The 922746-nt window shown below is 37.6% G+C and carries 840 protein-coding genes, 10 tRNA genes, 6 rRNA genes, 29 pseudogenes and 6 riboswitches (2 of these 891 cut by a window edge); of the genes and pseudogenes, 476 read left to right on the forward strand and 409 right to left on the reverse strand.

Translation table 11 applies throughout. The features are described 5' to 3' along the window. From Ami3637_RS05530 to Ami3637_RS05545, 4 genes are all read right to left on the reverse strand, one after another. Nucleotides 1-360, reverse strand: the 5' portion of a protein-coding gene (locus Ami3637_RS05530; protein ID WP_162361688.1) for a flagellar export chaperone FliS. It extends 72 nt beyond the left edge of the window; 360 of the gene's 432 nt are visible here — the first part of the coding sequence; it begins with the start codon at nt 358-360; its stop codon lies off the left edge, out of view. Between the two features lie 82 nt (nt 361-442). Next, entirely contained in the window at nt 443-658 is a 216-nt protein-coding gene (fliD, locus tag Ami3637_RS19075; protein ID WP_162361689.1) for a flagellar filament capping protein FliD, read from the reverse strand. Then, complete coding sequence (fliD, locus tag Ami3637_RS05540) at nt 604-1998, reverse strand: flagellar filament capping protein FliD (protein ID WP_162361690.1); 1395 nt, start codon at nt 1996-1998, stop codon at nt 604-606. The genes fliD (Ami3637_RS19075) and fliD (Ami3637_RS05540) overlap by 55 nt, the downstream gene beginning before the upstream one ends. Then, the gene (locus Ami3637_RS05545; RefSeq protein ID WP_162361691.1) at nt 1971-2813 is read right to left on the reverse strand and encodes a flagellar cap protein FliD N-terminal domain-containing protein; all 843 of its coding nucleotides are present in this window, start codon (nt 2811-2813) and stop codon (nt 1971-1973) included. The genes fliD (Ami3637_RS05540) and Ami3637_RS05545 overlap by 28 nt, the downstream gene beginning before the upstream one ends. 183 nt (nt 2814-2996) lie before the next feature. Here Ami3637_RS05545 and Ami3637_RS05550 point away from each other — a divergent pair, with 183 nt between their 5' ends. The 3 genes from Ami3637_RS05550 to Ami3637_RS05560 are packed head-to-tail and all read left to right on the forward strand — an operon-like array spanning nt 2997 to nt 5744. Beyond that, nucleotides 2997-3758, forward strand: a complete 762-nt coding sequence (locus Ami3637_RS05550) for a ParA family protein (RefSeq protein ID WP_162361692.1) — start codon at nt 2997-2999, stop codon at nt 3756-3758. Nucleotides 3759-3762: 4 nt separating this feature from the next. After that, entirely contained in the window at nt 3763-4605 is an 843-nt protein-coding gene (locus Ami3637_RS05555) for a late competence development ComFB family protein (protein ID WP_162361693.1), read from the forward strand. Between the two features lie 50 nt (nt 4606-4655). Then, nucleotides 4656-5744, forward strand: coding sequence for an HD domain-containing phosphohydrolase (locus Ami3637_RS05560; RefSeq protein WP_162361694.1), 1089 nt, complete (start codon nt 4656-4658; stop codon nt 5742-5744). Between the two features lie 38 nt (nt 5745-5782). On the opposite strand, the gene Ami3637_RS05565 is transcribed toward Ami3637_RS05560, so the two are convergent. The 11 genes from Ami3637_RS05565 to Ami3637_RS05605 form a co-directional block, all read right to left on the reverse strand. Next, complete coding sequence (locus Ami3637_RS05565) at nt 5783-6268, reverse strand: chemotaxis protein CheD (protein ID WP_162361695.1); 486 nt, start codon at nt 6266-6268, stop codon at nt 5783-5785. Continuing rightward, nucleotides 6261-6887, reverse strand: a complete 627-nt coding sequence (locus tag Ami3637_RS05570) for a chemotaxis protein CheC (RefSeq protein ID WP_162361696.1) — start codon at nt 6885-6887, stop codon at nt 6261-6263. The genes Ami3637_RS05565 and Ami3637_RS05570 overlap by 8 nt, the downstream gene beginning before the upstream one ends. Nucleotides 6888-6951: 64 nt before the next feature. After that, nucleotides 6952-8790 carry a DUF342 domain-containing protein gene (locus tag Ami3637_RS05575; RefSeq protein ID WP_162361697.1) on the reverse strand — a complete coding sequence of 613 codons (1839 nt, stop codon included), beginning with the start codon at nt 8788-8790 and terminating at the stop codon, nt 6952-6954. A gap of 51 nt (nt 8791-8841) precedes the next feature. Next, nucleotides 8842-9615 carry a flagellar hook-basal body protein gene (locus Ami3637_RS05580; protein WP_162361698.1) on the reverse strand — a complete coding sequence of 258 codons (774 nt, stop codon included), beginning with the start codon at nt 9613-9615 and terminating at the stop codon, nt 8842-8844. A 16-nt stretch (nt 9616-9631) separates the two neighbouring features. Further along, nucleotides 9632-10387 carry a flagellar hook-basal body protein gene (locus Ami3637_RS05585; protein WP_162361699.1) on the reverse strand — a complete coding sequence of 252 codons (756 nt, stop codon included), beginning with the start codon at nt 10385-10387 and terminating at the stop codon, nt 9632-9634. Between the two features lie 12 nt (nt 10388-10399). Further along, nucleotides 10400-10627 carry a sigma-70 family RNA polymerase sigma factor gene (locus Ami3637_RS17330; protein WP_243158114.1) on the reverse strand — a complete coding sequence of 76 codons (228 nt, stop codon included), beginning with the start codon at nt 10625-10627 and terminating at the stop codon, nt 10400-10402. Between the two features lie 20 nt (nt 10628-10647). After that, complete coding sequence (locus Ami3637_RS05590; protein ID WP_243158115.1) at nt 10648-11181, reverse strand: sigma-70 family RNA polymerase sigma factor; 534 nt, start codon at nt 11179-11181, stop codon at nt 10648-10650. 27 nt (nt 11182-11208) lie between these two features. Continuing rightward, nucleotides 11209-11952, reverse strand: a complete 744-nt coding sequence (locus tag Ami3637_RS18390) for an FHIPEP family type III secretion protein (RefSeq protein ID WP_330586917.1) — start codon at nt 11950-11952, stop codon at nt 11209-11211. Then, on the reverse strand, nt 11835-13271 hold the full coding sequence (locus Ami3637_RS05595) for a flagellar biosynthesis protein FlhA (RefSeq protein ID WP_330586847.1): 1437 nt from the start codon (nt 13269-13271) through the stop codon (nt 11835-11837). The genes Ami3637_RS18390 and Ami3637_RS05595 overlap by 118 nt, the downstream gene beginning before the upstream one ends. A gap of 72 nt (nt 13272-13343) precedes the next feature. Further along, entirely contained in the window at nt 13344-13733 is a 390-nt protein-coding gene (gene flgB, locus Ami3637_RS05600; protein WP_162361700.1) for a flagellar basal body rod protein FlgB, read from the reverse strand. A 183-nt stretch (nt 13734-13916) separates the two neighbouring features. Next, the gene (locus tag Ami3637_RS05605) at nt 13917-18482 is read right to left on the reverse strand and encodes an S-layer homology domain-containing protein (RefSeq protein ID WP_162361701.1); all 4566 of its coding nucleotides are present in this window, start codon (nt 18480-18482) and stop codon (nt 13917-13919) included. A 299-nt stretch (nt 18483-18781) separates the two neighbouring features. On the opposite strand from Ami3637_RS05605, the gene Ami3637_RS05610 reads away from it, so the two are divergent. From Ami3637_RS05610 to Ami3637_RS05670, 13 genes are all read left to right on the forward strand, one after another. Next, complete coding sequence (locus tag Ami3637_RS05610; RefSeq protein ID WP_162361702.1) at nt 18782-21415, forward strand: chemotaxis protein CheW; 2634 nt, start codon at nt 18782-18784, stop codon at nt 21413-21415. 23 nt (nt 21416-21438) lie between these two features. Then, nucleotides 21439-22248 (forward strand): CheR family methyltransferase, encoded by an 810-nt coding sequence (locus Ami3637_RS05615; RefSeq protein WP_162361703.1) that lies wholly within the window; start codon nt 21439-21441, stop codon nt 22246-22248. Nucleotides 22249-22260: 12 nt separating this feature from the next. Continuing rightward, on the forward strand, nt 22261-23370 hold the full coding sequence (locus Ami3637_RS05620) for a protein-glutamate methylesterase/protein-glutamine glutaminase (protein ID WP_202931094.1): 1110 nt from the start codon (nt 22261-22263) through the stop codon (nt 23368-23370). 21 nt (nt 23371-23391) lie between these two features. Then, nucleotides 23392-25509 carry a cell division protein FtsA gene (locus Ami3637_RS05625; protein ID WP_162361704.1) on the forward strand — a complete coding sequence of 706 codons (2118 nt, stop codon included), beginning with the start codon at nt 23392-23394 and terminating at the stop codon, nt 25507-25509. A 182-nt stretch (nt 25510-25691) separates the two neighbouring features. Continuing rightward, the gene (locus Ami3637_RS05630) at nt 25692-26003 is read left to right on the forward strand and encodes a hypothetical protein (protein ID WP_162361705.1); all 312 of its coding nucleotides are present in this window, start codon (nt 25692-25694) and stop codon (nt 26001-26003) included. A gap of 39 nt (nt 26004-26042) precedes the next feature. Beyond that, complete coding sequence (flgN, locus tag Ami3637_RS05635) at nt 26043-26540, forward strand: flagellar export chaperone FlgN (protein ID WP_162361706.1); 498 nt, start codon at nt 26043-26045, stop codon at nt 26538-26540. 17 nt (nt 26541-26557) lie between these two features. After that, nucleotides 26558-29650, forward strand: coding sequence for a FlgK family flagellar hook-associated protein (locus Ami3637_RS05640; protein ID WP_162363675.1), 3093 nt, complete (start codon nt 26558-26560; stop codon nt 29648-29650). Nucleotides 29651-29670: 20 nt separating this feature from the next. Then, nucleotides 29671-30708, forward strand: coding sequence for a flagellin N-terminal helical domain-containing protein (locus tag Ami3637_RS05645; protein ID WP_162361707.1), 1038 nt, complete (start codon nt 29671-29673; stop codon nt 30706-30708). A 73-nt stretch (nt 30709-30781) separates the two neighbouring features. After that, nucleotides 30782-31384 carry a DUF6470 family protein gene (locus Ami3637_RS05650; protein WP_162361708.1) on the forward strand — a complete coding sequence of 201 codons (603 nt, stop codon included), beginning with the start codon at nt 30782-30784 and terminating at the stop codon, nt 31382-31384. Nucleotides 31385-31399: 15 nt separating this feature from the next. Next, nucleotides 31400-31843 carry a flagellar assembly protein FliW gene (gene fliW, locus Ami3637_RS05655; RefSeq protein ID WP_162361709.1) on the forward strand — a complete coding sequence of 148 codons (444 nt, stop codon included), beginning with the start codon at nt 31400-31402 and terminating at the stop codon, nt 31841-31843. A gap of 2 nt (nt 31844-31845) precedes the next feature. Beyond that, the gene (locus Ami3637_RS05660) at nt 31846-32097 is read left to right on the forward strand and encodes a carbon storage regulator (RefSeq protein WP_162361710.1); all 252 of its coding nucleotides are present in this window, start codon (nt 31846-31848) and stop codon (nt 32095-32097) included. 303 nt (nt 32098-32400) lie between these two features. Further along, complete coding sequence (locus Ami3637_RS05665) at nt 32401-34122, forward strand: flagellin N-terminal helical domain-containing protein (protein WP_162361711.1); 1722 nt, start codon at nt 32401-32403, stop codon at nt 34120-34122. Between the two features lie 122 nt (nt 34123-34244). Continuing rightward, on the forward strand, nt 34245-36803 hold the full coding sequence (locus Ami3637_RS05670) for a glycosyltransferase (protein WP_162361712.1): 2559 nt from the start codon (nt 34245-34247) through the stop codon (nt 36801-36803). A 61-nt stretch (nt 36804-36864) separates the two neighbouring features. Here the strand turns inward: Ami3637_RS05670 and Ami3637_RS05675 are convergent, their stop codons facing one another. The 13 genes from Ami3637_RS05675 to rfbC form a co-directional block, all read right to left on the reverse strand. Beyond that, nucleotides 36865-38124, reverse strand: a complete 1260-nt coding sequence (locus tag Ami3637_RS05675) for a class-III pyridoxal-phosphate-dependent aminotransferase (RefSeq protein ID WP_162361713.1) — start codon at nt 38122-38124, stop codon at nt 36865-36867. Then, nucleotides 38117-39148, reverse strand: coding sequence for an FkbM family methyltransferase (locus Ami3637_RS05680; RefSeq protein WP_162361714.1), 1032 nt, complete (start codon nt 39146-39148; stop codon nt 38117-38119). Before Ami3637_RS05680 ends, Ami3637_RS05675 begins: the two co-directional genes overlap by 8 nt. A gap of 87 nt (nt 39149-39235) precedes the next feature. Further along, entirely contained in the window at nt 39236-40354 is a 1119-nt protein-coding gene (locus tag Ami3637_RS05685) for an FkbM family methyltransferase (protein ID WP_162361715.1), read from the reverse strand. Nucleotides 40355-40471: 117 nt separating this feature from the next. Further along, on the reverse strand, nt 40472-41437 hold the full coding sequence (locus Ami3637_RS05690) for a radical SAM/SPASM domain-containing protein (RefSeq protein ID WP_162361716.1): 966 nt from the start codon (nt 41435-41437) through the stop codon (nt 40472-40474). Between the two features lie 57 nt (nt 41438-41494). Beyond that, nucleotides 41495-43015 carry a glycosyltransferase family 2 protein gene (locus tag Ami3637_RS05695; protein ID WP_162361717.1) on the reverse strand — a complete coding sequence of 507 codons (1521 nt, stop codon included), beginning with the start codon at nt 43013-43015 and terminating at the stop codon, nt 41495-41497. After that, nucleotides 43015-44025 (reverse strand): radical SAM/SPASM domain-containing protein, encoded by a 1011-nt coding sequence (locus Ami3637_RS05700; RefSeq protein ID WP_162361718.1) that lies wholly within the window; start codon nt 44023-44025, stop codon nt 43015-43017. The genes Ami3637_RS05695 and Ami3637_RS05700 overlap by 1 nt, the downstream gene beginning before the upstream one ends. Nucleotides 44026-44045: 20 nt before the next feature. Beyond that, entirely contained in the window at nt 44046-45065 is a 1020-nt protein-coding gene (locus tag Ami3637_RS05705; RefSeq protein ID WP_162361719.1) for a radical SAM/SPASM domain-containing protein, read from the reverse strand. Between the two features lie 2 nt (nt 45066-45067). Next, entirely contained in the window at nt 45068-46066 is a 999-nt protein-coding gene (locus tag Ami3637_RS05710; protein ID WP_162361720.1) for a radical SAM/SPASM domain-containing protein, read from the reverse strand. A 3-nt stretch (nt 46067-46069) separates the two neighbouring features. Next, entirely contained in the window at nt 46070-47101 is a 1032-nt protein-coding gene (locus Ami3637_RS05715; RefSeq protein ID WP_162361721.1) for a radical SAM protein, read from the reverse strand. Nucleotides 47102-47116: 15 nt separating this feature from the next. After that, the gene (locus Ami3637_RS05720) at nt 47117-48436 is read right to left on the reverse strand and encodes a glycosyltransferase (RefSeq protein WP_162361722.1); all 1320 of its coding nucleotides are present in this window, start codon (nt 48434-48436) and stop codon (nt 47117-47119) included. Next, entirely contained in the window at nt 48429-48929 is a 501-nt protein-coding gene (locus Ami3637_RS17845; protein WP_162361723.1) for an NAD-dependent epimerase/dehydratase family protein, read from the reverse strand. Before Ami3637_RS17845 ends, Ami3637_RS05720 begins: the two co-directional genes overlap by 8 nt. Continuing rightward, nucleotides 48917-49294, reverse strand: coding sequence for an NAD-dependent epimerase/dehydratase family protein (locus tag Ami3637_RS17850; protein WP_162361724.1), 378 nt, complete (start codon nt 49292-49294; stop codon nt 48917-48919). The genes Ami3637_RS17845 and Ami3637_RS17850 overlap by 13 nt, the downstream gene beginning before the upstream one ends. Further along, a complete protein-coding gene (rfbC, locus tag Ami3637_RS05735; protein WP_162361725.1) occupies nt 49295-49825 on the reverse strand; it encodes a dTDP-4-dehydrorhamnose 3,5-epimerase in 531 nt (176 codons plus the stop codon). Between the two features lie 161 nt (nt 49826-49986). Between rfbC and Ami3637_RS05740 the strand changes: the two genes are divergently transcribed. Further along, nucleotides 49987-51003 carry a CatB-related O-acetyltransferase gene (locus Ami3637_RS05740; protein WP_243158116.1) on the forward strand — a complete coding sequence of 339 codons (1017 nt, stop codon included), beginning with the start codon at nt 49987-49989 and terminating at the stop codon, nt 51001-51003. A 24-nt stretch (nt 51004-51027) separates the two neighbouring features. Here the strand turns inward: Ami3637_RS05740 and rfbG are convergent, their stop codons facing one another. The 33 genes from rfbG to serC form a co-directional block, all read right to left on the reverse strand. After that, on the reverse strand, nt 51028-52080 hold the full coding sequence (rfbG, locus tag Ami3637_RS05745) for a CDP-glucose 4,6-dehydratase (protein ID WP_162361726.1): 1053 nt from the start codon (nt 52078-52080) through the stop codon (nt 51028-51030). A gap of 33 nt (nt 52081-52113) precedes the next feature. Beyond that, nucleotides 52114-52893 carry a glucose-1-phosphate cytidylyltransferase gene (gene rfbF, locus Ami3637_RS05750; protein ID WP_162361727.1) on the reverse strand — a complete coding sequence of 260 codons (780 nt, stop codon included), beginning with the start codon at nt 52891-52893 and terminating at the stop codon, nt 52114-52116. Nucleotides 52894-53096: 203 nt separating this feature from the next. Further along, nucleotides 53097-53672: a hypothetical protein gene (locus Ami3637_RS05755; RefSeq protein WP_162361728.1), complete on the reverse strand. Its 576-nt coding sequence runs from the start codon at nt 53670-53672 to the stop codon at nt 53097-53099. A gap of 28 nt (nt 53673-53700) precedes the next feature. Next, on the reverse strand, nt 53701-53970 hold the full coding sequence (locus Ami3637_RS05760) for an EscU/YscU/HrcU family type III secretion system export apparatus switch protein (RefSeq protein WP_162361729.1): 270 nt from the start codon (nt 53968-53970) through the stop codon (nt 53701-53703). Further along, the gene (locus Ami3637_RS05765; protein ID WP_162361730.1) at nt 53957-55369 is read right to left on the reverse strand and encodes a hypothetical protein; all 1413 of its coding nucleotides are present in this window, start codon (nt 55367-55369) and stop codon (nt 53957-53959) included. Before Ami3637_RS05765 ends, Ami3637_RS05760 begins: the two co-directional genes overlap by 14 nt. A gap of 3 nt (nt 55370-55372) precedes the next feature. Then, nucleotides 55373-56446, reverse strand: coding sequence for a flagellar biosynthesis protein FlhB (gene flhB, locus Ami3637_RS05770; protein WP_162361731.1), 1074 nt, complete (start codon nt 56444-56446; stop codon nt 55373-55375). A 6-nt stretch (nt 56447-56452) separates the two neighbouring features. Beyond that, nucleotides 56453-57229 (reverse strand): flagellar biosynthetic protein FliR, encoded by a 777-nt coding sequence (locus Ami3637_RS05775; protein ID WP_162361732.1) that lies wholly within the window; start codon nt 57227-57229, stop codon nt 56453-56455. Nucleotide 57230: 1 nt separating this feature from the next. Further along, nucleotides 57231-57497 (reverse strand): flagellar biosynthetic protein FliQ, encoded by a 267-nt coding sequence (locus Ami3637_RS05780; protein ID WP_162361733.1) that lies wholly within the window; start codon nt 57495-57497, stop codon nt 57231-57233. Between the two features lie 26 nt (nt 57498-57523). Continuing rightward, nucleotides 57524-58180, reverse strand: coding sequence for a flagellar type III secretion system pore protein FliP (fliP, locus tag Ami3637_RS05785; protein ID WP_162361734.1), 657 nt, complete (start codon nt 58178-58180; stop codon nt 57524-57526). Nucleotides 58181-58261: 81 nt separating this feature from the next. Further along, nucleotides 58262-58633: a FliO/MopB family protein gene (locus tag Ami3637_RS05790; protein WP_162361735.1), complete on the reverse strand. Its 372-nt coding sequence runs from the start codon at nt 58631-58633 to the stop codon at nt 58262-58264. Between the two features lie 11 nt (nt 58634-58644). Continuing rightward, complete coding sequence (locus Ami3637_RS05795) at nt 58645-59010, reverse strand: response regulator (protein ID WP_162361736.1); 366 nt, start codon at nt 59008-59010, stop codon at nt 58645-58647. Nucleotides 59011-59071: 61 nt separating this feature from the next. Further along, nucleotides 59072-60205, reverse strand: coding sequence for a flagellar motor switch phosphatase FliY (gene fliY / locus Ami3637_RS05800; RefSeq protein ID WP_162361737.1), 1134 nt, complete (start codon nt 60203-60205; stop codon nt 59072-59074). A gap of 15 nt (nt 60206-60220) precedes the next feature. After that, on the reverse strand, nt 60221-60421 hold the full coding sequence (locus Ami3637_RS05805; RefSeq protein ID WP_162363677.1) for a FliM/FliN family flagellar motor switch protein: 201 nt from the start codon (nt 60419-60421) through the stop codon (nt 60221-60223). Further along, on the reverse strand, nt 60406-61227 hold the full coding sequence (locus Ami3637_RS05810; protein ID WP_162361738.1) for a flagellar motor switch protein FliM: 822 nt from the start codon (nt 61225-61227) through the stop codon (nt 60406-60408). Before Ami3637_RS05810 ends, Ami3637_RS05805 begins: the two co-directional genes overlap by 16 nt. Nucleotides 61228-61438: 211 nt before the next feature. After that, entirely contained in the window at nt 61439-61693 is a 255-nt protein-coding gene (locus tag Ami3637_RS05815) for a flagellar FlbD family protein (protein ID WP_162361739.1), read from the reverse strand. A gap of 64 nt (nt 61694-61757) precedes the next feature. Next, on the reverse strand, nt 61758-62741 hold the full coding sequence (locus Ami3637_RS05820; RefSeq protein WP_162361740.1) for a flagellar hook-basal body complex protein: 984 nt from the start codon (nt 62739-62741) through the stop codon (nt 61758-61760). Nucleotides 62742-62852: 111 nt separating this feature from the next. Further along, nucleotides 62853-63281: a TIGR02530 family flagellar biosynthesis protein gene (locus tag Ami3637_RS05825; protein WP_162361741.1), complete on the reverse strand. Its 429-nt coding sequence runs from the start codon at nt 63279-63281 to the stop codon at nt 62853-62855. Nucleotides 63282-63319: 38 nt separating this feature from the next. Next, a complete protein-coding gene (locus Ami3637_RS05830; RefSeq protein ID WP_162361742.1) occupies nt 63320-63961 on the reverse strand; it encodes a flagellar hook capping FlgD N-terminal domain-containing protein in 642 nt (213 codons plus the stop codon). 17 nt (nt 63962-63978) lie between these two features. Then, the gene (locus Ami3637_RS05835) at nt 63979-65199 is read right to left on the reverse strand and encodes a flagellar hook-length control protein FliK (RefSeq protein ID WP_162361743.1); all 1221 of its coding nucleotides are present in this window, start codon (nt 65197-65199) and stop codon (nt 63979-63981) included. A 76-nt stretch (nt 65200-65275) separates the two neighbouring features. Continuing rightward, complete coding sequence (gene fliJ, locus Ami3637_RS05840) at nt 65276-65719, reverse strand: flagellar export protein FliJ (RefSeq protein WP_162361744.1); 444 nt, start codon at nt 65717-65719, stop codon at nt 65276-65278. A 40-nt stretch (nt 65720-65759) separates the two neighbouring features. Next, a complete protein-coding gene (locus tag Ami3637_RS05845) occupies nt 65760-67064 on the reverse strand; it encodes a FliI/YscN family ATPase (RefSeq protein WP_162361745.1) in 1305 nt (434 codons plus the stop codon). A 12-nt stretch (nt 67065-67076) separates the two neighbouring features. Then, the gene (locus Ami3637_RS05850) at nt 67077-68489 is read right to left on the reverse strand and encodes a FliH/SctL family protein (RefSeq protein ID WP_162361746.1); all 1413 of its coding nucleotides are present in this window, start codon (nt 68487-68489) and stop codon (nt 67077-67079) included. Beyond that, on the reverse strand, nt 68482-69495 hold the full coding sequence (gene fliG, locus Ami3637_RS05855) for a flagellar motor switch protein FliG (protein ID WP_162361747.1): 1014 nt from the start codon (nt 69493-69495) through the stop codon (nt 68482-68484). Before fliG ends, Ami3637_RS05850 begins: the two co-directional genes overlap by 8 nt. After that, complete coding sequence (fliF, locus tag Ami3637_RS05860) at nt 69488-71062, reverse strand: flagellar basal-body MS-ring/collar protein FliF (RefSeq protein WP_162361748.1); 1575 nt, start codon at nt 71060-71062, stop codon at nt 69488-69490. The genes fliG and fliF overlap by 8 nt, the downstream gene beginning before the upstream one ends. A gap of 21 nt (nt 71063-71083) precedes the next feature. Next, complete coding sequence (fliE, locus tag Ami3637_RS05865; protein ID WP_162361749.1) at nt 71084-71434, reverse strand: flagellar hook-basal body complex protein FliE; 351 nt, start codon at nt 71432-71434, stop codon at nt 71084-71086. Between the two features lie 37 nt (nt 71435-71471). Beyond that, complete coding sequence (gene flgC / locus Ami3637_RS05870; RefSeq protein WP_330586852.1) at nt 71472-71924, reverse strand: flagellar basal body rod protein FlgC; 453 nt, start codon at nt 71922-71924, stop codon at nt 71472-71474. A 287-nt stretch (nt 71925-72211) separates the two neighbouring features. Further along, on the reverse strand, nt 72212-72580 hold the full coding sequence (locus Ami3637_RS05875) for a PAS domain-containing protein (RefSeq protein WP_162361751.1): 369 nt from the start codon (nt 72578-72580) through the stop codon (nt 72212-72214). Between the two features lie 106 nt (nt 72581-72686). Then, nucleotides 72687-72769, reverse strand: a riboswitch (cyclic di-GMP riboswitch). Nucleotides 72770-73012: 243 nt separating this feature from the next. Continuing rightward, nucleotides 73013-74398, reverse strand: coding sequence for an NAD(P)/FAD-dependent oxidoreductase (locus Ami3637_RS05880; RefSeq protein WP_162361752.1), 1386 nt, complete (start codon nt 74396-74398; stop codon nt 73013-73015). 427 nt (nt 74399-74825) lie between these two features. After that, a complete protein-coding gene (locus tag Ami3637_RS05885) occupies nt 74826-75134 on the reverse strand; it encodes a DUF1292 domain-containing protein (RefSeq protein WP_162361753.1) in 309 nt (102 codons plus the stop codon). 99 nt (nt 75135-75233) lie between these two features. Next, the gene (gene uvrC / locus Ami3637_RS05890) at nt 75234-77117 is read right to left on the reverse strand and encodes an excinuclease ABC subunit UvrC (protein ID WP_162361754.1); all 1884 of its coding nucleotides are present in this window, start codon (nt 77115-77117) and stop codon (nt 75234-75236) included. A gap of 2 nt (nt 77118-77119) precedes the next feature. Further along, complete coding sequence (locus Ami3637_RS05895; RefSeq protein ID WP_162361755.1) at nt 77120-78559, reverse strand: D-alanyl-D-alanine carboxypeptidase family protein; 1440 nt, start codon at nt 78557-78559, stop codon at nt 77120-77122. After that, on the reverse strand, nt 78549-79820 hold the full coding sequence (locus tag Ami3637_RS05900) for a cofactor-independent phosphoglycerate mutase (protein WP_162361756.1): 1272 nt from the start codon (nt 79818-79820) through the stop codon (nt 78549-78551). The genes Ami3637_RS05895 and Ami3637_RS05900 overlap by 11 nt, the downstream gene beginning before the upstream one ends. Before the next feature lie 163 nt (nt 79821-79983). Further along, nucleotides 79984-81081 carry a 3-phosphoserine/phosphohydroxythreonine transaminase gene (serC, locus tag Ami3637_RS05905; protein ID WP_162361757.1) on the reverse strand — a complete coding sequence of 366 codons (1098 nt, stop codon included), beginning with the start codon at nt 81079-81081 and terminating at the stop codon, nt 79984-79986. A gap of 186 nt (nt 81082-81267) precedes the next feature. Between serC and Ami3637_RS05910 the strand changes: the two genes are divergently transcribed. Further along, nucleotides 81268-82431, forward strand: a complete 1164-nt coding sequence (locus Ami3637_RS05910) for a 3-phosphoglycerate dehydrogenase family protein (protein ID WP_162361758.1) — start codon at nt 81268-81270, stop codon at nt 82429-82431. 89 nt (nt 82432-82520) lie between these two features. On the opposite strand, the gene Ami3637_RS05915 is transcribed toward Ami3637_RS05910, so the two are convergent. Genes Ami3637_RS05915 through Ami3637_RS05935 form a run of 5 tightly spaced genes read right to left on the reverse strand, consistent with a single transcriptional unit; the run spans nt 82521 to nt 85891 of the window. Beyond that, the gene (locus Ami3637_RS05915; RefSeq protein WP_162361759.1) at nt 82521-83360 is read right to left on the reverse strand and encodes a YihY/virulence factor BrkB family protein; all 840 of its coding nucleotides are present in this window, start codon (nt 83358-83360) and stop codon (nt 82521-82523) included. Further along, nucleotides 83357-83974 carry an XTP/dITP diphosphatase gene (locus Ami3637_RS05920; protein WP_162361760.1) on the reverse strand — a complete coding sequence of 206 codons (618 nt, stop codon included), beginning with the start codon at nt 83972-83974 and terminating at the stop codon, nt 83357-83359. Before Ami3637_RS05920 ends, Ami3637_RS05915 begins: the two co-directional genes overlap by 4 nt. 28 nt (nt 83975-84002) lie before the next feature. Further along, a complete protein-coding gene (gene rph, locus Ami3637_RS05925; protein WP_162361761.1) occupies nt 84003-84722 on the reverse strand; it encodes a ribonuclease PH in 720 nt (239 codons plus the stop codon). A 60-nt stretch (nt 84723-84782) separates the two neighbouring features. After that, a complete protein-coding gene (locus Ami3637_RS05930) occupies nt 84783-85301 on the reverse strand; it encodes a manganese efflux pump MntP (protein WP_162361762.1) in 519 nt (172 codons plus the stop codon). A 44-nt stretch (nt 85302-85345) separates the two neighbouring features. Further along, complete coding sequence (locus Ami3637_RS05935; RefSeq protein ID WP_162361763.1) at nt 85346-85891, reverse strand: DUF6506 family protein; 546 nt, start codon at nt 85889-85891, stop codon at nt 85346-85348. Nucleotides 85892-86049: 158 nt separating this feature from the next. Here Ami3637_RS05935 and Ami3637_RS05940 point away from each other — a divergent pair, with 158 nt between their 5' ends. The 4 genes from Ami3637_RS05940 to Ami3637_RS05955 all read left to right on the forward strand — a co-directional run bounded on the left by Ami3637_RS05940 (nt 86050) and on the right by Ami3637_RS05955 (nt 89359). Next, the gene (locus Ami3637_RS05940) at nt 86050-86961 is read left to right on the forward strand and encodes a D-2-hydroxyacid dehydrogenase (RefSeq protein WP_162361764.1); all 912 of its coding nucleotides are present in this window, start codon (nt 86050-86052) and stop codon (nt 86959-86961) included. Between the two features lie 390 nt (nt 86962-87351). Next, the gene (locus Ami3637_RS05945) at nt 87352-88026 is read left to right on the forward strand and encodes a flagellar brake protein (protein ID WP_162361765.1); all 675 of its coding nucleotides are present in this window, start codon (nt 87352-87354) and stop codon (nt 88024-88026) included. A 31-nt stretch (nt 88027-88057) separates the two neighbouring features. Further along, the gene (locus Ami3637_RS05950) at nt 88058-88693 is read left to right on the forward strand and encodes a hypothetical protein (RefSeq protein ID WP_162361766.1); all 636 of its coding nucleotides are present in this window, start codon (nt 88058-88060) and stop codon (nt 88691-88693) included. A gap of 207 nt (nt 88694-88900) precedes the next feature. After that, nucleotides 88901-89359, forward strand: a complete 459-nt coding sequence (locus Ami3637_RS05955; protein ID WP_162361767.1) for a DUF2892 domain-containing protein — start codon at nt 88901-88903, stop codon at nt 89357-89359. A gap of 54 nt (nt 89360-89413) precedes the next feature. Here the strand turns inward: Ami3637_RS05955 and Ami3637_RS05960 are convergent, their stop codons facing one another. The 12 genes from Ami3637_RS05960 to Ami3637_RS18395 form a co-directional block, all read right to left on the reverse strand. Then, the gene (locus tag Ami3637_RS05960; protein WP_162361768.1) at nt 89414-89605 is read right to left on the reverse strand and encodes a hypothetical protein; all 192 of its coding nucleotides are present in this window, start codon (nt 89603-89605) and stop codon (nt 89414-89416) included. Nucleotides 89606-89857: 252 nt separating this feature from the next. Then, the gene (locus Ami3637_RS05965; RefSeq protein ID WP_408609066.1) at nt 89858-90664 is read right to left on the reverse strand and encodes an Ig-like domain-containing protein; all 807 of its coding nucleotides are present in this window, start codon (nt 90662-90664) and stop codon (nt 89858-89860) included. Then, a complete protein-coding gene (locus tag Ami3637_RS05970) occupies nt 90559-90843 on the reverse strand; it encodes a kelch repeat-containing protein (RefSeq protein WP_162361770.1) in 285 nt (94 codons plus the stop codon). Before Ami3637_RS05970 ends, Ami3637_RS05965 begins: the two co-directional genes overlap by 106 nt. Continuing rightward, nucleotides 90807-91220 (reverse strand): Kelch repeat-containing protein, encoded by a 414-nt coding sequence (locus Ami3637_RS05975; RefSeq protein WP_162361771.1) that lies wholly within the window; start codon nt 91218-91220, stop codon nt 90807-90809. Before Ami3637_RS05975 ends, Ami3637_RS05970 begins: the two co-directional genes overlap by 37 nt. Before the next feature lie 235 nt (nt 91221-91455). Continuing rightward, nucleotides 91456-91845 carry a hypothetical protein gene (locus Ami3637_RS05980; RefSeq protein ID WP_162361772.1) on the reverse strand — a complete coding sequence of 130 codons (390 nt, stop codon included), beginning with the start codon at nt 91843-91845 and terminating at the stop codon, nt 91456-91458. Between the two features lie 107 nt (nt 91846-91952). Beyond that, nucleotides 91953-92210: a C39 family peptidase gene (locus tag Ami3637_RS05985; protein ID WP_162361773.1), complete on the reverse strand. Its 258-nt coding sequence runs from the start codon at nt 92208-92210 to the stop codon at nt 91953-91955. A 52-nt stretch (nt 92211-92262) separates the two neighbouring features. After that, nucleotides 92263-92466: a hypothetical protein gene (locus Ami3637_RS05990; protein ID WP_162361774.1), complete on the reverse strand. Its 204-nt coding sequence runs from the start codon at nt 92464-92466 to the stop codon at nt 92263-92265. Nucleotides 92467-92811: 345 nt separating this feature from the next. Beyond that, nucleotides 92812-94101, reverse strand: a complete 1290-nt coding sequence (locus Ami3637_RS05995; RefSeq protein ID WP_162361775.1) for an Ig-like domain-containing protein — start codon at nt 94099-94101, stop codon at nt 92812-92814. A gap of 561 nt (nt 94102-94662) precedes the next feature. Continuing rightward, nucleotides 94663-94750, reverse strand: a tRNA-Ser gene (locus tag Ami3637_RS06000). Nucleotides 94751-95040: 290 nt separating this feature from the next. Next, on the reverse strand, nt 95041-95517 hold the full coding sequence (locus Ami3637_RS06005) for a methylglyoxal synthase (RefSeq protein WP_162361776.1): 477 nt from the start codon (nt 95515-95517) through the stop codon (nt 95041-95043). A gap of 39 nt (nt 95518-95556) precedes the next feature. Next, nucleotides 95557-96699 (reverse strand): threonine synthase, encoded by a 1143-nt coding sequence (gene thrC, locus Ami3637_RS06010; RefSeq protein ID WP_330586854.1) that lies wholly within the window; start codon nt 96697-96699, stop codon nt 95557-95559. After that, on the reverse strand, nt 96669-97034 hold the full coding sequence (locus Ami3637_RS18395) for a hypothetical protein (protein ID WP_330586855.1): 366 nt from the start codon (nt 97032-97034) through the stop codon (nt 96669-96671). Before Ami3637_RS18395 ends, thrC begins: the two co-directional genes overlap by 31 nt. 192 nt (nt 97035-97226) lie before the next feature. On the opposite strand from Ami3637_RS18395, the gene Ami3637_RS06015 reads away from it, so the two are divergent. From Ami3637_RS06015 to Ami3637_RS06030, 4 genes are read left to right on the forward strand one after another with little or no spacing between them, the layout of a single operon-like run. Beyond that, nucleotides 97227-98000: a polysaccharide deacetylase family protein gene (locus Ami3637_RS06015; RefSeq protein WP_162361777.1), complete on the forward strand. Its 774-nt coding sequence runs from the start codon at nt 97227-97229 to the stop codon at nt 97998-98000. After that, complete coding sequence (locus Ami3637_RS06020) at nt 97997-98134, forward strand: hypothetical protein (protein WP_162361778.1); 138 nt, start codon at nt 97997-97999, stop codon at nt 98132-98134. Before Ami3637_RS06015 ends, Ami3637_RS06020 begins: the two co-directional genes overlap by 4 nt. A 20-nt stretch (nt 98135-98154) precedes the next feature. Further along, a complete protein-coding gene (gltX, locus tag Ami3637_RS06025; RefSeq protein WP_162361779.1) occupies nt 98155-99813 on the forward strand; it encodes a glutamate--tRNA ligase in 1659 nt (552 codons plus the stop codon). A 1-nt stretch (nt 99814) separates the two neighbouring features. Next, the gene (locus tag Ami3637_RS06030) at nt 99815-100531 is read left to right on the forward strand and encodes an acyl-[acyl-carrier-protein] thioesterase (protein ID WP_162361780.1); all 717 of its coding nucleotides are present in this window, start codon (nt 99815-99817) and stop codon (nt 100529-100531) included. 43 nt (nt 100532-100574) lie between these two features. On the opposite strand, the gene Ami3637_RS06035 is transcribed toward Ami3637_RS06030, so the two are convergent. The 9 genes from Ami3637_RS06035 to cdaA all read right to left on the reverse strand — a co-directional run bounded on the left by Ami3637_RS06035 (nt 100575) and on the right by cdaA (nt 112494). Then, nucleotides 100575-102098: a GGDEF domain-containing protein gene (locus Ami3637_RS06035; RefSeq protein WP_162361781.1), complete on the reverse strand. Its 1524-nt coding sequence runs from the start codon at nt 102096-102098 to the stop codon at nt 100575-100577. 459 nt (nt 102099-102557) lie between these two features. Next, on the reverse strand, nt 102558-103808 hold the full coding sequence (locus tag Ami3637_RS06040) for an adenosylhomocysteinase (RefSeq protein ID WP_162361782.1): 1251 nt from the start codon (nt 103806-103808) through the stop codon (nt 102558-102560). A 16-nt stretch (nt 103809-103824) separates the two neighbouring features. Then, nucleotides 103825-104454: a GerMN domain-containing protein gene (locus Ami3637_RS06045; protein ID WP_162361783.1), complete on the reverse strand. Its 630-nt coding sequence runs from the start codon at nt 104452-104454 to the stop codon at nt 103825-103827. Between the two features lie 12 nt (nt 104455-104466). Further along, nucleotides 104467-105756 carry a polysaccharide deacetylase family protein gene (locus Ami3637_RS06050; RefSeq protein ID WP_162361784.1) on the reverse strand — a complete coding sequence of 430 codons (1290 nt, stop codon included), beginning with the start codon at nt 105754-105756 and terminating at the stop codon, nt 104467-104469. Nucleotides 105757-105903: 147 nt separating this feature from the next. Then, entirely contained in the window at nt 105904-106953 is a 1050-nt protein-coding gene (locus Ami3637_RS06055) for a hypothetical protein (protein WP_162361785.1), read from the reverse strand. Nucleotides 106954-107069: 116 nt separating this feature from the next. Further along, nucleotides 107070-108908 carry a glutamine--fructose-6-phosphate transaminase (isomerizing) gene (glmS, locus tag Ami3637_RS06060; RefSeq protein ID WP_162361786.1) on the reverse strand — a complete coding sequence of 613 codons (1839 nt, stop codon included), beginning with the start codon at nt 108906-108908 and terminating at the stop codon, nt 107070-107072. Between the two features lie 12 nt (nt 108909-108920). Next, a complete protein-coding gene (gene glmM / locus Ami3637_RS06065; protein WP_162361787.1) occupies nt 108921-110270 on the reverse strand; it encodes a phosphoglucosamine mutase in 1350 nt (449 codons plus the stop codon). A 174-nt stretch (nt 110271-110444) separates the two neighbouring features. After that, on the reverse strand, nt 110445-111647 hold the full coding sequence (locus tag Ami3637_RS06070) for a CdaR family protein (RefSeq protein ID WP_162361788.1): 1203 nt from the start codon (nt 111645-111647) through the stop codon (nt 110445-110447). Then, nucleotides 111634-112494 carry a diadenylate cyclase CdaA gene (gene cdaA, locus Ami3637_RS06075; protein WP_162361789.1) on the reverse strand — a complete coding sequence of 287 codons (861 nt, stop codon included), beginning with the start codon at nt 112492-112494 and terminating at the stop codon, nt 111634-111636. The genes Ami3637_RS06070 and cdaA overlap by 14 nt, the downstream gene beginning before the upstream one ends. Before the next feature lie 190 nt (nt 112495-112684). Here cdaA and Ami3637_RS06080 point away from each other — a divergent pair. Next, nucleotides 112685-114958, forward strand: a pseudogene (locus Ami3637_RS06080) (vitamin B12-dependent ribonucleotide reductase); the annotation flags it as partial. Between the two features lie 440 nt (nt 114959-115398). Here the strand turns inward: Ami3637_RS06080 and hpf are convergent. The 28 genes and pseudogenes from hpf to Ami3637_RS06220 all read right to left on the reverse strand — a co-directional run bounded on the left by hpf (nt 115399) and on the right by Ami3637_RS06220 (nt 151918). Next, nucleotides 115399-115926: a ribosome hibernation-promoting factor, HPF/YfiA family gene (gene hpf / locus Ami3637_RS06085; protein ID WP_162361791.1), complete on the reverse strand. Its 528-nt coding sequence runs from the start codon at nt 115924-115926 to the stop codon at nt 115399-115401. Nucleotides 115927-116245: 319 nt separating this feature from the next. Further along, nucleotides 116246-117022 (reverse strand): ComF family protein, encoded by a 777-nt coding sequence (locus Ami3637_RS06090; protein ID WP_162361792.1) that lies wholly within the window; start codon nt 117020-117022, stop codon nt 116246-116248. Nucleotides 117023-117063: 41 nt separating this feature from the next. Then, entirely contained in the window at nt 117064-119277 is a 2214-nt protein-coding gene (gene recD2 / locus Ami3637_RS06095; RefSeq protein WP_202931095.1) for an SF1B family DNA helicase RecD2, read from the reverse strand. Between the two features lie 47 nt (nt 119278-119324). Then, nucleotides 119325-120251, reverse strand: a complete 927-nt coding sequence (locus Ami3637_RS06100; RefSeq protein WP_243158117.1) for a 3'-5' exoribonuclease YhaM family protein — start codon at nt 120249-120251, stop codon at nt 119325-119327. A 304-nt stretch (nt 120252-120555) separates the two neighbouring features. Continuing rightward, the gene (locus Ami3637_RS06105) at nt 120556-122541 is read right to left on the reverse strand and encodes an NAD(+) synthase (RefSeq protein WP_162361793.1); all 1986 of its coding nucleotides are present in this window, start codon (nt 122539-122541) and stop codon (nt 120556-120558) included. A gap of 16 nt (nt 122542-122557) precedes the next feature. After that, on the reverse strand, nt 122558-125494 hold the full coding sequence (locus Ami3637_RS06110; protein WP_162361794.1) for an EAL domain-containing protein: 2937 nt from the start codon (nt 125492-125494) through the stop codon (nt 122558-122560). 240 nt (nt 125495-125734) lie between these two features. Further along, the gene (locus Ami3637_RS06115) at nt 125735-127915 is read right to left on the reverse strand and encodes a HAMP domain-containing sensor histidine kinase (RefSeq protein WP_162361795.1); all 2181 of its coding nucleotides are present in this window, start codon (nt 127913-127915) and stop codon (nt 125735-125737) included. Beyond that, complete coding sequence (locus Ami3637_RS06120) at nt 127912-128145, reverse strand: hypothetical protein (protein ID WP_162361796.1); 234 nt, start codon at nt 128143-128145, stop codon at nt 127912-127914. The genes Ami3637_RS06115 and Ami3637_RS06120 overlap by 4 nt, the downstream gene beginning before the upstream one ends. Continuing rightward, a pseudogene (locus Ami3637_RS18930) lies at nt 128120-128804 on the reverse strand (response regulator transcription factor). The gene Ami3637_RS06120 and the pseudogene Ami3637_RS18930 overlap by 26 nt, the downstream one beginning before the upstream one ends. Before the next feature lie 230 nt (nt 128805-129034). Continuing rightward, nucleotides 129035-130375 (reverse strand): ABC transporter permease, encoded by a 1341-nt coding sequence (locus Ami3637_RS06130; protein WP_162361797.1) that lies wholly within the window; start codon nt 130373-130375, stop codon nt 129035-129037. 11 nt (nt 130376-130386) lie between these two features. Then, nucleotides 130387-132501 (reverse strand): COG1361 S-layer family protein, encoded by a 2115-nt coding sequence (locus Ami3637_RS06135; protein ID WP_162361798.1) that lies wholly within the window; start codon nt 132499-132501, stop codon nt 130387-130389. Further along, nucleotides 132491-133225, reverse strand: coding sequence for an ABC transporter ATP-binding protein (locus Ami3637_RS06140; protein WP_162361799.1), 735 nt, complete (start codon nt 133223-133225; stop codon nt 132491-132493). The genes Ami3637_RS06135 and Ami3637_RS06140 overlap by 11 nt, the downstream gene beginning before the upstream one ends. 779 nt (nt 133226-134004) lie before the next feature. Further along, nucleotides 134005-135329 (reverse strand): annotated as a pseudogene (gene tyrS / locus Ami3637_RS18935) (tyrosine--tRNA ligase). 61 nt (nt 135330-135390) lie between these two features. Then, nucleotides 135391-136020, reverse strand: coding sequence for a uracil phosphoribosyltransferase (gene upp / locus Ami3637_RS06150; RefSeq protein ID WP_162361800.1), 630 nt, complete (start codon nt 136018-136020; stop codon nt 135391-135393). Between the two features lie 50 nt (nt 136021-136070). Continuing rightward, nucleotides 136071-136502, reverse strand: a complete 432-nt coding sequence (gene rpiB / locus Ami3637_RS06155) for a ribose 5-phosphate isomerase B (RefSeq protein WP_162361801.1) — start codon at nt 136500-136502, stop codon at nt 136071-136073. 32 nt (nt 136503-136534) lie between these two features. Continuing rightward, nucleotides 136535-137545 carry an L-threonylcarbamoyladenylate synthase gene (locus Ami3637_RS06160; RefSeq protein ID WP_162361802.1) on the reverse strand — a complete coding sequence of 337 codons (1011 nt, stop codon included), beginning with the start codon at nt 137543-137545 and terminating at the stop codon, nt 136535-136537. Between the two features lie 12 nt (nt 137546-137557). After that, nucleotides 137558-138618: pseudogene (gene prfA, locus Ami3637_RS06165) on the reverse strand (peptide chain release factor 1). A gap of 244 nt (nt 138619-138862) precedes the next feature. Further along, a complete protein-coding gene (gene rpmE / locus Ami3637_RS06170; RefSeq protein ID WP_162361803.1) occupies nt 138863-139063 on the reverse strand; it encodes a 50S ribosomal protein L31 in 201 nt (66 codons plus the stop codon). Nucleotides 139064-139188: 125 nt separating this feature from the next. Continuing rightward, the gene (locus tag Ami3637_RS06175) at nt 139189-140376 is read right to left on the reverse strand and encodes a CynX/NimT family MFS transporter (RefSeq protein ID WP_162361804.1); all 1188 of its coding nucleotides are present in this window, start codon (nt 140374-140376) and stop codon (nt 139189-139191) included. 14 nt (nt 140377-140390) lie between these two features. After that, nucleotides 140391-141260 carry a peptide chain release factor N(5)-glutamine methyltransferase gene (gene prmC, locus Ami3637_RS06180; RefSeq protein WP_162361805.1) on the reverse strand — a complete coding sequence of 290 codons (870 nt, stop codon included), beginning with the start codon at nt 141258-141260 and terminating at the stop codon, nt 140391-140393. 24 nt (nt 141261-141284) lie between these two features. Beyond that, a complete protein-coding gene (locus Ami3637_RS06185; protein ID WP_162361806.1) occupies nt 141285-142367 on the reverse strand; it encodes a DUF1385 domain-containing protein in 1083 nt (360 codons plus the stop codon). 39 nt (nt 142368-142406) lie between these two features. Further along, nucleotides 142407-143816: a transcription termination factor Rho gene (rho, locus tag Ami3637_RS06190; RefSeq protein WP_162361807.1), complete on the reverse strand. Its 1410-nt coding sequence runs from the start codon at nt 143814-143816 to the stop codon at nt 142407-142409. Between the two features lie 107 nt (nt 143817-143923). Beyond that, nucleotides 143924-145066, reverse strand: coding sequence for an LCP family protein (locus tag Ami3637_RS06195; RefSeq protein WP_162361808.1), 1143 nt, complete (start codon nt 145064-145066; stop codon nt 143924-143926). Nucleotides 145067-145277: 211 nt separating this feature from the next. Continuing rightward, nucleotides 145278-146240 (reverse strand): LCP family protein, encoded by a 963-nt coding sequence (locus Ami3637_RS06200; RefSeq protein WP_162361809.1) that lies wholly within the window; start codon nt 146238-146240, stop codon nt 145278-145280. 112 nt (nt 146241-146352) lie between these two features. Beyond that, complete coding sequence (locus tag Ami3637_RS06205) at nt 146353-147201, reverse strand: 3-hydroxybutyryl-CoA dehydrogenase (RefSeq protein ID WP_162363679.1); 849 nt, start codon at nt 147199-147201, stop codon at nt 146353-146355. Between the two features lie 225 nt (nt 147202-147426). Continuing rightward, nucleotides 147427-148692 (reverse strand): glucose-6-phosphate isomerase, encoded by a 1266-nt coding sequence (locus tag Ami3637_RS06210; RefSeq protein WP_162361810.1) that lies wholly within the window; start codon nt 148690-148692, stop codon nt 147427-147429. A 79-nt stretch (nt 148693-148771) separates the two neighbouring features. Then, nucleotides 148772-150673, reverse strand: a complete 1902-nt coding sequence (locus Ami3637_RS06215; protein WP_162361811.1) for a polysaccharide biosynthesis protein — start codon at nt 150671-150673, stop codon at nt 148772-148774. A 186-nt stretch (nt 150674-150859) separates the two neighbouring features. Further along, nucleotides 150860-151918, reverse strand: coding sequence for a stalk domain-containing protein (locus Ami3637_RS06220; protein WP_162361812.1), 1059 nt, complete (start codon nt 151916-151918; stop codon nt 150860-150862). A gap of 203 nt (nt 151919-152121) precedes the next feature. Between Ami3637_RS06220 and Ami3637_RS06225 the strand changes: the two genes are divergently transcribed. From Ami3637_RS06225 to Ami3637_RS06245, 6 genes are all read left to right on the forward strand, one after another. After that, entirely contained in the window at nt 152122-153501 is a 1380-nt protein-coding gene (locus Ami3637_RS06225) for an undecaprenyl-phosphate glucose phosphotransferase (RefSeq protein WP_162361813.1), read from the forward strand. A 26-nt stretch (nt 153502-153527) separates the two neighbouring features. Next, the gene (locus Ami3637_RS06230) at nt 153528-156533 is read left to right on the forward strand and encodes an O-antigen ligase family protein (RefSeq protein ID WP_162361814.1); all 3006 of its coding nucleotides are present in this window, start codon (nt 153528-153530) and stop codon (nt 156531-156533) included. 124 nt (nt 156534-156657) lie between these two features. Continuing rightward, nucleotides 156658-157668 carry a nucleoid-associated protein gene (locus tag Ami3637_RS06235; RefSeq protein ID WP_162361815.1) on the forward strand — a complete coding sequence of 337 codons (1011 nt, stop codon included), beginning with the start codon at nt 156658-156660 and terminating at the stop codon, nt 157666-157668. A gap of 80 nt (nt 157669-157748) precedes the next feature. After that, nucleotides 157749-158051 (forward strand): transposase, encoded by a 303-nt coding sequence (locus Ami3637_RS17345; RefSeq protein ID WP_243158118.1) that lies wholly within the window; start codon nt 157749-157751, stop codon nt 158049-158051. 56 nt (nt 158052-158107) lie between these two features. After that, nucleotides 158108-158281 (forward strand): hypothetical protein, encoded by a 174-nt coding sequence (locus tag Ami3637_RS17350; RefSeq protein ID WP_243158119.1) that lies wholly within the window; start codon nt 158108-158110, stop codon nt 158279-158281. Beyond that, the gene (locus Ami3637_RS06245) at nt 158277-159128 is read left to right on the forward strand and encodes an IS3 family transposase (protein WP_243158159.1); all 852 of its coding nucleotides are present in this window, start codon (nt 158277-158279) and stop codon (nt 159126-159128) included. Before Ami3637_RS17350 ends, Ami3637_RS06245 begins: the two co-directional genes overlap by 5 nt. 112 nt (nt 159129-159240) lie before the next feature. On the opposite strand, the gene galE is transcribed toward Ami3637_RS06245, so the two are convergent. The 29 genes from galE to Ami3637_RS06385 all read right to left on the reverse strand — a co-directional run bounded on the left by galE (nt 159241) and on the right by Ami3637_RS06385 (nt 184973). After that, on the reverse strand, nt 159241-160293 hold the full coding sequence (galE, locus tag Ami3637_RS06250) for a UDP-glucose 4-epimerase GalE (RefSeq protein ID WP_162361816.1): 1053 nt from the start codon (nt 160291-160293) through the stop codon (nt 159241-159243). Between the two features lie 24 nt (nt 160294-160317). Continuing rightward, complete coding sequence (locus Ami3637_RS06255; protein ID WP_162361817.1) at nt 160318-161658, reverse strand: hypothetical protein; 1341 nt, start codon at nt 161656-161658, stop codon at nt 160318-160320. A gap of 67 nt (nt 161659-161725) precedes the next feature. Continuing rightward, complete coding sequence (locus Ami3637_RS06260) at nt 161726-161965, reverse strand: DUF1653 domain-containing protein (RefSeq protein ID WP_162361818.1); 240 nt, start codon at nt 161963-161965, stop codon at nt 161726-161728. 62 nt (nt 161966-162027) lie between these two features. Beyond that, nucleotides 162028-163617 carry a hypothetical protein gene (locus Ami3637_RS06265; protein ID WP_162361819.1) on the reverse strand — a complete coding sequence of 530 codons (1590 nt, stop codon included), beginning with the start codon at nt 163615-163617 and terminating at the stop codon, nt 162028-162030. A 30-nt stretch (nt 163618-163647) separates the two neighbouring features. Then, nucleotides 163648-164526, reverse strand: a complete 879-nt coding sequence (rfbA, locus tag Ami3637_RS06270; protein WP_162361820.1) for a glucose-1-phosphate thymidylyltransferase RfbA — start codon at nt 164524-164526, stop codon at nt 163648-163650. A gap of 1 nt (nt 164527) precedes the next feature. Beyond that, complete coding sequence (locus tag Ami3637_RS18940; RefSeq protein WP_162361821.1) at nt 164528-164944, reverse strand: GtrA family protein; 417 nt, start codon at nt 164942-164944, stop codon at nt 164528-164530. Nucleotides 164945-164978: 34 nt separating this feature from the next. After that, on the reverse strand, nt 164979-165893 hold the full coding sequence (locus Ami3637_RS06280) for a glycosyltransferase family 2 protein (protein WP_162361822.1): 915 nt from the start codon (nt 165891-165893) through the stop codon (nt 164979-164981). A gap of 21 nt (nt 165894-165914) precedes the next feature. Continuing rightward, a complete protein-coding gene (locus tag Ami3637_RS06285) occupies nt 165915-167708 on the reverse strand; it encodes a DUF6056 family protein (protein ID WP_162361823.1) in 1794 nt (597 codons plus the stop codon). Between the two features lie 18 nt (nt 167709-167726). After that, nucleotides 167727-168821, reverse strand: coding sequence for a DegT/DnrJ/EryC1/StrS family aminotransferase (locus Ami3637_RS06290; protein ID WP_162361824.1), 1095 nt, complete (start codon nt 168819-168821; stop codon nt 167727-167729). A 2-nt stretch (nt 168822-168823) separates the two neighbouring features. Then, nucleotides 168824-169540, reverse strand: a complete 717-nt coding sequence (locus Ami3637_RS06295) for a D-ribitol-5-phosphate cytidylyltransferase (protein ID WP_162361825.1) — start codon at nt 169538-169540, stop codon at nt 168824-168826. Between the two features lie 3 nt (nt 169541-169543). After that, on the reverse strand, nt 169544-169945 hold the full coding sequence (locus tag Ami3637_RS06300) for an FkbM family methyltransferase (protein ID WP_162361826.1): 402 nt from the start codon (nt 169943-169945) through the stop codon (nt 169544-169546). Between the two features lie 8 nt (nt 169946-169953). Then, on the reverse strand, nt 169954-170160 hold the full coding sequence (locus Ami3637_RS06305; RefSeq protein ID WP_162361827.1) for a hypothetical protein: 207 nt from the start codon (nt 170158-170160) through the stop codon (nt 169954-169956). Between the two features lie 164 nt (nt 170161-170324). Then, entirely contained in the window at nt 170325-170645 is a 321-nt protein-coding gene (locus tag Ami3637_RS06310) for a hypothetical protein (RefSeq protein ID WP_162361828.1), read from the reverse strand. Beyond that, nucleotides 170635-172086 (reverse strand): hypothetical protein, encoded by a 1452-nt coding sequence (locus tag Ami3637_RS06315; protein WP_162361829.1) that lies wholly within the window; start codon nt 172084-172086, stop codon nt 170635-170637. The genes Ami3637_RS06310 and Ami3637_RS06315 overlap by 11 nt, the downstream gene beginning before the upstream one ends. Before the next feature lies 1 nt (nt 172087). After that, nucleotides 172088-172504 (reverse strand): sugar 3,4-ketoisomerase, encoded by a 417-nt coding sequence (locus tag Ami3637_RS06320; RefSeq protein ID WP_162361830.1) that lies wholly within the window; start codon nt 172502-172504, stop codon nt 172088-172090. Continuing rightward, on the reverse strand, nt 172494-173024 hold the full coding sequence (locus Ami3637_RS06325) for an acyltransferase (protein WP_243158120.1): 531 nt from the start codon (nt 173022-173024) through the stop codon (nt 172494-172496). The genes Ami3637_RS06320 and Ami3637_RS06325 overlap by 11 nt, the downstream gene beginning before the upstream one ends. A 2-nt stretch (nt 173025-173026) precedes the next feature. After that, nucleotides 173027-173995: a hypothetical protein gene (locus Ami3637_RS06330; protein WP_162361831.1), complete on the reverse strand. Its 969-nt coding sequence runs from the start codon at nt 173993-173995 to the stop codon at nt 173027-173029. Between the two features lie 12 nt (nt 173996-174007). Continuing rightward, on the reverse strand, nt 174008-175003 hold the full coding sequence (locus Ami3637_RS06335; RefSeq protein ID WP_162361832.1) for a GNAT family N-acetyltransferase: 996 nt from the start codon (nt 175001-175003) through the stop codon (nt 174008-174010). A gap of 4 nt (nt 175004-175007) precedes the next feature. Beyond that, the gene (locus Ami3637_RS06340) at nt 175008-176210 is read right to left on the reverse strand and encodes a glycosyltransferase (protein ID WP_162361833.1); all 1203 of its coding nucleotides are present in this window, start codon (nt 176208-176210) and stop codon (nt 175008-175010) included. Further along, a complete protein-coding gene (locus tag Ami3637_RS06345) occupies nt 176203-177186 on the reverse strand; it encodes a glycosyltransferase (protein ID WP_162361834.1) in 984 nt (327 codons plus the stop codon). Before Ami3637_RS06345 ends, Ami3637_RS06340 begins: the two co-directional genes overlap by 8 nt. Beyond that, on the reverse strand, nt 177134-177430 hold the full coding sequence (locus Ami3637_RS18420) for a hypothetical protein (protein ID WP_330586861.1): 297 nt from the start codon (nt 177428-177430) through the stop codon (nt 177134-177136). The genes Ami3637_RS06345 and Ami3637_RS18420 overlap by 53 nt, the downstream gene beginning before the upstream one ends. Next, nucleotides 177391-177888, reverse strand: coding sequence for an ABC transporter ATP-binding protein (locus Ami3637_RS06350; RefSeq protein ID WP_330586862.1), 498 nt, complete (start codon nt 177886-177888; stop codon nt 177391-177393). Before Ami3637_RS06350 ends, Ami3637_RS18420 begins: the two co-directional genes overlap by 40 nt. A 16-nt stretch (nt 177889-177904) precedes the next feature. After that, complete coding sequence (locus Ami3637_RS06355; protein ID WP_162361835.1) at nt 177905-178675, reverse strand: ABC transporter permease; 771 nt, start codon at nt 178673-178675, stop codon at nt 177905-177907. 487 nt (nt 178676-179162) lie between these two features. Next, on the reverse strand, nt 179163-180185 hold the full coding sequence (gene rfbB / locus Ami3637_RS06360; RefSeq protein ID WP_330586864.1) for a dTDP-glucose 4,6-dehydratase: 1023 nt from the start codon (nt 180183-180185) through the stop codon (nt 179163-179165). Nucleotides 180186-180320: 135 nt separating this feature from the next. Beyond that, a complete protein-coding gene (locus Ami3637_RS06365; protein WP_162361836.1) occupies nt 180321-180488 on the reverse strand; it encodes a hypothetical protein in 168 nt (55 codons plus the stop codon). Between the two features lie 32 nt (nt 180489-180520). Continuing rightward, on the reverse strand, nt 180521-181489 hold the full coding sequence (gene rfaD, locus Ami3637_RS06370; RefSeq protein ID WP_162361837.1) for an ADP-glyceromanno-heptose 6-epimerase: 969 nt from the start codon (nt 181487-181489) through the stop codon (nt 180521-180523). Nucleotides 181490-181501: 12 nt separating this feature from the next. Further along, nucleotides 181502-182953 (reverse strand): D-glycero-beta-D-manno-heptose 1-phosphate adenylyltransferase, encoded by a 1452-nt coding sequence (gene rfaE2, locus Ami3637_RS06375; RefSeq protein WP_162361838.1) that lies wholly within the window; start codon nt 182951-182953, stop codon nt 181502-181504. A gap of 13 nt (nt 182954-182966) precedes the next feature. Continuing rightward, nucleotides 182967-183626, reverse strand: coding sequence for a D-sedoheptulose-7-phosphate isomerase (locus Ami3637_RS06380; protein WP_162361839.1), 660 nt, complete (start codon nt 183624-183626; stop codon nt 182967-182969). 63 nt (nt 183627-183689) lie between these two features. After that, complete coding sequence (locus Ami3637_RS06385; protein ID WP_162361840.1) at nt 183690-184973, reverse strand: glycosyltransferase; 1284 nt, start codon at nt 184971-184973, stop codon at nt 183690-183692. Nucleotides 184974-185337: 364 nt separating this feature from the next. Here Ami3637_RS06385 and Ami3637_RS06390 point away from each other — a divergent pair, with 364 nt between their 5' ends. The 3 genes from Ami3637_RS06390 to Ami3637_RS06400 all read left to right on the forward strand — a co-directional run bounded on the left by Ami3637_RS06390 (nt 185338) and on the right by Ami3637_RS06400 (nt 188826). After that, nucleotides 185338-186672: a TolC family protein gene (locus Ami3637_RS06390; RefSeq protein WP_162361841.1), complete on the forward strand. Its 1335-nt coding sequence runs from the start codon at nt 185338-185340 to the stop codon at nt 186670-186672. Nucleotides 186673-186847: 175 nt separating this feature from the next. Then, nucleotides 186848-187153: a hypothetical protein gene (locus tag Ami3637_RS06395; RefSeq protein WP_162361842.1), complete on the forward strand. Its 306-nt coding sequence runs from the start codon at nt 186848-186850 to the stop codon at nt 187151-187153. A 191-nt stretch (nt 187154-187344) separates the two neighbouring features. Next, complete coding sequence (locus tag Ami3637_RS06400) at nt 187345-188826, forward strand: O-antigen ligase family protein (protein WP_162361843.1); 1482 nt, start codon at nt 187345-187347, stop codon at nt 188824-188826. A 35-nt stretch (nt 188827-188861) separates the two neighbouring features. Here the strand turns inward: Ami3637_RS06400 and Ami3637_RS06405 are convergent, their stop codons facing one another. From Ami3637_RS06405 to Ami3637_RS19080, 25 genes and pseudogenes are all read right to left on the reverse strand, one after another. Then, on the reverse strand, nt 188862-190040 hold the full coding sequence (locus Ami3637_RS06405) for a LegC family aminotransferase (protein WP_162361844.1): 1179 nt from the start codon (nt 190038-190040) through the stop codon (nt 188862-188864). A gap of 30 nt (nt 190041-190070) precedes the next feature. Continuing rightward, a complete protein-coding gene (locus tag Ami3637_RS06410) occupies nt 190071-190310 on the reverse strand; it encodes an acyl carrier protein (protein WP_162361845.1) in 240 nt (79 codons plus the stop codon). A gap of 17 nt (nt 190311-190327) precedes the next feature. Next, nucleotides 190328-190717 (reverse strand): VOC family protein, encoded by a 390-nt coding sequence (locus Ami3637_RS06415; protein ID WP_162361846.1) that lies wholly within the window; start codon nt 190715-190717, stop codon nt 190328-190330. Between the two features lie 5 nt (nt 190718-190722). After that, nucleotides 190723-192456, reverse strand: a complete 1734-nt coding sequence (locus tag Ami3637_RS06420; RefSeq protein ID WP_162361847.1) for an HAD-IIIC family phosphatase — start codon at nt 192454-192456, stop codon at nt 190723-190725. A gap of 64 nt (nt 192457-192520) precedes the next feature. Next, nucleotides 192521-193531 (reverse strand): 3-oxoacyl-ACP synthase III family protein, encoded by a 1011-nt coding sequence (locus tag Ami3637_RS06425; RefSeq protein WP_162361848.1) that lies wholly within the window; start codon nt 193529-193531, stop codon nt 192521-192523. 26 nt (nt 193532-193557) lie between these two features. After that, nucleotides 193558-194301: an SDR family NAD(P)-dependent oxidoreductase gene (locus tag Ami3637_RS06430; protein WP_162361849.1), complete on the reverse strand. Its 744-nt coding sequence runs from the start codon at nt 194299-194301 to the stop codon at nt 193558-193560. Nucleotides 194302-194321: 20 nt separating this feature from the next. Next, nucleotides 194322-194555: an acyl carrier protein gene (locus tag Ami3637_RS06435; protein WP_162361850.1), complete on the reverse strand. Its 234-nt coding sequence runs from the start codon at nt 194553-194555 to the stop codon at nt 194322-194324. Nucleotides 194556-194572: 17 nt separating this feature from the next. Next, nucleotides 194573-195211: a NeuD/PglB/VioB family sugar acetyltransferase gene (locus Ami3637_RS06440; protein ID WP_162361851.1), complete on the reverse strand. Its 639-nt coding sequence runs from the start codon at nt 195209-195211 to the stop codon at nt 194573-194575. A gap of 1 nt (nt 195212) precedes the next feature. Then, nucleotides 195213-195839 carry a sugar transferase gene (locus tag Ami3637_RS06445; RefSeq protein WP_162361852.1) on the reverse strand — a complete coding sequence of 209 codons (627 nt, stop codon included), beginning with the start codon at nt 195837-195839 and terminating at the stop codon, nt 195213-195215. 43 nt (nt 195840-195882) lie between these two features. Further along, nucleotides 195883-197079 carry a glycosyltransferase family 4 protein gene (locus tag Ami3637_RS06450; protein WP_162361853.1) on the reverse strand — a complete coding sequence of 399 codons (1197 nt, stop codon included), beginning with the start codon at nt 197077-197079 and terminating at the stop codon, nt 195883-195885. Between the two features lie 68 nt (nt 197080-197147). Beyond that, entirely contained in the window at nt 197148-198275 is a 1128-nt protein-coding gene (wecB, locus tag Ami3637_RS06455; protein WP_162361854.1) for a non-hydrolyzing UDP-N-acetylglucosamine 2-epimerase, read from the reverse strand. A 39-nt stretch (nt 198276-198314) separates the two neighbouring features. Continuing rightward, nucleotides 198315-199478 carry a polysaccharide biosynthesis C-terminal domain-containing protein gene (locus Ami3637_RS06460; RefSeq protein WP_162361855.1) on the reverse strand — a complete coding sequence of 388 codons (1164 nt, stop codon included), beginning with the start codon at nt 199476-199478 and terminating at the stop codon, nt 198315-198317. A gap of 21 nt (nt 199479-199499) precedes the next feature. Beyond that, nucleotides 199500-200495, reverse strand: a complete 996-nt coding sequence (locus tag Ami3637_RS06465; RefSeq protein WP_202931096.1) for a polysaccharide biosynthesis protein — start codon at nt 200493-200495, stop codon at nt 199500-199502. A 20-nt stretch (nt 200496-200515) separates the two neighbouring features. Next, nucleotides 200516-201013 (reverse strand): D-glycero-alpha-D-manno-heptose-1,7-bisphosphate 7-phosphatase, encoded by a 498-nt coding sequence (locus Ami3637_RS06470; RefSeq protein WP_162361857.1) that lies wholly within the window; start codon nt 201011-201013, stop codon nt 200516-200518. A 67-nt stretch (nt 201014-201080) separates the two neighbouring features. After that, nucleotides 201081-202265: a glycosyltransferase family protein gene (locus tag Ami3637_RS06475; RefSeq protein ID WP_162361858.1), complete on the reverse strand. Its 1185-nt coding sequence runs from the start codon at nt 202263-202265 to the stop codon at nt 201081-201083. Between the two features lie 62 nt (nt 202266-202327). After that, nucleotides 202328-203449 carry a glycosyltransferase family 9 protein gene (locus Ami3637_RS06480; protein WP_162361859.1) on the reverse strand — a complete coding sequence of 374 codons (1122 nt, stop codon included), beginning with the start codon at nt 203447-203449 and terminating at the stop codon, nt 202328-202330. Between the two features lie 95 nt (nt 203450-203544). Next, nucleotides 203545-204642, reverse strand: coding sequence for a glycosyltransferase family 4 protein (locus tag Ami3637_RS06485; RefSeq protein ID WP_162361860.1), 1098 nt, complete (start codon nt 204640-204642; stop codon nt 203545-203547). Nucleotides 204643-204670: 28 nt separating this feature from the next. After that, entirely contained in the window at nt 204671-205888 is a 1218-nt protein-coding gene (locus Ami3637_RS06490; protein ID WP_162361861.1) for a glycosyltransferase family 9 protein, read from the reverse strand. A gap of 29 nt (nt 205889-205917) precedes the next feature. Further along, nucleotides 205918-207501 carry a murein biosynthesis integral membrane protein MurJ gene (murJ, locus tag Ami3637_RS06495; protein ID WP_162361862.1) on the reverse strand — a complete coding sequence of 528 codons (1584 nt, stop codon included), beginning with the start codon at nt 207499-207501 and terminating at the stop codon, nt 205918-205920. Nucleotides 207502-207653: 152 nt separating this feature from the next. Further along, nucleotides 207654-210311: an S-layer homology domain-containing protein gene (locus tag Ami3637_RS06500; protein WP_162361863.1), complete on the reverse strand. Its 2658-nt coding sequence runs from the start codon at nt 210309-210311 to the stop codon at nt 207654-207656. Nucleotides 210312-210740: 429 nt separating this feature from the next. Further along, entirely contained in the window at nt 210741-212135 is a 1395-nt protein-coding gene (locus tag Ami3637_RS06505; protein ID WP_162361864.1) for an S-layer homology domain-containing protein, read from the reverse strand. Between the two features lie 20 nt (nt 212136-212155). After that, nucleotides 212156-212767, reverse strand: coding sequence for an S-layer homology domain-containing protein (locus Ami3637_RS06510; protein WP_162361865.1), 612 nt, complete (start codon nt 212765-212767; stop codon nt 212156-212158). Nucleotides 212768-212851: 84 nt separating this feature from the next. Continuing rightward, the gene (locus Ami3637_RS06515; protein ID WP_162361866.1) at nt 212852-215233 is read right to left on the reverse strand and encodes an S-layer homology domain-containing protein; all 2382 of its coding nucleotides are present in this window, start codon (nt 215231-215233) and stop codon (nt 212852-212854) included. A 163-nt stretch (nt 215234-215396) separates the two neighbouring features. Then, nucleotides 215397-215531 carry a hypothetical protein gene (locus tag Ami3637_RS17855; RefSeq protein ID WP_279286693.1) on the reverse strand — a complete coding sequence of 45 codons (135 nt, stop codon included), beginning with the start codon at nt 215529-215531 and terminating at the stop codon, nt 215397-215399. 44 nt (nt 215532-215575) lie between these two features. Next, nucleotides 215576-216867: pseudogene (locus tag Ami3637_RS19080) on the reverse strand (sodium:solute symporter family transporter). Nucleotides 216868-217205: 338 nt separating this feature from the next. Between Ami3637_RS19080 and Ami3637_RS06530 the strand changes: the two are divergent. Beyond that, entirely contained in the window at nt 217206-218330 is a 1125-nt protein-coding gene (locus Ami3637_RS06530; RefSeq protein WP_162361868.1) for an acyltransferase, read from the forward strand. 83 nt (nt 218331-218413) lie between these two features. Continuing rightward, nucleotides 218414-221521 carry an S-layer homology domain-containing protein gene (locus tag Ami3637_RS06535; protein WP_162361869.1) on the forward strand — a complete coding sequence of 1036 codons (3108 nt, stop codon included), beginning with the start codon at nt 218414-218416 and terminating at the stop codon, nt 221519-221521. A 106-nt stretch (nt 221522-221627) separates the two neighbouring features. On the opposite strand, the gene Ami3637_RS06540 is transcribed toward Ami3637_RS06535, so the two are convergent. The 7 genes from Ami3637_RS06540 to Ami3637_RS06565 all read right to left on the reverse strand — a co-directional run bounded on the left by Ami3637_RS06540 (nt 221628) and on the right by Ami3637_RS06565 (nt 228943). Beyond that, complete coding sequence (locus Ami3637_RS06540) at nt 221628-222932, reverse strand: ClC family H(+)/Cl(-) exchange transporter (RefSeq protein ID WP_162361870.1); 1305 nt, start codon at nt 222930-222932, stop codon at nt 221628-221630. A gap of 109 nt (nt 222933-223041) precedes the next feature. Next, complete coding sequence (locus tag Ami3637_RS06545; protein WP_162361871.1) at nt 223042-223872, reverse strand: energy-coupling factor transporter transmembrane component T family protein; 831 nt, start codon at nt 223870-223872, stop codon at nt 223042-223044. Then, nucleotides 223865-225565, reverse strand: a complete 1701-nt coding sequence (locus tag Ami3637_RS06550) for an ABC transporter ATP-binding protein (RefSeq protein WP_243158121.1) — start codon at nt 225563-225565, stop codon at nt 223865-223867. Before Ami3637_RS06550 ends, Ami3637_RS06545 begins: the two co-directional genes overlap by 8 nt. A 4-nt stretch (nt 225566-225569) precedes the next feature. Beyond that, a complete protein-coding gene (locus tag Ami3637_RS06555) occupies nt 225570-226112 on the reverse strand; it encodes an ECF-type riboflavin transporter substrate-binding protein (protein ID WP_162361872.1) in 543 nt (180 codons plus the stop codon). Continuing rightward, entirely contained in the window at nt 226109-226231 is a 123-nt protein-coding gene (locus Ami3637_RS17860) for a hypothetical protein (protein ID WP_279286694.1), read from the reverse strand. Before Ami3637_RS17860 ends, Ami3637_RS06555 begins: the two co-directional genes overlap by 4 nt. Nucleotides 226232-226391: 160 nt before the next feature. Further along, nucleotides 226392-227339 carry an AEC family transporter gene (locus Ami3637_RS06560; protein ID WP_162361873.1) on the reverse strand — a complete coding sequence of 316 codons (948 nt, stop codon included), beginning with the start codon at nt 227337-227339 and terminating at the stop codon, nt 226392-226394. A gap of 89 nt (nt 227340-227428) precedes the next feature. Further along, on the reverse strand, nt 227429-228943 hold the full coding sequence (locus tag Ami3637_RS06565; RefSeq protein WP_162361874.1) for a DUF1846 domain-containing protein: 1515 nt from the start codon (nt 228941-228943) through the stop codon (nt 227429-227431). A gap of 175 nt (nt 228944-229118) precedes the next feature. Here Ami3637_RS06565 and Ami3637_RS06570 point away from each other — a divergent pair, with 175 nt between their 5' ends. Further along, on the forward strand, nt 229119-231818 hold the full coding sequence (locus tag Ami3637_RS06570) for a calcium-translocating P-type ATPase, PMCA-type (RefSeq protein WP_162361875.1): 2700 nt from the start codon (nt 229119-229121) through the stop codon (nt 231816-231818). A gap of 25 nt (nt 231819-231843) precedes the next feature. Here Ami3637_RS06570 and Ami3637_RS06575 read toward each other — a convergent pair whose 3' ends face one another. From Ami3637_RS06575 to Ami3637_RS06595, 5 genes are read right to left on the reverse strand one after another with little or no spacing between them, the layout of a single operon-like run. After that, nucleotides 231844-233295 carry a S41 family peptidase gene (locus Ami3637_RS06575; RefSeq protein WP_162361876.1) on the reverse strand — a complete coding sequence of 484 codons (1452 nt, stop codon included), beginning with the start codon at nt 233293-233295 and terminating at the stop codon, nt 231844-231846. 11 nt (nt 233296-233306) lie between these two features. Further along, nucleotides 233307-233735, reverse strand: coding sequence for a DUF1934 domain-containing protein (locus Ami3637_RS06580; RefSeq protein WP_162361877.1), 429 nt, complete (start codon nt 233733-233735; stop codon nt 233307-233309). After that, entirely contained in the window at nt 233704-234759 is a 1056-nt protein-coding gene (locus Ami3637_RS06585) for a D-alanine--D-alanine ligase family protein (RefSeq protein ID WP_330586865.1), read from the reverse strand. The genes Ami3637_RS06580 and Ami3637_RS06585 overlap by 32 nt, the downstream gene beginning before the upstream one ends. Continuing rightward, entirely contained in the window at nt 234752-235684 is a 933-nt protein-coding gene (gene hslO, locus Ami3637_RS06590) for an Hsp33 family molecular chaperone HslO (RefSeq protein WP_162361878.1), read from the reverse strand. Before hslO ends, Ami3637_RS06585 begins: the two co-directional genes overlap by 8 nt. A 29-nt stretch (nt 235685-235713) precedes the next feature. Then, nucleotides 235714-237573 (reverse strand): phospho-sugar mutase, encoded by a 1860-nt coding sequence (locus tag Ami3637_RS06595; protein WP_162361879.1) that lies wholly within the window; start codon nt 237571-237573, stop codon nt 235714-235716. Between the two features lie 193 nt (nt 237574-237766). Between Ami3637_RS06595 and Ami3637_RS06600 the strand changes: the two genes are divergently transcribed. Next, entirely contained in the window at nt 237767-239038 is a 1272-nt protein-coding gene (locus Ami3637_RS06600) for a S1C family serine protease (protein ID WP_162361880.1), read from the forward strand. A 56-nt stretch (nt 239039-239094) separates the two neighbouring features. Here Ami3637_RS06600 and Ami3637_RS06605 read toward each other — a convergent pair whose 3' ends face one another. Next, a complete protein-coding gene (locus tag Ami3637_RS06605) occupies nt 239095-239868 on the reverse strand; it encodes a stage II sporulation protein R (protein ID WP_162361881.1) in 774 nt (257 codons plus the stop codon). Between the two features lie 73 nt (nt 239869-239941). Then, nucleotides 239942-242125: an SPOCS domain-containing protein gene (locus tag Ami3637_RS06610; RefSeq protein ID WP_162361882.1), complete on the reverse strand. Its 2184-nt coding sequence runs from the start codon at nt 242123-242125 to the stop codon at nt 239942-239944. 224 nt (nt 242126-242349) lie between these two features. Between Ami3637_RS06610 and Ami3637_RS06615 the strand changes: the two genes are divergently transcribed. Further along, nucleotides 242350-242934: a chemotaxis protein CheC gene (locus tag Ami3637_RS06615; RefSeq protein WP_162361883.1), complete on the forward strand. Its 585-nt coding sequence runs from the start codon at nt 242350-242352 to the stop codon at nt 242932-242934. Nucleotides 242935-243005: 71 nt separating this feature from the next. On the opposite strand, the gene Ami3637_RS06620 is transcribed toward Ami3637_RS06615, so the two are convergent. The 6 genes from Ami3637_RS06620 to Ami3637_RS06645 form a co-directional block, all read right to left on the reverse strand. Continuing rightward, nucleotides 243006-243662 (reverse strand): GntR family transcriptional regulator, encoded by a 657-nt coding sequence (locus Ami3637_RS06620; protein WP_162361884.1) that lies wholly within the window; start codon nt 243660-243662, stop codon nt 243006-243008. A 19-nt stretch (nt 243663-243681) separates the two neighbouring features. Then, the gene (locus Ami3637_RS06625; protein ID WP_162361885.1) at nt 243682-244350 is read right to left on the reverse strand and encodes a 4-(cytidine 5'-diphospho)-2-C-methyl-D-erythritol kinase; all 669 of its coding nucleotides are present in this window, start codon (nt 244348-244350) and stop codon (nt 243682-243684) included. Beyond that, a complete protein-coding gene (locus Ami3637_RS06630) occupies nt 244293-244649 on the reverse strand; it encodes a 4-(cytidine 5'-diphospho)-2-C-methyl-D-erythritol kinase (protein ID WP_162361886.1) in 357 nt (118 codons plus the stop codon). Before Ami3637_RS06630 ends, Ami3637_RS06625 begins: the two co-directional genes overlap by 58 nt. 106 nt (nt 244650-244755) lie before the next feature. Then, on the reverse strand, nt 244756-245598 hold the full coding sequence (locus Ami3637_RS06635) for an Ig-like domain-containing protein (protein WP_162361887.1): 843 nt from the start codon (nt 245596-245598) through the stop codon (nt 244756-244758). A gap of 17 nt (nt 245599-245615) precedes the next feature. Beyond that, the gene (gene tadA / locus Ami3637_RS06640) at nt 245616-246104 is read right to left on the reverse strand and encodes a tRNA adenosine(34) deaminase TadA (protein WP_202931120.1); all 489 of its coding nucleotides are present in this window, start codon (nt 246102-246104) and stop codon (nt 245616-245618) included. A 97-nt stretch (nt 246105-246201) separates the two neighbouring features. After that, the gene (locus Ami3637_RS06645) at nt 246202-248790 is read right to left on the reverse strand and encodes an FAD-dependent oxidoreductase (protein WP_162361888.1); all 2589 of its coding nucleotides are present in this window, start codon (nt 248788-248790) and stop codon (nt 246202-246204) included. Between the two features lie 160 nt (nt 248791-248950). Here Ami3637_RS06645 and Ami3637_RS06650 point away from each other — a divergent pair, with 160 nt between their 5' ends. Then, nucleotides 248951-249619, forward strand: coding sequence for a Crp/Fnr family transcriptional regulator (locus Ami3637_RS06650; RefSeq protein ID WP_162361889.1), 669 nt, complete (start codon nt 248951-248953; stop codon nt 249617-249619). Nucleotides 249620-249658: 39 nt separating this feature from the next. Here the strand turns inward: Ami3637_RS06650 and Ami3637_RS06655 are convergent, their stop codons facing one another. Both Ami3637_RS06655 and Ami3637_RS06660 read right to left on the reverse strand, forming a co-directional pair. Continuing rightward, the gene (locus Ami3637_RS06655) at nt 249659-249796 is read right to left on the reverse strand and encodes a hypothetical protein (protein WP_162361890.1); all 138 of its coding nucleotides are present in this window, start codon (nt 249794-249796) and stop codon (nt 249659-249661) included. Then, nucleotides 249778-250671 carry a hypothetical protein gene (locus Ami3637_RS06660; protein WP_162361891.1) on the reverse strand — a complete coding sequence of 298 codons (894 nt, stop codon included), beginning with the start codon at nt 250669-250671 and terminating at the stop codon, nt 249778-249780. Before Ami3637_RS06660 ends, Ami3637_RS06655 begins: the two co-directional genes overlap by 19 nt. A 60-nt stretch (nt 250672-250731) precedes the next feature. Between Ami3637_RS06660 and Ami3637_RS06665 the strand changes: the two genes are divergently transcribed. After that, entirely contained in the window at nt 250732-251367 is a 636-nt protein-coding gene (locus Ami3637_RS06665) for a CvpA family protein (RefSeq protein ID WP_162361892.1), read from the forward strand. 16 nt (nt 251368-251383) lie between these two features. Here Ami3637_RS06665 and Ami3637_RS06670 read toward each other — a convergent pair whose 3' ends face one another. The 5 genes from Ami3637_RS06670 to Ami3637_RS06690 form a co-directional block, all read right to left on the reverse strand. After that, complete coding sequence (locus Ami3637_RS06670; protein WP_162361893.1) at nt 251384-251932, reverse strand: chromate transporter; 549 nt, start codon at nt 251930-251932, stop codon at nt 251384-251386. Then, nucleotides 251929-252492 carry a chromate transporter gene (locus tag Ami3637_RS06675; RefSeq protein WP_162361894.1) on the reverse strand — a complete coding sequence of 188 codons (564 nt, stop codon included), beginning with the start codon at nt 252490-252492 and terminating at the stop codon, nt 251929-251931. Before Ami3637_RS06675 ends, Ami3637_RS06670 begins: the two co-directional genes overlap by 4 nt. A gap of 49 nt (nt 252493-252541) precedes the next feature. Continuing rightward, nucleotides 252542-253063 carry a PadR family transcriptional regulator gene (locus tag Ami3637_RS18425; RefSeq protein WP_162361895.1) on the reverse strand — a complete coding sequence of 174 codons (522 nt, stop codon included), beginning with the start codon at nt 253061-253063 and terminating at the stop codon, nt 252542-252544. Nucleotides 253064-253105: 42 nt separating this feature from the next. Continuing rightward, nucleotides 253106-253990 carry a DUF2812 domain-containing protein gene (locus Ami3637_RS06685; protein ID WP_162361896.1) on the reverse strand — a complete coding sequence of 295 codons (885 nt, stop codon included), beginning with the start codon at nt 253988-253990 and terminating at the stop codon, nt 253106-253108. Between the two features lie 757 nt (nt 253991-254747). Next, nucleotides 254748-255845 carry a PucR family transcriptional regulator gene (locus Ami3637_RS06690; protein ID WP_330586919.1) on the reverse strand — a complete coding sequence of 366 codons (1098 nt, stop codon included), beginning with the start codon at nt 255843-255845 and terminating at the stop codon, nt 254748-254750. 286 nt (nt 255846-256131) lie between these two features. Between Ami3637_RS06690 and Ami3637_RS06695 the strand changes: the two genes are divergently transcribed. After that, the gene (locus tag Ami3637_RS06695) at nt 256132-256326 is read left to right on the forward strand and encodes a helix-turn-helix transcriptional regulator (RefSeq protein ID WP_162361898.1); all 195 of its coding nucleotides are present in this window, start codon (nt 256132-256134) and stop codon (nt 256324-256326) included. A 4-nt stretch (nt 256327-256330) separates the two neighbouring features. Next, nucleotides 256331-256804, forward strand: a complete 474-nt coding sequence (locus Ami3637_RS06700; RefSeq protein ID WP_162361899.1) for a DUF6773 family protein — start codon at nt 256331-256333, stop codon at nt 256802-256804. Between the two features lie 72 nt (nt 256805-256876). Here Ami3637_RS06700 and hisC read toward each other — a convergent pair whose 3' ends face one another. Next, a complete protein-coding gene (gene hisC / locus Ami3637_RS06705) occupies nt 256877-257956 on the reverse strand; it encodes a histidinol-phosphate transaminase (RefSeq protein WP_162361900.1) in 1080 nt (359 codons plus the stop codon). 240 nt (nt 257957-258196) lie between these two features. On the opposite strand from hisC, the gene Ami3637_RS06710 reads away from it, so the two are divergent. After that, a complete protein-coding gene (locus tag Ami3637_RS06710; protein WP_243158162.1) occupies nt 258197-259234 on the forward strand; it encodes a DUF3810 domain-containing protein in 1038 nt (345 codons plus the stop codon). Between the two features lie 73 nt (nt 259235-259307). On the opposite strand, the gene Ami3637_RS06715 is transcribed toward Ami3637_RS06710, so the two are convergent. After that, nucleotides 259308-259853, reverse strand: a complete 546-nt coding sequence (locus Ami3637_RS06715) for a flavodoxin family protein (protein ID WP_162361902.1) — start codon at nt 259851-259853, stop codon at nt 259308-259310. Nucleotides 259854-259977: 124 nt separating this feature from the next. Between Ami3637_RS06715 and Ami3637_RS06720 the strand changes: the two genes are divergently transcribed. From Ami3637_RS06720 to Ami3637_RS06730, 3 genes are all read left to right on the forward strand, one after another. Further along, a tRNA-Arg gene (locus Ami3637_RS06720) sits at nt 259978-260052 on the forward strand. 69 nt (nt 260053-260121) lie between these two features. Next, a tRNA-Ala gene (locus Ami3637_RS06725) sits at nt 260122-260197 on the forward strand. 90 nt (nt 260198-260287) lie between these two features. Continuing rightward, on the forward strand, nt 260288-260794 hold the full coding sequence (locus Ami3637_RS06730) for a hypothetical protein (protein WP_162361903.1): 507 nt from the start codon (nt 260288-260290) through the stop codon (nt 260792-260794). Between the two features lie 80 nt (nt 260795-260874). Here the strand turns inward: Ami3637_RS06730 and Ami3637_RS06735 are convergent, their stop codons facing one another. Further along, a complete protein-coding gene (locus Ami3637_RS06735) occupies nt 260875-261291 on the reverse strand; it encodes a carboxymuconolactone decarboxylase family protein (protein WP_162361904.1) in 417 nt (138 codons plus the stop codon). Between the two features lie 149 nt (nt 261292-261440). On the opposite strand from Ami3637_RS06735, the gene Ami3637_RS06740 reads away from it, so the two are divergent. Then, entirely contained in the window at nt 261441-261884 is a 444-nt protein-coding gene (locus Ami3637_RS06740) for an Lrp/AsnC family transcriptional regulator (RefSeq protein ID WP_162361905.1), read from the forward strand. After that, entirely contained in the window at nt 261881-262648 is a 768-nt protein-coding gene (locus Ami3637_RS06745; RefSeq protein ID WP_162361906.1) for a GNAT family N-acetyltransferase, read from the forward strand. The genes Ami3637_RS06740 and Ami3637_RS06745 overlap by 4 nt, the downstream gene beginning before the upstream one ends. 270 nt (nt 262649-262918) lie before the next feature. Here Ami3637_RS06745 and Ami3637_RS06750 read toward each other — a convergent pair whose 3' ends face one another. From Ami3637_RS06750 to Ami3637_RS06825, 17 genes and pseudogenes are all read right to left on the reverse strand, one after another. Next, nucleotides 262919-263389, reverse strand: coding sequence for a hypothetical protein (locus Ami3637_RS06750; protein WP_162361907.1), 471 nt, complete (start codon nt 263387-263389; stop codon nt 262919-262921). A gap of 117 nt (nt 263390-263506) precedes the next feature. Further along, on the reverse strand, nt 263507-265144 hold the full coding sequence (locus Ami3637_RS06755; protein WP_162361908.1) for a M56 family metallopeptidase: 1638 nt from the start codon (nt 265142-265144) through the stop codon (nt 263507-263509). Continuing rightward, complete coding sequence (locus Ami3637_RS06760) at nt 265137-265517, reverse strand: BlaI/MecI/CopY family transcriptional regulator (RefSeq protein ID WP_162361909.1); 381 nt, start codon at nt 265515-265517, stop codon at nt 265137-265139. The genes Ami3637_RS06755 and Ami3637_RS06760 overlap by 8 nt, the downstream gene beginning before the upstream one ends. Nucleotides 265518-265718: 201 nt before the next feature. Then, nucleotides 265719-266330 carry a hypothetical protein gene (locus tag Ami3637_RS06765; RefSeq protein ID WP_243158122.1) on the reverse strand — a complete coding sequence of 204 codons (612 nt, stop codon included), beginning with the start codon at nt 266328-266330 and terminating at the stop codon, nt 265719-265721. Continuing rightward, on the reverse strand, nt 266324-268489 hold the full coding sequence (locus Ami3637_RS06770) for a DUF3160 domain-containing protein (RefSeq protein ID WP_162361910.1): 2166 nt from the start codon (nt 268487-268489) through the stop codon (nt 266324-266326). The genes Ami3637_RS06765 and Ami3637_RS06770 overlap by 7 nt, the downstream gene beginning before the upstream one ends. 146 nt (nt 268490-268635) lie before the next feature. Continuing rightward, nucleotides 268636-269091: a hypothetical protein gene (locus tag Ami3637_RS06775; protein WP_162361911.1), complete on the reverse strand. Its 456-nt coding sequence runs from the start codon at nt 269089-269091 to the stop codon at nt 268636-268638. A gap of 116 nt (nt 269092-269207) precedes the next feature. After that, entirely contained in the window at nt 269208-270530 is a 1323-nt protein-coding gene (locus Ami3637_RS06780; protein ID WP_162361912.1) for an S-layer homology domain-containing protein, read from the reverse strand. 36 nt (nt 270531-270566) lie between these two features. Next, complete coding sequence (locus Ami3637_RS17360; protein ID WP_243158123.1) at nt 270567-270890, reverse strand: ABC transporter permease; 324 nt, start codon at nt 270888-270890, stop codon at nt 270567-270569. Between the two features lie 5 nt (nt 270891-270895). Then, nucleotides 270896-271744, reverse strand: a complete 849-nt coding sequence (locus Ami3637_RS06785) for an ABC transporter permease (RefSeq protein ID WP_243158124.1) — start codon at nt 271742-271744, stop codon at nt 270896-270898. Beyond that, entirely contained in the window at nt 271734-272477 is a 744-nt protein-coding gene (locus Ami3637_RS06790; RefSeq protein WP_162361913.1) for an ABC transporter ATP-binding protein, read from the reverse strand. Before Ami3637_RS06790 ends, Ami3637_RS06785 begins: the two co-directional genes overlap by 11 nt. An 8-nt stretch (nt 272478-272485) precedes the next feature. Beyond that, nucleotides 272486-274042, reverse strand: a complete 1557-nt coding sequence (locus tag Ami3637_RS06795) for an efflux RND transporter periplasmic adaptor subunit (protein WP_162361914.1) — start codon at nt 274040-274042, stop codon at nt 272486-272488. Nucleotides 274043-274376: 334 nt separating this feature from the next. After that, nucleotides 274377-274583, reverse strand: a complete 207-nt coding sequence (locus Ami3637_RS06800; protein ID WP_162361915.1) for a hypothetical protein — start codon at nt 274581-274583, stop codon at nt 274377-274379. Between the two features lie 92 nt (nt 274584-274675). Next, nucleotides 274676-275554 carry a hypothetical protein gene (locus Ami3637_RS06805; protein ID WP_162361916.1) on the reverse strand — a complete coding sequence of 293 codons (879 nt, stop codon included), beginning with the start codon at nt 275552-275554 and terminating at the stop codon, nt 274676-274678. A 464-nt stretch (nt 275555-276018) separates the two neighbouring features. Next, nucleotides 276019-277295 (reverse strand): annotated as a pseudogene (locus Ami3637_RS06810) (adenylosuccinate synthase). 127 nt (nt 277296-277422) lie between these two features. Continuing rightward, complete coding sequence (gene purB, locus Ami3637_RS06815; protein ID WP_162361917.1) at nt 277423-278853, reverse strand: adenylosuccinate lyase; 1431 nt, start codon at nt 278851-278853, stop codon at nt 277423-277425. Nucleotides 278854-278963: 110 nt separating this feature from the next. Beyond that, a pseudogene (gene nrdD, locus Ami3637_RS19085) lies at nt 278964-279101 on the reverse strand (anaerobic ribonucleoside-triphosphate reductase); the annotation flags it as partial. A 324-nt stretch (nt 279102-279425) separates the two neighbouring features. Beyond that, a complete protein-coding gene (locus Ami3637_RS06825; protein WP_162363688.1) occupies nt 279426-279974 on the reverse strand; it encodes an HDIG domain-containing metalloprotein in 549 nt (182 codons plus the stop codon). A 177-nt stretch (nt 279975-280151) separates the two neighbouring features. Here Ami3637_RS06825 and Ami3637_RS06830 point away from each other — a divergent pair, with 177 nt between their 5' ends. The 4 genes from Ami3637_RS06830 (at nt 280152) to Ami3637_RS06845 (ending at nt 284908) form a co-directional block, all read left to right on the forward strand. Next, nucleotides 280152-280859, forward strand: coding sequence for a tRNA threonylcarbamoyladenosine dehydratase (locus Ami3637_RS06830; protein ID WP_162361919.1), 708 nt, complete (start codon nt 280152-280154; stop codon nt 280857-280859). A gap of 159 nt (nt 280860-281018) precedes the next feature. Beyond that, nucleotides 281019-282353, forward strand: coding sequence for a uracil permease (gene uraA / locus Ami3637_RS06835; protein ID WP_162361920.1), 1335 nt, complete (start codon nt 281019-281021; stop codon nt 282351-282353). Between the two features lie 43 nt (nt 282354-282396). Beyond that, nucleotides 282397-283728, forward strand: coding sequence for a branched-chain amino acid transport system II carrier protein (brnQ, locus tag Ami3637_RS06840; protein ID WP_162361921.1), 1332 nt, complete (start codon nt 282397-282399; stop codon nt 283726-283728). Between the two features lie 295 nt (nt 283729-284023). Further along, nucleotides 284024-284908 (forward strand): glycoside hydrolase family 25 protein, encoded by an 885-nt coding sequence (locus tag Ami3637_RS06845; protein ID WP_162361922.1) that lies wholly within the window; start codon nt 284024-284026, stop codon nt 284906-284908. A gap of 51 nt (nt 284909-284959) precedes the next feature. On the opposite strand, the gene Ami3637_RS06850 is transcribed toward Ami3637_RS06845, so the two are convergent. From Ami3637_RS06850 to Ami3637_RS06860, 3 genes are all read right to left on the reverse strand, one after another. Beyond that, nucleotides 284960-285103, reverse strand: a complete 144-nt coding sequence (locus Ami3637_RS06850; RefSeq protein ID WP_162361923.1) for a hypothetical protein — start codon at nt 285101-285103, stop codon at nt 284960-284962. 109 nt (nt 285104-285212) lie between these two features. Beyond that, nucleotides 285213-285983 (reverse strand): glycyl-radical enzyme activating protein, encoded by a 771-nt coding sequence (locus Ami3637_RS06855; protein ID WP_202931097.1) that lies wholly within the window; start codon nt 285981-285983, stop codon nt 285213-285215. Continuing rightward, nucleotides 285971-288358 carry a glycyl radical protein gene (locus tag Ami3637_RS06860; RefSeq protein WP_162361925.1) on the reverse strand — a complete coding sequence of 796 codons (2388 nt, stop codon included), beginning with the start codon at nt 288356-288358 and terminating at the stop codon, nt 285971-285973. The genes Ami3637_RS06855 and Ami3637_RS06860 overlap by 13 nt, the downstream gene beginning before the upstream one ends. A 230-nt stretch (nt 288359-288588) precedes the next feature. On the opposite strand from Ami3637_RS06860, the gene Ami3637_RS06865 reads away from it, so the two are divergent. Further along, complete coding sequence (locus tag Ami3637_RS06865) at nt 288589-290382, forward strand: sigma 54-interacting transcriptional regulator (protein WP_162361926.1); 1794 nt, start codon at nt 288589-288591, stop codon at nt 290380-290382. A 26-nt stretch (nt 290383-290408) separates the two neighbouring features. On the opposite strand, the gene Ami3637_RS06870 is transcribed toward Ami3637_RS06865, so the two are convergent. The 3 genes from Ami3637_RS06870 to Ami3637_RS06880 form a co-directional block, all read right to left on the reverse strand. Next, nucleotides 290409-291848, reverse strand: a complete 1440-nt coding sequence (locus Ami3637_RS06870; protein WP_162361927.1) for an amidohydrolase family protein — start codon at nt 291846-291848, stop codon at nt 290409-290411. A 16-nt stretch (nt 291849-291864) separates the two neighbouring features. Next, a complete protein-coding gene (gene alr, locus Ami3637_RS06875) occupies nt 291865-293001 on the reverse strand; it encodes an alanine racemase (RefSeq protein WP_162361928.1) in 1137 nt (378 codons plus the stop codon). A gap of 92 nt (nt 293002-293093) precedes the next feature. Continuing rightward, on the reverse strand, nt 293094-293462 hold the full coding sequence (locus Ami3637_RS06880) for a metal-dependent transcriptional regulator (RefSeq protein WP_162361929.1): 369 nt from the start codon (nt 293460-293462) through the stop codon (nt 293094-293096). Between the two features lie 229 nt (nt 293463-293691). Between Ami3637_RS06880 and Ami3637_RS06885 the strand changes: the two genes are divergently transcribed. Beyond that, complete coding sequence (locus Ami3637_RS06885; protein ID WP_162361930.1) at nt 293692-294354, forward strand: GntR family transcriptional regulator; 663 nt, start codon at nt 293692-293694, stop codon at nt 294352-294354. Between the two features lie 334 nt (nt 294355-294688). On the opposite strand, the gene ftcD is transcribed toward Ami3637_RS06885, so the two are convergent. From ftcD to Ami3637_RS06945, 13 genes and pseudogenes are all read right to left on the reverse strand, one after another. Continuing rightward, nucleotides 294689-295585, reverse strand: a complete 897-nt coding sequence (gene ftcD / locus Ami3637_RS06890; RefSeq protein ID WP_162361931.1) for a glutamate formimidoyltransferase — start codon at nt 295583-295585, stop codon at nt 294689-294691. A 32-nt stretch (nt 295586-295617) separates the two neighbouring features. Continuing rightward, a pseudogene (locus Ami3637_RS19090) lies at nt 295618-296243 on the reverse strand (cyclodeaminase/cyclohydrolase family protein). Nucleotides 296244-296290: 47 nt separating this feature from the next. Next, a complete protein-coding gene (gene hutI, locus Ami3637_RS06900) occupies nt 296291-297184 on the reverse strand; it encodes an imidazolonepropionase (protein WP_330586870.1) in 894 nt (297 codons plus the stop codon). Then, complete coding sequence (locus tag Ami3637_RS18435) at nt 297181-297528, reverse strand: amidohydrolase family protein (protein ID WP_330586871.1); 348 nt, start codon at nt 297526-297528, stop codon at nt 297181-297183. Before Ami3637_RS18435 ends, hutI begins: the two co-directional genes overlap by 4 nt. An 8-nt stretch (nt 297529-297536) precedes the next feature. After that, nucleotides 297537-299561, reverse strand: a complete 2025-nt coding sequence (locus Ami3637_RS06905; protein ID WP_162361932.1) for a urocanate hydratase — start codon at nt 299559-299561, stop codon at nt 297537-297539. Between the two features lie 87 nt (nt 299562-299648). Next, nucleotides 299649-301139 (reverse strand): histidine ammonia-lyase, encoded by a 1491-nt coding sequence (gene hutH / locus Ami3637_RS06910; RefSeq protein ID WP_162361933.1) that lies wholly within the window; start codon nt 301137-301139, stop codon nt 299649-299651. 518 nt (nt 301140-301657) lie between these two features. Further along, entirely contained in the window at nt 301658-303256 is a 1599-nt protein-coding gene (locus tag Ami3637_RS06915; protein ID WP_162361934.1) for a M56 family metallopeptidase, read from the reverse strand. Between the two features lie 44 nt (nt 303257-303300). After that, nucleotides 303301-303495, reverse strand: coding sequence for a hypothetical protein (locus tag Ami3637_RS06920; protein WP_162361935.1), 195 nt, complete (start codon nt 303493-303495; stop codon nt 303301-303303). Continuing rightward, nucleotides 303495-303884, reverse strand: a complete 390-nt coding sequence (locus tag Ami3637_RS06925) for a BlaI/MecI/CopY family transcriptional regulator (RefSeq protein WP_162361936.1) — start codon at nt 303882-303884, stop codon at nt 303495-303497. The genes Ami3637_RS06920 and Ami3637_RS06925 overlap by 1 nt, the downstream gene beginning before the upstream one ends. Before the next feature lie 105 nt (nt 303885-303989). After that, entirely contained in the window at nt 303990-304592 is a 603-nt protein-coding gene (locus tag Ami3637_RS06930; RefSeq protein ID WP_162361937.1) for a TetR/AcrR family transcriptional regulator, read from the reverse strand. Between the two features lie 68 nt (nt 304593-304660). After that, nucleotides 304661-306109, reverse strand: coding sequence for an MFS transporter (locus Ami3637_RS06935; protein WP_162361938.1), 1449 nt, complete (start codon nt 306107-306109; stop codon nt 304661-304663). 24 nt (nt 306110-306133) lie between these two features. Further along, nucleotides 306134-307117, reverse strand: coding sequence for an SUMF1/EgtB/PvdO family nonheme iron enzyme (locus Ami3637_RS06940; protein ID WP_162361939.1), 984 nt, complete (start codon nt 307115-307117; stop codon nt 306134-306136). Between the two features lie 24 nt (nt 307118-307141). Beyond that, complete coding sequence (locus Ami3637_RS06945) at nt 307142-308623, reverse strand: aldehyde dehydrogenase family protein (protein ID WP_243158127.1); 1482 nt, start codon at nt 308621-308623, stop codon at nt 307142-307144. A 260-nt stretch (nt 308624-308883) separates the two neighbouring features. Between Ami3637_RS06945 and Ami3637_RS06950 the strand changes: the two genes are divergently transcribed. Next, nucleotides 308884-309264, forward strand: a complete 381-nt coding sequence (locus Ami3637_RS06950; RefSeq protein ID WP_162361940.1) for a BlaI/MecI/CopY family transcriptional regulator — start codon at nt 308884-308886, stop codon at nt 309262-309264. Continuing rightward, nucleotides 309261-311195, forward strand: a complete 1935-nt coding sequence (locus tag Ami3637_RS06955; RefSeq protein ID WP_162361941.1) for a M56 family metallopeptidase — start codon at nt 309261-309263, stop codon at nt 311193-311195. The genes Ami3637_RS06950 and Ami3637_RS06955 overlap by 4 nt, the downstream gene beginning before the upstream one ends. 17 nt (nt 311196-311212) lie before the next feature. On the opposite strand, the gene Ami3637_RS06960 is transcribed toward Ami3637_RS06955, so the two are convergent. From Ami3637_RS06960 to ilvA, 5 genes are all read right to left on the reverse strand, one after another. Beyond that, nucleotides 311213-312049 (reverse strand): C39 family peptidase, encoded by an 837-nt coding sequence (locus Ami3637_RS06960; RefSeq protein WP_162361942.1) that lies wholly within the window; start codon nt 312047-312049, stop codon nt 311213-311215. Nucleotides 312050-312439: 390 nt separating this feature from the next. Next, entirely contained in the window at nt 312440-315100 is a 2661-nt protein-coding gene (locus tag Ami3637_RS06965; RefSeq protein ID WP_162361943.1) for an S-layer homology domain-containing protein, read from the reverse strand. Next, complete coding sequence (locus Ami3637_RS06970) at nt 315022-315807, reverse strand: hypothetical protein (protein WP_162361944.1); 786 nt, start codon at nt 315805-315807, stop codon at nt 315022-315024. The genes Ami3637_RS06965 and Ami3637_RS06970 overlap by 79 nt, the downstream gene beginning before the upstream one ends. 24 nt (nt 315808-315831) lie before the next feature. After that, on the reverse strand, nt 315832-316047 hold the full coding sequence (locus tag Ami3637_RS06975) for a hypothetical protein (RefSeq protein WP_162361945.1): 216 nt from the start codon (nt 316045-316047) through the stop codon (nt 315832-315834). A gap of 224 nt (nt 316048-316271) precedes the next feature. Further along, nucleotides 316272-317483: a threonine ammonia-lyase gene (gene ilvA, locus Ami3637_RS06980; protein ID WP_162361946.1), complete on the reverse strand. Its 1212-nt coding sequence runs from the start codon at nt 317481-317483 to the stop codon at nt 316272-316274. Between the two features lie 145 nt (nt 317484-317628). Here ilvA and Ami3637_RS06985 point away from each other — a divergent pair, with 145 nt between their 5' ends. The 3 genes from Ami3637_RS06985 (at nt 317629) to Ami3637_RS06995 (ending at nt 320355) form a co-directional block, all read left to right on the forward strand. Then, nucleotides 317629-318855, forward strand: a complete 1227-nt coding sequence (locus Ami3637_RS06985) for an ATP-binding protein (RefSeq protein ID WP_162361947.1) — start codon at nt 317629-317631, stop codon at nt 318853-318855. Further along, complete coding sequence (locus Ami3637_RS06990; protein WP_162361948.1) at nt 318839-319879, forward strand: lipase family protein; 1041 nt, start codon at nt 318839-318841, stop codon at nt 319877-319879. Before Ami3637_RS06985 ends, Ami3637_RS06990 begins: the two co-directional genes overlap by 17 nt. 68 nt (nt 319880-319947) lie before the next feature. Next, on the forward strand, nt 319948-320355 hold the full coding sequence (locus Ami3637_RS06995) for a zinc ribbon domain-containing protein (RefSeq protein WP_162361949.1): 408 nt from the start codon (nt 319948-319950) through the stop codon (nt 320353-320355). A gap of 114 nt (nt 320356-320469) precedes the next feature. Here Ami3637_RS06995 and ilvD read toward each other — a convergent pair. From ilvD to ilvB, 4 genes and pseudogenes are all read right to left on the reverse strand, one after another. Then, nucleotides 320470-322142 (reverse strand): annotated as a pseudogene (gene ilvD, locus Ami3637_RS07000) (dihydroxy-acid dehydratase). 53 nt (nt 322143-322195) lie between these two features. Beyond that, nucleotides 322196-323191 (reverse strand): ketol-acid reductoisomerase, encoded by a 996-nt coding sequence (gene ilvC / locus Ami3637_RS07005; protein WP_162361950.1) that lies wholly within the window; start codon nt 323189-323191, stop codon nt 322196-322198. A 59-nt stretch (nt 323192-323250) separates the two neighbouring features. Next, nucleotides 323251-323793 carry an acetolactate synthase small subunit gene (gene ilvN / locus Ami3637_RS07010; protein ID WP_162361951.1) on the reverse strand — a complete coding sequence of 181 codons (543 nt, stop codon included), beginning with the start codon at nt 323791-323793 and terminating at the stop codon, nt 323251-323253. A gap of 18 nt (nt 323794-323811) precedes the next feature. Continuing rightward, nucleotides 323812-325473, reverse strand: a complete 1662-nt coding sequence (gene ilvB / locus Ami3637_RS07015) for a biosynthetic-type acetolactate synthase large subunit (RefSeq protein WP_162361952.1) — start codon at nt 325471-325473, stop codon at nt 323812-323814. A 377-nt stretch (nt 325474-325850) separates the two neighbouring features. Between ilvB and Ami3637_RS07020 the strand changes: the two genes are divergently transcribed. From Ami3637_RS07020 to Ami3637_RS07045, 7 genes are all read left to right on the forward strand, one after another. Beyond that, nucleotides 325851-327551, forward strand: coding sequence for a 2-isopropylmalate synthase (locus Ami3637_RS07020; protein ID WP_162361953.1), 1701 nt, complete (start codon nt 325851-325853; stop codon nt 327549-327551). Between the two features lie 56 nt (nt 327552-327607). Further along, nucleotides 327608-328009 carry an isocitrate/isopropylmalate family dehydrogenase gene (locus tag Ami3637_RS19230; protein WP_330586874.1) on the forward strand — a complete coding sequence of 134 codons (402 nt, stop codon included), beginning with the start codon at nt 327608-327610 and terminating at the stop codon, nt 328007-328009. Then, nucleotides 328003-328680: a 3-isopropylmalate dehydrogenase gene (gene leuB / locus Ami3637_RS19235; RefSeq protein ID WP_330586875.1), complete on the forward strand. Its 678-nt coding sequence runs from the start codon at nt 328003-328005 to the stop codon at nt 328678-328680. The genes Ami3637_RS19230 and leuB overlap by 7 nt, the downstream gene beginning before the upstream one ends. Before the next feature lie 279 nt (nt 328681-328959). Further along, nucleotides 328960-329469 (forward strand): LeuD/DmdB family oxidoreductase small subunit, encoded by a 510-nt coding sequence (locus Ami3637_RS07030; RefSeq protein WP_162361954.1) that lies wholly within the window; start codon nt 328960-328962, stop codon nt 329467-329469. Next, nucleotides 329420-330721, forward strand: coding sequence for a 3-isopropylmalate dehydratase large subunit (locus tag Ami3637_RS07035; protein ID WP_330586876.1), 1302 nt, complete (start codon nt 329420-329422; stop codon nt 330719-330721). The genes Ami3637_RS07030 and Ami3637_RS07035 overlap by 50 nt, the downstream gene beginning before the upstream one ends. Before the next feature lie 59 nt (nt 330722-330780). Beyond that, nucleotides 330781-331281, forward strand: coding sequence for a LeuD/DmdB family oxidoreductase small subunit (locus Ami3637_RS07040; protein ID WP_162361955.1), 501 nt, complete (start codon nt 330781-330783; stop codon nt 331279-331281). A gap of 12 nt (nt 331282-331293) precedes the next feature. Next, a complete protein-coding gene (locus Ami3637_RS07045) occupies nt 331294-332583 on the forward strand; it encodes a 3-isopropylmalate dehydratase large subunit (RefSeq protein ID WP_162361956.1) in 1290 nt (429 codons plus the stop codon). A 100-nt stretch (nt 332584-332683) separates the two neighbouring features. On the opposite strand, the gene Ami3637_RS07050 is transcribed toward Ami3637_RS07045, so the two are convergent. After that, a complete protein-coding gene (locus Ami3637_RS07050; RefSeq protein ID WP_162361957.1) occupies nt 332684-333253 on the reverse strand; it encodes a copper amine oxidase N-terminal domain-containing protein in 570 nt (189 codons plus the stop codon). 77 nt (nt 333254-333330) lie between these two features. After that, entirely contained in the window at nt 333331-335862 is a 2532-nt protein-coding gene (locus Ami3637_RS07055; RefSeq protein WP_162361958.1) for a diguanylate cyclase domain-containing protein, read from the reverse strand. Nucleotides 335863-336306: 444 nt separating this feature from the next. On the opposite strand from Ami3637_RS07055, the gene aroF reads away from it, so the two are divergent. From aroF to Ami3637_RS18450, 11 genes are all read left to right on the forward strand, one after another. Further along, entirely contained in the window at nt 336307-337320 is a 1014-nt protein-coding gene (gene aroF / locus Ami3637_RS07060) for a 3-deoxy-7-phosphoheptulonate synthase (protein WP_162361959.1), read from the forward strand. Next, nucleotides 337321-338163: a prephenate dehydrogenase gene (locus Ami3637_RS07065; protein ID WP_162361960.1), complete on the forward strand. Its 843-nt coding sequence runs from the start codon at nt 337321-337323 to the stop codon at nt 338161-338163. Next, complete coding sequence (aroB, locus tag Ami3637_RS07070) at nt 338163-339269, forward strand: 3-dehydroquinate synthase (RefSeq protein WP_162363691.1); 1107 nt, start codon at nt 338163-338165, stop codon at nt 339267-339269. Before Ami3637_RS07065 ends, aroB begins: the two co-directional genes overlap by 1 nt. 46 nt (nt 339270-339315) lie before the next feature. Continuing rightward, nucleotides 339316-340569 (forward strand): 3-phosphoshikimate 1-carboxyvinyltransferase, encoded by a 1254-nt coding sequence (locus Ami3637_RS07075; protein ID WP_162361961.1) that lies wholly within the window; start codon nt 339316-339318, stop codon nt 340567-340569. Beyond that, nucleotides 340559-341680: a chorismate synthase gene (gene aroC, locus Ami3637_RS07080; protein ID WP_243158128.1), complete on the forward strand. Its 1122-nt coding sequence runs from the start codon at nt 340559-340561 to the stop codon at nt 341678-341680. The genes Ami3637_RS07075 and aroC overlap by 11 nt, the downstream gene beginning before the upstream one ends. A gap of 40 nt (nt 341681-341720) precedes the next feature. After that, entirely contained in the window at nt 341721-341849 is a 129-nt protein-coding gene (locus Ami3637_RS17365; protein WP_243158129.1) for a chorismate mutase, read from the forward strand. Nucleotides 341850-341869: 20 nt separating this feature from the next. Next, nucleotides 341870-342859 (forward strand): prephenate dehydratase, encoded by a 990-nt coding sequence (locus tag Ami3637_RS07085; protein WP_243158130.1) that lies wholly within the window; start codon nt 341870-341872, stop codon nt 342857-342859. Between the two features lie 20 nt (nt 342860-342879). Next, on the forward strand, nt 342880-343725 hold the full coding sequence (locus Ami3637_RS07090) for a shikimate dehydrogenase family protein (RefSeq protein ID WP_162361962.1): 846 nt from the start codon (nt 342880-342882) through the stop codon (nt 343723-343725). Nucleotides 343726-343727: 2 nt separating this feature from the next. Further along, nucleotides 343728-344486, forward strand: coding sequence for a type I 3-dehydroquinate dehydratase (gene aroD, locus Ami3637_RS07095; RefSeq protein WP_162361963.1), 759 nt, complete (start codon nt 343728-343730; stop codon nt 344484-344486). A gap of 431 nt (nt 344487-344917) precedes the next feature. After that, nucleotides 344918-346555, forward strand: coding sequence for an endonuclease MutS2 (locus Ami3637_RS07100; RefSeq protein ID WP_330586877.1), 1638 nt, complete (start codon nt 344918-344920; stop codon nt 346553-346555). Beyond that, nucleotides 346549-346848, forward strand: coding sequence for a hypothetical protein (locus Ami3637_RS18450; protein WP_330586878.1), 300 nt, complete (start codon nt 346549-346551; stop codon nt 346846-346848). Before Ami3637_RS07100 ends, Ami3637_RS18450 begins: the two co-directional genes overlap by 7 nt. 105 nt (nt 346849-346953) lie before the next feature. Here Ami3637_RS18450 and Ami3637_RS07105 read toward each other — a convergent pair whose 3' ends face one another. The 3 genes from Ami3637_RS07105 to Ami3637_RS07115 are packed head-to-tail and all read right to left on the reverse strand — an operon-like array spanning nt 346954 to nt 348262. Beyond that, nucleotides 346954-347316 (reverse strand): DUF805 domain-containing protein, encoded by a 363-nt coding sequence (locus Ami3637_RS07105; protein ID WP_162361964.1) that lies wholly within the window; start codon nt 347314-347316, stop codon nt 346954-346956. After that, the gene (locus tag Ami3637_RS07110; RefSeq protein WP_162361965.1) at nt 347313-347732 is read right to left on the reverse strand and encodes a GNAT family N-acetyltransferase; all 420 of its coding nucleotides are present in this window, start codon (nt 347730-347732) and stop codon (nt 347313-347315) included. The genes Ami3637_RS07105 and Ami3637_RS07110 overlap by 4 nt, the downstream gene beginning before the upstream one ends. Then, nucleotides 347729-348262, reverse strand: coding sequence for a shikimate kinase (locus Ami3637_RS07115; protein ID WP_330586879.1), 534 nt, complete (start codon nt 348260-348262; stop codon nt 347729-347731). The genes Ami3637_RS07110 and Ami3637_RS07115 overlap by 4 nt, the downstream gene beginning before the upstream one ends. A gap of 214 nt (nt 348263-348476) precedes the next feature. On the opposite strand from Ami3637_RS07115, the gene Ami3637_RS07120 reads away from it, so the two are divergent. After that, entirely contained in the window at nt 348477-348857 is a 381-nt protein-coding gene (locus Ami3637_RS07120) for a RidA family protein (protein WP_162361966.1), read from the forward strand. Nucleotides 348858-348910: 53 nt separating this feature from the next. Here the strand turns inward: Ami3637_RS07120 and ybaK are convergent, their stop codons facing one another. The 18 genes from ybaK to Ami3637_RS07210 all read right to left on the reverse strand — a co-directional run bounded on the left by ybaK (nt 348911) and on the right by Ami3637_RS07210 (nt 363289). Beyond that, nucleotides 348911-349390 (reverse strand): Cys-tRNA(Pro) deacylase, encoded by a 480-nt coding sequence (gene ybaK, locus Ami3637_RS07125; RefSeq protein WP_162363694.1) that lies wholly within the window; start codon nt 349388-349390, stop codon nt 348911-348913. A 22-nt stretch (nt 349391-349412) separates the two neighbouring features. Continuing rightward, nucleotides 349413-350693, reverse strand: a complete 1281-nt coding sequence (locus Ami3637_RS07130; protein WP_162361967.1) for a hypothetical protein — start codon at nt 350691-350693, stop codon at nt 349413-349415. Between the two features lie 2 nt (nt 350694-350695). Further along, nucleotides 350696-352000 (reverse strand): hypothetical protein, encoded by a 1305-nt coding sequence (locus tag Ami3637_RS07135; protein WP_162361968.1) that lies wholly within the window; start codon nt 351998-352000, stop codon nt 350696-350698. A gap of 26 nt (nt 352001-352026) precedes the next feature. Then, on the reverse strand, nt 352027-352653 hold the full coding sequence (locus Ami3637_RS07140) for a GNAT family N-acetyltransferase (protein ID WP_162361969.1): 627 nt from the start codon (nt 352651-352653) through the stop codon (nt 352027-352029). Nucleotides 352654-352657: 4 nt separating this feature from the next. Further along, nucleotides 352658-353197, reverse strand: a complete 540-nt coding sequence (locus Ami3637_RS07145) for a GNAT family N-acetyltransferase (protein WP_162361970.1) — start codon at nt 353195-353197, stop codon at nt 352658-352660. A 12-nt stretch (nt 353198-353209) separates the two neighbouring features. Beyond that, nucleotides 353210-354274, reverse strand: coding sequence for an LTA synthase family protein (locus Ami3637_RS07150; protein ID WP_162361971.1), 1065 nt, complete (start codon nt 354272-354274; stop codon nt 353210-353212). Between the two features lie 44 nt (nt 354275-354318). Continuing rightward, the gene (locus tag Ami3637_RS07155) at nt 354319-355188 is read right to left on the reverse strand and encodes an LTA synthase family protein (RefSeq protein WP_162361972.1); all 870 of its coding nucleotides are present in this window, start codon (nt 355186-355188) and stop codon (nt 354319-354321) included. Nucleotides 355189-355247: 59 nt separating this feature from the next. Further along, nucleotides 355248-356126: a 16S rRNA (adenine(1518)-N(6)/adenine(1519)-N(6))-dimethyltransferase RsmA gene (gene rsmA / locus Ami3637_RS07160; RefSeq protein WP_162361973.1), complete on the reverse strand. Its 879-nt coding sequence runs from the start codon at nt 356124-356126 to the stop codon at nt 355248-355250. Further along, complete coding sequence (rnmV, locus tag Ami3637_RS07165) at nt 356126-356662, reverse strand: ribonuclease M5 (RefSeq protein ID WP_162361974.1); 537 nt, start codon at nt 356660-356662, stop codon at nt 356126-356128. Before rnmV ends, rsmA begins: the two co-directional genes overlap by 1 nt. A 12-nt stretch (nt 356663-356674) precedes the next feature. Then, nucleotides 356675-357187 (reverse strand): FtsB family cell division protein, encoded by a 513-nt coding sequence (locus Ami3637_RS07170; RefSeq protein WP_162361975.1) that lies wholly within the window; start codon nt 357185-357187, stop codon nt 356675-356677. Next, complete coding sequence (gene yabQ, locus Ami3637_RS07175; protein ID WP_162361976.1) at nt 357150-357527, reverse strand: spore cortex biosynthesis protein YabQ; 378 nt, start codon at nt 357525-357527, stop codon at nt 357150-357152. The genes Ami3637_RS07170 and yabQ overlap by 38 nt, the downstream gene beginning before the upstream one ends. Beyond that, nucleotides 357527-357787, reverse strand: a complete 261-nt coding sequence (gene yabP / locus Ami3637_RS07180) for a sporulation protein YabP (protein WP_162361977.1) — start codon at nt 357785-357787, stop codon at nt 357527-357529. Before yabP ends, yabQ begins: the two co-directional genes overlap by 1 nt. 160 nt (nt 357788-357947) lie before the next feature. Continuing rightward, nucleotides 357948-358784, reverse strand: coding sequence for a hypothetical protein (locus Ami3637_RS07185; protein ID WP_162361978.1), 837 nt, complete (start codon nt 358782-358784; stop codon nt 357948-357950). Nucleotides 358785-359005: 221 nt separating this feature from the next. Further along, nucleotides 359006-359713 (reverse strand): hypothetical protein, encoded by a 708-nt coding sequence (locus tag Ami3637_RS07190; RefSeq protein ID WP_162361979.1) that lies wholly within the window; start codon nt 359711-359713, stop codon nt 359006-359008. 180 nt (nt 359714-359893) lie between these two features. Next, nucleotides 359894-360475, reverse strand: a complete 582-nt coding sequence (locus Ami3637_RS07195; protein WP_162361980.1) for a hypothetical protein — start codon at nt 360473-360475, stop codon at nt 359894-359896. A 283-nt stretch (nt 360476-360758) separates the two neighbouring features. Next, the gene (locus Ami3637_RS07200) at nt 360759-362405 is read right to left on the reverse strand and encodes a HAMP domain-containing sensor histidine kinase (RefSeq protein ID WP_162361981.1); all 1647 of its coding nucleotides are present in this window, start codon (nt 362403-362405) and stop codon (nt 360759-360761) included. Between the two features lie 8 nt (nt 362406-362413). Beyond that, nucleotides 362414-362587: a cell wall metabolism sensor histidine kinase WalK gene (locus Ami3637_RS07205; RefSeq protein WP_162361982.1), complete on the reverse strand. Its 174-nt coding sequence runs from the start codon at nt 362585-362587 to the stop codon at nt 362414-362416. 3 nt (nt 362588-362590) lie between these two features. Next, nucleotides 362591-363289, reverse strand: a complete 699-nt coding sequence (locus Ami3637_RS07210; RefSeq protein ID WP_162361983.1) for a response regulator — start codon at nt 363287-363289, stop codon at nt 362591-362593. A gap of 270 nt (nt 363290-363559) precedes the next feature. Here Ami3637_RS07210 and Ami3637_RS07215 point away from each other — a divergent pair, with 270 nt between their 5' ends. The 8 genes and pseudogenes from Ami3637_RS07215 (at nt 363560) to Ami3637_RS07255 (ending at nt 370918) form a co-directional block, all read left to right on the forward strand. Beyond that, nucleotides 363560-364060: a hypothetical protein gene (locus Ami3637_RS07215; RefSeq protein WP_162361984.1), complete on the forward strand. Its 501-nt coding sequence runs from the start codon at nt 363560-363562 to the stop codon at nt 364058-364060. 5 nt (nt 364061-364065) lie between these two features. Continuing rightward, complete coding sequence (locus Ami3637_RS07220; protein ID WP_162361985.1) at nt 364066-365184, forward strand: methyl-accepting chemotaxis protein; 1119 nt, start codon at nt 364066-364068, stop codon at nt 365182-365184. A 362-nt stretch (nt 365185-365546) separates the two neighbouring features. After that, nucleotides 365547-366502, forward strand: a pseudogene (locus Ami3637_RS17370) (S8 family peptidase). A gap of 48 nt (nt 366503-366550) precedes the next feature. Beyond that, complete coding sequence (locus Ami3637_RS07235; RefSeq protein ID WP_162361987.1) at nt 366551-367333, forward strand: MerR family transcriptional regulator; 783 nt, start codon at nt 366551-366553, stop codon at nt 367331-367333. A gap of 108 nt (nt 367334-367441) precedes the next feature. Continuing rightward, on the forward strand, nt 367442-367816 hold the full coding sequence (locus Ami3637_RS07240) for a M20 family metallopeptidase (protein ID WP_162361988.1): 375 nt from the start codon (nt 367442-367444) through the stop codon (nt 367814-367816). Beyond that, a complete protein-coding gene (locus Ami3637_RS07245) occupies nt 367714-368799 on the forward strand; it encodes a Sapep family Mn(2+)-dependent dipeptidase (protein WP_162361989.1) in 1086 nt (361 codons plus the stop codon). Before Ami3637_RS07240 ends, Ami3637_RS07245 begins: the two co-directional genes overlap by 103 nt. A 34-nt stretch (nt 368800-368833) precedes the next feature. Beyond that, nucleotides 368834-370210: a Na+/H+ antiporter NhaC family protein gene (locus Ami3637_RS07250; RefSeq protein WP_162361990.1), complete on the forward strand. Its 1377-nt coding sequence runs from the start codon at nt 368834-368836 to the stop codon at nt 370208-370210. A 207-nt stretch (nt 370211-370417) separates the two neighbouring features. Next, nucleotides 370418-370918, forward strand: coding sequence for a GNAT family N-acetyltransferase (locus Ami3637_RS07255; RefSeq protein WP_243158133.1), 501 nt, complete (start codon nt 370418-370420; stop codon nt 370916-370918). A gap of 54 nt (nt 370919-370972) precedes the next feature. Here Ami3637_RS07255 and rbr read toward each other — a convergent pair whose 3' ends face one another. Together rbr and Ami3637_RS17380 are read right to left on the reverse strand one after the other, a co-directional pair. Beyond that, nucleotides 370973-371506 carry a rubrerythrin gene (gene rbr / locus Ami3637_RS17375; RefSeq protein WP_243158134.1) on the reverse strand — a complete coding sequence of 178 codons (534 nt, stop codon included), beginning with the start codon at nt 371504-371506 and terminating at the stop codon, nt 370973-370975. 15 nt (nt 371507-371521) lie between these two features. Further along, entirely contained in the window at nt 371522-372130 is a 609-nt protein-coding gene (locus tag Ami3637_RS17380) for a flavin reductase (protein ID WP_243158135.1), read from the reverse strand. Between the two features lie 251 nt (nt 372131-372381). Between Ami3637_RS17380 and Ami3637_RS07265 the strand changes: the two genes are divergently transcribed. Continuing rightward, the gene (locus tag Ami3637_RS07265) at nt 372382-373713 is read left to right on the forward strand and encodes an MATE family efflux transporter (protein ID WP_162361991.1); all 1332 of its coding nucleotides are present in this window, start codon (nt 372382-372384) and stop codon (nt 373711-373713) included. 42 nt (nt 373714-373755) lie between these two features. Here Ami3637_RS07265 and udk read toward each other — a convergent pair whose 3' ends face one another. From udk to Ami3637_RS07365, 20 genes are all read right to left on the reverse strand, one after another. Next, nucleotides 373756-374376: a uridine kinase gene (gene udk, locus Ami3637_RS07270; RefSeq protein ID WP_162361992.1), complete on the reverse strand. Its 621-nt coding sequence runs from the start codon at nt 374374-374376 to the stop codon at nt 373756-373758. Between the two features lie 13 nt (nt 374377-374389). Next, a complete protein-coding gene (locus Ami3637_RS07275; RefSeq protein ID WP_162361993.1) occupies nt 374390-376528 on the reverse strand; it encodes a LysM peptidoglycan-binding domain-containing M23 family metallopeptidase in 2139 nt (712 codons plus the stop codon). Continuing rightward, nucleotides 376501-376869 carry a P-loop NTPase family protein gene (locus tag Ami3637_RS07280; protein ID WP_162361994.1) on the reverse strand — a complete coding sequence of 123 codons (369 nt, stop codon included), beginning with the start codon at nt 376867-376869 and terminating at the stop codon, nt 376501-376503. The genes Ami3637_RS07275 and Ami3637_RS07280 overlap by 28 nt, the downstream gene beginning before the upstream one ends. After that, complete coding sequence (locus Ami3637_RS07285) at nt 376866-377651, reverse strand: DnaD domain-containing protein (RefSeq protein ID WP_162361995.1); 786 nt, start codon at nt 377649-377651, stop codon at nt 376866-376868. Before Ami3637_RS07285 ends, Ami3637_RS07280 begins: the two co-directional genes overlap by 4 nt. Then, nucleotides 377633-377824, reverse strand: coding sequence for a hypothetical protein (locus tag Ami3637_RS07290; protein WP_162361996.1), 192 nt, complete (start codon nt 377822-377824; stop codon nt 377633-377635). The genes Ami3637_RS07285 and Ami3637_RS07290 overlap by 19 nt, the downstream gene beginning before the upstream one ends. Nucleotides 377825-377831: 7 nt before the next feature. Further along, nucleotides 377832-379154: a replicative DNA helicase gene (dnaB, locus tag Ami3637_RS07295; protein ID WP_162361997.1), complete on the reverse strand. Its 1323-nt coding sequence runs from the start codon at nt 379152-379154 to the stop codon at nt 377832-377834. Between the two features lie 9 nt (nt 379155-379163). Beyond that, entirely contained in the window at nt 379164-379607 is a 444-nt protein-coding gene (gene rplI, locus Ami3637_RS07300; protein ID WP_162361998.1) for a 50S ribosomal protein L9, read from the reverse strand. A 1-nt stretch (nt 379608) separates the two neighbouring features. Then, nucleotides 379609-381423 (reverse strand): DHH family phosphoesterase, encoded by a 1815-nt coding sequence (locus Ami3637_RS07305; protein ID WP_162361999.1) that lies wholly within the window; start codon nt 381421-381423, stop codon nt 379609-379611. 42 nt (nt 381424-381465) lie between these two features. Beyond that, nucleotides 381466-382209, reverse strand: a complete 744-nt coding sequence (locus Ami3637_RS07310; RefSeq protein ID WP_162362000.1) for a DUF2232 domain-containing protein — start codon at nt 382207-382209, stop codon at nt 381466-381468. Nucleotides 382210-382393: 184 nt separating this feature from the next. Beyond that, complete coding sequence (gene rpsR, locus Ami3637_RS07315; protein WP_128744417.1) at nt 382394-382627, reverse strand: 30S ribosomal protein S18; 234 nt, start codon at nt 382625-382627, stop codon at nt 382394-382396. 30 nt (nt 382628-382657) lie between these two features. Further along, nucleotides 382658-383092, reverse strand: coding sequence for a single-stranded DNA-binding protein (locus tag Ami3637_RS07320; protein WP_162362001.1), 435 nt, complete (start codon nt 383090-383092; stop codon nt 382658-382660). A gap of 10 nt (nt 383093-383102) precedes the next feature. Further along, a complete protein-coding gene (gene rpsF, locus Ami3637_RS07325) occupies nt 383103-383390 on the reverse strand; it encodes a 30S ribosomal protein S6 (RefSeq protein WP_162362002.1) in 288 nt (95 codons plus the stop codon). Between the two features lie 152 nt (nt 383391-383542). Then, entirely contained in the window at nt 383543-384439 is an 897-nt protein-coding gene (locus Ami3637_RS07330; RefSeq protein WP_162362003.1) for a ribokinase, read from the reverse strand. Between the two features lie 30 nt (nt 384440-384469). After that, nucleotides 384470-385387, reverse strand: a complete 918-nt coding sequence (locus Ami3637_RS07335; protein ID WP_162362004.1) for an ABC transporter permease — start codon at nt 385385-385387, stop codon at nt 384470-384472. Beyond that, a complete protein-coding gene (locus Ami3637_RS07340; RefSeq protein WP_162362005.1) occupies nt 385371-386444 on the reverse strand; it encodes an ABC transporter permease in 1074 nt (357 codons plus the stop codon). Before Ami3637_RS07340 ends, Ami3637_RS07335 begins: the two co-directional genes overlap by 17 nt. After that, nucleotides 386437-387993, reverse strand: a complete 1557-nt coding sequence (locus Ami3637_RS07345) for an ABC transporter ATP-binding protein (RefSeq protein WP_162362006.1) — start codon at nt 387991-387993, stop codon at nt 386437-386439. The genes Ami3637_RS07340 and Ami3637_RS07345 overlap by 8 nt, the downstream gene beginning before the upstream one ends. Nucleotides 387994-388084: 91 nt before the next feature. Next, nucleotides 388085-389179 (reverse strand): BMP family ABC transporter substrate-binding protein, encoded by a 1095-nt coding sequence (locus Ami3637_RS07350; RefSeq protein WP_162362007.1) that lies wholly within the window; start codon nt 389177-389179, stop codon nt 388085-388087. A gap of 124 nt (nt 389180-389303) precedes the next feature. Continuing rightward, entirely contained in the window at nt 389304-390614 is a 1311-nt protein-coding gene (locus Ami3637_RS07355) for a class II aldolase/adducin family protein (RefSeq protein WP_162362008.1), read from the reverse strand. A 15-nt stretch (nt 390615-390629) separates the two neighbouring features. Then, the gene (locus Ami3637_RS07360; RefSeq protein ID WP_162362009.1) at nt 390630-391598 is read right to left on the reverse strand and encodes a nucleoside hydrolase; all 969 of its coding nucleotides are present in this window, start codon (nt 391596-391598) and stop codon (nt 390630-390632) included. Between the two features lie 31 nt (nt 391599-391629). Then, on the reverse strand, nt 391630-392553 hold the full coding sequence (locus Ami3637_RS07365; protein ID WP_162362010.1) for a nucleotidyltransferase family protein: 924 nt from the start codon (nt 392551-392553) through the stop codon (nt 391630-391632). Nucleotides 392554-392729: 176 nt separating this feature from the next. Between Ami3637_RS07365 and Ami3637_RS07370 the strand changes: the two genes are divergently transcribed. Continuing rightward, entirely contained in the window at nt 392730-393278 is a 549-nt protein-coding gene (locus Ami3637_RS07370) for a ferredoxin domain-containing protein (RefSeq protein ID WP_162362011.1), read from the forward strand. Between the two features lie 121 nt (nt 393279-393399). Here Ami3637_RS07370 and larE read toward each other — a convergent pair whose 3' ends face one another. The 4 genes from larE to Ami3637_RS07390 all read right to left on the reverse strand — a co-directional run bounded on the left by larE (nt 393400) and on the right by Ami3637_RS07390 (nt 395612). Further along, nucleotides 393400-394212: an ATP-dependent sacrificial sulfur transferase LarE gene (gene larE / locus Ami3637_RS07375; protein WP_162362012.1), complete on the reverse strand. Its 813-nt coding sequence runs from the start codon at nt 394210-394212 to the stop codon at nt 393400-393402. Nucleotides 394213-394416: 204 nt separating this feature from the next. Then, nucleotides 394417-394734 carry an NUDIX domain-containing protein gene (locus Ami3637_RS07380; protein ID WP_162362013.1) on the reverse strand — a complete coding sequence of 106 codons (318 nt, stop codon included), beginning with the start codon at nt 394732-394734 and terminating at the stop codon, nt 394417-394419. Continuing rightward, nucleotides 394716-394955 (reverse strand): NUDIX hydrolase, encoded by a 240-nt coding sequence (locus Ami3637_RS07385; protein WP_162362014.1) that lies wholly within the window; start codon nt 394953-394955, stop codon nt 394716-394718. Before Ami3637_RS07385 ends, Ami3637_RS07380 begins: the two co-directional genes overlap by 19 nt. 6 nt (nt 394956-394961) lie before the next feature. Next, complete coding sequence (locus tag Ami3637_RS07390; RefSeq protein ID WP_162362015.1) at nt 394962-395612, reverse strand: phosphatase PAP2 family protein; 651 nt, start codon at nt 395610-395612, stop codon at nt 394962-394964. Between the two features lie 149 nt (nt 395613-395761). Here Ami3637_RS07390 and Ami3637_RS07395 point away from each other — a divergent pair, with 149 nt between their 5' ends. Further along, complete coding sequence (locus Ami3637_RS07395) at nt 395762-396502, forward strand: lysophospholipid acyltransferase family protein (protein ID WP_162362016.1); 741 nt, start codon at nt 395762-395764, stop codon at nt 396500-396502. A gap of 79 nt (nt 396503-396581) precedes the next feature. On the opposite strand, the gene glyA is transcribed toward Ami3637_RS07395, so the two are convergent. The 17 genes from glyA to dnaA form a co-directional block, all read right to left on the reverse strand. Then, on the reverse strand, nt 396582-397811 hold the full coding sequence (gene glyA / locus Ami3637_RS07400) for a serine hydroxymethyltransferase (protein ID WP_162363697.1): 1230 nt from the start codon (nt 397809-397811) through the stop codon (nt 396582-396584). A 270-nt stretch (nt 397812-398081) separates the two neighbouring features. Next, nucleotides 398082-398324, reverse strand: coding sequence for a hypothetical protein (locus tag Ami3637_RS07405; protein WP_162362017.1), 243 nt, complete (start codon nt 398322-398324; stop codon nt 398082-398084). A 93-nt stretch (nt 398325-398417) separates the two neighbouring features. Continuing rightward, nucleotides 398418-399605: a sensor histidine kinase gene (locus Ami3637_RS07410; protein WP_162362018.1), complete on the reverse strand. Its 1188-nt coding sequence runs from the start codon at nt 399603-399605 to the stop codon at nt 398418-398420. 175 nt (nt 399606-399780) lie between these two features. Then, nucleotides 399781-400440: a response regulator transcription factor gene (locus Ami3637_RS07415; protein ID WP_162362019.1), complete on the reverse strand. Its 660-nt coding sequence runs from the start codon at nt 400438-400440 to the stop codon at nt 399781-399783. 30 nt (nt 400441-400470) lie between these two features. After that, complete coding sequence (locus tag Ami3637_RS07420; protein ID WP_162362020.1) at nt 400471-401232, reverse strand: lantibiotic immunity ABC transporter MutG family permease subunit; 762 nt, start codon at nt 401230-401232, stop codon at nt 400471-400473. Nucleotides 401233-401237: 5 nt separating this feature from the next. Beyond that, nucleotides 401238-401960 (reverse strand): lantibiotic immunity ABC transporter MutE/EpiE family permease subunit, encoded by a 723-nt coding sequence (locus tag Ami3637_RS07425; protein WP_162362021.1) that lies wholly within the window; start codon nt 401958-401960, stop codon nt 401238-401240. After that, entirely contained in the window at nt 401953-402657 is a 705-nt protein-coding gene (locus tag Ami3637_RS07430; RefSeq protein ID WP_162362022.1) for a lantibiotic protection ABC transporter ATP-binding protein, read from the reverse strand. Before Ami3637_RS07430 ends, Ami3637_RS07425 begins: the two co-directional genes overlap by 8 nt. Nucleotides 402658-402754: 97 nt before the next feature. Beyond that, nucleotides 402755-403624 (reverse strand): YitT family protein, encoded by an 870-nt coding sequence (locus Ami3637_RS07435; protein ID WP_202931100.1) that lies wholly within the window; start codon nt 403622-403624, stop codon nt 402755-402757. 2 nt (nt 403625-403626) lie between these two features. Then, a complete protein-coding gene (gene trpS / locus Ami3637_RS07440) occupies nt 403627-404613 on the reverse strand; it encodes a tryptophan--tRNA ligase (RefSeq protein ID WP_162362023.1) in 987 nt (328 codons plus the stop codon). Between the two features lie 14 nt (nt 404614-404627). Next, nucleotides 404628-405350: a SigB/SigF/SigG family RNA polymerase sigma factor gene (locus Ami3637_RS07445; protein WP_162362024.1), complete on the reverse strand. Its 723-nt coding sequence runs from the start codon at nt 405348-405350 to the stop codon at nt 404628-404630. After that, nucleotides 405347-405748, reverse strand: a complete 402-nt coding sequence (locus tag Ami3637_RS07450) for an ATP-binding protein (protein WP_162362025.1) — start codon at nt 405746-405748, stop codon at nt 405347-405349. Before Ami3637_RS07450 ends, Ami3637_RS07445 begins: the two co-directional genes overlap by 4 nt. Nucleotides 405749-405810: 62 nt before the next feature. Continuing rightward, the gene (gyrA, locus tag Ami3637_RS07455) at nt 405811-408309 is read right to left on the reverse strand and encodes a DNA gyrase subunit A (RefSeq protein ID WP_162362026.1); all 2499 of its coding nucleotides are present in this window, start codon (nt 408307-408309) and stop codon (nt 405811-405813) included. Between the two features lie 22 nt (nt 408310-408331). Next, complete coding sequence (gene gyrB / locus Ami3637_RS07460; RefSeq protein ID WP_162362027.1) at nt 408332-410251, reverse strand: DNA topoisomerase (ATP-hydrolyzing) subunit B; 1920 nt, start codon at nt 410249-410251, stop codon at nt 408332-408334. A 318-nt stretch (nt 410252-410569) separates the two neighbouring features. Then, entirely contained in the window at nt 410570-410992 is a 423-nt protein-coding gene (locus Ami3637_RS07465) for a hypothetical protein (RefSeq protein ID WP_162362028.1), read from the reverse strand. 139 nt (nt 410993-411131) lie between these two features. Beyond that, entirely contained in the window at nt 411132-412229 is a 1098-nt protein-coding gene (gene recF, locus Ami3637_RS07470; protein ID WP_162362029.1) for a DNA replication/repair protein RecF, read from the reverse strand. A gap of 92 nt (nt 412230-412321) precedes the next feature. Further along, entirely contained in the window at nt 412322-413428 is a 1107-nt protein-coding gene (gene dnaN, locus Ami3637_RS07475; RefSeq protein WP_162362030.1) for a DNA polymerase III subunit beta, read from the reverse strand. A 198-nt stretch (nt 413429-413626) separates the two neighbouring features. After that, a complete protein-coding gene (gene dnaA / locus Ami3637_RS07480; protein WP_162362031.1) occupies nt 413627-415006 on the reverse strand; it encodes a chromosomal replication initiator protein DnaA in 1380 nt (459 codons plus the stop codon). A gap of 429 nt (nt 415007-415435) precedes the next feature. Here dnaA and rpmH point away from each other — a divergent pair, with 429 nt between their 5' ends. From rpmH to Ami3637_RS18455, 22 genes and pseudogenes are all read left to right on the forward strand, one after another. Continuing rightward, nucleotides 415436-415570, forward strand: a complete 135-nt coding sequence (gene rpmH, locus Ami3637_RS07485; RefSeq protein WP_162362032.1) for a 50S ribosomal protein L34 — start codon at nt 415436-415438, stop codon at nt 415568-415570. Nucleotides 415571-415632: 62 nt separating this feature from the next. Beyond that, nucleotides 415633-415892: pseudogene (rnpA, locus tag Ami3637_RS17385) on the forward strand (ribonuclease P protein component); the annotation flags it as partial. Between the two features lie 66 nt (nt 415893-415958). Then, nucleotides 415959-416194: pseudogene (yidD, locus tag Ami3637_RS17390) on the forward strand (membrane protein insertion efficiency factor YidD). Nucleotides 416195-416206: 12 nt separating this feature from the next. Next, the gene (locus tag Ami3637_RS07500; RefSeq protein WP_202931101.1) at nt 416207-416908 is read left to right on the forward strand and encodes a YidC/Oxa1 family membrane protein insertase; all 702 of its coding nucleotides are present in this window, start codon (nt 416207-416209) and stop codon (nt 416906-416908) included. 26 nt (nt 416909-416934) lie between these two features. Then, nucleotides 416935-417771: an RNA-binding cell elongation regulator Jag/EloR gene (gene jag / locus Ami3637_RS07505; protein WP_162362034.1), complete on the forward strand. Its 837-nt coding sequence runs from the start codon at nt 416935-416937 to the stop codon at nt 417769-417771. A gap of 99 nt (nt 417772-417870) precedes the next feature. Continuing rightward, complete coding sequence (gene mnmE / locus Ami3637_RS07510; RefSeq protein ID WP_162362035.1) at nt 417871-419304, forward strand: tRNA uridine-5-carboxymethylaminomethyl(34) synthesis GTPase MnmE; 1434 nt, start codon at nt 417871-417873, stop codon at nt 419302-419304. A 20-nt stretch (nt 419305-419324) separates the two neighbouring features. Next, nucleotides 419325-421214, forward strand: coding sequence for a tRNA uridine-5-carboxymethylaminomethyl(34) synthesis enzyme MnmG (gene mnmG, locus Ami3637_RS07515; RefSeq protein WP_162362036.1), 1890 nt, complete (start codon nt 419325-419327; stop codon nt 421212-421214). Then, the gene (gene rsmG / locus Ami3637_RS07520; protein ID WP_162362037.1) at nt 421214-421930 is read left to right on the forward strand and encodes a 16S rRNA (guanine(527)-N(7))-methyltransferase RsmG; all 717 of its coding nucleotides are present in this window, start codon (nt 421214-421216) and stop codon (nt 421928-421930) included. Before mnmG ends, rsmG begins: the two co-directional genes overlap by 1 nt. Nucleotides 421931-422045: 115 nt before the next feature. After that, nucleotides 422046-422846, forward strand: coding sequence for a ParB/RepB/Spo0J family partition protein (locus tag Ami3637_RS07525; RefSeq protein ID WP_243158136.1), 801 nt, complete (start codon nt 422046-422048; stop codon nt 422844-422846). A gap of 289 nt (nt 422847-423135) precedes the next feature. Continuing rightward, nucleotides 423136-423909 (forward strand): ParA family protein, encoded by a 774-nt coding sequence (locus tag Ami3637_RS07530; RefSeq protein WP_162362039.1) that lies wholly within the window; start codon nt 423136-423138, stop codon nt 423907-423909. After that, nucleotides 423909-424823, forward strand: coding sequence for a ParB/RepB/Spo0J family partition protein (locus tag Ami3637_RS07535; RefSeq protein WP_162362040.1), 915 nt, complete (start codon nt 423909-423911; stop codon nt 424821-424823). The genes Ami3637_RS07530 and Ami3637_RS07535 overlap by 1 nt, the downstream gene beginning before the upstream one ends. Before the next feature lie 132 nt (nt 424824-424955). Further along, complete coding sequence (locus Ami3637_RS07540) at nt 424956-425234, forward strand: DUF1294 domain-containing protein (protein ID WP_162362041.1); 279 nt, start codon at nt 424956-424958, stop codon at nt 425232-425234. 461 nt (nt 425235-425695) lie between these two features. Beyond that, entirely contained in the window at nt 425696-426802 is a 1107-nt protein-coding gene (locus Ami3637_RS07545) for an efflux RND transporter periplasmic adaptor subunit (RefSeq protein WP_162362042.1), read from the forward strand. A gap of 17 nt (nt 426803-426819) precedes the next feature. Continuing rightward, nucleotides 426820-427587, forward strand: coding sequence for an ABC transporter ATP-binding protein (locus Ami3637_RS07550; protein WP_162362043.1), 768 nt, complete (start codon nt 426820-426822; stop codon nt 427585-427587). After that, a complete protein-coding gene (locus tag Ami3637_RS07555; protein ID WP_162362044.1) occupies nt 427578-428789 on the forward strand; it encodes an ABC transporter permease in 1212 nt (403 codons plus the stop codon). The genes Ami3637_RS07550 and Ami3637_RS07555 overlap by 10 nt, the downstream gene beginning before the upstream one ends. Before the next feature lie 1655 nt (nt 428790-430444). Then, on the forward strand, nt 430445-430813 hold the full coding sequence (locus tag Ami3637_RS07560; RefSeq protein ID WP_162362045.1) for a GntR family transcriptional regulator: 369 nt from the start codon (nt 430445-430447) through the stop codon (nt 430811-430813). Between the two features lie 17 nt (nt 430814-430830). After that, the gene (locus Ami3637_RS07565; protein WP_330586882.1) at nt 430831-431211 is read left to right on the forward strand and encodes a GntR family transcriptional regulator; all 381 of its coding nucleotides are present in this window, start codon (nt 430831-430833) and stop codon (nt 431209-431211) included. 54 nt (nt 431212-431265) lie between these two features. Then, nucleotides 431266-431787, forward strand: coding sequence for a SprT-like domain-containing protein (locus tag Ami3637_RS07570; protein ID WP_162362046.1), 522 nt, complete (start codon nt 431266-431268; stop codon nt 431785-431787). Beyond that, nucleotides 431788-432263 (forward strand): annotated as a pseudogene (locus tag Ami3637_RS07575) (methylated-DNA--[protein]-cysteine S-methyltransferase). Nucleotides 432264-432274: 11 nt separating this feature from the next. Continuing rightward, nucleotides 432275-433447: a DUF362 domain-containing protein gene (locus Ami3637_RS07580; RefSeq protein WP_162362047.1), complete on the forward strand. Its 1173-nt coding sequence runs from the start codon at nt 432275-432277 to the stop codon at nt 433445-433447. A gap of 41 nt (nt 433448-433488) precedes the next feature. Further along, on the forward strand, nt 433489-434079 hold the full coding sequence (locus tag Ami3637_RS07585) for a DNA alkylation repair protein (protein ID WP_330586885.1): 591 nt from the start codon (nt 433489-433491) through the stop codon (nt 434077-434079). Further along, nucleotides 434076-434216, forward strand: coding sequence for a hypothetical protein (locus Ami3637_RS18455; protein ID WP_330586886.1), 141 nt, complete (start codon nt 434076-434078; stop codon nt 434214-434216). Before Ami3637_RS07585 ends, Ami3637_RS18455 begins: the two co-directional genes overlap by 4 nt. 79 nt (nt 434217-434295) lie before the next feature. On the opposite strand, the gene Ami3637_RS07590 is transcribed toward Ami3637_RS18455, so the two are convergent. Next, nucleotides 434296-434616, reverse strand: coding sequence for a DMT family transporter (locus Ami3637_RS07590; RefSeq protein WP_162362048.1), 321 nt, complete (start codon nt 434614-434616; stop codon nt 434296-434298). A 70-nt stretch (nt 434617-434686) separates the two neighbouring features. Next, nucleotides 434687-434791: riboswitch (guanidine-I (ykkC/yxkD leader) on the reverse strand. Between the two features lie 196 nt (nt 434792-434987). On the opposite strand from Ami3637_RS07590, the gene Ami3637_RS07595 reads away from it, so the two are divergent. Continuing rightward, nucleotides 434988-436130 (forward strand): aminotransferase class V-fold PLP-dependent enzyme, encoded by a 1143-nt coding sequence (locus Ami3637_RS07595; RefSeq protein WP_162362049.1) that lies wholly within the window; start codon nt 434988-434990, stop codon nt 436128-436130. Here Ami3637_RS07595 and Ami3637_RS07600 read toward each other — a convergent pair. Next, complete coding sequence (locus Ami3637_RS07600; protein WP_162362050.1) at nt 436114-436665, reverse strand: ribonuclease H family protein; 552 nt, start codon at nt 436663-436665, stop codon at nt 436114-436116. The two genes, Ami3637_RS07595 and Ami3637_RS07600, sit on opposite strands and share 17 nt — an antisense overlap. A gap of 221 nt (nt 436666-436886) precedes the next feature. On the opposite strand from Ami3637_RS07600, the gene Ami3637_RS07605 reads away from it, so the two are divergent. Genes Ami3637_RS07605 through Ami3637_RS07630 form a run of 6 tightly spaced genes read left to right on the forward strand, consistent with a single transcriptional unit; the run spans nt 436887 to nt 441503 of the window. Beyond that, nucleotides 436887-437426, forward strand: a complete 540-nt coding sequence (locus tag Ami3637_RS07605; RefSeq protein ID WP_162362051.1) for a hypothetical protein — start codon at nt 436887-436889, stop codon at nt 437424-437426. Between the two features lie 38 nt (nt 437427-437464). Then, nucleotides 437465-438943, forward strand: a complete 1479-nt coding sequence (gene yycH, locus Ami3637_RS07610; RefSeq protein ID WP_162362052.1) for a two-component system activity regulator YycH — start codon at nt 437465-437467, stop codon at nt 438941-438943. A gap of 17 nt (nt 438944-438960) precedes the next feature. Next, nucleotides 438961-439683 carry a two-component system regulatory protein YycI gene (gene yycI, locus Ami3637_RS07615; RefSeq protein ID WP_162362053.1) on the forward strand — a complete coding sequence of 241 codons (723 nt, stop codon included), beginning with the start codon at nt 438961-438963 and terminating at the stop codon, nt 439681-439683. A 15-nt stretch (nt 439684-439698) separates the two neighbouring features. Continuing rightward, the gene (locus Ami3637_RS07620; protein WP_162362054.1) at nt 439699-440496 is read left to right on the forward strand and encodes an MBL fold metallo-hydrolase; all 798 of its coding nucleotides are present in this window, start codon (nt 439699-439701) and stop codon (nt 440494-440496) included. 3 nt (nt 440497-440499) lie between these two features. Continuing rightward, the gene (rlmH, locus tag Ami3637_RS07625; protein WP_162362055.1) at nt 440500-440979 is read left to right on the forward strand and encodes a 23S rRNA (pseudouridine(1915)-N(3))-methyltransferase RlmH; all 480 of its coding nucleotides are present in this window, start codon (nt 440500-440502) and stop codon (nt 440977-440979) included. Between the two features lie 56 nt (nt 440980-441035). Continuing rightward, nucleotides 441036-441503 carry an HD domain-containing protein gene (locus tag Ami3637_RS07630; RefSeq protein WP_162362056.1) on the forward strand — a complete coding sequence of 156 codons (468 nt, stop codon included), beginning with the start codon at nt 441036-441038 and terminating at the stop codon, nt 441501-441503. Nucleotides 441504-441573: 70 nt separating this feature from the next. On the opposite strand, the gene Ami3637_RS07635 is transcribed toward Ami3637_RS07630, so the two are convergent. Together Ami3637_RS07635 and Ami3637_RS07640 are read right to left on the reverse strand one after the other, a co-directional pair. Further along, nucleotides 441574-442413: a copper amine oxidase N-terminal domain-containing protein gene (locus Ami3637_RS07635; protein ID WP_162362057.1), complete on the reverse strand. Its 840-nt coding sequence runs from the start codon at nt 442411-442413 to the stop codon at nt 441574-441576. A gap of 213 nt (nt 442414-442626) precedes the next feature. Then, nucleotides 442627-442956, reverse strand: coding sequence for an ArsR/SmtB family transcription factor (locus Ami3637_RS07640; protein ID WP_162362058.1), 330 nt, complete (start codon nt 442954-442956; stop codon nt 442627-442629). Nucleotides 442957-443184: 228 nt separating this feature from the next. On the opposite strand from Ami3637_RS07640, the gene Ami3637_RS07645 reads away from it, so the two are divergent. The 6 genes from Ami3637_RS07645 to Ami3637_RS17865 all read left to right on the forward strand — a co-directional run bounded on the left by Ami3637_RS07645 (nt 443185) and on the right by Ami3637_RS17865 (nt 449345). Next, nucleotides 443185-443979 carry a hypothetical protein gene (locus tag Ami3637_RS07645; RefSeq protein WP_162362059.1) on the forward strand — a complete coding sequence of 265 codons (795 nt, stop codon included), beginning with the start codon at nt 443185-443187 and terminating at the stop codon, nt 443977-443979. A 98-nt stretch (nt 443980-444077) separates the two neighbouring features. Further along, complete coding sequence (locus Ami3637_RS07650; RefSeq protein ID WP_162362060.1) at nt 444078-445514, forward strand: putative bifunctional diguanylate cyclase/phosphodiesterase; 1437 nt, start codon at nt 444078-444080, stop codon at nt 445512-445514. 462 nt (nt 445515-445976) lie between these two features. Beyond that, nucleotides 445977-447422: an aminotransferase class I/II-fold pyridoxal phosphate-dependent enzyme gene (locus Ami3637_RS07655; RefSeq protein ID WP_162362061.1), complete on the forward strand. Its 1446-nt coding sequence runs from the start codon at nt 445977-445979 to the stop codon at nt 447420-447422. Between the two features lie 2 nt (nt 447423-447424). Beyond that, nucleotides 447425-448282, forward strand: coding sequence for a polyamine aminopropyltransferase (speE, locus tag Ami3637_RS07660; RefSeq protein ID WP_162362062.1), 858 nt, complete (start codon nt 447425-447427; stop codon nt 448280-448282). Further along, the gene (gene speB, locus Ami3637_RS07665; protein WP_162362063.1) at nt 448275-449120 is read left to right on the forward strand and encodes an agmatinase; all 846 of its coding nucleotides are present in this window, start codon (nt 448275-448277) and stop codon (nt 449118-449120) included. The genes speE and speB overlap by 8 nt, the downstream gene beginning before the upstream one ends. A 90-nt stretch (nt 449121-449210) precedes the next feature. Next, nucleotides 449211-449345 carry a hypothetical protein gene (locus Ami3637_RS17865; RefSeq protein WP_279286695.1) on the forward strand — a complete coding sequence of 45 codons (135 nt, stop codon included), beginning with the start codon at nt 449211-449213 and terminating at the stop codon, nt 449343-449345. A gap of 95 nt (nt 449346-449440) precedes the next feature. On the opposite strand, the gene Ami3637_RS07670 is transcribed toward Ami3637_RS17865, so the two are convergent. The 6 genes from Ami3637_RS07670 to Ami3637_RS07695 form a co-directional block, all read right to left on the reverse strand. Then, nucleotides 449441-450199 (reverse strand): hypothetical protein, encoded by a 759-nt coding sequence (locus Ami3637_RS07670; RefSeq protein ID WP_162362064.1) that lies wholly within the window; start codon nt 450197-450199, stop codon nt 449441-449443. Next, nucleotides 450196-451641, reverse strand: coding sequence for a M56 family metallopeptidase (locus Ami3637_RS07675; RefSeq protein WP_162362065.1), 1446 nt, complete (start codon nt 451639-451641; stop codon nt 450196-450198). The genes Ami3637_RS07670 and Ami3637_RS07675 overlap by 4 nt, the downstream gene beginning before the upstream one ends. Before the next feature lie 194 nt (nt 451642-451835). Beyond that, nucleotides 451836-452228: a BlaI/MecI/CopY family transcriptional regulator gene (locus tag Ami3637_RS07680; RefSeq protein WP_162362066.1), complete on the reverse strand. Its 393-nt coding sequence runs from the start codon at nt 452226-452228 to the stop codon at nt 451836-451838. Between the two features lie 170 nt (nt 452229-452398). Further along, nucleotides 452399-453820 carry a Na+/H+ antiporter NhaC family protein gene (locus tag Ami3637_RS07685; RefSeq protein WP_162362067.1) on the reverse strand — a complete coding sequence of 474 codons (1422 nt, stop codon included), beginning with the start codon at nt 453818-453820 and terminating at the stop codon, nt 452399-452401. Between the two features lie 459 nt (nt 453821-454279). Further along, the gene (locus tag Ami3637_RS07690) at nt 454280-455698 is read right to left on the reverse strand and encodes a sigma-54 interaction domain-containing protein (RefSeq protein WP_162362068.1); all 1419 of its coding nucleotides are present in this window, start codon (nt 455696-455698) and stop codon (nt 454280-454282) included. A 211-nt stretch (nt 455699-455909) separates the two neighbouring features. Continuing rightward, nucleotides 455910-457025 carry an alanine dehydrogenase gene (locus Ami3637_RS07695; protein ID WP_162362069.1) on the reverse strand — a complete coding sequence of 372 codons (1116 nt, stop codon included), beginning with the start codon at nt 457023-457025 and terminating at the stop codon, nt 455910-455912. A 387-nt stretch (nt 457026-457412) separates the two neighbouring features. Here Ami3637_RS07695 and Ami3637_RS07700 point away from each other — a divergent pair, with 387 nt between their 5' ends. The 9 genes and pseudogenes from Ami3637_RS07700 to orr all read left to right on the forward strand — a co-directional run bounded on the left by Ami3637_RS07700 (nt 457413) and on the right by orr (nt 468371). Next, nucleotides 457413-458042, forward strand: a complete 630-nt coding sequence (locus Ami3637_RS07700; RefSeq protein WP_162362070.1) for a class I SAM-dependent methyltransferase — start codon at nt 457413-457415, stop codon at nt 458040-458042. Between the two features lie 140 nt (nt 458043-458182). Continuing rightward, nucleotides 458183-459574 carry a sigma-54 interaction domain-containing protein gene (locus Ami3637_RS07705; protein ID WP_162362071.1) on the forward strand — a complete coding sequence of 464 codons (1392 nt, stop codon included), beginning with the start codon at nt 458183-458185 and terminating at the stop codon, nt 459572-459574. A 333-nt stretch (nt 459575-459907) separates the two neighbouring features. Then, nucleotides 459908-460969, forward strand: coding sequence for a 2,4-diaminopentanoate dehydrogenase (ord, locus tag Ami3637_RS07710; protein WP_162362072.1), 1062 nt, complete (start codon nt 459908-459910; stop codon nt 460967-460969). Nucleotides 460970-461125: 156 nt separating this feature from the next. Further along, complete coding sequence (ortA, locus tag Ami3637_RS07715) at nt 461126-461425, forward strand: 2-amino-4-oxopentanoate thiolase subunit OrtA (RefSeq protein WP_162362073.1); 300 nt, start codon at nt 461126-461128, stop codon at nt 461423-461425. Continuing rightward, on the forward strand, nt 461425-462831 hold the full coding sequence (gene ortB / locus Ami3637_RS07720) for a 2-amino-4-oxopentanoate thiolase subunit OrtB (RefSeq protein ID WP_162362074.1): 1407 nt from the start codon (nt 461425-461427) through the stop codon (nt 462829-462831). The genes ortA and ortB overlap by 1 nt, the downstream gene beginning before the upstream one ends. 38 nt (nt 462832-462869) lie before the next feature. Further along, on the forward strand, nt 462870-463235 hold the full coding sequence (locus tag Ami3637_RS07725; protein ID WP_330586888.1) for an ornithine aminomutase subunit alpha: 366 nt from the start codon (nt 462870-462872) through the stop codon (nt 463233-463235). A gap of 13 nt (nt 463236-463248) precedes the next feature. Then, nucleotides 463249-465459: a D-ornithine 4,5-aminomutase subunit OraE gene (gene oraE, locus Ami3637_RS07730; protein WP_162362075.1), complete on the forward strand. Its 2211-nt coding sequence runs from the start codon at nt 463249-463251 to the stop codon at nt 465457-465459. A 105-nt stretch (nt 465460-465564) separates the two neighbouring features. Next, nucleotides 465565-466934: pseudogene (locus Ami3637_RS07735) on the forward strand (GlmL-related ornithine degradation protein); the annotation flags it as partial. 393 nt (nt 466935-467327) lie between these two features. Next, nucleotides 467328-468371: an ornithine racemase Orr gene (gene orr / locus Ami3637_RS07740; RefSeq protein ID WP_162362076.1), complete on the forward strand. Its 1044-nt coding sequence runs from the start codon at nt 467328-467330 to the stop codon at nt 468369-468371. Nucleotides 468372-468492: 121 nt separating this feature from the next. Here orr and Ami3637_RS07745 read toward each other — a convergent pair whose 3' ends face one another. Next, nucleotides 468493-470082, reverse strand: coding sequence for a methyl-accepting chemotaxis protein (locus Ami3637_RS07745; RefSeq protein ID WP_162362077.1), 1590 nt, complete (start codon nt 470080-470082; stop codon nt 468493-468495). A 289-nt stretch (nt 470083-470371) separates the two neighbouring features. On the opposite strand from Ami3637_RS07745, the gene Ami3637_RS07750 reads away from it, so the two are divergent. The 4 genes from Ami3637_RS07750 (at nt 470372) to moaC (ending at nt 474040) form a co-directional block, all read left to right on the forward strand. Beyond that, nucleotides 470372-470617 carry a GIY-YIG nuclease family protein gene (locus tag Ami3637_RS07750; RefSeq protein WP_330586922.1) on the forward strand — a complete coding sequence of 82 codons (246 nt, stop codon included), beginning with the start codon at nt 470372-470374 and terminating at the stop codon, nt 470615-470617. 166 nt (nt 470618-470783) lie between these two features. After that, complete coding sequence (locus tag Ami3637_RS07755; protein ID WP_162362078.1) at nt 470784-472439, forward strand: acetolactate synthase large subunit; 1656 nt, start codon at nt 470784-470786, stop codon at nt 472437-472439. Between the two features lie 78 nt (nt 472440-472517). Then, nucleotides 472518-473447, forward strand: coding sequence for a chemotaxis protein (locus Ami3637_RS07760; RefSeq protein WP_202931102.1), 930 nt, complete (start codon nt 472518-472520; stop codon nt 473445-473447). A 101-nt stretch (nt 473448-473548) separates the two neighbouring features. Further along, on the forward strand, nt 473549-474040 hold the full coding sequence (moaC, locus tag Ami3637_RS07765) for a cyclic pyranopterin monophosphate synthase MoaC (RefSeq protein WP_162362079.1): 492 nt from the start codon (nt 473549-473551) through the stop codon (nt 474038-474040). Here moaC and Ami3637_RS07770 read toward each other — a convergent pair. Next, entirely contained in the window at nt 474021-474851 is an 831-nt protein-coding gene (locus tag Ami3637_RS07770) for a deoxyribonuclease IV (RefSeq protein ID WP_162362080.1), read from the reverse strand. The two genes, moaC and Ami3637_RS07770, sit on opposite strands and share 20 nt — an antisense overlap. Before the next feature lie 156 nt (nt 474852-475007). On the opposite strand from Ami3637_RS07770, the gene Ami3637_RS07775 reads away from it, so the two are divergent. The 3 genes from Ami3637_RS07775 to Ami3637_RS07785 are packed head-to-tail and all read left to right on the forward strand — an operon-like array spanning nt 475008 to nt 476484. Then, nucleotides 475008-475568, forward strand: a complete 561-nt coding sequence (locus Ami3637_RS07775; RefSeq protein WP_162362081.1) for a DUF2334 domain-containing protein — start codon at nt 475008-475010, stop codon at nt 475566-475568. Beyond that, on the forward strand, nt 475550-476077 hold the full coding sequence (locus Ami3637_RS07780) for an FG-GAP repeat domain-containing protein (RefSeq protein WP_162362082.1): 528 nt from the start codon (nt 475550-475552) through the stop codon (nt 476075-476077). The genes Ami3637_RS07775 and Ami3637_RS07780 overlap by 19 nt, the downstream gene beginning before the upstream one ends. A 5-nt stretch (nt 476078-476082) precedes the next feature. After that, nucleotides 476083-476484 (forward strand): VCBS repeat-containing protein, encoded by a 402-nt coding sequence (locus tag Ami3637_RS07785; RefSeq protein WP_330586923.1) that lies wholly within the window; start codon nt 476083-476085, stop codon nt 476482-476484. A 70-nt stretch (nt 476485-476554) separates the two neighbouring features. Here the strand turns inward: Ami3637_RS07785 and Ami3637_RS07790 are convergent, their stop codons facing one another. The 3 genes from Ami3637_RS07790 to Ami3637_RS07800 form a co-directional block, all read right to left on the reverse strand. After that, nucleotides 476555-477016: a hypothetical protein gene (locus Ami3637_RS07790; RefSeq protein ID WP_162362084.1), complete on the reverse strand. Its 462-nt coding sequence runs from the start codon at nt 477014-477016 to the stop codon at nt 476555-476557. Nucleotides 477017-477020: 4 nt separating this feature from the next. Next, entirely contained in the window at nt 477021-477623 is a 603-nt protein-coding gene (locus tag Ami3637_RS07795; RefSeq protein WP_162362085.1) for a hypothetical protein, read from the reverse strand. 228 nt (nt 477624-477851) lie between these two features. Beyond that, nucleotides 477852-478547, reverse strand: coding sequence for a class I SAM-dependent methyltransferase (locus Ami3637_RS07800; RefSeq protein ID WP_162362086.1), 696 nt, complete (start codon nt 478545-478547; stop codon nt 477852-477854). Between the two features lie 115 nt (nt 478548-478662). Here Ami3637_RS07800 and Ami3637_RS07805 point away from each other — a divergent pair, with 115 nt between their 5' ends. The 8 genes from Ami3637_RS07805 (at nt 478663) to Ami3637_RS07830 (ending at nt 484406) form a co-directional block, all read left to right on the forward strand. After that, nucleotides 478663-479634, forward strand: coding sequence for a class I SAM-dependent methyltransferase (locus Ami3637_RS07805; RefSeq protein ID WP_162362087.1), 972 nt, complete (start codon nt 478663-478665; stop codon nt 479632-479634). An 81-nt stretch (nt 479635-479715) separates the two neighbouring features. After that, the gene (locus Ami3637_RS07810; protein WP_162362088.1) at nt 479716-480300 is read left to right on the forward strand and encodes a hypothetical protein; all 585 of its coding nucleotides are present in this window, start codon (nt 479716-479718) and stop codon (nt 480298-480300) included. Nucleotides 480301-480387: 87 nt separating this feature from the next. Beyond that, entirely contained in the window at nt 480388-481140 is a 753-nt protein-coding gene (locus tag Ami3637_RS07815; RefSeq protein WP_162362089.1) for a glycosyltransferase family protein, read from the forward strand. A gap of 143 nt (nt 481141-481283) precedes the next feature. Beyond that, nucleotides 481284-481409, forward strand: a complete 126-nt coding sequence (locus Ami3637_RS17870; RefSeq protein WP_279286696.1) for a hypothetical protein — start codon at nt 481284-481286, stop codon at nt 481407-481409. Between the two features lie 23 nt (nt 481410-481432). Continuing rightward, complete coding sequence (locus Ami3637_RS07820; protein ID WP_162362090.1) at nt 481433-482464, forward strand: glycosyltransferase; 1032 nt, start codon at nt 481433-481435, stop codon at nt 482462-482464. 43 nt (nt 482465-482507) lie between these two features. Then, a complete protein-coding gene (locus Ami3637_RS17395) occupies nt 482508-482960 on the forward strand; it encodes a hypothetical protein (protein ID WP_243158137.1) in 453 nt (150 codons plus the stop codon). Between the two features lie 11 nt (nt 482961-482971). Next, nucleotides 482972-483460 carry a glycosyltransferase gene (locus Ami3637_RS17400; protein WP_330586924.1) on the forward strand — a complete coding sequence of 163 codons (489 nt, stop codon included), beginning with the start codon at nt 482972-482974 and terminating at the stop codon, nt 483458-483460. An 82-nt stretch (nt 483461-483542) separates the two neighbouring features. After that, a complete protein-coding gene (locus Ami3637_RS07830) occupies nt 483543-484406 on the forward strand; it encodes a DNRLRE domain-containing protein (protein WP_162362091.1) in 864 nt (287 codons plus the stop codon). 80 nt (nt 484407-484486) lie between these two features. Here Ami3637_RS07830 and Ami3637_RS17405 read toward each other — a convergent pair whose 3' ends face one another. The 4 genes from Ami3637_RS17405 to Ami3637_RS07845 form a co-directional block, all read right to left on the reverse strand. Beyond that, nucleotides 484487-484831, reverse strand: coding sequence for a flavodoxin domain-containing protein (locus Ami3637_RS17405; protein WP_243158138.1), 345 nt, complete (start codon nt 484829-484831; stop codon nt 484487-484489). Next, complete coding sequence (locus Ami3637_RS07835; protein WP_243158139.1) at nt 484756-485598, reverse strand: FprA family A-type flavoprotein; 843 nt, start codon at nt 485596-485598, stop codon at nt 484756-484758. Before Ami3637_RS07835 ends, Ami3637_RS17405 begins: the two co-directional genes overlap by 76 nt. After that, nucleotides 485595-485726: a rubredoxin gene (locus Ami3637_RS07840; RefSeq protein WP_162362092.1), complete on the reverse strand. Its 132-nt coding sequence runs from the start codon at nt 485724-485726 to the stop codon at nt 485595-485597. Before Ami3637_RS07840 ends, Ami3637_RS07835 begins: the two co-directional genes overlap by 4 nt. A gap of 115 nt (nt 485727-485841) precedes the next feature. Further along, nucleotides 485842-487014, reverse strand: coding sequence for a cation diffusion facilitator family transporter (locus Ami3637_RS07845; RefSeq protein WP_162362093.1), 1173 nt, complete (start codon nt 487012-487014; stop codon nt 485842-485844). A 165-nt stretch (nt 487015-487179) separates the two neighbouring features. Here Ami3637_RS07845 and Ami3637_RS18460 point away from each other — a divergent pair, with 165 nt between their 5' ends. The 3 genes from Ami3637_RS18460 to Ami3637_RS18470 all read left to right on the forward strand — a co-directional run bounded on the left by Ami3637_RS18460 (nt 487180) and on the right by Ami3637_RS18470 (nt 488497). Continuing rightward, on the forward strand, nt 487180-487548 hold the full coding sequence (locus tag Ami3637_RS18460; protein ID WP_330586892.1) for a hypothetical protein: 369 nt from the start codon (nt 487180-487182) through the stop codon (nt 487546-487548). Nucleotides 487549-487580: 32 nt separating this feature from the next. After that, complete coding sequence (locus tag Ami3637_RS18465; RefSeq protein ID WP_330586893.1) at nt 487581-488039, forward strand: D-serine ammonia-lyase; 459 nt, start codon at nt 487581-487583, stop codon at nt 488037-488039. A gap of 71 nt (nt 488040-488110) precedes the next feature. Next, nucleotides 488111-488497 (forward strand): hypothetical protein, encoded by a 387-nt coding sequence (locus tag Ami3637_RS18470; RefSeq protein WP_334297045.1) that lies wholly within the window; start codon nt 488111-488113, stop codon nt 488495-488497. Here Ami3637_RS18470 and Ami3637_RS07855 read toward each other — a convergent pair. Continuing rightward, entirely contained in the window at nt 488473-488727 is a 255-nt protein-coding gene (locus Ami3637_RS07855) for a TIGR03905 family TSCPD domain-containing protein (RefSeq protein WP_162362094.1), read from the reverse strand. The genes Ami3637_RS18470 and Ami3637_RS07855 overlap by 25 nt on opposite strands. Before the next feature lie 161 nt (nt 488728-488888). Between Ami3637_RS07855 and Ami3637_RS07860 the strand changes: the two genes are divergently transcribed. The 4 genes from Ami3637_RS07860 (at nt 488889) to Ami3637_RS07875 (ending at nt 493479) form a co-directional block, all read left to right on the forward strand. Further along, nucleotides 488889-489674: a YlmH family RNA-binding protein gene (locus tag Ami3637_RS07860; RefSeq protein ID WP_162362095.1), complete on the forward strand. Its 786-nt coding sequence runs from the start codon at nt 488889-488891 to the stop codon at nt 489672-489674. 197 nt (nt 489675-489871) lie between these two features. Then, the gene (locus tag Ami3637_RS07865) at nt 489872-491578 is read left to right on the forward strand and encodes a C69 family dipeptidase (RefSeq protein WP_162362096.1); all 1707 of its coding nucleotides are present in this window, start codon (nt 489872-489874) and stop codon (nt 491576-491578) included. A 219-nt stretch (nt 491579-491797) separates the two neighbouring features. After that, complete coding sequence (locus Ami3637_RS07870; RefSeq protein WP_162362097.1) at nt 491798-492331, forward strand: ECF transporter S component; 534 nt, start codon at nt 491798-491800, stop codon at nt 492329-492331. A gap of 14 nt (nt 492332-492345) precedes the next feature. Beyond that, on the forward strand, nt 492346-493479 hold the full coding sequence (locus Ami3637_RS07875) for a pyridoxal-phosphate-dependent aminotransferase family protein (protein ID WP_162362098.1): 1134 nt from the start codon (nt 492346-492348) through the stop codon (nt 493477-493479). Nucleotides 493480-493907: 428 nt separating this feature from the next. Here Ami3637_RS07875 and Ami3637_RS07880 read toward each other — a convergent pair whose 3' ends face one another. The 8 genes from Ami3637_RS07880 to Ami3637_RS07910 all read right to left on the reverse strand — a co-directional run bounded on the left by Ami3637_RS07880 (nt 493908) and on the right by Ami3637_RS07910 (nt 502402). After that, the gene (locus Ami3637_RS07880) at nt 493908-494543 is read right to left on the reverse strand and encodes a K(+)-transporting ATPase subunit C (protein WP_162362099.1); all 636 of its coding nucleotides are present in this window, start codon (nt 494541-494543) and stop codon (nt 493908-493910) included. Nucleotides 494544-494593: 50 nt separating this feature from the next. Further along, nucleotides 494594-494746 (reverse strand): hypothetical protein, encoded by a 153-nt coding sequence (locus Ami3637_RS07885; RefSeq protein WP_162362100.1) that lies wholly within the window; start codon nt 494744-494746, stop codon nt 494594-494596. A gap of 50 nt (nt 494747-494796) precedes the next feature. Further along, entirely contained in the window at nt 494797-496701 is a 1905-nt protein-coding gene (gene kdpB, locus Ami3637_RS07890; RefSeq protein ID WP_330586895.1) for a potassium-transporting ATPase subunit KdpB, read from the reverse strand. Continuing rightward, nucleotides 496659-496850, reverse strand: a complete 192-nt coding sequence (locus tag Ami3637_RS19240; RefSeq protein ID WP_330586896.1) for a hypothetical protein — start codon at nt 496848-496850, stop codon at nt 496659-496661. The genes kdpB and Ami3637_RS19240 overlap by 43 nt, the downstream gene beginning before the upstream one ends. A 13-nt stretch (nt 496851-496863) precedes the next feature. Further along, a complete protein-coding gene (kdpA, locus tag Ami3637_RS07895; RefSeq protein WP_162362101.1) occupies nt 496864-498582 on the reverse strand; it encodes a potassium-transporting ATPase subunit KdpA in 1719 nt (572 codons plus the stop codon). Nucleotides 498583-498602: 20 nt separating this feature from the next. Beyond that, entirely contained in the window at nt 498603-498680 is a 78-nt protein-coding gene (gene kdpF, locus Ami3637_RS19100; RefSeq protein WP_202931123.1) for a K(+)-transporting ATPase subunit F, read from the reverse strand. A 319-nt stretch (nt 498681-498999) separates the two neighbouring features. Next, on the reverse strand, nt 499000-499716 hold the full coding sequence (locus tag Ami3637_RS07905; protein WP_162362102.1) for a response regulator: 717 nt from the start codon (nt 499714-499716) through the stop codon (nt 499000-499002). Then, the gene (locus Ami3637_RS07910) at nt 499709-502402 is read right to left on the reverse strand and encodes a sensor histidine kinase (RefSeq protein ID WP_162362103.1); all 2694 of its coding nucleotides are present in this window, start codon (nt 502400-502402) and stop codon (nt 499709-499711) included. The genes Ami3637_RS07905 and Ami3637_RS07910 overlap by 8 nt, the downstream gene beginning before the upstream one ends. A gap of 284 nt (nt 502403-502686) precedes the next feature. Between Ami3637_RS07910 and Ami3637_RS07915 the strand changes: the two genes are divergently transcribed. Further along, a complete protein-coding gene (locus tag Ami3637_RS07915) occupies nt 502687-503109 on the forward strand; it encodes an NAD-binding protein (protein ID WP_162362104.1) in 423 nt (140 codons plus the stop codon). Then, nucleotides 503106-503495 carry a potassium channel family protein gene (locus Ami3637_RS07920; RefSeq protein WP_162362105.1) on the forward strand — a complete coding sequence of 130 codons (390 nt, stop codon included), beginning with the start codon at nt 503106-503108 and terminating at the stop codon, nt 503493-503495. The genes Ami3637_RS07915 and Ami3637_RS07920 overlap by 4 nt, the downstream gene beginning before the upstream one ends. 294 nt (nt 503496-503789) lie before the next feature. Here Ami3637_RS07920 and Ami3637_RS07925 read toward each other — a convergent pair whose 3' ends face one another. Together Ami3637_RS07925 and Ami3637_RS18480 are read right to left on the reverse strand one after the other, a co-directional pair. Then, the gene (locus Ami3637_RS07925; protein ID WP_330586925.1) at nt 503790-504506 is read right to left on the reverse strand and encodes an agmatinase; all 717 of its coding nucleotides are present in this window, start codon (nt 504504-504506) and stop codon (nt 503790-503792) included. Further along, a complete protein-coding gene (locus Ami3637_RS18480) occupies nt 504419-504667 on the reverse strand; it encodes a hypothetical protein (RefSeq protein WP_330586899.1) in 249 nt (82 codons plus the stop codon). Before Ami3637_RS18480 ends, Ami3637_RS07925 begins: the two co-directional genes overlap by 88 nt. Before the next feature lie 225 nt (nt 504668-504892). Between Ami3637_RS18480 and Ami3637_RS07930 the strand changes: the two genes are divergently transcribed. The 5 genes and pseudogenes from Ami3637_RS07930 to Ami3637_RS07945 all read left to right on the forward strand — a co-directional run bounded on the left by Ami3637_RS07930 (nt 504893) and on the right by Ami3637_RS07945 (nt 509555). Next, entirely contained in the window at nt 504893-505321 is a 429-nt protein-coding gene (locus tag Ami3637_RS07930) for an Lrp/AsnC family transcriptional regulator (RefSeq protein WP_162362106.1), read from the forward strand. A 24-nt stretch (nt 505322-505345) separates the two neighbouring features. Further along, entirely contained in the window at nt 505346-506017 is a 672-nt protein-coding gene (locus tag Ami3637_RS07935) for a YoaK family protein (protein ID WP_243158140.1), read from the forward strand. A gap of 107 nt (nt 506018-506124) precedes the next feature. Then, nucleotides 506125-506819: pseudogene (gene vanR, locus Ami3637_RS17410) on the forward strand (VanR-ABDEGLN family response regulator transcription factor). Then, nucleotides 506809-507936: a sensor histidine kinase gene (locus Ami3637_RS19105; RefSeq protein WP_408609058.1), complete on the forward strand. Its 1128-nt coding sequence runs from the start codon at nt 506809-506811 to the stop codon at nt 507934-507936. Before vanR ends, Ami3637_RS19105 begins: the two are co-directional and overlap by 11 nt. Before the next feature lie 92 nt (nt 507937-508028). Further along, the gene (locus Ami3637_RS07945; RefSeq protein WP_162362108.1) at nt 508029-509555 is read left to right on the forward strand and encodes a VanZ family protein; all 1527 of its coding nucleotides are present in this window, start codon (nt 508029-508031) and stop codon (nt 509553-509555) included. 55 nt (nt 509556-509610) lie between these two features. Here the strand turns inward: Ami3637_RS07945 and Ami3637_RS07950 are convergent, their stop codons facing one another. Continuing rightward, nucleotides 509611-510717, reverse strand: coding sequence for an alanine racemase (locus Ami3637_RS07950; RefSeq protein WP_162362109.1), 1107 nt, complete (start codon nt 510715-510717; stop codon nt 509611-509613). Between the two features lie 310 nt (nt 510718-511027). Between Ami3637_RS07950 and Ami3637_RS07955 the strand changes: the two genes are divergently transcribed. The 11 genes from Ami3637_RS07955 (at nt 511028) to Ami3637_RS08005 (ending at nt 522203) form a co-directional block, all read left to right on the forward strand. Continuing rightward, the gene (locus Ami3637_RS07955) at nt 511028-511780 is read left to right on the forward strand and encodes an amino acid ABC transporter ATP-binding protein (RefSeq protein WP_162362110.1); all 753 of its coding nucleotides are present in this window, start codon (nt 511028-511030) and stop codon (nt 511778-511780) included. A 20-nt stretch (nt 511781-511800) separates the two neighbouring features. After that, nucleotides 511801-512943, forward strand: coding sequence for a trans-sulfuration enzyme family protein (locus tag Ami3637_RS07960; protein WP_162362111.1), 1143 nt, complete (start codon nt 511801-511803; stop codon nt 512941-512943). A 22-nt stretch (nt 512944-512965) separates the two neighbouring features. After that, entirely contained in the window at nt 512966-513781 is an 816-nt protein-coding gene (locus Ami3637_RS07965) for an amino acid ABC transporter substrate-binding protein (protein WP_162362112.1), read from the forward strand. Between the two features lie 31 nt (nt 513782-513812). Beyond that, nucleotides 513813-514478: an amino acid ABC transporter permease gene (locus Ami3637_RS07970; protein WP_162362113.1), complete on the forward strand. Its 666-nt coding sequence runs from the start codon at nt 513813-513815 to the stop codon at nt 514476-514478. A gap of 148 nt (nt 514479-514626) precedes the next feature. Continuing rightward, complete coding sequence (locus Ami3637_RS07975; RefSeq protein WP_162362114.1) at nt 514627-514854, forward strand: hypothetical protein; 228 nt, start codon at nt 514627-514629, stop codon at nt 514852-514854. Continuing rightward, nucleotides 514851-516017 carry a sigma-54 interaction domain-containing protein gene (locus Ami3637_RS07980; RefSeq protein WP_162362115.1) on the forward strand — a complete coding sequence of 389 codons (1167 nt, stop codon included), beginning with the start codon at nt 514851-514853 and terminating at the stop codon, nt 516015-516017. The genes Ami3637_RS07975 and Ami3637_RS07980 overlap by 4 nt, the downstream gene beginning before the upstream one ends. 246 nt (nt 516018-516263) lie before the next feature. Beyond that, entirely contained in the window at nt 516264-517721 is a 1458-nt protein-coding gene (locus tag Ami3637_RS07985) for an amino acid permease (protein ID WP_162362116.1), read from the forward strand. A gap of 27 nt (nt 517722-517748) precedes the next feature. Beyond that, the gene (locus Ami3637_RS07990) at nt 517749-519362 is read left to right on the forward strand and encodes an amidohydrolase (RefSeq protein ID WP_162362117.1); all 1614 of its coding nucleotides are present in this window, start codon (nt 517749-517751) and stop codon (nt 519360-519362) included. A 56-nt stretch (nt 519363-519418) separates the two neighbouring features. Further along, nucleotides 519419-520117 carry a C39 family peptidase gene (locus Ami3637_RS07995; protein WP_162362118.1) on the forward strand — a complete coding sequence of 233 codons (699 nt, stop codon included), beginning with the start codon at nt 519419-519421 and terminating at the stop codon, nt 520115-520117. Between the two features lie 53 nt (nt 520118-520170). Next, a complete protein-coding gene (locus Ami3637_RS08000) occupies nt 520171-520356 on the forward strand; it encodes a hypothetical protein (RefSeq protein WP_162362119.1) in 186 nt (61 codons plus the stop codon). A 98-nt stretch (nt 520357-520454) separates the two neighbouring features. Then, nucleotides 520455-522203 (forward strand): S-layer homology domain-containing protein, encoded by a 1749-nt coding sequence (locus tag Ami3637_RS08005; RefSeq protein WP_162362120.1) that lies wholly within the window; start codon nt 520455-520457, stop codon nt 522201-522203. A 95-nt stretch (nt 522204-522298) separates the two neighbouring features. Here the strand turns inward: Ami3637_RS08005 and Ami3637_RS08010 are convergent, their stop codons facing one another. From Ami3637_RS08010 to Ami3637_RS08035, 6 genes are all read right to left on the reverse strand, one after another. Further along, complete coding sequence (locus Ami3637_RS08010) at nt 522299-523180, reverse strand: M20 family metallopeptidase (RefSeq protein WP_162362121.1); 882 nt, start codon at nt 523178-523180, stop codon at nt 522299-522301. Next, nucleotides 523153-523503 (reverse strand): M20 family metallopeptidase, encoded by a 351-nt coding sequence (locus Ami3637_RS08015; RefSeq protein WP_162362122.1) that lies wholly within the window; start codon nt 523501-523503, stop codon nt 523153-523155. Before Ami3637_RS08015 ends, Ami3637_RS08010 begins: the two co-directional genes overlap by 28 nt. A 61-nt stretch (nt 523504-523564) precedes the next feature. Beyond that, nucleotides 523565-524320, reverse strand: a complete 756-nt coding sequence (locus Ami3637_RS08020; RefSeq protein ID WP_162362123.1) for an IclR family transcriptional regulator — start codon at nt 524318-524320, stop codon at nt 523565-523567. Nucleotides 524321-524440: 120 nt separating this feature from the next. Then, on the reverse strand, nt 524441-525529 hold the full coding sequence (locus Ami3637_RS08025; RefSeq protein ID WP_243158141.1) for a M20 family metallopeptidase: 1089 nt from the start codon (nt 525527-525529) through the stop codon (nt 524441-524443). A gap of 89 nt (nt 525530-525618) precedes the next feature. Then, entirely contained in the window at nt 525619-527034 is a 1416-nt protein-coding gene (locus Ami3637_RS08030) for a YfcC family protein (protein WP_162362124.1), read from the reverse strand. Next, nucleotides 527024-527173 (reverse strand): hypothetical protein, encoded by a 150-nt coding sequence (locus Ami3637_RS08035; RefSeq protein WP_162362125.1) that lies wholly within the window; start codon nt 527171-527173, stop codon nt 527024-527026. The genes Ami3637_RS08030 and Ami3637_RS08035 overlap by 11 nt, the downstream gene beginning before the upstream one ends. A gap of 318 nt (nt 527174-527491) precedes the next feature. Here Ami3637_RS08035 and Ami3637_RS08040 point away from each other — a divergent pair, with 318 nt between their 5' ends. Further along, nucleotides 527492-528634: an SPFH domain-containing protein gene (locus Ami3637_RS08040; RefSeq protein ID WP_162362126.1), complete on the forward strand. Its 1143-nt coding sequence runs from the start codon at nt 527492-527494 to the stop codon at nt 528632-528634. 51 nt (nt 528635-528685) lie between these two features. Beyond that, nucleotides 528686-529312 carry a TFIIB-type zinc ribbon-containing protein gene (locus Ami3637_RS08045; RefSeq protein ID WP_162362127.1) on the forward strand — a complete coding sequence of 209 codons (627 nt, stop codon included), beginning with the start codon at nt 528686-528688 and terminating at the stop codon, nt 529310-529312. A 143-nt stretch (nt 529313-529455) separates the two neighbouring features. Here Ami3637_RS08045 and Ami3637_RS08050 read toward each other — a convergent pair. The 3 genes from Ami3637_RS08050 to Ami3637_RS08060 all read right to left on the reverse strand — a co-directional run bounded on the left by Ami3637_RS08050 (nt 529456) and on the right by Ami3637_RS08060 (nt 531165). Continuing rightward, nucleotides 529456-529531: transfer RNA gene (locus tag Ami3637_RS08050), tRNA-Lys, on the reverse strand. A gap of 77 nt (nt 529532-529608) precedes the next feature. After that, nucleotides 529609-529684: transfer RNA gene (locus Ami3637_RS08055), tRNA-Lys, on the reverse strand. A gap of 146 nt (nt 529685-529830) precedes the next feature. Continuing rightward, nucleotides 529831-531165, reverse strand: a complete 1335-nt coding sequence (locus Ami3637_RS08060) for a radical SAM protein (protein WP_243158142.1) — start codon at nt 531163-531165, stop codon at nt 529831-529833. A gap of 305 nt (nt 531166-531470) precedes the next feature. Here Ami3637_RS08060 and Ami3637_RS08065 point away from each other — a divergent pair, with 305 nt between their 5' ends. The 9 genes from Ami3637_RS08065 (at nt 531471) to Ami3637_RS08105 (ending at nt 543956) form a co-directional block, all read left to right on the forward strand. Further along, entirely contained in the window at nt 531471-531623 is a 153-nt protein-coding gene (locus tag Ami3637_RS08065) for a hypothetical protein (RefSeq protein WP_162362128.1), read from the forward strand. 181 nt (nt 531624-531804) lie between these two features. Next, the gene (locus tag Ami3637_RS08070; RefSeq protein ID WP_162362129.1) at nt 531805-532269 is read left to right on the forward strand and encodes a hypothetical protein; all 465 of its coding nucleotides are present in this window, start codon (nt 531805-531807) and stop codon (nt 532267-532269) included. Between the two features lie 23 nt (nt 532270-532292). Next, nucleotides 532293-532553 carry a zinc ribbon domain-containing protein gene (locus Ami3637_RS08075; protein WP_162362130.1) on the forward strand — a complete coding sequence of 87 codons (261 nt, stop codon included), beginning with the start codon at nt 532293-532295 and terminating at the stop codon, nt 532551-532553. After that, on the forward strand, nt 532520-534145 hold the full coding sequence (locus Ami3637_RS08080; RefSeq protein WP_162362131.1) for a TcaA NTF2-like domain-containing protein: 1626 nt from the start codon (nt 532520-532522) through the stop codon (nt 534143-534145). The genes Ami3637_RS08075 and Ami3637_RS08080 overlap by 34 nt, the downstream gene beginning before the upstream one ends. A gap of 212 nt (nt 534146-534357) precedes the next feature. Continuing rightward, nucleotides 534358-536013, forward strand: a complete 1656-nt coding sequence (locus Ami3637_RS08085; protein WP_162362132.1) for a phosphoenolpyruvate carboxykinase (ATP) — start codon at nt 534358-534360, stop codon at nt 536011-536013. A 13-nt stretch (nt 536014-536026) separates the two neighbouring features. After that, entirely contained in the window at nt 536027-538918 is a 2892-nt protein-coding gene (locus Ami3637_RS08090; RefSeq protein WP_162362133.1) for a UPF0182 family membrane protein, read from the forward strand. Between the two features lie 265 nt (nt 538919-539183). Beyond that, nucleotides 539184-541094, forward strand: a complete 1911-nt coding sequence (locus tag Ami3637_RS08095) for a glutamine synthetase (RefSeq protein ID WP_162362134.1) — start codon at nt 539184-539186, stop codon at nt 541092-541094. A gap of 18 nt (nt 541095-541112) precedes the next feature. Next, nucleotides 541113-542393, forward strand: coding sequence for a serine--tRNA ligase (gene serS / locus Ami3637_RS08100; RefSeq protein ID WP_162362135.1), 1281 nt, complete (start codon nt 541113-541115; stop codon nt 542391-542393). Nucleotides 542394-542540: 147 nt separating this feature from the next. Further along, a complete protein-coding gene (locus Ami3637_RS08105) occupies nt 542541-543956 on the forward strand; it encodes a TolC family protein (protein ID WP_162362136.1) in 1416 nt (471 codons plus the stop codon). 18 nt (nt 543957-543974) lie between these two features. On the opposite strand, the gene Ami3637_RS08110 is transcribed toward Ami3637_RS08105, so the two are convergent. Beyond that, nucleotides 543975-544559, reverse strand: coding sequence for a TetR/AcrR family transcriptional regulator C-terminal domain-containing protein (locus Ami3637_RS08110; protein WP_162362137.1), 585 nt, complete (start codon nt 544557-544559; stop codon nt 543975-543977). Between the two features lie 107 nt (nt 544560-544666). Between Ami3637_RS08110 and Ami3637_RS08115 the strand changes: the two genes are divergently transcribed. The 8 genes from Ami3637_RS08115 to Ami3637_RS08150 all read left to right on the forward strand — a co-directional run bounded on the left by Ami3637_RS08115 (nt 544667) and on the right by Ami3637_RS08150 (nt 555397). After that, nucleotides 544667-544987, forward strand: a complete 321-nt coding sequence (locus Ami3637_RS08115) for a hypothetical protein (RefSeq protein ID WP_162362138.1) — start codon at nt 544667-544669, stop codon at nt 544985-544987. Nucleotides 544988-545002: 15 nt separating this feature from the next. Continuing rightward, nucleotides 545003-545992 carry an HlyD family secretion protein gene (locus Ami3637_RS08120; protein WP_243158143.1) on the forward strand — a complete coding sequence of 330 codons (990 nt, stop codon included), beginning with the start codon at nt 545003-545005 and terminating at the stop codon, nt 545990-545992. A 1-nt stretch (nt 545993) separates the two neighbouring features. Beyond that, a complete protein-coding gene (locus tag Ami3637_RS08125; RefSeq protein WP_162362139.1) occupies nt 545994-547163 on the forward strand; it encodes an ABC transporter permease in 1170 nt (389 codons plus the stop codon). Continuing rightward, on the forward strand, nt 547156-548334 hold the full coding sequence (locus Ami3637_RS08130; RefSeq protein WP_162362140.1) for an ABC transporter permease: 1179 nt from the start codon (nt 547156-547158) through the stop codon (nt 548332-548334). The genes Ami3637_RS08125 and Ami3637_RS08130 overlap by 8 nt, the downstream gene beginning before the upstream one ends. A 180-nt stretch (nt 548335-548514) precedes the next feature. After that, on the forward strand, nt 548515-549615 hold the full coding sequence (locus tag Ami3637_RS08135) for an efflux RND transporter periplasmic adaptor subunit (protein WP_162362141.1): 1101 nt from the start codon (nt 548515-548517) through the stop codon (nt 549613-549615). Between the two features lie 12 nt (nt 549616-549627). Next, nucleotides 549628-552690 (forward strand): efflux RND transporter permease subunit, encoded by a 3063-nt coding sequence (locus Ami3637_RS08140; protein ID WP_162362142.1) that lies wholly within the window; start codon nt 549628-549630, stop codon nt 552688-552690. Nucleotides 552691-552754: 64 nt separating this feature from the next. Continuing rightward, complete coding sequence (locus Ami3637_RS08145; RefSeq protein WP_162362143.1) at nt 552755-553321, forward strand: TetR/AcrR family transcriptional regulator; 567 nt, start codon at nt 552755-552757, stop codon at nt 553319-553321. A 393-nt stretch (nt 553322-553714) separates the two neighbouring features. Continuing rightward, nucleotides 553715-555397 (forward strand): methyl-accepting chemotaxis protein, encoded by a 1683-nt coding sequence (locus tag Ami3637_RS08150; protein WP_162362144.1) that lies wholly within the window; start codon nt 553715-553717, stop codon nt 555395-555397. Between the two features lie 93 nt (nt 555398-555490). Here Ami3637_RS08150 and Ami3637_RS08155 read toward each other — a convergent pair whose 3' ends face one another. Then, nucleotides 555491-556168, reverse strand: coding sequence for a GTP pyrophosphokinase (locus Ami3637_RS08155; protein WP_162362145.1), 678 nt, complete (start codon nt 556166-556168; stop codon nt 555491-555493). Between the two features lie 177 nt (nt 556169-556345). Here Ami3637_RS08155 and modA point away from each other — a divergent pair, with 177 nt between their 5' ends. Genes modA through Ami3637_RS08175 form a run of 4 tightly spaced genes read left to right on the forward strand, consistent with a single transcriptional unit; the run spans nt 556346 to nt 559596 of the window. Then, a complete protein-coding gene (modA, locus tag Ami3637_RS08160) occupies nt 556346-557125 on the forward strand; it encodes a molybdate ABC transporter substrate-binding protein (RefSeq protein ID WP_243158144.1) in 780 nt (259 codons plus the stop codon). A gap of 19 nt (nt 557126-557144) precedes the next feature. Then, nucleotides 557145-557807 carry a molybdate ABC transporter permease subunit gene (modB, locus tag Ami3637_RS08165; RefSeq protein WP_162362146.1) on the forward strand — a complete coding sequence of 221 codons (663 nt, stop codon included), beginning with the start codon at nt 557145-557147 and terminating at the stop codon, nt 557805-557807. Further along, entirely contained in the window at nt 557804-558625 is an 822-nt protein-coding gene (locus Ami3637_RS08170) for an XdhC family protein (RefSeq protein WP_162362147.1), read from the forward strand. The genes modB and Ami3637_RS08170 overlap by 4 nt, the downstream gene beginning before the upstream one ends. Beyond that, a complete protein-coding gene (locus tag Ami3637_RS08175; RefSeq protein WP_330586902.1) occupies nt 558625-559596 on the forward strand; it encodes a molybdopterin-binding protein in 972 nt (323 codons plus the stop codon). The genes Ami3637_RS08170 and Ami3637_RS08175 overlap by 1 nt, the downstream gene beginning before the upstream one ends. Nucleotides 559597-559671: 75 nt before the next feature. On the opposite strand, the gene Ami3637_RS08180 is transcribed toward Ami3637_RS08175, so the two are convergent. After that, a complete protein-coding gene (locus Ami3637_RS08180) occupies nt 559672-560553 on the reverse strand; it encodes a YitT family protein (protein WP_330586927.1) in 882 nt (293 codons plus the stop codon). Nucleotides 560554-560838: 285 nt separating this feature from the next. Here Ami3637_RS08180 and Ami3637_RS08185 point away from each other — a divergent pair, with 285 nt between their 5' ends. From Ami3637_RS08185 to Ami3637_RS08220, 8 genes are all read left to right on the forward strand, one after another. Next, entirely contained in the window at nt 560839-562854 is a 2016-nt protein-coding gene (locus Ami3637_RS08185) for a methyl-accepting chemotaxis protein (RefSeq protein ID WP_162362149.1), read from the forward strand. A 242-nt stretch (nt 562855-563096) separates the two neighbouring features. Then, on the forward strand, nt 563097-565109 hold the full coding sequence (locus Ami3637_RS08190) for a methyl-accepting chemotaxis protein (RefSeq protein WP_162362150.1): 2013 nt from the start codon (nt 563097-563099) through the stop codon (nt 565107-565109). Nucleotides 565110-565240: 131 nt separating this feature from the next. Beyond that, the gene (locus Ami3637_RS08195) at nt 565241-565639 is read left to right on the forward strand and encodes an ArsR/SmtB family transcription factor (RefSeq protein ID WP_162362151.1); all 399 of its coding nucleotides are present in this window, start codon (nt 565241-565243) and stop codon (nt 565637-565639) included. Nucleotides 565640-565664: 25 nt separating this feature from the next. Beyond that, the gene (locus Ami3637_RS08200) at nt 565665-568070 is read left to right on the forward strand and encodes a heavy metal translocating P-type ATPase (protein ID WP_162362152.1); all 2406 of its coding nucleotides are present in this window, start codon (nt 565665-565667) and stop codon (nt 568068-568070) included. 298 nt (nt 568071-568368) lie between these two features. Next, nucleotides 568369-569823, forward strand: coding sequence for a Na+/H+ antiporter NhaC (gene nhaC, locus Ami3637_RS08205; protein ID WP_162362153.1), 1455 nt, complete (start codon nt 568369-568371; stop codon nt 569821-569823). 12 nt (nt 569824-569835) lie between these two features. Next, the gene (locus tag Ami3637_RS08210) at nt 569836-571458 is read left to right on the forward strand and encodes an amidohydrolase (RefSeq protein WP_162362154.1); all 1623 of its coding nucleotides are present in this window, start codon (nt 569836-569838) and stop codon (nt 571456-571458) included. 52 nt (nt 571459-571510) lie between these two features. Then, a complete protein-coding gene (locus Ami3637_RS08215; RefSeq protein WP_162362155.1) occupies nt 571511-573046 on the forward strand; it encodes an amidohydrolase in 1536 nt (511 codons plus the stop codon). 7 nt (nt 573047-573053) lie between these two features. Then, nucleotides 573054-574199: an AfsR/SARP family transcriptional regulator gene (locus tag Ami3637_RS08220; protein WP_162362156.1), complete on the forward strand. Its 1146-nt coding sequence runs from the start codon at nt 573054-573056 to the stop codon at nt 574197-574199. Nucleotides 574200-574336: 137 nt separating this feature from the next. On the opposite strand, the gene Ami3637_RS08225 is transcribed toward Ami3637_RS08220, so the two are convergent. Further along, nucleotides 574337-575239 carry a LysR family transcriptional regulator gene (locus Ami3637_RS08225; protein ID WP_162362157.1) on the reverse strand — a complete coding sequence of 301 codons (903 nt, stop codon included), beginning with the start codon at nt 575237-575239 and terminating at the stop codon, nt 574337-574339. 316 nt (nt 575240-575555) lie between these two features. Here Ami3637_RS08225 and rsxC point away from each other — a divergent pair, with 316 nt between their 5' ends. The 14 genes and pseudogenes from rsxC (at nt 575556) to rrf (Ami3637_RS08305) (ending at nt 591786) form a co-directional block, all read left to right on the forward strand. Further along, nucleotides 575556-576881: an electron transport complex subunit RsxC gene (rsxC, locus tag Ami3637_RS08230; RefSeq protein WP_162362158.1), complete on the forward strand. Its 1326-nt coding sequence runs from the start codon at nt 575556-575558 to the stop codon at nt 576879-576881. Nucleotides 576882-576948: 67 nt separating this feature from the next. Next, nucleotides 576949-577817: pseudogene (locus Ami3637_RS08235) on the forward strand (RnfABCDGE type electron transport complex subunit D). Then, the gene (locus Ami3637_RS08240; protein ID WP_162362159.1) at nt 577817-578401 is read left to right on the forward strand and encodes an RnfABCDGE type electron transport complex subunit G; all 585 of its coding nucleotides are present in this window, start codon (nt 577817-577819) and stop codon (nt 578399-578401) included. The pseudogene Ami3637_RS08235 and the gene Ami3637_RS08240 overlap by 1 nt, the downstream one beginning before the upstream one ends. Beyond that, complete coding sequence (rsxE, locus tag Ami3637_RS08245; RefSeq protein WP_162362160.1) at nt 578394-579161, forward strand: electron transport complex subunit RsxE; 768 nt, start codon at nt 578394-578396, stop codon at nt 579159-579161. The genes Ami3637_RS08240 and rsxE overlap by 8 nt, the downstream gene beginning before the upstream one ends. Further along, the gene (gene rsxA / locus Ami3637_RS08250) at nt 579064-579654 is read left to right on the forward strand and encodes an electron transport complex subunit RsxA (RefSeq protein ID WP_162362161.1); all 591 of its coding nucleotides are present in this window, start codon (nt 579064-579066) and stop codon (nt 579652-579654) included. Before rsxE ends, rsxA begins: the two co-directional genes overlap by 98 nt. 16 nt (nt 579655-579670) lie before the next feature. Further along, entirely contained in the window at nt 579671-580525 is an 855-nt protein-coding gene (locus Ami3637_RS08255) for an RnfABCDGE type electron transport complex subunit B (protein WP_162362162.1), read from the forward strand. Nucleotides 580526-581211: 686 nt separating this feature from the next. Beyond that, nucleotides 581212-582728 (forward strand): 16S ribosomal RNA (locus Ami3637_RS08260). Nucleotides 582729-582765: 37 nt separating this feature from the next. After that, nucleotides 582766-582840, forward strand: a tRNA-Ala gene (locus Ami3637_RS08265). A gap of 285 nt (nt 582841-583125) precedes the next feature. Continuing rightward, nucleotides 583126-586018 (forward strand): 23S ribosomal RNA (locus Ami3637_RS08270). 84 nt (nt 586019-586102) lie between these two features. Further along, nucleotides 586103-586219 (forward strand): 5S ribosomal RNA (gene rrf / locus Ami3637_RS08280). Nucleotides 586220-586777: 558 nt separating this feature from the next. Beyond that, nucleotides 586778-588294: ribosomal RNA gene (locus Ami3637_RS08285) — 16S ribosomal RNA — on the forward strand. Between the two features lie 37 nt (nt 588295-588331). Further along, nucleotides 588332-588407 (forward strand) — tRNA-Ala (locus Ami3637_RS08290). 285 nt (nt 588408-588692) lie between these two features. After that, nucleotides 588693-591585, forward strand: a 23S ribosomal RNA gene (locus Ami3637_RS08295). Between the two features lie 84 nt (nt 591586-591669). Beyond that, nucleotides 591670-591786 (forward strand): 5S ribosomal RNA (gene rrf, locus Ami3637_RS08305). The 16S, 23S and 5S rRNA genes sit together here with 2 tRNA genes alongside, the layout of an rRNA operon. A 331-nt stretch (nt 591787-592117) precedes the next feature. On the opposite strand, the gene Ami3637_RS08310 is transcribed toward rrf (Ami3637_RS08305), so the two are convergent. Then, complete coding sequence (locus tag Ami3637_RS08310; RefSeq protein WP_162362163.1) at nt 592118-593149, reverse strand: FAD:protein FMN transferase; 1032 nt, start codon at nt 593147-593149, stop codon at nt 592118-592120. A 98-nt stretch (nt 593150-593247) separates the two neighbouring features. Here Ami3637_RS08310 and Ami3637_RS08315 point away from each other — a divergent pair, with 98 nt between their 5' ends. Next, nucleotides 593248-593619: a NusG domain II-containing protein gene (locus Ami3637_RS08315; protein ID WP_162362164.1), complete on the forward strand. Its 372-nt coding sequence runs from the start codon at nt 593248-593250 to the stop codon at nt 593617-593619. Beyond that, complete coding sequence (locus Ami3637_RS08320; protein WP_162362165.1) at nt 593600-594109, forward strand: Gx transporter family protein; 510 nt, start codon at nt 593600-593602, stop codon at nt 594107-594109. Before Ami3637_RS08315 ends, Ami3637_RS08320 begins: the two co-directional genes overlap by 20 nt. Nucleotides 594110-594171: 62 nt before the next feature. Here Ami3637_RS08320 and Ami3637_RS08325 read toward each other — a convergent pair whose 3' ends face one another. The 3 genes from Ami3637_RS08325 to Ami3637_RS08335 are packed head-to-tail and all read right to left on the reverse strand — an operon-like array spanning nt 594172 to nt 596089. Then, nucleotides 594172-594834 carry an ABC-2 transporter permease gene (locus tag Ami3637_RS08325; RefSeq protein ID WP_162362166.1) on the reverse strand — a complete coding sequence of 221 codons (663 nt, stop codon included), beginning with the start codon at nt 594832-594834 and terminating at the stop codon, nt 594172-594174. 1 nt (nt 594835) lies between these two features. Next, nucleotides 594836-595711 carry an ABC transporter ATP-binding protein gene (locus tag Ami3637_RS08330; protein ID WP_162362167.1) on the reverse strand — a complete coding sequence of 292 codons (876 nt, stop codon included), beginning with the start codon at nt 595709-595711 and terminating at the stop codon, nt 594836-594838. Nucleotides 595712-595714: 3 nt separating this feature from the next. Next, nucleotides 595715-596089: a GntR family transcriptional regulator gene (locus tag Ami3637_RS08335; protein ID WP_162362168.1), complete on the reverse strand. Its 375-nt coding sequence runs from the start codon at nt 596087-596089 to the stop codon at nt 595715-595717. A gap of 556 nt (nt 596090-596645) precedes the next feature. On the opposite strand from Ami3637_RS08335, the gene Ami3637_RS08340 reads away from it, so the two are divergent. The 4 genes from Ami3637_RS08340 to Ami3637_RS08355 all read left to right on the forward strand — a co-directional run bounded on the left by Ami3637_RS08340 (nt 596646) and on the right by Ami3637_RS08355 (nt 599970). Continuing rightward, nucleotides 596646-597650, forward strand: coding sequence for an ABC transporter substrate-binding protein (locus Ami3637_RS08340; RefSeq protein WP_162362169.1), 1005 nt, complete (start codon nt 596646-596648; stop codon nt 597648-597650). A gap of 45 nt (nt 597651-597695) precedes the next feature. Then, entirely contained in the window at nt 597696-598601 is a 906-nt protein-coding gene (locus tag Ami3637_RS08345) for an ABC transporter permease (RefSeq protein WP_162362170.1), read from the forward strand. A 1-nt stretch (nt 598602) separates the two neighbouring features. Then, nucleotides 598603-599376 (forward strand): ABC transporter ATP-binding protein, encoded by a 774-nt coding sequence (locus Ami3637_RS08350; protein WP_162362171.1) that lies wholly within the window; start codon nt 598603-598605, stop codon nt 599374-599376. A 330-nt stretch (nt 599377-599706) separates the two neighbouring features. Next, the gene (locus Ami3637_RS08355) at nt 599707-599970 is read left to right on the forward strand and encodes a GlsB/YeaQ/YmgE family stress response membrane protein (protein ID WP_162362172.1); all 264 of its coding nucleotides are present in this window, start codon (nt 599707-599709) and stop codon (nt 599968-599970) included. A 106-nt stretch (nt 599971-600076) separates the two neighbouring features. Here the strand turns inward: Ami3637_RS08355 and Ami3637_RS08360 are convergent, their stop codons facing one another. Then, nucleotides 600077-600739 carry a nitroreductase family protein gene (locus tag Ami3637_RS08360; protein WP_162362173.1) on the reverse strand — a complete coding sequence of 221 codons (663 nt, stop codon included), beginning with the start codon at nt 600737-600739 and terminating at the stop codon, nt 600077-600079. A 229-nt stretch (nt 600740-600968) separates the two neighbouring features. Between Ami3637_RS08360 and Ami3637_RS08365 the strand changes: the two genes are divergently transcribed. From Ami3637_RS08365 to Ami3637_RS08385, 5 genes are read left to right on the forward strand one after another with little or no spacing between them, the layout of a single operon-like run. Beyond that, on the forward strand, nt 600969-601343 hold the full coding sequence (locus tag Ami3637_RS08365) for a hypothetical protein (RefSeq protein WP_162362174.1): 375 nt from the start codon (nt 600969-600971) through the stop codon (nt 601341-601343). An 8-nt stretch (nt 601344-601351) separates the two neighbouring features. Continuing rightward, nucleotides 601352-602821 carry a sigma-54 interaction domain-containing protein gene (locus Ami3637_RS08370; protein ID WP_162362175.1) on the forward strand — a complete coding sequence of 490 codons (1470 nt, stop codon included), beginning with the start codon at nt 601352-601354 and terminating at the stop codon, nt 602819-602821. Continuing rightward, nucleotides 602811-603005, forward strand: coding sequence for a hypothetical protein (locus Ami3637_RS08375; protein WP_162362176.1), 195 nt, complete (start codon nt 602811-602813; stop codon nt 603003-603005). Before Ami3637_RS08370 ends, Ami3637_RS08375 begins: the two co-directional genes overlap by 11 nt. 37 nt (nt 603006-603042) lie before the next feature. Continuing rightward, a complete protein-coding gene (lysA, locus tag Ami3637_RS08380) occupies nt 603043-604311 on the forward strand; it encodes a diaminopimelate decarboxylase (protein ID WP_162362177.1) in 1269 nt (422 codons plus the stop codon). A 12-nt stretch (nt 604312-604323) separates the two neighbouring features. Continuing rightward, nucleotides 604324-605925: an alanine/glycine:cation symporter family protein gene (locus Ami3637_RS08385; protein WP_162362178.1), complete on the forward strand. Its 1602-nt coding sequence runs from the start codon at nt 604324-604326 to the stop codon at nt 605923-605925. A gap of 54 nt (nt 605926-605979) precedes the next feature. Here Ami3637_RS08385 and Ami3637_RS08390 read toward each other — a convergent pair whose 3' ends face one another. Together Ami3637_RS08390 and Ami3637_RS08395 are read right to left on the reverse strand one after the other, a co-directional pair. Further along, nucleotides 605980-606711, reverse strand: a complete 732-nt coding sequence (locus Ami3637_RS08390) for a TIGR03915 family putative DNA repair protein (RefSeq protein WP_243157965.1) — start codon at nt 606709-606711, stop codon at nt 605980-605982. Continuing rightward, on the reverse strand, nt 606692-608197 hold the full coding sequence (locus Ami3637_RS08395; protein WP_162362179.1) for a putative DNA modification/repair radical SAM protein: 1506 nt from the start codon (nt 608195-608197) through the stop codon (nt 606692-606694). The genes Ami3637_RS08390 and Ami3637_RS08395 overlap by 20 nt, the downstream gene beginning before the upstream one ends. A 142-nt stretch (nt 608198-608339) precedes the next feature. Between Ami3637_RS08395 and Ami3637_RS08400 the strand changes: the two genes are divergently transcribed. From Ami3637_RS08400 to Ami3637_RS08410, 3 genes are all read left to right on the forward strand, one after another. Then, complete coding sequence (locus tag Ami3637_RS08400; RefSeq protein ID WP_162362180.1) at nt 608340-609311, forward strand: patatin-like phospholipase family protein; 972 nt, start codon at nt 608340-608342, stop codon at nt 609309-609311. A 68-nt stretch (nt 609312-609379) separates the two neighbouring features. Then, nucleotides 609380-610807 (forward strand): pyruvate kinase, encoded by a 1428-nt coding sequence (gene pyk, locus Ami3637_RS08405; RefSeq protein ID WP_162362181.1) that lies wholly within the window; start codon nt 609380-609382, stop codon nt 610805-610807. A 165-nt stretch (nt 610808-610972) separates the two neighbouring features. Next, nucleotides 610973-611143 carry a hypothetical protein gene (locus Ami3637_RS08410; protein WP_162362182.1) on the forward strand — a complete coding sequence of 57 codons (171 nt, stop codon included), beginning with the start codon at nt 610973-610975 and terminating at the stop codon, nt 611141-611143. A gap of 106 nt (nt 611144-611249) precedes the next feature. Here the strand turns inward: Ami3637_RS08410 and Ami3637_RS08415 are convergent, their stop codons facing one another. The 7 genes from Ami3637_RS08415 to cbiQ all read right to left on the reverse strand — a co-directional run bounded on the left by Ami3637_RS08415 (nt 611250) and on the right by cbiQ (nt 616431). Continuing rightward, entirely contained in the window at nt 611250-612164 is a 915-nt protein-coding gene (locus Ami3637_RS08415; protein ID WP_162362183.1) for a DMT family transporter, read from the reverse strand. A gap of 126 nt (nt 612165-612290) precedes the next feature. Continuing rightward, nucleotides 612291-612488 (reverse strand): helix-turn-helix domain-containing protein, encoded by a 198-nt coding sequence (locus tag Ami3637_RS19110; RefSeq protein WP_408609054.1) that lies wholly within the window; start codon nt 612486-612488, stop codon nt 612291-612293. A gap of 41 nt (nt 612489-612529) precedes the next feature. Further along, nucleotides 612530-613462: a PucR family transcriptional regulator ligand-binding domain-containing protein gene (locus tag Ami3637_RS08420; RefSeq protein WP_243157967.1), complete on the reverse strand. Its 933-nt coding sequence runs from the start codon at nt 613460-613462 to the stop codon at nt 612530-612532. A 179-nt stretch (nt 613463-613641) separates the two neighbouring features. Further along, complete coding sequence (locus Ami3637_RS08425; protein WP_330586537.1) at nt 613642-613971, reverse strand: energy-coupling factor ABC transporter substrate-binding protein; 330 nt, start codon at nt 613969-613971, stop codon at nt 613642-613644. A gap of 70 nt (nt 613972-614041) precedes the next feature. Further along, a complete protein-coding gene (locus tag Ami3637_RS08430) occupies nt 614042-614731 on the reverse strand; it encodes an energy-coupling factor ABC transporter permease (RefSeq protein WP_330586538.1) in 690 nt (229 codons plus the stop codon). Nucleotides 614732-614749: 18 nt separating this feature from the next. Next, complete coding sequence (locus Ami3637_RS08435; RefSeq protein WP_162362184.1) at nt 614750-615580, reverse strand: energy-coupling factor ABC transporter ATP-binding protein; 831 nt, start codon at nt 615578-615580, stop codon at nt 614750-614752. Between the two features lie 11 nt (nt 615581-615591). Further along, entirely contained in the window at nt 615592-616431 is an 840-nt protein-coding gene (gene cbiQ / locus Ami3637_RS08440; RefSeq protein ID WP_162362185.1) for a cobalt ECF transporter T component CbiQ, read from the reverse strand. A gap of 145 nt (nt 616432-616576) precedes the next feature. Continuing rightward, nucleotides 616577-616780, reverse strand: a riboswitch (cobalamin riboswitch). 202 nt (nt 616781-616982) lie between these two features. On the opposite strand from cbiQ, the gene Ami3637_RS08445 reads away from it, so the two are divergent. The 3 genes from Ami3637_RS08445 (at nt 616983) to Ami3637_RS08455 (ending at nt 620621) form a co-directional block, all read left to right on the forward strand. Beyond that, the gene (locus Ami3637_RS08445; protein WP_162362186.1) at nt 616983-618842 is read left to right on the forward strand and encodes a heavy metal translocating P-type ATPase; all 1860 of its coding nucleotides are present in this window, start codon (nt 616983-616985) and stop codon (nt 618840-618842) included. Between the two features lie 86 nt (nt 618843-618928). Then, nucleotides 618929-619732 (forward strand): alpha/beta hydrolase, encoded by an 804-nt coding sequence (locus Ami3637_RS08450; RefSeq protein WP_162362187.1) that lies wholly within the window; start codon nt 618929-618931, stop codon nt 619730-619732. 13 nt (nt 619733-619745) lie between these two features. Then, the gene (locus Ami3637_RS08455; RefSeq protein ID WP_162362188.1) at nt 619746-620621 is read left to right on the forward strand and encodes an AAA family ATPase; all 876 of its coding nucleotides are present in this window, start codon (nt 619746-619748) and stop codon (nt 620619-620621) included. 109 nt (nt 620622-620730) lie between these two features. Here Ami3637_RS08455 and Ami3637_RS08460 read toward each other — a convergent pair. Beyond that, nucleotides 620731-621362 (reverse strand): annotated as a pseudogene (locus tag Ami3637_RS08460) (CatB-related O-acetyltransferase). A gap of 86 nt (nt 621363-621448) precedes the next feature. Further along, nucleotides 621449-622213, reverse strand: a complete 765-nt coding sequence (locus Ami3637_RS08465; RefSeq protein WP_162362189.1) for an NAD-dependent protein deacylase — start codon at nt 622211-622213, stop codon at nt 621449-621451. A 137-nt stretch (nt 622214-622350) separates the two neighbouring features. Here Ami3637_RS08465 and Ami3637_RS08470 point away from each other — a divergent pair, with 137 nt between their 5' ends. The 20 genes and pseudogenes from Ami3637_RS08470 to Ami3637_RS08560 all read left to right on the forward strand — a co-directional run bounded on the left by Ami3637_RS08470 (nt 622351) and on the right by Ami3637_RS08560 (nt 640596). Continuing rightward, nucleotides 622351-623313 carry a patatin-like phospholipase family protein gene (locus Ami3637_RS08470; RefSeq protein ID WP_330586928.1) on the forward strand — a complete coding sequence of 321 codons (963 nt, stop codon included), beginning with the start codon at nt 622351-622353 and terminating at the stop codon, nt 623311-623313. Nucleotides 623314-623566: 253 nt separating this feature from the next. Then, on the forward strand, nt 623567-624466 hold the full coding sequence (locus tag Ami3637_RS08475) for a substrate-binding domain-containing protein (RefSeq protein WP_162362191.1): 900 nt from the start codon (nt 623567-623569) through the stop codon (nt 624464-624466). A gap of 1 nt (nt 624467) precedes the next feature. Beyond that, nucleotides 624468-625328: a phosphate ABC transporter permease subunit PstC gene (gene pstC, locus Ami3637_RS08480; RefSeq protein WP_162362192.1), complete on the forward strand. Its 861-nt coding sequence runs from the start codon at nt 624468-624470 to the stop codon at nt 625326-625328. Then, nucleotides 625315-626202 carry a phosphate ABC transporter permease PstA gene (gene pstA, locus Ami3637_RS08485; protein ID WP_162362193.1) on the forward strand — a complete coding sequence of 296 codons (888 nt, stop codon included), beginning with the start codon at nt 625315-625317 and terminating at the stop codon, nt 626200-626202. The genes pstC and pstA overlap by 14 nt, the downstream gene beginning before the upstream one ends. 22 nt (nt 626203-626224) lie before the next feature. After that, nucleotides 626225-626974 (forward strand): phosphate ABC transporter ATP-binding protein PstB, encoded by a 750-nt coding sequence (gene pstB, locus Ami3637_RS08490; RefSeq protein ID WP_162362194.1) that lies wholly within the window; start codon nt 626225-626227, stop codon nt 626972-626974. A 45-nt stretch (nt 626975-627019) separates the two neighbouring features. Next, a complete protein-coding gene (gene phoU, locus Ami3637_RS08495) occupies nt 627020-627700 on the forward strand; it encodes a phosphate signaling complex protein PhoU (RefSeq protein ID WP_162362195.1) in 681 nt (226 codons plus the stop codon). 88 nt (nt 627701-627788) lie between these two features. After that, a complete protein-coding gene (locus Ami3637_RS08500) occupies nt 627789-628460 on the forward strand; it encodes a response regulator (protein WP_162362196.1) in 672 nt (223 codons plus the stop codon). 14 nt (nt 628461-628474) lie between these two features. Continuing rightward, the gene (locus Ami3637_RS17425; protein WP_243157968.1) at nt 628475-629521 is read left to right on the forward strand and encodes a PAS domain S-box protein; all 1047 of its coding nucleotides are present in this window, start codon (nt 628475-628477) and stop codon (nt 629519-629521) included. A gap of 38 nt (nt 629522-629559) precedes the next feature. Continuing rightward, nucleotides 629560-629610, forward strand: a pseudogene (locus tag Ami3637_RS19115) (hypothetical protein); the annotation flags it as partial. Nucleotides 629611-629619: 9 nt separating this feature from the next. Beyond that, entirely contained in the window at nt 629620-630150 is a 531-nt protein-coding gene (locus Ami3637_RS08510; protein ID WP_243157969.1) for a sensor histidine kinase, read from the forward strand. Nucleotides 630151-630441: 291 nt separating this feature from the next. Beyond that, entirely contained in the window at nt 630442-631608 is a 1167-nt protein-coding gene (locus Ami3637_RS08515) for an SAM-dependent methyltransferase (protein WP_162362197.1), read from the forward strand. 100 nt (nt 631609-631708) lie between these two features. Then, complete coding sequence (gene surE, locus Ami3637_RS08520) at nt 631709-632473, forward strand: 5'/3'-nucleotidase SurE (protein ID WP_162362198.1); 765 nt, start codon at nt 631709-631711, stop codon at nt 632471-632473. Nucleotides 632474-632492: 19 nt separating this feature from the next. Beyond that, nucleotides 632493-633425 (forward strand): DUF2156 domain-containing protein, encoded by a 933-nt coding sequence (locus Ami3637_RS08525; RefSeq protein WP_162362199.1) that lies wholly within the window; start codon nt 632493-632495, stop codon nt 633423-633425. A gap of 391 nt (nt 633426-633816) precedes the next feature. After that, a complete protein-coding gene (locus Ami3637_RS08530; protein WP_162362200.1) occupies nt 633817-634995 on the forward strand; it encodes an acetyl-CoA C-acetyltransferase in 1179 nt (392 codons plus the stop codon). A 234-nt stretch (nt 634996-635229) separates the two neighbouring features. Further along, nucleotides 635230-636296, forward strand: a pseudogene (locus tag Ami3637_RS08535) (DUF362 domain-containing protein). Nucleotides 636297-636496: 200 nt separating this feature from the next. Beyond that, nucleotides 636497-637342: an amino acid ABC transporter substrate-binding protein gene (locus Ami3637_RS08540; RefSeq protein WP_243157970.1), complete on the forward strand. Its 846-nt coding sequence runs from the start codon at nt 636497-636499 to the stop codon at nt 637340-637342. Nucleotides 637343-637356: 14 nt separating this feature from the next. Continuing rightward, complete coding sequence (locus Ami3637_RS08545; RefSeq protein WP_330586540.1) at nt 637357-638136, forward strand: amino acid ABC transporter permease; 780 nt, start codon at nt 637357-637359, stop codon at nt 638134-638136. Continuing rightward, on the forward strand, nt 638075-638839 hold the full coding sequence (locus tag Ami3637_RS08550) for an amino acid ABC transporter ATP-binding protein (RefSeq protein ID WP_202931032.1): 765 nt from the start codon (nt 638075-638077) through the stop codon (nt 638837-638839). The genes Ami3637_RS08545 and Ami3637_RS08550 overlap by 62 nt, the downstream gene beginning before the upstream one ends. Nucleotides 638840-639014: 175 nt before the next feature. Next, a complete protein-coding gene (locus Ami3637_RS08555) occupies nt 639015-639587 on the forward strand; it encodes an RNA polymerase sigma factor (protein WP_162362202.1) in 573 nt (190 codons plus the stop codon). Then, a complete protein-coding gene (locus tag Ami3637_RS08560; RefSeq protein ID WP_162362203.1) occupies nt 639580-640596 on the forward strand; it encodes a hypothetical protein in 1017 nt (338 codons plus the stop codon). Before Ami3637_RS08555 ends, Ami3637_RS08560 begins: the two co-directional genes overlap by 8 nt. Before the next feature lie 96 nt (nt 640597-640692). On the opposite strand, the gene Ami3637_RS19120 is transcribed toward Ami3637_RS08560, so the two are convergent. Next, nucleotides 640693-640938, reverse strand: a complete 246-nt coding sequence (locus Ami3637_RS19120) for a DUF4397 domain-containing protein (protein WP_408609067.1) — start codon at nt 640936-640938, stop codon at nt 640693-640695. Here Ami3637_RS19120 and Ami3637_RS17435 point away from each other — a divergent pair. Next, a complete protein-coding gene (locus tag Ami3637_RS17435; RefSeq protein ID WP_243157971.1) occupies nt 640892-641044 on the forward strand; it encodes a hypothetical protein in 153 nt (50 codons plus the stop codon). The genes Ami3637_RS19120 and Ami3637_RS17435 overlap by 47 nt on opposite strands. Here Ami3637_RS17435 and Ami3637_RS08570 read toward each other — a convergent pair. Further along, nucleotides 641034-641315, reverse strand: coding sequence for a DUF4397 domain-containing protein (locus Ami3637_RS08570; RefSeq protein WP_162362205.1), 282 nt, complete (start codon nt 641313-641315; stop codon nt 641034-641036). The two genes, Ami3637_RS17435 and Ami3637_RS08570, sit on opposite strands and share 11 nt — an antisense overlap. Before the next feature lie 170 nt (nt 641316-641485). Further along, nucleotides 641486-642685 (reverse strand): bifunctional phosphopantothenoylcysteine decarboxylase/phosphopantothenate--cysteine ligase CoaBC, encoded by a 1200-nt coding sequence (gene coaBC, locus Ami3637_RS08575; RefSeq protein WP_202931033.1) that lies wholly within the window; start codon nt 642683-642685, stop codon nt 641486-641488. 275 nt (nt 642686-642960) lie between these two features. Between coaBC and Ami3637_RS08580 the strand changes: the two genes are divergently transcribed. Continuing rightward, entirely contained in the window at nt 642961-644604 is a 1644-nt protein-coding gene (locus Ami3637_RS08580) for a glutamine--tRNA ligase/YqeY domain fusion protein (RefSeq protein WP_408609068.1), read from the forward strand. A gap of 85 nt (nt 644605-644689) precedes the next feature. Beyond that, complete coding sequence (locus tag Ami3637_RS08585; protein WP_162362207.1) at nt 644690-645841, forward strand: NAD(P)-dependent malic enzyme; 1152 nt, start codon at nt 644690-644692, stop codon at nt 645839-645841. 65 nt (nt 645842-645906) lie between these two features. On the opposite strand, the gene Ami3637_RS08590 is transcribed toward Ami3637_RS08585, so the two are convergent. Then, nucleotides 645907-648024 carry an ATP-binding protein gene (locus Ami3637_RS08590; RefSeq protein WP_162362208.1) on the reverse strand — a complete coding sequence of 706 codons (2118 nt, stop codon included), beginning with the start codon at nt 648022-648024 and terminating at the stop codon, nt 645907-645909. 98 nt (nt 648025-648122) lie between these two features. Further along, nucleotides 648123-648434, reverse strand: coding sequence for a hypothetical protein (locus Ami3637_RS08595; protein WP_162362209.1), 312 nt, complete (start codon nt 648432-648434; stop codon nt 648123-648125). A gap of 233 nt (nt 648435-648667) precedes the next feature. On the opposite strand from Ami3637_RS08595, the gene yhbY reads away from it, so the two are divergent. From yhbY to Ami3637_RS19250, 20 genes and pseudogenes are all read left to right on the forward strand, one after another. Further along, complete coding sequence (yhbY, locus tag Ami3637_RS08600) at nt 648668-648967, forward strand: ribosome assembly RNA-binding protein YhbY (RefSeq protein ID WP_162362210.1); 300 nt, start codon at nt 648668-648670, stop codon at nt 648965-648967. A gap of 14 nt (nt 648968-648981) precedes the next feature. Beyond that, complete coding sequence (truA, locus tag Ami3637_RS08605) at nt 648982-649785, forward strand: tRNA pseudouridine(38-40) synthase TruA (RefSeq protein ID WP_162362211.1); 804 nt, start codon at nt 648982-648984, stop codon at nt 649783-649785. Nucleotides 649786-649850: 65 nt separating this feature from the next. After that, on the forward strand, nt 649851-650300 hold the full coding sequence (locus Ami3637_RS08610; RefSeq protein WP_162362212.1) for a deoxycytidylate deaminase: 450 nt from the start codon (nt 649851-649853) through the stop codon (nt 650298-650300). 7 nt (nt 650301-650307) lie between these two features. After that, on the forward strand, nt 650308-651645 hold the full coding sequence (locus Ami3637_RS08615; RefSeq protein WP_162362213.1) for an MraY family glycosyltransferase: 1338 nt from the start codon (nt 650308-650310) through the stop codon (nt 651643-651645). A 12-nt stretch (nt 651646-651657) separates the two neighbouring features. Beyond that, nucleotides 651658-652764 carry a non-hydrolyzing UDP-N-acetylglucosamine 2-epimerase gene (gene wecB, locus Ami3637_RS08620; protein WP_162362214.1) on the forward strand — a complete coding sequence of 369 codons (1107 nt, stop codon included), beginning with the start codon at nt 651658-651660 and terminating at the stop codon, nt 652762-652764. 38 nt (nt 652765-652802) lie between these two features. Then, nucleotides 652803-654116 (forward strand): MATE family efflux transporter, encoded by a 1314-nt coding sequence (locus tag Ami3637_RS08625; RefSeq protein ID WP_162362215.1) that lies wholly within the window; start codon nt 652803-652805, stop codon nt 654114-654116. Nucleotides 654117-654517: 401 nt separating this feature from the next. Further along, a complete protein-coding gene (locus tag Ami3637_RS08630; RefSeq protein WP_162362216.1) occupies nt 654518-654820 on the forward strand; it encodes a hypothetical protein in 303 nt (100 codons plus the stop codon). 48 nt (nt 654821-654868) lie between these two features. Next, on the forward strand, nt 654869-655561 hold the full coding sequence (atpB, locus tag Ami3637_RS08635) for a F0F1 ATP synthase subunit A (RefSeq protein ID WP_162362217.1): 693 nt from the start codon (nt 654869-654871) through the stop codon (nt 655559-655561). A 133-nt stretch (nt 655562-655694) separates the two neighbouring features. After that, on the forward strand, nt 655695-655913 hold the full coding sequence (atpE, locus tag Ami3637_RS08640) for an ATP synthase F0 subunit C (protein ID WP_162362218.1): 219 nt from the start codon (nt 655695-655697) through the stop codon (nt 655911-655913). Between the two features lie 46 nt (nt 655914-655959). Further along, nucleotides 655960-656466: a F0F1 ATP synthase subunit B gene (gene atpF / locus Ami3637_RS08645; protein ID WP_162362219.1), complete on the forward strand. Its 507-nt coding sequence runs from the start codon at nt 655960-655962 to the stop codon at nt 656464-656466. Beyond that, entirely contained in the window at nt 656454-656987 is a 534-nt protein-coding gene (gene atpH, locus Ami3637_RS08650) for an ATP synthase F1 subunit delta (RefSeq protein WP_162362220.1), read from the forward strand. Before atpF ends, atpH begins: the two co-directional genes overlap by 13 nt. Nucleotides 656988-657003: 16 nt before the next feature. Further along, nucleotides 657004-658512, forward strand: a complete 1509-nt coding sequence (gene atpA, locus Ami3637_RS08655) for a F0F1 ATP synthase subunit alpha (protein WP_162362221.1) — start codon at nt 657004-657006, stop codon at nt 658510-658512. Nucleotides 658513-658620: 108 nt separating this feature from the next. Further along, on the forward strand, nt 658621-659487 hold the full coding sequence (gene atpG, locus Ami3637_RS08660) for an ATP synthase F1 subunit gamma (protein WP_162362222.1): 867 nt from the start codon (nt 658621-658623) through the stop codon (nt 659485-659487). A gap of 35 nt (nt 659488-659522) precedes the next feature. Next, on the forward strand, nt 659523-660917 hold the full coding sequence (atpD, locus tag Ami3637_RS08665) for a F0F1 ATP synthase subunit beta (protein WP_162362223.1): 1395 nt from the start codon (nt 659523-659525) through the stop codon (nt 660915-660917). Nucleotides 660918-660944: 27 nt separating this feature from the next. Continuing rightward, nucleotides 660945-661379 carry an ATP synthase F1 subunit epsilon gene (atpC, locus tag Ami3637_RS08670; protein WP_162362224.1) on the forward strand — a complete coding sequence of 145 codons (435 nt, stop codon included), beginning with the start codon at nt 660945-660947 and terminating at the stop codon, nt 661377-661379. Between the two features lie 132 nt (nt 661380-661511). Continuing rightward, nucleotides 661512-662639: a transporter substrate-binding domain-containing protein gene (locus Ami3637_RS17875; RefSeq protein ID WP_162362225.1), complete on the forward strand. Its 1128-nt coding sequence runs from the start codon at nt 661512-661514 to the stop codon at nt 662637-662639. Between the two features lie 47 nt (nt 662640-662686). After that, complete coding sequence (locus Ami3637_RS17880; RefSeq protein ID WP_162362226.1) at nt 662687-663619, forward strand: transporter substrate-binding domain-containing diguanylate cyclase; 933 nt, start codon at nt 662687-662689, stop codon at nt 663617-663619. After that, a complete protein-coding gene (locus Ami3637_RS17885; RefSeq protein WP_162362227.1) occupies nt 663610-663735 on the forward strand; it encodes a diguanylate cyclase in 126 nt (41 codons plus the stop codon). Before Ami3637_RS17880 ends, Ami3637_RS17885 begins: the two co-directional genes overlap by 10 nt. A gap of 269 nt (nt 663736-664004) precedes the next feature. Then, nucleotides 664005-664828, forward strand: a pseudogene (locus tag Ami3637_RS19245) (citrate/2-methylcitrate synthase). Beyond that, the gene (locus tag Ami3637_RS19250) at nt 664789-665385 is read left to right on the forward strand and encodes a citrate/2-methylcitrate synthase (RefSeq protein WP_330586542.1); all 597 of its coding nucleotides are present in this window, start codon (nt 664789-664791) and stop codon (nt 665383-665385) included. The pseudogene Ami3637_RS19245 and the gene Ami3637_RS19250 overlap by 40 nt, the downstream one beginning before the upstream one ends. Nucleotides 665386-665461: 76 nt before the next feature. Here Ami3637_RS19250 and Ami3637_RS18495 read toward each other — a convergent pair whose 3' ends face one another. Genes Ami3637_RS18495 through Ami3637_RS08700 form a run of 3 tightly spaced genes read right to left on the reverse strand, consistent with a single transcriptional unit; the run spans nt 665462 to nt 667729 of the window. Further along, nucleotides 665462-666328 carry a ferrous iron transporter B gene (locus tag Ami3637_RS18495; RefSeq protein WP_330586543.1) on the reverse strand — a complete coding sequence of 289 codons (867 nt, stop codon included), beginning with the start codon at nt 666326-666328 and terminating at the stop codon, nt 665462-665464. A gap of 8 nt (nt 666329-666336) precedes the next feature. Continuing rightward, the gene (locus Ami3637_RS18500; RefSeq protein ID WP_330586544.1) at nt 666337-667494 is read right to left on the reverse strand and encodes a ferrous iron transporter B; all 1158 of its coding nucleotides are present in this window, start codon (nt 667492-667494) and stop codon (nt 666337-666339) included. Further along, nucleotides 667487-667729, reverse strand: coding sequence for a FeoA family protein (locus Ami3637_RS08700; RefSeq protein WP_162362228.1), 243 nt, complete (start codon nt 667727-667729; stop codon nt 667487-667489). The genes Ami3637_RS18500 and Ami3637_RS08700 overlap by 8 nt, the downstream gene beginning before the upstream one ends. 369 nt (nt 667730-668098) lie before the next feature. On the opposite strand from Ami3637_RS08700, the gene Ami3637_RS08705 reads away from it, so the two are divergent. The 8 genes and pseudogenes from Ami3637_RS08705 (at nt 668099) to Ami3637_RS08740 (ending at nt 675667) form a co-directional block, all read left to right on the forward strand. Continuing rightward, a complete protein-coding gene (locus tag Ami3637_RS08705; RefSeq protein WP_162362229.1) occupies nt 668099-669196 on the forward strand; it encodes a lytic transglycosylase domain-containing protein in 1098 nt (365 codons plus the stop codon). Between the two features lie 255 nt (nt 669197-669451). Next, entirely contained in the window at nt 669452-670117 is a 666-nt protein-coding gene (gene sdaAB, locus Ami3637_RS08710) for an L-serine ammonia-lyase, iron-sulfur-dependent subunit beta (RefSeq protein ID WP_162362230.1), read from the forward strand. Between the two features lie 17 nt (nt 670118-670134). Beyond that, nucleotides 670135-670901: pseudogene (sdaAA, locus tag Ami3637_RS08715) on the forward strand (L-serine ammonia-lyase, iron-sulfur-dependent, subunit alpha); the annotation flags it as partial. A gap of 184 nt (nt 670902-671085) precedes the next feature. Further along, nucleotides 671086-672156 (forward strand): S-methyl-5-thioribose-1-phosphate isomerase, encoded by a 1071-nt coding sequence (gene mtnA, locus Ami3637_RS08720; protein WP_162362231.1) that lies wholly within the window; start codon nt 671086-671088, stop codon nt 672154-672156. Nucleotides 672157-672185: 29 nt separating this feature from the next. Then, nucleotides 672186-673070 (forward strand): DMT family transporter, encoded by an 885-nt coding sequence (locus Ami3637_RS08725; RefSeq protein ID WP_162362232.1) that lies wholly within the window; start codon nt 672186-672188, stop codon nt 673068-673070. After that, on the forward strand, nt 673060-673839 hold the full coding sequence (locus tag Ami3637_RS08730; RefSeq protein ID WP_162362233.1) for a segregation and condensation protein A: 780 nt from the start codon (nt 673060-673062) through the stop codon (nt 673837-673839). Before Ami3637_RS08725 ends, Ami3637_RS08730 begins: the two co-directional genes overlap by 11 nt. Before the next feature lie 39 nt (nt 673840-673878). Further along, on the forward strand, nt 673879-674415 hold the full coding sequence (scpB, locus tag Ami3637_RS08735; RefSeq protein WP_243157972.1) for an SMC-Scp complex subunit ScpB: 537 nt from the start codon (nt 673879-673881) through the stop codon (nt 674413-674415). 16 nt (nt 674416-674431) lie between these two features. Further along, nucleotides 674432-675667, forward strand: a complete 1236-nt coding sequence (locus Ami3637_RS08740) for a DUF4026 domain-containing protein (RefSeq protein WP_162362234.1) — start codon at nt 674432-674434, stop codon at nt 675665-675667. 452 nt (nt 675668-676119) lie between these two features. Here the strand turns inward: Ami3637_RS08740 and Ami3637_RS08745 are convergent, their stop codons facing one another. Beyond that, nucleotides 676120-677064, reverse strand: a complete 945-nt coding sequence (locus tag Ami3637_RS08745; RefSeq protein ID WP_162362235.1) for a hypothetical protein — start codon at nt 677062-677064, stop codon at nt 676120-676122. 66 nt (nt 677065-677130) lie between these two features. Next, nucleotides 677131-678039: a D-alanyl-D-alanine carboxypeptidase family protein gene (locus tag Ami3637_RS08750; RefSeq protein WP_162362236.1), complete on the reverse strand. Its 909-nt coding sequence runs from the start codon at nt 678037-678039 to the stop codon at nt 677131-677133. A 297-nt stretch (nt 678040-678336) separates the two neighbouring features. Here Ami3637_RS08750 and Ami3637_RS08755 point away from each other — a divergent pair. The 22 genes and pseudogenes from Ami3637_RS08755 to Ami3637_RS18545 all read left to right on the forward strand — a co-directional run. Continuing rightward, nucleotides 678337-678710 (forward strand): annotated as a pseudogene (locus Ami3637_RS08755) (PocR ligand-binding domain-containing protein); the annotation flags it as partial. A 108-nt stretch (nt 678711-678818) separates the two neighbouring features. Next, nucleotides 678819-679271: a methyl-accepting chemotaxis protein gene (locus Ami3637_RS08765; RefSeq protein WP_162362238.1), complete on the forward strand. Its 453-nt coding sequence runs from the start codon at nt 678819-678821 to the stop codon at nt 679269-679271. Nucleotides 679272-679411: 140 nt separating this feature from the next. After that, nucleotides 679412-679558 (forward strand): six-cysteine ranthipeptide SCIFF, encoded by a 147-nt coding sequence (gene scfA, locus Ami3637_RS08770; RefSeq protein WP_128746578.1) that lies wholly within the window; start codon nt 679412-679414, stop codon nt 679556-679558. A 123-nt stretch (nt 679559-679681) separates the two neighbouring features. After that, nucleotides 679682-680419, forward strand: coding sequence for a radical SAM protein (locus tag Ami3637_RS18505; RefSeq protein WP_330586546.1), 738 nt, complete (start codon nt 679682-679684; stop codon nt 680417-680419). A gap of 89 nt (nt 680420-680508) precedes the next feature. Next, on the forward strand, nt 680509-681066 hold the full coding sequence (locus Ami3637_RS18510; RefSeq protein WP_330586548.1) for an SPASM domain-containing protein: 558 nt from the start codon (nt 680509-680511) through the stop codon (nt 681064-681066). 564 nt (nt 681067-681630) lie between these two features. Then, nucleotides 681631-682464 (forward strand): TrpB-like pyridoxal phosphate-dependent enzyme, encoded by an 834-nt coding sequence (locus tag Ami3637_RS18515; RefSeq protein ID WP_330586549.1) that lies wholly within the window; start codon nt 681631-681633, stop codon nt 682462-682464. Between the two features lie 11 nt (nt 682465-682475). Beyond that, nucleotides 682476-682826 carry a hypothetical protein gene (locus Ami3637_RS18520; protein WP_330586550.1) on the forward strand — a complete coding sequence of 117 codons (351 nt, stop codon included), beginning with the start codon at nt 682476-682478 and terminating at the stop codon, nt 682824-682826. 53 nt (nt 682827-682879) lie between these two features. Further along, entirely contained in the window at nt 682880-683017 is a 138-nt protein-coding gene (locus Ami3637_RS18525; protein WP_330586551.1) for a hypothetical protein, read from the forward strand. A gap of 70 nt (nt 683018-683087) precedes the next feature. Next, on the forward strand, nt 683088-683441 hold the full coding sequence (locus Ami3637_RS08785; protein ID WP_162362239.1) for a CidA/LrgA family protein: 354 nt from the start codon (nt 683088-683090) through the stop codon (nt 683439-683441). Between the two features lies 1 nt (nt 683442). Continuing rightward, nucleotides 683443-684135 carry an LrgB family protein gene (locus tag Ami3637_RS08790; protein ID WP_162362240.1) on the forward strand — a complete coding sequence of 231 codons (693 nt, stop codon included), beginning with the start codon at nt 683443-683445 and terminating at the stop codon, nt 684133-684135. Between the two features lie 13 nt (nt 684136-684148). After that, complete coding sequence (locus Ami3637_RS08795) at nt 684149-684742, forward strand: cytidylate kinase-like family protein (RefSeq protein WP_243157973.1); 594 nt, start codon at nt 684149-684151, stop codon at nt 684740-684742. Then, a complete protein-coding gene (locus Ami3637_RS08800) occupies nt 684702-685394 on the forward strand; it encodes a FadR/GntR family transcriptional regulator (protein ID WP_162362242.1) in 693 nt (230 codons plus the stop codon). The genes Ami3637_RS08795 and Ami3637_RS08800 overlap by 41 nt, the downstream gene beginning before the upstream one ends. A 615-nt stretch (nt 685395-686009) precedes the next feature. Beyond that, the gene (locus tag Ami3637_RS18530; protein WP_330586552.1) at nt 686010-688265 is read left to right on the forward strand and encodes a phosphoribosylformylglycinamidine synthase; all 2256 of its coding nucleotides are present in this window, start codon (nt 686010-686012) and stop codon (nt 688263-688265) included. Further along, a complete protein-coding gene (locus Ami3637_RS18535) occupies nt 688262-689815 on the forward strand; it encodes a phosphoribosylformylglycinamidine synthase subunit PurQ (RefSeq protein WP_330586553.1) in 1554 nt (517 codons plus the stop codon). The genes Ami3637_RS18530 and Ami3637_RS18535 overlap by 4 nt, the downstream gene beginning before the upstream one ends. Nucleotides 689816-689828: 13 nt before the next feature. Continuing rightward, complete coding sequence (gene purE, locus Ami3637_RS08810; protein WP_162362243.1) at nt 689829-690308, forward strand: 5-(carboxyamino)imidazole ribonucleotide mutase; 480 nt, start codon at nt 689829-689831, stop codon at nt 690306-690308. Nucleotides 690309-690366: 58 nt separating this feature from the next. Then, entirely contained in the window at nt 690367-691071 is a 705-nt protein-coding gene (gene purC, locus Ami3637_RS08815; protein ID WP_162362244.1) for a phosphoribosylaminoimidazolesuccinocarboxamide synthase, read from the forward strand. Nucleotides 691072-691133: 62 nt separating this feature from the next. Beyond that, nucleotides 691134-692561 carry an amidophosphoribosyltransferase gene (purF, locus tag Ami3637_RS08820; protein ID WP_162362245.1) on the forward strand — a complete coding sequence of 476 codons (1428 nt, stop codon included), beginning with the start codon at nt 691134-691136 and terminating at the stop codon, nt 692559-692561. A gap of 11 nt (nt 692562-692572) precedes the next feature. After that, nucleotides 692573-693604 carry a phosphoribosylformylglycinamidine cyclo-ligase gene (gene purM, locus Ami3637_RS08825; protein ID WP_162362246.1) on the forward strand — a complete coding sequence of 344 codons (1032 nt, stop codon included), beginning with the start codon at nt 692573-692575 and terminating at the stop codon, nt 693602-693604. Further along, nucleotides 693598-694185 carry a phosphoribosylglycinamide formyltransferase gene (gene purN / locus Ami3637_RS08830; RefSeq protein WP_162362247.1) on the forward strand — a complete coding sequence of 196 codons (588 nt, stop codon included), beginning with the start codon at nt 693598-693600 and terminating at the stop codon, nt 694183-694185. Before purM ends, purN begins: the two co-directional genes overlap by 7 nt. Before the next feature lie 54 nt (nt 694186-694239). Then, nucleotides 694240-695772, forward strand: a complete 1533-nt coding sequence (gene purH / locus Ami3637_RS08835) for a bifunctional phosphoribosylaminoimidazolecarboxamide formyltransferase/IMP cyclohydrolase (protein WP_162362248.1) — start codon at nt 694240-694242, stop codon at nt 695770-695772. A 38-nt stretch (nt 695773-695810) separates the two neighbouring features. Beyond that, nucleotides 695811-696628: pseudogene (gene purD / locus Ami3637_RS18540) on the forward strand (phosphoribosylamine--glycine ligase); the annotation flags it as partial. Next, nucleotides 696626-697120, forward strand: coding sequence for a phosphoribosylglycinamide synthetase C domain-containing protein (locus Ami3637_RS18545; protein WP_330586929.1), 495 nt, complete (start codon nt 696626-696628; stop codon nt 697118-697120). The pseudogene purD and the gene Ami3637_RS18545, both read left to right, overlap by 3 nt. A gap of 61 nt (nt 697121-697181) precedes the next feature. On the opposite strand, the gene Ami3637_RS08845 is transcribed toward Ami3637_RS18545, so the two are convergent. Genes Ami3637_RS08845 through Ami3637_RS08855 form a run of 3 tightly spaced genes read right to left on the reverse strand, consistent with a single transcriptional unit; the run spans nt 697182 to nt 699030 of the window. Next, nucleotides 697182-697430, reverse strand: coding sequence for a hypothetical protein (locus Ami3637_RS08845; protein WP_162362249.1), 249 nt, complete (start codon nt 697428-697430; stop codon nt 697182-697184). 26 nt (nt 697431-697456) lie between these two features. Beyond that, nucleotides 697457-698590 (reverse strand): M56 family metallopeptidase, encoded by a 1134-nt coding sequence (locus tag Ami3637_RS08850; RefSeq protein WP_243158168.1) that lies wholly within the window; start codon nt 698588-698590, stop codon nt 697457-697459. 29 nt (nt 698591-698619) lie between these two features. Then, the gene (locus Ami3637_RS08855) at nt 698620-699030 is read right to left on the reverse strand and encodes a BlaI/MecI/CopY family transcriptional regulator (protein ID WP_162362251.1); all 411 of its coding nucleotides are present in this window, start codon (nt 699028-699030) and stop codon (nt 698620-698622) included. A 467-nt stretch (nt 699031-699497) separates the two neighbouring features. Here Ami3637_RS08855 and Ami3637_RS08860 point away from each other — a divergent pair, with 467 nt between their 5' ends. The 4 genes from Ami3637_RS08860 to Ami3637_RS08875 all read left to right on the forward strand — a co-directional run bounded on the left by Ami3637_RS08860 (nt 699498) and on the right by Ami3637_RS08875 (nt 703110). Further along, nucleotides 699498-700091 (forward strand): hypothetical protein, encoded by a 594-nt coding sequence (locus Ami3637_RS08860; protein ID WP_162362252.1) that lies wholly within the window; start codon nt 699498-699500, stop codon nt 700089-700091. Nucleotides 700092-700260: 169 nt separating this feature from the next. Then, nucleotides 700261-701622, forward strand: a complete 1362-nt coding sequence (locus tag Ami3637_RS08865; protein ID WP_162362253.1) for a hypothetical protein — start codon at nt 700261-700263, stop codon at nt 701620-701622. 608 nt (nt 701623-702230) lie between these two features. Continuing rightward, nucleotides 702231-702548 (forward strand): hypothetical protein, encoded by a 318-nt coding sequence (locus Ami3637_RS08870; protein WP_162362254.1) that lies wholly within the window; start codon nt 702231-702233, stop codon nt 702546-702548. 280 nt (nt 702549-702828) lie between these two features. Beyond that, entirely contained in the window at nt 702829-703110 is a 282-nt protein-coding gene (locus Ami3637_RS08875) for a DUF503 domain-containing protein (protein ID WP_162362255.1), read from the forward strand. 126 nt (nt 703111-703236) lie between these two features. Here the strand turns inward: Ami3637_RS08875 and Ami3637_RS08880 are convergent, their stop codons facing one another. The 4 genes from Ami3637_RS08880 to Ami3637_RS18555 all read right to left on the reverse strand — a co-directional run bounded on the left by Ami3637_RS08880 (nt 703237) and on the right by Ami3637_RS18555 (nt 707040). Continuing rightward, a complete protein-coding gene (locus tag Ami3637_RS08880; RefSeq protein WP_162362256.1) occupies nt 703237-703587 on the reverse strand; it encodes a PqqD family peptide modification chaperone in 351 nt (116 codons plus the stop codon). Beyond that, nucleotides 703577-705493 (reverse strand): OPT family oligopeptide transporter, encoded by a 1917-nt coding sequence (locus Ami3637_RS08885; RefSeq protein ID WP_162362257.1) that lies wholly within the window; start codon nt 705491-705493, stop codon nt 703577-703579. Before Ami3637_RS08885 ends, Ami3637_RS08880 begins: the two co-directional genes overlap by 11 nt. 84 nt (nt 705494-705577) lie before the next feature. Then, nucleotides 705578-706384 carry a peptidase dimerization domain-containing protein gene (locus tag Ami3637_RS18550; RefSeq protein WP_330586554.1) on the reverse strand — a complete coding sequence of 269 codons (807 nt, stop codon included), beginning with the start codon at nt 706382-706384 and terminating at the stop codon, nt 705578-705580. Beyond that, on the reverse strand, nt 706321-707040 hold the full coding sequence (locus tag Ami3637_RS18555) for a M20/M25/M40 family metallo-hydrolase (RefSeq protein ID WP_330586555.1): 720 nt from the start codon (nt 707038-707040) through the stop codon (nt 706321-706323). Before Ami3637_RS18555 ends, Ami3637_RS18550 begins: the two co-directional genes overlap by 64 nt. Nucleotides 707041-707682: 642 nt before the next feature. Continuing rightward, nucleotides 707683-707895, forward strand: a riboswitch (cobalamin riboswitch). Nucleotides 707896-708102: 207 nt separating this feature from the next. On the opposite strand from Ami3637_RS18555, the gene Ami3637_RS08900 reads away from it, so the two are divergent. From Ami3637_RS08900 to Ami3637_RS08935, 8 genes are all read left to right on the forward strand, one after another. Beyond that, entirely contained in the window at nt 708103-710178 is a 2076-nt protein-coding gene (locus Ami3637_RS08900; protein WP_162362258.1) for a hypothetical protein, read from the forward strand. Continuing rightward, entirely contained in the window at nt 710138-711217 is a 1080-nt protein-coding gene (locus tag Ami3637_RS08905) for a hypothetical protein (RefSeq protein WP_162362259.1), read from the forward strand. Before Ami3637_RS08900 ends, Ami3637_RS08905 begins: the two co-directional genes overlap by 41 nt. Nucleotides 711218-711226: 9 nt before the next feature. After that, nucleotides 711227-711604, forward strand: coding sequence for a hypothetical protein (locus tag Ami3637_RS08910; protein ID WP_162362260.1), 378 nt, complete (start codon nt 711227-711229; stop codon nt 711602-711604). Between the two features lie 398 nt (nt 711605-712002). Next, nucleotides 712003-712215, forward strand: a riboswitch (cobalamin riboswitch). A gap of 211 nt (nt 712216-712426) precedes the next feature. Continuing rightward, nucleotides 712427-714139, forward strand: a complete 1713-nt coding sequence (locus tag Ami3637_RS08915) for a PQQ-binding-like beta-propeller repeat protein (RefSeq protein WP_162362261.1) — start codon at nt 712427-712429, stop codon at nt 714137-714139. A gap of 111 nt (nt 714140-714250) precedes the next feature. Next, nucleotides 714251-714658, forward strand: coding sequence for a hypothetical protein (locus Ami3637_RS08920; protein ID WP_162362262.1), 408 nt, complete (start codon nt 714251-714253; stop codon nt 714656-714658). A 35-nt stretch (nt 714659-714693) separates the two neighbouring features. After that, nucleotides 714694-715794, forward strand: a complete 1101-nt coding sequence (locus tag Ami3637_RS08925; protein ID WP_162362263.1) for a hypothetical protein — start codon at nt 714694-714696, stop codon at nt 715792-715794. Between the two features lie 98 nt (nt 715795-715892). Continuing rightward, entirely contained in the window at nt 715893-719660 is a 3768-nt protein-coding gene (locus tag Ami3637_RS08930) for an InlB B-repeat-containing protein (RefSeq protein WP_162362264.1), read from the forward strand. Next, entirely contained in the window at nt 719600-723109 is a 3510-nt protein-coding gene (locus Ami3637_RS08935; RefSeq protein ID WP_162362265.1) for an InlB B-repeat-containing protein, read from the forward strand. The genes Ami3637_RS08930 and Ami3637_RS08935 overlap by 61 nt, the downstream gene beginning before the upstream one ends. Before the next feature lie 81 nt (nt 723110-723190). On the opposite strand, the gene Ami3637_RS08940 is transcribed toward Ami3637_RS08935, so the two are convergent. Next, a complete protein-coding gene (locus Ami3637_RS08940) occupies nt 723191-723865 on the reverse strand; it encodes a response regulator transcription factor (protein ID WP_162362266.1) in 675 nt (224 codons plus the stop codon). A 178-nt stretch (nt 723866-724043) separates the two neighbouring features. On the opposite strand from Ami3637_RS08940, the gene Ami3637_RS08945 reads away from it, so the two are divergent. Next, nucleotides 724044-725213 (forward strand): TolC family protein, encoded by a 1170-nt coding sequence (locus tag Ami3637_RS08945; RefSeq protein ID WP_162362267.1) that lies wholly within the window; start codon nt 724044-724046, stop codon nt 725211-725213. A gap of 69 nt (nt 725214-725282) precedes the next feature. Here the strand turns inward: Ami3637_RS08945 and Ami3637_RS08950 are convergent, their stop codons facing one another. Continuing rightward, on the reverse strand, nt 725283-726353 hold the full coding sequence (locus tag Ami3637_RS08950; protein WP_162362268.1) for a sensor histidine kinase: 1071 nt from the start codon (nt 726351-726353) through the stop codon (nt 725283-725285). Between the two features lie 272 nt (nt 726354-726625). On the opposite strand from Ami3637_RS08950, the gene Ami3637_RS08955 reads away from it, so the two are divergent. From Ami3637_RS08955 to Ami3637_RS08970, 5 genes are all read left to right on the forward strand, one after another. Beyond that, nucleotides 726626-727693: an efflux RND transporter periplasmic adaptor subunit gene (locus tag Ami3637_RS08955; protein WP_162362269.1), complete on the forward strand. Its 1068-nt coding sequence runs from the start codon at nt 726626-726628 to the stop codon at nt 727691-727693. Next, nucleotides 727680-730778, forward strand: a complete 3099-nt coding sequence (locus tag Ami3637_RS08960) for an efflux RND transporter permease subunit (protein WP_162362270.1) — start codon at nt 727680-727682, stop codon at nt 730776-730778. The genes Ami3637_RS08955 and Ami3637_RS08960 overlap by 14 nt, the downstream gene beginning before the upstream one ends. 760 nt (nt 730779-731538) lie before the next feature. After that, the gene (locus Ami3637_RS17890; protein WP_279286658.1) at nt 731539-731670 is read left to right on the forward strand and encodes a hypothetical protein; all 132 of its coding nucleotides are present in this window, start codon (nt 731539-731541) and stop codon (nt 731668-731670) included. Between the two features lie 218 nt (nt 731671-731888). Next, nucleotides 731889-732341 carry a MotA/TolQ/ExbB proton channel family protein gene (locus Ami3637_RS17445; RefSeq protein ID WP_243157974.1) on the forward strand — a complete coding sequence of 151 codons (453 nt, stop codon included), beginning with the start codon at nt 731889-731891 and terminating at the stop codon, nt 732339-732341. Nucleotides 732342-732376: 35 nt separating this feature from the next. Further along, nucleotides 732377-733054, forward strand: coding sequence for an OmpA/MotB family protein (locus tag Ami3637_RS08970; RefSeq protein ID WP_162362271.1), 678 nt, complete (start codon nt 732377-732379; stop codon nt 733052-733054). Nucleotides 733055-733163: 109 nt separating this feature from the next. Here Ami3637_RS08970 and Ami3637_RS08975 read toward each other — a convergent pair whose 3' ends face one another. Then, nucleotides 733164-733871: a pseudouridine synthase gene (locus Ami3637_RS08975; protein WP_279286659.1), complete on the reverse strand. Its 708-nt coding sequence runs from the start codon at nt 733869-733871 to the stop codon at nt 733164-733166. A 129-nt stretch (nt 733872-734000) separates the two neighbouring features. Then, nucleotides 734001-734153 carry a hypothetical protein gene (locus Ami3637_RS08980; RefSeq protein ID WP_162362272.1) on the reverse strand — a complete coding sequence of 51 codons (153 nt, stop codon included), beginning with the start codon at nt 734151-734153 and terminating at the stop codon, nt 734001-734003. Nucleotides 734154-734348: 195 nt separating this feature from the next. On the opposite strand from Ami3637_RS08980, the gene Ami3637_RS08985 reads away from it, so the two are divergent. The 4 genes from Ami3637_RS08985 to Ami3637_RS09000 are packed head-to-tail and all read left to right on the forward strand — an operon-like array spanning nt 734349 to nt 737792. Beyond that, nucleotides 734349-735134 carry a threonine/serine exporter family protein gene (locus Ami3637_RS08985; protein ID WP_162362273.1) on the forward strand — a complete coding sequence of 262 codons (786 nt, stop codon included), beginning with the start codon at nt 734349-734351 and terminating at the stop codon, nt 735132-735134. After that, nucleotides 735131-735589 carry a threonine/serine exporter family protein gene (locus Ami3637_RS08990; protein WP_162362274.1) on the forward strand — a complete coding sequence of 153 codons (459 nt, stop codon included), beginning with the start codon at nt 735131-735133 and terminating at the stop codon, nt 735587-735589. The genes Ami3637_RS08985 and Ami3637_RS08990 overlap by 4 nt, the downstream gene beginning before the upstream one ends. A gap of 54 nt (nt 735590-735643) precedes the next feature. After that, nucleotides 735644-736585 (forward strand): GGDEF domain-containing response regulator, encoded by a 942-nt coding sequence (locus tag Ami3637_RS08995; protein WP_162362275.1) that lies wholly within the window; start codon nt 735644-735646, stop codon nt 736583-736585. After that, nucleotides 736542-737792, forward strand: a complete 1251-nt coding sequence (locus Ami3637_RS09000) for an oxidoreductase (RefSeq protein WP_162362276.1) — start codon at nt 736542-736544, stop codon at nt 737790-737792. Before Ami3637_RS08995 ends, Ami3637_RS09000 begins: the two co-directional genes overlap by 44 nt. A gap of 27 nt (nt 737793-737819) precedes the next feature. On the opposite strand, the gene Ami3637_RS09005 is transcribed toward Ami3637_RS09000, so the two are convergent. Beyond that, complete coding sequence (locus tag Ami3637_RS09005) at nt 737820-738653, reverse strand: MerR family transcriptional regulator (RefSeq protein ID WP_162362277.1); 834 nt, start codon at nt 738651-738653, stop codon at nt 737820-737822. A gap of 467 nt (nt 738654-739120) precedes the next feature. Here Ami3637_RS09005 and Ami3637_RS09010 point away from each other — a divergent pair, with 467 nt between their 5' ends. From Ami3637_RS09010 to Ami3637_RS09050, 9 genes are all read left to right on the forward strand, one after another. Then, complete coding sequence (locus Ami3637_RS09010; protein ID WP_162362278.1) at nt 739121-739741, forward strand: TetR/AcrR family transcriptional regulator; 621 nt, start codon at nt 739121-739123, stop codon at nt 739739-739741. Continuing rightward, nucleotides 739734-740603, forward strand: coding sequence for an efflux RND transporter periplasmic adaptor subunit (locus Ami3637_RS09015; RefSeq protein ID WP_162362279.1), 870 nt, complete (start codon nt 739734-739736; stop codon nt 740601-740603). The genes Ami3637_RS09010 and Ami3637_RS09015 overlap by 8 nt, the downstream gene beginning before the upstream one ends. 1 nt (nt 740604) lies before the next feature. Further along, nucleotides 740605-741255: an HlyD family secretion protein gene (locus Ami3637_RS09020; RefSeq protein ID WP_162362280.1), complete on the forward strand. Its 651-nt coding sequence runs from the start codon at nt 740605-740607 to the stop codon at nt 741253-741255. A gap of 13 nt (nt 741256-741268) precedes the next feature. Continuing rightward, on the forward strand, nt 741269-742837 hold the full coding sequence (locus Ami3637_RS09025; RefSeq protein ID WP_162362281.1) for a DHA2 family efflux MFS transporter permease subunit: 1569 nt from the start codon (nt 741269-741271) through the stop codon (nt 742835-742837). Between the two features lie 163 nt (nt 742838-743000). Beyond that, nucleotides 743001-744383, forward strand: coding sequence for a sigma-54 interaction domain-containing protein (locus tag Ami3637_RS09030; RefSeq protein WP_162362282.1), 1383 nt, complete (start codon nt 743001-743003; stop codon nt 744381-744383). 270 nt (nt 744384-744653) lie between these two features. Next, nucleotides 744654-745529, forward strand: coding sequence for a dimethylarginine dimethylaminohydrolase family protein (locus tag Ami3637_RS09035; protein ID WP_162362283.1), 876 nt, complete (start codon nt 744654-744656; stop codon nt 745527-745529). A 40-nt stretch (nt 745530-745569) separates the two neighbouring features. Next, a complete protein-coding gene (locus Ami3637_RS09040; protein WP_162362284.1) occupies nt 745570-747252 on the forward strand; it encodes a M20/M25/M40 family metallo-hydrolase in 1683 nt (560 codons plus the stop codon). Nucleotides 747253-747264: 12 nt separating this feature from the next. After that, on the forward strand, nt 747265-748746 hold the full coding sequence (locus Ami3637_RS09045) for an amino acid permease (protein WP_162362285.1): 1482 nt from the start codon (nt 747265-747267) through the stop codon (nt 748744-748746). 325 nt (nt 748747-749071) lie between these two features. Then, nucleotides 749072-749575 carry a gamma-glutamylcyclotransferase family protein gene (locus tag Ami3637_RS09050; protein ID WP_162362286.1) on the forward strand — a complete coding sequence of 168 codons (504 nt, stop codon included), beginning with the start codon at nt 749072-749074 and terminating at the stop codon, nt 749573-749575. Between the two features lie 98 nt (nt 749576-749673). Here Ami3637_RS09050 and Ami3637_RS17895 read toward each other — a convergent pair whose 3' ends face one another. From Ami3637_RS17895 to Ami3637_RS17455, 3 genes are all read right to left on the reverse strand, one after another. Continuing rightward, nucleotides 749674-749799 carry a hypothetical protein gene (locus tag Ami3637_RS17895; protein ID WP_279286660.1) on the reverse strand — a complete coding sequence of 42 codons (126 nt, stop codon included), beginning with the start codon at nt 749797-749799 and terminating at the stop codon, nt 749674-749676. A gap of 67 nt (nt 749800-749866) precedes the next feature. After that, nucleotides 749867-750244 carry a sodium:calcium antiporter gene (locus Ami3637_RS17450; RefSeq protein ID WP_243157975.1) on the reverse strand — a complete coding sequence of 126 codons (378 nt, stop codon included), beginning with the start codon at nt 750242-750244 and terminating at the stop codon, nt 749867-749869. A gap of 35 nt (nt 750245-750279) precedes the next feature. Beyond that, complete coding sequence (locus Ami3637_RS17455) at nt 750280-750861, reverse strand: hypothetical protein (RefSeq protein ID WP_243157976.1); 582 nt, start codon at nt 750859-750861, stop codon at nt 750280-750282. A gap of 573 nt (nt 750862-751434) precedes the next feature. On the opposite strand from Ami3637_RS17455, the gene Ami3637_RS09060 reads away from it, so the two are divergent. The 19 genes from Ami3637_RS09060 (at nt 751435) to Ami3637_RS09150 (ending at nt 776722) form a co-directional block, all read left to right on the forward strand. Then, nucleotides 751435-752454 (forward strand): S-layer homology domain-containing protein, encoded by a 1020-nt coding sequence (locus tag Ami3637_RS09060; protein WP_162362287.1) that lies wholly within the window; start codon nt 751435-751437, stop codon nt 752452-752454. Nucleotides 752455-752789: 335 nt separating this feature from the next. After that, complete coding sequence (locus Ami3637_RS09065; RefSeq protein ID WP_162362288.1) at nt 752790-757916, forward strand: YncE family protein; 5127 nt, start codon at nt 752790-752792, stop codon at nt 757914-757916. Between the two features lie 89 nt (nt 757917-758005). Then, complete coding sequence (locus Ami3637_RS09070) at nt 758006-758974, forward strand: hypothetical protein (RefSeq protein WP_162362289.1); 969 nt, start codon at nt 758006-758008, stop codon at nt 758972-758974. Nucleotides 758975-759446: 472 nt separating this feature from the next. After that, entirely contained in the window at nt 759447-759656 is a 210-nt protein-coding gene (locus Ami3637_RS09075; RefSeq protein WP_162362290.1) for a hypothetical protein, read from the forward strand. Nucleotides 759657-759868: 212 nt separating this feature from the next. Next, nucleotides 759869-760543 (forward strand): response regulator transcription factor, encoded by a 675-nt coding sequence (locus tag Ami3637_RS09080; protein ID WP_162362291.1) that lies wholly within the window; start codon nt 759869-759871, stop codon nt 760541-760543. Further along, the gene (locus Ami3637_RS09085; protein WP_202931034.1) at nt 760540-761385 is read left to right on the forward strand and encodes a sensor histidine kinase; all 846 of its coding nucleotides are present in this window, start codon (nt 760540-760542) and stop codon (nt 761383-761385) included. Before Ami3637_RS09080 ends, Ami3637_RS09085 begins: the two co-directional genes overlap by 4 nt. 105 nt (nt 761386-761490) lie before the next feature. Further along, a complete protein-coding gene (locus tag Ami3637_RS09090) occupies nt 761491-762168 on the forward strand; it encodes an ABC transporter ATP-binding protein (RefSeq protein ID WP_162362292.1) in 678 nt (225 codons plus the stop codon). Continuing rightward, the gene (locus tag Ami3637_RS09095) at nt 762161-764668 is read left to right on the forward strand and encodes an ABC transporter permease (RefSeq protein ID WP_162362293.1); all 2508 of its coding nucleotides are present in this window, start codon (nt 762161-762163) and stop codon (nt 764666-764668) included. Before Ami3637_RS09090 ends, Ami3637_RS09095 begins: the two co-directional genes overlap by 8 nt. A gap of 111 nt (nt 764669-764779) precedes the next feature. Further along, nucleotides 764780-766117, forward strand: coding sequence for an FAD-dependent oxidoreductase (locus Ami3637_RS09100; RefSeq protein WP_162362294.1), 1338 nt, complete (start codon nt 764780-764782; stop codon nt 766115-766117). A 276-nt stretch (nt 766118-766393) separates the two neighbouring features. Further along, nucleotides 766394-767077 (forward strand): hypothetical protein, encoded by a 684-nt coding sequence (locus Ami3637_RS09105; protein ID WP_162362295.1) that lies wholly within the window; start codon nt 766394-766396, stop codon nt 767075-767077. 333 nt (nt 767078-767410) lie between these two features. Next, the gene (locus Ami3637_RS09110; protein WP_162362296.1) at nt 767411-769048 is read left to right on the forward strand and encodes a putative manganese-dependent inorganic diphosphatase; all 1638 of its coding nucleotides are present in this window, start codon (nt 767411-767413) and stop codon (nt 769046-769048) included. 96 nt (nt 769049-769144) lie between these two features. After that, nucleotides 769145-770083, forward strand: a complete 939-nt coding sequence (gene pepD / locus Ami3637_RS09115; protein WP_162362297.1) for a beta-Ala-His dipeptidase — start codon at nt 769145-769147, stop codon at nt 770081-770083. Nucleotides 770084-770118: 35 nt separating this feature from the next. Next, entirely contained in the window at nt 770119-770613 is a 495-nt protein-coding gene (locus Ami3637_RS09120; RefSeq protein WP_162362298.1) for a zinc-binding metallopeptidase family protein, read from the forward strand. A 49-nt stretch (nt 770614-770662) separates the two neighbouring features. Further along, complete coding sequence (locus Ami3637_RS09125) at nt 770663-770932, forward strand: hypothetical protein (RefSeq protein WP_162362299.1); 270 nt, start codon at nt 770663-770665, stop codon at nt 770930-770932. Between the two features lie 196 nt (nt 770933-771128). Next, nucleotides 771129-772526, forward strand: coding sequence for an argininosuccinate lyase (gene argH, locus Ami3637_RS09130; RefSeq protein ID WP_162362300.1), 1398 nt, complete (start codon nt 771129-771131; stop codon nt 772524-772526). After that, a complete protein-coding gene (locus tag Ami3637_RS09135) occupies nt 772519-773310 on the forward strand; it encodes an FAD binding domain-containing protein (RefSeq protein ID WP_162362301.1) in 792 nt (263 codons plus the stop codon). The genes argH and Ami3637_RS09135 overlap by 8 nt, the downstream gene beginning before the upstream one ends. 1 nt (nt 773311) lies before the next feature. Continuing rightward, nucleotides 773312-773788, forward strand: a complete 477-nt coding sequence (locus tag Ami3637_RS09140; protein ID WP_162362302.1) for a (2Fe-2S)-binding protein — start codon at nt 773312-773314, stop codon at nt 773786-773788. Further along, nucleotides 773785-776097: a xanthine dehydrogenase family protein molybdopterin-binding subunit gene (locus tag Ami3637_RS09145; protein WP_162362303.1), complete on the forward strand. Its 2313-nt coding sequence runs from the start codon at nt 773785-773787 to the stop codon at nt 776095-776097. Before Ami3637_RS09140 ends, Ami3637_RS09145 begins: the two co-directional genes overlap by 4 nt. Further along, nucleotides 776057-776722 carry an NTP transferase domain-containing protein gene (locus Ami3637_RS09150; RefSeq protein WP_162362304.1) on the forward strand — a complete coding sequence of 222 codons (666 nt, stop codon included), beginning with the start codon at nt 776057-776059 and terminating at the stop codon, nt 776720-776722. The genes Ami3637_RS09145 and Ami3637_RS09150 overlap by 41 nt, the downstream gene beginning before the upstream one ends. A gap of 311 nt (nt 776723-777033) precedes the next feature. On the opposite strand, the gene kal is transcribed toward Ami3637_RS09150, so the two are convergent. Then, nucleotides 777034-777423 carry a 3-aminobutyryl-CoA ammonia lyase gene (gene kal / locus Ami3637_RS09155; RefSeq protein WP_330586559.1) on the reverse strand — a complete coding sequence of 130 codons (390 nt, stop codon included), beginning with the start codon at nt 777421-777423 and terminating at the stop codon, nt 777034-777036. Nucleotides 777424-777592: 169 nt separating this feature from the next. Between kal and Ami3637_RS17460 the strand changes: the two genes are divergently transcribed. The 12 genes from Ami3637_RS17460 to Ami3637_RS09215 all read left to right on the forward strand — a co-directional run bounded on the left by Ami3637_RS17460 (nt 777593) and on the right by Ami3637_RS09215 (nt 792164). Continuing rightward, a complete protein-coding gene (locus Ami3637_RS17460) occupies nt 777593-779671 on the forward strand; it encodes a sigma-54 interaction domain-containing protein (RefSeq protein ID WP_243157977.1) in 2079 nt (692 codons plus the stop codon). Nucleotides 779672-779999: 328 nt separating this feature from the next. Continuing rightward, the gene (gene kdd / locus Ami3637_RS09165; protein ID WP_162362305.1) at nt 780000-781031 is read left to right on the forward strand and encodes an L-erythro-3,5-diaminohexanoate dehydrogenase; all 1032 of its coding nucleotides are present in this window, start codon (nt 780000-780002) and stop codon (nt 781029-781031) included. A gap of 73 nt (nt 781032-781104) precedes the next feature. Continuing rightward, the gene (gene kdd, locus Ami3637_RS09170; protein ID WP_162362306.1) at nt 781105-782136 is read left to right on the forward strand and encodes an L-erythro-3,5-diaminohexanoate dehydrogenase; all 1032 of its coding nucleotides are present in this window, start codon (nt 781105-781107) and stop codon (nt 782134-782136) included. Between the two features lie 171 nt (nt 782137-782307). Then, nucleotides 782308-783573, forward strand: coding sequence for a lysine 2,3-aminomutase (gene kamA, locus Ami3637_RS09175; protein WP_162362307.1), 1266 nt, complete (start codon nt 782308-782310; stop codon nt 783571-783573). Between the two features lie 118 nt (nt 783574-783691). Beyond that, nucleotides 783692-784708 carry a lysine 5,6-aminomutase reactivase subunit KamB gene (gene kamB, locus Ami3637_RS09180; protein ID WP_162362308.1) on the forward strand — a complete coding sequence of 339 codons (1017 nt, stop codon included), beginning with the start codon at nt 783692-783694 and terminating at the stop codon, nt 784706-784708. 32 nt (nt 784709-784740) lie between these two features. Then, nucleotides 784741-786369, forward strand: a complete 1629-nt coding sequence (kamC, locus tag Ami3637_RS09185; RefSeq protein ID WP_162362309.1) for a lysine 5,6-aminomutase reactivase ATPase KamC — start codon at nt 784741-784743, stop codon at nt 786367-786369. A gap of 63 nt (nt 786370-786432) precedes the next feature. Continuing rightward, nucleotides 786433-787992: a lysine 5,6-aminomutase subunit alpha gene (kamD, locus tag Ami3637_RS09190; protein WP_162362310.1), complete on the forward strand. Its 1560-nt coding sequence runs from the start codon at nt 786433-786435 to the stop codon at nt 787990-787992. Next, the gene (kamE, locus tag Ami3637_RS09195; protein WP_162362311.1) at nt 787992-788765 is read left to right on the forward strand and encodes a lysine 5,6-aminomutase subunit beta; all 774 of its coding nucleotides are present in this window, start codon (nt 787992-787994) and stop codon (nt 788763-788765) included. Before kamD ends, kamE begins: the two co-directional genes overlap by 1 nt. A 413-nt stretch (nt 788766-789178) precedes the next feature. Continuing rightward, complete coding sequence (locus tag Ami3637_RS09200; protein WP_162363719.1) at nt 789179-789913, forward strand: CoA transferase subunit A; 735 nt, start codon at nt 789179-789181, stop codon at nt 789911-789913. Further along, entirely contained in the window at nt 789901-790557 is a 657-nt protein-coding gene (locus Ami3637_RS09205; RefSeq protein WP_162362312.1) for a 3-oxoacid CoA-transferase subunit B, read from the forward strand. Before Ami3637_RS09200 ends, Ami3637_RS09205 begins: the two co-directional genes overlap by 13 nt. Before the next feature lie 225 nt (nt 790558-790782). Beyond that, entirely contained in the window at nt 790783-791256 is a 474-nt protein-coding gene (locus Ami3637_RS09210; protein ID WP_162362313.1) for a chemotaxis protein CheW, read from the forward strand. 35 nt (nt 791257-791291) lie between these two features. Beyond that, nucleotides 791292-792164 (forward strand): PhzF family phenazine biosynthesis protein, encoded by an 873-nt coding sequence (locus tag Ami3637_RS09215; protein ID WP_162362314.1) that lies wholly within the window; start codon nt 791292-791294, stop codon nt 792162-792164. Between the two features lie 33 nt (nt 792165-792197). Here Ami3637_RS09215 and Ami3637_RS09220 read toward each other — a convergent pair whose 3' ends face one another. Then, nucleotides 792198-793064 (reverse strand): alanine--tRNA ligase, encoded by an 867-nt coding sequence (locus Ami3637_RS09220; RefSeq protein WP_162362315.1) that lies wholly within the window; start codon nt 793062-793064, stop codon nt 792198-792200. Between the two features lie 173 nt (nt 793065-793237). Then, nucleotides 793238-793438 carry a hypothetical protein gene (locus Ami3637_RS09225; RefSeq protein ID WP_162362316.1) on the reverse strand — a complete coding sequence of 67 codons (201 nt, stop codon included), beginning with the start codon at nt 793436-793438 and terminating at the stop codon, nt 793238-793240. 152 nt (nt 793439-793590) lie between these two features. Here Ami3637_RS09225 and Ami3637_RS09230 point away from each other — a divergent pair, with 152 nt between their 5' ends. Together Ami3637_RS09230 and Ami3637_RS09235 are read left to right on the forward strand one after the other, a co-directional pair. Beyond that, nucleotides 793591-794355, forward strand: a complete 765-nt coding sequence (locus tag Ami3637_RS09230) for an N-acetylmuramoyl-L-alanine amidase (RefSeq protein ID WP_162362317.1) — start codon at nt 793591-793593, stop codon at nt 794353-794355. A gap of 282 nt (nt 794356-794637) precedes the next feature. Further along, entirely contained in the window at nt 794638-796170 is a 1533-nt protein-coding gene (locus tag Ami3637_RS09235; protein WP_162362318.1) for an AraC family transcriptional regulator, read from the forward strand. A 58-nt stretch (nt 796171-796228) separates the two neighbouring features. Here the strand turns inward: Ami3637_RS09235 and Ami3637_RS09240 are convergent, their stop codons facing one another. Continuing rightward, entirely contained in the window at nt 796229-797404 is a 1176-nt protein-coding gene (locus Ami3637_RS09240) for a hypothetical protein (protein ID WP_162362319.1), read from the reverse strand. A 144-nt stretch (nt 797405-797548) separates the two neighbouring features. Beyond that, nucleotides 797549-797675: riboswitch (SAM riboswitch) on the forward strand. A 105-nt stretch (nt 797676-797780) separates the two neighbouring features. On the opposite strand from Ami3637_RS09240, the gene metK reads away from it, so the two are divergent. From metK to Ami3637_RS09290, 10 genes and pseudogenes are all read left to right on the forward strand, one after another. Then, a complete protein-coding gene (gene metK, locus Ami3637_RS09245; RefSeq protein WP_162362320.1) occupies nt 797781-798965 on the forward strand; it encodes a methionine adenosyltransferase in 1185 nt (394 codons plus the stop codon). Nucleotides 798966-799200: 235 nt separating this feature from the next. Next, nucleotides 799201-800514 carry an aspartate kinase gene (locus tag Ami3637_RS09250; RefSeq protein WP_162362321.1) on the forward strand — a complete coding sequence of 438 codons (1314 nt, stop codon included), beginning with the start codon at nt 799201-799203 and terminating at the stop codon, nt 800512-800514. 101 nt (nt 800515-800615) lie between these two features. Next, nucleotides 800616-801533, forward strand: a complete 918-nt coding sequence (gene metA, locus Ami3637_RS09255) for a homoserine O-acetyltransferase MetA (protein ID WP_162362322.1) — start codon at nt 800616-800618, stop codon at nt 801531-801533. Between the two features lie 431 nt (nt 801534-801964). Further along, nucleotides 801965-803245: a 4Fe-4S binding protein gene (locus tag Ami3637_RS09260; RefSeq protein ID WP_162362323.1), complete on the forward strand. Its 1281-nt coding sequence runs from the start codon at nt 801965-801967 to the stop codon at nt 803243-803245. Between the two features lie 127 nt (nt 803246-803372). Beyond that, nucleotides 803373-804653, forward strand: a complete 1281-nt coding sequence (locus Ami3637_RS09265) for an HlyC/CorC family transporter (RefSeq protein ID WP_162362324.1) — start codon at nt 803373-803375, stop codon at nt 804651-804653. After that, nucleotides 804644-807403 (forward strand): preprotein translocase subunit SecA, encoded by a 2760-nt coding sequence (gene secA / locus Ami3637_RS09270; RefSeq protein WP_162362325.1) that lies wholly within the window; start codon nt 804644-804646, stop codon nt 807401-807403. The genes Ami3637_RS09265 and secA overlap by 10 nt, the downstream gene beginning before the upstream one ends. Before the next feature lie 18 nt (nt 807404-807421). Next, nucleotides 807422-808543: pseudogene (prfB, locus tag Ami3637_RS09275) on the forward strand (peptide chain release factor 2). Between the two features lie 36 nt (nt 808544-808579). Beyond that, nucleotides 808580-810841, forward strand: a complete 2262-nt coding sequence (locus Ami3637_RS09280; RefSeq protein ID WP_162362326.1) for a Tex family protein — start codon at nt 808580-808582, stop codon at nt 810839-810841. A gap of 195 nt (nt 810842-811036) precedes the next feature. Further along, nucleotides 811037-811561 carry a hypothetical protein gene (locus tag Ami3637_RS09285; protein WP_162362327.1) on the forward strand — a complete coding sequence of 175 codons (525 nt, stop codon included), beginning with the start codon at nt 811037-811039 and terminating at the stop codon, nt 811559-811561. Between the two features lie 69 nt (nt 811562-811630). Then, entirely contained in the window at nt 811631-812281 is a 651-nt protein-coding gene (locus tag Ami3637_RS09290; RefSeq protein WP_162362328.1) for an HAD-IA family hydrolase, read from the forward strand. A gap of 114 nt (nt 812282-812395) precedes the next feature. Here Ami3637_RS09290 and Ami3637_RS09295 read toward each other — a convergent pair whose 3' ends face one another. Next, nucleotides 812396-813601: a glycosyltransferase family 4 protein gene (locus Ami3637_RS09295; RefSeq protein ID WP_162362329.1), complete on the reverse strand. Its 1206-nt coding sequence runs from the start codon at nt 813599-813601 to the stop codon at nt 812396-812398. A gap of 301 nt (nt 813602-813902) precedes the next feature. Between Ami3637_RS09295 and Ami3637_RS09300 the strand changes: the two genes are divergently transcribed. From Ami3637_RS09300 to Ami3637_RS09345, 10 genes and pseudogenes are all read left to right on the forward strand, one after another. After that, nucleotides 813903-814907, forward strand: coding sequence for a 3-oxoacyl-ACP synthase III family protein (locus Ami3637_RS09300; RefSeq protein ID WP_162362330.1), 1005 nt, complete (start codon nt 813903-813905; stop codon nt 814905-814907). Nucleotides 814908-814927: 20 nt separating this feature from the next. Then, nucleotides 814928-815872 (forward strand): enoyl-[acyl-carrier-protein] reductase FabK, encoded by a 945-nt coding sequence (gene fabK, locus Ami3637_RS09305; RefSeq protein ID WP_162362331.1) that lies wholly within the window; start codon nt 814928-814930, stop codon nt 815870-815872. A gap of 15 nt (nt 815873-815887) precedes the next feature. Beyond that, on the forward strand, nt 815888-816883 hold the full coding sequence (locus Ami3637_RS09310) for an ACP S-malonyltransferase (RefSeq protein WP_162362332.1): 996 nt from the start codon (nt 815888-815890) through the stop codon (nt 816881-816883). A gap of 31 nt (nt 816884-816914) precedes the next feature. Then, nucleotides 816915-817655: a 3-oxoacyl-[acyl-carrier-protein] reductase gene (gene fabG, locus Ami3637_RS09315; RefSeq protein ID WP_162362333.1), complete on the forward strand. Its 741-nt coding sequence runs from the start codon at nt 816915-816917 to the stop codon at nt 817653-817655. Between the two features lie 28 nt (nt 817656-817683). Beyond that, nucleotides 817684-818924: pseudogene (gene fabF, locus Ami3637_RS19255) on the forward strand (beta-ketoacyl-ACP synthase II). 331 nt (nt 818925-819255) lie between these two features. After that, nucleotides 819256-819675 (forward strand): 3-hydroxyacyl-ACP dehydratase FabZ, encoded by a 420-nt coding sequence (gene fabZ / locus Ami3637_RS09325; RefSeq protein WP_162362334.1) that lies wholly within the window; start codon nt 819256-819258, stop codon nt 819673-819675. A gap of 17 nt (nt 819676-819692) precedes the next feature. Beyond that, nucleotides 819693-821213, forward strand: coding sequence for a nitronate monooxygenase (locus Ami3637_RS09330; RefSeq protein ID WP_162362335.1), 1521 nt, complete (start codon nt 819693-819695; stop codon nt 821211-821213). A 368-nt stretch (nt 821214-821581) separates the two neighbouring features. Continuing rightward, on the forward strand, nt 821582-822082 hold the full coding sequence (locus tag Ami3637_RS09335; protein ID WP_162362336.1) for a hypothetical protein: 501 nt from the start codon (nt 821582-821584) through the stop codon (nt 822080-822082). 181 nt (nt 822083-822263) lie between these two features. After that, nucleotides 822264-823646: a PD-(D/E)XK nuclease family protein gene (locus Ami3637_RS09340; protein WP_162362337.1), complete on the forward strand. Its 1383-nt coding sequence runs from the start codon at nt 822264-822266 to the stop codon at nt 823644-823646. Between the two features lie 71 nt (nt 823647-823717). Then, entirely contained in the window at nt 823718-825613 is a 1896-nt protein-coding gene (locus tag Ami3637_RS09345; RefSeq protein ID WP_162362338.1) for a PD-(D/E)XK nuclease family protein, read from the forward strand. Nucleotides 825614-825619: 6 nt separating this feature from the next. On the opposite strand, the gene Ami3637_RS09350 is transcribed toward Ami3637_RS09345, so the two are convergent. Both Ami3637_RS09350 and Ami3637_RS09355 read right to left on the reverse strand, forming a co-directional pair. Continuing rightward, the gene (locus tag Ami3637_RS09350; protein WP_162362339.1) at nt 825620-826096 is read right to left on the reverse strand and encodes a DMT family transporter; all 477 of its coding nucleotides are present in this window, start codon (nt 826094-826096) and stop codon (nt 825620-825622) included. A gap of 398 nt (nt 826097-826494) precedes the next feature. After that, complete coding sequence (locus Ami3637_RS09355; RefSeq protein ID WP_202931036.1) at nt 826495-826923, reverse strand: DMT family transporter; 429 nt, start codon at nt 826921-826923, stop codon at nt 826495-826497. Between the two features lie 134 nt (nt 826924-827057). Between Ami3637_RS09355 and Ami3637_RS09360 the strand changes: the two genes are divergently transcribed. Both Ami3637_RS09360 and nudC read left to right on the forward strand, forming a co-directional pair. Continuing rightward, entirely contained in the window at nt 827058-827720 is a 663-nt protein-coding gene (locus Ami3637_RS09360; protein ID WP_162362340.1) for a cyclic nucleotide-binding domain-containing protein, read from the forward strand. A gap of 26 nt (nt 827721-827746) precedes the next feature. Beyond that, the gene (gene nudC / locus Ami3637_RS09365; RefSeq protein WP_162362341.1) at nt 827747-828661 is read left to right on the forward strand and encodes an NAD(+) diphosphatase; all 915 of its coding nucleotides are present in this window, start codon (nt 827747-827749) and stop codon (nt 828659-828661) included. Nucleotides 828662-828750: 89 nt separating this feature from the next. Here nudC and Ami3637_RS09370 read toward each other — a convergent pair whose 3' ends face one another. Both Ami3637_RS09370 and Ami3637_RS09375 read right to left on the reverse strand, forming a co-directional pair. Next, nucleotides 828751-829416: a permease prefix domain 1-containing protein gene (locus Ami3637_RS09370; RefSeq protein ID WP_162362342.1), complete on the reverse strand. Its 666-nt coding sequence runs from the start codon at nt 829414-829416 to the stop codon at nt 828751-828753. Next, a complete protein-coding gene (locus tag Ami3637_RS09375) occupies nt 829403-829747 on the reverse strand; it encodes a PadR family transcriptional regulator (protein ID WP_162362343.1) in 345 nt (114 codons plus the stop codon). The genes Ami3637_RS09370 and Ami3637_RS09375 overlap by 14 nt, the downstream gene beginning before the upstream one ends. Nucleotides 829748-829936: 189 nt before the next feature. Here Ami3637_RS09375 and Ami3637_RS09380 point away from each other — a divergent pair. The 4 genes from Ami3637_RS09380 to Ami3637_RS09395 all read left to right on the forward strand — a co-directional run bounded on the left by Ami3637_RS09380 (nt 829937) and on the right by Ami3637_RS09395 (nt 833108). Then, nucleotides 829937-830011: transfer RNA gene (locus tag Ami3637_RS09380), tRNA-Thr, on the forward strand. Nucleotides 830012-830020: 9 nt separating this feature from the next. Beyond that, nucleotides 830021-830097 (forward strand) — tRNA-Pro (locus Ami3637_RS09385). A gap of 221 nt (nt 830098-830318) precedes the next feature. Beyond that, on the forward strand, nt 830319-831314 hold the full coding sequence (locus tag Ami3637_RS09390; RefSeq protein WP_330586931.1) for a potassium channel protein: 996 nt from the start codon (nt 830319-830321) through the stop codon (nt 831312-831314). 741 nt (nt 831315-832055) lie between these two features. Beyond that, on the forward strand, nt 832056-833108 hold the full coding sequence (locus Ami3637_RS09395) for a hypothetical protein (protein ID WP_162362345.1): 1053 nt from the start codon (nt 832056-832058) through the stop codon (nt 833106-833108). An 89-nt stretch (nt 833109-833197) separates the two neighbouring features. Here Ami3637_RS09395 and Ami3637_RS09400 read toward each other — a convergent pair whose 3' ends face one another. Next, on the reverse strand, nt 833198-834877 hold the full coding sequence (locus Ami3637_RS09400; RefSeq protein WP_162362346.1) for a methyl-accepting chemotaxis protein: 1680 nt from the start codon (nt 834875-834877) through the stop codon (nt 833198-833200). A gap of 539 nt (nt 834878-835416) precedes the next feature. Here Ami3637_RS09400 and Ami3637_RS09405 point away from each other — a divergent pair. The 56 genes and pseudogenes from Ami3637_RS09405 to eutJ all read left to right on the forward strand — a co-directional run bounded on the left by Ami3637_RS09405 (nt 835417) and on the right by eutJ (nt 895020). Beyond that, a complete protein-coding gene (locus Ami3637_RS09405; RefSeq protein WP_162362347.1) occupies nt 835417-837912 on the forward strand; it encodes a helix-turn-helix transcriptional regulator in 2496 nt (831 codons plus the stop codon). Nucleotides 837913-838057: 145 nt separating this feature from the next. After that, entirely contained in the window at nt 838058-840385 is a 2328-nt protein-coding gene (locus Ami3637_RS09410; protein ID WP_162362348.1) for a BTAD domain-containing putative transcriptional regulator, read from the forward strand. Beyond that, a complete protein-coding gene (locus tag Ami3637_RS17470) occupies nt 840375-842408 on the forward strand; it encodes an ATP-binding protein (protein ID WP_162362349.1) in 2034 nt (677 codons plus the stop codon). Before Ami3637_RS09410 ends, Ami3637_RS17470 begins: the two co-directional genes overlap by 11 nt. Further along, nucleotides 842395-843171: a hypothetical protein gene (locus Ami3637_RS09420; RefSeq protein WP_162362350.1), complete on the forward strand. Its 777-nt coding sequence runs from the start codon at nt 842395-842397 to the stop codon at nt 843169-843171. The genes Ami3637_RS17470 and Ami3637_RS09420 overlap by 14 nt, the downstream gene beginning before the upstream one ends. 176 nt (nt 843172-843347) lie before the next feature. Continuing rightward, on the forward strand, nt 843348-845087 hold the full coding sequence (locus Ami3637_RS09425) for a phage tail sheath family protein (protein ID WP_162362351.1): 1740 nt from the start codon (nt 843348-843350) through the stop codon (nt 845085-845087). Between the two features lie 20 nt (nt 845088-845107). Next, the gene (locus Ami3637_RS09430; RefSeq protein WP_162362352.1) at nt 845108-845533 is read left to right on the forward strand and encodes a phage tail protein; all 426 of its coding nucleotides are present in this window, start codon (nt 845108-845110) and stop codon (nt 845531-845533) included. A 121-nt stretch (nt 845534-845654) separates the two neighbouring features. Next, on the forward strand, nt 845655-846026 hold the full coding sequence (locus Ami3637_RS09435) for a phage tail assembly protein (RefSeq protein ID WP_162362353.1): 372 nt from the start codon (nt 845655-845657) through the stop codon (nt 846024-846026). Further along, complete coding sequence (locus Ami3637_RS18570) at nt 845966-846205, forward strand: DUF6760 family protein (protein WP_330586569.1); 240 nt, start codon at nt 845966-845968, stop codon at nt 846203-846205. Before Ami3637_RS09435 ends, Ami3637_RS18570 begins: the two co-directional genes overlap by 61 nt. Before the next feature lie 15 nt (nt 846206-846220). After that, a complete protein-coding gene (locus Ami3637_RS09445; protein ID WP_162362354.1) occupies nt 846221-846694 on the forward strand; it encodes a phage tail protein in 474 nt (157 codons plus the stop codon). A gap of 43 nt (nt 846695-846737) precedes the next feature. Continuing rightward, nucleotides 846738-849362: a hypothetical protein gene (locus tag Ami3637_RS09450; protein ID WP_162362355.1), complete on the forward strand. Its 2625-nt coding sequence runs from the start codon at nt 846738-846740 to the stop codon at nt 849360-849362. 12 nt (nt 849363-849374) lie between these two features. Further along, nucleotides 849375-850064, forward strand: a complete 690-nt coding sequence (locus tag Ami3637_RS09455; protein ID WP_162362356.1) for a CIS tube protein — start codon at nt 849375-849377, stop codon at nt 850062-850064. Between the two features lie 35 nt (nt 850065-850099). Continuing rightward, nucleotides 850100-851182: a phage late control D family protein gene (locus tag Ami3637_RS09460; protein WP_162362357.1), complete on the forward strand. Its 1083-nt coding sequence runs from the start codon at nt 850100-850102 to the stop codon at nt 851180-851182. Beyond that, nucleotides 851182-851973 carry a phage baseplate assembly protein V gene (locus Ami3637_RS09465; protein ID WP_162362358.1) on the forward strand — a complete coding sequence of 264 codons (792 nt, stop codon included), beginning with the start codon at nt 851182-851184 and terminating at the stop codon, nt 851971-851973. The genes Ami3637_RS09460 and Ami3637_RS09465 overlap by 1 nt, the downstream gene beginning before the upstream one ends. Nucleotides 851974-851988: 15 nt before the next feature. Next, nucleotides 851989-852399: a GPW/gp25 family protein gene (locus Ami3637_RS09470; RefSeq protein WP_162362359.1), complete on the forward strand. Its 411-nt coding sequence runs from the start codon at nt 851989-851991 to the stop codon at nt 852397-852399. A gap of 14 nt (nt 852400-852413) precedes the next feature. Continuing rightward, the gene (locus tag Ami3637_RS09475; protein ID WP_162362360.1) at nt 852414-855371 is read left to right on the forward strand and encodes a baseplate J/gp47 family protein; all 2958 of its coding nucleotides are present in this window, start codon (nt 852414-852416) and stop codon (nt 855369-855371) included. Between the two features lie 4 nt (nt 855372-855375). Further along, entirely contained in the window at nt 855376-857439 is a 2064-nt protein-coding gene (locus Ami3637_RS09480) for a baseplate J/gp47 family protein (RefSeq protein WP_162362361.1), read from the forward strand. 13 nt (nt 857440-857452) lie between these two features. Beyond that, nucleotides 857453-858643, forward strand: coding sequence for a phage tail protein (locus tag Ami3637_RS09485; RefSeq protein WP_162362362.1), 1191 nt, complete (start codon nt 857453-857455; stop codon nt 858641-858643). After that, the gene (locus tag Ami3637_RS09490) at nt 858640-860424 is read left to right on the forward strand and encodes a hypothetical protein (protein ID WP_162362363.1); all 1785 of its coding nucleotides are present in this window, start codon (nt 858640-858642) and stop codon (nt 860422-860424) included. Before Ami3637_RS09485 ends, Ami3637_RS09490 begins: the two co-directional genes overlap by 4 nt. 29 nt (nt 860425-860453) lie before the next feature. Further along, nucleotides 860454-861323, forward strand: coding sequence for a hypothetical protein (locus Ami3637_RS09495; protein ID WP_162362364.1), 870 nt, complete (start codon nt 860454-860456; stop codon nt 861321-861323). 2 nt (nt 861324-861325) lie between these two features. After that, nucleotides 861326-861952, forward strand: a complete 627-nt coding sequence (locus Ami3637_RS17475) for a hypothetical protein (protein ID WP_243157978.1) — start codon at nt 861326-861328, stop codon at nt 861950-861952. Beyond that, a complete protein-coding gene (locus tag Ami3637_RS09500; RefSeq protein ID WP_243158170.1) occupies nt 861835-863244 on the forward strand; it encodes an MORN repeat-containing protein in 1410 nt (469 codons plus the stop codon). Before Ami3637_RS17475 ends, Ami3637_RS09500 begins: the two co-directional genes overlap by 118 nt. Nucleotides 863245-863287: 43 nt before the next feature. Beyond that, a complete protein-coding gene (locus Ami3637_RS09505; RefSeq protein ID WP_162362366.1) occupies nt 863288-863881 on the forward strand; it encodes a DUF4255 domain-containing protein in 594 nt (197 codons plus the stop codon). Between the two features lie 31 nt (nt 863882-863912). Further along, on the forward strand, nt 863913-864662 hold the full coding sequence (locus Ami3637_RS09510) for a hypothetical protein (protein WP_162362367.1): 750 nt from the start codon (nt 863913-863915) through the stop codon (nt 864660-864662). A gap of 4 nt (nt 864663-864666) precedes the next feature. After that, complete coding sequence (locus tag Ami3637_RS09515) at nt 864667-865053, forward strand: DUF4280 domain-containing protein (RefSeq protein ID WP_162362368.1); 387 nt, start codon at nt 864667-864669, stop codon at nt 865051-865053. A gap of 18 nt (nt 865054-865071) precedes the next feature. Beyond that, the gene (locus tag Ami3637_RS09520) at nt 865072-868005 is read left to right on the forward strand and encodes a HAMP domain-containing protein (RefSeq protein WP_162362369.1); all 2934 of its coding nucleotides are present in this window, start codon (nt 865072-865074) and stop codon (nt 868003-868005) included. Nucleotides 868006-868027: 22 nt separating this feature from the next. Beyond that, nucleotides 868028-869941, forward strand: coding sequence for an S-layer homology domain-containing protein (locus Ami3637_RS09525; protein WP_162362370.1), 1914 nt, complete (start codon nt 868028-868030; stop codon nt 869939-869941). 11 nt (nt 869942-869952) lie between these two features. Beyond that, the gene (locus Ami3637_RS09530) at nt 869953-871593 is read left to right on the forward strand and encodes a hypothetical protein (protein ID WP_162362371.1); all 1641 of its coding nucleotides are present in this window, start codon (nt 869953-869955) and stop codon (nt 871591-871593) included. Next, a complete protein-coding gene (locus Ami3637_RS09535) occupies nt 871590-872093 on the forward strand; it encodes a hypothetical protein (protein WP_162362372.1) in 504 nt (167 codons plus the stop codon). The genes Ami3637_RS09530 and Ami3637_RS09535 overlap by 4 nt, the downstream gene beginning before the upstream one ends. Further along, nucleotides 872093-874258, forward strand: a complete 2166-nt coding sequence (locus tag Ami3637_RS09540) for an ATP-binding protein (protein WP_162362373.1) — start codon at nt 872093-872095, stop codon at nt 874256-874258. Before Ami3637_RS09535 ends, Ami3637_RS09540 begins: the two co-directional genes overlap by 1 nt. A gap of 580 nt (nt 874259-874838) precedes the next feature. Next, the gene (locus Ami3637_RS09545) at nt 874839-875264 is read left to right on the forward strand and encodes a response regulator (protein WP_162362374.1); all 426 of its coding nucleotides are present in this window, start codon (nt 874839-874841) and stop codon (nt 875262-875264) included. A 21-nt stretch (nt 875265-875285) separates the two neighbouring features. After that, nucleotides 875286-876722, forward strand: a complete 1437-nt coding sequence (locus Ami3637_RS09550) for a sensor histidine kinase (protein WP_162362375.1) — start codon at nt 875286-875288, stop codon at nt 876720-876722. Nucleotides 876723-876748: 26 nt separating this feature from the next. Then, a complete protein-coding gene (locus tag Ami3637_RS09555; RefSeq protein WP_162362376.1) occupies nt 876749-877198 on the forward strand; it encodes a EutP/PduV family microcompartment system protein in 450 nt (149 codons plus the stop codon). Nucleotides 877199-877433: 235 nt separating this feature from the next. Continuing rightward, nucleotides 877434-877799 (forward strand): BMC domain-containing protein, encoded by a 366-nt coding sequence (locus Ami3637_RS09560; protein ID WP_162362377.1) that lies wholly within the window; start codon nt 877434-877436, stop codon nt 877797-877799. Nucleotides 877800-877854: 55 nt separating this feature from the next. After that, nucleotides 877855-878436 carry an ANTAR domain-containing response regulator gene (locus tag Ami3637_RS09565; protein ID WP_162362378.1) on the forward strand — a complete coding sequence of 194 codons (582 nt, stop codon included), beginning with the start codon at nt 877855-877857 and terminating at the stop codon, nt 878434-878436. 16 nt (nt 878437-878452) lie between these two features. Next, nucleotides 878453-879874 (forward strand): sensor histidine kinase, encoded by a 1422-nt coding sequence (locus Ami3637_RS09570; protein ID WP_162362379.1) that lies wholly within the window; start codon nt 878453-878455, stop codon nt 879872-879874. A 114-nt stretch (nt 879875-879988) separates the two neighbouring features. Continuing rightward, nucleotides 879989-881418 (forward strand): annotated as a pseudogene (gene eutA / locus Ami3637_RS09575) (ethanolamine ammonia-lyase reactivating factor EutA). A gap of 64 nt (nt 881419-881482) precedes the next feature. Continuing rightward, nucleotides 881483-882853 carry an ethanolamine ammonia-lyase subunit EutB gene (locus Ami3637_RS09580; protein WP_162362380.1) on the forward strand — a complete coding sequence of 457 codons (1371 nt, stop codon included), beginning with the start codon at nt 881483-881485 and terminating at the stop codon, nt 882851-882853. Nucleotides 882854-882916: 63 nt separating this feature from the next. Continuing rightward, nucleotides 882917-883752: pseudogene (gene eutC, locus Ami3637_RS09585) on the forward strand (ethanolamine ammonia-lyase subunit EutC). Nucleotides 883753-883769: 17 nt separating this feature from the next. Then, nucleotides 883770-884420 carry an ethanolamine utilization microcompartment protein EutL gene (gene eutL / locus Ami3637_RS09590; protein WP_162362381.1) on the forward strand — a complete coding sequence of 217 codons (651 nt, stop codon included), beginning with the start codon at nt 883770-883772 and terminating at the stop codon, nt 884418-884420. Between the two features lie 18 nt (nt 884421-884438). Next, nucleotides 884439-884684, forward strand: a pseudogene (locus tag Ami3637_RS18950) (BMC domain-containing protein); the annotation flags it as partial. A gap of 282 nt (nt 884685-884966) precedes the next feature. Beyond that, nucleotides 884967-886292 (forward strand): acetaldehyde dehydrogenase (acetylating), encoded by a 1326-nt coding sequence (locus tag Ami3637_RS09600; protein ID WP_330586572.1) that lies wholly within the window; start codon nt 884967-884969, stop codon nt 886290-886292. 5 nt (nt 886293-886297) lie between these two features. Continuing rightward, complete coding sequence (locus Ami3637_RS18575; protein ID WP_330586574.1) at nt 886298-886438, forward strand: hypothetical protein; 141 nt, start codon at nt 886298-886300, stop codon at nt 886436-886438. Nucleotides 886439-886462: 24 nt separating this feature from the next. Beyond that, nucleotides 886463-886753 carry an ethanolamine utilization microcompartment protein EutM gene (gene eutM, locus Ami3637_RS09605; protein ID WP_162363722.1) on the forward strand — a complete coding sequence of 97 codons (291 nt, stop codon included), beginning with the start codon at nt 886463-886465 and terminating at the stop codon, nt 886751-886753. 1 nt (nt 886754) lies between these two features. Beyond that, nucleotides 886755-887039 carry a BMC domain-containing protein gene (locus Ami3637_RS09610; protein ID WP_162362383.1) on the forward strand — a complete coding sequence of 95 codons (285 nt, stop codon included), beginning with the start codon at nt 886755-886757 and terminating at the stop codon, nt 887037-887039. A gap of 34 nt (nt 887040-887073) precedes the next feature. Beyond that, a complete protein-coding gene (locus tag Ami3637_RS09615; RefSeq protein WP_162362384.1) occupies nt 887074-887853 on the forward strand; it encodes an ATP-binding protein in 780 nt (259 codons plus the stop codon). A gap of 13 nt (nt 887854-887866) precedes the next feature. Then, nucleotides 887867-888475, forward strand: a complete 609-nt coding sequence (gene pduL / locus Ami3637_RS09620; protein WP_162362385.1) for a phosphate propanoyltransferase — start codon at nt 887867-887869, stop codon at nt 888473-888475. 52 nt (nt 888476-888527) lie between these two features. Further along, nucleotides 888528-889280 (forward strand): hypothetical protein, encoded by a 753-nt coding sequence (locus Ami3637_RS09625; RefSeq protein ID WP_162362386.1) that lies wholly within the window; start codon nt 888528-888530, stop codon nt 889278-889280. 56 nt (nt 889281-889336) lie between these two features. Further along, entirely contained in the window at nt 889337-889618 is a 282-nt protein-coding gene (locus Ami3637_RS09630) for a EutN/CcmL family microcompartment protein (protein WP_162362387.1), read from the forward strand. A 29-nt stretch (nt 889619-889647) separates the two neighbouring features. After that, nucleotides 889648-890259: a hypothetical protein gene (locus tag Ami3637_RS17485; RefSeq protein WP_243157980.1), complete on the forward strand. Its 612-nt coding sequence runs from the start codon at nt 889648-889650 to the stop codon at nt 890257-890259. Then, nucleotides 890256-890996 (forward strand): 4Fe-4S dicluster domain-containing protein, encoded by a 741-nt coding sequence (locus tag Ami3637_RS17490; protein ID WP_243157981.1) that lies wholly within the window; start codon nt 890256-890258, stop codon nt 890994-890996. The genes Ami3637_RS17485 and Ami3637_RS17490 overlap by 4 nt, the downstream gene beginning before the upstream one ends. A gap of 5 nt (nt 890997-891001) precedes the next feature. Continuing rightward, the gene (locus Ami3637_RS09640) at nt 891002-891541 is read left to right on the forward strand and encodes a BMC domain-containing protein (RefSeq protein ID WP_162362388.1); all 540 of its coding nucleotides are present in this window, start codon (nt 891002-891004) and stop codon (nt 891539-891541) included. Between the two features lie 62 nt (nt 891542-891603). After that, the gene (eat, locus tag Ami3637_RS09645) at nt 891604-893043 is read left to right on the forward strand and encodes an ethanolamine permease (RefSeq protein WP_162362389.1); all 1440 of its coding nucleotides are present in this window, start codon (nt 891604-891606) and stop codon (nt 893041-893043) included. 85 nt (nt 893044-893128) lie between these two features. Further along, nucleotides 893129-893485 carry a cupin domain-containing protein gene (locus Ami3637_RS09650; protein WP_330586575.1) on the forward strand — a complete coding sequence of 119 codons (357 nt, stop codon included), beginning with the start codon at nt 893129-893131 and terminating at the stop codon, nt 893483-893485. Between the two features lie 17 nt (nt 893486-893502). Next, nucleotides 893503-893577, forward strand: a complete 75-nt coding sequence (locus Ami3637_RS19140) for a hypothetical protein (RefSeq protein ID WP_408609069.1) — start codon at nt 893503-893505, stop codon at nt 893575-893577. Between the two features lie 272 nt (nt 893578-893849). After that, on the forward strand, nt 893850-894104 hold the full coding sequence (locus Ami3637_RS09655) for a GNAT family N-acetyltransferase (RefSeq protein ID WP_162362390.1): 255 nt from the start codon (nt 893850-893852) through the stop codon (nt 894102-894104). A gap of 52 nt (nt 894105-894156) precedes the next feature. Then, nucleotides 894157-895020, forward strand: coding sequence for an ethanolamine utilization protein EutJ (gene eutJ, locus Ami3637_RS09660; protein WP_330586576.1), 864 nt, complete (start codon nt 894157-894159; stop codon nt 895018-895020). A 67-nt stretch (nt 895021-895087) separates the two neighbouring features. Here the strand turns inward: eutJ and Ami3637_RS09665 are convergent, their stop codons facing one another. Continuing rightward, a complete protein-coding gene (locus Ami3637_RS09665) occupies nt 895088-895744 on the reverse strand; it encodes a helix-turn-helix domain-containing protein (RefSeq protein ID WP_162362391.1) in 657 nt (218 codons plus the stop codon). Nucleotides 895745-895903: 159 nt separating this feature from the next. Then, nucleotides 895904-895977: transfer RNA gene (locus Ami3637_RS09670), tRNA-Gly, on the reverse strand. A 170-nt stretch (nt 895978-896147) separates the two neighbouring features. On the opposite strand from Ami3637_RS09670, the gene Ami3637_RS09675 reads away from it, so the two are divergent. The 7 genes from Ami3637_RS09675 (at nt 896148) to Ami3637_RS09705 (ending at nt 908680) form a co-directional block, all read left to right on the forward strand. Continuing rightward, the gene (locus Ami3637_RS09675) at nt 896148-897503 is read left to right on the forward strand and encodes an MATE family efflux transporter (protein ID WP_162362392.1); all 1356 of its coding nucleotides are present in this window, start codon (nt 896148-896150) and stop codon (nt 897501-897503) included. A 414-nt stretch (nt 897504-897917) separates the two neighbouring features. Further along, nucleotides 897918-898841, forward strand: coding sequence for a DMT family transporter (locus Ami3637_RS09680; RefSeq protein ID WP_162362393.1), 924 nt, complete (start codon nt 897918-897920; stop codon nt 898839-898841). 427 nt (nt 898842-899268) lie between these two features. Then, entirely contained in the window at nt 899269-899622 is a 354-nt protein-coding gene (locus tag Ami3637_RS09685; protein WP_162362394.1) for a hypothetical protein, read from the forward strand. A gap of 174 nt (nt 899623-899796) precedes the next feature. Next, nucleotides 899797-904596 (forward strand): M20/M25/M40 family metallo-hydrolase, encoded by a 4800-nt coding sequence (locus tag Ami3637_RS09690; protein ID WP_162362395.1) that lies wholly within the window; start codon nt 899797-899799, stop codon nt 904594-904596. Nucleotides 904597-904759: 163 nt separating this feature from the next. After that, nucleotides 904760-905167: a C-GCAxxG-C-C family protein gene (locus Ami3637_RS09695; RefSeq protein ID WP_162362396.1), complete on the forward strand. Its 408-nt coding sequence runs from the start codon at nt 904760-904762 to the stop codon at nt 905165-905167. A gap of 9 nt (nt 905168-905176) precedes the next feature. Next, nucleotides 905177-906907 (forward strand): AMP-dependent synthetase/ligase, encoded by a 1731-nt coding sequence (locus Ami3637_RS09700; RefSeq protein ID WP_162362397.1) that lies wholly within the window; start codon nt 905177-905179, stop codon nt 906905-906907. A 9-nt stretch (nt 906908-906916) separates the two neighbouring features. Further along, the gene (locus Ami3637_RS09705; RefSeq protein WP_162362398.1) at nt 906917-908680 is read left to right on the forward strand and encodes an AMP-dependent synthetase/ligase; all 1764 of its coding nucleotides are present in this window, start codon (nt 906917-906919) and stop codon (nt 908678-908680) included. 96 nt (nt 908681-908776) lie between these two features. Here Ami3637_RS09705 and Ami3637_RS09710 read toward each other — a convergent pair whose 3' ends face one another. After that, nucleotides 908777-909874, reverse strand: coding sequence for an alanine racemase (locus Ami3637_RS09710; protein WP_162362399.1), 1098 nt, complete (start codon nt 909872-909874; stop codon nt 908777-908779). 262 nt (nt 909875-910136) lie between these two features. Here Ami3637_RS09710 and Ami3637_RS09715 point away from each other — a divergent pair, with 262 nt between their 5' ends. From Ami3637_RS09715 to Ami3637_RS09770, 12 genes are all read left to right on the forward strand, one after another. Beyond that, entirely contained in the window at nt 910137-911090 is a 954-nt protein-coding gene (locus Ami3637_RS09715) for a DMT family transporter (RefSeq protein ID WP_162362400.1), read from the forward strand. Between the two features lie 15 nt (nt 911091-911105). Further along, on the forward strand, nt 911106-911777 hold the full coding sequence (locus tag Ami3637_RS09720) for a response regulator transcription factor (RefSeq protein WP_162362401.1): 672 nt from the start codon (nt 911106-911108) through the stop codon (nt 911775-911777). Further along, nucleotides 911774-912787: an ATP-binding protein gene (locus Ami3637_RS09725; RefSeq protein ID WP_243157982.1), complete on the forward strand. Its 1014-nt coding sequence runs from the start codon at nt 911774-911776 to the stop codon at nt 912785-912787. Before Ami3637_RS09720 ends, Ami3637_RS09725 begins: the two co-directional genes overlap by 4 nt. A 126-nt stretch (nt 912788-912913) precedes the next feature. Further along, nucleotides 912914-913681 carry an ABC transporter ATP-binding protein gene (locus tag Ami3637_RS09730; protein WP_162362402.1) on the forward strand — a complete coding sequence of 256 codons (768 nt, stop codon included), beginning with the start codon at nt 912914-912916 and terminating at the stop codon, nt 913679-913681. Continuing rightward, on the forward strand, nt 913674-915638 hold the full coding sequence (locus Ami3637_RS09735) for an FtsX-like permease family protein (RefSeq protein WP_162362403.1): 1965 nt from the start codon (nt 913674-913676) through the stop codon (nt 915636-915638). The genes Ami3637_RS09730 and Ami3637_RS09735 overlap by 8 nt, the downstream gene beginning before the upstream one ends. Before the next feature lie 210 nt (nt 915639-915848). Then, complete coding sequence (locus Ami3637_RS09740; RefSeq protein WP_162362404.1) at nt 915849-916508, forward strand: response regulator transcription factor; 660 nt, start codon at nt 915849-915851, stop codon at nt 916506-916508. Beyond that, the gene (locus Ami3637_RS09745) at nt 916505-917959 is read left to right on the forward strand and encodes a sensor histidine kinase (protein WP_162362405.1); all 1455 of its coding nucleotides are present in this window, start codon (nt 916505-916507) and stop codon (nt 917957-917959) included. Before Ami3637_RS09740 ends, Ami3637_RS09745 begins: the two co-directional genes overlap by 4 nt. Then, nucleotides 917943-918716: a hypothetical protein gene (locus Ami3637_RS09750; protein WP_162362406.1), complete on the forward strand. Its 774-nt coding sequence runs from the start codon at nt 917943-917945 to the stop codon at nt 918714-918716. Before Ami3637_RS09745 ends, Ami3637_RS09750 begins: the two co-directional genes overlap by 17 nt. A gap of 75 nt (nt 918717-918791) precedes the next feature. Continuing rightward, nucleotides 918792-919619: a M15 family metallopeptidase gene (locus Ami3637_RS09755; RefSeq protein WP_279286661.1), complete on the forward strand. Its 828-nt coding sequence runs from the start codon at nt 918792-918794 to the stop codon at nt 919617-919619. Between the two features lie 115 nt (nt 919620-919734). Then, nucleotides 919735-920442, forward strand: a complete 708-nt coding sequence (locus Ami3637_RS09760; protein WP_162362407.1) for a LytR/AlgR family response regulator transcription factor — start codon at nt 919735-919737, stop codon at nt 920440-920442. 1 nt (nt 920443) lies between these two features. After that, nucleotides 920444-921799 (forward strand): sensor histidine kinase, encoded by a 1356-nt coding sequence (locus tag Ami3637_RS09765; protein ID WP_162362408.1) that lies wholly within the window; start codon nt 920444-920446, stop codon nt 921797-921799. A 251-nt stretch (nt 921800-922050) separates the two neighbouring features. Further along, nucleotides 922051-922278, forward strand: a complete 228-nt coding sequence (locus Ami3637_RS09770; RefSeq protein ID WP_162362409.1) for a hypothetical protein — start codon at nt 922051-922053, stop codon at nt 922276-922278. 101 nt (nt 922279-922379) lie between these two features. On the opposite strand, the pseudogene Ami3637_RS09775 reads toward Ami3637_RS09770, so the two are convergent. Continuing rightward, nucleotides 922380-922746: pseudogene (locus Ami3637_RS09775) on the reverse strand (DUF6143 family protein); it runs 247 nt beyond the window's last position.

Here is a 922746-nt window from a genome sequence, read left to right on the forward strand (position 1 = left end):
CATTCTGTCTGCTTCCTTAAAACTTTCTCTGAGATCAGTAATTAAAGGAGTGACATCATCAATTAAATCCAGGTTCCTTCCACTTTTAACTCTGCTCAATTGGAATGTAATAAAATCATATAACCTGTATAAATCATTACTAATAGGGTACTTTCGGTCCAGGCTTTTGGAAAGATAATTGACTATATCAATGGCCCTTTGTATATCCGCTTCAAACAGTTCATTATCTCCTTTTTCAAAATATGTCCTTGCTCTCAGCAGCCTTTTGTTTATTTCATCATATAGTAAAATAAGCATTTCACCCTTTGTCATGGTCTCTACAGATTGCGTCTTATATTGCTGATAACCATAATTCATCATAAAGTTTTAACATCCTTTCTTTCTTTAGCCTGCAAGCACATTTATTTATCCCTTTAAAAATCGCAGTTCATGTATATTCTTCTTATGATGAACCCATTGAGGAGGATAACCATGAACTTTGTGAATTCATCTTGGACATATAGGTTTCTAATTTTGTAAACTGACTCTGGTATCTGTCCTGTCTTGTTTTCAAAAGGTCTTGCAGGTAATCCAGTTTCGTTGACAAAATCTTCTGCTGCCTGTCTATATAGTTATCATTAGTTGTGGCATTTCCGGAAATACCTGCCAGGGATACCAATGACCCTTATTGGCTCCAGTACTTTTAGCATAGGATTCCATGATAGTCTTCATACGGGTGGTAAGCCCTCCGGCCAGTTTGCCGTTTCCAGTAATACTAGGACTGGCTTCTGCAGTGGAGGTAAACAGAGCTTTTACTTTCTCCGGATCATTTTCCAGAGCTTCCTTCAATTTGTTTTCATCTATAGTAATTTTACCATTGTCACTGTAGGAAGAAGATGCCTTTATCCCCATGGAAGAGGCAAGACCCACATTGCTTACCGCCGTGGAAAAAACAAACCTTAAATCGGAAGCCAGCTGGGAAAGAGTACTATCTCCAAACAGAATCCCTTGTTTCGCTTTGTCTTCCCAGGTCTTAATCTCATCCGCCGTCATACTTTTTCTTTGTTTCTCTGTCAGAGGTTCATATACTGTTGAACTTCTCTTATTGCTTCTGCTCTTGGTAGTAACCAGCTTATTTACAGAATCTAATATTTTATTATAGTCTTCAGTCATGCTTTTTAGTGCGGAAACAATATCATCTGTTTCTGCCTTCGCAGTAAAAGTAATAAAATCCGCATCAGTGGCCGAAGTGAATTGTTCCTTTGCAGTGAAATTTACGCCATCGATACTGACGGAATTGGAACTTCTGACTATTTCCGTATCAGTACTGGAACCCTGATAGCGTATTTTCATTTTCATGTCCTGTCCGTCCGTGGTGGATAAAGACATACCAAACAGTGCATCTACCAGATTTCCAGTGCCGCCTACTGCCTCAAAGGACACTTTTCCCTGAGCTCCGGACTCATCTGCCATCACACTGAAGGTTCCTGATGTACTTAAATAAGTTGCATTAATCCCGGCTTCTGTGCTGTTATTTATCTGGCTTAGAACGCTGGCTATGGTTGTGTCATCATTGAAGTTAAATTCCACACCGTTCACTTTCATTGTATATACATTTTTATTATCCACTTGACTACTTGCTGTAATTCCCAGCTCTTTTAGGGTCTTTGAAGTGTCAAGACGGTTTTTCTCTCCGTTGGCCAGATTAAATATACCCTTCACTCCTAAGGTATCAGCAGTGCCAGAAGAAATTCTCAGTATGGATGTGTTATCCGGTGTTCCATCGGTCTTTACGGTAGAAAAAGATAATCCAGTTCCATTTGCCACATCTACTTTGATTCTGTTTGCTCCAAATTTTTCATCAATTTTTGTGGATATAATATTTTTTAATGTATTAATATCTTTGGAAGCATTAAATGTGGCATCATCTGCATCCGTAAACTCAATGGTCTTGCTGACACCATTCAAATCAAAACTCAGTTGTTTTCCTTTCAGTCCAAACTGAACGGTTCGGAACAAATCCCCAGCAGTGGTAGGGTTGCTTCCACCGATGACACCACCCCTGGAGTGTCTCCACTTTTCATATGAAGGGCATTTAAGACTTCTGTGGAACCTGCGCTGATAGAAAATGAGTTGCTGTCACTCATATCCTGATACCCGAGATACATCTTACCATCCCCGCTGGCACTAAACTTTAATTTGTCTGCCAAGGTTCCCCCAATAGACAAATTGGTCTTTGCCATTGCTGCATTTAATGTGCTAGCCAGAGTATTGGCGTCCGTCACATCTGCATCATACGGAATACTAGCTGTATATACATTTCCGCCATACTTAATGGAAATAGATCCTCCTGTGACGGTACTTACCGGTCTGTCCCCAAAAGTAATGGCACCAGTGGTTATATCTCCCCTTGTTTTTGTGCCTTCACATATCTTTGTAGCTGTTTTTGCAAGCTGGCTTATCCCTGTCACACTATAGGTGGAATTTCTGGTGCTGGAAACACCGCTCACAGAAATTTTGCTGGCATTATTTCCACCTGCTACCATGGTTGTACAGTTATAAAAATTTGAGCTCAGTATATTTGTCGTAGAGGAATAGGAAAAATACTTGCTCTGAAAATCTGTCAGGGCTGTGATTACATCTCTATATGCATCCTGTTTCCACGTATATTTTTGTTGTTCCTGCTGAACCTTATCAATTTTTGCCTGAACATCAGAGGTCATGGCTTCTACTACGGATTCTGTATCAAATCCCGTAGCCAAACCCGTAAATCCCTTGGCTTTATATGATGCTGTACTGCTCGTCGAAGACGTACTGTTTATACTTGATGTCATATCCATACCTCCCTAATAACACTTTTCAATCTGACATCCCTGTCTTTATTTTATCTTTATATAAACCATCAAAATACTAAATTTTATATACTTATATATCGTCATGTGCTAAAATTAATTAAGCAAAAAGTCAACAAAATATGTTAAAATAGGTTAATATATTTAAATAAGGAGAGAAAAAAATTGGCAAAAATTATAGCAGTCACAAACCAAAAAGGCGGTGTCGCAAAAACAACCACCTGCAATGCACTGATAAGCGGACTTTCCAGATTGGGATATAAAGTCCTTGGTATCGATTTAGACCCGCAGGGAAGTTTAGGTTTCAGCTTGGGAATTAACATTGAAGAAGGGGTTACTCTATACGATGTATTCAAAGGAAAGGCTACCATTACCGAGGCGATCAGATCCATTGACTGTGGTCATTTTATTCCTTCGAATATTTTATTAAGCACAGCAGAATTGGAATTTAATCATTCAGGAAGAGAGTTTTTATTAACAGAGGCTATTAAAGATATAAAAGATATTTATGATTATGTAGTCATTGATACTCCTCCTGCCTTGAATATACTTACAGTAAATGCCTATGTCTGTGCGGACCATTTGATTATTCCCATGATACCTGAGATTTTAAGTTTGCTGGGAATTTCTCAAATTAAAGATACCATTGAAAATGTGAAAAAATATTATAATCCAAAACTTAATCTTACCTGTATATTACTTACCAAGTACAACAAAAGAGCTTCTTTGACGAAAGAAGTCAGTGATATGACAGAAGCCATAGCTGCACAATTAGGCACAAAAGTAGCAGATACGGTAATCCGAAACAGCGTTGCCGTAGCAGAGGCCCCTGCCCATGGACTGGGGCTCCTGGATTATGCCCCAAAAGCTAATGCCTGCGTAGATTATTATAATTTCGTGAAAGAGTTGCTCCACGGAGGTTTATGAAGTTATGCCAAAAAAAAGTAATAAAACAGCACATGTTTTAAGTCTTCTCACTAACGGAGGCGGGGAATTTCAGGAGGAAAGCATTCCAGTATCCAGAGCAGAGACCATTGAAAAATCCTTTTCAGAAACTGTGAAAAAAGAAGTGGTTGTAGAATTACAAGGGTCCATTGAACCAGATTTTTTGTCTGATTTAGTAAAATCTGACCTGCAAAAAGAACTGGACAAGCAGCTTAGTAAAAAGGCCCCTATTGATTCTGAGGATGAAACGGATTCAACTGCCAGCGAGCGTCCTCCTTATTCACCCACTTTCATGGCCAAATTCGGTATAAAGCCAGCCCAGGAAGAAGAAATACCAGAGGAACCAACAGCTGAAGAAATCCCTTCAGAAAATGAGCCTGCTTCTCCTGTTTCTTCAGATCCGGTCAAAAGCGAAATTTATGTTTTAGAAGATTTTAATGATGATGAGGAGGATTTACCTGCTGAAAGCAGTATGGAGCCATTACCAGAAAAAACTTCATTTGCTGAAAGGGATATACCTGGTAAAAACACCAGTATCCTTCACAATCTGGCTGAAGATTTTATGATAGTCCGGGCACCCGAGATTATGCAAAGTTTCAACATGTGTACCTGTCAGGAATGTATTTATCATGTTGTGGCTGTAGCTTTAAATAATACAAAACCTTTATATACGGTAACGAACCACAATCAGCTTTCTCAGAAACTTTCTTCTTACGAATCCCAGAATGGAACCAGGTTGATTTCAGAAATAAAAAAAGCTTGTATAAAGATTAAAATTAATCCTGAACACCCTAAACATCCTGGCCCAAATCATAAAAAAATTTTTTAGGAGATTAAAATATGACATTGCTTATTTATTATAAGGGGGAGGATTAATCTATGGATAACAGTAAAAAAATTCTCATTGCAGATGCATCTCAATTTGATCGTTCGGTAATGGATGATGCGTTAAAGAATACCTATACAATCTTAGAAACCCAAACGGGTCTCAAGGCCCTGGAACTTTTCATTGAAGAGGTAGATAATATTAAATTGGCTATTATTGACATTGCAATCCCTCTTATGGATGGATTTGATGTACTTCAGCATATTAAACGACTAGACAAAGCGAAGAGCATACCTGTTATCTTAACAAGTAAAGATGCTGTAAAAGAAGATATCTTAAAAGCTTTTCAGTATGGTGCAGCGGACTTCATGACGAAACCCTTTGAAGCCGATTTCCTGAGGCAGCGGGTTTTAGCTCTTCTTAGCAATTCTTCAAAGATTCCTGGTACGGCTCTCACCAATTTAGTTACCAGTAGCGAGGCTGACATTGATGAAATCAAAGAGTATGATAAGTCTTTAAATAAGACCCTGCGAAACTTATTCAGTTACCGCCAGATAGAAACTCCATACCATTTAAAAAGAGTATCCCTCTTTACTGGAACCCTTCTTAAAATATTGGCAAAAAACAGTTCCAGCGGTGTGAATCTCAGTGAATCGCAGATAGAACTGATTATACGAGCTTCTATATACCACGATATCGGCAAAATCGCCATTCCTGATGACATTTTACGAAGAAAAAGCAATTTAACGGATAAGCAACGGCTTATTTATCAGACACATACCGCAAAAGGAGCAGAAGTGCTTGAGATTAATACCAATCCTTCTTTACACAGTTTTATACAACTGGCTGTAAACATTGCGCAAAATCACCATGAAAACTGGGATGGCTCCGGATATCCAAATAAATTAAAAGGAAATGAAATTCCTCTTTCTGCACAGGTTGTAAGGCTTGCAACTGATTTCGACAAGTTTTCTCGAGATATTTACGGAATCACCGATACGGTATTTGAAGTTGCCATGGAAAAAGTCCTGGAATTACAGCAGATGTATAACCCAATGCTCATTCGGGCTCTTGCTCATTCAGAATTTGTTATGAATAAAATTATGGATAAGTATTCAGATTCCAGCAAAAAAACAAAATAACTTACATAAAAAACAGCCGTTTATAAACGGCTGTTTTTTTACCACGTGCTGGTTCCTTTGGTAAAAGCTTTAATAGTTACCATTCCATCATTGGCATTAAAAGTCATAGTCCTTGCATAATCTAATCCTACATCCTGACCGATTATGGGAATTCTCAACTCAGCTAATGTCTTCTTTACTGCTTCAATATTTCGATCCCCGATGTTTCCTACTACAGAATCACCAGGTATGTTAAACATTTTAGCTCCTCCTGCAATTTTTGCAGTGAAACTTCTGCGAACTGCACCAATACTTTCCATCTTTTTAATAAGGGCTGGAATACCAGAATCTGCATACCGGCATATGGACTTGCCGCTGCCATCTGTGGGAGCGGTTGGCAACATGATATGTACCATCCCTGCAATTTTTGAATTTTTATCGTGGATACAGACACCTATACAAGAACCCAAGGCATAGGTGATTAATTGATCCTCGCCTTTTACTACTCCCATTTCAGCGATCCCCACAGTGGCCATACTACTCATTATATACTCCTAATCTTGTTAGAACTCTTGTTAATGAATCTACATCAGGTATTAATAATAAATTATGTTTATGCATGATTCCATCAAAGGAAAACTTTCCTTCAATCATCATAATTTTCTCTGCCTCATAGCAATATGTAGCCATGGGTACTGTTATAAGGGCACCCATCATATTTATGGATATAGCAGGGACAGAAAGATTTACAGCCATTTCCGTCATATCTGAAATAGCATTTATATAAGAACCCATTAAGATATTTGCTATTTCACACACTGCCGATATCTGCATTTCATCCAGTTCTTCATAGCCTTCTACCGTTGTGCCAAGTAAACTATCCAGCATCAGATTAATAACATCCAGTGTCTGAATACTCATCATTGCTCCATGAATACCTTCCTCCAGTTTTACAAGTATTCCTGCAACAATTTTTTCAGCTCCGCCCAGAGCCTCTACTGCTTCATTAATGTCCAGAATTTTTACAGTAGGTACATCTATGTTAACAGGTTTTCCTATGGTTGCAGATAATGCAGTTGCTGCATTGCCTGCTCCAATATTTCCTATTTCTCTGAGCGCATCCAGCTGCATACTGTCTAAATCGTCATAGCTTTTTATACCCATTATTTTTTCTCCCTCTTAATATTTCTTTTTATTAACACCCAGATCTGCATAAACCAATGCTGTTTTATATAGAGCCCGGAGTTATACTGTGTGCTTCAATAATGCCGTTATTTTCCGTAAAAGTCTGGTGATCCATAGGATCGTTCACCCAAAGCATGGCGTTGCCAATAGTTATACGAACGCTGATATGTACCGTTTTTCTCCCAATCACCATGCAACCCTCACAGGCAATCATGCGGTTTATTTTGTCTCTTCTTTCATCAATCTCCGCCATCTGACGTTTGATATTCGATTTTTGCTTCATAAGAAGTACGACTTTTTTCTGTTTTGCGTCTATTACCTCCTGGGTATCCATGCTGTTTTTTCTTGCAGCACGGTTTATCTCAAGATCTAAATGACTATACTTATGCTTTAGGTTGGTAAAGGATTTTTCAAACTGGCTCATCAATTCTTTATTTTCTCTGATTCTCTCTTCAGGCTTTGATTTAAAATTCCGGATTTCCTGCCAATTTGGTATAATCTGTACATCCATAGGAATATTTAAACCGCTTCCAATCACATTTACATCAATCTTTGTACCAGCAATATAATTTCCTCCCAGAAGAGAAGCTCTCTTTCCTTTGCCGATGATGGAATCTCCCACCCTGACATCACAATTGATGCAATAGTCACAGTAAAAGTTCCCGCCTGCTACGATTCTGGCCATTTCTGCAAATCTCACCGTTACGCTTCCATCTGCTTTAAGCAGGCCCTTTTTCATGCCACTTATACCATTTTTTATTATGATATCACCAGTGGTGTTTAAAATACTTGCCTCTACATACCCGTTGATAATGATATCCCCATTGGCATATATGGCAAAGTCAGACAAGACACTTCCCTTAACTACTACCGAACCATTAAACCGAATGTTTCCCGTTGCAGGACCCACATCCCCATTGACTGTGTAAACTTCTTTTACCTCAACTGTGCCATTGTTCAGTTCCACCATTCCATTATCTATAGCAATGTATTCCAGTCCATCCTCAGATACTCTTACACCTTTTCCATAGCTTACAGCGGCAGGTTTTCCCGGAGTTGCATTCACCTTGCCACCCAGAACGTCCATTCCGTCTGTTCCATTAGTTGGAGGAGTAACCCTGCACAAAATATCTCCAGAATTTACATTATGTATCAAATCAAGTTCTTTATAATCTACTGTTCCGTCATCTTTCTCTTTAGGTCCATGATTTGGTTCTATGGAAAAAAGGTATTCTACACTGCCATCTTCACCTTTTTGTGGTCTTGTACCAGTTGCTACCTGAAAATCTTTATATAGCTTTTTACCAGTGCAGTATTCCACTATGCCAGCGTCATCAATACCATATACCACACCTTTTTCCTTTAAAAGTTCATAGATTACATTTGAAGGTACCCGGTTGTCCGCATCACTTCCATATTTGTAATCCTGAGCTCTGATATAAGCATTCATTTTGTCAGCAGAAAAAAATAATGTAAAGGTAACCGACTTATTTTCCAGGATATCATCAGCTGAATCAAAACCTGCCGCTACATCTTTCTGATTTAATAAACCATCCAGCTCATCCAATTCATCTATTTCATCGTAATCATCCACTTCATCTAGTTCGTCTAGTTCATCAGATTCCTGGTGATCTTCATATTCATCAAGCTCAGCCATCCCACTTATTATTTCTTCATCACTATTAACCCCGCTGTCAAAATCTATATGGTCAACAATAGTATGCTCCTCAAAATCATCTGGACCTGAGTCTGCGCTTTCTTTCTGCACATCTTGTTTTTCAACATTGTGAGTGAACATTTCCATCGCTTTATGATAAAATTTGTCAGCCTTCTGCTCCATCTCACTTTTTATCTCTTTAGTTGTATGCGGCATTCTACTCATCTCTGCAACTCCTAACTTGATAAAGAACAATAGAATATAATATGTAACTGATTATCTTAGGTTATTTATAACTTCTTCTATTTCATTGGAAGTCTGTATCATCTTTAAAGACATAGAATAAGCTCTCTGTGTCTCTATAAGCTTAGACATTTCACTGGAAACTTCAACGTTTGAAAGTTCCAGATATCCTTTTTCCACTTTTGCATTTTCCTGTAATACAGGCTGCCCATTTTTGGCTACAGGTGAAAACAGGTTATTTCCTTTAAGAAGCATGCCATCTTTTATTTTGAAATCAAAAACACCTGGCTCTTTTACTTCTTCCATATCTTTCGAATCTTTGGAGTTATTGGAAGTATTAGAATTATTGGCTGAGTTCTTAGTCTTTTTAGGACTCAGATTAATCGGCTTTAAATCACTATCAAGAACCAGTTCACCATTGGCTGTTGCCAGATAAAAGTTTCCATCACTCCTGATAGAACGGCGGAAATTACCATCCCTGGTATAAAAAATTTCATTTGTCCCCGGATCCTGAACCGCAAAGAATCCTGAACCCACTATCATATAATCCGTAGGATTATCCGTAGCCTGAGGACCTCCACTGGCAAAATTACTGTCTGTCTTTTCCAGACGCACGCCACTGCCCACCTTAAGTTGTGTGTTTTTGTTGGCATCATCTCTTATATTGCTATATAGTAAATCGGCAAATCCAGCGCTCTGGGACTTATATGCAGTAGTGTTAACATTTGACATATTATTCCCGATAACATCCAGTTTGGACTGTTGTGCTCTTGCACCTGCTCCAGCTGTATAAAATGAAATATCCATCTACAAACCTCCCTGATTATAATGCCGCCAGATCAACGGCCTTACCCATTAACTGGTCATAAGCTTTAACAATCTGACTTGCACTCTGAAAGGCTCTCTGACTGGACAGCATAGCCATCATTTCATCCATAGACTGAACATTGGAACGTTCTAAGGTTCCCTGCTTGATTTTGCCGTTGGCAACTCCGGGAGTTACGGCATTTGCGGTCTGAAACATTCCCTCTCCGACTTTTTGTAGCTGGCTGTAATCTGCAAAATTTACCAGACGGATTTTGCCAAGTGCCTGTCCTGTTTCAGAATTAGTTATATTTCCATCTGCACTTACATTAATTTTATCCGTTCCCAGCTGTATTGGTCCATTTTCACCCATGACTCTTCCTATATGCTGCAAACATAAATATCCGTCCCTATCTATATTAAATGATCCATTCCTTGTATATCTGGTCTGTCCATCAGCAGTCTGAATCTGATAAAAACCATTGCCTTCTACTGCGAAGTCCAGATTTCGTCCTGTAAAATCCTGTGATCCTTCTGAATAATTTGTTACAAGTTTATCTGCCGTCTTTATCATGGAAGAGCTGCTTAACGGCGTATATACACTTTTGTCTTTATTTCCTGTTCTGTTAATCAGAACATCTCCAAAAGTTGTTGTTGCCAGTGTATCTTCCTTATATCCTGGTGTAGATACATTTGACATGTTGTTACTGATGGTATTTAGTACTCTTGATTGGGTAAGCATCCCTGATGCAGCCATATAGAAGCCTTTAAACATTTTTTTCTCCTCTTACACGGTATAATAACTTTCCAGATTGACCCTTAACTTTTTTAATGCTGCAGAGTGCAGCTGAGATACTCTCGGTTCACTTATACCCATAACTCTGGCAATTTCTTTCATATTCAGTTCCTTTCGGTAATACAAAGAAACAACCAATTGTTCATTTTCTCTTAAATTCTCTACAGAACTTCTCAGTATAGCCTGCAATTCTTTCTGCTCCAGGCTCTGGGCCGGCATGGTGTCCGAATTATGATCCCTCAGATATTTTTCATTCTGCCCTCCTCCTGAAGACCATCTACAATGGCATCAAGAGATAAGATGTTAAACAGGTTTGTTTCACTTAATGCTTTATAATACTTTTCTTCAGTAATACCAAGATTTTCTGCTACTTCCTGGTCTGTTGGATATCTGCCCAATTTAAAATATAATTCTGAATAGGCATGGTCAATTGCTTTTCCCAGCTTTCTCACATTGCGGGGTACCCAGTCCTGTTTCCTTGCCAGATCCACAATGGCCCCTCTTATTCTGAGGGATGCATAGCTTTCAAACTTGACATTTTTTCCAGGATCAAATTTATCCACTGCATGCATTAACGTGATAATGCCTTCGTTTATAATATCATCCATATCTGTAAAACTTACATATACACCCCTCAGCTGTATTGCAATTGTTTTAACAATACCGCTATAGCGCATAACAATTTCCTGCTTAATACATATATCGCCAGTTTCGCGATAAAGTTTAAACAAATCTTCTACTGATTTAGATTTTAGCAAGTTATCATCCATCATGTTCCAATCCCTTTTGCTCTAACTAAATTACATACTAATGTTGCCTAGCGCCTGAATTTGTACGTTGTTTGCTACTTCATTGAAAGCAAGAACATATACATTCGGGTAGAATTGTTCTATTAGCCTATAAAAATAAACTCTTATAACATTGCTCGTAAGTATCACAGGAACAGTATTTAAATCCTTGAACTTACCTATATGTTCGCCCAGCTGTGTTACAATTTTCTGAATTAAATCCGGGCTCAGGGCAAGATAAATTCCCTGCTCACTCCTTGTAAGGCTGGACAATACTGCTTTTTCCACCTCACTGTCCAGTGTAACCACCTTTAATTGTCCGCTTTCACAGAACCTTCTCGTTATGGTACGCTTTAAAGCGCTGCGTACATTCTCTGTCATAATATCAATATCATTTGTTCCCTGGGCAGTGTCAATAAGACTTTCCAGAATAGTGACCATATCTTTTACAGGAATTCCCTCTTTTAAAAGATTGTATAATACTTTCTGCAAAGTGCCATAGGATATAATGTTTGGCACGGATTCTTCTACAAGCTCCGTGGAGGTTTTCTTGGTATTCTCAACAATCTGTATCACTTCAGCCCTGTTTAAAAGTTCATGCACATGACGCCTTATGGTCTCCGATAGATGAGTCAGCATTACCGATAGTGGATCGATAACTGTATATCCATAAACCTCAGCCATGTCTCTTTTTTCAGGAGTAATCCACTTACTTGGTATCCCATAGGCAGGTTCAATGGTTTCAATACCATCAATATCCCCGCCGGATTAGAGGGTTCAAGTGCAAGATAATAGTCTACCAGCAACTCTCCTCTTGCGATTTCTTCCCCTTTAAGCTTTATAACATACTGGTTTGCATTTAAAGCTGCACTGTCTCTTAACCGGACAGAGGGAACTACGAATCCCATTTCCTGGGCGAACTGCCTTCTGAATATAACAATTCTGTTGATAAGATTCCCCCCACTGCTTTCATCCACAAGAGGGATAAGGCTGTATCCAAACTCCATTTCAATGGGTTCTACATTTATAAGTGAATAGATATTGTTAATATCTTTAAAATATGCATTTTCATCAAATTGTTCTTCTGGGTAAACATCATTGTCACCTTCTGCCATACTAAGCTGCTGCGCCTCTTCCTCTTTTGTTTTTATTAGCCTGAAGCCTAAAACTATCAGAAATACTCCCAGCACTGTGGGCTGCACGTGAGGTGCGCCTGGAATAAGGTTCATCAGCAGCATAATTCCGCCAGAAACCATCAAAACTTTTGGCTGAGAAGTAAACTGCTTAATTACATCTTCATTTAGCGTACCTTCAGCTACTGATCTGGTTACAATCATTCCTGTCGCTGTTGAAATTAAAAGTGCAGGTACCTGCGCTACCAGTCCGTCTCCAATAGTTGCTATGGAATATATATTTAAAACCTGGGAAAACGGCAATCCACTTTGTACCACTCCTATAATCGTCCCGGCTATGAAGTTTATCAAAGTAATGATGATGGACATAATCGCATCACCTTTTACAATCTTGGTAGCTCCATCCATGGCACCATAGAAATCTGATTCTCTTTGGACTTTATTTCTTCTGGCTCGTGCTTCTTCTTCTGTGATAAGCCCTGAACTTAAATCTGCATCTATAGCCATCTGTTTACCTGGCATCGCATCAAGAGTAAATCTTGCTGCAACTTCAGCTACACGTTCCGCACCTTTAGTGATTACTATAAACTGAACCAAAACTAAGATTAAGAATATAATAACACCTACTACAACATTTCCCTGTAATACAAAGTTACCGAATGTTTTAATAACCTGACCAGCCTGTCCCTCTTTTGTCAGGATAAGTCTGGTTGACGAAATGTTAAGGGATAGCCGGTATAAGGTGGTTATCAATAGAAGCGAAGGGAATATAGAAAATTCCAAGGCCTCTTTTATGTACATGGTAGTAAGCAGGATTATCAGTGAAACAGTAATGTTGATAATGAACATCATATCAAGTAAGAATGGAGGTAACGGTACTATCAGCAGTATAACAACCATCAGAACGAATAACGCTACGACGTGATTTAACAGCTTTTTCATTTAAAATCCTCTTCTATTTTAGTCAATTGTCTTTCTTCCTTTTCTCTTGCCTGTACCAATGTCAGACTCTGGTTACTTTCCAATAGCTGCTCTTATTCTGGAGAACTGATCGTTAATCTGAAATATCTGATATTGATACTGCAGTTGCGCCCTGTTCAATTCAACTTCTTCCACGTCAAGATTGACATTGTTGCCATCCAGCCTGTTACTTTCTTCATTGCTGACATCAATTTTCATATTAGAACCTAAAATTGCTTTTCGAATATCATTTTTACTGGCATCTGGCCTATTTGAAAATTGCTCCAGATTGGATCTAAGCTGATCCTCAAAAGATATGGTTTTAGCCTTGTATCCAGGAGTATCATTATTTGCTATGTTTTCAGAAATAATCCTCTGCTTTTCCCACAAATAGTCCAGACTCTTTTGAGATAAGAGTATATTATTATTATCTATCCAGCTCATATTTTTTCCTCTCATTGTATTTTTTTCATATTATGTAATTATTTTACACTATTTATTTCTTGTACGATTACATTTATTTATTATACATTTTTTTTGATAATTTAACAATATATTTGACAAAAAAATACATGGCTCCCAGGTAACCCTGAGAGCCATATTTTCAATTTTGTTATAGTACTAACTTCACTTAGTAGTCGTAGTGGTAGTGTTTGAAACAAATTTTACATTAAAGTAAGAATCTGTATGATTAGGCTTTTCTACGAATTCCATGATAAACTGTCCGGCACGCCAGCCACCTCTGTCATAAATTTCTGCATTGATGCCTATTACACTGCCATTCTGCACTCCAAAAAAGGCAAAGTCTAATCCTGTAATCGGGTACTTACCATTGTCTGAATCGCTTGTGGAATATCCAACAGCTGAGACTTTAACATCTGGTCTGTCAAATGTCAGTAATCCACCATACTCAGGTTCTAAAGCAACACCACCAGGTGTTATCAATTGTGCTACCGTAAGTGGATACATTTCGTCTCCTGCCAGAGAGTTCTTGTAGTAAAGAGGCTCACTAAACCGAACCGCTATGGACCCGTTATAAGTATTAATGCTGGTATCTCCTATAGTTTTAGTGGTCCAGCCTTTAATAACTGTCTTTGGTTCATTATTAATATAAGGAGGTGTCATATCTTTTGACCTTACATTCTTATATAAAAATACTTTATCAGACATTTTTCCAGAATACTCACTCTGAAGTGCTACAAAAACATCATAAGTCTTAGTAGACTCCATGTTTTTACATGTAAAGTCAAATTGTATCCCATCCTTATTTGGGTTTGTATCACTCTTTGTATCTACAGAGAAGTTCCCAGAATCCACTACGGTGCCATCTGAGTTACTTAACTGGATAATCTGATCCGGAGTGAAATAAGGAGTTCCATCCGATTTATTTGGATATCTGCCGCTAGTATACATTACCCAGTAAACTTTTGCCGCCGTATTTGCTGTTCCCACCATCTGAGCTGTAGCTTTATCTGAAATTCCACTTGGAACAGGTCCCTCGGTGAGAGTTGGAGTAATCTCATTCTGAGTAGTAAAGTCCGCATTATATGCGCCACCAACCTGTTCTGTATTCTTCACAACCAGATTATCCGAAGCCTTACCCTTAAGTACATAGAAAAATTTATATCCCGTAGATGGCTTTAATTTATCTATCAGCTTGTCGTACTGAACCTGACCATCTGCCAGATTTATGCTGCCACTCTGGCTGTCCAGATATGCTGGACGTCCTGCAAGTACCTGATCCACTGTAGGTGGCGTTTTGCCTGTCATATTTGCCAGTGGAACTGCCACATAATACAAAGTTGCCGGTTTATCTGCCATAGCAATAACTTTTACAGCAGTATCATAGGTCTCATACTTAACCCCATCTATCAGAATTGGCTGTGCAGTATCTGCATACACCCTTTTCACTCCGAATATCTCAGGGTTACTTACAATCATGGTATCTGCATTGTTCTTTATGATATCTAAAGGCTTACTTGCATTTAAAATGTTGGTGCCCAGATTTGTCAGATTGTAAGGTTCTCCAATCACTGCCATAGCCTGAATGTTTAAAGTACCATCCCATGAGGTCATTCTGCTTGAGTCCATGGAATTAAAGTTTTTAATTACTAATTTATAGTTTGTAGGCTTTAAATCAATAAATTTCTGATAGCTGTTTCCAGCTACCATAGAAGCTACACTTCTGGCCTGCCCTGCTTCCAGTCGGATATCATGGGCATATAGTGCACCGCCTGTTACGGAGCCGTCTCCAATATATAAATCAAAAGTAATCAATTTATCTGTCTGGATGATAGCATCAAAATATTTATCACTGTTGATGCCCTCTGCTGGCTTCAGGCTGAATCCGATTTCATTATCTGCCAGGGTTTCTGTCCCGTTGTAACGACTCAGATATACCTGTGGTGCAACCACCTTGAAAGCTTTTAACAAGGTTGCCTGACTCATGGCATTTCCATCAGAATCAATTACATTGTTCAGTTCAAACTGATAATTTCCACCGCTGTTTAAGCCTTTACCGTTTCCGAAGGCTGCCTGAGGGAAGGTCACTATAGTTTTACCATCTTTCTCCCCAATCAAAACCTTGCTGTAATCAATATCTGAAATATAATCCGGTTTTGAAACGGAAAGCAAATCATGAACAGAAAACATACTCTTTAAAATGTTAACCTTTTGATCTGCAGGAAGCTGGGTCATCCTGATGTCTTTTTCAGTTCCATCGTAATAGGCAATCTCATCAAACATCACACTGATATTGGCACTTACCACTGGATTGCCTTCCAGCACTTTATCAAAGTCCATGGTTGCTACTGGTGGTGAAGTATCCAAAGTTTTTACCCCCAATAGAGATTTAGGGTCTGAATAATTTCCTGCATTGTCCATCAGTACAAAGTACAGATCATAAGGAGTAGCTTTGGTAAGCCCTGTAATATTCAAAGTAGAATCCTTCTTTTCTGTAACAGTAACTTTGCCATTTTTCACTGCCTTCTGTCCTGTTGTGATGGCTCTTATTTGCAAATCTTTTTTTATAGCAGCATCTGTTATGGTATCATAGTTGTCTACCGGCGGGAATTTAAAGTCCATTGGATAGACCGCCCAATATAAAGTTCCAGCTTCTGTTGACATATGCCTTATATTTAATGAAGTGGCTGCACCTGGTTCATTCCATGGATATCCATCCATAAATTCCGGTGGGGTCTGGTCTAAAGTTGTCCCGATAACCTTAGCAAGGCTGGATAGATTTCCACTATCATCTTTTAGTACCATATAAATATCATATGTGGTATTTTCTGCAAGCTGCTTACCATCTGTGCCCACCATAGGAATCTCTTTTGGATCATTCATTGCACATCCACCAACAGAACCTAATCCCAAAGCTCCTGACACTTTCAGACCTGACAAAGATTCGATAGTTGGAGAAACTGCTTTGCTTGGCAGTACCGCCCAATATAGCGTGGTATTCTTTGATGGCATTACCACCATGGTGAAAGAACTTTTTGTGGATCCTGAAATCTTAGGTGTACTATTTAGAAATGTGGGATTTACAATGTCTACCGTTTTAAATCCCCCTCTTTGTACATCTGTGGTATCTAATTTAAAGTCTTCAAACACCATGTAATACTCATAGTTAACACCACTTGTAAGTCCTGTAACGTTAATACTTACTTCTTTGTCTCCCACTACACTGACTGTTCCAGACTGAACAACATAACGCTTGTCCGGATTTTTCACGCCCTCTTCTGACATACCAGTGCCTACAAGGTCAACATTTTTTACAGCCCAGTAAATCTTACCCGGTTTATTGGTTTTTGCCAGCAGTTTTACACTTGTTGACATCAGATCCTGGTATTTTGGGTAGCCTGACATAAATTCCGGATCCGCATTGTTTGCTTCCGCATCAACGCTGGTCATAGTCTGGCCGTTTACAACAGCTGTGACTCCCGGCCTGATATAAATATGGTCAGGAAGCATTGAGATATTACAGCCATTTGCGTTGATTGAAACTTCATCAATTTTACCTGTTCCCGTCACAGTAGTTGCCGTATCACAGTACAATGTATTTACTGTTGCATCCTTTTGTATAAACACAGACCCTTTAACAGCATCTTCATCTACTGTTAAAGCATCCACGTTACCTTTATCTACGCTAAGTTTATTATTTTCCGCCTTAACGGATACATTTTCAAAACTTCCTGACAGGTTAAGTGTGGTACCGGTCGGTCCCTTTAATACTACATCTTTAAATGCCGTACCCTTTGAGTCATCTTCCTCAAGATAGGCGTTACTTTTTACTGTTGTATTATGTATGACACTTCCACCGTCTGCACGGACACTCATAGAGTTTGAGTTTCCTGAGTCAATCACCAGATTGTTTATGTCGCAATCTGTAAGAATGACACTTACCTGCCCGCTTTCAGCATTTCCAGTGCCGCTGATAATTAAATCTCCCCCTACGGTGAGGTTATCCAGCTGGGTATATCCGGTTCCCATACCGGCTGTTATATATAAATCTCCCGGAATAATTGTATTTCTTAAACTTGCTCCTGTCTGTACTACAGAAACATTACCATTGGCATATCCTATATAGTTTGAGCCCTTATCCTTTACAATTTCACCTGCCACCTGAGATAAAACCTTGGCCATTTCTCCACGGGTCATATAATCGGCTGGCTTAAAAGTCTGATCCGGATACCCTGATAAGAATTTCTTATCTACCGCAGCGTTAATGTAATCTTTGCTCCAGCTGCTAAAAGTCTTACTGTCTGCAAACTGAAGGGAGTCCGTTCCAACTCCTTCAATCTTCAGGGCGCGGCAAAGCATGGTGACGGCCTCTTCACGCTTTAACGGTTTGTCCGGTCCTGCTGTATCTGGGTAAATGCCGTTAAAATACCCTTGCTTTTTCGCTATACCGATATCATCATAGTACCAGGATTCTTCTGGTACATCATTAAACGCTACATTACCTTTCTGTCCATATCCAAAAGCCCGGTTTACCATGGCCACAAACTCAGCCCTTGTTATGGAATCATCCGGCTTCAGATTTCCTTCATCATCGCCCCGCATAATCTTCTGCGAGACTAAGTTGTTCAGATATTGGTCTGCCCAGTGTGCCGCGTAACTTTCATCTGTATTAACATAAGCTCCGACGCATACAAACACTCCGCACAGTAATATCATAAATATTTTTTTCATATATTGCGTCTCCTTTCACATATAGTAATATCGCCATTCAATATTTCGACATAAATGACTATTTCTTTAGGTTTTTTTCATAATGTTTTTTATTATTATATATTATGAAATTCATATCTTCAATAATCTGGCAATAAATAAATAATTATTGCATTTTTCCTCTTATTCCGATTTACTTTTCCTTAATTTCTTTCATAATTTTGACAAATTTCTATTTATAATTTAAAAATACTATGCTAATATATAGGGTATATAAGTTTATGCAAAATTAGCATCAATTGTAAGGTGGTGTTCGTGTTATGGATAATGGTTTAGACAATATGTTGGATATGTATTTGTTTGAGACAAATACGCTTTTAGAACAGTTAGACGAGTTACTCTTAGAGGCAGAAGGTGCTGACTATTTTTCAGCTGACCAGATTAATGAGATTTTTAGAATCATGCATACTATAAAAGGCTCTTCGGCTATGATGCAGTTTAATTCTTTAATGACAGTTGCACATAGAATAGAGGATATGTTCTTTGTTATACGTGAAAACGGTGCAGTAGAAGAAAAATACAGTCAGAAACTATTTAACCTGATGTTTAAGGCAACTGACTTTTTAAAGGCCCAGGTTTCTATCATTGAAAGCGGTAATTCAGAGGAAGAAAGTTCGGATGACATTGTTTCTGAAATTGAAAGTTTACTTGCTGTGATGAAAGGAGAAGTTTCCGACGATTCTGCAGAAGAAAGTCAGCCGGACCAGGCTGCAGAGACTTCTGATGCAGCTCATCCAGTTTCCCTGGCAGGGCAGAACACAGGCCTTTCTGTTCAGTTATATTTTGACCAGGGCAGTGGTATGGAAAGCTTAAGAGCAATTATGCTGCTTAAGAATATTGCTGAAGTATGTATTGAAGACATTCTTACTACTCCATCCGATATTGAAGCCACTACAGAAATAACTCAGTACATTATTGAACATGGCCTGACTGTTACTTTTGGATGTGATGAAGATTTTATCAACGGTTTAGAAATAATAAAACAAGATATATATGTAGATAATTATCAGCTATTGGTTACAGAAAATGTAACTGATTCTCAAGAAGTTGTCGCTCCTGCAGAAGCGAAGGAGGTTAAAGTCATGGAAGAAAAAGCTCCAGAAACGAATACCACTGAGAAAACTGGCAAGAATGAAGACACGAAGAAAGCAGATACGAAAGATTTGAAAAAGGAAGAAAAGCATGATCTTTCCAAGCCAAATAAAACCAATCTGATAAATGTTAACCTTTCAAAACTGGACTCTCTGATGGCCCTTGTGGGAGAGCTGGTTATCACCCAGTCTATGGTTACTTCTTCTTCTGATTTGAAAGATTTGAAGTTGGATAACTTCACAAAATCTGCAAGACAGCTCAGAAAGCTGACTACTGAGCTTCAGGATATTGTTATGTCTGTCAGAATGGTACCTGTAGCCGGCGTATTCCAGAAAATGAACAGAATCGTCCGAGACATGGGACAAAAGCTTGGCAAAGACTGCCAGCTGGTTACCATTGGAAATGATACTGAAATAGACAAAACTATCGTGGATAGTATTCAGGATCCGTTGATGCACATTGTGAGAAATTCTATGGATCATGGAATCGAACCTGATGTAAACGATCGTATAGCTCTTGGAAAACCTAAGCAGGGTACGGTTACCCTGAAGGCTGAACACACAGGCAGTGAAGTTATTATTACTATTTCTGACGATGGAAGAGGCATGGACCCAGATAAGATTCTTGCTTCTGCAAAAGAAAAAGGATTATTAACCAAACCTGAAAGTGAATATACAAAGAAAGAAATTCTCCAGCTTACCCTACTTCCTGGATTCTCTACCAAAGAGCAGGTTACAGAATTTTCAGGCAGAGGCGTGGGCATGGACGTTGTAACTAAAAACATCGAAAAAGTTGGCGGTACCGTATATATTTCCTCTGAAGTGGGGGAAGGAACCGTTACTACATTTAAAATTCCTCTTACCCTTGCTATTATTGATGGTATGGAATGCAGAGTAAGTGATTATCAGTTCACTATTCCTATTGCAAATATCCGTCAGTCCTTTAAAGCAACAAAAGAAGATATTATTAATGATGCTGCCCGTGGTGAAATGATTCAGCGTGGTGACCAGTTTATCACTCTTGTAAGATTAAATAATCTTTATAAGATTGATGGTGGTATTGATGATATCGAAGAGAGCATCATAATGTGGGTAGAATTTGCCGGTGTTTCATACTGTTTAATGGTAGATGAACTGATTGGCCAGCATCAGGTGGTTGTTAAGCCTCTTCCTTTATACTTTGGTGCATATAATCTCCGGGATTTCGGAATCACAGGCTGTACTATTCTGGGAGATGGTAATATCAGTATTATCCTTGATGTGCCAAACATCTTCAGTTTTGCAACTGGCAGACTTGAAAGCAGAAAAAATGGTCCTAAGGATGCTTCTCTTGAAGAAGGTGATGCTGAAGGGGACTACATATCAGAAGATAAGATTGATACAGCCATGTTGAAACTGCTCACATTTACTATAGGAGACAAGCCATTCGCCATGAATACGGACTATGTAATGGAAATTATTAACGTCTTTTCAATTACCCAGTTCCCATTACTTCCGGATTACATCAAAGGTGTTATTAATCTGAGAGGTCAGATTATTCCGGTTCTGGATATGCGTTTAAAGCTTGGCAATGAGCATGCTGTTGATACAGCCAGCATGAAATCATGCATTATCATACTTGAGGTAAATTCTACAACATTAGGTATACTTGTGGATGAAGTTTTCCTTGTTGCTGATGTTGAAAAAGAGGCCATCGCACCGCCTCCAGCAAACAATAAGCATGACTTGATTACAGGTATTGTGGAAATCGAAGAAATGGTTCATTTGATTTTTGATTTATCCGCCCTTACTAAAGTAGCTTAAATCTGCTCAAAAGGAGTCACGTTATGCTTTCGATTACAGAAAAGGATTTTATCCGGTTAACAGATTTTATCATTAAAAATTATGGTATAAACCTGAAGGCAAAGAAAGTTTTAATTGAAGGAAGACTTTCCAATTACCTTGCTGCTGAAGGTTATGAATCTTTTACAGATTATGTTGATCATATCATTTCTACACAAAAGAACAGTGATATAGAAATGATGCTTAACAAACTGACTACCAACCATACTTTCTTTATGCGTGAAGAAAACCATTTTACCTTTTTTAATGATACGATTTTACCGTATTTAGAGGAAAGAAATAAAAACCACAGCCTTAGCATTTGGAGTGCGGGCTGCTCCTCTGGTGAGGAGCCATATACTCTTTCAATCATTATGAAAGAATATTTTAAATCAAAGCCAGTTAAGTGGGATACCAGGCTTTTAGCTACTGATATTTCGCAGAATGCTTTAAGTAAAGCTGCCCGGGGACTATACAATGACGAATCCTTAAACGCACTTTCTGAAGCTTGGAAGCGAATATATTTTACAAAAAAAGATGGTGGTTATCAGGTTACTGATGAATTAAGGAAGAATGTGATTTTTAGGACCTTCAATCTGATGGAACCTATTAAGTTTAAAACTAAATTTGATGTTATCTTCTGTCGTAATGTGATGATTTATTTTGATAAACCTACAAAAGCTGCTTTGATACAAAGATACTATGATGCTTTAAATCCAGGTGGTTATTTACTTATTGGCCATTCAGAAACTGTTGACAGAGATGAATCCAATTTTGAATACATAATGCCTGCCACATACAGAAAGCCACTTTAAGGAGGTAGTCTTATGCCAATTCAGGGTACAAACATACGCGTTTTAGTAGTTGACGATTCAGCGGTGTATAGAACATTAATTTCTACTAATTTGTCAAGTAAGGCTGGTATTGAGGTTATCGGAATTGCTGGTGATGCTTATGATGCCCAGGAAAAAATAGCCCGGCTTAAGCCCGATGTTTTAACACTAGATGTGGAGATGCCTAAAATGACCGGTATTGAATTAACAAAAAAACTTATGACTTCAAGCCCGCTACCTATTATCCTGGTAAGCGCAGCAAATATCAACGTATTTGAAGCATTGCAGGCAGGTGCAGTGGACTTTGTCAAGAAACCGGATGCCAGTCATCCGATTTCACCAGCTATCTTTATTGAAGAGCTTTATGCTAAAATTAAAATTGCCTCTGTGGCAAAAGTTTCAAAACATATTCAGCTCGTGAAGCCTGCTGAGCCAGCGCGTACTGCAGGAACTGCAGCAGCTAATTCTGTTGCTTCAGTTAACAGCATCTTAGGGAAAAATTTAAAAGACCTGCCTGACAGTGTCTGTAATTCTACCATTATAGCTCTGGGAGCCTCAACAGGTGGTACAGAAGCTACTTATGAAGTATTGCAAAGGCTTCCGGCAAAGATTCCCCCCATTCTGGTTGTCCAGCACATGCCTATCGTATTTACAAAACTTTATGCGGAACGTTTAAACAGACTATGCGCTATGAATGTAAAAGAAGCTCAGGATAATGATGTGGTGGTTCCCGGCCAGGTATATATAGCTCCGGGAGACTGTCAGATGAGGCTGGTAAACATCGGCGGAATATACAAACTCCGCTGCAGGGACACGGAAAAAGTCAGTGGGCACTGCCCTTCTGTAGATGTTTTATTTGAATCAGTAGCTAAGGAATCATCAAAGAAAAACGTGGGCATCATTATGACAGGAATGGGCAAAGACGGAGCTGCAGGACTTTTGGAAATGAGAAACAAAGGTGCTTACACCATTGGTGAGAGCCAGGAATCCTGTGTTGTTTATGGAATGCCTATGGTAGCCCAGAATATCGGCGCTGTTATGGTTCAGGCAACAAATAAAGAAATCCCAAATGTACTTATGAAACATCTTAACAACCTGGGATAACAAAGGAGTTACAATTCTAACATGGATGACAGAAAAATTATTTTTGCACTGGATATTGGTACCCGTTCTGTTGTAGGTATTGTAGGTGCACTTAAAGATGGTAATTTTAATATCTTGGATTATGAACAGGAATTTCACGAAAAACGTGCCATGCGTGATGGTCAGATTGAAGACATTGATCTGGTTGCCCGAGTGGCAAACAACGTTAAAATGAAATTGGAGCAGCGCAGTGGACAAACCTTTACAAAAGTTTCTATTGCTGCAGCAGGACGCGCTTTACGTACAGTTCCTGCTTCCTTTTCCTATGATTTGATTCCAAATGAACCTATTTCACCTAAAATCATTCAGTACATGGAGTATTCCTCCATAGAAAAGGCTCAGGAAACTTTTTTATCCGAATCTACTGAATCAGAGTCCGGATTAAAGGATTACTATTGTGTAGGATATAGTGTCACTGATTATTTATTAGATGATTATAAAATAAAAAATCTGGAGAGTCAGAAAGGTAAAAAAGCTGTGGTGAATATCATTGCCGCTTTTCTTCCTGCCAGCGTATTGATTAGCCTTTATGCTGTAACCGCCCGTTGCGGACTGGAAGTAGACAACCTGACTCTGGAGCCTATTGCTGCAATACATGCAGTTGTTCCGGATGATGTAAGATTTTTAAACATAGCACTTGTTGATATTGGAGGAGGCACTTCGGATATTGCCATATCCCGAGATGGCAGCGTTATAGCTTATGACATGGTTACCATCGCTGGAGATGAGATTACAGAAGCGCTGATGCAGCATTACCTGACTAATTTTGCTACGGCTGAGCGGATTAAGCTTATGCTGAATGGTGAGGAAAAAATAGAATTTAAGGATATTCTGGGTAATCAGATTGAATTAACTCCTGATGAGGCCTTTGATGCTATAAAGGAGCCAGTCAATGCCCTGGCAGAGGCAATCAGTCAGAGAATCCTTCTCATAAATGGTTCTGCTCCTGCTGCCGTATTCCTTGTTGGTGGTGGCAGCCAGATACGTGGCCTTTGTAAAATTGTAGCAGACAAACTTGGTATGCCTGCCAACCGAGTAGCCATTGGTGTTGTCAACACAGATAATAATCTTTCTCTGTTCAGTGAAACCTTATATAGTCCTACTTTTGTTACTCCTATTGGTATTGGAATCGTTTCATCTCTTTACAGAGGATGTGATTTCTTCGCCATTTCTGTAAATGGAAGGCGCATCATGCTGTTTAACCATCAGGCCCTTAAGGTTATCGATGCCCTTATGTTTTCAGGGATTAAACCTTCCAGCCTGATTGGTCTCACTCCTCCAAACTTGATATATTCTCTGAACGGAGTTAAAAAGACCATAAAGGGCTCTCCTAGTATGCCTGGCGAATTACTGGTAAACGGTTCCCCTGCTACTATTGAAACAGAAATCAAACAAGGTGACGAAGTTACGGTTACACTGGCGAAAAATGGCCAGCCTCCTTCCCTAACCCTCTTAGAAGCACTGTCAGAATTCAATTTGAAGGATATTGGTTTAATTAAAATAAACGATACAAAGATTGAACTCCAGGATATGAGCGCTTTAGAGAACCGTAAAATCAACTATATGGATCAGATTACTGTTACCATGGCTTGTGATATGGAAGAACCTGCGGGAATACTTGAGATGATGGTTCCCCCACTCCCTGCCGCAGAAACAGACAGACATAATTCATATCCAGATATGAATATGGTTGAAATTAATAAGATTTATTCTCATGAGTTCAACAGTTCCAGTGTTTCTTTGTTACTTGCAGATGATGATTCTGACGATTTTCAAAATCTTGAAGACCCTGAAAATCCTGGAGATATTGAAGATACTGAAGTAGCCCCTCTGGCTGCTGAGGATGTGTCCAATGATTCTGATACTGAAGAAGTCTTGAATCCTACGGACATAACAGTAACATTAAATGGTGCCCCTGTTCATTTGATACAGGAAACAGAAGAGCCATTAATCCTGATGCATCTTTTAAAGTATGCTGATCTTGATGTGGCCAATCCACGGGGTGAACTTGTACTGAAAATCAACGGAGCTGACGCTAACTATGCAGATCAGCTTAATGATCATGATGTTGCAATCATCAAATGGAGTCAGGACGTTTAATATAACTTAATTATAAAAACAAATAGATAAAGTGTATTAAGGTTATTTATTAACATTGAATGCACTTTATTTTTTTGTGTACATTTTTTAACAAAATAAAAAAAATATTAAAGGTTTTGCCAGTGACAGCCGATATATAAAATAAGGTTTTATAAACTAAACAGAACAAAGAGGTGTTTATTATGAAAATTACGGGGAATTATTTCAATACCCAGATAAATAAAAAGAATATTCAGAGTCCGTCTACTGTTGAAAAAACAGGGTTTAAAGAACATCTTCAAAGTATGGACTCTATCACAATCAGTGCATCAAGAGAACAAATTGCCGAAGCACAGTTTGTGAATAAACTGAAGAGCCAGATTGGCGCTGATGTTAAATCTGGTACGCCTGCTGAAGAACTGGATAATCTGGCAGATCAAATTTCAAAGGGTCAATATGAAATCGGTGCCAATGAAATAGCGAAGAAAATCTTATTAGCCGGAAGTGAATCCTAAACCGTTAATATTTTGATATGACTTAAGGGGAACTTAAAGATGAATAATTATATGGAGATTAAAGAAATTATAGATGAATATATCAAATTAATGGATAAACTCATCGGTTTTGAGCAGGAAAAGTTAAAAGCTGTGGAAACTAAAAATATCGAGCATCTGGACAGCTTTTTAAATGAAGAACAAGTTTACCTTCTGCAGCTTAGAGGTCTGGATCAGAAAAGAGAAACTATCCTGAAAAAGTCTGGCATGGAAGGGTTAACATATAGACAGATTATAAATGGGATTGACAGTTCCCAATCCTCTGTTAGAAGTGAATTGGAAGATTCTTATGAGATTTTATCGGTTAAGACCAATCAATTTAAAGAAATAATCAATACCATTAAAACTTATATAGATTTAAGGCTCCACACCATTGAAGCGTTCATGGAAAGATTCGGAGCTCCCCCTTCTCAGGATGCAGGTGCAGGCATTTATGACAAGATTGCCGGCCAAAGCAGTTCCAATAATGCCAGCAGATTTAGATCAACTAAAGTTTAGAATATACGGAGGATAACATGTTAAGATCAACATTTTACTCTTTTACAACAGCCCTGAGAGGCTTAAATACAGCACAGAAGCAGCTGGATATAACTGGACAGAATATTTCCAACGTAAGTACAACCGGATATACCCGCCAACGAGCTGATGTTTATTCTGCTGCTGCCGGCGGTTATGGAGATAAATATGGTACCCGTTCTTCTACCCAGGTAGGCCAAGGGGTCATTGTGGGCAGTATATCTCAAAGCCGTGATCCTTTTCTTGATGTACGTTATAGAAAAGAAGCCGCTAATCTAGGGGAACAGCAATCAAAATTAGACTCATTAAATGACCTTTCTTCTGTTTTTGATGAAATAGAAAATAAAGGACTTATGACCACCTTTAATGACTTTGTTTCAAAGCTCCAATCTTTAGCAGGAAATGCAAATAGCTCCGAGTTTGATAAGATTGCCAGAAATGCTGCCTCTACACTGATTAAGCAGTTTAACCAGTATTCCAGTCAGATAGCCACTGTCCGCCAGGAAAAAGAATATAATCTGAAAGAAGTTACCTGCAAATCGCTGAATGATTTAATGACCAATATATCACAATTAAATAAAAGCATCCGTGAGGTTCAGAGTAATGGCGGACCAGCTTTGGAGTTGAAAGATGAAAGGAATCTACTTCTGGATCAGCTTTCAGATTATATGAAGATTGATGTTCAATATAATCCCAAAGAAGTAGCCGGTGGTATCATTGTGGATGATGTCTCTATTAGCATGGTGGGCGAAGACGGAACAAAACAGCCTCTTATTTATAATGACAGTGCTGCTACATTTAACGTTAAAACCAAAGGAGCAGATGGTACGGACAGAGCTATTGTAACCATTGATAATTCTGCACTGCCTGCAAAACAGGCCATAACAGAAATTAATGATTTGCTTCATTCCATATCCATCAGCAATAATACCCTTCAGGCTATAAATAATGATTTAGCCAAATTGTACCCTAATGATCCTGATGCAAATCCTGCCGGATCTGCTCTGGATTATAAGAGACTCTCTGCTAAAATTACTACGGTGACAAATTCCATAAGTGCATCAGGAGGTTTAGATGACCAGATTACAGCAGCTACAACTGCCATCGCCAATGCACAAAAAGCACTGAATGATAAACTCGCGGATACCACAAACCCGCCTACCGCAAATGATATAAAAACTTTAAGTAAAACCCTCTCTGATGCCATTGTTGCCCAGGCAGGACTTGTTTCCAAAAGAGATGCAGCCATTAAAGAAAAAGAACTTCTTAACAGTTATAACGATAAAGCAACTTCATACGCCACTGGTGTAACAAACTGTGACACTGCATTAAAAAAATTGATGCATGATTCTTTTGGTCTCACTGCGACCCAGTATTATACCCCAGGCGACTACACCAGCTGCTATTATACTTTTCAAGACGCTGGCGGTAATGACATAAAGGATTCCGGCGGTAATGTAATTAAATGGTATTCGGGCGGCCAGACCACTCAGGTTGACCGAGATAGTCTTACGGCAATGGGCATTAAGTTTACAGGCAGCTTTGATGCAGAAAAGCTGGCATCTCCGGGTTCTCTTAAGGGAGCCATTGACATGCTCAACAGTAAAGGCATATTTGACTATAAGTCCACTGAGACCCGTGGTATAGGCTATTATGAAAATATGCTTGACTCTCTGGCAGATAAACTGGCCACCACTTTAAATAAGTTAAATGATAATGAAAAGACAAGTATACAAGAGAATCTCTTCCAGACCTCCGATGGCTCAGCTGTTTTTACTGCAGCTAATCTGAGCATCGCCGATGGTTGGAAGAATGGTAAATACGGCATTACTGCCACAAAGCAGACTCAAGTTGGCTCCGGCAGTGACTCAGGTCTTAATGATAATATCTTATTAATGATTTCAACCATATCTTCAAAGCTGACTTATTCAACCGGACCGGTACCAAATAAAGATGCCAGCGGCAACTATCTGAAAACCGCAGCAGACGGTACAACCAGTATCGCTGCCAATGGCAGGGATTCCAAAGGAAATTACACCTTAAATGGCGTTTTAGTCTGCAATAAGGATATGGTGAATTTTAAATCCAAGATAATTACACAAGTTGATGCTACTCATTATACCGATGGGCCAAACACTTATACAAAAACCGGCGATAATATATATACCTGTGCACTAACCGGTACTTCGGTAAATAAAGACGGTATCATATATAAGGGAGACGGCACCACAGGAGAATATCAACTGGAGGCAAATATGTTGGCAGGATCCCCTGCTAACTCAGATACTTATCTTGCCTCTGATGGATTAACTGCAATTACCAATGGAAAAGATTCCAAAGGGAATTATACCTTGAATGGGGTTTTAGCATCTGGCCTCTATAAATCTGTAACCCTTACCCCTTCCGGTTCTGATTATACCGATAGTGACGGTAATTTATATCAAGATGCCGGAGGCAATGTATATACTTGTGCAGCAACTGGGAAGTCGGTAAACAGCAGCGGGATTCTTTATGAAGGAAATGGCAGCACCGGTAAATATCAGCTTGATGCAACAAAATTACCAGCTTCCCCTGCAAAATCTGGTACTTATCTTGCACCAGATGGCGTAACGGTTATTGCCAATGGGAAAGATGCTAACGGCAATTATACTATGACCACTACGGATGGTTCCGGCAAACAAACAGTAGTTACGGTAGCCAACTCGGATGGTGTCAAGTATAAAACGGAAGTGGATGGATCAAATTCCAAAGATAAAGAAGGTAACCTGATTTTGGATACCACCAGTCCAAGCAAATTAGATTATAGAAGTGAAAGCTTCTTATATAATGGAACATTTCAGGAGTACTTAGCAAATATCAGCAACGTTCTTTCTCTTGATATCAGTTCTGCCAGCAACCTTTCTGCCAATCATGAAACCATACTGGGCCAAATCCAGGATTCAAGAGATGCCCTGTCCGGGGTCTCCCTGGACGATGAAGGGGTCAATATCCTGCAATATCAGAAGGCATACAATGCTGCTGCAAGATTAATGACTGCCCTTGACGAATGTGTAGAAAGAATAATAAACCAAATGGGAAAATCGGGTTTATAATGTAAAGAGGTGAAAATTCAATGAGAGTGACTCAATCAATGATGGCGCGCCAATATACAAAGCGTGTAAGTGGTGCATTAAATGATTTAAGCTATGTAAATAAACAAGTTGGTTCTGGTCGTAAGTTTTTTAAAGGATCGGAAAATCCTGCCGGGGCCGCAAAGGCCTATCAGCTCAGACGTCAGGCGTCCCAGGCAGATGATTATGTTTCCAACCTAGAAGAAGCCCAGTCTACCATACAAACAAAAGAAAGTGCCATGACCCAGGTCAGCAAAGCTCTGGAAGATGTTTATACCAGTTTGCTGGGAGTTATGAATGGTACAAAAAACACAAAAGATGATAAGGCAATTGTGGCTCAGCAATTCCGAAGCGTTCAGGAAACTGTCGTTAAAGATATGAACACCAAATATGGAGATAAATTTTTATTTGGGGGAAGTAACGTCAGTGAAGTTCCCTTTATATTAAACGGTAATTCTCTTACTTACAGAGGGGTTGATGTAAGTGGAAATACACAATATACCTGGCCCGACGGCACTGACAAAGCAGGACAAAGGGAGGATTCCAAAGTGCTTCTGAAACAATTGTCGGAAGATGCCCTTTATACGGATCTTGGTTTCGGACTGGAATTCAAAGATGGTCAGGTGGTTAGCAGCAGCGCCTACAACACTGCCACCGCTGGTATTAATGTTTTAGGATATGGTACTGCAGAAAATGGACTGTCCAACAATGTAGTTGTACTAATTGGCCAGATGGCTACTATGCTTGATAATGACTGTGAACCTTCCAAACTAGATGATTACCTGACTAAATTTAAAGAGCTGAAACAAAATGTTTTAAATGCTACTACCGCTACAGGAAGTGACAGTATGTTTTTAGATTATACTCAGAGCAGACTGGAGGATCTTCAGGATAATCTGGCAGAGAAGACCAGCAATACCGAATATATCGATTCTGAAGAAGCCATCATGAATCTGAATTCTGTTGATTACATGTATCAGGCTTTACTTAAAACAGGTCAGAACATTTTATCCAAATCTTTTATCGATTTTATGTCCTAATTTCTTAAAAAGGTGTATAATTGCTTTTACAGGGAAGTAATCAAATTAAAGTGTGTTTTCAAGGAGGAAAATTATGCGACAATTGATAGAAATTACAACGGTTCCTATTTCTATCGAATATAAAGTCACCCATGGTGAGTTTAAGCCAGCAAAGACTACTGCAGAATTAGAAATGTCAACCGAAAAAGGGGGACTGCACATTAAAAGCAGCCCTATTAAGCTTAATCTGGACACATTCGAAGCTCGAAACAGTGTCAGCCCTACCGTAAAAACGAATGTAGAAAACTATGCAAAAAAGGGAAAACAGGCGGCTTATGAAGCTACCGCCCGATATGTGCAGGAAGGTCAGATTCTTATGGATGTGAAGTTTACAGATGAAGCCCTTCAGCAAATTGCGGATTTAAGGCTTGGAAAGAACCAGCATCAGACTCCCAATATACGATGGATACCAGACCACCCTGCGGATATTTCCTGGGAGCCTGGAGATTTAAGTATTCGATATGAAACAGATAAATTGCATTTTGACTTTAAGCAGAATAAAGAGCCTTTAGAATTTATTCCTGGTGATATCGAATTTGTTGTCACCCAGCAGCCTAAAGTCATTATAAACTATGTGGGCGGCCCAATTTATGTTCCCCCAAGTGCAGATCCAAGCTATGTTGATAAAGAAGGTTAATAAGAGGAAAAATGGATGAAAACAAAATATTTTGGTGATATCGCCGTAGATAAAAACGAGATTATAACCTTTACTACAGGTCTTTTTGGCTTTGAAGATAAAACAGAGTATGTTTTGTTGAGTTTTTCAGATAATAATGATACCAGTGATGATTTGCTGCTTTGCTTACAGTCTGCTGAAGATCCGGATCTTGCTTTAATGGTGATGAATCCTTACTATATATGTGCAGATTATGATCCTTATCAGCTTTCAGATAAGCTTTTAACAGAAATCAGACTTGGAGAAGAAACGAAACATACTGTCTGTTGTGTCGCTGTTATCAGGGAGAACTTTGAGCAGTCTACCATAAACCTGAAATGTCCTATTATCATAAATCTGGAAGATAAACTTGCCAAACAGTTTATCTTAGAGGATTCTGATTATTCTATGCGGCACCCTGTTGTAGTCAAGGAGGTATAGCCATGCTTATATTAACAAGAAAGCAGGGTGAATCTTTCCTTTTGGGAGAGAAAATCGAAATATCTGTTTCCGAAATCAATGGGGATCGGGTACGTATTGCCATTGATGCCCCAAAAGATGTAAAGATTTTGAGGAAAGAGCTGAAAGATGCAGGTGATTTTAATATGGAATCTGCATCTGCCACAAAGATTCCTACTGCTGAAACCCTTTCCAGCATTGCAAATCTGGCAAGTAAACTGAAAGAAAAAAAGTAAAAATAAAGTTTTAGTTTTGCCTTTTCCAAAGGGGCAAAACTTTTTTATTTTTTTTTAAAATTTTCAAAAAAAGCTTAAGTTTCTACATGAAAATACGATATAATGTACATGAAGATATCAAGCTTGGTTGCGTACGAACCAGGCATGGAATCTAAAAACAATTGGTTATTTTAAGGGTATAAAAAATTAATAAGTCTGTAAAAAGGATTTATGATTTAAAACCCAAGAAGCTTGTCCGATTTTAAATCGGACAAGATGTAAGAGCAAAGGACTGCTCGAATATATTTCAAGGAGGAAAATAAAATGAGAATACAACATAACATAGCTGCACAAAACTCCTACAGACAGTTAGGAGGAAACAATTCAGCACTAAGCAAAAACTTAGAAAAGTTATCATCAGGTTACAGAATCAACAGAGCTGGTGACGATGCTGCCGGATTAGCAATTTCAGAAAAAATGAGAGCACAGATTACAGGTCTTCAGAAGGCTTCTGACAATGCTAACGATGGTATCTCCCTTGCACAGACTGCTGAAGGTGCTTTAACAGAAGTACACAGCATGCTGAACAGAATGACTGAACTAGCTACTCAGTCCGCAAATGGTACTTATGACGATACAACAGACAGATCCAATCTTCAGAAAGAAGTTGACTCTCTGGTATCTGAAATCGACAGAATCGCTGAATCCACAAACTTCAATGGAATCAACCTTCTGGATGGTTCTCTTGGTGGCGGAACAGTTAAGAGCACAGGCACTGAACTGACTGGTAAAAATGTATCAACATTTACAGCAGCTTCTGTATCTGGTGCAAAAGTCACCGCAGATTTAACAAATTGCTTAGCTGCTTCCGTTGATACTTTCGATGTTGATGGTCAGACATTAAAAATTGACTGGTCACAAGGTGACGCTAAAAAGTTATATGACTCTATTGGATCTACTTGCATGACTAACATCACTAAAGAAGGCGCTGCTGAATTAGCTGATAAATTACAGTCTTTATTAAATGACCAAATGAAGTCTCAAGGACTTAGTGGTAGTATTAAAGTTTCATCAAATGGAACTGCTGGAGCAAACGTTCAATTCCAACTTTCAAGTGCAAATTCAACAGCTTCTTCAACTATAGGATATACTGGTAGTCAACAGCCTGGTCCTACTGGTGGTGCCCTTGCTGCTGGTAAAATGTCCTTAGGCTCTGCAATGTTTGGTAATGGCGTTGACGGAACAGCGCATACCGCTACTGCTGGTAAGACATTCAGTAATACTGTTACAACTGCTGATAAATTTACTATGACCGTAAATGGCACTGAAGTAAGTGTTACTTCTCCTGGTGTTACTAGAGGAACTGACATGGATACTGCTGCTACTTCTCTTCAGACTTCTATTCGTGACGCTGTTAAATCATATAACACTGCAATGGGCTATACAAGTACTAGTAAAGAATATGTTGATGATCAAAAATTCACAGTTACTGCTGATAAGAGCGGTGGTTTTAACGTTAAATATGAAGGTGAAAATGCTGATAAAGTTGACTTCAAATTCTCAGAGAAATCTGAAAATGGTATTACCGGAACTGCTGCAAGCTTGTTAGGTCTATCAGGGGGTAAATCATCTGACACTACTAGTGGATCAGGATTGACTCTTCAGGTTGGTGATACTGCTGCCGATTATCAAAAGGTAACCGTTTCTGTAGGAAACATGAATGCTTACTCTCTAGGCATCAAAGGAATTGACATTAGTAAGCAGGACGGTGCACAGGCTGCAATTGGTAAAATCAAATCTGCTATAAATTCTGTATCTGCTACAAGAGGTGACCTTGGTGCAGTACAGAACAGACTTGAACACACAATCAACAACTTGGGTGTAACAGAAGAAAACATGACATCTGCTGAATCTCGTATCAGAGACGTTGATATGGCTAAAGAAATGATGCAGTATACTAAGAATAACATCTTAGTACAGGCTTCCCAGTCTATGCTAGCTCAGGCTAACCAGCTACCTCAGGGTGTTCTTCAGTTATTAAAATAGCTAGTTAATTTAAAGCTAATTGGACAAATTAATCCAATTAAACTTATTTAGGGCGGGCAATATGCCCGCCCTTTTAACATATACATATATTTTATTTTTATCAAAATTGGAGGTTAACTTTAATGATTAAAAAAACTGCTGCATATATGCTAGCTACAAATCCTGATATAGTCTTATATCCTCCTATAGTATCAGATGAAAATACTGATTATTACGTACTAACTGATTTAGATTCATTTAAATCAGATTTTTGGCAAATAAAGACTGTTGAAAATCTTATAGAATTAGAAGATTCCATCAAATCTAATCCTGGGAAGTATCTTGGATTATATGATGAATATATATATATAAAAAAAGATGAAATAATTACTGGCAAGCTATCTGAAAATAAAGATTCTATTGCGTCAATTCCTTCAATAGAAAATTTACTTCCCCCGAACTTCCCCTTAATTACACCTGAAACTAAAGATTTCTCTTCAAATCCTTTTTATAATGATGGAAAATATAACGGTTACCCTTTGTTACTTTCCATTTGCCTTCTTGTCAGCAATCGTCGTGATACTTTGTGCAAGTGTTTAGAAAGCCTAAGACCTTTTCTGGAAGAATTAGATTGTGAGATAATAGCGGTAGATAGTAGCAATGATGGAAGTACTAATATTGCAATACAGTATGGTGCTAAAATTATTCCTTTTACCTGGATCGATGATTTTGCAGCAGCACGTAACGCTGCCTTACATGAAGCAAAGGGTGCTTGGATTTTATCCATTGATGATGATGAATGGTTTGATAATCCATCTGAAATCATTGACTTCTTTAAGTCAGATCAATGGAAACAATGTGATACAGCCTTTTATAAAGTAAGAAATTATACTAAAGACAATGGAACCACGTTTGGTGATTGCTATGTTCAAAGAATGGCAAAGAATCATCCTCAGCTTCACTATTTATACCCAGTCCATGAAGCCTTTGATTTTTCATTCCTAAAAGACAAACCGTATTCTAAAACTTTCAATAGTTTTGTACATCACTATGGTTATGCATATTCCACCACTGAAGATAAGGAAAGAAAGATTTACAGGAATATCTCTGGAATCTATGCTGCACTACAATCATATCCTTTTGATTTAAGACAACATCAGCAATTATGCAATGAATTAACTATAATACGCAATTATTCTGCTGCTACAGTTTATGCATTTAAATCGTTATCCTTGTGTAAACTACAAGAAAAATATAATCCTATAGAAGCATTACATTGGAAAAGAATTGCAATAATCTTTCTTTATACGATTGCACAACTCTCAAACGATAATAAGTTAATTATTAAAGTACAAGATTTAACTGATTTGAATGAATATAATTCTTTCCAACTAGCTACCATCCATTACTATTTAGCAGTAAACAGCTTTAATAATTCATCTTATAAAGAGGTTTGCTATTATGCACAGAAATATTATACTTTTAGAAAGCAATATCTGAATTCAGCTGATAAAAGTAGTCAATCCTTATCTATTTTTACTGATTTGGTAGAACCTGCAGATAAGCAAGTATTACTTATTATTTATCATGCTTACGCTTCTTTGCAAGTTAGAGATGAAAAAACTGTTGAAAAGCTGTTAGCACAAATTAATTATGATATCATTGAGCCAAATGTTTTCCCAATTCTGTTTAATATATACAGTGGGCTCTCTGAAGAAGTTTTTATGAGTCATTTTCCAAAATTAAATCAGAAAATGTTAAAGTACTTATATCACTATGCTAAAGACTTATATCTTAATGCGAGACAAGGCGATGGGATAAACTCACTTTCAAAACTAGATAGAAAACTAGTATCTGCTGGATGTTTTGTTGACAATCTATATGTTAGGCTAATCCATTTGTATGCAAATCCTTCCAGACCGGACAGCTATCAATGGTTTTTAAAAGAAAAATGCCAAAGGCACCTACATATTCAGGATATTGCCATTTGTGGAGTAAAAAATGGAGATATATTGCTGGATATCTTAGATTATTTTAACTTTGAAGATATACAACTCTCTCTACGTAGTTTAGATTTATTAGATGCAATAGAACTAAGCAATATAATAGAAGTCTCTACAAAATATATTACAAATAACGGCTTATCTAATTTAACTAAAAAGGAACTTGTATTATTATCCGGTATATTAGAGAAATTGTTATTTAATAATCAGGTAAATGCTATAAATAAAGATTCACAAGATTTTAGGAAATATTTTTATATATACATAAACCTTATACATCTTTGGTCTTTATGTAACTATAACGAGAATATGTTTTTAGAAGACAATTTTAGCATGCTTCCTTCTACAATAAGAGGATCTTATTATATAATGAAAGCCCTTAACGCAAAAGATTCTGGTGAAAGACAAACTTTCATTGATAATTTAAAACAAGCAGTTATAGAATGCCCTATATTTGATAATGGAGTGAAGCTTCTAATATCCGAGCTTAAAACATTACCTACTAAAGAAGTTTCTAAACAAAAAACAGAATTTGAAATTTTAGGAGAACAATTAAAAGAAACTGCAAAACAGTTGATTGATGAAGGCAACCTTCACGAAGCCCAAAACATTCTGTTACAGCTTTCTAAACTGCTTCCTAATGACAAAGAAATACAAGATCTATTATTGAACTTTGAGGCTTCATATTTGCAAAATTAAATGCCCTTACGAGCAAAAAGGGAGGCTTACCACAAATCTCCCTTTTGTTATTGTTTTTTGACTATATAAATGCATCTAGAGTTCTTTCTAAAGCTTCCATGAAGAAGTCAATCTCATCTCGAGTAATGCAATATCCGGGTAAAAGTCGTACAGTCCTACCATAATTGGTACACTGTATAATAATATTATTTCTCAATGCTTCCTTGCAGAACCTTTCACTTTGCTCTTCAGCTTGGAATCTATCCATACCATCTATATTTAGATAAAAGCCACACATTAATCCTATCCCATGTGGAGAACGCATAAATGTCATATATTTTCTGGATAACTCCTCAAGTCTTTTAAGCAAATATTGCCCATCCTCTTGAATTTTTCTCAGTATATTATTTGCCTTGATTTCATCTATTGCATATGAAATCAGTGCTGCTGCAAATGGTTCATTTTGATGAGAACTAAAGTGATGCATGGTGAATTTGTCTTTAGGTATAGTATTGCCATTGAAAATAACCATAGATACAGGTAACCCTAGTCCAATTGATTTAGCACATACGAGCATGTCAGGTATACAATCAATCTGTTGATAATAAAACCAACTTCCGGTTCTTGCAAATCCTGTTTGGCATTCATCAAATATAAGGTAAATCTCATTTTCATCACAAATTCTGCGTATTTCTCTCCAATATTCTTTTGGAGGCAAATACATTCCACCAGATGAAACTATAGGCTCAAATAAGGCTGCCGCAATAATATCTTTATTTTCCTTTACAATTCCTTCAAATTCCTTTACATAAGGCATTATATCTGTTTTACTATTATTTTCGGATATAGGTGGTGCAGCAACTGCGAAAGAATTTTTAACCTGAGGTTTTACCCACTTTCTGGATATTGAGTATCCCTCTGTACCATGTGTTAACCCATGATAACCACAATCAAAACTTATGATACCAGGTTTGTTTCCACTCATATTTTTGGCATATCTGAGTGCGCACTCATTTGCCTCACTGCCGGTAGATAGTATAATACTTCTCCCATTCATTTCAGGACAAATATCGTGAATTTTTTTTGCAGTTATAAGCATTTCATCATTAATTGTATTAGTATTCAAATGCATTAAATTTTTCGCAGTTCTATAAATCATTTCTGCGGCTTTTTCATCAGAATGGCCGAATATTGCACAAAACTGTCCACAATTAAAATCTAAATATTTGTTTCCGTCAATATCATATACATAACATCCTTTTCCGCTATTGATAATCGGTCCAGTGTAGTCTAACACTGGAGCTAAATAATCGTAGCATTGCAGTAATTCTTTTTTATTCATACTTTCCTCCGTCAATAGCATATACAACAGATTCTATTGATGCTGGCGAATGATGCCTAAAATATAATTTATAGTTTGGATTTAACTCTAATATTTTCTTAGGAATGTCAATGTAATCTTGTAAGGAATGGTATACACAAATTGCTAATTTAGGTCTATCTTTCTCAATAATTTTTCTGCTTCCCCAAAGGGCTTTCATTTCTGACCCTTCCACATCCAGTGCTATCAAATCCACCTTACCAAAAACCTCGTCATCTAACTTAACTGTTTTTATGGATGTTAAATCCTGATTCGCCATCACACCGTTTATATTTTTATCATTAATTACTTTTGCACTTAACTCAACCGATGAATCAAAACTTAAAACTGTTCTTTCATCATACAAAGCGTAGTTATGTATAAAAACATTCTCCTTATCTTTGTATCTCTTTTGAAGTCTTTCAGCAAAAGGGGCATTGGGTTCAAAGCCATGTATTATCGCATTCGAATTGCTCTTTAAAGCCCTATCTATATGTTTTCCATCATAAGCACCTGCATATACAACAACTTCACCGTCTTTAAGATGCCCTATCAAATCATTATCCCAGTAAGCATTTTGAGTATATACTGGCAAAAAATTAAAGGATGACTCTAAAAGCAATTTAAAATATCTAACATAATGATCTTTGGATTTAGTGTCCTCAAATAATTCACTTATATCTCTAAGTTTTTCCTTATTATTCTTAATAAAAAAATAAGTTTGTAGCTGTACCAACGTAATAATGCAATAATAGTGCTTTTGATATTTAAGCATTAAATCACTCATAATAGAGTAGGGCAAAGCAGAACTAATGACAATCACGCAATCTTCTACCGTTTCCGCTGCCATCTTTTCTGGGGGTTCCACAACAACTCCAGCTACTTTTTCTCCCCATAAGCTTTTATTGTTGTCACACACATATGCAGGAAATGGGAGTCTTTTTTTTGTGTAGCAATATTCCTTAATAAACTCTGCAAAGAACCCCCCGCGCCAAAGCAAATCCATTTTTTGTTTCTCTTAGATATGTCTAAAACAATTTCTTCAATTAAATTTAAGGTGTTACGATTATACATATACAAATCCTTTCCATTTCTATTTAACTGTGGCATACAAAACAGTTTCCATTGAAAAATCCTCATGCGTTCTTAGATAAAACTTATATTCAGGAACTAATTTTTGTAAGATTAGTGGAATTTCCCAAATATCTGATATAAAGTGATATATACAAATCGCCAAATCAGGTTTATACCTTGTAATAAGATGCTTTGCCCCTTCTATCGCAGTTATTTCTGCTCCCTCTATATCCATTTTAATCATAGACACATCACATTTAAGTACATCATCCAAACGTACCACTTGCACTTTTGACTCTCCATTTTCTGCAATATTTCCACCCATTGTAGTTGGCGTAGAAAAAGACATAAAAGCATTTTCATTTCCAACTGCACATGGAACCAAAAATATTTCATTAATTCTTTCTCTGTAATCATCCGCTACTTTTGCTAACAATTCAAAATTAGATTTTTCTGGTTCAAAAGCAATATATTTGTCACAATCATAAAATTCCATAAGCTTTTTTAATGAGTCTCCATCATATGCCCCAATATCCACAAACTTATAGTATCCTTTAGAAAAAGGTACATTAACATTAAAATATTGCACAGTCCCTTCGCTTTTTATGGTATTTTCATAATCTGCATAATAATGTGCCGATATATTTTTATAATATATCTCATTACTATGCTGATCCTCAAAACAAACTGCTGCTTTCAAAAGCTTCTCTTTATTTTCTATATCACGCATTGATGAATGTTTGCATGTAGAAATATGCGGCATTATCAAACTATATGCGCTAATAATATTGGTATATCCTAAGCTTTTTAAATACCGCACAATTTGATCCTTGCCTATTATATGCGTATTTATCGCAAGCGCTACAACTAATCCTCTCTTTTGAATATTAGAAAAGACATGATTTTCAACCTTGTATACAGGCTTATCAAATACAAATTTTCCATATGTAGCATTTCTATCTAAAAAGCAAATGACATTAAGTCCTAAGTTCTTCATCTCAATATATACTTTTCTTCCTATAGATCCTGCACCATATATAGCAATTTGATATTTACGGAAATTATCAATACATTTATACTGTTCCGTTTCTTCGCTTAATATATCTTCCATGCATTCCAATAATTGTATTTTATTCATATTTTAGTTATTCTCTTTCTTTAACTCTTCTAAGGAGTTTTACTTTAACCTCTTTTGTTTTCAAATAATAAATTGGATATTGTCCTCTAATGTCTTTTCTGTCAATGCTTCCTCTATTTATGTATACCACTTCAAGAGTTCTTCTCGTTTATCATCTATGCAATCTCTTGATTGTAGGCAAAAACTTGGTGCAGTACACCTTCTACAGATTTTATGTGTAAATCTTTCCCCTTTAAGCTGCATTCTTCTAAAAGCATTCATTCTATCGCTTTTCCACAAATCTACTATATTATTATAATTAACATTACCTAATAAACTTTCCTCTCCTAATCTTACTGTACAAATCTCTATATCACCATTTACCTCTAGATTTAAGGAATAAAATGGTAATGGGCAACAAATTACATCGTATTGTATTTTTTCTCCCATCATATTTATGATATTTTCAAAATCTTCTTGTTTAGGGTCACGTGCTGGTATCTCATGTTCGATTGAAATCTCATCACATACATTTCCAAATATATTAAAAAAATCCTCTTTTCTGTTCTTTATCATTGTATCTAAAATTTTTATAAATACCTTGCATTGTTTTTTATGTTCATAAAAATGTTTTATATTTGCTAAAAACTTTTCCATATTTAAATTATATCCACAAACATCCCTATATTCTGCATCTGTTAATCCCTGTATTGAAATTCTAAGTACATCAAGCCCTGCATCAATAAGGTCCAAATTAAATTCTGGATTCAACATGGATCCATTTGTTATAATTTTTGTTGATAATACAACGTTAGACTTTTTCGCATATCTCACCATACGAGGCAATTCTGGATTTAAAGTAGGCTCTCCTATTTTTGCAAACATTAATGATTTTAATGGTCTATTAAATCCTTTCACATCATCTATAAGTTTCTTAAAAGTATCAAATGATAGCATATTGCTAGTTTTATATTTTTCAGGATCTACCTGCCTATAACAATACTTACACTTAAAATTACAAGCACTACTTGGTTCTACTTGTATAGACAAAGGGGTATCTAGTGGCACTATATCTGCTAAAGTTAATCTTTCATTCTCCCCCAAGTTGTTAATTTTGCATTCATTTCATTCCCTCTTTTCACTAGTTTTTCTATTTTTCAGCTATTTACATAAGCAAATTAGGTAATTTTCTATTTCTAATTTTTTAGTGGTTTCAACAAGGTCTTTCGATAAATTTGCAGTTTTCAGTATCCCTTTTAATGCTTCCTCAATATCCCCTTCTACATTCATCATTTCAGGTGACAATCTGTATGAAGTTATACCTATAATCTTTGCGCATTCAATTAATTCTTCAGGTTCAATATTTAAAAACATATTATCATCAATGAACTTGTTGCCCCCTAATATTTGCACAAACTTACTAATGTTATTAACATTTTTTAATTTTATAAGAATCTGTCCACCTGGTTTCGCAAATTCAATTAAACGTTGCATTAACTTTACTGGTTGCGCATATAGATTTATCGGCTCACCTAAAACTATATAATCAAAGCTATTTGGAATAAAGTGTTCAAATATATAATCAATCCTATCACAAAACACATTTTGCCCGCAAATGGTTTGTAAATCAGTAAAATATTTAGCTTGTGTACAAAATCCAAAACTATAGCTTTCCATAATGCCCTGCATACATAGTTTATTTCTAATTTCCAAGATAGGCGTTCCCATCCTAACATCAACACCAAGTATTCTGGGTATTATTTTATTTCTAACATCTACAGATAACATAGCTATTAAATTTCTCTCATAATTGTTTACATCGTCCCATGCATCTAGCCCATGATACTTATCCCTATAATTGTTTCTACCTATATTCAAAGATTTTTGAAATTCTTCTGGATCCTTATCCTCCATATTTCTAAAATCATGATCATGATGAACAAAGGAATCTTCACATAAAATTAATTTATAGCCCGCACGTCTTACTCTAATACAAAAATCATCTTCACTAAAATCATGGAAAAAACCGTAATCAAAAGTGCCAACTAAATCTAATATTTCTCTTTTAAATACATTAATTATGTCAATTACCCGCATTCGTTCTTTCCATCTAAAAGGGTTTGAGACATTGTTCTTTTCTGCAAAATCTTGAATTTCATTTACATTTTTAAACTTTATATCAAACTCTTGTAAGTTACTTACATTTGTAGACATTGGAACCGCAAATCCAATTTTGTCATCAGATTCATAGCATTTAATTATATTGCTAAGCCAGTTCGCAGTAACAACTATATCATTTGCTAATGTAACCAAATATTTCCCTCTATAAATTTTTAACAATTGAGAAAAAGGCATATCTGCTCCAATATTTTTAGTTATCTTAATTATTTTTTTGTTTTCATATGGAACACTTTGCAAGTATTCAAAAGTGCCATCTGAGCTACCATTATCAATCAAAATCAGTTCATAGTCGATGTCTTGTGTATATTTTAATACTGATTCAATGCATCGTTTACTTTTTAGCAAACGATTATAACATAATATTACAATGCTTGCAGTCAGATTTTCCTGGCCTCTTCTGCAATGAACAATATTTTTTCTAGCTACATACAAATCATTCTCTGCTTTTGGCGCTATAAAGTGTTCAGTATTAATAATTATAGGCTCCACTAAATAACTCATTACACGTCTCTCCTCTCAAGTAATGAAATAATCCTATCTGAATCAGAATCTAACACATCTTCACAAGTCATTGTAGTCAAATATACTGAGCAAATACTGCATTCATCCTGCACAATACTATGCCCTTTTAAAAGCCTTATTCTCAGTTGATTAAATTTTTCGCCACTCCATATTTTATAAATATCATCTGTGCAGACGTTGCCCATTACTATTTGTACATCTTCAACACAACAAGGTGTGATATTTCCCTCGGTATCAATATTTATGGTGTAGAAAGGTTGTGCACATATTTCAGATTGTACCCTGTGATTTCCCTTTATAGCTTTACTAAAACTACTGGCTGGCGTCAATGCTGTATAATCAATATCATCCACAATAGGTTGAAGACTTTCAATTGCTATACAATCAGATATGTTGGAAAATAAATTTAAAAATACTTGTTCTCTTTCTTCATTCACCATATAATCTAAAATTTTTATTTTCACATAAACCTGCTTAGAATTCTCGTAAAAATATTTAATTTCTTGATAATATTTATTAAAATCAACTTTTGTAGATGTATATTGAACAAAATCTTCGTTTGACAAGCCGTTTACTGAAATTCTCAAATTTGTCAATCCTGCTGCAACAATTGCATCTGACATTTCGTGTGTTAATAATGAGCCATTTGTTACAATTTCAATATTTTCTGCTACCTGGGATTTAGAGGCATATTTAATCATCTCAATAATATCTTTGTGAAGTAATGGTTCTCCAAATCCTGCCAAAATAATTTTTCGTATAGGCTTTCTAAACCTTTTTAGTTGATCAATAGCCTTTTTATAAATATTAAAATCCATTAATATTGCTTTATTAGTATTATTGTTGTTATTATTCAACGATCTTGAGCAATACTGGCACCTAAAATTACATACATTAATTAGATTAAATTGAACGGTATAAGGCTCTTCTAACGGAACAACATCCTTTAGAAATTTTCTACAACATAAGCTTCTATTTTCTAACATCATATTTCTCACAATCTTTTTTCTTAAAAAAGTTTCCCTTTAAGGAGATTATTTACATATCTATCTAGTACATCTTCTTTGTGCATATCATACAAATATAAATTACATTTCTGGCATACATCTGTTGCATTTTTAACACCATGTAAAAGATTTCTTCTGAATTCATTAAACTTTTCTCCATTCCAGATTCTTTCTATATTTTTTTCTTTAATATTTCCAAGGACTGCTGGGTATTTCATCGAACAGCACGGTACTACATTTCCATCTGGATTTACCTGCATCAGATAAAATGGTTGAGGACATATTTCAGTATAAATCATTTCTGCCTCATTATGCGGTTTATCAAGCTTCTCTTTGCCAGATAACTTTTTATAGTTAATTTCTTCGATTGTAGGAGTCAGATGTTCTATTGCTATTTCATCGCAAATATCTAAAAAATAATTATAAAATTTTTCTTTTTCATCTTTTGTATCAACCATATAATCGATAATTTTTATATAAAGCTTGGTATTCCCTCTGTTCTCGTAAAAATAACTAATATTTTCTACCATCTTTTCAAAGTCAATAGGTTGCCCTGTATTTTTTAGATATTGTTCTTTAGACAAACCATTTATGGAAAGTCTTAGCTTTGATAACCCTGCTTCTATAAGCGCATCTGATAGCTGCCTAGTAAGAAGTGTACCATTTGAGACAATATCTATACTCTGTGCGATTTCAGCTTGTTTTGCGTATTCAACCATTCTGGCAATGTCTTTATGTATAAGAGGTTCTCCTATAGCTGCAAATCTCAGCATTTTTAACTTATTTTTAAAAGACTTCATCTGATCTATACATTTTTTATATAATTCAAAGTCCATATATACTACATCCGAAATATTGCCTCTTTCTTTTTTATCTAAAGCATGAATGCAATAACCACATTTCAAATTACACGCATAAGCTGGAAATATCTGTACGATAAATGGAGTGTCAAGAGGAAGCACAGCACCAAGTTCTATTCTCTGTCCTCCCGGGGTAGGATCCTTTAATGTTTTGTCCTGCATACTTAAAGCCTCCCTAGTATATTCTCTGCCTTTTCATCTAACGCATCCTCTGGTTGAGAAACATCATCAGGGGCACAGCATACATTGCAATATTTTATATCACAACGCTTTTTTTGAAGCTGCATAATTTGGAAATCTTTTAGTTTTCCCCCATTCCACATTTCTTGTAAGTTGTTTTTGAAAATATTTCCTAATAGAACTGGCGTATATACAGAATCACATGGCTTCACGTCTCCATTCGGCAAAATCCCCAACATAAAAAAGCACAATGGACAAACCTCCCTTGGTAAATGAATTTGGCCATACCTGTCAGCAGTAACCTCCATATGCTCCGTTAACTGAACTCCTGAATAAACCGGCCTGCACTGCTCTATAAACATACGGTCACAAATGTTATCAAACATTTCATAAAAAACATTCTCTTCGTTTTCTTCCAAAGCCACATCCATTATTTTAACAAATAATTGACAATTCCCTTTTCGCTTATAAAAATAAGATAACTGATTTAAATATTGCTGAAAATCCAGATTATAGCCGCAGATTTCTTTATACTTCTTACTGTTCAATCCCTGAAGCGAAATCCTTATACAGTCCAAACCTGCTTCTATAAGCTTGTCGGACAACTGATTTGTCAGTAATGAACCATTAGAAATAATCTCAATTCGCTCTGCAACCTGCTTTTTTTTTGCATATGCAATCATTTGGGGGAGTTGCTGATTTAAAAGAGGTTCCCCGTGACCTGTAAGTGAAAATAATTTTATTTTTTGTCCAAAGTGACACAGTTGATCCACAATTTCTTTAAATGTCTCTAAAGTCATCTGTTCATGAATAAAATTGTATTCTTCTTTCATTTTTTCTGTTCCAAGGGAATGTCCACAATAAATACATTTAAAATTACAAAAGTTTGTCACAAACGCGTACACTGAAAATGGTACAGCCAGGGGCACCAAATCTGATAATATTTTTCTTTCCTGCCCTGCGCTAGTCTTAATCTCAGCCATTCTTCAACCCTCACATTCAGGTAATTTTGCCAACATTTCTTCTCTGCAGTCATCCAAATATTCAGAATCATCTGCTATAGCTATACAAGAAGAACACTCTGAACATGCAGGAATGGACTTATATCCTTTCGATAAATTGGCACACATAAGGGCGTTTCTCTTTTTATCGTTCCAAATTTCAACTAATGTTTTGTCTTTAACATTCCCCATGGTAAATCCATTGGAAAGGCCCGGAGTAGAACACGGAAAAGTTTCTCCATCAATATTTACCTGAAGGAAATAGAACATCACGCCACATACCTGCCTTGGCTCTACGTACTCGCCGTTTAAATTTCTTGTAGAATCTACAATTCCACCGTGGTCTCCCATTTGCTGCTGCATGATGACTAAATGTTCTACAAAAATAGTATCACAAATTCCATCAAAAGTTCTAAAGAACTTTTCTTCTTCTATTTTGTCCTTTAGCAGTGAATCAATGATTTTAACAAATATGGTAGCGTTTTTCCTTTTCTCATGAAAATACTTCACATTATTAACAAGTTGTTCAAAATCAACCTTTACACCTGAAACCTTTTCATATTCCTGAGAGTTAAGCCCTTGAATTGAAACCTGTACTCTGGATATTCCTGCTTCAATAAGTTGGTTACTCATTTCTGGTGTTAAAAGTACACCATTTGTAATAACATCTATTCTTTCCTTAAACCCTTTTTCTCTTAGCTTTTTTACCATTTTCGGCAAATTTCTATTCATAAGTGGATCCCCTAATCCAGAAAAACATATCCTCTTAAGCGGTGTTGGAAATTCCATCACATCTTTCACAATTTTATCAAAGAGACTTTGTTCCATGTGATCTATTTTAAATCCGGCCTTTTCAAGCTGACCACCTTCCACCCCTCTGGTTCCATGCATGCAATAAAAGCATTTAAAATTGCATTTTCTGGTAGGCTCTATATACATACTTAAAGGACTGTCCAAAGGGATGATTTCAGACAATTTTTTTCTGTTTGAATCGTAACTTGGTTTTACTTCTGCCATAACATTTTTCTCCTTCTAACCGTTTGCTAAAATATTCTTAAGAAATTGTAATTCCTTCTCTTCAGGGTATACTTCCGCAAAATGGATTGCAGAGCTTTTACTTTTGCCCCGTAATATAGGCTCACATTCTTTTACTTTATCTAAAAGCTTTTTATTTTCTTTATCTGCTAATACATTTTCAAACAATACTCTATCTTTACCTAATCCTTCTAAAAACCATTGAATTGGTACTTCACCAATAGTACTGGCAAACTGAAATATTTTTGGATTTTCTTTAAGTATCAGCTCGAACTGGTTATGCATCCTGGAAACATTACTTTTCATGCTGAATTTTTCCAAAATAGTATTCTGTGCATTTTTTCCTAAACGACTTCTCTCTTTTGGATTTTCATATAGAAGCTGAATGCACTTTGCATAGTCTTCTTCATTTTGAGCCAATAATCCATCATACCCATTTTGAACAATATATTTTTCTGTACACTGGTCTAACATTACCACGGGAATTCCAAACGCCATTGCTTCCATAATTGAATTTTCCGTAGTACCGAAATGATAAGGATTTAAAGGATACCCAAAGGCATCGCTTTCTTGTAAGTATTTATCCACATCTCTCGTATATCCAATAAAATCAAAACAACTCTCTATCCCTTCTATTTTTGCCTGTTCAAATAAATTATTGTTTTCACTTAAATCACCCAACATGACAAATCTTGCACACGGTACTCGTTTTATTACCTCTTTACAAAATTTAATAAAATTGGGATGTATCTTACTTTCATCTAAGGTACCTATATAAGTTATAGTAAATTTGTCCGAATTTATATTTTCATTAACCGCCTTTATTGCTAAATTTTCAACACCCAAACCATAAATCACTTTAGATTTGCCAAGTATCTTCTCATATGCTTTTTTTGTCCATAGAGGATTTTCGTAGGAATAGGGACTCGTAAAAAATAACCTATTGGGAATCATTGCAAATTCTTCTGTAAGCGCCGGATAGTTACAACCTGAAATATGAACCCAAATTATCAATCGAATCTTTAGGGCAGGGAAATTTGCAAGCAGTCTGCACATAGTAGGATTATGCCACCAATGCAAAATAACAATATCTGCCTCAAGCATCTCTTTTTCTATCTGGGTATAACTCTCAACTACCTCTACTATTACTCCGCTTTCATTACAAACATCTATAAACTGTAATTTTTGTGGTTGTTCAAGTAACAATATTTTGTGAGTGTATATTGAATTATTTCTTTTTTCATAGCTTGTAGTCTGTGATAAGAATTTTCCTACTCCACCTCCCATGTGAGCTGAGATATGCAATATATTAACCATTATTTAATTTGTTCTCCCTCCACCACTGGATTGTGGCATCTAACGCCTTTTTTAAATCTGTATACTCATTAAACCTTACTTTATTTTTTAGCTGCTCCACATTAGCAACAACTTTTTGAGGCTGTGTTGGATTATCCTGTAAGATAATATCTTGTTGTCTCTCACAGATTTCTCCAATTTGCCAAAAGAGTTCTCCCATGGTTATTGGTTTTCCAGATGCTATATTAATAATTCCTTCTGCATTTGACAAAAGGGTCTTCACTATAGCCTCTCCTGCATCTTTTACATACATATAATCTCTAACCGCAGAAGCATTTTTACAAATCACTTTCCGTCCTTCTAATAATCCTGTTACAGCATAGGGGACAACTCTGCTTATTTTTTCACCCTCACCGAACAGATAAAATAATCTACCCCATGCAAAAGAAAGATTTCTGATTTCACAATATTTTTGTGCAATCTGGCATAGGCTTTGTTTGCTTACCGCATACAAAGAAAGGGGTCTATCTGCTCAAAACATGTCCCACACATAAAGACACGCTTGCCCCCGTTCTCAGCAAAACATTTAAGTAAATTTAAGCTTGCCCCTACCCATGACAGATTTTCACTTGAATCTAAATAAGTAGAATGTTCTACATTCCAGGCCAGATGGATCAGATAATCAGGCTTTATATTATCAATTAAGTTATTTATATGGCTATAATCCATTAAGTCACATTCGTGAAAAAATACTTTTGTTTTGCCTTCTCCAACTTTTCTGGATAAAGCATGTATTTCAACATGATTTTCTTTTATAAGAGCTTTTAAAACAGCCTCTCCAACAAATCCGTTAGCACCAGTAATTAAAACTTTTTTCATTTAGAGTAACTCCCACTTTTTGTCCTGCTCACTCATGATTTTTTCGCACCCTAAGTCTCTCCAGTTTATGTTTATCTTTCGATCATCATGTCTAATCCCAACTGCACTTTCTGGATGGTAATTTTGTGATACCTTGTAATAAACAGTGGAGTTTTCCTCTAGAGCTTGGTATCCATGGGCGAAGCCTTTAGGGATAAAAAGTGCCTTCTGGTTTTCTTCTGTCAATTCGAGCCCATACCATTTTAAATATGTTTTAGATCCCGAGCGCATATCAACAACAACATCATAAACTGCACCAGAAATACATCGTATTAGTTTATCTTCACCATAGGGCTCTTGCTGCCAATGCATACCTCTAATCGTATTCTTCTTATAATTATATGATATATTATCCTGCACAAAGTGGCAATCAATTCCAGCTTCTTTAAATTCTTCTTCGCAGTATGCCCTCGCAAAGGATCCTCTGTTATCCATGTGTGGTTCCATTTCTATCACTTTTAATCCTTGAAATAAAGTATCTAAAATTTTCATATTTACGCCTCCACTTATATTTTTATATATCGACATTTTACTGTAATTATTAAGCCTCCCACCTAATATCTAAATAAAGCTTTATTATTTGACAAATAGTTATGATAAATATAAACTATAATTATTATTTTTATTACAATTGTAACAAGGGAGGTATTAAATTGATTGCAAACGTTTTAGCAATGCCAAACCAATTACGTAATTCTGTACTATATCAGTGGAATGACGAGAATAATTATAAGCATTTAAAAGGATTCCCAATAATGTACATTGATAAATTTTCATATGTGTCAAATTCTTCCATTAGGACTGGAGTAGGTGAACCTGACTTTCCAAATCAATCATACGCAATTCATGTTGGAGCATTTTGTTCTATTGCTCGTTTTCTGACTTTTGAAATAAATGAAAACCATGATTATTTAAGTGTTACAACAGGCGTTTGTGATTTAATAAAAAGTCCCCAAATGCGAGTTAAAACAAAAGGGTCAGTTTTAATCCAGAACGATGTTTGGATAGGCCAAAGTTGTACTATATTAGGAGGAGTTACTATTCATAATGGTGCCGTTATTGGCAGCAATTCTGTAGTTACGAAAGACGTGCCACCATATAGCATCGTTGGAGGTAACCCAGCTCGTATTATTAAATATCGCTTTGATGAGGAAACTATAAAAAAACTGTTGGCTATCCAATGGTGGAATTGGGATAATGAGCAGCTTTCGCTAAGGAAGAAATGGTTCTCCGCTAATGTATCTGATTTTATAGATAAATTTTATCCAGAGGCTTTAACTAACTTTCCAAAATATAATATAGACCTACCAGAATATAAATTAAAGTATTTATTTTTTCCAGACTTTAGCGAGCCTTTTCCTATTTGGGAACATGTAATTTTAGAATTCTGTAATACTTTTAAAGAAATGTCTGATACATGTTTAATATTATTTATTGACCAAAATGAAGATTCTAGTGAAAAGCTATGCAAGGTTGAAAAATTAGTAAAACATATTGATTCAAATTGTGGTATATATGTACACTGTGGTAGCATTCAAGATGAGCAAGCTATCTTCCGTCATGTAAATTATTACATAACAAGTCGTGGTCACAAAACTATATACAGAACTTGCCTGGCAGATTTAAACAATATTCCTATTATATCTGGTGTTGATATTCCAATATTCTAAAAGGCTCATTAAACATGAGCCTTTCTATTGATTATATTGTATTATTTGTTTTATACAAATATCGTGTGTACTGCTCTTTTTTGAATTATAATCTTGGTGCCATTCTACTGTTTTTTCTACGGCCTGCCACACATTCCATTTATGATTCCAGTTTAAAACTTTTTTTGATTTTGTAGAATCTAAAGTTAACATTTTAGATTCTGCAAATGTGGCAAAAGACTTTGTGTCACTCCCATCACCTATATGTTCCCATTTAATACTGTGCCCCCACGCAGTGCAGAATAAATCAGCTAACTGTGCAACTGATATACAATCTTCCAATTCAGGTCCAAAATTAAATGCTGACTCTGTTGTTTTATTTTCATATAGCGCTTTTGCTAAAGTGATATATCCATTTAACGGATCTAGAACATGCTGCCAAGGTCTAATAGATTTAGGATTTCTAATAAAAATTTTTTCTCCTGCTTCAGCGGCATTGATACAATCTGGTATAATCCTATTTTTTGCAAAATCCCCTCCAGCAATAACATTGCCTGCTCTGGCCGTTGCTATATTACAATCATATTTAAAGCTTTTCCTAAGAGACTCTGTTACTAATTCAGAGCACGTCTTTGAGCATGAATATGGATCTGCGCCGCCTAGCTGATCTTCCTCACTATATGGTCTATCCTTATCGAGATTTTTGTAAACTTTATCTGTTGTTACATTTACTACGCTTCCAAGATTAACACTTCTCTGTATTGAGGTCATTAAATTTACAGTACCCATAACATTAACTTCATAGGTTTCTCTCGGCTTATTGTATCCCTCTATTACTAAAGGTTGTGCTGCCATATGAATTACAATATCTGGTTTAAACCTATTAATTGATTGATTTAACAATTCATAATTTCGTATATCGCCATAAATAGTTTCATATTGTATATCTGCACCACACATTTCAAATAATGTTCCTTTTTTATCAGAGTAACCACATAGTTGAGCACCATACAACATCAAGATATGACTTAACCAGGTCCCTTTAAAGCCTGTATTTCCTGTAATAAATATTTTCTTATTATTATAAAAATTTTTCATAAATCCTAACTTTCTTATAAAACCTAACTACTATCATTTCCATACCTTCCAAGGTGCATTACCTTGCTCCCATAAACTTGTTAATGTATATTTATCCCTCTGTGTATCCATGCACTGCCAGAATCCTGTATGCTTAAATGCACAACCTTTTCCTTCTGCTGCAATCTGTCCCATAGGGTTTTGCTCAAGAACGCACATGTCTCCATCAAGATATTCAAACATCTCTGGCTCCAAAACCATAAATCCACCATTAATCCAACCACCGTCTTCCTTTGCCTTTTCCACAAATCCATTAATCTTAGGTGATTCTTCATCAATGTCAATAACCCCAAAACGCCCTCCAGGCTGAACTGCTGTTATTGTTATTGTTTTTTTATTCTTTTCGTGGAAGGACAAAAGCTTCTGTAAGTTAACATCGCTTACACCATCCCCATAAGTCAACATAAATCGTTCATCGCCTATATACTTTTTCACTCTGGCAAGCCTGCCTCCTGTTTGGGTATTCAAGCCTGTATCAACCAGGGTTACTCTCCAGGGCTCTGCTACATTCTGATGTATTTCCATTTTATTTTCAGCAGTAAAGTCAAAGGTAACATCAGACATATGAAGATAATAGTCTGCGAAGAATTCTTTAATCATATGTCCTTTATATCCCAAACAAATAATAAATTCGTTAAAACCATAATAAGAATAGTGTTTCATGATGTGCCAGAGAATGGGTCTGTCACCTATCTCAATCATTGGTTTGGGCTTTAAATGGCTTTCTTCTGATATACGTGTGCCCAGTCCGCCTGCTAAAATTACTACTTTCATCTGTACGCTCCAACTCCTTTTAGTGACAACTTTGACTTAATTTAATATTTTATATATCGACATTTTATCACAAAACTTAACATATTATGTGCAGAGAGCGCATAAATATGCCGTTTACATAATAAGGAAAGCCTGGACAAATGCACTTTATGCACTTGTCCAGGCCTTCATTTATTCTTCCTAGAAATTATAATCTAAGCGTTCTATGCTTTGGTATCTATACTTCCGCCCAGTCCATTGTTATCTGCAGAAAGGTTTTGTTCCATATTACTGTTATCGGATTTTGTTACGGTTCTTGTGGTCCCTCCTGAAACGTAAGCCTTTCCGCACTCGGGGCAGATAGCCGTATGAATGGTCACCGACTGGGAAACTACTTTTCTGCCTTCTCTTTCTGCTTTGGCCTGATTTCGGACTACGTGTTCCTGCTCGTGACTCATAACAGCTGATGCTGCATCACCGGCATCAATTTTGGTGGGTGTCTGATACGAAACACCGGGGTCATCTGAAACATCCTGATATTTTCTGTTTTTACAAGTCTGGCACTCTCCACTGGTAACCTTTTTACTTTGGGCGGTTTGCTCTGTAGGGTTTGTCATATCCAAATCCCCATCTATAGAAGAGTTTGCAGAATGAGCCATGCTGAACTGCCCATTGTTCTGGGTTGTTTTTTCTTCTCCATGGTACTGATTCTGATAGTTTCCATACCCTCGTCCATAATTAAAGTTTTTATACCCATAACTTGCTGGATCATTGTTTAATCCAATGGAACCGATACTCATGACGACCTCCTTTTCTTATACCATTTCCTTATTTCTTAGAATCAAAATTCAGGAAATATATATAAATCTCTACAACAGCCCGATATACTTCTTCAGGAATCTGCGCCCCTAATTCCAGCTGTGACAAAACGGTTGCTAAGGAAGTATCTTCATAAACTGGTACATCTACCTGGTTGGCAACTTCAACAATTTTTTCAGCCATATGCCCCAGTCCGGATGCTACAATCACAGGTGCAGCTCCCTGACTTTCGTCATATTTCAAAGCCACCGCTCTTTTCGTCCCATTATACTGTGACATTGACCATGTTCCTCCCTTCAAAGAGTTTATGGAATACATCAGAAATAGGTTTAGGTTTTACACACTTTTCTGCCATATAGGATCTGAATTTCAGATCATTTCTTTCCACAATCGTAAAGATTCCCTCTTTAATCTGATTTTTCATGGGTTCCAGATGCTCTGGATAAAATAACTGCATATCCACTTTACCATTTTGAACTAACATGACCATTTCAAAGAAACCCAGGTCCTTTATATCAAACTTCACTAAAAGCTTAATAGCGTTTCCCGTTTCTTTTTCATTTCGTTCGTCGCTATCCGGATCCACCCATATTTCAGAAAACATCTGCCTTCCATTATAGTCTGCCGGCAGCATCATATGTAATAAAGGCATGTACACACTTTCATTGAGCAACGCTGAATGAAGGATATTGTGAAATACCTGTGTATTCTGGTGTCCTGCCTGGCCATCCAGACCTTTTGTTAATATGCTCACTAACTGGTCCTGGAGCATTTTGGATTGATCTCCATGGATATTTGCAAATATGCCATCTACCAGGTCTGCTACCATGTTGTTGGTAATCTTTGAAGAAACTTCTGGTATTCCCAGCATAGAGTTCAGTGCATCAGAAAAGCCTTCTTTGCTCCCCATTTCATATCTGGTGAAATTCAGTATAAATAAGTTTATATTATCCCGTACACTGCCGAAATCTTTAGTCTGTGAGATATATGCCGATAAAAAAGGAATAATATTTTCTCTCATATAGGAAAGGTTCTCTGTTACGTTGCCCTTTCCGGCAGTGGTATCCAGCGTCGATACAAGCTCCCGTAGTTGCTCCGCTGAAGACCGCATCATTCTGTCAGCTATATTGTTTAAGTTGGACATGATGTTTTCCAAGGTGTGGCTGTTTGCCGTAATGGCATCATATCTTCTTAAGAATTCCAGAATCATAGATTTGGCATCCATAGAAATGTTCTTACTGCTCATTAAGTCCCGAAGAACATCAAAGAAACCTCCTGTAAATTTAACAGATGAATTCTGCATTCCTTTAAGCAAATTTAAAAGTTCAGCGTCTCCCACCTTCATCAGACTCAGGTATTTTGCCATTTCAGCAGCGATACCCTCTCCCATACCAGAATTAATAATACTGCCATATCTGGTAAAAAACAGTTTTGCTGTTTCTGCTGACATGCCTGGAGTGCTGGCCAGCTTCTGCAGGAAAGAGTCAAAATTAGACTTTAAATTTGGAGAGAACTTATTGGTCTCATGATCATCATATAACCCTTTGGCATCGCTTCTCGGCACCCTGCTGGGATTTACAACATTATTAATATTGGTTGGCTCCTGGCTGTTTGATCGTACTCTGTTGGCTGCTTCCTGCCCAGTAAGCGGGGTAGTTACTCTAAGTATTTCTGCCATAAACTAATTCCTCTTTTTATCCTTATCATTATTTCTTATGCTGTAAACTAACGCAAAGATTTCTGCAATAGCTGTATAATAAGCATAAGGAATCTCCATTTTAAGTTCTGCTGTGGCATAAATAGCTCGTGCCAGCGGTCTGTCTTCTATGATATAAACTCCCGCTCCTTCAGCTACAGCTACAATTCTTAAAGCCAGTTCGTCCTGTCCTTTTGCTACAACAATAGGTGCCTTATCCGATTCAGCATCATATTTAAGGGCAACGGCAAAATGGGTCGGGTTCCTGATAACAACATCCGCAGTGGGTACAGCCTGCATCATTCTGGAAGTGGCCATCTCACGCTGTTTCTGTTTGATTTTACCCTTTATCTGAGGGTCTCCTTCCATCTGCTTAAATTCTTCTTTGATTTCCTGTTTACTCATCTTGATTTTGCGTTCATATTCCCATCTTTGGTATAAATAGTCCAAACCTGCCACAAAGACAAAAATCATACAGACCATATATACCATTTTAACTACAGCATCCAGTAAAAACACAGAAGACTGTAATGGTTCAATAAACAGCATTTTAGCAAGCTCAGTAAACCTGGCATAGATAAATTTATATAAAATAACTGTAATAATAGCTATTTTTATCAAGTTTTTTATTAGTTCCACACCGCTGCGTACAGAAAACATCCTTTTAATCCCGTTTAAAGGATTAAATTTGTTTAATGTGGGCTTAAGAGATTCTGAGGAAAACATAAATCGGGTCTGTGCGCCAGTAGAAATAATGGATATTCCTGCACTGATAACCAATAGTGGCACAATGGAGATTGCCAGGACTTTTATAGTCTCCCCGGTTAAATCATTGATTGTATTTCCGCTAAAGACATCCATTGTTGCCATTTTCCCCATTATAAAGGCAATGAAACGTTTCATAACTTCATACATATAGGGAAAAACTAGTTTTAGTACTGAAAAAATCACCAGTAAAGATACCACACTTGTGATGTCCCTACTTTGAGGCACATTACCTTTTTTTCGTTCGTCTTTACGCCTTTTCGGTGTGGCTTTTTCTGTTTTAGATTGTGACAAGCCTCATCACCCCATTAATTTGGCTACCTGAACAATAGCACTGAATAATTGATCAATCATGCCCTCTACAAAGGACATTGTCGGCGTAAAAATGATAATCAGAAATATAAACCCAACAAAAATCTTTGCCTGGATGTTTATCATGATTACGTTTATCTGTGGAATATTTCTCATCATTACCCCGAAAGCCATTTCCAGTAAAAACTGGAGTGCCACCATGGGCATAGCAAGCTTCATTCCAAGTACCGTACACTGGCAGAAAACAGATATCACATTTGCTGCCACGTCTTTTCCCAGTAAGACATGTCCATAGGGAATTGCCTTTTCTAACTCTAAGAACAATTTAAATAAAGTCAGATGTCCATTCATGGAAAAAAACATAAGCATAAATAAAATGTTATAAAAGGTTGCATTCAGGGACATGGAAACATTGCTGCCCGGATCGTAAACCTTGGACATGGATAGTCCCATCTGCATATCTATTACTTCGCCCCCCAGTATGATGATATATGCAAAAAGGCTTACAATGAAGCCTATCACGAAGCCAACGCAGAATTCTTTCAGTGCAAGGGTAATATATTCTACAGTGGAATTAATTACGCCAATGGCTGATATATCGGAATAAGAATAAATAAGGATTGCAAGCATTAAAGACATGCCAGCTTTCATAATTACCGGAACACTTCTTCTTCCTAATATAGGATTAAATGCAATACAACCCAACATTCTCATAAAAATCAGTCCAAAGGCTGTTAAATTGTCAATTTGTAAAAACTGCTGCATGTTATAGCTCCAGCATAGTGGCAAAAACAGCTTTTGTAAAATCCACCATAGTTGCCATAATCCAGGAACCCGAAACCACCAGAATGATACCTATTATAAAGAGTTTGGGTACAAAAGTGATTGTCTGTTCCTGAATGGATGTAGCGGCCTGGAATATAGCAATTACAAGGCCGACAGCCATACTAATCAGAAGTATTGGAGCGGAAACCTTGGCTGCTACCATAATAGCTGTGTGCAGCATATCAAAGACCGGTGTATAATAATCCATTTCTGCCTCCATTTAAATAATAGTAATCAGTTAAAACTGCTTACCAAAGTACTGAAAAGTAGTTCCCATCCATTTACAACTACAAAGAGCAGTAGCTTAAAGGGCATAGAAATCATCGAAGGTGGCAGCATAACCATACCCATTGACATGAGTACGCTGGAAACAATGATATCTATAACCAGGAATGGTATATATAGCAGAAATCCCATAAGAAATGCACGGCTTAGTTCACTGGTCATAAAGGCAGGAACAACAACATGCATAGGAATATCCATTAAGTTCTTAGGTCTTTTCAAATCTGCAAAATTTAAAAATACGTTTAACGACTCTATTTTCGTCTGTTTCAACATAAATTTCTTAAGAGGAACAGACGCATTATTTATGGCCTGCTCCTGTGTTATCAAATCAGATTTATAAGGTTGATATGCATTCTGATTGATATCTGTTATGACCGGCTGCATGATAAATAAAGATAAAAACAATGCAATCCCTACAATAACAGTATTTGGTGGTGTCTGCTGGAGACCCAGAGCATTTCGCAAAAGCGAAAGGACTATGACAATTCTGGTAAAAGAAGTCATCATAATCAGTATGGATGGCAGCAATGCAATCAGTGTCAGAAGCGTTAGAATCTCCAAAGTCTGCATGCCAGTTCCATTTATTGAGACTATTGAATCAGCCATTTAACTATACCTTATTCCTTCATGACCTATCCCAATTTACGAAGTAAATTGTTGGAAGGTCAGATGCTAAAAAATCATATTCTATTTTGGCTCATTGTCTTTTTTGTTTAAGTGCTTTTGTAAGGCACTTTTAAAAGACATGACCTGCTGAAAAGTTGCAGACGGGACAGCAGCTTCCATCTCAATCAGTTCATCCCCTGAAAGCTCTTTTATAATCTGGACATTCTGAGATGTAACCCCTGTAAGATAATAACTTTCACCTATCTGGACAATAATCATCATCTTATCCTGGCCCAGCATCATTCTGTCAACAACCCGCATATATTTTGTGCCACTCATTTTACTGGCGCCTAATGCCACATACTTGCTAAACACATAGCTTAAATATATAACAGCAACAACTGCAAACAGCGCCAGCATTAACGGTATAATAGTACCAAAAATTCTAATCACCTCTTAACAGACTAAGCCTGTGGGAGAACCGCAGATACAGTCTTTAAAATTCTGTCTGGTTTAAATGGTTTAACAATAAAGTCCTTTGCTCCAAGCTTGATAGCCTCAATAACCATTGCTTCCTGGCCCATTGCAGAACACATAACCACCTTGGCATCAGGGTGCTTTCCTGTAATAGCCTTTAAAGCTTCCAATCCATCCATATTCGGCATAGTTATATCCATAATAACTAAGTCCGGTTTAATCTCTTCGTATTTTTCAACCGCCTGAGCACCATCTCCGGCTTCATACAAATCTGTATAACCGTTCTTTGAGAGAGTATCTTTAATCATCATACGCATAAATGCAGCATCATCAACTAACAAAATTTTTGCCATTTTTTTACCTCTTTCTTTAAAAGCAATTTGAAAATAATATAACTTTTAATTGTTTTTTAATTTATAGACTGTTAATTAAATCAGCCTTTTTGATTACTTCAGTGATTCTTACACCAAAGTTATCATCCACTACTACGACATCGCCTTTTGCAATACATTGACCATTTACATAAACATCAACCTGATCACCGGCTAATTTGTCTAATACTACTAAGGATCCCTGTCCAAGTTCCAATATTTCTTTTACAAGTTTTTTTGTCCTTCCAATTTCAACTGAAACCTGAAGGGGAACTTTCATAATTAAATCCAGATTTGTCCCTGCTTCAGCCGGTGTAACTTCATAATTCTGATATACTGGTTGAACATTGATTAATCTTGGATCTCTGGTATATTGCGGTTGTGCATACATCTGCTGCGGATATCCCTGCATTGGCATACCCTGCTGCATCTGCATTTGTGGTTGTTGAGGCTGCTGGGATACCGGTTGTGCCGGAGATGGGTTTACTGGAGCATTTGCTGCATCCGCCGCCACGGCATTCATAACATTTTCAGTTTTAGCTGCTTCCTGATTCCCCTGCTCATCAATTTTATCATTCTCCATAAACCCAAATGATGAAATAAGTTTCTTACATAAGTCTATAGATAGCATAGTTATGAACTTACTGGAGAAAGTATCCTCAATTTCTATATTGAAATAAACTTCTACCATTGGTTCATCTGTACTGAAATACTTTTCCTTAAATGCCTCCGGATCTTCAACTTCAAAGGCCACAGGTGTTGATATATTCACCATGGTACCTATTACATCTGCTAAAGCAGTCGCTGAAGCACCCATCATCTGATTCATCAGTTCACAGACAGCGCTTAATGAAAGTTCATCCAGTTCAAAAGTTTCAGGATCAATTTCGGTATACATCAGTATTTCCAAAATTTTTCTTACATCATCTTTCCTTAGCAGCATCAAATTGTTTCCACTAAGACCTGTTACATATGTAATCTCAACCCCCACAGCAGGTTCCACTTCACTTATTTCAAACTCATCGTAACTTCTGACTTTAACATTAGGAGTAGTTATGGTAACCTTTCTGCCAAGCATATCTGACATAGCAGTTGCTGAAGACCCTAAACTTATATTTAGTATTTCACCAATGCCATCTATCTCCATGGGGGTAAAATAATTATTATTATCGCTCATATATCACCTCTGCTACTACCGGGTTATTGTAGTTCCGGTTATCTTTACTGCAACACTGCCTTTCTTCTCTCCCAGGCGCCCCTTATACCATGGTTTGTCCTCCACGTATACAGCTACCTCTGAATCCTTAGGTTTCCTTAAGTTTATCACATCACCAGGTTTAAGCGAATATACATCTTCTAACAGAATATTTGCTTCGCCTAAAAATGCTCGTATTTCAAGGGGGAATCTTTCAAGCTGTCCAGTATTTCCTCTCTGGCGACTTCATCCTGGTGCTCTCTTTTCCTTCCCGCAATATTTGACTGATCTGTAAGCTTAAAGACATCTTCCATGATTCCGCCGGGAATACAAATATTAAAAGTGCCTGTAGTATCTTTTATCTCTATATTTAATACAACAATTACTACAATTTCATCAGCCTGAATACTCTGAATTAATCTTGGATTGGTTTCTATTTTGTCAAACTTAAAGGCCACATCAAAGTAGCTTTGCCATGACTCTTCCATTATAGGCAGTAAGTGAACCATGACGTTTTCAAAGAGGGATATTTCTATATCGGTAAATCCCCCATCTGTTTCAGCTCCGTCAGCTTCACCAGACCCGCCTATCATTCTGTCAATCAGCGAATATATAACAGGATTACTCATCTGAATCATCAAGGTCTCTGAATCACCTTTGCCGTTATTAACAGATCCATCCACCATAGCAACTATATCATTTTCTGATAATGCATTGTTAAATTCAAAATATTTTTGTTCTTCTATATCTACCATTTCAACCTGGCAGGAAAGACGCATCATACTTGTTAAATATGATGAGATTACACGTGCAAAATTTTCATACACACTAAACACTAACTTTAACCGGTCTCTTGTAAATTTTTTAGGAGTCTTAAAGTCGTATTTTTTTATTTTTTTGTTTTCCTCTTCCTCAATTAACTTCTCTTCCTGAGCCACAGCTTCGGGAGAACTCAGAGAATTGAGTAGGGCGTCAATTTGACTTTGTGATAATACGTCAGCCATCTAAATCTCCTATTTTTTATCTTTAGTTTTATCCTTTTGTCTCCATTTTCCGAGACTTAGTGTTGTTATCTGATTTTATCCTTTTTTCGTATAATAGGATAAATATATATGTAAATCCTGATTAATCATCAGACACAGTTAAACCTGTTTAACCTTCACATGACAACCAGGTAATTGATTTCTCTCTGATAAACTATCGGTAAGTACATATTCACTTTATAGCAGACTCTTGGTTTTCGTCAGCCACTTCAGTTAAACCTCTTCTGGCCTTTAAGTAACTTTCCTTATCTGCTGTTTTGGCATTAAATTCTGCAATTTTATTGATTATTTCATCAAAAGACTCTTTTACCAGATAATAATCTTTATTGTCCAGAACAATCTTGGACTCCGGTATTGATTCAATAATCTGAATGTGAGAATCATTTAGCAGAAATTCTACGCCATTTAGTTTTGTAAGTTTTATCATTTTTTCCCACTCACTTTATCATATTGCAGGAGGGGCCTAATCTGCCCCTCCATGCATCATATAGCTATCTTTTCAGATTTACCAATTCTTCAAGCATTGAATCTGTTACTGTGATAATTCTTGTGTTAGCCTGGAATCCTCTTTCTGTAGTAATCATATCTGAAAATTCTTTAGATAAGTCTACATTAGACATTTCAAGGCATCCTGATTCTACAGTACCAGTAGAATTCTGTCCTGATGGATTTACTGTTATTGTACCCGTATTTGCCTTAGCTGTGTAATAGGAATTTTCTCCTCTTTCCAATGCATTTGGATTGGGAACATTGGCAAGCGCAATTTTACCAACTAATATAGTCTGATTCTGGTCATTTGTACCTACAATGCTTCCATCTTTACCAATGGTAATGTTTTTTAATGCCATTGGCTCATATTTGGTTGGGTCTGAGTTCTTGTTTGGCATTCTTAAAGCAGTAATCTCTTTCTTATTCAAAGAATAAGTTTTATTGGTAGAATCATATGTACTTGCAAAGCCATATACCATTCTGCCGTTGGAATCTACCATGTTTCCAGCTCCGTCAAAAGTAAAGATGCCAACCCTTGTCATATTCAATCCGGATATGTCCGTCTGATTAACCTTTCCTGCAGATTCATTGGTATTTATAGTACCATCATCATTTAAACCATCTTCAACTGCAATTCCATTTCGAACTCCAGCTGTTTCGGTAGGTTTCTGACCTACAAGGAAAAAGCCATTACCCTGAATCATACAGTCTGTCGGATTATCAGTAGTGGCAGTACCTCCCCCTGTCATAAGGGAATCAATTGACCCAAGCTTTGAACCATAACCAAGCTGGGATGGGTTTGTACCACCATACACAGCTCCTGCATCATTTGCACCTGAAGATGTTGCATAGAATACATCCCTGAACGTTGCCCTTGCAGCCTTATACCCATAAGTATTAACATTGGCTATATTATTACTGATAACGTCCATCTTTGCCTGATGGGCGCGAAGTCCTGCTACAGCAGCAAACATCGATTTAACCATCTATTTTCTCCTTTCAGATCCGTGCTGAGATATATCAGTCCATATACCTCATAACCTCCATAAATGGTCCGGCTATTTTATACACGGTTTATTAAATTGTTTATTTACAATTTACAGTATTACTGCACCATCAATGTTTGTAAACACATTGTCTCTCATTTCACTGCCAGACATGGTAGTAACTACTGTTTTATTTGGTACATTTACGATAAACGCATTCATGGAATCAAATATGACTACATCTTTGGCGCCCTTTGCATCAGCCTTTTTAACAGCTGAATTCAGGTCATCCATCAATTCAGGAGTCAGTTCAATTCCTCTTTGTACAACTCTTTCCTGTGCGTGTTTAGAAAACTGTAACCCCTGATTTTTATCAGCGCCACTGTTTTTGTCAAGTTGTTCTTTTAAGAGAGTTCCAAAATCTGCTCCTATTGTAGTAATGCCAGAATTGCGATTCAGATTATTTGTGTTGTTTACACTTCTGTTTCCTACCAGTTGGTTAATATTCTGATAGTTATTTCCTACCTTAATGTCAGCCATTTTCAACACCTCCCTTTCATGTCATATTTGTCTGTTGTTTAATTTCCGCTTCCTCCGGAACCTGACGTCTGGGAATTAGTAGAGTTGCCCCCAGTGTTATTATTTGTTGTATTGTCTCCAGAACCACCTGTGGTATTATTTGTTGTGCCTCCAGTAGTACCGCCAGTTTTAGTGGTATCTGTGCCAGTACCTGTTGAACTGCTGCTACCATCTGGTACATCACCTATAAGCATGATCTGGTTGAAAGAAAATTTCTTATCTCCGATATAAATCATCGGGGATCCTTCAAACAAAGTTACTCCTGTAATTTTGCCTTTTGTGGTAACCAGTTTATCCGTAGTTCCAGTAGAATCTGTACTTTTTTCCAATGTAGCCACAGTTACGTCTTTTCCTATTAATGAGGATGCATATGAAGAAGTATTCATAGCAAATATTTCTTCCTGGAGAGATACCATGCTTTGTACAGCCTGTATCTGTGAATACTGTGCCATCTGGGTCATCATCTGGGTATTATCCGTCTGGTTATACATGTCCTGGTTTTTTAACTGTGCCACCAAAAGAGACATCCAGTCCATAGTCTGAAGGTTAATGTCAGATTTCAACTTTGTGCTTTTGCTCTTATCCGTAGTGACAGCTTTCATTGCTTTTAACATGCTATCATTAATCGTAGTGTCTGCCAAAACTTGTCTCCTCCTTTCTATACAGCTTCGTCCAGATTGTCCACCAGTCCCAGTCTGAGTCTGTCTACAAATGAAATTCCTTCTGTAGTTTTCTTTTCCTGTTTCTGGTTCTGCTGGTTCTGCTTCTCATTACTCTGCTGCTGGAAATTGTCCCTGTCAAATTGACCACTAGCTGTTTCAGCCTGCTTTAAGTGAATGGTACTGTTCATGCCAGTATTATTTTCCAATATACCTCGTAAAGTATCTGCCTGCATGGAAAGTAACTGATGCGCCTTTGGGTTAGACGCGGTCATGACCAGCTCTGCACTTCCATTCTGAAATATCATTTTGATGTTAACCTTTCCCAGTTCCCTTGGATTGAGTTGCAAATCAAATTCCTGTTTTCCTGCACTGAGTTTGTACATAATTTTGTCTGCCAGCTGCTGAGCCATGTCAGCCTGATTTGTGTCAACAGGCGCTTCTGCAACTTTTATGTTTACTTTTGATAAATCCAGATTACTATTCTTTAGAAATATATTTCCCTCTGGTTTATCTGTTATTTCAACAGTTGCATCGTCTTTTACAGGTTTAACTTCCTGAGAAACGGTTGGTTCACTCTGAGTAGTATCAGCTTCCTTTACATCCTGTCCCAGTATAGGATTTTCCTTTGTAAGGTTTTCACCGAAACCTGACATCTGATTGTCCTGAGTATCATTTTGATTTGATTGAATCATGGATGATTTAACTAAATCAATGCTGTTCTGGAATGGTAGTTTAATGTCACCGTTTTTTGCTCCTTCATCAGGTTTAATACTCTCATTTAGATTCAATGGGGATTCAACTATATCCGGTTTAACCAATACCTCCGTTATAGCTGGATTTTGTATCTGCTGCAGCATATCGCCGATACTGTTACCCACATTTACTGTTGGTACAACCGGTTGCTGAAGCTGAGCTGCCGCCAGAATTTGTCCTGCTTGTTCAGCATTAACATTCTGGTCATCCTTGCCGGAATCTGCATCATCCTTCGGATACTTCTTTGAATCTGTTTTTTGCTGGACACGGCTAGAATCATTGCTCTTTTCAGGTATGGGACTTTTAACTGTACTATTGGCATCATTTTGCTTTCTGTCAAAAACTTTATCCATTTCCTGTTTGAAAGAATCTTTAGAGTTGTTACTAGCATTGGCCAGCTGAGTGCTTCCTGCTTTTACAGTAGGACTACTGTTCATGGTTTGAAAAAACACTCCTGCATTCATTCAAGGACCTCCCTTCCTATTTAGTTTTTAAGGTGCTTATCCCCTTATTAAATAAGAGGAATTATATATCAAGCCATTACTTACGGCTGGATAACTGATTAGAGATAAACTCTTCCGTAGCCAGTGCTTCTTTTTTGCTTTCTTCCTTCTTATACTCTTCAAATCTTTTTTCCCGAAGTTTTTCTATAGACATAACATCGGTTTTTGCCACAATCAATTCGCTTCGTCGTCGGTGCTCTATTTTTTTCAGCCCTTTTAGTTTATCTTCTTCATTTTTTATATTATTTTCCAGAATCTTTATATATACTTTATATCCCTGATGTTCCAGGATAGTTATTCCCTGACTATTCTTATAGTTTAGCTCTCTATTTATATCGGCTAATTCGCTTTTTATCTTTAATATAAGTTCATTTTGTTTATTAACATCTGAGACTGCTTTAGCATAATTTGCTTTCGCTTCGTCCAGGGTAATATTCCTATATTTTTCCACTGATTTTAAAGAAAACTTAAACTTCGCCATAATAATTCATTTTATACCTTTTTCCTCAATTTTTCAACGGTTATTCCAAAATTCTGGTCATCCCCTCCAGGGTATCATCATAGCTGAAAAACTCAGTAGTCTTTTGCTTTAAAAAGTTATTAACCGCATCAATCCTTGATACAGCATTATCTAGTCTGGCACTGGCACCAGGCTTATAGGCTCCAATTGATATTAAGTCAGCATTTTCTTCATATACAGCCAACATATCCCTTATTTTGGAAGCCATAGCCTTATGGTTTTCATCCACTATAGCCGCCATCAATCTGGAAATACTGCCACCAATTTCAATCGCTGGAAAATGGTTCCTTGCAGCCAGTTTTCTTGAGAGGATGATATGTCCATCCAGAATACCTCGAACGGTATCCGCTATAGGTTCGTTGGTGTCGTCTCCTTCAACCAGAACCGTATAAATACCTGTTATAGATCCCTGCTCAAAGTTTCCGCTTCTTTCCAGAAGCTTCGGCATTTCTGCATAAATCGAAGGAGTATAGCCTCTGGCAACCGGTGGTTCTCCTACAGCCAGCCCGATTTCTCTCTGGGCCATGGCAAATCTTGTTAATGAATCCATCATCAAAAGCACGTCTTTGCCCTGATCCTTAAAATATTCTGCAATAGCTGTGGCCACAATAGGGCATTTAGCTCTTTGTACTGCCGGCTGATCCGAAGTAGCAACCACAAGTACAGATCTTGCCATTCCCTCCGGTCCCAGATCTCTTTCTATAAACTCCTTAACCTCCCTGCCTCTTTCTCCTACCAGGGCAATTACATTTATGTCTGCGGAGGCCTGCTTGGCAATCATACCCAGCAAGGTACTTTTACCTACACCACTTCCGGCAAAGATTCCAATTCTCTGGCCTTTTCCCACAGTAAGGAATCCGTCCATGGCTTTAATCCCGAAATGTATTCTCTCTGTAATGGGCGGTCTGCTCAGCGGATTTATATAATTATTTTCAACACTGCACATAACAGAATGGTCAACAGATCCCAGCCCATCAATAGGTTCACCCATGGCATTAATAGTTCTGCCACATAAGAACTGGCCTACCGGGATTCTGAGTCTCTTCTTTGTACTCCGTACAAAATCTCCAGACCCCATTCCTTCTATGAAATCATAGGGCATTAAGATGGTCTTATCTCCCTTAAAGCCTACAACTTCTGACATGACCTTTCTTTTCCCGTCTTTGGAGGTTATGACATTTATATCTCCAATGCTTGCTTTTATGCCAGAAGCTTCAATACTCATACCTACAATGTTTTCAATTTTGCCAATATGTTCAAAAGTTTCTGAGTTCTTAATAAGCTCTGACAGTTCTTTTAAATACAAGCCTTTTCCCCCCTAAGATTTATTATCACTGATGATTTGCCGTATATTATCAAGTTGCGTTCCAACACTGGCATCTATAATCTGATCTGGTGACTCTATGATGCAGGTTCCTGAGGGTTCATCTTCCATTACCACCACTTTAACATTTGAAGAAATCTGGTTTAGGGCATCGATAAGTTCTTTCTCTAAATTCATGGCTATAGCTTTTTCCTCATGAGAAATATATACTTTTGCCCATTGTTTATCTCTGCAGTCTTCTGCAGCAGCAACTATCATTTTAGCCACTACATCTTTACTGGATTTTAAACTGATTTTAATTACTTTTTCAGCAATATTAACAGCCAGATCTGAAAGTTCCCCAAGATTGCTCTGCAGGATTTCTTCTTTTCTTTCCTCAAATGCCTGAAGAGATTCCTCCAGTTCTTTTCTAAAAGCTGCTGCCTCCTGAATCATTCCTTCATTCACAGCATTTTCTGCGTCCAGATACCCTGCATTTTGTCCTTTTTCGAATCCTTGGGCAAATCCTTTTTCTGATGCTTCTGCCATAGCCTTCTGGACTTTTTCCTCTATAATCTTTTGCGCTTCTTCATGAGCACCATCAATAATTCTTGCTGCTTCATCAGAAGCCCTGTCTAAAATATCTTCAGCCTGTTTTTGAACCTGTTCAAGAATCTCTTTTTTGTTAGCTTCCAGTTCTTCATCTGACGGAATAAATCCATCTTCATCATCTGAAGTATCCTCAACTGCTTCTGGCATCCTGTCTGGCGGAACTATTTCACCTAAAACCAATGCCTCATTGATATCATAAGGCTTAATCTCTCCTTCTTCATCATCAAAAGAGCTGAGATAGTAGTTGGTGGGCATTATATCATCTGCCTCATATTCATAAGATTCATCTTCAAAGACATTTTTCTCGTTAAAACACTTCATTTCATATTCTTCACTTTCGTTAAGAATATCTGCATCCGGTGATTTACCGCTCTTAAGTTTGATAGCAGTATTAAAAGACGCAATCTTGGAGAGAGAATCATATCCATCGTGAAATTCATCATTTAATAAATCTTCATCCCGGCGCAATTCCTCTTTTTCCAGAATCTCTTCCCCTAAAATACTTGCTAAAATTGACTTCTTGTCTTCATCTATCTGTGAGATATCGCTGTCTATTGTTTCGTGTCTGGACAGTTCCGGCCCGTAACCATAAATCTGTTTGACACCTTTATCTGTCTTTAATTCTTCATGCCGCTGCTCTTCCATGACTGCTTTTTTAAATTCAGACATAGCATCTTCTACAGCTTTCTGGGCATCGCTGTTTTCGGAATTTTTGTAGTTGCTTTCCATTTTTACACGTTCTATGGCTTCTTCTAATTGCTTTTCTGCTTTCTGCAGAGCCGTCTGAACTTGTAAAACTTCATAGGATTTACGCAATTATCTCATCCTTCCCGCCTTTATTGATCATAAGTCGTCCTTCTTCTTCCAGACGTCTTATAATACCAACAATCCTCTGCTGAGCTTCTTCTACATCTTTTAGACGAACGTTATAAGTAAACTCTAATTCACTCTTAACCGTTTCTGTCATACGGTTAGACATATTGGAGAAGATCATATTTGCAACTTCCTGGGTAGAACCCTTTAATGCATAAACGATATCCTGAGTATCAACTTCACGCAGGAATTCCTGTATGCTTCTGTCATCAAGTAATGTAATATCTTCAAATACAAACATTTTATTTCTGATGTCATCAGCAAGTTTAATATCTTTTTTGCTTAATTCATCGAATATGTATTTTTCATTACTTCTATCAATATTGTTCATTACTTCAGCAATGTAATCTACGCCTCCAACCTGAGCAAAATCCAGAGAAAGTACAGAGGCAAATTTTTTCTCTAAAATATTTTCCACGATTTTGATGGTTTCCGGTGTTGCACTATCCATTCTTGCAATGCACTCTACAACTTTTACCTGTTTTTCTTTAGGCAGTTCAGTAATTATCTCTGATGCCTGTTCAGGTTTTGCGTAAGATAAAATTAATGCTATAGTCTGAGGTCTTTCATGCTGTATAATTGCAAAAAGGTTCTTGCTGTCTGTCTTTCTGATAAACTCAAATGCTCTTGTTTTCAGATTTCTGGTAACTCTCTCCAGCAGTGTTGTAGCTGTCTGAGGGCCAAAAGCTTTCTCAAGCACTGTTTTAGCATAATCAACACCTCCCTCAGTGATAACTTTCTGAGTTAAGCACAATTTATAGAAATCATCCATGGCTGCTTCTGTTTGTGTAGGAGTAACATGATTCAGTTTTGCTATTTCCAGTGTAAGAGTCTCTAAATCCTCCTCACCAAGAAATTTATATATTTTGGAGGCTCTTTCAGCCCCAAGCGAAATAACTACAGCCGCTGCTTTTTGCTGTGCTGTTAGCCCGCTATCATCTCTACTCATTGTCTTCTTCTCCTCTTAACCAAGTCTTAAGTAACTGAGCTGAAATCTCTGGATTAAGATCCGTAAAGTCTTGTATCTGACTCTTAAGTTCTTCTTCTCTTGTTTTTCCAAGTTCGTCAAGACGTACAAGTTCTTCCGTTTCTTCTATAGGCAGAACTTCTTCCGCTGCCAGTTCTTGTGCTTTGTTCTTTAATTTTGTCTTTCTGATAATAACAAATACAACAACAATTAAAGAAATCAATAGCGCCAAGACTGCCGGAATGATTATCTTCAAAATCGGATTTGCATCAAGTATAGCTGAGATTCCAGAAGCCTGAACCGGTTTTGGCTCATAGAACTGTGCATTAAAAATAGCAATCTTCGTATCCGCAAGGGAAGGATCAATACCTGCTGCAAGGGCAATCGCCTGTCTCATTTCACCAGCTTTTGCAGGAGTCAGGCTTGCACTGTCTACGGCTACAGATACTGTAGTATCTGTCAGTTCTCCAGAATCGCTCTGAACCTGTTCTTTTACCTGACTAACCAGATATTCCAAAGCCCTGTCGTCCTTAAAATAAATATCATTTCCGTCTGTGGTAACTCCAGGATATACTGGAACATCTGCATTTGTCTGAGTTCCCGGTGTACCGGTAGTCACTTTTCCCTGCCCCTGTACTTCATAAGTTGAGGTGGATTTTGACAGAACGCCCTTGTTATCCTGGGAAGGAATGTATTGTATTATTTCTTTAATCTTTTTGTCTATATCAACGGAACAGTTTACACTCACTCTGATATTGTCTTCACCAAATACTGGCTGGAATATGTGGAGAACTTTGCCTTTGATATTACTTTCAATCTGCTTTTCAACATTGAGTTTTAATGCAGCTGCACCTTCCTGGGTATTGTCCTCACTGGCACTGACTTCTTCACCATTACCATCAATAACGGCTACATTTTCTATCTTCATGCCCGGTATACCTTTTGCAACCAGTCTTTGAATTCCCTTAACCTGTTTCGCACTTGGGGATCCGCCATCTTCCATGGTTACAGTAACGGATGCAGAAGAATCCTTTTTATCTTCTTCTAACGCATACTTCTGTTCTTCAGCCATAGCTATGGTAACAGTGGCATCTTTAACCCCGTCAAATTGTTTAATGGTTTCAGCCATACGGCTCTCCAGTTCAAACTGTGCATATTTATACTTTTCAAAATCTGTAGACATTAAGTTGACATTGTTTTTAAAAACATCATATGTAAAGCCACTTTTAGGATATCCTTCTGCAGCTAATGCCACCTTCACTTTATCAACCATGTCTTCAGGCACATAAATGACTCCGTCTTCATGTTTATATTTTATAGCCTGATTTTCCAATACCCCTATAATCTCTACTGCCTCTGATTCATCCAGCCCTGTATAGAGCACATCAAATTTAGTAGTATTCAATGCAAGGGTTATTGCAAATGAAATTGCAATAATCAGCACCACCGCAATTACAATAATAATTTTTTGCTTCTTGCTGAGTTTGGCATTTACAGCTGCCAATTTTTCTTTTATCTGTTTAAATTGTTCTATTAAACGTTCTCGCAATTTACTGCCACCTTATCCTAATTAAATACTCATGCGCATGATTTCATTGTATGAATCAAGTGCTTTATTTCTTAATTCAACTAAAAGGTCAATCGATAGCTGAGCTTTTGCGATATCAATACTGTACTGATGTAAATTATCACTCTGTCCGGTTGCAAGCTTCTGAGCATCAGCATTCACCTGCTGGTCCGTGCTGATAACATCCTTAACTGCATCTTCAAACACAGATTTAAATGGTACCTGCGCGCCCTGTGCTGCTCCGGCATCACTTACACCAGCTGTACCATTTACTGTTTTCTTATTGTCATTTACTTTATTAATCTGGCTTATATCCGAAATATTGTTAGCCACCTGTATAGGGTCTATAAACATCTCCTTATTACCTCCAATTTACTTCACATGCTGATAGTTATTTGCCAATATCCAGTGCCTTCTGAGCCATGAGTTTTACAGCATTTAGAACAGTCACATTTGCCTGATAGGATCTTGTAGCTGACATACTGTCTATGGTTTCTTCCAGCATGTTTACATTTGGAAGCTTTACATATCCATTCTGATCTGCATCAGGATTTTCAGGGTTGTATTCGGTCTTAAAATCACTCTGGTCTTGAACTATATTGCTGACCCTTACTCCTGGTGAATAATCACGTCTGACCATCCTGCCGCTGGAATCCTTCTCCAGTATTGCGTTGTTGAGAGAGTCCTTAAAGGAAACATCTCCAGCCTTGTCTTCAAAAACTACCATTTTCCTTCGATAAGGTCCACCGGCTTCCGTTCTCGTTGTGTCAATATTGGCCACATTTTCAGAAATAATATCAAGCCTTTGTCTCTGGGCTGTCAGCGCAGAAGCGCTAATATTCATTGAATTTAAAAATGACAATATACATACCACCTTTCTGGTTTTTGAATGATGTCATCCTTGACATTTTTATACGTAAAGTAAAACTGTTTCCCTACATTGGTAATTACATTTTTTCACATTGTTCCAAAAAAATGGATATAATCCTATCCACTTTTTATTCTTCTTAAATTATATATTATTCAACATATTTTGCAACTATTTTGCCTTATAAAACATAAAATATTGTAGAAAAATGTTTGTTTTTTTATACATTTTACAGCTGCATTTTTAAGCCTCAGATTATCCCACTACAAAATGCCTGCTGACAGATTATCACTAACACTTGTTATATCTGTTTCAACAATATTCATCGTAACCCGTTCCGGCTTATATATTAATTTTCCTTTGCAAAGAAGACATCTGTAACAGCCGTCCTTACACCTGACTTTTATATCAAAATTCAGAGTATTTTTCTTGTACCTCAATGCCTCTTCAATTAAAATATTCATCCGTATTCTGCTCTCTGAATCAAGCAGTTCAACTACATTATTTTCGTACGTTTCCTGTATTTCTTCTGGTTGGTATTTTCTGGTCATATAATAATTCTTATTTGCATATAACAATTTATGCACATTTGCATCAGCTATTTCAACTACAGCGACTCCTATATTACTCATGGTTGCCCACTCCTTTAACCTCTGCACCCTTTTCACTTAAATTTACTACATACAACTAATTTATCCAACTAAAAAAACTCCTATTGCACACTTTAGGAGTTCCAATATATGCAACTGGCTGCCATCTCACAGAGTTCAGGCCCTATAGTTTTGCGTCACAGTCTTTCGGCTGCTTTGCCAAATCTTCAGTTTTAACCATTCATATCCCACAAATTAAATTGGATTAAAACATTTTCAACATATTACATTTTATTCATGGAAATAGTGCAATTTCTAAATATTATAGCATAAATTTAATTTTTATCAATATATATTCAATATATTTTATACTAATTTTGCCTGATTTTTTGTAATATTTTAAAAGTTTTTGTCGAAAAAAGAAAAACAAGATGTTATCTTGCTTAATCATCTTGTTTTTTCATTTATATTTTGCTATTTTGAATATTTTTTAGACAGTATTCGACCCAGATGGATTCCGCTGGCTGAAGCCTGTGATAAAGAGTGGGTTACACCAGAGCCATCTCCCAAAGCATACAGTCCTTTCACTTTAGTTTCAAGGTTACCATCTACCTCAACTCTTGAATTGTAGAATTTAACTTCAACTCCATAAAGAAGCGTATCTTCATTAGCCGTTCCTGGAGCAATCTTGTCTAATGCATATATCATTTCAATAATGTTATCTAATTGTCTCTTAGGAAGTACAAGACTGAGATCTCCTGGAGTTGCTTTCAGTGTAGGTCTGGTAAAACATTTTTCCATACGCCTTTCGCTGCTTCTTCGCCCCTTGACAAGATCCCCAAACCTCTGCATGAGAACACCACCTCCCAGCATGTTTGAAAGCTTAGCTATGGACTCTCCATATTCGTTACTATCCTTAAATGGTGCAGTCAGTTTGTTGGACACTAAAAGGGCAAAGTTTGTATTTTCAGTTCTGAGGGATGGATCCGCATAACTATGTCCATTTACAGTCACAATACCATTGGTGTTCTCTGCCACAACTTCCCCATAGGGGTTCATGCAGAATGTTCTAACCATGTCATTATATTTATCAGTCTTATAAACAATTTTACTCTCGTAAACTTCATCTGTAATGTGCTTAAAAATTTCAGCAGGAAGTTCAACCCGGACCCCTATATCCACACGGTTTTGTTCCAGCCCTATATTCATTTGATTGCAGATATCCGAAATCCATTTTGAGCCAGACCTTCCAGTAGCCAGAACCAGATCCGTACATTGGAACTCTTCCCCTTTGCTTGTTTTTACATTAAAAGACCCGTCTGAATTCTGCATTACTTCAGAAATAGTTGAATAAAACTGCATTTCAACTCTTTCTTTCGTATAATTACATATTCTTTCAAGAATCTGGACATTCCTGTCTGTTCCCAGGTGTCTTACCTTAGCATCAAGCAGATTAAGATTATTCCTTAATGCCGTAGTCTTTAAATCGGAATTTCCTGTGGAGTAAAGCTTAGCATCCGCACCTCCGAAACTGCAGAGGACTTCATCCACATACTCCATTAGTTCCATGGCTTTATCCTGACCGATATAAGAATGCAGGTCTCCGCCAAATTTAGTTGTAATATTGTATTTTCCATCAGATAATGTTCCTGCTCCGCCATACCCATTCATAATGTGGCAGGGCTCACACTTAATACAATTGTTTGCTTTTCCTAATTTAATCGGGCATACCCGTTTCTCAAGAGGTGCACCTTTATCTAACATTAATATTTTTGCTGTATTATCAAGCTTCGTAAGTTCGTATGATAAAAATACTCCGCTTGCACCTGCTCCGGCAATTATAATATCATATTTTTTCATAATATCCTCCAACTCATCGGTCATCCTTTTGACCACACATTGTTACTATATCCGAAACTATAAAACAATTCAACTATTAAAAAATTCTATCAGGTATGGTATAATAAAGTTTAATAAATATTTTTAAGTATTGAACCGCAAGATTCCATGTAAAAACAGCAATTTATCCGGAATATCACAGCAAATTTGTGTTATTCTGCAATTTCCATATAAAGTAATATTAAACTGACTATTGACATTAGTTTTTAATAGGTATATGCTAAAAAAAATTAAGGGAATTAGTTAAATTTTATCCCCATAAAATTTAACGGTCCTTTTGGATTCCCCTAAATAAATAAAAAATCAGCAAAGCAAAAAACAGAGAGTAATTTACTCCCTGTTTTTTGTTTCTTAATCTATTTTTTATAAAACTCTTATAAATAAATGACTATTCTTCTTCTGCTGTTAATTTATCAAATTCAGCTACAACCTTTTCAAATTCTGCATCATCGTCAATATCGATCAATTCAAATTCTTCTTCGCCTACTTCCTTGTATCCATAGATGTAAACATCATCTGTTCCATCATCAGGAACAAGAGCGATGTATTCTTTTCCTTCAAAATCAAATACACCCATGATTTCGCATTCTACTTCTACGCCATCATCAAATTCCAAAGTTAAAAAATCTGATTCATCGTGTTCGTGATCACCGCATCCGCAGCCACAACCGCCAGCGCATTTCTCTTTATCTGACATATTAAAGTCCTCCATGTAAAAATCGTTTTGGTAATTTCTTTAGTATATGCAAATTTTCACATACTATTATCATTACTATACCACCATAATTTGCCTTTATCAATCAAAATATTCTTTGATATTTTTAGCCACCTGTTCTGTGATTCCCGGTGCCATACACAATTCTTCAACAGTAGCATTTTTAATTTTATCCAGACTTCCAAAATAGCTTAAAAGTGAATTACGTCTTTGAGGTCCCACACCATCAATTTCATCGAGAGCAGATCCCTGAATCCGTTTTCCCCGAAGCCCTCTGTGGTAATCGATGGCAAACCGGTGGACTTCTTCCTGTACAGCTCCGGTATATTTAAAGAGCAGCGGATGCTCCTTCAGAAGAAGTTCTGTATATTCTTCCTGCCCAAATGGCTTATAAATCAATGCTCTGGTCCGGTGTTTATCATCCTTGGCCATGCCAACGACTGCCACGGAAAGCTTCATAGCGCTCAGAATCTGCTGTACAGCCGATACCTGCCCTTTGCCCCCATCAATAAAAAGTATATGAGGCAGAGTATTAAAAGCTGGATCACCGTCCATTGCCCTTTTAAATCTTCTGTATAGGACTTCCTGCATACTGCCATAGTCATTTGGTCCTTCTATGGTTCGGATTCTAAATCGCCTGTACTCTTTTTTGTTGGGTTTTAATCCTTCAAATACAACCATTGCGCCCACAGAGTCCACACCATTGGTATTGGAAATATCGTAGGCTTCTACCCTATAATCCCTGGTTTGATTCGATTGGGAATCATGCTGATCTTTATGCCTTGTCGGGATGTCACCCATAATCTGCTCAATCAGGTCCCCAATCTCTTTTGATAAGGCGGCCCGCCGTGCCTTGTTATTGTTTTCCCGTTCATCAATAGTCTTTAACATCTCAATGGAATCTTTTTGTGCCAGTTGAAGCAGATCCCGTTTATCTCCTCTTTTAGGTACGGTGATTTTTACCTGTCTGCCTGCCATCTCTCCCAGGAAGCTTTCAATCAGCTCCGTTTCTTCCAAAGGCTGTTCCACAAGAATTTCATACGGAATATTGGGATTCTCACTATAGTACTGCTTTATAAATTCACTGACCAGCTCATTTTTCTCCTGGGTCCCTTCCATGGCAAAATTTTCACGGCCGGTTAACTTCCCATTTCTTACAAAAAACAGCACCACATAGGACTTCTGGCTGCTGGAAATGGCCAGAGCGATATCCAGGTCCTTTATTCCAAGCATTACCACATGCTGCTTTTCAGAAATAGTTCTGGCCGCTGCAATGTAGTCTCTCAATTCTGCAGCTCTTTCAAAGTTAAGCATTTCGGATTCTTCCTGCATTTTCTCTGTCAGCATGTCCGTCAAAGGTTTGGTTTTACCATTTAAAAACTCTGTAATCTGGCCTATATCCTGCATATAAGATTCTCTGCTTACCTTTCCAGTACATATACCCCTGCACTGTTGGATATGATAATTCAGGCAGGGTTTTATAATCTCGGGAAATTTCTTTGTGGCACACCGCTTCAGAGCAAATATATTATTCAGCAAATCAATCATCTGATTTACTGCCCCTGCATCACTGTAGGGGCCGAAATATTTACAGTCATCCTTTTCAACCCTTCTAGTTTTAACCAGTCTGGGGTATGGCTCATTCATAGTCAGTTTTATATAAGGATAAGTCTTGTCGTCACGGAGTAATACGTTATACTTAGGCATGTACCTCTTTATCAGTGTACATTCCAGAATCAGAGCTTCCATTTCAGTATTTGTAGTAATATACTCAAATTCCTCAATATGACTCACCATAGCCCGGACTTTTGCCTGCATGTTTTTAGGCGACTGAAAATACTGGCGCACCCGGTTTCGTAAAGAAACAGCTTTCCCCACATAAATAACCTGCCCCAGTTTATCCTTATGAATATAAACTCCCGGGCTATCCGGGAGTTTTTTCAGATTCTCTTTAATATCAAACATATCTACCTGTTTATATATTTATCTTTATTATAAAAAATTTTATCTCGTTCTCTGTCCATGGCAATTCTCATTGCACGTAGTTCTCTTCTTTGTTTTCTGCGTTTTATGCTTCTATGTCTTATGTAAAGCAAGGCTCCTGCAATGGAGACCAAAGCTCCCACTAAAACACCTGCTCCCACAAAAAGCTTTGAATTTTCTTTAACAGAAGCTCCCAATCCGGAAAAAATGCCGCCTTTTGCAACATTTTTTACAGCAACAATGTTCACAGCACCCACAAGGACTCCATTCTGGAAAAAGTCAACACTTCCAGACTCCTGTCCTGCCTTAACCGGAGCATTAACTTTCTCTGCAGCTTTCACTACCTTTTTAATGTGTTTACTATTCTCCCCAACAGGAAGAGTAACATATCCATCTTTTTCTGCAACCAGGGCAACCTGCCTTTCTTCACCATGAGCTACCTTTATGCTTCCCATTTCGGTTCCTTTGGCTACCATTTTTACAGAATGATAGTTTTCAAACCCCCAGTCCAGCAGAGCAATAGAATCCCCAAACCTTCCAGAATCTGTAGATTTCATCACAACTGAAATCAGTTCTGTTCCATTTCTGGATGCCCCTGCCACAAGGCAACCCCCTGCCTGACCTGTATACCCGGTTTTTATACCAATGGCTCCATCATATTTTGCAGCACGAAGCACTCCGTTTACCGATACTTTTGTTTTATTATCATAAAGCAATCGGTTCGTATTGTATAAGTATCTTGGCTCTTCCTGCTTATTGGTTGGCTGAATGGTGTGCTTATAGGTGCTTACATATTTTCTGAAAGTAGGATTTTCCATAGCACCCTTTGCAATCATAGCAAGGTCATAAGCTGTAGTCACATGTCCATCAAGATGTAATCCATTTGGATTACGGAAAGTTGTATTTTTTGCTCCCAGTTCTTTGGCTTTTTCATTCATCATAACAGCAAAATCGTCCACATTCCCTGCCATTTCTACAGCTAACGCTACTGCCGCATCATTGGCAGATTCCAGAAAAAGTGCATAAAGTAAATCTTTTACTGTTATTTTTTCTCCTTCCATAAGGTAAATCCTGCTTCCCTCAGTGAAAGGTGTCTTGGCATCAATTGTAACCACTTTGTCCAGCGGTAATCTTTCTATTGCCAAAAGTCCTGTAATTATCTTTGTAGTACTTGCAGGCTCCCTTTGTAAATCCATTCCCTTATTGTACAAAACCGTGCCAGTCTTTGCATCAATTAAAACCCCTGTTTCTGCCACAATAGACGGTACTTCTGTAATTGCATGTGCTTTCGTGTCTCCTGCCTTGTCAGTCTCCGCAAAAACAGTTGAAGTATTTGCACCCAGGTTTGCAATCAAGGAAAATAGCACAATCATTATTGTAATAGTTTTCTTCATTGTTTCCCCAAATCTAATTTTATCTCTCAAAAAAATAATCTGCTAACTCATATCCACTGCCAAAGCTTTTTCCCATTTTACCTGAAGTTTCATTAAAAGCTCTGGTCTTGTCTGATTTCTGTTCTTTTGAACTGTCATAAATCACAAAAGGTACTGGTGTTGATGAATGTGTTCTGATACAAAGAGGAGTTCTGTGATCAGGAACTACCAGAACCCGAAAGTCTTCTCCCGACTTCTTTAAGTAATCTATAACAGGTCCTGCAACTTTTTCATCAATCAGTTCCATACACTTGATTTTTCCCGGCTGATCTCCCTGATGGGAACATTCGTCCGGTCCTTCAAGATGCATATAGACAAAATCTTTACCTTTTTTAAATTCCTCTATTGCTGCCTGTGCTTTACCATCGTAATTGGTGTGTATGGTTCCAGTTGCTCCATCTACATCAACAGAATCCAATCCGGCACAAAGGGCTATTCCTTTAATTAAATCTACAGCAGAAATGGCTGTACCTGTTATTTTATATTTATCATAAAAAGAAGAAAGGCTAGGTTTCTTCCCCTGTCCCCAGATCCATGCAGTATTGGCAGGATTTAATCCTTTGGCAATCCTGGCCTGATTGACCGGATGATTTCTCAGAACTTCATAGCTGCTCTTCATTAAGTCTGTAATGAATTCTGCTTTCTGGGCTTCAGCTCCCTTTATGGTTCCTTCACCCTCTGGCAGATAATCTCCAACTCTTTTTCCAAGTACATCATGAGGAGGAGTTAACTGATAGTCTGTAGATCCTTCTTTCACAATCATGCAGTGGCGATAACTTACCCCTGTGTAAAACTGGATCTTTTCATTTCCCAACTTTTCATGGATTGCTTTAATCAGTACATCAGCCTCTTCTGTTGTAATATCCCCGGAACTGTGATCCGTTATAATCAAATCCTCATATGCAGTACTTGTGGTTTTGTCTGCTGGTTTCCCTGTTTCAGAATCAACCAGAGTAATAATATTAGTTCTGAAAGCCACATCTGTATCTGACATATCAATGCCAATGCTGGCCGCTTCCAGTGGAGACCTTCCGGTCAGATAAACACTGGGATCATATCCCATGACAGACAGATTGGCAGCATCACTGCCTGGCGCCACGCCTTCTGGTATGGTCTGAACCATTCCCACTTCACCTATTTCTGCAAGTCCATCTATCACAGGCATCTGTGCCACTTCCAGAGGGGTTTTACCACCCAATTCCTCAATCTTTTCGTCCCCCGCTCCATCGGGAACTATTATAAAATACTTCATTAATACTTCCTCATTTTACCTTATTCACTAAAAATTCTCTATCTCCATAATAAAATACGAAAAGTGATAAAAATATTTCATTTTATCACTTTTCATCTTAACACATTTCTGCTTTTTATATATCCATTATATTAAATTTCTTATATATAAGTATATTAATTTTTTATTTCGCATTTTCTTCTTCAAACTTTTTCATAAAAGCAATCAAAGCGTCAACGCCTTCCATCGGCATAGCGTTGTAGATACTTGCTCTCATGCCTCCGATTGAACGATGTCCTCCCAGATTTACAAGACCTGCTGCTTTAGCTTCTGCTATAAACTTCTTATCCAGGTCAGCGTCTCCAGTTATAAATACCACATTCATAAGTGAACGGCTGTCTTCCTGAACTGGGCAATTGTAAAGTTTACTTTCATCAATGAATTTATAAAGCCTTCCTGCCTTTTCAACATCCAGCTTATTCAGTGGATCAATTCCACCATTCTTTAGAATATGTTTAAATACCTCTCCTGCCACATAAATAGTAAAGCATGGAGGCGTATTGTACATGGAACCATTTTCTGCGTGAACCTTATAATCTAAATAAGTAGGAGTTTCTGCAGGTGCAAATCCAATCAGGTCTTCTCTGATGATAACAATAGTTACTCCTGCAGGTGCAATGTTCTTCTGTGCGCCTGCGTAGATTAAACCGAATTTTGTTACATCGATTTTTTCAGATAGTATGCAGGATGACATATCAGCTACAAGTGGAATATCTCCTGTCTCAGGTATATACCCAAAGTGCGTTCCATAAATAGTATTGTTAAATGTAATATGTATATAATCAGCATCTGCTCTGAAATCTTCCTTCTTTACCTTTGGAATGTAAGAGAAAGTAGTGTCTTCTGAAGATGCTACTATTTTAATATCTCCAAATTTCTTAGCTTCTGCTGCTGCTTTCTTTGCCCATGTACCAGTTACGATGTAATCTGCCTTTTTTGACTTCTTCAACAGATTGATTGGAACCATTGAAAATTGTAATGTTCCTCCACCCTGAAGGAATAATACTTTGTAGTTTTCGGGAATGTCCATAAGGTTTCTCAGGTTCTTTTCAGCATCTTCAATAATTGCCTCAAATTCCTTTGATCGATGACTCATTTCCATTACGGACTGTCCGCACCCCATATAATTCGTTAGCTGTTCTGCAACATTTTCCATCACTTCTAAAGGCAGCATAGATGGTCCAGCTGAAAAGTTATAGACTCTGCCGTTGTTTTTGTTCATTAAAAATTCACCTCTTTCATATGATTTATTGTTGTTATTAACAATATTTTAGATTTTCTAAATGTAAATTAAATATGATTATAGCACTTTACTCGTGGCTAGTAAAGTGGTATAATGTGCAGCAAGACAATTTTTTCATGTGTTTATCACAAAATTTTTATTAAAATTTGTTATGAGGTGACAAAAATGTATAATATCGCAACGCTAAATAAAATATCTCCTGTAGGCCTTGGCCGTCTTACAGACCAATATAAAATAACTGAAGACATGGATTCAGCAAATGGTGTTCTTGTAAGAAGCCAGGATATGCTTTCAATGGAGTTCTCAAAAAATCTGCTGGCCATTGCAAGAGCCGGTGCAGGGGTAAACAACATACCAGTTGAGAAATGTGCTGAAGAAGGCATTGTTGTTTTTAACACTCCTGGTGCAAATGCCAATGCTGTAAAGGAACTGGTATTAGCCGGAATATTCCTTGGCGCAAGAAATATCCCAGATGCTATCACCTGGTCTTATGGTCTGGTTGGAAATGATGATGCAGCGAAAGCTGTAGAAAAAGGCAAAAGCCAGTTTGCCGGAAGAGAAATAAAAGGAAAGACTTTAGGTGTTATCGGTCTTGGTGCTATTGGTGTTTCCGTTGCTAACGCAGCAGAAAAACTTGGCATGAAGGTTATTGGTAACGACCCTTACATGACACTGCGTGCAGCCCACAATCTTTCCAATACTATTCCAGTAGTTCATTCTTTGGAAGAATTACTGCCAAAGTGCGATTATGTTTCTATTCACGTTCCTTCAATGGATAAGACAAAGGGTATGATTAATAAAGAAACAATCGCCCTTATGAAGGACGGTATCATTTTCCTTAACTTCTCAAGAGATAAACTGGTAAATGACGACGATATGCTTATTGCTCTTGTTGACGGTAAAGTGCAGAAATATATTACAGATTTCCCTAACAACAAGTTAGTTGGTAAAAACGGAGTTATCTGCATTCCTCATCTGGGAGCTTCTACTGAAGAAGCCGAAGATAACTGTGCTGTTATGGCCACAGAAGAATTGATGGATTATATCGAAAACGGCAATATTACAAATTCTGTAAATTATCCCGCCTGCAGCTTAGGTCCTGTAAATGGTACCAGAATCTGCGTGTTAAATAAAAACATTCCGGCAATGTTAAGTGCTATTACCAGTGCGGTTTCAGATTTAAATTTAAACATTAACAACCTATTAAATAAGAGTAAAGGCGACTATGCGTGCACACTTCTTGATATTGACGGTACAGTTAATGAATCAGAAGTGGCTTCCAAGCTTAATGTTCCTGGAATTATTAAAATCAGAATTATCACAAGATAATTAACCACATACATACTTTAAAACCCCCAGATAATGAGGTAGTCCGTTGAATGCAGATAAACTTCATTATTTGGGGGTTTTCTTTTTATCTATTTACTTATGTGCTTTGTATCTGCCCATACTTTATTGCAAAGTATACCTAAAACAAGTGCCCAGGCCAGGAAATAGAACCACATCATTACGGCCACAATTGCCGCCATGGAACCATACAAGATATCATAATTTGAAATATATTCTGTATAGATTTTATATCCCGAAGTAACCACTAACATTCCCACGGACGCGAAGATGCTTCCAGGCATAATCTGGCTGAATCTGAGTTTCTGGGAAGGCAGGATATAATAACTGTAACTGACCATCAGGAAATAAAGAACCATTGTTACCGGCCACCTGAGTACAAGCCAGAACATATTTACTTGGTAATTTATCCCAATGGTACTCATCAGGGTGGCTGCTACTAGTTCTATGATCAATTCGCCGTAAACGAGTATAATCAACCCAAAAGCCAGTGTAAACATGGTAATTGCCATGGTCTTAATGGCCCGGATTCTTTCACGCCAGTACCCATTTCCAGTGCTTCGTCCCCCTGTCAGGGTATAGTTGGCTATCCTCATAAGCGCAAATTCCGCACGAGATGCTGCCCACAGGGTGATAACAATAAAGATCGTATTCATACCTTTTGTGGACTGGCTTGAGATTAATTTAAGTACTACGTCAGCTGCATCTTTAGCAACATACTTCTGAATTAAATCGCTCAATGCCCCCAATGAAACAGAAAATAGTCCGAGTAACTGAGAAAGAACTATTAATGTAGGAACAATGGACATCAGAAAATAAAATGCCAGTTGTGCAGCAAAGCCATGATAATATGGATCACGAATCTGCTTCAACCCCAGCGTGATCATTTGTAGAAGCCGTTTTTTATTCATATTCCACCTTTTACATAATGGAGCAGTTCTAATTGTTTCTGTAATTCAGCCAGTGCTTTCGCCCGATGGCTGATTTTATTTTTTTCTTCTGCCGGAATTTCTCCAAAACTCACTTCGAATCCTAAAGGCCTGAACAATGGATCATATCCAAATCCATTATCTCCAGACTCCTGAAACATTATATGCCCTTCGCATTCTCCTCTTGCAACAATTTTTTTCCCATTGGGATAAATCATTGTTATAACAGAAACGAACCTGGCTGTCCTCTTTTCCATAGGAACATCTTTTAAAAGTTCCAGAAGCTTTTCGTTGTTCTTTTGGTCATTTCCCTCTTCTCCAGCAAATCTTGAAGAATACACCCCGGGAGCTCCATCCAGTGCATCAACTACTAATCCTGAATCATCAGCAATAGTAATCTGATTGCACATCATACAGATTTCTCTGGCCTTTTTTAAAGAATTAGCCTCAAAGGTATCTCCATCTTCACTTATCTTAATTTTGGGTAACCCAAATTCATCTCTTCCCACTATTGTCATTCCATATTTTTGTGTAATAGCTTCCATTTCATCAATCTTGTGCTGATTCTGAGAAGCTGCAACTACAATCATTGTCATTTATTTTTCCTCCCTCTCTGCTTCTTTTTTAAATATCACCCGTTATGGCTTTCTGTGCCTGATTAAGCTGGCGGCATCCTTCTGCTGCCAATGCTAAAAGTTCCGTTAAGTCTGCTGCTGTAAATGGGGATTCTTCCCCGGTCCCCTGGACTTCAATGTACTCTCCTTTATCAGTCATAACAACATTCATGTCCACTTGAGCCCTTGAATCTTCCTGGTAGCATAAATCCAGCATGCTTTCCTCTTCAACAATACCAACGCTGATGGCTGAAACAAATCCTGTTACAGGAATCTCGTTAATCATCCCCTGCTCTTTCATCCATTTCATGGCTTCTATCATTGCCACAAAGGCTCCCGTTATACTGGCCGTTCTGGTGCCGCCGTCTGCCTGAATTACATCACAATCAATCCAGATGGTTCTTTCTCCCAGCTTCTTCATATCTACTACCGAACGAAGGGACCTTCCAATTAGTCGCTGGATTTCCATACTTCTTCCATCAATCTTCCCACGGCTGGCATCCCTGGTTTTTCTGGTTGCCGTAGAACGGGGAAGCATTCCGTATTCTGCAGTAATCCACCCCTGTCCGGTCCCTTTCAGATGTTTGGCCGTGGATTCTTCAACAGAAGCGGTACATATTACTTTTGTATTTCCCATCTCAATAAGCACAGAACCTTCTGCACTCATCAAATAATTATTGGTTATTTTTAGTTCTCTAATTTCATTATTTTTTCTACTGTCTATTCTCATTTTAATCCTTCTCTCTTTTTTACGCTGTAATAACGGCCTTAATTCCTATGATTACCAATATTACCCACCTAATATTTCTGCCTGACAGCCTAGTATGTCTCCAAACTTTCGTCCTATATAAATAGCCATTATTGTTAGAATTACCGTGACTATTGCTATGATTGTGACAGCCTGAATAATGTTCACCTGTATAGCACTGAACCCCACTCCAACTGCAAAAGCATCTATACTAGTAGCGATAGCCTGAAAAGCAAGTACACCGAAACTGAGCTTTTTAATGCCACAGGCCTGTTTGGGCTGATTTCTGTGTTCAAAGCCTTCTTTTATCATTTTACCCCCAATAAATCCAAGTATTAAAAGTATTACAATACCTGCATACTTTGAAATAAAACCGGTAAATAAACTTCCTGCAAAATTTCCGATCAGGGGCATAAGGGCCTGAAACCCTCCAAACAACAAGGGCATTGCTATATAATCTTTAGGCTTTAAGTTCCTGTATACCATTCCGTTAGTCATGGATACTGCCACAGCATCCATAGCCAGCCCTGCACCTATAAGTATTATTTCTGTTAATGTCATATCTTCTATTATTTTCCTTTTTGATTTTATTATTTATATTTGAGTCAATCCTTCTGGATTCCTACCGAGCCCACTGGAACTGAACCATCTATTGCTTTAATTATTTCACGAGTCCTGTCTTCTTTAAACCATCCGCACAATTCCATAAAGCAGACACCTTTTTCAACTAGTTTATGAGCGGCTTCTATAGCCATCTCCATATCTTTAATAAAGTATGCATAGATATTGCAGCTATCTGATTTTATGCAGACTTCCGTTAAATTATCAGCACCTTCTATAATTAATCCATATTCTTTCAAAGAGGATATTTTATTCATTTTATCCAGCTCCTCAGGAAAATATCTGACATAGGACATGGTTGCCTTCCCACCCGCAGCCATACTGAGTTTATCCAGCTTTTCCTGATTAAATGCCCCGCAAAATTCCATCATGGTATATCCTTCTGAGATTAATCTTTTCACAAGTTCTTCAGTGGTGTTCATATCAGGTGACCCTGTTATCAGATGAAAACATTTTTTATTTTCATAAATGGCATAATAGTTTTCAGGATTTACTCCTTTAATTTCTGATATAAATGCATACTTTAGCATTTTTTACCTCCAAATTGTACTTAATCAGAATATTATAGCATAAATTGGTAGACCTTCAAAGAATAATAATGTAATATAAGCCTATCCAGTAGATGGAACATATATTACAATGAATATATTGATAAAATAACTGTTTTTGGCAAAGGAGTGTGATGAATATGAAAATAGTTATACTTGATGGGGCTACCATTGACCCCGGCCTTTCCTGGGATGGACTTTGTGAATTGGGAGAATTAACCGTATATCCAAGGACCCCCGAAAAATTGGTAATCGAAAGAATTGGTGATGCGGAAGCAATCTTTATCAGTAAAATATCACTTCATAAGGAAGTTCTGAATAAATGCCCCAATTTAAAATTCATAGGAGTCATGGCAACCGGCTATAATAATGTGGACTTATCCGTGTGCCGTGAACTCGGAATTGCCGTTTGTAATATTCCGGCTTATTCCTCGGATGCTGTTGCTCAGCATACCTTTGCACTTATTCTGGAAATCTGCAGCCAGGTGGCCTTGCACAACCAGTCGGTCAAAGATGGTGAATGGTCAGCCTCAGAGGACTTTGCCTATTGGAAATCACCTATTATCCTTTTAAAAGGAAAAAGTCTTGGAATCATTGGATATGGCAATATTGGTAAGAAAGTAGCAGAAATAGCTGCTGCCTTTGGAATGACAGTTAACGTGTACAGTAAAAATAAAGAATTAACTATAAAATCCGATATACTGTCCCTTCACTGTCCTGCAACAGAAAGTAATACAGGTTTTATTAACAGGGAATTTATAAGCAAGATGAAAGATGGCGCTATTTTAATTAATACTGCCAGAGGAGTGCTTTTAAACGAAGTCGATGTTTCAGAAGCTCTTATATCCGGAAAATTAACTGCTGCCGGTATGGATGTACTCTCCAAAGAGCCTGCAGACCCAAAGAATCCGCTTATTGCCCTGCCAAACTGTTTTATTACCCCTCATTTAAGCTGGTCACCTGAAGAAATGCGCCAGATCATTATTGATGGCTGCATCTCAAATCTAGAGTCATTTTTGTCAGGTGGGACACGCAACCGGGTAGACTTGTAATTTATTTCATTTTTAATTTACTTAAACTTCAGGGCAGGATGATAGAACCATCCTGCCCTGTTTTATTCCATGATTTATACATTCCATCGGGCCCCCTTTCAGATAGCATCCTCCGTCAGTCTTTACAAGTTCCATGCTAAATAAATAACAGGATATTCTGTCGAAAACAGCCCATATCTGTCTCTATCAAAGAAAGGTCAGGTCCTTAATACTATTATATTCTTTTCGGCATTCCATATCAACAGTCAATATTAGCAAGATATGGTAAAACAACCACGAATTTCAACGAATTTTGGCGAAAGTGCTTTACTTCATTATTTAGATATTATAAAATAATCTAGTTAAGAATTATTAATAAGGCTATTTGTTATTAATCTTAAGGAGAAGAAAATGATTTCAAGTTTAAATATATTAGACAGCGTGGAAATATGCATCACAGATAAAGAACTGAATAAGCATTATTACAAGACAAAAATACAGGATATCGGTTTAGATAATACCTTTTTTACCATGATTCCATCTTCTGGAACAGGCAGACCTGTTATATTTTTCAAGGACCAGCCTTATGAGCTTTACTTTAAAAATAAAGAAGGCATTGTCCTCTGGGTCATCCGTTACTTAGGTATGGAGAAAGTTGACAATCTGCCAGCCTGCAAGTTTCAGGCTGTCTCTGGCCCTCAGGTTACTCAGAGAAGAGAATTTTTCAGACAATCTGTAAGCCTTGATTTTGTATTTTATCCTATACAAGAAGACTGGGATATTGATTTTAGTTCAAAGAAACAAGGCAGAATGCTGGATCTTAGCGGGGGAGGATGTTCTTTTATGTGTAACGACCAGCTTCTGCTTCGTTCTAACCTGCTCATGCAGTTTACTTTTCGTCATACGGAGTTTGAATTTACCTGTGAAGTGCTGGACAGAATAGATTTTTCTGACACCCGGGCAGACTGGGATTACAAATATCGTGTAAAATGGATTGATGTAAATCAGAAAACAGTAGAAAATTTAATCAAGCTGGTATTTGCCCAGCAGCGTGAATTAATTATGTTTAATGATTCTACAGTTTAAAACCTTTTGTCTCGATTTTGGAGAAGTTATTATGAAAAAGACTTTATTATTAATTTTAATATGTACATTGCTTTTAAGTATGAGTTCCTGCGGAAAGAGTAATGATAAAACCACAGCCAATGACAGTTTGTCCAAGTCTGGAGACTCTGCTGGCAAAGCAGATAGTGCTGCCCAAACTGCCACGGAAGGTGACACCTCTTCAGGCACTGATTTGTCAAAGACCAGTTCTGCAGAAAAAAATGTTGAAAACACCATGAAACGTCTTATCAATGCTACGGATGGTGTTAAAATAGAATCTTTGACTGTTATGGACACTAAAAATGCATCAGACCCCAATACTTACAAGGTCTATGCCGTCGTTACCTGGAGCAGGAAGCATAGCCCTTCAGACAGCCAGGAGACTATACAGACCTATTCAGACAACATCGCCAGTGCTGCAGATACCAAACTGGGCAACGTTGCAGAGTTATGCCTGATGTGGCTTGTTCCTAATTTTAATGGAACGGCTTCTATCACCTATGAGAACACGGATGGAATGCTGGCTTTGAAAGAGGGCACATTCGACAGCAGCTTTGGCGGCTCAGCCGATGGAACTACTGGTTCTGGCCTGAACAGTTCTGGCTCTGCATTAAATACTACTGTTACACAATCTGCAATAACAAATTAAATCTTGATTGTCTTTATAACTCCAGGTACGAATCCTTGGAGTTATTTTTAATTTTCGGAGTTCCTGCCTTCCATTTGGCAGGATAATGATTATAAAATTCAAATAGAATTGACATCGTAGAAAATATTGCAATAAAAAATCAAATTCAGGTAATCCTAAAACCAGATACAGATTTATCAAAACTATGAAAAAAGGAATTTTTGAATCATGATAAAGAAGATATTACCTACGACAACTCAAAGAGTTGCATGTCATACACATAAGTTTATAAATGAACAAATCAGGAACAGCACCCTGTGTTCTCTGAAAAGTTATGCAGATTGCAGCGATAAAGCCCTGTCTGACAGGATAACCAAATTAAATGCAGAATGGGATATTGAAAGATTTCTGGAAGCAAACGCTGCCACTATTGTCATCTTAAGTTCCATTTTAGGTATAAAACGGAGCCATTGTTTGTGGTTTCTTCTGCCAGGTACCGTGGGTTTTTTCCTCCTTCAGCATGCTCTTCAGGGCTGGTGCCCTCCTTTACCTGTTATGCGGAAACTGGGAATCCGCACGGGGCTTGAAATTGAAAACGAAAAAACGGTATTAAAGTTTTTAAGAGGAGATTTTTTGCATAAGACCGATAATATAGCCAAACTGCTGGAAATGGTAGAAAAGCAGTGAAAGAAGAGCTCCAATGTGTAACACAAGCATATTGGTGCTTTTTTATCTGTTTATTTATACTTCCTCCAGTTTAGCTCCACACAGTGGGCAGTAATTTGTTTCTAATTTAATACGTCTGAAAGTTGCTTTATCATTGGGTTTATATATACACGGTATCTCTGTTAAAAACTGATTATCAAAACCAACGTAAACTTTGTCTGGGCTTTTAAACTGTTCTTCTAAACAGTGACAGGTAAACTTCTTCATACACGTTCCCCCTTATAGAAGTCTTCTTTATATTCTTGTAGTATTTCTTTTACTATTATGTAATTCTTTACATAATTTATTCCTTTGCCCAACTTATTTAACTGATTCAATGAACAGATTGAATTTCACAATTTTAATTCCTTCTTTTACCTTTTCTCTTCAGAATAGTTCTTTGCACATAAAAAATGCACCTCAGAGGTTAGATTTTGTCCACCCTTTAAGATGCATTTCCTTTTTTACGCAATAGCCTTTTTAACCATTTACACGTACATATATCTGATATGCCTGTCCATCCAATTCAGCTTTTACAATGGCCAGACCTTTTTTTACTCCTGTGATTTGACCGTCAGCGGCTACTGTAGCTATACTGCTATCCATAGAACTCCATGTTACCTTGCTGGCATCATCTGTTAAGTATAAGTTAGCTTTTTCTCCTATCTTTAAATGAGCTGCTAAACGTAATTCATCCGCTACACCTTTTACAACTTTTACAGGAATATATTCTTTAAAAGTGCCATCGGCATTCTGGGCATAGATGTCCGCTGTTCCTTCTGCTATGGCAGTTACTTTACCATTTGCATCTACCTTTGCAACAGCTTCGTTAGTGGAGCTCCATGTGAAATTTTTATTGTTGTCTAAATTGTAGGAAGTGCTGATTTGAACAGTTTCACCTTCGTTAAGTAATACTGATAATTTAAATTCTGGACTTTGCGTACCCACTTGAAGAGATGTCATAATACTACTTGACTCTCCGCCTCCTATTAAATAGATTGTCCCATTCACAGTCACAGCACTGGCTCCCCATGCATTATTAATCGTGTTCGGTCCAGTTGTCCAAGTATCTTTCTTTGTATCATAAATTTCAACCACATAAGGTTCATTTACTTTATGTGGTACAAGCCCTCCTATCACATAAACTTTTTCCCCTACAGCTGCACAAGCAAACCCTTCTCTTACTGTAGGCATTGGCTTTCCAATTGTCCAAGTATCTGTTTTGGTATTATATATTTCAACTCTAGGTGAAAGACCATATGACGTTGCCCCCGAAACTGCATAAATATTGCTTCCAACAACTGCCAGGTTACATGATCCCCCATAGTACTCGGGGTTCCTTTACTCCATGTGTTCGTTTTTATATCATAAATGTCTATATCTTTTAATGCTTTGCCAACGTCCCCCTCAAACACATATATTTTTCCATTTATAGCTGTAGCTGGTGCAGCTTTTGCCACCGGCATAGAGGCCCCGTTGTCCATTCATTTTTTACAGTATCGTAGATTTCTACTATATTAGAATATGTCCAATTTTCTACACTGAATCCACCTATAGCATAAATGTATTGTCCATCTACGGCTACACCCATATAATGCCTAGCCGTCGGAATAGGTGCTCCTGTTGTCCATTTTTTTGTATTTAAGTCATAAATTTTTACAGTATTAGAACCCCCTCCTACAACATAAATTTTATTTCCTATTGTACAAGCTCCTTGCCCTGAACCACTTGCTGGCAGTGACGGTTCTTTTTGCCAAGTGGCTTTATCATCCGCCCATGCACTCACGCTTGATACCCCTAATACCAAGCACAATGTCATAATAATTGCTATAAATTGTTTCATATTGTTTCCTTCTTCCTTTACTATGTATATTTTAACAATATTGTTTCATATTTCCATATATATTTCAATTCTGTAATTCCATTTTTTTCTATTATATAATTAAAGGTTTATTAATTAATCATGCTATTTCCACATTTTTATTCAATATTTTACATATTATATAAAACATAAGAAATGTGAAAAACCATAAACCAGTAAATTGATAATCCCCCAAGTTCTGTACTCATTTCACCTCCTACTTGTTCAATTTTTCAAATACCTGTTTACCATACTGATAATCCAGTATGTAAAGTATAGTATTTAACTGGTATTTGTGCAGATTTTTATTGTCCTGCAGCATTAATGCAAATAAGCTGTCGGCGTACTGATATGACTCCAAGTACTCCATGGTGTTGCTGTCGAAACCGTATTTTGCTTGTATCTTATTGTAGTTTTCTGAATGGTTCTGACAACCGGCTACATCAATAAGAAAATAATATTTAACCTGGCTCTGCAGCAAGGATAAGTCCGCGCATGTTCTTTCTGCTTTTGTACTGTACGGGTCATTTATAAGGGCCCTACCCCTATCATCTAAACCATACCATAAAATAAAGTGTCCGCTTCTGGTCCAGTTGCCTTTACCCATACAGCATATAACCATATTACCTTTTTTAATTTCTACCAGGGCCTTTGCGTTATAATCGTTCGCCCACTGGTTTGCTTTACCATAAAGGCTGCTGCCATTTAACTGTGCTACTGATATATCATAAGCCTTACCCTGTGGAGCAAAATAACTATAATAAGTCCCTGATTAGTTGCCTTAAATCCATGGGATAAAGACCATGCACATGTATCCTTTGGAGTTACGTTCTTATTTTTGAGTGTAGCAATAACCATGGCCATGCAGGATGGTCCACAACCAGACTTTCCGATTGTTGTTTTCTCGCCTTTGGCGGAGTAATCTATATTTGCCCATTTTGGGTCTGTTTGTAAATAATTTATTGGTTTCAAGTATATCCCTTCTTTCGTATAAGAAATAAGGAGCCCGAAGGCTCCTGTGCTGTTAGTCTGTAATACTGTCTAAATCTTTTTTTGCCTGCTTCCAGTTTACCTCTTCTATGTAGGTATCTTGCCTTTTCACAACACCTGCATGTACTCTGACTTCATAGATTAGCATGTCTGTAGCTACACCCATATCCACTTTCTGCTTGATAGCAATGTCTCTGATCACTCCATCATACTTCTTTTCAAATTCTTTCTTTAACATATTGTCCTCTCTTTCTGCCCTTTTAGGCATTGAAATTATAAAAAACATGCTTAATTGCATGTCTTAAGCAAAATTACTAATTGTTTTAATATGACGCTTAACTACGGTTAAATTAAATAGCTAAATATATCCTCATCATTCATTCCTTATATTAAACGTAACATATTAAATCCGATATTTTCGGTAACTAAAAAACACGCATTCTGATACAATCCCACTTAAACAAATGAAATAATTAAATTTCATTTGTCTATGGAGGTGGGATGTATCATTGCTGCGCGCTTTTATCTAAATTGTTGATTAAAAAGATTAAAAAGAGTAAGGTTTATTCCCTACTCATAATTACTATCCATTTACTCTTACATAAATTTGATATGATTGTCCATTCATTTCAGCTTTAACAATAGCGAGACCTTTTTTTACTCCTGTTACTTGACCATCCGCCGCTACTGTAGCTATACTACTATCCATGGAAGTCCATGTTACTTTACTGGCATCATCTGTTAAGTATAGCTTTGCTTTTTCCCCAATCTCTAAATGGGCCGCCAGTCTTAATTCATCCGCCACACCTTTTACAACTTTTACTGGAATATACTCTTTAAAAGTACCATCTGCATTCTGTGCGTATATATCTGCTGTACCTTCAGCTATAGCGTTAACTTTGCCGTTTTCATCTACTTTCGCAACAGCTTCGTTTGTAGAACTCCATGTGAAGTTTTTGTTGTTGTCTAAATTGTAGGAAGTGCTGAGCTGAATGTTTTCACCTTCGTTAAGTAACACAGATAATTTTACTGTTGAATCTTCTGAAGCATTTTTATTAGGAGTTGCAGATATCTCATTGGAATTTGCACTTTCACCAGTTGCATCCAAAGCTGATACAACATAATAATAAGTGGCTCCATTAGTTACATTATTATCCTTATATGTGATTGCAGAAGTTGTCGCAATTGTTTGATAAGGACCACTTAGAGTATCCGAACGCTTTATATTATAGCTTGTTGAATCTTTAACTGAATCCCAAGACAAAGTTATTTCTGAATCATCTGCTTTAGCTATTAGGTTAGTTGGCACTTGTTTTTTTGGTGCAGCTAATTCCATCATTTCCATTTCGCCAATAACAACATCAACCCATCCACCATTTGCAGTAACATTTATTCTATATTTACTATAATAGTTTTGATTTTCAAATGTAAATTCTTTTTTAATTCCAGATTTCCAATCTATTATATTTTTCTGAGTATCTAATACTATCCAAGAACTTAATTTTTCATCCCAACCCTCAAAAGTCCAGTCTCTAGGTAACTCATTAACTGAGAACACAGGATTTCTTGAAGTAAGAGTATACTTAGATATACATTTAGCATCAGGGAAATCATATTCTAACCAACCAGTTTTTGTTGCACTTGCCCATGAATAGGTACTACTATGATCAAATGCCTTCCACGGAAGATATTCGTTGGAATTAGACCAAATAGAGCTAGCACTTGCCTTACCACTCGGATTTGTGTTGCTAGTCATCGCAGGAATTAAGTTCTCGGTATATTGCTCACCAGCCGCAAAACTTACAGTACTAAATGCTCCCATCAATACTATTAAAACTACAATAAAACTAACTAATCTTTTTACATACTTCATTTAAATTCCTTCTTTCTATGTTGTGATATTCTATCAATATTGTTTCATATTTCCCATATAATTACAATTCTTAACTTCCATATTTTCCTATTATATAATTAAAGATTTATACATTTTTATCTCACTGACAAAAGCATACTTTATTGCGTGCCTTTGTCTAAAGTTATTCATACTCACGTCTTTATAACTGTGATTTGGAGATTGCTAATTCAAATATGACTCTGAACCAACTAAAAACTTATGCTTATGCTATATCACAAATACAAGGAGCTTGTAGTGCAGATTCAGATAAAGTAATGAAATTGGCTGATGCATTACATAATAAATATAGATAGAGAAGAGGATGAAAATTTCATCCTCTTCTCTATCTATTATTTCTTTCACCATCCATGGGTTCAAAGCTTGTTTCATTTTTGCATTTCTTCTGGTATGTTTGTCTCACTTATATATCTGATATGACTGCCGTCCTCTTTATATCGTTTATTTACAATTTACATTGTAATCCTTTTCAAAAAACAAAATAGCAACTCTTACATTCAAGAGTTGCTATTTTGTAAAATTTGGCGGAGGACATGGGACTCGAACCCACGGGGCTGTTACACCTTACCTGATTTCCAATCAGGCTCCTTAGCCACTCGGTCAATCCTCCAAAATATGTTCTGTTCTCAGACACATTTGCTATTATACTACATTCCCAAACAGGTTTCAAGATATTTATTTTGTTTTGCATAAAATATATCAATTTACAAAAAAGAATATATTTCTCCAAATTTCCCTAAAATTTTTTGCAAAAACTACCCATTGGAGTAGGGACTGTTAAGGCTATAATGAATATACTAAGAAAGTACCCTTAATATATGACTTCTGCCTTATTATTAATGAACTAGCAGAATCCCACCTCTGGAACACTAATTTTAAAGCAGTCGTCATATGCCAAATTTATTTAGGAAAATTTTTTATTCTATCTTCAAGAATCTTATTATAGTCTAACACTTCGTGTTCATACTCATCATTCATGTATTGGGATGATATGAGAAAATCTGCTGTAGCACGATTGTTCGCAACTGGTATATCATAAACAGCTGCAATACGAAGTAATGCTTTTACATCCGGATCATGAGGCTGAGCTTCAAGAGGATCCCAGAAAAAAATGAGCATATCAATCTCACCTTGAGCAATTCTTGCTCCTATTTGCTGATCTCCTCCAAGGGGACCACTCTTAAACCCTTTCACTGGCAACCCTGTGGTTTCTGCAATGAGTTTCGAAGTTGTTCCCGTACCTAACAAGAAATGTCTTTTTAATATGTTTTTATTTTCGTCGCACCATTTTACCAATGCGGCTTTTTTATTGTCATGGGCTACAAGAGCAATTCTTTTATGCTCCTCCATAATCTGAATGGTTCCTTCATAAGCCATTTGTTCATCTCCCTTTCCATGTTATTCACTGAAGTAAACTTACTCCAGTGAATCTCGAACAGACTTTGTCATATCTTCAATATTCAGTACTCCAGTATGTCTGATCTCTTTATTTTCCAGATTTTTTAATCCTGCTGGGATTCGTACACCTGTTTTGTTATTCAGGGCTTTAACGTATGCGAAACCATCCTTTTCTTCACTTAGTCCAATGGACCTGGCCACGCTGTCTGCAAATTTATATGCACTTGCCGTAGATGCTATAACTGTAGGTGTATTGTCTCCTGTTTCTTTTGCATAATCTTTATAGACCTTGTAGGCAACAGCAGTATGAGTATCCATCAGGTAGCCATTATCTTCATACATGGAACCAATTGTTTCATTAGTTTCATCAATAGTGGCAAAGCCTGCATAAAACTCCTTCAATCCTTCTTTTATCTTGCTGCTGACTTCATATACTTTCTCTTTTTCAAGACTGTCCATCAGCGTCTTTACTTCAGCTGCATTGCCGCCAGACAAATGATACAGCAGTCTTTCCAGATTGCTTGAAATTAATATATCCATGGATGGAGAATTAGTCAGATAAAAATCTCTTCTAATATCATATACTCCTGTATTGATAAAATCAGTTAAAACTTTGTTTTCATTTGAGGCGCAGATTAATTTACCAACAGGTATTCCCATCTGTTTGGCATAATAAGCGGCAAGAATATTTCCAAAGTTTCCTGTTGGAACAACCACGTTCATTTTTTCTCCCGCCTTAAGGGCTCCTTTTTCCATCATCTTTGCATATGCATAAACATAATAAGCAACCTGTGGAACAAGCCTTCCAATATTAATGGAATTGGCAGAAGATAATTTGCAGTTCATCTTTGCCAGTTCTTCTGCAAACCCTGTATCGTTAAAGATTTTCTTAACACCAGTCTGGGCATCGTCAAAGTTTCCATTTATAGCGAAAACATGGGTATTTTCACCTTCCTGGGAAACCATCTGTCTTTCCTGTACCTGACTGACTCCCTGATTTGGATAGAAAACGATAATCTCTGTTCCTGCTACGTCTGCAAATCCTTCCAGTGCAGCCTTACCTGTATCCCCGGAAGTGGCTGTCAATATACAAATCTTCTTTTCTTCCTTTTCCTTTTTCATGGCAGTTGTCAAAAGGTAAGGAAGAATAGAAAGGGCCATGTCCTTAAAAGCAGCAGTCTTTCCATGATATAGTTCCAGGAAGTACCCGTCCCGCCTTTTACAAGAGGTGCAATTTCCTTTTCCTCAAACTTACTGTCGTAAGCTCCGTTTACGCATGCCTGCATTTCTTCTTCTGTATAATCTGTGAAAAACGCAGATATTACTTTTAATGCAATCTCCTGATATGTTTTCCCTGTCAATTCTTCCAATGAAAATGGCAGAACTGGCAGCTGCGCTGGAACATAAAGACCTCTGTCCTCTGATATTCCCTGGATAACAGCCTGAGCTGCTGTTTTTGTATTTATACTTCCACGTGTGCTTACGTAATTTATCATAACCCTTCTCCTTTAACAAAACTATTGTCCCTCATTTTATCAAAAAATCAGTCAAATTACAAGAAATTCTAAGGATTCTGACCATAATATTTTTGCCAGGCCCTTTTAAAAAAATTAAGTTTTTGTGGTAGGAAATATTCAGTTTATGTTATACTAAGATTATATAATTCAGCTAATAAGGAAGGTATCAAGATGTATTTTGGAAGTGTTCGTTTTTATAAACATATTATACTAATCGTTCTGACTCTGGTTGTTATTTTTTCAATTACTTCATGTGTATTTATGGGTATTTCCAATCATCATATGAAAAAAGTCCTTAAAGACAACGGTCTGGCAGTCAGCGCAGGGACTCCTGCCATCAGTTCCGATTCTCAGGCATTCACTGACCAGCAGCGGGCACATTATTCCTCTTCTTTTGATTACCAGAAACTATATCCTAATTTGACAATAGATAACGATTTCGTTTATAAGGAGGATTTGCCAAAGTCCGTTTATTTAACTTTTGATGACGGGCCTTCCAGTTTAACTCCTCAAATCCTGGATATACTTAAAGAACAGGGTGTTCAGGCAACTTTCTTTATTAATTACAGTGACAGTATGGAGTCCCAGGCATTATACAAAAGAATGATGGATGAAGGGCATACCATAGGAGTTCACAGTACCTGCCATCAATATACAACTATTTATCAATCAGCAGATGCCTTTTTAGATGATTTTGCACAGACTGCGTTGATGCTTGAACAGGTAACTGGCAAAAAGCCAGAACTTTTAAGATTCCCTGGGGGCAGCATTAATTCATATGACCGGGCAGTATATCAGCAAATTATTGCTGAAATGCTTCGAAGAGGCTATACATATTATGACTGGAACGTTTCCGCAGATGATGCCACCAGTACGGTCACCAGAGATGAGATTTACAACAATGTGATAAATGGCGTGAAAAATACAACAAGTCCATCGTTTTGATGCATGACTTAAGCAATAAATCAGATACCTTATCTGCATTACCTGATATTATTAAAGAACTAAAATCCGAGGGTTACCATTTTTATCCACTTACAAAGGATGTTAAACCTGTAGCCTTTGATTACGTTGACTAAACTATACTTGGAGGACAAATATGGATTACAATAAATTAGCGGATCTGTTATTTCCGCACATCACCAAATCGCCGGCTGACTATGAAGAGCAGTTTCCTGAAAGACAGCTTCCTGCAGGAGCAAAAGTTACACGACTTGGACCAAGTCCAACTGGTTTTATTCATCTGGGAAATCTTTATGGAGCCTTTGTTGATGAGAGACTGGCACATCAGAGCGGCGGCACTTTCTATCTGAGAATTGAAGATACAGATGATAAACGCTATGTGGAAGGTGCTGTAGAAGTTATCATAAACTCCCTGAAGTTTTTTGATATTAACTTCGATGAAGGAGCTACCATTGATGGCCATATTGGAGATTACGGCCCTTATTTTCAAAGTGATCGTGGTGAGATTTATCAATGTTACGTTAAAAAACTCATACAAAATGGACAAGCCTATCCTTGCTTTCTTACTTCTGAAGAACTTGAAGAAATACATGCAAAACAGGAGACTGGAAAAGAGAACTTTGGCATATACGGAAAATGGGCCACAAGCCGCAGTCTTTCCATTGAAGAAATTGAGGAATACATTAATTCCGGTAAATCATATGTTATTCGATTAAAGTCAGATGGTAATCATGACCTTCCATCTGAGGAAATAAAAACAATATCAGTGGAAGATGGAATTAGAGGAACTCTAACCATGCCTGAAAACAATCAGGATGTGGTAATATTAAAGGCCAATGGCATTCCTACCTACCATTTTGCTCATGTCGTTGATGATCACCTGATGAGAACGACTCACGTTGTAAGAGGTGCAGAATGGCTGCCTTCCCTGCCTATTCACGTTGAATTGTTTGATAAGCTTGGATTTAAAATGCCAATCTTCTGTCATACGGCTCAACTGATGAAGCTGGACGAGGAGGGTAATAAACGAAAACTTTCCAAGAGAAAAGACCCTGAACTATCATTAGATTATTACAGAAATGAAGGTTATCATCCTGCTGCTGTAAGAGAATATTTAATGACCATCTTAAATTCAAATTTTGAAGAGTGGCGCATTGCAAATCCTGATGCCCCTATTGATGAATTTGAGCTGACCGTAGAAAAAATGAGTAACTCCGGTGCATTGTTTGATTTAAACAAATTAAATGATATTTGCAAAGATGTTCTTGTTAAAATTCCAGCAACGGAGCTTTGTGAGTTTATGAAAAACTGGTCCAGGGAATTTAAACCGGAAATTCTTCCCTTGTTTGAGGGCCATGAAGAATATATTGAAAGAATTTTTGATCTGGGTCGTGATGGAGCAAAACCTAGAAAAGACCTGATTTATGCAAAACAGATATTTGAATTTATCAGCTATTTCTTTGATGATTATTTTAAAATTGAAGATTCTAACCCTGAAAATGTAAGCCCTGAAGATGCAAAGGCTATTCTCAATGCATATCTTTCTTCTTATGACCATAAGGATGACCAGTCAGCATGGTTTGACAAAATAAGAGAGATAAGTACTGAACTTGGCTATGCTGCAAAACCGAAAGATTACAAGAAAAATCCTGAGCAGTACAAAGGCCATGTAGGAGATGTCAGTACCGTTATCCGTATTGCACTAATGGGCCGTTCTCAGTCTCCCGATATCTGGGAAATCCAACAGATTCTCGGAGAGGAAAGAACCCGCAGCAGAATAAAAGCGAGAATTTAAAATGTACACATATAATGATCGTATAAAAATCAGTGAAACAGACAAACGGCGAAACTGGACTATACCTTCCATTATTGATGCGATGCAGAATTGTGTCATGTTCCAATTGGAGGATTTAGGTGCTGGTCTGGATTACTTTGATGAAAAAAACAAGTTATTGGTAGTCACTTGCTGGCAGGTTAAAATTTTTAATCTGCCTAAGCTCTTTGACAGAATTACTGTTGGTACACAAGTGTATGGTTATAAAGCAGCTACCGCTTTCCGTCATTGTATGGTATGGGACCATACGGGAGAACTGGCTATAGCTTCTCATTCTTTAGGTGTTTTTATTGATGCAGAGACAGGCCGCCCTATGAAAACCTCCCAGGAAGAGTGGGAAAAGTATGATGTTAATCAAGATACTCCCTGCAGTTCTATTGATTTTCAGGACAGACGTATTCCTTTGCCTGATGCACTTGAAATAGTAGAAGAGTTTGATGTTAACATTCATCATCTGGATGTAAACAACCATATGAATAATGGCCAATATGTACGAATTGCCTATAACTATCTTCCCGATCATTTTGATGTTGCACAATTCAGAGTTGAATACAAAAAACAGGCTACGTTAAGGGATCGGATAATCGTAAAAATATCCAGACAGGATACCATTTTTTGTGTTGTCATCTGTGATACAGACAATACGCCTTTTGCTGTTGTGGAATTCACTAGGAGATAGTTAAAGCTCTGGGCTTACCCGATAGGTAAGTGCCAGAGCTTTTTTAACAGGTATATGTAACTTTATTTCTCCCTGAATTTTTAGACTGGTACAGATTCTTATCTGCCAGATTATACAAATCTTCTGCCTGCCCGGAGAATGCCATTCCCACACTTATGGTCACTCTGGTATCTTCTTCCCATTTCATTTCCTGTACAGCCAGTCTGAGCCTTTCCGCAAGTCCAATGGCATGTCCCATCTTTGAGCACTTATATAAAATGCAGAATTCTTCTCCACCCATTCTGAACACTTTAGCATTTCTAGATTTTCTTTCATTAAAACTCCTGCACAATCGTGATAATACTACATCTCCAAAGTCATGGCCATAATTGTCATTTACGTTCTTAAAATAATCTACATCAATCATAATTACTGCAAACCGTACTTTCTTTCGGATGTAATTATTATAAACTTTTTCAAAATGTCTGCGGTTGTAAGCGTTGGTTAAAGAATCTGTAATGCTTTGTTTTCTGCTCTGCAAAAATAAAATCAGTAAGGTCAGCATAACCATAAAAATTATTAAGACCACGAGTATCAATCGGATTCTGGCTTCTTTCTCCTGAGATTTTGCATATTTGCTTCCGTAAATAGTAAAAATATAATCGGTGCTCAGTTGACTTTCCTGGCTCATAACAGCCATGTACATATCCAAGATCTGTGCGCTATACTTGCCATATACTGCGGGACTTTTCTCCTCATATAATGGTGTAATCTCTTTTAAAAAGTTCAGACTGTCTGCACTATATCCTCTTATCCTCTGCATGGTTAATACTTCATCACACATTTGCTGACTTTTCCCCAGGTCACCAGTTGCTATCTCCATTTTCGCACGCATTTCTCTAAGTGGGATTATAACATTTGAAATAATTAGTTCATCCTTTGTTTCTGGTTCTACAATACCATCTAATATGTTTTTTGCGGATTGATAATCCCTTTCATTCCAAAAATTCCTGGCCTGAATAATTCTCCTTTTAGAAAGCATTTCCCTGTAATCATAAGCAGGCTTCACCACATAATTCATGGATGATTTCAGATATGCTTCTGACTCTGAAGTATGTCCTGTTTTTGATTTCAAATCTGCCATATAAATATATGCTGTTTCTTCTATCCATCTTTTTTCCTCCGGGTTCTTTATTTCATAGGATAAGGCTTTATGTATAAGGGTCTCCGCCATTTTGTAATCATACAGCATCATAAAAGTATCTGCTAAGTTTATATAGTTCCAGGAGGAATAATAATATTCCTTTTCCTTATCAGCCATATATATGGAAGTGACACCAGTCTCTATCATTTTTGAATACTCCTGGTTAAGAGCATATACCATTGAAAGATTTGTATAAATTTCAATTTTCTTCCTTGGTGCAACCAGTTTCAGATTTTGAACCTTTTTTAGTTCCTGAATCCTTTGTTTATGAGTGTATTCGCTGTCAAAGGTTTTGCTTAGAACTTTGGTTACAAATTCATTATTTTGTTTATAAACTTTAAATGCTCTGCCAGTAATACATCCTAAAGCAATTAATACTGACATTATAATGAGAGCAAGTTTTAAATTCTTTCCGGACCACATAAAATATATTCCTCCAGGGTATCCCTCATTTCGCCACTTTCCATAATTGTATCATATGAATAAAAGTATCCGGCCAAGAAACGTGTGCTATATTATGTCAAAAAAATTGAATTTCCGTCTATTTATATACCTGTGTTTAGCAAAAAAAGAATAGAGCGCCCCAGTTGGGGCGCCCCTTTTCCATTTTTTATATGGGTTGATGTACCGCTTATTTAGCTGTAGCAATTACAGAAAATGATCACCAATAGTAAGAAGAAAAACAGTAAGCTCGTATCAACGCCTTCGCCATTAAATAAACCACAACCGTTTGCCATTATAATCACCTGCTCCTTTAAAAATTATTGTTTGTATGATATGATATGTTTTTTCTTCAAAATATGTTACTACTTTCTGGATTAATAAATGGTTTTGATTTTAAATTTATACCTGCCAGCTGTTAAGGTATTTTTCCTGTTCCGGAGTCAGTTTGTCAATCTCAATGTCCCATGCTTCAAGCTTTCTGTTGGAAACCACATCATCGATTTCTGCAGATACGTCAATTACACCCTTTTTTAAATTCTTATAATTGTCTTTAATGTATAGAGCGGATAATGTCTGTACCGCAAAACTCATATCCATAATTTCTGCAGGATGCCCGTCAGCTGCTGCGATATTTACCAGTCTGCCTTCAGCTATGACATTCACCATTCTGCCATTATTAAGTTTATAACCCATAATATTCTTTCTTGTTTCCATCTTTTCCACTGCTGCTGCTTCCAGACCTGCCATGTCAATCTCGCAGTCGAAATGTCCAGCGTTTGTCAGGATTGCTCTATCCTTCATTGTCAGCATATGCTCTACAGTTATAGTATGATTACAGCCTGTAGCAGATACAAAAATATCACCCAAAGGAGCTGCCTTTGCCATAGTCATTACACTATATCCGTCCATACGTGCCTCAATAGCCTTTACAGGATTAATCTCTGTGACAATTACATTTGCCCCCATAGCTGCTGCTCTCATAGCAATACCTCTTGAGCACCATCCATATCCAGCAACAACAACTGTTTTCCCTGCCACAATCAGGTTTGTATTAGTCATAATACTAGCCCAGACAGATTGACCTGTACCGTATCTGTTATCAAATAGGTGTTTGCACTGGGCATCGTTTACAGCTACCATCGGGAACTTAAGTACCCCTTCACGTTCCATAGCCTTCAGTCTGATCACACCTGTGGTGGTTTCTTCACATCCGCCCCAGACTTCTTCTGCCAGATCAGTTCTTTTTCCGTGAACCATACCAACAAGGTCTCCCCCATCATCTATAATAATATTGGGTTTATGTTCAAGACACATTTCAATATGTCTTTCGTATTCTTCAGCTGTAGCACCATGATAGGCATATACCATAAGACCATCTTCAACAAGAGCTGCTGCAATATCATCCTGGGTGGATAGAATATTACTGCCTGTTACAGACATTTGTGCTCCTCCTGCTGCCAGTACTTTACAAAGATATGCGGTTTTGGCTTCCAGATGCACTGAAAGGGATATTTTAATGCCTTCAAAAGGTTTTGTTTTTACAAACTCTTCCTCAAAACCTCTGAGCAGAGGCATGTTATTTTTAACCCATTCAATTTTCTGGTGACCGGACGGTGCCAAAGCAATGTCTCGGATTTCATATTTCTTCATTTTGGTATTTCTCCTTTTATTGTGTTTTATCTTTATCAGTTTTATATAAACCTTCTGTTAAAGGTTCTGATGTATCGCAATGACCCATCAGGGTTTCTGCCTTTTTACCATCTACTAAAAACTGTACTTGTTTTATTTCATGAAAACTATTTGTAAGTGTTTCAACAATCTGACTTATAAAGATTGATTCTTCTAAAGACCCACCCCCATCTTTAAGATTCTTTCCAATTAAATCTACATAAGCAGTTCCGTCTTTGCAGGTAATATTGTGTATACCAAACTTTTCAGTAACCAGTGTGTTGGCATTTTTCAAAGCCTCAGGTACCTGCCACAGGTGGGTAATTGCTTCCGTGTATGCATAGGAAGCGGCTTCTTCATCAGTCATTCCTTTTGGAGTTTTTTCCGGTACATAGATGGAAATCCCATCATATTCTACCAGCGCCCCTTTACTTTCATCCCCGTTAACAATAAAGTCACTATTTGCATAATAAAGTTTTAATTGCTTGTTTACCTGCTGTTCCTCTGCTTTCTTATGGCCGCAGCCGGATAATCCCATGACTGATGTTACAATCAGAACTGCCCCCATGGTAAAACAGAATATTCTCCACATCAATTTATCCAATTTCCAGTTTTGTCTTTCTCCCATTTCTGGCCCCCCTTAGTAATTAACCGCCGGTCTTGATTTATCATAAACCTTATTTACATCAAAGTAATACTGGTTCAGGAACTCCGGACGTTTCTGCATGGTATAGTCATCTAAATTTACTCTAGGCATAACCATAATATCTTTATAAAATATCGTTTTTCTGCTGATATCTACCGGACAAAATATCTTATATCCACTATCAGCAATGTACCTATGTATTGGATTTTTATTGTTCCAATGCCATCCGAAAGGGGATATGTATATGTTTGTTTCCCCTACCCATGGAGCAATCTTCTGCTTCCATCTGTCTGTGTCATACTTCATCTGAGCCATGGTAACTTTACCAGTCCTGAAATATCCATTATGGGTATAACTATGGCAGGCAAAAAGCCATCCTTCTGCTTTCAGGTTATCTGCCACAGCTTTCACTTCCTGCTGCCATTTTGGTTCTTCTGGCAGCCCGTCTGTAATCCGATATCCTAATGCACCCTGATACCCTGTAAGGGCAATAACACCTTTCGTACCTTTCCAGGAAAAGTCTGGATATTTTGCAACAAAATCATCCAGAATAGGCATTACATCCCCATCACGGGTTATTTTTGTTTCTCCCTGCGGAGTAATAACCTCCGTCCACACCCGTTTGTCCGGACCAATGACCAACCGGTTAGCAAAACCATCTGGTTTCATGTAATCATAATAGTTTACATCATCAATGGAAATAACTAATGGTTTCTTCCCTTTAGGCAAATAAATGTCCTTAGGCGATACGGTTCCATCTCCTGCAACGGTAATGGTCTCATTCAATGGATAAAGAACATATCCTCTTTTATAAAGTTCCGGGAGCATGGCTTTAAACTCTTTAACAGTAGTCATCCACATATTATAGCCTTGTGCCGGATGTCCTTTGTTATCAAAAGCAAGTTCGGGATATATAATCAGGCTGTGAAAAAAAACATGCTCCACTACGCCATTATATTTCACTAAAGACTCTTTTTGATGCTTTATATCAGCCATTTTCAATTGAATTGCATCACCAGTAGTGCTCTGATCCATTAAATCAGATTCCCTTTGCAGAACCCCCAATGCTTCATCATAAAAATAACCTAATGCCAGCTTATCCGCTTCAGCTATTACAGTACTCTTCTCATCTGTATTATTCTGAGCTGAAGCCTTAATATCCTGACCCATAGCACTCTTAGCTATTATTATAGCCAGAGCCACTACTACGATACTTCCTACAGCCACAGCCAGCTTCAAGTATTTGCTTCGCTGTTTGTCGCTGTCCCATTTAATAATCCCCACGACTACACCCTCTAACTTAATCCCACACTTCTACATTTTAAATGTAATATTGTAACGATATCAATAATTATTATACTATAAAATCTCAAAGCCTTGTTAATAAATTTTATAACATATTAATAAATCTATGCCTTTATCCCCCTACCCTTATTCATTATAAAATTTACCTGCAGATATTTTATATCTCTTTTCATCGTCGGGTTTAAGTATAGAGATTTCTTTCCATTCATCATTTTCTTTTACGTATTCATGTAATAAAACATCATCCCCATTTGTCAGCCGTACGAAATCAAACCGATATTGATTAACTGAATTGCTGGCATACACTTTGATGTAATTATTCTGCTCTTCTGTATGGTTAATTTTTAAATTCATACCATACCAGTTATTATATATGATGTCTATCATCACATCATAGAAATAATCCCATCCATGCAAAGGATGGCAAAGATATATTTCCGGCAGATAATCCACGGACTTTATCTTCCATCCCTGGTTTTGATCATATTCTGTTGCAATGATTCCATAATAATATTCAAAATAATTAGGCTGGTCTAAATCAGTTTTCCCGTTTTTCTTCTCTTTATATCCTTTCAGGACTTCAATTTCAGTAAAGTAATATTTAATGTTGTCAGGAGTACCCGCAGGTTTAAATGCCGGTTCCAGGTGTACTAAGTTAATAGTTCCTGTTCCTCTGAATGAATTCTTAAACTCTTTTAAGCTTACTTTTTCTTTAAATTCATGGGAGAATAACTGGTATGCATAGGGATAAGGTATATCCATCCACAGAATTGTTCCACAGCCTCCAGTATAGCCCTTCATATTTGCAGCACTTTTAAGAATAGCGTAATACGCCTCTATAAGATCTTCCGGTGACTGATAGATTGCCGGAAATCCTTCTGCAATATATGGAGGGACTTTGTCTTCATCCTTTGGGGCAAAAGTGTACTTTAGCTTTATTGCAGGTAATTTAGACGGCCTTTGAAATCTCTCCTCCAATTCATAGGAGTCATCATTGTTTAACCCCGTTGTTGTTTCTTCGCTGACCTGCTCCATTTCTGTGTGAATAAATCCACCGGCAACTATAATACTTTTATCCCAATGAACTGCCCTTACGGTCAAGGCTGCAACTAATATTAAAACCATTATTATCCCACACAGAATAATTTTTTTCAGACTCTTTTTATAAACAGGCATTTTATCACCTCCTCTTTAACTATAATTAGAGAAAGTAAATTAATTCCAAAAAAAACCAGGAAATAAAAATCTCCTGGTTTATTTTTTAACTTATATATTTTCTTTAAAAGTTTTTACTATTCAACCGTTACACTCTTAGCCAGATTTTTTGGTTTATCAATATCACAGCCTCTTTCTTTGGCTATATAATAAGCTAAAATCTGCAGAGGCACTACAGAAAGCAGTGGCGAAACTTCATCCATGCAGTCAGGAATATAAATGACCCTGTCTGCCTGCTTTTCGATTTCCTTGTTGCCTTCTTTTGCAATACCTATTACATAAGCACCTCTTGCCTTAACTTCCTGTATATTGGAAAGCATCTTCTCATAGAGTTTATCCTGAGTGGCAAGAGCAATTACAAGGGTATCCTTCTCTATTAGAGCAATAGTACCATGCTTCAGTTCTCCTGCTGCAATAGCAAAAGAATTTATGTATGAGATTTCTTTCAGTTTCAAAGAACCTTCGTAAGAAACACCTGCATCTGCCCCTCTTCCAATAAAGAATACCTGCTCTTTTTTATACAGTTCTTTCGCTAAATCGTGTATTGACGATTCACTTTTTAGTAATTCTGTTAATTTATCTGGGATGTCTTGAAGCTCAGACATATACTGATTATATTTTTCATCAGAAATAACTTCCTTTTTACGCCCCATATAAAGTCCGATCAGGTACATACACATCAGCTGGGTTGTATAAGCTTTCGTTGAAGCAACTGCGATTTCAGGACCTGCCCAGGTATAGAATACATCATCTGATTCCCGTGCTACTGAGCTGCCTACTACATTGACTACAGACAGTATTCTGGCCCCTTTCCTCTTTGCCTCTCTTAGTGCAGCAAGTGTATCCAGCGTTTCACCAGACTGGCTGATAGCAATGAAAAGTGTTTTATCATCAACAAATGGGTCTCTGTATCTGAATTCAGAAGCCACATCAATCTCCACCGGAATCTTTGCCAGACTTTCAATGGCAAATTTGCCTACTAACCCTGCATGATAAGCTGTCCCGCAGGCAACGATAAAAACTTTATTGAAGTTTTCGATATCTTCTTTTGTCATGTTGATTCCATCTAGCTTGATACTTCCATCTTCTTCAATACGTCTGTTCAGAGTTTCATAAAGGCCTTTTGGCTGTTCATGAATTTCTTTCAGCATGAAGTGGTCGTAGCCTTCCTTTTCAGCAGCTTCTGCATCCCATGTTACATGGAAGACTTCACGTTTTACTTCTTTATGATCTTCATTATAAATCTTTACGTTATCCGCTGTAACGACTACCGTTTCATTATTTTCAATCAAATAGATTTTTCTCACATGTTTTAAAAGTGCAGGGATATCCGATGCAATGAAGTTGCATCCTTCCCCAAGTCCAGCAATAAGTGGAGCATCTTTTCTTACTGCAACAATTTTATCTGGCTCTGCTGCTGCAACAACTCCGATTGCATAGGCTCCCCGCATCTTTGCTACAGCCTTAAAAACAGCATTCTCCAGATCTCCGTCATAATAAATACCGATTAAATGTGCGATTACTTCTGTATCTGTTTCTGATTTAAATTTTATTCCATATTCCTGCGCCAGCCATTCTTTGATTTCTACATAGTTCTCAATGATTCCATTATGTACAACCGCGATGGACTCATCACAATTACAGTGAGGGTGTGCATTTAAATCAGAAGGAGCGCCATGAGTAGCCCACCTTGTATGGCCTATACCGATGTTACCGTTTAAAGTTTCACCTTCCATTAGCTTTTCAAGATTTGCTATTCTTCCCACGTGTTTTCTGACTTCAAGCCTGCCTCCAATATTCAGGGCAATGCCGGATGAGTCATAGCCTCTGTATTCTAACTTTTTTAATCCGTCAATAATAATATCTTTCGCATCTTTTACATTGCGCTTGCCCACATAGCCTACTATTCCACACATATTTGTATCCTCCTATCCCAATCTTTTCGTTATCAGGAGCGCCAGCTCCTGAGCTAATTTTGTTATGGCATCGATGTCCTTTCCTTCAATCATAACTCTTACAAGAGGTTCTGTTCCTGAAGGCCTGATTAGGACCCTTCCTTCTCCTGCCATCAATTCCTCAACCCTTGCAATTTCTGCACTCACTTCAGGGTCTTCCATATATTTTTTCTTATTTTCATTTTTGATACTGGCATTCTTTAATACTTGCGGATAAATGGTAATTTCATCTGACATTACAGATGGTTTCTTTCCACTGGCCTGAACGGCCTTGACAAGTTGTAATGCAGATAATATTCCATCTCCAGTAGTTGTATAATTTAAGAAGATAATATGTCCTGACTGTTCTCCTCCTATGACACCACCGGTCTTCAGCATACTTTCCAGAACGTATCGGTCTCCGACCTGTGTTACTTCCACATTACATCCCATTTCTTTTACAGCCTTATGGAATCCTAAATTACTCATAACAGTGGCGGTTACTTTATCTTTTACCAGAAGCCCTCTGTCTTTAAGCATCTTTGCGCACATTACAATAGTTTTATCTCCATCAATAATGCGGCCAAGCTCATCAACAGCTATCAATCTGTCTGCATCTCCATCAAAAGCAAGACCCAGATCAGCTTTCTCTGCCAGTACACGGGCCTGTAATTTTTCCGGATGGGTGGAGCCACATCCGGCGTTGATATTTATGCCATCAGGAGAATTAGCTATTACTATAACCTTTGCACCAAGATTGCTGAACACCTTTTCTGCAGCTTTATAAGAAGCTCCATTTGCACAGTCCAGAACAATCTTCATACCATCCAGTCTGATATCAATGGTGCTTTCCAGAAATTTAACGTATAAATCCAGTGCATCATCTTCTGCTGCCAGACATCTGCCTAATCTGTCTCCTGTAATATGACTGTTGATATCTATGTTTCTGATAATCAGGTCTTCAATCTGTTCCTCTAAATCATCATCCAGTTTAAATCCCTCTTCATTAAAAAATTTAATGCCATTATACTCAAAAGTATTATGTGATGCTGATATGACAACTCCTGCAGTTGCTTTATAATACCTTACAAGATATGCAACAGCTGGTGTAGGTAATACTCCTACCTTGATAACATTTCCTCCCATTGCAAGAATTCCTGCGCTTAGCGCATCTTCTAACATGTCTCCTGATATTCTTGTATCTTTACCAATCAGAACAACTGGCCTCTGCTCTTCTTTGCTAAGTACATAAGCACCTGCTTTACCAAGATTAAATGCCAGTTCCGGAGTCAGCTCTGAGTTTGCCACGCCTCTTACTCCGTCAGTTCCAAACAATCTGCCCATTAAAATGATCCTCCTAAATTATGTATTTAAAAAGTGGCTTCACCACTTCCTCTAGCTCCCTAAAATTCCTTTGGGTGGCTGCAAGCAGCCTGAGGGCAATGCCTCTGTGAATGAGAGGTATCCCCGCTGCACTCTCTTTTTATTTCCTATTGTATAAAAATACGAAAAACGAGGTTATACAGCCTCGTTAATCGTTATATGAATTTCGCCAGGTGTTACTGAAATATCAGATACCCCACTCCCTTTTACGACTTTCAGGGGAACGGTATAAATTCCCGCTGCCAGACCGGTTAAATCAATAGAAAGTTTAATGTCTTCTGCCGTAAGTTTTTCCACATCAGCTTCCTTTCCTGAGACCTTAACATTCACACTCTGGGTATTTATGACCAGTGAAAGTTTATCTGCCAGTCCATTTGAAGTAATGCTGCTGCTTGGTATTTCAAATTCTTTTACACTTATACCTTTTATAGCTATGCTGACCGCCACATGTTTAGAATCCTGTGCCAGCATAACACCATGAGGCAGTTTAACGGAAACCGGAATGTCTGTAGTAGCTGTGACACTGCTGATATCAACAGGTGATGCTGTTATTTTATCAACTTTATCCAGATTTTCTTTTAGACCTTTAATCTTAACCTTTTGTGGAACATACATATTAGTAACCTGATATGATTTGTTCACTTCTCCAGTTACATCTACCTGCAGTGGTACTTCTTTTATCTGGTATACAGCCGCTTCAAAATCCGCTGTATCAGAAGACAGCTGAATATTTTTTACTGTTTGTCCCCTTGCGTCTACAGCTGTTAAATCTGCTGTAAAGGATTTAGCTTCTGTAGTAAGTTTTGAAACATCAACAGTTGCATTTACTGATTTTACACTGGCAACTTTTGATTTTGCCCCTTTCACTTCCACTTCTTTTGGTGTAATCTGTGAAACGGTTGCTTCCAGTTTAGGGTCAATGGTCCCGCTGAAAACAACATTCACAGGTTTATATACGGAAACCATTTCTTCAATATTTACAGTCAGCCTATGAGTTTTCTGATCTGCCACACTGATTGAATCCGGCACGGTTACCGTAACCGGGATATCATTTTGTCCTACCCCGTATCCAAATACATCCGCTTTTGCAATGATGTCATTGGCTGAAATTTTTAACACGTCAGAACGGGTCCCCTCTATAACTATATCCATAAAATAATCTTCTTCAGAACTAATGGCAAGACCTCTTTGGTTTAAACTGTCAACATTAACAAGTTTAATAGGCACATTGGGTATTTTAACTTTTGTTGGCGGATTCTCAACAGCTACAACATATACCCATAGGAAAATTGCCAAAAGTATTGACAAAAATTTTGTAAAATTCTTATTTTGCAGCATCGTTCTTTCTCCCCAACATATTGAAAATTGCAGCCAGGCTCTTTACTGCTACATTCTTTTCATCCCCAGTGGCATTTAAAAACAGATTAAGCAGAGTTTTTTCAACCGTCTTAATATCCAGGAATCTGGACAATTTACCATCTACGGCTATAGATATAATCCCTGTTTCTTCCGAAACAATAAGGGTAATGGCATCGGAGTTTTCCGTAATTCCAATCCCTGCTCGGTGTCTGGTGCCAAGTTCTTTTGATAGATTTTTATTCTGTGTTAAAGGCAGTACACATCCAGCTGCATAGATTTTATCTCCCCGGACAATAACTGCTCCGTCATGCAAAGGAGCCCCTTCATAAAAAATATTTCCTAATAATTCTGTAGATATTTCTGCATTCAGAATAGTCCCGGTTTCTGCGATATCTGTTAAAGATGTTTCTCTTTCCAATATGATAAGCGCTCCGACCTTATTGGCTGAAAAGTCGTCAACGGCTCTTATAAACTGTGCTGTAATATTTTTTGCTTTTTCTTTATCAAACTGTCCAAAAGGTGCTTTTACCAATTTACTTCTGCCTACATATTCCAGACCTCTTCTAAGTTCCGGCTGAAATACTATAACTAAAGCCAAAACACCCAATGTCATCGTACCCTTTAAAATCCAGTTTAAGGTATATAGATGAAACTGGTCCGAAGCTAAAGTCGCAAGCACTAAAACAAGCAGACCCTTTACAAGCTGCTCTGCTCTTGACTCCCTTATGAATCCCAGTACTTTATATATTATAAATGCTACAATACAAACATCTATAGCATCTGTAATACTAATACCAGAAACTATACTGCTAATATAATTCTGCATACATTTTCCCCTATTCTATCCCACTTAATTACCCTTTTTCCATTGTACAAAAAAAAAGTAGTATTTTCAATAGTTTACTGGAATTACATTGAACAAAAAATCCGGAGCCCCGCACTCAACATATTGACAGTTCAATTTGTTGTGATACAATATGTTGTGATATAACAATGCAAGGTTCAAAAGGAGAAATAAAAAAATGAAGATTACCAAAAATGCCCGGGCAGTTTTAGAGCGCCGTTACCTTACCCGGGATACCCATGGACAGCTTACTGAAACGGTGGAGGGACTTTTCCGCAGGGTTGCAGATGCCATTGCGGCAGCAGACCTGAATTACAATTCCGCTGCTGATGTACTTACTACGGCGGACCGATTCTATAACATGATGACAGAACTGGATTTTCTGCCAAACTCCCCAACTCTTATGAATGCAGGACGCCCCTTAGGGCAATTATCTGCCTGTTTCGTACTTCCCATACCTGATTCAATGGAAGCTATTTTTGATGGGGTTAAAAATGCAGCTCTTATCCATAAAAGTGGCGGCGGAACTGGATTTTCCTTCTCCCGGCTAAGAATGCAGGGTGCCTCTGTTAATTCAACGGGTGGCGTAGCCAGCGGCCCTGTTTCCTTTATGAAGGTATTTAATGCCGCTACGGAAGCGGTGAAACAGGGTGGAACCCGTCGCGGGGCCAATATGGGCATTCTTCGTGTGGACCACCCAGATATTATGTCTTTTATTACCTGTAAAAATGATAAAAATGAACTTACAAATTTTAATATTTCAGTTGGGATTACGGAGGCTTTCATGAAAGCTGTAGAAAGCGGAAGTCCGTATAACCTGATTGACCCTGGCACTCAGGAAATCACTGGCCAGCTTGACGCCAAAGAAGTGTTTGACACCATTGTAACCTCTGCCTGGCAAACTGGAGAACCAGGAATTATCTTTCTTGACCGTCTTAACAGTAACAACGTGGTTCCCGGTCAGGGTGAAATCGAAGCAACTAATCCCTGTGGGGAACAGCCTCTGCTGCCTTATGAATCCTGTAATTTAGGTTCTATTAACCTTGTGAACCATTTAAAATTAGAAAATGGGTGCTATGTTCTTGATACGGATAAGTTAGCTAAAACCATCCATGATGCCGTACATTTTCTGGATAATGTTATTGATGCCAATGTGTATCCACTGGATGAAATCGAACGTGTTACTAAACTCACACGTAAAATTGGTCTGGGTGTAATGGGTTTTGCAGATATGCTTCTCAAGCTGGGTATCCCCTACAACAGCCATGAGGGGGTTGCCTTAGGAGGCAGAATTATGGAAATGGTAAACACCATCGGCCATGAAGCCAGTATGGAACTGGCAGAGATTAGAGGGGCCTTTCCCCTTTTTGAAGAGAGTATTTTTAAGGAGGGCAAACCTCTGCGCAATGCTACCGTTACTACTATCGCTCCAAATGGGACCTTGTCCATCATCGCAGGGGTATCCTCCGGCATAGAACCAGTGTTTGCTTATGCCTATATCCGTAATGTAATGGATAACACTCACCTGATAGAAATTAATGAGACCCTTAAGGCCAGGCTCACAGATGAAAATCTGTATTCTGACCAAATCATGGAGGAGGTTGCGGAACACGGTACCCTGGCTGATTCATCAGCTCTTCCTGAGGCCCTGAAGAAAGTTTTTGTATGTGCCCATGATGTATCTCCATCCTGGCATGTGAAAATGCAGGCAGAATTTCAGAAACATACAGACAATGCGGTGTCTAAAACAGTAAACTTCTCAAATACTGCTACAAAACAAGATGTAGCTGAGGTTTACCAGCTGGCTTATTCACTTGGCTGTAAGGGTACCACCATTTACCGGGACGGTTCCAGAGATGGACAGGTACTGAATATTGGTAAAGTCAATGATAAAGATCACACAAAAGAAAATCTCTGCGAAAGTTGTACCGTTAAACAGGGAATCATCACTCCCCGTACACGCCCGGATATCACCAGTGGCTTTACAGAGAAGGTAAAGATTGGCTGCGGTAATTTATATATTACAGTAAATTATGATGAAAATGGTATCTGTGAAGTCTTTACCAATACGGGGCGTACTGGCGGTTGTCCCTCTCAATCCGAAGCCACTGCACGTCTGGTATCCATCGCATTACGCAGCGGCATCAGCAGTGAAGCTTTAGTGGAACAGCTTAAAGGCATTCGTTGTCCTTCGACCATCCGTCAGAAAGGAATGAATGTTACCTCCTGCCCTGACGCCATTGCCAAGGCTATTGAAAAAGGGGTTAAATCATCAAACACATGTGCTGTAGCTTTATCAGAGACACCCCCTGAAGCCACCACCATACCTGCAGTTTCCTCGGTGGAAATCCTGCATGCCAGGTACTGTCCTGAATGTGGCAGTGAACTGGAACATGAAGGTGGCTGCGTTACATGCCGTAATTGTGGTTATTCCAAGTGCGGTTAGTTTACATGAAATCTTTTATACGGTTGGTACTACCGTAATTATGATTTTTACTTAAATCCCGGTAGCTTTTTGCATCTTTATCCATTAGTTTTGACACATTATTAGCTTTTTTATTAAAATGGCTACCATAAAGTTTCAACTTTCATAAAATACGGTAGCTTTGGTCCAAAATGCTACCGAAGATTTTGTTTTTTATAATTATGAGAGCAAAAAATTTATTCTCTTATATTGCGTTGCTGCGCTTCGTCAAATTAAAAACTTTAGTCATAAAGCCCCAGCAAATTGGCATTTGTTAAAACATATATTTATGTCTTTAACTTTCCTATTGGGAATTTAGTGGTATGAATTTGGCCGTCTAATCCTCCAAATTAGCATAAAAAATAGGGTTGTTGCAAAATATCAGCGATTTTGCAACAACCCCATAAATCTCATATATTCATCTAATATACAGTTTCTATCAGACCGTAGTCTCCACTCTTTCTTTTATATACTACATTTACAGATTCACTCTCCATATTCATAAATACGAAGAAGGAATGACCTAATAACTCCATTTGCAAAATAGCTTCCTCAACGTTCATCGGACAAATTTCCATTTTTTTCTTTTTGACAACAGTCATTTCTTCCGGCTCGTTGTTATAATCTGGAATCTCAGCAAATTTAAAACCTTTGTTGTCCTTATGTTTTTTTTGCAGCTTTGTTTTAAACCTTGACATTTGTGACGATAGTTTATCAACAACTCCATCAATCGCATCATAAGCAACATCCGCAGATTCCTCTGCCCTGAAAATGGTTCCCCCTGCATTTATAGTTGCTTCTATTTTCTGTTTATCTTTTTCTGCAGAAACCATTACGTTAGCTACGATATCATTTGAAAAATACTTACTTAACTTATCCAGTTTCTTCTCAATGGTATCCTTAAGATAGTCACTTGAACTTAGGTTCTTACTAGTAATTTTAATCTTCATATAAATGCCCTCCCTTTTTATTGAGTTGTTGGTTACATTATAGCACCTGGATTCGACATTTTCCACAATTTTCTGAAAAAATATATTATAAAATTATTGAGATAAGGCGGATGCTCAGCTGACCTGGTCTTTGACCCCACACTTGCCTTTACCTGACTTTGTCAGAGGACTTACTTCTAAGCTACGCCATGATCACTGCCGCCTTGCGGATCAGCTTACGTGGATCCCTTTGCCCGTAACTGGCCTGGACTTTCAACCACAGACCTGAGCAGCCGCCTTATCTCAATTTATGTAATACCTGATTCAATTATTATTTATTCTAGTTGGCACCTGCCGCCAGAGTCAGCACATATACTTTCTCTGCCCCTGCTTCTTTCAAAAGCCTGCTGCATTCGTCTACCGTACTCCCTGTGGTATATACATCGTCTATCAACAATATACTTTGATGTTCCAGTTTAGGAGAATTTTGTTTTAAACCATAAGAACTTTTTACATTTGCATACCTTTGTTCTGCATTTAATTTATTCATGGGTGCTTTATATTGTTTTCGAACAAGCACTTGATTATTATAGTCTACACCGAGTCCTTTGGCAACCATTTTTGCCATAAGTTCAGATTGATTATACCCACGCTTGACCTGGTTTCTCGGGTGCATGGGCACGGCCATAACCAGATGAAGTTGTAAATGTTCTGGCAAAATTCTGTCCAGCAGGATTTTCCCCAGCTTATCACCCATGTAAGCACATCCATTAAACTTGAATCGGTGCACCATTTCTCTTTCCATAGAACTATATTGCATACATGTAAATCCCTGCTCAAAATAATGCGTATTATTTTGGCAGTTATCACACAGTTCCGGGCCGGAACGAATCTGATCCAGAAGTTTTCTTCCCTCTGTCTCCATCAGTACTTTCCCACATTTAGCACATGTTCTGCCATTGGCCCAGTGTATGGACTCCAGACACTGGTCACACAATGCATAAATTCTGCTGTTATCAATCAGATTTCCGCAGCAAATACAGTAAATGTTTGATGGAAAGATTAAATCTGATAATAGTTTGCCCAGATTAATTATTCTATCCCTGCTTAATTTCATCTCTTTCTCCCCATTAAGAGACTAAATGCCCTGTTAGTTAATTATAGTAGGCTTTTAAGTCTGGCTTTTAGCCCTGTATATCTGTCCATTATCCTGTTATTCTCTACCATGGCGTACATTTTATTCATGGAACCCACCAGCACAACCGCCTGTTTTCCCCTTGTAACGGCAGTATAGAGCAGATTTCTGGTTGCCAGAACTGGCGGGAACCAGGATACAGGCATAATCACAATAGGAAATTCGCTTCCCTGGCTTTTATGAACAGTTACCGCATAAGCCAGTTCCAATTCATCCAGCTGGGCTGCATCATAAGTTACGTATTTATTATCATCGAATACCACGACCACTTCATTAAACTCTTTATCAATGTGATCGATAAACCCAACATCTCCATTGAAAACGCCCTGTCCCTCTGTGAAATCCTCCAGCCGTTTCCATGACATCTGATAATTATTTTTTATCTGCATCACTTTATCGTTCACCCTGAAAGTTTTTTCTCCATATTTCTGTTCTGCCAAATCTTTATCTGGCGGATTCAATACAGCCTGTAATTCTTTATTCAGATTAATGCTACCCAGCATTCCCTTTCTTACAGGGGTAAGAACCTGCATATCTTTCATGGAATCACAATCCTTAAAATATGCAGGAAGTCTTCTTGCACATAGGTCTTTAATGGTGGCCAGCATTTCTTTTTCACCATTTTTTTGAAGAAAAAAGAAATCCTTATCCTTTTCATTACAGTCCGGATTTTCTCCCTTATTAATTTTATGGGCATTTACCACAATCAGGCTCTCTTTTGCCTGCCTGAAGATTTCCGTAAGTTTGACAGAATAAATAGTCTCACTGTCAATCATATCTCTAAGTACGTTTCCTGCTCCAACAGAGGGGAGCTGATCTGAATCTCCAACAAAAATCAGCCTTGTACCAGGTACTATAGCATTCATCAGACCATTCATAAGTAATATATCAATCATGGAAGCTTCGTCTATAATAACTACATCGTAATCCAATGGATTCTCTTCCGTTTTTCCAAACCTCATGATGTCCTCACCCTCAGAGTAATAATATTCAAGAAGCCTGTGTATGGTGGATGCATAATAACCAGAAGTTTCCGTTATACGCTTTGCTGCTCTGCCTGTAGGTGCTGCTATAGCAGTTTTCATACCACTATGTTCCAAAATATTCATTATTGCATTGATAATGGTGGTTTTTCCTGTGCCAGGTCCTCCCGTTATAACAGAAACACCATTTAACAGGGAGCTTTTCACAGCAAATTTTTGATTTTGTGATAATTCCAGATTCTTTTCCTTTTCCGTAATGCCAATAAGGCTGTCCAAATCTGCGTTTATAACTTTCAGGGATGCATTATTCACCGCTAGCAGTCTTTTACACACATTTTGTTCTGCCATAAAGTAAGGCATTAAAAAAACTACGGTTTGCCCCTCTAAAATTTCTATCTGAATATCTCCTTCAAAAGCCATCCCTACTAATACTTCATAAACTGATTCTGTAGATACATCCATAAGCTGTCCGGCTTTTTCACATAACAGGGTCTGGGGTATATAAGTATGACCTTCACCCACATAGTAATTCAAAGTGAACTTAACTCCACTCTGAATACGGCACTCATCATTCTTATCTATGCCTATCTTCCCTGCGATTGCATCTGCTTTTTTAAAACCAATACCGTAAACATCATTTACCAGCTGGTATGGATTCTGGGTTACAATATCAACAGCTGCTTCACCGTACTCCCGATATAAGCGGATGGCACAGCCCGGAGATATATCAAACTGCTGAAGAAACAAGGATACATCCGCCACTGCTCTTTTTTCCTTAAAAGCCTCTCCGATAATAGAAGCTTTTTTCTCTCCTATTCCCTCAACTTCTGATAACCGGTCCGGTTCTTCCTCCATGACTCTCAATGTATCCAGTCCAAACTTTTTAACAATCAATATGGCGGTTTTTTTCCCGATTCCTTTCACGGCACCAGATGCCAGAAAGTTCTCGATTCCCTTGGTTGAGGTAGGCATGATTTCCTTTGCCTCAGTCACATCAAACTGTTCTCCATATACAGGATGTACTTTCCAGCTTCCTGTGAGCTCATAGCATCTTCCTGCGTCAGCAAAAGGCAGATACCCCACAGCTGTAAACGACTCTTCTTCGTTCTCAAATACTGCTATGGTATAACCGTTCTCTTTGTTCTTATAAATTACATCTTCAATTGTCCCACATTTTACCTCAGTCAATGCCATTACTTTTTTCTTTTACTCCCCTACTGCCTTGTATATCTTCCTGTTATCTAAAGTCCAGACCCTGTCAGAAAACTCACCTGGCTGAACCCCTGAAGTGCATCTGCCATATCAAACATTCTTGCATCAATAATGTCCAGATAGTGTAAAATTTCTGCTTCAGGGAACATTGGTTTCTTTGGACTTCCAAACTCCGGCTCATAATGGTGGGTTAATATCATGTGTTCCAGCATAATGGCCTTTTCTCTTGGCATGCCAATTTCTTCCGCAACTTTTTCAATGGTTTTAATTCCCTGGACTAAGTGGCCTAGCATCTGACCTTCAAAAGAATATCCAGTAGAAATACCCAGTTCGTTAGAATCAATCTCATTAAGTTTTTCCATATCATGAAGGATTACACCCGCCGCAACCAGGTCGGCATTTAGATTGGTATACACCTCACACATTCTGTCCCCGTTCATAAGCATTCTTTTTACGTGATATAAAAGTCCTGCCAGCTGTGCGTGATGGTTTTTCTGAGCTGCCGGATAATACATCAGTCTTTCTTTATTTTCTGTTAACAGTTTTATGCATATAGTCTTTAAATGCTGATCTTTCATGTTTTCAGCACGGTTATATATGTATTCATACATATCTTCTGCATGTTCAGGAGCTGCTTTTATTAAATCCACCATTTCAACTGGATCATTTTCAACTTTTCTCCTTATCTTCATAACCCTAAGCTGTTTTAAACCATTCCACTGGGTCACAAGAGCTTTTATTTTTACAATATCTCCATCTTTAATCTCATTGATAGATGGTAATTCAGTATCTGCAACATCCCATTTCTTAGCCGTAACTTCTCCTGTGGAATCTGCCAGCAGTAAATCCAAATACTGTTTCTTATTGGAACCTAATTTTAGCGCTATGGTTTTTATAATAAAAAAGTCAGTGATCTCTTCATCCGTTCTAAGATCAGCAATATAGAATTCTTTCATAAGTCATACCTTTACGACATATTACTGTCGTCCTTTCTTTTCCCACTCTGATTGTCTGTGGGCATCTATAAGTATATACTAAATTGTTTACCAGGTGCAATAAATTGAAAAAACTTTGCTGGAATCAAAAATACTTTTCTTGAAATTTCTCGTACATTATGTATATTTTTTACATTTTTATTATAATATGTAATCAAGATTTAGTCAATATATCCTTATGGTAAAATGTACGCACTATTTAATTTAACATGCATAAAAGCGGTCAGTAATTACATTACCAACCGCTCTCTATTCAAATAATATGCTATTCCAATTCCTCAAGCCACATGGCTGCATCCGCATCACTTGGCATCCTCCAGTCACCACGAGGAGACAGACTGACGGATCCCACCTTTGGTCCATCCGGAATGCAGCTTCTTTTAAACTGCTGGCTGAAAAATCTTTTATAGAAAACCATCAACCACTTCCTGATAAAAGCTTCATCGTACTCCTCTGCAAATACCTGCTTTGCCACATAAAGCAGCTTTGCAGGGGGCATTCCATGCCGCAGGGTATAGAAAATAAAGAAATCATGGAGCACATAAGGTCCCACACTATCTTCTGTTTTTTGTGCAATATCGCCGTTCTCATCAGGAGGCAGAAGTTCTGGAGAAATCGGTGTATCCAGAATGTCCTGAAGAGTCTTTTTCAGCAGGGAGTTATCCAGACTAAACTCCTTATCCTCTGTGTCACCACTAAGAAGATTGTCCATAACCCACTTTACTACAAATTTTACCAGAGTTTTAGGAATTCCTGCATTTACCCCATACATGGACATATGATCTCCGTTGTAAGTGCACCATCCAAGAGCCAGTTCAGACAAATCTCCAGTGCCCACAACAATACCCCCCTCTTTGTTTGAAATATCCATTAAAATCTGGGTTCTTTCACGGGCCTGACAATTTTCGTATGTCAGATCATGAACATTTTTATCCTGCCCAATATCCTCAAAATGCTGAAGCACAGCATCTCCAATAGGAATCTCCCGGATCTCTGCTCCCAGAAGTTCCATAATCTTAAGGGCATTGTTGTATGTTTTTCCTGTAGTCCCAAACCCCGGCATGGTAACAGCTACTATGTCCGATGCGGGTTTTCCAAGAAGTTTATATGTCTGTGCCGTAACCAGCAGGGCAAGGGTAGAGTCTAATCCTCCTGATATGCCCACTACACATTTCTTTGCATGGGAATGTTCAATTCTTTTTGCCAGTCCGGCAGTCTGAATGCTAAAAATCTCATGGCAACTGTCATCCACTACAGCTGGATTAGATGGAACGAAAGGATTCTTCTCATATTTTCTTATAAATTGCATCCCTTCCCCTACCAGAGATACTGGTTCCAGCTCAACCCTGACAAATCCACTCCTGTCACCATATGCAGCAGCACTGTTACTAAAAGTCTGTCCATGACTTCTTTCAAAATGAATCCTCTGGAAGTCTATGTCTCCAGCCACCAGGGTTCCTTCTCTTTCAAAACGCTTACCCTCTGCAACCATAGTCCCATTTTCAGCAATTAAAGTATGTCCGCCGAACACAAGATCTGTAGTGGACTCATTAACTCCTGCAGAAGTGTATATATAACCGCAGTTATTCTTTGCACTTTCAGCCAGAACAATACTTTTCCTGTATTGTGCTTTTCCAACAGTTTCATTGCTTGCCGAAGCATTGAAAATAATGTCTGCTCCATTAAGGGCAAGATGGGTCCCCGGAGTGACAGGCATCCACAAGTCTTCACAAACTTCAATTCCTATACCAAATCCGGCTTTCTCATCTCTGAAAATTAGGTTTCCAAAAGGCACCTCTTCATCAAAAATTCTTACGGACTTTACATCTTTTATGATTTGTGCACCCGGTGCAAACCATCTGTCCTCATAAAATTCTTTATAGTTCGGAATGAACATCTTGGGAACAATACCTTTAATCTTTCCATTTTGGATTAACGCCACACAATTATACAGATTGTTGAAAACCCTAAAATAAAATCCTACTATAGTAACTAGTTTTACATTTTTAGAAGCCTCCACAATTCTTTTCAGTCCTACAAGATTCTGTTCATATAAATGAGGCTGATAAAACAGATCACTGCAAGTATATCCAGTAATGGAAAGCTCCGGAAATAAAGCAAAACCAGCTTTTATTTCTTCACCTGCAGCCAATTTCATAAAATGAATAATTTGGTCCACATTATACTTTGTATTAGCAACTTTTACCTTAGGTGATACCGCAGCCACCCTGACTAAACCCATGTTTGCCATCTTGTTCCCCTCTCAATTAGTTCTTAAATTTTAATAATCTGTCCACTCTTTCCGCAGACATTGGCTTTGCATAATAAAAGCCCTGTGCATAGTCACAATGGACCTGCTTTAACAGCTCAACCTGTTCAATGGTTTCTACGCCTTCACAAATAACATTTAACTGAAGCTGCTCTGCAAGGTTTATAATGGACTGCATAACTTTATATTCACTTTCAGTCGGAATACCATTTTTAAGGAAAGTTCTGTCCAGTTTTATAGTATCCACTTTTAATTGCTGTAATACAGATAAAGAAGAATATCCAGAGCCAAAATCGTCGATAGAAATACCAAATCCCGCATCATGGAGTTCCTTTATTTCTTTGGTTATCACTGCCATTTCCTCCACTGCAATGGTTTCTGTCAGTTCCAGCTCAAGTAAATGAAAGGGAATATCATATTTGCCGGCAATTCCCTTAACTGTCTTTACAAAACTTTCATTTTCAAAATGAAGCCTGGAAAAATTACAGGAAACCTTTACCGGAATGATTCCCTCATTCAGCCATCTTCTGATATTTTTACATGTTTCTTCAAAAATGTACAGGTCCACTTCAATAATAAAGCCGCTTTGTTCAAAGTAAGGCAGAAAATCACCGGGCTGCATAATGCCTTTACTTGGATGTTTCCACCTGATCAAAGCCTCCAGGCCAACAACCTCTTTCGTATAAATATTATATTTAGGCTGGTAATATGGAATAAATTCTTTGTTATAAAAGGCTTTAATCATATCTTTATCTACCAGCTTAAGGGCCTGGATCTTTCTATCCAGACTCTGATCAAAACAAGCTACTATATTTTTATAGGAATCTCTTATGGATGAAAGGGCATGGTTGGCATATTGAAGCATACTATTAGCGTCTTTTCCCGTTTCAATGTCTTCTGGTGTTACAAAATAAGCTCCTACTCTCATAACCATCCTGAAATCACAGACTTTTACTACCCGTTCATTTAAAACCCCTATGACAGTCTCCAATCTGGACTGGAGCTGCTCTTCACTTTTACACCTGATTAAGCACACAAAATGATCCGCCCATAAAGAGCCATACAGCTCCCCCTTCTGGGCATTTTCTGCAAAAACTCCGGCTATTGCACGAAGCACTTCATTACCCGTTTCAAAACCATATATATCATTTAAAAAACGAAATCTGGATATATTCATATGTAAAATCACATAATCTTCATTGCGCCCGTTTTTGTGAAAAATCCGGTCCGCTTCCATACAGAACTTTGCATAATTCCAAGTACCAGTAATCAGATTATAATGCAGTGCTTTTTCCCGTTTTCTCCTCTCCATCATATAAACCAGCATAATTAAAAATACAATAGAAAAAAGTGTCACAGCGATACAAAAAGCAGTATTAGGATTTTTATAAATCCAGTTTCCTAAAGAATTATCTTCTGCCTCTAAAGTTGCTTTAATGGCAAATTGATTCACTTCTTCTGTAGTAATGCTCAGACTGGCTTTATCTAAAATGGATATGAGTTCCTTTGGGGCATTCTTATTGATTCCAAGGCATATTTCCATATTTTCTTCTGAAAGGGGAGAAATTTTTAAATCAGAATAATATCGCTGACCCATCATATAACTGCTCATATAAGCATCTGAATAGGTAGTTCGAGCTTTACCTGAAATTAAAGCGTCATAGCATTCATTTACATTATCAAAATACACGATCTGATTTGAATCTCCAAATTGCCTTAAATTATAATATGGAATATAATTTCTTGGCAGAGCAACTTTATTGCTGTCAGTCTTCTCGTTGGTTACTAATTCAATTGGCAGCCTCATGTATGGTTTTGTAAGCCTTACATTGTATTTTTCTGCCTGCCCATAATCTTTAAAAAAGTTGGTGATAATTAACGCCTGACCTTTTCTGACGGAAGATAATGCTTCCATATAATTATCTTTCTTTATATATTCAAATTTTAGTCCCGTATCCTCTTCAATTCTGCGAAAAAAATAAGCCATGGCACCCTCCATAGTGCCAGTCCTTTTATCATAATAGACTAGTGGAGCCCAATTGGGATCATAAACCACTTTTATATTTCCACTGTTCTTTATAAATTTTCGTTCCCTGTCTGTAAAATTCAGTAATTTTTTACTTTTGGAAAATATATAGGTGTTATATAAATTCTGATTATAATTGGGATCAGATATAAAGATTTTATTTACGGCATCATTTAATTTATCTATTTTCTCCTGTGAATTCTTACAATTTCTGCTCACTACAAAATAAAAGGGATCCGAACTAATCTCATATATAATCTGAGTTCCATCGTTAACCTCAAAATTTGTGCTAAGACCAAGCTCCACTCTTCCTGCAGATAACGCATTGCGCATCATACGCGCTGTTTCAAAATATGTTTTTTTAACAGAAATATTATTTTCTGCACAGAATTTATCCAATAAAAACTCCAGCGTACTGCCCTTCAGTACACCTACTCTGCACCCATTAATGGTGTTAAGATTCCCATAGCTTAACTTTTTGTTTTTTTCATTAGCAATAAGCAGTACGCTGGCCATGCCTGCAGGCATATTGGGATAGCCCAGAAACTGCTGTCTTTCATCAGTTTTTGAAACAAATCCCATCATGTCTATTGTTCCATCCTTTAACCCTTGTATACAATGATCCCAGGTATCAACCACAAAATCATACTGCCAGTCCGTGTACCTTGCAATCTCCTGCAAATATTCATAGTCATATCCCCTGTAATACCCGTCAGAATCCTTCTCATTAACAGATTCCAGCAATGGGTAACCTACCACGATTTTATTTTTACGACTCTCCATGTGCTGTGTAGCAAAAGCAGTGCAAAAAGATGTAGAAACAGAGATTATTATTACTAATATTATTGCTATAATTCTACCTATTCTTTTGTGTGAACTAATAATACACTTTTTTTCTGCTGTGTGCATAAAAGCACCTCCAACTTCCGTTTTAACAGAATGATTGTTCAGCTGCTATTTTTTATTTAATTATATTAAATCCCTAATTTTTTACAAGTAAGTTTGTATTATTTTGCAGGTAAATGTTGTTTTTTTCCATTTTTATTTTATCATTAGCTTGTTTCTCTTATATGTTAAATTATTATCATACAAAAAAGGTATAAAACCTTTTGGTTTTATACCTTTTTACAAAATATATTAATTACTCCTTTATGCCGTTGGATTTGTTTTAGTATCCTCATATTTATTCAGCATTACCTGGGCTTTAAATAAATCTCCATCAATGAATACTTCAAACCATCCTTTTTGCAGTTTAACTAAATCTTTTGCTATGGCTAATCCAAGACCACTGCCTTCCGTAGTTCTTGATTCATCCCCACGCTTAAACCTCTCCATCAGTTCTTCTGCGTTTATATTTAACGGGTTTTTAGAAATATTCTTCATTTCCAGGGTTACTAAACTTGTTATATTTTCATGCCCTGTACCTATGTCTTTTACATCAATATATACCCTGCTGTTTTCCAGAGCATACTTTAAAACGTTACCAAGAAGATTTTCCACTACTCTCCACAGTAATTGTCCGTCCGCCAAGACATAATATTTATCATGATCTGCATTTATAATAAAATCTAATCCAGAGGCCTGAATTCTCTGGTCCATTTCACCTAATCCCTGGTTAATCAGAGAAAGCAGTTCCACTTTTTCCAAATGCACAGGCATGGCTCCGCTGGAAGCCTTGGCCGCTTCGAACAAATCTTCGGTTAAGTGACGCAGACGCTCTGTTTTTTCGTCTAGTATCCTTAAATATTCCGGTGCATTCTCACTGTCAAGACCTTCCGTTTTGAGCAAATCTATATAAGTAACCATAGAAGTCAATGGTGTTTTTAAATCATGAGACACATTTGAAATCAAATCTGTTTTCATTCTTTGATTTTTTAATTCGTTTTGAACCGCTACATTTGATGCCTGGGAAATTTCATTTATGCTTTGTGCAAGTCTGTCCAGTTCTCCATCTCCTTCTACAGGAATTTTATATGCAAGATTTCCATGTTTAACTTCTTCTATGCCTTCTTTAATCCCTTCAAACTTGTTCACCCATTTTGGTGCAAAAACAACAATTACAAGGAACACCAGCGGTGCTAAAAAGATTGTAGCCGAAAGCAAACATATCCCTAAAGTCCCGATTACAACTTTTTTCATTAAACTGCTACCGGCATATATTTGTTTAGCACTATTCCATAGTAAGCCCAACCATTTAAAAATAATCAGATTCCATAACTTATAAGTTAAAGAATTTCTTATGAAACAATGTGATTTTAACAGTCTTATAACAGAAAGTATAAACCATAGTCCAACCATGGCAATTACTGTACATATTACTGCTAAAAAGGAGATTTCCATAGGAGTCATGCTTCTGGTATATTCCCAATTGTTAAAAGTGGCCTGTACTACCCACCCACCGGTGGCTGCTGCTGTTCCAATGCATGCAATCTGAATTTCAGTCCATATTCTGTCTAAAGTATAAAGCTTACGCACGCCCTCTTCATTTCTTCTCCCAGTTGTAACTACAAGATAAATGAATAAGATGAGGCAGCCTGCCCCACAGCCTGCCATCACAGGAACCAGATGAATAATATCCGATGTATTTTCATAGGCTGACTGTTTTGCATTAATATAAGCGTCATCGAAAGCCAGATATACTTTTAAATTGTCATTATATAAAGTAAAGTACGAATCTTCAATGGTCTGATCGATATCTCTGACCCATGCGGTGGCATTCTCTTTTGATTCTGGTACTTTGATTAATTTACCACCCTTATAAATCATATATGCCGGGTTTTTTTCAAACTCTTTTATCTCTGGTGGAACGGCCTTACCGTCAACAGATGTCTGTGCCCTCATATTGGTCACAGTATTTACACCATCTGTTGCAAAATACAACATTCCCTTCTGTCCGTTCAACTCATCCTTCAGTGCATTAAAACTTCGCAGCTGATCCTTTATAAGTATGGTTTTAATCTCCTCAATCTGAGCTTTATTTGCCTCTATAAATGCTTTTCGAATGATTTGATTATTTTCAATATCTGCATCATAGGTCACATATTGATATGCAAAATCTTTAGCCTCATCAAGGTCCATATCCTGATAATCATATACATCCTTTTCCATTGGGTAATGGACTCCGTTAATAATCATTTCAGGAATGTTCTTGCCATCCTTTTGAATGGCATCATATGAAAGCTGCAATGGAGTAGCCGTTATCTTTTTTTCTCCACAATAATAAGTCTTATCAAAATAAAGCTGCGTTATGGCATCGTATAGCGCCCCGTCATTTTCATCTAAAAACTTCCCTGCTTTAATGTTATTTTCGCTCTTATACTCTGCAATCAAATGTAGAATCTTTGAAGAATCCTTATTGAATTCTTCCTGTAAATCACTACTTTCAAGGTAATTCTTAGTACTAAAATCTCGTCTAAAGTAAAACTTCTTCCAGCCTTTTGAAGGCCTATGACCGTAGCAATACTCCCTATGAGAGTTGCTGTAAACAGCATTACACACATAATAAGTGTCAGTATTCTGATTGCCGTATTGTTGCTAAAATTTTTCAACTTTGTATCCAATTCCCCACACCACCTTCAAATATCGTGGATCTTTTGGGTTAATTTCAATTTTCTCCCTGATCCTTCTTACATGCACGGCAACGGTATTTTCCGGATTATATGCCGGCTCATTCCAAACAGCCTCATATATCTGCTCCATTGAAAACACCCGTCCTGCATTTTGTGTCAATAACTTTAAAATTCCGTACTCAATAGGTGTTACAACCACCTGCTCCCCATCTAAGGTCACAGTTTTCTGTTCATCATCTATTACCAGTCCCCTGTTTTAAAAACCCCATTTTTTTCTCAAGGCTGCCAAGACTCACATATCTTCTGAGCTGTGATTTAACCCTGGCAATTAACTCCAGAGGATTAAAAGGCTTGGTGACGTAATCATCCGCCCCTACATTTAATCCTGTAATTTTGTCATAATCCTCTGATTTAGCAGAAAGCATGATAATGGGAATATTTTTATCCTCTCTGATTTTCATCGTTGCACGCATTCCATCCAGATTTGGCATCATAATATCCATCAGAATAAGATGTATCTGGTTCTTTTCAACTACCTGGAGAGCCTGCAGTCCATCATATGCTTTAAAAATTTCATACCCCTCATTTTTTAAATATACTTCTATGGCATTTACAATCTCTCTGTCATCGTCGCATACTAAAATATTCATTTCATACCTCCACTACGGAAATCCTGCTCCTGACTGCGCACCTGGCCAGTTTGCCCTCTTACCGATTATATTTATATATTAAAATCCAATTCTTACAAAAAAACTGTCGAAACTCTTACGAATTTCTTAAGGTTTATCATACCATAAATTCATAAAAGTAACAAAAATTCTATGTTAAATAATAGAAAACTGCTGCAATATCACTTGCAACAGCCTCCATTTTAAACTCTTTATTCATTTTTCAAACTTTCAAGTGCGCTTAAATTCATGGCACGTTTTGCCGGATAGTATCCTGCCATCAGGCCAATGCCTGTTGCAAAAGCCACCGCTGCCACAGCAAGCCAGATGGGGATTCTGGAAATAGCAGATCCAGTTCCTCCTCCAAAGCTGCCCAGGGCAATACTTATAATATCCTTCAGTACTGTATTCATCAGCAAAGATACTATAAAGCTGAAAATCAGCCCCACAAACCCTCCTATAAAACCTATCAGCCCGGCTTCAAGAAGAAACATTTTACGGATATCCCGCAGATTCGCACCAATTACCTTCATTACGCCAATTTCCTTGGTTCTCTCATAAATGGACATAATCATGGTATTGGTTATTCCCAAAGCGGCAACTAAGAGGGATATTCCTCCTATACCACCCAGGATACCCTGAATCATTTTAGCCGTTTCCTTCATGGATTCAAGCCAGTCACTAGGGCTTGAAGTCTGATATCCCTGATCTCGAAGCTGTTTGCTGATTTCTGCAGAATCGTTAATATCACTTACATACACCAGTGCTTCATCATAGGTTTTAGTCCCAGAGGAATACGTACTTTCTTTTCTTGCCTTTTTTAACTCTTTAGCTATATCCTCAAGAGCTGTAATATTCATATAAGCACAATAGGCTGAATCATCGTCTGGATTTTCAAGAACACCTATCGCCCTGGTGTCATATTGTTTATATACTACTTTGTCTGAGTCGGTTTTTTCTCCGGTGTTCTGTTTTTTCTGTCCATAAGTATCATCCCCTGTAACAATCATTTTCTTGGCTGACATCACATCAAGCGGTTCTCCACTCCACTGATCGCTGTTAGGATCCTGAAACCAAGTGGGCACCTGATTTCCAAACAAGATTTCATATTTATCTCCTGAGTTTAGCAGCCTGCCCCCTTCCAGCACTTTGTAATTGAACTTTTCCAGCACCTCAGGACGCACACCTAAAACCTGGGTCTGAGCCACTTTTTTACCAACACCTATAACAAGATTTTCACTTATTACGGGCGTAACCGCCCCTACCCCTTTCATTTTTTCCATATCATTTATGGCCTTGTCATTGATTACGCCTTTGGCATCTTTCATCTTCTGCATCACGGCACCATCTCCATTACTCATAACCGTAATCATATGAAGATTCCCATAACTTTCAATCTGTTCCTTGTAACTGTCCGTAAGTCCGAATCCAATAGACATCATAACAACAATAGCGCAGGTACCAACTACAACCCCAATCACCGCAAGCAGGGTTCTTGTACGCCGCCGCAGTAAATTACGAAAACACAGGTCAACCAAATCTCTACTATTCATAACCCTGCTCCTTATTTGCCTTCAGGCTTTTTACTCTCATCCGCCGTTTCTTTTATATCAAAGTCAAAATCGTCAATCTCCAGAGCAGCATTCAGTTTTTTCTTTCTGTGCCTTTTAAACAGAATTCCCCCAATAATACCCACCAGAATAACGCCACCAGCTATGATAAGAGCCCATGGCTTCTTCTTTTCAGGTTCCTGCTGTGCAGGGTCCATACCTGGATCTTCTGGTGCATCCATGGCTTGAAATTTAAATGGCACTTCAAGGAACTGAGGTGCTCCATTGCCATCTTCAAAGGTAAAGGTTATGGTTCCTTCCATTGGTCCTGCTTTTCTTGGAATAAAATTAAATCTGTAACTGTCACTTTTACCACTTTCCATGTTGCCGGCATAATAACTGTTTGATTCCATTACATCAAAATCTCCTTCACAATTCACCCTTAAATTGTTTAAAGGAGTTTTTCCCATATTATAAAAATCCAGTTCACAGGTGCCCTGCTGCCCCACATATAACTCTGTAGGTGGTACCAAGTCATCCACCACAAGACGGGTTCTCTGGGTGATAGGAATAGCAATCACGTCTTCTGATTCCAATGGATCTCCTGAACCAGCTTCATATGTCATTTTTACATTTATCGGCGTTGTTTTTTGTTCTGCCTGTGGTTTTGTACTTAATTTTATACTTTTGGTATAATGTGCTTTTGGTTTAATACTATCAATAAAAAATGAATTGCTTCCGCCTACTGGTACAAAAACTCCGTCTGCATTGTTTAAGGATACTTTTACGTTGGTCAGAGTTTTTCCTGAGGTATTAAATATGCCTAAATTCAGGTAAAAATTAGTTCCAGCCTGAACTACGCTTCCGCCATAAGAATAATTGTCTATCATAAGCTGAGGCTTCTTTGCAGTGCTGCCATCAGATAAGAGCGTAACCGTAGCGTATTCTGTTACACCAGCCACTGCATCCTTCTCTGTAGTATTGGTAGGGGTTGCGGTTATCTTTACGGGATAACTTTTCTGATCAGCCCCATCAAAAGAATAGAGTTTAACAGAATATTGCTTGCTAGCTCCCTTAGGGAAATTATCAATAAAAATATTTCTGGATTTATTGATAATCCCTTCTGCAGGTTCTACCGCAATTTTTATGTTCTTAATTTCTGCCCCGCCTGTATTCTGAACTGTAAAGTTCAGGTTAAAAGGCTGCCCTGACTGCATCTGATCAGGCATATTTACATTGGTGATAGCTATGTTGTCTGTGCTGACACTGCCTTCTCCCTGTACCGGTATGTAAAATGTTTTCTTTGCTACCACATCTCCATTCATAAAATTGAGGCCCAGTACCTGCACATCAATAGCATAATTCTTACTTTCTATTCCGTCCTTTACTGTAATGGGAAATTCGGCGGTTTTTCTTGATCCAACCGAAATATAACCTAGTTGGACCTGGTTACTTCCGTTATAAATGGACAAACCGTCCGGAAGTGTTAAAGAAACAACCGCATTCTTAATGGTTGTATTCCCATAATTATATACTTCAAGTTTTATCTTGTTAGAATTGCCCTCAACGAACCCATCGGTAGGTTCTATCACATGGGAAATATCCACCCCTGCAACTGTTTTTGAATCCACACCATCTGTTGCCATTTTCTCATACACTGTAAAAGAAGTATGTTCCTCTAAGGTTTTCTGATTTGACAGATCTGCACCACTTTGGTCTTTCAGGTTTGCCTGGAAGCTACAGTTTCTTTCCCCTGTGTCTGCGTGTTTTGCAACCTTTACCGAAAAGCTTACGGTCTGTTTTCCTCCTGACTGTATAACAATACTTCCTGTATTATCACCTATGGTTATTCCAGATCCATCAATAGAAAGTTTCATATTTTGTACGGTAACCGTTTCACTCCTGTTATTTTCTATTTGAAAACCAATTGAAATATTTTCATCCCCCTGCATTCCGCCAGGAGATCCAATGGTATCAATAAAAACCCCTCCATTGCCACCTGCCGCATAAACAGTTCCACCAGTCATCTGCTCTGGCATAAATCCCGGCATTAAAGAATACAATACTACCACAGCCACTGCCATTGATAACCCTAATCCCCGTTTCACACTACCTCTTCTACTGTTCATTTTCCTTTTCTCCCTCTTCCTGTTCCTTCTCTGCACTATCTCTTACCGTAACGCTCAATATATTACCATCCTGAATAGTTACCACTTTATCCGCATACTCTGCTATACTTCTGTCGTGAGTTACTAAAATTAAAGTCTGTTTATGTTTTCTTACCTGACCCACAATAAGATTCATGACTTCTCTTGTGGTGTTGGTATCCAGGTTTCCTGTAGGTTCATCAGCAAAGATGATCTTGGGAGTTCCCGCCAGGGCTCTGGCGATTCCAACCCTCTGCTGCTGTCCACCACTCATCTGCGTAGGCCTGCGTTTTCCATATCCTTTCAGACCAACAGCTCTCAAGGCTTCTTCAGCAATTTTATTTCGTTTCTTTTTATCCATACCCCGGAATATTAATGGCAGGCTGACATTTTCCAAAGCTGTCAGCATAGGCAGTAAATGATACGCCTGAAATATAAATCCAATGTTCTTCTGCCTGAACAAGGTTACTTTTTCTTCATTTAATTTATGTATTGGTATGCCACCTATGTATATTTCACCCCTTGTAGGCTTTTCCAGTCCTGCAACCATGTTAAGAAAGGTTGACTTACCTGACCCTGAAGTCCCCAGAAAACATACGATCTCACCTCTATAGATTTCCAGACTTACATTGTTCAAAGCTACAACCTTTTCTTCTCCCATCCTGTAAACTTTTCTGACATTCTTTACTTTAATTAGCGGTTCCATCAGCTTCCTCTCTATTTTTTACACCACGCTTAAAAAGCGAACTCCATCCCCAGAGTTCGCAGTTTAAAAAATTTCATTGTCTGCCTGTACGTATGTCAAATATCCCACTCGTCTTCATGGCATACTACTTCACAATACACCTTCTGTTTCTATAGTGTACTACCTGTAATAATACACTGTCAATCCCCTTTTTTAATCTTTTTTCGACAGACAATTTTAGTAATCCCCAGTCCCAATAATCCTATATTATATAAGACGTAATCCCTAGTAAAAATGTTTCATTATTTTTCCAATTTTTTAAAATTTATTAGCAAAAACTTTTTTTAGTTATAATTACCATCTTTACCTCTTCAATTTAACTTTGTATTCTTAAAACATCCTTTATATAACCTTAAAGAATCTTAAGATTAATGTTGGTGCTACCGTAATTATTATTTTTACTTAAATCTCGGTAGCTTTCTGACCCTTTAATCGTTAGTTTTAACTCATTGTAAGTTTATTTATTGGAAGCACTACCATAAAAATATAAATTTGCATAAAACACGGTAGCATTTGCTAAAAATGCTACCGTAAATTTTCACATTTTATAATTGTAAGAGCAAAACCCTTTATTATCTCATAATTAATTTTTCACCTGAACTTTGACTAGCTGATTGTCCTGATTTGCACCAAAAAAAGTGCCCCTATTGGGAGCACCATATTGCTTATCTTCCATTATTTTAAAACTACGAATTGAAACTCTAAACTTATATAATTTGCGAAATTTCATCCTAAGGTCTTTAGATTTCTACCTTATGGAAAGTCTTTTTACCCTTTTTAATGATGATTGCTCCGTCTTTAAACATGTCCTTTGTAATCATCATTTTAGGGTTTGTAACCTTCTCATCGTTAATTAACAGTCCGCCGCCTTCAATGGTTCTGAAGCCTTCCCCATTACTTGGTACTAATTTTAACGTTTTTATCAGGTTAACCACTCCCATGCCTTCTCCATCAAAATCTGCTGCTGCCATTTTGGTGGTCGGGATATTACTCATATCACCACCTCCGGTAAATGCAGCTCTGGCAGCTTCCTGTGCCTTTGCAGCTTCTTCTTCCCCATGAACCAGCTTGGTAACCTCAAAGGCAAGAATTTCTTTTGCCTTATTGATTTCTGCATCCTGAAGAGAAGATAATCTTTCTACTTCTTCCATAGGAAGGAATGTTAACATGCGCAGACACTTGTTTACATCAGGGTCAGCAACATTTCTCCAGTATTGATAGAACTCGTAAGGAGATGTCTTTTCAGCATTCAGCCATAAAGCCCTTTCTGAGTCTTACCCATTTTAACACCTTCACTGGTTGTCAGAAGAGAGAAAGTCATCCCATAAACCTGCTTGTCTAATTCACGTCTAGTAAGGTCCACACCGTAAATAATATTGGACCACTGATCATTGCCGCCAAACTCCATCTTGCAGTCAATATCTCTGGCCATTACCATGAAATCATAGGACTGCATAAGCATATAGTTGAATTCCAGAAAAGAAAGTCCTTTTTCCAGTCGCTGCTTAAAGCATTCTGCACGAAGCATGCTGTTTACAGAAAAATGTCTTCCGATATCTCTTATAAATTCAATATAATTAAGCTTCAACAACCATGATGCATTGTTAACACAAATGGCTTTTCCTGGATCCGGTTCCTTGTTTGCCGAAGCCTTGCCAATAGTTTTGCCGTCTCCACCTGTATATACCCATTCATCATCAAAGTCTAAAAATTTATCAAAAAGTTTTTTAAATGCATTGCAATTGTTTTGAACAGTTTCAGGAGTCATCATCTGACGCATATCCGTTCTTCCTGAAGGATCTCCCACCATTCCGGTTCCCCCGCCAATTAAAACAACCGGGGTATGTCCATATTTCTGCATGTACATCATAATAATGACCTGCATAAAATGTCCTACATGCAAGCAATCCGCTGTAGGGTCAAATCCAATATAAAACTTGATTTTCTCTTTCCCTAAAAGTTCTCTTACTTCTTCTTCATTGGTGCACTGCTCAATAAAGCCTCTTTCTTTAAGCACATCATATACATTATCGTGCTTACTCACATTATCTGGTATAAAATTCATACTTTTTTCCTCCAATCAGCCACTTTTTCTGTTCTGGGGCACAAGTGACTAAATCCTACAGTTATTTTGTACCGTATAAACGGTCCCCAGCATCCCCCAGTCCTGGAAGGATATACGCATTTTCATTTAGTTTTTCATCCTTGGCAGCAATAAAAATGTCCACATCTGGATGAGCTTTCTGCAATGCTTCAATCCCTTCTGGGGAAGCAATCAGGCACATAAAGATTATATTTTTTGCGCCTTTATCCTTAATAAAATCAATAGCAGCAATAGCACTGCCACCAGTGGCAAGCATAGGGTCTACTACAAATACCTGTCTTTTGGCAATATCCGTAGGCAGCTTGCAGTAATATTCTACAGGAATATGGGTTTCCGGATCTCTGTACAATCCAACATGTCCAACTTTTGCATTGGGAACAAGTGCCAACATGCCATCTACCATACCAAGACCTGCTCTTAAAATGGGAACAATAGCTATATCCTCACCCTGAAGCATTTTCATTGTTGTTTTACACATTGGTGTTTCAATCTCCACTTCTTCCAGTGGAAGATTTCTAGTTGCTTCATATCCCATCAGCATTGAAATCTCTCTGACCATTTCTCTGAAATCTTTTACACTTGTATCAATCTTTCTAATCATTGCTGTTTTATGCTGAATTAGCGGATGATCAAATACATATACTTTACCCATTTATTGTTTCCTCCCTTGCATTGCCTGCATTTCAATTTCTATTATTATTTTTACATATTGTTTAACATATCTACACGACGCTGATGTCTGCCACCTTCGAATTCTGTATCCAGCCAGGTCTGCGTTATTTTCTTTGCTGTTTCCAAATCAGTGGTTCTTCCACCCATGGCCAGAATATTGGCATCATTGTGTTTTCTTGTCATTTCTGCCATGTGTTCATCAGTACATAAAGCACATCTTATGCCCTTCACCTTATTGGCTGCAATGGAAATACCTATGCCTGTTCCACAGCACACAATCCCTCTGTCAGCTTTTCCTGATATAACTGCTTCGCCACAAGCTTTTCCATACTCAGGATAATCCACAGAATCGGTTGTATTTGTTCCCAGGTCAAGAACTTCAACTCCCTGTTTCTCTAAATACTTTTTAATATTTTCTTTTAGTTCCAAACCGCCGTGGTCACATGCCATTGCTATTTTCATCTTTTTTTCCTCTCTTTTGCAAATAAAAATATTTATACATTTATTACGCTATAGCCTGCTGATTTGAGCATTCTGTTCATAACAGCAAAACCAACACCATCATTGGTATCCAGGGCCCCTGCTAAAATCAAATCAACCGCCTTTTCATCAAATTCACGAAGCTTTGCAAAAAAATCGTGAGCTGCCTCACGGAACTGGTTATCTTCAAATAAAATAACCCCGACTTCCTTACCTTCTGCCTCATTCTCTGATTTCAGCCTGTCTATTTCTGTCTTAACTTTAGTTATTTCCCCGGAAATAATCATCATTTCCGCTTTAGGTGCATAGTGTTTATATTTCATGCCGGGAGCTTTTGGTTTAAATCCCGGCTGGGAAACATCCCTTGGACGATTTACAAATAAAGCGGGATCCATTTCAACTTTTTGACCTATGGCATTTTCCAGCTCTTTCTGAGTAATAATACCTGGTCTCAAAATAATAGGTACATCACCGGTTACATCTATAACTGTAGATTCAATACCCACCTGACACTCATGTCCCATCAGTATTGCATCAATTTTCCCATCTAAATCCTCCACCACATGCTGGGGTCTGGTAGGACTGGGCCTTCCGGATATATTAGCACTGGGTGCTGCAATGGAGCAGCCGGACTTACGGATTAATGCTCTTGCTGTTTCATCGGAAGGCATTCTTACCCCTACAGAATCAAGTCCTCCTGTAGTGGCATCCGGAATACCTGGCATTTTACTTACTACCATTGTAAGCGGTCCTGGCCAGAATGCTTTCATCAGAGCATTCATTACATCTGTCACTACCGGGGTAAGTCTTGCCAGGTCTGCTTTTTCTGCAATATGAACAATCATCGGATTGTCACTGGGTCTTCCCTTTGCTGCATATACCTTACCTACTGCACTGCTGTTCATGGCATCAGCACCAAGGCCATATACGGTTTCTGTGGGGAAGGCCACCAGTTTGCCCTCGGCAATCATTTTCGCCGCCAGTTCTATATTTTCAGTTGTTAGATCTAAAAGTTCAGTTTTCATGGCTCTGTCTTTCTAAAAGTTCTTCATCTTCTCCGCCTGATCACTAGTGATAAGGCCATCAATAATTTCATCTAAATCTCCATCCAGGAAGTAATCTAACTTATAAATAGTCAGATTAATTCTGTGATCGGAGACTCTGCCTTGTGGGAAGTTATAAGTTCTGATTCTCTCACTTCTGTCTCCACTTCCTACCTGGCTCTTTCTCTGGTCAGCAATTTCTTTATTCTGTTCCTGCTGCATCAGATCGTACAGCCTTGAACGCAATACCTTAAAAGCTTTTTCTTTATTTTTTATCTGTGATTTTTCATCCTGGCAGGTTACCACCAGCCCTGTAGGTACATGGGTAAGTCTCACTGCGGAATCTGTAGTATTTACACACTGTCCGCCATTTCCAGATGCCCTGTATACGTCTACCCTCACATCATTAGGATTTATTTCAACTTCCACATCATCCACTTCAGGAAGTACTGCAATGGTTGCAGCAGATGTATGGATACGTCCTGAAGACTCTGTTTCAGGTACACGCTGGACCCTGTGAGCACCGCTTTCATATTTTAATCTGCTGTATGCCCTTTACCTTTAATCAGCATGACAGCCTCTTTTATTCCGCCGATACCCGTATCATTCATTTCAAGGATTTCCGTTTTCCATCCTCTGCGCTCTGCATATCTCATATACATTCTTAAAAGGTCTGCGCCGAACAGAGCAGCCTCATCACCACCAGTTCCTGCCCGCACTTCAAGAATAACGTTTCTATCATCATTAGGGTCTTTTGGAAGCAGCAAGATATTCAATTCTTCTGAAATGCTTTCGATGGCAGGCTCTAATTCACTAATCTCCATTTTTGCCATTTCACGAAGTTCTTCATCATTTTCTTCAAGCATATCTTTTGCCGCCTGAAGATCTTCTTTTGCCTTTTTGTATTCTTTATATTTATTCACAATAGGCTCCATCTCGCCCATTTCTTTTATATGCTTCTGCCAGACCGGCTGATTATTTATGATCTCCGGATCAGAAACCTTCAAAGAAAGCTCTTCATATTTCTCTAAAATAAAATCCAATTTATCAAACATTTATCGTTCTCCTTAATTTTTTGGTTATATATCTAAACGCCGAGCCGGAACTGTTTTGCAAAATGCCCAGTTCTCTCCATACTAACTATTTAGTATAACATAATTTAAAATAAAAAAAAACTGGAAATTAATATTTCCAGTTAATTTAAAGCTACTTTTTACGACCTTTTCAATTTATTAATAAATTGATGTCAGATCAAAGACTAAAAATCTCAAATCTCAGTTTTGAAGATTTTTATCGCAATTAGTCGATATGATACTTTGTCTTAAACTTTTCAACACGACCGCCACGGTTAATGAACTTCTGCTGTCCTGTAAAGAATGGATGACAAGATGAACAAACTTCAACTCTAATCTCTTCTTTATTTGACTTTGTCATGAACGTGTTGCCGCATGCGCAAGTAACTTTACATTCCTTATAATCTGGATGGATTCCTTCCTTCATGCTATGCACCTCTCTTTGCTCTTGGCCCCGCGGCCTCCGCATTATTACTGTAACTACAGCTTGTATAGTATATCAAAAGCAATGTTTATTAGCAAGAGTTTTTTATAAAAAACTGCATCTTGTATTTAAATTTGCTGGTCTCTCCCTGCAATACCTGCTGCAATTAAATCCAATACCATAATGAAAACAGCAAGAGTGATTGGAAAAGCCCAGTTTCCTGACAAATCATAAACAGCTCCTGCTAAAAATGGGCCTATGGCCGCCATGACATATCCTGCACTCTGGGCAAAGCCAGATAAGCGGGCCGCCTGTATGCCATCTGAAGTTCTCATCCCAAACATCACCAGGCTCAGACTGAAAGTTCCCCCCAGCCCCAAAGCCAGTATGGCTGTACTTGCACCCAGCAATATTACTGATTTTGCAAATAATATTCCCACAAGTCCAATGATGCCCATCCCGGCTACACTTACTGCCAGTCTACTCTGATTTTTAAAATACCCAGCCAGCATTGGTATGGCTAAATTTGCCGGTATTGCCGCTAATTGAAAAACTGTTGCCACAATTCCCGCAGCCATAGGAGAAAGTCCTCTGTCTGAAACTATCGTGGGCAGCCAGGTAACCATCATATAAAAAACACAGGATTGTCCTCCGAACATAACTGCAACCCACCATGCCAGAGGAATTTTATATAAGGGTTTCTGAAGTTTATTGGCCCCTTCTACTTGTTCTGTTTTTTTACAATCAGAGGGCATCCTTTTTAGCTGAATGAGTGATACCACGATAGACACCATGGCTGTAACTGCCCAGATGCAAAAAGTCCAACGCCAGCCCCAGCCTAAATTTACTGCAAGGGGCACACTTATGCCAGCACCAAGCCCAGAGCAAACAGACATGGTCGTAGTAAAAATACCTGTCATCGTACCTATTTTGTCTGGAAAAAAGCTCTTTATTATTGCCGGAATTAAAACATTACCAAAAGTAATACCCATTCCAATAAGCCCCGTACCCAAAATCAGTCCTACTATACCGCCAAAGGATCTGAGCAGTATTCCTGCCAGCATAATGATCATTCCTAGCAGCAAAGACTGATTGGCACCTGTTTTTTCACTGATCTTACTAATAAAGGGAGACAACAGTGCTATGACAATTAAAGGTATGGTAGTAATGGTTCCTGCAACTGTATTTGATAGCTTCAAGTCCTCTACAATGCAATATAAAATAGAGCCCACCGATGTTATGGGAGCTCTAAGACATATAGCTGTAGTAATTATTACAAAGGACAGAAGAACTCTGTTTTCTCTTATCGTATTCATTTAATTAACTTTCTTTATTTTACCTCAGTTTTGCAAATTACAACTCTGTCAAAATCATTATAGTCTTTCCTGATTTCTATATCTGTATATTGTCCCATGTGGGCCAGCTTATCTGCTATGATATTGCCCTGGTTATGACCTACTTCTAAAAATAGCATGCCACCTTTGCCCAGATGCTTTGGCGCCTCCTTTAATATCTGTCGGTAAAAATCCATTCCATCTTCCCCACCGTCCAGAGCCAAGTGTGGCTCATGAGTTCTGACTTCTTCATCCAGTGTAGAAATTATCTCAGATTCTATGTATGGAGGATTAGAAACGATTATGTCAAACTTTGTATTACCCAGCCGTCCTTTAAAAGGTTCAAACAAATCACCTTTTTTAATAGTGACATTTGCCTTTAATGTTCTGGCATTTTCCTTCGTCAGCCGTATGGCTTCTTCACTAATATCACTGCAGACTACTTTCATGTTTTTGCACAGTTTAGCCAGACTTATACCAATGGCACCGCTGCCACAGCATAAATCAAGAACAGTTATCTTGCCTTTAAAGCATCCTGCATAATCCATGACAGCTTCTGTGAGGAGCTCTGTATCCAGACGGGGTATTAAAACATTCTTATCGACTTTAAAATCATACCCCATAAATTGCTGGACACCTGTTATATGCTGCAGGGGTATTCTGGTTGCTCTGGTATCGATTAAATCAAAGTACCTGTTGCACTGACTGTCTTCCATAGTCTTGGACCAAATCATAAACAGCTCTCCCCGATCCAGATTGAGCATATGACAAAGCAAACGCTCAGCGTCAACTTTGGCGTCGTATATTCCAGCTCCCTCCAGTGTTCTCTGCCCCATTTGAAGCATTTCCTTTACAATCATCGCCATTATATATATTCCCCCTTGACCAGGTTATCTACCTAATAAAACCTCCTGTGTATATGCTTCATAATCCGGCATATACAGGTTTAATTCTTCTGTCTCTTCTGGGACCATGACAGCTTTCATAGCAATAATAGCTACTTCCAGCTGCTTTTCATCCGGTTCCTTTGTGGTTAGTTTTTGTAGGTATAACCCTGGCAGACTTAAAATTCTGACTAAACTATTATCCGTGCGCCCTGCCCATTTAAGCAGTTCGTAGGAAAGACCTGCTACCACAGGTATCAGCAATATCCGGGATGTCACCCGCAAAAGCAGATTCGGCCATCCTAAAAGAGAAAATAAAATTAAGCTGATAACCATGATAAACATCAGAAAACTTGTTCCGCACCTTGGATGTAATGTATAAAACGGTTTGCAGTTTTTTGGGGTAAGTTCTAGTCTATTTTCAAAACAGTGTATGCATTTATGCTCTGCTCCGTGGAACTGGAATACTCGTTTAATGTCTTCCATTTTTGAAATGAGTAATATATATACTGCAAACAATACAATACGTAATATACCTTCTATCAGATTAAGAACTATTTCATTTTTGGTAAGCATACCACACCAATTGACTGCAATTGTAGGTACAACTATAAAAATTCCAACAGTAAAAAGAAGTGCCAGCACTACGGAGGCATAAATCATGATATTCCATGCAGCTTTTTCTCCAAAGTGCTTTTCAATCCATAGGGTAAACTTATCTTTCTCGTAATACTCGGGACCCTTAATGCTTCCTTCATCCATACCGGAAGCTCTTTGTTCTTCCCGAAGCTTAGCAAGTTCTTCCGTATGTTCATTCTCATAGTTCTCAAGAACCTCTGCGGAATACATTAAAATTTTGGTTCCTGTCACAAGGGCTGAACCAAAAGATATCACACCTCGGATAATGGGGATTTTAGCCCACTTGCCTTTAGGTTTCAGTTTTTCTGTTTTCAGGTGAATGACACCGTCTGGCATACGTACCGCTATAGCCGTACGTTCTACTCCTTGCATCATGATACCTTCCATAACTGCCTGACCTCCTACACTGGTAGGGCAGGCTTCTTTTAAAAATATTTTGCTTAAATCCATATCTTGCTCCTGCTTTTAAGTTTTGTACATTCCTTACTTCTACTTCTGTTCTGCAAGCTTACTCTTTTTTATAACCTGAATAAAATCTGCATTGTTCCTTGTATGCGCAAGATTATCAATGATTGTTTCGGTTACTTCCTGAGTACCCAGGTTAGCCATGGCCCTTCTGACCATCCAGACAGCTTCAATCTCTTCCGGACTCATGAGTAAATCTTCCCGTCTTGTTCCGGATTTATTTAGATTAATAGCAGGGAAAATCCTCTTTTCAGATAATTTTCTGTCCAGATGAAGTTCCATGTTACCAGTTCCTTTAAATTCTTCGAAAATAACATCATCCATACGGCTACCTGTTTCTACAAGTGCAGTAGCCAGGATGGTGATACTTCCGCCTTCCTCTAGCTTTCTTGCTGCACCGAAAAACTTTTTAGGTTTGTGCAGTGCCCCTGGATCCAGACCTCCTGATAAGGTTCTCCCGGAAGCCGGGACTACCAGGTTATATGCACGGGCTAATCTGGTGATGCTATCCAAAAGAATCACTACGTCTTTGCCGTGTTCAGCCAGCCTTTGGGCACGGGCCAGAACCATTTCAGCAACCTTTACATGATGCTGGGGCATTTCATCAAAAGTAGAATAAATGACTTCCCCACTTACAAGGGATCTCTTCATATCGGTTACTTCTTCCGGCCGTTCGTCAACCAGAAGAACAATCATCTCAATCTCAGGATACTTTGTCTCAATAGTATTGGCAATTTTCTTAAGAAGTATAGTCTTCCCCGCTTTTGGAGGTGCTACGATAATACCTCGCTGTCCTTTTCCAATAGGTGCAACCAGATCGATAAGCCTCATAGCCGTATCGCTTCTTATGCCAGTCTCTAATGACAGCCTTTCCTTCGGAAATATTGGCGTCAGATCATCAAAATCAGGCCTTTTTATAGCCACTCCCGGTTCATCACCATTTACAGTCAATACATAAAGCAGGGCGCCAAAACGCTCTCCCTCATTGGGCTTTCTTGATATACCTTTTATTTTGTCCCCTGTTTTCAGATTAAACCTTCTGATTTGTGACGGGGAAACATATATATCTTTTTCGCTGGTTAAAAAATTGGAAAACCGGAGAAATCCAAATCCTCCATCTGCCAGTTCCAGTATACCTTCCACCTCAGGTCTGTCATCTTTATGATATTTCTGGTCAATAGTTTCAGTGTTGTCCGTATTTACTCCTTTGTCACTCTGGGCCATTTCATTCTGTGCCGCAGTGGTTTCTGCTTCTTTAATAATATCCGGATCAATCATTACCGCCTGTTGGTCTTCCTGGGGCTTTGTCTCACCTGCCCCAAGTGCTTCCAGAAGTTCAGCTTTTTTCATTTTTTCATAACCTTCAATGGAAAAAGCTTTTGCAATTTCCCTAAGTTCTGAAATTTTTTTATTTTTTAAAACATTTTGTTCCATAAAAATTCCCCTTCAAAAATATTATATAACCCCCAGACCCGGGGGTATATAATACATTTCTAAATTATTTCGACAAGCTTCACTTCGTCAGCTAAAATTATGACACATTAGTCTGTTGTTACTGCACCATCAGTGGTTTTTTCTGTCTGAACCGAGTAAATCTCTCTTATCATATCTTCTGTTTTCTTCTTATCTGGATAAACATAGTATGGTGGCTCCGGATCCGGATTGTTTGGAAGCGTATAGGTTTTTATATCACTCTCAGAAATGCCCATTGCTTTGGTTGCCAGACCTAAAGCGGTTCCCAGAGTAATATCGGAATCCACATTCTGAAAAACAGTCTTGGCAACAGAAGGAAGATTCAGGCCGATGCACTGTTTGAATGCACTTTTTATAAACTCCTGCTGGGCTTTTACTCTTCCCAGATCACCTTCCGCATATCCATGCCTGAACCTTAAAAATTGAACAGCATGTTCCCCATCAAGGGTCTGTTGTCCTGCTTTTAATGCAATTTTCAAAGGCGGCTTATCATATGGGTCTGTATAATACATACCCCCCTTATGGTTTATATCCGGAATGTTCATAGGAACTCCGCCCATGGAATTGACTATTTTTTTAACGCCATCATATTCAATAACGGCATAATAATTAATTGGCATACCACAAAGCAGTTTACTTACAGCCTTTGCCGTATTGACCGGATTGCCCTTGTATGCAGCATTTAATTTTTTTTCAGCCAGTCCTTCGCTGCCTTTTCTTTCGTAATATGTATCTCTTGGTACGGAGATTACATCTACCTTTTTATTATCCATATCAAAACTTACCAGCATAATTGTATCTGTTAATCCGCCATTTACGCCAAGTAAAAGGACGTTTGCCCTTTTAGAGTCTTTAAAAGATTGAAAAAATGGACTGTTTTCATCTACCAGAGATTCCAGTTTCAATTCATCTTCCAGTACGGGAGTATATTCTTTTCCTGGGTCAAAAGGCTTAATATCCGCCACTTTCCCAATTAGTGAGGTAACCCCTAAACCACCTACCGTTAAAATAACAAATGCGATAAAAAAAGTTCTTAAAAATATCTTTCCATTACTGGTTTGTTTTTTATTTTTCATTTTACCCTTATTTCCTGTTTTAGCAGATGGTATAACCTGATACTCTTCATAATCATAACCTGCTCGTTCTGCTTCCCACTGCCGTGCTCTGGCTTCTCTTTCTCTTGCCCTTTGCTTCTTCTCAGCTCTGTTCATTTGTCCGTTTATAACCTCTCTTGTAACCGTTTTCCCTCTTCTATTATTCCTGAACTTATATTTTATACTATTTACAAGTAAAAATAAACACTATAAATCAAAAAACTGCCGCGAGAAAAAGGCTGTCTCAAAATAAAATGGCATATATATGCGGATTTATTATTTGAAGCAGCCCATTTTTTGATTTTATATTATAAATTTTCTTTTGTATTTACTCTGTATCATTCTGGCTTTCTGATTCTTTTTCTGTTGGAGTTTTGTAAATTTTCTCAATCATTTCACCAGTTTTAGCAGTATCTGCAAACCAGTAAGATGCCCCATTCACTGTCTTAGGGCCACCTGGGGTCAGATAAGTAGTCATATTTTTGGTATCCAGATTAATGGCTTTTGTAGCAATTTTAGTTGCCATGCCCAGGGTTATATCTGAATCGATTTCCTTTAATCCCAGCTTCACTACACCCGGAAGTTCTGGTCCAATTGCCTGCTTTAAGGCTGACTGAATAAACTGCTGCTGAGCTTTTACTCTTCCAATATCCCCTTCGGGATAACCGTGTCTGTATCTCAGGAATTGAACAGCCTTCTTTCCATCCAGAGTCTGTTGTCCTTTCACAATATATATGTGGAGTGGAGGTTTGTCATATGGATCGTCATACTTCATGGTAAATGGTATGTCCATAGGAACTCCCCCTATTTTGTCTACTATTTTTTCTACATCACTAAACTCAATGACTGCATAATAATTAATGGGAATGCCCAATAATGTATCACTGACAGCCTTAGCTGTACCGATAACTCCTTCACTGCCATAAACTGCATTGATTTTCTGCGCAGCAGCGCCTTTGTAATGTTTCCTTGGATAATATGTATCTCGGGGCACAGAGATAACATCCAGTTTTTGATTTTTCATATCATAGCTTGCAAGCATAATGGTATCTGTCAACCCATCATTATCACCCAATACTAAAATATTTACACGCTCACTCTTTGAAAACATGCCATAATAAGGACCACTTTTATCAACGATATAATCCATGTCCTTCATGAGTGATTCGTTTCCCCCGAATATACGAACCTCTCCCACTTTCCCCAGTGTAAATCGCACTGGCATAAGGGCTACTGTAAATATTACAAATGATATTAGAAAAAATTTTGCAAATTGCTTTTTATTATTCATTTCCTTTTCCCCTTTTATAATCATCAATTCAATATATACCAATTTGCAGAATATTGCAAGAAAAAAAGGTCATCTATTAATAGATGACCTTGGATTTATATAGAATTAAGCATTATTTGCTGTAATCGAAGAAGCCGACACCAGTCTTTCTTCCCAGCTTATTTGCTCTTACCATTTTTGTAAGTAATGGATGAGGTCTGTATTTTGTATCACCAAATTCTTTGTATAGAGTTTCCATGATAGCCAGACAAACATCCAGTCCAATCAGATCCCCTAATGCAAGAGGTCCCATTGGATGGTTCGCACCCAGTTTCATAGCTTCATCAATACCCTCTGCATTAGCTACGCCATCAGCAAGGATACCAACAGCTTCGTTGATCATTGGAATTAAGATTCTGTTTACAACAAATCCAGGAGCTTCTGCAACATCTACAGGAGTCTTTCCTAAAGATTTTGCAAGATCAACAATAGTAGTTCTTGTTTCTTCTGAAGTGGTAAGTCCTTTAACAATTTCAACCAGTTTCATAGCTGGAACCGGATTAAAGAAATGCATTCCGATAATCCTGTCAGGTCTGTTAGTTGCAGCTGCGATTTCAGTGATTGAAAGAGCGGATGTGTTGGTAGCAATAATGGTCTCCGGCTTGCAAAGCTCATCTAATTCTTTAAACAATGCTTTCTTTGAATCCATGTCTTCTGTAGCAGCTTCCATGATAAGGTCAGCATCCTTTACGATGGCAATGTCTGTTGAGCCATGGATCCTACCCATGATTTCTTCTTTAGCCTCCGCAGTGATTTTTTCCTTTGCAACTAGTCTGTCTAAGTTCTTACTAACTGTTGCAATACCCTTTTCAACAGAAGCTTCTCTTCTGGCCCTGATTACAACCTCATAACCATTCTGGGCAAGAACCTGAATAATTCCGGCACCCATCGTGCCTGTTCCTAATACACCAATTTTCTTCATCACAATTATCCTCCTTGGTTTATGTTTAATCCTTCATATCGCATTATTCATGCTATAGATATTATAACATACTCCATGGGAATGTGTTGTTTTTTTTTTAACGCAATCAATGTCCACGATTCAGCTGTAAAAGCTGGTATCATTGGAATTAAGGCCTTCGAATCATCATTATTCAGATTGTATTTCGTTATCTTTTTCACAACAGATTTTTCAACAAAATAGGAGCTATATCTGACTCAGTTTTTTCTTCATTTCTTCTTTGTACTGTTCTACTCCTGGCTGGTTAAAAGGATTTACCCCCATTAAATACGAGGTAATTGCGCAGGTAGTCTCAAAAAAATAAATCATCTGTCCAAAATTAAAAGCATTCAGCTCCGGAATATCAATTCTAATTACCGGAATTCCTGCTGCACTATGGGCAGATATTACGCCCTCCATGGCTGCCTTGTTAATCTGGCTTAGACTTTTCCCAGCCACTAGGTCTCCAGCACTCTCTGGAACAATCAAATCCCGGGAAGGTTTTTCTATATTTAAAACTGTTTCAAAGAAAATCTGCCGTCCCTCCTGCAGAAACTGACCCATGCTGTGCAAGTCAGAGCTGAATCGGAGAGAATCCGGATATAGCCCCTTGCCCTCTTTTCCCTCACTTTCTCCAAAAAGCTGTTTCAGCCATTCTGCAAAAAACTCCAACTGAGGTTCATAGTACTCAAAAATTTCTAATTCTTTGCCTGACTGCAAAAGAGCGAAACGGGCAGTCGCATAATTTACAGCATCTAAGTCCCAGGCCGGGGATACAGCCATAGCTTCCGCCCCAGCCAGCATAGCCCGAATATCAATTCCTGCGGCTGCCATGGGCAGAAGACCTACAGGAGTAAGAACGGAATAACGTCCCCCTATGTCATCAGGAACATTAAAACTTACATAACCTTCTCTGTCCGCTTCTTCCCGAAGTACTCCTGTATTTGCATCTGTTATGGCATAAATCCTTTTTGAAGCCTTTTCTTTCCCATACTTTTTAATCAATTCTTCTTTCAGTACAGCAAAGGCAATGCTAGGCTCTATGGTGTTCCCTGATTTTGATATAATACATAAGCAAACTTCTTTTTTCCGAATATCTTCTAATAGTTTGTCTAAATAAACTGCGCTCATGGTATTTCCAGCAAATTTCACGGAAGGATACCGGTCTGCAGGAACTCCTGTGTCATAAATTTCATCATATCCTACCAGAGCATTAACAGCTGCACGAGTACCTAGATAAGATCCCCCTATACCAATCACAATCAGTTCTTCACACTGATCCTGTATGACAATAGCGGCATCCAGAATTTTTCCCAATTGTTCCTGATCTATCTGTAAAGGCAGCTTAACCCATCCTGTCATTTCTTCTTTTCCAGACCAAAGTTTTTCCATAACCTTTTCTATATCCTTAGAACATTGTTTTATCTCCTCCATGGAGATGCCCGCTTTGCTTACATCAATCCCTAAATCCATTCATGTTTCTCCTTTATATGGTTAATTGGCGATATTGCTTCTATTTACTGACTTCTATATCTTATACATTATTATATATCTATTTTTGTGGGGTATAGTTAGGAACAATATCGTGAAGCCATTCTTTGACCTCTGCCTCACTCATGTCAGATACTTTTTTTACCTCACTTTCAATGGAGTCATGCTGGTCTTCTGCATCTAGCATAGTCTTCAGTGCGGGATTTGCCGGAAGTGGATGCCCCACATAAATTTTGTTATGGGCAGTCTTCTCAATTCCCTCTTCATCTAGAAGAAGCTCTTCATACAATTTCTCCCCTGGTCTTAATCCAGTAACAACAATATCTATATCCACATAAGGTACATATCCTGATAACCGGATTACGTTTTCTGCTAAATCTATAATCTTTACAGGCTCTCCCATGTCCAAAATAAAGATTTCTCCCCCTTGAGCCATGGCTCCTGTCTGAATAACAAGTTCCACTGCTTCTGGTATAGTCATAAAATACCTGGTGATATCTTTATGAGTTACAGTAACGGGGCCGCCCTTTTCAATTTGTTTTCTGAATATAGGTATTACAGAACCGTTACTTCCAAGCACGTTTCCAAATCGCACTGCAGCAAAAGTTGTTCTTGAATGCAGACTTTTTTCCTGTAATATCATTTCACCCACACGTTTAGTGGCTCCCATTACATTGGTGGGATTAACTGCTTTATCTGTAGAAATCATGACAAATTTTTCTGTAGCGAACTCTTCTGCCAGATCAATCATGTTCTTGGTGCCCAGGATATTATTCACCACAGCTTCCTTTGGGTTTTTTTCCATAAGGGGAACATGTTTATGGGCCGCAGCATGAAAGATTACATGGGGCTTATATTTTTCAAAAACTTCTTTCATGCGTTTTTTATCCCTTATGGAAGCAATGACAATCTCGAATTCCAGGTTCTGATATGTTTCCCTTAGTTCATTTGCCAATTCAAATACACAATTTTCATAGATGTCGACTGCAACTAATCTGCGTGGTCTGAATTTGGCAATCTGTCTGCATAATTCGGAGCCTATAGAGCCACCTCCCCCGGTGACCATAACGATTTTTCCTTCTATATAGCTGCTTATTTCTCGTAAATTTACGTGAACTGGCTCACGCCCAAGAAAATCCTCAATATCTACATCCCTCAGCTTACTGATACTTACTTTGTCGTTAATCAACTCTATTAAACTAGGTAAAATCTTAATCTTGCATCGGGTGCGCTTGCACTCCTCCATAATAGCCTGAATGGCTTTCTTGTTAGCGGAAGGAATAGCAATAATGATTTCATCTACTCCGTAAGTTCTGGCGGCATGCCTTATATCGCTGCGCCCGCCGTATACTTTCACTCCACAGATTCTGTGCTTCTGCTTAGAAGTATCATCATCGATGGCAACCACTACTTTTTTCCCGTATTCATGATGATTCTTTATTTCATTTATCATAGAAGCTCCGGCTTCACCAGCTCCAACAATCATTACTTTAGTAACATTGCCTCCTATGATGTCTTTCCTGCCGATCCGCAGAACAAAGCTGTTAAAAGTACCTGGACTTCTTAGGTTTCTAATAAACCGATAAGAAATCCTGAATACAGACAATAAAAAAACCATAAATAAAAAGGATATAACGTAAATTCCCCTTGGCATGGACAAAACAGAAAAGGTCACATAAAACATTACCAGAAGTTGTGCCACACCTGCAGCGGCTACTATTTTTACCAGTTCCTCTGTCCCTGCATAGCGCCACATGCTGGTATATAATCCACATACACTGAAGGCCATCAGGCATGCTAAGGTGATGGGGAATAAGTTGTTGGCGTATATTGCAAACCACGCATCAAAAACAGGATCATTGACATTAAAATCAAAACGTAATAAAAAAGCTACAATATACGAAAATGTCACAATGCAAACATCTATAAATAAAAGTATCATAATTCTTGAAAATTTAACCATTATATTTCTCCTGTATTTTTTTGTTTTTCTTTATATTATACATGCAATTATCAGATTAGGAAATGGAAATCCTAACCTGTATACGTCCAATACAAGTTATCTATATCGTGAGATTATATTTCCGTAAAAATAGGGCGGGTCAAAAAACCCACCCTTTCCAGATAACGTCTCATATATTTTCAGTAGTTATAAAGCATCTATCAGTTTACGTGCCGTATTCATTTTTGACTGTGAGTCCAATGCAAAGCTGACAAAGGTATCAGATAACATGGAGTAATCTTTTCCTGAAACTGATAAATAGGCGATATTTTCTAATACAAGCAAATAATGCTCAGAAATCTGCGCAAAATCATATAAAGCTTCCTGTGCAGCCACTTCTTGGTCCGTCATTTTACTTTTTTTCAGACTATCGATAGATATAGTTTGTTTTTCTGCAGTCTGAACATCTGCGCTAATGGATTCTACTAACATGGTTTTCATAGCTGCATCTGTTGTGGTTTTTAGGCTCACAATTTTACCAGTAGCTTGATCATAAAGCTCAACAGCGCTCTCAAATTCAGCCTGTAACCGTTTTGTATAGATGGACTGTTCTTTTGGTTCTTCCTGAATATTTGCCTGATTTCCAATCAAAATAGTCTTGGTAGTGTTATCCCACTGCACTTCCTGTGTCATCAGTTGGGATATAGACCGAATTGGTAAATAGGTACTGTTCTCATATACAATAGGGCAAATGCTGTTTCCGCTTATATCTGTAAATTTCTGTATCTGAAAATCATACATAATCGTTATATCCGGCCTGACTTCTACCATGACCTGATTGGATTTCCATGTCGGTTTGATATAATTTTCTTTATCAAACCCCTCTGCAGCCCCTTGGTTTTCATTATTTTTTTTAGTCTTTGATTTATTGGGATTCATTAAAGTTTTTCCAATATAGATAGTTTTGCTGTTATTATCCCATTGTATGTCCTCATTCATTAATGCAGAAATTGCGCGAATTGGCAGATAAGTATTTCCATTGTAAACAATAGGATATACTCTTTGCCCTTTCACATCCTTAAAAACCTGCAGCTTATCCTTCACCTGTACAGCAAATTCCGGTCTCACATAAGCAATTGCCTTATTTGATACGTTTTTCACTGCCTTACTCAAATTTGTGGCCTCCATTGCATAAGCAAAGCCAGTCGTCCCTACAATTAAAAACAATGAAAGTAAAATCCCTATAATCCTCTTATTTCTCTTCATGCTTCGTTCTCCCCAATGAACATTACTAGTTAGATATATTACCACATATAAATCTCTATTATTCTTTAGTATACCATTTTATGGACAAAAAGCACAACAAAATTTTAATATAATTTATTATCAATGTTGCATGCATTTGTGGTATAATATTGTGTCTATGCCTATGATTTGATTATCCTTGTAGTAAAAGCTGGAGAATATGTATGATTAAAGAAAACCAAAGAGTATTAAACCAATTAAATATATTTACAGATGGCACTATTATTCTTCTGGCCATGGTTATTGCATATGTTTTACGTTTCTTTGTTTTCAAAGGGCAATCTGGTCACATAACATTAGAGAGCTATATAAGTCTTGGTTTTGTGGTTATTCCAGTATACCTTCTTGTATATACAGGTTTCGGACTCTATGAATCCTTTCGCCGTAAAGACTTTTCACAAGAACTGGGGCTGATTATCAAATCAAATTTTATAGGTATCATTCTTCTTCTGACCTGTCTTTTCATATTTAAAAAAATTGACTTGTCCCGATGGACATTAGTTTTTTTCTTTATTATAAATATATTGGGCACTGCAAGTAAGAGATTCTTTGTCCGGGATATATTAAAAAAATACCGGCAGAAGGGATACAACATTAAACATGTCATCTTAATAGGTGATGGAGCATTAGCAAAAGATTACCTCAATGCTGTAAATAAGAACAAATCCTTAGGATTTTCAATTATGGGATATATATCTTCCTTTAATAAACTAAAACAACTTCGTCATCTTGGAGATTATGATCATATTTATGAGACCATTGAATTATTTAATGCGGATGAAGTCGTTGCAGCTCTGGAAGCTGATGAGTTCCATTTGCTTCCACAAATCATCAACGACTGTGAAAAAGCGGGGACGAAGCTATCGGTTATACCATTTTACTCAAAATTTATGCCATCCAATCCTTATATGGATGAGATAGAAGATATACCTCTTATTAATATGAGGCACATTCCTTTAGACAATGTACTCAATTCCATGGCAAAACGAATTATGGATTTCACAGGTTCTCTCATATTAATAGTATTAGCGTCTCCAATGATGCTGATTGCTGCCATAGGTACTAAGCTATCATCTCCAGGCCCTGTAATCTTTAAGCAGGAGCGGGTGGGATTAAATAAAAAATCTTTTACCATGTATAAATTCCGTTCTATGCGGATAAATACCGTAGGAGCTACTGGTTGGACAACAGCCAATGATCCAAGAAAGACTAAATTTGGTTCCTTTATCCGGAAATTTTCCATTGACGAGTTGCCTCAGCTTTTCAATGTACTAAAAGGGGACATGAGTCTAATCGGCCCAAGGCCAGAACTTCCATATTTTGTGGAACAATTTAAGGAGAGCATTCCATTATATATGGTCAAGCATCAGGTCCGTCCCGGTATGACAGGTTGGGCACAAGTCAACGGTTTTCGCGGAGATACTTCTATAGAAAAACGTATTCAGCATGATATTTATTACATAGAGAACTGGAGTCTTATTTTTGATATACGTATATTATTCCTGACACTTTTCAAAGGTGTGGTTAATGGGGAAAAATTATAGATTAATAAAAACGGAGGAAAAATAAAATGACTAAAAAACTAACGTATCTGCCTGCAGTATTTACAATACTTCTGATATTTTCCACTGCAATGGCAGGATCCTTTGATCTCACAGTTCAGAAATGGACTGCACTGGCAGGTTTGCTTGTGATACTTATACTAATGCTTACACCAAAAGCAAAGCATATCCTAACAGCTTATACGGTACCACTTTTAATCGCGGTTACTGGTTATGCCATCTGGAATGGTATTTCCATTTTTTATTCAGATATTCCTAAGACTGCTTTATTTGAATTTACAAAATTGATTATAGCTTTAACTGCTTTTTTTACAATACTGGCTTTTACTGCCCCTACCAAAAAGAATTTCAAAATTGTTTCTGCCATTATAGCTATAACAACTGCTTTTTTTGGTATCATATCTGTAGATGCAGCTTCTAATGGCCCTTTTGCTTCAATTTTTAAAGCTTTTATGGAAATCTTTACTGACAGTATGAAGTTCTTTGGTGTCTTTGAAAATGGTATTCGTATTACTGGTATATTTGGTAATGCCAACACTTTTTCTGGTTTTGCCGCACTGGGTATACTTTTTTCCCTATTTCTTGTAATGAATAGCAATTCAAAAAAAGGTCATGCCATATCACTAATATTGTTAGCCATCAATTCATTAACGTATTTATTGCTATTTAGTATGGGATCCATGTTTATATTTTTTATATCATGTATTCTTATGATTATTTCCAGCAAGAAAGAAGAACGTTTCAGTACTTTTGTCTTAATGGCTGAAACAGCAATCATTACTACAGTTTTCACAGGTTTTTCTTTGATTACGTTAGGTTCCTCACCATTTATCCCTTTACTTGCAATTGTTCTGAATGCTTTATTTCTTTGGGTTGTTGATAAGTTTCTTCGTCAGCCACTTAGTAATAAGCTTATGTCCAACACAAAAACAAGTCTTTATGCAGGTATTATAATTGTTGTGTTTATTATTGGCTACCTTATTGCTGCATTTAACGTTACCGGTCCACTAACCTTATCCCCAAATGAAACAGTTATGCGTGCAGCTTACCTCGACACAGGTTTATATAAATTAAATGCCACCATAGATTCAAATGATTCACAGGGGGGTTCTCCTATGATTCCTACCGTCAGAATTACTACCCAAAATGAAACCAATTTAAAGCTACACACGTCTACGGAGCTTTACAACGGTTCTTTAGACAATGCCCAATTCACAGTTCCCAAAGATTCCAAAATCGTTAAATTATATATTACTGGCAGCCCAAACGGGAATCTTTTAGATAAATTAACTTACACACTTGCTTCAGAAGAATCAACAAATTCTCAATCCGGTTCAATTAAGCTTGGTTATAAGCTTTTTCCTGAGATTGCCGCAAACCGTATTCAGGACCTTGGTGCCAATGAAAACTCAATTCAGCGTTTGGTATTTTTTGAAGATGGATTAAAGTTGTTTAAGCAAAGTCCTCTTATCGGCAAGGGGCTAGGCGGCTATGAAACTGGAGTTTCTTCTGTTCAAAATTTCTATTATGAAACAAATTATGTCCATAATCATTATATTGAAGCGCTCTGCGACTTGGGAATCATCGGTTTTGCATTTTTCATGTCTATTCTTGTTTTATGTGTGATTGCTTTGCTGAAACTGTTTAAACAAAGCAAAGCCTCCAATTACAAAAATGCTGCTGCTTTTGCCCTTCCACTCATGACTGCATGTTTGTTTCAGATGTTTGGCCAGGCTGGTACAGATGCGGTCTGGTCTGCAGGGCCTTTTTTGGTGATTGCTTTTAGTGTACTAGCATTACTAATTATTGCGAATTCTTCCTTCTTCACGGAAGATAATCTTAGTGCAGGAAGCATCTTTACATCAGTTAATAAAAGTGCTGCTGAAGGTTCAGATTCAAAGAAAAATATTACTGGTCCTTTGGTCTTAAAAGTTATTATAACTTCTGTTACCATCGTAATGGCTGTTCTTCTTTGTTTAAACCTTTATGCAAGTGGTAAAGCAGCTTCGGGGAACTGTACTATGGAACAAATTGCTTCTCTTTCTAAGATTGATAAATTTGAGAGTAACGATTATAAGACCACTTACATTGTAACTACAAGCACTTATGGTCTAGTTGAGAATTTAAATCAGGCCAATAAATTTGCCAAGGATATGAGTAAGAATACAGATATCTCCTTAAATTATTTGCTGCCGTTTTACTTCAATACTGGGCAAAATGACAAGTTGTTTAAAACTGCGGATTTAGCTATTCAGAATCAAAAGGCCTCACCAAATATGTGGAATCGTCTGTTTGAAATATTTGATACTGCTATTGACTCAAATAGAGAAGATCCAGTTCCCGTTCTCCTTCATTTATTCAAACATAAAGAATACTATATTGAAGGTGTACTTGATTATTATAAAGATTTACAAAAACGAAATGATACCTACTTAGATGATGTGATGCTTGTTAAAGGAAATGTTGCTTTCATTGGAAAACTTCTTGCTCTTGAACCCCTTGACCAGTCTCAGCTTCTCCAGGCCATGGATGTGTTTTCAAAAACTATTTTTGACTCACAGTATGCTGTAGATGCTAACAAGGATGGAATTCCAGATAATGTTTCTGCCTTATCAGGCAGTACAGTATGGGGCAAGACAGCAACTGGGAAAGCCTCAGCAAGCAAAGGAAGTAAGTTCATTGGAAGTGGATTCGATGGAAGTATGACAGCTTCAGCTGGCACTACCATGGAACTTCAATCTTACTGTGTGAAGGGCGGAGAATATACGGTACGTTTAGCAGGTTTAACAGGCTTAAATGGAGCTGCTGCTCCTAGAGACATCACTGCATCTGTTGATGGTCAGCCTTTAACTGTTCAATATGACTCTGAGGGAGCTTTTGTAAAAGTTCCATTGAAAGGAGCCATTCAGGCAGACAAAGCTAAAAATATTGAAGCTGCACCAGCAAGTACTGAGAAAATCACGGTTTCCTTCCCAACAGGTGGACAGATGACTAAGATTACGTTAAAAAAATAATTTAAGTTAATTCACATTTAAAAATACGGATGACTTTGGCCATCCGTATTTTTTCTTTTATTTCTATGATATAATAGCTGATGAAATTTAAGATTTATCATAATCAGGAGGAAAAATAATTAATATGAATGATATCATTATCGATAAAGCTATTTTACATATATTAGATACCAGCATTGACGCCCCAGTTTTGGCAGATAAGCTCATGTCTTTCAGCTCACAGGCCGATGAATTTCTTAAAACTCACATTGCAAGAGCTATGGAAGATGGAGACATCAAAAAAGGCGGTTTTAAAGAAGATGCAGAGGAATTCAATACAGAAGGGTTTAAAGGTGCTATCAGCAATTTAGAGCCTGCTGCGTTTATTGTGGTTTCCCAGCAGCTGGCACAAAATATATTTGATCTTGCCCTTGCTAACCCTGGGATTCCTGCTGCGGACGTTCTTATGTGCCATTTTAAGTATGACAATGGCATATACTTTGGTATCCTTAAATTCAACTATAAGCAATCCTATATACATCACTTTGCAATGGTGGGAGAAGAAAAAGAAACTGGAATCATTAAGCAGAATGCTACCATTGCAAATGAAAATCAGAAATTAGAGGAGTTTGCATTCATTCGTCTGGATGACTTCAGTATATTAATTAAAGAAAAAAAATATGAAATAAACGGAGCAAAAGAGTTCTACCTTTCCAACCGAATTCTAAACGTTACAACGGACTTATCCCCTAAAACAAAGGTAAAAATTGTAGAAAAGGCAGCAGAAAAAGTCATTAAAGAATATTATGGTGATGATCCACTTAAGGTCTCCCAACTGAAGACGGAGCTGAAAACCTGTGTGGATGAAAGCAGTATCGTAGAAATAGACCGAATAACCAATGCCGTATTTGATGGAAATATCTCTGCCCAGCAGCGATATAAAGATGAAGTAGCGCAAAAGGGTATTTCCCATGGGGCTTTTGAAGTGACTTCAGAAATTGAAAAAACAGTTGCCAGGAAGCAGAAAATAACAACAGATACGGGTATTGAAATAAGTCTGCCGGTAAACTATCTGGAAAACCAGAAAAATATCGAATTTATCATGAACGAGGATGGCACCATGTCAATCTTAATTAAATCAGTGAATATTCGTTAAAATGGAAAACAGAGCCTCTGAGATATATGTAACTGATATGTACCCTCTTTACTGGACACCCAGTAAGGAGGGTTATTTTTATGCGTTACTCTTATGAGTTCAAAAGAAAATGCGTTGAAATGTATCACAGAGGAACTTATCCAGAGACTCCAAAAGGTATATCTGAATGGAGATTCCATAAAACAGTACGCCATTGGGTACGGTTAGAGGAGGCCCAAGGTCCTACTGCTTTACAACACCAATGCCATAACAGAGTTTGGGCACCAGAGGAAAAATTAAGATTAGTTTCACAGGTTATTGCCGGAAAAGCATATGCTGAAATTGCTATTGCCAATGGAATAAATTCAGGGCGTTGTATCAATGGGTACAAAAATATAAAATGAAGGGGTATAATGGTTTGGTAGAGATGAAAAAAGGTCGACCAAACAAGGAGCCCCAAATGAAAAAGAATGTAAATCCAGCACCACTTACAGAATCAGAACGCGAAGAATTAATTCGTCTTAGAACAGAAAACGAGTATATTAAAGTAGAAAATGAAGTAATAAAAAAAGAAATCGCCTTGAGAGAAGAAAAACAAGCTGCGCTACTCAAGCCGAAAAGCAGCGATCATTAAGGAACTTCGAGAAAAAGGATATCAGTTAAAATATTTATTAAAGGCTATAGGCATGGCGAAGTCAACTTATTATTGTGAGTTGACCAAAGTCGATGCTGTAGAAACTAGAAATAAAGAATTGGCAGATGAGATTAAGGTAATATTTGAATATCATAAACACAGATATGGTGTTAGGCGAATCCATAAGGAGCTGCAGAATCGAGGGTATAAAGTGAACCACAAGTGCGTTCAGCGCCTTATGCATAAGATGAACTTTCTTGGGAAACGTCCAAAAGAAAAGTATCATTCTTACAAAGGAGAAGTCGGAAGGATAGCGGATAATGTCATAGATAGAGATTTTAGCACAACCGCCCCTCTGCAAAAATGGACGACAGATGTTTCACAGTTCAGCTTCTCATGGGGAAAGTGTTATATATCGCCTATTTTAGAAATGAATACAAATAAGATTATTTCATACGATTTATCGTTAAGCCCAAATCTAGAGCAGATTCGTCGTATGTTAGAGAAAGCTTTCGAGAAGTTTCCGGAAGTTGAAGGATTAGTATTTCATTCTGACCAAGGCTGGCAATATCAACATGCTTATTTTAGGGAAACATTAAAAGAACATGGCATGATTCAGTCCATGTCTAGAAAAGGGAATTGTTACGATAACTGCATTATAGAAACTTTCTTTGGCAGACTCAAAAATGAAATGTATTATGGATGTGAGAAGGATTATTTTTCGTTTGAACAATTTTCAGATGCTGTTGGAAAATACATAGATTACTATAATAACAAAAGAATTCAGGCAAAAACAAAATGGATGCCTCCTGTAAAATACAGGGAAGCATCCATGTGTTCCGCCTAGTTCATAAATGAATGTGTCCAGAATTCTGGGTACATATCAAACTTATCACATTCCAGGCTCTGTTTATCTTTTCAAAAGCTTAATAAATTTATTATCCATTAATGACTACATATTATAGAATCTTGTTTGCTATTTGATCCATGTCACCCATGCAAAACGCTTTCATTGTCTCCCACTTATATGCACTTTGAATGATGTTTTCCATATCAGAATACACAGGCTTCCAACCTAACAGCTTAACTGCCTTTCTATTCTCTGCTACAAGTACTGGGGGATCCCCTTCTCTTCGTTCACAGACCCTAACAGGCACGTTCTTTCCTGTAACTTTTTCAATTGTAGAAATCAGTTGTAAAACTGAAACGCCTTCTCCTGTCCCCAGATTAAAGCAGTCAAAACCTGTTAGGTCTTGAGATTTGCAGTTCTCTTCCAATATTGAATCATTTTTCAGCAGTCTTTCTAATGCCAGAATATGAGCACTTGCCAGATCCTTTACATGAATATAATCCCTGATACAACTTCCATCTTCTGTATTATAATCCTGACCAAACAATGAAAATACATCACGCTTTCCAGTAACCGTTTCAAGAAGCAGCGGAATAACATGAGACTCCGGACTATGTGCTTCTCCCAGACCAGCCTCATAGGCTGAACCTGCTGCATTAAAATATCTGAGCGCTATGGAATTCAGCCCATATGCCTGTCCATAGTCCTGCATAATCCGCTCAATCATAAATTTGGTCCACCCATAAGAATTAATAGGGGATTGTTTTTCATTTTCTGTAATTGGCACAACCTCTGGCAAGCCATACGTGGCACAAGTTGAAGAGAATACCAGTTTACTTACACCTTTAGCCAGCATGACATCAAAAAGCCTTTTGCTGCCTATAACATTATTTTCATAATACTTAGCAGGATTGCTTACGGATTCACCCACTAAAGAACTGGCTGCAAAATGTACTACTGCACTTATCTGGTGGCTATCAAAAACAGACTCCAGTTGCTTTGTATTACCCAAATCGCCTATTACCAATTCACAATTTCTTACAGCCCACTTATGTCCTGTAGAAAGATTATCGTAAATTACCACTTCATAACCTTTTTCCTGCAAGGCGCTCACTGTATGACTTCCAATATAACCTGCTCCACCTGTAACCATAATTTTCATATGCTACTCTCCTAAAAAATATCTTTACGCTGCATCATCAAAAATCTTCCCATCATCTGGTTCAATTTCAGGGTTTACATAAACATGATTCGCTTTCACCTTTTTTAGTATCTGCTGCTTCAGTTGTTTTAACTCAGGATACCTGTCAAAAAAGTCAAACTTAGCCTGAACACCGGGCGTATCTGCTGATTTTAAGAAAACATAAGCGCAAAAACTCTCTGCCAAATCCTCCGCACATTCCGTTGATGCATACCCAGTTACAAACTCTGATTTATGGCGATCATAAAAATAAGCATTTTCTGGATCTGTAGCCCAGTCATTTATCATATCTTTCCAGAACGCTTTATAGTATGCCTGCAGATATGAATCTTCGTTAGCCACACATTCCCAGTCACTATATCTATTTTCAGGATAATACTTCTCATTATCCCCAAAATACTCTACCTGCTTTTCGTTTAGAGTCAGGTAATGACACATTTCATGAACAACCGTATAAGGAAACAACCCATCGTCCTTTATATCTGCTGGGTCTACTGTCATACACCAAGTCTTTCCCTGATCATCTACAGGTATAACGTAAGCATACGTACCCAGTTCACCATCTCCACCTACCTTAAAGTATTTAAAGTTTGCAAATAGTTCCTTGGGCAGAATGTCTGTTACTGCCTTCCAATTCTTTTCAAGATTTTTCTGCTCCTTTTTAGACAGTGAATCTAATCCATTTTGGGAACCCTCCTGATATACAGCATTAAAGGCAGGTGTAATTACAAACATACCAAAATTTTTCTGATTTTTATCATCTAATAGATTTAAGGCAATTGCATCTGCATCCAGTTTTCTGTATTTACCTACTATGTCCTTAATCTCCTTGTTAATATCTACATCATACTGTTCGTCATCATTTTCAGTTGCCTTAAAATATTCTTCTCTTAGTTGATTTAACTTGTCCCAATCTTTTCTCGAAAGAATCTTTTTAAGATTAGCCATAGTTTCCTTGCCATAATCCAGCTTTGGATCAGGCTTATCTTCCTTATAGTTGTCCTCCCCAAACTGCCTGATAGTTTCTTTGTCCAGCAATGCAGTTATTTTCTGCCAGATTTCAGTTTCTTTATCCGACATTTTGTAGTCTTTTTTCCCCTCGCGCTCCTGCATTAATATATCGGCTTTATGTAATAGGGTTCCCACATCACTTCGGACCTGCTCTGTAGCATTCTCATTTAAATCACCCAGCAATGCTGTCAGCTGCACATTTTCTTCTTTCGATAACTCCAGTTTTCCACTGACGGAATCTGTACAAGTTACAACAAGTAATATTAGGCAAAAAAGTATTAAAATAAAGACTTTATTACCAACTTTCTTCTTCATATATAGCCCCCTACTATTAATAGCTTAAATTAACATGCTTTCTTGATTTTATTATGCTCAAACCAATTTATTGTCCGTTAAACAGTTCAAATCTGTATTTCTGTTTTGTGACGTTATCGGGCCTGCCAGAATCAATCTCTTCTGAAAACATATCCAGTGGTCTTACAAACATTCCATAGGGTTCATATAATGCCTGATAAGAGACCATCCATTCCCTGGTCTCTGTATGCATCACGATGTCATGAACATAATAAAGCTTCCCCTTAAAATGTCTATAGGGTCTTTTAGTGATAATTCGTCTAGTCATTGTCCTCACCTCTAAAATTACATTTAAATAATGCTGTTCAGTATATATCTAGATAATTAATATTAAAAATAATCAGTTTTAGCCTGTACAATCTTTAAAGGGTTTTTATTTAGCCATTCTATTAACCTTTCTTCATCATTTATTACATTTTGATCCCATTCTTTAGCTGAACTACTGCTATATAAACTATGTTCATTACCAATGTCCACCTTATATCTTATATGGTAACTAGTAAATTTAGCCTTTCCTGGTATTGCATCTGTATTTTCCCTATCTGGATTATGTTCTTCATAATGTTTAATAAAATTAAAGACTGACATTTTAGTTATGATTGCACTATAACCATATATGCTATAAAACATTCTCTTTTTAATCTCTATTCCTAAAATTTCAGCCATGCTACCAGATTTTTTATCTGCCCGTTCATTCAATATATTTGTTACTCCATAAACCAGACTTTCAGTGCCTATACAAAAATCCTTTTTCATATAATCGTCAAAGGCATTTTCTGCTATCCCTAGCCTAACTTTACGTCCATCACCATGCCAATTTGCAAAATTTATTATATATTGTAATGTGAGATTTTGTTCCGCCCCTCCCAATATAATTCCATACTTCATATTTTGAAAATCAGCAGCATATGGAAGCAATCCATCCTCAGAATCTTTAGGTACTGCTACAAAACGTTTAACAGGAATAACCATCTGCTTATTAAAAAAGTGTTTCAATAAAATTTTCACTTTATTATTATTAGAAGTATCGCCTAAAAATGTAGCTCCACATAACATAAATACTTTATTTTCATCTGCTTCGTCTGTCCATTGAAATATATCAGAAGACAGACAATATTCTACAAAAGTTTTTGTCAAAGCAATTTTGCCTTTATCCTTCGGGATAAAGTCCTTTGAGACACATATTTTAAATTTTTGTTCTGATTTTTTTAAATCCAAGAAACTCTTAGAAAAAAATGCACTCACAAATAAAATTCCAAACACAGCATTACTTACATTTAAAGCTCGATCTTTTTCTTCAAAGATTTCACTCTCCAAGCATGCAGCTAAATATTTCGAAGAATAATCCATAAAAAATATAAAATATTTTAAACTTCTCTTCAAAAAACTAATCCAATTGTCACCAAAAGAAATAATCAGGCTATCTATGGCTCTTATCTCATAATATGGTTCACCAGAATAAAATACTTGTACATTATTTCTATATTTTCTTCCTAATGCAGCTGTTATCTGACTGTCCGAAACGGTCCCTACTTGTGGATTCCAAATTTGAAGTGGATTTTTAAAATGCCTAGGCACCAATACATAGCTTAAATATTTCCTAGCACTGACCACCGCGCCGGTTGCGCTAGATATACTAGAAAACAACAAATAAAGAGTAGTGCCTGCCAGAATTATCCCCTTTATTGATGCAAAATACAAGACACTTTTTCCTTGAAAAAGTTGGTGAAAAAAACCATATACTAAATCGCTCATAGAAATACAACATAAAACCGTAAGCACCAAATATTTGATAGTGGCTATATGATAAAGCGACCAAATATGATAATCGCAAGAAATACATTTCTTAACAGTATCCATATATTTTTTATCAATATTATTTCCTAAAAACAGATAAATTTTTTCTCCTACTGCATGCATGCTATATCTCCAAAATTCTATCAGAATAACCTATTTTACATCATCAGGCAAACTCAGTAAATAGCGCCCATATTCGGTCATTTTTAATTCATTTCCGATTTCTAAAAGCTGTTCTGTTGTTATGTATTTTTTTCTCCACGCAAGTTCTTCGATGCACGAGATATAAAACCCTTGCATATCCTGTACAGATTGTACAAATTCAGCAGCTTTAAGCATTCCTTTGGGTGACCCTGTATCTAGCCAAGCCATACCTCTTCCCATTAAGGTAACATTCAATCTACCCTGTGCTAAATATTCATTATTTATAGATGTAATTTCTATTTCACCTCTAGCCGAAGGTTTAACATTTTTTGCTATTTCCACAACCGAATTATCATAAAAATATAATCCAGGTACTGCATAGTGTGATTTAGGTTTCTCTGGTTTTTCTTCAATAGATACAACTCTATTATTATCATCAAATTCAACAACTCCAAATTCCGTCGGATTTGCTACTGGATAACCAAATACTGTTGCCCCACCATTTTCAATCTGCTTTTTAGCAAGTCCAAGAATCCCTGAAAAACCTTGTCCATAAAAGATATTATCCCCCAAAGCAAGGCAAACACTGTCACCGCCAATAAATTCCGCACCTAATATAAAAGCATCGGCAAGACCTCTTGGCTTCTCCTGTACCTTATATTTTATGTCCATCCCAATTCTAGATCCATCACCTAATAACTTTTCATAATTAGGTACATCCTCTGGTGTGGATATCAGTAAAACCTCTCTTATTCCAGCCACTATCAATACTGATAGCGGATAGTATATAAGTGGTTTATCATAAATTGGTAGAAGTTGCTTTGAAACAACTTTTGTACTAGGATATAACCTAGTCCCTTTACCTCCTGCTAAAATAATTCCTTTCATTCTATCTCCTTCTTATATTTCTAAAGGTAAAAAATTTTTGACCTAGAAAATTTAAAATTGTGAATAACCCCATCCCAAATATCATTGCTAAATTTTCTTGAAATTTAGAGGACTGATTTTGGACCAAGAAAGTAATTAATGGTTTGGACACCCCATAGGCTATAAAATAGCATATAGCTATATTGCAAATGAATTTAATTATTTGAGTAAAATCCTTTTCTTTATTTCTAAAAGTAAAATATTTATTCAAAAAGAAGCTTAATATGCTTGCTAAAACATAGTTCATAGAAGAAGATAACCAATATGAGCAGTTCATAATATTATACATTGTAAACATAATCAGACTTCCTACAATAGTATTTAACACTCCAACAATTAGAAATCTTACAGTTTCTAAATTTAAATATTTTTCAATCATTTTCTATATAACCCTTATCCCCTATTAAGATTGGCTAAGCATTTATTTGGTCTTCTATGATGTACTTAGGTCTAAGTTTAATTTCATCATAAATCTTACCAATATAATATCCAATCGTCCCTAAACTTGTCATTAGTGCTCCACCCATTATAAGCAATAATAAAATGACTGTAGAAAACCCTTCTACCGCTGCTCCCATAAAGTATTTATATAAAGTAACACTTCCTAAATATGCAGATAGAATCATGAATATTACACCTAAAATAGTAACAATTTGTAAGGGTGCAGAACTAAAGGATGTTATATTGCTTAATGCATATCTAAACAAACCCTGAAAATTCCACTTGGTCATTCCATATTTTCTTTCTTTTACCTCATACTCCATCTTAGTTGACTTAAATCCACACCAAAAACTCATTGCCCTAAAAAATGGTCTTCTTTCAGGCATTTTTTTTATTATATCAACTACCTGTCTATCTAATAATTTAAAATCAGAAGAATTGCATAAATCTAATTTAGTAAGTTTATAGATAATATTATAAAATATTTTAGAGAAAAATTTATATATGACGGGTTCCTTTCCCCTATTAACTTTGATGCCTTCTATTATTTTATATCCTTCTAACCATTTATTGTACATATCTACTAATATTTCTGGGGGATGCTGAAGGTCACAATCAAGAACAGCACAGCATTCTCCCTTAGAAAAATTCAATCCCGCCGAAATAGCCATTTCTTTACCAAAATTTCTACTAAATTTATAACCTTTTATATTCTGCATTAATTGATTTGCACATTTTATTTTTTCAAAGGTATCATCTTTGCTACCATCGTCTATAAAAATTAATTCATATTCTATCTGGTTATCTTCTAATATCTGGCAAATCGTTTCCGATGTTATTAGAATATTATCGGCTTCATTATATGCGGGAATTATTACTGTCAGCATTGTACTTCTCCTTATGTAAGACTATACATCAATTTCTAGATATAATTGTTTTAATTTTGTTAAGTTACTTATATCTGTAACATTACAGGTTACTACATAATGTCCCTTTTCCTTAAATGTATATTTAATAAAGGAATCATTTAGTATCTCAGTTTTGTATACTTCTTGACCTTGAAAAACAATAGTATATTGATATCGGAAATTAGATAAATCATATATAAGTTTACTTTGTGGGTACAAAGATACAACGAACTGGTATTGTAAATTATCACTCTTTGTAAAATTTATTTCCCTAGTTAAAAAGCCATCATCAAAAACCACCTGAGTATTAGGTGGCAAATCCCAATACTTTTTTATACTCTCGGCATAATAACTGCTATTTAAATTTCCAATAAGCCGATCCGAATATGAAGGTAAAACTAAAATAGGTGAAGTACATTTATTTAAATATACATCGCTTTTGTAAGTACTAATAATATTTTGTCGGCATTTTGTAATAGAATGAGCATCACACAATATATTTGCATAGATATCAATTCTAAACAATAGTATTAAAATTATTACAATATTACATAAAACTTTAAAATCTATATTCTTAAATAAAATCTGTGACCAAACATAGCTACATAGCATTGCAATCGTATAAGTCGCAAAAATCATATTTCGCTCGCCCGGCGCAATTAGCACAAACATAACAGAAAATGCCGCTGCTATATACAAGTAATAAAATATATTTCTATTTTCTTTTAATAAATGAATAATAATTATAATTTGTAATACTAAAACAAGAGATGTAATTATCGTCAGACAATTTGCATTTAAAACATCAAAAAAAGATGCATTTATCCAACTATAAACTGATATTGGAAACTGAAAACAAGAGTTCACAAAAATCCTCAATCCTAAATAAATAGTAATAAAAACTGTTTCTATTGCTATAAATCCAAAATAAATCAAGTTAGTCACATTACTTCTGAATCTATTAATTGCCTTTGTTTTAAATGCAATTAAAATAACTAAATTTAAAATTAAGAAAATAAATAACTGTGAATTTACTAACATATTCAAAACTTGAGGGACATTGCAAAATAAAGTTTTAATTAAACTGCTCCCCTGTGCACTACCAAACCGTTGCCAGATGCCTGGGGAAAGAAACATAATTAAACTGCCGATTATACTTCCCCAAAATAAGCTATCCAAATTGCGATTTTGGTTCTTCTGTAAAAACAGTTGAGTTTTTAAGCAGAATAAAAAAACAACTAAACCTATTGTTAAATTTTCAATCCATAAACTTGCCACTATTGAAATTAAAAATAGAAAAATCTTGGACATTATTTTTGTGTTAGAAAAAAATATAAATCGATTCTCCTTAGACGTAGCTATTAAAATGCATATTAAAATACATAGCATACCCATGTTATATGGAATGCTTCCATTAATGTGTAGCTGTATTTGTGAACGAAAATTGCTTGAAACTCCCAAAATAATAAGAAGAAGTATTATTAAATTATTTCTGGTTGATTTAATTCTAAAGATCTTCGTTATTGTCCACATTTGTAATACATAAATTAATGGCATAATAAATATGTATGCATAGGAATATAAATCAAAGAATGCAGTTGAAAAATTATGAGCCAATCGTCCATTCAGATATGTCCATGATCTAATCAAACCACAAATAGTACTTACATAATCTGAGCTATACCAATTAGCAATTTCCCAATCATCGCCCCCTCTTGGTAAATTAATGCACATTAATAAAAATAATATATATATGCATATATAAGGTGCATTTTTTATAACTATTTTTTTCATTAAGAGATATCCTTTCTTTTAAAATTCATTTAAAGCATCTATTACATATTGCACTTCTTTTTCTTTCATTCCTATATACAAAGGCAAAGTAAGTGCAGTAGATGAAATTTCTTCTACAATAGGTAAATCCCCTTTTTTATAATCTAAATCAGTAAAAGCTTTTTGCAGATGCATTGGAATAGGATAATGTACTAATGTGCCTATTCCTTTTTCTCCCAAATACTTCTGTAATTCATCTCTTTTTTCAGCACGGATAACAAATAAATGCCAAACATGAGAACAGTTTTCAGTAATCCTGGGTAGAGTAATTTTAGCATTATTAATACCTTGCATATACATTTGTGCAATCTGTTGTCGTTCTATGGTCCATCGGTCTAAATATCTAAGTTTAACTCTTAAAAATGCTGCCTGTATTTCATCAAGCCTTGAATTAATTCCTTTAAAATCATGATGATATTTTATTGTGGATCCATAACAACCTAATGCACGGATTCTATCAGCAATATCCTTATTGTTTGTAACAATGGCGCCACCATCACCAAGAGCTCCAAGATTTTTCCCTGGATAAAAGCTAAATGCTGCTGTCATGCCAAAAGACCCGGCTTTCTTACCCTTATATGTAGCACCGTGTGCTTGAGCCGCATCTTCAATTACATATAAATTATATTTTTTCGCAATTTGACAAATACTGTCCATTTCAGCCATTTGTCCATATAAATGTACTGCAATAATAGCCTTAGTATTTTTAGTAATGCATTTTTCTATATGTTCATAGTTAAGATTATATGTATTAATATCAACTTCGCAAAATACTGGAGTTGCTCCAGCGTAGATTACTGCTAAAGCTGTTGCAATAAAGGTATGTGAAGGCACAATAACTTCATCCCCCGCTCCAACCTCCAAGGCTTTTAAAGATAGGTATATTGCATCCATACCTGTACCTACCCCAATGCAATATTTTGCACCGCAGTACTCTGCAAATTCCCTCTCGAAATTATCATATTCCTGTCCTTGTATAAACCAGCCTGCATCATAACACCCTTCAAATGCATCCTGTATTTCTGTCTTTATATCTTCGTGCATATATTTAAATGTTGAAAATGGTATATTCATTGCTATTCTCCTATCAAATTATTTTCCGTCAAAAATCTAGCAAATTCAAAATCTGTATTAGTTGTTATTTTAAAACAATATGGTGTGCTTTTTATCATCATAGGTTTAATTCCCTTATAGGTGAAAATTTCTGAAAGTCCTAAAAGCTGCTCTTTTTCATATGGTTTAAGGCTTTCATAAATGTCAACAAAATTTTTCAAGCTGCAAACCTCTGGTGTTTGAATAGAAAACAATGTGCTTTTTGTGGGAATTTCATTAATATAGAACCCATCTTGTGATTCAGCAACCCCATCAATTATTTCTGATCCAAGGGTTACTATTGGATATTCCTTGGCTCCCTTGATACATTTTTCAATTAAGTTTTCAGAAACAAAAGGTCTGTTTGCATCCATTAGCATGATGCTATCATCATATAAGATTTGAAAATTATTAGTTAAATACTCTACTATGTTTACAAAGGTATTCATTCTTAGATTATCACCAATAACAATCTTTAAATTGTCTGTATTTCTAAAATTATCATGTATAATTTGTTTTGTTAAGCCAACATGTTCCTCTAGCACACCAATTACAATATATTTAAACTGATTGCTCTTAAGTAAATGATTAATTGTATATGCAATTATAGGAATGTCATTTATTTTCATAAATTGTTTAGGTATATCCGTTAAACCCATTCTGGTTCCCTTACCCGAAGCTAATAACGCACAATAATTCATTTTTTATTCCTCACTATTAACCGCATAACAAACTGTTTCTATTCCCATTAAATTATGATGCCTCATAAAGATTTTATACTTAGGGTTTAAATTTTTTATATATAAGGGTATTTCCCAATGGTGCTCTACTTTATGATATACACAAATAGCAAGCTTTGGTTTAAACTGCTGGATTGTATTTTTTGCTCCCTCTAAAGCCTCAAGCTCTGCACCTTCAACATCCATTTTAATAAAAGAAATATCTTCTTTTTCTTCTAAAACAGAGTCAAGGTTTACGGCTTGTACTTTAACATTGCCTAGATTGTTTATCGTTGATCCCATCGTTCCTGCTTCTAAAAAATATAATATGTCATTTTTGTTCCATACCGCATTATTAAATATTTCTATATTATTATATTGGTTCATTTGTTCTTCTAAGTATCCAAAATTTTTTTATCTGGTTCAAAACAATATGCTTTTTTGATATTTCCGACAATGTTCATCAATTCTATAGTATCTTCACCATGATACGAACCACAATCTACGAAAACTTCATTGTTAGTTATATTAAATATTTGCTTTTGAAAATACTCATTGTCTTTATAAATAGCTTTTAGGTATCTACTATCTTTTGATACCATATAATTCAGCTTTTGGGAAAAAGTTTGCTGTGACAGCTCATCCTCTAGCAGATTGTACACTTGTCCAATTTTACAGAGATTATTATTAATAATATTTTTGACTATATTATCAAACGGATAAAATAACTCAATATGATAAATCTTATTAAATTGACCATCACTTATTATCTGTGATTCAATTTCAGAGACATATTTCTCATTGCATACTGTAATAAAAAATATACAATCTCTATATATTTTTTAAGCTCCAAAAAAGGCAGAATTTTTATGCCAGCATATGTTTTGCCGCATTTATTTAAATCATTATCACAGATTGCAGATACCTGTATTCCTTTTTCAGTTAAATTCTCTAAGACAAAACTAAGTATACCTCCTGCACCCCATAAAATAATGGGCAACTCCATTTTTTTTACTTTTTTAATAACCTCATATGCCAAATCTTTTTTAAGATCAAGCAAACTCGTTAATCTTTCATTAAAACACATAATCCGCCCTTTCTTGCTCTTCCTCAATAGTTTTATTAAAAATGTATTCTTTAATCCTATTACCGCATTTACCATCTACAATACCTAAGTGGTATACAGCCTTTTTCATCCGTTCTTCTTTAAAAGGATCTTTTCCTTGAAAAAATAGCTCCAAATTATGCTCAACTTCTGAAGGAGTATTTATCCAATAATAACACTCCGCAATACTGTCTTTTGGCATTACATAACAATTTTTTCTAACAGTATAATAAACAGGCTTTCCTGTTGCAACATACTCAAAAGTCATTGATGGTCCCCCATCAGAAATTAGTCCATCCGAAAGTGCAAATGAGGTTAAATAATTATCTGTGTTATCAAGAATAATATTTTCGATTTTGTCTACTTCTCCAATTAGTGATGTCAATTCATTCTCATTCAAGATTCCTCTGTTTACTAATGTTGTAAATAGATAAGGGTGTGGCCTCCACAACAAAATTACATTAGGATGATTTTTAAAATAATGGAAAATTGCTTTGTAATATTCCATAAAAGCTCCACAACTACTCTCATCCCTCCAAACTGTGTGATGTGAATTGTACAAAAGAACTTTTCTTCCATTAATTTTTTCTTTAAATACATTATAGGCATCACTATCTACACTTTCCAGCCCTTTAAAAAGGTTATCGAATTTTGGGTGCCCAAAGACAACCATATTTTTCCCAGTATTATATGCAAATTGCTGAGCATCCTTTTTAAACTTCTCTGAATATCCTACCCAAAGCCATGCAAAATAGCATATAGGCATGTGGTGCCCATTATATATACTAGAATGATTGTTTTCTAAATCAAAAAAAGCATATGGGCAATAAATATTTCTTTCAACCACCTTTCTTGTTTCAAGAATATAAAAATTAGGTGGCACTATCGTGCCTCCTCCATATGGTTTGTTAGTTATTGTAAAATCCGGAGATGATTTGCATAAATCATATTTTTCATTCCTCGTAATATCGTATCCCATTTTTTTGTATGTTCTATATACATCTACAAATTTGAATTGTGCATCAAACTTTTCCGGGAAATCAATCATATCAGTAATAAAACGGCTATCATTTATAATAGCCTCATACACGGAACTGAGAGATGGCCAAACTGGTATATCTTGAGCTTGAAATAATATTCTAAATTTTTCCTGGCTGTCATTCTTCGCAGATAACAAAATTTTGTCTAGTTCTTGCATTTTGGGGTCTATTAATAACTTTTTCAGTCTATGCATAAAATCAATATAAATTTTATCCCCATTGGTTATGCCCCAAATACTGCCATCTGCACGTTTTTCAACTCTTTTTATTTGAAATTCAATTTCATCGCAAATTAGTCCTAGGTTTCGATTTAGTTTTCTGTGGGGCGTCTTCTTAATATTGCTTACTAGTCTCTCAAAGTAAATCCATCTTGTAAAATTCATTTTATCTTTCAAAATATTTCACCGCTTCGTTTTTATAATCATTATAGTCTCTTATATAATCATCTTCAGAGTAGTATTCAGAAGCAAGTACTAATAAAACTGCATCTTCAGAGAACTCAAACATTTCTCTCCATACCATATGCCCTATATACAATCCTTTATCAGATTGGTTTAATTCTACAACTTCTTCTTCAAACGGTGTGTTAACCAGTATTTTCACACTTCCACTTACACATATAAGCACCTGTTCTAAATATCTATGTGAATGAAATCCTCTGGTAACATCATTAGGAACATCAGAAATATAGTATATTCTTTTGATTTTAAACGGTATATCCTTTTCAGCTTCAACGGGAACTAGAAATCCCATATCACTACCCATCTTTGAAAAATTTATAACTTTACAATTACAAACCATTATAATCTCCTTCTTCACTTAACAGGTTTCTAATTTTCTTGGCTGGTACTCCTGCATATACACAATATGACTCCACATCATTAATTACGACACTTCCCGCTCCTATAACTGAACATTTCCCTATATTAATTCCAGGCAGCACAGTTACATTTGCCCCAATCCACACTTCATCTTCCACCTTTATATTCCCTGAGTAAGTTAACTTGTTGGCAACATACTTTAGTTTATTAATTTCAACTCCATTATTGGCAGAAGAATTACATACAAATACTATGTTTGGCGCTAAAGATACATTTTTACCTATATCCACACAAATGGGATTGTCGTTTGGAACCACTCTTAACCCAAAATTTGAAAAGGTGCCTTCTCCCATTTGTACTCCCAGCCTTTTTAGATACGCCTTCCGAATTCTCGCATCTGAATATGAATCTGCAATAAGCTTACATAATCGCATTGGCATGTAATCCACAGATTTGGCCAACATTTGATATAACACTCGATCCAGCTTAATTAAATTCACTATTAACACTCCAATCTTAAATATTCTTTTATAATATTTGCTATTTTTCTCATATCATTTACATTATATCTTTGATCTATTGGAATTGGAAATAAATATTCAGATATATTTTTTTCAAAATTACCTGCATTTGAAAAATCTAAAACACATTTCCACCACTGTTGAATATATATTTTATGCTTAACCAGTTTTTCCCTAAGCCCTTTATCTTCTACTACTAATGGATATACCATTGGTATTTGCTCTTTTATATTTGTATTTAATTTATTTATAGTCCCTAGTTCTTTTTTTAATGCCCCAAAATTTTTAACCCGCTTAGCTTTAACGCTTTCATAATCAATTGACTCTAAAACACGTTTTGTAAATTTAGACATTGCTAAAACACCTTTTGCTATTTCAGCCTCATTCGCCAAGTGATCATGATATGCGTCATTCGTAGAACAATCAACACATTTTGCCATAAACGCTATTCTATCAAATGAATTATCTCTCTGAAGCTTTGTTTTTTTGATACCATCTTTTATTAAATATGCCCCGTCGCTTACTCCAAAAAACTTTCTACAGGAATATACGTTGTACGCATTTTCAAATGGTTTTGAAAAAAAAGCTTGCGTATTGTCAAATATCACATTTTTAAAATTTTTATTAATACATTCCAGGTTTTTCCTGCTTATGATTCCATAGTAGTTTACATATAAAAGTAATTCATCTTCCCTTAATTCTACGTCTTTGGGCATAAATTCTTCATCAATACTATATAATTCATAGCGTACTTTTAATCTTTCTAGTGTTTCTAACACTGTATGGCAATTATAGTAAGGTATAAATACTTTGCTTGGTCGTGCATCTGAAATTGCATAGGAAATTGCACTTCTTCCACAATTCAGCCTTACCATATTTTCTTCTTCACTTATATAATACTCTTGCTTTTGTGGCAATTCTAATGGCAAGTACCCGCCGTATTCTTTCATATATTGATTCACCTACAATCTTTTATAAAAGGTTTTATTTAGGGAATAAATACTGCCATAGCTTTCTTTATTTTTAATTAGTCCCCAGTTAAGAACGTTTCCATTTTCATTGGTTGAAATTCCCCAGGAAAGTTTTTTATAGCCTTTATCCCTATAATATTTAATTACTCCATAATACAAAAAAGTAATAGGGTCTAAACGTCCATAGTTTTGGAATGGGTCTGTCGACAAATTCTGAGCATGTGCGACTCCTAACTCTGGAAACTGAAACATCATACCTGCTGCCAGCATCATTTCACCATAAAAAACTCCAAAGAACTTAACATTATTACAGAGCCTTTTGTTTTTAAAATCCAACAATTCAGTAACAGAATGTATTGGGGCAGCATTATGTTTGGACAAATTCTTACAAAGGATTTCATGGAATGCTTCTATCTCATCATCCTTTTCCAATTCCCTAAAGCAGAACTCTGATTCAACCATTCTTCTGACCAATTTGCGTTTATTCGCATTAAAAGAATACAGAAAGTCCCCCTCTAAGCTGGTCAAATCTACATATGCGCTTAGCTCTTCATAATTATCATATCCATTATATTTTAAAAGATATTCTAAGAGGGCAGGTGGAGTTTTGCAAAAAATATCAGGTGTAATCTTCAATATTACCTGATCAAAGTTGTTTTGTTTCAAGTATCCTTCAAATAAATTAATCATGTCCTGCACATAATGTGCTTGATAGTATCTACGGTTTATGATAAACCCTCCGTATGTACTTCCTTTATGTGATATGAAAACCTTTTGGCCATTATCATATACTACACACCCAGGAATAGCACAATAAGTGTTTCCTGAACCATCGTCTATAACTAGGGAATTATCTCTAAACCTTTCTTTAGGATGATAATCCAAAAAATTTTTACTTTGAAGAAATGTACCATTCATAGCCTCTTCATCAATAAATTCATCCCACTTTTTCTTTAATTCCTCTCTATACTGAATAACTTCAAACACACTATCACCTCTTAAGAATCTTTTTTAGTCCGTTTTTTACAGGAATATAGATAAAATATAGCGTACGTATACATATACCTGTTAAAAACAATCCTACAGCTGCTGTGCAAAATAGTGCGGCAAAATAGCAGATATAATAGTTTAAATCATAACTAATAAACTCAGCTAAATTAAAAAATTTAGCTACTAAAAACAAAAATATAATGGTTAGAATAAAATTTTTATCACTAAATTTTGTTAAGAAAACATCTACCAACTTGTGCCTGAGTCTATTTAATCCTTCTCTCAACAGCTTAGGCGATTTTTTCACCATAAACTGAAATTTATCTGCTCTGCTCATTTGCTGCCACTCATATTTTTGTATCCATAAAGCCTTTAAAAAGTCATATCTTGTTTTTAGCTGATGCGACAAACTTTTTTCCATTGTACTCAAATATGGCATAATTTCTATTTCCATAATGGCTATTTCATCTTTAAAAAAGTTTTTATTAAACTGTTCAATACCAGATTCGTTGCCATGGCAACCACCTCCCCCTCTATGTTTGGATACTTCAACATCTATATAGCCCGGTTTATATCCGAGTCTAGTCATTTTAAGGAAAAATGCCCAATCCTCAACTAAAAATATATTTTCATCAAAGTCTCCTAAAACCTTAAAGGCTTTCATGTTATAGGTTGTAGCAGCTGTTGGTATATACATATCCGCCACAAGCGTGTGGTACATTTGGGTAGGTTCCATATTTTGCAACCTGTGGACCACTTCATGCCTTGGCACTACTTCAGTGAATTCACAAAGTTCATTGTCATACATTCCGCATCTTCCACACAATGCCAAGGGTTCATTACAATCAAAAAAACCTTTAACAATATTAGAGATTGAGTATTTATCATAAAAAGCATCATCCGCAGCCATAAACATTATATAATCTCCGTTTGCCATAGATTTTACTTTGTTCAAATGTTTGCAAGTACCTAAGTTTCTCTCATTATTGTTGATTTTTATGTATTTGATATTAGGATGGTTGTACCTATGCTGTTCAAAATAACTTAGTAATTCATCTTCACGGAAATCATCAGATCCGTCATTAGATACAATTAATTCGATGTTATCATAATCTTGTATAAACACCGATTCTATGGCTTCTTTTATAAATCTATAATTCTTATAAGCCACAATGCCTACTGTAAATAATGGTTTATTATGCATCTCTCTTCCTCACAATACTCTTTTTTATCTTCTTTTTTAATTGAACATATAAATCGAAAAACAAATATCTACCTCTAAACAACAACTTGCTGTATTTGTCCATATTTTCGTAACTCTTTAACTTAATATACTGGTAATTTACAAATTCCCTATTTATTAAACTGAGTCTATTCAAATAAGGAATAATCTCTTTTTCATAGCATAAAATCATGTCCTCCCTTAATAGCTGGGATTCAAATGCTGTCCCAAACCTTGAGCTATTCCCGCCTATTCCATATTTTACTGTTATGCTATCTAAAATAGGAATTTTTACACCATTTCTCGAAAGGCTTAGCCATAATGGAAAATCTTCTAAATATCTATATTGTTCATCAAATCCATTCGTATCAAAGAATTGCTTTCTAAGTAACATACCTACTGAGCTGATTATATTAGAAAAAACTAATACAGTATATAATTCATCTGGTGCTTTATTTTTTATAATTCTCACTCTTCTAGCATTAGGAAATAAATAATACTCTTTTGATAACTCTTCAGAGCATACTAGTGAAATTGACACAACGACATTTTCTGTCCTTGATTCTGCAAACTGTTGTAATCGACTTAACGATGCTCTCTCATAAAACGCATCTCCACAGGCTAGGAATTTTATATATTCACCGTTGCAAAGCCTAGCTACTCTATTTGCATGTGCTACTGTTCCTAAATTGGTTTTGTTCACATTTATAGTAACATTCCGTACATTGCCCTGGCTTTTTTTTTCTATATATTTAATAATGTTCTGCTCGTCAAAGTCCCTGGAGGCATCATCGGAAATAATCAGTTCAATATTAGGGTAATCTTGAAAAAATACCGAATCCAATGTTCTGTAAATGTTTATCTGATTATTGTATGTCAGTACAGCAACGGAAACTAAAGGGCAATTATTCGAAGGCACTGTGTTGTTTTGACCACTCTTCATATTCTCTGCAAACAAGTTCAGACTCTCCCTCCATCACCTTTTCTCCTTTTCTTAACCATATTGCCTTATTACATAGCTTTTTTACCTGGCCAATAGAATGTGAAACAAAAAGCATTGTAGTACCTCCACTTCTTAGTTCCTCCATTTTTTCCCCACATTTTTTTTGAAATGCTGCATCTCCAACTCCCAAGACTTCGTCCACTATGAGGATTTCTGGTTTTACAAGTGTTGCAATAGAAAACCCCAGTCTGGCGCCCATTCCTGATGAAAATTTTTAATAGGAACATCAATAAATTTTTCTAATTCTGAAAATTCTACTATTTCTTCATATTTTTGCTGCATAAAATTCTTTGAGTATCCCATTACGGCACCATTTAGAAAAATATTCTCCCTTGCTGTCAATTCAGGATCAAAGCCTGCTCCCAGTTCTATTAATGGTGCTATTGTCCCATTCACTTCAATCTTACCACACGTAGGCGAGTAAATACCACTTATACACTTTAAAAGTGTAGACTTACCTGAGCCATTGGCTCCTAATATTCCCAAGGATTCACCCTTTTTTACATTTAAAGAAACATCATTTATTGCATAGAACTCATTATAATTTAATTTCCCTTTTATCCTCTTCACCAAATATTCTTTGAAACTATCTGTTTTCTCAGATGCCAGATTAAATTTCATCGAAACATTTTTGATACTAACAATTGTATTTTCCATTATTTGCTCCCGTATTTTATATATATAATAAAAAGTCTTTTTCTCCTTTTTTAAACGTATACATTCCTATTCCCATAGCTAATATTGCAAATGCCATGCATACTACATTGTCACGCAAAGATGGGATGTTTCCATACAATACAACATCCCTAAAATAATTAGCTATATGATACATCGGATTAAATTTTATAAAAAATTGTACCTGTTCTGGAACCGCATTTATCGGATAAAAGATAGGGGTAAAATACATCAATATCTGAGTAAATATTGAATATAAATAAAACATATCCTTGAAATATGTCCCTAGGACAGACATAAACAATCCAACTCCTAAACAAATAAAAAACAAGTATATTATTGGTATAGGAAATAACAGTATCGTCCAATATATTTTAGTATGAGTTGCTATGATTACTATTAATATTGCAACTAAAGCTAATAATAAATTGACAAAACTAGATAAAACTTTAGACAATGGTATAATCAGTTTTGGTAAGCTAACCTTATTTATTAATCCCGCACTTTGCGTTATAGACTGCATAGCCATCCCTGTTGATTCGGCAAAAAAATTAAACGGAATCTGCCCACATAGCAGATAGATAGGGAAATTATCTATATCAAATCTAAATATATATGAAAAAATTATCGAAACAACAATCATCATTAATAATGGATTTAACAGACTCCAAAGATATCCCAGATAAGACCTCTTATACTTTACATTTAAGTCCCTGGCAACCAGCTGTTGCAAAAGCCACCTATATTTATAAACTACCTTAAAAAGCATTTATCCCTCCTACAATTCCATCTATTGAACTTTATCCAATTATAAAAAATGCCTCTTAGCCCATATTGGACAAAGAGGTCAACAAGATGCATTTATTAATGTAATAACATCCTCTACTACAATTTTAATAGAATTCTTTATTTTTAGTAATATTTCACTCAATATCCAACAAATTTTAACATGTTTTATGTTTTTTGTAAAGCGTCTATCCCCTGTAAATATGTATATATTTTCACTTAAATTGGATATTTGTCAGCCCTTTCTCATGCGCTCCATGGTATTAACGTTTTTTTCTATTATTGTTCTGCCCGTTGGAAACATCTTACCCTCTACTTTATCTTGCTCCACACAATCTTAATTCTGTATATCCTTACTAAAATCACCATTGTTTCCAATACCAAACATTTTCCAGACCTGTGAATGAAGGTTTCCAATTACACTACTTCCCAGGTTGAACCTCCGCCCTTATTACTTAAGATAATGCACTTTATTTCTCACCATACATCTTTTTATAGTAGTCCTTATACTCACCACTTAAGATGTTTTCCCACCATTTTTTATTATTTTGGTACCACTTAATGGTTTTCTTTATTCCTTCATCGAAGGTTGTAGTAGGCAGCCATCCAAGCTCATTTCGTATTTTTGTCGGATCAATAGCATAACGTAAATCATGACCAGCTCTGTCTTTTACATAAGTAATTAAATCTTCACTGGCACCAAGTTCTTTGATGATAGTCTTTACCACTTGAAGGTTTGTCCTTTCATTATGTCCTCCTATGTTATAAATTTCACCAATCGTTCCATCTTGAATAATCATGTCAATAGCTCTGCAATGATCTTCCACGTAGAGCCAGTCTCTCACATTTTGCCCTTTTCCATAGACGGGAAGTGATTTACCATTCAATGCGTTTGCTATCATAAGCGGAATCAATTTCTCTGGGAAATGATACGGTCCATAATTATTTGAACATCTTGAAATGGTTATTGGTAGTTTGTAAGTTCTATAGTACGCCTGCACTAAAAGATCTGCACTAGCCTTAGACGCACTATATGGGCTTGATGTATGGATTGGTGTTTCTTCTGTGAAGAAAAGATCTGTCCTGTCAAGAGGCAAATCTCCATATACTTCATCCGTTGATACTTGATGATATCGCTTGATTCCATATTTTCTGCAAGCATCAAGCATTATCTGGGTGCCCATTATATTAGTTCTTAAAAATATTTCAGGATCTTCTATCGACCTGTCTACATGGCTTTCTGCGGCAAAATTTACTACAATGTCAGGTTTCTCTTCATCAAAGATCTTATATATGGCAGTTCTATCCGCAATATCAGCTTTTATAAATGTAAAATTTGGACTATCCTTAACTGGAGCAAGTGTCTCCATATTTCCTGCATAAGTAAGTGCATCTACGCAAAGAATTTTATATCCTTTATGTTTATTCATCATATAGTGCACAAAATTGCCGCCTATAAATCCAGCTCCTCCGGTTATTAGTATCTTCATCATAAAACTCCTGCTTAAAACTATTTTTTAGTTTCTTTAATTTATTTTTGTAAATAAAAAACTACTTAGTAGTGTATCATAAATTCTTCGTTTAATCGACTAATAATTACATTTTTCTTATTCTGCTTATCTGTGAATTTAATCCCTTTTTAACCGCTCTTTTTCTGTATTGATTCCATTTTCCTCCAGATTATTTTTCTCTGTCTTGCCGTTTGTATTCTTGATTTTGTCCGTTGTATCTTCCTCATCCAACCCAAGCATTTTCCATACTTGAGAATCAGGATTTCCAAGTACACTTGTTCCCATAATTCTTTTCCCCTTAAAGTATGCATTTATAATTAATAAATTTTGTAATCTTCTTGTAAAAAGTTCTGTACATAATCTCTAATTCCATTTTCAAGAGAATAAAATGGTTTATTATAGCCTGCGGCCCTTAGTTTGTCCATTTTAGCTTCTGTAAAATATTGATATTTAGCTCTCAGCACTTCCGGCATATCAATAAATTCAATTTTTTTATCTTTTCCCATAGCCTGAAAAGTAGCTGTAACCAAATCATAGAAAGTCCTTGCCTGACCTGTTCCCAGGTTAAAAAGCCCACTAACCTTTTCATTATTCATCATGAAACTTACCACGTTACAAATATCCTTTACATAAATAAAATCTCTGGTTTGCTCACCATCTTTATATTTTGAATTGTAGGATTTAAATAATCCCATTTCTCCATTCTCATTAATTTTATTAAAGGCATGAAAAACAACACTAGCCATGCTGTTCTTACAATACTCATTTGGCCCATATACATTAAAAAATTTTAAACCAACATATTGCTTTGGTGTGTTCATCTGCTTCTCTGCCCATAAATCAAATAGTTGCTTTGAATATCCATATCCATTTAGTGGCATTAAGCTTTTTATATCCATGTGGTCATCAAACCCCATACTTCCATCCCCGTAAGTAGCAGCACTGCTTGCATAGATAAAACTAATTTGCTCTTTTGTGGCAAAATTCCATAAGGCTTTTGTAAAATTGAGATTATTATTATATAAATAATCAAAATTTTTCTCTGTTGTTGACGAACAAGCCCCCATATGAATAATATGAGTTATTTTCCCAGAGAATTGTTCCAGCATATCTAGAAATAAATCCTTATGTATATACTCACAATACTTTTTATTCCTTAAATTTATCCATTTTTCAGTATTCCCAATATTGTCAACAACGTATATTTCTTCAATACCATTATTGTTTAATTCTCTTATTACGCAGCTTCCTATAAATCCTGCCCCTCCAGTTACAACTATCGCCATAATCATTCTCCTTTAACATATTTCATATGTCTTGCATATTCTCTCTATAATATTTGTAGTAGACAGACCTTGTTCTAAATCAATAAATTGTACTATACCTCCATATGATTGAACAAAGTTTTGGCCTGCTACATTTTTCCCTTCCCAATCTTTCCCCTTCACCAATATATCTGGTTTAATGGTTTCTATCAAATTTTCAGGTGTATCTTCTTTAAATATTACTACATAATCAACTAACGATATAGAACTAACTAGTTTAGCCCTGTATCGTTCTTCAACAATAGGACGTTTCTCACCTTTAATTCTCTTAATAGACGCATCTCCATTTAATCCCACAATAAGGATATCTCCAAACTCCTTTGCTTGCTCGAATGAAGAAACATGACCGGCATGGACTAGGTCAAAACATCCATTAGTAAATACAATTTTTTTGCCTTGTTCTTTTAAATATTCTGTTAATAGTCCGATTTTTTCAGCAGAAATTACCTTTTCACCTGAATCAACCAACTGACTTCCTAAAACTTCATTTAAGGTTGCTGTTGCTGCTCCAAACTTAGAGATAACTATAGACGCAGCACAGTTGGCCAGCTTACAGCATTCTGATAATTCCATGCCTACTGCCATTCCTAATGCAATGACAGATACTACGGTGTCTCCAGCACCAGTCACATCAATAACTTCTTTAGCCATTGCAGGGAAATCCAGCTTTCTTTCTTCATTTATTAAAGACATGCCTTTTTCAGATCTTGTTACTAACAAATAATTAAACTTTTGTTCTTTACAGATATTTTGTCCGCATTTATTAACCAGTTCTTCATTATCATTCTGTATTACTTGATTAGATGCAGCACTTAATTCTGATAAATTGGGGGTACATATGGTGGCTCCCCTGTATTTGGTATAATCCGCTCCTTTAGGGTCTATTACTATAGGAAGATTAAGGCTCTTGGCTTTTGTAATTATTATTTGACACAATTCTTCAGAAGCTGAACCCTTTCCATAATCAGAAATAATAATCACATCAACGCCTTCAAAAACTTCCTCCAGTTTTTTTTGAATGAAATAAATATATTGAATAGAAGTATCTTTAAGTTGCTCTTGATCATATCTAAGAAATTGCTGATTTTTGGATACTACTCTTGTTTTTAATATAGTACTATAGCCCTCTATCTGTCCCAAATACAAAACATCTGCATTGATTGATTCCAGTTCACTAATTAATATTTTGCTTAAATCATCTCTTCCTGTACAGCCTAGCACTCTGGATTTTGCTCCTAATGCGAATAGATTATTTACAACATTACCTGCTCCACCAAGGCGCACCTCTTTTTTCTTAACTTCAACTACAGGGACAGGCGCTTCCGGTGAAATTCTTTTTACATCACCCATAATATATTCATCTAACATATAATCCCCTAGCACTAAAGCTAAAACTTCTTTTGATTTTTTTACTAATTGCATCATTTATATTACCCCTTTATTTTTCTTCAAAAAAATACGCTTCAGTCATAGCACAAAGAGCATGATATATAGGTAAATGTAATTCTTGTATTTTAAATGTTTCTTCTTCGGGAACTAAAATGATTTTGCTGCATAAATCTTTCATTTCCCCTCCACTTTTACCGGATAAGCCTAAAGTTTTCATTCCCTTGGCATTTGCAACCATAATAGCATTTAGTATATTCTCTGAATTTCCCGATGTACTTATTCCCCATAATAAATCTTTTTGCTCCCCTAATCCATATGTTAACTGAGCAAAACTCATTAGTGGATCTACATCATTGCAATATGCAGTAGAAATGGCATTCATTGATACCAACGATATGGTTGGTAAGCATCCTTCAAGTTTACTAGCTATATTCTTGCCTTTTTCGCCATAACAGTTTTCCAATTTACTGGCATGGTCATTAGCTATTTTTCTGTTAAACAGGAACGACTTCATCATTTCACCAACTATGTGTTCAGAATCTGCAGCACTGCCACCGTTTCCAGCTACTAAAACTTTGCCTCCCGTTTTATAGGTATAAGTAATTAATTCATATGCAGACCATATCTCCTGTTTGCAGCACTCCAAGCTTGAATATCTATTGAGAAGTTCATTAAAAATATCCAGTTGTGTTCTTTTTTTGTTTTTCATTTTTTCTAAATACCTTTTGCACCTTTGTAAAACTTTTATATAATAAATTTTTAAAATTGTATATTAAATTTCATTTTCAATTTTATAGATGTTAATAATATTTTCTATTACATCATCAAGTTTATATTGCTGTACTTTATTAATATTGTTTTCTGACATATTTACATACTTTTCCTGTACTTGTTTTGGGAATTCTTGAGTGACATTAGTTCCGCCAAAACTCTTACTGGTCTTTTCACTAAGTAGATGATAAATTATGTCTTTAAATCCATTTATATCATTGAACTGAAATAAATAACCATTTATTCCAGGTTCAATCAAATCCTGATGACCTTTCACATTTGTTGCTACTATAGGCAATCCCATAGACATAGCCTCCATAATGTTAAAGGGTAGTCCCTCAATTCTACTGGCCGACACACATATATCCGATATATAGTAATAATCCTCCAGGTTTTTTACATGTCCCAGAAATAAAATTCTATTTCGATATTCTGAATTCATGCCTTCCGTAGCTTCTGAATTCAGCTTCAATTGTTCAGACAATCTCTGGCATTCTTCTAACCGTTCTCCTCTGCCTGCCAAGAGTAGCTTAACATTTTGGGGAAGCTTCATCATAGCTTCTATAAGCATTTTCTGGTTTTTTCTCTTGGAGAACTCCGCTGCATAGATTAAAACGGTATCATTTTCCTCAATCCCAAACTTTAGCCGTTCTGTTCTTCGGATTGCCTTCATGTCATTTGCCGCCATGACATTTTTATTACCATTATTAATCTTATAGAAGAGAAGAAGCTTCTCTTCAACTTTTTTCTTTGAGAACCGCTCTGTATCAATCCCAAATCCGGGGATTTTAAATAATTGATCTTTATATAAATGATTTTTCTCTGCTATCTCATAATCCTGCTGATTCATAACCACTAGTATATCCGTTGCTGGCCTGGTGAGTTTTTCTGCCCAAAGAAGGATACTTCTCTTAAGTATAGGAGTATTATAATCAAATAAATACCCATGAACTGTATTTATTACTTTAGGCTTTGTTCCTCTTATAAGCATTACTGCCATTCGTACATAAAAAGCAGCTAAAGTTGTATGTACACTTATGATATCATACCGCTCCTTTTTTATAAGTTTAATAAGCTGAAGAGTGCATGCTGCATTTCTAGGTGAAAGCATCTTCTTCTCAAAGGGCACAGGTATCTTTGGTATATCTAATGACTCTGTGTTTTCAAAAGCTCCAGCCGCCGCTACATGTACTTGAAATCCCATTTCATGCAGTTCTCTTATATAGGGTATATGAAAGCTAAGTATGTGGCCATAGCTTGACGCCACATAAAGTATTTTTTTCATTATTCTATTCTTTCTTTTATCTTTCTGTTATTTCATCAAATTAATCTTTTTATTATTATAAGCCATCTACTATGATTTTACAACAATTTGCAGATTTAAAGGCGTTTTGGGCCCTTTCTATAATTTATTACAAAATTGTCTTCAATTATTAAGAAAGATTTAATATTTACCCCAACATCTTTTGTTATAATGTATATTGACATATTCGTGTAAAAGGTAGTAGAATGAATCCCGACCGATGGGTCAATTCTACTTAACTATCAACGAACTTAGGCGAATGTATTATAGTATTTTTGCCTATTTTGCCTATAAAAATATAGCCAATACATATCAATGGATTTATAAAAGGAGGATTCTTTCAGAGATGAAAAAACAATTATTTATAGGATTGCTGGCAAGTGCACTTATGGTTACTACGATTCCCGTAACAGCTACTGCAGCAGCAACTACCACAGCCCCTGTGGCAAAAATAACAAGCACTGCAACCACAAACAGTGCAATAACAACTACAAAGTCTGCGATTTCTACAACTGGTACAGCTATTACAACTACAAATGGTGCAGTTACTACCACCAGTTCAGCTCTTACAACCACAATTTCTGCTATAACAGGTCCTGGCATCAGTATTGCAACAACAACTCCGGCAGTTGTTGCACCAATTTCTCTTTCTTTAGACGGGGCTTATAAAAAAATGCTGGCTGACAGTCCTCAAGCTACATTAGCTAAATACACATTAGACTCTGATTTGTCTGTTGCAAAAGGCTATAGCGAAAAGCTGTCATCAATACATCAATTGGAAAGGTCCAATGATGAAGCCTCTAAGTGGGCTTTAGACACTTCCAACAAAAGTATGCTTGAAGCCAACCGTACTTTTGGATCCACACAGGCACCTAAAAATTATGACGCATCTATAAATAAATTAAAATCCCAAACCTACGAGATGTATTATAATTATAAATATACAGAAGCTCAGGTTCAGGTAGCAAAAGATAATTTAACCAGAACTCAGGCAATTTACAATAGTACAATGCTTAAATTTAAACTTGGTACAGTTTCTAAATTGGATACACTAACGGCTGAGACTAAACTGAATACTGCAAAGGACAATTACGCTATAGCGGTTAATGGGTTTGAACAAATTAAAATGAATTTCAATTTATTTATGGGTTATAATATTCATCAGAAGGTAGCCCTAACTGATACTTTAACAGCGTTGCCATTTCCTGCAAAAAATCTTGATGATGGAATAAAAGAAGCCCTTGTGAACAGAAACGAAATCAATGGAGCCAACTATAATGCAGAAATGGCACAATATGCATTGGATAATGTAAAAGCATATCCAAAAAGTTCGGCTACTTACCTGGCTGCAAAATCAACGCTGCTAATGGCACAGGAAGGAGCTAAAACCGCTCCTGAAAAAGTTGAAATTGACGTTCGTACAAAATATATGGATATGAAGCAAAAATATGATGCTGTGACTTCTGGTAAAGTTTCTTATGAAAATTCTAAGGAGACTTCCCGATTAGGACAGCTTCAATTCGATAGCGGTGTTATAACAGTAACAGATTTGTCAGGTATTAATTTAGATACCTTTAACACTCAGCAAGCTTATTATAAAGCAATTCTGGATTATAACTTAGCTGTAGATGCGTATAACCTGGCACTTGGCATTGGTACCGAAACGGTAACGATTAAATAATTTAACAATATAAAAAGCAGGCAGCAATTTTACGCTGCCTGCTTTTTATATTGGCTCAATTTATTGGGCTATATTATGCAAATAAAAACTATTGCACAAATTTGCATTCTTCCAAAGTCTAAGGTATAATATTAAGGCGTATTAATTAATTTTGAAATAATTGGGGGATTTATAAATGGCAAAAAATAACAAACAGGGGAGCAAAGTTGCTGCACACTCAAAGCAGCCTGCTACGAAAAAAGTCTCTGCCTTAGGTAGGGATTCAGATTATTTCTGTTCTATGAGCATGGCTCCGAGAATAAATGAGGGAATGCATTGGTTTCAAATGTTGCCGGCAGCTTTCTTTACAGCGTTCATCATTATGATTGTAAGATATTACGAGTATAAAAGGCCCATGAATCAATTCTATTGGACAAACTCAGGCAACGATTTAACTGAATTTTTAGCTACTACAAAATGGTTGCTATCATTATTTGTATGATATTAGCACTCATATATTTATTATATCGGGTCTTTACTCAGTCTTTCTTTATAAAGCGTTCAAGATATTACATTCCTATGCTTGTGTATTCAGTGCTTGTTCTTGTCTCATACTTGCTATCAGATTACAAAATATTCGCATTATGGGGCTGGAATGACAGATTTGAAGGGACCATAACGCTCCTTTCATACATGATTATGCTGTTTTTCATCATTAATACAGTAAATGATGAAACTAACATTAAATGGATAATATATCCTACAGCGGTATCAGCCATACTCCTTAGCCTGCTAGGGCTTTCTCAAGCACTAAACCACGACTTTTTTAGAACAACTTTCGGTAAAAAACTAATTACACCAAGCTGGTTCTGGGATCATATTGATCAATTAACTTTTAGTTTTAAACATAGGGAAATTTATCAAACAGTTTATAACATTAATTATGTTTCCTTTTACTTAACCTTATTAATACCTCTTTTTGGACTACTCTTTATCCGTTCCATAATGAGTGGAAAAGATGAAGTCCTTTGGAAAAAAATATCTTTGGGGATACTGTTTTCATTACTGCTTTACAACTTAATTGGCTCTAAGTCCTCTGGAGGTTATCTGGGAATGGCCATAGTCGTTTTAGTTGGTCTCATACTACTAAACAAAACAATAATTAAATGGTGGAAACCAGTTGCCATTCTGTTGCTTATTACTGTTTTAATAGGAGGTGTTACCTACAATAGATGGATGCCAGAGCTTACTGGAGCAGCACATGGCGTTCTTGGAACTGAAAGTACTAATACACAGAAAATCCCTGGCAAGCCAGGTGCTGATACCCCTACAGGTAACAGTCCCAAAGTTCATATTGATTATATTGAAACAAAGGGTAATGACATTCACTTAAGTTATAATGATAATAAAATTACATTTACCACGTATCCAGAAAACCCTCTGGCAATAAAGCTTACTGATGGCAAAGGTAAAGATCTTAATATTAAACTTATAGAAGGAACTCACTCTTCCTTTGCTGTGGATGATAAAAGATTTAGTTCATTAGTCCTTGGACCTGCACAGGATGCTGCCGGGACCCATTATTTTATCATAAAAATTGGAGATAGAGAATGGCCTTTTGCTATAGTAGCTGGAAGTGAAGTAAAATATCGTAATGATTTAGGCCTTTTAGTATCACTTAAAAAAATAGAGGCTATGGGTTGGGAGAATAATCAAGGATTCGGCTCTGGTCGTGGATATATTTGGTCCCGAACACTCCCTATGATGAAAGAAACAGCTTTAATCGGTCACGGAGCTGACACTTATTGTATTTACTTCCCTCAAAATGACTATGTTGGAAAATATAATGCTGACTGGAATCTTAACATGATTGTTGACAAGCCTCATAATATGTACATGGACGCCTGGATTGGAACTGGCGGTATTTCCGTTCTTGCCCTATTGGTTTTATGGTTTATGTATGTTATTCAAAGTATTAAGTTATTCTGGAAGAGAAATATGAGTACCTTTACAGAGTATACCGGTTTAGGGATTTTCCTGGGAGTATGTGGTTTCCTTGTATCAGGCTTAGTAGACGATTCTACCGTGTCTGTGATGCCAATGTTCTACGGGTTACTGGGTACTGGAATAGCCATAAATATCATGCTACAAAGACAGACAACAGCAAGTAAATAAAAATGTCCCCCCATAGAATAATCTACGGGGGATTTTTATTTTTCTTTAATAATCTTACAAACATATTTAATTTCTTCTGATGTTAAATTCGTTGAACAGGGCACATTAAGTATATGGTCAGCATAATCTACGGCTTTTGCAATTTTATAGTTTTGAGCGTTGATATAAGGTTCCAAGGTGTGTATCAATTTCCAGACAGGTCTGCACTGAATACCGTTTTGAATCAGCCTGTGCATCAATTCATTTCTACTTTCACCAAATCGTTCATTATCAATATACAAAGAGTAGAACCAGTGATTAGCTCTTATATCTTCCTTAAAAGGAATAATGCGAATACCGTCAACCTTCTGTAATTCTTCCTTATATGTTTTATAATTTGCAATTTTAGTTTCAATAAAACATTCCAGCTTATCAATCTGACTCACGCCTAAGGCCGCCTGTAGATTTAACATTCTATAATTATATCCCACGTCTCCATGAACAAAAAATAAGGTTTCTTCTGCTGAAGTTTTTTTGGCTGTTATAGTTAAATACCTTGCTTCATCCAGGTAATGCTGATTGCGTGATACAATCATACCTCCACCACCAGTTGTGATTATCTTATTGGCATTAAATGAATATACACCCATGTCAGCTATAGTTCCTGAAAAATATCCTCTATATCTGCCCTCTTTATAATAGCTTCCCAAAGCCTCTGTTGCATCCTCAAGAACCTTTAAGTTATACTTTTGGGAAATATCCATAATTCTTTCCATGTCAGCCAGATTCCCAAAAATATGTACTACAACTATAGCTTTAATGGTCTTTCCAGTTTTTTTATCTATTAACTTCGCCCCATCAAATATACACTCTTCCTGACAAAACTGTTCTAATTTATCTACATCCATACAAAAAGAATCATCACAGTCCATAAACACAGGCTCTGCTCCGAGATATTTCACAGGATTTACAGCAGCTACAAATGTCAGTGTAGGAACAAGAACCTCATCTCCGGCAGAAATCCCTAAAATCCTTAGTGCTACATGCAATCCTGCCGTCCCGCTTTGAGCAGAAACTGCATCTGCAATTCCAACATATTGTGCTGTTTTCCTTTCAAACTCCCCTATAAACCTGCCTCCTGTAGAAACCCATCCTGTTTCTATACATTCACGCAGGCTTTCCACAATTTCTATGTCTAAATTAGGTACACTTAGTTGTATTTGTTTTTTGTCCATAATATCACCCTCTTGATTTAGTTACCACGTTTAAATATTTTCTTGAATATTCTCTACAATTTTTTCTATACTAGTCATCTCTGCTATTTTTTCTGCTTCAAACTGAATTCCAAATTCACTCTCCACTTCAAAGATTAATTGTATATGAGCCACGGAATCCCAATCTTCAATGTCTTCATTGCAAGTCTGCAAAGTTATTGGAAGCGTTTCATTATCAAAAAAGCCTCTAAATATAACAGCTACTTTTTGTAGTATCTCATTTCTATCCATAACTATCTCCTATATTTTCATATTTCTACCAGTTCTATTAATCCCATATTCCTTCCAATCAAAAAAGCAACTTTTTTACTTCTTAAAGCTATTGCCTCCTTTGGTTCTGCCACCAGTACATACCCTTGATCTTTAAGATTACTAACAGTCTCCTCTAGATTTTCCACTATATAGCATATATGATATGGGGCATTCCCATACTTCTTAAGTAAATTCCATGCTATAGACTCTTCGCTTTTGGGGCTGACTAATTCAAGTATATATCCTGAATTTTCTACAAAACATATTTCAATGTCTCTAAAAGAATCATAACAAATTTCCTGAATTAGTATAAAACCTATTTTTCCAAACTCTTTTAGCGCTTTATTTATATCTTTGACCAGATAACCCACGTGATGTATTTTCATTTGCTTTACCCTTTTTTAATAAATGTCTTCTTTGTACAATATCCTTCAACGTCTAGCAACCACGTTGTACTATTTTCATTATTCTCTTCAGTTTTAGTAAACCCAAATTCACCAAGTAAATCACATACTAAAGTGTTTTTCTTGGTAGGTAGATACTCTCCTATAATGGTTATGATACCGTCCTTTTTAGCTTTCTCAACTATTTCATTAAATAAAAACTCTTCTACTGTTCTCTTTAAAACGCGACAGCTCATCAAAAAGGTATCTATAAACCAAACCGAATCAGAGATTCTCTCCAAGATTGCTACCCCTACTATGCCGTATTCACCAAACTTATCTTTTAACGAAACAGACATGGTAACATAGCTACTATTCATTGTAATTTTTTCTAGTTCACTTTCAAAATATCTTTTCGTCCTCAAATTAAATTGATTTGAACGCTGCGTCAGTTGTGCAACTCGGGGCATAGTGAATTTATCAAAAGCTTTGATATCAGCACTCATTTCCAGGCTTTGAAGATAGTCTTCTACACTGGATACACCGTTTTTCAGTTCAATTCGTCTGGCTTCTTCCTGATATTGACGAGTCCTTATTTTATCTGCATCTGAAATTCCCACTGTCTCGAATAAATTTAGACTTCTTAAATAAGACACATACTCTGTAGGATCTTTGGGAAGCTCTGGCACAGTTACTTCAGGCAATATATTTCTTACTAATTCTCTCTCAAAAGGATTATCGTCTAAAAATACCATGGAATCTAGACCAATATTTAGTACCTGCTGAATGTTCTTAATATTTGTGGCCTTATCTTTCCAGTTAGCTGTAAAAACAGATATGTCCTTTAATTTGAGTATCATATCTGGATGTTTTTCGAAAACTTCCCTGGCTATGCTATCATCATTCTTACTGCATATGGCAACTGCAATACCTCTTTTGGAAAGTTCTTTTATCCATGTTTGTAAATCCGAAAATGCTTTCCCAATTCCAAATTCGCCAATCTGGATATTTTCTATTCCATCGTCTCCCACAACACCTCCCCACAGGGTGTTGTCAAGATCGCAAACCACACACTTTTTAATTTTTCCAAAAAGGGAGGAAATAACAGAACATATTTGCTCTGCAATGCAAGCCAGTCCTTCCATAGAAAATACTGTTTTAGATATGTAATAAAGCCTGTTATCAACTAAATTTAGCCTTCCTATCACACTTTGCAAATTATTAATGTCTATCATACTGTACTTTTCTTTTGTTATGACATCACATAATTTATAATTCATTTTTCTCAGATTATATAAAAGTGATTCCACACAATTTCCAGCATAATTTCCATATACCCCATCATCAATCTCACAGTAATTACATATAATAATTTGTGCCTGGGAATTTTCCCGGACACTCCTGCTTAGATTTCTTATTCTTTCAATTTCATTTTCAACTGCATAAACTCTATCATTTTCAGCCATTTTATAAAATTTTTCCTGGAATTTTTCAGTGCAGGGAAACAAAAGAACATAATCGGGGCGGAATTTATAAAGGTCAGAATCCTGATTTAACAGTTCACTCTCCATCTGATCATATGCCGCCTCATAAATCTCAATGTCCATTTTACGTTCATATCCATAACCTCGAATGGCTTGTGCTAGTAATTGAACGGACCAGTCTGCTGTGATAGCAAGTCTTAACTTTGCACAATGGGAGAAGTCTTTTTTTAAATTTTTTCTTAACTCTGCAAATTTCATATTATACCCTAGCCTATTTAAATTTGTATTATTTCAGCACATTTTAGAGAACCAATTTTTCCGGCTATGGCCCCCAGGATAATCCAACCCCAAATCCAGCTAAAATTACATTCCTTTTTTCCTGTAATAGTTGTTCATTTATATCACATATTAAAAATGGGATAGTTGAACCGTTTGTATTTCCAAATTTATTAATATTAATTGGTATTTTGTTTTCGTCTACTTTGGCTCTTTTAGCTATATATTTAACCATATAAGCGTTAGCCTGATGTAACAGAAACAGATCCACTGTTTCCCTACTCCACAGATGCGCTTCCAATATATCATTTATAATTTTAGGGACCTGCTTTATAGCAAATGTAAAGATTCCCATTCCATTCATATACAAGTTTTCTTTACTTCTTCTGCTTCCATCTTTATCTGCATACATCTCTTTGGTCTTTTCAGATAAAGGCACACGTCCTCCTCCAGCTTCAATAATCAAATCTTTATAACCACTGCCATCAGACTTCATCATAAATGTCATTGGATTCTCTTCCTCCGTATACTCTACGCCGGTAGCCGTTCCTCCATCACTGATTATAAAAGTTATACCTTTATCCTCCGGCGAAATATATCTTCTGAGTACATCCCCAGTGAGAACAACAACTCGCTTGCAAGAACCACTTTTAATAAATTGTCCGGCCAAAAATAAACCATGAACGAATCCTGAGCAGCCAAGATTAACATCTAATGAAATGCAATCTTCTTTTAACCCCAAACGGCCCTGCAGGATACAGGAGGTAGCTGGGAGCGTATAATCTGGTGTCTGGGAAATAAAGATAAGTCCATCTATGCTTTCTTTTTCCCATCCCAACTTTTTTATTAAATTCTCTGCAGCTGCAAAACAAAAATCAGATGCTGTCTGCCCTTCATCTGCAACAAATATCTCTTTAACTCCCACTGCTTTGGTTGTTTTTTCTATTTCTTCTTTAGAGAAGTATCCTTCCCCAATATCATAAATGGATTTTGAGTTTCTTGGCAGAGCGCAGCATATTCCTCTTAACTCTACGTTTGATGTCCTTAAAACTGCCATCTTTGATGTCCCTTTCTATTATCCTTTTAACACTTTCTTACTAAGTGCCCGCCGTCTATAATTATGACCTGTCCAGTAACCCAACGGGAATTTTTACTTAACAAATAAACTGCCAGTTCAGCAACGTCTTCCGGTTTTCCCAGGCCCAAAGGATATTCCTTAATAGTTGTATTTTTTTGTTCTTCAGTAACTTGGTTAAAATATTTATTTACCATTTCTGTCTGTACTATCCCAGGTGCTATAGCATTTATCCGGATTCCCTTTTCTGCCAGTTCCGGAGATACTGCCCTGATAAATCCCTCTAACGCCCCCTTGGATGCGGCATAAATAGATTTCCCAAACGCGCCTTCATGAGCTGCAAGAGAAGACACTAATACAAATGATGCTCCATTGTCAGTTGAGCCTTTTTTGCAGAATGCACTGACCAGCAGCATTGCTGCAAATGTATTAATGCCAAAGACTTCCTCAATCTTTTTTTCTTTAATCATATGAACAGGCAGAGTTACTTGCTGACCTGCGCAATGCATTAGACCACTTATAGTTCCAACTTGATTTTTAACAGTTTCACAATATTCTTTTATATTGTCTGTCTGGGATAAATCCCATGAAATAACTTTAACATCCTTCATAGTACTATATAGTTCATTGAGTTTTTCTTCATTCCTTGCAGTCGCAACTACACACAGTCCTGCTTCTAGCAATTTCATCACAGTACTTCTCCCGATACCACTGGAAGCCCCTGTAACCACTATCCATTGCTTGTTGTTCATATCCTTATCCTCTGTATATCTTATCTATCTGTATGAGTATGTATATAGTTAAATAAATCTTGTATTTTCTTTGCTTCAATAAAATCATCAACTGGCATTTCCACCTGAAATTCTTCTTCAAGCATAACCAAAATTGCATATCCCTTCAAAGAATCCCAGTCGTATTCTTCTGTTTTAAACTCTGTTTCAAGATTCAGCTTCTCAACTTCTGTCTCAAGAATATCCGCCATACTCTCTAATAATAATCTCTCCATATTTGTCCTCATCCTATTTATTTTATTCTTTTAGCAGGATAACCTATTACCCGTGCATCTTCTTCGACATTTTTTAAAACAACGGCACCAGCGCACACAAAAGCATTCCGTCCTATTTCTAACTGTGGCACTATAGATACACTAGTAGCCAGATAGGCTCCCTCTCTCAATATGACACCACCAGTTATATCACACATACTCATAACTGAAACAAAATCTTCCGCCTGTGCATCATGCCCCATATTAGTACGCAGATTAAACATACAGTGGTCTCCAATTTTCGTATTTGGACCTATCACCACATACGGTTGAAAAACATTTCCTCTCCCCAACTTGGCATATTGGGAAATAAGAGCAGAAGGGTCAATAATATTTTCCCATACGACAGTATCAGCCAGATAATCAGAAATTTTTCGCTTCACGTCTGCGCTTGCTATGGCCATAACTGCATATACTTCCTGTCCTAGAGCAAACGTCTTTAACCATTCTTTATTTCCAACAATCTTAATGTCATTAATTGTTTTACCTAAAACTGAATTATCATCATCAACAAATCCAATTATTTCATAGGTGGAGCTGACAGCATTAATTCTTCTGACTGTATCAGCAACTTCTCTTCCAAAGCCACCTGCACCTATTATAACAAGTTTTTTCACGTCACTCACCCTCTTTTGTTATTTCTTTTGTTCCCAGGAACTCTCCCATTGTCGCTTCACCTTCTGCACTTATCCCCTCTTTTCTTATGACTTTCACAAATGTCATTATAAAAATTTTTAAATCCAGCCATAAATTCCAATGGTCAACATACCAGACATCCAATCTGAATTTTTCTTCCCAGGTTATAGCATTCCTTCCATTTATCTGAGCCCAGCCAGTCAGTCCCGGTCTTACATCATGTCTTCTGGCCTGTTCATCATTATATCTTTCTAAATAGCGTACCAAAAGCGGCCTTGGTCCTACAAAACTCATGTCCCCTTTAAATATGTTAAATAACTCTGGCAGCTCATCCAGGCTGGTTTTTCTCAGGAACTTGCCAAAGTTGGTCAACCTAACATGATCAGGCATCAATTGGCCTGTATCATCACATTCATCGGTCATACTTCTGAACTTATACATAGTAAATATCTTAGCATGAAGCCCTGGCCTTTCCTGCATAAAAATAACCGGTGACCCCAGTTTTACTCTGACCATAATTGATACAATCAACAAAACCGGTGATAATACCAAAATAGCACAGGAAGAAACTATTATATCAAATGTTCGTTTTATAAATCTTTTAACCATATTACCCTTACTTTGTTTTATATATGAAAATTTTCCTTATTTTTTACTTAAAGTGTTTTATAACTGTATTATATGCGTCTTTTACCGTTAAATACTTTTCTAGATATTTTCTCCCATTTATCCCCATTTGCTTTGCCCTATCCGGATTGTCTGCCAGCTCCAGCAGATTTCTTTTATACTGCTCTAAATCACCAGTAATAGACCATAATCCTGCCCGTGCATTTTCTAGAACTTTCCCATAATCTGTGCTTGCATCAACAGATGCTAATACAGGTACTGAAGCTTTAAAATATCCTGTAGTTTTTGATGGTATATTAGGGATAGTGAATCTCCTGTCTAAATTAATCAAACCTACATCACATTGGTTAACTAACCCATCGTAGTCTTCTTTGGGTAGAAAATCTTTCATAATCACATTATTTATGGCTTCATCAGCAATTATTTTTTCTATCTTCGGCTTGGTTATGCCTTTGCCCACAATCAGAAATATAATGTCTGCTCTGTCTCTTACAGACTTAGCTAATTCCAATAAAAATTCCAGTTCTTGTGGCCACCCTATATTACCACCAAAAATACATACAAACTTTCCTTCTAATCCATACTTTTTCTTGTAATCAACAGACCCTTCTGTTTCTATTGGGGTTTCTACTCTGGACCAGTTTGGCAAAAGCTCCAGTTTATTTCCTTGTACTTCAGGGTTGTGTTTCAAAACATAATCTATATTACCCTGGCTCATACATCCAATATAATCCGCGACTCTGTACATTTTTTTCTCTTTATTCCTGAAATATTTAAATAATATTTCATTCTTTAACAGACCTATGTCCCTGGCATTTTGAGGAAAAATATCCCTTAAAATCAAATACGCCTTAGCATTATCTCTTTTCTTGATAAAATTCATTGCATCAGCGAATGTAATAGGAGGTGTGGGCATCATCACCAGATCGAATTTTATATGCTTAAAGTATTGTTTTAACCCTTTTTTAAACAATCTACCCAGAGAAAGTGTGGTTAAACCTTTTTCTATTGGATTTACATTAAACATATTTCCAGTTCGTATATGCAGGATTTTTATTCCTGATTCCTCTGTAATTCGGGTCTGTCTGCCATTTTTCTTTTCTTCGATAGCTGCCACATAAACCTTATGCCCTTTTTCTCTGAATTCTTCCATTAATTCAGTATAAAGGTTAGGATTTCTCTTTATTTCGGGAGATATAATCATTAAAAAAAGTACATTCATTTTTATTCCTACTTATATTTTCATTTTATAATATCACATTTAAAAGTATATTGTATATTTACAATGAACTATTTATTCCATATAACTTTATTTATAATTTTCGTATAACTTTGAATTATTCTAACCACCTTGGTGGACACATTCCCATCCATATAATCCTGCGGTGTCTGATGTTCCGGATCATCTACAAATGTATTTATAGCAAGTTCTATTGCCTGCCCTATATCATCTTCCTGAATGCCTCCGATAACAATGGTTCCTGCATCCAGTACTTCAGGTCTCTCCGTTGACGTTCGGATTAACACCCCTGGAAATGCCAATATATTACTCTCCTCTGATAAAGTTCCGCTATCTGATAGTACACAATAGGCATTCATCTGTAGTTTGTTATAATCGAAGAAGCCTAGTGGTTTCATATTTTTTACTAAAGGGTGAAATTTAAAGGCTTTTTCTTCAATTTTTTTCTGGCTCCTTGGATGAGTAGAATAAATAACTGGCATCTGGTATTTTTCTGCAACATTATTTATAGCAGACATTAATGAAAAGAAATTCTCTTCATTATCAATATTTTCTTCTCTGTGAGCAGAAAGTAAAAAATATTTTTCTTTTTCTAAACCCAGTTCATTTAATATACTACTGGACTCAATCTGTTCCATGTTCGCTTCTAAAACTTCTCTCATGGGTGAACCTGTCACTATAATATGTTCTTTTCTAAACCCTTCACTAAGCAAATATCGTCTGCTATGTTCTGTATATGGCAAATTAATATCTGAAATATGATCCACAATTTTTCGGTTTATTTCCTCTGGAACATTTTGATCAAAGCACCTGTTACCCGCCTCCATATGAAATACGGGTATTTTGAGTCTCTTTGCGGAAATAGCTGACAATGCTGAATTTGTATCTCCTAAAATCAAAAGCGCATCTGGTTTTACTTCTTGCATAACCACATAAGACTTAGAAATAATATTTCCCATGGTCTCTCCAAGATTTCCCCCTACACCGTCCAAATAAAAATCTGGTTCCCTAAGCTTTAAATCCTCAAAAAAAACCTTATTTAACGTGTAGTCCCAATTCTGTCCTGTATGGACTAATATATGATCAAAATACCTGTCACAGGCCTTTATAACCTCTGACAAACGTATGATTTCAGGTCTTGTTCCTATTATAGTCATTACTTTTAACTTACTAGACATAAAATAATCCCTTTCAAACTGTTATCATTTACTCTAACATTATACCTCTAAAAAATAAGTATCTGGATCGTTCGGATTATAACTTTCATTTGCCCACATAATGGTAACCATATCTGTATCTCCCAGATTGGTTATATTATGTGTATATCCGGGAGGGATATCAATGACCTCCAGTTTTTCACCGCTTACAAAATATTCTATGATAGATTCCGGCTTTAAATATTTTATATTATTATCATCAAATAAATCAGTAAATACTTTTTTAAACCTGATAACCCCTTTGCCGCTTACCACTAAAAACTTTTCTGTTTTCGTGTGATGCCAGTGGTTTCCCTTGGTGATTCCAGGCTTCGAAATGTTTACAGACACTTGTCCAAATCCTTGGGTTTTCAATATTTCCGTAAAGGAACCTCTGTTATCAATATTCATTTTAAGAGGATATGCGAACTGCTCTTCTGGCATATAGCTCAAAAATGTACTGTACAACTTTTTTGTAAATCCGTTTGCCATATCAGGTACATTTAACGTCACTCTATCTTTTTTAAATTCCTTTATGAGTCCCGCTAATCTTCCTAAGCTCACTTTATGCAAAGTAGTCAATACTAATCTACCGTCTGGCGTTGCATTGATATAATCCTCTCCATGTCCCTCCAGACATGAAATAAAGGCTTTCAATACATCGTCTATATATACAAGATCTAATACCTTGTTTTCATCATTTATTTGTATTGGCAAGTCATTTGCCACATTATAACAAAAGGTTGCCACTACTGAATTGTAGTTTGGTCTGCACCATTTTCCAAATACATTTGTAAGTCTGTATACGAATAGGGGAGCACCGGTTTCTTTTCCATAATTAAAAATTGCTTCTTCCTCTGCCAGTTTACTTTTCCCATATGGGTTATCCTGCATTGCCTGAGTAGATGATGTGCATAAAATCGGGGCAGTATTTTTATGTTTTTTCAACATCTGAAGAAGAGTATCTGTGAATCCATAATTCTGGCTCATAAACTCTTCTACATGTTCTGGTCGATTTACCCCTGCCAGATGAAATACAAAGTCGCAATCCTTTGTGTATTTATCCAGTTCTTCAATACTGGTATCTTTACCACAAAAACAAAGGTCATGATAACCTTTGTTTTTTAATTCACATATTAAATTTTTTCCTATGAAGCCATATGCCCCAGTAATTAGTATTTTCATATTTATACCCTAAACGTTATTTTAAACTACCATACCATATCTTATTAATAAATTTTTCATTCCTTCCAAATCAAGCCTGTCTGTATTATGGGAAGTATACGATTCAAGTTCAGGCATTAATTCTACCCCTTGCTCAAAGTACTTATCATAGTTTAAATCCCGGTCATCCATAGGTACCCTGTAATATCCTCCTAAATCTTCTGCCTTGACCTTTTCTTCTCTGGTAAGAAGCGTCTCATATAGTTTTTCACCATGTCTTGTTCCTATAATCTTGGCCTTATACTCTTTTCCCTTTAGCTCTGCTATAGATTTTGCAAGAACTTCGATAGTTGCCGCCGGCGCCTTCTGAATAAACAAGTCACCCTGATTCCCATGCTCAAAGGCATAGAGAACTAAATCTACCGCATCCTCCAAAGTCATCATAAATCTTGTCATATTGGGATCTGTAATTGTTAATTCCCTTCCCAGCTCAATCTGCTCTTCAAATAATGGAATGACGGAGCCTCGTGATCCCATGACATTTCCATATCTGGTACAACATATAGTTGGTTTTTCTTCCTTTAAAATTCGAGCTTTAGATGTTGCAATTTTTTCCATCATGGCTTTACTGATACCCATTGCATTTATTGGGTATGCAGCTTTGTCTGTGCTCAGACATACAACATTTTTTACTTGATTCAGCATAGCTGCTTTTAAAGTATTGTCTGTTCCTTCAATATTTGTCTGCACAGCTTCCATGGGATAAAATTCACAGGAAGGTACCTGCTTAAGTGCTGCAGCATGAAAAACATAATCCGCACCTTTCATAGCAAAATTTATGCTGTCAAAGTTTCTCACATCACCAATATAGAACTTCAATTTATCATTTTTATAATGAATACGCATATCGTGCTGTTTTTTTTCATCCCGGCTAAATATGCGGATTTCCCTGATGTCTGTATTTAAGAACCGTTCTACAACGGCATTCCCAAAAGAGCCTGTTCCTCCGGTTATTAATAATATCTTGCCCTCAAACATATGCAACTCCTTTACATTTTCTAAATTATATATTTTTTTAATCTGGAATCCTGCGCCCAGTTTTCATCTTTAACAATCTTTATAAAGTCTAGTTCCTTAAGATCTATGTGATCACTTTCCTTGTCTCCCACCATCACAGAACGAGAAATATCAATTTTCAGTTCGTCTGCTGCCTTTAAAACCATTCCAGGCTTGGGTTTTCTACAATTACACTGTTTTTGTTCTCCATATTCAGGATGGTGCGGACAATAATATATACCATCTATCGCAATATCAAACTCTGCCTTAAGTTTTTCTGCCAATGCCCAATTAACAGTTCTTACTGTATTTTCATCGAAATATCCTCTTGCAACACCAGACTGATTGGATACGATGACAATTAGATAACCTTTTTCTTTTATTTTTTTCAATAAATCAGGAATTCCCTCAATAAATTCGATATCATCGGGATTATCTAAATAACCCTTGTCCATTATAATAGTTCCATCTCGATCTAAAAAAAATGCCTTATTCCACATCTAATATATTCCTTTTGTTTTCTTTATTTTGTTATACCTTTTATGTTCTATTGCATACATATTAATTCTATATTTCTTCTATATACTCCCTGACTGCTGTTTCGCAGACATCCCAAGAGCAGCTCTCTTTTATGAGTAATCTAGCCTCTTTAGCTTTTTTCAGGCATTCATTATAATTCTCTGCAACATACTGGATTTTTTTTGCTATAGATTCAGCATCCGATTTACAAAGGTTTAAATATGGTATAAAGCTTGGCGGAATAGCCTCAATATAAGTAGCAACTACCGGAATACCACTTAATAGATATTCCATCAGTTTATATGACATACCATATCTGGCTAAGTTTACTGTACCGGTGTCTTTTTCGGTTCGTATGATTATTAGTATATCACTATCTACCTCATTTTGTAAGCATTGTTTCCGTGAAACAATACCTCCATATTTTATTCTGGAGTCTCCTCCTGCAGCCTCTAGTACATAATCTTTTAAAGTCCCTATACCATATAAATCTAATTGAAATTCTTCTCCTAAAAATTCTAATGCGCTAATGCTTTCAATTATTCCATTCTGACGTTCAAGGCCTCCTGCAAATAATATTTTTATATTCGCTGGGTCAAATGAACGTTTCTTTTCATAATTGTTCTCCGTATCTGTAGGTAATATCACCAATTTTTTCTGATTAGGATTGCAAAAATCATTCAGTAAATTTTCGCACATCCCAACTGCTCCTGTATATTGACGTAACAACCACTTTGAGAATCTAACGTATATTTTCCCAATAAAATTCTGGGTGTGTTCATCCTTAAAGGCATCAAGCATTACTGCAATACTTTTGCATTTATATATTTTTTGTAAAATCAAAACAGGTACAGAAAAAACTGCATACGCATTGCATGTAATTATTATAGCATTCCTATCCTTCTTTAAAAGGTAATTCAAATTTTTTAAAATACAAAAACTTCTTAAGATTTGGCTTATTCCTAAAGGCGCTTTAACGAAAGGTAATGCTATTATATCTATATGAGCGTTTTCGGTTATTATCTCAAAATTGCATTGCCTGAATGACTGTCTGTTTTCTTCCCTTAGTAAATTATACGTATATGAATAAATTTTTAAGCTATCATTACTTAGGTAACATTTTAGCCCTTTTGAAATAAATTCCATTTCAAAATTGTTGGTAGCCAAATGCATTTTATTTTCAATAAGTAATTCTTCAGGTGCCACAAACCCAATATATATAACGTTTTTCATATAATTAAGTACCCATCCCTATAGTTAAACTCAATATTATCAATCAAAATTTTTTACGCTTATCAGTTATTAAATTTTGAATCATCTAATAGATTTTCAACCACATTTAAAACCTCATCAACTGTAATTTCCATTATACAAGGTAATGTCTTCTTCTTTCGCAGACACTTTGTTTTATATAACTGGCTGCAGCTTTTTTTATGATATATAGCTCTGTGATTCGGATAAATTAATCTATTATGTTCATCTCTTGCATCTATAAACCTTCCAACGTCGCACCCTTTTGCAATGCAAATATTGGAAATCCCATATAGATTAGCTATGTGAACCCCACTAGTATCGTTAGTGATGACTAACGCACTTTTTCCTACAATCATACAAGTTTCAAGAATGTCAGTCATACCCACTTTATTTTGAGTCTGTATGTTTTTATCGGCAAGTTCTTGTGTGATTCTTTCAGCCATCAATGCGTCATCTTTCCCTCCGCAAATTACTATGTTCCAATTGGTCTTTCTATAAACCACTTCTGCAACAGCTGCAAATTTTTCGGCAGCCCAGCATTTATTAGTATTACTTGCACCGGGGAATAAGGTAAAATAACGATGGTTGTCTACTACAGCAGAGGATTTCTTTTCTTTTTTGTATTGAAAATCATTTATCCCAATCCATTTTAAAAAATCTACATTATGATTATGTTCACTGATATCTTTAGATGATGGGGCTAATTCATCATATGCCTTATCTGTAAACCATTTAATTAATCCAGGAGTATTTCCGCAATCTCCCTGATTTCCAATTTTTTTCTTACCATTCATTATGGATATTAGTGAATCAATAGATATAGTTCTTGAATATGCACAATTCAGAACAATAGAGTATTCCTGCTGTAAAATTTGTTTTGCTAACATAGTTCTGTATTTGTAATTATACAAATCTCTTATATTAATTTCATATAAATTATTAAATTTCCATTGGCTCTCATATAGCTCTCCGCATGGTTTAGCACAAATTAAATCAATTTTATATCCCAAAGCATTATAATAATTATAAAGAGAATTAAAAACCTTTAAAAAAATAACTGAATCCCCTATTCCGTCTACTTTTATGAGACATACTGCCTTATCTGATTTTTTTTTGTTTGCTTCTTTTTTGCAACAAATTCCTTTAATTATATTATCAAACAATAATATATACACAAAAAAAATATACTTTGCTATTGTTTTCATTTTTCACCTTAATACTGAAATATTTTTATTTAATGTAAATTGCAAATGCAATTTTAGTTTTCCTGCAATAACATTCTGAAAATTTCTATATGCTTTAATGCCATTTTTTCAATAGAATATTCTTTAGCGGTCTCAATTGCTTCACTGTTCATTTCCTGAATTTTATCTTCATTTCTAAAAAAAACATTTATCTTATCTGCTAAAACAGCATGTTCCTCTACAGGAATAATCCACCCATTCTTTCCATCGGTAATCATTGATAACCCTGCCACACATTTATTTGTAGTTATAACAGGCAGTCCAAAAGCCATTGCTTCATTCACAACTAGTCCCCATATATCTTCTCTTGTAGGCAATACAAATAAATCTGCAGCAAGATAATATTTTTTCAGTTCTTCCTGGGTTTTAAATCCAATAAAATTTATGTTCTCCAGTTTTAATTCTTCAATTATTTTGTTATATTGTTCTGTAGGCCTTCCTCCTATGATATACACCCCTATATCTCCTCTTAAAAGAGAACACGATTTTATTAATATATCAAAACCTTTTCTTTCAACAAATTGTCCAACAGAAATAACTACAAGCTTCTCTGAAATCCCCAAATCTTTTCTTAAATCATTTTTTTTAACATCTACCTTACCTATGTCAGATTCTCTAACAGATGCAAAAGGATATTCAAATACCCTACTTGTTTGCGCACCATAGTACCCCAGATATTCGGTTGTAACTTTCCCTGTACTGAGCCACCAACTTGCTTTGCTGATAAACCACCTTTTAATCTTATATTTTATGCCATTATCATTCTTAATCATGCCACCATCAGCGCTTATTCCAAATTTTTTGCCAATCGCACTTAAATAAGTAATAGCTACCATTCCGGTTGGTGTTGCATAACCGCTTATTACTATTATATCCCATTGCATTTTCAAAAGCTTAATAACTCCTAGGCAAACTGCAGCATCCTCTCTTACAGCAATCCCTGTTAAAAAAATTTCGATATAAGCTCTTTTATTTTTATTTTTCCATTGAATATCCCTGTCAGATGATTTTCTTTTTTCATAAGCAACAGTCAAATCACAATACTGTGAAAGTTCATTAAAAAAGTCTACTCTATATGGGCTTGGAACATTAGTTATATATAGTACTTTCAATTCAAACTCCCCTTATTCCCTCTTGTATTTAATATTTCTTTTCTAAATAGTTCTCAATGATTTTCCATGCCAGATCTACTGAAATATCATCTACGCATTTCCATTTTCCATTTGGTCTTTCACTTGTCACACATTTCCAATCGCAGCCAAAACAATCTTTATAATCAAATATACAAGTTTGGTTTGTGTCACCAATTTTTTCGTCTTCCTTGTAAGGAAAATATTTATTAAAATGCCCTCCGCCTACAAGCACAAAATTATCTGTTAAGACAGAATTTGCAATATGACTGTTCCCACTACAATTTCCTATGTGAAACTCAGCATTTCTTATTAATTCTATACTTTCCTCTAATGTGGTTTTCCCAGAGAGATTTTTTATCGCAATATTTTGTTTTTTTGCTATTGACGTAATTTGCTTTGCTAATTCGTTATCTGTTTGTGATGCCCCTAATATAATTGGTACCAATTTTGTTTTATTGTATATTCTAACAATTAATTCCGCATATTTTTCTACGTTCCAGCATTTAATTAGTTCCCGTGCTCCCGGTGATACCAGGAAATACCTTTTTTCTTCCTTAATCTTTTCTTTTACTGTTTGTTCTTCTATTATGCTATACTTTTTCTCGCATTGATTCCCTGTAATAGCAGTAAGCACCTTGGCGTAGCGAGCTAATTCGCTTTCGTCCTTAAAAGATGTTTTTATTAATTTAGTAAAACATTTTTCCTTTTTTTGATTGAGGTAGTTGCTTTCTTCTGATGTAACTCCAACTTTTTCTACACTACTGGGTAATACTTTTATAAACATTACATCATTTCTATAACTACTTTCATAATCTCCATTCACAACTATATCTGGATATACTTTTCTAACTTCAGTTAATAGGTCAAAGCGATACTTTAACTTTGTATGGCATCGTTTATCATCAACTGCAATGATTTTACTAAACCCTGAATTTTTCTGTATAATATTACAAATCACAGGGCAGTTACATACAAGTGTTATCTCATATCTGTCTTCTGGGTATGCTTTACACCATTGTTTTGCAATCCCCAGCCAGATAACAAAATCTCCAATACTCCCTGTTTTTACTATCATGACCTTTATTTTTTTATCTTGCCTAGTGTTTTTTCTCTTTATGCCAATCTTAAATAAATCACAATAAACCTTTATCATACCATCAAATATATATAAAAACATTTGCCATAATCTTTGTACTAATTGCAATTGCATTTTCATTCCTTTCATTGTCAAATACAAGCTATGTATTTCTACGTTTATTTTTTACTCATTTTATTTTTTATTAAATAAGTAAAATATATAATTTCATCAATTCTAAAAATCCAAAGCGAAACAATGTAAACTATCATAGCAGATAATACTGCTATTCCTATCTGAACAAGTCTCATATATATAATATATGATAACGGTAAAATTACGCCATAATATACAATTAAGGAAAAAGTAATAGAAATAAGCGCTGCTAAACCGATTTTCACTAATTTTGTCGGTGATTGCATTAATTTTATATAAGAATATCTTTTTCTTATACCATGAACCAGTAAGACAGTATTTGTAGCAAAGGATATACTTGTACCTAATGCCAGTCCATTATGCTGCATATATCTTACTAAAACTAAGTTCAGCGCTATATTGACTACAACGGCTATACCTGCATATATCATTGGTGCTTTCATATCATGAATGGCATAGTATATTCGCATCAATAAATCATTTAATGCAATAAATATCAGCCCTATCCCATAAAACAGAAAAGCCGATCCAGTCAAAGCTGTGGCGGTTTCATCAAAGGCACCTCTTTCATAAACAATTTGTACGACTTGTCCTCCATATGCAAAAATACCTAGAGTAAAAGGAATCGTTACAAGCAACACTAAATTAACTCCAGCGCTGGCAATGTATGATAACTCTTCATTATCACCAAGTGAATTGGCCTGGGATAACTTGGGATATATTATAGTTGAAAAAACATTAGAAGTTAACCCTGTAATTAGAGTTACAAGTAACATGGCATAATATAACGCAGAAACACTACCTACCTGCAGTCCTGATGCTAATGTCTTGTCCACAAAAGTATTAATTTGCTGTATATAAGTACTAACAAAAACTGGGATTGCTAAAACAGATATTCTTTTTATTGTATCATTAAACTTAATTGACCTGAAATATTTAAAAGACTGTCTTTTAGATACTACAAAGACCACTATTAATCTACCAACCTGCCCAAGCAGTATCCCAAAAGCTAAATAATAATGACTTGTATGTGCACTAAAAATAATCATAATAATGGCCATTGCATTTAAAGCATATCCGGAAACAATCGGTGTAAGAAACTTCCCTTTGTATTGTAAATATGCATCAAATATACCAGCAGTTGCTGAAAACATCACATACATAAAGGTGATTTTTATATAAAAACTAGTCAATTGTGCTCTCTGTTCATCAAAACCACTTGCTAAAAATGTAACAATCTGGTCTGAGAAAAAAAAGCCCATAAGACTAGCTAAAAATGACAATATAATCAATAAATTAATGACGTAGCTTGTAAATAAATTTCCTTCTTTATTTCCCTGCTTCTCAACAATCTGGGAGAATAATGGCATATATGCTGTTGATACTGCTGAAAAAATGCCACCTAACAAAATTCCAGGTATACTCTGCGCCATTACATATGAATCTGTTATATATCCCGCTCCAAAATAGTTGGCCATAACCAGTTCTCTGATAAACCCAAAACATTTTGAAACCAAAGTTAATATCACCATCAGAATTGCAGTTTGCGCAACCCTCCGATAAGCTGTCTCTCGCTTTGTGGCTGCTGTTAGTTTCTTATCGTCCATTTAATACCTTTTACCTGTTTTACATAAATTATGTTCATATGAATTTTATTATACCTTTTTTGCTTATGTATTACAACCCTAATGCTTCTATAAAAAACAAAAGACGGGTAAAACCCGTCTTTTGAAAATATCAAATATTTTTATTTATTTAACTATTTGAATCTTACAAAGATAGCGATATCATAGCCATCATTGTCATCATTAGTTTCATATAAGATTACCTTGTCACCTGCCTGGAAGTCGCCAGTGTAAGTCTTATATTCATCATCCTTAGTTACCTGATAGATAGTTGCATTCTTAGCAAGAGCATATCTAGGATTTCCTGTTTCAGTAGTCACGATTGAATCATGTCCATCAGCATCCTTAACAGTTAATTCAGCTGTTGATTTAAGATCTGTATCGTTATCTAATGCGTTTACTCCTGCTCCGAAGTAAGTAGCGTCAGTAATTACGCCCTTAGCATCAACCTTAACCTGATATAATCTAGCAGTTCCAAGGTTATTCTGGTAAACTACGTCCTTATAGCTACCAAAGAAGCTTGTTGACCAGTCATCAGTATAAGTGTCTACTTTCTTACCATCAATGAATCCAACAACGTGGAATACTTTATCTCCATCAGTATTTGCATCTTTGTTTAAGTCATTGATAACTGCATATGACTTAGTTCCAGACTTAGCTGAAGTATCAGGTAAGAACATAGCAACTACTTTATCAATCTTAGCATCACCATTATTTTCTTCATCCATTAACAGGATAACACCAGCACCGCTGATTTCCTTATCAACATCTACCTTGTCAATAGTTGTTACATCATAATCATCAATGTAAACATAGCTACCAGTAGCATCTCTGTAAGCTGTATTTGGAACTAATGTCTTTCCAGCATTTGTAGCCTGAGTATCAGTTTGAATACTACCTGATGTAGTTGTCTTATAAGTGAATACTACACAGTTGTCAGCAATTCTAGTGTTCTTAATAGCTGTGCTAGTTGATACATTTGAATTTCTATAAGCACTGTAAGCCCCTGGTAATGTTGTTATTGAAGAAATAACCTTGCTGCTTGAAAGCTTAATATTAGATGCAGCAATATAGTTTCTGTTAGAATCAGTAACTTCACCACTCTTATCTAAACCGTAACCAATAACAGTACCTGATTGAAGAGCTCCTGCTTTATCAGCATCACTATCAAATGTGAATGTCTTTTCTGTTCCATCAGCAAGCATTAATTTAGCTTCATCTTTGATGCTTGATGAATTTGAAACTTTTTCAACAACAGCGTAATTGTTAGCAGTTGTAGTATTTGTGAAGTCATATACATAACCTCTAGCATCTAAGAATGCCTTTACGTCGTCTGAAACGTTACCGCTTTCAACTTTGCTTCCGCCATTGATGCTGTTTTCTGCTTCAGCAGCATTTCTATAAGTGTTAGCACCGATAGCAAACTTAGTAAGAAGATCAGTCTTAGCGTTCTTGAAGTTCTTAACAGTACCTTCAACAGTCTGAGTACCTACTTCAATTCTTCTGATACCATCTTTATCAGCGAATACATAAACTACGTTGTCAGCTTTGATGTCACTAAGACTATTAACACCAACTAACTGGAACTGAGTGTAGTCAATAGCATCATTATCGTCTTCTACGAAATCAGAATTTAATAATGAATGATCATCTTTGATTTGTGCAACATCACTTGCTGAAATCTGGTCAGAGTTGTTAGCAACCCATCTGTTTACGGAATAAACTGTTTTGATAGTCTTTCCTGAGATATCACCACTTAATACATATTCAGGTGTGCTTAGTCCTGAAGCAATATGGCTCTGGTCTAAAGTAGTGCTTAAAGTCTTGTTAGCATCCTGTCTACCATTTTCCAGAATAAGAGCTCCAGCTGAAGTATTAGTTGAGTTAGTTGCTAATGAGTAATCCTTCTCATCATTTGTTGTAGTGAATTTAACTCCAGTTGATCCATCTGGAACAAATCTACCAACAATCTGTTCGCAATCTTTTGCAATGAATGCTACGATTTCATCGTCATCATTCTTATAAAGATTACCGTGCTGTCCTAAGTACTTAGCAGCGCAGATAATTGAATCATCAATCATAGCAGATGTAAGAATTACATTCTTTTCTTCTGTGCAGTTAAGACCTGATGTAAGAAGTGATACGTTTGAACCATCTTTCTTAACATTTTCAGTTTTACCGTCAGAGTTTACAGATACTTTATCTACTGATAATGTATTGTAAATAATCTGAGCAGCGTTAGCCTTGTCAACACCAGTTGCATCTTTAGCTACGTCATCATAAAGCTTTAATTCCTGAGCTTTAGTAACGTAGTTTGAAGGCCAAACACCTGTTAATTCTGCACTGTTTGCAGTGTAACCAACTGCTCTTAGAGCCATAGTTACAGCTTCATTTACAGTGATTGTCTTACCAGGCATAGCATTTCCTGCACCGTCTCCAAGCATAATGCCCTTTGAGTTACAGAATGCTAGGTATGGAACTGCCCATGCATAACCGTTTGTATCCTTAAAAGTTGCGTTTGCATAACCTGCAAGAGCACTCTGAGGTACAGCTAAAGCTCTTGTAATCATAGCAGCGAATTCTGCTCTTGTTACTGCCTTTGCTGGCTGGAATGTACCGTCTGGGTTACCAGTTACGATACCAAGATCATAAGCTACTTCAATAGCAGACTGGTTAGTATTTCCAGAAATGTCGCTTAAAGACTTGATTTCTGTTGACTGGCCAGCGAATGCCATTGAAAAGCTAGATAGTACTAATGCTAAAATTAGCACAAATGAAAGTACTTTCTTCATTTCTAATATTCCTCCTTTAGAATTGTTCTTCGAAGGGGTTCTGTTGTTTTACTGTGAACAAATCACCTTCCCCTTCTGAAGATAATTTGACATTATGAATAAGATTATGGGCATAGAAAAAGCCTACACGCATATCCTATCACAGTGAATTATACCCTTTAAGAAATGCATCAGTCAACCCATAGAAGGAAATGTAACATAACTGTAATACACACTTATGCCATCCCTTATGCTTATTAACTGCACATTTTCGGTATACTGATATTATAGCAAAAAAATTAGATAAGTCCATTACAACAATATTACAAGAGTGTTAACGTTTCATGTAATATATCTGATATAGAAAAAGCAGCATCCTAATTGCCTGCTCTGAAATGTTTACCAAATTAATACTTAGCAATTATTTGATGCTGCCATTAAGATTTTAGCTTATTTTACAATCACTACATCAGCCTCTGTTGTGTCATCGTCACTGACATCATACGCCCTGACTTCTTTACCTTCTCTTATGCTTGAAAGGCTTCCTGATTTATATTCATCTTTTTTATCGTCCCAGACGTATATGGAGGCGTTACGTTTTACAGAGATAAGACTTCCGTTGGCTGTTTTTATTACATTATCTGTATATTCGGCGACAGCTGTCCATGACTTGCCTGTTGTGAGTTCCTTAAATACCTTGCCATTAGCCCCATCAGTTGTTGCCACATTCTGAACCTCTCCGTCTGAAGTTTTTAATTCATATAATTGTCCATCTCCAGAATTGAAAGTCGGTACAGAAAGTCCTTTCTTACCAAACCATGTAATAGCTTTTGTTGCCGTTAATGTTTCAAATCCTGTTACAGCTTCTCCTTTCGCATTGGAATCTGTAACATTTCCATTAATAACGCCATACACATTACCGCTAAAACCAGTGTCTCTAGGTAAAATCATCTTTGTTATCTGATCACCCTCTACAAGATACCATGCTGCTGTTTTAACGTCCTTAAATTTATACACCGTGTCTAGTCTGAAAGCATCTGCCTTATCTGGGAATTTCATATCTTTATTGTAATCTTTCTTTGCCCCAAAGGTATAAATCTTTACACTCTTGGAAATAGTTTTTCCAGCAAAAGAAGTTAAATTACTGTCAAAACTTCCAGTTGTAAACGTCATTCCACTTGTTGATGGAAGTCCCTCCGGCTTATCCTTTTCAGTGCCCTGTGGATTGTCAGAAATAGTTGGAGCCATTGCTTTCAATTCTTTCATCTGATTGTATGTCATTTGGGCAGCCATTCCCTTAGTAGCATTTTCAGGGTATGTTTCGTCTATTCCCTTTAATACCCCTACTTCTTTGGCTTTTGCTATATAGTCAGCCGGCCAATTGGGGCCAATCTTATCTTCAGTATACCCTGCTGCTCTAAGAGCCATTGTAAGCATTTCGTTTGAGCTTACCTTCACCCCAGGTTTAAAAGTTCCATCCGGATACCCCTTAACGATACCATGCTCTACTGCATAAGCAATATATCCTGCTGCCCAGTTATAGCCTTTTAAGTCGGTAAAACCTGCCTTGGATGCCGACTGTGTAGCAGTCCCATTGACTAGAGATGCTGGCGGATCTATAGTCTTTACTATGATAATGCACGCCTGTGCTCTGGTTAAACTGTCTTCCGGATGAAATTGTCCATCCGTATCCCCTGTGATGGCTCCTGCCTCCACTAAAGCCTTAACTGCTTCTTCACAATTTGTTCCTGAGATATCAGTAGGAATAGTTGCTGCGAAGGCAGTTGATGTTGCCATTATCATAAGTACTAACATTAAGGAAATTGTCTTGAATATATTTTTCATTTTTCTTTTTTACCCCCATATTAATTTTTCGGCATGCTTCTATACAGCATTGTTGCCACATCACCTTTTGTTGCCGGTGCTGACCAGTCTGTTATGTTACGATCTCCAATCATACTATTCATATTCATTATGGCATATTGTATATAGTTATCCGGCCATGTACCCGTAGTAACAGCGGATGGATTCTTACTCCTTATTATAATCGTAATCACTTCTGCGTAAGATACACTCTTACTCGGAGCAAATTTCTGTTCTCCCACACCCTGTATCAGATTAGCCTTTGCACATGCGTTTATATAACCTTTTGCCCAGTCGTAACCATTTAGGTCGTTATAATAAACTTTCTTTGCAATTACATCAAGTTCATTGGTATTATTTGTAGCTTTTGCCATCATAGTAGCAAACTCTGCTCGGGAAATATTCTTTTCAGGGTGAAATAGTCCGTCCTGATCACCAGTAATAATCTTTTTATCCATTAAAAATTTCACTGGTGTAAGTAGAGTTGTATTCATAACATCCTTTGGATATATGTTATACGAATTCCAGCTGGTAGTATCTGCAAATGCAGTGATACCACTACCCACAACCAATACTGCCGATATTGCTAATACCGCTATTTTTTTTCTAATCATCTCAATCTCCTCCTGTATTTGTTAATTTACCAATTATATTATATCAAAGTATCTGATTAAGTCCATTACGTAGACATTACAAAATTACTGTTTTTGTCGGTCAATCAACTCTGGGTAGATATAAGCAGACTGTAGGTCTAATGAAGTGATAACATTGCCTTTCTCATCTGTTGTTGACATTGAAATCGGAGGAACAATCCCTCCTCCATCAGAAATTACTGATGAACTTTCACTGGTAGCTGGCTGCTGTACTTTATAAGTGTATTTCCACACTTCTGAACCATCTTTACCGTTTAGATAATTTGTCAAGAGTTGAAATCCATTATCCAGTTTGACCTTTAACTGTCCAGAAAGCTGCTCTTTTGAAAGGAGCATTACGGTGCTCTTTGATGAGCCTGAATCTTCATATCCTATATCTTTACTATTCGTTCCTGTAAGCCAGAAACAATTAGTAAGTTTTGCTCTGTTCCTTCCTATTAAGGATCCTATGCCATTGCTTCCATCTACATCTCCCGCATTGTATGAACGCTGGATTGCTCCGTAGTTCCATCCAACAAGCCCTCCTGCAGTATTAGTAGCGTTAATTTTTCCAGTATTATAAACATTAAAAATCTTATCTTTACTTAAGCCTGCAATACCTCCCGCATTAGAATTTGCGGTAACGTTTCCGTCATTATAACATTTTTGAATGTGTCCTTCTCCTGTTGTCTGGTAAGCCACTATTCCTCCGGCTTCTGAGGTTGCTATAATCTTTCCTTTATTGCAGCATTTTTCAACATCCCCTTCATTATTACCAACTATTCCTCCTGAATTGTTACCATTTATCTCTCCATTGTTGTAACAATCTGTTATTCTGGTTTTATCTCCCTTGGCATATCCAATCACACCACCATTGGAACCTTCGCCAGAAAGTTCTCCAGTATTAGAGCAATTTGTTACATAAGCACCATAGGAAGATCCATCTACCTGACCAATCACACCACCTGCATAATCTGCTGTACTGCTTACTTTTCCTGAATTGCTGCACTTATCCATATTAATGGTAGCTGTTGAAGCTGGAATATATCCAATTATACCGCCGGTTCTTGCTTTACCTTTTACTATTCCTTTATTTACACAGCCATATAATGCATCTCCGGCCAAGTCCATTGATCCAACAATTCCTCCAGTATTTGTATCAGTTCCTGTAACACTTCCCTTGTTGATATTACTTTTTAGGGTTTGTGTAGAATACCCACAAATTCCTCCTGTATTTACCATTCCTGTCACAGTACTGTCTTCACCCAGTGCGCAATTAGTAATGAATCCTTTATTGTAGCCACCTATTCCTCCTACATATATAGAACCTTTTATTGTTGACTTTTCTATTGTTAGTCCATCGATGGTACTCTTAGCATCTACATACCCAAAAAGTCCTGCATATCCAGCTATATTGCCAGTGTCTTTTCCCTTAGCCGTTCCAGTTATGTTCAGGCCGCTGATACTGTGTCCATTTCCGTCAAAATTGCCCACAAAAGGATTTCCTTCTGTCCCAATCGGTTCAAAATTTCCTTCACTCCAATTCGGTGTACTTGTGGCAACATTTGGGACGGTAGTAGCGAAATCTTTCGTTATCTTTATATCCTTGGTTAATTTATAATATCCGCCTTCACTCATATGTACTCTAATGTGATTTAGTTGTTCTTCTGAAGAAACTTCATAAGGATCTTTTGCTGTGCCAGTTCCTACGGTAAACGCTCCGGCAGTAACCGAATGTGTCCTTTGGCATCCTGCATTTCCTGTTGGTACAGTAATGGCAGGAGTTGTTGTGACAGCTACAGTCCCTGGTCCCTTTATAACAGTTTCTTTCTTTTTAACGTTTAAAAGTAAGGTTGCAGCTTCCGCTCTTGTCAGTGCCATGGTAGGCCTAAAGTTGCCCTGGTCGTCGCCCTGCATATAGCCTTTCTGAAACATGATATTGACATAAGGCAGTGCCCAGTCCCCGATAAGTGCCGCATCTTTTACGGTTGCAGCACTCTTGGAGGTATCCAGGTTATTAGTAGAAATAACAGTAGCTACTACCTTTGCTGCTTCCTGCCTGGAAATCATTTGCCCAATTCCAAAGCTACCATCTTCATATCCTTTGGTTATCCCCGCCGCAACAGCGGTTTTAATAGTAGGGACATACCATTCAATAGGGTTTACATCTTTAAATGTCACTACCGTATTTGAAGTATTGGGAGTAACCGTAAGTACATTTGTAATGAGTTTATAAAACTCTTCCCTCTTCATGAGATTATCCGGCAGAAAATAGCCTTCCGGATATCCTCCTACAACTCCTAGGGAAGCGGCCTCATTAATAATGGACTGTCCCCAGTGTCCATTAATATCCGTAAATTTATCAGTACCTGCTGATGCGAAGCTGACGTTCATTGTAAATACCATTACAGCTGAAAGCATTATCGCCAGCACTCTTTTTTTAACCACTTTATTAACCTCCTCTTCTCATCTCTCTGACGTTAGAGTTATCTCATTTGTTCCATTTGAAAATTATGTACGGGATAAAAATATACATAATTTCATTATATATCCTGTTACAGGCACTGTCCACCATTAAAAAAAGCTGCCTGAAAAGGCAGCTTGTATTACTTTATTTTGTAAATTTACTTACTATAGGTACACTGATAATGGAAACAACCATGGCTGCAACACCGATTTGAGGAGAAAGCTCTTTAGCTGCTGCAAACCCGGAAGTACTGCAAAAGAAAACCATAACTCCGCCCACTACAGCGATCCCGCTCAGCAGGCCTGTCCATGCTCCTGCTCTGGTTATTTTATCCGAATATATCCCCAGAGAAACGGCCCTATAAAAGATCCGGCTACAACTCCCCAGGAAAAGGACATAAGATTGACAATAAAAGATATATTCATTGTGGCAAAGATATATGAGAAACTTATAAATAAAACACATAGTACTCTCATAATAATCATTTGATGCTTATCCTTTATATCTGGCTTAACTTCTCCAATCAGATCTACCGATACGGCAGAGCTGGACGAAAGTACTATAGCCGAAAGAGTGGACATGGAAGCGGATAAAAGCAGTAACATGATAACGCTTAAAACCACGATGGAAAATACATTGGAAGTCAGTGCTTTAATTAACAAGGTAGGCATTACCCCGTCAAAGCCTCCTGATACATCAGGCATTCCATCTTTAGTGGCTGCAAGAAACAGTCGTGAAAGTGAACCTGCAAAATAGGCCCCTGCACCAATAAAGAGCGCAAACAATGTGGAAATCACCGTGGCACTTTTGATGCTGCTCTCATCTTTTATGGCATAATATTTAGTAATCATCTGTGGCAGGCCCCATACTCCAAAACTGGTCAGCATGATATTGGTCATTAAGAAAGCTTTACTGTTTCCTCCTGTCAAATCCACAAGCTGATGATTTATCGCCGATAGTTTTGGTATAATCTGCGTGATGCCACCCACCTCAGGCCTGTTAACAAGAATTATAATCATGGCTGCAAGCCCTGCTATCATAATAATTCCCTGTACAAGATCATTAAGCGCCGTAGCAACATACCCCCTAAAACCAGATAGATTCCTGTGAGCACGGCTACTAAAAGCATGCAGATTGCAGGATCTGCCCCTTGGTAAATAGCACTGAACATGGTGCCAAGTCCTTTATAGACAGATGCTGAATACGGAATCAGAAAAACAAAGATGATAAGAGCAGAAAATACTTTCATCCCCTTTGAATCATATCTGGCAGCAAAAAACTCCGGCATGGTCCTAGCTCCCAGTTTTCTGGTCATATCTCTGGTTCTCTTTGCCATAACTTTCCACGCCAGCCAACATCCCAAAACAGAATTCCCGATGCCTATCCACATACTTCCCAAACCGATATTCCATCCATGCATGCCAGCATATCCAATAAAAATAACAGCAGAAAAGTAAGTGGTCCCATAAGAAAAAGCGGACAGCCAGGGCCCCATACTCCGGCCACCCAGTAAAAACCCTTCCACGCTGCTTGCCTTTTTAGTGCTTATCATGCCTATAGCAAGCATGATGACAACAAACACTATCAGTGAAATCGTCGTAATTAACTGTGTCATATTAAGTTTTCCTCCTAAACTACAATCCTACGTTCCGGTCTTCCGGATTAAAATAAGTTATAACTCCTACTCTGTGCGATCTTTGCACCCTACTTCCCTTATTCGGCTTACCAGTCCTTATCTGCCATAAACCAGGGTTACATACTGTATTATGTCATATTATGATATTTCGACAATTTTTGCAACAGTTTTTGTATTTTATCACAATGATATATATGGTTTTATATTAAGTTTTGATGTTAAATTGTTTATATATATTGCCCTGCTCTTTATTGGACATTATAATAGTAGTAATACCCAGATATTGGGTTGAACACAGCATAAAATATGGGGCATTAATGGAAAGGAAACATTCACCTGAAAGACTTATTAATTACGACATTTTACGCATACTGGCAGCATACTTAATCGTTATGCTGCATCTTTCTGTACAATATATCAATAAAGCTCCTGCCTCTGTAGAAGAATATCTGCTATGGCAGCAGGGGGTGAAGTTTGGTGCCTTATCCAGAGTTGGTGTTCCAATATTCGTCATGCTTAGCGGTGCCTTTTTATTACGGCCAGAGAAGAATATTTCTCTGGAGACTATATTTAAAAAGTATCTGCCAAAACTGATTGCTATTTTTCTATTCTGGTCATTCTTTTATTCTCTGGCAGAGCAGGGTTTTTTTGAACATATAATAAAATATGGTTTCTCTCACAGCTGGAATGCTATAAACTGGACTAAATTCTGGTATTATTTTGCTCAGGGACATTATCATATGTGGTACCTGTATATGCTTGCAGGTCTTTATCTGATAACCCCACTGATAAAGCATATCACAGCACAGGCCTCTAAATCACAGCTGATTTATTTTGTAGTACTTTGCGTTTTAATTACCTCTGTAACAAAATTAAATGAGGATTTGTGGCATATTTCTATCCTTCATATGATTTTAGATAAATTATCGCTGTCCTTTTTCCTAGGATATATAGGATATTTTGTAGCTGGTTATCTTTTAAGCATCTATACTCCCGGCTGGCGTATTTCAGCTTTTTTATTCATACTGGGAGTATTTTCTTTAAGATTTACCTATCAGGAAACCTGGTCACTGAATCCCATGTTTGGGTTTAATGAACCAAACTTAATCTATTTCAGTAACTATTCACCCACAGTATTTTTTATGAGTTTCGCTGTATTTCTGATAGCAGCAAAACTTGGATTTATAAAGTTGTGGAAACCTCTCCGTCCACTGGCGGACCAGCTTCCCAAATACATGCTGGCAGTATATCTGGTTCATCCTTTTATCATTGATCAATGCCGCCGTGCAGCTATCCTGCTGCCTGCAAAATCTGCTTGGTCACTGCCCCAAAACGCCTTTATAATTTTTATCATCAGCCTGATTGTCAGTATAATTTTAATGCAGATTTACTGGCTTGTTATTCGAATTATTCAACTTGTTTTCCGCACTGCGAGGTGCTAATATATCAATAGCTTAACATGTGATTACAACTTTATCGTGTATCAAAAGGGGGGAATTTTTTTATGAGAGTCGTCTATACTAATTTGACGAAGAAAGTATTTGCATTTTTTTTAGCAATAATTCTAGTTGTTCCTTTAATTTCTGTTCCATCTACCGTGTACGGTGCAACCTTTAAGGACATACGGGGGCATTGGGCCGAATCCTATATTAACAAAGCTGTTTCTGCAGGATTTGTAAAGGGTTATCCTGACGGGACATTTAGGCCTGACAGTCCGGTCACCAGGGCAGAATTTACCAGTATGGTGAACAAGGCTCTTGGTAACACGGGTACCACCAGTGTGGGCTTCTCGGACGTACCATATAATGAATGGTTCTACAATGATGTAGCAAAAGGGATTTCAGCTACATTCGTAGGAGGCTATGATGATAACACCTTCCGTCCAAACAATGCGGTAACCAGAGAAGAAGCTGCTGCTATGATTTCCAGATTTGTGCCTACCTATGGTACTACTGGCAGCGTATCTTCCTTTAACGACAGAAATTCCATTTCCAACTGGGCAACGGATGCGGTTGCCAGAATTAACGGAAAAGGTTACATGGGAGCTTATGATGATGGGAAATATCATCCTCAGGATTCCCTGACAAGAGCTATGACCGCAAAGATTCTTTGCAGTATTCTGGACAAAGAAAACATTGTTTCATCAAGTGCCACAATAAAAAGTAAAGGCACCACCTTATCAGGCCGTATATACTCAAATAACGTTACAATGGATTCAGATCTGGGTGACGGAGAAGCTGAGTTAACAAATTGTGTGGTACTTGGAACTTTATATGTTTATGGTGGAGGTCAGAACACAATTACCGTGACCAATTCCAGAGTTGCAAATGCTTATGTAGAAAAAAGTTCTTCTGCTGTGAGACTTCTTGCAAAAGGCCAGACAACTATTAACAAGACCACTGCGGGAAATACGGCAACGCTTGAAACTTCCAGTTTATCCGGAGGATTATATGGTGTTGGATTTAATGAAGTAGATATAAAAGGTTCTGCTAAAACAACTTTACGAGGCAGTTTCAGCAAAGTGAATGTGACAGGTTCTTCTGCGGATGTGGATATCGAATCTGGCTCTATTAATACTTTTAATGTAACCAGTTCCGGCAGAAGCAGTGATATCAATGTAGACAGTAAGTCCAACATTGGTACAGCCAATGTTAATGCCAGTGTTGCCTTCAAAGGATCTGGTAACATTAACACCATGAATGCCAATTCAAGCGGTATTACTTATGAGACCAAGCCAAAATATTTAAAAATGGGTTCAGGTATTTCATCACCAGATTACGATAATTCCAATTCTGATTTAGAAATCACAATAGATCCTAAGAATAAGGCTACAAAAGTTAAGGTAAATACAGAAATCACCCTTACTTTTAAAAATTCTGTCACACAGTACGATGGCTCTACTATCAGAAATTCTGACATTCCTGATATGGTTTCTATTCGAAGAAATTCATCATCAGGAAGTAAGGTGTCCTTCTCTGGCAGTATTAACAGCAGTAAAAAAGTAATTACTCTTACTCCGGATAAAGATTTAGATGATGACACGAAATACTATGTGGTGATTCCAAGTAAAGAATTTTTATACAGTAAAAACAATTACAATGCTTCACAGACTACATATTTTACTACCGGAGATGATTCTGACGATATCGTAAGCTTTAGTCCTAAATCAAAAGCAACAGATGTAAGTTGTTCTGTTGATCCAACTATTACATTTTCTGAAGCGGTTCAGACTTATAGTGGAAGTTCCAGTTCTATCAGTGATTCTTATATAGAACAAAATATTATATTTAAGGAAGACAGTTCTAGCGGCAGAAACGTCTCTTTTAGAGGAAGCATTAATTCTTCCAATAAAAAGATTACCATTGACCCTAAATCTTCACTTAAAGAAGGTCAGAAGTATTATCTGGAAGTTCCATCAAGGAAATTTAAAACTAAATCAGATGGTACCAGCATTGGTTCTTACAGTGTAACCTGGACTACGGCATCCCCTTCAGCTCCTACTGTAAGTTTCAGTCCGGCAAGTGGTGCTTCCAATGTTCCTTTAGATTCAAAGATTACATTGAGCTTTTCTACTAACATATATAATACTTCGGGCTCGAACCTTGATACATATTATGTTTCAAGTAATGTAACTTTAAGAGATAATACCTCTGGTTCAAATATTTCTTTCAGCTCAAGTATAGGAAGTTCCAGCATAGTACTTACTCCTACTTCTGGTTCTCCTTTAACAGCAGGCCATAATTATACTGTTTCTATTGCTTCAAGTAGGTTTAAAAACAGTTCTGGAACGTATATGGGGTCTGCCAGCGCAACTTTTACGGTATTAAGGAATATAGATTTAAGTGCACTGGACACTGCCATAACCAATGCCAAAAATGCCCGAGGGGATATTAAGATAAGTGCCAATGGTTCAGATGTTTTTGAAGGAATTAAATGGGTTACACAAGATCAGTGGAACGCTCTGGATAAAGCTATTACGGATGCCTCAAATGCTCGAAATACCGTTTCAACCACGGCAGATGCCCAAACTGCAGCCAATACTTTAAATACTGCAGTAACCACTTTCAACACAAGCCAAAAAACAGGCACTAAATTCAGGATAAATACCTCTGCTTTAGATTTAGCCATATCAGATGCAGAAGCAGTCACAAGAAGTGTGGCTATCAGCACAGATGGCTATGATGTTTCTCCATCAAAAAAGTGGGTTACCCAAGGTGTTTTAGATGGATTAAATAATGCAATATCAGCTGCAAAAGCTAATAAAGATTCTATCTCTACTTCCAGTGAAGTATCTTCTAGGGCAGATGCACTGAATAAAGCGGTAGAAACTTTTAACGCCGCTAAGCTCCCAGGTTATATGGCTGATAAAAATAATTTAAAGTCAGCAATAGATACTGCTAACAATGCCCTTACAAATATCCGTATGAAAGAATCTGCGTCCGAAGTTCCTGTTGGCTCCAAATGGGTAACCTCTCAGGAGTTTAAAAACTTTACAGATGCAATAAACAGTGCAAACAGCGTTTATCAGGCAAAACAGGCATCCCAAAAGGATGTTGACGATGCAAAATCAAGCCTTGAAGCTGCCACTTCAACATTTAACGGTTTGCTAAAAGACGGTACAATGCCTGTATAAAATAAGCACTTTAGCTTAATTAAGAATTTTAAATCTATATAAAAAGGTTCATGACAGCATGAACCTTTTTATATTTTAGATACTAATTAATTTTTCAATTTCTGCTCTAACCTTTCAGGTCTCCCACTATTCTATCCAGCAGCTGATCGTAGACAGGTTTTGCTTTTAATATATCTGCAGTAAAATAGGCTACCAGGGAAACTAGTGACAACGCCAGTAAATGGGATAAGGTCCCAGTCATCTCACTAATTAATATAATCCCGGTTATGGGTGCACGTACTACAGCAGCAAAATAACCAGCCATTCCAACGATTACAAATTCTCCGATATATATACTGCCAAATCCAAAACAAGTCCCTGAAATTTCTCCAAATATGCTTCCTAAGATAGCTCCAAAGACCAATAGAGGCATAAATATTCCTCCTGGAGCCCCAGAACCAAAACAAAACATAAAGAACAGAAATTTAATTATAAACAAAAGGCACATGCCACTGATAAGAAGCTTTCCCGTGGTCACATCTTCTACCAGATGACCACCAGAGCCCAGTGCAACTGGATATAGAAAGCTTAGCACAAATACCATAATAAAAGGGATACTAGTTTTTAAACGTTTCATGAAAGGCTGTTTATATATATTCTGAAACTTATCCAGACATTTATTAAATATAACTCCGAATATTCCCAACAGAACACCCAAAGCTATAAAAAGCCAATAGTACTTAAGGGGGATTCCCCCTCCAACTTTTAAAGTAAAAATTGGCTTTAATCCAAAGACATAACTGGCTATAAAATCTGCTGTGATGGTGGATGCCATAGCGGTAAGCAGAGTCTTCTCCGAAAAATTTCTGTTCATTTCCTCCAGGCAGAATATAGCCCCGGCAACAGGTGCATTGAAAGCTGCCGTCAGACCTGCACCAGCACCACAGGTCATTAGAAACCCTTCTTCTGATTTGGTTCGTTTTGTTATATGGCAAAAGCCCTTTCCGACCATACTACCAAGGAGTACACTTGGACCCTCTCTGCCTAAACTTAATCCACCTCCTAAAGCTAATACACATCCCGTAAATTTACAAATTATCACTTTCCACCATTTCAATGAAAGCTCTCCTCCCATATCAGCCTTTACCTGAGGTATTCCACTTCCAGAAATCATAGGTTCCAATTTAAGCAGAAAAGAAATTGCAAGTGAAATAAATATTAGAATAAATATCCATACGAACAGAAAAAGAAGATTCTTATGTGCATATCCCATAATTTGTTCATTTATTTCCCATATTTTCTGTACACTCAGGCGGAAGAAAACAATCAGAATCCCTGTTAACGCTCCCACCAACGCGCCCTTTAACATTAAGGTATATTTAAAAGTTTTAAACTGGCCTATTGCCTTAATAGTCTTGTGAACAAAATACATATTACTTCCTCATTCATTCCAAAATTATAGACCTATTTTATATATCCTTCATTCCCTGTGAAGGTATACCAAATAGGCCTAAGTTCATCATATATTAATAAAGAAAACCTTAAAACGGATACCAGAAAACAGCTCCAACTCCCGCCTTTATACCTATACCTGCCAGCAGTGCTGCTACAGATAACACTGCAAAAATAAAATCCATTGTTGAAAGAGGTTTCCTGTGATACCAGGTCCTCTTTTTCCCCTTTCCAAAGCCTCTTAAGTCCATGGCATTGGAAACTGACTCAATCCTGCTGAAAGAAGACATCAACAGAGGAATCATAACATTCCCATAGTTCTTCAGTCTTACAAATGCCCCGGCATCCCCTTTCTTAAAGGCAACGCCTCTTGCTTCCTGAGCAGCTATAATATGGTCTACTTCAGCCTTAACGTCTGGTATATAACGAAGGGCAATACTAACGGCATAAGCCACCTTATAAGAAATACCCAGCCTGTTTATACTTCCCGCGAAACTGCTGGGATGAGTAGTAAAAACAAATAAAATGGTTATAGGTAAAATACATATGTATTTCAGGGTAAGTGTAATGCAGTAAAATATAGTTTCAAAAGTCACTGTATAAACTCCGAACAGAGTAAACAATTCTGTATATGTTCCCGTGAGTTTGGACCCATATGCAGGGGTCACCGCCACAAGAAAGGCAGAATTAAAAATAGTAAATACAATGATAAACACAAAAAAGGGCCAGATTGCCTTGTTTGGAAGTTTTGATACTTTGAGCATAATCAGACCCAGAACCAGTATAGCCGCAAATATACGAATGTCCATAAATGCAAAAACAAAAGCAGTCCAGCCAACCAGCATGAGTAACTTAATACTTCCGTCCATTTGATGAAATACCGAGTCCCTTTCAATATATAAAGAGCCACTCTTAGTCATGCACTTCACCTCCTGTAATCCGATGGGTAAAATACGCTATAAATCCGCTTAAATCTTCAACCTCATAAAGCCTTCCCATACTTTCAATGGACGTATGCTTTAAGCTGGCACGTTCAATCAACTGATTGTCCGATAATATTTTATCCATGGTATCCTGTGCGATTACCGTGCCTTCAGACAATACTACGGCTCTGTCCGCATATTCCAAAGCCAGGTGCATATCATGGGTAATAATGATGACAGCTGTGCCGTTTTCCCTGATTTTAGACAGATAAGTCATAAATTCTTTATAGCTTGTATAATCCTGTCCAGCTGTAGGCTCATCCAGAATAATTACCTTTGGTCCCATAGCAAGGATGGAGGCAATGGTCAGGCGTTTTCTCTGTCCATAGCTGAGAGAAGATGCCGGCCAGTTTCTGAAAGCATATAGCCCACAAATTTTCAGTGCATTCTCCGCTCTCTTCTTCACTTCTTCTTCGCTTACACCAAAATTCCTCGGGCCAAATGCCACCTCATCAAAAATAATATTTTTCGTTATCATATGATTGGGGTTCTGCATGACAAAACCGATAGCTGACGCACGTTTTCCCGCAGACCATTTGTCTATGCATTCTCCCAGGTAATACATGGAGCCTTCCTGATATTTTGCTATACCAGAGATGGTTTTCAGCAAGGTTGATTTGCCTGCCCCATTATTCCCCACAATAGCAAGCATTTCACCTTTTTTCACATCAAAAGTTATATTTTTTATAGTATAAGGGTCATCTTTATAATACTTATAACAGATGCCTTTCAGACTTAATATTTCTTCTTCCGTATTTTGCTTTTTTTTGAAAGCATCTGACATAAACCGATTAACCACCAAATCCTTAAACTTTAATGTGTTACCTAAATCAGATATTTTGTCTTCTGTTTTCAGTTCGGCCCCACAAAGTTTTAACATTTCCACATATAATGGCTGTCTCAGTCCCATCTGGGGCAGTTGTCCACATGCCAGAATTTCATCCGGTGTGCCATCAAATGCAATCCTTCCAGCTTCTATGACTATTACACGGTCAAAATTGTGTTCAAGGACATCTTCGATACGATGCTCGATAACCACAATGGTTTTACCCTGCTTTTCATGGAGCAGATTAATGGTTTCCATGGCCTTTTTTCCACTGGCGGGATCCAGATTTGCCAAAGGCTCATCAAACAACAGAATAGGTGCCTGCATGGCAAGGATTCCTGCTATAGCCACCTTCTGTTTCTGTCCTCCTGAAAGGCTTTGGGGCGTAATACGCTTCTGTTTCAGCATATCCACCTGCTCAAGAGCACGATCCACCAGCTCTCTCATCTGCTCTGTGGGAATACAGTCGTTTTCAAAAGCAAAAGCCACATCTTCTCCTGCAGACAGGCCTACAAACTGGCAGTCCTGATCCTGCAATATGGTGCCTACATGGCTGCCCATTTCAAACAGCGAGCTTTTTGAAGGTACTTCTCCATCCACAAGAATTTCTCCTGTCATGTCGCCCTTGTAATTAAACGGAATAAGCCCATTGATACAATGGGCTATGGTTGATTTACCGCTTCCGCTTTTTCCAGTTATTAATACTTTTTCACCTGGTTGGATTTCAAAGCTTATATCAGTCAGCGTGTTTTCGTTTAAATTATTATATTTAAATGAGAAATTTTTAAAAGAAATAATGCTCATGTTATTATTCTTCTTCCTTTACTAGTCCTTTACTCTTTGATCTGCTTTTAGCAATTAAAGCCACAGCCGGGATACCAATAACAAATATTACTACAAGGTTACAAATATTTGCTAAAGTAATTTGTATAAACAACTTTTCTGCCGGTTCACCATAAAGATAAACATCCCCGAAATATGCCAGAATACTTCCTGCTACCATACCAACTGCAGACCATATGTACATACTAAGCATATTTAATTTGTTGCAGACACCTCCAAGGGGATCAAACTTCTTATCTAGCTGGACAAATCCGCCGAAGAACCCCAGCATAGCTGACATGAATACCCAGCTCCACCATACACTTCCGTAAAAGAAAGCGTCGTGTAAAGCATGTCCTAAAAATCCCACAAGGAATCCTGCCGTTGGTCCGAAAAATGCTCCGAATATAGAGATTACAGCAATAGCTAATCTGAACCCTGTATTTGGTCCTACTGGGATTTCAATAAATGAAAGTGCCGCATAAAGAGCTGCCCCAATACCAATTGCCACTACAGTCTTGGTACTCATTGGCTTTCCAAACTTTTTACCAAAGAAAAAATGATTGTACAAAGTACCACTGCAATTACCACAGCAACCATACCCTGCATAGTCGCCACTGAACTAAAAAATCCTTTAATACCTGCCATATTAATTTCCTCCTCAAATTAAATATTCTGTATAATAATCAGACATTTTATCTGATATTTATCCAATGTTTTCCACTTTATTTATCCAAAACAAGTATACCATTCACAATAGTCAAATTCCAGTAAATTTCTAATATTACCACACTCTTCTTAAGGCTGCTTACTTGATAAACAGTTTAATCAGCTGGATTGTCATAGGAATAGTTACTACTGAAAATATAGTACTCAAAAACAGGATTTCACTGCCAAGCCGTGAGTCCTGCTGTTCCTGTTCTGCCAACATGGGTACTGTTGCGGCTGTAGGGAAACAACTTCCCAATATACACGTAATCTTAATGATGTTGCTTACGGGCAGAAAAATCATAATCCCATAGGTTATTAATGGCAGCCAGATTAACTTCATCAGACAGCATTCAATAATCCTTTTATTTTTTATAATCTCCATAAAATTACTCTTTGCAAGGGAAGTTCCTATGTAAATCATAGCCATGGGAGTAGCCACATTGCCTATATATAAGAGATAATCCTCAAAAGGCACTGGCAGTTTTACACCTGCACTGCATAGTATTAAGCCTGCGATTAAGGCTACAATGTTGGGATTCATAATAAGGTGGGCCCCTGCTTTAAAAATACTGCCAAAGCTGATTTTTTTCTTTTCGTCTTTATTTCTCTTCATCATACTAATCCCCAGAGTGAAAAAATAAAGATTTAAAGCAGAATTATGGGCAAGCATGAACAAAAGACCCATATCTCCGAAAAATAGCAAGGCAATGGGAAACCCCATAAACCCGTCGTTAGGGCTGGCCATAGCAAACTCTGCCACATTGGCATTTTCCCGGGGAAATTTTCTTGCTCTTCCATATAGATAGGCTATACCATACCCTAGGTAAAACAGTATGGTAGATAGGATTAATACGATAATAAAGTTAATAAAAGTGCTGGTTTCCATTTTTAAAGCACTGATTTTTTCTACCAAGAGACACGGATAAGCAAAATAAACGATAAACCGATTAATGGCATGAGTCGTATTACTATCAAAAATTTTCTTCTTAGCCAGTATATATCCGGTTATCATCAAAGCGAACAGTACCAAAAAACGTCCGTACATTCTGCCTGTATTCCCCCCTTCAGGAACCACAATGAAGGGCTGCCACAAAGACAGCCCTCTAAACCATTACTCTTTAAATATATCAGACTTTAGCCAAAATACAAGTTGGTAGTTACATATTCAGGATCGCAAGTGACATCCAGCCCCAAAGAGTTAAGCAATTGCTCATCTTTATCGCTTAATATGGCGGTGCAATGTGCTTTACATCCCTTCAGGAGAAGCAGCTTTCCTGCAGCAATTTCAGCTGGTGGATTTGTTGTAGCCGAAATAGTCAGGGCACTTAATATTTCTTCACAGTTCAGGCTTGATCTGTCCTGATTTAAAATATCTTTCCTGAGATGCTGGATGGCTTCCAGAGCAATATGGGAAATAAGCGGCATATCATCTGCGATACCTGCCAGATATTTAATGGCATTTAACACGGATGCTGCTGCAGCAACCATTCTGCGGGAACTTCTTCCGGTAATAAATTTGCCATCTGGCATTTCTATAGCCATAACAACAACATTTTCATATCGTGGATCGCAGTTTCTCTTATATTCAGCATAATCTCTTGCTGGCTGTACCACAACTCTGTCGGAAGGCTTTAATTCAAGCTCGTCCATTAAAAGCTTACATCTTTCCAGAGCTCCACCATCAATTTTGCCTTTTTTATAATTACATTCTGCTATAAAATATCTTCTGATAATTTCCTGTCTTGCAGCTTCCTTACAGACTTCATCATCAATAATTCCAAAGCCTGCCCGGTTTACACCCATATCAGTAGGTGACTGGTATTCTGATTCTTCTCCGGTTATTTTTTCAATAATCCTCTTCACCACAGGAAAGACTTCCAGGTCTCTGTTATAATTTACTGCTTTTTCCCCATAGGCTTCCAGATGGAAAGAGTCAATCATATTTACATCTTTAAGGTCCGCTGTAGCAGCTTCATATGCTACATTAACTGGGTGCTTTAACGGCAGATTCCAGATTGGGAAAGTTTCGAATTTGGCATATCTTACTTTTGACCCACGTCTGTTATCATGATAAAGCTGGGAAAGACAGGTTGCAAGCTTTCCGCTGCCCCCACCCGGGCCTGTAACTACTACTAGTGGCTTGGTTACTTCTATATACGGATTTGCACCATATCCTTCTTCACTTACAATTACATCCACATCTGTTGGATATCCTTTTGTAAATTTGTGCTTATAAGTTCTAATTCCTCTGCGGTTAAGCTTATTAATAAACATATCTACCGCTGGCTGTTCTTCATATCTGGTTATTACTACGCTGTTAATGGATAAATCATATTTTCTAAATGTATCGATTAAACGAAGTACCTCTAAATCATACGTGATGCCAAAATCCTGTCTTGTCTTATTGGTTGTGATATCGCCCGCATAAATACAGATAATAATTTCTGCGTGGTCCTTCATTTTTTCTAATAATTTTATTTTTGCATTTTCATCAAATCCAGGCAGAACTCTCATGGCATGCTTATCATGAACCAGCTTGCCACCAAATTCAAGATATAATCTTTCACATTTTTCTGCATTAATTCTTTCTAAAATGTGCTGTGATTGTTCCTCAATATACTTTTCTGCACTAAACCCTGTTTTGGTCATGGACCCCACCTCTTTCTTACTTTCTTTTTTAAACAACAGCAAATATTATAACATGGCCTATTATAATTTAAAACTCTAAAATCAAATTAATTTATGTTTTTTATTCAGTAATTCCATACTTGGGGAATATTCTAAAGCTTGTCTGAATACCCTTAATCTGGAGGTGAATTATATTATGTTAAATACAGGAAATGTAACACCAGATTCTTTTATCGGACTAACAGACGAAGAAGCCGCCTTATCAAAGGACAAACATGGAAATAACCAATTAGGACAGCCCAAAAGAAATCAGTTTATAAAACAGTTTATCCAGAATTTTAATGATCCCATTATTAAAATCCTATTAATAGCACTGGCTATAAACATCGTTTTACTTATACACAATTTTGACTGGTATGAATCCGCTGGTATTGCCATTGCCATTTTTCTGGCCACTTTTGTTTCTACTCTGTCTGAATACGGAAGTGAATCTGCTTTTGAGAAGCTTCAGGAAGAAGCAGATCTGTCATTTTGCAGGGTAAAGCGTGCTTCCGGCCTTACAGAACTCCCTGTTAACGATATCGTTGTAGGGGATTATGTTCTGCTTCAGGCTGGGGAAAAAGTTCCAGCTGATGGATTAATGGTTGCAGGTGAGTTATATGTGGACCAGTCTGCTCTTAATGGAGAGTCCAAAGAAGCTTTAAAAATTCCTCAGGGAAATTTCCTGGCTTCCTCAGATAAATCCACTGGAAACTTTATGCATCAAAACAAACTGTTTAGGGGCAGTATTGTCTGCTCCGGAGAAGCAGCCATGCAGGTAACTGAAGTAGGTATTCATACATTTTACGGTCACATTGCCCGTGAAATCCAGGAAGAGACCCGGGACAGCCCCCTAAAACACCGGCTGAAAAGTCTTGCAGAAACCATAAGCACTTTTGGTTATGCTGCCGCTGCTTTTGTGGCTTTAGCAGATTTATTCAATTCTCTGGTGATGGATCAGGGCTATGATATGGCCAAAACTCTGGCCGCCATACAGACCCCATCCATAATAGTAGCAGACCTTTTACACGCTTTAACCCTGGCCATTACCGTAATAGTAGTTGCTGTTCCTGAAGGGCTTCCCATGATGATTACAGTAGTTTTATCTTCTAATATGAAAAAGATGCTAAAAGATCATGTTTTAGTCCGAAAATTAGTGGGCATTGAAACTTCCGGAAGCCTGAATATATTATTTTCAGATAAAACCGGCACTATTACCAAGGGCAGCCTTCAGGTAGTTTCTTTCCTTAGCGGAAACAATACAGAATATAATCATTCACAAATCGTAAATAAAAGAGAGCTTTACAGTCTATTAGAACTTTCTTCTGTTTATAATACCACCGCCTCCCTCTCCTTAAAAGGTGGACACAAAACTGTCATCGGCGGCAACACCACAGAGAGAGCACTGCTTGAATTCAGTATGAATCATTCGGTAATTGAACCAAGAAACATTAAAGTTATTTCTAAGCTGCCTTTTAACAGTACTAATAAATTTTCCTCCGTTACCATAACCAATAAAAATGTCCCTCTGACACTGATTAAAGGTGCTCCTGAAAAAATTCTGCCTAAATGCACCAGGTATTACGATGAACACGGTAACATCCAAAGTCCATTAAATTTAACTGCCATAACAAAGACCCTAAACAGCATGTCTGCTAAAGCAATACGGCTGTTAGCCATTGCCGCAAGTGATTCTCCAGTTAACGCTGCTAATGATTTTACTAACTTATCATTGATAGGCATTATAGGCATAAGAGATGAAATCCGGCCAGAAGCAATCAGCGCTATAAGGCAGGTAACCAAAGCCGGCATACAGGTAGTCATGATTACTGGTGATAATAAAGAGACTGCTACAGCCATAGCAAAGGAAGCTCACTTAATCAAAGAAGGCACCACTTCTGCAGTAATTACCAGTAATGAATTATCCACTTTCAGTGATGAAAAACTTAAACAGTTCTTACCTCATATTCGGGTTATTGCACGAGCACTGCCGTCAGATAAAAGCCGCCTGATTAAAATTTCTCAGGAAATGGGGATGGTAGCAGGTATGACAGGGGATGGAGTAAACGATGCTCCTGCTTTAAAAAAGGCTGATGTGGGGTTCTCCATGGGAAGTGGTACAGAAATAGCAAAAGAGGCCAGCGATATAGTGATTCTGGATGATAATTTTCAGTCTATTGCCAAAGCTATTTTATATGGACGGACTATTTTTAAAAGTATAAGAAAGTTCATCGTTTTTCAGCTTACAGTCAATTTATGTGCAGTCATCGTCTCTATCATAGGTCCTTTCCTGGGGGTGGATACCCCAGTAACAGTTATCCAGATGCTGTGGATCAACATGGTCATGGATACACTGGCAGGTCTGGCCTTCTCCGGGGAAATACCTCTGGAGGAATATATGAAAGAACCGCCGAAGCACAGAGATGAGGTCATTATCAATAAATATATGTGGAACCAGATTCTTTTTACAGGAACATATACGGCGCTTTTATGTCTTCTGTTTTTGAAATTACCTGTATTCCACCGTTTATTCCGAGGCTATGAGGGAATGAATTATTTCATGACTGCCTTCTTCAGCCTGTTTATCTTTGCCAGTATATTTAACAGCTTTAATGCCAGGACCTACCGGCTTAACCTGCTGGCTCACTTAAAAGGGAACAAATCCTTTATAACCATTTTTTCGTTTATTTGTGTGATTCAGATTTTGCTTATCTACTTTGGAGGTTCTGTCTTCCGTACAGCCGGACTGACCTTTTTTGAGTTACAAATGGTAGTATTATTAGCATTTACAGTTGTACCTGTGGATATTATCCGAAAGGTAATTATACGGATGAACGGCAGAAAAGGATACCTTTAAAGGTATCCTTTTCTTTATTACACGATTATTTTTTTAACAGCTCAATGGCCTTTGCCAGTTGCAGGTCATCTCCCTTTTTTGTATTTCCGTATGCCATGCCATATGCTTCAATTTCCAGTTTACCTTTTGTGGAGTTGTCTATAACTGGATAAGCAAACAGCCCTTCATCCTTCTGGAACTTTTCTATAGCTGCAACAGTGTCCCCATCCATAGTTCCTGTAAACTTACCCTTGTAATAACCTAGCAGTGCTAATCTCTGCTGCGCTGCGTAAACTGTCAGACCAGTACTTCCAGTGGTAGGTTTCTCTTTTGCCACCATAGGCGCAAAGGTTAGATACTTGGCCTTGGCCTCTTCACTGCCTGCAACTCCGTTTCTGACAACATAATCTGGTTTTACTCCTACATGGTCTATGGTTTTTTTATCTGGTGTTACAAAGTAGAAAACAGATACCTTTGCTTTATCTCCTGAGGAGAGCGTTATCATCTGCTGTGCCACCCCTTTTCCAAAGGTTGTGGTGCCCACAAGGGTAGCTGCCTTATTGTCCTGTAATGCTCCTGCTAAAAGCTCTGAAGCGCTTGCACTTTCTTCATTCACCAGAAGAACTGTAGGCATTTGTGGTCCTGCGGAACCGGTTGCCTTCTCTGTTTCAATTACATTTCCCTTGTTCATAAAGTGTGCAATATAGCCCTTTGGAATTATTTCATTAGCAATTTCCACAGCGCCATCTATGTATCCACCAGGATTATAACGGACATCAATAATCAATGATTCCGCTCCCTTATTTACAAGAGCAGCTCGGGCCATTTTAAATTCAGTGGCTACATCTGAATCAAACCCGGAGATAAGCATGTACCCAATTTTTCCATCCAGCATTTCATATGAAATACTGGCAGTGGTTATAATTTCTCGTATAATTGATATTTCTTTCTTCTGTCCTGCCCTGTCAATGGTTAATGTAACTTTTGTCCCCACTTCACCCCTCATAAGAGTAGCTAGCTGATCCAGAGTTAATGAGGCTGCATCTTTTCCATCTATTTTAGTAATGATGTCCCCAACTTCTACTCCAGCCTTTATAGCTGGACCTGCAGCATTGACGGCAACCACTTTGTGCTTCCCATCCACATCCTGCATGGTAATTCCTGCTCCTGCATACTCCCCGGATACTGCCTCAACGAACTTCTCGCTTTCATTATCTGTTTTATAAAAAACGCTATATGGATCTCCCAGTGACTCTGTTGCACCTTCCATAGCTGCATCCATCAGTTTATCATAATCAACTTTATCCTTATAATATTTGTTAAGAAATTCCATGTAATCCTGCATTTCTACAAGACGATTTAATAAATACTCCCTAGAATTGGTATCTTCTTTTGTATCTGCAAATGCAGCAGGCAGAAATACTACAAAAGAAAAAGATGTAATAATCAGAGCAATGGCAATAACTAAAGCTATTGCTTTAACAATTCTTTTATCCATATTGTTCCCCTTTAAATTATTTGTATATTAAGTTTGCTCCTGCCTTCTGACAGGCCCTTTAAACTTACGTGGTAATCAATATCAATGGAGCCCTTTCCATCTGGGGTAAGGTTGTTAACCAGATCATTTGTAAGCACTTCCATTTCAATGGCTCCAAAGGGAGTATCGTAAAACCCTTCGTACCTGCGGCCCTTTTGGAATTCAATAACGGTATCCAGCCCCACACTGTCACCAAAACGTTTCATTTTAATGGTATCGCCCATTAATTTCAGGCTGGTCTTACAACCAGGCATTCCTGAAACTTCGCTTTCTTCATAAACCAGATAGGTTGCTTTATCTTTTTCAAAAATTTTGCCCTCCGTAACAAATTCTATCTGATCTTCATTGGCAGAATCTGTCGAAACCTGTCTACCTATTATTTTTAGCATGATATCTTTCATAACCAAAATCCACAATCCTTTCAATCAATTGGGAATATGGAACTCCAGCTTCTTCCCATAGTTTAGAGAACATGCTGAACTTCGTAAATCCCGGTATAGTATTTATCTCATTTATGTATACCTTATTTGTATTTTTATCCAGGAAAAAGTCAACTCTGGAAAATCCCGCACAGTCGATAGCCATATATGCTCTTACTGCAATATCTCTGATCTGTTCCTTTATATCTTCTGGGATATCTGCAGGTACACATATTTTAGACTGGCCCCCGTCAAAATATTTGGCCTTGTAATCATAAAATTCTGCAGAAGGTAATATTTCTCCTACTGTGGCAGCTTTTGGGTTATGGTTCCCAATAACTCCTGTTTCCAGCTCCCTGCAGTTTATACCTTCTTCAATTACAATCCTTCTGTCATATTTTGCGGCTTCTGCCAGGGCCTTATACAAACCCTCCCGGTTTTTTGCTTTTGTAATTCCTACACTGGAGCCCATGTTGGCAGGCTTTACAAACATAGGATAAGGTACTTTCTCTTCAATCTTTACTGCCTCGGCTTCCATTAAATTTTCATCTGCTTTACCCTGAGCATTTGTGAAATCTTCCACATAGGACAGAGCGTGTTTACAGATCGGCAGACCTGCCTTTGAAAAAATGTCTTTTGCGATAGCTTTATCCATAGCTACGGCAGAGGCCAGAACACCACATCCTGCATAGGGGATATCAATCATTTCGAAGAGTCCCTGTATGGTCCCATCCTCTCCATAAGGGCCATGCAGTATGGGCAGTGCAAAATCCACCAGTTCTTTCAGCCTTCCCGGATTAAAATCCTTTGCAGTTCTTTCCCATTGACCATTTTCAATTTCTGAAGTACTTCCCTCAAAATGTTTCCATCTGCCTTCTTTGGTTATGCCAAAGAAGACCGGTTTATACTTTGTTTTGTCAAGGGCGTTTATCACAGAGGCCGCCGACATAAGAGAAACCTCATGCTCACCAGATCTGCCACCAAAAATTACGCCTATTTTAATCATTATTATGCCCCCTAAATTCTTGAAAGTATATCTTCCAAATGCTTCTTATCAAAAAAATATTTTTTTCACAGAATTGGCATACCAGCTCTGCCTGACCGTCCTGTTCTATGATTTCAGTCAGATCTTTTCTGCCAATAGTCATTAACGCCTGCTCCAGACGCTTTTCGTTACAATTACAGTTCCATTTTATCTCTCTGTACTCTAATGGTTCCGGTTTATACTGCTCTGGCATCTCCTTAAAGATATGTTCCATCAGTGCCTCTAACAGGCCTTCTTCTGTTTTCCCTGCTGATTGCAGCATAATTTCTTCTATGAGAGTTGTAAGCGGTTTCATTTTATCAAGCATTGCCTCAAGTGCATCCACTGCTTCATCATCAAATCCAGGCAACATCTGAATAATCATTCCGCCTGCGCACAGCACCGATAAGTCTCTTGCAATTTTTACACCTAAAGCAACAGAAGAGTTCTGCTGTTCTGAAATAAAGAAATAAGCAGTTAAATCGTCGGCAATCTCTCCTGAAACCAGCGCAATACTTCCCATATAGGGTTCTTTTAGCCCTAAGTCTTTAATAACCTTCAGGTCTCCGATTCCAAGGGACCCTCCCACATCCAGTTTACCGCCTTCAGTCAGGGGAAGATCCACATCAGGATTGGCAATATATCCTTTTACATTGCCCTCCGCATCTGCAGTTGCAAGAATCTGTCTGGCAGGGCCATCTCCTGTAAAACTTAGAGTCATTTCATCTTTTTTGCCTTTAAGCATAATGCCCATGAGTCCAGCTCCAGTCAGAACACGACCCAGTCCAGCTGTGGCAAGAGGTGTGGTATTATGAACCTGTCTTGCCTCTTCCACCATATCTGTGGTGATTGTCAGGTAGACTCTATACATTTTACTTTTATCTATTGCAATTAATGCTTTTCCCATTTAGAAAATTTCTCCTTTTTAAATATCGTTTATTTGCGATTAACTATACCTGTCAGTTTTCCAGTAAGTTCTCGGATTACTCTGTCTGCCTCTTCTTCCGTTTCTCCTTTGGCTGATAAATATATCTTAATCTTTGGCTCTGTTCCGGAAGGTCTTACGGTAAAGGAAAGGTCCCCTTCCAGCATCACTTCTATCACATCTGACTGGGGAAGATTTATAGGAGTAACCGTGCCTGATTCTGCCCCATCTTTCTTTACAAAAAGTCTTTCCTGCTTCTGGTAATCGGCTACTTCTACCACTGCTTTTCCTAAAAATTCATCCGGCAGGTTATTTCTGAATTCCAGCATAAGGCGGCTCATTATTTCCATACCTTTTGAACCTTCAAAGGTAAAGTCAATCAGCTGATTTTTAAAATACCCATATTCCTGGTACAATTCCTTTAGTCTGTCTGCCAGAGTCAGACCTTTTTCTTTATAATAAGCAGCCATCTCACAAATAAGCATGGCACCGTTGACTGCATCTTTATCTCTTACATAAGTTCCGGACAGATAACCATAGCTTTCCTCAAAACCAAATAAGTACTCCTCTTCTCTGCACTCATTTTCAAGAAATCCAATCTGCTCTCCAATAAACTTAAATCCTGTCAGCGTAAGAATCAGCTTAATACCATGTTTTGCGGCAATAGCTTCTGCCATTTTTGTAGAAACAATTGTGGTTATCACACATGGATTTTTCTTACGTCCCGTCTCAACTTTTCTTTTAATCAGAAAATCTAAAAGCATTATGCCTACTTCGTTGCCGGACAAAAGTCTGTATGTAGGATTATTACTGTCTCTGTTCTCACATATAGCAATACCCACTCTGTCACAATCTGGATCAGTAGCAAGAAGCAAATCTGGAATATCATAATTTTTTCCTTTTGTTATAGCCCCCTCTGCCAGTTTTTCGCAAACAGACAGACCAAGCTTCAGTGCCTCCCTTTTTTCGGGATTTGGATAGGGACAAGTAGGAAAGTTTCCATCCGGAAGTTCCTGCTCTTTAACAATGGTTACTTTTGAAACGCCTAATCTTCGTAGAATCTCTCTTACGGGTTTGTTTCCAGCGCCATTAAGTGGCGTATAAACAACGGAAAGCCTGTTCAGAGTTTTTTTCTCTTCATCAGAAAATAAAGTACTTTCAGCCTGAACAGCATCCAGGTATGCATGAACGGTTTCCTCACCCAGAATATTTAGTTTTCCATTTCCACCATGGATTCTGATATCTTTAAAGATGTCAAGTTTTTCAATAAATTTAAAGATTTTTTCTGCCGCCGTTAAAGTCACCTGGCATCCAGAATTGTCATAAACCTTGTATCCGTTGTATTTTGCAGGGTTATGACTGGCTGTAATCATAATTCCCATAGCACAGTTAAAATGCCTTACTGCATAAGATAGTGCAGGTGTAGGCATTAATTCCTCATATAAATATACGTCTATATTATTGGCCATCAATACATCTGCCGCTATTTTTGCAAAGATTTCCGAATTAATCCGGCTGTCGTATGCCATAGCTACAGAAGGCTTTGATATAGCTTTCTTTCCTTTAAGCGGGGAGTCTTTTATATATTCTTCTGCATGAATATAATTTGCAATACCCTGAGTAGCTTTTGCTACAGTATAGATATTCATTCGGTTTGTCCCTGCCCCCAAAATTCCTCTCAGACCACCTGTCCCGAATTCTACATCTTTATAAAATCTTTCATATAGTTCTTCTTCTGAGTTTTCCAAGGATGCACAATTTTCCAGCTCCTCTAGTAGTTGCCTATTTATATTTTGTAGTTCAACATTATCATTATTCAAATTAATCTGCTCTGTTAAAACTTTATGCCATATATCATACTTTGTTTCCATACTATAATCTCCTGCGTAAATCCTTTACATCTACACCTTTATAGGTCATTCTACACTATTAACAATATATTTTACCACATAAACATCTTTTTTTCACAAAAAAATCACAATACAGAGTTAATATATCCATATACATTCGATTATTGCTCTTTTGAAGTCAATAAAATAGAAAATATTAGGAGGGGATTTGAGTATGGATAATTTTAATCATTATTATTCAGGGGAGAATAATAACAGTCAGCCCATACAGGATGTAAATTTTGTAATAGTAGACGAAGTATCTTCTTCAAATACTTCAGATGAGAATCAAGGCTCAAAGCATAAGCACAAGCTTAAATTTAAATTTTCCAGAGGCGGCATTGCGCTTCTTATCGTTTTATGTCTTCTGACATCAACTGCCTTCGGATTTGGAGGTGCAATGCTTGCAAACCATGTATTAAATGGCAGCAGCAGCTTTGGTACACGTTCTGAATCTGCGAGCAAATTAAGTATATCCAATACTGGCACAACTTTAGAGAAGGCAACGGATGGAGATTTAACCATAAAAGAAATTGCTGCACTAAATGCTAATTCAGTAGTAGAAATAAAAACGGAAGCCATGGTAACGGATTCCTGGATGCAACAGTACGTTACAGAAGGGGCTGGAAGCGGAGTCGTCATTTCTGCAGATGGCTATATTGTGACCAACAATCACGTCATTGAGAATTCCAACAAAATCACTGTTACTCTGAAAAACAACAAATCTTACGAAGCAAAACTAGTAGGACGGGATGATGAAACAGATATTGCTGTTTTGAAAATTGATGCAACCGGACTAACTCCTGTGGTTTACGGTGACAGCAGCGCCTTAGAAGTAGGTGATCTGTCAGTAGTCATTGGAAATCCACTGGGAAGTTTGGGAGGAACGGTTACTGCAGGTATTGTAAGCGCCCTGGACCGTTCCATTACCATTGACGGCAAGGACATGACACTGCTTCAGACGGATGCCTCTATTAATCCTGGAAATTCCGGGGGAGGCATGTTTAACCAGAACGGAGAGCTGGTAGGAATCATTGTTGCCAAATCATCCGGTTCAGACGTAGAAGGTTTGGGGTTTGCTATTCCTGTAAATAAAGTCAAGAAAATAGCAAAAGAACTGGCTGATTACGGATATGTCCGTGGAAGAATTGATACCGGTCTGACTTTTGTGGATCTGACTTCCATGAGAAACGCAGTATTCTATGGAGTTACAAGTCTTGGCATTTATGTAAAGAGTGTTGACAGTGATCTTGCTAAAGCAGCAGGTTTCCAGAGTGGTGATATGATTTACTATGTAGGGGATAAAAAAATCAGCTCTGCAGCTGACTTGACAAGTGCCTTTGATAAATATAAAGTTGGGGATAAGGTAAAGATTACTGTTGTCAGAAACAACGACAACGAAATGAAAAAACTGACATTAACTCTAGGTGAAAAAACCAGTAGTTAATAATAAAAAGCTTCAACAAATAAAAAGCAGGACTGCTAAGCCAGCAGCCCTGTTTTTTATTCATCTTTCAACAATTCTAAAGTTTTCCATTTAAGTTTAATAGCGGCCTGAGTGGAAACCGCTCCTTTATTAGCAGCCCGCAGTTTCAGCAGATCCTCTGTCATGCCAATGGCTGCATAAGTGGTCGTATCAAAGGCCTTCATCTGATTGGGATTATCTGATCCGTCAATCAGACATAATGGTGGAAATAATACACACCACCAGTTATTGCCTTCTCCCGATCCGATAGTAATATTCAGGGCTTCATAATTACCTGCTGGGAAAGTCATGTCTCCATAAGTCTTTTCAGGAATCCATCTTACCCCTAATTCAGCTTTCACTTTATAATTATAACCGTTTTCCTTTATAATTTTTTCTGCTATTTCTTCAATCTGTCCCAGATGAGATAATAAATATTCCTTTGATTCAGCTGCGTCTAAAGAAACCTGCGCTGTGCTCCTGCTGTCCACCATTGCCATGGTTTCATCTGCTGGCTCACTGTCTTGGCTGCCATTTGCATCCTTATTATTTTGTGGCGTGTTCTCTACAGAATCGTATTTTTCCATGGTTTCTCTGATTAAGTTTTTATTTACTGCCTCCAGAACTCCGTCACGAACCTTTAATTTAAGCTGTTGATCATCTTCTGAGTTGCTGTTTGCCACTACGTGAAAACGAATAATTCCTGAATGATCATTTTCTTTTTTTGAGTTCTGCGTATACCACCCTGTATATAAAATCATGCATATTAAAATAAATAACATGGCCTGCATCTGCCGTTTATCAAATTTCATAAAAAACCTCCCGTCAAGGTTACTCCCTTATTTGGGAGTATTGCCAACGAGAGGCTTTTTATTCATCCCTAAATTATTTTACGATTAAAAGCTTCATACCTGATGGTAATTGCTGGTCTTCTGCAAGGTCATTGATTTCAGTTATCATTTCCATGGTAGTTCTGTACTTTTTGGCTATATTCCAAAGAGTATCGCCATTCTTTGTTATATATACCACCATTCCCGGTTTTATTCCAGGTTCTTCTTTTGGTTCTACAAATGCTACATTTTGAATAACCTGATATTTATCCTGCCCATATACAGATGAAGAAATAAATAAGTTTGCATTCACTTCAATCTGTTTTGCATTGATTCGGTCAAACCATAATTCCTTTATGGCAATCTCACTGTTTGCTTTGGTATCTCCTCTGCCCATTGGAATTTCCATGGAACCTCTGAAATTAACTTCTTTATTTAACCTGAAAGCAGCTTTTTTTTGGTCTTCAGGGAGACATAACAGTGTAATGTCAATAGCTCCCTCAACAATGTTTTTGTTCTGCTCCAGGAAACTTCTGCTGTTTTTAATATTCCCGTAAATGTAGATTACTCTCTTTACTTCTCCATATTTTTCTGGTACATTTATGATTTCTCTGACTGCTGCTTCTGTAACCCCGCTTCCACCCAGAGACATAGCTTCCAATTCAACTTTATCGCAAACCACATCTTTGGTTCTGTGATAAATATCTGTTACGATTTCCCGTTCAAGATTTTTATATATTTCAATGGTGGTTTCTACAGTTCCCTCCAGGGCGAATGCATTTTCTGCCGGTTCTTCCGGGTCAGGATCTTTTATATGTACATTAAGATTGTTGTAATTAAAAGAGATTTTACTTCCTTCTGCCGGATTCAAAATTGGTATAAACTGGGTAAACTCTGTTTTTCCCTGGAATAATTGAGGTGAAAGTCTGCTCCCCCCACTTTCTTCCATGCTCATAGCCTCTGCCTCATTGCTACTGCCAAGATAAAGAACGTTGCAATAAATGGTAGCATTTATTACTGCTTTATCCTCTGTAATCTGCTTGTGGTTTTCTACAATATCTACATCGTATTTTAAAATTCGTTCTGGCTTTGGCTGGGTATCCTTCAGAGCCAGCGTTTCATTTATGTCCATTACATCGGATTTTCTTTCTGGTACGTGGGTCATCTGTATTTTTTCTTTTAAAAGTTGGAGCTTTTCACCTTTTATGCCCTGAAATACCTGCATTTCCACATTTGCATATTCACGCATGGTCAGTCTTACTGTTAATTTAGCCCTGAATTTTCTTTCATTGATTACAGTATAATCGATGCTTTCAATGTATGGTTTGATGACCAGTCTGGAAAGGGGTTCTGCTGATACATTCCATTCTGTTTTAAATGGAAGTCTTGACTGGATATTTATGATATGATGCTCCCCTGTGTAGTTTTCCGGAATATATAACGTATGAAGCTCTATTTCCCCTGTAACTTTCACGGAATCCTGGCTTAATTGTCCTACACGGATCTCTGAGTCTCCCAAACTTGCCTTACCTGTCATGGATAGTATAGATGCCAGATCTTCTTTGGTATCCGGTACTAAAATATCTTCTTCTATATATACTCTTGTCTCCGGTTTCTCCCGGATATCGGTCATCTTTAGTTCGTTGGTAATCAAAGCCCCTGCCGTAGGTACAATCACTGTAGCTTCATTATTCTGCACTGGTGTGGCCGGTGCTGCCATTACTGGCTTTACCTGTTCCATAGTTTCTGTTTGGGATTCAAGCTCGGCTTCAATTTCTTTTTCATAATCAGGCCTGCTGATTACTTCAATTACTTCCGGCTCTGCTGCCACCTCCAGAATCCCTGATTCCGGCGCCGCTTCCAGTGTTTCTGGCACAGATACGGCGTCCAGTGCCTCTGGTTCTGGTACGGATACCTGTTGCTCAGGTTCTGCCATCTCAATGGATATTCCAGCTACTTCCATAATTTCCTCTTCTTGCTGATACAATCCTGGTTCCATGGTTTCTGTACCTTCAAATTGTATTTCATTCGTTCTTATTTCTGGCTCTTCTTCTGGTAATTCCGGTAAAACATAATCCTGAACCGAATATTGCTGTAAGTCTGTTTCTCTTGCTTCTGTCTGCTCCTGGCTATGAAAATTCAATAGGCGGTCATATGGCGATGGATCAAACTCATCCCTTTCGTCTGATTCCTTTGCAGGTTGAAGTGCAAAATCAGGTATATCCTTATCATAGGTCATGATATAATCCCCCTTATACGTTAATTTTTCAATTTTAATACTGCGGCATTGTCCGCATTATATACATTAAACACAATACAGTTTATTCCGCCTTCTTTATTTGTATTACTACTTGTTTAACGTAAAACATAATCATCATGAAAAGAATTGAATATTTACAAAATTTGTGGTAACCTAAAAAAAAGTTAATTTCTATATATTTATTGTGCAAGGAGTAATGTAACATGGATGTAACAAAAAAAGAAATAGATGCTATTGGTGAGCTTTTTAATATCGGAATTGGCTCTTCCGCGACTGCGTTATCTACAATATTAAGCAAAACAGTAAATATATCTGTGCCGAAAGTTGAGATAGTAACGCCTCAAGAACTGGATATTACATATCTGGAGCCTGCTTTTGGTATAAGCGTGGATTATACTAAAGGATTAAAGGGTACAAATTCCTTGCTTTTAAAAAGAGAAGACATTTTAAAAATGGTCAGCCAGATGACCTATATGGACATAACTGAAATAGATGAACTTTCAAAAAGTGCCATTTGTGAACTTATGAATCAGATGATGGGTTCTTCGTCCACCGCTCTGGCAAAATTCCTGAATAAGGAAATCGATATTTCAACTCCGGAACTTGGGGAAGTTCTGGATACAAATACTTATAAAGAATTTATGTATGGCAAATTTGAGTCTGTCATGACCGTAACTTTTACACTGGAAATAGAAGATTTATTAACCACCAATTTTGTAACAGTAATGAGCCACGACATCTGTCAGACTATATTAGAAGAAATGAGAAAAATGCATCCAATCGCTTAAAATACTTAGCAACTTAAATAATAAACCCCCTGACCTTTTCACTGGTCAGGGGGTTTTTCTGCATCTTGGTTTTATACACCTTCTGTCATCACAAGTTCTTTCAGCTTTTTAATATGTGTGTCTGCAGCTTCTTTGGCTGCCTCCGCATCACCTTGTGCTATAGCATCTATAATAATCTGATGCTCATGGGGCATATTTTCAGCCCTTTTAAAGTCATCATAATATAAATATCTGAATCTCAGGGCCATTTCCTGCAAAGGTTCAATTAGCTGGAGCAGCGTTTTATTGTTACTTGCTTCAACAATCAGTTTATGAAATTTGGAATCATAAAAGATCATATCGGCAGTATCTCCTTTGTCAACAGCCTGATTGTAAGCAGCTTCTGCTTCCTCTATTGTCTTCAGCTGCTCAGGTTTCATTCGTGTAGCCGCAATAAATGCTGCCATGCCTTCCATATTCTGCCTCACCTCAAGTATCTCAACCATATCCTCCGTTGAAATCTGGGATGCGTAAGCACCTCTGCGGGGTTCGATTGTTACAAGACCCTCTTTCTCCAACTTTCTGATTGCCTCTCTGATTGGAGTACGGCTAACACCCATATCTTCAGCAAGTTCTACTTCCATCATTCTCGTTCCCGGGGCAATTTTCCCGGTAAGAATCTGTAATTTTAATTCTTCATAGACAATCTCCCGGAGCGGTCTATGATTTTGAATATCAAAATTTAACATCTTTCACCTCTTTTAAATTTCATGCCAATGTTTTGGTAATATAAGTTTCCTTATTCATCTCACATAAAAGCTTATAATCTTTTTCTATTTCTGATTTTTCAAAGTATATAGCAAATACAGTAGGACCACTTCCACTCATAAGAACTTTGGCAGCACTACCCTCCTGGTCAATCTTGTTTTTTGTATACATAATGATAGGATACCTCTTTGTACTGAATAATTCAAGTATATTCGCCATGTTCTTTACTACTTTATCATAATTTTTTGAATTTAGCCCATTAATAAGCTCTTTTGTATCCACATGATACTGCAACATTGTTATACCACCCTGGTATTCAGGTTTTTCCAATCCTAATTCTGCATCAATTCCCCTGTAAACTTCCGCTGTGGAAATGCCAAGGGCAGGCTTACTAAGCAATACATCACAACAAAGAGGAGTAACGGGTGTGAGCTGTTCACCGATTCCTTCCGCATAAGCACAGGTAGACGCTAATGCATCCTCCCTTATTGCTCTTCCCAGCTGGGGGTTTCCCTTAGCCTGTCCCATGATACAAAATGGCACATCGGCTCCCAGTTTCACACCTATATTACAAAGTTCCTTTACGGACAAACCAGCATTCCAAATATAGTTTAATGCATGGAGTACTGCAGCACCGTTTCCGCTTCCTCCAGCCAGTCCTGCCGCCACAGGAATATTTTTTCTATATTGATTTCGACTTTCCCTTTCCTGTGTAGTTGGTCAAGCATCATCTCTGCAGCCCTGTAAGCAATATTTTCACTATTTAAAGGGAGATTATCTCTGTTCATGGATAAAACAATCTGGGAACTAACCAAGGTCCTGTCTTCCTTCCATTTTACGGTTACCCGGTCATGAAGTTCAAGCTGCTGCATAACCATCTCGACCTGATGATAACCATTGGAAAGTACCCCCAGTACATCTAATGACAGGTTTATCTTGGCATATGACTTTATCATTATTTCATTCATTGGCAGTTCCTTTCTCATTCATTTATTTTTCAGGCAAGTTTCAATAATATTAGCAAAACAGCTCACTTTATCGTATATCATAAAGTGAGCTGAAAGTATCTGCAGTTTATTTCTTTTTCTTCGCTTTATTTTTAGGTCTGGTGGTTCCAGCCAGGGCTTTTTGCCTAGCAGCTTCTTCTGCAGCTGCTTTTCTTCCAGTGATATAGGTACTACCCCCTGCAGAAATTGGTCTTGGTGCTTTTACACGTTTATTGTCATTTACAATAACATCTTCAACATCGTCATCTTCCGCTTCTTTAGCAAGCTGTTTTTCAAGCTTTCTACGATGTTTTTCTTTCACTTTCTGATCTTTAGCAACTATTTCCTGCACGGATTTACCCGTTTCTTTTGACACTTTATATGGATTTACTTTATCTTCTACTCCGCTTTCTTCTTTTTCTTTTTCTGCCTGTTTCTTAGCAGCCTTACTTGAAGCCCAGATTACACCAACCATCATGATACCCATCATGGCCATATTGGCTTTCATGGCCGAACTGGTGTCAACTGTGCTGAAAGTAATAGTCTCATCCTTTCCAAGAGTATCTCCTGAAGCTGATGTTACATCTTTTGAAATAGAAAGCTTGTATTTACTGTCAGAAACCAGCGTCTGTTTGTTAACCAGCACTAAAACCAAACCTTTTTCCTTTGGACTGTAAAGAACTCTTATTGGTAATGCTTTACCTTTTGAATCAGTCAGCTTAAAGCTTTCTAAATTTTCTTCTACATTGTTTTTATTAATCATATTCTGGTTGAAATACAACTTTACACCTGAGTTTTCAACCTGCATCCCTTTATCACCGTCCCTGGGATAAGAATCATCCACCTTTAAGGTTCCCGCAAAACAAAGAGATGTTGTCATCATTACCATTAATAATGCCAGTGCAGCTATTGCACTAATCGATTTTTTCATTTAAGTTCCTCCACTTTCTATTTTGTAAGCCCCGGGTTTTTCATTTTATCCCATTTAAAACCCCTTTGCCGTAAATCTCTAAAAAAATCTTTTAAAAGATCTGAACATTCCGTTTCCATAAGACCAGTTTCTATTTCCACATAATGATTCAGCTTTTCTTCCTGAAGAATATTAAACACTGAACCGCAAGCTCCGCCTTTAGGATCCATTGTCCCAATAAAAACCTTTTTCATCCTTGACCAGACAATAGCCCCGGCGCACATGGCACACGGCTCACAGGTCACATACAGATTGCATTGGAGCAGTCTCCATCCTCCTAAAGTTTTAGCTGCTTCCCGTATGGCAATCAATTCTGCATGTGCAGTGGGATCTTTTAAGGTTTCTGTTAAGTTGTATCCTCTGCCTACGATTTTCCCATCCTTTTCAATAACTGCTCCGATGGGAATCTCTCCGCAGGAATAGGCTTTTTTTGCTTCAGCCAGTGCATCTATCATATAATTTCTCATATACCTTACAATGTTATCACAATTGTATTTAATATTCAAGAAAAAAACGACCCTGCAGGGGTCGTTTTATTGCTTTTTTCTATAATAATATTTAACATTAAACAAACAGGTTTACATTGGACTGTTCTGCATCTCCAAGATATGCCGCAACACCAGCAAATTCAATTCCGTCTACCAGTTCTTCTCTTGTAATTCCCATCACATCCATAGACATAGTGCAGGCTACAATTCGGACACCATTTTCCATGGCTTTTTTCATTAAATCTTCCAGAGAATCCACATTTTTATCATTCATGACTTTTCTCATCATTCTGGTTCCCATACCGCCCATATTCATATTTGAAAGCTTAAGCTTTGAGGTTCCTCTTGGCATCATCATCCCGAACATACTATCCATCAGAGGTTTTTTCACCCTCTGCTTTTCTGTCTTTCTCAGCGCATTAAGCCCCCAGAAGGTAAAAAACATTGTCACAGGTCTGCCCATGGCAGCCGCACCATTTGCAATAATAAATGAAGCTAATACTTTATCTAAATCCCCGCTGAACACAATAAGTGTTTTTCCCTGAGGCAATTCAGTTATACCATTTCCAGATACACCTTGACTTTTTTTATTGTTGTCACTGGACCCTTTCTGGATATAAACAATATTTTGTTTTCCCTCCCGACAGGTTTTCACCAGGGTATTACCCGTCCTGTTACACCAGGATTCAATATCCCGGGAGAATCCCATATCTGTTGCTGCAACTTTGATTATCTGCCCTTCTTCAATTTCATTTATGGAGTTAAACACTCGCATAATGGGTCCGGGGCATTGCAACCCGCTGCAGTCTAAATCCTTTGTTATTACGATGTTGTTGATATCCACTTTGCTTCCGCCTTCCACATCACCATTTTCTTTTGACAGAACTTTTTCTGCCTCCGGTGTAAATTCAATACCAGCTTGCCACTTCTTTGGGAACAATTTATCATGAAAAGCTGATTTGTAGAACCCTGTTCCTGCCGGATAGACGGCTACGTGTTTGAATCCTGAGTTCATTAAAATTCTCGCTACGTTATAAGAGCGGACTCCAATGGCACAAAATGTGACAATCAGATTTTCCCTGTCCAGTTCCTGCATTCTGTCTCTGACCTGCCCAAAGGGTATATGAACAGAGTCTTCCACTGCAAACGCCATTCTTTCAAAGCTTTCTGTTACATCAAGAACTGTAACAGCGGGAACTCCCATTTTTATAGCCAGTTCGTCCCTTTTTTCCAGTCCGTCCCATGGAACGAACCGTACCACTCCTTTTAAAATATTTTCAGCCACAAATCCAAGCATATTTACGGGGTCTTTTGCAGAAGAATAAGGAGGTGCATATGCCAGTTCCAGTTTCTGCAAGTCTGCAGCCTTTGCCCCCAGCCTGATAGCTGTAGCTATTACATCGATTCTTTTATCTACACCGTCTACTCCAACAATCTGTGCTCCAAAGATTTTGCCCTCCGGTGAAAATAACATTTTTAAAGTTATAGGTGCTGATCCCGGATAATATCCTGCATGGGATTTCTGATTAATTATGGCTACAAAATAGTCTTCATTTGCTTTTCTGCCCATGCGGATTAAAGTTTTTTCATTTAATCCTGTTGCTGCCACTGTAAAATCAAACACCTTTGCTACGGAGGTTCCTTGAGTCCCTTCATAGATTCCCTCCGTACTTTTATCCAGTATCCCAAATCCGGCAGCAATATTTCCTGCGCAAATACGTGCCTGCTTATTTGCCGGTCCGGCCAGAGGAATCATGGTCTTCCCCTTTTCTATGAATTCTGTTACTTCAATCACATCACCAACCGCATAAATATTTTCATCAGAGGTTTTCAGGTATTCATCAACAATAATGCCACCTCTCTGATTTAATTCCAGTCCTGCCTCTTTGGCAAGCCCACTGTTTGGCTTAATGCCTATGGATAAAATAACAATTTCTGCATCTACCGCTTTCCCACTGGAAAGTGTAATTCTGGTTTTATTACCCGTAGGTTCTGAAATATTTTCAAACTTTTGTACACCATCTGACAGAATGAGTTCCACTCCATTCATTCTGATATTTTCATGAACCAGTTGTGCCATTTCATAGTCTACAGGAGCCATGACCTGGTCCTGCATTTCTATAATAGATACACTACATCCAGCTTCTTTAAGATTCTCCGCCATTTCAAGACCAATAAATCCGCCACCTATGACTGCCGCAGTCTTTGGTTTTTTCTCTGTAATATAGTTTTTAATTTTATCTGTATCTGGTATATTCCAAAGGGTAAAAATACCCTCTCCCTTAATTCCCTCGATAGGAGGAACAATTGGGGTGGACCCGGTGGATATCACCAGATTATCATAGCTCTCTACGTATTCACTTCCATCAGAGGCTCTCTTAACTTTAACCGTTTTTTCTTTTCTGTCTATGGATAATACTTCGTTTCCGGTTCTTACATCTATGTTAAATCGTTGCTTCATTGCCTGTGGTGTTTGAAGGAGCAAAGCTTCTCTTTCTTTTATCACATCACCGATATAATAAGGAAGACCACAGTTAGCATAAGAAATATAGTCTCCTTTTTCCATAATAATGATTTCAATATTCTCATTAAGTCGTCTCAGTCTGGCTGCTGTAGTCGCACCTCCTGCCACTCCCCCTATAATAACAACTTTTTTCTTATCCATTCGATTTCCCTCCATTCATGAATTCTGAGATAATTCTATACCCTCCCATAAAATGTTTCAGTGATAAAGTCACAATGTAAGATTTATGTGATATAATATGTCCTTAGATAATATTAACATTATTTTCAGAAAATTAAAACAAATTTTAGGGGTGATATGTATGATTGACGAAAAGCTTCTTTCCAAATTATATCCATTTTGGGATAAACTTACTCCACCACATAAAGCAGAAATGGCAGCAAATACGGTCCTTCGCACTTATGAACCAGGAGAAATAGTTCACGGAGGGGGTCAGGAATGCACCGGGGTTTTAGGTGTTATCAGTGGAAGACTTCGTACTTTTATGCTATCTGATGAGGGCAAGGAAATAACCCTTTTCCGTCTTATAGACGGAGACAACTGTATGCTCTCTGCCTCATGTATGATAAAAAACATTTCTTTTGATGTACACGTATCTGCTGAAGTGAAAACGGAAGTTGCTATAATAAATCCAGCTATTTATGATAAAATTGCAAAAAAAAGCCCTCATGCAGAAGGCTTTATGAATGATATTATCTCTATGCGATTTTCAGAAGTCATGTGGGTCATTGAACAGTTATTATTTATGAAAATGGACAAACGACTAGCAATTTTCCTTTTAGAACAGTCTGCCCTGGACGACAGTGATACCATTACTTTAACCCATGAGCAGATAGCTGGGCACTTGGGCACTGCCAGGGAAGTGGTTTCACGTGTTTTAAAATATCTGGCAAACGAAGGCTATGTATCCGTATCAAGGAAGGGTATAACAATTTTGAATCGAAAAGGCTTATCAAAAATGGCAGAGTAATTCTCTGCCATTTCTTTATTCTGCACACATTCACTTATCCTAAACTGGATCTACAATATCTCCAGTTTCTTTATCTATTGCTGTGATCCAATAGCCATAAGCTGTCATCCTGTTTTCTAAAGAACAGTCGGCTTTTGTGGCTTCCAGGCTCTCTGCCCCTACAATAGGCTGCCACAAAACAAAGCCTGACTGCCCCCCTCTGGCTGTTCTTCATTTAGAAACCTACCAGGTATCCCCAAATAGTACATGGACTGATCTTCTCCAAATATGTAATGCCTGTACTTTGACGCTCCCCACACTGCTCCCGGGGAAACCAGAGGCAAATTCTTTACATTTGCAATCCGTTTCCATTTTGCTCCTGTCCTGTCCTTACTGAAAGGTAGGATAAGCTCGTAAAGCTCGGCTGCTTTTGCAGTTTTCTCACATATGTCTTTTATATACTGATTATAAAACTGATTGTAGGTGGCTCTTTGTTTCTTTGCCAAGTTCTGTACTCCATAAGGATTTACATCCAAAGCCTCTTCAACTATATCCTTCTCCTTTTCTGCTTCTGTTTCTTCGTTTTCTTTTGGTTCCTCTTCTTTTTCTGTTTCTTCTTTACTGTTCATTCTTTCAGCTCCTGCTGCCATCACAGTACTTCCCGAAAGTGCCAGTTTTCCTTTTAATACAGGATGTAACGGTTCTTTATTGTCCCGCATTGAAACTGCAGCCACAATAGCTACAGAGTAATCTGCAAGCTGTCCCCCTCTGCCATCCACATTACCTGGATCAAATCTGAAATAATTCTCCCCTGTACCAAATCTGTTTAGAATTAATGAGCCCATAACTGAATGGATGGTCCGTTCTTTCTTTTCTCCAAACAAAATTAATTTGTAAATGTAATGATTTCGTTCAAAAAACCGTAGGTTTTGGACACTTAAAGAAATTGCCCCCTTACCGTTGCCTGTTTCTACTCTTAAGTTTCCATATATTGCCTGTTCCTGCCTTGCAGCAAAGTCCCGATTTTCTTCAGAAAGAAGCACCATTGTTTTATTATATTTCGTGTATTCCATATTGCCCTCCCCTGTCATTTTTAGTACTATATACATATATATGGGGAAGGAGATTAATTTATGATACTTGATATGATCATTGCTATTCTGGTTATTGGAACAATGGTACAGGGATACCGGCACGGGCTGCTACGGAGTCTCGTCCGGGTAGTGGGCTGGTTTATTGCTCTTGGAGCTGCTTTTTTCTGGTCCCCTGAATTTAACACCATTGTTAAGACCAATACACATCTTTATGATTCAATCTACGGAAATATAAATCAAAAAGTCAGCACTGCTATTTCCCCTGCTGAACTGCAGGGAAGCATGCCGACTATTATTCATGATCCTCTGGCAAATCTGATTAACTCTCTGGCCGGTTCAATTTCTGCAGGTTTGTCAAATCTTCTTTTTACCATAGCCTGCTTTCTGATGGTGACTTTTGCTGTCCAGGCCATACTTCATATTCTCATTTCTCTTTTATCAAAAGAGCATAATCGTGGAATCACGGGCTTTTTCGATGGCTGCATAGGTATGATTTTTGGCTTTATTAAAGGGATTCTCTATGTTTTTGTGCTGCTGGCCCTGATGATTCCTGTTGCTTCACTGGCTGATCCTAAAGTTCTGACTTTTCTTATGGAAAACCTGAATAACTCTCATTTCGCCAGTGAACTTTATAACAACAATCTCATTCTTTTAATTATGAAAGATATGTTGTAAATCTTTTGAAAAATTATTATCTGCAGAAAATAATGCCAACCACTGCCATGACCATTATAATTTTTACTGGGCTCATCTTAAATTTAGCGGCTAGTATGATGGTCGCTATGAAAACCAGGCTGGGAATCAGCTGGATTCCTGCTAATAAATCAACACTCTTGTCAATAAGGGAAGACTCCCCTACAAAGACTGCTGCTGCTGCTATTAGTCCTACGGTGGCAGGTCTTATACCGGTAAATGCCGCTTCAATGCCTTTGTTCTCGTTAAACTTATCTAAAAATTTCATAACGGTTATTATTAATAAAAACGAAGGCAGGGCAACCCCTAAAGTGGCACATATGGCGCCCGTCAGTCCTGCAAAATCATAACCTATATAGGTGGCGGCATTTACGGCCACGGGGCCCGGCGTAACCTGTGACAGCGCTACAAGATTGGAAAACTCTTCCGGAGACATATATCCAAACTGCTTTACGGTCTGAAAAATCAGGGGCAGCATGGCAAGTCCACCACCAAAGCTAAAAATTCCTATTTTGAAGAAAGATAAAAACAGTGTCAGATAAATCATGATTCTCCCTCCTGATTATTTTGCTTCTTTAATCTGAACCAATAAGGTATTAGTCCTGCAAAGGCTCCAAGAATAATTGCCCATACTGCAGAAACCCCAAGAACAGAAATCATTACAAAGGCGCAAATTGCAATAATCCATGTAAATTTACTGTCCAGAACCTGCTTACCAAGCTTGACTGCTGCAAATAAAATCAATCCGCAGGAAGCTGCTTTTATGGAAACAAAGGCTCCGTTTATATAAGGATTGTTACCTGCAGCCCTTAAAAAGACAGCAGCCAGTATAATAATAATCAGGGATGGCATAATCACTCCCAAGGTTGCGGCTACAGCACCTGCCAGCTTATTCCTTCTATATCCTACAAAAGTGGCTGCATTAATAGCTATAACTCCCGGTAGGGACTGGCAGATTGCTATGCAATCTATCATTTCATCCTCTTTCAGCCATTTATAATCTTCCACCACCATACGCTGAATTAATGGCAGCATGGCAAGTCCCCCACCAATGGTAAATAAGCCGATTTTAAAAAATGCCACAAATAAATTCCATAAATCTTTCATTTCTTATCCTTTTCTAACATCATACTGGTTCTGATTATATTATCTTTAATTATGTTGGAATTAATACTCCTTTTCCCAATCCACCGTTGCTAAGATGTTTTTTATCCGTTTCTTCATTGGATGTATTTTGACCTTCTCCTGCAGAATGTCCATTTTGAGAATCCTGCATGCTTTGTTGATATTCTCTGATTCTCTCCTCTATAGGAATTGAAATGCCGCTTCCTCTACTGTCATCTTCCGGAGGTTCCGGTCGTTCTCCATCATATTCCATAAACTTTTGTCCGTCACTGACCATTTTATTTAACCGTTGAAATTCTTCTTGCAGAATCTGCCGCCCTTTATCTGACAGCCTGTAAATTTTTCTCCTGTTTTCCTCTGCAACTGGAACAATAATTTCTTCTTTCTCAAATCTGCCCAAAAGATTATACATGGTTCCTGCTCCCACGGACACTCTTCCCTCTGTCAGTTCGCTGATCATCTGCATGATACCATACCCATGGTTTTCTTTGATTAGGGAAAGCAAAATATAATACATGGGTTCTGTTAAAGTTTTTAACTGTTCTCTAGCCATTTTTACCTCCATTAATAATAAGTTCTAACACAATCGTAATTTTTAAAATCCAAAATATAAAAGATTCCATAAGCCACAAAAATACATAAAAACTCCTAAGAAATCCAATAACTTTAATTGCTCTTTTTCAGGATACAGGGCCTGCCTGTAGGTGGCTGTTAAAATGACCGGAATAGAACCGATACATAGTAAAAGCTGAACAATCTGCCACCTTATTCCAAAGAAACTGCCAATTGGAGCACTATTTGTCCATATACCATAACAAAATTCTACTATAGAAACAGCCGGGATAAATGCAAAAAATGCTATCCATATAAACTTGCTGCACCCCCTTATAATTTGTAAAATTCTAGGCACTAAGCATTCATTTTGGTGCTTCCAGCCCCTTGCTATGTATATCAATTTTGCTGCAACCTGCAATGCATAGTATCCCATAATCATACAATAAATAAAACTAAAGCTGTATGCAATAAGGTTATCTATATCATTCCTACTTAGAAACAGGATACTTGAAACAGCCAGCATGCAAAACAGCTGAAGGATATTATCTAGCAGTTCCCCATTGTTTATGGCTGCTTTTTTCCGCATCTTTCTTTCTGCAAGTCCATCTGTATACAAAGGCACTGCATTATCACTATTTGTAGCAAATATGTAAAGCCTCTTATTAAAACAATCTATTTTCTGCCATCCCAGGTCTCTGTAAAACTGATAATATGTTTGTTTCTCGTGTTCTTTCCTCTTGCCCACATCAATGGCGTATTTAAGATTTTTCGCTTTTTCACTTTTTTCAAACATTGCGACATTTCTAATCCATCCTTTGCCTGTGCCCTTAAATTCATAGCCCTTTTCTGCCATACGATTTAAAAGTTCTTCTCCGTCTTTATAGTCAAGTGTTCCAAAGTTAAAGCTTTTAAAAATGTGCTTCATCGATTCTCCCCCAATGCTCCTGCCTAAATTCTGTTAAATATAATCTATATGAATCCTGTTTTATATCATTATTCGATATATCAATTATCAATATATACCTTTATAAGATAATTGTCAATTGAAATATATCTTTACAGTGAAATAGCCCCGGTACAAAATGATATATTCTCTTCTAGGTTCTGTTCCGCGCTATTGTCAGCCCTTTTATCTCCTTTACGTGTTCACATATATATGAGACAGACTTTTATATCCAAATATAAATTCGCTTTTTATTGTTTATCCTGTTGGTGCTACCGTAATTCTCATTTTTACTTAAATCCCGGTAGCTTTTTGCATCTTTACCCGTTAGTTTTGACACATTGTTAGCATTTTTGTTGAAATGACTACCATAAAGTTTCAACTTTCATAAAATACGGTAGCTTTTGCCCGAAATGCTACCGCGGATTTTGTTTTTTTATAATTATAAGAGCAAAAAACTTATTCTCCACAACAAAATTCAGTCAGAGGGAACCAGAACACACCTTTTCAAGCTAAAAGAAAGTGCATAAATTTAAAAACTAAAAAAGGTACTTACTGTATACAAAGTCTTCCTTAGATAGGCTTGTTTTTGTGTGTCCATATTTCAGGATTGATTGGATTTGTCCGGTCAAAATCCGAGCTTTTAATAAAAAAACACATAAAAAGGAGCTGAGTACAAGTGATTTTTCAATCACTTGTGCGACAGCCCCACTTTTTAAAAAGTTTATAAAATTTTCCCTTAAAGCGTTTTATTCATTAAAATCCTCAGTTTTACGGCTATGGCAATTGTCTCATTAAATTTAATGTTGTCATTTTCCATATTCAGCGCACATTTCACTTTATTTACCCTGTATCGGATGGTATTTTCATGTTGGCTCATGACTTTAGCCGTAACTTTATAATCACCTGAATTGGCAACATAAGTTTCCATTGTAAGTAGAACTTCCCTTAGATTTTCTCCTGAGACTTTTTCCTTTACGGCATTTACATAAGCTTCGTAAAAATCCTGTGCCTCCTGTGTATCCCGTACAGAAACCAACAGCTGCATAACGGACAAAGGGTCATATTCCTGGAAATCCATATTCATGGTCTTGGCCGTTTCCAGGGAACACTTTCCCTCTTCCAGCGCCTTGCCTATATCCCGTCTTGTATAAATCCTGCTAAATCCCACCCTGGGATTGTTTACAAACTCCTTAATCTGCGCTGCAGCAGCATCAGAATGATGTTTTAATTTTTTTGAATTGTCTGCGCTTAAGATAAAAACTTTGTAATTATTATTTCTTACAAAAATATCGCTTACATTATTTAAATAGGATGTATGAGCTTTTAGCTCGGCTATTTCAGAATTAAATTCTCCATCTACATAGATTGTTCGTACATACTGGGCAATGTTAGGCTTTATACTGTGCAATATTTCCATTTTTTCATTGTTGGATATACTACCGTACATAATTTTATCCAGTTTTAAGGTATTGATCACATTTAGATTTTCTATGGCAATATACTGGTTGACCGTATCCATTATAACCGCATAAGGCAGATCATCTTTAATCAGAATCAACGGAAAATCATTTTCATTACATATTTTTTCAATATCCTTTGTAATGATACCAATATGTTCATCCGTCACCACTAGTAATCCGCTGCTGTCTGTCATAATCAGAGCGTTTATATAATCATAGATACCATCTTTATCAACCTGAAACTGTTCCAGGCACGTAATAAACAAATCACCGCTGGTCAATGTATTTCTATTTAAAATTTCTTTATTACAAGGGTAGTCAAATACTGAAACTCTTTTTACTTTTCTGCTAATTCCAGCTTCTCCTGCCAGTATGACAGCACTTTTAAATATGTTGTTTTTAATATTTCATTTAATGATATATACATTTCCTTACCTCTTACCCGCTACCCGGCAGAATTAATCCCATGCTTATTTATACCATATTTTTTGAAGTTTACAAGATTATTTTTATAATTAAGTTGAAAAAAACTTTTATAGGACTTATTTCATTTGTATTTTAATATATACAGCTTTTTGTAAAATAATTTATATTAAATGCAAAATATATTTGACATTTAGTATTATATATTTTATAATTAGCCATGCAGGAGGGGATATTATGAAAAACAAGAAAATGAAAATAGCCCGGGTGGAATGTGATTTATCACAGGAACAGCTGGCTGAAAAAGTAGGAGTCACCAGGCAAACTATCGGTATGATTGAAGCGGGTAATTATAACCCTACATTGAACTTATGCGTAGCTATCTGCAAAGCATTAAATAAAACACTTGATGAATTATTCTGGGAGGTATAAAACTATGTTAAAAAGAAATAAAATTATAGATGAAAGACAAGAATTACAAAGCTTAAAAAATGTAAAGATATGCTGGACGGTGGTAATATTTCTGCTGGCTATTAGTATACTAATCCAGGCCATTATATTTACTTCATCTCCGCAGCATTATATGCCTGAATTAGGGATTCTTACTGTAGGATGCTTTTTAAATATAATTCTGGATGCCAGACAGGGAAATATATATACGAAAGAAATGCAGAACCCAAAAGCCAATCTGCTTCTTTATATTACTTCTGCTTTAGTTGCAAGCTTAGTTTTGGGCATTGGAAATTATTTAAAATATGGTTTCCCACCAATATTTATTTTAGCTATCGTTATTCCTATGTTTGTAATTCTTTTAGCACTTATGCTGTTATGCGACTTTATATATCGCAAAGCAGCCTTGGGAAGGCTGAATAAGTTTAACAAAACACTTGAAAAAGATGAAGATTTATAAGCAAATAAAAGGGAGTTGCTCAAAACTGAGAAAACTCCCTTTTTTTATACTGTAAAATACCAGTTGTGTTGTTTAATTTTCACTGGGCTCTTCTATCCCCAGAATATCTTTTGTGGTCTTAATAAAAATATCCATTTGTTCTGCAGTCCCTATAGTGATTCGTACATAATCTTTTATAAGGGAATCCGGGTAATGTTTCACCCATATATTTTTATCCTGTAATGCCTTACCATAATCTTCTCCTTGTATGGAGTCATTTCTTACGAATACAAAGTTTGCTTTGGACTCCAGAACCGTAAATCCCAGAGACTGCATTTCTTTACTAAATCTTTCTCTTGTTCTTTTTATCTCATTAATACATTTTTTAAAATAATCTTTATCCTTCATGGCTGCTGTTCCTGCAATGATGGATAATCTGCTTATATTGTAAGGGTTAAAAGAAAATTTAATCCTGTTTAAATCTGCTATTATTTCATCATTGGCAATGGCAAATCCCACTCTTGCACCTGCCAGGTTTCTTGATTTTGAGAAGGTCTGTATAACTAATAGATTATCGAACTTTTCTACCAGGGGTACACAACTCTCTCCGCCGAAATCTACATAAGCCTCATCAATAATCACCAGATTATTTCTATTTGTTCTTAAAATCTCTTCAATTTCACAGGCTGTCAGAGCAAGGCCTGTGGGCGTATTGGGATTAGCTATTACAATGGTCCCATCCAGATTAAAATAATCCTCTGGATTTATTTTTAAATCTGGTGCCAGCGGTATTTCCTTTTTATTAATCCCAAAGACATCTGAATATACAGAGTAGGATTCATAACTCACTTCAGGAAAATAAAACTTTTTATTTTCATTTTGAAAAGCCATAAATGCAAATGCCAGAATTTCATCAGATCCGTTACCAACAGCTATCTGATTTTCATTTACACCAAAATTTTCAGAAATCGACTTTATCAGTTTGCCTGCCTCTGGATCAGAGTACAGTCTCAGATTGTCTATTTCAAACTGATCAATAGACCTATAGACAAAAGAGCTGGCTGGGTACGGACTTTCATTGGTGTTTAACCGGATAGTCTTTTTCTGATGTATATGCTCTTCTGTAGTATGCGGTTCTAAATTCTCATATTTTTTACTAATAAAACGGCTCATTAAGTATTTCTCCTCCTGTCATTTCATCATTACCTATTATACCATTTTAACCCTTAAAAATGTCCCATTATTTACATTAATAATTTTTGTTTATTTTCTCGAACAATTATACATTTTATTGTATAATAAAACTACTATTATTTTAAAATTAAGGAGTTTACTATGTACATAAAGCTGACTTCATTTTTTAAGAATTATAAATATTTTTTGCTTTATTCGGCTTTAACTCCGGTCATCTGTATGGCCTTGATTTATACTGTCCGTAAATATCCCCGTATAGGACAACTATATGCATCTTATATATTTCCCATATTTCCAAATACTTTAGGCAGGCTTTTTTCACCGCTGCCCTTTTCCGTTATGGAAATTGGTTTGTATACAATATCCTTCTTTATCATTATTGCCCTGCTGATTATTTTGTTAAGTATTTTTCATAAAAAAGCAAGAAAAAAGTTACTTTTGTATGTTCCCAGAATGGTTATTACTACCTTGTGTTTCTGCAGTACCATCTTCTTAATGATAACATTAAGCTGTAGTATAAATTATTCAAGAGATGGCATTGCAAAAGATATAAATATTGTTCCAGGGATGGCTTCCCATGATAATCTGGTAGATTTATGTCTATTGCTTATAAACGATATAACCAGCCTTGACTCTGGCAGCACAGAAATAAAGGCTATTAATACGGCTTCATTACAAAATGATACCAAACAGGCCATGATGACTTTAGGGAAAAAATACCCTTCACTGAAAGGTTATTACCCTAATCCTAAACCCGTTATTATGTCCTCCTGGATGTCTGATATAGATCTGACCGGGCTGTTCTCCCCTTATACTATAGAAGCAAACTATAACAATGATGTTGTGGATTACATAAAGCCTTATACCATTTGCCATGAATTAGCACATTTACGAGGCTACATCTGTGAAGATGATGCCGGGTTCATAGCCTATCTGGCCTGTTCCCATGCCAATTCCAGGCAGATGCGTTACAGCGGTACTATGAATGCCCTGAGCTTTGTTTTAAATGCCCTGCAGGAAGACAGTTCTCCTGAAGAATTTCAACAGATCTTAAATCAGATACCAGAAAAAGCCCTGATTGATTTAGAAAAAAATCAGGACTATTGGCAGGGACATGAAGGGACGATTTCCCGTATTTCAGAAGCCGCCAATGATACGTATCTGAAAGCCAATGCCCAGGCTGGCGGAACGAAAAGTTATGGCCGTATGGTAGATCTTCTCCTTGCCTATTATGGTCTGAATAGTCAGTCGGTCTAGTAACCTGTTACTAAACCAAATGCCCTGAAAGTTTTTAATTCAGGGCATTTATTATGTATATTCACGTAAAAATTTATAAATCGCTTCCTAAGGCTCTGGCCTTGTGCAGCGCAGTGGTTGCTATGACATCCCCTGGTTTCCGGACTGCTGGTACGGCCAGACATCCTCTGTCTGTCCATTGCAGAAACTTGACAATGTGATTGTATGTGGCTTTTACCCCATCAAAAACCGACATATCCTCCATTTCAGCACAGGTCAATAACAGGGATTCTTTTATGCCCAATGGTCGCTGACCTGCATAAAAAGAATACATCTTATCAATAGCCGCCTTTATCTGGGCGGGATAACTGAACCAGTAAACAGGTGTTGCCCATACCAGTACATCCGCTTTGGCAAGCAAAGGCGCCAGATCATTAAAATCATCATCAAAACTGCAGGCTTTTCCAGTACTGAAGCAGGTTTCACAGGCATGACACCCGCCAATATTTTTCTCTGCAGCCTTCCATTTGGTTACATTATGTCCAGCAGATTGTGCACCTTCAATAAATGCATCTGCAAGTAAATCACTGTTTCCGCCGTTTCTTGGACTTCCGGTTATCACAAGTACATTCTTTTTCATTTTTCCTCCATCCTTTCTAATTCATCATCATATGAATCTATCATATCACTCCTAAATAAGTCTTTCAAGTAACCCCTTGAAAGTGTTTTACAAATATGCTAATATATTAAAAGTTACTAATTATGTCTCCGTAGGTAAATGGATATACCAAAGCTCTCCTAAAGCTTAATTGTGGGTTCGATTCCCACCGGGGATACCAAATCAATTTTAAAATATGCCATATGCCTTTGACTATATGGCATATTTCAAATATTTAATTTAATTCTTTGGGGGATTAGCGCAGCTGGGAGCGCGTTTGACTGGCAGTCAAAAGGTCAGGGGTTCGAACCCCCTATTCTCCACCAGATGAAAATAGCAGATTATATCTGCTATTTTTAATTTAGAGGAATTAATAACATAGTACAAACTATTTATATAGAATTAGGTGATTATATATGAAAATAAATTCAAAATCCATATTGGGAACAAAAACGCTGCTATTACTGTTATTGTTATTAATGATAATGGTACAATTGCCTTTTCATTATACTGAATATCAATCCAAAAATTTAATAATAGATAAAATTAAAACTCAAGAAGATATTACCCCTTATAATGAGTTAAATTATGAGAATGAAAAGGAAAAAGGGTTAGTTAAAATATATGTTTTTAGCTACTCATTAAATAAAAATCAAAAAACAGGATGTGCTGTTTTTGTTAGGCATATATTTTTGCCACTTTATAGATTCGAGGATATTCATATAGAAGGTACTAACAAAAAATTAAATTATATACATGCAGTTACAGATTCCAAAGGAAAAAATATTGTAGAAGTAACAAACAAGGATATTAAAATTACTTTTATAGAATCTACTTTTATGAGAACCTTATTAAATTATTTAATTTGTTTTATCCTCATTTTCTTGTTGCTTACCTTTAAATCCCATTTTAATAAAAAATAATAAATTTGAAAGCTTTATATACACTTCTTTACAGCCAAAGCATTATCTGATCTTTGGCTGTAAAGTTTATTATACTTTGCCTATATTGAGCAGCCTGCCTCTAATCCCAGTAATGCACCAAACTTTTGTGAAGCTGTTATAAAACATATCAATGCCATGAGTTCAGATAGTTCGCTGTCCGTAAACTCCCCTTTCATTTTTTCAAAAAACTTATCATCCATCTTACTTTTTCCAGTAGCCATATGTGCCATGTCCGAGGCTAAACGGACTTTTAAATCAGGCATGTCTTCTAAAGGTTTTCCCTTGGCCATACAATATTGACACCCATTTTCAAATGCTAGTGCTCTCCTTACTTGCTCTTTCAATTCCTCATTAAATGTGTCACTAGAAAAAAGACATTCCTCTAAAGAAGACCATTTTTCTAAAATAGATTTATTATGTCCTAGCAATTGTTGAAATGGTGTTACCCCGTTTGTAGAATATTTTATTTTTGCCATTTGTTCCTCTCTCTTTCCATCTTAATAAATTTAATATTTTCTTGACCAAATTATTATAGCAGGTATATAATTTTCTTTAAATGTCATATGAAACATAAACCATTAGGTTATATTTCATTTGAAACTATTTTTAATTTTGGAGATTATATATGAAATTTGACGAAATTGACATGAGTATTTTACAAGAACTGCAAAAAGACAGCCGACTTTCCTATCGAGAATTATCAAAGCACATTAATCTTTCTCCGCCTTCCGTTACTGAACGGGTACGAAAACTGGAAAGTGAGGGTATTATCCAGGAATACACCATTAACATCAATAAAAAGGGACTTGGTTTTGGTACGGAATGTATCGTTCAGGTAACTATGAGAGATGGACAATATGATCGATTTATTGCATTTATTCAAGACTATAAATATTGTGAATGGTGCTACAGAATTGCCGGTGCTGCATGCTTTATAGTTAAATTGACCGTAGCCTCTTTAGATGAAGTTGAAAAATTTATAAACAATATATCCTCTTACGCACTTACCAATACTTCTATAGTTTTTTCAGAAGTGAAGATTCATAGTGAAATAGAGGTAGTAAAATGACCAACAATGAGATTTTAGAAATTGCCATGTATCAATCTGCAACAGACTTAGGCTGCTGTCCAGATGATTTTCGTTTACATAAAAACAAGGTTGTCCTTTCAGGTAACAACCCTGATGCCAGAAAATATTTAACGTTGCCGTTTTACTGCAATCTGGTATCTTATGGAAATAACATCGTTGCTTCGGTAGATAGTGAAATTGCCGATATTGTAGAAAACTACATAAATAAGTACCCGGTTGAGCATTGTTTTGAACCCCCAAACATGTATAGGTTAAATGAGGCCCTTGAAAAAAAGAATATGGGAATCGGCCTTATGTCAGAATATTTTCTGCCTGATATAACTGCCCTGAGAGAAATACAATGTGATTATGAAATGAAAATTTTATTACCTGGTGACTTTGCAAACTTATACACGTCAGAATGGAGCAATGCTTTATGTGAAAAGCGTAAGCAGCTGGATGTTTTAGCAGTGGCTGCATATGACAAAAACAAACTCATTGGATTGGCTGGCTGCTCTGCTGACTGCCAATCTATGTGGCAGATTGGTATTGATGTTTTACCAGAATACCGGAGAAGAAATATTGCCTCCGCTCTAACCAGCCGTTTAGCTTTAGAAACTATATACCGGGGTAAAGTGCCCTTTTACTGTGCGGCCTGGTCAAATATCCGGTCTGTGCGAAATGCCATTAAAAGTGGCTTTAAGCCAACCTGGGTTGAGATGAATGCCCAGTGCATAAGCTCTATTTCTGAAAGGAACAAATAGTCAGATTCTAGGCATTTGGAGCTATAAATAGAATACCGGTCGATAGCGGGTTATTTCTATCGGCCGGTATAACACTTTCTAGATATTAAATGGTGTGTTTCAGATGTGTTCACATCTTAATTTCGGTCATCTTTATATGTATGTAAGTGCATTTTATGAAATATTGTCCGACAATCCCTCAAGAGCTTTGCCGTTAATCTAGCCTAAAACATACTTCTTGTCCTACTCTTTTATAAATTGATTTTTGTATCGTAATTGCATGTAAAATAATCATGGAGTATATTCTTTTGCTGTCAACGAATCAATGGTCATGGTGGAAGATCCGTTATTAATAAATTTAATTCTATAATAGCATTGGGAACCATCTGGCATGCCTATGCATTCGAGGCAGCCGTACCACTGACCTTGTGTTGCTATAAATGATCCAAGACTATTAAATTTTGAGGAATTAACACGCTGCGCCTTTAACTCAAGGTCAGTAACTCTAGCATTACTAACGCTTGCATAAAACCTCAATATTTCGCCATTATACCAAACATTATTTTGGGCATTTAGCGAATATCCGGGCTTTAGCACAACATTTTCGTCAACAGTGAATCTTGCTGTTGGAACTACGTTTCCATCAGGGTCGGTAATGTAATAACCATCTGCCAAAATGTCTATTACTTGACCATGAGACTCAGAAGCCATGGCTGTTAAAGGTATACACGTTATTGTTAAAATTAGCACTAATAAGACCATTAGGTTTTTTTAGTTTTCATTTTATTACCCTCTCTTCCTTTTGAAACCCACGCACTTACTACTTATATAATATATACTACGTTTGTAGTTCATGTTTGTCAATAGGAAAGAGCATTCTTATTTAATATCTATAGAAACCCACTTTATAATAATATCTAATGATCCAGGACAGAATAAATAAAAATTATATGAACCATCCTCCGGAATTTTAAACTCTATTTGCTTTTCACCATCTATCTTGAATTCCTGAATGTCCACGCATTTATCATCCTTAATGTATCCGACTTTGAGAACTCCCTTAGCAGCAATTTTTCTGCCAAATGGGTCACTATCCTCTCCAAATCTATTGATATCTGCAAATATATGCAATTTTACAATGTCGCCTTTCTTTAACTTCCACTGTTTTCCAGATTCCGTTGAGTAGATTGCCCTATCGCCGTTTCCCAGGATATGCGGTTCTATGCAGTTATTTACCGTAGTAAAATGAGATTGAAATTGTGGCAAGTCTGCCAAATCAGACCAATCATCCGGCGGTTTTACTCCCGCTAATTCATATACATCTGCCAAATCATAATCGCCATTCTCATCCATAACTAAATTAGCCAGTTCATCAAAGTTAGGGATATCTTGGTACTCGCGATTATTCCTTATTCTGGCTTCTTCTCTGTTTTCTTTATCGCTATCGGCTTTATCGGCAATTACCTTTTCCAATAATTGCTGATAACCGGGGCTGTCAAAATCGGGTACATTATGATCATTGGCGTATGCAAAACCATTGAAAACAATTACAAAAGCTAAGACACCTAAAAAAAGAATCCCTCCTTTTCTTTTTTTATTGCTAAAAATATTTTTAAACCTTTCTTCCATTGTCTTTTTATCACAGCCCATACACGCAAACATGGCTCCTTCTATTGGTCTGCAGCTTATGATTTCTCCCATTATTACATCGCTATAATCCGCCCTGAATTTTTGATCCTTGGCCTTTATGACATCCCAGTCACAGCACATCTCCATATCCTTATCCGCAGCTTTCGTCATCAGATGTACAAAGGGATTATACCAATGTAAAATAAGTGCCATTATAAATAATCCTTTATACAGCAAATCCTTTCGTAGGTAATGGGTTAGCTCATGGGTTAAAATTATTTGTAAATCTGACATCGTATAATCTCTTTTAGGGATAAAGATGGCTGGCTTAAAGATTCCAACAATCATAGGCGATGAGATTCTGGCACACTGATATATCGAAATTGGTTTCTTTCCTTTATGCTTTGACAAAACCTCTGCTTGAATTTTATCAATGCTATCATCGTGAATATATTCACTGTTCATTTTAATATCCCGGGTAAAATACAGATAAATGCTCAGCAAATAAGCCGCTACTGCGCAGACCCCTACACCCCATAGGATTGGAAGCCACTGTGGTCCTGCATCAACAAGTTTTGTCCAAATTGAAGCCTGTTGATTTTCAGCCATCATTTGAAAGCTAGCTGTCTTAATGGGAGCCGAAGCTGTTGTCATTACATTATTCTTTATAGTGGTTATACCTGTCAGAGCTTTTTCACTGTTAATCCCCATGCGCAGAATAAATCCTGCCGGCACAATCAGAAACACCATCAGTACTCTCCAGATGTTGAGACGCCAGGTAACCTGATACCATTTATTTAATAATGGTGAAATCAGGAATGCCACTGCAATGAAAACTGATATGATGCCTCCTGTCAATAAAGTATTGTAAAACAACGTGTTAATCACAGGTATCACCCTCCTTCAGCTTCGTAAGAAGCTTTTGGAGATCGTTTATTTCCTGCTCTGTCAGATCAGTGCTGCTGCATACCGACGCAACAAACTTCTTTATTGAATTGCCGTACAGATTTTTTAAAATGCTTTTGCCAGCAAAAGCCATATACTCCTCTTCAGTAATCAGGGGGCTATATATATACTCCTTGCCTCTATGTTCCACCTTTAAAAATCCACTTTGTGCCAATCTATTCAAAAAAGTGTTGAGTGTCGTTATTTTCCACCGATTGTCAGGCAGTCTCTTTTGAATTTCATTTCTTGCCATGGGCTCTGTCGCATCCCAAATGACAAGCATTACTTCAAGTTGTGCTTCTGGTAAGTGTTTCATAGATTATCATTCCTTTCCCTTCACCATACTTTTGTTTGTATTAATTATATTAATCTTTACTACATATTACATTAGTAGTATGTGTATGTCAATATAAATTATTTGTATTGGATTTACCGGTCAAAAAAACGCCAAACCCCTTCATTATAAAGGATTTTGGCGTTTAAGAGCATTGTTCTTTATGAATAGATTAATAATTTCTCAGGCCTTCGAGGAGTCTTCTAAGTAAAAGCCCCATCCTTTCCATTTCCAGACGGTATTCCTCACGACGCCCTTGGGATCATAGGTATATTTGTCTTTATCAATTTTTTTATATTCTCCTTCTTTCACTACCAGTTCCATGTTGCCATCACCATCTGCATCCCGGATAGTAAAAGACACAATGGGGTTATCCAGGTTGGAAGAGCACCAGACGCTCTTTAATATTTCTCCCTCCAGCTTATACACGAACAGATGATTTTTATAATCCTTATTGCGTCCTTTGTGCCAGAAAGGCTGAACATCCCCGAAGCTGCCTTTTTTCCACAGACTGATAACCAGGTTATCCTTTCCGTCATTATCTACATCTCCCAGGGCAAAACTATCAATATGGTACCCTTCAGGGGATTTCCAAAGGAGTTTACCGTCCTCCCTGATGGTAAGAACGGAATTGGTCAATTCATATTCCTCAGTCACACCGTTTCCATTTATATCGCCTTTCATTCGAAACTGAGTCCCATAGTCCAGCGGTACGGCATGAAATATAGCTGCCACCAGGAGCAGTAACAGTGTCAGCACCACAGCTGCTCCCGGTGTGCATCTTTTTTTTACCACTGTGAGGACCCTTCAGGTGCTGTGTAGATTTTAGTCCATGCCGGAGGGGCTGGAATCTTTTTGTTCTTTAGCATATCCTGCCACTTTTCATCTGTAAGACGATCCGTTGATGGCCATGGGAACTCATAATAGGAGTAAACTGCGCCCTTGGCAATACGCAGGGATCCTGCAACTGGTACAACTACATAAATATCATTGATGTTTCCCGTTCCTTCCTCCAGGACCTGCCCGCTTGGATCTGTTGCTATATCCGTAACCAATGCTGCCGGATTGTTTGAAACAGCCGATGGAGTATCTACTCCCTCATCTTTCAGTGCTTCAAGCCAAAAATGCTCCAGCTGCCCCCCAAAGCTCTTAATCAGTTCATATTCCTTGTCGCTCAGAGGTTTTTCTGCCAGCTCTTTTTCAGAAATAGTCTTCAGCTGGACGGCCAGTTGTTCCAGCTCTTTCAATGAAGCACTGGTGGTCTTATCCAGTAACTTTCTGCTCTCCAGACCATCAATGGTCATTCTTGTCAGGGCTGCCAGCCTTCCATACACTTCTGGATTTGGCTCTACATAACCTCTGTCATCCTGCTCTTCTTCGCCACCGCCCATTTCTGCATAGACCTGTTTAGCATATAAAACCGTATCATGCTTCAGTTCCGTATAACTTCCCAGATAAGTTTCCAGCTGCTTACGTGTCCACCCCTGATTCTGCATGAAAGCTGGATATCCTTCACCTTTTGCCTCAGTAAGAGGTGAAAGCATATAAAGCCATGCGCCATAAAGGGTTTGAGTCTGGTCCTTTACATCCATAGAAGTCATATGTTCCTGAATTTTTTTCATATTTTCAGGATAATTTTTATAGGAGGTTTCTCCCATATCCTTGAGTAATGCGTAGGCTTCCTGTGAACCCATGGCTGCTGGAATATCCAGACCCTTTGGAAGCATACGAAGCTGCCCCTTACTGTTTTTATCTACCTCACGGTATACTAAATGTTGAAATACGGAAGCATCTAAGGTAAATCGTTGTCCCATAAACCGGAACCCTTTGATTACTTTTTCTTTGTCAGGCTGTATGTTTTTGTCAAAAATAGGCATAGAGTTTATGTCAGGTGGATTCATTTTTTTAATTCCACCAAGCATACTTTCCCAGTTCTTTGTATTCTTAGTCAGCACATCCAGAGAAGGAATGTCCCCATAAACCTTCTTTAACAATGGATAATACTGGTTGATTCCTAAGTCATCGCTTTTTCCTACAAAGAAATTTGTAGGTTGGTAAATATTATCCCAGTGCTTATAATCCTTCTGATCGAAAAGCAGAGTCATCAGCACCGCTGATTTTGTTTCATCCTCACTGGAAGCGCGGAAATTCATTCTCCCATACCACATCATGGTCTGGAAATAGGTTTTCAGCTCATCTGATTTGGTATAATGGCCTCTTGGAATATATTGAGTATAATCTTCATTAAAGGTTTCCGTTACTCCTGCATCGGTATTTCCAATGTTCATGACCGGTGACGGAGTGAATGTCTCCTGATGATTACTAATTAACTGCAGTTCATCTTTTACTTCTTTCCCCACAGCAGAAGGTACTTCAGATTTGGAATCAAGCAGCTTAGCAGCCACAGCGAAAAAGGCCACATTTCGTTTTGCAGCATTTTCCCATTCTGTTTTCTTTAATGATTCATATTGTTTCTGGCTTTTAGCCAGCATTGACTTGGTAAGAGAATCCAGTTCGCTGCGTAAATTATTCTTTTCCAGCGTCCTTAATAAATAGCTGAAATATAAATGATAATTATGTAGTATAGCATCTGTTGTCACAAAATTAGGTATATTGTCGTAGCGATTCATTTCATAGCTAATGAAAAACTCCTCCATTGGATCTGGGATTACTACAAAACCATTTTTAGCCATCAGTTTTTTAGCTTCTGCTGATAAGGCGAAACGGTCCTTATTTGTAACATTGCTTAAATCCCCTGATACCTGATACGCCTTTACTGAAGGAGTCACATTAACAGGTACCTCCTTATATGACGCAAACGCTGTTGACGGCGTCAAAAGCTCACTGTTTTGACCCTCCTTACTCTTTGACGATGATTGACAGCCACTGAAACTTGTGGCCATTAGGACAACCAGTAGAATACTGCTGACTATCCTGTTTTTTCTTTTGTTCATACTCCCCAAAAACCTCCTTATTTACGAATTCTTTATGTTCCCACATTTACCATATTTTGATTAGACGAAAAAGTCAATACTTTGTTCCTGATAATGGCAAAAAAAACACAAGGTGAATTTTCCCCTTGTGCTTCTTCAAGTGTCATTTATTGATATATAATGACCCTAATCTGTCCTCCCCTGTCAGCATCCTTATCATAGCAGTAAGCCAGTGTCTTTCCTGCTTTATAGGCTGCAAGGGCATCCGTGATCGAACCTTTATAGCTGTAGGTTTCTGTTGAGGTTTTATATTCATAAACTGCTACATCTGCTGCAACTTTAAAAGTCGTTCCATCTGTGAATTTTACAGTTGAACCGTCAAAAGACTGGGCCTTTAAATTAGCCCTGGTTATATTTTTCATCTTCTCAACACTGGTTCCTGCTCCGTAAAACATTGCAGGCCCGGCTGATACATTAAAGTTGGTATTACTGCTGCTTAAAGAATACTTACTTCCTTTTATATCATAGGTGTAGTTGCCGCTTGTGGCAGAACTGTTTTTGCCTGAAGATTTGGCAGAAGTTATAACCCCATATTTTAATGAATCTCCTGTGACATTATTCAATATCAGACTGGTCACGTACCCGTTTTTTGCCTGGTAATATAGTATGTCGTCACTATCCAGTGTCAGACCATCCAGCCGGCTTAGAGACGTTGCGGTGTAGGCTCCCTCATAGGTGTCTAAAATAGTAGCTGTGCCAGAAATCTTTGTGTCCCAATATTCATAAGTGAAGAATCTGCTTTTCCTGCAACAGTCCCCCCTCCTGAAACAGAGGAAATCTGCATGTTTTCCTTGGAATCAAAAGTTATTTTAATCACATCACCTGCTTCAACTGTTGTATTTTTATCTACGCTATACGCAACTTCCTTCCCCTCTGGGGTTATACCTTTAATGTTTGACGTATCCGCTTCCGTTACGTAAAGGATCGTCTCCTGCTTTAAAACCGTGCTGCTAACTGCATCTGCCACGTTGCCATTTCTTCCAAGCAACAAGGTTATGGCATCCCCTATTTTCAAGTCCCCGGTTGAAGACAATGCAGAAAAAGCTTTTGTAGATTCCAGCGTATAAGTTTTTCCTGACAGGGTAATGCTGGTAACTGCATCCTGACTTGGTGAAGCTTTATCGTAAATACCTGTTACTCTGTCATTATAAACCCAGACGGTACTTTTTGAATTGGAATAATAAACAATATCGTATGTTTCCACATCAGCAAGCTTTATTTTATTTCCATTTTTGTATACCGCTGCTCCGGAATTAATTCCCAATTTGCTGTACCAGTCGGATGAGGTAACCGTATATGGCCCATTCATATTATCTGTTACGACCCCTGCATAGTTCACTTCACCATTATCGTTTACCGAATATCCCAGGGATTCTGCGTAGGTCTTGCTTCCATCTTTTAAATCCGTTTTTAATGCATTGTAAAGAAGCTGTACAGCATCTCCTTTTGTCATAAGGGTGCCAATGCCGCCAACAATACCAGAAGAAAGACCTAATGATGAGTAGAGATTCATCTGGGCATATGGAAAGGCTCCTGTAAAGTCTGACTGTGTGTATCCCAATAAAATCAAGGCACTATTCACACCCTGCTCCAGCGTCACCATACTGTTAGGCTTAAAGTCCCCATTACTGTAGCCAGACAGCAGGTTATTGGAAGCTGCTAACTTAATATATGGTGCTGCCCAGTTACTGGCACTGACATCTTTAAATAATGAAGAATAGGAGGATACTGCAACCTGATCTTTATACTTTGAAGCCATGACCAGCATCTTGGCATATTGCGCCCTTGTAATGTTGGCCCCTAAATTATAGTTTCCGGAACTGTCTGCTGAAATAACTCCCATAGCTTCCAGCATCATAGTTGCACTGGAGGCAGAGTCGGTTTCTGCCTTTACCTCCTGGGGATTGATTCCGTTCATTCCCAGCAAAAGAAGCAGAATTAAAATCATAGCCATACTTTGATATATTATTTTCTTTGTAGAAATTACATTCTTTGTGCCCATAAAGATTCTCCTTTTTATTAAATTAAAAAATTGATTTTAATCGTATCGCAAAGCATCTATTGGATGCATCTTTGCTGCTTTGTTGGCAGGGAAGTAACCGAAAATCACACCAATTCCTACGGATACCGAAAAAGCCAGCAGTATGGCATTTAAGGAAACGATTACTGTCATGTCCATGATCTTCCCAGCTGCAAAAGAAACGAGAGCGCCAAACAGGATACCAATAACACCTCCCAGAGCACTGGTTGTTGCTGCCTCAATGATAAACTGCTCCATAATATTTTTGCGTTTTGCTCCAAGGGCTTTTCGGATTCCGATTTCTCTTGTCCTCTCTGTAACAGAGACCAGCATAATATTCATTATGCCTATCCCCCCACAACCAGTGATATTCCAGCGATACCTACAAGCACCGCTGCTATGGAACCGGTCATCTCATTGACCTGTTCAATCATGGAAGTCATACTGGTAACACGATAAGCATCTTCACTGCCGTAGATTTTATACAATGCGTTTTCAATCAAGGCAACCGTTACATCCATATTATCTGTATTCACTGCGGTTATGTAATAGCTGCTGATGTTGCCATTGAAGGACAGCCTGGTTGCAACGGAATAAGGGACATATATCACGTCGTCATCGGAGCTCTCTACAGAATCAGCGGTCTCCGTGAGCAATCCCACGATTGTATATTCCGAACCATTTATTTTAATGGTCTGTCCTATGGGATTTGTCTTGCCGAACAACTGCTTTACCACATAACTGCCTGCCACACAGATTTTCTGCCGCCGGACCGTATCAATATACTGGACGAATCTGCCCTGATCCAGTTCAATGTGCTGCATTTCCTGATAATTCTCATTTACTCCCTTAACTTTGGTGGTATCAATAGACTCTGTGCCACTTTTAACCGTAACGGAGGCCGTCACCAGAGGACTGTACTCAGACAGATATGCAGGATTTTCCTTTACAAGTTTTTCTATATCGTCAACTTTAACTGCCCGGTTTCCTCCCCTTCCAACAAGGTTTACAGTAATGGTGTTTGTTCCCATGCTCTCAAACTTGGATGTCATATCCGATGACAAGCCATTCATAAGGCTGATTAGAACGATTACTGAGGCTACTCCAATGATAATGCCCAGCATGGTGAGAAATGCTCTCATTTTGCTTGTTTTTAAGCTTTTCAGTGCAAGAGTAAAAGATTGCTTAAAGTTCATAAAATCCACCTCCTGCGAGACCATACGGCTCCCTTGAACTTATCCTTACCTCTGGAACAGAGTGTCCACTATCCTCCACTATCTTTCCATCAGAAACGCGAATAATCCTTTTTGCTTTTTCTGCTACTCCCATATCATGAGTTATGAGAATTACTGTATTTCCTTCTGCGTTTACCTGTTGCAAAAACTCCAGTACTTCACGTCCTGTTTTACTATCAAGAGCCCCTGTAGGCTCATCCGCAAGAATAATGGAAGGATTTCCAGCCAGAGCTCTGGCTATGGAAACCCGCTGTTGCTGCCCTCCGGAAAGCTGGGACGGCATATTTGCCGTTTTATTATCTAATCCCACTTTTTTTAAGGCCATAATGGCCCGTTCTTTTCTTTCTTCTTCTGCCAATCCCTTATAAATCAGTGGAAGTTCAACATTTTCAAGAACGTTCAGTTTGGTAATCAGGTTGTACTGCTGGAATATAAACCCCAGGGTCTTGTTTCGAAATTCTGCCTGCTGGTCATCATTCAATGTGCTCACATCAACCCCGTTTAAATAATATTTTCCTTTTGTGGGCACATCAAGGCAGCCTATGATATTCATGCATGTGGACTTTCCGGAACCGGACTGGCCGATTATAGCTGCCATTTCCCGTTCCCTGATTTCCAGTGAAATGCCATCCAGTGCATGGATTTCCGTGTCCCCCATGAGATAAATTTTATAAATATCTTCTAGCTTTATCATGACTGCACCTACATTCCACTAGGAGCGCCGCCGCCACCAGGAGATCCTCCGCTGCCAGATGGAGCTCCAGAAGGTCCTCCTCCCTGACCTCCACCCATTTCAGGGCCACCCATCATGGCATCTTTATTGTTGGAAGATTCCTTTGCCTGAACTTTCACTCTTATTACATCACCTTTTTTAAGGCCTTTTTTAATTTCGGCGTTGTTGTCATCGCTTAGACCTATGGTCACTTGTTTTTCTGTACCATCTTGCATGGTTACTGCATTTCCCCTGGCCACAGCAGCCACTGGTACCACCAGAACATCTTCTGCCGAATCAATTACAATATTTGCAGTTACATTCATACCTGGCCACAAACCCTCAGGCTTATTTATAACAATGGTAACGGGATAAGAAGTTACTCCTTCACTGGAGGTGCCTAAGAGCCCAATTTTCTCCACATACCCTGTGAACTTTTTATCTGGAAGGGCATCTGCTGTAATATCAACTTTCTGCCCTACACTCATACTTGATATATCCAGTTCATCTACACTGATTTGAAAGGTAATTTTAGACATATCTGCAATAACAGCCATGGTTGTGGTATTATTTTCATCTAGCTTATCTCCTGCTTTCACTGTCTTTGAAATAACCGTTCCGGAAATGGGAGACTTAAGGGTGTAATTATCCAGTTGTTTCTGGGTATTAATATATGAGATCTGGGAATCCCGAAGGGATAACTGACTGTTTTTCAGCTGGTCTTCCGCATCATCGCTGTCCAGTGTGGCTATAACCCCGCCCTTTTTTAAATAGGCTCCTTTTATATTTATTGAGTTAACCGTTCCTGCAGTTTCTGCTAAAACCGTTTTTTCGGAGGATGCTTCCAGCGGAGCAGAAGAGTAACAGGATTTTCCCCCTGCAGTCACAGAAATATAGGTACCTGTTTGCAGATAGCCTGGATTGGTCAGTTCTACTTCCACATCCGTAACTGTTATGTATCCATTCAAAACTCTTTTTGAATTGTACATTTTGCTTATCTTGCCAGTCAGCTGCTCAAAGGTATTCTCTACTGTAACCGTGACCGTTTCTCCTGCATAAAGGCCCCCTGCATCTATTTCACTAAAGGGTATTCTTGCTGTCATGGTGTCATTGTCAACAACTTTAGCTATTTTCGAACCCTTTTGCAGGGAATCTCCCTTGGCTACATAAAGTTCATCTATCATTCCTTTAATGGGAGATGTTACTTTAAGTCCGGCATAAGCTTTGGCACTGTCTTCATAACTTAACTGTTGTTTTTCCAATGCAATGTCTGCTTTCTCCAGAGAATTTTCCATTTCTTCAGAATCCACTACATAAAGCACGTCGCCTTTTTTCACCGTGTCTCCTTCTTTAAAGGTATCTTTAACTACATCTCCCTGAACTAATGCGGAAATGCTGTACTGTTCCACCGGAGTAACCGTTCCAGATCCACTGACAGCCACTTCCACGTTTCCCTTTTTCACCGTATACTCAGTAAATCCGGAGGCTGTTTCTTTTCCTGCTGCCATACTGCTTAAAGTATAAGAGACTGGTAAAATAACTGCCAATGCCAATGCTATGTATGCTATTTTTTTCTTTTTAGGAGGCAATTTTGTCAGTTTCTTTACAAGGGGTATTTTGCTTAATATGCCTTCTACCTTAGTCCCTAAACAAACCAGCCCATTTTTAATTTTTAATAAGACTCTGCCCCAAAATCCTTTGCCTTGTTATTTTTCATTTCACCGTCCACTCAGTCTATCCTCTCTTTCCTTATTGTCATATTCTATGTTAATGGAAAAATATGGGGATGTTCTGACTTAAATATGACTATTGTGTGAAGATATGGTGGTTTTTACAACAAAAAAGCTGGCCCAAAGTTAAACTTTAAGGTCAGCTCTCTGACTAACGTTTTGTATTTGGCCCTAGGCCCTCTTTTTTAGAATTATGCCCCAGGTTCTGATGCTGAATACTTCCCGGTGGAATATTTCCATTTTTAACTAATTGCTCTGCATATTTTTCATTTCCAAACCAAAGATCTTTCCCTTCTGGTTTAAAATTTTTGGAATTTTCCATATTGGAAGTTTCCCATAAATTGTCTAGCTCTTTCAAAGAATTCACCTTCCTTTCAAGGCTTATTCTTTCCTTAAAAGTTGAAATTATATGTACAATTATAACGAAAACTTGCCTGTGACACTTCAAGCTCACTGTGCGATTCTTGCCACAAATTCTTCAACTACGCTAATATCTAACGGCATCCTGCTGGTTCCACTTGTTATAAAAAAATTTTTTCCTATTACTAAATCTTCAGAAAGATAATCTCCTACCTTTTTATTTGCTGCCTTTTGATAGTTGCGATTATCCATCATTCCAAAATGCTCCCATATAATAATCTCTTTGTTTTTATCAATTATTACAAAATCAGGGCAGTATGATTTCCCATTGATATAAAGGTGCATCTCATATTTATATATTAAGCCATATTTATGTAATACCATAGCTATTATAGCCTCTGACTTAGACCTTACTTTAAAGCCCAGCCCCGTATCAAACTTTAAGCCTTCGGAGTTCAATACAATACTGTTTTCATTTGAATTAAGTGGAATACCTGTATTCTTTTTGTCCAGTTCCCCTATAAGGCATAAATTAGAAATCAAATTGGAATCGTACCCTGCCCTTAAGGGTACTCCATCAAATCTCCACTCATTAGTTTTATACGGTTTAGGCATACTTTCACTTATATAAAATGGATCAAAATTTATATAAAATTTAATTATTTTCTCCATACACTGAATGTTTTTTTCCAGTATAGCTATACTTTTCTCCACACACCATCTTCGCCTTAAGCTCTTTGCAATTTCGGAACCCCTAGCACCACTTTCATAGATTCTTTTCTCCACCCTTCCTGATTCCTCATTTAAAACCTGATATAGTTCTACTCTGGTGTTACGATATCTTGCTGTTAACTTGCCTTTTTCCAGAGTATATAATTCATTTTTAAATCCCTGAACTAATTTTCTTTGGGTCTTTAAGCTAGAAATTAACTGTTCTTTTGACAACAGCATATTATCCCCTTTTATCATAAATTAAAATGCCGTTCAGCATAAATGTAATTTAATTACATTTATTGTAATATATTCAACAAGCAAATTCAACCCTTTACTTAAGATTTATTTTGCTTTCATAAGATTTCCTTACAAATTATTATCTCTAAGGGTCAAATCCTTGCTTGCTTAGAGCCTAGCCTACCGAAAATTTATAAAAAACTAATATCTCGGTAGGTTTTTTGCATAAAACCCGGCTATTTCGTGCTTAATTTCTTTAATAGATCAAAAATACTACCACATTTCTGTAATTCCAAAAAAATATGGCAGCTTTTGCAAAAAAAGCTACCATAAATCTTAATTTTATTCAATTTTGAGAGCACTGGTTCCCTGATCAACAATTCTGAGAGTATTGACTCCCTAATCTCCAATTTTGAGAGCACCGGCTCTGGCAATCACCAGCTGTAAGAGACCCTGCTCCGGTTTGACCGACTTGGCCGTTTCTATTTTCTTATGATGATATCATCACGGCCTGGTCCGTTGGAAACCATTGTAATTGATACGCCGATTTCCTTTTCAATCTCATTTACATAATTCTGGCATTCAACTGGAAGCTTATCAAACTCTCTGATGCCTCTGATATCACATTTCCAGCCCGGCAGTTTCTTTAATACTGGCTTTGCTTTGTAAAGCTGAGTTGTATTGGGGAAATCTGTTGTCACTTCACCATCGATTTCATAACCCACGCAAATAGGAATTTCATCTAAATATCCAAGAGGATCCAATACAGTAAGAGCAACTTCTGTAGCCCCCTGCATACGACATCCGTACTTGGTAGCGACTGCATCAAACCAGCCTACACGTCTAGGTCTTCCAGTAGTAGCACCATATTCACCGCCATCGCCTCCACGCTTTCTAAGCTCTTCTGCTTCATCTCCAAACAGTTCACTTACAAATGCTCCTGCACCAACTGCACTGGAGTAAGCTTTAACTACAGTTATAATATCCTTGATTTCATAAGGTGCAATACCTGCTCCAATAGCGCCATAAGCAGCTAAAGTAGAAGAGGAAGTAACCATAGGATAAATTCCATGATCCGTATCTTTTAGTGCACCCAGCTGGCCTTCAAGAAGAATAGTCTTGCCTTCTTTTATGGCATTGTACAGATATGCAGCTACATTACACACATAAGGTCTCACCATTTCACGGTATTCTACCATGGTTTTGTAAAGCTGTTCCTTGTCAATGGCTGGCTTATGATATAAATGTTCCAAAATAATATTTTTCTGTTCACATACATTATTTATTTTTTCTTTTAATGTATCTTCATCAAAGAGTTCATTCACCTGAAATCCAATTTTTGCGTATTTGTCAGAATAACAAGGTGCAATCCCGGACTTTGTTGAACCAAAGGATTTCCCCCCAGTCTTTCCTCTTCATATTCATCAAATAAAATATGGTAAGGCATTAAGATTTGCGCTCTGTCTGAAACTAATACTTTAGGCTTTGGAACTCCCTGTTCAACCAGAGAATTTATCTCCTTTACAAGATATGGGATGTTTAATGCTACTCCGTTACCGATAACACTGGTTGTGTGCTTATAAAACACACCGGAAGGCAGCAAATGTAACGCAAACTTGCCATAATCATTGACAATTGTATGTCCAGCATTGCTTCCGCCCTGGAATCTTACGATTATGTCGCATTCTTTAGCAAGCATGTCTGTAATCTTACCTTTTCCTTCATCGCCCCAATTAGCGCCTACGATTGCTTTTACCATAAAAACACCTTCTTCTTTCTATTTTTATCAAATTTATTAATTAAAAAAGCCGATTTAACCAGGGAAAATATTTTCACCAGATTAAACCGACCTCTGGCGTGTGTCATTTGCTATTAAATGTCAAACACTAAACAGTTACTTCTCCTGTAATACCTAATATATCCTTATTCTTCTCCAAAATAGGCTTTACTATTTCTTCAATAAATTCAGTAGTCTGCTGCACTGCTCTTCCCACAAAATTTGCAGGATCCATAATACTTTGCAGCTGCTCTATCGTCATATTAAATGCAGGGTCTTTCGCTATTCGCTCTAGTAAGTCGTTGTCTTTACCTTCAACCTTAACCATTTTTCCAGCTTCCATAGAGTGTTCACGGATTCTTTCATGTAGTTCCTGTCTGTCTCCTCCGGCTTTTACTGCATCCATCAGGATATTTTCAGTTGCCATGAATGGTAATTCCTGCATCAGTCTGGCACGAATAACCTTGGGATAAACTACAAGTCCATCGGTAATGTTTAAATAAAGTTCCAGAATTCCATCTACTGCTAAAAAGCCTTCTGGAATGCTTATTCTTTTGTTTGCCGAATCATCAAGAGTTCTTTCAAACCACTGGGTTGCTGCTGTAATGGCAGGATTATTGGCATCTGCAATCACATAATTCGCTAAAGAAGCAATTCTTTCACTTCTCATAGGATTTCTTTTATATGCCATAGCTGACGAACCAATCTGACTTTTTTCAAAAGGTTCCTCAACTTCTTTTAAATGCTGTAATAATCTTATATCATTTGAAAATTTGTGGGCACTTTGTGCTATTCCACTGAGTACATTCAATACCCGGCTGTCCACTTTACGGCTGTAAGTCTGGCCTGAAACGGCATAGCATGCCTCAAAACCCATTTTCTCTGCTATCATACCATCTATTTTTTTAACTTTTTCATGATCCCCATCAAACAATTCAAGAAAACTTGCCTGGGTTCCGGTAGTTCCCTTGGAACCAAGAAGTTTCATGGATTTAATCAGATGTTCCAAATCTTCCAGATCCAGTAATAAATCCTGCATCCAAAGAGTTGCACGCTTTCCTACAGTTGTTGGCTGAGCTGCCTGGAAATGGGTAAATCCCAGGGTTGGCATGTCCTTATACTGAGCTGCAAATTTAGCAAGTTCAGCTATAACGTTAATCAGCTTCTCCCTTATAAGCTTCAGACCTTCTGTCATAATGATAAGATCTGTGTTGTCCCCTACATAACAGGAAGTTGCCCCCAGATGTATAATTCCTTTTGCTTTGGGACACTGCTGCCCATAAGCATAAACATGTGACATAACATCATGTCTTACAACTGCTTCTCTTTCCTTAGCAACTTCATAGTTTATATCAAGGGCATGTTCTTTTAATTCATCAATCTGTTCCTGCGTAATTGGAAGGCCCAGCTCTTTTTCAGTTTCTGCAAGAGCAATCCAAAGACGACGCCATGTGCGAAACTTCATCTCCGGTGAGAAGATATACTTCATTTCCCTGCTTGGATAACGTTCCGATAAAGGGCTTGTATAATTTGTTTTCATATATCATAATCCTTTCTTTACGCCATAATAATACAAATTACTTTTTGAACCCATATATTTTATCATCATATCTTTTTAATTACAAGGAAATTCATATCTGATTTAAAAATTTAAATCCGCTCCATACCGCAGCATTCACGGCCTTCAACTCCGTGCTTAACTCTGTCATGTTCTTCCGCTGCTTTTGCATTATTCCAGTGATCCATGGTTCCTACCAGATAACCCGTAATTCTTCTGATACGATCAAAATTTACATGCTCAAATTCATAGTTTAAATCAACAAATTCTCCATCTGCCTTTACATCTAAGCTTTCCAGTTTCCTGTTATATTTATTCTGTAAATAATCCACGTATACCTGTGCCTCTTTCTGGTCTACATTTCCAGTAATCCTAATGCTCATAAAAATACCTCCTATATATCCTTAATAATAAAAATTAAACATCATATAGTTACCAGTTTACACCTTGCAACTATATGTTGTATAGTATATGGGCAAAAAAACAACAAAAAAACAAGGATGCCTCTTCGCTTATTTAGTACCCTTGTTTTTCTTCTTTAAACCATATTAGTTTTATTGCAATTCACAAGTCTTCATAGCTTCCAGTGTCTCTGCAATCAGCTGGTCCAGATCCCATCCAAGCATACCAGCTCCCTGTTCTATTACATCACGGGAACAACCTGCCGCAAACTTCTTGTCCTTAAATTTCTTTTTAACGGACTTCGGTTCCATATCCTGAACACTTTTTGAAGGCCTCATCAATGCAGCCGCCCCAATTAGTCCAGTCAGTTCATCTACTGCAAACAGAACTTTTTCCATTTGGTGCTCAGGTTTTATATCACAACATAACCCATATCCGTGACTGGCAACAGCATGAATGAAATCCGATTCAAAGCCCTTTTCTTTCAGTATTTCCTGGGCTTTTATACAGTGTTCCTCCGGATACAGCTCAAAGTCTATATCGTGAAGCAATCCTACTACTTCCCAGAAATCAGAGTCTTCTTCATATCCCAGCTTTTCCGCAAAATATTTCATGCAGCCGGCAACAGTCAGTCCATGTATGATATGGAATTCTTCTTTATTATATTCTTTTAATAATTCTAATGCATCTGTCTTATTCATGGTTTTCAATAAACTCGCCCCCTATTTTGTTCTACCAAACAATTTTTTTAGTATTTTTTAGTTAATTCATTTAATGTATATTATCTCTTCTTTTCCTTTTAAATTCAAGTAATAAATGCTAAAATAAGAGGGATTCTAACTTAAATACATGATTAATCAGAAATTGGAGAAGATATTATGCAGGGACAAGAAACTATATATTCAAGAACGGAACGACTTTTAGGCTCTGAAGCTTTAAATAAATTGTCTGGATCCAGAGTTGCTGTTTTCGGTATTGGTGGAGTTGGGGGCTATGTTGTAGAAGCTCTTGCCAGAAGCGGGGTTGGCACTATTGACATTATTGATAAAGATGAAGTTAGTATCAGTAATATTAACCGGCAGCTTATCGCTACTTCTAAAACTGTAGGGATAGCTAAGGTTCAGGTTATGAAAGAGCGAATTCATGATATAAACCCAGAGATTAATGTAAACGCTTATCAGTGCTTTTATTTACCAGAAACGGCAGACCAGTTTAATTTTAATGATTATGATTATGTTGTAGATGCTGTAGATACGGTAACTGCCAAAGTGGAAATAGTCATGCGGGCAGAGGCTGCCGGCGTTCCTGTTATAAGCAGCATGGGTGCAGGGAACAAACTTGATCCAACTATGTTTGAAGTAGCAGATATTTATAAAACCTCTGTATGCCCTCTGGCAAAAGTTATGAGAAAAGAACTTAAACAGAGGGGAATAAGAAAACTTAAAGTAGTTTATTCCAGGGAGCAGCCCGTACCTGTTTCAAAACCTGATCCTGGAGAAAAAGCAACTCCCGGTAGTGTGGCGTTTGTTCCTTCTGTAGCAGGGTTAATTATTGCAGGAGAAGTAATTAAAGACATTATTCTCTAATATTTACAAAATAATATAAAATTGTGCAAAAAAATATAAATTTTTATATATTTTTATCGTTTAATACAAAATATATTACAAAATACTACAAATTCTACTTGCCCCTCTCATTAGAAAATGCTATAATCTCTTTTGGTCTGATGAAAGGAGGCTTTTTTTATGGAAAGAAAAATAATTCAAGTGGAGGATAAAGTTCCATTTTCTTTAATGGCACCTCTTAGTTTGCAACATATGTTTGCCATGTTCGGTGCATCAGTGTTAGTTCCCTTCTTATTTGGGATAAATCCGGCAGTGGTTCTCTTAATGAACGGTATCGGTACATTATTATTTATATTTATTACCAAAGGCAAAGCACCGGCTTACTTAGGCTCCAGCTTTGCTTTTATTGCGCCCGTAATTACTTTAATTGATAAATACGGACAAGATTTAGGTTATTCATATGCCCTTGGGGGCTTCGTGGCAGTAGGTCTCTTTGGTATCCTGCTTTCACTTATCATATATAAGTTCGGTGCAGACTGGATAAATGTGGTTCTGCCTCCGGCAGCCATGGGACCAGTGGTGGCACTTATCGGTCTGGAGCTTGCTGGGACAGCGGCCAATACAGCCGGGCTGTTTCATAATGTTTCTTACAAACTGATTGAAGGCACAAATACCTATCATCAAATGGTCACACCAATTGATCCAAGAAATGTTATCGTATTTGTCATTACTCTTGGTACTGCAATTTTCGGCAATGTACTCTTTAAAAAATTCTTTGCGGTTATTCCAATTCTTATTTCCATTGTGGCTGGTTATGTTGCCGCTATATGTGTAGGGATTGTAAGTTTTGATAAAGTAATGGCTGCACCACTTTTGTCCATTCCGAATTTTACAACCCCAAAATTCAGTGCGGAAGCAATTTTTATGATTCTTCCTGTATTGCTGGTTATAACATCCGAACATATCGGACATCAGATTGTAACCAGTGAAATCGTAGGAAAGGATTTAATTAAAGATCCGGGCCTGCACAGAAGTTTATTCGCAGATTATTTTTCTACTACTTTGTCCGGCTTGATTGGCTCTGTTCCAACAACAACCTATGGAGAAAATATCGGGGTAATGGCCGTTACAAAAGTATATAGTGTCCGTGTTATTGCAGGAGCTGCAGTCCTTTCAATAGTTTGTTCCTTCGTTGGAAAACTATCTGAGCTCATCAGCACAATTCCCGGACCCGTTATCGGTGGTATTTCCTTCCTTTTATATGGAATGATTGGTGCATCCGGTATCCGAATCCTGGTTGATTCAAAAGTGAATTATGGCAAATCGAGAAATCTTACGCTTACTTCTGTAGTATTTGTAACAGGTCTTTCCGGAGTTGCCGTAAAATTTGCAGGAATTGAGCTAAAAGGAATGGTGCTTGCTTGTGTTGTGGGTATGATTTTAAGTGCTCTATTCTATATCTTTGATAAACTGAGAATCACCAACGATCAGGAAGAGCCTGATCAAGTATCATAAGCTTCAGGCATAAAAATTTAGACAGAAAAGACAGAGGTAAAAAATGAACCAAAAATTAAGTTTTAGTAAACTTCTTTCGTTATCCCTTATGTTGTTTGCTATGTTCTTCGGAGCCGGCAACATGATTTTTCCACCAATGATGGGACAACTATCAGGTGGAAGTTTTCTTCAAAGTGTTGCAGGCTTTGTTGCTACCGATGCAGGGCTATCCATACTGGGTATCGCTGCCGTAGTTATGGTAGGTACAAAACTGGATGATCTGGTTGGATTAATCGGTCCAAAATTCTCCATATTTATGGGCGTTTTAATCTATTTATTAATAGGCCCGCTATTTGCCCTTCCAAGAACGGGAACGGTATCTTTTGAATTGGCAGTTGTTCCTTTTATTCCCGAAGGTATACCAAAGATTTTATTCTCGGTTATCTTTACCGCCATATTCTTTGGCGTGACTTATGTATTGAGCATAAATCCATCCAAATTAGTGGATATAGTTGGAAAAATACTGACTCCGGTACTATTAATTTCTATTGCAGTTATTTTTATTGCATGTGTGATACATCCAGTAGGAGAAATAGGTACTGCCACAGGAGAATATGCATCCATTCCATTTTTCAGAGGAATGATAGAAGGTTACCTGGCACTTGACGGTCTGGCTGCTTTAGCCTTTGCCATTGTTGTTATTAATTCCGTCAAAGGTTTTGGGATATCCCATCCCAAAGCTATCGTAAAGTATACCCTGCTGGCAGGGGTTCTTGCTGGTGTAGGTTTAGGTATTGTTTATCTGGCCCTAGGGTTTATAGGTGCGCAGACTTCAACCAGTCCTTTATTTGAAAACGGAAGCCAGCTATTAGCCGCAGTAGTTTATCAGCTTCTTGGAAGAGGTGGCAATATTGTTTTAGGGCTTGCAGTTTTGATGGCATGTCTGACTACTTCCATAGGTCTGGCAAGTTCCTTTTCAGATTACTTTAATGTAATACTTCCGAAGTATTCATATAAAAGCATTCTGGCAGTGGTTTGTATTTTCAGTTTTGCACTATCTAATATTGGTCTGACTACAATGATACAGGTTACGCTTCCAGCGCTGGTTATGATATATCCGCCTGCCATCGCTCTTATACTTTTATCCTTCTGCAACAGATGGATAAAAAGCAAATCAGAAGCTTATGCTTTAGCTCTGTTGTTTGCCTTTATCATCGGTGTATTTGACGGTTTAAAGACAGCTGGGATTTCATTGGGAGGCCTTAGTGTACTGGTTGCAAAAATTCCTTTATTCAGCTTGGGGCTTGGATGGATTATCCCTGCCATTATCGGATGTATCATAGGAATGCTTCCATTTGTAAACTTCCTAACAAAGAAAAAAGAGTTTCAGATATAAAAAGCAAAAAAAGAAAAACCTCCCAAAACGGGAGGTTTTTCTTTAGTGTGTGTGTATCTAATAAAAGAAGGAAACCTGCATTATTTAAAATGCATATTTCAGGGTCCCAATAATCCCCTACAAGCTTTATTATAGACAAGGATTGTGATGATTATGTGTAGAATTTATGTAAAATTTATTTATTTCCTTAAGAATTTCTTAATATAAACTACTTTTAAACTTAATAATTGTGTTTTATAGTAATTATATACTTAAATTGATATTATTTTACTATATAAATAGCAGGAGAAACGAAATGACATATGGGGCAGAAAAAAAACGTCGGACGAAAAAGAATAAAACTAAATTAATTTTTTTACCATTTAAAATCTTTTTAGTTCTTTTATTTGGGCTCTTTGTCTGGTACAGCCTTTTTAATTTAGTCTTTAATCATACAGAGGATGCTACAGAAGCCTCATCCTCTTCCGTTTATGACCCTTACGAGAACGTTCCTCTGCACAGTTATAACTGGGACAACCTTTCAGTCAGCCCTGGCCGGATTGAGTATACAGATGATAAGGGGATAAAGGCTTTGCAGGGAGTAGATGTTTCTCACTACCAAGGAAATATAAACTGGCAGAAAGTAAAAGCTTCTGGAATCTCTTTTACCATGCTAAGGATAGGGTACCGAGGTTATAAAAGTGGCAAAATCATTCAGGACACAAACTTTATTCAGAATATGAACCAGGCCCTTTCTGCTGGTATCCATGTGGGTGTATATTTCTTTTCACAGGCTATCACAGAAGAAGAAGCCATAGAAGAAGCTGATTTTGTTTTGCAAAGTATTGATGGTTATAAAGTCACATATCCTCTTGTATTTGATTTAGAAGAAATTTCATCTTCAGATCACCGGGCTTATAGTTTAACGAAAGAGCAACGGACAAAAATAGCTATCGCCTTTTGCAAACGAATAGGATCTGCAGGTTATACTCCCATGATATATGGCAATGGGTCCTGGCTGACAGATTGTTATGATCTTAATCAGATTTCAGACTTTGATATCTGGCTGGCCCAGTATGCTAATTGTCCAACTTTCCCTTATGATTTTAAAATGTGGCAATATACAAATGCAGGATATGTTGATGGAATCAACCATGTAGTTGATATTGACTTATGCTTTGAGCCGTATAATAAAGATTAAATTCTCTTTATGAAAAAAGGGGCGCTCAGCCCCTTTCAATGGTTTTATTCCTTATTTTTCATATGCCAGCAAGATTACATCTTTGCCATCTTTCGTTTTTATCTGGTTCTGCATTCCGTTAAGATTTTCAACATCTTTTGAAGTAATATCTGCAAAATTCATATTTTTTACTTCCATATCTATTATTCCTTTCACTTTTTAATTATGAAGATAGCTTATGCAACTCATCCCAAACCATACTTAAAAACTACAGCCAATAATTGTTTATGTAATAAAAAATTTTTAAATTGTTATTAGTTAATAATTATATTAGTTTTATATTTTTGACACAACTGCTAAAATATAGCTTTCGATTCTGAAAGTATTCTGTCTCAGGAGGCCTGATATCCTTTAGACGATAGCTCCTTCCCAGTTTTTCATAGGTCGGTACTCCTAGACGGTGATAAGGCAGCAATTGGATGGCAGAAACAAATGGAAGCTCCTGACAAAATTCAGCAGCTGCTGCCAGTTCATCGTAGCCGTCATTAATTCCTGGTATCAATGGAATACGAATAACCACATCCAGAGACTGATTCTCAGAAGTCACCCTACATATGTTATCCAGAATAACAGCATTGTCATGACCGCAATATTTCTCATGTTTTTTTCCATTATAAAATTTTAAATCAACATACAAAGTATCCAAATAGGACAAAATCCTCTGTAACTCACCGAAAGGAGCAAACAAGCAGCTCTCCATTGCTGTATTCATTCCAAGGAACTTACATTGCCTAAGAATTTCTGCTGTAAAGGCTGGCTGTAATAAAGGTTCTCCCCCGGAAATGGTCATTCCTCCGCCTGAGTGAAAGAAAAAAATTTTATCTTTTTCAACTTCTTTGATTACCTGGTCCACCGACATTATGCTCCCATATATTCTATCCGTACCCTGCTCCATTTCGGGAGATTGACTTTCTGGTGTGGAACACCATGCGCAGGATAAAGGGCAGCCTTTCAGAAATACAACGGTTCGCAACCCTTCCCCATCGTGGATGGAGGATCTTTCTATCCGCAATACCCTGCCACTTAATTCTGACATTGACATCCCATGATTCCTTTCTGTGTTGTCCTACTGATTATATCATCCTGTACTTCTTTATCTAGTTCAACAAAGTAAGCCGTATATCCTGCCACCCGTATCAGGAGACCTTTGTATTCTTCTGGATATTTCTGAGCCAGTAAAAGCTTTTCTCTGCTTATGACATTGAACTGCACATGATGAATACCTAAAGTGCACATGCTCTTTAAAAGTGCCATTACCTGTGCTTTTCCCTTATCTGTCTCTACAAGCTCCGGCTCCACTTTCAGGTTGAGCAAGGTTCCCTGAACAAAACGGGCATGGGGAATTTTAGACACGGACTTCAATACTGCAGTGGGACCTTCTACATCTGTTCCTCCACTTGGACTGAGTCCATCCGCAAGAGGTTTCCATGCCAGACGGCCTGAAGGCAAAGCCCCTACCTCTTTGCCAAATGCAATATTTCCAGTAACAGGGAGGATACCGGGGGTCATTTTACCGAACTTACTACTATACCCTTCTATTTCATCAGCCAAAAAAGTGAACATTTCCCCGGCTATGTCATCAACCTTGGGGTTATCATTCCCATACTTAGGAACCTTTAAGCATAGTTCCTGTACTGATTCATACCCCTCAAAATTATTGGCTAAGGCCTGACAAAGTACCTCCATTATAACAGTCTTATCTTCAAAAATGAGCTGCCTCACCGCTGCCATACTGTTAATCAAATCGGCTACGCCTATAAGAATGGTTCCGTTTCCAATATTGTACTTTGCCCCTCCCGTAGAATAATCTTTGCAGTTTTCTATGCATTCCTTAAAGGTAAAGGACAGAACAGGAACAGGTCGGTGCAGACAGCAAATATCATCTATGATATGACTGCTGGTAATGCAGCGCCTGATTAGATAGGCCGCCTGTTTTTTCACTGCTGCTTCAAACTCTTCATAGCTGGTAAAGGTTTTCGGATCACCTGTGTGTTCTGAAATAAAATGGCCTGTTTTACGGGATTTTCCGTCAGTCATGGCAAGCTCTATGACACTGCCAAGATTAATCTCCGTCATATCTGTTACACCACGAAGCCGCCCTTCCAGATTCGTTTCCACACAGCCGCATGGATTCCAATCCAAAGCTTCTCTCAGAGGAATACCTTTATTCTGAATCATCTGAATGCCAGTTTCATCATTAAAGAATGCAGGGAAACCTGTTCCCAGACTGATCAGGTCTACCACCTTTCGTAAAAAATGATCTGAATTCTTTGCCATACTATACCGTACGGATAGGGAAGGCTGATACAGCTGTACATCCATGGTAGCCTGCAAAATCAGATAGGAAAGCTCATTAACTGCATCATCACCATTTGTATTGACTCCGCCTACGCTGACATTCTGAAACATGGGATATCCCGCACTGAATCCAGCAGTACTTTCATCTGTAAAAAAGCATGGTTCGCTGAACTTAATCCAGAGACAATCCAGAAGTTCCTGAGCCTGATCTGATGTCATCCGTCCGCTGTCTATATCATTTTTGTAATAAGGCCATAAGTACTGATCCAGCCGTCCCGGATTGTAGGAGGCCGCATTTTGTTCCATAATCAGACAGTTCTGATAGAAACAGATTGCTTGCAAAGCTTCCCAGAAATTTGTAGCAGGATTCTCTGGGACATTGCGGCAGATTGCAGCAATGGTTTCCAGTTCCTTCTTTCTCTTTGCATCCCTTTCTTTCGCTGCCTGTGTTTCTGCCAAATCTGCATGACGGTTGGCTAAAATCACAAGCCCTTCCGCTACCGTCTCCAGGGCCTGAAGGTATACTTGTTTTTCATAATCCCCGGGAATAGCTGTGTCCAATTTGGCTTTTCTTTCTTTAATCACCTGGAGGATGCCTTTTACTCCTGCTTCTAAGAGCCATTTATAGCCAGCAGTTACTTCCCCGAATCCCCTGCTGCCTTTGCTGTCTACGAGAATCGCACCGTTATCCTGCAACCGTTTAACATCATCAGGAATCTGACGTTTCCACATTTCCCGGGTAGATCGACCCAGCCAGTAAGGTTGGATGATTTCCAGAAAGGTTTTACGATCCTGGTCTCTTAGAATAAAGGGATCACATGGTCGGGTGCTGATTGTATCCAGCTCTTCTGCAAGAACGGCCCAGCTGCCATCTGCACTGATTATTCCGGTTCTGGTCTTGCTCCCACAGCTTCCGATAATCAGCTCTCCCTCATTGATGAATACTGATTTTTCAGCGCATTGCTTACGAAAAGCATGTGCTTTACAAAGAACTACCGGAAGTCCTGCCGCTTCCTTAAATCCCTCTGTCAGGATTCTGGCCGGCTCCAGATCAATTTCCGGTTGAAAGGAAAGTAATTTTTCCTTTAACATTTTTACTCTTTCTGTAACCATTGACTACTACCTCATCTCTTCTTTTTTGTGACCATTTATTTAATTATTACGCAAAATCGATGCCATCGCACAAAGGGCTATTTTCACTATGATTTCCATCATTATTCTCAATATTGCGAATTAGTTTTCTTTCTTTTCACTTATTTCTCTGATATAATCAGCATATATCAAATTCTCAATATTGCAAAATTTTTGCATATTGTTGTTTTTCCAAAGAAAGAAGGGTCAAAATGGGATATCTCATTAAGCTTCAGAAAGAAGTTCAGAATTTTGCCGAAGCTATTTCAGCTGCCTTAAAGATAGAAACTGAAATTCTCGATGATGATTTTTTTGTTGTTGGAGCCACAAGCCATTTTTTGCAGGAGTTTATTCTGCAGAACTCCTTTTCAAACATTCACATAACGCGACACGTAATGGAAACCAAACGTCCCATGGTTTTACTGGATCCCAGTGAAAACCAGCTTTGCAGCAGCTGTTTGGAAAAACAGGAGTGTTTTTATAAAGCAGGACTCTATTATCCCATACTGTCAAAAGGAGTATGTTACGGAGTGATTAGCCTTGTTGCATTTAATGAGGACCAGAAAAAAATTATTGCAGAAAACAGTTACACTTTTATGAATTTTACCAGCATTATGGCAAACCTGCTGGCCTCTAAAATACAGGAGTCCATTACTTTGGAAGAGCTTTATAAATCCAATGAGTATCTGAATACAATTATTTCTTCTGTTCACGAAGGTATTATCGCCTGTGATATGGAAGCCCATATTACCTGTTTTAACCATACTGCCGAGGAAAAGCTGGGCGTTGACAGATCTGCTGTGATAGGCCGGTCCGTGTTGGAAATGTTCCCAGATTCTCAACTGGCAAAAGCTATAAACAGTCAAACGTCAATATACGATACTAACGCTGAATATCGAAATGTAAACGGAGACCCAGTTCATGTAATTTCCAACGTTACCCTGGTCAAAAAAGATGATTTTCTTTTAGGCGCAGTTGAATCCTTTAACACAGAAGAAAGTTTATATCGTTTTGCCCACAGATTGTTCTCTGAAGAATATTCCTATTCATTTAACAACATCATTGGGAACAGCCCTGTCATGGAATCTGTAAAATCCCGTGCCAACGCTATTGCCAAAAGCCCTTCCACTGTCCTGATCACCGGTGAAAGTGGAACAGGGAAAGAACTCTTTGCCAATGCCATTCACCATGCCAGTCTTCGTGCAGAAAAGCCTTTCATCCCTATTAATTGCGGAGCCATTCCAGACGCCTTGTTAGAAAGTGAGCTTTTCGGATACGAAAAAGGAGCCTTCACCGGAGCCCGGACAGAAGGGAAACCGGGTATCTTTGAACTGGCTCAGGGAGGTACGATTTTTCTGGATGAAATCGGCGATATGCCACTTAATCTCCAGGTAAAGCTTTTGCGGGTATTACAGGAAAAAGCAATCCAGCGTGTGGGCGGCACGAAAATCATTCCCATCGACGCACGAATTATTGCAGCATCTCATAAGAATCTGGGGACAAAAATTGCTGAAAATCAATTTCGTGAAGATTTGTTTTATCGTTTAAATGTGATTCCCATTACAATCCCTCCTTTAAGGGACCATATGGAAGACATGCCCCTTCTTATTGAATTTCTCTTCAATAAGTTTTCAGTTTTGTTAAATCATAAAATCAAAGGGGTTTCTGAAGAAGCTTTTAAACTATTATGTTCCTATGGGTGGCCCGGTAACATACGGGAATTAGAAAATGCCATTGAATACGCTGTAAATTTTTCTGAAGGAAGTGAAATAATAGGAGTGAGTGCTCTTCCACGGTGGTTATATCAAGATAATAAGGAAAGTAATCTAAATCCAAAGCTACCAGTTGTTAACCGTAAAGAACATCTGGGAAATCAGGAAAGAAATTTAATTGAAAGTGAACTTCTGGCAGAGGGAACTTCTTTAGATTCCAAGAAAAAAATCGCATTGAAACTTGGAATGAACTTGTCCACTCTATATCGAAAAATCAAAAAATATGGTTTATAATAAGGATAAAAAATTGGCATGCAGCTTTAAAGCTGCATGCCACTCATTAAGTCGTACCATTCACGCATGTTATCTTCTTCTACATCGTATACAACTTGTCCGCCAAGAACAGTCATATCAGCTTGAAGCTTTTTAAACAAAGAAGGTTTTATTAAATCAAAAGGATTTTTTTCAAACACAGCGAAATCTGCTAATTTTCCAACCTCAATTGTCCCCAGCTTGTCACTGACTCCAAGAGAAATTGCTGCATCTATTGTAAAGCTGTCCAGAATTTCTTCCACACTGGAAGCTTCCTCGATTGCAGCGTATTCCTCTGCAGGTTCCCTCTTTGTGGAAGGCTGGAAAAATACATTATCCGTGCACATTTCACTTAAGCTGAACTCTTCACTGTCTCTTCGAAGTTCTTTGTCACAGGCAACGATAAAGATATTCTTTCTATACCCTGCATTTCTTACTACTGTAATAATTTCCATGCATTCCTTAAGTGCTTTCGAATCAAGAACATCTATATGCACATTAAAGCCCTGGTCAGAAACTTCCATTATTAGCTTTTTTACATTCTCTATGTCTAAATCTTCCGCCTCTTCTTCCCTTCTAAGGGAGATTTTCAGCACATTGCAATGAATGGAATCGTCCAGTTCCATTGTATTTGTCTTTTTTTCCGTAAGTCTTTTCATAACAGCCTTTAACCGATTTATGTTATCACCAGCCACCTCAAGACTTCCGAAATACCGTTGTTTCATCATTTCCTGCTGATGCATCATCAGAAGAACCTCCTGACAAACATTATCCATAAATTCCGGCGCTCCAGCATTGAAAAGGCTGGTAAAACCCTTTGAACAATATTCTGATGCAAGTTCTATAATCCTGTTCTGCAATTCTTCGTAATTAAAAGGTGATACACTCTGCATAAAGTAAGATACGGAAATCATTGGAACACCATCTTCCTGAGCGGCTTCTCTGGCCTGCTCGAGGGCACAATTGTTTACCCAGAGAGTACCTTCTCCCAGGCTCAGAAGCATTATGGGTTTATCAGTACAAACTTCATCAAGCTTCAGACTGGCTTGTTCCTGAGTCATTTCTTTTAAAAGACCTGCTTTGAACCCATATCCAAAATATACATCCTCTTCAGGATTATTTAAAATATAATCAGACAATATACCCTGTACATCCTCTATTTCGTCATTTTCTGAAAGGGAGATATACATACCTTCAAAGGCTCGAAGAGCTCCATGATTATGTGTATTTATAAGGCCTGGCAGTACATATTTTCCAGAAAGATCTACCACATAAGTGTCCGGTCCTTCATACTGACCGGCATCCTGGCTGTTTCCCACATATATAAACTTTCCATCTTTGCAGGCTACAGCTTCTGCCCAGGGCAGATCTCTATTCTGGGTATATATTTTCCCGTTTATAAAAATTGTATCTGCTGTGTGATTTTTTTTAAATAGTCCAAAGGCCATCTGTTCTTTACCCCTTTTATTTTACATAAATTTTTGGTAACCGCTGTCCAAAAGCGCATACAATTTCATAATTAATGGTACCTGTTGCATTGGCTATATCATCAGCTAAAATAGTATTCTTTCCGTCCGTGCCCATAATTATTACTTCATCTCCCACTTTTACGTCAGGTACATCCGTAACATCAATCATGCACTGGTCCATACAGATGTTTCCCGCAATAGGTGCCATCATACCGTTTACAATGACCTTTGCATGCGCTGAGTAGGGTCTTGGATATCCATCTGCATAGCCTAAGGCTATGGTAGCTATTACACTTTCTCTTTCAGAGATAAACTTTCTGCCATATCCAACAGAGAACTCTTTTCCTACTTTCTTTAAATGGACAATATTTGCTTTTACAGACATAACAGGTTTAATGTCAAGCTGCTTCTTGTCCACCTCATCAGAAGGATAACATCCATAAAGAATGATTCCCGGTCTTACTGCATCATAATGTACAGAAGGAATCTCCATAATTGATGCACTGTTGGCAAGTGTTCTAAAAGGTATATGAACGCCTGCTGCTTTTAGTTTTTCATAAAAACCAGTGTATCTTTCTTCCTGCAACTTTGAAAAGTTCTTGTCATAGGCATCCGCTGTAGCCATATGTGAAAACATGCCCTTTATCTTAAAGTTAGAAAGTGCATCTATTTTCTTTACGTCTTCAGCTGCATCCAGATCATCCCAAAGATATCCGATTCTTCCCATACCTGTGTCTACTGCAATAAGTCCCTTTATAGTTTTTCCTGCTTTTTCTGCTTCTTCCGAAAAGGCTTTTGCATTTTCAAAATTGCATACTACAGGGGTAATGTTATATGTAACAATTGTATCAGCATACATATCAGGAGTTAATCCTAACATGATTATTTCCTCTTTAATTCCTGCCTCTCTAAGAGTAACAGCCTCCTGCAGTGTAGCTATGGCAAAAGTTTTCACACCATTTTCCTTAAGGACCCTGGCTACTTCCACTGAGCCGTGCCCGTACGCATCTGCTTTGATTACTCCTATGATTTCTTTATCGGCTCCGGCTTTAGCTATAATATTTTTGATATTATAATCTAAATTTGATAAATTAATTTCTGCCCATACTGGTCTAATTGCTTCTTTTAACATTTTATCAATCCTTTCTTTTTCTGGTTTATTACAACCATAGAGAAATTCCCGAAGGGATCGGCCTCGAGAATCTCTGTTTTTGTATATTAAATTTATTTATTAACCAACGCTTCACAAATCTTTCCATAGGTCTCATTGGACAAGTCATGCTCTATCCTGCAGGCATCCTTCAGGGCATTTTCTTCACTAACTCCCAATATTTCCATTAAAAACTTAGAGATATTGTTATGTCTGTCATAAATACTCTCTGCTGCATGCTGGCCTTTTTCAGAAAGGGTTATATGGCCTTTTTCGTCCATATAAATATACCCATCTTTCTTTAGTATGCTCATGGCCCTGCTGACGCTTGGCTTTGAAAATCCTAATTCTGATGCTACATCAATTGAACGTACGATATCATTTCTTTTGTGGAGTACTAAAATAGTTTCCAAATAGTCTTCCCCGGACTCATAAATCGCCATATCCTTTACCTCCCCCATTTCATCATTCCTTTCATTCTAACATATATTGTATGAATTTCGCAAGTATACGGATAGGAAAATTGTCTAAATCTATTGACTTTTCTAAGTTTACTTAGCTTACGAAAATCTGCTTTATTCTTCTTTTGAAATAAACCTATTCTTATAACCTGAAATTTGATAAAATAAGTGGTAAAGTACTCCCTATATTTTTGTAATGTGAGGTAATAAAGTGTCAGACACAAAGTTTTCAAGTTTTTCTTCTCTTACTGATGAAATCACGGAACTTTTAAGAGAAAGAATTTTAAAAGGGGAATATGTTATAGGGGAAAAAATAATAGAGAATCAGATTGCTACTGAATTTCGGGTAAGCAGAACACCCATACGAGACGCCTTTAAACAGTTAGAATCCGAAGGTCTTATTGACTATATTCCTAACAGGGGCAGTTTTGCAAAAGGTTTTACCCGTCAGGATATGCAGGATGTCTATGCTGTAAGAAGTGCTCTGGAGCAGCTGGCAGTTGAATGGGCCATAGAAAGAATTACGGATAAGGAATTGGAGCAACTTCAAAACCAGGTAGAACTCATGGAGTTTTATACCCTGCGTAAAGATTGTGAAAAGGTGATGGAAACCAATCTGTCTTTTCATGAAATCATATACAACTCTACCAGAAGCCGCTTTTTATCACATATCCTGAAATCTTATCAGCAATATGTTCAGCAGGCCAGACGTGCTACCGTATCAGACGAAGAAAATCTGGAAGTTATATGTACAGAGCACAAAGAAATATTAAATGCTGTTATGGCAAAAGATGTTGAAACCGCCAAATCGAAAATCGCCAGCCATCTGGACAATTCCCGGAACCGGGCGCAATTAAAATGGAATATAAAATAACTTGTTGCTCAGAAGGGGCACATGAAATCTATTATACTATTGAGGCTACCGTGATTATTATTTTTACTTAAATCCCGGTAGCTTTTTGCATCTTTACTCATTAGTTTTGACACCTTGTTAGCTTTTTTATTGAAATGGCTACCATAAAGTTTCAACTATTCATGAAATACGGTAGCTCTTGCCAGAAATGCTACCGTGAATTTTGTTTTTTTATAATTATAAGAGCAAAAACTTATTTTGTTGATCTGCGTTTGGCTGTCTAATCATCCTGATTCGCATAAAAAAAGAGGCGGTTGCAAAATATCAGTCATTTTGCAACCGCCTCTAAGGAATTTTACAGTAAATGATTTTCAATAACCTGTACAGAAGCATCAAAATCTTCAATCTGAAGATAATATTCTGCTGCATTGAACAGGGCGTTCATTGGGCAAAGTCCAATGATCTCTGTTCCGATAACGTGCACTCCGTATCTTGCTGCCTCAGCCTTTGTCAGTTCAACAACTCGGTAAAGAGGAGTTTTTGTAAAATCTGTCATGTTGATTGAAACCTGCGCAGTATTTCTTTCTTCAAGCAATACACCCATAGCTTTTACGCAATCAAATCCCCCATTGGATCTTCTGATGATCTTAGCAATCTTACTTGCAATCTCCACATCTGAAGTGCTTAAGTTGATATTGAATGCGATTAGCGGTGGTCTGGCTCCCACTGCAACTACTCCACCGGTAGGATGGATTCTCTGTCCCCCAAAGTCTGGAATCCAAAGAGAGTCTTTAACCTTTTCTGCCATTCCTTCAAACTGTCCCTTACGAACTGCAGCAAGATTTTCTCTATGAGGGGCGCTTGCTGACTGCTCATATAAAAAGACTGGCAGGTCTGCTTCTTCAGCAATTCTCTTTCCAACTTTTTTAGATAATTCAATACAATCTTCCGTATTTGCATCTTTAATAGGAATAAAAGGCATAACATCTACACATCCCATTCTTGGATGTTCTCCTGTATGCTTGGTTAAATCAATTAACTCTACTGCCTTTTTAGCAAGTTTCACACTGGCCTCTTCACAGGCTTCAGGGCTTCCCATGTAAGTGATTACGGTTCTGTTATGGCTTGTATCTGATGAATAATCCAGCAATGTGCACCCAGCTGTGGTTCTGATCTGATCTACACATGCTTCGATTATCTCCTGATTTCTGCCCTCACTGATGTTTGGAACACTTTCTATTATTTTAGCCATATTAGTAACTCCTCCTAATTTATTTAGTATTTTTATAATGAAAGTAAAATCTTATTATACAGTTCTCTTTCTAAAAGTTCTGCTTCCTTGATGATCTTTTCCCCTTTTTCCGCAAAAGTTCTCGCTGCCGCCTCATCCTTTACACCCGGAAGATTAATTTTAACATTCAGCCATGCCCCTTTAATACAGGATATAAGATTTAACACAGCTACGCCTAAATCACTGTCTGCATTGGGATTTGTTTTTCCCACAAGATTTTGTATAATTAAAAGCCCGTCATATGCCAGCTCCATGGATTTAAATGGAACTTCAGTAGCCACTAGTGTACCCTCTGCAATAGCGTTGCTTCTGACCTTTTTTCTTCTTCTGTTGCCTTAGGCATTTTAAATGCTGCTGAAACCAGATTAAAAGCCTCTGTATCTTTGTCCACCGCTTCTCTTAGCGCATCATATAGCTTTTTACTGTCTGCCTTTGCCTGAGTGCAAATTTCCTGATAATCTGCGAACTTTTCTTTTCCCAGGGTTAAATCACAAACCATCATAACCAGACCCACTCCCTGGGCCCCTGCAAGAGCACTTACAGATCCTCCTCCAGGTGCTGGAGCATCAGACTTTAAAATGTCCAGATACTCATTCACTTTCATTTCAATTAATTTCATATATATCTCCCGTGTTTTATATAATCAGAGATTGCCTCATATCTCTTTTAAACCAGTATGCCTTCTTTAATTACCTGCATTGCAAGGTTTGATCCAAACCTGTAACAAAGCATTTCCATATTTGGAGCGTCCCAGATAACTATATCTGCCTGTTTTCCAACCTCCAGAGTTCCAACCTTGTCTCCCCTGCCTATGGCACAGGCAGGATTAATGGTTACCGCTGTCAGTATTTCTTCTGGCGTCATTTTATATCTTAAATAGCCCAGATTAATTGCAAATTGTAAATTTAGTGATGGGCATGACCCGGGATTAAAATCAGAAGCAATGGCTACTGGTATACCCAGCTCAATCATTTTTCTTGCCGGAGCAAAAGTTTTTCCAAGATAAAAAGAAGTAGCCGGCAGTAACATAGCTGTAGTCCCTGCTTTAGCCATGGATGCCAGTCCGTTTTCGCCTATAGCAATTAAATGCTCGGCCGAGATGGCTCCCATTTCACCAGCCAGTTCAGACCCACCGATTTCCTCAATTTCATCTGCATGAATTTTAAGTCCCAGTCCATGTGCTTTTGCACATTCCATATACTTCCTACTCTGAGGTACATCAAAAACTGAATCCTCGCAGAATACATCTGCAAACTCCGCCAGTCCCTGTTTTTTTACTTCTGGAATTACCTCCCTGCAAAGCATTTCAATATAATCATCTGCCTTGTCCTTATATTCATCAGGGATTGCATGAGCCCCCATAAAGGTTGAAACCATATCCATGGGATGATTTTCATCCAGGCTTTTCACTACTTTCAGCATTTTGATTTCATTTTCCATATCAAGTCCGTAACCACTTTTTGCCTCGCAGGTCGTTACCCCAAGGGCCATCATTTCGTCTAAAAAATCAAAGGATTTGTTATAAAGTTCCTCAAAAGTGGCCTGCCTTGTATGTCTCACTGTATCCAGAATACCTCCCCTGCGTTTAGGATGTCCAAATAAGTAGCACCTTTCAGCTTCATGGGGATTTCATTCTGCCTGTATCCACCAAATACCAGATGGGTATGGCCCTCCACCAGTCCCGGTGTAACCAGCCTGCCTTCAGCATCGATGACAGTGTCTGCATTTTCTGCTCCCTCAGGCAGTTTTCCCTCTTCACAGATTTCTTTTATGATGCCGTCTTCTATAAGAAGAGCGGCATCTTTCAGCTTAACATTTTCTCCCTGCTTTTCTCCCTTATGACTGAAACTTCCCGTAGGAGTCTGCAGGATTCCAATATTCTTTATCAATAAGGTATTTTTCATTATTTCACCTATTTCATGTATTTTGCAACAATACCGTCTACCAGTTCATCACTTGCCACATAAGGAATGGTGATGTGTCCTGCACCTGCATAGTTCTTGTTATAAGCCACAGAAGTTTCCAGAGCATTTTCATTTCTTGCCCAGTTTCTTCTGGCAACGCCTCCCATTACATCCCACATCATTGCAGATTTAATGATAGTATCAATCCTCTCACTTCCATCCAGTACAAGTCCGAATCCACCATTAATAGATTTCCCGATTCCAACGCCACCGCCGTTATGAAGGGCGCATAAACTCATACCTCTTGCTGCATTTCCTGCAAAGCACTGAACTGCCATATCTGCCATCACATTACTTCCGTCTTTTATATTTGAGGTCTCTCTGAATGGGGAATCCGTTCCGCTTACATCATGATGGTCACGTCCAATCATAACCGGACCAATCTTGCCTTCTCTCACAAGTTCGTTAAACTTAAGAGCAATATTTGTTCGTCCTTCTGCATCCTGATAAAGGATTCTTGCCTGAGTACCTACCACCAGTCTGTTCTCTTTTGCATCTCTGATCCATACCCAGTTGTCTCTGTCCTGGAATCTTCTTTCCGGGTCGATGCAATCCATGGCAGCCTTATCTGTTGCATCCAGATCTTCCGGTTTTCCAGACAGGCAGACCCATCTGAAAGGTCCATAACCAAAATCAAACAACATAGGTCCCATGATATCTTCCACATAGGAAGGCCAAATAAACCCATCCTTTTCATCGATACCGTTCTTGGAAATTTCTTTCACACCTGCATCGTACATAGCCTTCATGAAAGAATTTCCATAATCGAAGAAATACGTTCCTTCTGCTGTCAGTTTTTTAATAGCCTGGAAATGCCTGTGAAGAGATTCATCTACCTTGCGGCAAAATTCCTCTCTGTCTCTATGAAGCAGCTCTGTTCTCTGATCAAAAGTAAGCCCGACCGGACAGTATCCTCCATTATAAACATTGTGGCAGGAAGTCTGGTCTGATAACAGATCAATCTTAAATCCTGTTTCAGCTGCTTTCTCAAGTAAATCTACAATATTTCCGTGATATGCAATGGATATGGATTCTTTTGCATCAATTTTTTCTTGAGCAAGTTTAAAGACTTCATCCAGATTGTCAAGAATAACATCAACCCAGCCCTGATCCTGTCTTGTCTGGATTCTGGAGAGGTCAACTTCAGCAAATATACCAACAGCTCTTGCAATATTTGCTGCCTTAGGCTGAGCACCGCTCATGCCCCCAAGTCCGGAAGATACGAAGGTGTGACCTGTTAAATCACCCTGTTCCGGTACTCCAAGATATTTTCTTCCCGCATTTAGTATGGTGTTAAAGGTTCCATGAACGATTCCCTGAGGTCCGATGTACATCCAGCCTCCCGCAGTCATCTGACCATAGTTTGCTACGCCCATTTCCTCTGCAATTTCCCAGTCTTCCAAATTGTCAAACATGCCCACCATGATGGCGTTTGTAATAATTACACGTGGTGCTTCAGGCTTTGACGGGAATAAGCCAAGGGGATGACCGGATTCAACGACCAGAGTCTGATAATCCGTCAGTTCTTCAAGATATTTCTTTATTAATCTGTACTGCAGCCAGTTCTGGCAAGGCTGACCAGTTTCTCCATAGGTAACCAGTTCATAAGGATACAGCGCTATTTCAAAGTCAAGATTATTATCAATCATAACCTGGAAAGCCTTACCTTCTATACATTTTCCTTTATACTCGTCAATAGGCTTACCGTAAATTCGCCCTGCAGGTCTGTACCTGTAAGCATAAATTCTTCCGTAATTCTTTAGTTCCTCCATAAATTCCGGTGCTAAAGTTTCGTGAAGTTCTTCTGGCACATATCTAAGCGCATTTTTAAGGGCAAGCTTAGTCTGTGCAGGAGTAAGTCTGAACCCTCTGTCCGGAGCTCTTCGCTTACCTTCTTCAAAAGCCGGATACTCTGGTAAAGTTGCATCCAGCTTGATAGTCATAGCTTCCGCTATTTTCTTGTTGTCTAACATTTATTTACCCCCTGTTCTTAATAATCGTTTATTTGCGATATACTTTGTTTGTGATTTATATTAACTTTACAGCTTTTTCAACTGCTTCTACAACGGAATTATTTTTATCATTTCATCGAACTTCTTTAGTTCATAATGCATGATTACATCCTGATCTACAGGATCAACAGTCTGTCTGATAAAATCATAAGCTGCTTTTGTTCCTTTTGCCAGACCACTTTCGCCTCTTAGCCAGATTCCCTGGGAAGCTGCGAACAATTCTATACCAAGAACTTTCTGTGCATTATCCAGTACCAGGGCTGCCGTTCTTGCAGCTGTTGTTCCCATACTTACATGGTCTTCCTGATTCCCTGATGAAGGAATAGAGTCAACACAGGCTGGATGAGCATAAATCTTGTTTTCAGAAACCATCGATGCTGCTGCATACTGAGCAATCATAAACCCAGAGCAGACACCACCGTGTTTCGTCAGGAATGCGGGCAATCCTTCTGATAACTGAGGATTAACAAGTCTTTCCGTTCTTCTTTCGGAAACATCAGCCAGTTCTGAAATGGCAATCTTTAAGAAGTCAAAGGCAAGAGCCATCGGCTGCCCATGGAAGTTTCCTCCAGATATTACTTCATCTTCATCTGGGAAAATCAGCGGGTTATCAGTTACTGCATTGATTTCTCTTGTTACCGCATCATATACATATTGAACTGCATCTCTTGATGCTCCATGAATCTGTGGAATACATCTCAATGAATAAGGATCCTGAACTTTATTTGGATTTGTTTCATGAGCATTATCACTGCCTTCAAGCAATGTAAGCAAATTCTTTGCTACATCTTTTTGCCCCTGATGTCCTCTCACATCGTGGACTTTATGGTCATATGCTTTTTTAATTCCGTTTAGTGCTTCTGCAGTCATGGCTGTTGCAATATCTGCAACCTTTAGCAGGTTCATGGCATCCCAAAGAACATTTACACCTACGGCAGTCATAATCTGGGTGCCATTTATTAAAGCAAGGCCTTCCTTTGCTGCAAGTTCCACAACAGGAATTCCCGCTTTCTTCATGGCTTCTGCACCAGGCATAACCTCTCCTTTATATTCGGCATCCCCTTCTCCAATCATGGTAAGAACCATATGAGATAATGGAGCTAAGTCTCCGGAAGCTCCCAGGGATCCCTTTTCCGGAATAACGGGATGAACCCCCTTATTTAACATATCAACTAATGTATTTAACGTTCCTGGACGGATACCTGAATTCCCTCTTGAAAGTGCGTTACACCTTAACAGCATGGCTGCTCTCACCACTTCTCTTGGAAATCCCTTACCCATAGCACAAGTGTGGCTTATGATAAGATTTCTCTGCAAATCTGCCGTTTCATCATTGGATATAAAAGTATCAGAAAACTTTCCAAATCCAGTAGTTAAGCCGTAAATAACGGCTCCATCTGCAAGCTTTTTATCTACATAATCTCTGGCCTTTTTTACAGCAGCCTGTGCCTCAGGAGTAATAATCACTTCTTCATTAAATCTGGCTACACGGATGACTTCTTCCACCGTTAATTTTGTTCCATTAATAGTAATACTCATTACTTTTTTCCTTTCGTTTTTATATTTAAATAATTATTCTCTAATTTGTATATTTATTCAGCAATCTTTTTTTGCTTTTCCCCAGCATTTATTATATCAAAATAGTTAATAAATTTACAATACTTTATTTCAAATTTTCTCAACATTTCTAGTTGTATTGTATTTTTAGACATTTTTGCATACAATCTTACTCGAGTACCGCACTAATGAAGTAAAGCAACATAGTTCTTTTTCGACAGGTTGTTTATGGCGTTAACGCTTTACCTAATTATTGCTTTACTATGAATAATTATACCAAACCTATATTGTATTATGTCAGAAACTATAAAAATACTCTTCACGCATTTGTGTATCTTCACAAAATATTTTCCAAATAAAAACAAAACATCAGCTAAATCCAGATAATTTTATTGCTTTATAAATAAAAATGCTGCCAGAACTGGCAGCTATTTTTTAGTGTTTCCTGCTTAAATTATTATCCCTCTTTTCATGGGGACATACGTATTGTTTTCTTTGCTTCAATAATAGCTTTTGCCCGCAAAATCATTTTTCAGACTAAAACCATGATTGTATAATACCTCCATCTGAATATATCTGTCCGTGATGGCCTGTGCCGTTGGCCATTTTGCCACATATCCGGCAGGAAGCACCTGAAGATAGATTTTTCCATCTTTAAAACTAAATTCTCCCACGTTTCCAACCGATACGGAACTAAGTTTACCTCCCCATTCTTCCTGAAGAGATGCTAAATCTATTCTGTCTCCTGTATCCTGCCCATTAATGGCTATAGTTAATGTGCCATTCTGCACAGTGTACTTCAGCTTATTATTTATGAGTTCTGCCCATTCATCAGAACTGAATAAATAATCTGTCCCGTTATTTTTATTGTCTCTTTCAAATATATGTAATTCGTTTAAGTCAATGCCTGTTCCATTGGCACTTCTTAATATCATTGCCAATTCTTTTATTCCATCATTGTCGTAATCTTCATACTGTAACTGAGGCATTTCACCGTAGACACCCCAGAATATATCGAATACCTGAATGTGATTTCCCTGTCTTATACTTATTCCCCGCAGGGTATATGTGCCTTTTTCCTTTCCATTCTCTTTCAATCCATAGACATAAATATCCTCTTCTGGAATCTCCGCTACCAAGGCAATTTTGCTGTTACTTTCCAGAAACCTATTCCAGTCCTTATCATTTTTTATCAGGTCAGTAGGAAATTCTACGTTCTTTGAAATAAGGTTAACAGCTCCATGCCAGGTGTAATTTTTAGCAACATTTTGCTTATGCCCATCAAAAGCAAATGCTATAGTAGAACCAATACTTGCAATCAAAAGTAATGTAATCACAATAATAACCAGACCATTGCTTTTTTCCTTTGTGCTTAGAATATTTTTCAGCCTTCCCTTAAGATTTTTCGTATTGTCATTAAAACATGTGGTTAATGCTACTTTTCGTGTTTTCTGTTGATTGATACAGGTAAGAATAGTTTCACCATATGCCTTTTTCTTATTTACTGGCATTCCTTTAATTACTTCCTCATCGCAGGAAAACTCTAGTGCAATATATGCCTCATAGCGAAGGAGATAAATCACTGGGTTAAACCAGTGTATCCCATTTACCAGAAGCAGCAGCATTTTATACCAGAGATCATATCTTTTGTAATGCGTGAATTCATGCCTGAATATAAAGGTTAATTCCTCATTGGAAAAACACTCAGAAGGTAAAATCAGAACAGGATGAATAAGTCCCATTAGTGAAGGACTGGCTATTTTGTCACAAACATAAACTTTAAACTGCTTCTTTATGTTAAGATCTTTACAAATATTTATAAGTATATTTTCCATGTTGGGATTTGTCACAACTCTGCTCCAACGAAAAACCTGTTTTCTAAAATACAGGTATCCAACAATATAATATGCCATAAACCCTATGCACCCAGCACTCCAAACGAAAAAGATTATGTCCGTCCACGATGCAAACTTTTCAGCTTTTTCTGCATTTTTAGCAATGGGATCAGATTCTTCTGCTTGCATCAACGCTATAGGTTTCATAACTGGTAATGCTTCTTTCCCGGCTAGCTTGCTAACCTCTGCTTCCTGACTTTTCACTGCTTTAGAGGAAAAAGCGTATAAATTATTAATATCTGGAATATTTACCTGAATGGGGCAGATGAAGTAGAAAAGTCAACTGGAATTAAAAGTCTTATGGCGATTATCAACCATATCCATTTTCTCCATTTGGCAGCATAATGTTTATTGATAAAGGCAGAAAAGAGCTTTACCGTTAAAATGATTACACTTGTAGTAAGGGAAACTTCCAGCATCCATATAAGCCATTGATCTGACATTACTTATTCTCCCTTTCCAATTGATCTAGATACGCTTGTAATTCTTTTATATCTGCATGATCGATTACTTTATTATGATATAAACTTGTAACAAAGTTCTGCAGTGAATTTCCATAAAGTTTTTCTAAAAATGTTTTACTTTCCTGTGCCTTATATTCATTTTCTGTTATCAGAGCAGAGTATAGATTCATGCGGGTTGTTCTGTCACAATGAACAAATCCTTTTTCTCCTAATCTTGCAAGGGAAGTCATCAGGGTTGATAACGCCCATTTACGAATTCCCTGTATCTGCTCTAATATATAGTTAGATGTAACAGGTTCACTACTACGCCAAAGAACCATCATAATCTCTAATTCTGCATCACCCAATCTTTTTTTGTTAATTGTCATTTCAAACGCTCCTAACCACAATAACATTAGTATATGATATTATCTTTATGATAACATTATACACACGTATAATAAAATGTCAACTAACCTTAATCTTTGATAGAATCATTCTTTAAATCCCAGAAATCTAAATAGCTGCTTTTTATGGAAGTCTGCAATACATTGAAATTTTTCATGGTCATCTAAAAAATCCAACGTGTCCTGTAAGCCAGCAATCATAACCATTAGATAATAAACAGCTTCTGCGGTATTATCGCAGCTTATCACTCCTTCAGCGCTAAAATACTCTATGGTTTTTAGTAGCTTTTCATTAGCTTTTTCTGTATATATTGCAAATTTCTCCTTTGCCCTTTTATCCCTGAGTGCGATGTTTACACAAGAAAAATATACTCTTGAATCAATTTCTATGGCACCATTTACAGAAAATAAAGAATCAACAAATTTAATAAACTCGCCTTTTACATCTTTATTTGTCCAATCTATATCTGGGGTCGAAACACTTATACACTTCTCAAACATATAATCAATAAGTCCATATATCAGCTCTTGCTTGTTTTTAAAATAGTAGAAAATAAGACTTGAAGGCATATTTACAGCTTTAGCGATTTTAGTCATGGATACATTCTCCATTCCCAATTCTGCCACAAGCTTGTAAAAGGCTTCTAATATAATATTTCTTTTGTTTTCATGGTTTTCTTTTACTTTCATTTACTTCTTCCCCATTTTTAATAATTGTGTTTTAATTTATTTCCATCTGGCTATTGAGTATCTGGCAACTACAAAATGTTTTTAAAAGATTCTACAGAAAACTCTTTTCCATCCCTTTTCAGTTTCATAGCATACTGTAATTCAGTTATATTGTTTTTGTTAACTTTGTATAGTGCGCATACAACGATCATAACAAAAGTTATACCCATAGGAATGCCTGCATAAATTACTCTTAATGCAGAACCCATACTTTCAGTTACCACTTCAACAGTTGGGTCAACCTTAAGTAATGACATTACTATTCCATTTAGCCACATACCTATAGCAACTCCTGCCTTTGTTAAAAATGAGCACAGCGAAATGATTAGCCCCTCTCTTCTTTTTCCGTACTTAAATTCATATATTTCGGCTATGTCAAAATTCATAGCATATATTATAATCCAAAATGATGCAGAAGCCAGACATAAGCATATTAGAAGTCCCATCATAAGTAATGTGCTTGGAGTTATAAACCATAAAATGGCTGAGTATACGAATAGAATTATAAATGCTATCAACATTCCCGTTTTTTTACCCAGTTGAACTATAAGATTCCCCATGGGCACGATAAACATTATAGCAATAATTCCAGGCCAGAAGTTAATCATAGCTATCTGATTGTTATCAAATCTGCATGTAAACATTAAAAAATATAATACAGAACTGTTAGCTACACCCAAAAACACATTATATAAAAATCCCATACACGCAGTAAGTCTGTACTGCTTTATACAAAATAAATCTTTAGCATCCTTAAAGGCTACTTGAATAAGTCCATCGCTATGGCAGTCTTTTACTACTTCTTCATTTACCGCATCCTGCTCTTTTCCTCTAAGTGCAACAGCTGTGGCAAGAAATGCGATGGCGGTTATCGTTCCTAAAACAGCACCGATTATCCTCCATGTTAAAACGTCACTTTTGCCCTGAAGTGCCATAAAGTCCATAAATTTTAATATACCTACTGTTAAAATTACCTGACCTAATGCTGAGAATAAAAGCACAGAAGTCCTCATCTTTGTTTTAGAATCGTAATCATCGGTCACTTTTGATGCTACAGCTATGTACGGTATATCAACTATGGTAAAAAACACCCAGAAAGCAATATTTATTAAAATAAAATATAAAACCTTTGCTGTTTGGCCAAGATTCACATCACAAAACAGAATAAAGACAAATAAACCCAAAGGAATAGCTCCTCCTAATATAAACATGGCTCTCTTACCAAATTTATTTCCTTTATATCTGTCTGACAAATATCCTACTATTGGGTCTGTGATTGCATCCCACATTACTGCAATAAGTGATATTGTCCCTGCCGCTGCTGGATTTACTCCTGCAACACTAGTTAAAAAGAAGATGAAAAACATATAGAATAGATTGTACGCGATGTCTTCTCCTATACCTCCGATTCCATACATTACTATGGTTTTAAGGTCAAGCTTCTCAGATATAATTTTTGTTTCAAAATCTTTACTCATCCGCTTATTCTCCTTCTCTGCCTTCTATTTTTCATAATACGCACATCTGAAGCCTACATCAAAATAGTTTTCACTGTCTTTCAATATTAATCCCAACGCAAATATTCCCGCATTTTCTTTGTTCACCCAATAACCTCCACGTATAGCGTTATATGTTCCTTTTACGTTGACAGCCACCACATCTTCCCCATATCTATCACCTTCAGGAATCAGCGCCATAGCCTTAAGCTTATTGGTGAAGACCTTATCTACATTGGTTTTTACAGTCTTATATGGGCTAACTAGTGTTTCCTTATCCATGTGTTCATCATTTTCAGATACCGATAATATTAGTGTATCATCTGTGTTCAAATCCCTGTATTTCAAGGATTCTCTGGCGTCTGCTTTACACAAATTTCCTCCACCGTCCAGAGCACACCATACACCGTCAGTTTGGCTCTTAAGCTGTAATTCGCAGTCTACGATGCGAATGCCGTCCACCCATTCCCAGACATTACCGTTCATATCATAGATGCCGTCTGTTGTGCCATTATGGCTCCATTCCACAGGCCCTGAACCCGTCAGGATTCTGAAAGGCTTTCCTTCAACGGGACATGGTTTATTCTCTGATAATGTCCCTTCCTGGTTTTCAAATTGGTAATCTTTACCATAATTATTGTTTCCTCTGGGAAGTGTATTGTTCTTTTTTGATAAAAGGGCTACAACCGCCCATTCATCGTTAGTCATGAGGTGCCACCCCTTCCCCTTATTTTTACAATAATTTCGCGCTTGATCTATAGTCACAAAAACTTCTGGGTCCTTGTTTTGCAAGCTATATGCTAATCCATTGATCACCACATTTTGATATTTGCTTATATATATTGCTTCTAACTCATTTCCGTCCACTATAAATGCAGGATGGGTAACATCAGCACCTCCTTCAATAACGTCGGATATTTTAAATTTAGGTATCCTGACCATAACAGACTTTAAATTTCTGTCATCTGTAATTTCAACTGTATTTCTCATAGCCCGCCTTCTTTCTTTTTATCATCATTCTGAAAACCAATTGGTTTTTTTAGGGTTTAAACTCATATTTATCTGCTTTAAAACAGTAAATTCCTCCAAACCTTGTACTCCGCCTACCACTCCTATGCCGCTTTGCTTATATGGCGTCACTGGAAGGCTTGAGCCTGCTTCTAAATAGGTATTCACCCATAATATTCCCGACTTTACAGACTTACACACTCTGAGAGCTTTCTCAATGTCCTTTGTAAATACAGCTCCTGCCAATCCATAAATCGTGTCATTAGCCATATTTATAGCTTCTTCTTCAGTTGAAAAACTTTGGACTGTCAAAACCGGTCCGAATATTTCTTCCTGAACTATTCTCATATGGTTTTTACAATCTATAAATACAGTGGGCTCAACAAAATATCCATTTCCAAAATCTCCGTCAGTTATTCTCTTGCCTCCCACTGCCAGCTTTGCGCCTTCTTTTATTCCTGCCTCTATATAATTCAATACGTAATGCATATGTTCTTTTGAAATCAACGGTCCAAATTCCGCGTTTTCATCAAAAGGCATACCGACTTTTATGGAACCCACTCTTTTTACCAAATTCTCAACAAACTTATGGTATATATCCTCCTGAACCAAAAGTCTTGAGCCTGCCACACAAAGCTGACCCTGACTTAAGAATATGCCAAACATAACATTGTCTGCCACTACATCTATATCCGAATCATCAAACACTATCACTGGAGATTTGCCTCCCAGTTCAAGGGCTAATTTTTTTAAACTTGACGATGAATCCCGAATGATATCCATACCAGTTTTTGTGCTGCCGGTAAAAACAATCTTGTTTACATTTTTATTTGCAATTAATTCCTTTCCAATGTTACTGCCGGAACCCAAAACCAGATTTGCAACCCCCTCCGGGAGTCCTGCTTCTTCAAATATTTCAAAGAGCATGATAGTAGTTAAAGGCGTAAGGGATGCTGGTTTTACAATTATTGTATTTCCTGCTGCCAATGCCGGTGCTATACTTGCTGCCGCCGTTCCCAAAGGATAATTCCACGGTACGATGATGCTGCAAATACCTATAGGCTCCCGAATGGTCATAGCCAGCAAATCCTTTGAATGATTGGCAGTATGCCCCTGAAGTGAAGTTGCAATTCCACCATAATATCGAAATGCTCCTACGGCAGCATACACATCATCATATCTTGTTTCTCTAAACAGTTTTCCAGTGTTTATACTCTCTGTCCTGGCCATTTCATCTATGTTTTCCTCAATTAAATCTGCAATTCTATACAATAACGCCCCACGTTCTTCAGCACTCATATTTCTCCACACAGAATCGTCTTTAAATGCAGCTTTAGCTGATTCTATGGCCAGTATGGCGTCATTATCCTTGCCTTCTGTTACAACCGCAATGATTTCCCCTGTTGCAGGGTTTATTATGTCTCTCGTCTTTTCTGAAGAAGACAATACCCACTGCCCGTTTATAAACATTCCCTTTACATTTTTCACATTTACCTCCATTCTCAAAAGGAGTCCCTTTTGCAACAGTTATGTTCGCATCTTTACCTACTTCAAAATATAACTCTCCTTCTAATTTTATTGATTAGTCAATCATATTATGTTTTTTTATCTTATTTATTGAAATTTTCCATACACAAAATAGTGTAAAAACGTAGCATGAAACTTCCAGAATATTGTTTGACAGTTAGAGTGCAAAGTGCTATCTTATTCATAGAGTGCAACGCGCTATCTTAGAGAGGAGAGTCAAAATGATACAACAGGTGTCAGATTTTGAATTAGAACTTATGAAAGCCATTTGGGCAAATGACGGAGCAGCCCTTTATGCTCAAATCGTGGAAGTGCTGGAATCCAAAGGAACACCGGCAACTAAAAACACGATTATTTCTTTGTTATCCCGCCTGATAGAAAAAGGATTCCTGAGAATTAGCAAGATTGGTCACCGAAACAAGTACACTGCTCTGGTTTCGGAAGCAGAATACAAAGCTGCGCAAACAGAAACATTCCTGGAAAAGATTTATGAGGGAAATGTTAAGGACCTGATTGCCACATTGATTCAAAAGGATTTAATTTCTGCCGATGAATACGAACAAGTAAAAAAACATTGGAGAGAGGACCAGGGAAAAGAATGAACGAATTACTAAAAGTATTACTGTCCTTATCCATTTCTGGCACATTGTTAATTTTCATTCTTATACTTTGCAAACCACTAATCCGGCATAAAATCAGCAAGCGCTGGCAGTATTACATCTGGCTCCTTGTAATTGCCCGTCTCTTGCTGCCCTTTACGCTGGAAATAAACATTTTAGAAAATGTATTCCAGCAGATTGACAAGGTTATTCCACAATCAGAAATGATGGTAGAAGGCCCGGAGCAAAAGGTGTCGGGCTTGTCCCCTTACATGGAAAGTGATGATCAAAATTCAAGTCAAAGGAGTATGGAAACCAGCCAGGAACCAAAAGCTGTTGTATCAATGGTTCAGAACATACTTCTTAAGGGGATACAAAATGCCTGGCTGGCGTGGCTATTTATAGCAGCCATGTTGTTAATTCGAAAAATAACTCTTTATCAAAGTTTTGTGAAATATATAAAAGCCGGGCGAGTTGAAGTGTCAGACCTTAAGTATTGGGAACATCTGGGAATGCTAGTTGAACAGGCGGGAATAAAAAGAGCGGTTTCAATCTATATAAATCCACTGATTTCATCGCCTTTGCTTATTGGATTTTTTCGTCCCTGTATTATGCTTCCTACCCTAGAACTTTCGGATTCTGAGTTTAGGTATACCATTGCCCATGAACTGACCCACTATAAACGACGGGACATGTTTTATAAATGGCTGGTGCAAATCACCATCTGCATCCACTGGTTTAACCCTGCCGTACATTTAATGGGACGTGAGATCGGCAAAGCATGCGAGTTATCTTGTGATGAAACAGTTATAAAGGGACTGGCTGAAATAGAGAAATACGCTTACGGTGATACACTGATTGAAGCATTAAAAACAGGAGGACATTACGAAAACTCCCTTGCTTCTGTCACACTTACTGAAAGCGTTAAATTACTGAAAGAGAGGTTGGATGCTATTATGCAGTTTAAAAAAAGTAACACACGGAGCATTTGCATATCATTACTCCTTACGTTAGTACTGACTTGTGGTTTTACCTTTTCAGGCTCCTATGCAGCTGTTAACATTAACTCTGGGGCAACCAGCACACCTGATATTAAAGCAGGGGGCACCATCAATAACAAAACTATTTATTTCATTTATACAGAAAAAGGCCTTCGTTCCATCGGTACAAAGGATAATAGCTTAGATAAACTGTATATGCTTGCCAACGATATTGTTCTATCCACTGACGAATGGGTGCCTATCGGAACTGCCACTAAACCTTTTACTGGAATTTTTGATGGAAATGGTTTTACGATTAAAGGGCTGACAATGACCAACCCTGACACAAAAGTGGCTGGGCTTTTCGGATATGCTCAAGGAGCAAGCCTTCACAATATTGAATTACGAGATGTAGACATATCATCCGCAGGGAAAAAAATAGCAAGTAAGAAAGTAGATCCAGTTTGTGCCGTACCTACCAAGGTTTCCTTAGGTGATAATCGAGTTTATCCCAAAATTAACATCCGGCCAAATGAAAAATCAGCAATGAGCACCTTCGTTTTAGCTGGGAAAACATATTATCAGGTTGAAAATGAAACACAACTTCGATTAATCGGTCAAAAGGAATATAGTCTGGATAAAAACTACATTCAGGTTGCGGATATACAGATGTCAACAGCTGAATGGAAACCCATAGGCACAGCACAAAAGCCATTTACAGGGACTTTTTGCGGAAACGGTTATAAAATAAAAGGGCTGACCATGAGCGACCCTAACGCAAAAGTGATTGGATTGTTCGGATTTGCTGATGGTGCAACAATTTACAACATCACGCTCCGTGATTATGATATTACAACCGCTGGAAAAAACCTAAAGAATAAATCTATTTCCCCAATCCTGGTATTTGGAACAGATTCACGCTCCTATGATAACAACGTTTATCCCAAGCAGTAAATCACTACAAAAAAGCTTTAGAGCTGCATCCCTGCATTTCTAAAGCTTTTACTCTTTATTTTAAATTTTGACAACGGGAACCATACCTTTTTCAATAAGCTTGCGGTCAAAGGCCCCCCACGGTAAAGCATAACGAAAGTGCGCACCTGGTCTAAAGATAAATCAATCACATCACCATTACCCGTTGGATCAGATCCATCCCCATTAACTATTTTTGCATTCATCAGAACCTCAATGATATCCCGAAACCCGTAATCATTAGGTATATCCTTCAGTTTCTCATATCTTATCCCTGTCATTTGATCTTCCCCCTCTTCACTATCCAGTTCTACTATCCAATAGTACTTTACCTGACTTTGCCATAACTTAATATCTGCCCGGACTCTTCCGGCTCTTGTGCTGCCCGGGTCATTTATCAGCACTTTATTTCCATCAATATCATATGCCAGGACATAGTGGCCTGATTTGGTCCAATTGCCTTTTCCCATACAGGCAATCACCCATTTTCCTTGTTGTAATGCTTCTGCCGCTTCTAAATGCGCTTCATCAGCAATCGGGCTTTTGTCTCCATAAATATTAGATGTATTGATTTTTGTCAGTTTGATCCCATATTGGGCACCAGCGGGAATGAAATAGCCGTAATATGTACCCTGATTTAACGCCTTATACCCATTTTTTAATGCCCAGCTACAGGTTTCTTTCGGAGTAACTGCCGGGTCTTTAAGGGTCGCTATAATCATGGCCATACAGGATGGGCCGCAACCCGATTCACCTATTGTAGTTTTTTCACCTTCTGCCGAATAATCTAAATCAGCCCAGCGCTTATCTGTCTGCAAATAACTAACCGGCTTCATTTACTGCCTCCTTTATAACTTGCGATTTCAAACAATAAATTTGTAGTATCATCCATTTAACTTTTTTATTAGCACATCATTATATGCTTTAAAAAAAGTTCTGATTCATAAAAATGCAGCAGAGGGAGATGCGAAAACATAAGAATATAAGTTTTATGCTCTCATAATTATAAAAAAACAAAATCCCCGGTAGCATTTTGGGCCAATCCTACCGTATTTTATGAAAGCTGAAACTTTATGGTAGCCATTTCAATAAAAAAGCTAACCAAGTGTCAAAACTAATGAGTAAGGACGCAAAAAGCTACCGGGATTTAAGTAAAAATCATAATCCCGGTAGCATCACCAGTAGAAAAATCTCATGCGCTCTCTCCTAAGCAGCAAGTGATTTTATTATTTTTGGTACAAGTTGTTAAATCTAGTAAGAATAGTAGCTACCTCCCCACGGGTTGCACCCTTTTTAGGATCAAGAATACCCTTTCCTTTTCCGGAAATAAGACCATTCTCTACAGCCCAGGCCATGGAAACCTTTGCATATTGAGAAATCGAACCTGCATCGGTAAACCCATCCAGACCAGATGTCTTGCTGGTATCGTATCCCTTAAATGTAGCATAGCGATAGAGGATAGATGCCATTTGTTCACGGGTAATGTTATCTTGTGGGCCGAACTTTCCGTTTCCATAACCTTCCACAATCTTATTTGCCTGAGCCCATGATATGCCATTATAGTACCAGCTGCCATTTGCAACATCCTTAAAGATGGAAGCTGCTGCTGTGGTCGGCTCCTTTTCTATCCTCCAAAGGGCAGTTGCAATCATACCCCGATTTGTGGATAGAGAAGGCCCAAATGTAGTATCAGAAGTCCCTTTAAACCAACCTTTTTCAACTGCATTCATTACAGAATTGTAGAACCAATCTTTTTGAGTTACGTCCTTAAATCCGTCCTCTGTTTTTTGCGTAGTGCTCTCTGACTTCTTGAAGGTTACTTTAATAACATGGCTCTTTTGAATATTTTCAAAGGTATAGCTTGTTTTCACCCCAACGCTCTTATCATCTACTACCACATCACTGATTTGATATCCTGAATCAGGTGTAAAGGTGAAGACTTTACTTAATCCTTGACGGACAGATACACTTCCAGATGGAGAAATACTGCCTCCTTCTCCGGCAGTTGCAGTAATCGTATTGTAGGAATTGGAGGAACCGCCACCTCCGCCAGAACTACCCCCACTTGTCCCACTTCCAGTATAACCAATGGCATACGTAGAAAAATTCTTTACGTATGCAGTGACGTACTTCCCATCTGGGCTAATGGTGAAATATTCCCCATTGGCATCCGGAGTATCCTTTTGCAAAGCTTGGGCTACACCGCTATGGACACGGTACACAGAAGTCCCGTCTTTACCCTGCATCTCTGCAGGAATCGGAATGCTAACTGAAATACTGTTTGCAAGGGTTGTCTGTGGTTGTTCACTTGTTATGGTAGAATTGTCAGAAGCTATTACCGTTTTTAGTATTCTTAAATCAATAAAATAACCAAGTGTTTTACCTGTTGCGATGGTTCCAATCAGACCTTCATCTGAAGAAACTTCTGTGGCTGCCTTTTTTATGGCAACCAGTTTAATCGTAGCAGTTCCCCCATTGCCAACTGCTGTGATTTCATCTGTTGTAAGGTTCGCATCATATTGATAGCCTAAACGGTCTACCGCCACAAACGGAGTATCACTTCCCATTTCTACAGATGTACCTCTGCTGCCAGTATTAAGCTTGATATCCTTTGTAATCCCACTGTTATTTACAACAATACTCTCGTTAAGCTTTACCTCTTTACCGTTTACAGTGTAACTTACCACGATATTATGTATGCCATATGGTACATTGGCAATGGAGTAATTTCCGGACGCATCAGTAGTTGCCTCTAAGTTACCACTTCTTAAAAGGATCATTACCGTCGCATTGTTAACCGGAGTATCATCATAAGCCGTGATTTTGCCGGATACCGTAGCTATTGCAGGCTTTACAGTAATGTTGAAATCCTGGGTATAATCAGTGCTTTCAGTTGCACCATTTGTGATGGTTGCAGTGACTGTCGCGGTTCCTTCCCCTGTGGTTTTCAGCTTTCCACCTGTAATGGTTGCACCAGTAGTCCCTGCATTTTTCACGCTCCAAAGGATGGTCTTATTTGTGGCGTTAGTGGGGGCAACCGTTCCGCTTAGTGTAAGGTCTATACCTATAGCAGCCATAGTTGGAACATCTTTTATGCTTGTAACAGCCGTAAAAGATGGTGTTGGTTTCAAAACTGTGCGAAAGATTGGATATCCATCATTTGTAGGGTTGCTGGTGCTATCTGCTTTCCATGTGTAATAATCCGTAGGCCCACCATCATTAACCCATCCATTGAGCTTGTCAATCATGGCATCTGGTTCTCCTGCCGCAGCTTTCATCTGAGCATCAGTTAGACTTGTGCCGTTATTGTCTACAGTTCCTGTCATGCAGTCGCTTCGGTAGTAGCAGTTGGTGGCACTACAATCTCCTGAAGTGATGCCACCCACGTTGGTACTACCCTTGTCGGTGTTAGCTGTAAGGGTGCCGGTATTGTAGCAATTGGCGATGGTCCCACCATCTGCGAAACCCACAATTCCACCTGCAAATGTCGTGCCGTTCTTGGTGCATTTACCAGTAATTGACGAGTTAATCAGTCCAACATTTTTCATGGTGACTTCATTTACAACTCCAAACAAACCAACGAATGCCGAGTCTTCGTTCACCGTCAGCCCGGTGATGGTATGTCCCTGACCATCAAAGTCTCCGGTAAAGACATCCCCAAAGCCACTGCCCACTGGTGACCAAAGAAACTCTCCAATATCAATGTCCGCATCCAGCTTAACATTGTAGTCCAGATAATTGGCGCTGTTTGCTGACCAGAATGCCGCTCCCTTAGCCGTTTTGATGGTCAGTGTTTTGTCTGTATCGTTTAGCTCATAGTCGGTGCCACTTTCTGCAGCAGGGGCTGCTGATGCGTACTGGTTTGCTGTTGGAAGTGGTGGAAGCATGATCGTAACATATTGTTGTGAACTTGTATTGGTGCTGATAACAGTTGTGGGATTTTCAGCCCCCCTGCCATCACCAAGAACCCACTTGCACTTATGATCCCAGTGATACCTATACCACCGGACCCCATAGAACGGCTCGCTCCTTTTAATGTAATGTTCACTTTTCCATTTACCGTGAGGTTACCGCTGATTCCATTGCCACCATTAGCATCAAACATAGGGGAAGGCCCACCACTACCTCCCACAGCAACGAGGTGTGCCGTTCCCGTAACAATGACGTTCCCGCTGATTCCGTTACCTCCGGCATTTCCCCGATGGAAATAGTTGCCTCCCATGCCCCCAGTGAGCGCACTGTCATTGGTTATATTAAGGATAGTACTTTTTTGAGCAGTAAGTGCCGTGTAGCCAACAGCATTTATCCCATTCGGTGCAATGATGTTCACGCCATTGAGGTTTAAGGTAACATTCTCAGCAGTAATCACAATGCGATTAGAGGTAGAAGTTTTTCCATCTGCCATGGCCACGGTATATTCTCCCGCCTCTGCAAAAGTCAGAACGCCCTCTTCATAAGTCGGCGCACTGCCACTATCACCTACTGTAACCGAGAAGTCGCCGTATTTATTGGTTGTACCCGCCAGTGCCACAACAGGCATCATAGTCAGAATCATACAAACCATAAGTAAAATACTTAAGATTCTTTTTTTCATGTTTATTCGTTTTCCTTTCTTTAATCAACTTGTAACCTTTTTGGGCCAATAGCAAACACCCACATCTAAAGCTCTTGGCTTATTCAGATGAAAGTCCGCATATCGACAATACCAGCATTGTCTCAGTCCATAGGGATTATCGCCCCTGGGCTCAAAGACAGGACAAGCCTGTTTTGGCCACACATTGCCCTCCACATTTGGAGCAATGAGGGCTGCATCCTCACGCCTGCGATTTTCCATTTCAACACACTCCTTTACACAGAAATCGCCTCAGCTTTTTCTATTATTTCTGCCAAAATGATATCATCAAAATAGAAAAAATGAGTCTTTACACTTAAAAGACTCATTTTTACACTTAAAAACCTTATATTATTTTAAAATTTGCTCTTGACACATATAAATAGGTGGTAGAAAGTTATACCTCCAACTTATTTGTTAGTATTATAGCCTTCTTTATTATGTCTTTATTGCTGGGGCTTTTCTCCTACTAACTGCATGCCTGCTTTGACAATCTCCTGCTTTATCTGATCCGCCTGCTCCCTGTCTCGGGTTTCTATGACCACTCTCAGGAAACAACTGTTAATCGCCATATTCGGATCACTTCTGTCATGATATACAGTAACAACATTGCCGCCACAATGACTGATGATTTCACTTACGCTCTGCAGTTGTCCCGGTCTATCCGCTAATTCTATGGTAATTGTAGTTCTTCTTCCACTCATAATCAGCCCTCTGGTTATCACTCTGTTTAGGAAGCTTACATCTATGTTCCCTCCGCTGACAAGACAAACAACTTTTTTCCCATGAAGATCAAACTTGTTAAACATTGCTGCGGCCACTGAAACCGCACCTGCACCTTCAGAAATTAATTTCTGCTTTTCCATGAGAGCAAGTATGGCTGCTGCAATTTCATCTTCGGAGACTACGGCCAGATCGTCAACATACTTTGAAATCATTTCATAAGTTATATCACCAGGATGCTTTACTGCTATGCCATCCGCAAAAGTATTTACAGAATCCAGGGTTATCATATTGCCCTCTTTTATTGATTTAAACATGCTGGGAGCCCCCGCAGCCTGCACCCCATAAACTTTGCAGTCGGGATTCAGACTTTTTATGGCAAAAGCCACTCCACTGATTAAACCGCCACCGCCTACAGGTACAATAACAGCGTCAGCACTGGACAGCTGGTCTAAAATTTCCAGCCCGATGGTGCCCTGGCCTGCGATGACATCTTCATCATCAAAAGGATGAATCATGGTTCTTCCGTCCTCTTTCTGGATTTCTAATGCTCTGGCATGAGCATCATCATAGGTATTCTTTACCAGACAGACTTCTGCCCCATATTTTCTTGTGGCTTCCACCTTGCTCAGGGGAGCCCCGTCGGGCATACAAATCATACAGGGGATGTTATTCTTTTGAGATGCCAGTGCAACACCTTGTGCATGATTTCCCGCACTGCATGCAATAATCCCATGCTTTTTCTCTTCTTCATTGAGCTGGCTTATTTTATAATAAGCGCCCCTCAGCTTAAAGCTGCCTGTAACCTGCAGATTTTCTGTTTTAAGATAAATGGTATTTTCCTCACTCAGTCCTGGAGCCAGAATCAGATCCGTCTTTCTGGCTACCTCTCTTAAAACATAAGCTGCATGATATATTTTGTCTAATGTAAGCATGAGCTTCTACCTCCCGTATATTTTATTTTACTTTAAGTATAGTCCTTAAATTTAGTTAAAATTCGTGGTATAATTAATATTTAAATAATATCATTTTTATATATGTTTATCAATAAAACTTATATCTTGGTACAAGGAGTATTTTATGAATAAATTACATGATTTATCTACAGAATTAAATACTTTAGCAATTTTCAGAAGTATTTTAAATGACGACCTTATAAAGAATTTCCAGGAGCTGGCTACTTCAACCTATTCTTTAGAATCAAAAGATCTGGTTCTTCATATTTATGGAGATTTTGTTTCAAAGCTTTTTAACAAAACCAGTTCATTAACCCGCTATATTGCAGAGCTGGTTCTGAGTGATGAAAACTTTTATATCATTGGGAAAGGTGCCGGAAAAGACTTTGATAAAGTCATAGAATCCAGCTTAAAAAATGAGCTGGACATACTGGACAGACTTGCTTCACTAACACCTGAAGATGCAAAATCAATCATCAATTACAGAGGTTTTTTACCTGTCTGGACCAACGAACCTGTGAATTTAACCAATTTATATATGGAGCACTTGTCAAATCTTCCAATCAGTGGTTATGGTATTTATGCAAAATATTATGCCTTTGTTCTGGCAGGAGAGGAAGTCCTGCCCATATTACATCCTGATCCTCAAAGACTGTCAGAACTTCCCGGCTACGAAAGAGAGCGGAGCCTTATCATTCAGAACACGCTGGCACTAATTGAAGGAACGGGAGCCAGTAATGTTCTGTTATATGGTGATGCAGGAACTGGAAAAAGTTCAACAGTGAAAGCCATTCTAAATGAATATAAGGATAAAGGTCTCAGACTGATTGAAATTAAGAAGGATCAGCTATTACAGCTGCCAAATCTACTGGAAACATTGTCTGTCAATCCACTTAAGTTCATATTGTTTATTGACGATTTAAGTTTTAATGGCAATGATGACAGTTTTGCCGCTTTAAAAGCGGTATTAGAGGGCAGCATTGCATCAAGAAGCAAAAATGTGGCCATTTATGCAACCAGCAACAGACGGCACTTAATTAAAGAAAATATGGAAGCTCGAATGGGAGATGACCTGCATGAGAACGATACCATTCAGGAAACCCTCAGCCTGTCTGCAAGATTTGGTCTTACCGTTACTTTTCAGGCTCCTGATAAAGATAATTATCTGGATATAGTGAAACACTTAGCCAGAGAATACAAACTGGCTCTTTCTGAAAAGGATTTATGCACAAAGGCAGAAGCCTTTGCTATCAGAAACGGTGGAAGGAGTCCAAGAACAGCAAAGCATTTTGTCCAGATTCAGGCAGTTATGCAGTTAGAGGGGGAAGAAGGCAATGATACAAAGAGTTAAATCAGTTTTTATGGTTTTGGTGATCCTCCTTATGGCATCTTTTTCACTGGACGCGACCATTGTTTTGGCTGATAGCCCACAGGATACTCTTTTTCAGCAGGATTCAACTGAATTTAACTTAGATCTGGCAAGGTTTTCTCTTTCTTTATGCCAGGCCGCATATGGAGATACCAGTGCCAACGTTGAAAAAGTTCTTGCCAGCTATGGTTTTGTTAATGATACTGTCTATGACAGTGGTTCTTATAAAAACTCATCCAAGCTGGGCACAGATTTAGTAGGGTACTCTTTTGCCCATAAGAGGCTTGTCTGCGGTGGAAAAGATTTTACGCTGGTTTCTGTTGTTATAAGAGGAACAAGTGGGGACAGTGAATGGATCAGCAATTTTAACATCAATGATTCTGGCAGCAGTCCTGCCATTCATGAGGGCTTCAGGAAAGCAGAAAAGTCTCTGCTAGTCAGTTTAAATAACTACGTCAAAAGCTTAAATTCTGACAAAACAGATACTAAGTTTTTAATTACAGGCCATAGCCGGGGAGCTGCTGTTGCCAATTTACTTGCTGCGGATTTGTCCCAGTCAGAGCAACTGGCTGCTCAATCCAATATTTATGGGTATACTTTTGCAACGCCCAATGTGGCAAAAATAGCTTCAAATAATTATTTAAATATATTTAATGCCGTTAATCCTGCAGATATCGTAACAGAAATTCCACTGGCAAAATGGGGTTATAGCCGATATGGTGTCACTTACTCCCTGCCAGACATATCCCAGGTCAATGGTGAAACCTTAGCTGCCACACAGAAGATTTTATCGCAGCTTGAGACGATGGCTCCTACTGTACAGGATTTTTATAATGCGAAGCTATCCCTGCTGTTTCTAAAGGAAAACCTTATACCTGCTGGTACTGCCAATGTCCATGCTCCTCAGGCATATATGAAGCAGCTCACCACCGCAGACCCGGATAAACTTTTAAAAGTAATTTCTGATTTGCAATTAAAATTACTACCTGATACAAATTATGCCTGATTTGTATTAACTCTAAAAGGAAAGTTAAAGTTTTAGTATCATTATCGATTTAACAAAGGGGGATATATATGAAAAGTGTTAAACCAGGCAGAGGGCCTTCTATGATGGGAGGAATCGGCTCTATTATTGCCGGTATCTTTGGTATTTTCTGGACAATTGGTACAGTGAGCATGGGAGCTCCCTGGTTTTTCTCCATGTTCGGAATTGTATTTATCGGAGCTGCTGTGGTTCAGGCTATATACAACTTCAGTAATGCCACTGGGAAAAATCGTTTTTCTGAATTTGATATCGTAGATGGCTCAGAAGAAACTGATCCGATGCAGGAGTACATAAATGGGAAATCCCATGGGGATTCTATAAGTGAAAGCCTGTTATCTTCCAATACTGAAACCCCAGCCTTTTGCCCTTATTGCGGAGCAAGGCTGGGAGAGGGTTTTGAATTCTGCAGCAAGTGCGGAAAAAAAATTCCGGATTAAAACAATCATTGGTTTGCTTATTATGCTGATTATTCGGTTGGTTAGAAGATGGATTGTACATGATTATTTACATAAGAAAAAACAGCCTGACGGCTGTTTTTTATGTTCTTATTACTAGAAATCCTGTTTCATGATTGCACCTTTTGCAGCTGAATCAACAAGCTTGGCATATCTTCCCAGCCATCCTGTTTTGATATTTGGTTCTGGGGCTACATAACGTGCTCTGCGCTTTTCAAATTCTTCATCAGATACTTTTGCACGGATGGAGTATTCAGGAATATTGATTTCTATTGTATCTCCCTCTTCCAGTAAGCCGATATTTCCACCATTTGCTGCTTCCGGACATACGTGCCCAATGGAAGCCCCCGGCTGGCGCCGCTGAATCGTCCGTCTGTAATTAAGGCGACAGTTTTGTCTAGTTTCATTCCTGCAAGGGCACTGGTTGGATTGAGCATCTCTCTCATACCCGGGCCACCTTTAGGGCCTTCATACCTTATTACCACTACGTCCCCATCAACGATTTTTCCTTTGTAAATGGCATCGATGGCTTCTTCCTCTGAGTTAAACACTCTTGCCGGTCCTGAATGCTGCAACATCTCCGGAGCTACTGCACTTCTCTTTACCACACAGCCTTCCAGAGCAACATTTCCAAATAGTATGGCAATGCCTCCCGTTTCACTGTATGGGTTATCTACAGGTCTTATAGTATCAGGTTTTTTATTCTTTGCGCCCTTTATGTTTTCACCTAATGTCTTCCCTGTTGCTGTGATTACTTCCAAATCCAGCATTCCCTTCTTGGCAAGCTCGCTTTGAACGGCTGGAATTCCTCCGGCTACATTTAAATCCTGCATGTGGGTTTCTCCTGCCGGGGCCAGATGACACAAATTCGGAGTTCTTTCACTTTCTTCATTAAACATATTCAGATTAAGGGGTACGCCTGCTTCATTTGCTATGGCTAAAAGGTGTAATACACTGTTGGAAGAGCAGCCTAATGCCATATCACATCGAAGTGCATTTTTTATAGACCTTTCATTGATAATGTCTCTGGCCTTAATATCTTTTTCCACCAAATTCATGATTGCCATGCCTGCGTACTTTGCCAGACGGATTCTGCCATTATGAACGGCAGGTATTGTGCCATTTCCCGGCAGAGCTATTCCCAAGGCTTCACATAAACAGTTCATACTGTTTGCCGTATACATACCAGCACAGGAACCGCATCCAGGACAACAGCCCTGTTCAAATTCTTCTAATTTCGCATCATCGATCAGATTTGCCTTTCTGGCACCTACCGCTTCAAATATCTTTGACAAACTGATTTCTTCATCGTCTACAAGTCCAGCCATCATAGGTCCACCGGAGCAGACAACGGTTGGAATGTTCATTCTCACTGCTGCCATAACCATTCCTGGAACGATTTTATCACAGTTAGGAACCAGCACCAGACCGTCAAATGCATGGGCCAGTGTCATAGTCTCTACACTGTCAGCAATTAATTCTCTGCTTGCCAGGCTGTATTTCATACCGATGTGTCCCATAGCGATTCCATCACAAACCCCTATGGCAGGAACCATAACTGGTGTTCCTCCTGCCATTCTGACACCTGCTTTTACAGCCTCTGTTATTTTATCTAAATGATAGTGCCCCGGAACGATTTCGCTATGGGCTGAAACCACCGCGATCAAAGGTCTGTCCAGTTCTTCTTTCGTATAACCCATAGCATAAAAAAGGCTTCGCATCGGAGCCTTTTCTACACCCTGAGTTACGTTTGCACTTCTTAGTGTCATACGCAATCTCCTTACCATAACATACTTAACTTAAATCCATAAGCTGTAAGAGCTTATTTTTTCAACCAGCTCATCATCTTTCTTAATTCGCCTCCAATTTTAACAAGAAGATGTTCTGTTTCCTTTCTTCTTGTAGCTAAGAACTTGGCCTGGCCTCCTGCATTAAATTCCTGAATAAATTCACTTGCAAAAGTACCATCCTGAATTTCAGAAAGAACCTTCTTCATTTCCTTACGGGTTTCTTCTGTGATTAATCTTTTACCTGTTCTGTAATCACCATATTCCGCTGTGTTTGAAATAGAGTATCTCATCATTTCAAATCCGCCTTTATTAATCAGGTCAACAATCAGCTTCATTTCGTGGATACATTCAAAGTAAGCCATTTCCGGTTGATATCCTGCTTCTACCAATGTATCAAATCCGGCCTTCATCAATTCAGTTACACCACCGCAAAGTACAGCCTGTTCTCCAAATAAGTCTGTTTCTGTTTCTTCTTTAAAGGTTGTTTCAAGAATACCTGCTCTGCCTGCTCCGATTCCTGATGCATATGCAAGAGCTAAATCTTTAGCTTTACCAGTTGCATCCTGGTGTATAGCAATAAGAGAAGGAACTCCTTTTCCCTCTTCATACTGACTTCTTACAGTATGGCCAGGTCCTTTTGGTGCAATCATGATAACATCAATATCTTCTGCTGGTTTAACCTGATTATAATGGATATTAAAGCCATGGGCAAATGCTAATGCATTACCAGGCTTCATATGCTTTGCAACCTGAGTTTTATAAATATTTGCAGCAAGTTCGTCTGGAACTAGCATCATTACGATATCGCCAGCTTCTGCAGCTTCTTCTATCTCCACAACTTTAAGTCCTGCCGCTTCAGCTTTTGCTGTATGTGCAGATCCTTTTCTAAGACCAACTACTACATTTACGCCACTATCCTTAAGGTTTTCTGCATGAGCGTGGCCCTGGCTTCCAAATCCAATTATAGCAACGGTTTTACCGTCTAACATTCCTAAATTACAATCTGTGTCATAATATTTTTTAATCATTTTCCTGTCTCCTTTTATTTTATCTATTAATTAAATATTGAAATATTTTTTTAGCCTTACTAATCAAAAAGGTCACCTGAATCTATTTCATGCTCTTCCTGACAGCATTCCGGCGTAGCCAGCCCTCTTTTAATTCCTGTTATACCGGTTCTGCACATTTCTATGATTTCATAGCAGCTTACCATATTCATAAAACCATCAATCTTTTCTGGGGCGCCGGTCATTTCCACCACAACACTTTCCTTTGAAAGGTCAATAATCTTTCCCCTGAAAATGTCTACCACTTCTCTGAGAGCTGTCCGATTCATTTTATTAGCTCTTATCTTTACTAATAAAAGTTCTCTGTATACACTGTTTTCTTTTTCCAGCGTAAAGATTTCTTTCACAACTTCCAGTTTCTCCGTTTGTGTGATAATCTGGTTTAAAGCCTGTTCCGTACCAGTAAATACAATGGTTATTCTTGAAATCTCAGGGTTGTTTGTAGCAGAAACGGTTAAAGAATCGATATTAAATCCTCTTCTCCCAAACAAACTGACCACTCTGCTAAGAACATTTGCCTGATTATCAACAAAAATACTTATAACTTCTCTTCTCTTTGTCATAGCAGTACTTCCCCTTTCTTAACCTACTATTATGTCATTTACTGTTCCGCCATTTGGAATCATTGGAAGAACTCGTTCTTCTCTGGATATAACACAGTCTATCCAGACAGGTCCTTCTGACTTAAGTGCTTCTTTAAATGCCGCTTCAAATTCTTCCGGGTTTGTTGCTCTGTAGCCCTTACCCCCAAAACCTTCGATGACTTTTACAAAGTCCGTCTTTCTTTCTGGCGTAGTGGAAGAATATCTCTTGCCATAAAAAGTGGTCTGCCACTGGTAAACCATTCCTAAAACTCTGTTATTCATGATAACAGTTATAATAGGAAGATTGTTGCTTATAGCTGTACATGCCTCTGCCAGATTCATGTGGAATGAACCATCCCCTGTAAAATGGATGACTCTTTTCTGTGGACATCCAATCTGTGCTCCTATGGCTGCACCATAGCCAAATCCCATGGTGCCAAGGCCTCCGCTGGTTAGGAAACATCTGGTATTGGTATGCTTTAAATACTGGGCTGCCCACATCTGGTGCTGGCCTACATCTGTAACATAAATGGTCTCTTTATCTGTAAGGTCGCAGACTGATGTAACAATCTCGTAAGGATGAAGTTTGGCGTTTCCCTCTTTCTTATCCCCTCTGACCTTTTTCCACTCTCGAAGCTTGTCAATCCACTCGGTCCGTTCTACTTTTTCTACCAACGGAATCAGTTTCGTCAGCGCATCTTTTACATCACTTACCACACTTAAATCTACTAGAACATTTTTGTTTATTTCACTTTTATCAATATCAATCTGTACAATAGTTGCATCTTTTGCAAACTTTTTCATGTTTAATGCAACTCTGTCACTAAACCGGGTTCCAAGAGCCAGAACCAAATCCGCTTTATCTACTGCTTTGTTTGATGCAACACTTCCGTGCATACCAATCAGTCCGAGGTTCTTTTTATCATCATAGCTTAAAACCCCTGCTGCCATCATGGTATATGTACCGGGCATATCTGCCTTTTGTAACAGTTCAGCCAGTTGCTTGGATGCGCATGAAGCTGCCACACCGCCGCCAAAATACACGATTGGTCTGTGGGCTTTGTTTATTAGCTCTGCAACTTTTTCAATGTCTGCCATATCGGCTTTTGGCATCTCTGTCACTGCCAGAGGGGTCTGTTTCTCATACTCAATAGTTGCTGCCGTTACATCTTTTGTAATATCAACTAAAACCGGGCCTTTTCTCCCGCTTTGGGCAATTCTAAAGGCATTTCTCAGTGCATCTGCCAAATCCTCAATTTTGTTTACAAAGTAGTTATGCTTTGTAATCGGCATGGTCACTCCTGTTATGCAGATTTCCTGAAAAGCATCTCTTCCAACCAGTGAATCAGGTACATTGCAAGTGATAGCTACCATAGGTATGCTATCCATAAATGCAGTGGCAATACCTGTTACCAGATTTGTAGCTCCCGGGCCACTCGTTGCGAATACTACACCTGTTTTTCCAGTGGCTCTTGCATAACCGTCAGCTGCGTGGGCAGCATGCTGTTCATGAGAAGCGAGAATGTGCCTGATCTTTCCCTGATAACTGTAGAGGGTGTCATAAATGTTGAGGATGGTGCCTCCGGGATACCCAAAGACGGTATCGACTTCCTGCTCTAGCAATACTTCTGCAACAATTTCAGATCCTGTTAATTTCATTTTTGTCTACTTCCCTTCTTTCTAAAAACTTACACACTTTTTTCTTTGGAATGTGCACTCCAGAGCCACTATGACCTGTATGTGATTCACAGGCCAGGTGTTAGTTATCACAAGATAAATCTGTGATTTTTTATCCCACTTGATGGGTGTTTAATACTTATTATATAGTTAAAGACAAAAAAGTCAACGGTTTTTTGTTAAAAATCACAAATTATTTTACCATTTCTTATTGACAAAACACAAAACTTCTATTAGTATGTAAAATCATGAATAGGTATTTAATTATGAATAAGATTTTACTGAACATTTGTATACCTATTTATATCTATATAAAATAATATAATTTGCTTACGAGGCAAAACGAGGAGGAATTTAAAATGAAAAACTATGAAAAGTACAGCGTCGGCTACTTTATGCCGCCAGTCAATGAAATGAAATGGGTCAGAAAAGATCACATCGAAACCGCACCAGTCTGGTGCAGTGTTGATCTGCGTGATGGTAATCAGGCATTAATTGTCCCAATGAGCCTAGATGAAAAGCTCGAATTTTTCCAGTTCCTCGTAAGCCTCGGATTCAAAGAAATAGAAGTTGGTTTTCCTGCCGCTTCCAAAACAGAATATACTTTCTTAAGAAAATTAATTGAAAACAACCTGATTCCTGATGATGTGACTATTCAGGTACTTACTCAGGCCAGAGAGCACATCATCCAAAAGACCTTTGAATCACTGAAGGGTGTAAAAAAAGCTATTGTTCATCTTTATAACTCTACTTCTTTTGCACAAAGACAGCAGGTTTTTAAAAAGTCTCAGGATGAAATCGTACAAATTGCAGCAAGTGGCGCAAAACTTTTAAATAAATACAGGGAAACGATGCCGGAAAGCGAAATATCCTTTGAATATTCACCGGAAAGCTTTACCGGAACTGAAATGGAGTTTGCATTAAGAATCTGTAACGAGGTCATTGATATCTGGAAGCCTACTCCTTCCAACAAGGTAATCATCAATCTGCCTGCTACGGTTTCTATGTCAATGCCCCACGTTTACGCAAGCCAGATTGAATATATGAATGATAACCTTCACAACAGGGAAAACATCATTATTTCACTGCATCCACATAATGACAGAGGCACCGCCGTGGCAGATGCAGAGCTGGGCCTTCTTGCTGGAGGCGACAGAGTGGAAGGTACCCTGTTTGGCAATGGAGAACGTACTGGTAATGTGGATATCATAACTGTTGCTATGAATATGTTTGCTCACGGAGTAGACCCGGGTCTTGATTTTTCTGATATGCCTTCTATCGTTGAAAGGTATGAAAAGTTTACTGATTTAGCCGTTCATCCAAGACAGCCTTACGGCGGACAATTAGTATTCGCAGCATTTTCTGGTTCCCATCAGGATGCTATTGCAAAAGGTATGGCTTTCCACGAAGAAAATAATATGGAAAAATGGACCGTTCCTTACCTGCCGATTGATCCTCATGATGTAGGCCGTAAATATGATGCGGATGTTATCCGTATTAACAGTCAGTCCGGCAAAGGTGGCATTGCTTATATCCTTGAACAGAACTACGGGTATGCTATTCCTCAGAAAATGCGGGAAGAAGTTGGCTATCTTGTGAAAGGGATTTCCGATAATGCTCACAAAGAACTGGCTGCGGAAGAAATTTACGAAATATTTAAAAATGAATATATTAATGTATTTTCCCCTGTAGATATTACAGATGCTACCTTTAAAAAAGTTTCTACCTATAAGAGTGACGACGGAATGTTGGTTGATATCAGTGTAACTATTGATGGCAATGAGTTTCAGGTTTCCGCCGCAGGAAATGGTCGTCTGGATGCAGTGAGCAATGCTCTGAAGCAGACGCCGTATGCCTTCGATTATACTTTTGTAACTTATTCAGAACATGCCCTAGAAGCAGATTCTAACTCCAGAGCCTGCGCATATGTTGCACTTACCGATAAGAGCGGAAAACTTTACTGGGGTATCGGTATCCATGATGATATCATTCTGGCTTCCATTAATGCGTTGGTATCTGCCCTGAACAGGCAGAAGAAAATCCGTCCTCTGGCAGATTAGACAAAATAACAGTTATTTACAAGTGAATATATACAGAATATTAAAAGGAGATAAATATGAACTATAAAATTGCATTAATACCTGGGGATGGTATCGGACCAGAAGTGGTTAGAGAAACAGTTAAGGTTTTAGATAAAATTGGAGAAAAATACAATCATACATTTGAATATACTAAGGTTTTAGCCGGAGGATGCGCCATTGATGAGACGGGAGCATGTCTGCCTCAGGAAACCATTGATATCTGTAAAGCCAGTGACGCTGTTCTTCTGGGTGCCGTTGGGGGATGGCAATGGGATACCCTTCCGGGGGATCAGAGGCCGGAAAGAGCATTGCTTGGTCTAAGAAAGGAGCTTGGATTGTTTGCCAATCTGAGACCTGCCATTTTGTTTGACGAACTGGCTGAGGCCTGCCCTCTTAAACCTGAAATCGTTGCAGGGGGCTGGATATCGTTGTGGTAAGAGAGCTTACGGGAGGAATCTACTTTGGAGAAAAAGGTTTTAAAGATACAGATTTAGGCCCTGCTGCTTATGATATTGAGCAATATGCCGAAGAAGAAGTAAGAAGAATCGCCATTGTGGCTTTTGATATGGCTATGAAGAGAAACAAGAAAGTAACCAGTGTTGACAAGGCCAATGTTCTGGAAAGTTCAAGACTCTGGAGACGAATCGTAGCGGATGTGGCAAAAGATTATCCGGAAGTGACATTAGACAATCTTTATATTGATAATGCCACTATGCAGATGGTGAGAAATCCTAAACAGTTTGATGTCATTGTTACAAGCAATATCTTTGGGGATATTCTTTCAGATGAAGCCAGTATGATAACGGGATCCATTGGAATGCTCCCATCAGCCAGTCTTGCAAAAGGTAACTTCGGTATGTACGAGCCTGTCCATGGCTCTGCTCCTGATATAGCAAACCAGAACAAAGCTAATCCTATGGCAACTATTTTGTCTGCTGCTATGATGCTTCGTTATACTTTTGGCCTGTCTGATGAGGCTGATGATATAGAGGCTGCTGTTAAAACTGTTCTTGCCAATGGCTACAGGACGCCGGACATTTACACAGAAGGAATGAAGGCCGTAGGTACAAAAGAAGCAGGAGATTTAGTATCTGCTGCCATTAAATAAATCTTGACTATTAATCGGGAATAATATGGAGTTGCTCATGATTTTTTCTAAAATGAAGATTTTCGGTAGCAATAACCTCAAAAACTACCGAGTATCTTCAGAAGTGAAAATCTTCGGTAGTATTTTATAATAAAAAAGTAAAAACAGACTAAAACAAGCTAAAAAACAGGCAAAATGCTACCATAATTTTTATAAAACCTGTAATTCTCGGTAGCCTAAAGTCTTTACTAGTGAAATTTATCCTTTCATTAGTGAGAATTTGATTAAAGGAGGTCCTTTATGGGCAATATATTTAAATTTCACAATGACCTGGACACAGATCAGATCATTGCTTCACAATATTTACTGCTGCCAACTATAGAAGAAATGAAGGTTCATGCCTTTGAATCTCTGGATGCGGAATTTGCCAGCAAGGCCTGTCCCGGAGACTTTGTGGTTGGTGGTGAAAACTTTGGATGCGGTTCTTCCAGAGAACAGGCTCCAAGCGTTTTAAAAGCTCTTGGTATAAAAGCTGTTGTAGCCAAGTCCTTTGCCCGCATATTTTATAGAAACGCCATTAATATTGGTCTTCCGGTTATTGTGTGCAAGGATTTATATGATCAGGTTGAAAGTGGGGATACCATGGAATTATCCTTGTCAGAGGGTATCGTAAAGACTGGTGGCAGTGAGTATTCCTGCACCAAACTTCCCCCTTATATGCAGTCTATCCTGGACAAAGGCGGATTAATTGCTTCTTTAAATGAGATGGAGAGTACAGCTCATCACGGAGAATCTGGAGGTGACCAATAATATGGGTATGACAATTGCAGAAAAAATAATTGCTGCAGCTGCAGGTGTAGAAGCGGTAAAGCCCGGAGATATACATACTGTCACTCTTGACCGTATGATGAGTAATGACGGAACAACACATTTAACCATAGATATGTATAATCAGCAGATTAAGAATCCAACGATTGCAGATCCTGAAAAGCTTGTGTTCATCATCGATCACAACGTTCCTGCTGACAATCCCAAAACTGCTGCATCCCATAAAAAGATGCGGGACTTTGCCAAAGAACACCATATTGATTTCTGGGAAGGAAAAGGTGTTTGCCACCAGATTATGATGGAGCACTATGTGTGCCCGGGAGAATTAATTTTTGGTGCGGACAGCCATACCTGTACCTACGGAGCACTTGGGGCTTTTGGTACCGGAGTGGGCTGCACAGATTTTCTTTATGGAATGGTTACTGGAACTTCCTGGGTTCTTGTTCCTGAAACAGTAAAGTTTAATCTGACAGGAACATTAAAAAAAGGTGTTTATCCAAGAGACCTGATGCTGCATATCATTGGTAAAATCGGCGCAAACGGTGTGAACTATCAAGTGATGGAATTCACAGGAGAAGGTGCCCAGGCCATGAGCATAAATGACCGCATGGTTTTATGCAATCTGGCGGTGGAGGCCGGAGCAAAATCAGCTATTTTTGAAGCAGATGAGACCGCTCAAGCCTGGCTGAAAGAGCATGGCCGTGAACCAAAACACCTCTTTAAAAGTGATGTGGATGCACATTATGTTAAAGAATACACTTTTGATTTAAATGAAATAGAAGCAGTTGTTGCAAAACCGGACTTTGTGGACGATGTTATACCTGCTAAAGAAGCCTGCGGTGTCAAGATTGATGAAGCTTTTCTTGGCTCCTGCAACAATGGACGTATTGACGAAATGCGTGTGGCGGCAAATCTCTTAAAGGGCCGTCACGTAGCAGATAGTGTCCGTTTCCTTATTGTCCCTGCCAGTAACCAGGTATATATGCAGGCACTTGACGAAGGACTCATTGAAATCTTTATGGAAGCGGGTGCCATTGTTATGAACGCCAACTGCAGTGTGTGCTGGGGCAGCTGCCAGGGAGTTATTGGTGAAAAGGAAGTGCTGATCAGTACAGGAACCCGAAACTTCAAAGGAAGAGCAGGCCATCCAACTTCCAAGGTATATCTGGGTTCGGCCGCTACAGTTACAGCCTCTGCCATTAAAGGAGTCATTGCAACAGAAGACCAGTTATAGATACATCTTTTAATGGTAATAAACGATATAAGTAAATCCTGAAACCGAAGGAGTATAAGATGGAAACTTTTAAAAGTAAAGTGTGGGTTCTGGGGGATGATATTGACACGGATATTATCATTCCTACTGATTACCTTGCACTAAAAACAATTGATGATATGAAACAATATGCATTCTCTCCTTTACGCCCAGAGCTTGCCGGGCAGATTAAAGAAGGAGATGTAATAGTGGCGGGAAAAAACTTCGGGTGCGGCTCCTCCAGAGAACAGGCTCCTGAGATCATTAAGGCTTTAAATATTAAGTGTGTAATAGCAAAATCTTTTGCTCGTATTTTTTTCAGAAATGCTATTAACAATGGCCTTTTATTGATAGAAAACCCGGATCTTCACGACGTAGTGAAGGAAGGCCAGGAAATAGAAGTACATGTGAACCATTATATAAAATGTAATGGCAAAGAATACCCTATCGCCTCACTTCCGCAGAATCTGGTAGATATTATTAATGCTGGGGGGCTTGTACAGGCCATGCGTAAACGAAACGGCCTGGAGCCGATAAAATAAAGGAGGTGCACTGTGGGACAGACATTTATAGAAAAATTAGTTGACCGTAATATTAATAAAAATAGTAGTAATCATACAGGGGCACTCAGCGATTCACACGTTACAGCTCCAGTAAAAGCCGGAGACATTGTTACAGTCCATGTGGACCGAGTCATGATTCATGATATATTTATACCCTTTGTGGCAGAAAAGTTCGAGGAAATGGGTTTTTCCAAGCTTTGGGATCCAGATAAAGTGGTATTGATTTATGATCACCTTGTACCAGCAAGTCAGCAGGATGATGTGAGGCACTTTAAAACTGGCGATGCGTTTGCGGAGAAATATGGCATGAAAAATGTTCATCGTTCCGATGGAATCTGCCATCAACTAATGACAGAGGCTGGTTATGTTAAACCAGGTAATGTGGTTTTTGGAACAGACAGCCATACAACCACTTACGGCTGTGTGGGCGCTTTTTCTTCAGGGATTGGCTACACAGAAATGGCCAGTATTCTTGGAACGGGTACCATGTGGATTAAAGTTCCTGAAACAATCAAAGTAAATATAGAAGGGGAGCTTCCTGAAAACGTGACTTCTAAAGATATCATCCTGACTCTTATAGGCGATCTAGGGGCCGATGGAGCTACTTACAGAGCTTTGGAGTTCACAGGAAGCACTATTGAAAACATGACGGTTGCCAGCCGTATGACTATAGCAAATATGGCTATTGAAGCCGGAGCAAAATGCGCATTATTTACCCCTGATGAAAAAACTGCTGAATACTGTCAGATTGAACTGACCGAACAAGAGAAGTCTTTAAAGGGTGATGAGGATGCAGTTTATTATAAAACTATGACCTACAAGGCTGAGGAGTTTGTGCCAGTTATGGCATGCCCTTCTCAGGTTGACAATATAAAGCCAGTGGAACAGCTTGCGGGAATTAAAATAGATCAGGTGTTTATTGGGTCTTGTACCAATGGACGATATGAAGACCTGGAGGCTGCAGCCAGAATCCTTGAAGGTAAAACAATCTCCCCATTTGTAAAACTAATCGTTACACCTGCCAGCCGCAAGATTTTTATAGAAGCCACGCGCTCTGGCATCATAAAAACTCTTACTGCTGCTGGCGCGGTAGTAACACACCCTGGCTGCGGCCTTTGCTGTGGCCGTGCAGGAGGTATTTTATCGGATGGTGAAAAAGTGGTTGCCACTAACAATCGTAATTTTCTTGGGAGAATGGGTACATCTAAAGTAGAAATTTATCTGGCCTCCCCTGTATCCGCTGCCATGGCAGCACTTAAAGGAGAAATTACACTTCCTTAAATTTTCTAAACCCTATATATTTTCATTTCTAATTTTAAAACTGCCCCCTGTATTTTACAGGGGCAGTATTTTTGTTTATTATCTTTCTGTTTTTCCTTTTTTATTCACTTGTAAGAACTACTGTATTCGTTTTCTGATCCCACTTTACCGTGTAACCATAAAATTCAGCCAGATATTTTACCGGAGCGTAAGTTCTATTGTTTGTCATTACTGCAGCAGTATCCATATTTATAATGCCTGCCTCTGAATCGGAGGGCTCAGCCGTATCCAGATCAGCACCCAGCTTACAATAAAGAAGTACTGTAACAGCCATCTTCTCATTAAGAGTGAAAACTACACCTGAACCTCCCAGAAAAGAATCTTGCTTCCCATCATTATCCGTATCTTTAACGGCTCCCTGGGACACGGCATCTTTTTCGTCATATGCGGTGGAAAATGTTACTGATTGGTCGCTGTTGTCCCAGTCAACTTCAAGTCCCATGGCTTCACCTATTGGTCTTAAAGGTACCATTGTACGGTTGTTAGCATCCACATAAGGAGCAGCATCTGTCCATTTAACTGGCACACCATCTACAGTTACGTTTATTGGGCTGCTGGCGGCAAATGCACTGCAGGGAAGCATTGATACACTGAGTATCATTGCTAAAAAAAGAAATTTAATTTTTTTCATAATATTCCTCCAATTATTTCAATACTTTTCCATTTTATACAAAAAAAAATAGTTGTGTCAACAACTATTTTTTGTTTTTAATCGATATGGCTTGCATCGTAAATCACGTATCTGCATTTTCCGCATTTCTTGGCTCCATACATAGCCTCATCTGCATATTTGTAAAGCATGTCATAATCTACATATCTGTTAGGTACAATCACAACTCCTATGGAACAGGTGGTTGTTAGCCCTCCCTTTTCAAAAACCAAATCCCGGCAAATCTGTTTTGCTTTTTTCTCCACAATCTCATATGAACTGGTATTCTTCATGAAAACAATAAACTCATCTCCTCCCAGCCGACCTATGAAATCCTCGGACCGGAACAGCCTGGTTAGTTTTAGCGCTATAGCTTTCAGTATTTCGTCCCCATAGAAATGGCCATACGTATCATTTACCCGTTTAAAGTCATCCGTATCCAGAATAAGTAATGCACTGACCGAATCTTCCTGATATTCCTTTTTTAAAAAGTCCTGCACGCAGGCCTGAAAAGAAGTTCTGTTCAAGAGATTCGTTAGGGGGTCTTTGGAAGCTCTCTCCTTTAGCCTCAGTTCTTCATTTACCTTTTCTGTTACATCCTCTGCCAAGCCTACTGCACGGATTGGCTTTCCGCTTTCGTTAAATATATTTGTAATCTTGATTTCTACCCATATATAATAACCTGACCATTGTCTGTCAATCTCTATTTTCTTTAGTTTAAAAACGCCAGATGCAACTTTTGCTCCTTTTAATATATTGTCAAACATTTTTAAAAATTCTTCTGAACAGTCCGGATGCACATATCCTGCTTCGATGAAGCACTGGGGAACATTTTCTATTTTATCTCCAAGACCAACCCAGATTTTACTGCCTTTTGTTCTTATGATGGTCTTATTTGCCAAATCATAATCCCATACCACCAGACTTGTTTGTGCTAAAGCAATATGAATCCTCTTATCACTTAAATCGATTTCCTGCTTTACTTTTTTTTCAAGCTTTCTGTTAAAGTACATGAACATAAATATGCCCATCCATAAAGAACAGATCACTACAGAGGTAAGCACCGGATATTTATAAACATAGTCAAAAGGTTGGTCTTGTGGACCATTCAGTAAAATATTATTGCAGACAATTTTATCGATTTCCTTTTCAGGGATATTATTTATTGCCTTGTTTATAATTCTATACAAAACTATATCTCCGTCCTCAGGAACGGCAAAACAGATTTTATAATTAAAATCTGGCACCGCATAAGTTCTTATGCGGGTATATTCTACATGAGATCCGAAATAGTCAGCACTGTAAGTAGGTATATACGTAATATCCGCTGTGCCATCATTTACCGCTGCAACACAATCCTTTATACTGTTACAGTAAATCAGTCTTTTATATCTCTCTGTGTCCTTTATTTTCTCTGTTAAAAAATAGTCTTTTACAACTGCCACCTTAAGGTTTGGCAAAGCATAATCTTTAATATAATACTGAGAGATAACACTGACGGGAATATTTAAATAAGCAGATGTAAGTCGCACCTTATTTTTTTCTGCCCATTTATAATCGGCACCAAAGGTAGAAATAAGCTGGACCTTTTTCTTTCCCGTTACCTTACTGATCTCCGGGAAACTGTCGTATACAATACTGTTAAAGGACACGCCTGTAGCAGCGGTTATCTCATTTAGTATATCCCCTGTAATGCCTGAGACTTTATTTTTGTCTTCATCATAATATTCAATGGGAATATAGTTTGCATCAACTCCCACATTTATAACTGGATGGGTTTTAATATACTGTTGTTCCTCCGGAGTCCACAAAATACGCTTTTCATCCAGCCCATTATAGTACTTTTTATATAATTCATCAGCAAACTGGGGGTATTTAGCGGTTATTTCCTCTAAAGCCGAATTTAACTGGCTGTATACCTGGTTATTTCCTTTATTTGTAACCACATAAAAAGAGGCTGGATCTAATCGGAGAATCATCTGTTCCCCTTCCAGCTGCCTCATGTTGCTTGTATATATTGCATCCACCGACTTTGTTCTAATCAAAGCAGTTTTCATATCCTCAACAGTAGAAAATGTGGCTAATTTAACATGAACGTTGTTCTCTTTGAAATATTCTTCAATTTCATTGTTCCGTGAACTTCCTGCCAGAACTCCAATGGTTATTCCTTCAAGAGTTTGCAGTTTTTGTCTGTTATATTTCATATTATCCTGGCGTGCAGACAGGAGTCCATAATCCTCTGCCAAAGGAAAAGCTGGAAACATAAAACGTTTTTCAGTATCTAAAGTTTTTCCAACATTACAAACTACATCCAGCTGGCCATTCTCAAGCATTGTAAGTGCTTCTGCATATGTCAGCCGATGTTCCGTGCCTGTTGCCGGATCTTTGGTTTTGTATACAAAATCATAATTCCATCCTGTGTATTTGGCGATTTCCATTAAATATTCATACCCATATCCACTGAAATGCCCATCCCGGGAGACATCGTTAAACCCGTCCAGCTGAAAATATCCAACTCTTACTATATCTGCCTGTTTTTTCCCCTCTGCATGGGAAGTATATGGTATAAAACTGCTGAAAATAATTATCATAATAATTAATACAGCTGCACATGTATGCCTTTTTTTATGCGACATTACTTCGTTACCTTTCGAAATTGAATATACCTTTATACCTTATTTTAGATTATACATTTTATTCCTGATAAACGTCAATGAACAAAAAAGATAATTTTCAAAAATATCTTTACAATACTTTTATTATGTTGTATAATCAAACATATTATCACAATTTTTTAGTGAATGAGAACAAAAATGAAAGGGTAAGTCCATGAAAAACGTTATTAGTTGGGCAGTTGAATATTTTTATTTTAGCTTTACTTTCTACTTTAGAAGTAAGGCTTATTTGAATTTCTCTGCAAATATGGGCGCTCTGGTTTAACAAGATGAAAATCTGTTAAAGCAAATTAAGATAGAAATTAGAGTCCGCAGGTGAAATTCACTTGCGGATTTTTTTTAGTTTTGGAGGATAACAATATGGTAATTATTTTAAAAAGCAACCCAAATAAGAAGCAATTAGATAATCTTTTATCTTGGCTGAAAAGTATGAATCTCGGCATCCATATGAGTGAAGGTGCCAACACGACTCTTATTGGATTAATTGGTGACACCTCTGGTGTTGATATGGAATTGATCAATGCACTTGACATTGTAGAAACAGTAAAAAGAATACAGGAGCCTTATAAAAACGCAAACCGTAAATTTCACCCGGATTCTACAGTGGTAGACATCAATGGAGTGAAACTTGGAGACGGGAATTTTCAGATTATAGCAGGTCCCTGCTCTGTTGAATCAGAAGAACAGATCTGCCAGGTTGCTCTGGCTGTGAAAGAAGCAGGTGCAACCTTGTACAGAGGTGGAGCATTTAAACCAAGAACATCTCCATATGCCTTTCAGGGTATGAGAGAAGAAGGGATAAATCTTTTACTGGAAGCAAAAAAGGTTTCTGGTCTTCCAATTGTGACTGAAGTAATGGATATATCACATCTCCCATTGTTTGAGAATGTTGACGTAATACAGGTTGGTGCCCGAAACATGCAGAATTTTGAACTTTTAAAAGAGCTGGGTACCTTAAAAAAGCCGATTCTGTTAAAAAGGGGACTTTCCAGCACATTACAGGAATTTCTTATGAGTGCAGAGTACATCATGGCTGGCGGAAATAACAATGTAATCCTTTGCGAAAGAGGTATCCGTACTTTCGAGACTTCTACGAGAAATACTCTGGATCTGGCCAGTATTCCACTTTTAAAGTCTCTGACGCATTTACCTGTCATTGTGGATCCCAGTCACGCTACAGGCATAGCAAGATTAGTCAAGCCAATGGCTCTTGCTGCAGCTGCCTGCGGTGCAGATGGATTAATGATTGAAGTGCACAATGACCCGGCCCATGCTCTTTGTGATGGAGCTCAGTCTCTGACACCGGAAGCCTTTAAAGATGTTGCTGATGCAGTAAAGGCTATTTTGCCTTACAGCTTTAAGGGGGCGAAATAAATGAATATTGGTATAATCGGCCTGGGTCTCATAGGCGGTTCTATGGCAAAGGCAATAAAACAAAATACACCTTATAAAGTCTTTGGTCTGGATCTTCAGGATACGATCATAAAAAAAGCCATTTTAGTGGGTGCCATTGATGAAGCCCTTACGGCTGAGCTACTTTCCACCTGCGATTTATTAATAGTTGCCCTTTATCCCCAGGATACCATAGACTTTGTGAAATCCCATGCAGGCATGATAAAAAAAGGGGCTATGGTCCTTGACTGCTGCGGTGTAAAACAAGTAATCTGTGAAGCTCTGGAACCAGTAGCCCGGGAAAATGGATTTATATTTATGGGAGGCCACCCCATGGCTGGTCTTGCCCATGCAGGTTTCACCCATGCAAAAAAGGCTCTGTTTAACAATGCATCTATGATTCTGACTCCTGTAAAAGGAACCCGGATCGAAGATGTCCAGAAAATAAAGCTGCTCTGTGAAAACATTGGTTTTACCAATACTCAGATTTCTACTCCAGAGGAGCACGACAGGGTTATTGCTTTTACGTCACAGCTTGCTCATGTGGTATCCAATGCTTATATAAAAAGCCCTTCTGCTCTTGAGCATAAAGGTTTTTCTGCAGGCAGCTACAAAGATCTCACCCGGGTTGCCAAGCTGAATGAAACTATGTGGACAGAACTTTTCCTTGATAATCCTGAGTACCTGGCGGAAGAAATTGATGGAATCATTGAAAGGCTCGGGCAATACAGTAAGGCCATAAAAGAAAAAGATGCGGATACTCTCAGCCAGCTTTTAAAGGATGGAAAAGAACGTAAAATGTTAATAGATGGAGAAAAATTTTGATGGAAAAAATTCAGATTAATGCCTCAAGAAAATATGAAATGTTAATAGGAAGAGATTTACTCACAAATGCAGGCAAATATATTTCTGAAGTTATTGAGCCCGGTAAAGTCTGCATTGTTACGGATGATGTAGTTTCTGGAATTTACAAAGATACGGTTTTTAACTCCCTGGTTGCCGCGGGCTTTGAAGTATATGTATTTGTGTTTGAACACGGAGAAAAGTCCAAAAATATTACTACGGTAAGTTCTATTTTAGAATATATGGCTGAAAATGATTTCACCAGAAGTGATGCCATTGCAGCCCTTGGGGGCGGCATCACTGGTGATGTAGCAGGTTTTGCTGCTTCTGTTTTCCTTCGAGGCATCCGGTTTGTACAGCTTCCTACTACATTTTTAGCCGCAGTTGATTCTTCTGTAGGTGGAAAAACTGGCGTTAACCTGAAAGGTGGAAAAAACCTGGCGGGAGCTTTCTGGCAGCCTTCATTAGTGCTATGCGACTGCAATACTTTTTCGACTCTTCCCTATGAAATATTTCTGGATGGAGTTGCAGAGGCCATAAAATATGGTGCCATAATTAACAGAGAGTTGTTTGACACTCTTATGCTGCATAACCATGACCTTTTTCCCAGCTCTGAAGCATCACAAAAGGATATTGAAAACAACGTCTCTTCGGATGTTTTGATTGAAATAGTAAATCAGTGTGTCACTATAAAAAGAGATATTGTTATGGAAGATGAACGGGATACGGGTGTGAGACAGCTGCTGAATTTCGGTCATACCATCGGGCATGCTGTGGAAAAATGCAGCAATTATGCTATAACCCACGGGCATGCTGTTGCCATAGGTATGTTTATTGTTTCCAAAGCTTCCTATAAGCTGGGGCTTTGCAAAATGGACTGTTCTTTGGAAATAGAGAATATGTTGAACAAGTTTAATTTCCCGGTTGCCTGCCCTTTTACCGCAGCAGAACTCACTCAGGTAGCTCTGAAAGATAAAAAGCGTGCTGGGAAAAGTATAACCCTGGTTTTACCAGACTATATCGGCCATTGCTATTTAAAAAAGATAAATATCGAAGACCTGGAAACTTTTATCAGCGCAGGTTTATAGTTTCACATATTTTATTTTTTATTTTTTATTATTGGAGAACAGCTTTATGAATATAAAAATTACACCAGGCCCCTTAAAAGGCTGTATTCATTCTATAAGTTCAAAATCCCACGCCCACAGACTGATGATTGCTGCTTCCCTCTGCGCTGATTTTTGTCAGGTAAGTATATCTGATATGAATGAGGACTTGGAAGCTACAGAAAATTGTTTATCGCAACTAAACGATTTGTTCCCTGTCTTTAACTGTAACGAAAGTGGCTCAACTTTAAGATTTATGCTGCCTCTCTCTATGGCGTTAAAAGACAAAGCCGTCTTCTTAGGTGCCGGCAGACTTCCTGAAAGGCCTATTTCTCCTCTTAAAGAAGAGATGGAGTCCCATGGATGTACCTTTACTAAAGGAACTGATTCCCCTCAAAATAGCACTGGGAATACCCAACAGATATTTACTGTAACGGGCAGGCTAAAGGGCGGCGTTTATAATCTGCCTGGTAATGTAAGTTCACAGTATATAACGGGGTTGTTATTTGCCTTACCTTTACTGAAAGAAAACAGCACAATCAACATTACTTCCAACCTGGAGTCTTCTTCTTACGTCATGCTTACTCTGGAAGTTCTTAAACTGTTCGGGATTATCATTGAAGTTTATAAAGCACCACAGGTTCAGGATGAACCACTCTATTCGTTTATTATAAAGGGAAATCAGCAATATATCTCTCCTGGAAAAGTTTCAGCAGAGGGAGACTGGTCCAATGCTGCATTCTTTATTGTTGCAGATGCTTTGTCCTGTTTAGCTCATAACGTCAGCACTCCTTCCGTTACCTGCCTCCATTTAAATCCGGATTCTGCCCAGGGGGACAAAGAAATTCTCTCCTTTGTAGAAACAGTCAGAAAAACCAGACACAGTAATGAAAAACTTGTATTTGACGTATCTGACGTTCCAGACTTAGTTCCCGTTTTAGCCGTTCTGGCGGCTTCACGTCAGGGAACTACAGAAATTATAAACGCAGGAAGGTTAAGGATAAAGGAAAGCGACAGATTAGCCACAGTATATGAAATGATTAGTCATCTGGGAGGCAACATAACAGAGCTTCCTGAAGGCCTTGTTATTCATGGGACTGGAAAGTTAAAAGGTGGCTGGGTTAATGGTCACAATGATCACCGTATCGTCATGGCTGCTGCTATTGCTTCTATCCTTTGCACCGAACCGGTTATTATCCAGGGAACAGAAGCTGTAAATAAATCTTACCCTAAATTTTTTCAGGATTTCGCCCATTTAGGAGGTAAATATAATGTGCTCTGATACAAATAGTACTACAAAACAAATGATTACGCTTTCCTCTTCCTTTGGGAAAAATCTGAAAGTGACCATATTTGGTGGTTCACACGAAAACCATATTGGCGTAACGATCCATGGCCTTCCAGAAGGTATAGCCATTGACTTTGACAGGATGAAAAAGTTTCTTGCCCGCAGAGCTCCTGGAAACAGTGCTTTTACTACTCCCCGGAAAGAGCCGGACACTCCTGTTGTTCAGTCGGGCCTTTCCCATGGAAAGACCACCTCAGAACCTTTGACTATTATAATAGAAAACACCAATACCCGCTCTGGTGATTATGCTGCACTCCGGGACATTCCCCGGCCTGCTCATGCAGACTATCCTGCATCGGTTAAATATGGCGATTCAGTAAATATGTCCGGAGGAGGCCCATTCTCAGCCAGAATGACAGCACCTTTATGTATTGCAGGCGCTATTGCCCTCCAGCTTCTTGAGGACTGGGGCATATCTATAGGTGCCCATATATATTCCATTGGTACAGTTCATGATACTCCTTTTGACCCGGTATTGGTTAGGACGGAAGACTTTGCTTCTCTCAGGGAAAAATCTTTTCCTGTACTGAACGAAACAAAAGGTTACGCTATGGGAGATGTGATTCAGACTGCTATGGCAGAAGGAGATTCTGTAGGGGGAGTTGTTGAATGCTGCGCCCTGGGGGTTCCTGTAGGTATTGGCGGTCCTATGTATGACAGCATAGAAGGTCATTTATCTCAAATCTTTTTTGGTATACCAGCTGTTAAAGGAATCGAATTTGGTAATGGGTTTCAATGCTCTGCTTTACGGGGTTCACAGAACAACGATCCCTTTTTTATGGACGGAAATACCGTGAAAACAGTTACGAACAACCATGGGGGAATATTAGGAGGGATTTCTTCAGGAATGCCTCTCATCTGCCGGCTTGCCTTTAAGCCTACCCCTTCTATATCAAAAGAGCAGCATTCAGTAAGCCTCAGTAATAAGACCAACCAGATACTCCATATTACAGGCCGGCACGATCCCTGTGTAGTCATAAGAGCCGTTCCTGTGGTAGAGGCGGCTATGGCCATTGGCCTGCTGGATTTGCTGTCAGGAAATTAAAACAAATTTATATTACTTATTAAAGAATAGGGGGAAGGATATGACCATAAAGAATTTAAGAGACCAGATAGACAAAATAGATACTGAAATTACAGATTTGTTTATAAAGCGTATGAATATAGCTAAGCAGGTTGCAGAAGAAAAAAAGCCTCCCGGGTTCCCATATTAAATGCCCAAAGAGAAAAAGAAGTGCTGGCTAAAGTCTCGGATCAGGCTGGAGAACCGTTGGAACGTTATGCCCGTATTTTATATAATACCATCTTTGATGTAAGCCGTTCTTACCAGACCCAGTTTGTGCACACAGACTCTCCTTTAAAAAAGGAAATTGATACCGCTATGTTGAATACTCCAGAAATTTTTCCTAAAAAAGCGGTAGTGGCTTGTCAGGGGATTGAAGGTTCTTACTCACAGCTGGCGGCTGAAAAAATATTTGAATTTCCATCTGTTATGTATTTTAATAATTGGGAAAGTGTTTTTAATGCGGTTGATAAAGGGCTTTGCCAATACGGAGTTCTTCCTATTGAGAATAGTTCTTACGGCTCTGTAGGTCCTGTCTATGATCTGATGAAAAATCACCATTTTTATATTGCGAGAGCCTTTAAACTGCGGATAGCTCATAAGCTGCTAGGGAAACCCGGAGTTAAACTTGAAGATGTAAAAGAAATTATTTCCCATGGACAGGCCTTGGGTCAGTGTTCCAAATTCATTGAAGAATTAAAGGATGTAAAAATAACCACCTGTGAAAATACTGCTATGGCTGCCGAATTAGTTGCTAAAAGCCACCGTACAGATATTGCTGCTATTTCTTCCCGGGAATGTGCTGATATTTATGGGCTTCATATTATTTCTGAAGACATTCAGCTAAGTGACAATAACTATACCCGCTTTATTTGTATCTCCAAAAATCTGCAGATATATCCCGGTGCGAATAAGCTAAGTCTTATGCTGTCGCTACCACATCGTCCATCGTCTTTATACAATATGATTGCAAAATTTTCAGCCTTGGGATTGAATCTGACCAAGCTGGAATCAAGACCAATCCCTGGCAGTGACTTTGAATTTATGTTTTATTTTGATATGGAAGCATCTTTATGCTCTCCCCAGGTTGTCAGCCTGCTTTGTGAACTTTCTTCACAGCCAGAGCGTTTTGTCTTTCTTGGGAATTATATAGAAAATTAGTATTTTTAAAAGGAGGAATTATGATTTACGGACTCATTGGAGAAAAACTCGGACATAGCTATTCAAAAATCATTCATGAGAAACTGGGTGCATACACTTATGATTTAATTCCTCTCACCAGTCAGGAATTAGACTCATTTCTCAAGAACCGGAATTTTAAGGGACTGAATGTTACGATCCCCTACAAACAGACGGTTATCCCCTATTGCGACCAGGTTTCTCCACTTGCACAGGAAATAGGCGCTGTCAATACACTGTATTTTAACCCACAAGGAGAGCTTTGCGGAACAAACACAGATTATGCAGGTTTTATTTATGCAATGGAACAGGCAGAGATTTCAGTCCAGAATAAAAAAGTGCTTATTCTCGGTGATGGTGCTACCTGTAAAACGGTACGTAAAGCCGTTTTAGACATGGGTGCCCGGGAAATCCTTATTGCATCAAGAAAAATTGAAACCCCTGTTTTTCAAAGTCTGAAGACGGATACCAAGCATTCTCCTTACCCTTTAATAAATTGTACTACTTTAAATTATAAAGATTTAGATGCACAACCCGACGCTGAAATAATAATCAATACTACTCCTGTAGGAATGTGGCCCGATACAGATGGCCGTCCCATAGACTTAAGTCGATTCACCATGTGCTGTGGCGTTTTTGATGTAGTATATAACCCTTATTGCACACAATTTATTCAACAAGCAAAAGAACTTCATATACCATATGCCAGTGGCCTTGCCATGCTGGTAGCCCAGGCTTCCGCAGCTGCCGGCTGCTTTACTGGAAAAGGTGGTTTTGCATCCCAGAATGAAACCATTATTAAAGAACTTAAAAATTTATTTATCCCAGGGGAAGGAGCAGAGTTCTAACCATGAAAACTTTAAAAGTCAGAAATTTGATATTAGGTGACGGCCAGCCTAAAATTTGTGCACCCATTGTTGCTGCCACCAAGGAAGATATTTTTGCTGCTGGGGAAGTTATACGTAATCTTCCTGTTGACCTGGCAGAATGGAGAGTTGACTGGTTCGAGGATGCCTTTGATTCTGATCAGGTTCGGGAAGTGCTTACTGGCCTCAGAACTATATTGAAGGATATACCCATTCTTTTCACTTTCAGAACTTCTAAAGAAGGTGGAAATCAATCTGCCCAAACTGAAGAATACGCTGAATTAATGAAGGGAGCTGCAGCCACAGGCCTAATAGATTTAATCGATATAGAAGCATCTGCCGGAGACCATTTTGTGAAGTCTTTAATTCCACAATTCCACAAGAAGAATATAAGGGTTATCCTTTCAAGTCATGACTTTGAAAAAACCCCGTCAAAAGAAGAGATCATATCCAGTCTTTGCAAAATGCAGGATCTGGGTGCAGATATTCCCAAAATAGCCGTAATGCCTGCCTGTTACAAAGATGTGCTGACGCTCCTTGAAGCTACAGCAGAAATGAATGAGAAATATGCAAAAGGCCCCATTATTACCATGTCTATGTCAAAACTGGGGAGTATCAGCAGAATATCCGGGGAATATTTTGGTTCTTCAATAACCTTTGGTTCCGTGGGCAAGTCTTCCGCTCCAGGACAGCTGGAAGTTGAAGCTTTGTACCAGATATTAAATATTATTCATTGTAACTAATGCACAAAGATGTTACGCTTTACATATATAATAAATTATGCTAAAGTGAACATATGATAATCTAGAAATTGGAGGATATTTTTTGTTAATTGTTTCTGTAATGGTGATTTTCAACTAAATAGTTGAGAAAGAAAGGTTACCTTATTAAGTAGGTTTTGCCTGCTTTTTTAGTGTACCCATTTACGCCTTGCAGATATACTTCCTCTGATGACCATTTAAGTTATAAAACATATTAACTCGAGTGTTGATGTGAGATTATAATATTTTTTGATTGTAATTTACGAAGTGTAACAGGCTTATTCTGTTGCACTTTTTTATTTTTAGTCTGTTTATATTTTATTTACTGAGGACCTCTGCACCTTGTGGAAATCACCATTTTAAATCAGTAAAAGGCGTCTTTCTCTTATATGACTTTATATGGAGGATTAATTATGAATACTGATAATACACTGGAATTTAATACCATACTTGAAAGGCTGGCAGATTTTGCCGTTACTCACAATGCAAAAGAAAAGTTACTTCAGTTACAACCTTTTCTCAGTGAACGGGAGTGTAAAAATAAAATGCATGAAACATCAGGCGCTGTAAAAATATTAAACAGCATAGGAACTCCCCCTCTTACATCAATGGAAGAACTGGATAAGATTCTGGAATTGACAGCTAAGGGTTCCATGTTACTTCCTGAACAGCTTATGAGTATCTGCACTTTTTTAAATGCCTGTAAACGTATGAAAAGCTATTTAAAAAGAGCCGAAACCATTGAAGATAACATCTCTTCTTACGGAGGCGCTTTTTATTCTCTTGATACACTATCTGAAGAAATTAATTGTTCGATCAGAAACGGAATAGTAGATAGTGGAGCTTCTTCAGTTTTACACGGAATACGCAGAAAGATTGAAACCATCAACGCTTCTTTGAAAGAAAAACTTGAAAGTATCCTTCGGAATAATAAACAGTGGTTTGAAAATGGATATGTTTCAATGCGTAATGGCAGATTTGTTTTACCTGTTAAAAGTAAATATAAAAGCCAGGTAGCGGGAACAGTCATTGATACTTCAAATACTGGAGGAACTTATTTCATTGAACCCTCATCAGTGAGAAAGTTTCAGGAAGAGCTATTTTTATTACAAATTGAAGAAGATAATGAAATCAGAAAAATTTTATTTACATTAACTGCATTAGTGGATAGTTATATAAATGAATTGAAAATTAATATAGAAGCAATGGAAACCCTGGATTTTATATTTGCAAAAGCCAAGCTCTCCCTTGATATGAAGGCTATTCCTGCAGCAATCACTACAGAAAGAAGAATAGTTATAAAGCAAGGCAGGCATCCATTGCTGAAATCAGATATTTGTGTCCCTTTAGACTTTGAAATAGGCGGGGACATAAATGGGGTAATAATAACAGGGCCAAACACCGGAGGTAAAACAGTAGCACTAAAAACCGTTGGATTGCTGTCACTGATGGCCCAGTGTGGGCTTCATATCCCAGTATCAAATGGAAGCCTTTTTTCCATGCATAGCAACGTTTTATGTGATATCGGCGATGGTCAGAGCATATCAGAAAATTTGTCCACCTTTTCTGCCCATATTACAAATATAATTAACATCCTGAAAAATGTATCAGATGAGAGTCTGGTTCTCCTGGATGAATTAGGTTCAGGAACAGACCCAGCAGAAGGTATGGGTATCGCCGTTTCTATTTTAGCTGAATTAAAGCGGAGAAACTGTCTGTTTGTAGCCACTACACACTATCCGGAAATAAAAGACTTTGCTGAAAATACGGTTGGTTTTATAAATGCAAGAATGGCTTTTGACCGTGAAAGTTTAAAGCCTTTATATAAGTTACAGATTGGTGAAGCTGGAGAAAGCTGTGCATTGTACATTGCAAAAAGATTAGGATTTCCTGAGCATATGTTGGCTATAGCAGAAAAAGCATCCTATAGTAAGGGTTCTGCTCCCGCCGGTTGTCCCGCTGTATCTTTACAGGATGAGCCTGTCCCATCAGGTTTAATTTCTGCAAGTATAATAAAAAAGATATTGTTAAAAGCCCTGCTTCCTTGGTAAGTGATAGTTTTCATATGGGTGACAGTGTCAGAATATACCCTCAAAAGGCCATCGGTATTGTATTCAAAGAAGCAAATGAAAAAGGGGAACTTGTGGTTCAAATTCAAGGGAAAAAGCAGCTTATCAGTCATAAACGCATTAAACTTATAACTCCTGCCAGTCAGCTTTATCCAGATGATTATGATTTTTCTATTATCTTTGATACAAAGGAAAACCGTAAAGCAAGACATGATATGAACAGAAAATACAGCCCGGATTCTGTGATAGAGTATGAAGATCAAAGTAAATGGTAACGATTACTAAATCCTAATTTAAAAGAGCTGTGAACTGAGAAATAATATCCTTTAGGGATACTTTATTCTTCAGCAACAGCTCTTTTTCATCATGTATATATTATTTTAGGCTATGTCTATCCCCTCATTGGCCTTAGGGTCAGCCCCAAAACGGTTCTCCCCATAGGTACCTTCTAAACAGCTAAGCACCAGCATCCATATGTCTCCAATAAATGGCACAAAAGATATGAATACCCAGAGTCCAGATTTATCGATATCATGAAGTCGTCTGACAGTGACGGACAATGATGGCACAATTACTGCTACTTCATATATAATGACTGGCAGGATATTTTCTAATTTTAGTGCCAAAAGGATAAACAATACATATAAAATAGCGTTAAACAACATAAACATCCAATATTCTTTTCTTCTGGCTCTGCCATCGAATACTGCATATTTTTTCATCGCCTGAATATACCAACTCATTTTACGTTAATCCACCTGCACATTCCCGGTCCCATGGTTTTATTTGGTCTTGCCGCAAGTCCAAACTGTTCATAAAATGTTTCTTTTCCTGGAACAGACATGAGATTTATCATCATTATATCATCCCCTTTAACCGATGACTCAAGAGTATTCATTATATTATTCATAATGTACGATCCAATTTTCATTTTTTGATACTCTGGATGCACCATTACATCAACGATTAAGGACATATATACCCCATCTCCCACGACTCTGGCCATTCCAACTACTTTTTCATTGTCATATGCTACTAACATATAGACGGAACCTGCTAAAGCTTTCCTGGCCTGTTCACGGGGTAAATTCCTCCATCCCACTGCATCTCTAAGTTGTAAATAATCATCAACGGCAATCTCATTTTTATATGTTATCATTCAGTACCCTCCAACATCCTAAGGTTCATTAGAATTTCTTTGCAAATATGCAAAATATCTTTTTTATCTGTTTCAATTATAATATCTGCTGCTTTGTCATATGCCGGCTGTCTTTTCTTCATTAATTCTTCTATATATTCCACATTCAGGTTGTTTTTAAGCAGTGGTCTTTGCGTATCTTTTTTAACTCTTATATATATAGTTTCTGCACTTGCAGTCAAAAGAATAATTTTCCCTGCCCTCTTCATTATTTCCAGATTTTCATCTTTTAAAGCAATCCCTCCTCCACAAGAGACAATGCTGCCCTGAAAATCTGATATTCTATGCAACACATTGGTTTCCAATGCTCTGAAATAGTCTTCACCTTTATTTTCAAAGATCTCCGGAATACTCATCCCACTGATATCCGCAATTAATGCATCTGTATCAATTGCGTCTAATTCCATCATTTTTCCTAGTTCCTTTGAAACCGCTGATTTTCCAGTGCCCATAAAACCTATTAAAAATATATGTTTGTTAGAATTCCTCATTTTTATTCCCTTATTTATCTGCTTTACTATAGTGAATTAACAATAGAGTATATTTTAGCATATCGTTTATTTTAATGCTAGTAATTTTTTTGCATTATTATTCATGTGTTTTTATAAATATAAATTTTATCATACTTGAATAGATTGGACTAAAGCTTTATAATAATAATTAGTAAATTATTGAAAACTTTTTAGGTTTAAGGAGGATTTTAAAATGCGTAAAGTAGTTGCAACTTCAGCAGCACCTGCTGCTATTGGACCATATTCACAAGGTAATATCTTCGGAAATCTGGTATTTACATCTGGTCAGGTTCCTCTAAATCCGACGACAGGTGAAATCGTTGGTTCCACTATTGAAGAACAGACAGTGCAGGTATTTGAAAATATTAAGGCCATTTTAGAAGAAGCTGGAAGTTCTTTAGACAAGGTGTTAAAGACTACTGTATTTATCAAGGATATGAACGACTTTGGAAAAATGAATGAAGTCTATGCCAGATTTTTTACAGAAGGTGCTTTTCCTTCAAGATCTGCAGTAGAAGTTGCACGTCTTCCAAAAGACGTCCTTGTTGAAATAGAAACCATTGCATATCTGTAATATATTTTTAAACAGACACAAAAAAGAATGTCTTTTCCAAGACATTCTTTTTATTATTCCACGATTAAGTCTACCAGCTCTGCTTCTGTCACAGAAACTAAATCTGTAACAGACAACTCCATCTGAAGGCCAACCTTTCCAGCACTCACAACAATCTGGTCTAAATTTTCTGCATGGCTATCAATGGCTGTTTTAAATTGTTTTTTCATCCCAATAGGCGAACATCCGCCTTTAATATAACCCGTTACATTTGTTATTTCTCTTGCGGGAATCATTTCAATTTTCTTTTCTCCAAAATGCTTCGCTGCCTTTTTTAAATCCAATTCTTCTGCCACAGGGATTACACAAACAAAATGCTCTTTACTGGCACCCTGGGTCACCAATGTTTTATATACTGTGTTTACATCCATGCCCGTAGCCCTGGCTACGGATACTCCATCCAAAAATCCTTCTGGGGCATCATATTCATATACGTTATGCATAATCTTTTTCGCGTCCAGAGATCTTAAGGCATTTGTTTTAATCTTCGATATCTTTGCCAACTCTATATCCTCTTCAGTTCATAATCATCTGTGATCTGTATTTTTCTGCTACCCAGATTTCTTCTCCAGCTATAGAATGCTCCAGCTTTATCCTCTTCAGTACAACTTCGATATTAAACTTTTCAAAGCTGTCCTTTTTCTGGCATACGATATAATAGGTTTTTTCTCCAGGTCCGTCTTTTAAAATACCATGTTCAACAATAACAAGTAGCGGAAGCTCCTTTGCTACAAAAGAATTAAAAACCTTATCCGGATCAAAATCTGATTTGTGTTGCCCTACATAGATTTCTCTTGCGTATCTCTCCGAGATTTTATCTGAATAATCATAATCCTGCCACTTTACATCGTTTTCAACATACCCTGTAGCCTTTTTAAATGGCCTTTCATCAAAGGCATCTGTTATCCATATTTCTGTGACCTTTTCATTCTTTACAAAAAATGCTATGTATCGGGTAGTGTCATCTTTAGGAATAAATCCATAACAAACTCCGGCGCCTTTAAAGTCTTCGTCGTAAGCCAGATCCCCACGATATCTATCTTTTAAATCCATCAGAGAACTTCCTACATGAATTCCTCTATTTGTCTCAGCTACAGGATTTGTACTTTTAATCCAGTAAACAAGTTCCCTCTTTTTTTCAAATTGTATCCAACTGTTGACTTTTATTCCCTGGCCTTCCCATGTATCCGTATATTGGGCAGTATAACTAAGAAAATCACGAGTACGCTCCCTTGTCTGTACCGCATATGGAAAAGGGGCATCCCCTTTCAGGTTCTCCCAAAGCATCAGAATATGATCGTCAATCTTCAGGGAATATTCCTCCTCCACTGGCCAGTCCTTCATATTGGCATAACGATAATTAACATACCCCTTATATCCTTTATGGGCTATTTCTTTATCGTCAGGAAAAGATATTTCAGAGATATCCTGGTCTCCCTGTCTGAAGAAAAGTAATACAGGTTTTCCTTTCATGCCGCCCTTGGAGAGAAGTTCTCTGGAATTTAAAATTATGCCATTATTGTCGATTACCGCTTTCTCCGGAGTAATTGTATATTCAAAACTGTAGAATTCAAACTTTCCATCCTCAAAAGGTACTTCTGCAAGTAATTTATATTGAGAGAGATTTACTTCTTTCAGCTTCAGTTTTAATTGAGCCAGTAAAAATTCGCAATATTGCAGAAAAGCTGGCTCTAAACCTTCAGGCATTGTCCTTTTTTCAATTGGTTTATAAAGATTTAAGCTAAAGTAAGATATGATTATTAGTAGTATACAAATGATTAAAAAAATAAACAGCATGCCTATCCCCTCTTTTTTTGACTTCTGTGGTGTGTCACCACCCAGATAATAGTGTTGTTAGTATATTTCGTTATATGAATCTGCGTTAACTTTATTTCAACATAGAGTTTACTCTTATCCTGAGGATTCTCGCAGATTACAAAATATATTTGTTCCTTATCTTTCTGATTCTCCTTCCAAAGGCCTTTTTTGACTACAGATATTGATTCAAAGTTTTTTGTTACATATTGATTAAAAACCTGTTTAGGGTCTGAATCCATCTTATGCTGCCCTAAATACAGGGCCCTTGCATATTTTTCTGTAAGCTTTTCCTCATAGCTGTCTTCAATCCATGGAATATCCTGGTCTACATAGCCTTCTTCTGGTTGGAATGGCCGCACCCCAAAGCCATTCGCAATAAATATCTCGCTTATGATTTCCTCATTTGCCTTAAAGGCAATGTATCGGTCTGTTCCATCCTGAGGAATATACCCATAAGCTGGTCCATTACCGTTTAAATCTTCATTGTAAGAAAGATCTGACGGATATTTTTCTTTTAATTCCTGAACCGTACATCCGGTATGAATACCTCTAAACGTTTCTATTTTATTGGTTTTAGCTCTTAAAGAATAAATCAGTTCTCTTTTTCGCTCAAATTGTATCCATGAGCTTATTTCTATATCATCATTCTCAAGAGTTTCCGTATATTGTGCTGTACTGGCAAAATCTCCCTGAGCCAGATGCCTTGTTGCTATCAGTTCCTCTGACATAGGTTTTTCCGCCATGTTTTCAAATAGAGTTAACTGAATGCCATTTATACGCATACTATATTCTTCTAAAGGCACCCATATTTTGGTATTGTTATACCTTGTATCAATATAAGCTCTGCAGCCTCCCATCATGGTAATCTGAGTTTCAGGTAAAAATGAAATTTCAAAAATGTCTTCATTTTCTTCATAAAACAAGGCGACCATATCACCTTTAAAGCCAAATCTCTCAAGAATTTCTCTGGAATTTAATATCATCCCCCCGGTTGTCTCAACCGGTGATTGCGGCATCAGACTATACTCGATTCTGTAGTATTTAAAAATACCCTGTTCATAGGAAACAGACTCCAGAGACTGCCAGTTTTTAATTTTTGCTTCTTCCAGTAAAATCTCTTTTTCTGCAAGCAACTTATCTGCAAAATTTCTAAAAGCCACTTGTACAACTTCCGGTATAATCACAGTCTCTTTTGGCTTTTTCTTTTTTTCCCCAGTTTTGAGTTGAAATATAAAGCCTATGGTAATTAATATTAAACAAATTATAAATACTACTACTTCTGCCATCAATGTTACTCCCATTTATTAAAAAATTACAATTTAATAAGATAAATATTTATAAATTGAAACTTTTTAGAGCTGGTTATTCCCATGATTTTAAATCCCATGTTCTGATAGAATCCCACGCCTTCAGGTTCATTGGTAAATAACACAACAGGGAGTTTCTTTTTTTCTCCGTAATCAATAATCCGGTCCATAATTGCACTGCCAATGCCCTGTCCCTGATGTTCGGTTTTCACACCCAGATGACTTAAATATATGTACTTTGATGGGAACTTTATTTCTGTCTCCATTTGAGCCATCTCTTGAAAAAGTTCAGTTCTTATACGTTGTTCTTCCTCTGTAAGTCTTGATATGGTATTTTTATATTTTCTCGAATAAGACCCTGCAAGAAAATATTTTAATTTAGATACCTTTCTTTTTGAAGAAGATATAACTACTGCTACTCCCTGGCAAGCTTCACTTAAGGCATATGCATCTCCGTATTTCATACCGAAGGCAACATAAAACCTTAAAGATGCCTCTGTGACAATCATTCGTCTGCTTCTGTCAGGGAAAGCCCTGGTTAATTGTGGATAATCAGTAAACGCACTAATTAAAGTAGAGATTACTTTTTCCTTATCCCGTATTTGAACCATCCCTTTTATATCCGCTGCCATAACCTCACCTTAAGGCTTCCCATTCCGTTTTAAGTAATGAAAAGCATCTGGAACTTCTTACACTGCCATCATAAATTTTATAGCAGTACCTTTCTGTTCCTTCATACTTAAATCCGCATTTGTCGATTACACTTGCAGATCTTTCATTGGTAAGTCCCGTACATATTGCCAGTATATCCAGATTCATTACTTCAAAGGCATATCTGATGATTTCTTTAGCTGCCTCCGTCATAAGACCTTTTCCCCAAAACTCCTCTGCCAGAGAATAACCCAGCTCCTTACTTGCAATCCCAGGTCTGCGTTTATCCGGTTCCAGTCCTATGCTGCCAATCAGCTTGCCACTGGTTTTATCTATTAAAGCCCACACCTGATTAACCAGAAAGAGCTCGTCGATAATTTTCTGGGACTCCTGCACATCTGCATGAGGTTTCCAACCGGCATGAGGTCCTACATTGGGATTACTTGCATATGCAAATAATCCCTCTGCATCATCCCTTGTAAAAGGCCTTAAAATTAATCTTTCAGTTTCCAGCAATTGTAACATTTTTCTCCTCCTCTATTCCGTTGTACTTAAAATTTCCTTATTTTTTTCAACCTGGCTTACCTTCATTCTATTGGCTGCATTTAAATCTACCTCTTCCTGCAGTCCCAGTATTGAAGATCCCAGGAATATTGTTTTTAAAATTTTTCCATCCAGAGAAATCTTGCTATATTCCGTAAAGTTCTCACCTTTTATATACAATTTATCACCGACTCTTACTATATCCGTTATCTTTATCGGTTTTACACCCATCTTCATATCTACTTTTTTATATGGATTTTCACCATTAAAAATATATTTCTTTCCATAAAGCATATCATATTCCAGTTTCTTCATATCAGCTTTATAGGTCTGGCTATTCTGATGATTCTGGTGATATTTCGTCATGACACCCATATGGAATCCTAGCTTGTCAAATACATTAGCAGCCATCTGGTAAGAAAACATATCCTTATACTCTCTTTTCATTGGGTAATTACTCCACATAACATACTGGGTCTTAAAAATTGAGCCCGTAGCCATTTGATCTTCTGTCATTTCCAGTGCAGGTAAATGATCCCCGTAAATTACTAAAACTACTTTTTCATCGTATTTTTTCAGTCTCTCTGTCAGCTCACCTATAAACTGATCCATTTCATGTATCTGATTTGCATAGTACTCATACTGCCATTTCAATTCTTCCGTAGGCGCTTTGGTAACTACAATGTCAGGATCCTTAATCACCTGCTCTGTTGGATACTTACCATGTCCCTGAACAGAACAAGTGTAAATAAAGTCTTCCTGCTTGGATGATTCTAAAGCATCCATTATCTGATCCGTTAGAACGTAGTCCTTTTCCCAGTTTTTAGGGGTTCTCACTACATGGTTCATATACTCTACGCTTGTAAATGTATCAAATCCTAAATTAGCAAAAACTTTGTTTCTGCCATAGAAAACGGCTCTGTGATCATGTATGGCATGTGTAGAATAGCCAATAGACTTTAAATCATATGGCACACTCTCACAGGTTTCTTCTGTAAGAATAGACTTGTAAGGGTATTCTCCCGGTCCAAAGAACTTAACGCTCATGCCTGTTAACATCTCAAACTCTGTATTTGCAGTTCCGGCACCAACTACAGGTACGGTTAGATATCCTGTAGAATAATTTTTTCTAAGGCTCTGAAGTTTGGAACTGGATCTTTAGAATATGTAATATCCTTTACCAGAGTTGGGTCAATAAATGACTCCATCTGAAGAAATATTACATTTGGATGCTCTTTTCCATCGTCTTTATTGGCAACTTTATAATAGCTGTCACTCCCAAGTTCCCCTTTATCGAAAATGGACTGAATGGAATCTTTTGAGTATCCGGCAGGTTGTCTGATACCTGTGTTAAGCCAGGTATTAATAAAGCAGTATGGTACACCATAATCTCTATAAGCATATGCCAGATTTCCAAAAAAAGTGTCTACAACTTTGGTTTTTATAGCAAGGTCTGTTGCTCCGAACAGTCCGAGGCTTATAGCCAGAAGCAATGCCACATTTTTCTTATAATTTATTTTTTCTTTTTTCTTTGGTGCGAACCTGAATAATAATACAATAAGGATCACAGCCACTACTACTCCAACACCGGCCAAAACAATTTCCATTTTGGATAAATAGTTTGTCACAATAGACAGACCATCTTCAAGAACTTCAAAATCTTTTGTAGTAAACGGTGTCATACGGTTTGCCAGAATCACACCATTGGTAATTCCAAGTCCCAGCCATACAACGGACAGTATAACGTAGGCAAACACTCTTCTTTTTATTACAAGTGCCAATGATAATGTTGTAAAAATAATAAACACATTATACATAAACACTAATGGCGACTCTATAAAAAAATTAAATCCATTTATCAGCGACTGTCTTGCTAAGGATTCTATAATCAGATTTAATGCAAATGATAGCACTAAACAGATTACAACTGCGTTGTGCAGGTATTTCATATAAAATTGTTTAAACTTTTCCATAAACTTTCCTTTTTCCCTTTTCCCTTGTGTGTAATTTTTCGGTACACCCGCTGATGCGGTTATCCCCTGATTTTGTCATAAACTGAATTTGCCAGATTCGCAAATTCGTCTATGTTCATTGTTTCTGCTCGTCTCCCTGAATCTATTCCAATAGATTCCATAACTTGTCCTACTTGTTCTTTAGACAATCCACACACACCTGTAAGAGAATTTAACATGGTTTTTCTTCTTTGCCCAAATCCTGCTTTTACGCATTGGAAGAAAATCTTTTCATCTTTTAGCTTTACTGGTTTTTCTTTTCTTATATCCAGTCTGATAACCGTAGAGTCAACCTTAGGCTGAGGTACAAACACCTCTTTAGGTACATTTGCCACATGGCTTACGGTACAGTAATACTGAACAGCCACAGATAAAGCCCCATAAGCCTTTTTACCTGCTTCTGCCTTAATCCTGTCAGCTACTTCTTTTTGCATCATGATAGTAATACTGTCGGCTTTGACCCCATCCTCTAAAATCTTCATTATGATGGGAGTTGTAATGTAATAAGGTAAATTTCCAATGATTCTGACGGAATTTACACTCTTTCCGTTAATTAGAGAACTCTGTGCTATCATCTCATTTAAATCTGATTTGAGAATATCCCTGTTAACAACTTCTACGTTGTCATATTGAGACAGGGTATCTTTTAAAATAGGAATCAGATTTTTGTCAATCTCTACAGCAATGACTTTACCGGCCTGTTCTGCCGCCTCTGCCGTAAGGACTCCAATCCCCGGACCTATTTCAATAACCAGATCATTTTCGCCGATAAAGGACTCTTCAATAATCTTATCTATAATATTTTTGTCCGTAAGAAAGTTCTGTCCCAGACTCTTGGAAAGTCTGAAATCATACTTGTCCTTTATCTCTCTAATTGTTGATGGTGCATATAATTTCATTAAAGTTTTCCTGCTTCCTCCTCAAATTCGTTCCTGGCAATACCATACTGGTTTAGTTTGTTCAAAAACGCTGTAGAATTTCCATATCCAATGCCTAAAACTTTACCAAGTCTGCTTCGTTTATCAGAAGCTCCGGCTTCGCCGGCCAATCCATAACGCATCAGGTCCTGCATGGTAAATTCCGGAGTGATATTCATTTTTGTACAGTGTGCCTTTTCCAATGCCTCTAATATAACTGCGGGTTCCGCATTTTCTATGCCTATATCACCTGCTACCGTGGCATCCTCTCTTGCTAAGTAGGCGTCTTTGGCATTAGGAAACTTAGCTTTGAGTTTTTTTCGTATTTCCTCACCAGCAAAATCTGGATCTGTAAAGATAATAATCCCTCTGGTATTATATGCCCGCTCTATTAATTCCCACGTGGACTTCTTAATCCCATACCCATGGGTCGCAATAGTTTCAGTATCAATAGCCCTTTTTACAGCCGCCTGATCGTCTCTGCCTTCTACAACTATTACTTCTGCAATACTTTCCATTTTTAATCCTTTCTAATCGGAGGCTTCTCCTGCAGGCATCAGATCTACATCTTTTCTTGGAACGATAGCCGCTCCTGTTGTATTCTTCTGAGGTAAAATATACAGAACTTCTCCAGGCTTGACCATCTTTAGCTGCTGCCTGGCCTGTTGTTCAATATATTCTGGATTATTTACATTTCCAAGCTCTTCTGAAAGATCTCGTTTTTTTTCCTGTAAAGCCTTGTTTTGGGCAACAATGTTTTTGTATTCTCTCTGCAAAGAATAGACATGAAAAATAGACACACCTATAACCACCATAATACCAAATATTACACAGAGATAGATTAGCCTCTTTCTATTCCTTTTATTTACTTTTCTTTCTGATAATTCTTCTGAAGCGATTTTTCTGCCCTTGTTCTGCTTCTTGTTGGCAGCCTGTTTCCTTCTTTCCCGCCTCTCGGCTCTAGCTTGCTCCAGATCGATTATTTTATCTGAGTTTTTAAACTTTTTACTTCTTTTTTCTTTTGTTTGAACATTTGCCGTCACCCACTGTCATTGTAGCATAAAACAAGAGATTCCACAAGAAAACTCCGCATACAAATGCACATATTACATGTACGCTAATCTGGCCATAGGAGCAGTAATACAAAAATTGGCAAGTAAGTATTCCTGCAAAAATCCAAAACAGGATTTCATAGGTTGCTGCAATAACTCTGTTTTTCAGGAACAGCTTAATGTGCCTTATGAAAAGTCCATATAAAAGTGCAATGACCATGCCGCAGCCAAGCATAACCAGACTTTCAAAAATTTGTGTTTTGATAAGATCTGTAAGCACAAAATTTAATTTAAAACTATTTAAAATGGCTGCACCTGAAGACACAACCATTATTCAAAAATCCTCCTCATTAAACTTTTATCGCTTTTATTTTTCTTTTCTGTATAGACTGCTGAATTTATTTCTCCTGTAATGATAACCTTTCCTTCTGCCAGATCAAGTTTCTGAATATGCAGCTTCTGTCCCTTTATAACCAGTCCGCCGCTTTTCAAAGTGATTAATATGGTTTCCTCATTAAAACTGTCCACATCAGCTACTTCTGTTACGGTTAGTCTTTCTCTGTTATCAATATTTAAAACATGGTTCTCCATATAGACTCCCCCTCGTATTTGAAATATATGCTATAAAATAAAAAAATAGCACTTTAAATGTAAAATTTAAAGTGCTATTTTTACGGTCATTATGATTTTATATGAGAACCTATTTATGGTTTTTTTATAAAGATTTATATGGATATTTTGTGTCATGATATTATTTTCCCCCTAATATTTCAAATATATTTTCTATTTCTTTTTGTTTCTTATCCCCATATAGTTTCTTTACGTCTATATTTTGAAACAAATTATTTTTTAACTCTTCCCAATCTATTTTTAAGTTTTCCATACCCCCACTCTTTATCCAGTTTTTATAGTGGTCAGACTGTTCATCAACATTAAACACTTTAAAAGTATTCCTATATTCTTTCCTTTCTAAATATCCTAAACTGGCATCAAATATACCATACGTCTGTCCATCAATTACTCCTAGGGCCCATAGCTCACTCATCATTTGCACCTTTTCGGGAAGGGAGCCTTCTTTTGAATATAGTTCTTTAGTCTTTTCAATTATCTCCTTATCAGATAAATTTTGATAGCCTTTAACTTCTTTATAAAATCCAGAAAATTTTTCATTACTAAATCTTTCTGCATGTGGATACCCTGGTATAATCTCTCCAAGTTCTGAAATTTGCTGTTTGGCTACAGGATCATATGTTTGGAAGTTTGTCGCTAATTTTCCTGCTATGCATGGAAAAACCTCATCATATCGATTACTAATTAATCGATACTTTTCCACATCGGTCATTCCGCTATAGTCCGTCTGTTCATGAAGCTTTTTTAGTTCCTCCAGTTTCTGTGTTATAGTTCCATTCTGAGATATGGTCAATGTATCTCCATCTTTACTTTCTACTTTTGCTGTCGTTTCTTTTTTTGCCTCAAACAAATTTCTAAACTCACTTTTTAGTTCCGATTCTTTGTTTGCCGTCAATTTTTTTGCAGTGGAATTTTGCGCTCCATTGGTTTTTATTCCACCCCATAAATTTACACTCATTTTCTATCTCCTTCTCTTTTATTTCCCACCCATATCATTTTATCTGCCCCCCAGGCACATTCAACCCATTTTGCATGAAATGTGGTATAGGCAGCATGAAATGTGCATTTGGACAAAAAAAGAGCATTCATGCATAGATATTTACGCATAATATGCTCCCACTTATTCCCTATATTTTTCTCTAAAATTTTATTTTCCCCCTAATATTTCAAATATATTTTCTAGTTCTTTTGTTTTTTATCCCCATATATCTTTACGTCTATATTTTGAAATAGATTGTTTTTTAACTCTTCCCAATCCACTTTTAAATTTTCCATACCTCCAGTTTTTATCCAGTTTTTAAAGTTGTCTGATTGAGTATCTATATTAAATACATTAAATGCTTTCCTATATTCTTTTGCTTCTAAATACCCTAAGCTCCCGGTAAATATACCATAGGTTTCTCCATCTATTGCACCTAAGCCCCAAAGTTCTTTCATAATCTGCACTTTTTCTGTGAGAGCTCCATTCTTCGAATATCTTTCCTCAGTCTTTTTAATTAACTCTGTATTGGACAAACCCTCGTACCTTCGAACTTTCTTAAGAAATTCAGAATAATTTGCACCACTATATTTTCTTGAAGTTAAATATCCTGGTATTGCGTCCTCCCATTCTGCGATTGCCTGCTCAGCTACAGGTTTATACGTATCGTAATTTGTCTTCAGTTTGCCATCCATGCACGGGAAACCCTTATCATATCTCTTACTAATCAATCGATACTTTTCCACATCCGCCATACCACTATAGTCAGTCTGTTCATGAATCTTTTTTAATTCCTCCAGTTTCTGCTTTATGTTTTCTTTCTGAGATATGGTCAATGTATCTCCACCTTCACTTTCTACTTCTGCCATCGTTTCTTTTTTGGCCTCAAAATAAATTTCAGAACTCACTTTTTAGTTCCGCTTCTCTTTTATTTCCCACCTATATCATTTTACCTGTCCCCCTGACACATTCAACCCATTTTGCATGAAATGTGGTATAGGGAGCATGAAATGTGCATTTAAACAAAAAAGAGCATTAATGCACCAATATTTGCGCAAAATGCTCTCCTTCTATTGTTTTTTAGCTCATCACAATGGGCAAGGAATATAAAAAGACTGTACCAAAGCAAATGGACCTGCCTTATCCTTTCCTTCCTTTACAAAAGAAGCTCTACCTCCTATTGTATAGAAAGTAGCCTGATTAACAGGAAGAACTTTTAATATAAAATCTCCTTCATTCCACATTACATCCGGTTCTTCTTTAACTAATTCAATATTATTATCTAAAGATTTTATTTGATTATTGCTCACTTCACAAATTGCATAGTACTCCTCTGATTTCCAGACTATTATATCTGAAGTCATTGCATAGGGATAAATAATCTCGTTATATGTTCGATTGGAACCATATTCTATTTTGCATTTCTCAAAGGTTGAATGAACCATCTGATTTTCTATCTGGACTTCATTTAAGCCAAGACCACTTAATTGCTCTTTAATTTTGTCATTCCATTGTGGATTTTGGTAATCTTTTGAGAAAGTTTCAATCCTGTAAACAGTTAAAAAATTGTCCTTATCCGTTTGTTCCTGAGCTTGAGCTATATCTTTTTGACAGCCACATAAAATAAAAATACATATTAAAAATAATGTAACAATGCTTTTATTACGCATAAAACTTCTATACGACTAACTTCTTAAAGTTATGTCATACTTTCCTTTCTAAATTTTAACCTTTCCTATCATAAATGTCTTGTACTCCGGTGTTATTGTAATATTTTTCCTGTTCAATACTATATCATTCAATTGTATTCTTTTCAATATAGTTTTATTTTGCTTTTGTTTTGAATGTTTTATTAATCAGTAAAGCTTACAATCTTTGCAGGTCAAAAATATCCTATAAAAAAATAGCATTGATACAAAATATTTATATCAGTGCTATTTATATTCACACATATTATTCTATATTGCTTATTCCCTTCTTAAGAGAAAGGGGAAGGGTAATGATAACCTTGGTTCCCTTGTTTTCCCTGCTTTCAAGCTCAATGGTCCCCTGGTGGCCTTCCACTATTTGTTTTGAAATAGCAAGTCCCAGTCCGGTTCCTCCCATTGCCCGGGAGCGGGCTTTATCTACACGGAAAAACCGCTCAAATACCCTGCTCAGTTCAGCCTCTGGTATGCCCATACCGTTATCCGTTACAGTTATGACTGCAGATTTATCCATTTTCAATGCGTCGATATCTATTCGCCCGCCCTCTGTGGTATACTTTATAGCGTTACTTATTACATTTAAAATAACCTGCTCTATTCTGTCTTTATCCATATCCACAGGAATACGTTCTTCTTCGTTAAATAAACAGTTCAGGTGCTGATCTTTATTTGCCGCTGTTATTTCAACCTTTTTTACCGCAGCCTTCAGCAAGCTGATCAGATTTCCTTCTTTTCTGTTGAGGATTTCCTGATTGTTATCCAGTCTTGAAAGCTGTAACAAATCTTTAACCAGTCTGTTCATTCTGTCTGCTTCATTATCTATGATTCCAAGGAATTCATTTACAGTAACCGGATCATCCACATACCCGTCTATCAGTGTTTCCGTATAACTTTTTATAGTGGTTAACGGCGTCTTTAATTCATGGGAAACATTAGCCACAAAATCCATCTGCATGTTTTCCAGCTTCTGTCTCTGGGTGATATCCTGAATCAGAATTATAATCCCCACATCATTGCCGTCGTCATCTTTAAACCAGTCATATCTTGTAGCATAAGTACTTCCGGATTTTTCAAATACATCTGAATGTTCCCCCTCTGTACACCTTTCCATCAGCTGTTCTAATGACAATTCTTCATTTAGCTGTCTGATAAGGGTATTGTAACTTTCACGTTCTATTTCTTCCTGAGTTACCTTCAGCATCTGAACCGCTGCAGGGTTAGCATGTATAATCTGCCCCTCCAGGTTTACTGCAATCAGTCCGTCCGCCATATGCTTCAATATAGTTTCCATTTTATTTTTTTCGCTGGACATCTCAAATAGTGTGGTATCCAGCTGGGTCCGCAATAAGTTGAACATGTCAGCCAGACGACCAATTTCGTCCTTTGACTTAACACTTACCTCCTGAGAAAAGTCTCCCTGGGCCATTTTCTCTGCTTTTTCGGTTACATCGTTAATAGGCGTTGTAATGCTTCTTGCTATAAGCGTTCCTAAAATAACCGTTATAATCAGCCCCACGATCATAGCCTGTACAAATATCTGCTTGGACTGATTTATGGTGTCATAGACACTGGACATGTCTACACGCATATATATAACACCAGTTATTTTTTTACCTTCTCCTATTGGAAAAGCCATATTCATAACAGGTATAGTTGTATTCTTACTAATAATACTGCCATACGACTGGGAGGCTTCTCCCTTTGCCAGGGCGTTCATGATAATAGGTGTTTCCAACAGCCCTACCGCACTTTTTCCCTGATTTGCATTGTTTGATGCAATAATCATAAAATTATCGTCAATTACAAATATTTCTTCCTGTATGGTCTTACTCCATGCCTCTATATTGGCTTGTATCTCTTCTTTATGATCACTTAAATTGTCATAGGTTTTCAAAGAAGAGATCAGTGTGCCTCCCCGCAAAGTGTCTGTGAGATTTTTTTGGTAGAGTCAATGTAGTAAGTCTCCAGCCTGCTCATAATCAGCACCCCTATAATGGTCGTTGCAATGAATACCAGTAAACAGTAAATCAAAACAAGCTTCCATCTCATGCTATGGCTAAATTTTCTTAAATTCATACTTTATGGCCTCCTAAAGTAATATCCTATACCTCTCTTGGTCATAATGTATTTAGGCGAACTGGAATCATCCTCCAGTTTTTCCCTTAATCTTCTCACCGTAACATCAACCGTCCTGATGTCTCCATAGTATTCGTAGCCCCAGACTTCTTCCAGAAGCTGCTCTCTTGAGAATACTTTATTTTCTCTTTCTGCCAGATACTTTAATAATTCAAATTCTCTTAAAGTTAACTCAAGTACCCGTTCATTTTTTCTGACTTCATACCGGTTCATATCAATTTCAAGTCCTCCAAAATCGTGAACATTTGAAGGGTCACTGGCAGCACCGGATACCAGTTCTATTCTCCTTAAATTCGCCTTTATTCTGGCTATAAGCTCTCTCATACCAAATGGTTTGGTTATGTAATCATCTGCTCCCAGTTCAAGCCCAAGTACTTTGTCTACTTCTTCTTCTTTGGCTGTAAGCATAATAATCGGAACAGTGCTCCCCTCACGCACTCGCTTGCAGACCTGAAATCCGTCCAATGACGGCAGCATGACATCCAGCAGGATTAAGTCAGGCTGTGTATTTAATGCTTTGCCTAATCCTTCCTGCCCGTCATAGGCAGCGTCTACCTCAAAGCCTTCCTTTTTCAGATTGAATTTTATAATGTCCGAAATTGCTTTTTCATCTTCAATTATTAGTACTTTTTTTGAGTCCATATAATGCGACCTCCCTGATCCCGCTTTTGTTATTAGTTTTATAATCCATAGTATTATACCAAATAAAACGGTTTTGGGCAAACGTATTATAGCTAGAAGGTTTTGTCAAGTCACAAAAACAATGTATTGTTACCTTATACTAACTGTGTTAAAATTAGCTATAATTTGCAATTTCCCACTAATACTCTAGGAAAGGAATATGGTAATATGTTGCATAATTTAAAATCTCTCTTTTCTAAAAAGAGCTTAAAAAGTAAACTTCTTACACCAGTGTATGTTTTAGTTTTTCTATTTATTGTTTTTACAGTTTTCCAGATTAAAGAGAATGGCTATGTTTTATCTATGTCTGAAGAATTGGAAAGCAATCATTTTGCCACCATTATAAAAAGCGAAGAAATGAAGCGAAGCGTGATTCAGGTTCAGCAATGGCTTACAGATATCAGTGTGACCCGGGCTGCAGAAGGCCTTGATGATGGTTTTGATGAAGCTGCAGCAAATGCTGAAAATGTTCGTAATCTGGCAAAGGAGTTAAAAGAAATTAACCCGGATAAAACAGCGGAGCTTGACCAGATTCTGAAGGATTTCGAAATATATTATCAGACTGGTACTAAAATGGCAAATGCTTACATAACCGGTGGCACAGAGGCTGGTAATGCTTCAATGGGTGAGTTTGACCAGGCTGCCACAAAAATAAACCAGGAAGTCGATAGCTTTATGGACTTTGCTCATAAAAATATATCCGATGCCATGAAAAAATATCTACTGCCATAACCCTTTTGATTACTATAAGCATTTTAACTGTAGTGATTTTCACCGTAATAAGTATTTTAATCCGTAAAAATCTTATAAAAAAAATACTGATACCGCTTGATGAAATCACAGAGGCTGCAAACAGTTTTGCAGAGGGCAATTTACGTCAGACTATAAGTTTTCATTCAGAAGATGAAATTGGCAGACTGGCAGAAGATATCCGTAACATGTCAAACAGTTTAAATACATATATATCAGATATCTCACTATTTATGCTGGAATTAGAAAAAGGGAACCTTAAAGTATCTCTGACTGCAGACTTCAAAGGGGATTTTCATGCTTTAGCCAGCAGCCTTAAAAACTTTCAAGGTTCTATTAATTCAACATTACATGAAATCAATGAATCTTCAAATGAAGTAGAAAGAGGATCCTCTCAAGTATCATCCGGTGCACAGACCCTTGCTCAGGGTTCTGCAGAACAGGCCAGCAGCATTGAAGAACTTTCCTCTGCACTTTTGGAAGTTTCGGGAAAAATTCAAACAAATGCGCTAAATGCCAAACAGGCTTATGATCTGTCAGAGCAGGCAGAAAAGGAAGTAATAGCAGGAAATCAGCACATGCAGGAAATGACCTCTGCCATGATAGAAATATCGGAGAAGTCTGATGAAATAGGCAAAATAATTAAGACTATTGACGATATTGCTTTTCAGACCAATATTCTTGCTTTAAATGCTGCTGTTGAAGCTGCCCGGGCTGGAAATGCAGGAAAGGGATTTGCCGTTGTTGCTGAGGAAGTCCGTAATCTGGCACAAAGGTCTGCAGATGCAGCCAGAAGTACCACCACGCTTATTCAAGGTACAGTTGAAGCTGTAGATAATGGTGTATCTATTGCAAATGAAACGGCATCAGCGCTGAATCTGATTGTCACAAAAGTTGATGCTGTTACTGGGACTCTTAAACAAATTGCTTCTGACTCAGATCAACAGGCCCATGCAGTCAGCCAGATTACAGAAGGAGTGGAACAAATTTCATCTGTTGTTCAGACCAATACTGCAACTACGGAGGAAAGTGCTGCCACATGTGAACAGCTTTTCTTACAGTCAAAGAAATTAAGTGCCGTAGTGGATCGCTTTACGCTAAATTAAAAACAAAGGTAATATCTGAAACTTCATACAAGCCCTTATATGTCACGGAACAGGTTCTCTGCATATTATGGTATAAAATCATAATTGCACCCTATAAGGAGGGTTTTGAAATGAAGGATATTAAAGGCACAATGCCTGTCATAATATATTCTAAAAAAAATGTAAACCAGATTCGGCAATGTGTTTTAGAAAACTATGGAAAGATAAAATATGAGCTGCCTTTTATAAATGCTCTATGCGTTGAGGTTCCAATTAAAAAATTAAGTAAGATAAAATGTAATGCAAATATTTCACTTATTTCAATGGATGCAGAAGTTTCGAAACTACCCCTGGAGACAACCTCTGTACTTACAGACCCTTTTATGTTTATAGGAAAAAAAAATGCAAAAAACAAAAAGCTCCGAAAAAGTGTATTTTCAGGCTGCCTTTGCGGGGAGGGTGTTACTATCGCTATAATCGATACCGGGATATCTCCTCACTATGACATCATTAAGCCGGTAAACAGAATTGTAGCTTTTAAGGATTTCATAAATAACAGTATGATTCCTTACGATGACGACGGTCACGGCACCCATGTTGCTGGTCTGGCAGCTGGGAATGGCTATATGTTTGGGGGAAATGCTGTGGTAGAAGCAGTTCGCAGTATGTTTCCTGAAAATGCAAGTTCTATAATATGTATGGGCACTGCCCCAAGAGCAAACATCGCTGCTCTAAAAGCTTTAGATGACGAAGGCAATGGAAACACTTCTGATATTTTAGCCGCTATGCAGTGGGTGGCTGATAATCATAAAAAATATAATATTCGTGTTTTAAATTTATCCTTAGGAATTGATGCCACCAGTTTTGATATTGATGGAGATGGTTTTGACGATATGGCAGATCCTCTGGTGCTGGGAGCCAATGCTCTGGTAAACATGGGTATTACCATCGTAGTTGCAGCAGGCAACAGTGGGCCTAAGGCCGGAAGTATTACGTCTCCGGGAACCAGCCCTCTTGTTATAACCGTAGGCTCCATTAATTCAGATGGGGAAGTCCCTGAATTCTCCAGCCGGGGCCTACTGCAACAGGTGCAATCAAACCGGATTTACTGGCCCCGGGTCTGGAGATCCTGTCCTTAGATGCCAGTACAAATAAGCGGTATTTACGGCAGTCTGGCACTTCCATGTCCGCTCCCTTTGTGGCCGGTGCAGCCGCCTGCCTCCATGCTGCAAACCCAAAATTAACCCCTGCACAGGTTAAAGAATACCTGATGCACAAAGCCATACCTCAGACAAAGATAGATAAAAATGCTCAAGGTGCAGGCTTGTTAAATATTTAAATTATGCTATACTATGTGTAAAAATTTGCACATAATGAGGTATTATTTATGTATTTAACAGTTGGTGAAATATCTAAAGCTCTTGAAATATCAACAGAGATGATCAGATTCTATGTGAAAGAGGGAATAATTACTCCTAAAAAAAATGAGGAAAACAATTATTGGGAGTATTCATCCGATGATTTGATGCGCTTGACGGATGTGCTGTTTTACAGGGATTTAGATTTATCCCTGAAAGATATTAAAACCATTATGAGCGGTCTGGAGCTGGAGAAAATAGGTAATGTCATTCAGGCAAGACGGGCAGAGCTTATCAATGATATCCAGAAAAAGGTAAAATCCCTATCTATGCTTCAGGAATGGGATGAAGATTACCATAAAGAAATAAATCTGGTAGGCAAATTTAAACTTGGTAATATGCCTGCTGAATTACGTAAAGAAGATTATTATGATGAAATAGATCATATTGCAAAATATATGCAGGGCAGTCTTAAGCTTGACAGAGAAGACTGGATGTATGTTTCTCTTTCCTTCTTTTATAATATTTATGAAAAAGATTTTAAATTAAAAAAATATTTATCTGTAAATAAAACTTTAAAAACTCAGATTACCAATGGTTCCTCTGATGTGATAGAAGAAAAGGCCGAACGTTGTATCTACACCGAGGTTCATTACAGTGAAAACATATCTGATATGATTAACCCCTTGATAGAATATGCAGAAGAAAAGGGTTATGAACTGACAGGTGAGATTTATGGCCGCGAGAACACGAACTACTTTAAAAATGGGAAGCGTTTAGCCCTTTATAAGATTTACGCTATCATTAAATAAGTACCCGATTAAACAGTTAAATAATTATATTTAAAAAAAGATAAAAATATTATTGACCTCGGAGTTGCTCCGGGGTTTATTATTTTTTTGAGAAAGAGAGGCGGTAATATGTACAGGGAAAAACTTACACAGTATATAGACAATAAACAATCCGAAATGTTGAAAAATCTTGCTGACTTTATTCAGATACCCAGCATATCTGAAAATAAGAATCAGGTATCAGAGGCTCTGAATTATGCTTTAAACTTAGGAAAAAGCCTGGGATTTAAAGTGAGTTTGGTTTTAGATGGTCAAGTAGGTGTTATTGAAATGGGAGGAGGACAAGAGACTTTAGGCATTTTATCTCATGTAGATGTTGTAGCACCTGGAGATATGGACAAATGGATGACCCCCCTTTTGAGGCTGTTATCAAATCGGGCAATATCTATGGAAGAGGCGCCCTTGATGATAAGGGGGCCATCATTGCTTCTTTATATGCCATGAAAGCTGTGTGTGATCTGGGCATTCCCCTGACAAAAAAAATACAGCTTATTTTGGGAACTCAGGAAGAAGTTGAGTGGACAGATATGGATGCCTATGTTAAACAGTATCCTTTACCTGACTATGGTTTTACACCAGATGGAGAATTTCCCTTATGTAATATAGAAAAGGGTTGTCTGGACATCACCATGAGTTTTCCTCTGGGCAAAGTCACAGAAGAAAAGGATGTCTTAATCTCTATCTCCGCTGGTACTGCGTCAAACATCGTCCCAGGTACCTGCACTGCAGATATAATCCGATGTTCACAAAGTACATCTTCCGTGATAGATTCTCATACAATCCCAGGAAAAGCCGTCCATTCCTGCCAGCCTGAAAAAGGAGAAAATGCAATTTTTAATATGGCTGATTTTTTATCTGGTATAAATCTGAATCAGAATAAACTTCTTGATTTAATCTACATGATAAATGATAAATTCAGAGATACATATGGCAAAGAGCTTGGGCTTTACAATGAAGATGAATATTACAACGGAGAATTCGTTCACAGAAATGTATTTACTCCAACCATTTTTAAAGTTGAAAACAATGTAGCAACGTTAATTGTTAATATACGATATTCTTACGGCACTGATGTCAGCCATATTATAGATACCTTCAAACATTTAGCAGAAAGCTATGGGGGCTCCTTAGTCTCGTATAATGATTTGCCAGCTGTTTATGTAAGTAAAGACCGACCTTTTTTACAGGCTTTTGCCAAGGCCTATGAGGAAGTAAGTGGCCGTAAAAATGATTTTGTTCTGGCCTATGGAGGCTCTTACGCTAAGGCCATGCCAAATATTGTATCCTGGGGACCTATTTTTCCTGAAGATGAAGATACCTGCCATGAAGAAAATGAGTACATATCCATAAAAAGCCTGATGGATAATACCAAAATTTTTGCTGCGGCTATCAGCGAAATCGTTCTTTCGGAAAAGTCTTTCAGATAAATCATTATTGTTTTAAAAAAGAAAGGAGTGTATTATGGAAACATTTGGTTTACTAAGTTTAATACCAGTAATAGTAATTCTTGTTTTTGCACTTATAACAAAAGACACTTTTATATCGTTGTTTCTTGGGGTTGCATCAGGCTTTATCATTGTAGCCCACGGTCATCCTTTAACTGCCTTTAATGGCTTCTTAGACGGGCTTTATACTGTGATGAAAGACCACAATACCGCCTGGGTGTTAATACTTTGTGGCTTGTTTGGTTCTTTGGTCATGCTCATGCAGGAATCAGGAGGGGTTTTAGGTTTTTCTAATTTAACTCACAAGGTATTGAAAACAAGAAAGGCTTCGTTGATTGGAACCTGGATTTTAGGCATTATTGTCTTTGTGGATGATTATCTGAACTCCCTTGCTGTAGCTGCTGCGGTAAGAGATATTACCGATAAGCATAAAGTTTCCAGAGAAATGCTGGCATATATAGTAAATTCCACTGGGGTAACGGTCTGTGCTATTGTGCCAATCTCCACCTGGTCTGCTTTTATGAGTGCGCAGATGGAAAAAGCTCATATGACAGAAGGCTTTTCTCCTGCAACGGCTTATGTTCACGCTATTCCTTTTATGTTTTATGCATGGCTTGCTGTTTTGATTGTCCCTCTGTTCTGTTTAAAAATAATTCCTTTATTTGGGCCTATGAAAAAGGCTGAAGAGCGCGCTTTAAAAAAGGGACAGGTTTTTTCAGAGGCTTCAAAAGCTGCCTTGGTAGAAATACCTGATGAAGAGAAAAAATTTGCGAATATTCCTTGCAGGGCTTTTAATTTTCTAGTTCCCATGCTGGTGGTTGCCGCTCTGACTATTATTACAGAAGATATCCTGATTGGCCTTTTTGCTGCCATTGGCGTATGTTTTGTCATGTACCTTCCACAGCGTTTAATGACTGTCCAGAAATTCTTTGACAATGTTATGAATGGTCTGGTTGACATGTTTCCAACGTTAGTAATAATTGTTTTATCCTATGTGCTGATTGAAGTAAATAACCAGCTTGGACTGGTTGATTTCGTTGTAAAAGTTGCGTTAAATACTGTTAATCCCGCATTGCTCCCGGTTACAATATTTATAGTAATAGGTCTCTTATCCTTTGCTTCTGGTAGTTTCTGGGGACTAGCTGCCATTGCTTTCCCTATTGTGGGGCCTCTGGCTTCTGCTCTTGGGGTTAATAACTTTCTATGCGCAGGAGCATTAGTCTCTGCCATAGCCTTTGGTGGGCACATTTGCATGTATTCAGATACTGTTATCCTGGCATCCGCGTCAACTCAGACCACCAATGCAGAGTACTTTAGGACTTCGGCTCCCTTAGTAATGATTCCATTTGGGCTGGCTGCCATTCTTTATCTGGCCCTTGGCTTAATCTTGTAAGTACATAATTTAATGCCCTATTGCTTATTTCTTTAAGATGTCTTATCCTAATATATATAAGTAAAAAAGTTTTATTTTCATGCCAACTCATTTGCAGATTCATTTTTATAGGATTTTCCGAAACTCTGTTACTTATAATCAGAAACCTTACTAATTAACTAAATAATTTTAAATAAAATTTTTAGATTTATATATGGAGGTATAAAAATGATTGAAACAAGTTTGCCGGATTTTATCATCAGGTTTGCTGAGAAGCCGGACGCTCCCCTCATTGTTAAATACATAAGGGACTTAGCTTCTTATGAAAATGAACTGGAAGATGTGACGGTAACCCCTGAAACTCTGGAAAAGTACATGTTTGATCAGAAAGGTGCAGAATGTTTAATTGGCGAATTCAACGGAAATCCTGTGGGCTTTGCCTTTTTTCACAACAGTTTCTCTACATTTCTTGGAAAACCAGGGATTAATTTAGTCGATCTTTACATTGAGCCAGATATGAGAGGTCGGGGATATGGTAAGGCAATGCTCTCGTATCTTGCAAAACTTACAAAAGAAAGAGATTGCGGTCGATTAGAATGGTGGGTACATGACTGGAACGAATCCGCTGCTAAGCATTACCTTAACTGGGGCGCTGAAATGGTGAAATATATCCGGGTATACCGGATGGATGGCCAACCGCTTGACAAATTTTCAAAAGAGTTTAAATAAGAAAAGCCTGAGGCAATATGTCTCAGGCTTTATTCTTTAGTTGTTTTATAAGAATTAGTAATTAATCTTTCTTACCTCAAAATAGCTTTGTGGGTGATAGCATACAGAACATACATCTGGAGCTTCTTTTCCAGTATAAAGATGTCCGCAATTTCTGCATTCCCAAACGTTTTCTTCCTTTTTTACAAATACACTTTTTGTCTCAACATTATTTAAAAGTGCTCGATATCTTTCTTCATGATGCTTTTCAATTTCAGCCACTGCTCTGAATTGCTCTGCTAATGCAGTGAATCCTTCTTCTTCAGCATCTTTTGCAAACCCTTGATACATATCTGTCCATTCATAGTTCTCACCTTCTGCTGCTGCCAGAAGATTGGCTTTTGTGTCGTTCAATCCACCAAGAGCTTTAAACCAAAGCTTTGCATGCTCTTTTTCATTCTCAGCTGTGTTTAAAAATAATGCGGCTATCTGTTCATATCCTTCTTTTTTAGCTTTTGAAGCAAAATAAGTGTATTTATTTCTTGCTTGTGACTCTCCCGCAAAAGCTAACAACAAGTTTTGTTCTGTTTTTGTACCTTTAAGTTCCATTTTCTCTCTCCTTTTTTACACAGTTATTTTTTCAAAATCAGCAGCCCCATGTTTGCAAATCGGGCAGATAAAGTCTTCAGGAAGTGGATCTCCCTCATATACATATCCGCAGATCTTGCATCTCCAGCCTGACTTTTCTACTGGCTTTGGAGCTGGCTTAACATGCTGCTGGTAATAGCTGTATGTAAGTGTCTCTGCATTTGAAAAACACTTAGCATCTGTTACTTCTGCTTTAAATAATGTGTGTGTGCCAAAATCGATAGCTTCCAGTACTTTTCCTGAAATATATGCATTTGAATTTTCTGTTATATATAAGATATCATTTTGTGCTCTTTCTGCAGCCTTAAAGTCGGCAAATTTATCTGTGTCTTTGCCAGATTGGAATCCAAAATTCTGGAAGATTGAAAACTGCGAATTAACATCCAGTACAGACACGTTAAATTCTTTTGTTCTCATAATCATATCATGGGTATAATTTTGCTTATTGACACCTAATGCAATAACAAGTGGTGAACTTGTAACCTGCATTACTGTATTAACGATACAGCCGTTATCCTTATCGCCTTCCTTAGCTGTTAAAACATAAAGACCATAGCCAATTTTAAATAGTGCGTTATTGTCCAATTTTAACCCTCCTTACTTCTTCTGCAAAATGCTAACTGAAATTATACTTTTAGTTCTTTATCATTTATTTGCTCAGGTTTTTATAAAAAACTCTTACATTTAACTTATTATATCTAACAATATTTGTCAATATTTTTAACTGTTTTACTTCTTATTTTTCTTGACTATACTCTTACCAGATAGTTTATTATAGATATAGTTTATACTAATTTACGTATTTTAATCTGCCACTAAATTTTAAAGGAGACAGCATGGAAAACTCTATACAGAAAAATTATAACTTTACCAAACTGATTCGCTTTTCTATACCAACTATTGCAATGATGGTTTTCATGTCCATGTATAGCATTGTTGACGGGGCCTTTGTTTCAATATTTATTAATACCAATGCCCTCTCTGCATTAAACATAGCTTACCCACTTTTCAATGTAGTTATTGCTATGGGTGTAATGCTTGGTGCAGGGGGAAGCGCAATAATTGCGAAAAAAATAGGGGAAACTAAATTTCAGGAAGCAAAAGAAAATTTCAGCCTGATTGTATATACAGGAATTGCTTTAGGATTAATAATGACCATTATCGGTGGTATATTTATGAAACCGCTACTTATATTCCTGGGTGCAAACAATGTGTTAATGAATTACTGTTATGACTATGCTTTTACCCTGCTGCTTTTTACAACTCCTGCTATATTACAAATGATTTTTCAGTATCTGTTTATAACAGCTGGCAATCCCCACCTCGGTTTTGGCCTTACTATCGCAGGAGGGTGCCTGAATATTATTCTGGATTACGTTTTCATTGTTCCCTTAAACATGGGCATAAGTGGAGCTGCTTTGGCAACAGGGCTGGGTATTTTAATTCCTTCTACAGTGGGAATACTATATTTTTCTTTTAACAGAAAGGGGTCTTTATATTTTGTAAAAACAAAGATTCACATGCCTGTGCTGCTTCATGGCTGTGGAAATGGCTCTTCTGAGATGGTTACAGAATTTTCCAATGCAGTAATAACCTTTTTATATAATCTTATCATGATGAAATATATTGGAGAAGACGGTGTTGCTGCAATCACTATTTTACTTTACGTGGATTTTCTACTGAAAGCAGCGTTGCTGGGTTTTTCTATGGGTGTTTCCCCTGTGATAAGCTATAATTATGGAAGTCAGAACATTGAACAGATAAAAAAATTATTTAAATACTGTATCTCCTTTGTATTGGCCACCTCCACTATAATATACATTGTTTCTATACTGTGCGCTCCTTACCTGACCGGAATTTTTGCCCACAACAATGCACATGTATATAAATTAGCCATGAGTGGCTTTATGCTTTATAATATATCTTTTTTATTTTCAGGATTTAATATATTTTCATCGGCTTTGTTCACGGCTTTTTCCAATGGGAAAATCTCTGCTGTTATTTCATTTTTAAGGACTTTTCTGTTTCTTTCTGCGGGCTTGCTCCTGCTGCCGCCTCTTATAGGTATAAAAGGGGCCTGGATTGCGGTCACAATTTCTGAAGGATTGTCTATGCTTATGAGCTTATTTTTCCTGATTAAATATAGAAAAGTATATCAATACCTTTAAAAAAAGACCTGAGTTTTCTTTCTCAGGTCTTTTTTATTAATTCTAATCTAACAATGCATGTATTCTTTGATTGAGCATCTGCAATGCCACTGTATTAAATCCCCCTTCAGGAATTATGATATCAGCATACTTTTTACTGGGTTCCACAAATTGCTCGTGCATGGGTTTAACTGTGGTAAGGTATTGTGTCACAACTGAATCAAGGCTTCTGCCCCGTTCCTTTACATCCCTTAATATACGACGGATAATTCGTACGTCCGCATCTGTGTCTACAAAGACTTTTATATCCAGTAAATTTAAAAGTTCTTTGTTTTCAAAAATCAGGATACCTTCTACCACCACAACTTTTGATGGATTTAAAACTAATTTTTCAGACACACGGTTGTGAATGGTAAAATCATACACGGGACACCAGGCCTCTTTTCTGTCCTTTAACAACTTGATATGTTCTATCATTAAATCTGTGTCAAAAGCATCGGGATGATCATAGTTTAAAAGGGACCTGTCTTTAAAAGGCATATTGCTATGCTCCTTATAGTAAAAATCATGGGAAATTACTGTAATATCATCATTAAATTCTTCTTTAATTTTATTTATCAGTGTGCTTTTTCCACTTCCTGTGCCACCAGCAATACCAATTACAATAACTTCTTCATCTTCCATACTGTTTTTCCTCCTACAGATAACCAAACGGATTTTTTGGCACACCATTTATATTTACCTGGAAGTGACAATGTGGCCCCGTACTTCTTCCAGTATTCCCTGAAAGTGCTATTTGCTGTCCCTGATAAACTTTATCGCCTCTTTTTACAATTAGCTTGCTGCAGTGCGCATAGAAAGTAACCATACCATTTCCATGATCTATTTTTACAACATAACCATAAGATCCGCTGTATCCTGCAAATATTACAGTACCGCCATCAGCAGCACTGACTCTGGTTCCCACTGGGCATGCCAAATCCAAACCATAATGCATTCTGCCCCATCTTGGTCCGAATTTGGAAGTGAGCCTGAAACCAGATACAGGATATTTCAGATTTCCTGTGCCAACTGTGGATGGACGCTCTTTGGTCCCTCGGAGAATTACCTCTGTAACTGGTTGTGAAACCGTATCAGAAGATAAAACAACAGCAGCAACCTGAACACCGTTTTCCCTGGTGATTCGAGCTGTAACAGAACGGGTGCCTGTAACTCCCTGCACTTCTGTATTGTTCTCTCCTTTATATAAAGCATCTGTATCCTTGTATTCCGTCTCATAAGGAATCGGTTCCGGATACGTTGCTACTTCTACGGTTTTAATAGTAAGCATTGGTGCAGGTTTTGTAAGAATAATCTCCTGTCCGATATTTAACTTTTCCGGATTAATATCCGGATTAGCTGCCCTCAGTTCACTGGTTGACATGTTATAGGTTTCTGCTATTCCTGAGAGTGTATCTCCCGGTACAACAATGTGCACCTGATTGGAAACTGCCCCAGTCATGAGTTTTTGCATAACAGTGTCAACATTCTGGATTCTTCCCAGCTTGGTGTCAATCTGTTTAATCTGGATTTTTTGTTTAAAACCAACCTTTTCATATTCTACATCTCCTGTTGATACCAGATATGTAGATTTTATGTTTTTCAATATGCTTTTAGCTGTTTCCTTACTATCTACGATAGCAACTCTTATATCATCTATATAAATGCCATAAGCTTTGGCATTCATGTTTTTCATATAAGTCAGCCTTTTAAGTACTTCTTCTGTGTCATCAATGTCTTCATTTATGGCCAGCACCCTCTTAAATTTTATATCCTGGTTCTTATCGATATTGATTTCTGCATTATGTTCTTTTGAAAGCTGTGTACTTACTATATCAACAATCTTTAATACGTCTTCCTGTTTTTTTACCATTCCTAAAACTCTGCCATTGTAGGAATATTCATATGCCGTACAGTAGTTAAAGACTGCAACGCCACAAATAGCGATGACAATAAGCACGCTAAAATGTAATAACAGCTTACGCTTATTTATCTCTGCCCATTCTCTGGCAAAATTGAATTTCCGGTTACCTTTTGCAACGATTACCGTTGTCTTATCTGCCAATTGTTCATTCTTTCGATCCACATGATTAATAAAGCGGACCATTCTAGCAGATGCAGCTTTTTCCTTTGCAATCAGATTATTTTTGGTCTGGATAAACTGTCTCATCAGTTTTCGGTTTTTCTGATGCCTTTTCCATCGTTTGTCAGGGTTCTCACTGTAATAAACATTAATTTTGTTCCCAAGAGTTTTTTTGACAGTTTTTAAACCGTTGACCACTGAAAGTGCTGAATCCACTATTGCCCATTGCATACAGTTTCCTAAATGCATAATGGTCTGGCAAAATTCTATGCAGAAGCCGCCTATGCCGTGTTCAATATAGGCAATGGAGTCTATGACTTTATCCAGAAGTGTATTTTTTCGTGTTTCCAGCTTTTCTATTTTCTTCTTGACCTGGCCACTTTGTAGGTCTATTGCAGCCTGTACTGCCTTTAATTCTTCCTGCTCTTTCAGGCTGGCAGCCTGTGCTTCGGCTTCCTGCAAAGCTTTCCTGTTTTCTTCTTCCTGCAGTCTCGCCGCTTCTGCTGCAGCTCTGGCTTCCGCTGCAGCTCTGGCACGAGCTTCTTCCTCTTCCCTGGCAATCTCTGCGGGGGTCTTTGGAAATCCCTTTAAAAATTCATCGTCTTTGCTTTTTCCCAGATTGTTTAAATCTGCTATAAGCTCTCCTGGTTTATTTTTACCCTTACTATTCTTTTTCTGCGATTTATTTAAATCTTCTTTGAAGAATTTTGCCATATTTCTGCTTCGCTAAGCCGTTCATTAAAACAGCTGCAACGTTCCCCCATATCATTCGTTCCCGTGTCCTTACATTTATCACATTTATACCGGATTTCCATATAGTCCACAGGGAAATTATTTTCTGTAAGCTTAAAGGCTTTTTCTTCACCTAAAGCATCAATCTTAATCCTAAACCTTCCAAGCTGTTCTTTGGCATTGTCTGCTCCAGAAACCATTATTCTTGAAAGTCTCATACCTAATTCTCTTACTTCTTCATCTATCTGCTTTATTTCAGGCAGTTTCTCATATACCTGCTGGCGTCTTGCAGATGCTTCAGCCTCAGCTTTTTCTCTGATCATATCATAATAACGGAGCACTGTTCCAGCATTGACAGACTTGCCTCCCCTGGCTTTTCAGATAATCTTCCATTTGACGGGCCACTTCCGCTTTCTTCCCGCCAGTTTTTTAGGATTTTATTTACATAATTAATATTTGGATTTGAAATCCCACTGGTTTTACCGCAGGCTTCAAGCACCTTATCCAGCTTGTACTCCATTTCTCCAAACCAGGAATCCATCAGATGTTTTTCCTGCTCTGTAGCATTTCTATTAAACCCAAGCGCTTTCATAACACGCTTATAAAGATAATGTTTATTATCTACTTCCTGCAAATACGCTTCTATCTCTTCTTTTGTATGTAGATTTCTTTCTGCCCATTCTTTCACTACAGTTCCCACATAATTGGAAGAATCCTTCTTCCGTGTGTTCTTGCAGTAGGAATATGCATAAACTATCATCTCCGGTTCTGCACCAAAGTCTTCAATCCAGGAAAGTATAGCCATAGGCTCTTTGCCACCCAGCAGCCTGCCAGTTATCTTTTCAATAGCACTATACATTTCCCTTACATCCACATCTACTAATTTACTGTTTACATCCTTCCCGGACTTTTTCTCTTTACTTTTTTTCGTCTGTTTTCCATATAACAGCTCTTTTAAATTAATAAACTCTACCCCATAATTAAACCTGTCTTTAGGATCATCAAAATGCTTTTCAATCACCCCAAGAGTCTCCCAGTAAGACCAGGCCTTCAATATGTCTTCATCGGCCATGGCAAGCTGTTTTGCTATGGTCTCATTATCCATATAATGCCCCGCCCGGCATACATAAGGGCAAAGAGATAAACCTTTACATATTCCGCAGGAGCTCCCGCCATGTATTCACTTATAAAGACGTTTTCAACGTTAGTATCTAAAAGGTAGAGTTCATTTGCTTTCTTTTTAATAAAATTATCCTGCATCTTACCTTTTCCATTCATTTATTAACTATCTGATATTACTTTTATCCACAAATCTTGTATACTTGCCAAGCCATGTCAGTTCAACCGTTCCGGTAGGACCACTTCTCTGTTTTGCAATAATAACTTCACAGACACCTGGCTTGTCCGTTTCCGGATTGTAATAATCATCCCTGTATAAGAAAATTACAATATCTGCATCCTGCTCAATAGAACCAGATTCCCTAAGGTCTGAAAGTATGGGCCTGTGGTCTGTTCTCTGTTCTGGCGCACGAGAAAGCTGTGAAAGCAAAATAACAGGGCAGTCCATTTCTCTTGCCAGTAACTTCAGATACCTGGAAAGTGCAGAAATTTCCTGCTGTCTGCTTTCATTTCTTCCTTCATAATTCATAAGCTGAAGATAGTCCACCACAATCATATCAAGGCCTTTTTCAGCTTTTAGACGACGGCATTTATTCTTCATTTCCATAATAGAAATGCCTGGTGTATCATCTATGAAAATATTTGCTTTTGAAAGGGCATCTAATCCAAGATTGATATCCTCCCAATCCTTTCGTTCCAGCTGCCCCGTTTTTAATTTTTGCATTTCAATACGGGATTCCATAGATAAAAGTCTCTGCCCAAGCTCTTCTTTACCCATTTCCAAACTGAAAACCAAGACAGTGGCATTACCCTTTATAGCCGCCTGAAGGGCTACATTCAAAGCAAAAGCCGTCTTTCCCATAGCAGGTCTTGCAGCAAGAATAATCAGATTGGAACGCTGAAAACCGGCTGTTTTTGCATCCAGATCAATAAAGCCTGTAGGTATTCCTGTGACGTTACCCTCCAGCCTGGATATTTCATCTATCATTTCCATATTGGACAGCAATACATCCTGTAATGCTGCATAGTCTTTGTTTTGCCTCTTCTGGGCAATTTCGAAAATCCCTCTTTCCGCATGATCAAGAACAGCCTCAGGTTCCATTTTTTCCTGATAACTTTCTTCAACGATGTCATTAGCCGTTTTAATAAGATTTCTCAGAACAGCTTTTTCTGCAACTATCTTTGCATACTGGACAGCATTGGCTGTAGATGGAACGCCACTTGAGAGAGACAGGACATAGGCACGCCCCCCTACCATTTCCAGGGCCTTTCTTCTTTTCAGTTCTTCTGCCACAGTAAGGGCATCTACCGGCTCATTTTTTCTGCAGAGTTCGACTATTGCATGAAATATTTCTTTGTGCATTTCACTATAAAAATCCTCAGCTTTTACTGCTTCAATTATGTCAAAAAGAGCATCTTTATCCAGCATAGCTGCACCTAGTACAGATTTTTCGGCATCATCATTGTGAGGAGGTATTCTATCTAACATTTAATCCACCTAAACTGAAACATTAACTTTTACAGCACCTGTTACCTCTGGATAAAGTTTCACATCTACTGAAAACTCTCCGGTTGTTTTTATTGGACTGTCCAGAACAAATTTTTTCTTATCAATATTAATTTTATGCTGTTTGTTTAATGCTTCTGAAATATCCTTAGAAGTAACGGAACCAAATAATCTTCCTCCATCTCCGCCTTTTGTTACGATGGAGACGGTCAGCTCTTTCAATTTGTCTGCCAGTTTCTGTGCTGCCGCTTTTTCTTCTTCTTTCTTTTCTGCAGCAATAGCCTTCTGCTTTTCCAGACTTCTCACATTACCTTCTGTGGCTTCTTTTGCAAGTCCTTTTGGTATCAGCATATTTCTTGCGTAACCGTCACTTACTTTAACCACATCTCCCGCTTTTCCGGAGCCTTTTACATCCTTTAATAATATAACAATCATCTTACTTTTCCTCCTTGTTTTTAACAGGTTTCACTTCAAGTGAGTTTACAATCTCTTCGATCTTCTGTAGAGCCTCTTCCGGTGTACATTCAACTTGAGCTCCTGCTGTGGTCAGGTGGCCTCCGCCACCCAGCTTTTCCATAATGGTCTGCATGTTCATTTCTCCCAGGGAACGTGCACTGATTACTGTAGTCCCTTTTTCGTCTCTGCCTGCAACAAAGCTGGCACGAACATTTTTAACAGACAGCAGCTCGTCTGCCGCCTGGGAATTTATTACCTGAATATCGGGATGATGCCCATGACTTACGGAATACGCTATTCCATTTTCTTTTATCTCCGCCTCTGCGATGCACTTCGCTTTAATTTTAAAGGCCTCAGCATCTGTCTGGAAAAATCTTTTTACTGTAGTGGTATCTGCCCCGGAACGTCTCAGCCAGGATGCTGCTTCAAAAGTTCTCACGCCGGTTTTTACTGCAAATCTGTTGGTATCCATGGATATACCTGCAAGAAGTCCTTCAACTTCCAGTTTTGCCACATTCTTTTTGTCCCCAGAATACTGTAAAATTTCTGTTACCAGTTCCGATGTGGAAGATGCATAAGGTTCCATGTAGTACAACGTAGCATTTTCAATGTATTCTTCTGCTTTACGATGATGATCTATCACAACGATTTTTTCAGTTAAGCTCAACAGTTCTTTACACTCTGTCAGACTAGGTCTGTGGGTATCAAGTACAATTAAAAGCGTGTCTTTATCCATCATAGAAATGGCTTTTTCGCTATTAATAAAATGATAAATCTCTGTGTCTTTCGCCTGATTATATATTTCTGCCAGTGTTTCAAAATAATTATTTATCACAATATAGGAGTCTTTATTTCTATTTGCCACAATTCTGAAAATCCCCAGTGCAGAACCGAAGGAATCCATATCTGGGTTCCGGTGGCCCATTATAATAACTTTAGAGGACTGATCCACCAACTGTCTGATAGCATGAGCTATAATCCTTGATTTTCCTTTGTTTCCTTTTTCAACAGTCTGCATCTTTCCGCCGTAATATTCAATCTTAGCACCTTTTTTCACAACGGCCTGGTCACCCCCACGGCCCAGTGCAAGATCCAGTGCTGCAACAGCATACTGATCAATCTGAACGGGATGTTTGCCGCCGGCTCCAATGCCAATGCTCAAAGTCACAGGAAAATCCGCTTCGGTCTCTATGGCTCTGATATCATCAAGAATGGCAAACTTATTTTCAACAATTTTATCCAGATATGCATTTTCAAATACCATAAAGTACATACTTTCCTTGTACCTTGTTATGGATGCATTTCCTCTTGCCGCCCATTGTCTCACGGCTTTATCAATATCTGTACTTAAAGCCAGACGCTTTTCCTCAGAGGTACTGGATGTAAGTTCATCATAATTATCCACATTTATAGTAGCCATGCAGATACGTTCGTCGTTATACATATTTTTTAGTGTTTCATAGTTAGTAATATCATAAAAGTAAATTATGGCACGTTTCTTTTCTCCATTTCCAATATAACCCACCTGAATTCTGAAAATCCTGTCATTTCTGGAAAGGGTAAGAAACTTTTCATTTACCCCCTCAGAAAAAAATTCTCCATGTTTTATCCCTGTAAGGGCAAATATATCTGCATCTTTTATCCCATCATATTTAAACACTTCGTCAATTTTATTGCTGGCTCTTGTTACTTTTCCCTGTGCGTTAATAATGCACATTGGAAGTGGTACATATGCAGAAAGTAATTTCTCTATTCTCTTCTCAGTAGTGACTTTTTCTTGGCTATTTTCATCCATTTTATTTCCTCTTTTCACTCATTACTAATCAGATAGCTTATACTAACGCCTGGTTAGTATTTTTCGCAATCCGAACCCTAAGTCTAAGAACCCTATCATGCACAACAGCATTTGTCCTATGGCTGTTGGTAAAAAAAGTAAACACAATATAACGGCAACGGTTTTTGGCCATTTTCTTAATGCGCAAAAATAAAATACCACAGCCAGGCCCTGAATCTGGAAGACAAACTGGAATAATACCTGTATATTTATCTGCAAAACATTACTATGCATAAATCCAGTCAGCGAAACTGCTAAAGTCATAAGATAAATTAATATCCATCCCCATAATGCTTTTTTGGGCATGCTAAAATCTTTAAGCTTCCCAAGTTCCGGAAGGGGATATTTGGACTTGCTGCTTATTTTACTAATAACAATATATTCAAAATATGCAATAATAGTAGACCATACCAGTATGGTTGCCGGTAAAGCATTTATTGCATAGGTATAAACTTTGGTAAGAGTGCTGACCCTCTCACTGAAAGGGATTGTTTCCATACCCAGCATTGTAACTATTTGATTATTGCCTGCTGCAGTTTCACAAAAGGACTGCAAATCTGATGCGATTGCTTGTCCCACTGGATGACCCGTAACAGAAGCCATAATAAACATCAGCATCATAGCTGTAGCAACACCAAGGACTCCTTCAAATATAGCTTTATAGCCATTCTTCGTTTTTCTGGCGGCTGAGGCCATCAATGGTAATGGTAAAAACACCAGTACCGAAAATATAATTAATGTATACATCCAATTCTCCCTACTATTTTAACCTGTTAATTATATCATAAAGCAATTTATATTTCAAACATTACAAAAAAAGTGACTCTGCTGCTCCCTATGCCAGACTATTTTTGTATAAAACAAAACCAAGGTGACTTATTGTACAAAAAAACCGAGTCAAATAAGACCCGGTTTCAACTTTAATGTTATATTAGTCAGCAACATAAGGCAGTAAAGCAACAATTCTTGCTCTCTTGATAGCCTTAGTAACTTCTCTTTGATGTATAGCACAAGTACCTGTGATTCTCTTAGGAAGGATCTTACCTCTTTCAGTAACATACTTCTTTAGTTTGTCTACATCCTTGTAATCTATTGCTTCAGTTTTATCGGCACAGAACTGACATACTTTCTTTCTTCTCATGCCGCCACGTCTTTTATCCATCATAGCGATTACGCTCCTTTCATTAAGGTTTGTTTAAAATGGAATATCGTCATCATCAAGTGATGAAAATCCTTCCGGAATAGATGGTTCGTCCATTTCCTGGAAGCCGGTAGGCACTGATGCACCTGCTCTGGCGCCATCTCCACCTCTGTCTCCCCATTCCAGAAATTCCACATTGTTTGCTACAACATCAGTGGTGTAAACAGTTGCACCATCTTTATTCTTGTAGCTGCCAGTCTGAATCCTTCCCTGAACTCCAACAAGTCTGCCTTTTGTAAGAAATCTCTCACAGTTTTCAGCTTGTTTTCCAAATACGGTTACTCTTGGGAAGTCAGTCTGTTTTTCTTTTCCCTGACCAGTTGGCCTGTCAATTGCTAATGTAAAAGTAGCAACAGCCATCTGTGTACTAGGAGTATATCTAACTTCAGGGTCTCTAGTAAGTCTTCCAATAAGAACTACACTATTCATTTGTTACCCCCTATTTCTCATCCTTGTTTACGATAAGATGTCTCATTACTGCGTCTGAAATTCTAAGTCTTCTGTCTAATTCCTTTGGTAAATCATGTCCTGCTTTAAATTCCACTACTACGTAGTATCCTTCATTCTTCTTCTGGATTGGATAAGCAAGCTTTCTCATACCCCAAACATCAACCTTACCAACTTCACCGTCAGCTGCAATGATTTCCTGTACTGTTGCTACAACAGCATCCTTTCTTGCATCTTCTACAGTTGGGTCGATAATGAACATAACTTCATAATTTGTCATTTCTTTTTCACCTCCCTATGGACTAAATGGTGCAGGCCTTGTGCCCGCACAGAGAGCAATCTTTTGCCAATCGGACTCAAAATAAATAGTCCCACAAATTTCATGCCATTTAATTATACTATATTTTTTTGATAATGCAAGGAAAATATAAATTATTTTTTTAAAACAAGCCTGCATGCATCCACTTCTTCGGGAAGTGGGATGGAATTTGAAGCGCCTTTTACAGATACTGCCAGTGCTGCTGCTTTTGAAGCTCTGTCCATAGCCTTTTGTATTTCCATGTTTTCCGCTAATGCAGCTATAAAATATCCCGTAAAAGTATCTCCGGCGCTGGTTGTGTCTACCGCTTTCACTTCGTAACTGCCACAGGCAATACGCTTACTGCCTTCTGCATATCTTGCCCCTTTATCTCCTAAAGTCAAAACAACTTTACTTTCAGGGTATTTCTCTATCATTTTATCAAGAATAATATCCGGTTCACTGCTTCCTGTAATAGCTTCACCTTCTATTTCATTCATCATAAAATAAGTTATTTTATTTAAATCAAGTTCTAAAATCTTTTCATTCATGGGGCTTGGATTTAAAACAATTTGTAATCCATTCTCATAAGCCAGCTCCACAATGTCATTCAAGGCACTGATTTCATTTTGAAGAACCAGAATATCTCCCTCTTGAAAGTTTTTTATTACTTCCTTTGCATATTCTCGGGTAATTTCCTGATTTGCTCCACCGAAAAGTACAATGCAATTCTGCCCTGTTTTATCTACCTGTATAAAAGCATTGCCCGTTGGCACATCAAATTCTTTCACATAAGTAACATCAACTTTGCTTTCTAAAAGGCGTTCTCTCAAAAACCTTCCATCACTGCCAATGCCTCCTCCATGAAAAACTGATGCACCCGCCTTAGATAATGCCACCGACTGATTTAAACCCTTGCCCCCACAGAATCTGTCAACAGATAAGGCAGAAAGGGTCTCTCCTGGTTTAACAAAATGATCCACATTGTAAACCCAGTCTATATTCAAAGAACCAAAATTTAATATTTTCATATCGTTCTCCTATTCCGACTTTTCTCTTAGTTATAGCTTCTTTCTCTTTTTCTGTTCGCCTGCAGCATATATGGTCAATGCAACTATCGTCAAAAGATATGGTACCAATCTAGTCAATTGGCTTGGTATATTAAAAATCTGTAAACTACTGGCTAGTGCATCTGCAAATCCAAACAATAATGAAGAAAGCAAGGATAACCCTGGAAGCCCTCTTCCCATAGCTTCTGCTGCTAAAGCAATAAAGCCTCTTCCTGCCACCATATCCTTTGTGAACATGGATAAATAACCCATGGACATAAATGCTCCACCCATACCGGCAATAGCTCCGGAAAGAAGTAAGGCAAGCATACGAATTTTCTTTACTGAAACCCCGGCTGTTTCAACTGCCTGAGGCAATTCTCCAGCCGCACGAATATAAGTACCTGTACGAGTTTTATACAAAAATATGCTGAGCAATATCAGTGTGATTATTGCAATATAAGTAAGCGCATTCTGCCCAGATAAAATATCTCCTAATACAGGGATATCCTTGATAACAGGAATATGTACATTTGGAATTACTTTACTTGGTAATTTTGTTGAAACACCTTTATCCCCCGTAAGCAGATAAAGAACAAACACCGTCAGACCACTTGCCATTAAATTTAAAGCTATAGCAGATAAAAATACATCTGTTCCAAGTTTTAAGTGACAAACTGCTAATATTCCGGAATACGCCATTCCTGTTAGTATGGCAATTAATAATCCTAACCATGCATTCTGTGTGAATGCACTTCCTATAACTCCCGCCAAAGCAGAAACTAACATTGTTCCTTCTACTCCAATGTTCAAAACACCTGCCCTGTCTGAAACAAGTATCGCCATTGTTGCAAATAAAATTGGAGTGGTAACCCTAATAACTGAATCAAGGAAAGCGATTGAGAAGATTACATCAACTATTTTGTCCATCTGAAAGCGCCTCCTTTATTATAATCTTTTTCTTTATATGACTTAACAGCGCAGAAGCCGTTACAAGAATAATCATTACTGCCTGTATAACCGTTATAAGTTCTGATGGAACATCTCCTGAACGAGCCATTACATTTGCACCTATTCGTAAATATGCTAAGAATATTGCTGCAACAGGTACAATCTGAGGTTTATTTCCCGCTAAAATTGCAACGATTACTCCGTCCCATCCATACCCTGGAAGTGAAGTCCATTGAAAACGTCCGTACATACCCATTACTTCAACAGCCCCGCCAAGTCCAGCTACAGCACCACCTGCTAACTGGGAAATAACGATAACTTTTGCTACCTTAATTCCTGAGTAATTGGCATAATCCTTATTTTGTCCAAGAACTCTAACCGAATAGCCAGTTTTAGTTCTATATAAAAATACATAGCTTATAATTACTAAAATTATAGCAATTATAATTCCATTGTTAACCGACGTCCCTTGTATAAGATTAGAAATCTTTGATGCTGCTGGAAGCTGATATGAAGCTAATGCGCCAAACTGCGGATCTCTAATATATGTATTAAGTAAGTATAGCCCCAGGTAAAGAACGATATAGTTAAGCATAAGTGATGACACAAGTTCATCCGCATTAAATTTAGCCTTTAGTATTCCTGGTATAAAACAAATGATTGCTCCTGTTACTGCCCCAATTACCATAGGTACAACTAGTGCAAGCCCAACTGGAATGTTCCAAAGAGTTGCAGCCGCTGCTGCGAACATAGCACCAAGGAAAAAAGCTCCTTCTGCTGCAACATTAAATAATGATGCCTGAAACATAATACAAATGGCAACCCCTGTAAAAGTGAAGGTCGAGGCCATAGATATAACATTTCCAAGGTTTCTTTTGGATGAAAATGGACCTGTTAGCAGGTCTGAAATAGACGCTCCTGGATTATCACTGAAAATCATAATTAAAATAAATGCGATAAGCAGTGAAATTACAACTGCTAAAATAGTTGTAGCTGAGGAGAACCACAAATTTTTATTCTGCAATTTCTCACGCATGACAAGCCCTCCTTATTTCTTCATCAGACTGAGTTTCTACACCAAGCATATATTTACCAAGTTCCTGCTCACTAATCTTTGAAGGATCTTGGAAGTATGCTGACAATTTGCCGTCATAAATAACTAGTATTGAATCTGATAGTTTATATAATTCCTCTAAATCCGCAGAAATTAACAATACTGCACATCCTGCATCTCTAAGCTCAACAAGCTTCTCATGTATAAATTTAGCAGCACCAACATCAATACCTCTTGTTGGTTGTTCAGCGATTATAAGTTTAACGTTTTCTTGTGTAAATTCTCTTGCAACTACAACCTTCTGCATGTTACCACCTGAAAGCATTTCAACTTCTGTTAATGGAGACTTGCATTTTATTAAATACTCTTTTACTAATTTCTGGCTTAATTTTCTAATCGCTTTTGGATTTAAAAGTTTAAACTTATTATAAATGTCTGGCGACTTTAACTTAGTTGTGATAAGATTATCCTCAATAGACAGCTGCTTTGTAATACCCAAAGTCATTCTGTCACTCGGAATGTAAGCTAATCCCAATTCTCTAAGCTTTCTAATATGTTTGCCCTTTGTGTCTGTATCAAACATGGTGATTTTACCGCTGTCAAGCTTCCTAAGATTTGTTATAAGCTCAACCAGCTCATTTTGTCCATTGCCTTCAACTCCTGCAATACCCATAATTTCGCCTGCTCTTACAGTAAATGATATTCCATCCACCACCGCTTTTTTATCCGAGTCCACATGTTTTATATTGTCTACTTGCAATATACATTCTGTGGGTTTGGCAGGTGATTTTTCTAATACTGAAGAATACTGAGTTCCCATCATAAGGGCTGAAATCTCAGCTTCAGATACATCCACAGTATTTACCGTGGTGATCATCTTGCCTGATCTCATAACACTGATTCTATCTGAAATTTCTTTTACTTCTCTTAATTTATGTGTAATGAAGATAACCGTAAAGCCCTGATCTTTTAAATGTTTTAGCTGTGTAAAAAGTTCAGTTGTTTCCTGTGGGGTTAAAACTGCTGTAGGTTCATCTAATATTAAAATTTTTGCACCTCTGTAAAGTGCTTTTAATATTTCCACCTTTTGCTTTAATCCTACCGGTAATTCTCTTACTATGCTATCTGGATTAATTTTCATATTAAATTTTTTAGAAAGCTCTAAAACTTTCTCGTTAGCTTGTTTTTTGTCAATAAACCCGTTTTTAACGGGTTCATAACCAAGCGCGATATTTTCCCGTACACTAAATGATTCCACCAGCATAAAATGCTGATGTACCATCCCGATTCCTTTTGCCATTGCATCCTGGGGTGATTGAAAGTTTTGTGTTTCTCCCTCTAATATAAGCTCACCGTGATCTGGCTTTTCAAGACCAAATAAAATTTTCATTAGAGTACTTTTTCCTGCTCCATTTTCTCCTACCAGAGCATGAATTTCACCTTTTCTAATGGAGAAACTTATTCTTTGATTAGCATAAACGCCATTACCATATACCTTAGAAATTTCTCTCATTTCCAATAATTCAGCCATATATTTTTCCTCTTATACAACAACGAAGCTGCTTTCTAAGCCTAACCAATCCATAGTCCTCAAAAGCAGCCTCATCTAATAATTTTATTAATTATTGCAGTGCAACTGATGCCTTTAAATCAGCTATTTCTTTTGTTGACATATCAAACGCACTCTTTACCTTTATGTCGCCACTCTGAATCTTCTTTTCTAATCCAGCCATCATATCAATAGTTTCCTTTGGAACAATACTTCTGAAAACTTCGTTATCAGCAAGGCTAACAGCATTGTCTGCCATACCTAACGCTTCAGTTTTTCCATAAGGAAGAGTTCCGTCCATATGCTTTTTAATCGCTCTCAATAGAACCTGGTCAATATTCTTCATTGCTGAAGTAACGATAATCTTGCTTGCTTTTGGATCGTCTTTCTGTAATGCCATAGCCTGGTCAGCATCTACGCCAATTGCTAATGTATTTTTATCTTTACATGCATCTATAACACCAAGCCCCGCCTGAGCTGCACAATGGAATACTACTGCTGATCCAGCATTAATCTGGGCTGTTGCCAATTCTTTCGCTCTTGCTGTATCAGAAAAATCTCCAATTGTTGATGTAATTACCTTAGTTCCTGGAACAGTTTCTGTAGCTCCCTGGATATAACCAACTAAGAAATCGTTTAATACAGGAATATCCATAGCAGATACTGCTGAAATAACACCTGATCCATTTGTCTTTTCTTTATCCTGTGCTAATGTAGCTGCTAATGCACCTGCAAGATACATCATTTCATTCTGCTTAAATGTGATTGAATATACATTATCAGCCTTTACTTCTGAATCGAAGATAATAAACTTCTTATCTGGATATTCTGGGGCAACTTTCTGAAGTAATTCCTGCATCTGGTATGTACCAACAATAATTACATCATAATCAGACTCACAAGCTTCATAAAGGTCTGATTCCCAAACTGTGTTATCAAAACCCATTTCAACAACTTTTGTTTCACAACCAAGCTGTTCTTTAATAAGTTTCATACCATTATTTGCTGAATCGAAGAATGATTTGTCTCCTAAGTTACCATTTAACAGACACTCAACTTTTAATGCTTTACTATCTTTAGCAGATTTTTCAGGAGCCTTGCTGCCACAACCAGCCAATGATGTCATTATCAATGCAGTTACTAATAATAAGCTAAGAATTTTTTTCATTTTTTCCTCCTCTTAGGGATTCACCCTAAAGCACATTATTTAATTGTCGCTTTTTGTTAATTTACAATTAACAAAAAGCGGTAATTATGATTTTATACTTTTTATACATTAGTTTCAACTTAAATTAAAATATGTTAAATTTGTCTTTAATTTCTTTTACCTGACTCTTATTTATTGGTTTTAAGTGACCGCCCAGCAATCTTGCATTTATAACGGCAGCAGCACTGAATTCAACTACCTCAAGTTTATCAAATGCATTAAAAATACTATTACCTGTACAGATATAGCAGTCATTCTCAATTATTGCCACCGGAGATTTTTGCTTAAAATACTGTGCCAGTTCCATCTGTTTATCAATTGTAGCGCCAAAAGGAAATTTTGCTATATCTTCTCGCAATACAATATAACATTCTGGAATAGTTTTTAAATCATATTCCAAATCTGTTATGGCAAATACCATCGCATCTTCTGGGGCTGCCATTATTATGGCATTTATGTTGGGATTTTCATCGTAAATTATTTTATGCAACATAAAGCTTTTAGATGGAACTTTTCCCGCTTCTACTGTCATTCCTTGAACCTTAACAACCTCATTCACCGTCAGCTGTGCATTGTCAGCTCCGCTTTCTGTAATTAAAAAACTGTCGTCATTTAATCGGGCAGAAATTACCCCTATATTTTGAGTAAACAAATCTCTTCGATATGCCCTGTCACAGAAATCGCAAATCTGCTCTCTTAGCCGCATTTCCTGTTCAGAAATTTCAACTTGGTTAAACGTTTCAACTTTAGGCAATAAAGCGTTGTTGTAATGTTCGAGTTGCTCCTTAGAAATAAGGTTTGGGCGTTTTCCCCCAATAGTTTGGGCCTTAGCCTGTATCCTGATACTAAAATCTAAATCTTTAAAAATACCAAAAGCATCTCGCAGCCCGATTTGGCTAGCAACAAAGGCTCCATGATTTTCTAGTATCGCAACGTTTGTCTGCTGGTTATCCTTAAATTCTTCAGCTACATTTCTTCTGAGTTCTTCACTGCCAGGACATCCGTAAGCCGCCAACCTAATATTTTTAACAGAATTGGCAACCTGTGGTATAATCATAGTTTCAGGCAACTCTCTAAGAAGACTGATAGCGACTAACCCCGCAGGATGTGCGTGAACAACAGCCTTAAATTCAGGTCTGTCCGCAAGAATAGATCGATGTATTCCTGTTTCCACTGAAGGTTTTTTCGTTCCTTCTATATTTCCATCTGGTAATATCTTTAAAATATCACTGACTTCATATCTTCCTTTATCCCCACCAGAAGGTGTCACCCAGATATTGCCTTCCTGATCTTTTAATGACAAATTTCCTCCAGAAACTGTGGTAAGCTTGGAATCATAAATACGTGACATAATATTGCAAAGTTGTTCTGAAGGTTCTAGTTTTTCAACTTTCATAACCTTTCTTCTCCCTTAAGCATTTTTTGATTTATAAGGTTTTTTCATGTGATCACAAATCATGTTTACAAATTTTTCTCTATCAATTTTTCTGGAAATATGGCAATTTGGTGCTTTATCTGTTAAATGCCAGATGTCTGCTACAATTTCCCCCGCGGTAAGTTCGTCTTTTGTAGAAATGTCTGCCCAAACATGTTCATATTCCACTAAGCTGTCATCGATAAGCATTGCAACACAAACTGGATCATGAAGTGGAATCGTAAAGAAATTAAATAATTCTTCATGGCTGTTTCCAAAGAAATCCATAAGTTCTGCAACGATTACGGAAACCTTATCTTCCTGCGCTCTAAGTCTTTCCACGTCTTCTTTTTCAAAAGTTGCTTTCATGGTAACATCCAGTGTGTTTACATAAAGATCGCAACCGCTGTTAAAAACAATCTTAGCAGCTTCAGGATCCAAAAATAGATTAAATTCATTTGAAGAGTTCACATTTCCGTCTGTATAAACGACTCCACCCATGATAATAATACGTTCAACTTTTTCTTTAATATCTGGTGCCATTATAAATGCAGTAGCAATATTTGTTAAAGGCCCCGTTGGAACAAGAGTTATTTTTTCATCTGAAGCTCTTAATGTGTCTATAATAAAGTTTACTGCATGCTTTTCTTTAACTGGTGTAATTGGATCTGGGATATAAGGTCCACCCAATCCGTCTTCCCCATGAATAGCAACACCAGTCAAACGATAATGCTCTTTCATCATTGGCTTAGGGCATCCCATATATACCTCTACATCTGTTACACCTGCATAATCTAAAACTCTTCTTGCATTTCTTGCAGTATATTTAATTTCACTGTTTCCCTGAACTGTCGTTACTCCTAAAATTTGAATATTATCCGCTCTGGATGCCAGCAAAAGTGCTATCGCATCATCATGCCCAGGGTCACAGTCCATTATTACCTTCGTTATTTTTTTGTTTTCCATAGTGCCTCCGTTTATTTAATGTTTATTATATCTAAGCCCAAATTTTCTCAGGATATAATCCCTTATCTTTCAGTGCCTGAAGTGCATCTACAACCATTTCCTTATCTTCTTTATAGGTTACACCATACCACTTATCCGCTGATTTCAAAACTTTTACCGTTGCGGCTCCTTCTTTTATTAAATCGTCTACCGCCAGAGGCAGAAAATATTCTCCCTTCATTGGGTTTTCTATTAAAGCTTTGTCCAAAAACTTTGGAAACCTTGCTGCCATTTCATCAATCATACTTCTGTTGAATCCCCAGAAATTCATAGACACAGGTGTGCCTTTCGGTATATTGTTCCAGGTTTTTTCCTCATCCTCTGTAAATCCGATGCTGCCATCTTCCATCCATTTTATCTTTGTTCTTTCAATGATTTCATTTAAGAAACCATCTCCTGAAGTCTGACAAACCCCTCTGGCAACGGTGCCATTTTCCGTAAGCGTATTTTCTACCTGATATCCTATCATACAGTATCTGTATTTGCTGTCATCCTGTGTATGTGCAAGGAAATCATAGATACTTTGAAAAGCACCAGGTCCATAGTAATCATCTGCATTTATTACCGCAAAAGGCCCATCAATCATATCTCTGCAGCTTAAAACCGCATGGCATGTCCCCCATGGCTTCACCCTTCCTTCTGGAATCTGATAACCCTGGGGCAAATCGTCAAGACTTTGAAATGCGTACCGGATATTCAAGTGTTTTGCAGCACGTCCTTCCATAATCTTTTTAAAATCTTCTTCTATTTCTTTTTTTATAACACAGATAACTTCCTTAAATCCCGCCAGATATGCATCATATAAAGAAAAATCTATTATCAGCTCTCCGCCTGAACCTACTGGATCCATCTGTTTTAATCCGCCATACCGACTGCCCATACCAGCTGCCATAATAACCAAGACTGGTTCTTTCATTATTTCACGACCTTTCAAATGTTTTATTGTAATTTTGGTGGCAAAACATGTCACTATTATTTTCCATAAGCCTTTTTATTTTATACCAAAATTCACACAATTACAACCTTTTCAAATGTGGTGCCTATGATATAATTATATCTGATATTACTAAATTTAAAAGGAGGATGTGACATATGAAATGTACTAGTGCTGATGCTGAAAAAAGAGCAGCTTTCTTTGTTGCTGATTTAATGGCAGCTGCTGCAAGAACCGCTCCAAAGGGTTGCGGAGTGGATAATATTGAAATCATAATTCTTGATGGAGAGGAAAAAGACAAATTAGCCAGTCACATGAGAAAAATTGCTAAGGAAACAGGTGCAGAATTTTTTAATCGGGATGCTGGAAATGTAGACAACAGCCATTGCATCGTTCTAATTGGTATCAAAGATAATCCATTGGGTCTTGAAAGCTGCGGGCTCTGTGGTTTTGAAAACTGTGGAATGATGAGAAAAGCAGGGGCCAACTGTACTTTTAATATAACAGATCTGGGCATTGCTGTAGGATCTGCCGCATCTATTGCAGGTGATAACAGAATTGATAACCGGGTATTTTATTCAGCCGGAAAAGCTGCTGTAGCCACCGGTGTATTTCCTGAAGACGTAAGAGTTGCCTACGGAATTCCCCTTTCAACAACTTCAAAAAGCATTTTCTTTGACAGAGAACCCGGCTGCGTACTGGTTTAAGCAGAAAACAATTCCCAAAAATCTTTATAAAAAAATCCCTTTTTCACTTATATGCTGCCCTCTTAGCGGTAACATATTTCTCATGAATCTGGGATTTTTCTTTTCTTAATTTGTATTCTAACTACTCTATGCCTATGTTCATGCTGCCCATCTTATATCCCCTCAGGTCAAGGGTAACATAATCAAAGCCAAGTTCTGCGAATTTTTTATAAATATCCAGTCTTCTGTTATCTTCCGTAATACTTTTAAACTCCGAAGCTTCAACCTCTATACGGGCTAAATCCCCATGGGTCCTTACCCTAAGCTGGTTATAACCTAACTCTATTAAATATTCTTCTGCCAGTTCAACTCTTTTTAACCGCTGTTCTGTCAGATTTTCTCCGTACACAAATCTGGAGGCCAGACAGGCACGTGAAGGCTTGTCCCATGTAGATAATCCCAATTCTTTGGAGATTTCTCGAATTTCTTCCTTATACAATCCCACTGCAAATAGGGGACTTTCTACGGAAAGTTCTGCTATTGCTTTTTTCCCCGGTCTGTAATCCTTTGTATCATCCATATTTGATCCCTCTGCAACTTTTTTCATGCCCATTTCATGGCCTTTTTTTAATATTGCAGAAAATATAGCTTTCTTGCAAATATAACATCTGTTTTCAGGATTCTGGACAATGCCTTCTACTGACAGCACATCCATCTGGATTACCTCGTATTTTATATGATGTTTTTTGACAAATTCTATTGCCTCGCAATATTCTGTTTCCGGGACAAATAAAGAGTTAGCAATGATTGCCACAGCTTTATCTTCCAGTGCTTCTTTGGCTGCATATAACAGCAGTGTGGAATCTACCCCGCCGGAAAATGCTACAGCCACGCTTCCCATTTTTCTTAAATAATTCTTTAACTCCTCATATTTTTTAAGAGATTCTTCTTTCATCTTTTTTTCTTTCTCCTTGTTTTTTATCATTCATCGTCTTAATACCCATTTATCCTACTATGTTTATAGGTTTTCTTTATTATAACAGCATTATCCTTATATACCAATGACAAATTGCAGAATTGAAGCTTATATTTAAAACAATTTTTCTTATGCTATAAAAAATAGCAATAACCGCATATAAAAATACGGTTATTTCCCCTCCTACTTTTTTGTTTTCAAATATTCTATAACTCTGGGTGCAGCAATTACAAACCATGGCGCAAATTTTTCAGGCCGCTCTCCCAGTTCTTTTTCTATTTCACAAAAAGTTACCCACCTCATATCTGCTACTTCATCGGGATTAAAGTTAAACTCTCCGTTAAATTCTCCAATCATTACATGATCATACTCATGTTCATATAGGTTTTCATCAAATTGATGCTCATATTCAAAACAGAATATTTCTTTTACCTTGCATCTTATGCCAGTCTCTTCAAAAAGCCTTTCTTCCGCATCATAAGTTATCCACTTATTTTCCACAGGGTGTGAACAACAGGTGTTTGCCCATAACCCCCCGAATGATATTTATGGAAAGCTCTTTGCTGGATTAACATTTTATCCTCATGATACAGAAATACTGAAAATGCTCTGTGAAGTAAAGGTTTCCTGTGAGCTTCTGCTTTTTTGGCTTTTCCTATGGGATTATCCTCACTATCTACTAAAATGACCTCATCCCTCAAAATATTGTTTTTGTCTATCATAAAATTCTAATCCTCTTGTATTGATTCTTTCTTTTTCTTACTCTCCAGCTTATTTAAAACCCAAATTGCTGTGGTTAATATTGCCAGTCCCAGAGACCATCCTCCTAATACATCGGTAGGATAATGTACACCTATATAAATTCTACTCACGCCTATTACTAAAAAAAGTGCTATAAATGATATCCCCAGTACTTTATGCACAGTTTTATCCACAGCAGTGTGGAAAAGTAAATATGCAAACAATCCATAAAACACAAGGCCTGAACATGAATGTCCGCTAGGGAAACTGAATCCTCCCTGTGAAATTAAGAAGTTTTCCACAGGCGGTCTTGGTCTGTGAACAATCACTTTTATAATGGTCTGTATGGTAGCAGAACAGGAATCCGCAATTGCCAAAGGCAATCCATATTCTATTCTGGTTTTTTTATAAAGTAATAATACAGTGCAAAATAAAATAATTGTTTTTGCATTTCCTAAATAAGTTATGTGAATTAAAATAGGATTCAGAATCTCATTTCTACACCCAATAATTGCACTTCTTACTATTGTGTCAAAAATCAAAGGCTTCCCCTGTGCCATTGAGTTCATCACATTAAATAATATAAAAACGAAACATACTAAAGCTCCGATTATAATATATCTTCTATTTTTCTCCATAAATTCTCCCTGCCACTTTTGTAACATTATACTATATGTTTATGAAAATTAGTAATTAATATTTTGTTAATTATGTGTTATTATTAAATGATACAATTATTGTCATTAGGGCTCATTTTTAAGCCTTTTGACAGAATGGAGAACTAAACATGAAAGTTTTGCGAAATATACCTATGGCTGTTGAATTTATGTCAGCACTGTCAGAGTTAAAAAAGCATAAAAAAAACATATATAAATACAGAGAACTTGAGGATTATGAAAAAGAAAAAGAATATATCTTAAAAGCTACCTCTACCTGGGGAAAACGTATTGTCAACGATTTAAACATTAAAATAAACGTTATGGGCAAGGATAATCTTCCAGAAAATGGTCCTGTAGTTTTTGTGGCTAATCATCAGGGATACGGAGATATTCCTGTATGCTGTGCTGTTTTAGATAAGTTCCAGACAGGATTTATTGCTAAAAGCAGTCTGAAAAAGCTTCCCTTTTATGGAGAATGGATTCAAAATATTCGAAGTGTTATGCTTGACCGGGAGGATCCAAGAGAATCATTAAGAGCTATAGAAACCGCCATTGGTTTTATAAATCAGGGTTTTTCCATTGTAGTATTTCCAGAAGGCCACAGAAGCAAAGGCGGAGAAATGTCGGAGTTTAAAAAAGGCAGCTTAAGACTTGCTACCAAGCCAGGAGTTCCAGTTATACCTATTTCCATCGAGGGTACCTACAGACTTTTTGAAGAAAAGGGTTATATGCAGGGCAACTTTACTGTGGATTTTCTTATTCATCCAGCCATAGAAACTTCCGGACTTTCCAGAACTGAAGCTTCTAATCTGGCGGAAACAGTCCAGCAGATTGTTCAAAAAGGACTTGCTGAATTAAAAAATAAATAAAAAATGATGGGTGAAATACCAGTAAATGCAACTGTTATTTCACCCATTCTTTTTTTAATAAAATAAAAAGGAATAAATTTTAATAAAGCGGAAAACCCTTGCAGATTTCAACAACGCCGTTTCTTATATAATCAGCTTTTGTTTCAAACTCTGTTACGGCAAGAGCAATAAATTCTGCGATTTTTTCCATTTCAGCCTCTTTCATTCCTCTTGTTGTAACGGCTGGTGTTCCAAGACGAACGCCGCTTGTTACAAACGGACTTTGAGGATCATTAGGAACTGTATTTTTATTAGCGGTTATATACACTTCATCCAATCTATGCTGAAGTTCCTTGCCTGTTATGTCAGTTTTTCTTAAGTCAACAAGCATCAAATGATTATCCGTTCCTCCAGAAACTAAATCAATTCCTTTATTAATAAGTGCATTGGCCATTGCCTTTGCATTTTTAAGAACCTGAGTCTGGTATTCCTTAAACTCAGGCTTTAAAGCCTCACCAAAGCAGACTGCCTTTGCAGAAATTATATGCATTAAAGGGCCACCCTGAGTTCCCGGGAATATAGCTTTGTTAAGTTTATTGGCCAGCTCCTCACTATTTGTAAGAATAGCTCCACCTCTTGGTCCTCTTAATGTTTTATGAGTAGTTGTTGTTACTACATCAGCATAAGGAACAGGACTCATATGCAATCCTGCAGCAACAAGACCCGCTATATGTGCCATATCAACAAAGAAATATGCTCCTACTTCCTTAGCAATATCAGCAAATAAATCAAAACGGATTTCACGAGGATAAGCAGATGCCCCGGCAATAATCATTTTAGGCTTGCATTCTTTAGCTATTCGACGAACTTCATCATAGTTTATACAATGTGTTTCACTGTCAACGCTATATGGAACGATATTATAAAGTAAACCAGACTGGTTTACAGGGGAACCATGTGTAAGATGTCCGCCATTATCAAGGCTCATACCTAAAACTGTATCTCCTGGCTTACAAAGTGCCTGATAAACCGCCATATTTGCCTGAGCACCTGAGTGTGGTTGAACATTAGCAAATTTTGAACCAAATAGTTCACAAACACGGCTTATAGCAAGCTTTTCTGCGATATCTACACATTCGCATCCACCGTAATAACGTTTATCGGGATATCCTTCTGCATATTTATTGGTAAGCACCGTACCCATAGCTGCCATAACACCGGCACTCACTATGTTTTCGGATGCAATAAGCTCAATATTTCTACACTGACGATCATATTCCTTCTGAATTGCCTCGCCAACTTCAGTATCTATGCTTTTAATGAAATCCATATTTTCCTGAATTCTTGTTACATTTGACATTTTAATCCATCCTTCTGTTTTAGTTTTTATAATTTCTATTAAAACAATAATATTGACCTTTTGCAACCCTTTTTTCATATTTTTTGTTTTTTGTCACAAATTTATAAACGATTTAGCTAGCTAACAGCATATCTTTTATCTTTCCAATTACGGCATTTGTAATCTGTGTAACTATAGCTTTGTTTCCACTTAATTCAGAATAAAATCCTGCCTTATCCATATCTCCATTCATTGTGCTATCTATATATTAAAAAAAGTAATTATGCCTATAACTACTGATAAAAAAACCAGTATAGATTTTTCCTTATATTTGAGAATTGTAATCATGGCAAGAACTAATGCTGACAAAGCTTGGACTATAATAATAAACCACATAATGGGGAAATTAAATGTGATTTTAAGCAATATAAAAATCACAACCGTAATACCAAGGCTTGCTGCCCATCGCCCCAGTTCGGTTTCAGGCCATAAAGTAAAATCCATAATTGTCACCTTCCAATAAAGTTATTTTACTATTATATCCCATAAAAACCGTTCTCATTCTTTTCACTTTTGGGTCCCATATATCTGGCTTTTCTATTTTTTTAATCTATCAATAGGTATAGTAAGCCTTACAACTGCACCAGGTTGTCCTGATTTATTATACAATTCCAAGGTCCCCCCATTGCTTTTAGCAACCGAATCTGCTATATACAGGCCAAGGCCATAATGCTCTTCGGCACGTTGTTTTTTTTCTGTATAAAATTGCTCTTTTGCATTTTTTAAAGCTTCTTCTGTAAATCCGGTTCCAAAATCCTCTATTTTCACGCAGAACTCATCATCAGAACAACTAAAATATAAATTTATCTTACTGCCAGAAAAAGAATGCTCAATAGCATTTTTTACAATATTAAGAACTGCACGCAGAAGTAAATCCTTATCAAATTTAATTACAACATTAAACTCCACTTTTTCATATAATAATATAATATTTTCTGCTTTGCACAGATTTTCACTTTCAGCAATAATCTTATTGATAAATTCCTGCAAATTCATAGTTTCCGGCTTAGTAACTAAAACAGTATTGTTTTTAGTTACTTCAATAAGTAAATTAATATATCGTTCTATTTTATCTGAACTTTTATTTATACTATCTGCATGATGATAAATTTCTGATAAAACATTTTCCTCCTTTATCAATTCAGCATTCCCTTTAATTATTGTTAGGGGAGTTTTAATGTCATGTGCTAATGCTGCAATATGAAATTTCCGTTCTTGTTCTGCTTCCCACTGTTTTTTTAAAGACTGTGATAAAGCCGTTTTCATATGGTCAAGGGAGAATATAACATCATTAAATTCTTTAACCTTACTATATTTAATTTCAAAACTTAATTCCCTTTTCTGAATTTGTTCTACTTGTTCCAGTAATGGTCTTAGTTCCTTTTTTAATTTTTTTCCAAAAGATAAGGAAGATAAAATTAAAATAGTAATGAAAAATATAATAAAGGAAATGAGAATTATAGCTTCCAGGTTTGGAAAAAGCTTATGCCAAAAATGCGACGCAAAGTGTGCCTTTACATCATAATTAACAATACAGTATCCATTTTTTCGTTCAACACAAAAATATTGTTTTTCAGCTGACTTAGGATTTTTTAAATATATTACCGCATCTTTTTTTGATTCTTCATCTAAATTTCCACTCAAATATTTTTTATCATGATCAAATAATCCATAGGTACAGGTGAAGGGGATCAGCTTTTCATCAAAAGGTTCACTTTTTGACATAACCTCATAGTTCTGTTCCAGCATATGGGCAGAATAATCAGCTCGTAATATAATACCACTATTTAAACCAATCCCAAACAAAATACATATGTAAAAATCAACATTAAAATGTAAATTCCGCATAATATAAGCTGTTTTAAAAAAAGCCAGAATAGAGTATTTTGTTTATTTCTCTTTAATTCCATTTATACCCTATCCCCCAGACTGTCTCTATAGGATTTACACCTTTTTTGGAAAGCTTTGCCCTTATATTCTTTATGTGTTCACGTATTGCACTACCATCACTTTCTGAATTAAACCCAAACACCCTTTCAAGTATCTGTTCAAGTGAAAAAACCTGCCCCTTATTTCTAATTAAAAACTCACAAATTTCATACTCACTTTTAGTCAGCCTGATTAAATTGTCATGAAGATAAACTTGTTTTTCTGATATATCAAATCGAAAGCCTTCTGACAAGATTCTCTGATGATACTCTCGGCATTCTCGCCTTATGTGTGCTTTCACCCTGGATCTTAACTCTGACAGACTAAAAGGTTTTTTTATGTAATCATCTGCACCTGCTGCAAACCCTTCAATCAAATCAGTTTCCATAGTTCTGGCAGTTATAAAAATAATCGGGCAGTCTACGTTATTGCGAATATCTTTACAAAAAGTAAAACCATCTGCCTTTGGCATCATAACATCCAGTAAAATTAAATCATAGGTTAAGATATTTTTCATATCTATATCTTCAAGAGAATTTAAAGTATCAACTTTATGATTATCTTTTTTAAGGGAATTTCTTATTATCTCTAATATTTCATTATCATCATCAATTGCAAGTATATTAGCCAATCTTCCGGCCCCTTTCTATGTTACTTATTGTTATTCTGACTTATATCTCTGCCCCTGCCAGTTTTTACTCCATATAACAAAGCATACCATAAAAACTACTGTCATTATAATCATAGTTAAAGATCCAGCTCTGTAATCAAGCATAACAGTGTTGAAAGCCTGTGGATTTGTTACTTTAAATAAATAATAGGCTGAAATCCTTATCCCCCATCCGAAAGGTATATACTGCCAGAACCCATCCGCTAACCCATAATATAGTAAACAGCTGAGCAAAGTTCCCATTATACCAAAGCCCAGAGATATTCCCTTTCCAAAAGCAAAACTTATCATATATTGTATAATGTATACTCCAAAATTTAAAGCAAAAACTAAAAGAGATAATTTTAAAAATAAAGTTATAGGATATGCTGTATATCCCATTAAATGAAATATAATCCCAAAACCAAAGACTGTAAAAATACTTGCACATAATCCTAAAACTGAAATTGCTATAAAATTTCCTATATGAGAAATAATCTTTGAATAAGGTGCAGCCAGTATTCCATGATAATTGCCGGCATTTGCCTCCTGTTCATCTAACATGGATACAGCAATTGCAATCATCAATGGAAAAGCTACAATTACTGCCTGAATAAATCCAAATATTTTATCATTCTCCCCCCATGGTGAATATGAAAAATATCCCCCAAACACACTGATTCCAAGAACTGGCACTATTATATGCAGCCACAAAATTCTGGAATGTAATACTTTATAAAAGCTCGACTGAATACAATGAGTAAAATTATTCATATTACCTACACCTCCTGCTTTTCAAATATTTTAGTTGTAATAAAAGATACGGCAAAAAACAATATAACTGTGATGATTACCCCTGGTAAAATAACATCCGGATTCTCATAAATGCTGTTCTGCTCTACGGGTAAAGCATTTGGCATAACATGAATAACAGGGCACATAAGCCTTGCAGGGATGGAAAAAGGAATCCACCAGCAGCTCTTCACTGCAAAAACACAACTAATTGCAATATTACATACCATACTTAAAAATACAGAGACAAATAAATTTGTTTTTTGGGAGACAATCATAAAAAACGGCACTTGCCATGCAAATGTAATAAATATTAACACGCTGGCAAGTAAATTATTAGCAATACTAATTTTTTCAATAAAAACTATTCCACATATAGCCATTTCTATAAAAAATATTATACAGGCAAAAAACAGGTATAAAGTACCTGTAATTATTTTTGCATACCATAATTGTTTTTTGTCTGTTGCAACTCCAAATAGCCCATGATAATTGTATTTTACATCTTTCCTTACTATAGATGCTGAAATGAAAGCAAATGTAAAGGGTAAAAAAGTAATATACCAGCAATTATATGTAAAGGTCTGTGTATAGGACGATGGCATTAACAATAAAGATATTACTATTGCAGCCAAAGATGTAACCCATATAATTTTATTGTTAAATGTATATTTTTGTTTTAAGAATTCTGATTTTATATAGTTAAGCATAAAAATCACCTTCTTTTCTCACAATATCCATAAACAAACTTTCAAGATTTTCTGTCTTTGACAGCTCGTCCTGATACAAAAGCTTTCCATTCACTATGATTCCGATGTGATCTGCTGTCTGCTCAATTTCTGATAGAATGTGGCTTGAAACAATAACAGAAATACCTTGTTCGGGAAAAGAATGTATTAAGTTTCTTAAATCATTTATTCCTATGGGATCAAGTCCGTTTGCAGGCTCATCTAAAATTAAGAGTTTAGGCTTATTCAGCAGAGCTATGGCAATGCCTAGCCGTTGTTTCATCCCCATAGAAAAATTTCCGGCCTTTTTCTTGCCTGTGTTTGTAAGATTTACGATTTTTAATACTTCATCAATGCGCTGGTCTGGTAAACCGTACATTAAAGTCCTTACTTTCAAATTCTGCCTTGCAGTTAAATTCTCATAAAGTGGCGCAGATTCAATTAAAGACCCTATATATGCAAGATCTTTTCTTTCAATAGGTTTTTCATTAAACAGGATTTCTCCAGATGTGGGCATAATCATTCCTGTTATCATTTTTAACAGAGTAGACTTTCCTGCACCATTTGGTCCAAGCAGACCATAAATAGATTTTTCTTTCACTTTAAGTGATATTTTATTGTTTACTTTTTGATTCTTATACTTTTTACAAAGTTGTTTTGTTTCTAATATATTACTCATAAAAAAGCCTCCATACTTTTTTATAGTATGAAGGCTAAATATAAGGAATTTATAAGGTATATAAAATTTTTTATTATTCCTGACACGAAGGTGTATTTTACATAGGGGTTCTAAACCCTTTACCCAGTATATTACTTGAATTTGTTATAATCACAAAGGCATGTTCATCATTTTGTTTTATATAATCTCTAAGTTGTTTTGCCTGTGCACGATTAACCACAGACATAACTACAAATCTTTCTTTGTTATCATATGTACCAACACAATCATGTTTTGTAGCGCCTCTGCCTATACTATGAATAAACTCGCTTACTTCATCTGGCTTATCTGTAATAATGGTAAAGCATTTAGAAATATTAATACCTTCCATGACATTATCTACAACAACAGCTTTTGACAAAAGCCCCAGCACTGAAAACAAACCTGTGGTTACTCCAAACATAATACCGCTGGTTACTGCAATGAGTGCATCCGTACAGAATAAAGCTTTTCCAATATCTAAAGCCGTGTATTTTTTTAAAATCATGGCTATGATATCCGTTCCTCCACTGCTGGCTGAATAGTTAAAAAGAATAGCTGAACCTACAGCAGGAAGAATGACAGCAAAAACCAGTTCCATTAATGGTTGGTCGGTCATGGGCTTACTCAATGGAATTATATCTTCAAAGAACTTAACAAAGAACGAAAGTACCACAGAACCATATAAAGTTCTTACTCCAAAGGAAGTCCCTAAAAATATAAAGCCTACAACCAGCAACAGCATATTTATTATTGCCATTAAAGTTGCCTTTGATATAGGCACTACTGCTGCCAGCAGGATAGATATACCACTGACACCACCTGTAGAAAAATTATTTGGCATTTTAAAAAAGTATACGCCAGTTGCCACTAAAAACAGTCCTAAAGTTATCATCGTATAGTCAATTAAGACTCTTTTCCAATTAATATCTTTTTTCAATATATCCATTTTTATTTACCAATTCCAAGGCCAAATCTGTCTTTTACTCTGGCCATAGTTTTTTCTGAAATAGCATTTGCTTTTTCTGCGCCATCTTTTAATATTCTGATTAACTCATCTGAATTTCTGATATCTTCAAATCTTTCTCTTATTGGTTTTAGTGATTCAGAAGTTACTTGTACTAAGTCCTTCTTAAACTCACCATATCCGCAGCCATCATACTTTTTCTCAATTTCTTCTACGGACATACCTGAAAATGAACTATAAATATTAATTAAATTACTTACTCCTGGCTTGTTGGCAATATCAAAACGGATAGTTCCTTCTGAATCTGTTGTAGATTTCATAATGGACTTTTTGATTTTAGATTCATCATCAAGAAGTGAAATCCTGCTTAAAGGATTCTCCGCACTTTTACTCATTTTACTTGCAGGATCATCTAATGCCATTATTCTGGCACCTTCCTTCAGGAATCTTCCTTCAGGAATTACAAAGGTTTCCCCATATTTATTATTTACCCTGATTGCCAGATCCCTGCACAACTCAATATGCTGTTTCTGGTCATTACCTACAGGAACAACATTGGAATCATACAATAAAATATCAGCTGCCATTAAAACTGGGTATGAAAATAAACCTGTAGGTGCTGATTCTTTCCCCTTGCTTTTGTCTTTAAACTGAGTCATTCTGGATAGTTCGCCTGTATATGAGCTGCAGGTTAAAACCCATGATAATTCAGCATGTCCAGGAACATCAGACTGCACAAATACAGTAGCTTTTTTAGGATCAACCCCTATTGCCATATATAAAGCAGCCACATCAAGGGTATGTTTTCTAAGCTCCCTTGGATCCTGCGGCACTGTTATGGAATGCATGTCAACTATGCAATAAATGCAGTCATTTTCATTTTGAAGTTCAACAAACTGTCTTAATGCTCCCAAATAGTTGCCTATGTGTATATTTCCTGTGGGCTGCACACCCGAAAAAACTCTTTTCATCTGATTTCCTCCGTTTAACGATTCAGCTCCTCGTGAAATTTTTTTCTTATATTTTTTTCTGCCCTTGATATCGTCATCTGCGATACACCTAAAATCTCTGCTATTTCTGCCTGAGTTTTATTTTCTAAATATCGAAGTCTGAAAACTATTTTTTCTTTATCTTTTAAAGTTTTAAACACTGCTTTAATAACTTCAAAATCCTCAATACTACTGTACCCTTTTTCCTCTATGGACGCAAACTTGTCGAAAGTTACCATCTCTTCTGGGTCAGCAGCCTGATTTAATGAATATGTTGCATATGCCTTTCCACTTTCCACTGCCTCAATTATTTCTTCGTTAGATAAATTAAGATGTGCCGCCAGTTCATCCACTGTAGGCGTTCTGCCCAATTTTTCAGTAAGTTCTTCCTTTGCTGCCGGAATTTTCAGGCTTATCTCCTTTGTTCTCCGGGGAACCTTTACACTCCATTCCTTATCTCTGAAATACTTTTTGATTTCTCCAAGGATTGTAGGTGTGGCAAAACTGGAAAATTCGAAACCTCTATCAGGATCAAAACGGTCAACTGCAGAAACAAGAGCCATTGCACCTACCTGATAAAGATCATCATAATCTACACCCTTATTCATATATTTTCTTATGAGAATTTCCACCATATACAGATAAGCTTCCACTAATTGATTCCTTATATCAACACTTCTGCTTTGTCTGTACTGTAAAAATGCTTCTTGGTTCATCATTTATTCTTCACCATTACTATACTTTTCTGTTCATCATATACAGTTTTAATTTCTACTTGATCCATAAGTGTTTTAATAAGAACCATTGCTAAATCGCCATCCTGAGGACAATTCTTACATGGTCTGTATTCTTTTTTCAAATCTCTTCCGTTACCAACATCGGTAACAAAAATGACCATTTTATCTTCATGAAGTTCGCAGGTCACCTCATACATGTTTGTCCATGAATTAAATCCATGACACGTAATAGCCTTGCATGCTTCATCTACAGCAAGCTTTATGTCATCCACAGCTTCCACGTCAAAACCAGCATTACTTGCAAGCGCAGCAATACCCATCCTAACAACTTTAATATATTCCGGTTTTCCCGTAACTGTAAATTTAATACAATCTGCCATTTTTCTTATTATCTCCTTGATATAGGAATTGGGAACCGCCGTTCACAGCGATTCCCTTATCATTATTCTGTTTTTATTTCAATCTGTGATGATTCTTCAATTTTATCCTGGTCATCTTCTTTTTCGTCGACATCGTCTTCTTTAATAACCTTAGCCATAGCAATAATATTTGCGTCATCATCTACTCTCATGATCTTAACTCCCTGAGTAGCCCTTCCAAGTCTTGAAACTTCACCAGCTCTGATTCGGATTATGATACCGTCTGAATTAATCAGCATGATTTCATCATCCTCATTTACAACCATAGCTCCAATAAGCTCACCAGTTTTCTTGAACTTTGCCTTGTCATAAGTTAACAGACCTTTGCCGCCTCTGACCTGAACTTTATAATCTTCTACAGGGGTTCTCTTGCCGTAACCATTTTTTGTAACAACCAGAAGTTCTTCATTAGACTCTACCAGTTCCATTGATACTACTTCATCATCTGGCTCAAGTTTTATAGCTCTTACGCCACCGGCAATTCTACCCATGCTTCTTACATCTTCCTCAGAGAAGCAGATGCATTTACCCTGTTTTGTCACAATAATGACATTGTTTCTTCCTGTGGTTTGATTTATTCCGATAAGTTCGTCACCGTCTTTAAGGCTGATAGCAATAAGACCTGTCTTTCTATTTGTATCAAATTGAGAAAGTGGAGTCTTCTTTATAGTACCGTGCTTAGTGACAGCAATTAAAAATTTATCTTCAGCAAATTCCTTGATAGGAATAACTGCCGTAATTCTTTCTCTCTGCATTAAATTCAGGAAGTTTACAGCCGGCATACCTTTTGCAGTTCTTCCTGCTTCTGGTATTTCATAAGCCTTGAGTTTATGGGCTTTACCAGTATTTGTAAAGAACATTAAAGTATCATGAGTTGAAGTCATAATCATGTCCTTAACAAAGTCATTTTCCCTGGTTGTCAATCCAGTGATACCTTTTCCTCCCCGTTTCTGGGTTTTATAATTATCAACTGATACACGCTTTAAATATCCAAGATGCGTCAATGTTATAGCAACATTTTCTTCTTCGATTAAATCTTCTTCATCCAATTCGGAAATATCAGCAACAATTTTTGTTCTTCTGTCATCTCCCCATTTATCTTTAATTTCAAGAAGTTCATCCTTAACAACACCCATCAGCATTTTTTCATCTGCTAACAGCTGGTTATAATATGCAATCTTCTTCATTAATTCTTCGTATTCACTTTCAATTTTTTCTCTTTCCAGTCCCTGCAATCTGGCAAGTCTCATATCAAGAATTGCCTGTGCCTGGATTTCAGAAAGTCCAAAACGTTCAATTAATTTTTCTTTTGCATCGTTATAACTTGATCTGATAATCTTAATGATTTCATCAATATTATCAAGAGCTATTCGTAAACCTTCTAAAATATGAGCTCTTGCCTCAGCCTTTTTCTTGTCAAAAATAGTTCTTCTTGTAACAACTTCTTTCTGATGCTTTAAATATTCATCTAAAATTTCATAAAGAGTCAATGTCTTAGGCTGACCGTTTACCAGCGCAATCATAATCATACTGTAACTTTCCTGAAGCTGAGTATGTTTGAAAAGTCTGTTTAAGGTAATCTGTGGGTTGGCATCTCTTTTAAGTTCTATAACTATTCTCATACCCTGTCTGTTTGATTCATCACGGATATCAGAAATACCTTCAATCTTCTTTTCCTTTACCAGATCAGCAATTTTTTCAATAAGTCTTGCTTTATTTACCTGATAAGGAATTTCAGTTACAATAATCTGCTGTTTACCTTTGTTTGTTTCTTCAAATTCTGTTGTTGCTCTTACAAGAACTTTTCCCTGACCCGTTCTATATGCTTCTTTTGCACTGTTCTTTCCCATAATGGTAGCACCCGTTGGGAAATCAGGGCCTTTAACTATCTTAATTAAATCTTCAATATCAGCATTGTCATTGTCGATCATATAAACAGCAGCATCGATTACTTCTCTCAAATTATGAGGCGGAATTGATGTGGCCATACCAACGGCAATACCGTTGGAACCATTTACTAATAAATTTGGAAATCTTGAAGGAAGTACTACTGGTTCCTGCTCTTCTTCATCAAAGTTAGGCATGAAATCAACAGTTTCCTTGTCAATATCCCTAAGCATCTGCAATGCAAATGGAGTCATTCTGGCTTCCGTATAACGCATGGCCGCAGCGCCATCCCCATCCACGGAACCAAAGTTACCATGTCCATCTACAAGTAAATATCTGGTTGAAAAATCCTGAGCCATTCTAACCATGGCATCATAAATTGAACTGTCACCATGAGGGTGATATTTACCCATTACTTCACCGACGATACGTGCAGATTTTTTATGCGGTTTATCCGGAGTAACTCCCAGTTCACTCATTCCATAAAGTATTCTTCTGTGTACAGGCTTCAGACCATCACGAACATCCGGAAGTGCTCTTCCTACAATAACGCTCATGGAATAGTCTATATAGGAGTTTTTCATTTCGTCATGAATCTCATGCTGTATCAGCTTTGAATCTTCTAATAAATTCATAATCTTAATTTCCTCCTACTTCTTAAATATCTATCTTTGCATATTGCGCATTTTCTTCAATAAATCTCTTTCTTGGAGGAACTTTGTCTCCCATAAGAGTTGTAAAAATTTCATCTGCAGCCGCAGAATCTTCAAGAGTTATCTGTATTAATGTCCTGTGATTATAATCCATTGTGGTTTCCCATAACTGATTAAAGTCCATTTCTCCAAGACCCTTATATCTTTGAATATCAGCCTTTCCAGGTTTGTCTGAAAGACTGGCCATAAGTCTTTCCTGTTCTTTTTCACCATAAGTATAATATACTTCCTTGCCCTTTTTTGTCTGGAAAAGTGGTGGCTGGGCAGCATAAACAAACCCACCTTCAATAAGTGGAGTCATGTATCTATAGAAGAATGTCAACAGAAGCGTTCTGATATGCGCACCATCAACATCGGCATCGGTCATAATTATTATTTTATGATATCTTAACTTTTCAATATTAAAATCCTGTCCAATACCACAGCCAAATGCTGTAATCATATTTTTAATTTCTTCAGAATTTAATATCTTATCAAGTCTGGCTTTTTCAACATTTAATATTTTACCACGAAGAGGAAGTACCGCCTGTCTTTTTCTGTCTCTTCCCTGCTTTGCACTGCCTCCGGCTGAATCTCCTTCGACTAAAAATACTTCTGACAAAGCTGGATTTTTTTCTGAACAGTCGGCAAGTTTTCCTGGAAGTGATATACCATCCAGTACACCTTTTCTTCTTGTTATATCTCTTGCCTTTCTTGCAGCTTCTCTTGCCCGTGCTGCACGAAGACACTTATCAATGATAATCCTTGCTTCGTTAGGGTGCTCTTCCAAAAACGCTGTTAAGTTCTCATTAGTTGAAGTTTCAACAAACCCTCTCATTTCACTGTTTCCCAGTTTTGTCTTTGTCTGACCTTCAAACTGTGGTTCTGTAAGTTTAACAGAAATAATAGCGGTAAGACCTTCTCTTACATCTTCTCCTGAAAGGGTATCATCATTTTCTTTTAATATTTTGTTCTTTTTTGCATAGTCATTGATTACTCTGGTAAGTGCAGACTTAAAACCTACCATGTGAGTACCACCTTCCGTGGTATTTATGTTATTTGCATAAGAAAGAATCAGTTCACTGTAACTATCTGTATACTGCATAGCTACTTCAACTTCTAAATTATTTTTTATCAGTTCAAAATAGATAACTTCACTGTGAATAGCTTCTTTATTTTTATTTTGATGTATTACAAATTCCTTGATTCCGCCTTCATAATGAAAAACTTGTTCTTTTTTCTGACCTTCTCTGTCGTCTTTAAGCGTAATTTTAATACCCTTGTTTAAGAAAGCCATTTCTCTCAGTCTGTGTTCCAAGGTAGGATAATCATATGTTACATCATCAAAAATATCAGGATCTGGCCAGAAAGTTGACTTTGAACCTGTATGTCTTGATTCTCCTATAACAGTAAGAGGCATGGTAGTTTTGCCCTTACTATAAATCTGTTTATATATTTTTCCGTTTCTTTTTATTTCTACTTCCATTTCAGTAGAAAGTGCATTTACTACAGAAGCACCTACCCCATGAAGACCACCGGATACTTTATATCCTCCGCCTCCAAACTTACCACCGGCATGAAGCACTGTATGAATTACTTCGACTGCAGGAATACCAAGTTTAGGGTGTGCGTCCACAGGCATACCTCTGCCATCATCTTCTACAGTGATGGAGTTATCTGCATTAATTGTAATGTTAATAGTCTTGCAGAAACCAGCTAAAGCCTCATCCACGCTGTTGTCTACAACTTCGTAAACCAGGTGATGAAGGCCTCTTGGACCAGTACTGCCTATATACATGCCCGGTCTTTTTCTTACAGCTTCAAGACCTTCCAGAACTTGTATCTGGGCAGCATCATACTGTTGATTCTTTACTTCTGTACTCAATTTAACTTCTCCTGTTCTATGGACACAAATAAATCATATTCACTGTTTTTTAGCAAATATAATCATTCTGTCCTTAAAATTATTACTATATAAAAATATTGTTGCCAAATTTTAGATACAATATAACTAATCTAGTATACCTTAAAACTTCCGTTTTTACAATATTTTTTATACTTTTGGATTTATATTTTAAAAAAAGCATTTTAAAAGCCTTAAATCGAGTGTTTAGGGCTTTTAAATTAATATTATTCTATAAGGTGTGTTAATTTATTTTTAAAACATTAATCAACTATCTTTTGTATTTGACTTAAAACTTGCTCATATAAATTTTAATAAATCTTTATATAAATTTTCTTTTTTTCCAAAGGTAACATATTCTTTTACTCTATTACCATCATCCACTATTATTCTGTTTTTTTCATCGACAACTATTTTCACTAATACTTCTCCATATGTAACGTAAATTTCAATTTGATTATTACTTAGTGATGCATTAGAGCTTTTCAAATATTTATAATTTAAAAATTGTTCATAAAAATTATCCCATAATAGCTTTTGTTTTTTACTTGAAGTTTCTTTAAGCTTATATGGATCTTCCCCCTGTATAATATTTATATTATCTGCGTAGACATATGTTGGCTCTTTATCTGAAACAACTTTTTCAAAGCTTACAGGTTTAACATTTAAAAATAAAATCAAGGAAATTAATAATAAGATAATATAAAAAAACCTTTTTTTCATAATACCCCTTACATTTTTTTTAATTTATTCTTATTTTTACTTTTATAAGACTGCTTTTTTTCATAATTTTTTTTAAAAAAGAAATAAAAAATAATGGTCCAGAAAATTATATTTGCTATTACGAAAGCTATTAATTTCATTATTCTGCCTCCTTTATTTTTCCATTCTCCACATAAAATCTTTTACCTTCAGGCAGTGTACTTTTTACTTTTTCTGATAACTCTGCTGATGTTATAAAAAGCTGGATTCCTGAAAGTGAGTTAATGAGATAATTTTGGCGTTCCTCATCTAATTCTGATAAAACATCGTCTAATAACAATATACAATCTTCCTCAGTTTCATCTTTTATCAGCATTATTTCTGCTAATTTTAATGATAATGCAGCTGTTCTCTGCTGCCCCTGTGATCCATATTTACGTATATCTATCCCATTTATGGTTATTTTTAAGTCATCCCGATGAGGCCCCACGCTTGTGCTTCTTCTCAATAAATCCTTTTCCAGATTTTCATTTATTTTTTCCAAGAATAAGGACTTCTGATCTTCTAAATTTTTCATAAAAGGAACATTTGATTCATACTGAACATGCAGCTTTTCCCTGCCGTTGGTAATATTTTTATGAATTTCACTGCTGATTTTATCTATTTTTTTTACAAACTCAGCCCTATGGGTTATAATCTTGGCCCCATATTCACATAATTCCTGATTCCATATTTCCAACAAAGTTATTTTAGGAGAATTTTCTTTTAACATGGCATTTCTTTGAAGCAATACTTTTTTATATTTTGATATATTATTAAAATACACAGGTTTTATCTGACAAAGTTCTCTGTCTATAAATTTTCGTCTTTTTTCCGGTTCTTCTTTAACAATTTTTAAATCTTCCGGAGAAAATACAACAATGTAAATACTTTCAAGAAGCTCTGAAATTTTTCTGATTTTATGACCATTTAATTTTACAGCCTTGCTTTCTTTACTTACTGCCATTTCAACACAGACATCTTCATCTTTTTTTTCTGCCTCAATTTTTATTCGGAAGAACTTTTTTCCGAATTTAATCATTTCAAAGTCATTGGAAGTACGAAAAGACTTTCCCAAAGAAGATAAATAAATAGCTTCAATGAGATTTGTTTTTCCCTGGGCATTATTACCAAGTATTAAATTAACATTGGGATGAAATTCTATTACAAGATTTTCATAATTTCTAAAATCCTGTAATTCCGCTTTTGTTATGTACATATGCAATTCTCCATAAACCAGCTTTATCAACTTGCACTTTTTATATTACTTTGTATTAAACAAAAGCTGCCATAAATGACAGCTGAAATTTTTTAATTTCCCGATAGTCTGACAGGCAGTATTAAATATACAAACTGATTTCCGTCTATTGGTTTAACTAAACAAGGACTTACACTGGTATTTAATTCAAGTTTTATATTATCCTCATCAATTACTTTAAGAACATCAATTAAATATTTTGAATTAAATCCTATATCAAGACCTTCGCCTTCCACTGAAATCATAACATTTTCTTTAACATTACCCTCTTCTGACCTGGAGGTAATAGTCATATTGTTTCCTTCAATAGAAAGTTTAACAAGATTATTCTTACCTTCTTTTGCAAAAAGAGAAGCTCTTTCAATACTTTCAAGTAAATCTCCACGATTTAAAGTAACAACGGTTTTACATTCTTTAGGAACAATGTCTTTATATTTTATAAATTCACCTTCTAAAAGCCTTAAAACTATTTTTGTTCCTTCTAACATAACAACCGCTTTTTTGTTATCCAGTATAATTCCAACATCTTCATCTTCAACTTCTGAGATAATTTTACTTATTTCAGATAAGATTTTCGAAGCAATTATGATTCTTTTATCTTCATAATTCTTCATTTCTTCTTTAACAACAGCCATTCTGAAACCATCTAAGGCAATCATGTTCAGGTAATTTTCTTCAAGTTCAATGAGAACACCCACTATTACACCTTTAGATTCATCTAAGCTTGCTGCAAAAGATGTTTTTCTAATCATCTCTTTAAATAATTCTCTATTAAGAACCAGTTTACTTTTCTCTTCTATTTCCCCTATGTTTGGAAACTCATCTGCAGGAAAACATACTATATTGAACTGTGAGGATGAACACTCTATAGTAATATTATTTTCTTCTTTTAGTTCTATGGTTATTTCTTCATTTGGAAGTTTTCTTATAATTTCACCAAATAAGCGGGATAAGACAACAATCTGTCCTTCTTCATTTACGTGTGCATCTATGACTTTTTCAATACTTAAATCTAAATCAGATGCTGTTAATGTTAATTTATTATCTTCAGCTTTTAGTAAAATACCCTTAAGAATAGGAATAGTAGTTCTGTTAGTTACAGCCTTTGAAACAGTATTTATAGCTTTAGATAAAATTTGCTGATTACAGGTAAATTTCATGTGCCGACTCCTTTATTCTTTTTAATATATTTTTAGTAGTAATAGTAGTAGGGGCTGTGGATTTGTTGATAACTATCTTCAAGCCTTGAAACTACTGAATTTGTGCCTGTTGATACTTTGTTGATAACTTGTATATTTTTTGATACCAATCAGTGAATTTTTGTGCATAAGTTTTTATATTTATAATTTAGGTGAAGCTTAGATTCTGCATTCATTTATATTTCTTTGTATGGCTTCCACTACTTCTTTTACAGATTCATTCATTTTCATTTCAGAGGTAATTTTTTCACAGCCATGCATTACTGTGGTATGATCCCTTTTTCCAAAGGCTTCGCCTATTTTTGGAAGGGATAAATCTGTCATTTCTCTGCAGAGATACATGGCGATCTGTCTTGGAAAAGCTAAAGCTCTAGTTCTTTTTGCCGATTCTATATCTGCAATTTTTATGTCAAAATGTTTACATACATATTTTTTTATAACTTCAGGATTTATGATAACATCTGTATTTGAGATGATATCTTTTAATACTTCTTTTGCCAGAGATAAATTGATTTCCTTGTTCATAAGATTTGAAAAAGTGATAACTCTTGAAAATGCTCCTTCCAGTTCCCGGATATTTGATTTGATTTTCCCGGCAATGAGTGCAATAACATCCATCAGGTTATCATCAATATTGATGTTTTCAAGTTCCGCCTTTTTCATTAGTATGGCCACTCGGTTTTCATAATCTGCTGGCTGGATGTCAGCAATCATGTTCCATTGAAATCTGGACCTTAGTCTTTCTTCTATGTTTAATAGTTTCGCTGGTGGTCTGTCACTTGAAATAATAATTTGTTTATTGGCTTCATATAAAGTGTTGAAAGTGTGGAAAAATTCTTCTTGTGTACTATCTTTTCCTTCAATAAATTGTATATCATCTATTAACAATACGTCTATATTCCTGTATTTATTTCTGAATTCAAGAGTTTTTCTGTCTCCGATTGCTTTTATAAGTTCATTTGTGAACATTTCTGATGATACATATAGTACTTTAAGTTTGGGATAGTTTATCAATATGTATTGCCCAATAGCATGCATCAAATGAGTTTTTCCCAAACCTGATCCCCCATACAAAAATAATGGATTGTAGGAATCAGAAGGATTAGCAGATACACATGATGGTGATTCTGCTACTGCAAGTGATGCAGCGTGTGCATATCTGTTATTGTTACCTACTACAAAAGCATTGAAATTGTAACGGGGATTGAAATAATATTCATCTGGAAAACGTTTTACAAAAGAATCGTCATACTCATTTTTATGATTTACAGTTTCTTCTTCCTCCATATCATCAAGTGTAAGTTCTATGTCATATTTTTTTGAAAAAGCAATAGCTACAGCATTTTCCAGAATAGACATATATCTGCTTTTCATGATATTTAAGTTCATATCGTTTAAAAGTTTTAGATATAATTTATTATTTTGTTCATCTATTTTTAAAGGTACTATAGGTAAAAACCAGGTGTTATAGCTTACCTCTGTTAGTTCGGGAGCCAGTAATTCCAAAGTTTTTTTCCAATTTTCGTTCATATTGCTCATTTATCTACATCCTTATTAAAAATTAAATATAATAAATTAAATATAAAATGATTAGTAATATAAAAATAACTAATCAATTAAAAATGAAATATAAAGTTCTAAATATATAATAACAATTAAGTTATCCACAGGCAATAGTTAAATTTTTTATGTTGAACTTTCAATAATCTGCATTTTATCCACATATAGTGGACAAAATTGTGCATAGTTTTCACATCAGCAACTAGATATAGGTTTTAAGATAAAAAATATCTAAAAAAATATTTATTAATTTGTAATATTATTGGTAAACTTGTTAAAATCATTGACACAGCTGGGGACTGACTGTATAATGATATGGCATGTACAGGACATGCAAGTGAAAATACGCCTTGAAATTTAGATGCGTATAAAACCGAATTATTGAATTAAGCAAGGAGGTGTTTAAAGATGAAACAGACTTATCAGCCAAAGAAAAGACAAAGATCAAAAGAACATGGTTTTAGAAAAAGAATGAGTACAAAGAACGGTAGAAATGTATTAAAAAGAAGAAGAGCAAGAGGAAGACAGAAATTATCTGCATAGAGACCGCAACTGTGGTCTTTTTGTTTTAAAGATTGACCAGGATACTCTTGTATGGTGATGTAATGCTTAAAAAAGGTGTATTACGCAAAAAAAAAGATTTTTCTGCTATATATAACAGAGGAAATTCTTTCGGTGGAAAATATGTAGTGTTATTTTGTAAAAAAAATAATCTGGATTACAATCGTATAGGATTTTTAGCAAGTAAAAAGTAGGAAAGAGCGTAGTAAGAAACAGAGCAAGAAGACTAATGAAAGAGAGTTTTAGACAAGTTGAATCTGATGTAAAAATCGGGTTTGATATTATTTTTATTGCAAGAAATACTATCAAAGACGTTAAATGTCATGAGGTTTATAAATGTGTAAGTTCTCTTGTAAAAAAGGCCGGATTAATAAAAAAGTATAAAAAGGAGTTCTATTTGAAAAGAATAGTTATAGGACTTATTAGGGATATCAGAAATTTATTTCACCTTTATTTCCACCAACATGCCGGTTTTACCCTACGTGTTCAGCATATTTTATTCAGGCAGTTGAAAAATATGGTGTTATAAAGGGTAGTTTTCTTGGAATTAAGAGGATTTTAAAATGTCATCCATTTAATCCTGGTGGCTATGATCCTTTAAAGTAGCGGAGGAAATTAATGCAAACAATTATTGGTTTTATTGCAGTGCCTCTGGGTTGGTTATTAAGTTTTATATATAGTTTATTAAACGACTATGGTATCACCTTAATAATTTTCACCATACTTGTAAAAGGTTGTCTCTATCCGCTTTATGCAGCGCAGATTAAATCAACTGCTGGTATGGCAGATATTCAACCCAAGATACAGGCTTTGCAAAGAAAGTACGCAAACGATAAAGAAACACTCAATATAAAGATGATGGAACTTTATAAAGAAGAAAAGTTTAATCCTATGGGCGGATGTTTACCTATGGTGATTCAGATGCCTATTATATTTGGACTTTTTGCTTTACTTAGAAATCCAATGGCTTATATATCAAGTGATTCTATGCTATTGGCAATCCATGAATCATTCTTATGGATTATGGATTTGAGCCAGCCAGACTTATGGATTCTTCCAATAGCAGCCGGTATAACCACTTTTATTTCTTTTAGTCAGACTCAGACTCAGCAGGGTAATGTAAATAACCAGATGGGTCCAATGATGAATATCATGAAGTACTTGTTCCCAGTAATGATTGTTTGGATGGGTAGATCTTTCCCAGCCGGCATTACAATTTATTGGTTCTTTGGTACTTTAGTTCAGATTGGTTTTAACTTTAGACTTAATAAATTAAGAAAAAAGATGAAGAGCAAATCAGAAAAAAAACATAAGAAATAAAAGCATATATTTGAAGGGAAATTAATATGGATTACGCTGAAAAGTGGGGGAAGGATGAAGATGAAGCAATAAGACTTGCCCTCATTGATTTAAAACTTACGATAGATGAAGTTGATGTAATTGTATTGGAAGAATCTTCAAAAGGCTTTTTTGGCATAGGTTCAAAACTTGCCAAAGTAAGAGTTCAAAAGAAGGCAACTGCAAAGGCTGAACAAAAGCCTGCAAAGGAAGTTGTGAAGGAAACTCCAATAACAAAGGTACAAAGTAACTCAAATAAAGAGATTACTAAAAAGGAATTTGTAAAAAAAGAAAAAAAAGAAAATAAAGAAGTTAAAGAAGTTAAAGAGAACAAGAATTCAGTCAGACAACCCGATAATATGGAAAATATTAAGACGGAAAGACCTAATGATTTAACGCCTGTTGAAAGTTCTCCTGCTTTAGATTTTCTTAAAGATGTAACTGAAAAAATGGGAATTGAAGTTACAGTTACTGCAGCGGAAAATGAAAATAGTATATATATTGATATCAATGGCAAAGATTCAGGAACTGTTATCGGAAAAAGAGGACAGACTCTTGATGCTATCCAATATTTAACTCGTCTTGTTGTAAACAAAGATGATGAAAAATATAAGAGAGTTGTTGTTGATGCTGAAAATTACAGAGCAAAAAGAGAAAAGACTTTGGAACAGCTGGCAAGCAGACTGGCAGACAAGGTTGTTAGAACAAGGAAGAGTGTAAGGCTTGAACCAATGAATCCTTATGAAAGAAAGATTATTCATGCAACTCTTCAGGGCAACCCTAAAATCACTACTAGAAGTGAAGGTGAAGAACCTTATAGAAGGGTTATCATAGAAATGAAATAAAAAAATAGCCCAGTAGGGCTATTTTTTCTTTTAATAATTCATCAGTAGTTTTTACGGATGAGTATATTAGAAAACAATTTAAATTGATGGTGATTAATTATGGAAGATACAATAGCAGCAGTTGCTACCGCCTATGGTGAAGGCGGAATAGGAATAATCAGAATAAGTGGTGAGGATGCTTTATTGATTTTAAATAAGGTTTTTCAGCCAATGAGAAAACATATTAATAATAGTGTAATAACAGATAAGTATGAGCCTGATTCTGTTGGTGTTACTATTGGAGAGTCTATAGTTAATAGACGATTAACCTATGGACATATTATTGATTATAGTACTAATCAGGTTTTAGACGAGGTATTGGCTGTATATATGAAAGCACCCTATACCTATACTAAAGAAGATGTGGTAGAAATTAATTGTCATGGAAGTATCGTATCTCTCCGAAAAGTTTTAGAACTTGTTCTGAGAAGCGGGGCAAGAATGGCTGAACCTGGAGAATTCACCAAACGAGCTTTTTTAAACGGAAGGTTGGATTTGACTCAGGCTGAAGCAGTTATAGATTTAATAAAAGCAAAAAGTGATAAAAGTTTTGATGTGGCTTTAGGTCAATTGGAAGGAACTTTATCAGATGTGATAGAACAGATTAGAAATTTACTGATGGATGAACTAGTAAATATAACGGTAAATATTGATTATCCAGATGAAGATATAGAAGAAATAACTTATGATAAATTATTAAATAATTTATTGCAAATAGACGATATGATTCAAAATTTAATAAGATCGGCTGATACTGGGCGTATTATAAAAGAGGGATTTAAAGTTGCAATAGTAGGTAAGCCCAATGTGGGAAAATCTTCCCTTATGAATGCCTTGTTAAAAGAAAACAGGGCAATTGTTACTGACATTCCTGGAACCACCAGAGATACTATAGTTGAAGATATAACTATAAAAAAAATTCCGGTAAAACTTATTGATACTGCCGGGATACACGATACAGATGATAAGGTAGAGAAAATAGGCATTGAAAAAAGCAAAGCAACTTTTAATGAAGCTGATTTAGTAATATTAATTTTAGATGGAAGTCAGGCTCTTTCAATTGAAGATGAAAATATTATGAATGTAATTGGAAATAGAAGAACTTTAGTGCTTATAAATAAAATTGATCTGGGTCAGGTTTTAAATGAAAAGAAACTTCAGGAAAAGATGCCCAAGGCATTATTTATAAAAACTGCTGTAAAAAATGGACAGGGAATTAACGAAATTGAAAATAAAATTGAAGATTTAGTTTTTAATGGGGAAGTTAAACAGAGCGGAAGCACATTTATTACAAATGTACGTCATGCAAATCTTTTAAATTCTGCAAAGACTGCTTTGGACGATGCTATAAATATGGTACGGTCGGGCGAAGCACTTGAGTTTATTGAAATTGATGTGAAAAGAACATTTGAGTTTCTCGGTGAAATAATAGGGGAAACCGTAAGTGAAAGCATAATAGATGAAGTATTTTCAAGATTTTGTCTTGGAAAGTAGATAAGTAGGTGAGAAGCAGTATGAATTATTATATGATGGGTGATTATGATGTAATAGTAATAGGAGCAGGGCATGCAGGGTGTGAAGCCGCCCTTGCTTCAGCAAGAATGGGTAAAAAAACATTGGCATTTTCTATTAATCTTGAAGCTGTGGCAATGATGCCTTGTAATCCTTCCATTGGTGGAACGGGAAAAGGACATTTGGTCAGAGAGATAGATGCACTTGGGGGAGAGATGGGATTAAATATAGACAAGACTTTTATTCAGAGTAAAATGCTGAATACTGCCAAAGGTCCTGCAGTTCATTCTCTTCGTGCACAGGCAGACAAACACCGGTATCATGAAGAAATGAAAAAGACCATGGAAAAGCAAGAAAACCTCGATTTAAAGCAAGGAGAAGTTGTGGATATTTTTGTTGAGGATGGAAAAGCTTGCGGTGTAATTTTAAGGACTGGTTCTGCATATAGGGCTAAATCTGTAATTCTTGCCACAGGAACATTTCTTAAGGGTAAAATTTTTATTGGGGAATGGTGTTTTAGTAGTGGGCCTAACGGTCTTGCACCTTCTATGGAGCTGGCAGATAATCTGAAAAAGCATGGTATGGAACTCCGACGTTTTAAAACTGGTACTCCTGCCAGAGCTCTTGCAAGCAGTTTAGATTATACAAAAATGCAGGAGCAATATGGTGATGAAAAAATTGTACCTTTTTCATTTATGAATGATAATTTGAGTAAGGACCAGATTTCATGCTGGCTGACTTATACAAATGCCAAGACCCATGAGGTTATAAGAAATAACTTTTCTAGATCTGCTCTATTTGGTGGTCAGATTGAAGGTATTGGGCCAAGATACTGTCCTTCAATAGAAGATAAAGTGAATCGGTTTAGTGATAAAGAAAGACATCAGCTGTTTGTTGAGCCGGAAGGCCTTGAGACGGAAGAAATGTATATACAGGGAATGTCTACAAGTTTGCCAGAAGATGTACAGGAAGCTTTTTATAAAACCATACCGGGGCTTGAAAATATAAAAATAACAAGACCTGCATATGCTATAGAGTATGATTGTATTGACCCCCTGAAGTTAAAGTCAAATCTTGAAAGTAGAGAAATTGAAAATCTGTTTTGTGCAGGTCAGTTTAATGGCAGTTCCGGTTATGAGGAGGCAGCAGCTCAGGGCTTAATGGCAGGTATAAATGCTGCTTTAAGAGTAGATGACAAAGATCCATTTGTATTGGACAGATCTGAAGCTTATATAGGAGTGCTCATTGATGATCTTGTGACAAAAGGTACAAATGAACCTTATCGTATTATGACTTCAAGGGCTGAATACAGACTTGTACTGAGACAAGATAATGCAGATTTACGTTTAACTGAAAAGGGGTATGAAATTGGTCTGGTGCAACAGGACAGGTATGATAGATATTTAAAAACGAAGAATGAAGCAAATGCAGAAATAGACAGACTGGAAGCTGTTGTGGTAGCACCTACAGAAGAGGTAAATACATATCTTGAAAGTCTGGGAAGTTCACAGCTGAAAAGTGGAGTTTCATTATGTGAGTTGTTAAAAAGACCTGAAATTACTTATGATTTGCTGGCACCTCTTGATAAAGAGCGAAAGAATAATATATCCATGCATTCTATCACGCAGCTTGAAGTCCAGATAAAATACGCAGGGTATATTGCCAAACAGCTTCAACAGATAGAGAAATTTAAAAAACTGGAAGATAAGAAATTAAATCAGGATTTGGATTATACTAAGATTGAAGGAATGAGATTAGAGGCTATACAAAAGCTGAATCAGTTCAAGCCTTTATCTGTAGGACAGGCCTCAAGAATTTCAGGTGTTTCACCGGCAGATATCAATGTGCTGCTTGTATATCTTGAAAAGTCAAGAAGGAGTAAGAAAAACTAATGTCAATGGAGATACTAAGGGAAGCGTTTAATCAATTAAACATTTCTTGTGATGAAATTGTATTGAATAAATTCGAAAAATATATGGAAATGGTTCTTGAGTGGAATGAAAAAGTGAACCTGACAGCTATCACAGATCAAGATGAGTTTATTAAAAAGCATTATATTGATTCTGTCATATGTTATAATTTTTCTGAAATACATAAGGCTGAGTGTGTTATAGATGTAGGAACCGGGGGTGGATTCCCTGGTATCCCTTTAGCTCTTATATTTCCAGAAAAGAAGTTTGTTTTAATGGATTCACTTAAAAAACGTTTAAATATAATAGACGATTTGACTTCACAATTAGGCATTACTAATGTTGTAACTTTGCATGGACGAGCAGAAGATATAGCACACAGTAAGGAGCACAGAGAAAAGTATGATTTATGTGTTTCCAGAGCTGTGGCTAATCTGGCAACGTTGTCTGAGTACTGTCTGCCTTTTATCAAAAGAGGCGGGAATTTTCTTGCATATAAAGGAGTCAAAGCGGAGGAAGAAATAAAGGAAGCGCATAAAGCAATATTTCTGCTGGGAGGTAAAATATCCAGAGAAGAAAGAGTATCTCTCCCAGGATATGATTTAGACCATAATATAATAGTAATTGATAAATTGCAGAACACATCTGCAAAATATCCAAGAAAAGCGGGAACACCATCGAAAGAACCACTGAAATAGCGATTTCAGTGGTTTTTTGTTTATCATATGGGTCTTTTAATTGGACATGCTTCTGATAATATTATATATAGATAAGTATACGTTGGTGATGTTTAATTATCGGGAGGATGATTTTATGTTTAATAAAAAAAATATTGAAGTGTCCATTGATTTAGTAAATTTAAATCCAGATCAGCCAAGAAAAGTATTTAATGAAGATGAGCTTATTGAACTGGCTGAATCTATCAGAGAGTATGGTGTATTGCAGCCAATTATAATAAGCAGAAGCAAAGAGGGAGAATACTTTTTAATTGCAGGAGAAAGAAGACTCAGAGCTTCTAAGATGGCAGGTTTATCAAAAATACCAGCTATTATTAAAGAAGTAGATTCTAAAGATGTTGCTTTAATTGCCTTGGTTGAAAATGTGCAGCGGGAGAATCTGAGTTATTTAGAGGAAGCGATTGCTTATAAGAAGTTAATGGATGACTTTGGACTTTCACAAATGGAAATTTCAAAAAGAGTTGGAAAACAACAGTCTACCATATCCAATAAAATCAGATTACTCACATTACCTCAGGATATACAGGAAATGCTGATAAAGAACCAGTTAACAGAGCGTCATGCAAGAGCACTTTTAAAACTTGATGATGAAATGCTTAGAAAAAAGATACTTGAAAGAATTATTGATAATAATTTAAATGTGAAGCAAACAGAAAGACTAATAGAAGACATATTAAATAAAAAACAAGAGGAGATGAGAAAAGCCCATAAACTTAGATATATAAATTATAAAATTTATATAAATTCTATAAAAAAGACTTTTGAGCAGATAAAGGATGCGGAGGCAAACGCAAAGTATTATCAGCAAGATTTGGGAGACATGCTTGAAATTAAAATACTTATTCCTAAAAACTCTGCCTGTGATAAAGTAGGTTAAAATTACAAAAAATGTAAATAGAGCATTGGTTGAATTTATACACTACATATAGTATATAAACCAGCTACTGTATAGGTAGCTGGTTTATTTTCTTGTAAAATGTTTCACGTGAAACATTTTATTAAGAAATTAGTCAGATTTTCTTGTTTTTTTTTGTGAAAATAAGCGATATTATGTAAAAAGTAGTGGTTAAATATAATATAGTATAATATAATATTAGGTAGATTATAAAATGTTTATTATAATGTAATCAATATTTAAATATATAAAAACAAAAAGGAGAAATATTTTGGGAAAGACGATAGCAATATTTAACCAGAAGGGTGGGGTAGGTAAAACTACTACAAATATAAATCTGGCAGCCTGCTTGGCGTTAAAAGGTAAAAGGGTACTTATTCTTGATATAGATCCGCAGGGAAATACGACAAGTGGAGTTGGTATATCAAAAAAAGGATTAACAAGAACTACATATGAGATTTTAGTGGATGATACAATAACACCTGAAGAAGCTATAATGCATACAAGTGTTGAAAATATGGACATAATTCCTGCCAGTGTACAACTTGCCGGAGCCGAAATAGAATTGGTCCAACTGGAAGGCAGAGAAAAAAGATTAAAAAAGGCAATTGATAAGATTAAATCTAACTATGACTATATATTTATCGATTGTCCTCCATCATTAGGATTACTTACAATAAATTCATTGACTGCTGTTGATAGCGTATTAATACCAATTCAATGTGAGTTCTATGCTTTAGAGGGCGTTAGCCAGCTTATGAGTACTATTGAACTGGTTAAAAAAAGCTTAAATCCGAATTTACAAATTCAAGGCGTTATTTTAAGTATGTTTGATGGTAGAACAAACCTTTCCATTCAGGTTGTGGAAGAAGTTAAAAAGTATTTTAGAGAAAAAGTATATACAACTGTAATACCAAGAAATGTACGTCTTGCTGAAGCACCAAGTTATGGTATGCCTATTACGGAATATGATCCGAAGTCAGCTGGAGCAGCGGCTTACCACGAGTTTGCAGAGGAATTTTTAGATTTGGAGGCAGAAGAGTAATGGCAGCACCAAAGAACAGAGGATTAGGCAGAGGATTAGAAGAGCTTTTTAGTGCTGTTGAGATTAATGCATCAGAAGTTTCTAATAAGGAAGAAACAAATACAGAAAATTCAACTGACAACTCAAATACCAATTCTATAATGTACTTAGACATTAATGAGATTAAACCAAATGCTAATCAGCCTAGAAAACGGTTTGATGATGAAAAGATAGATGAGCTTGCGGCCTCAATTGAGACCTATGGTGTTATACAGCCTATTGTTTTAAGAAAGTCGGAAGTAGGCTACGAAATTGTTGCTGGGGAAAGAAGATGGCGAGCAGCAAGAAAAGCTAATTTAAAAAAGGTTCCATGTATTCTTAAAGAATTAACTGAAGAAGAAAATATGGTTATTTCAATCATTGAAAATATGCAGCGAGAGGATCTTAATCCGATTGAAGAAGCAGAAGCTTTGCAACAAATGATTGAGCGTTTTGGTCTGAGCCAGGAGCAGGTATCAAAAAGTGTAGGCAAAAGTAGACCTTATATTACAAATGCCCTAAGACTTTTAAAGTTGCCATTTGAGGTAAGGGCATATGTGCTGGAAGGAAAGCTTACTAATGGGCATGCCAGAGCCATTGCCGGTATTGAAGATGAAACAATGCAGGTAGCTGTAGCAGATAAAGCTGTGGAACAAGGATTATCTGTTAGAGAAGTAGAAAGCTTAGCAAAGACCATAGGGGAGCCTAAGACAAAGAAGCAAAGTGAAAAAAGAGTTAAGTCCTCTGATGTATTAAAAGTAGAGGAAGAACTGAAAGAAGTGCTGGGTACGAAAGTCTGCTTAAAGCATTCTGGTAATAAAGGTAAAATCGAAATAGAATACTATACCAGAGAAGATTTGGAAAGATTAATTGAATTCTTAAAAAATGCAAGATAGTTAAAATATATATCGCATTTACAGTAAACTGTGAGTGCGATATATTATTTTACATAAATAGTAGTAGAAATGTTTCACGTGAAACATTGTATGAACAGAAAAATATAACAGAAAATTAGAAAGGTAAATATTATGAAGTACGCCATAGCATTATATGTAATTTGGAACATTATTACCTTTAGCATGATGGGTATAGATAAATACAAGGCAAAAAATAATAAATGGAGAATCAGTGAAGCAACTCTTTTAATAACTGCCATATTTATGGGAGGGATTGGAAGTTTAACAGGTTCTAAGTTCTTTAGACATAAGACACAAAAAATAAAGTTTAAAATATTATTACCATTCTCAGTACTACTAAACCTTAGTGTTATAGTATACATATACTATAGAATTACAATGATTCATTAATTTCACATAACAATTATAAGTATAAGGATAGATTTATATATTAAACATAAAAAAGAAGTAGCACCGCCCATAACTGCTTTTTAAAGCAAATATATGAACGGTGCTACTTCTGTTCAGTTAGCATTTCTGGTGGACTCACCCCTTTCTTACGATACCAACTTCTAAAATAGTAATAACTCTCCAACAATTGGATATCTATATTAGTTTTAGTATCTTTTTCTTTTATGTCTTTATTATAGCATGTCTTTACTAAATTGCAAGTATTTTCTGAAAATTTAATACGAAATTTGATAAATTTTATTATAAGGATAAGAATTATGTAAAATGTAATAATATTGTTTATAGGTAATAAACGATAAAATAGAGAAATATGGCATTCTAGATAATGTTAAGAAAGAATTAATAACTTTACGGAAAATTTTGGGGTATAATCTAAGAGTATTATAGAAGGGGGATTTTTTATGTCAAAAGATACTACTAAGAAATTTAAGAAAAAATGGATTATCATTCCTATAGTAATTTTTATTATTATTGCTATTGCATGTGTTTTAACGCAAAAATTTGGAAAGACAGAACCTACGGGTTATCCGGTTACAGCTGGTAAAGCGGAGCAAACTACTTTGAAAGAAGTCGTTTCTATAAAGGGAAATGTAGAAGGTTCTGAGAAAGCAGAAATCCAGTCTACACAAACAGCAGAAGTTAAAGCTATTTATGTACATGAAGGCGACAAAGTAGCAAAAGGACAATTGCTGGCGTTACTGGATAGTGGCACATTAAATGAAGAGTATGCAAAGGCTAAAATAACGGCTGCTGAAGCAAAGCGAAAGTATGATGATGCCAAACTTTTATATGAGCAGGGAGCATTACCACAAAATGATTATCTGGAGGCAAAGGCAACCTATGAGTCAGCTGTGCTTTCCCTTGATACATATGATTTTGATAAAGTAAATATCACAAGTCCGATAAGTGGGACAGTAACAAGAGTAAATGTAACTGTTGGAAGTAATGCAAATAATACTACAGATAATAAATCAATGTTTGTAATTGAGGATTTGCAGCATTTGCAGTTAAAAGTAAAAATCAGTGAATATGACATAAGTAAAATAAAAGAGGGACAGCAGGTCTCTATAACTGCAGATGTGCTGGGAAATGAGACAGCTTCAGGAGTTGTATCAAAAATAGCACCTTCAGGTGAGAGTAAAGATAGTACGGGCTCCACTACAACTGGTGAAAAGGTTGTTCCTGTTGACATAAATATTAATAATAATGACGGTAAGCTAATCGCGGGAGTTAGTGCAAAAGCAGAAATATTAATCAATAAAAAGGAAAATGCATTATCCGTTCCAGTAGATGCCATCTTCGAAGATGTAAATGAAGGTGCAGATTATGTATTTATAATTAAAAATAATAAGCTTAAAAAAATAAAAGTACAAACTGGAATTGAAGGCGATTTTAATACAGAAATTATTACTGATAAGATAAAAGCTGGAGACAAAGTTGTACTGTCACCTACTTATGAACTGAAAAATGGAATGGAAGTTACTATTTCTGATCCAAATGCAATGTAGAGAAAGTAGGGATCAAAATGAGTAGCGAAGTAATCAGTATATCTAATCTGGTAAAAACATATAAGACTGGGAGCATAGAGGTTCAGGCATTAAAAGAAATTAGTCTCACTATTTTTAAGGGTGAGTTTGTAGCTATCATGGGAACTTCTGGATCAGGAAAATCCACACTAATGAACATCATGGGATGTTTAGACAGACCCACAAGTGGTGAATATTTGTTGGAAGGTATCTCAATAAGTGATAAAAATGATAGAGAATTGTCTTATATAAGAAATAAAAAAATAGGATTTGTTTTTCAATCATTTAATCTTATTTCTAGAACCAGTGCACTTAAGAATGTTGAACTTCCTATGGTTTATGCAAAAATAGGAGCTTCTGCCAGAAAAAAAAGAGCCATGGAGCTTTTAGAAAGTGTAGGCCTTGGATCAAGAACAGCGCATATGCCAAACGAATTATCAGGAGGTCAAAAACAGCGTGTAGCAATAGCCAGAGCATTGACTAACAATCCACAGATTCTTTTGGCAGATGAACCAACAGGGGCTTTAGATTCACATTCTTCTATTGAAATTATGGAACTTTTTACAAAACTAAACAGAGAAAATGGCAATACCGTTATTATAGTAACTCATGAGCCAGATGTGGCAGAATTTACTGACCGAATAGTAACTTTTAAAGATGGTCAGATAATAAGTGACAAATTGACTAAAAACGGTGAACAGATGGAAAAATATAAAACAAGTAATAGTGCTCCCACTAAAAACGAGGAGGTGGGAACATGCTGTTAATTGAAAACATTAAGCTGGCTTTGTCTGCTATCAGAGTCAACAAAATGCGATCCTTTTTAACCATGCTTGGCATTATTATCGGTATCAGTTCTGTAATCGCTATAACTTCTATCGGTGACAGTGCTAAAGGTGCCGTAAGCAAAGAATTTGAAGGCTACAGCGCAAATATGTATATCATGATAAATTGGGAGATGGCAGATGATGGGATAGAGAACAATGATCTTTTTTATAAGGAAGATCTTGATGCACTAAAAGAAAGATTTCCGGACCAGATTAAATATGTTGTACCATCGTCAGGATCCTCCAGTGATACAAAAATAGGCAGATTAAAAGGCAAATTTGATATGACAGGGGTGGACGCAAATTATTTTAATTATGATGTAAAGAATAAAATAATTTACGGCAGAACTATTAATAAAAGTGATGTAGAGGGAAAAAAAGATGTAGTTGTAATTGACGATAAGGCGGCAAAGTTTTTCTTTAATAAAGAAGATGTAGTGGGTAAAACAATTCCTGTAACTCTACTAGGAGATAATGTAGACTTAACCATTGTTGGTGTTTATAAACAGGAAAAGTCTGTGTTCGCGGGTTTAGACCATTCTACCAGTTACACTTGCTACGTGCCATATACAATAGCAATGTATTCAGATGAAGGGACACAGTATATTAATATTTATGCCAATGAAAAAATGGATCAGACAAAACAGGCAGAATCTTTTGTGGAGTATTTAACAAAGATAAAAAATGAACCAAAGGGATTCTACCGATATGAAACTGCAGAATCACAGTTGGGAATGATAAATAATGTTCTTGGGATATTATCTATAGCTATAGGTGCGATTGCTGCCATATCGCTTTTAGTAGGTGGTATCGGAATTATGAACATCATGTTAGTATCAGTAACAGAAAGAACAAGAGAAATTGGTATACGTAAATCTCTTGGGGCACAAACAAATGATATACTAACACAGTTTCTAATAGAGGCCATGATTCTATCTGTTATAGGAGGAATGATTGGAACTGGTATTGGGATAGGTATAGCAGCAATAGGTATGACTATAGCCGGAGTAGGTGTAGTCATAAATCCTATGGCCATTCTGGTAGCCGTAACCTTCTCTGCAGTCGTTGGAATTTTCTTTGGAATATTCCCTGCAAGAAAAGCAGCAAAGCTGGATCCAATCGAAGCCTTACGATACGAATAAAAACATACCTATAAATTTGAGAAATAAGGTAGTTAAAAACATCATGTGATATAAACAATCAAGCGAGGCCCAAATTTGCTTAAAACGCAAATTTGGGCCTCGCTATTTTTTATATAAGCAAAAATAATGTTATTTCATAATTATTATTTTAAATTCCAGTTACCTTTTATAAAATCATCACAAATTTAGTTTTAAAAATATTCTTTAAAAATTTTAAAAGAAATTTCTAAAATTATTATTTCTTTAACCATAAAAAATTTAAAATTCTGCCTTGCATTACTAAAATAATCGGTATAGCAACAGGCGGGAAATAGAAAGTAATATTGCCCAAAGTGCCTTTTTAGGATTTTCACGTTAAGTCAGAATTGCAGACTTAAGTTTAGATAGAAAAAATGAAAGAAACAGTATAAATACACATATTTTTACAATTGTAGAACTCACAGCACAAAAATTGATTATAATTTAACTAATTTTTAGACTTAACTTTAAAAACCCTTAATAATAATTATTAATAGAATGCCTAAAAATACACATTTAGACTAAAACAATATAAAAATAATTGTATTATTTAAATAATACAATAGAACACCTTAAAAACATAAAAAATTGACCGTTTTTACTAGGAAAATCCTCAAAATAATCCATAAAAACATAACAAAAGCGTAGAAAAACAAGAAAAGTTTAGAATACAAAAAAATTAGAAATATTGTATAATTGTATTAAATATATAATACAAACTTTGTATCGAACTTAAAGAAAATCATAAAATTGGTCTTGGATAATTATAAAAATCTAAGAAAATAATATCTAAAATACTACGTTTAAATTACATAAAATGGAAGTAAGGCTTAAAACGCCAATTTGAGGCTCGTTTTAATGATGGGGCGGTATAAGTCTGGTTATATAAAGAAAAAAATGTCATATACACAAAAAGACAAAATTTTAACATAAACCAGAAAAAAATTTGAAATAAATAAGGATATAAAAATGATAGTGTTGAAATTTAAGCATTTTTGTCATAATTTTGTTGAAAAATTGTATTAAAGACATCATACAGTAATACATATAAATTCAAGTATAAATATGAAAAAGTCGAAAAAGGTAATAGCATTGTACTATGACAGTAATACAATATAGCAAAATTTCTGAAAAAAAGTCGAAATAAAGCAGCTTGTGATCGAGGCCATATAATAAAAATTATAATTTGAGAAAAAACAGGCTTAAATCGAAAATTTTTTAAGGCAAACTCAGGCTGAACTCTGAAAAATCTAAGAATTTCAGTTTCAAAGCAAAGGGGTAGGTTTTAGAATAAATTAAAAAGTTAACTGTAAAAATATAATATGTGTATTGCCAGGAAAGTACTGAAAAATAAGGAAAATACCTTTAAATTAATAAAACATATTGTACTATTTAAGTAATACAAAAGTACAAAAAAATATAAAAAAAGAGCGGAATTTAGGAGAAAATAGCAAAATAATTACGTGTTATTGTATTAAATGAACAATACAATAACCTATATTTTTTGTAAAAATGCAAATTATACAATAATTGGGGGATTGACAAACAAAAATTACTGTATTATTGTATTATAGACGTGATACAGCATAAAATGGGCTGGAGTGGACGTAAATTAATGGTTAGGAGGTTAGCTGGATATGGAAACAACAATACCTACTTACATAAGAATAATGCAATCAATAAGACAGGAAATTGTTTCAGGAGTTTTAGTACCTAATCAGAAAATGGATTCTATTAAGGAACTGTCTAAAAAATATGTAGCAAATCCCAATACTGTTCAGAGAGCGTTAGCCAACTTAGAGGAAGAAGGATTAGTAAGATCTAACAGAACTGCTGGTAAGTATGTTACAGATAACGAATTGCTTATAAAAAGTATTCGTTGTAAGGAAGCCAGAAAAGTAACAGAAGAGTTTATTACAAACCTGGAACGACTGGGTATTCATCCAGACGAATTAGTGCGGCTTTTTTCTGAGCCGGAGTTGTCTAAGGCAATGGGAACCGCATAAGAGAGTGGGGTGGATTTTTGACAAACAAGGCAGAGGCACAGTTCAATGAGAGCATGCCAATTTATCTGCAATTAATGGAAAGAATAAAACATGACATCATTTCCGGATTATTGGAACCAGGGGCCAAAATTGATTCAGTAAGAGACCTGGCCGCAAGGTTTAGTGTAAATCCAAATACAATGCAAAAAGCATTATCTGAACTTGAGCGGGAAGAACTGCTTCATGCAGAGAGAACGGCAGGCAGATTTGTAACAAGGAATAAGCTTCTTATTGAGAGTATTCGATATAAAGAAGCCAGAAGTATTACTGAGGGCTTTATAAAACGGATGAAAAGTCTTGGGTATTCAGAAGAAGAAATAATTGAGTTTTTACCTTATACTTTTAAGGAAGAAGAATAAAGCCAGAGGTGGAGTGACACTTTTGGCTTTTTTCAGATATTAAGGGATAGGAAAATGGAAACAGAGTATATAAATGATTTATATAAAAATGTACTGGAAGAAGCAAAAAAATTGAAACTGCCAGTTTCAGATAAAATAAAAAGTGATATTACTATAAATAGAAGAGCAAGAAGTAGGTTCGGCTGTTGTAAAAAAATCAGAAAAGGCTTAAGGGAATCTTTTGAAATAGAATTATCATACAGACTGCTTGGATGTCAGGAGAAGTTTATAAAGCAGACATTAGCCCATGAAATTCTGCATACCTGCCCAGGCTGCGATAATCATGGAGCCCTGTGGAAAAAATATGCAGATACAATGAATGAAACTTATGGTTACCGTATAAAACGGACAGACACAGCGGAGCAGCTGGGGATAAAAGAAGATGGTAAACTAAAAAGGCAGCCTTTAAAAGAAAATTATGTTCTGGTCTGTAAAAAATGTGGAATAAGAATTTCAAGAACCAGAATGTCTAATGTAATCAAGAATCCATCAAATTACAGATGTAAGTGTGGAGGGAATCTGGAAAGGATCAGGTAGATGAAAAAAATATTTTACTATGGTACCCCGCTAGGCAAAATAGGTATAGCAGAAGAAAACAGTGAGATTACGAATTTAATTTTTGAAAACGAAAGCATAAATGAAAATGTAGAAAATGAAGAGACAGATGTCTTGAAAGAAGCAATAAGCCAGTTGAATGAGTATCTTCTTGGTGAACGAAAAGATTTTAAGCTGCCACTGAATCCGGCAGGTACAGACTTTCAAAAAAAGGATTGGCAGGCCCTTCAGCAGATTCCTTATGGAAGAACTGTAAGCTATGGTGAAATTGCTGAAAAGATTGGCTGCCCAAAAGGGCCAGGGCAGTTGGCCTTGCAAATAACAAGAATCCTATACCTATCTTTATACCTTGTCATAGAGTGATAGGAGCAGACGGCAGTTTGGTGGGGTATGGTGCTGGTATAGATAAGAAAATAAAGTTGCTGGAGATTGAAGGAATAGAAGTTAAGAAGAGGTAGGAAATTCAAGGATGGAAAAAAGTAAAGTAGTACTACTTACCTGCAAAGATTATGAGGAAGAAAGTGTAAATAAAGCCATAGAGGATGGCATAAATCTGCTTGGGGGAATAGAACTTTTATTTAAGAGAGAAGAAAAGATTCTGCTTAAGCCCAATCTGCTGGCTAAAGCATCCCCTGAAAAGGCAGTAACCACACACCCTGCAGTATTTAAAGCTGTAGGAAAGCTTTTGAAGGAGCATGGCTATGACAACTTATATTATGGGGATTCACCAGGGAACCCTATAGGAGGAGTTGAAAGAGTTGCTGCAGGCTGTGGCATAAAGAAACCTGCGGAAGAATTAAATATAATTCCTGCAGATTTTAATAAAGGTACAAAGGTGGAATTTAAGGAAGGCATAACAGAACAGAGTTTTATCATCAGCAATGGTATTTTAGAATGTGATGGTATTATAAATATTTGCAAAATGAAGACACACCAGCTGGAGAGAATCACCGGAGCGGCAAAGAATATGTTTGGAGCTGTGTATGGATTGAATAAGGGAGCATTTCATGCAAAATTCACTGATGCAGACAGTTTTGCAAGAATGATTGCTGATTTGAATAATTTTATAAAGCCACGCCTGCATATTATGGATGGTGTTATAGCCATGGAGGGAAATGGTCCACAATCAGGAACACCTGTTGAGATGGGATTAATACTTATGTCCAAAGATCCTATAGCTCTTGATACGGTTTTCTGTAACCTGATAAATCTGAAACCTGAACTGGTACCTACTAACCGATTTGGATATGAGTATGGTGTAGGAACAATGAAGAATGATGACATAGAAATTGATACGGTGCAAGGGTGCCTAACCATGGAGGATGCTGTTAGAAAGTATGGGAATGAAAAATATAATGTGTACAGGGGAACAGACAGAAAAACTCAGATTAAATTATTGCAGCCCATACAGCCCCTACTGCAGAAAAAACCATATATAATTAAAGATAAATGTGTAAAATGCGGAATATGTGTTGACAGCTGCCCTGTGGATAAAAAAGCAATAACTTTAGAAAGTTATCCACAATATAATTACAAATTGTGCATAAGATGCTATTGCTGCCAGGAAATGTGTCCCCAGAAAGCCATAGATGTAAAAGCACCTTTCCTTGCAAGAATAATGGATAGAAATTGGAAATTATAGACGATTCACTATGCAGGATTATATAAGAAAAGAGGTATTGAATGAACCGTGAACAAGTAAGAAAGTTATTAGAGCAGCAGGCTGAAGAAAATTATAAAGCGTTTAATGATAAACTTATACCAGGGGTTAAAAATGCTATCGGAGTCAGGATGGGACCATTAAAAGAACTGGCAAAGTCAATGGCAAAAGAAAATTATAATGAGTATTTTGAAGAACTTGACAGGGCTCCTTTGGATGAGATTTACTATGAAGAAGTAATGCTCCAGGGACTGACAATAGGATTTATTAAAGTGTCTGCTGAAGAAAGATTAAAATATATAAGATTATTTGTACCAAAGGTTGACAACTGGGCAGTCTGTGATTCCTTTAGTGCTGGTTTAAAATTTACAAAAAAAGAGCCAGAGCTTCTGTGGGAATTTATTCAGTCCTATTTAACGGACTCACGGGAATTTTATATACGATTTGGGGTAGTCATGTTGATGGATTACTTTATTGATCAAGAACATATTAAAAGAGACCTTACAATATTGGAAAATATCAGTCATGAGGGGTATTATGTAAAAATGGCAGTTGCGTGGGCAATATCTGTGTGTTTCGTAAAATATCCGGATATGACAAGAGAATTTTTGTGAAAGACCAAAACAAGCTGGATGATTTTACATATAATAAAGCTATTCAGAAAATCCGGGAATCGTACAGAGTGTCTAAAGAGGATAAGGAATTTTTAAATCAGTTAAAGAGAAAAAAACCAATTAAAATTAACATATAGAGCAGAATATTTTCAAAGTACCTTGCAGAGTCAAATGGTTTAACTCCTGCAAGGTACTTTTTTTGGCCGAAGTATTAAATTAATGGGGAGATACTAGCTTTAGCCCCACAATTCCGGTGATTATAAGACCGATACAAACAAAACGGACTAAATCCACAGGTTCTTTAAAGAATAGTATGCCTAAAATGACAGTTCCAACTGTACCGATGCCAGTCCAAATAGCGTAAGCGGTACCCAATGGCAGGGTTTTTAACGCCAATGATAAAAAATAAAAACTCAATATCATTCCGATCACAGTTACAATACTTGGAAGTATCCTGGTGAAGCCCAGGGAGAACTTTAAACTTATAGCCCAGCATATTTCAAAAATTCCTGCTATACCTAAAAATAACCATTGCATGTTTTTTACTCCTTTCTAAGGTTAAGTGCTCTAAATTCACAAATAAAAAAAGCCAGGGGATATAAAAAATATCTCCCAGGCTTTTATCCTTCCGTGTATACAATAAAATTGCATGTTTTATCTCGGACCAGGCTAGTTTGTGATTCAAAACTACGGAACCCTATAAAACTCTTAAAATATATTCATGTTTCACCTATCAAATATATCAACAATGATGGAAATTGTCAACACATTGGATACTTTAAAAAAGCTGTAGGCATAGTGGGAAAATATTATTAAGGTTTTAAGGAACATAATAAGCGCAAAAAACATATATTACATATAGGAGCAGTTTGCTCTCAAAAACAAGTTGATTTGTATGGAGAGAAATTATGATTTATTTGGATAATGGTGCAACGTCTTTTCCCAAACCGAAAGCTATGCTGGAAAGCATGTATAAATGCATGGCTGAATATTGTGGAAATCCCGGACGCTCAGGGCATTATATGTCCATGAAAACCGGGGAAGAAGTGTATAAGACAAGAAAAAGTGTGGCAAAATTATTTAATATTGCCAATCCTGGAAGAATTATTTTTACCATAAATACAACAGGAGCTTTAAACCAGGGCATTCAGGGACTATTAAGGGCAGGTGACCATGTAATAACTACCTCCATGGAACATAACTCTGTTCTCAGACCTTTGAAAATGCTGGAAACAAGGGGAGTAGAGCACACTATTGTAAAATGTGACAGAACTGGTACTTTAAATCTAAGAGATATAAAAGCAGCCATAAAAGAAAATACATGCATGATTATCTGTACCCATGCATCAAACGTTACAGGAACAATCATGCCTATAGGAGAAATTGGGGAGCTGGCACATAGAAATAATCTTTTATTCATGGTAGATGGCGCGCAGTCGGGAGGGTGTATCCCAATTAACGTGGTGGATATGAATATTGACCTCCTGGCACTACCCGGTCATAAAGGTTTACTGGGACCAATGGGTACGGGGTTACTTTATGTGAGAGATGGAATAGAGTTGGATCCTCTTTTGCTTGGTGGCACGGGGACTTCCTCTAAAGACAGAAACCAGCCAAGAGAAATGCCGGAAGGGTATGAGTCAGGAACTGTAAATGCTCCAGGTATTGTAGGTTTAGGAACGTCTGTAGAGATTTTATTAAATATGGGGATAAATGCAATTCATGATTATGAGGAAACCCTTACACAGATGCTCGATGAAGCTCTGAGGAATATGAAAAATGTTACCGTGTATGGGGTGGAAGACTGCAAGAAAAAAGCAGGCATAGTTACTTTCAATGTAAAAGGAAAAAGTTGCGAGCAGGTAGCAGATGAGCTTAGTGAAATGTATGGAATAGCAGGAAGAGCCGGTTTTCACTGTGCAGGGCTTGCCCATAAAACTATAGGAACCTGGGAGACTGGGGCGCTTAGGCTGAGTGTGGGTCCGTTTAACACAAAACCGCAAATAAAAACTGCCATTGAGGCAGTTAATAAAATCACAAGGCATCTCTAATCATGTTAATTCCTTTGTTTGCAAGAGCATCGGCTTTGTTGTTCATCTGTGTAATGTATTTAAAATCTTCAAAAGAGAACTGATTACCGTTCATCTGAATAAATTTTTCGTAAAGGGCATCAAAATTTGTAGTTTTACTATTCAAATTGACATGCCCCTTTACTCTGTAGAATGAAATGTTATGCCCATCTACAAGAGCAAGGAGATTTTCCCATAAATCGCGGTTTTCAACAGGTTTTTTACCTGAAGTAATCCAATTGTTTTTTAGCCAGCCTTCATACCATTTTTCTCTGAAGCAATTCATTAAATAAGAGCTGTCAGAAAATACTTCAATGGTTTGATTCTGCTTTTTTACAGCTGAAAGAGCTTCAATAAGAGCTGTCATTTCCATGCGGTTATTGGTGGTATCTGCCTGTCCCCCGAAAAGTTCCTTCTGATGTTCCCCATATTCTAAAACACAACCCCATCCTCCGATGTTATTATCATTCTGGTTCCCAGAACAGGCTCCATCCGTATAAATCTTTAAAATCATCATTTTTATAATAATACTCCTCTTGAGATTTGAATAATATTATTATGCTACAAAAACCGTAGATTTGCAAATGTAAAAGCATTTTAAAACGGCTGTAACACGGTTGTAATAATAATAATGTATACTATTTAAAGTAAATTGGTGAATTTTATGCTGTATGCCAGTTTGTGGCACAGTTAATATAAGAGCAAAGCATTGCAATAAGAGGAAAGGAGGAGAAAATTTTGAAGAAGTGCATACTGACGTTTATTTTAATACTAACCTTAGTTTTTGGCAGCGTGAGCATGTCATTTTCAGCAGTTGATCAAGATGTTACCATCGTAAATCCAGTAAATTGCAGTTCTGTTACATCAAGTAATCTCCTCGTCTCCATTAAAATAACGCAACCCAAAACCATAAAAGTCTATGTTTATGAAGTAAGAAAATCTACAGGAGAAACCACATCAGTAGCCTTGGGGGAAAGCGATATGAAAGCCATCGTTCAGGGAACTTACGGGGATAGTGGTGCTCTGACCTATACCCCTTGGGTTGCAGGGGAGAGTTTTACCTCTGTTAATAAGCTGAGTTTTTATACGAAGAATTTGGAAAACAGGAGCCCTGGGGTTTATATGATCCGGGTAGACACTATGTATCAGAACAGGGCAGTATATTCTAGAAGATGTTATGTTACTATTAAGAGTAAAGATGAAAGTAAGCTATTTGATTCTTCTCAGTCGGGAACTGCAGCATTTCTGCAAAATCTAATCAAATCTATATTTAATTAGTAATCAGTTAATAAAAAGTTGTGGGAATGAGATAAAATATGGAAAAGACACAGATAAATATAATTGAAAAATTTAAAAATATATTGCTAGTAGTATTGGTTTTTACAACGATACTACTATTATATTTTTTATGGGGAAGTAAAAGCCTGGAGGCGTTTATATTTAGTGACGATAGTGAGTCATACGAGGTATTAACCAGTGAAAAAGTTCTTACGCCGGATGAAGTGATTCTGGGGAGAGGAAATGAAGATTATATAGTAGCGACAAGTAAAAAGGAAGAGCTCTGGAATAATGAGATATTGGGTACCTTTAGAAACTTTTCACAGGAGACAAATATTCTGGTAGAAGAGATAACAAAAGAAAAGTATAAGGCCGCCATGAAGTATCCATCCATTATTGCAAGATTTCAATATGATATGCCTTTTAGCGAGTTTTGTGATAGATTTAATATAAATCAGCAGCAGGGATATGATAATATAAGTAATCTTACAGAAATAGGGTTTTCTAAAGGAAGTAAGGAAAGTGCCTTTATTTATGATGGGAGCAAGAAAAAGTATTATTGGTTACTAGGAAATAAAGATTTACAGATTTTTAAGAAAGTTGATGACATATCTGCCCAACAGGCTGCTACATATTTTCCTTTAAAAACGTATTTAGGTACAGAAAGTACCAATCAGACCCTTATTCCAGTTGAAAGTCCAGAAGCAATAGTTCCTATTGACTATAAAAGGGATTCAGAAACCGGTGAAAAAGAGGCAGCGGAATCCATGGCTCAGTCCTATTTTGGTAAAACTCTTGATTTTACAAGAAAAATAGAGGAGTCTAACGGAAAAATCATATATATGTACGGATATGGACAGAAAGTTCTCATTATTAATCCTAAGGATGGGTCCATAGAATATAAGGAGGAAATCAAAGGAAATAATTCAGAGCAGAAATCCATGTTCGAGTCACTGGATACAGCATTGACCTTTATTAGTCACCACGGAGGGTTTAAAACGGCTGAAGGGGAAAAGATAGAACCTAATCTTGAAAGTGTATCGGCTATAGACGATAAGAAAGGCTGCTATAGGTTTATATTTGACTTTAAGATTGGAAAAAACAGGTTGTTCTATGAGGAAAACGCACCTGTCACCATTGATGTAAAGGATGGTCAGGTTTCCTATTTCAGAAGAGAATTAATAAATTTTGACGGAAATCAGATTCAAAAGAAGTCTAATCAGGAACGAATTTCTGCCATGAATATGCTGGCAATGAATTATAACTACATATTAACCAAATCTGGTATGGAGGATAAGCAGGAACCGAAAGCTATTTCTTTTGAGGATGTTGCAAATAAAATCGAAAATCTGTATACTGGATATCTAAAGCCTGCAGTTGAACAGCAGAATGAAGGAACGGTGTATAAAGAAAAAAAATTACAGCTGGTTCCGGTATGGGTAGTAGAAGTCAACGGGGTATTTTTATACTTTGACTTATATGATGGTAAGCCTGAAGGGTATTCCAAGGCCTATTAACAGAGATGGAGAAGTAAATGGATTGGTCTAAAGCAAAAAATATTTTAATAGTGGCACTTATTGCTACAAATGTATTTCTCTTGTGTACATATCTTACAAAGAGCAGTATGGATGATGAGGTAATGGATCAAGAGGTTTTATTTACTGTTCTTAAAGGAAAGAATATTTATGTGGATACTAAGATTCCCAGTAAATATGAGAATATGCCAGCTCTTACTATTGAGTATAATAATGATAAACAGGCAGTGATAGAGAAGGCTCTGAAGCAGGGAATCTATAATATACCGGTGAACTCTGGCAAGAGGGATTACCACGACATGGCAGATAAATTTTTAAATGACTGCCAGTTAAACAATGAAAACCTTATCTTTGATAAAGTAGTGACAAAGGAAAAATCTACTGTAGTAAGATATAAAAACTGCTATAAAAATATTGCCATTGGAGACAGTTTTCTTGAAGTATCCTTTCTTGACGGAAAAATAAACGATGTAACCAGACAGCGTTTAACTCTTGAGCCTAAGAAAAAGTTGAAAGTTACCTCTCCAGAAGAAGCTCTGCTAATGTTTATGAGTGAAAAAGATCCTAATGAAGTAATCCATGTGGAAAAAATGCAATTGGTATTTTGGGTAAACAGTTCAGAATTTAACGGAGAGTCTCTTATATCAGATACAGCCTTCCCAGCGTGGGAAATTACCTACAATGGGGGTAAGACGAAATATATCGATGCTTATAAAGCATGAAAGGAAATGGATTAAATGTCATTAAGTTTTTGTTCGTTTTCCAGCGGCAGCAGCGGAAACTGTTACTTAGTGAGAAGTAACGATACAGCATTATTAATAGATGTGGGAATAAGCGGCAAGAAGATTCTTGAGGGACTTAGTGCTACTGAGACACCACAGGAACAGGTTAAAGGGGTACTTGTAACCCATGAGCATATTGACCATGTTAAAAGTCTCCGGATAATATCTAAAAAACTGCCAGAGGTTGAAACCTATGCAAATGCAGGAACCTGGTCGCAAATTGAAGAAAATGTTCCTGAAGAGCGGCGAAAAGTTTTTATTACAGGAGAAACCTTTGCTATAGGAGATATAGAGGTAAAACCCTTCCATATTTCCCATGATGCGGCGGAGCCAGTAGGTTTTTCATTTTTTTCAGAAGGAAAACAAATAAGTATTGTTACAGATACTGGATACATAACAGATGAAATATTTGATGAAATGAAGCAGGCAGATCTTTTGGCATTAGAGGCAAACCACGATGAAAATATGCTGAAGGTTGGAAGATACCCATGGAATGTTAAGCAGAGAATTCTGGGAAATAAGGGCCATTTATCCAATGTCGCAGCAGGTAATTGTCTATGCAGACTGCTGGATGAATGTTGCAGTAAGCCAAGAAATATATTACTTGCACATTTGAGCAGGGAGAATAACTTTCCAGAGATGGCATACCAGACTATAAAAAACGTTCTGGAAGAGTCTGAACACTATCTGGGCAAGCAGTTGCAATTAAATACAATGATGAAAGACGAAATCAGTATGATTTACACGGTATAAAAAATGAACATTACGGTTGTTTGTATAGGCAAATTAAAAGAAAAATACTGGGTTAATGCCATAGAAGAATACAGCAAAAGGCTGTCGAAGTATTGTACATTGGTAATAGACGAACTGAAAGAGGAGAGACTGCCTGACAACGCTTCTTCAGCGGAAGAAGAAGCAGTTAAAATCGCTGAAGGCAGAAGTATATTAAAAAGGATTAAAAAAGAGTCCTACGTTATAACCTTAGAGATTAAAGGAAATCAGTTAAGTTCCGAAAAGCTGGCAGATCGGATTAATCAACTGGGGTTGGAGGGAAAAAGTGATCTGGTATTTGTCATAGGTGGTTCTTTAGGATTGTCAGATGAAGTCAGTCAGCGGGCAGATTATAAGCTGTCTTTTTCAGCCATGACTTTTCCCCATCAGATGATGAGGGTGATTTTACTTGAACAGATATATCGTTCATTTAAAATTAATAAAAATGAACAATATCATAAATAGAATTGTATTACTGTATTATATTAATAATACAGTTTTTTAAAAGGGAGGTAAAAATCATGCATAAACTTTTACAGTTACAAAGTGCACTATTAAAAGAAATTGACAAATATGAGAAACTTGTTTCAGAAAGGGATCAGCCTATAGACTGGGAGCGTGTACATATTTCAAGTTGTGCTAAGCTTGGGTATCTGATGGCAGAAGAGCGGGGCGTAGATCCTGTTCTTGCAGCCTCTGCATGTGCAATTCACGATTATGGAAGAATCATCACGGGTAAACAGGAAAACCATGCAGAAGCCGGATACTTACCCGTTCAGGATTTTCTGAAAAAAACAGGGCTGTTTACAGAGGAAGAAATGAAGACTTTATCCATAGCAGTAAAAAATCACAGTAAAAAAAGTGAAGTGGGCGGGCCTATAGAAGAGATTGTAAAAGATGCAGATGTCTTAGATTTTTATCAGTATGGGTATATAATGCCAAGACAGGAGCAGCAAGCACGATTGGAAAAGCTGTTAAAGAAAAAATAAAATAAGTGCTTAGAAAAAATAAAAGGTGTTGTCCTAAAATGGGCGACACCTTTATTTTTATTAAATTTGTTTATTTCTGAATTGCACTAGTTGTAGTCTTAACTGCAGCGGAAGTTGTTTCAACTGCGCTAGTTGTAGTTTTAACTGCTGCTGAAGTAGTCTGAACTGCACTAGTTGTAGTCTGAATAGCGCTTGATGTTGCAGCTGGAGCTGTAGTAGTTGGAGCTGTTGCAGATTCATCTACTAAAATAGTTCCATCTTTTTCATAAGATACTTTCAGATTAAATGTTTCAAGAATAAATCTCATTGGTACATAAGTTCTGTCGTTCATTGTATTAGCACTTGTATCAAGAGTAACCTGCTTACCGTTTACAAGAGCAACATTGCTTCCAAGAGTTAATTCAATTGTAGTTCCATCTTTTGCAATGGTAACCTTCTTTGTAGCCTGATCATAAGAAACTTTTGCACCTAAGCCTTCTGTAATTGCTCTTACAGGAATTAAAGTTCTGCTTCCTTTAATAACAGGAGGTGTATCAAATTTAAATTCCTTTGTGTCAGAAACAATGCTGTTAACATCAAGAACTTTTACTGTGGAATCAGCTTTTTTAATAGCTTCACCAGCTTTATTTACTGCTGATAATTCATCTGAAGTGTATTTCTTCAGAATCAGTTCTTTTTTCTCTGCAACAGTAAGCTTTGCTTTGTCTTTTGCCTGATCCTTTGTGTCTACAGCACTTGGTGTAGTTTTTACAGCTGCTGAAGTTGTCTGGATTGCAGATGCAGTTGTCTGAGTTGATTGCTTTTGAACCTGAGTCTTTGCCTCATTGTCAGTTTTTGCTGAAGTTGCAAATGCGAAAGCAGTTGATGAAAGCACTAGAGCAAAAATCATAACAAAACATAATTTTTTCATAAATTTCTCCTTCTGATAGACAAACTTCTTCATACATGAAGTATTGGGGTCTATCCTTTTATTCCTTTAATGCTCAATAGTATAGCATAATATTGGAAAAAATCCAATATTTATCATGTTACATATATATTACATCTTTATTAACAACAAAATACAATACTAAACCCCATGCCACTATACAGTTTCAATTGATTCCTTACCTATTGTAATGAATTATGCCTGAAATGTACTGAATTTTTTGGTTGCGTTTAAATATTTCATAAGTATACCTATATTAGCATAATAGTAAGAATATTTATCTTTACTCTGGGACTGAACCAGTTCTGCCTGAACTAATTTCTTTATGTGCTGTGAAATGGTTGCCTGGGAATAGTCGAACGCAGCGACTACGTCTTTATTGCAGACAGGAGTCCGATCTTTGTTGCACTGCATGATATACTGGTATATTTTTATCCTGGCAGGATGAGCCAGTGCATCAGAAACCTGGGCAACCAGTAAGATTTCTTCTTCCTGCATATAGTCTGATTCTTTTCTTAATCTCATAATAACTCTCCTTGTGTATTGCCTATTAACAATATACATTTTACTATTACATAAGTTTATTGTCAATAGCTGTAGAAGAGAAGTATATAATACCTTTACCATGTATATAAATGCCAAAAATATTGACTAAAATTAGCAATATGATAGAATAAAAATAAAGATTAAACTGTAATTATTTTTATTCTTAGAGAATTATAATGAAAGTTATCAGAGCAGGGGGACGAAAAAATGCTGAAGCAAAAATATGCAGAAACTACTTTAGTTGCTACGTTCATTATATATTTTATAAGTGTATTGTTACAAAGTAATTTCTGGGGAAACCTGCTGTCACCAGTTGTAGCATTTCTTTCTTCGCTGGTTATTTATCTTTCCTTAAAAAACATAAAAGACTTCAGAATTTGCTGGTTATTTCTGCTATTTTATACTATAAGCTGGGGAGTGGCAGATTTTATATGGCTCTTATACGATAATTTTTTTCATATAAATCCTGTAAACGTTGCTTCTATAAATGCACTATATACCGTGCCTAATTTACTTCTGATGGTTTCGATAACATGTTTTTATGCACTAAACTTAAAAAAGTGGAATCTATACCAGCTGGTTTTAGACATGCTTGCGATCTCGGCAATATTAGCTATTTTACTCTGGTCTTTTATTTTTTCTAAAACACCCCTTCATTTCCAGATGAATTTTGAATATATCAATACAATGACTTACATATTTTTTGATTTTTATATTATATCCGGCATGAGTGCAGCTTTTATCTCAGCAGGTATCAAAAAAATGAGCAGGAGATATTTTTTAGTAATAGCAGGAACGGCAGTTGTTACTTTTATTGACTACTATTATGCTTATATTTATTTGATGAAACTTTATCAGGAAAATACCATTATTGATGGTATTTATATGATGGGTAATGTATTATTTGCCTTGGGGCAGCTTATGAAGCAGCCCACTTTTCAAATCAGGAGAAGACAGAAACAAAGTACCAGATGGAAAATATCCGAAAACCTAAAAAATTAATTTTACTATTTGTATTATTTTACTATCTGTATATAGTAGGTTTTTTTAGTCTCAGAATCTTGATTATTTCTCTGGGAGTATATCTTCTATACTGGATATTGACAAAACAGATTCAGGAAGGTATTCAAAACAAAAATCTTCTTAAAGCAGAACTTGAAATAAATGAACAGTTGGAAAAACTTGTTGCGGAACGGACCCAGGAATTAAGTCTGGTCAACAAAAATCTGGAGGAGCTTTCTAACAGAGATTCTTTAACAGGGTTGTATAACAGAAGACAGCTTATTGAAAGTATAGATTCATTAATTTTTAGTAAGATTGAAAATTCTTTTGCCTTATTGTATATAGATGCAAATCATTTTAAGGCCATCAATGATTCTTATGGTCATCAAACCGGTGATGAAGTACTGCGGGCTTTAGGGAACCGACTGGTTAAAAACTGCATGCCTCACTGTAAAGTCTTTCGTGTAGGGGGAGACGAATTTGCCGTAATCGTAGGGGACAATGTTGGCAAAGAATATATTTGTTCTGTTGCAGAAAGAATCTTAGAACTTATACAAATGCCCATATTGGTGGATTCTTATTTTTTTACAATCACTGCCAGCATAGGAATTGTATCTTATCCTGAGGACGCAAAAGATAAATTTTTTCTAATGAGATATGCTGACATTGCAATGTATGAAGCAAAAAATACATATAAAGGCAATAATTATATGTTTTTTGATGCGGAACTTAGCAAGAAGATAGAAAGAAAAAATGAAATAGGATTTCTTCTAAGACGTGCGGATTATGATAAAGAGCTGGTTCTGTATTATCAGCCTCAATATAATACCCAGGATCATTCTCTGGTGGGCATGGAAGCACTTTTAAGATGGATTCAGCCTGAAAAGGGATTTATAGGTCCAGGAGAATTTATACCTATTGCTGAAGAAAGCGGCGATATAATTGAGATTGGAGAATGGGTTATCAACAGGGCAATGGATCAGATTAAGAAATGGAATGAAACTTTTTCTTCAAATTTAAAAGTTAGTATTAATGTATCCCCTTTGCAGATACAGAAAAGTAATTTTGTAAGCTGGTTCAGAGAAAAACTTTATGAAAAAAATGTAGATGCTCAATGGATTGATTTGGAAATCACTGAGGGGAGTGCGATGGCACCTGACTCGGCCAATGAGGAGGTATTTGCATCTTTTGCCCAAATGGGGGTTACTACTTCCATAGATGATTTTGGTACAGGATATGCTTCTCTTCATTATATTAAAAAGTTTGATTTTAACAGGCTTAAAATTGCCAAGGAGTTAATTGACAATATATATGAAGATAAAAATGCAAAGCTCATTGTTCAGGCTATTATCATGATGGCTAAAGGGATGGGACTTAAAACCATCGCAGAAGGTGTGGAGGATATGAAGCAGTTTCAGATTCTAAAAATGCTGAACTGCGACGAGATACAAGGATATATTTTTGGAAAACCAGTTCCTGCGGAAGAGTTTGAGCGAGAACATTTAAATAACAAGATGAATAAACATATATCCTAATTCCCAGAAATAGTAAATTATTACTGCTTTAAATCTATTGCAAACAGCTCTGTTATATGATACAATTCGAAACGTAATTAAAATAGAAGGTTTTACAGCCTATACTTACATAGTTATTTTTGACCTAACTTATTCAGTGAAAAAGAGGCCATACGGACAGCCGGGTCAAATGCCGATTTAGCGATGTAATATTCGTGTTGATGAGCAAAAAGCTCATATTTACTGTGGGTAACCACGAAATGTGTTCATAAGAAGAATGTACTTGTGAATGATCAACATGAGCAGTAAAAGTAGAAATTACTGTATAGGCTCTGAAAACTAACGAATTTAAGCAGAAAAAAGCAAGAAATTGTTTCATATAATAATTCATAGTAATGATCATAATCAGGTACAACCATAGCTTATTTTTAAGTATGGTTGTTTTTGTTTTGTAGAGTATTTATTGAAAAGAGAGGAGGATTTATGTTAAATCAGGATAGGACGCCTATTTATAACGCACTGTTAAATTATAAGGATAACCGTATCGTTTCTTTTGACGTGCCAGGGCATAAACAGGGAAAAGGGCATAAAGCATTACTGGAGGCATTTGGAGCACAATGTCTTTCAATGGATTTAAATTCAAGCAAACCCTTGGACAACCTGACTCATCCCACAAGTGTTATTTATGAGGCTGAACAGTTGATGGCCCAAGCATTTGGAGCGCATCATGCATTTTTTATGATTGGCGGCACCACCAGTGCTGTGCAGACCATGATTTTTACCTGCTGCAAACAGGGAGACAAGATTATACTGCCCAGAAATGTTCATAAAAGTGCAATCAATGCATTGGTCCTATGTGGAGCAGTGCCTGTATATGTTAATCCTGGTATAAATTCAGATTTAGGTATTAGCCTGGGAATGTCGGTAGAAAGTATTAAGGAGGCTATCCTACAGAATCCGGATGCAAAAGCCGTTTTCGTAAATAATCCAACCTATTATGGGGTTTGCAGCAATTTGCGGGAAATCGTAAGGATTGCCCATGAAGCTGGAATGAAAGTTCTGGCAGATGAAGCTCATGGTACACATTTTTATTTTGGCAGTAACCTTCCCGTTTCTGCCATGAAAGCCGGAGCAGATATGGCAGCAGTCAGTATGCATAAAACAGGAGGGTCTTTGACACAAAGTTCTGTGCTGCTTATTGGAGACAGTATGGAAGAGAGCCAGGTAAGACAGATTATTAATCTTACCCAGACCACAAGTGGCAGCTATCTTCTGATGGCATCTGTAGACATCGCCAGAAAAAATCTTGCTCTTCACGGAAAAGATCTTTTTGCAAAAATAATGGATATGAGTGAGTATGCCAGGGCAGAAGTAAATAAGATTCAAGGATTATATGCTTTCAGCCGTGAAATCATCGATGGAGACTGGGTGTATGATTTTGATGTAACAAAGCTGAGTATACACACAAGAAATACGGGGCTTGCAGGTATAGAAGTATATGATATTCTTAGGGATGAATTTGGTATACAAATTGAGTTTGGGGATTTGGGCAATATTCTTGCCATTATATCAGTAGGGGATCGACAGCTTGAAATAGAGAGGCTTCTAGGAGCATTGTCGGAAACCTCCAGACGGTTTAAAAAGGATCCTATGGGGTTACTGGTTTATGAATATATTAATCCAATTGTTGTTATGGAACCCCAGAAGGCCTTTTATGGTAATAAAAGAGCTGTTCCCATAAATCAAAGTGCAGGATGCATAAGCGGAGAATCTGTTATGGCATATCCACCTGGAATTCCTATTTTAGCACCAGGGGAATTAATAACAGACGAAATCATGACACACATTATTTATTCTAAAGAAAAAGGTTGTGTGATGATGGGAACAAAAGATATGGATATGAAATTTATAGAAGTTATGGAGGTATAATTATGGAATTATGGTACACAGAGGAGCACAGCCCAAATACGCGTTTTTCAATTAAAGTAAAGAAACAGCTGTTTTCAGAACAGAGTCCTTTCCAGAGAGTGGATGTATTTGAGGCAGAGGAATTTGGGCGGTTTTTAACATTAGACGGATTAATGATGGTGACAGAAAAAGATGAATTCATTTATCATGATATGATTGTACATGTGCCTATGGCAACAAATCCAGACATTAAAAATGTATTAGTAATAGGAGCCGGAGATGGAGGTACTGTCAGAGAATTAACCAGATATGAAACCATAGAAAAAATTGATATGGTAGAAATTGATGAGATGGTAGTAGATGTAAGCCGTAAGTATTTACAAAAGACGGCTTGTAGTCTGGATGATAAAAGGGTAACCTTGTTTTTTGAGGATGGATTAAAATTCGTGAGAGATAAAGTGGAATGCTACGACTTAATTATTGTAGACAGTACGGATCCGGTTGGCCCAGGAGAAGGACTTTTTACAAAGGAGTTCTATGGAAACTGCTATAAAGCATTAAGTCAGAATGGCATTATGGTAAATCAGCATGAGTGCCCTTATTATGAGGCATTTGCACATTCTATGAAGCGTGCCCACAAGAGAATAAGTGAACTTTTCCCTATAGTTAAAGTATATCAGGCACACATTCCTACTTATCCTTCCGGGCACTGGCTTTTTGGATTTGCTTCCAAAACCTTAGACCCTGTTAAGGATTTTAAGAAAGAACAATGGGAATCCTTAAACCTTACTACAAGATATTATAATACGGAACTGCACACAGGGTGTTTTGCCATTCCGAACTATGTTAAGACGTTGCTTGCGGAGGCCAGAAATGAATAATCAGCCGTACTGCTTTATGGCATGTAACAGTGATTACCAGGATGCTTCCGTGGTTATTTTTGGAGCACCTTATGATGGCACTGTCAGTTACCGGCCAGGCACGCGTTTTGCCCCTTCTGCCATAAGAAATGAATCTTTTGGAATTGAGACTTATTCCCCCTATTTAAGAAAAGATTTAGAAGATATCAAGGTCTTTGATGCGGGAGATTTAGAGTTTGGTTTTGGAAACAGCAGGAAAGTATTGGATGAAATCCGGGATATGACGGCTAAGATTATAAATGACAATAAAATTCCTGTAATGCTGGGAGGGGAGCATTTAGTAACGTTAGGCTGTATTGAAGCAATGATTTCAAAATTCCCGGACCTGCGTATATTACATTTTGATGCACATGCAGATCTTAGGGAGGAATATTTAGGCGAAGAACTTTCTCATGCATGTGTGCTAAGACGCTGTCATGAACTTACAGGAGATAACAGAATATTTCAGTTTGGTATACGGTCTATGACCCGGGAAGAAGATAAATTTGCAGAAAAACATATCATCCAGGTTAAATACAACTTGGAAGGAATTGATGATGCCATAGAGAAATTAAAAGGCAAGCCTGTATATGTGACTATTGATTTAGACGTTCTTGATCCTTCCTGTTTTTCTGGAACAGGTACCCCTGAACCAGGTGGTTTATTTTTTAAGGAATTAATGGGAGCAGTTCATAAACTTAAGGATCTCACAGTGGTAGGTGGGGACATAAATGAACTGGCACCCCATTATGACCAAAGTGGCGCGTCCACAGTAACAGCGTGTAAAATACTACGGGAGTTTTTATTAACCATAAAATAAGCAATCCATTATTTTACAGCATATAATTTCAAAATAGGAACAGAATATAAACTGTAAGACGTTACAATTTCTTTTAACGAGGTGAGTTATATGCCAAAGGATAGTCAGCCAGACAATAAAGAAGCACGGATGAAAAAGTGTAACTATCAGACGCCTATCACAAAGGAAAACCAAAATCAAAACAGGAATGCTAAAAAACAATCTATCAGAAATAACGATGTTTAAACTTTTTTGTTTCCCCTTGCTTAGTTTAAGACAAGCAATCTGAAAAAGGCAGTCTCAAAATAATCATAACGGATATTTGAGACCGCCTTTTTTGTTTAATTTATTAAAGCATTTAGTATTTTAATATGTTCATCTGGCTTTCCGTCTATGCTCAAAGAACCTGAATCCCAAAAATAATGCATCTTGAGGCCAGTATTATCTTTCTCCTCCAGACAATAAACTTTCTTATCCTTGATTAACTGCAACGTATAAGCAGCTTTGGTGACTTTGGGAGCTCTGCTGTGCTGCTCCTGATATTTTTTCACTACGTCATCATATATAGCAGGCTGCGTTGCCTGTTCATATTGCGCAATAACTTCCGAAGATGAATTTTCGTCGGATACATAGCTGATTTGAAAAACACCGAATTCTTTATTTCCATAAAAAGCGTGGCTCATATGGGCTGTCTTCGCTTTTAGACCTGGTAATTCCATAGGTAATTTTGGTGAGAAGTTCCAGTCTCTAGTGATTCTTTTTAAATCATTTTCATCGTAAACCGAGAAGGAAGGCATTTGCTCTTTAGTGAAATAACCCTTATGAGTAATTTTATCTGGGTTAATAAAGGAATGAATAACCTGCGATACTTCATCTTCGGATAGATTTAATAAGTAATAGGACTTTTTTTCCATGGTGACTTCAGTTAAATATTGCATAGCATACCAAATCCCTTGATTTTCCCATATAAAGTATTGGTTTTTATCTTCCTTGTAAATATTATCTCCACCGGAAGGATGCTCGTCCTTATCCTTAGTCATAACAGTAAGCTGGGTTCCAGAAATTCCTGCAAATACTTTAGGCGTACTTTTATAGCTCACAATAAAATTATTTTTTGCTTTTGTGCTTCTGTCAATTGAGGAGCTAAAAGTTCCAAAAGATTAGTCTTTGATATTTTCAGTTGAAAGTGTTCCTCCTTGGCCCCTTTCACCATAGCACCGCCCATTGTATTATACCAGTAATTTACAGTCATATAGGATTTATTGTCATCACGATTTATTCTGTAATCATAGACTTCAAATATGGTTGGCAGATAGTTTGGAAGCTGAAATGAAAAATCGGCATAACGACAAAATTGGTCCAACGTATCAAAGTACTGATAGCTGGGATCATATAGCTGAAATTTTGATGGGGTAGAATCGTTGTATGTATTTTTTTCAGCGTAGCTCGGTGCATCTGTCAGGGTAGCGATACCCAATATGATACACAGCACCAAAGCCAGGACGGTCATTTTATTGGTCATTCCATTATGAAATTTATTAATCATTATAATTCTCCTTCTAGTTTGTTTCTTATTTGCGAAGAAAGCAGTTTGATATAAAGCTCCTTTCAATTGTCGATTTTGGAATTTGACTATTTGCAAAATTGCATTGCCGTAAGAGGCGGCCTTATCTTTTCCTATTATTTCCAATACTTCGGCGTCACAGCACATTTCCCAATCTTCTTTGATTCTTTGCGCTGCTACCCATACCAGAGGATTAAACCAATGAATAGAAAGGGCCAGTATTAATATTAAACTCCAAAGGATATCTTTTCTCTTCCAATGTACAAGTTCATGCATTAAAATATATTTCCGCTCATCTGAAGAAATCTGCTCAATCAGATTTGCTGGCAGATAAACTTTAGAATGATAAATACCTGTTAAAACGGGGCTGTTTAATTTTGGTAACACCATAAGCGAAATATTTTTGTTAATCTGTAATTTTTCCTTACAATAAAGTAATTCTTTTAATATTTCAAGGTCTGGCTTAATTTCTAAATCTTTGTTTATATATCGGAACCTGTTTACAGACAGTGCGCTTATTCCTAAAGAGGAAAGACAGCCTATGCTCCAAAAAAAGAAAAGCGTAAGCGTCAATGGGGAAGCAGGTTCTGTTTCAGTAAATGCTTTTATTCCCTGGCTTTCCGTGTGTTGATTAAAAGAATTTTGGGTATAAAATAATTTAGTATTTCCTTTTGATATTGCATCTTTTTTTGGGGCTATATTTTGCATTTGGGTGAACTGGTCTGCAGGTGTATATTCATTTTGTTTTAGAATGGTTTGAATGAACTGATCAGGTGTAGGAATCCAATTCATTAAACTGATAGGGCATTCTGGGCCTACCGGAAAAAGTAATCTCAACAATATAATGAACCATATTAACTGGCGGGATTTTGTGCTTATCCGAGTTCCCATCACTTTACGGAGCAATAGGATAAATAAGATGACAATAGAAACCACCCATGATGTTTTTAGTATAGACCCAAGAACCATATTAACCATTTGTGATATTATCCTTTCTTATAAAATTTACAACACACACAATCGGCATAGGATACTTGCCGTCGTAAAGTTATTTTGATACAATATTAATGAATATTTTATATTGCTATTCTGACATCCAAGATCTGTTCTGCAAAACAGGTTTTAATTATAGGATTCAGAGTAGCTTTATTTTTTCTATGGCCAATAAAATATTAATCTTTTTTATTTAAAGATTGATTTTTTTTCTTTTGCAATAATTGTTCAAGTTCTTCAATTTCGTCATCTGTAAGCATTTCTTCCCGTATAAAGTGTGAGAAAAGCATGCCCACAGCTCCATCGTAGACTCGTTCTAAAAAACACTTATTTTCAATTTGATAATAGTCTTCCTCTGTGACCAAAGGATAATAAAGATAACTTCTGGAGTCTTTTTCAAATCGAATGGCATTTTTTTTATGAAGACGGTTTAAAAATGTTTTTATAGTCTGTTCTGACCAGTTCATTTTTACAGAGAGAACCTCAATAATTTCATTAGCAGTTTGAGGGCTCCGCTTCCATAATAATCTCATCACCTCTTTCTCAGAGTCTGTAATTTTGGGTAAATCCATATAGCTCCTCCTTTCTGCAAAATACGTTTATGCATGTAAACGATACGATCAGTTTACACTTGTAAACAAAAAAAGTCAACTTAAAGATTAATAAAAATCAAATAATTCGAAGACGCATAAATTAAAAATGCTATTGCAATAACTGCAATAGCATTCTTTCCATCATTAAATCAAGCACCTCTCTCTTCTTCGAGCATCGGTTCTTCCGTATTATCTTCAGTCCAAACTGCATAACCAGTTACTGCACAGATAATAGCAAGTATTGGCGTAAACCATAATTGATAGGTATATATGTATGATTCTGTAATTGCAACGCCAAGTATACCGCCCATAGCAACAGCATTATTGCTCCACGGAAGTAAATAAGAAAAAATAGTTCCTGAATCCTCCAGAGTTCTGGACAAAACAGTAAGTTTTACTCCAAATTTTTTGTATTGCTCTTTAAACATTTCCCCAGGGAGTATAATAGATAAATATTGACTTCCAGTCAGACCATCAACCATCAATCCCGCAAAAAGATTCGTCATAATTAAACTTTTTTTACCTCGAATAATCATGTGCAGCTTATTCATTATAGCCGTAGTTGTTCCAGTGCGCTGGAGAATTTCTCCTCCTCCCATAAGGAAAAATACAAGTTCAACAACATCAAGCATGCTATAAATACCACCTCGGTTTAGTAAATCATCAACATTAGCTACTCCTGTTTGGATACTAAAACCCCCAGATATAGATGAAGCTACGGTACTGATATTAAAACCTTGGACTGCTAAAGCTACAATTCCACCGACAATTGTTGTTAGGAGAAGTGCAATAACTGGTGGGACTTTTTTTACAATTAAAACAATCGTGGCGATTGGAACCAGCAGTAAAAATGGATTGATTACAAAGTATTTTTGTAAGGTATCCATAAACAGAACAACGTGGGTAGGGTCAAGAGTAGCATCATTATAACTTATGCCTAAATAAGCATAAACAGCGGCACTTGCAACAAAAATCGGTATGACTGTATAGCACATGGATTTTATATGATCTAAAAGGTTTACCCCTGTAGCCACAACACATAGATTTGATGAATCGGCAAAAGGAGATAGCTTATTACCAAATATTGACCCAGAAAGAACCATTCCTGCAGTTAATGCAGGAGGAAAGCCCATACCAGCACCAATCCCCATAAGTGCCACACCCACGGTACCTGCTGTGGCAAAGGCGCTGCCAATAAAGAAAGAAAGTGCACATAAAAGCAAGAAGCCCGTAAGCAGGAAGAAGGCCGGGGATATAAATTTTAAACCATAAAAGATTAAAGTAGGAACAATACCACCAACAATCCAAGCCCCGATAAGAGCTCCTATTCCCATTAGAAGAACCATTATATCAACAGCTTTTCTCCCTCCGTCAAAAAAATATTCCAGTAATTCTTTAGCCTTATACTTACATACTAGTATGAGTATTAAACCCATTAAGATAATTGCAAGCAAAAATGACATGTCTAAAGGCGCTTTATACAGGGCGCCACCAATACCCACGCAACATAAAATAATAAAAATATTAGTTATTGCAACACCAAACGGTACTGTTTTATTAGGACTATCCATATTGTTGTTTCCTCCTTTTATTTTTAGTTCTTTAGTAAATAAAAAATACATTTAGGTTCTTCAAATTATTAACAAGATAATAGATTTAATAGGATATACACTTTTTCCAACCGAAAGCAAATTCTTTCCTCCTTTCAATGTCATACAGAAATGTAATGGTATTAAACTTTCACATATTTGTTCATTAACTTAACAAAGTAAAAGAATGTGTTATACTTGTTATAAGCAACATATATGCCAAACCATTTTATTGTTAGAAAGCCTTAAAAACCAACACTTACAAGGAGATTAAAAAAATCCAAATATAGGTTTGCTCAATTATTAGCACTAAAAATATAAAATTAAAAAAAAACGCCAAGTAAATGGCGTTTTTTGATTAAAACGACAATTCAATGTCGCCTCATACTAAAACAATAACAGAATCAAGCTTGGGGGAAGAGATTATCTTTATTTCTGGGGCTACTTATAATTCTCTATACCCAGCTTATCAATTCTGAATTTTAAAGTCTGACGGGGCATACAAAGCATCTCTGCTGCACGGGAAACATTACCATTGGATAAACTCAGGGCATTGATGATATGTTCTCTTTCTACCTTTTCCAAGGTCTCCTTCAATGGAGTTCCAAAGTGAGCCGGTGTCTCCAGGCCAACCATACTATCTATGCTATTTTCTCCCATATTAATTAGTTCCATTAAATAGGCTGGAAGATTTTTGGTGGTCAAAGTTGCTTCTTCTGAGACATTCACCATAGATTCAATTACATGCCGTAATTCTCTGACATTACCCGGCCAATGATACTTTTGAAGGACTTTTCTTAAGTTAGGAGATAGTTTAAAAACATGATTATGACATTTACTATTAAAGTGATTTAAAAAATAATTGATATATAAAGAGATGTCTTCGGTTCTCTCTCGTAGAGGAGTCAGATAAATTACATTACTGCTTAAGCGGTAAAACAGATCTTCCCTTAATAGATTATCTTTGATTAACTGCATGGGATTTTTGTTCATAGCAGCAATGACTTTTACATTTACACTCTTCTCGGAGACGCTGCCAACAGGTCTGACTTTTCCATCCTGTAGTACCCTAAGCAGTTTTGGTTGTAGATGTACAGGCATTGAATTAAGTTCGTCGAGAAATAGTATTCCTCCATCAGCCATCTCAAACAAGCCCACTCTGTTTTCGGCCCCTGTAAAGGCCCCTTTCACAGACCCAAAGAGAATGGAGTCAAACAACGTTTCTGGTATAGCTGCACAATTTTGGGCAATATACTTCCCTTTACGAGTTTTGTTGCTATTAACCATTGCTTTAACAAACAGCTCCTTACCCGTTCCTGTTTCTCCATATATTAATGTTGGGTTATCTTCAAATGCATATATTTTAGCTTTGCGTATTTGTTCCAGCATGCCGGTGCTCTTTGTGATTATACTATCAAAGCTGATATCATCACTTGTTGTTTTATTAGGCTGACTGGAATAAGTTCGAGGTAAGGTTTTATTAGGACACTCCAAGTCACCTACAGAAGTGATATCCTGTGAAAGTTCAATTGCACCGATAACTTTTCCAAACCGTATGATAGGAAAGGTAATATTATTTGTAGTATATACTTTTCCTGTCATATCGCTAAAGGTCTGACCTTCACGAATAACGGTTTTACCATATTGAAGTACTTGAACCATAGCGCTTTCGTCGTGGTCAAGGTTAGGGTACAGTTCAAAATACCGTTTGTTGTTATATGCCGTATACTCATTTTCATTGAATCCGAAGCGACTGCCAAAATGGGGATTGAATCTGGTAGTATAAATAATATTATAATTCTTATCAACGAACATCATTGAGTCAACATATTTGAAGATATCTTTCGGATTAATAGCCATAATGATTGTTTGAACCTTTGCATAAGGAAGATTTAACTTTCCCTACACATTTCCTTTCTTTTGAATCTCGCAAACTTATAGTATGTACACCTTTATATTATAACATTTTTAATAGAATAGCAGCAATAATGGCCAAAAAGGAAACTCTGGCCATAATTACTGCTATATTTTTACATTATTAAGTTGTTTTAAATTAAAGCTATTTCAATAATTAGATTCCTAATACTTCTTCAGGTGTCTTGTATGGCCTGTTTTGCTTTAAAGCGGTTTCTTTCAATGTTAGTGAACCCGTATAAAAGCATAGTCCTTTTCGTAGTACTGGATTTTCCTTTAAAGCAGTTTCATAGCCTTTATCTGCAATTTCAAGGGTGAAAGGTAGGGAATGATTGCAGAGAGAAACACTTGCCGCCTGGGAAAATGCAGAAGGAATATTGTCAACACAATAATGCATGATACCTTCTTCAGAATAAACCGGATTATCATGGGATGTGGAATGGCAGGTTTCAATTGCTCCATTGTCATCACAGGATACGTCTACAATTAAAGAATTAGTTTTCATAAGTTTTAACATTTTCCTATCAATTAAATGATCTTTTCTCCATTTTGGCCAGAGAATGCAATTTATTATTACATCAGAGTTTGTTAAAGCATTTAGTAAATTTGTCTGGTCAGAGTATAAAAGTTCAATATTAGAAGGAAGAACTTCTTTTGCCTTCTTAAGCTTCTCAAGATCAATATCTAAAATTACAACTTTATTACCGAAAGAAGCTGCAAGTTCTGCTGCTCCCATTCCTGCAGCACCTGCTCCAATTATAGTTATCTGTGGTGTTTGCACACCAGGGATTCTGGCTAGCAGAATACCTTTTCCTCCATGAACTTTTTGAGAAAAATGGCAGGCAGCTAAGAAACCTCCCTTTCCTGCAAATTCACTCATAGGGCTTAAAAGAGGAAAATTCCCTTTTCCTTCTTCAATGTCTTCATAAGAAATGCCAATAACTTTTGAATTTAAAAATGCATCTGTCTCTTCTGGATGAGCATTAGAATGGATATAGGTAAAAACAATAAGGTTTTCCCTCAAATACTTATACTCTTCTGGAAAGAATTCTTTTACCTTGTAAATCATTTCAGATTGGGAGAACAATTCATCTTTTGATACAATTTTTGCGCCGGCTTTTTCATATTCTTCATTTTGCATATTGCTGCCTATACCTGCATCTTTTTCAACCAGCACAATATGGCCACGGCTGGTTAAAGTCTGAACACCAGCAGGAGTTGCTGCAACTCTGTATTCGTTGGGTTTAATTTCCTTTGGTACTCCAATAATCATTTTAATCTCTCCTTTTAATATAAAATATGGGCTCATTAGCACCGACAGATTCATTCAATAGCTTTAGGAATCTGTTATAATTTGTAATTAGCAACATATGTGCCAATGGTTTTTGCTATAAAAAAGATTGAAAAATCAACAGTTTGGAAATATGGAAAAATTCGAATATCGTGCATTGCTCGATTCTTAGCACTAAAGATATAAATGGTTATAAAAGTGACAAATAAATGGCACTTTTAAATCAAAGTGACAATTCTATGTCATCTGGTACTTTTAAAGGAGAGAAAAAGTTACTACTAATTTTTAATATAGTAATTTTGTTTTAAACCCATTAATATAATTATTGTATATAGTTGTAGGTAAATAAAGAAAAAACGGGGTGAGACTTTGGAGGATACCATAAATTCCAAGGATTACTGGAATATAAGATTTAAAGGGGACTGGCAGGAAGCTGAAGGCGTAGAGCAAACGGAATTCTTTGGTAATATAATCTGCGAATTTCTGCCTCAGTGGCTGACCGAACAAATTAAAGAAAATCATTTTAATATTTGTGATATGGGCTGTGCTTTAGGCGGAGCTGTGAAAATTATATCAGAGCAGTTAAAATGCAAAGTCCAGGGATACGATTTCTCGGAAGAAGCTATTAAAATAGCCAGGGAACTTTACCCGGATTATGAATTTAATGTTCTGGATTTAAATTACATACCAGAAGAATTTAAATGTGACATATCAATTTGTTCAAATGTCCTTGAGCATTTTGAAGACCCTTGGAACATTGTAAATAATCTAATGAAAGTTACAAATAAATATGTAATTCTGCTGTGTCCATATCAGGAGAAGCTGGAAGTAGATGAACATGTCTACTATTTTTCTGATGAGGTTATTCCTGTTCGTATAAGTGGATATAATCTTGTTCATAAAAGTGTGATAGATGCAGAGGCTAAAACCCCCACTTATTATCCTGGCATGGAAATTCTATTAATCTATGCCAGAATGGTACAGTTAAGGAATGTATAATTTCAAAAGATGTATTGGTGTTTAAAGAAATAGTTTTAAAACAGATGCAAATTTATTTGCACTTGTTTTTTTTTTGCTGTAGAATAGTATTGAAATATTCATTTTTAATAGTAGCCGCAGAAAATTTACAAGGGGGAGAAATGAACGCAAAGCAATATGAAAAGATTATACAGGAGCTTGCCAATATTATTGACGAGGGCATTCATATAGTAAACGTGGAAGGTAAGAGTATCATTTATAATCAGGCTATGGCTAACCTTGAAAAAACCAACAGAGAAGATGTTATAGGTAAACCTTTCAGGGTTGTTTTCTCTCATATACCTGAAGGAGAAAGTACTCTGTTAAGGGCTCTGAGGCAGGCTGAACCTACATTAAATAAGCAGCAGACCTATTTAAACCGTTATGGAAAGGAAATAACTACGGTAAATACTACTATTCCCATTATAGATGACTCTGGAAAAGTTGTAGCGGCCCTTGAGATAGCCAAGGATATAACTGACTTTAAAGCCATGTCCAATACAATCTTAGAGCTTCAAAGAGAAGCCATTCCAGAACATAAAGTTACTATTCCTAAAATAAGAAAATATAGTTTTAAAGATATAATCGGGCAAAACAGACGATTAAAACATCAGCTTGATATTGCTGCAAGGGCCTCTAAAACAGATGCGGCAGTTTTTATATATGGAGAAACGGGTACTGGTAAAGAGTTAATGGCACAAAGCATTCATTTTAACAGTGCCAGAAGGAGTAAACCTTTTCTTGCACAAAACTGTGCAGCATTACCGGAAAGTTTACTGGAGGGAATTCTTTTTGGTACTGCCAGAGGTGGATTTACGGGGGCCGTAGATCGTGCAGGGCTTTTTGAGCAGGCCAATGGGGGAACACTTCTTTTGGATGAGATAAGTGCCATGCCTTATGAGTTGCAAAGTAAATTACTGCGTGTACTTCAGGAGGATTACATAAGGCGTGTAGGGGGAAGCCGGGATATTCCTATTGATGTAAGAATTATTGCTACCGTAAATGAAACCCCGGAAAAACTTATAAACAGTGGACTTTTGCGAAAGGATTTGTATTATAGGTTAAACATTATAAATATAAGCATTCCATCTCTCAGGGAGCGCAAAGATGATATCCCTATACTGGTTGAGCATTTCCTTGAAAAGCATAATAAAAGATTCCAGAAGGAAGTGTGGATGCTATCAGAAGGGGCTCTGGAGAAACTTGAAAATTATGATTATCCCGGTAATGTGAGAGAGCTGGAAAATTTGATAATGTCTGCAGTATCCTTGTCAGACAGAGAACATGTGCTTACAGAAAAATACCTTCAGATGCCTAAAGAGGTTGAAATTGCTAATGTCGAGGCGGATTATGATCCTGAACTGATGAGCATAGATCAATACCTGGAATTCTTAGAAATAAATATTATAAAGGAAAAGATGGCAGATTTCGGAGGTAATATTTCGAAAACCGCTGAAGTGTTAGGAATTAAAAGGCAGACTTTGCAGCATAAAATAAAAAAGTATCAGATTTAATATAATAATTGGAGCATGATTGTACAAAAGACGGTAAGAATACAGCACAAAAGTTAAAAGTGCAAATATATTTGCTGTAGACGTGCAAATATATTTGCACTTTAGGATGATAATACAGAAAATTTATAAATTTTAGAAAAGCTTTGGCGAAATAAAACGTAGAAATGTTGGAATTTAGCCATTGCTTTTTTGTTGGCACGGAACTTGCTTTATATATAAGTGTTGCGCGGCAATGTCTGGAATTAATTTCAGAACATTACCAAGGCATAATAAATTTTTTAACAAATTTAAAAATGAATCTAATATTTATTGGAATGAAAGGGAGAGTATGTTATGAAAAATGTAAAAGTAATTCTCTGGGGTCTTGGAGCTATGGGCGGCGGTATCGGAAAGATGCTGACTAAGAAAGAAGGCGTTGATATTGTTGGTGCAATTGATATCGGAGCAAAATTAGGAAAGAGCCTGTATGATGTTGTTCCTGGCATTGAAAGAGGAAACAGAGAAGATGTTATCGTTGGTACAGCAGAAGATGTAATTAAGCCAGGTGCTGCTGACATCGTAGTTGTATGCACAGATTCTTTTACAAGCAAAGTATATGACAAATTAGTGTTTGTTATGGAAAGAGGAATGAACGTTATTACTTCCGCAGAAGAAATGGCATTCCCTCAGGCACAGGAACCAGAACTTGCAGCAAAATTAGATGAAATTGCTAAGAAAAATGGCGTAACAGTACTTGGAACAGGAATCAATCCTGGTCTTATCATGGACTTATTGGTAATTTTATGGACAGGTGCTTGCGAAACAGTTGATCATATTGTATCAAGAAGAGTTAACAGCTTATCTCCATTCGGACCTGCTGTAATGGAAGAACAGGGTATCGGTATGGAAGTTGAAGAATTCAACAAGAAAAAGGCAGACGGAACAATGGCAGGACACGTTGGATTTGCTGAATCAGTAGGAATGATTACAACTGCATTAGGTTGGAAGCTTGATAAGTTTGAGCAGGATATGGAACCAATCGTAACAGATGTAGACAGAAAATCACCTTATGGCTTTGCTAAAGCAGGTCAGGTTGCCGGCGTAGCAATGAAGGGCTGGGGATATGTTGATGGAGAAATGAAGATTGAAATGGATCACCCACAACAGATTGAACCAGAACAGGTTGGCGTACATACAGGTGACTATGTAGAAATCAAAGGTATTCCACCAGTAAATATGTGCAATACTCCTGAAATTGAAGGCGGAATCGGAACAATGGCTATGATTCTTAACACAATTCCACACGTGATTAATGCAAGACCAGGCCTAAAAACTATGATTGATATTCCAGTACCTAGAGCAATCATGGGAGATATGAGAGACCAGATTTGCGAAGAATGCAAAATTGTAAAATAATTAAATTGATTAACAAGTTGAGTGTATAAAATAACTAAATGATACTAAATAGTATTAAGTAATTGAGAATAAAAAATTGAAAAATTGAAAACATTGTTCAGGACACTCTTGGGATCGGCAGGAGTGTCCTATACAATATAAAAAGGAGAAGCGAAAATGGTTAAAAAAGGAGAATGGGTAAGAATCCACTCGACTGTATTAAAAGCCGAAGAAAGAACTGCAAAGCTTCCTGAGGACACAAAAGGCTGCCCTCTTGAAATGTGGACAAAAGGATTTTTACAAGAAGATGCAGAAATAGGTGATGTAGTAACAGTAATGACTGCATCAAACCGAATGGAAAAAGGAACGCTTATAGAAGTAAATCCATATTGGAAACATAGCTATGGCACGTTTATCCCTGAGCTGGTTCAGATTGATAAGCAGTTAAGAGAAATCATGTTCGGAGGTGACAAATAATGGCATTAGCAAAAGATTATGATTCCGTTATGGGAAGATCTAACGATATAATGAAAAAAGCCCTTGGTCTGGACTACGATGAATTTGAATCTGGTTCCATTGCCTTTGACTACGAAGCTCTGATGAAATCAACAGAGTATACACTGGATGAGATTAACAGAATTCAGAGCAGAACAGGAGTTGGTAATACTCCGTTACTTGAATTAAGAAATTTATCAGCCCTTGCAAGAAAGTATGCAAAGCCTGGATATGGCGCAAGAATCTTTGCTAAGGATGAAGCAGCAAATGCATCAGGAAGCTTTAAAGACAGAAGAGCAGCCTGTGCCGTTGCACATGCTAAGAAGCTTGGATATAAAGGCGTTATTGCAGCAACTTCAGGAAACTATGGTGCAGCTGTTGCATCACAGGCAGCAATGCAGGGACTTGAATGCGTTATTTGTCAGGAATGCTTTGACTCACATGGTATCGGTCAGCCCGAAATCATTGAAAAAGCAAGAAAATGTGAAGCTTTAGGAGCAGAGGTTGTTCAGCTTACAGTTGGACCTGAACTATTCTATACATTTTTATCCATACTTGAAGACAGAGGATACTTCAATGCATCACTGTATTCACCATTTGGTATAGCAGGTGTAGAAACATTAGGATATGAAATTGCTGTTCAGTGCCGTGAAAAGTTAGGTAAAGATCCTGCTATGGTAGTTTGTACAAATGCCGGTGGTGGAATGGTTACTGGTACTGCTCGTGGTCTGATTAAAGCTGGAGCGAAAGATACTAAGATTGTAGCAGCATCCATTGACCTTACAGGTCTTCACATGGCTTCAGACAAGCAGTTTAATATGAAATCATGCACAACAGGACACACTGGATTTGGAGTTCCTTATGCTACAGATCCTGACCACTCAGATGTACCTAGAAGTGCAGCAAGACCGCTTCGTTACATGGATCGTTATGTTACAGTATCCCAGGGAGAAGTTATGTATATGACAGAAGCTCTTGCAAACTTAGAAGGTATCGAAAGAGGTCCTGCAGGAAATACTTCACTGGCAGCAGCTTTCTCACTTGCTCAGGAACTTCCTGAAGATGAAATCATCGTTGTAAGCGAAACAGAATACACAGGTGCTGGAAAGCACGTTCAGCCACAGCTTTCATTTGCAAGAGACAATGGAGTAGAAGTACTTTTCGGAGATCCTAAAGAGGAAAAGCCTGGAGTAAATGTTATACTTCCAAAAGACCCAAGCTTCTTTAAGTGCGTAGATGCTGATATTAATCATTTCAGAGCTTCTTTAATTAAGAAAGCTTGTAAAGCGCACAATGTGACAAACCCAACGGAGGCTGACCTGGAATTCCTTGCAGCAGAAACAAAGACAAATGTTGACTTTGTTAAGGAAGTTATTAAGAGTTTATAAAATAAAGTAAACTTTATAGTTAAAAAGGAGAATGAAGAATGAAATCAGGAATGAGAAGAGAAGATGATTTTCAGGAAAGACGTAAACACATTGCGAATCTTACTGACGAAGAACTTTATGCCAGATTTTGGGAACTAACTGCACAGGTAGTTGATCCCCTACTTGAATTAGGCAGAAAAAACACAACACCTTCTGTTGAAAGAGCAGTACTGTTAAGAATGGGCATTTCTTCACTTGACACACAGAAAATCGTTGAAGGTTGCATGGACAGAGGCCTGATGGGTCATGGTACAGGTCATGTTGTATATAAGTTATCCAAGGAAAAAGGCATTTCCATCAGAGAAACTGGAGCAATGCTGGCCAAAGGTGAATGCTGGGATGAAGCAGTAGCTTTGTTTAAATAAGGAGGTAAGAAAGATGACAGAATTAAAACATAATGAAAAATTAGATGTTCAAAACATCTTGAAAGACCTTGACCAGTACGAACCAAGAAGAAGAGGCTGGCATTGGAGAAAACCTGCTCCTGGAATTAAAATGGGGCCTTTTGAATATAAGGATTGTTCAGAACCGTTAAAGAACAGTGTAGGACTTCCTCCTGCTAAGTTCTTTGGAGATATAGATCCACAGCCGCTTCCTGTTATCACTACTGAAATCGCTTCCGGAAGATTTGAAGATGATATCAGAAGAATGAGAATGGCAGCATGGCACGGTGCAGACCATATCATGGTTATCAGACACATGGGGCAGTCCCATATTGATGGCCTGATGGAAGGTACCCCTCAGGGTATCGGCGGTGTTCCTATTACAAGAAAACAGGTTAGAGCACAGAGAAAAGCTCTTGATATTATAGAGGATGAAGTAGGTCGTCCAATTAATTACCATTCTTATGTATCCGGCGTTGCAGGTCCAGATGTAGCTGTAATGTTTGCAGAAGAAGGTATCAACGGTGCTCACCAGGATCCTCAGTACAATGTACTTTACAGAGACATTAACTGCGTAAGATCCTTCGTAGATGCCTGTGAATCCAAGAAGGTTATGGCTTGGGCAGGAATGCTTCAGATAGATGGTGCTCATAATGCCAACGCTACAGCAAGAGAAGCCTGGAAAGTAATGCCTGAGTTGATCGTACAACATTCAATCAACTCTTTATTCTCAGAAAAGGTTGGCATCAGCCCTGATTTAATCAGTTTGTCAACAGTACCTCCTACTGCAACTCCCGCTCCTTGTGTGTACATGGACTTACCATATGCAGTAGCACTTAGAGATATCTGCGGCAGATATAAGATGAGAGCTCAGCAGAATACCAAGTATATTTGTTCTTCAGCAAGAGAAGCAACTGTAACTCACGTTTTAAATATGTTGATTTCAAAGCTGACAAGTGCAGATATTCAATCTACTATTACTCCTGATGAAGGAAGAAACGTTCCTTGGCATATCTATAACATCGAAGCTTGCGACAATGCAAAACAGACTTTAGTTGGTCTTGACGGTTTAATGGATATGGTTGAACTGAAAAAAGACGGTCCATTAAGAGATATGGCCAGAGAGCTTAAGGAAAGAGCATGCCTGTTCATGGAAGAAATCATTGAAGTTGGTGGATACTTCCAGGCAGTACAGGAAGGATTCTTCGTTGACTCAGCAAGATATCCTGAAAGAAATGGCGATGGTATCGCAAGAAAAATCGAAGGCGGCGTAGGTTATGGATATATATTCGAAAGAGAAGAAGATTATATGGCTCCAGTTACAGCTCATTTCGGTTATAATAACGTAGAACAGTATGGTGGAGATCCTAAGAACCCATCTGCTTTAATCGGTGGCTGCACATTTGAAGACCGAAGCAAAATTGTATTCATTGATGAACTGGATGAAACAGACTGCGTAGATGTAAGAATTGCTAACGTTAAGAAATACCTGGATGGAGAAGCAATTAAGCCAGAAGTAGAATGGTGTGCAGACGGAACAATCCTTCTTACTATGTGTATTCCAGCAAATACAAGAGTTGCAGAAGCTGCTGCTCTTGAAATCGGTACAAAACTTGGTCTGGAAAGCCCTGAAGTAATCAGTAAGGAAGTTCTTCAGGAAGCAGAAGGTACAAGAATCGAAATGAAGGGTAAAGTTACCTTTGATGTAGATCCTGCTAAGCTGGTTATTCCTCCTGAACCACATTATCTAAGTGATGCAGTTCTTTACAAGGAATTCAGCGATCATCCAATGAAGGTTGTCTGCGGTACAGTTGGAGAAGACGAACATTCTGTAGGACTTCGTGAAATCATCAACATAAAGCATGGTGGTATAGAAAAATGGGGTATTCAGGTTGAATATCTTGGAACTTCTGTTCCAGTAGAAAAGCTGGTTGACGCAGCAGTAGAATTGAATGCAGATGCAATCCTTGCTTCTACAATCATTTCACACGATAACGTCCACTACAAGAACATGAAGAGAATCAATGAACTGGCTATCGAAAAAGGTATCCGTGATAAAGTTATCATTGGAGCTGGCGGCACACAGGTTATTCCTGAAGAAGCACGTAAGACAGGAATTGATGAAGGATTTGGAAGAGATTCCCACGGTATCGATGTTGCTACTTTCTTAGCAGAAGAAGCAATGAGACGCAGGGGAGATTTATAAATCGTCAATATGAACAGAACCAAGGGCGGGCCGTGATGAAAGCCCGCCCTTATTTTCATATTGTGAAGGAGACTGCGCTTAAATAGGAATATAAAGGAGAACAATATGAAGGTTGATATTTTAGTAGCTGAAATAGGTTCAACCACTACAGTGGTAAATGCATTTAATGATATAAATACAGATAATCCGGTATTTTGGGCACAGGGACAGGCACCTACATCCGTTACAGATGGAGATGTAAGGATCGGCCTTCAGGGAGCTATTGATGATTTGTGTAAAAAAATGAATATAGATACCTTGGAGTACGACGAAATGCTTGCTACTTCATCTGCAGCAGGCGGTTTAAAAATGACAGTTCATGGGTTAGTTTATGATATGACAGCAAAGGCGGCAAAAGAGGCTGCACTGGGAGCAGGGGGCATTATACATTATGTTACCGCAGGGAAACTTCGTAGAACTGACCTTGCAAAGATAAAACAAATAAATCCCAATTTAATACTGATAGCAGGGGGGTTGATTATGGTGAGAGGGACACTGCCATTGACAACGCTGAAATGGTTCGATCCATGGGGTTGAAGACCCCTGTTATATATGCTGGCAATTGTGAGAACCAAGAGGAAATGAAACTGATTTTTGACGAAGAAAGCGGTATGAAACTTTATAATGTGGAAAATGTTTATCCCAAAATAGATGATTTAAATGTAGAACCTTGCAGAAGAGTAATCCAGGATGCCTTTGAGGAACATATTACCAATGCACCAGGGATGGAACATGTGAGAGATATGGTAAATGGCCCGATTATACCTACACCAGGAGCTGTGATGGAATGTACAAAGCTTCTATATGAATGTATTGGTGATCTAATTGTTCTTGACGTAGGAGGGGCAACCACGGATCTTCATTCTGTAGCAACAGAATCAGACCAGATTGCACGGATTATGATTTCTCCAGAACCTAAAGCAAAAAGGACCGTAGAAGGAGACCTGGGTGTTTACGTAAACCGAATGAAAGTAATTGAATCGATAGGTGAGGAAAAACTCAGGGAAGAGTGTGAAAAAATGGGAATTGACCTTGATAAAACCCTGGAGACTTATGTAGCCATACCAAAAAATGAGGACGAAATTAAACTGGTAGAAAGGCTTACAAAAGAAGCCGTTTTGAAAGCGGTAGAACGTCATGCAGGAAAAATAAGGTACATTTACGGCCCCAGCGGAAGAAGTTCTGTTGCTGAAGGTAAAGATTTAACACAAGTACGATATATTATAGGCACAGGAGGAGCGCTTACAAGGCTGCCACACAGAGTGGAAATCATGAAAGAAATCGCAAGACATAACGAAACAGGAATGATGCTGTTCCCTGGAGAGCATGCAGAAATTCTTGTTGATAATGATTACATCATGGCATCTCTTGGAGTGTTATCAAAGAGGTATAAAGAAGCAGCAATCCGCTTATTAGAAAAGAGCCTGGATTTTAAGTTTCCTGAAAAAAAAGACACATCTTATCAGACGAAATATATTGATGAAGTTAATAGAGCCAACGAAGAAACTAAAAGAAAAGAAGAAGAATACAGGAAGCATATTGAGGAATGTGAGGCCCTTGGTTATGACATGAGTGCATATAAAGAAGAGGAGGCCATAGGCGGCGCAAACAGAAAAAATAGAACTATAGAGGAATCAGCTATAGGGGATGAAAAATCAGGACTAAGAAATGGGGAAGGCGTTCAGGGAAAATGGGCAGGACAAAACATGGGGGACTGTAATCATGATTGCAGGCACTGCACCAGACCGCATTGCCCAAATCGTAAAAATTGTTAAAAGGATTGCAATACATTTTAAAGTAACTTTTAGAATATTAAAAGGAGATAAAGCATGTATCCGAAATTAGTTATTGATTTAGAAAAGCTGAAAAGTAATCTTGATGCAGTTGCAGATATTACAAAAAAGCAGGGAGGTTGCTCTCTGATGATTGTTACAAAGGGACTTTGTGCAAATCCTGAGATGGTAAAACTGGTATCAGCCCATGAAGCTGTTGACTTTATGGCCGATTCAAGAGTAAAAAATATTGCCACTTACGCTGACATAGCAAGAGAAAATGGTAAAAAAACGGTTCTTTTAAGGCTTCCAATGCACAGCGAGATTGAGGAAGTTGTAAAATATGTGGATTTAAGTTTTAATTCTGAAATATCAACAATCCGTATGTTAAACAAAGAGGCGGCAAAACAGAAAAAGTTGCATAAGGTTTTGCTGATGATTGATTTAGGAGACCTGAGAGAAGGAATTTTCTATAAAAATGAAGCTTTGATTTTTAGTACCATTGAAGAAATTCTAAAAATGTCAAATGTTGAATTCTATGGTATTGGAGTAAATCTGACCTGTTATGGGGCAATCATCCCTAAAAATGATAACCTGTCTATCCTTACAGAATTAGCTGAAAAAATAGAAACAACTTATTCTACACATTTAAATATGGTATCAGGCGGAAATTCAAGTTCAATTTATCTGGTTGGCAAAGGCGAACTTCCTAAAGGTATAAACAATTTAAGGTTGGGAGAATCTTTCCTTCTTGGTAATGATACAGCATATGGAACCAGGTTACCAGGGACTACGGGAGATGCATTGATTTTGGAAGCTGAGATCATTGAACTGCAAAGTAAGCCTTCCTTACCTATAGGAGAAGTGGGTGTGGATGCATTTGGCCAGAAGCCTTATTATGAAGACAGAGGAATCATAAAAAGAGCCATAATTAGTATCGGCAAACAGGATACTGAGTTAGACAGTATGACTCCACTGGATGAAAATATAGATATTTTGGGAGGAAGCTCCGACCATACTATTTTAGATGTAACCAAATCTGAAGCAGACTATAAAGTTGGTGATATTATCCGTTTTGAACTGGGCTATGGGGAATGTTAAAAACTTCTACAAGCCCATATGTTCACAAAGAATATAAATAAATTGGGCTACACTTACTATTTTAATCATGTTACTATAAGAAAAAGGGAGATGCCTTAAGGTATCTCCCTTTTTCTTGGATTTAATATTTATCACTATAGTCATTAATTGCAGTACCTGCTGGAGTAGCCGCTTTAGGAACTGTAGTGTGTTGGGACTTCATTTCAAATTTAGGACTTTCTACAATTGGTTTAAATGTTTCATTCTGCTTTACTTCAACCTTTGGTTTCTTTTCTGGAAGTTTCTCTTTTGGTATATGTACTTCTTTTTCTTTATATATAACCTGTTCTTTTGGCTTTTTTGGCTCTTCCAGTATGTTTACAACCGGTTTGGGGCTAGGCTTCTTTACTGGTGCAGTAATTGCAGCTGGCTTTTGTATTGCTGGTGGTGTTTTAATTTCCGCAACAGTCTCCATAACACTATTATCAATTTTAAATTTTTCAACTAATTTATTTAGTAACTCAGCTTGTGCATTTAGTTCTTCACTTGCCGCAGCACTTTCTTCAGCCGTAGCAGAGTTGTTTTGAACAACTCCTGAAATTTGGTCGATACCATCACTTACCAGTGTGATTGAATTGGACTGTTCTTCAGAAGCCTTAGCAATTTCCGTGATTAAAGAATTAACTGCACCGGATTTTTCAACTACTGAAAGTAAAGACGCTGCAGTATCATCAGCTATTTGTGAACCATTTGCCACAGCAGAAACAGTTTGTTCGATTAAAGCGGTGGTATTCTTGGCTGCCTCTGCGGATTTTGTTGCAAGATTACGAACTTCATCTGCTACAACGGCGAATCCCTTTCCTGCAGTACCTGCTCGGGCAGCTTCAACAGCAGCGTTAAGAGCCAGTATATTAGTCTGAAAGGCAATGTCTTCAATTGTTTTAATAATCTTTCCAATCTCGTTGGATTTATCCGTGATATCGTTCATGGCAGAAGTCATGGCTTTCATCTGTGAATTACTTTCCATAACACCAGCCCCGGCTTCACTGGATCTAAGATTGGCTTCGTAAGCATTCTGCGCATTCAGTTTAACATGTTGAGAAATCTCAGCAATTGTTGCAGAAAGTTCTTCAATGCTGCTTGCCTGCTGTACGGCACCTTCTGAAAGGGTCTGGGAGGATGACGAAATATGTTCTGCACCCTGGTTCACCTGTGAAGAAGACTTCTGTATCTGGGAAATAGTATCATACATGTTGGATTTTATATTTCTAAGATGAGTTGCAGTGTTCTTAAAATCCCCGATGTATATATTTACATTTTTACTTTTTATATTGAAATTATAGTCAGCCATTTCAGATAACAAATAGTTTATATCTGAAACATATTCTTTTATAGTCTTCACAACAGTATTAAAAGCTGTGGAAACCTGTCCAATTTCATCGCTGCTTTCAGTATCCAGTTGAATATTAAAATCACCTTTTGAAAGCTTTTCTGCGGCGGAAACTATGTCATTAATGGGCTTCAGGGTTTGTCTGGTGACATTAAAGATAATCAGGACTAAAACAACCAGAGCAACCAGATAAAAACCGATAAGAAAACCAATAGAATTCAAAAGGCCGGTTGCTTTCAGGACTGTAGTCGCTATAATAAGAAAACCAAAAACAACGGCTAAGGCAATAGCTGAAATGGATGCAATTTTTACAGACAGACTTTTTTCTCTGTTATTTGCCATAAGACTCACCTCACAATGAATGTTTAAGTTAAAATAAATCAATATTTCTGTTAAAATTAAAGTACTCAAATTGCATTAAAATAACAAATTCGGACAATTAATCCAACTTAGTTACAGTATAGTACATTATGTGATAAGTGTCTATGTAAATATAAAAAAATATGGCTGAAAATGGCATATTTTTGCATTATACATCATATTATTTAAAAGTGTGCTATCATAAAATAATAGGAAGTTTAATAGTAAAAAATAGCAAGAAGGTACTTATGAAAAAATAAATTATGTATATATATTAGAATGCAGCGATGGAACATATTATACGGGATGGACTGTAGATCTTGAGGAAAGAATAAAAACCCATAATGAAGGGACTGGTCCGAAAGTTTCAAAATACACAAGAAGCAGGAGACCAGTAAAATTGGTTTATGTAGAAGAATATGAAGATAAATCCCAGGCTCTAAAAAGGGAGTGGGCAATAAAAAAGTTAACCAGAACTGAAAAGAAAAGATTGATTTGCAGCAAGATTGTACGGTGAATTTCACAAATTGTATTTAAATTGTACTAATCGAAAAAAACGTTGAATAAAAAAACTACTGTGCTAGAATGGGTTTATTAAAAATGTATACGATTTCAAATATAAAAACATTTTGATTTCCATAATAAAATAATTAAAAAGGATTAAGCAGCGAGGGTTTTTAAAAATGGATAAAAAGTTAAATACAGCACAGATGTTAGTAAAATGCCTGGAGCAGGAAGACGTAGAATATATATTTGGTATACCGGGAGAAGAAAACCTGGATGTGATGAATGCCTTACAGGAATCATCCATTAACTTTATTACAACAAGGCATGAACAGGGAGCAGCATTTATGGCGGATGTATATGGAAGACTAACAGGGAAAGCAGGTGTCTGCTTATCAACCTTAGGCCCTGGAGCAACAAACTTAGTTACAGGAGTTGCAGATGCCCATGAAGATGGTGCACCGCTTATAGCAATAACGGGGCAGGTTGGAACGGAAAGAATGCATATAACATCTCATCAATCCTTGGATTTATGTAAATTATTTGAACCAATTACGAAGAAAAGCAAGCAGATTGTAAGGCCGGATACTGTAAGTGAGATTGTGCGTATTGCTTTTAAATATGCTGAAAGTGAGAAACCAGGAGCCTGTCATATAGATTTGCCTGTAAACATAGCAGGAATGGAAGTAAGCGATGATGAAAAGCCTCTTGAAAAGAGGAATGCACCTCCGGAAATGGCAGATATAAATAGCATAGAAGATGCAGCGGGGGCAATATTTTCTTCTCAGCACCCAGTAGTTTTAGTAGGAAGCGGTGCAGTAAGAGGGAGATGCTGTGAGGCTTTGACCCGATTTGCAGAAAGTCTGAAAATCCCGGTTATTAATACAATGATGGCAAAAGGGATCATCCCCTACGATAATAAATATTCTTTATGGACAGTAGGTATTCCACAGAAGGACTATGCAAACAAAGTACTTGAAAAGGCAGACCTTGTTATTGCGGTTGGATATGACATAGTAGAATACGCGCCTGTAAGATGGAACAGGGAGCGAAATCACCGAATTATCCATGTGGATACCAGGCCATCTCACATAAATAAGTATTTTGAACCAGCAGTTGAAGTAATTGGAGATATTGCACATTCGCTGACACAGATTAGAAGAAGAGTACATAGAAATACAGAACCGGAATTTGCCCTGAAGGTTAAAGCTGCCATGGAAGAAGAGTACAACTCCTATGCAGAAGACAACAGCTTTCCCATGAAACCCCAGAAGATTCTTTATGATGTAAGAAAAGTCCTGGCAGATGATGATATCGTTATATCAGATGTAGGTGCGCATAAAATGTGGATTGCAAGGCACTACCACTGCAGAATACCTAATACCTGCATCATTTCCAATGGATTTGCTACTATGGGAATTGCAGTACCGGGTGCTGTTTCTGCAAAATTAATCAATCCAGATAAAAAAGTACTTGCCATAACTGGTGATGGTGGGTTTATGATGAATTCACAGGAGATTGAAACCGCTTTGCGAATAGGCACTCCAATAGTCATACTCATTTTTAATGATAGCAATTATGGACTAATTAAGTGGAAACAGATGGATAAATTTAATAAAAGCTGTTATGTGAATTTTATAAATCCTGATTTTGTTAAATATGCGGAGAGTTTTGGGGCCAGGGGTTATCGGGTTGAAACTGCTGAGGATTTAATTCCTACATTGGAAGAAGCTTTCAGACAGAATGTTGCCTGTATTATTGACTGCAAAGTGGATTATGATGAAAATATAAAACTTACGACTCATTTAAAAGAAGTCTATGCAAGCGAGATTTAATGTTGTATAATAAAGTAATATTTTACAATATTATTACGGTAAAATGTAGTAAGTCTAATTTGTATGGGAGGAATGGATATGGCAATTCCAGAGAGTATTAGTAAGACTAGTATACTTTTAGAATCAGGCACAAATGAACTTGAGATTATAGAATTTACAGTTGCAGACGAGATATTTGGAATAAATGTTGCTAAAGTTCGTGAAATTATGGTGGCTCAGAAAGTCAAGCCTATGCCTAATTCACATCACGTGGTAGAGGGTGTATTTAAACCAAGAGACGAGATTATAACAGTAATAAGTCTTGCAAAATATCTTGGCCTTCCTGAATATGAAAACTCTGGACGTGATATTTTTGTTGTTACCCATTTTAATAACTTAAATTTTGCTTTTCATGTACATACAGTAGTTGGAATTGACAGAATTTCCTGGACAGCAATAAAGAAACCGGATAAAGCTGTTTATGGTGGACAGGATGGTGCTGCAACTGGAATAGCAGAATATCAGGGACGTCTTATAACAATCCTTGATTTTGAAAAGATTGTAGCAGAGATTAGTCCAGAATCCAGTATACAGGTTGAATCCATTGAAAAAATGGGCGAACGTCACATTATGGAAAAAACAATTTTAGTAGCAGAAGATTCTATGCTGCTTTCAAAAATGATTATAGAATGCTTACATAAAGCCGGGTATAAAAATACCGTAAAGACAGAAAACGGACAGGAAGCCTGGGATTATTTGCTGGAAGCAAAAGAATCAGGAGATCCGATAAAAGACCATGTGGCTTGTATTGTAACGGACATTGAAATGCCTTTGATGGACGGACACAGACTGACAAAACTGGTAAAAGAGGATCCGATTCTTAAGAATATTCCTTTAATCTTATTCTCATCACTGATTAGTGAAGAAATGCGTATAAAAGGAAAACAGCTTGGTGCAGACGAGCAAATCAGTAAACCGGAGATTGGAAAACTGGTTTCAATAATTGATGACCTTACAGCCAATCATTAATTAAAAAGCTAAAGTAGACATGATGATATTTATCGTGTCTATTTTTATATTGTAAAATAGTAAAAACTACAAAACATAATTCTGAGACAGGAGGAAAGGGTATGGAAAAACTAACACATATTGATAAGCAGGGCAATGCCAGAATGGTAAATGTAGGAGAAAAAATGCCCACAGAAAGAATTGCCGAAGCAGTTGGTTATGTCCTGATCAATAAGGAAACCCTTGAAATAATTATAAAGGGACAAAATAAAAAGGGTGAAGTACTGGGGACAGCCCGGATTGCTGGAATTATGGCAGCCAAAAGAACATCGGATATAATACCTATGTGCCATTCTTTACTGTTAACGGGTGTAGATATAGACTTTGAAATGTCAGAACTGGCAGACAATCAGGGGAAAATAAAAATCACAAGCAGAGTAACCTGCAGTGGAAAAACCGGAGTTGAAATGGAAGCACTCACTGCAGTCTCTGTGGCAGCACTGACTATATATGATATGTGCAAGGCAGTGCAACGGGATATTTGTATTGAAAATATTCATTTACTAAAAAAAAGCGGAGGCAAAAGCGGGGAATTTATTTATAGTGCTCTTTGAGTACAGCGATTTCTTTCTGGTATCCCTCAAGCTCATTTGGAGTTTCAAGAATAAAAGGCAGGTGGCACAGTTTTGGGTGATTTATAATATTGCAGATTGCTTCAAGTCCTATATGGCCGTCTCCTATTTTTGCGTGCCTGTCCTTGTGTGAGGCCAAGGGGTTTAAGCTGTCGTTTATGTGCATGGCATATAATTTGTCCAATCCAACAATCTCATCAAAATCAGATAAAACTTCATCCAGATTATTCACAAGATCATACCCTGCATCGTTAACATGACACGTATCCATACATACACCAATTTTATCTTTTAATTGTATCTTGTCAATAATGGCTTTTAATTCTTCAAAGCTGCTACCCACTTCGCTTCCTTTACCAGACATGGTTTCCAGTAAGACAATGGTAGACTGATCTTTTTTCATTAGATCATTCAGCAAGCTGGCGATTATTTCAATACCTGATTCTATACCCTGGCCCACATGACTGCCTGGGTGAAAATTATAGTAGTTTCCAGGGAGATATTCCATACGCCTTAAGTCATCTTCTATAATCATATGCGCAAACTCTCTGGTTTTCATATCTTTGGAACAGGGGTTAACTGTGTATGGGGCATGAGCAACCAGTTTAGCGAAATTGTTCTCTTCTGCAAGTTTAAGAAATGCCTGCACGTCCTTTTCATCTATTTCTTTGGCTTTTCCCCCTCTGGGATTTCTGGTAAAAAACTGGAAAGTATTTGCCCCAATTGAAAGGGCCACTTCTCCCATATTTTTAAATCCCTTTGATGCGGATAAATGGCAACCTATATTAAGCATAAAAAAGCCTCCTTTTAAACCAAATATTTTTAAATCTGATTCCCTCATAATAGCAGAGAACTGTAGCTAATTCAAGGGATATAAGAGAATAAGACAATAATTGATAAAACCAGCATATGATGTATTATTATAAAAATAATTCAGGAGGGGTGGTTTATGGCAGAAAAGTATAAAGCTATATGTTTCCGTGAGTTCACACCGGGAAATGAATATAGGGCTTTTGGTGCGTCCGATGAAGCAGAGCCGTTAAAAAAAGTAAAGGCAGTAGCTGATTATTTATTTTCCGAAAATATAAAATTTCGCATTCATGTAATCCCGGAATATATTAATCAAGAACATCCAGAGCAAAATATAAGTTTGTGGGATAATTCCTCTGTATATATACAGGAATTTATAAATACCTTAAATTATCTGAAAAGTAAAGGTGGAATGGAGTTAGACGAATCCATCATAAATATGACAGAATTTCAAAGGAACTACTGGTTAGAACCAGATATTGCAGTATTTAATTGTCATTTTTACCGGGAATTCGATTATATGATTTTAGATGATATGAATAGCTGGAAATATGATTCTGAAAAGATCTCACCCCTTCACCAGCTCATACAGGACGGAATGACGGACAATACGGAAGATTTCTTTTCAAGATTACTGGTACAGGGATATAAATCTAAACCAGTAAAAAAAATGGGGCATTTATGCCAGCAAAGAGTCTAAATACCAAATTGACAAGTGCACATAGAGTATTCAGGGGAGATTTTAACGGAGATGGAAAAGATGATGTTGTGGTTTGGAATATAGTGGATGGCAGCTGGACAGTATTTCTCAGCAATATAACTTACCCCTCACCTGAAACAAACACCTCAAATGAGTTTGTTTCGGCAGGAATATGGCTCACAAACTGGGGAGGGGGAGCAGCTACAGTGCCACTTATAGCTGATGTCAATGGAGATGGAAAAGATGATTTAATCCTATATAGTCCAGATAAAGGAAGTTGGAGAGTTGCTTTAAGTGACGGGAATCGATTTATTCCTCAGGGAATATGGTTAAATAACTGGGCTAAAAAAACACTAGAAAGCAACTGGACAGTAATGACAGGGGATTTTGACGGAGATGGTAAGGCGGATATACTGGCAGCAGACGCCATATCTGTTCAGGTGGCATTAAGTGGGGGGCTTCTTTTGCACCTCAACCTTCCTGGTTATCCTACCAGAAAAGCGGAATAATCCTTATAGGAGATTTTAATGGAGACGGAAAGGACGACATGGTAATCTGGGACTCTCTTATGGGTAACTGGTATGTGGCATTAAGCACAGGAAACAGCTTCCAACAACCGTCAGAACCCTGGTTAAGTAACTGGGCATTGTCCAGCAGTTTCTGGCAACCCCTAATAGGAGATGTCAATGGAGATGGAAAAGATGACTTAATCGTATATGCACCGTCAATTGGCAATTGGCAGTTTGCAATGTCCAAGGGGAATTGTTTTGTGGCCAGTGATACGGTTTTTGGGCCCTGGGGAGTAACCACTTCAGGTGATGCTGTGGCAGGAGATTTTAATGGAGACGGGAAAATGGATATTGGCCTGCAGGATAGGACTAAAGGCATATTTTGCGGTGCTATATCTTCCCTATAAAGTAAAAAATCTCCGTGCTAATAGGTAGTTACTTATTAACACGGAGATTACTTTATTCATAACAGACTGTTTAGTTAAAATGCAGTTGTACTAATGCTAGAAGGTCGGTAGAACCCGTTGAAATAGTCTGCAGGCTGTGACCAATTTCTGTATTGAATTGTGGAGTATTAGGAACATTGTTTAGCTGAATCATTCTGCCGGCTTGAGTAGTACTTACCCCACACCAGAAGCCACTAGTAGCAGTTGCATTATCTTCCAGAAGAACCTCTGCTTTTCCGTAAACCACGACTTTTACAGGAGAACCATCTGCAATTCCATTTTCATAAATAACCCCAATCGGCATTTGTGAATCGACAGGAGCAATACTTACACTGTTATCCACACTTGCACCTGCAATAACAATGGTACCTTTTATACTTAATGCTCCCGTTTTATTGACAAAGGTTTCATAGATTCCGCCCTCAGGGGTGAACCCACTGGTGCTGCTGCCAACCTTTGAAGCAAACAGATCGTAGCTTACAATTCCACTCATAGTCTTAAGCTATTACAATATAAGGAACAGCGCCTTTTTCTGCAGCTGTCAGTGCGATATAGTCTGCTTCAGGAATTTGCTGGTTAACCCATGCAGCTGTTGTCAACTTTGAATTCCAGTAATAATAAGCATTTGCAGCTGTTACATAAGCATAATCTGCTAAGCTTCCTGTTACATGGGCAGTTGTCAAAGCGGATAAATCTGCATATTCACCTTTATAATTGTTAACAACACCAGCTGGTAACTGACTTTCAGGAACAACACCGCTGCCGTTTAATGAGGCAACGCCATTGGCAGTACCAGCAGGAAGCTGGGCAATAGGAACTTTTGTGTTACTATCCAGAGAAGCAACACCACTTGCCACTCCAGCAGGAAGCTGAGCAACAGGGACTTTCGTGTTGCCATCCAGAGAGGCAACACCGTTGGCACTACCAGCAGGAAGCTGACCAACAGGAACTTTTGTGCTTCCATCCAGAGAAGCAACGCCGTTGGCACTACCAGCAGGAAGCTGGGCAACAGGGACCTGAGCGTTAGAATCAAGTGAAGCTATACCGTTTGCTGCACCTTTTTTCGCGTTAAATAATTCATAACTTATAGCACTAGCCATTATTAAAATCCTCCCTAAGGTATGATGATCCACAATATACAGGGATCCGTTTTATTACATTGACATAATCTCTCATAGTCATATTCGTTAATATACTTAATTCTCATAAAAATCAATCCTTAAAGGATAGCTGATTTATTTATGGAGATAAAGAACTCCATACTCTAATATAATATTCAAAGTTTGAAATTTGGTTCAAAAAGATTAAATTAAAAGGCAGTTTATAGATTATTTTGTTAAGGCCAGGTTATAATGATGTCTGCCCATAATTCCGGGGGCGCACTCCAACCGCTTGACTTTAAAACCAGATTTATCAATAATATCAAGCAACTCATCTTTGTTAAACAAATAAATATGATCATTAATGACCGGTACATTTTTGTTTGGATCAGGTATTTCTTTTACTTCAGAAAAATATTTAGTGACCTTTCCCCAGGAAGAGGCATCAGGCGTGCTTAAATATAAACAGCCTTTCTCAGTTAAAAGGTTATATATTTTTTGTAAAGTGGGAACAGGGTTAAAATTCAAGTGTTCCAGAACCTCAGTGAAAATTATCCTATCAAAAGGTTTTGCCCAGGGTACAGAATCTAATTCAATATTATTTACATGGAAGAAAAAATTATATTTATTAATCAGAGTTCTGCTTATACAACTGTCGATAAAATCAGTACAAAAAAGGTTACAGTGGAATAGTTTTTTACAATATAATGCTAAAGTTCCATATCCGCAGCCGATATCCAGACAATTTTCTATTTCATGATTGATAGAATCTTCATAGAGCCATTTTGCAATATAGGGCCAATAGCTTATCTCTGCATTTTTATATTCATAGACATAGTAAGAATGAGGGTCTAAAGTTGAAATTTCATTCTGACATTCAAATATTTTTTTCATCCAGACATCTTCCCAGCAAGAATCTTCCATAATGAAACTCCTTCCATTTATTTTATATAGTATATTAATAAGTGCTTCTACATGAACCATTTTTCCAGTTAATCATAAGTTATATAAAGTCTATAAAAAGAAGGTACCAGTGATTATGAGTTATGAAGGATTACCAGGATTTAAAAAGCTTCTCATGCAAAGATATGGAATAAACAGTATTGAAGAGGTTCAGGACCCTTTAGCAAAGATGTATCTGGATTTTGCATTAAGTACCGTTTATAGAGCAGAACTGGTTAAAAATATTATTTTAAAATATACAGATATAAAAGGAAAAAGATATTTAGATGTGGGATGTGCATATGGAGGATTTCTTGCATCATTTGAAAAAGCAGGAGCAGTAGACGTAACGGGAATCGATATTAACGAACAGCTTTTGGATTATAGCAGGGCAGTTATAGCGGACTGTAATAGTAAAGCAAGGGTTTACAATAAGAATATCGTAAATGGGGAAGAGGTTCAGCCTTTAGGTAAATTTGACTTAATTACCTGTAATGATGTAATTGAACATGTGGATAATCCCAAAGCAGCATTAAATAATATGATTTCTATGTTAAACGAAAAGGGCACACTTTTCATGCAGATTCCCAACAGAATGTCGGCATCTTTTATCCGGTCCGATGGACATTTTCAATTATTTGGCATCAGTATTCTCCCGAAACCATTGGCTGATAAATATTTTAATGCAGTTTACCCTGCCAGCAGACACGATGTGACTTATAAAAGCTTAAATTACTATTTGAATAATCTGAAAGAGCTTGGTATGGAATGTAATGTAATAAAACCTATGCAGGAAGATAAAGATAAAAGCCTAAAATCAATATTAAATACTTTTAACGAATGTGAAAAGCTTATAAATGAAGATCTTATTTCTATTCCACCGGAATTAAAGGATACGGTTAAAAAGCGGGTTTTGAAGATGTCTGCGTTATTTAAACGGCAATATAACAAATATTTAAACTTAAAAAATACAGGCAGTAATAGTTCAGAGGTCCTGGCAGGAAAGCTCATACAAAAATTCGGAGAAGATTTCTGGATTATCCTTGCTGGAAAGCCAGTATGCAAATAAGAGATAATAAGGGAACAATATCTTTACAGACCGCATAGTATATATATATATATTAACCTGAATAAAAGGAGTGATATTTTTATGGCATGCAATAATATACCAGAAGAATGCCAACTGGATTTGTGGGCAAAGGTTATTGTAGCAAAGAATATACAAAATGATGAGCCGATATTGGGATCTTTTGACCCATATGGCGAGCCAGTGGGAGAAAGTATAGTTGTTACTGTGGGATCTACGGAAAATATTATTTGTTTAGAAGATTTTAAGGTGACATTTGATCCGGATCAGGTAACAGAAGATTTTATCTGCACCAGTAAGGTTGTCCTTACTATTCCGTTTACTTTCTTCTTATTCTTAAAAACCAATCTTGGTTATGTAACTGCTGCAACTACAAAAACATTTACAAAAGAAATACCTGTCAGTGAATTCATTAAACTGGACGGGACACCATTAACACAGTCTGAATTTAAGACTCAGGTTGATCAGTCTAAAGTTGTTGTATGTAATTATGAATTAGTCGATATTGATATTGTAGCTAAAGATCCGGGTGATCCGACTCATCAGACAATAAAGCTTGTTATAACAGCAACAATTGTCGATAAGCTGGGTAAATATCGTGATGTTATTGTATATGGCTACTTAGAAGACTTGGGCTGCAGAGATTAGCAGAAAATGAGAATGCCTGATATTTCGGTCATTCTCATTTAAAATGACGGAGTTTATTTATTAAACTCATATGAAGGATGTGGTATTTTGAATGTACTTTTCCAAACTAGAAAGGACTATAAAGAAAATCTGGCGGGAGACAGCATTCAAATGCAAAAAACAAAGGAATATTTAGAAAAAATTGGAATAGATGTCGATATTTCAACGAAAGATTATATTAGCCTGGAAAAATATGATATTATTCATATTTTCAATCTTACCAGAATAAAAGAATCCTATGGCTTTACCCAAAATGCTTTGAAACAGGGTAAGCCTTATGCACTTTCAACAATCTACTGGGATATGTCCGATTATATTAAAAACGGGAAAAATACACCCACCAGGATTGAATGGTGGAAAAGAGATAACCATTTACGAGAGGAAATGCTGAATAATGCTGCTATTTTGCTACCAAACAGCGAAATCGAATGGGAAGTATTAAAAAGAAGTTTTAATGTAAAATGCCAATATTCCGTTATACCAAACTGTGCGGACCGATTCTTTTATGATGCGAAACCTGATAACTTTATTTCTGAATATGGGCTAACTGATTTTATTCTATGTGTAGGAAGAATAAGTTGTAGAAAAAATCAGTTAGCATTAATTAATGCTCTGAAAGGTACAGGATTAAACGTAGTATTAATAGGCCCTAATAACAATGAAGATTATTATAAACAATGTAAATTTGCTGCAGGCAGTAACGCTTTATTTATTGATCAGATGCCTTACTATAAACTGGCTTCAGCCTATGCCGCAGCAAAAGTACATGTCCTTCCCAGCTGGTTTGAAACTCCGGGCTAGCCAGTCTTGAGGCAGGCCTCGCAGGAAGTAATATAGTTTCCACCAATATAGGATCAACAGCGGAATACTTTCAGGATAAAGTACTGTACTGTAATCCTTCTTCAGAAGAAAGTATCAAAAAAGCAGTTTTAGCTGCATACACTATGCCTAAAGGAGTAATATTAAAGAACTTTATTTTCGATCAATATACATGGGAAGTGGCAGCAATGAAGACCTTAGCTGCATATAAGTCAGTTTTAAAAATCAGACCAACATATGTATCGCAATAAATTAAACTACAGGAGGGTAAAGAATGCTAACAATAGTTTATCCTGCAACTATAGATTATGAATGGATGTATCAAAGACCTCAGCAGTTGCTGAAAGCTTTTGCAGAACTAGGTAACCGGGTTGTTTTCTATAATTATGATTATTTTTATAAGCAGCAGGAACCTGTCATTGAATTGTATCCAAATTTCTTTGTATGCAGGGCAGAAGTACCATTAAAGGATATTGGCGTAGAGGGGCCTGTTGTTTTGTGGATTACTTATCCTATGCATGTACAGTATGTGGGTAAGTTCAACGAAGACCTAGTAGTATTTGATGCGCTTGATGAACCGGCAGGAGAATTCGAATACTGGGCAAAAGACGTAAATGAGTTATCCAGTAAATCAGATATTATATTTACAACTGCTAAAAAATTGTATGATTATCATACACAACGGCATGATAATGTTCATATGTGCCCAAATGCGGCGGATTATGACCATTTTAGCAAAGCACAAAAGGTATTTGCACAGAAGCCACTGGATTTTCCTAAAAATAACCGACCTACCATAGGATATTATGGGGCTCTTGCTACATGGGTTGACTGGGACCTAATCCGCTATATCAGTAATCAGAACAGACACTTTAATTTTGTAATGATAGGACCACTATATGATAAATTTAGAAATCCTGTTAAAGCAAATAATATCTACTACCTGGGTAGGAAGGATTACTGGCAGCTCCCGGAATACCTTCAATGGCTTGATGTCTGCATGATACCATTTAAAGTTACACCAATGATTGAAGGGTGTAATCCTATCAAAATGTATGAATATTTAAGTGCAGGCAAAGCGGTTATTACAACGGATATGCCTGAAACAAGCCAATATAGTCAAATCTATGTTGGAAGGACAAAAGAGGAATTTAACCAGAAAATGAGGATTGCTTTATTAGACAAAGAAAACGAAGAAAGAAAAAATGAGAGAATTTTACTGGCCAAAAATAATTCATGGCACCATAGAGCCGAAAAAGCGCTGGAAGAAATGGAGAAGGCACTGAAAAATAAGGAGGGGAAGTGATTAGCTGTTTGAGATTATTTATCCTAATACCTTTAGGAATTTAATGATTCAAAGACCACATCAAATATTAAGTGAGTTTGCTAATCAGGGATACAGGGCAACTCTATATAATCTTAATTCTCAGGTTCAGAAAGTTATTGAAATAAAGGAAAATTTCTACAGCTATAATAGAATTCCTCCCCCATTCATTAAAGAAAATAAAAGAGTACTCTGGATTTCGTACCCTCCATTATATAAACAGATGACTAAGTTCGAAAAAGATTTAATTATATTTGACTGCATTGATTATCCGGAAGAACAGTTTAAACACTGGAAAAGAGGAATCGACCAGCTCAGACAAGACGCAGACTTTATTTTGTTACTTCACAGAAGCTATATGAATTTAATCGGGGATATAAAGATAAAACCTATTTCTGCCAGAATGGAGCTGATTTTAATCATTTCGCACCCGCAACAAATATATTTTGTGATAAACCTGATGACATCAGAAACATAAAAGGTCCTGTCATAGGTTATTTTGGCGCAGTAGCAGACTGGATAGACTGGAAACTGATTAAATTTCTTGCGGAAAAAAATCAATTCTCTATAGTCATAATCGGGCCGCTTTTTAAATTACGGGAGTTTCCAGTAAAACGGGAGAATTTGTTTTATCTGGGAGAAAAAGACTATGGAGTTTTACCGGATTATTTGCAGTGTTTTGACGTGTGTATTATTCCATTTTTAAAAAATAAATTAACTTCAGCATGTAATCCCATCAAAATGTATGAATACTTAAGCGCAGGCAAACCTGTTATAACAACTGATCTGGAAGAATGCAGGATTGAAACGATTAAAACTTCGAAAACATATCAGGAATTTTATGATAATATTACTCTTTGCTTAAATAATGATGATGCCATACAAAGAGAAAAAAGAATCCATTTCGCCAGGCAGAATTCATGGATGCAAAGGGTGAGGTCTATCCGGTCAGTAATTGAACCCAGACTGGAGCAATAGGACTATTGTGGTGTAACATACATATGTTTTTCATATTATATATAAACTAAAAATCATATAAAATAAGAAAGAAGAGAATAGAATGTTAACATGTAGTATGATTCCATCACAGAATGTATACGTTTCACAATATTATCCGGATGATAACTTTTGCGATTCACCGTTTTTATATGCAGGAAGGTTCAATGGGCCAGGAGATATTTACAGGTCCCTGATACAATTTGAATTTGATTTGTGCTGTACAAATAATATAGTTCCTAAAGCCAGTACTATTAAATCAGCCAGTTTGCAACTTGACCTGTTTGACAATAAGATCCCAACGGGTAGCGTTGAATTGTCCATTCGCAGAGCCTTCACAGTCTTTAGCCAGTCCTTCGTCACATGGAATACCCAGCCTACTTTTCCTGATACGGCAGATGCTACTGCCAATATTGCTGCAGGATTTTATGGCATAATGAATGTAGATGTGACAAATCTGGTTAACGGATGGTATACTGACACGATTCCGAATAACGGTTTGGTTATCACAGGGGATGAAACAAAAGACGCTGTAGTTGGATTTAGAAATACCAGATATCCAAACAGTGGTTCCTGGCCTAAATTAGTTATTAATTATGTTAAGGGGATTCAGACTGTTTATGCTACAGAAACGATAAATCTACCAGTAAGCGGTCCAGCCTTCAGCACTCCTATTGACCTGTCAGGCACGAAAAAAGAAGTAACGTTTCTTATTAAGATTGTCACCTCAGGAGCTTCTGTGGACTCTTCTTTACAAATCAGTGTTAATGGAACTGATTATTTCCAAGCCAACGGATCCATTGATGACAGTATGAATTTTGCTTTATCAATAAACCAGACTGCAAACTGGGCTTTTGTCCTGCTTAAATCCCGAACGGGTGTGGCTACAGTACAAGTGACTCCTGTAACATGGGAGAGTCTGGAATAAGAATAAAAATTTTTATAATTTATGAAAATTAAAATGCCTCCATTGGTTAAAAAACCAGCAGGAGGCATTTTTATTTGTACCTATACATTCCAGACAACCTTTAAAGGTTCTTCTGTTTCAAATCCACAGGACAATAATAAATCATTAATCTGTGAAATAGATTCTCCGCTCCATCCGTAAGAACCAAAGGCTTTCCCAATTCTTCCTTTTGGCTTTAAACCTTTCATGTAAGTAAGAAAAGCCATTACGGAAGGCAACATGGTATTGTTTAATGTAGGTGATCCTACACATATATACTTGGCCTCCAGAGCTCTTGACATGGCATGGGAATAATGCTCTTCAGACAGGTTTACAACTTCAACAAGGAATCCCTTAGCCGCATATTCTGCTTCCAGTTGCAACGCCAGTTTTTTGTTGTTCCCCACATAGTATCATAAACAATTAAAACCCTTTGATCATCTGTTTCATTTTTACTCCAGGAAATGTATTTTTGAACTATTTCAGGAATATACTTTGTTACGATAACCCCATGGGATGGGCAGATTGTTTTGATTTCAAAGCCTGAAACAGCCTGAATTAATTTAGCCACCTGAATACCAAAAGGCAGAACAATGTTTGCGTAATAATCCGCCGCTCGGTCAATGAACTTGTCCAATCCTTTTTCAGTATCAAAAATTTCACCCGTACCAGTATGTTGCCCAAAGGCATCATTGGAAAATAATATTTTCTCTTCTTCCAGATAAGTAGACATACTATCTGGCCAGTGCACCATAGGCATAGGTATAAATTTAAAATTAAATTTACCAGTGTTCAAACTATCCCCAGACTTTACAACGGTAAAATCATATTTAGCATGGGGATAATAAGCTTTTAAACCTTTTTCGCAGTTGGCGGTCCCGTAAATCATGGCATGTGGGTATTTTTCCATAACTCCTGGCAGGGCACCACTATGATCAGGCTCAACGTGGTTACAGATGATATAATCGATAGTCTTTCCCTGAAGGATTTCTTCTATATTTTTTAAGAAATCATCTGTGAATTTTTCTTTTACAAAGTCAATAAGGGTAACCTTTTCATCAATTACCAGAAAAGAGTTATATGTGGTTCCAATAGGAGTAAAATATCCATGGAATATTCGTACATCCTTGTCCACAATCCCTACGCTATAGATGTTTTCAGCTATTGTTATCATGCATCCTGCTCCTCAAACTGGTCTTTTCCCACCCCGCAGACAGGACACTCGTAGTCATCTGGAAGTTCTTCAAAAGGAGTATCTCCATCATATTCATATCCGCATATCTGGCATACATATTTTTTCATATCATTTCATTTCCTTTCTTTTTTAATAAACTTCAATAATTTGCCTTGATTATACTTTACCTTATAGAAAATGTCTACTTTATTTGTAAAAATAATAAAGAAATAACTTATAAAATTAAGACGATATATAAGCTTTATCAAAGGTAATATGGACGTAATAGTTTTTGTTCATATCTTTAACCTGCTTATTTATTATGGACTGGATTTCTGATTGCTTTAATTTGCATTCTGAGGACAGGACCATATCAAAGATTATATTTGTATGAGTTGGTCCCGGAATTAATCTTAAATCGTGTATACCATAAACCCCTTCCAGAGGAGCGATGGTTTCTTCTAAAATGCTACGGAGCTGTTCGGTAAGAGGATCATTCAGTTTAACTGGGTCCATGTGGACTGTTAATTTAATATTAAGACTTTCGCTTAATGATTTTTCTATGTTATCCACCATATCATGACTTTCCATGATATCACGGTCTGCATCAACTTCTATGTGTATGGAAGCAAAAAATCTGCCGGGCCCATAGTTGTGTACCATTAAATCGTGGGTTCCTATGACACCGCTGTAGGATTCGGCGCCTTTTAAGATGGCTTGGACAAGTTCAGGATCAGGGGCTTCCCCAAGCAAGGGACTTGAAGTTTCGCGGATTAGCTGAATCCCAGACCACATAATAAATAATGCCACAAGGCAACCCATATAACCATCCAGCTGGAGTCCCGTAAGCTGACTGATAATGATGCTGATAAATACAGCACTAGTAGAAATAACGTCATTTCTGCTATCAGTGCCAGTGGCAGCCAAGGCTACGGAATTAATCTTTTTACCTGCAGAAATGTAAAATCTGGACTGCCAGACTTTAACGCCTATGGCTGCAGCCAGAATAATTAATGTTATATAACTAAACTGCATAGGTTCTGGGTGCAAAACCTTGCTAAAAGATGTTTTTAAAAGCTGAAGTCCCAGGACAATAATAATTACAGAAATTAAAAGTCCTGTAAGGTATTCGATTCGGGCATGTCCGTAAGGATGGCCTTCATCTTCTGGAAGTGCCGCCAATTTAAACCCGATTAGGGTGATAATAGACGAAGAGGCATCTGCCAGGTTATTTATTCCGTCAGCAATTATAGCAATACTGTTTGTAAAAATCCCTGCCAGAACCTTCATGATGCATAATGCTGCATTGGAAACAATACCCACAATTCCAGCCAGTAGGCCATATTTTTGCCGGACTTCAGGATCATTGGTGCAATCATAATTCTTTATAAATATTTTAAACAAAAATGTACCCATTTTATTCTCCTTACTATGATATAATGAACTCAATTAACTAAACCAGTGTGGCTACGGGCAGGAGTTCATTGAATCATACTGCGAAGCCGCTTGTATGATATTAATGTATGCACTACTAAAGATTAATACACTCTTTAATTGTATGCTAAATTTTGGGAGGTTTCAATGTTAAATAAGTTAAAGGAAACGGGGAAGTTTAATGAAACGGTACAGGCATTGATGGAAGCAAAAGAGATAATTTGGATTAACCCCAGAGGAATGGAAAATACTTTTGACGAAAACATCACTCAGAGAGATATTGACGAAGCAGAGGCACGACTACAGCGGTTCGCACCTTATATAAAAAAGGTATTTCCAGAAACTCAAAAAAGCAGCGGTATCATCGAATCACCACTTAAAGAAATTCCAAACATGCAGAAGGAATTATCAGAAATGCTTGGATATGAACATGGGGGAAAGCTGCTTTTAAAATGTGACAGCCATTTGCCTGTGTCAGGCTCCATTAAGGCCCGGGCGGTATTCATGAGGTACTAAAATTTGCAGAGGATGTAGCACTGGAAGCAGGAATGCTTCAGAAGGATGATAACTACGAAATTGTGGCAGAAGACAGGTTTAAAGAGTTATTTAGCAGATATAGCGTGGCTGTGGGTTCTACAGGAAACTTGGGATTGTCCATAGGAATAATGAGTGCAAAGCTTGGATTTGATGTGACTGTTCACATGTCTTCCGATGCAAGGCAATGGAAAAAGGATTTATTGCGTTCAAGGGGGGCAAAGGTTGTGGAATATCCCGACAGCTATCAAAAAGCTGTGGCAGAGGGGCGAAAAGAGGCAGCAGGCAATCCCCTGTGTCATTTTGTGGATGATGAAGGGTCTTTGGACCTGTTCCTTGGATATGCAACGGTAGGGAAAAGGCTTGAGAAACAGCTGACAGATTTAAATGTAGCTGTAGACTCCAATCATCCCTTGTTCGTGTATATACCTTGTGGCGTAGGGGGCGCTCCGGGAGGGTTACCTACGGGATAAAAAAAGTATTTGGCGACAATGCGCATTGTTTCTTTGCAGAACCAACCCATGCTCCCTGCATGGTATTAGGTATGTCCACTGGGTTACATGACGGAATTTCCGTTGAAGATATTGGACTGGATGGAAAAACAGCCGCTGATGGACTGGCTGTGGGAAGAGCATCCAGACTGGTGGGAAAGACACTGGAAACTTTGATAGATGGTATATCTACTATAGACGATTATAAGCTTTATGATTATTTAAGAGCCTTGGCAGATACAGAAGGAATTTACATCGAACCTTCCGCTTGTGCAACCTTTGATACCATTGCAAGAGTTATGCAAAATCAGGATTATTTAGAACAATACGGGTTAACAGATAAAATAAATACGGCCACTCACATTTTGTGGGCGACCGGTGGTAGTATGGTACCTGAAGAGGAAATGAAGCATTATTATTCTTTAGGGTCTAAAATCTGATTAAGAGCCTGTGCCAGCTGGTCAGGGCAGGATGTAGTTTTGTATCCACATTTTATACCGGACAGCTTATCCCTTACCTGATCAATAGGCATGCCTTCTACCAGGGTTGCTATACCTTTGAGGTTCCCATTGCAGCCCCCATAAAAGCTTACATTTTTGAGCTTATTATCTTCAATTTCAAAAGACAGGCTTTGAGAACAGACTCCCCGGGGTTTAAATTTATATTCCATAGTATTACTTCCTTTCATTCTATATTTTACTATATATGACTTGTCCAGATTCCTGAAATGAATTTGTCAGGAAGCAGGGTAATAATAGTCATCAGAAAATATTATACCACAAGAAAAATATTGTAAACAAGTTTAATGAGATAACCAGTATAGAGGAGCGTATGAACGAAGACAAACTGACAATTGCCATGGCTGAAGATAAGAGCAATCAGTGCCAGCACAATTACATGATAACAAATACGGGGTTTCTGGACATGAGACAGCAGACTCTTTGTAAAAGAATATTAAGAAATAATCCAGAGGTTAAAGGTTTTTTCTATGGAGGATATGCCGATGCAGAACGCAGAGTTACTGTTTTTACTCCGGATTATATTGGAGCAGAGACGGAAGATGACTTGCAGGAATACTTTTTAACCAATGGGCAGGATAACCCTTTAGTATTAATACGGGCTAAACATAACGGATACAAACAGCTGTCCCACAGGGATTACCTGGGGTCTCTGACCGGACTGGGGATAAAAAGAGAAGCAATTGGGGATATATTGGTAACAGATGGTGGAGCAGATATTATTATTCTCCGGGAGATGACAGACTTTCTGCTGACCAGTTACGGCAAAGCGGGCCGGACCTATTTAGAGCTTACGGTGGAAGATATAAACAACATTATTATTCCAGAAGGCCTTGTTCAGGAAAAAAGTGATACAGTAGCTTCCCTCAGGCTGGACAATGTAATTGCTGCAGCCTTTGGAATATCAAGGACTAATGCAGCAGAAGCAGTAAAAAAAGGTTTAGTCTTTGTAAATAATCTGCAGACAGAAAAGGTTGAAAAACTGGTTAATGAGGGAGATAAGCTGGTACTCAGAGGAAAGGGCAAAGTAGTGCTCAAAGAGATTGGAGGAAGCACCCGGAAAGACCGGACTTTTATAACACTTATGGTAATGAAGTAAAGTGATAATACAGACCACTGCTATTTAAGCAGTGGTTTTTATTTTTTTGGAGCAAGAAAATATACAGAATTGCTCTTTTTTTCATACAATTTAGTCTATTTTGATGGAATACTTTGACTCATTTTTACTTAAAATGTAAAATACAATATATCAAAGTTAATTTCTATTAGTGTATCAACTTGAAGAGGAGAGAAAAGATGAAAAAGTTTAGAGTTTTAGCTTTAGCTATGGTAGTAGCTCTACTACTTGGCACAACAAGTGCATTTGCATGCACAGCGGTATACGTTGGTAAGAATGTAAGTGATGATGGAAGTACAATTCTTGCAAGAAGTGAAGATCAGGGTACAGGAGCCTATAACAAAATGTTTCTTGTTACAGACAGAGTTGAAAATGTACCTGGACGTACAATAAATGATGTACAGGGATTTTCATATCCATTACCAGCAACTACGTATAAGTACACAATGATTCCTGATAACTCAGACGCCGGAGACGGTCCTTATATGGGAGCTTGTACGAATGAATACGGCTTAAGTATAACAGGAACAGTTTCTGCTTCTCCTAAACCTGAAGTTGAAAAGGTGGATCCTTTCGTTGAAGGAGGTCTGAGAGAAGCTGTTCTTACAGGGATTGTTGCATCTACTTGTAAAACTGCAAAAGAAGGCGTAGAAAGACTCGCAAGTATCATCGAGAAATATGGCTCCGAGGAAGGCAATGTTATTATGATTGCTGACCAGAAAGAAGCCTGGATTTTTGAAGTTTACAGTGGACATTTATGGGCTGCCCAGAAAATGCCTGCAGATAAGGTGGCTGTATTTGGTAACCAGTTTATGATTGGTCCTGTAGATCCTGCAGACAAAGACAACCTAATGTATCAGAAAGATTTATTTAAAACTGCAGATGCAAACAAGTGGACCAAACTTGTAGATGGAAAGGTACATCTTGCTGCTACTTTCGGAGAACCAAGAGAAGACTATTCCAATATGCGTACATGGATGGGACATAAGTTACTGGCCCCTGCAACAGTCAGTGATTACAACACCGACACTTTATATCCTTTATTCTACGACCCAGCTAAGAAAGTTTCTGCCCTGGACGTTATGAACGTACTTCGTAACAGATATGAAGGAACAAAATACGATGCATCTCTTCCAGGAAATGAAGGTTTAAGAGTAATTGGAGTGGAACGACAGTCACAGATACACGTGATTCAGATTAAGGATAATTATCCTAGAGAAATTTCAGCATTACAGTGGCTTGCTTTCGGTAATGCAGAGCATTCTGTATTCCTGCCAAGCTTCAGTGGTATCACAGATACTTATAAAGCATATAAAGTAGATGGGGCAAACTACAATCCGGATGGGGCTTACTGGAAGTTTAAGAGAATCTGTACTTTAGCAGAACAGAACAGGAGCTTTTATGGTCAGGGAGTAAGAGATTACTGGAGATACTATGAACAGAATCAATATAATGACATGAAGGCAGCAGAACAGAAAATGATTAAACTGTATGCAGAAAATCCAGCTAAAGCAAAAAAATATGTAACCGATTTACATATGCAGATTTCTGAAAAGGCATGTAAAGATGCAGATCATTTATATGATAACTTATTATTCTTCATGATGGACAGATTCGGTCGAAAGGCTGAAAAGCTTGGAGGGCCTTTTGTTCCTGAGATTTCCCTTCGTGATGCAGCAAATGCCAAGGGATATACCATTAAATGGACTGGAACGAAAAACCCTATCGTATTGACCAACGGGACTTCATCCTATAGCTTTACAATGGGTAAGGACAGCTGTATAGTAACAAAAGGTGGTAAGGCAACAGAAGTGAAAATGAATTTTGCGCCAGTAGAGGAAAACGGTACCACCTATATTCCGCTGGATCTGGCTATGACTCTTTAAACTTAACAAAAATTTGTAATATGAAAAAAATAACCTTTTCGGTATTAACTGAAAAGGTTATTTTTTATTGATTTACAGGTATACAGTTTTATAATAACAGAGTAAATTAACAAACTGTATATATTAAAATAATTGAAATTGCATATTCCAACATTATCACTTATAGAGTAATATATAGAGAGAAATAGTTTTACTTTATATATGAAAGAGGGAAATGCAATGAGTACAAATACACAGTCAGTTTCAGCTACGAGAAATACAACCAAAACATTAGTAATAAATGCGTTATTTATTGCACTAACGCTGGCGGCAACAATGTTTATTAATATCAGACTGCCATTTATGATGGGCAATGGAGGACTGATCCACCTGGGCAATGTTCCACTATTTATTGCAGCTATGGTTTATGGCAAAAAAACAGGAGCTTTAGCTGGGGCCTTTGGAATGGGTATGTTTGACCTTATCTCTGGGTGGACTGCGTGGGCACCTTTTACTTTTGTTATTGTTGGATTTATAGGATTTACTGTAGGGATCATTACTGAAAAATTAAACTTCAAACCAGTTGTGGTCAATACTATTGCAATAATTGCCGCACTTATCATAAAGGTTGTGGGGTATTATTTTGCAGAAGTAATTTTATACGGAAACTGGATTCAGCCTTTTGGATCCGTTCCAGGGAACGTTATGCAGATTGTAGTAGCAGGAATTATCGTTCTTCCAATTGTAGATCGTATAAAGAAATTTGCCAGATAGCAGGGAGGTAATATATGTACAAAACAATGACACCAGGGCCTACTAACGTGAGGGAAAACGTACGTATGGCAAGAAGCCTGGAAACCACCAATCCCGATATAGACCCAGCATTTTGTGAATTTTATAAAGAAACCTGTGATCGTTTAGCTCAGCTTATGTATACAAAAAATAATGTATACATTCTAGGTGGGGAAGGGATTTTAGGCCTTGAAGCAGCATGTGCTTCTTTAACAGAGAAGGGCGACAGGGTTTTAGTTATAGATAATGGTATCTTTGGAAAAGGTTTTGCAGACTTTGTAACAATGTATGGCGGTGAAGCAGTATCTTTTGTTTCTGATTATCACAGGCCTGTTGAAGTATCCAAGTTGGAAGAATTTCTGAAAAAGGATTCTGATTTTAAATATGCCACAGTTGTACACTGCGATACTCCAAGTGGCGTGCTGAACCCCATAAAAGGTATCTGCAACTTGCTTGCATCTTATGGAATATTAACGGTAGTAGATTCTGTTGCAGGTATGTTTGGTGAATACGTAAATATTGATGAAAGCAAAATTGATATTTTGTGTGGGGGTTCCCAGAAGGCATTGTCAGCTCCTCCGGGATTAACAATGTTGTGGGTAAGTGATAAAGCCATAGAAACTATGGAAAATCGAAAGACTCCAATAGCATCATTTTATGCAAATATTTTAACTTTTAAAAATTATTATAAAGAAAAATGGTTTCCATATACCATGCCAATCAGCGATATATATGGATTGCGTGCAGCAGTGGACAATGTTATGGCTGACAAAGGCATTTTGGAAAGGCATGAAAAGATTGCAGCAGCTACCAGAAAGGCCGTTCTGGCAGGGGGGATGGAACTCTATCTTGAAGAGGGATATTCCAATACAGTAACGGTTATCAAGGTTCCAGCAGGTTTTACAGATAAACAGATTCTGGAAACTATGAAAGAAAAATATAATGTTATGATTTCAGGTTGCTTTGACATTTTAGCGGGTAAAGTTATCCGAATTGGGCATATGGGAGAAAATGCAAATAAAGAAGATATGAAGAATGTTCTGGATGCGCTCACCAAAACCTTAAAGGATATAGGATTCCCTGTTAAATGCAATATGGCAGAGATTTTTCTGGAAGAATTAAATAAATAAATTTAACTATATGGAGCTGTTGCAAATGACTGATATTTTGCGACAGCCCCTTTTTTATGCTGATTACGATATTAAACAGCCAAACTCAGGCCACCAAATTTTGAATAGGAGAGTAAAAAACAGGAATAAGTTTTTTGCTCTTATAATTATAAAAAAACAAAAAACACGGTAGCATTTTCCGCAAAAACTACCGTGTTTTATGAAAGTTGAAACTTTATGGTAGCCATTTCAATAAAAAAGCTAACAATGTGTCAAAACTAACGGGTAAAGATGCAAAAAGCTACCGGGATTTAAGTAAAAATGATAATCACGGTAGCACCAACAGTATAAAAGATTTCATGTACTCCCTCCTAAGCAACAAGTCATCTTATTATTTCACTTGTCTACCTAGAAGAGGAGGGCATATCATTTTTAAACTGACCTTTGTTTTATTTTATAGTCTTTATGAGGTTTAAGTCTTTAGAAATTTGCAGGTTCACCTTTAGTACGTTTACAGTATCTTCACCAAATACTCCAAGAAACTTGCTTTGAGAACTATTCCTTACAATTTCTTTCAGGCGGCTCTCCGATAAGCCCGTTGACTGGGCCAGTGCTGGTATTTGTACATCGGCGGATTCCGGACTTATATGCGGGTCGAGACCAGAACCAGACGCTGTTAATAAATCAGTAGGGATATCTTCTTTCTTAACAGATGGATTTGCTGCTAAAAACTCAGAGATGTCCTGCTTTACACGCTTAGAAAGTTCTGGATTGGTAGGTCCGTAATTTTTTGACCCTGAACTAATACCAGTATACTTTCCATCTTTTTTGTCTTCCACGGTATAAGTATTATAATTTACTGCAGATGGCCGACATTTCATGAAACGTTCATCTGTAAAATCCTGCCCTATAAGCACAGAGCCTACAGTCTTGTTATCTGCAGTTATCAAACTGCCATTGGCCTGTTTTGGGAAAATTACCTGACTGATACCAGTAAGAAACAAAGGGTAGGCCAGACCACAAATTAAAAGTAAAGCCAATGTCACTAAAAAGGGCTTTTTTATTCCTTTCAATAAATTACTCATTATGAGACCTCCTAGTCTGATTATAGTGTGAAATATTTAGCAGTAATTAATTAGTCAGAAGTATCATCGTTTATTGCTTCATGGATATAATCATCTACAGATTTATAATGCTTTATATTTTTAGCGGAGGCGGAATACTTAAGTTCATAGTATTCCAGTATTCTCTTGTATCCGTAGAGTATTATAAAGGCTATTGCCAACATACCAATTTGTTCAAAAAAATTATGCATGATAAACTCCTTAGAAGGCTGTTTTATAAGCCTATAATTATTAACAATGGGGTGATAATTAAATCGATGATTTTTATGCCTGCAAAAGGAGCAATAATTCCTCCCAGGCCATAAATCAGCATATTGTGAGCCAGCATTTTCTCCGAGCGCTGGGGCTTATATCGAACTCCCTTCATGGCAAGAGGAATCAGACATGGGATAATGATGGCATTGAAAATCAAAGCGGAGAGTATGGCACTGTAAGGAGTTGATAACCCCATGATGTTTAACACTTTCAGTTGGGGAATGACTGCCATAAACATGGCAGGAATAATGGCAAAATATTTAGCCACATCATTTGCAATACTGAAAGTTGTCAGGGAGCCCCGGGTAATCAAAAGCTGTTTGCCGATTTCCACCACATCAAGTATTTTGGTTGGATCAGAATCTAAGTCAACCATGTTAGCGGCTTCTTTGGCAGCAGAGGTTCCGCTGTTCATAGCGATCCCAACATCTGCCTGTGCCAGTGCGGGTGCATCGTTTGTGCCATCACCGGTCATGGCTACAACTTTACCCTGAGACTGTTCTGCTTTGATGGCCTTAATCTTATCCTCAGGCCTGCATTCTGCAATAAAGCTGTCAACACCGGCTTCCTGAGCTATAGTGGCTGCAGTAAGCGGATTATCTCCGGTACACATGACGGTTTTGATCCCTATGGAGCGAAGCCTTGCAAACCGATCCACAAGTCCAGGTTTGATTGTATCCTTTAGGTAAATAACGCCGAAAATCTGATTTCCTGAACAAACTACAAGAGGAGTGCCCCCAAATTTGGAAACTTCATTAACTTTACTATCTAAATCTTTAGGTATCTGGCCCTTAAGTTCCTGTATATATTTTTTAACGGAATCATAGGCACCTTTGCGTATTTTGGTCCCATCAGGGAGATTTACGCCACTCATACGTGTTTGCGCTGTAAATTCAATGAACTCCATACCCTGTATGTCTTTATAGTGATTTGCACTCAATCTTTCCCCAAGTTCTACTACTGATTTGCCTTCAGGAGTATCATCTTTCAGGGAGCAGATAACAGAATAACGGATTAAATCTTGTTTGCTTACATTTTCTACGGGAATAAATTGGTAAGCCATACGGTTTCCGTATGTAATGGTACCTGTCTTATCAAGAATCATGGTATCCACGTCACCGCAGGCTTCTACAGCTTTCCCTGACATGGCTATGACATTAAAACGTGTAACCCTGTCCATGCCAGCTATGCCTATGGCAGACAGCAGACCCCCGATAGTGGTTGGAATTAAACATACTGTCAGGGCTATCAAAGTTGAAATCTGAAGCTGCACACCGCTATAGGCAGCAATGGGATATAGGCACACAATGACAATAAGAAAGATGATAGTCAGGCTTACAAGCAAGGTATTCAATGCGATTTCATTGGGTGTTTTTTTACGGGAAGCTCCTTCTACCAAAGAGATCATCCGGTCAAGAAAAGATTCCCCAGGGTTTGAGGTAACCTGAATTTTAAGCCAGTCGCTTACTACAGTTGTACCTCCGGTAACGGATGCAAAATCGCCTCCGGTTTCCTTTAGTACGGGAGCAGATTCTCCGGTAATGGCGGATTCATCTACGGAGGCAATACCTTCAATGATCTCCCCATCATTGGGGATAATCTCTCCCGCCTTTACAAGGATAATATCACCCTTTTTTAAGGAGTTTGCATTTATAATGTTTTCTATACCGCTAGCATTTACAATCCGGGCCTGCATATCTTTCTGGGTATTTTTTAAACTTTGTGCCTGGGCTTTACCCCTGCCTTCTGCTACCGCTTCTGCAAAATTGGCAAAAAGTACGGTAACGAAAAGTATAGCAGATACTATGCCGTTATAAAATCTCAGATTATTCCCTTCATCACCGAAAAGACCAGGGAAAAACAAAGGAGCAGGGTTATGATAAATCCTGTTTCAACCACAAACATAACGGGATTTTTTATCATATATAATGGATTTAATTTTATAAATGCTCCTTTTATGGAAGATTTTAAAATATCCTTTGTAACAAATTTTGTTTTTAATTCTTTATTCATAAAACTGTCCTCCTTAACTCCACAGTGTTAAATGCTCTGCTATAGGACCTAATACCATCGCAGGAAAGAATGTCAGTGCAGCGAAAATGATTACTACCATAAGAAGTGACAGGGTAAATGTTTTTGTATCTGTCTTTAAGGTACCCATAGATTCGCTGACTGGCTGCTTCATCATCAGAGATCCTGCTATGGCCAGCTGTATAATAATAGGCAGATAGCGGCCAAAGAACATCACCAGTCCTGTAGAAATATTCCAAAAATATGTATTATCTCCTAATCCTTCAAAACCAGAACCATTGTTGGCAGCAGAAGATGAATATTCATACAGAACCTGGGTCAGACCGTGATAACCGGGATTCGAGATTCCACTTAGTCCGGCAGGGACAGCCACTGCCAGTGCGGAAAAGGCCAGAATCAGCAGGGGATGAATGATGATTCCCAAGGCAGCTAGTTTCATTTCTTTTCCTTCTATTTTCTTGTTTAAATATTCCGGGGTCCGCCCAATCATTAGTGAACAGATAAACACAGCAAGAATTGCGTATAAAATCATATTCATAAGCCCAACGCCCTTGCCGCCAAAGACTACATTAAGCATCATATTCATTAAAGGCACGGCTCCACCTAAAGGCGTTAATGTATCATGCATATTATTGACGCTTCCAGTGGTAAAGGCCGTGGTAACTGTGGTAAATAGTGCAGATTGGGCAATTCCTAACCGAACCTCTTTACCTTCCATATTGCCCATGCTCTGACTTAAGCCAGCTTTTTCAAGCAAAGGGTTTCCAGTGCTTTCTGCTGTAAAGCATACAGCAAGCCCAATAATAAAAATGATTAACATTACTGCAAAGATCGGTTTTGCTTCTCTGCCAATGAAGATTTTTTTTGCTTTGCCGTTTTTGGCTCTATTTCTACCATTGCATACCATATGACCGAAGGCGATAATACAGGAACCAGGAAGCAGCATCATGGAAAGCATCTCCACCATATTGGTGATTACATTGGGATTTTCAAAGGGTGAAGATGAATTAGCACCCATAAATCCACCGCCGTTTGTACCCAGGTGCTTAATGATTTCAAGAGAAGCCATAGGCCCCATAGCAATGTCCTGGGAAGTACCTTCAATAGTCTTGACTGTAATGTTAGCCAGTAAATTCTGAGGCACGCCCTGAGACACAAGAATCAATCCTCCAATGAGGGAAAGAGGCAGCAAAACCCGAGTTATAATCCGGATAAGATCCACGTAAAAGTTCCCCATTGTTTTTGTTTTTCCCGCCAGGCCTCGAACGAAAGCCATGGCAACAGAGAAGCCTGTGGCTGCAGAGGTAAACATCATAAAGATTATTACCGCCATCTGACTTAAATAAGAAAGTCCGGACTCTCCAGAGTAATGCTGAAGGTTTGTATTGGTCATAAAACTTATAATCGTGTTAAAGGACAAACTGGGCTCCATTCCACCGACACCATTGGGGTTTAAAAACGGAAGAGATTGAAGCCGCAAAATAAAATAACCAACCATAACCATTATGGCGTTAGTTGCAAGCATAGCTAATGCATATTGCTTCCAACCCATTTCTTTTTTATCAATACCGCATACACGATAAAACCCATTATCAATCCGGTTAAATATGGGATCGGCAAAGGTATGTTGATTTGTTGCAATATGATATAAGTATTTTCCTGTAGGTATGATAAGGGCAATAAAAATTGCCAGTACCAAAATAATTTGTAGCATTTGTTAGCTCCACCTTTCTTTTAAAATTTTTCAGGATTAAGCAAGGCGTATAATAAGTACACTCCCAGTGCAATAATCAGAATTCCAAGAAATATCATAATAAAGCACCTCCTTTATGACTTTTCTATCTGGTGCCCGCACCAGTCTGTAAAAAGCTTGATCAGCAGATAACCAACGGTTAAAACTCCAAGCATTAAAAAATCCATGTTTATTCCTCCTGTCTCAATTAGGTTTTGATACAGTGTAGCATTTCCTCCATTAGTTTGGTGTTAGGGTTTCTTAGGGAGAATTAAAATGGTATTAAGATACGGTTTTATAATGAATTTCTTATAATTAATGGAAGTAATAAAATAATCCGTGCCATTTTTGGCACGGATCACAAGTGTATATCTTTACGATATTTAGTTTAGAATCCAGCTAAATATATTTACTGTCATCGGAAACCCGCAGCATACGGTATCCAACCCCGATATGGGTCTGAATATATTTACAATTTGAGGAGTGTCTTTCGATTTTCTTCCTAAGGGTTGCCATAAAAACTCGTAATGCAGGGACATCGCTGGTGTAGTTTCCCCATATTTCGTGCAGGATAAAATTATGAGTCAGAACTTTGCCCACATTTTTAGCCAGAAGACAAAGAAGCTTATACTCAATGGGTGTAAGATGAATCTCTTCATCATCCAGCCAGACACATCCTGCAGCATAATCAATTTTCAGCGTACCATTGGTAAAGGTAGTTGAATCTTTAAGTAATTTTTCATTATCATAACGGATCCGGCGGAGACTTACACGGAGTCTTGCCAGAAGTTCGTCAACACTGAAGGGCTTTGTCAGATAATCGTCTGCACCAGCATCCAGCGCATCAATTTTATCTTTGTCTTCACTACGGGCGCTGACAACAATTATTGGAGTATTTGACCATGACCGTATTTTTTTAATAATATCAACACCATCCATATCAGGAAGTCCTAAATCTAAGATAATGATATCCGGTGGTTTAGACACCGATTCAAATATAGAAGCTTCACCTGTTTCGGCTGTGTGATAAAGGTATCCCTGGGTTTCCAGAGTTGTAGTAATCAGGGTGCGAATGGCTTTATCGTCTTCCACAACTAAAATTAAAGGTTTATTCATGTACATTTACCTCCTCTGCCTGCAAGGTAAAGCCAAATACTGTACCCTGAGGGACATTATCTTTCACATAAATGATTCCATTATGGGCGTTGATGATGGACTTACATAGAGAAAGTCCCAATCCTAGTCCACGTCTGCCATCCCCACGGATGTTATCTGCTGTATAGAACATATCAAATAGTTTGGATTTTGACTGGTCTGAAATGCCTGAACCGTTGTCCCCTATTTCTATACGGACAAATGGACCATCTCTGTTTGCTGTGATGGTAATGTTGGAACCTTTTGGTGTGTACTTAATAGCGTTATCTATAATGTTGATAATTACCTGAATGATTAGACGGGAATCCATCTTTGCCATTAAAAGATCATCACTTAAAAAGGTATTTATATGGTAATCCACACTATTCCGGTTAATATGGAGCAGTGCTTCTTCGATTACTTCTTCCAGAAGTTCAGGCTGCATACCTAAATTTAAAGTACCGTTATCAATTCGGGTTATGGACAGAAGGTTTTCTACTAAATTAATCAGCCACATGGAATCATCATAAATATCCGTATAAAGACCTTGCTTCTGGGAGTCACTTAAAACTTTTGAATTTCCCATAAGAATACCAGCATTACCAGATATACTTGTGAGGGGAGTCCGTAAATCATGAGATATGGCCCGAAGCAGGTTGGCCCGAAGCTGTTCCTGCTGCATTTTTATGGAAATCTGTTTCTGTGTTTCATTCAGATCCTCTTTTTCCAAAGCTAAAGCACATTCTCCCAGCATCGCAATCAATATGCTTTTTTCAAATATTTCCAAAGGAGCATCCTTATCCATGGCAACACCCACTACAGCAAATACTGTGCTGTTTCCCCGAACAGCAAGGTATAGGCATTTAGCAGCAGATAAGGTGTTTGTAGTGGCTCCTGCACGCTTGTTGTTTTTGAATACCCATTCAGCTACTGCACGCTCTTCCACATTGGTATAATACAAAAGAGCATCTGATGTATCGGCATTGGAAAATATCAGTGGCTCACCTAAGGTGTTTTCTCTGGAAGGATAGAAGATTACAGCTCTGTCTAATAATTTTATCATTTGCTGGGCTGTTTCACTCAGAATATCGTCTTTATCTTTAGCCTGCTGGAGTTTACGGCTAGTTTCCAGAAGTACTTCCGTCCTGAAAGCTTTTTGTGCCGTTTGGTGTGCCTGGCCCTTTACCCGTTTTGTCAGGGTACTGGTTATTAAAGAGGCTGCCAGCATAACCAGAAAAGTTACAGGGTAGCCTGGATCATAGGCCTGCAGAGAAAAGCGTGGTTCCGTAAAGAAATAATTTAATATCAGCACGCTTAATACGGAAGATACAGCGCTATAAAGCCGACCTTTGGTAATTACAGCATTCAGCTGAACCCCTAATATGTAAACCGTTATAATATTAGCTATGCTAAAATTCAGCGAATCAAAGAGAAAGCCCACCAAGGTACAGAGAAATAAAAGCAAAACTGATTTACCTGTATCAGCAAGGGACAGATTTGAAGGTTTTGAGAATTTCAGCGTATTAATCCGGAGAGATGGCTGCGTATCAGGAATAATATAAATATCAACATTTGGAGCCAATTCTGTAAGCCTATCCACATAATTTGATTTCAGCAATCTTTTGGCACGGGATGAGCGCCCTATAACAATCTTTGAAACACGGCTGGCTTTTGCATATTCCGCAATCTGGGTGGGTATATCATCACCACATACTGTTGAAATTTGTGCACCAAGCTGCTCAGCCAGTCTCAAATTTTCCTGCAGTACTTCTCTGTTATTGCCCTCCATATCTTTTGTATCTGAGGTCTCTACGAACAATGCCGTAAAGAGGCCGTGAAAAGCACCGGCCATTCTTGCAGCTGTTCGTATAACCTTTGCATTAGAGGCTGCAGATGAGAGGCATACTAAAATATGCTCATTTGTGTAGGGACTACTGTTATTTAAGGTTTCATTCTGGGCAGCAATTTTATTCACGTGATCTGCGGTACGGCGCAAAGCAATTTCTCGCAGTGCTACCAGCCTCTCTTTGGTAAAGAAGTTGGTCAGTGCCCTGTGGGCCTGGGCTTCCTGATAGATTTTTCCTCTGTTCAGGCGGTCTATCAGTTCATCTGGTTCAATATCCACCAGTTCGATTTGATCTGCGCAATCAAATACGCTGTCGGGAATACGTTCACGCACATAGACACCAGTGATTGATTCAACAATATCATTGAGACTTTCAATATGCTGGACATTGATTGTAGTATATACATCTATACCAGCCTGCAGCAGTTCTTCTACATCCTGATATCTTTTTTTATGACGACAGCCAGCGGCATTTGTGTGGGCCAGTTCATCTACAAGAATCAGGGATGGCATTCTCTGCAGAGCACGGTCCAGGTCGAATTCATTTAAGAGAACCCCTTTATAGGATAGCTTAAGGGACGGTAATGATTCCAGTCCTTTTACCAGAGACATGGTTTCCGGACGAAAATGGGGTTCAATATAACCAGCAACTACATCAATTCCGTTTTTTTGGGCCTCTTGAGCATCATTTAGCATGGCGCAGGTTTTACCTACTCCGGCAGCATAACCAAAATAGATTTTCAGTATACCCCGCTTTTTCCTTGTGGGTAAAGTGGAAAGCTGTTCTAACAGTGAATAGGAATTTGTTTGCTGGATAACCATTGAAATCTGCCCCTTTCTTTTTAAAAACAGTATAACATAAGAAAAATGAGAATAGCATTATAATTTCTCTTATGATATTAAGATTGCATTAAGATATAAAATATAAAAAAGAAATTATATGTAAATCCTTAACCTTATTTAATCTTAATGCAGGGGAGGAAATCTTGATGCGGTAAATATGGATTTTTTGTTGGTTCTGCGATATGCTGTTTGCTGATAAAAATAGCTGTTATTCAGTGTAAAACTGTTTCATACTAAATATATTTTAGAAAGGAGAGGATAAGGTGTTTGGACTAATAAAAGACACCCACAATGTGGTTGTTGTAGGATGCGGTGTCTTAGGAGCTATTTTAGCTGAAAAACTATATGAAGAGGAAAACGGTGTAACGGTGATTGATAAAGATAGTGCTGCTTTCGATAAACTTCCGGTTTATTTTGGGGGGGATTTTTTAAACCGGGATGCGAATGATGCGGAAGTGTTAATAGAAGCTGGAGTGGAAAAAGCCGATACAGTAATTGCTGTTACAGGAGATGATGTCTTAAATTTGTTTATTTCAAAAATAGCAAAGGATGTGTTTCACGTTGAACATGTTTTATCAGGTCTCAGGGACCCTAAGCGTAAGATGGTATATAAGGAACTTGGGATTCAGTCTATATGCATCTTCGATTTATGGATGGATATTTTAGAAAAGGAGAAAATTATATGAAAATTTTATTGGCCGGTGATACTAAATTGTCCGGCAATATTATACATACATTGCTTCAAAATCGGCATAGTATAACTGTCTTAAACACAGATATGGATTATTGCCAGCAGTTGGCAGATCAATATGAAGAGCTTACAGTACTTAATGCGGATAACACAGACATTGTCACTTTAGAAGAAGCAAATGTAAAAAAGTTTGACAGTGTAATTGCTGTATCTGATTATGATTCTGTAAACTTTGTTTTTTGCCAATTGTGTAAAGATCTCTTTGGTATAAAACGTCTGGCCGCCATTATTAACTGCCCCGGCAATGCAGAAATATTCCGCAAATTGGGAGTGGATATTCTTATTGATAAAAATTCTTATTTTCTCTCCTGCATCGGCTAATTTCAATATTTATTTCTGAAAAATTTTTATCTACCCAAAATTCTTTAATTATTCTTAATAAATTTTTGAAATGTCGAATTTATAGAATTTTTGTAAAAAGTAAAAATCTGTACTATTGTATTAGTAGCATAATACAATAGTACAGATTATATTTTTGCCTTGTAGGCTTGTATTAAGAGAATTATACAACGTCAATTTTGTGCAAAACCTGTTATTTTACGACAAAGACTCATATGATTAATTGAAGCTTTCCAAGTTGTGCCATCATATTGATTAAAGTTAAAGCAGCAAGTCTTACTGTAATGCCGGAAGGATCGTATTGGGGGCAACTTCAACCATATCTATTCCCACGATTTTACCCATCTTGCAGATTCCCTTAAAAATATCCATAACCTGATCGTAAAAGAGTCCCCCAGGATATGGAGATGCCACTCCAGGAGCAATAGACATATCATATCCATCTATATCAAAGGAAATAAAATATTTATCGGCTTTAGGAATTTTCTTTAATACCCCTTCAACCCCGATTTCATGGGCTTCTCTGGCAGAAATCAGCTGGCTTCCATAATTTTTTGCATCCATATAATCGGATCTTTTACCACTGCCAATTCCCCGTAACCCAATCTGAACCATTTTGTCAATATGATCCATTTCTGATAACCGACGCATAGGACTGCCATTTCCATAGGACTGGGGACCCACATGATCTGTCCAATCCAGGTGAGCATCAAACTGAATAATGCTTACTTTTTCACCAACACTTTCAAGTGCTCTGCCTACGGGAATGGTTATGGAATGATCTCCTCCCATAATAATGGGAATGGTTCCGTTTTCAATAATTTTTCTTACAGCGTACTCTATACTTTGAAAGGAATAATCAAGATCACCCTGAAGGATGTCTGCATCGCCGCAGTCCACGATTTTTAAAGGAGATGCAAGATATTGTTCATCATCTTCAAAATCATAAAATCCTGCAGGCCCTTTGGCGTATTGAGTAGAAGCTTCTCGGATTCTGCGGGACCCAGTCTGGCACCGCTGAGAAAGCCAACCCCTAAGTCATAAGGAACGCCTAAAACCGCCATATGGGCATCACCCAGATTATCTAAATCCATACAGATTGGAAACTTTGAGAAAGAACAAATACCTGTAATTGCCTGATTAATTTTTTCCATATTATTACCTCCAATATTAAATTTTAATAACCTAATTTGCTCTAAATAGTTGTATAATAAAAACTAAGTTGTTGTTTTGCCTTAATGATAGTAACAAGTATAACCCTGTAATTAAATTGTGTACATACATGAAACAATTTGTTATAATAAAAATGATTAATAAAATTAAGTAATACAAGAGATAACTTAAAATAATAAAGTGATGAGAAAATATGGAGATAATGAATGGATAATACAGATTTAAATATTATAAACATTTTACAAAAAAACGGTCGAAGTACGATTAAAGAAATTGGAGGAAAGGTAGGACTTACTTCTCCTGCTGTTACGGAAAGAATAAGGAGGCTGGAAGGGGCAGGGGTTATCACCGGATATGCAGCTGAACTTGACTTATCCAAAATGGGAAAAGGCATTTCAGCTTACGTCAATGTAGATGTGTATCCTAAAAAATATGACCTGTTTTGTAAATTCTGTGAAGAAACGGATGCTATTATTGAGCATCATCACATTATAGGGGTGCACAATTCTTTGCTTCGGGTTTCCGTGGAAAACTCCAGTCAGCTGGAGTCCCTGTTAGGGCGCATAAAAGATTACGGCATATCTCAGACTTCTGTGCTGTTAAAAAGCTATTTTAAACATAAGGACATTAAATGATTTGAGAAAGGCAGGAATGAAACCATGTTATTGAATAAAGAAGAACAAATGTCAGAGTCTTATCTGGTCGGAATTCTGCTGGCAGTTGTTGGGGGATACCTGGATGCTTACACTTACGTCTGCAGGGGTCAGGTATTTGCCAATGCACAGACCGGAAATATGGTGCTTTTGGGAATCCAGCTGGCACAGGGCAATTTCTTTAAAGCACTTCACTATTTTGTGCCCATTATAACTTTTTTTGCAGGAATCTTTTTTGTTGAGTTAATAAAAAGCAGATTTAAAAGAAACTATACAGTGCACTGGAGACAGATTGCCATTGCCATAGAATTTGTTGCATTAATGGTAGTGGCTTTTCTACCAGGGGGAAGATATGATGCCCTGGCTATTATTCTGGTATCCTTTGTATGTTCCCTTCAGGCACAGAGTTTTAGGAAATTTAACGGAAATGCCTATGCTTCTACCATGTGCACAGGGAATCTGAGGAGCGCCAGTGAGCATTTCTTCCGATATTGCAGCTCCAATAAAACGGAAGAGCTAAAGGTTGGAGTAAAATATCTCATTATAATACTATTTTTTATATCAGGAGCAATAATTGGCTGTTATTTAACAAAACTATATGAAATAAAGTCTGTACTTTTCTCCTGCATGGGATTAGCGATGGTTTTTTTACTTATGATAAAAAAACCCCAGAATTGACGATTCTTATGAAAATCTTAATCATTTCAAAAGAAATAAATCATAATTGATGAAACCATTTTTGATAGAATAAAATTAGCATAACTGCTCAGAGGGGTGTGAAAATAATGAAAGAAAGCATACTTATTGTAGACGATGAAAAAGAGATAGCAGATTTGGTGGAAGTATATCTGCAAAATGAGGACTATAAAGTCTTTAAGTTTTATACTGCAAATGATGCCTTGGCATGTATTCATGAAGAGAAAATAGATCTGGCTATTTTAGACATAATGCTTCCAGATGGCAATGGGTTTAGTATCTGCCAGAAGATACGGGAAAAGTATACTTATCCCATCATAATGCTTACGGCAAAAGAAGAAGAAATGGATAAAATTACAGGGCTGACTCTGGGAGCAGATGATTATATTACCAAACCCTTCAGGCCGCTGGAGCTGGTGGCCAGAGTCAAGGCGCAGCTACGCAGATATATTAAATATAATTTTGCCCCTGTAGAACCGGATACAGTTATTGTTCACTCAGGCCTTGTTATAGACACCAATACTCATGAATGTCTGCTGAACGAAAAACCACTGCCCCTTACACCAACGGAATTTTCTATTTTGAAAATACTATGTTTACAAAAGGGAAATGTGGTAAGCTCCGAACAGCTTTTTCATGAAATCTGGGGAGATGAGTATTTTAACAAGGGAAATAATACGATTACCGTCCATATCCGTCACTTAAGAGAAAAGATGGGAGATTACGTGGATAATCCCAAGTATATTAAAACGGTATGGGGGTGGGCTATAAAATTGAAAAATAGTATTTTTGAAAAGAAGATATACAAAAAACTTATTGAGAAAATATTTTATCAGTCTCTGGCAATCTTAATGATAGCGGTAATTTCCGTTGCCATATTACGCTCTGCGGGAAGAGGATATGTAGGCAACATCATTACCTCCTTTATAAGCAAAATAACCGGGGCGGACTGGGAACAGTCTTCATATTACTACTATGAATACATCCGGTTTAATATCGATACTATTATGATGATTACCAGCATCATATTTTTTATAATACTTTTCAGGTTTTCTTTATCCTGGTTCACCAGATATTTTGACGAAATTGTAGAAGGAGTTGATAAACTGGCAAGAGAAGAGCAGAACCCCATCGTTATGTGTCCAGAGCTGGGTTTTATGCAGGAAAAATTAAATCAGGTAAAAGATGAACTGGGTAAAAGAGAAAACGCTAGAATGGAAGCGGAAAAACGAAAAAATGATTTAGTGGTTTATCTGGCTCATGATATTAAGACACCCCTTACTTCCGTCATTGGATATCTGAATTTACTGGAAGAGACCCTGGAACTTCCTTTAAGTCAGAAGCAAAAATATGTACATATTACTTTGGAAAAAGCTTACAGGCTGGAAAAGCTAATCAATGAATTCTTTGAGATTACCCGTTATAACCTGGAATCTATTCCATTAAATAAAGAAAATATTGATCTTTATTATATGTTTATACAAATTGCTGATGAAGCTTATCCTGCATTAATTGCAAGTGATAAAAAGGTTGAGGTCCACGCTGCGGAAGATTTAACTTTTTATGGCGATTCAGACAAACTGGCAAGGGTCTTCAACAATATCATAAAGAATGCCATTTCTTATAGTAAGCCTGGAAGCACTATAGATATATATGGGGAAGTTCAAAATGAAAATGTAATTATACGAATAGAAAACCCAGGTATTATCCCTAAAGAACAACTGGACCTGATTTTCGAGAAGTTTTACAGGCTGGATTCTGCCAGGTCTACCTCTACCGGAGGTGCCGGGCTGGGACTTGCTATAGCCAAAGATATTGTTAAACTTCATGGAGGAACCATTGAAGCAGACTGTGAAAATGGCAAAATCATATTTAAAATTACTTTTCCAGATAAACAATAACTTTATATTTTCTTAATAATTTTATTACTTAATGTTAATAACTAAAATCACCTCTTTTGATAGAATTATATTGTCGAAAGGGGTTATTTTTTATGGAATATCTAGTAGCTTGTGTAAAATATACTGCAGGAATAAAGGGATACGCTTTAACAGGGCTGATAGCAAGCCTGGTTGTTCTGCTCATTTCTGAAATCAATCAAAAAAGGAGGCATGAGCTTGCTGCAGGAACTCACAGGGTATTATTGTTAATATTGGGATTATATTTAACCTTTGTTTTCTCTGTAACATTTTCTCCGATTTACGGATTTTCTATTTCAAGGTTTGGACAAAACGTTAATCTGGTTCCATTTAAAGCAGTAAAGGATATATTTATTAATCCTCTGAATTTTTTTGGAAATATATTTATGTTCGTTCCCATAGGAGCTCTGCTGGTTTTATATTCCTATAAATGCCAGAAGATATATGTAACATTATTTACAGGAATAGCAATTTCACTGTTCATTGAATTGATTCAGAGTTTTGAATCTCGGGGCACAGATATTGATGACATTATATTAAATACAATGGGAACCTTTATAGGTTACATAGTGGGAAAATCAATATTACTTTATATACCGGCTATGCGTAAAAGAGTGGGGGTTGTAAAAAAAATAGAGGGGAAATACCGAAGAAGACTAAACGACGTGGGAAGTATTAAAATATTGTGTATCCTTACTGCGGTTTGTGTCTTTACAACTGGGTTTGCCCAAAGAGATGTTCTGTTAAAGGCAAATCCTGTTAGTGATATATCTCCGGTAAGACATGTTGAGAGAACAAAGGTAGCAGACAAAAGGCTTCATGCAGAACTTACAGCTAAGAATGTATATTTTATAAATGTTTCTACAAACACAATATATTATAAAAAAGCAGAGGAAGAAAAAATTGCTCCCGCAAGTACAACTAAAATGTTGACTGCATTAACGGCCCTGGATTATTGTAGCATGCAGGAAAGAGTAACCATAGGGAATGAAGTTGGATTAATATCAGAACATGCTTCAAGAGCATGGTTGTACCCGGGGAGTGAATTAACAGTGGAGCAGTTACTGGATGGGCTTTTACTGCCATCGGGAAATGATGCAGCCTATTCTTTAGCTGTTTTTGCGGGGAGAAAAATTGCTGGTGATGAAAAACTTTCCATTGAAAAAGCCATCCCTGCTTTTATGGAAAAGATGAACAGTAAAGCAAAATCATTGGGGGCAGTACATTCTAATTTTGTAAGGCCGGATGGATATGATACAGAAAACCAATATACAACGGCTCAGGATCTGGCTCTTATAGCAAAAGAGTTTCTTGAATCCAGAAAGTTAAAAAAGATTGCGGGTACTTACAGCATCACGGATAAATGGCTTAGCGGGCAGAGTGTAACCTACAAGAATACCAATGAGTTGATAAATCCAGAAAGTCCATATTATTATGAACCAGCCATAGGGCTTAAAACGGGAAAGAGCGACGACGCAGGGTGCTGTCTGATTTCAGCGGCCAAAGTCCACGGGGATATATATATAGGGGTAGTTATGGGAAGTACGGAAGAAGGAAGATGGGAGGACAGTCTGAAATTATATAATGAAATCCAACAATAATGTTTTCAGGGCGCATTCTTTTTCAGCAATGCGCCCTGCTTTTATATGTTAGAAATCAGACATATATTTTAGTAACGGAACTGGAATATGTGGAGTGAATCATAGCGCCATAGCAGGCCTCAAACTCTATAATATCCCCAAGGACTATATCTGCTTCACAATCTGTAACGTCAAGTATCAGATGGTCACTGCTTCCGCCTTCCACAGTAGCCCCTTTAATCTTAGGAAGAACATTGAAAATATCTCCCACATCTCTTTTACCCAAAGCAATCAATGCTCTTTTCCTCTGGCCTTTATCGATGTAATCAGGTGTATTTCCAAAGGCATCAACAAAAATCTCCCCAATAGGATAGGAAGGCTTTTCCTTCACTTCAATTACCTGTGCTTTAATGGTGTAATTATCCCTGCAAAACATAGGAAGATCTAATCCCCAGATATCCTGGAGATCTCTGGCATTAGCGATACCTTCTCCTACGCGTAAGTGGTTGATTCCTTCTGGGATTGTACCGTCCAGTACCAAAGGCAATGTTGAGGTAGCTCCCCCGGATACAATGTCGAGTTTTCTGCCTATAGCAGAGGAAATTTTATCAGCAATAGTAACAAGTCTGTTCAGATTTGTGGTGTCAGGCTTTATAGAGCCAAAGCATCCCAGATTGGTGCCAATACCGTACAGTGTAATATTTTTTAATTCTTTCTCGATAAATAGTGCATCTCTTATAAGTTCTTCTTCTTTAATATAGCCTTCCCGAAGATCTCCCAGGTCCATCATAAGAATGACCTTATGGTTTTTATTTTTCTGAAGGGCAATCTGGTTGAGTGTTTTAATATTTTCTATTTCTGAATTCAGGCTTATATCCGTGTAGGTTATAACATCTTCCAGTTCACAAGGCATAGGGATTCGGATAAGAAGGACCGGAGCATTCATACCGGCTTCCCGCATACGCTTAATGGTGTTAATTCTTGAATCTCCAATAGAGCTGCAACCTGCATTTAACATTTGTTTTGCAATCTGTAGATATGAATTCTCGTAAGAATCCGTTCCTTTTACTACTCCTGTGACTTGGATATTTTTTTCACGGCACATATCCACCACGGCTTTAGAATTGTGATAGATTCCATCCAGATGGATTTCTAACACTGGATAATTATGATAGGGTTCCATGTTTAACCTCCTTTTAAATGCTGCTTATGTAAGCAGTTAAGCTAAGAAAAGAAAAAAGAATATAAATAATCAAATAGATTTTACACCGCTTTGTAAAGAATGGCAAGTTTTGGATAAATGCTAAAGACTGTTGAAAATTCAAGGACTTAGTTTATCGATGGGTAATTTTTTGTGCCAAATAACAAAAAATAATATTTTTTTTGTTATTTGGCATTGACATTATTGGGCTATCCCTATATACTACAAAACAGGAAATATTTCATAGTATTATGGTATGAATAGTATGAAATAAATAAGGAGTGAAGAAATAATGCTTGAAATCAAAAATTTACAGAAATCATTTAAAGGTAATGTAGTGTTAGATGGTATCGATTTAAAAATTGAAAAAGGTGATGTTGTGGTTCTTCTGGGACCCAGTGGTTCTGGTAAAACTACTCTTCTCCGTTGTATAAACTTCTTAGAAAAAGCAGATAAAGGAACGATTAAGTTTGATGAAATGACCGGGGATTTTACCAATATTACCAAAAAAGACATTGCAGCATTTCGTAAAAAGACTGGCTTTGTATTTCAAAATTATAATTTGTTTAGTAACAAAACCGCTCTGCAAAATGTAGCCATAGGGTTAATTCATGCCAGGAAAATATTACCGGATAAAGCCTATGAAATATCAAAGAAGGCACTGGATAAAGTTGGGTTGGAAAGCAAGTATGATTTTTACCCCGCACAGTTATCCGGTGGACAGCAGCAGCGTGTAGGCATTGCAAGATCTCTCGCATTGAATCCATACGTGATTTTATTTGATGAACCTACATCTGCATTGGATCCGGAGCTTACATCAGAGGTTCTGTGCATTATGAAACAGCTTGCACGAGAGGGAACCACTATGCTGATAGTGACCCATGAGATGGGATTTGCCCAGGAAGTAGCAAACCATGTAGTCTTCATGGATAAAGGAAAAATTGTTGAGGAGGGTACACCTGCTCAGGTCTTTACCATGACCAGAGAAGAACGAACCAGACAGTTCTTAAGAAGAATTAACAATTATAACGATTATTCTATATAAAAAATGGAGGAGATGAAACAATGAGATATGAATCAATAGCCGTTCACGGTGGGAAAGAAGAAGACAGCGGCAAAAGAGCTGTAAATTATCCAATTTATTTATCATCAACTTTTGCTCAGCCAGGCCTGGACCAGTTTCAGGAATTTGCATATACTCGTGGGGGTAATCCAACAAGAAGCCATGTGGAAAGACTGGCCGCTGACCTGGAAGGTGCACAATATGGACTGGCACTGGCATCAGGAATGGCAGCCACAAGCCTTGTTTTCGGATTGCTCAGGCAGGGAGATAAAGTACTGATAAACAATAATGTATACGGAGGAACATGGCGATATGTTTCAAACATTTTTTCTAATCATGGAATAGAGTATGAAGTAGTAAGTGATTTTAATAATTATGATTTTAGCAATACTGCTTCTAACGTAAAAATGATTTTTATAGAAACCCCTTCCAATCCCCTGCTGGAGATTACGGATATCAGAAAAGTAAGTCAAGAAGCAAGAAAGCGTGGCATTTTAACTGTAGTGGATAATACTTTTTTAACTTCCTATTTTCAAAGACCTATGGAGCTAGGAGCAGACATTGTTGTTTATTCCGCCACCAAATATTATGCAGGGCACTCCGATATTCTTGCTGGCCTGGTTATCCTTAATCAGGAGGAACTTTATTTAAAACTAAAGTTTTTACAAAATACCTATGGAGGGATTCTCAGTCCAACGGATGCATTTTTACTCACAAGAGGAATAAAAACTCTCAGTCTCCGGCTGGACAAACACCAGAAAAACGCCTTACTGGCAGCCCAGTATCTTAAAAGGCATAAAGCCGTGAAAGACGTATATTATCCTGGATTAAAGAGCCATAAAAATTATGATATCCAACGATCTCAGGCCACTGGAGACGGAGGGGTATTGTCTTTAAGGCTAAATGACGGATGGGACAGTAAAAGGTTTACGGCTAATTTAAAAATCTTTGATCTGGCAGTAAGCCTGGGGGGTGTTGAATCTCTTATCTGTCACCCGGCTACTATGACTCATGAATCTTATGCTCCGGAACTGCAGGAGAAAATCGGGATTGATAGTAAGCTGCTGCGGCTATCCATTGGAATTGAACATGAAGAGGATATTTTAGAAGATATATCAAGTGCGCTTAAAAAAGCTAAATTATAAGTAAGAAGAAAGAGGTACAAAAATGAAAAAGAGGATAATAGCAGCGGTGTTGACAGTTTTGATAATAGCAGCGGCCTTGGCCGGATGTGGAGGAACGAAAGGGGCTGAGCAGAACGGGGAAAAGAAACAGGACCTGCTGGCAGATATAAAGGAAGCAGGGGTTATTAAGATAGGGACGGAAGGTACCTATGCCCCGTACTCTTATCATAATGATAAAGGGGATCTGGCAGGTTATGATGTGGAAGTGGCTCAGGCAGTTGCAGATAAACTGGGGGTCAAAGCGGAGTTCGTGGAAACCAAGTGGGATAGTATGATTGCGGGGCTTGATGCCAAACGTTTTGACGTTGTAGTTAATCAGGTTGGGGTAACAGAAGAAAGACAGCAGAAATATAGCTTCTCAACACCGTATACCTATTCAAAAGGTGCCCTTATCGTAGCAAAATCCAATCAGGACATAAAAGGCTTTAAAGATTTATCCGGGAAAAAATCCGCACAATCTCTGACAAGCAACTGGGCCGGACTGGCGGAGGGCTATGGTGCAGAACTGGTAGGAACGGATGGCTTTAATCAGTCTATTGACCTGGTCCTTGCAGGAAGAGCCGATGCTACTATAAATGACAACCTGACCTTTTATGATTACATCACACAGAAACCAGATACAGAGGTGAAAATTGCCGCTTTGTCAGATGAGACAAGTGAAAATGCAATCTTAATAAGAAAGGGAAGTGATACCCTTGTAAAAGCCATAGATGATGCATTGGCCCAGCTTTCCAAAGAAGGGAAGCTTAAAGAAATCTCTGAAAAGTATTTTGGGGTAGATGTATCCGTGAAACAATAAGGCTGAAAAACAAGAAAGGAAGGTACTTGAAATGGAGGCTCGCATCCTGGAAATTCTGCTGAATTCATTTTTTAAAATATTGATTCCCGGATTGGTATATACTATACCACTAACCCTGATATCCTTTTCCCTTGGCCTGATCATTGCACTTTTAACGGCAATTGTTCAGGTAGCAGATATAAAAGTATTAAAACAGCTGGCCAGATTTTATGTCTGGATTATCCGCGGTACTCCATTACTGGTACAGATTTTTATAATATTTTATGGGCTGCCAAATATGGGTATAATATTAGATCCTCTTCCTGCTGCGATTATTGCTTTTTCTTTAAACGTGGGGGCCTATGCGTCTGAAACCCTGCGGGCTGCAATCTTATCCGTTCCCAAAGGGCAGCTGGAAGCCGGATATTGCGTGGGGTTATCCTATGTACAGACTATGAGAATCGTTATTTTACCACAGGCTTTTAAAACAGCCTTCCTTCCTTTGTTTAACTCTTTTATCGGGCTAGTTAAGGATACTTCTCTGGCTGCCAGCATCACTGTAACTGAAATGTTTATGGCAACACAGCAGATAGCAGCAAAACTGTATGAGCCGTTAATCCTCTATTGTGAGGTAGCTGTTATTTATCTGATGTTTTGTACGGTACTCACCCAGTTGCAGCACTATGGTGAAAAAAAGATGAATTTGCAGATAGATTAGTTATTAATTGGCTTTTTATTGAATAAGCTTCTTTAAAAGCTTACTAAATCATGAGATACTTGCGGTGGCAGATAAACAATTATATAATATAGCTGATTAATTTGGACTAAAGAATGCTTCTGTAATAAATAAGTTAGAGGGAAACAAAATGGATTCACAACAAAAAAGGCCAGTAAATCTGCTTGATTATGAGGATGTTGTAGTTGTCAATAAAGAGGGAATAATTGTATATGATGATCAGTCAAACTGGAGTCTTTATGATTTAAAATCAGAAGATATCATTGGTAAAAACGTGCTTTCACTCTATTCTAATCTGACGGCTGAAAATAGTATATTTTTACAGGTCCTGAAACAGGCATTCCTGTTTTTGATGTGAAGCAGGAGCTGATTACTAAAGAAAATAACCGTATTTTTCAGATTGGATCTACATTTCCAATCATGTCTTATGATGAAATAATAGGGGCCATAGAGTTCTCAAAATTTTTATACAAGACCGACGCGGTGCATTGTGCCAAGACAAAGCCAATACATAAAAGTCTGAAAAAGAATAATACCATTTATACCCTGGATGATATTATTACTGAAGATAAAACCATGTTAAAAATAAAGGAACAGATTACAAAAGTGGCAAAGACGGATTCCTCTGTGCTGATATATGGAAAAACAGGCACGGGTAAGGAACTGGTTGCTCAGGCCATACATAATTTAAGTGACAGATGTCATAAACCATTTATTTCATTAAACTGCGCGGCTATACCAAGCACTTTGCTGGAATCCATATTATTTGGTACAGTGAAAGGTAGTTATACAGATGCCACAGATCGTGCCGGGCTCTTTGAACATGCGGAAGGTGGCACGTTGTTTCTGGATGAAATCAATTCCATGGATACAGCCATGCAGGTTAAAATATTGAAAGCTATTGAAGACAGGTATATCAGACGGGTGGGTGATACAAAGAATATAATCATTGATATCAGGATTATCTCTGCAATAAATGAAAATCCAGATAAACTGATTGAAACCCACGGTCTGAGAGAGGATTTGTACTATAGACTGAGTACCGTGTTCATAGAACTACCAGTGCTGAAAGAGCGAAAAGAAGATATTACTGTTTTGATAAATCATTATCTTTCGTACTATAATGACAAAATGAAAATAAAAGTGAAGGAGATTCAGCCTCAGGTTTTAGAGTTATTTTATAAATATGACTGGCCAGGAAATGTAAGAGAGTTAAGAAATGTCATTGAGAGTTTTTATAATAATGTGGCTGAAAATGGGATTATAACTACAGAAAACCTTAGTGACAAGATTAAAAAATCAATAAATAAAAACAATGCTGATGAAAACACATTTAATGATTATAAAAACCATAAAGAATCAATTGCCAGCCTGAAAGATGCAGTGGAAATGTATGAGCAGCAGCTCATAAAAAAAGCCTTAGCTGAGAACCAGGGAGTAGCTTCCCATGCAGCAAAAGCATTAAAGATTTCCAAACAGACCTTACAATACAAAATAGATAAATATCATTTAGGGGAGTAAATGGTACAAAAAATTTGACGTGGTAAAAATATTTTACCACGTTTTTTGCTTGTTATAGTTTAAAATTTATAAAGATAAACAAAAGCCAGGTAAAAACCCCTGATTTTAAATAGATTTAACATATGTAGTCCTTGCCTTAAGGATTGGCATTGTTCTTGCGTAATAATAACCTGAAAAGTAAAATCCTATAAATTGTCGACAGTATGGAGGAAACTTTAAATTAAGAAAACAGGAGGAACATTAATTATGGAATCAGGCAAAAAGAAAATAGGAATGTGGTCGCTGGTTATGGTTGTATTTGTTGCTGCTTATGGATTCAGTAATGTTACATCTAATTTGGTCTATATTGGACTGGCAGCCATACCCTCATGGATTATAGTGGCTATCTTATATTTTATTCCATTAACCATTATGATTGTTGAACTGGCAGCTGCCAATAAAGATAAAAGTGCAGGAATTTACAGCTGGATAGAATGCTCCCTGGGTACAAGATGGGCTTTTGTGGGAACATGGTCTTATTATATCACTTCAATTTTTTTCCTGCAAAATGTGTTTGGAAAGCTGCCTGTAGTGGTGTCATGGGCAATTTTTGGAGAAGACCGGTTTAATGATAAAACGGCATATCTGATACCATGGCTTGCCATAGGACTTATAGTAGCCCTGACTTTTATTGCAATCATGGGAGTTGAAAAATTTTCTAAAATCAGTGATTTGGGAGGACAACTAACTTTAATTGCCACCGTGCTATTTATTTTATTTGCTATTATCGGATATATTGGAAAAATTACTCCATCGGCTTCAGAATTTACCGCTGCTAACTTAACGCCAGCCTTTGATGTAAATTATTTCTCGACTTTTTCATGGCTGCTGCTGGCTGTATGCGGTTCCGAGATTGCAGGGACTTATATAGGTCAGGTGGATAACCCTAAAAAAACATACACCAAGAGTGTCATGGTAGCTGCAGGTCTTTTGATTGGGTCCTATATTTTAGGGTCAATAGCAGTCTGCCTTATCATGTCACCAGCAGAAATTTCAAAATATAATATAGCAGACTCTCAGTTTATTGTATTTAAAGTCTTAGGAGATAGTTTTGGAATAAGTGGCAAAGTAGTGGTTCAGGTTTATGCTTTTATAAATGTAATTTCTTCAGTTGCCTGCTATGTAGTATGGATGGAATCTCCTATCAGGGCTATGTTCTCTGATGTGCCAGAAGGGATTTTCCCTAAAGCTCTTTCAAAATCAAGGTCCGACGGAACTATGGTAAATGCACTGTGGATGCAGTGTGGGGTTTTATTTGTATTGTTTACCATTTCTATTGTTGGACTAAAATCACTTTCAAACTTTTTTGTTCTGCTCATGAACCTTACTTCTCTGTCTACCATTGTGCCATATGCGATTATGGTAGTGGCTTATTTCACTTATAGGAGTAAAAATGAGCACATTGATTTTGCCATAATCAAATCTAATTTTCTGGCGAAAATGATGTCGGTTATTGTATTAATTCTCAGTGTGGCTGGTTTCTTTGGAGCTGGATTGGGGGATGTTCTGGGTGCATCTGCTTCAGAAGCATTTAAGAAAGTTCTGATGGATTACGGCGGACCGATATTATTGCTTCTGATAGGATGGATCATAATCCTTCTGCATGATAGAAAGAATAAACACAAAATGCAAATGAGCACAGATGATAACCGAAAAATCGGCTAACTGTTTTGAAAGTAGAAAGGAACGGACATGGAAATTACTTTAATATTAACAAATGGAAAAATATATACACTGGATGGCAGACAATATGAGGCCATTGCTGTTTCTGGGAATCAGATAGCCATGCTTGGAACAACAAAGGAAGTTGAAGCTGCAGGGGAAAGTGCGGAAATTAAAATAGATCTGAAGGGAAAGTGTGTTTTACCTGGATTTAATGACAGCCATTTGCATCTGGTGGAATTTGGGCTATCTGCTGAAATGCTGAATCTGGAGGAGGCCAGTTCTATAGATGAAATTATCAATGAAGGGAAGAATTACATCTGTAATAAAGAAAAGCAAAAGGGAGACTGGGTTCTGGGATATGGGTGGAACGAAAAGAACTTCCGTATTCCAGCTATGCCTTCAAAAGAAGATCTGGATAAGATTTCAACAGAGCATCCCATTATGATTACCAGGGTATGCGAGCATATTGCGGTGGTAAATACAAAAGCACTGGAAGTAACTGGGGCAGACCGGGGCACTAGAATTAAAGGAGGATCCTTTGATAAAGATCAGAATGGAGAACTAACCGGGGTGATTCGTGAAAATACCTTAGACTGGTTTACAGACCGGTTACCAAAAAGAGAGGTAGAGGAGATTAAGACTGCCATTCTTACAGCAGCCAGTCAGGTGGTACAATTTGGTCTTACTTCTCTTCAGACCAGTGATTTACATAGCTGCACTTTTGACGTGATGTATGATGCGTATACACAGTTAAAGGAAGAGGGGAAGCTGCCGGTTCGTATATATGAACAGCTTTATCTGCCTGAAATGGATATACTGACTCAATTCCTGGAGAGAGGCTTTGAACCGGGACAGGGAGATGATTTCTTCCGTCTGGGACCAATGAAACTGTTAACAGATGGGTGTCTGGGTGCCCGTACGGCAGCTCTTCGGGAAGATTATAGTGATGACCCAGGAAACAGGGGAATGTTTACCTATGAGCAGGAGGAACTGGACGCCTTGGTATTGAAAGCTCATCAATCAGGCATGCAGGTATTCTTACATGCCATTGGGGACGGGGCAATTGAGGCCTGCTTAAAATCAATGAAACAGGCACTGGAAAAGTACCCCAGGGCTCATCGTCATGTGATTAATCATTTTCAGATTGCAGGCACTGATCTATTTGAAAAAGCTTCAAAACTTGGCGTTATTGCAGATATACAGCCTGCCTTTATTTGCTCTGACTGGGATATTGCAGAAGATAAGGTAGGGCCTGAGAGGCTAAAAGCAAGTTATGCATGGAAGTCCATGCTGGAATCTGGTATGAGGCTGATGGGAAGTTCAGATTGTCCGGTGGAACACTGCAATCCTTTCAATGCCATCTATGCGGCAGTAACCAGAAAAGATTTAGAGGGTAAGCTGGATAAAGCTTTTATGCCGGAGCAAGTTCTTACAGTGGAACAGGCCATAAATCTGCTTACGATTAATAGTGCTTACGGATCCTTTGATGAAAAGAAAAAGGGTGTTCTGGCAGAGGGGTATCTGGCTGATATGGTGGTAGTATCTGAAGATCCTTTCACAGTGGAGAAGGATGAGCTAAAGGATATAAAGGTGTTAATGACCATAATGGATGGAAAAATCAGATATGATTCAGCTCAGTAGTGAAAAGCGGGGATAGTGCTATTATCCCGGGTTTTAAATAATATTGGAGGTAGCTCATGTATAATAAAAAGATTAAAGGAATTGTTGTAGCAGTAGCAGTTATTGTTCTGACCGGAACTGTTTTTGCAGCAGCAAATACAAATGAACCTCAATCCCACGTTTTAAATCTGCCAGCACGTGAACAATGGGCAAATAATCACGGGTATTGCGGAGAAACATCTATACAGACAGATGCACTTTATTACGGAACTTACATAAGCCAGGAGATGGCAAGAAAAATCGCCGGGAGTGAGCTGCTTGTATCAGAAAATGATGATGAACTTCTTAATGCGCTTAAGCTTGATTTTGATGAGTGGAATTATGACCAGAAGACACCCCAGTATAAATCCTATCTGGCATGGACGAAAAAGCATTTGCAGCAAGGCCATCCTGTCATTATAACCGTATATGTAAAAGATATGGAGGACCCTGATTTTGATCATATTGTTCCTGTTACGGGATACATTTCCAAAGATGCAGATACGTTCCATGATAGCGATAAATTAATTTTCAATGATAATTTTAAAAAGGAGCCTTTTACTCGTACTTTTCAATCAATGTGGGATGAACGGAGCATGAAGAGGAATCATTCTGAATATGAGTACTGCATTCCTAAAAATGTGGATTACGGGGTAGCTATAACTGGTATAAGAGATAAGAAAAAGAAACAGTTCCGGTTTCCCTTGACCTGGATTCCTGGAATGAACCCAATGTAAGTCTGGGGGAGGCCCCTAAAAAAATAAGGGCTACAATTCACATTAATTCTCTGGTGCCAGGTGAAAAATACGTATTACTCAAGTATACGGATTATACAAAAGTGCCAGACAGTAATTTCATTAATAGTAAGGCAGATACTGTTAAAGCTTTTTCAGCCACAGGTTCCTCTATTACTTTATCGGATTCATTTATGTCAGATACCCTTGCAGTGTATCGTTGTGTAAAAGAAACGAAATAATAATGGTAAATTATTACTAATATGGTGCTATAATATACTTAAACTAACTTAACAAAGTAAGAAAGGGCAAATTCCAAAATTATTTGGGGGTAAATAAAATGTTAAAAAAAAGTAAAGTCACCATATCAGTTATTGCTATTTTATTAATGCTGTGTAGTACCGTGCCGGTTAATGCGGATACAAACATACAGATCATTGGAAATGGAAATACAGTAACGTTCAATGATTTAAATGGATACAGCTGGGCTTCGGATGCCATCAGTTCATTTGCTTCAAGAGGAATAATTGAAGGAGATGGAAATGGCAAATTTAATCCCGCCAATAAGGTTACAAGAGAACAGTTTGCAAAAATGCTGGTTTTAACCTTTAATGCGCCATTAAAGAATGCTACATCTGAAACATTTGCAGACGTGCCAACAGGCAGATGGTCCAGCACCTATATAGAAACCTGCAAAGATTTTCTCACGGGTTATACAAATCCTTTTGGAGGGCTGCCAACATTTCATCCTGCAGAAGCAGCTACCAGAGAAGATATCGCAGTTGCGTTAGTACGAATGCTTGGACTCACTGATAAAGATGCCAATAACGCAAAGTATGCAAGTTATATGTTTTCAGATGCAGGCAGTATTTCCTCTTCTTTATTAGGTTATGTGAGTATTGCGGCAGAACGGAATTTAATATCAGGGTATAATGATGGAACTTTCAGGCCCCAGCAAAGCATCAGTAAGGCAGAAGCTGTAGTTTTATTAAACAGAGCAACAAAACAGGCCGTTACATCCATAAATAGTGATTTAGATCTATCAGCAAAGGTTATTACCAGCAATGACCCCAAGAAAGTAACCCTGCAGATTGAAGCGGAAGAAGGCACAAAAGTTACTGTGGATGGTAATTCAGTAACAATGAATAATAATGGATTTGGAAAATATGAAGGCTCTTATCCATACACCTTTACTGGAGAAGGTTCTAAAACCTTTACCGTTACAGGAACAAAAGCAGGAAAAACAAAAACAGTCAGTGCTACAGCAGCCTACCAGTTGGATGCCCCTGTATTAACTATTACATATTGCCCAGGGGAAGTTGCAAATAAAAATATTAACCTGACAGGGAGCATGTATGATAAAAATTACAGTACAACTCTTACTATAAACGGATCTAAGGTAGATGTTTCCTCAGAGGGAAAAACTTCTAACTGGTTCTGGCCGTGTACTTTAAAAGAAGGGAAGAACACCTTCAATTTTGTACTGACAAGTTCTTCTGGAAAAACAACCACTCAGACCAAAACAGTTAATTATAGTGTTGGAGGGCCGGAACTGACCATAACTTCCTGTCCAGCTGAAGTATCAGACAAAAACGTTGCATTAAGAGGAACTCTTTATGACAAAGATTACAATACGGTGCTTACAATAAACGGAGAGGCTGTAGCTACTTCCACTGCAGGATATAATAGTAACTGGAATTGGACCTATAGCCTGAAAGAGGGGGAAAATACACTGAACTTTGTATTGACAAGTTCCTCAGGAAAAACCGTATCTCAGACAAAAACAATTAATTATAATGCTGCTAAACCGGAATTAACCATTGGTTATTGCCCATCAGAAGTGACAAATAACACTGTAACCATAAGAGGCAGTATCTATGATAAAAATTTTAGTACAGTGCTTACCATAAATGGAGAAGAAGTTGACACTGCTTCAGCAGACTATAAAAGTAACTGGGAAAAAACCTATACCCTGAAAGAAGGAGAAAACACTTTCAAATTTGTGCTAACAAGCTATTCTGGGAAAGAAGTTACTGAGACAAAAACAATAACCTATAAGGCAGCACAATCAGATACAAATCCTAGTTAATATATAGGGAATGAGAGCTAAAAAGTAAAATAAACACGTACAATGGACACAAAAGCCGATACAAATATATTGTATCGGCTTTTTTCTTTATTATTTTATTTACAATAATCTATGGCTATCATAGAATAAATCAATACAGCAGGGACAAGCTGGCTGATTTCAATATTTTCTGCTTTAGAATGGGCGCTGGATAAGTCTCCAGGACCCAGAACTATGGTAGGTATTTTGCCGTAATAATTTATGAGACCACCATCTGTCCATGCAGGAAAGGAACCTAAAAGGGCATCTTTTCCTGTCAGCTTGTGAATAGCTTTTGCCGAAGCTTTGACAATCTCCTGGTCTGGGTCTGTGTACATAGCTTCGTGGATATAGGTATCATCCATATAGCTGACATCCATTACCTTAAAATCTGCTTTAAATTGGGAGTCCTGTGTGCTGAGTTCATCAAGTATCTGCTGGTATTCCCTCAGTATTTCCTGATAATTTTCACCCGGTATCCAGCGCCTGTCTATTTGAAGAATACATTCTCCTGCTACCGTGCTAGGCTGAGTTCCCCCTTTTATTAATCCATAATTCATTGAAGAGGATCCGATGACAGGATTGGTTCTTTTTTCAATTTCAGGAATTAATTCAGATTCCAGTTTGTTAATAAATAACATGGATTTTTGTATAGCGTTAATCCCCTCTTTTTGTTTCCCGCCATGTACGGTTTTCCCATGAAAAGTAAACTCAAACCATTCCAGCCCACGATGGCCAATGCAGATCTGCATACTGGTAGGTTCGCTGACGATAGCTGCATCTGGCAGGGTTCCCTGCTGTAAATAAGCACGGGTTCCTTCACTTTTTGCTTCTTCATCAATGACTCCGGCAAACACTAAATCTCCGTATAGCTTTATTCCTGCACGCTTGATGGCAGCCATTGCCATCATCATAGTGGCCAGACCCGCTTTCATATCAACAACCCCGCGTCCGTACATTTTTCCCTCTGAAATTCTAGCTTCATATGGGTTCCCTTCCATATCATAGGGGGTACCGTATCTGTGTGACCTGTGAAAAGAAGGGAGTTTCCATTTCCGGTTCCCTTTAATCTTGCGGTTACATTACACCTGCCATCTATAACAGGTATCAATTGGGCTTCAATGTCTTCCTTGACGAAGAAATTATATATATATTCAGCAACGCCGGTTTCCTGGCCTTTTATGCCATCATGACTTGGGATACTGACTAGTTCTGTCAGAAGATTGATTACTTCTTTCTCAGAAAAGCTTTCTGAAATAATTTCATTAACTGATTTTTCCATACATACCTCCCAGATTAAATAAGGCATTGAGATTCGTTAAATTTTCAGTCTCTATAAAATTTTATGGCAGATAACTTGTGATTTCTTCCGCTGCCTGTTTAAACAATTTAAGAAATTTGTCAATTCGTTTTTCATCGTCCTTACTCTTTAAAAATGAGCAGGCAAGACAGCCCTTAACTTCGCCACTCTGATTAAAAACAGGAACACTGAGTCCGAAAACGTGAGGGGCCACTTCTTCATCACTGGTTGCATAGCCCTGATTTCTGATTTTTTCATATTCCTGTAATATTTCTTCAGGCTGAGTCAACGTATTTGGCCCTAATTTCTGGAATTTCTGTTCTGACAGCAGTTGTTTTACCCGATTCTGGTCATAATAGGCCATCAGACATTTTCCATAACACCCTCTGTTTATAGGGTAAAACTGTCCGGGACGATAGTTCATTTTATAGGGTTGGTGTACTTCCATCTCATAAAGGGAGATGACTTGATCCCCAACTCTGGTGGCGTATCCCACAGACTCTTTCATTTCTGCACCGATACGATCTAAAATTTCCATTATCTTTGACTCCATGTTGTCATTGTTTATATAGGCCATGCCTACGTGAAATGCCATGGGACCCACAATAAATTTCTTTGATCTGAAATCCTGTATTACCCATTTCTTGGCTAGCAATTCCTGAAGAATACGATGTACAGTTGTTCTGTTAAGCTGAGTAATCTCACTTATCTCAGCAACTTTCAGCTCATCAGGATGATTGCTCATGGTTTCCAGTATCAGCAATGCCTTGTCAATAGGTGTTAGTTTTTCCTTTTCCAATTAATCCACTCCCCATATGTATAAATCATAACTATTATACACCATTTGTTTTAGAAAGAGCTAAAAACTCTTTTTGGATTATATCCAGACGGGGCTTTGACGTAAGCACATCATAGCCAGTCATTGCCAAGGCACAGGCCCCTTGTATATGGTAGCCTTTCCATTGTCCGTTATGGTATAGTCAGCAAATTCTTTTGAATGAAGGATTAACTCCGGGTCACCGATACCAATCCATGGGTGGATAGTAGGAACAACCTGGCTTACATTTCCCATGTCGATTGAGCCAATTCCGTTACTTGCAGCCCTTATCTCTTTTTCCCCCAAGGACATAAGGTTAGCGTTGAAAATCTCAGAAAGAGTAGTGTTTGTTCTCAGATTATCATAGGAATTTTCAAAATTAGATATTTTCACAGTTGCTCCAGTCATGCTGGCAGCACCTTCAGCACATTTTTTTACTTTTTCAATTACTTTCTCTAAATTCTTTTTTTCCTGTGCACGGAAATAGAATCTGGTTTCTGCATAGTCTGGGACAATGTTTGGTGCAACGCCTCCATGAGAAATGATTCCATGCATACGTACATCACTTGTAACATGCTGACGAAGGGCATTAATGCCGTTATAAAGAAGAATAACAGAATCCAGAGCATTAATTCCCTTTTCCGGCATGGCAGCTGCATGTGCAGTTTTCCCAAAATATTCAAATTTGATGGCTTGCAGAGCTAAAGAGGTTCCGCTGGTTTCTGAAACCGGGCTTGGATGGGCCATCATAGCAACGGTAACATCCTGGTAAGCTCCCTGATCAGCAAGGATTCCTTTTACACCACTGGTTTCTTCTGCAGGTGTGCCGAAGACGGTGATTCTGCCGCCAGTTTCATCCAGAATAGCTTTTAGCCCGAGAGCTGCACCAATAGACATAGTGGAAATTAAATTGTGTCCACATCCATGTCCAATCTCGGGCAGTGCATCATACTCGCAGAACAATGCGATATTGGGGCCTTCTTTTCGGCTGGCATAACTGGCACGAAAGGCGGTGGGTATATCATAAACAGGGTGTTCAACAGTAAATCCGTTTTTAGTAAGGTAATCGGTGAGCAATCTGGCCGCCTGATATTCCTGTTCTCCAAGTTCTGGATTTTCATAAAGATATTTACTAATGTTAAATAGCTCATCCAGCTTATCTGAAATTCTTTCAGTTATTCTTGATTTCAATGTTAATACCTCCTAAAAAGTATAACCGACAATCAAAAGCTATTTTGAAGGCCGGCTATACTTTAAGTTAATGTTTCAAGTACTATTTTTTAGAATGGTCCGTATCCCATGGAGTTTGCAATTACTACTACAACAATAGCGATTAGATATTCACCTACAACAAAAGGCCATATTTTCTTTGCCCACTGACCCCATGTCAGTCCTGCTACTGCCAGGGCCGCCATGAAGTAACCGGATGTAGGAAGAATTGTGTTACCAATTCCATCAGCCAGAGTGAAGATCAGACATGCTGTCTGACGGGTTACATGAAGCAGATCCGCTAAAGGAATCATGATTGGCATGGTAAGCATGGCCTGGCCGCTTCCGGAAGGAACCAGCAGGTGAAGAGTTGCCTGAACCACAAACATTCCTGCAGCACATACAGATGCGGAGGTATGTTCCAGAATGGTAGCGGCACCGTTCAGAATGGTATCAATAATATTTCCGTTGGTTAATACAACTACTATACCTCTTGCAAAACCACAAATCAAGGCTCCTGATAAGATTCCCTGTGCACCTTCCATAAATTTGTCAATGTATTCATTGGAAGACATTTTACCAATCACAGCGAAAAGAATGGATACGATGATAAATACACCGGAGTATTCAGCCATATAAAATCCAAATTTGATAACACCAACTACAAGACAGACAATAGCTCCTACAAAAGCTAACAGTATCAGTTTGTGACGGCCGGTAAACTTGATGTTTTCAATAACGGCTACTCCTTCATATCTTCTGTCACCCCAGATTCCAAGAGACGGGTCTTTGGCTACTTTATTTGCATGATGATATACGAAGGCCACTGCAGCTATGTACACAACGATAAACAGGCCAAGTCTTACTGGAAGACCGGAGAACAGTGGTAATTCTGCAATGCCCTGGGCAAGTCCGATAGTAAATGGATTCATAATAGCGGTGGTAAAACCAATGGACATACCCATAAGAACAATGGCACATCCGGTAAAAGCATCAAACCCTAAAGCCAGAGCAAAAGGAATGATAATAGGCAGATACATCAGACTTTCTTCTGCCATACCGATAAAGCTACCTCCAAGTGCAAACAAGAGCATCAGTATAGCGATAAATGCCAGCCTTTGTTTTGAAAGCTTTTCGGCTGTAGTTGAAAGGAGTCCGTTCAATGCGCCGGTAGCATTCATTACATTGATCATTCCTCCAATGATGATGATATAGAAAACGATAGGTGCCGCTTCTACAAGACCCTGGTGAATGGATGTAAATAAATGAAACAGGTCTACAGGGGTTTTGTCTACAAGATGATAGGTTCCTTGTACCACAACACTTCTTCCATCTACATCTTTTCTGTCATATTGTCCGGCAGGAAGGATATATGATAATATTGCCATAACTACCAGTACTGCAAAAAGTAAAACAAACGTATTTATTCCTTTTTTCTTTCCTTTTGAATCTTCCTGAAGAATTTCATTTGATTGTTCATTTCCCATATTGTTGTTTCCTTTCTTGTTTCGTTGATATATTTATATCAAACCAGCAAGCATCCTGTCCCACTAACTCATCAGATGCAGCCAGCTCTATTCTTTTCTTTCCACTAACATGTACAGATTCTTTATTACTTATATTCAACGCCTCCTATATTTAAAATTGATAGTAAAAAGAAAAGATTGTTGTTCGTCATGTGAACATTATGTTGATTTAATGAACATTTTTTTATAATTATATAATTCTGAAGTTTAGTTTACAAGTAGTTTTTAAAATTTTATGTCAATTTTAAAATTTCTGTATAATACATCCATTTAGGAATTCATACCTTAAAAATATACCTATTAAAAATAAGGTAAATACTCCCTGTATATTTTAGGAAAAACATTGAAGGTGAAATAGTAGTGTAATATAATAAAAAAGAATGTGTATATAATATTAGCGTCAAAAGGAGTGAAAAAAGTGGCAATAGTAGAAGTCGTAAAGTATAATGGCAGTCCAGATGTGTTTGCCTGGAAGTTCCCCAGTGAGGAATTGGGGACATGGACCCAATTGATTGTGAATGAATCTCAGGAGGCAATTCTTTTTAAAGGTGGAGAAGCACTGGATGTTTTCGGAAGGGGTCGTTATACACTGGAGACCCCAAATATCCCGATTCTGAACAATATCATTAATCTTCCTTTTGGGGGGAAATCACCTTTTACAGCAGAAGTATGGTATGTGAATAAAGTGAATTCTTTAGATATAAAATGGGGGACCCCGAGCCCTATTCAGCTACAGGATCCCAAATACCAAATATTTGTGCCGGTTCGTTCCTTCGGTCAGTTTGGGATACAGATTGATGACTCAAGAAAATTCCTGATTAAGCTTGTGGGAACGCTGTCCGTTCTTGACAAAGATTCTATTGTAAAATTTTTCAGAGGAGTATATCTTACAAAAGTTAAAGATGCAATTTCCTCATATCTGATTCACAAAAAAATTAGTATACTTGAAATCAACGCTTATCTGGAAGAACTTTCAGATAGCCTGAAGGAAAAGATTCAGCCTGTTTTAGAAGAATATGGAATAAAATTGGTTAACTTCTTGGTTAATGATATTAGCGTTCCAGAAGAAGATGAAACAGTTAAACAATTAAAAGCCGCTTTGGCAAAAAAGGCTGAAATGGATATTGTAGGCTATAATTATGTACAACAGAGATCCTTTGATACATTAGAAGGCGCCGCAACCAATCAGGCAGCAGCCCAGCCAGGTTTGATGGGAGCTGGTATTGGCCTCGGTTTGGGAGCTGGTATTGGCGGTGCAATGGGATCCCAATTTGCGGGATTGGCTCAGAATATTAACACATCATACGAAACAATAAATTGCCCTTCTTGCGGGAATGTAATGGAAAAAGGAAAGCGTTTTTGTGGAAGCTGTGGGTATGATACACAGAAAGTCAAAGAGGATGAATCAAAGAAATGTCCTAATTGTAACGCTGCTATTGAAAATTCAAACAGTAAGTTCTGCCCAGAATGCGGAGTCCCCCTATTAAGAAAATGTCCTGGTTGCAATTGTGACATAGCAGGGAATTCAAAATTCTGTCCTGAATGTGGAACAAAGTTATAACATGAAAATCAAGGAGATTTAATGAAATTAATAATATAATGGAGGAACAAAATGCAAATACATAGTAAAAATGGTCCTGACTGTGACAGATATATAAGCAAATGGTATTCCTGGACGGCAATTGTTGTTTTTCTCATAATATTCTTCCCTGTGGGAATGTTTTTGCTTTACCGCAGGATGAAGACTGTAGCAGGAACCGGAAAGGGAGTTGTTATTACCGGGATTATATTCGTATTATCTTCTATGGGAATGATTCAGGAAGAAAAGAATGCTGGTGGTTTTTTGATGCTTCTAATCCCAGGATTGATTATGGTGTATTGGGGTATTAAAGCCATAAAGGATGCGAAAAAATATGATCAATATCTTACACTTGTGGATGGAGGCTTAACATCTTTAGACGGGCTTGCATCTGCAGCAGGCAGAACTTATGATCAGACCATTAAAGACCTGGAAGCAATGTCTGCAATGGGCTACTTTGAGGATTTATATATTGATCAGGATAGAAGAGAATTGGTTTCTACTGATGATGAGTCAGAGTGTGAAGACGAGGATTGTGAGGAAGAACAGCCGAAAAAATCAGGAAGTTCTTTAGTGAAGTGTCCTAATTGTGGAGCCAATAATAGTGTTGAGAATGGTTCTACAGGAATATGTGAATATTGTGGTGCTGTAATACAATAACTTTTAAAATTTTTATAAATAAAATGCCTGTCTTTTTTAAGATGGGCATTTTTTAAATACAATACAATTTTAGATTTTAAATCTTTGAATTTAAATACAAAACCACCTACAATATATTGTAAGTGGTTTGTATCATTTTATATTGGTACACCGTCGGGGGTTCGAACCCCGGACACCCTGATTAAGAGTCAGGTGCTCTACCAACTGAGCTAACGATGCGCAATGGCGTGCTCTAAATTGCACGTCGATATATTATAACATTACCGAAGCTTGTCCGATAAATGTTTTTTTAAATTTGGTACACCGTCGGGGTCTCGAACCCCGGACACCCTGATTAAGAGTCAGGTGCTCTACCAACTGAGCTAACGATGCACATGTGTACACATAATTGGCACGTTCTATACTATAGCATTTTAAGGGAGATGTGTCAACAACTTTTTTAAAAAATTGACAAAAAGCTAAAGAAGACTCCCTTATTAAATAAAATCCAGTAAGGAGTCTTCTTTTTTAACGCAGCTTTATTTATTCCACAGTTTTTCGGCCACAGTTCTCCAGTTCTCAGCGCAGGACCTGCACTTCTCAGTAAGAATATCTACATCTTCAGGACTTTCTAAATCAGTTGATTTTGCACCGGAAGCATGAACCATCTCAGCAAGTGCTCCGGGATTATCCAGTAAAGGACAAACCCGCAGAAGATTTCGGTTAAAAGGCTGGTGACGGCGGTATTCCATAAAGAGCGGAGACTGCAAAGCTTCCAGTAGTGATTTCTCTTTTATATTTGAATCTGAGTAATGAATAAATGCACATGGGTCAATATCTCCATTGGCATTAATATGTAAATAGCGTCTGCCACCTGCAATGCATCCATCAACATATTCTCCGTCATTCCAGAAATCCATGGTAAAAACAGGTTTGGTCTTACGGAATTTTCGAACTTGATTATATAGGAATTCTCTTTGTTCCGCCGTTGCCATTAATTCTGGCAGGGCAGATGCTCCTACGGGAATATATGTAAACAGCCATCCAAATTTACAGCCTTTTTCTATCATATCATCGAAGTACTCCTCACTTCCTATGATTTCAGCATTCTGTCTGTGATAGCAGGTGGAAAATCCAAAAGGCAGCTTGTTTTCTTTTAATAGTGCCATGGATTCTACCACTTTTTTATAAGTACCTTCTCCCCGGCGCATATCTGTTTCACTTTGAAACCCTTCAACGCTGATAGCAGGAATAAAGTTTTTAACCCGCAGCATTTCTTTGACAAAGGCTTCATCAATAAGAGTAGCGTTGGTAAAGGATAAGAAAATACAGTCACTGTGTTTTTCGCACAGGCGTATGATATCCTTTTTTCGAACGAGAGGTTCGCCTCCCGTGTAGATGTACATATACATACCTAGCTGCTTGCCTTGACGTATAATGTCGTCCAGCTGTTCATAAGATAAAGATAAGTTGTTACCATATTCAGAGGCCCAACAGCCTTTACAATGTAAGTTGCATGCAGAGGTTGGATCCATAAGCAGGGTCCAGGGAATATTACAGTCGTACTTCTTTTCCAGCTTTTTTCTGGTATTACTTCCAATTATAACGGAATTAACCAGAAAATTTTCAAAAAATGTTCTGCGGACATCTTTATCAATATCTGTAAATAAGCTGGTTAAATATTTATGCCAGACATCATTAGGATTATTTACTGCCTGCTCTCCCAGTTTAAAAGCTCCGGAATAATAGTTTTCTGAATCAAGCTTTTTTAACCAGTTAAAAACCTTGGGCATGTTTTCTTCAGGATTAGAGTCTAAGTAGCCAAGGATTTTCTTAATACCAAAAGCTTCAACCTTTTCTTTTATTATACTCACACCAATTCCTCCTAATAATATTAAAAATTTATATAATTTATCTTATCACAAGCTATAATGATAAACCATTTTTGATAGGATAATATTGAAAATGTGTTATATAATGGTAATAAATCTCAATTAACTTGCTTTTTTACAGGATTTTCTTGCACAGCAGTACTTTTTTATAACGACATTACAGGATTTATATAGCCCAGTTATATAAGCTTATGCAAAAGACAAACATTAATGCTTAAAATTCCTCTTTTTACCTTACATATGAAAACGTTTAATGCACAGAATAACTTTTAAGGAGGGATTAGATTATGAAAAACAACACAAATAACAAAAACAAGGCAGACAATTGTAAGAATACGGTGGAAACCACACCAACAAAGGCTAGAAAAGGTAAGCAGGCAGAAGATAAAAGCAGAAAATCATCAAATTTTAAATCCAGCATGGATAGCTCAGATTATTAGTTCTCACAAAAAGAGCCAGGGCCTAATCTCTCTTCTAAATACAGAGCGGGCAACCCCCGCTCTTTTTGTTGTTTTTTGTGATAATTCTGTTGTTTTTAGTCGTTCTTGCAATTGATATTGTTAAAAATTATTGTATAATATAAAAAGGTATATTCTGTGTTCTTAGGAAGGTGTATTGAAAATGATTACTGATTATGTAATGTCAACAATTCAATATATTAATAATAACCTTCAAGTGGAGGCAATTGGTGCAGTTATCGTAATCGCCCTTATACTTTTAGTCTTGACAGGGCTAATATTTCTTGCATGCAGGAGTATAAGATTATGGTATTGGAGAGTCAACGACCAGATAAGAGCTCTGGACAGCATTGATAAATGTCTGGAAGAAATCAAAAAGAACCTTCCAGAAGGCTTAAAAAAAGAATCTGAAGGCATAACAGAAACAGAGAACGTCATTGAAAAGGCGCCTTTAACAGAGGAATGCACAACAGAAACTATGCACGTTGAAAAGCAGACTGAAAAACCTAAAATAGTTTTTGATAAAAAGGATAAAGACGAACGGACAATTATAAAACCTGGATATAACATAGGAAAAACAGGGAAGATCTATGTTGAAGAGACCCTGCGTGAACAAATACAGTTTTAGGAAAAGTGACTGGGAGGAAATAGATGTTTTGTAGAAAATGCGGAAAGACCTTACTGGATGGAGATAGATTCTGCAGCTATTGCGGTGCACAGGTAATTGAAAGATATGAAAACATTAATATGGGGGAAACCGTAGAAGAAGTCATATACAATCATGATGGTTCGGTGGAAACACCCGCTCCGCCAGTAGTCAATATAGGAGCGCCACAAAAGACCATAGCACAAACGTGGCAGGAGATTAATGATAAAAAGTGGACAGGCCGGCCGGTGCCCACTGGAATTTAGAAGGCTTTCCTCTTTCAGGTGATGAACATAAAAAAACAGAAGACATAAAAGTTGATTGGGGAAAACGAGAACTGTTGAAATTTGACACTGAATCTGGACCCATACAGGAAGAGGATATAAAACAATCACCTATTGAAATCAGATTAAATCCAGAAATAAAGCCCGAGAATAAAACAGATATTTTTGAGGTTTTTGACCAACAGCTCAAGGAAGCAGGAAATGAAGGTACAAAAAATAAAGATACTCTTATTTTTGAAAGGGAACCTTTAGAAATTTTAAAACAGAAGGAGCCTGAGATTAAAGCAGAATCTACTTTAGAGCAGGAATTGTTTAAACCCAGAATCAACAAAAATGATAAAGTACATACTCCGGTAGAGGAACAAATTGATAAATTTTACACATTTAGCAAGAAGAATGAGGAGTTTCAGAAGCTGTTAGATAAAGAATATGAACGGTTAAAGAAAACCCCAGACGCAGCTTATACAGAACCACCTCAGATTCCTTCAAATATAGAAAAGCTTAATATAAATATGCCTGCAAGTATGTCTCTGGACCAGACTGACAGGCAGGTAAATGAGAACCTTCCAGAAGACGACCAGGATAAAACAGAAAAGGAAGAACTGGTAAAAGAGGAGCCGAAAGAAAAAAGTCCTCAGAACAATCTAAGTGAAGAAAAAGTTGAATCCTTTCAGGGTGAAATTGTAGAAAACTCTTCTCAGGATCAGGATGAAAATGAGGTGGACAAACCGGCAATTCTGCCGTGGGATGAAATGGAAAGCCCATTAGGTGACTTTGTTGATGAAGATGCTGGGAAAAAAGTTTCACCGGTTGCGGTGATATTAGCTATTATTATAGCCTTACTTCTTTTCGAAGTTACAATACTTGGTATAAAATATTTTTTACCGGAAAGCAGTGCAGCATCGTTTATAAACAACAAGCTCAGCGTTGCTGTAAATTGGGCAGATCATTTAAAAAGCAATAAAGACCAAAAGGAACCTGCTGACCAGTCGCAAAAAGATAAGAAAGAAGATGCAAAAGCAGTAAATGCTCCTGCACAACCAGATAAAGCACCAAGCTCAGACAAAGAAGCCTTAATTGCGGAGTCCCTGGGATATAATAAGAATATCAAATCCGTAAAAGCAGATGACAGCCTTATTTATATAGATAATAAAGATTATGGAGATAAAAACATAAATAATTCCCAGCAAATAGAAAATAATATCTGGTATCAGGATGATAAGGGAAATACCGTATTTTATGATAAGGAGATAGTAAAGGCTATTATTCAGTTTGATTCATCATGGATTGATTATGTAAACAACAAAGATCAAACTGTTCTGGGATTTGCTAAGGAAGGGTCTCCAGCGTATAAGGCAGTAAAAAATTCTTCAAAGGCAGGAAAGGTTACAGAGACTTTTGATACCTTGAGAATAGGAGATATAAGACAGGGAGGTAATGGTTTTTACTTGTGGGTATATGAAGAAATAACCATAACGGAAAACGGAAAGGCAAAAACAAAGAATTACGACTACATATATTACCTTGAACCTGTAGAGAAACAGATGAAGATAGTAAGTTATACTGAAATTTAATCTGTTAAACCAATTTAGATAATTATATTAACAGAGCTGTATTTGGGCTGTATTAAGCTTACTGCAGCTCTGTTGATTCAATAAATCCTGTCGGAAATTAATTAATTTAAGGGTTTATTACATTAATTATATTCATTAAATTATTTTTTTTTTATGCAGGTATTGTATTTATGGAGCTTACATTACCTGTTGGAAAGGGAGAGTTAAAAAAAATGGCGACGAGAGCTAACTTTAAGAGAGAGCAGATTGGTACAGGAAACAAAGCATTTTCCACATCCAGAACAACCATTGAAACTGCTTTTTATGGAAACAATGTGGAGAAGATTCTTGACCTGCAACAGGCCTATGAAATGGCAAGAACTGCAACAGGTACAATTGAAACAGACATGCCAATCTATGAACCTGAAAAGATTGGCCTTCCGGAGAATGCAAAGATTCTGCTGTTTAATGACGGAGAAACAGTGGGAAGATTTGCAGGCGCACGTGTTATACTTGGAGAAGTAGGCGTTGAGGAAGCAGAAATTGCAAAGGTACTTAGAGAAGCTGTATACAACACAAGATACAAAAAAATGTATCATTCTGAAGCGTACATAGGACTGGATAAGGATTTTATGGTTAAAGCACATCTTCTTATTCCTGAAACCTATGAGAACACATTATTGAACTGGTTATTAAATTTCCAGTACAAAACGGCAGAATATAATGACATGTATAAGGAATCAAAAGAAATAGGTAATGAGCCAGATATTTTCATTATGTCGGACCCGGATTATAAACATCCGAAGTTCCCAAATGGACTGGCATATTTTGATCCGGAACACAATTGTGCATGCCTGTTAGGTATGAGATATTTCGGAGAACACAAGAAAGGAACACTTACTCTGGCGTGGGGCATTGCCAACAGAAACGGATATGCATCCTGTCACGGAGGCCTGAAACGTTGCATAAAGAAGAATGGTGAGGCACATGTTCTGGGTGTATTCGGATTATCTGGTTCAGGGAAATCCACGTTAACACATGCAAAGCATGATGGAAAATACGATGTAACCGTATTGCATGATGATGCTTATATTATTTCAAGCGAAAACGGTTCAACCGTTGCGCTGGAACCTTCATACTTTGATAAAACTCAGGATTATCCTTTGACCTCCAAAGATAATAAATATCTTCTTACAGTGCAGAATTGCGGCGCAACAATTGATGAAGACGGAAAACTGGTAATTGTTACGGAAGATATCAGAAATGGTAATGGAAGAGCAATTAAATCCAAGCTTTGGGCCGCTAACAGAGTAGACAAGATGGATGAGCCAATTAATACAATAGTCTGGCTGATGAAGGACCATACGCTTCCACCGGTTATAAAGATACAAAATTCTGTACTGGCATCAGTAATGGGTGCATGCCTTGCAACAAAACGTTCAACAGCGGAAAAACTTGCTGATGGTGTTGACATGAATGCATTAGTTTTTGAACCTTACGCAAATCCATTCAGAACATATCCTCTAAAGCAGGATTATGAAAAGTTTAAAGCTTTGTTTGAGGAAAGATCCGTTAATAATTATATTATTAATACGGGACATTTTATGGACAAAAAGATTCCGAAAGAAGTTACCATTGGAATCGTTGAAAAAATAATTGAAGGGACTGCTGAATTTAAAGAATTTGGAATGTTATCCGAACTTAAGACTATGGATGTAGAAGGGTTTATTCCTGACTTTAAAGATAAAAAATATATTGATGCATTAAAAGGCGGAATGCTGGGAAGGATGAATTACCTGGATTCCTTAAAAGAATTTAAAGGAGGACGAGATAACCTTCCGCAAGAGGCTAGAGATGCAATCGAAGGAATTATAGCTAAAATAAAATAAAGGAGGAGAGCTTTTGAAAAAGAACAAGAGTAAGCGCCCGGCAATAATATTACTGGTGCTTGTAATCTTATTGGGATTGTTTGTCAGTCTCATAGGATTCTTTACGGACTTCTTATGGTTTAAGGAATTAAATTATGTAAGTGTGTTTTTTACAAAGTTGTTTACCCAGTTAAAAATTGGTGTGCCTACGTTTGTAGTTATTTCTGCACTGGCATATTTATACCTGAAAGTACTGAAAAGGGGCTACTTTAAGAAAGTTCAATCAAGTGATGTTGTAAGTGAAAAAGTATTGAATCGAACAGCTTTAGGCTTATCTGCAGCTTTTGGTTTATTACTTTCTACAAGTGTAGCTTCAAACTTATGGTTTGAAATATTACAGTATATGAATAGTACATCGTTTGGAGTAAAGGATCCTTTATTCGGAAATGATGTAAGCTTTTATGTCTTTAAGCTGCAATTTATAAGCGGATTAAACAGCATAGGCCTGGGGATAATAATTGCTTTTGCAATTTTAACCTTTGTTTTCTATGTAATACTGCTTTCTCTCAGAAGACCACAGTTTTTTGAAAGTCCAGAGCCTGAGCCAGAGCATGTCTTTGATGAAAATGATAATGTGAGACAAGGCAACTTTGGAAAAAACCATTTTGGTGGACCATTTGGTGATATTTTCAATAAAGCAATGGGGAGTCAAGGCAAGACTAGCAGACCTTTTAAGAAAAAACAGTTTGATGATCATAATTTAAAGCAACTTCTAGGTATTGCATCGAAGCAGATTATTATTCTTGGCGTCTTGTTCTTTTTGATGGTAGGCGTAGATTTCCTGCTTAAACAGTATACACTTTTATTTACACAGTCCATGGGAGTTGTTTATGGTGCAGGTTTTACTTCCGTAAAAGTTACCCTGTGGGTGTACAGAGTTTTAATGGTACTGGCTGTAGTTGCTGCTGTAGTATTTGCAACAGGTATCGCCAGAAAAAAATACAGAGTGATTCTTACTGTTCCTGTTATTATGATTGCAATCGGTTTAGTGGGAGTCGGAGCTACAGTTCTTGTACAGAATCTTATTGTTTCTCCAGACGAAATTAATAAAGAAAGTCCGTATTTAAAAAACAACATTAAATATACTCAGGCAGCGTATGATTTGCAGAATGTAACTATAAAGCCTTTTGCAGCCAGTAATACATTGTCAAAAGGCGATATTTTAAATAACATGGAATCTATTTCAAATATCAGAATTAATGACTATGATCCTGCAAAGAAATTCTATACGCAGACTCAGAGTATTAGAAGTTACTATGCATTTAACGATGTGGATGTTGACCGATATTTTGTGAACGGTGAATATACCCAGACTTTCCTGGCAGCCAGAGAAATTGATGAAACCCAGATCAGGGAAGAGTGGCTTAACAAGCACTTAAAGTATACTCATGGATATGGAATAACCCTGTCCAGAGTAGATAAAGTCACTGCCAGTGGCCAGCCGGATATGCTTATATCAGGGATTCCGCCTGTATCGCAGGTAAACGAGATTAATATTAAACGTCCTGAGATTTATTTTGGTGAACTTACAAACAATTATATTCTGACAAATACCAATGAAGAAGAATTTGATTATCCAAACGGAGAGGATAACAAATATGCTATTTACAAAGGTAAAGCAGGGATAAAGTTAAATCTTTTAAACCGGGTAATGTTTGCCATCAAGGAACAGAGTCTGAAACTTTTAGTTTCAACTAACATTACGAATGATTCCAGAATTATTATCAACAGAAATATTGAAAAAAGGGTCCAGAAAATAATGCCTTATCTTCAATATGATGATGATCCATATATTGTAGCAGCTGATGGTAAGCTGTACTGGATGATCGATGCCTATACTGTAAGCGGAAATTACCCTTATTCAGAACCATTTACTCAGGCAGGATATAATTATATAAGAAATTCCGTTAAAGTTGTAATTGACGCATATAATGGAGACACTTCATTCTATCTGGTAGATGATAAGGATCCAATTGCTACCACTTATAAAAAGATTTACCCTGAACTGTTTAAAGACTTTAAGGAAATGCCAGAAAGTATTCAGGCACACATAAGATATCCGAATAAGCTCTTTAATATTCAGGCAAATGTATATAAGCGTTATCATATGAATGATGTAAAAGTTTTCTATCAGGGAGAAGACCTTTGGGATATTGCCAATGAGATATACGGAACTCAGGAAGCTCCTATAAAGCCAAATTACTATATTATGAAGCTCCCTGGAGAAACTAGGGCAGAATTTGTAAATACAATTCCGTATACTCCAAGAAATAAGAAAAATATGACGGGCTTACTGGTAGCAAGAAATGATGGAGACAATTATGGAAAAATTGTTCTGTATCAGCTGCCAAAAGATAACACAATTTATGGCCCAATGCAAGTAGAAGCCCAAATAGACCAGAACACTGAAATTTCAAAAGAATTTTCACTTTGGAATTCATCTGGATCTACTTACAGTCGAGGAAACTTATTTATTATTCCTATAGAACAGTCGTTACTGTATGTAGAGCCGGTATATCTGGAGGCTACAAACTCCAGTATTCCTGAAGTGAAGAGAGTAATTGTTGTTTATGGGGATAAGATAGCCTATAAGGAAACTCTAAGTGAGGCTCTGGATTCCCTGTTTGGGGAAAACTCAACGGTGCAGGCAGGGCAGGAAGGTGTTAACGCTGGTGAACAGGGAACTACAACACCTGAACAAATGTCTACAGCACAACTAATAACCAAGGCAAATGAAGAGTTTGACTTAGCTCAGGATGCACAGAGAAATGGCGACTGGGCCGGATATGGGGAGCATATCACCACGCTGGAGAAATACTTGAGGCTTTTAGCTCCTAGTGAAAATCAGCAGCAGCCTGCTCAGTAAGACTGAACATCTGCAACAAATTTAGATTAAACCATTAAAATAGATAGGTAACATACCAGCTTGTGTATGGCCTATCTATTTTTATACATTTTTAGAAAAAGTCATATTTTTAATAGAAATATAGCTATTTTGTTCTCAAAATACAAAAAACTTATAAAAAACTGTTTAAAAAGAGGCAAAAAAGTAGTACAATTAAACATTATGGTTACTAATAAATAGAAGAAAGTTATTTCTTTAATATAATGAAGTTTATAAGGAGGGCAGTATGCTGGCATACGATAAGATGTTATTTAATATACCTGCTAAAGATCATGAACCAGGAAAAATAAGAGATATTTTAAACGATCACCCTGAGATTATGTTTGTGTCTCTTGTGGGCCTTGACATAGGCGGTCAAAATACTGACGAGAAAATTCCCATAGCAAGATTTTTAGAAGATATGGAGAAGTTCCTCACAGATGGAGTTCAGACAGATGGTTCCAGCGTAGTGCTGCCTATTATCGCAGAGCTGAATAATGCTAAAGTAGATATTATTCCGGATTTAAGTGTCAACTGGTATGTAGATCATAACTTTGATTTTATCCATGAACCATCGGGCCTTCCAGTAGGGACTTTAAGAATTCCGTCATTCTTAGTTCATAACGATACTAATGAAGTGGGCTCCAGAGTTATACTCAGGGATGCTATTACAAAAATCAAAAAGGATTTACTTACATTAATAAAAGATAATCCGTATGTAATGGAATATTTACCTATTGATTCAGCGGATGAGATCGATGAAATTGTTCTTACTTGTGCTACAGAACTTGAGTTCTGGGTAAAGACACCAGACGAAAAAGGTGATCGGGAAGAACTTTCCACTGCCCAGGTTATGAAAGAACAGTACTGGAAAAGAACCATTGGTCCTGTAAGAACGGCCTTAGAAAAGACATTACTGCTTTTAGACAGATATGGCTTTGAAATGGAAATGGGTCATAAAGAAGTTGGTGGTATTAAGGCAAAGTTAGGCAACTCAGGGAAGTATGACCATATCATGGAGCAGCTTGAGATTGACTGGAAGTATTCAGATGCCATGCAGGCTGCTGACAACGAAAAGCAGGTTAAATATATAGTAAGAGATGTTTTCAGACTCCATGGTCTGGAAGTTACATTCAGAGCAAAACCAATTGATGGAGTTGCAGGAAGTGGAGAACATACTCATATTGGAGCAGCAGCTAAACTGAAAAATGGTAAAATCATCAGTTTATTCGCCCCAACAGATATGAAGGCAGGATTCCTGAACCCTATAGGATTTGGAGCCCTTATGGGACTTTTAAAGAATTATGAAGTGCTGAATCCATTTATTACGTCAACAAATGATGCCTTTAACCGATTAAAACCTGGTTATGAAGCTCCGGTTTGTATAGTGACCTCCATTGGGCATACAGCCGCACAGCCATCCAGAAACAGAACCGTTTTAATAGGTCTGGTAAGAGATTTAAACAATCCATTGTCAACACGATTTGAAATGAGATCACCAAATCCAAAGAGTAATACTTATCTTGTAATCGCTACAGCATATATGGCTATTTTAGATGGAATCTCAAAAGCGCTGGCTGCAAAGAAAACACCAGATCAATTGCTGGACTCTTTATCAAAAAAATATGGTCAGGAAGATTTTTATTTTGAAAAAGACAGAGAGTACAGAAGTGAGAAGGATGTTTTTGATGAATTTACTCCTGAAGAAAGAGACAGATTATTTGGCAGAGCACCTAGAACAGTCTGGGAAAATATTTGTGCTTTTGATGAACATCCAGAGAAGATGGAGATTCTGTTAAAGGATCGGGTTATGACGCCTATTGTACTGGAATCCTTTAAGAAGGCAACTTTAGACCAATGGGCCACAGAGCTGCACAGCAGAATTATTCCAGACAATATGGAAATATTAAGAGAGTGTGTTATGCTTCACAATCAACATGATTGTGCTGATTACGATGCTTATCTCTGGAATAAGATTCAGGGGCTGAGATGCTATATTGGACGGGATACCATGGATAAAAAATGTTTATTAACGAGAATAAAAAATGCATTAGATGAAGGAAATTATCAGCTGGCTTCCGACTTACAGCTTGAGATGCAGCAAAAGGTACATGAACTAACTGATATATATATAGAATATGGGAAAAACATATTATAGAAAGAAGGAAATATTGAAATGTTAGATATAAAGAAAATCAGAGAACAATATGAAGAGGTAAAGGCCAGCGTTGAGAGAAGGGGAAAAGGAGATTTCGGACTGAGTAATATTCCTGCCCTTGATGAGAAAAGGAGAGAGATTCTTGCTAAAGTTGAAGCTATGAAGAACAAGCAGAATCAGGATTCAAAGGAAATTCCAAAGTTAAAGAAAGAAGGAAAAGACACTACAGCCTTAATGGCTGAAATGAAGACACTGTCAGATGAAATAAAGGAATTGGATGCACAGGTCAGTGCAGTAGAAGAAGAACTGAGAGTTGCTTTATTAAATGTACCAAACACCCCAAATCCTACAGTCCCTCTTGGTAAAGATGATGCAGATAATGTTGAACTGAGAAAATATGGAGAACCAAGAAAATTTGATTTTGAATATAAAGCTCACTGGGATGTGGGAACAGATCTTGATATTTTAGATTTTGACAGAGCTGCTAAAATTGCTGGTGCAAGATTTACAGTATATAAAGGACTTGGTGCCAGACTGGAGCGTGCAGTTATAAACTTTATGCTGGATCTTCATACTCAGGAACACGGATTTACAGAAATATTACCGCCGTTTATGGTTAATAGATCAGCTATGACTGGAACAGGGCAGCTTCCTAAGTTTGAAGATGATATGTTCCATGTGCCAGCTAAAGACTTTTTCCTGATTCCGACAGCAGAAGTTCCTGTCACTAACCTTCTTATGGATGAAATCATTGAAGCAGATCAGCTTCCTGTTTATTATACAGCATACACTCCTTGTTTCAGAAAGGAAGCTGGGTCTGCAGGGAGAGATACAAGGGGTCTGATCAGACAGCATCAGTTCAATAAAGTTGAAATGGTTAAGTTTGTAAAGCCGGAAACTTCATATGACGAATTAGAATCTCTTACTGCCGCTGCAGAAGATGTTTTGAAGAAATTAGAGATACCTTACAGAGTTGTAAAATTGAGTACTGGTGACTTAGGTTTCTCATCAGCTATGACTTATGATATTGAAGTATGGATGCCGAGCTATGGACGATATGTAGAAATCTCTTCATGTTCAAACTTTGAAAGCTATCAGGCAAGAAGAGGAAATATCCGATTCAGACCTGAAGCAAAGGGCAAACCGGAATTTGTCCACACATTAAATGGTTCAGGCCTGGCTGTAGGAAGAACTGTGGCAGCTATTCTTGAAAATTATCAGCAGGCAGACGGAAGTGTAGTTATTCCAGATGCCCTAAAACCTTATATGGGCAATCTGGGTAAGATTGAAAAGAGATAGGCTTTATACAAATTTCGAAAACTGTCTAAATTTTAGACAGTTTTTTGTTTATGTTTAATTTTTATACAACTGATAAAAATTATCTATTTCACTTTTATACATTTAAAAGTAAAATAACTTGAGAAAACAAAGAAGGAGGCTACGAAAGTGAAGAAAAAATATATTTGCATGATATTGGCGGCAGGTTTAATGGTTAGCTCTGCAACTTTAGCTTTTGCAGCGACAACTACAGGTTCAGCAGCAACGGGTGCTTCGAAGACGACAGTTACAACAAGCGCAGCAGTAACAACAACCAATGGAGCAGTAAGTAATGCGGGTACAGCAGTTACCACAACAAAGGCCGCTGTAACTACATCAGGAACTTCCATTACCACTACTGCCGGAGCAGTAACAACAACAGATGCAGCAATAAACACATCTGGTACAGCCATTGTAACACCACAGAAAACAGACACCAAAAAGCTTTCTCTGGAAGAAGCCATAAAAATAATGAAAACAACTGGTTCATCAGCAGAAACGGCAGGACTTCACAGACAGTCAGATATGGCAGTAGGAAATGGATATTCCGAAAAAGTCAGCACAATCAAAAAAACTCAAGATAAGCTGGACCTTTTAGATAGTATACCTTCCAGCATGTTACCTGCAGGGGTGGATCCTGTCCAGATGGCCTATGAAGCTCAGGTTGCGGGAGCAACTTCAAATAATAAAAAAATTATGCAGGCCAGACGTGACTTTGCCAGAGGCAATACAGAAAACAATTATCAGGCAGAATTAAATCAAATTGAATCGGATACAATCAGTATTTACTATAAGGTTCTATTAGCTCAGGACAATTTCCAGATAGCTAAAGAAAACCTGGTGACTCAGCAGAAGACATTAAAAAATGTAGAGGCAAAAAAAGCTGTTGGATTATTGTCAAAGAAAGATGTATTACAGGCTGAATCTGCCGTGGCAGATGCAGAAAGTGCAGTGAGAAGCGCAGAAACCCAGCTTAAATATGCCAAAATGTCTTTCAACTATTTGTTGGGATATAACGTTCAGCAGGATGTAGTCTTTACGGATACCATAGAGCACTTTACATCAGCATCTGCAATCGTACCAGCAGATACAGCTGTACAAAATGCTTTAAATAACAGAATCGAATTAAAGGGTGCAAATTTTGCAATTCAGGTTTATGAAATTCTACTGGATGATGTTAAAGCATACCCCAAAAATTCATCTACTTATTTGAATGCTAAAATAAATCTGGAAGAATCAAAGAAAACCGCAAAGGATGCTTATAGTAAAATCGAAATAGATATCAGAAATAAATATGATTTACTACAGGATAAAAAAGCTGCGGTACAAGCAGCAAAAGAACTTCTGGACTATGCAACTGAAGGAGAAAGACTCATGGAACTTACCAATGAGGAAGGTATAAGTACAGTAGAAGATTTGCTGAAAACACAGGTAAGTGTATATAAAGCAAAATTAAATCTGGCAAATGCAAATTCCGACTATGCTTTAGCATTAAAGAGCTATGAATTTGCACAAGGAGTTGGAACTACAAGAATTCCGTTATAGTGTTAATAATGCAAGTGGTCACGCTGGCTTGGATTTGGCTGCAAAACGTTCCAAAGCAGTCCGGGAGGTCCCAGAAACAATGGTGTCAAGAATATCAATCACTTCTTCTGGTGACCGTTTCATACCATTGGAAAGCCAGTCTTCCAGCAAAGCTCCAAAGGAAATGGCATAATAATGAACCACAAAGTTAAAGGATTCTTCGTCCACATTTATGTCAGAAGAAATCTGAGTGATTATCTGAGTAGCTATTTTTACCACATCTGCATAAAGAAATTGTTTGATAGCGGTACGGCCAAGAGAGTTAAGGGCACAAAGAACCACAGTAGAGTTCTTCTCCAGGTATTTGAGAAGGTAGATGCCCACCTCCTGCCAGGTCAGAAAGTTGTCCGTATCTTCCAGAACAGAAACAATCTCCTGATTAACAATCCATTCAAGGAGGGCGTAAATATCCTGAAAGTGGTAGTAAAAAGTCTGACGGTTAACTCCGCAGTCCTCTACAATTTCACGAATGCTGATTTTATTTAAAGGCTTCTGAGTCATGAGTTTTTTTAATGAATCAGCCATAAGCCGTTTAGTCATTTCAGTAGTTACAGATTGTGCCATGGTATTAACCTCCGGAAATTAAAATTTTAAATATATTATATAGGAACAATTGTCAAAAAACCATACAAATGTATAAAGAATATGGTTTTAGAGAAAGGAAGCATTCAATGAATGGGAAGTACGCCATCGTATTGAAGAGCCCTATGGGCCCCAAAAAGGGTTTTATCTATTTAAAAGAACTAAACAACTGTATAGAAGGAAAGCTGGATTGTTTAGGAAAAAAACATTTATTTACGGGCACAATTTCTGATAGTGGCAAGATATCCTTAGAAGGTATCCTGCGGTCCCCTTTAGGAGAAGAACCATTTTTGATTCAGGGAACAATTCAGGAAAATGTTCTCACGGCTAGTTTTAAAAGGCGGAATGAAAGTTATGAGATATTGGGACTTCAGGTAGACGATAACAAAGAAAGCAAAATAGAGATTTAGAAAGGAAGAGATGACATGGAGAAGGAAATATTGACAGCTATGGATAAAAAGAAAAAAACTACAGCAGTTCTTGTGGGAGTGCTGGTGGTAGCATTGATTGCAGCAGGCTGTTGGTCTTTCAGTAGTAAAGCCGAAGAGACGAAGGACTTCATAGTGCAGGGAAATGTAAAGACGACGGAAATAGATTTAAACTCCAAATTAGCAGGGAATATTGGAGAGATTCTTGTGAAAGAAGGAGATGAGGTGAAAGCAGGAGACGTTATCATCAAAATTTCCAGCCAGGCAGTGCAAGCAAAACTGCAGCAGGCAAAAGCAGCCAAGGCAGCGGCTGAAGCAATAGCAGAAAAGGCACAAAATGGAGCAAGAAGCCAGGAAATAGCCCAGGCAAAAGCAGCTTTCGATTATGCGCAAAAAACATATAATCGTATGAAGACTTTACTGGATCAGGAAGCCATATCCCAGGCAACTTTTGACCAGGTAGAAGCACAATACATTGCGGCTAAGGAAACTTATGATATGGCTGTACAGGGAGCTAGAAGCGAAGATGTTGCAGCCGCAGATTCCCAGGTGGCCCAGGCCAATGGGGCTATAGCAGAAGTTAACAGCTATCTTGATGATGCACAAATTAAAGCACCTGTAGATGGAACCATTACTTCTGTCAATGTGGAGCAGGGAGAGCTGATTTCTACAGGGATGCCACTTGCCACATTAACTACCAAGGATGAGCCCTGGATTGAAGTCAATATTAAGGAAACAGATTTAAATAAAGTCCAAAAAGGGCAGAAAGTGAAAGTTACGTTCCCTGCATACAAAGACAAAGAATGGGAAGGAACAGTTACCGTTGTAAATAAAAAACCTGATTTTGCAACAAAAAAAGCAACAAATGAAAATGGAGATTTTGATGTGCTATCATACGGAGTAAAGATTTCTCTTTCAGGAATGGATAAAGAGTTATATTCCGGAATGACGGCAATGGTTAATTTTGGAAGAAATGAAGGAAAGTAAAATGCTTAAATCAAATAAACTTGCAATAGCATTCTACAATTTTAAACTAAGGCATCCAAGATTTGTTATGGCTACTTTAGTATTTATTATCATACCTGTAGTATCAGGTCTGGCATTAGGTTATGAAATGAAAGCGGATGTGCCAACCAGTATTCCTACAGTCATAGTAAATCATGATAATTCGGATTTTAGCAGAAAGTTTACAAGATTTATAGAAGACAGTAACTATTTTGATGTGATAGAATATGCAGACAATGATCAGAGAATAAAAGAATTAATGGATAAGGATCAGGCCTTTGCAGGAATAATCATACCTGAAAATTTTTACAGTGATATGCGTCTGGGAAATGCTCCTAAAATTCTCACATTGTATGACGGTGCATCTCTTTCGGTGGTAACCACGTGCAAAACAGCCATGTCAGAGATTTTACTGACGACAAAAGCTGCATATATGATGAGCATTTTTGAAGGGAAATTATCAACTGTGCCTGAACAGGTTATGAATATGGTTGCCCCTATCAGTGTAAATTATAAATTCCTGTACAATCCCACAAAAAGCTTTAGAAACTACTTGCTGATTGGGATGCTTGCCTCTGTTATACAGGTAGGAATAGCTATGCAGGGAGCTGAGCGGGGTTATGAAAATCAGATTGGACCCAGAACCTATCTAAATCAAATTAAGGTTGTGAGTGGATGGTCGGCCATGAGTATGTTTTCCATCATACTCTGCCTGGGTATCCAGTATCTGTTCTTTGATATGCCATACAGAAGCACTATACTGGGCGGACTGATAATAACTTATCTGTTTGCCATGTGCATTTTAAATATGGGATACATCGTAGGAAATCTTGTTCCAGACCGGACTTTTGCCATACAGGTTGCAGCTATTTTAGTGCTGCCAACAAGTGTCTTGGGCGGCTATACATATCCTATAGAAGGCATGCCATATGGTTATGAAGTTTTTGCAAGGGGTATCCCGTTCTTCTATTATGGAAACTGGATTAGGAGCCTTTGTTTAAAAGAGCTGCATCTTAACGATTTAGCCGTTCCACTTCAGTATTTCACCAAATTTATTCTGGCAGAACTAATCATTATTCTGGCAATTACTTTGTTTAAGAATTGGTGGAGAGCTAAATACAAGGATGGATTGGGGGTGACTCCAATTGTTTGAAGAATTTAAAAACATGACCCTTACCCAGAAAAAAGAAAAATTTATGGAGATTAAACCATATTTAATCATATTGCTTGTGCCCATTGCCTTTACTATTTTGTTTGGCGGGATGTTCAGCCCGGTTTTTGTGCAGAATATTCCTATTGCCATTTATGATATGGACCAGTCACCAAAATCCAGGCAGGTCATTGATAATTTTTATGATTCACCTACTTTAAGTATAACGGAGGATATTTCCTCTGTTGATGAAATAAAGGAAAAGCTTCTTTTAGGTGAAATTCACGGAGCTATTATCATACCAAAAGATTTTGGAAAAGATTTAAATGGTAAAAAGGGTGCAAAAGCCGTTGTATTTATGGATAATACAAACTTTATGTATGGAAATAATGTAATGAGTGCCATAAATACTATTTTCGAAACGGTGAATGCAGGTGTACAGATGAAATACTTAGAAGGAGGTTCTCTGGTACCTTATCAGGCACAACAGAGTGTTTACACTTTAAATTTAGTAGACAGAGTGTTGTATAACCCACAGCTGGGATATTTTTATTATTTGTTCCCAGGGCTTATCTCCATATTTGCACAGCAGGCCTTTTTAGCTGCAGGAGTTCCTATTTTGGTAGAAGAAAAAAACAGACTGCGGGATTTGCCTATGGGGCTGAGTAAAGAATTTGTAAATGTTAAAATGTCGCTGATGGTTCGCAGATTCATGCTTATGAGTGGTTTAAGCGTCATGAGTACCATGGCTTGTTTAAGGATTGCTATGAAGATGCTGGGATTTCCCATGGAAGGAAATATATTTGTATTAATCCTGTTCCAGGCAGTTTTCTTAGGGGCAATGACAGGGATGGCCCTGGTTATTGCTTCAATCTTCGAACAGGTGGCACATGCAGTGCAGTTTACCATGTTCCTGACTATACCAACTTTTCTTTCCTGTGGCTTTGCATGGCCGGAGTATATGATGGCACCAGGATTCGCAGACGTGATAAAGGTTATTTGGCCGTTATATTACTATATAACCCCAATGAAAGATATCATGCTGAAGGGGGCAGGTCTTGAACTTTTAAAACCATATTTAATCGGCTGCATTTTATTTGCTGCCGTGTGGATTCCCATTGGATTACTCTTGTTTGGAAGAAAAGTGAAATTAATTAGAGAACTTCATTCATGAATGAAGTTCTTTTTGCTATATTTTTTATTATTATCCAACAAATCAATCAACATCTGTTGAATAACATACAGTTTGACTGATAATTAATGATTGAATGGCTTAAATTCATGCTCTATAGTAGACACATGTAGAAATGAAACGTTTCAATTAGCTATAAGAAAATACTGAGGAGCAGAAGAAATGAAAGGGACCATAATAAAATACAAATGGGCAATTGTGGTAATTGCCATTACTCTTATAATATTCATTATAAATGGAGCAGGAAATATTAAAGGTGAAGCTATGACAGTTCCAAAAGAACAGGCAGTCCTGGTCCAAAAAGTTCTAAGTGCAGAAAAAACACAGCTGTTGGAATTGACAGGAACGCTGGAGGCACGTGACAACATCATCATTACATCAAAATATGGTGGCAAAGTGAATAACGTTCTGGTGGAAAATGGTCAAAACGTACATACAAATCAAAATTTAATTTTAATGGAAGCCACACAACAGCAAAATGCGTTGATTCAAGCACAAAATGCGCTGGCAAAAGCAAATGCCAACTTGAACTATATCCAGAAAAATTATGAACGAATGAAAAATTTATATGATGCAGAGGTCATTTCCCAAAATGATATGGACAATGCTGAATTATCGTATCAAGTAGCCAAGGCTGATGTGAATTCAGCACAAGCGATTTACTCTAACGCACAAGATGCTGTAAAGGACACGGAGGTGAGCAGCAGAATAAAGGGCACAGTGGCTGATTGCAATATCAAATCTGGCCAGATGGTGCAAGCCGGAACACCGTTGATGACGGTTCAAGATCTCTCCCATATCTACTTGGTGGTAAATGTTAATCAGGATGATATCAGTAAAATAGCTTTAGGAGAAAAGGTGAATGTGTCTGTTGATGCGTTTTCGGCCAAAACCTTCAATGGCACGGTTGAAATCATAAATCCCGTGGCAAATACTGCCAGCCGAAGCTTTGAGGTAAAAATGGTTGTGGAGAATACCCAATCTCTTCTTAAACCAGGGATGTTCGCTAAAGTACAAATTGAGTTCGCCCCACCTAAGAGGGCAATTACAGTACCACAATCGGCTGTAAGCGGAAAAGACGGTCTGTACTATGTATTTGTTGCCAACGATCATAAAGCAGAAAAGCGATCAGTAGGGCTTGGTGACACCATGGGACAGGAGGTCGAAGTTAAATCAGGGCTGGCTGAAAGCGAAAAGCTTATTATAAGTAATGTGAACAAGTTAAAAGATGGTGACACCATTCGAATTAGTAAGACAAAATAAAGGAGGTGCCTCATGTTTTTAACAGATATAAGTTTGCGAAGACCGGTTTTTGCCACCGTTTGCATCATAGCATTATTAGTAATGGGTGTCATCAGTTTTTTCGGACTGGGTTCTGATGAGTTCCCACCAGCTGAATTTCCCTATGTGACAGTTACAATTGTAGAGCCAGGCGCCTCTCCCAATCAGATACAAGATAATGTGACCAAGAAAGTTGAGGATGCCATTGGACAAGTAGCAGGGATGAAACATATTAACTCCACCTGCCAAAACAATGTCAGTATTACCTATGCAGAATTTACACTGGAAACCCGTTCGGCTGACGCAGTTCAAAATGTTCGGGACAAAATCGGCACTATTCGTAGTTCTCTTCCCAAGGATTGTGAAGAGCCTATCATCGCAAGTTTTGACCCCACTTCTAAACCGGTAGTTTCACTGGCCATTACAGGGAAAGCATCTTTACGGGAAATGACCACAACAGTTAATGACTTGATAAAGCCAAAACTGGAAACTATCAGCGGTGTGGGCTCTGTAAAAATTTACGGTTCAGAGGAAAGAGAAATTCATATTAATTTGAATCGTGATAAAGTTTCCATGTATGGACTGACTACAAATGAAATAGCTACAGCTTTGAAAAGCACCAATATGGAAGCCTCTGCAGGAAAAATAACCCAGGGGACTAGTCAGTTCTCTTTACATACCAATGGGCTAATAACTAAATTAGATGATTTTAAAACTTTGGTAATAAGCAGACAAAATGGACAGCCAATTTATCTGCAGGATATTGCAACCATAGAAGATGGCACGAAAGAGAAAGATAGTATGGCCTTTTATCAAGGCAGGAAGGCCATTGGCATTGACATTGTTAAACAATCAGGAGTCAGTACCATTGATGTAGCGGACCAGATTACCAGAGAGTGTGAAAATATCCAAAAAGAGCTACCAGCAGATATGCATCTAAAGGTTGTTAAAGATAATTCTATTATTATTAAAGCTTCTGTTGATGAAGTCCTTAAAACAATTGTTGAAGGTGCCATACTAGCAGTTCTTATTGTTTTCTTGTTTCTTGCCAATTGGAGAACCACTATAATCAGTGCAATAGCGTTACCAACTTCTGTTATTGGTGTGTTTGCATTGATGAAAGTACTTGGATTTACATTAAATACAATGACATTAACTGCATTGTCCTTAAGTGTAGGCTTGCTAATAGACGATGCAATTGTTGTCATAGAAAATATTGAACGGCATCGCCATATGGGGAAAAATGGATTTGAGGCTACAAAGGATGGAACTTCTGAAATTGGATTAGCTGTTATTGCAACCACATTGGCACTGGTAGCAGTGTTTTTACCAGTAGGGATGCTGAATGGTGTAGTAGGTCAGTTTTTTAAACAGTTTGGAATAACTGTAGTGGGAAGCGTACTTATTTCATTGTTTGTTTCCTTCACATTAGTGCCAATGCTGTCTTCCCGTTACCTGAAAGATGAGGAGCATGCAGAATCAAAATATAAAATTGTTTCTTTGATAAAAAAAGGTGCCAATTGGTTTAATCTTAAATTTGATTGTTTAGCAGAACATTATTCTGGCTTGCTTGAAATTGTTTTTAAACATAAGATTAAACTGCTATTATGCACGGTTTTACTTTTTACCGGAAGCATGGTTGCAGCGGCAAATATGGGGACAGATTTCATTCCAAAATCAGATTTATCTAAAATGAATATTGTAGTTGAACCCGATGCAGGATTAACGAAAGAAGCCACCGGAAATAAAATGCTGCAACTTGATAGCATACTCAGAAAGAATAAAGAAGTGACCAAAGTTTATGCAACCGTTCAAGATGATGCAGGGAATCTTTATGTTGAGTTGGTTGATCGAGAGGAAAGGGACAAATCCATTGATCAGTTAGCACAGGAATTGCGCGCAGAATTTAAGAAAGTTCCTGGTATCAGAGTCTCCATTACACCGGTTTCTCTTGGACCTACAGGGGACCTGAAGGATATAGAATTTAATATAGTGGGAGATGATATAAACACTCTTCAGGAATACGGAGAAAAGGCACAGAAGGTGTTGGAAGAATTACCAGGTGTAGTAGATGTGGTGAGTAGCTATAAACCGGGTAGCCCCCAGAGCAACATTGTAATTAATCAGCAGAAGGCAGCTGATCTTGGGGTAGAACCTGCACAGGCATTGGATGCACTATACACTTTATATAACGGTGCGGTAGTAAGCCAGTTTAAAGATGGGCAGGATCAAGTTGATATCAGATTGCAGCTAGAAGAAAACAACCGTAATGATATTGATAATTTAAACAGTATCTTTCTGAAAAGTAGTACATCGGGTCAACTAATTCCTTTAAGTGCTATTGCTGATAAAGAGTTTAATCCGTCGCCAGGTGTCATTTCACGTTATGACAAGCAGCAGCGCATTTACATTTCAGGAAACATACAGGGAGCAAGCGCAGGGGAAGTGAACGAAATTTTTCTGAAAAAACTCAATAAGGAGGCAACGTTACCTGTAGGTTGCAAAGTGGTTTCTGGGGATATGACGGAATTGATGGATGATTCTATTACAGGGATGTTTTTTGCCCTGCTAATGGCGGTCTTATTTATCATATTTATCATGGCTGCCCAGTTTGAAAGCTTTATAGACCCATTAGCAGTGGTCTTATCACTTCCATTGGCAGTCATCGGGGCAATCTTCGGATTGCTTATAATGGGAAGCAATATCAATTTAATCTCCCTTATTGGTATGATTATGCTCATGGGTCTGGTAACCAAAAATGCAATATTGCTCATCGATTTTGCCCGTAATGAGATAAAGAAAGGAAAGCCATGTAATCAGGCGCTTATTTTAGCAGGAAAAACCAGATTGCGACCGATAATTATGACTACTTTGGCAATGGTATTAGGAATGATTCCCATGGCAATGGGGGAAGGTGCAGGCGGCGAGACAAGAGCACCCATGGCTTATGCCATTATTGGAGGATTGATTTCATCAACTTTATTAACCTTGTTTGTAGTACCGGTTATCTATAGCTTTATCCAGAATGTTAAAAATAAATTTCATTTATCAAAATAACTCTTGCAGAGTGACAGAGAAATTATTACCATAGGGATATCAGATTAGAATATAGAGGATTCATATGAACAAACAGAGAAATGACAGACGCATCAGAAGAACTAAGAAAACTTTAATTGATGCCCTAACAGTATTGATGTCTCAAAAGAGAATTAATAAGATCACAGTCACAGAACTAACAGAACTTGCAGATGTGAATCGCTCCACTTTTTATTTGTACTACAAAGATGTTTATGACATGGTTGAAAAAGTGGAGTCTGAGTTGTTAGAAGATTTTTTGGAGGCATTTAATAAATGTTTTAATAAATATTATAAATGCGATGCAGCGTATAACAATTTATTATCCTTTTTTACCTTTTTATTTGAGTTTGTAAGAAGTAATTCAAAAATGTGTAAAATACTACTGGGACCTGACGGAGACTACGCGTTCTTAGAAAAGTTGAAGAGTATTATTAAATCCCAACCTGGCTTTGAGAGTGATGAACATAACCTTAAACTACAATATTATGACCCGTTTATTATTTCTGGTTGTATTGGAATCATACAGGAGTGGTTGGATAACGACATGAAGGAATCACCGAAAGCTATGGCAATTATGGTATTAGAGTTAACACAAAACGAGCTACTGTAAGAAGTGATATTTAAACACCAGGACTGCGCACTAAAATAGTGCGCAGTCCTTTTTGGGTTAATTATAAAGCAAACCACTATATAATGTATAGAAAAACTAAAAAAGTAAAAAGTTTGAAAATTTTGTAAATTTATAATTGAAAATAAAGAAATGAAGTGGTATTATCTAGATAATTTCAAAAGAATTGTAGAGAAGAGCAACAAAACAAGAGAAGAGACAAGCCCCAAAAAAGATATTAACAGCTTTTAATATTTTTTTAGATTTTGCGTGTTGTTATATAGGACTGGCGCTTATATAACAATGAAAAAGAGGTGATATGGTGACAGGCAGATATCTGGTATTGTATAGCTTAGTTTAACATCGCAAAGGAGTGTGTTTAAATTGTTTAAAAATATGAAAATGGCTAAAAAGCTAATCATATCATTTCTAATTGTTACGTTGCTTGGAAGTATTTCTGGAATTTCTTCTATATTTTCAATGCAGAAAATCAGTACAGATGCTGACTTCGCGCTTCAGAAATATGGATTTGCCACTGGAGACATAGGCGGCGCCATAGTAATGGTAGCTGATAGCAGACGAGCTGTTCGAGATATCGTTGTTTTTACGAACAAAGAAGATATAAAGCAAGCAGAAGACCAGCTTAAAACAATCAGAGCAAAACATAGTAAGTATTATGAAAGTGTCAAAAAATCTATTGTTAACAGTGATGAAGAAAAACTTATATCTGAAATTGACAAGGAAGTAGCTGACTATAGGCAAATACAGGATAAATACATAGCTTTAGGGGAAAAAGCCACACCGGAAGAAAAAGCGGTTCTGTTGCAGCAGATGAAGGCTGAATTAGATCCACAATATGATAAAGTATATACTGCTTACGCCAATTTATATTTTGAAAAGAAAGATGCAGGGAAGGCTTTGACAGATGAGTTTGGAAAGATGTGCCTTTTCTTCTTTATCATGACTATTGTTTTAATTGTAAGTAGTATACTCATAGCCAGCATCTGTGGAGTACTGATTGCTCGAAATATTTCAAATTGTGTTTCCAAAGTTGTCAGAGTAGCAGAACAGGTTGAAAGTGGCGACTTAGATATACAACTGGATATCTATACAAAGGATGAAATCGGAATTCTTGCAGAAGCCTTTAGAACTATGACAGATCAGCTTAAAACTATTATTGAAGATATTAACTATGTTTTAGGTGAAATGGGCCAGCGGAATTTCAGAGTACATACAAGATGCAAAGAGAAATATGTGGGCCAGTACAGCAATATTTTTCAGGCCATGCGCAATATTAACGTAAATCTTAGCAATGCCATATCCCAAATCAATGAGGCAGCAGACCAGGTAGCAATTGGTGCAGATCAAATGTCTGCTGGAGCTCAGGCACTTTCTCAGGGGGCAGTTGAGCAGGCAAGCAGTGTGGAAGAATTATCTACTACAATTACGGATATCGCACGACATATAAATGATAATTCGCAAAATATTCATGAGGCAGATCAACTTGTTGATAACACTGCAAAGGAAGTAGCAGCCTGTGATCAGCATATGAAAAACATGATGGTTGCCATGGGGGATATCAGTGACAATTCAAGCAGGATTGGAAATATTATTAAAACCATTGAAGACATTGCATTCCAGACCAATATCCTTGCTCTTAATGCTGCTGTAGAAGCTGCCAGAGCAGGAGAAGCAGGAAAAGGATTTGCTGTGGTTGCAGATGAAGTACGTAATCTTGCACAAAAATCTGCTGAAGCAGCAAAAGATACTACGGAACTAATCAGTAATGCCATAGGTGCTGTAGAAAAAGGAACTGGTATTGCGGGAGCTACCGCAGAATCACTGCGAAATATTGTTAATCAGGCAGAACAGTTAACAGAGGTTATTGAAAAAGTTTCCAAAGCTTCTGATGAACAGGCAGAAGCAGTTGCGCAGGTTAGCCTGGGTGTAGATCAGGTATCTGTAGTGGTACAGAGGAATTCTGCTACTGCAGAAGAAAGCGCTGCTACCAGTGAAGAGTTAAATGGACAATCCAGAATGCTTAAAGAGCTGGTTGGCCAGTTTACTCTGAAAGAATAGTTGTAAGTCCTCGCCCTTACCTATAAAAAATACCCTTTAGCGTAGATAAATTAATTTATGCTAAAGGGTATTTCTTATTATTCAATGAGCATTTTATTTCGGACTGAATTTGTCCAGGTCGTCTAAAAAGCTATGAATTTTCTGCATCTGTAAATCTGAGTTTGCTATATTCTCAGAGCATTCTTTGAGTTCTTCAGCAATAAACTTAGGAATCTCACCTTCCGCTTTGTATCTTAGCTGGTGTTCCAGACTGGCCCAGAAATCCATTGCCATTGTTCTTATTTGCACTTCAACAGGTATTCTTTCTACCCGGTTTACGAAGAAAACGGGTACCCCTACAACTAAATGGAGACTTCTATACCCATTAGATTTTGGGTTTTTAATATAATCTACTTCTTTGATAACCGTTAAATCATCCTGTTTTTTTAAAAGCTCAGCGACTATATATATGTCATCAACATAATGGCAGATAACACGTATTCCCGCTATGTCAAAAAGTTGCTTTGAAATTTTATTTATATCTAAGTCATATCCTCTTCGTATGAGCTTCTCATATATACTTTCCGGGGATTTTACCCGACTTTCCATGTGATGAATAGGATTATGCTTATGTAGTAATTGAAAATCATCATCAAGAATTTCGAGCTTAGTTTTTACTTCGCGTATAGCAGCAGTGTAGTTTTTATTTATTTTAGCATATGCTGTTAAAACATTTTTTAAATCAGCGGATGGCTCATTATCAAAATTTTGTGATAATATACTGGCATTCATAAAATGAAAATCCTTTCTTGTTAATTACATGATATAGTCTACCACAACCAGTAAATAATTTGTAATGATTTGATGAAATTTAATATTAAAGCAAAGTTCATATTAAAAACTTCTCTGATATAGTGTATGATAATTATATAAACATTGTATAAATGGAATATGAAGGGAATATTAAAAATGAGTAATTTTAAAATAAAACTATATTTAACCATATTGATAATTATTTCCATGGCTTTTTCAGGGTGTTATGGTAATACACAAAAAGCGCAGGGGGTAACTGTAAATGTATCCGCTGCAGCCAGTTTAACGGATGCGTTAAATGAAATTGCCACAGAGTATGGAAAGAAGTCAGAAGATAAAATACTGTATAATTTTGCCGGTTCAGGTGCCTTAAAATCCCAGATTGAAGAAGGAGCGCCCTGTGATTTGTTTATATCTGCAGCTAAAGATCACATGGATGAATTACAAGAACAGGATTTGATAGATAAAAATACAAGAATTGATCTTCTAGGAAATACCCTTACTTTAATTGCATCAAAAGAAGGCAAAGACATAGTATCTTTGGATTCCCTTGTGAGCAGTCAGGTAAAAAGCATTGCCATTGGTACCCCTGAATCCGTTCCGGCAGGCCAATATGCACAACAGACTTTTGAAGCTTTGGGGATAACCAATCAGGTAAGTTCAAAATTAATTATGGGGAAAGATGTAAAAAGTGTATTGGACTACGTTGAAACTGGGAATGTTCAATGTGGGTTTGTTTATAAGACGGATGCAATGTTATTAAAAAGTGGTTCCATAATTGCAGATGTGCCGGAAGATTATCATAAACCTATTGTTTATCCCATGGCCATTCTAAAAGACACAAAGAATAAAAAACAAGTGGACAGGTTTTATGATTTTCTTCAATCAGATGTGGCTAAAAGTATATTTAAAAAATATGGTTTTACAGTGTTATAAATTTATTAGGAAGGTTTAGATGATATTACAGCCTATATTTCTTACGTTAAAAGTTGCGGCTTTGGCAACTCTAGTTACTTTAATTCTGGGTACTGTCTGTGCTTATATTATGGTCAGAAAAAATATCAGAGGGAAAAATATCTGGGAGACCATACTAATATTACCCATGGTTCTGCCACCTTCCATACTGGGATATATCCTGCTGATTTTACTGGGACGGCGAGGCCCTGTGGGAGGCTTTTTACTTGAACATTTCAATCTTCAGATTATATTTACCTGGGTTGCCTGCGTTATAGCTTCCAGTATAGTATCTTTGCCCCTGATGTATCAAAGTATAAAAACTGGATTGCTTGGGGTTGATTCAATTTATGAAGATGCTGCAAGAGATCTGGGAGCCAACAGATGGCAGGTATTCTGGAAAGTTACATTCCCCCTGGCTATGCCGGGGCTGATAAGCGGAATTGTTTTAAGTTTTGCCAGAAGTATGGGAGAATTCGGAGCCACTCTCATGGTTGCAGGTAATATTCCTGGAAAGACTCAGACTATATCGACAGCCATTTATTTTGCCGTTGATGGAGGAAAAGACTATTTAGCTAATATGTTGGTACTCATCATGACATTACTGAGCTTTATATTGGTATTTGGCTTAAACTTCTGGATTAAAAAGGAGATTTATAAATGAAAACAAGTGGAATAGAACTGGCTAAAGAACTGATTGAAAATGGGGAAGATTTTGTTATTGCCAAAGTAGTTGATACAAAGGGTTCTGCACCCAGAAAAAAAGGAGCATGGCTCCTCATGAGAAAAGATGGCAGCTCTGTGGGAACCGTTGGAGGTGGAGTACTGGAAGCAGAAACGGAGAAGATGGCGTTAAAGGTTTTTAAGGACAAAAATCCCTTTATGCATCACTTTATATTAACTCCGGGAGAAGAGGGCAGTCTGGACATGCGATGCGGCGGAAATGTGGATATTTGTTTTGAATATATAGATGACAAAAATGCAGAACAGTTTCTAAGGGATTTCAGAATGAAAAGCACAGCCTATATCTTTGGGGCAGGACACGTAGGAATGGCAGTGGAGCCTGTACTTCGGTATGTTGGTTTTAATACCGTTGTTATTGATGACAGAAAAGAGTTTGCCAATATTGAAAGATTCCCTGGAGCCGAAAGAATATTAATAAGTGATTATAGAAATGTTTTTTCACAGATTAACACGGATAAAGACAGCTATATCGTTATTGTTACAAGAGGTCATGCCGGAGACTATGAAGTACTGAAACAGAGTCTCTCAGTGGAGTGTGAATATATTGGAATGATAGGGAGCCGGAAAAAAATAGCGTATACCTTTGAACTCCTTAAAAAAGAAGGAGTTCCTCAGGAAAAGTTATTAAAAGTACATTCTCCCATAGGCCTTAACATTCAGGCCGAAACCCCGGAAGAAATTGCTATAAGTATTACGGCGGAGATGATAAAAGTCCGAGCCCTTGCAGAGGAAGAATAATGAAAGAAATAAATGTAGAAAAAGCAGTGGGAACTGTTCTTGTTCATGATATGACCCAGATTATTCCCGGTGAATATAAAGGCCCCAGATTTAAAAAAGGACATGTTGTCACGGAAGAGGATATACCAGTACTTTTATCCATGGGAAAGAAGAGCCTTTATGTGATTGAAAAAGATGATAAGGATGTGCATGAAAATGATGCGGCATTAAGAATTGCAAAGGCTGCTTCTGGACAGGGCATTACCATGTCACAACCTTCAGAAGGAAAAATTGAATTGTTTGCAGAATACGACGGATTGTTGAAAATAGACACCGAGCAGTTATCTGAACTCCTGGAACAGGATGAGATAATGCTTGCCAGTATCCATGGAAACAGAATGGTCAAGGCAGGAGATAAACTGGCAGGGACCCGGGTAATCCCTCTTTTTGTAGCCGAGGATGTGGTTAAACAGGCAGAGACAGTCTGCAGCAAAAGAAAAATAATTGAGGTTAAAAAACTTAGCAGCTTAAAAATAGGGATTGTGACTACTGGCAGTGAAGTCTATTCAGGGACTATCCAGGATAAATTTGGTCCTGTACTTTTTAAAAAGTTTGAAGCCCTGGGAAGTATTGTTGTAAAGCAGATGTTTTCTGATGATAACTCTCAAATGATTTCGGAGTGTATAAAGGAACTTTTGAAGGAGGGCGCAGAAATTGTATGCGTAACTGGAGGGATGTCTGTTGATCCTGATGATAAAACACCTGCTGGAATCAGAGAAGCGGGAGGCCAGATTATAACATATGGGGCACCGGTTTTGCCAGGAGCCATGTTTATGCTGGCTTATATCGGTGAGATACCTGTAGTTGGTTTACCCGGTTGTGTCATGTACAGCAGAGTCAGCATATTTGATTTGATTATTCCAAGACTTCTGGCAGGGGAGAAGATTACTAGAAAGGATATAAAGGTGCTGGCTCAGGGGGCTTGTGTTTAAACTGTCCAAATTGCATCTTTCCTGCTTGCGGCTTTGGCAGGGCATAAATAAAAAACAGGGATAACTTTATTAAAGTTATCCCTGTTTTTTTAGTGTGTGAAGTTTACTTTTAAAGGAACTTCCAATCACCGCAGTGCTTTCAAACATAGTGATAAAAGCTTGTGAATCCAGTTCAAGGACAATCTTTTTCAACCGCGGTGTTTCGTGTATATTTATGGTACACATAACCTGAGATTTTTCTTTTCCTAAATAGGCACCCGTAACATGAGAGATGGTAGCACCACGGCTAAATTCTGCAGATAAGGCCTGTGCAATATCTTCTCCTTTATCTGTAACGATTAGAACCATTCTTTTATAATTCATTCCATCCAGTATGTAATTCACCACCCGGGTTGTAATGTATAATGTTGTAATTGTGGCGATTGCAATATCCAGACCAAGAAAACAAGCAGCAAGCATAACTAGAACTGCATTAATAGAAAGCGACATAGTACCAATCTGAAAAGAAGTATATTTGTTTATAATTCTGCATATTACATCTGTTCCTGCACCTGAACCATTACATTTCAGCATGATACCTCCACCGGAGCCAACAAGAAGACCTCCACAGACGATACAGGTAAAAAGAGATTGAGATGGTATGGGAACCTGTTCCAGAAGTCGCATAAAACCTGTCATACCGATCATTCCCAAAGTGCTGTACAGCATAAACTGCCTGTTTACCATAAAGTAGCCCAAAGCTAGTATAGGAATATTCAGAAGAAAGGTGGTTATAGCCACGTTACTACCCGTTAATATATGCATCATAATGGAAATAGCGGTGATACCTCCACCTAAAATGTTACCGGGAACGTAGAAAAGCTGAACCCCTGCACCAACAATAAAACTTCCGATAATAACTAAAAAATGTCTTTTAACCGGTAGGCTGGCTGAGACTTTTTTAAATTTCCAGTTGATTTCATTTACTTATCCTCCAATATAAAGTATATCTTTAACCTTTAAAAACTGATTTAATATAGAATAACTTATAAATATATAAAGATGCAAGTTATAAATTGGAAGAAGCAGTAAGTCATAGGAAAAGAACCTTTTTATTGTCTCCAAAATTATTTTGACAAAGAATGTAGAATTATGTAGAAAAATGGCAATATTGTTGTAGACAAAGCGATTGTATTGTTGTAAAATAAGACAATACAAAATATTCTGAAAAATGGGAAAACTTGTAAGAAGGGAGATGGCAGTATGAATATTTTCAAAAAAAGTATATTACTAAAATTTTTAATAGGAGTTATAGTACCCGTCACACTTTGTTTATGTATTTTGCTAGTTTCAATTTTCTCATTGGTTAAATCACAAATAGAAACGGCAACATCAGAAACACTCACAGCTAATTCCAAGGAAGCATCATTCCAGGTACAAAATTTCTTTACACAGTATCTGAAGGCTACAGAAACCTTATCTAAGGATCCTGATATGGAGAAGTTTTTTAAGGGATTACAAAAAGGCACCTATATATTGTCAGGAGAAGGGATTGACAATGTAGAGAAAAATATTCACAATGTTGCCAACATGGATACCAAGAATATTCTGGCAGCCTGGGTTGCAGACGTTGACTCCAGTCAGTTAACACAGACCGATGGATTTACCGGTAAGCCGGACTGGGATATTACCAAGAGACCTTGGTACATAGCCATTAAAGAAAAGAACGGAACCATTCTTTCACAACCATATATTGACTCAAGTACGGGTATGTTAATTGTTTCCGCAGCATCTCCAGTTTACGACAGTACCACAAATGAGATCATTGGTGTAGTTGGTTTAGACATAACACTAGAGAATCTTGGAAAAATTATGGCAAGTTATACTTTAGGAGATACAGGATTCTTTATATTCCTGGCAGAGGATGGATCAGTAGTTTACGATAAAAATTCTGATAACATAATGAAAAATGTAAAAGAAATAGGCTTATCCGGTCAAGTATCTGCTGCTTTTGAAAAGCACCAGGAAGGCTATATGAAATATACAAAAGATGGTGAGCAGGTTTATGGATACTTAAGCATGATAGGCAATACTGGATGGACCGTATTGTCTTCCCTGCCAGAGAAAGAATTTTATCAGGATTATAACGTGTTAATGAAAGTAAGTCTGGGAATCTTTGTAGCAGCCCTGATTCTTCTGTCTCTGATAATCATTTTCATTTCAAAGGGGATTGTTAAACCGCTTAAGCGTCTGGCTGTCAATGCACATCAGATTGCAGACGGCAATTTAGATGTAAAAGTAGATAGAAAGTCTATTGATGAAACGGGACAGGTAGCAGAAGGCTTAGATAATACTGTTGTGAGACTGAGAGAATACATAAAATATATTGATGAAATATCATATATTCTGGGAGAGATGGCATCAGGAAATCTAACATTTGAATTAACCCAGGAATATGCAGGGGAATTCTCCAAAATAAAAGTAGCTCTGCTAAATATTCAGAAAACATTTATCCAGACTTTCTCAGAAATATCAGTTTCAGCTGATCAGGTTGCTACTGGCTCTGAACAGCTGGCACAAGGTGCTCAACAGCTGTCACAGGGTTCCATACAGCAGGCAAGTTCGGTTGAAGAATTATCTGCTACAATTATGGAAATATCTGAAGGAATTAAGAAGAGTGCCCAAAATGCAGGAGAAGCAAGAAGCATTTCAGCAGAATCAGAAGTGGAAGTTGACCATGGAAACCAGCAAATGAGCAAAATGATAACGGCCATGGAAGAAATCAGGAGTGCATCCAATCAGATTAGTAATATCATAAAGGCAATAGACGATATCGCTTTCCAGACCAATATTCTTGCTTTAAATGCAGCAGTAGAAGCTGCAAGGGCAGGAGAAGCCGGAAAAGGTTTCGCTGTTGTAGCAGATGAGGTAAGAAACCTGGCAGCTAAGAGTGGAAATGCAGCAAAAGATACCACATCACTAATTGAAACTGCTATTGCAGCAGTGGAAAACGGAACCAAAATAGTTGCGGATACGGCTTCTTCACTAGAAAAAATCGTAGTCAATACAAAGCAGTCGGCAACAGTAATAGACGAGATATCAGATGCAAGTAATCAGCAGGCAGAGTTTATGAATCAGGTAACCGTAGGTGTAGATCAGATTTCCACAGTTGTACAGACAAACTCAGCTACGGCAGAAGAAACTGCAGCAGCCAGTGAAGAACTCTCCAGTCAGGCTAATCTGCTGAAAGAATTAATCGCAAAGTTTAAGACTAAGTAGCTGTAAATCAAATCATGTAATCTAAAAAGTCGGAGGGAGATCTGACAATAAGACATAGAAAACTGGCAAGCCAGAATGTAATGGCTTGCCAGTTTTTTATGTGGATTTTATCGATCAATGATGTAAGATATTGTAGAAATATGGAAAAATATATATAGACAAAATAATCTGATTAATATAAGATATAGGAAACATACAAAAAATTCTGAAAACAACAGTCTTGCAAGAAAGGAAGATACAGTATGAATATTGCAAAAAGAAGTATATTATTCAAATTTTTAGTTGGAGTTATTATTCCGGTAACCCTTTGTTTATGTATTTTGCTGGTCAGCATTTTTTCTTTGGTGAAATCAAACGTAGAAACCTCAACAGCTGAAAATCTTTCTGCTAATTCAAAACAAGCTTCGTATCAGGTTGAGAACTTCTTTACAGAATATTTAAAACTGGTACAGACATTTTCTGTCGATCCTCAACTGCAGCCAATTTTTAAAAATGTAACGTGGGGAAGCGTAACCCCAAGTGAAAATTATACTCAATTAATAAATACTTTAGTTAATCTCAAAGCAATGGATCCAGAAAATATTTTCTGGGCCTGGGTGGTAGATTTTGATTCTGGCCAGGCTGTTCAGGATGATGGGTTAATCACCAGTACCACTAGGGATATAACCGCAAGGCCATGGTATGTATTGTTACAGGAAAAAAAAGCACCTATTCTGACCCAGCCGTATAAGGATGATGCTTCTGGTAAATTAGTAGTAACTGCTGCAGCGCCTGTATATGATAGTGTTACTAAAGAAATGATAGGGGCAGTAGGTATAGATATTGCTTTAGACAATCTGGAAAAGATTATGGCAAGTTATACCTTAGGAGATACAGGATTCTTTATCTTTTTATCAGCTGATGGCTCCGTAATCTATGATAAAAATACAGATAACATAATGAAAAATGTAAAAGAAATAGGCCTATCCGATCAAGTATTTGAAGCTTTTCAAAAGCATAAGGAAGGCTATATGAAGTACACAAAAGATGGAGAACAGGTTTATGGATATATGAGTCTGATTGGTAATACTGGATGGACTGTACTATCTTCTTTACCTGAAAAAGAGTTCTATCAGGATTACAAGGTATTAATGAAAGTAAGTCTGGGAATCTTTGCAGCAGCCTTGGTTTTCCTGTCATTGATAATAGTTATCATTTCAAGGGGAATTGTAAAACCTCTTAAACGGCTGGCTGTCAATGCACATCAGATTGCAGATGGAGATTTGGACGTAAAGGTAGATAGAAAGACTATGGATGAAACCGGGCAGGTGGCTGAAGGATTAGATAAAACTGTTGTGAGACTGAGGGAATACATAAAATATATTGATGAAATATCATATATTCTGGGAGAAATGGCTTCTGGAAATCTAACTTTTGAGTTAACTCAGGAATATGCAGGGGAATTCTCCAAAATAAAAACAGCCCTGCTAAATATTCAAAAAACATTTATTAAGACTTTTTCGGAAATTGCAGTTTCGGCTGACCAGGTTGCTACTGGTTCTGAGCAGTTAGCACAGGGAGCGCAGCAACTGTCCCAGGGTTCTATGCAACAGGCCAGTTCTGTTCAGGAATTGTCTGCCACAATCATGGAAATTTCAGAGGGTATTAAAAAGAGTGCACAAAATGCAGGAGAAGCAAGAAGAATTTCCACAGAATCAGAATTGGAAGTTGACCATGGAAATCAGCAAATGACCAGAATGGTAATGGCTATGGAGGAAATCAGAAGCGCATCAAATCAGATCAGCAATATCATAAAGGCGATTGATGATATCGCTTTCCAAACCAATATTCTTGCTTTAAATGCTGCAGTAGAAGCCGCACGGGCAGGAGAAGCCGGAAAGGGTTTTGCTGTTGTGGCAGATGAGGTACGAAATTTGGCAGCCAAGAGTGGAAATGCAGCAAAGGACACTACAGCACTAATTGAAACGGCCATTTCTGCAGTGGAAAATGGAACAAAGATCGTTACAGACACTGCTTCCTCATTAGAAAAAATCGTAGCAAACACAAAAGAGTCAGCCGCAGTAATAGACGAGATATCAGACGCAAGTGACAGACAGGCTGCATTCATGGGCCAGGTGACGGTTGGCGTAGATCAGATTTCTACAGTTGTACAAACAAACTCAGCTACTGCAGAAGAAACCGCAGCGGCCAGTGAAGAACTCTCCAGCCAGGCAAATTTGTTAAAAGAATTAATTGTAAAATTTAAGACAAAGTAATTTTAAAATATAAATGAAATTCCCTATTGACACAGTAGGGAATTTTATTTATACTACAATTAAACGATTGCTTAATCGTTTAATGATAAAACAATTTATTAACTTAATTAAAATATAATAAGGAGTTATATATGAATAATCAGGAAGAAAAAAAATGCAAATGTCTGGAATGCCCATTACATATTGAACTGCCTCATAATCATGGAAGCAAAACAGCAGATTTCATAGCTAGCAAGCCTGAACCAGTTATATTTGAACAAACAGCCAGTACTTTTCAGATGATAAGTGACAGTACCAGGTTAAAAATATTATGGCTGCTTTGCCATAGCGAGGATTGTGTGGTAAATATTGCAGCAGCAATTGAAATGAGTTCTCCTGCGGTCTCTCATCACTTGCGCTTACTAAAACAGTCAGGACTGATAATCAGCAGAAGAGTTGGGAAAGAAACTTATTATACATTGGCTGATACGGAAGAAGCAGCTTTGGTTCACGATATAGTAGACAGGACATTTAATATAAAGTGCAGATAAAACATCACAGTAAAGGAGGATGCTTATGAAAAAAGTTTATAACATAGAGAATATTGACTGCGCCAATTGTGCAGCTAAAATTGAACGATTGATTGCCCGGATACCTGAAGTAGAATCGGCAACAATCACATTTGCTACAAAACAATTAAGAGTTACAGCTGAAGATCCGGATGCTCTTTTAGAAGAAATGACAAGGCTGGCCAATACAGTAGAGAATAATGTGCTCATCAGCCAGAAGGAACCAAAAAGAATAAATCCTGATAAAATAAGAGCAGTCAGACAAAGTGAAGACTGTGAACAAGGGGGCTGCACCTGCTGTGGGGATCATGAGCACAATCATGAACCGGGTCACCAACATGAGGATCAACATGAACATAGTTATGGGCATAATCATGATCAAAATCATAATCATAATCATGACCATAAGCATAGCCAGCATGGAGAAGCAGAGCATAAAAAAAGCAGTCAGACTATATTTAACAAAATTACAGATCTTCATATTATAGTTGCGGGAGCAGTATTTTTTGCAGCTGGCATCATTATGAAACGGGCAGATTTTATGGAGCAGTGGTGGATTGCAAGCTTCGTAGTGGCATATTTGATTCTTGGAGGGCAGATAGTAATAACTGCCATTAAAAATATAGGTAAAGGCCAGATTTTTGATGAAAATTTCCTTATGAGTATTGCTACCATTGGCGCTTTTGCAATACAGGAATATCCTGAAGCTGTAGGAGTCATGTTATTCTTCCGAATCGGTGAATTTTTTGAAGAGAAGGCCGTAGAAAGAAGTCGTAGCCAGATTATGGATGCGGTGGACCTTCGCCCCGAAACCGTATCTTTAGTGATAGGTAATACCATAAAAGAAATTGCTGCAGCAGATGCAGAGATAGATGATATTTTAGTAGTAAAGCCAGGAGACAGAATCCCTTTGGATGGAGTAGTCATAGAAGGAGAAAGCAGAATTGATACGTCTCCAATTACAGGAGAACCGGTGCCAGTAAAAGTTGGTCCTCAGGTTCCAGTAGTTTCTGGATGTATCAATACATCTGGAGCAATAAAAATAAAAGTGCAGAAAACTTTAGAAAATTCTATGGTCAGCAGAATCCTTGATTCTGTAGAAAATGCGGCAGCAAGCAAACCCACAATTGATAAATTTATTACGAAATTTGCAAGGGTTTATACTCCTTTTGTAGTTATTCTGGCAGCAGCAACGGCTGTTATTCCATCTCTTGTGACAGGAGAATGGCAGCATTGGATCTATACGGCACTGACTTTTCTTGTTATAAGCTGCCCTTGCGCATTGGTTCTTAGTGTACCACTGGCATTTTTCTCGGGGATAGGAGCCGGATCCAAACTGGGGATTTTATTTAAAGGAGGAGTTTCCCTGGAAGCATTGAAAAATGTTAAAGCGGTTGTTATGGATAAAACGGGAACTCTGACAAAAGGCGAGTTTGCTGTTCAAAACGTAATTTGTTCTGGAAACCTGATTTCATATATGACATCAGGAGTTTCAGCGGACGGTTCAGCGACTGAAAATCAGGAAAAATCCAGGGTGCTGGACGGGATACAATCCAGACCTGCCGGGGTTTCAAAAAAAGATATAGAAGAATACCTTTTGTCACTGGCAGCAAGCTGCGAACTGCGGTCTACCCATCCCATAGGAGTGAGTATAGTAAATGAAGCTCAGAAGTATGGCATTATCCCTGAAGAACCAAGAAGTATTGAGGAAATCGCAGGGAAAGGTATAAGGGCTATACTAAATGCAGGTACTGTTCTTTGTGGAAACCGGGAGCTATTGTCAGATGGGGGAGTGGATATCACAGGATACCAAAACTCAATCATGGGAAGTGAGGTGCTGTTAGCCCTGAATAACCAGTTTATAGGTTCCTTAATTGTAGCCGATTCCATTAAAAAAGATTCTTTTTCCGCAGTACAGAAATTAAAAGCTGACCACATTATCACGGCCATGCTGACCGGTGACGGAGAAGCAGGAGCCAATGCAGTTGCTGAAGCGATTGGGATTGATAAAGTCTTTGCAAAGCTTTTGCCAGATGATAAATTGAGAATCCTGCAGGAATTCAGAAAACAATATGGGCAGGTAATGTTTATCGGAGATGGAATCAATGATGCTCCGGTTTTAGCAGGGGCAGATGTGGGAGCCGCCATGGGAAGCGGTGCAGATGCCGCTATAGAAGCAGCAGATGTTGTGTTTATGACTTCCAGTATGGAGGCAGTGCCTCAGGCAATCGCCATCGCAAGAAATACAAATAAAATAGCCGTACAAAATGTAATATTTGCTTTATTTGTGAAGGCCCTGGTTATGATTTTAGGGCTTGTAGGTCTGGCATCAATGTGGATGGCAGTTTTTGCAGATTCAGGAGTTGCAATGCTGTGTGTAATGAATTCCATTCGAATACTGTATAAAAAATAACATTAAAACAATATAACTCAATAATTGGTATATAAGTGATAAAATACACTTATATACCAATTATTTTTTTGTTTAGTACATATCAATTAAAGAAATCTTACAAATTTACAGGTAAATACTTACTTCAAAAAAACACAAACTGTTGCAAAAGTGTTGCAGAATAATTCAATAAATGAAAAAGTAACAAATAAAAAACAGAAATACTTCTGGAAAGAAGACAAAAAACACAGGTGCAGAAATGGTTCATAAGTATAATGAAGAAAAAATATAATCACTTTTCCAAAGGAGGAAGCAAAAAATGGACCAAAATTTTAAGAAACCATCTTTAGCAATATCGCTAATAATTGTATTGTTTTTATTTGGAAGTTTTGCTGTGCAGCTTATTACCATAGGATCACCTGATGTGCATATGACACTGATCTTTTCCGCAGCATTTGCAGTAGTATTGCTTGCAGTTTTTAACAAAACACCGATAGCGCTTATTGAGGAAGGAATTATTCATGGAACTAAAATAGCAACTATATCAATGATGATTCTAATGTTCATCGGAGTTATGATTCCTGCATGGATTGCAGCAGGGACAATCCCATCATTGATTTACTATGGTGTGCAGATTATCTCACCATCCGTTTTTTTACTGACCACTATTCTGGTCTGTTCTATATCCTGTCTTGCAACAGGAACATCCTGGGGTACAGCCGCAACCTTTGGAGTGGCGCTTATGGGAATTGGAAGCGGTCTTGGGGTCGACCCTGCTATGACAGCGGGTGCTGTTATCTCCGGAGCTATTTTTGGTGATAAATTATCTCCGATTTCTGATACTGTAAACTTATCTTCCGCAACATGTGAAGTTAATGTTTTTGCACATATTAAAAGTGTAGCAACTGCAACTATACCAGGGTACATACTGGCATTAGTAGCAGCAGTTTTTCTGGGAATGAAGTACGCTAAGGGGCAGATTGACAGCCATGAAGTAGATACGTTACTTTCCGTTTTGAGTTCTAATTTTAATGTGACGCCAATTTATGCAATCATCAGTTTAATACCAATGCTTCTGGTTGTGGTTCTGGCTCTGAGAAAATTTAATGCTTTGGCAACCATTGTAATCAGTGCATTGGTAGGAATGGCAATTGCTATTGTATTTCAGGGGTATCACCTGACTGACATGATGAAATATATGAATTATGGCTATGTGATAGATACGGGAAATATAGATGTGGACAAGCTTTTGAACAGAGGAGGACTACAGTCAATGATGTGGACTGTATCTATTGGTTATCTGGGTCTGTCTTATGGAGGAATTCTGGAGAAAACAGGAGTGCTTGATACCCTGCTGTTCAGTGCCAAGTCTGTTACAGGGAATGCACGAAATTTGATTTTAACTCATATGTTAGCTGGAATGGCAACAGTTATGGCAACAGCAAGTCCATACGTCTGCATCCTGATTCCAGGAAGAATGTTTATTGCAGGTTACGATAAACTTGGAATTAAAAGAACCGTTGCCTCAAGAACTCTGGAACACTCCGGGATCTGTCTGGACCCATTGCTGCCTTGGTCTCTTGGTGCCGTGTACTTTTCCGGTGTGCTTGGTGTGAGCCCGCTTAAGTATGCACCGTATACTGTATTGTGCTGGGCAGTGCCAATAATAGCAGCATTTTATGCTATAACAGGTATATTTGTTTGGAAAGAAGACTCTTTGCCAGATGGGGTAAAAACAGATAAAGAGGCAATGAAAACACAAGCAGAAAATTAGGGGGGAAAAATAATGGAGTTAGATGTATTGCTTAAAAACGGAATTATATATACAATGGAGCAAGAGGGAAAAACAGTTGAAGCCTTAGGTATAAAAGATGGCAAAATCGTATTTGCCGGAAGCAATCAGGAAGCAAACAACTATAGCAGTGCTAATACGGTTGATCTGGAAAATCGTGCAGTGATACCCGGAATGGCGGATTCTCATATGCATATGTATGCTTACTGCCAGAACCAGACCACGGTTAATTTGGAACAGGCTAAAAGTATGGATGAAATGATTGCACTGATGAAGGAAAAGGCAGAGAAAACACCAGAAGGAAGCTGGATTAAAGGGTCAAATTTTGACCAGACAAAGTTTAAAGAAAACCGCTTCCCTACAAGAAAAGACCTGGATCAGGTCAGCACTGTGCACCCGATTGTAATCAGAAGGTGCTGCCTCCATGCTATTGTGGCTAATACTAAGGCACTGGAACTTGCTGGTGTAGGAATTGGGTATGATGGAGGCCCGGGAGGCATTGTAGAATTTGATGAGGATGGAATGCCTAATGGAATTTTGAGAGAGCAGAGTACCAAGGTATTTGATGAAATAATTCCAGATCCTCTTTCAGATGAGGCTGAAAAAAGGAGGATTTTCCTGAAAGTCCTGGGGGATATGTCATCTAAAGGTGTGACTGCCATTCATACATATGCCGCAAAAATTTGGCGTTACAATGAAGACATTGATACATATGGCAGGCTTGATAAAGAAAATGAACTGCCGGTACGTGTGACCGTGTATCTGGATGAATTATTTACACCAGAAGATTTAACCCCAGAGCAGAAGAATGACCCTTTCAGGCTGGTTCAGTTTGGCGGGTATAAAATATTTTCGGATGGTTCTCTTGGATCCAGATCTGCAGCGCTACAGGAACCTTACAGTGATAATCCGGATAATAGGGGATTTGTTGTCTGCGGACAGGAAGAACTAAACGATAAAGTTCTAAAAGCTTATGAAAATGGACTTCAACCTGCTATTCATGCAATCGGCGACCGCGCCCTTGATATGACCCTTACTGCCATAGAAGAAACTTTACGCATAACCAGAGCAAAAGGAATGACGGAAGACGAACAAAAGCAACGTCTGCCATTTAGAATCATTCACGTACAGATGATTAACGATGCACTTTTGGAACGTATGAAAAAGCTTCCCTTAATCCTTGACATACAACCCGTGTTTATCGGTACAGATGCCCATTGGGTTGAGGAACGAATTGGCAGCCAGAGAGCAAAAGGTGCCTATGCATGGAAGACCTTAAAGGATGCAGGGATGATACAGACTGGAGGTTCTGATTGTCCTGTTGAAACTTATGATCCTATTGCTGGAATATTTTCTGCTGTGGCACGTTGTGATAAAGATGGAAAACCGGCAGGTGGTTACAGGCCAGAGGAAAAACTATCAGTATATGAAGCAATTGAATTATTTACAAAGAATGTCCACTATGCAACGGGTCAGCAGGATTATTTAGGAACTCTGGAGGTAGGCAAGTTTGCTGACTTAGTAGTGTTAGATCGAAATCCGTTTACCATTGATGAAATGGAGCTAAAAGATATTAAAGTAAAACAAACTTATATTGCAGGAAAAAGAGTATTTTAAAAATTAAATTTATATAATGAAAAACTATGGGAAATGGCTGGAGGAGCAAATAATGCATGCAGATATAATTATAAAAAATGCAAAATGTTTAACAATGAAGAATGGTGATACATCAGATTGGATTGCTGTTCATAATGGAACAATTCTTGCCTTGGGAATGAATACTGCATATTGTGAGCTGGTTTCTGAAAATACGGTCATAATTGATGCCGGAGGCAATACTGTTCTGCCAGGGTTTATCGACAGCCATTTCCATGTTGTACAGACAGCTTTAAATGCAAGGCGAATTGATTTAAGTGGAGTCCACAGTTTTGAAGAAATAGGAGAAATGATTCATAGAGCAGCGGCCGAAAAGCCAGGTCAAAGTATAATCGGTATGCGTCTTCAGGTTGAGCAGCTCAAAGAAAAGAAATTTCCTGATCGTCTGGCGCTAGACCGATATTGTAATGACGTTGCAGTATGGATTAACTGTTTGGATTATCAGGTTAGCATGCTGAATACCTACGGACTTTTATATTATAAAGTCCCATTCAATATGGAAGGGGTAGAAAAGGATGGTCAGAGCGTGGCTACAGGGCTGTTCAGAGGAAAGGCAAATGCAGTGCTGCGAACCAACATACTGGATGGTATAACAGATAAAGTGAGAAAAGAAGCTGTTCTGGATATTATCCCCGGGCTTCTTGGAACGGGCATTACCACTGTAAACGCTATGGAAGGTGGTTACATGTACAGCGATAAGGATGCGGATTTTATCTATGAATACGGAAGCGAATTTCCTGTAGATATGGCACTTTTTTATCAATCACTGGATGTAGAAAAGATAAAACGTATGAATTTAAAACGTATTGGTGGAAGTTTTTATGTAGACGGGACCATGGGTGCCAGAACGGCAGCGTTATCTTTTGAATATGCAGACCGGCCTGGAACAATGGGAAGCCTGAGATATACTCAAAGTGAATTAAATGAATTTGTACTGGAGTGTTATAAAAATCATCTCCAGTTATCTTTATATACGATTGGTGACAGAGCCATCGGAGCTGCGCTGAAGGCACACGAAGATGCACTGTATCAAACAGGCATAACAGGACTGAGGCATCGGCTGGAACATGTAGAACTTGCCAATGCAGAACACATACGCAAGGCGAAGGAAATGGGAATTATTTTTTCTATGAATCCTACTTATGAAGCGTATTGGGGAGGAACAGACAAAATGTATCGACAGCGTCTGGGAGACAATTACGTAAAGACAAACATGTTCAGGGAAATTATTGATCAGGGTGTATGTCTTACAGGAGGGTCTGACAGTGACATAACGGAGTACAATCCAATGATTGGTATTTCCGCAGCAGTTAATCATCCTGTTAAACAGCATCAGATCAGTGTATATGAAGCATTAGAACTGTATACATGTAAAGCGGCTTATGCTATCTTTGCAGAAAAGGAGAAAGGAACGCTTGAAGTGGGGAAAACTGCGGATATTGTTATGCTTGACCAGGATATTCTTTCCACACCTCATGACATGTTGAATCAGGTAAAAGTAATAGCCACGATTAAGTCTGGAGATATTCTTTACAATACTTTAGGCTAGACAAAGAATGGAAGTTGCAATTATGCTCAATCTATATTTTTTAGGAAAAACAAGAATAGAATATAATGGTAAAAGTGTGGTTGAAAGTTTTAGAAACAAAACCATTGCTTTGATATGTCTGCTTATCATAAATCAGGACAAATACTTAAGCCGGGAAAGAATTCTAGATTACCTTTGGCCCGATAGTTCGGAGGAAGCTGCTAAAAATAACCTGCGGTATAATTTGTGGTTAATCAAAAAAAATATTGGAACAAGTGCCAGCAATGAAGAGTTTCTTTTTATAGACAAGGAACATTGCGGTGTAAACGCTAATTACGATTTTCGGTGCGATATTCTGGACATTATGAATTTTAAACCCCAGGATTCCGACTCCATTGCAAAGTTGTTAAAATTAAAAAATATGTTTACTGGAGAATTCCTGGAGGGCTGCTATTACAACAATTGTGAAGATTTTAATGAAATCATCATATTCCAGAGAACCCGTTTTGAAAATTTCAGAGTACAAATTCTAAAGAGACTGGCAGAACTATATGAAAGAGAAAGTAACATAGAAGAATGCCTGAATATCCTGAAAGAGATTCTGGATATAGATCCATATGATGAAGAAGTGGCAGTAAAAATAATAATGCTTTATATGAAAATCGGGAAACGCGGGGCAGGAATACTATTTTATAACTCATTTCGTGATAGACTTGCAAGCAGACTTGGGATCCAGCCGTCAGAGAAACTGCGCAGTAAATTTGCAGAGCTTAAACAAAACCAGGAACCTGAGACTCAGACACAGAACGACTCAGCTATTCAGATACAGACTATCTGCATCAAGGATGTTCAGTATTTTTGGATGGCTGATGTAGCTGGGAAACTTTTTGCACAAAAACAGCTGAAATGTGGAAAGATATTAAATGAGAATATGCTTAGTGCCCTTGGATATATACAACCAGATATCTTTACGGATATAGAAGCAGAAAGAAGCACAAAAATACCGGATGTACAGGTTGTGAACGCATTCATTCACCTGATTTTAAATATTTGCCAGGAACACAGGCTGGATATTTATATCACGGGTATGGAAGATATGGATTCGGTTTCAGCAGGTGTTTTGAAATATTTAAAAAATAGCAATGTAAGCAGGCTTAATATTCGGGAAATCTAAAAAAGTCAGCTCAGGAATGTTTTAAATGAAAGGTATGCCAACATAAAAAAGTGCGGAACAAAAAGCATTTGAACCGCACTGTGTGGCAAAATCCGGATATTCTAATTTAAAACAATGTCTTTGGGCTGATTTTATCGTTAATCCCAGAAAGATTCAACTTTGGGCTGGTTTTGATTTTCAATGGTTGAAGTATATGCAATAAAAGCCTTCATGGCATTAGAAACGTATGCATTTTTTCTCCAAAGAACACTTACGTTTGCATTAATAGGTTCTTCTAATGGGACATGAACAATTTTTGCAGAAGCATCAAAGCTTTCCTGATAGGTAATGGTAACTGCAAAATTATTTTCTACTATATATCTAATGGTAGAGATCTGACTTGCTTCCATAATGATATTGAGAGGATGCTCTTTAAAGTGTTCTGTTATAGCAGTATAGTGATAGGAGCCATTTGGAAATATAATGAATGGCTGACGGCAAATCATTTCTTTGCTTGCAAAAGTTTTTTTAGCAAGAGGACTGTCCGCTCCCACTGCCAGACCGAATTTTGTTCTGAAAATCAATCTGGAATCACATTGCGGATAAACGGTGTCATCCATAGCACCCAGTAAAAAATCAAGTCCGCCTTCGTTTAATCGTTTTAAACCTGAGATTGTGCCTATTTCAAACATTTGCAATCTTATATTTGGATACTGCTGTTCGAAAGCCGGAAAGAATTTTTTGAACATAAATGTTCCAAGAACTGGAGGGATACCTACTTTAAGAACCACATGAGTTTTATCCCCTATATCTAATGCTTCTTTATGAAAGTTATCATAGGCATTAATGAAGTTCTTTGCCTTAGCAAGAAAAGAGGAACCATCATCTGTTAAAGATATCCGGTTATTTACCCGGTTAAAGAGCTGATAGCCTAGTTCATTTTCCAGTTCTTTAATAGCAGCTGTAATGGACGGCTGTGAAACATGGACAGCTTCTGAGGCCTTAGTAATGTTATTATATTTGCATACTTCCTGGAAGTATCTTAAGTGGTTTATATTCATAAAATTTCTCCGTGGTATTAAGCTGAAAAATCATGTAAAATTGCATGATTAAAGCTGTTATTTTTAAAATCATACACAAATTAATAAATCATATTAATAGAAATATAAGGTGTAACTGTATTTACTTTAACACAAGTTTTCTGTAAATTCAATAGTGTTAGCCATATCTATCAAAAAAACTTATAGCGCGATAACCGTTTTCTATTGGAGAAAAACGTTGAAATATGATAGCGTAGAACGTGGAAGGGTAGAGTGATTTTTAAAAAAGTGCTGCGATGAAGCATCACTTTTATAATTTATAGGAAGGAAGAGTAATATGACCGAGAAGAAAAAACATTTACAAAGCATACACGTGCAGCATAATAAGTATACTGCTGGATGTGAAACAGAAATAATGCCCATTCCTGATTTTGTTTATATCTCCATGTCTCAGCATATAGGAACACCATGTAAGCCTCTTGTGGCAAAAGGCGATTACGTTAAAGTGGGGCAGCCTATAGGTGATACAGATGCTTTTGTAAGTGTACCGATTCATTCTAGTGTCTCAGGTATAGTCACAGGAATTGAAGGGGTACGTTCTGGCAATGGCGGGAATGATACCATTGTTATTATAGAAGCAGATAAGAAACAAGAATTATGGGATGGAATTCAGGTTCCAAAGGTTAACAACAGAAAAGAATTTGTAAAAGCTGTAAGAACCAGTGGACTGGTTGGTTTGGGAGGAGCATCCTTTCCAACTCATATTAAATATAATCCGAAAAACATTGACGAAGTGACTACACTGATTGTGAATGGAGCAGAATGTGAACCATTTATTACTTCCGACCACAGGCTTATGTTGGAAGAAACAGAAAATATCATTAGTGGAATGCTGTTGGTAATGAAGTTTCTTGAACTGGAAGAAGGATTTATTGGTATAGAAGATAACAAGCCAGATGCTATTGAAGCTATAAACAATATGATCATACAGAAAGGCAGTCCTAATATTAAGGTTGTGCCTCTTAGATCAAGATATCCTCAGGGTGCAGAAAGAGTTATGGTATATGAAGTGACTGGAAAGACCATGGATGCTGGTGTCCTTCCTGCTGAGCTGGGAATTATCCTGTCAAACGTTACATCAATCGCATTTCTCGGACAGCACTTTAAAGATGGTATACCACTTATCAACAAAAGAATAACGGTTGATGGTAATGCGGTATCAAGGCCTGCAAATGTTATGTGTCCTATTGGAACCAAGATTGCCGATGTTATAGAATTTTGTGGCGGATATAAAGAGGAACCTAAGAAAATTTTAATGGGAGGTCCAATGATGGGCCGTGCCATTTTTACAGATCAAATGCCTGTCATTAAAAACAATAATGCCATTCTTGCTTTTGCGGGAGAACAGGCTTGGGTTAAAGAAGAAACTGCCTGCATCAACTGCGGCAGATGTTACAAGGCCTGTCCATTCAAGCTGATGCCTACAGCTCTTTCGTCAGCAGTTCAGAGAAAAGATGCAGAAGCATTAGAACGATTCAAGGTTATGCAGTGTATGGAATGTGGAAGCTGTTCCTATATTTGCCCTGCAAGAAGACCTCTGAGCTTTAACAATAAGCTTGGGAAAGCAATATTAAAGGAGGCACAAAGTAACAATGGGAAATAAAGCATATGACAACTTAATCGTATCATCAGCGCCTCATTTAGTCAGCGAGGTAGATACATCCAGAATCATGGGAACTGTTATTCTGGCATTAGTACCTTCATTTCTTGTAAGTACTTATGTTTTCGGGTTCAGAGTTATCACACTTACTTTAGTCTGTATTATCGCTTGTGTAGCCTTTGAATATCTTTTCAATAAGATTACACAAAGAGCGCAGACTATTGGAGATTTAAGCGCAGTTGTAACAGGTGTACTTCTCGCATTTAATGTACCTTCAAACTTATCCTACATAATAGCTATTATTGGTTGTTTCGTGGCAATTGTCATTGTAAAAGGTTTATTTGGAGGATTAGGGCAAAATGTTGCTAATCCGGCCATTACTGCAAGAATTGTTCTTTTACTTTCCTTTACCACACAAATGACCACATGGCCGTTACCAAGAGGACAGCAGATAGCTGATGTGGTCACAGGGCCAACCCCTCTTGGCATGTTAAAAGAAGGAACAGCGGCACTTCCTTCAAACACAGAGGTATTTTTAGGATTTATCGGTGGGTCTATGGGTGAAGTCAGTGCCATTGCGTTGTTAATTGGCGGACTGTTTTTAATCTGGAGGAGGATCATATCACCAATTATTCCTGTATCCTTCATTGCAACAGTTGCTGTTATAGCATTTGCTGCAGGCCAGGACCCAATATTTCACATTATGGCAGGGGGGTTATGATAGGAGCTTTCTTTATGGCAACTGATTATGCTACATCTCCTATGCTGCCCCTTGGAAAACTGATTTTTGGGATTGGATGCGGATTTTTCACCATGATTATCCGATTATTCGGTTCTTATCCAGAAGGTGTGTCTTTTGCTATTCTTCTAATGAATATCATAACTCCACACATTGATAACTTCTGTGAAAGGAGAATGTTTGGAGGTGTGAAGAAATAATGGGAAATTCAACTTTTAACGAACATATAAAACCTTCGTTAGTATTAGTTATTATATGTCTGGTTGTTTCTATTGCTTTATCTCAGGTATATGCTATTACATTACCTCTAATTGAATCCATTACGGCAAAGACTGCAGACCAGACCAGAACTGTGGTTCTGCCAAAAGCAGATACATTTACCCCATATACGGGAAAACTTCAGGACGGTATAGTAGATTTTTACATTGCAAATAATGGTGCAGGTGCTGCAATCACAGCAACTGCTAATAGCTACGGCGGTCTAATTACTGTAATGGTGGGTATTGACGCCAAAGGGGCCATTACAGGGGTTAAAGTGATGTCTCACTCAGATACACCGGGCCTTGGTACAAAAGCCCAGACTCCTGAATACTTAAGCCAGTATAATGGTATGACTGGAGCTGAGATAATTCCTGATGCTAATGCAATTGGACAGGGGACTATAAAGGACAATACAAACCTGGATGCTATTACTGGTGCAACCATTTCCTCAAATGGTGTTTACCATTCTGTTCAAAGAGCTTTAGCACAGTTTGAAGCTGCAGGAGGTGAAAATAATGAATAAACTTAGTATCGTGACAAAGGGTATCGTTAAGGAAAACCCTACGTTAGTTTTATTACTTGGTACGTGTCCCACTCTGGCCACAACATCCAGCATTATCAACGGGATTGGAATGGGTATTTCCGCTACTGCGGTATTGATTTGTTCCAACATTGTTATTTCCATGCTGAAGAGGGTGATCCCGGATAAGGTGAGAATCCCATGTTACATAGTAGTAATAGCTGGATTTGTAACTTGTGTGCAATTTTTAATAAAGGCATACGCACCGGCACTGGATAAGGCTCTTGGATTGTTTATTCCTTTGATTGTAGTAAACTGCATCATATTAGGAAGAGCGGAAATGTTTGCAAATAAGAATTCCGTTATTGATTCAGCCCTGGATGGACTTGGCATGGGAATCGGTTTTACCTGTGCTCTTGCATGTATGGGATTTATCAGAGAGTTACTTGGAGCAGGAACATTATTCAATGTTCATATTTTCGGTGATGGATTTACACCAATGTCCATTTTCATGCTTGCTCCTGGTGGATTCTTCGTATACAGTATCTTAGTTGCAGGAATTAACTTCATTTCTAAAGGAAAAGCAGTTAAAAAGAAAGAATTTGGTTGTGCAGGTTGTGCCATGGCTGGAACCTGCCACTCAGAGAATAAAGGGGTTGTGAATAATGAAAGAAATTCTTATGATCATGATGTCCGTTGCTCTGGTCAACAACTTTGTATTGGCACAATTCTTAGGTATCTGCCCATTCCTTGGAGTATCTAAGAAGCTTGACTCAGCTGTAGGTATGGGTATTGCTGTAACTTTTGTTATGGTTATCGCAACAGCTTGTACCTGGCCAGTTCAGATTCTTTTATTGGATCGATATAACATTGGATATTTACAGACGGTAGCCTTTATTCTTATTATTGCTGCACTGGTACAGTTCCTTGAAATGTTCCTGAAGAAGTTTATCCCTTCCCTTTATAAGGGGCTTGGCGTATATCTTCCTCTGATTACAACAAACTGTGCTGTTCTTGGTGTAACTATTATGAATATTAAGAGCGAATTCAACTTTGTAGAATCTATTGCCAACTCATTTGCGGCTGGTGTTGGTTTCTTGCTTGCCATGGTATTATTCTCTGGTATGAGGCAGAAGATAGAAGCTGCTAACATACCTAAAGCTTTTAAGGGTGTTCCAATTACACTTATTGGTGCTTCCATTCTATCCCTTTCATTCATGGGATTCAGTGGTGTAGTTCAAGGCATATTTGGTTAGAGGGGAGGAGAATAGTATGATGACACCAGTAATATTATTAGTAACTATGGGCCTGATTTCAGGTGTTGTTCTTACGATTGCATCAAAAGTATTTTTCGTTCCCGTTGATGAGACTGTATCCCAGGTTCGTGAAGTCCTTCCAGGTGCAAACTGTGGCGCCTGTGGATTTGCAGGATGTGACGATTATGCAGCTGCAATAGGCGCGGATCATTCATTAAGTCCTAGTCTTTGCCCGGTGGGTGGAGCAGCAACTGCTACAGCTATCGGTTCAATCCTTGGTGTTGAAGCTAAGGCTGCAGAACCAAAGGTTGCTTTCGTTAAATGTAAGGGGAGCAATGATAATACTAAAAAAATTATGGAATATAAAGGTGTGCAGACTTGTGCTGCTGCTAAGAATTTCTATGGAGGCAATTGGGCCTGTCCGCAAGGCTGCATAAGTCTTGGGGACTGTGTGTCAGTTTGCCAGTATGATGCAATCCGAATTTGTGATGGCGTGGCTGTTGTTGACAGAGATGCGTGTGTTGGCTGTGGTATGTGTGAAAAGGCTTGTCCGAATAATGTTATTACTATAGCAGAAAAGAATAAAGTGGTCTATGTAGCATGCAATTCTACTGAAACTGGAGCAAAAGCTAAAAAGGCCTGCCAGGTTGCCTGTATTGGCTGTAAGAAATGTGAAAAGGTTTGTAAGTTTGATGCTATTACAGTTGAAAACAATCTTGCAAAAATTGACTTTGAAAAATGCAAAAATTGTGGCCTTTGTGAAAAAGAATGTCCTACTAAGGCAATATCAAATTTGAGAGTAAAAAAGACAATATCTACTGCACCAACAAACAAGGAACAGAAAGTTAAAGCAGCTAAAGCAAAAGGCTAATCAGCCCGTAAGAATATTTATAAAAGGTAAAAAAGCTTATTGTTAATATAATAAATAAAAACAAAGAAGGGATTCTCAACTGAGAATGCCTTCTTTATTATATATACCAGGAATGCTTATTAAGAATGGCTGAAAAAAGAAGTATAATTAAATGAAAAAAAGTGTTGACATGTGAACGATATTTTGGTATTCTAAATAAGCTGTCCCGTGAGGCAGGGGTTACATCTCTGAAAATGAATGTACCACATATTGTAGTTTTGCTTACGAGCAGACAACAATATCAACAATATTTTGTTTTGATAGTAAAACTCGAATTAATGAATAAACTTGAAAAAAACGAAAAAAGATGTTGACAAACTTGCGGAATAGTATTATGATATAAAAGTTCCTTACGGAACGGCGCTGACAGTGAAAACTGCAGAAGCGCAAGAACCTTGAAAACTTCATAGTGTAAAAGAATTAGTCAAGAGGACATTAAGTTGTTCTCGATACTAAGTACAAACAATCATAACGATTGGTAAGATAACCAAACTTGTTTTGGAAGTCAACGTACAATTTCTTAAAAAACAACAATAATTCTAGGATTTATGTTTTGCATAAAGAATAGAGAAGCGAAACGCGAAGCGTTTCAGCCGAGCAGAAGCTCAAACTTGATTTGATTCAGAGAAATCTGATTTAAATACCATTTAATAAAGAGTTTGATCCTGGCTCAGGATGAACGCTGGCGGCGTGCCTAACACATGCAAGTCGAGCGAGAAATTTATGAACGAAACTTCGGTCTAGGGATTAAATGGAAAGCGGCGGACGGGTGAGTAACGCGTAGGCAACCTGCCCCTTACAGAGGGATAGCCTCGGGAAACCGGGATTAAAACCTCATAACACATCATAAACACATGTTTGAGATGTCAAAGATTTATCGGTAAGGGATGGGCCTGCGTCTGATTAGCTAGTTGGTAGGGTAACGGCCTACCAAGGCAACGATCAGTAGCCGACCTGAGAGGGTAATCGGCCACATTGGAACTGAGACACGGTCCAAACTCCTACGGGAGGCAGCAGTGGGGAATATTGCACAATGGGCGAAAGCCTGATGCAGCAACGCCGCGTGAGCGAAGAAGGCCTTTGGGTCGTAAAGCTCTGTCGGAAGGGAAGAAACAAATGACGGTACCTTCTGAGGAAGCCCCGGCTAACTACGTGCCAGCAGCCGCGGTAATACGTAGGGGGCAAGCGTTATCCGGAATTATTGGGCGTAAAGAGTGCGTAGGTGGTCTTGTAAGCGTGGGGTGAAAGGCAGTGGCTTAACCATTGTAAGCCCTGCGAACTGTGAGACTTGAGTGCAGGAGAGGAAAGCGGAATTCCTAGTGTAGCGGTGAAATGCGTAGATATTAGGAGGAACACCAGTGGCGAAGGCGGCTTTCTGGACTGTAACTGACACTGAGGCACGAAAGCGTGGGGAGCAAACAGGATTAGATACCCTGGTAGTCCACGCCGTAAACGATGAGCACTAGGTGTCGGGGCCGCAAGGCTTCGGTGCCGCAGTTAACGCATTAAGTGCTCCGCCTGGGGAGTACGCACGCAAGTGTGAAACTCAAAGGAATTGACGGGGACCCGCACAAGCAGCGGAGCATGTGGTTTAATTCGAAGCAACGCGAAGAACCTTACCAGGACTTGACATCCCTCTGACAGGACTTTAACAGGTCCCTCCTTCGGGCAGAGGAGACAGGTGGTGCATGGTTGTCGTCAGCTCGTGTCGTGAGATGTTGGGTTAAGTCCCGCAACGAGCGCAACCCTTGTCAATAGTTGCCAGCAGTAAGATGGGCACTCTATTGAGACTGCCGTGGATAACACGGAGGAAGGTGGGGATGACGTCAAATCATCATGCCCCTTATGTTCTGGGCTACACACGTGCTACAATGGCTGGTACAGAGAGACGCAAGACCGTGAGGTGGAGCAAATCTCCAAAACCAGTCCCAGTTCGGATTGTAGGCTGCAACTCGCCTACATGAAGTTGGAGTTGCTAGTAATCGCAGATCAGAATGCTGCGGTGAATGCGTTCCCGGGTCTTGTACACACCGCCCGTCACACCATGGAAGTTGGGGGTGCCCAAAGTTGGCCAGCAAATAGGCTGCCTAAGGCAAAACCAATGACTGGGGTGAAGTCGTAACAAGGTAGCCGTATCGGAAGGTGCGGCTGGATCACCTCCTTTCTAAGGAGACTAACACTTTTGCACTATGAGTTTATATGGGGAATTAGCTCAGCTGGGAGAGCACCTGCCTTGCACGCAGGGGTCAAGGGTTCGATCCCCTTATTCTCCACCAGAACTTTTAAAAGGGTTCTAAATGTACTTTGAAAACTGGATAATATGCAAAATATCAGAAAGTGTTAAAAAACACAAATATGACAACGAAATCGAGGTTATCGAAAGATAACAAACAGTTATAGAACTAAGACAAAAGTCTTTTCGGACAGAGATGTCTAAAAGAATGATGTCGGGTGTAAAATAACTACGATTTCAACCGAGAAACCAGAGAATTACGAGTTAATTAACAAGTAAGTCTAAAAAATATAAGTCTTATCTAACGCTAGATAAGCAAAACGCTTATGGTCAAGCGAATAAGAGCATAAGGTGAATGCCTTGGCACTAGGAGCCGAAGAAGGACGTGGCAAGCTGCGATAAGCTGCGGTTAGGAGCAAACATCCGTCAACCCGCAGATGTCCGAATGGGGAAACCCACTTATGGTAATGCGTAAGTATCCTGTGATGAATAAAATAGTCACAGAGAAGGTAACCCGGGGAACTGAAACATCTAAGTACCCGGAGGAAGAGAAAGAAACATCGATTTCCTAAGTAGCGGCGAGCGAACGGGAAAGAGGCCAAACCATAGTTTACTATGGGGTTGAGGACACTCATCACGTATGGCGTGTATAGTCGAAGCTGTTTGGAAAGGCAGACCGAAGAAGGTAAAAGTCCTGTAGACGAAATGCACAAAATGCAGAGTGGATCCAGAGTACCACCGGACACGTGAAACCCGGTGGGAAGCCGGGGGCCCACCCCCCAAGCCTAAATACTACCTAGTGACCGATAGAGAATAGTACCGTGAGGGAAAGGTGAAAAGAACCCCGGGAGGGGAGTGAAAAAGAACCTGAAACCTTATGCTTACAAGCAAAGGGAGCGCAAGTGACCTTGTACTTTTTGTAGAACGGGCCAACGAGTTATGGTATGTAGCAAGGTTAAGGTGCTGGAGCACTGGAGCCGAAGCGAAAGCGAGTCTGAACAGGGCGTCAAGTTATATGCTGTAGACCCGAAACCGGGTGACCTATCCATGTGCAGGTTGAAGCGAGAGTAAAATCTCGTGGAGGACCGAACTCATGTCTGTTGAAAAAGGCTGGGATGACGTGTGGATAGCGGTGAAATTCCAATCGAACCCGGATATAGCTGGTTCTCCTCGAAATAGCTTTAGGGCTAGCCTCAAGATTGAGATACTCGGAGGTAGAGCACTGAATGTTCTAGGGGCCTTCACCGGTTACCGAAAACTATCAAACTCCGAATGCCGAAGTATTATACTTGGGAGTCAGACTATGTGAGATAAGTTTCATAGTCGAAAGGGAAACAGCCCAGACCAACAGCTAAGGTCCCAAAATGTAAGTTAAGTGGAAAAGGATGTGGAGCTGCATAAACAGCTAGGATGTTGGCTTAGAAGCAGCCACTCATTTAAAGAGTGCGTAATAGCTCACTAGTCGAGTGGCTCTGCGCCGAAGATAAACGGGGCTAAAACTTACTACCGAAGCTTTGGAATTACAGTAATGTAATTGGTAGAGGAGCATCGTATACGGGCAGAAGCTGAGATGTAAGTCTTGGTGGACTGTATACGAGAGAGAATGTTGGCATGAGTAGCGTAAGGCAGGTGAGAATCCTGTCCACCGAAAATCTAAGGTTTCCTGAGGAAGGTTCGTCCACTCAGGGTTAGTCGGGGCCTAAGCCGAGAGCGAGAGCTGTAGGCGATGGACAACTGGTTGAGATTCCAGTACCACCGAAATTCGTTTGAGCGAAGTGGGGACACAGAAGGATAAGCTGAGCGCACCGTTGGTTGAGTGCGTCTAAGCGTCAAGGGAGAACAGGCAGGCAAATCCGCCGGTTCAATTCTGAGGCGTGATGGGGAGGGAAATTAGAGTACCGAAGCAGCTGATTTCACACTGTCAAGAAAAGCCGCTAGTGAGAATGTAGGTGCCCGTACCGTAAACCGACACAGGTAGATGAGGAGAGAATCCTAAGGTGAGCGAGAGAACTATTGTTAAGGAACTCGGCAAAATAACCCCGTAACTTCGGGAGAAGGGGTGCCTGCGAAAGCAGGCCGCAGTGAAAAGGCCCAGGCGACTGTTTACCAAAAACACAGGTCTCTGCTAAAGCGAAAGCTGAAGTATAGGGGCTGACGCCTGCCCGGTGCTGGAAGGTTAAGGGGAAGTGTTAGGGCAACCGAAGCACAGAACTTAAGCCCCAGTAAACGGCGGCCGTAACTATAACGGTCCTAAGGTAGCGAAATTCCTTGTCGGGTAAGTTCCGACCCGCACGAAAGGCGTAACGATCTGGGCACTGTCTCAACAATAGACTCGGTGAAATTGTAGTACCGGTAAAGATGCCGGTTACCCGCAGCAGGACGGAAAGACCCCATGGAGCTTTACTGCAGCTTGATATTGGATTTCGGCGTTGCATGTACAGGATAGGTGGGAGGCTACGAACCCAGTACGCCAGTATTGGGGGAGCCACCGTTGGGATACCACTCTTGTAACGTTGAAGTTCTAACCATGTACCGTGAACCGGTACTGGGACAGTGTCAGGCGGGCAGTTTGACTGGGGCGGTCGCCTCCTAAAGAGTAACGGAGGCGCCCAAAGGTTCCCTCAGCGCGGTCGGAAATCGCGCGAAGAGTGTAAAGGCAGAAGGGAGCTTGACTGCGAGACAAACAGGTCGAGCAGGGACGAAAGTCGGGCTTAGTGATCCGGTGGTTCCGAGTGGAAGGGCCATCGCTCAACGGATAAAAGCTACCCTGGGGATAACAGGCTGATACCGCCCAAGAGTCCACATCGACGGCGGTGTTTGGCACCTCGATGTCGGCTCGTCTCATCCTGGGGCTGAAGTAGGTCCCAAGGGTTGGGCTGTTCGCCCATTAAAGAGGTACGCGAGCTGGGTTCAGAACGTCGTGAGACAGTTCGGTCCCTATCCGCTGTGGGCGTTGGAAATTTGAGTGGAGCTGTCCTTAGTACGAGAGGACCGGGATGGACATACCTCTGGTGCACCAGTTGTTCTGCCAAGAGCATAGCTGGGTAGCCACGTATGGACGGGATAAGCGCTGAAAGCATCTAAGTGCGAAGCCCCCCACAAGAATAGATTTCCTCCAGAAATGGTAAGACCCGTGAGAGACTATCACGTTGATAGGTCGGAGGTGTAAGTGCAGTAATGTATTGAGCTGACCGATACTAATAGGTCGAACGCTTGACCAAAATGGTTTCAAGAAGGAATAAAACTGATAGAAAAGTATGTTATCCAGTTTTGAGAGTACACTCTCAAAAAAAGAATAGACAAAATCCGGTGACAATAGCGAGGAGGCTCCACCTGTTCCCATCTCGAACACAGTAGTTAAGCTCCTTAGCGCCGATGATACTTGGCGGGCAGCTGCCTGGGAAAGTAGGACGTCGCCGGTTTAAGACTTCAGTAAATCTGAAGTCTTTTTTATGGCTTTTAGACTAATGCTAATTAATCATTACCAGACAAAAGCTTTAACACATTTTATCAGTAAACCTTTATATAACTTTATTAAAAAATAAATAATAAAAAAGGTATTGACAAATATGTTATAAATTGATATTATAGTAAAGCTATCGCGTGAGGTTATATGTTAATTAAATTTCTATGAAAAAAGATGTTGACAAACTTGCGGAATAGTATTATGATATAAAAGTTCCTTACGGAACGGCGCTGACAGTGAAAACTGCAGAAGCGCAAGAACCTTGAAAACTTCATAGTGTAAAAGAATTAGTCAAGAGGACATTAAGTTGTTCTCGATACTAAGTACAAACAATCATAACGATTGGTAAGATAACCAAACTTGTTTTGGAAGTCAACGTACAATTTCTTAAAAAACAACAATAATTCTAGGATTTATGTTTTGCATAAAGAATAGAGAAGCGAAACGCGAAGCGTTTCAGCCGAGCAGAAGCTCAAACTTGATTTGATTCAGAGAAATCTGATTTAAATACCATTTAATAAAGAGTTTGATCCTGGCTCAGGATGAACGCTGGCGGCGTGCCTAACACATGCAAGTCGAGCGAGAAATTTATGAACGAAACTTCGGTCTAGGGATTAAATGGAAAGCGGCGGACGGGTGAGTAACGCGTAGGCAACCTGCCCCTTACAGAGGGATAGCCTCGGGAAACCGGGATTAAAACCTCATAACACATCATAAACACATGTTTGAGATGTCAAAGATTTATCGGTAAGGGATGGGCCTGCGTCTGATTAGCTAGTTGGTAGGGTAACGGCCTACCAAGGCAACGATCAGTAGCCGACCTGAGAGGGTAATCGGCCACATTGGAACTGAGACACGGTCCAAACTCCTACGGGAGGCAGCAGTGGGGAATATTGCACAATGGGCGAAAGCCTGATGCAGCAACGCCGCGTGAGCGAAGAAGGCCTTTGGGTCGTAAAGCTCTGTCGGAAGGGAAGAAACAAATGACGGTACCTTCTGAGGAAGCCCCGGCTAACTACGTGCCAGCAGCCGCGGTAATACGTAGGGGGCAAGCGTTATCCGGAATTATTGGGCGTAAAGAGTGCGTAGGTGGTCTTGTAAGCGTGGGGTGAAAGGCAGTGGCTTAACCATTGTAAGCCCTGCGAACTGTGAGACTTGAGTGCAGGAGAGGAAAGCGGAATTCCTAGTGTAGCGGTGAAATGCGTAGATATTAGGAGGAACACCAGTGGCGAAGGCGGCTTTCTGGACTGTAACTGACACTGAGGCACGAAAGCGTGGGGAGCAAACAGGATTAGATACCCTGGTAGTCCACGCCGTAAACGATGAGCACTAGGTGTCGGGGCCGCAAGGCTTCGGTGCCGCAGTTAACGCATTAAGTGCTCCGCCTGGGGAGTACGCACGCAAGTGTGAAACTCAAAGGAATTGACGGGGACCCGCACAAGCAGCGGAGCATGTGGTTTAATTCGAAGCAACGCGAAGAACCTTACCAGGACTTGACATCCCTCTGACAGGACTTTAACAGGTCCCTCCTTCGGGCAGAGGAGACAGGTGGTGCATGGTTGTCGTCAGCTCGTGTCGTGAGATGTTGGGTTAAGTCCCGCAACGAGCGCAACCCTTGTCAATAGTTGCCAGCAGTAAGATGGGCACTCTATTGAGACTGCCGTGGATAACACGGAGGAAGGTGGGGATGACGTCAAATCATCATGCCCCTTATGTTCTGGGCTACACACGTGCTACAATGGCTGGTACAGAGAGACGCAAGACCGTGAGGTGGAGCAAATCTCCAAAACCAGTCCCAGTTCGGATTGTAGGCTGCAACTCGCCTACATGAAGTTGGAGTTGCTAGTAATCGCAGATCAGAATGCTGCGGTGAATGCGTTCCCGGGTCTTGTACACACCGCCCGTCACACCATGGAAGTTGGGGGTGCCCAAAGTTGGCCAGCAAATAGGCTGCCTAAGGCAAAACCAATGACTGGGGTGAAGTCGTAACAAGGTAGCCGTATCGGAAGGTGCGGCTGGATCACCTCCTTTCTAAGGAGACTAACACTTTTGCACTATGAGTTTATATGGGGAATTAGCTCAGCTGGGAGAGCACCTGCCTTGCACGCAGGGGGTCAAGGGTTCGATCCCCTTATTCTCCACCAGAACTTTTAAAAGGGTTCTAAATGTACTTTGAAAACTGGATAATATGCAAAATATCAGAAAGTGTTAAAAAACACAAATATGACAACGAAATCGAGGTTATCGAAAGATAACAAACAGTTATAGAACTAAGACAAAAGTCTTTTCGGACAGAGATGTCTAAAAGAATGATGTCGGGTGTAAAATAACTACGATTTCAACCGAGAAACCAGAGAATTACGAGTTAATTAACAAGTAAGTCTAAAAAATATAAGTCTTATCTAACGCTAGATAAGCAAAACGCTTATGGTCAAGCGAATAAGAGCATAAGGTGAATGCCTTGGCACTAGGAGCCGAAGAAGGACGTGGCAAGCTGCGATAAGCTGCGGTTAGGAGCAAACATCCGTCAACCCGCAGATGTCCGAATGGGGAAACCCACTTATGGTAATGCGTAAGTATCCTGTGATGAATAAAATAGTCACAGAGAAGGTAACCCGGGGAACTGAAACATCTAAGTACCCGGAGGAAGAGAAAGAAACATCGATTTCCTAAGTAGCGGCGAGCGAACGGGAAAGAGGCCAAACCATAGTTTACTATGGGGTTGAGGACACTCATCACGTATGGCGTGTATAGTCGAAGCTGTTTGGAAAGGCAGACCGAAGAAGGTAAAAGTCCTGTAGACGAAATGCACAAAATGCAGAGTGGATCCAGAGTACCACCGGACACGTGAAACCCGGTGGGAAGCCGGGGGCCCACCCCCCAAGCCTAAATACTACCTAGTGACCGATAGAGAATAGTACCGTGAGGGAAAGGTGAAAAGAACCCCGGGAGGGGAGTGAAAAAGAACCTGAAACCTTATGCTTACAAGCAAAGGGAGCGCAAGTGACCTTGTACTTTTTGTAGAACGGGCCAACGAGTTATGGTATGTAGCAAGGTTAAGGTGCTGGAGCACTGGAGCCGAAGCGAAAGCGAGTCTGAACAGGGCGTCAAGTTATATGCTGTAGACCCGAAACCGGGTGACCTATCCATGTGCAGGTTGAAGCGAGAGTAAAATCTCGTGGAGGACCGAACTCATGTCTGTTGAAAAAGGCTGGGATGACGTGTGGATAGCGGTGAAATTCCAATCGAACCCGGATATAGCTGGTTCTCCTCGAAATAGCTTTAGGGCTAGCCTCAAGATTGAGATACTCGGAGGTAGAGCACTGAATGTTCTAGGGGCCTTCATCGGTTACCGAAAACTATCAAACTCCGAATGCCGAAGTATTATACTTGGGAGTCAGACTATGTGAGATAAGTTTCATAGTCGAAAGGGAAACAGCCCAGACCAACAGCTAAGGTCCCAAAATGTAAGTTAAGTGGAAAAGGATGTGGAGCTGCATAAACAGCTAGGATGTTGGCTTAGAAGCAGCCACTCATTTAAAGAGTGCGTAATAGCTCACTAGTCGAGTGGCTCTGCGCCGAAGATAAACGGGGCTAAAACTTACTACCGAAGCTTTGGAATTACAGTAATGTAATTGGTAGAGGAGCATCGTATACGGGCAGAAGCTGAGATGTAAGTCTTGGTGGACTGTATACGAGAGAGAATGTTGGCATGAGTAGCGTAAGGCAGGTGAGAATCCTGTCCACCGAAAATCTAAGGTTTCCTGAGGAAGGTTCGTCCACTCAGGGTTAGTCGGGGCCTAAGCCGAGAGCGAGAGCTGTAGGCGATGGACAACTGGTTGAGATTCCAGTACCACCGAAATTCGTTTGAGCGAAGTGGGGACACAGAAGGATAAGCTGAGCGCACCGTTGGTTGAGTGCGTCTAAGCGTCAAGGGAGAACAGGCAGGCAAATCCGCCGGTTCAATTCTGAGGCGTGATGGGGAGGGAAATTAGAGTACCGAAGCAGCTGATTTCACACTGTCAAGAAAAGCCGCTAGTGAGAATGTAGGTGCCCGTACCGTAAACCGACACAGGTAGATGAGGAGAGAATCCTAAGGTGAGCGAGAGAACTATTGTTAAGGAACTCGGCAAAATAACCCCGTAACTTCGGGAGAAGGGGTGCCTGCGAAAGCAGGCCGCAGTGAAAAGGCCCAGGCGACTGTTTACCAAAAACACAGGTCTCTGCTAAAGCGAAAGCTGAAGTATAGGGGCTGACGCCTGCCCGGTGCTGGAAGGTTAAGGGGAAGTGTTAGGGCAACCGAAGCACAGAACTTAAGCCCCAGTAAACGGCGGCCGTAACTATAACGGTCCTAAGGTAGCGAAATTCCTTGTCGGGTAAGTTCCGACCCGCACGAAAGGCGTAACGATCTGGGCACTGTCTCAACAATAGACTCGGTGAAATTGTAGTACCGGTAAAGATGCCGGTTACCCGCAGCAGGACGGAAAGACCCCATGGAGCTTTACTGCAGCTTGATATTGGATTTCGGCGTTGCATGTACAGGATAGGTGGGAGGCTACGAACCCAGTACGCCAGTATTGGGGGAGCCACCGTTGGGATACCACTCTTGTAACGTTGAAGTTCTAACCATGTACCGTGAACCGGTACTGGGACAGTGTCAGGCGGGCAGTTTGACTGGGGCGGTCGCCTCCTAAAGAGTAACGGAGGCGCCCAAAGGTTCCCTCAGCGCGGTCGGAAATCGCGCGAAGAGTGTAAAGGCAGAAGGGAGCTTGACTGCGAGACAAACAGGTCGAGCAGGGACGAAAGTCGGGCTTAGTGATCCGGTGGTTCCGAGTGGAAGGGCCATCGCTCAACGGATAAAAGCTACCCTGGGGATAACAGGCTGATACCGCCCAAGAGTCCACATCGACGGCGGTGTTTGGCACCTCGATGTCGGCTCGTCTCATCCTGGGGCTGAAGTAGGTCCCAAGGGTTGGGCTGTTCGCCCATTAAAGAGGTACGCGAGCTGGGTTCAGAACGTCGTGAGACAGTTCGGTCCCTATCCGCTGTGGGCGTTGGAAATTTGAGTGGAGCTGTCCTTAGTACGAGAGGACCGGGATGGACATACCTCTGGTGCACCAGTTGTTCTGCCAAGAGCATAGCTGGGTAGCCACGTATGGACGGGATAAGCGCTGAAAGCATCTAAGTGCGAAGCCCCCCACAAGAATAGATTTCCTCCAGAAATGGTAAGACCCGTGAGAGACTATCACGTTGATAGGTCGGAGGTGTAAGTGCAGTAATGTATTGAGCTGACCGATACTAATAGGTCGAACGCTTGACCAAAATGGTTTCAAGAAGGAATAAAACTGATAGAAAAGTATGTTATCCAGTTTTGAGAGTACACTCTCAAAAAAAGAATAGACAAAATCCGGTGACAATAGCGAGGAGGCTCCACCTGTTCCCATCTCGAACACAGTAGTTAAGCTCCTTAGCGCCGATGATACTTGGCGGGCAGCTGCCTGGGAAAGTAGGACGTCGCCGGTTTTAAGTGAAAGCAGTTCTTAAAAAGGACTGTTTTTTCATTTTTAAGAACGTGGCTTGAACTTATGCAACTGCAAAGCAGTTGTAATCCTCTTAAACTTAAAGTCTGTCGAAGCAGACTTATATAGAAGTTACTTTGTAGCTTCTTTTTTTATGCAAATGATGTGGCAAAACGGGACAGTAGGCAGCGGAGCCAGTGGGAGTGAAGAGCAGAGCTCTGAACGATGCTGATTTAAGACTTCTTATATAATTTAGAAAATAAAAAAATGCCTCCAAATGTTGGTTGGATTTCTACATTTGGGGGCAAATTATGTCTTTTAAAAATAGAAGATTTTTATTTTGGAGATATAAATTCCAGGCCTTTCGTAGCTATAATATTAGCGTTCTTATCAATGAAACAAGCTTTTACACCATCTAGGTTTTTAATTAGTTCAGAGCCCTCATTTACGCCCAGGATCAGGCATATAGTGCTTAAAGCATCACAATCAACGGACTTACCAAAATCACCTACAATGGTAACAGCTTCCACATCTGAATCTGTAGGGTATCCAGTTTTTACATTAAGGATGTGATGATATAAAATACCATTTTCCCTGAACATTCTCTCATAAATTCCTGAAGTTACAACAGTCTTATTTTTTACTTTTACAGAGCCTACAATTTCACTCCTGCCAGTGAAGGGTTTTTCAATACCTATATTCCAGGCAGAACCGTTTGATTTTTCGCCTATAGCCACAATATTTCCACCCAGATTAATAATAGCACTTTTTACACCTTTATCTACCAGGAAATCACCAACCCGATCTCCAATATAACCTTTAGCGATGCCCCCCAGATCAATTTGTGAATCAGGGTTATCTATCCAGACCTTATAGCCACTCTTTTTATTGGAATCAGATTTTGCTGTAGATATTTTCTCTATATGCACTTTGGTATAATCAATTGTTTTGATAGCGGCTTGTATATCTTTATCAGCTGGAACTTTAGGATTTTCACTGGTAAAATCCCAAAGGTCTGAAAGCTTACCTACTGTAATATCAAACCGTCCTTGTGATAGTTTACCATAGTAAAGTCCTTTTTGTATGAGGTTTGCTGTAGATTCAGCGACAAGAACAGGCTTACCTTTACTATGATTAATTTTATAAATATCACTGCCTTTTATTGTTTTACTTAATTGATTTTCATAATCTTTGCACAGGGAAAAGGCCTCATCTATGAGGGGTTGTGCTTTACTTTGTTTCATATCATAAATGGTTATTTTACAAGTAGTATTTAGCAGGTTGTACTTTGTATCTGATACAGGGCCTTTTGCTTTGCCGTGCAGCCTGTTTGTGATATAATAAGTGCTGAACAAAGCAGCAGACATGTTAACTTTTTTAGGTTTTTCATTTTTGCTCCAATCTTGCAGTGGTACGAAAAAGGACTTTATTTACTGCAAATTATTTTAAAGATAAGGAATGTCTAATGATTAAGAAAGCTGACATTATTTTAGCAGCAATACTAATAATTTTGGGTGGGATGATTGCCTATATGATGGCATCTACCGATAACCGTGGGCACGCTGTACTGATAACTGTTGATGGTAAAGAGTATGGCACCTATTCTTTATATGAAAACAAAAGTATTACAGTAAAGCAGAATGGTCATATTAATAAGATTATCATAAAAGATGGTATGGTTACAATGGCTTTTTCAGATTGCGTTAATCAGACTTGTGTACATACCGGGGCAATCTCAAAAACTTCCCAAAGTATAGTATGTCTACCCAATAAGGTGATGGTACAAATTACAGGACAAGGGCAAGGGGAGGCTGAATATGACGCAATATCAAACTAACAGAGATAAAACAAAAAGAATTGCTGTAAGCGCGGTGCTGGCTTCTCTGGGTTTAATTTTTTCCTATATTGAGGCCATTATTCCCTTTTCAATAGGAGTACCTGGTGTAAAGCTGGGAATCGCCAATCTAGTAGTAGTTATTGCCCTTTATGCTTTAGGAGGTTCTTATGCATTTTCGATAAATGTCATAAGAATACTTATTGCAGGGCTTCTATTTAATGGGATATTCGGAGCCTTATACTCTTTAGGAGGAGCATGTGTAAGTCTTTTAACAATGATAATTTTGAAAAAAACTAATATATTCAGTATTGTTGGAGTAAGTATGGCAGGTGGGGTTGCACATAATGTGGGACAGATGTTAATTGCTGCAGCAATTATATCCAATATAAAAATATTTATTTATTTTCCAGTACTGCTTTTTTCGGGGATGATTACTGGAATAATCATAGGCTTTATATCCTATTTAGTTTTAAAGAAGCTTAACGTCTAAGACAATAAAAAAGATGTGTAAAAGAGAACTAAATCCTTTTTTACACATCCTTTTTTCAGTCCTTAAAAATCTTTTTTTCTATAGATGGCCAGTGATATACTCATGGAAAGCAGGAATATAAAAGCGCTGATTACTAAAATACCTACAAAAACCATGTTACTGTTAAAGAAGGCATCAATTTTGCTCCCTAAAGAAACACCATTGTTATCAATGGTCATAGAGGCATTTCCATTGCCAAAACCGATAATAGTAAATCCCCCCAGAAAGCCAATAATCATAACAATACCAATCATGATAAAACGACCTTTTTCTATACCATATTTAAATATAGGGGGAAGTGAAATGGAAACCATCAGACAGCCGATCAACATGGTCATAGCCACACTCCATAAACTTTCCATAAAAGAGAAACTTCCTATAACGGCATTGAGCAATAATGAAAAGATGCTGCCAAAACCCATCAGGATAAGGGCCATAACATATTTACTGATAACTAATGTGCTCCTGGAAACTGGCATGGTCAGCGCATATTTGGAAAAGCCAGCACGGTCGTCATATGATAATGCCGTCATTGGAAGCATTGCGCAGAAAATCATAACCACGCCTGTCAGGAAACTGGCATTTTTAGTCATTATAGAGATAAAAAAGTACACTCCGAAAAAAAGAAGCATAGGCAATGCCTGTTTTTTCAAGCTCAAAAAATCCTTTAAAATTAGACCTTTCATTTTATTTCCCCCTTACACTATACAGTAGTATTTCTTCAAGATTAGCGGGATCTATTACAAAATTACCAGTAACCTTGTGCCTGTCAACGAGAGCACTGACCCCAAAACTATTACGTTTGTAACCACGAATGGCACTGGGATCTATTTGTGCCAGTTGATCATGGGAGCATTTCAATATTCCCAGGTTGGATAAAATATCATCTTTAACGTCACTTAAAATAATGTTGCCATTGTTTATGAAAGTGATATAATCGCAGATTTTTTCTAAATCACTGGTTATGTGAGACGATATAAGTATTGAATGCTCTTCATCCTGAATAAAATCCATAAAAACATCTAATATTTCATCCCGGACAACAGGATCCAGACCAGATGTAGGTTCATCAAGAATCAGAAGCTTTGCATCATGGGACAGAGCCACAGCAATAGATAGTTTCATTTTCATTCCCTTAGAATAGTCTTTAAGGGCTTTCTTTTCCGGGAGATTAAAATACTCGGTGTATCGATTAAAATTAACAACATCCCATTTACTATATATGCTTTTCATGATTTTACCGATTTGTAGCAAATTAAGGATTTCTGGGAAACAGCAGTCATCTAAAACAACTCCAATATCTTCTTTTGCAGAGTCAGGAAAGTTCTGAATGTCATGCCCCAGAACAGTAATGGAACTGGAGCTTTTTTTACCAGCAGAACCAGAGTTGTTATTTTCAAATTTCTGAAGACCTAAAAGTAATTTAATTAAAGTAGTTTTTCCCGCACCATTTTCTCCTATAAGCCCCATGATACTCCCTTTTGGAAGTCTGAGACTGACGTTATCCAGTGTAAAATCTTTATATTTTTTTGTAATGTTTAGTGCATTTATAGCATATTCCATATATTATTCCCCCTTTTGAAGACTTTTGAGTATGTCTATAATGTCAGGCAGATCAATTCCCGACACATAAGCAAGGTCAACGATTTCCTGAAGTTTATTTTTTATTTCATGTAAATGCTGTTCTTTAAGCTGTTCTTCATTTTGTGCTTTTACGAAACTGCCTTTACCGGTATAGGATTCTATGAAGCCTTCTTTCTCCAGTTCTTCATAAGCCCTTTTTGTTGTTATAACGCTTATTTTCAGCTCCTTTGCCAGTAATCGCATGGATGGCAAGGCATCTCCGGCAGCAATTTCCTTGGTTAAAATCTGGTTCTTTATCTGACTGACAATTTGTTCATAAATTGGCTGTCCATTAGAATTACTTATAATTATGTTCATAATATTTCCTCAAGTTAATCATATATGATTTACAATATTGTATATACACATTATATACAATATTGGCATATAGTCAATAGAAAAAAATAAATAAACTAATAAAATCATATGAAAGTTGTCTGGAAGTACAAAAAACACAATTAAAGTTATTGACAACGAACAAAATAAGTGTTATTATCACAACATAACTTAAATAAGTAAACCGTAGACGAGGGAGTAAAGCTGTTAAACGATTTCAAAGCGATTCCGGGGTGGTGAAAGCCGGATAAATGCCAGTCACAGCAAATGGGCCTCTGAGGGCGACGTGAAAAGTATAAAAAATAACATTTTTATAAAACTTAGTAGCGAAGACGTGAAGCCAGCGTTATGGGCTGAGGGTGTGATGGCACTCGTAGAGAGGATGTGTTTACAAAACGCATCAAACAAGGTGGTACCGCAGGTTAACACTTGTCCTTGTATATTATGTATGCAGGGGTAGGTGTTTTTTTATTTCCACCTGACTTCATCACACAAACTAATACTAATTGTAAGGTCAAAAGACAGAAAGGTGAAGAAAATGAAAAAGAGAACAGTATCAGTATTATTAGTTATGGTATTAGCTGTGGCAGCTGCCTTTACAGGGTGCGGCAAAGATAGCAGTTCAGGAGAAAAAAGTAAAGAAAAGTCTGATTTGCCAACTATAGGAATTGTACAGATTGTAGAGCATCCATCACTGGATACCATTCGTGAGAACATTATATCCCAGCTTAAAGAAGAAGGGTTTGTAGATGGAAAAACGGTTACAATAGATTATAAGAATGCGCAGAACGATACAAATAACTTAAAAACTATATGTCAGTCATTTGCAGCAAATAAATATGATTTAATTATTGCTATCGCAACACCGTCAGCTCAGGCTGCACTGGGAGAAACTACAGATATTCCTATTGTTTTCTCCGCAGTAACAGATCCGGTGGGAGCTAAACTAGTAAACAGTCTGGAAAAGCCAGGTGGAAATATTACTGGGACTTCTGACGCCGTTTCAGCTGCAAAGATTATGGATCTGGCACTTCAGGTAACTCCAAACATTAAAAAGATTGGTGCCATTTACAGTACTGGCGAAATAAACTCTGTATCCGTTATAAACGAACTGAAAAAATATGCTAAATCAAAGGGAATTGAAGTAGTTGATGCAACAATCATGAACAGCAGTGAAATACAGCAGGCAGCCCAATCATTAGTGAATAAAGTTGATGCAGTATTTTCTCCTATCGACAATACCGTTGCGTCTGCCATGCCAACTATCGTGGACGTTTTAGACAAAGCAAAGATTCCTTATTATGTAGCTGCAGATTCAATGGTAGCTGATGGAGGTCTGGCAACGGATGGCGTAAACTATGTAGAACTTGGAAAGAAAACAGGATCTATGGCAGCAAAGGTGCTAAATGGAGCGGATACAGCAACTATGCCAGTACAGATTATGTCCAAAACACAGATTTACATCAACAAGAAAACAGCAGATGAAATTGGCGTTAAAATCCCTGCAGGTATTTTACACAAGGCAACCGATTTATCAAAATAGTATCAGATTATCATTTGAAAATTAAAGGCACATTTGGAGGACATTATGTTATTAACATTTCCAGCATTAATAGGTTCTTTGGAACAGGGAATGATATATGCAGTATTAGCTCTGGGGGTTTTTCTCTCCTTTAGAACACTAAATACCCCCGATTTAACAGTAGACGGCAGCGTTGTGACTGGTGCAGCTGCCTCTGCTGTTGTTTGCAGCATTGGTGGAAATCCTTTTATCGGATTACTTTTAGCCTTTGTCTGCGGTTGTGGGGCAGGAGCTGTAACTGCATTACTAAACACGAAATTAAAAATACAAGAGCTTTTAGCGGGTATTCTGGTTATGCTCGGACTTTATTCAATTAATCTTAGAATTATGGGAAGTAAGCCGAATATAGCTTTAACTCAGAGCAATACCTTATACAAGATGGCAAAAAATATTTTTTCGGAAGATTACTCAGCTTTAATTGTTGGAGCAGGGGTACTAGCCATAGTAATTGCTTTATTTTATTATTTTTTAAAAACACGTCTTGGGTTTGCTCTTCGCGCTACAGGAGATAATGAAGAAATGGTAAGAGCATATGCCATTAACAGTGATGGCATGAAAATATTAGGACTGGCTCTTTCAAATGGATTTGTAGCGCTGGCAGGAGGCATGCTGGCACAATATCAGTCTTTTGCAGATGTAACTATGGGAACCGGTATGGTAGTCATCGGGTTGGCATCCGTTATTATAGGGGAAGCTATTTTCGGGACAAAATCATTGCTGAGAAGGTTAATAGCTGTATCTCTAGGAGCTATAGCCTATCGTTTAATAATTGCACAGGCGTTGGCATTTGGACTTCCAACCAGTGACCTAAAGCTGGTATCGGCTATTATAGTAGCAGGTGCGCTGGCCATCGGAACTGTTAGCGAGAATTTCCCGTTTAAATCGTTAATGGTTAAAAAGGAGGTACGATAATATGCTGAAAATAGAAAAGATGCACAAAACCTTCGGAAGAGGCACCATCAACGAAAAAGTAGCAATAGATAATCTGAGTCTCCATTTGGAGCCAGGTGATTTTGTTACGGTTATAGGTAGCAATGGTGCGGGCAAATCCACTCTTATGAATTGTATATCCGGAGTGTTTCCCACGGATTCAGGCAAAGTAATTCTGGATGGTCGTGATATAACAAATCTGCCAGAGTTTAAGCGCTCCAGAATGATAGGCAGAGTTTTTCAGGATCCTTTGAAGGGAACTGCCTTTGATATGACCATTGAGGAAAACCTTTCCATTGCATATAATAAGAATCATTTTCATGGTATTCAGGCAGGCATAAACAAGAAGCAAAGAGAAATCTTCAGGGAAAAATTATCTTTACTGGGAATGGGGCTGGAAGACAGAATGAAACAGAAGGCCAAGCTTTTGTCTGGTGGACAGAGACAGGCATTAACACTGTTTATGGCAGTTATGTCAAATCCAAAACTTCTCCTGTTAGATGAACACACAGCCGCCCTTGATCCCGGAGCTGCAGCAAAAGTATTGGAACTGACCGATTACTTTTCAAAAGAAGAAAAACTCTGTACCATGATGATTACCCATAACATGAAAGCCGCATTAGAACATGGAAACAGAACCATTCTTATGAAAGAAGGCAGAATTGTTATGGATGTAAGCGGAGAAAAACGTAAGGAAATGACAGTTGAAAAGCTGATAGAGCAGTTTGAAATAGATAATGACCGAATGCTACTATAATGCTAAAGAACCTTCATAAGAGGGTTCTTTTCTATTTACAACTTAAATTTAAGATTATTAAGTTATAACATGATTTAATTAGATGAACAGATAAGCAATCATAATAGCGAAAATCAATAAATGTGCAACGATATCGCTTATAAGTATTTTCATATAATCACCGCCCGCAGATTAAATTTGTCTTAAGACGTTCTTAGTATAACCAGAAGAAGTAGATATATGCACTAATTATTATAATTGGATTCGCAAATTTTTTTAATAACTTGCTAGATTATTATGTATGAAAAAAGAATTTCAGTAAACACTAATAATAAAAAAGGAGGTGGTAATATGGGTATTGTAGGCTGGATAGTTATAGGTGCACTGGCTGGGTGGATTGCTAGCATGGTTACAGGAAATAACAGACAAATGGGAGCTTTCATGAATATCCTGGTTGGTATAATTGGAGGTTTAGCTGGTGGACTGGTTATGAATCTGGTTGGCGGTGTAGGCATTACAGGCTTTAATTTATGGAGTTTGGCTGTAGCATGTATCGGAGCAATAGTCTTACTACTGATTGTAAATGCTTTTAAAAGAAAAGAATCTTATAGTTAACAACCTAATGAACTTATAAATAATGTGTTATTTTAATTTAAAATCATAAAGTAAAAGAAGGGTTAAAGTTATTAAATTAGCTTTAGCCCCTTTTATATTTTAAAATTTATTTAATTAAAGTATAAACTTCTTTCAAAGATTTTTTTTCTGGACTTTTTTGATTTTCCTGAGGGATACCTATTGCAAATAAGTTTACAAAGAAATAGCCATCCTTTTCAAACCCGGTTTCTTCTTTCAAAACTTTTTCTATTTCAGCCGCTGCATAGTTTGCACTTGTTAGCCAGCAGGTACCGTATCCAAGGTCAATGGCTTTAAGTGTCAGGTTTTCACAGGCTGCACCAATGCTTTGCATGCCCGGATTCCTAAATCCCATTAAATCAAGCAAAAGTTCTTGTTCCGCACCAATCAGTTTATATTCATTGTACCCGGACGGCACATATACGGTAGCCATAGTAATAATTATGGCAGGAGCAGTATCACGCCAGAAAACAGTAAAGTTTTTACAGAACTTTCTAAAGCGGTCAGCCTTTTCTTTATCAACTTTATCCATCTCCAGACAGATAGACTCATTTTTTTCAGAGATTACATCTGCAATCTTTTGAATTATATTTCTGTTCTTAATCGCAACAAAGTGCCAGTTTTGCGTATTCTTCCCAGAAGGAGCAGTTGCCGCAGCTTTGATTATATCTTCTAAATCTGCATCAGGAATGCCACCTTCCTGGTAACGCCTGATACTTTGCCTCTTCTCTATAATTGTTTGTAATTCCATAACTTCCTCCTAAAAATATCCTTCACCTGCATACATGCATAGTGTAGCACTATTTGGCAGACAATTCAAGTTTACGGTTAGTGTAAGCCCTGATTAAAGCGGTTATGCAAGAAATACTTTTAAAGGGAAATTATATAGCATCTTCTTTAAATATAAGATAGAATGAGATATATAATTTAAGGATTAAAGCAGAATTAGTAGAATTAGTTTTATAAGGTGGTGTGAATAAGTGCTGTTTAATTTAAACCAACTGGGTATTTTTACTGATATGATGAAAGAAGGCTTTATTTACGTTGATAAAGATTTTCGGATTAAACTATATAATAAAAGAGCCAAAGAGATTTTTGGCATAGATAAAAGTATGGGGATAGGTCATCCAGCAGGCTCCATTAAAAATGGAGATATTGTTATTATAGGAGATAACTGTCTGGGCAAAGATGATGGAAGCTTAATACCTGAGAGTCTAAGAAAGATTGGAATATGGGACAATAATATTCAGAGTAAAGATTTATTTATGGGAGTAGGGCTTTTGAGGATGACAGTATACAACCTGTATATAAATATTACCATCAAAATGAGAGCTTTAAAGAGCTCTTCTCACTAAAAACAAAAGTGTTGGGATTTAATATTTCTGTGGATATTGATGATAAAAGTATAACCATTTCTTTTGGAGATAAAAGTTTTGTAATGAATTACAACAATTCTATCGGCCATATGGTTATTGTTGACAGGGATACGTTCAAAGTAAAGTTTTACCAGACAAACGGATATACAGCCAGAGGAGAAGGAATCCAGGACATGCTGAATGGGAAGGTTTATTTGGCAAAGGGTCCTTCTGTGGATGAATTTAACGTTATAGGCAAAAAGATTTCCAGTATACATAAGGGCAGCGCAGCTATCAAAGAGCTGTGTAATATGGCAAAGGGTGATAACGTCAGCTATAAGGATAAGTTCTCTGAAATAAACGGTTTCCCTACTTTATGCTCTATCTTCCCGGTGGAACTCAAGGGCGAAAGAAAAGGAGCTGTCTTAAAGGTGGAAGATATCTCTACTCTTCAAAATGTCATTAAAGAAAGAAATGATGCTCTTGCTTATGTAGAAGAAATGAAAAAGATTATCAATGATAACGTGCTGGATTACGAAGGTTTATCTAATATCAAAGGGGAAAGCCGGGTTATGCGCAATGTAAAAAAACTGGCGTATAAGGCTTCAAACACCAATTCTACTGTATTGCTGCTGGGGGAAAGCGGAACAGGTAAATCCTATCTTGCTGAAAGCATTCATAATGCAAGCCAGAAACAGGACAAACCTTTTATTCACGTGAATTGCGGGGCAATGCCAGAAACCCTGTTGGAGAGCGAATTATTTGGATATGAAAAAGGATCTTTTACAGGGGCAAATCATGAGGGAAAGGTAGGCTTATTTGAAAAAGCCAGAGGGGGAACAATTTTTCTGGATGAAATTGGTGATATCAGTCTGGCAGCACAAGTGAAACTTCTTGGAGTTTTGCAGAATAAAACCTTTTTTAAGATTGGAGGTACTACTGAAATAACTGCCGATGTCCGAATAATTGCGGCTACTAATAAAAACCTGGAAGAGGAAATCAGAGAGGGGAAGTTCAGAGAGGATTTATTTTATCGGTTGAACGTTTTTCCAATCTGGATGCCCCCTTTGAGAGAAAGAAGAGAAGATATCAGTTATTTATCCAATCAAATACTAAACCAGATTTGTGATAAATTAGAATGTGGTGAGAAATTTATTTCACCAGCAGCTCAGAAGGTTCTTTTTGCCTATGACTGGCCGGGAAATGTGAGGGAATTGGAAAATATTCTTGAAAGAGCAGCAAACATTGCGGACGGAAGAATTATTACTGAAAATCATCTGCCAGAAAAAATTTCAAATAACGAATATGGAAGTCGTACAGCAGGCTGGAAAAGTTTCCAGGAATATGTTGAAGAGGCTGAGAAAAGAGCCGTATTGGAGACCCTTGCTTATTGTAATAACGATAAAAAGAAGGCCATGCAGGCTTTAAAAATGGGTAAAACTAATTTCTATCAGAAATTAAAGAAATATGGAATTTAATAATAGAACTTTAACGAAGTTCGGAAAAACGGAATGCAGTTCACAAAAAAGAACTGCATTTTTCAATGCTACCACCTCTTTATTTTTAAATATTCCGAAAAAACGGAAAATATTTATATTCGATTTAGGTAAAGGCTGCAATTCCAAAGGTTATCTACTTGGCATGATTCTTGATTATAGATAATAGTAAGAAAGAACCAAAAGACAGAAAGGAGAAAGATATGAATAATAAGGATTTTATTTTTGATGGCTGCAATATGAGTGAAATTGCCGGAAAGTACGGCACTCCCCTTTATGTAATGTCTGAGTCGTCTATTTTGGAAAGATGCAGGGAAATTAAGGAGGATTTTCTGGACAAATATCCAAATACCAGAGCAGTATTTGCCAGCAAGGCATTCCAGACTTTGGAGATATGCAGAATGGTAACAAATGAAGGGCTGGGGCTTGATACAGTGTCAGGGGGTGAAATTTATACTGCGTATAAGGCAGGAGTCCCTATGGAAAATCTTGATTTTCATGGAAACAATAAAACTTTGGATGAAATAAAGATGGCCGTTGACTATAACGTAGGCAGAGTTGTGGTTGATAATATGTATGAATTGGAAGCACTGAATGAATATGCAGAAAAGAAAAATAAAAGAGTAAAAATTCTGTTCAGGATTACACCAGGTGTAGACTGTCATACGCATAAATTTATCACAACAGGGCAGCTTGACTCAAAGTTCGGAATACCCCTTGATAAGGAGGTAACAAATGATTTCATTAAGATTGCACTGGACAAGAAAAATATAGAATTGATGGGATTTCATTTCCATGTAGGATCCCAACTGGCAACAAATGAATCTCACCTTGCAGCACTAATGGTTGCAATAAATTTAATTAAGGATGTGAAACAGGTATTAGGCTTTGAAACCAAAGAACTGAATATTGGTGGAGGATTTGGAATACATTATGTAGAAAGTGAAAAGAGAGTAAGAATCAGTGAGTTCATTGATCCAATTATGAAGGAACTTTATGATAAATGCAAGGAATATGAACTGATGATTCCTCAGGTTACTATAGAACCAGGACGATGGATTGTTGGGGAAGCAGGTGTCACTTTATATACTATTGGCTCCATAAAAGAAATCCCTGGAGTGCGAAAGTACATAGGCATTGATGGAGGCATGACAGACAATATAAGACCAGGACTTTACGGAGCAAAATACGATGCAGTTATAGCAAACAAGATGGATCAATCCATTAAAGAAAAAGTTACCATAGCAGGTAAGTGCTGCGAAAGCACAGATATCCTCATTTATGATATAGAACTGCCTAAAGCTGAGTCAGGGGACACCCTTGCAGTATTCAGTACAGGGGCATATTGCTATTCAATGGCAAGCAATTATAATAAAATACCAAGGCCTGCAGTAGTTATGGTAAAGGACGGAAAAGACAGATTAATTGTTAAAAGAGAAACTTATGACGATTTAATTTCCAGAGAGATATAGGAGGATAGTTTTATGAGTGAGTTATTTGATGCAGTCAATGCTTTTTTTGCATTCATTGTACCGATTTCAGATTTTTTATGGGAATTTCCGACAAACTTTGAATGGTATGCTCAGATTCCGGTATTGGGCAATTTTGCTCTTTCAATACTAATACTGGCTGGAGCAGGAATATATTTCACTATCAAGACTAGATTCGTACAGGTAAAAAGATTTTCAAGAAGTATTAAAATTGTTGCCAACAGGCAGGCTACAGAAACCGGAATATCTCCTTTTGCAGCATTTATGCTAAGCTCTGCCATGCGTGTTGGACCAGGAAATATTATGGGTGTTACAGGAGCTGTTTCAGTAGGAGGACCAGGTGCAATATTCTGGATGTATGTAATGGCATTGTTCGGAATGGCAACCGGATTTACTGAAGCTGTTCTAGCCCAATTGTTTAAGGAAAAAAAGGGAGATGAGTATGTAGGTGGACTGCCGTTTTATGGAATGAAAATCATAGGCAATAAAAAATGGGTTGGAATTGTGCTGGCTCTTTTATTTATCATCTATGCCCTATTTAATGTTCCAAGTCAGACATTCCATCTGTTTACAGCATTAGGCTCAGTAGCTAACACCTTAGGAAATACAACTTATGATCGAACATCACCAGTATATTATGCCATTGGTATTGTTCTTATTGTTGCTATAGCAGCGCTTGTACTGGGTGGAATGAAACGTGTAACAAAGTTCACAGATATTTGTGTTCCTGTTATGGCTGTTGTATACTGCGGTATCGTTTTTATCCTTATTATCGTTAATTATCGTAGCATCCCTTATTTCTTCTCTGCAGTAATCGGAGGAGCATTTTCACCTGAAGCTATTTTCGGTGGACTTTTCGGAGTTGCTTTGCAGCAAGGAATAAAAAGAGGACTTATGGCAAATGAAGCCGGTCAAGGTACAATAACCATGGCTGCTTCTGCTGCAAGCAACAAGCATCCAATTGATCAGGGTTTAGTACAATCCATGGGCGTATTCTTTGATACCTTTATTATCTGTTCTATGGCTGGGTTTGTTGTGGTAATGGCCCATGTATGGACAGGAGATACAGGGGTTGCATGGGATGCAATCAGAGATGACAAGCTGGGAGTATATATGCTTTCTGCCCAGACTCTGGCTCCTGGCGTGGCCATGGACTCTGCTGTAAAAGTAATATTATCAATATGTTATGCACTCTTTGCTTTTACTACACTAATCGGTATGATTATCTTTGCGGAAATTAGTGCAAATATGATTTCTAAAGATAAAAAGTTTATTATGGGAATCAGACTTCTGGGTTCATTGTTCTTTGTGCCTTTTGGTGTTCTTACCGTGCTGGCAAATCTTCAGCTGGGAAACATCTGGTATCTGGTAGACTTAATGAATATATTCCTGGTATTTATTAATGTACCTATTATTCTTAAGGGTAGTAAATACGTATTCAAAGCCCTGGAACATTACAATAGAACAGATGGAAAGGAAGGCTTTGTATCTGCAAGAGATATAGGTTTGGAGACCTCATACTGGACTGAAGAGGCACAACTTGCAAGAGATCAATTTCACAGTAAGCAGGAAGAGTCACGTAAGTCGGTAAGTTAAATTGCTAGTAAAATCACTAAATATAAATAAGGCTGGTTGTTAAACCAGCCTTATTTATATTTCTGTAAGATGTTTCCAATAACGGACTGGCATAAAATTTTTCTGACATTTAGGGTTAGTACGTTCTTTAATGGCAATAGTCTCAAAATATTTTTTCCAAAGAGCACGGTATTCTTTTTCATTTTGTGATATATGGGGCAGATTTTTTTCAGTAAAATCTGTAATGTACCATTCTCCTCCCTGAGCTACCAGAGCTTTACCACGTCGCTTGTCATGAATGATAAAGGGTTCATTTTTATATCGATCCGTGAAATGATCTGCCAGAAATTCCAGAATATCATGGTCTGGTTCTAAAACAGCATAAAGAACTTCTCCTTCCAGCACTGAAAACCGTAGCAAACCTAAAATCCGGTGAACTTCCGCTGTAACTTTCTTTTCAGCTTTTTCTACGGGAGAAACATAAGGGTTACCATGAAGCAGGCGGATTTTAGAACCTTGTTTAAATCCTAAGCGGATGTAATTTAAAAGCAGCATTTCACGGTTAATCACTGTGGACAGAAAAACCCGGTATATACGTTGTAAATCGTAAGGTGATATTTTTTGCCCAATTGCGTCATAAACTTTAGCCGCTTTGTCTCCCTGGGTTTTAATCTCTACAAACGTATTCAAAATACTGGGCTGATAATTATCGAAAGTAAAAATGCCGGCTGCTTTTTCTTCATAATAGTGATAGTAAATGCAGGTCAGGAAACCTTCAAAACTACCATCATATAAGTAATCCACCATTTGATTCCAGGCTCCTTTTCGATTTAGACTGTTGAGGTGCACCTAAGCTGAATGCCCCGGGCGAAAACATTGAAATCTGAGTTTCATCGTTAATAGGCAATAAACGACTTTTTATTCTGCAGGGTTCTAATATTTTCCCTTTTATATATTCTGGCATCAGATCTTTTTCGCCATAATACTTGCCAGAACAGGTCAAAAAGAATTTGGCCCTTTTTAATACTACCCCCATTTTTTTTAAATCATCATACTTCACCGCGGCAACTTTCCTCTGTCTTACTATACGAAGCGCGGATACTGTACCCACACCAGGTATGCGTAAAAGTTCCTCCATAGATGCTTTATTTATTTCAATGGGGAAAAGGTTTATATTTCTTAAGGCCCATGTAATCTTTGGATCTAAATCCAGATCAAGGTTTGGTTCTTCCTTGGTGAACATTTCATCCGCAGTAAAACCATAGAACCGTAAAAGCCAGTCTGCCTGATAAAGTCGATGTTCACGGATTAAAGGAGGAGCAGTAAAGACGGAAGGTAACAAGGGTGAATCAGTGACCGGAATATAAGCACTAAAATATACTCGCTTCATTTTAAAAGAGCGGTATAAACTTTCAGAGGTTTTTACAATCTGACTGTCAGTTTCTGTTCCTGCTCCAATTATCATTTGTGTAGTCTGGCCTGCAGGTGCAAATTTCTCTTTATATTTATATCTTGCTTCCCGAATCAAAGCATTGCCAGCGGGGCTTCCCATCTGATACAGGCTGCCATCACCTATATCAGCATTTGCACCTTCTGGCTGTATCAGTTCTCTACCTTCCGGATTCAAATAATTTAATGGGTTATTCAGATTCTGTCCTTTAAACATAGTTCCCGGTCCTTTAAGAGATTTTTGCTCAATCAAAGTATTGGTTATCTGTTTCATCGGGGCAAAAATTGCTCTTGCTTTTTTCTGAGGAGCGAGCCTTTGGAGACTTTCTTCAGTTGGAAGTTCGATATTTACACTTAATCTGTCAGCAACCATACCTATGGCATGAGTTAGCTCCTGGGATACGCCGGGAATAATCTTAGCATGAATATATCCAGCAAAACCATATTCATATCTTAAGATAGATAAACAATGTAATATTCTTTCAGCGGTATAATCAGGAGAGACTTCAACGGCTGAACTTAAAAATAGCCCCTCTATATAGTTACGTCTGTAAAATTCCATGGTCAGTTCTGCAAGTTCAGCAGGTTCAAAGCTGGCTCGTTCCACATCAACGCTTCTGCGATTTACGCAATATTGGCAATCGTAAACACATTTATTTGTAAAAAGCACTTTTAGCAGTGAAATGCATCGACCGTCTGCGGACCAGGAATGGCAGATGCCTGCACAAGATGCATTTCCCATTCGCCCCACATTTTTTCGCTCCACGCCACTTGTAGAACAGGAGACATCATATTTTGCACTGTCAGCTAAAATCTTTAATTTATCCATTAAGGAACTATCCATGGTCTTCCTCCTGATTTAGAAAAGTAGTTCAAAAAGTAGAACTTTTGTTCTAGTATACCACAATGAGAACTTATGTTCAAATAATAAATTGTGGCAAATCTGCATAAGATAAGAGAAATTTATGGTATAAAGGGAGGAATCCATGCTAGAAGGTAAAACCGCATTGGTGTTAGGCGGCGGTGGTTCAAAAGGTGCATATGAAATTGGAGTCTGGCAGGCGTTAAATGAACTGGGAATACAAATTGATATTGTTACAGGAACATCCATAGGTGCAGTGAATGGAGCACTGGTAGCGCAAAATGATTTTGAAATCGCAAAGAAAAGCTGGAGTGAAATAAAAGAAAGCACTATAACTGAGCTTACAGAAAAAGAAGAACTCCGAAGGATTTTAGAAGAAAACCTGAAGGAAGGGGAAATTCGTCAAAGTGTGACGGAATATGGTATAGTGACCGTAGAATTCCCAAGCTTCAAATCCCACTGCATTTTTATAGAGGAGATCCCCAGAGGTCAGTTAATTGATTATATTTTAGCCAGTGCAGCATGTTTCCCTATCATAAGCCCATATGAAATTAATGATAAAAAGTTTATAGACGGGGCATATTTTGATAATATACCAGTTGAAATGGCACTTAAAAGAGGTGCAGTAAATGTTATAGCAGTGGATTTGGATACAATAGGAATAGAAAGGAAGGATGCCTTAAAAGAAGCAGGTTTTTTAAAAATGATTTCCTGCAAATGGCCCTTAGGTAGCTGCCTTGACTTTGATCCCCAAAATACAAAGAGGATAATTCGATTGGGCTATCTTGATACCATGAAAAGCTTTAATGTATTTTCTGGTGAAAAATATACTTTTGTGAAAGGCGAATTCACAAAGCGACGACTTATGGAAGCTGATGCGGCATCCTGTGTTTTTGAACTGGATCCCACTATTGTTTACAGTAAGGAGGTTCTTCATAAATATTTATTGGAGGCTGTTAAAGAAGATAAAAGAAAAACCTGGACGGAAGATTTTAAGATAAAGATAAAGAAGGTATTTACCAATAATCCAGCAACATTACTGGAAGAGGAGATTTTAGCCAAAAGGTATATGGTAAAAAACGGATTGCTATGGTAAACTACGTATATACCAAAAAATAAAAACAAGATATATTTATAATATAAGTAAAGGAATGGTGATAATCTATGAGAAAAACAAAAATAGTTTGCACGCTTGGGCCTTCAACCATGGAAGACGATATATTGAGAAATTTAATGATTGAAGGTATGAACGTTGCACGGTTAAACTTCTCTCACGGTGATCACGAGCAGCATGCAAAAAACCTACAGAGGATCAGACAAATGCGGGATGAGTTAAGCCTTCCTATTGCTACAATTCTTGATACAAAGGGTCCAGAAATCCGAGTGCGTAAGTTTGAAAACGATAAAATTGTTCTGGAACAGGGACAGCATTTTACACTGACAACAAGAGACATCATGGGAACGCAGGATATTGCAAGTATAACTTATCTGGACTTGCCAAAAGATGTACATGCAGGCATGAAGATTCTCATAGATGATGGCTTGATTGAGCTTAAAGTTATAGAAGTCGGAGAAACGGATATTGAGTGTGAAGTTGAAAATGGAGGGCCAGTATCTAACAATAAAGGGGTAAATGTACCTAATTCCAGCCTTTCCATGCCATTTATCAGTCCAACGGACTATGATGACATTGTATTTGGCATAGAGCAAAACGTAGATTTCATTGCTGCATCTTTTGTCAGGACAGCTGAAGATGTACTGTCAATTAAAAAAATCTTAAAAGAGCGTGAAGGCAATAATATTAAGATTATAGCCAAAATAGAAAATATGGAAGGTGTAGAGAATATAGATAAGATTATTGAAGTTTCTGATGGAGTAATGGTTGCAAGGGGCGATATGGGGGTTGAAATACCTTTGGAAGATGTTCCCGTTCTTCAGAAAATAATAATCAAGAAATGCATTGCAGCTGGCAAAATTGTAATAACAGCTACACAAATGCTGGATTCTATGATGAAAAATCCTAGACCAACAAGGGCAGAAGCAACTGATGTTGCTAACGCTATTTATGACGGGACAAGTGCTATTATGCTTTCTGGTGAAACGGCTGCAGGAGCGTATCCAGTTGAGGCTTTACAGACAATGGTGAAAATTGCAGAACGTGCTGAAGAGGACATTAACTACAAGAACAGGTTTGCCCAAAGCAAAGAATTTGGAAAACCAGATGTGACTACGGCCATTTCCCATGCAACTTGTACCACTTCCATGGATTTAGATGCTGCGGCAATAATTACTGTAACAGCTTCAGGCAGAACTGCCCATATGCTTTCAAAATACAGACCAGATTGTCAAATCATTGGATGTACCAGTAATGCATGTGTTTGGAGACAGTTGAATCTTGTGTGGGGTGTGACACCGCTTATTATTCCAGAGTATCAGAATACCCGGGATTTATTCAATTCCGCAGTGGCGGCAGCTAATAAGGCTGGTTATGTAGAATGTGGAGAAATTGTTGTTTTAACCGCTGGAGTGCCGATTGGGACAACAGGTACCACAAATATTTTAAAAGTGCAGATTGTAGGTGTATACCACTAATGTTTGTATAAACAAATGCCCTTGTAAGTGCTAAAATTACAGTATTTACAGGGGTGCTTTTTTATTTCTAAGTTATTTTTGATCTGATAAAATTACGAATCAGCAAATTATAGAATATCAGAAATAGAGAAAGAATGTAAAATCCCTATAATAAATAATGCTGTAATGCACAAACTAACTCAGAACATAAATATTTTTATTGAAGGAGTTGGAATGATGGACAGGATTAAACAGGAGAATAAAAAGAGCAGTCATAAAAATTCGAAACATGAAAAGGATATGACTAAGGCGAAAGATGCCGCTTTGATTCAAAATCCTTTTAAAAATGATAAGTAAATAAAAATCATTTTTACTGAAGAAAAAAATATCAACAAACCGTGTATTATATTTTCGGTTTGTTGATATTTAAGGTAAGGTAAGGACAATTTAAAAATAACAGATGTTATTTGTCAGAATTTAAAACAGCTTTCTTCATAAAGGATGGTTTTAGTTCAGTGATAATCACTGCAGAAAACATCAATACACAACCCATAACTTCTTTTGCTGACATTTGCTCCCCAAGGAAGATCATTCCCGCAATTACTGCAAATACAGACTCCATACTGAGTATAAGGGCAGCAACGGTTGGATTAGTATCCTTCTGACCAAGTATCTGAAGGGTATACGCTATACCTACAACAAAGATTCCTGTAAATAATATGGGCCCTGCACTTCTAACTATATCTGAGAAGTTAATTGTTTCAGAAAAGACAGCTACAATCAGTGACAGGACTCCTGCAACAACAAATTGTAAAAAAGACATTTTCAGACTATCCACTTTTTGTACGAAGTGATCAACAGTCAATATATGAATGGCCCAGAAAACAGTGCCACATAGTACGATTAAATCTCCTTTTCCTATGCTAAGCCCATCTTTAACACATAATAAATAAAGACCAATTACGGCTAATGCCACCCCCACCCAGATTACTTTTTCCACCTTTTTATGTAAAAACAAACCTAATAGCGGAACAAGAACAATATATAAGGCGGTAATAAAACCTGCTTTCCCTGCAGTTGTATAAATCAGGCCAACCTGTTGAAAGGAAATCGCTGTAAAAAGTGCTACTCCACACGCAAGCCCTCCTGCGAGCAAGCTTTTAGTATCTTTTGAAACTACCACACCCTGCCTGGCATTCATTTTATCCATCATAAAGATAACAGGAATTAACGACAATGCTCCAATGAGAAATCTGGATGAGGTAAAAGTAAAAGGTCCAATATAGTTCATTCCTAACCGTTGTGCAACGAATGAGGCTCCCCAAAGCAAGGATGTTATTGTTAAGAGGACTTCCCCTCTTAAGTGCAAATTTTTCATAGTCAACCTCCTGATGAAATAAGTTCTTTATCTAAGAATATTCTATCATTAAGGATAGACTTAAATCTTTGTGCAAAGTTAAATTAAAAAAGGATTTCTTTGTATTTAGTACAAAGGAATCCTTTTTTAATCAGAATAAATTTTATATAGCTTGATTGCAATAGAGAGCTGCTCATAAAAATTCAATTCACTGTTTTCCATATGGTGTAACTCTTTGATTTTATTAATCCGATAACGGATTGTATTTTTGTGAAGATATAATGCTTCAGCAGTCTTTATATAATTTCCGTCATTCTCAACAAACTTCAACCCAGTATGAAACAATTCGGTATTATACTTTTCATCATAACTTTTAATAGGATTTATTATCTGCTCATAAAAGTTTCTGACCCATTTATCCCTGCTGAGGGGATTAAGACACTGAATATACCAATGTCTTTAAAATAATTTAACTGGTTCTTGAACATCTCACCTGATTTTTCGGCAAAAAGGCTTTCATTAATTCCCATACCAAGTTCACCCAAACTACTATGGATATTACTGATACCGATAAAATACTCCTCAGAATCAATACGGAGGCTCCTTAGGAGAGATTTGGTTTTACTGGTGAAGAGAGAAGGTTCAAGAGATTCAAAGGTTGCAATGAATAGCAGTCCGTCATGATACTTTATGATGGTATCATTTTGTCTGAATGTCCGGTCTTTCCGGATTAATTCTACCTGATTAAGAATGTTGCTCTCTGAAATTTGTTTTTTACCTTTGGCATAAACAACTATAAAAAGTTCTTTAAAGCTGCTGTTCAATTCAAGTGCAATATCACGGATAACCGTTTTGTTAAGATTTTTATTAATAAGAAGATCAACTTTGCTTTCAAGTAAATTACTATTGTTGATTGATCTGATTTTATCCATGGTTTCCGTTATAATATCTTCAAAGTATGCAGTATGAAAAATAAATACAGGTAAAGATTTTTCATTTGCATAAGAGATAACTTCATCAGGCAGCTCTGTATAATAGATATTTTTTATAGCCAGCCCGCTGACATGGCTTTCTGCAAGATATTTAACGGCTTCTATTATTAACTCAGGTTTATCTTTGGCAAATAACAAACTGCTTAAAACAAATTCGCCTTCTATAAAATCACTTATATTTTCTGGGCCTTCTTCTATTTTTTTAATAAACTCCCAATCCAGGATTCCAACTTTTTCAACAATTTTATCTAAACCACGATGACCGGCCACTAAGCGAAAGCTATTGAAGGTATCCAACTTTGTGGCTTCTAACACTGTTAATGACATGTTGAGTTCCTCCTTAACAAAAATCATAGTGTATATCTGATTATATCTTAAACAGGTAATATAAGAAAGGGGTGTATAAAAAATCCCTCCAGATTAATACTTGATTTCGTATTAACCCGGAAGGATTTTTAAATACTCATAAGGCTGTTCTCAGTTTTTTAGACTAGATTTTATGTGATTCACTGTGTCTTCTTATTATTGTTTTGTTCTTTTTCATGCTTTGTTCTTTCCACAAGTCTGCCCATGAAGAATGCCAGAATACCAACCCCAATTCCTGTCTGAACACAGAAGAGCAGGCTTTCAATTTCTCCCGGAAGTTCACCACCGATAGCAGTCTCCAGAACAGGAGTAAACCAAGGTTTATATTCTGTTCCTGTTATTTTAGAAATGGCAACGCTGCCTGCATCGTCGGAACCCCCGAACTCGGCACCTTTCAATGCGAATAATGGAACAACAGCGATTAGTAAGACGATTATTAATAAGATGATAACCTTTGACTTCGTTTTCATTATTTAATGTCACCTCCAACTGCGAATCTCAAATCTGATAACTCAGGTTTAGCATATGTTTCAAGACCTATTATAATAACAACTGTAAGAATACCTTCAATAATTGCCAGCGGAAGCTGTGTCGGAGCGAAAACCGCAAGGAATTTAATGATTGAGGCCATATAACCCCCGTTGCGGAAGGGTATGCTATAGCCAGCTGAAGACTGGTTACACAATATGTAAATAAGTCACCTATTGATGCGGCAAGGAAAATGCCTACATACTTATTTACATTTAATTTTTTACATAGAGCATAAATTCCATAAGAAACAAAAGGTCCGGCAATGGCCATAGAGAATGTATTGGCTCCCAGTGTAGTCAAACCCCCATGAGCCAGTAAGATGGCCTGGAAAATCAATACGATAATGCCTAAAATGCTCACCGCACTAGGTCCAAGTAGTATGGCGCCCAGACCGGTACCTGTCATATGTGAACAGCTGCCTGTTACTGAAGGAATTTTCAGTGAGGAAATTACGAAAACAAAAGCTGCTGCCATAGCAATCATGGTAATGGTTCTGCGGCTTTGAGCAAGGGTCTTCTTAATGGAAAGGAAGCCTGCTACTAAAAATGGAAGGCAGATAATGCCCCAGACAATACATAGTTTAGGAGGAAGATATCCTTCCATGATGTGCATTGCGTTTGCTGTGGGAGATATCCCGAAAAACAAAGCGATAGCAGTAGTTCCTAAAATCAGTCTTTTTTCTTTCATACTCATTTTCATATTACTCTCCTTTTCATATTATATATTTTCAATTACTTCCTGTAGTTCATAGACTGTTGTGGGATAAAGCTGCTTATCCCTGAGTACAGAGTGACCCACCAGCAAATCGTAAACTTGCATAAGTATTGGCTGTTTTAGATTTGCCTGTTTTAAGATTTCCAGGTCTTGAAAGATTTCAAGAGGGGTTCCATCTGCAATTATTTCTCCCTGATTAAAAACAATCATTCTTTCAGCCCAGCGGTAGACAAAATCTACATCATGAGTAGAAATAAGCATTGTTTTTCCTTCAGAAGAGAGCTTTTCTAACACTTCTTCCAGCATTTCTGCATTTAAGGGGTCAAGCCCTGCAGTAGGCTCATCAAATATGATGATTTCTGATTTCATAGCGATGATATCAGCAATGCTAACTCGTTTTTTTTCTCCACCACTAAGGTAATGGGGAGGCCGGTCTTTAAATTCAAGAATGTTCATATACTTTAAGGCTTCTTCAACACGTTCTAAAACTTCCTCTTTTGGCAATTTTAGATTCATAGGACCAAATCCCACTTCTGCCAAAACAGTAGAAGCAATGATTTGATTATCTGCATCCTGAAACACAATACCGATATTTTTACGAAGCTCTTTTAAGTTTTTTTTGTTAATAGGGGTTCCCCTATAAAAAATCTGGCCTTCGTCAGGCTTAAGAACACCATTAGTATTAAGGAAAAAGGTAGATTTTCCAGCACCATTTGAACCGACAACAGCAATTTTTTCACCTTCATAGATATCCAGACTGATATCATTCAGGGCGGTCTTTCCGTTTCCATAGCAATAATGTAAATTCTGAATTTGTAAAATCGGATTTTTCATAATGACCCTTTCTATTGCGTGATGTACCATAGTACTAAAAGAAAAAATATAAATATCATTGCTGCGATAACTTGTTTTGCACTAACATTTTGTGTTTCCTCCAGAATCATAAATTCGCCATCATAGCATCTGGATTCCATGGCATCATAATAGGCATTAGACTTTTTCATTGAAACAATCAGCATATTGCTTGCAACTTTTCCGAATGTACTCCAAGAGGTTTTCAAATCACAGAAACCCAGACGTGAATCTGCAGAATTTCTGATGTTAATGTTTACGTCTATCAGAATAAATATGTAACGATAAGTCATCATCATCAATTCTATAAATAGCTTGGGCACATGTGCTCTTTCAATCACACAGATTATTTCGGTTGATGGTGTCGACAAAGCCATCATTTCCATAGAGCTGATTGCAGCAAAAACCTTTAGGATTAAAAAGCACATAATCTTCAAACTCTTCTCTGAAGTGAAAATATAAAAGAGTCCCAGATTCAGATTGTATTGGCCAATAGGCTGAGTGGACAAGTCAATTCCTATAGTAACCGTACCAAGAAGAATGAAGGTAATGGGAATTGTCAGCACCGACAAATATGAAAGTACTGGAAGCCCACCCTTTACTATCGTCAGATACGCCATGGATACAATTACTGCAATAGACACATAGGGATTATTTAGCGCAATGCATAAGATTAATGTCAAAGCAGAAAAAGATACCTTAAAAGTTGGATTCCAATGTCTTATTCCAGAATTGTAAGCGTAAAAGTCGATGCAGGAACCTTCTCCGTGTTTATGTCCGATTTTATGGTGTTTATGATGCTCTCTGTTTTTAGAAATGATGTGTTTCTCCATTGTTATTATCCTCAATCATTACAGCTTCAAAAATGTAGGCAAATTTTATCCAGTATGCATCTTTTAAAATAAAAAAAGACTGCAGCTTTCGCTACAGCCCGTTTTTCTGTAAAACACAATAAAAATATAAACCGATCTCCCATCGGATTACATGGAATTTTATGCAGGTCTTCTGGCTTACGTATCAACATCATCTTCCGATCTTCCCAAAACTTATGTTTCAGTGATCTTCCTTTTCGGAACAGGATTCTGACTCCTCGATTACAGCGGCGGGACCGCGCAGGACTGACACCTGCTTCCCTCTTAGCCGTCAAACGCATTTGACGGAACACAAAATATCTATTTAGTTGCATGATGATATTATCACTTCTGACTTTTAATGTCAAGCATGGGGAAATACTTAAAGTTAAAATAATACTGCATAGTTGACAAAAGAGGAATAAGTGTTATAGTTTTCATATCCCCCTGGGGGATATGAAAACTATAACACAGAAGAATATATAGACAGATTATATACTAATTTTATGAATATAAGGGAGGCAGAAATAAAAATGAAGAAATGGATAATGGAAGAGGATAAACTAAATTTAATATTTGTTATCATATCCGGGATTGCTCTGCTGGTCAGCTTATCCCATTTACTAAGAGGAAGTCTTGGATTTGATTCAGCATGGATTGCAATTGTGCTGTGTGGAATACCGATTCTTTTAGGAGCCATTAAAGGATTAGTAGTGGATCATGATATAAAGGCTGATGTTCTTGTTTCAATTGCTTTAGTAGCATCCGTGTGTATCGGTGAGTATTTTGCTGCCGGAGAAGTTGCATTTATCATGGCTATTGGTACTCTTCTTGAAAACGGCACTTCAAGGAAAGCAAATGAAGGCATAGAAAGATTGATTAAGTTAACCCCGAAGACTGCACGAGTGCTTAAGGATGGTACGGAGAAAATCATTCCAGCGGACCAGGTGAACATTAATGATATTTTGCTGGTTCTGGCAGGGGAGACAATTCCTGTTGACGGCGTTATTGCGTCAGGGGAGACTTCCATTGATCAATCGGTCATGACAGGGGAATCCCTACCCATAGATAAGACTGTTGGAGATGCAGTAACCAGCGGAACGGTGAACCAGTATGGGACGTTTACTATGAGAGCCACTAAAGTAGGGAAGGACAGTTCTCTGCAGAGGATGATTCAAATGGTGAAAGAGGCAGAGGCCAATAAAGCCCCTATCATAACCCTTGCAGACAGATGGGCTACGTGGATGGTCTGGGCGGCACTGGGAGCAGCGGTTATTACGGGGGCTGTTACAGGAGAACTGATTCGTGCAGTAACCGTTCTGGTTGTGTTCTGCCCTTGTGCATTTATTTTAGCTACGCCAACGGCAATTCTGGCTGGCATTGGCAATGCAACAACCTATGGCATTATTATCCGCTCTGGAGACGCTCTGGAGCGCTTTTCTAAAGTGAAACATATAGCTTTTGACAAGACAGGAACCCTGACTCATGGGAAACTCAACGTTATGGCAGTAAAGAGCTTTAATGATTGTATTACAGAAGAAAAGTTATTATACTATGCAGCCTCTGCAGAGCAGCGCTCGGAACACCCTATAGGAAAATCTATTGTTTCATATTATCAGTCAATATGTCATACCATGTGTGAACCGCAAGAATTCTCTCTTTTAGCAGGTCAGGGAGTGAGAGCATTTGTAGACGGACAGGAAGTGATGGCAGGAAAACCTGATTTATTGAAAACAGAAGGAATCACCATACCTGAAAAGATTCAGAAGGCTGCCACTGATTACTCAGAGAAAGGGGCTACAATCGTTTACATAGGCATCAATAAAGAAACTGCGGGATTTATCGTACTGTCTGATACGGTAAGGGAAGATGCAGCAGCCATGATTTCAAAATTAAAAGAGCTACATATGGAGCCGATTCTTCTTACAGGAGACAATGCTTCTGCAGCCCAGTATATTTCAGAGCTGGTATCCATTTCAAAGGTAAAATCAGATCTTCTCCCAGAAGATAAAATGAACGAACTTAAACGTTATAATCAAAAAGATGAACCGGTTTGTATGGTAGGGGATGGAATCAATGATGCACTTGCTTTGAAGTCCGCTTATGCAGGGGTAGCCATGGGTGGTATAGGAAGTGACATTGCTGTTGAGGCTGCAGATGCAGTATTGGTCAGTGATGATATACAGCGCATCCCATATCTCATTAAAATTTCTCAAAAAACAATGAAAAAAATAAATGTAAACATAGTGTTCTCCATGAGCCTGAACTTCCTGGCAGTTTTGTTGTCTGCCATGGGAATATTAAATCCTGTTCTGGGTGCTCTGGTGCACAATGTGGGTTCTGTAGCTGTGGTTATAAATTCAGCTCTGCTTTTTGTATCTAAAGATAGGTAGTAATATAGAGTTTGGAATAATAACCCAATCGGAGTTTGTTGTGATATAATGTCATTAAAATATCACACAGGAGAAAGGGAAAAGTTATGAGTGAAATGATTAAGAGCTTTGATGGCTTGTCTTTGTATTTCAATAAAGAAGTATCAGCTGATGATAAAGCGGTTGCAGTTATTGTACATGGGTTATGCGAACATCAGGGCAGATATGATTATCTGGCAGAAGTTTTCCATAAGAACGGCATAGGCACCTATCGTTTTGATCATAGAGGACATGGAAGGTCTGAAGGTGAAAAGTCACATTACAATGATTTTAATGAATTGCTTGATGATACCAATGTTATTGTGGATATGGCTATTGCAGAAAACCCGGACAAGCCCGTATTTTTGTTAGGACATAGTATGGGAGGATATGCAGTATCCCTTTTTGGGATAAAGTATTCCCATAAAAAGTTGAAGGGGATTATAACCAGTGGTGCCTTAACAAAAGACAATGGGGGGCTGATAAAAGGGCTTCCCAAGGGAATGGAACCACATACTGAACTCCCCAATGAACTGGGCAATGGTGTTTGTTCTGTTCAGGAAGTGGTGGATTGGTATGGAAAGGACCCATATAATAATAAAGTTTTTACTGCAGGACTTTGCTACGCATTATGTCAGGGACTTGACTGGGTTTCAGGAAAAGAAAACCAATTTAGTTACCCTGTGCTGATGATGCATGGAGAAAAAGATGGTATTGTTTCTGTACAGGATACCTATGACTTCTTTTCTTCCGTTTCATCAAAAGATAAACAAATGAAGATTTATGGAAATTTGTTCCACGAAATATTCAATGAATATTGCCGTGATGAAGTGATTGGGGATACCGTTAACTGGATGTTAAAGAGATTGTAAGGGACTATTTATTATGACCGTGTATTTAGACCGATTTTCATTTACAAGCCCTGTGGATGAAGACAATTTTTTATCAAATGATGACAGGCTGAAAGCCACATGCTATTCCACCGTTTACCCATTTATGCTATTTACTCATAGAGAACTTGAAGAATTACAGTTTGAACCTGTAACATTTTTATATGGTGGTAATGGTTCTGGTAAAACCACGATTTTAAATGTAATAGCAGAAAGATTGAAGATTCAGAGAGGAACTTATTTCAACAAAAGTAATTTCTTTGATGATTATGTAAACTGTTGTGAGCAAAGAACAAAAAACTGGTCTTTTTCAATTCAGAAGGACAGCAGGATTATCACAAGCGATGATGTGTTTGACTATATGCTGGATGTCAGATGCGTAAATGAAAAAGTTGATTCCAGAAGAGAAGATATGTTTGAAGAATATATTGATACGAAATATTCCACTTTTCAGATGAAATCTCTTGAGGACTATGAAAAGCTAAAGAAAAATAATTCAATAAAAAGATCTACATTTTCAAAGTATGTAAAGGGCAATTTAATGCGAAACATAAGGGAACAGTCCAATGGAGAAAGTGCATTCTGGTTTTTTACTGAAAATATAAAAGAGAACGCCTTGTATCTTTTGGATGAACCTGAAAACAGTCTGTCTGCAGGGATGCAACTGAAGCTTGTTAAATTCATAGAGGATTCAGCACGATTTTTTAACTGCCAATTTATTATCGCTACACATTCTCCATTTCTATTATCTATAAAAGAATCCAAGATATATGATTTGGACAGGACGCCTATAGCGGTTAAAAAATGGACAGAGCTTGAAAATGTAAGGAACTATTTCGAATTTTTTAAGGCCCATGAAGAGGAGTTTTGAGCAGTAAGGGTACTCAAAGTCAGATTATTGATAAAGAATATTTAATTAAGATTCAAAAATCCCAATAGGCATTACTATTGGGATTTTTAAGTTAATTGGTCATAGAATATTAAATTAATTTATCAATATCTCCTGACTGGATGTATTGTATGTTGGCCTGAATCTTTTCACAAGGCCAATCCCACCACTTAATATTTAATAATTTTAAAATGGTATCGTCATGGAACCTTTTCTTTATCACTTTTGCAGGAGTGCCCCAACAATAGTATAAGGGGGAACATCCTTTGTAACGATTGCCCTGGTTCCAATAATGGCACCATCACCAATTTTTACTCCTGACATAATGATAGCATCATAACCTATCCATACATCATTTCCAATTACAATATCTCCTTTATTGTCCCAGGCATCTGTTATATGGTGCACGTCCAAATCCCATTCTTCATAGAATATAGGAAAAGTATAAGTAGAAAGGGATTTCATCCTATGATTTCCGCTGGTCATAAGGAATTTTGCATTACATGCAATGGAGCAGAACTTCCCAATGATTAAGCGATCATGGTTGATAGGATACTGATATAGTACATTATTCTTTTCAAAATCTCTTGGATCATTATGAAAGTCATTATATATTGTATAATCTCCTATTTTTATATTATCTCTTGTAATTACATTCTTAAGATATACAGTTTGGAAATCATTACTTCTTGGATATATTTTATTTAAATCTGGAATAACCATGTTAACACTCTCCTTTTATTTTGTTATTTTCTGATTATCCCATTATTACAATGCATCTCTTCATAGAAATCCCTCCCTTTATTTAACTAGATCCCGCAGACTTCTCCAAGTACCTTGCCTATAGCATCGTAAATGACCAGATTTGCTTTATGGTCATATTGAGTTTGTGTTTTATTTATGAGAACCAGGTTTTTTCCATGGAAGTAATTTATAAGCCCGGCAGCTGGATACACGACTAAGGATGTTCCTCCTACGATGAGGGTATCTGCCTGGGAGATCGCATCGACTGCTCCCTGTATCACATCATCATTTAAACATTCTTCATAAAGAACCACATCAGGTTTAACGGTGCCACCACATTTTGTGCACACAGGAATAAGAGTTTTGAGTCCCTCTTTGTCTTTACAGTTCACGGGATTCATAATGTAATCTAAATCGTAAAATTCACCACATCTCATACAATTATTTCGAAGCACAGAACCATGCAGTTCAAAAACGGTTTTGCTCCCGGCCAGCTGATGCAGCCCATCAATGTTCTGGGTAACCACAGCCTTCAATTTACCTTCGGCTTCTAATTTTGCCAGGGCAAGATGTGCTTTATTGGGCTTCGCCTCTGTATAAATCAGATTATTTTTATAGTAGTCATAAAAAGTTTCAAGATGGTTATTAAAGAAACTGTGTGAAAGCATGGTTTCAGGGGATTGGCCATATTTATGCACCGCACTGTACAGCCCACTTTCAGAACGAAAATCAGGAATATTACTTTCTGTGGAAACTCCTGCTCCTCCAAAGAAAACAATATTGCTACTGTTTTCAATAATTTTTGATAACTGCTCTATTTCCTTATTCATAAAATCATCTCCTTATATATTAATTCTATTATGACATAAAGGCAGGAAAAGTAAAATATATTATTCCAGGTATCTTCTTTAAATGGAGGTTTGGCTGAAGGAGGCATTTATATGAATTATCCATTTCAGAATTTAGTATTTTCAGGGGAGGCGTATTAGGCATTTCTTATATTGGTATGTTAGAGTACCTTTACAAAATTCAGTTTATAAAAAACGTTAAACGGGTGGCGGGATCTTCCGCAGGAGCAATAGCAGCATGCATTACATCATTTAATCTGCCTTTTGATCAAACCAAAACAATGGCAGAATCTCTGGATTACAGTAAAGTACCGGCTACAAAAAGTTTTGATGAGCCAAAAAACTTTACTAAAGCAGAAAGAAATCAGTTGGACAGGGTATTTGGTAATATAGATTGTGTTTACAGGTTAATAAAAAAGTATGGCTGGTATTCTTCCAGTTATTTTTATGATTGGATCCGATATCAGATAGCCGGTCAGTTTGATCCGTTTAAAAAGAATCCACCCTATACATTTGCGGACTTTAGAAATTCTGATCTTCATAGAGATGGTCGTGAATTTAAAGAACTATATATTATAGGTACAGACATTTCTACTAAAACATCTACTGTATTTTCTGCAGCAGATACGCCACATGTAGAGGTAGCACAGGCTATTCGGATATCCATGTCTGTCCCGATTTTCTTTGAAGCCATAAAATCAGATTATAGTAAGACTGATGGAGAAGAAAAACCTAAGGTTTATGCTGATGGTGGAATTATGTACCGGTACCCCATCACCCTGTTCGATGAGACTCTTCCCAAAGACCAGACCTTAGGAGGATTTCTGGCAGGAGATAATAAAAATGTGGAAATTAACAATTTACTGGATTATATCAGTAATCTGATTTCATGCTCTGCAGCTGTTCAGACACAGTTTTCTTATGGCAGCCCAGAAAATATGAACCGCAGCATTCAGATATTTACAGATGGTATATCTGCTTTAGATTTTAATGTTAAAAAGGGGGATGACACCTATAACTTTTTATATGAACAAGGCTACAAGGCTACAGAAAATTATTTTAATGCCTTATTTAGTTCTTAAGAACCAAAACAGCTGAAAATTTTGCAGCTGTTTTTTTAATCCCGTGATTTTACGTATATTTAACATTACTTTACAAAGCTTTTACCCTGCACTGCTTTTGGATTTAACATTTTGAATATACTATGTGAATGTAGACAAAATAAGTAATAACTTAAACAAATAATAGCAGCTAATAAAAATGTTTAAGAATTTAATTTTAAATATTTTAAAGATGCCGAGATAAAAGGGCAGTTAGTAAAGGAGAAAAGGTAATATGAAAAAAGGTCTAAAGAAGTTTTTAGCACTTACTACAGTAGCAGTTCTTATGGTAGGCAGCCTGACAGGATGCGGAAGTAAGGAAAAATCAGATGGATCAGATAAAGTCCTGGCGGATAATGACATTTCTGTTGTATCAAGAGAAGAAGGTTCAGGAACAAGAGGCGCATTTATAGAACTTTTTGGAATTGAAGAAAAAAACAATGCTGGCGAAAAGATTGATCATACAACGGAAGAAGCAAGCATTACAAACAGCACGTCAGTTATGATGACAAGTGTAGCGGGCGATACTTATGCTATTGGGTATGTTTCACTGGGATCACTGAACGACACCGTTAAAGCAGTTAAAATAGACGGAGTGGCACCAAGTAAAGAAACCATTAAAGATGGTACTTACAAAATTGCAAGGCCATTTAATATTGCTACAAAAGGACAATTAAGTGCTGTGGCACAGGATTTTGTAAATTATATTATGAGTGCAGATGGACAGAAAGTAATTGAAGATAACGGATATATTTCTGTAGGTGAAGCACCAGCCTTTTCAGGAACAATGCCTAAAGGAAAAATAGTAGTTGCGGGATCTTCTTCTGTAACACCAGTTATGGAAAAATTAAAGGAAGCCTACTTAGCAGTAAATCAAAATGCAAACATAGAAATTCAGCAAAGCGATTCCACAACAGGCATGACTTCAGCTATGGAAGGTATTTGTGATATCGGTATGGCATCAAGAGATCTCAAGGACAGCGAAACCCAGGGCGGTTTGAAGGCAACAGCCATAGCCATGGATGGAATCGCAGTCATAGTAAACAAGAGTTTTATAGTAGACGATTTAACATCAGCACAGGTAAAGGATATCTTTACAGGTAAAGTAACAAACTGGTCAGAGGTTATAAAATAATATGAACAGATTTAAAGAAATATTTATGAAATGCATATTCTTTGCAGCTGCCTGCACTTCGGTGCTCGCAGTTGCATTGATATGCATATTCCTTTTTACAAATGGCATTCCGGCCATGAAGCAGATTGGAATATTTGACTTCCTTTTAGGTCAGAAATGGAAACCATCCAATGACATTTATGGGATTTTCCCAATGATACTGGGGAGCATATATGTCACAGCAGGAGCCATTGCCATAGGGGTTCCTATAGGATTACTTACGGCGGTATTTATGGCAAGATTTTGCCCTAAGTTAATTTACAGGCCTCTTAAAGCAGCCACAGAACTGTTGGCTGGAATTCCATCAATCGTATATGGTTTCTTTGGATTAGTAGTATTAGTTCCCTTTGTACGGGAAAACTTTCAGGGAAATGGGAGCAGCATATTTACGGCCTCTATTCTTCTTGGAATCATGATTCTCCCCACTATTATCGGAGTCAGTGAATCAGCTATCCGTACTGTACCAGAGCAGTATTATGAAGGAGCTTTAGCTCTGGGAGCTACTCATGAAAGAAGTATTTTCTGGGTAGTACTTCCGGCAGCAAGATCAGGAGTTATTGCTGGTGTAGTACTTGGAATAGGACGTGCTATCGGGGAAACTATGGCAGTAATGATGGTTGCCGGGAACCAGGCCAGAATGCCGGCAGGATTATTTAAAGGGGTACGAACTATGACCACAAATATAGTTATAGAGATGGGATATGCAGCGGAACTACATAGAGAAGCTCTTATTGCTACAGCTGTGGTTTTGTTTGTTTTTATACTTATTATAAATTTGTCAGTATCACTTTTAAACAGGAGGAATCTAAATGGAGGCAATTAGGCAGACATCAGATCCAATCAATAAAGTCAGTATAAGAGCAAAAGTAAAAGCCTATTTAAGAAATCCTGTTTCCTTAGGTTTGTTTTTGCTTGTTATTACAGCAGCAGTCATAACTTTTGTGGTGTTAATATTTTTAATGGGATATATTCTTATAAAGGGTATACCTAACCTGAACCCGGGATTATTTGCATTGAAATATAATACAGAAAATGTATCCTTAGTGCCAGCCCTTATAAATACTATTATAATGACGTTTTTCTCCCTGCTTATAGCAGCGCCATTAGGTATTTTTTCAGCAATCTATCTTGTGGAGTATGCAAAGAGGGGGAACCGATTTGTAAATATTATCCGGGTTACGGCAGAAACACTGGCAGGAATTCCTTCCATAGTATATGGATTATTTGGAATGTTATTCTTTGTAACAGCACTTCACTGGAGCTATTCCATCTTGGCAGGGGCCTTTACTTTAGCCATTATGATATTACCGTTGATTATGCGTACTACGGAAGAGGCGCTTAAATCGGTGCCGGATACCTTCAGAGAAGGAAGTTTTGGCTTGGGAGCAGGAAAGCTTCGTACCGTTTTTGTAATTGTTCTACCTACAGCAGTGCCTGGAATTCTAGCAGGGGTAATCCTTGGAATCGGACGAATAGTAGGAGAGACTGCGGCATTAATTTACACCGCTGGCACGGTGCCAGATATTCCTGAGAGTCTGATGAACTCTGGCAGAACTTTAGCCGTTCACATGTATGCATTATCTAGTGAAGGCTTATATATGAATCAGTCATATGCTACGGCAGTGGTATTACTTATAATCGTGGTGGCAATTAATAGTCTTTCTGGATTTATTGCAAAAAGAATTGCTGCCCGGTAAAAGGTGAAGAGAAGGATAGAATATGGATAAAATTAAAGTAAATAATTTAGACTTGTATTATGGGGATTTTAAGGCCTTAAAAAATGTGAACCTGGCACTTCCGGAAAGAGAAATAACAGCGTTTATAGGTCCCAGTGGGTGCGGTAAGTCCACATTGCTTAAATCCCTGAACCGAATGAATGACCTGATAGAAGGGTGCAAAATAACTGGAGAAGTACTACTGGATAACCAGGATGTGTATGGAAACATGGATATAAATCTTCTTAGAAAGCGGGTAGGAATGGTGTTTCAGAAACCCAATCCTTTCCCCATGAGCATATATGATAATATCGCTTTTGGTCCAAGGACTCATGGAATCAAATCAAAGAGCAAACTGGACTATATAGTAGAAAAATCATTAAGGGATGCTGCCATTTGGGATGAGGTAAAGGATCGCCTTAAAAAAAGCGCACTGGGAATGTCCGGAGGTCAGCAGCAGAGGCTATGTATAGCCAGAGCATTAGCCGTTGAGCCCGAAGTGCTTTTAATGGATGAGCCTACTTCAGCACTTGACCCCATTTCAACCTCAAAAATTGAAGACTTAGCTTTGGAACTTAAAAAAGAATATACCATTATTATGGTTACCCATAACATGCAGCAGGCCGCGCGAATTTCGGATAAAACTGCATTTTTCCTTTTAGGCGAAGTGATTGAATTTGGAGATACTGAAACTTTGTTTTCCGTTCCGAAAGAGAAAAAAACAGAAGATTATATTACCGGCAGATTTGGCTGATTTCTTTTGTTACAGGATTATGATAAAATATAAGGAGGAGTAATAGTGCGAAATAGATTTGACACTCAGCTGACATTATTAAATACAGAAATTATCGAAATGGGAGCTTTATGTGAAGCTATTATTAGTGATGCAGTGAAGGCCCTGATTGAAAACAATAAGGATTTGGCAAAAAAGACCATTGAGTCAGAAAAACAGATTGATCAGAAGGAAAAAGACATAGAATCTTTATGTCTGAAGCTTCTGCTGCAGCAGCAGCCTGTTGCCAGGGATTTAAGGCTTATTTCAGCAGCATTGAAAATGATTACGGATATGGAGCGAATAGGAGACCAGGCTGCAGACATAGCGGATATCGTCGAGGTTGCAGATTTTTCCCTTCCACGGGACTTCAAAGACATCAAGTTAATGGCGGAAGCAACCATTAAGATGGTGACGGAAAGTGTTGAGGCTTTTGTGCAAAGAGATTTAGTTCTTGCCAGGGAAGTAATCGCATATGACGACGTAGTAGATGATCTCTTTGATGTTATAAAAAATGAAGTTATCGATATTATTGCAGAGATGCCAAGACAAGCAAAAGCAGAACAGAATAATATGGGGCTGGAGGTTATAGACATACTGATGATAGCTAAATATTTTGAACGGATAGGAGACCATGCCACCAATATTGCTGAGTGGGTAGAGTTCTCCATAACCGGCGCTCATATTGATAATGAGGATAAGAAATAAAAGCTTGCAAATTGTAATTTATGACTTCAGCATCTGACCTTCCGGCAATTTGTTTCGCAAATTGGGATAGGTCATAAAGGAGTAAGATATGGTATTTTGTGTGGAAGATGATAGCAGTATAAGGGAATTAGTTGTATATACTTTAAGAAACACCGGGTTTGAGGCGGAAGGATTTTCTGACAGCACGGAGTTATTCCTGGCCCTCTCCAATCAGGTGCCGGAATTGATCCTGCTGGATATAATGCTCCCGGGAATGGATGGAATTGAGATATTAAAGAGACTGAAAAATAATAAAGCAACAAAAGATGTCCCGGTTATAATGCTTACGGCCAAAGGCACGGAATATGATAAAGTCATAGGCCTGGATAATGGGGCTGACGATTATGTCACCAAACCTTTTGGGATGATGGAACTGATATCCAGAGTTAAAGCTGTTTTAAGAAGAGTAAAGCCCAAGGAGCATAGTGGGCAGATTGCTTGCGGAGATATTGCACTTAATGCGGAAAAACATTTGGTGACAGCGGCAGGAAAACAGATTCAATTAACCCTTAAGGAATTTGAGGTGCTTCGCTATTTAATGGAGAACAAAGGGACAGTTTTGTCCAGAGATGTTCTTCTGGAGCGCATCTGGGGTTATGACTTTGACGGGGAGACACGTACAGTTGACGTACATTTGCGGACTTTAAGGCAAAAACTGGGGGACAGCGGTCAGAACATAGAAACCATCCGTGGTGTGGGTTATTTAATTAAGGAAAATTAAAGGAAGTAATCAAGATGAGAAATAAAATATTAAAGAACTTTTTTTCCCTTTCTGCTATTGCTGTTTTTATAACCACTATTATGATTTCTTTCGTCATGTATGAAGGCTTTTACCGGGATATGCAGGTGGAAGTAAATCAGGAAGCACAATATATAGCAGCAGCGGTTAATTTAAATGGAGAAAGCTATTTAGAACAAATCAGGAAGATCAGGGGAGACCGGGTCACCCTTATCGGTTCTGATGGTACGGTATTGTTTGATAATAGACAGAATCCCCAGAGAATGGAAAACCACCTGAGCAGACCTGAAGTGGCAGAAGCTATCAAAAGTGGCAGTGGTGAGAGTGTGAGAATGTCGGCCACTCTGAGCCAGCGGACCTTTTATCATGCAGTAAGGCTGGAAAATGGAAATGTCATTCGGGTAGCGAATATAACCTCTAATGTATATTCGGTTTTAGCAGTTAACCTGGTCTATGTGGTTTTAATATGCCTTGCAATGCTTACAATTATTTTGTTTTTAGCTAAACGCCAGACGGAATCCATAGTTGCACCTGTAAACAACCTGGATTTGGAGGATCCCCTGTCCAATGAAGTCTATGCTGAATTTTCCCCATTATTGCGGAAACTTGAGCAACAAAACAGATTGATAGATGAAACTTTCAACATACTAAATAAAGAAAGAGATGAATTTAAATCTATAACCCAGAACATGAATGAAGGCCTGATTGTGCTGAACGCTGCAGGAGAAATGCTCATGGTAAATCAGCGGGCAGCAGAAATCTTTGGAAAGGTTGTGGAAGGACATTACCTTACGCTTAACAGAAGTGCTGAATTCAGGGAAGTAGCGGAAAAAGCTCTGAGGGGAATAGCTGCAGAAAGCAGATTAAAGCAGGGAGGAAGATTGTATCATTTAATGGCAACTCCCACATCCGCAAAGAATCATGAAAATGGAACTCCAGAGGGAGTAGTGGTGCTAGCTTTGGACATCACGGAGAAAGACGAAACTGAGCGCATAAGAAGAGAATTTTCTGCCAATGTTTCCCATGAGCTTAAAACCCTTTAACTTCCATTTCAGGTTATGCGGAAATCATTAAGGAAGGTATCGCCCGACCGGAGGATATAAAAGAATTTGCAGTAAAGATATATAATGAGGCAAAACGCATGATTTTACTGGTGGAAGATATCATGAAACTCTCCAGACTGGATGAGGAAGTGATGGATTTCGCAGAGAACACGGTTGATTTGCAAAGAATCTGCCAGGAGGTGGTAGAAAGGCTTAGAGATGCAGCTAATGCAGCTCAGGTTTCTATTGAATTTGAAGGCTCGTCAGATGGAGAACCGGTCAATGTAACAGGGATCAAACCAATGCTGGATGAATTAGTGTTTAACTTATGTGAAAATGCTATAAAATATAATAAAAAAAATGGAGAAGTAAAAATTAAACTTTCCGAAAACCCTGTCAGGCTTGTTGTTGCAGATACGGGGATTGGAATAGACAAAGAGCATCAGGAACGGATATTTGAAAGGTTTTACCGTGTGGATAAAAGCCACTCAAAAATAACAGGGGGTACCGGATTAGGGCTTTCTATTGTTAAACATATAGTAAAACATCATAAAGCCTCTCTTCATCTGGAAAGCGAACCAGACAAAGGAACAACCATAGAAGTACAATTTAATTCTGAGAAGTTATAAGACAAAGCACATAAAAGCAGGATACAATAAAAATAAAAAGCTGATTTAGCCATACAAAAATTTAATGTAGGATGGTAAATCAGCTTTTTCATTGGTCTGTTTATTTTGCCAGTCAATAAATGCTATAAATGGTCAAAATAAAAAACAGCTTCTTTAGTAGATTAATTAATAGCAAAGTATTAAAATAGAAGAAATGGATAAAATTAAGTTAATTATTGTTCAATCAATAGAAACCTGACCAAATTTAGTTTGTACAAACAAGGCCAGATTATTAAAGGGAGGAAGTCTATTATGAAAAAGAAACAAGAGTTACTTATTGAATTTATTAAACAGTTTGATGAGAGCCCATTTGCTATTGAAATGGAGGGAGAAAAGCACCTGATAGGTGAAGGAGAGCCCCGGTTTACAGTTAAGGTAAATAAACCAGTAGAAGTAAAGGAACTGGTTAAAAGTACCTCAATTGCTCTGGGGGAGGCGTACATGCGGGGTGATATTGAGGTTGAAGGAGATCTTTATACAGCCCTGAACAATTTTCTTGGGCAGCTGGGGAAATTCTCCACAGATACAAAAGCCCTGAAGAAGCTGATGTTTACCTCCAGTGGAAAGAAAAACCAGCAAAAACAAGTGTCATCACATTATGACATCGGCAATGATTTTTATGCCCTTTGGCTGGATGAGACTATGAGTTATTCCTGCGGCTACTTTAAAAAGAAGAGAGAGACTCTGTATGAAGCCCAAATGAATAAAATTCATTATATACTGGAAAAGCTTTGTTTAAAGGAAGGAATGAACCTGTTAGACATTGGATGCGGCTGGGGACAGCTACTTATTGAGGCAGCCAAAATATATAAAATTAAGGGCCTGGGGATTACCTTAAGCCAGGAACAATACAAGAGGTTTAGTGAAAGAATTAAAGAAGAAGGACTGGAAGATTATCTGACAGTACAGCTTATGGACTATCGGGATCTTCCTAAATTAAAAACTGTATTTGACCGGGTAGTAAGTGTAGGTATGATAGAGCATGTAGGAAGGGACAATTACAATCTGTTTATGTCCAGTGTTGATAAAGTATTAAAGCCTTCAGGCTTATTTTTATTGCACTACATTAGTGGGCTGAAAGAATATCCTGGAGATGCATGGATGAGAAAATATATATTCCCAGGTGGCATGTGCCCAAGCTTAAGAGAAATTATAAACCTTTGTGCAGAATATAATTTCTATACTCTTGATGTAGAAAGCTTGAGAAGACACTATACGGAAACATTACTGCGATGGAACCAGAATTTTAATGATCATAGGGCTGAAATTGAGGAAAAAATGGGAATAGAATTTACTCGCATGTGGGAGCTGTATCAGTGTGCATGTGCTGCAACTTTTAACAGAGGAGTCATAGACCTGCATCAGATATTAATTTCAAAAGGTGTAAACAATGAACTCCCTATGACAAGATGGTATTAAAAAATAATATAATAATCCATTGCATTTTTCCATGGCTAAAATAGCCTATTGGTGATAGTATTAATAACGATAGGATTTTTAAAAGGAGTAAATTTATAAGATGAATATTTTAGTTGCCAATGATGATGGAATAAAAGCAAAGGGTATTTTTGAACTTGTAAAAGCTTTATCTGCAGCCGCCACAGTTTATGTTTGTGCTCCCCATGTGGAGAGAAGTGCAGCCGGACATAGTATTACAGTAAGACAGGGACTGGAGGCCAGAGAAGTTCCTTATGAAAATGCTGAACTGGCTCTTGAAATAAATGGTACACCAGCAGATTGTGTAAAATTAGGTGTTTTACTTTTAAGAGACAGGGGTATAAATATAGATATGGTTTTTTCCGGTATAAACCATGGAGGAAATCTGGGTACAGATACCCATTATTCGGGGACCGTGTCCGCTGCCATTGAGGGCTGCATTTGCGGGATCCCTTCCGTTGCCGTTTCGGTAAACGAACATAAGCCTCAGCATTTTGAAGTGGCAGCAGAGCTGGCAGTAGAAACCTTGCGTAAGTCAGCAGGTAAACTAGATGGAAAAACTGTACTGAATATAAATGTGCCGGATGTACCAAGAGAGAAACTGAAGGGCGTCAGGATTACAACTTTAGGGCCAAGAGAATACGATGGATGGTTCCAGAACAGACCTGCAGAAGAAGGTGGAAGTGCCCTGTACTGGTATAGTGGAAACCCTGTTGTATATGATAATCTTCCGGAGCATTATGATGTGATAGCTGTACAGGATGGTTATGCTTCAATTACGCCATTACATTATGATTTTACTAACTATGCATTAGTGGATGAAGTAAAAAGCTGGGGTATTAAATGATAAAAGGAAAGAACAGTAAATGAGTATATTTAAGAATGAAATAACCATAGAAAATAAAGGGATTCTGGAACAATATTTATCTTCATATGAGTATAGAACTTCAGGATTATCTTTTTCTTCGTTATACATGTGGAGAGAACAAAACGAGTTTTCATGGGAAATCATGGGGGAATATCTTGTAATAGCCGGGTTAAGCCATTTAGAAATAGAAAAGCATGAGTATTTTCTGTTTCCACCACTGACCAGAACTGGAACTTATGATCCGGCAGAACTGAGAAAAACCCTCCAGGCAGCAAGAGTGCGGTTTGAAGAAAAAAATTCAGATTTCACAATCAGGCTGCTTCCCGTACATATGAGAGGGATAATCGAAGAAGCCTACCCAGGGAAAGTGGAGTTTATATCCGACAGGCCGAACTATGATTACCTTTATTTAAAAAGAGATTTGATTGATTTAAAGGGCAGGACTTATCATGCCAAGAAAAACCATTTAAACTATTTTTTGAATAATTATAAATATGAGTATGTTCATCTCACACCGGATATGCTGGATACCGTGATGGTATTTTTAGAGGAATTCAATGCCCGGAAAAATATAGCACCTCATGAAATGAACTGGCTGCTGATGGAAACAGATGCTATGAGGGATGTGGTGACAAATCTCGACAGGCTGAACTATATGGCAGGAGCTATTATCATAGATGGAAAAGTAGAAGCTTTTACCATAGGCGGCAGGCTGGGAGAAGAGACGGTTACGGTGCATGTGGAGAAAGCAAACAGCAATATCAGAGGGCTGTATCCTGCCATAAACAATGAATTTTGCAGGCATTTAGATGAATCCATCATTTATGTGAACCGTGAAGAGGATATGGGAATAGTCAACCTGAGAAAGGCAAAGCTATCTTATAAACCGATTGAATTAGTAGAAAAGTATATTGTTAAGTTCCTGGAATAAATGAAAGAAAAAAGAATAAGAAAAATTGTAAAAAAGCCTGATAATTATGAAATTTTTGTCAGGTTTTTTCGATAAATGTTTTGTGAATAAAATAACGAAATATCATGAAAAGATATTGACAATCCACAAAAAAAGGTTTAGAATTTAATAAAATTTGTGAATTATATAACAATTACAGAAGATTTTGTCTTGTTAATGTATTGCAATTAGTGGAAAGTGTGATATGATATATAATATAATGCGGACAGTATGGCGATGAAATATAATTGTCCAAATAATGAATCAAGGTAATTATGTTATGTTTTATTTTTAAGAAAGACTCTTAAATAAAAATTCATAATTTATTTATAACACATTTTATTTGCAAGTGGTTTTAAGGAGGACTAAAAACATGAGAGAAGTAGTAATTGTAAGTGCAGCTAGAACACCTCTTGGTAGCTTTGGGGGATCTTTAAAGGATATTCCTACAAGAACTCTTGGTGCTATTGCAGTTAAAGGCGCAATCGAAAGAGCTGGAATCAAGCCTGAACAGGTTGACGAAGTTGTTATGGGTTGTGTATTACAGGGTGGCCTTGGACAGAACGTAGCAAGACAGATTTGCCTTGATGCAGGACTTCCTATTGAAGTTCCAGCAATGACTATAAATAAAGTATGCGGTTCAGGACTTAGAGCTGTATCCTTAGCAGCACAGCTGATTAAAGCAGGAGATGCTGATATCGTTGTAGCTGGTGGTGCAGAAAACATGTCAAAGACAGCTTATGCTATGCCAGCAGCTAGATATGGTGCTAGAATGAATAATACTCAGCTGATTGATATGATGGTAAACGATGGTCTTACTGACGCATTTAATAATTACCACATGGGTATCACTGCTGAAAATATTGCTGAACAGTGGGGCATTACAAGAGAAGAATTAGATGAATTCTCAGTAACTTCACAGAACAGAGCTGAAGCAGCTATTAAGGCTGGTAAGTTCAAAGATGAAATCGTTCCAGTAGAAATTCCTCAGAGAAAAGGTGATCCAATCATCTTTGATACTGATGAATTCCCTAAATTCGGAACAACTATTGATAAGGTTGCAAAATTAAAGCCTGCATTCAAGAAAGATGGCGTTGTTACTGCAGCTAACGCTTCTGGTATCAATGATGCTGGTGCAGCAGTAGTAGTTATGTCAAAGGAAAAAGCTGATGAATTAGGTCTTAAGCCTCTTTGCACAATTAAGTCATACGCTTCAGCTGGTGTTGACCCAACTATCATGGGTATCGGACCAGTTCCTTCATCAAAGAAGGCTCTTGAAAAGGCTGGATTAACAATTGACCAGATTGATTTAGTAGAAGCAAATGAAGCTTTTGCTGCTCAGTCATTAGCTGTTAGAAAGGATCTTGGACTTGATCCTGAAAAGACAAATGTAAATGGTGGAGCTATTGCAATTGGTCACCCAATCGGAGCTTCCGGAACAAGAATTCTTATTTCATTAATATTTGAAATGCAGAAGAGAGATGCTAAGACTGGTCTTGCTACTCTTTGTATCGGTGGCGGACAGGGAACTGCTCTTATCGTTGAAAGATAATAACAGGTCGAAATAAATATACTTACAAAAGGTGGCTGGATTTCCAGCCACTTTTTTTGTATAATAAAATATATAAAAAATTCTTATATAGCGATAATAAGAAGGATGAATAATACCAGAAACATGGTTTTGGAGGAAAATATGAATAAATCAAAAGTATATTTTACCAGCATGAAAACAGAGTTAGGTGTCAGTTTGCTGGCCAAACTAGATAAACTGATTAGAAAGGCAGGGATGGATTCCATAGATTTTAATGGAAAATACACGGCAGTTAAAATTCATTTTGGGGAACCAGGGAACCTGGCTTTCTTAAGACCAAACTATGCCAAAGTACTTGTAGACCTGATTAAGGAACAGGGAGGACGGCCATTTTTAACGGATTGCAATACCTTGTATGTGGGAGGAAGAAAAAATGCTTTAGACCATTTGGATTCAGCTTACACAAATGGATTCTCACCTTTTTCCACAGGCTGTCACATCATTATTGCTGATGGATTAAAGGGAACAGATGAAGCATTAGTACCTGTAGTGGGGGAGAGTATGTTAAGGGAGCAAAGATTGGACAGGCCATAATGGATGCTGATATTTTTATTTCCTTGAACCATTTTAAGGGACATGAATCTACGGGATTTGGAGGAGCCATAAAAAATATCGGAATGGGATGCGGTTCCAGGGCAGGAAAGATGGAACAGCACAGTGCGGGAACTCCTATGATAAGCAACAAAAAATGTGTGGGCTGTGGAAAATGTATAACTGTATGTGCCCATGATGCCATTAAAGTAGAAAACAGGAAAGCTTCTTTAAATGAAGAAAAGTGCGTAGGATGTGGGCGGTGTATTGGCATTTGTCCTACCGATGCAATTGCTACCAAATGGGATGAATCCAATGATATTTTAAATAAAAAGATGGCAGAGTACACTTGGGCTGTTCTTCATGGAAGACCACATTTTCATGTGTCCCTGGTAGTAGATGTATCACCTAATTGTGATTGCCATTCTGAAAATGACATTCCTATTGTACCAGATATAGGGATGTTTGCTTCCTTCGATCCAGTGGCTCTGGATATGGCTTGTGCAGATGCAGTAAATAGGCAGACACCGGTAGCCGGAAGCATTCTGGCTGAATCTAAACATCATCATTCAGCCCATGGCAAGTGCCAATGTGGCTGTGAACATGATGAAGCTCAAACCGATGACCATTTTAAAATGACCCACCCGGATACAGACTGGATAGTCTGTATGGAACACTGTATGAAAATGGGCATTGGAAATATGAATTATGAATTAATAACAGTGAAATAATAAAGGCGTTGTTGGAATTCGGATGAGAATTTCTGACAACGCCTTTTGTATATTTTACTAATTTTATGGCATTTTTTTTATGCAGGCACTAAAAATCAGTTGACAATAATAATAAAATATGCTACTATTATTTAGTAGCGCTTTAGAGAGGTAAAGCGTAAATGGGTAAAAGAAAAAATTTTATAGCTAGGAGGATAGTAATGAGAAAATTATTAACAATTTTACTTACAATAACATTAGTAGCTGGATTGCTTACAGTTACTGGCTGCGGAAAAACAGAGCAGACAAAGGATAAAGGCAATTCAGATTTAACAGGCTGGGACTATATTAAAGATAAAGGAGAATTAGTTGTCGGATTAGATGACACTTTTGCACCTATGGGATTCCGTGATGAATCAGGTAACTTAGTAGGTTTTGATATTGATCTGGCTAATGCTGTAGGTGAACAGCTTGGAGTTAAAATTACATTTAAGCCAATAGACTGGAATGCAAAAGATATGGAGTTAAAATCAAAGAGAGTCGACTGCATCTGGAATGGTATGTCTGTAACAGCTGAAAGAATGGAAAAAATGGCTTTAACAGATAAATACTTAAACAATAAGATTATTGTAATGGGTAAAGATAACACTATTAAAGTTGAAAAGGCAGAAGATTTAGCTAAGTACAATGTGGGAACCCAGGCAGATTCTTCTGCACTTAACGTATTAAAAGCAAATAAAGCGTATAAGACCTATGCAGATAAAATTTCTGAATATAAGAGTTATGATGAAGCCATTATGGATATGCAGGCAGGAAGAATTGACTGTATTGCCGTAGACCAGGTATTAGGAGAATACAAGAATTCAAAACTAAGTAAGAAAATGGTTGTATGCGATTATAACTTTGGTGGTGATTTCTATGCAATTGGCTGTCGTAAAGAGGACAAGGATGTAGCTGCTAAGATAACCGATGGACTTGCTGCAGTAATTAAGAGCGGAAAAGCAGAAGAAATCAGCAACAAGTGGTTTGGACGCAACATTGTTATACTTGAAGGATATGATAAATAAGGAGTAATAGTACAGTGAATCAGTTTTTAGGTCAACTGACAGAGACTATAAACTATGTGGGCGTTTTAATGCCTACATTATTGCAGGGAGCTTGGGTAACGGTCAAGCTCTTTGCTTTTACGTTAATATTGTCTCTGCCTTTGGGACTGCCTTTTGCACTTGGCAGTAACAGCAAATTCGCACCGTTCAGGTGGATTTCAAAAACATATATATGGATATTTCGAGGAACACCACTGATGCTTCAGTTGTTTTTCTTCTACTTTTTTCTTCCTATTGTGATGAATCTAAGATTAGACCCGTTTACCACTGCAGTTATCACTTTCGTTCTGAATTATGCCTCTTATCTGGCAGAAATCTATAGAGGTGGTATAGAAAGTATTGATAAGGGCCAGTATGAGGCAGCTCAGTCGCTTGGACTGGACAGACGACAGACTATGTTTGGTATTATACTTCCTCAGACGATAAAAAGAGTATTACCGGCGGTGTCTAATGAAGCAATTACGCTGATAAAAGATACAGCATTAGTTTCTGTAATTTCAGTAGGAGAATTGCTGAAAGCTTCAAGTAGTGCAGCAAACAGAGATGTAAACCCTATGGCATTTGCCATAGCAGCAGTCATATACTTAATATTTACCTTTATATTGACTTTATTAACAGGATATCTGGAGAGATATTACTCAAAGTTTGAAGGAAAAGAAGTTCAGATAACTAGTAAAAGAAGGAGGGCGGCATATGGAAGATATTTTGCAGATGAAAAATATAGTAAAGCAATTTGCAGGATGCATGGCACTTGACAATGTAGACTTCTCCATGAAAAAAGGAGAAACCGTAGCGATTATAGGTCCCTCTGGATCAGGTAAAAGTACGCTTTTAAGGTGTATAAACTGTCTTGAAAGGATTACCAGCGGAAGCATTACTTTAAACGGCGATACTTTTGTTGATACAAAAAACGGTCAGAAGGCCGTTTACCTGTCAGATAAGCAGCTTAAAAATATTTGCGCAGAAACAGGTATGATCTTTCAGCATTTTAACTTATTCCCCCATATGACTTGCCTGGATAATGTGTGCTATGCGCCTATAAAGGTTAAGAAGCATAGTAGAAAAGAAGCACAGGAAAGAGGACGTCAGCTTTTGGACATGGTTGGTCTGGCCCATAAAGCGGATGCTTATCCTGCACAACTTTCAGGCGGTCAGAAGCAGAGAGTGGCCATAGCAAGAGGTCTTGCCATGAATCCCGAAATCATGCTATTTGACGAACCTACCAGTGCTCTTGACCCAGAGATTACAGGGGAAGTTCTAAATGTTATGAGAAAACTGTCCAAAGAACATACAACGATGGTTATTGTCACTCATGAGATGGGATTTGCAAGAGAAGTTGCTGACCGGGTAATATTTATGGATGCAGGAAAAATAGTTGAAGAAGGAACTGCAGAAGAAATATTCCAGTCTCCAAAGAGCGATCGTTTAAAAGAGTTTTTAAGCTCGGTATTACGATAAATGTAAACTACCTCTTGAATGGTGTAGGATTAATACATCATTCAGGGGGTTTTTTTATGCCAAGGAAAAAATCGAATTTAACTGTATTAAAATAAAAGGTATAATTTTGTCGGGTTTTTCTAAATAAACTTGAATGTATTAGTTGAGATGTTTCAGTAAAAAAGGAGGTGACCCTGTGTCAAGAGATTTGGATGAAAGACTTGTAGCACTTTTGACCGTAGACCCGCAGCAAGGATATATTGAACTTATCGATAAATATTTAGGGTTTGTTTATAAAATAGCCTATAGCAAACTTTTAGGAGTATGTAGCAAAGAAGATATTGAGGAATTTGTGTGTGATATTTTTTATGAATTTTACTGTAATCGGGATAAGATTAATCTGGAAAAAGGGTCGATAAAAGCAATTTTGACAGTATTTACCAAACAAAGAGCGATAAATCTATTTAATAAAAAAACAAAAGCGCAAGAAGGCATTTCTTTATATGATGATAGTTTGCAAAACATCTTAATTGACAATAAAAATGTAGAACAACAGATTTTAGATACGGAGAGAAAAGCAGGATTAATTACTGCAATTAAATCTCTAGGATATCCAGACAGCCAGATCCTCATCAGAAAGCATTACTTGGGGCAGACCCTAAGAGAAATCAGTGTTGACTTGGATATGAGAGTTAAAACTGTGGAAAAAAGGTATGAGAGAGCCTTAAAGAAATTGAGGAATGTCATTGGAGGTGTTGAAAATGCGTAATGACAGGAATAATATATCTGGCAATAGCGTAGAGATTTTAAAAGGTTTGGATGAACTAGATTTAGAGGAAACAGAGATGCTTTTATTGGAAATCAACAAAGTAACTCTTTCACCAAAAGAAGAGATGGTTTTGAAGGAAAAAGTATTGAAAAAAGTTAGAAGCGAAGCTTGGGAAAGTATAGGGGAAGCAGACAAAAAAACTGTAAAGGAAGAAAAGGTTCTGCGCACTAAAAGCAGAATATGTATGAGAAGGATAACTGCTTGTATTGCGGTAGTCATGTTTTGCTCCATTGCTGCAATAGCAGCAACCAATATGGAGGGCTTACAACGATATTGGGGAGGAGATACGAGAGTATACAGAGATCGTGCTATAAAAACGATTCAGAGCGTTAAAAATGAAAATATCAAGGCCAACATCGAAGGCATTGTTACCGACAATTATCAGTGTGTTTTTATTTTTAGTGTAGAAGCCCTTACGAAAGAAGGGCGGAAAATTATAGATAAGAATATAAGCAAGCACCATATCGTGGAACTGAAAATAAATCCTAAAATGATAGAAGGTTCTCCAAATACAGGAATATTTGAGTATACGGATGACAATAAAAACAAGGATTATAAAGCATATAAGTGTGATTTTGAACTTAAAAATGTAGATGTTTTACAGCCAGTAACCGTTGAATTTGCTGGACTAACTATGAATTTTGATATTCCGAAATACATGCAGGTAATCACACTCTATCCAGATTCGGAAGCAGGCTTTGCAAGTGTGGAGTTATCACCAATCGGCTTTTATTATAAAGCTGCTGAATATGCGGAAGAGGTAAGACTGATTAAGAATAATGGTACGTTAGAAGACGATGATATGGGCTATTTCAGCTCAATGGGGCAGAAAGATAACGGCGAGGTAACAAGTATAGTAGGCTCATTTACAAGATTAATAGATTTAAACGACTATTTGGGTATACAAATTGACGGGATAAACTACACGGCAAAGAAGTCAAAAGAATAAAAGATATCGAAACGTTTAGATTCAGTTATAAAATTTAGAAATAAAAAGGCTGCAAGAAATAAATTATATTCTTTCTTGTAGCCTTTTTTATGTTTTTTATAGAACAGTACTATCTTTTACAAGAAGTGCTTGTAGTTCAGGGGATTGGCCTGCAAGACCGATTGCGTAGACAGTATAAATTGTATTTTTAGTCAATTCCACATCAGGAACGGTAAGAACAACTGTTGGGGTTCCTGTTAATCTAACTTGTAGTGTATAGATTGATGGGGGAACTTGAAGGTAGGATGTAACTTGCTTGAAGGAAACGTTTTCAAACAAAATAGTTCCATCTGGTAAAGTTATGTCAACTGCTGGTGCATTAGGTGATAAGTGTGCAAAGCGAACCATTGCATTACTGTTTTGGGCTGGAACATTAGAATCAATAATAGCCAGAAATCCTATATTTTAAGAGTTCCTGAGGCAGCAACTGTAATTATTTCATCTTTTTTTATAGATAACATATTTGTTAATACTGGAGAACTTTTATCTCCTGCTGCATAAAGAGAAATTTTATAGGTGCCTTCATTTAATGGCATATAATCTGTATAATTACCATAAGCAAGGTTTTTTGCAATTAATTTATCATTTGCATACACGTCTACATTTGGAGCGTCTGGAACTGCATGCAGAACACGGACATAGCCTGAATAAGAATTTTCCATATATTTTCGAACTTTCATATTTTCACACCTCATAATATTAATATATATATATTTAATTAAAATCATCTTCAATATAATTTGGCATATAAAATATAATATGTTCAATAACACATTTAGGTTAACTAAAAAGGAACCTGAAAAAGAGGTTATCCCATCTATTTATCAAGTCCCTAAACTTTCATTTAACTCTATTTATTTTCGTATATTTTTAATGCTGCATTAATGATTTCGTTAGCCGTATCAAATTTCGACATAATTGGAAGTTCATTAAAACCGTCTTTCGTAATAATGGTTACGATATTGGTATCCGTTCCAAAACCTGCTCCGGCCACTTTTAAATTGTTTGCTACAATCATATCCACATTCTTTTTAATCAGCTTTGCCTGGGAATTTTCCAGCATATTTTCTGTTTCCATAGAAAAACCGCACAGGACTTGGCCTTCCTTTTTTATGGAACCCAGGTGCTTTAGGATATCTTCTGTCCGGGTTAACGGGATAGCCAGATCTTCATCTTTCTTCTTCACTTTATTTTCATAAGTCACAGAAGGTGTGTAATCGGATACAGCCGCAGCCTTAAATACCATATCGGCAGATGAGATTCTTTCACACACAGCTTCGTACATGTCTTTTGAAGAGGTAATGCTGACAACATCAACAAACATAGGAGGTGCTATGGAGGTTTTTCCAGTAACTAATGTAACCTGTGCACCCCGCAGCATGCAGGCTTTTGCCAAAGCATATCCCATTTTACCAGTAGAGTGATTTGTAATATAACGTACAGGGTCAATGGCCTCTTGTGTTGGTCCAGCAGTTACCAGGACGCTTTTTCCTGTTAAATCCTTTTTCAGAGCTAGATGTTTTATAATATATTCTAAAAGAATCTCCGGTTCAGGCATTTTGCCTTCCCCTACATCATTGCAGGCCAGCAGGCCAGTAGCCGGCGTGATTATCTCAAATCCATAATCCTCTAATTTCTTTAAATTGTCCTGTGTGATAGGATTTTGATACATATTGGTATTCATGGCAGGGGATACTAGCTTTATTGCCTTAGAAGCTAAAACTGTGGTTGTAAGCATATCATCCGCAATGCCTCCTGCAAATTTGGCAATTACATTTGCGCTGGCTGGAGCAACCATAATCAGATCTGCTTTTTTTGCGATGGATATATGGGTTACATCAAATTTAAAATCTCTGTCGAATGTATCTACAAGGCATTTGTTACCTGTAAGTGTTTCAAAAGTAAGAGGTGCAATAAATTCACAGGCGTTTTTAGTCATTATGACATGCACATCACAATGCTGCTTCTTTAAAGCACTTGCCAGATATGCAGTCTTATAAGCAGCGATACTGCCTGTTACGCCGAGTACGACGGTTTTTCCTGATAGCATAATGAAGTTACCTTTCTAAATCAATAGATTTTTTAAGCGTACTAACAAAATCTTTTGCAGCACACATACCATTATTTTAAATACTTATTGCACGAAAAGCAACTAGAATGTTATAATGTTGATTTAGATAATAACGGCGTTGCCCACAGGTAATCACCAGGAAAATGCTTTTAACCAGGCTGAAAAATGGGATATGGTTTAATCAGTAAGGCACTGCCGCAAGGAAATTAGGAGGAAGGACAATGGCTGACATTAACAAGGACGTTAATTCTGAAGTGACAGAAACACAGACAGCTTCCAATTTTATTCATAACATTATAGATAAAGATTTGGAAACTCAAAAGTACGGAGACAAGGTATATACCCGATTCCCTCCGGAACCAAATGGTTATCTTCATATAGGACATGCAAAATCCATATGTTTAAATTTTTCAACTGCACAGAAGTATGGTGGAAAGTGCAATTTAAGATACGATGATACAAATCCTGTAAAAGAGGATGTTGAATATGTAGATTCTATTGAAGAGGATGTAAAATGGCTGGGATTTCAATGGGATAAGAGGCTTTGGGCATCGGATTATTTTGATAAGATGTATGAGGCTGCTGTAGAACTTATAAAAAAGGGAAAAGCTTTTGTATGCGACTTGAATGCAGAACAAATCAGGGAATACAGAGGAACCTTAAAAGAACCGGGCAAGGAAAGCCCTTATCGAAACAGAAGCATAGAAGAAAACCTTGCACTTTTTGAAGAGATGAAAGAAGGCAAATATGAGGACGGAGAAAAAGTTCTTAGAGCTAAGATTGATATAGCTTCACCTAATATTAATCTGCGAGATCCGGTTATATACAGAATTGCTCATACAGCTCACCACAATACAGGGGATAAGTGGTGTATTTATCCTATGTATGATTTTGCTCACCCAATTGAAGATGCCATAGAAGGCATCACACATTCAATATGTACCCTTGAATTTGAGGATCACAGACCTCTTTATGAATGGGTTCTGGAAGAGCTTGGGTGGTGGCAGGCACCGCCACAGCAGATTGAATTTGCCAGACTGAACATTACAAACACAGTGATGTCCAAGAGATACTTAAAAGCTATGGTGGACGATGGTACTGTTGAAGGATGGGATGACCCTCGTATGCCTACTATTGCCGGATTAAGAAGACGAGGATACACCTCCGAAGCAGTAAGAGATTTCTGTGAAAGGATTGGAGTGTCAAAAGCAAACAGTCTGGTCGATATAGCATTACTGGAGCATTGTGTCAGAGAAGATTTGAAAAGTAAAGTACAGAGCAGAAATGTTGTGGAAAATCCCATTAAGGTAGTTATAACAAATTACCCGGAAGATCAGACAGAAGAAATGGAAATCGAAAATAACAAAGAAGTGCCGGAGATGGGCAGCAGAATGGTGCCATTTTCAAAGGAACTTTATGTTGATGGCGAAGACTTCATGGAGATACCAGCTAAGAAGTATTTCAGGCTGTTTCCAGGAAATGAAGTCCGATTTAAGGGTGCATACTTTATTACCTGCAATGAAGTCATAAAGAATGAAGACGGCAGCATTAAGGAACTTCACTGTACCTATGATGCGGAAACAAAAAGTGGCAGCGGATTTGAAGGTCGTAAAGTAAAGGGGACTATACACTGGGTAGATGCCAGAACAGCAGTTAAAATTAAGATACGCCAGTATGAATATCTAATGATAGAAGATGAGAACGGAGAAAATATTATAAATCCTGATTCATTAAAGGAAATTGAAGCTTTTGGGGAGCCTGCTGTTTCAGAAGCACAACCGGGAGAACGTTTCCAATTCTTTAGACATGGCTATTATATTGCGGATACAAAACTTTCAAATGATACGGAAAAGGTATTTAACAGGATCGTAGACCTAAAGAGCTCCTGGAAGAAATAAGGAATCTGGAAGTACAGGCGGGTGGTTTTGGTAAGACACTGAAACTGCCGGCCTTTTGTAATAATTTGAAAGGAGAAGGAAATAGATGAACTATTATGAAAAATCCCTGCAGGCCCATGAAGAGAACAAAGGCAAATTAGAGATAAGAAGTAAATTAAAGGTGACAAATAAAGATGAACTTTCCATTGCATATACCCCGGGAGTCGCAGAACCTTGCAGAAAAATACACGAAAAACCGGAGGACGTATATAAATACACCTCAAAGGGAAATACCGTAGCAGTAGTCAGCGATGGATCAGCTGTTCTGGGCTTAGGAAATATAGGTGCCAAGGCAGCTATCCCTGTTATGGAGGGGAAGGCTGTTTTGTTCAAAGAATTTGCCAATGTGGACGCAATTCCAATTTGCCTTGAAACTCAGGATGCAGATGAAATTGTCAATATTGTAAAAAACCTTGCTCCAACATTTGGAGGAATTAATTTAGAAGACATTTCTGCTCCAAGATGTTTTGAGATTGAGAAAAGACTGCAGGAATTAGTGGACATACCAGTTTTTCATGATGACCAGCACGGGACTGCTGTGGTGGTATCCGCAGCGGCTATCAACGCTTTAAAAGTTGTGGGAAAATCTCTTGGAGAGATTAAGGTTGTAATCAACGGAGCTGGTGCTGCAGGCACAGCAATTTCTAAGATGTTATTGAATATCGGAATAAAAAATGTTATTGTGTGCGATAAGTTTGGCGCATTGTGCAAAACGGATAGTTCTTTATCACCTGCAATGAGGGAACTTGCTGAGATGACAAATAACAATCTGGAAACTGGCTCGTTGAAAGATGTTTTAGCCGGGGCAGATATGTTTGTAGGAGTTTCAGCACCGAAGGTGCTGACGGAAGAAATGATTAAAACTATGGCGGAGAATCCTATTGTATTTCCTATGGCAAATCCGGAACCTGAAATTATGCCTGATTTAGCCAAAAACGCTGGTGCGCGAATTATAGGAACAGGAAGGTCTGATTTCCCAAATCAGATTAATAATGTTCTTGCTTTTCCAGGAATTTTCAAAGGGGCATTAGCTGTGAGGGCTTCCAGAATTACAGAAGAAATGAAGGTAGCTGCGGCTTTTGCACTGGCAGATATGGTAAAAAAGGAACAGTTAAATGAAGAATATATCATCCCAAGTCCATTTGCTGAAGGAGTGGCAGACGTAGTAGCTGCTGCAGTGGCTGCTGCCTGGAAATAAATATTTTAGAGCTGATTAAAAAGATGGAGCGCAAAAGTATGCAAAAATACAATGCGCTCCTTTTTTTAATTAAAATCAGAGCTTTTTTTGCATACACCGTCAAGCTCATATCTAAATATTGGAAGAAGAGTTGTTGCTTTTTCTGATTCTTCTTTCAGAGCCGCTTCTAACTCAGCGGCAACCTGTTGCAAGGGGATTAAACCCAGAGTACCTGCAAGCCCTTTTACTGAATGGGCGATTCTGTGTGCTTCAGTGAAGTTCTTATCCAGAAGTAACTCCTGAATATCATTATCAACATGAGCATAAGATGTTTTAAACTTTGTTAAATGTTTTATGTATTGTTTTTCGGAACAACCCAGGTTCTTTGCAGCCTCTGACAAACTTAAATCACCAGTACACTTTATTTCTTCTGGCACAGAAGCCCCTGCCGGGAAATCTTCTGAAGCCTTGACACTTCCAAAGTAAGGCAGTAGTGTTCGGAAGAATTCCTTATATCGGAATGGCTTACTGATAAATCCGTCCATAATGCCTTTATATTTTTCTTTTGTTTCAACATCAATATTGGTGGCAGTTAATGCAAGAATAGGACAAGTAACACCAATTTCTGTTTTTAAAATCTCAGCGGCGGTGTATCCATCCATCTTTGGCATGTGTATGTCCATAAGGATAACGGTATAATAGTTTTCCGGGACTTTAATACACATATCGATGGCTTCCTGACCGTCACAGGCATGTTCGCAGATAATATGGGAATCGGCTAACATGTTTTGTGTTACTTCATAATTCAGTTCAGTATCCTCAACCACCAGAACCCTGTGACCTTCTCCGTTTAAAAGAGAACGAGAATTTGATGTTACCCCTACCATATCACATAAAGAGGAATCAATGGTACGGGCCCAAATCGTAAACTGAAATCTGCTTCCTACATTTTTCTGACTTTCTACCCAGATATCTCCACCCATGGCGTTTACTACGTGTTTGCAAATGGCAAGACCAAGGCCTGTTCCCTGATGCTGTTTGGTCAGATGGTTTTCCAGCTGTTCAAACTCCTGGAAAACCTTGGATACATCTTCTTTATCTATACCCATGCCTGTATCTTCAATGGTAAACTTCAGCAAAATGGAATTTCCGTGATTGCCAAGGGGTTCAATAACGAGTCGTATATGACCTGAATTTGTAAATTTGCAAGCATTGTTTACCAGATTCAGAAGAACCTGGGCAAGCCTTGTCTTATCCATAGATAAGCATAAATCCGGCGGAAATTTAAAGTCCTTAATAAATTCCAGGCCCTTATTATATATAATCGGTCTGAAAATTTCTTCAGACTCATTCAGCATATTAAGCAGATTAAAGTCTGATGGATATAAAATAAAGTTTGACTTTTGTATCTTTGAAATATCTAAGACATCGTTGATAATATTGAGAAGTAATTCGGATGATATATGTATCTTTGATAAGATATCATCCTGCTTATCAGTAAGTTCAGTGCCTTTTAAAATATGTACCATACCGCAGATAACATTTAACGGGGTTTTTATTTCATGAGATACATTGGCTATAAATGAAGACTTGGCATTGGCAAAGTATTCGATTTCTTTAAGTTGCTGTTTCAGTTCATTATCTTTCCTTTTACTGTCTGTACAATCCTGTATCAAAGTTACGAACTTAGGTTCATCATTATCGTCAAAAATAGCAAAACAATTGTAATTAATATAACGCATTTTCCCATCGAAAGTATAAGAGAGTAAAATGTTTTTCTGATTCTCTGCAAAAGAATGAGAGGGCAGTGTTTCTGCAATCTCCTCTGGAAGTATTGCAAAGGAAGTCTGACCCAGTGGGTTTGGGGACTGAATATTTAAAAGCTGCTTATAAGTTGCATTCATATATTCATATTTATAGTGCTTGTCCACTATGGCCATACCTACATCTGCATTTTCAATTGCCTTACTGTAAAGCTGGTTAAAATAGGCATTATATTGATTGTTCTTTAAATAAAGAGAAACAGCTTTTGAAGCACATAATGCTAATATTGTCCCGATAAAGATGGAAAATGTTGATATAAAGTGAAGAAAAAACAAAAGGTTGTCCTCTTTCTCCTTGATACGGTCCATGTAATGAGAAGTATACTGATTCGTCAAAGAAACTCTGGTGCTATACAAATCATAGAATGCATTGCTTTGCATAAAAGATAAATTTTTCTGATCAACAGCAGATAAAAGAATATCTAGTAGATTATTGTAGCAATTCAGATTTGATAAAAGTAAATACTGTTCCTTGGAATTCAGTAAAAAGTTGTATGCAGATCGTCTGGAGAATCGCTGTTACTATGATCATCGGGAATCTGGAAGTCGGTAAGTTTTCCATTGTCAGAAAAATTCAGGTAGCTAATGTTTTCATTATTACAGCTAATAAAGTTGTTGGCGTAATTGGTGAATGTATATTTTGCAGAAGCATCACCTGTAGAAATATATTCTTTTGCATCTGCAATTAATCCGTGAAATACTTTATCATATGTACTGTTAAAACTTAGAAGGCAGTTCTTGCTTTTTTCATAATAAATAAGCTGACTGTTGGCTGATACGTAACATATCATACAACATACAAAATTAGCGACAATATAATAATTGTAACTAAAATATATTTTAATTTGTGCAGCATACCGGATTCCTCCTTTCTAGTGTCAAAATACATTTATAAAAGCATTGTAATATGTCGAAAAATAAATGTAAATAGCTTCGACAAAAGCAGACAATTTACTACTACTTTTATTTTCTAAAATGATGTATAATAAGAACTAATAATGTGTTTTTGAAAGGGAAAGAAAGAATGATTACAAGTAAACAGAGAAGTTATCTGAGAAGTTTGGCCCATAGTCTGGAACCATCCGTATATTTAGGCAAAAGCGGACTTACAGAGAATATTATAAAGGAAGTAGATGTAAATCTTGAAGCCAGAGAACTGGTAAAGGTTAAACTTCAGGAGGGTTGCAGTCTTGAACCTAAAGAGGTAGCTAATCAGATTGCAGAAGAACTGGGAGCTGAATTTGTACAGGCTATAGGTAAGAAATTCACTCTCTACCGACAGTCAAAAGAGAATAAGCAGATTGAACTTCCAAAAGCTAGATAACTGTGGTATAGCTTATGAAAAATATTTTGCTTACGATAGAATATGATGGCACTTCTTTTTTCGGCTGGCAGAGACAACCAGAAAAAAGAACCGTTCAGGGTGAATTGGAACGGGTGCTTAGTGTGGTATGCCGATGCCCAGTACAGGTGAATGGAACCAGCAGAACGGATGCAGGGGTACATGCTTTAGGCCAGAGGGCAAGCTTTAAAGGTGATTTCGGCATTCCTACTGACAGATTGGTGGTTGCTGCAAATAATATTCTGGCAGGCGGAATGAACTCCATTGGGAAAATAGGCGATCTGAGGATTGTTTCTGCAGAAGAAGTACCAGAGGGGTTTCATGCCAGATTTGATGCAAAAGGAAAAAAATATGTGTATAAAATCTTAAATTGTCAGGAAACACAAATTTTTAGCAGAAATCAATATTATCAGGTAAGAAAAAGTCTTAATATAGAAGCTATGAAACAGGCAGCTTTATATATTAAAGGAACTCATGACTTTAAGTGCTTTCAGGCGGCAGGCGGTGAAGAGAAAAAAACTACTGTCCGAACAATATACGATTTACAAATCACGGAAGAAAAAAATGAGTTGGGAAAACGGACTATTTTCATAGAAATTAAAGGCGATGGCTTTTTATATAATATGGTGAGAATCATTACAGGAACCCTGGTAGAAGTCGGGTCAGGGAAACTGCCGGCGGAGGCGGTTCAGGATATAGTTGAATCTGGCCAAAGGCAGAAGGCAGGTCATACGGCTCCACCACAGGGGCTGTACTTATCAAAAGTTTACTATAAACTTGAAGATTTGGCTGGTCTTTGATACAATAAATAGATTAGGATAAAATAGGTTTTATAAACATAGCAGATTTCTGGAGGAAATAAAAAATGGCGAGACCTAGCTGGGATGAGTATTTTATGGAAATAGCAGCACTGACAGCGCAGCGCTCTACGTGCTTAAGAAGGCAGGTGGGTGCAGCTATTGTATGTGATAAACATATTGTAGCAACTGGCTATAATGGCGCCCCAAGAGGCATAAAGCATTGTGAAGAAAGAGGCGGATGCCTTAGACAGAAGTTAAATGTGCCTTCCGGGGAAAGACATGAACTGTGCATGGCACTTCATGCAGAGCAGAATGCCATAATACAGGCGGCAACTCTTGGACAGAGTATTGAAGGCGCTACCATTTATATTACACACCAGCCTTGCGTTATATGTGCAAAAATGATTGTTAACGCAGGGATTGAAAGAATTGTTGTAAAAGAAGGGTATCCTGACGAATTATCAATTGAAATACTAAAAGAAGCAGGTCTTAAAATAGAAAAGATAGGGGATTAGATTTATCATGGTTTTTTGGATAGCATTTTTAGCAGCTTTTGTGCTGTCAATTACTTTTACGCCAGTAGCAATTAAACTGGCACCTTTAATTGGAGCAGTAGACATACCAAAAGATTCCAGACGTATGCATACTAAGCCAATGCCCAGATTTGGAGGATTAGCTATATTTGTAGGCGCTATGGCAACTATTGCCTGGCTGACCTGGTACGGATGGCCAATACTTGAAAGAAATTTTGCCCAGATGGGGGCAGTTATATTGGAACAGCCTGTAGGCCGTATGCCAGGAGTCCTGTTAGGCGGTGTGCTGATATATATACTTGGCATTATAGACGATCTGAAAGGAATGCCTGCAAAGGTTAAATTTTTGGGACAGGCTTTAATCGCCTGTGTACCATATGCTTTTGGAGTAAGGATTGAATTTGTAACCAATCACTTCGGAGCTACCTTTGGGGACTCGCATAGCTATTTTGTAGGAGCTATATGCTTTTTTATAACTATAATATGGATAGTAGGTATTACTAATACAGTAAATTTAATTGATGGGTTAGACGGACTGGCTTCAGGCGTGGCATCCATCTCTTCTTTATGTCTGGCGTATACGGCATATATCCACGGATCCTATTTACCGGCTCTTGCAATGCTGGCTCTGGCAGGGGGTGCACTGGGATTTCTACCATACAATTTCCATCCTGCAAAAATATTTATGGGGGACGGGGGTTCGCTATTTTTAGGATTCATGCTGGCAACGCTGTCTATAGTGGGGCCAGTTAAGAGTGCCACTATTATGGCTGTCATTATACCCGTACTGGTTTTAGGACTGCCAATTTTTGATACAGCATTTGCCATACTTAGAAGATTAGTAAACCACAGACCTATTATGGAAGCAGATAAAGGACATCTTCATCACAGACTGATGGCTGCTGGGTTGGGTCAGCGAAGGACCGTACTTACCTTATATGGAATAAGTGGTGTAATGGGAGTAGCAGCGGTGCTTTTCAGCAGGGATTTATTTGTAGAGACTGCAGGTTTGATTGGCATAGCAGCCATGTATATATATGTATTCCTGACAGACGCTAATAATTGGAGGCTGCAGATTAAAGCAGTTAATATTGCCCATGAAGAAAAACAGCAAAAGAAATTGGAAAAGAAACAAAAAAATAATTTAGATATAAAAACGAATCAGATTGAACCTTCAAAGCAGGAAGAAAGTAACAAGGCAGATGAGCCGGCAGGTAATGAAGATGAGCCGGAGGATGAGGAGACCACAGAAGGTGAAGACGTTTCAGATATTAAAAAAGATGACACAGAGGGTTTAGACATCAAAGAAGATGAGTCAAAAGAATAGGAGCGTGTAAGGATGAAAGTAATGACTGTCTTTGGAACAAGACCGGAAGCTATAAAAATGGCACCTTTAGTAAAAAAATTAAATGAAACAGAAGGCATAGAATCTGTGCTTTGTGTAACTGCTCAGCATAGGGAAATGCTGGATCAGGTATTAGAGTTGTTCCAGCTGACACCTGATTATGACCTGAATATTATGAAGCAGAACCAGACTATCAGTCAGATTACATCAAATGTACTGGTGGGGCTTGAAGAAGTTTTGAAAAAAGAAAAGCCAGATGTGGTTTTGGTACATGGAGATACTACTACTACTTTTGCTGCAGCTCTTGCAAGCTTTTATCAGCAGATAAAGGTAGGACATGTGGAGGCAGGACTGAGAACCTATGATAAATATTCCCCGTATCCTGAAGAAATGAACCGGGTATTAACAGGTCATATTGCAGATTTTCACTTTTCTCCAACAGAAAAAAATAGAATGAATCTGCTAAAAGAAGGCGTTATTGATGATAATATCTATATTACGGGAAATACTGTTATTGATGCACTTTTTCAGGTAGTGGACAAACCTTATGAATTTGAAGATGAAACGCTTAAAAAGATTGATTTTGAAAGCAAGCGTGTTATTACAGTAACTTGCCACAGAAGAGAAAACTTAGGGGAAAATATGGAACACATTTTTGGTGCTATTCGAAAAATTGCTGAAGAGTTTCAAGATGTGGAAATTGTTTATCCTATGCATATGAATCCTAAGGTGCGTGAAACAGCTAATAAGATTTTAAACAACATGGAGAGGGTTCATTTAATTGATCCCCTTCAATATCAGCCTTTTGAAAATCTTATGGCAAAATCCTATTTTATTATTACGGATTCAGGTGGAATTCAGGAGGAAGCACCATCTCTTGGAAAACCAGTGCTGGTTGTAAGAAAAGAGACAGAGAGGCCTGAGGCTGTAGAGGCTGGTACAGTAAAGCTTGCGGGGGTTGAAATGGAGACCATTTATAATCTCTCTAAAGAGCTGCTAACGAATCAGGAGGCCTATAACGCTATGGCTCATGCCGTAAATCCTTATGGTGATGGTCATGCATGTGAAAGGATTGTTGATATATTAAAGAAGAAACTTTAGTAACCATTGAAAATAAATATTTATTAAAAAAATTGCTGGTGATAGCATTGCCCATAGCCATGCAGAGCCTGATTTCTTCTTCCCTGAACCTGATAGATAATTTAATGGTTGGAAGTCTGGGGGAGACGGAACTGGCGGCAGTGGGCATTGCCATACAGATTTGTTTTATACATTGGATAGTGATGTTTGGGTTTACCAGCGGTGTAGCTACGTTTATGGCTCAATTCTGGGGTGTTAAAGATTTAACGAACATTAAGAAAACTACAGGCTTTGCTATTTGTGTATGCCTTTCTATAAGCCTCGTATTTTTTCTTATAGCCATGCTTTTCCCTCAGACGGTAATGAAGCTTTTTACCAATATTCCTGAGCTGATTAAATTAGGCACCGGATATATACGTACAATCGCATTTACCTTTCTGACTATAAGCGTGACAGTACCTTTTACTGCAGCTCTTCGAACTACACAGCAGACTAAAATACCACTTTACATAAGCATATTTGTTTTCACCACCAATACTATTTTGAATTATGTATTTATATTTGGAAAGTTTGGGGCTCCAAAACTGGGGGTGACAGGGTCCGCTTTGGCCACGCTGATTGCAAGGTGTTTTGAGCTTCTTTTAATTCTCTTCGTAGTGTTTGTAAAAAAGAATATAGTGGCAGGACATTTTTCTGAGCATTTTGGATGGAGCAGACAACTGGTGAGAAGAATTGTTAGAAATGCTGTACCAACTACTATGAACGAAACCTTCTGGAGTGTTGGAACTGCCATGTATGTGGCTGCTTATGCCCGTGTGGGGGTAACCGAATATGCTGCAGTCCAGGCAAGCAATGTCATCAACAATCTGTTCATACTGGCGGCCTTCAGCATTGGTGACGCTACTTTGATTCTTGTAGGACAGAAACTGGGTGAAGGGAAGCTGGATTTTGCTTATGAACTTGGAAGAAAACTACTGCGTGTAGGAATTGCTCTGGGAATTATTTCTGGGGGAGTACTCATGATCAGCTCTAAATTTATCATCAGCCTGTTTGATTTGACTCCTGCAGGGCGGGAGGACGCTTTTTATATTCTCCTTGTGTATGGGGCATTTATGTGGCTGATAGTATATAATGGAATCTGCATTACGGGTATACTAAGATCTGGTGGAGATACTATCTTTGCTATGGCCGTGGAAACAGGGACCGTCTGGCTTTATGCTGTGCCTATGGCTTTTATTACGGCTTTGGTGCTACATTTACCTATTTATCTTGCGGTGCTGTTAGTGAAGACAGAAGACATTTTAAAATCTTTTATATTAGTTAGAAGATTCCGGTCTAAAAAATGGGCAAAGAATGTAATCCATGATGTGTAATAATAAATTTTATTATTGTGAAAAGAGTGATTATAATAATGAAAAGAATGATAAATAATAATCAAAGATTAAAATCAGACTTTCTAAAGGAAAAATGCACTGGCAATAGTAAAAAAAATGAAAATAGGACAAGTTTGTTGCTACAAAGTATGCTAAAACAGTATAAAAATTACTAGTTTGCTCACAATAGTTTTTGCAAATGGTTGCATAAAAATAAACAATGATAGCTTAGAGAACCTACTAATTTCAAGCATTATAAACGATTTTTCGACAAAAATGGACATTGTGAGAAAATTTTTAAAAACAACAATTCTTTACAACAGAAAATTTGAGAGTATAATAAAGTCAATATTACAAAATTGTATATTGGGATAGTTTTTTTATAGAGAGGTTTGCTAAAATTGGAATATGTGATAGGTGCCATAGTTGGTATTTTATATGGCGGGTTGGCTGGATTTTTAAAATACATTTTTCTTTGGAGAAAATTAGTTAAAGAAACAGACAATACGATTAAAATCGGAGCCGTGACTACAAGGCTTATTATAAGCTATGTGGTAAATGCAATTATTTTGCTGGTTACTTTCTTAGTTAGAAACATGATTCCGTTTGATTTTATTGCGCTGGTAGTAGCTACTGCCTTTACATTGGTTTTAGCAGGCAAGCTTTTTTCTGTCCAAAAGATATTACAAAAAACAGAGATGTAAAAAAACGTAGAACTATATAGACTAATTTGCATTTAGGAGGAAAGCAAAATGATAGAAATGTTAAATTCAATGGGGATTACTAATGCTATGATAACTAGTTCAGTTATAACACTGATTCTCTGTTTTTTAGCGATTGTGGCAAGCAGACATATGGAAATGATTCCATCTGGGCTTCAGAATGTTATAGAAGTCATTGTAGAAAAGCTTAGTGGTTTCTTTGAAGATTTAATGGGTGAGTATGCAGGACGTAAATATTTCCCGCTTGTGGCAACATTATTTATTTATGTGCTGATATGTAACTATACTGGTTTACTGCCTCTTTCAGGAGAGTTACCAGGATTAAAAGCACCTACCAGTTCAATAAACTTCCCAGCAGGTCTGGCAATTATTGTCTTCTTCTGTGTTCAGTTTATTGGAATCAGAGAAACTCATGGATTAAAGTACTATAAGCATTTATTACAGCCTATCGTTTTCCTGTTCCCGCTTATGTTACTTGAAGACATTGTTAAACCAATATCTCTTACATTGCGACTTTACGGAAACATCTTTGGTGAAGAAGCTGTAACAAGCGCATTTTTCGGTATGGTTCCTTTTGGACTTCCAATTCTTATGCAGGCTTTCAGCGTACTGATGGGACTGATTCAGGCTATGGTATTTTCTCTGCTTGCAGGAATTTATATTTCAGAAGCAGCAGAGCATGGAGCAGAGGAACATGAGCGTTTAAAGGCTCAGAACATTTAAATCAACGTTTTTAAAAGTTCTTTATATAGGATATTTATTTAACTGGAGGCTTCTAAGCCTCACAGTAGAATATATATAAATTATAAAAACATACGGCTGAAGTTTATCAGCAGAAACGAAAGGAGAAAATAAAATGACAATTGCATTAGCAGCAGCATTAGCTATCGGTCTATCAACTATCGGCCCTGGTATTGGTCAAGGTATAGCATCAGCAAAAGCTTTGGAAGGTATGGCAAGACAACCTGAGATGGTAGGTACTCTTCGTACAAACTTAATTCTTTGTATGGCATTTATGGAAGCTTTAGCAATCTATGGACTACTAATTACTTTTATTTTACTATCAAAAATGTAGTTGATTTGTTTCGTTATAACAAGTCAGCCACAAGGAGGGTTTATTTATGGTTGAAGCATTAGGTATAAATTTCACAGAGATTATCTTTGCTATTGTAAACTTTTTAATCCTTGTGACAGTTTTGGCAAAGTTTCTATACAAGCCGTTTATTGAAATGCTTGAAAACAGAAAACAGTCTATTCAGGATTCATTTGATCATGCAGCAGACACTAACAGAAGAGCTGATGAAAAAATGGATGAATACAACAAACGCATTTCAAATGTTGAACAAGAAGGTAGAGAAATAGTTAAAAATGCAAAAATAAAAGCAGAAGCTCAGGCAAGTGATATTATTAATGAAGCAAATGCAAAAGCAGCAGAAATAAAGCTTCATGCAGAAAATGAAGTTGAACGCCAGAAGGCGAAGGCTTTAGCAGAAATGAAGGCTCAGGTTGCTGCAATGGCATTGCTTGCTGCAGAAAAAATCCTGGAAAAGGATTTAGAGCTGGAAGGTCAGGAGCATCTAATTGATAATATCATTGAACAGGTAGGTGCAGCGAAATGGCAGAATTAACGGTTGGAATGACATATGGTAATGCTCTATTTCAAGCGGCATGTGAGGTCAATAAAAAGGATGTAATCCTTGATGAGGCCACACAGTTTCTTGAATTGTTAGAACGAGAGCCTGATCTGTGTGCCTTTATCGACACTCCGGTAATCTCCATTGCTGAAAAGAAAGACGTTTTAAAGTCTATCTTGGAAGGCCGCATTTCGGAAGAGCTTTTGAACTTCCTGTATGTCATGGTTGATAAAGGAAGAACAAGGCATTTTGAGAGAGCCATAAAGGTTTACAAGGAACTTTTAAATAAAGAAGAGGGCATTTCTTACGGAAAAATATTATCCGTTAAGCCTCTTAGCACTGATAGGCTCGAAAAATTTGAAGCTGAAACAGGAAAGCTTTTACAACAAAATGTTAAGCTTGAAAATGAAATTGACACCAAATTAATTGGTGGTATAAAAATACTAATTGACGGCAAGGTTATTGACGCATCTATCAGGAAGCGTCTTGATGACCTTAACAATACTATTATATAGAGAGGAGGTTGCTGACATGAACCTCAAACCCGAAGAAATAAGTGCCGTAATAAAAGAACAGATTAAGAATTATAAAAATAAGCTTGAGATTTCTGATTTTGGTACTGTTATACAGGTCGGAGACGGCATTTCCAGAATTTACGGACTGGAGAAATGCATGGCGGGCGAACTGCTTGAGTTTCCAGGGGAAGTATATGGTATGGCGTTAAATCTTGAAGAAGATAACGTTGGTGCAGTTATGCTTGGTTCCGACAAGAACATAAAAGAAGGTGACATTGTAAAACCTACAGGAAAGGTTGTTGAAGTACCGGTAGGTAATGACTTAATTGGCCGTGTAGTAAATGCATTAGGTCAGCCTCTTGATGGTAAAGGGCCTATCAGTGCGGAAGCGCATAGACCTGTTGAATATCCAGCGCCAGGAGTATTGCAAAGAAAATCAGTTAACCAGCCTTTACAGACTGGTATCAAGGCTATTGACTCCATGATACCAATCGGCAGAGGACAGAGAGAACTGATTATCGGAGACAGACAGACTGGTAAAACAGCTATCGCTATAGATACTATTCTGAACCAGAAGGATTCTGGCGTAATTTGTATTTATGTTGCTATTGGACAGAAGAAATCTACAGTAGCCCAGTTGGTACAGACTCTTGAAAATAAAGGTGCCATGGGTTACTCTATTGTTGTGTCTGCAACAGCAAGTGATGTAGCACCGCTTCAGTATATTGCCCCTTATGCAGGTTGTGCTATGGCAGAACATTTTATGTATCAGGGCAAAGATGTGTTAATCATTTATGATGACTTATCAAAACATGCTGTTGCCTACAGAGCAATGTCATTATTGCTTAGAAGACCACCAGGACGAGAAGCTTATCCTGGAGATGTATTCTATTTACACAGCAGATTACTGGAAAGAGCTGCCAAGCTCTCTGATGAATTAGGCGGAGGCTCTATTACAGCATTGCCTATTATTGAAACTCAGGCTGGAGATGTATCTGCATATATTCCGACAAATGTTATTTCCATCACTGACGGCCAGATCTTCCTGGAAACAGAATTATTCTTTACAGGACAGAGACCAGCTGTTAATGCGGGTATCTCTGTATCCCGTGTAGGTGGTAATGCGCAGATAAAGGCCATGAAACAGGTAGCCAGCAAGATCAAGCTTGAATTGGCACAGTATACCGAGCTGGCAAGCTTTTCACAATTTGGTTCGGATATTGATAAGGATACAAGAGCCAGACTGGATCACGGACTGATTTTAATGGAAATATTAAAGCAGGGACAGTATAAGCCAATTGCAGTTGAACATCAGGTTATGATTATATATGCTGCAGTTAACCACTTCCTTGCAGACATTCCTGTTGAGCAGATAAAAGAATTTGAACATGGTTTTTATGACTTTATGGATACACAATATCCGCAGGTTGGTAAAAACATCAAATCCAGTGGCAAACTTGATGAAGCTACGGAAGAAATTCTTAAAGAAGCGATTACAAAGTACAAAGAAGTACGAAACAACTAGGAATGTCACTACAGTAAAAATCTGCAAATGTTCAATTTGTGATTTTTAAGCAATGATCTTTCCATAGTTTACATGGTGAACTGGGACAGGTCTTTATAGGAGGAGAATATGGCTTCAAATAATATGCAGGATATAAAACGCCGCATAAAGAGCGTAACCAGCACAGAGCACATAACCAGTGCGATGAAGCTCGTTTCTGCTGCAAAGCTGAGAAGAGCTAAGGCCACCTTCGAAAAAACAACTGAATATTTTCATTATATTACAGAATCTATAGCAGATATTTTCAACAATATCAGTGATGCCCCAGAGCAGTATCTGGCTGGGAGCCGTGAGATTAAAACAACTTGTTACATTATTGTAACAAGTAACAGAGGCTTATGTGGAGGATTTAACTCCAACATTATAAAACAAGCAGAAGCTGAGATTAAGGCTGATCCCGAAAAACCGGTGATTGTTGCTGTAGGAACAAAAGGAAAGGAATATTTCGCAAAGAGAGGTTATGATATTTATAGTGAATATTCAGAGGCTCCAGAGAGTATTTCTTTCTTAGAAACAAAACAAATCAGTAGACCTATTATAGATATGTATAATTCTGGTGAAATTGATGAGGTAGTGATTATTTATACTTCCTTTAAAAACTCTATGGAGCAGGAAGTGAAACGCGAAACATTACTGCCTATTGATATAAAAAATGACCCGGAAGTAATTAAACATGACAGAGAAGTTGAATATGAGCCATCGGTTGAGGCTGTATTTGAATATTTGATTCCTAAATATGTCGAAATAAAGGTATACGGAGCTATTGTTGAATCTGCTACCTGTGAACATGCTGCCAGAAGAATGGCTATGGAAAACGCTACAGATAATGCCAGAGAAATGCTGGAAAATCTGTCTCTATTCTATAACAGAGCTAGACAGGCTGCTATCACAGATGAGATTATTGAAATTGTTGCAGGGGCAGAAGCCCAAAAATAAGTTGTTACAAAAGAAGTAGGGAGGTGGTTTGGAATATGGAACAGAATAAAGGTATTATTCACCAGATTATCGGACCGGTTATTGATATAAAATTTTCACCCGAACATATGCCTGAACTGTTAAATGCTATCATCATAAAGCACGAGGGCAGAGATATTGTGGCAGAAGTTTCACAGCACGTTGGAGATGATATCGTAAAATGTGTTGCTTTATCAGCTACAGATGGCTTAACAAGAGGTATGGAAGCTATTAATACAGGAGCTCCTATTCAGGTTCCTGTAGGGAAAGAAGTACTGGGCAGATTATTTAATGTTATAGGTGAAACAATAGATGAAAAAGGTCCTGTTGCTACAGCGGAAAAGCACTCTATTCACAGAGATGCTCCACCTTTTGAAGAACAGGATACAAGTGCGAGGATTTTCGAAACGGGAATCAAGGTTATCGACTTAATTGCACCATATACCAGAGGCGGAAAGGTTGGTCTTTTCGGCGGTGCTGGTGTAGGCAAAACAGTTCTTATTCAGGAACTTATCAGTAATATCGCAAAAGAACATGGCGGTATTTCTGTATTTGCTGGCGTTGGTGAAAGAACAAGAGAAGGTAATGACCTGTACTATGAAATGATAGAATCAGGCGTTATTGATAAAACAGCTATGGTATTTGGTCAGATGAATGAACCGCCGGGAGCCAGAATGAGAGTAGCCCTGACAGGTTTAACTATGGCAGAATACTTCAGAGATGTTGAAGGACAGGATGTACTTCTGTTCATTGACAATATCTTCAGATTTACACAAGCAGGTTCAGAGGTATCGGCACTACTAGGACGTGTACCATCAGCGGTAGGCTATCAACCAACACTTGCTACTGAAATGGGTGCATTGCAGGAAAGAATTACTTCAACAAAGAAGGGTTCTATTACATCAGTACAGGCTATTTATGTACCTGCTGATGACTTGACTGACCCTGCTCCGGCAACTACTTTTGCTCACTTGGATGCTACGACAGTATTGTCACGTTCAATCAGTGCGCTTGGTATTTATCCGGCAGTTGACCCGCTTGAATCTACTTCAAGAATTATGGATCCTAATATTCTTGGTGATGAACACTATGACACAGCCAGAGGCGTACAGGAAGTTCTTCAGAGATATAAGGATTTACAGGATATTATCGCAATTCTTGGTATGGATGAGTTGTCAGATTCTGATAAACTTATCGTTTCCCGAGCAAGAAAAATCCAGAGATTCTTATCTCAGCCATTTAGTGTTGCAGAGCAGTTCACTGGTATGGAAGGAAAATATCTTCCATTAAAGGAAACAATACGAGGATTTAAAGAAATTCTTGAAGGTAAGCACGATGAAATCCCTGAATCTATGTTCTTGCTTGCAGGTGGTATAGACGAAGTTGTAGAAAAGTTTAAGGCGTCAAAATAATTTTTCGCCGGGAAGGGAGATAATAAAATGGCTAAGAGTGTATTACTTGAAGTTATAACACCTTCAAAACTATTCTATAAAGATAAGGTTGAGATGGTTATAGTCAGAACCTTAACAGGTGAAGAGGGATTTATGGCAGACCACACTTGGGCATGTAAGCTTCTTGATATAGGAGTTATGTGGATCAAGGAAGAGGGCTCTAATGAGTTTAAGGCTGCATCTATAGCTGGCGGGTATATTGACGTAAAAGAGAATTTCGTTATATATACAGACGCTGCTGAATGGGTTGAAGAAATTGATATAGAAAGAGCTTCCAAGAGGAAAGCTACTGTAGAAAAATGGCTTGAATCCCATAATGAAACCAATACAGGTGCAGACGAGCTTGCCAGAGCACAAGTCAGCTTATTAAAACAGATTAGCAGAATGAATCTGGCAGAAAATGGTGCCAGACGAAAAAGATAAACTTTTAAAGAAAAGGTGGATTTTAATATCCACCTTTTTTAATTATTTTTTGATAATTCCAAAATTAGGTAGAAAATTGTCAAAATTTTTAATATACTATTAATAACTTAAAATTAAGGGAGAAACAGTATTATGATGAAGATGAATCAGCATTTAATTGAGATATTAGTTAGAGTTTCTGTTGCTTTTTTAGCTTTCATTACAATGCTGGTTTTTATACAACCCCAAGTCAGCTATGGGGATATAAAATTGCCCAAGGAAAAGAAAGTCGTAAAGGTTGGCTACTATCTCTATGACCGATATCAGGAAGTTGATAAAAACGGTGTATATTCAGGATATGGATATGACTACTTAAAAGAAATATCTCAATTTGCAGGATGGGACTATGAATTCATCATAGCTTCATTTCCGGATTGTATCAGAATGTTGGAAAATGGTGAGGTGGATATTGTTGGAGGAATAGATAAAGAAGCACTAAAGTCTGACAAAATCATCTATTCACACTTATCTAACAGAGTATCTCAGGCACAGTTATATACAAAAAATACCGATACACACTTAAATTTTGACGATTTTTCCAAGATTAACGGAATTTCTGTAGGGGTATTACAAGATGATTATCAAGAGTCCTATTTAGATGATTATTCCTATCAGAATCATATAAAATTACATAAAAAATACTATAAAACTCTGAAAGATATGGAAGCTGCTTTGGAAAAGGGTCAGGTTCAAGCAATTTTTACTTCTGTTGAGACAAATAAAAAATATAATAAAGTAATCGGCAGGATGGATCAACGCCCTCTGTATTATGGCATAAATAAGAATAACCAGGAATTGATGGGTGAGTTAAATAAGTCCATGCAGAATATAAAAAACAGCAATCCCTCTTATGATATGCAGATACAAAATAAATATTTTATTAAGGGAAACGTTGCAGCTCCATCTTTTACCGTGGAGGAACTTAACTATATAAATGAAAAAAGAACTGTAAAAGTTGCATATGATCAGGGCTGGCAGCCCATTGAATATTATGATAAGGAAACGGGAAATATAAAAGGCGTTACAAAAGACCTGTTTGACCTATTATCAAAATATACTGGGCTTAAGTTTGAGTTTATCAGAGCAAAAGATTTAAGTGAGGCTTTAAATGATGTAAAGACGGGAAAAGCGGATATGATTAGTCTGGTATCCCACGATTACAACATTTCAGATAAGAGGGCATATACACCTCCAGTATTTGTATTAATGCATCCCTGGTAGGGGTAATTGCAAAAGATCGTAATTTTGATGGTATAAAGCAGATTGCCATGCCAAAAGATTACTATCTGGATATACTCAAGAATTATGACGTAAAGGAATATGACACGGTAGAAGATTGCTTTGAAGCTGTTAACTCTGGGGAAGCGGATGCTACAATAGCCAATGCTTACGCTGCAAATTACTACCTGGCCAATCCTAAATTTGTAAATTTAATCAGACAGGATTTAATTGGATATTCTGAAGATTTATCTTTAGGGGTTTCGAAAAATGAAGATATTGAGCTTTTAAATATATTAAACAAGGGCCTTCACTGCATTTCTGATATGGAATTGTCAAATATTATTTTAAGTAATTATGTTGTATATGAACAACCTAAGTTTAGAAAGCTGTACTATTCAAATCCCCAATTCTTCTTAGGCTCCATCATAGTTTTGGTTGCTGCGGCTATAGGTGTTCTGATTTATATAATCATGCTAAAGAATAAAATGAATGCAACAAATCTTAAAATGATAGAATTTTTAAATATAGAAAAAAGCAGAATGGAAAATTCCTTACGTAATGAAGCAGAAACAGACTCATTAACAGGACTGTTTAACAGACGCAAGATTGAATCCGAATTAAAAGAATTTTTGTTGAAAATAAGTGTAGATAATCAAATAAGCCTGCAACGGACAAATTACCCTAATTATGATTTACATAGCCTGGTGATTATTGATCTGGATGGCTTTAAGAGTATTAATGACAGATATGGACATCCTGAGGGAGACACTTTGCTAAAGCGAATTGCACTGGAACTGGAACTTGTTGCCGGTGAGGAAAACCTTGTGGGCAGATTAGGTGGAGATGAATTCTTATTTCTCTTTAAAAATATTACAGGGAAAAATGAGGCAGCTCATCTGGCTAAAAAAATCCATAAGGTTATTGAGCAGATTTCTCACGAAGATGAAAAGTGGGGACCATATCTGCAAGCGTGGGAGTAACTTTATTTGGATATGAAACATATAGCTTTAAAGAATTATATGAAAAAGCAGATCAGGCTTTGTATAAAGCAAAAAAAACGGGTAAAGATAAAGTAGTATTCTATGAAGAACTGTAAAAAAGGATAAAGCACATGAAGTAAATTTTAAGGACTGAAGCCTGTTATTTGCCAGGTTCAGTCCTTTTTATCATGATATTATACTGGAAAATAAAATCAATGGACTAATTTGTCTTTACAAGGAACATGTTTTTATTTATAATATATTAAAAATGTATTGAAATAGCGGGGGATTCCTAATAATTATTTAACTAATACAGTAATTAAATAAAGCAAAAATGTATTAATTTGCTTATAAAGTAATAACGGGGGGTGTGGGAACAGAAAATATGTATAGCGATAGATTAGATGACAAATATTCAAAAATAACAAAAGAAATCCAGGGACTGGCTGAAAAATGTGTAAAGAACAGTACGATTGAGGCTTCGTTGTATAAGAAGTATGAAGTGAACAGGGGACTTCGAGATCTGAAAGGAAATGGTGTACTTACAGGGCTAACAGAAATTTCCGGGATATATGCTTTTGATGTAGATGAGCAAACTGGAGAAAAAATTCCGGCACCAGGTAGATTGTATTACCGGGGTGTAAACATAAATGATATAGTAAGAGGGTTTGTTAATGAAAAACGTTTTGGCTTTGAAGAGGTAGCATATCTCCTTATTTTTGGAAGTTTACCTTCTAAAAAGGAACTAGAGGATTTTAACCGGCTTTTGGCGGAATATCGCACATTGCCACCGAGTTTTGTTAGAGATATTATTATGAAGGCTCCTAGCACAGATATGATGAATAGTCTGGCAAGGGGGTATTGACGCTGCATTCCTATGATCAGAAGCCTAATGATACCTCCATACCAAATGTACTTAGACAGTGCCTTCTGCTTACTGCAGTATTTCCTCTGCTTGCAGTGTACGGATATCAGGCATCCAGACATTATCATTACAGGGATAGCCTTTATATACACATACCAAAGTCCGAATTATCAACAGCAGAAAACATACTCCACATGCTGAGACCAGACAGCCAGTACACAGAACTTGAGGCTAGGATTTTAGACTTGGCTTTGGTTCTTCACGCAGAGCATGGAGGGGGAATAACTCAACATTTACTACCCATGTGGTATCTTCATCAGGTACAGATACGTACTCTGCCATAGCAGCAGCTTTAGGTTCTTTAAAAGGGCCTAAACATGGAGGTGCCAACATAAAAGTGGTGCAGATGTTTGATGATATGAAGTCATGTGTCGCTGACTGGGAAGATGAAGCTCAGATCAGGGAATATCTGAAAAAACTGTTAAATGGGGAAGGGTTTGATAAATCCGGACTGATATATGGCATGGGTCATGCGGTATATTCCCTATCAGATCCAAGGGCAGAAATTTTTAAAAAGTTCGTAGAAAGTCTGGCCAAGGAAAAAAACAAGGGAAAAGAATATGCACTATATGCCAGTGTTGAGCGAATCGCTGCAGAAATTATCTGTCAGGAAAGAAAGATATATAAAGGAGTCAGCGCAAACATTGACTTTTACAGCGGATTTGTTTATAGTATGCTGGATTTGCCTTTAGAGCTTTATACACCTATATTTGCCATAGCAAGAATGGCAGGGTGGAGTGCCCATAGAATAGAAGAACTAATCAATGCAGGTAAAATCATAAGGCCGGCCTATAAAGATGTAGCTGAATTGTGTGATTATATTCCTATCGGCGAAAGATAAGAAGAAGGAAAAACGCTGAATTAAAACATAAAAGGTTGATGCAATGGGCATCAACCTTTTTTTATAAAGAAATTATTTAAAGAATCAGGCTTCCTACATTATAGATGATAAAAGCCGTTATCCAGGCTACTGTGGTTTGGAAGCATACAGTCAGGATAGCATAACGCCATCCCCCCAGCTCTCTTCTGATTGTTGCCAGTGTGGCTACGCAAGGCATATATAGAAGACAGAAAGCGATAAAGGCAAACGCTGATAAAGGTGTAAAGATTTCCGTAAGCATTGTGGTCAATGAAGCACCTTCTGTGGCTCCAGTTAAAACAGCCATAGTGCTTACTACCGCTTCTTTTGCAGAAAGTCCGGTTATTAGTGCGGTCGCAGCTCTCCAGTCTCCGAATCCAAGAGGAGAAAATATTGGAGAAACTGCCCGTCCCAGGGACGCTAAGATGCTGCTTTCGCTGTTGTTTACCAGATTTAATCCAAAATCAAAACTTTGAAGGAACCATATAACAATAGTAGCTATAAATATAACCGTAAATGCTTTTTTTATAAAACCCTTAACATTTTCCCACATTCGGAGACAGACACTTTTAGCCGCAGGTACGCGGTAAGGTGGAAGCACCATTATAAAAGGAACGGGATTGCCTTTAAAAATAGTATTTTTAAAAATTGAAGCACATATGATGGCGACAATAATGCCGGTAAGATAAATGGCGGTCATTATAAGCGCTTTATCGTGACTGAAAAATGCCGCAGTAAACATAGCGTAAATAGGAAGCTTTGCGCTGCAGGACATAAATGGGATTAAAGCAATAGTCAGTTGTCTGTCTCTTGTACTTGAGAGAGACCTGGTAGCCATAATAGCAGGGACGGAACAACCGAAGCCAATAAGCATTGGCACAATGGATCGTCCTGAAAGCCCTAGTTTTCGTAAAAGCTTATCCATTACGAAGGCTACCCGGGGGTGTAACCACTGTCTTCTAAAATAGACAAAAAGAAGAATAGTACTGCGATAATTGGAAGGAACGATAATACACTCCCTACGCCTGCGCAAATCCCATCTATGATTAAAGCATACAGAACAGGACTGACTCCTGCACCTATAAGGCCGGTACTTATAAAATCAATAATCATATCAATGAATCTGGAAAGCTGGGCACTGAGGAAAGCCCCTACAGAGCTGAAAGTAAAATAGAATACAAGAAACATAATTCCCACAAATATTGGTATAGCAAAAATTCTGTGAGTCAGAATTTTATCAATTTTTACGGAACGCTCGTGCTCTTTTGTATTTTCAGATATTCTGGTTACTGCCCCAGCACAAATCTTTTCGATAAAGGCATACCTCATATCAGCCATGGCTGCTTCCCGGTCCGTATGAAGATGATTTTCCATATCTTCTACAATGTGCCATATGATATCAAGCTCCGGACCTTTAAGGGCCAGTTCTTTTAGAATAGGCTCATCACCTTCTACTACTTTTGTACAACAGAACCGCAAAGGAAGGCCTGCTCTTTCAGCATCTTCACTTATTAAATGAGCTATTGAGTGAATGGCAGTGTGGATGTATCCTGTACAGAAATCAAGCTTTTGGGGAATGGTCTGTTTCTGAGCTGCTTCTATAGCATAATGTATTAAATCATGAATGCCATCATTTTTACTTGCGGAGATAGGTATAACGGGAATAGTAAGCTCCTCTGATAATTTTTGAATATCGATAGAAATCTTATTGCTTTTGACTTCATCCATCATATTAAGGGCTAAAACCATAGGAATTTCCAGTTCCATTAACTGCAGAGTTAAATAGAGATTCCTTTCGATAGAGGTGGAATCAATAATGTTGACGATTACATCTGGCCGGCCTTTTAACAGTATATCTCTTGTATCAACATCATCAACGGTATAGGCAGAAAGGGAATAAGTTCCGGGCAGTTCGATAACGCTGACTCCTTTGTGTCTACGTACGGGTCCTTCTTTTGTTGCCCTGTGGGACGTGGAAAAATAGCCAGCATGCTGCTGGCCACCGGTCATCTGATTAAAGACAGTTGTCAAACCACAGTTGGGATTCCCTATTAAAGCGATATTAATCTTATGTAAGTGCTTTTTATTCATCTACGGACACCTCTTTAACCTGAATGCGGTTTGCGTCTTCCTTTCTTAATGTGAGCTCAAAGCCCCGCAAATAAAGTTCGATGGGATCTCCCAAAGGAGCCACTTTTCTTACCAGTACCAGGGTGTTTGGAGTCAGTCCTAAGTCAAACAGTCTGCGCCGAAGAGCTCCTTCGCCACCTACGGCACTGATGATGCCGCTACATCCCGGTTTTAATTTATCTAAAGTTAATACCATTTATTACCTCAAAAATACGTTTTAAAAATATAAAATTTATATTAAAATTACCCTTAAGTAGTTAGCTACTGCAAACAGTATAGAGAAAAAAATACAAAAAGTCAAGAAAAGGAGAAGGGTTGACAGACAACAGCAAATTTGGGGCAATTTGTCAAATAAGGAAGAGCATATTAGTACTGTCAAGTACTAAAATAAAGTTTTTTTGTACAAACATGCATTTTAAAAGTGCTGAAAAATCAACAAGTTAGCAAGAGGTTACTGCGGTTTCAATTTTCTGAATATGAGCAAAAAGGTATACTTTTTGTTAAATAGTGCTATAATAAATAGTGTCTTACAAAAGACATAGGAGAAAGAGAGGAGAAACAAGGTATGGCAAAGAAGCTTATATCTGTGTGGCTTTCATTGACCATTGTACTTTTCTCATCAATTTCTATATATGCTGACGATTACGTTCAAGGAGATTTTTTTAACAAAAAAGTCGTTATAAATGGAAGTGAGATTGTAAATTACAATCTGCAATATCCGTTCTTCCTTTATAAAGGCACGACTTACATTCCATTAAGTACAGATATGGGAAATATCTGTGGATTTGAAGCAAAAATGGACTGGGAAAGCCGCACATTAAAACTTCTTAAGACGGAAGAGACTCAAAAGACAATTAGCAAAAATTGGGCCAAAAATAATGGTTACGATATGAAATTACAAGTTATATCAGGAGTCAAAGTATTAGCTTATCAAGAACTTGCAGACAAAAAAGGGGCAACCGCTGAGACGAAAGTTGAGGATACAACTGGAGTCATAGAGGCGCCTGAAATGCTAGTCGAAGAAGTTAATTTAGAAGGGTTGCCAATACTGGCAATTGGAAAGTATTTATTCATTCCTGCAAAGGCAATGAGTAAAAGCAAAGTGTTTAATTGGAATTTATATTATGATCCATATTACGGAGTATGTATAAGTACAATTAAAGGAAAAACAGCACAAAGTTTCTGGAGCGAATCAGAATCCAGATACAACAAAGGGTTAGTAAACTATATATTAAATTATAACGGCAGCTTATCAACAACCTATGCACAGGATCTGGTCTTTATGTTTAAAAGAGCAGCAGCACTTTATAAGGTAGATGAGAAATTGTTATTGGCAATAGCCCATAAGGAAAGTACCTTTAATGCATCTGCAATTTCCAACAGTGGTGCTATAGGACTGATGCAGATAATGCCTGCCACAGCAGCAAATTTTGGAGTATCAGCACAGCAATTACATGATCCACGTTCAAATATAAACGTAGGAGCTTGTATGATCGGTACAGGTATTACTAACTACAATGGGGATAAGGGAAGAGCTTTATCCGCATATAACCAGGGTGCATCCAGGGTTAGCCGGGGAACCTACTCATCAGCTTATGCAACCAGAATAATGTCTGCATATAGCGGAGTACAAAATTTTCTTTCTGTAAACGGATATAATTAATTGAAAAAATAAGATTTTTCATGGTTTTAGAAAAATCGCAGAACAGAATGAAGATTTAAAAAAATCACGACCAAAAAAGCATATAATATAGAAAAGCAAAAAGCCGGGGCATAATATCCCCGGTTTTTTGTTTGTAAAATTTGTAAACTCCAAGTATAATGTTAGAAGATTAAGCAATATAGACATTTCAAATATGTTACATATAAAAGCAGGAATGCATCCAAAATATAAGAAAAAGAGTGTAGAGGTGGAAATATGAACACAAGTATATTTCAAGTAGCTGGACCAGTGATGATTGGCCCGTCAAGCTCACATACTGCAGGAGCGGCAAAGATCGGAAGAATAGCCAGGCAGATTGTCAATGGAGATTTTGATAAAGTTACTTTTGGACTTTACGGTTCATTCGATAAGACCGGAAAGGGACATGGCACAGACAAGGCGTTACTGGCAGGGGTTATAGGAATAAGAGAAGACGATGAGAATATTTCAAAGTCCTTTGAGCTGGCAAAAGCAGCTGGCATAGAATTTGAATTTTATTCTGTGGAACTTGATGGAGCTCATGAAAATTCTGTAGTAATAACTTTTTATAAAGATGGAAATATTAAATCAAGAATTCAAGGCGCCTCTATAGGTGGAGGAAATGTAAGGATTGTAAAAATTGACGGATATGAAATTGGCATCAGTGGAGAACTTCCAACCATCTTTGTTAAGCAGGATGATCAGAAGGGTGTTATCAGCCATGTGGCTACTGTGTTAGCTGACAACGGAATAAATATAGCAACCATGAAAGTCAGTCGTATGCAGAAAAAACAAGACGCTATCTGCGTGATTGAAATCGATGATTCCGTCAGTGATGACATTCTGCAAAGACTGAAAGAACATCCATATATTCAGATTGTGCGGTTTATTGCCTGCGCATAAGGAAAGGAAAAGAGAACATGTATAAGAATATAAAAGGGCTTTTAACATTAGCACAGGAAAGAGATGTACTCCTTTCGCAGATTATTTTGGAAAACGAGATAAAACACAGTGAGAAAAGCCCGGAAGAGATTTTGAAAATCATGAAATTCAGATATGAAGTAATGAAAGCTTCAGCAGAAAAGGCCTTGAAGCAGCCCACCAATCCGGAAGGGAATCTTATTTGTGGTATAGCTTCAACCCAGTACGCTTACGCTAAGGGGAAGAAAGATACCCTTTGCGGAGATTTTATAAACCTGGTTATGGCCAGAGCACTCTCTTCCAGTGAAGTTAATGCCTCCATGGGAAAAATCTGTGCCATGCCTACAGCAGGTTCCTGCGGAATTGTTCCATCCGTAGTTCTCTCTGTGGCAGAAAAGCAGCAGGCCACAGAGGCACAGTTGCTTATGGCTATGATTACTGCTTCAGGACTGGGAGCAATCGTCACAGAAAATGCTACGGTAGCAGGAGCTGAGGGCGGCTGTCAGGCAGAATGCGGAGTAGCCGCCGCTATGGCTGCGGCAGCAGCAGTGGAATTGTGCGGGGGAACTCCTGCCCAATCCGTAACAGCCTTCAGCTTATCCCTTATGAATATCATGGGATTGGTCTGTGACCCTGTGGGGGATTGGTTCAGATACCCTGTGCTCAAAGAAATGCTTCTCAGGCAGTTAATGCTTTACTTAGTGCAGATCTGGCTATGGCAGGAGTTCAAAGCTATATTGATGCAGATGAAGTTGTGGAAGCTATGTACAAGGTGGGAAAGTTGTTACCTATGCAGCTGAAAGAAACAGCTTTAGGTGGCATTGCAGCCACTTGCAGCGGGGCGTGTTTAATTAAGACTATTCAGGAACGGGATAAAAGTGTATAATAAAATGTTAGGATAATAAGTAAAATGGAAAAAATCCATTGAATTTAGATTTGGAGGAAAAGATATGGCATCGTTTATATCACCTATAAGGTATGAAAATGAAAAGATGTATCTTCTTGATCAGACTTTGTTGCCTGGTCAGGAAGTTTACCTGGAAATTGAAAACAAAAAAGACTTATGGGATGCGATTTATGAACTAAAGGTGAGAGGTGCACCAGCTATTGGAGTAGCAGCAGCTTACGGAATTTATGTCTGCACCAGAGACATTATGGCAGTGAACTTTGAAGACTTCTGTGGCAAGTTTCATGAGGTAAAAGAATACCTGGCTTCATCCAGGCCTACTGCGGTCAATCTTTTCTGGGCACTGAACAGGATGGAAGAAAAACTGCTTTCCCTTGCAGGAGACAGAGATTATGGATCCTGGGAAGGCGAACAGGTACATATTAAACAAATGTTAAAAGAAGAGGCGGAAAAGATTTACCAGGAAGATGTGAAGGCATGTTATGAAATGGGAAGAAACGGGTTATCTCTTTTAAAGCCTGGCATGGGTATTCTTACTCACTGTAATGCAGGGACTATTGCAACTGCTAAATATGGAACCTGTCTGGCTCCTTTGTATCTGGGCCATGAGCAGGGTTATGATTTTAAAGTTTTTGCAGATGAGACCAGACCATTATTGCAGGGAGCAAGGCTGACTGCCTGGGAATTAAACAAAGCAGGAATTGATGTAACTCTGATTTGCGATAATATGGCCTCTATTGTTATGAAGAACGGATGGATAAATGCTGTAGTTGTGGGCTGTGACAGAATGGCAGCCAATGGCGATGGCGCAAATAAAATAGGAACTTCTGGAGTTGCCATATTGGCCAAAGAATATGGTATTCCCTTTTATATGTTTGTACCTACCTCAACTATTGATTTGAATACGCCTACAGGAAAGGATATTCATATAGAAGAAAGAAAAGGTGAAGAGGTCTATAAGATGTGGTATGAAAAGCCTATGGCACCAGAAGGCATTAAAACATATAATCCTGCTTTTGATGTGACGGATGCCAGGTATATTACTGCAGTAGTGACGGAAAAAGGCGTTGTATATCCACCTTATGACGTAAATTTACCTAAGGTATTAAAGTAAACTGGTTTGGTTTGAGTTAAGGAGCATAAATGAATATTTTTGAGAGAAACGTAAAAAAAGTAGTGATTCTAGCCGTAGTTGCCGCAGCATTTTCTTCGATTTTTGTTAAATTAACATCAGCACCAGCTATGGCAATTGGTTTTTATAGATTAGCCTTTGCATTGCCTGTATTTGCAATAATGACTCTGGTTAAACATAAGGATGAAGTTTTGGCAATGACCAGAAAACAACTGGGGGGATGTGCTGTTGCGGGTATGTGTCTGGCAGGACATTTTTTTTCCTGGTTTACAGGAGTAGAGCATACAAGTGTTGCCAGTGCCACAGTTTTAGCCATGACAGATCCTTTTATGATACTTTTAATATCCGTTTTCATATTTAAAGAGAAAACAAATAAAAAGGCAGTTGCAGGAGTAATAGTAGCTTTTATTGGAAGTATTATCATATCTGGAAGTGATTACAGCATCTCTAAAGATGTACTGTTTGGGGATATTATGTGTCTGTTTGCAGCACTTTTTATCGGACTTTATTTTATAGCAGGAAATAAGTTCCGAAAAGGTATTAATGCATCAGTCTATGTATTTTTTGTATTTCTTTTCTGCTGGATTACCTTTACAATTGGAATGATAGTAACAGGAACTCCATTTACCGGATATAGCACAAATGATATGTTCTGGATATTTGTTATGGCTATGGTGTGCCAGATTGGCGCTCATGCCGTATTCAACTGGTGTCTGGGATATACATCTGCCTTATACATAGCAACCTGTGAAAATCTGGAGACTTTTATTGCCACTGGCCTAGCGGTAGTTTTGTTCGCTGAAATACCTTCCTTGTGGCAGATTATCGGAGGTCTTACCATTGTTGCGGGTGTAACCTATTATACAAGACATGAGGGCGATAGCAATGGCTTATAAAGTGAAAATTGATATATTTGAAGGTCCGTTCGACCTGCTTGTATATTTGATAGAAAATGCCGAGATGAACATATACGATATTCAGGTGGCAGAAATTACTGGGCAATATCTTGCCTATGTAGAGAGGATGCAGGAGGCAGATGTCAATGTGGCTACGGAGTTTATGGTACTGGCAGCTGCTTTAATTGAAATAAAGTCAAAAATGCTTCTTCCAAGAAGTGCACCGATTGAAGAAGGTATTGTTGAAGAGGACCCTAGAACCGAATTAGTGGAAAAGATTCTGGAATATAAAAAGTTCAAGGCAGCAGCAGAACTTCTTGAGAATCATGAAAATGAAAAGCTTTTATGTTTTGAAAAACCTAAAGAGGATATGGATCAGTATACCAACCAGGTTGACGAATACTTATCTCTTGATATCAGGCAGTTTGTTTCTGCATTCAATTTGTTTTTAAGAAAAAAACAAAGAATTGAGGAAGTAAGAAAGCACTATACTCGAGTGGAAAGACAAAAACAAAGTATTGAGATGAAGGTTCAGTTCATCGTAGGTTTTTTTAAAAAGCACAGTCTGAAAAAGATATTATTTAAAGAGCTGATAAACAAAGAAAGTGACAAATATGATGTTGTTCTTACTTTTACCTCAATGCTTCAGATGATCAGGGATAAACTGATTAGTGTGGAGCAGCACAGGGCTTTTGGAGATATGGAAATTAAAATGGTACCGCCGGTGAAAGAGGACAGCGTTGCAATAGGAGAATGGGATGACAACTAAAAAGACAATTAAGTCTGCTTTTGAGTCTATGATGTTCGTATGGGGGAACCCTTAGACGTAAAAACGGCAGCCGAAGTATTTAATATTAACTGGAAGGATGCTTATGATTATTTTCTGGAATTAAAACAGGAATATGATCAGGAAGGCAGAGGAATAAGAATAATAGAAGTCAATAAGAGCTTTCAATTTGTCACGGATGCAGATAATTCTTCTTATATTGAAAGACTATGCACCCCTGTAAAGGAAAAGAAATTATCTCAGTCGGCATTGGAAGTACTGGCCATTATTGCTTACAAACAACCAATAACAAAAGGTGAGATTGATTCTATCCGTGGTATAAAGTGCGACAGGGTTATTGAAGGTCTTATAAAAAAAGAACTGATCCAGGAAAAAGGTCGTTCCACTGCCATTGGAAGACCTATACTTTATGGGACTACGGATGGCTTTTTAAAGCATTTTGGATTTGAAACGATAAAAGATTTACCGGATATTGAGAACATAGAAAGCGCTGTTGCGGCAGACGATCCTGAGGATGAGGTGTATGCCCAACAAATCTCACTAGATTTTAATACATAGCAATATGGAGGTAAGAATGAAAGAGAAATCTTATATGCTGGCAGTGCCCGAAAAAGAACAGGATTTAATGGACTTAGAGGGAATGCTCAGTAGATTGGCACAAGCAGAAGGGATTCGGGTCCTTTCTGAAAATATGGATTCTGATATCATGAAGCTGGATTTAATCGTAGAAGAAGATCAGTGTCAGGTGGAAATATACCCTACTGGGTTTGAACTTCCTGAAATGTATCGCATACAGCACTTTTTCCCAGATGTAGATATAGAGTCTCTGCAGCGGGCAGAAACTGGTTTGGCTGTAGAAATGATTTATGGAGAAGATCCTTTGTCCGCGTATCATGCACAGCTTCGGATTATACATGCGTTGTTGCCAGATAAATTAGCTATATTCGATGACAGTTCAGAAAAAATCCTTTCCGGACAATGGGCTGCCCTTGCTGCTTCATCAAAGATTCCGCCTGCCCCGAGATATATTTATACAGTTCAGGCTGTAAGCGGAGAAGATGATATTGTGTGGCTTCATACCCATGGATTGAATCGCTGCGGGTTACCTGAACTGGAAATACTGGATTCTTCTAAAGATGTTTATCAAAGCCATTATTCTGTTATTGAGACTATGGCAAATCGTATGCTGGAATTTGAAGAGCCTTTAGAACCCATGGAACCGCTTTTCTTAGCCCACATGACAAAAGAGATTAGCCTGATAAGTACATTGGTGCCTTGGAATCAGGCGGTAGAACATTATGATGAACATATGCTGGGAGGAAAAACAGACAGAACGGAAAGCCATAATGGAAATACCAGCGCAATCTTTGTTTATCCCACATATGAAGATTTTCAGGAAGGGCAATATGCTCCTCTTTCTATCTATGACGAATATTTGCAGGATAACCCTCTTTATATGGTTACCACAAAAGAAACAGAAAGAATGAAAGCCCTAGCAGCAGAGCGAATCGAATATATGAAACAGACTTTAGGCTGTGGAGATAACCATATTTTAGTGAAACTGGGATTAGAAGTTGATGATGAACACAAAACGGAAGATAATTTCAGGGAACATATATGGTTTGAATTGCTGGATATAAAAGAGAATGTTCTGACAGCAAAGCTGACTCAGGAACCATATTACATAGCCAGCCTTCATGAAGGGTATACAGGTGATTATGGCCTTGATGAAATAACCGACTGGATGATTTATACTCCAGAGCGTAGAATTACACCAGATGATGTTTATCTGATGGAAATCAGGAAATAATTCCAGTATCAAAAGGGGTTGTTGCAAAATGCAGCAGCCTCTTTATTTATTCTAATTAGGAGGATTAGACAGCCAAACCCAGGCCACCAAATTCCCAATGTGAGAGTGAATAAGACAAGAAAAAAAGTTTTTTGCTCTTAAAAATGATAAAAAACAAAAATCTTCGGTAGTATTTTGGGCAAAAACTACCGTATTTTATGAAAGTTGAAACTTTATGGTAACTATTTAATAAAAAATCTAACAAAGTATTAAAACTAATGGGTATAGATGCAAAAAGCTACCGGGATTTAAGTAAAAATGATAATCTCGGTAGCACCAGCAGTATAAAAGGTTTCATGTTCTCCCTCCTAAGCAACAAGTCATTTTATTATTTTGCTTGTCTGCCTAGAAGAGCGCATAGCATCATTTTGCAACAGCCCCTTTGGTTTTTGATACTTAATAGAAAGAAATACTCAGAGGCATTTACATTTTTTATGGACATTGCCGCTGGAGTCTACACAGCTGCAGGCACCGCAAACACCTTCTCCACAACAGATATTTGCATTATTACTGTGAATAAATTCAGGGGGAACTGGTAAGCGAGAAATGATTTTCCTGATTTCTTCTATGTAATAATCAGAGGCCAAAACTGCAACAACAGTATATCCGCCTTCTGTAATCTTATCCTGTAAAGTTGAATCCAGACATTCCTGAAGACTTTGTATATGAACTTTATCCGCTGCGAATGGATGCAGGTAATCCCATATTACCTGGGTACAGATTTTATCGGGATCTATTATTATTTCTGTTTCAGTATTCTTTCCTGCCCAGTGAAGCAGGTTCATAGCAGGTGCAAAGCCTACTCCTTTTGTCAGAATAAGTAATTTTAAATCCGGAAGGATTCTGCTAAAACGACCGGTTATTCTGGGCATTCCTGAAATCCCACCGCGATATACGCCGCGTACTGTCAGTTTGTCTTCCTGCATGCAGATTGCTTTTGTTTTCGCCGAGATACTTTTTACAAGAACCGTAACAAAACCTCTTTCACTATCTACCTGCATGATTGAAATTGGTGTCTGATAATAATTAATATAGTCTGGTGCCTGCAGAAAAACATAACTTCCTGGTATGGCGGCTTTTAAGGCAAAGCCACGTCCCACCTCAAGAGTAATCACATATAGATCTTCCAGATACTGCTTTTTTGAAACTATTCTTGCGGAGAACTCTTTTCTTGGATTATTTACCCTTTGGTTATTTTGAATGAATTCGTTATATATACAGACTCCCTTCCATAGGCAGTCACAGTACTCTTTTCCCTGAAGCCTGCTGCATATGAGGCAATCTCCTGTAGCAGCCAGATAACAGGGACAGTTTTCTGTACCGCTGTCAATACAGTCAATATTATTTGAACATTCCATTATTTGACCTCCCACCCGATGAATATAATTACTATTATTATATTTTCCAGGAGGGAAGGGGTGATACTATTTTACAGAAAAACCATAATCCATCAGTTTGTAAGAATCATTAAACCAGTCGGGAGCTCCCATAACAACACAGATTAATTGTCTGCCGTTACGTTCTGCAGAAGCTACCAGGGTACGGCCAGAGGCTTTTGTGAAACCGATTTTTATGCCATTGCCTCCGTCATACTGATGAACCACTTTATTTTTGTTATAAAAGTAATTGTATTTATCGGGAGCTCTGCTGGCTTCCCAGTCCTCAGCAGAAACAATGGTTTTAAAGGTTTTGTTTTTCATTGCAGCCTGAGCTATTAATGCCATATCAGCAGCTGTTGTATAATGGTTTTTGTCAAAAAGCCCGCTGGGATTTAAAAAGTGGGTATCGGTGCAGCCTATCTCTGTAGCCTTCAGGTTCATCAAATCTACGAAGTTCTGTTGGTTGCCACCGATGATGCAGGCTAAGGCTGTTGCCGCATCATTGCCAGAGCGTAGCATTAGTCCGTAGAGCAGATCTTCAATGCTTACTGGTTCTTCGGGTGTTAAATAAATAGAAGAACCTTCTACTCCCACTGCTTCAGCAGGTATTTTAACTTTTTGAGTAATGTCACTATTCAGAGCCTCCACAGTCTCGATGGTAAGCAGGGCTGTCATTATTTTTGTGGTACTGGCAGGGTACGCTTTACTGGTTGCATTTTTTTCATAAAGAATTTCGCCGGTTTTTGCATCCATAAGAACTGCCTGCTTAGCAGAAATTTCTGGACAGGCTGCAGCTGAAGAGGTTTGTTTTGTATAAGAATCCCAAAACGAATAAGCAGCCACTAATATGATTAAAGCAAAGAAAATAATAATTACTGGGATGAAATTTGAAAAAATCATATTATTTTTTGCCTTTAAAAGTTTTATTTGTTTATAATTACTGTTAGTTCCCATCAGATTAATCCTCCATTTAATATATTTACGATAAAAGGAACTGCTTTATGTATAAATTTTAGCTGGATTATAAAGACCGCTGGACTATGTTAAATGATAGTGATAAAATTAATGAATAATATTTCAATGTTACTTATTAAAGGCTTTATTACTAAAATCAGGTGATATAGTGAATGGGAGGGATGAGTTCCGATGATTAGTATAAAAAATGGACAAATAGACTTAGCAAACTTAGAAGTCGAGGATATCATTGATATTAATATGCTGCAAAATTTTCTGGACAATTTTGCATTAGGAATGAACTGCGCAGCAGTTTCTGTAAACAGAAAGGGAGAAGAGATAACCAGACCCAGCCATTATAGAGCCTTTTGCAGTAACTATATACATACAAACCACATAGGGGATCAAAGGTGCGCCCAGTGTCATAACCAGATGGGGGAAGAAGCTGTCAAGTCAGGAAAGCCATTTGTAGGGGCTTGCCATGCGGGATTAATTGATTTTGCAGCTCCCATTATTGTAAAAGGAGAACACCTGGAACTATACTGGGAGGGCAGATTCTTGATGATGAGCCAAGTGAAAACAAGATACGCCAGGTTGCCAGAGAGATAGGGCTGGATGAGCATGGCTTATGGGAGGCGGCAGGAAGAATTGATATTGTTAAGAAAGATAATATCACTGCTGCAGCAGAGGTTTTACATATTATTGCAAATGCTTTTGCCCAGGACGGATATAAAAGAATTGAAACGGAGTTCCTGTCCACCGAGCTGGTAAACAATTTTGTGGAAATCTCCAAGACTATTGAATCGCTGGCCATATCAGCTGTCAATGTTACAACAAGCCAGCATGAACTGTCACAGGAAATACATAGTATAGACCAGGTTACCAAGGAGATTGAATCCGTTTTAAAGGATATAACCAGGGCAGCTAATAATACAAAACTAATTGGTTTTAATGCTGCAATAGAAGCAGCCAGACTGGGAAACGAAGGGAGAGGCTTTGCGGTAGTAGCTAATGAAATTCAAACACTAGCAGAAAACTCCAAAGAAACAGCGGCCCATATTGCAGAATTAAATAAACAGATAAATGGGAAACTGGATTCCACCGTACAGAATTCTGAGAAAACTCTTAGTATTACAGAGGAACAATCTGCGGCTATGGAAGAATTGTCTGCTACGGTTCAGGCTGTAACAGAACTGGCCGGAAGACTAAAAGATCTTTTTCAGATAAAATAGAATGAGAACCAAAATTGCTTTTATGGTACTTTATGTATTGATAAAACTGCATAACTGTGATAATATAGTAAAAGTAATTTTAAAAACAGTTATTCTGGCGTAGCCAGCATATAGCCGGACTGCCAGGTTGGAGGTAAAAAATGAAGAGAATACAGACTATTGAAACAAGAAATCTTGTTGATTCAGCTAAAAAAGGCGGATGCGGAGAATGCCAGACATCCTGTCAGTCAGCAAGTAAGACTTCATGCAGCGTTGCTAATCAGCAGTGCGAACAGCTAAAGAAATAAGCTAAACTTTCAAATCGCTATAGGCTGTAAAGCTTATGGCGATTTTTAACGTTATGTCCCAATTCTTTAAAAGGAGTTGCTGGCAGACTAACATATATTTATGATGAAGAAAGGATACCAAATATGGTACATACTTATAAAAGTAACGGCTATAACATAGTTTTAGATGTAAACAGCGGAGCTGTCCATTGTGTGGATGAAGTAGCATATGATATTATTGATATGCTGGCAGCAGGTGTTGACAGAAATAAAATTACGGTTGACATATTGAAAAAGTATAAGCATCTTCCAGAAGTAACAAATGCAGAGATTGAGGATGTTTTTCAGGATATAGAAGAACTTAAGAACCAGGGCAAACTGTTTTCGGAAGACATTTATGCCAGCATGTCCCATGAGTTTAAAGAACGGCAATCAGTAATTAAAGCTATTTGTCTCCATGTGGCCCATGACTGTAATTTAGCCTGCAAATACTGCTTTGCAGAAGAAGGAGAATACCAGCAGGGTCACAGAGGCCTTATGTCCTATGAAGTAGGCAAAAAAGCGCTGGACTTTCTTATTGAGAATTCTGGAACCAGAAAGAATCTGGAAGTGGATTTCTTCGGAGGGGAACCTCTGATGAACTGGGAAGTAGTTAAAAAGCTGGTAGCTTATGGTCGTGAGCAGGAAAAAATTCATAATAAAAACTTCAGATTCACCCTGACCACTAACGGGATTTTACTTGATGATGAAGTGATTGAATTTGCTAATAAGGAAATGGCAAATGTAGTTCTTAGTCTTGACGGACGTAAAGAAGTAAATGACAAGTTAAGGGTAGCAAGAAATGGCAAGGGTCATATGATGCTATTCTGCCTAAATTCCTGAAGCTGGCAGAATCCAGAAACCAGGAAAACTATTATATCCGGGGCACTTATACCCATTACAATACGGATTTTGCAAATGACATCTTACACATGGCGGATTTGGGATTTAAAGAACTTTCCATGGAACCTGTGGTTGCTTCTACTGATGCGGATTATGCATTGACTGAAGAAGATTTGCCAAAACTTTTGGCAGAGTATGACCGTCTGGCCTGTGAAATGATTAAGCGAAAACAAGAAGGCAATGGGTTTAATTTCTATCATTATACCATTGACCTGACAGGAGGACCATGTATCGTTAAGCGTGTGTCTGGATGCGGCGTAGGCACGGAATATCTGGCTGTTACCCCAGAAGGAGATTTGTATCCATGCCATCAGTTTGTAGGAGACGACCACTTCCTTTTAGGCAATGTTTTTGAAGGAATCAAGAACAGTTCTGTATGCGATGAATTTAAATCCTGTAATATTTATTCTCATGAAGAATGCAAAGACTGTTTTGCCCGAATGTACTGCAGTGGAGGCTGTGCAGCAAATGCATATCATACCACAGGAAGCATTGAGGGGGTTTATGATTTTGGATGTGAACTTCATAAAAAAAGAATTGAATGTGCTATCATGATTCAGGTTGCAGAAAGATTTGGAGAAAATTAAGATAAATCACAAAATATAAGTCAAAATGTTGTTGACATTCACAAAAAAGTGTTGCATAATAGTTTCAAATCACAATAGATTTATTTTTTAGAACTAAATAGTGAACGAAACCGATGATTAAGAAGAGTAGGTTATGAAACCAAATTTACAGAGAGCCACCGCAGGTGAGAGTGTGGTAAGGAGGACATAGCTGAATGGACTTAGGAGGGTAGGACGAAAAGCTTTGGCTGAGTAGCACCTAACGGGAGCTCCACCTGTTACAAAGGGAGTGGGTATCAGAAGCTGTACTCAGAAGAGAAGGCATACTTACCGATAGTTCCTGCTGGAAATGATATATGGATCAGAGCAGACTAGCAGTAAGAGTGTCAGGGTGGCATAACAAAAACTATAGGTTTTTGTCCCAGATAAGCAGGGACAGAAACCTTTTTTATTTGAGTTAAAAGTCCCGGGCTGATGAAAGTGTTATGAAAAACTGAGTGTATATTATTTGCCTAATCATCGAATCGTTCCAATTCACGATTAAGTGGCTAATCTTAAGACTGGATTATTGGAAGGAGAACAAAAATGAACAAAATGAAAAACATTCCCCACAGATTATACCTGACAGAAGAGCAGATGCCGAAACAATGGTACAACCTGAGAGCGGACATGAAGGAACAACCAGATCCCATTATTAACCCAGCTACGGGTAAGCCCGCCATTGTTGAAGATTTGTATCCGGTTTTTTGTGAGGAACTTGCAAAACAGGAAATGGACTCCAAGGCCAGGTATATTGACATACCTGATGAAGTGTTGGATATGTATAAAATCTACAGGCCTTCACCTCTTTGCAGAGCATATAATCTGGAAAAGGCATTAGATACACCAGCAAAAATATACTATAAGTTTGAGGGAAACAATACATCAGGAAGTCACAAGCTGAATTCAGCTATAGCACAGGCTTATTATGCAAAGGAGCAGGGAGTCACAAGTCTGACCACAGAAACTGGTGCAGGCCAGTGGGGCACAGCATTGTCAGAAGCGTGTTCCTATTTCGGGATTGACCTGAATGTGTTTATGGTAAAGGTATCCTACAATCAGAAACCTTTCAGGAAAGCAATTATGGAAACTTTCGGAGCAAAGGTTACAGCCAGCCCAAGTAATACTACAAATGCTGGCAGAGCTATTCTTGCAGAAGATCCGGAATGTGGAGGAAGTTTAGGGTGTGCCATATCTGAGGCAGTGGAAAAGGCTGTTACTGGAGAAAACTGCAGATATGTACTAGGTTCTGTCCTGAATCAGGTGCTTTTGCATCAATCCATTATAGGACTTGAAGTAAAACAGGCTATGGAGATTCTGGGTGAATATCCGGATGTAGTTATCGGATGTGCCGGAGGGGGTCCAATCTTGGGGGACTGATTGCACCGTTTATGAGAGATAAACTTACCGGAAAAGAAAATCCTGTAATTCGGGCAATCGAACCGGCTTCCTGTCCATCTTTGACAAGAGGAGTTTATGCTTACGATTTCTGTGATACAGGAAAAATAACCCCAATGGCAAAAATGTATACCTTGGGCTGTACTTTTAAACCATCGCCTAATCATGCCGGAGGGCTAAGATATCACGGAATGTCACCGATTTTGTCAAAGCTTTATCATGATGGATATATGGAAGCTGCCTCAGTGGAACAGACAAAAGTATTTGAAGCAGCAACTCTGTTTGCAAAACTGGAAACCATACTGCCTGCGCCAGAGTCAGCACATGCTATAAGGGGGCCATAGATGAGGCTCTTAGGTGTAAGGAAACAGGAGAGGCAAAAACCATTTTGTTTGGTTTGACGGGAACCGGATATTTTGATATGACAGCATATTCTGCATTTAATGAAGGAAAAATGGCAGATTATATTCCCACAGATGAAGAACTAAAACCAGGGTTTGAAGCGCTTCCTAAAATACCTGAGATATTAGAATAAACAGTTGACATTTTAGTTTCATAAGAGTATCCTTTAATAATTGGTAGGACCAATTATTAAAGGAGTACGTATGAAATATTTAAAACAATTTTCAGTAATTTTATTCATTACTTTCTTAGGAGAGATTTTAAAAACTGTAATACCATTAACTGTTCCAGCAAGTATATACGGGCTTGTGCTGATGCTCATAGCTTTGCAGACTAAACTTATTAATCTGGACCATGTTCAGGATACAGGGGCATTTCTTATAGAAATTATGCCGGTTATGTTTATCCCGGCAGCAGTGGGCCTCATGGATTCGTGGGAAATACTAAAACCCATTTGTGCGCCTATTATCCTTATCACTGTAGTGACTACTTTAATAGTAATGGTGGTAACTGGCAGAGTAACACAGTTTATAATAAACATGGAAAGGAAGAACTAGTATGAGTAATTTCTTAAATAATTCCATGTTTTTCGGAGTAGTGGTAAGTTTAATGGGTTATATGATAGGAATGTCTTTAAAAAGGAAATTAAAAAACCCTCTTCTGAATCCATTACTAATATCTGTAGTATTTGTAATACTTATATTAATTGTATGCAACGTAAAATATAACAGTTATAATGCAGGAGCCAAATATATAAGTTATTTGCTGACACCGGCTACCGTATGTCTGGCATTACCATTGTATCAGCAAAGAGAACTGCTGAAGAAAAATGCGGTGGCAATTCTAACGGGGAGTATAGCAGGAGTACTTTCTGCCTTAGGGAGCGTTTTCCTTTTGGCGAAAATATTTAACCTGAATCATCAGGAATATGTCACTTTACTTCCTAAATCCATAACCACGGCCATAGGCATGGGCATTTCGAATGAACTGGGAGGAATCGTAACCATCACCGTGGCAGTTATCATTCTTACGGGGATTCTGGGAAATATGACAGGGGAATGGGTATGCAGAATTTTCAGGATTAAACATCCTGTGGCAAAAGGGCTTGCACTGGGAACAGCGGCTCATGCCATAGGAACTGTAAAAGCTATGGAAATGGGTGAAGTGGAAGGTGCTATCAGCAGTTTAGCCATAGCCGTGGCGGGACTTCTTACGGTGGTCGGCGCAGCAGTATTTTCGTATTTGATGTAGTGGGGTGAGAAAGATGATAATTACCATAGGGAGAGAATATGGAAGCGGCGGTCATGATATTGGTGAAATGCTTGCTGAAAAACTAGGTATCATACTGTATGACAAAGATAATCTGGCACAGAAAGCAAAGGCTTTGGGATGTTATGATGAAGTACAGTCTTTTTATGAAGAAGAACCAGCCAACAGTCTTCTTTATGCTATATCTAAAGGGGAAGCGTCTCAAAACATGGGACAAAAACCTTTTAAGCATATAAAAGAAATGGTTGGAGATCAGTCCTGCATCATCATAGGGAGATGTGCCAATGTGATTTTTAGGAATGAGGAAGAGCATATAAGTGTCTTTATTCATGCAGATATTGAAAAAAGAGTAAAAAGAATCGCGGCGGCCAATGATATAAGTGAAAAAAAAGCGCAACTATTAATCCGTGAAACAGATAAAAGAAGAGCAGAATTCCATAACCAATATACTGGTGAAAACTGGGGAGATTCAAGAGGATACCAATTGTCAGCAGACAGTGGTATGATAGGTATAGATCAGACAGTTGAATTGATATGTGATTATATCAATGCCAGAAAGCGGTGGAAATGTGGAAATCAGAGAATATAAAAAGGTAATTGAATATGTTAAAGATGAGATCAGACAGGGGCGGATACGATTGGAGGATAAACTTCCTGCAGAAAGAATCATGGCGGAAACACTTGATATGAGCAGGAACTCTGTAAGAGAGGCCCTGAGAACCATGGAGAATATGGGCATACTGGAAAGCAGGCAGGGATCAGGAAATTATCTCACAGGAAACTTAAATAAAATGTTTGCCGAATCCATAGGGATGATGCTTTTATTAAAGCAGATAACCTATGATGAAGTGAATAGTCTCAGACGTGCCATAGAGAGAGAATCTTATTTGCAGGCTATTACAAACATTTCTCAAAATCAGATAGAGCAGCTGGTGAAAATTCTTGAGACTATGAAGCGGTCTGAAATTGATGAAATGGTGCAAAAAGATAAGGAATTTCATTATCTGATTATTAGTGCTTCCGGAAATAATCTGGTCATTAACATAATGGAAGCACTGGAAGAAATCTATACAGAGTCCGTAGAACATATGCTGAAGACCACAACGGATGAAATAAGAGGCAAGCTTATTCTTTCTCATGAGAAAATGCTTGAATGTATTGTTAAAAAAGATGAGGCCAAGGGTAGACAGGCAGTTGACCAGCATTATGACATTATTGAATCCTGGTATAAGAAAATGTAATCAGAGGTGTTAAAACTGAATATGTGAAAAATATAAACAGTGGCTGTTGCAAAATGACTGATATTTTGCAGCAGCCACTGTTTTATGCTAATTAGGATGATTAGACAGCCAAATTCACACCACTTAATTCCCAATAGGAGAGTGAAAAACATAAGAGAATAAGTTTTTGCTCTTATAATTATAAAAAACAAAATCTACGGTAGCATTTTGGGGAAAAACTACCGTATTTTATGAAAGTTGAAACTTCGTGGTAGCCATTTCGATAAAAAACCTAACAATGTGTCAAAACTAATGGGTAAGGATGCAAAAAGCTACCGGGATTCAAGTAAAAATGATAATCACGGTAGCAACAAATGATTATATGATTTAACTTGTCTGCCTAGACCAGAGCATATCATTTTGCAATAGCCCCTTTCTGTGAAAAAATCGAACATAAGAAAAAAGGTGCAAAGCGATTGTTCGTGTTTTTAAGAACTTTTTTTAAAACAATTAAGGTATTTCTTGTGTTGGTTAAAAAAATATGCTAATGTTTAAGCATAAAGAACAAATAGAAATAAAAAATACGAACAATAATGTCGGAAAAACTGATTATTATACGGGGAAAGGAAAACGGATATGGTAAAACGTATATTTGTTGAAAAAAAGAAAGGATTTGACGTTGAAGCTCAGGGACTGAAGGAAGACATAAAAAGGAACCTTCATCTTGAGGGATTAACGAACGTTCGAATTTTAAACCGATATCATATAGACGGAATAGACGAAAACACTTATGAGGCTTCAAAATACACGGTTTTTGCGGAGCCAGCCATAGATTACGTATATGAAGAAGAGTTGCCGGCAGACTTAGGAAAAAATATATTTGCCATAGAATTCCTGCCAGGCCAGTATGACCAAAGGGCTGATTCAGCAGCCCAGTGTATTAAAATGATGAATGCACAGGTTCAGCCAATTGTGAAGTTCGCCAGAATCATCGTTTTAGAAGGAGATATAACGGACAAGCAACTGGAATCTGTTAAACATTATTGCATAAACCCTGTTGATTCACAGGAAGCTTCTATGGAAAAACCTGAAACCCTTGATATGGAAAGCCTTATTCCTGAAGATGTAGCTGTAATAGATGGGTTTGTTGAAATGACGGAAGAAAAACTTGAAGCCTTCAGAAAAGATAAGGGTTTTGCCATGAGCGCAAAGGACATCCTTTTTATTCAGAAATACTTTGAAGAAGACGAAAAACGAAATCCCACCATTACAGAATTAAAAGTTATTGATACCTACTGGTCTGATCATTGCAGACACACTACTTTTATGACGAAACTGACCGATATTCAGTTTGAAGCTGGTAAATATACAAGACTGATTGAAAAAACTTTTGATGAATATCTTGCCATGAGAGATGAAGTTTATGGGGAAAGAGCCCGCAAATCTTCAGAAGAAGGCGGAAAAGATATCTGTCTCATGGATATTGCCTGCATAGGTGCAAAGTACCTGAAGAAAGAGGGGCTGGTCAATGACCTTGACGAATCAGAAGAAATTAATGCCTGCAGTATAAAGGTAAAGGCAGAAATAGACGGGAAAGAAGAAGACTGGCTTGTGATGTTTAAAAATGAAACACATAACCATCCAACAGAAATAGAACCTTTTGGTGGAGCAGCTACCTGTCTGGGTGGAGCAATCCGGGACCCGCTTTCAGGAAGGGTATACGTTTATCAGGCCATGAGAGTTACCGGTTCTGCAGATCCAAGAAAGCCAATAGAACAAACATTACCTGGTAAACTCCCTCAAAGAAAAATTACACAGGGTGCTGCTGCAGGGTACAGTTCTTATGGGAATCAAATAGGACTGGCTACAGGACAGGTCTCAGAGATTTATGATGAAGGATACGTGGCAAAACGTATGGAAGTAGGTGCGGTAATAGGAGCGGCTCCTGCATCCCACGTAAGAAGAGAAACACCTTTGGAAAGTGATGTGATTATACTTGTAGGGGGAAGAACCGGAAGAGACGGATGTGGAGGTGCCACAGGCTCTTCTAAAGAGCACACAGAGGAATCTATTTTAAACTGTGGAGCAGAAGTTCAGAAAGGGAACCCACCAGTTGAACGAAATATTCAAAGAATGTTCCGAAGGAAAGAAGTTGCTACATTAATTAAACGATGCAATGATTTCGGGGCAGGTGGTGTTTCAGTAGCTATCGGGGAGCTGGCTGACAGTCTGGATGTAAATCTGGATCTGGTGTTAAAAAAATACGAAGGCCTTGATGGAACGGAACTGGCTATCTCTGAATCACAGGAAAGAATGGCAGTGGTGGTTTCAAAAGAAGATGCAGACAGATTTATTACTTATGCCCAAGAGGAAAACCTTGAAGCAGTAGCTGTGGCAAAAGTTACAGATACAGGGCGCTTCAGAATGTTCTGGCGGGAAAAGTGCATTTTAGATTTAAGCAGAGCTTTTTTAAATACAAACGGTGCAACTCAGGAAGCAAACGTCTTTGTAAAAGAAAATAAAGATATTTTAGAAATAGACAAAGAAAACATTAATGACCTTGACCAGTACCTGGGTGACTTAAACTGTTGCAGCCAGAAGGGGCTGATTGAACGTTTTGACAGTACAATCGGAGCGTCAACGGTGTTGATGCCTTTAGGAGGAAAATACCAGCTTTCTCCTGCAGCGGGCATGGCCTGTAAACTGCCAGTTACTAAAGGAGAGACCACAACCTCCACACTCATGTCGTATGGGTTCGACCCGGAGATTGCTAAACGGTCCCCATACCACGGGGCCTTATATGCAGTAATTGATTCCGTGACAAAGATTGTTGCCATGGGGGAGATTATAAAAAAGTCAGACTCACTTTCCAGGAGTATTTTGAAAGAATGACTGAAAATCCTGAAAGCTGGAGTAAACCATTTATGGCATTGCTGGGAGCACTGAAAGTTCAGAAGGAACTGGGTATCCCTGCTATTGGAGGTAAGGATAGTATGTCTGGGACATTTATGGATATTAATGTTCCCCCTACTCTGGTATCCTTTGCAGTAGCAGTTGCAGATGCATCGGAGGTTATATCCACAGAATTTAAAGGAACAGACAGTAAACTGGTGTACCTTACAACAGATCGGAATGAAGATAAAATCATAGATTTTCAAATGTATAGAAAAAATATGTCCAGGGTTCGCGAGTTAGCGGCCGCAGGTGAGATTCTTGCCGCAAATACTGTGGGGAAAGGTGGTATTTTCATTTCCACAGTAAAGATGGCAGTGGGAAATAAAATTGGTGCGGTTCTTGAACATATCAGTAAAAAAGAACTTCAGGAACGGGACTATGGAGCACTAATTCTGGAAATAGACAAAGCTGCTGATGTAGATGAAATGTTCAAAGGGCTTAGATATAAGGTTATTGGACATACTGACAGAAGAGAGAGCTTGGTTATCACCATTACAGAGGAAGAGAAGAATTGCCCTTCCCAAACTATGGAAATGAATCTGGATGATATTATCAGTAAATGGAGTAAACCTCTGGAAAATGTTTTTCCAGTAAGAACTTCTGATTTTAAGGATAGGTTGGATGAGACAGAAGTTCCGGCCATTTCATATATAACCAGAACAAGGACAGCACCGGGTGTTAAGATTGCAAAGCCGAGAGTACTGATTCCTGCTTTTCCAGGAACAAACTGTGAAATGGACTCCAAAAGGGCTTTTGAGAGAGCAGGAGCCCAGGCGGATATTCATATCATGAGAAATATGTCCCAGGCACAGCTAATTGATTCTATTAAAGAACTGGAAGAGAAAATAAAAGAAAGTCAGATTATTTTTATCCCTGGAGGCTTTTCAGGGGGAGATGAACCAGACGGCTCAGCCAAGTTTATTACTGCAGTATTTAGAAATCCTAGTGTAAGAGAGGCAGTTACTAATCTGATGGATAACAGAGATGGTCTGATGCTGGGTATTTGCAACGGATTCCAGGCGCTGATAAAATTAGGACTTGTCCCTTATGGAAGGATTACGGAAATGGACGAGCATGCACCTACCCTTACCTATAACAAAATAGGCCGTCATGTATCCGGTCTGGTGAATACAAGGATTGCTTCTAACAAATCCCCTTGGCTTGCAGGGGTGGAAAACGGAGATATTCATACCATTGCAGTTTCTCACGGAGAAGGCAGATTTATAGCAGATAAAGACTTAATTGAAAAACTCATTGAAAGCGGACAGATTGCCACTCAGTACGTTGATTTTGCTGGGAAACCATCAATGGATATCCGATACAATCCAAACTATTCAGCTTATGCCATTGAGGGGATTACTTCTCCGGATGGCAGGATATTTGGAAAGATGGGACATTCAGAAAGAATGGGACAATATGTATATAAAAATGTTGAAGGTAACAAGGATCAGAAAATCTTTGAATCCGGAGTTAAATATTTTAAATAGGAGGGCTTAACAAATGAAGGTTGCAATAGTAATGGGCAGTAAATCAGACTACCCGGTAGTTCAGAAAGCAGAAGATTTGTTAAAAGAGTTTGGGGTGGAGTGTGAAACCAGAATTATTTCTGCTCACAGAACCCCAAGAGTGGCAGAAGAATTTGCCAGCACCGCAGAGGAAAAAGGAATTGAAGTGATTATAGCAGCAGCTGGAAAAGCAGCACATCTGGCAGGAGTACTGGCGGCTACCACACCACTTCCGGTGATAGGAATTCCTATGAAATCAAGTACTATGGACGGCTTGGATTCCCTGTTATCCGTTGTGCAGATGCCTAAAGGAGTGCCCGTTGCAACCGTAGCTATTGACGGTGCAGAAAATTCAGCACTTCTGGCAATCCAGATGCTAAGTATTAAATATCCTGAGTTGAGACAAAAAATAAAAGATTATAAAGTAAAAATGGAAAAAGATATCATAGCATTAGATGCAGAATTTAACAAATAAACAGATTAATTTCAAAAATAAATACAAATAAGAAGAATTTATTTAGGAGGAAGAAGTAATGAAAAAGTTAGAAATGCTATATGAAGGAAAAGCAAAGAGAGTATACAAAACTGATGATGCTAAAATGTTTATTGTAGATTACAAAGACGATGCAACTGCCTTTAACGGACTTAAAAAGGGCCAGATTGCAGGCAAAGGTGTTGTAAACAATACAATGGCTAATATTATTTTTAAAATGCTTGAGGAAAAAGGCATACCTACCCATCTGGTAGAACAGTTGAGCGAGAGAGAAACTTTAGTAAAGGCAGTGAAAATTCTTCCTCTGGAAGTAATCATCCGAAACGTATCAGCAGGTTCATTTTCAAAAAGATACGGAGTAGAAGAAGGTATTGTTTTCAAACAGCCCGTTTTGGAATTTTCATATAAGAATGATGACCTGGGAGACCCGCTTATTAATGATGACCACATTCTTGCACTGGAACTAGCAACGGAAGAGCAGCTTTCCGATGTAAAAAAATATGCCTATGCAGTAAATGAAGCGTTAAAGGAGTTTTTCCTTGAAAGAGAGTTAAAGCTTATTGATTTTAAGATTGAATTTGGTTTATACGATGGTAAAGTAATTCTTGCTGATGAAATTTCTCCGGATACATGCAGACTGTGGGATGTAAACACAAATGAGAAAATGGATAAGGACAGGTTTAGAAGAGATCTTGGAAATGTGGAAGAAACCTATCAGGAGGTATTCAACAGGGTACAGAAATAGAATGGAAGCCTCTGCTGAAAAGCTTTTGAATTATTTGTAGATTAGAAAATTGGAGAGAATTAATGATTGATATTAACCAAGAATTAAGGACTTTTGAAGATGAAAAATTTCACGATGAATGTGGAGTGGTTGGTGTTTACGAGCCAGGAAACAAGCAAAATGCCCGTTCTGTATATTTTGGACTGCATTCCCTGCAGCACAGAGGTCAGGAAAGTGCTGGAATAGCGGCAAATCTTGGAGGAAAAATACAGTATTATAAAGAAATGGGACTGGTACAGGAAATCTTTAATGACGAGATTATTGAAAGACTACAGGGAGATATTGCTATCGGTCATGTAAGATACAGTACTGCTGGCGAAAGCCATGCTTCTAATGCCATGCCCCTAGTTGTTTATCATAAAGGAGGGGCTCTGGCTCTGGCACATAACGGAAATCTGGTAAATGCCCGGATACTACGAGAAGAGATGCAGGACAATGGGGTGATCTTCCAGACTTCTATTGATTCAGAAGTAATAGCGGCACTGATTGCAAGACATCTGAAGAACAGCACCATTGAAGAGGCCATTACCCAGACTCTGCAGGTTGTAAAAGGAGCTTATGCATTGGTAATAACCTCTGCCAACAAGCTAATTGGTGTAAGGGATCCCAATGGTATCCGGCCCCTTTGTATTGGAAAAACGGACAAGGGTTTTGTCCTTTCTTCAGAAAGCTGTATATTTTCGCTTCTGGGTGCCAGGATGCTTCGGGATGTGGAACCTGGCGAGATGGTGGTAATTGAAAATAATGAGATTAAATCCTTTAAATATGCCAAAGGGTCCAGAAGAGCTTCCTGCGCTTTTGAATATGTATACTTCTCCAGACCGGACAGTGACATCGATACGAGAAATGTTTATACGGCCAGAAACCTGTGTGGAAAAATTCTAGCCAAAGAGCATCCAGTAGAAGGTGATATTGTTATTTCTGTACCGGATTCCGGGACTGTAGCCGCCATTGGTTATGCAAAGGAATCAGGCATACCTTATGGAGAAGGATTTATTAAAAACAGATATGTAGGAAGAACTTTTATTCAGCCGGATCAGAGAATGAGAGAGTTGAGCGTAAGATTAAAACTGAATGTTCTAAAAGAAAATGTAGCAGGAAAAAGAGTAATCATGATTGATGATTCTATAGTCAGAGGGACTACAAGCGCTAAAATTGTAAGGATGCTTAAAGAGGCAGGAGCAAAAGAAGTACATGTAAGGGTAGCTTCTCCCCCTGTTACGGACCCTTGTTTCTTTGGAATAGATACCCCTGACAAGAGCAAACTCATAGCCGCCACACATACCATAGAAGAAATCAGAAAAGGCATGGGAGCAGATTCTCTGGGCTATCTGAGTGTTGAAGGTATGCTTGAAGCTATAGGATTAGGAGATGATAAAGTTTGCACCGCCTGTTTCACCGGAGATTATCCTATGGAGCTGCCTGAATCAGGTATGGAATTTGAAGATTAACGGAGGATACTATGAATAGCAGATTAACATATAAAGATGCCGGAGTGGATACTAAAGAAGGGGAGAAAGCCGTAGAATTAATGAAACCCCATGTAAAGAAAACATTTAATGCAAATGTTCTGACTGGGCTGGGTGGATTTGGAAGCCTGTTTAAACTGGATACTTCTGGTATGAGTGAACCTGTCTTGGTTTCAGGGACAGATGGTGTTGGAACAAAGTTGAAAATTGCATTTGAGATGGACAGGCATGACACGGTTGGAATAGACTGTGTGGCCATGTGCGTCAATGATGTACTTTGCCAGGGAGCAAAGCCTCTGTTTTTTCTTGATTATATAGCAACGGGAAAAGTTCAGGCAGAGAAGATTGCTGAAATTGTAAAAGGCATTGCAGAAGGCTGCTATCAAGCAGGAAGTGCTCTGGTTGGAGGGGAGACTGCTGAAATGCCGGGCTTCTACCAGGAAGGCGAGTATGATATGGCAGGATTTTCCGTAGGAGTTGTGGATAAGAATAAAATGATTACCGGCGCCAACATTACCAAAGGAAATAAAGTAATAGGCATAGCATCCAGCGGTATTCATAGTAATGGATATTCCCTTGTTAGAAAAGTATTTTTTGAAAAAATGCAGATGAAGGTCAGTGATTATGTAGAAGACTTGGGAATGACTTTAGGCGAAGCGTTGCTTACTCCTACTAAGATATATGCAAAGGCTTGTAACGCCGTTTTGGATAAATACCAGATAAATGGAATTATTCACATCACAGGAGGCGGTTTCTTCGAAAACATCCCCAGAATAATACCAGAAGGTCTCGGGGTTAAAATCAATGTTGGAACATGGGAAGTTCCCCCTATTTTTTCTTATATAAAGAAATGTGGAAATATTCAGGAGACGGACATGTTTTCAACGTACAATATGGGGGTAGGCATGATGATGATTGTGCCTGAAAAAGAGGCGGAATCCGTTGTTGCAGCCTTAAAAGAAGCTGGAGAGACCGCTGATATAATTGGTGAAATCATTGAAGGGAAAGGTGTAGCTATATGCTAAGGATTTCTGTATTAGTGTCTGGAGGAGGAACCAATCTGCAAGCAGTTATTGATTCCATTGAGACAGGGAGAATCAGAAATGCAGAGGTTGCATGCATTATTTCCAGCAATCCACAGGCCTTTGCTTTAGAAAGAGGGATAAAACACGGAATCAAAACTTTTGTGATTGATAAAAGTCAGTATCCAGCCATGTCCCTGAGAACAAAAGCAATTATTTCTGCTTTGAAAGAGGAAAAAACAGATTTAGTAGTGCTTGCAGGATATATGAGCGTCCTTGAACCGGAATTGATAGAAGCATTCAGAGGTAAAATCATTAACATACATCCATCTCTTATTCCAAAATACTGCGGTAAAGGGTTCTATGGTCATCATGTTCATGAGGCTGTTATCGCGGCAGGTGAAAAGGAAAGCGGAGCTACTGTTCATTTTGTTGATGAGGGAGTTGATACAGGCCCTATAATCATACAGCAAAAAGTCCCTGTTCTGGAGGGAGATACTCCTGATGATTTGGGAGCACGGGTACTTAAGATAGAACATCAGATTCTTACGGAAGCTATAAATAAAGTTATTTCAGGACTTTAAGCTGGAACATAGAGATAAAACAGTTTTTTAATTGACATATTTGGAGGATAAAAAATGAGAGCGTTAATAAGTGTTTCTGATAAAACAGGTGTAGTTGATTTTGCTAAGGCATTATCAGAACTTGGAGTGGAAATTATATCTACAGGGGGGACTCACCAGAGGCTGGCTGATAATGGCATAAAGGTGATGGGCATCTCTGAAGTGACTGGATTTCCTGAATGTCTGGACGGAAGGGTCAAGACCCTGCACCCAGCTGTGCATGGAGGCATTCTTGCCAGAAGAGATAAACCGGAACATATGAAACAGCTTGGAGACTTAAACATTGAGACCATTGATATTGTTGCCATTAACCTTTATCCCTTTAAGGAAACTATTTTAAAACCAGGTGTTACTTTAGAAGAAGCTATTGAAAATATTGATATAGGCGGACCTACAATGCTTCGTTCTGCAGCTAAGAATCATAAAGATGTGGTTGTTATCTGCGATCCTTCTGATTATGGAAATGTGATAGAAGAACTGAAAGAAAATCATAGCGTTTCTATGGATACAAAGTATAGGCTGGCATTAAAGGTATTTCAGCATACAGCAGCATATGATGCTATGATTTCAGATTATTTAAGGAAGCAGATTGGAGCAGAGCTGCCATCGAATCTGACTCTGACTTTTGAAAAGGTTCAGGACTTAAGATATGGTGAGAATCCTCATCAGAAGGCCTGCTATTATAAGGAAGTACAAGCACCTGCAGGAAGCCTGGTCAATGCTGTCCAGCTTCATGGAAAAGAGTTGTCCTTTAATAATATAAATGATACCCAGGGAGCATTGGCTGCCCTGAAGGAGTTTACAGAGCCTGCAGTTGTTGCTGTGAAACATGCGAATCCATGTGGTGTAGGAACAGGGTTCGATCTTCTTTCAGCCTATAACAAAGCTTATGAATGCGATCCTACTTCCATCTATGGAGGTATTGTGGCAGCAAACAGAACTGTTGATGCAGATACAGCTAAGGAAATGAGCAAGATTTTCCTTGAAATTATTATTGCACCTGATTTTACAGAAGAAGCCATGGCTATCCTGACTCAAAAGAAAAATATCAGGCTGCTTACCCTTTCAGATATTACAAAGAAGCCAGAAGGCCAGATTGATATCAAGAAGGTTTCAGGCGGCTTGCTGGTGCAGGATACGGATGAGGTATTGTTTGATGAAGATGAGATAAAAATTGTTACAGACAGAATTCCTACTGAGCGGGAAATGGAGGACATGAAACTTGCCATGAAAGTGGTAAAACATATCAAATCAAACGGCATTGTCATTGCAAAGGATGGAAAGACTGTGGGAATCGGACCTGGACAGGTAAACAGAATATGGGCAGTTGAAAATGCAATAAAGCAGTCAAACTTTTCTCTAAAGGATTCTGTACTTGCATCAGATGCTTTCTTCCCATTTGATGACTGCGTAACTGCAGCAGCTGCTGCTGGGGTGACCGCTATTATTCAGCCCGGAGGATCTGTGAGAGATGAAGAATCTATCAAAAAAGCCAATGAACTGGGCATTGCAATGGTATTTACCGGAGTACGCCACTTCAAGCACTAGGGATAAACTTATAATTTTTATGACGAAAGGAATTTGTTATGAAAGTATTAATTGTAGGCAGTGGGGGCCGTGAACATGCTATTGCGTGGAAACTGGCTCAAAGTCCTAAAGTAGACAAAATTTATTGTGCTCCCGGTAATGCAGGAATTGCAGCGGTTGCAGAATGTATACCGGTGAAATCAGAGGATATAGATGGAATATGCAAAGCAGCAAAAGAAAAAAATATAGATCTGGCTGTTATAGGGCCAGAAGTTCCTTTAGCCATGGGCATTGTTGATGAACTTGAAAAGCAGGGAGTAAGAGTCTTTGGACCAAATAAGAAATGTGCACAGCTTGAAGCAAGTAAGGCCTTTACAAAAGCATTTCTGGCAAGGCACAAGATTCCAACTGCTGGCTATAAGGAGTTTACCGATAAAGAAGAACTGTTAAAGTCTGTTGGAATGTACGGATATCCTATGGTCATAAAGGCGGATGGACTTGCTGCAGGTAAAGGGGTTGTAATAGCAGAAACTGAGCCAGAGGCTATCAAAGCCATTGAAGAAATGATGGGAGAAAAGGTATTTGGCGCTGCAGGAGATAAAATCGTTGTAGAAGAATATCTTACAGGGATTGAAGCCTCCATGCTTTGCTTTGTGGATGAGCATACGATTATTCCTATGGAATCTGCCCAGGACTATAAACGAATCTTTGATGGGGATAAAGGACCCAATACAGGGGGATGGGTACTTATTCCCCAAGTCTTGTTTTTAATAAAGAACTGGAAGAAAGAATACGTGTAGAGATCCTTAATCCCACATTAGAGGGATTTCAAAAAGATGGGCTGGATTTTAAGGGCGTTTTGTTTATAGGCCTCATGATCGGTGAAGACGGGCCGAAAGTTATTGAATTCAATAACCGTTTCGGTGACCCAGAAACTCAGTCTGTATTGCTTAGACTGGAAAGTGACTTATTCGACATTTTTAACGCGGTAGTTGACAATAAACTAAATGATGTAAATATAAAGTGGAGCCACAAAAAGGCAGTATGTGTTGTTCTGGCATCCGGTGGATATCCGGGGGATTATGAAAAAGGAAAAGAAATTCATGGCCTCAATGGGGTTCATGAGGATGCAATTGTATTTCATGCTGGAACCAGATTTAAAGAAAAGAAACCAATGGTTTCAGACAATGACAGCGGAGCATCAGAGCAGGAAAATGTAATCCTTACGGACGGTGGCAGAGTATTAGGTGTTGCTGTACTTGGCGATACTCATGATGAAGCCAGAGCTAAAGCCTTTGAAAATGTTAAAAAAATCAGTTTTGAGGGAATGCAGTACAGAACAGATATAGGGCTGATTGTAAGAAAATAAAATATAATAATGGAAATAATGAATAAAAGCATTGTTTGCACATAGTAAACAATGCTTTTATTTATACCCATTTCCAGTTTGTCAGCCACTTGTTGTAGGTGATGGACCATAAACGCTTTTGTCCTTTTCCGTTTACTGTTCGAAAGCGCCATTCCGTTTCGGCAGCACGATAAATAATCTTGCTATTTTCAGTGGGCGCATTTAATTCTGATGAAGAGGCGTAGACCATATTATTTTCATTTAAAATATAGTTTGTAGAAGATAGCAGTAGGCCGACTGTTAAATAAGTAAAAATTTTTTTTAAGTTCATAAATAAATTCCTCCTTGGGCAATGAATTATTGTTTAATAGATAGTGATAAAAATGGTTCTTCAGAAATATTGGTGATATCAAATTGATACTGATTATTAACATATAGCGAATAAGTACCATCTCTATTATTTTTTAAATATGAATTCTGTGGGGAAACGGAGAAAGATTGTTCGAATCCGGCTTCAACTGTAGGTTCATATACAGGCTGGAGAACAAAAACATATGAAAAGAAAAAGGATAGTAGAATTGTGGCATATACCAAAATTAAAGAGAACTTATTTTTTTTCTTTGGTTGATTATCCAATACTAACATAAATCTTTGTTCGATTTTTTTCATATTATTCGTGCTTACTAAAAAAGACATAGATGGAAGTCTGTTATATTCGTAATCCCTTTTTAAACTTAATTGAAATTTAATAATTTTTGTTATACTTTTTAAATATTCCAGTCGGTCATTATCATTCATTTTAGCGGTAAGTTTTAAGTCGCAGTGGACTTCCAATATATGGTTCAAGTTTACTTTTAAAGCATAAACAAATGGATTCCACCAGAAGATTATACTGATTATGCACATAAGTAGTTTAATCCAAATATCTTTATTTAGAAAATGATGCCATTCATGTAATAGTATGCTTTTTAGCTCGCTATCTGTAAAGGAAATATCAGGTAAAAAAATTGTGGGTTTTAGAAAGCCTGTAACCATTGGAACAATAATCCATGAGGCTCGAATAAACTTTACTTTTAATTTTTTATGACCTGTTTTTTGGATTTGATTTAGGCAGAAAAGGAGTTGCTTATCCTGTGTTTCTTTTTCAGTCCGTATGATTTTAACCAGTCGAATTGATTGCAGTATATATACTAGTAGAAAATATAAACTACCAGATATCCAAAAAAGAACAATTAAGTTTAATAAACAAACATGAATTTCATTATTACAAATAGAGAATCTTGAGACAGTCAAAAAATCTATGATAGCCGGAAAAACCCACGTCGAATGGATAACAAACGTAATAGGAAGTTCAAAAGAGCATAGCAAGCGGAGAAAACACGTAACGGTTAAAAGCAGCAAGGGAGTAAGACTGAAATTAATAATAAAGTTACTGCGCAACCGTACAAAAGAAATCATCGCGATAAATATGTTAAACCAAATAATTGCCATCACGAAAGAGAAAACTGTGATACCCATTTCTATTTCTTCTTACTCCTTTTTTTTGCCTCAAGTATAGCCTCTAAACGGTTAAGTGTTTCATCATCAATTTCCTCATCTTGAAAGAGAGAAGCCACGAAATCGCCCAAGTCAGCGGACTTTAAAGAAAAAGTCCCAAAACTTTTTTTAAGCTGCATAGCTTCATAATCTCCTTTGGTAATCGATGCCGAAAAAGTACGACCATAATTTTTCCCGGTCTTAACAAATCCATCCACCTTAATTGCCTCCTTTTTCAATAGTTGATTAAGCAATATATGAATGGAACTGGATTTCCAGCTTCGTTCGGTGGACAGCTCTATAATTTGGGAACGTGATAATGGCTGGTTCTCCGACCATAAAAGCTCCATAATTTCCTGTTCATTTGGAGTTAATGAAAATTTATTGTCTCTCATAAAATCAACTCTTTCCTAATTTAATTTCTGATTATAGAAGAACTTTATCCAATAATTATATAAAAACATTATAAAGGACGGTTAAATATTATGTCAAGATATAAAATATTATTGAATTTATTGTTGACAAATTGAATGATTAAATGCATTATATAGTTATGTTGAATACAACTGTATAATTTTAGTATAAATTCTGTAAATATATTTAAATGTGCAATATATTGAAAAAATATTAAATTATAAAATTGAAGATTGGGCATTTTGCAGAGCATTATATTTTTAGTTTTTGGCTAAAAAATTGTTGGAGGCATACACGAGAAAAATGAGTCATCATCGACATTATGGGGATTAATAAAAAATAAGGCTCTAGAGAGGAGTGATGTATATGATTGTATGGTAATTCACAAACAAATAAATTCTAGTACTGTTTATGAAACTAAATTAAATTCACATAAAGGGGAATAAATATGAGAAAAACAATAATTTTATGTTTAATATTATCATTAATATTATGTAATTTTGGAGTGAGTTTTGCTGGCGAGAAATATACAACAACTATAAATAAAAATTTGGATATGGATGAACAATATGTTTCTATCCCTAATATTACTACGAGATCTGCACATATGATACCAGGGAAGAGTCAATATGACGATAATAATTGGGGAAGTGGGAAAAAAGCATATTCTAAAATTTATAGTAAGTGTGTTATGTCTGACGGATTTTGGGAAGGCGTGGTATATTCTCAATTTGAGGGCTATGGATACACAGAATGGCAAGGAACAGGCACACCATTAAAAGTGAAATCCGGGGTAACTGTTAGTGCTACAGGAGTATTACCACAAATAAGTTATAATGGCTCCAATTGGAGTTTGCTTACCAATGTTCGTGATCTTGGTGAGACAGAAAAGAAAAAGAGTAAATCAGTTAAGCATTCTTATTATGATGTAAAAATACAAAGCATTACTGCTCTATCAATAGTATTTAAAGTTAACTCATATATTGATCATCCAACTTTAGGAGGGATGAATGCGACGGAGGATGTTTGGTGGTGGAACTAATATGAATCCATCATGAGGAATGGATTAGAAATGTAAAACACGGAAATTTAATAGTCTGTTGACTCTGAAGTTAGAGTTAACAGGCTATGTAAATGTGATTATAGAATTTATTCAGAGAATATTAATAGTGTAATTAACTTTACGGAGGGGCTGGGGAGATTCAAGGAAGATGTATACATATAGAAAATTGATTTCATTAATGATAGTATTAATTTTTTTAATTACAGTGGGTTGCAATATCCAAGAAACATCGGAGACAGACTATGGGTGGAGAAAAAACACGTTGGAACTATTTCATGAAGCAGAAGTAGAGAGAGGAAAATATCTTCCAATAGAATCAATGCTAGAAAAGAATAAATTAGTAAGTTTGGATGATACATGGAGATATGTTTGTATACTTCAGATGATACATGGACACGTTTATAAAAAGCAAGAATTGAAAAAAAGTTTGTATAATTATTTAAATAAGACTGAGAATATTGAATTGACAGATTTATGTAAGATTATATATATGCTAGAAATAATAGCTCCTGATAGTTTAAGACTAAAAAACATAAAAACATTTGTTAATAATAATATTATTGATAAAAATGGCCAAATACAAAATATTTATTATAATGAAAATAAACAAGATCAAAATGAAAAAAAAGATGAGGAACAAATGATAAATTCAATATATTTTTTGTCTTTACTCAAAAACAATAAAATCTTATCTGAACAGGAAAGAAAAATTATAATAAATCATTTATTAAATTCATGGAAAAATAATCAAAAAAGCCAAAAGAATGTATTAACTAGTTATTCTATTATTCTAAGTTTAAATAATTTAAATTATGATATTAAAAAAATAAATGATATACAAAGTTTTATAGAGTATCTTAATAAAGAATATACGAAAATAAAGCAACAACCGTATGAAGATATTCTAAAGACAGATTTAATAGTTGAGTTGCTCCAGCTATTAGACTCTGACTTTAAACTTGAGAAGGGAACTGTTGATATAATATTTAATCAACAAAAAGGAGGATTTCCTTTAGAACGGGATTCGTATGCAAGTGGGGTAGGTACATATATCGTAATAAGAATGCTAAAAAATGAAAATTTTTCAGGATATGTAAAGGATGATTTAATTAAGTATATCAATAAAAAACAAAGCAGTAATGGAATGTTTCAAATTGATCACTTTAGCAAAACTAATCTTTTGCCAAGTGTGCTATCTATATTAGCAATTAAAAATTTAAAGGATATTGAGTACAATAATTTTAACTTTGTCAGAACTGAGTTGAAAAGATTGGCTGAATTAAACAATATTAGTTTAATTGAAGTATATTATTCTTTGCTCTTATTAAAAGATACACCATATTTTAGCCAAAGTGTAGATATAGTAAAAAAGTATCTAGAAACTTCAGAAATAAAAGTAAACGATATAAATAATGCATATTATCTTTTTCAGATAAGTGGGTTAATTTCTGAACCTTTGCCAGAAGAAATAAAAACACCAGTAATAAAAATGCGGAAAAATATTTATTAAAAATTATTAGAGAACAGAATAATATAAATTATGAAGAATTATATTATTGCCTAGTATTGCTTAATCGGAATAACGTAACGATTACAAAGGACATTGACTTGATTGTAAACAAAAATATAAGCAGAGAGAATTTTACAATTGGAGAATTGTATTATTATATAAAATGTCTAAATGAACTAAATATCACTTTGCCTAATGACTTAAAAAATCAACTTAGCAAGTATGCTTCTAAAAAAGGCGGTTTTAAATTAACAACTGACAATGAAGAAGTAACGTTACTTAGCACATACTTTGGAACTGAGTTAATTAAGGAGTTGAATACGAGGAAGTATGTTTAAGTTTATTATAATCTATATTATGTTATAGTAATTATGTTGGAGGATATAAATAATGCGTCTTAAAAGTTTAAATTTAATATTGATGATTTTTTGCACGCTTTTTCTGTTAAACCAAATTATTAATATGCCAGACCATTCATTAAATAATTTTGTATGGATATCCATTGCCTGTAATATCATTGTAATCCTATTATTAGCCAACTATTATTTTAATACAAATTTTCTTTATATTAAAAAATAATAATTATAGTGATTATTATTTCCCTATATATGTCTGCAGGTACATGGATATTAAAGTACGATATGCATGGATATATAACAAATGGAGAAAATATTAATGCATATGTTGAATATGAAAATGTTACGAAGTTACCGCTAGAGATATGCAAAGTCATTTCGCTAGAAGGAAAAAATACAGAGAGGCTTGAGAGGGTTTGTGTAGAGAATAATGAAAATACATATAAAGTAAATACCTACGTAAAAACTAAGAGAATAGATCAAGTAGATTCTATTTCCAATATAATAATATTTAAACTATTCAAACTCATTCCCCTTGTTAAAATAACAAAGGTGACTTATCATTTGTAAAAACTTTGCGTTTACGGTGTTTGTTTGTGGTGCTGTATGTGAAGAACCGAAGAATTTTTTCTAATCTTTGTTCTGCTGTGTTGATTATTGCTCTGCAATTATCCTCATAGGTCTGGAAAGTGGTATTTAGATTTTGATTTAAAAGCTCGTTGCTCCTTTGGATTAAACTTTTTATCAACCGAACTTTATCTTTATCTTTTGGTAATGATTAGGCAGAGAATCTATGATAGAATATTGACAATTAACATATAATATACTGAAACACGGAAGGAGTCATCTTATGATTGTAGGAACCATGTTAATTGAGCTTCATGCACCCTGGGTACATTCTTTAAAAGAAAAACGTATGGTTGTAAAAAGTATCTGCGCAAAGGCCGGCAACAAATTCAATATTTCAATAGCAGAAGTGGATAAACAGGATATGCACCAGGCTATTGTAATAGGGATAGCCTGTGTAACAGATGAAACAGCCCATGCTAACAGTATTCTGGATAATGTGCTTAATTTTATTGAAGATAATACAGAAGCCGAAGTAGTTTCAGTAAGTCGTGAACTATTATAGATACTGATAAATTAAAAATACCCTTTGATGTAGTGTTATTTCCTACATCAAGGGGTATTTATTTTTGTTCATTTTTAGCGTTTGCGCTTATGTAACTATAGCGCTTTCCACGCTTTTTAGAGAAACTTAAGGCTGAACTTTTTCGATATAGTGGCACCGATGCTGAATATAGGTCAGAAACAGCGACAGTCTTTCATAGAGGGGGTGCACCTTATCTCCGAACTTAGCTTCAAGCGCCTCACCAATTTCCCGTACCGTTTTATGGCCATCGATTTGCAGGAAGGCGTAACTTCCGAAGTCATCCATCGCAATCTGCCGATATTCTGGGATTTTGACCCTCAGCTTTCGGAAAAAGCGTTGAATCATATGATCCTGTTTAATCAGTATAGTCACGATGCCCTCATCACTGACCTCATATAGAAGCTTGCTTGAAACTTGAAATATGATATCTAATAAATTGGGTTGTTTAGCTGACATTCTTTGGTTTAGCTTTCATGAGAGGGATAATGGTAGCAACCACCAGAACCACTAGTAAGATTAAAGCCATACCATTAGAGCTGGCAAATCCGGATGGAGGGGTTGCGCCAACCACGCCAGTTACTTGTAGGATGATGCCAATCAGTCCAATGATGGAGCCGCCAGCCACCAGGCCGGAGGATAGGCTCACGCCGTTGGAGATTCTGTAATCCTTTTCTTCTTCGCTCTTAGATGCCTTTTCTACAAGTACGCGAAGCAGAGCCCCTACCAGAATGATGGAGGTGGTAGCGATTGGCAGATAGAATCCGATAGCAACCGTCATAACAGGCAGATCAAGCAGGAAGAAGACAACGCCGAGAAACATGCCAGCGATGATCATAACCCACGGAAGTTTGCCGGACATAATGCCAGAAGTCAATGTTGCCATTAAGTTGGCCTGAGGCAGTGCAAATGGTACGTTATCACCAGTCATGGACAGCTGGCTGGCAAGTAATAAGATGACACCAGTAACAACTACCACACCCACGATGCTGGCTATGGCGTAGTATTTCTGCATTTCATTCTTATCACCGCCGATGACGAAGGTAACCTTCTGAGATTGACAATAGCCACCAGCCGTAGCAATGGCGGTGACGATAAAGGTGCCAAACAGCAGCAGGGTACGGTTATCTACTTCACTGGTCCAACCCATGCCCACAAATAGCAGAGTAACAATCACGATGGAGGCGATGGTCATACCGGAGACAGGCAGATTGGAAGTACCAATTGTACCAGTCAGACGCCCTGCAACGATGGTGAACAGCATAGACAGAATTAAGGACAAAATGGTGGTCAGAATAGCCATCATAATATTGCCGCCGGAGATCATGAAGCCGCCCACAAAACCGACTACCATACCACCCAGTAGAATGACGGTCTGCTGAGTACCGCCACCTTCTCCTGTGGCCTTAGCATTTTTAGTCTCCTTAATAGAGGAGACAACAGTAGGAATCAGGCGAATGGCACCAATCAGGCCGCCAGAAAGCATGATACCTGCACCGATATATTTTACATAGCTGCCAGCAATATCGCTTACCTGCATGGAACCCATGGCCACAGACGGATTATTCCACACTGGGGCCGTGCTTCCACTTAAAGTGGCAAAATATCCAATCAGAGGCGTAATGACGAAGTTGGACAGGATAGAGCTGGAGAACATAGTCAGTGCCACTGGCAGACCAACGATAAAACCGATACCCAACAGCAGAGGATTCACCTCCAGCTGAAAACGCCATTTATAGAAGGATTCATTTACATAGCTGATGACGTTGTTGGTCACGTTCAGGAAGGAGCTGGTCAAAACAGTGAGAATCCCTCCGATGACAAAACCAGTACCCATGAACTTGATAGAATCTTTGGCACCTTCAGATGCCACCAGGGTTTCCGAAATGGCCATGGATTCAGGATACATCAGATTGCCGTGTTCTTCCACAATCAGGTAGTTATAAATTAAAGAAATAGATCCCAGGCCGAACAGGGCACCACCTGCTCCAATCACGAAGCCTTCCAGAGCGGAAACATGAGAGCCAATCAGAAGGATGGCTGGCATAACGAAAATCATACCGCTGGCGATGGATTCACCACCGCTGGACATGCCCTGGATCAGGTTTTTGCCCAGAATGCCCTTTTTCTTAGCAAAGATGGCAATGAATACAGATCCTAAGATAGAGCCGGGGATACCGGCAGCTACAGTAAGGCCAGCCTTCATGCCAGAGTAAGCTGTGGAGGCCGCAAATAGTGCGGCTAATAAAATACCGATAATTAAGACGACAATATTTCCTCCAAGTTTGGAGCCGTTAGAGATATATGGCACGTAGTCTTTTCCAGATACGCCGCCATAAGCTTCTTTGGATAGTTTTTTATTCATAAAACACTCACCTTTCAACAATTTATTGGAAATAGATGTTTATTTTCAATTCTGTTAATACCCAAAAGGTTTATCTGACTGTAGTTAGCCCATATTTTTAAGTGCTTCTTTCAAAAATTTCCATGTTCGCTGGGTGGAAGGGATGCTCAGATGTTCCTCTGCTGTGTGAACCCCTATCATAGTAGGTCCAATTGAAATCATATCCATTTGCCCATGGAACATTTCATCAAATAATGCGCATTCCAGTCCGGCATGAATGGCATTCATCAGAGGTTTTTCACCAAACATCTTTTCATATAAATCAGCAAATAATGCCCGTACGTTTGAGTCAGGGTCGTATCGCCACTCTGGATAGGATGACTCTTCAACCACCTTTCCATTTGTAAGATGTGCAATAGAAACAATAGTATTGAAGATATTCGCCTTGATACTGCCCAAAGAGCTCCGGATAGAGCTGATGATTTCCACCGTCTCTTCCCTGGTCTCAATGACGCCCAGATTCAAAGAACTTTCCACAAGCCCCTCGATATCCATGCTCATGGTTTGAACTCCATTTGGTATGAGGTACAGGAATTGGACCACCTGCTGGGCGCTACTGGATGTAAAGACCTGTTTAGGCTGGCTATCCATTGGGGATAGAACAATGCGGAGGTCCGGATCTGCTATTTTGAATTCATCTCGTAGTACTGCCTCCAGGTCATCTAATTGCTTGCGCAACAATTCCTCATCCTCCTTGAGGCATCCGATGACAGCTCTGGCATCCCGGGCAATAGCGTTGTGCGCAGAACCACCGTCTATAGAGCACAATGTAAAAGATAAATTAGCATTCATATAATCCAGCAAGCGGGCAAGCAATTTATTTGCATTGGCTCTGCCTTTGTGGATTTCCATTCCGGAATGTCCCCTTGAAGGCCTTCCACTGTCAAGGAGAAAAAGTTCATATTCGTATCCGGAGTCTCCCAGGAAACGGGGATGTTAATCCGGGCCATGCATCCTCCAGCACAGCTGACAGTTAAAATACCCTCTTCTTCTGAGTCAATGTTAATCAGTGTTCTACCTGAGATGGATTTTGAGTCCAGTCCGTGAGCTCCATCCATTCCCGTCTCCTCACAGGTTGTAACTAATAGCTCTAATGGCGGGTGGGGAATGTCTTCGGCGGCCAAAAGAGCCAGCCCCATGGCAACGGCAATACCGTCATCTGCCCCCAGCGTAGTGCCCGTGGCATATATCATGTCATCATGCACCTGAAGATTAATCGGATCTCTTAAAAAATCGTGGAGCACACCGGGGCCCTTTTCACAGACCATATCCATATGACCTTGAATGACCACGCCGGGACTGTTTTCATAGCCTGGGCTGCCAGGTTTTTTAATCAGCACATTTAGTGCTGCATCCTGCATGACCTCCAGACCATGAGCCTTTGCAAAAGAGACCAAATAGTCACTAACGGCCTGCTCGTTGCCGGAACCTCTGGGAATTTTGCTGAGTTCTTCAAAATAGAAAAACACATCGGCAGGCTCTTGATTTTTCAATACTCTGTCTTCCATAACAAACCTCCTTCTTAAAATTGGATAATATAGTCTACCATAAAAAAATAAGGCATCATGTCGAATAAAGGGAGTGATTAAATGTATTTTTTAGTTTGAGAAGAGTAGGAAAAACTATTTCAAAGAGGCAAAATTAATGGAAATCTCAATCTCAGAATCTATCGCATATAAATATTATTATAATATAATTTTTTTATGCTCTTTCTGTTAAATCAAATTATTAATTTATCGGAGCATTTATGAAATCAGGATGTGTCCCAGGCCGTTGATATAGGAATGGTCTGATTAAATTTTAGACTTTCTTAGCAAGAACTAAGACTATTACAAAACTTTTATATAATCAACAGATTAGAGAAGTAGAACGTTTTAAGAGGATTGGCATACACTGAGTTAGAATAAGATTCGGATGCTGTAGGAAACATCATGATAATTAAAACTGTCGGGGGATGGTTATATAACCTTTCAACAGTTTTAATTTATGAGCAGTACATGATAAAAAGATAAGAAATATTTAATTAAGAATAATGTTGAAATATAGAAATTAAAGTGATATTATAGTTGATGAAAATATAAATATTTCCATTTCATATATAATTATGAAATTTCGACAATATTAAACAAATTTCGACAAGGAGAGCTATTCAATTAAATAAATATCTATGTCTGTCGGCGGGAGCCGGCAGCTAAGAGGGAAGCCGGTGAAAGTCCGGCGCGGACCCGCCGCTGTAAACGAGGAGTTCCTGCCCATTCATATACAAGATGAAAAACCATCACTGAAAGCAAATAAAGCTTTTGGGAAGAGGGCAGAAATGTGGATACGTAAGTCAGAAGGCCTGCATGGATTAAAATAGTAACTGGTTACGAGGTAAATGACCAGGGAATTGTATTTTTAATTTATTTTTTAAAATAAATAAAAGAGAAACAGTGAAAATGGACTGTGGCAGATTTGCTACAGCCTTTTTTGTTGGCAAAAACAAAAGGGGGAACATTTTGTAAAAGTGGCTGCAGCAGCTTGCAGTATAGGTGTTTGTGTATTATTTTAACAGGAGGAACAAAAGAAAAATGACATTTAATCTAAGAAAATCATTGGCAGTACTTATGATTATAGCTATGGTTATGAGTACAGGTCTGAGTGCCTATGGGATGGACTGGCCAACCTATCAGGGAAATGATATTCATAACGGAATTTTGACAGATGGAGCAGAAATTAGCGGAAGTCCAAGTGTCACTCGTGTAGATTTACCTAAAAACGGATCTGGTAGTATAGGGTCGACATGGGCAGAACGACAACCATTTGCAGGAGTAGATACGGTACCTGTCATGGAAACTAGAAATGGAAATACCTATGCATATGTGCTTTATGACGGGTATAAAGCTGCATATGGTAAAGGTGGCGGCAGACTAGCCAAAATTGACTGCACGGCATCTACTCCACAGGTAGTATGGGATAAGCAAATTACACAGTGCTCAGGCATCCAACTATCCTCTCCTTACCTGGATACTGATAACCGATGCATTTATGTGGGAGCATCAGGATATAATCAGAAAGCCTATAATGATGGGCTGGCATTGACTGGAGGAGCCATAACAGACGGCTGGACGGTATCTTCTGCAGGGACTGCCATGGAGGATGGAAAGGTAACCGTATCGGGTAATCAGACTGTTACTTTGACCCAGACAAATGTAAATCTGACTAAGGGTGACACTCATCGCTCTGCTACCTGTGTAAAAATTAACGGAAACAATGTGAATATGACTATCACTGCTAAGCTAAATGGAACTATAGTTGGAAGTGAGTCGTTAAACTCTTGCAATTTTATTGATGGACGTTTTTATTTTAACCTAATGTTTGGGCAACAATTTTCAACAGCCGAATCCGCTGTAAATACAGGGACAAATAATATTTTGGAATTTACCTATGAAATTTCAGAAAATGACAGTAATACTGTGGAGATTGAATATTGCCAGTTGTATGAACAGAATAGTTCTATTACAAAAGTAGCAAATATTGATGAAGAACCTATTACAGAATGGTCCTTAAATATACCAGATAATGCAGTAATAGGCACTCCTATTGTGAAAAGTGGAGAGTATCTATACTTCGGCACATGGTCAGGGCATTATTTAGGAACTTATTATCAGTATGATCTTGATAATGAGGAGTTAAAAACTTTTAATCCAGGCAATGGCGGCTTTTATCGGGCAGGTGCTGTAGTAGAGGGTAATTATGTTTATTTTGGTGGAGACAAAGGATATCTTTATGCTCGTCCGGTAGGTAATGATTTTGACAATACTTCGGAAGGGAGCGTTATCAATTTGTCAACTGTAGGAGGAGTGGAATCAGGGAATGTGCGCAGCACTATTTCTCTGGTAGACGGACATCTTTACTTTACCAGCCAGGGTGGTTATTTATGGAGCTTTACTCCTGAAGAAGGAATCCCGACTTTAGACTGGAAAGCTCAGCTGGCAGGAACCTCTACTTCTACTCCAACAGTAGTAGGAGATAATATTTATGTGGGTTACTACAGTGGATTTACTGCCGGAGGCGTCCAAAAGGTAGCCAAAACAGGAAACCATGAAGTTTCTTCCGTCGCAGAACCGGGACCTGTACTAAGCTCTATATTAGTATATACAAAGGGTGGAGTAGATTACCTCTATTTTACTACTAATTCTCGAACTGGAGCAGGCTATTGTTTCAATGGAAGCAATGGAGCAAAAGTATGGCAGACACCTGGAGAGACCTATGCATTGCAGGGTATGGCTTACAGCGGAGGTGTACTGACTTTTGGAAATGATAATGATAGTTTTTATGTAATAGGAGAAAGATATGTGCCACCGACACCGCCTGAGACATCGATACCTAATAATACAGGAGAATTATTATGGCCTGCAGATTCATCTGAAGTAACGCTGTGGTTTGGACAAATTGATGAACAGTATACTGCGGTAAATAAAGGGATGAATATTCAGGGTACGGCAAATAGCAATGTCTATTCTGTCTGCGATGGTGTAGTGGCATATAAAGGTTATTCATCTACGTACGGCAACCTTCTTTATGTAGATTTTAAATACAACAATATTACAATGCAAGTAAGATATGGACACTTATCCGAAAGTTCAAGTTGGGGATGTAGTTAAACAAGGTGATGTAGTTGGACAAATGGGACGAGACGCTAACACTGGGAAAGGATTAATTGAAATTGTTTTCTGTGAATCTAAGGATAGCAAGCCATGCGATAAAAATGGCAAGAACATTCAGTTAGTAGACCCCATTCAGTATTTAGAGAGACCAATGAGTGACATTTCATATCTGGAGAAAGACATGACCACTATGTTAGACACTACAGGGTTAGGAGATACACCAGTTTACCCTTCTATCATTTGGCCATGGGAAGACAAAAATGATCCAGATATAAGGTACAGGGAGAATAAGGATGTTAACATTGATCAGGCATATTTAAGAAAACTCATAGTTGAGTATGGAAGAGAAATCGATAAGACAATTACACATAAAAATATAGAGAAAAATGGAATCATTACGTATGATGCAAAGAGCGGTATCACTACAGTGAAATTAAACGGTAGGAGTAAAAGGTATGGAGTTTCCCTTGGAAATGCTCAGATAAAGAACAACAGAATGATTGTGAATCGGGAGCAGGTTTGGTACGATTTAATAGGAAAGACATATCATTCTCCAGATGGGGGAACATGGTATGCGGATAAAACAAGTCCGATATTTGGAGGAGTATGGCAGTGCGTTTATTTGCCGAAAGATATTGCTAATGATTTATATTTAATAACGGAGGGCACACATATTGAAAAGGTTCTGTATGATAAAGCAGCAGGAGCGTGGGATGCAGGAACTGCGGCCGCTTTATCAGGATTTTGTACTTGGGTATACACAGAATATGGTGTTACTATATCCGTTGCCAGGGCTAGTTTTCTGGCAGGAGCAATTGTTTGCTGCTATGATCTTTCAAAAGCTTGGGAAAGAGACTGTTTTCGAGAGGCAGTCATGCAGTGTGGTGACAATGAATTTGTAAGAATCTCTTTTATAATTACAGATGGTGGTATCGTAAATACATACAGAATTACAAAAGAGATTAAAGATGTGTACCGGTATCAGGGAACATTTAAACCGGGGTATTATGAAAGTTATTCTAAGGTAAAGAAGTAGGGGAGATATATGAAATACAGACGCAGATTGGACGTGGTTATTACTATTGTTGGTATATTTACACTAATTTTTTCCATGCTTGCTAGGAGGGGAGACGCACCGCAAACTTTTGCAAGACTGGGAATTAATATTAACTTTATATCATCGCTAATTCTGGGTAGTATACTTTTTTACTGGACTTTTGAAGCAAGAGCGTATAAAAGATCTTTACTGGAATCCATAGCATGTTTCCTATTAAGTATAAGTTCTTTTTTATTGGCAATCTGCAGTTATTATACAACATGGAAATTTAGTGATATTAGTTTGATGATCATTATTGTTCTGTCTATAGTAGCAAGCACTATTTTTTGGCAGTCGAGCATAGGAATAAAAAAATTGCAGGCATAAAGACTGATAAAGATTTAAATCAGAATTAAGGAGATAGGCTAAACTGCTTTAGACTTTCTTAGCAAGAGCTAAGGCTATTATAAAACTTATATATAATCAATAGATTAGAGAAGTAGAACGTTTTAGAGGATTGGCATACAATGAGTTAGAATAAGATTCGGATGCTGTAGGAAACATCATTATAATTAAAACTGTTGGAGGATGGTTATATAACCTTCCAACAGTTTTAATTTGTGGGCGGTATTTGATAAAAAATATAAGAAATATTTAATTAAGAATAATGTTGAAATATAGAAATTAAAGTGATATTATAGTTGGTGAAAATATAAATATTTACATTTTATATATAATTATGAAATTTCGACAATATTAAACAAATTTCGACAAGAAGAGCTATTCAATTAAATAAATATCTATGTCTGTCGGCGGGAGCCGGCAGCTAAGAGGGAAGCCGGTGAGAGTCCGGCACGGACCCGCCGCTGTAAACGAGGAGTTCCTGCCCATTCATTTGCGTGACGCAAATGTCCACTGAAAGCAAACAAAGCTTTTGGGAAGGAGGGCAGAAATGTGGATACGTAAGTCAGAAGACCTGCATGGATTGAAGAAGTAACCGGTTACGAGGTAAATGACCAGGGAATTGTATTTTAAATTCATTTTTTAAAATAAATTAAGAAAACAGTGAAAACGGACTGTGGCAGATTTGCTATAGTCTTTTTTTGTTGTCCAAAAGAGAAAGGGGGTGAGCATTATTAAAAAAAATATGGCAATTACGCCGTATAAATATTTGTTTTATTATCTAATATCAAAGGAGGAACAAAAGAAATGATAAAATTAAAGCTAAGAAAACCGTTAGCAACCCTTATGATTATAGCTATGGTCATGAGCATGGGGCTCACTGCATACGCTGCAGACTGGCCAACCTACCAGGGAAATGATATTCACAACGGGATTATCAATGCAGCACCAACCAACGGAAGTCCAAATGTCACACGTATTGATCTGCCGAAAAATGGATCCGGTTGGGATGGTGTGGATTCAGCAGCTGTTATGGAAACCAGAAATGGAAATACCTTTGCTTATATACTTTATGACGGATATAAAGTTGCAAATGATAAGGGTGGCGGCAGGCTAGCTAAAATAGACTGTTCGGCATCTACTCCACAGGTAGTATGGGAAAAGCAGATTACCCAGAGTTCAGGATTCCAACTATCCTCTCCTTACCTGGATACTGAAAACCGATGCATCTATGTGGGGGCATCCGGATTTAATCAGAAAGCAAATAACGATGAGCTGACATTGACTGGAGGAGCAATCACAGATTGGTCTGTATCTTCTGCAGGAACAACTTTGGAAAATGGTAAGGTTGTTGTTTCAGGTAACCAAACTGTTACTTTGACTCAGACAAATACTAATTTAACTAGTGGTGAGACTCATCGTTCTGCCACTGGCGTAAAAATCAACGGAAGCAATGTAAATATGATTATTACTGCTAAGCTTAACGGTACTACAGTAGGAAGTAAGACCTTAAACGCTTCTAACCTAATCGATGGACATTACTATCTGAATGATAATTTCCAATCTACGGCAGAATCTGCTGTAAATACAGGGACAAATAATACGCTGGAATTTACCTATGAAATTTCAGGAAATGATAGCAATACTGTGGAGATTGAATATTGCCAATTGTATGAACAGAACAGTTCTATTACAAAAGTAACAAATATTGACGAAGAACCTACTACAGAATTGTCTTTAGCAGTGCCAAACAATGCACAGATCAATACTCCTATAGTAAAGAATGGGGATTATCTGTATTTCGGAACATGGTCAGGAAATGCAGGAACATATTATCAGTATGACATGGATAATAAGGAGTTAAAAGAATTTAATCCGGGTAATGGCGGTTTTTATTGGGCTGGTGCTGTTGTAGATGGAGATTATGTTTACTTTGGTGGAGATAAAGGTTTTCTGTATGCTCGTCCGGTAGGTGATGATTTTGATAATACTTCAGAAGGAAGTGTTGTTAATTTATCCACTATAGGTGGAGTGGAATCAGGGAATGTGCGCAGCACTATTTCACTAGTAGACGGACATCTTTACTTTACTAGCCAGGGTGGTTATTTATGGAGCTTTACTCCGGGAGCAGGAACACCAACATTAGACTGGAAAGCTAAGCTAGCAGGAACTTCTACTTCTACTCCAACGGTAGTAGGAGATAATATTTATGTAGGGTACTACAGTGGATTTAGTGCTGGAGGCGTTCAGAAGGTAGCAAAGGCTGGAAATCACCAGGTTTCTAACGTAGCAACACCGGGACCAGTACAAAGCTCTGTATTGGTATATACAAACGGTGGCGTAGATTACCTATACTTTAATACAAATTCTGGAACTGGAGCAGGATATTGTTTCAATGGAAGTAACGGAGCAAAAGTATGGCAGACACCGGGAGATACCTATGCATTGCAGGGTATGGCTTCCAGTGGTGGCGTGCTGACTTTTGGAAATGATTATGATCATTTTTATGTTGTAAAATAATAAAGAATGATAGATAGGCTAATCTGAGCAACTATACAAAACAAGAAAAGGATGTGCCCCCGCCTAAGGTGACGGACACATCCTTATTTAAAGTAGAGGATGGTAAAAACAATGAAGCATAGAAAGAGAAACTTTCTTTTGAGTTTAGTGCTATGTATGGCTTTGCTTTTGGGACAGGTGATGCCGGCAGTATGGAGCTATGCAGAAAGCGATATCACAGTGCAGGCAGGTGAGACGGAAAAGATTCAATTAAACGAAGCAAAAGGGACGGATTCTTCTATAGATATTACTGAAAGTGAAAAACAAGATATGAATGAAGGTACAAATTCTGAAACAGACACGAAGGACGGGAGTGTAACCCAAGATAATGAGAGCAAAGTTGATAGTGACAAAAATGAAAAATTTACTGTTGAGGAGAGTTTAAAAGAAAATACAGAGACAACCGGCAGCAGTATTGATACAACAGCAACAACAGGGAGTGCTGTTGGGGAAGATAAAAAACAACAGACAGCAGTATAAATACTGAGACTGAACCAACCGAATCAAAGGATACCTTGAATGAACTGCTTGAGGATAAAGTTGTTGAGCCAATTATGGAAGTTCTTGAGGAGGTATTAGGCGGACCGGTCAATATAAAGGATTATGATGCAAACTCAAAATCAAAAGAATATTTTATTGAAGATACAGAGGGATTAAAAAAATTGAGGGAATTGGTCAACAGTGGAACTAGCTTTGAAGGAAAAAGCATAAGCGTGACCAAAGAAATTAATTTGCAAAATGAAGAATGGATACCTATAGGCACGGCGGCAAACCCTTTTGGCGGAGTGTTTGATGGGGGCGACAAGAAAATAACTAACTTAAAAATCGAAACTTCAAGCTTGGAATATATCGGGCTTTTTGGATATATCAAAAAGGCAACTATTCAAAATGTAAAGACTGAAAAAGGTAGTATAGAGGGAAATACATCAGAAAAAAACTTATATGCAGGAGGCCTTGTAGGCTGTGCAGAAGAAAGTAAATTTGTTAATTGTGGTAATACAGTAAGTATTGTGACTTTAAATTCCATTATAGATGCCAGAAAAAATGAAACTCATACTGGAGGCCTTGTAGGGTGTGTAAAAAAGAGTGATTTTACGAATTGTAGTAACAATGGAAATATTACCTCTTCATCAGAAGCACAGAAAAACTTGACACATAAAGGAGGAACAGGAGGAATTGTAGGTTCCGTGGAAGAGGGTAGTTTTACAGATTGCATAAATACAGGAAGAATTGAAGGAGGCTGGAAGACTGAAAAAAGTATTAAAGATTATCCATCAGGAGGGATCGTTGGAAAAATTAAAAACGGCTTGCTAAGCCGTTGCCAAAATAATGGAACAATTCATATTACTGGTCAGAATATAGGAGGAATAGCAGGCAAGTCAGAAGTTGACCAAGATAAGCCTGCTCTGTTTAGTGAATGTAAAAACAAAGGGGAAGTGGATGTAAAAGGCAGATATGTTGGAGGAGTGATTGGACGAGGAGAAACCGTCGATATTACAGCTTGTGAGAACCAAAAAAATATACAGGGCGAAAGTTATATTGGAGGCATAATTGGTGATTTAAGCAAAAAATCCAGTATCAAAGAGAGTTGTAACAAGGGGGAATTAAAGCATTAAAAGATATAGCGGGTGGAATAGCTGGTTCTGCGGGACAGTGTAAAATTCTGAAGTGTCATAATGATGGAGTTGTCTCGGCAGTTAGCTATGCCGGAGGCGTGGCTGGACAAATTGTTTCCAGTGAAGTCAGCAATAATTATAATATTGGAAACATCAATGCAAGCAAGCAGAATGCAGGAGGCATTTTAGGAAAATACAGTGATAGTAAGCTTTCATCATGCTATAATGTGGGAAATATAGAATCAATAGGTTCAAAAGGAGGGATTGTTCCAAGTGCTTCTAGTAACGTTTTAAATTGCTATTTCCTAGAAAACTGTTTAGTAGGTCCAACAGATGCAAAGTATGCTATAAGTAAACCTAGCGATTCCTTTTCTATTGGAGAGGTTGCTTACCTTCTAAATACTCAAGTGGAAGGAAACCGTTCCGATATTTGGGGTCAAGACAAGGAATATCCTGTTTTTGCGGATAATGAACATCCTTTGGTATGCAAAGCCGTCTTAAAGATTAATAAGGCAGAAGAGCAAACTACTGGTGGTTCTGTCATGCTGGAAAACAGTACAGAATCGGGGCAATATCTGGTAAAGAAAAATCTTACAGTAAGAGTAAAACCAGATGAAGGCTTCTTTTTGAAGCTTCTTAGCTTAAATGATGGTAACGGAAATAAAGTAAATAAATCCAGAGAAGATCAAAGTGACGGAAGCATTATATTTACTTTTGAAAATCCAGGTAAAGATATAACTGCAGAAGCTACCTTTGAGAAAAAAGGTGAGAATGTTCCAGATGAACTGAATATTATCTGGGATTTAAATGGAGGGACTGTTACTAAGGGAACAATGCCTAAACGTATAAAATATGGTGCTGTTTTAAAGGAACCTTCAGTTGAAAAAAAGGGTTATACGCTTATGGGATGGTATGTTGGTGAGAATCCCCAACCAGAGAAAGAACAGTCTTATGATTTTGATAGTGTAGTGACTGGAAATCTTACCTTAACCGCCATATGGTGTGAAGATGCTTTATATGTAACTTTTGATCCTAACTATGATGGAGCTGAATCTGAAGAACCTACACGTTTTGCCTTTGGCGGGAAATTTCAGTTGAAAGAAATAAGTAGACCAGCTCCTGAAGGAATGGAATATAAGATGCTGGGCTGGTATACCGAAAAACAAGACAAACAAACAGGTACAGTCAAAGGAACAAAATGGGAAAAAGATCAGGAAATTACTCAGCGTGGAAATCTGACACTTTACGCAGCATGGGAAAATGTAGATTTATTTGAAAACAACACAATAGAGAATCCTTTTATTATTAAAAATGCGGAAACTTTAAAGGCATTGGCAGATAAAGTGAACAATGGAAACACAAAAGATGGATATAATTGCAAATATTTTAAATTAGGAGAGGATATTGATTTAAAAGAAATTCAACCATGGACACCGATTGGAACAGCAGAACATCCATTTCAGGGCTATTTTGATGGTGATTATCATATTATTTCCAATCTGAATATCAATAATCCGGAGCAGGATAATCAGGGCCTTTTCGGGTATGTGTTAGGTAACGGTCAGATTAGAAATTTGTGCTTAGAAGATGTAAATATACATGGAAAAAGCAATGTAGGTGGCATCATCGGAAAGATGGAGGATTGTATTCATAGTTTTAAAAATTTAGGAGTAATAAGTGGTACTATATCCGGAACGGCGAACGTAGGTGGCATCATCGGAAGTGCTATACAAAAAAATTATAACTGTAAAGAGCCGTATACTTTAATGTTTAATTCAGCTAATATAACAGCATCAAGCGGAGCAGTAGGAGGAATAGCAGGAAGCATAAATACGAAAAATACAGCAAATGGTTGCTTTAATACTGGGAAAATTTCTGGAGAACATGCAGGAGCCGTTTCTGGGACAGGGTATGCAGGTAATTCGGATTGTTATTATCTCGATACCAGTGTCACAAATCCTGTGGATCGAGAGAGTGCCCAAGCAAAAAATGCTGAGTTCTTTAAGAACGGAGAAGCAGCATATACGCTTGACCATGGAAGTCAATTGGCTCGCACAGAATATTGGAGTCAGGGTGAGAGCTTTCCCATTTTTGCTGACAGCGAGAATAAAGCGGTATATAAGCTATCACTGACACAAGGAGAAAATGGTACTATTACTATAAGCGGTTTAAATGACAAATCCTTTAGATATGTAAAAGCAAATACAAAGGTAGATGTTACAGTATCGGCAGATAATAACTGGCTTTTAAAGCAGTTAAAAGTAACAGAGATAAAAACGGGAAAGGCAGTAGAAACACAAATAAAGGCAGGTAGAATAACACAAGTATCTTTTAATATGCCTACGGCTAATGTGTATATAACACCCATATTTGCACCTAAAGGGGAAGGGAATCTTAACATAAAATATGATTTGGATGGTGGAGCTTGGGGAGATTATACGGATCCTTCAGCACAGATTCCTTTTGGTACAGTGCTTAAACAGCCTTCTGTCAATCCTCAGAAAACAGGTTATGATTTCCGAGGCTGGTATGTGGGAAATCAAAAATATAACTTTACAGAAGCGGTAACAGAGGATGTAACTTTAACCGCAAAGTGGAGTACCCACGGTAAATTCATTGTAAGTTTTAATCTAAACCGGGAAGGCTGGTCAAAGGAAGAAATACCAGAGCAGTTTAAGGATCAGGAGATTGAGCCAAATGGAAAGGTAAACAAACCTGAAAATCCAAAATGGGTGTATAAAGATAAACATACGGCGTATAAATTTTTGGGCTGGTATACAGAACCTGTAGGAGGAAAAGTATGGGATTTCTCTAGTAACGTCATAAAAGAGGATACGGTTCTTTATGCCCAGTGGAAAGAAGTAGATGCTATGTCAGCGGGAACTTTAGAAGAACCATGTATTATTGATTCTGTTGAAATGTTGCAGTATCTGGCGGAGTGCGTGAATGAAGGCAATAGTTATAAAGGCTGTTATTTCTGTTTAATGTCAGATTTGGATTTAAAGGATATTCCTTCATGGACACCAATCGGAACCGAATCCGCTCCTTTTTCAGGACACTTTGATGGAAATGGTCATGTTATTCAAAATCTGACTATTAGTGAAAAAACAGATTATGCAGGTTTGTTCGGTAACATAAGCTTTGCTGAGGTGAAGAATTTAACTTTAAATGAAGTAAAGATTGAAGGCGGAAATTACGTTGGTGGGATTGCAGGAAAGGCAGAAGAGAGTTCACAAGATGGTCTCTGTGGCAGTCTTTTAAATTTAAGGGTCGATGGAACTATAACAGGAACAAATCAAGTTGGCGGTATTGCAGGAGCTATAGGTGGAGTTAGTCTTTCAAGCTCGAACTTCAGTGGAACTGTAAAAGGTACCAATCAAGTTGGTGGCCTTACGGGAGCCGCAGGCAAAAGCGATTTCTTGGGATCCAACTTTAGTGGAACAGTAACTGGTGCAAATCAAGTTGGCGGTATTGCAGGAGAGACTTATGGGGGAAAGCTGAATGATTGCAAAGTCAGTGGAAGCATAAAAGGAGAAGATAAAGTAGGCGGGATTTCTGGAAAAATAAGTTTTTACGAAAACAAACAGCAGGTTGAAAACTATGGAGCTAACATAGAAAACTGTTCCAATGAGGCAAATGTTGCAGGCTCCAATTATGTAGGCGGTCTGGCTGGATACGGTGAAGATATTAGAAATGTATATAAAGTTTATAATCAAGGAACCATTTCCGGACAGGATTTAACGGGTGGCCTTCTAGGACGGCTTTCACAAGGTGCTGTAAATGAAAAGGAATTTATTGTTTCCCTTTGCTACAATACGGGAAAGGTAAAGAGCACTGCCTCCGAAGCAAAGGGGGTAGGGGATTAATTGGAGTCCAAGAGAATCCTGAAAAGATTAAGGTAAATGATTCGTATAATGCTGGTATAATCGAAGCTCCGTCTACAGTAAATGTAGGAGGCATTGCAGGGACCAATTTCAAAAACATTACAAATTGTTACTATCTAGCATCGGGAAAGTCCTTTGCAGATGCGGCTTATAGTAAAGCCATGAAGCTGGAGGACTTTGAAAGTGGGCGAGCAGCCTATCTGATGGATGGTGGAACAGGAGTACATAGTAATGTATGGGGTCAAGGCATAGAACATCCGGTTTTTGCAGATGAAACACATCCTTCAGTGTATGAAATTAGTCTAAGCGTAACTGGAGCCGGTATTGTTTCAGGTGCAGGTTTGAAAGATGGGGTCAATTATAAGTCTTTTAAAGGAGAACAGACCATTGAAGTAAAACCGTCAGAAAATCATATCATCAGTTTGTTTGAAGTTGTAGATACAGCAGGAAAGGTACTTTACAGCGGTAGCGGAAAGGAATCTTTGCATTATCAATTGCCAAGTGGAAAGTCTATGAATATTCGTGTAGCTTTTTCTGAAAAGGCGAATAAGAAATTTACAGTAACCTTTGACTTTAGAGGAGGAAAAATTGACAATCAGGAAATGCTGAAAAAAACAGAAATATCATTTGGAACTAAAGCATTAGATTTAAAGCCTCCTAAAAATCCAATCAAAGAAATCGAAGGTAAGCAATATGCTTTCGTAGGATGGTATATGGACACAGAATTGAATACAGCATTTAATTTTGAGACTTTGATTACTGAGAATACAACTATTTATGCAAAATACAAAGAAAAAACAACTATTCGATTTAACCTGAACGGACCAAAGGCAGGAGATGGGGCAAGCACTACTCCTCCAGAGCAGAAGCTTATTATAGGAGATAAAGTAACTAAACCTGAAAATCCAACATGGGGGCCTGCAAAGGATCAAAAAGACATTGAACAGTCTCATGTTTTCTTGGGTTGGTCAACGGATCCGGTCAGATGGATGGAATGGAACTTTAATGAACCTTTAAAGGAAGAAGAAGAGGGAAAAACTATTACTCTGTATGCTCACTGGAAGACTACTTATAATATAGAAGATGAGAAACTAAAAGACATAACGGATGTAGGGCTGTTTGAGAAACTGGCAGAAAATGTACGGAATGGGGAGAGTTATTTAGGTAAAAAGCTGAACTTGGGTGAGAATATCACATTGGACGGCTGGACTCGATCTATTGGAAGCCAAAGCTGTCCATTTGAAGGGAGATTTGACGGCAATGGACACACAATAACCGTTAAAGATGGAAACATGCCATTATTCGGATATATTGGGCAAAATGGGAGCCTTAATAATGTGACCGTTTCAGGAAACATGAGGGCAAAAGACACTGATACCTTTGGTGGACTGGTAAACACTAACAACGGAGTAATTAAGAGCTGCCATGCTAAGAATTTAATTATTGACGGAGATAATGCTAAGGCAGTAGGAGGAATTGCGGGACAAACCATAGGTTATTTAAAAGATTGTACAGTGGACGGAAGCAGTCGCATTTCGGGTCAGAATGCTGTTGGAGGTGTAGTAGGAATTATAAGCATAGGTGGAGTACCGGTAAGTAACTGTAAAAATGCAGGAGAGGTAATCAGTGAAAATGGTATTGCAGGTGGTATAATAGGATTCAATAAGGAAGGTTGGGATAATCAGGAGGGAACTCAAATCCAAAATTCTATCAACAGTGGGAAAATCCAGGGCGCCCAGCAGGCCGGTGGGATTATGGGAATTATTACTGTTCCACTTACATTGGATAACTGTGAAAATACGGGAAGTATTTCTTCTGAACATGGAGACTCTGGTGGTATAGTAGGGTTCTACAGAGGAAAAAATCTAACACCAGGGCAAAGATCTATTTTGTCCTGTGAAAATAGCGGCGAAGTTACAGGATATAATAATGTGGGAGGAATTACAGGAGGAATTCATGAGGGTCATATATTGATTGATCATTGCAAAAATAATGGCAAGATTGTCGGTAACAGTTCTGCTTCAGTTGTTGGAGGTATGTTGGGAATAGCTGAAGATAAGCGTTTGGTGACAATATCTGAATGTATAAACATGGGGGAAGTAGTTTCAACAGGAAGTTATGCTGCGGGAATATTAGGACGTAAAGTAGATATAGGTGGCAAGATATCTAAATGCAGCAATACTGGAGCTGTAACCTGTAACGGGACAGCCTGCGGGATTGCGGGAGTAGGACTTGAAAAAATTGAAAACTCTTATAGTGTTGGAAAACTTACTGGTTCCACAGCCTATGGAATTTGCAGCAGCTACGGTCGAGCAGACACACCTACCACCATTGAAAACTGCTACTGGTACAACAAAGACAGCAAAGTGGATGGACTGTGCAACGACGTAACAGGTGTAACCCTTAAAAACAGTTATTATTACAGTCCAGAGATTGTAGGAAGCAGAACCTTTGGTCTTCTTGGGGCCCTGATGGGAACAGAAGAAGCACTTTCGGAAAAAGGTGTATCCTTGTCCGGAGATAATCCAGAGCCGGTGGCTCAGTCGAAAAAAGCATTTACAGGAGGAAAGATTGCCTACTTGTTAGATGGTGGAAATCAGATACCTCACAAGAATGTATGGACACAGGGGGATGAGTATCCTGTGTTCGGAAAGGGAAATGACTCAGTATATAAAGTTACCATAAGCTCTAAGCCAGGTGGTGTAGCTGCTATCAAGGGAGAAACCAATACAGCTTATGTGGCACAGGGCAAACAGGTAGAAGTTTCTGTTACACCAGATTCGGCAACAGAAACAGCTAAATATGAACTGGATTCTTTAACCCTGGAAGGAAAAGGAACCCTCTCTGGAAGCAGCCTCACATTAGCAGATGGAAATGCCATGCTCACCGCAAACTTTAAGCTGGCGGAAGTGAAGCCAGAACCAAAACCAGAACCCAAGCCAGATAATAAATCCGGCAAGGGTGGACATGGAAAAGGGAGCGGCAACGGAAACGGAAATGGAACTGGCGATGGTAATGATGATTTCGGAACGGCCGGTGAAGGCGGCGGAACAGGCGATGGAATTGGAACTGGCAGTGACAGCGGCAATCATGAAGGTGCTCATGGAAACGGAGATAAGACTACGGTAACCAATCCAACCTCTATAGCAGGTGGAGAAGGAAAAATGGCGGATACCCTTTTAGGAGCAGAGCAGGGAGAAAAGAATCAGGTTGAAGTGGAGGAAACCATTAAGGCTTCAGGTGGTTCTACGGAAGGAGGACATTTTGGAGACGGAGCCACGAACGAAAAAGCCAGTCTGACTATTTTCCAGATTGTGAAAAAAACAGCACAGGAAAACCCATGGATAACTACTTTTATTGTAGTAATGATTATTACAATCTTAGTGGGGGGCGCAGTCAGCAGATATAAAAAGTATAGAAAAGAAAATTAATAAAAGAAAGAGGCCTCCTGACCGATGTATTAATCCACATCGGCCAGGAGGCCTTTTGTCGGGTTGGGTTCTAAAAGGGTTTTATATATTTTTAACGGCCTTGTATCCAAGACCCCTTACTGTCTCTATGGTAAACTCAGGGTATTTTTCGAATCTTTTTCTTAGCCTGTTGATATGAACATTTACGGTGTAATCTGTGGATTCGGATTCCATTCCCCAGATTTCATCCATCAGCTGGATACGGGTAAATATTTTGTTAGGGTAGGCCAATAATTTATATAGAAGATAAAATTCTTTCTGGGGTAATGTCTGGGTTTCACTGCCTTTTGATACAGTCAGTGCATCATAGTCCAGCACCACTTCACCGATGGTAAGTTTATGGTCATTAACAATCTGAGCCCGCCTCAGAAGTGCTTTAATCCGGAGAAGCATTTCTTCTTCATCCACAGGTTTTGTCATATAATCATCGGTACCGACGATGAAGCCTTTTCGTTTGTCTGCAGGCATTTGTTTTGCTGTGACCATTAAAATAGGTAAATCATAACCGGAAGCCCTTAATTCTTCTGTGAGTTCATAACCATCCATATTGGGCATCATCACGTCCAGTATGATGATATCTATATGTTCGGAATCTAAAACTTCTAAAGCCTGAAGCCCATCTGAGGCAGTAAAGGCAAGATATCCATTTGAAGATAAAACAGCCTTCATTAGTTTTCTTGTATTTGTATCATCTTCTACAACTAAAATGCGAAACATTATACCACCTCCTGTTCTCTTCATTTTACAATAAAACACTTTTATTACCAATAAGTATTATTGAATTCCTTTTATCATAAAACACAAATATTAATTGAAGATAAACTTTTAAAAATTTATTTTCAGTTAATATTACTTTTGTACAATAGTGTATATAAAAGTAAGGGAGAACATCAGAATGAGAAAAAAATATATTATGTGGATATTAACCATATGCATGGTAGCTTCAATGTCCAGCACTGCAGTGGCTTTTGCCGAGACAACAGGCAGTGGGGTAACACAGGCTGAAACCACTCAGGCAGCCATAAAACTTGAAAAAATCAGTTTATCTTTAGAGGATGTTTATAAACAGCTTGAAAACAGTAAAACAATGGAGCTCATAAAACTACAGAAGCAAAGTGATGAAAGCGTAGCAAAGGGATACAGTGAAACATCAAGTAGTTTAAGACAAATGGAGAAGTCAGATGCCATCATTGCGGGATTTGATACTTCCAATAAAAAAGTGGTTGAAAAAAGGCGAGATTTTGCAAATTCCATGCTTGCAGCAAACAATGAAGCAAGAGTTAATGGGCTGAAGCAGGATGCTTTCCAAAAATATTATACCCTAAAAAATACAGAGACTCAGGTCCAGATTGCCAATGAAGGCTTGACACTGAAAAAGAACTTTTTAGAAACAACAAAAAGAAAATATCAGGTGGGTATGGCATCCAAAAGTGAAGTGGACAATGCAGAAAATGAAGTTAAAAGTGCAGAGGCTCAATTAGAAGCCCTGAAAAACAGCTTGCAGCAGTTGAAATCAAATTTTAACTCTTATTTAGGATATGACATTTCTCAGGAAGTGGTTTTGACAGATGTAATACAGGAAATAGTCCTTCCAAAAACAAATTTATCTGATGCCATTGCTTCTGCTCTGAAAAACAGAAATGAAATGAAGGAAGCCTCCTATATGGTTGAACTGTCACAGCTGAATTTTAACAGCTATAAGGCTTATCCCAGCAGCTCTTCCAAGTACATATCAGCTAAGACACAGCTTTTAAATGCTGAAATCGCAAAACAGAACAAGCCCACAGATATGGAACTTGATGTGAGAAAAAAATATGATTCCATGATGGATTCGTATAACGCAGTACAGACAGGGAAGAAAACTCTAAAGAGCGCAGAAGATACATTAAACACCGCAACAAGAAAATATAACTTAGGAATGGTGACCATAACGGATGTACAGCAGGCCCAGCTGGGGTTAAACAGCGCAAAATTAAGTCAGGCAAATGCACTGCTCAATTATAATTTATCCGTTGAAAATTACAATTTATCCATGGGAGTGGGAACAAGCCCAGCCAACTTATAGAAAAAGGACTAAAAAAATAAGATGTCAGTATTTATTAACTGGTATCTTATTTTTTTCTTTTGAGCAGAGTTAGTTTGGAAGAATCACCGTAAATGCTGTTCCTACACCAACTTCGCTTTGTATTTTTATTTCTCCCTGATGAAGTTTTACAATTTTATTTACAATAGCCAGTCCCAACCCATTTCCTTCCGTAGAGTGTGAGTGATCACCCTGATAGAATTTATCGAAAATATGTTTCTGACTTTCCTCCTCCATACCATAACCGTTGTCCAACACTTTAAAAGTAATATCTTTTTCTGAAGATTTGAGTTTGATTTTTATCTTCCCTTGGTCGGGAGAAAACTTAATGGCATTGTCTATAAGATTAATCCATATTTGATTTAAAAGATCCTCATCCCCAGTGTAAGAAATATCATCTAAATCGATAATCATTTCTAACTTTTTATCAGACCATTTGGATTCAAGCATTAACACACAGCGACGAATTTGCTCAGACAAATCGAATTCTGATTTTGATGAAATAATATTGAGATTTTCTACAGCAGTCAGAGTTAATACGTTAGTTGCCAGTTCTGATAAACGGTCAGATTCACTGATGATGATATCCAGATATTCGTTTCTTTCTTCTTCAGATAAACCGGGATCCTTCAAAATTTTAGCAAATCCCCTGAGTGAAACAATGGGTGTTTTAAACTCATGGGAAAAATTGTTTACAAAGTCAGAACGAAGCATTTCCAGACTGCCCAGCTCTTCAACCATTCGGTTAAAACTCTTGGCAAAGACATTAAATTCTTCAATGGAAGATATGGGAAGTCTCACGGTGAAATCACCATTGGAGACTTTATTAAAAGCCTTTACTATGTTACGGATGGGTTTTAACGGAATTCTGCTTAAAAATGCTGTTAATGTAGTACCCACAATAGTGCTGCTTATGACCAGAACCATAAGCGGACCTAATATAGTTGGTCCTGTTATCTCACTTAAAAATCCGTGTTTAAACATAAAGACTATAGTAAAAGCCACAATACTCATGGTTAGCAGCAGAACTATAAAAACATGAAGGGATAAAATTAATGCCAGGGCCTTTTTACCCAGGTTAAAAAAGATTCTGGACCTAAGCCGGATTAATCGGTTTTCCATGCTGAATACCACCTTTATTTAAGATTAATGTGATTTTATCATAGTTTTATTACGAAAACATAAACAAAATTATTTTTTATTAACTAATTTTTAAAATTTACCAATTAGTTTATGTTCAGTTTCTAATTATATCTTATTGTAGTATGTGTGGCAGACCAGAGCCAAATTTTGTTATTAAGTTACCCGCTAAAATACAGAAATCCGTTTTTGTTCTGGCTGCCATTTTTCATTTAACAAAAGCTATAGAAAAGAGCTAAAGGAAGGGAGTCCATATGAAAGGCAAACTAAAAGGCAAGATGAAAATAGTCATCATTGCTTCAGTAATAATTGTGATTGCTGCAGTAATTGTGCCAAGAATACTTGGGGCAAATCAGTCAGAATATGAGGAATCTACACCTCCCACAGTAGAAATCGTTCATCCGAAAACAGGAAATATTGAATTAAAAAGTTCACTTATAGGAAAAATTGAACCTTCTAAAGTTGAAGAGGTTTATCCAAAGATATCGGGAGAAGTGACCAGTGTAAGGGTGAAAGCTGGGCAGAATGTTTCTGCAGGACAGGTAATATGCACAATTGATAATAAGCAGCTGGAAACTGCCAGTATCGGTATGCAGTCAAACCAGATAACCTTATCTGATGCAAAGACTGCTATGACCAGGGCAGAAGCCTTATACGCCAGTGGAGATATTTCCACACAAAGTTACGAAGATACGAAAAATGCATTATCTAAAGCACAGCTGGCCTATGAATCAGCATCCAATGAATATAATAACCAGTCCGGTTACAGCACCATTACCGCATCAACCAGTGGTCTGGTTGAGTCCTGTGATGTGGAAGTTTATGATAATGTAGGTCCACAGACTAAACTTTGTGTTATTTCCGGGGGCAGCGATAAAGTAGTTTCTTTTGACGCCACAGAAAGAATAACAAAGAACATGAAAGTGGGAGACAAGTTATCTGTTGAAAAAGGGGGAACAAAATATGAAGGAACAATCAGCGAAATCAGCACCATGGTAGATCAGACCTCCGGATTATTCAGGATAAAAGCAACCCTTGATAAAAAGGCAGCTCTGGCCACAGGAACTTCTGCCACCGTAAATGTCATCTCTGAAAGGGTTGATAATGTAATGACCATACCAGCAGATGCAGTTTATTACGAAAATGGAAAAGCGCTTGTTTATACATATGAAAATGGAAAAGCCCGAAAAGTATTTATTGAAGTAGGCATATCCGATGATAAAAACATTCAGGTGATTTCAGGTTTGAGTAACTCGGATAAAGTGATATCCACATGGAGTTCAGAACTTTACGAGGGGGCATCAGTAAATGGGGTTAACTAAATTTGTATTGAAGCGACCTGTAACAGCTGTTTTATGTGTTCTCTGTCTGGTAGTATTTGGACTGTCTTCCGTAGCCAGCAGTACATTAGAGGAAACTCCGGAAATGAACATGCCAATCATGCTGATAAGTACCATTTATGCAGGTGCAAGTCCGGACGATATAGACGAACTGGTATCACAACCTATAGAAGACGCGGTAGATACTTTAAGTGGATTAGACAAGGTAACTTCTACTTCCAATGAGAATAGTTCCATCGTAATGATTCAGTACGAATATGGTACGGATATGGATGAAGCGTATATCGATTTAAAAAAGAAAATTGACGGGATTGCAGATAAATTGCCAGAGGATGCAAAGACTCCTAATATTATGGAACTGAACATCAATGATACAGCAGTTGTAACCATGTCAGTCAGTAATAAAGCCCAGACTAATCTTTATGATTATGTGGATAAAAAGATTGTACCTGAATTTGAGAAAATAAGTTCCGTAGCCAGTGCAGACATTTCAGGAGGTCGGGCATCTTATGTGAAGATTGAACTCAATTCAGAAAAGTTAAATCAGTATGGATTGAAAATGAGCGATGTGTCTCAGGCTATTGCAAGTGGAGACTTTTCATATCCTGCAGGAACTACGAAGACAGGGAAAATGCAATATTCCGTTACCACAGGAGCAGATTATGATGATGTAGAAAGTCTCAAGGGGATTCCAATAAATGTAGCAAATGGCAGTGTGGTACAGCTCCAGGATGTGGCAATCGTATATGAGGCGTTGCAAGATCAAAGCAGTATCAGCAGATATAATGGAAAAGACACCATCTCCGTGGCCATTAAGAAGCAACAGAGCAGCAGTGCAGTAGAGGTTTCCAACGAAGTCAGAAAAGTAGTGGAAAGGCTGGAAAATTCAGATAAAAATCTGGATATTATTGTAGTCAGTGATTCTAAAGATAATATCATGGATTCCCTGAACTCTGTATTTGAGACTTTGATTCTGGCGGTTATTATTTCCATGGGGGTAATTTACCTCTTTTTCGGGGATATAAAAGCCTCGCTGATAGTAGGAACCTCTATACCAATATCCATCTTTGCGGCCCTTATAATGATGAACTTTCTAGGGTTCTCATTAAATGTCATCACCATGGGGGCATTGGTTCTCGGGGTAGGGCTGATGGTAGACAACTCAATCGTTGTTTTGGAAAGCTGCTTCCGGTCTATTAACTCCATTCCAAACGAAGAGTATGATTCGGGATATATAGAGGCAGCCAATAAGGGAAGTTTATTGAGCAGAAGTTTTAAAACAGCTGCTATAGAAGGAACTAAAACAGTATATCTGTCAGTTTTTGCTTCCACCGCGACTATTTGCGTTGTATTTCTTCCTTTAGCCTTTTTATCTGGTCTAACCGGACAGATGTTTAAGCCTCTGGGATTTACCATTGTATTTTGTATGGTGGCTTCATTCTTCTCCGCTATCAGCATAGTACCTCTTTGTTACTATATGTATAGACCTCAGGAGAAGACAAATGCACCAGCCCAGAAGGCTATAAGAACTTTACAGATAAAATACCGTAAAATGATGAGAGTAATATTGCCGAAGCGTAAAGCAGCAATAATTGCTTCAGTGGCTATTTTAGCCATTTCATTCACCATAGCGGCACAGCTTGCGGTGGAACTTATCCCCGCTGGTGATGATGGCTCTGTTGCCGTATCCATAGAAACACGACCTGGGCTGAGTATAGAAAAAGTGGATGATGTCCTGAAGGAAGTAGAGAAAGTTGTTTCAGGAGATAAAAACGTAAAGTCATATATGGTTACTTATGGGGGAGGCGGTCTCTCTCTGGAAGGTAACTCAGGAGCAACACTAACTGCATATCTGAAAGATAAAGTAAAAGATTCCAAAGTGGTAATGAATTCATGGAAGCCTTCTATGAATGCTATAAAAAACTGTAACATTACCATGAAGGTAGGTTCCTCTACATCAATGATGCAGGACAGTGACGGATATGAACTGATTTTAAAGAGCACTCAGTATGATGATTTAAAGCAGGCTTCGGATAAAGTGGTTAAAGAGTTGAAGACAAGGCCAGAAGTGACAAAAGTGCATTCAAGTCTGGAAAACGCAGCTCCAGTAGTCAAAATCTCCGTTGACTCAGTACAGGCCAAAGCAGAAGGCTTATCCCCAATGATGATTGGTCAGACTGTAAATAATATGCTGAGTGGAGTAAAAGCTACTACCATGAAAGTAAATGGAGAGGATACGGATGTTAAGGTTGAATTTGCAGATGGAGAATATGATACACTGGATAAAGTCCAGGGCATAGTACTTTCTGATGGAAAGGGCGGGTCTGTGGCATTGGCTGATGTAGCAGATATCCATTTTCAGGACAGTCCAAGCTCCATTACAAGAGAGGATAAGCAATATACGGTAACCATCAAAGCAGACTATACCGATAAGGCTGGTAAGGACACAAAAGAAGTACTGAATAAGGAAGTAGCGGGAAAATATATGACGGGAAGTGTATCCCTGGGGGTTAATTCCATTAATGATACTATGGGTAAAGAATTCGCATCCTTAGGAAAGGCTATTGCAACTGCAATATTTCTTCTGTTTGTGGTTATGGCTGCACAGTTTGAATCGCCAAGGTTTTCTCTGATGATTATGACGGCTATACCGCTGGCGTTAATCGGTTCATTCCTGTTATTGTTCCTGTTTAATATATCAATAAGTATGACTTCCTTGCTGGGATTCCTGATGCTGGTAGGTAATGTTGTAAATCACGGAATTCTGTACGTGGATACGGCAAGGCAGTACAGAGAAGAAATGCCTCTTGAGAAGGCTCTGATTGAAGCAGGGGTAACCCGTATGAGGCCTATTGTAATGACTGCTCTGACTGCTGTAGTAGCTATGATTCCACTGGCTCGTGATGGACAAATGATGCAGGGGCTGGCTCTAGTAAACATAGGAGGAGTTATTTCATCAACAGTATTGTCAATGATATTACTTCCTGTATATTATTCCATGATGTACAGAAAGAAGAAGCGAAAACAAGACATTTTACGTGAACAGGATGTAGCTGTAGAAATATAAAGATCTAAAAAGGGGCTGTTGCAAAATGAACCGCTCCCTGAGATGCTCTCTTCTAGGCAGACAAGTGAAATAATAAAATAACTTGTTGCTTAGGAGGGAGCACATAATCCCTTTTTTCTCCTCTACGTGTTTACATATATACGAGACAGACTTTTATATCTAAATACAAATTGATTTTTATTGTATATACTGTTGAGTGCTACCGTAATTATAATTTTTACTTAAATTTCGGTAGCTTTTTGCATCTTTACCCGTTAGTTTTGACACATAGTTAGCTTTTTTATTGAAATGGCTACCATAAAGTTTCAACTTTCATAAAATACGGTAGGATTTGACTAAAATGCTACCGAGGATTTTGTGTTTTTATAGTTATAAGAGAAAAAACTTATTCCCTTATAATGGCGTTGTCCCACTTCATCAAATTAAAATCTTTAGTCATAAAATCCCGGCAAATTGGCATTTGTTAAAAAGAACATGGCCTATTTATGTTTTTCATTCTCATATTCGGAATTTGGTGACCGAAATTTGGCTGCCTAATTGCCCTAATTAGCTTTAAGAAAAGGGGCTGATGCAAAATGACTGATATTTCAGCTATGGAGCAACGGCTCCTTTTTATAGGGACAAAGCTATATTTTATAGAATGACAAAAAATGACAATAATAGGCTTAATACCTAATTTAACTTGACATTTCTGCATAATCAAATAGAATATTTAACAGAGGTCTAGTATTGTAGCATTATTTTTACGAGGAGTTTATATATGGATGTTTCTTTAATTATTGGTATAGGGTTTGCCCTTGTTTCTCTGCTCACTGGATTTTTGCTGGAGGGTGGCAAATTACTTTCCCTTCTTCTTTTAAGTCCGATTATTATTGTACTGGGGGTACCATAGGTGCTGTTATAGCTTCCTTCTCCTTTGGTGATATACAGCAGGCATTTAAAACATTAAAGAGAACATTTAATCCTAAAGCAAATGGTGATCCCGAAGAAATCATACAGACTATTGCAAGACTTTCTGATATATGCAGAAGAGACGGTCTGAATTCCATAGAAGAATCATTAAAAGATCCGGAACTGAGTGGGGATCAGTATCTTCTTTTAAAAGAAGGAATGATTCTTATTTTAGAAAGAAAAAGCATCGAGGAGATTCAATATATTTTAGATGCGGATATCCGGGCGTATGTGGCGCAGAAGCAAGTGGAGATTAATGTTTTTGAATCTGCTGGGGGATTTTCTCCTACCTTGGGTATTATAGGAACCGTTCTGGGGCTTATTCAGGTTTTATCAAATTTCAGCAGCCCGGAAGAACTTACTTCTTCCATAGCGGTAGCTTTTGTTGCTACTTTATATGGCGTATCTTTTGCAAATCTTATATATTTTCCCATGGCAAATAAGATTAAAGTTTATTTGAAGCGCCAGAGGATTTTGAAAGAGATGATTTTAGATGGGGTATGTATGATTGCGAAAGGTGCCTTGAGCAGAAGCGTAAAAAATGAACTGTCCCTTTATTACAATGCTTTTCCTGATGGAAACGAGAAATATATAGAGAACATTGAAAGTTAGTTAAATTAAAATTAGAGAACAGTTGGAAGTATACTATGAGGAAAAGATCATCATATGAGGAAGAAGAAAAAGGAAATAATGACAGATGGCTGCTTACATATTCTGATATGATTACACTGCTGCTTGCACTGTTTATCATTATGTATTCTATGAGCACAATCAACGCAGCTAAATTTAAGGCTGTGGCAGAAAATATGGGGCAGGCATTAAATAACCCAAAAGCTGCGGAAACTTCTGCCAAGACCAACAAAGCTAAACATCAAGCCACCGATATGCAAAAGCTTGCTAAAGAAGTTAATAATTATATTAAGAAGAATAATTTGCAGGCTCAGGTAGAAGTAACGGGGACAGAATCTTATGTTAAAATAGATTTAAAGGATTCTTTATTGTTTATACCGGACAGTGAACAGCTGATTAATGGAAACAGTGAAGTGCTATTGGGACTGAAAGATTTAATGCTGGAGTATTATTCTCAGTTTACACATATTTTAATCAGAGGACATACGGCCTTTGTACCTGGAACCAATGAGCAGTTCTCCTGGGAACTATCTTCCAACAGAGCTCTTACAGTTGTAAATTACTTGACAGCAAATGGAATGGCTGCAGATAAGTTCTCCATAGAAGGCTGTTCTCATTACAGCCCTGCAGCAAACAATGACACGGAGGAAGGTAGAGCCAAAAACAGAAGAGTGGAGCTTTACATTACCAAATAAGTATCGTGGACATTAATTTTAATATAGAATATAAAAAACCCCTTTCATTAGACTTTAGTGTCCCATTTGTCGTAGCACACTATTGTCCGGTAAAGGGGTTTATTTATTACTAGCTGTTTTTTAAGTATTCGATTTCTTTTGGGGTGAGTTTGCGATAATGACCCAGCATCAGTCTCCCTAAGTGCAACTCACCAATTGCAGTCCGTTCCAGTTCCTGGACTTTGTTTCCTACTGCAGCAAACATTTTTCTTACCTGACGGTTTTTTCCCTCATAAATCTGGATTTCTACTATTGTTGATCGTTCGGCCTGTTTGATTACTTTTACATTGGCCTTTGAAGTAACAAAACCTCCAATATCAACCCCATTTTTAAGTCTGGCTATTTTCTCATTGGAAAGGATGCCAGAAACTCGTGCCCGGTAAGTTTTGTAAATATGGTGTTTTGGATGTGTCAGCTTGTATGCCATGTCTCCGTCATTGGTCATGAGCAGCATACCTGATGTGTTATAATCCAGTCTGCCCACAGAAAACAATCGGGCATCTATGTCCTTAACTAAATCCTGCACAGTGGGACGCCCTTTTTCATCGTTGGAAGAGGTGATATATCCCAAGGGCTTATTTAGCATGATGTAAACTGGTTTCTGTGCGGCATAATCAATTCTGCGGCCATTAACTTCAACCACATCCCCATCTTTCACGTCATATCCCAGTTCTTTAACTACCAATCCATTTATTTTAACATTTCCATTAGCAGTGAATTCGTCAGCCTTACGTCTGCTGGCAAGACCTGCCTGTGCAATATATTTGTTCAGTCTCATGATTATAATTTCTCCTATATATCCTAACTAATAGTATGGAGGTAGTATATCAAAAAAATACATAAAAGTCCAGTTAACTGATTGTAAGCTGGACTTTTAAGAAATGGGTAAACTGTATAAAAGAAATTGTCAATGATAAGATCCTATAAAAGCTGGCTCTGCTTTTTTAACAGCCTGAATACAGCCATTTATAGTATATAGATTATATGCACTTAATTCTTCTTTTGTAAGGTCTGTGTGTACAATAACCTTACCTGAATTATCTTTGATAATAGTTATCATAATCAAATCCCCCTAACTTTTATTTTATATAAACCGCATTGCTCTAACTAATTACTACGTTATTATAATAAAGCGATAAAACAAAAAAGTCAAGAGGTATTTCGATTTTATTAAAAATTTAAGTATTGTTCAAAATACTAATATATTTATGGTATAATTTAAATACTAATTTTTAACTGGAGGCCTTTATAAAATATGATGAAGCAGGTTCAGAAAAGAATCATCATACTGGCTTTATTAGCCGGGGAAATTATGATGAAAAGCGGTGCAGAAATATACAGAGTAGAAGATACGATAACCAGGATTTGCAGAGCATGTAATATCCCATATGTAGAAGTTTTTGTCACTCCCACAGGGATTTTTCTGTCTCTGGATAAAGGTGGCGATGACAGTGAAATGTTCACCTTTATTAAAAGAATAAAAGGAACGGGGACAGATTTGGGTAAAATCTCAGAAGTGAATCAGTTTTCCAGAGACTTTGTGAGCACGGACTTATCTATTGAAGATGGGATGAAACGGTTGAAACAGATAGCACAGAGCAAACCCTATTATCTCTGGCTGCGGATTTTGGGCGCAGCTTTTGCCTGTGCATTTTTCTGCCTGATGTTTAAAGGCACCATAAAAGATTTTCCCTGCGCTTTTGTCATAGGTGCTGCCAGTTATTTACTGTCAGTCAGTTTTGAACAGTTTGAGACCAATTATTTTATAAAAGGGTTTTGCTGTACGGCATTTGCCGCCTTTCTGGCCCTCATCTGTGCGGCCACTGGTCTGGGAGACAACTCAGGCCCTATTACCATTGGAGCTCTTATGCTTTTTGTCCCGGGAGTAGCCATTACCAATGCCATCAGAGACTTTCTTGCCAGTGATATGCTGTCGGGATTAGCCAGAGCTGCTGAAGCGTTTTTTGTAGCTATTTCACTGGCTACCGGAGCTGGTGTTGTGATGAGATTGTGGGTGCTGCTTGGGGGTAATATTATATGACATACTTTTTACAGTTTATATTTGGATTTGTATCCACTGTGGGTTTTGCTATATTATTTCACGTTCCTAAAAGGAATATCTTTATGTCCAGCCTGGTGGGTGGCGTAGGCTGGGTAGTTTTTGCCTACTGCCGCAATGACTATGGTGGAGCTTTACTGGGCTGCTTCCTGGCATCCTGTGTGGTAGGCCTGCTGGCGGGTATATTTTCAAGAGTATATAAGGAAACGGCTACAGTATACACTATTCCAGGGATTATACCTTTGGTACCTGGGGCAGGTATGTATTACACTACTTTGTATCTGATAAATGGGGAACTGTCAAAGGCTGCCACTACAGGCACCCAGACCCTTCTTATGGCAGGAAGTATTTCTGTGGGACTACTTGTAGTGGGATCCTTTTTTAAAATGCATTATACATTGACAGGGAAATTTAAAAGAATAATCAAAAAAACATAGAAAAGATATGGTATAATTATATTATCTTCATCTTCAAATTTGGAGGAATCACTAATGAAAAGTATTTTAGTTGTGGATGACAGCCAGTTCAATTTAATGGTTGTGCAAAAAGCATTAGAAAAAGATTACGAAGTTAATACACGGCTGAATGGGATAGAAGGCATTAAGTTCGCAAAAAATAATCCTGTAGATTTAATTTTACTTGATATAGATATGCCAGAGCTCAACGGAATTGACACCATAAAAATTATGAAAAAAGATTCCAGACTTGCAAGAACCCCCATTATATTTCTAACAGGTTTGTCCAATCATGAAGTTGAAAGAATCTGTTTGGATTTAGGTGCCAGAGACTTCATTACCAAACCTTTTAATGAGCCAGTTATGCTTCAGAGAATTAAAATGGTCCTTGAGTTAGAGGATTTAAGAAAAAACCTTGAGAGACAGGTTCGGTATAAAACCGATGAGTTAGAGAAACTTACAGCAAAAATTATCACTACCTTTGCCAATAGCATAGACCCCATTACAGAATTGTGGAGCAGAATGTACATTGAAGAAAAAGTAAACGCTGCAATCGGTCAGTTCTCACTTACTGGTGCACTGGCTGTATTGGACATAGATAACTTCAGGCTGATTAATGACGCATTAGGGTACGAACAGGGTAATGCATGTCTGAAAACTGTAGGAAATGCAATTATTAATACCATTAAAGAACCCGAAATAGCAGGAAGAGCTTTTGCAGATGAATTTTTGATATATCTGCCCAAGGTTAATACGAAGGAAGAAGCAGAAATCAGGATTAAAGAGATTTTTAAAGAAGCGGCCTCTCTGCTTGAAAAAAATAAATTTTATGGAATTACTTTATCTGCAGGTCTTGCTATGACCATTGAAGCAGGTGAAAATTTTAATTCTCTTTACTATAGTGCTGAAAAAGTTTTACACGGTATAAAGCTTAATGGCAAAAACAACATCGGATTCTGCAACCAGAAGGAAGAATAATATGGGAAACGGGGACAATTTAAGAACACCCTTAAGCAGACCTCTTAAAATAGGCGCTCTGGAAGCTAAAAACAGATTCTGCATTCAGCCTATGGAGTGTGGGAACGGAGACTTTAAGGGCAGATTCACAGAAAATACCTTAAAAAGATATGAAAATCTGTTTCGTGGAGGAGCAGGTGTAATTGTCATGGAATCCGTCACTCTGCAATATGAAAGCAGGGCAAGGGAGAACCAGTTACTCCTGGATATGGAAGACTCTGACAATCGAAAAATGTGGGAGCACTTTGTTAAGGACATGAAAACAAAATATCCGGAGCCTGTATTTATTGTTCAGCTGAACCATTCAGGAGAACTTTCGGATACAGCCTTTTCAAAGAGAGTCTGTGTGAAACCCAGAAAGGAATATGGCGGTGAACTGATAGATGCGGATTATGTAGATAAAACCATAAAGCAATACGTAGAAGCCGCCAGGTTTCTTTATGATATAGGTTGTGATGGTGTTGATTTAAAGTTTTGTCACGGTTATTTGGGGGCGCAGATTTTAAGGCCATATAATGACAGAGTCTGGAAGTATGGTGGCTCTTGGGAAAAACGCAGCCGTTTTGCTTTTGATATGTGTGAAAAGATAAGGAAGGCTGTTAACAATCCTAAATTTCTTATTGGCGCAAAGGTATCCGTGTATGAAGGCATTGCAGGAGGACAGGGGCATGCAGGTGCAGGGAAGGAAGAAATTAATCTGTCCGAAACCTTTGCATTATGCAGAGGTCTGGAGGAACGAGGTGCCAGCTTTTTTATTGAAACTCTGGGTAATGCTGAAACAGCAGGCTGGGAATTGATGTGCCCCAATAAGAACACCGGTGAAAATGTTTATAAACATATGGCTATGGCTTCCAACCTGAAAGCAGGGCTTAAATCAGAAACAGTAGTTATCTGCAGCGGCCTTTCTTTATTAGCTGAGGGAAAATATAATGAAAATCATCAGATCCCCTCTGTGGAAAATAGCTTATTTCATTGGGGAAATTGTTGTGTAGGAAGAGGCAGTTTTGATATGGTAGCTTTGGGAAGGCAGTCATTGGCTGACCCATTCCTTCCTGAAAAATATCTGGAAGGTCGTGAAAGCGACATCCACTGGTGCTGGTGCTGTGATGGCTGCGGAAGGCTGCTGGCCCAACAGGAGCCTGTGAAATGTATCGTTTATAATAAGTAGAAAATCATTCAGGACATTAGGCCCAAGCTATATTTTTTCTACTTTAACTAAAACTTCTGTAACAAAGAAGTCTGAGTTCTGTGTGGTCCAATAGTCTAAAAGGAATCGCTCATAAGATTCTTCATCGCAGGCGTACTGGTTCATTGAAGCCCACTGGTAAATCTTCTGATAGGCCTCCTCAATGGTTTCATGAGGTCCCATATGATAGCATGAAGCGAAAACCTGACCACCAAAGGTTTTGGTGTGGTTTTCAGAGGCCACTTTTAAGACAGGTTTCTGCATGACCGTTACTTTAGTTTTTTCACCCTTCAATTTCTCATTGATGGAAGGAAAGTTCAGGATAATTACACCGGCAGCTTCATTTCCAATAGATTCTATATAGTTGGTAAAATCAATATTTATAATGGCCTCTTTGTAATTGTAGTTAAAATTTTGTTCCATACAGCAAAATATACTGGGCTCAACGTACTTTACGGATACCTGACGCACATCATTTTTTCTGATTAACTCTGCTTCAGTAATAAGCTGCAGCCAGCCTTCAATAGCTGCATACTTTTTATAGATGTCTTTATTAATTTCTTTTAGTTCATCAAATTTTTTCTTAAACAGTTTTTCATGTATCATAAAAGAGTTTTCATCTACAATTTCTTTTATTTCTTCAAGTGAAAATCCCATTTGCTTATAATATTTAATAACTGGGATATAAGCTAAAGATTCTTTGCTGTAAAATCTGTAATTGTTTTCTCCATGTTTGTCTGGACAAATTAATCCAATTTTATCATAGAAGCGTAAAGTATTTGCAGGAATGTTACAGATTTTGCTAACTTCTCCCACCGAATAATACTCTTTGGTATTTTTCATAATAAAACCCTCAAAACTTAAATAAATTTAATTAGTATTATAGCATATGCGTTTTATCTCTGTTAATTAATTTTTTGCAAAAAATTAAAAGCACCCTATGCTAAGGTCGACTACATAGGATGCTTTTAACTTGAACGAAGTTTTTTGGTTAGTAGTATCATCAACTATAGTATAAAGTATTCCCTAATGTATAAGGTCAAGGGTTTTTTTAAAAATATTATTAAAAATTTATTGGAAATTTGTAAATAAAAAAGTCATTTATTATAAAATAATTAGTCGATAAACATATTAATTTGTTGAAAAACTTTTAATCCTTTTTCAAATTTACAGAATCAGTAAATTATAAAACATTACCCTAGGATGAAGGTTTTTAAGGCAAATTTCTATAATTTAGAAATTTTTACTTGACAGGAAAAAGTAAAATACGTACTATGTAAGTAAGTACTTACTTACATAGGAGGTTAATCATGATGTTTGAAAATATTCATCCAACTAAGTTATCAATTCTGCAGGCAGCAGTAGAAGTATTTGGTCAAAAAGGTTTTAATGGAGCCACAACAAAAGAAATTGCAAAAGCCGCTGGCATTTCAGAGGCCACCATTTTCAGGCATTTCGCAAATAAAACGGAAGTGCTCTATGAAATAGTTAACAGTGTAGTGCCTACCATAGGTGTTGAGACACTGGAAAAGACTATAGAAGAATGCAAAACCCTTGATGCAAGAGAAGCGTTACAGCGTCTTATGCAGAACCGGTTTGAAACAATCAGTCAGTCAAAAGTGTTTATGCGTATAATCTTCACAGAGATTAAGTATGATGAAAAGTTGCGGGATCTGTATCTAAATAGGGTATATGAGCCTATTTGTGCAATTTTAAAGGATTTTATAATAACGAGAATGGAGAAGGGGGAGTTCAGAAAAATAAATCCGGAGATCGTAGTGAATATGTTTATGTCCTATATATTTTTTTCCGTGGAAACAGAAAATTTATTAAAAGATGTTGAACACCACAGTTTTCTAGATCAGGCATCGGCCATAGATTTTACGAATTTACTCTTTGATGGAATAAAGGAAAGTGGTAACAATGAATAAAATAAAAAAATATGCCTTACTACTCTTTTTAGTCCTTTTTCTGCTGACTGGGTGTGTATCTGCCAGACAGGAGGCTAAAATTATTGACTCTGGACAAAAGAACGAGGATCAGAGCCTGAATGAAGATGCCAAAGGGGATCTAACCGGACGGGCGGAGGCAGGAGAGAGGGTTATTGTAATGTCAAAGGCAACGGGTAAAGCTGAGGCTGTACTGGTTGACGTTGGCTCAGAAGTAAAACAAGGGCAGACATTACTCCAGCTGGATTCCAGAGAACTTCAGGCCGGTATTGATGCCGCACGAGCCACAGTTGACAATGCCAATGTTTCTTATAAATATGCTTTAGATAATGAACAGCGGGCCAGGAAACTGAAGGACGAAGGGGCTATGAGTATTGCTGATTATGATAATGGGTATGCCAGTGTTCTGGAACGGGCGGAAAGTGCAGTAAATCTTGCTCAGGCATCTTTGCAAAAGGCACAACTTGCGTATAACGACTGCACCATTACAGCGCCTCTGGAAGGTACTATAACGGAGTGCAATGTAGAAGCAGGTGAACTGGTAAGTCCCCAGGTGAAAGCGTTTACTATTGTCAATTTAAATCAGATTAAAATTGAACTTCTGGTTAATGAAAAGAAAATAAATTCCTTAAAAACGGGGCAGAAATGTGAAGTTACCTTGGCAGCTCTGCCGGGACAGGTTTTTTCCGGAAGTATTGCTGACATTTCTGATGCAATGAATGCTGCTTCTAAAGCCTATCCTGTACAAATTACTGTGGAGAATCCGAACCACGTAATAAAAGACGGTATGTTTGCAAAAGTAAATTTATCTGCAGGTCAGAAAATCACAGGAGGTGAAGAATAAGATGAAAAATAAAAAAGTAATTATTATTCTTTGTATGCTGGTTCTTGTGCTAAGTGCAGTGTGGCTGTATTTTAACTATCAGAAAAGCCATTACATAGTAACAGAGGATGCCCGGGTAGATGGAACAATTGTTAAAGTAAGCCCTCAGGTGACGGGAAAGTTAACAGAACTTTCCTTTGAAGAAAACCAGATGGTGGAGCAGGATCAAATTCTTGCGAGACAGTCAGATGAAACACTTTCTCCAGGTGCAAATGTTGATATGACTGTAATCAGAACCCCTGTCAGAGGCCAGATTATCAAAAAAATGGCCAGCGTTGGAGAAATGGCCTCCCCCTCCAGCCCAATTGCTTTAATGGTGAATCCAGATGAATTATACATAACTGCCAATATAGAAGAGGATAGAATTGAGCAGGTTAAAGAAGGACAGGAAGTCCATTTTACAGTGGACTCCTTTCCCAAAGTCTGGTTTAGAGGAAAAGTAGATTCCATTGGCAGTGCTTCTACTTCAGTTACATCCTTACTATCTGCCCAGAGCAGTGGAAATTCCTTTATTAAAGTGACTCAGCGGGTACCTGTAAAAATTAGTTTTTCCGGAAAATATGAGGAAAAACTGCTTCCAGGTATGAATGCCAAAATAAAAATATATTTGTAAGGAGATGTTAGCTATGAATTCATCCGTGCAGTTGAAAGAGCAGAATAAAATCCCTGCTCTTTCCCTTACAATTGTGGTTATTGGTGCCTTTATGTCTTTTCTGGACAGTAGTATTGTGAATGTGGCACTGCCTCATATGATGGCTGTTTTTGGGGTATCAAGCAGTGATATACAATGGGTATTAACGGCGTATATGCTGACTTCTGGCATTGTGATTCCAACCAGTGCCTTTCTCTGTGGACGTTTTGGACATCGACGGGTATATATGGTTTCGTTGATGATTTTTACCGTGGGATCTGGCCTGTGTGGAATTTCATGGAACCTGAAGATCATTATTGCTTCCAGAATAATTCAGGCCATAGGCGGCGGACTGATTATACCTGTCAGCATGGCCATGGTATATTATCTGGCCCCACGTGAAAAGATGGGAACAGCCATGGGCCTCTGGGGTCTGGGTGCAATTCTGGGACCATCCATCGGGCCTACATTAGGCGGATATCTGGTAGATACCCTGAGCTGGCAATGGATTTTTTTTGTTAACCTGCCTATTGGAATAATTGCACTCTTTCTTTGTCCATTTTGTTTAAAAGAAACGGAAATTAATAAGAACTTGAAGTTTGATGTGTTAGGAACTGTGTTTATTGCGACTGCCTGTTTTTCCCTGTTACTGGCATTAAGTAAGGGGACAGAGTGGGGATGGAAGTCTCAAAGTATTCTGTCTTTGTTTATTGTATGTATTTTCACTCTGGCAGCATTTGTAACCTGGGAAAGTTCTATAAGCAATCCCCTTATTGATCTGAGAGTTTTTAAGAATAAAGTAGTTATTTCCAGTATGTCAGCTATGTCTTTGTTAACCATAGGAATGATGGGGGCTATATTTATCGTTCCTATTTACGCGGAGAATCTGTTAGGCTATTCACCTTTGAAAACAGGTATCATTATGATGCCCATGGCCTTGGTCTCTGCGGTGCTTATGCCTGTCAGCGGAAAAATATATGACAAGTATGGTGCATTTTATGCGGGTATGATAGGAACGGTTATCGCTGCAGTTACCACGTATAACTTAAAAGCACTGAGCCTGGATACATCCTATACCAGCCTGCAGTTTATGCTGGCTGTCCGCTCACTGGGATTTGGACTGGCCCTGATGCCTATTACCAATGCAGCTATGGGCGCGGTACCTGAATCTTTAGCAGCTACTGCTTCGGCAGTGTTGAATACCATACGACAGGTGGCAAGCTCTCTTGGAATTGCTATTATCAACTATGTTATAGTGGTAAAACAGGCTTATCATCAGGATATTCTCCATGACCTTATTAATTACGGATCATTTCCTGCAAACCAGGCAATCAGCCGGATACAGGCTCTGATGGTTTCCATGGGAACGGATAATACCACAGCAAGAATAAATGCCCTGGCAGTAATTAAGGGGTACATTGTACGTCAGGGTGCCATGGATTCCATTCTTGACAGTATCATGACCTTAGTATGGCTGTTAATCATAACCATACCTTTCATTTTCTTATTGACCCCAAGAAAGGTTGAAAATGCGCGATTAAAGCAACAAGATCAAATAAATTAAGGCGAATGCAGATATATAGATTTATGTCTGCGTTTTTTATCTTAAGGGGTGTTTTAACATAAAAGGACTAATAAAAAGAAAATTTTGATTTTTTAGTATATAATATTAAAAATAGGATGAAACAGGTGTTATAATATAAAAAGACTAACAAGGGGGATTTAATATGATTACGAAATACCTGGAGAAAATGACATATATATATAACACTATGGATTCGGTTCTGATTACCAACATTGATGGAATCATTGAATATTGTGCTGTTTTTGATGAAAAGGATAGTTCTATTAAAAATGAAGGTTATACGGGAAAATATCTTTTAGAAGTGTATCCAGAACTAACAAAGGAAACAAGCACTCACTTCAGAGCTATGAAAACGGGTAAGGCAATTATTGATGAAATACAGACTGTGATAGATTTTAACGGAATTAAGCGCACTTTTGTAAGCAACACATACCCCATTGAGGTAGATGGAAAGATTGTAGGAGCCATTGAGGGTACAGTGATTCTTTCCGATGCAGGGCTGCCTAACAGTAAAAGATTTAAAGATAGTAAAGTAAATACGGAAAGCGGCCTTTACACCATTGATGATTTAATTGGAAAAAGCAATAGAATGCTAGTGGTGAAGGAAAAAATTTTGCGGGCTGCAGATGGGGACTCTTCCGTGATGATAATAGGGGAAACTGGGACAGGCAAAGAAATTGTTGCACAAGCCATACACAGCCATAGCAAGAGAAAGAATCAGGCGTTTATTTCCCAGAATTGTTCTGCCATACCTGCCAGTTTATTGGAAAGTACCTTGTTTGGAACAGTCAAGGGAAGCTATACAGGAGCAGAGGACAGAAAGGGACTATTTGAACTAGCGGATAAGGGAACCTTGTTTCTTGATGAATTAAACTCCATGAACATAGAGTTGCAGGGAAAGATTTTAAAGGCAGTAGAAGAACAAAAAATCAGAAGGCTGGGGTCTGAAAAGGAAAGAAAAATTGATGTGAGAATTATTTCGGCCCTAAATGAAGAGGTTGATGAAGTTTTAGAGAAAGATAAAATCAGAAAGGATTTGTATTACAGATTAGGTGTATTCCAGATAAATTTACCACTTCTAAAAGATCGAAAGGAAGATATTCCTTTACTTATAAAATACTTTATTAATTATTATAACAAAAAAGGAAAAAGAAATATTGAGAACTGCAGTGAACTGGCAGAGAGGCTCCTTATAGACTATGAATGGCCGGGAAATGTGAGAGAATTAAAAAATGTCATTGAGTATGCCTTTAACATGAGTAAGGGAAAAGATATCACCATGACTAGTTTACCTGAAAACTTTCTTTATAATAAAAAGGAAGACACCCATTATACGGAACAGTTAAACTGGGAAAAAGCCTTAGAAGAGGGGCATTCTCTTGCATCTATTATAGACAATTATGAAAGCAGAATCATTAAGAAGATACTTTCAGGAAGCTCAAATATTACAGAAGCTGCAGATAAACTGGGTGTCAGCCGACAGGTTCTGAATTATAAGATAAAGAAATACCAGATAAAATTTTAGAAGATAATAATCAGAAAATTAAAAAGAGTAAAAAATTTTGCAAAATAAGCGCAAAATTTTTTACTCTTTTTGTTTTTTTTGATAAAATATATAGATAAAATTTGTCTCATGATAAAAATAGTAATTTTAAAAACCTTGGAAATAGTGGACTTTCAACAGTATATTTATGCATGGTAATAAAATATTATAAAGTTGGCATGTTATTTGCTCTTAATACTTATAAATCTTAATACCTATAAATTATGACAAATGCCAAGGAGGTAAATTATTATGAAATATGGTTGCCAGTCAATGGTAGAAGAAATTGAAGCAATATTAATTAAAAGACCGCAGGAAGCTTTTATCAGTCAGGAAAACCTTGATAAAACCTGGGAAGAATTTAAGTATTTCGGATGTCCGGACTATGAAACCGTCCTGAAGGAATATGAGGTATTTGAGAAGCTTATAAGGGACAATGTAAAGGATGTTTATACTCTTCCATATGATTCAAGAACAGGATTAGACTCTATTTATGCACATGATCCTTTAAAAATTACAAAAAAAGGAGCCATATATTTCCCTATGGGAAAGGTACTGAGAGGTAAGGAATATCTTGCAACAAGAGCTTATCTGGAAGAAATAGGTGTACCCACTTTAGGTGAAATTAAAGCACCGGGGAAAATGGAAGGCGGAGATGTCCTCTGGATTGATGAGAAGACGGTTGCCATAGGCAGAGGCTATAGGACCAATGATGAGGGAATCAGGCAGTTTAAAGAATTAACAAAGGATGTGGTAGAGGAATATATCATTGTGCCGATGCCTCATGGAGATGGTGTGGATGCATGCCTTCATTTAATGAGTATCATAAGCTTTGTAGATAATGATAAAGCAGTAGTTTATTCAAAATACATGCCGGTTTTCTTTAGAGAGTATTTAATGGAACGGGGAATCACACTTATTGAAGCAGATGATGACGAATATGATTATCTGGGAACCAATCTGTTAGCTTTAAAACCAGGAAAAGTAATATTAATTAAAGGTTGCCCGAAAGTTCAGAAAAAGCTTGAGGATTTAGGTGTTGAAGTATTGACTTACGAAGGAAAAGAACTTTCATACAGAGGAACAGGAGGTCCAACTTGTTTAACTGCTCCTTTATATAGAAAATAGGGCTATAAATAAATTACATTTTAGAAAGGCAGTGTCTGTTATGGATAATAAAAACCAGATCTTAGAAGGAATCGGTCAGAGAATCAATGATATACTTCTTAAATATATTAAAGCACAAAGTTTTACTTTCAGCGGCGGGGAAAAGGATGCTGAAATATTTTTAATGGATTACTTAAAAGACATAAAATATTTTAAAGATCATCCTGATTATTATGGAACTTATGAAATCGCCGGGGACCCATTTAACAGAGCTGTTTCTTATGCAATGGTAAAAGGAAAAGGTAATGATACAGTTGTATTAATACATCATAACGATGTGGTGGAAGTTGAAGATTATAAGTTGCTTAAACCTTATGCCTTTACTCCAAGGACTCTTGAAGAAGAACTGATAAAGATTAAATCTTCATTACCAGAAGAAGCACAAAGGGACCTTATGGAGGGAAGTTATTTATTTGGAAGAGGTGTTTGTGATATGAAGGGCGGGGGTGCCATACAACTTGCCCTTCTTGAAAGATACAGTCAGATAAATGATTTCAAAGGAAATGTGATTGTTATTGCTGTCCCCGATGAAGAAAACCTTTCAGCGGGAATGCGGTCTGCAGTCGTTTTGTTAAAAGATCTAAAAAATAAATATAATTTAAACTATAAATTAATGATTAATTCTGAACCACATCAGAGAAAAGAGAAAGACAAGGGGATTTTCTCTGAAGGATCTGTAGGAAAAATAATGCCGTTTATATATGTACGGGGTTATTTATCACATATTGGAAAGGTTTTTGAAGGGTTTAACCCTTTAAACCTAATGAGTGAAATTGTAAGAAATACAGAACTTAATATAGAATTCAGCGATATTGTTGGCAATGAAATGGCCCCTCCGCCAACCTGGCTGTACCTGAAGGATAATAAGAAGCAGTATGACGTATCCATGCCTTTATCCGTTTCAGGATGCTTCAGTATATTGACACTGAACCGCACACCACAGGTCATAATGGACAAAGTCAGAGACATATGTTGTCAGTCTTATGAGGCTATTGTAAAAGAAATGCAGGAAAGGTATAAGCCATTTGCAGATGTTAAAAAGCTGAGTTCCAAAGAATTGCCATGGAAAGTTAACGTAGTCCCATTTGCTAAGCTTTATGAAGAAGCAAGTTTGAATTATGGAAAAGACTTTATAGATAATTATAAGAATGTTGTCCAGAATATTGAAACCAAATTTAATAAAGGTCAATGCAGCATTATCGAATGCAATTTTGAATTAGTTGAGTTTGTTTATCAATATATTAATGATATTTCACCGAGGATTGTATACGGGCTGGTACCTCCATATTATCCAAATGTATCAAATGTATATTATGAAGGGCTGGACCAGGGTATTTCAACTTTATCGGAACAGCTTTGCAGCTATACTGAGGATGAGTTTGGGCAAAAATACGAGACAGAAGATTTTTATACAGGAATTTCGGACCTTAGTTATACAAGTATAACAGAGGGAGAAAAGACCTGTAAGGCCTTACAAACGTATATGCCTTTATTTGGAGATTTTTATTCCATACCCATTAATGACATTGAAGAAATCTCTATGCCCTGCATAAATATCGGACCTTGGGGAAAAGATTTTCATAAACTCACAGAAAGAGTTTATAAAGAAGATTTATATAACCGAACGCCTAAAATAATTAATAAAGCAATTGCATTGCTGCTTAATGAGCCTGAATTATTATAAGGAGGAAAAACTATGGATAACAAAACAAGAGAGATATCTAATGACAGCAAGCTGGAGCGTAAATTGAAACCTAGACAAATGAACATGATCGCAATAGGAGGAGCAATAGGCACAGGACTTTTTGTTGCTACAGGCTCTTCTATCAGTACAGCGGGACCTGGAGGCACTATGATTGCATACATGCTTATAGGGCTTTCTGTGTATTTTATGATGACAGCTTTAGGAGAAATGGCCACCTATTTACCAGTTGCAGGTGCTTTTGAACTATACTCACAGAAATATGTAGATCCGGCATTTGGATTTGCTATGGGATGGAACTACTGGTATTGCAGTACAATGACCATAGCGACAGAACTGGTTGCATCTGCTATCGTAATGAAGTTCTGGTTCCCTGACAGCCCTTCTTACATGTGGAGTTCCATATTTATCGTGCTGCTTTTAGGGTTAAACATGTTTTCTGTAAGCATATTCGGTGAGTCTGAATTCTGGTTTGCAGGTATAAAGGTGGTAACCATTATTATCTTTTTAGTAGTGGGAGTATTGATGATTTTTGGTATTTTTTCAAATGACAACCCGGGATTTTCTAACTGGACGTTAGAGAAAGCTCCATTTGTAGGTGGACCTTTTGGGATATTCAGCATTCTGATGGTTGCAGGGTTTTCTTTTGTAGGTGTGGAAGCTACAGCCATTGCAGCAGGTGAATGTGTAAATCCTGCTAAGAATGTTCCTAAAGCAATCAACAGTGTTTTCTGGAGAATCTTGATATTTTACATAGGTGCTATTTTTGTAGTAGCCACATTAATTCCTTATACAGACCCTAATTTGTTAAGTGCAGACGTAGATAATGTAGCGGTAAGCCCGTTTACAATCGTTTTTCAAAAAAGTGGCATTGCCATGGCGGCTTCTTTGATGAATGCAGTAATACTGACATCCATTCTTTCATGTGGAAATTCCACATTGTATTCTGCCAGCCGTTTGCTTTATTCCATGGCGATATCTCATCATGCACCGAAGATATTTGCTAAAACAAGTTCAAAAGGAGTTCCTGTATATGCAGTTCTGGGGACTTTAGTGATAGCTTGTCTTTGTTTCCTGACCTCATTTGCAGGGGACAGCGTGGTATATACCTGGTTATATAATGCTACAGGTCTTACGGGATTCCTCACATGGTTTGGTGTTTGTATCTGTCATCTCAGATTCAGGAGAGGGTTTGCAAAACAGGGAAAAGATCTTTCAGTACTTAAATATAAGACCAAATTTTATCCTTATGGAACAATCTTATCACTGATTATATCCGGAACAGTTATCGCTGGACAGGGATACTATGCATTCTCTGCTTCAGGAGTAGACTGGTATGGAATCTTGGTAGCATATATAGGGCTGCCTATTATGATAGCATTATATATTGTAAGAAAAATTGTAAAAAAGACCACAATCGTGCCGCTTGAGGAGATGGATTTAACAAGAAATGATATATTACAGGAAGATTTATAGAGTCTGTATTACCAATTGATATAGTAATAATTTTAGTAAAATTAGTTATAAATGATGATAAAAAGGTTTGCCTGAAAGTATTTTCTCCATGGTAAACCTTTTTTATATTTAATCTGACAACAAATAAAAAACGAAAAAATGTGATATTTGTCAAAGAGAAACGAAATGAGGCTGAATTTGATGAACAAAAAGAGGTTACAGGAAGGCGTAAATAGGGTATTTTAAAAAGGTAATAAACTTAATTTATTAGTATAGTCTGTTGAATCATTAAAGTAGAACCTAAAATAAGCGGTTGCGTGTAAAGTGAACAGAAAGGACTGAGTGTATGGATAGAAGCTATATAATTTATGCTGCTTATGGAAGTAACATGGGCATACAACGAATGGCACACAGATGCCCTGGTGCAAAATTTATAGGTGTAGGAGTAATAGAGAATTATAAACTTACTTTTAGAGGGATTCGCACAGGGCTTGCTAACATACAACCATGTGCAGGTGCAAGCGTACCGGTTGTTCTTTGGAGTATCACCCGTAAAGGCGAAAGACTATTAGATCATCATGAAGGCTTTCCAGATTTGTTTCAAAAAAAGGTAGTTAAGGTGAAACTGAGAAATCAATATGTGGTAGCTATGACTTATATTATGGCACATGGATTTTGTGACGTGCCTTTAAAACCAAGTCCTTATTACATAGAAATGATTCAGCGGGGATATGAGAACCATGGCATCATTAAGGATGGAATTTTCGATGCTGTTCAGGAGGTACATAAGGAGCTGGCAATAAGAAAAATGATTAATGGGAACATTATGGACAAACCTCCCCTGACATAAAGTAATCCTTATATACCAATAGGAAAAATTGTACTATTAATAAAAAGGCTAATGGGTCACACTCATTAGCCTTTTCAACTGAAAATTTTTAATTAAGGTTATTTTTTGTGGCAATCTTTCAGGCCATTTGTGCTTCTGTTTGTACTTTCATCTGTACTGGTAGAAGAAGAACTTTTAACGTATTTGCCAGGTTTATTGTTTCTGCCTTTTCTTAATAAATCCATTTATATCACCTCCACTAAAAGTATGTGTAAATACCAGAAGATTATAAGGTAATAAACATGGCAGATATTATCCAAATATATAAAATATGAAAATTAAATAAAGTAATCCGCTTAACATAAGGATAAATGGATTAATTGTTTTTCGTATTTTCATCCAGGTAAAGTTCAATATAGCTGAGGTTAAGGCTAATACAGCGGATAAAAGAGTAATGCCAGTCAGGTGCCAAGGTGTAAATAACATCCCGAATACCACAGGAAAGCAGCTCTGGAAAATCATGGCCCCAGTGATGTTTCCTAAGGCAAGAGTATCTTTTTTTCTGCCTGTCCAGATTACAGAATTTAACTTTTCAGGAAGTTCTGTTGCAATTGGTGTAATTATCATGGATAGAACCAGAGGAGTAATACCAAGAACTGTTGACAAATCTCCAACATAACCAACAAACATATGAGCGCCCCAGATGATAGCTGCTAAAGCTAACCCTAATTGTAGCAGTATCCAGAATAAATTTGTTTTTGCTCTGAAAATCCGGGAAATATATAAAGCATCGATTTCTTCCATTTTTTACTATCACAGCAAAATGTGTTTTTAAGATAGATGAAATATGAAAATAGTAATAATACGGCTATGATGCCTTTAATAATCATATGAGTATATATAACTGATGTAAGTACTGCAATTCCATAAATAATTATGAAGTATTTCAAATCACGGGAGATTATGTTTACATCTGCATTCATTTTTAGGCTTCTGCGACCCAATAAAGAATAAACTAAAACAGCTGTACCTACAACGAAAAAGGCTAAAGTACCCAGCATAAATGGGGCGCCTGCTATAGCACCAATACCAATTTCGTCGGCGCCTTCGCTTGCATAAAAAATAATTGCAATGATTGGGATAACTGTTTCAGGTAAAGCTGTACCAATGGCAGCCAGTACACTTCCTACAACTCCTTCTCCCAGATTTAATTTTTTGCCAAACCATTCTATGGCATTTGTAAATACAAAACAGGCAAATAAAATTAAAGCCAAACTAGAAATAAGCATTATTACATCCATTATCATAATATCGTCTCCTTAAATTAAAGTATGAATTAAATAAATTAAAAAAAGACTTTAAACATAACCCTTCAAAGGTTATGCTAAAAGTCTCATTACCAAAATCGGCTACAAAGCCAGGCGGATATTCCCACCAGGATGTTGACTTTGTATATCAATTACTCCCTTTTAACGAAATTATGATATAACATATCGACCTAATTGTCAACCTGTTTGTTGTGAGAAGAAACAAAGAACTGTGTGATAACAACAAAGATTAGCCTAAAAGATGCCAGCAACAAACTATGAAATTTCGGAATTAAAAATATACTAAAAAATTTTTATCCAGTAGATTAAAAACAAAAAAATGTAAAATGTTTACAATTGACAAGAAAGGATGTATTATGAATATATGTAAAATAATGTAATTGAACTTTGATAATTTAATAATAAGCGGGAAGGAAAAAGTAATCAAATAAATTCCCTTGATAATGCAAATGAAGAGGCGTAAATTTAAATTAGTGTGAGTAACAAGGGAATAATCAAAGGGGGAAACACAATGAAAATTTTAGTGAAGGTATTAGTGACTTGCTTTTTATTTTGAGTACTGCAACGGGAGCCTATGCTGGCCAAGGCAATACGCAATTACTGGGAAATGCAAACTATTCAGATTTAAAAAGTACGAATTGGGCTTATGAAGCTGTAAACACCATGAGTCAGAAAGGCATTGTTAAGGGATATAGGGATGGAAGTTTTAAGCCAGGGAACATTGTTACCTATGGCGAGTTTATAAAGATGGCTCTTGTGGCATCCACAGGGCAGGATGTTGGAAATAGTACTACGGGGAATTGGGCAAAAGGATATTATGATAAAGCCCTGGAACTCAAATATTTTGGAAACACAGATATAAAGGCAGATCAGTTAGACAGCCAGATTCCAAGAAGTGATATGGCCCTTATAATTTCCTCCATCCTGGGAGATAAAAAGATTGACAACTATGACAAACTGGAAAGCAGCTTAAAAGATGTTAGTTCCAGTATTAAACACGATTATGATGTCATAAAATCTTATGCTGCAGGGATTATAACTGGTTATGAAGATAGTACCTTCAGACCAGATAAAACCCTTACCAGAGCTGAAAGTGCCATTGTTATCTATCGATTAACTGATGAAAGTAAAAGAGTTCTGCCTGGAGAAAAAAAGAAAGAAGAAAAACCAACATCCGGAACCGACATTGCTTCCGTTATAAAGAATTATAAGACGTATGATGTAAGTAAGTATAGTGGTACGGATTCTGATGGTAAATATGAAGAATGGTACGAACCTGGGCCTTTTACAGAAGCCACCAGCTATGAATTTGTAACGGACATGTCAGGATATAAGGTTGAGAATATTGAAAAGAATCGCACTAAGGGAATTAAAATAAATGGTGATTGGGTTTTAAATCTAGGATGGGGAAATATGTACCTAATGAAAGATAATAATATTGTTGAGTTCACAAGTGATGGAATTTATAAATCTTCAGATATAACAACTATCCAGTATTTTGTATTCCCAAGATATAAGAATGTAGATCATGTCATAGGAATTATGCCAAACCCTTTATATAAAGGAAAGTAGCTTAAAAAAATAGGAAAACACTTGCATTTTCTATGAAAATGTGGATATAATAAAGAAAAGGATTACCGCTTTTCGCATGGCGGTTCAGTCCAAATACAGTGATTTGAGAAACCGTCTAAACCGAAAAGGAATAGGCGGTTTTGCATTTATTTACTCTTGTGAATACACAAGGAAACAATGGCTACAATAAGCAATTCAAACTGCAATAGTTCTGAATGTGTGACCATAGCATCACCTCCTTAAAGGAAGTGACCGAATCCGCCAAACGGCAATCCATGTAAACAATATATCAAAAAAGGAAGTAAAAGACAAGGAAAAAGGAGGAATCCTGATAAATGACAAACAAATTCATAATACGAAAAAGTATATCTGTACTTTTAATCATAACCCTGATTCTTTCAGGGTTTTTTATTACTCCAAATCAGGTAATAGCCCAAACAGTGGAAAAAAAGGTAACCAAATATCACCTGGATATAGGGGTGCAGCATATATGGGGAACGGAAGATAAGAAGGGTAATACTATCTGGGATGACGGTGTTGGGCCGGGTGGAACAATGTACGATATTAATCCTAGTATCACGTTTTCTAAAGAGGTATCTAACGTAAAGGTATATCCATACAGTGCATCTAAGTTTAAATGGGATGATAAAGAACATTATACCAGTAACGTGGGAAGTGAGGGTTATTACAAAGACAATTATGCGGACTATGCTTCTAAGACGATTAATGTATCCCATGCTTCAGCTAGTGGTAAAAGTGTAAGTTTTTCATACAATGCCAGCATGAGCAGTATAAAAGAATATAATTTGACGAATAAATTAAATTTCGGACAAATAGATCAGGTTTTCAGACTAATGGCCGGGCCTAATTCTGATAATCCGGAAGCCGATGTAGCAAAGAATTTTCCAAGCCTTTATTCAAAACTGAACAAAGGAAGAAACGGCGTCGATCCAAAAGTACATGCATTTATGTATTTTACTCCTGTTATAATTCAATATGACGTGAAAGAAATGGTGGAAATTCCCGATCCTGATCCAGAAAGCATTATCGCAGATTTGGAAGTGCCTAAAGAGGCAAAGATGAATGAATCATTTAATGTAGTGGATGCCTGTAGAGTAGGGGAAAAAACAGTACTAGACTATGCCGAAATATACAGAACGGTAGGTAATGGAACAAAAGAATTAATAGCCACCTGGGAAGGGACAGGAGCAAAGGGAGAAAATACAGGGCAAAGTATAAGTCAATTTTTTGCAGAACAATGCACGGTAACCTATGAAATAAAAGGTGTAACAACAAAGGGTCTAACAGACACAGCAACAAAGAAAGTAAATATTATAGATGGCAGAGAGATAGAGGCAAAGGCAGTATTAGACCTGGATAAATATACTTATGAAGGCTGGCCTGCGGATGCAGAAGACTGGTCTGAATTTACAGTAGACGGAGTAAGATACTCTGCTGAGCGGGCATATGTAGAAAAAATTGCATCGAATAAATTTAGAACGGAAGGTGGTACTGTAAAAAGAGATGGATATAATGCTATCGTAACATACCCCAAAAGGGGAACGTATCCGGTTAATTTGGAAGTAACTTTGAAAACCACAGGTCAAAAGCTTACAGACACAAAAAATATTGAAGTAAGAAAAACGCCTTACGTTATAGACTCCCTGGGAGGTTCCCAAAAACAGAACAGAAAGCAAGTGCTGACCTTTAATGTGGCCACTTATCCGGATAAACCACTTGTGGACTATGACATTACCATAAAGGATTTAAAGTCAAATGAACTTATCAGTCTGACTAAGGCTGCTCCCCAGGAAAACGGAGCGTGTATCAAAACAAGAACGGTTAAGGGTGGAGTAAAAGACCAGTACTGGACAACCTTAACCGTAGAGTTTTTAACCAAATACCCACGGTATGACTTAACCGGGGATGCGACACAACGGTTCAGTTATAGAATAAAGGTAACAGACAGCAAGGGAGATTCCGATGAGGCCTATAAAGAGTTTGATGTAGTTCCGGATAAACCTCCTGTGCCGGTAATCAATATGCAGACGACATTTTTAAGAGCAGAGGGAACCAATACAGCCAAACTTGAAGCAGCAGACGGAAGTCAGAGTGATGGTGATCAGCTGCTAAGGACCTGGAGCATTGTAAATCACAATCCTTTAGATAACAAAAGGATTGGTGACTTTGTTAATGCAACTACAGTAAATGGCTATGAAAACTTAGCCTTTGGGACAAATCAGACCATTGGATGGAACAAGGAGGGGGTAGGTAAAACTACTGTGAAGCTCCATGTGAAAGATGTCTGGACTGAACCAACCTTAGAGGAATACATAAATCCGTCCGATTATTTAGAAGCGGAAACCACGGCAGGAACAGAGGTTATCAATATCGCTCCTGTAGTCAGCATAGAACCTTTAGAAATGCTGAAGGCGAATATTTCTATCATGGTTAAGGCAAGTGAGTATCAGGCCGTACAAAATCAGGTAAACAGTCTGCAGGCAGCACTGATTGAAAATGGTATAGATGGAAATGTGTCCTTAGTAAAACTTGCGGATGGGTCAAAAGAGGGACAGGCAACCATAACGGGAGATGTTTCATACATGGGTACATATAACTGTGATTCGGGAATGATGTATCTGGTTCATGGTGGGGATAGCAGTTCCTACAAAATAAGTGCTTATGATAGTGATACCGCTAAAGAAGTATGGAGCTATCCTATTGGAGCCAATGGAGTTTCCAGCATATATATTGACAGAAACAGAGAAAAATATGTCATTGCTAATCAGAACCTAAATGGAACTAAAACAGCTGTTATTCTTGACCGGAATACAGGAGCATATTTAACAGGAATAAACGGAGTTTACTTAGACGGTGAAATCTTCTTAAGCAACGATGAAAAAAGGCTGTATTGTGTAAATAATACAGGAATATATCGGTTAGACCTTAAAACCGGGGAGTACAAATGCGTAATCAGTGATAATACCATCAGCCTGCCTCGCATGAATAAAGGAAAGATAGGTTATGCTGGAAAAATGGCAGACAGCCAGTATTACCTGGGTACTTTTGATATGAAGACCGAGCAGGTTAACAAACTGGCAGCTCCTGTGTATGATTATACGACTACACCAAATGAAATGGGTGGTGGAGGAATTGACGTACTTGATTGGAGCAATGACGGTAAAATACTGATTAGAAAAAGTTCCGCTAACTATGGGGACTCTTATGGGGGCGATATTTGGCTGGTGGATACAATAAATGCCACTCAAAAACATATATATGGTGATAATGGGCGTGAGAATAGTATAAGTGGAGGGTTAGTCTTAAATGAGCGTGGAAACTGCCGTTATGTGGTAGCAACCAATGTCTGCAGGTCCGATGCCTATAAATATTATAACAATGCATATATCTACGATTTAAAGAGCAATCAGATTGCATCAACATCAAGTGGTAAAAAAACCTCTGGAACTCATTTGGACCATGGTTTTTATAACAGTGTAGATAACGCTATCTATATTTATGAATTTGCTTTCTATGGCAAAGCAGCTAAATATAATGTGACAGAAGGCAAATGGGAACAGAACTGGGGCAGTTCCATATTTGACAGTTATTCAGGAAATTTGAAAACCTTTGATAATGGTCTTTTTTCCTTTAATGACGGAAACAATGATGGGCGACACGATAGTACTTATACCATGTATTATCTTAAAAGATTAGCTTCCCAGGATGATATAGCCTATAAAGCTTTGGAAAGACATTCTAACCTAAATAATGAGGATAGAAGCTATGTGACCTTTATGGGAATGGATAGTAGCAGTTTGCCTGTTACCAGTGAGGTTATAAAGGAGGCAGGAGCTAAGGGTATAACTTTAGATTTAGGGGATTCCCTTGCTTCCCTTGCGGACAAGATAAAAGGCTTATCCAAGGAAGCAGGATATAAGCTTCAATTATTAGGGAATAAAGCAAACTCAGCAACCATTTCAAAAGAACTAGGGTTACTCCCAAATACAAAGTATAACTACAGTTATGATATGCAATTATTATCCGGTTCTGCTATAGATATCTTTACGGTTCAGCGAACACCGGATAAAGACAATGGCATGAAGTATTATAAGGAAGTTATATATCAGGAAGATTTTACCCCAAGATATTCCGGAAGAAGATTGCAGTCAGGTGTAGGAAGTGCCACCTTTACTTTAGAAAGAAATGGTTATGTTTCCTTTAAGATGAACACGGATATTTATGGGAGCAGAACCATACTGATTGATGGGAGAACCATTGCATCCTGGAATTACGATAATGGCAGCTGTAAAAATGAAGAGCGTACTTTCCTAGCCTTTTTACCTCCGGGAACCCATACAGTTACTTCTTCTGCAGGGGACCAGAACAGCGTTATCAAAACTATTGAAGCCGGGTATCTGTCAACAGAGGATAATACCTTCAGCAATACAGGGATAAGCTTGCAGGAGGGTTCAGAAGGAAAGGTTACAGGCTCCTTTACCAGCCCGAAAGATTTAATGTTTTACAAAAATGAAACCGCTTACACTGCAACAAGGATAAACGGATATGACATGGTGAATAAAGGATATATGACTTTTGATGCCATGCAGGGGTATGGGTATATAACAGACAATGGCAGTAATTTAAATGTCCATTCAGATAGCAGGGTAAGCAATAAAGGTTACTTGAATGCCAATTTATATGTGAGAATACAAGCGCCACCCGATAAGAAACTGTTAATAAAGAGCAGCAGGGAAGTATTAATACTTAATGAAGGGGAGTATACCTTCTTTAAATTTACAGATAAAGTATATTACGCCAATCATGGATACAGCAGAGAATTTACAGTTATGTCAGGAATAGAAGCAGTAGAAATACCTGCGAATAACTGTCCCTGGTTTAAAGATGCCGTTCTCCTGGGAAGCTTTGCAACCGTGGCAGCAGGAAACAAAATTGGCTCTGACAGCTATGGAAAAGACTTTTACTGGATTGATACAGCTTCAGCAGATTGTAAGGTCTATAAATGTACTATAACGGACCCAAAAGATAGAAATGTAATCATAGGCTTTACGAATGTAAATAGTAACAATAATTTAAACATTTTAATCTCAAATCTGAGACTGGAAATGGTTAATAACAGCAAAAACGCTAAAGGTAATCAGGTTCTGAGTAAATTTGCCAGTGAAAACAGCCTGAATAGTTGGAACCTACAAACCAAAGGAAGCGGTATAGCAGCAATGAAACAAGTAGAGCCTGTTAAGAAGGACGAAGAAGCCCCACTTGTTTACAAGAAAGGACAGTTAGTATCCTATAAAATCTATTATAGCGATTATGAAAATGATCCAGGAAAAGCAGGTTACTGGTTGTATGCACACACCCCTTACAACGATGGAGTCCATCCAGATGCAGCTATTATTTACGATGAAGATGGTAATATCAAATCAATCTGGGGCAGGCAGTAACCCCAGGATCAGTTACTATTGACGATGCTTTAAATATAGCAAAGTCCAAAGAACTGAAGATACTAGATAAACCAATTGATCGTTTCTATGTGGATGGCAAGTATACCGTGTATCATTGGCAGTACGATGACACCTCAAGAGGATTAATACCAGGTGGCTATCCAGCCTACGATAAAGTTTCCAACACTGCAGAACTGACATTTTACATAGAAGGCAGCGCAACAGCTCCATGGATAACGGGAATTAGTACCAGTCCTGTAAAGGTTACGGAAAATAACTACTTTAGTATCAATGCAGGAATAGATGATGTGGAAAAAGATGTTTTAAACCTTACAACGGAGGTCTATAAGGATAAGAAGCATATCTTTACCCACAGAAAAAAGAATATAAAGCCTATAGATTCTTTGGGACAAATATCTGTTAATGGCAAACATGGAGATGGCACACCAGCGGTAGGTGATATAACTTATCCGGTTACAAACACAGGAGACCTTCCAGATAAAGCACAGGCAGGAATCTATCAGGTAGTCTGTACCGTAAGAGATCAGACGGGTGCCGGCATAGGAACATATAAGTTTATTGTACTAAGTGAAGGAAAAATAATCGGACAGGTTTATCATACAGATCAGTGGGAGATAAATCGAAAAAAGTATAATCTGAACCGCTTTAAGGATGAGATAAACAAGAATATACCTTATGATGATTATATGAAGTTGAAACAGCCAAGGACCAGAGGCGTGAATGTATTCTGGTCTGGTGAAAAGTTTATGCTTAGCGCTGATGTTGCTGGAAAACCCATAAAGGTTACATGCAAAATAAATGGAACCTCCTACGGGGCAAACATGAAAAACAGCGGGAAGAAAAATGCTGCAGGTGAAACGGTTTATACAGGAAGTATTTGGGATAGATCCATGATTAATAAATGGGGCAGAAAAGAACCTGTAGAATTAACATTTACATTCAGTGCCGTCTATAGCAGCGGCATTACAAAAAGACATGAAGTTAAAATCATAGTAGATAACATGGAAGACTACTGGAAGTTACATAGGGTATTTTAGATAACGTTTAATAATTAAGTTGTCCCGTTATATTCATCTTTGTTTTTTAAGTAGTAAATCAATGAATCAGATAATATATTATATTACATTTAATAAATGGAGGGTGCTAGATGAAATCAGTAAAAGCATTTCAAAATTCTTGTATTCCGCCAAGTCAGCTTAATTTGATATTTCAATCCCGAACAGTCTGGAGAGATTTATCCACTTGGCTCCGGGCATATTTAGCAAGTAAACATGGAGGACTAGGGATAAGGAAGCAATAAGGGAAAAAATAAGTGAAGTATTATTAAAATTTAGTAATATTCTAAGCCTGATTTTTGGAGAGTCATATGCGGATGAATATATTGCACTATTAAACAATTACATTAACACTTTAGATTTACTTATTGATGCACAAATACAGGGTGATGCTGATGCGGTAAATAAATATACAAAGGAACTGTATGAAAGTGCAGATCAGATAGCTTCTTTTTTGTCAAAAATAAATCCATACTGGGTAGAAAGTGAATGGAAAAGCTTACTGTACCAATTTAGTGAAAAGACAATTGATGAATCAACTACCTTTCAAAATAAAGAATTTAAAGAAAATGTAGATGTTTTTGACAGAATTTTAAATCTTACCTCGCTGATAGGTGACTACTATTCACAGGGGTTGCTTAATTATCTCAACTTTTCCAGATAAGAACAATTATTTTAAGAGATTAAATTTCTTTAATCTCTTAAATGTATTTGTACAAGTTATGATAATATTAAGTTTAAAATAATTTTATGATTAAATGAACCAAAATGTAAAGATAGTAAAATAGTCTACTCAATATGATACATATATGATAGAATTTTCCTGATACGTAAAACAACTGGTGAAATTAATGCTTATTATCAAGGGGTGTAATCATGTTACAAAAAATTCTGATAGTTGAAGATGATGCAGCTTTATGTAATGGGATTATACTTGCGTTAAATAATGATAACTATTTATTTATGTCCGCTCATACCATTGCAGAGGCAGAAAATCTGTGTAATCAAAACAACTATCAACTTATAATTCTGGATATCAATTTGCCAGATGGGAATGGGATTGATTTTCTAAAGTGGATTAAAAGTCGTAGTGATGTAAAAGTGATTTTGCTTACGGCAAATGATATGGAAATTGATATTGTTACAGGATTGGAAAGCGGTGCGGACGATTATATAACGAAACCTTTCAGTCTGATGATACTCCGTGCAAGAGTGAATACTCAGCTTAGAAAGATTCAGTCCCAGAATAAATTTGTCATTGATGATTTTAGTTTTAATTTTGAAACCATGAATTATAAAAAGGGAAACAGCCTAGTAGAATTAAGTAAAACAGAACAGAAACTGCTTTGGCTGCTATTGAATAACAGGGGTAACACTGTTCCAAGGCAGGTACTGATAAGCCGAATATGGGATGATAGTGCAGAATATGTGGATGAAAACTCACTTTCCGTAAGTATTAAAAGACTTAGAGATAAACTGGAGGACAATTCATCAAAACCAGAGTATATTAAGACTATTTATGGAATAGGGTATAGCTGGGCGGTGAGATGATGAATATTTTTAAATTAAATAAAATCATGAATCGTCTGGAGCAGATGGTAGAAAATGCGATTAATGATCAATTTATTGAGGATGAGTTTGATGAAACTAAAATGTCTGCACTAGAAACACGGCTTAAACGTTATATGCTGAAGAACCAAATCCAATCAAAGCAGATTGAAAAAGAACGACAGCAAATCAGTGAGCTCATATCTGATATATCTCATCAGACCAAAACACCTATAGCCAATTTAATGCTATATAGTGATTTATTATGGGAGCAGAAAGAACTTAGCCCATATAGCAGGCAATTAATTGAGGAAATAACGAGACAAAGTGAGAAGTTTAACTTTCTGGTGGGCTCCCTTATAAAAACCTCCAGGCTGGAAAATGGCATTATTAATGTTCTCCCTGCAGACAACAGTATAGACCAATTGATTCAGGATGCCATGAAACAAGTTGAGATAAACGCTGAAAAGAAAAAGATTTCAATTCTTTATGATAACACAGGAGATAAATGCAGGTTTGATTATAAGTGGACTTTAGAAGCTGTTTACAATATCCTTGATAACGCTGTGAAATATACAAAAGAAGGTGGATCCATAAAAATATGGACAGAAGCCTATGAAATGTTTTACAAGATAATTATTAAAGATAATGGTATAGGTATAGAGGAATCAGAGCAGAGCAAAATATTTTCCAGATTCTATAGAAGTAGAAATGTTTCTGATAAGGAAGGTGTTGGAATAGGTTTGTATCTTTCCAGAGAGATTATAGAGCGGCAGGGAGGATATATAAAAGTAGATTCGTCATTGGGAATAGGTGCAGCATTTTGCGTCTTTTTACCTAAGTAAATCTTACAAAAGTGTTAGATTTGGGAAAGATTGTGGCAAGAATCCGATAGTATAATCTGTATTGTAGGAAACTATTATACAGATTTTTTTATGGAGGAAATATAAATGAACATTTTAGAATGTAAGGAACTTAGAAAATTCTATGGACATGGAGAGACGACAGTCAAAGCCCTTGATGGAATTAATTTAGCAATCAAAAACGGTGAGTTTGTAGCAATTGTAGGCACATCTGGAAGCGGAAAATCCACTCTTTTACATATGCTTGGAGGGCTGGACCGTCCAACAGACGGAAGTGTTACTGTGGATGGTAAGGAAATTTTTACTTTAAAAGATGATGCATTAACTATTTTTAGGAGAAGAAAGATTGGTTTTGTTTTTCAGAATTATAATTTGGTACCTGTCTTAAATGTTTACGAAAACATTGTTCTTCCAATTCAGCTGGACGGAAATAAAATTGACAAAGAGTATTTAAATTTAGTCATTACCACCCTGGGACTATCGGGAAAGCTAAAAAATCTGCCTAATAATCTATCGGGAGGGCAGCAGCAGAGAGTAGCCATTGCAAGAGCTCTGGCAACAAAGCCCGCCATTATACTGGCCGACGAACCAACGGGGAACCTGGACAGCAAAACAAGTCTGGATGTTATGGGATTACTTAAAGTTACAAGCAAACAGTTTGCTCAGACTATTGTGATGATTACCCACAATGAAGAAACGGCACAGATGGCGGACAGGATTATCCGGATTGAAGATGGAAAGATTGCAGGTGGTATAAATGCTTAAAGTAAAAAATGCAAAAACCATCAACAACCTTGCTTTAAAATCCTTTCAATCAAATAAGCTGAGAAATGTTTTTGTAATCATAGCAATCACTTTAACAACCATTTTGTTCACCAGTGTTTTCACCATTGGGTCCAGTTTAATTGGGTCTTTACAGGAAAGTACCATGCGCCAGGTTGGAAGCAGTGCTCATGGGACGTATAAAAACCTGACACCAGATGAATACAAGAAAATAAGCAAGAATAAGTCAATAGAAAATATAGGCTATTCTGTGGTACTGGGATATGCAGAAAATAAAGAACTGGTAAAACGTCCGTCTGAGATCAGGTATACTTCCAGTGCGTGGCAGGCCAAAAGTATGTTTGCATTACCCACAAGCGGCAGGCTCCCTAAGGCTGCAAATGAAATCGCCGCAGATGATATTGTTCTTAAAAGCTTAGGAATACCGTGTGAGTTAGGACAACATGTTACTTTGGAGTACTTAATAGACAACAAGAAAATTACTGACACCTTTACTCTTGTTGGATTCTGGAAAGAAGACAGTGTTATACCTGCCAGTGAAATCTGGTTATCCCCGGCCTATGTTAAAAATAAACTCATAGGATATAGGGGGTATAATATTTATGGGACTATTAATGCAGATGTAACTTTTAAGAACAGCTTTTTCATTGAAAGTAAGATGCAGAAGGTCGTTAGTGAAAGCGGGCTTCCTATTGATGAAATTAAATATGGTGTAAATTGGGCTTATGCAGGACATGGAGGCAGCACAGATTTGACTACCATTTTAAGTGTATCAGGGATGATTGGTCTGATTATACTTTCCGGGTATTTGATTATTTCAAATATCTTCTATATATCCATTGTAAAAGATATTCAATATTATGGACTGTTGAAAGCCGTTGGAACCACTTCCAGACAGATTAGAAAAATCATAGGAAAACAGGCAGGCATCCTTTGCTGCATCGGCATTCCCATTGGGTTGGCTGCAGGCTTTTTAGTGGGGAAAGTATTAACCCCTGTAGTTTTGTCTTCTTTTAATCTGATTACAATAATTATTCCAATCAATCCAGCTATATTTATAGGGGCAGCTATGTTTTCAGCTATAACGGTTTATATCAGCATAAGGAAACCTTCCAGGATTGCGGCAAAGGTCAGTGCTATTGAAGCACTTCGAAATTCAGATAACACCATAAAAGTTCATAAAAAAATAAAGAAAAGTAAAAAGATAAGCCCTTTTAGAATGGCTAAAGAAAATGTTTTCAGAAACCGAAAAAAAATGATAATGGTAACGGTTTCCCTTTCCTTGAGTCTGATTATACTGAATTGTGCCTATTCTATTGTAAAAGGGTTTGATATGGATAAATACCTAAGTAATAGTATGGTGAAAGATTTTGCAGTAGCAGATGCGGCATACTTTAATGTATATAAGTGCTATAGGGGAGAGCAGACACTGAACAAAGAATTTTTAAAAGAATTGTATTCTCAAGAGGGCATAAAGGAAACCGGAAATATTTATTTTTGTCAAATAAATTATAATATAGACGACAAGATAAAAAGTGCAGTAAAAGAGGCCACATCAAGATTTAACATGAGTGAAAAAAAGTCCCTTGTATTTAAAGATAAAATAGCACAAAAAGATTTCCAGGTTCAGCTATATGGGCTAGACGATTCTATATTTGAGGAACTAACATGTTTTAAGGGAAACATTGATAAGGACAAATTCAAAACAGGGAAATATATTATTGCATCAGCTTTTGATTCAGAAGGACGGATTTCATATTATAAAATCGGGGATAAGGTAACAATAAAGTATCCAAAAGGAAATAGCCAGGAATATGAGGTGATGGCCATTGCCAATATTCCATATCCCATATCAGTCAGATATGGAGATATTATTGATGTGGAATTTCTTTTACCTTCAGAGGAGTTTTGTAAAAATATGGGTGATTTGGCACCTATGATGACAACCTTTGATGCAAATGAGAAAGAAAAGAAAAGTATAGAAAATTACTTGGATTATTACTGTAATAAAGTAAACACAGATATGCAATATACTTCAAAAGCAACCTTTGCCGCAGAATTTGAAGAGGTAAAGCAAACGTATTTTTCTGTTGGAATTGTTATAAGTAGTATTCTGGCATTTATAGGCATTATAAATTTTATCAATACAACCATTACTTCGTTAATAGCCAGAAAAAGAGAACTTGCCATGTTACAGAGCATCGGAATGACCAGCAGGCAAATGAAGCAGATGATAATATCAGAAGGCCTTACTTATGTTTGCCTGACGGCTCTAACGGTGCTTATTGTGGGAAGTCCCATTGGCTATCTTGGAATAAGCGCGACCATGTGTAATAACATAGCATTTACCCCTATATTTACGGTAGTGCCGTCTTTACTTTGCTTGCCAGTATTTGTTGTATTGGTCTATATTATTACTCTATCCTCCTATAAAGTGCTTAATAAAAAATCTATTGTTGAAAGACTCAGGGAAATAGAGTGATTTCTGGATAATATATTCAGATGATGATGGGTTATAAACAAAGTTAAACATAACATCCTCTCTGATGGAATATCTTAATATGTGGATACTTGAATCAGAGGGGGTTTTTTAATGTACAGAGTTGTAGTTATTGGCGGTGGCTGGTCGGGTTGTGCCGCAGCTGTGGCCGCCCGAAAAGCAGGGGCATCAGTAGTGCTTGTTGAAAAGACTGACCTGCTTTTAGGCCTAGGCAATGTTGGAGGCATTATGCGTAATAATGGCAGATTTACTGCTGCGGAAGAAAACATTGCTTTGGGTGCAGCGGAACTGTTTGGAATAACAGACAGCTGCTCCAGACATAGAAACATTGACTTTCCAGGTCATAAACACGCCAGTCTGTACGATGTTATGAAAGTAGAACCACAAGTGAGACGACTCCTAAAAGATATGGGTGTTGAAATACGTGTTATGACAAGGGTTATTGATGTGGTAACTGAGATAGTAGAGTTGCCTGAAGAAAAGACACAAAAATATATAAAGAGTCTTATTGTGACTAATGGGGTAGGACTTGGGCAGAGGAATATAGATGTGCAGACTATAGAGGGGGATGTTTTTATTGAATGCACAGGATCTACAGGACCTATGGGGAATTGCCTTGCTTACGGTAATGGATGCTGTATGTGCATACTCAGATGCCCTGCTTTTGGCCCTAGAGTCAGTATTTCGCAGAAGGCTGGAGTAACGGACATAATGGGAATGCGCAAAGACGGTGCATGGGGAGCATTCAGTGGTTCTGGCAAACTGGAAAAGGGTTCACTGTCTGAGGATATTCAGCAGCAGTTAAACCAAAAAGGAGTAGTTGTTATACCCCTTGCAGCCAAAGAGGTTTCCAGAGATAAGCTGAATTTGAAAGTATGTCAGCAGTATGCTTTGGATGAATATGCAGAGAATATCATACTGCTGGATACAGGATATGCTAAAATCATGACACCATTTTTCCCATTAGAAAAATTAAGAGAAGTACCCGGACTGGAGAATGCCCGCTATGCAGACCCTTATGCAGGAGGTAAGGGAAATTCCATCCGATATTTATCTGTAACAGAGAGAGATGATTATATGAAGGTGCAGGGTATTGAGAACCTCCTTTGTGGGGGAGAAAAGTCGGGGTTATTTGTAGGGCACACGGAAGCTATCACTACCGGAAGCCTGGCAGGCTTTAATGGAGCCAGGTACTTAAAAGGACTTAAACCTATGGAACTGCCGAGACAACTGGCTACGGGAGACTTAATTGCTTATGCGAATGAACGTCTGCAAACCAGAGAAGGCCTGATGACCCGGTATACTTTTGCCGGGGCGGAGTATTTTCAACGAATGCAGGAAAAACAGCTATATAGCGTAGATTCTGACGAGATTGCAGGGCGCGTAGCCAGAACAGGACTTGCAGGAATCTACAATGAAAAGATTATATAAAGAGTAATAAGAGGGACTGCTTTGGAGCAGTCCCTCTATATTAATATGTGAGTGTTTTAATAGTAAGCATTCGGCTACAATTATTAATAAAATTTATAAAAACCTGACTGTTATCCTTGAATTATAAGGAAGCGCGCCTTTCATTTAGATGCAATTTCAGAGTGCAAACATTGACAATCACAAGTAAAATGGTAAAATAAGGACAAAATGAAAATTTCATCCTCATTTTTAATTAAAGAATAAGCAGGAAATTACAAAATAGAGCAAGGAGACTAAATGGAGAAAGACGTTGGAAGATACCTAAAAGCTGTTACAATCGTTTTAGTTACTGCTTTTTGTGCTATGAAACTGCCCCATCTAGATAAATCAATATTTGATTTAATGGTGCCAACCATAAAACTAAGTCCAGGATCAAGGTTGGATTTAGTTGGTATATTACCACTGGTCCTGCTATGGTGGAGCTATAAAGAAGTTGTAAAAAGCAACTATTTCAAAAGTGGAAAAGTCGTAATATTTATTGTTATGTTTTGCATTCTAGTGCCCTTTACATTCAAAGCAATGAATGCAATTAAGACACCATACTATTTATTAAGTGGTGGGCTTAAATCAATAGATGTAATAGAGAGCAACTATTCCTTTAGCAATGGGCCAAAAGACAATACCATAAAAGTTGATTTAACTTTGAAGAATTATGGAAAAGAAATGAGAAATTTAAATGTCTCAATGGACCTTCCAAAATGTCTTGATAAAATTATTGATAAAGATTCGATTGTACTACCACGAAAATACGCAATATATAAAGGGCAAGGTAATTTTCATATCCAAGAATCTATCCCGTTCAATTACAAAAAGGGATTTTCAGAAAAAGACTTGTTCGATACAGATTATTTTTACGATGATTACAAGATTATTTTATCTAAAGAAAATGAAAAGCTAACAATTCTTCAACGTGGAGAATAGGCATATTATGCAGCATAAGCCGTAATAGCCTGCAAAGTATTTTTGAAATAGCTAATTCTAATAAAGAAGTTTAGAATAGTTAAAGGGAATATTAGTATATTATTTTTGAATGATTAGAATGATGAAAAATATGGCTGTAGTAATTTTGCTACAGTTTTTTTGTATAAAAGATTATCGGCCTTATACCCAGTCTGTTATTTTTAGCTAATATAAGGTAAAATAAAGTAAAAGTTCAGTAAACACCAATAAGGCATTGACGAAAAGTTGTTAAAATTGTTATACTGATTGCTAATATATAAATGAAAAAACCAAAGGAAAAGGGGAAATGAAAAGTTGGATAAACAGGTTTATGTTATAGGACATAAAAACCCAGATACAGATTCCATCTGTTCCGCCATTGCATATGCAAATCTGAAGAATCAGATATCAGATAAATGTTATGAAGCAAAACGGGCCGGGCAGGTAAATAATGAAACAAAATATGTGCTGGAAAAGTTTGAAGTGGAAACACCTGAACTGATAGATGATGTAGGCACTCAGATTCGGGATGTGGCTATAAAGAAGATAGATGGAATAGAAAGCGGCATTTCGCTGAAAAAAGCATGGAATATGATGAAAGATACTTCCAATTCCACCCTTCCGGTTACCTCGGATGGAAAACTGGAAGGTATTATTTCTGTAAACGATATTGCTACGGCCAATATGGATATTTATGAAACTGGGATTTTAGCCCTGTCTAAAACACCGTATCGAAATATTCTGGATACACTTGAAGGAACCATGGTTGTGGGAGACGAAGAAGGATATGTTGAAGATGGGAAAATCCTCATTGGAGCAGCAAACCCAGACCTAATGGAAAATTATATAGAGAAAAATGATATTCTCATCACGGGAAACCGATTTGAATCTCATCTTTGTGCCATTGAAATGAACGCGGGATGCATTGTAGTGTGCATGGGAGCACCAGTATCTAAAACAATTAAGAAACTGGCCATGCAGAATAATTGTAGAATTATAAGTACCCCGTATGAAACCTATGTGGCAGCCAGACTAATCAACCAGAGTACACCCATACGGTATTTTATGCGCAAGGAAAATATAGTAACTTTTGAAGAAGATGATTACATCAGTGACATGAAAGAAACGGTAACAAAGATTCGATACAGGGATTTTCCGGTTCTGGACACAAATGGTAATTACTGCGGTATGCTTTCAAGGCGTTCTCTGATTAACATGAATCGGAAGAAAATTATTCTTGTAGACCACAATGAAAAATCTCAGGCTGTAGATGGAATCGAAGAAGCAGAAATCATGGAAATAATCGATCACCACCGCATTGGGAATCTGGAAACTCTGGCTCCGGTGTACTTCCGGAATCAGCCTTTAGGTTGTACGGCCACCATTATCTATCAGATGTATCTGGAGCTAGGAGTGGAGCTGGACAAGAAAATAGCAGGATTATTATGTTCAGCCATTTTATCTGATACGTTGATGTTCCGTTCTCCAACCTGTACCGACCTGGATAAAGCGGCAGCAGAAAAACTGGCACAGATTGCAGAAGTGAATATTGAAGAACATGCTGAAAAGATGTTCAGAGCAGGAAGCTCCCTGCAAGATAAATCCACAGAGGAAATTTTCTATCAGGATTATAAGAAGTTTGCAAGTAATGGTATAAAATTTGGTGCAGGTCAGATTACTTCCATGGATGGGGAAGAACTGGCAGCCTTGAAACCTAAGATTCTTCCTTTCATGGAAAATGCCTGCAAGTCATCAAGTGCAGATATGCTGTTCTTTATGCTAACAGATGTTATCCATGAATCTACAGAATTACTTTTTGTAGGAGAAGATGCAAGAAATATCGTTGAGCGGGCTTTTGGCGTAAAACCAGAAGAATCTTCCATTGTAATGAAAAATATTGTTTCAAGAAAAAAACAGGTAATACCTCAATTAATCAATGCAATGCAGGGGTAAGAGCTTGACAGTTTTACACCTCAGACTAGTATAAGCATGGGTAGTTTGCCCATAAAAAATGTAAGGGCTATAGGATTGAGGGAAAGGAGAAGATTTATGGAGAAAAGAGTTCTTAGAGATATACAACCGCAAAGGGTAATGTATTTCTTTGAGGAAATATCCAAGATTCCAAGAGGAAGTGGAAATGAGAAAAAAATAAGTGATTATATATATGGCTGGGCTTGTGAAAACGGCCTGGAAGCTTATCAGGATAAAGCATTAAATGTCATAATAAAGAAACCGGCGGCACCTGGGTATGAAGACTCTGAACCTGTCATGCTGCAGGCCCATATGGATATGGTCTGCGAAAAAAATAGTGACAGTTTCCATGATTTTTCTAAGGATTCTGTTCAATTGAAAATAGAAGGCGATATGATATCCTCCGCAGTAGGAACTACCCTTGGAGCAGACAATGGAATTGGTGTTGCATATTGTATGGCAGTTCTGGAGAAGTCTGATTTAAAACACCCGGCATTGGAGATTCTGTTAACAACAGAAGAGGAATCAACCTTTAAAGGAGCACTGTCTGTTTCCCCAGAGCTTTTTCAGGCCAAGAAGCTTATTAATCTGGATCAGGCTGTAGAAAATCAGATTTTAGCAGGAAGCTGTGGAGGTGCAGGGGTAAAAGTACTTTTACCATTGGAGTACGAGCAGGTCTGCAAAGAAAAGGAATATAAAGCTTTTCAGCTTAGCGTAAGCGGGCTGCCAGGGGGACACTCTGGAGAAGATATTGACAAGGGTCATGGCAGTGCTATCAGTTTATTAATACGTTTACTTTATGAAATAAAGAGCAGGCATAATGTGCAGCTATCCCATGTATCCGCCGGAACTTCAAGACTTGCCATATCCAGAGAGGCAGAGGCAGAAATTCTCATATACCCAGAGCAGCAACAGGAGATACAAGATACTGTAGAAAAGATGATGGGAATTTTAAAAATGAGTATAAGGGTATCTCTGGTAATTTACAGGTTGGACTCAAGGAAACTGACGGATTAAAGTCTAAAATCATCACAGAACAGAGTTTTAATAAAATGATACAGTTTTTATACTTATTTCCGGATGGTATAAAACATATGAATGGTGTAATACCAGGAGTCGTAGAAAGCTCTATTAACCTGGGAATCATAAAATTGGAGCAGGGTGGTTTAGAACTTGAAGCCGAGTTGAGAGGGGCATTTGAGTCCACTTGCCAGCATATCAAAAATCAGCTGACAAATTTATGTGAGGTATTCGGAGCGGAAATGAAGTTTTTTGCGCAATATCCGGCATGGTCTTATAATCAGGAATCAGGTTTAAGGCAGAAAGCCATGGACGTATTTAGGCAGGAGTTTGATAGAGATTTAAAAACCGTTGTTATCCATGCAGGTATTGAATGCGGCTGTTTACTACAGCGGATGCCTTGGTTAGATGCAGTGGCCATCGGCCCAAATTGCTGGGGATTCCATTCTCCAGGAGAGAGAATGAGCGCCGCTTCGGTAAAAAGGATATGGGAGTTCTTAAAGAGACTTCTGGAAGAACTTAAGTAAGTAGCAGAACCTTCCGATATTACTAGTATATAGTTGGAGGACAGGACGAATGTATATTAATTATGGAGATAATTTATTTATGCCCGAGGGCGATGATTACAGCAAGCAGGAATTTGATAAGGATGCAGAAGAAATTGCGTTGAAAGGTAATGTTGTTCTGCAGGAACTGAGAATGCAACAGGCCGCAGATCAGGCATTAAGGGCAGAAACTGTACAAGAAAAAGTGAGTAAACCAGCTGAAAATCATAAAAAAGAGCAGAAAAAATTAAGTTATAAAGAAATTTTTGACCAGATGAAAGAGTCAAAAAAATCAAAATGATAAAGGGCATTATTTAAAGGACCTTCCTGAAAAGGCAGGCCTTTTATTTTGTTTTTGGTATTGCAAGGCTCCGATATAGGTACTAATCTAATTTATCTTGGAATTTTTGTGAAAAAACACAAAAATGTAGTATTGAATTGTCAAATATGTTAAAATATAAGGTAAAAATAATTTTATGAAATAAGGAGAATTTTCTATGGCAAATTTGTGGAGTGGTAGATTTGAAAAAGGCATGGATGAAATCGTTGAGAAATTTAACGCTTCCATTGGAGTGGATAAAAGGCTGTATGCCTGTGATATAGAAGGAAGTATTGCCCATGTGTCAATGCTTTCAAAGCAGGGCATCGTAACAGAAAGTGAAAAAAATCAGATTATAGAAGGACTAAACAAGATAAAAGATCGGATAGATGCCGGAGAATTTGAATTTTCTGTAAAGCAGGAAGATATTCACATGGCTGTAGAAAGTGCCTTAATAGAACAGTTGGGAGATACGGGAAAAAGACTTCATACTGCCAGAAGCAGAAACGATCAGGTGGCGGTAGATACGAGATTATATTTAAAAGAACAAATAAAAGAAGTAATAGAAAATTTAATTTATATGGAAAAAGTACTACTTGAAAAGGCAGAAAAGTATGCTGATAGCATTATGATCGGTTTTACTCATGTACAGCATGCACAGCCAGTAACCATTGGATTTCATTTAATGGCATATTTTCAGATGTTTAAGAGAGATATACAGAGATTACAGGATGCTTATGAAAGAATGGATTATTGTCCCCTGGGGGCTTGTGCCCTGGCGGGAACAACTCTGCCTACAGACAGGCATTTTACGGCAAAAATGCTGGGGTTTAAGGCTCCAACAGAAAATGCCATGGACAGTGTAAGTGATCGTGACTATGTGATTGAGTTTTTAAGTGATGCTTCTATTTCCATGATGCACATCAGCCGGTTTGCAGAAGAATTTGTATGGTGGAACTCCCAGGAATTTAGCTATATTGCTATCGATGATAGTTTTTGTACAGGAAGCAGTATAATGCCACAGAAAAAGAATCCTGATATGGCAGAGCTTTTAAGAGGAAAAGTGGGTCGTGTATATGGACATCTGATGCAGATACTGACTGTTATGAAAGGGACTCCACTAGCCTACAACAAGGACTTTCAGGAGGACAAAGAAGGTTTGTTTGATGCCGTTGATACCTGGAAGGCATCTTTGCGAATTTTTGCCAAGATGATTGAAAAAACAGAGTTCAGAATGGACATGATTAAGAAACATCTGCATACAGGCTTTTTAAATGCTACGGATATTGCGGAGCATTTTGTTAAGCAGGGCATGCCTTTTAGAGAAGCTCATGAGGTTGTAGGCAAAATGGTAAAATACTGCGAAAACAATGATAAAGATTTTATAGATCTGATTGAAAGTGATCTGGAAAAGATTGATGAATGGCTTTCTCTGGACAAGCTTCCGGATCTGAGTATAGAAGGATGCGTAAATGCAAGAGTTTCTTTTGGAGGTACTGCACCTGCAGAAGTTCGCAGACAGATTAAAGTGGGAGAAGACTGGCTTGCAGAATTGGAGGAAATACCGGTTGTTTAATGGGAAAAATTATCTGAGGCCATCTACACTGGAAGAAGCCTGGACATTAAATCAGAACAAGAACAATAAAATAATAGGTGGAATGCTCTGGCTTAAGATGGGGCATAAAAACATTTCTACAATGATTGATTTATCAGACCTTGGACTTAGTACCATAGAAGAGAATGACCAAGAATTCAGGATTGGAGCAATGTGCACCCTGAGAGAACTGGAAGAACACTCTGGCATGGAACAATTCTTTTCCGGTATGATAAGAAATTCTATTGAATCAATTGTAGGAGTGCAATTTAGAAATCTGGCCACCGTAGGGGGCAGTGTTTACTCCCGGTTCGGATTCTCTGATATACTTACAGTATTTATGGCCCTGGATTCTTATGTGGAATTATATAAAGGGGGCATCATTCCTTTAGAAAAGTATGCGGACATGCCCTATGACCAGGATATTCTCATGAGGGTTATTATCAAGAAAAGAACTCGAAAAGGAGTATATCTTAGTATCAGGCAAACGGCTACAGATTTTCCGGTTTTAGCCTGCGCTGTTTCACAAAATCAAGAGGGAGCATGGAAAATTATATACGGAGCACGTCCTGGAAAGGCATTAGCATTCGAAAGTGGTTTGCCTGAAAAACCGGGCTTGTCAGATATAGAAGAGGCCATTGGAAAACTTAAGAGTTGGGGTCATTTTGCCGGGAATATGCGGGGCAGTGCTGAGTATAGAAAAGCGCTGGCAGAAGCATTACTCAGGAAGGCCATAAGATATACAATGGATATGACGAGGGCATAATATGGAAGTAAAAATTAAAGTTAACCATAAAAATATTACAGACAATATTCCTGCAGACCTTTTACTAATCGACTTTTTAAGAAAACATGGTTTTTATAGTGTTAAACGTGGATGCGACACGGCTAATTGCGGACTTTGTACTGTGCTAATTGCGGACGAACCCGTATTGTCCTGCGCAGTTTTAACAGCAAGAGCTAATGGCAGCCATATAACCACTTTGGAGGGTATGCAGAAAGAAGCTGAAGTTTTCGGCAGTTTCATGGCCGATGAAGGAGCAGAACAATGCGGATTTTGCAGCCCAGGATTTATCATGAGTGTTTTGGCTATGGAAAAAGAATTTGAGAAAAAAGGTATTACAAATCCATCTGAAGACCAGATCAATAAATACTTATCCGGGAACTTATGCAGATGTACAGGATACATGAGCCACACAAGAGCTATTATGAAATACCTGAAAAGGGCAGGTGGATTAAAATGAAAATTGTCAATACGAGCATAAATAAAATGGATTCTAAGTCCTTAGTTACTGGAAAGCCTGTATATACAGACGACATAGCACCGACCAATGCGTTGATTGTAAAACTTCTCAGAAGTCCTCATGCCCATGCATTAATTAAATCCATAAACAAAACCAATGCAATGAAAGTACCTGGAATAGAATGCATACTTACCTGGGAAGATCTGGAGCAAAATAGATTTACTACCGCTGGACAATCTTTCCCAGAACCAAGTCCCCAGGACAGACAAATCCTTGACAGAAGACTCCGTTGCGTGGGAGACCCGGTTGCCATTGTGGCAGGCAGTGATGAAAAATCTGTTTTACGTGCAATTTCGTTAATTAAAGTAGAGTATGATGTGCTGGAGCCCATTCTGGATTTTAGAAAAGCAAAAGATAATGAAATCCTCATACATCCTGAGGAAAACTGGGAAGCACTTTGCCAGGTGGGGGCAGATAACAAGAAAAATCTATGTGCCCATGAAGTCTTTGAGTATGGTGATATTGAAGGGGAACTGAAGGCATGTGAAATTGTCATTGATGAAATCTATCACACAAAAGCTAACAGCCAGACTATGATGGAACCCTTTTGCACCTATACCCATTTAGACACTTACGGTCGGCTGAGTATTGTATCCTCCACACAGGTTCCTTTTCACGTAAGGCGAATTGCGGCAAAAGCCTTAGGTTTGCCCAAGTCTCAGATCAGAGTGGTTAAACCCAGAATCGGAGGCGGTTTTGGGGCAAAGCAGTCTGTAGTAAGTGAACTGTTTCCTGCAGCTGTAACAATGGCCACAGGAAAACCTGCTAAGATGATATTTACCAGAAAAGAAAGTTTTACCAACGGCAGTCCAAGGCATGAGATGGAAATCCATGTGAAGTTAGGGGCAAATATGGAAGGGGATATCAAAGCCATATATATGTATACCCTATCAAATGCAGGAGCCTATGGAGATCATGGTCCTACTACAGTAGGCCTGGTCGGACATAAGTCCATGGCTATATATAACCATGCCAATGCCTATAAATTTGATTATGATGTAGTTTATACCAATAATCCATGGGGAGGAGCGTACAGAGGTTACGGAGCCACTCAGGGTTTTTTTGCTTTAGAATCTGCCATAAATGAACTGGCAGTGAAGCTGAATATGGATCCCATTGAACTGAGAAGGAAGAATCTGGTACAAGTAGGCGAAAAAATGACAGCATATTATGGGGAAACTCTGGAAAGCTGCGCCCTGACGGAATGCATTGAAAAAGCTAAAGAAATGACGGACTGGGACCATAAATACCCATGCAGGGATATGGGAAATGATAAAATTCGGGCTATAGGAATGGCAGTAGCAATGCAGGGTTCAGGCATTTCCAATCTGGACATTGCATCAGCAGAGTTGAAACTTAATGATGAAGGTTTTTATACACTGATGCTGGGATCAGCAGACATGGGAACGGGTTGTGATACGATACTTGCTCAGATGGCGGCAGAATGTTTAGAATGCCAAGTGGATAAAATTATAGTTCATGGGGTGGATACCGACATATCTCCTTATGATACGGGTTCCTATGCCTCAAGCACTACGTATATAACAGGGAATGCAGTTATAAAAACTTGCGAAACTTTTATAGAAAAAATGATTCAGGAGTCTGCAAAGATACTTCACTGTGATAACGATGACTTAGAATTTGATGGAACCAGGATTTATCAGAGAAACGGTGAAAAACAGATTACCATTAAAGAGTTGGGAAATGCTTCTTATCTGGGAGGTCATAATTGTATATCAGCATCCGAATCTTTTTATTCTCCTGTTTCACCGCCTCCGTTTATGGCGGGTATTGTTGAAATCGAGTTGGACAAAACCACAGGACAAGTAGATATCATTGATTTTGCAGCAGTAGTGGACTGTGGCACACCAATCAATCCTAATTTAGCCAGAATCCAGACGGAAGGCGGCATAGCTCAGGGGATTGGAATGGCATTGTTTGAGGATGTTTTATATGATAAAGAGGGCAGGATGATGACCGATTCCTTTATGCAATATAAAATCCCAAGCAGACTGGATGTAGGAAAAATCCGGGTAGAATTTGAAAGTAGCTATGAGCCTACCGGCCCTTTTGGAGCCAAATCCATTGGTGAAATCGTCATTAATACGCCGGCACCGGCTCTGGCCTCCGCCATTTATAATGCTTCGAAGGTTAAACTTACAGAGTTACCTATGACAAGTGAGAAAATATTATTAGGAATGTTAGAAAATGAAAAACAGGATAAACATGATTTTACTGGCGGCTGGTAACAGCCGCCGTTTTGGCAGTAATAAGCTGCTGACTGAATATAATGGAAAGCTTTTATATCAGTATACCTTTGATATTGTGGCAAAGGTTTCACAGTGGCTGACAAACAACAAGGTCGATTATAGTATTTATACCGTGTCACAATACAAAGAAATATTAATTCAGGCTGAGAAAAATAATTATGCAGCTATTGAAAACCACAAGCCTGAACAGGGAATTGCGTATTCAATAAAACTGGGAATCGAAAGTCATAGTGACTTTACCCAAAATACTGCTGCTCTGACGCCCTATGAAAGAGAAAAATATTTGTTTTTTGTCTGCGATCAGCCCCTTCTCCGAAGTGAAAGTGTCATTGACCTGATTTCAGTATACCTGAATAGTGATAAGTCAATGGGATGCCTTTCTTATAAAAACAGAATGGGAAATCCGTGTATATTTGATGATGAGTGTATACCGGATTTGCTTAAACTAAAAGGGGATAAGGGAGGTAAAAAGATTATCCTGCAAAATCAGTCCAATACCCTGACCGTACAGGTTGAGGATGAAAAGGAACTTTTTGATGTAGATGATATAGCAGATTTTAAAAAGTTACATGAATTTGGTAGAAAGAATAGTCCAACAAAATAGTACTTGTGAACTTTGAAAGATGGCAGATTACAGGGCCTGGAGGCTAATTTTCTGCTGACGAATTATGACGATAAAAGGGAGAAAATAGAAAAAATATCTTGCTATTTTCTCTCTTTTACTTAAAAAAAGGCGCAAAAAAACCTCTGGAGGAACAGAGGTTTTTTGCATAAAATAAAAAAGATGATGAAGGATTGTCCGAATATTACGGACATATATGTTAAGTCAATATGCAATATAAAATATATTACATATTACACATAACCAAATTTAAATATCTATTGGTGTATAATTGGTCGAATTGTTACTTTTTATTATTTTCTCTGTGAATCTTTAGGAGTTACGCAAACACCCTTAGCTCTTGCAACTACGATTGGTTCTTCTAGTGAGTCAGCAGCTGATGGGCTGATGTCAGGTCTAGCAACAACAACTTTTCTAGCTTCGAAAGTCATAGTTCTTGAAGTGTTACCAACCTTAGTGATTTCTCCATAAACTTCGATATAATCTCCAGCATAAGTAGGAGCTAAGAATTCTACTTCGTCATATCTTAAGAAAAGACCTTCGTCTCCGTCTAATTTAATTAATAATTCTGTAGCAAGGTCTCCGAAAAGGTGAACCATGTGAGCTCCGTCTACAAGGCTTCCGCCGTAGTGAGCATCCTTATGTGACATTCTTAATCTTAATGTTGATGAAATCTTTTCCATTATAGTATTCTCCTTTTATAAAATAATTAAATTAATAATAAATAGTTTTTTTGTCCAGTAAAAATAGACACAAATATTAATTGCAAATCCCGTGCCAATGAGTTATTATTGAAAATAGAGAAAAACGAACCGATTTTGGTTCAGAGAAAAAGTGGGGAGATAGTGAAATATGTTAAATTATGGGATTCGTCGTGTTTTAGAACCAAAATATGTTTTGCCAACGTCAGCATGGAAGCTGGATAATTCCAGAGAAATCTCTCAGGAAGAAATGAGAATATCTATTAAACGTTTGCATATTGAAACTACAAGCTTTAAACAGATTTGTCTGGAAGCTAATAACCACGATGAGCAAATAAAAGAAAAGATTATGGATATTGTCCTTAAAAGAGGCAAATTTCATAATCCTGTCACAGATACCGGGGGATTGCTTTATGGCATCGTAGATGAAATTGGTGAAGAATATAACAATGAAAAGAACCTTAAGCCCGGGGATGAAATACTTTGTAATACTTCATTGGCAGGTGTTCCCTTGTACATTAACCGGATTATAAGCGTTGATAAAGCTTATAAACAGGTAGAGGTAGAGGGATATGCCATTGTATTTGACAAGATTCCTGTAGTCAGAAAGCCGGAAGGGGTTCCTTTAAACTTACTACTGTTTATCTTTAATGAATCAGGCACTCTGTACAGGGTGAGTAGGGAAATTGAAGGCCGTAAGAGCTTTCTTGTTCTGGGCAATAATATCATGACCAACTTAATGTTTGGGTATGTCATAAGGAAAAAGGCCGGGCCTGATGCTGAAATTATCTGCCTCTTTGATAAAAAGACAGATCTTGTAATAGTAGGAAAATCAATTGATAAGCTGCTTTCTGAGGTGTTTGATGAGGTACACTATGTAAATATTTTAAGACCTATGGAATGCCTGGAGAAATTAAACATAGAATCAAGATTCGATATGACTGTAAATTGTGCAGACATTCCGGGAGCAGAAACAATTAATATTCTTGCCACAAAATCTGGTGGAACCGTTATATTTGCAAACTTTATAAATAACTACAACATCGCTTTATATATAACCGAATCCATATCAAAACATCTTGAATTAAAGTGTGCAGACGGGTATCTGGAAAAGTATGATGAGTTTGATATTGAGATTGTAAGGGAACTGGCCCCTTATATAAAAGATGCCGTTACCTCTACAGCAGTTTTCGAGGAGGATCTGGCTTACCCGTTGATAAGAGAAGACAGAGTCTTATCCAGCGAAGGATACAGACACAGCATGGCGGAAAACTTTATCTGTGAAAGTCGTGCAATGGCAGTGGTTTTAGAAGAAATTCTAAAGGTTTCAAAGTATGACTGCAATGTGCTTATTACAGGAGAAACTGGTGTAGGTAAAGATAAAATCGCTAATATTATACAAAAAAACAGTGTGAGAAATATGCAGCCATTTATAAAAATAAACTGTGCTGCCATCGCGCCAAACCTCATGGAATCAGAGTTCTTCGGGTATGAAAAAGGTTCTTTTACAGGAGCAAATACGTCAGGTAAAAAAGGGTATTTTGAGTCAGCTGATAACGGCATAATTTTCCTTGATGAGGTAGGGGAACTGCCTTTAGATATACAGGCGAAACTACTCAGAGTAACTCAGGATGGCGAGTTATACAAGGTCGGAGGGACCACACCAATAAAAACCAATGTAAGAATTATTTCTGCAACCAATCGGAATCTGCTGGAACAAATAGAAAAGAAACAGTTCAGGCAGGATCTGTATTACAGATTAAATGTGTTCCCAATTAAAATACCGTCTTTAAAGGAACGAAAGGCTGAAATACCAGCCTTGATAAAGCATTTTGTGAAGACGTATAACAAGAAATATGGTATAAACCGGGGGATTGATGACGAAGCCATTGACTATCTGAAAGAACGTAAATGGATTGGAAATATAAGAGAACTGGAAAATTCAGTGCAACGTATCTTAATAAGCGCAAAAGGCGAAAATGTAACGCTGATAGACGTTATTAAATGCCTGAATGATACGGCATTTGAACAGCTGGATTACAGCAGTGACGACAATTTCGAAGAGATTATCAGTAAAGATTTCGCTTTGGAACCTCTTGTGGAAAGTTTTGAGAAAAACCTGCTGAGACATGCCTGTGAGAAATACGGCTCTACAAGAAAAACGGCTCTAGCCATTGGAATAAGCCAGACACAGCTAGTTCGAAAGAAGAAAAAATATGGAATACTGTAGCTGAGAATGCACTCTGAAATAACGCGAACCAAATTCGGTTCGCGTTATTTTGTATTTGAACATAAAACGGTTCGCATAGAAAGGGACAATGACAAGATAGTTATTGCTGATAGAAACAAAATTGTATATAAAAGCAAAATTGTGATTAAAATATATGAGTATATATATATATATGTAGAAACTGGTTTATTTTTTAAATTTCCAACATAATGGCATGGTTATTGCTTAATATATTTGCGCAAGAATACTTTTAGCCAGAAAAAATATTAAGGTCCATAAAAATTATTTTTAATTTTTTATGATAAATTTTTTTTAGGAGGTATTCAATATGAAAAAAGGATGTCCGTACGGAACACACAGAGTGATTTCCCCAAAGGGAGTATTACCACAACCCGCAGATGTTATTGATAACACAATGGAAATCTATGACAATGAAGTACTAATCGACGTAAAGACTTTAAACATTGACTCAGCATCGTTCACTGAAATTGAGAAAAGAGCTGGGGGAGATATTGAAGAGATTAAAAAGATTATGCTCGGTATTGTTGAGAAAGCTGGTAAACACAAGAACCCATGGACTGGTTCTGGCGGCATGCTTATTGGTACCGTAAAAGAAATTGGGCCTGCGTATGTAGGAGATTTAAAAGTAGGAGACAAGATTGCAACTCTTGTTTCGTTGTCACTTACTCCGCTTAGGATAGATGAAATCCTTGAGATCAGACCTGCTATTGATCAGGTAGATATCAAGGGACAGGCAATCCTATTCCAGAGCGGTATTTATGCAAAACTTCCACAGGATATGCCTGAGGGACTTGCACTGTCAGCTTTAGATGTGGCTGGTGCACCTGCGCAAACTGCAAAGTTAGTTAAGTCAGGGCATACAGTAGTAGTAATTGGCGGCGGCGGTAAGTCCGGTCTTCTGTGCTTATATGAAGCAAAGAAGAGAGCCGGTGTAACTGGAAAGGTCATTTGTATAGGCGGCTCGGATAAGTCAACGACAAGAGCCAGAAATCTTAATCTGGCAGACGAATATGTAACTGCAGATGCAACAGACGCTGTTGGTGTTTATAACAAAGTTATGGAATTAACCAAGGGTAAGCTTGCAGATGTGGTTATAAACTGCGTAAATATTGAAAACACAGAGATGGCTTCAATTCTTTCTTGCAAAGAACATGGAACTGTATATTTCTTTTCCATGGCAACAAGTTTTACAAAAGCAGCATTAGGAGCAGAAGGTGTAGGAAAGGATATCGAAATGATCGTAGGCAATGGATATTGCAACGGTCATGCTGAAATAACACTTCAGGAACTTAGAGAATGCGAACCTCTTAGAAAACTGTTCCAACAAATGTATGCTTAAATTTAAATTGAAATAGAATAGCTGATTTCGCTGATTTTATTTCGTGCTAAAATTTAGGAGGAACAAGAATACTATGAAAAAAGGATGCCCATACGGAACACACAGAGTTATTTCACCAAAGGGAGTATTACCACAGCCAGCAGACGTTATCGATAATACAATGGAAATCTATGATAACGAAGTACTTATCGATGTACAGACTTTAAACATTGACTCCGCTAGTTTTACTCAGATCGAAGAACAGGCAAACCATGATGTTGAAGAAATTAAGAAGATCATGCTTGGCATCGTAGAAAAAGCTGGTAAGCACAAGAACCCGGTTACTGGTTCAGGCGGTATGCTAATTGGTACTGTAAAGGAAATCGGACCTGCTTACGAAGGCGATTTAAAAGTAGGAGACAAGATTGCAACTCTTGTTTCTCTTTCACTAACTCCACTTAAAATTGATGAAATCATCGAAATCAGACCTGATATTGACCAGGTTGACATCAAAGGACAGGCTATATTATTCCAGAGCGGTTTATATGCAAAGCTTCCTACTGATATTCCAGAAGGACTTGCACTATCAGCTTTAGACGTTGCTGGAGCTCCTGCTCAGACAGCTAAGTTTGTTAAGCCTGGAGATACAGTAGTAGTTATTGGTGGCGGCGGAAAGTCCGGTCTTCTTGTTGGCTATGAAGCAAAGAAGAGAGCTGGCGTAACTGGTAACGTAATCGTTATCGATGGATTCGATAAGTCTTTAGACAGAGCTAAGAAATTAGGTTATGCTGACCACTATGTTCTTGCTGATGCTACAGATGCTGTTGGCATTTACAACAAGGTTATGGAATTAACTGATGGAAAGCTTGCAGACTTAGTTATCAACTGCGTAAACATCGAAAATACAGAAATGTCTTGTATCCTTGCTTGTAAGGAACACGGTCTGGTATACTTCTTCTCAATGGCTACAAGCTTCACTAAGGCTGCTCTTGGCGCTGAAGGTGTTGGTAAAGACATTGACATGATTGTAGGTAACGGATACTGCAACGGACATGCTGAAATCACACTTCAGATTTTAAGAGAAAGTGAATCAATCAGAAAGATGTTCCAGGAACTATACGCATAATATTTAAAAAACCACTAGAAAAAAAGCGTGTTACACAACGAAAAAGGTGTGTAACACGCTGTGAACATAGACTAGAAAACAAAAGGCCTTGGGGAAGGTCAAAATTTGCTGATTTTATATAAATAGAGTTCGATAATAGTTTAAGTTTTACAATGAAAAGGAGAGAGTCAAATGGCTGATAGAAGAAATTGGAAAGACATTCCTCTATGGAAAGATGTTACTGATGAACAGTGGAATGACTGGCACTGGCAGGTTGCAAACAGATTAGGTACTGTTGAACAAATTAAGCAGGTAGTAAAATTAACTGCTAAAGAAGAAGAAGACATCACAAAGGTAATGGCTGGATTCAGAGTAGGTATTACACCTTACTATGCTTCTTTAATGGATGCTGAAAATGAAAGCTGCCCAATCAGATTGCAGGCTGTTCCTACACTGGTAGAAACTCACAGAAGTGATGCAGACATGCTTGACCCACTACATGAGGATGAAGATTCTCCAGCTCCAGGATTAACTCATAGATATCCAGACAGAGTTCTGTTCTTAATAACTGACCAATGTTCAATGTACTGCAGACACTGCACAAGAAGAAGACTTGCTGGTGAAACTGATGGTGCAAGATCAAGAGAAGACATCGATGCATGTATCGCATACATTAAGAGAACACCAGTTGTAAGAGACGTACTTCTTTCAGGTGGAGACTGCTTATGCGTTGAAGATGATACTCTTGAATACATCATCAGCGAATTAAGAAAGATTCCGCATGTTGAAATCGTAAGATTAGGATCAAGAACACCAGTAGTTATGCCTCAGAGAATTACTGACAACTTAGTAAATATGTTAAAGAAGTATCACCCAATCTGGCTGAACACTCACTTTAACCATCCAAAAGAAATGACACCTGAAGCAATGGAAGCTTTAAGAAAGCTTGCTGATGCAGGTATCCCACTAGGTAACCAGTCCGTTCTGCTTAGAGGTGTAAATGATGATGTACATGTAATGAGAAATCTTATGCATCATTTAGTAAAGAACAGAGTAAGACCTTACTATATCTATCAGTGTGACCTTTCATTAGGTATTGAACACTTCAGAACTCCAGTATCAAAGGGTATTGAAATCATTGAAGGATTAAGAGGACATACTTCAGGATATGCAGTACCAACATTTGTAGTTGACGCTCCTGGTGGCGGCGGTAAGACTCCAGTAATGCCTCAGTATGTAATTTCACAGACTCCTGACAAGGTAATTCTGAGAAACTACGAAGGTGTTATCACAACTTACACAGAACCTGTAGGTTTACCACCACTTAAGTGCAGCTATGAAAACTGCAAGAATGTTGCAGACTATCACTATGAAGGTGTTGCAGGTCTTGAACAGGGTGAAAGAATGTCCATGGAACCACAGGGACTTCTTCGTCACGAAAGAAATAAGCATGAATAAGTATAACGTTTAAAGACGCTATACAATAAAAAATGACATGAATATATGCACCGAGCCGCTTGCCTAAGCAGCAAGGTGCATGTGTTTTCATGTTATATAAATTAGAAACGAGAAAATTATGGGCTTACTAGATAAATTACAAGATAAATATAAAACGCTTTCTATTGTAGGAATGGCTAAAAATGCCGGTAAGACCACTGCTCTTAATTACATAATTGAAGAAGCTATGGACGAAGGGGTAATTTTAGGCATTACATCTACAGGAAGAGACGGCGAGACTGTGGATTTGGTAACGGGAACAGAGAAGCCAAGAGTGTTTTTGGACACGGGAACTATTGTTTCTATTCCGAAGCAGCTATATGATCTTGCAGAAGCAGGTCTTGAAATATTGAAGATGAGCAAATATTCTACAGCTCTGGGGCAATTGCTTTTATGCAGAGTTGTTGAAAGCGGATATGTTCAGATTGCAGGACCAGTCAGCACTGTAGAACATAGAGAGATGTGTAAAGAAATGCTTTCCTTAGGAGCTGAAATTATCCTTATTGACGGGGCTATAGACAGAAAGTCCATAGCTGCGCCGGAAACTTCAGATGCAATCATTCTTTCCACTGGTGCAGTACTTTCAAGAAGCATGAACAGAGTAGTTGATGAAACTGCTCATACTCTTGAATTATACAGCTTGCCTATAATCGAAAATCGATTTATCAGAGAGACTATTGAAGATAAAAATGAAAATGTTATTATTTTCTCTGGGGACAAAATGAAAAAACTTGACTTAAAAACTGGTTTGGGTGCCAGCAGGTTTATTGACAACGCCATTGATGAAAAGACCGAATATATTTATATTCCGGGGGCGTTAACAAACAGCGTTATTGCAGATATTCATCCAAAAAAGTTTAAGAAGATTAAGTTTGTGTTGAAGGACCCAACTAAAATCTTTATTGATTCTATCAGATGGGGTCAATTAAAGAAACAGGGCTTTTGTGTGGAAGTTCTTAAGAACATAAAGGTTGCGGCCATTACCGTGAACCCTTATGCTCCGTTAGGATATTCATTTGAGCATAAAGCATTGATAGATGCTATGAAAGCTGCTGTAGGAGATATTCCAGTAGTTGATGTAAAATATACGGAATAAATAATCAATGAGTTTAAGGAGGTAATGGACAGATGAGACTGGCAAACGTTAAGACAAGAAAGGAAACTGGACTTAGTTATGTTATGCAGAGTATCTACACTGCAACTCCTTTTGGCACAAAGATTATGAAAGAGCTGGAACCATATATGCCGGGACAGGAGGAAGCGCTTGAACGGGAATTTTCCAAAATGGAACAAATCTCCAGGATGCTTAACCAGAAGCCGAAATTAGGTGACATTTTATCTGAATGCTTTATGGAAACTAAGGATTGTACCTACACGTTAGAAAGATCCGCAAATAGCACATTATCCGTTGTAGAACTTTTTGAATTAAAAAGTTTGCTGCTAATAATGGAAAAGATAAGAAAGCTTTTACTTGACAATCAGGAATTTGTTTTGAAAGAATTCATGCTGAATGATATTGAAGAAATTCTTAATACCCTGGATCCTGGTAAGGAAAGGATAAATACCTTTTACATATACGACCAGTTTTCTGAAAATTTAGGGCCTTTAAGAAAACAGAAACATGAACTTGAAATTGCTGTCCGCAAGGCACAGAAGAAAACAAAATTGTATCTGGAAGAAAAATATAATCTGAATATATCACCTAAATTTGAATGCATTATTTCAAAAACAAAAACTGAACAGGTTGAAAAGTTAAAAGCTGTTCCTGAATTACTTATAAAAGATCAGGATTATGTGAATATTACTTTTGGGATCAAACCCTCTGAGGAAGCCGATGAACTGATTACTAAAATGAATCAGCTTACGGAACAAATCGAAGAGGAAGAGCTGAGAGTACGCGAACAACTGTCTAAGGAAATCTATAAGAATAAAAACTTAATTTTAGGAAATTGTAGTAAGATGGGCCAGCTTGATTTTACAATGGGTAAGACTGTATATGCAAAAGAGCATGGATGTATAAGACCTGAAATTGTTAGAGAGCACATATTAGAGTTTAAAGAAGGCAGACATCTGGAGGTTGAGGACATCTTAACGTCCAAAGGTAAAAAATATTGCCCTGTAAGCATGACGCTTGCAGACGGAGTTTCCTGTATAACGGGAGCTAATATGGGCGGTAAAACTGTCAGTCTTAAACTGGCAGGGATGATACAGTTACTGACTCAGTATGGCTTCTTTGTCCCTTGTGATTACGCCAGGGTCGGGTTATGCAACTTTATTCAGATTCTGATTGGTGACAGTCAGAGCCTGGAAAGAGGCCTGTCGAGCTTTGGAAGTGAAATGGAAGAACTGAAAGAGATATTGGATAACAGCAAATCCCAGTCGTTGATTCTTATCGATGAAATTGCCAGTGGAACAAATCCTGTTGAAGGTTTGGCACTGACAAGAAGTTTAATCGAGTATCTGCAGGAAAAACCATATATAACTTTAATTACAACCCATTTTGATAATCTTACACAGAGAAGTATGGTTAAAACCATGCAGGTTGTGGGTCTTGAAAATGCTGACTTTAATAAGTTGGATAAGGAAATTAAATATGCGAACCGAAAAGAGCGCATAAATATCATTTCCAAATACATGGATTATAGACTAAAGACTGTTGAGCGTGAGGAAGAGATTCCGAAAGATGCTCTGAACATTGCAAAAATATTAGGGCTTAACGATGAAATCATCGAAAAAGCCAAAACATTTATTAAATAAGTTATTTTATTGCATATGTTTTCCCTATATGGAAGATAAAAGCAAAGAGGAGGAATGAAAAGGATGGCAGTAAATAAGCTAAACTTAGATCCAAAGAAAATTGACAGTGCACGTTCATGCGCAGCAAGAATTGCACAGAGTATGCAGGAATTTATCGACAGACATACTACAGTAAGTACAGAAAGAACCATTCTGCGTCTTTTAGGTGTTGACGGAGTTGATGAAGTGGAAACTCCGCTTCCAAACGTTGTAGTTGACCAGATTAAAGCAGCTGGCGGACTTCCAAGAGGTGTAGCTTATTGGATGGGTAATGCAATGATTCAGACTGGTTTAGAACCACAGGAAATTGCAGAAAAGATGGCAGCAGGACAGCTGGACATCACTAAGCTTGAAACTGCATCAAAAGAAGAAGCAGAAGCAAAGATTATGCCTGATGTAAAGAAAGCTTTAGAAAAGATTAAAGCTCAGACTGCAAAGAGAAATGAATATCTTGAAAAATTAGGTGAAGGCAGAAGACCTTACCTTTATGTAATCGTAGCTACTGGTAACATCTATGAAGACGTTACTCAGGCACAGGCTGCTGCAAGACAGGGTGCTGATGTCATTGCTGTTATCAGAACAACTGCACAGAGCTTACTTGACTATGTTCCTTATGGACCAACTACTGAAGGTTTCGGTGGTACTTATGCTACACAGGAAAACTTCAGAATCATGAGAAAGGCTCTTGATGAAGTAGGCGAAGAAGTAGGAAGATACATTAGATTATGTAACTATTCATCTGGTATGTGTATGCCAGAAATCGCTGCTATGGGTGCATTAGAAAGATTAGACGTTATGTTAAATGACGCTATCTACGGTATCCTATTCAGAGATATCAATATGCAGAGAACTCTAGTAGACCAGTTCTTCTCAAGAGTAATCATCGGTTACTGTGACATTATCTTCAACTCAGGAGAAGATAACTACCTAACTACAGATGATGCTTATGAAGCTGCTCATACAGTACTTGCATCACAGTTCATGAATGAACAGTTCGCAGTAATTGCAAACGTAAAAGAACACCAGATGGGTCTTGGACATGCATTTGAAATGGATCCAGATATCGAAAATGGTTTCTTATATGAATTAGCTCAGGCTGAAATGGCTAAGGAAATTTTCCCTAACGCTTCACTTAAGTATATGCCTCCTACAAAGTTTATGACAGGTAATATCTTTAAAGGTCACCTGCAGGATGCACTGTTCAACTTAATTTCAGTTTGGACAGGACAGTCACTACAACTGTTAGGTATGCCTACAGAAGCTATCCACACTCCACATATGCATGACAGATATCTTTCTATTGAAAATGCTCAGTACATCTTCAATAATGCAAGAGATCTGGGCAGCGAAGTTGAATTCAAGAAAGATGGTATCATGCAGAAGAGAGCTCAGGAAGTTCTTGATAAGGCAGATAAGCTTCTGCACCAGGTAGAAGAAGAAAGCCTGTTTACAACTATTGAAAAAGGTATTTTCGGTGGAGTTAAGAGACCTAGAGACGGTGGAAAGGGCCTTGCAGGAGTATGCGTTAAAGATGCAGGTTACTTCAATCCATTCATTCCACTAATGATGGGAGGTGCAAAATAATGACTTGCAATTGTAATACAGCTAATAATAATATTGATTTAACTAAGGTTAAACCTTATGGTGATACATTAAATGACGGACAGATGGAATTTGCATTTACATTACCAGTTCCTTATGGTGATGAAGCAAGTGAAGCAGCTAAAAACTATGTAAAACAGATGGGCGTTAATGAACCTGCCTGTGTTTACTCTAAGGATATGGGTGGCGGATTTACATTCTTCATCGTATACGGAAAAGCTCAGCACACAATTGACTATACTACAATCAAAGTTCCAAAAGTTGATGTAGAAATCATGGATAGAGTAGAATGCGGCGAGTACATTGAGCAGAACATTAAGAGAGAAGTTGTAATGGTTGGTGCCAGCACTGGTACAGATGCTCATACAGTTGGTATTGATGCTATCATGAACATGAAAGGTTTCCATGGACACTTTGGTCTTGAAAGATTCAAGAATGTTAAGGCTATCAACATGGGAAGCCAGGTGCCAAATGAAGAACTGATTGCTAAGGCTATCGAAGTGAAGGCTGATGCTATCTTAGTTTCTCAGACTGTAACTCAGAAAGATGTTCATATTCAGAACCTGACAAACATGGTTGAACTGATGGAAGCTGAAGGATTAAGAGATAAAGTTCTTCTAATCTGCGGTGGACCTAGAGTTTCTCATGAACTAGCTCAGGAATTAGGATATGATGCTGGATTTGGTCCTCATACTTATGCAGAACATGTAGCTTCATATGTAATAACTGAAATCGTTAAAAGAGGCAGAATCTAATTTATTAGGAATTTCAGACTAGAAACTGTTAACATAAACATTGATTTCCTAAAGAGAGAATTATTGACAATATAATAGTTGGGTGTATAATATAGGCAGCAATGAGCTAAATAATTGCAGCCTGATGCATATTTAATATTAAATCACTGCAAATTATACACCCTATTATTTATCTAGGATTTTGGGCTCTTTATCAAAGCTAATTGTTAATTATTTAACCATTTGACTGTTGCCTTTGGTAAAGAGGAAAACTGGCATTAGTTAAAATTTACAAGAGGATGTATAAAGATGTATTATGTTGGTTAACAAATATTTATAATTTTAGATATAGATACTAAGAAAAATCCTCTTGGGGATTACAAATTACATACCAGAGGAAAACTTAAGTATATAAAAGAAAGGTCGTGTTTTTGATGATTAATAAGATCAGAACAGCCGAAGAAGCAGTCGCAGGTATTAAAGACGGCGCAACTATTATGGTTGCAGGCTTCTTAGGCACAGGTACTCCTGAAATTTTGATTGACGCTCTTGTAAAAAAAGGTGTTAAGCATTTAACAATTATTGCAAATGATGGTGGACTTCCAGCAGCAGTTACAGGAACAACAGACAGAGGTGTAGCAAAATTACTTTCAGCAGGTATGGTTGACCATATTATTGCTTCACATGTTGGTATGAACCCAATCATTGGTAAGGGAATGAATGATGGCACATTGCAGTGTACACTTGTTCCACAGGGAACTCTGGCAGAAAAAATCAGAGCAGCTGGAGCAGGACTTGGTGGTGTTTTAACTCCAACAGGTGTAGGTACAATTATTCAGACTGGAGAAAAGGTTTCTACAGGAGAAAGAGAAATTTCAATTTCTGATAAAAAGGAAGTTATTAATATAGATGGCAAGGATTATCTTCTTGAAAAACCATTACACGCAGATTTCGCATTTTGCAGAGCTTCCATTTGTGATGCTTATGGTAACTTCTCATGCACAAAGGCTACAAAGAACTTTAACCATGTAATGGCTATGGCAGCAGATACTGTAATCCTAGCTTCAGAAAAGATTGTTGAAGTAGGCGAAGCAGATGTTGATACATTTACTACTGCTGGTGTATACGTAAAATATCTTGTAGGAGGGGAAAAACCATGGCAGATTTAAAAGCAAGAATTGCTAAGAGAGCAGCAAAAGAATTTAAAGACGGCGATGTAGCAAACTTAGGTATAGGTCTTCCTACAATGGTAGCCGATTATCTTCCTGAAGGAGTACACATCATGTTACACTCCGAAAACGGATTTACAGGCTTATCAGGTGCCGCAGAAAAGGGCAAAGAAGATGTTGATGTAATCAACTCAGGTGGTGGATATGTAACATATATTCCATCAGGTAACTTCTTCGGATCCGAAGAAAGTTTTTCCATTATCAGAGGTGGACATGTTGATGCTACTGTACTTGGTGCAATGGAAGTAGATGAACACGGAAATCTGGCAAACTGGATTGTACCTGGAAAGATGGTAGCTGGTATGGGCGGAGCTATGGACCTGGTAGTTGGAGCAAAGAAAGTAATTATTGCAATGCTTCACACTCAGAAGGGTGCACATAAAATACTGAAAGAATGTACACTTCCATATACAGCATTAAAAGTTGTAGATATGATTATTACAGAAATGGGCGTAATGCAAGTAACAGATAAAGGTATTATGCTTACTGAATTACACCCAGATTATACTCTGGATGATATTAAGGCTGCAACAGGCTGCGAATTAATTATCAGTGCTGACTTAAAAGCAATGGAAGAAGAGTAGACCACTGATTATTTGAAAATAAATTATCTTTGCTGATTAAAGAATAATAAAACCGATTAGGATAAGTTTCTAATCGGTTTTTTGATTGTATAAAATATGAAGTAGGGGTTAAATATACAGGATAAAGCAATTTAAAGGGATTTCTTCTTAACTTTTACTAAATTTTGTTGTATAATATAAGCCACACAGCGAAAATATGGATTAAAAATGTATAAGGAGGTTCTTATGTCTAAGAGCGAAAATGGTGACAATAGCGAAGTTTTATTGGAAACAGATACTGACGAAATGGAGATTTTAATTTTCACAATAAAAGATCAAATTTTTGGCGTTAATGTACAACAGGTAAGGGAAATTCTAATGCCGGCTCCAGTTGATAAAGTTCCTCATGGACATCCATCCGTAGAAGGTGTATATATGCCAAGAGATATTCTTATTACGGTAATAAACCTGGCAGATTACTTGGGAATATATTTAAATCCCGAAGAAAGAACGTTATTTATTGTAGCAGATGTAGAACGCTTAAATGCTGCATTCAGAGTGAATAGTGTTCTGGGTATCGAAAGAATTTCCAATGAAAGTATTGAAAAGTCTGACGCATCTTATGGAAGACAGGGAATAATAACTGGGATTGTGCGTGTAAATGGAAAGCTAATTTCCTTAATTGATTTTGCTAAAGTGGTGGAAGAAATTTCACAGTAAAAATAAGTGAAAAATGTTAAGAAGGAGAGTAAGATATGAAATTTCAAATTATTGATGCTTTTTCTGATAAAATTTTTGGAGGAAACCCGGCAGGTGTGGTTTTACTTGATGAGGGACAGGAATTCCCTTCTGATGATATCATGCTTAAAACAGCAGCGGAATTACGTTATTCGGAAACAGCTTTTATAAAAAGAGTAGGGCAGGAAAAGTTCAATATCAGATATTTTACTCCTGCTGCTGAGGTGGATTTATGTGGACATGCCACAATTGGTTCTTTTGGTGCAATGATGGAATGGGCAATCGTTTCCACCAATGGGAAGTATAGCCTTGAAACTTTAGCAGGCTGTTTAAAAGTAGAAATCAAGGATGGCTTTATTTTCATGGAGATGGGCGAGCCTGTGAATAAGGGTACAATTACTGATGAGAATAAAAAAGCAGAACTGGCAGCTGTAATGGGAATCAGGGCAGAAGATATTATTATGGATCCAGAACTGATTTCTACAGGATTGCCAGACATTATGCTGGGAGTTGGCTCAAAAAATGTGCTGAATCATATAAAACCTGATTTTGCAGCATTGGCCAGGTTATCTGAAGTATATCAGGTAACTGGGGTACATGCTTTTTCACTTGGGGAAGAAGGTAGTGGAATCACAGCAGATTGTAGAAATTTTGCTCCTTTATATGACATTGATGAAGAAGCAGCAACGGGCACCTCAAATGGAGCATTAACTTATTACCTATATGAAAAAGGAATCATAAAGCCAGGAGAAACAAATATTTTTCTCCAGGGAGAAGCCATGAACAGACCCTCCAAGATAATGAGCAGACTGTCCGTGACAGGGATTAAGCCTGAGATTTATGTAGGAGGAGTTTATAAAAAACTTGTTGAAGGTAAAATTGACATATAAAAAGCGGGATGTTTCATTCATCCCGCTTTTATATTAACGTAAATGCTTATTTAATAAATCAATGAATGTATCAATAAACTCATCTTTTGAGAATATTGCCCGAGCGCTTGTATTGTTACCACCGCCTTTGCCCTGATAGATTGCAGCATTATCTTTAACCAGTTTACCGCAATCTATTTTTCCATTGGAAAACAAAAGAACAGTATTGTCAGTTCTGCAGATGATTGCCAGTACTTTGGTAAGGTAAGGAATCATAGCTCTGCCTATATTCAGAAGGTCATCAATTTTCATGTCATTATATTCTTTTGTAATAACAGCATCCTGATCAGATATAGCATTTAAAGACTCTAAATAAGCTGTGAGAGCAAAGATTCGCTCTTTGATGACAGATTGCTTAAGAACATAGAGCTCATTCCTTACAGCCTTGTTTTTTTCTTCCTGACCTGACATTTTATCCAGTAAGTCTTTGGACCCTGCAGAATACTTATTGTTAAGAGTAGTAAGTATTTCATGGTAGGAGTCAAAAATCTCCATGGCCCTTCTGCCTGCTTCACAATAGATTCGGAACATTCCTTTATAATTTTCTACCTTTAGGATTTTAATAAGTCCCACCTGACCTGCAGAACCCGGATGAGTCCCACAACAGGCAACGCAGTCAGCAGGATTATTAACATCTCCAACACAGACGATAGTAATATCTTCATCAATAGCCAGGGGTTTTCGAAGCGGCAAATCGGCAGCTTCCGCCTGAGTTTTAAAATGGCGCATAATTACTGGAGCATCAGACCAGATTACCTGATTTGCAAAGTATTCTGCTTCTTTAGCCATTTCCCAGGTTAGTGTTTTTATCTCCGGCATTGCTTCTAAACTGATGTCGATAGTCATATAGTCCTCGCCCATATGAAAACCCCTGTTTATACCACCGTATTCTCTATAAAGTATACCGGATAGGATATGCTCCCCACAATGCCTCTGCATGTTTAGAAACCTGTGTTCCCAGTTTATTTGGCAAGAAACTTCATCCCCGATATCCCATACTATATTGCTGTTGTCACATGATAAGCAATGAAATATTATACCAGCTTTTTCATATACATCCACAACCTCAAGATTGTTAATTTTTCCTTTATCACAGCTCTGCCCCCACCTGTTGGGAAGAAAATAGTCTGATTCAGAACCAAAGTGATAAGGTTTCCTGATTGAGTTACATCAACTATATTGGATATACAATTTTTTAAATAGGGATTTTTTTGATAAAGCTTATTTGTATTCATAAAAATTCTCCTTGTAATTATGAAATTATTATAACACAAATTAGTAATTCTGTTATATAATAATTTTAAAGATGTACTAGTTTGCTCTTAAATCAACCAAAGGAATAGGACAAAAAGCTTTCTGCATATATTTAGGCAGGGAGGCGGAAGATATGAGAGTAAACAGGAAAGTAAATAAGCTAAAATATATAATTTGCATAGTAACTCTTTGCTTTGTTACGGCTGCTGTGCCAATGTACCACGATGTTCTGAGAAGTGTTGAAAGAATTACATCTGCTGATGTTATTGTTATAGATCCAGGTCACGGAGGTATGGATGGGGGAGCAGAAAGCGCAGATGGTGTTACAGAAAAGAATATAAATCTGGCTATTGCAAAAAATCTTGAAGAATTAGCCAGAGCAGATGGCTGGAATGTTATCATGACCAGAAATGAAGATATAAGCCTTGGGGAAGAAGCAAAAGGGTCAATCCGAAGCAAAAAAACAAAAGACTTATTGGAGAGAAAAAGAATCATTTCGGAAGTGAAGCCTACAGCTACGGTGAGCATCCATTTAAATAGTTTTAAAGAGGACAGAAGCGTACACGGAGCACAAGTATTTTATCCATCTGGTTCAGAAAAGGAACCTGTTATAGCAGAAAGTAAACGTTTAGCAGAAATCGTCCAGGAATCCCTGAATAAAGGGATAGAAAATGGAACAGAACGTATTGTGCTTAGTAAATCTGGCGTGTTGATTCTGAAAAATCCCAGTTCCCCAATTATTATTGTAGAATGTGGTTTTTTGTCAAACAGCCAGGAAGCCAGACAATTGGAGAATGAAGAATATCAGAAAAAAATAGCGGGCTGCATTTATGAAGGAATAATGGCGTTTAGCAATAAAGAAGCAAAAAAGGACATAAAAATTCTTGACAGCTTATAAAAAAGCAGTTTTAAATAATACAATGTAACTTGTGGATAAGTATGAACTGACACCCTTAAATTTCGATATAAGTGTTGAAAAACAAGCACATGCGGGCTGTTAACATATCCACAGACACAAGTGAATAAAATTGTATACAATTAATAGAAGAGGTGTGGAAAACTGTGCTAGTCCCTTAAATACTCCAATTTATGGGCTGTTGAAAAATGTTTCGAACATACAACTGAGGGTTTACATAATTTAATAATCTGGATACATAAAAGAGAAATTTTGGAGGTGCACATGTTAAAAGAAAAAAGCTATTTTAGAGAGGAATTGCCAATAAATGTAATAACTGCACATATTGAGGAATACCCCATACATTTCCATGATGACTTGGAAGTGGTTTATGTTTTAGAAGGATCTGTGAATTTAAAAAATGGGTACTATAATTATCTTCTAAAGCAGGGAGATATATTTATTTTAAATGACAGGGAAATACATAGCTTTACCAAGACTGGTGAGGATAATATGGTTATGATGCTTCAAATGAATTTATCCTATTTTTCTAATTACTATGGCAACTTGAAAAACAATTTTTTTGTTACAGATATGCACGACGATGATGAAAGTTTAGATGTACTTCGAAACATACTGGGTCGTATTATGATGGAAGTCATAGAAAAAGGATACGGATATGAACATAAAGTCATAGAGAGTACACACAACCTTTTAGCATGTTTATTGTCTGACTTTCAGTATTTTGTCATGGAAGACGGTAAATTTATAAATGAAACTAAAAACAAGGCAAATAAAGTGCTCGCTGGCCGTCTGAGAAGAATTACTGATTATATGTATGAAAACTATACAAGAAAACTTACATTAAATGAGATAGCAGATCGTGAGCACTTAAGTATTTATTATTTGTCCCATGTGATAAAAGAAGCTACAGGCCTTAGCTTTCAGGATTTACTTAGTTTCATAAGGGTTGAGGAATCAGAAAAACTCTTACTTGGCACAAATAAGAAGATTGGAGCCATATCTGAAGAGATGGGTTTTTCTGCAGTCCGATATTATATCAAGCATTTTAAAACTTGGTTCAATATGCACCCACAGGAATATAGGAAGAAATTTGCGGACAAGCCTAATAAAAGGGAAACAACAGCCCGATATATCAGATGCTCTCCTATGGAAATTGAGGATGCCATCAGAAAACAGGTGAAAGGTGTTTATAGTGATTACATCAAAGGAAAGAAGCCAGATCCTGTTATTGTGGATTTAGATATACAATCCGCTTTAGATGAAAAGTCAAAAGAAGATCTATTTATTGGGCAGTTATTGGAAAAGGATGAGATGAAACCTATAGCAAGGCCTTATAATCTGATGAAAAGTCTGAAAGAAACCATGCTTGCATCAGGGGCAAATTATATCATTACTACAAGCAGCCAGAACCCTGAAGAAATTAACAGTATCAGTATTTTGGTATATAATATAAATGATTTTATAAGAACTGAACTACAGAATGCAGAAAATCGTGAAAAAATTTATGAAATTTGTTCCCAGTATGAAGAAGAGGGAGAGTTTTTAATAAAGTGCCAGGGCTTATCCGGAGATTTCAATGTAAGCCGGTATAAAATATCACAGAAAAATATTGTGACGGCTTATCAGGAAGGATTAAGAGCACCAGGAGTGGCCAGCAAGAGAGAAACTTTAATCAGCAGCTGGTCTACTTTGCCAGATGTGGAATTCAGTACTGTTACAACTTCTGAGGCATTAAGCATACGGTCCACAATGAGAGGAATAAGCGCTGAAATCATTCTCATAGACAGAAGGTAAGATGCATAGATAAGTATATAATAAGAAATGAAAAAGGCTGTTTTGATACAGCCTTTTTTTATTCTCTTATAAACTCCAGAAAGTCTTCGAAGTCATCAAAGTCACTCTGGATAAACTCATAGAGAATAGGTTCTTTAAATTCATATTTGGCAATCATGGAAAGATATCCTTTTAATGGACTTTTTCTTAAATCCATTTCCAGGGATTGGATTCCCCGGACATTATAACTGGCGATAATCATCTGGCCAAAATCAGAGATATAAAACATTCCATATACATCCTCATTTAATCGGAATATAGGCTTATCTACATGAGAATTGTTTTTATTGAATGCCAGAAACAGTCTGCCGTTTTCGTGTATTGTCATCATGGCATTGGTGGTAATTTCAGCCAGACTGCTGTCTATAAAATCATCATTATCGGTTTCCAGATCGTATACTGTGATATATTCCGGCCTTGACAGCATCATTGCTGCTTCAGCGGCACTGACCTTAAAATCAGAACCCTTTTTAAACTCTGAAATAAGGAGTGAATCAACGGTGACTTCTGATACGACAATGTGATAACTTCCACTGCTTTCAATTAAAGATTCACATAAATAAGAATTATTTTCTTTATCATTTATATCAATAGTATTTTTGCATAATGTTGAGATCGGATAATCTGAATATATGTCCACAGGGGTCCGTCCATTGGTCAGAAACTTTGCAGCATAATAATCGTGGCCAAAGCAACGCATTAAAAAGTAGTTGATTATCTGATAATCCGAATGAATGGGATCACACATTTTTTTCATTAAGTCATGTTTTTCTTTCAGGCTAAGAGTAACATCCTTCTGTAAGATGAATTCGTACTCCTCCTTGCCTTTTGGCAATGGTATGGCCAGATCCTGATTGGCTTTGGCATATTCCTGTACTAAATGACAGGCTTCGGCTTCACCTATTTTTATTTTTTTGCCCCCAAGACCGCCTAGCAGTGCACTTTCAATTACGGTGATTTCTTCTATGTCATTTCCCACAATGCTTTTATATGTCTCGAATCCATATTCTTCTGCGTCAAAATAAAAGAACTGGTGAAAATCCGAGCTTATGTTTTCATCTTCAATTCCCCAATGTATATAAAGACCTGTGACACCCATAAGTCTTGTATCTGTAATGTAAGCACTAATAAACTGTTTGTTACTGTGCAGAGGGGAATCCATTCCACCTCTTATAACTTTAAACTTTCTATCCAATATTACCTATCCTTTTCTATACTATAATAAATTTAGTATAACCCAAAAGGTTATATATTGACAATATGCTATTTGTGGATATAATATAATAAGAAAACGACAATAGAGATGAAAAGTACAAAGTACTTAAATCTCTTAAATAACCCCTTATCAAGAGTGGCGGAGGGAATAGGCCCTGCGATGCCCGGCAACCTGTGTATTTGACATGCGCTTGCAATCAGATATAAAAGGTGCTAAATCCTACAGAAGTTGGTATTCTGGAAGATGAGGAAAGATTATCTAATACGAAAAATCGGACCTCTTTCTTAAGAGGTTATTTTAGTTTTTTGGATAAAATTATTGTTAAAGTAATTTAAAAAAGAAAGGACGTAGCGTTATGAAAAGATTATTTACTTCAGAATCAGTAACAGAAGGACACCCTGACAAAATCTGTGACCAGATTTCAGATGCTATACTTGATGCTATTTATTCTCAGGATCCTTATGGAAGAGTGGCAGCAGAGACAACTACAACCACAGGCTATGCTATGGTAATGGGAGAGATTACCACAAATTGTTATATCGATATTCCCAAAATAGTACGACAAGTCATTTGTGATATCGGATATACAAAGAGTGAATATGGTTTTGACGGAAACACTTGTGCTGTTTTAACGGCAATAGATGAACAGTCTGGCGATATTGCCATGGGTGTGGACAAGGCATTAGAATACAAGGAAGGTTCCATGAATGACCTGATTGAAGAAACAGGTGCAGGTGACCAGGGTATTATGTTTGGTTTTGCATGTAACGAAACACCAGAGTTAATGCCTATGCCGATTTCTCTTGCCCATAAGCTTGCATTACAGCTTACAAAGGTAAGAAAAGATGGAACTATTAACTATCTAAGACCAGATGGAAAAACACAGGTAACTGTTGAGTATGATGGGGATAAGGTAAAAAGAGTGGACACTGTTCTTATTTCAACCCAGCATGATCCGGAAGCAACTCAGGAGCAAATCAGAAAAGATTTGATTGAAAAGGTTATTAAGCCTGTTATTCCAGCAGAGCTTTTGGATAATGAAACAAAGTATTTCGTAAATCCTACTGGCCGGTTTGTAATCGGAGGACCCCATGGTGATTCAGGCCTTACAGGAAGAAAGATTATTGTGGACACCTATGGCGGATATGCAAGACATGGCGGTGGTGCATTCAGTGGTAAAGACCCTACAAAAGTTGACCGTTCAGCAACCTATGCAGCAAGATACGTTGCAAAAAATATTGTTGCTGCGGGCCTGGCAGATAAATGTGAAATTGAACTGGCTTATGCTATTGGTGTGGCAAAACCGGTATCTGTTCTTGTTGACACTTTTGGAACAGGAAAAGTATCTGATGAAACAATCACTGAGCTGGTAAACAAACATTTTGACTTAAGACCAGCAGCCATTATCAGAGATTTAGACTTAAGAAGACCTATTTACAGACAGGTTGCTGCTTATGGGCACTTTGGAAGAACGGATATTGACATTCCTTGGGAAAAGACAGACAAGGCTGCAGCTTTAAAGCAGGATGCAGGATTATAAAATCCAGAAAATTAAGGGAAACATGATTATGTGAAGCAAAGCTGTCTCTATGAAATGTAGAGACAGCTTTTGTTGTTTAATCACAAAAAATTTTTGAAAATTGTTGCATTACACAAAAAAATGCGTATAATATTAAATTATACGCTAAAAACAAAATAAAATTTTGTGAGTTTAGCATTGCAAGAAATAATGAATATTATATATTACGAACAAATGTATAGAGGAGGGATTTCCGGTGGGAATCAAAGTTGCAAAGTTTGGCGGCTCGTCTGTAGCCGATGCTATACAGCTTACAAAGACAAAAGAAATAATAGAAGCAGATAAAGACCGAAGATATGTGGTTGTATCTGCTCCCGGAAAGCGGTACGATCAGGACAATAAGATTACAGATCTTTTATATTTATGTAAAACTCACATAGAACATAATTTACCTTATGAACAGGTATTTCAGGTGATTTGTGACAGATATATGGCGATGGAAATTAATCTTGGAGTAGAGGTGGATCTGCTGAAGGAATTTGATGAAATCAAAAGAAATCTTCAGGAAGGAGCTTCCCAGGATTATATAGCCAGCAGAGGGGAATATCTTAATGCCCTTATGACAGCAGCTATGCTTGGTTACGATTTTGTGGATGCTGCTGGCTTAATTTTATTTGATGAGAGGGGTAAATTCCTCTCTGAAGAAACAAATAAAGCTTTAGGAGAAGCACTGAAAAAACATGAAAGAGCTGTTATTCCAGGCTTTTATGGAACCTACCCAAGTGGAAAGATTAAAACCTTTTCCAGAGGAGGCTCTGATATAACAGGTGCAATTGTTGCCAGAGCTGTTGGTGCTGAAGTTTATGAAAACTGGACAGATGTATCCGGATTTTTAATGGCTGATCCAAGAATCGTTAAGAATTCCAAGCCAATCAGCAGAATATCTTATAAAGAACTAAGAGAACTTTCTTATATGGGAGCGTCTGTATTACATGAAGATGCTATTTATCCTGCAAGAATTGCCGGAATACCTATAAATATTAGAAATACTAATATTCCAACAGACCCTGGTACAGTGATTGACGCTGAGGTGGCTGTTCAAAAAGATCAGATTATAACTGGTATTGCCGGAAGTAAAGACTTTTCAGTTATTGCCATTTATAAAAACGGGCTAAGCCAGGAAAGTGGTTTTATCAGGCGTCTTAGCAGTATCCTGGAGGACTACGATATTGCTATTGAGCATATGCCTAGTGGCATAGATACAGTTTCTGTTGTAGTTTCAGATAAAAGCATTGATGGTAAACTGGATGATGTTATTGAAGAAATAAAGAGAAAGCTTGATCCGGGCAGTATTGATATTTTTGATGATATGTCACTTATTGCCACCGTAGGTGCAGGCATGTCCAAAAGACTTGGTGTATCCGCTACTTTATTTACAGCTCTTGCAGAAGCAGGCGTAAATATACGGATGATTGACCAGGGGTCCAGTGAAATGAACATTATAGTAGGTGTTGAGACAAAAGACTTTAACCGGGCCATACATGCCATTTATGATGCCTTTGTGCAATAACCAAAAGACAGAATACTTTACAGCGGGCTAATACCCCGCTGTTTTTATAAACAGAGATTGGAACACATAAGGCTGTTCTAGAGAGAAGGTGTGAGGATTTTATGCCACTGATTATACCAGATAAATTACCTGCAGGTGATTTACTGCAGAAAGAAAATATATTTGTGATGCATGATGCGGTAGCTGTGAAGCAGGATATCAGGCCTCTCCGAATCCTGATGGTGAATCTGATGCCAGACAAGGCAGCTACGGAAACACAGTTGGCAAGAGTTCTGGCAAATTCTCCACTGCAGGTGGAGCTTACTTTAGTAAGGATGGGCAGCCATGATTCTAAAAATGTGCTGGAGGAATATCTGGATACCTTTTATAAAACCTTTCAGGAAATTAAAGATGAACGGTTCGACGGAATGATTTTAACCGGTGCTCCAGTAGAAACCTTAAGCTTTGAACAAGTGGATTACTGGGATGAACTGTGCGCTATATTAGAATATTCAAAAACACATATATACAGCAATATGTATATTTGTTGGGGCGCCCAGGCAGCACTTTATTATCATTTTGGTATCAATAAGTACCCGATGGATAAGAAACTGTTTGGGGTGTTTGAACACAAAGTAATTCGTGCCCATACCCCTTTAATGAGAGGATTTGATGATGCTTTCTGGGCCCCTCATTCCAGATATACCCAGGTACTTAAAACAGATATAGAATCCCATGCTGAAATCAGGATTCTGGCAGAATCAGAAGAGGCAGGACCCCATATTCTGGCTACTGATAATGGAAGACAGATCTTCATTATGGGCCATCAGGAGTATGACAGAGAGACCCTGGGGTTGGAATATTACAGGGACGTGCAAAAAGGAATTCCGGTTGATGTGCCTAAGAACTATTTTAAGGAGGACCAGCCGGGGAAGGATGTCATCGTGAGATGGAGGGGGCATGCAAGTATGTTGTTCGCCAATTGGCTGAATTACTACGTATATCAGGAAACGCCATATGATTTAACACAGTTAAAGTAAATTGAAACCTTTTATATCCAAATATATATCCGCTTTTTATTGTCTATACTGCTGGTGCTACCGGAATTATCATTTTTACTTAAATCCCGGTAGCTTTTTGCATCTTTACTCGTTAGTTTTAACACATTGTTAGCTTTTTTATTGAAATGGCTACCATAAAGTTTCAACTTTTATAAAAATACGGTAGGATTTGCCCAAAATGCTACCGAGGATTTTGTTTTTTTATAATTATAAGAGCAAAAACTTATTCTGGGTTTGTTTTAGTGTGTCCATGTTTTTTAATCACTTGTGCGCCAGCCCTTTTTTTTCTTCACAAAACCCACAAATAGTATTCATTAAACATCAACATTTTTATGTTACATTCATAGAAATCAATTTAAAACAGAGTATTTGTTATTAAAGTAATGTAATAAAAAAATTGAGGAGAAAGAATGAATAAAATAAGAGAAAAAATAATAAATACCAGAAGCATCAGAATGCTGATACAGGTGGCGGGTTTTATTGCTTTTACAGGCCTTTTTACATTGATATATGGAAGTCTGAAAAGCCTTTATATCTGTACCATGAAAGGAAACTTTGATTTGACTGCCTCCATTCCCCAATTAATCATTATTACTGTAATTTTCCTGACTACCATTTTATTTGGAAGATTTTTCTGTGGCTGGATATGTGCCTTTGGCACGTTGATGGATTTTCTTCATTTTATTTCATACAAGATTACCCGAAAGAAAATTATTGTAAACCACCGGATTGATAACACTTTAAAATATTTGAAATATGTAGTTCTTGCAATGTCCATAATTTTTATCTGGACCTTGGGAATGAACTTATTTGAAGGAAGTAATCCATGGGATGTATTCGGCACTTATACCTCTCTGGGAGACACGCCATCTTTGACTGAATATATGAAAAGTAACTGGGTTGGAGCAGCCACTCTAGCAGTAATCATGGCAGGGGGGCTATTTATAGAAAGGTTCTTTTGCAGATATTTATGTCCATTGGGTGCGCTTTTTACTATATTGTCTAAGTTTCGTATAATGAAAATAAGAAAAGAGAAAAACCATTGTGGTAAATGTAATATCTGCAGTGAATCCTGCAGTATGGGAATTTATATAAATCCCATAGATATCGTTCATTCGGGGGAATGCATAAATTGTTTAAAATGTATCCACAAGTGCCCGGGAGAAAACTTAAATACTTCAGTTGGCAAGAAGCAATTAAGTAAGAGGATTATAACTGCATTAGCCGTTTTTACTCTATTATTATGCGCAGCCGCTTACTATGGGGCAACTTATATTGATTCTATCCAGACATCAGATTCAGGTAAAGCAAATATATCTGAACTAACTAAACAAAGTACGGGTACTTATCAAGATGGTACTTATGAAGGAACAGGAACCGGATTTAAGGGGACAACCACAGTTTCCGTAACGATTAAGAATGGTTATATAACAGATATAGCTACAGTATCCACAAATGATGATAAACCATATTATAACAGGGCCTTCAGCAGCATGGTTCAGCAGATCATTTCAACACAGAATGTAGGTGTTGATTCTGTCACAGGAGCAACTTTCAGCAGTAATGGAATAAGGAATGCTGTGGCTGATGCGCTGGGTCAGGAGTACCAAAATAATAACGACCAGATACAGCGAGGGCATAGTGGGCCCGGCAGCCATGGAGAATATGGGAAAAAGAATGGAACAAATTAAAAATAATCTGGGGGGATTGCCCCCTTTTCTTTTTCTCCTAAATGAGGTATAATATTATGCTACAGTATACATAAATAATATGAGTGCACAGGCACAGATTACAAAGGAATTTATACAGGAGGTATAAATGGGAGGGAGTATATTTACTTCGATAGTAGCAATTGTGGTTTTAATCATATTGTCGGCATACTTTTCAGCCACTGAAACGGCTTTCACATCTTTAAACAGAATAAGAATGAAGAGTCTTGCCGGAGCAGGAAGTAAAAAGGCAAAGCAGGTTCTTGTGCTGGAAGAAAACTATGACAGACTTCTTACAACAATCCTGATAGGCAACACTGCAGCCAACATTACCATGACATCAATTGCAACTGTACTGTTTGTAAAATTATATGGATCTTACGGTGCAACACTTTCAACAGTAATCATTACAATTATCGTTTTAATCTTTGGGGAAATAACACCAAAAATCATTGCAAAAGAGGCCCCTGAAAAATTCTCTATGTTTTCCGTACCATTTCTCAGAATTTTACTGGTAATAATGAAGCCACTTAATTTTATATTTGCGCAGTGGAAAAAAATTATTAAAAAAGTATTTAAAGTTCATGATGAAAGGACTATAACTGATGACGAGCTTATAACAATTGTGGAAGAAGCAGAGACAGAAGGCAGTCTGGATGAAGACAGAAGTGAATTGATTCAAAATGCAATTGAGTTTAATGAACTGGAAGCTTATGATGTGCTGACTCCGAGAGTTGATGTGGAGGCTATAGAAATAGATGAGAAAAAGGAGGAGGTGGCAAAGATATTTTTAGAAACAGGATTTTCAAGGCTACCGGTCTATGAAGAAAATATGGACAAAATTGTAGGGGTTTTAAACCAGAAAGACTTTCACAATTTTGTAATTGGCCATGATAAAGAAATCTCTGATTATGTTACCCCCGTTGTTTTTACACCTGGTTCCATAAGAATTGCTACGCTTTTGAAAAGAATGCAGAAAGCAAAGACTCACATTGCTGTTGTTGTGGATGAATATGGCGGCACAGAGGGTATCGTAACAATGGAAGACATCATTGAAGAACTGGTAGGTGAAATCTTTGATGAACATGACGCTACTGCTTCACAGGAAATCCTTCAGATTTATGATGGAAGTTACAGAGTCCTTGGTGGAGCAAGTGTTGAAAAAATGTTTGATTTCTTCGGATTAGAGTATGAAGAAATGGATGTTACTACAGCCAATGGATGGGTTGTGGTGAATCTTGACAAATTACCGGAAGCCGGAGATTCATTTGAATATGAAAATTTAAAAGTTAGAGTAACCAAGGCAGATGGAAAAAGAGCCTTAGAGATAAATGTGGTTGTGATGCCACTAGAAACAGAAAGGGAAGAAGGACTAAGAAAATGGGATTAATGGAAAAAATCTTTGGAGATTTAAATGTTAAAGAAGTTAGAAGAATTGAAAAAATAGTAGACAAAGTTGAGGCACTGGATCAGGACATGCAGACTCTTACTGATGAACAGCTTAAGGCAAAAACTTCTGAATTTAAAGAAAGATATCAAAATGGAGAATCACTGGATGATTTACTGCCAGAAGCTTTTGCGGTGTGCAGAGAAGGTGCTGTCAGAAGTTTAGGTATGAAACATTTCAGAGTTCAGCTGATTGGTGGTGTAGCACTGCATCAGGGAAGAATTGCTGAAATGAAAACAGGTGAAGGTAAAACTTTAGTTGCTACACTGGCGGCATACCTGAATGCGCTTAGCGGCGATGGTGTTCACGTTGTTACAGTAAATGATTATCTGGCAAAACGTGATATGGAATGGATGGGAAAGCTTTATACGTTCCTGGGTCTGACAGTAGGCTGCGTTATTCATGATGTAACAGGAGAAGACAGAAAAGCAGCTTATGAAGCGGATATTACTTACGGAACCAACAATGAATTCGGTTTTGACTACTTAAGAGATAACATGGTTACTTACCGTGAAGAAATGTCTCAGAGAGAACAACTGAATTATGCTATTGTGGACGAAGTGGACTCTATCCTCATTGATGAAGCCAGAACGCCTCTTATTATTTCTGGACAGGGAGCAAAATCTACGGATTTATATGGAGTAGCAGATAAGTTTGTAACAAGGCTGCGAAATGAAGAAGACTTTACCATTGAAGAAAAGGACAAAACAGTTGCTCTTACCGAGGAAGGTGTAGCCAAGTGTGAAAGAGAATTTGGTATTGAAAACTTCTCCGATCCTGAAAACATGGAAATAAACCATCACGTTCTTCAGGCATTAAAAGCAAGAAATTTAATGAAGCGTGATGTTGACTATATTGTAAAAGACGATGAAATAGTAATCGTTGATGAATTTACCGGACGTTTAATGTTTGGACGTAGATACAGTGACGGACTGCATCAGGCTATTGAAGCAAAAGAAGGTGTTCTGGTTCGTTCAGAATCAAAGACATTAGCTACGATAACCCTTCAGAACTACTTCAGAATGTATAACAAGCTGGCCGGTATGACAGGTACTGCCAAGACAGAAGAAGATGAATTCAGAGAAATTTATAACATGGATGTTGTAGTTATTCCAACTAATAGAGAAATTGCAAGAACAGACCTTCAGGATTCTATCTACGCTACAGAAAAAGGTAAATTTAAAGCTATAGCTGAAAGAATTGCAGAAGTTCACGCAACAGGACAACCAGTTCTGGTAGGTACCATTTCTATTGAAAAATCAGAATTAATCAGTGACATGCTTAGAAAGCGCGGTGTAAAACACAACGTATTGAATGCTAAACAGCACGAAAAGGAAGCAGAGATTGTTGCTGAAGCAGGTCGTCAGAATGCCGTAACCATTGCAACAAATATGGCTGGCCGAGGTACCGATATTCTTCTTGGAGGTAATCCTGAATTCGAAGCAAAACGTGAAATGAAGAGACAGGGATTCAGTGATGAAGCTATTTCCTTTGCCACTTCATTTGTGTCAACCAATGATCCGGAACTGATACAAGCGAGAAATACGTTTAATGAGTTAAACGAAAAGTTTAAAGCTGAAAGAGCTGAAGAACAGCAGCAGGTAAGAGAGCTGGGAGGACTTTGTATCATTGGTACAGAACGCCATGAGTCAAGAAGAATTGATAACCAGTTAAGAGGTCGTGCGGGACGTCAGGGAGACCCTGGATGTACACAGTTCTTCCTATCCCTTGAAGATGAACTGATGCGACTGTTTGGTGGCGAGAAGATTCAGACTCTGGTAGAAAAACTGGGAGTTGAAGAAGATGAAGCTATTGAAGCAGGCATGCTTACAAAGCGTATTGAAGCAGCCCAGAAAAAAGTAGAAGGCAAGAACTTCTATATCAGAAAATATGTATTACAGTATGATAATGTTATGAACAAACAGCGTCAGATTATTTATGAAGAAAGACGTAAGGTATTGTTCGGAGAAGATTTAAGAGAGCATATTAAAAATATGACTCAGGAATTAATTGATGAAATGGTTGATCCGATCACTGTGGCATCAAGATATTCAGAAGAATGGGATTTAACTACCCTGGGCAAGAACCTGAAGAAAATCTGTGACAGATTTAATGAGCATCTGCCTTATACGAAAGAAGAAGCTGAGAATCTTACTGCAGATCAGTTAAAAGAAGACCTTTATGCAGAATTTGAAAGACTTTATGATGAAAAAGAAGCTGAAATCGGTATAGACAGAATGCGTGAGCTGGAAAGAATGATTCTGATCAGAGTAGTGGACAATAAATGGATGGATCATATCGATGATATGGATCAGCTTAGAAATGGTATCAACCTTCGTGCGCTGGGTCAGCAGGATCCGGCAGCAGCTTACTCTAATGAAGGATTTGATATGTTTGAACTGATGATTCAGGCTATTAAAGAAGATACGGTTAAGTTCTGTTACAATGTTACTATCCAGACCAATGCCGAAAGGAAGAAAATCATTGAAGTGGGTGAAGGTAGAAAAGAAGACTATCATGGAGAAGGTATGGCCAGTGGTATTTCCACAGGTTCAATGCCTGGCGAGACCGAGGTACCAGAAAGAGAACAGAAACACGAGCCAATCAGAAGAACAGAAGAAAAGATTGGAAGAAATGATCCGTGTCCTTGCGGTAGTGGTAAGAAGTATAAGAATTGCTGCATGAATAAATAAATAAGAAAGGAATTTTATATGGTTGAATTAGATCAGATAAAATATGAGCTGCCTGCTGCAAAGGCAAATTTGACAGAGGTAGGTGAGTCTCTTTGACCTGGCCAACTTAGAAAACAGGTTAGAGGAAATAGAAATAAAGACTCAGGTAGAAGGGTTTTGGGATAATCGTGAGGCAGCACAAAAACTGCTGAAGGAAAAAAAATCCTTAGAAAACAAAATAAATAGCTATAAAAGTCTGAAGCAGGATTTAGAAGATATCGAAGTGCTGATTGAAATGGCCGAAGAAAGTGAAACAGATTCCGCAGGGGAAGAAAATTTCACGATAGCAGAAGAAATAAGAGAAGTTTATGAGAACTATAAAACTAAGGCAGAAGAAATAAGACTGAAAACACTTCTTACCGGGGAATTTGATCACAACAGTGCTATCTTTACGATCCACGCAGGTACTGGTGGTGTTGATGCCATGGACTGGGCGGAAATGCTCCTTCGTATGTATACACGCTGGGCTGAAAAAAGAGGTTATAGCACTAAGATAATTGACCTTCAGGATGATACAGAAGCAGGAATTAAAAGTGCTACTGTAATCGTGGAAGGTGAAAACGCTTATGGGTATTTAAAAAATGAACGGGGAGTACACCGGCTGGTCCGTATTTCTCCCTTTAATGCCCAGGGAAAAAGGCAGACCTCTTTTGCTATGCTGGAAGTCATGCCTGAACTAGACGACGATATAAATATAGAAATAGATCCTGAAGATTTACGAATAGACACTTACCGCTCCAGTGGTGCAGGAGGCCAGCATGTAAATAAAACAGATTCGGCTATCCGGATTACCCATCTGCCCACCAATATTGTTGTTACCTGTCAGAATGAACGGAGCCAGCACCAGAACAAAGATATGGCAATGAAGGTTTTAAAGGCAAAACTCACGGAACTGGCAGAACAGCAGCACAAGGAAAATCTTAAAGAACTTAAGGGAGATTTTTCGCAAAATACGTGGGGGAGCCAGATTCGTTCCTATGTGTTCCAGCCATATACAATGGTGAAAGACCACAGGACGGGGCAGAGGTAGGAAACGTTCAGGCTGTTATGGATGGAGAGATTGATTATTTTATCAATGAGAAGTTAAAATTTAAGGATTAAAAAGTAAGCTTAGATAAAGGGAAAAAGGATATAAAAATGAATATTATTGAAAAATTAGCGCAGGAATTCTCTGTTAAAATTTCACAGGTTGAAAATACCGTACAGCTGATAGATGACGGCAATACTATTCCATTTATTGCACGTTACAGAAAAGAAGTAACAGGGGGACTTTCAGATGTAATCTTACGTGACATGGATGAAAGGCTAACTTATCTGCGAAATCTTGAAGCCAGAAAAGAAGAAGTTACACGGCTTATTGATGAGCAGGGGAAACTGACAGAAGAGTTAAAGGCTGAAATTGAAAAAGCGGAAGTATTACAGAGGGTAGAGGATCTTTATAAGCCTTATAAGCAGAAGAAGGCTACAAGAGCCTCTAAGGCCAAAGAGAAAGGTCTTGAACCTTTAGCGCTTGTTTTTTATGCACAGGAAATGGAATCGGGCAGCATTGAAGATCTGGCTGCACCGTACATAAATGAAGAAAAAGGTGTTGAAAACGCAGAACAGGCTATTCAGGGTGCTATGGATATTATTGCGGAAATGATTGCAGATCACCCGGAAATAACAGCTATGGTTCGTGAAAAGACACAGAAATCCGGACTGATTTCAGCAGAAGCTACAGATCCTGAGGAAAAAACGGTTTATGATATGTATTATGGACATCAGGAAAGTATTGATAAAATTCCCAATCATAGAATCCTGGCAATAAACAGAGGGGAAAAAGAGAAGAAACTTAAGGTGAAAGTAATAGCACCAGTAGAAGAACTTCAGTTAATGCTGGAAAAGGCAGTTATTGCCAACGAAAAATCTATATTTGTCCAGATGTTAACGGACACCATTACAGATGCATATAAGAGATTAATGGCTCCTTCCATTGAAAGAGAAATGCGGAATCTTCTGACTGAAAGAGCAGAGCTGGATGCGGTGAAAGTATTTGCAAAAAATACCGAGAAGCTTTTAATGGTTCCACCAGTAAACGGGGCAAGAATCATCAGTATTGACCCAGGATACAGAACTGGCTGCAAAGTGGCCGTTTTAAATGAAACTGGCAAACTTTTGGCTTATGCTACGGTATATCCCACAGAGCCTAAAAAAGACATTGCGGGAACAGAAGCTGCTTTAAAGAAATTAATAGATAAGTTTAAGATTAATACCATTGTAATCGGTAATGGGACTGCTTCCAGGGAAACCGAAGAGGTAGTTGCAGAATTCCTTAAAAAGAATGATTATAACATTAACTATACCATTGTAAATGAGGCAGGAGCCTCCGTTTACTCTGCATCAAAACTGGCTACTGAAGAATATCCGGACCTGGATGTGACTACGAGGGGCGCCATGTCTCTGGGAAGAAGGCTTCAGGATCCTTTGGCAGAACTGGTTAAGATATCACCAAAAAGCATTGGTGTAGGTCAATATCAGCACGATATAGACCAGAATCTTTTAGATGGGGCACTGACAAATGTAGTAGAAGATTGTGTAAACAGGGTAGGTGTTGATCTGAATACGGCATCCCCTTCTCTTCTGTCCTATATTGCAGGAATTAATATGGGCATTGCAAAGAATATTGTTTCCTACAGAGAAGAGACTGGTAGATTTACAAACAGAAAAGAACTTTTAAAAGTTTCAAAACTGGGTGAAAAAACTTATAAACAATGTGCGGGCTTTATGCGAATAGCAGACGGAGTAAATCCGCTGGACGCAACATCTGTCCATCCAGAGTCTTATGAAGCTGCTGATGTAGTGCTTCAAAAACTTGGAATTGATAAGGAGCAGATCAGACAGGGGGGAGTAGGCGACATTGAAGAGAAAATCTGTGAAGCCTATCCTGCTGCGAAAAAACAGGTAAAAGTTGAGCCGGGAACAAAAGGCCTTGCTGCCTTAGCCGTGTTAAAGGAGACAAAGAAAGAAGATCCTAAAAAGGGCCTGGGGAAGAGCATTGAAAAGCTTGCTGAAGAAGTGGGAATTGGAGCCTTGACTCTAAAGGATATCATAGAGGAAATCAAGAAGCCAGCAAGAGACCCCAGAGAAGATGCACCAGCTGTGGTGTTCAGAAATGATGTAAGAAGTTTTGAAGACTTAAAGGTTGGTATGGAAATGATGGGAACAGTCCGCAATGTTGTGGATTTTGGCGCTTTTGTTGACATAGGAGTGAAAAATGATGGACTGGTTCATATCTCTGAAATCAGTAATAAATTTATTAAACACCCTATGGATGCTGTATCCGTGGGAGATACAGTAAAGGTTAAGATCTTAAGTGTGGACTATGACAGACAAAAAATTGCCCTGACTATGAAGTTATAATAAATTCCACGTTAAAGGAAGAGAATTAATTAAAAAACAGCGATTAAGTGCAGTTAGTGATAACTGCACTTTTGTGTTCCCTGGGTGAAAGTTAGATGTGAAGTGTGTGAAAGTACTTACCAGATAATGTATTTGTGCGATATATTAAAATATATTAAATTGTCATTATCTGATTTAAGGAAAGAAGGTTTAAAGATGATTGAATCCGTAGGAAACAGCATAACTGATTATGCCAGACAGGAAAGAGAACTGCTGGCAAGCAAAGAAAACAGTGTAAAGAGTGCAGATACTAAAGAAGTTTCTGCTTCCGGCGATGCAGCAGCTATCGCAGAGTCCCAGCAGCAAATTTCAGATACTTCTCCGGTGAAAACCAAAGCTCCCCAGTATGATACTGTTGAAATCAGTGAAGAGGGCATGAAAATGGCCAGACAGCAGGCAAGTAGTGATACTGCAGCCTTGAAATCTGCAGTATCCACAAGTTCGGTTGAGGACTCCCAGAAGAGTTCATCAACATCTACCCAGGATTTGTCTTCTTATACGGAGAAACAACTGGATAAGATGGTAGATGAGGGGACAATTACTCAGGCCGAGAAAAATGCAGAGCTGGCAAGGCGTGCAGCTAAAGAAGCCGGAAAACAACAAAATAGTGACAACAGTACTTTAAATCCAGAGGAGATGGCAAATGTTTCAGCACAGGATACTGAAAGTGATGACGAATAAGATAGCGTACCTTGTATAATCCCAGTGATTGTGATAAAATAGCAAAGATATTAAATAAGGGAGAATACAATGAACAGGATTAATACGATATTATTTGATTTTGATGGTACTGTTATGAATACCAATGAACTTATCCTAGGTTCATGGCAGCATACCTTTAAGACTATCATGGGAAAAGAGGGAGATCCCGAGGCTATTCAAAGAACCTTTGGAGAAACACTGGCAAAGAGTATGAATGATTTCTTCCCTGAATTTCCTTTGGACGATGCAATAGAAATTTACAGAGGATATCAGGCGGGCAGGTTTGCGGACGTTATATCGCCCTTTCCAGGTATGATTGAATTGATTAAAGAACTGAACAGGCAGGGATATAAAACAGCAGTAGTTACTTCAAGACTGAGACCAACTACTATGGAAGGCCTTGAAAAGTATAAACTGGACACTATCTTAGATGAAATTGTTACCATGGAGGATTGTACAAAACATAAACCGGATCCGGAACCAGCTCTTATTGCTTTAGAGAAATTGGGTTCAAAACCTGAAGAATCCATGATGATTGGTGACAGTAAATTTGACATTGGCTGTGCTAACAATGCAGGTGTTACCTCTGTCCTTGTGGATTGGGCAGTGGCCATATATGATAAGGAAAAGGAAGGTATTTTTAAGCCGGATTTTGTCATTAAAAAGGCTGAAGATATATTAAAAATTTTACAAATTTAAAACGGTTTAGGGTCATATGTAAAATACATAAAAAAAGAGGGTTCAGATTGTGATGATATCATCAAATCTTGAACCCCTTATTTATATAATTTGATTCATGTTCAATCTGTACTTTCAGGCATGTCTTCTAAGGACAGGAATAAGTCTTACTGGAAGAGGAAGATGACCAGGAAAAGTGTCTACGGCGGCATCATAAACCTTTGCCACCCGTTTCCCGAATGTTTCCTTAGAGTAATTTTCAGCAGAGATTTCTGCGTTTTTGCACAGAGTCTTATATTTCTCAGGATTATTTAACAGGGCAAGAAGTTTTGTACTGAATTCCTTGGAGCTGTCAAAAGAAAAACCATTCTGACCTTCTATTAAAACATTTTCCAGGCACTGGTCATATTTGCATAAAAGAGGAACGCCACTGGCTAATGCTTCAATATAAGTAAGTCCCTGTGCTTCGCTTTGGGAAGCACAAACAAATAGTTTGCCTAACTGAAAATACTCTGGAACAGAATCAGGAGAAACCATTCCGGTAAAGATAACATTATTCTGCAGATGCATGTCAATAACCAGTTCTCTCAGGGCATCTTCATAAGGGCCGCCCCCTACAATCAGCAGAACTATTTCCGGATGTGACTTGACCAGAATCTTCATATTATCCAAAAGCTCATCTATATTTTTTTCCAGAGCAAGTCTCCCAATACTTACAATGACTGTCTTGTCTGGGGTTATACCAAGAGAAGACAGAAGTTCCTGACGCCGGCTTTCGGAAATACGTTTTCTGTATTTATTCAAGTCGATACCTGTAGGTATCGTAGTAATTGGATTTTCAATGCCATAGGAAAGTAATAAATTCCGAGCCTTATTAGTAGGAGTTATAACATAATCCGTAGCATTTATCGCGCGGTTGGAACCAAAAAGTACAATACTTTTGCTGAGACGTTTACTGCGCAATATATAATGAGTATAATCTTCGTAAATGGTATGATAAGTATGAACAATAGGAATATCCAATTTAAGGGCAATGTACTTAGCAAAGTAAAATGAGACCCACTCGCACTGGGAATGTATGATATCTGGATGCCATTGCATGATCTCAGGTAAATACTTACTGTGAAAGTTATAAGTGGCTCTTGCCTGAGGATATATTTTCACCTTAAATGATTTAAGATAGTATGTATCATCTTTAAAGTGCTGGTGCCCATCAGGTGAGAGCGTTAATACCCGTACCTCATGGCCAGCCTTTTCCAATTCGGATTTTAAATTGATTACGGAAGTAACGACTCCGTTAATAACGGGTTTATACCAGTCCGTCGTTATTAATATTTTCATTATTTTAATCCCTCCTAAACTCCCAAGATATATTCTTTCATAGATTTATAGGAAAGTCCATTAAATCTTTATTAAGTTTTCTTAAAATTTCTTAAGATTATAATAGTTAAAATACTTCTATAAATATATATTATTTTTCATGCCAGCTAATAATAAGAAAGCAGTATAAATATCAAAAGGGACAATATGTTTTTTGCATAAATATGATTACTTGACTTTTATACCAAATAAAAATATAATATAATAAAATAATTTGATAATCAAAATAAATATTCATATAAATTTTAAAAGGAGGCTGTAATTGGGAATTACTATAAAAAATGCCGGAAAGGCAGTGCCAGAGCTAATAGTAAAAAATGACGATTTAAATAGATTTGTAGAGACAGATAATGAATGGATTGTTGCAAGGACCGGAATTCAGGAAAGAAGAGTTGCTACCACTGAATCCGGAGTGGATTTAGCCGTTGCTGCAGCAAAACTGGCCCTTGATGGGGAAAATTATGATGAAATAGGCCTTGTTATTGTGGCAACAGTTACACCTGACAAACTGGTTCCTTCCATGGGGGCTCTTGTAAAGAAAGAGCTGGGACTTGCTAATGCCGTTGCTTTTGATATTAGCACTGCCTGCAGTGGATTTATCTACGGAGTATGGATTGCGGAAGCACTGATGAAAAATGGTATGGTCAGCAAAGTAAATGGTGTGACTACAAATACCATCAGGAAGGCTTTGATTATAGGGGTGGAACGGTTAAGCAGAATTGTTGACTGGTCAGACAGAAGCACATGTATTCTTTTTGGGGACGGAGCAGGTGCTGCATTGCTGGAAGACAATCCTAATGAAAAAGGTATACTGGCCTCTTTTGTAAAAAATTATGATGATATGACGGATTCTTTAACTTGCGGAATGGAATATAGGAAAACACCGTTTACAGATGAAGAACGGGATAATCCTGAAAAACAGGCGTTATCTATGCAAGGAAGCCAGGTATTTAAATTTGCGGTGAACGCCATAGGTGAGGTTATGGAAAAATCTTTAGAACTGGCAGGACTGACAGCTGATGATATTGCGTACTTTGTACCCCATCAGGCAAATTTGAGAATTATTTCTTCGGCAGCTAAAAAATTTAAACAGCCTATAGAAAAGTTTCAGATTAGTTTAAGTGAGACAGGAAATGTGTCTGCTGCAAGCGTACCAATGGCATTGTATGATATAATGGATACGGAAAAATTAAAAAAGGGCGATAAGATAATGCTTATGGGCTTTGGCGGAGGCCTCAGTGCAGGGGCAGTAATCTTTGAAGTGTAATAAATCAGGAGGAATATTTAATGAACGATATATGTCAGATCTTAGGAACAGAATATCCGATTATTCAGGGGGCGATGGCAAGAATTGCAGAGAGTTCACTGGCAGCAGCAGTAAGTAATGGTGGCGGACTTGGCATAATTGCCAGTGGAGGATACGATGCAGACTGGCTGAGAGATGAAATAAAAAAGGTGAGAAGCCTTACGGATAAACCTTTTGGAGTAAACCTTATGCTCCTCATGCCCAATATAGACGAACTGATTAAGGTTGTTTGTGAAGAAAAAGTTCCTGTTGTTACAACTGGAGCCGGAAATCCCGGTAAATATATGAAGGAACTGAAAGAAGCTGGAATAAAAGTGATTCCTGTGGTTGCTTCTGTAGCGCTGGCAATCAGAGTTGAGAGAGCTGGTGCGGATGCAATTATTGCTGAAGGAACGGAAGCTGGAGGGCATATTGGTGAAATCGCAACTATGGCTCTGACTCCTCAGGTGGCAGACGCCGTGTCTATACCGGTGCTTGCTGCTGGTGGAATAGCGGACGGCAGAGGAGTTGCGGCAGCTTATATGCTTGGAGCAAAAGGCGTTCAGGTTGGAACAAGATTTGTAGTTGCAAAGGAATGCATTGTTTCACAAAACTATAAGGATGCAATCATTAAGGCTAAGGATACAGATACCTGTGCCACAGGAAGATCTACGGGGCATCCGGTAAGGGTTATTAAGAATAAGCTGGCCAGAGAAATTCTTGCAATAGAAAAATCAAGTGTAGGTGATGAAGTGCAGGCTGCCATTGATAAGGTTGGCATTGGAGCACTAGGCGCAGCGGTATTTGATGGTGATGTTGAACATGGATCGGTTATGTCCGGGCAGATTGCAGGCATGGTCAGGAAAGAGCAGCCTGCTGCGGAAATGATTAAAGAGATGTTTGAAGAGGCGAAAATGATTTATAGCGACAGAGCTTCTTTATTTTAGGAGGTTATGAGGAATATGAAAATTGGTTTGATATTTGCCGGGCAGGGAGCCCAGTATACTGGTATGGGTAAGGAACTTTATGACTATTCCAGGAAAGCTAAGGAAGTAATGGATTTAGCAGGTGAACAGGTTAAGGAATGGTGTTTTGAGGGTACTAAGGAAATGCTCAGGCAAACTCATATAACACAGCCTTGTGTTTATACGGTCACAATGGCAGCTTATGAAGCTCTGATGGAGGAAATAGAAAAACAGGATGCATCACTGTTTGATTCCATTGAAATTGAAGGATTAGCAGGCTTCAGCCTGGGTGAATATGCAGCTTTGACTGCAGCAGGAACCATCAATGATATAAGAAAAGGAATGGACATTGTTACTAAAAGAGGTACCTGGATGAATGAAGCTGGACTGGGAGAAGATGGTGTACAAAGGGGCAGTATGGTTGCAGCTTTTGGGGCAAGACAGGAAATTCTGGACTGTGTAGCTGACGTGAAAGAGGATGGAATCCTCCAGGGAGTAAATTTTAACTCCCCGGTTCAGACGGTAGTTGCAGGAGATAAGGAGTCTTTAGAAAGATTTAAGGCAGAAGCAAAGGCCAGAAAAATAAAAGCAATCCCACTTAGTGTTGGTACAGCATTTCATAGTGAAATGATGGAACCTGCAGCGACAAAACTTCAGAATCTTCTTATGGAATGCGAATTAAAAGCCCCTAACAAAAGAGTTTACTCAGATGTGACAGCGGAAGACATGATGAAGGGCACAGAAGAAATGGATGAGGCCGGAGTAAGCAGGTTTATTGCTGAATTAATGGGTAAACAGGCCATGAGCCCTGTTTACTGGCAGGAAATAATAGAGAACATGGTAGCTGACGGCGTTGAGTGTGTTATTGAAATTGGACCGGGAACCACTCTATGCGGCATTGTTAAGAAGATAAAACATGATATGATTACATTGAATGTTCAAGATATGGAGAGCTTACAACATACTGTGAAAACATTGATTGAAAATAAATAGAAGCTCCCAGTTATAGATTCGGAGGTAAAAAATGTTAAAAGGTAAAAGTGCGATTATTACTGGAGGGGTCAGAGGTATTGGCAGAGCCATAGCGGAAGCATTTTGCAGGAATGGAGCAGATGTACTTTTATGTTACAGAAGCAATGATGCAGCAGCGGAAAAGACTCAGGATGAACTAGCCCAATATGGAACAAAAGTAGAGATTCTCAAAGGCGATGTGGCAGACCCAGAATTCGCAACAGAGGCTATTGCCAAAGCTAAGGAAAATTTTGGGAAAATTGATATTTTAGTAAACAATGCAGGTATTACAAAAGACAAACTTCTTATCCAGATGAAGGGCGATGACTTTGACTCTGTTGTGGATACAAACTTAAAAGGCTCTTTCTATTTTCTGAAAGCAGCCAGCAGTGTAATGATTAAACAAAGAGCAGGAAGTATTATAAATCTTTCTTCTGTGGTGGGGGTAAAGGGAAATCCCGGACAGGTTAATTATGCAGCTTCAAAGGCAGGAGTTATTGGAATGACCATGGCTGCAGCCAAAGAGCTTGGAAGAAGAAATGTGAGAGTGAACGCAATTGCCCCTGGATTTATAGAGACAGACATGACAGATGAACTAAATGATTCCCAAAAGGCTAAGATGAATGAGGTTATCAGCCTTGGAAGAATGGGATCCCCAGAGGATGTGGCAAACTTAGCCCTGTTCCTGGCCAGTGACATGTCAGCCTATATAACGGCACAGACTATATGTATTGACGGTGGAATGAGTATTTAAAATAATACAATATAATATTTTGGAGGAAATTATGAAAAGAGTTGTTATAACCGGACTAGGAGCAGTTACACCAGTAGGTAATAATACTGCTGACTTTTGGGAAGGTATTAAAAATGGCAAGAATGGTATAGATAAGATTACGATATTAGATACTACTTACCAGAAAGCTAAACTGGGCGGAGAAGTGAAAGGCTTTGAATATGAAGATAAAAGGGCGGCCAAGAGACTGGACCGGTCTTCCCAGTTTGGACTTACTGCAGCTAAAGAGGCTATGCAGGATAGTGGAATTGTAAGCGGAGAAAATGTTGATCCTCACAGATTTGGAGTTGTAGCCGGTACGGGTATCGGTGGCGTTATGACATTGGAAGAGGAATCAAAAAAGGCAGCCCTTAAAGGAGATGAAAAAGGTTACTCCAGAGTATCTGCATTGCTGGTTCCCATGGTAATTCCAAATATTCTGGCAGGTAATATATCTATTGCTGTTCAGGCAAAGGCAACCAGCATTGGTGTTGTAACTGCATGCTCAGCAGGAACACATAGTATTGGAGAAGCCTTTAGATACATTAAACACGGCTATGCCGATGTAATGCTTGCAGGGGGGCTGAAGCGGCATTTTCACCAGTATGCTTTGCAGGATTTGCAAACATGACGGCTCTGTCTACAAGAACAGATAAAGACAGATGCTCCACTCCATTCGACAAGGAAAGAGATGGGTTTGTCATGGGTGAAGGTTCTGGATTCCTTGTTTTAGAGGAAATGGAGCATGCCCTTGAAAGAGGCGCAAAAATATATGGTGAAGTTGTGGGCTATGGAACTACCTGTGATGCCTATCATGTAACATCCCCATCTCCAGCTGGAGAAGGTGCAGCAGCTGCAATGCAGATGGCTATAGATGAAGCGGGGATTAACGGTGAGAGCGTGGATTATATTAACGCCCATGGAACTGGAACTCCATATAATGATGAATTTGAAACCAAAGCTATTAAAATAGTTTTCGGTAATGATACAAAGGTACCTGTAAGTTCAACCAAAAGTATGACAGGGCATTTGCTTGGTGCCGCAGGAGCTATTGAAGCCGTTATTTGTGCTAAAGCTCTTGAAGATAATTTTGTCCCACCGACTATTAATTATAAAGTTCCTGATGAGAAGCTGGATCTTGACTATGTACCAAACGTAGGAAGAGAGAAAGAACTGAACTTTGTTATGTCAAATTCCCTGGGATTTGGCGGACATAATGGAACTGTCTTATTTAAGAAGTTTGTAAAATAAATGGTGGCTGTGGATTTGCATGTGGATGCCTGCTTATACTTATAAGTTTAATTTGGTTTTGAGGCTTTTAACCAAACAGAAAATCTGCAATTTTAAAGTTATTATAATGAAATTTATGAGGTATACATTAGAGGGTTGAAAAGGTTAATAAAATGGTAACGCAAATAAAAATATATTTAATCTGAAATCTGAAAATGAGGCTTTAATATACAAAAAAATAAATTTTGTGGTAATATATTAAAATGTGTGTAGAAAATAATAACAGAGCATAAACCACAAGCAAATCCAGCAAATTGTTTATGGAACTCGGAAAGGAACAAACAATATGTTAATGAACAGAGAACAGATTATGGAAATAATTCCCCATAGAGATCCGTTCCTTTTAATTGATGAAATTGAAGAAATGGAAGAAGGTAAAAGCATTACAGCTATAAAGCATGTAAACGAAAAAGAGTATTATTTTGCAGGTCATTTTCCACAGGAAAAGGTGATGCCAGGCGTATTAATTGTAGAAGCACTGGCACAGGCCGGGGCTGTTGCTATTTTATCCATGCCAGAGCACCGTGGAAAAATTGCTTATTTTGGAGGGATAAAGGAAGCCAGATTCCGTCAAAAGGTTTATCCTGGAGACACTCTGCGCCTGCATGTAGAACTGGACCGTCTTCGCAGCAGCTCTGGAAAAGGAGTAGCAACGGCTTATTTAGGTGAAAAAGTAGCCTGTAAATGTGAAATTACTTTTGCTATAGGCTAACAGACAAGGAGCGGAAGGTGGAAAGAAATATAAAGCTAAATGAAATACTCGTCAGCCTTATGAATAGTGTTTTAAAGGTTGAAGAACAGTCAATAAAAGAATCAGGTAATATTGACCTTTCTATTACAGAAATTCACACTCTTGAAGCTATCGGAGTCGGGAAATTAAAAACAATGACTCAGGTAGCAGGTTCCTTAAAAATTAGTGTCAGCACATTGACAGTAGCAATAAATAAGCTGGTAAAGAAAGGGTATGTGGACAGATGTAGAATTCCTGAGGACAGAAGAATAGTGAAAATTGGACTTACGGATGCAGGAATTAATGTAGTTGAAGAGCACCAGGCTTTTCATAACAATATGATTAAAGATATTACAGGGAATATGGCGGACTCTGAAATAGATGTACTCTTAAAATCATTAGAGGGGTTAAGAGACTTTTTCAGAATGCAGCTTATAAAACCTGTTAGAAGCGAGGGACCTATGGAACTTAAACCAATGGATTTGAATGGATTAGAAATACCTGTGCCTATATTTCAGGGAGGCATGGGCATAGGAATTTCTATGTGGAAACTGGCAGCTGCGGTAGCAAAATGCGGAGGTGTTGGCATTATATCTGCAGCACAGCCGGGATATACGGAAGAAGATTTTTATGCAGATCCTTTGTCAGCCAATGTCAGAGCTATAAAAAGGCAGGTTGAACTGGCAGTGGATGCAGTTAAAGATATACCGGGAGCAGGTCCTATTGGTATAAATATGATGTGTGTAGGCAGAAACTATGATGAAATAATAAAAGCTGCTGTTGAAGCAGGGGCAAAAGTTATTGTTTCAGGAGCAGGGCTTCCTACCTCCCTTCCAGGTATAGTAAAGGGAAAAGACGTAAAGCTGATTCCAATCGTTTCATCAGCCAGGGCAGCAGGCCTGATTATAAGAAGCTGGGCTAAAAAACATAACAGAATGCCCGATGCTTTTGTGTTTGAAGGACCAAAAGCAGGAGGCCATTTGGGTTACAAAGAAGAGCAGCTAGAAATTGCTGATGAAAATTTTTATAAAATACTTATGGAGATAAAAGCTGAAATATCAAGTATTCCTGAATGCAAGCTAATTGTGGGAGGCGGCATTTTTACAAAGGAAGATGTACAGATGGCATTATCTTATGGTGCAGATGGGGTGCAGGTTGGAACTAGGTTTGTAGCAACAGAAGAATGCGATGCACCGGAAACCTTCAAACAGGCATATGTTAATTGTACCAAAAGTGATATCACTATTATAAAGAGTCCTGTTGGCATGCCTGGCAGAGCCATAAGAAATAAGTTTGTTACAGAAATAGCCGAAAGACAAGAAAAGCTTCCCATTGATCGTTGCAATGGATGCATGACGGCATGCAACCCAAAAGTGGCCCCCTATTGTATCACTGAGGCACTGATAGCAGCGGCAAATGGAGATGCGGAAAATGGCCTTATCTTCTGTGGAAGCAATGCTCATTTAGTAGATAAAATAGAAAAGGTCAGCGATATATTTGCAGAGCTGACAGGAAAATAATATGATTTTCAAGGTCCCAGTGTGAGGTGTATTTCACACTGGGATTTTTAATTATGTAAAAACATTATATATAAATTCTGCAGAAAATCACATTTCATGTAGCTTAGACAACATTTCATACAGAATGTATTGATTAAAGTTAGAAAAGAAGATACAGTATCGATTCAACTGTCTTTTTATTTTCCACTTCGTTAAGTTATGCCATAGGTCTGGCAGGTAACAATTATAGGGGCCCAGAGAATCACGGTGGAGGCTCTGGATATTGGAATCATATACATGCAAATCTGCACCCTAAAACACATATTTGGTTCTTTAGTTAGTTTTTTCATTATTAAATTAATTTGATTTTTTAGAGAAGGGATACAATTATGAAAAAAAGGACATACAAACTTACAACTAAAATTATGGAAAAAGAGAAACATATATCATTATTTAATATATGCTTTAAAAATTCAGATTACTTTTCATTAACAATAAATTATGATGATAAAGATGATATCAAAATATGTAAGCTCCGAGAATGTATAAAAGAAATGCAACAATGGCTGTTATATGATTTTAAAACTCACCATTGGCATTGTTTTTATGTCACTTTAGAAAAACCCTTGAATATATTTGTTTTTAAATCTAATAAAAATACACAACAAATTATATTAAAATATTTCCCCGATATTTTTTTAGATAGTTTGCACAGTGGTGATATTTGTTTTTTTTATCGAAATGAAATAATTTTAGGTACTGTATCACATGAACATATTTGTAATTTGTATCCTACAACACAAAAAATGTTAGAAGAATTTTTAGAATGGGGAAACTGGCAAGAAATTGAATTCTTATTTGAAGAGTCTGTTAAATTACAGTTAGAATAATAACCATAAAGACATATGCTGATGAGAAAACCTCTTTAGTTAAACAGAAGTTTAGCAAAAGAGGTTTTTGCTATTGTCCTTTTTTCTCCTCGATTTTTTATTGTGGCTAAAAGAGAAAGCCTTTGATATACTTAATATGTTATAGGATGATGAAAGTAGAAATAAGGAAAAGGCTAAGAATATGCTAAATATATATTATGGAAGAGAAAATATAGATAAAGATAAATTTATTTATAAAAGGGTATCAGGCACAACTTTATTGTTGGTGCCGGATCAGTTTACTCTGCAGGCAGAGAGAAATGCGTTCAAATATCTGGGAGTCAGGGGCCTGATGGATTTAGAGATAATAAGTCCATCCAGGCTTGGACTGCGTGTGCTTAAAGAAGTGGGTGGAGAGAAAATCTCACGACTGGACAAATATGGAAGGCATATGCTGCTTTCTAAAATAATAGCACAAGAAAAGGATAACCTGCAGGTTTTCCGGGGAATGGAAGCAAAGACTTCCTTTATTGAATTAGTCAACAATCTGATTTCAGAGATGAAACAGTATAATACGTCTCCCGAAGCTTTGCCAGATATACTAAGTACCCTGGATAAAGAATCCATTTTATATAAAAAACTAAAGGATATGCAGGCGGTTTATGAGAAATATGAGGCTGTAATATCTGAAAAATATATTGATACGGAGGATTATCTTGAACATTGCATCAGTAAAATAAAATATTCAACAATGATAAAGAGATGTGAAATATGGGTTTATGGTTTTGATTATTTCACTCCTAAAAATCTGGATCTGATTAGAGAGCTTATTGGTTACGGGAAAAATGTCAATGTGGTTATGACTTACAGTGAGAAATGCCGGGACAGTGAACTTTTTGCCTTGACAGGGGGTATTATAGAAAAACTGGAGAAAATCTCGGAGTCTTTATCAAAACCATATTGTACAACAGAGATAGCTGATGAAACCTGCATCAGAGAAAATATGACTACGGGCCTTTCTGCCATAGAATCAGAGCTATTTTCTATACCAGTAAAAAAGTTGGATAAAGAGGTTCCGGCAGTTACTTTAGTGAAAGCTGCCAACCCTTATGCTGAGGCGGAAACTGCTGCTGCTTATGTTACACGGCTGCTCCGGGATGAAGGCCTTCGATATAAGGATATTGCTGTTATCTGCAATGATCTGGACGTACGGGGCTCCATAATTAGCCGAGTCTTTAAGGAATACGGGCTAAATCTTTTTATGGATAAAAAGAGAAGTATTCTGCACAATCCAGTAATCAGTCTAAATATTTACCTGATGCAGATTGCCAGAGGCAGAATGGATTCAGAGACTGTAATCGGTTTTATAAAAACAGGTCTGGCTGGTCTTTCACAGGATGCGGCTGAGCAGCTTGAAAATTATGTTTATAAATTTAAAATACGGGGCAGCATGTGGAAAAAGGATTTTACCCGGGGTATAAAGGACTATGCACCGGAAGAATTTGAAGAAATAAACCAGGCACGGAATTTTGTCATGCAGACTGTGCTGGCTTTTACGGAACCATTAAAAAAGCCGAAACTGTAGGAGAAAAAGTTGCGGTACTGTATTACTTTTTAAAAGATTATTTACAGATTCCAGAACGTATTGAGAAAATCATGGAAGAGCAGAACCAAAAGCGTTATTATGAAATGGCTTTCGAGATGGCTCAGATCTGGAAAACTGCAGTTGACATTTATGACCAGCTGGTTACGGTCATGGGAGACGAGAAACTTGAAATAGAAGAGCTTGACACAATTTTAAGGGCCGGCTTTGAGTCGGTGGAATTGGGAATGCTTCCAGCAACTATAGATGAAATCATAATGGGAACCATGCAACGTACAAGGACCGGGCAGATAAAAGCCCTTGTGGTAATAGGCGCCAATGATGGTATCCTGCCTTCAGCAGTAAGTGGAGACGGGATTTTAAATGATGATGAAAAAACAGTTCTTTTCAATCATCACGTTGAAATATGTAAACTGGATGAATTAAGGGCCATGGAAGAAAAACTGGCAATCTACAGGACTCTTTCAAAACCCGAGCAATATTTGTTTATGAGTTATGCAGTATCGGACAATGAGGGAAAAGAGATGAAGCCATCTGCTGTATTTAATAAAGTAGCAGGTATTTTTCCCCGGGTTAAAGTATGTAAAGATATCATCAGCGAAAATAACCCAGTTGATTTGTTACAGGCCAGAAACAATGGAATAAAGCATTTGACAGAAGTACTTCGTAAAAACCTTGAAGGAGAGCCGTTAAATGATTGCTTTAAGGCGGCCTTAACCTGGTATAAGTTAAATGAACAGGAATCCATAAAACAGGTGGAAGAAGGTCTTTTCTTTAAAATAAAGGAAGAGGCAATGTCTGCCACTCTCACAGATTCTCTGCTTAAAAGGGAAGAAAATGCAGATTTGTCTTTAAGCCCTTCCAGACTTGAGAAGTTTGGAAGATGTCCCTTTGCACATTTTATAAATTATGGACTAAAGCCAGAAGAAAAAAGAGTTTTTGAAATTGCGGGACGTGAAATAGGGGATATTTACCATTTGTGCCTGATGAAGCTATCAGAGCATCTGACAGAGAAAGGAGTTCCCATTACTGCTCCTGAGTCACCGTGGATGAATATTACCCCACAGGAATGTGCTGATTTCGTAGGAAGATTCATGGATAATGAAGGGGCTGAATATAGAGAAGGTATCTTAAACGGGGGAAAGGAAGAAAGCTATAAAGCTGGAAGAATGAAGAGAGTCTGTACAGATGCAGCATTAATACTGGTAGAGCATGTTCAAAAGGGAAGAATTGAGGACGTATTTTTTGAAGCGGAGTTCGGAAGAGATTCCAGAAAACATTTTCCTCCTATAGAAGTAGAAACCTCCAGGGGAAAGATTCTTATAGAGGGAAAAATAGACAGGGTTGATCTGCTGCCTGGAGATTATGTGAAAATAATTGATTATAAGTCTGGAAATGAAAAATTTGATACAGAAGAGGCAAAAGGCGGTTGGCGCCTACAGTTAATGCTGTACCTCAAGGCTGCTCTGAACCAGAGATTAAATGGAAAGACAGCAGAGAACAGGCCAGCAGGTATTTTTTACTTTAAACTGGATGAGCCGGTTTTTAATGCCAGTGATCTGGATAGCAAAATTCTTGAAGAAAAAATAAAGACCGAGTTCAGGAAGTCTTTTAAACTGGATGGTGTTTTAGTAGATCAGCCTGAAGTAATAGAAAGCGTTGCCGGAGAATTTACAGGAAGTTCAGATATTGTATCGGTTCGCAGGAATAAAGAAGGGGTCATCGTGGGAACAGGGAAGGATAAGCTTCTTTCCTGTGAAGAATTCTCGGAACTTCAGACTGCAGTAGACAACAAAATTGCAGAACTCTGTGAAAACCTGAATCAGGGAAGTGTGGATATAGCTCCTCGGAAAGCAGGAAACGAAACAGCATGCAGTTACTGCATGTATAAAAGCATATGTAAATTTGATGTGGCTTTTGAAGGTTGTACGTATACCGTTATAAAATAAATGTTTCTAAGACGCAGAAATCTGAGACTCTGAATCTGATTTCTTATCAAACCACAGGTTCAGAATCAACCCTATAGTCACGCAAATGCCTCCCAGCAGATTACCAAGTGAAAAAGAATGGCTTATGATGATATCTAACACAATACCAGTAAACACCTGGCCCACAAACATTAAAAGGGTGATACAAAATGAAGAAATTCTTGTTACTACAGCATTGGAGATACTAACGGTACACACTCCCATGGCGCCTCCCAGATAAATCCACAGTTGGTTAATGTGTAACGGCAACGGAACTTTAGGAAACTGAGGAGCAACAAAAAAATGCATAACCAGTAGGACAAGAACTGACCCCATAAGGCCAAATATATAATTATAAAATGTGCTTTTAAACAAACTGGTTTCTGCAGCTAAGCGGGCATTTGTAGTCCGGGAGACTACCACGGTTACTCCCGCAAGAAACGATACGATTATGGCAATAAGCATTTATTTTACCTCCTGAATTAAAAATACAATGTATTTTCATAATATGAATAAAGGGGATGTTGTAATAAAGTGTTAAAACTGCGCAGAATAAAAAATCCATTACAGTTTTTTCTGCTGCTATGTGTGATGGGAACAATTATTTTCATCATATGCAGTTATATGATTCAGAAACTGAGGCATGGGAATGATATCTTCCGTGATTTACAGACTTTCACTGTATTTCTGAAAGAGGATATGATACCCTGCTGGCTAGGTAGTGTACCTATTTATTTTGTTATAGTTTTTTTATAATACCATATAAAAAAAAACAGGGCCAGAAATAGTGTTAAATTGTAAGTTCAATACTATTTATAAAAACCTTCAGACCAACAGAATACATTCTGTCTGTCTGGAGGTTTTTATATGACCATGATCAGGACAATTCCAAGGATAATAAAGGAAAGTCCAATGAGTTTTTTTTTGTTAAAGGGCTGATAGGGCATATCAAGCCAGCCAAAATGGTCAATTACAATTGATGTTATACTCTGACCCAGAAGGACGATAGCCAGAATGGCAGACATACTGATTTTGCCGAAGGCCATATTATTAAAGATAGTTGTGGCAACACCTACAAGACCGCCAGAATAAAGAAAAAGCGGAAGCTTCTTATTTTTCCAGGGAGCAGGATTCTCTTTGTGCCGGACAAGTATAATAGTTATAATAATTAAACCTACTATGTGTATAATAACTGTTGCAAGGTATATAGTAAAATGGGATGTGAGCACACCATTTACTGCAATCATAACTGCGATGATTGAACCTGCAAGAACAGATAAAAAGTAATACATAATAAATCTCCTTTCTATTCGCAGTTAAGAATAACAAAAGAACTTGACGGTACATATGACATATGTCATAATTGAAGAAAAATATATTGAGCCTGATTTTAATGAAGTAGAAAAGGCAGAAAGGAGCGACGTGTATGTCAAATGGAAGTTTAACAGTTACGATGAAAAATGAGCTGCTTAAGTATGGATTATCTGATTTTGAAGCAGGAGATGTGAGGGTATTAAAGTTTGAAAAAGGACAGTATCTTTGCAGAGAAAGTTTTCCCATGGAGTATCTGTTATTTATGGTTAGCGGGAAAGCAAAAGCTTTTATGAATGTAAGCAATGGAAAGTCTTTGCTTCTGGCATTCTATACCAAGTCAGGAATCCTGGGTGATATTGAATTAATGACAGATGGCATTTGTACCACAAATGTGCAGGCTTTAACAGAGGTGACCTGTATGGGAATTCCACTTAAACACTGTGGGGAAAGGCTTAGAGAAAATGTTACTTTTATGAATTTTGTAGGCACCCATTTAGCTCGAAAACTTGACAGATGTGCCAGGAATGGAGCCATCAATATACTGTTGCCTTTGGAAACCAGGTTGTGCTCATACGTGCTAATGACCAATGAGGATGGATTATTTAATGAAAATCTTACAGAGGTGGCAGAATTGCTGGGAACAAGTTACAGGCATTTGCTTAGAACCTTTGACAGCCTTCGAAAGGATGGCGTTCTTCAAAAGGCCGCCAGAGGATATATCATAAAGGATGGAATAGAACTTCAGATTCGGGCACAGGATTTTTATTCTGTGTAACACAGAAAGGCAAAAAAGGCGTAGAAATGATACAGGATATAGAACCACGTAAATTTAATATTACTTTTAAAAATATAAAAGCAGAAGACAGGGATTATGCCCTTTTATTTCATGAAGAAAATCTATTAATGAAACAGCCTGAAGGACAGGATCATATGGCAGAATTTCTTACTTTCAAAGAACTGAAAGAATTGGAACTGATAGATTACTCCAAGGTTAATATAGCATATTTGTTTTCAATAGATGACAATAAATATTTTTCGGTTAACTCAATTCTGGAAGAAGGTACTAAGGATGATTATCTCCATTGGCAGGGAACAGAAGTACCGGATGGGAAAATTCTTGTATGGCACTCCCAAAATATTTTCAGAACACTACAAGAGAAATGGCAGGGTTTTGCAGGAGTTACAGCATTGCAGATAAACAGATGGTCCTTAAATCACAAGTATTGCGGCAGATGTGGGAAGCCTATGAAACATAGTGCTGCAGAACGGTGCCTTATATGTGAAAGCTGTAATATTGCAGAATATCCTAAGATTTCTCCCGCTGTAATAGTAGGCATTGTAGATGGTGATAAGCTTCTTCTGACCAGATATGCAGACCGACCTTACAAAAGGTATGCATTAATCGCCGGATTTGGTGAGGTAGGCGAAACCCTGGAGGATACAGTGAGGCGTGAAGTCATGGAGGAAGTGGGATTGGAAGTTAAGGACATAACATATTATAAGAGTCAGCCCTGGTCCTTTTCTGATTCCTTGCTGGTAGGATTCTTTGCAAGACTTGATGGAGATAATAAAGTAAGCCTGAATGACGGAGAGCTGGCAGAGGGCACTTGGTTTACACGGGAAGACATCCCTGTAAACAGCGAAAAAATAGCACTTACGGCTGAAATGATCCGGTATTTTGCAGATGGAAATGACGTATTTTATAAACAGAAATAAAACTACATAAGCTGAAATTTTAAACCCCACTAATCTTACTTAAAATTTTTAGTAAGACTAGTGGGGTTTTGATATAGGTCTGTGTTGATTTATTTTGGACCGTTAAATAATCTAATCGTTCTACTGATTATAGCTGCCACAATGAAAATAATCCAACCTGGATGCCATAAGTTAAATAGGAATCCCATGCATAGGAAAATAACGGTTGCACTGCTGAAAATAATGGATTCAATTCCCTTTGATGTATTTGTTTCAGCATCATCTGTTGTATTATATTGCCTCCTGTATTTATGATTCTGTATCCTGAAGTAAATACAGATTGCAGCACCACAGGCGATTAGAGAAAATAAGCCTAAGTAAGGAAGTGGGGAATCGCTTGCAAAAATTGATTGCATTGAAATAAATACTGCAGGTGACATGATAAACAAAATGCAGGCTATGGCTATTGCCAGTGCATACTGTTTCTTAAAGGCAAGGAGCTCTTCCTGAAGAGCAGGGTTTTCCTGTGATATATAATCTGTGTCTGTATTTCCCAGTGTTGTATCCTTAATACCCAGTTCTTCCTTCAGTTCCTCCATATTTCCGAAATCCGCAAGAACTATCCCTACTGCTTCATTTTCATTCTTTCCTTCTTTCAGCAGTTCTTGAAATTTTTCTTCCATATTTTCCAGCATAGTCATCTTCATATCAATCACTTCACGTATTTTAGGTAAATTTGAAAACATTGCTTCAACATAATTTCTAATTTGGTTCATTATGTATATCCTCCCTTGTAAATTGATTTATTACTTTTTTTGTTAAATCCCATTCCTGACATTTTATGCGATAATATTCACGTCCATCATTTGTGATTTTATAATAGGTGCGTTTTCTGCCGAAGGTTTCGTCACCCTGATAAGAAACCAGATATCCATTTTTTTCCATACGTGAAAATGCTGAATACAAAGTAGTTTCTTTTATGGTATAGTTCCCTTGACTTCGACGCTCAATTTCTTTTGAAATTTCATAGCCGTAAGAATCACCTTCCAGTAAAAGGTGGAGAATAATGGTATCATTATATCCACGAATCACATCACTGCTGATCAAAATTCATTCCTCCTTTTTACTCCGTCTGTCGTAGTAATAAAAGAATAACATAATTACTACGACAGGTAAAGTACTTTTTTTATAAAAGCAGATTTTTTTAGTTAAGGCCTGGGTGCTGCTATTGCACTCTAAAAAAATATGTGATAAGATATAAAAATCATCTGAAGAAAACAGAGTAAGTTTTTGCGCGCTGGTGTGGCTCAATGGTAGAGCAACGGTATCGTAAACCGTAGGTTGGGGGTTCGATTCCCTTCACCAGCTCCAACTTAGCTCCGGGACGTGGCGCAGCTTGGTAGCGCGATTGCTTCGGGAGTAATAGGCCGCAGGTTCGAATCCTGTCGTCCCGACCAAAAAAACAACCCCATTTTTATCATTGAGGTAAAAATGGGGTTGTTTTTGTCATGACGGCTGTTCAAGAATATGTTCGTGTTACTTATTTTTTTTAATAAAGGGTGGTCAATTAAGGAGCAATAAGTGTACAATAATGAATTACCGTGCTATAATCATAAATTATTAGATAAGAATGGAGCTGTATATGCGGTATAATAAACAAATTATTGTAGCAATAGGAATGTTTTTCAGCGTAATTGTTGTGGGAACCATTGGATATTATTTTTTACTAAATGTGAATATAATAGATGCTTTATATATGACGGCGATTACTGTAGCTACGGTGGGATATCGAGAAGTTGGTGTTATGACACCGGAAGCCGAAATATTTACGATATTTATTATTTTCTGGGGCGTGGGGACTGCAGGGTATGCTTTTACAAGAGGTGTTGTAATTTTTATTGAAGGCGGTTTGGGAAATCTATGGAGGAGTAGAAAAATGCAAACAGAAATTAGTAAACTCGAAAATCATTATATTTTGTGTGGTGGGGGAGAATCAGGGCGCGTAGTTGTAGACGAGTTTTTGAGCAAAAAGGTACCTTTTGTAATTATTGAAAAAGATGAAACGCTAGTGAATCATTATGCAGAAAGAGGTTTATTGGTCATTGAGGGAGATGCAACGGAAGAAGAAATTCTAGAAAAAGCCAAGATTAAGCATGCTAAGGGCTTAATTAGTGCGCTTTCTAAAGATGTGGACAATTTATTTACAGTCCTGACTGCCCGTCAATTAAATAGCGAAATCTATATAATTTCTAGGTCAATTGATAAGAGTTCTCCTGATAAACTTAAAAAAGCTGGAGCTAATCATACAATTTCTTCCAATGAAATTGGTGGAAAAAGAATGGCAGCGTTAATGCTCAGGCCATCCGTTATTTCTTTTCTTGATGTAATTACCCATATAGGCGATATTGAATTTGCGCTTGAAGATATCATCGTTAATGAAAAATCGGATATTGTGAACAAAACCATTGGAGAATTAAAAATACCAGAGAGTTTTGGATTGATTATTTTAGCAGTAAAAAAGAATCAGGATAATTTCTTGACTTTTAATCCAGGGGCAGATGTTTTGCTGGAAAAAGGAGACGTTTTTTTGGTATTAGGAACGGATTCTCAAGTTTGTGCCCTAAAAGAGTATGCCAAAGATAATGGGGAAAGACTCCCGTATTGTATGTATTAAGAAAGAAGGCAGGGTGTGATTTTATAAAAATAAGGTTAACCTTACCAACAACCCGCGGTGGGGGCGATTCCCTTCACTAGCTCCAACTTAACTCCGGGACGTAGCGCAGTTTGGCAGCCAGATTGCTTCGGGAGTAATAGGCCGCAAGCTCGAATCCTGTCGTCCCGACCAACGAAAAAGCATCCGTTTGACGGGTGGCAGCGATTGCAATAAATGAGTTTTTAAGTGTAAAGGCTCATTTTTTCTTTTTGATGATATGATTTTAAAACAGAAAAAGGTTGGTTCACAGGTGCGCTGGCCAGATTTACCGATGGCAGCAGCACCTCTGAGTATGCTGAAAAAGCCATGGGCTAGACGGTTGACAATGAACTCGTAAGCGGTACGGGCAATGGTATCCTTGGGCCTAGGGATAAAGCTGCCAGAGCGCAGGTTGCTGCAATCTTAACCAGATTTGACAAGTTGTTTTCAGTAAAATAAATCTAAAAATATTCATCCAGCCTGGAGGCGGCAAGTATAATACTTGCCGCTTCCTTTTAACAGCTTAAGTTAAAAATTTACATTCATTTTAAAATATGATATCATTTCAATAATTAACTCGTATATTATTAAAATATTGTGAATGGAGGGATAATCCAAGATAAATCTGGGATAGCTAACAGCGTAGTTACTAGAAGATATAGAAAAGGAAAAGAAGAGGTAGAAACAGTTATAAAAATATTTTAAGAAAGGTATATAATAATGTTGGAAATTGAAGAAATTAAACAAAACCTTCAGAGAGCATGTAAATTGGAATCTGATATTTTTATTATGCAGAATTATCAAAGAGAATGCCAGAAGCATTTGTTGGATTTAGAACAACAAGGTGATTTTTTAGAAAATCAGAGGAGAAATTTCGGGAAAAATATAAATAGTAAATTAGACTATAGTGATACAAAAGGAAACTCAGCTATTACACAAAAACGGAAAAAGGAAGCTCCAGCCGTATGGCTAATTCTATTTTTTATAGTTGAATATTTAGGGTTAGCATATTTATTAATGCACAAAGGGGTAGGCTCAATTTTGATATATAGTGTGCCTGTCAGCTTATTTTTTTCATATATTAGTTATTTTAATTCCAAAAAGGCTAGTATCTCTAAGTTTTGTGGCTTATTTGCCTATTGCATTTTAAAGTATTTAATTTTTATACCAATGATAGATTTATCTATAGGAATTAAAAATTATCCAATTTTGATTCCGGGGATATTGTCATTAATTTCTTGTGTTGTGCTGGCTGTTTTAACTTCTATAGCAAGAAGAATGGACATTTCAGAATGGAATTCCATAAAGTGCAAGGCAGGTTTGGAAAATGTTCAAAGGGATATTGCTCAGCTAAATAGTCATATAGAATCATATGATAGTAAATTTGAGGAGCTTATCAAGCCATTAGAGAATGCATCAAATGAATTAAGAGAATTATATAAAAGTGGCTGGTTGCATCCTAAATACCAGAATATTATTTCAGTACATAAAATATATGAATATTTTGATACAAAGAGAGTAACAGAATTCGAGGGGCCCTATGGTGCTTATAATATTTTTGAAAAAGAAATCAGATTAGATAATATTCAAAGTAGCTTAAACAAGGTAAACGAAAATTTAAGTAATTTAGTACAAATTGGTACAGAACTAATAAAAGAAGTAGGGGGACTGCAATATGCAGTACAAGGGTTGGAGAATGCTATTAAAAATCAAAATATTAATGTGGTAGTAAATATAGACGGGTATACATATCCGGTAGGTTATACCAGATATTAAAGGAAGGTTTAACACCATAATTATATCTTATACGGCAAATATGGAAAATAAGAAGCCAGCGTTTTAGGACGCTGGCTTTTTATATGAGCTTACTCTGCAATTTTAAAAGTTGTGACAACATCTTTAAGACGAGCAGCATGGTCTGCCAAATCCACACTTGTAGCAGAACTTTCTTCTGTAGAAGCAACATTAGCCTCCACAATGCCTGCAATTTGGGAAAGACCCGCCAGAATTTGTTGAATTGAAGCAGCCTGAACCTGTGAGATTTCAGTAATCTGATTTGAGATGTTGGAGGCTTCATCAATTTTTATGTCAATCTGGCCGATGACATTTGCTGCTTCCTGAGCTGTTTTCATTCCAGCCTCTACACTTCTGACAGACCGTTCAATAATGTTGGTGGTACTTCTTGCTGCCTCCGCAGATTTCTTCGCCAGGTGTCCAACTTCTTCGGCCACTACGGAAAAGCCTTTTCCAGCAACTCCAGCCCGGGCAGCTTCAATAGATGCATTCAGGGAAAGAATATTTGTCTGGAAGGCGATATTATCAATGGTTTTTATTATATCCTGAATACTACGTGATGCATTATTGATTTCTTCCATAGATTTTAGCATTTCCTGCATTTTAGCATTACCCGCATTAATATCATCTTTAACAATATTAGTAAGATTGCTGGCTTCGGCTGACTTTTGTGCATTAGAAAGAGTCTGTTTGGAGACAACATCCAAAGTGGCATTAAGCTTTTCAATAGAGCTGGCCTGTTCCGCCGCCCCATGGGAAATGGACATGCTGGAAGTAGATAATACATCTGACTGCTCAGCAAGATGTCTTGACATATTGCTGATTTCTGTGATGATTGAGCTGAAATTGTCCAGCATTTTATTCAGGCTGATATTCAAAACATCTTTATCAGATTTAATCTGAATTCCTACAGAGAGATTTCTATCTGCTAGATTTTCGGCCAGGTGTGCCTGAGCCTGTATATTGGAAACTATTTTACTGAAAGCTGTCATAAGCTGACCTATTTCATCCAGGGAATCGGAGGCCATGGTAACGTCTACTTGTCCATCTGCAAGTTTGTCTGCAATTTCGGTGAGGTTTTTAATTGGCTGGGTTATGCGCTTTGCAACAAAATACGCTGCAATAAAGGCAGCACCCAGAAGCAGTAGGACGATTACAGAGATAAACAGTTTTAGCCTGTTCAGCCAGTTAACCATCATGTCTCCGTTAAAATCAGCTCCCAGTATGCCTACTACAGTTCCAGACTGATTTTTAATGGGGACAAAAGCACTAATCGAATTTCCCCATTTATCACTGATAAATCCAAAATTGGCAGTACCCTGAAAGGCTTTCAAATAGTGATTGTTAATGTCCGTTTCTTCGTCTCCCAGTGAGGAAAAATCACTGTCCGTCATATTACTTCCATCAACCGCATAAATATAATGCCCGTCTTCCGTTACTTTCATTGTGTAAAGGTATTTTAGGCCAATTTCATTACGAACCCCATTTAGCCGGTGCTGAAGATCTTTGTAATAGTTCGTTTGCATATCTTCTTTTGTTTGAAGATTGTTGAACTGCTCTGGGTCAATAATAGAAACCACAGAATTTACGATAGACAGAGCTGTGTTTCCCATACTGTTTTCAATAGCCAGTTTAGCCATATAATAAGAAATACATCCAATCATAATAGATGAAACAGCAATAAAGAGAATGGTACTTCCTGTGATACTTCGCCTCAGGGAAGGGGTTGTAAATAGTTTTGTTAGTCGCATCACTTTTGCCTCCTGGTTAAACCATATAACCTTCAGTCTTTACATGTTAATTCGTGTATTTATGATAATAAATGAGCATAAAATACAAAATTTGTATTTTAATTATATAACATCCAGGAACGTAATTGTCAATTAATTCTGAAAAATAACCCGGGTTTTAATTTGAGTGCATTATTATAGAATTCTTTATTCGTATCGATTTACTTTACCATTAAACAAATGCAAGAGAATTATGTGTTACAATGGTTTGCTGGAGTCAGACTGGAGGGGAGTATGTATTGGTGAGATAACACGAAAAATCCATCTCTCTTGCCCGGCCGTATCCCATCATATTAAAAAGCGTTCCAGACACACAACTACTAGAGTGTAAGAATAATTGAAAAAACAGAGGCTATTTTTATGATTCCAATAAATTAAGATGCAGTTGTGAATGTAAATATTTTATTTGGTAATTTTGAAAAAATATTATATAATAATGCCATAAAATCAATTGGCAGTGGTTTTAGAAGGGTAACTACAACTAAAGGAAGATGATATCTTTGAATATTGGTAAAATATTAAAACGACAAAGAGTTGAAAAGGAACTGGACAATCTGTTCAGTTATCCACTTACCATTGTTTCTGCAACAATGGGATATGGTAAAACTACGTCTGTAAGGTCTTACTTGATGGCAAGGGATGTGGAAACTGTATGGATTTCTCTGCTTGGATGTGATGGGAATGAAACGGTATTCTGGCATAAATTATCGACTGCTGTGGGCAAAGTATTTCCTGAAATGGGCAATATGCTTGAACGTTTTGGGTTTCCTATGGATGCAAGGCAGGATGCAGAAATCCTTGATTTAGTGTGGAAATCAGGTAACAAAAAAACCAAAGTAATTGTTATCGACGATTTTCATATGATTGAGCAAAGTAAACATATGGCAAAGTTAATAGAAATCTTTGCAGAAGAAAAAATTCCACATTTACATATCTTATTAATTTCCCGAACCAGACCTAAAATAAATCAGATGAATTTAATTGCAAAAAAATTATGCTACTATATTGATACAGACACGTTATCATTCAATATTCAGGAAATTGAAGAGTATTTTTCAATGGTGGGCTGCTGTCTTTCAAAACGGGAAATTGAAAGAATATACAGGTATACCAATGGATGGATATCCGCTATATACCTTCTCCTGCTGGGAGTTGAGAAGGGAATTCCAGTTACTGAAGTTTCAAATATTACAGAGCTTGTGAATGATAACCTTTTTTCTTCTTTGAAGGATTCCGTTAAGGATATTCTGATCAAACTATCCGTATTGGATTCCTTTACCTTGTTGCAGGCAACACAGATTTTGAAAAATTCAGAAGTGCCTCAAGTAGTCAGAGGACTAGTAGAGCAAAATGCTTTTATTGAGTATGACTTTCAAAACGGGGTTTATAAGTTGCATCATGTACTTTTAGACTTTTTAAGAGATAAAATTCAAGCAGAAAATCTGGATGTACGAGATGTCTGCCATAATGCAGGCAGATGGTTTTTAGACCATGGAGAGACCATTCAGGCTTTTGATTATTATCACCGTGCTGATAAGGCAGGGGAGATTCTTAACATCATTAATCAAAACGCAAACATGAGAAACTGGCTGTTAGGGTTTAAACTGTTGTGGACAGTTTATCAGGGATTCCCAGAAGAATGGTATGTAAAATACCCTTTTCCTATACTGCATTTTGCCCGTACCTTTATAATAAGTGGAGATAAAGAGGCTACTATAGAAAGCAAAAGAATTATTACCATTATGGAAGAATACTTTTCAAAAGAAAAAGGGGTTTCTACACAATTAAGGAACAGAGTTTTAGGGGAAATAGAAATCATTAAGATTTTTCTGGTTTTTAATGAAGCAGAAAAAATGGTTGAATTATCAAGAAAAGCAGAAAAGCTTCTGGAGGGCGAAGTCTCTAGCAACGTTTTTCGAAATAGCGCATTCTCTTTTGGGGTACCACACTTTTTATACTGCTACTACAGGGAACCGGGTAGGTTAAAAGAAACCCTTGATTGCATCCAAACAGGATTTCCACCAGTGGTGTTTGACGGATCTGGCACTGGCTGTGAATTGGTAGCGCTTGCTGAATATGATTTAGAAACAGGAGATTGGCAAAACGCTGAGATTTATGCCCAAAAAGCAATTTATAAAGCCAGAACCATGGAACAAACCAGTATAATTATTTGTGCAGAGTTTACTTTGATGCGGATTTTACTTTTCAAAGGTAAGCTGGCTGAAGCAAAGGAGATTATTGCCAGGATGCGGACTAATCTTCATCAACTGGATGATGAGATTAATTGCCAGAACAGAATTGTTTATAATGCGGCAATTGATATGTGCGAGGGCTATTTGTACGGATGCAGGTTGAAACGAGAGGAAATCCCGGAATGGCTGCGCCTGGGGGATATGGATTCAAGAGTCTTGATGCTTCATGCAGTTGCATTCCCATATATTATTTATGGTAAGGCTGTAATGCTTACCAAGAATTGGGTTGAGTTAGAAGTGCTCTGTGAAAGTTTTATCTCTCGGTATGAAGTATATCATAATCAACTTGGCTTATTACACAATGCTATCTACAGTGCAGTAGCAAGGCTTCATCTTTATGGCATGGAATCTGGTATTGCTAGTCTTATTCCAGCACTTCAGGATGGCCAGAAGGACGGCATATTGCTCCCCTTTGCAGAAAATGCAGATTTTATTCTGCCTATGCTCTATGAACTACAGTCCAGAGGGGGCATGGATTCTCATTATCTGCAACGACTGATACAAATCAGTGAACAATACATAGAAAATTTCGCTTTGGAAAAATCTAATCCGGTTCATATAACCAAACGGGAAAAAGAGGTATTGGTTCTGCTTGAAGGAGGGCTGACCCAAAGACAGATGGCGGAGCAGCTCTGTATTTCTGTTTCCAGTATTAAGAAGCATCTGGAAAGCATTTATTCCAAGTTTAAAGTGAATAACAAAACCAGTGCCATTAAAAAGGCACATGAAGCAAATATATTATAAAAATTTTTTCTGCAAAAAAACTAGCCTTTTGGCTAATATATTTTTGACAAAAAACCCTCTATACTAAAATATGGAGGATTTTTTTGTGCTTTAAAAGAAAGGCATTTTTTCTTTGTTAAAATACGTGTGAGGGAATGAGCAGTAAATGAAGAATAATATAATTGAATCTAAAATACAGGTTCCAAGAGTATCTAAAAACTTCATAATAAGACCCAGATTGCTAGAGCAGTTTCAGGAAGAGTTAAAGCTATTTGTCCTTCATGCCACTGTAGGTTATGGGAAAACTGTTCTTATGACACAGTTAAACGGAGTAGCAGGTGCTGATGTAGCATGGTATCATCTCAATGAATCGGATAATGATGTGATTACATTTATGCAATATCTGAGTAGAAGCCTGGAAAAGATTTATGGAGTACTGCAGTTTGATCTGGAACGATATGAAGGTATGGAACAAAATGAGAAGCAGCTCACTGAAATGACATATGATTTACTGGAGCAAATTACAAAAGCACAACAGAAAAAAATAAAAGATACTTTTATTGTACTTGATGATTTTCAGGTAATAAACAATGAAAAAATTGACACGGTTCTGGAAATCTTTATATCTAGCCTGGAAACTAATTTAAAGGTAGTAGTGGCTACTAAAGGAAGTATACCTCATTTCTGGAGCCGTTTTTACATACAGGGACAGGGAATGTTAATTGGGCAGAAAGAACTGGGATTTAATAAAGAAGAAATAGAAATGATTGTAAAGCAGATGGTAGCTGAAGATAAAAATCCAACTGAAATTGCAGGCAGAATGTATCAAAGTGTTGGAAGATGGCCTGCTGGTGTAATGTTTGAAATTTTATATTTAAAGCAGGGAGGCCTACAGAGCAGTGAAAATATTATGGGAAAAGCTGCTGTTTATGATTACATAATGCGTGCACTTTACCGAAAGCTTCCTTTTGATATACAAACTTTTTTGTCTTCCACATCCGCATTGGAATTTTTAAACGCAGATGTGTGCAATGCAGTTATGAAAATTGACAATTCCCAAAGTATTTTAAACTATTTAGTTCAGGAGAATCTTCTGATTATAAAAGTAGGTTCTGGAGACAGAATGTTCAGATACCATTCTTTAATGAAAGAATTTTTAAATGAGCAGTTAAATGACCTTACAAGAAAAGAGATAATGAAGAGAGCTGCTGAATTTTATTTGCATACAGATAATAAAGAACAGGCAGTGGAATATGCAATCAACGGAGAAAATCCAGAGCTTGCAGAATATGCAGTAGGGAGCATCGGAATCGATATGGTTAATCAGGGAAAGCTTTCTACTGTAGAAAGATGGATAAACTGGATCGAATCCTGCAACATAAATATTACGCCTAAAACCATGCTGGTATACGGGGTATATAACTGGAAATCAGGGCGCATTAATAAAGGTCTGGATTTCATAAATATAGCCATTGAAAAATTTATTACTTCAATGAATGAGGTGGGTTATATACAGGCCATGCTGGAAAAAGCAAGGATAATGAAAGTTATGGGGAAGGATGAAGAGTCAGCTGGCATAATAGATGAATTATCACCCATACTTAGAAACAAAGACAGGAAAAAAATGGTGTATAATTTCTGTAGAGAGAGCCAGATTGGTTTTAATATTAATTTAGATAACAATTTTAAAGACAATCAGGAAAACTACCAAGTTGTTACTCTGGCAAGACAGAATCCAGACAGTTATAGGGAAAAACCCATTTATATTAAAGCTTTTGGTGAGTTTCAGGTATTTATAACAGGAAAAACCGAAGAGATAAAATGGAGAACGAAAAAAGCCCAGGAGTTATTTGCCTATTTATTTCATTTAAATGGGGAGCCTGTATCAAAAGAAGAGTTAACTCTGCTTTTGTGGCCTGATAACCAGGGAAAAAGTGCAACTTCTCTTTTACATACGGCTTTATACAGTATACGAAGAGAATTGAGTACCTTCGGCCTGGACAACCTTATTTGTTACAATAAGAAAAAATACTTATTGAATATGGATATGATAAATTCAGATGTTCAAGATCTTACAGTGTATTATGAAACATTAAAAAATGGCAAAGAACTTCATCTGGAGGAAGAAGCACTTAGTGATATATATACAGGAAGTTACATGGAAAGAATGGAACTGGATGAATTTTTACCCCAGAGGGTAAACCTGGAAAAAATGTTTCTCAAGGTTTGTGAAATGGAAGGAATTGAAGATTTTAAATGTGGCAGGTTTGAACGCACTATTATGTGGATGAACAGGGCTGTTGCAACTGACCCTTTTGAAGAAAGCCTGCAACTTTTACGGATTAAAAGTTATGCAGCCTTGAGAGATTTTAAAAATACAAAAAAATATTATGAAAAAATGAAGGAAATGCTATTAAAAGAGTTTGATTTACAGCCTTCTGAAGATATTGGAGAAATCTGGCGCAAATATGTGGGGGTTAAAAATGGAGTATAATTCGAACGCATCCTATTTAAAGGATATAAAGCATTTAACGTTGCTTGAAGTGGATTTTTATGAGAGTATTTTACATAAAGAAGAACTGGGGGAAAAGGAAGAAAAGTTAAAGAACTATAAAAAGAACATGGAAGAGAGGCTTCAGTGCGGAGACAATATTGTTTTTTTGCCATTGGAATATTTATTTGAAAGATTTAATTTAGACCTTTTTCAGAGGTATTGTGTAAGACTTTCCCTTATGCCCGAGTTGATTGGAGGTTTTTCATGTGATGTGGATTTTGCTGTGTCTTCTTTTGCAGCAATTTATCACAGAGACATGTTTGAGGTAAAAAAAATAGAGCTGTTAAAATATTTTGAAGTCAACAGCATTTTGAAAAGAGTATTTCTGACAACAGAATTATACTGTCCTAAAAATAGACTGCTTGAGTCTTTACAAAGTTCTGAAAGAATAAAAAGCTTTGTAATAGATGGCAGTCTATTTTCGAATGCTCTAAGAGATAAAGCAGAAATTTGGGATAGCTCAAACTACAAACAGAATCAAACTGGTAATATTGCTTTTGACCCGACAATTAATGAAATACAGCTAAAAACTCTGGAAAAAGCATGGACGGAAGATGCGGATATATTTTTACTTTATGGCTTACCGGGAAGCGGCAAAAAGGAAGTCATCAGGCAATTTTGCAGGAGAAAAAATTTATCCGTTATTTTTGTTAAAGAGCCTTCAGAGGGAGAAGACATAAAAGTTTTTATTAGTCAGGTAAACACAGAAGCAGCTATATCACAGAGCATAGTCTGCTTTGAGGAAATAAGGGGCATTGAAGAATTTAACGTGTATCTGGATAAGATTTGCACAAGATGTTTTGTAATCAGCACAAATGAAAATCCCAATTACCCAGAGCAAAAAAACTGCAGGATTTTTTATATTCAGTTTCCAAGGCCAAACATAACTGCCTGCATTAAATTCTGGAATGAAATGAAAAAGTTTTATTCAGTTGACAGCCAGATTAAATTTGAAAGCATAGCTTGCAAATTTAATCTTAACTTTGGGGAGATAAAAGAAGTTATGGAAACAGCTGAACAAGAACTAAGGATTTCATCCGCAGATGATATCACGGAAGAAATGCTTTACAGGATTTGCCGAAAAAGGAAAAGCTTTGGAACCACAAACAAAAAAATTATAAAAATCGAAACCCATTATTCATGGGATGAATTAGTTTTACCTGAGTTCTCTAAAGATTTGTTGCTTAAGGTCTGCAGCCATGTGGAGCATTATCAAAAAGTCTATGAAGAATGGGGTTTTCTTGACAAATTTGCATATGGCACAGGGGTATCAGCTATCTTTACAGGGGCACCGGGTACTGGAAAAACCATGGCAGCGCAAGTGGTTGCAAATAAATTGGGGTTAGACTTATATAAAGTAAATTTAGCAGGGGTAGTGAGCAAATATATAGGTGAGACTGAAAAGAATCTGCAGGAGATATTTGAAGAGGCATCGGGCAGTCAGGCGGTTTTATTCTTTGATGAAGCAGATGTTCTTTTTTCTAAAAGAACAGAAGTAAAGAGTTCTAATGATAAATACAGTAATATGGAGGCAGCTTATATGCTCCAGAAAATAGAAGAACATAAAGGTATCTGCATACTTGCTACAAATTATTATCAAAACTTTGATGAAGCTTTTAAGCGGCGTATAAAATTTATTATTGATTTTCCTTTTCCAAACTCCAGTTATAGAAAGATTTTATGGCAGCAGGTGTTTCCGCAGAAAGCTCCACTGGACAAAAGTATCGACTGGGAGTTCCTGTCCGATAACTTTGAACTGTCAGGAAGTAACATAAAAAATATTGCTTTGAATGCAGCTTTTGAAAGCGCAGAAGAAGGTAGTGAAATCAATATGAAGAATATATTAAAATCCCTGAAAAATGAATATGATAAAATTGGAAAACATATTTCAAAAAATGATCTGGGACAGTATTATTTGCTTTTGGAAAATGGCAAGGACGGTAATGTTTATGAAATGGACTGAAAAAGAAAAGGCAAAGCATAATGAGCTGCAAAGTTCAAGAGAAATACTAAGGGAGAGCGATGGTAATAAGGGAAAACAGCTGGAGGGGTATCGGCCAGGGACAAAGGATAAAGCTCAGGGCAATTTACCAAAGCAGATAAAGACAGTGGGCAATTCTTTTGGAAATATATCTGTAGGCACTGCAGGAGGAGAAGAAGCTGTAATGCTTATTAACCAGAAAAAAAGTATGACTCTGCATGAACTCTCAGGGGAAAGCAAAGAGATAAAAGAAGAAACGGCCAGAAAAGTTCCAATGTGTTCAGATAATATAAAGGTAAACGAAAACAAAAGAACGGAAAGTGCACTGGAATACAGATTCCCTAAAGATATTCCCGTCAGTTATATGCTTGGACGTATAGAGAAGATGTCTGAAAATAATCATTTTAAGGTTCAGAAAAATATGGTTCCCTTTATAAATAAAAGGAAGACTAAAAAACAGCTGAAAACATTAATCAGATTAAGGCAGGGGAAAAAGGAACATAAGGAAGAAGTTCAAAAACAGATTGATAAGCAGCAGAATAAAATAATTCAAGAAGAACAACTGTATGAAAAAGTTTCTAACAGACTTGAAGAAATAAGGCAGACCATGAAAAGGAATAAAAATATAAGTAATGAAAGGGATGATTTTTTATATTTGATGTTTTTAAGAAAAGCTATGCTGCTAGACGAAAAGAAAAAACAAAGTAAATCCGGTAAAGAATCAAAGAAAGGGGAAAAAATATAAAAAAAGTCAGAACATAAATAAATATTCTAATGTTCAGAGATTTGTTTATAAATTTGTTCAGAGCCATATGATTTAATATTTTATATGAAATAAGTTATTTTTAAAGTTAATTCAAAATAAAAAATTATGGAAGGGGGCATCCGGTTTCGGTTTTACAGATAGGAAATCGGGATAATATGGCTGAATATTTATCACCCGGCGTATATGTCGAAGAATTTGAATCTGGCGGTAAGCCAATGGAAGGCGTTGGCACCAGTACAGCAGGATTTATTGGACTGGCAGAAAGAGGTCCTTGTGAAGGACTTCCCCAGCTTGTAACAAATTTTGCAGATTTTAAGAGAAAGTATGGTGGATATCTTTCGGAAAGTGAATTTGGTGAGTATCGTTTCTTAGCTTATGCAGTAGAGCATTTCTTCATTAACGGGGGATCAAGATGCTTTATTTCTAGGGTAGCACCAGATGATGCCAAATGCGCCAAAGGTTCTGCCCCTGCTGGTCAGGCAGCAGTAGGATTCACTGTTAAAAATCCTGGAATCTGGGGAAACAATGTAAGAGTGATAATCACACCTGCAAGTAAGGCAAAGACACAGGTCCTTGAAATCCGGGAAGATAATGGAGTAAAGCAGTACATAGTGAAAAATTCATCTGGCTTCAGTGCCGGTGATATTGTAATGTATGCCGATAAAGAAAACATTATTTACAATAAGGTGGTTAAGAGTCAGGATAATATCATTGAATTTGCCAATGAGTTTAATGAGACAATCATAGATAAGAACCTGCTTCCTAAAAAAGTTATTACTACCTGTGAAGTCAACGTGGAAGTTAAATTCGATGACATCGTGGAAACTTATGAGAATGTTTCTTTCAATATTGATGCTGCAAGTTATATCGAAAAGAAGATGGCGAAATCAGATTTAGTAAAAGCCTCTTATGTAGGAGCGGGCAGTGAAATTATATCACCTTTTAACATGTTAATCGGTGGTGATACAGAAAAAGCAGTATGTATTATTTCATTTACAGGAGGAAGCAATGGCTCTTCAGGAAGTATTTCAGCAGCAACTTTTATAGGAGCTGATAACGGTCCGGGAAAACGTACTGGTATTCAGGCTTTTGTAGACAATGATGTTGTTTCACTTATGGCTATACCAGGAGTTACGGATCCTAACGTTCAGCTGATGCTTACAGCACACTGTGAAAATTTGGGAAGCCGGTTTGCAGTACTGGATATTCCAAGGGAAAGCAAAAAGATTGATGATGTGATTGCTCACAGAGATATCTTTGATTCTAATTACGCAGCTTTATATCATCCATGGCTTGAGATTTTTGATCCTCTTGACAAAAAAAATATTGTCATTCCTCCATCAGGGTCAATTCTTGGTATCTATGCAAGAAGTGATAATACAAGAGGTGTTCACAAGGCGCCTGCAAATGAAGTAGTCAGAGCTTGCGTGGGACTTGACTGCCAGTTTAATAAAGGAGAACAGGATATCCTGAATCCAAAGGGTGTAAATCTGATCAGAGCTTTTGCAGGTCAGGGAATCAGAGTATGGGGAGCAAGAACTGCTTCAAGTGATCCAAGTTGGAAATATATAAATGTGAGAAGGCTATTCATTTTTATTGAAGAATCCATAAAAGCAAACACAAACTGGGCTGTATTTGAACCAAATGATGAAATGCTCTGGGTAAGAGTAAAGAGAACGATAGATGTATTCTTAACCGGACTTTGGAGAGTTGGTTCTTTAGCAGGTTCAGCACCAAATGAAGCCTTTTATGTAGAAGTGGGACGAAATACCATGTCACAGGATGACATAGACAATGGAAGATTAGTATGTGTTATTGGGGTAGCACCTGTGAAACCGGCTGAATTCGTAATCTTTAGAATTACTCAAAAGACAAGCGAATCTGCAGGGGAGTAATTATAGAAAGGAGATAAACGATGGCTGGTTATCCACACGGAAGTTATAGATTTAGATTAGAAATAGATGGCCTGGAGGCAGGAGGGTTTTCAGAAGTTTCCGGTTTCGATGCAAATATTGATGTTATCGAATACAGGGAGGGAGATATGGTTCAGACTCCCATGAAGCTTCCAGGTTTAAAGAAATATGGAAATATTACTCTGAGACAGGGAGTTACAGATTCAATGGTACTGTATGAATGGCTTATAGCTGGTGTAGACGGTGCAGTGGAAAGAAAAACTGTTACGATTACTGTGCTTGATGAAACAGGTGAAGCTGCAGCTTCATGGCAGGTTATAAATGCCTGGCCTACCAGTTATAAAGCACCAGATTTTAATGCTTCTTCTTCAGAGGTTGCCATTGAAACTCTTGAGATTGCTCATGAGGGCATGACTAGAATTTCATAATGAATTTATATGGGTGACTGTTTTAGATTATGTATATATTCTCATACTGTTTAAAACAGTCACTTTGCGCATAAAAGGGTTAATAAATATATAATTTGTACTTTTATAAAGGAGAAGAAAAATGGCTTTTCAAACTGAATATACTTTTACTCTTCCTAGGGGATTTGTGGATGCATCGGGAATGCTTCACAAAGAGGGAATTATGAGGCTTGCTACAGCAGCAGATGAAATATTACCAATGAGAGATCCGAGAGTACAGCAAAATCCAGGATACTTAACGATTATACTTTTAGCAAGGGTAGTTACCAAGCTGGGCTCACTACCAAGTGTAGATACAAAAGTGATAGAAGGATTATATACTATGGATTTGGCATATCTGCAGGATTTATATCAAAGAATCAATAGCATGGAAGAACCTGTTTATCATAGTTTATGCCCTCATTGCGGCAAGGAAATAGATGCTCCCATAAATTTTATGAGCGCCGGAATATAGAAGTATACCCGGCAGGAAAAATATATGAGGAGGCAGCATTTATTGCTTATTATCTCCATTGGGAGCATGACAAAATAATGGAGATGACACATAAGGACAGAATCCGATGGTGCAAAGAAGTCTCTAAGATTAACAGTAAGCTCAATGATGAGCCAGATAACGTGTTTGCAAAGTTTTAGTGGGGTGATAATGTATTGAAAAAATTATTAGATGTAAAATCTGAGGCTGGAACAGAACGAACTTTTGAGGCCATAAAAAATATAAGCTTTGCAGTAACCATAGGCGATACACGATTAAGTTTTTCTAAAATCTCTAACATCTCAAGGGAACAGGAGTACGAAACTGTCAGAGAAGGAGGAGTAAATGACAGAGTATTTACTTTGTCAACTGGGAAGCAGCAGGTAGAAAAACTCATACTGGAACGGGGAGTTTCAAATAAAAGAATTAAAAATACAGATTTAAAACTGGGGGAACAAATCAAAAAGCCAGTAACCATTATGATTCTTGATCAGTTCGCTGGAAAAGCACCAAAAGTTGTAAGGGCTTATTCCTTTGATGAAGGAGTTGTAACAAGTTGGGAAACAAATGAACTGGATGCCATGAATGGAGATATTTTCATTGAGAGGTTTGAAATCTCACACTCAGGACTTGTGGAAATTAAGATGTGAGTGAACAGAAAAATTGTGCATAGGGTTTGAAAAGGTGGAAACTATGTTGTATACGGTTTTAAATATAGAAGAAAGTCTGCCTGAAATTGCGGGATATGTTTTTGGACAGGAAATTATTAAAAAATATTCAAATACAGGAAACTACAATTTTGCGGGAGTAAATCTTATATTCAGAGATGAAATGCAGCAGAAAGCCCCAGGAGTATCTGAGGCGTCTGGAAAAGTTCAAGATGTTTCTCAAAATATTCAATTGGTTTTACAGTTTTTTATGCAGTTATTGACAGATAAAGTTTGTGAAGAAAAAACCATTGTAAACTCGATAGAAAACAATTTAAGAATAATAGGGCTTAGAGATGTCTTTAACTTCAATAAACTGAACAGGATTAAAAATGAAATAATATCTTTGTCTGCAGAGCAGAACCAGATACAAAAACATGAGGAAAAGAAGCTATTACAACGACTGGAACAAAAAAGACGTGAAGTTATAACGCTTTTAAATATCTATAAGCGGGTTGAAGAAAGAAAACTGCTTGAAGAAAAGCAGAAGAATTTATTTCATGCAAAAACTATAATACAGAAGCAAAATGAGAAATTGTGGTACAAGGATAGTAAATATATCAACGAAAACCTATCAAAAGACTTTAAGCTGATAACCATGCCATTAAAGGTGTATCAAAATTTTATAATACATAATAAGAACTATGATGAACAAAGAAATAATACTGAAATAAATAATGAGTATAAGGAAAGTGCTAAATATCCAGTAAACAGATTCCATATTGGGAATACAACTAATCTTTTAAACCACGACGGCAAAAGCACCATAAGTAATATTTTAAACGGTTTTACAAACAATCCTGTAAATAATTTTTTATGGGTAAAACCACGACTGATTAATGAAGAAGGCTATACCTATTTAACAGATAAAAATCAGAATTTTAATGATTTCTCAGATTTAGAATATAAAAATTTTATTACTACATTAAATAAATATGTAAATGAAACAGATAATCCAATAAATATATTTAATACGCAGATTAAAAAAGTCCAGAATCAGATAAATGCTATAGAAAAGCAAATAAACTATGCAGATGTTGGGAAATTGGGAAATCAAATCTGGAGCACGGGAAATTACAACCAGGAGAGACTTGAAAATCATTTTATAAAGAATGTAGAAGGGCCAGTAAGTCTGATGAATCAATCTATGAGATACACGGACGGGCAAACAAGTACAATAGATAATCAGTTTAGCCAGGTAAACGAAAAGGTCAATGGGCAGGTCAGCCATTTTAATAATCAGACCAGAGATATTCAGAATCAAATAGGTCTGATAAAGAAAACCATAAACCAGGCTATAAATATAAATAGGAATATAAGGTATAATGCAGATACCGATTACAGCCTGATAAACACGGTCAGTCCCTTAACAGGAATTATTGACGGCAGAAGGTGGAATATTGGAGAATTTACCACCATAAAAAATGAATATAACCAGGCCAATTTGGTAAACAGATCTATAAAAAATGCTGATAGGCAAACAAACGATATACATAATCAGTTTAGCCAGGTAGACGAAAGGGTCAATGGACAGGCCAGCCATTTTAGTAATAAGACTAGAAACATAGAAAATCAGATAGATTTGATAAACAAAACTATAAATGAGGTTATAAATGAAAATATAAAAAAGACTATAAATAATAATGCAGATACTGATTACAGCCAGGTAAACATAGAAAATCACTTCATGAAAAATGAAGAAAACCGGGCCAGTATGATAAATAAATATATAAAAAATACTGATGGACGAACAAGCAATATAAATAATCAGCTAAACCTGATAAAAGAAGAGAGCAATAAACAGATCAATCATGCAAACAATCAGATTGGCAACAATATAAAGAACCAGATAGGTTTGACAAACCGAACCATAAATCAGGTTATAAATAATAAGATAAATAAGACTATAAATAGAAATACTGATACCAATTACAACAGGGTAAACCAGATTAACATAGAAAATACCTTCCAGGGGAAGGCAGGAAACCAGCCTGGTCTGGAAAAAAAACATATAAGAATTGCTGACATACAGACAGCTAATATAAATAATCAGATGAACCAGTTAAGACAAAAGACTTACGATAAAATCAATTTTGCAAATAATCAGATTAGCAATGTATACAATCAGGCACATTATATCCACAACAGAATTAGTCAAAATATGGTGAATCAAAAAAGTAATCCCATGGCGGGCTATTTGAACCACTCTATTCCTGATGGGGAAAAACAGATTCATTCAGCTGATTACATCGTGGAGAAAAATCAGTTGTTGAATATTCCAGCATTTATATTTAAAAATGAAATCCCCCCCAAATCTACGTCTCCCAAAGGAACACAGAGTACAGGAGAAAGCAAGGAGAATTATGAACTGAGACAGATAAAAGCAGACAGCAACAGGAACCATAGTGAAGCAGAAAAACAAAGGCAGATGATAAGTGAGCTTAAAGAAAAACTGGAATCTCAGCAGTTAATGATTAAACAGATGAAAAGCAGGGCAGAGCAGGAAGAAGGAACAATAAAGCCTTCTGAAATAGCCAAAATAAAAAAAGAAGTAATAAATTCAGTAAGTAAGGAACTTAAATTAGAAAAACAGAGAAGAGGTCTGATGTAGGAGGGAAAGGTAATGTCTTACGAGAAAGCAAAGCTTTTAATACACAGGGAAACAAAAACAGAGACCGTTTTTGTTATGTTTAATCCCGCCGAATACAATCTGACAGATAAAGCAAAGTATATAAATAAACAAGTCCCAGGGCTGGCAGGACCTATTACACAGTTTGTAATGGGAGAAGAAAGTACCCTGGAAATCAGTCTGATGTTTGATACTTATGAAACCTCACCCAAGGTTGCCAGTGCTAATGTGGCAGCTAAAATGAACGATAAAAGTGCTCCTGTACATCCAACAAATGTAACGAGTCTTACAAAAAAAATAGTAGGGCTTACTCAGATAGATGGACAGCAACACAGGCCCCCAATATGTGAATTTATTTGGGGAAGTCTAAAATTTAAAGGGGTTGTTACTGAAGTAAAATCTAATTATACCATGTTTACAGAAAGTGGTATGCCAGTAAGAGCCAGGCTGGAAGTCACTTTTCAGTCAGTAATGGATTCGGCTGAAAGCAAAAAAAAGTCACCTTTTGAATCACCAGACAGAACCAAGTACAGGACTGTTGAACAGGGTATGCAGCTTTGGCATATAGCCTATGAAGAATATGGTGATCCTGAACTTTGGAGAGTTATCGCTAAAGAAAACAACATGATGAATCCCAGAGACTTACAACCCGGGCAGATGGTCCGCCTACCTGCGTTAATATAGCAAGGACATATAAACAAATATAGGAGGAAGACAACGTGGCAGATTTGATGAGCAATAAATTTACATCTTTTCAGGCCTTAAGCCAGAAATATAAGAATTTCTTAGTACCGGCTTTGAAAATAAAAGTAAAAGGTCAGGATGTAATATCAAATTTAAATATTGCCATAGAAAATATGTCAGTGGTTCATTCTCTGGAAACAGCAGGAAGCTGCAACTTTAATATAGTGAATGCCTATGATATAAAAAAAAGACAGTTTGACAGTAATATCATAGATAAATTTAGATTAGGTGTAGTTATTCAGGTAGAACTGGGATATAGCTCCGCTCTGGAAGTGGTATTTAAAGGTTACATTTCTGAAGTGAATTATAACTTTTCAGAAGTACCCATGCTGGAAGTAACAGCAATGGACGTGAGAAAATTAATGATGGAGGCCATGGAAAGAAGAAAAAAGTTTTATGTGAAAACCTATTCGGCGGCTTTCTCTGAATTGATGCAGGACTATAAAAAAATATGTACACACCTTGTGATTGATAAAACCACAACTCAGCTGGGAACGGATGGTATAAGCCAAAATGCTTCCGACTTTGAATTTATAAAGGAAGAATTAGCCCCTATAGCGGGACGTGAATTTTTTGTTGTAGCGGGCAAAGCCTTTTTCAGGATTCCGAAAAAGCTTACCGTACCTATTACGGCATTAACCTGGGGCAGCAGTCTGATTTCATTCAATAAGAGTTCAAACTATTTAAATGCAGAGGTCATTGTGCTGGGTTTTGATGAAGATAAACAAAAAAGATTTGAGGGGACAGCCATAGCAGTAACAAAAGCACCCCAGATTCCTGTAACTGTAAAAAAGCAACCCATTATATTACCGGATCCAGATGCAACAGATCAAAAAAAGGCGGAACAGAGAGCAAAATCAGAAGCAGAAAAACTGATTCAGCAGGCTGAAAGCGCTAATGGAATATGCATTGGATTACCCGAACTTGTACCGGGACGATTCGTTCGTCTGGAGAAAATGGGTAATGATATAAGCAAGAAGTATTACATAACAAAAGTTACACACAGGCTTGGAACCGAAGGGTTTGAGACCGAATTTGAAACCGGGGGGTGGGATTAATGCCTATGGAGAGCCTGTTTGTGCAGGAAAGAAGTTCCGTAAAGGACAAATCAGGAAATAAAAAAATACCTGGTATTACCACTGGGATTGTTAAGGACAATTATGATGAACAACACCCCGGTATGGTCAAAGTGGAGATTTTCATGGGTGAGGATAAAAATAATCTTACAGACTGGGTAAGGGTCATGCAGAACTATGCGGGTAACGGATATGGAAGTTATTTTCTCCCTGAAATAGGTGACGAAGTGATAATCGGATTTAACTTAGGAGAGATGAACCGCCCATATGTATTGGGGTGTCTTTGGAGTTCAGGTAAAAATAAGATTCCTGAAAATACGGCAGTAAAGTATAACACCGTAAAAAGAATTAAAACCAAAGGTGGTCATGAAGTTATCTTTAATGAAGAAAAAAATAAGGGTAGTTTTGAAATTCATACACCAAAGAATCTAAAAATTACTCTGGATGATGAAAAACAAACTATAAATATTCAGGATCATAAAGGGGAAAATATCCTTTCTATAGATGGTGAAAACGGCAGCGTGACCATCGAAGCGAAAAAAAGTATTTGCTTTGAAGCTGGACAGAAAGTTTCTTTAAAATTAAATGGAACAGACAATAGTATTGAACTTAAAGCGGGAAAAATAGATTTAAATGCAAATCAGGCATCAACAATAAAAGCTCAGAATGTAAAAGTATCAGGGACATCGGTTGAAGTGAAGGGCAGTGGAAGCACTAAAGTTCAGACTTCGGGGGTATTAACCCTCAAAGGTTCCATGACAAAGATAAACTAGGAAGGAGGTTTCCTGATGAACAGAGATTTTGCAAAAAGTTTTTTAGGTGCTGGGTGGAAATTTCCTATCACAGTAGATGAAGCTACTGGCAGAATATCCATCTCACAGTATGAGGAAGATATAAAAGAAGCCATAAAGATTATAATTATGACCAATAAGGGCGAGCGGGTTATGCGTCCGGAATTTGGCTGTGATATTCATAAGTACATATTTGGAGGTATGGATTATACTACCATCATGCAGATGGAGAGTGAAGTCAGAGAAGCTTTAATTAATTGGGAGCCCAGAATCACAGATATAGAGGTATCTGTGGAGATGACGGAGAATCAGGATAATCCGTTGATTAATATCAGCTATGTGGTGAGAGCTACAAACAATCCATATAATTTGGTATATCCGTATTTTATAAAGGAAGGCAGTGAGTAAGGAGGCGTAGTGAATTGAGGATTCCTAATATTGATAATAGAACCGAAAAGGACATTATTAAATATATTAAAAAAATTCAGCCTGCTTATACACCTGAGTGGCGCTTTGAGGAAAAGAATCCAGATGTGGGCTCTGCGCTGGCTATGATTTATACGGACATGTTTTATGGCACCATAAGAAAGTTCAATCATATACCCAGAAAAAACCGGCTTGCATTTTACAATGAAATTGATGCAGGGCTTTTGCCGGCAATACCTGCTTTTGGATACGTTACCTTTGGATTGTCAGGAGCTCCGGTTTCCGGTGAGGCGGTAAAGAAAGGGACACAGCTAATTGCTGATACGGAAGATGAAGAGGAAGGGACTACCATCTTTGAAACGGAGAACGATGTTTTTGTAACTGCAGCAAGGATACAGAACATTTTTTGTACCAGTGGGGTCAATGATTTCATAAGTTGTGTAGCAGATGAAACAGAGCTTAATCAGGCTAATAAACCAGATAAAGAAGAAGGATTTTATTTATTTGATATAAAAGCAGAAAATCTGCAGCAGCATGTAATATATTTCAGCCAGGCCCATGCACTTAATATAAAAAAGGGAGCATGGATAGAAATCCTTTTAAATCCTCACTATCAGCACCAGGTGCCTAAGGACCAGATGGAAGCACTGTTGGATGCCAGAAAAAGTAAATGGGAGTACTATACAGATAATGGATGGGAAAGCTTTGATGGTCAAAAAGTCCAGGGAGGCAGATTGTTATTTTTTAAGAGTGAGCGTCAGCCAGCTTTCGCGCCATGTGAAATAAATAAGATGCAAAGTTGCTTGATGAGATGCACAGTCAATGACATAAGTGATTTTGAGAATCTGAGTCTGGACAGGATTGAAATTTCATCAATGGGTGCAGGATTAGAACCGGATATGGTTCTCACTGACGATATAGAACAGAATATTCATGAATTTTTTCCTTTCGGTGAAAAAATGTCCCTTTACAGTGATGTATATATAGCTGCTGAAGATGCTTTATGTAAAAAAGGCGCGGATATAAGACTGACATTTAATCTAAACTTTATAAGAATTCCTGTAGATCTGGATATGGCAGCTTCAAATGTTAACTGGAAACTTATCATGAAGCGCAGCGAGTTTAAACCGGATAAAGATTATGATATCACCATAGAAGATGTTATATGGGAATACTATAACGGAAATGGATGGACCAGGTTATTTCCTTCTGATGAGTACAGAGACACCTTTACTACGGAATATGGAACATTAGGGCAGTTCCGAGTCATAGACTTTAAATGCCCCATGGACATGGAGAAAATACTCATCGGTTCTTTTGAATCTTACTATATAAGAGTGCGGGTCTTAAAAGTGAACAACTTATATAAGACCAAGGGAGAATACGTTGCACCAGTTATAGATGGAATGGCTTTTAGCTATGATTATAAGGAAAAGGGAAGGCTTCCGGAGTATATCTATACGGAAAATAATCTGGAAAGGAAAAGCTATGAAGAAAGGCAGCTTTCTGATGATTTGTTTTTTTTCAAACCCTTTTATACCATGGAACAAAAGAAGACCGCACTTTATTTAGGGTTTGATATGGCTCCATCAGGTGGGCCTGTAAAGATGCTTTTTGACCTTAAAGACACCATCACAGATAAACTTACCCGTATTTCATGGGAATATTATAGTGATAAAGAGTGGCGGACTTTAAATGTTACAGATGAGACAGAAAACTTTAAAAAAACTGGGATTGTTACTTTCATGGGCCCAGGGAATTTTAAGAGAAGTTTATTATGGAACAGGGAATTATACTGGATTCGGCTTATTGATAATGGAGAGCGGTATAACAACGTTAAACTACCGGTTCAGCTTCCCAGGCTGTTAAATATATATATGAATACTACTCAGATAAAAAATGTTCAGACAAATATTACGGAATATTTTTATGCAGAGCCTCAGGATGTGAGTTTCCAATGCCAGCTGTTGCACAATAAAATCCAGGAGGTGCAGGTCCAGGTATTTGAAGAGGGAAACTGGGTCAACTGGACTGAGGTTGAAGATTTCATAGACTTAAATGATGAGAGAAGACGGTATACCGTAGACCGGAATGAGGGAATAGTCAGATTTTCTGACAGGAAAGAAGAAGGACTGATTTCTTTTAATCAGGAAGAGACAATAAAAGTTACATACAGTACAGGGGGAGGAAGTATAGGTAATCTGCCAAAGGGAGCCGTAAACCGGACCGCATACTCCATTGGATTTATAAATGAAGTAGACAATCCTTCTGTAACTTTTGGGGGCTGTGATATAGAAGAAACAGAGGCTGCAGCTTACAGGAATGGTCAGGCATTAAAGCATGGATACAGGGCTGTGACAGCGGGGGATTTTGAAAGTATGGCCATGGAAGCAACACGAAATATTTACAGGGCAAAATGTTTCCCAGGGTATAACGAGCTGGGGTCAAAAACTCCTGGGGCATTAACACTGGCTTTACTTCAAAAAGATTTTATGAAGGGAAGAGCTTATTTTGGAGCTGTAGCAGAGCAGGTGAAAAACTACATCGAAAAAAGATGCAGTAGTAATATCATTGATTTAAACCATTTTTTTGTAGTGGAACCTCAATTCATGGAAATGTGCGTAAAAGTAGAACTATCCGTAAGAGAATATAATCAGGTATTTAAAGTAAAAGAGCAGATTGAAAACCGCTTAAATGAGTTTTTAAATCCACTAACAGGAAATTTTGACGGCAGGGGATGGAATATTGGAAGGCTTCCTAATCCTACACAGGTTTTAAACTGTCTGAAGGATATAGAAGATATTTCTTACCTGAAAAATGTTTTTGTATCTGCTTATACAGAAGGAAAATTCGGGAGAGTGGAGGCTGATCTGGATAAGGCAGCCAGTATAAGGTTTGCGTTACCCCTGGCAGGCACTCACGAAATCATAATTTCTGTAGACGAAGGAAGGTGAGCATATGCTTCCAAATATAGACTTGGATGATGAAAGATTTGCAGATATAACAGAAAAAGCAAAAAAATTAATAACAAAATATGCTCCTGAATGGACGGATTACAATGCACATGATCCTGGAATTACTTTTATAGAAATGTTTGCCTGGCTAAAAGAATTACAGCAGTACAGGATGGATCAGATAGGGATAGAAAGCCGTAAAAAATTTTTAAAGCTTTTAGGTATAAAAAGGATTATGAAGGAACCGGCAAAAGCTTATGTAAAGATTATATCATCTGATAAAAACATGCATCTTGGACGAGGCTTTAAAATTTGGGCAGATAATATACCCTTTGAGACAGAAGAAAAAGTATACATATCAAAATCACGCATCATTGAAGGTATTTTAAAGACAAGTGATAAAACAGTAAACTTTTCAGGGGAAAGAGCCTTAGAGGGTGAAAATCTCTGGTTTTATATTTTTGGAAGAAATCCGGAAATAAATAGTGAGTTCTATCTGTTGTTTGACAATCCTTTTGAAGTAAACGAAGAAATTCATATGTTTATAGATATTTTTAATGATTATGAAATACATAGAAATCCAATTGGTTTTGGACAGGAAATGGCTCAGGGGATTACAGACATCAAATGGCAGTACTATTCAAAAGGAGAATGGAAGGATTTACAGGTTCTGGCAGATGAGACTTTTGGTCTTATTCAAAGCGGAATGATTAAATTTAAGATTCTGGAAGAGATGTGTTCATTCCATATAAAAAATACAGGTTTTTATATAAGGGCCGTATTAAATGAAGGTGTATATGATGTTCCACCAGTCTTAACGGGAATATCTATAAATGTTGTGCCTGTAAAACAACAGGATACAGTAAGTGAATATGAAGATTTCCTCATAACAAGTGGAAACATCAATTTTCAGAGTGGTTCCTATCTGGAGAAAACAGGAAAAAGCAGATACTTTATTTTACAAGACGGTGTCTTTTCAGAGATAGAGCAGGAGTCGCTTAAACAAAGAACAGGTCAGATAAATGAAAAACAATCCCTTCTTATACGACGTGTAAATTTTCTTGAAGAGGAAGAATTACACCTGGAGCCAGGCATAGGAAATGGCTTCCCCTATCAGGAATTTAAAATACAGATTAATAATGTTATGCAAAAGGGTTTTGAAATTTTTGTAGAAGGTGAAAATGGTTTTACAGTCTGGCAGCGAGTTGAAGACTTTGACATATCAGGCCCTGAATCTAAACATTATAATCTGGATGAAGAACAGGGAATCATCCGTTTTGGTGATTGTGAAAAGGGCATGGCACCCGATGGCAGGATTATAATCATTGGATGCAGGACAACAATGGGACAGAATGGCTGTGTAAAGGAAAACCAGATTAAAGAGTGTAACCAGGTAAATACAGATTTTGAGATTATAGGAAGCAGCAGAGGCCTGGATGGTAGAAATACAGAAACCTTAGATGAATGTTTTAAAAGATTCCAGCATGAACGCTTTAAAGTTGAAAGGGCAGTTACATACGAGGATTATGAGCGAATAGTAAAAAGTACACCGGGTCTTATGGTAAATAATTGTAAAGCCATACCAGCAAGCAAAATGCCAAAACTGGATGGAAGCATTGAGGAAAATTGCATAAATATAGTGGTTCAGCCCTATTCTATGGATGGTTTTAAGAAACTTAGCAAAGCTTATATAAACAAAATTTATGAGCAGCTTGAAACAAGAAGATTAATTGGAACCAAAGTAAATGTGCTGTCCCCAGAATACATAGGAATTGTGATTTTTGCAGAAATAGCTGTTAAAGCATATTATCGAAATGCTGAGCAGGAAATAAAAGAAGCTGTAAACAATTTTTTCAGCAGGTCTTCCGAAAGTTTTGGAAGGCCCGTACAATACAGTACTATTTACGGAATTATAGATACACTGGAATGTGTTTCTGCAGTAAATTCTCTTGTGATAGATGCTCAGGGCAGAAGTATCAGAAGAAGTTCGAATGGCGATGTAATGATTCCAGAGAATGGAATGGTTTATATTAAAGAGGCAGAATATGTTTTAACTGTGTCAGAATAGAGGTGAGTAATCTTTGAAAAACTCAACGAAGTATTTTGTATTTAATAAAGAAGCGGATTACAGGAAGGGAATTTTACAAAATATTTCTGTAGATGGAGCTGCTATAAAAATTGAAGATTTGGATTCTGGAAAACCATCTGTTTTTTATAGCAGAGTTTTAGACAGTCTGGAAAGGGGAACTTTGTGGCATAGAATACTGATAAGGTCTAAAAGCCTTGGAGATGCCTCAATAAAGTTTACATTTTATGCTTCCGACAGCAGAACTGTTGCGATAGATCATGTGAACTTGGATATTGAAGAATTACTGAATCAGGAGGAAGTGTCTCAGGAAGAAAAGGAGCGGATATTGCAACCCTTGGAAACCGGATGGGTTTTTAATCCGGAGGACATGCTTCTAAGAGGCGCAAAGGGAAGGTTTTTCTGGTTTAAATTAGAGTTGTTTGGAATGGGTGATGAATCTCCAGAAATCCATCATATAAAAATTTACCTTCAAAAAGAAAACTGGATATCTTATCTGCCTGAAATATATCAGGAGGATAAAAAAAGCAAAAACTTTTTAGAAAGATACCTGAGCATTTTTCAGTCTATATATGAAGAGATGGAAGAAAAAATCAACAATATAGCAGAATCTTTTGAGCCTGACCTGGTATCGGGGGAACTGCTTGAGTGGCTTGCAGAATGGCTGGCTATAGATGACATTTATGTATGGAATGAAACACAACTGAGATTTCTGGTTAAAAACAGTATAAGGTTTTATAAATACAGGGGAACCAGGCAGTGCATTTCTGATATGGTAGAACTTTATATTGGGCAGAAGCCTTATATTATTGAAAACTATCAGCTGGAAAGTTATTTAGAAAATGACAGTTCCGCAAATTTACTCCATGGATTATATGGGGATACCAATTACCAGTTCACAGTAATAGTTCCTGAAAACTGTGTGCCAACCACGAAGGAATATAAAACCATATTAAAGATTATAAGCAGTGCAAAGCCAGCCCATGTAGAAGCAAATTTAGTGGTTTTAAAGCCATATATTTTCTTAGATAAATATTCTTATCTTGGCATGAATAGTGTGCTGGGCCAGTACAGGCCGGCAAACCTGGATGGTTTTACAGCATTACCTTTTAGCAGTATTGCAGAAAAAAATATATTACAGGATAACAGCCTTACATGGAATGTAGAAAAGGAGAGTGAAACGTGAAAAATCTTAAATATTTTCCATTTGAAAGAAACAGGTACTTTTATGGGAAACTGCTCACAGTTGATGATTTTGAAACAGAACAGAAATACGTAAATGATAAACGAAGAATGATTAATCGGTTCCTGTTTGGAAGCGGTGTGGTATGTGGAATGAATGTAGTAAGAGTAGATGATACTACAATTTCTGTTGAAATGGGTCTGGCACTTGACTTCTCTGGTCGTGAGATTGTTATCGATACCCCGGTTATTAAGAAGCTTTCCATGGTAGATGGATTTGACGCCTGCATGGAAGAGAGTGAAAATACGGGCTATGTTTATCTTTGCGCAGAGTACGCAGAAAATGCAAAGGAGCCAGTGCATAGCCTGACCAGCACTAATGCAAGAACCACAGAGGATGTGGAACATAATAAATATGCCGAAGGCTGCAGAATCTTTCTGACCTCTATGGAACCTGAAAACGAAGGATTTACAACAGAACACTTCTATCTGGATAAGAAAACCTTATACTGGGGAAATGGCTTTAGAATTAAGCAGATCATACCCAGGTACATAAAAACATCCGGAGATGCGGAAGTGAAGATTATTGTGGAGAATATGGGGCAGCAGCAACCTTTTTCCTTTAGTTATGAACTAAATCTAAGTTGTTTGCAGTTTCAGGGAAAAAATCAAATGACTGTTTCTTTTGATGAAAAAAATTTTGAAAAAGCAGGACGATATGAATTTTCATACCCTTTAAAGGCTATGGCAGTAAAAGATGCAAAAGGGAGCGTTTCCGTCCTTCAGGATTCTTTTAAAGTAAGGATAGGGGATAAGGAAGTAAAAGCGGAAGCAGTATGCAGAAACAGCTGTAGTATAATGCCACAGAATGCAAAAAAGCAGATTATGGATAACTATTATCGCACGGCAATGGATGAAATAGTAAAAAACACATATCAGCAGAGCATTTATCTGGCTAAAATAGGGGTCATTAAAGCAGGTAGCGCCTACGTAATTGAGAATATTGAAACAATGCCTTTTAAACAATATGTGTATAACAACAGCTTAGCTGCAGCTATTAATGAAATCCAGTTAGGCGAACTGGACAGGATGGCCGAATCAAGCATGGACGGCAGTACAGATAATACTGGGTTTAGTGTTCACAAATCGTCTTTGGGAAATGTGTCCGTTGCAACAGGTACTGTTACTCTGGATTTAGGGATAGGTGGAAGTGTAAATCAGAAATTCTTTTCGGAAGAAATAACTCATGGTCTGGGACTTGGAAATGTGTTTATCACTTTAGGGCAGGCTTATTCTGTCAGTGATGACAGTGAAAGGGTGTTTGGAAGTGCGGAAGTATTTATCAATGAAAAAGAATCTCCGTTAGCAAATGTGCAGCTGGCAGCCAGACTCAATGCGGCAAAAGGTACTTTCGTAATCGGAGCATTAATGAAAGCTCCTACCAATGCAAAGAAGATAAGGGTAGACTGGATGGCGGCAAGAGACATAAAGGAAAGTATACATGACGTATCAGTGAAGAAAATATTAATAAAACCCGATATGGCAGATATGGAAATCCGTGAAACCTGCTATTTCCAGGCTGTATTTTCTAACATCTCAGATAAAAGAATTAAATGGTCTGTTAAAGAACAAGAAGGTGGAAGCATTGATGCAAATGGAATGTATACTGCTCCAAATGTACCTGGGGTATATGAGATTATTGCTTCCAGTATGGCATATCCGGATATCAAAGCATCCACTTACGTTGTGGTAAGAGAAGTAAAAGAAATGGGAAGCAAAATCTGACAGCAGACGTGGGAAATGAGGTGAAACCAGTGATAATACAAAGTCTTGAACGTGGGTTCGCTGTTATTAAAATAGTTGAATCCCAAAGAGATATGGACATCTTAATATGTAAGGATTTGCTGGAAGACCAGGAAAGCAGATATATGCTTATAAGTATAAAAAATCCGGATCTGATATATAAAAGTATGCCCTTTTTTACAGAGCAGACAGAAAACAATTCTTTTAGTGATTTAGTTGAATGCTTTTCTCAAAACGGAAATTTTTACATAGTCTTTAAATATAAAGAAAAAGAACGATTATATGAAAAAATTGAGACAGAAGTTTATTCTCTGAGGGAAAAGCTTGAAATAATCAGAAACATGTTTTCTGAAATTACTCTGCAGGATATGCCTGCAGCTATTCAGTATGAGGGGTTACAAAGAAGAAATTTACTGCTGGACGATTCGTTAAGCGTATTTTTTAATTATGATTTAAGGGAAATAAAAGCGTACAGCATTATGCCGGAAAGCAGGATGCAGACAGAAGCAGCAGCAGTATTGAGAACTGTATTTGATGTAGAAATTGAGGCAAAATCCGTAAAAGTTCTGGAAGACTTTATAACTACTCTTGAAATAGGTGGATATAAAAAATATATAGATATTTACCAGGAATACGACAAGGTTTATCAGGAGATATTGCACAATCTGGAGGAAGATAAAGTACAGCCTCAGGGCTTTCTCTTTAGACTCTGGGAAAAGATGAAGCTGTTCTGGCGAAAGGCTAAACCAGCTTTTCTCATATTGGTTGTAGGTATCGTCTTTATTTATATGTTTTATAATGCTTTAAAGCCTCAGCCTCTGCCGGCATCTGCAAAAGACATTAAGCAAATTGGAACCGTAATGATTGAAGAGGAGAAGTAACCATGGGTTTTTGGAATTTTGACATAATTAAAACCTTAAAATTCGGCGCTAAAAGCTTAACCCGTATATTTACTGCGCCTTTTTTAATGAAAACAAGGAACATATCCAAAGTTGCGAATCCTAACAGCATTGTAACGCAGGTTATGACAGATGTAAGGAAAGGCCTGTCAGATTTTAGAAAAGTGAAGCCTGAATCCATTAAGGATTACGTTGCAACTCCAAGATATTATGTGGCCAAGAAGCTGGTTGTAATTATACTTATTCTGGTATTGTTATTACCCCTTGTATACATACAATTTCTTCATCCTATAGTGAAATCAAAATTTCTTACAAATACCATGTACATTAATTCTCAGGAAATGTACGGATATACAGGCAAAGTAAAGCTCTTAAGTAAAACAAACGGGGGGTTTTATTCAAAGGCAGGATGGAAAATGGAAGAATTACAGGACCGGGTGAATTATATGATTATAAAGAAAAACTTGTGTATAAGGGAGATTTCCTTATGGAAATGTATGAGGGGAATGGAGAAACTTTTTTTGCAAATGGAAAGACACAGTATAAAGGACAGTTTTCAAAGAATCTCTATAATGGTACAGGAAGTTTGTACTATTCAAATGGACAGTTAAAGTTTACAGGGAGTTTTGTAAATGGAAATCCCAGTGGATATGGCACTATTTACAGTGCAAAAGGGAAAACGGTATATTCTGGTGATTTAAAAGACGGAAAGTTTGATGGAACGGGAACAGTTTATCAAAATGGCCAGGTATTATACCAGGGAGAACTGTCAGCAGGTATGATGAAGGGTAACGGAAAAATATATTCCGGAAAAAAGGTCATTTATGATGGGGAATTTAATAATAACAAGCTAGAAGGAAAAGGAAAAAGTTACGACCCGGTTAAAGGCAAACTGATTTATGACGGGGAATTTAAAGATGGCAGGTATTCGGGAAAAGGAAAGCTGTTTGATATAAAGACAGGCAAATTAGTCTATGAGGGAGATTTTTATAATGGATACTATGATGGGGAAGGTAAGTTATATGATCCTAAAACAGAATTTCCTGTTTATGAAGGAAATTTCAGAACCGGAAGATATGACGGACAGGGAAAAGAATATGGAAAGAATAACGGTTCTTTGATATATGAGGGAGAGTTCCTGCTGGGTAATTACAATGGGAAAGGTGTAATGTACGATGAAAGCACAGGGATGACTCTTTTGGAAGGAGTGTTCAGAAATGGTGCACTAGCGTACAGTGAAAGCAAGGACAGCCAGCCAGCAGATAATCCGGAAGTAGTGCCGGATAATACGAATTCAGGAAAAACTCAGGATAACTCTGCTCTGGATACAACCAATAAAGACAGTAAAGACACCAATGGGGGAGCAGATGCCGCTTCTGGTTCAAAGGATACAGCAGGTAAAGACGGTGCTGGGAGCAAAGCCATTTACAAGGGACCTCTGACTGAAAACAAAGAGATAGATTATTCCGCTTTGGCAGCAATGACCGTAGAGGATGCAGGCAAGGTATTAGATACTACTCCTGAGGAGTGGACAGTGGATGAAGGCAGCGCCAAGGTGTATGAGGACACCACTGAAAATATAGGCATGACTATTCAGAGTGACAGTCACGGAAAAATGATAGGGATAGATATTTGGAACAACTCAAAAGTGAAGGGTGTGGCACCGGGTATGACGAAGGACCAGATTACAGCTGTTCTTGGAAAACCGGCTTCAGAAACGGCAGAGGCAATGGGAGAAAACCGTATGGTATCAGTCAGTCAATCTAACCGATTCGCAGGAAGACTGACAAATCTTTCAGCTGAATCAAAGATTACCGTAGTGAAATATAAAACGGAAAAGGGATATATAAATGCGATTTTTGCCAAGGGTGACGACAAAGCTTTAATTATAGAAGTCAGATAGAAAACCGGATAAAACACAAGTTAAATTGAGAAGGAGCAAAAACATGGGAAAGCATACAGGGATACTAGATGTCAGCAATACTATAATGGAAACCCTTAGAATCAATCTTTCACCAGAGATCATTCAGAGCACTGATACCATAGGACTTTGCAGTCCTGACGAAAGAGGAGATTTTGTACTTGGGATTCATTTGTATGACATAAGGGAATCGGAAGAATATCGAAATAACGATATGATAAATGTGTCCTTTAATAAGCAGAAGTACCCTTCTACCTTTTTAACCCTTTCTTATATGATAACTGCCTATTCAAAGGCAGATGTGAAGTTTAAAGAAGGGGAAGATCAGAGAATTCTGGGCAAGGTGGTGCAGACTTTGGCTGACAATCCAGTGGTAAAGGCTGAGAGTCTGGGAGGAAGTGAAACTGATGGAAATATGGATACGAGGATTAAAATGATTTCCTTATCACCGGAAGAAAAGCAGAAATTATGGAATATTCCTAACGTGCCCTACAGAACCACATTGTTTTATAAGGTTTCACCCGTTGAAATTGAATCGGCTAAAACTCGAAGTGTTCAGAGAGTTCTGGAAGCAGACTTTAAAACAGTTGAAAAAAATCAGAATATGCCGGCTGAGTGAAAGATTGCATAAGCATCAGGGGGACTAAGTGATGGAGAATATTACGAGATTTTGTGTAAAAATGAAAGTAGAGTTTGCGGTGATGGTATTTGATGATTTCACAGGCAGACAACTGAAAGGAAGCCAGGCGAAAATTACAGTGCCTGGAGTGGAGAACTTCAGGCTTGTGGTTAAGCCTGACGGGTATTTCGTCATGCTTTCAGGTCCTGAAAAAATAGAAAAAATAATGGTATCTGCTTACGGATTTGAAACTGAAAGGGTGGACATCGATCACAAAAAAATCTGTCCAGATAACCCCATCGTAAGAGTCAGGATGAGACCAGACCGGTGTTACCCTCTTAGAGCTGAGCATGAGTGGTTAGAAGGGTGCACTATCCCGGGAACTGTGGTACAGGTAGCATGTAGAACCCGTGAGCATCAGTTGAAACTTCTTATGGATTATAAAAAAGGCGGGAAAGAACTATGCATTTTTCCTCCAGGTAATGAAAACTATGAAGGAAAAACTTTTGCTATTTACACAAAAGACAAGTTGAAGGAAATTGTTACGCTGCAGGAAAGAGTCAGTGAAAAAGACAGCATTTACAAGTTATATGAGCCCTTGAATGGGGATTATAAAAAACTTGAAACGGTTTTATGTCCTATATGCAAGGCTGTAGCAGATAAAGAAGGAAAGTATTTTATGCCTGTTAAAGGTACAAAAGAGGAAATAGATATTTTAAATATTGTAAATGCAGACAATAAAACTGAAATAAACAAGAGAGCTGAAGAAAAGGACGGATAAAAATATGGGAATGTGTGTATGCGGTAACGCGATAATTATGTGTAGCTTTGGAGCGGCACCAACTCCACTGATGGTTCTTCCTGTTAAAAAGGCTATAACCAGCCAGCCTATAGCTACTATTCTGGACAATAAACCTATGGTGAATATTCAACCCTTTGGAATGTGCTCCTGTATGGGCAATCCCCAGGTTGCAGCCGCTACTGCAGCAGCATTGGGGGTACTTACGCCTATGCCCTGCATTCCTAATATTGCAGCACCATGGGCTCCCGGCTCACCTACTGTCTTAGTGGGTAATACACCTGCATTAAATAATTCTTCAAAGCTTATGTGCATGTGGGGTGGGGTAATCCAGATATCCGCACCGGGGCAGTTTACGATACAGTTGCCATAAAAGTCAGGAGGTAGTCTAATGAATGAAAAAGGGACCATAAGAATATTTACTGTATTAATTATGATAACTGTTTTAATTGTGAGTGGTATACTTGCTTCTTTCCATTCTGGCGATAAGTTCATTTTCATAGCAGACTCATGTGCTTATGAAAAGGGCGTATATGTGGTGAATGATGACGGAGAAAATATAAACATAATTAATATGAATTTAGATGGGAGAATCCTGGACAAAATACATGAAAAGAAAATAAAAGGCTCCCATATATCTACTTATAAATACTTAAATATAGACGATAATAAGGTTTATGTTTACAAAATGGATAAGGATATAGTCAGCAACCGAGTAGAGACAGAAGGTGTTTACCTTTGTAATTTTGCAAAGAATAAACTGGAAAAGGAATGGGAGCTTCCTTTAGGGGATTCGTCGGCTCAAAGCAATTTCAATATAGCTGTAAGAGGGGGGACTCTTACCTATTTTACAGTTGGATATGATAATAAACAGTTTACAGCCCAGGCGGTGTTACATAAATTCTTAAAAAATGCAAAGGAACCTGAAAAAGCTGCAGTGGTGAATTATGATCTTGCAATAGGATTCACGGACTTTTTTTATGGGGATAATGGCTCTATAGTGTTTACCACTCCAAAAGGTGAAATTTATAAGGCAGTAAATCCCAATATGGTCAGGGGAAATATAGATGAGAATATAGATAAAAGTGTAAACAAAAATAAAAAAACAGACATAAATGTGGAGGCCATAGCTGATAAGCAGATGCAGGAACCAAAGCGTAAGTCCGTGAAAAAAGAGATTCCGGTGTATACTGCAGTAAAACTCTATCCGGCTGAAGGCTCTGATGGGGCTAATTCATTGGTGAACTTTACTTCTGATGGGAAACATACTCTGTATTTTATGGATTTAAAGGCACAGGGAATAGCTGCTTTAAATTTAAGCGATGATTCAAACAGGATAGTAATTGATGGGTGGAATAAGATAAATGCAGACAGAGGAATAAAAGAAAGTGATTTAATTAATGTGAGATTTACTGATAATTCTCATTTTACTGCAACAGTAAATCTTGATAAGAATAAAGGAATATTAGGTGTTTATAACAATAAGGGCATGAAGGTTTTTGAAAAGGCTATGCCGGGTATAGGGGGAATATTTAAGTCAGCGGCTTTTTATTTTATATGCATCATGGGTACAATGCTGCTGGTTGGTGCATTCATCAGGATAGTCTTTATGCTGGCAGGGGGAAAGTTCCCTATAGTGGCCAAGGTCATAGGGTTATGTATACCTGCTTTAATTGCAGGGATTCTTTTACTTCAAGGTGTGATGAATACCATTTATATTGGGCAGATAACAGATAATCAATATAAAGAACTTTATCTTATTTCAAGGCAGCAGATTGAAAGTATAAGCAGTGAACTTCTGAGTGAGATTGACCTGAAAAATCCTTATGAGCAGGTCTATTACTATGAACTGAGGCGAATCCTTACAGCACTGCCTTCAAAGAGCACTGTTTATGAAGCGGCACAGGATAAAAAGGGAAAGCGAGTTTATGATTTTGGTTACCACTGGCTGTATAAGCTGGATCAGGGTAAACTTGTTTCAGTATTTACGGATCAGAATTATATAGGCCTGCCTATTGAATATTACTATGACAGAAATACTTCACAAATGTTTTACGATGCAGCAAAAACAGGAAAAACCTACAGGGGAAGTTTTAGAGATGCAGGGGGAGAATGGATTTGTCTTGCCATTCCAGTTTTCGACGATAAGGGCCATGTTACGGGTGTTATGGAAACGGGAACCACTAAGAATTCCCTGGAGTATGCTGTAAAAGAAAATACAAAAGAGATTAACCTTATAAATTTTATTTTCCTGATTGTGCTCATAGGACTTTTGGTGCTACTGCTTTTGATTTCGCTTGCACCGCTGAAAGCTTTAAAAGAAAGTATTAAGGCTATAATACATGGAAATCTGGGTATACAGGCCAGAGTCAAGGGAAACGATGAGATTGCAGAAATTACACAGGTATTTAACCAGATGTCTTCAAGTATAGATTATCATGTAAAAGAACTATCCGCTTTAAATGAAGGGTATTTTAAATTCGTTCCCGCTAAAATATTTAAAATACTCAGGAAGGGCAGCGTTATAGATGTAAAACTTGGGGATCAAATGAATTCTGATATAACCATATTATCTTTTAATGTGGTGGACTTTGATAAGATGATAAGCTCCATGAATTCCCAACAGATGTTTATCTTTATAAATGAGATTTACTCCAGGCTGGTACCAGTGGTTTCATCTAAAGACGGGGCAGTGGATAAATTTGAAGAAGCTGGGTTAGTAGCATTTTATACGAATAACAGTGAACAGGCTTTAGACACTGCAGTATCCGTATGTCAGGATATGGAAATTTTAAATGGAAAAAGATTGGCAAGCGGATTGACTCAGATAGAACTAACCAGCGGTATCAGTTTTGGACCTGCTATGGTGGGTATTGTGGGGCACGGTAAGCGGCTGGCGGCAACAACTGTTTCGGAACATACCAATTTAAGTGGATTTTTAAGAAAGATTGCACCAAAATATTGCAGCAGGATTTTAACAACTGCTACAACTGTAAATGAAATACAGGAATTTGATAAAAAGTTCAATTTCAGAGTCATAGGCTTTCTGCATATCACTGCAAACAACAGTGTTGAGAAAATAATTGATGTATTCGATGGAGACAGGGAAGACATAAGGTTATTAAAACGACAGACAAAAGTTTTGTTTGAACGAGGAGTAGAACTTTATTGTCAGAAGGACTTCTATGAAGCAAGACTTGTATTTATTGATATCTTAAAGCAGTTCAGACAGGACACAGCAGCAAAAGAATATTTATATCGGTGCGATTGCTATTATCAGAGAGAAAACAGTTCAGATGTTGAAAACTATATTGAGGAATATTGATTAACAGGCAGAAAGGAGAATTATGATAAAAAGAATAGGGACAGCGTTGATTGCCATTATGTTTTTTTCCGGACTGCTTATGGGACAATTTACAGAGGCGGTCTGGGCAGCAGGAAAAATATGTGACATAACCATAACTTATCCAGGAGGAAACAGTACGCTGGAATGTAACGGGGAATCCGACCTGGGCACCGTCAGTGTAACTGCTGGTTCAAAAGGAGATATAACTCTGAATTGTAACAATGGTGCTTCCGCCAGGTTTGACAATTCTGGTTTTAATATCGTTAATTACCCTGGAGGCAGTCAAAGTGAAAGCGCAAGGGTAGACTGGGTTTATGAGGGACAGCAGGGTATTTCCATCTTTAATGTTAATATAACTGGACCAGCTCCGGCCTCACCAGTTTCAAGCTTGAAGGTTAATGGAGACAATGCTGCTTATGCAGGATATAAAGAGAAAAGGCATGTATACACTGCTACGGTTTCAAGCAGCAGTGGGACCATCTATATTAGTATACCGGGTTTAACTCAGGGCATGGGTATGGAAAGCCCAGGGGCTGAAGTAAAACTGGATCAATCTGGGGATCCTTTTACATATAAATACTCACAGCTTACTGAAATGGCAAGAGTATATTTTTATCCCCCAGCTTCTCCAGTTGTGGAACTGGATTTAACCTATTCTGCAGCCTCAGGAGGCGCCAGTGGCGGAGGAACGACAGCAAGCCAGGAGAATGTCAATGTGATAAATAAAACCAACACTGAAAATGAATCCAGTGATACCATTCTCACTCCTTTAAATACCACAGAAAAAAACGGTGAAAGCATAACAGAGGTGGCTCCTAAGGAAGTAGATGCCTTAATAAAACTGGCAGAAGCCCATAAAGGGGATGTGGGTGATGGAGAAAACGAAGCAATTATTAATATAAAGAATCCCCAATCTGCTCAGACAAACAGCTATGGAATAAATATAAAACCCACAGATGCAGAAAAACTTACACACTCTGTTATAGATGTTTTAGCAGTAAATACGCCAGTTGGAGATTTCAGAATAAGAAATGAGGAATTAAACAATGTAACAACATCCCATGGAGGGGAATTAAAGCTCATGCTGAAGAAAATTGATAATAGCGGAAAACCTGGGATTGATGCAACCTTTAGTAAAGGAGATGCCAGAATCTCCAGTTTCGAAGGGAACTATTGCGTGGAGATAAGGATTCCTTATGAAGCCAAAGCAGGGGAAAATCTGGATAGTCTTTATATTGAATATCTTAGAGAAGATGGTACAAAGGAAATTGTAACAGAGTCAAAATACGATGAAGAACATAAATGGCTCAGCTTTTTCCCAAGTCATTTGTCCAAGTATGGAATAGCTTATAATCCTGTTATATTTAAAGATGTTTCGGCAAAATACTGGGGCAGCAGCTATATTACATATTTAGCTTCCCGAAAAGTAATAAATGGGAAAGGGGACGGCAGATTTTATCCTGATGCCAGGGTCAGCAAAGCTGAATTTATAAATATGATGACGAAGGCGTTTTCTGCTGCAGCTATAGGTAAAAAAACCATAAAATCCTATAAAGACGTTCCTATTGATAAGTGGTATGCCAAAGCCATAGGCTGGTCCTATATAAATAATTTATCCAATGCTCTGGCTAAAAATGGAAGGTTTTATCCGGAAGAGAACCTGACCAGAGAGGATATGGCTACCTTGGTGAATAATATATCTGTGGGATTACAGATAAGGTTGAAGGAAAACGGTAAATATTCAGGGTTTTCAGATATAAGTACGGTTTCATCTTATGCGAAAAATGGAGTAGTACGAATGACGAAATGCAACATCATTTCTGGGGCAGGTGGAGGAAGGTTCTTGCCAAAGCAGGGCCTTACAAGGGCTGAAGCTGCCAAAATTATAAGCACATTAATGTCAAAGATGAGGTAAGGAGGGATAAAATGCCAGATGCAATGAGAAAAGAATTGAAAATTGGTTCTCATAGACAACAGGACAGTAAACCGGATAAAAAACCTGTATCAGAGCAACTGGACGCTCTGGGAGGAATGGAAGGACAGGTTGGAACTGCATTGAGCAGCTTTAGCCCGGATATGTCAGATGCTACAAAGAAAAAAGGCGGTTTTCTACATAAGGTAGGCAGTGCCATAGCGGCACCAGTTCAGTCTATGAAAAGAAAACATGAGAGGGCTGCAGATCAGTTAAACAATAGCAGAGAGGATTTTAAGGCGATGAGCCGATGGAATCGGTTTAAATGGGCAGCAGAGAATCCTTTAGCTTATACGTTTGCTTCCAAAGAGAAGGAAGGTACTGCTACCAGAAACGCAAGAAATGCAGAACTGCAGAAAAGAGTTGAGGCTGGCAGGCAGACCAGTAAGCCGACTGCAGCACAGGAAGAGTACCAGAGACAGCTGGAACAATATCGAAAGCCTCAAAGTGAAGAGCTCAGTGAAGACATAGATGAAGCCTGGGGATATGAATCAAAAGCGGCAGAAGGTGTTGGAAAACTGGCAGAACGGGCAGGAGATTACGGTGAGGCTGCCAGTGAATCCATGGGTGGCACTATGTCGTTGATAACGGGGGGCAAAGAGGTTTATGACAGAATTAAGGAAGCAAGAGCTGCTGGTGCCAGTGGAAACAGGACAAAACAGATAAACAAAGGGATGGATGCAGGACAATCACTTCTCACAACTTTAGCCAATGGAGCAGAGGCTTCTTTAAACATAGCCAGCAAATTCCAAGGCTTATCAGGTTTAAGCGGTGTTGCTGAACAGTTCGCACCTGGGGTGGACGTTTTGTCCGGAGGCGTTAAGGCTGGAAAAGGGGTTGTGAATATGGTAGACTCTACTAAAACCCGAATGAATATGTCAAAACAATTGGAAGAACTTCAGGCGTCCAGAGGAGATGTAAGCGGGGAAACCGGACAGATTATGCGTCAGATCAGATCTCAGTCTAAAATAGACCAGACCGGAGCGGGCTTTGATATTGCTACAGGATCATTGCAGGCTGCTGGTGGAATCCTGAATCTCAGCGGAGTAGGAGCTGCAGCAGCAACGGCCCTGAAGGGCACCGCTCAGGCAGGAGATTTTGTCAAAGGTCAGGTAACAAAAAAAATGGGTAAAAATATGAGACATCAAGTACTAAATGAAGCCTTTGATTTAGATGGAAAAATTGAAGCCTTAAAGACCCAGTATCCGGACCTGAGTGACAGAGAGGCAAAGCATGTGGCATTACAGCAGATGGGCTTCTCCACTGGAAAGAGGAAAGAAGCATTTCAACATTTGACCATGGGCAGAGCTGCAGGGTTAACAGGCAGTGCCACAACGGAAACATCGGAGGGTGTCAGATCCAGAAAAATTATAGAAGGGACAGGACTGAGAAAAGGGAAAAATGGCCAGTATGACTTACAAAGTGTTTCTGAAAAGTTAGGAATGGATAAAGAAAAGTCCTGGCAGGAACAGATGCAGGAAGTGGCGGAATCCAGAACAGCCAATCCATTTGCTGAAAAAGCTGCAGCAGAGAGGAAAGCCAAGGCAGCTGCCCAGCTAGCCAAGCAGAAAAAGAAGGGAGAAGCATCGATATGAGCTTAGACATGAAAAAATCTGTAATAAAAGCATTACAGAACAGGATTGAGGAACTTAACATTGAAAATAAAATAAAAGAGGATTTTCCCTTTGAAGGCTTTGACACTTTGTGCACACTTACAGGTGTTGCGGATGGTATGTCTGTATTGACGGAAACAACGGTACTTGATTGGAATGAAGAGAATTTCATTGTCCAATTTTATTCTACCATAGCAGTTAATCTTAAAGATTCTGTCATGGAGGAGCTTTTTAAAGCAACAGAAAAGCTGAATATCTTATGTCCATTTGGAAACTTCGGTATTTACAGGGAAGAAAATCAGTTTTATCATAAGTTTTCTGTTCTATTGGAGAAAGATTTAGAAGAAAAGGAATTCGTAAATAAAATCATAAAAAACTTAGAAGCAGTTTTTGATGCCATAAGCGACAAAGTTCCTCTTCTGGCTGTTTTCATAACAGGTGACATGGACTATAAAACTGCATTGGAGGAAGATTTATTCTAATGGAAGATATGCTTAATCTGGAGAATGCCCAGCCATTTACGGATAATGAAGAATATTTAGATGTTCTTTTTATACTGGAAACTCTCAGATTGACTTACAGCTTTGAAAAAGATGAGGCAGATAAAGGGAGGAAAAGGCGTAATTTAAATAAATTCATACCAGATATGGAAGAAATAGAACATCTTCTTGACAGTAAGCTGGAAAGCCATTTTGATGAAACAAACCTTGCTGAAATGATTACCTGGGATCAGTATGTTGATAAAAGAGCAGAAGCTACCCAAAAAGAGGGGACGGTTTTAAAATTTTATAGTATGCTTGAAAACCTTGGCATGACTAAATTCGGCAGGAGTGTTGTGGTTTTATCCCTGATGGCTGCATTGGATAGGGATTACAGAAGGATTGTTCAATACATGAGTGGAGATGTGGACAGGCAATATCCAAGTCTGGGTTTTTGTGCAAAAATTTATTTCACTAATATAGATGTTGGTATTGGTGGAATTTTTATGTCTTCAAACCGGGATCTGGCTGCTTTGAAAATAATATTTCCGGAACTTTATGAAAGTGAGGACATTTACAATGAATCTCTTATACCAAGCGGACAACTGCTAAATCTTATCTATGGCATAAATGAAGAATACCAGCCTTATTTGAAAAGAATTAATATTACGGACAGGGTAGAGCCTTTAATTCACAGAACAGATGAATTTGAGGCTCTATGCAAAATCTGTGGGGACAACAAAAAATATGATTTACTAAAATGGGTGATACTTTATGGTAATAAAGGTGCAGGGAAAAAGCACTTAATTTATCAGCTTGCAAACAAAAAAAGACGTAATCTGATCCAGATTGATTTAAGATATTTTTCACAAGAGCAGGAAAACAGAGAGACAAAAGTAAAAAAAGCAGTAAGTGGCTGTATAACTGAAATGGTCATGACCGGAGGACTCCTTGGGATACTGGGCATGGAAACTTTTACAGAGCAGAGCAGTAAGAGGCTTATGGATTTTGTGAAGAATAGTGTCAAAAGTTATCCGGGAATGGTCTTTTTTATTTTTGAGAAAGAAGAATACAGTAATCCCTGGGAGGATACGTTAACGATTGGCCTAGAACTTCAGGATTCTTATAAGCTCCATGATATCTGGGAGCACTATATGAAAGAATACCAAATTGATAATAATGTAGATTTGTGGGCATTGTCTGACAGCTTTTCATTTACCCCGGGACAGATAGTTGGAGCCTTGAGAGCAGCCCACATTACCAGTATGATGTCAGATGGAATCATTCATTACCAGGATTTAGTAAGAGCCTGTTACAGTCAAATCCAGCACCGGTTAAAAGAGAAGGCTAAAAGGGTGAATGTCTGTTTTCAGTGGAAAGACTTAAAACTTCCAACTGAGGAAAAACAAGTTCTGCGAGAACTTTGTAACAGAGTAAAAAATAAACATATCGTTATGTCAGAGTGGAATTTTTCAGAAAAACTTCCTTATGGATCTGGAACTCCTGTGGTTTTTGCAGGACCTCCTGGTACGGGTAAAACTATGGCAGCCCAGGTGATTGCCAATGAACTTTCTATGGAACTTTATCAAATAGATTTATCCCAGCTTGTAGATAAATATATAGGGGAAACAGAAAAAAACATTAAACTGGTCTTTGAACAGGCCAGAAAAAGCAATAGTATACTGTTTTTTGATGAGGCAGATTCTGTGTTTGGAAAACGAGTGGAGGCAAAATCCTCCAATGACAGATATGCTAATATAGAATCCTCCATGTTGCTTCAATCTGTAGAAGCTTATAATGGTATATCCATTCTGGCAACAAATAATCTGAACGGGATGGATACCGCTTTTATAAGGCGTTTTAAATATTTAGTTAATTTTAGAGCCCCCGATGCACTTCTAAGAAAAGAAATATGGGAAAGTGTTTTTCCTAAGGCAGCACCAATAGGTTCAGAGGTAGATTTTAAATGGCTATCCAATCAGTTTGAACTCACAGGTGCGTTTATTAAAAATATAGCACTTTCTGCTGCTTTTCTGGCAGCAGAAGATGGAAGTGAAATTAATATGCTTCACATATTAAAGGCCTTAAAAAGGGAGTTGATTAAAGAGGGCAGAAAACTGGAACAGACTGAGTTAGGGGATTTTGGGTATATGTTTAGTGAAATATAAAAGAGGCGAATTTTTGAATAAAATTATCCTATGGTATATATAGAAAAATATAAAGAAAATTCAAAAAATTTACTCCTTTGTATTGACAAACATAATAAATTTAGTTAATATAAAAATAGTTTAAAGGAGCACTGTATGACGTAGTGCAGGGTTCAAAAAGTTGATTTGTGAAGCAGCACCTGGACAGATTGTGTTTAGGTGCTTTTTATTGGTCCATGTAAGAAATGTAGATTTTTGAAGGAACAATGCTACACAAAAGTAAGGAATTGGAGGATAACAGACAACAGATTATAAAGGAATTTTTTTCAGACAACTGGTGACACTGGTGCATGTAATTACAAATCCACCGTAGGATTTATAAGAGCATGTAGTATCGAAATCTGTGGGTATTTCAATTTGTTTTGGATTGCCTCAATAGTTCTCTGGCGTACTAAGAACCACTCCTGCTGCAGAGGCAGGACTGGGAATGTAATGAGCATTCTTATAATAAAACAGAATTTGTAAGACCCAGATTTAGTAGATTTTAATGGATACGTGAATAAGTCGTTGAACGTACAACGGCTAATACTAGGAGTAACATATGAAGGAAAAAGGAAGAAAAAAAGTCGGGGTTGTAATCGTTGAAGATGAGCCCATTACCAGAATGGATTTAAAAGAAATGTTAATGGAAGCCGGATATAAAGTTATAGGAGAGGCGTCTGAGGGGTTTGACGCAATTGAAATTTGTACCAAAGAACATCCGGATGTAGTGCTTCTGGACATTAATATGCCTTTATTAGACGGATTATCTGCTGCAAAAGTAATAATAGAAGAGAAAAGCGCTGATACGGTTATTCTTTTGACTGCTTACAGTGACCAGGAGTTTATTAATTGTGCCAAAACCATTGGAGCTTCAGGATTTATAGTGAAGCCTATTGATGAGAAAGAATTAGTACCAAGTATTGAAATAGCACTGGCCAAAAGCAGAAAAATCCAACAGATCAACAGATTGCGGAAATTATATTAGCTTAAAAGGATTGGGGATAAAATGCCGGATACTATAGAAAGATTATGTAAAAAATATACTAACTTAACGGATGAAGAAATTGAAACCATAAGAAAAATGGAAGGGAGCCTTCAGGTGATGGCAAATCTGGAGGATGCAGATTTTTTTATCGATTGTATGACTACAAATGAAACAACGGCTATTGTAGTTGCAGAAGCAAAGCCACAAAATGTACCATCCTCATATAAGAAAACGGCAGTGGGACTTTTAGTGGAGCCACACAACGAGCCAGCTGTTACAAGAACTTTTAAACTGGGACTGCCTACCAAGCAGATGAAGGCTGTAACCCAGGAGAATATTAATGTTATTCAGTCAGTGGAGCCTATTTCCCATGGTGATAGTATAATCGGGGTATTGATTAAAGAAAAGAATGCAAGTAAACACAGTGAACGCAGCACACGAATCCGATTTACTGATCAAAGTTATGCCAAGCTGGCAAAGGTACTTACCAGGTTGGACAGAGAGGGCTGGTGGCTGGCAGAGTGTATTGATGAGGCGGTTATCTTAGTAGATATGGATGGTTACATAAGCTATAGGAATAAGATTGCCTGGAAATTATACCAGAAACTTGGATACACCATAGATATCCTGGGACAGTCCTACAGCCGGGTTGCAGTACATGGAAGTGATCTGGAGTGGTTTGACCAGGATGCAAACTATTCAGGGATAGAAGTAAATACAGCAGGATTAAATCTGACTGTAAAACAAATTTCTTTAAAAAATAATAATGTAGATTTTGCGGTAATGATACAGGACATTACTCAGATTAGAAATAATGAGAAAGAATTAATTTTAAAGTCTGTGGCTGTAAAGGAAATGCATCACAGAGTAAAGAACAGTTTGCAGACCATTGCCAGCTTACTTCGATTACAGGGAAGAAGGACAAAGAGCCAGGAGGCTAAAGAAGTTCTGGATGAAAGTATGAATCGGATACTGGCCATTGCAAGTATTCACGAACTTTTAGCCAAGGAAGGTGTTGAGCAGGTTAACATAAGGGATGTATTAGAAGAAATTAAGAATAATACAATGCGTTATTTTTTTAAACCAACAATGAATATTGTTGTGGAAATTAATGGGCAAGGATTTCAGGTAGATTCAGAAGTTTCAACGTCGGTAGCTCTTGTAGTAAACGAATTGCTTCACAATTCATTGCAATATGCTTTTAATAGCAAAAGCAATAATAAAAAAATAACCATAACAATTAAACAGACAGAAGGGCAGTGCCATGTCTCAGTAGAGGACAATGGTATTGGATTTGATATAAATTCTATCAGGGAAAACAGCTTAGGTCTGAGCATTGTTTTTTCTATAGTAAAGGATAAATTAAAAGGTACAATTAATGTAAGTTCCAGTGAACAGGGAACATGTATTTCATTTAAATTTAAGAATAAAATCACAACAATAGATAATGCAATGTAATGTTTTACAAAAATGGAGTAAAAATAATGGAAAATGCAAAAAAACATATCATGCTGGTAGGAAAATCCCAGGCGGGGAAAACTACCCTGACACAATACTTGACAAATCAACAGCTTTTTTATCATAAAACCCAGACAGTTCAAGTAGTAGATGGACACTATGTTGACACACCCGGAGAATACTTAGAACAGAGAGGCTTTTATGGAGCTTTATCCGTAACGGCATCTCAAGTAGATGTTATAGCCCTGGTGCAATCTGCAGTTGAAGAGAGTACCATGTTCGCACCTGGATTCGGAAGCATGTTTTGTGGTAAATTTGTTATAGGAATTGTTACAAAGATAGATTTAGCTACAGAAGAACAGTTAAAGAGAGCCACCAGATACTTGACAGATGCTGGAGCGCAAACTTGTTATAGTGTGAGCAGTGTAACAGGACAAGGAATGACGGAGTTTAATAAATGGTTCGAAAACTTGTAACCCGCAAATTTAAACAATTTATCTAATAAAGTGAAAAATAGTTGCATGAATAGTCAAAAAATTTGGGTTTCCATCTTGACAATCAAAAGAGATTTGGGTACTATAAGAGTGTAATTTAAAGGAGTACTGTACGACGTAGTGTAGAACTCTGGAAAAGGATTGCGAAGTAAGCGCCTAGACAGATTTTGTTTGGGTGCTTTTTTGTTAGTTTATTGAGCATACAAGAGCATTATCAATGCTGAAAGGAAGTGAGGCATTGGAGGAAAGCAAACAACGAATCATACAGGAATTTGTTCCAGGTAAGCAAGTGACTTTAGCCCATGTGATTGCTAACCCAATCAGTGATTTATATCCCAAGCTGGGAATGATTCAGGATAAAGGCGCTATTGGCATTTTAACGATTACTCCCAGTGAAGGGGCTATGATTGCAGCAGATGTTGCATCTAAAGCAGCCGATATTTCAATTGGTTTTGTGGATCGTTTTAACGGATCATTAGTTATATTAGGGGATGTTGCTGCAGTAGAAGCAGGAATACGTGACGTAATGAATATTCTTTGTGACAAAATGGGATTTGCAAAAACTGAAATAAGCAGATCGTAGATGTGAGACAAGGGAAAGGCCGTTGAACGTACAACGGGGATACCAGGAGTTAAGCATGAAGGAAAAGGAAAGAAAAGAAATTCGGGTCGTCATCGCTGAAGATGAGCCCATTACCAGGATGGATTTAAAAGAAATGTTGGTAGCTGCCGGATATAATGTTGTTGGTGAGGCTTCAGAAGGGTTTGATGCAATTGAAATTTGCAAGAAAAAAGAGCCTGATGTAGTTATTTTAGATATAAAGATGCCTTTACTTGATGGGCTGTCAGCAGCTAAAGTTATAACGGAGGAAAAAACTGCAGGTACAGTAATTCTACTGACTGCTTACAGTGATGAAGATTTTATTGATCGTGCTACAAAGATTGGAGTTTCCGGTTATATTGTGAAACCTGTCGATGAAAAGGCATTGGTACCCAGCATTCAGATTGCAGTAGCAAGAAGCAGAGAAATGAAGAAAATTAAACAGCAATGTGAGATGGTTACTGAACGCTTGGAGAGCAGAACTGTAATCGAAAAAGCGAAAGGGCAACTGATGATATCCATGAGGCTATCAGAAAGTGAAGCTTATGAGTACATAAAACGCTTAAGTAAGGAAAAAAAGGTTTCTATGAAACGTATAGCGGAAATAATTTTGGCTTAAAAGGATTGAGGGTAAAATGCCGGATACGATAGAAAGTTTATGTAAAAAGTATACAAATTTAACGGATGAAGAAATCGAAACTATAAAGAAAATAGGAGTAGGTCTTCAGACCATGGCAAATCTGCAGGATGCTGATTTTTTTATTGATTGCCTCACAACAGATGAGACAACCGCTGTAGTAGTTGCAGAAGCAAAACCACAGAATGTTCCTTCTGCGTATAAGAAAACAGTAGTAGGTTTGTTAGCAGAGCCATATAATGAGCCAGCCGTTGCCAGAACCTTTAAGCTGGGACTGTCAACGAAACAGATGAAAGCTGTGACTCAGGAGTACGCTAATGTTATCCAGTCAGTTGAACCAATTCGATATGGAGATAAAGTAATTGGTGTACTTATTGAGGAAAAGAATGCGGATGAAAACAGTGAAATGCGAGACCGTATCCGCTTTACGGATCAAAGTTATGTAAGACTTGCAAATGTACTTACAAGACTTGATGAAGAAGGATCATGGCTGGCAGATTGTATTGATGAGGCTGTTATTTTAGTAGATATGGATGGATATGTCAGCTATAGAAATAAAATAGCTAAAAATTTATATAAAACACTTGGGTATACAGTAGACATTTTAGGCCAGCCTTATCGATGTATTGCATTACATGGTTCAAATTTAGAATGGTTTGACCAGGATGCGAATTACTCTGGAATAGAAGTAAATACATCAGATCTGAATTTAACAGTAAAACAGATTTCATTGAAAAATAATAATGTGGATTTTGCGGTGATGATACGGGATATTACTCATATCAGGGAAAAAGAAAAAGAACTGATTTTGAAATCCGTAGCGGTAAAAGAAATGCATCACAGAGTAAAAAATAATCTGCAGACCATAGCCAGTCTCCTTCGACTGCAGGGCCGAAGAACAAAGAGTGTGGAAGCAAAAAAGGTTCTGGATGAAGGAATGAATCGTATACTGGCCATAGCCAGTACTCATGAACTACTGGCTAAAGAAGGGGTAGACCGGGTTAATATACGGGATGTACTTGAAAATATAAAAGACAATACCCTTCGTTATTTTCTGAAACCAGCCATGGATATTATGGTTAATATCAAGGGAGAAGGGTTTCAAGTGGATTCTGAAATTTCCACATCTGTGGCTCTTGTGGTAAGTGAATTATTACATAATTCCCTGCAGCATGCTTTTGATGATGGAAGAACCGATGGAAAGATTACAATAGAAATTCAGCATAATGGGCAGGAATCACATATTTCCGTAGGAGATAACGGAAAAGGATTTGACATTAATTGTGTCAGAGAAGATTGTCTGGGACTGAGTATTGTTTTCTCCATTGTTAAAGATAAATTAAAAGGAGCAATTAGTGTAAGTTCAAGCGAAAACGGAACAGTAATTGCATTTGATTTTAAAAATAGAATATTTACATAGATAATGTGACGATAACATTATCCTTATGCTAAGCGAAGCAGCTTATGTACAGAATAGAAGTTTATTTCTGTGTCTAAGCTGTTTTTTTGTAGGCAAAAAGGAAGGAGTAGCAAGGTGAAAGAAGAAGTAACCAGTGTTGGAATTGATATTGGCACTTCCACTACGCAGCTGATTTTCAGTAGATTAACTATTGAAAACAGGGCAGCAGGTTATATGGTACCAAAAGTAGAAATCGTAGATAAAGAAGTTGTCTATTCCAGTGATATATATTTTACACCTTTGATTTCCAATACTGAAATAGACGGAGATAAGGTCCGCACTATTATTCAGGCCGAATATAAAAAAGCTGGAGTAAAGCCGGAAGACGTCAGTACGGGAGCGGTAATTATAACAGGTGAAACAGCCAGAAAGCAAAATGCAAATACCGTTTTAAGCAGCTTGAGCGATTTATCAGGAGATTTTGTAGTAGCAACTGCTGGACCAGATTTAGAATCAGTTTTGTCAGGCAGGGGAGCAGGAGCAGATGTTTTTAGCGAAGAACATCGTAATACCGTTGCGAATCTTGATATAGGAGGAGGCACTACGAACATAGCAGTATTCCGGAAAGGTAGTCTTTGCGGAGTGACCTGCTTAGATATAGGTGGAAGACTGATTAAAGTTGAGAATGGAAAAATAACTTATATATACAGCAAGATTCAGGAGATGGCAAAAATAAATCATATACAAATTGATGTGGGGGATGATGCCAAAATCCAGGTGCTGAAAAAAATCTGTGATTTAATGGCTCAGGAACTGAAAGCAGCATTGAACTTTACTGCAAAATCAGGATATCACCAGAATCTATATACAAATCAGGGAAAAAGCCTGGATAGCTCTATTAATATAAATGCTCTGACATTTTCAGGGGGGTGGCTAATTATGTATATGAGCCCACTAGTGAGGATGTTTTCCGATATGGGGATATAGGTATTATTCTGGGAGCATCCATCGCTGAAAGCGGGCTTCTGGATTGTGCACAATATTATCGCTCAGAGGAAACTATCAGGGCAACGGTTGTAGGAGCAGGCACCCATACTACGGAAATAAGCGGAAGTACCATTTTTTATGAAAAAAATCAGCTTCCCCTTAAGAATATACCAGTACTGAAACTGTCTGGTATAGACGAAGAAACGCCGGAATCCGTTAAGGAAGCTATAAAGGCCCAGTTACCAATCTACCAAGGGGAAGGGAAAAAAGAACCGGTAGCCATTGCACTGTCAGGAAAATCATACAATGGATTTGAAATGTTGCAGAAACTGGCAGCATCCATTATTGAAGGAACAGGCACTCTGATAAAAGAGAAATTCCCACTTATTATCATAGTGGAAACAGATATAGGAAAGGCTTTGGGACATGCGATTAATGTACAACTTGGAAAGAATAAAGATGTAATATGCATTGACGGAATCAGGAGCAAAGGCGGAGATTATATCGACATAGGTGAACCTGTAGGAGGAGGATATGTGCTTCCTATAGTGGTGAAAACACTGATTTTTAATTCATAGATTACCCCTTTAAGAGGAGTTATCAATAAAAAGGAAAGGAAAGGAAAAGAAAGGTGGAAAAGGCATGATACTAAAAACAAAGCTATTTGGACATCACTATGAGTTTAAATCTCTCAGAGAAGTAATGGCCAAAGCAAATGAAGAAAAATCTGGCGACAGACTTGCCGGAATTGCAGCAGAATCTGCAGAAGAAAGAGTTGCTGCAAAAGTAGTGCTATCACATGTTACATTGGCAGAAATCAGAAACAATCCGGCAGTTCCATACGAGGAGGACGAAGTTACACGGATTATACAGGACGACGTAAATGAATCCATCTATAATAACTTTAAGAATATGACCGTTGCTGAATTCCGCGAATGGCTGCTTGATGAAAAGACAACACCGTCTATGATTCAAAGAGCTTCCAAAGGAATAACCAGCGAAATTGTTGCAGCAACCTGTAAATTAATGAGTAACCTGGATTTAATTTATTGTGCAAAGAAAATGCGTGTATCCGCACACTGTAATACCACTATTGGTCTTCCAGGAACATTTTCATCCCGTTTGCAGCCAAACCATACCACAGATGATCCCAAGGGAATCATAGCCTCCCTGATGGAAGGATTAAGTCTGGGTTGCGGCGATGCTGTAATTGGATTGAATCCTGTTGACGATTCCGTAGAGAGTGTTGCCAGGATATTAAAAAGCTTTGATGAATTTAAGAACAAGTGGGAAGTTCCTACGCAGATTTGTGTTCTTGCTCATGTAACAACACAGACAGAAGCTGCAGATAAATTTAATGCTCCAATTGATTTAATGTTTCAGTCTATTGCAGGATCCCAAAAAGGAAATGAGGCCTTTGGACTTACAGCAGCTATGCTGGCAGAAGGCCGGGATATGATGCTGAAAAAGGGAACTAGTACAGGCCCAAATGTTATGTATTTTGAAACCGGACAGGGCTCTGAATTATCTTCCGAAGCACATCACGGGTGGGATCAGGTAACGATGGAAGCCCGTTGTTATGGCTTTGCAAAGAGATATAATCCATTCCTGGTAAATACAGTAGTAGGATTTATTGGACCTGAATATTTATATGATTCAAAACAGGTAATCAGGGCAGGTCTTGAAGACCACTTTATGGGAAAACTCACAGGAGTTCCAATGGGTTGCGATGCCTGCTATACAAATCACATGAAGGCAGACCAGAACGATATCGAAAATCTGGCTACCCTGCTGGTAGCAGCCGGCTGCAATTATATCATGGGTGTACCTCAGGGAGATGACTGCATGCTGATGTACCAGTGCACAGGATATCATGAAGCCGCAGCATTACGAGAAGTATTTGGACTGCGACCGATAAAAGAATTTGATATGTGGCTGGAAAAAATGGGCTTTTCAGAAAACGGTAAATTAACTCCGCTTGCTGGAGATGCTTCTGTATTTATGAAAAAATAGAAAGGAGGTAAAAAAGTGGAACAGGGTGATTTAAAGCAGATTATAGAACAAGTAATAAAAGAAATGAAGTTAACCGATTTAGGAATTCAATCAACTTCAGAAAATCTACCAGCTGAAAAAAATTGCATAGTGGAAGATGGATGCATTCCAGATGTAACGGAGGTAGATATTAAGACACAATACCTGGTAACGAATCCTCAGAATGGTGAAGCATATCAGGAATTGAAACAGTTTGCACCTTGTAGACTGGGAATTGGAAAAGCTGGAGCGAGATATAAAACAGATCCGCTTCTTCAGTTCAGGGCAGCTCATTCAGCGGCTCAGGATGCAGTATTTAGTGATGTGGATGCTGAGTTTGTGGAAAGTATGAATTTGTTCACTGTTACTTCGCAGTGTGACTGTAAAGATACTTACCTGACAAGGCCAGATCTTGGAAGAAAGCTATCATCTGAAGCTGTACAGAGTATTAAGGATAAATGTAAAAAAATCCAACCGTGCAGATCTTTGTGGCAGATGGTTTGTCATCCGCATCAGTAGCTGCTAATGTTAAAGATTTACTTCCTGCAATAATGCAAGGTCTGCAAAGTCATGGAATTGATATAGGTACTCCATTCTTTGTAAAGTATGGAAGAGTTGGGGTAATGGATGAAATATCAGAAATCACAGGAGCAGAAGTTACCTGTGCCTTAATTGGTGAAAGACCGGGACTGATTACAGCAGAATCCATGAGCGCATATATTGCTTACAAAGCAACTGTTGGAATGCCAGAAGCAAGAAGAACGGTAGTTTCCAATATTCACAGTGCAGGAACCATGCCGGTTGAAGCAGGAGCTCATATCGCAGATATTATAAAACTTGTTCATGAGAAAAAAGCAAGCGGAACAAATTTGAAATTATAGTCAGGGAGGGTATAAAAATGAAAAGAGATCCCATTAAGTCTACGGTATTAGCAACAAAGATTATTCCAAATGTTAATCCAGAACTGGCTGCACAGCTGAACCTGACACCAGATCAGAGATCTTTAGGATTAATTACTGTGGATTGTGATGATGTTACATATACCGCTTTGGATGAAGCTACAAAAGCCGCTGACGTAAAAGTAGTGTACGCAAAGAGCTTCTATGGTGGCGCAGCAAATGCAAATACAAAACTGGCTGGTGAAATCATTGGAATTTTAGCAGGTCCAAACCCTGCAGAAATAAAGAGCGGATTAAAAGCTTGCGTAGAATTTATTGAAAATGTAGCACATTTTGTGTCAGCCAATGAGGATGACAGTATCGTGTACTATGCTCATTGCATTTCAAGAACGGGTTCTTATTTATCCGAGGGAGCTGGAATACCAGAGGGAGAAGCGTTAGCATACCTGATTGCACCTCCACTGGAAGCCATGTATGGCGTAGATGCAGCTATAAAGGCGGCAGATGTATCCATGTGCGTACTGTATGCTCCACCTTCAGAAACAAACTTTGGCGGTGCATTACTAACAGGAAGTCAGTCTGCTTGTAAGGCTGCCTGTGAAGCTTTTGCAGCTGCCGTTGAATTTGTTGCAGATAATCCTATCGGATAGAGGGTAAGGGTGTAAATTATGGATGCGTTAGGAATGATTGAGGTTTATGGCTATTTAAGTGCCGTTGAGGCATTAGACAGTGCTCTTAAAGCAGCCAATGTGTCTCTTCATAGCGTAACAAAGGTTAAGGGCGGGCTGGTAACAGTAATGGTTATGGGAGATGTAGGCGCAGTAAAGGCAGCCATGGATGCATCTGCGGCAGCCGCTGAGCGTGTAGGTACAGTAGTTTCCGTACACGTAATCCCAAGACCTGCCAGAGAAGTGTTTATTATGGCACAGGGAACCACCAAGAATCCATTAAAACCAGCTGAAGAAAATAAAGAAAGCCATAAAGAAAAAGAGACGGAACCGGTTAAACAGGAAATAAAGGAAATTTCTTCTTCTGTATATAGTAAAGAAAAACTGGATCAGAAGACAGTAGAGGAACTAAGGCATATTGCACGTTCCCTACAAATAAAAAGTATGACGAAAAATGAAATTAAGTATGCAAAGAAAGGAAAACTCATAGAAGAAATTTGCAGATTTAATAAAGAAGGGGATGAGTAAATGCTGTTATATGATAAAGATTTACTGTCTGTACAAGAAGTACGAGGACTGGTAGAACGTGCAAAAATAGCACAGAAAGAATTAGCAGAAAAGACCCAGGCAGAGGTGGACCAGATTGTAAAATCCATTGCAGACGCCGGAGTAAGAAATGCTAAAAGACTTGGACAACTGGCACATGATGAAACGGGATTTGGTATTGCTTCAGATAAAGTAATAAAAAATATTTTCGGAAGCAAAGGGGTCTATGAAAGAATCAAAGACATGAAGACGGTAGGAGTAATCGAACGTGATGAAGAAGCTGGAACTTATGCAGTAGCAGTACCGGTTGGTGTAATTGCTGGTTTGATTCCTTCCACCAATCCTACATCAACAGTATTTTATAAAGCAGAGATTGCTATTAAAGCTGGAAACGCCATTGTATTCTCACCACATCCAAATGCTTTAAAGTGCATTTTAGAGACGGTAAAAGTTATCAGACAGGCTGTAGTTGAGGCAGGAGGCAATGAGGATCTGGTATCCTGTATTTCACTTCCTACCGTACAGTCTACAGATGTTTTAATGAGCCATCCGGATACAGCGCTGATTTTAGCTACAGGTGGTTCAGCCATGGTAAGAGCCGCGTATTCATCAGGAACGCCAGCAATTGGTGTTGGACCGGGAAATGGTCCTGCATATATCGAGCGAAGTGCTGATGTACGTAAGGCAGTAAAATGCATCATGGATTCAAAGACCTTTGACAATGGTACAATATGTGCCTCAGAGCAGTCCGTAATTTGTGACAATGACATGAAAGAAACCATACAGGAAGAAATGAAGAAGCAGGGAGCTTATTTCCTGAATGAACAGGAAAGAGAGCAGCTTGGAAATTTCATCTTAAGATCTAACGGAACCATGAATCCGATGATAGTAGGAAAAAGTGTAAAAGTCATAAGCGAACTGGCAGGGTTAACTGTACCGGAAGGTACAAGGGTACTTGTAGCAGAAGAAACAGGTGTTGGCAGGGGTCATCCTTATTCCAACGAAAAGTTAGCTCCTATTCTTGGATTTTATACTGCTCCTGATTACAAGCAGGTTTGTGAACGTTGTTGTGAGATTTTGTACTATGAAGGTGCTGGCCATACGTTTATAATCCACACAGAGAATCAGGACATTGTAAATTATTTTGCACATCGCGTTCCAGTATCCAGATTTATTGTAAATAGTCCTGGAGCTCTTGGGGGCATTGGAGCATCTACTGGATTAATGCCAGCTCTTACCTTAGGCTGCGGCGCAGTAGGGGAAGTGCTACCAGTGAAAATGTCGGACCGGAACAGCTTTTCAATTTAAGGCATGTGGCAACAGGCAAAAAGAGTCTGGAAGAAATCCGAAGAGAAGCGGAAGAAATCGAAATAAAACCGGAATTAATTAATTTAGATGTAAAACAAATAGATGAAGTGGTTCGCTGCATCATCAGCAAATTAGAAGCTATATAGAATTTGTAAGGAGGGATTAAAATGTTGACAATGCAAGCATTAGGTATGATTGAGACAAAAGGACTGGTAGGCTCTATAGAAGCCGCAGATGCAATGGTAAAGGCTGCCAACGTAACTTTAATTGGCAAGGAACACGTAGGCGGCGGTTTAGTTACTGTAATGGTGAGAGGAGATGTAGGAGCTGTAAAAGCCGCTACAGATGCAGGAGCAGCTGCAGCACAACGTGTAGGTGAACTTATATCCGTGCACGTTATCCCAAGACCACATGGAGAAGTTGAAAGCATACTTCCAGTGTTGAAAGAAGGAGGAAAATAAAATGACAGAAACACAAGCATTAGGAATGATCGAAACAAAAGGACTGGTAGGCTCTATAGAAGCCGCAGATGCAATGGTAAAGGCTGCCAATGTAACTTTAATCGGTAAAGAACATGTAGGTGGCGGACTGGTTACAGTAATGGTAAAAGGGGATGTAGGAGCTGTAAAAGCCGCTACAGATGCAGGAGCAGCTGCAGCAGAACGTGTAGGCGAATTAATCTCTGTACATGTAATTCCAAGACCACATGAAGAAGTGGAATTTATACTTCCTACTTTAAAAAAGTAATTGTTATGAATATTAAAGGTGGGAGGTGACAGCGTTGAAGGTTATAACCGAATCTCTATTGCGTGATGAATTGAGAAGTAGTCAGCCGGAGTATTATTACATACCGGAGGGAACCCTTTTATCACCAGCAGCCCGTGAATATTTACAACAACGCAAAGTTAAGATTTCAAAAGAGCCACCAATGCAGACCCAGACCTCAGAGGAAGAACAGATACCACAACAAGAGAAAAGCCAGGGTATTGTGTCAGAACCATGGAAACCTGCGTACATAGATTTCGAAACCGGTTCGTACTATATGGAAAAACCGGAACATATGTGCCAGATTAGTGGGAATTTTCTAGTACCAAAGAACCACCCAAGAATACTATTTCGTGGGAAGCTGGATTCTCTTCAGACCATGGTTGTCTTAGATCAGGCTTTGATGTCAGAGTCAGGCACATCCGCAAAGATAATTGAGGACTTGAACAGTGTACTTTCTGCACTTCAGAATATCATGAAATGTGAAGTACTGGATGAAGTACTGGAAAGCGGATTAATAATAGGGTTAACCCATAGAGAACTACACGATCGGTCTCATGATCCTATGAAGTTTTTCGGGATTAAACAAATGCTAATGCCGAATTACACTATGGGAAGTCAGTACGCTATGCTGAATCAGCTTAGAGCAGCAATCCGTGAGGTTGAAGTAGTGGCTGCTGATTGCTTCTGCCAAAAGGGAAAATGCAGCAGAGGTGACATAGTGGAAGAGTTGAACCGGCTATCCAGTGCATTGCACGTTATGATGTGCAAATGGCTGGCAGGTGAGTACCGATAGGAGGAAATGAGCAATGGAAAATCTAATCCAGGCAATGAAAGAAGCCATTCAGGCCAGTGGAATGTTACAAGTAGAAACTTCAGCCAGACATGTACACCTGAGCCAAAAGGATGTAGAACAGTTATTTGGTAGTGGATATACCTTGAAACCCAAAAGACAACTTTCACAGCCGGGTCAATATTTAGCAGAAGAAAAGGTAGTGCTGGTAGGCCCTAAGGGGGAAAAGAAAGTATCCATTTTAGGACCTGCCAGAGCAAAAACGCAAGTGGAATTATCCCGAAGCGATTGCATGACCCTGGGTATGGAAGCACCTGTCCGATTGTCAGGACAGTTAGAAGGCTCGGGAGCGTTTGTTCTGAAAGGACCGAGTGGTGTTGTAGCATTATCAGAAGGTGCTATTATCGCCAAAGCGCATATTCACATAAAACCAGATATGGCTGGGAAATTAGGCCTGAAGGATAAACAAAGAGTAAAACTGGAAATTATTACTGACAGGTCAATTATTTTACGAGATGTTATCGTACGAGTAGATGAGGCGTCCAGCTACAAAGCACACATCGATACAGATGAAGCAAATGCAGCGGGATGTGAAGGATTTACACTGGGCCGTATCATAAAATGACAGAAGAAAGTCTGAAAGGATATGTGAAAAGCAAGTTGGAAAGGAGGTATTTATGGAACTCGATGAACTGGTAAACCGTATTACAGCCAAAGTAGCAGAAAAAATTTCTGAAATGGAAAATAAATCTGAGATAAACTTTCCAGACTGTGAAATTTTAAATCCAAAACCCAAACTGCTGATTCTTTCTGAAAAACATGAAACTGCCTGCCATGAAATTTGGGAAAACAAAGCTATTAATGATAAATTCGAAATCGTTTGTGCATTAAATAGTGAATATCAGTGTAACATACAGCAGTTTGATGTGATTTTACTAAGGAATTTAAGCATTAAATCAGTAGGGCAGATTTCTCAGGGTATGGGAGAAACACCATTTACAGAGATGGTAATCAAATCAATACTCCTGGGGAAGAAAATAATTGCTGTCAATGAAGAGGTTGAAGTATTCCAGTACAGGGAAACTGCGCCAAAGCTGTATTACGGCATGATGATGCAGAAGATAGAATTACTGAAAAATGCAGGAATCTGCTTTTGCAGTGTAGGACAGCTGGAACAGGCTATACTGGATAATCCATGTATACAGGAAAAGAAAAGCTGCTGCTCCACAGAGGAAAAAACAGAGAACGCTGTTTGTCAGCCATGCAAGAAAGAAGCAGTAACTCTGGCAAAACGTGTTATTACAGAACGGGACATACACAGTGTATATGAGCAGCATCTTGATGTTATATATGTGACTGAAAGGGCAATTATAACTGATTTAGCTCGTGAATATGCAGAGCAGAGAGGTATATCCCTGGTGATTAACTGATTAAAGAAGCTGGTTTAAACCAAAGGCGTAGTACTGAGTGAAAGAGAGGAAAACATATGAAAGTGGCAAAGGTGATTGGAAATATCTGGGCGACCAGAAAAGAGGAAAGCCTGGCTGGGTTAAAGCTGATGATATTAAAACCTATCGATGTCTTAAATGAGGAAATTTCATTTAGCCCAATTGTTGCTGCAGATATTATTGGAGCAGGTGTTGGGGAAACTGTTTTATATGTCTCTGGAAGCTCTGCACGAAGTGCCGTAGGGGATACAGCAATACCAGTTGATGCTACAATTGTAGGAATTGTAGATGATAAGGAAATTAATGAAAATGCGCTTTAATGTAAAAGAAAGTGCAGCGAGGTGTAAAAATGAACCTGATTGAGACAGTAAAAGATGCAGGAATAGTTGGAGCAGGCGGAGCAGGATTTCCTACATATGTAAAGCTTTCTGCAAAAGCAGAAGTATTTATAATTAATGCAGCAGAGTGTGAACCTTTAATAGAAACAGATAAATATCTGATGAGAACTTTTCCTGATGAGATTTTAGAAGCAGCAGAACTTGTAGCCAGCCATCTGGGTGCAGTACGTAAAGTAATTGCACTAAAGAGTAAATATCAAAAAGAAATAGATGCGTTACAAAAGGCTATAGATAGAAAGAAATCTTCATTTGAACTTGTTAAAATGAATTCTTTTTATCCTGCTGGTGATGAACAGGCTTTAGTGCAGCTTGTTACAGGACGCAGTGTACCAGAGAGAGGCTTGCCTCTGGATGTTGGTGCTGTAGTCAACAATGTGGGCACTATGCTAAATGTATTTGAGGCATTAGAGGGAAAGTCTGTTACAGATAAATATCTTTCAGTAGTAGGAGAGGTGGAAAAGCCAATCATGCTGTATGTCCCTGTAGGAACGGCTATACAGGAATGTATAAACCAGGCAGCTCCTTTGTTAGAGGAATACGATATCATCGTGGGGGGCCTATGATGGGAAAGGTATACAGAGGAGATCAAATTCAGGACCTGGCCGTAACAAAGACTACTGGAAACATCATTGTGTTGCCTAAGAACCACTATTTAGTAAAATGTGCGGAATTACCTCTCTCATCTATTGTAGCTCAGACAAAAAGTGCATGTATTCAATGCAAAATGTGTACAGATATGTGTCCGAGATATTTAATAGGACATAAAATCCGACCGAGTATGGTTATGAGAAATATGTTCAGGGAAAAGGATATGGTGGACAATGAGGAATACGAAGCTGTATTTGGAGAAGCGGCAAACTGCTGTGACTGTGGAGTCTGTGAAATGTTTGCCTGCCCTATGGGACTTTCTCCACGTAAAGTAAACAGCTTTATAAAAGGACAGTTGGGGCGCCGGGGAATAAAACCTAACAGGAATAAAAATCCAAAGGCGTTGGAAGACCTGATTTACAGGCGTATTCCTACTGAAAGATTAGTTTCCAGATTAGATTTAATGAAATATTATCACGCCCATGCAAATGAATGCATAACTATTGAACCGGATTGTGTTTCGATTTTAATTAAACAGCATATTGGAGTGCCAGGAACAGTCTGTGTAGCTGTTGGTGACAGAGTGCAAAAAGGTGATTTAATAGTACAGGCAAAAGAGGGAGCGCTTTCTGTTCCAGTACATGCAAGTATAAAGGGATGCGTTAAATTAATTGATGGTGAACGAATTGTCATTGACAAAGAGAAGGAGTAGGCACTATGGCGAATGCAGTAGGTATGATAGAGTTAAATAGTATCGCTCGTGGAATTGAAGTTTGTGACTATATGATTAAAGCGGCACAAGTGAATGTCCTTAGGGCTTCCACAGTATGTCCGGGAAAATATATGGTTGTCATTGGAGGCGAGACCGGAGCGGTAGAGGCATCCATGAAGGATGGTTTAGGAAGAAGCGGACCTTGTGCAGTTGATACGTTGCTTATACCAAACATTGATGATCAGGTAATTCCAGCCATATATATGACAAATCCTGTTGAAGTATTAGGTGCACTTGGAGTATTAGAGTTTTATTCCATTGCATCTGCAATCACCGCAGCAGATATAGCAGCTAAAGCCGCAAATGTAACCTTGATTGAGGTTCGTATGGGATTTGCAATCGGCGGAAAGGGCATGGTTACATTTACAGGTGACGTAGGTGCTGTTAAGGCAGCAGTAGCAGCAGTTCAAAACACAGTTGAATTAATGGTAGGAAGTACCGTTATTCCAAGACCCGCTCCTAAATTGCTGGAGAGTATATTGTAAAAAAGCGTTGTATTTAAAGATTTAAAGAAGATATTATTCGATTTATAAGGAGGGAAAAAATTATGACAGAGAAGGTTAAAGAAACAGAACAACTGGAACGTACCCTGAAACCTATACATCTTTGGGCACTGGCGGTAGGTCTTGTAATTTCCGGAAATTACTTCGGATGGAGCTATGGCTATGGTACAGGTGGACCTTTAGGCTTATTCATCGCCTGCATCCCGGTAGTTATTTTCTATGCTACATTCATATTTTGTTATTCAGAAATGGCAACAGCCATTCCTCATGCAGGCGGTCCTTCTGCATATGCCAGAAGAGCAATGGGACCTGGAGCTGGTTACTTTGCAGGTGTCAGCTGCCTGATTGAATTCTTGTTTGCACCTCCTGCCATTGCACTTGCAGTTGGCGGATATATCCATAACATGTTTCCAATTGTTCCGGCAATCCCGGCTACAATCGTTGCATTTATTCTATTCGTATTTATTAACTTCTTAGGTATGCATACTTCTGCAGTATTTGAACTGGTTGTAACTGTTGTTGCTTTGGTTGGACTTTCTATCTTCTGGGTTGCTGCTGCACCTCATGCATCTATGTCCAGCTTCCTACAGCCTCTGGCTGAGAATAATGGATTTAGCGGCTTCCTACAGTACATACCTGGTGGATGGCATGGTATCATGGCTTCTGTTCCATTTGCTATCTGGTTCTATCTTGCACTGGAAGGCGGCGCAATGGCTGCAGAAGAAATGGTAAATCCACAGAAAGATATTCCAAAAGGATTTTTAAGTGGAATGCTGACACTTTTCATCATGATGAGCTGTACTTTATATCTAACTGCAGGTATTGTTGATTACACTAAGATTGATGCAATTGACTTCCCACTTCCTGCAGCACTGGAAGCAATTTATGGTAAAGGTATATTGACACTAATAGTTAACTTCTTAGGATTATTTGGACTTGTTGCTTCTTTAAATGGAATCATCGTTGGTTCCTCCAGACAGCTGTATGCAATGGCAAGAACAGGATACCTTCCAAAGTTCATTGCTGCAGTAAACCCAAAGAGACATACACCAACTGCTGCTTTGATTATTGCAGGCGTTATCGGAATTATTGCTGCATCCACTGGTTTGACTTCTATTGTAATTACAATTTCCGTATTTGGTTCTGTAGGCCTTTATTTCATCAGCCTTATTTCATTCTTTGTACTGCGCTCCAAAGAGCCGAATCTTACCAGACCATTTAAGGTTCCAGCAGGACATTTAGTGGGTGCGATAAGTATGCTTATGTGCATTTTCTGTCTGGTTAGCTTGTTTGTTACCACAGTTCCGGCAGTTCTTCCAGAATCCAGTCTGGCATACGCCATTTTTGGAGCAGTTAGTATCAATCCATTATGGGCAACTGTTATCATATACATTTTGGCCTATGTATGGTACTTGATCGGTGGTAAAAAGAATGTCAGACCATTTGAGGAAGAATTTGGTGTATTGAATGATTTAGACAGCTAAGCTCAGTTTTATAAATTTTATAGTAAAAAAGATAAGGGGTGAAGGAATACTGCCCTTCACCCTGATAATACAGGAGGAAAATGTAATGAATTTAAGTGAAGATATAATAAAAGCGATTGTGAAAGAATTACTGGTTCAGATGACTGCTAAATGTGGTGACGATTTCCAGAAGGAGACAGATAAAAACAGCGGGATTTTAGTTGTACGTGGGGATTCCGTGAAAACAGAACCTTTTGAAGGCAGAGATGATGTAAAACTAAAGGACATCGTTTCTCTGGAGGAAGCACCTAGAATGGGAGCTGGCATTATGGAACTGGTTAATGGTGCAGACTTTGAATGGACTCTTACCTATGACGAATTTGATTATGTTATCGATGGAACTTTGGAAATTAAAATTGATGGAGGAAATGTAATTCGTGGAAACAAAGGGATATTATACTGATTCCTAAAAACAGCCATATTCATTTCAGTACTCCTACAAATACAAGATATGCATATTTCGTATATCCTGCAAACTGGCAGGAATTGGCATAATAACTACTCCTTTCACATGGCTTTGAGCCAGATAAAAGCCTCTTTGGGTTATAATTTCAAAGAGGCTTATTATTTTTACTAGGAAGAGAATTTAAGTTGTGTTATAATTAATAAAACATAATGGAATAATTTAGATATCCCCTTGAAGTTGGCGAGAAAAGTTTAAAATAGCAGCAATTTGCACATAATGGAAGTATTAGCCTATCAGATGAATAATTTAGAAAGGAAAGTATGAGATACTTCAAAGTAAGTAAATCGTATAAGGTAAAGTGATGATTTTTAAACATGAAACCAGTAGGATATTTTATGAAGATGAAAATGGCAGAGTGCTTGCAGAAATAACTTTTCCTTCAGAGATGGAAGCTGTTGCAAATATTACCCATACGTATGTGGACGATTCCCTGAGAGGACAGGGAATTGCGGGAAAAATGATGGAAATGGCCATAGAACAGATAAAAAGTGAAGGTAAAACCCCAAAGTTTACATGTTCTTATGCAGTTAAATGGGCAGAACAAAACTATAAATAGCTCTATAAACCATAACGAGCAGTATAGCTATTTTTAAACGCAGCCAGTGAGAGTGGAATATATTAGTAGCAAAATGAAAGGCAATAAAGATATGATGGATTTAAAAAGAGTAAATGACTATATGAAGAGAGTAGAGGAATCACAAACTAAAACTTTTAAACCGGTAGGCAGTAAGCTTAAAGTTGGTCTGGACTTGGGAACTGCATACATTGTATTAGTGGTACTTGATGAAGAAAATAATCCCATTGCGTGCGAAAAGAAAGCAGCATCCGTCCTTAGGGATGGAATAGTGGTTGATTATACAGGGGCGCTGGCAATCGCCCGGGAATTAAAAGAAAAATTAGAAAAAAGATTAGATGGAAGAGAATTGATTAATTGTGCTATTGCCATGCCGGCTGGTACAGAATCCAGCATGAAAACCCATAGTTATGTGGCAGAAGGTGCTGGTTTTGAAGTAACAAATGTTCTTGATGAGCCTACAGCAGCCAATTCCATTTACCAGATTGAAAATGGTGTAGTTGTAGATATCGGTGGAGGAACAACAGGATTAGCCATTTTAAAAGATCAGAAGGTTGTGCAGATTGAAGACGAGCCTACGGGAGGAACTCATGTATCTTTAGTTCTTGCAGGAAATTACCATATATCTTTTGCCGAAGCAGAAGTAATAAAACAGGATTACAGTAAACATAAAGAAATTCTTCCAGTGGTAAAAGCGGTTGTTGAAAAGATGGCCTCTATTGTAAAAAAATATGTAGATCCCAAGGAAGTTGATACGATTTATCTTTGTGGAGGAACCTGCTGTCTGACAGGAATTGAAAAAATATTTGAAAAGGAAACAGGAATGACTACGATTAAGCCAGATAATCCATTTCTGGTAACACCTGCAGGAATTGCAATGAACTGCATAGCCGGATAATTAGTATAAAAGTGAAAAACCTATAATCCCTTGGGATTATAGGTTTCTTTATTTTGAATAACATAGGCTACCCTACAGAAATGACTTTTCTGCCAAAATGAAGCCCCATACCGGGCAGCAAAAACAATACCGGTACCTGCCACAAAAATAACCATAATTTTTGAAAAAAATAGCTTCCAGAAATAAAACCTGAAGTCATCAGTAGAAATATCACTGAATAAAAGCACAAAAATGTAATGCTGATGGCAAAGACTGCACAGCGGACTGCTTTACGGTTTATATATAAATCCCAGCCCAGAGAGATTAAATTTGATGCAAAGAGAGCTATAAATAGATAGAGCAGGGGCTGTGAAAAAGCCATGTACATTCGTACAAATGTTATCGCCATAAAACGGTAATACATATACTCAATGGATGGCTTTAATATCATCACAAGTAGTATCATCGTAAGGGACAATATGCCGAATAAGATAAGCCCCTTTTTATATTTCCTCCGATGGGGGGGAATGGTGGTGGCTTTTTCCTTTTCTCCATAGATTACTGTAAGTATATTTACCTGGAAGAAGTTTGCGATTTCATCCAGCGTTTTCAAATCGGGTTGTGTATGGCCCCTCTCCCACTGCGACACTGCCTGCCTTGTTACATACAGCTTTCCAGCCAGAGTTTCCTGGGAGATACCCCTTTCTTTGCGCAGTTTTTTTATATTTTTCCCCACATCGTTCATGAATCATAAACTCCTTTCAAAGATATTGTACATAAGTATGTTAACAATAGATGTGCTTTATGTCACGCAAGGGTTTGTTGCGGAATAAAAAAGAGCATTTATATATATGAAAATTTAAAGAAAATAAAAAAGAACAGTCTTTTTTAACCGTTCTCTCTTTGGAGCAGGCAGCGAGAATCGAACTCGCAACCTCAGCTTGGGAAGCTGATGTTTTACCACTAAACTATGCCTGCATATGATTTACATTTCAATTTTGGAATTCTATAATATAAATTATACTCTTTCTTCCCATTTCTGTAAAGACCAGAAATATTTTTTAGTTCAAATGAAAAGTAAAGACAGTATACGTTTTTTATAAAATGAAATATAATAATATTACAAGTAAGAAAAGAGATGATATAAAATGCAGCAAACAGACTTGTTACAATACAGGAAAATGACAGAAACACCTGTTTCAAAGCTGATTATCACTTTGGGAATCCCCACCATTATCAGTATGCTGGTAACTAACATATATAATATGGCAGATACATATTTTGTAGGGAAGATAGGAACCAGTGCCAGCGGAGCAGTCGGTGTAGTATTTGGTTTAATGGCTATTATCCAGGCTATTGGCTTTATGTTTGGCCATGGAGCAGGCAGTATGATAGCCAGAAAGCTTGGAGAAAAAAACCTAGACATTGCATCTAAATTTGCATCAACCAGTTTTTTCTATGCCTTTGGAATAGGAATTATTTTAAGTTTTCTGGGTTTAGTATTTTTAGATCCACTCATGAGGGTGCTTGGCAGTACGGCTACCATTCTTCCCTTTGCAAGAACCTACGGAATTTTTATTTTACTGTCAGCGCCGTTAATGACCAGCAGTTTTGTGATGAATAACATTTTAAGGTATGAAGGCAGGGCTTCATTAGCTATGATTGGCCTGACTGCCGGAGCTGTTCTGAACATTGCAGGGGACTGGCTACTGATGACTAAGATGGGCATGGGAGTGGAAGGAGCTGGTATATCCACTGCATTTTCACAGATGATTAGCTTTTTTATTCTCTTAAGTATATTCCTTTGTGGAAAAACCCAGAGCAAAATATCAATCAGGTTAGTTTCCAGAGAGATGCAGGATGTATCAACCATTATGAAAACGGGGCTTCCCAGTCTGATGCGCCAGGGTCTGTCCAGTGTATCCATTATGATTTTAAACGGCCAGGCTGGGATTTATGGTGATGCAGCTGTTGCAGCAATGACAATTGTAAATCGCATCTGCTTCTTTATTTTTGCAGTAGGACTGGGTATTGGTCAGGGTTTCCAGCCAGTATCGGCTTTTAATTACGGTGCAGAGAAATATTCAAGAGTAAAAAAGGGATTTTTCTTTACCGTAGCAGCGGGGGAAATCGTTCTGGGATGTCTTGCCGTTTTAGGCATGGTGTTATCAGCCAATCTGGTAGGATTTTTTAGAAATGATTCGAAGGTCATAGAAATTGGTAACTTCGCTTTAAGTATTCAATTGACAGCCCTGTTTTTTCATCCATTGGCAGTGTGCGCTAACATGATGTTTCAAAGTATTGGTAAAAATGTTATAGCTACTTTTTTATCTGCACTCCGAAGTGGATTATTTTTTATTCCTATTATCTTAATTTTGTCATACTGCATGGGGTTAAGAGGCGTAGAGATTTCACAGACCATATCGGACATTCTTACCTTTTTTGTAACGATACCCTTTGTGATTCACTTTTTTCGAGTTCTCCCAGAAGACAAAAAGAGTTAAAGATGCATAAAAAATGTCCTAAAATGTCCCTTATATGTTCTTGAAATGTTATAGAATTAAGAAAGATAATAACTTCTTTCTTAATGTAATATTGTAAGCCTTGATAGTCAGTTGACTGTAACGATATTAAGGTAAACTACAAGCAACTAAAATGACAGTGTTATGTATGCTACGAGATTATGGGTAAAACCATTGACAGCCTGAAACAGACAGCCCAAGAATGCAGGAGCATTGACAGCCGGGAGAGACCGGTATTGCCCGGATTTTACCGCAGAAACCTTTGGAGTCTGCGGTTTTTTATTTAAGTAATCAAAACCATATTAATATTTTAAAATTTTCATAAAAAAGGTAACAAAAATAGGTATGATTCAGATATAATAGAAATCATGATTATTAATGGAGGCTACAATTAATATGGAAGTAACATCATCAGTATTAAAACCTGTACCAACGAAAGAAGAAAGAAGAAAATCCATTCTATATATGGTGATATGTGCATCACTTTGGAGTATCGGCGGTATTTTTATTAAAATGGTTCCCTGGAATGCATTTGCCATTGCAGGTGTCCGCAGTGCCATTGCATCGGTAATAGTATATTCTTATATCCGTCATAAAAAGATAAAGATGAAATTTGTAAAGCCGGCATTTTTAAGCGGGGCTTTCATGAGCGGGATTTTTTTGTGCTTTGTTATCGCAAATAAATTGACAACCGCAGCCAACGCCATTGTTTTACAGTTTACCTCCCCGGTATTTATTTTGATATTGTCTGCAGTTTTTTTACATAAAAAGTGTAGAAGGGGTGATATAATAACAGTTGCTATAACTCTTGCAGGGATTTCGCTGTTCTTTTTTGACCAGTTGACCCCTGGGGGAATGTTAGGAAACTGCTTTGGTATCTTGGCAGGCCTGATGGTGGCCTGTGCCTATTTAATAGTAGGAGAGATTGACGAAGAAACCCGTATGACCGGTATTTTACTAGGACAGATATTTACAACGATAATCGGATTACCGGCATTATTTCTCACAGAAACTACAGTAACCACACCAGCAGTGCTTAGCATCCTTGCCTTGGGCATATTTCAGTTAGGTATTCCATACATACTATTTGGCCTTGCAATGAAAAATGGGTCTGCTCTGGCATGCAATTTAATTGGGGCTATTGAGCCACTGTTGAATCCAGTGTGGGTGTTTTTGTTTAACGGAGAAGCTCCTGGATTTTTCGCTTTGATTGGTGCAGTGATTGTAATTATAGCAATTACTCTTTGGTGCATATGGAATGACAGAGTAACCAGAGCTCTGGAGGCAACACAGGAAGGAGCCACAGATAAAATAGTCTGATTCATATTAACTTTATATTCTAAATACAAACCCCTATACCAGATTTTAAAAAAAGTCCAGGTATAGGGGTTTTTTATTGAAAAAATTATCTTTTTTTATTTTACTCCACAAAAATTACTGAAATTTGCATGGTAACTGTTGAAAAATACAAGTTTAAGAAAGAAAAATACGATAATTTATTACTATCACATTCTCTGAATAATAAATTATTTAATACAAAAATGGGTGGGCAGGTCAGTGGAAACAAGAGGAGTAAAAAAGATACAAAATGTATAATTATAAATTAGTCAAGGGAAACGGGAATGGCGGAAGCCTGCCCTTACTTGACAAGGCAAAGGATTTGAACTATAAGGTTTAATAGAATTATAACCTTAGAAGAAAATCAGAAACTTTTGGTGTTAAAAGAATAACAAGAGGAATAAATTATATGGACAATCAGTTGAAAAGTCATACCCCTGACGAAAATCAAATTAAAAAAGTTTTACTGGATTTTTATGATGCGTATTATATGGCAGACCGTATAAAAATGTTCAGTTATCTAAATCAATCATTTCAAGATAGCATATCATTAAACTGTTTTTTGATTCATTCTGATTTTGATATTGATGTAGGAATATTAATAGAAATTCGTCGTATTCATGTTGAAAGACAAAAGAAGTTTGCTCTTGCTGAGTGCTTGGTCGATTTTGAAAGGGGAAAAAAAGAAACCGTTATAGCGTTTAAACTGGAAGATGAAATGTGGAAAATAGATGGGAGAAGTGTATATAAGAGAAAATTATAAAAGGGGTGATTTTTAGACAAAAAAATATTCTGTGTGGGTTTCTTAAAGAGATTAGAGAGAAGTACAGCTATGAAGCAGCTGGAAGAATGGGGTTTTACTTAGTAACGATAGTCTGCTATCTTAACAGGCTATTTGTAACTGAATAAAATAAAAAAACAACAGGAGGAACCATTAATGTTAAAAAAGAAATTAGCAGTATTCCTTGTAACTGCTATGGTGTTAACGACATCTGTTCCTGGAGCATTTGCTGCAGATACAGTAGTTAATACACCGCCGCCAGTTACAAGCGGGGAACCTGCTACCAGTGAAGGCGCCATTTCTGGCGGAGAGTCTACTGCTAGTGAAGGGGCCATATCCAGTGGAGAGACGGCTACCAGTGGAGGTGCAGTCTCTGGGAGTGAACTGGCCACCAGCGAAGGTGCAATATCAAGTGAAGGAGCCATTTCCACCGAAGGAGCGATCACCAGTGGAAGTGCCATTTTAACTGAAGGAGCTATCACCAGCGAGAGTGCCATTTCAACTGAAGGAGCTATCACCAGTGAAAGTGCCGTTACAAGCGAAGCACCTGTTTTTGACGCTTCAAAGAATTCTGTTATGTATAAGCACTTAGTTGAGCTATCTGAGAAAATCGGTGCCAGGGTAGCTTCCACAGAAAGTGAAACAAAAGCAAAAGGCTACATAAAAGGTGTATTTGAAAGTCTGGGATATGATACATCAATTCAGCCATTCCATTGGACTAAAAAGGATAAAAATGGGAAGATAGTCAAAGAAGGAGATTCAGCTAACGTCATTGCAGTAAAGTCTGGTAAGTCCCACAAGCAGGTTATCGTGGGGGCACATTACGATTCGGTAGTAGTTACTAAAGGAGCAATTGATTCAACAGGAGCAAGCGATAATGCATCTGGTGTTTCTGTCATGCTGGGTGCAGCTGAACAGCTGAAAGACGTTCCTACTGACTATACTATTAAATTTATTGCCTTTGGAGCAGAAGAAGTAGGACTAAAAGGTTCATCTTATTTTGTAGAACAAATGCCTCAGGAAGAAATAGATAAAACCGTTGCAATGATAAACCTGGATACAGTTTTATTTGGCGACAAAATGTATGTTTATGGTAATCTTGGGGAAAAAGGCTGGCTTTGCCAGCAGACTTTAGACCTGGCGAAATCATTAGATTTAGATATAATCACTCAACAGGGGTTAAATCCTGAATACCCTAAAGGAACAACCGGGGATTGGAGTGACCATGTCCCATTTAAAAACAAGGGGTTGCCTTGGGTATATTTTGAAAGTACAAATTGGGATTTAAAATATGACGATGGCAGTTATACAACAGGGGATAGCGAAACACAAGAATTTGGGGAAATCATGCATACCGAGAGAGATAATCTTGGATTTATGAATGAGAAGATTCCTGACAGAGCTTGCAACAGGTTATACTCATATACTAAACTGCTTTATAATTTACTAAAAGATATAGATCCTCCCGCAGTGATTTCTACATCGAATCATCTTTTATCTATGTCAGAAGCAAGAGAGATTCAAGTCAGTGTAGATCTGGGATACACTCCTGCATTAGAAAATTTAACCTGGACTTTTGGGGGGAAATCTTTTGAAGAATGGAAGTCATTTGATAATAAAACCAAAGATTTCACAGGCACCCCATTTATTAAATTTGTAACAGAACCAAAAATTGAGGGTGATACTGTAAAGGCAGTCATCAAATGCGATTTACCTTTTGGAGTGACGAACCTTGAAAAGAGGCCTTACCCTAGAAGAGTCTATCCAAAATTAATAGGAGAATATGATCTTGTTGTAACGGATACTACAAATCATATTCAGGCCAAAACTACCATAAAGCTGAATGCATATGATTCTTATCATAAACAGACTGAAATTCTTCCTGCAGTTGAGGAAATCATTAAGGGTGCAAAGACGGACCGTTATATTGAATATGCCCCATTAGGCAAGTCAGCTCAGGGAAGAGACATACCTTTTGTAATGTTTGCCAAAAACAAGAGTGATATAAGTAATTACCTTGAAAACACATTGCCGATGATGCTTAATGATCCTGCTGGGTTTATTAAAAAAATTGAAGATAAAAAAATTGAATATAAACCTGTAATATGGTTTAACAACATTCATTCTGATGAAGCAAATGGTGTTGATGCACAGCTTGATATTTTGAAGAAACTGGCCACTCAGGATGAAATCACGTTTAAGAGGTCAACAAAAAATAACAGTAAAGATAATTTAGAAGATGTGACTTTAAAGGTTCAGGATTTACTGGATAATTATATTGTACTGTTCTGCTTGAACGATAATCCAGACGGCAGATTCTCAAATAATCGGGAAACTGCAGCAGGATTCGATCCAAACAGAGATGTTACCTATCAGACACAAGTAGAAATGAAAAATGTTTTTCAAGCTGTAGCTAAATGGTCTCCAATGATCTTTAATGATTTTCATGGGTTTGTTCCAGCTTTCCTGATAGAGCCATGTACACCACCTCATGAACCAAATTTTGAATATGACTTGTTGATGAAGGGCGAAATCAACCATGCACATGCTATGGGAAGAACGGGCATTGCTAACACGAAGTATAGTAATTACATTATTCCAATGTTTGATTATAAAGTTGGATGGGATGATGGTGCACCAATGTATGCGGCAGTTTTAGCATTAATGCATGGAGCCTTAGGACATACCGTTGAGATCCCTGAGCTAAATCAGGAGTCTAATAATGCATTTATGTATGCTGGGCTGGGTTCTTTAGAGTATGCCTTAGAAAATAAGGAAGAATTGTTTAAAAATCAGCTGGAAGTTTATCGAAGAGGAGTGGAAGGCATTGACTCAAGAGAAGTAGATAAATGGCTGATAAATGCAAAAGGAGAATCAATTGGAAGACCAAGAGGGACAAATGACAACTTCTTCCCTGAATATTATGTATTGCCTGTAAACAGTCAATTACAGAAAAATTCTCTGGCGGCTTATGAAATGGCAGATTTCCTAATAAAGAATGGAATAAAAGTAGAAAAGACAAATACGGACGTTAAAGTAGGTGATGTAACTTATCCAAGGGGAAGTTATATTGTTCCTATGCATCAGGCAAAACGAGGCCTGGCAAACTGTGTGCTGTATGATGGATCAGATTTCTCTGATTTCAGTGAAATGTATGCAGAAGTAACCATGTGTTTCCCTCAGTTAAGGGGTTTTGATAAGTATGAGATCAGAGTTGCTAATGTTTTTAATGGAAAAACAGATAAAGTAGATAAAGTGACAATACCAGGTACAGAGGTTCCAGCTGAGACCACCAGTCAGATTGTTATTAAAAATACCAATAATGACGCTATTAAAGCAGTAAATGAACTTCTTGCAGGTAATAAACCAGTGTATATGATTTATTCAGCAGGAGAAGGCTTTAACAAAGGCGACTTTATTGCAGAAAAGAAAGATTTAGAAGGGATAAAAGATAAATATTTCTTAGAACTTACTTCATTTAACGGAAAAGCTACAGTAAAAGTTATGAAACAGCCTAAAGTAGCAGGTGTTGGCAGCGAGCTAATCTATGTTCTAAAAGGATTAGGATTTGGATTGGAAGATTCTTATAATAATGTAGATGTTATTGCTGATGATAGCAGCTATGGAATGCCTGGGGAAATAAAAAAAGCAATTAAAGATGGAACTTCATATGTAGCTGTAGGTGGATATGGTATGTATGCCCTACAAACAAGTGGTTTATTACCACAATTTGAAATGGGCGGTTTTAATAATTCTTATGAAGGAGTTCTTAGAGCTAACCTTGATACAGATAGTGTAATTACAGGAAGGTATAGCAAAGAAGATATTCTGTATAACAATACAGAATCATGGATTGAAAAGGTGCCTGCCACTTCTAAAGTCTTGGCAACCATTAGTGATAAAGCTAACTTCTATGTTGCTGGATGGTGGCCAAATCATAATGAAGTAAAAGGAAAGCCTTACATCATACAAGATCAGGTGGGCAATGCAAAAATAACGGTATTTGCAAGCCATATAACAAATAAAGCACATCCTTCCCATCAGTTCAGATTACTGGCTAATGCAATTTATGACAGCATGCCGGGTGAGTTTAAAGAAATTGGTAACAGCAGCAGCGGCGGAAGCGGCAAACACAGCAGCAGTACCTCAGTAGATAAATATACAATAACAGTTACAGCAGAAAAGGGTGGTACTATTTCACCTTCTACCACTAGTGTAGCAAAAGGTTACAATCAGAACTTTACAATCAGCCCAGATAAGGGATACGTTATTGAAGATGTAAAAGTAGATGGAAAGAGCGTGGGGGCTGTAAGTTCCTATAAATTCACCAATGTGACAACTACCCATACAATTAAAGCTACTTTTAAGTCAAGTGACGGTACAAAGGTCACAACTGAAGCAGCAGTTAAAGTTACATTTAATGATGTAAATACTTCAAACTGGTTTAGCCCTGCTGTAAATTACGTAATGCAAAAAGGCATTATGAAAGGATTAGATGAACGTACATTTGGTCCAAACGTAAGAACAAACAGAGCCATGATCGTTACAATGCTCTACAGACTTGAGGGGCAGCCATCAGTAGGAAATTCAACCTTTACAGATGTTAATTCCAGCTTATGGTATGGTGCACCGATAGCATGGGCAAATGCCAATGGTATAGTAACCGGTTATGAAGGAAATAAATTTATGCCAGACAGAGATATTACAAGAGAACAATTAGCATCTATTTTATACAGGTATGCAAAGTACAAAAAAGCAGATATGACGGCAAAAGGTAATCTGAATAATTACTCTGATAGTTCACAGATTTCATCTTATGCAAAAGAAGCAGTTTCCTGGGCAGTTGGAGCAGGTCTCATGACAGGCAAAAATGGAAATCTTCTTGACCCGAATGGTCAGGCAACAAGAGCGGAAGTTGCAGCAATGTTCCAGAGAATGGAAAGTATTATTAAGTAATTAATCAAAATCATGTAAAGCACTCATGAAAGAATGAACTGCATTCTTCATGAGTGCTTTTTATTATAACTGCACATAATAATCAGCGTAACCGTAACAAAGAATAGAAACAGAGTTAAAAATGTGGTACAATTATAAAATAGATATATTTTGGAGGAAAAAAATGTCAGAAAGAGTTAAACAGGCTTTAGCTAATCATAAAAAAGGATATAATTGTGCACAGTCAGTAGTTTGTGCATACTGTGACTTATTCGGAATAGATGAAAAAACTGCTTTTAAAATGGCAGAAGCTTATGGATTAGGTATGGGAACTATGGGAACCTGTGGAGCGGTAACTGCTATGGCTATGGTAGCGGGAATGAAGCTGAGTGATGGAAATTTGCAAGCACCTGCAACAAAGAAAAATTGTTACCATATGATGCAAAGGATGACAGATGCTTTTTTTGAAAAAAATCAGTCTATTAACTGCAGTGAAATAAAAGGGATGAATGACGGACCTATACTAAGAAGCTGTGACGGATGTATAGAAGATGCTGCAAAAATTTTAGAAAATATGCTTCTGACGAAGTAGGGGGACGTAATGAACGATAAAAAATTTAAAGATGCCTTATATGAATTTAGAGAAATCAGTGACTTAAAGGATATGGTTGATACTAGTGCAGAACTATTTTCTGAAAAAGATGCATATCTGATCAAGCTTGTACCAGGAGGAGAGTATGCTCCTGTAAAATATAAAAAATTTAAAGAAGATATTGATTCCCTGGGTACCCGGTTTATTGAAATGGGACTGAAGGGTAAAAAAATTGCAGTAGTTGGTGAAAACAGTTACAAGTGGATTGTAACTTACCTGGCTGTAACCAATGGTACTGGTGTAATCGTACCCCTTGACAGAGAACTTCCGGCACCTGAAATGGCCAATTTAATTGAAAGAGCAGAAGTCAGTGCGATTGTTTATTCTAAAAAGATGGAAAAGACTGTAGTGGATACTGTGGAACAGCTGAAAAACAGTGTTCAATATCAAATATGCATGGAAGAGACTGATTCTTCCGGTAAATATAATTTGGATATTTTAATAGAAGAGGGGAAAAAATTAATACAGCAGGGAGATCGCAGTTTTATTGAGGCTGAAATCGATAGGGAAGCCATGTGTTCACTTTTGTTCACATCCGGCACCACAGGCCTTGCTAAAGGTGTGATGCTCTCTCATAAGAATATAACAGCTAATGTCTATAATATGTCCAAATATGTATCCATTCCTTATGATGATTTTGGCCTCTCCGTATTACCTATGCACCATTCCTACGAACTTACATGTCACATTTTTACTGGAATTTATCAGGGAATGACTGTGGCAATATGTGAAGGATTAAAGCACATTCTTAAAAATATGGCAGAAGCACCGGCAGGAGTAATGCTGGGGGTACCCCTTGTGTTTGAGGCAATGTATAAAAAAATCTTAAAGCAAGCTGAAAGTGCCGGCAAACTGGGAAAGATGAAAAAAATGATGTCGGTGTCAAAAACTCTTAAATTATATAACCATCCACACATCGTAAAGAAGATTTTTAAAGATGTACATAATGCTTTGGGAAATCATATGAATCTGTTTATAGCTGGGGGGGCTGCCATAGATCCTGGCGTGATAGAAGGTTTCCAGTCTTTAGGTATTCCAATGATTCAAGGTTACGGCATGACAGAAAATGCACCAATTATAGCGGTAAACAAAGACCGGTACAGCAAACCCGCAGCGGCGGGGCTTCCTATGCCAGGTACGGAAATAAAAATTATTGATGCTGACAAAAATGGAGTGGGAGAGATAATCTGCAGAGGGGATTCGGTAATGCTGGGATATTATAATAATCCGGAAGAAACTGCAGAAGTCCTTATAGATGGCTGGCTTCATACTGGGGATTACGGATACTTTGATAAAGATGGATTTTTATATGTCTGTGGAAGAAAGAAAAGCGTAATAGTAACCAAGAATGGAAAGAATATTTTCCCTGAAGAAGTAGAATTTTATCTGACTCAGAGTGAATTTATACAGGAAGCTCTGGTACATGGTATTATAGATGATAAGACTGGCGATACTATTGTAAAAGCAGAAGTTTATTTGGACAAAGATGTTATAGCGGAGAAAGCAGGAGAACTTTCAACCTCAGATTTGAGAAATTTTATAAAACAGGAAATTGACAGGATTAATGAAGAGATGCCCCTGTACAAGAGAGTTAAGCGTTTTGGTATAAGGGAAAAGGAATTTGAAAAAACCACTACAAGGAAAATCAAAAGATTTAATCAGTCAAATATGGAGGAATAGGAGCTAAAAATGCTACAAGCCGAAGAATTTATTAAAAAAATATATGAGAATGGAGATCCGCATATCCGGTATAAACAAAGCAGACCCATTAATGATATAAAAGAGTTACTGGTATCCAGTGCTGAAATATATCCTGATAATACTGCATTCTGGGTAAAGAAAAGTAAAGGTGGAAATTACGAAAGTATAACTTACGCCGAAACTCTTGCAGATGTTAACGCTCTTGGCACTGCATTGGCTGTAAGAGGATTTAAGGATAAAAGAGTTGCAGTTATTGGGGAGAACAGTTATGAGTGGGCCATATCCTATCTGGCAGTTGTGTGTGGTACCGGGATTGTGGTTCCTCTGGACAAGGAATTGAATGCCAGCGAACTTATGCAGCTGATAGTCAATGCAGAAGTAAGCTGTGTACTTTTTGATGGGAAGTTTGAAAAAGTATTTAAAGAAATGCAGGCAAGTGGTGAAACGGTATTAAAAATGCTTGTAAATCTGGACATTGATAAAAATACAAGTGGTGTGATTTCTCTGAAAGAACTTATAAAAGAGGGTCAGGAAGCCATTAATAAAGGCAATAGAGAATTTATTGATGCAGAAATAGATAAGGAATGCTTAAGCATGCTGTTATTTACATCGGGTACGACAGGAGTTTCTAAAGGCGTTATGTTATGCCATAGAAATATAGCAGAGGATTTGATGTCTGCTCCCACAGTACTGGAAATCAGATCTGATGATATTTTCTTTTCTGTACTGCCAATTCATCATACCTATGAATGTACCTGCGGATTTTTGCTTGCCCTGTATAAAGGAGCAGCCATTGCTTACTGTGAAGGACTTAAATACATTGCAAAGAATCTTGTAGAGGTAAAACCAACTATATTTCTGGGAGTGCCTATACTTTTTGAGAACCTGTACAGAAAAATCTGGCAGAATGTCAGAAAGCAGGGAAAAGAAGAACTTTTAAGAAGAATTATTAAAATTAACAGAGCAACTAAAAAAGTTGGGTTAGATTTAGGAAATATATTTCTAAAAGACATTAGGGCTGTATTTGGCGGCAGAATGCGACTGATGATTTGCGGCGGAGCTGCTATTAATCCGGAAATACTTGACGGAATAAGAGATTTTGGTATTCTGGCTCTGCAGGGCTATGGACTTACGGAGTGTGCACCTATAGGGGCTCTTAATCCAGATAAAGCACCAAAATCTGCATCCATCGGACGAGCATTACCTAATTTTGATATGAAAGTTGTAGATATAAATGAAGAAGGCATTGGTGAGATATGCCTTAAGGGAGGAAATGTAATGCTTGGATATTACAATATGCCTCAGGCTACAGCAGAAGTATTAAAAGATGGCTGGTTTTATACAGGAGATTTAGGATATATTGATTCAGAAGGGTATGCGTATATAACTGGCAGAAAGAAAAATGTTATTATTACTAAAAATGGGAAAAATGTTTATCCGGAAGAATTAGAGTACTATCTAAGCAACATCCCTTATGTATTAGAATCCTTTGTTTACGATAAAGAGTCAGAAGATGGACTTGACACTGTTATTGTAGCATCAATTCGTATTGATGAAGAGGAAGTGGCACAATGTCTGGGAGAAGGATATACAGATGACATGGTAGAAGAGCTTCTTTGGAAAGAAGTGGATGAAATTAATGATACTTCACCGTATTTTAAGAAGATTAAGCGTATTGTACTTCGAAAAACTGAATTTGAAAAGAATACTTCAAAAAAAATCAAAAGATTTGTTGAGGCAAATAAACAATAAAATATAACTAAAAAAACTCTGTACATGATTTTATAAAAATTCGTACAGAGTTTTTTAATAACCTTAAAGAATGTTCTGATTAAAGCTGCTTTTTAATTATTTAACTACAATGTGAATATTCTTTGAACTTGTAGCATAAACCATTGTGGCATAGCATAAATCAAATTCAATGATATCTCCTACATGGATATCATCTTTGCAATTTTCAATATCCAGAATTAGGTGGTCACTGCTTGATCCTAAAATTTCTAATTTATCGTTTCTTGGAATTAACATATCCGAATCACCGAAGTCAACCTTTCCTAAAGCTGCCAACGCCCTTCTTCTAATGCCTCTGTCCACATAAGTCTGAACATGACCGAAACAATCGAAGGACAATTCTCCTACCGGATGGCTAGGTTTATCTTTTACTTCAATAATTTCAGCTTTTAAAGTAAATACATCCTGATTCAGGAAGTCTGCATTTACACCAAAAAGGGCACCATAATCATGAGCAAGGATGATACCTTCACCTATTCTGAGATGATTGATTCTTTCAGGAATAGTTCCGTCAAATACCATGGCAGCGGAAGTGGTAGCACCTCCTGAAATAATGTCTAATTTTCTTCCAATAACAGCTTCTATTTTTTCTGCAATTCCAATCAGTTCATTCATTTTTGCAGGAGTAGCTTTTATGGAACCATAGCATCCAAGGTTTGTTCCTATACCCATTAAATCAACGCATTCCAACTGATTTTCTACATAACTTGCAGCTTTCACCATTTCGTCTACATCCCAGAAGCCTTCTCTTAAGTCCCCTAAATCGGACATTAGGACTACACCATGGCGTTTACCCTGTTTCTGGCATTCTGCATTTATTTTATCAAGTACGGTAAGTTCACTATTTAAGCTGTATTCTACGTATTTTACCAGGTCCTCAATTTCACTGAGCATAGGGACTCTGATTAAGAAAAACGGTTTTTTGCAACCTGCGTTTTTGGAATCAATAATCTGCTCCATTCGAGAAGTAGCTATGTATTTACAATCGGAGTTATCAAACTCCTTTACCATTTCAGGTATTGCATGAAACCCTTTTATGACACCGGCTACGTCAATGCCCTTATCCTGACATAGTTTAACTACAGAATCAATATTGTGCCTGAACTTTTTTAAATCTACCTCTAATTGAGGATACCTTGTTGTGTTTGTACTCATTTGAAATTCCTCTCATTCTTTAATAAATAATCAGCAGAAATACCGGTCATTCCTTATCTATAAGGAATAAATGTTATCATAATCATAACATATTATATTTGCCAATAAAAGCGAATTTGTATGATAATTTTTGTATTGTTTATTGAATTTATTAGTTTTTTCTTAAATGAAAATCCAATCCCTTGACACTTGTTTTTTTTGGATATAGAGTAGTAAAGAAAATAACTTTAGATACATATGAAAGGTGTTAGTGTAACCAAAAATGTGTGAAAAAGAAGGAATTAAAAATTTAGAGAAGACGGATTCTGTTAAAGGAATCCTATTCTCTCTTTGTGCACAGGTAATATGGGGATTCAGTGTGCTGCTGACAAAGCAGATTACAACAAATTTTTCTCCCCTGACTCTCCTTAGCTGGAGATTTACTATTGGGATGATTGTAATGACCATATTAGCCGCTTTGGGAATTTTACCAGTTAACTTAAAAGGAAAAAGTAAAAAGGCTTTAATTATATTAGCTGTTTTCCAGCCCGTTTTGTACTTTATAGGGGAAACTGTAGGAATTAAATTGACCACAGCATCAGAAAGCGGCATTTTTATAGCAATGATCCCAATTGTTACTTTAATTTTGTCTATTAAATTTCTAAAGAAAATCCCCGGCAGATTACAGACTGCCGGAGTAGTTACTTCTGTATCGGGCATAGTGCTCATGGTCACCTGTAAAGGGGTAGGTGTATCTTTTAATGTGCTGGGATATTTAGCACTTATTTTAGCCGTTTTTTCAGCTGCTGTTTTTTCGATTTTGTCAGATAAGGCTGCAGAATACAGCAGTATAGAGAAGACGTATATCATGACAGGGATGGGAACCCTGGCATTTGATCTGGGAGCAGCAATGGAGCATATTTCTAAGGGCAGTGTGAAGGTTTGGCTGACACTTCCTATCCACAACCTTCAGTTTATGCTCACAAGTCTGTATCTGGGGATAGGATGCTCAGTAATAGCATTTTGTTTAATGAATGCTTCCATAAAATGTATAGGAGCAACAAGAACTACTGCTTTTGCCAGCATTACAACAGTGTTAACAGTATTATGTGGGGTGTTTATTCTGGGAGAAAGTCTGGAACCTTTGCAGGCCGTAGGAATTATTTTTGTTATAGCAGGAATATATATGGCAAACAAAATTTCAATTGTTCCAGAGTGTTCAGAAGAAGGAAAGTAGGTTTCAGGAGGATTTATGTACAGGGTATTGATTGTAGAAGACGATTTTGTTATAGCAGAGTCTTTAATGACTCATCTTGGTAATTGGGGATTTGAGGTAAAATATATAGAGAATTTCAAGGATGTGATTTCTGAATTCACTTCATATGATCCACATATTGTATTGATGGATGTTACATTGCCATTTTTTAATGGATACCACTGGTGCAGGGAGATTCGGCAGATTTCATCTGTTCCTATTGTGTTTATCTCTTCTGCGGGGGACAATTTGAATATTGTGATGGCCATGAACATGGGGGGAGACGATTTTATTATTAAGCCCTTTGATTTAAGTGTTCTGACTGCTAAAATTCAGGCTATCATAAGGCGGACTTATTCCTTTCAGGGGCGCACTAACATCATTGAACATAATGGGGTGCTGCTCAATCTGGGAAATGCCACTTTAATCTATGAAGATAAAAAAATAGAACTTACCAAAAATGATTTCCGCCTTCTCCAGGTACTTTTTGAAGGTGCAGGGAAAGTAGTATCCAGAGACAGCCTGATGACCAGATTGTGGGAAGATGAAAATTTTGTTGATGATAATACTTTAACTGTAAACATTACCAGACTTAGAAAAAAATTAGAGGAGATAGGATTAGAAGATTACATTTTAACCAAGAAAGGCATTGGGTATATTATTGAATGAATACGAGACATGAAATAATGGTAACTGCCAGGGCGTTTGTAAAGGAAAATGTAAAAAAAGCCATAGTATATCTGGTTTTCTGTTGCATATTTGGTATCCTTTTTATGCTGCAGTCTGTTCCGGCAGATGTAGTATTATATGCTGCTGAAGTATGTGGATTTCTAGGAATAATCTGTCTTTTATATGAGTTTTATAATGCCTGTAAAAAACACCTTTTACTAGTAGAATTAAGAAATCAGGTAACGTTTAACATTGATAGTATGCCAGATTGTGGGACATTGATAGAACAGGATTACCAGAAGCTTGTAAGTGATCTGTTTATACAGATGAAACAGCAGGAATCTGTTTTTATGTCAGAGACCAGAGATATGATAGATTATTACACACTCTGGGCCCATCAGATTAAAACGCCAATAACGGCTTTGAGCCTGATTCTTCAAGCTGAAGAAGGGGATGCCACCAGGCAGATGAAAATGGAACTTTTTAAGATAGAACAATATGTGGAAATGGTTATGCATTATCTTCGAATGGGAAGCATGAATTCAGATCTGGTACTGGAAGAACACAATCTGGAGAAAATAGTAAAACAGGCAGTAAAAAAGTACGCAGCAGTTTTTATATATAAAAAAATAAACCTTCAGCTGGAGCATATAGATGTTCAGGTGCTTACCGATGAAAAATGGCTGAGTTTTGTGATAGAGCAGCTTTTGTCCAATGCACTGAAATATACAAGAGAGGGAAGCATTAAAATATATATGAAGCAGGAATCAGAGACTCTGATCATTGAAGATAGTGGAATAGGTATAAGCAGGGAGGATCTTCCAAGAGTTTTTGAACAGGGTTTTACAGGATATAATGGACGTATGGATAAGAAAGCCAGTGGATTAGGGCTTTATTTGTGCAAAAAAGTTATGGAGAATTTATCTCACAGAATAACCATTGAGTCGGAAGAAGCAAGAGGAACCCAGGTATTGCTGGATTTGCATACAGAAAGAATCATAGTGGAATAAAAGTATGAAACCTTACAAAAATGAAAGGTTAAAACCTAAAATGTAAGCGAAATCTATGGCAGAGGTTTCGTTTTTTTATTATCATAAAACTACAAAAGGGATATAACAGGAAATGGAGGAAGAAAAATGGCACTATTAGAAGTGAAAAACTTAAAAAAAATATATTCTACACGGTTCGGGGGCAATCAGGTACAGGCATTGTCCAATGTAAATTTCTCGGTAGAAGAGGGGGAGTATGTAGCCATAATGGGCGAGTCCGGTTCAGGAAAAACAACATTACTGAATATATTAGCTGCTCTTGATAAACCAACCAGTGGAGAAGTACTGCTAAATGGAAAAAGTATTGCAGCAGTAAAAGAGGGAAATATAGCAGAATTCAGAAGGGCCAACCTTGGGTTTGTTTTTCAGGATTTCAATTTGTTAGATAACTTTTCTCTGGAAGATAATATTTTTCTGCCGTTAGTTTTGGCAAGAACACCCTATAAAGACATGCAGCAGCGTATTATGCCTATTGCTGAGAAACTGGGGATTTCTGACCTTTTAAAAAAGTATCCTTATGAAGTGTCAGGAGGTCAAAAACAGCGTGCAGCAGTGGCAAGAGCATTGATTACAGATCCTCAGATTATTTTAGCAGATGAACCTACAGGGGCTTTGGATTCAAAAGCCTCGGATCATTTACTGGATTTGTTTTCAGGCATTAACAAAAGTGGGCAGACCATCTTAATGGTAACACACAGTACAAAAGCTGCAAGTCATGCAAGCAGAGTCATCTTTATTAAAGATGGTCAGGTATTTCATCAGATTTATAAAGCAGGAATGTCAAATGAAGAACTGTACGAAAAAATATCTCATACGCTGGTTGTAATTGCTGCGGGAGGTAATGCAAATGAATAGGTTTTTTTATTTTAATATGGCATGGGCAAACATGAAAAAGAACGGCAGGATGTATTTGCCATTTTGCCTTGCTTCCATAGGTACTGTAGCAATGTTCTATATTTTAAATTCCATTGCAGAGAGTGATGGAATGTCCATGGTTAAAGGAGGAGAAATTCTAAGAGTTATTTTAGGATTAGGCTGTTTTATCGTGGGAATGTTTGCATGCATTTTTCTGTTTTACACAAACAATTTCCTTATGAAACAGAGAAAAAAGGAACTGGGAATCTACAATGTGCTAGGGATGGGAAAATTGCATATAGGAATTATTCTGTTTTTTGAAAATGCTATTTTATATGGAATAACCATTGTTTTAGGATTAATAAGTGGACTGGTGATAAGCAAATTTATGTTTCTGATCCTTCTGAAAATGATGGCTTGTAAGATTCCAATTGCATTTGTTATTGAAAGCCGGGCAATGATGATTTCCGTCATCTTATTTGGATTGATTTTCCTTGCCATGTTATTGTCCAATATGCGTCAGATTCATCTGGCAAAGCCGGTAGAACTTCTTCAAAGTTCCAACGTGGGAGAGAAAGAACCGAAAACCAAATGGTTCTTAACCACAATTGGTGTTATTACAATTGCTTTAGGATATGGAATCGCTTTAACTATTAAATCACCTTTGGCTGCAATAATGATGTTTTTCCTGGCGGTTATTCTGGTAATCATAGGAACTTATGCTTTGTTTACTGCTGGAAGCATTGCCGTTTTAAAAACACTTAGGAAGAATAAAAATTATTATTACAAAACCAAGCACTTTATCGGAACGTCCGGAATGATCTACAGAATGAAGAAGAATGCTGTAGGTCTGGCTAATATTTGTATTTTATCAACCATGGTATTAGTTACATTATCAACAACAGTATGTTTATACTCCGGGCAGAACAGTGCAGTGGAAAATGCATATCCCAGAGAAGTAGAAATTATGTCCAATGACATTACAGCAAATACAAAATCTGAAATCTTTGATATTATTCAAAAGAGTCAGTCTGATGGCATAAAACAGGCCAAAAATATAGCAGTATTTAATTATTTTATGTATGATTCATTGAGAAATGAAGATCAGTTTTCAGGCATAGACAAAGACAGCAGTAAAACCTACCAGTTGTTTTTTATTGCATTGGATGACTACAACAGTGCAGAAAACACTCACAGGAAGCTGGAGGATGATCAGGTCTTAATATATTCAGATTCCAAGTATGATGAAGATTCAATTTCAGTACTGGATCACAAATTCGCTGTAAAGGCACATCTTCAAAACTTTTCATTTAGCAGTGTCAATAATATGCAGAATTATCAACGGATTTATATTGTTGTTCCAAATCAGAATGTTTTTGAAGAATTAAGACAAAAAATCAATACTACTTATAAATCTGAGGGAATTCTACAGAGCTACAGTGGATTTGATTATCAGCAGAGTGCAGAAGAAGGAAAGCTTTTCCTTGAGAGGTTAAAAAACAATTTAAAGCAGCAGGATATGCACTCTTATATAATAACAAAGGAAGGGATGGAACAGGATTCAATGGCAGTGTTTGGTGGACTCTTGTTTATAGGCAGTTTCCTGGGTGTGTTATTCATCATGGCCACAGTTCTGATTATTTACTATAAACAGATTTCAGAAGGTTATGAGGACAGAATGCGATTCCAGATTATGCAAAAAGTGGGACTGACTCCAAAGGAAGTAAAGAAGTCTATTAGAAGCCAGATGCTTACAGTATTTTTTCTACCATTAGTTGTTGCAGTGATACATGTAGCGGGAGCCTTTAACATGATAACAAAAATGCTGGCCCTGTTCCGGCTGACGGATATAAACTTATTTCTCACCTGCACTCTGATTACCATTTTAATATTTGGCATTATATATGGAATTGTTTACGGACTGACTGCCAAAGCTTATTATAAAATTGTAAGATAAAAAAGTAAGATAAAATTCAGAGCTTATTAAAAATGTTTTTATGCACATTTTGATAAGCTCTTTTATTTTATGAAGGAAACGTGATAAGTGATATTCAATATAAGTGATAAATTAATGAAAGTTTTATTTTATATAAATATACCCTTAAGAAAAAGTAGGATGCAAGTATGATACAATTATGCTGTAAAACGTCAAATGAGGGGGATTCCAATGATAAAAATTTTAGTAGTAGAGGATGAAAAACCAATTTCAAACTTAATAAAAATGAACCTTTTAGACGAGGGGTATGGTTGTACTTGTGCTTATGATGGGCAAGAGGCAGCAGACATCATTGAGAGCAGAACATTCGATTTAGTTTTACTTGATATCATGCTCCCTAAGATTGATGGTTATGAGTTAATAGAATATATAAATACTTACGAGATTCCTGTTATTTTTCTAACTGCAAAATCAAATGTTCTGGATAAAGTAAAAGGGCTAAAGGCCGGGGCGCAGGATTATATCACAAAGCCTTTTGAAATAGTAGAACTTCTGGCCCGCATCGAAACTGTTTTGAGAAGATATGATAAAACAGCTAAAACCATGAATATTTTCAATATTCATATTGATATTGCTGCAAGAACAGTAGCAAAGTCTGGACAATTGATTAATCTCACCCTTAAAGAATTTGATTTACTAGTTTTTTTTGCGAAAAATAAAAACCGGGTATTGTCACGCAGCCAGATTTATACCAGGGTATGGGGAGAAGATTTCATGGGTGACAGCAGAACCGTTGATTTGCATGTACAGCGTGTGCGCAAAAAGTTAGGTCTGGAAAAAGAAATAGTAGCTGTTTATAAAGTTGGATACAGACTGGAGGTAAATGTGTGAAATTTTACTGGAAAATTTATTTTTGCACCATGTTTATAACCATAACATGCTTTTCCGTAGGGGGTTATCAGCTGGTTCATTCAAATTTTAATTCAGCTATGCAGCATGAAGTAAATGTCTCCAATGAATTCGGAGATATTGTATATTATTCACTTATCAATGAGTTAAAAAATTACAATCAGGGACGGACTTCATTTACAGAGCTGCATGATGGTGAAGATTTATATTATGGGGAAATTTTTGAAATCGCAAAAAGTATGAATATCAATAATATGAACCAAAAAATTTCATTCTGTTTAATAAAGGAAAACAAAGAGGTTCTTTTTTCTTCTTTAACAGAAGAATTTGATAAAAATCTTATTTCTAATCTTTCTCAGAATACAAAAGGATATATGATTAAAACAAAGGGAAATGAAACATATATTCAGACCATACGCCCAGCAATACTGTTAAATAGGCTTTGCTATATTGAAACTGTTAGAAATGTCAGTTACATATTTCAAAATCAAAAAATGCAGTATGTACTTCTTATGGAAATTATAATAGAGATGCTTATTGTTGTTGGTGTTTTAATGTTTTTTATATCAAAACTACTGATGCAGCCCATTATACGTCTGACTGCTGCAGCAAAACAAATAGCAGCAGGTGATTTTAGTAAGACAGTGGAAATAAAGGGGGAAGATGAATTTTCCGTACTATCGGAAAATTTCAATTTTATGTCACAACAACTGGATGAAAAAATTAAGCAGTTAAAAGAGGAAGCGGAAAAACAGGAATTATTTGCTGCTGCTTTTTCCCATGAGCTAAAAACACCTCTTACATCTATCATTGGTTACTCAGATATGCTCCGTTCAAAGCAAATGGATAAGGAAAGAACTTTATTATGTGCAAACTATATTTTTGAAGAAGGAAAGCGTTTAGAAATGCTTTCTATGAGGTTGCTGGATCTGGTGGTTTTAAGAAAGCAGGAAATAAACTATAGAAAAACTTCCACAGCAGAATTCTTTGGGGGTATATTTTCTATAATGTCACCAGTATTAAAGGAATCAAACATACTATTAATAAAGAAAATCGAACCAGCAACTGTTTATATAGAGCCGGAGCTAATGAAAACCGTAATTATCAATTTAATTGATAATGCAAGAAAGGCAATTAGTCAGAATGGCGAGATCGTTGTCTGGGGAGAAATGAAGAATGATAATTATATGATTACAATAAGGGATAACGGAAACGGAATGGAAGAAGCTGAGATTAAAAAAATCACGCAGGCATTTTATATGGTTGACAAATCAAGAAGCAGAAAAGAAGGCAGCGTTGGACTGGGACTGGCTATTTGTGAGGAGATATTAAGGCTGCACAATACTGAAATCCATTTTTCAAGCCGAATATCAGTTGGTACTTGTGTTACCTTTACATTAAAGGGAGAGCCATACAATGAAAAAAATAAATAATTTTACTAAAATTTGTTTATTGTTTCTGATTCTCTTTATAGTGGCATTATTGCCGGTGGAAATTACAAGCCTTGAGAATAAAAGAGTGATACATCAGGTATATACGGCAGACATTTCAAAAGAAGAGCAGAATGCAAATAAATCTTTACATATAAAAGAAAAATTTGCCATTATCATGAAGTCGGCAGGACATTCCGTTTTAAGTACAAACAATCTACTGGAATCAGCTGAACATGAATCATTAAATGAAGTCATAAAACAGTTGGAGTTGCTGGAGAAAAAGAACGTGATTCCTCCTCTTAAAGTTGACAAGGATGTAAAGATAGTAGAATTGAAAAAAACCACATATTTCGATATTGATGAACCGTTAAATGGAGTAAATATTGAAGAACTGTGTCTGAAAGGGGGAAACTGCACTATATGGGTTTCCATGGATATGGAAACAGCAGCAATTTATCGGATTGTCATATCATCTAAAGAAGAATTGCCAGAGTTTCAAGAAGAATTTAATCCGGTTTTGTACATGGATTATTTAGGGCTACCTTTAAATAACATTTCAGTTAAAGGCAATAGCTCCAGAGGATGGATAAACTATACAGATGAGATGTTACACTTTTCATATGAATATAATCAGGAGAATAATTACTTATCCTTTGAATTGGTGACTTCAGAGAATATCAAAGATTCTGATAAATATAAAATAAAATGGATTAATAAGACTTTATTAAAAAATGATGCAATTCTGATACAACAATAAAACGAGAATGATGCACTTATTTTGTAGAATTAACTACAAGATAAGTGCATTTCGTTTTTTTAAGGGGGTTAAAACATGAATAGAATGGATAATCTGCAAGGAAGTTGTAGGATAAGGCAACATAGCAGGAAAAGGAAGAAGCAAAAAAAAATTGCAGCGAGAATGTTGTTTTTAGTCATGAGCTGCTTCGTATTCCTTATGCTGGGACAAGTGTTCACAAATGACACACAGGATCATAGCAGTGGGGTAGTTCAAGCTGCAACAGATTATACTAAAATGAAAATCAACAAAACCAGTGAAGTCAGTGCAATTAGTGCTGCAAATAGAGGCATAAACAGCAGGAATGACTGGAATTTAATTCTTGTGAATCCCTGGAATAAAGTACCTGACAACTTTGGAGTTGAATTAACTAAATTGAAAAATGGGCAATCAGTGGATAAACGGATTTATCCAGAGTTGCAGGAGATGCTAGACGCTGCCCGCGGAGAAGGTTTATCTCCTGTAATCTGCTCATCTTTCAGAACAATGGAAAAACAGCAGTACCTTTTTAATAATCAAGTAAATAAATATGTTGCACGGGGATACTCACCTGAACAAGCAAGGAATGAGGCCGCTAAATGGGTGGCGGTTCCCGGAACAAGTGAGCACCAGACTGGCCTGGCTGTTGATATTGTATCAACAAGATATCAGTCACTGGATAAAAAACAAGAAGAGACAGCTGAACAGCAGTGGCTGATGAAGAATTGTTATAAATATGGATTTATTTTACGATATCCATCAGATAAGGGCAATTTTACAGGTATTGGCTATGAACCCTGGCATTATCGATATGTGGGAAAGGAAGCTGCTAAGCAGATTATGGAAAAAGGCATCTGTCTTGAAGAATATTTGAAAACTATTTAAGGTCTTCTTTACTTTTGGCATCAATATAACTGCCATTCACATCATTTTTCTTGCATTGCCCCGTCACGGTATGTATGCTTAGAGTGGAATATTATATGGAGAGGGAACAGATAGTTTGATTAAAATTGCAGTTTGTGATGATGAAGAAATCATGCGGTCACAGTTGAATAATAAAATAGTTGCTTATATGGAGAATACCAATTGCTCCAGTCAGGTGTTTCTCTTTTCAAATGCAGAAGAATTAGTAGAAAGTAGTACGGACTATGATATTATTTTTCTTGATATCCAGATGGAAGGAATGTCAGGAATGGAAGCTGCCAGAAAAATAAGAGAAGCAGGCGGGGAAAGCTATATTGTATTTATTACCGTTCTAAAAGAATATGTTTATGATGCTTTTGATGTTGAGGCCACAGACTATTTGCTCAAGCCGGTAGAGGATGAGAGATTTATGCGAGCCATGGACCGGATTTTACATTACATAGAGGATAAAAGGACAGCCAGTCTTACGGTACAAAAATCTACTGGATACAAAATAATCCGACTTACAGACATTTTTTATTGTGAGGTTATTAATCGTAAGATTTATATTTATACGAAGCAGGGCGTGATTGACTACTATAATAAAATTGACGAGTTAGAAAAGCAGTTAAAAAGTTATTTTGTCCGATGCCATCGGAGTTATTTAGTTAATCTGCAATATGTCTGCGGATATGAAAATGGGATTGCACAACTTGAAAATGGAAACAAGATACCCATTTCCAGATCCCGTCAGCAGGATTTTATTAAGGCAGTTCTAAATTACATGAAAGAGAGAAAAAAATAGGATGAATAACTTTAGTATATTCGGCAGCTGGTTTGAATTTATTTTTTATTTCTGTGGTTTAAATGGTTGCCTGGCGTTACTTGAGATAGGCTTTTTTAGTCGGTTTATCAAACAAAAATTAGACTGGTACTATTACCTTCTTTATTTAGTCATCATGTATTTTATATATGCAGTTGAAATACAGCTAAAAGTGCCCTTTACTGTAGCAACTGTTTTGGAAACCGTCTTATTAATGGGATTTGGGTATCTGGTTTTGAAATGTCCGCCAGTGATATCAGCAGTTACAACAGTACTAACCATTACCATTATGCAGGTTGTGAACGGAATATTTCAATCTTTGTCAAGCATACTCTGCACCCATGCATCTCATAATGGGAAAGTCGTAGCAGTTATATTAATAATAAATAGTTTGCTGGCCATGGTTGCAGTACTTTTGACTTATAAGTACGTATTAAAGTATTTCTACATTAAAAATACTTTAATAAACCGGTATATACTGATTCTCTTACTTCCTGTTTTATTTATCTTGCTGGTAGTTCAACATATATTCATGAATTATGGAAATATGGTTATTTTAAATTCCAATGGAGAAAGAATTTTTCCTGAGATTAATGATTTAGAGATGTTATTAATACAAATTGCAGCATTTTTTTGTCTGATGGCAGTACTTTTTGCTTATAGTAAATTGTGTGAAGGTTTTGAGCTGAAAATACAGAATGCATTGCTGGAACAACAGTTAGGAATGCAAGAAAATTATAGGCAGGAAATGCAAACACGATATGAACAAACACGGTCATTTCGTCATGATTTAAAGAATCACTGGATGGTAATGAAAGGTTTAATAAAAATGGGAGAAATAGAAAAGGCATGGGAATACCTGAACAAATTGGAGATTACATCGGATTTATTTTCCTACCCCTGTCAGACAGGAAATCCTATTATTGATATGTTACTGAGCAATAAACTGGGTGGTGCTGTACAATCCGGGATACAGGCTGATTGTGACGTTAAGATTCCGCCTGGAGGTAAAATTGACGAAATGGATTTGTCTGTTGTATTTTCCAATGCGGTTGATAATGCCATAAAAGCCTGTCATTCCATGAAAGAGAGCAATGAAAAATATATTGCGCTGTCAGCAGCACAAAAAGGCTCTTTTTTTATGATAGAAGTGGAGAACAGCCAGAACAAAGAGGATGGTTTTCCAAAAGGCTCTGGAATCGGCCTGAAAAATATCAAGGCTGTTGCTGAAAAATATAGTGGGACTATCAGCGTGGAAGATAACTTTCAATCTTTTAAATTAAATGTGCTTTTTATCATTCCACAACATTGGGACAACATCTCACAACAAACCCATTGAAGAACTTAGAACCCTTTCATATAATGTGGGTAACCGAGTATCTGAGGGAGGGTTTTACATATGGAGATAAATGGGTTAGGGTATTCTTGTGCACAGGATAATGTGAAAGAAGACCATCAAGATTCGCAAAGGCAAATCGACGTGTTAGAAAAGAAAAAGAAGATTTAGAGCAAAAACTGAAAAAAGAGAACAGTCCTTTTGCTTTGCAACAAAGCAAAGAACATGACTCAATAAAAAAGAAGATTGAGCAATTGGATAAGCAGATTAAACAATTAAAAGTATCGGAGGACAAGCTATCTGTATCCCAGCTTTCTGTGGATTCAGGGAAAAAAAGGAATGAAAAATCCAATAATACTTTAAGTCCTGTAAGGCGGTTTGATGAATTTATACCCAGGGGTGAACAGGCTGAAAAGCCTTCTGCAGGAATTTATAGCCTGGCTATGGATGAAGAGGGAAAGCCTGCGATTTCTTTTGATTAACCATCAAAAATAAAAGCAATAACTCACGAAAACAAAGTAAATAATAATGAAAAAATAGCCGGATTTCAGAAAAGAAATCTGGCTATTTTTGTACAAGAATACTACCTATCTTTGTTGAACCTCCAATTTTCACAGGAAAAGCAATCATTACCGATGATTCTTTCCTCCCACCAGCCGAAAGCTACTCTGCCTGCAGCAGGAGCCTGTGAACCTTCTGCTAAAGAAAGAAATACTAAAAATGAACCTCCTGGTGGGAAAATCAATTTGCCGTTTTCTGTTTCAACCAAAGTGATTTCTGGTTCTCCTCTGCGGACAAAGGCTTTGATGCCCCCTACAGGATTTCCCGTAACATTAGATTCTAACTGCAGCTCTATCCTGGGTTCAGGGGGAGGCTGTATGGCTGTGTTGGAAGGGGTTACCAGAGCTGTTTGAATATTTCCTTCTGAAGGGGGAGTGGAATTGAACCAG

The organism is Aminipila terrae (assembly GCF_010120715.1).
Classification (GTDB): domain Bacteria; phylum Bacillota; class Clostridia; order Peptostreptococcales; family Anaerovoracaceae; genus Aminipila; species Aminipila terrae.

Bases quoted from the DNA above. Each gene is read 5' to 3' on its own strand.
- Ami3637_RS09355 (WP_202931036.1), bottom strand. From the start codon at position 826,923: ATGTATTACTTTTTATCTGTTCTTGCAGGTTCAATCATCGCAGTTATG.
- Ami3637_RS06490 (WP_162361861.1), bottom strand. From the start codon at position 205,888: ATGAAAGGAATGAAAATGCAATTGCAATTAGTACAAAGATTATGGCAA.
- pstB (WP_162362194.1), top strand. From the start codon at position 626,225: ATGGATAAAATTAAAGTAAATAATTTAGACTTGTATTATGGGGATTTT.
- Ami3637_RS07020 (WP_162361953.1), top strand. From the start codon at position 325,851: ATGAAAAACTATGAAAAGTACAGCGTCGGCTACTTTATGCCGCCAGTC.
- Ami3637_RS07840 (WP_162362092.1), bottom strand. From the start codon at position 485,726: ATGAAAAAATATGTATGCCAGATATGCGGATATGAATATGATGGAGAT.
- Ami3637_RS07790 (WP_162362084.1), bottom strand. From the start codon at position 477,016: ATGAGTGGAATTGTAAGCTACGATCTGTTTGCTTCAAAGGTTGGCAGC.
- Ami3637_RS08375 (WP_162362176.1), top strand. From the start codon at position 602,811: ATGGAATTTAATAATAGAACTTTAACGAAGTTCGGAAAAACGGAATGC.
- Ami3637_RS06055 (WP_162361785.1), bottom strand. From the start codon at position 106,953: ATGCCTGTTTATAAAAAGAGTCTGAAAAAAATTATTCTGTGTGGGATA.
- yycI (WP_162362053.1), top strand. From the start codon at position 438,961: ATGGATTGGTCTAAAGCAAAAAATATTTTAATAGTGGCACTTATTGCT.
- Ami3637_RS07810 (WP_162362088.1), top strand. From the start codon at position 479,716: ATGGCATGCAATAATATACCAGAAGAATGCCAACTGGATTTGTGGGCA.
- fabG (WP_162362333.1), top strand. From the start codon at position 816,915: ATGTTAAAAGGTAAAAGTGCGATTATTACTGGAGGGGTCAGAGGTATT.
- Ami3637_RS08195 (WP_162362151.1), top strand. From the start codon at position 565,241: ATGAATAATCAGGAAGAAAAAAAATGCAAATGTCTGGAATGCCCATTA.
- Ami3637_RS08120 (WP_243158143.1), top strand. From the start codon at position 545,003: ATGGAGAAGGAAATATTGACAGCTATGGATAAAAAGAAAAAAACTACA.
- Ami3637_RS07955 (WP_162362110.1), top strand. From the start codon at position 511,028: ATGCTTGAAATCAAAAATTTACAGAAATCATTTAAAGGTAATGTAGTG.
- Ami3637_RS06585 (WP_330586865.1), bottom strand. From the start codon at position 234,759: ATGATTAAAATAGGCGTAATTTTTGGTGGCAGATCTGGTGAGCATGAG.
- rsmA (WP_162361973.1), bottom strand. From the start codon at position 356,126: ATGAAATTATATGCACCATCAACAATTAGAGAGATAAAGGACAAGTAT.
- Ami3637_RS05975 (WP_162361771.1), bottom strand. From the start codon at position 91,220: ATGAAACAATTTATAGCAATTATTATGACATTGTGCTTGGTATTAGGG.
- Ami3637_RS06350 (WP_330586862.1), bottom strand. From the start codon at position 177,888: ATGGAAAATACAATTGTTAGTATCAAAAATGTTTCGATGAAATTTAAT.
- galE (WP_162361816.1), bottom strand. From the start codon at position 160,293: ATGAAAATTATGGTTACAGGTGGAGCAGGTTATATTGGAAGTCATACA.
- Ami3637_RS18470 (WP_334297045.1), top strand. From the start codon at position 488,111: ATGTCCACTGGGTTACATGACGGAATTTCCGTTGAAGATATTGGACTG.
- Ami3637_RS17445 (WP_243157974.1), top strand. From the start codon at position 731,889: ATGATTCTTATTTTAGAAAGAAAAAGCATCGAGGAGATTCAATATATT.
- Ami3637_RS08400 (WP_162362180.1), top strand. From the start codon at position 608,340: ATGCTAGAAGGTAAAACCGCATTGGTGTTAGGCGGCGGTGGTTCAAAA.
- Ami3637_RS08425 (WP_330586537.1), bottom strand. From the start codon at position 613,971: ATGAAAACGAAGTCAAAGGTTATCATCTTATTAATAATCGTCTTACTA.
- Ami3637_RS06975 (WP_162361945.1), bottom strand. From the start codon at position 316,047: ATGGAAAATCGCAGGCGTGAGGATGCAGCCCTCATTGCTCCAAATGTG.
- Ami3637_RS07075 (WP_162361961.1), top strand. From the start codon at position 339,316: ATGAATATAAAAATTACACCAGGCCCCTTAAAAGGCTGTATTCATTCT.
- Ami3637_RS07535 (WP_162362040.1), top strand. From the start codon at position 423,909: ATGGCAGCACCAAAGAACAGAGGATTAGGCAGAGGATTAGAAGAGCTT.
- Ami3637_RS17330 (WP_243158114.1), bottom strand. From the start codon at position 10,627: ATGCCGGCCCAGAGCCTGGAGCAGAAAGAATTGCAGGCTATACTGAGA.
- Ami3637_RS09710 (WP_162362399.1), bottom strand. From the start codon at position 909,874: ATGAGTACAAACACAACAAGGTATCCTCAATTAGAGGTAGATTTAAAA.
- Ami3637_RS18395 (WP_330586855.1), bottom strand. From the start codon at position 97,034: ATGATAAATTACGTAAGCACACGTGGAAGTATAAATACAAAAACAGCA.
- prmC (WP_162361805.1), bottom strand. From the start codon at position 141,260: ATGGCGATGATTGTAAAGGAAATGCTTCAAATGGGGCAGAGAACACTG.
- Ami3637_RS19230 (WP_330586874.1), top strand. From the start codon at position 327,608: ATGAACTATAAAATTGCATTAATACCTGGGGATGGTATCGGACCAGAA.
- Ami3637_RS09260 (WP_162362323.1), top strand. From the start codon at position 801,965: ATGAATAAAATAAGAGAAAAAATAATAAATACCAGAAGCATCAGAATG.
- Ami3637_RS18500 (WP_330586544.1), bottom strand. From the start codon at position 667,494: ATGAATAAAAAGCACTTACATAAGATTAATATCGCTTTAATAGGGAAT.
- pstA (WP_162362193.1), top strand. From the start codon at position 625,315: ATGGAGGCAATTAGGCAGACATCAGATCCAATCAATAAAGTCAGTATA.
- glmS (WP_162361786.1), bottom strand. From the start codon at position 108,908: ATGTGTGGAATAGTAGGCTATGTGGGCAAGCGCAATGTAAAAGATGCG.
- purH (WP_162362248.1), top strand. From the start codon at position 694,240: ATGAGAGCGTTAATAAGTGTTTCTGATAAAACAGGTGTAGTTGATTTT.
- Ami3637_RS07830 (WP_162362091.1), top strand. From the start codon at position 483,543: ATGTTAACATGTAGTATGATTCCATCACAGAATGTATACGTTTCACAA.
- Ami3637_RS05900 (WP_162361756.1), bottom strand. From the start codon at position 79,820: ATGAAGTATTTTATAATAGTTCCCGATGGAGCGGGGGACGAAAAGATT.
- Ami3637_RS06040 (WP_162361782.1), bottom strand. From the start codon at position 103,808: ATGAAGAAATATGAAATCCGAGACATTGCTTTGGCACCGTCCGGTCAC.
- Ami3637_RS06265 (WP_162361819.1), bottom strand. From the start codon at position 163,617: ATGCATGCAGTAGGAGAAAAAATTTATCTGTTTTTAGGAAATAATATT.
- Ami3637_RS09360 (WP_162362340.1), top strand. From the start codon at position 827,058: ATGTCAAATGGAAGTTTAACAGTTACGATGAAAAATGAGCTGCTTAAG.
- purM (WP_162362246.1), top strand. From the start codon at position 692,573: ATGAATAGCAGATTAACATATAAAGATGCCGGAGTGGATACTAAAGAA.
- Ami3637_RS06675 (WP_162361894.1), bottom strand. From the start codon at position 252,492: ATGAAAGATTTATGGAATTTATTTGTGGCATTTTTTAAAATCGGCTTA.
- Ami3637_RS08225 (WP_162362157.1), bottom strand. From the start codon at position 575,239: ATGAATATAAACCACTTAAGATACTTCCAGGAAGTATGCAAATATAAT.
- Ami3637_RS05565 (WP_162361695.1), bottom strand. From the start codon at position 6,268: ATGAGTAGTATGGCCACTGTGGGGATCGCTGAAATGGGAGTAGTAAAA.
- Ami3637_RS06925 (WP_162361936.1), bottom strand. From the start codon at position 303,884: ATGACAATTAACAAAAAAAGATTGGGTGATGCAGAATTAGAGATTATG.
- Ami3637_RS07445 (WP_162362024.1), bottom strand. From the start codon at position 405,350: ATGATGAACCAAGAAGCATTTTTACAGTACAGACAAAGCAGAAGTGTT.
- atpG (WP_162362222.1), top strand. From the start codon at position 658,621: ATGGCTTCAAATAATATGCAGGATATAAAACGCCGCATAAAGAGCGTA.
- Ami3637_RS05560 (WP_162361694.1), top strand. From the start codon at position 4,656: ATGGATAACAGTAAAAAAATTCTCATTGCAGATGCATCTCAATTTGAT.
- Ami3637_RS07100 (WP_330586877.1), top strand. From the start codon at position 344,918: ATGAATACTGATAATACACTGGAATTTAATACCATACTTGAAAGGCTG.
- Ami3637_RS08970 (WP_162362271.1), top strand. From the start codon at position 732,377: ATGAGGAAAAGATCATCATATGAGGAAGAAGAAAAAGGAAATAATGAC.
- Ami3637_RS17365 (WP_243158129.1), top strand. From the start codon at position 341,721: ATGACCATAAAGAATTTAAGAGACCAGATAGACAAAATAGATACTGAA.
- sdaAB (WP_162362230.1), top strand. From the start codon at position 669,452: ATGAACACAAGTATATTTCAAGTAGCTGGACCAGTGATGATTGGCCCG.
- Ami3637_RS07110 (WP_162361965.1), bottom strand. From the start codon at position 347,732: ATGATAACATATAAAAATGAGATTGCCGTTGATGATTATTTACAACTT.
- Ami3637_RS09665 (WP_162362391.1), bottom strand. From the start codon at position 895,744: ATGAACGATGTGGGGAAAAATATAAAAAAACTGCGCAAAGAAAGGGGT.
- Ami3637_RS06255 (WP_162361817.1), bottom strand. From the start codon at position 161,658: ATGAAGAAGAAAGTTGGTAATAAAGTCTTTATTTTAATACTTTTTTGC.
- Ami3637_RS07780 (WP_162362082.1), top strand. From the start codon at position 475,550: ATGCCAGCAAAGAGTCTAAATACCAAATTGACAAGTGCACATAGAGTA.
- Ami3637_RS09715 (WP_162362400.1), top strand. From the start codon at position 910,137: ATGTGTGAAAAAGAAGGAATTAAAAATTTAGAGAAGACGGATTCTGTT.
- Ami3637_RS09225 (WP_162362316.1), bottom strand. From the start codon at position 793,438: ATGAATACAAATAAGCTTTATCAAAAAAATCCCTATTTAAAAAATTGT.
- Ami3637_RS08170 (WP_162362147.1), top strand. From the start codon at position 557,804: ATGAAAACAAGTGGAATAGAACTGGCTAAAGAACTGATTGAAAATGGG.
- Ami3637_RS08015 (WP_162362122.1), bottom strand. From the start codon at position 523,503: ATGGAAAAATCAGTTAATGAAATTATTTCAGAAAGCTTTTCTGAGAAA.
- Ami3637_RS07435 (WP_202931100.1), bottom strand. From the start codon at position 403,624: ATGGATATATTGAAAAAAGATATTAATTGGAAAAGAGTCTTAATTGAC.
- Ami3637_RS17450 (WP_243157975.1), bottom strand. From the start codon at position 750,244: ATGTTTGTTGGTTATGTTGGAGATTTGTCAACAGTTCTTGGTATTACT.
- rph (WP_162361761.1), bottom strand. From the start codon at position 84,722: ATGAGAATAGACAGTAGAAAAAATAATGAAATTAGAGAACTAAAAATA.
- Ami3637_RS05795 (WP_162361736.1), bottom strand. From the start codon at position 59,010: ATGGCAAAAATTTTGTTAGTTGATGATGCTGCATTTATGCGTATGATG.
- ortB (WP_162362074.1), top strand. From the start codon at position 461,425: ATGGCATTAGCAAAAGATTATGATTCCGTTATGGGAAGATCTAACGAT.
- Ami3637_RS07355 (WP_162362008.1), bottom strand. From the start codon at position 390,614: ATGAAAGTTGAAAAACTAGAACCTTCAGAACAACTTTGCAATATTATG.
- Ami3637_RS08135 (WP_162362141.1), top strand. From the start codon at position 548,515: ATGAAAGGGACCATAATAAAATACAAATGGGCAATTGTGGTAATTGCC.
- Ami3637_RS06430 (WP_162361849.1), bottom strand. From the start codon at position 194,301: ATGAACAACAAGCAATGGATAGTGGTTACAGGGGCTTCCAGTGGTATC.
- Ami3637_RS06995 (WP_162361949.1), top strand. From the start codon at position 319,948: ATGAAAAGTGTTAAACCAGGCAGAGGGCCTTCTATGATGGGAGGAATC.
- Ami3637_RS08865 (WP_162362253.1), top strand. From the start codon at position 700,261: ATGTATACATATAGAAAATTGATTTCATTAATGATAGTATTAATTTTT.
- Ami3637_RS07420 (WP_162362020.1), bottom strand. From the start codon at position 401,232: ATGAATAATTTTACTCATTGTATTCAGTCGAGCTTTTATAAAGTATTA.
- yabQ (WP_162361976.1), bottom strand. From the start codon at position 357,527: ATGGTTGTGTCTTCAGGTGCAGCCATTTTAAATAGTTTTAAATTAAAT.
- Ami3637_RS17455 (WP_243157976.1), bottom strand. From the start codon at position 750,861: ATGATAATGGATGTAATAATGCTTATTTCTAGTTTGGCTTTAATTTTA.
- Ami3637_RS07140 (WP_162361969.1), bottom strand. From the start codon at position 352,653: ATGGCAGCGGATATAAAAGGGATGGTTCAAATACGGGATAAGGAAAAA.
- Ami3637_RS08845 (WP_162362249.1), bottom strand. From the start codon at position 697,430: ATGAACTTAAAAAAAATTTTTACTTATTTAACAGTCGGCCTACTGCTA.
- Ami3637_RS05835 (WP_162361743.1), bottom strand. From the start codon at position 65,199: ATGAATGCAGGAGTGTTTTTTCAAACCATGAACAGTAGTCCTACTGTA.
- aroD (WP_162361963.1), top strand. From the start codon at position 343,728: ATGAAAACTTTAAAAGTCAGAAATTTGATATTAGGTGACGGCCAGCCT.
- Ami3637_RS19240 (WP_330586896.1), bottom strand. From the start codon at position 496,850: ATGAATAAAGAATTAAAAACAAAATTTGTTACAAAGGATATTTTAAAA.
- Ami3637_RS09730 (WP_162362402.1), top strand. From the start codon at position 912,914: ATGGCACTATTAGAAGTGAAAAACTTAAAAAAAATATATTCTACACGG.
- Ami3637_RS08445 (WP_162362186.1), top strand. From the start codon at position 616,983: ATGAAGAAATGGATAATGGAAGAGGATAAACTAAATTTAATATTTGTT.
- Ami3637_RS05815 (WP_162361739.1), bottom strand. From the start codon at position 61,693: ATGATAAAACTTACAAAACTAAATGGCGTAGAATTTCTGCTAAATGAT.
- Ami3637_RS07250 (WP_162361990.1), top strand. From the start codon at position 368,834: ATGGAAACATTTGGTTTACTAAGTTTAATACCAGTAATAGTAATTCTT.
- Ami3637_RS06715 (WP_162361902.1), bottom strand. From the start codon at position 259,853: ATGAAAAAGAATGTACTTGTGATAACCGGAAGTCCAAGAAACGGCGGA.
- kamC (WP_162362309.1), top strand. From the start codon at position 784,741: ATGAGACTGGCAAACGTTAAGACAAGAAAGGAAACTGGACTTAGTTAT.
- Ami3637_RS08855 (WP_162362251.1), bottom strand. From the start codon at position 699,030: ATGAGAGACAATAAATTTTCATTAACTCCAAATGAACAGGAAATTATG.
- Ami3637_RS08740 (WP_162362234.1), top strand. From the start codon at position 674,432: ATGAAAGAGAAATCTTATATGCTGGCAGTGCCCGAAAAAGAACAGGAT.
- fliE (WP_162361749.1), bottom strand. From the start codon at position 71,434: ATGTTTATAGACCCTATACAGGTGGCTAACAATATTTCGGATATAAGC.
- rlmH (WP_162362055.1), top strand. From the start codon at position 440,500: ATGAACATTACGGTTGTTTGTATAGGCAAATTAAAAGAAAAATACTGG.
- dnaA (WP_162362031.1), bottom strand. From the start codon at position 415,006: ATGAGCAATATGAACGAAAATTGGAAAAAAACTTTGGAATTACTGGCT.
- Ami3637_RS06615 (WP_162361883.1), top strand. From the start codon at position 242,350: ATGGATGTAACAAAAAAAGAAATAGATGCTATTGGTGAGCTTTTTAAT.
- secA (WP_162362325.1), top strand. From the start codon at position 804,644: ATGGGATTAATGGAAAAAATCTTTGGAGATTTAAATGTTAAAGAAGTT.
- metK (WP_162362320.1), top strand. From the start codon at position 797,781: ATGAAAAGATTATTTACTTCAGAATCAGTAACAGAAGGACACCCTGAC.
- Ami3637_RS07795 (WP_162362085.1), bottom strand. From the start codon at position 477,623: ATGGCTAGTGCTATAAGTTATGAATTATTTAACGCGAAAAAAGGTGCA.
- Ami3637_RS09450 (WP_162362355.1), top strand. From the start codon at position 846,738: ATGTTGTATACGGTTTTAAATATAGAAGAAAGTCTGCCTGAAATTGCG.
- Ami3637_RS17890 (WP_279286658.1), top strand. From the start codon at position 731,539: ATGGATGTTTCTTTAATTATTGGTATAGGGTTTGCCCTTGTTTCTCTG.
- Ami3637_RS08125 (WP_162362139.1), top strand. From the start codon at position 545,994: ATGCTTAAATCAAATAAACTTGCAATAGCATTCTACAATTTTAAACTA.
- Ami3637_RS18435 (WP_330586871.1), bottom strand. From the start codon at position 297,528: ATGAAAAATACCTTATTGATAAAGAATATTGGAATCCTGCAGACTCCT.
- Ami3637_RS06320 (WP_162361830.1), bottom strand. From the start codon at position 172,504: ATGGTTTGTAATTGTAAAGTTATAAATTTTTCAAAGATGGGTAGTGAT.
- Ami3637_RS05570 (WP_162361696.1), bottom strand. From the start codon at position 6,887: ATGGGTATAAAAAGCTATGACGATTTAGACAGTATGCAGCTGGATGCG.
- Ami3637_RS07185 (WP_162361978.1), bottom strand. From the start codon at position 358,784: ATGAGTGTAAATTTATGGGGTGGAATAAAAACCAATGGAGCGCAAAAT.
- Ami3637_RS05810 (WP_162361738.1), bottom strand. From the start codon at position 61,227: ATGGCTGACGTATTATCACAAAGTCAAATTGACGCCCTACTCAATTCT.
- rfbC (WP_162361725.1), bottom strand. From the start codon at position 49,825: ATGAAAATTTTAGATACTTTATTTCAAGGATTAAAAGTGATAGAAATG.
- Ami3637_RS08455 (WP_162362188.1), top strand. From the start codon at position 619,746: ATGACCGTGTATTTAGACCGATTTTCATTTACAAGCCCTGTGGATGAA.
- Ami3637_RS07245 (WP_162361989.1), top strand. From the start codon at position 367,714: ATGGATGACCCCCCTTTTGAGGCTGTTATCAAATCGGGCAATATCTAT.
- Ami3637_RS09470 (WP_162362359.1), top strand. From the start codon at position 851,989: ATGAACAGAGATTTTGCAAAAAGTTTTTTAGGTGCTGGGTGGAAATTT.
- Ami3637_RS06205 (WP_162363679.1), bottom strand. From the start codon at position 147,201: ATGAAGAAAATTGGTGTATTAGGAACAGGCACGATGGGTGCCGGAATT.
- Ami3637_RS06990 (WP_162361948.1), top strand. From the start codon at position 318,839: ATGATACAAAGAGTTAAATCAGTTTTTATGGTTTTGGTGATCCTCCTT.
- Ami3637_RS08420 (WP_243157967.1), bottom strand. From the start codon at position 613,462: ATGTCATTAACAGTGTTAGAAGCCACAAAGTTGGATACCTTCAATAGC.
- atpC (WP_162362224.1), top strand. From the start codon at position 660,945: ATGGCTAAGAGTGTATTACTTGAAGTTATAACACCTTCAAAACTATTC.
- Ami3637_RS08190 (WP_162362150.1), top strand. From the start codon at position 563,097: ATGAATATTGCAAAAAGAAGTATATTATTCAAATTTTTAGTTGGAGTT.
- Ami3637_RS08945 (WP_162362267.1), top strand. From the start codon at position 724,044: ATGAGAAAAAAATATATTATGTGGATATTAACCATATGCATGGTAGCT.
- Ami3637_RS06870 (WP_162361927.1), bottom strand. From the start codon at position 291,848: ATGGCCTTTGGACTATTTAAAAAAAATCACACAGCAGATACAATTTTT.
- mnmE (WP_162362035.1), top strand. From the start codon at position 417,871: ATGGAAGATACAATAGCAGCAGTTGCTACCGCCTATGGTGAAGGCGGA.
- Ami3637_RS17395 (WP_243158137.1), top strand. From the start codon at position 482,508: ATGATTCAAAGACCACATCAAATATTAAGTGAGTTTGCTAATCAGGGA.
- Ami3637_RS05675 (WP_162361713.1), bottom strand. From the start codon at position 38,124: ATGAATAAAAAAGAATTACTGCAATGCTACGATTATTTAGCTCCAGTG.
- Ami3637_RS08610 (WP_162362212.1), top strand. From the start codon at position 649,851: ATGGCGAGACCTAGCTGGGATGAGTATTTTATGGAAATAGCAGCACTG.
- Ami3637_RS07350 (WP_162362007.1), bottom strand. From the start codon at position 389,179: ATGAAAAAAATTCTTAGCTTATTATTAGTAACTGCATTGATAATGACA.
- Ami3637_RS06830 (WP_162361919.1), top strand. From the start codon at position 280,152: ATGCAGGGACAAGAAACTATATATTCAAGAACGGAACGACTTTTAGGC.
- Ami3637_RS05650 (WP_162361708.1), top strand. From the start codon at position 30,782: ATGCGACAATTGATAGAAATTACAACGGTTCCTATTTCTATCGAATAT.
- rho (WP_162361807.1), bottom strand. From the start codon at position 143,816: ATGGAACAAAATGTTTTAAAAAATAAAAAAATTTCAGAACTTAGGGAA.
- Ami3637_RS06670 (WP_162361893.1), bottom strand. From the start codon at position 251,932: ATGATTTATCTGACACTGTTTTTATCTTTCTTCAAAATAGGAATTTTT.
- dnaN (WP_162362030.1), bottom strand. From the start codon at position 413,428: ATGAAATTTACCTGTAATCAGCAAATTTTATCTAAAGCTATAAATACT.
- Ami3637_RS07630 (WP_162362056.1), top strand. From the start codon at position 441,036: ATGCATAAACTTTTACAGTTACAAAGTGCACTATTAAAAGAAATTGAC.
- Ami3637_RS07990 (WP_162362117.1), top strand. From the start codon at position 517,749: ATGGAAATTACTTTAATATTAACAAATGGAAAAATATATACACTGGAT.
- Ami3637_RS06380 (WP_162361839.1), bottom strand. From the start codon at position 183,626: ATGAAAAACAAAAAAAGAACACAACTGGATATTTTTAATGAACTTCTC.
- Ami3637_RS06450 (WP_162361853.1), bottom strand. From the start codon at position 197,079: ATGAATGTACTTTTTTTAATGATTATATCTCCCGAAATAAAGAGAAAT.
- Ami3637_RS06695 (WP_162361898.1), top strand. From the start codon at position 256,132: ATGAAAAACAAGAAAATGAAAATAGCCCGGGTGGAATGTGATTTATCA.
- aroB (WP_162363691.1), top strand. From the start codon at position 338,163: ATGGAAAAAATTCAGATTAATGCCTCAAGAAAATATGAAATGTTAATA.
- Ami3637_RS09050 (WP_162362286.1), top strand. From the start codon at position 749,072: ATGGATAGAAGCTATATAATTTATGCTGCTTATGGAAGTAACATGGGC.
- Ami3637_RS09105 (WP_162362295.1), top strand. From the start codon at position 766,394: ATGGAGAAAGACGTTGGAAGATACCTAAAAGCTGTTACAATCGTTTTA.
- Ami3637_RS08785 (WP_162362239.1), top strand. From the start codon at position 683,088: ATGAAATATTTAAAACAATTTTCAGTAATTTTATTCATTACTTTCTTA.
- fabZ (WP_162362334.1), top strand. From the start codon at position 819,256: ATGAACAGAGAACAGATTATGGAAATAATTCCCCATAGAGATCCGTTC.
- Ami3637_RS07235 (WP_162361987.1), top strand. From the start codon at position 366,551: ATGTATTTAACAGTTGGTGAAATATCTAAAGCTCTTGAAATATCAACA.
- Ami3637_RS09510 (WP_162362367.1), top strand. From the start codon at position 863,913: ATGGAGAATATTACGAGATTTTGTGTAAAAATGAAAGTAGAGTTTGCG.
- rfbA (WP_162361820.1), bottom strand. From the start codon at position 164,526: ATGAAAGGAATTATTTTAGCAGGAGGTAAAGGGACTAGGTTATATCCT.
- Ami3637_RS09290 (WP_162362328.1), top strand. From the start codon at position 811,631: ATGAACAGGATTAATACGATATTATTTGATTTTGATGGTACTGTTATG.
- atpF (WP_162362219.1), top strand. From the start codon at position 655,960: ATGGTTGAAGCATTAGGTATAAATTTCACAGAGATTATCTTTGCTATT.
- Ami3637_RS08595 (WP_162362209.1), bottom strand. From the start codon at position 648,434: ATGATATGTTACGTATCAGCCAACAGTCAGCTTATTTATTATGAAAAA.
- Ami3637_RS08390 (WP_243157965.1), bottom strand. From the start codon at position 606,711: ATGGTGGATTACTTATATGATGGTAGTTTTGAAGGTTTCCTGACCTGC.
- Ami3637_RS06985 (WP_162361947.1), top strand. From the start codon at position 317,629: ATGAATAAATTACATGATTTATCTACAGAATTAAATACTTTAGCAATT.
- Ami3637_RS07860 (WP_162362095.1), top strand. From the start codon at position 488,889: ATGAACGAAGACAAACTGACAATTGCCATGGCTGAAGATAAGAGCAAT.
- Ami3637_RS09220 (WP_162362315.1), bottom strand. From the start codon at position 793,064: ATGGGCGAGGACTATATGACTATCGACATCAGTTTAGAAGCAATGCCG.
- Ami3637_RS05995 (WP_162361775.1), bottom strand. From the start codon at position 94,101: ATGAAGTATGTAAAAAGATTAGTTAGTTTTATTGTAGTTTTAATAGTA.
- Ami3637_RS08465 (WP_162362189.1), bottom strand. From the start codon at position 622,213: ATGAATAAGGAAATAGAGCAGTTATCAAAAATTATTGAAAACAGTAGC.
- rsxC (WP_162362158.1), top strand. From the start codon at position 575,556: ATGACCGAGAAGAAAAAACATTTACAAAGCATACACGTGCAGCATAAT.
- Ami3637_RS06770 (WP_162361910.1), bottom strand. From the start codon at position 268,489: ATGAACAAAAGAAAAAACAGGATAGTCAGCAGTATTCTACTGGTTGTC.
- Ami3637_RS09370 (WP_162362342.1), bottom strand. From the start codon at position 829,416: ATGAACCAAATTAGAAATTATGTTGAAGCAATGTTTTCAAATTTACCT.
- Ami3637_RS06650 (WP_162361889.1), top strand. From the start codon at position 248,951: ATGATTGACGAAAAGCTTCTTTCCAAATTATATCCATTTTGGGATAAA.
- Ami3637_RS06195 (WP_162361808.1), bottom strand. From the start codon at position 145,066: ATGAACAGAGCTGAGAAGAAGCAAAGGGCAAGAGAAAGAGAAGCCAGA.
- Ami3637_RS06005 (WP_162361776.1), bottom strand. From the start codon at position 95,517: ATGGCTTATGAAGGAACCATTCAGATTATGGAGGAGCATAAAAGAATT.
- Ami3637_RS08875 (WP_162362255.1), top strand. From the start codon at position 702,829: ATGATTGTAGGAACCATGTTAATTGAGCTTCATGCACCCTGGGTACAT.
- Ami3637_RS05660 (WP_162361710.1), top strand. From the start codon at position 31,846: ATGCTTATATTAACAAGAAAGCAGGGTGAATCTTTCCTTTTGGGAGAG.
- Ami3637_RS09740 (WP_162362404.1), top strand. From the start codon at position 915,849: ATGATAAAAATTTTAGTAGTAGAGGATGAAAAACCAATTTCAAACTTA.
- Ami3637_RS06305 (WP_162361827.1), bottom strand. From the start codon at position 170,160: ATGGTATCAAAAGATAGTAGATACCTAAAAGCTATTTATAAAGACAAT.
- rsxE (WP_162362160.1), top strand. From the start codon at position 578,394: ATGAATAAACTTAGTATCGTGACAAAGGGTATCGTTAAGGAAAACCCT.
- Ami3637_RS17850 (WP_162361724.1), bottom strand. From the start codon at position 49,294: ATGAAAAAAGTTTTAATTACTGGTGCTAACGGATTTGTTGGAGAGGCT.
- hutH (WP_162361933.1), bottom strand. From the start codon at position 301,139: ATGAGTATTACTATTAATGGAACAAAATTAACGGTGGAAGAAGTCATC.
- Ami3637_RS09525 (WP_162362370.1), top strand. From the start codon at position 868,028: ATGATAAAAAGAATAGGGACAGCGTTGATTGCCATTATGTTTTTTTCC.
- Ami3637_RS08940 (WP_162362266.1), bottom strand. From the start codon at position 723,865: ATGTTTCGCATTTTAGTTGTAGAAGATGATACAAATACAAGAAAACTA.
- Ami3637_RS06760 (WP_162361909.1), bottom strand. From the start codon at position 265,517: ATGAAACACTTACCAGAAGCACAACTTGAAGTAATGCTTGTCATTTGG.
- Ami3637_RS06505 (WP_162361864.1), bottom strand. From the start codon at position 212,135: ATGAAAAATATATTCAAGACAATTTCCTTAATGTTAGTACTTATGATA.
- Ami3637_RS07555 (WP_162362044.1), top strand. From the start codon at position 427,578: ATGCTGTTAATTGAAAACATTAAGCTGGCTTTGTCTGCTATCAGAGTC.
- Ami3637_RS08515 (WP_162362197.1), top strand. From the start codon at position 630,442: ATGAAAAAGAAACAAGAGTTACTTATTGAATTTATTAAACAGTTTGAT.
- Ami3637_RS08980 (WP_162362272.1), bottom strand. From the start codon at position 734,153: ATGATAACTATTATCAAAGATAATTCAGGTAAGGTTATTGTACACACA.
- Ami3637_RS18535 (WP_330586553.1), top strand. From the start codon at position 688,262: ATGACTGAAAATCCTGAAAGCTGGAGTAAACCATTTATGGCATTGCTG.
- Ami3637_RS07620 (WP_162362054.1), top strand. From the start codon at position 439,699: ATGTCATTAAGTTTTTGTTCGTTTTCCAGCGGCAGCAGCGGAAACTGT.
- Ami3637_RS07995 (WP_162362118.1), top strand. From the start codon at position 519,419: ATGTATAATAAAAAGATTAAAGGAATTGTTGTAGCAGTAGCAGTTATT.
- Ami3637_RS09560 (WP_162362377.1), top strand. From the start codon at position 877,434: ATGCTGAAAGGAAGTGAGGCATTGGAGGAAAGCAAACAACGAATCATA.
- thrC (WP_330586854.1), bottom strand. From the start codon at position 96,699: ATGGCCCTTTCTATTCTTCCTTACCTTTTGACAACTGCCATGAAAAAG.
- Ami3637_RS08435 (WP_162362184.1), bottom strand. From the start codon at position 615,580: ATGAAAAATCCGATTTTACAAATTCAGAATTTACATTATTGCTATGGA.
- Ami3637_RS05595 (WP_330586847.1), bottom strand. From the start codon at position 13,271: ATGAAAAAGCTGTTAAATCACGTCGTAGCGTTATTCGTTCTGATGGTT.
- fliP (WP_162361734.1), bottom strand. From the start codon at position 58,180: ATGGCTGATTCAATAGTCTCAATAAATGGAACTGGCATGCAGACTTTG.
- wecB (WP_162362214.1), top strand. From the start codon at position 651,658: ATGAAAGTAATGACTGTCTTTGGAACAAGACCGGAAGCTATAAAAATG.
- Ami3637_RS08430 (WP_330586538.1), bottom strand. From the start codon at position 614,731: ATGAAAATGAGTATGAAAGAAAAAAGACTGATTTTAGGAACTACTGCT.
- Ami3637_RS06550 (WP_243158121.1), bottom strand. From the start codon at position 225,565: ATGAGCATTATTTCTTTTAAAAATTTCTCATTTAAATATAATAATTTA.
- modB (WP_162362146.1), top strand. From the start codon at position 557,145: ATGATATTACAGCCTATATTTCTTACGTTAAAAGTTGCGGCTTTGGCA.
- kdd (WP_162362306.1), top strand. From the start codon at position 781,105: ATGAAAAAAGGATGCCCATACGGAACACACAGAGTTATTTCACCAAAG.
- Ami3637_RS09045 (WP_162362285.1), top strand. From the start codon at position 747,265: ATGGATAACAAAACAAGAGAGATATCTAATGACAGCAAGCTGGAGCGT.
- Ami3637_RS06865 (WP_162361926.1), top strand. From the start codon at position 288,589: ATGGGATATCTCATTAAGCTTCAGAAAGAAGTTCAGAATTTTGCCGAA.
- Ami3637_RS09465 (WP_162362358.1), top strand. From the start codon at position 851,182: ATGCCTATGGAGAGCCTGTTTGTGCAGGAAAGAAGTTCCGTAAAGGAC.
- gltX (WP_162361779.1), top strand. From the start codon at position 98,155: ATGGATTACAATAAATTAGCGGATCTGTTATTTCCGCACATCACCAAA.
- purE (WP_162362243.1), top strand. From the start codon at position 689,829: ATGAAGGTTGCAATAGTAATGGGCAGTAAATCAGACTACCCGGTAGTT.
- Ami3637_RS05990 (WP_162361774.1), bottom strand. From the start codon at position 92,466: ATGTTAAAGAAAGAATTTGAAAAGAAGTATGATGGAGTGATCAGAGAC.
- surE (WP_162362198.1), top strand. From the start codon at position 631,709: ATGAATATTTTAGTTGCCAATGATGATGGAATAAAAGCAAAGGGTATT.
- Ami3637_RS07310 (WP_162362000.1), bottom strand. From the start codon at position 382,209: ATGTATACATTAATTATATTTTCGGTACTGGTGTTTTTACCATTACCA.
- Ami3637_RS08030 (WP_162362124.1), bottom strand. From the start codon at position 527,034: ATGGGAAATGAACAATCAAATGAAATTCTTCAGGAAGATTCAAAAGGA.
- Ami3637_RS06220 (WP_162361812.1), bottom strand. From the start codon at position 151,918: ATGAAGAGAAATAAGAGGATTATAGGGATTTTACTTTCATTGTTTTTA.
- Ami3637_RS08550 (WP_202931032.1), top strand. From the start codon at position 638,075: ATGGAAGATATTTTGCAGATGAAAAATATAGTAAAGCAATTTGCAGGA.
- Ami3637_RS06260 (WP_162361818.1), bottom strand. From the start codon at position 161,965: ATGACTAGACGAATTATCACTAAAAGACCCTATAGACATTTTAAGGGG.
- Ami3637_RS09020 (WP_162362280.1), top strand. From the start codon at position 740,605: ATGAAAAATAAAAAAGTAATTATTATTCTTTGTATGCTGGTTCTTGTG.
- Ami3637_RS08900 (WP_162362258.1), top strand. From the start codon at position 708,103: ATGACATTTAATCTAAGAAAATCATTGGCAGTACTTATGATTATAGCT.
- Ami3637_RS06035 (WP_162361781.1), bottom strand. From the start codon at position 102,098: ATGTCAGTATTAATTGCTTTAGGATGTATTACTGGCAGAGCATTTAAA.
- ilvA (WP_162361946.1), bottom strand. From the start codon at position 317,483: ATGCTTACATTAGACAAAATATATCATGCAGCTTATGTTTTAAGAGAG.
- Ami3637_RS08795 (WP_243157973.1), top strand. From the start codon at position 684,149: ATGATAATTACCATAGGGAGAGAATATGGAAGCGGCGGTCATGATATT.
- serS (WP_162362135.1), top strand. From the start codon at position 541,113: ATGTTAGATATAAAGAAAATCAGAGAACAATATGAAGAGGTAAAGGCC.
- Ami3637_RS06660 (WP_162361891.1), bottom strand. From the start codon at position 250,671: ATGGAATACACGAAATATAATAAAACAATGGTGCTTCTTTCTGAAGAA.
- Ami3637_RS07570 (WP_162362046.1), top strand. From the start codon at position 431,266: ATGGAAACAGAGTATATAAATGATTTATATAAAAATGTACTGGAAGAA.
- Ami3637_RS18420 (WP_330586861.1), bottom strand. From the start codon at position 177,430: ATGGGCGCCAGACTGGGGTTTTCTATTGCAACACTTGTAAAACCAGAA.
- Ami3637_RS08010 (WP_162362121.1), bottom strand. From the start codon at position 523,180: ATGTACGGACGCGGGGTTGTTGATATGAAAGCGGGTCTGGCCACTATG.
- Ami3637_RS09555 (WP_162362376.1), top strand. From the start codon at position 876,749: ATGGAAAATGCAAAAAAACATATCATGCTGGTAGGAAAATCCCAGGCG.
- Ami3637_RS09390 (WP_330586931.1), top strand. From the start codon at position 830,319: ATGTTTTTCAGCGTAATTGTTGTGGGAACCATTGGATATTATTTTTTA.
- Ami3637_RS07760 (WP_202931102.1), top strand. From the start codon at position 472,518: ATGGCAATTCCAGAGAGTATTAGTAAGACTAGTATACTTTTAGAATCA.
- Ami3637_RS18570 (WP_330586569.1), top strand. From the start codon at position 845,966: ATGCCCTCATTGCGGCAAGGAAATAGATGCTCCCATAAATTTTATGAG.
- Ami3637_RS07320 (WP_162362001.1), bottom strand. From the start codon at position 383,092: ATGAATAGTGTAGTTCTTATTGGAAGACTTACTAGAGACCCTGAAGTT.
- Ami3637_RS06645 (WP_162361888.1), bottom strand. From the start codon at position 248,790: ATGGATAAGAAAAAAGTTGTTATTATAGGGGGAGTGGCAGGAGGTGCG.
- Ami3637_RS08065 (WP_162362128.1), top strand. From the start codon at position 531,471: ATGAAAAACAACACAAATAACAAAAACAAGGCAGACAATTGTAAGAAT.
- Ami3637_RS08005 (WP_162362120.1), top strand. From the start codon at position 520,455: ATGTTAAAAAAAAGTAAAGTCACCATATCAGTTATTGCTATTTTATTA.
- Ami3637_RS07635 (WP_162362057.1), bottom strand. From the start codon at position 442,413: ATGAAAAAATTATGTTTTGTTATGATTTTTGCTCTAGTGCTTTCATCA.
- Ami3637_RS08985 (WP_162362273.1), top strand. From the start codon at position 734,349: ATGATGAAGCAGGTTCAGAAAAGAATCATCATACTGGCTTTATTAGCC.
- Ami3637_RS09540 (WP_162362373.1), top strand. From the start codon at position 872,093: ATGGAAGATATGCTTAATCTGGAGAATGCCCAGCCATTTACGGATAAT.
- Ami3637_RS08800 (WP_162362242.1), top strand. From the start codon at position 684,702: ATGCCAGAAAGCGGTGGAAATGTGGAAATCAGAGAATATAAAAAGGTA.
- rfaD (WP_162361837.1), bottom strand. From the start codon at position 181,489: ATGGCGATAGTTGTAACTGGAGGGGCAGGATTTATAGGAAGCTGCGTA.
- Ami3637_RS09120 (WP_162362298.1), top strand. From the start codon at position 770,119: ATGATACAGTTTTTATACTTATTTCCGGATGGTATAAAACATATGAAT.
- Ami3637_RS07255 (WP_243158133.1), top strand. From the start codon at position 370,418: ATGATTGAAACAAGTTTGCCGGATTTTATCATCAGGTTTGCTGAGAAG.
- Ami3637_RS09750 (WP_162362406.1), top strand. From the start codon at position 917,943: ATGAAAAAAATAAATAATTTTACTAAAATTTGTTTATTGTTTCTGATT.
- Ami3637_RS18555 (WP_330586555.1), bottom strand. From the start codon at position 707,040: ATGGAAGACAGAGTATTGAAAAATCAAGAGCCTGCCGATGTGTTTTTC.
- Ami3637_RS08730 (WP_162362233.1), top strand. From the start codon at position 673,060: ATGGCTTATAAAGTGAAAATTGATATATTTGAAGGTCCGTTCGACCTG.
- Ami3637_RS09545 (WP_162362374.1), top strand. From the start codon at position 874,839: ATGAAGGAAAAAGGAAGAAAAAAAGTCGGGGTTGTAATCGTTGAAGAT.
- Ami3637_RS07960 (WP_162362111.1), top strand. From the start codon at position 511,801: ATGAGATATGAATCAATAGCCGTTCACGGTGGGAAAGAAGAAGACAGC.
- Ami3637_RS06935 (WP_162361938.1), bottom strand. From the start codon at position 306,109: ATGAGTAAAGATTTTGAAACAAAAATTATATCTGAGAAGCTTGACCTT.
- yycH (WP_162362052.1), top strand. From the start codon at position 437,465: ATGGAAAAGACACAGATAAATATAATTGAAAAATTTAAAAATATATTG.
- orr (WP_162362076.1), top strand. From the start codon at position 467,328: ATGTATCCGAAATTAGTTATTGATTTAGAAAAGCTGAAAAGTAATCTT.
- Ami3637_RS06105 (WP_162361793.1), bottom strand. From the start codon at position 122,541: ATGGCAAACATGGGTTTAGTCAGGGTGGCTGCGGTATCACCTAAGGTA.
- Ami3637_RS07910 (WP_162362103.1), bottom strand. From the start codon at position 502,402: ATGGTTATCCAGCAAACAAATTCCTATTCACTGTTAGAACAGCTTTCC.
- Ami3637_RS09625 (WP_162362386.1), top strand. From the start codon at position 888,528: ATGGAACTCGATGAACTGGTAAACCGTATTACAGCCAAAGTAGCAGAA.
- Ami3637_RS07875 (WP_162362098.1), top strand. From the start codon at position 492,346: ATGTACAAAACAATGACACCAGGGCCTACTAACGTGAGGGAAAACGTA.
- kal (WP_330586559.1), bottom strand. From the start codon at position 777,423: ATGGAAAAGATTTCATCAACATTAAGATTAAGAATGTCACATAAGGAT.
- Ami3637_RS09695 (WP_162362396.1), top strand. From the start codon at position 904,760: ATGTCAGAAAGAGTTAAACAGGCTTTAGCTAATCATAAAAAAGGATAT.
- Ami3637_RS05935 (WP_162361763.1), bottom strand. From the start codon at position 85,891: ATGCTAAAGTATGCATTTATATCAGAAATTAAAGGAGTAAATCCTGAA.
- Ami3637_RS18480 (WP_330586899.1), bottom strand. From the start codon at position 504,667: ATGGAAAAAATTAATCAGGCAATTACAGGTATTTGTTCTTTCTCAAAG.
- Ami3637_RS06425 (WP_162361848.1), bottom strand. From the start codon at position 193,531: ATGGCAGTTTTAAGGACATCAAACGTAGAGTTAAGAGGAATATGCTGC.
- Ami3637_RS06460 (WP_162361855.1), bottom strand. From the start codon at position 199,478: ATGAAAATACTAATTACTGGGGCATATGGCTTCATAGGAAAAAATTTA.
- Ami3637_RS09125 (WP_162362299.1), top strand. From the start codon at position 770,663: ATGTATATTAATTATGGAGATAATTTATTTATGCCCGAGGGCGATGAT.
- Ami3637_RS07040 (WP_162361955.1), top strand. From the start codon at position 330,781: ATGGAAACTTTTAAAAGTAAAGTGTGGGTTCTGGGGGATGATATTGAC.
- ilvC (WP_162361950.1), bottom strand. From the start codon at position 323,191: ATGATTAAAAAATATTATGACACAGATTGTAATTTAGGAATGTTAGAC.
- Ami3637_RS08915 (WP_162362261.1), top strand. From the start codon at position 712,427: ATGATAAAATTAAAGCTAAGAAAACCGTTAGCAACCCTTATGATTATA.
- rfbG (WP_162361726.1), bottom strand. From the start codon at position 52,080: ATGAAAAATTTTTATAATAATAAGAAAATATTTATTACAGGAAATACA.
- flgC (WP_330586852.1), bottom strand. From the start codon at position 71,924: ATGAATATTAGCGCTTCTGCGCTGACAGCCCAGAGACAAAGGCTTGAT.
- Ami3637_RS08885 (WP_162362257.1), bottom strand. From the start codon at position 705,493: ATGAATAAAAAACTATCCAAAGAAGCTTATGGCGGCGTATCTGGAAAA.
- Ami3637_RS09035 (WP_162362283.1), top strand. From the start codon at position 744,654: ATGAAATATGGTTGCCAGTCAATGGTAGAAGAAATTGAAGCAATATTA.
- tadA (WP_202931120.1), bottom strand. From the start codon at position 246,104: ATGAGAAATTATATGATAGATGCACTGGCTGAAGCAAAAAAAGCCTAT.
- Ami3637_RS07285 (WP_162361995.1), bottom strand. From the start codon at position 377,651: ATGGATAATGAGACCATAGCAAAACAGCTTGCCATGGCCGATGAAGAC.
- rfbB (WP_330586864.1), bottom strand. From the start codon at position 180,185: ATGATGAAGATACTAATAACCGGAGGAGCTGGATTTATAGGCGGCAAT.
- Ami3637_RS06470 (WP_162361857.1), bottom strand. From the start codon at position 201,013: ATGTGGAATAAGGCATTTTTTTTAGATCGAGATGGAACTATTATAATG.
- Ami3637_RS09530 (WP_162362371.1), top strand. From the start codon at position 869,953: ATGCCAGATGCAATGAGAAAAGAATTGAAAATTGGTTCTCATAGACAA.
- Ami3637_RS06285 (WP_162361823.1), bottom strand. From the start codon at position 167,708: ATGAAAAAAATAGTTATAAAAAATGCACCTTATATATGCATATATATA.
- Ami3637_RS08340 (WP_162362169.1), top strand. From the start codon at position 596,646: ATGAAAAAGAGAACAGTATCAGTATTATTAGTTATGGTATTAGCTGTG.
- Ami3637_RS08070 (WP_162362129.1), top strand. From the start codon at position 531,805: ATGATTACTGATTATGTAATGTCAACAATTCAATATATTAATAATAAC.
- Ami3637_RS06940 (WP_162361939.1), bottom strand. From the start codon at position 307,117: ATGAGAAATACAGTTGAAATTACAGATGACAGAAATTTAAAGTCTGTT.
- Ami3637_RS09000 (WP_162362276.1), top strand. From the start codon at position 736,542: ATGGCAAAAACAACATCGGATTCTGCAACCAGAAGGAAGAATAATATG.
- Ami3637_RS08995 (WP_162362275.1), top strand. From the start codon at position 735,644: ATGAAAAGTATTTTAGTTGTGGATGACAGCCAGTTCAATTTAATGGTT.
- Ami3637_RS09200 (WP_162363719.1), top strand. From the start codon at position 789,179: ATGATTAATAAGATCAGAACAGCCGAAGAAGCAGTCGCAGGTATTAAA.
- Ami3637_RS09455 (WP_162362356.1), top strand. From the start codon at position 849,375: ATGTCTTACGAGAAAGCAAAGCTTTTAATACACAGGGAAACAAAAACA.
- Ami3637_RS06330 (WP_162361831.1), bottom strand. From the start codon at position 173,995: ATGAAAGAATACGGCGGGTACTTGCCATTAGAATTGCCACAAAAGCAA.
- Ami3637_RS05970 (WP_162361770.1), bottom strand. From the start codon at position 90,843: ATGCCGGTGGCAAAAGCTGCACCAGCTACAGCTATAAATGGAAAAATA.
- Ami3637_RS07705 (WP_162362071.1), top strand. From the start codon at position 458,183: ATGAACGCAAAGCAATATGAAAAGATTATACAGGAGCTTGCCAATATT.
- Ami3637_RS06710 (WP_243158162.1), top strand. From the start codon at position 258,197: ATGGCCTTGATTTATACTGTCCGTAAATATCCCCGTATAGGACAACTA.
- uvrC (WP_162361754.1), bottom strand. From the start codon at position 77,117: ATGTTTGATATTAAAGAGAATCTGAAAAAACTCCCGGATAGCCCGGGA.
- Ami3637_RS07835 (WP_243158139.1), bottom strand. From the start codon at position 485,598: ATGATAACAATAGCTGAAAACATCTATAGCGTAGGGATTGTGGACAAG.
- Ami3637_RS05915 (WP_162361759.1), bottom strand. From the start codon at position 83,360: ATGAATAAAAAACGGCTTCTACAAATGATCACGCTGGGGTTGAAGCAG.
- Ami3637_RS09515 (WP_162362368.1), top strand. From the start codon at position 864,667: ATGGGAATGTGTGTATGCGGTAACGCGATAATTATGTGTAGCTTTGGA.
- Ami3637_RS05960 (WP_162361768.1), bottom strand. From the start codon at position 89,605: ATGAAGAAGTTTACCTGTCACTGTTTAGAAGAACAGTTTAAAAGCCCA.
- Ami3637_RS08990 (WP_162362274.1), top strand. From the start codon at position 735,131: ATGACATACTTTTTACAGTTTATATTTGGATTTGTATCCACTGTGGGT.
- rpsF (WP_162362002.1), bottom strand. From the start codon at position 383,390: ATGACAAATTATGAAGTTATGTTCATTATCGACCCAACTGTAGAAGAT.
- Ami3637_RS05775 (WP_162361732.1), bottom strand. From the start codon at position 57,229: ATGCAGCAGTTTTTACAAATTGACAATTTAACAGCCTTTGGACTGATT.
- Ami3637_RS06045 (WP_162361783.1), bottom strand. From the start codon at position 104,454: ATGGGAGAAAGACAAAACTGGAAATTGGATAAATTGATGTGGAGAATA.
- Ami3637_RS06575 (WP_162361876.1), bottom strand. From the start codon at position 233,295: ATGGATAAAAGAATTGTTAAAGCAATAGCTTTAGTTATTGCCATTGCT.
- lysA (WP_162362177.1), top strand. From the start codon at position 603,043: ATGAATAATAAGGATTTTATTTTTGATGGCTGCAATATGAGTGAAATT.
- nhaC (WP_162362153.1), top strand. From the start codon at position 568,369: ATGGACCAAAATTTTAAGAAACCATCTTTAGCAATATCGCTAATAATT.
- Ami3637_RS09205 (WP_162362312.1), top strand. From the start codon at position 789,901: ATGGCAGATTTAAAAGCAAGAATTGCTAAGAGAGCAGCAAAAGAATTT.
- pepD (WP_162362297.1), top strand. From the start codon at position 769,145: ATGGAGAAAAGAGTTCTTAGAGATATACAACCGCAAAGGGTAATGTAT.
- Ami3637_RS08570 (WP_162362205.1), bottom strand. From the start codon at position 641,315: ATGAAAGTTCGAAAATATATGGAAAATTCTTATTCAGGCTATGTCCGT.
- Ami3637_RS07335 (WP_162362004.1), bottom strand. From the start codon at position 385,387: ATGGACAAAATAGTTGATGTAATCTTCTCAATCGCTTTCCTTGATTCA.
- Ami3637_RS08450 (WP_162362187.1), top strand. From the start codon at position 618,929: ATGAGTGAAATGATTAAGAGCTTTGATGGCTTGTCTTTGTATTTCAAT.
- rbr (WP_243158134.1), bottom strand. From the start codon at position 371,506: ATGGAACTTAAAGGTACAAAAACAGAACAAAACTTGTTGTTAGCTTTT.
- Ami3637_RS07360 (WP_162362009.1), bottom strand. From the start codon at position 391,598: ATGGAAAACAAAAAAATAACGAAGGTAATAATGGACTGTGACCCTGGG.
- Ami3637_RS06400 (WP_162361843.1), top strand. From the start codon at position 187,345: ATGATTATGCTGTTTTTCATCATTAATACAGTAAATGATGAAACTAAC.
- Ami3637_RS06540 (WP_162361870.1), bottom strand. From the start codon at position 222,932: ATGTATTTTGTTCACAAGACTATTAAGGCAATAGGCCAGTTTAAAACT.
- Ami3637_RS07395 (WP_162362016.1), top strand. From the start codon at position 395,762: ATGAAAGTTTTGCGAAATATACCTATGGCTGTTGAATTTATGTCAGCA.
- Ami3637_RS08330 (WP_162362167.1), bottom strand. From the start codon at position 595,711: ATGGAATATGCTATAAATGCACTAAACATTACAAAAAAATATAAAGAT.
- Ami3637_RS06570 (WP_162361875.1), top strand. From the start codon at position 229,119: ATGTTAAATACAGGAAATGTAACACCAGATTCTTTTATCGGACTAACA.
- Ami3637_RS09010 (WP_162362278.1), top strand. From the start codon at position 739,121: ATGATGTTTGAAAATATTCATCCAACTAAGTTATCAATTCTGCAGGCA.
- Ami3637_RS07600 (WP_162362050.1), bottom strand. From the start codon at position 436,665: ATGATGATTTTAAAGATTTATACGGATGGAGCCTGTTCTGGGAACCAG.
- ftcD (WP_162361931.1), bottom strand. From the start codon at position 295,585: ATGGCTAAAATAATAGAAAGTGTTCCAAACATCAGTGAGGGCAGAAAT.
- Ami3637_RS07500 (WP_202931101.1), top strand. From the start codon at position 416,207: ATGCAAACAATTATTGGTTTTATTGCAGTGCCTCTGGGTTGGTTATTA.
- wecB (WP_162361854.1), bottom strand. From the start codon at position 198,275: ATGTCTAGTAAGTTAAAAGTAATGACTATAATAGGAACAAGACCTGAA.
- Ami3637_RS08220 (WP_162362156.1), top strand. From the start codon at position 573,054: ATGGAAGTTGCAATTATGCTCAATCTATATTTTTTAGGAAAAACAAGA.
- Ami3637_RS08950 (WP_162362268.1), bottom strand. From the start codon at position 726,353: ATGGAAAACCGATTAATCCGGCTTAGGTCCAGAATCTTTTTTAACCTG.
- larE (WP_162362012.1), bottom strand. From the start codon at position 394,212: ATGAAAGAAGAATCTCTTAAAAAATATGAGGAGTTAAAGAATTATTTA.
- Ami3637_RS09345 (WP_162362338.1), top strand. From the start codon at position 823,718: ATGGAAGAGCAGAACCAAAAGCGTTATTATGAAATGGCTTTCGAGATG.
- Ami3637_RS08350 (WP_162362171.1), top strand. From the start codon at position 598,603: ATGCTGAAAATAGAAAAGATGCACAAAACCTTCGGAAGAGGCACCATC.
- Ami3637_RS08510 (WP_243157969.1), top strand. From the start codon at position 629,620: ATGATTTTACTGGTGGAAGATATCATGAAACTCTCCAGACTGGATGAG.
- Ami3637_RS05950 (WP_162361766.1), top strand. From the start codon at position 88,058: ATGAAAAAGACTTTATTATTAATTTTAATATGTACATTGCTTTTAAGT.
- Ami3637_RS06140 (WP_162361799.1), bottom strand. From the start codon at position 133,225: ATGGAACCGCTAATTAAAGTAAAGAATGTCAGAAAAGTTTACAGGATG.
- Ami3637_RS05885 (WP_162361753.1), bottom strand. From the start codon at position 75,134: ATGTCAGATAAAGAGAAATGCGCTGGCGGTTGTGGCTGCGGATGCGGT.
- rfaE2 (WP_162361838.1), bottom strand. From the start codon at position 182,953: ATGATGCAATTAGTAAAAAAATCAAAAGAAGTTTTAGCTTTAGTGCTA.
- Ami3637_RS06510 (WP_162361865.1), bottom strand. From the start codon at position 212,767: ATGATTAGAAAAAAAATAGCGGTATTAGCAATATCGGCAGTATTGGTT.
- Ami3637_RS09600 (WP_330586572.1), top strand. From the start codon at position 884,967: ATGCTGTTATATGATAAAGATTTACTGTCTGTACAAGAAGTACGAGGA.
- Ami3637_RS07120 (WP_162361966.1), top strand. From the start codon at position 348,477: ATGCGTAAAGTAGTTGCAACTTCAGCAGCACCTGCTGCTATTGGACCA.
- Ami3637_RS05670 (WP_162361712.1), top strand. From the start codon at position 34,245: ATGATTAAAAAAACTGCTGCATATATGCTAGCTACAAATCCTGATATA.
- Ami3637_RS05910 (WP_162361758.1), top strand. From the start codon at position 81,268: ATGTATAATATCGCAACGCTAAATAAAATATCTCCTGTAGGCCTTGGC.
- Ami3637_RS08705 (WP_162362229.1), top strand. From the start codon at position 668,099: ATGGCAAAGAAGCTTATATCTGTGTGGCTTTCATTGACCATTGTACTT.
- uraA (WP_162361920.1), top strand. From the start codon at position 281,019: ATGGAAAGAAAAATAATTCAAGTGGAGGATAAAGTTCCATTTTCTTTA.
- hpf (WP_162361791.1), bottom strand. From the start codon at position 115,926: ATGAAGATTAAAATTACTAGTAAGAACCTAAGTTCAAGTGACTATCTT.
- Ami3637_RS09630 (WP_162362387.1), top strand. From the start codon at position 889,337: ATGAAAGTGGCAAAGGTGATTGGAAATATCTGGGCGACCAGAAAAGAG.
- kdd (WP_162362305.1), top strand. From the start codon at position 780,000: ATGAAAAAAGGATGTCCGTACGGAACACACAGAGTGATTTCCCCAAAG.
- Ami3637_RS09580 (WP_162362380.1), top strand. From the start codon at position 881,483: ATGATACTAAAAACAAAGCTATTTGGACATCACTATGAGTTTAAATCT.
- kdpA (WP_162362101.1), bottom strand. From the start codon at position 498,582: ATGCTACAAATTATTTTGGTACTGGCAATTTTTATTGCCCTTATCATA.
- Ami3637_RS07465 (WP_162362028.1), bottom strand. From the start codon at position 410,992: ATGAAAAAAAGGTTTTTTTATATTATCTTATTATTAATTTCCTTGATT.
- Ami3637_RS08175 (WP_330586902.1), top strand. From the start codon at position 558,625: ATGAAAGAAATAAATGTAGAAAAAGCAGTGGGAACTGTTCTTGTTCAT.
- Ami3637_RS06500 (WP_162361863.1), bottom strand. From the start codon at position 210,311: ATGAAGAAAGTACTTTCATTTGTGCTAATTTTAGCATTAGTACTATCT.
- scpB (WP_243157972.1), top strand. From the start codon at position 673,879: ATGGGGGAACCCTTAGACGTAAAAACGGCAGCCGAAGTATTTAATATT.
- rnmV (WP_162361974.1), bottom strand. From the start codon at position 356,662: ATGGAAAGTATTGCAGAAGTAATAGTTGTAGAAGGCAGAGACGATCAG.
- Ami3637_RS07550 (WP_162362043.1), top strand. From the start codon at position 426,820: ATGAGTAGCGAAGTAATCAGTATATCTAATCTGGTAAAAACATATAAG.
- Ami3637_RS18510 (WP_330586548.1), top strand. From the start codon at position 680,509: ATGGCGGATTTGGGATTTAAAGAACTTTCCATGGAACCTGTGGTTGCT.
- Ami3637_RS08335 (WP_162362168.1), bottom strand. From the start codon at position 596,089: ATGAACATAATTATAAGTAATTCTAATGGACAGCCAATTTATGAACAA.
- Ami3637_RS06415 (WP_162361846.1), bottom strand. From the start codon at position 190,717: ATGAAAATACATCACGTGGGTTATCTGGTCAAAGATATAAATAAAGCG.
- Ami3637_RS09095 (WP_162362293.1), top strand. From the start codon at position 762,161: ATGCTTAAAGTAAAAAATGCAAAAACCATCAACAACCTTGCTTTAAAA.
- Ami3637_RS17350 (WP_243158119.1), top strand. From the start codon at position 158,108: ATGAAAAAGAATGTAAATCCAGCACCACTTACAGAATCAGAACGCGAA.
- rpmE (WP_162361803.1), bottom strand. From the start codon at position 139,063: ATGAAGGAAGGAATCCATCCAGATTATAAGGAATGTAAAGTTACTTGC.
- nudC (WP_162362341.1), top strand. From the start codon at position 827,747: ATGATACAGGATATAGAACCACGTAAATTTAATATTACTTTTAAAAAT.
- oraE (WP_162362075.1), top strand. From the start codon at position 463,249: ATGACAGAATTAAAACATAATGAAAAATTAGATGTTCAAAACATCTTG.
- Ami3637_RS08920 (WP_162362262.1), top strand. From the start codon at position 714,251: ATGAAGCATAGAAAGAGAAACTTTCTTTTGAGTTTAGTGCTATGTATG.
- Ami3637_RS07695 (WP_162362069.1), bottom strand. From the start codon at position 457,025: ATGATTATTGGAGTACCAAAGGAAATTAAACCCAACGAATACAGAGTT.
- Ami3637_RS06530 (WP_162361868.1), top strand. From the start codon at position 217,206: ATGGAAAGGAAACATTCACCTGAAAGACTTATTAATTACGACATTTTA.
- Ami3637_RS07425 (WP_162362021.1), bottom strand. From the start codon at position 401,960: ATGCTTAACTATATAAAATCAGAATTCTTAAAACAAAAATATACATTT.
- Ami3637_RS09735 (WP_162362403.1), top strand. From the start codon at position 913,674: ATGAATAGGTTTTTTTATTTTAATATGGCATGGGCAAACATGAAAAAG.
- Ami3637_RS08215 (WP_162362155.1), top strand. From the start codon at position 571,511: ATGCATGCAGATATAATTATAAAAAATGCAAAATGTTTAACAATGAAG.
- Ami3637_RS08975 (WP_279286659.1), bottom strand. From the start codon at position 733,871: ATGAGACTGAACAAATATATTGCACAGGCAGGTCTTGCCAGCAGACGT.
- Ami3637_RS05590 (WP_243158115.1), bottom strand. From the start codon at position 11,181: ATGATGGATGATAACTTGCTAAAATCTAAATCAGTAGAAGATTTGTTT.
- Ami3637_RS06420 (WP_162361847.1), bottom strand. From the start codon at position 192,456: ATGAAATTTGCAGAGTTAAGAAAAAATTTAAAAAAAGACTTCTCCCAT.
- eutL (WP_162362381.1), top strand. From the start codon at position 883,770: ATGAAAAGAGATCCCATTAAGTCTACGGTATTAGCAACAAAGATTATT.
- Ami3637_RS07685 (WP_162362067.1), bottom strand. From the start codon at position 453,820: ATGGATAGTCCTAATAAAACAGTACCGTTTGGTGTTGCAATAACTAAT.
- pyk (WP_162362181.1), top strand. From the start codon at position 609,380: ATGAGAAAAACAAAAATAGTTTGCACGCTTGGGCCTTCAACCATGGAA.
- Ami3637_RS08155 (WP_162362145.1), bottom strand. From the start codon at position 556,168: ATGAATGCCAGTATATTATCACAAAATTTTGATAATGAGCCATCCGCT.
- Ami3637_RS09100 (WP_162362294.1), top strand. From the start codon at position 764,780: ATGTACAGAGTTGTAGTTATTGGCGGTGGCTGGTCGGGTTGTGCCGCA.
- kamD (WP_162362310.1), top strand. From the start codon at position 786,433: ATGGCAGTAAATAAGCTAAACTTAGATCCAAAGAAAATTGACAGTGCA.
- Ami3637_RS05980 (WP_162361772.1), bottom strand. From the start codon at position 91,845: ATGGGTAAAGGCAACTGGACCAGAAGCGGACACTTTATTTTATGGTAT.
- Ami3637_RS17860 (WP_279286694.1), bottom strand. From the start codon at position 226,231: ATGGCAGGTATTAAAGGATTTTTTAGTTCAGTGGCGACTATGCAGGGT.
- Ami3637_RS09065 (WP_162362288.1), top strand. From the start codon at position 752,790: ATGACAAACAAATTCATAATACGAAAAAGTATATCTGTACTTTTAATC.
- alr (WP_162361928.1), bottom strand. From the start codon at position 293,001: ATGTTAAAAGAAGCAATTAGACCAGTATGGGCAGAAATTAATTTATCA.
- Ami3637_RS09500 (WP_243158170.1), top strand. From the start codon at position 861,835: ATGTATGAGGGGAATGGAGAAACTTTTTTTGCAAATGGAAAGACACAG.
- Ami3637_RS06310 (WP_162361828.1), bottom strand. From the start codon at position 170,645: ATGTGTTTTAATGAAAGATTAACGAGTTTGCTTGATCTTAAAAAAGAT.
- hisC (WP_162361900.1), bottom strand. From the start codon at position 257,956: ATGAGCCGTTTTATTAGTAAAAAATATGAGAATTTAGAACCGCATACT.
- Ami3637_RS06920 (WP_162361935.1), bottom strand. From the start codon at position 303,495: ATGTCAGATCAATGGCTTATATGGATGCTGGAAGTTTCCCTTACTACA.
- Ami3637_RS07065 (WP_162361960.1), top strand. From the start codon at position 337,321: ATGAATATTGGTATAATCGGCCTGGGTCTCATAGGCGGTTCTATGGCA.
- Ami3637_RS06960 (WP_162361942.1), bottom strand. From the start codon at position 312,049: ATGAAGCCGGTTAGTTATTTGCAGACAGATAAGCGCTGGGCTGATTTA.
- Ami3637_RS06130 (WP_162361797.1), bottom strand. From the start codon at position 130,375: ATGAATAGTAGAGATTTGGTTGACCTGTGTTTTCGTAATTTACTGCGG.
- Ami3637_RS05680 (WP_162361714.1), bottom strand. From the start codon at position 39,148: ATGGATTTGCTTTGGCGCGGGGGGTTCTTTGCAGAGTTTATTAAGGAA.
- Ami3637_RS17875 (WP_162362225.1), top strand. From the start codon at position 661,512: ATGATGAAGATGAATCAGCATTTAATTGAGATATTAGTTAGAGTTTCT.
- Ami3637_RS07035 (WP_330586876.1), top strand. From the start codon at position 329,420: ATGAGATGGAGAGTACAGCTCATCACGGAGAATCTGGAGGTGACCAAT.
- Ami3637_RS09310 (WP_162362332.1), top strand. From the start codon at position 815,888: ATGAAAATTGGTTTGATATTTGCCGGGCAGGGAGCCCAGTATACTGGT.
- Ami3637_RS07145 (WP_162361970.1), bottom strand. From the start codon at position 353,197: ATGTTACAATTGCTGGAAACTGAAAGATTAATTTTAAGGCCTTTTACA.
- recF (WP_162362029.1), bottom strand. From the start codon at position 412,229: ATGTACATAACAAAAGCGGAATTACAGGATTTTAGAAATTATGAAAAT.
- Ami3637_RS07975 (WP_162362114.1), top strand. From the start codon at position 514,627: ATGGATTCACAACAAAAAAGGCCAGTAAATCTGCTTGATTATGAGGAT.
- Ami3637_RS07365 (WP_162362010.1), bottom strand. From the start codon at position 392,553: ATGAAAGAACCAGTCTTGGTTATTATGGCAGCTGGTATGGGCAGTCGG.
- rsxA (WP_162362161.1), top strand. From the start codon at position 579,064: ATGAAAGAAATTCTTATGATCATGATGTCCGTTGCTCTGGTCAACAAC.
- Ami3637_RS08255 (WP_162362162.1), top strand. From the start codon at position 579,671: ATGATGACACCAGTAATATTATTAGTAACTATGGGCCTGATTTCAGGT.
- Ami3637_RS06160 (WP_162361802.1), bottom strand. From the start codon at position 137,545: ATGAAAACTGAACTTTTAGATCTAACAACTGAAAATATAGAACTGGCG.
- Ami3637_RS05940 (WP_162361764.1), top strand. From the start codon at position 86,050: ATGAAAATAGTTATACTTGATGGGGCTACCATTGACCCCGGCCTTTCC.
- Ami3637_RS06395 (WP_162361842.1), top strand. From the start codon at position 186,848: ATGGCAAAAAATAACAAACAGGGGAGCAAAGTTGCTGCACACTCAAAG.
- Ami3637_RS07580 (WP_162362047.1), top strand. From the start codon at position 432,275: ATGGAAAAAAGTAAAGTAGTACTACTTACCTGCAAAGATTATGAGGAA.
- Ami3637_RS09215 (WP_162362314.1), top strand. From the start codon at position 791,292: ATGAAATTTCAAATTATTGATGCTTTTTCTGATAAAATTTTTGGAGGA.
- Ami3637_RS06630 (WP_162361886.1), bottom strand. From the start codon at position 244,649: ATGAATGAAATAATGATAAAGTCATATGCCAAGATAAACCTGTCATTA.
- rfbF (WP_162361727.1), bottom strand. From the start codon at position 52,893: ATGAAAGTAGTAATTTTAGCAGGCGGACTGGGCACACGTATATCAGAA.
- Ami3637_RS08530 (WP_162362200.1), top strand. From the start codon at position 633,817: ATGAGAGAAGTAGTAATTGTAAGTGCAGCTAGAACACCTCTTGGTAGC.
- Ami3637_RS08110 (WP_162362137.1), bottom strand. From the start codon at position 544,559: ATGGCACAATCTGTAACTACTGAAATGACTAAACGGCTTATGGCTGAT.
- Ami3637_RS08240 (WP_162362159.1), top strand. From the start codon at position 577,817: ATGGGAAATTCAACTTTTAACGAACATATAAAACCTTCGTTAGTATTA.
- Ami3637_RS06580 (WP_162361877.1), bottom strand. From the start codon at position 233,735: ATGAAAGATATCATGCTAAAAATAATAGGTAGACAGGTTTCGACAGAT.
- moaC (WP_162362079.1), top strand. From the start codon at position 473,549: ATGGAAAAACTAACACATATTGATAAGCAGGGCAATGCCAGAATGGTA.
- Ami3637_RS07150 (WP_162361971.1), bottom strand. From the start codon at position 354,274: ATGTTAACAGGCATGAGCGTTAAGTTCTTTGGACCGGGAGAATACCCT.
- Ami3637_RS07905 (WP_162362102.1), bottom strand. From the start codon at position 499,716: ATGAATAAACCTTTAATTTTAGTTGTGGAAGACGATAAAGCCATTCGC.
- Ami3637_RS07030 (WP_162361954.1), top strand. From the start codon at position 328,960: ATGGGCAATATATTTAAATTTCACAATGACCTGGACACAGATCAGATC.
- Ami3637_RS05700 (WP_162361718.1), bottom strand. From the start codon at position 44,025: ATGATGTTAGAAAATAGAAGCTTATGTTGTAGAAAATTTCTAAAGGAT.
- kamA (WP_162362307.1), top strand. From the start codon at position 782,308: ATGGCTGATAGAAGAAATTGGAAAGACATTCCTCTATGGAAAGATGTT.
- Ami3637_RS08095 (WP_162362134.1), top strand. From the start codon at position 539,184: ATGCTGGCATACGATAAGATGTTATTTAATATACCTGCTAAAGATCAT.
- Ami3637_RS18530 (WP_330586552.1), top strand. From the start codon at position 686,010: ATGGTAAAACGTATATTTGTTGAAAAAAAGAAAGGATTTGACGTTGAA.
- rpiB (WP_162361801.1), bottom strand. From the start codon at position 136,502: ATGAAAATAGCAATGGCATGTGACCACGGCGGTTTGGAACTAAAAGAA.
- Ami3637_RS09430 (WP_162362352.1), top strand. From the start codon at position 845,108: ATGGCTGGTTATCCACACGGAAGTTATAGATTTAGATTAGAAATAGAT.
- Ami3637_RS07135 (WP_162361968.1), bottom strand. From the start codon at position 352,000: ATGGCAGAAGTAGTAGTATTTATAATTTGTTTAATATTAATTACCATA.
- Ami3637_RS06745 (WP_162361906.1), top strand. From the start codon at position 261,881: ATGACCAACAATGAGATTTTAGAAATTGCCATGTATCAATCTGCAACA.
- Ami3637_RS05880 (WP_162361752.1), bottom strand. From the start codon at position 74,398: ATGAAAAAATATGATATTATAATTGCCGGAGCAGGTGCAAGCGGAGTA.
- Ami3637_RS09535 (WP_162362372.1), top strand. From the start codon at position 871,590: ATGAGCTTAGACATGAAAAAATCTGTAATAAAAGCATTACAGAACAGG.
- trpS (WP_162362023.1), bottom strand. From the start codon at position 404,613: ATGAAAAGAGTTTTTTCGGGTGTGCAGCCCACAGGAAATATACACATA.
- Ami3637_RS08860 (WP_162362252.1), top strand. From the start codon at position 699,498: ATGAGAAAAACAATAATTTTATGTTTAATATTATCATTAATATTATGT.
- Ami3637_RS06700 (WP_162361899.1), top strand. From the start codon at position 256,331: ATGTTAAAAAGAAATAAAATTATAGATGAAAGACAAGAATTACAAAGC.
- Ami3637_RS05585 (WP_162361699.1), bottom strand. From the start codon at position 10,387: ATGTTTAAAGGCTTCTATATGGCTGCATCAGGGATGCTTACCCAATCA.
- Ami3637_RS07585 (WP_330586885.1), top strand. From the start codon at position 433,489: ATGAACCGTGAACAAGTAAGAAAGTTATTAGAGCAGCAGGCTGAAGAA.
- Ami3637_RS07935 (WP_243158140.1), top strand. From the start codon at position 505,346: ATGTTATTGAATAAAGAAGAACAAATGTCAGAGTCTTATCTGGTCGGA.
- scfA (WP_128746578.1), top strand. From the start codon at position 679,412: ATGAAGAGAATACAGACTATTGAAACAAGAAATCTTGTTGATTCAGCT.
- Ami3637_RS07275 (WP_162361993.1), bottom strand. From the start codon at position 376,528: ATGGCAAAATTCTTCAAAGAAGATTTAAATAAATCGCAGAAAAAGAAT.
- Ami3637_RS08750 (WP_162362236.1), bottom strand. From the start codon at position 678,039: ATGGGAACTAACAGTAATTATAAACAAATAAAACTTTTAAAGGCAAAA.
- eat (WP_162362389.1), top strand. From the start codon at position 891,604: ATGACAGAGAAGGTTAAAGAAACAGAACAACTGGAACGTACCCTGAAA.
- Ami3637_RS09285 (WP_162362327.1), top strand. From the start codon at position 811,037: ATGATTGAATCCGTAGGAAACAGCATAACTGATTATGCCAGACAGGAA.
- Ami3637_RS07675 (WP_162362065.1), bottom strand. From the start codon at position 451,641: ATGGTTAATATGGTTCTTGGGTCTATACTAAAAACATCATGGGTGGTT.
- Ami3637_RS09425 (WP_162362351.1), top strand. From the start codon at position 843,348: ATGGCTGAATATTTATCACCCGGCGTATATGTCGAAGAATTTGAATCT.
- Ami3637_RS07240 (WP_162361988.1), top strand. From the start codon at position 367,442: ATGTACAGGGAAAAACTTACACAGTATATAGACAATAAACAATCCGAA.
- Ami3637_RS06855 (WP_202931097.1), bottom strand. From the start codon at position 285,983: ATGTCAGAATTAAGTGGCAGGGTATTGCGGATAGAAAGATCCTCCATC.
- pstC (WP_162362192.1), top strand. From the start codon at position 624,468: ATGAACAGATTTAAAGAAATATTTATGAAATGCATATTCTTTGCAGCT.
- Ami3637_RS06880 (WP_162361929.1), bottom strand. From the start codon at position 293,462: ATGGCGATTTATGAGTCCGGGGAAGACTATTTGGAAACTATTTTAGTA.
- Ami3637_RS09085 (WP_202931034.1), top strand. From the start codon at position 760,540: ATGATGAATATTTTTAAATTAAATAAAATCATGAATCGTCTGGAGCAG.
- Ami3637_RS17490 (WP_243157981.1), top strand. From the start codon at position 890,256: ATGATGGGAAAGGTATACAGAGGAGATCAAATTCAGGACCTGGCCGTA.
- Ami3637_RS07155 (WP_162361972.1), bottom strand. From the start codon at position 355,188: ATGGAAAAGTTTAAACAATTTTATATGAAATACCTGCACAACGCAGTT.
- Ami3637_RS18495 (WP_330586543.1), bottom strand. From the start codon at position 666,328: ATGGATAAGCTTTTACGAAAACTAGGGCTTTCAGGACGATCCATTGTG.
- Ami3637_RS07430 (WP_162362022.1), bottom strand. From the start codon at position 402,657: ATGAGTAATATATTAGAAACAAAACAACTTTGTAAAAAGTATAAGAAT.
- rsmG (WP_162362037.1), top strand. From the start codon at position 421,214: ATGTCAATGGAGATACTAAGGGAAGCGTTTAATCAATTAAACATTTCT.
- Ami3637_RS07855 (WP_162362094.1), bottom strand. From the start codon at position 488,727: ATGGAATATAAATTTAAACCCCGGGGAGTCTGTTCTCAAAGCCTGTCT.
- Ami3637_RS06410 (WP_162361845.1), bottom strand. From the start codon at position 190,310: ATGGATAGAAATGAGATACTACAAAAAGTAGCTGTTATATTTAGAGGC.
- Ami3637_RS05545 (WP_162361691.1), bottom strand. From the start codon at position 2,813: ATGACATCAAGTATAAACAGTACGTCTTCGACGAGCAGTACAGCATCA.
- glmM (WP_162361787.1), bottom strand. From the start codon at position 110,270: ATGGGCAGATTGTTTGGAACTGACGGAGTAAGAGGCGTGGCAAACTCA.
- Ami3637_RS18940 (WP_162361821.1), bottom strand. From the start codon at position 164,944: ATGATTGAAAAATATTTAAATTTAGAAACTGTAAGATTTCTAATTGTT.
- Ami3637_RS08210 (WP_162362154.1), top strand. From the start codon at position 569,836: ATGGAGTTAGATGTATTGCTTAAAAACGGAATTATATATACAATGGAG.
- Ami3637_RS09410 (WP_162362348.1), top strand. From the start codon at position 838,058: ATGAAGAATAATATAATTGAATCTAAAATACAGGTTCCAAGAGTATCT.
- Ami3637_RS05780 (WP_162361733.1), bottom strand. From the start codon at position 57,497: ATGGATTATTATACACCGGTCTTTGATATGCTGCACACAGCTATTATG.
- Ami3637_RS08310 (WP_162362163.1), bottom strand. From the start codon at position 593,149: ATGTCTGCTGCTTTGTTCAGCACTTATTATATCACAAACAGGCTGCAC.
- Ami3637_RS09080 (WP_162362291.1), top strand. From the start codon at position 759,869: ATGTTACAAAAAATTCTGATAGTTGAAGATGATGCAGCTTTATGTAAT.
- Ami3637_RS08415 (WP_162362183.1), bottom strand. From the start codon at position 612,164: ATGAAAAATTTGCACTTAAGAGGGGAAGTCCTCTTAACAATAACATCC.
- Ami3637_RS07970 (WP_162362113.1), top strand. From the start codon at position 513,813: ATGGAGGCTCGCATCCTGGAAATTCTGCTGAATTCATTTTTTAAAATA.
- Ami3637_RS09675 (WP_162362392.1), top strand. From the start codon at position 896,148: ATGCAGCAAACAGACTTGTTACAATACAGGAAAATGACAGAAACACCT.
- Ami3637_RS05755 (WP_162361728.1), bottom strand. From the start codon at position 53,672: ATGAGTATCGGTTCCATTGGATTAAACAATGATCCAGCAAGTTATGGG.
- Ami3637_RS06965 (WP_162361943.1), bottom strand. From the start codon at position 315,100: ATGCTTCCACCACTTCCAACAGCAAACCAGTACGCATCAGCAGCCCCT.
- Ami3637_RS08385 (WP_162362178.1), top strand. From the start codon at position 604,324: ATGAGTGAGTTATTTGATGCAGTCAATGCTTTTTTTGCATTCATTGTA.
- Ami3637_RS07090 (WP_162361962.1), top strand. From the start codon at position 342,880: ATGATTTACGGACTCATTGGAGAAAAACTCGGACATAGCTATTCAAAA.
- Ami3637_RS07370 (WP_162362011.1), top strand. From the start codon at position 392,730: ATGAAATGTACTAGTGCTGATGCTGAAAAAAGAGCAGCTTTCTTTGTT.
- Ami3637_RS06790 (WP_162361913.1), bottom strand. From the start codon at position 272,477: ATGATAAAGCTAGAAGATATTTATAAAATTTATCTCATGGGGGACACG.
- Ami3637_RS09335 (WP_162362336.1), top strand. From the start codon at position 821,582: ATGAAAAAAAGGACATACAAACTTACAACTAAAATTATGGAAAAAGAG.
- Ami3637_RS07965 (WP_162362112.1), top strand. From the start codon at position 512,966: ATGAAAAAGAGGATAATAGCAGCGGTGTTGACAGTTTTGATAATAGCA.
- upp (WP_162361800.1), bottom strand. From the start codon at position 136,020: ATGGGTAAAGTATATGTATTTGATCATCCGCTAATTCAGCATAAAACA.
- Ami3637_RS05955 (WP_162361767.1), top strand. From the start codon at position 88,901: ATGATAAAGAAGATATTACCTACGACAACTCAAAGAGTTGCATGTCAT.
- aroC (WP_243158128.1), top strand. From the start codon at position 340,559: ATGTGCTCTGATACAAATAGTACTACAAAACAAATGATTACGCTTTCC.
- Ami3637_RS08200 (WP_162362152.1), top strand. From the start codon at position 565,665: ATGAAAAAAGTTTATAACATAGAGAATATTGACTGCGCCAATTGTGCA.
- Ami3637_RS06545 (WP_162361871.1), bottom strand. From the start codon at position 223,872: ATGACTAAGAGTGGCTCTTTATATATTGAAAGGGACTCGGTATTTCAT.
- Ami3637_RS06475 (WP_162361858.1), bottom strand. From the start codon at position 202,265: ATGAAAAACGTTATATATATTGGGTTTGTGGCACCTGAAGAATTACTT.
- Ami3637_RS09280 (WP_162362326.1), top strand. From the start codon at position 808,580: ATGAATATTATTGAAAAATTAGCGCAGGAATTCTCTGTTAAAATTTCA.
- Ami3637_RS08145 (WP_162362143.1), top strand. From the start codon at position 552,755: ATGAACAAACAGAGAAATGACAGACGCATCAGAAGAACTAAGAAAACT.
- Ami3637_RS06610 (WP_162361882.1), bottom strand. From the start codon at position 242,125: ATGACCTATGATAAGGATATACCTGATTTTGCACTTCAACCTGCAAAG.
- atpE (WP_162362218.1), top strand. From the start codon at position 655,695: ATGACAATTGCATTAGCAGCAGCATTAGCTATCGGTCTATCAACTATC.
- truA (WP_162362211.1), top strand. From the start codon at position 648,982: ATGAAAAATATTTTGCTTACGATAGAATATGATGGCACTTCTTTTTTC.
- Ami3637_RS07845 (WP_162362093.1), bottom strand. From the start codon at position 487,014: ATGGGTACATTTTTGTTTAAAATATTTATAAAGAATTATGATTGCACC.
- Ami3637_RS06390 (WP_162361841.1), top strand. From the start codon at position 185,338: ATGAAAAAACAATTATTTATAGGATTGCTGGCAAGTGCACTTATGGTT.
- Ami3637_RS06090 (WP_162361792.1), bottom strand. From the start codon at position 117,022: ATGAAATTAAGCAGGGATAGAATAATTAATCTGGGCAAACTATTATCA.
- Ami3637_RS09025 (WP_162362281.1), top strand. From the start codon at position 741,269: ATGAATTCATCCGTGCAGTTGAAAGAGCAGAATAAAATCCCTGCTCTT.
- Ami3637_RS07545 (WP_162362042.1), top strand. From the start codon at position 425,696: ATGTCAAAAGATACTACTAAGAAATTTAAGAAAAAATGGATTATCATT.
- Ami3637_RS18505 (WP_330586546.1), top strand. From the start codon at position 679,682: ATGGTACATACTTATAAAAGTAACGGCTATAACATAGTTTTAGATGTA.
- Ami3637_RS06740 (WP_162361905.1), top strand. From the start codon at position 261,441: ATGAAATTTGACGAAATTGACATGAGTATTTTACAAGAACTGCAAAAA.
- metA (WP_162362322.1), top strand. From the start codon at position 800,616: ATGCCACTGATTATACCAGATAAATTACCTGCAGGTGATTTACTGCAG.
- Ami3637_RS07525 (WP_243158136.1), top strand. From the start codon at position 422,046: ATGTTTAATAAAAAAAATATTGAAGTGTCCATTGATTTAGTAAATTTA.
- Ami3637_RS09030 (WP_162362282.1), top strand. From the start codon at position 743,001: ATGATTACGAAATACCTGGAGAAAATGACATATATATATAACACTATG.
- cdaA (WP_162361789.1), bottom strand. From the start codon at position 112,494: ATGCAGAATTATATTAGCAGTATAGTTTCTGGTATTAGTATTACAGAT.
- purF (WP_162362245.1), top strand. From the start codon at position 691,134: ATGATTGATATTAACCAAGAATTAAGGACTTTTGAAGATGAAAAATTT.
- Ami3637_RS07280 (WP_162361994.1), bottom strand. From the start codon at position 376,869: ATGATCAGAGAAAAAGCTGAGGCTGAAGCATCTGCAAGACGCCAGCAG.
- Ami3637_RS06340 (WP_162361833.1), bottom strand. From the start codon at position 176,210: ATGCATAATAAACCATTATTTACAGTAGGCATTGTGGCTTATAAGAAT.
- Ami3637_RS06070 (WP_162361788.1), bottom strand. From the start codon at position 111,647: ATGCTGCAAAATAAGAATTTTACAAAATTTTTGTCAATACTTTTGGCA.
- Ami3637_RS09610 (WP_162362383.1), top strand. From the start codon at position 886,755: ATGACAGAAACACAAGCATTAGGAATGATCGAAACAAAAGGACTGGTA.
- Ami3637_RS05920 (WP_162361760.1), bottom strand. From the start codon at position 83,974: ATGACAATGATTGTAGTTGCAGCTTCTCAGAATCAGCACAAGATTGAT.
- Ami3637_RS06175 (WP_162361804.1), bottom strand. From the start codon at position 140,376: ATGAATACGATAAGAGAAAACAGAGTTCTTCTGTCCTTTGTAATAATT.
- Ami3637_RS09435 (WP_162362353.1), top strand. From the start codon at position 845,655: ATGGCTTTTCAAACTGAATATACTTTTACTCTTCCTAGGGGATTTGTG.
- Ami3637_RS17460 (WP_243157977.1), top strand. From the start codon at position 777,593: ATGTTAAATTATGGGATTCGTCGTGTTTTAGAACCAAAATATGTTTTG.
- mtnA (WP_162362231.1), top strand. From the start codon at position 671,086: ATGGCATCGTTTATATCACCTATAAGGTATGAAAATGAAAAGATGTAT.
- Ami3637_RS07870 (WP_162362097.1), top strand. From the start codon at position 491,798: ATGAGTACAAATACACAGTCAGTTTCAGCTACGAGAAATACAACCAAA.
- yhbY (WP_162362210.1), top strand. From the start codon at position 648,668: ATGATTACAAGTAAACAGAGAAGTTATCTGAGAAGTTTGGCCCATAGT.
- Ami3637_RS06955 (WP_162361941.1), top strand. From the start codon at position 309,261: ATGAACGAATTACTAAAAGTATTACTGTCCTTATCCATTTCTGGCACA.
- Ami3637_RS06595 (WP_162361879.1), bottom strand. From the start codon at position 237,573: ATGGAAACAAAGTATGATATATGGCATAAAGTTTTAACAGAGCAGATT.
- Ami3637_RS17870 (WP_279286696.1), top strand. From the start codon at position 481,284: ATGCCTAAAGGAGTAATATTAAAGAACTTTATTTTCGATCAATATACA.
- Ami3637_RS08615 (WP_162362213.1), top strand. From the start codon at position 650,308: ATGGTTTTTTGGATAGCATTTTTAGCAGCTTTTGTGCTGTCAATTACT.
- Ami3637_RS08355 (WP_162362172.1), top strand. From the start codon at position 599,707: ATGGGTATTGTAGGCTGGATAGTTATAGGTGCACTGGCTGGGTGGATT.
- Ami3637_RS09655 (WP_162362390.1), top strand. From the start codon at position 893,850: ATGATTTTTAAACATGAAACCAGTAGGATATTTTATGAAGATGAAAAT.
- Ami3637_RS05930 (WP_162361762.1), bottom strand. From the start codon at position 85,301: ATGACATTAACAGAAATAATACTTATAGGTGCAGGGCTGGCTATGGAT.
- rpsR (WP_128744417.1), bottom strand. From the start codon at position 382,627: ATGATGGATAAAAGACGTGGCGGCATGAGAAGAAAGAAAGTATGTCAG.
- Ami3637_RS18425 (WP_162361895.1), bottom strand. From the start codon at position 253,063: ATGGCTAGAGAACAGTTAAAAACTTTAACAGAACCCATGTATTATATT.
- Ami3637_RS06685 (WP_162361896.1), bottom strand. From the start codon at position 253,990: ATGAAGCACATTTTTAAAAGCTTTAACTTTGGAACACTTGACTATAAA.
- Ami3637_RS07205 (WP_162361982.1), bottom strand. From the start codon at position 362,587: ATGAATTTAAGAAAATTTAGCCATAGCATGAGATGGAAGCTTGTTTTG.
- Ami3637_RS05640 (WP_162363675.1), top strand. From the start codon at position 26,558: ATGTTAAGATCAACATTTTACTCTTTTACAACAGCCCTGAGAGGCTTA.
- Ami3637_RS07195 (WP_162361980.1), bottom strand. From the start codon at position 360,475: ATGCGTAATAAAAGCATTGTTACATTATTTTTAATATGTATTTTTATT.
- Ami3637_RS07745 (WP_162362077.1), bottom strand. From the start codon at position 470,082: ATGGCAAATAACAGAGAAAAAAGTCTGTCTGTAAAAATTGCATCCATT.
- Ami3637_RS06730 (WP_162361903.1), top strand. From the start codon at position 260,288: ATGAAAATAAATTCAAAATCCATATTGGGAACAAAAACGCTGCTATTA.
- speE (WP_162362062.1), top strand. From the start codon at position 447,425: ATGGAATTATGGTACACAGAGGAGCACAGCCCAAATACGCGTTTTTCA.
- Ami3637_RS06210 (WP_162361810.1), bottom strand. From the start codon at position 148,692: ATGGATTTAGGGATTGATGTAAGCAAAGCGGGCATCTCCATGGAGGAG.
- purN (WP_162362247.1), top strand. From the start codon at position 693,598: ATGCTAAGGATTTCTGTATTAGTGTCTGGAGGAGGAACCAATCTGCAA.
- Ami3637_RS05945 (WP_162361765.1), top strand. From the start codon at position 87,352: ATGATTTCAAGTTTAAATATATTAGACAGCGTGGAAATATGCATCACA.
- Ami3637_RS17425 (WP_243157968.1), top strand. From the start codon at position 628,475: ATGAGAAATAAAATATTAAAGAACTTTTTTTCCCTTTCTGCTATTGCT.
- Ami3637_RS07390 (WP_162362015.1), bottom strand. From the start codon at position 395,612: ATGGAGAAAAATAGAAGATATATTATAATCGGAGCTTTAGTATGTTTC.
- Ami3637_RS09550 (WP_162362375.1), top strand. From the start codon at position 875,286: ATGCCGGATACTATAGAAAGATTATGTAAAAAATATACTAACTTAACG.
- Ami3637_RS07595 (WP_162362049.1), top strand. From the start codon at position 434,988: ATGATTTATTTGGATAATGGTGCAACGTCTTTTCCCAAACCGAAAGCT.
- Ami3637_RS08410 (WP_162362182.1), top strand. From the start codon at position 610,973: ATGCACAAACTAACTCAGAACATAAATATTTTTATTGAAGGAGTTGGA.
- Ami3637_RS05630 (WP_162361705.1), top strand. From the start codon at position 25,692: ATGAAAATTACGGGGAATTATTTCAATACCCAGATAAATAAAAAGAAT.
- Ami3637_RS06290 (WP_162361824.1), bottom strand. From the start codon at position 168,821: ATGAATATACCATTTTCAACATTTAAATATATGCACGAAGATATAAAG.
- Ami3637_RS08870 (WP_162362254.1), top strand. From the start codon at position 702,231: ATGTCTGCAGGTACATGGATATTAAAGTACGATATGCATGGATATATA.
- cbiQ (WP_162362185.1), bottom strand. From the start codon at position 616,431: ATGGAGAAACACATCATTTCTAAAAACAGAGAGCATCATAAACACCAT.
- Ami3637_RS09705 (WP_162362398.1), top strand. From the start codon at position 906,917: ATGCTACAAGCCGAAGAATTTATTAAAAAAATATATGAGAATGGAGAT.
- Ami3637_RS09340 (WP_162362337.1), top strand. From the start codon at position 822,264: ATGCTAAATATATATTATGGAAGAGAAAATATAGATAAAGATAAATTT.
- Ami3637_RS08085 (WP_162362132.1), top strand. From the start codon at position 534,358: ATGGCGACGAGAGCTAACTTTAAGAGAGAGCAGATTGGTACAGGAAAC.
- Ami3637_RS07105 (WP_162361964.1), bottom strand. From the start codon at position 347,316: ATGAGTTGGTATATTCAGGCGATGAAAAAATATGCAGTATTCGATGGC.
- Ami3637_RS08475 (WP_162362191.1), top strand. From the start codon at position 623,567: ATGAAAAAAGGTCTAAAGAAGTTTTTAGCACTTACTACAGTAGCAGTT.
- Ami3637_RS17895 (WP_279286660.1), bottom strand. From the start codon at position 749,799: ATGGATTTATTAAGAAAAGGCAGAAACAATAAACCTGGCAAATACGTT.
- brnQ (WP_162361921.1), top strand. From the start codon at position 282,397: ATGAACCAAAAATTAAGTTTTAGTAAACTTCTTTCGTTATCCCTTATG.
- Ami3637_RS09400 (WP_162362346.1), bottom strand. From the start codon at position 834,877: ATGCGACTAACAAAACTATTTACAACCCCTTCCCTGAGGCGAAGTATC.
- Ami3637_RS07130 (WP_162361967.1), bottom strand. From the start codon at position 350,693: ATGCTGTTTATTTTTTTAATCATTTGTATACTACTAATAATCATATCT.
- Ami3637_RS07590 (WP_162362048.1), bottom strand. From the start codon at position 434,616: ATGCAATGGTTATTTTTAGGTATAGCAGGAATTTTTGAAATATGCTGG.
- Ami3637_RS09145 (WP_162362303.1), top strand. From the start codon at position 773,785: ATGAAAATTGTCAATACGAGCATAAATAAAATGGATTCTAAGTCCTTA.
- Ami3637_RS09725 (WP_243157982.1), top strand. From the start codon at position 911,774: ATGAATACGAGACATGAAATAATGGTAACTGCCAGGGCGTTTGTAAAG.
- Ami3637_RS08905 (WP_162362259.1), top strand. From the start codon at position 710,138: ATGGACACTTATCCGAAAGTTCAAGTTGGGGATGTAGTTAAACAAGGT.
- Ami3637_RS08150 (WP_162362144.1), top strand. From the start codon at position 553,715: ATGAAAATGGCTAAAAAGCTAATCATATCATTTCTAATTGTTACGTTG.
- ord (WP_162362072.1), top strand. From the start codon at position 459,908: ATGAAAAATGTAAAAGTAATTCTCTGGGGTCTTGGAGCTATGGGCGGC.
- Ami3637_RS06385 (WP_162361840.1), bottom strand. From the start codon at position 184,973: ATGAAAAAAATACTTTATGTGGCGTCAAGCTATGGCCACATACTTAGC.
- Ami3637_RS09505 (WP_162362366.1), top strand. From the start codon at position 863,288: ATGGGAAAGCATACAGGGATACTAGATGTCAGCAATACTATAATGGAA.
- Ami3637_RS08585 (WP_162362207.1), top strand. From the start codon at position 644,690: ATGAACTATTATGAAAAATCCCTGCAGGCCCATGAAGAGAACAAAGGC.
- hslO (WP_162361878.1), bottom strand. From the start codon at position 235,684: ATGGGAAAAGCATTAATTGCAATAGATAAAAGTAAAATGTATAGAGTC.
- Ami3637_RS07920 (WP_162362105.1), top strand. From the start codon at position 503,106: ATGAAAATTTTATTGGCCGGTGATACTAAATTGTCCGGCAATATTATA.
- Ami3637_RS09150 (WP_162362304.1), top strand. From the start codon at position 776,057: ATGAAAAACAGGATAAACATGATTTTACTGGCGGCTGGTAACAGCCGC.
- Ami3637_RS05555 (WP_162361693.1), top strand. From the start codon at position 3,763: ATGCCAAAAAAAAGTAATAAAACAGCACATGTTTTAAGTCTTCTCACT.
- yabP (WP_162361977.1), bottom strand. From the start codon at position 357,787: ATGGAGAACCATGTTTTAAATATTGATAACAGAGAAAGACTAACCGTA.
- Ami3637_RS09640 (WP_162362388.1), top strand. From the start codon at position 891,002: ATGGCGAATGCAGTAGGTATGATAGAGTTAAATAGTATCGCTCGTGGA.
- Ami3637_RS08790 (WP_162362240.1), top strand. From the start codon at position 683,443: ATGAGTAATTTCTTAAATAATTCCATGTTTTTCGGAGTAGTGGTAAGT.
- Ami3637_RS09140 (WP_162362302.1), top strand. From the start codon at position 773,312: ATGGAAGTAAAAATTAAAGTTAACCATAAAAATATTACAGACAATATT.
- gyrA (WP_162362026.1), bottom strand. From the start codon at position 408,309: ATGAATTTATTAGAAGATTCAAAGCTGATACAGCATGAGATTCATGAC.
- Ami3637_RS08325 (WP_162362166.1), bottom strand. From the start codon at position 594,834: ATGAAAGGTCTAATTTTAAAGGATTTTTTGAGCTTGAAAAAACAGGCA.
- udk (WP_162361992.1), bottom strand. From the start codon at position 374,376: ATGGAAGATGAAGAAGTTATTGTAATTGGTATTGCTGGTGGCACAGGA.
- atpB (WP_162362217.1), top strand. From the start codon at position 654,869: ATGATAGAAATGTTAAATTCAATGGGGATTACTAATGCTATGATAACT.
- Ami3637_RS08540 (WP_243157970.1), top strand. From the start codon at position 636,497: ATGAGAAAATTATTAACAATTTTACTTACAATAACATTAGTAGCTGGA.
- Ami3637_RS17485 (WP_243157980.1), top strand. From the start codon at position 889,648: ATGAACCTGATTGAGACAGTAAAAGATGCAGGAATAGTTGGAGCAGGC.
- Ami3637_RS17865 (WP_279286695.1), top strand. From the start codon at position 449,211: ATGCCAAAGGATAGTCAGCCAGACAATAAAGAAGCACGGATGAAAAAG.
- Ami3637_RS09755 (WP_279286661.1), top strand. From the start codon at position 918,792: ATGAATAGAATGGATAATCTGCAAGGAAGTTGTAGGATAAGGCAACAT.
- Ami3637_RS09480 (WP_162362361.1), top strand. From the start codon at position 855,376: ATGCTTCCAAATATAGACTTGGATGATGAAAGATTTGCAGATATAACA.
- Ami3637_RS08500 (WP_162362196.1), top strand. From the start codon at position 627,789: ATGGTATTTTGTGTGGAAGATGATAGCAGTATAAGGGAATTAGTTGTA.
- serC (WP_162361757.1), bottom strand. From the start codon at position 81,081: ATGAACAAAAACAACGGCAGAGTCTATAACTTTTCAGCTGGACCATCT.
- Ami3637_RS06600 (WP_162361880.1), top strand. From the start codon at position 237,767: ATGGATAATTTTAATCATTATTATTCAGGGGAGAATAATAACAGTCAG.
- Ami3637_RS07385 (WP_162362014.1), bottom strand. From the start codon at position 394,955: ATGATAGACAAAAACAATATTTTGAGGGATGAGGTCATTTTAGTAGAT.
- fliW (WP_162361709.1), top strand. From the start codon at position 31,400: ATGAAAACAAAATATTTTGGTGATATCGCCGTAGATAAAAACGAGATT.
- Ami3637_RS08960 (WP_162362270.1), top strand. From the start codon at position 727,680: ATGGGGTTAACTAAATTTGTATTGAAGCGACCTGTAACAGCTGTTTTA.
- Ami3637_RS09230 (WP_162362317.1), top strand. From the start codon at position 793,591: ATGAGAGTAAACAGGAAAGTAAATAAGCTAAAATATATAATTTGCATA.
- Ami3637_RS08045 (WP_162362127.1), top strand. From the start codon at position 528,686: ATGCAAATACATAGTAAAAATGGTCCTGACTGTGACAGATATATAAGC.
- Ami3637_RS06930 (WP_162361937.1), bottom strand. From the start codon at position 304,592: ATGAAAGTAAAAGAAAACCATGAAAACAAAAGAAATATTATATTAGAA.
- Ami3637_RS06015 (WP_162361777.1), top strand. From the start codon at position 97,227: ATGTATTTTGGAAGTGTTCGTTTTTATAAACATATTATACTAATCGTT.
- jag (WP_162362034.1), top strand. From the start codon at position 416,935: ATGGATTACGCTGAAAAGTGGGGGAAGGATGAAGATGAAGCAATAAGA.
- Ami3637_RS08880 (WP_162362256.1), bottom strand. From the start codon at position 703,587: ATGTCAGCTAAACAACCCAATTTATTAGATATCATATTTCAAGTTTCA.
- Ami3637_RS07330 (WP_162362003.1), bottom strand. From the start codon at position 384,439: ATGAAAATATTAAATTTTGGTTCTTTGAATATAGACTGGGTTTACAAT.
- kdpF (WP_202931123.1), bottom strand. From the start codon at position 498,680: ATGATATTTCTTGGAATTCTGATTATTGCACTGGGAGTGTACTTATTA.
- fliG (WP_162361747.1), bottom strand. From the start codon at position 69,495: ATGAGTAGAGATGATAGCGGGCTAACAGCACAGCAAAAAGCAGCGGCT.
- Ami3637_RS05610 (WP_162361702.1), top strand. From the start codon at position 18,782: ATGGATAATGGTTTAGACAATATGTTGGATATGTATTTGTTTGAGACA.
- Ami3637_RS06295 (WP_162361825.1), bottom strand. From the start codon at position 169,540: ATGAATTATTGTGCGTTATTAGCTTCGGGTAAGGGAACCAGAATGGGT.
- Ami3637_RS07210 (WP_162361983.1), bottom strand. From the start codon at position 363,289: ATGGACTCAAAAAAAGTACTAATAATTGAAGATGAAAAAGCAATTTCG.
- Ami3637_RS06355 (WP_162361835.1), bottom strand. From the start codon at position 178,675: ATGCTTTTTAAGGTAGTTTATAAATATAGGTGGCTTTTGCAACAGCTG.
- Ami3637_RS08590 (WP_162362208.1), bottom strand. From the start codon at position 648,024: ATGCAAAGCAATGCATTCTATGATTTGTATAGCACCAGAGTTTCTTTG.
- Ami3637_RS05710 (WP_162361720.1), bottom strand. From the start codon at position 46,066: ATGGCTGAGATTAAGACTAGCGCAGGGCAGGAAAGAAAAATATTATCA.
- Ami3637_RS06735 (WP_162361904.1), bottom strand. From the start codon at position 261,291: ATGGCAAAAATAAAATATTCTACAAACGGGGTAACACCATTTCAACAA.
- Ami3637_RS06845 (WP_162361922.1), top strand. From the start codon at position 284,024: ATGACATATGGGGCAGAAAAAAAACGTCGGACGAAAAAGAATAAAACT.
- Ami3637_RS07645 (WP_162362059.1), top strand. From the start codon at position 443,185: ATGCTGAAGCAAAAATATGCAGAAACTACTTTAGTTGCTACGTTCATT.
- Ami3637_RS05765 (WP_162361730.1), bottom strand. From the start codon at position 55,369: ATGGCAGAAATACTTAGAGTAACTACCCCGCTTACTGGGCAGGAAGCA.
- Ami3637_RS18465 (WP_330586893.1), top strand. From the start codon at position 487,581: ATGCTTCAGAAGGATGATAACTACGAAATTGTGGCAGAAGACAGGTTT.
- Ami3637_RS08700 (WP_162362228.1), bottom strand. From the start codon at position 667,729: ATGGTATTAACTTTAGATAAATTAAAACCGGGATGTAGCGGCATCATC.
- Ami3637_RS06100 (WP_243158117.1), bottom strand. From the start codon at position 120,251: ATGAAAGAATTCTATATTGCTGATCTTAGAACGGATGAAGAGATCACT.
- murJ (WP_162361862.1), bottom strand. From the start codon at position 207,501: ATGGACGATAAGAAACTAACAGCAGCCACAAAGCGAGAGACAGCTTAT.
- Ami3637_RS06230 (WP_162361814.1), top strand. From the start codon at position 153,528: ATGACTAAAAAACTAACGTATCTGCCTGCAGTATTTACAATACTTCTG.
- Ami3637_RS08315 (WP_162362164.1), top strand. From the start codon at position 593,248: ATGATTAAGAAAGCTGACATTATTTTAGCAGCAATACTAATAATTTTG.
- Ami3637_RS09700 (WP_162362397.1), top strand. From the start codon at position 905,177: ATGAACGATAAAAAATTTAAAGATGCCTTATATGAATTTAGAGAAATC.
- Ami3637_RS06620 (WP_162361884.1), bottom strand. From the start codon at position 243,662: ATGTTAAATTTTGATATTCAAAATCATAGACCGCTCCGGGAGATTGTC.
- Ami3637_RS07305 (WP_162361999.1), bottom strand. From the start codon at position 381,423: ATGGATGAAAATAGCCAAGAAAAAGTCACTACTGAGAAGAGAATAGAG.
- Ami3637_RS17470 (WP_162362349.1), top strand. From the start codon at position 840,375: ATGGAGTATAATTCGAACGCATCCTATTTAAAGGATATAAAGCATTTA.
- argH (WP_162362300.1), top strand. From the start codon at position 771,129: ATGGCAAATTTGTGGAGTGGTAGATTTGAAAAAGGCATGGATGAAATC.
- Ami3637_RS06280 (WP_162361822.1), bottom strand. From the start codon at position 165,893: ATGCTGACAGTAATAATTCCCGCATATAATGAAGCCGATAATATTCTA.
- fliY (WP_162361737.1), bottom strand. From the start codon at position 60,205: ATGAGCGATAATAATAATTATTTTACCCCCATGGAGATAGATGGCATT.
- Ami3637_RS08525 (WP_162362199.1), top strand. From the start codon at position 632,493: ATGAGTATATTTAAGAATGAAATAACCATAGAAAATAAAGGGATTCTG.
- Ami3637_RS17345 (WP_243158118.1), top strand. From the start codon at position 157,749: ATGCGTTACTCTTATGAGTTCAAAAGAAAATGCGTTGAAATGTATCAC.
- Ami3637_RS06605 (WP_162361881.1), bottom strand. From the start codon at position 239,868: ATGAAATTTGATAAACGGCAGATGCAGGCCATGTTATTTATTTTAATA.
- Ami3637_RS08075 (WP_162362130.1), top strand. From the start codon at position 532,293: ATGTTTTGTAGAAAATGCGGAAAGACCTTACTGGATGGAGATAGATTC.
- Ami3637_RS06200 (WP_162361809.1), bottom strand. From the start codon at position 146,240: ATGAATAATAAAAAGCAATTTGCAAAATTTTTTCTAATATCATTTGTA.
- Ami3637_RS07640 (WP_162362058.1), bottom strand. From the start codon at position 442,956: ATGAGATTAAGAAAAGAATCAGACTATATGCAGGAAGAAGAAATCTTA.
- ilvB (WP_162361952.1), bottom strand. From the start codon at position 325,473: ATGAAATTAACAGGATCTGAAATTGTTGCAGAAGTATTGCTAGAGCAG.
- Ami3637_RS07410 (WP_162362018.1), bottom strand. From the start codon at position 399,605: ATGTCAAAAAGTGAACCTTTTGATGAAAAGCTGATCCCCTTCACCTGT.
- Ami3637_RS06970 (WP_162361944.1), bottom strand. From the start codon at position 315,807: ATGAAAAAAAGAATCTTAAGTATTTTACTTATGGTTTGTATGATTCTG.
- Ami3637_RS09235 (WP_162362318.1), top strand. From the start codon at position 794,638: ATGTTAAAAGAAAAAAGCTATTTTAGAGAGGAATTGCCAATAAATGTA.
- Ami3637_RS07775 (WP_162362081.1), top strand. From the start codon at position 475,008: ATGGCAGAAAAGTATAAAGCTATATGTTTCCGTGAGTTCACACCGGGA.
- Ami3637_RS09520 (WP_162362369.1), top strand. From the start codon at position 865,072: ATGAATGAAAAAGGGACCATAAGAATATTTACTGTATTAATTATGATA.
- Ami3637_RS09720 (WP_162362401.1), top strand. From the start codon at position 911,106: ATGTACAGGGTATTGATTGTAGAAGACGATTTTGTTATAGCAGAGTCT.
- Ami3637_RS06435 (WP_162361850.1), bottom strand. From the start codon at position 194,555: ATGGAGAGATTATTATTAGAGAGTATGGCGGATATTCTTGAGACAGAA.
- Ami3637_RS08140 (WP_162362142.1), top strand. From the start codon at position 549,628: ATGTTTTTAACAGATATAAGTTTGCGAAGACCGGTTTTTGCCACCGTT.
- Ami3637_RS05665 (WP_162361711.1), top strand. From the start codon at position 32,401: ATGAGAATACAACATAACATAGCTGCACAAAACTCCTACAGACAGTTA.
- kamE (WP_162362311.1), top strand. From the start codon at position 787,992: ATGACTTGCAATTGTAATACAGCTAATAATAATATTGATTTAACTAAG.
- Ami3637_RS09420 (WP_162362350.1), top strand. From the start codon at position 842,395: ATGAAATGGACTGAAAAAGAAAAGGCAAAGCATAATGAGCTGCAAAGT.
- Ami3637_RS07655 (WP_162362061.1), top strand. From the start codon at position 445,977: ATGTTAAATCAGGATAGGACGCCTATTTATAACGCACTGTTAAATTAT.
- dnaB (WP_162361997.1), bottom strand. From the start codon at position 379,154: ATGTTAGATAGAATACCTCCTCACAATGATGATGCCGAAAAATCTGTA.
- Ami3637_RS06030 (WP_162361780.1), top strand. From the start codon at position 99,815: ATGTACACATATAATGATCGTATAAAAATCAGTGAAACAGACAAACGG.
- ilvN (WP_162361951.1), bottom strand. From the start codon at position 323,793: ATGACAAAGAGAAGAGAAGTTATAAGTATTTTTGTTGATAATCAGGCA.
- Ami3637_RS09040 (WP_162362284.1), top strand. From the start codon at position 745,570: ATGGATAATAAAAACCAGATCTTAGAAGGAATCGGTCAGAGAATCAAT.
- Ami3637_RS06300 (WP_162361826.1), bottom strand. From the start codon at position 169,945: ATGAACCAATATAATAATATAGAAATATTTAATAATGCGGTATGGAAC.
- Ami3637_RS06950 (WP_162361940.1), top strand. From the start codon at position 308,884: ATGATACAACAGGTGTCAGATTTTGAATTAGAACTTATGAAAGCCATT.
- rpmH (WP_162362032.1), top strand. From the start codon at position 415,436: ATGAAACAGACTTATCAGCCAAAGAAAAGACAAAGATCAAAAGAACAT.
- Ami3637_RS07340 (WP_162362005.1), bottom strand. From the start codon at position 386,444: ATGCGTGAGAAATTGCAGAATAAAAATTTGTGGTTCTCCTCAGCTACA.
- Ami3637_RS18545 (WP_330586929.1), top strand. From the start codon at position 696,626: ATGATCGGTGAAGACGGGCCGAAAGTTATTGAATTCAATAACCGTTTC.
- Ami3637_RS07540 (WP_162362041.1), top strand. From the start codon at position 424,956: ATGAAGTACGCCATAGCATTATATGTAATTTGGAACATTATTACCTTT.
- Ami3637_RS06750 (WP_162361907.1), bottom strand. From the start codon at position 263,389: ATGGTCTTATTAGTGCTAATTTTAACAATAACGTGTATACCTTTAACA.
- Ami3637_RS08560 (WP_162362203.1), top strand. From the start codon at position 639,580: ATGCGTAATGACAGGAATAATATATCTGGCAATAGCGTAGAGATTTTA.
- Ami3637_RS05685 (WP_162361715.1), bottom strand. From the start codon at position 40,354: ATGAATAAAATACAATTATTGGAATGCATGGAAGATATATTAAGCGAA.
- Ami3637_RS09265 (WP_162362324.1), top strand. From the start codon at position 803,373: ATGGGAGGGAGTATATTTACTTCGATAGTAGCAATTGTGGTTTTAATC.
- Ami3637_RS05695 (WP_162361717.1), bottom strand. From the start codon at position 43,015: ATGAGTTATTTAGTGGAGCCTATAATTATTAATACTGAACACTTTATA.
- Ami3637_RS06135 (WP_162361798.1), bottom strand. From the start codon at position 132,501: ATGAACAGTAGAAGAGGTAGTGTGAAACGGGGATTAGGGTTATCAATG.
- atpH (WP_162362220.1), top strand. From the start codon at position 656,454: ATGGCAGAATTAACGGTTGGAATGACATATGGTAATGCTCTATTTCAA.
- Ami3637_RS18550 (WP_330586554.1), bottom strand. From the start codon at position 706,384: ATGGAAATCCACAAAGGCAGAGCCAATGCAAATAAATTGCTTGCCCGC.
- Ami3637_RS06785 (WP_243158124.1), bottom strand. From the start codon at position 271,744: ATGAACTTTAAGCAATCTTTTACTCTTGCACTGAAAAGCTTAAAAACA.
- Ami3637_RS07950 (WP_162362109.1), bottom strand. From the start codon at position 510,717: ATGGAACCCTATCATAATTATCCAGTGTTAGAAATCCATCTGGATGGA.
- Ami3637_RS06185 (WP_162361806.1), bottom strand. From the start codon at position 142,367: ATGGATTTAAGCAAAATATTTTTAAAAGAAGCCTGCCCTACCAGTGTA.
- Ami3637_RS05875 (WP_162361751.1), bottom strand. From the start codon at position 72,580: ATGAGTAATATAGGAGTCGCTGTAGTTGAAATAGCTGATGCAAATGTG.
- modA (WP_243158144.1), top strand. From the start codon at position 556,346: ATGAGTAATTTTAAAATAAAACTATATTTAACCATATTGATAATTATT.
- Ami3637_RS07345 (WP_162362006.1), bottom strand. From the start codon at position 387,993: ATGGCTGAATTATTGGAAATGAGAGAAATTTCTAAGGTATATGGTAAT.
- Ami3637_RS06860 (WP_162361925.1), bottom strand. From the start codon at position 288,358: ATGGTTACAGAAAGAGTAAAAATGTTAAAGGAAAAATTACTTTCCTTT.
- Ami3637_RS07560 (WP_162362045.1), top strand. From the start codon at position 430,445: ATGGAAACAACAATACCTACTTACATAAGAATAATGCAATCAATAAGA.
- atpA (WP_162362221.1), top strand. From the start codon at position 657,004: ATGAACCTCAAACCCGAAGAAATAAGTGCCGTAATAAAAGAACAGATT.
- Ami3637_RS05575 (WP_162361697.1), bottom strand. From the start codon at position 8,790: ATGAGTAGAATGCCGCATACAACTAAAGAGATAAAAAGTGAGATGGAG.
- glyA (WP_162363697.1), bottom strand. From the start codon at position 397,811: ATGGATTTCATTAAAAGCATAGATACTGAAGTTGGCGAGGCAATTCAG.
- Ami3637_RS08395 (WP_162362179.1), bottom strand. From the start codon at position 608,197: ATGGATAGTTCCTTAATGGATAAATTAAAGATTTTAGCTGACAGTGCA.
- ortA (WP_162362073.1), top strand. From the start codon at position 461,126: ATGGTTAAAAAAGGAGAATGGGTAAGAATCCACTCGACTGTATTAAAA.
- Ami3637_RS07930 (WP_162362106.1), top strand. From the start codon at position 504,893: ATGGATAATACAGATTTAAATATTATAAACATTTTACAAAAAAACGGT.
- Ami3637_RS07885 (WP_162362100.1), bottom strand. From the start codon at position 494,746: ATGTTGGCAATAGCCTTTATAATACTCTACGGATACAAGAGAATACTG.
- flgN (WP_162361706.1), top strand. From the start codon at position 26,043: ATGAATAATTATATGGAGATTAAAGAAATTATAGATGAATATATCAAA.
- Ami3637_RS05715 (WP_162361721.1), bottom strand. From the start codon at position 47,101: ATGGCAGAAGTAAAACCAAGTTACGATTCAAACAGAAAAAAATTGTCT.
- flgB (WP_162361700.1), bottom strand. From the start codon at position 13,733: ATGAGCTGGATAGATAATAATAATATACTCTTATCTCAAAAGAGTCTG.
- Ami3637_RS07405 (WP_162362017.1), bottom strand. From the start codon at position 398,324: ATGGATTTTACTTTATGGCCTGAAACCGAACTGGGGCGATGGGCAGCA.
- purB (WP_162361917.1), bottom strand. From the start codon at position 278,853: ATGAAAACAAATTATACAAGCCCTTTATCGGAACGTTATCCAAGCAGG.
- Ami3637_RS06665 (WP_162361892.1), top strand. From the start codon at position 250,732: ATGATACTTGATATGATCATTGCTATTCTGGTTATTGGAACAATGGTA.
- Ami3637_RS07755 (WP_162362078.1), top strand. From the start codon at position 470,784: ATGGATAAAAAGTTAAATACAGCACAGATGTTAGTAAAATGCCTGGAG.
- Ami3637_RS06780 (WP_162361912.1), bottom strand. From the start codon at position 270,530: ATGGGCACAAAGAATGTAATTTCTACAAAGAAAATAATATATCAAAGT.
- Ami3637_RS09210 (WP_162362313.1), top strand. From the start codon at position 790,783: ATGTCTAAGAGCGAAAATGGTGACAATAGCGAAGTTTTATTGGAAACA.
- aroF (WP_162361959.1), top strand. From the start codon at position 336,307: ATGGTAATTATTTTAAAAAGCAACCCAAATAAGAAGCAATTAGATAAT.
- Ami3637_RS08955 (WP_162362269.1), top strand. From the start codon at position 726,626: ATGAAAGGCAAACTAAAAGGCAAGATGAAAATAGTCATCATTGCTTCA.
- Ami3637_RS17360 (WP_243158123.1), bottom strand. From the start codon at position 270,890: ATGAATATTATGCTGGTCTCTGTTACAGAGAGGACAAGAGAAATCGGA.
- Ami3637_RS09090 (WP_162362292.1), top strand. From the start codon at position 761,491: ATGAACATTTTAGAATGTAAGGAACTTAGAAAATTCTATGGACATGGA.
- Ami3637_RS08320 (WP_162362165.1), top strand. From the start codon at position 593,600: ATGACGCAATATCAAACTAACAGAGATAAAACAAAAAGAATTGCTGTA.
- purC (WP_162362244.1), top strand. From the start codon at position 690,367: ATGAAAAAGTTAGAAATGCTATATGAAGGAAAAGCAAAGAGAGTATAC.
- Ami3637_RS06560 (WP_162361873.1), bottom strand. From the start codon at position 227,339: ATGTACGGACGTTTTTTGGTACTGTTCGCTTTGATGATAACCGGATAT.
- Ami3637_RS06215 (WP_162361811.1), bottom strand. From the start codon at position 150,673: ATGGTTAAATTTTCAAGAATTATGATACTTTTATTTATAGATGTTTGC.
- Ami3637_RS06445 (WP_162361852.1), bottom strand. From the start codon at position 195,839: ATGGTTAAAAGATTTATAAAACGAACATTTGATATAATAGTTTCTTCC.
- Ami3637_RS06315 (WP_162361829.1), bottom strand. From the start codon at position 172,086: ATGAATTTTACAAGATGGATTTACTTTGAGAGACTAGTAAGCAATATT.
- Ami3637_RS07265 (WP_162361991.1), top strand. From the start codon at position 372,382: ATGGAAAACTCTATACAGAAAAATTATAACTTTACCAAACTGATTCGC.
- Ami3637_RS05580 (WP_162361698.1), bottom strand. From the start codon at position 9,615: ATGGATATTTCATTTTATACAGCTGGAGCAGGTGCAAGAGCACAACAG.
- Ami3637_RS08360 (WP_162362173.1), bottom strand. From the start codon at position 600,739: ATGGAATTACAAACAATTATAGAGAAGAGGCAAAGTATCAGGCGTTAC.
- Ami3637_RS09565 (WP_162362378.1), top strand. From the start codon at position 877,855: ATGAAGGAAAAGGAAAGAAAAGAAATTCGGGTCGTCATCGCTGAAGAT.
- Ami3637_RS07800 (WP_162362086.1), bottom strand. From the start codon at position 478,547: ATGGAAGATTCTTGCTGGGAAGATGTCTGGATGAAAAAAATATTTGAA.
- Ami3637_RS06555 (WP_162361872.1), bottom strand. From the start codon at position 226,112: ATGAGTACCAAGACTGTAGTGGCAATTGGTATTGGGGCAGCTCTTTAT.
- Ami3637_RS05825 (WP_162361741.1), bottom strand. From the start codon at position 63,281: ATGGCTGACATTAAGGTAGGAAATAACTATCAGAATATTAACCAACTG.
- Ami3637_RS05760 (WP_162361729.1), bottom strand. From the start codon at position 53,970: ATGTCACAGTATAATGGGACGAAAAGAGCGGTGGCTTTGAAATATGAC.
- kamB (WP_162362308.1), top strand. From the start codon at position 783,692: ATGGGCTTACTAGATAAATTACAAGATAAATATAAAACGCTTTCTATT.
- Ami3637_RS06635 (WP_162361887.1), bottom strand. From the start codon at position 245,598: ATGAAAAAATCGATTAGTGCAATAGCTGCACTGGCATTATTAATGGTA.
- Ami3637_RS18460 (WP_330586892.1), top strand. From the start codon at position 487,180: ATGTTAAATAAGTTAAAGGAAACGGGGAAGTTTAATGAAACGGTACAG.
- Ami3637_RS09295 (WP_162362329.1), bottom strand. From the start codon at position 813,601: ATGAAAATATTAATAACGACGGACTGGTATAAACCCGTTATTAACGGA.
- Ami3637_RS05615 (WP_162361703.1), top strand. From the start codon at position 21,439: ATGCTTTCGATTACAGAAAAGGATTTTATCCGGTTAACAGATTTTATC.
- recD2 (WP_202931095.1), bottom strand. From the start codon at position 119,277: ATGGCATTGACTGAGGTAAAATGTGGGACAATTGAAGATGTAATTTAT.
- Ami3637_RS06825 (WP_162363688.1), bottom strand. From the start codon at position 279,974: ATGAATAAGACAGATGCATTAGAATTATTAAAAGAATATAATAAAGAA.
- Ami3637_RS07880 (WP_162362099.1), bottom strand. From the start codon at position 494,543: ATGAGTAATTTATTGAAAGGAATAAAAAAGCCCTTTTTAGTGACATTG.
- Ami3637_RS05705 (WP_162361719.1), bottom strand. From the start codon at position 45,065: ATGCAGGACAAAACATTAAAGGATCCTACCCCGGGAGGACAGAGAATA.
- Ami3637_RS09015 (WP_162362279.1), top strand. From the start codon at position 739,734: ATGAATAAAATAAAAAAATATGCCTTACTACTCTTTTTAGTCCTTTTT.
- Ami3637_RS17880 (WP_162362226.1), top strand. From the start codon at position 662,687: ATGCCAAAAGATTACTATCTGGATATACTCAAGAATTATGACGTAAAG.
- coaBC (WP_202931033.1), bottom strand. From the start codon at position 642,685: ATGCTATCAGGAAAAACCGTCGTACTCGGCGTAACAGGCAGTATCGCT.
- Ami3637_RS07055 (WP_162361958.1), bottom strand. From the start codon at position 335,862: ATGATAATTATTTTCAGCAGTTTTATACCATATACTTCCCATGCAGAG.
- Ami3637_RS06805 (WP_162361916.1), bottom strand. From the start codon at position 275,554: ATGATAAAAGGGGATAATATGCTGTTGTCAAAAGAACAGTTAATTTCT.
- fabK (WP_162362331.1), top strand. From the start codon at position 814,928: ATGAACGATATATGTCAGATCTTAGGAACAGAATATCCGATTATTCAG.
- mnmG (WP_162362036.1), top strand. From the start codon at position 419,325: ATGAATTATTATATGATGGGTGATTATGATGTAATAGTAATAGGAGCA.
- Ami3637_RS09690 (WP_162362395.1), top strand. From the start codon at position 899,797: ATGTTAAAAAAGAAATTAGCAGTATTCCTTGTAACTGCTATGGTGTTA.
- Ami3637_RS06405 (WP_162361844.1), bottom strand. From the start codon at position 190,040: ATGGACAAAAAACAAATACAACTAAGTGTACCTAATTTAGACATAGAA.
- Ami3637_RS09350 (WP_162362339.1), bottom strand. From the start codon at position 826,096: ATGCTTATTGCCATAATCGTATCGTTTCTTGCGGGAGTAACCGTGGTA.
- Ami3637_RS08115 (WP_162362138.1), top strand. From the start codon at position 544,667: ATGAATGGGAAGTACGCCATCGTATTGAAGAGCCCTATGGGCCCCAAA.
- Ami3637_RS08345 (WP_162362170.1), top strand. From the start codon at position 597,696: ATGTTATTAACATTTCCAGCATTAATAGGTTCTTTGGAACAGGGAATG.
- atpD (WP_162362223.1), top strand. From the start codon at position 659,523: ATGGAACAGAATAAAGGTATTATTCACCAGATTATCGGACCGGTTATT.
- Ami3637_RS09680 (WP_162362393.1), top strand. From the start codon at position 897,918: ATGGAAGTAACATCATCAGTATTAAAACCTGTACCAACGAAAGAAGAA.
- Ami3637_RS08910 (WP_162362260.1), top strand. From the start codon at position 711,227: ATGAAATACAGACGCAGATTGGACGTGGTTATTACTATTGTTGGTATA.
- Ami3637_RS07050 (WP_162361957.1), bottom strand. From the start codon at position 333,253: ATGAAAAAAATTAAATTTCTTTTTTTAGCAATGATACTCAGTGTATCA.
- Ami3637_RS09765 (WP_162362408.1), top strand. From the start codon at position 920,444: ATGAATAACTTTAGTATATTCGGCAGCTGGTTTGAATTTATTTTTTAT.
- fliJ (WP_162361744.1), bottom strand. From the start codon at position 65,719: ATGGCGAAGTTTAAGTTTTCTTTAAAATCAGTGGAAAAATATAGGAAT.
- Ami3637_RS08745 (WP_162362235.1), bottom strand. From the start codon at position 677,064: ATGGAATGTTCAAATAATATTGACTGTATTGACAGCGGTACAGAAAAC.
- Ami3637_RS08850 (WP_243158168.1), bottom strand. From the start codon at position 698,590: ATGGCAATTATTTGGTTTAACATATTTATCGCGATGATTTCTTTTGTA.
- Ami3637_RS05625 (WP_162361704.1), top strand. From the start codon at position 23,392: ATGGATGACAGAAAAATTATTTTTGCACTGGATATTGGTACCCGTTCT.
- speB (WP_162362063.1), top strand. From the start codon at position 448,275: ATGAATAATCAGCCGTACTGCTTTATGGCATGTAACAGTGATTACCAG.
- Ami3637_RS05820 (WP_162361740.1), bottom strand. From the start codon at position 62,741: ATGGTTAAATCGATGTTTGCTGCTGTAGCAGGACTTCGCGCCCATCAG.
- Ami3637_RS07690 (WP_162362068.1), bottom strand. From the start codon at position 455,698: ATGGCTATTAATCCGAAAGATATCTTCAAATATGTTGACTCAATGATG.
- Ami3637_RS07865 (WP_162362096.1), top strand. From the start codon at position 489,872: ATGAAAAAGTTTAGAGTTTTAGCTTTAGCTATGGTAGTAGCTCTACTA.
- Ami3637_RS05720 (WP_162361722.1), bottom strand. From the start codon at position 48,436: ATGGTTAATATATTGCATATCTCAGCTCACATGGGAGGTGGAGTAGGA.
- Ami3637_RS05645 (WP_162361707.1), top strand. From the start codon at position 29,671: ATGAGAGTGACTCAATCAATGATGGCGCGCCAATATACAAAGCGTGTA.
- Ami3637_RS08185 (WP_162362149.1), top strand. From the start codon at position 560,839: ATGAATATTTTCAAAAAAAGTATATTACTAAAATTTTTAATAGGAGTT.
- pduL (WP_162362385.1), top strand. From the start codon at position 887,867: ATGGAAAATCTAATCCAGGCAATGAAAGAAGCCATTCAGGCCAGTGGA.
- Ami3637_RS05620 (WP_202931094.1), top strand. From the start codon at position 22,261: ATGCCAATTCAGGGTACAAACATACGCGTTTTAGTAGTTGACGATTCA.
- Ami3637_RS09005 (WP_162362277.1), bottom strand. From the start codon at position 738,653: ATGAAAAATACCAAAGAGTATTATTCGGTGGGAGAAGTTAGCAAAATC.
- Ami3637_RS07115 (WP_330586879.1), bottom strand. From the start codon at position 348,262: ATGAGGAATTCTAACAAACATATATTTTTAATAGGTTTTATGGGCACT.
- Ami3637_RS08725 (WP_162362232.1), top strand. From the start codon at position 672,186: ATGAATATTTTTGAGAGAAACGTAAAAAAAGTAGTGATTCTAGCCGTA.
- Ami3637_RS06110 (WP_162361794.1), bottom strand. From the start codon at position 125,494: ATGCACACAGCAGAAAAAAAGTGTATTATTAGTTCACACAAAAGAATA.
- Ami3637_RS07805 (WP_162362087.1), top strand. From the start codon at position 478,663: ATGAGTTATGAAGGATTACCAGGATTTAAAAAGCTTCTCATGCAAAGA.
- Ami3637_RS09685 (WP_162362394.1), top strand. From the start codon at position 899,269: ATGGACAATCAGTTGAAAAGTCATACCCCTGACGAAAATCAAATTAAA.
- Ami3637_RS09570 (WP_162362379.1), top strand. From the start codon at position 878,453: ATGCCGGATACGATAGAAAGTTTATGTAAAAAGTATACAAATTTAACG.
- Ami3637_RS17475 (WP_243157978.1), top strand. From the start codon at position 861,326: ATGGGTTTTTGGAATTTTGACATAATTAAAACCTTAAAATTCGGCGCT.
- Ami3637_RS05605 (WP_162361701.1), bottom strand. From the start codon at position 18,482: ATGAAAAAAATATTTATGATATTACTGTGCGGAGTGTTTGTATGCGTC.
- Ami3637_RS06235 (WP_162361815.1), top strand. From the start codon at position 156,658: ATGAATGATATCATTATCGATAAAGCTATTTTACATATATTAGATACC.
- Ami3637_RS06905 (WP_162361932.1), bottom strand. From the start codon at position 299,561: ATGTTAGACAACAAGAAAATAGCGGAAGCTATGACTATCAAGCTGGAT.
- Ami3637_RS07290 (WP_162361996.1), bottom strand. From the start codon at position 377,824: ATGAATGGAAAAGGTAAGATGCAGGATAATTTTATTAAAAAGAAAGCA.
- Ami3637_RS18515 (WP_330586549.1), top strand. From the start codon at position 681,631: ATGAACAAAATGAAAAACATTCCCCACAGATTATACCTGACAGAAGAG.
- Ami3637_RS06365 (WP_162361836.1), bottom strand. From the start codon at position 180,488: ATGGGAACAAGTGTACTTGGAAATCCTGATTCTCAAGTATGGAAAATG.
- rplI (WP_162361998.1), bottom strand. From the start codon at position 379,607: ATGATTGTTATATTATTAAAGGATGTAAAAGGCTCCGGAAAAGCGGGA.
- Ami3637_RS06225 (WP_162361813.1), top strand. From the start codon at position 152,122: ATGATTAAAGAAAACCAAAGAGTATTAAACCAATTAAATATATTTACA.
- Ami3637_RS07820 (WP_162362090.1), top strand. From the start codon at position 481,433: ATGCTAACAATAGTTTATCCTGCAACTATAGATTATGAATGGATGTAT.
- Ami3637_RS07770 (WP_162362080.1), bottom strand. From the start codon at position 474,851: ATGCTTAATATAGGTTGCCATTTATCCGCATCAAAGGGATTTAAAAAT.
- Ami3637_RS07450 (WP_162362025.1), bottom strand. From the start codon at position 405,748: ATGGCAGATTGTATTAAATTTACAGTTACGGGAAAACCGGAATATATT.
- Ami3637_RS07945 (WP_162362108.1), top strand. From the start codon at position 508,029: ATGGAATATCTAGTAGCTTGTGTAAAATATACTGCAGGAATAAAGGGA.
- Ami3637_RS18520 (WP_330586550.1), top strand. From the start codon at position 682,476: ATGAGAGATAAACTTACCGGAAAAGAAAATCCTGTAATTCGGGCAATC.
- Ami3637_RS06565 (WP_162361874.1), bottom strand. From the start codon at position 228,943: ATGACCAAAACAGGGTTTAGTGCAGAAAAGTATATTGAGGAACAATCA.
- Ami3637_RS07680 (WP_162362066.1), bottom strand. From the start codon at position 452,228: ATGGATTTACCCAAAATTACAGACTCTGAGAAAGAGGTGATGAGATTA.
- Ami3637_RS07725 (WP_330586888.1), top strand. From the start codon at position 462,870: ATGAAATCAGGAATGAGAAGAGAAGATGATTTTCAGGAAAGACGTAAA.
- Ami3637_RS06465 (WP_202931096.1), bottom strand. From the start codon at position 200,495: ATGTTTGAGGGCAAGATATTATTAATAACCGGAGGAACAGGCTCTTTT.
- Ami3637_RS07985 (WP_162362116.1), top strand. From the start codon at position 516,264: ATGGAATCAGGCAAAAAGAAAATAGGAATGTGGTCGCTGGTTATGGTT.
- Ami3637_RS09650 (WP_330586575.1), top strand. From the start codon at position 893,129: ATGAATTTAAGTGAAGATATAATAAAAGCGATTGTGAAAGAATTACTG.